At 66.0% G+C, this 922,746-nt stretch carries 743 protein-coding genes, 8 tRNA genes, 3 other RNA genes, 7 pseudogenes and 2 riboswitches (2 of these 763 cut by a window edge); of the genes and pseudogenes, 318 read left to right on the forward strand and 443 right to left on the reverse strand.

All coding sequences use genetic code 11. The features are described 5' to 3' along the window. The 5 genes from DGN21_RS11660 to DGN21_RS11680 form a co-directional block, all read right to left on the reverse strand. A protein-coding gene (locus DGN21_RS11660; RefSeq protein ID WP_126966051.1) for an HlyD family secretion protein crosses the window boundary here: on the reverse strand, positions 1 to 43 show its beginning. 1,160 nt of this gene lie to the left of the window's left edge; only the first 43 of its 1,203 coding nucleotides appear in the window; its start codon is at positions 41 to 43; its stop codon lies off the left edge, out of view. 196 nt (positions 44 to 239) lie between these two features. Next, positions 240 to 1,355, reverse strand: coding sequence for a polyamine ABC transporter substrate-binding protein (locus DGN21_RS11665; protein WP_024940509.1), 1,116 nt, complete (start codon positions 1,353 to 1,355; stop codon positions 240 to 242). 207 nt (positions 1,356 to 1,562) lie between these two features. Continuing rightward, on the reverse strand, positions 1,563 to 2,939 hold the full coding sequence (locus tag DGN21_RS11670; RefSeq protein ID WP_126966050.1) for an aspartate aminotransferase family protein: 1,377 nt from the start codon (positions 2,937 to 2,939) through the stop codon (positions 1,563 to 1,565). Between the two features lie 200 nt (positions 2,940 to 3,139). Continuing rightward, positions 3,140 to 4,525, reverse strand: a complete 1,386-nt coding sequence (locus tag DGN21_RS11675) for a glutamine synthetase family protein (protein WP_104645879.1) — start codon at positions 4,523 to 4,525, stop codon at positions 3,140 to 3,142. Between the two features lie 6 nt (positions 4,526 to 4,531). After that, on the reverse strand, positions 4,532 to 5,287 hold the full coding sequence (locus DGN21_RS11680) for a gamma-glutamyl-gamma-aminobutyrate hydrolase family protein (protein WP_126966049.1): 756 nt from the start codon (positions 5,285 to 5,287) through the stop codon (positions 4,532 to 4,534). 288 nt (positions 5,288 to 5,575) lie between these two features. On the opposite strand from DGN21_RS11680, the gene DGN21_RS11685 reads away from it, so the two are divergent. The 4 genes from DGN21_RS11685 to DGN21_RS11700 all read left to right on the forward strand — a co-directional run bounded on the left by DGN21_RS11685 (position 5,576) and on the right by DGN21_RS11700 (position 10,310). Beyond that, positions 5,576 to 6,955, forward strand: a complete 1,380-nt coding sequence (locus DGN21_RS11685) for a glutamine synthetase family protein (protein WP_126966048.1) — start codon at positions 5,576 to 5,578, stop codon at positions 6,953 to 6,955. After that, positions 6,955 to 8,271, forward strand: coding sequence for an FAD-binding oxidoreductase (locus tag DGN21_RS11690; protein WP_126966047.1), 1,317 nt, complete (start codon positions 6,955 to 6,957; stop codon positions 8,269 to 8,271). Before DGN21_RS11685 ends, DGN21_RS11690 begins: the two co-directional genes overlap by 1 nt. Positions 8,272 to 8,368: 97 nt before the next feature. After that, positions 8,369 to 9,667, forward strand: a complete 1,299-nt coding sequence (locus DGN21_RS11695; protein WP_039512053.1) for a diguanylate cyclase — start codon at positions 8,369 to 8,371, stop codon at positions 9,665 to 9,667. A 181-nt stretch (positions 9,668 to 9,848) separates the two neighbouring features. Beyond that, entirely contained in the window at positions 9,849 to 10,310 is a 462-nt protein-coding gene (locus DGN21_RS11700) for a bacteriohemerythrin (protein ID WP_054592757.1), read from the forward strand. Positions 10,311 to 10,547: 237 nt separating this feature from the next. Here DGN21_RS11700 and DGN21_RS11705 read toward each other — a convergent pair whose 3' ends face one another. From DGN21_RS11705 to DGN21_RS11725, 5 genes are all read right to left on the reverse strand, one after another. After that, positions 10,548 to 11,840, reverse strand: a complete 1,293-nt coding sequence (locus DGN21_RS11705; RefSeq protein WP_126966046.1) for an MFS transporter — start codon at positions 11,838 to 11,840, stop codon at positions 10,548 to 10,550. A gap of 1,007 nt (positions 11,841 to 12,847) precedes the next feature. Next, the gene (locus DGN21_RS11710; protein WP_065031620.1) at positions 12,848 to 13,126 is read right to left on the reverse strand and encodes a hypothetical protein; all 279 of its coding nucleotides are present in this window, start codon (positions 13,124 to 13,126) and stop codon (positions 12,848 to 12,850) included. Then, positions 13,116 to 15,464, reverse strand: a complete 2,349-nt coding sequence (locus DGN21_RS11715; protein WP_046343116.1) for an FdhF/YdeP family oxidoreductase — start codon at positions 15,462 to 15,464, stop codon at positions 13,116 to 13,118. Before DGN21_RS11715 ends, DGN21_RS11710 begins: the two co-directional genes overlap by 11 nt. Then, a complete protein-coding gene (gene fdhD, locus DGN21_RS11720) occupies positions 15,461 to 16,306 on the reverse strand; it encodes a formate dehydrogenase accessory sulfurtransferase FdhD (protein ID WP_126966044.1) in 846 nt (281 codons plus the stop codon). The genes DGN21_RS11715 and fdhD overlap by 4 nt, the downstream gene beginning before the upstream one ends. A 6-nt stretch (positions 16,307 to 16,312) precedes the next feature. Beyond that, positions 16,313 to 17,992, reverse strand: coding sequence for an OFA family MFS transporter (locus DGN21_RS11725; RefSeq protein ID WP_047125188.1), 1,680 nt, complete (start codon positions 17,990 to 17,992; stop codon positions 16,313 to 16,315). Between the two features lie 410 nt (positions 17,993 to 18,402). On the opposite strand from DGN21_RS11725, the gene DGN21_RS11730 reads away from it, so the two are divergent. The 6 genes from DGN21_RS11730 (at position 18,403) to DGN21_RS11755 (ending at position 29,618) form a co-directional block, all read left to right on the forward strand. After that, positions 18,403 to 19,755, forward strand: a complete 1,353-nt coding sequence (locus DGN21_RS11730) for an aspartate aminotransferase family protein (RefSeq protein ID WP_126966043.1) — start codon at positions 18,403 to 18,405, stop codon at positions 19,753 to 19,755. Positions 19,756 to 19,867: 112 nt separating this feature from the next. Then, positions 19,868 to 20,725 (forward strand): plasmid replication/partition related protein, encoded by an 858-nt coding sequence (locus DGN21_RS11735; RefSeq protein WP_102256710.1) that lies wholly within the window; start codon positions 19,868 to 19,870, stop codon positions 20,723 to 20,725. A 562-nt stretch (positions 20,726 to 21,287) separates the two neighbouring features. Next, positions 21,288 to 22,592 carry a DUF445 family protein gene (locus DGN21_RS11740; protein WP_024940197.1) on the forward strand — a complete coding sequence of 435 codons (1,305 nt, stop codon included), beginning with the start codon at positions 21,288 to 21,290 and terminating at the stop codon, positions 22,590 to 22,592. A gap of 152 nt (positions 22,593 to 22,744) precedes the next feature. Beyond that, entirely contained in the window at positions 22,745 to 26,839 is a 4,095-nt protein-coding gene (locus tag DGN21_RS11745) for a CHASE domain-containing protein (RefSeq protein ID WP_126966042.1), read from the forward strand. Between the two features lie 31 nt (positions 26,840 to 26,870). Beyond that, the gene (locus DGN21_RS11750) at positions 26,871 to 27,863 is read left to right on the forward strand and encodes an HD domain-containing phosphohydrolase (protein ID WP_215824927.1); all 993 of its coding nucleotides are present in this window, start codon (positions 26,871 to 26,873) and stop codon (positions 27,861 to 27,863) included. Between the two features lie 318 nt (positions 27,864 to 28,181). Continuing rightward, positions 28,182 to 29,618, forward strand: coding sequence for a DHA2 family efflux MFS transporter permease subunit (locus tag DGN21_RS11755; RefSeq protein WP_054593009.1), 1,437 nt, complete (start codon positions 28,182 to 28,184; stop codon positions 29,616 to 29,618). A gap of 194 nt (positions 29,619 to 29,812) precedes the next feature. Here the strand turns inward: DGN21_RS11755 and DGN21_RS11760 are convergent, their stop codons facing one another. The 4 genes from DGN21_RS11760 to DGN21_RS11775 form a co-directional block, all read right to left on the reverse strand. Next, positions 29,813 to 30,235, reverse strand: coding sequence for a hypothetical protein (locus tag DGN21_RS11760; protein WP_160954585.1), 423 nt, complete (start codon positions 30,233 to 30,235; stop codon positions 29,813 to 29,815). Further along, positions 30,232 to 30,588, reverse strand: coding sequence for a hypothetical protein (locus DGN21_RS11765; RefSeq protein ID WP_104576090.1), 357 nt, complete (start codon positions 30,586 to 30,588; stop codon positions 30,232 to 30,234). The genes DGN21_RS11760 and DGN21_RS11765 overlap by 4 nt, the downstream gene beginning before the upstream one ends. 180 nt (positions 30,589 to 30,768) lie before the next feature. Beyond that, on the reverse strand, positions 30,769 to 31,623 hold the full coding sequence (locus DGN21_RS11770) for an oxidoreductase (protein ID WP_065031628.1): 855 nt from the start codon (positions 31,621 to 31,623) through the stop codon (positions 30,769 to 30,771). Positions 31,624 to 31,763: 140 nt separating this feature from the next. Continuing rightward, a complete protein-coding gene (locus DGN21_RS11775) occupies positions 31,764 to 32,339 on the reverse strand; it encodes a TetR family transcriptional regulator (RefSeq protein WP_024940190.1) in 576 nt (191 codons plus the stop codon). A gap of 131 nt (positions 32,340 to 32,470) precedes the next feature. Here DGN21_RS11775 and DGN21_RS11780 point away from each other — a divergent pair, with 131 nt between their 5' ends. From DGN21_RS11780 to DGN21_RS11790, 3 genes are all read left to right on the forward strand, one after another. Next, positions 32,471 to 33,553: an alkene reductase gene (locus tag DGN21_RS11780; RefSeq protein WP_104576086.1), complete on the forward strand. Its 1,083-nt coding sequence runs from the start codon at positions 32,471 to 32,473 to the stop codon at positions 33,551 to 33,553. 48 nt (positions 33,554 to 33,601) lie between these two features. Continuing rightward, positions 33,602 to 34,390: an SDR family oxidoreductase gene (locus DGN21_RS11785; RefSeq protein WP_126966038.1), complete on the forward strand. Its 789-nt coding sequence runs from the start codon at positions 33,602 to 33,604 to the stop codon at positions 34,388 to 34,390. A gap of 86 nt (positions 34,391 to 34,476) precedes the next feature. Continuing rightward, a complete protein-coding gene (locus DGN21_RS11790) occupies positions 34,477 to 35,619 on the forward strand; it encodes an NADP-dependent oxidoreductase (protein WP_345776753.1) in 1,143 nt (380 codons plus the stop codon). Positions 35,620 to 36,673: 1,054 nt separating this feature from the next. On the opposite strand, the gene DGN21_RS11795 is transcribed toward DGN21_RS11790, so the two are convergent. After that, the gene (locus tag DGN21_RS11795; protein ID WP_126966036.1) at positions 36,674 to 41,683 is read right to left on the reverse strand and encodes an NAD-glutamate dehydrogenase domain-containing protein; all 5,010 of its coding nucleotides are present in this window, start codon (positions 41,681 to 41,683) and stop codon (positions 36,674 to 36,676) included. Positions 41,684 to 41,972: 289 nt separating this feature from the next. Between DGN21_RS11795 and DGN21_RS11800 the strand changes: the two genes are divergently transcribed. From DGN21_RS11800 to DGN21_RS11810, 3 genes are read left to right on the forward strand one after another with little or no spacing between them, the layout of a single operon-like run. After that, positions 41,973 to 42,632, forward strand: a complete 660-nt coding sequence (locus tag DGN21_RS11800) for a TetR/AcrR family transcriptional regulator (RefSeq protein WP_215824928.1) — start codon at positions 41,973 to 41,975, stop codon at positions 42,630 to 42,632. Between the two features lie 14 nt (positions 42,633 to 42,646). Then, positions 42,647 to 43,954 carry an efflux RND transporter periplasmic adaptor subunit gene (locus tag DGN21_RS11805; RefSeq protein WP_039522021.1) on the forward strand — a complete coding sequence of 436 codons (1,308 nt, stop codon included), beginning with the start codon at positions 42,647 to 42,649 and terminating at the stop codon, positions 43,952 to 43,954. A 12-nt stretch (positions 43,955 to 43,966) separates the two neighbouring features. Then, positions 43,967 to 47,137, forward strand: coding sequence for a multidrug efflux RND transporter permease subunit (locus DGN21_RS11810; protein ID WP_065031636.1), 3,171 nt, complete (start codon positions 43,967 to 43,969; stop codon positions 47,135 to 47,137). A gap of 576 nt (positions 47,138 to 47,713) precedes the next feature. Here the strand turns inward: DGN21_RS11810 and DGN21_RS11815 are convergent. After that, positions 47,714 to 48,703 carry a LacI family DNA-binding transcriptional regulator gene (locus DGN21_RS11815; protein WP_126966035.1) on the reverse strand — a complete coding sequence of 330 codons (990 nt, stop codon included), beginning with the start codon at positions 48,701 to 48,703 and terminating at the stop codon, positions 47,714 to 47,716. Between the two features lie 162 nt (positions 48,704 to 48,865). Here DGN21_RS11815 and ptsP (DGN21_RS11820) point away from each other — a divergent pair, with 162 nt between their 5' ends. The 4 genes from ptsP (DGN21_RS11820) to DGN21_RS11835 all read left to right on the forward strand — a co-directional run bounded on the left by ptsP (DGN21_RS11820) (position 48,866) and on the right by DGN21_RS11835 (position 55,645). Further along, entirely contained in the window at positions 48,866 to 51,385 is a 2,520-nt protein-coding gene (ptsP, locus tag DGN21_RS11820; protein WP_126966034.1) for a phosphoenolpyruvate--protein phosphotransferase, read from the forward strand. After that, positions 51,382 to 52,338, forward strand: a complete 957-nt coding sequence (pfkB, locus tag DGN21_RS11825; protein ID WP_126966033.1) for a 1-phosphofructokinase — start codon at positions 51,382 to 51,384, stop codon at positions 52,336 to 52,338. The genes ptsP (DGN21_RS11820) and pfkB overlap by 4 nt, the downstream gene beginning before the upstream one ends. Before the next feature lie 113 nt (positions 52,339 to 52,451). After that, complete coding sequence (locus tag DGN21_RS11830; protein WP_126966032.1) at positions 52,452 to 54,182, forward strand: fructose-specific PTS transporter subunit EIIC; 1,731 nt, start codon at positions 52,452 to 52,454, stop codon at positions 54,180 to 54,182. Positions 54,183 to 54,367: 185 nt separating this feature from the next. Further along, a complete protein-coding gene (locus tag DGN21_RS11835) occupies positions 54,368 to 55,645 on the forward strand; it encodes a carbohydrate porin (protein ID WP_164738898.1) in 1,278 nt (425 codons plus the stop codon). A 476-nt stretch (positions 55,646 to 56,121) separates the two neighbouring features. Here DGN21_RS11835 and secF read toward each other — a convergent pair whose 3' ends face one another. The 6 genes from secF to DGN21_RS11865 form a co-directional block, all read right to left on the reverse strand. Continuing rightward, entirely contained in the window at positions 56,122 to 57,090 is a 969-nt protein-coding gene (gene secF / locus DGN21_RS11840) for a protein translocase subunit SecF (RefSeq protein ID WP_016903296.1), read from the reverse strand. A gap of 112 nt (positions 57,091 to 57,202) precedes the next feature. Beyond that, positions 57,203 to 59,047, reverse strand: a complete 1,845-nt coding sequence (gene secD, locus DGN21_RS11845) for a protein translocase subunit SecD (RefSeq protein WP_039516458.1) — start codon at positions 59,045 to 59,047, stop codon at positions 57,203 to 57,205. Between the two features lie 186 nt (positions 59,048 to 59,233). Then, positions 59,234 to 59,587 (reverse strand): preprotein translocase subunit YajC, encoded by a 354-nt coding sequence (gene yajC / locus DGN21_RS11850; protein ID WP_016903294.1) that lies wholly within the window; start codon positions 59,585 to 59,587, stop codon positions 59,234 to 59,236. Positions 59,588 to 59,718: 131 nt separating this feature from the next. Further along, positions 59,719 to 60,864, reverse strand: coding sequence for a tRNA guanosine(34) transglycosylase Tgt (gene tgt, locus DGN21_RS11855; RefSeq protein WP_102254349.1), 1,146 nt, complete (start codon positions 60,862 to 60,864; stop codon positions 59,719 to 59,721). Positions 60,865 to 60,945: 81 nt separating this feature from the next. Further along, positions 60,946 to 62,016 (reverse strand): tRNA preQ1(34) S-adenosylmethionine ribosyltransferase-isomerase QueA, encoded by a 1,071-nt coding sequence (queA, locus tag DGN21_RS11860; protein ID WP_104576070.1) that lies wholly within the window; start codon positions 62,014 to 62,016, stop codon positions 60,946 to 60,948. 203 nt (positions 62,017 to 62,219) lie between these two features. Then, positions 62,220 to 62,651, reverse strand: coding sequence for an Lrp/AsnC family transcriptional regulator (locus tag DGN21_RS11865; RefSeq protein WP_016903291.1), 432 nt, complete (start codon positions 62,649 to 62,651; stop codon positions 62,220 to 62,222). 121 nt (positions 62,652 to 62,772) lie between these two features. On the opposite strand from DGN21_RS11865, the gene DGN21_RS11870 reads away from it, so the two are divergent. Then, a complete protein-coding gene (locus tag DGN21_RS11870; protein WP_104552596.1) occupies positions 62,773 to 64,269 on the forward strand; it encodes an aminotransferase class III-fold pyridoxal phosphate-dependent enzyme in 1,497 nt (498 codons plus the stop codon). A gap of 253 nt (positions 64,270 to 64,522) precedes the next feature. Here DGN21_RS11870 and DGN21_RS11875 read toward each other — a convergent pair whose 3' ends face one another. The 4 genes from DGN21_RS11875 to DGN21_RS11890 form a co-directional block, all read right to left on the reverse strand. Next, positions 64,523 to 65,230, reverse strand: coding sequence for a glycosyltransferase (locus tag DGN21_RS11875; RefSeq protein WP_104607926.1), 708 nt, complete (start codon positions 65,228 to 65,230; stop codon positions 64,523 to 64,525). Positions 65,231 to 65,463: 233 nt separating this feature from the next. Beyond that, positions 65,464 to 66,843, reverse strand: a complete 1,380-nt coding sequence (locus DGN21_RS11880) for a metallophosphoesterase family protein (protein ID WP_126966030.1) — start codon at positions 66,841 to 66,843, stop codon at positions 65,464 to 65,466. After that, the gene (locus DGN21_RS11885) at positions 66,840 to 67,976 is read right to left on the reverse strand and encodes a phytase (protein WP_126966029.1); all 1,137 of its coding nucleotides are present in this window, start codon (positions 67,974 to 67,976) and stop codon (positions 66,840 to 66,842) included. The genes DGN21_RS11880 and DGN21_RS11885 overlap by 4 nt, the downstream gene beginning before the upstream one ends. After that, positions 67,973 to 70,534 carry a TonB-dependent receptor gene (locus tag DGN21_RS11890; RefSeq protein ID WP_164738897.1) on the reverse strand — a complete coding sequence of 854 codons (2,562 nt, stop codon included), beginning with the start codon at positions 70,532 to 70,534 and terminating at the stop codon, positions 67,973 to 67,975. Before DGN21_RS11890 ends, DGN21_RS11885 begins: the two co-directional genes overlap by 4 nt. Before the next feature lie 151 nt (positions 70,535 to 70,685). Between DGN21_RS11890 and upp the strand changes: the two genes are divergently transcribed. Continuing rightward, positions 70,686 to 71,318 (forward strand): uracil phosphoribosyltransferase, encoded by a 633-nt coding sequence (gene upp, locus DGN21_RS11895; protein WP_024940024.1) that lies wholly within the window; start codon positions 70,686 to 70,688, stop codon positions 71,316 to 71,318. 305 nt (positions 71,319 to 71,623) lie between these two features. Here upp and DGN21_RS11900 read toward each other — a convergent pair whose 3' ends face one another. The 7 genes from DGN21_RS11900 to rsmD all read right to left on the reverse strand — a co-directional run bounded on the left by DGN21_RS11900 (position 71,624) and on the right by rsmD (position 77,651). Then, positions 71,624 to 73,381: a glycoside hydrolase family 9 protein gene (locus DGN21_RS11900; RefSeq protein ID WP_126966028.1), complete on the reverse strand. Its 1,758-nt coding sequence runs from the start codon at positions 73,379 to 73,381 to the stop codon at positions 71,624 to 71,626. A 241-nt stretch (positions 73,382 to 73,622) separates the two neighbouring features. Continuing rightward, positions 73,623 to 75,401, reverse strand: a complete 1,779-nt coding sequence (gene ggt, locus DGN21_RS11905; protein ID WP_126966027.1) for a gamma-glutamyltransferase — start codon at positions 75,399 to 75,401, stop codon at positions 73,623 to 73,625. Further along, positions 75,398 to 75,682 (reverse strand): YfhL family 4Fe-4S dicluster ferredoxin, encoded by a 285-nt coding sequence (locus tag DGN21_RS11910; RefSeq protein WP_003489796.1) that lies wholly within the window; start codon positions 75,680 to 75,682, stop codon positions 75,398 to 75,400. The genes ggt and DGN21_RS11910 overlap by 4 nt, the downstream gene beginning before the upstream one ends. Further along, positions 75,673 to 75,855 carry a hypothetical protein gene (locus DGN21_RS11915; protein ID WP_126966026.1) on the reverse strand — a complete coding sequence of 61 codons (183 nt, stop codon included), beginning with the start codon at positions 75,853 to 75,855 and terminating at the stop codon, positions 75,673 to 75,675. Before DGN21_RS11915 ends, DGN21_RS11910 begins: the two co-directional genes overlap by 10 nt. A 58-nt stretch (positions 75,856 to 75,913) precedes the next feature. Beyond that, positions 75,914 to 76,411, reverse strand: coding sequence for a hypothetical protein (locus DGN21_RS11920; protein WP_039516474.1), 498 nt, complete (start codon positions 76,409 to 76,411; stop codon positions 75,914 to 75,916). A 47-nt stretch (positions 76,412 to 76,458) separates the two neighbouring features. Beyond that, entirely contained in the window at positions 76,459 to 76,965 is a 507-nt protein-coding gene (gene coaD / locus DGN21_RS11925; protein WP_016903280.1) for a pantetheine-phosphate adenylyltransferase, read from the reverse strand. Then, a complete protein-coding gene (rsmD, locus tag DGN21_RS11930) occupies positions 76,962 to 77,651 on the reverse strand; it encodes a 16S rRNA (guanine(966)-N(2))-methyltransferase RsmD (RefSeq protein WP_184429052.1) in 690 nt (229 codons plus the stop codon). The genes coaD and rsmD overlap by 4 nt, the downstream gene beginning before the upstream one ends. A 171-nt stretch (positions 77,652 to 77,822) precedes the next feature. Here rsmD and htpG point away from each other — a divergent pair, with 171 nt between their 5' ends. Beyond that, the gene (htpG, locus tag DGN21_RS11935) at positions 77,823 to 79,727 is read left to right on the forward strand and encodes a molecular chaperone HtpG (RefSeq protein WP_104552592.1); all 1,905 of its coding nucleotides are present in this window, start codon (positions 77,823 to 77,825) and stop codon (positions 79,725 to 79,727) included. A 154-nt stretch (positions 79,728 to 79,881) separates the two neighbouring features. Here htpG and DGN21_RS11940 read toward each other — a convergent pair whose 3' ends face one another. The 4 genes from DGN21_RS11940 to DGN21_RS11955 all read right to left on the reverse strand — a co-directional run bounded on the left by DGN21_RS11940 (position 79,882) and on the right by DGN21_RS11955 (position 90,673). Beyond that, positions 79,882 to 82,257, reverse strand: coding sequence for a glycoside hydrolase family 127 protein (locus DGN21_RS11940; RefSeq protein WP_126966024.1), 2,376 nt, complete (start codon positions 82,255 to 82,257; stop codon positions 79,882 to 79,884). A gap of 148 nt (positions 82,258 to 82,405) precedes the next feature. Further along, positions 82,406 to 85,303, reverse strand: a complete 2,898-nt coding sequence (locus DGN21_RS11945; protein ID WP_126966023.1) for a TonB-dependent receptor — start codon at positions 85,301 to 85,303, stop codon at positions 82,406 to 82,408. Positions 85,304 to 85,888: 585 nt separating this feature from the next. Next, positions 85,889 to 88,258, reverse strand: coding sequence for a S9 family peptidase (locus DGN21_RS11950; protein ID WP_126966022.1), 2,370 nt, complete (start codon positions 88,256 to 88,258; stop codon positions 85,889 to 85,891). Positions 88,259 to 88,315: 57 nt separating this feature from the next. Then, positions 88,316 to 90,673 carry a Tat pathway signal protein gene (locus tag DGN21_RS11955; protein ID WP_126966021.1) on the reverse strand — a complete coding sequence of 786 codons (2,358 nt, stop codon included), beginning with the start codon at positions 90,671 to 90,673 and terminating at the stop codon, positions 88,316 to 88,318. A gap of 280 nt (positions 90,674 to 90,953) precedes the next feature. On the opposite strand from DGN21_RS11955, the gene DGN21_RS11960 reads away from it, so the two are divergent. Next, entirely contained in the window at positions 90,954 to 92,120 is a 1,167-nt protein-coding gene (locus DGN21_RS11960; protein WP_237474867.1) for a DUF5694 domain-containing protein, read from the forward strand. A gap of 621 nt (positions 92,121 to 92,741) precedes the next feature. Here DGN21_RS11960 and DGN21_RS11965 read toward each other — a convergent pair. The 13 genes from DGN21_RS11965 to DGN21_RS12025 form a co-directional block, all read right to left on the reverse strand. Then, positions 92,742 to 93,038, reverse strand: coding sequence for a hypothetical protein (locus DGN21_RS11965; protein WP_126966020.1), 297 nt, complete (start codon positions 93,036 to 93,038; stop codon positions 92,742 to 92,744). A gap of 229 nt (positions 93,039 to 93,267) precedes the next feature. After that, positions 93,268 to 94,908 (reverse strand): DUF5597 domain-containing protein, encoded by a 1,641-nt coding sequence (locus DGN21_RS11970; RefSeq protein WP_164738896.1) that lies wholly within the window; start codon positions 94,906 to 94,908, stop codon positions 93,268 to 93,270. Further along, positions 94,905 to 97,253: a S9 family peptidase gene (locus DGN21_RS11975; RefSeq protein ID WP_126966019.1), complete on the reverse strand. Its 2,349-nt coding sequence runs from the start codon at positions 97,251 to 97,253 to the stop codon at positions 94,905 to 94,907. Before DGN21_RS11975 ends, DGN21_RS11970 begins: the two co-directional genes overlap by 4 nt. After that, positions 97,243 to 98,829: an APC family permease gene (locus DGN21_RS11980; protein ID WP_126966018.1), complete on the reverse strand. Its 1,587-nt coding sequence runs from the start codon at positions 98,827 to 98,829 to the stop codon at positions 97,243 to 97,245. The genes DGN21_RS11975 and DGN21_RS11980 overlap by 11 nt, the downstream gene beginning before the upstream one ends. 66 nt (positions 98,830 to 98,895) lie before the next feature. Then, entirely contained in the window at positions 98,896 to 100,767 is a 1,872-nt protein-coding gene (locus DGN21_RS11985) for a DUF885 family protein (RefSeq protein WP_160954480.1), read from the reverse strand. Then, positions 100,764 to 102,581 carry a DUF885 family protein gene (locus DGN21_RS11990; RefSeq protein ID WP_160954479.1) on the reverse strand — a complete coding sequence of 606 codons (1,818 nt, stop codon included), beginning with the start codon at positions 102,579 to 102,581 and terminating at the stop codon, positions 100,764 to 100,766. The genes DGN21_RS11985 and DGN21_RS11990 overlap by 4 nt, the downstream gene beginning before the upstream one ends. A gap of 115 nt (positions 102,582 to 102,696) precedes the next feature. Then, positions 102,697 to 103,896, reverse strand: coding sequence for a Xaa-Pro peptidase family protein (locus DGN21_RS11995; RefSeq protein ID WP_126966016.1), 1,200 nt, complete (start codon positions 103,894 to 103,896; stop codon positions 102,697 to 102,699). Continuing rightward, positions 103,893 to 105,509, reverse strand: a complete 1,617-nt coding sequence (locus DGN21_RS12000; RefSeq protein ID WP_126966015.1) for an aldehyde dehydrogenase family protein — start codon at positions 105,507 to 105,509, stop codon at positions 103,893 to 103,895. The genes DGN21_RS11995 and DGN21_RS12000 overlap by 4 nt, the downstream gene beginning before the upstream one ends. Before the next feature lie 186 nt (positions 105,510 to 105,695). Beyond that, positions 105,696 to 106,604: a dihydrodipicolinate synthase family protein gene (locus tag DGN21_RS12005; RefSeq protein ID WP_054592585.1), complete on the reverse strand. Its 909-nt coding sequence runs from the start codon at positions 106,602 to 106,604 to the stop codon at positions 105,696 to 105,698. Further along, complete coding sequence (locus DGN21_RS12010) at positions 106,601 to 107,914, reverse strand: FAD/NAD(P)-binding oxidoreductase (RefSeq protein WP_215824929.1); 1,314 nt, start codon at positions 107,912 to 107,914, stop codon at positions 106,601 to 106,603. The genes DGN21_RS12005 and DGN21_RS12010 overlap by 4 nt, the downstream gene beginning before the upstream one ends. Beyond that, the gene (locus DGN21_RS12015; RefSeq protein ID WP_024937895.1) at positions 107,907 to 108,152 is read right to left on the reverse strand and encodes a 2Fe-2S iron-sulfur cluster-binding protein; all 246 of its coding nucleotides are present in this window, start codon (positions 108,150 to 108,152) and stop codon (positions 107,907 to 107,909) included. The genes DGN21_RS12010 and DGN21_RS12015 overlap by 8 nt, the downstream gene beginning before the upstream one ends. Beyond that, positions 108,149 to 109,339, reverse strand: coding sequence for an FAD-dependent oxidoreductase (locus tag DGN21_RS12020; protein ID WP_126966013.1), 1,191 nt, complete (start codon positions 109,337 to 109,339; stop codon positions 108,149 to 108,151). The genes DGN21_RS12015 and DGN21_RS12020 overlap by 4 nt, the downstream gene beginning before the upstream one ends. Then, positions 109,339 to 110,277, reverse strand: a complete 939-nt coding sequence (locus DGN21_RS12025; protein ID WP_126966012.1) for a proline racemase family protein — start codon at positions 110,275 to 110,277, stop codon at positions 109,339 to 109,341. Before DGN21_RS12025 ends, DGN21_RS12020 begins: the two co-directional genes overlap by 1 nt. A gap of 160 nt (positions 110,278 to 110,437) precedes the next feature. Here DGN21_RS12025 and DGN21_RS12030 point away from each other — a divergent pair, with 160 nt between their 5' ends. From DGN21_RS12030 to DGN21_RS12045, 4 genes are all read left to right on the forward strand, one after another. Next, on the forward strand, positions 110,438 to 111,154 hold the full coding sequence (locus tag DGN21_RS12030) for an AraC family transcriptional regulator (RefSeq protein WP_024937898.1): 717 nt from the start codon (positions 110,438 to 110,440) through the stop codon (positions 111,152 to 111,154). 204 nt (positions 111,155 to 111,358) lie between these two features. Further along, the gene (gene ftsY / locus DGN21_RS12035) at positions 111,359 to 113,011 is read left to right on the forward strand and encodes a signal recognition particle-docking protein FtsY (protein WP_160954477.1); all 1,653 of its coding nucleotides are present in this window, start codon (positions 111,359 to 111,361) and stop codon (positions 113,009 to 113,011) included. 338 nt (positions 113,012 to 113,349) lie between these two features. Then, complete coding sequence (gene mutY / locus DGN21_RS12040; protein ID WP_126966009.1) at positions 113,350 to 114,423, forward strand: A/G-specific adenine glycosylase; 1,074 nt, start codon at positions 113,350 to 113,352, stop codon at positions 114,421 to 114,423. 22 nt (positions 114,424 to 114,445) lie between these two features. Further along, positions 114,446 to 114,724 (forward strand): oxidative damage protection protein, encoded by a 279-nt coding sequence (locus tag DGN21_RS12045; protein WP_016902008.1) that lies wholly within the window; start codon positions 114,446 to 114,448, stop codon positions 114,722 to 114,724. A gap of 277 nt (positions 114,725 to 115,001) precedes the next feature. Here the strand turns inward: DGN21_RS12045 and DGN21_RS12050 are convergent, their stop codons facing one another. Beyond that, positions 115,002 to 116,627 carry a hybrid sensor histidine kinase/response regulator gene (locus DGN21_RS12050; RefSeq protein WP_126966008.1) on the reverse strand — a complete coding sequence of 542 codons (1,626 nt, stop codon included), beginning with the start codon at positions 116,625 to 116,627 and terminating at the stop codon, positions 115,002 to 115,004. Between the two features lie 134 nt (positions 116,628 to 116,761). Beyond that, positions 116,762 to 117,094 carry an SMR family transporter gene (locus DGN21_RS12055; protein WP_039523025.1) on the reverse strand — a complete coding sequence of 111 codons (333 nt, stop codon included), beginning with the start codon at positions 117,092 to 117,094 and terminating at the stop codon, positions 116,762 to 116,764. Positions 117,095 to 117,364: 270 nt separating this feature from the next. Here DGN21_RS12055 and DGN21_RS12060 point away from each other — a divergent pair, with 270 nt between their 5' ends. Next, positions 117,365 to 118,039, forward strand: coding sequence for a methyltransferase domain-containing protein (locus tag DGN21_RS12060; RefSeq protein ID WP_047128899.1), 675 nt, complete (start codon positions 117,365 to 117,367; stop codon positions 118,037 to 118,039). A gap of 134 nt (positions 118,040 to 118,173) precedes the next feature. Here DGN21_RS12060 and DGN21_RS12065 read toward each other — a convergent pair whose 3' ends face one another. After that, positions 118,174 to 118,365, reverse strand: a complete 192-nt coding sequence (locus tag DGN21_RS12065; RefSeq protein ID WP_080931335.1) for a hypothetical protein — start codon at positions 118,363 to 118,365, stop codon at positions 118,174 to 118,176. Between the two features lie 251 nt (positions 118,366 to 118,616). Beyond that, positions 118,617 to 118,692: transfer RNA gene (locus DGN21_RS12070), tRNA-Phe, on the reverse strand. Positions 118,693 to 118,871: 179 nt separating this feature from the next. Between DGN21_RS12070 and DGN21_RS12075 the strand changes: the two genes are divergently transcribed. The 5 genes from DGN21_RS12075 to dxs all read left to right on the forward strand — a co-directional run bounded on the left by DGN21_RS12075 (position 118,872) and on the right by dxs (position 125,545). After that, positions 118,872 to 119,408: a lipocalin family protein gene (locus DGN21_RS12075; RefSeq protein WP_126966007.1), complete on the forward strand. Its 537-nt coding sequence runs from the start codon at positions 118,872 to 118,874 to the stop codon at positions 119,406 to 119,408. A 138-nt stretch (positions 119,409 to 119,546) separates the two neighbouring features. Beyond that, positions 119,547 to 120,023, forward strand: coding sequence for an LEA type 2 family protein (locus tag DGN21_RS12080; protein ID WP_039522095.1), 477 nt, complete (start codon positions 119,547 to 119,549; stop codon positions 120,021 to 120,023). A 37-nt stretch (positions 120,024 to 120,060) separates the two neighbouring features. Then, positions 120,061 to 121,854 carry an acyl-CoA dehydrogenase C-terminal domain-containing protein gene (locus DGN21_RS12085; RefSeq protein ID WP_215824930.1) on the forward strand — a complete coding sequence of 598 codons (1,794 nt, stop codon included), beginning with the start codon at positions 120,061 to 120,063 and terminating at the stop codon, positions 121,852 to 121,854. A gap of 749 nt (positions 121,855 to 122,603) precedes the next feature. After that, positions 122,604 to 123,260: an HNH endonuclease gene (locus DGN21_RS12090; protein WP_039815122.1), complete on the forward strand. Its 657-nt coding sequence runs from the start codon at positions 122,604 to 122,606 to the stop codon at positions 123,258 to 123,260. A 368-nt stretch (positions 123,261 to 123,628) separates the two neighbouring features. Further along, entirely contained in the window at positions 123,629 to 125,545 is a 1,917-nt protein-coding gene (gene dxs, locus DGN21_RS12095; RefSeq protein ID WP_160954491.1) for a 1-deoxy-D-xylulose-5-phosphate synthase, read from the forward strand. Positions 125,546 to 125,681: 136 nt separating this feature from the next. On the opposite strand, the gene DGN21_RS12100 is transcribed toward dxs, so the two are convergent. The 29 genes from DGN21_RS12100 to thrS form a co-directional block, all read right to left on the reverse strand. Further along, positions 125,682 to 126,938, reverse strand: coding sequence for a glycosyltransferase (locus tag DGN21_RS12100; RefSeq protein ID WP_215824931.1), 1,257 nt, complete (start codon positions 126,936 to 126,938; stop codon positions 125,682 to 125,684). Next, complete coding sequence (locus DGN21_RS12105; protein WP_160954474.1) at positions 126,928 to 127,539, reverse strand: hypothetical protein; 612 nt, start codon at positions 127,537 to 127,539, stop codon at positions 126,928 to 126,930. Before DGN21_RS12105 ends, DGN21_RS12100 begins: the two co-directional genes overlap by 11 nt. After that, positions 127,517 to 128,671: a glycosyltransferase gene (locus tag DGN21_RS12110; protein ID WP_160954473.1), complete on the reverse strand. Its 1,155-nt coding sequence runs from the start codon at positions 128,669 to 128,671 to the stop codon at positions 127,517 to 127,519. Before DGN21_RS12110 ends, DGN21_RS12105 begins: the two co-directional genes overlap by 23 nt. Next, positions 128,662 to 129,621, reverse strand: coding sequence for an NAD(P)-dependent oxidoreductase (locus DGN21_RS12115; RefSeq protein ID WP_126966001.1), 960 nt, complete (start codon positions 129,619 to 129,621; stop codon positions 128,662 to 128,664). Before DGN21_RS12115 ends, DGN21_RS12110 begins: the two co-directional genes overlap by 10 nt. After that, the gene (locus DGN21_RS12120; RefSeq protein ID WP_065031736.1) at positions 129,618 to 130,466 is read right to left on the reverse strand and encodes an MBL fold metallo-hydrolase; all 849 of its coding nucleotides are present in this window, start codon (positions 130,464 to 130,466) and stop codon (positions 129,618 to 129,620) included. Before DGN21_RS12120 ends, DGN21_RS12115 begins: the two co-directional genes overlap by 4 nt. Before the next feature lie 35 nt (positions 130,467 to 130,501). Continuing rightward, the gene (locus DGN21_RS12125; protein WP_160954472.1) at positions 130,502 to 131,533 is read right to left on the reverse strand and encodes a 3-oxoacyl-[acyl-carrier-protein] synthase III C-terminal domain-containing protein; all 1,032 of its coding nucleotides are present in this window, start codon (positions 131,531 to 131,533) and stop codon (positions 130,502 to 130,504) included. A gap of 135 nt (positions 131,534 to 131,668) precedes the next feature. Then, on the reverse strand, positions 131,669 to 132,688 hold the full coding sequence (locus tag DGN21_RS12130; RefSeq protein WP_160954471.1) for a TraB/GumN family protein: 1,020 nt from the start codon (positions 132,686 to 132,688) through the stop codon (positions 131,669 to 131,671). A 92-nt stretch (positions 132,689 to 132,780) separates the two neighbouring features. After that, positions 132,781 to 133,242 (reverse strand): cupin domain-containing protein, encoded by a 462-nt coding sequence (locus tag DGN21_RS12135; RefSeq protein ID WP_126965999.1) that lies wholly within the window; start codon positions 133,240 to 133,242, stop codon positions 132,781 to 132,783. Between the two features lie 35 nt (positions 133,243 to 133,277). Further along, complete coding sequence (locus tag DGN21_RS12140) at positions 133,278 to 134,072, reverse strand: WecB/TagA/CpsF family glycosyltransferase (protein WP_104576018.1); 795 nt, start codon at positions 134,070 to 134,072, stop codon at positions 133,278 to 133,280. Positions 134,073 to 134,076: 4 nt separating this feature from the next. Beyond that, a complete protein-coding gene (locus DGN21_RS12145; RefSeq protein WP_039522111.1) occupies positions 134,077 to 134,871 on the reverse strand; it encodes a polysaccharide pyruvyl transferase family protein in 795 nt (264 codons plus the stop codon). Positions 134,872 to 134,907: 36 nt separating this feature from the next. Next, positions 134,908 to 136,107 (reverse strand): glycosyltransferase, encoded by a 1,200-nt coding sequence (locus DGN21_RS12150; protein WP_126965998.1) that lies wholly within the window; start codon positions 136,105 to 136,107, stop codon positions 134,908 to 134,910. Positions 136,108 to 136,171: 64 nt separating this feature from the next. Continuing rightward, complete coding sequence (locus tag DGN21_RS12155; protein WP_160954470.1) at positions 136,172 to 137,656, reverse strand: lipopolysaccharide biosynthesis protein; 1,485 nt, start codon at positions 137,654 to 137,656, stop codon at positions 136,172 to 136,174. A 17-nt stretch (positions 137,657 to 137,673) separates the two neighbouring features. Further along, positions 137,674 to 138,723, reverse strand: coding sequence for a glycosyltransferase (locus DGN21_RS12160; protein WP_126965996.1), 1,050 nt, complete (start codon positions 138,721 to 138,723; stop codon positions 137,674 to 137,676). Further along, positions 138,720 to 139,862, reverse strand: coding sequence for a glycosyltransferase family 4 protein (locus DGN21_RS12165; RefSeq protein WP_126965995.1), 1,143 nt, complete (start codon positions 139,860 to 139,862; stop codon positions 138,720 to 138,722). Before DGN21_RS12165 ends, DGN21_RS12160 begins: the two co-directional genes overlap by 4 nt. Before the next feature lie 67 nt (positions 139,863 to 139,929). Next, positions 139,930 to 141,018, reverse strand: coding sequence for an acyltransferase family protein (locus DGN21_RS12170; protein ID WP_126965994.1), 1,089 nt, complete (start codon positions 141,016 to 141,018; stop codon positions 139,930 to 139,932). A 13-nt stretch (positions 141,019 to 141,031) separates the two neighbouring features. Beyond that, positions 141,032 to 142,123 (reverse strand): acyltransferase family protein, encoded by a 1,092-nt coding sequence (locus tag DGN21_RS12175; protein WP_104568279.1) that lies wholly within the window; start codon positions 142,121 to 142,123, stop codon positions 141,032 to 141,034. Further along, on the reverse strand, positions 142,120 to 143,406 hold the full coding sequence (locus DGN21_RS12180) for a polysaccharide biosynthesis protein GumE (RefSeq protein WP_160954469.1): 1,287 nt from the start codon (positions 143,404 to 143,406) through the stop codon (positions 142,120 to 142,122). Before DGN21_RS12180 ends, DGN21_RS12175 begins: the two co-directional genes overlap by 4 nt. A gap of 94 nt (positions 143,407 to 143,500) precedes the next feature. Further along, entirely contained in the window at positions 143,501 to 144,955 is a 1,455-nt protein-coding gene (locus DGN21_RS12185; protein ID WP_046343239.1) for an undecaprenyl-phosphate glucose phosphotransferase, read from the reverse strand. Between the two features lie 243 nt (positions 144,956 to 145,198). Beyond that, positions 145,199 to 146,638, reverse strand: coding sequence for a GumC family protein (locus DGN21_RS12190; protein WP_179465573.1), 1,440 nt, complete (start codon positions 146,636 to 146,638; stop codon positions 145,199 to 145,201). Next, positions 146,620 to 147,318: a polysaccharide biosynthesis/export family protein gene (locus DGN21_RS12195; RefSeq protein WP_016903310.1), complete on the reverse strand. Its 699-nt coding sequence runs from the start codon at positions 147,316 to 147,318 to the stop codon at positions 146,620 to 146,622. Before DGN21_RS12195 ends, DGN21_RS12190 begins: the two co-directional genes overlap by 19 nt. A gap of 473 nt (positions 147,319 to 147,791) precedes the next feature. Beyond that, a tRNA-Pro gene (locus DGN21_RS12200) sits at positions 147,792 to 147,868 on the reverse strand. A gap of 60 nt (positions 147,869 to 147,928) precedes the next feature. After that, complete coding sequence (locus DGN21_RS12205) at positions 147,929 to 148,285, reverse strand: MerR family transcriptional regulator (RefSeq protein WP_005995911.1); 357 nt, start codon at positions 148,283 to 148,285, stop codon at positions 147,929 to 147,931. Further along, positions 148,266 to 148,565: an integration host factor subunit alpha gene (locus tag DGN21_RS12210; protein ID WP_002811076.1), complete on the reverse strand. Its 300-nt coding sequence runs from the start codon at positions 148,563 to 148,565 to the stop codon at positions 148,266 to 148,268. The genes DGN21_RS12205 and DGN21_RS12210 overlap by 20 nt, the downstream gene beginning before the upstream one ends. 21 nt (positions 148,566 to 148,586) lie before the next feature. Next, a complete protein-coding gene (pheT, locus tag DGN21_RS12215; protein ID WP_126965993.1) occupies positions 148,587 to 150,965 on the reverse strand; it encodes a phenylalanine--tRNA ligase subunit beta in 2,379 nt (792 codons plus the stop codon). Between the two features lie 115 nt (positions 150,966 to 151,080). Next, on the reverse strand, positions 151,081 to 152,076 hold the full coding sequence (gene pheS / locus DGN21_RS12220) for a phenylalanine--tRNA ligase subunit alpha (protein WP_016903312.1): 996 nt from the start codon (positions 152,074 to 152,076) through the stop codon (positions 151,081 to 151,083). A gap of 263 nt (positions 152,077 to 152,339) precedes the next feature. Further along, positions 152,340 to 152,699 carry a 50S ribosomal protein L20 gene (rplT, locus tag DGN21_RS12225; RefSeq protein ID WP_003484828.1) on the reverse strand — a complete coding sequence of 120 codons (360 nt, stop codon included), beginning with the start codon at positions 152,697 to 152,699 and terminating at the stop codon, positions 152,340 to 152,342. Positions 152,700 to 152,709: 10 nt separating this feature from the next. Continuing rightward, on the reverse strand, positions 152,710 to 152,907 hold the full coding sequence (gene rpmI / locus DGN21_RS12230) for a 50S ribosomal protein L35 (RefSeq protein WP_002811096.1): 198 nt from the start codon (positions 152,905 to 152,907) through the stop codon (positions 152,710 to 152,712). A gap of 239 nt (positions 152,908 to 153,146) precedes the next feature. Further along, positions 153,147 to 153,674, reverse strand: a complete 528-nt coding sequence (gene infC / locus DGN21_RS12235; RefSeq protein ID WP_304941635.1) for a translation initiation factor IF-3 — start codon at positions 153,672 to 153,674, stop codon at positions 153,147 to 153,149. Between the two features lie 63 nt (positions 153,675 to 153,737). Then, positions 153,738 to 155,642 carry a threonine--tRNA ligase gene (thrS, locus tag DGN21_RS12240; RefSeq protein WP_126965992.1) on the reverse strand — a complete coding sequence of 635 codons (1,905 nt, stop codon included), beginning with the start codon at positions 155,640 to 155,642 and terminating at the stop codon, positions 153,738 to 153,740. 325 nt (positions 155,643 to 155,967) lie between these two features. Between thrS and DGN21_RS12245 the strand changes: the two genes are divergently transcribed. Then, complete coding sequence (locus tag DGN21_RS12245) at positions 155,968 to 157,089, forward strand: LacI family DNA-binding transcriptional regulator (protein ID WP_024937933.1); 1,122 nt, start codon at positions 155,968 to 155,970, stop codon at positions 157,087 to 157,089. A gap of 470 nt (positions 157,090 to 157,559) precedes the next feature. On the opposite strand, the gene DGN21_RS12250 is transcribed toward DGN21_RS12245, so the two are convergent. From DGN21_RS12250 to DGN21_RS12260, 3 genes are read right to left on the reverse strand one after another with little or no spacing between them, the layout of a single operon-like run. Further along, positions 157,560 to 159,221 (reverse strand): alpha-amylase family glycosyl hydrolase, encoded by a 1,662-nt coding sequence (locus DGN21_RS12250; protein WP_160954490.1) that lies wholly within the window; start codon positions 159,219 to 159,221, stop codon positions 157,560 to 157,562. An 11-nt stretch (positions 159,222 to 159,232) separates the two neighbouring features. After that, the gene (locus tag DGN21_RS12255) at positions 159,233 to 160,711 is read right to left on the reverse strand and encodes an MFS transporter (protein WP_126965990.1); all 1,479 of its coding nucleotides are present in this window, start codon (positions 160,709 to 160,711) and stop codon (positions 159,233 to 159,235) included. After that, entirely contained in the window at positions 160,708 to 162,894 is a 2,187-nt protein-coding gene (locus DGN21_RS12260) for a Six-hairpin glycosidase-like protein (protein ID WP_126965989.1), read from the reverse strand. Before DGN21_RS12260 ends, DGN21_RS12255 begins: the two co-directional genes overlap by 4 nt. A gap of 242 nt (positions 162,895 to 163,136) precedes the next feature. On the opposite strand from DGN21_RS12260, the gene DGN21_RS12265 reads away from it, so the two are divergent. Together DGN21_RS12265 and DGN21_RS12270 are read left to right on the forward strand one after the other, a co-directional pair. Further along, entirely contained in the window at positions 163,137 to 165,215 is a 2,079-nt protein-coding gene (locus tag DGN21_RS12265; RefSeq protein ID WP_126965988.1) for a glycoside hydrolase family 97 protein, read from the forward strand. 312 nt (positions 165,216 to 165,527) lie between these two features. Then, positions 165,528 to 168,287 (forward strand): TonB-dependent receptor, encoded by a 2,760-nt coding sequence (locus DGN21_RS12270; protein ID WP_160954468.1) that lies wholly within the window; start codon positions 165,528 to 165,530, stop codon positions 168,285 to 168,287. 803 nt (positions 168,288 to 169,090) lie between these two features. On the opposite strand, the gene DGN21_RS12275 is transcribed toward DGN21_RS12270, so the two are convergent. The 14 genes from DGN21_RS12275 to uvrB form a co-directional block, all read right to left on the reverse strand. Continuing rightward, complete coding sequence (locus tag DGN21_RS12275; RefSeq protein ID WP_126965985.1) at positions 169,091 to 170,707, reverse strand: alpha-glucosidase; 1,617 nt, start codon at positions 170,705 to 170,707, stop codon at positions 169,091 to 169,093. A 364-nt stretch (positions 170,708 to 171,071) separates the two neighbouring features. Then, the gene (locus DGN21_RS12280; protein ID WP_104542501.1) at positions 171,072 to 173,528 is read right to left on the reverse strand and encodes a VirB4 family type IV secretion/conjugal transfer ATPase; all 2,457 of its coding nucleotides are present in this window, start codon (positions 173,526 to 173,528) and stop codon (positions 171,072 to 171,074) included. Between the two features lie 105 nt (positions 173,529 to 173,633). Further along, positions 173,634 to 173,945 (reverse strand): VirB3 family type IV secretion system protein, encoded by a 312-nt coding sequence (locus DGN21_RS12285; RefSeq protein ID WP_049818018.1) that lies wholly within the window; start codon positions 173,943 to 173,945, stop codon positions 173,634 to 173,636. Next, positions 173,938 to 174,342 (reverse strand): TrbC/VirB2 family protein, encoded by a 405-nt coding sequence (locus tag DGN21_RS12290; RefSeq protein ID WP_024937942.1) that lies wholly within the window; start codon positions 174,340 to 174,342, stop codon positions 173,938 to 173,940. The genes DGN21_RS12285 and DGN21_RS12290 overlap by 8 nt, the downstream gene beginning before the upstream one ends. Before the next feature lie 58 nt (positions 174,343 to 174,400). Further along, positions 174,401 to 175,231 (reverse strand): lytic transglycosylase domain-containing protein, encoded by an 831-nt coding sequence (locus tag DGN21_RS12295; RefSeq protein WP_164738908.1) that lies wholly within the window; start codon positions 175,229 to 175,231, stop codon positions 174,401 to 174,403. A 56-nt stretch (positions 175,232 to 175,287) separates the two neighbouring features. After that, a complete protein-coding gene (gene virB11, locus DGN21_RS12300) occupies positions 175,288 to 176,328 on the reverse strand; it encodes a P-type DNA transfer ATPase VirB11 (RefSeq protein WP_024937943.1) in 1,041 nt (346 codons plus the stop codon). A 14-nt stretch (positions 176,329 to 176,342) separates the two neighbouring features. Further along, the gene (locus DGN21_RS12305) at positions 176,343 to 177,515 is read right to left on the reverse strand and encodes a TrbI/VirB10 family protein (RefSeq protein ID WP_024937944.1); all 1,173 of its coding nucleotides are present in this window, start codon (positions 177,513 to 177,515) and stop codon (positions 176,343 to 176,345) included. Further along, positions 177,512 to 178,279, reverse strand: a complete 768-nt coding sequence (locus DGN21_RS12310; RefSeq protein ID WP_104542505.1) for a TrbG/VirB9 family P-type conjugative transfer protein — start codon at positions 178,277 to 178,279, stop codon at positions 177,512 to 177,514. Before DGN21_RS12310 ends, DGN21_RS12305 begins: the two co-directional genes overlap by 4 nt. After that, positions 178,276 to 179,286, reverse strand: a complete 1,011-nt coding sequence (locus DGN21_RS12315; RefSeq protein ID WP_024937946.1) for a type IV secretion system protein — start codon at positions 179,284 to 179,286, stop codon at positions 178,276 to 178,278. Before DGN21_RS12315 ends, DGN21_RS12310 begins: the two co-directional genes overlap by 4 nt. 126 nt (positions 179,287 to 179,412) lie before the next feature. Then, on the reverse strand, positions 179,413 to 179,823 hold the full coding sequence (locus DGN21_RS12320) for a TcpQ domain-containing protein (protein ID WP_024937947.1): 411 nt from the start codon (positions 179,821 to 179,823) through the stop codon (positions 179,413 to 179,415). A 346-nt stretch (positions 179,824 to 180,169) separates the two neighbouring features. Beyond that, positions 180,170 to 181,843, reverse strand: a complete 1,674-nt coding sequence (locus DGN21_RS12325) for a type IV secretory system conjugative DNA transfer family protein (protein WP_215824932.1) — start codon at positions 181,841 to 181,843, stop codon at positions 180,170 to 180,172. A gap of 35 nt (positions 181,844 to 181,878) precedes the next feature. Further along, complete coding sequence (locus tag DGN21_RS12330) at positions 181,879 to 182,121, reverse strand: hypothetical protein (protein WP_024937949.1); 243 nt, start codon at positions 182,119 to 182,121, stop codon at positions 181,879 to 181,881. A gap of 527 nt (positions 182,122 to 182,648) precedes the next feature. Then, positions 182,649 to 182,723, reverse strand: a tRNA-Val gene (locus DGN21_RS12335). Between the two features lie 104 nt (positions 182,724 to 182,827). Then, positions 182,828 to 184,849, reverse strand: coding sequence for an excinuclease ABC subunit UvrB (gene uvrB / locus DGN21_RS12340; protein WP_024937950.1), 2,022 nt, complete (start codon positions 184,847 to 184,849; stop codon positions 182,828 to 182,830). A 140-nt stretch (positions 184,850 to 184,989) separates the two neighbouring features. Between uvrB and DGN21_RS12345 the strand changes: the two genes are divergently transcribed. Beyond that, positions 184,990 to 185,532 (forward strand): Tfp pilus assembly protein FimT/FimU, encoded by a 543-nt coding sequence (locus DGN21_RS12345; RefSeq protein WP_024937951.1) that lies wholly within the window; start codon positions 184,990 to 184,992, stop codon positions 185,530 to 185,532. A gap of 51 nt (positions 185,533 to 185,583) precedes the next feature. Here DGN21_RS12345 and DGN21_RS12350 read toward each other — a convergent pair. The 15 genes from DGN21_RS12350 to grxD form a co-directional block, all read right to left on the reverse strand. Then, positions 185,584 to 185,660 (reverse strand) — tRNA-Asn (locus DGN21_RS12350). Positions 185,661 to 185,726: 66 nt separating this feature from the next. Continuing rightward, positions 185,727 to 186,086, reverse strand: a complete 360-nt coding sequence (locus tag DGN21_RS12355; RefSeq protein ID WP_252374712.1) for a type IV pilin protein — start codon at positions 186,084 to 186,086, stop codon at positions 185,727 to 185,729. A gap of 83 nt (positions 186,087 to 186,169) precedes the next feature. After that, complete coding sequence (locus tag DGN21_RS12360; protein ID WP_184551049.1) at positions 186,170 to 189,913, reverse strand: PilC/PilY family type IV pilus protein; 3,744 nt, start codon at positions 189,911 to 189,913, stop codon at positions 186,170 to 186,172. Positions 189,914 to 189,923: 10 nt separating this feature from the next. Then, complete coding sequence (locus tag DGN21_RS12365) at positions 189,924 to 190,448, reverse strand: PilX N-terminal domain-containing pilus assembly protein (protein ID WP_024937953.1); 525 nt, start codon at positions 190,446 to 190,448, stop codon at positions 189,924 to 189,926. Between the two features lie 2 nt (positions 190,449 to 190,450). Beyond that, positions 190,451 to 191,611, reverse strand: coding sequence for a PilW family protein (locus DGN21_RS12370; protein ID WP_126965981.1), 1,161 nt, complete (start codon positions 191,609 to 191,611; stop codon positions 190,451 to 190,453). 4 nt (positions 191,612 to 191,615) lie between these two features. Beyond that, positions 191,616 to 192,092 (reverse strand): type IV pilus modification protein PilV, encoded by a 477-nt coding sequence (pilV, locus tag DGN21_RS12375; protein ID WP_024937955.1) that lies wholly within the window; start codon positions 192,090 to 192,092, stop codon positions 191,616 to 191,618. Next, positions 192,089 to 192,604, reverse strand: a complete 516-nt coding sequence (locus DGN21_RS12380; RefSeq protein ID WP_049818021.1) for a Tfp pilus assembly protein FimT/FimU — start codon at positions 192,602 to 192,604, stop codon at positions 192,089 to 192,091. The genes pilV and DGN21_RS12380 overlap by 4 nt, the downstream gene beginning before the upstream one ends. A gap of 128 nt (positions 192,605 to 192,732) precedes the next feature. Then, entirely contained in the window at positions 192,733 to 194,118 is a 1,386-nt protein-coding gene (gene ppnN / locus DGN21_RS12385; RefSeq protein WP_016901083.1) for a nucleotide 5'-monophosphate nucleosidase PpnN, read from the reverse strand. 348 nt (positions 194,119 to 194,466) lie between these two features. Beyond that, complete coding sequence (locus DGN21_RS12390) at positions 194,467 to 194,949, reverse strand: hypothetical protein (RefSeq protein ID WP_126965980.1); 483 nt, start codon at positions 194,947 to 194,949, stop codon at positions 194,467 to 194,469. 36 nt (positions 194,950 to 194,985) lie between these two features. Beyond that, positions 194,986 to 195,825 (reverse strand): hypothetical protein, encoded by an 840-nt coding sequence (locus tag DGN21_RS12395; RefSeq protein WP_126965979.1) that lies wholly within the window; start codon positions 195,823 to 195,825, stop codon positions 194,986 to 194,988. Positions 195,826 to 195,861: 36 nt separating this feature from the next. Next, positions 195,862 to 196,560 carry a Fic family protein gene (locus DGN21_RS12400; RefSeq protein ID WP_215824933.1) on the reverse strand — a complete coding sequence of 233 codons (699 nt, stop codon included), beginning with the start codon at positions 196,558 to 196,560 and terminating at the stop codon, positions 195,862 to 195,864. A 744-nt stretch (positions 196,561 to 197,304) separates the two neighbouring features. Beyond that, on the reverse strand, positions 197,305 to 200,499 hold the full coding sequence (locus DGN21_RS12405) for a TonB-dependent receptor (protein WP_126965977.1): 3,195 nt from the start codon (positions 200,497 to 200,499) through the stop codon (positions 197,305 to 197,307). Between the two features lie 458 nt (positions 200,500 to 200,957). After that, a complete protein-coding gene (locus DGN21_RS12410) occupies positions 200,958 to 201,557 on the reverse strand; it encodes a YhgN family NAAT transporter (RefSeq protein WP_006450537.1) in 600 nt (199 codons plus the stop codon). Then, positions 201,554 to 202,297 (reverse strand): SDR family NAD(P)-dependent oxidoreductase, encoded by a 744-nt coding sequence (locus DGN21_RS12415; RefSeq protein WP_184578424.1) that lies wholly within the window; start codon positions 202,295 to 202,297, stop codon positions 201,554 to 201,556. Before DGN21_RS12415 ends, DGN21_RS12410 begins: the two co-directional genes overlap by 4 nt. Further along, positions 202,294 to 202,614 (reverse strand): Grx4 family monothiol glutaredoxin, encoded by a 321-nt coding sequence (grxD, locus tag DGN21_RS12420; protein WP_006450539.1) that lies wholly within the window; start codon positions 202,612 to 202,614, stop codon positions 202,294 to 202,296. Before grxD ends, DGN21_RS12415 begins: the two co-directional genes overlap by 4 nt. Before the next feature lie 121 nt (positions 202,615 to 202,735). Here grxD and DGN21_RS12425 point away from each other — a divergent pair, with 121 nt between their 5' ends. Further along, positions 202,736 to 203,314, forward strand: a complete 579-nt coding sequence (locus tag DGN21_RS12425) for a Fe-Mn family superoxide dismutase (RefSeq protein ID WP_024937960.1) — start codon at positions 202,736 to 202,738, stop codon at positions 203,312 to 203,314. A gap of 136 nt (positions 203,315 to 203,450) precedes the next feature. Here the strand turns inward: DGN21_RS12425 and DGN21_RS12430 are convergent, their stop codons facing one another. Then, positions 203,451 to 204,596, reverse strand: coding sequence for a 5-(carboxyamino)imidazole ribonucleotide synthase (locus DGN21_RS12430; RefSeq protein ID WP_215824934.1), 1,146 nt, complete (start codon positions 204,594 to 204,596; stop codon positions 203,451 to 203,453). Beyond that, entirely contained in the window at positions 204,593 to 205,096 is a 504-nt protein-coding gene (purE, locus tag DGN21_RS12435) for a 5-(carboxyamino)imidazole ribonucleotide mutase (RefSeq protein ID WP_039510673.1), read from the reverse strand. Before purE ends, DGN21_RS12430 begins: the two co-directional genes overlap by 4 nt. 58 nt (positions 205,097 to 205,154) lie before the next feature. On the opposite strand from purE, the gene DGN21_RS12440 reads away from it, so the two are divergent. The 3 genes from DGN21_RS12440 (at position 205,155) to DGN21_RS12450 (ending at position 207,414) form a co-directional block, all read left to right on the forward strand. After that, positions 205,155 to 205,424 carry a Trm112 family protein gene (locus DGN21_RS12440; RefSeq protein ID WP_024937963.1) on the forward strand — a complete coding sequence of 90 codons (270 nt, stop codon included), beginning with the start codon at positions 205,155 to 205,157 and terminating at the stop codon, positions 205,422 to 205,424. Continuing rightward, entirely contained in the window at positions 205,421 to 206,305 is an 885-nt protein-coding gene (nadC, locus tag DGN21_RS12445) for a carboxylating nicotinate-nucleotide diphosphorylase (protein WP_126965973.1), read from the forward strand. The genes DGN21_RS12440 and nadC overlap by 4 nt, the downstream gene beginning before the upstream one ends. Positions 206,306 to 206,367: 62 nt before the next feature. Beyond that, the gene (locus tag DGN21_RS12450; RefSeq protein ID WP_160954464.1) at positions 206,368 to 207,414 is read left to right on the forward strand and encodes a DUF2272 domain-containing protein; all 1,047 of its coding nucleotides are present in this window, start codon (positions 206,368 to 206,370) and stop codon (positions 207,412 to 207,414) included. Positions 207,415 to 207,638: 224 nt separating this feature from the next. Here DGN21_RS12450 and pnp read toward each other — a convergent pair whose 3' ends face one another. The 25 genes from pnp to tpiA all read right to left on the reverse strand — a co-directional run bounded on the left by pnp (position 207,639) and on the right by tpiA (position 233,620). Then, positions 207,639 to 209,753: a polyribonucleotide nucleotidyltransferase gene (pnp, locus tag DGN21_RS12455; protein ID WP_054592535.1), complete on the reverse strand. Its 2,115-nt coding sequence runs from the start codon at positions 209,751 to 209,753 to the stop codon at positions 207,639 to 207,641. A gap of 169 nt (positions 209,754 to 209,922) precedes the next feature. Then, complete coding sequence (gene rpsO / locus DGN21_RS12460; protein ID WP_003485583.1) at positions 209,923 to 210,183, reverse strand: 30S ribosomal protein S15; 261 nt, start codon at positions 210,181 to 210,183, stop codon at positions 209,923 to 209,925. A gap of 157 nt (positions 210,184 to 210,340) precedes the next feature. Then, a complete protein-coding gene (gene truB, locus DGN21_RS12465) occupies positions 210,341 to 211,267 on the reverse strand; it encodes a tRNA pseudouridine(55) synthase TruB (RefSeq protein ID WP_184578430.1) in 927 nt (308 codons plus the stop codon). A gap of 80 nt (positions 211,268 to 211,347) precedes the next feature. Beyond that, positions 211,348 to 211,740: a 30S ribosome-binding factor RbfA gene (gene rbfA, locus DGN21_RS12470; RefSeq protein ID WP_024937968.1), complete on the reverse strand. Its 393-nt coding sequence runs from the start codon at positions 211,738 to 211,740 to the stop codon at positions 211,348 to 211,350. 141 nt (positions 211,741 to 211,881) lie between these two features. After that, a complete protein-coding gene (infB, locus tag DGN21_RS12475; protein WP_160954463.1) occupies positions 211,882 to 214,590 on the reverse strand; it encodes a translation initiation factor IF-2 in 2,709 nt (902 codons plus the stop codon). A 95-nt stretch (positions 214,591 to 214,685) separates the two neighbouring features. Then, a complete protein-coding gene (gene nusA / locus DGN21_RS12480) occupies positions 214,686 to 216,197 on the reverse strand; it encodes a transcription termination factor NusA (RefSeq protein WP_024937970.1) in 1,512 nt (503 codons plus the stop codon). Between the two features lie 4 nt (positions 216,198 to 216,201). Then, positions 216,202 to 216,792, reverse strand: coding sequence for a ribosome maturation factor RimP (gene rimP, locus DGN21_RS12485; protein ID WP_024937971.1), 591 nt, complete (start codon positions 216,790 to 216,792; stop codon positions 216,202 to 216,204). A gap of 210 nt (positions 216,793 to 217,002) precedes the next feature. Next, a tRNA-Met gene (locus DGN21_RS12490) sits at positions 217,003 to 217,079 on the reverse strand. A 203-nt stretch (positions 217,080 to 217,282) separates the two neighbouring features. Beyond that, positions 217,283 to 218,743 carry an NADH-quinone oxidoreductase subunit NuoN gene (gene nuoN, locus DGN21_RS12495; protein ID WP_024937972.1) on the reverse strand — a complete coding sequence of 487 codons (1,461 nt, stop codon included), beginning with the start codon at positions 218,741 to 218,743 and terminating at the stop codon, positions 217,283 to 217,285. 36 nt (positions 218,744 to 218,779) lie between these two features. Beyond that, on the reverse strand, positions 218,780 to 220,282 hold the full coding sequence (locus DGN21_RS12500) for an NADH-quinone oxidoreductase subunit M (protein ID WP_039522180.1): 1,503 nt from the start codon (positions 220,280 to 220,282) through the stop codon (positions 218,780 to 218,782). Positions 220,283 to 220,302: 20 nt separating this feature from the next. Next, positions 220,303 to 222,477 (reverse strand): NADH-quinone oxidoreductase subunit L, encoded by a 2,175-nt coding sequence (gene nuoL, locus DGN21_RS12505; protein WP_126965971.1) that lies wholly within the window; start codon positions 222,475 to 222,477, stop codon positions 220,303 to 220,305. 7 nt (positions 222,478 to 222,484) lie between these two features. Next, positions 222,485 to 222,790, reverse strand: coding sequence for an NADH-quinone oxidoreductase subunit NuoK (gene nuoK, locus DGN21_RS12510; protein ID WP_006450557.1), 306 nt, complete (start codon positions 222,788 to 222,790; stop codon positions 222,485 to 222,487). After that, positions 222,787 to 223,449: an NADH-quinone oxidoreductase subunit J gene (locus DGN21_RS12515; RefSeq protein WP_172837831.1), complete on the reverse strand. Its 663-nt coding sequence runs from the start codon at positions 223,447 to 223,449 to the stop codon at positions 222,787 to 222,789. The genes nuoK and DGN21_RS12515 overlap by 4 nt, the downstream gene beginning before the upstream one ends. Before the next feature lie 4 nt (positions 223,450 to 223,453). Beyond that, entirely contained in the window at positions 223,454 to 223,942 is a 489-nt protein-coding gene (nuoI, locus tag DGN21_RS12520; protein WP_002810206.1) for an NADH-quinone oxidoreductase subunit NuoI, read from the reverse strand. A gap of 3 nt (positions 223,943 to 223,945) precedes the next feature. Further along, entirely contained in the window at positions 223,946 to 225,037 is a 1,092-nt protein-coding gene (gene nuoH, locus DGN21_RS12525; protein WP_039522183.1) for an NADH-quinone oxidoreductase subunit NuoH, read from the reverse strand. Beyond that, a complete protein-coding gene (gene nuoG / locus DGN21_RS12530) occupies positions 225,034 to 227,268 on the reverse strand; it encodes an NADH-quinone oxidoreductase subunit NuoG (RefSeq protein ID WP_126965970.1) in 2,235 nt (744 codons plus the stop codon). The genes nuoH and nuoG overlap by 4 nt, the downstream gene beginning before the upstream one ends. Then, positions 227,265 to 228,599 (reverse strand): NADH-quinone oxidoreductase subunit NuoF, encoded by a 1,335-nt coding sequence (nuoF, locus tag DGN21_RS12535; RefSeq protein ID WP_024937978.1) that lies wholly within the window; start codon positions 228,597 to 228,599, stop codon positions 227,265 to 227,267. Before nuoF ends, nuoG begins: the two co-directional genes overlap by 4 nt. A gap of 3 nt (positions 228,600 to 228,602) precedes the next feature. After that, on the reverse strand, positions 228,603 to 229,130 hold the full coding sequence (gene nuoE, locus DGN21_RS12540) for an NADH-quinone oxidoreductase subunit NuoE (protein ID WP_016902996.1): 528 nt from the start codon (positions 229,128 to 229,130) through the stop codon (positions 228,603 to 228,605). After that, on the reverse strand, positions 229,127 to 230,434 hold the full coding sequence (locus DGN21_RS12545) for an NADH-quinone oxidoreductase subunit D (protein ID WP_016902995.1): 1,308 nt from the start codon (positions 230,432 to 230,434) through the stop codon (positions 229,127 to 229,129). Before DGN21_RS12545 ends, nuoE begins: the two co-directional genes overlap by 4 nt. Continuing rightward, entirely contained in the window at positions 230,431 to 231,183 is a 753-nt protein-coding gene (locus DGN21_RS12550; protein WP_126965969.1) for an NADH-quinone oxidoreductase subunit C, read from the reverse strand. The genes DGN21_RS12545 and DGN21_RS12550 overlap by 4 nt, the downstream gene beginning before the upstream one ends. 36 nt (positions 231,184 to 231,219) lie before the next feature. Further along, complete coding sequence (locus DGN21_RS12555) at positions 231,220 to 231,774, reverse strand: NADH-quinone oxidoreductase subunit B (protein ID WP_016944318.1); 555 nt, start codon at positions 231,772 to 231,774, stop codon at positions 231,220 to 231,222. Then, a complete protein-coding gene (locus DGN21_RS12560) occupies positions 231,765 to 232,121 on the reverse strand; it encodes an NADH-quinone oxidoreductase subunit A (RefSeq protein ID WP_003485539.1) in 357 nt (118 codons plus the stop codon). Before DGN21_RS12560 ends, DGN21_RS12555 begins: the two co-directional genes overlap by 10 nt. A 102-nt stretch (positions 232,122 to 232,223) precedes the next feature. After that, positions 232,224 to 232,308, reverse strand: a tRNA-Leu gene (locus DGN21_RS12565). 49 nt (positions 232,309 to 232,357) lie between these two features. Further along, positions 232,358 to 232,831, reverse strand: a complete 474-nt coding sequence (secG, locus tag DGN21_RS12570; RefSeq protein WP_024937981.1) for a preprotein translocase subunit SecG — start codon at positions 232,829 to 232,831, stop codon at positions 232,358 to 232,360. Between the two features lie 33 nt (positions 232,832 to 232,864). Continuing rightward, positions 232,865 to 233,620, reverse strand: coding sequence for a triose-phosphate isomerase (gene tpiA, locus DGN21_RS12575; RefSeq protein WP_024937982.1), 756 nt, complete (start codon positions 233,618 to 233,620; stop codon positions 232,865 to 232,867). Between the two features lie 112 nt (positions 233,621 to 233,732). Between tpiA and DGN21_RS12580 the strand changes: the two genes are divergently transcribed. Further along, positions 233,733 to 234,533, forward strand: coding sequence for an SDR family oxidoreductase (locus tag DGN21_RS12580; RefSeq protein ID WP_126965968.1), 801 nt, complete (start codon positions 233,733 to 233,735; stop codon positions 234,531 to 234,533). Positions 234,534 to 234,817: 284 nt separating this feature from the next. On the opposite strand, the gene DGN21_RS12585 is transcribed toward DGN21_RS12580, so the two are convergent. From DGN21_RS12585 to trpB, 10 genes are all read right to left on the reverse strand, one after another. Beyond that, entirely contained in the window at positions 234,818 to 235,246 is a 429-nt protein-coding gene (locus DGN21_RS12585; RefSeq protein WP_126965967.1) for a group 1 truncated hemoglobin, read from the reverse strand. After that, positions 235,246 to 236,118, reverse strand: a complete 873-nt coding sequence (locus DGN21_RS12590; protein ID WP_160954462.1) for a DUF3034 family protein — start codon at positions 236,116 to 236,118, stop codon at positions 235,246 to 235,248. The genes DGN21_RS12585 and DGN21_RS12590 overlap by 1 nt, the downstream gene beginning before the upstream one ends. Continuing rightward, a complete protein-coding gene (locus DGN21_RS12595) occupies positions 236,115 to 238,481 on the reverse strand; it encodes an EAL domain-containing protein (protein ID WP_024937986.1) in 2,367 nt (788 codons plus the stop codon). The genes DGN21_RS12590 and DGN21_RS12595 overlap by 4 nt, the downstream gene beginning before the upstream one ends. Next, on the reverse strand, positions 238,478 to 239,170 hold the full coding sequence (locus DGN21_RS12600) for a methylamine utilization protein (RefSeq protein ID WP_126965965.1): 693 nt from the start codon (positions 239,168 to 239,170) through the stop codon (positions 238,478 to 238,480). Before DGN21_RS12600 ends, DGN21_RS12595 begins: the two co-directional genes overlap by 4 nt. A gap of 200 nt (positions 239,171 to 239,370) precedes the next feature. Then, positions 239,371 to 240,309, reverse strand: a complete 939-nt coding sequence (locus DGN21_RS12605; protein WP_046343346.1) for a 2-oxoglutarate and iron-dependent oxygenase domain-containing protein — start codon at positions 240,307 to 240,309, stop codon at positions 239,371 to 239,373. A gap of 124 nt (positions 240,310 to 240,433) precedes the next feature. After that, positions 240,434 to 241,783 (reverse strand): phosphoglucosamine mutase, encoded by a 1,350-nt coding sequence (gene glmM / locus DGN21_RS12610; RefSeq protein WP_024937989.1) that lies wholly within the window; start codon positions 241,781 to 241,783, stop codon positions 240,434 to 240,436. 82 nt (positions 241,784 to 241,865) lie between these two features. Next, a complete protein-coding gene (gene accD, locus DGN21_RS12615) occupies positions 241,866 to 242,750 on the reverse strand; it encodes an acetyl-CoA carboxylase, carboxyltransferase subunit beta (RefSeq protein WP_046343350.1) in 885 nt (294 codons plus the stop codon). Positions 242,751 to 242,957: 207 nt separating this feature from the next. Then, positions 242,958 to 243,764: a tryptophan synthase subunit alpha gene (trpA, locus tag DGN21_RS12620; RefSeq protein ID WP_046343351.1), complete on the reverse strand. Its 807-nt coding sequence runs from the start codon at positions 243,762 to 243,764 to the stop codon at positions 242,958 to 242,960. 38 nt (positions 243,765 to 243,802) lie between these two features. Next, positions 243,803 to 244,012: a hypothetical protein gene (locus DGN21_RS12625; RefSeq protein WP_039816394.1), complete on the reverse strand. Its 210-nt coding sequence runs from the start codon at positions 244,010 to 244,012 to the stop codon at positions 243,803 to 243,805. After that, positions 244,012 to 245,229, reverse strand: coding sequence for a tryptophan synthase subunit beta (gene trpB, locus DGN21_RS12630; RefSeq protein WP_039522203.1), 1,218 nt, complete (start codon positions 245,227 to 245,229; stop codon positions 244,012 to 244,014). The genes DGN21_RS12625 and trpB overlap by 1 nt, the downstream gene beginning before the upstream one ends. A 106-nt stretch (positions 245,230 to 245,335) precedes the next feature. Here trpB and DGN21_RS12635 point away from each other — a divergent pair, with 106 nt between their 5' ends. Beyond that, complete coding sequence (locus tag DGN21_RS12635) at positions 245,336 to 246,256, forward strand: LysR family transcriptional regulator (protein WP_126965964.1); 921 nt, start codon at positions 245,336 to 245,338, stop codon at positions 246,254 to 246,256. Between the two features lie 147 nt (positions 246,257 to 246,403). Here the strand turns inward: DGN21_RS12635 and DGN21_RS12640 are convergent, their stop codons facing one another. From DGN21_RS12640 to prmB, 9 genes are all read right to left on the reverse strand, one after another. After that, on the reverse strand, positions 246,404 to 247,072 hold the full coding sequence (locus DGN21_RS12640; protein WP_016903693.1) for a phosphoribosylanthranilate isomerase: 669 nt from the start codon (positions 247,070 to 247,072) through the stop codon (positions 246,404 to 246,406). Then, a complete protein-coding gene (truA, locus tag DGN21_RS12645; protein ID WP_016903694.1) occupies positions 247,069 to 247,842 on the reverse strand; it encodes a tRNA pseudouridine(38-40) synthase TruA in 774 nt (257 codons plus the stop codon). Before truA ends, DGN21_RS12640 begins: the two co-directional genes overlap by 4 nt. Positions 247,843 to 247,880: 38 nt before the next feature. Further along, positions 247,881 to 248,267 (reverse strand): VOC family protein, encoded by a 387-nt coding sequence (locus DGN21_RS12650; protein WP_065031771.1) that lies wholly within the window; start codon positions 248,265 to 248,267, stop codon positions 247,881 to 247,883. Further along, on the reverse strand, positions 248,264 to 250,258 hold the full coding sequence (locus tag DGN21_RS12655) for a FimV/HubP family polar landmark protein (RefSeq protein ID WP_184429056.1): 1,995 nt from the start codon (positions 250,256 to 250,258) through the stop codon (positions 248,264 to 248,266). Before DGN21_RS12655 ends, DGN21_RS12650 begins: the two co-directional genes overlap by 4 nt. Positions 250,259 to 250,454: 196 nt before the next feature. Beyond that, entirely contained in the window at positions 250,455 to 251,480 is a 1,026-nt protein-coding gene (locus tag DGN21_RS12660; protein ID WP_039510062.1) for an aspartate-semialdehyde dehydrogenase, read from the reverse strand. A gap of 86 nt (positions 251,481 to 251,566) precedes the next feature. Next, positions 251,567 to 252,643, reverse strand: coding sequence for a D-glycerate dehydrogenase (locus DGN21_RS12665; protein WP_126965962.1), 1,077 nt, complete (start codon positions 252,641 to 252,643; stop codon positions 251,567 to 251,569). Then, entirely contained in the window at positions 252,636 to 253,739 is a 1,104-nt protein-coding gene (aroC, locus tag DGN21_RS12670) for a chorismate synthase (RefSeq protein ID WP_126965961.1), read from the reverse strand. The genes DGN21_RS12665 and aroC overlap by 8 nt, the downstream gene beginning before the upstream one ends. After that, entirely contained in the window at positions 253,729 to 254,217 is a 489-nt protein-coding gene (locus DGN21_RS12675; protein WP_126965960.1) for a hypothetical protein, read from the reverse strand. The genes aroC and DGN21_RS12675 overlap by 11 nt, the downstream gene beginning before the upstream one ends. After that, complete coding sequence (gene prmB, locus DGN21_RS12680; RefSeq protein ID WP_016903701.1) at positions 254,207 to 255,133, reverse strand: 50S ribosomal protein L3 N(5)-glutamine methyltransferase; 927 nt, start codon at positions 255,131 to 255,133, stop codon at positions 254,207 to 254,209. The genes DGN21_RS12675 and prmB overlap by 11 nt, the downstream gene beginning before the upstream one ends. Positions 255,134 to 255,213: 80 nt before the next feature. Between prmB and DGN21_RS12685 the strand changes: the two genes are divergently transcribed. Further along, entirely contained in the window at positions 255,214 to 255,864 is a 651-nt protein-coding gene (locus DGN21_RS12685) for an SCO family protein (protein ID WP_054592520.1), read from the forward strand. Further along, complete coding sequence (gene asd / locus DGN21_RS12690; RefSeq protein WP_047130712.1) at positions 255,861 to 256,709, forward strand: archaetidylserine decarboxylase; 849 nt, start codon at positions 255,861 to 255,863, stop codon at positions 256,707 to 256,709. Before DGN21_RS12685 ends, asd begins: the two co-directional genes overlap by 4 nt. A 634-nt stretch (positions 256,710 to 257,343) precedes the next feature. On the opposite strand, the gene DGN21_RS12695 is transcribed toward asd, so the two are convergent. Then, positions 257,344 to 258,927, reverse strand: a complete 1,584-nt coding sequence (locus DGN21_RS12695) for a transglycosylase SLT domain-containing protein (RefSeq protein WP_024939546.1) — start codon at positions 258,925 to 258,927, stop codon at positions 257,344 to 257,346. Positions 258,928 to 259,212: 285 nt separating this feature from the next. Here DGN21_RS12695 and DGN21_RS12700 point away from each other — a divergent pair, with 285 nt between their 5' ends. Further along, a complete protein-coding gene (locus DGN21_RS12700; protein ID WP_126965959.1) occupies positions 259,213 to 260,718 on the forward strand; it encodes a helicase HerA-like domain-containing protein in 1,506 nt (501 codons plus the stop codon). Between the two features lie 51 nt (positions 260,719 to 260,769). Here DGN21_RS12700 and nudK read toward each other — a convergent pair whose 3' ends face one another. Continuing rightward, positions 260,770 to 261,390 carry a GDP-mannose pyrophosphatase NudK gene (gene nudK, locus DGN21_RS12705; RefSeq protein WP_126965958.1) on the reverse strand — a complete coding sequence of 207 codons (621 nt, stop codon included), beginning with the start codon at positions 261,388 to 261,390 and terminating at the stop codon, positions 260,770 to 260,772. Between the two features lie 356 nt (positions 261,391 to 261,746). Between nudK and DGN21_RS12710 the strand changes: the two genes are divergently transcribed. After that, positions 261,747 to 263,021 (forward strand): DUF4013 domain-containing protein, encoded by a 1,275-nt coding sequence (locus DGN21_RS12710; protein ID WP_160954460.1) that lies wholly within the window; start codon positions 261,747 to 261,749, stop codon positions 263,019 to 263,021. Between the two features lie 414 nt (positions 263,022 to 263,435). Here DGN21_RS12710 and DGN21_RS12715 read toward each other — a convergent pair whose 3' ends face one another. Continuing rightward, positions 263,436 to 264,902 (reverse strand): rhomboid family intramembrane serine protease, encoded by a 1,467-nt coding sequence (locus tag DGN21_RS12715; RefSeq protein ID WP_160954459.1) that lies wholly within the window; start codon positions 264,900 to 264,902, stop codon positions 263,436 to 263,438. 106 nt (positions 264,903 to 265,008) lie between these two features. Here DGN21_RS12715 and greB point away from each other — a divergent pair, with 106 nt between their 5' ends. Continuing rightward, positions 265,009 to 265,515, forward strand: coding sequence for a transcription elongation factor GreB (gene greB, locus DGN21_RS12720; protein WP_024939541.1), 507 nt, complete (start codon positions 265,009 to 265,011; stop codon positions 265,513 to 265,515). A 125-nt stretch (positions 265,516 to 265,640) separates the two neighbouring features. Here greB and rimO read toward each other — a convergent pair whose 3' ends face one another. Further along, positions 265,641 to 267,014: a 30S ribosomal protein S12 methylthiotransferase RimO gene (rimO, locus tag DGN21_RS12725; RefSeq protein WP_126965957.1), complete on the reverse strand. Its 1,374-nt coding sequence runs from the start codon at positions 267,012 to 267,014 to the stop codon at positions 265,641 to 265,643. Between the two features lie 180 nt (positions 267,015 to 267,194). Here rimO and DGN21_RS12730 point away from each other — a divergent pair, with 180 nt between their 5' ends. The 4 genes from DGN21_RS12730 to DGN21_RS12745 all read left to right on the forward strand — a co-directional run bounded on the left by DGN21_RS12730 (position 267,195) and on the right by DGN21_RS12745 (position 269,144). Continuing rightward, complete coding sequence (locus DGN21_RS12730; RefSeq protein WP_016905084.1) at positions 267,195 to 267,857, forward strand: dienelactone hydrolase family protein; 663 nt, start codon at positions 267,195 to 267,197, stop codon at positions 267,855 to 267,857. Continuing rightward, positions 267,854 to 268,291, forward strand: coding sequence for an HIT family protein (locus DGN21_RS12735; RefSeq protein ID WP_054592514.1), 438 nt, complete (start codon positions 267,854 to 267,856; stop codon positions 268,289 to 268,291). The genes DGN21_RS12730 and DGN21_RS12735 overlap by 4 nt, the downstream gene beginning before the upstream one ends. 27 nt (positions 268,292 to 268,318) lie before the next feature. Continuing rightward, positions 268,319 to 268,486: a DUF5668 domain-containing protein gene (locus tag DGN21_RS12740; protein ID WP_006452352.1), complete on the forward strand. Its 168-nt coding sequence runs from the start codon at positions 268,319 to 268,321 to the stop codon at positions 268,484 to 268,486. Between the two features lie 472 nt (positions 268,487 to 268,958). After that, positions 268,959 to 269,144, forward strand: coding sequence for a DUF5668 domain-containing protein (locus DGN21_RS12745; RefSeq protein ID WP_055827658.1), 186 nt, complete (start codon positions 268,959 to 268,961; stop codon positions 269,142 to 269,144). A 22-nt stretch (positions 269,145 to 269,166) separates the two neighbouring features. On the opposite strand, the gene dcd is transcribed toward DGN21_RS12745, so the two are convergent. Together dcd and apbC are read right to left on the reverse strand one after the other, a co-directional pair. After that, positions 269,167 to 269,736 (reverse strand): dCTP deaminase, encoded by a 570-nt coding sequence (gene dcd / locus DGN21_RS12750; protein WP_010366727.1) that lies wholly within the window; start codon positions 269,734 to 269,736, stop codon positions 269,167 to 269,169. 96 nt (positions 269,737 to 269,832) lie between these two features. Then, the gene (gene apbC / locus DGN21_RS12755) at positions 269,833 to 270,684 is read right to left on the reverse strand and encodes an iron-sulfur cluster carrier protein ApbC (protein WP_024939536.1); all 852 of its coding nucleotides are present in this window, start codon (positions 270,682 to 270,684) and stop codon (positions 269,833 to 269,835) included. Positions 270,685 to 271,023: 339 nt separating this feature from the next. Here apbC and DGN21_RS12760 point away from each other — a divergent pair, with 339 nt between their 5' ends. Both DGN21_RS12760 and DGN21_RS12765 read left to right on the forward strand, forming a co-directional pair. Further along, a complete protein-coding gene (locus tag DGN21_RS12760) occupies positions 271,024 to 274,014 on the forward strand; it encodes a TonB-dependent receptor (protein ID WP_126965956.1) in 2,991 nt (996 codons plus the stop codon). Positions 274,015 to 274,395: 381 nt separating this feature from the next. After that, the gene (locus tag DGN21_RS12765; RefSeq protein WP_065032472.1) at positions 274,396 to 277,452 is read left to right on the forward strand and encodes a TonB-dependent receptor; all 3,057 of its coding nucleotides are present in this window, start codon (positions 274,396 to 274,398) and stop codon (positions 277,450 to 277,452) included. A 298-nt stretch (positions 277,453 to 277,750) separates the two neighbouring features. On the opposite strand, the gene DGN21_RS12770 is transcribed toward DGN21_RS12765, so the two are convergent. Together DGN21_RS12770 and DGN21_RS12775 are read right to left on the reverse strand one after the other, a co-directional pair. Beyond that, positions 277,751 to 278,146 (reverse strand): hypothetical protein, encoded by a 396-nt coding sequence (locus DGN21_RS12770; RefSeq protein WP_228607703.1) that lies wholly within the window; start codon positions 278,144 to 278,146, stop codon positions 277,751 to 277,753. A gap of 199 nt (positions 278,147 to 278,345) precedes the next feature. Then, positions 278,346 to 279,941: an NAD(P)/FAD-dependent oxidoreductase gene (locus DGN21_RS12775; RefSeq protein ID WP_126965955.1), complete on the reverse strand. Its 1,596-nt coding sequence runs from the start codon at positions 279,939 to 279,941 to the stop codon at positions 278,346 to 278,348. Positions 279,942 to 280,280: 339 nt separating this feature from the next. On the opposite strand from DGN21_RS12775, the gene DGN21_RS12780 reads away from it, so the two are divergent. The 3 genes and pseudogenes from DGN21_RS12780 to DGN21_RS12790 all read left to right on the forward strand — a co-directional run bounded on the left by DGN21_RS12780 (position 280,281) and on the right by DGN21_RS12790 (position 284,957). Then, a complete protein-coding gene (locus tag DGN21_RS12780; protein WP_160954488.1) occupies positions 280,281 to 282,383 on the forward strand; it encodes a M13-type metalloendopeptidase in 2,103 nt (700 codons plus the stop codon). 138 nt (positions 282,384 to 282,521) lie between these two features. Next, positions 282,522 to 282,773 (forward strand): annotated as a pseudogene (locus DGN21_RS12785) (M13-type metalloendopeptidase); the annotation flags it as partial. Positions 282,774 to 282,944: 171 nt separating this feature from the next. Next, entirely contained in the window at positions 282,945 to 284,957 is a 2,013-nt protein-coding gene (locus DGN21_RS12790; protein WP_024939531.1) for a M13 family metallopeptidase, read from the forward strand. A gap of 352 nt (positions 284,958 to 285,309) precedes the next feature. On the opposite strand, the gene DGN21_RS12795 is transcribed toward DGN21_RS12790, so the two are convergent. The 6 genes from DGN21_RS12795 to DGN21_RS12820 form a co-directional block, all read right to left on the reverse strand. Then, positions 285,310 to 286,008: a rhomboid family intramembrane serine protease gene (locus tag DGN21_RS12795; RefSeq protein ID WP_126965953.1), complete on the reverse strand. Its 699-nt coding sequence runs from the start codon at positions 286,006 to 286,008 to the stop codon at positions 285,310 to 285,312. A gap of 40 nt (positions 286,009 to 286,048) precedes the next feature. After that, positions 286,049 to 286,456, reverse strand: a complete 408-nt coding sequence (locus tag DGN21_RS12800) for an MGMT family protein (protein ID WP_126965952.1) — start codon at positions 286,454 to 286,456, stop codon at positions 286,049 to 286,051. Between the two features lie 188 nt (positions 286,457 to 286,644). Then, a complete protein-coding gene (gene gorA / locus DGN21_RS12805; protein ID WP_126965951.1) occupies positions 286,645 to 288,015 on the reverse strand; it encodes a glutathione-disulfide reductase in 1,371 nt (456 codons plus the stop codon). Continuing rightward, positions 288,012 to 289,262, reverse strand: a complete 1,251-nt coding sequence (locus DGN21_RS12810; protein WP_126965950.1) for an FAD-dependent oxidoreductase — start codon at positions 289,260 to 289,262, stop codon at positions 288,012 to 288,014. The genes gorA and DGN21_RS12810 overlap by 4 nt, the downstream gene beginning before the upstream one ends. A gap of 7 nt (positions 289,263 to 289,269) precedes the next feature. Next, positions 289,270 to 290,514 (reverse strand): DUF418 domain-containing protein, encoded by a 1,245-nt coding sequence (locus DGN21_RS12815; protein WP_126965949.1) that lies wholly within the window; start codon positions 290,512 to 290,514, stop codon positions 289,270 to 289,272. A 207-nt stretch (positions 290,515 to 290,721) separates the two neighbouring features. Further along, a complete protein-coding gene (locus DGN21_RS12820) occupies positions 290,722 to 291,201 on the reverse strand; it encodes a peptidylprolyl isomerase (protein WP_024939526.1) in 480 nt (159 codons plus the stop codon). Positions 291,202 to 291,247: 46 nt separating this feature from the next. On the opposite strand from DGN21_RS12820, the gene DGN21_RS12825 reads away from it, so the two are divergent. Then, a complete protein-coding gene (locus DGN21_RS12825) occupies positions 291,248 to 291,856 on the forward strand; it encodes a C40 family peptidase (RefSeq protein WP_175430018.1) in 609 nt (202 codons plus the stop codon). Positions 291,857 to 291,965: 109 nt separating this feature from the next. After that, entirely contained in the window at positions 291,966 to 292,715 is a 750-nt protein-coding gene (locus DGN21_RS12830) for a C40 family peptidase (RefSeq protein WP_016903983.1), read from the forward strand. 149 nt (positions 292,716 to 292,864) lie between these two features. Here DGN21_RS12830 and DGN21_RS12835 read toward each other — a convergent pair whose 3' ends face one another. From DGN21_RS12835 to DGN21_RS12845, 3 genes are all read right to left on the reverse strand, one after another. Then, complete coding sequence (locus tag DGN21_RS12835) at positions 292,865 to 293,356, reverse strand: acyl-CoA thioesterase (protein ID WP_024939524.1); 492 nt, start codon at positions 293,354 to 293,356, stop codon at positions 292,865 to 292,867. Between the two features lie 106 nt (positions 293,357 to 293,462). Beyond that, positions 293,463 to 294,299 (reverse strand): methyltransferase domain-containing protein, encoded by an 837-nt coding sequence (locus DGN21_RS12840; RefSeq protein ID WP_104650879.1) that lies wholly within the window; start codon positions 294,297 to 294,299, stop codon positions 293,463 to 293,465. A gap of 9 nt (positions 294,300 to 294,308) precedes the next feature. Continuing rightward, complete coding sequence (locus DGN21_RS12845) at positions 294,309 to 295,649, reverse strand: dicarboxylate/amino acid:cation symporter (RefSeq protein ID WP_126965948.1); 1,341 nt, start codon at positions 295,647 to 295,649, stop codon at positions 294,309 to 294,311. Positions 295,650 to 295,791: 142 nt separating this feature from the next. On the opposite strand from DGN21_RS12845, the gene DGN21_RS12850 reads away from it, so the two are divergent. From DGN21_RS12850 to DGN21_RS12870, 5 genes are all read left to right on the forward strand, one after another. Further along, the gene (locus tag DGN21_RS12850) at positions 295,792 to 297,498 is read left to right on the forward strand and encodes an alkaline phosphatase (RefSeq protein WP_126966140.1); all 1,707 of its coding nucleotides are present in this window, start codon (positions 295,792 to 295,794) and stop codon (positions 297,496 to 297,498) included. 91 nt (positions 297,499 to 297,589) lie between these two features. Beyond that, positions 297,590 to 298,885, forward strand: coding sequence for a tRNA lysidine(34) synthetase TilS (gene tilS / locus DGN21_RS12855; protein ID WP_126965947.1), 1,296 nt, complete (start codon positions 297,590 to 297,592; stop codon positions 298,883 to 298,885). Between the two features lie 31 nt (positions 298,886 to 298,916). Then, positions 298,917 to 299,180, forward strand: a complete 264-nt coding sequence (locus DGN21_RS12860) for an exodeoxyribonuclease VII small subunit (RefSeq protein ID WP_016903977.1) — start codon at positions 298,917 to 298,919, stop codon at positions 299,178 to 299,180. 1 nt (position 299,181) lies between these two features. Beyond that, a complete protein-coding gene (locus tag DGN21_RS12865) occupies positions 299,182 to 300,057 on the forward strand; it encodes a polyprenyl synthetase family protein (protein ID WP_126965946.1) in 876 nt (291 codons plus the stop codon). Between the two features lie 504 nt (positions 300,058 to 300,561). Next, positions 300,562 to 301,659 carry a M35 family metallo-endopeptidase gene (locus DGN21_RS12870; protein WP_039522258.1) on the forward strand — a complete coding sequence of 366 codons (1,098 nt, stop codon included), beginning with the start codon at positions 300,562 to 300,564 and terminating at the stop codon, positions 301,657 to 301,659. A gap of 70 nt (positions 301,660 to 301,729) precedes the next feature. On the opposite strand, the gene DGN21_RS12875 is transcribed toward DGN21_RS12870, so the two are convergent. Together DGN21_RS12875 and pmbA are read right to left on the reverse strand one after the other, a co-directional pair. After that, positions 301,730 to 302,197, reverse strand: coding sequence for a DUF4870 domain-containing protein (locus DGN21_RS12875; protein ID WP_186810818.1), 468 nt, complete (start codon positions 302,195 to 302,197; stop codon positions 301,730 to 301,732). 106 nt (positions 302,198 to 302,303) lie between these two features. Then, entirely contained in the window at positions 302,304 to 303,671 is a 1,368-nt protein-coding gene (pmbA, locus tag DGN21_RS12880; protein WP_215824935.1) for a metalloprotease PmbA, read from the reverse strand. Between the two features lie 52 nt (positions 303,672 to 303,723). Between pmbA and yjgA the strand changes: the two genes are divergently transcribed. Next, positions 303,724 to 304,305, forward strand: a complete 582-nt coding sequence (gene yjgA, locus DGN21_RS12885) for a ribosome biogenesis factor YjgA (protein ID WP_102256558.1) — start codon at positions 303,724 to 303,726, stop codon at positions 304,303 to 304,305. Positions 304,306 to 304,456: 151 nt separating this feature from the next. Here yjgA and tldD read toward each other — a convergent pair whose 3' ends face one another. Then, positions 304,457 to 305,902 (reverse strand): metalloprotease TldD, encoded by a 1,446-nt coding sequence (gene tldD, locus DGN21_RS12890; RefSeq protein WP_215824936.1) that lies wholly within the window; start codon positions 305,900 to 305,902, stop codon positions 304,457 to 304,459. A 99-nt stretch (positions 305,903 to 306,001) separates the two neighbouring features. Here tldD and DGN21_RS12895 point away from each other — a divergent pair, with 99 nt between their 5' ends. Then, complete coding sequence (locus tag DGN21_RS12895) at positions 306,002 to 306,757, forward strand: DUF6065 family protein (RefSeq protein ID WP_215824937.1); 756 nt, start codon at positions 306,002 to 306,004, stop codon at positions 306,755 to 306,757. 130 nt (positions 306,758 to 306,887) lie between these two features. Here DGN21_RS12895 and DGN21_RS12900 read toward each other — a convergent pair whose 3' ends face one another. The 3 genes from DGN21_RS12900 to DGN21_RS12910 all read right to left on the reverse strand — a co-directional run bounded on the left by DGN21_RS12900 (position 306,888) and on the right by DGN21_RS12910 (position 313,029). Further along, complete coding sequence (locus DGN21_RS12900) at positions 306,888 to 310,814, reverse strand: YhdP family protein (protein WP_215824938.1); 3,927 nt, start codon at positions 310,812 to 310,814, stop codon at positions 306,888 to 306,890. A gap of 143 nt (positions 310,815 to 310,957) precedes the next feature. Next, positions 310,958 to 312,457, reverse strand: a complete 1,500-nt coding sequence (gene rng / locus DGN21_RS12905; RefSeq protein ID WP_016903751.1) for a ribonuclease G — start codon at positions 312,455 to 312,457, stop codon at positions 310,958 to 310,960. Further along, on the reverse strand, positions 312,457 to 313,029 hold the full coding sequence (locus DGN21_RS12910; protein ID WP_126965942.1) for a Maf-like protein: 573 nt from the start codon (positions 313,027 to 313,029) through the stop codon (positions 312,457 to 312,459). Before DGN21_RS12910 ends, rng begins: the two co-directional genes overlap by 1 nt. 122 nt (positions 313,030 to 313,151) lie before the next feature. On the opposite strand from DGN21_RS12910, the gene DGN21_RS12915 reads away from it, so the two are divergent. Both DGN21_RS12915 and DGN21_RS12920 read left to right on the forward strand, forming a co-directional pair. Further along, positions 313,152 to 313,886, forward strand: a complete 735-nt coding sequence (locus DGN21_RS12915; protein WP_126965941.1) for an SIMPL domain-containing protein — start codon at positions 313,152 to 313,154, stop codon at positions 313,884 to 313,886. Positions 313,887 to 314,252: 366 nt separating this feature from the next. Continuing rightward, the gene (locus DGN21_RS12920; RefSeq protein WP_184551185.1) at positions 314,253 to 314,855 is read left to right on the forward strand and encodes an energy transducer TonB; all 603 of its coding nucleotides are present in this window, start codon (positions 314,253 to 314,255) and stop codon (positions 314,853 to 314,855) included. Between the two features lie 237 nt (positions 314,856 to 315,092). Here the strand turns inward: DGN21_RS12920 and rlmH are convergent, their stop codons facing one another. Next, positions 315,093 to 315,563: a 23S rRNA (pseudouridine(1915)-N(3))-methyltransferase RlmH gene (gene rlmH, locus DGN21_RS12925; protein WP_016903756.1), complete on the reverse strand. Its 471-nt coding sequence runs from the start codon at positions 315,561 to 315,563 to the stop codon at positions 315,093 to 315,095. A gap of 121 nt (positions 315,564 to 315,684) precedes the next feature. On the opposite strand from rlmH, the gene DGN21_RS12930 reads away from it, so the two are divergent. After that, entirely contained in the window at positions 315,685 to 317,226 is a 1,542-nt protein-coding gene (locus DGN21_RS12930; protein ID WP_065032489.1) for an alkaline phosphatase PhoX, read from the forward strand. Positions 317,227 to 317,447: 221 nt separating this feature from the next. On the opposite strand, the gene DGN21_RS12935 is transcribed toward DGN21_RS12930, so the two are convergent. From DGN21_RS12935 to DGN21_RS12965, 7 genes are all read right to left on the reverse strand, one after another. Beyond that, positions 317,448 to 318,563, reverse strand: coding sequence for a J domain-containing protein (locus DGN21_RS12935; protein WP_184551013.1), 1,116 nt, complete (start codon positions 318,561 to 318,563; stop codon positions 317,448 to 317,450). Positions 318,564 to 318,574: 11 nt separating this feature from the next. After that, positions 318,575 to 318,985, reverse strand: coding sequence for a ribosome silencing factor (gene rsfS / locus DGN21_RS12940; RefSeq protein WP_016903759.1), 411 nt, complete (start codon positions 318,983 to 318,985; stop codon positions 318,575 to 318,577). Positions 318,986 to 319,042: 57 nt separating this feature from the next. Next, positions 319,043 to 319,819: a nicotinate-nucleotide adenylyltransferase gene (gene nadD, locus DGN21_RS12945; RefSeq protein ID WP_252374713.1), complete on the reverse strand. Its 777-nt coding sequence runs from the start codon at positions 319,817 to 319,819 to the stop codon at positions 319,043 to 319,045. A gap of 92 nt (positions 319,820 to 319,911) precedes the next feature. Then, positions 319,912 to 320,940 carry a DNA polymerase III subunit delta gene (gene holA, locus DGN21_RS12950; RefSeq protein WP_047126816.1) on the reverse strand — a complete coding sequence of 343 codons (1,029 nt, stop codon included), beginning with the start codon at positions 320,938 to 320,940 and terminating at the stop codon, positions 319,912 to 319,914. Between the two features lie 185 nt (positions 320,941 to 321,125). After that, positions 321,126 to 321,767, reverse strand: a complete 642-nt coding sequence (gene lptE, locus DGN21_RS12955; protein ID WP_024939734.1) for an LPS assembly lipoprotein LptE — start codon at positions 321,765 to 321,767, stop codon at positions 321,126 to 321,128. A gap of 222 nt (positions 321,768 to 321,989) precedes the next feature. Further along, entirely contained in the window at positions 321,990 to 324,632 is a 2,643-nt protein-coding gene (leuS, locus tag DGN21_RS12960) for a leucine--tRNA ligase (protein WP_215824939.1), read from the reverse strand. A gap of 71 nt (positions 324,633 to 324,703) precedes the next feature. Further along, positions 324,704 to 325,315: a DUF998 domain-containing protein gene (locus DGN21_RS12965; RefSeq protein ID WP_039522279.1), complete on the reverse strand. Its 612-nt coding sequence runs from the start codon at positions 325,313 to 325,315 to the stop codon at positions 324,704 to 324,706. A gap of 187 nt (positions 325,316 to 325,502) precedes the next feature. Here DGN21_RS12965 and trxA point away from each other — a divergent pair, with 187 nt between their 5' ends. The 4 genes from trxA to DGN21_RS12985 all read left to right on the forward strand — a co-directional run bounded on the left by trxA (position 325,503) and on the right by DGN21_RS12985 (position 328,401). Then, positions 325,503 to 326,360, forward strand: coding sequence for a thioredoxin (gene trxA / locus DGN21_RS12970; RefSeq protein WP_039522282.1), 858 nt, complete (start codon positions 325,503 to 325,505; stop codon positions 326,358 to 326,360). Positions 326,361 to 326,480: 120 nt separating this feature from the next. Next, a complete protein-coding gene (locus DGN21_RS12975) occupies positions 326,481 to 326,930 on the forward strand; it encodes a DUF4442 domain-containing protein (RefSeq protein ID WP_054591558.1) in 450 nt (149 codons plus the stop codon). Between the two features lie 171 nt (positions 326,931 to 327,101). Continuing rightward, a complete protein-coding gene (locus tag DGN21_RS12980) occupies positions 327,102 to 327,344 on the forward strand; it encodes a DUF378 domain-containing protein (protein ID WP_054591530.1) in 243 nt (80 codons plus the stop codon). A gap of 151 nt (positions 327,345 to 327,495) precedes the next feature. Beyond that, complete coding sequence (locus DGN21_RS12985; protein ID WP_039523066.1) at positions 327,496 to 328,401, forward strand: peptidylprolyl isomerase; 906 nt, start codon at positions 327,496 to 327,498, stop codon at positions 328,399 to 328,401. Positions 328,402 to 328,445: 44 nt separating this feature from the next. On the opposite strand, the gene DGN21_RS12990 is transcribed toward DGN21_RS12985, so the two are convergent. Further along, complete coding sequence (locus DGN21_RS12990) at positions 328,446 to 329,333, reverse strand: DMT family transporter (protein WP_039522286.1); 888 nt, start codon at positions 329,331 to 329,333, stop codon at positions 328,446 to 328,448. A gap of 170 nt (positions 329,334 to 329,503) precedes the next feature. Here DGN21_RS12990 and DGN21_RS12995 point away from each other — a divergent pair, with 170 nt between their 5' ends. The 4 genes from DGN21_RS12995 (at position 329,504) to DGN21_RS13010 (ending at position 332,924) form a co-directional block, all read left to right on the forward strand. After that, positions 329,504 to 330,439, forward strand: a complete 936-nt coding sequence (locus DGN21_RS12995; protein ID WP_039522288.1) for a LysR substrate-binding domain-containing protein — start codon at positions 329,504 to 329,506, stop codon at positions 330,437 to 330,439. A gap of 331 nt (positions 330,440 to 330,770) precedes the next feature. Continuing rightward, positions 330,771 to 331,085 (forward strand): metalloregulator ArsR/SmtB family transcription factor, encoded by a 315-nt coding sequence (locus DGN21_RS13000; protein ID WP_024939743.1) that lies wholly within the window; start codon positions 330,771 to 330,773, stop codon positions 331,083 to 331,085. 30 nt (positions 331,086 to 331,115) lie between these two features. Continuing rightward, positions 331,116 to 332,549: a DUF2867 domain-containing protein gene (locus DGN21_RS13005; RefSeq protein WP_215824940.1), complete on the forward strand. Its 1,434-nt coding sequence runs from the start codon at positions 331,116 to 331,118 to the stop codon at positions 332,547 to 332,549. 81 nt (positions 332,550 to 332,630) lie between these two features. Next, positions 332,631 to 332,924 carry a hypothetical protein gene (locus DGN21_RS13010; protein WP_046964921.1) on the forward strand — a complete coding sequence of 98 codons (294 nt, stop codon included), beginning with the start codon at positions 332,631 to 332,633 and terminating at the stop codon, positions 332,922 to 332,924. 212 nt (positions 332,925 to 333,136) lie between these two features. Here the strand turns inward: DGN21_RS13010 and DGN21_RS13015 are convergent, their stop codons facing one another. Both DGN21_RS13015 and DGN21_RS13020 read right to left on the reverse strand, forming a co-directional pair. Continuing rightward, a complete protein-coding gene (locus tag DGN21_RS13015; protein ID WP_126965933.1) occupies positions 333,137 to 333,946 on the reverse strand; it encodes a DUF4349 domain-containing protein in 810 nt (269 codons plus the stop codon). Continuing rightward, positions 333,943 to 334,299, reverse strand: a complete 357-nt coding sequence (locus DGN21_RS13020) for an aldehyde-activating protein (protein ID WP_126965932.1) — start codon at positions 334,297 to 334,299, stop codon at positions 333,943 to 333,945. Before DGN21_RS13020 ends, DGN21_RS13015 begins: the two co-directional genes overlap by 4 nt. 97 nt (positions 334,300 to 334,396) lie before the next feature. Here DGN21_RS13020 and DGN21_RS13025 point away from each other — a divergent pair, with 97 nt between their 5' ends. Continuing rightward, on the forward strand, positions 334,397 to 336,202 hold the full coding sequence (locus DGN21_RS13025; protein ID WP_126965931.1) for a DUF885 domain-containing protein: 1,806 nt from the start codon (positions 334,397 to 334,399) through the stop codon (positions 336,200 to 336,202). A gap of 217 nt (positions 336,203 to 336,419) precedes the next feature. Here the strand turns inward: DGN21_RS13025 and DGN21_RS13030 are convergent, their stop codons facing one another. From DGN21_RS13030 to DGN21_RS13055, 6 genes are all read right to left on the reverse strand, one after another. Beyond that, positions 336,420 to 338,252, reverse strand: a complete 1,833-nt coding sequence (locus tag DGN21_RS13030; RefSeq protein WP_126966139.1) for an ABC transporter ATP-binding protein — start codon at positions 338,250 to 338,252, stop codon at positions 336,420 to 336,422. A 197-nt stretch (positions 338,253 to 338,449) separates the two neighbouring features. After that, a complete protein-coding gene (locus DGN21_RS13035) occupies positions 338,450 to 339,046 on the reverse strand; it encodes a plasmid pRiA4b ORF-3 family protein (protein ID WP_126965930.1) in 597 nt (198 codons plus the stop codon). Between the two features lie 189 nt (positions 339,047 to 339,235). Further along, a complete protein-coding gene (locus DGN21_RS13040) occupies positions 339,236 to 342,307 on the reverse strand; it encodes an efflux RND transporter permease subunit (RefSeq protein WP_126965929.1) in 3,072 nt (1,023 codons plus the stop codon). Next, positions 342,304 to 343,404: an efflux RND transporter periplasmic adaptor subunit gene (locus DGN21_RS13045; protein WP_237474870.1), complete on the reverse strand. Its 1,101-nt coding sequence runs from the start codon at positions 343,402 to 343,404 to the stop codon at positions 342,304 to 342,306. Before DGN21_RS13045 ends, DGN21_RS13040 begins: the two co-directional genes overlap by 4 nt. Before the next feature lie 28 nt (positions 343,405 to 343,432). Beyond that, positions 343,433 to 344,251: a MipA/OmpV family protein gene (locus DGN21_RS13050; protein ID WP_311542206.1), complete on the reverse strand. Its 819-nt coding sequence runs from the start codon at positions 344,249 to 344,251 to the stop codon at positions 343,433 to 343,435. Positions 344,252 to 344,287: 36 nt separating this feature from the next. After that, entirely contained in the window at positions 344,288 to 345,730 is a 1,443-nt protein-coding gene (locus DGN21_RS13055; RefSeq protein WP_237474871.1) for an efflux transporter outer membrane subunit, read from the reverse strand. A 118-nt stretch (positions 345,731 to 345,848) separates the two neighbouring features. Here DGN21_RS13055 and DGN21_RS13060 point away from each other — a divergent pair, with 118 nt between their 5' ends. Together DGN21_RS13060 and DGN21_RS13065 are read left to right on the forward strand one after the other, a co-directional pair. Continuing rightward, on the forward strand, positions 345,849 to 346,538 hold the full coding sequence (locus DGN21_RS13060) for a response regulator (RefSeq protein ID WP_047126829.1): 690 nt from the start codon (positions 345,849 to 345,851) through the stop codon (positions 346,536 to 346,538). Beyond that, positions 346,535 to 347,728 carry an ATP-binding protein gene (locus DGN21_RS13065; RefSeq protein WP_215824941.1) on the forward strand — a complete coding sequence of 398 codons (1,194 nt, stop codon included), beginning with the start codon at positions 346,535 to 346,537 and terminating at the stop codon, positions 347,726 to 347,728. The genes DGN21_RS13060 and DGN21_RS13065 overlap by 4 nt, the downstream gene beginning before the upstream one ends. Positions 347,729 to 347,790: 62 nt before the next feature. On the opposite strand, the gene DGN21_RS13070 is transcribed toward DGN21_RS13065, so the two are convergent. The 3 genes from DGN21_RS13070 to rraA form a co-directional block, all read right to left on the reverse strand. Continuing rightward, on the reverse strand, positions 347,791 to 349,056 hold the full coding sequence (locus tag DGN21_RS13070; RefSeq protein ID WP_215824942.1) for a cation:proton antiporter: 1,266 nt from the start codon (positions 349,054 to 349,056) through the stop codon (positions 347,791 to 347,793). A gap of 330 nt (positions 349,057 to 349,386) precedes the next feature. Further along, positions 349,387 to 350,997, reverse strand: a complete 1,611-nt coding sequence (locus DGN21_RS13075; protein WP_252374662.1) for a serine hydrolase — start codon at positions 350,995 to 350,997, stop codon at positions 349,387 to 349,389. Between the two features lie 4 nt (positions 350,998 to 351,001). Then, positions 351,002 to 351,502: a ribonuclease E activity regulator RraA gene (gene rraA, locus DGN21_RS13080; RefSeq protein WP_024939752.1), complete on the reverse strand. Its 501-nt coding sequence runs from the start codon at positions 351,500 to 351,502 to the stop codon at positions 351,002 to 351,004. A 280-nt stretch (positions 351,503 to 351,782) separates the two neighbouring features. Between rraA and DGN21_RS13085 the strand changes: the two genes are divergently transcribed. Together DGN21_RS13085 and DGN21_RS13090 are read left to right on the forward strand one after the other, a co-directional pair. Next, positions 351,783 to 352,616: a DUF72 domain-containing protein gene (locus DGN21_RS13085; RefSeq protein WP_215824944.1), complete on the forward strand. Its 834-nt coding sequence runs from the start codon at positions 351,783 to 351,785 to the stop codon at positions 352,614 to 352,616. Positions 352,617 to 352,653: 37 nt separating this feature from the next. Next, complete coding sequence (locus DGN21_RS13090) at positions 352,654 to 353,601, forward strand: DMT family transporter (RefSeq protein WP_016903967.1); 948 nt, start codon at positions 352,654 to 352,656, stop codon at positions 353,599 to 353,601. A gap of 88 nt (positions 353,602 to 353,689) precedes the next feature. Here DGN21_RS13090 and DGN21_RS13095 read toward each other — a convergent pair whose 3' ends face one another. The 4 genes from DGN21_RS13095 to DGN21_RS13110 form a co-directional block, all read right to left on the reverse strand. Further along, the gene (locus DGN21_RS13095) at positions 353,690 to 354,760 is read right to left on the reverse strand and encodes a sensor domain-containing diguanylate cyclase (protein WP_046343494.1); all 1,071 of its coding nucleotides are present in this window, start codon (positions 354,758 to 354,760) and stop codon (positions 353,690 to 353,692) included. 128 nt (positions 354,761 to 354,888) lie between these two features. Next, complete coding sequence (locus DGN21_RS13100; protein WP_016903964.1) at positions 354,889 to 355,611, reverse strand: pseudouridine synthase; 723 nt, start codon at positions 355,609 to 355,611, stop codon at positions 354,889 to 354,891. 48 nt (positions 355,612 to 355,659) lie between these two features. Then, entirely contained in the window at positions 355,660 to 358,065 is a 2,406-nt protein-coding gene (locus DGN21_RS13105) for an EAL domain-containing protein (RefSeq protein WP_160954498.1), read from the reverse strand. A gap of 273 nt (positions 358,066 to 358,338) precedes the next feature. Then, entirely contained in the window at positions 358,339 to 360,273 is a 1,935-nt protein-coding gene (locus DGN21_RS13110) for a DEAD/DEAH box helicase (protein WP_126965920.1), read from the reverse strand. 172 nt (positions 360,274 to 360,445) lie between these two features. On the opposite strand from DGN21_RS13110, the gene DGN21_RS13115 reads away from it, so the two are divergent. The 4 genes from DGN21_RS13115 to DGN21_RS13130 all read left to right on the forward strand — a co-directional run bounded on the left by DGN21_RS13115 (position 360,446) and on the right by DGN21_RS13130 (position 362,333). Then, positions 360,446 to 360,946 carry a sigma-70 family RNA polymerase sigma factor gene (locus DGN21_RS13115; protein WP_160954499.1) on the forward strand — a complete coding sequence of 167 codons (501 nt, stop codon included), beginning with the start codon at positions 360,446 to 360,448 and terminating at the stop codon, positions 360,944 to 360,946. Positions 360,947 to 360,973: 27 nt separating this feature from the next. After that, complete coding sequence (locus tag DGN21_RS13120) at positions 360,974 to 361,621, forward strand: hypothetical protein (RefSeq protein ID WP_160954500.1); 648 nt, start codon at positions 360,974 to 360,976, stop codon at positions 361,619 to 361,621. Between the two features lie 152 nt (positions 361,622 to 361,773). Then, entirely contained in the window at positions 361,774 to 362,016 is a 243-nt protein-coding gene (locus tag DGN21_RS13125; RefSeq protein ID WP_024939760.1) for an RNA-binding S4 domain-containing protein, read from the forward strand. Next, positions 362,013 to 362,333 carry a hypothetical protein gene (locus tag DGN21_RS13130; protein WP_160954501.1) on the forward strand — a complete coding sequence of 107 codons (321 nt, stop codon included), beginning with the start codon at positions 362,013 to 362,015 and terminating at the stop codon, positions 362,331 to 362,333. The genes DGN21_RS13125 and DGN21_RS13130 overlap by 4 nt, the downstream gene beginning before the upstream one ends. 208 nt (positions 362,334 to 362,541) lie before the next feature. On the opposite strand, the gene ubiM is transcribed toward DGN21_RS13130, so the two are convergent. From ubiM to DGN21_RS13160, 6 genes are all read right to left on the reverse strand, one after another. Further along, entirely contained in the window at positions 362,542 to 363,720 is a 1,179-nt protein-coding gene (gene ubiM, locus DGN21_RS13135) for a 5-demethoxyubiquinol-8 5-hydroxylase UbiM (RefSeq protein ID WP_126965919.1), read from the reverse strand. Positions 363,721 to 363,751: 31 nt separating this feature from the next. Further along, a non-coding RNA gene (locus DGN21_RS13140) (sX9 sRNA) lies at positions 363,752 to 363,827 on the reverse strand. Positions 363,828 to 364,027: 200 nt separating this feature from the next. Next, positions 364,028 to 364,429: an MAPEG family protein gene (locus DGN21_RS13145; protein ID WP_065049842.1), complete on the reverse strand. Its 402-nt coding sequence runs from the start codon at positions 364,427 to 364,429 to the stop codon at positions 364,028 to 364,030. Positions 364,430 to 364,454: 25 nt separating this feature from the next. Further along, positions 364,455 to 364,964, reverse strand: a complete 510-nt coding sequence (locus DGN21_RS13150; RefSeq protein ID WP_047126840.1) for a DUF4019 domain-containing protein — start codon at positions 364,962 to 364,964, stop codon at positions 364,455 to 364,457. 150 nt (positions 364,965 to 365,114) lie between these two features. After that, the gene (locus DGN21_RS13155; protein ID WP_054591543.1) at positions 365,115 to 365,363 is read right to left on the reverse strand and encodes a hypothetical protein; all 249 of its coding nucleotides are present in this window, start codon (positions 365,361 to 365,363) and stop codon (positions 365,115 to 365,117) included. A 64-nt stretch (positions 365,364 to 365,427) separates the two neighbouring features. Then, positions 365,428 to 366,597 (reverse strand): hypothetical protein, encoded by a 1,170-nt coding sequence (locus DGN21_RS13160; RefSeq protein ID WP_126965918.1) that lies wholly within the window; start codon positions 366,595 to 366,597, stop codon positions 365,428 to 365,430. A gap of 148 nt (positions 366,598 to 366,745) precedes the next feature. Between DGN21_RS13160 and DGN21_RS13165 the strand changes: the two genes are divergently transcribed. Genes DGN21_RS13165 through DGN21_RS13180 form a run of 4 tightly spaced genes read left to right on the forward strand, consistent with a single transcriptional unit; the run spans position 366,746 to position 371,467 of the window. Beyond that, positions 366,746 to 368,209 carry an AlkA N-terminal domain-containing protein gene (locus tag DGN21_RS13165; protein ID WP_126965917.1) on the forward strand — a complete coding sequence of 488 codons (1,464 nt, stop codon included), beginning with the start codon at positions 366,746 to 366,748 and terminating at the stop codon, positions 368,207 to 368,209. Continuing rightward, positions 368,206 to 368,748: a methylated-DNA--[protein]-cysteine S-methyltransferase gene (locus DGN21_RS13170; RefSeq protein WP_126965916.1), complete on the forward strand. Its 543-nt coding sequence runs from the start codon at positions 368,206 to 368,208 to the stop codon at positions 368,746 to 368,748. Before DGN21_RS13165 ends, DGN21_RS13170 begins: the two co-directional genes overlap by 4 nt. Before the next feature lie 36 nt (positions 368,749 to 368,784). Continuing rightward, a complete protein-coding gene (locus DGN21_RS13175; protein ID WP_126965915.1) occupies positions 368,785 to 370,080 on the forward strand; it encodes an ectonucleotide pyrophosphatase/phosphodiesterase in 1,296 nt (431 codons plus the stop codon). Positions 370,081 to 370,123: 43 nt separating this feature from the next. Beyond that, positions 370,124 to 371,467 carry a chloride channel protein gene (locus DGN21_RS13180; protein ID WP_054591548.1) on the forward strand — a complete coding sequence of 448 codons (1,344 nt, stop codon included), beginning with the start codon at positions 370,124 to 370,126 and terminating at the stop codon, positions 371,465 to 371,467. A gap of 256 nt (positions 371,468 to 371,723) precedes the next feature. On the opposite strand, the gene DGN21_RS13185 is transcribed toward DGN21_RS13180, so the two are convergent. Next, positions 371,724 to 371,906: a 30S ribosomal protein THX gene (locus DGN21_RS13185; protein WP_016904806.1), complete on the reverse strand. Its 183-nt coding sequence runs from the start codon at positions 371,904 to 371,906 to the stop codon at positions 371,724 to 371,726. Positions 371,907 to 372,041: 135 nt separating this feature from the next. Continuing rightward, positions 372,042 to 372,458 carry a MerC domain-containing protein gene (locus DGN21_RS13190; RefSeq protein WP_024939915.1) on the reverse strand — a complete coding sequence of 139 codons (417 nt, stop codon included), beginning with the start codon at positions 372,456 to 372,458 and terminating at the stop codon, positions 372,042 to 372,044. A 163-nt stretch (positions 372,459 to 372,621) separates the two neighbouring features. Between DGN21_RS13190 and DGN21_RS13195 the strand changes: the two genes are divergently transcribed. From DGN21_RS13195 to DGN21_RS13210, 4 genes are all read left to right on the forward strand, one after another. Next, complete coding sequence (locus DGN21_RS13195) at positions 372,622 to 374,688, forward strand: TonB-dependent receptor (RefSeq protein ID WP_054591549.1); 2,067 nt, start codon at positions 372,622 to 372,624, stop codon at positions 374,686 to 374,688. A gap of 411 nt (positions 374,689 to 375,099) precedes the next feature. After that, positions 375,100 to 375,528 carry a MarR family winged helix-turn-helix transcriptional regulator gene (locus DGN21_RS13200; RefSeq protein WP_126965914.1) on the forward strand — a complete coding sequence of 143 codons (429 nt, stop codon included), beginning with the start codon at positions 375,100 to 375,102 and terminating at the stop codon, positions 375,526 to 375,528. Next, positions 375,525 to 376,748 carry an MFS transporter gene (locus DGN21_RS13205; protein WP_126965913.1) on the forward strand — a complete coding sequence of 408 codons (1,224 nt, stop codon included), beginning with the start codon at positions 375,525 to 375,527 and terminating at the stop codon, positions 376,746 to 376,748. Before DGN21_RS13200 ends, DGN21_RS13205 begins: the two co-directional genes overlap by 4 nt. A 398-nt stretch (positions 376,749 to 377,146) precedes the next feature. Then, positions 377,147 to 379,522, forward strand: a complete 2,376-nt coding sequence (locus DGN21_RS13210; RefSeq protein WP_215824945.1) for a TonB-dependent receptor — start codon at positions 377,147 to 377,149, stop codon at positions 379,520 to 379,522. 330 nt (positions 379,523 to 379,852) lie between these two features. Here DGN21_RS13210 and DGN21_RS13215 read toward each other — a convergent pair whose 3' ends face one another. Both DGN21_RS13215 and DGN21_RS13220 read right to left on the reverse strand, forming a co-directional pair. Beyond that, positions 379,853 to 380,884, reverse strand: a complete 1,032-nt coding sequence (locus tag DGN21_RS13215; RefSeq protein ID WP_126965911.1) for an aldo/keto reductase — start codon at positions 380,882 to 380,884, stop codon at positions 379,853 to 379,855. A 153-nt stretch (positions 380,885 to 381,037) separates the two neighbouring features. Continuing rightward, positions 381,038 to 382,249 carry an MFS transporter gene (locus tag DGN21_RS13220; RefSeq protein ID WP_126965910.1) on the reverse strand — a complete coding sequence of 404 codons (1,212 nt, stop codon included), beginning with the start codon at positions 382,247 to 382,249 and terminating at the stop codon, positions 381,038 to 381,040. Between the two features lie 100 nt (positions 382,250 to 382,349). On the opposite strand from DGN21_RS13220, the gene DGN21_RS13225 reads away from it, so the two are divergent. After that, positions 382,350 to 383,264, forward strand: a complete 915-nt coding sequence (locus tag DGN21_RS13225; protein WP_046343521.1) for a LysR family transcriptional regulator — start codon at positions 382,350 to 382,352, stop codon at positions 383,262 to 383,264. An 805-nt stretch (positions 383,265 to 384,069) separates the two neighbouring features. On the opposite strand, the gene DGN21_RS13230 is transcribed toward DGN21_RS13225, so the two are convergent. Then, the gene (locus DGN21_RS13230; RefSeq protein WP_126965909.1) at positions 384,070 to 384,273 is read right to left on the reverse strand and encodes a hypothetical protein; all 204 of its coding nucleotides are present in this window, start codon (positions 384,271 to 384,273) and stop codon (positions 384,070 to 384,072) included. Between the two features lie 233 nt (positions 384,274 to 384,506). Between DGN21_RS13230 and DGN21_RS13235 the strand changes: the two genes are divergently transcribed. Further along, the gene (locus DGN21_RS13235) at positions 384,507 to 385,415 is read left to right on the forward strand and encodes an AraC family transcriptional regulator (RefSeq protein WP_043088272.1); all 909 of its coding nucleotides are present in this window, start codon (positions 384,507 to 384,509) and stop codon (positions 385,413 to 385,415) included. A gap of 113 nt (positions 385,416 to 385,528) precedes the next feature. Here DGN21_RS13235 and DGN21_RS13240 read toward each other — a convergent pair whose 3' ends face one another. Beyond that, positions 385,529 to 386,002, reverse strand: coding sequence for a cupin domain-containing protein (locus DGN21_RS13240; RefSeq protein ID WP_024939905.1), 474 nt, complete (start codon positions 386,000 to 386,002; stop codon positions 385,529 to 385,531). A gap of 165 nt (positions 386,003 to 386,167) precedes the next feature. Between DGN21_RS13240 and DGN21_RS13245 the strand changes: the two are divergent. Next, positions 386,168 to 386,816 (forward strand): annotated as a pseudogene (locus DGN21_RS13245) (LysR substrate-binding domain-containing protein); the annotation flags it as partial. Between the two features lie 800 nt (positions 386,817 to 387,616). Here the strand turns inward: DGN21_RS13245 and DGN21_RS13250 are convergent. The 4 genes from DGN21_RS13250 to DGN21_RS13265 are packed head-to-tail and all read right to left on the reverse strand — an operon-like array spanning position 387,617 to position 394,177. Continuing rightward, positions 387,617 to 388,300: a TetR/AcrR family transcriptional regulator gene (locus DGN21_RS13250; RefSeq protein WP_126965908.1), complete on the reverse strand. Its 684-nt coding sequence runs from the start codon at positions 388,298 to 388,300 to the stop codon at positions 387,617 to 387,619. Further along, positions 388,293 to 389,789, reverse strand: a complete 1,497-nt coding sequence (locus tag DGN21_RS13255) for an efflux transporter outer membrane subunit (protein WP_126965907.1) — start codon at positions 389,787 to 389,789, stop codon at positions 388,293 to 388,295. The genes DGN21_RS13250 and DGN21_RS13255 overlap by 8 nt, the downstream gene beginning before the upstream one ends. Position 389,790: 1 nt before the next feature. Next, positions 389,791 to 392,934, reverse strand: a complete 3,144-nt coding sequence (locus DGN21_RS13260; RefSeq protein ID WP_126965906.1) for an efflux RND transporter permease subunit — start codon at positions 392,932 to 392,934, stop codon at positions 389,791 to 389,793. Positions 392,935 to 392,950: 16 nt separating this feature from the next. After that, on the reverse strand, positions 392,951 to 394,177 hold the full coding sequence (locus tag DGN21_RS13265) for an efflux RND transporter periplasmic adaptor subunit (RefSeq protein WP_126965905.1): 1,227 nt from the start codon (positions 394,175 to 394,177) through the stop codon (positions 392,951 to 392,953). A gap of 130 nt (positions 394,178 to 394,307) precedes the next feature. Here DGN21_RS13265 and DGN21_RS13270 point away from each other — a divergent pair, with 130 nt between their 5' ends. Then, entirely contained in the window at positions 394,308 to 394,925 is a 618-nt protein-coding gene (locus DGN21_RS13270) for a TetR/AcrR family transcriptional regulator (protein WP_039526278.1), read from the forward strand. A gap of 158 nt (positions 394,926 to 395,083) precedes the next feature. On the opposite strand, the gene rtcA is transcribed toward DGN21_RS13270, so the two are convergent. The 3 genes from rtcA to DGN21_RS13285 form a co-directional block, all read right to left on the reverse strand. Then, a complete protein-coding gene (gene rtcA, locus DGN21_RS13275) occupies positions 395,084 to 396,259 on the reverse strand; it encodes an RNA 3'-terminal phosphate cyclase (protein WP_252374663.1) in 1,176 nt (391 codons plus the stop codon). A 30-nt stretch (positions 396,260 to 396,289) separates the two neighbouring features. Then, entirely contained in the window at positions 396,290 to 397,510 is a 1,221-nt protein-coding gene (locus DGN21_RS13280) for an RtcB family protein (RefSeq protein WP_039526275.1), read from the reverse strand. A 561-nt stretch (positions 397,511 to 398,071) separates the two neighbouring features. After that, positions 398,072 to 399,622, reverse strand: coding sequence for a VWA domain-containing protein (locus tag DGN21_RS13285; protein WP_126965903.1), 1,551 nt, complete (start codon positions 399,620 to 399,622; stop codon positions 398,072 to 398,074). A gap of 187 nt (positions 399,623 to 399,809) precedes the next feature. Here DGN21_RS13285 and rtcR point away from each other — a divergent pair, with 187 nt between their 5' ends. Then, the gene (gene rtcR / locus DGN21_RS13290; RefSeq protein ID WP_102251800.1) at positions 399,810 to 401,420 is read left to right on the forward strand and encodes an RNA repair transcriptional activator RtcR; all 1,611 of its coding nucleotides are present in this window, start codon (positions 399,810 to 399,812) and stop codon (positions 401,418 to 401,420) included. 208 nt (positions 401,421 to 401,628) lie between these two features. Here the strand turns inward: rtcR and DGN21_RS13295 are convergent, their stop codons facing one another. From DGN21_RS13295 to creD, 7 genes are all read right to left on the reverse strand, one after another. Continuing rightward, a complete protein-coding gene (locus tag DGN21_RS13295) occupies positions 401,629 to 402,123 on the reverse strand; it encodes a transcriptional repressor (protein ID WP_039526270.1) in 495 nt (164 codons plus the stop codon). Between the two features lie 15 nt (positions 402,124 to 402,138). After that, positions 402,139 to 403,542, reverse strand: coding sequence for a glutamate--tRNA ligase (gene gltX / locus DGN21_RS13300; RefSeq protein WP_065032529.1), 1,404 nt, complete (start codon positions 403,540 to 403,542; stop codon positions 402,139 to 402,141). A 67-nt stretch (positions 403,543 to 403,609) separates the two neighbouring features. Beyond that, entirely contained in the window at positions 403,610 to 404,701 is a 1,092-nt protein-coding gene (locus DGN21_RS13305) for a DUF3616 domain-containing protein (RefSeq protein WP_054592982.1), read from the reverse strand. A gap of 172 nt (positions 404,702 to 404,873) precedes the next feature. Continuing rightward, positions 404,874 to 405,758: a carbon-nitrogen hydrolase family protein gene (locus DGN21_RS13310; protein WP_126965902.1), complete on the reverse strand. Its 885-nt coding sequence runs from the start codon at positions 405,756 to 405,758 to the stop codon at positions 404,874 to 404,876. Positions 405,759 to 405,804: 46 nt separating this feature from the next. Further along, a complete protein-coding gene (locus tag DGN21_RS13315) occupies positions 405,805 to 406,455 on the reverse strand; it encodes a GNAT family N-acetyltransferase (protein ID WP_215825241.1) in 651 nt (216 codons plus the stop codon). Beyond that, the gene (locus tag DGN21_RS13320; RefSeq protein WP_126965900.1) at positions 406,452 to 406,874 is read right to left on the reverse strand and encodes a hypothetical protein; all 423 of its coding nucleotides are present in this window, start codon (positions 406,872 to 406,874) and stop codon (positions 406,452 to 406,454) included. Before DGN21_RS13320 ends, DGN21_RS13315 begins: the two co-directional genes overlap by 4 nt. A 7-nt stretch (positions 406,875 to 406,881) precedes the next feature. Continuing rightward, positions 406,882 to 408,201: a cell envelope integrity protein CreD gene (gene creD / locus DGN21_RS13325; RefSeq protein ID WP_126965899.1), complete on the reverse strand. Its 1,320-nt coding sequence runs from the start codon at positions 408,199 to 408,201 to the stop codon at positions 406,882 to 406,884. A gap of 433 nt (positions 408,202 to 408,634) precedes the next feature. Here creD and DGN21_RS13330 point away from each other — a divergent pair, with 433 nt between their 5' ends. Then, on the forward strand, positions 408,635 to 409,447 hold the full coding sequence (locus DGN21_RS13330; protein WP_126965898.1) for a C1 family peptidase: 813 nt from the start codon (positions 408,635 to 408,637) through the stop codon (positions 409,445 to 409,447). A 268-nt stretch (positions 409,448 to 409,715) separates the two neighbouring features. Here DGN21_RS13330 and creC read toward each other — a convergent pair whose 3' ends face one another. Both creC and creB read right to left on the reverse strand, forming a co-directional pair. Continuing rightward, positions 409,716 to 411,164 carry a two-component system sensor histidine kinase CreC gene (gene creC, locus DGN21_RS13335; RefSeq protein WP_215824946.1) on the reverse strand — a complete coding sequence of 483 codons (1,449 nt, stop codon included), beginning with the start codon at positions 411,162 to 411,164 and terminating at the stop codon, positions 409,716 to 409,718. 48 nt (positions 411,165 to 411,212) lie between these two features. Then, complete coding sequence (gene creB / locus DGN21_RS13340) at positions 411,213 to 411,917, reverse strand: two-component system response regulator CreB (RefSeq protein WP_016902310.1); 705 nt, start codon at positions 411,915 to 411,917, stop codon at positions 411,213 to 411,215. Positions 411,918 to 411,951: 34 nt separating this feature from the next. Between creB and rlmJ the strand changes: the two genes are divergently transcribed. The 10 genes and pseudogenes from rlmJ to DGN21_RS13395 all read left to right on the forward strand — a co-directional run bounded on the left by rlmJ (position 411,952) and on the right by DGN21_RS13395 (position 426,513). Beyond that, positions 411,952 to 412,860 (forward strand): 23S rRNA (adenine(2030)-N(6))-methyltransferase RlmJ, encoded by a 909-nt coding sequence (gene rlmJ, locus DGN21_RS13345; protein ID WP_016902309.1) that lies wholly within the window; start codon positions 411,952 to 411,954, stop codon positions 412,858 to 412,860. A gap of 192 nt (positions 412,861 to 413,052) precedes the next feature. Next, positions 413,053 to 413,595 (forward strand): GNAT family N-acetyltransferase, encoded by a 543-nt coding sequence (locus DGN21_RS13350; protein ID WP_039526258.1) that lies wholly within the window; start codon positions 413,053 to 413,055, stop codon positions 413,593 to 413,595. Positions 413,596 to 414,178: 583 nt separating this feature from the next. Continuing rightward, the gene (gene mfd / locus DGN21_RS13355) at positions 414,179 to 417,649 is read left to right on the forward strand and encodes a transcription-repair coupling factor (protein WP_126965896.1); all 3,471 of its coding nucleotides are present in this window, start codon (positions 414,179 to 414,181) and stop codon (positions 417,647 to 417,649) included. A 505-nt stretch (positions 417,650 to 418,154) separates the two neighbouring features. Further along, positions 418,155 to 418,484 (forward strand): STAS domain-containing protein, encoded by a 330-nt coding sequence (locus DGN21_RS13360; RefSeq protein WP_016905011.1) that lies wholly within the window; start codon positions 418,155 to 418,157, stop codon positions 418,482 to 418,484. A gap of 16 nt (positions 418,485 to 418,500) precedes the next feature. After that, positions 418,501 to 420,506, forward strand: a pseudogene (locus tag DGN21_RS20200) (chemotaxis protein CheA). A gap of 68 nt (positions 420,507 to 420,574) precedes the next feature. Then, positions 420,575 to 422,731, forward strand: a complete 2,157-nt coding sequence (locus tag DGN21_RS13375; RefSeq protein WP_160954506.1) for a methyl-accepting chemotaxis protein — start codon at positions 420,575 to 420,577, stop codon at positions 422,729 to 422,731. A 10-nt stretch (positions 422,732 to 422,741) separates the two neighbouring features. After that, positions 422,742 to 423,269, forward strand: a complete 528-nt coding sequence (locus DGN21_RS13380; protein WP_126965893.1) for a chemotaxis protein CheW — start codon at positions 422,742 to 422,744, stop codon at positions 423,267 to 423,269. Positions 423,270 to 423,297: 28 nt separating this feature from the next. Beyond that, positions 423,298 to 424,581 (forward strand): EAL domain-containing response regulator, encoded by a 1,284-nt coding sequence (locus tag DGN21_RS13385; RefSeq protein ID WP_039519918.1) that lies wholly within the window; start codon positions 423,298 to 423,300, stop codon positions 424,579 to 424,581. A gap of 1 nt (position 424,582) precedes the next feature. Further along, the gene (locus DGN21_RS13390; protein ID WP_016904063.1) at positions 424,583 to 425,389 is read left to right on the forward strand and encodes a protein-glutamate O-methyltransferase CheR; all 807 of its coding nucleotides are present in this window, start codon (positions 424,583 to 424,585) and stop codon (positions 425,387 to 425,389) included. Then, the gene (locus DGN21_RS13395; RefSeq protein WP_026064711.1) at positions 425,386 to 426,513 is read left to right on the forward strand and encodes a chemotaxis response regulator protein-glutamate methylesterase; all 1,128 of its coding nucleotides are present in this window, start codon (positions 425,386 to 425,388) and stop codon (positions 426,511 to 426,513) included. The genes DGN21_RS13390 and DGN21_RS13395 overlap by 4 nt, the downstream gene beginning before the upstream one ends. Before the next feature lie 25 nt (positions 426,514 to 426,538). Here the strand turns inward: DGN21_RS13395 and DGN21_RS13400 are convergent, their stop codons facing one another. The 4 genes from DGN21_RS13400 to gpmA all read right to left on the reverse strand — a co-directional run bounded on the left by DGN21_RS13400 (position 426,539) and on the right by gpmA (position 431,833). Continuing rightward, positions 426,539 to 428,101, reverse strand: a complete 1,563-nt coding sequence (locus tag DGN21_RS13400) for a phospholipase D family protein (protein ID WP_126965892.1) — start codon at positions 428,099 to 428,101, stop codon at positions 426,539 to 426,541. A 151-nt stretch (positions 428,102 to 428,252) separates the two neighbouring features. Further along, positions 428,253 to 430,352, reverse strand: coding sequence for a M13-type metalloendopeptidase (locus DGN21_RS13405; RefSeq protein WP_104553973.1), 2,100 nt, complete (start codon positions 430,350 to 430,352; stop codon positions 428,253 to 428,255). 248 nt (positions 430,353 to 430,600) lie between these two features. After that, positions 430,601 to 430,918 carry a hypothetical protein gene (locus DGN21_RS13410; protein ID WP_054593000.1) on the reverse strand — a complete coding sequence of 106 codons (318 nt, stop codon included), beginning with the start codon at positions 430,916 to 430,918 and terminating at the stop codon, positions 430,601 to 430,603. Positions 430,919 to 431,083: 165 nt separating this feature from the next. Beyond that, positions 431,084 to 431,833, reverse strand: coding sequence for a 2,3-diphosphoglycerate-dependent phosphoglycerate mutase (gene gpmA, locus DGN21_RS13415; RefSeq protein ID WP_016904068.1), 750 nt, complete (start codon positions 431,831 to 431,833; stop codon positions 431,084 to 431,086). Between the two features lie 103 nt (positions 431,834 to 431,936). Here gpmA and nfi point away from each other — a divergent pair, with 103 nt between their 5' ends. The 3 genes from nfi (at position 431,937) to DGN21_RS13430 (ending at position 434,679) form a co-directional block, all read left to right on the forward strand. Next, positions 431,937 to 432,650: a deoxyribonuclease V gene (nfi, locus tag DGN21_RS13420; protein WP_126965891.1), complete on the forward strand. Its 714-nt coding sequence runs from the start codon at positions 431,937 to 431,939 to the stop codon at positions 432,648 to 432,650. Between the two features lie 424 nt (positions 432,651 to 433,074). Then, positions 433,075 to 433,965: a pirin family protein gene (locus tag DGN21_RS13425; RefSeq protein WP_039519908.1), complete on the forward strand. Its 891-nt coding sequence runs from the start codon at positions 433,075 to 433,077 to the stop codon at positions 433,963 to 433,965. 252 nt (positions 433,966 to 434,217) lie between these two features. After that, positions 434,218 to 434,679 carry a hypothetical protein gene (locus tag DGN21_RS13430; RefSeq protein ID WP_054592994.1) on the forward strand — a complete coding sequence of 154 codons (462 nt, stop codon included), beginning with the start codon at positions 434,218 to 434,220 and terminating at the stop codon, positions 434,677 to 434,679. A 90-nt stretch (positions 434,680 to 434,769) separates the two neighbouring features. Here the strand turns inward: DGN21_RS13430 and DGN21_RS13435 are convergent, their stop codons facing one another. Continuing rightward, entirely contained in the window at positions 434,770 to 435,207 is a 438-nt protein-coding gene (locus tag DGN21_RS13435; protein WP_104609055.1) for an OsmC family protein, read from the reverse strand. A gap of 34 nt (positions 435,208 to 435,241) precedes the next feature. Then, on the reverse strand, positions 435,242 to 436,099 hold the full coding sequence (locus DGN21_RS13440; RefSeq protein ID WP_126965890.1) for a pirin family protein: 858 nt from the start codon (positions 436,097 to 436,099) through the stop codon (positions 435,242 to 435,244). A gap of 229 nt (positions 436,100 to 436,328) precedes the next feature. Here DGN21_RS13440 and DGN21_RS13445 point away from each other — a divergent pair, with 229 nt between their 5' ends. Beyond that, positions 436,329 to 438,401, forward strand: coding sequence for a carbon starvation CstA family protein (locus DGN21_RS13445; protein ID WP_054592997.1), 2,073 nt, complete (start codon positions 436,329 to 436,331; stop codon positions 438,399 to 438,401). Further along, complete coding sequence (locus DGN21_RS13450) at positions 438,401 to 438,625, forward strand: CstA-like transporter-associated (seleno)protein (RefSeq protein WP_016904074.1); 225 nt, start codon at positions 438,401 to 438,403, stop codon at positions 438,623 to 438,625. The genes DGN21_RS13445 and DGN21_RS13450 overlap by 1 nt, the downstream gene beginning before the upstream one ends. Positions 438,626 to 439,126: 501 nt before the next feature. Here DGN21_RS13450 and DGN21_RS13455 read toward each other — a convergent pair. After that, positions 439,127 to 439,831 (reverse strand): HAD family hydrolase, encoded by a 705-nt coding sequence (locus tag DGN21_RS13455; RefSeq protein ID WP_164738907.1) that lies wholly within the window; start codon positions 439,829 to 439,831, stop codon positions 439,127 to 439,129. 240 nt (positions 439,832 to 440,071) lie between these two features. Here DGN21_RS13455 and DGN21_RS13460 point away from each other — a divergent pair, with 240 nt between their 5' ends. Next, positions 440,072 to 440,836: an ankyrin repeat domain-containing protein gene (locus DGN21_RS13460; protein WP_164738906.1), complete on the forward strand. Its 765-nt coding sequence runs from the start codon at positions 440,072 to 440,074 to the stop codon at positions 440,834 to 440,836. Positions 440,837 to 440,872: 36 nt separating this feature from the next. Continuing rightward, positions 440,873 to 442,039, forward strand: a complete 1,167-nt coding sequence (locus DGN21_RS13465) for an XVIPCD domain-containing protein (RefSeq protein ID WP_024939370.1) — start codon at positions 440,873 to 440,875, stop codon at positions 442,037 to 442,039. A 171-nt stretch (positions 442,040 to 442,210) separates the two neighbouring features. On the opposite strand, the gene DGN21_RS13470 is transcribed toward DGN21_RS13465, so the two are convergent. From DGN21_RS13470 to DGN21_RS13505, 8 genes are all read right to left on the reverse strand, one after another. Further along, a complete protein-coding gene (locus tag DGN21_RS13470; RefSeq protein ID WP_181141037.1) occupies positions 442,211 to 443,461 on the reverse strand; it encodes a DUF819 family protein in 1,251 nt (416 codons plus the stop codon). Between the two features lie 222 nt (positions 443,462 to 443,683). Beyond that, a complete protein-coding gene (locus tag DGN21_RS13475) occupies positions 443,684 to 443,899 on the reverse strand; it encodes a hypothetical protein (RefSeq protein ID WP_024939372.1) in 216 nt (71 codons plus the stop codon). A gap of 512 nt (positions 443,900 to 444,411) precedes the next feature. Beyond that, a complete protein-coding gene (locus DGN21_RS13480) occupies positions 444,412 to 445,020 on the reverse strand; it encodes a nucleotidyltransferase family protein (RefSeq protein WP_046343576.1) in 609 nt (202 codons plus the stop codon). 739 nt (positions 445,021 to 445,759) lie between these two features. Further along, positions 445,760 to 446,776 carry an XdhC family protein gene (locus DGN21_RS13485; protein WP_167763943.1) on the reverse strand — a complete coding sequence of 339 codons (1,017 nt, stop codon included), beginning with the start codon at positions 446,774 to 446,776 and terminating at the stop codon, positions 445,760 to 445,762. Continuing rightward, the gene (paoC, locus tag DGN21_RS13490) at positions 446,773 to 448,980 is read right to left on the reverse strand and encodes an aldehyde oxidoreductase molybdenum-binding subunit PaoC (RefSeq protein WP_215824948.1); all 2,208 of its coding nucleotides are present in this window, start codon (positions 448,978 to 448,980) and stop codon (positions 446,773 to 446,775) included. The genes DGN21_RS13485 and paoC overlap by 4 nt, the downstream gene beginning before the upstream one ends. 1 nt (position 448,981) lies before the next feature. After that, entirely contained in the window at positions 448,982 to 449,932 is a 951-nt protein-coding gene (locus DGN21_RS13495; RefSeq protein ID WP_104583108.1) for a xanthine dehydrogenase family protein subunit M, read from the reverse strand. Then, on the reverse strand, positions 449,929 to 450,579 hold the full coding sequence (paoA, locus tag DGN21_RS13500) for an aldehyde dehydrogenase iron-sulfur subunit PaoA (protein WP_024939376.1): 651 nt from the start codon (positions 450,577 to 450,579) through the stop codon (positions 449,929 to 449,931). Before paoA ends, DGN21_RS13495 begins: the two co-directional genes overlap by 4 nt. Before the next feature lie 550 nt (positions 450,580 to 451,129). Beyond that, positions 451,130 to 452,137: an NAD(P)-dependent alcohol dehydrogenase gene (locus DGN21_RS13505; RefSeq protein ID WP_126965885.1), complete on the reverse strand. Its 1,008-nt coding sequence runs from the start codon at positions 452,135 to 452,137 to the stop codon at positions 451,130 to 451,132. Positions 452,138 to 452,409: 272 nt separating this feature from the next. Here DGN21_RS13505 and DGN21_RS13510 point away from each other — a divergent pair, with 272 nt between their 5' ends. Further along, entirely contained in the window at positions 452,410 to 453,915 is a 1,506-nt protein-coding gene (locus tag DGN21_RS13510) for a sensor domain-containing diguanylate cyclase (RefSeq protein ID WP_184429062.1), read from the forward strand. 310 nt (positions 453,916 to 454,225) lie between these two features. On the opposite strand, the gene DGN21_RS13515 is transcribed toward DGN21_RS13510, so the two are convergent. Further along, positions 454,226 to 454,747, reverse strand: coding sequence for a single-stranded DNA-binding protein (locus DGN21_RS13515; protein ID WP_024939378.1), 522 nt, complete (start codon positions 454,745 to 454,747; stop codon positions 454,226 to 454,228). Between the two features lie 273 nt (positions 454,748 to 455,020). On the opposite strand from DGN21_RS13515, the gene DGN21_RS13520 reads away from it, so the two are divergent. Beyond that, positions 455,021 to 456,019: a polyprenyl synthetase family protein gene (locus DGN21_RS13520; protein WP_016902370.1), complete on the forward strand. Its 999-nt coding sequence runs from the start codon at positions 455,021 to 455,023 to the stop codon at positions 456,017 to 456,019. A gap of 270 nt (positions 456,020 to 456,289) precedes the next feature. Here DGN21_RS13520 and DGN21_RS13525 read toward each other — a convergent pair whose 3' ends face one another. The 5 genes from DGN21_RS13525 to DGN21_RS13545 form a co-directional block, all read right to left on the reverse strand. Continuing rightward, positions 456,290 to 457,090, reverse strand: a complete 801-nt coding sequence (locus DGN21_RS13525) for a dienelactone hydrolase family protein (protein ID WP_160954509.1) — start codon at positions 457,088 to 457,090, stop codon at positions 456,290 to 456,292. Positions 457,091 to 457,248: 158 nt separating this feature from the next. Then, complete coding sequence (gene murD, locus DGN21_RS13530) at positions 457,249 to 458,658, reverse strand: UDP-N-acetylmuramoyl-L-alanine--D-glutamate ligase (protein ID WP_126965883.1); 1,410 nt, start codon at positions 458,656 to 458,658, stop codon at positions 457,249 to 457,251. Beyond that, positions 458,639 to 459,994 carry a UDP-N-acetyl-alpha-D-muramoyl-L-alanyl-L-glutamate epimerase gene (murL, locus tag DGN21_RS13535; protein WP_126965882.1) on the reverse strand — a complete coding sequence of 452 codons (1,356 nt, stop codon included), beginning with the start codon at positions 459,992 to 459,994 and terminating at the stop codon, positions 458,639 to 458,641. The genes murD and murL overlap by 20 nt, the downstream gene beginning before the upstream one ends. Then, positions 459,991 to 460,449 (reverse strand): membrane protein, encoded by a 459-nt coding sequence (locus DGN21_RS13540; protein ID WP_039813229.1) that lies wholly within the window; start codon positions 460,447 to 460,449, stop codon positions 459,991 to 459,993. Before DGN21_RS13540 ends, murL begins: the two co-directional genes overlap by 4 nt. Continuing rightward, on the reverse strand, positions 460,433 to 463,042 hold the full coding sequence (locus DGN21_RS13545) for a bifunctional aspartate kinase/diaminopimelate decarboxylase (RefSeq protein WP_126965880.1): 2,610 nt from the start codon (positions 463,040 to 463,042) through the stop codon (positions 460,433 to 460,435). The genes DGN21_RS13540 and DGN21_RS13545 overlap by 17 nt, the downstream gene beginning before the upstream one ends. Positions 463,043 to 463,226: 184 nt before the next feature. Between DGN21_RS13545 and DGN21_RS13550 the strand changes: the two genes are divergently transcribed. Next, entirely contained in the window at positions 463,227 to 464,105 is an 879-nt protein-coding gene (locus DGN21_RS13550; RefSeq protein ID WP_016902364.1) for a PhzF family phenazine biosynthesis protein, read from the forward strand. Between the two features lie 31 nt (positions 464,106 to 464,136). Then, entirely contained in the window at positions 464,137 to 465,018 is an 882-nt protein-coding gene (locus tag DGN21_RS13555) for a PhzF family phenazine biosynthesis protein (RefSeq protein ID WP_126965879.1), read from the forward strand. 127 nt (positions 465,019 to 465,145) lie between these two features. Here the strand turns inward: DGN21_RS13555 and DGN21_RS13560 are convergent, their stop codons facing one another. The 5 genes from DGN21_RS13560 to DGN21_RS13580 form a co-directional block, all read right to left on the reverse strand. Next, positions 465,146 to 465,742 (reverse strand): glycine zipper 2TM domain-containing protein, encoded by a 597-nt coding sequence (locus DGN21_RS13560; RefSeq protein ID WP_024939386.1) that lies wholly within the window; start codon positions 465,740 to 465,742, stop codon positions 465,146 to 465,148. Positions 465,743 to 465,886: 144 nt separating this feature from the next. Beyond that, positions 465,887 to 466,327 (reverse strand): OsmC family protein, encoded by a 441-nt coding sequence (locus DGN21_RS13565; RefSeq protein ID WP_126965878.1) that lies wholly within the window; start codon positions 466,325 to 466,327, stop codon positions 465,887 to 465,889. Between the two features lie 272 nt (positions 466,328 to 466,599). Beyond that, the gene (locus DGN21_RS13570; RefSeq protein WP_126965877.1) at positions 466,600 to 467,547 is read right to left on the reverse strand and encodes an aspartate carbamoyltransferase catalytic subunit; all 948 of its coding nucleotides are present in this window, start codon (positions 467,545 to 467,547) and stop codon (positions 466,600 to 466,602) included. A 15-nt stretch (positions 467,548 to 467,562) separates the two neighbouring features. Continuing rightward, on the reverse strand, positions 467,563 to 468,030 hold the full coding sequence (ruvX, locus tag DGN21_RS13575) for a Holliday junction resolvase RuvX (protein ID WP_024939388.1): 468 nt from the start codon (positions 468,028 to 468,030) through the stop codon (positions 467,563 to 467,565). Further along, positions 468,023 to 468,589 (reverse strand): YqgE/AlgH family protein, encoded by a 567-nt coding sequence (locus DGN21_RS13580; RefSeq protein WP_011051924.1) that lies wholly within the window; start codon positions 468,587 to 468,589, stop codon positions 468,023 to 468,025. Before DGN21_RS13580 ends, ruvX begins: the two co-directional genes overlap by 8 nt. 79 nt (positions 468,590 to 468,668) lie before the next feature. Between DGN21_RS13580 and DGN21_RS13585 the strand changes: the two genes are divergently transcribed. Both DGN21_RS13585 and DGN21_RS13590 read left to right on the forward strand, forming a co-directional pair. After that, positions 468,669 to 470,513, forward strand: coding sequence for a DUF4153 domain-containing protein (locus DGN21_RS13585; RefSeq protein WP_126965876.1), 1,845 nt, complete (start codon positions 468,669 to 468,671; stop codon positions 470,511 to 470,513). Next, positions 470,510 to 471,055, forward strand: a complete 546-nt coding sequence (locus DGN21_RS13590) for a DNA-3-methyladenine glycosylase I (RefSeq protein ID WP_054591431.1) — start codon at positions 470,510 to 470,512, stop codon at positions 471,053 to 471,055. The genes DGN21_RS13585 and DGN21_RS13590 overlap by 4 nt, the downstream gene beginning before the upstream one ends. Before the next feature lie 136 nt (positions 471,056 to 471,191). Here DGN21_RS13590 and DGN21_RS13595 read toward each other — a convergent pair whose 3' ends face one another. From DGN21_RS13595 to DGN21_RS13605, 3 genes are all read right to left on the reverse strand, one after another. Beyond that, complete coding sequence (locus DGN21_RS13595; RefSeq protein ID WP_054591432.1) at positions 471,192 to 471,866, reverse strand: YitT family protein; 675 nt, start codon at positions 471,864 to 471,866, stop codon at positions 471,192 to 471,194. A 285-nt stretch (positions 471,867 to 472,151) separates the two neighbouring features. Further along, the gene (locus tag DGN21_RS13600; protein WP_016902355.1) at positions 472,152 to 473,282 is read right to left on the reverse strand and encodes a PilT/PilU family type 4a pilus ATPase; all 1,131 of its coding nucleotides are present in this window, start codon (positions 473,280 to 473,282) and stop codon (positions 472,152 to 472,154) included. A 112-nt stretch (positions 473,283 to 473,394) separates the two neighbouring features. Further along, positions 473,395 to 474,432, reverse strand: coding sequence for a type IV pilus twitching motility protein PilT (locus tag DGN21_RS13605; RefSeq protein WP_003489919.1), 1,038 nt, complete (start codon positions 474,430 to 474,432; stop codon positions 473,395 to 473,397). 322 nt (positions 474,433 to 474,754) lie between these two features. On the opposite strand from DGN21_RS13605, the gene DGN21_RS13610 reads away from it, so the two are divergent. The 7 genes from DGN21_RS13610 to DGN21_RS13640 all read left to right on the forward strand — a co-directional run bounded on the left by DGN21_RS13610 (position 474,755) and on the right by DGN21_RS13640 (position 479,755). After that, a complete protein-coding gene (locus DGN21_RS13610) occupies positions 474,755 to 475,447 on the forward strand; it encodes a YggS family pyridoxal phosphate-dependent enzyme (RefSeq protein ID WP_215824949.1) in 693 nt (230 codons plus the stop codon). Between the two features lie 61 nt (positions 475,448 to 475,508). Further along, on the forward strand, positions 475,509 to 476,354 hold the full coding sequence (proC, locus tag DGN21_RS13615) for a pyrroline-5-carboxylate reductase (RefSeq protein ID WP_215824950.1): 846 nt from the start codon (positions 475,509 to 475,511) through the stop codon (positions 476,352 to 476,354). A gap of 577 nt (positions 476,355 to 476,931) precedes the next feature. Continuing rightward, positions 476,932 to 477,357, forward strand: a complete 426-nt coding sequence (locus DGN21_RS13620; protein ID WP_026064288.1) for an HU family DNA-binding protein — start codon at positions 476,932 to 476,934, stop codon at positions 477,355 to 477,357. Between the two features lie 133 nt (positions 477,358 to 477,490). Further along, positions 477,491 to 478,111, forward strand: coding sequence for a M23 family metallopeptidase (locus tag DGN21_RS13625; protein ID WP_160954510.1), 621 nt, complete (start codon positions 477,491 to 477,493; stop codon positions 478,109 to 478,111). Between the two features lie 92 nt (positions 478,112 to 478,203). Continuing rightward, positions 478,204 to 478,512 carry a DUF3861 family protein gene (locus DGN21_RS13630; protein ID WP_024940752.1) on the forward strand — a complete coding sequence of 103 codons (309 nt, stop codon included), beginning with the start codon at positions 478,204 to 478,206 and terminating at the stop codon, positions 478,510 to 478,512. A 270-nt stretch (positions 478,513 to 478,782) separates the two neighbouring features. Beyond that, entirely contained in the window at positions 478,783 to 479,103 is a 321-nt protein-coding gene (locus DGN21_RS13635; protein ID WP_080639692.1) for a hypothetical protein, read from the forward strand. Positions 479,104 to 479,158: 55 nt separating this feature from the next. Next, a complete protein-coding gene (locus DGN21_RS13640; RefSeq protein ID WP_104568185.1) occupies positions 479,159 to 479,755 on the forward strand; it encodes a DUF1439 domain-containing protein in 597 nt (198 codons plus the stop codon). 144 nt (positions 479,756 to 479,899) lie between these two features. Here the strand turns inward: DGN21_RS13640 and DGN21_RS13645 are convergent, their stop codons facing one another. Further along, positions 479,900 to 480,442 (reverse strand): type 1 glutamine amidotransferase domain-containing protein, encoded by a 543-nt coding sequence (locus DGN21_RS13645; protein ID WP_184577493.1) that lies wholly within the window; start codon positions 480,440 to 480,442, stop codon positions 479,900 to 479,902. Between the two features lie 106 nt (positions 480,443 to 480,548). Continuing rightward, positions 480,549 to 481,016: an SET domain-containing protein-lysine N-methyltransferase gene (locus DGN21_RS13650; protein ID WP_016902346.1), complete on the reverse strand. Its 468-nt coding sequence runs from the start codon at positions 481,014 to 481,016 to the stop codon at positions 480,549 to 480,551. A gap of 174 nt (positions 481,017 to 481,190) precedes the next feature. Between DGN21_RS13650 and DGN21_RS13655 the strand changes: the two genes are divergently transcribed. The 15 genes from DGN21_RS13655 (at position 481,191) to DGN21_RS13725 (ending at position 496,908) form a co-directional block, all read left to right on the forward strand. Next, a complete protein-coding gene (locus DGN21_RS13655; protein ID WP_016902345.1) occupies positions 481,191 to 481,649 on the forward strand; it encodes an SUF system Fe-S cluster assembly regulator in 459 nt (152 codons plus the stop codon). 16 nt (positions 481,650 to 481,665) lie between these two features. Continuing rightward, positions 481,666 to 483,123: a Fe-S cluster assembly protein SufB gene (gene sufB, locus DGN21_RS13660; RefSeq protein ID WP_024938771.1), complete on the forward strand. Its 1,458-nt coding sequence runs from the start codon at positions 481,666 to 481,668 to the stop codon at positions 483,121 to 483,123. 109 nt (positions 483,124 to 483,232) lie between these two features. After that, a complete protein-coding gene (sufC, locus tag DGN21_RS13665) occupies positions 483,233 to 483,997 on the forward strand; it encodes a Fe-S cluster assembly ATPase SufC (protein ID WP_039519836.1) in 765 nt (254 codons plus the stop codon). Continuing rightward, positions 483,997 to 485,259: a Fe-S cluster assembly protein SufD gene (sufD, locus tag DGN21_RS13670; RefSeq protein ID WP_126965872.1), complete on the forward strand. Its 1,263-nt coding sequence runs from the start codon at positions 483,997 to 483,999 to the stop codon at positions 485,257 to 485,259. Before sufC ends, sufD begins: the two co-directional genes overlap by 1 nt. Beyond that, the gene (locus tag DGN21_RS13675) at positions 485,256 to 486,500 is read left to right on the forward strand and encodes a cysteine desulfurase (RefSeq protein WP_102253733.1); all 1,245 of its coding nucleotides are present in this window, start codon (positions 485,256 to 485,258) and stop codon (positions 486,498 to 486,500) included. Before sufD ends, DGN21_RS13675 begins: the two co-directional genes overlap by 4 nt. A 206-nt stretch (positions 486,501 to 486,706) precedes the next feature. Further along, positions 486,707 to 487,246, forward strand: coding sequence for a GNAT family N-acetyltransferase (locus DGN21_RS13680; protein WP_102581297.1), 540 nt, complete (start codon positions 486,707 to 486,709; stop codon positions 487,244 to 487,246). Beyond that, a complete protein-coding gene (locus tag DGN21_RS13685; protein WP_024938766.1) occupies positions 487,243 to 487,572 on the forward strand; it encodes a non-heme iron oxygenase ferredoxin subunit in 330 nt (109 codons plus the stop codon). The genes DGN21_RS13680 and DGN21_RS13685 overlap by 4 nt, the downstream gene beginning before the upstream one ends. Before the next feature lie 563 nt (positions 487,573 to 488,135). Next, positions 488,136 to 490,454, forward strand: a complete 2,319-nt coding sequence (locus tag DGN21_RS13690) for a TonB-dependent siderophore receptor (RefSeq protein WP_126965871.1) — start codon at positions 488,136 to 488,138, stop codon at positions 490,452 to 490,454. A gap of 48 nt (positions 490,455 to 490,502) precedes the next feature. Further along, complete coding sequence (locus DGN21_RS13695) at positions 490,503 to 491,189, forward strand: Fe2+-dependent dioxygenase (RefSeq protein ID WP_104561035.1); 687 nt, start codon at positions 490,503 to 490,505, stop codon at positions 491,187 to 491,189. Next, on the forward strand, positions 491,182 to 491,940 hold the full coding sequence (locus DGN21_RS13700; protein ID WP_126965870.1) for a tetratricopeptide repeat protein: 759 nt from the start codon (positions 491,182 to 491,184) through the stop codon (positions 491,938 to 491,940). The genes DGN21_RS13695 and DGN21_RS13700 overlap by 8 nt, the downstream gene beginning before the upstream one ends. A 5-nt stretch (positions 491,941 to 491,945) precedes the next feature. Then, positions 491,946 to 492,584: a PepSY-associated TM helix domain-containing protein gene (locus tag DGN21_RS13705; RefSeq protein WP_104646065.1), complete on the forward strand. Its 639-nt coding sequence runs from the start codon at positions 491,946 to 491,948 to the stop codon at positions 492,582 to 492,584. 22 nt (positions 492,585 to 492,606) lie between these two features. Continuing rightward, entirely contained in the window at positions 492,607 to 493,122 is a 516-nt protein-coding gene (locus DGN21_RS13710; RefSeq protein WP_039519819.1) for a DUF2271 domain-containing protein, read from the forward strand. 171 nt (positions 493,123 to 493,293) lie between these two features. Continuing rightward, positions 493,294 to 494,097, forward strand: a complete 804-nt coding sequence (locus DGN21_RS13715; protein WP_126965869.1) for a DUF4198 domain-containing protein — start codon at positions 493,294 to 493,296, stop codon at positions 494,095 to 494,097. 67 nt (positions 494,098 to 494,164) lie between these two features. After that, complete coding sequence (locus DGN21_RS13720; protein ID WP_160954511.1) at positions 494,165 to 495,139, forward strand: FAD:protein FMN transferase; 975 nt, start codon at positions 494,165 to 494,167, stop codon at positions 495,137 to 495,139. Next, positions 495,136 to 496,908 carry a flavodoxin domain-containing protein gene (locus DGN21_RS13725; protein ID WP_184429065.1) on the forward strand — a complete coding sequence of 591 codons (1,773 nt, stop codon included), beginning with the start codon at positions 495,136 to 495,138 and terminating at the stop codon, positions 496,906 to 496,908. The genes DGN21_RS13720 and DGN21_RS13725 overlap by 4 nt, the downstream gene beginning before the upstream one ends. 170 nt (positions 496,909 to 497,078) lie before the next feature. Here DGN21_RS13725 and DGN21_RS13730 read toward each other — a convergent pair whose 3' ends face one another. The 3 genes from DGN21_RS13730 to DGN21_RS13740 form a co-directional block, all read right to left on the reverse strand. Next, positions 497,079 to 497,744, reverse strand: coding sequence for an EF-hand domain-containing protein (locus DGN21_RS13730; protein WP_102251588.1), 666 nt, complete (start codon positions 497,742 to 497,744; stop codon positions 497,079 to 497,081). 152 nt (positions 497,745 to 497,896) lie between these two features. Then, positions 497,897 to 498,733, reverse strand: a complete 837-nt coding sequence (locus DGN21_RS13735; RefSeq protein ID WP_215824951.1) for a HutD family protein — start codon at positions 498,731 to 498,733, stop codon at positions 497,897 to 497,899. A 362-nt stretch (positions 498,734 to 499,095) separates the two neighbouring features. Next, positions 499,096 to 499,470 carry a helix-hairpin-helix domain-containing protein gene (locus tag DGN21_RS13740; protein ID WP_308409822.1) on the reverse strand — a complete coding sequence of 125 codons (375 nt, stop codon included), beginning with the start codon at positions 499,468 to 499,470 and terminating at the stop codon, positions 499,096 to 499,098. Positions 499,471 to 499,627: 157 nt separating this feature from the next. On the opposite strand from DGN21_RS13740, the gene DGN21_RS13745 reads away from it, so the two are divergent. From DGN21_RS13745 to murU, 4 genes are all read left to right on the forward strand, one after another. Continuing rightward, positions 499,628 to 501,121 carry a M20 family metallopeptidase gene (locus tag DGN21_RS13745; RefSeq protein WP_126965866.1) on the forward strand — a complete coding sequence of 498 codons (1,494 nt, stop codon included), beginning with the start codon at positions 499,628 to 499,630 and terminating at the stop codon, positions 501,119 to 501,121. A gap of 169 nt (positions 501,122 to 501,290) precedes the next feature. Further along, entirely contained in the window at positions 501,291 to 501,563 is a 273-nt protein-coding gene (locus DGN21_RS13750) for a GlsB/YeaQ/YmgE family stress response membrane protein (RefSeq protein WP_006452367.1), read from the forward strand. A gap of 55 nt (positions 501,564 to 501,618) precedes the next feature. Next, positions 501,619 to 502,641 carry a phosphotransferase gene (locus DGN21_RS13755; RefSeq protein ID WP_126965865.1) on the forward strand — a complete coding sequence of 341 codons (1,023 nt, stop codon included), beginning with the start codon at positions 501,619 to 501,621 and terminating at the stop codon, positions 502,639 to 502,641. Beyond that, positions 502,638 to 503,348 (forward strand): N-acetylmuramate alpha-1-phosphate uridylyltransferase MurU, encoded by a 711-nt coding sequence (gene murU, locus DGN21_RS13760; protein WP_126965864.1) that lies wholly within the window; start codon positions 502,638 to 502,640, stop codon positions 503,346 to 503,348. The genes DGN21_RS13755 and murU overlap by 4 nt, the downstream gene beginning before the upstream one ends. 381 nt (positions 503,349 to 503,729) lie before the next feature. Here murU and hda read toward each other — a convergent pair whose 3' ends face one another. The 3 genes from hda to DGN21_RS13775 are packed head-to-tail and all read right to left on the reverse strand — an operon-like array spanning position 503,730 to position 506,712. Then, on the reverse strand, positions 503,730 to 504,440 hold the full coding sequence (gene hda, locus DGN21_RS13765; protein ID WP_102581288.1) for a DnaA regulatory inactivator Hda: 711 nt from the start codon (positions 504,438 to 504,440) through the stop codon (positions 503,730 to 503,732). Further along, on the reverse strand, positions 504,437 to 505,603 hold the full coding sequence (locus DGN21_RS13770; protein ID WP_016904627.1) for an AI-2E family transporter: 1,167 nt from the start codon (positions 505,601 to 505,603) through the stop codon (positions 504,437 to 504,439). Before DGN21_RS13770 ends, hda begins: the two co-directional genes overlap by 4 nt. After that, entirely contained in the window at positions 505,600 to 506,712 is a 1,113-nt protein-coding gene (locus tag DGN21_RS13775; protein WP_046343651.1) for a DUF2066 domain-containing protein, read from the reverse strand. The genes DGN21_RS13770 and DGN21_RS13775 overlap by 4 nt, the downstream gene beginning before the upstream one ends. A 22-nt stretch (positions 506,713 to 506,734) precedes the next feature. Here DGN21_RS13775 and purM point away from each other — a divergent pair, with 22 nt between their 5' ends. From purM to DGN21_RS13800, 5 genes are all read left to right on the forward strand, one after another. Beyond that, positions 506,735 to 507,868 carry a phosphoribosylformylglycinamidine cyclo-ligase gene (purM, locus tag DGN21_RS13780; protein ID WP_179465435.1) on the forward strand — a complete coding sequence of 378 codons (1,134 nt, stop codon included), beginning with the start codon at positions 506,735 to 506,737 and terminating at the stop codon, positions 507,866 to 507,868. Between the two features lie 14 nt (positions 507,869 to 507,882). Next, positions 507,883 to 508,341: a hypothetical protein gene (locus tag DGN21_RS13785; RefSeq protein WP_065032605.1), complete on the forward strand. Its 459-nt coding sequence runs from the start codon at positions 507,883 to 507,885 to the stop codon at positions 508,339 to 508,341. 36 nt (positions 508,342 to 508,377) lie between these two features. After that, complete coding sequence (purN, locus tag DGN21_RS13790; RefSeq protein ID WP_126965863.1) at positions 508,378 to 509,031, forward strand: phosphoribosylglycinamide formyltransferase; 654 nt, start codon at positions 508,378 to 508,380, stop codon at positions 509,029 to 509,031. Positions 509,032 to 509,096: 65 nt separating this feature from the next. Further along, entirely contained in the window at positions 509,097 to 509,912 is an 816-nt protein-coding gene (locus tag DGN21_RS13795) for a DUF3108 domain-containing protein (RefSeq protein WP_126965862.1), read from the forward strand. A 3-nt stretch (positions 509,913 to 509,915) separates the two neighbouring features. After that, on the forward strand, positions 509,916 to 510,599 hold the full coding sequence (locus tag DGN21_RS13800) for a DUF3108 domain-containing protein (protein ID WP_016904621.1): 684 nt from the start codon (positions 509,916 to 509,918) through the stop codon (positions 510,597 to 510,599). A 210-nt stretch (positions 510,600 to 510,809) separates the two neighbouring features. On the opposite strand, the gene DGN21_RS13805 is transcribed toward DGN21_RS13800, so the two are convergent. The 3 genes from DGN21_RS13805 to DGN21_RS13815 form a co-directional block, all read right to left on the reverse strand. Then, positions 510,810 to 511,133, reverse strand: coding sequence for an EF-hand domain-containing protein (locus tag DGN21_RS13805; protein ID WP_126965861.1), 324 nt, complete (start codon positions 511,131 to 511,133; stop codon positions 510,810 to 510,812). Next, positions 511,130 to 512,404: a UDP-N-acetylglucosamine 1-carboxyvinyltransferase gene (gene murA / locus DGN21_RS13810; RefSeq protein ID WP_039526178.1), complete on the reverse strand. Its 1,275-nt coding sequence runs from the start codon at positions 512,402 to 512,404 to the stop codon at positions 511,130 to 511,132. Before murA ends, DGN21_RS13805 begins: the two co-directional genes overlap by 4 nt. A 119-nt stretch (positions 512,405 to 512,523) precedes the next feature. Next, a complete protein-coding gene (locus tag DGN21_RS13815) occupies positions 512,524 to 512,751 on the reverse strand; it encodes a BolA family protein (RefSeq protein WP_016905061.1) in 228 nt (75 codons plus the stop codon). Between the two features lie 53 nt (positions 512,752 to 512,804). Here DGN21_RS13815 and DGN21_RS13820 point away from each other — a divergent pair, with 53 nt between their 5' ends. From DGN21_RS13820 to DGN21_RS13890, 15 genes are all read left to right on the forward strand, one after another. After that, positions 512,805 to 513,806 carry a KpsF/GutQ family sugar-phosphate isomerase gene (locus DGN21_RS13820; RefSeq protein ID WP_024938742.1) on the forward strand — a complete coding sequence of 334 codons (1,002 nt, stop codon included), beginning with the start codon at positions 512,805 to 512,807 and terminating at the stop codon, positions 513,804 to 513,806. 49 nt (positions 513,807 to 513,855) lie between these two features. Then, positions 513,856 to 514,404, forward strand: coding sequence for an HAD hydrolase family protein (locus DGN21_RS13825; RefSeq protein ID WP_104569713.1), 549 nt, complete (start codon positions 513,856 to 513,858; stop codon positions 514,402 to 514,404). Beyond that, the gene (gene lptC, locus DGN21_RS13830; RefSeq protein ID WP_039526175.1) at positions 514,401 to 514,976 is read left to right on the forward strand and encodes an LPS export ABC transporter periplasmic protein LptC; all 576 of its coding nucleotides are present in this window, start codon (positions 514,401 to 514,403) and stop codon (positions 514,974 to 514,976) included. The genes DGN21_RS13825 and lptC overlap by 4 nt, the downstream gene beginning before the upstream one ends. Continuing rightward, entirely contained in the window at positions 514,954 to 515,514 is a 561-nt protein-coding gene (gene lptA, locus DGN21_RS13835; protein ID WP_102251576.1) for a lipopolysaccharide transport periplasmic protein LptA, read from the forward strand. Before lptC ends, lptA begins: the two co-directional genes overlap by 23 nt. Further along, positions 515,514 to 516,233: an LPS export ABC transporter ATP-binding protein gene (lptB, locus tag DGN21_RS13840; protein WP_126965860.1), complete on the forward strand. Its 720-nt coding sequence runs from the start codon at positions 515,514 to 515,516 to the stop codon at positions 516,231 to 516,233. The genes lptA and lptB overlap by 1 nt, the downstream gene beginning before the upstream one ends. 82 nt (positions 516,234 to 516,315) lie before the next feature. Next, positions 516,316 to 517,713 (forward strand): RNA polymerase factor sigma-54, encoded by a 1,398-nt coding sequence (locus DGN21_RS13845; RefSeq protein WP_024938738.1) that lies wholly within the window; start codon positions 516,316 to 516,318, stop codon positions 517,711 to 517,713. Between the two features lie 87 nt (positions 517,714 to 517,800). Then, complete coding sequence (gene raiA, locus DGN21_RS13850) at positions 517,801 to 518,118, forward strand: ribosome-associated translation inhibitor RaiA (RefSeq protein WP_016904608.1); 318 nt, start codon at positions 517,801 to 517,803, stop codon at positions 518,116 to 518,118. A gap of 21 nt (positions 518,119 to 518,139) precedes the next feature. Next, positions 518,140 to 518,598 (forward strand): PTS sugar transporter subunit IIA, encoded by a 459-nt coding sequence (locus tag DGN21_RS13855; protein WP_026064839.1) that lies wholly within the window; start codon positions 518,140 to 518,142, stop codon positions 518,596 to 518,598. Further along, the gene (gene hprK, locus DGN21_RS13860) at positions 518,595 to 519,545 is read left to right on the forward strand and encodes an HPr(Ser) kinase/phosphatase (RefSeq protein ID WP_016904610.1); all 951 of its coding nucleotides are present in this window, start codon (positions 518,595 to 518,597) and stop codon (positions 519,543 to 519,545) included. Before DGN21_RS13855 ends, hprK begins: the two co-directional genes overlap by 4 nt. Continuing rightward, complete coding sequence (gene rapZ / locus DGN21_RS13865; RefSeq protein WP_024938736.1) at positions 519,542 to 520,414, forward strand: RNase adapter RapZ; 873 nt, start codon at positions 519,542 to 519,544, stop codon at positions 520,412 to 520,414. Before hprK ends, rapZ begins: the two co-directional genes overlap by 4 nt. A gap of 522 nt (positions 520,415 to 520,936) precedes the next feature. Next, positions 520,937 to 521,329, forward strand: a complete 393-nt coding sequence (locus DGN21_RS13870) for a PTS sugar transporter subunit IIA (RefSeq protein WP_016904612.1) — start codon at positions 520,937 to 520,939, stop codon at positions 521,327 to 521,329. Continuing rightward, positions 521,322 to 521,591, forward strand: a complete 270-nt coding sequence (locus tag DGN21_RS13875) for an HPr family phosphocarrier protein (RefSeq protein WP_016904613.1) — start codon at positions 521,322 to 521,324, stop codon at positions 521,589 to 521,591. The genes DGN21_RS13870 and DGN21_RS13875 overlap by 8 nt, the downstream gene beginning before the upstream one ends. Positions 521,592 to 521,649: 58 nt before the next feature. Beyond that, entirely contained in the window at positions 521,650 to 523,380 is a 1,731-nt protein-coding gene (gene ptsP / locus DGN21_RS13880) for a phosphoenolpyruvate--protein phosphotransferase (protein ID WP_054591463.1), read from the forward strand. 143 nt (positions 523,381 to 523,523) lie between these two features. Next, positions 523,524 to 524,885, forward strand: coding sequence for a magnesium transporter (mgtE, locus tag DGN21_RS13885; RefSeq protein ID WP_024938734.1), 1,362 nt, complete (start codon positions 523,524 to 523,526; stop codon positions 524,883 to 524,885). 107 nt (positions 524,886 to 524,992) lie between these two features. Beyond that, entirely contained in the window at positions 524,993 to 525,832 is an 840-nt protein-coding gene (locus DGN21_RS13890; protein ID WP_160954518.1) for a prolyl oligopeptidase family serine peptidase, read from the forward strand. A gap of 37 nt (positions 525,833 to 525,869) precedes the next feature. Here the strand turns inward: DGN21_RS13890 and cydB are convergent, their stop codons facing one another. The 9 genes from cydB to DGN21_RS13930 form a co-directional block, all read right to left on the reverse strand. Beyond that, positions 525,870 to 526,886 carry a cytochrome d ubiquinol oxidase subunit II gene (gene cydB / locus DGN21_RS13895; RefSeq protein WP_039519768.1) on the reverse strand — a complete coding sequence of 339 codons (1,017 nt, stop codon included), beginning with the start codon at positions 526,884 to 526,886 and terminating at the stop codon, positions 525,870 to 525,872. Continuing rightward, the gene (locus DGN21_RS13900) at positions 526,886 to 528,283 is read right to left on the reverse strand and encodes a cytochrome ubiquinol oxidase subunit I (protein WP_024938732.1); all 1,398 of its coding nucleotides are present in this window, start codon (positions 528,281 to 528,283) and stop codon (positions 526,886 to 526,888) included. Before DGN21_RS13900 ends, cydB begins: the two co-directional genes overlap by 1 nt. Positions 528,284 to 528,468: 185 nt before the next feature. Next, positions 528,469 to 528,545: non-coding RNA, sX9 sRNA (locus tag DGN21_RS13905), on the reverse strand. A gap of 210 nt (positions 528,546 to 528,755) precedes the next feature. Further along, positions 528,756 to 529,925 (reverse strand): dipeptidase, encoded by a 1,170-nt coding sequence (locus DGN21_RS13910; protein ID WP_241235247.1) that lies wholly within the window; start codon positions 529,923 to 529,925, stop codon positions 528,756 to 528,758. Continuing rightward, on the reverse strand, positions 529,814 to 530,245 hold the full coding sequence (locus tag DGN21_RS20205; protein WP_241235250.1) for a hypothetical protein: 432 nt from the start codon (positions 530,243 to 530,245) through the stop codon (positions 529,814 to 529,816). Before DGN21_RS20205 ends, DGN21_RS13910 begins: the two co-directional genes overlap by 112 nt. A gap of 26 nt (positions 530,246 to 530,271) precedes the next feature. Next, entirely contained in the window at positions 530,272 to 531,660 is a 1,389-nt protein-coding gene (locus DGN21_RS13915; RefSeq protein ID WP_024938730.1) for an amino acid permease, read from the reverse strand. A 257-nt stretch (positions 531,661 to 531,917) separates the two neighbouring features. Next, on the reverse strand, positions 531,918 to 532,979 hold the full coding sequence (locus DGN21_RS13920; protein ID WP_046343682.1) for a polysaccharide lyase family 1 protein: 1,062 nt from the start codon (positions 532,977 to 532,979) through the stop codon (positions 531,918 to 531,920). Positions 532,980 to 533,802: 823 nt separating this feature from the next. Then, positions 533,803 to 534,744, reverse strand: a complete 942-nt coding sequence (locus DGN21_RS13925) for a proline iminopeptidase-family hydrolase (RefSeq protein ID WP_039813374.1) — start codon at positions 534,742 to 534,744, stop codon at positions 533,803 to 533,805. A gap of 246 nt (positions 534,745 to 534,990) precedes the next feature. Next, positions 534,991 to 535,755: a LuxR family transcriptional regulator gene (locus DGN21_RS13930; RefSeq protein WP_016904441.1), complete on the reverse strand. Its 765-nt coding sequence runs from the start codon at positions 535,753 to 535,755 to the stop codon at positions 534,991 to 534,993. A gap of 195 nt (positions 535,756 to 535,950) precedes the next feature. On the opposite strand from DGN21_RS13930, the gene DGN21_RS13935 reads away from it, so the two are divergent. From DGN21_RS13935 to DGN21_RS13950, 4 genes are all read left to right on the forward strand, one after another. Continuing rightward, entirely contained in the window at positions 535,951 to 537,336 is a 1,386-nt protein-coding gene (locus DGN21_RS13935) for an APC family permease (RefSeq protein WP_126965857.1), read from the forward strand. A 450-nt stretch (positions 537,337 to 537,786) separates the two neighbouring features. After that, positions 537,787 to 539,184, forward strand: a complete 1,398-nt coding sequence (locus DGN21_RS13940) for a trypsin-like peptidase domain-containing protein (RefSeq protein WP_024938725.1) — start codon at positions 537,787 to 537,789, stop codon at positions 539,182 to 539,184. Between the two features lie 227 nt (positions 539,185 to 539,411). Beyond that, positions 539,412 to 539,816: a hypothetical protein gene (locus DGN21_RS13945; RefSeq protein ID WP_054591468.1), complete on the forward strand. Its 405-nt coding sequence runs from the start codon at positions 539,412 to 539,414 to the stop codon at positions 539,814 to 539,816. 248 nt (positions 539,817 to 540,064) lie between these two features. Then, positions 540,065 to 541,072, forward strand: a complete 1,008-nt coding sequence (locus DGN21_RS13950; protein ID WP_126965856.1) for an MBL fold metallo-hydrolase — start codon at positions 540,065 to 540,067, stop codon at positions 541,070 to 541,072. 468 nt (positions 541,073 to 541,540) lie between these two features. On the opposite strand, the gene DGN21_RS13955 is transcribed toward DGN21_RS13950, so the two are convergent. From DGN21_RS13955 to soxR, 6 genes are all read right to left on the reverse strand, one after another. Further along, positions 541,541 to 543,058, reverse strand: a complete 1,518-nt coding sequence (locus tag DGN21_RS13955; protein WP_126965855.1) for a tryptophan halogenase family protein — start codon at positions 543,056 to 543,058, stop codon at positions 541,541 to 541,543. A gap of 175 nt (positions 543,059 to 543,233) precedes the next feature. Beyond that, positions 543,234 to 544,271, reverse strand: coding sequence for a cupin-like domain-containing protein (locus DGN21_RS13960; protein ID WP_126965854.1), 1,038 nt, complete (start codon positions 544,269 to 544,271; stop codon positions 543,234 to 543,236). 4 nt (positions 544,272 to 544,275) lie between these two features. Continuing rightward, entirely contained in the window at positions 544,276 to 545,037 is a 762-nt protein-coding gene (locus DGN21_RS13965; protein WP_126965853.1) for a SapC family protein, read from the reverse strand. A 445-nt stretch (positions 545,038 to 545,482) separates the two neighbouring features. Then, entirely contained in the window at positions 545,483 to 548,641 is a 3,159-nt protein-coding gene (locus tag DGN21_RS13970; RefSeq protein ID WP_024938719.1) for a TonB-dependent receptor, read from the reverse strand. Positions 548,642 to 549,434: 793 nt separating this feature from the next. Continuing rightward, entirely contained in the window at positions 549,435 to 551,426 is a 1,992-nt protein-coding gene (locus tag DGN21_RS13975) for a M1 family metallopeptidase (RefSeq protein ID WP_160954520.1), read from the reverse strand. Between the two features lie 201 nt (positions 551,427 to 551,627). Beyond that, positions 551,628 to 552,074 carry a redox-sensitive transcriptional activator SoxR gene (gene soxR, locus DGN21_RS13980; protein ID WP_065032607.1) on the reverse strand — a complete coding sequence of 149 codons (447 nt, stop codon included), beginning with the start codon at positions 552,072 to 552,074 and terminating at the stop codon, positions 551,628 to 551,630. Between the two features lie 100 nt (positions 552,075 to 552,174). Between soxR and DGN21_RS13985 the strand changes: the two genes are divergently transcribed. Beyond that, complete coding sequence (locus DGN21_RS13985; RefSeq protein ID WP_126965852.1) at positions 552,175 to 553,545, forward strand: MFS transporter; 1,371 nt, start codon at positions 552,175 to 552,177, stop codon at positions 553,543 to 553,545. 571 nt (positions 553,546 to 554,116) lie between these two features. Here the strand turns inward: DGN21_RS13985 and DGN21_RS13990 are convergent. From DGN21_RS13990 to pdxH, 9 genes are all read right to left on the reverse strand, one after another. Next, positions 554,117 to 555,283, reverse strand: a complete 1,167-nt coding sequence (locus tag DGN21_RS13990) for a glutathionylspermidine synthase family protein (protein ID WP_126965850.1) — start codon at positions 555,281 to 555,283, stop codon at positions 554,117 to 554,119. A 1-nt stretch (position 555,284) separates the two neighbouring features. Beyond that, complete coding sequence (locus DGN21_RS13995) at positions 555,285 to 555,860, reverse strand: DUF1190 domain-containing protein (protein ID WP_016904951.1); 576 nt, start codon at positions 555,858 to 555,860, stop codon at positions 555,285 to 555,287. 12 nt (positions 555,861 to 555,872) lie between these two features. Next, the gene (locus tag DGN21_RS14000; RefSeq protein ID WP_005995053.1) at positions 555,873 to 556,277 is read right to left on the reverse strand and encodes a DUF350 domain-containing protein; all 405 of its coding nucleotides are present in this window, start codon (positions 556,275 to 556,277) and stop codon (positions 555,873 to 555,875) included. A 37-nt stretch (positions 556,278 to 556,314) separates the two neighbouring features. Next, positions 556,315 to 556,992: a YjfK family protein gene (locus DGN21_RS14005; RefSeq protein ID WP_039813384.1), complete on the reverse strand. Its 678-nt coding sequence runs from the start codon at positions 556,990 to 556,992 to the stop codon at positions 556,315 to 556,317. Beyond that, positions 556,989 to 558,071 (reverse strand): ion channel, encoded by a 1,083-nt coding sequence (locus DGN21_RS14010; RefSeq protein WP_126965849.1) that lies wholly within the window; start codon positions 558,069 to 558,071, stop codon positions 556,989 to 556,991. The genes DGN21_RS14005 and DGN21_RS14010 overlap by 4 nt, the downstream gene beginning before the upstream one ends. A gap of 25 nt (positions 558,072 to 558,096) precedes the next feature. Next, the gene (locus DGN21_RS14015; protein WP_005995047.1) at positions 558,097 to 558,867 is read right to left on the reverse strand and encodes a PspA/IM30 family protein; all 771 of its coding nucleotides are present in this window, start codon (positions 558,865 to 558,867) and stop codon (positions 558,097 to 558,099) included. Between the two features lie 12 nt (positions 558,868 to 558,879). Next, positions 558,880 to 559,296 carry a YjfI family protein gene (locus tag DGN21_RS14020; protein ID WP_005995044.1) on the reverse strand — a complete coding sequence of 139 codons (417 nt, stop codon included), beginning with the start codon at positions 559,294 to 559,296 and terminating at the stop codon, positions 558,880 to 558,882. Between the two features lie 132 nt (positions 559,297 to 559,428). Then, a complete protein-coding gene (gene aac(6') / locus DGN21_RS14025) occupies positions 559,429 to 559,884 on the reverse strand; it encodes an aminoglycoside 6'-N-acetyltransferase (RefSeq protein WP_054591477.1) in 456 nt (151 codons plus the stop codon). Next, the gene (gene pdxH / locus DGN21_RS14030; protein ID WP_005995039.1) at positions 559,881 to 560,480 is read right to left on the reverse strand and encodes a pyridoxamine 5'-phosphate oxidase; all 600 of its coding nucleotides are present in this window, start codon (positions 560,478 to 560,480) and stop codon (positions 559,881 to 559,883) included. The genes aac(6') and pdxH overlap by 4 nt, the downstream gene beginning before the upstream one ends. A gap of 340 nt (positions 560,481 to 560,820) precedes the next feature. On the opposite strand from pdxH, the gene DGN21_RS14035 reads away from it, so the two are divergent. From DGN21_RS14035 to DGN21_RS14115, 17 genes are all read left to right on the forward strand, one after another. Further along, a complete protein-coding gene (locus tag DGN21_RS14035) occupies positions 560,821 to 561,363 on the forward strand; it encodes a shikimate kinase (protein ID WP_005995037.1) in 543 nt (180 codons plus the stop codon). Next, positions 561,360 to 562,472 carry a 3-dehydroquinate synthase gene (gene aroB / locus DGN21_RS14040; RefSeq protein WP_126965848.1) on the forward strand — a complete coding sequence of 371 codons (1,113 nt, stop codon included), beginning with the start codon at positions 561,360 to 561,362 and terminating at the stop codon, positions 562,470 to 562,472. The genes DGN21_RS14035 and aroB overlap by 4 nt, the downstream gene beginning before the upstream one ends. Positions 562,473 to 562,660: 188 nt before the next feature. After that, complete coding sequence (locus tag DGN21_RS14045) at positions 562,661 to 562,912, forward strand: WGR domain-containing protein (protein ID WP_006449079.1); 252 nt, start codon at positions 562,661 to 562,663, stop codon at positions 562,910 to 562,912. Between the two features lie 13 nt (positions 562,913 to 562,925). Continuing rightward, positions 562,926 to 563,990, forward strand: coding sequence for a uroporphyrinogen decarboxylase (hemE, locus tag DGN21_RS14050; protein ID WP_024938707.1), 1,065 nt, complete (start codon positions 562,926 to 562,928; stop codon positions 563,988 to 563,990). Between the two features lie 792 nt (positions 563,991 to 564,782). Next, positions 564,783 to 565,070, forward strand: coding sequence for a RebB family R body protein (locus tag DGN21_RS14055; RefSeq protein ID WP_024938706.1), 288 nt, complete (start codon positions 564,783 to 564,785; stop codon positions 565,068 to 565,070). A 35-nt stretch (positions 565,071 to 565,105) separates the two neighbouring features. Continuing rightward, positions 565,106 to 565,375 carry a RebB family R body protein gene (locus DGN21_RS14060; protein WP_024938705.1) on the forward strand — a complete coding sequence of 90 codons (270 nt, stop codon included), beginning with the start codon at positions 565,106 to 565,108 and terminating at the stop codon, positions 565,373 to 565,375. 30 nt (positions 565,376 to 565,405) lie between these two features. Next, entirely contained in the window at positions 565,406 to 565,672 is a 267-nt protein-coding gene (locus DGN21_RS14065) for a RebB family R body protein (protein ID WP_054591479.1), read from the forward strand. A gap of 52 nt (positions 565,673 to 565,724) precedes the next feature. After that, positions 565,725 to 566,003 (forward strand): RebB family R body protein, encoded by a 279-nt coding sequence (locus DGN21_RS14070; protein WP_022973268.1) that lies wholly within the window; start codon positions 565,725 to 565,727, stop codon positions 566,001 to 566,003. A 106-nt stretch (positions 566,004 to 566,109) separates the two neighbouring features. Continuing rightward, entirely contained in the window at positions 566,110 to 566,445 is a 336-nt protein-coding gene (locus DGN21_RS14075) for a hypothetical protein (protein WP_024939222.1), read from the forward strand. Between the two features lie 23 nt (positions 566,446 to 566,468). Continuing rightward, positions 566,469 to 566,714 carry a RebB family R body protein gene (locus tag DGN21_RS14080; protein WP_024939223.1) on the forward strand — a complete coding sequence of 82 codons (246 nt, stop codon included), beginning with the start codon at positions 566,469 to 566,471 and terminating at the stop codon, positions 566,712 to 566,714. After that, positions 566,711 to 567,373 carry a RebB family R body protein gene (locus DGN21_RS14085; protein ID WP_080689427.1) on the forward strand — a complete coding sequence of 221 codons (663 nt, stop codon included), beginning with the start codon at positions 566,711 to 566,713 and terminating at the stop codon, positions 567,371 to 567,373. The genes DGN21_RS14080 and DGN21_RS14085 overlap by 4 nt, the downstream gene beginning before the upstream one ends. Before the next feature lie 79 nt (positions 567,374 to 567,452). Further along, positions 567,453 to 567,800 carry a hypothetical protein gene (locus DGN21_RS14090; RefSeq protein ID WP_054591492.1) on the forward strand — a complete coding sequence of 116 codons (348 nt, stop codon included), beginning with the start codon at positions 567,453 to 567,455 and terminating at the stop codon, positions 567,798 to 567,800. A gap of 19 nt (positions 567,801 to 567,819) precedes the next feature. Next, a complete protein-coding gene (locus tag DGN21_RS14095) occupies positions 567,820 to 568,890 on the forward strand; it encodes a hypothetical protein (RefSeq protein ID WP_104553730.1) in 1,071 nt (356 codons plus the stop codon). A gap of 275 nt (positions 568,891 to 569,165) precedes the next feature. After that, positions 569,166 to 569,507, forward strand: coding sequence for a hypothetical protein (locus tag DGN21_RS20210; protein WP_226427262.1), 342 nt, complete (start codon positions 569,166 to 569,168; stop codon positions 569,505 to 569,507). A gap of 173 nt (positions 569,508 to 569,680) precedes the next feature. After that, positions 569,681 to 570,367, forward strand: coding sequence for a glycoside hydrolase domain-containing protein (locus tag DGN21_RS14105; RefSeq protein ID WP_054591483.1), 687 nt, complete (start codon positions 569,681 to 569,683; stop codon positions 570,365 to 570,367). A gap of 609 nt (positions 570,368 to 570,976) precedes the next feature. Beyond that, a complete protein-coding gene (locus DGN21_RS20215) occupies positions 570,977 to 571,600 on the forward strand; it encodes a hypothetical protein (RefSeq protein WP_252374664.1) in 624 nt (207 codons plus the stop codon). Between the two features lie 223 nt (positions 571,601 to 571,823). Further along, on the forward strand, positions 571,824 to 573,041 hold the full coding sequence (locus DGN21_RS14115) for a hypothetical protein (protein ID WP_065032612.1): 1,218 nt from the start codon (positions 571,824 to 571,826) through the stop codon (positions 573,039 to 573,041). 402 nt (positions 573,042 to 573,443) lie between these two features. On the opposite strand, the gene DGN21_RS14120 is transcribed toward DGN21_RS14115, so the two are convergent. Next, positions 573,444 to 574,967, reverse strand: coding sequence for an AraC family transcriptional regulator (locus tag DGN21_RS14120; RefSeq protein ID WP_126966162.1), 1,524 nt, complete (start codon positions 574,965 to 574,967; stop codon positions 573,444 to 573,446). Between the two features lie 445 nt (positions 574,968 to 575,412). Between DGN21_RS14120 and mdtD the strand changes: the two genes are divergently transcribed. Continuing rightward, complete coding sequence (mdtD, locus tag DGN21_RS14125) at positions 575,413 to 576,834, forward strand: multidrug transporter subunit MdtD (RefSeq protein WP_102580883.1); 1,422 nt, start codon at positions 575,413 to 575,415, stop codon at positions 576,832 to 576,834. Positions 576,835 to 576,909: 75 nt separating this feature from the next. Here the strand turns inward: mdtD and DGN21_RS14130 are convergent, their stop codons facing one another. Beyond that, on the reverse strand, positions 576,910 to 580,494 hold the full coding sequence (locus DGN21_RS14130; RefSeq protein ID WP_126966164.1) for an ATP-binding protein: 3,585 nt from the start codon (positions 580,492 to 580,494) through the stop codon (positions 576,910 to 576,912). A 195-nt stretch (positions 580,495 to 580,689) separates the two neighbouring features. After that, positions 580,690 to 584,256: a hybrid sensor histidine kinase/response regulator gene (locus DGN21_RS14135; RefSeq protein WP_215824952.1), complete on the reverse strand. Its 3,567-nt coding sequence runs from the start codon at positions 584,254 to 584,256 to the stop codon at positions 580,690 to 580,692. Positions 584,257 to 584,352: 96 nt separating this feature from the next. Here DGN21_RS14135 and DGN21_RS14140 point away from each other — a divergent pair, with 96 nt between their 5' ends. The 4 genes from DGN21_RS14140 (at position 584,353) to DGN21_RS14155 (ending at position 586,944) form a co-directional block, all read left to right on the forward strand. Continuing rightward, positions 584,353 to 585,009 (forward strand): YceI family protein, encoded by a 657-nt coding sequence (locus tag DGN21_RS14140; protein WP_126966166.1) that lies wholly within the window; start codon positions 584,353 to 584,355, stop codon positions 585,007 to 585,009. A gap of 2 nt (positions 585,010 to 585,011) precedes the next feature. Then, positions 585,012 to 585,575: a cytochrome b gene (locus DGN21_RS14145; protein ID WP_046343717.1), complete on the forward strand. Its 564-nt coding sequence runs from the start codon at positions 585,012 to 585,014 to the stop codon at positions 585,573 to 585,575. A 10-nt stretch (positions 585,576 to 585,585) separates the two neighbouring features. After that, complete coding sequence (locus DGN21_RS14150; RefSeq protein ID WP_126966167.1) at positions 585,586 to 586,155, forward strand: YceI family protein; 570 nt, start codon at positions 585,586 to 585,588, stop codon at positions 586,153 to 586,155. 150 nt (positions 586,156 to 586,305) lie between these two features. Then, positions 586,306 to 586,944 carry a cold shock domain-containing protein gene (locus DGN21_RS14155; protein ID WP_311542034.1) on the forward strand — a complete coding sequence of 213 codons (639 nt, stop codon included), beginning with the start codon at positions 586,306 to 586,308 and terminating at the stop codon, positions 586,942 to 586,944. A gap of 415 nt (positions 586,945 to 587,359) precedes the next feature. Here DGN21_RS14155 and DGN21_RS14160 read toward each other — a convergent pair whose 3' ends face one another. Next, positions 587,360 to 587,593 (reverse strand): glutaredoxin family protein, encoded by a 234-nt coding sequence (locus DGN21_RS14160; protein ID WP_102256090.1) that lies wholly within the window; start codon positions 587,591 to 587,593, stop codon positions 587,360 to 587,362. Between the two features lie 85 nt (positions 587,594 to 587,678). Between DGN21_RS14160 and DGN21_RS14165 the strand changes: the two genes are divergently transcribed. Continuing rightward, complete coding sequence (locus DGN21_RS14165) at positions 587,679 to 589,061, forward strand: L-serine ammonia-lyase (protein ID WP_047126978.1); 1,383 nt, start codon at positions 587,679 to 587,681, stop codon at positions 589,059 to 589,061. 171 nt (positions 589,062 to 589,232) lie between these two features. Next, a complete protein-coding gene (locus DGN21_RS14170) occupies positions 589,233 to 590,228 on the forward strand; it encodes an alpha/beta hydrolase (protein WP_104609311.1) in 996 nt (331 codons plus the stop codon). A 200-nt stretch (positions 590,229 to 590,428) separates the two neighbouring features. Here DGN21_RS14170 and DGN21_RS14175 read toward each other — a convergent pair whose 3' ends face one another. From DGN21_RS14175 to DGN21_RS14185, 3 genes are read right to left on the reverse strand one after another with little or no spacing between them, the layout of a single operon-like run. Continuing rightward, positions 590,429 to 591,517, reverse strand: a complete 1,089-nt coding sequence (locus DGN21_RS14175) for a homoserine dehydrogenase (protein ID WP_160954746.1) — start codon at positions 591,515 to 591,517, stop codon at positions 590,429 to 590,431. Continuing rightward, positions 591,514 to 592,731: an O-succinylhomoserine (thiol)-lyase gene (locus DGN21_RS14180; protein ID WP_039519681.1), complete on the reverse strand. Its 1,218-nt coding sequence runs from the start codon at positions 592,729 to 592,731 to the stop codon at positions 591,514 to 591,516. The genes DGN21_RS14175 and DGN21_RS14180 overlap by 4 nt, the downstream gene beginning before the upstream one ends. Then, on the reverse strand, positions 592,728 to 593,759 hold the full coding sequence (locus DGN21_RS14185) for a homoserine O-succinyltransferase (protein ID WP_126966169.1): 1,032 nt from the start codon (positions 593,757 to 593,759) through the stop codon (positions 592,728 to 592,730). The genes DGN21_RS14180 and DGN21_RS14185 overlap by 4 nt, the downstream gene beginning before the upstream one ends. Positions 593,760 to 593,830: 71 nt before the next feature. Next, positions 593,831 to 593,951: riboswitch (SAM riboswitch) on the reverse strand. A gap of 128 nt (positions 593,952 to 594,079) precedes the next feature. On the opposite strand from DGN21_RS14185, the gene DGN21_RS14190 reads away from it, so the two are divergent. From DGN21_RS14190 to DGN21_RS14205, 4 genes are all read left to right on the forward strand, one after another. Then, positions 594,080 to 595,000, forward strand: a complete 921-nt coding sequence (locus tag DGN21_RS14190) for a M23 family metallopeptidase (protein ID WP_126966170.1) — start codon at positions 594,080 to 594,082, stop codon at positions 594,998 to 595,000. A gap of 135 nt (positions 595,001 to 595,135) precedes the next feature. Then, complete coding sequence (locus tag DGN21_RS14195; protein WP_024939243.1) at positions 595,136 to 596,740, forward strand: peptide chain release factor 3; 1,605 nt, start codon at positions 595,136 to 595,138, stop codon at positions 596,738 to 596,740. A gap of 75 nt (positions 596,741 to 596,815) precedes the next feature. Continuing rightward, positions 596,816 to 597,460 carry a hemolysin III family protein gene (locus tag DGN21_RS14200; RefSeq protein WP_024939244.1) on the forward strand — a complete coding sequence of 215 codons (645 nt, stop codon included), beginning with the start codon at positions 596,816 to 596,818 and terminating at the stop codon, positions 597,458 to 597,460. A 49-nt stretch (positions 597,461 to 597,509) separates the two neighbouring features. Continuing rightward, entirely contained in the window at positions 597,510 to 599,474 is a 1,965-nt protein-coding gene (locus DGN21_RS14205; protein WP_126966171.1) for an AsmA family protein, read from the forward strand. 437 nt (positions 599,475 to 599,911) lie between these two features. Here the strand turns inward: DGN21_RS14205 and DGN21_RS14210 are convergent, their stop codons facing one another. From DGN21_RS14210 to mtgA, 3 genes are read right to left on the reverse strand one after another with little or no spacing between them, the layout of a single operon-like run. Continuing rightward, positions 599,912 to 600,340 (reverse strand): CBS domain-containing protein, encoded by a 429-nt coding sequence (locus DGN21_RS14210; protein WP_126966172.1) that lies wholly within the window; start codon positions 600,338 to 600,340, stop codon positions 599,912 to 599,914. Further along, positions 600,300 to 601,346, reverse strand: a complete 1,047-nt coding sequence (locus DGN21_RS14215; RefSeq protein ID WP_102251543.1) for a glycosyltransferase family 2 protein — start codon at positions 601,344 to 601,346, stop codon at positions 600,300 to 600,302. The genes DGN21_RS14210 and DGN21_RS14215 overlap by 41 nt, the downstream gene beginning before the upstream one ends. A 2-nt stretch (positions 601,347 to 601,348) precedes the next feature. Continuing rightward, positions 601,349 to 602,089 carry a monofunctional biosynthetic peptidoglycan transglycosylase gene (gene mtgA / locus DGN21_RS14220; protein ID WP_126966173.1) on the reverse strand — a complete coding sequence of 247 codons (741 nt, stop codon included), beginning with the start codon at positions 602,087 to 602,089 and terminating at the stop codon, positions 601,349 to 601,351. A 74-nt stretch (positions 602,090 to 602,163) separates the two neighbouring features. Between mtgA and DGN21_RS14225 the strand changes: the two genes are divergently transcribed. From DGN21_RS14225 to DGN21_RS14235, 3 genes are all read left to right on the forward strand, one after another. Next, on the forward strand, positions 602,164 to 603,054 hold the full coding sequence (locus DGN21_RS14225) for an Hsp33 family molecular chaperone HslO (protein ID WP_024939249.1): 891 nt from the start codon (positions 602,164 to 602,166) through the stop codon (positions 603,052 to 603,054). 153 nt (positions 603,055 to 603,207) lie between these two features. Further along, positions 603,208 to 604,041: a hypothetical protein gene (locus tag DGN21_RS14230; protein ID WP_024939250.1), complete on the forward strand. Its 834-nt coding sequence runs from the start codon at positions 603,208 to 603,210 to the stop codon at positions 604,039 to 604,041. Between the two features lie 240 nt (positions 604,042 to 604,281). Beyond that, positions 604,282 to 607,053, forward strand: a complete 2,772-nt coding sequence (locus DGN21_RS14235) for a TonB-dependent receptor (RefSeq protein ID WP_160954747.1) — start codon at positions 604,282 to 604,284, stop codon at positions 607,051 to 607,053. A 100-nt stretch (positions 607,054 to 607,153) separates the two neighbouring features. Here the strand turns inward: DGN21_RS14235 and DGN21_RS14240 are convergent, their stop codons facing one another. Next, the gene (locus DGN21_RS14240) at positions 607,154 to 607,762 is read right to left on the reverse strand and encodes a TetR/AcrR family transcriptional regulator (RefSeq protein WP_016902764.1); all 609 of its coding nucleotides are present in this window, start codon (positions 607,760 to 607,762) and stop codon (positions 607,154 to 607,156) included. Positions 607,763 to 607,899: 137 nt separating this feature from the next. Here DGN21_RS14240 and DGN21_RS14245 point away from each other — a divergent pair, with 137 nt between their 5' ends. Both DGN21_RS14245 and DGN21_RS14250 read left to right on the forward strand, forming a co-directional pair. After that, entirely contained in the window at positions 607,900 to 608,823 is a 924-nt protein-coding gene (locus tag DGN21_RS14245) for an alpha/beta hydrolase (protein ID WP_215824953.1), read from the forward strand. Beyond that, positions 608,820 to 611,294 (forward strand): acyl-CoA dehydrogenase, encoded by a 2,475-nt coding sequence (locus tag DGN21_RS14250; RefSeq protein WP_215824954.1) that lies wholly within the window; start codon positions 608,820 to 608,822, stop codon positions 611,292 to 611,294. The genes DGN21_RS14245 and DGN21_RS14250 overlap by 4 nt, the downstream gene beginning before the upstream one ends. A gap of 243 nt (positions 611,295 to 611,537) precedes the next feature. Here DGN21_RS14250 and DGN21_RS14255 read toward each other — a convergent pair whose 3' ends face one another. Both DGN21_RS14255 and DGN21_RS14260 read right to left on the reverse strand, forming a co-directional pair. After that, positions 611,538 to 611,891, reverse strand: a complete 354-nt coding sequence (locus tag DGN21_RS14255) for a DUF1304 domain-containing protein (protein ID WP_126966175.1) — start codon at positions 611,889 to 611,891, stop codon at positions 611,538 to 611,540. Between the two features lie 418 nt (positions 611,892 to 612,309). After that, complete coding sequence (locus DGN21_RS14260; protein WP_024939257.1) at positions 612,310 to 613,671, reverse strand: MFS transporter; 1,362 nt, start codon at positions 613,669 to 613,671, stop codon at positions 612,310 to 612,312. A 369-nt stretch (positions 613,672 to 614,040) separates the two neighbouring features. Between DGN21_RS14260 and DGN21_RS14265 the strand changes: the two genes are divergently transcribed. Next, positions 614,041 to 615,384 (forward strand): serine hydrolase domain-containing protein, encoded by a 1,344-nt coding sequence (locus tag DGN21_RS14265; protein WP_215824955.1) that lies wholly within the window; start codon positions 614,041 to 614,043, stop codon positions 615,382 to 615,384. 593 nt (positions 615,385 to 615,977) lie between these two features. Here the strand turns inward: DGN21_RS14265 and DGN21_RS14270 are convergent. The 10 genes from DGN21_RS14270 to nudE form a co-directional block, all read right to left on the reverse strand. Next, positions 615,978 to 616,457 carry a hypothetical protein gene (locus tag DGN21_RS14270; protein ID WP_039519650.1) on the reverse strand — a complete coding sequence of 160 codons (480 nt, stop codon included), beginning with the start codon at positions 616,455 to 616,457 and terminating at the stop codon, positions 615,978 to 615,980. 15 nt (positions 616,458 to 616,472) lie between these two features. After that, entirely contained in the window at positions 616,473 to 616,958 is a 486-nt protein-coding gene (locus DGN21_RS14275) for a hypothetical protein (protein WP_184577738.1), read from the reverse strand. A gap of 511 nt (positions 616,959 to 617,469) precedes the next feature. Then, on the reverse strand, positions 617,470 to 617,865 hold the full coding sequence (gene gcvH, locus DGN21_RS14280) for a glycine cleavage system protein GcvH (RefSeq protein WP_024939260.1): 396 nt from the start codon (positions 617,863 to 617,865) through the stop codon (positions 617,470 to 617,472). A 145-nt stretch (positions 617,866 to 618,010) separates the two neighbouring features. After that, the gene (gene gcvT, locus DGN21_RS14285) at positions 618,011 to 619,120 is read right to left on the reverse strand and encodes a glycine cleavage system aminomethyltransferase GcvT (RefSeq protein WP_039526065.1); all 1,110 of its coding nucleotides are present in this window, start codon (positions 619,118 to 619,120) and stop codon (positions 618,011 to 618,013) included. Positions 619,121 to 619,282: 162 nt separating this feature from the next. Continuing rightward, a complete protein-coding gene (locus tag DGN21_RS14290; RefSeq protein ID WP_039526063.1) occupies positions 619,283 to 619,717 on the reverse strand; it encodes an NfeD family protein in 435 nt (144 codons plus the stop codon). A 3-nt stretch (positions 619,718 to 619,720) separates the two neighbouring features. Further along, a complete protein-coding gene (locus DGN21_RS14295; protein ID WP_024939263.1) occupies positions 619,721 to 620,686 on the reverse strand; it encodes an SPFH domain-containing protein in 966 nt (321 codons plus the stop codon). Positions 620,687 to 620,900: 214 nt separating this feature from the next. Further along, the gene (locus DGN21_RS14300) at positions 620,901 to 621,236 is read right to left on the reverse strand and encodes a YnfA family protein (RefSeq protein ID WP_024939264.1); all 336 of its coding nucleotides are present in this window, start codon (positions 621,234 to 621,236) and stop codon (positions 620,901 to 620,903) included. Beyond that, positions 621,233 to 622,189 (reverse strand): nucleoside triphosphate pyrophosphohydrolase, encoded by a 957-nt coding sequence (gene mazG / locus DGN21_RS14305; RefSeq protein WP_126966177.1) that lies wholly within the window; start codon positions 622,187 to 622,189, stop codon positions 621,233 to 621,235. Before mazG ends, DGN21_RS14300 begins: the two co-directional genes overlap by 4 nt. A gap of 177 nt (positions 622,190 to 622,366) precedes the next feature. Next, positions 622,367 to 623,167 (reverse strand): 3'(2'),5'-bisphosphate nucleotidase CysQ, encoded by an 801-nt coding sequence (cysQ, locus tag DGN21_RS14310; protein WP_102251532.1) that lies wholly within the window; start codon positions 623,165 to 623,167, stop codon positions 622,367 to 622,369. Continuing rightward, positions 623,164 to 623,712 (reverse strand): ADP compounds hydrolase NudE, encoded by a 549-nt coding sequence (nudE, locus tag DGN21_RS14315; RefSeq protein ID WP_016905001.1) that lies wholly within the window; start codon positions 623,710 to 623,712, stop codon positions 623,164 to 623,166. Before nudE ends, cysQ begins: the two co-directional genes overlap by 4 nt. A gap of 41 nt (positions 623,713 to 623,753) precedes the next feature. On the opposite strand from nudE, the gene bioA reads away from it, so the two are divergent. Next, positions 623,754 to 625,172 carry an adenosylmethionine--8-amino-7-oxononanoate transaminase gene (gene bioA, locus DGN21_RS14320; RefSeq protein ID WP_126966178.1) on the forward strand — a complete coding sequence of 473 codons (1,419 nt, stop codon included), beginning with the start codon at positions 623,754 to 623,756 and terminating at the stop codon, positions 625,170 to 625,172. Beyond that, positions 625,163 to 625,897 (forward strand): 16S rRNA (uracil(1498)-N(3))-methyltransferase, encoded by a 735-nt coding sequence (locus DGN21_RS14325; protein WP_126966179.1) that lies wholly within the window; start codon positions 625,163 to 625,165, stop codon positions 625,895 to 625,897. Before bioA ends, DGN21_RS14325 begins: the two co-directional genes overlap by 10 nt. A 683-nt stretch (positions 625,898 to 626,580) precedes the next feature. On the opposite strand, the gene DGN21_RS14330 is transcribed toward DGN21_RS14325, so the two are convergent. Then, positions 626,581 to 627,579 carry a glucokinase family protein gene (locus tag DGN21_RS14330; protein ID WP_024940219.1) on the reverse strand — a complete coding sequence of 333 codons (999 nt, stop codon included), beginning with the start codon at positions 627,577 to 627,579 and terminating at the stop codon, positions 626,581 to 626,583. Positions 627,580 to 628,296: 717 nt separating this feature from the next. Between DGN21_RS14330 and DGN21_RS14335 the strand changes: the two genes are divergently transcribed. From DGN21_RS14335 to DGN21_RS14380, 10 genes are all read left to right on the forward strand, one after another. Beyond that, entirely contained in the window at positions 628,297 to 630,957 is a 2,661-nt protein-coding gene (locus DGN21_RS14335) for a TonB-dependent receptor (protein ID WP_054590992.1), read from the forward strand. A gap of 208 nt (positions 630,958 to 631,165) precedes the next feature. Then, positions 631,166 to 632,848 carry an alpha-L-fucosidase gene (locus DGN21_RS14340; protein ID WP_126966180.1) on the forward strand — a complete coding sequence of 561 codons (1,683 nt, stop codon included), beginning with the start codon at positions 631,166 to 631,168 and terminating at the stop codon, positions 632,846 to 632,848. A gap of 14 nt (positions 632,849 to 632,862) precedes the next feature. Beyond that, on the forward strand, positions 632,863 to 633,918 hold the full coding sequence (locus tag DGN21_RS14345; RefSeq protein ID WP_016903894.1) for a glycosyl hydrolase family 18 protein: 1,056 nt from the start codon (positions 632,863 to 632,865) through the stop codon (positions 633,916 to 633,918). A 247-nt stretch (positions 633,919 to 634,165) separates the two neighbouring features. After that, a complete protein-coding gene (locus DGN21_RS14350) occupies positions 634,166 to 636,652 on the forward strand; it encodes a family 20 glycosylhydrolase (protein WP_215824956.1) in 2,487 nt (828 codons plus the stop codon). Positions 636,653 to 636,673: 21 nt separating this feature from the next. After that, complete coding sequence (locus DGN21_RS14355; protein WP_215824957.1) at positions 636,674 to 639,355, forward strand: glycoside hydrolase family 2 protein; 2,682 nt, start codon at positions 636,674 to 636,676, stop codon at positions 639,353 to 639,355. 237 nt (positions 639,356 to 639,592) lie between these two features. Then, positions 639,593 to 642,262 carry a glycoside hydrolase family 3 C-terminal domain-containing protein gene (locus DGN21_RS14360; protein WP_215824958.1) on the forward strand — a complete coding sequence of 890 codons (2,670 nt, stop codon included), beginning with the start codon at positions 639,593 to 639,595 and terminating at the stop codon, positions 642,260 to 642,262. 447 nt (positions 642,263 to 642,709) lie between these two features. After that, positions 642,710 to 644,170, forward strand: a complete 1,461-nt coding sequence (locus DGN21_RS14365; protein ID WP_126966183.1) for a glycoside hydrolase family 125 protein — start codon at positions 642,710 to 642,712, stop codon at positions 644,168 to 644,170. Between the two features lie 139 nt (positions 644,171 to 644,309). Continuing rightward, entirely contained in the window at positions 644,310 to 646,652 is a 2,343-nt protein-coding gene (locus tag DGN21_RS14370) for a GH92 family glycosyl hydrolase (RefSeq protein WP_215824959.1), read from the forward strand. Between the two features lie 49 nt (positions 646,653 to 646,701). Next, positions 646,702 to 648,543: a beta-galactosidase family protein gene (locus tag DGN21_RS14375; protein WP_215824960.1), complete on the forward strand. Its 1,842-nt coding sequence runs from the start codon at positions 646,702 to 646,704 to the stop codon at positions 648,541 to 648,543. A gap of 318 nt (positions 648,544 to 648,861) precedes the next feature. Next, positions 648,862 to 649,077: a hypothetical protein gene (locus DGN21_RS14380; protein ID WP_016904393.1), complete on the forward strand. Its 216-nt coding sequence runs from the start codon at positions 648,862 to 648,864 to the stop codon at positions 649,075 to 649,077. 72 nt (positions 649,078 to 649,149) lie between these two features. Here the strand turns inward: DGN21_RS14380 and DGN21_RS14385 are convergent, their stop codons facing one another. Then, on the reverse strand, positions 649,150 to 649,479 hold the full coding sequence (locus tag DGN21_RS14385) for a RebB family R body protein (protein WP_104576419.1): 330 nt from the start codon (positions 649,477 to 649,479) through the stop codon (positions 649,150 to 649,152). Positions 649,480 to 649,886: 407 nt separating this feature from the next. On the opposite strand from DGN21_RS14385, the gene DGN21_RS14390 reads away from it, so the two are divergent. After that, positions 649,887 to 650,999 (forward strand): sialidase family protein, encoded by a 1,113-nt coding sequence (locus DGN21_RS14390; RefSeq protein ID WP_215824961.1) that lies wholly within the window; start codon positions 649,887 to 649,889, stop codon positions 650,997 to 650,999. A 622-nt stretch (positions 651,000 to 651,621) separates the two neighbouring features. On the opposite strand, the gene DGN21_RS14395 is transcribed toward DGN21_RS14390, so the two are convergent. From DGN21_RS14395 to DGN21_RS20220, 3 genes are all read right to left on the reverse strand, one after another. Beyond that, entirely contained in the window at positions 651,622 to 652,353 is a 732-nt protein-coding gene (locus DGN21_RS14395; protein ID WP_215824962.1) for a copper homeostasis protein CutC, read from the reverse strand. After that, complete coding sequence (locus tag DGN21_RS14400; RefSeq protein ID WP_046346022.1) at positions 652,350 to 653,414, reverse strand: N(4)-(beta-N-acetylglucosaminyl)-L-asparaginase; 1,065 nt, start codon at positions 653,412 to 653,414, stop codon at positions 652,350 to 652,352. The genes DGN21_RS14395 and DGN21_RS14400 overlap by 4 nt, the downstream gene beginning before the upstream one ends. A gap of 580 nt (positions 653,415 to 653,994) precedes the next feature. After that, positions 653,995 to 654,264 carry a hypothetical protein gene (locus DGN21_RS20220; RefSeq protein ID WP_252374665.1) on the reverse strand — a complete coding sequence of 90 codons (270 nt, stop codon included), beginning with the start codon at positions 654,262 to 654,264 and terminating at the stop codon, positions 653,995 to 653,997. Between the two features lie 76 nt (positions 654,265 to 654,340). On the opposite strand from DGN21_RS20220, the gene DGN21_RS14405 reads away from it, so the two are divergent. Genes DGN21_RS14405 through DGN21_RS20225 form a run of 3 tightly spaced genes read left to right on the forward strand, consistent with a single transcriptional unit; the run spans position 654,341 to position 658,073 of the window. After that, complete coding sequence (locus DGN21_RS14405) at positions 654,341 to 655,810, forward strand: VWA domain-containing protein (protein ID WP_252374714.1); 1,470 nt, start codon at positions 654,341 to 654,343, stop codon at positions 655,808 to 655,810. A 29-nt stretch (positions 655,811 to 655,839) separates the two neighbouring features. Further along, entirely contained in the window at positions 655,840 to 656,412 is a 573-nt protein-coding gene (locus tag DGN21_RS14410) for a sigma-70 family RNA polymerase sigma factor (protein WP_215824964.1), read from the forward strand. After that, positions 656,409 to 658,073: a hypothetical protein gene (locus DGN21_RS20225; RefSeq protein WP_252374722.1), complete on the forward strand. Its 1,665-nt coding sequence runs from the start codon at positions 656,409 to 656,411 to the stop codon at positions 658,071 to 658,073. The genes DGN21_RS14410 and DGN21_RS20225 overlap by 4 nt, the downstream gene beginning before the upstream one ends. A gap of 45 nt (positions 658,074 to 658,118) precedes the next feature. On the opposite strand, the gene DGN21_RS14420 is transcribed toward DGN21_RS20225, so the two are convergent. The 8 genes from DGN21_RS14420 to pilG form a co-directional block, all read right to left on the reverse strand. After that, a complete protein-coding gene (locus tag DGN21_RS14420; protein WP_102580834.1) occupies positions 658,119 to 658,691 on the reverse strand; it encodes a GNAT family N-acetyltransferase in 573 nt (190 codons plus the stop codon). Between the two features lie 235 nt (positions 658,692 to 658,926). Next, entirely contained in the window at positions 658,927 to 659,403 is a 477-nt protein-coding gene (locus DGN21_RS14425) for a chemotaxis protein CheW (protein WP_024940325.1), read from the reverse strand. A gap of 35 nt (positions 659,404 to 659,438) precedes the next feature. Beyond that, positions 659,439 to 660,620, reverse strand: coding sequence for a chemotaxis protein CheB (locus DGN21_RS14430; RefSeq protein ID WP_024940326.1), 1,182 nt, complete (start codon positions 660,618 to 660,620; stop codon positions 659,439 to 659,441). A gap of 7 nt (positions 660,621 to 660,627) precedes the next feature. Then, on the reverse strand, positions 660,628 to 667,941 hold the full coding sequence (locus DGN21_RS14435; RefSeq protein ID WP_215824965.1) for an Hpt domain-containing protein: 7,314 nt from the start codon (positions 667,939 to 667,941) through the stop codon (positions 660,628 to 660,630). Positions 667,942 to 668,054: 113 nt separating this feature from the next. Beyond that, on the reverse strand, positions 668,055 to 670,091 hold the full coding sequence (locus DGN21_RS14440) for a methyl-accepting chemotaxis protein (RefSeq protein WP_016904289.1): 2,037 nt from the start codon (positions 670,089 to 670,091) through the stop codon (positions 668,055 to 668,057). Between the two features lie 39 nt (positions 670,092 to 670,130). Next, complete coding sequence (locus DGN21_RS14445) at positions 670,131 to 670,661, reverse strand: chemotaxis protein CheW (protein WP_003482487.1); 531 nt, start codon at positions 670,659 to 670,661, stop codon at positions 670,131 to 670,133. Continuing rightward, entirely contained in the window at positions 670,661 to 671,023 is a 363-nt protein-coding gene (locus DGN21_RS14450) for a response regulator (RefSeq protein ID WP_024940328.1), read from the reverse strand. Before DGN21_RS14450 ends, DGN21_RS14445 begins: the two co-directional genes overlap by 1 nt. 17 nt (positions 671,024 to 671,040) lie before the next feature. After that, positions 671,041 to 671,442, reverse strand: coding sequence for a twitching motility response regulator PilG (pilG, locus tag DGN21_RS14455; protein ID WP_024711139.1), 402 nt, complete (start codon positions 671,440 to 671,442; stop codon positions 671,041 to 671,043). A 238-nt stretch (positions 671,443 to 671,680) separates the two neighbouring features. Between pilG and gshB the strand changes: the two genes are divergently transcribed. Both gshB and DGN21_RS14465 read left to right on the forward strand, forming a co-directional pair. Beyond that, positions 671,681 to 672,631 (forward strand): glutathione synthase, encoded by a 951-nt coding sequence (gshB, locus tag DGN21_RS14460; protein WP_024940329.1) that lies wholly within the window; start codon positions 671,681 to 671,683, stop codon positions 672,629 to 672,631. Further along, the gene (locus DGN21_RS14465; protein ID WP_039816263.1) at positions 672,628 to 673,503 is read left to right on the forward strand and encodes an energy transducer TonB; all 876 of its coding nucleotides are present in this window, start codon (positions 672,628 to 672,630) and stop codon (positions 673,501 to 673,503) included. The genes gshB and DGN21_RS14465 overlap by 4 nt, the downstream gene beginning before the upstream one ends. 85 nt (positions 673,504 to 673,588) lie before the next feature. Here the strand turns inward: DGN21_RS14465 and DGN21_RS14470 are convergent, their stop codons facing one another. From DGN21_RS14470 to mrcB, 5 genes are all read right to left on the reverse strand, one after another. Beyond that, positions 673,589 to 674,503 (reverse strand): ADP-ribosylglycohydrolase family protein, encoded by a 915-nt coding sequence (locus DGN21_RS14470; protein ID WP_104568125.1) that lies wholly within the window; start codon positions 674,501 to 674,503, stop codon positions 673,589 to 673,591. After that, positions 674,500 to 675,219, reverse strand: a complete 720-nt coding sequence (tsaB, locus tag DGN21_RS14475; RefSeq protein ID WP_054591008.1) for a tRNA (adenosine(37)-N6)-threonylcarbamoyltransferase complex dimerization subunit type 1 TsaB — start codon at positions 675,217 to 675,219, stop codon at positions 674,500 to 674,502. The genes DGN21_RS14470 and tsaB overlap by 4 nt, the downstream gene beginning before the upstream one ends. Before the next feature lie 29 nt (positions 675,220 to 675,248). Beyond that, positions 675,249 to 677,255 (reverse strand): ATP-dependent DNA helicase, encoded by a 2,007-nt coding sequence (locus DGN21_RS14480; RefSeq protein ID WP_215824966.1) that lies wholly within the window; start codon positions 677,253 to 677,255, stop codon positions 675,249 to 675,251. 256 nt (positions 677,256 to 677,511) lie between these two features. Next, positions 677,512 to 678,036, reverse strand: coding sequence for a hypothetical protein (locus DGN21_RS14485; RefSeq protein ID WP_104568123.1), 525 nt, complete (start codon positions 678,034 to 678,036; stop codon positions 677,512 to 677,514). 13 nt (positions 678,037 to 678,049) lie between these two features. After that, complete coding sequence (gene mrcB / locus DGN21_RS14490; RefSeq protein ID WP_215824967.1) at positions 678,050 to 680,494, reverse strand: penicillin-binding protein 1B; 2,445 nt, start codon at positions 680,492 to 680,494, stop codon at positions 678,050 to 678,052. Between the two features lie 242 nt (positions 680,495 to 680,736). On the opposite strand from mrcB, the gene DGN21_RS14495 reads away from it, so the two are divergent. Then, entirely contained in the window at positions 680,737 to 682,839 is a 2,103-nt protein-coding gene (locus tag DGN21_RS14495) for a glycosyltransferase (protein ID WP_215824968.1), read from the forward strand. A 59-nt stretch (positions 682,840 to 682,898) separates the two neighbouring features. On the opposite strand, the gene DGN21_RS14500 is transcribed toward DGN21_RS14495, so the two are convergent. Next, positions 682,899 to 684,413: a hypothetical protein gene (locus DGN21_RS14500; RefSeq protein ID WP_065049380.1), complete on the reverse strand. Its 1,515-nt coding sequence runs from the start codon at positions 684,411 to 684,413 to the stop codon at positions 682,899 to 682,901. Between the two features lie 184 nt (positions 684,414 to 684,597). Beyond that, positions 684,598 to 686,781 (reverse strand): bifunctional (p)ppGpp synthetase/guanosine-3',5'-bis(diphosphate) 3'-pyrophosphohydrolase, encoded by a 2,184-nt coding sequence (locus DGN21_RS14505; protein WP_215824969.1) that lies wholly within the window; start codon positions 686,779 to 686,781, stop codon positions 684,598 to 684,600. 290 nt (positions 686,782 to 687,071) lie between these two features. Here DGN21_RS14505 and pqqA point away from each other — a divergent pair, with 290 nt between their 5' ends. The 9 genes from pqqA to DGN21_RS14550 all read left to right on the forward strand — a co-directional run bounded on the left by pqqA (position 687,072) and on the right by DGN21_RS14550 (position 696,533). After that, positions 687,072 to 687,152: a pyrroloquinoline quinone precursor peptide PqqA gene (gene pqqA, locus DGN21_RS14510; RefSeq protein ID WP_002812057.1), complete on the forward strand. Its 81-nt coding sequence runs from the start codon at positions 687,072 to 687,074 to the stop codon at positions 687,150 to 687,152. Between the two features lie 66 nt (positions 687,153 to 687,218). Continuing rightward, on the forward strand, positions 687,219 to 688,118 hold the full coding sequence (gene pqqB / locus DGN21_RS14515; RefSeq protein WP_039519569.1) for a pyrroloquinoline quinone biosynthesis protein PqqB: 900 nt from the start codon (positions 687,219 to 687,221) through the stop codon (positions 688,116 to 688,118). After that, entirely contained in the window at positions 688,115 to 688,867 is a 753-nt protein-coding gene (gene pqqC, locus DGN21_RS14520; protein ID WP_039515257.1) for a pyrroloquinoline-quinone synthase PqqC, read from the forward strand. Before pqqB ends, pqqC begins: the two co-directional genes overlap by 4 nt. Beyond that, positions 688,864 to 689,142, forward strand: coding sequence for a pyrroloquinoline quinone biosynthesis peptide chaperone PqqD (gene pqqD / locus DGN21_RS14525; protein WP_046343824.1), 279 nt, complete (start codon positions 688,864 to 688,866; stop codon positions 689,140 to 689,142). The genes pqqC and pqqD overlap by 4 nt, the downstream gene beginning before the upstream one ends. Further along, positions 689,139 to 690,269: a pyrroloquinoline quinone biosynthesis protein PqqE gene (gene pqqE / locus DGN21_RS14530; protein ID WP_046343827.1), complete on the forward strand. Its 1,131-nt coding sequence runs from the start codon at positions 689,139 to 689,141 to the stop codon at positions 690,267 to 690,269. The genes pqqD and pqqE overlap by 4 nt, the downstream gene beginning before the upstream one ends. 62 nt (positions 690,270 to 690,331) lie before the next feature. Further along, complete coding sequence (locus tag DGN21_RS14535) at positions 690,332 to 690,844, forward strand: hypothetical protein (protein ID WP_046343829.1); 513 nt, start codon at positions 690,332 to 690,334, stop codon at positions 690,842 to 690,844. A 60-nt stretch (positions 690,845 to 690,904) separates the two neighbouring features. After that, positions 690,905 to 692,422 carry a PhoPQ-activated protein PqaA family protein gene (locus DGN21_RS14540; RefSeq protein WP_184577675.1) on the forward strand — a complete coding sequence of 506 codons (1,518 nt, stop codon included), beginning with the start codon at positions 690,905 to 690,907 and terminating at the stop codon, positions 692,420 to 692,422. Positions 692,423 to 692,762: 340 nt separating this feature from the next. Beyond that, positions 692,763 to 693,797 (forward strand): glucokinase family protein, encoded by a 1,035-nt coding sequence (locus DGN21_RS14545; RefSeq protein WP_184577672.1) that lies wholly within the window; start codon positions 692,763 to 692,765, stop codon positions 693,795 to 693,797. Between the two features lie 102 nt (positions 693,798 to 693,899). Then, a complete protein-coding gene (locus DGN21_RS14550; protein WP_215824970.1) occupies positions 693,900 to 696,533 on the forward strand; it encodes a TonB-dependent receptor in 2,634 nt (877 codons plus the stop codon). Positions 696,534 to 696,733: 200 nt separating this feature from the next. On the opposite strand, the gene hrpA is transcribed toward DGN21_RS14550, so the two are convergent. Continuing rightward, positions 696,734 to 700,864 carry an ATP-dependent RNA helicase HrpA gene (hrpA, locus tag DGN21_RS14555; RefSeq protein ID WP_160954767.1) on the reverse strand — a complete coding sequence of 1,377 codons (4,131 nt, stop codon included), beginning with the start codon at positions 700,862 to 700,864 and terminating at the stop codon, positions 696,734 to 696,736. Between the two features lie 90 nt (positions 700,865 to 700,954). Here hrpA and DGN21_RS14560 point away from each other — a divergent pair, with 90 nt between their 5' ends. The 5 genes from DGN21_RS14560 to DGN21_RS14580 all read left to right on the forward strand — a co-directional run bounded on the left by DGN21_RS14560 (position 700,955) and on the right by DGN21_RS14580 (position 705,733). Then, the gene (locus DGN21_RS14560) at positions 700,955 to 701,512 is read left to right on the forward strand and encodes a Dps family protein (RefSeq protein ID WP_024939933.1); all 558 of its coding nucleotides are present in this window, start codon (positions 700,955 to 700,957) and stop codon (positions 701,510 to 701,512) included. Between the two features lie 394 nt (positions 701,513 to 701,906). Continuing rightward, complete coding sequence (gene recQ / locus DGN21_RS14565) at positions 701,907 to 703,703, forward strand: DNA helicase RecQ (protein ID WP_039519542.1); 1,797 nt, start codon at positions 701,907 to 701,909, stop codon at positions 703,701 to 703,703. Between the two features lie 138 nt (positions 703,704 to 703,841). After that, on the forward strand, positions 703,842 to 704,324 hold the full coding sequence (locus DGN21_RS14570; RefSeq protein WP_046343838.1) for a hypothetical protein: 483 nt from the start codon (positions 703,842 to 703,844) through the stop codon (positions 704,322 to 704,324). 78 nt (positions 704,325 to 704,402) lie between these two features. Beyond that, positions 704,403 to 704,807, forward strand: coding sequence for a response regulator (locus tag DGN21_RS14575; RefSeq protein ID WP_039816233.1), 405 nt, complete (start codon positions 704,403 to 704,405; stop codon positions 704,805 to 704,807). A 215-nt stretch (positions 704,808 to 705,022) separates the two neighbouring features. Beyond that, positions 705,023 to 705,733, forward strand: a complete 711-nt coding sequence (locus DGN21_RS14580) for a hypothetical protein (RefSeq protein WP_237474915.1) — start codon at positions 705,023 to 705,025, stop codon at positions 705,731 to 705,733. A 1,143-nt stretch (positions 705,734 to 706,876) separates the two neighbouring features. On the opposite strand, the gene DGN21_RS14585 is transcribed toward DGN21_RS14580, so the two are convergent. Further along, the gene (locus DGN21_RS14585; RefSeq protein ID WP_016904347.1) at positions 706,877 to 707,587 is read right to left on the reverse strand and encodes an rRNA pseudouridine synthase; all 711 of its coding nucleotides are present in this window, start codon (positions 707,585 to 707,587) and stop codon (positions 706,877 to 706,879) included. Positions 707,588 to 707,704: 117 nt separating this feature from the next. Here DGN21_RS14585 and DGN21_RS14590 point away from each other — a divergent pair, with 117 nt between their 5' ends. From DGN21_RS14590 to DGN21_RS14600, 3 genes are all read left to right on the forward strand, one after another. Continuing rightward, on the forward strand, positions 707,705 to 707,911 hold the full coding sequence (locus DGN21_RS14590) for a hypothetical protein (protein WP_016904346.1): 207 nt from the start codon (positions 707,705 to 707,707) through the stop codon (positions 707,909 to 707,911). A gap of 520 nt (positions 707,912 to 708,431) precedes the next feature. Continuing rightward, positions 708,432 to 710,600: a methyl-accepting chemotaxis protein gene (locus DGN21_RS14595; RefSeq protein ID WP_065032677.1), complete on the forward strand. Its 2,169-nt coding sequence runs from the start codon at positions 708,432 to 708,434 to the stop codon at positions 710,598 to 710,600. 443 nt (positions 710,601 to 711,043) lie between these two features. Next, positions 711,044 to 711,409 (forward strand): hypothetical protein, encoded by a 366-nt coding sequence (locus DGN21_RS14600; RefSeq protein ID WP_126966247.1) that lies wholly within the window; start codon positions 711,044 to 711,046, stop codon positions 711,407 to 711,409. A gap of 90 nt (positions 711,410 to 711,499) precedes the next feature. Here DGN21_RS14600 and DGN21_RS14605 read toward each other — a convergent pair whose 3' ends face one another. After that, positions 711,500 to 711,925, reverse strand: a complete 426-nt coding sequence (locus DGN21_RS14605; RefSeq protein ID WP_016904343.1) for a GNAT family N-acetyltransferase — start codon at positions 711,923 to 711,925, stop codon at positions 711,500 to 711,502. Between the two features lie 26 nt (positions 711,926 to 711,951). Next, entirely contained in the window at positions 711,952 to 712,575 is a 624-nt protein-coding gene (locus DGN21_RS14610) for a LysE/ArgO family amino acid transporter (protein WP_160954768.1), read from the reverse strand. A 103-nt stretch (positions 712,576 to 712,678) separates the two neighbouring features. Here DGN21_RS14610 and DGN21_RS14615 point away from each other — a divergent pair, with 103 nt between their 5' ends. From DGN21_RS14615 to DGN21_RS14625, 3 genes are all read left to right on the forward strand, one after another. Next, positions 712,679 to 713,572 carry a LysR family transcriptional regulator ArgP gene (locus DGN21_RS14615; protein WP_126966248.1) on the forward strand — a complete coding sequence of 298 codons (894 nt, stop codon included), beginning with the start codon at positions 712,679 to 712,681 and terminating at the stop codon, positions 713,570 to 713,572. A 228-nt stretch (positions 713,573 to 713,800) separates the two neighbouring features. Further along, positions 713,801 to 714,475 (forward strand): 7-cyano-7-deazaguanine synthase QueC, encoded by a 675-nt coding sequence (gene queC, locus DGN21_RS14620; RefSeq protein ID WP_039519526.1) that lies wholly within the window; start codon positions 713,801 to 713,803, stop codon positions 714,473 to 714,475. 47 nt (positions 714,476 to 714,522) lie between these two features. Beyond that, a tRNA-Lys gene (locus DGN21_RS14625) sits at positions 714,523 to 714,598 on the forward strand. 226 nt (positions 714,599 to 714,824) lie between these two features. On the opposite strand, the gene DGN21_RS14630 is transcribed toward DGN21_RS14625, so the two are convergent. Then, on the reverse strand, positions 714,825 to 715,148 hold the full coding sequence (locus DGN21_RS14630) for a hypothetical protein (protein WP_160954769.1): 324 nt from the start codon (positions 715,146 to 715,148) through the stop codon (positions 714,825 to 714,827). Next, positions 715,145 to 715,360, reverse strand: a complete 216-nt coding sequence (locus DGN21_RS14635) for a hypothetical protein (protein ID WP_126966249.1) — start codon at positions 715,358 to 715,360, stop codon at positions 715,145 to 715,147. The genes DGN21_RS14630 and DGN21_RS14635 overlap by 4 nt, the downstream gene beginning before the upstream one ends. A 524-nt stretch (positions 715,361 to 715,884) precedes the next feature. On the opposite strand from DGN21_RS14635, the gene DGN21_RS14640 reads away from it, so the two are divergent. Continuing rightward, positions 715,885 to 716,751: an aldo/keto reductase family oxidoreductase gene (locus DGN21_RS14640; protein ID WP_126966250.1), complete on the forward strand. Its 867-nt coding sequence runs from the start codon at positions 715,885 to 715,887 to the stop codon at positions 716,749 to 716,751. A gap of 204 nt (positions 716,752 to 716,955) precedes the next feature. On the opposite strand, the gene queE is transcribed toward DGN21_RS14640, so the two are convergent. The 17 genes from queE to aspS form a co-directional block, all read right to left on the reverse strand. Then, on the reverse strand, positions 716,956 to 717,639 hold the full coding sequence (queE, locus tag DGN21_RS14645; protein WP_024939946.1) for a 7-carboxy-7-deazaguanine synthase QueE: 684 nt from the start codon (positions 717,637 to 717,639) through the stop codon (positions 716,956 to 716,958). 42 nt (positions 717,640 to 717,681) lie between these two features. Next, positions 717,682 to 718,500 (reverse strand): tol-pal system protein YbgF, encoded by an 819-nt coding sequence (gene ybgF / locus DGN21_RS14650; RefSeq protein ID WP_024939947.1) that lies wholly within the window; start codon positions 718,498 to 718,500, stop codon positions 717,682 to 717,684. Positions 718,501 to 718,506: 6 nt separating this feature from the next. Continuing rightward, positions 718,507 to 719,025 (reverse strand): peptidoglycan-associated lipoprotein Pal, encoded by a 519-nt coding sequence (gene pal, locus DGN21_RS14655; protein WP_016904129.1) that lies wholly within the window; start codon positions 719,023 to 719,025, stop codon positions 718,507 to 718,509. Between the two features lie 57 nt (positions 719,026 to 719,082). Then, entirely contained in the window at positions 719,083 to 720,402 is a 1,320-nt protein-coding gene (gene tolB, locus DGN21_RS14660; protein WP_024939948.1) for a Tol-Pal system beta propeller repeat protein TolB, read from the reverse strand. Positions 720,403 to 720,678: 276 nt separating this feature from the next. Then, complete coding sequence (tolA, locus tag DGN21_RS14665; RefSeq protein ID WP_024939949.1) at positions 720,679 to 721,716, reverse strand: cell envelope integrity protein TolA; 1,038 nt, start codon at positions 721,714 to 721,716, stop codon at positions 720,679 to 720,681. Beyond that, positions 721,706 to 722,155: a protein TolR gene (tolR, locus tag DGN21_RS14670; RefSeq protein WP_016904126.1), complete on the reverse strand. Its 450-nt coding sequence runs from the start codon at positions 722,153 to 722,155 to the stop codon at positions 721,706 to 721,708. Before tolR ends, tolA begins: the two co-directional genes overlap by 11 nt. A gap of 235 nt (positions 722,156 to 722,390) precedes the next feature. Further along, positions 722,391 to 723,170: a protein TolQ gene (gene tolQ, locus DGN21_RS14675; RefSeq protein ID WP_016904125.1), complete on the reverse strand. Its 780-nt coding sequence runs from the start codon at positions 723,168 to 723,170 to the stop codon at positions 722,391 to 722,393. Between the two features lie 11 nt (positions 723,171 to 723,181). Further along, positions 723,182 to 723,640 carry a tol-pal system-associated acyl-CoA thioesterase gene (gene ybgC / locus DGN21_RS14680; protein ID WP_024939950.1) on the reverse strand — a complete coding sequence of 153 codons (459 nt, stop codon included), beginning with the start codon at positions 723,638 to 723,640 and terminating at the stop codon, positions 723,182 to 723,184. A gap of 52 nt (positions 723,641 to 723,692) precedes the next feature. After that, positions 723,693 to 724,733: a Holliday junction branch migration DNA helicase RuvB gene (gene ruvB / locus DGN21_RS14685; RefSeq protein WP_126966251.1), complete on the reverse strand. Its 1,041-nt coding sequence runs from the start codon at positions 724,731 to 724,733 to the stop codon at positions 723,693 to 723,695. 39 nt (positions 724,734 to 724,772) lie between these two features. Further along, a complete protein-coding gene (locus tag DGN21_RS14690; protein ID WP_104542740.1) occupies positions 724,773 to 725,891 on the reverse strand; it encodes an SMI1/KNR4 family protein in 1,119 nt (372 codons plus the stop codon). A 2-nt stretch (positions 725,892 to 725,893) separates the two neighbouring features. After that, positions 725,894 to 727,801 carry a potassium transporter Kup gene (locus DGN21_RS14695; protein ID WP_039514603.1) on the reverse strand — a complete coding sequence of 636 codons (1,908 nt, stop codon included), beginning with the start codon at positions 727,799 to 727,801 and terminating at the stop codon, positions 725,894 to 725,896. Between the two features lie 52 nt (positions 727,802 to 727,853). After that, entirely contained in the window at positions 727,854 to 728,438 is a 585-nt protein-coding gene (ruvA, locus tag DGN21_RS14700; protein WP_016904121.1) for a Holliday junction branch migration protein RuvA, read from the reverse strand. Between the two features lie 157 nt (positions 728,439 to 728,595). Next, positions 728,596 to 729,120 carry a crossover junction endodeoxyribonuclease RuvC gene (gene ruvC / locus DGN21_RS14705; RefSeq protein ID WP_016904120.1) on the reverse strand — a complete coding sequence of 175 codons (525 nt, stop codon included), beginning with the start codon at positions 729,118 to 729,120 and terminating at the stop codon, positions 728,596 to 728,598. Positions 729,121 to 729,232: 112 nt separating this feature from the next. After that, on the reverse strand, positions 729,233 to 729,961 hold the full coding sequence (locus tag DGN21_RS14710) for a YebC/PmpR family DNA-binding transcriptional regulator (RefSeq protein ID WP_024940614.1): 729 nt from the start codon (positions 729,959 to 729,961) through the stop codon (positions 729,233 to 729,235). Positions 729,962 to 730,036: 75 nt separating this feature from the next. After that, positions 730,037 to 730,723 carry an alpha/beta hydrolase gene (locus DGN21_RS14715; protein WP_184429071.1) on the reverse strand — a complete coding sequence of 229 codons (687 nt, stop codon included), beginning with the start codon at positions 730,721 to 730,723 and terminating at the stop codon, positions 730,037 to 730,039. 226 nt (positions 730,724 to 730,949) lie between these two features. Next, complete coding sequence (locus DGN21_RS14720) at positions 730,950 to 731,477, reverse strand: N-acetyltransferase (RefSeq protein WP_126966252.1); 528 nt, start codon at positions 731,475 to 731,477, stop codon at positions 730,950 to 730,952. A gap of 404 nt (positions 731,478 to 731,881) precedes the next feature. Further along, entirely contained in the window at positions 731,882 to 733,648 is a 1,767-nt protein-coding gene (aspS, locus tag DGN21_RS14725; RefSeq protein WP_126966254.1) for an aspartate--tRNA ligase, read from the reverse strand. A gap of 157 nt (positions 733,649 to 733,805) precedes the next feature. Here aspS and DGN21_RS14730 point away from each other — a divergent pair, with 157 nt between their 5' ends. After that, on the forward strand, positions 733,806 to 734,573 hold the full coding sequence (locus tag DGN21_RS14730) for a DUF3011 domain-containing protein (RefSeq protein WP_104568106.1): 768 nt from the start codon (positions 733,806 to 733,808) through the stop codon (positions 734,571 to 734,573). An 84-nt stretch (positions 734,574 to 734,657) separates the two neighbouring features. Here DGN21_RS14730 and DGN21_RS14735 read toward each other — a convergent pair whose 3' ends face one another. Next, complete coding sequence (locus tag DGN21_RS14735) at positions 734,658 to 734,951, reverse strand: zinc ribbon domain-containing protein (protein ID WP_016904137.1); 294 nt, start codon at positions 734,949 to 734,951, stop codon at positions 734,658 to 734,660. Between the two features lie 452 nt (positions 734,952 to 735,403). On the opposite strand from DGN21_RS14735, the gene DGN21_RS14740 reads away from it, so the two are divergent. From DGN21_RS14740 to DGN21_RS14750, 3 genes are all read left to right on the forward strand, one after another. Next, positions 735,404 to 736,648, forward strand: a complete 1,245-nt coding sequence (locus DGN21_RS14740; RefSeq protein WP_126966255.1) for an MFS transporter — start codon at positions 735,404 to 735,406, stop codon at positions 736,646 to 736,648. 801 nt (positions 736,649 to 737,449) lie between these two features. Next, positions 737,450 to 739,861, forward strand: a complete 2,412-nt coding sequence (locus DGN21_RS14745; RefSeq protein WP_126966256.1) for a TonB-dependent receptor — start codon at positions 737,450 to 737,452, stop codon at positions 739,859 to 739,861. A gap of 226 nt (positions 739,862 to 740,087) precedes the next feature. Then, positions 740,088 to 742,238: a phospholipase C, phosphocholine-specific gene (locus DGN21_RS14750; protein WP_126966257.1), complete on the forward strand. Its 2,151-nt coding sequence runs from the start codon at positions 740,088 to 740,090 to the stop codon at positions 742,236 to 742,238. A 153-nt stretch (positions 742,239 to 742,391) separates the two neighbouring features. Here the strand turns inward: DGN21_RS14750 and bla are convergent, their stop codons facing one another. After that, a complete protein-coding gene (bla, locus tag DGN21_RS14755; protein WP_126966258.1) occupies positions 742,392 to 743,285 on the reverse strand; it encodes a class A beta-lactamase in 894 nt (297 codons plus the stop codon). Positions 743,286 to 743,385: 100 nt separating this feature from the next. On the opposite strand from bla, the gene ampR reads away from it, so the two are divergent. Then, positions 743,386 to 744,261: a LysR family transcriptional regulator AmpR gene (ampR, locus tag DGN21_RS14760; RefSeq protein WP_126966259.1), complete on the forward strand. Its 876-nt coding sequence runs from the start codon at positions 743,386 to 743,388 to the stop codon at positions 744,259 to 744,261. Between the two features lie 18 nt (positions 744,262 to 744,279). Here ampR and DGN21_RS14765 read toward each other — a convergent pair whose 3' ends face one another. Both DGN21_RS14765 and DGN21_RS14770 read right to left on the reverse strand, forming a co-directional pair. After that, positions 744,280 to 744,780, reverse strand: a complete 501-nt coding sequence (locus DGN21_RS14765; RefSeq protein ID WP_046343867.1) for a YcxB family protein — start codon at positions 744,778 to 744,780, stop codon at positions 744,280 to 744,282. 50 nt (positions 744,781 to 744,830) lie between these two features. After that, on the reverse strand, positions 744,831 to 746,747 hold the full coding sequence (locus DGN21_RS14770) for an ABC-F family ATP-binding cassette domain-containing protein (protein WP_126966260.1): 1,917 nt from the start codon (positions 746,745 to 746,747) through the stop codon (positions 744,831 to 744,833). A 177-nt stretch (positions 746,748 to 746,924) separates the two neighbouring features. On the opposite strand from DGN21_RS14770, the gene DGN21_RS14775 reads away from it, so the two are divergent. The 4 genes from DGN21_RS14775 to DGN21_RS14790 all read left to right on the forward strand — a co-directional run bounded on the left by DGN21_RS14775 (position 746,925) and on the right by DGN21_RS14790 (position 755,348). Next, positions 746,925 to 749,309 carry a TonB-dependent receptor gene (locus DGN21_RS14775; protein ID WP_215824971.1) on the forward strand — a complete coding sequence of 795 codons (2,385 nt, stop codon included), beginning with the start codon at positions 746,925 to 746,927 and terminating at the stop codon, positions 749,307 to 749,309. Positions 749,310 to 749,546: 237 nt separating this feature from the next. Continuing rightward, the gene (locus tag DGN21_RS14780; RefSeq protein ID WP_160954771.1) at positions 749,547 to 749,972 is read left to right on the forward strand and encodes a VOC family protein; all 426 of its coding nucleotides are present in this window, start codon (positions 749,547 to 749,549) and stop codon (positions 749,970 to 749,972) included. A 274-nt stretch (positions 749,973 to 750,246) separates the two neighbouring features. Next, the gene (locus tag DGN21_RS14785) at positions 750,247 to 752,634 is read left to right on the forward strand and encodes a TonB-dependent receptor (RefSeq protein ID WP_126966262.1); all 2,388 of its coding nucleotides are present in this window, start codon (positions 750,247 to 750,249) and stop codon (positions 752,632 to 752,634) included. A gap of 314 nt (positions 752,635 to 752,948) precedes the next feature. Then, positions 752,949 to 755,348 (forward strand): TonB-dependent receptor, encoded by a 2,400-nt coding sequence (locus DGN21_RS14790; protein WP_126966263.1) that lies wholly within the window; start codon positions 752,949 to 752,951, stop codon positions 755,346 to 755,348. 193 nt (positions 755,349 to 755,541) lie between these two features. Here the strand turns inward: DGN21_RS14790 and DGN21_RS14795 are convergent, their stop codons facing one another. Continuing rightward, positions 755,542 to 756,735, reverse strand: coding sequence for a cytochrome P450 (locus tag DGN21_RS14795; protein ID WP_126966264.1), 1,194 nt, complete (start codon positions 756,733 to 756,735; stop codon positions 755,542 to 755,544). Between the two features lie 446 nt (positions 756,736 to 757,181). Between DGN21_RS14795 and ybaL the strand changes: the two genes are divergently transcribed. The 8 genes from ybaL to DGN21_RS14835 all read left to right on the forward strand — a co-directional run bounded on the left by ybaL (position 757,182) and on the right by DGN21_RS14835 (position 769,474). Further along, positions 757,182 to 758,879, forward strand: coding sequence for a YbaL family putative K(+) efflux transporter (gene ybaL / locus DGN21_RS14800; RefSeq protein WP_126966265.1), 1,698 nt, complete (start codon positions 757,182 to 757,184; stop codon positions 758,877 to 758,879). Positions 758,880 to 759,094: 215 nt separating this feature from the next. Next, the gene (locus DGN21_RS14805) at positions 759,095 to 759,856 is read left to right on the forward strand and encodes an aldolase/citrate lyase family protein (RefSeq protein ID WP_126966266.1); all 762 of its coding nucleotides are present in this window, start codon (positions 759,095 to 759,097) and stop codon (positions 759,854 to 759,856) included. Continuing rightward, complete coding sequence (locus tag DGN21_RS14810) at positions 759,857 to 761,989, forward strand: TonB-dependent siderophore receptor (RefSeq protein WP_126966267.1); 2,133 nt, start codon at positions 759,857 to 759,859, stop codon at positions 761,987 to 761,989. A gap of 233 nt (positions 761,990 to 762,222) precedes the next feature. Further along, positions 762,223 to 763,449: a siderophore biosynthesis protein PvsA gene (locus DGN21_RS14815; protein WP_126966268.1), complete on the forward strand. Its 1,227-nt coding sequence runs from the start codon at positions 762,223 to 762,225 to the stop codon at positions 763,447 to 763,449. Then, positions 763,446 to 765,248: an IucA/IucC family protein gene (locus DGN21_RS14820; RefSeq protein ID WP_126966269.1), complete on the forward strand. Its 1,803-nt coding sequence runs from the start codon at positions 763,446 to 763,448 to the stop codon at positions 765,246 to 765,248. The genes DGN21_RS14815 and DGN21_RS14820 overlap by 4 nt, the downstream gene beginning before the upstream one ends. Further along, on the forward strand, positions 765,245 to 766,441 hold the full coding sequence (locus DGN21_RS14825; RefSeq protein ID WP_102256030.1) for an MFS transporter: 1,197 nt from the start codon (positions 765,245 to 765,247) through the stop codon (positions 766,439 to 766,441). Before DGN21_RS14820 ends, DGN21_RS14825 begins: the two co-directional genes overlap by 4 nt. Then, positions 766,419 to 768,188: an IucA/IucC family protein gene (locus tag DGN21_RS14830; RefSeq protein WP_126966270.1), complete on the forward strand. Its 1,770-nt coding sequence runs from the start codon at positions 766,419 to 766,421 to the stop codon at positions 768,186 to 768,188. The genes DGN21_RS14825 and DGN21_RS14830 overlap by 23 nt, the downstream gene beginning before the upstream one ends. Further along, entirely contained in the window at positions 768,185 to 769,474 is a 1,290-nt protein-coding gene (locus tag DGN21_RS14835; protein ID WP_160954772.1) for a type III PLP-dependent enzyme, read from the forward strand. The genes DGN21_RS14830 and DGN21_RS14835 overlap by 4 nt, the downstream gene beginning before the upstream one ends. Here the strand turns inward: DGN21_RS14835 and DGN21_RS14840 are convergent. The 13 genes and pseudogenes from DGN21_RS14840 to DGN21_RS14900 form a co-directional block, all read right to left on the reverse strand. Beyond that, the gene (locus tag DGN21_RS14840) at positions 769,378 to 770,289 is read right to left on the reverse strand and encodes a GyrI-like domain-containing protein (protein ID WP_237474916.1); all 912 of its coding nucleotides are present in this window, start codon (positions 770,287 to 770,289) and stop codon (positions 769,378 to 769,380) included. The two genes, DGN21_RS14835 and DGN21_RS14840, sit on opposite strands and share 97 nt — an antisense overlap. A gap of 126 nt (positions 770,290 to 770,415) precedes the next feature. Beyond that, positions 770,416 to 770,567: pseudogene (locus tag DGN21_RS14845) on the reverse strand (histidine phosphatase family protein); the annotation flags it as partial. After that, on the reverse strand, positions 770,564 to 771,610 hold the full coding sequence (gene cobT / locus DGN21_RS14850; protein WP_024940845.1) for a nicotinate-nucleotide--dimethylbenzimidazole phosphoribosyltransferase: 1,047 nt from the start codon (positions 771,608 to 771,610) through the stop codon (positions 770,564 to 770,566). The pseudogene DGN21_RS14845 and the gene cobT, both read right to left, overlap by 4 nt. Further along, positions 771,607 to 771,757, reverse strand: a pseudogene (locus DGN21_RS14855) (bifunctional adenosylcobinamide kinase/adenosylcobinamide-phosphate guanylyltransferase); the annotation flags it as partial. The gene cobT and the pseudogene DGN21_RS14855, both read right to left, overlap by 4 nt. 44 nt (positions 771,758 to 771,801) lie before the next feature. Then, complete coding sequence (gene btuB / locus DGN21_RS14860) at positions 771,802 to 773,679, reverse strand: TonB-dependent vitamin B12 receptor (RefSeq protein WP_126966272.1); 1,878 nt, start codon at positions 773,677 to 773,679, stop codon at positions 771,802 to 771,804. Positions 773,680 to 773,794: 115 nt separating this feature from the next. Continuing rightward, positions 773,795 to 774,018, reverse strand: a riboswitch (cobalamin riboswitch). 765 nt (positions 774,019 to 774,783) lie between these two features. Continuing rightward, complete coding sequence (locus DGN21_RS14865) at positions 774,784 to 776,061, reverse strand: aminotransferase class I/II-fold pyridoxal phosphate-dependent enzyme (protein WP_184577635.1); 1,278 nt, start codon at positions 776,059 to 776,061, stop codon at positions 774,784 to 774,786. 210 nt (positions 776,062 to 776,271) lie between these two features. Then, positions 776,272 to 778,857, reverse strand: a complete 2,586-nt coding sequence (gene clpB, locus DGN21_RS14870; RefSeq protein WP_102251458.1) for an ATP-dependent chaperone ClpB — start codon at positions 778,855 to 778,857, stop codon at positions 776,272 to 776,274. Between the two features lie 198 nt (positions 778,858 to 779,055). Beyond that, entirely contained in the window at positions 779,056 to 779,859 is an 804-nt protein-coding gene (locus DGN21_RS14875) for an ATP-binding cassette domain-containing protein (RefSeq protein ID WP_215824972.1), read from the reverse strand. Further along, positions 779,856 to 780,650 carry an aliphatic sulfonate ABC transporter permease SsuC gene (gene ssuC, locus DGN21_RS14880; RefSeq protein WP_215824973.1) on the reverse strand — a complete coding sequence of 265 codons (795 nt, stop codon included), beginning with the start codon at positions 780,648 to 780,650 and terminating at the stop codon, positions 779,856 to 779,858. The genes DGN21_RS14875 and ssuC overlap by 4 nt, the downstream gene beginning before the upstream one ends. 127 nt (positions 780,651 to 780,777) lie before the next feature. Beyond that, the gene (locus DGN21_RS14885) at positions 780,778 to 781,761 is read right to left on the reverse strand and encodes an aliphatic sulfonate ABC transporter substrate-binding protein (RefSeq protein WP_102255981.1); all 984 of its coding nucleotides are present in this window, start codon (positions 781,759 to 781,761) and stop codon (positions 780,778 to 780,780) included. Positions 781,762 to 781,772: 11 nt separating this feature from the next. Continuing rightward, positions 781,773 to 782,813 carry an L-glyceraldehyde 3-phosphate reductase gene (gene mgrA, locus DGN21_RS14890; RefSeq protein ID WP_104553565.1) on the reverse strand — a complete coding sequence of 347 codons (1,041 nt, stop codon included), beginning with the start codon at positions 782,811 to 782,813 and terminating at the stop codon, positions 781,773 to 781,775. 16 nt (positions 782,814 to 782,829) lie between these two features. Further along, positions 782,830 to 784,158, reverse strand: a complete 1,329-nt coding sequence (locus DGN21_RS14895; RefSeq protein ID WP_215824974.1) for an LLM class flavin-dependent oxidoreductase — start codon at positions 784,156 to 784,158, stop codon at positions 782,830 to 782,832. Positions 784,159 to 784,222: 64 nt separating this feature from the next. After that, complete coding sequence (locus DGN21_RS14900) at positions 784,223 to 786,478, reverse strand: TonB-dependent receptor (RefSeq protein WP_252374666.1); 2,256 nt, start codon at positions 786,476 to 786,478, stop codon at positions 784,223 to 784,225. Between the two features lie 275 nt (positions 786,479 to 786,753). Here DGN21_RS14900 and DGN21_RS14905 point away from each other — a divergent pair, with 275 nt between their 5' ends. Further along, positions 786,754 to 787,062: a GIY-YIG nuclease family protein gene (locus DGN21_RS14905; protein ID WP_024940647.1), complete on the forward strand. Its 309-nt coding sequence runs from the start codon at positions 786,754 to 786,756 to the stop codon at positions 787,060 to 787,062. Between the two features lie 45 nt (positions 787,063 to 787,107). After that, entirely contained in the window at positions 787,108 to 787,815 is a 708-nt protein-coding gene (locus tag DGN21_RS14910) for a glutathione S-transferase (RefSeq protein ID WP_215824975.1), read from the forward strand. 133 nt (positions 787,816 to 787,948) lie between these two features. Here the strand turns inward: DGN21_RS14910 and DGN21_RS14915 are convergent, their stop codons facing one another. The 5 genes from DGN21_RS14915 to DGN21_RS14935 all read right to left on the reverse strand — a co-directional run bounded on the left by DGN21_RS14915 (position 787,949) and on the right by DGN21_RS14935 (position 794,142). Continuing rightward, entirely contained in the window at positions 787,949 to 788,764 is an 816-nt protein-coding gene (locus tag DGN21_RS14915) for a DUF3014 domain-containing protein (RefSeq protein WP_215824976.1), read from the reverse strand. Between the two features lie 1,116 nt (positions 788,765 to 789,880). Then, on the reverse strand, positions 789,881 to 791,050 hold the full coding sequence (locus DGN21_RS14920; protein WP_215824977.1) for a lysozyme inhibitor LprI family protein: 1,170 nt from the start codon (positions 791,048 to 791,050) through the stop codon (positions 789,881 to 789,883). Continuing rightward, the gene (locus DGN21_RS14925) at positions 791,047 to 792,648 is read right to left on the reverse strand and encodes a hypothetical protein (protein ID WP_102580633.1); all 1,602 of its coding nucleotides are present in this window, start codon (positions 792,646 to 792,648) and stop codon (positions 791,047 to 791,049) included. The genes DGN21_RS14920 and DGN21_RS14925 overlap by 4 nt, the downstream gene beginning before the upstream one ends. A gap of 136 nt (positions 792,649 to 792,784) precedes the next feature. Continuing rightward, positions 792,785 to 793,657, reverse strand: a complete 873-nt coding sequence (locus DGN21_RS14930) for a hypothetical protein (RefSeq protein WP_184577621.1) — start codon at positions 793,655 to 793,657, stop codon at positions 792,785 to 792,787. An 11-nt stretch (positions 793,658 to 793,668) separates the two neighbouring features. After that, positions 793,669 to 794,142 carry a DUF3574 domain-containing protein gene (locus DGN21_RS14935; protein ID WP_024939416.1) on the reverse strand — a complete coding sequence of 158 codons (474 nt, stop codon included), beginning with the start codon at positions 794,140 to 794,142 and terminating at the stop codon, positions 793,669 to 793,671. Positions 794,143 to 794,371: 229 nt separating this feature from the next. On the opposite strand from DGN21_RS14935, the gene DGN21_RS14940 reads away from it, so the two are divergent. From DGN21_RS14940 to DGN21_RS14970, 7 genes are all read left to right on the forward strand, one after another. Continuing rightward, positions 794,372 to 796,807, forward strand: a complete 2,436-nt coding sequence (locus DGN21_RS14940; RefSeq protein WP_039525848.1) for a TonB-dependent receptor — start codon at positions 794,372 to 794,374, stop codon at positions 796,805 to 796,807. A 127-nt stretch (positions 796,808 to 796,934) separates the two neighbouring features. Then, a complete protein-coding gene (otsB, locus tag DGN21_RS14945; RefSeq protein ID WP_160954845.1) occupies positions 796,935 to 797,693 on the forward strand; it encodes a trehalose-phosphatase in 759 nt (252 codons plus the stop codon). A 48-nt stretch (positions 797,694 to 797,741) separates the two neighbouring features. Beyond that, a complete protein-coding gene (locus DGN21_RS14950; RefSeq protein WP_024939413.1) occupies positions 797,742 to 799,520 on the forward strand; it encodes a glycoside hydrolase family 15 protein in 1,779 nt (592 codons plus the stop codon). Beyond that, the gene (gene otsA / locus DGN21_RS14955; protein ID WP_047127075.1) at positions 799,517 to 800,884 is read left to right on the forward strand and encodes an alpha,alpha-trehalose-phosphate synthase (UDP-forming); all 1,368 of its coding nucleotides are present in this window, start codon (positions 799,517 to 799,519) and stop codon (positions 800,882 to 800,884) included. The genes DGN21_RS14950 and otsA overlap by 4 nt, the downstream gene beginning before the upstream one ends. A gap of 610 nt (positions 800,885 to 801,494) precedes the next feature. After that, a complete protein-coding gene (locus DGN21_RS14960; RefSeq protein WP_180970464.1) occupies positions 801,495 to 803,933 on the forward strand; it encodes a glucose/quinate/shikimate family membrane-bound PQQ-dependent dehydrogenase in 2,439 nt (812 codons plus the stop codon). Between the two features lie 44 nt (positions 803,934 to 803,977). Beyond that, positions 803,978 to 804,307, forward strand: coding sequence for a hypothetical protein (locus DGN21_RS14965; RefSeq protein WP_215824978.1), 330 nt, complete (start codon positions 803,978 to 803,980; stop codon positions 804,305 to 804,307). Between the two features lie 170 nt (positions 804,308 to 804,477). Then, the gene (locus tag DGN21_RS14970) at positions 804,478 to 806,346 is read left to right on the forward strand and encodes a methyl-accepting chemotaxis protein (protein WP_215824979.1); all 1,869 of its coding nucleotides are present in this window, start codon (positions 804,478 to 804,480) and stop codon (positions 806,344 to 806,346) included. A 429-nt stretch (positions 806,347 to 806,775) separates the two neighbouring features. Here DGN21_RS14970 and DGN21_RS14975 read toward each other — a convergent pair whose 3' ends face one another. The 4 genes from DGN21_RS14975 to rluD form a co-directional block, all read right to left on the reverse strand. Continuing rightward, on the reverse strand, positions 806,776 to 807,171 hold the full coding sequence (locus DGN21_RS14975; protein ID WP_311542488.1) for a thiol-disulfide oxidoreductase DCC family protein: 396 nt from the start codon (positions 807,169 to 807,171) through the stop codon (positions 806,776 to 806,778). 100 nt (positions 807,172 to 807,271) lie between these two features. Next, positions 807,272 to 807,796, reverse strand: a complete 525-nt coding sequence (locus DGN21_RS14980) for a DUF4166 domain-containing protein (RefSeq protein ID WP_179465334.1) — start codon at positions 807,794 to 807,796, stop codon at positions 807,272 to 807,274. Positions 807,797 to 807,798: 2 nt separating this feature from the next. Beyond that, positions 807,799 to 808,614, reverse strand: coding sequence for a peptidoglycan editing factor PgeF (pgeF, locus tag DGN21_RS14985; RefSeq protein WP_184433736.1), 816 nt, complete (start codon positions 808,612 to 808,614; stop codon positions 807,799 to 807,801). Between the two features lies 1 nt (position 808,615). Further along, positions 808,616 to 809,611, reverse strand: coding sequence for a 23S rRNA pseudouridine(1911/1915/1917) synthase RluD (gene rluD / locus DGN21_RS14990; RefSeq protein WP_054592204.1), 996 nt, complete (start codon positions 809,609 to 809,611; stop codon positions 808,616 to 808,618). Positions 809,612 to 809,731: 120 nt separating this feature from the next. Between rluD and DGN21_RS14995 the strand changes: the two genes are divergently transcribed. Both DGN21_RS14995 and DGN21_RS15000 read left to right on the forward strand, forming a co-directional pair. Then, positions 809,732 to 810,613, forward strand: coding sequence for an outer membrane protein assembly factor BamD (locus DGN21_RS14995; RefSeq protein WP_024939405.1), 882 nt, complete (start codon positions 809,732 to 809,734; stop codon positions 810,611 to 810,613). A gap of 324 nt (positions 810,614 to 810,937) precedes the next feature. After that, positions 810,938 to 811,924: a hypothetical protein gene (locus DGN21_RS15000; protein ID WP_184577616.1), complete on the forward strand. Its 987-nt coding sequence runs from the start codon at positions 810,938 to 810,940 to the stop codon at positions 811,922 to 811,924. 9 nt (positions 811,925 to 811,933) lie between these two features. On the opposite strand, the gene DGN21_RS15005 is transcribed toward DGN21_RS15000, so the two are convergent. From DGN21_RS15005 to DGN21_RS15015, 3 genes are all read right to left on the reverse strand, one after another. After that, positions 811,934 to 813,574 carry an NAD+ synthase gene (locus tag DGN21_RS15005; protein ID WP_039519390.1) on the reverse strand — a complete coding sequence of 547 codons (1,641 nt, stop codon included), beginning with the start codon at positions 813,572 to 813,574 and terminating at the stop codon, positions 811,934 to 811,936. Positions 813,575 to 813,776: 202 nt separating this feature from the next. After that, on the reverse strand, positions 813,777 to 814,598 hold the full coding sequence (locus tag DGN21_RS15010; protein WP_252374667.1) for an MBL fold metallo-hydrolase: 822 nt from the start codon (positions 814,596 to 814,598) through the stop codon (positions 813,777 to 813,779). Between the two features lie 213 nt (positions 814,599 to 814,811). Continuing rightward, complete coding sequence (locus DGN21_RS15015; protein ID WP_252374668.1) at positions 814,812 to 815,456, reverse strand: DsbA family protein; 645 nt, start codon at positions 815,454 to 815,456, stop codon at positions 814,812 to 814,814. An 80-nt stretch (positions 815,457 to 815,536) separates the two neighbouring features. Here DGN21_RS15015 and DGN21_RS15020 point away from each other — a divergent pair, with 80 nt between their 5' ends. Continuing rightward, positions 815,537 to 816,478, forward strand: coding sequence for a LysR family transcriptional regulator (locus tag DGN21_RS15020; RefSeq protein WP_215824981.1), 942 nt, complete (start codon positions 815,537 to 815,539; stop codon positions 816,476 to 816,478). 219 nt (positions 816,479 to 816,697) lie between these two features. Here DGN21_RS15020 and sucD read toward each other — a convergent pair whose 3' ends face one another. Beyond that, the gene (gene sucD, locus DGN21_RS15025; RefSeq protein WP_011038208.1) at positions 816,698 to 817,573 is read right to left on the reverse strand and encodes a succinate--CoA ligase subunit alpha; all 876 of its coding nucleotides are present in this window, start codon (positions 817,571 to 817,573) and stop codon (positions 816,698 to 816,700) included. Between the two features lie 24 nt (positions 817,574 to 817,597). Further along, the gene (sucC, locus tag DGN21_RS15030; protein ID WP_039519379.1) at positions 817,598 to 818,767 is read right to left on the reverse strand and encodes an ADP-forming succinate--CoA ligase subunit beta; all 1,170 of its coding nucleotides are present in this window, start codon (positions 818,765 to 818,767) and stop codon (positions 817,598 to 817,600) included. A gap of 231 nt (positions 818,768 to 818,998) precedes the next feature. On the opposite strand from sucC, the gene DGN21_RS15035 reads away from it, so the two are divergent. Continuing rightward, the gene (locus DGN21_RS15035; RefSeq protein ID WP_016901263.1) at positions 818,999 to 820,612 is read left to right on the forward strand and encodes a HAMP domain-containing sensor histidine kinase; all 1,614 of its coding nucleotides are present in this window, start codon (positions 818,999 to 819,001) and stop codon (positions 820,610 to 820,612) included. Between the two features lie 192 nt (positions 820,613 to 820,804). Beyond that, positions 820,805 to 822,199, forward strand: coding sequence for a sigma-54 dependent transcriptional regulator (locus tag DGN21_RS15040; protein WP_016901261.1), 1,395 nt, complete (start codon positions 820,805 to 820,807; stop codon positions 822,197 to 822,199). Positions 822,200 to 822,419: 220 nt separating this feature from the next. Here the strand turns inward: DGN21_RS15040 and pilB are convergent, their stop codons facing one another. Continuing rightward, positions 822,420 to 824,156 (reverse strand): type IV-A pilus assembly ATPase PilB, encoded by a 1,737-nt coding sequence (pilB, locus tag DGN21_RS15045; RefSeq protein WP_126966294.1) that lies wholly within the window; start codon positions 824,154 to 824,156, stop codon positions 822,420 to 822,422. 631 nt (positions 824,157 to 824,787) lie between these two features. Further along, a complete protein-coding gene (locus DGN21_RS20320; RefSeq protein ID WP_104600101.1) occupies positions 824,788 to 825,240 on the reverse strand; it encodes a prepilin-type N-terminal cleavage/methylation domain-containing protein in 453 nt (150 codons plus the stop codon). Positions 825,241 to 825,593: 353 nt separating this feature from the next. On the opposite strand from DGN21_RS20320, the gene DGN21_RS15060 reads away from it, so the two are divergent. The 4 genes and pseudogenes from DGN21_RS15060 to DGN21_RS15075 all read left to right on the forward strand — a co-directional run. Continuing rightward, positions 825,594 to 826,847, forward strand: a complete 1,254-nt coding sequence (locus DGN21_RS15060) for a type II secretion system F family protein (RefSeq protein WP_104608920.1) — start codon at positions 825,594 to 825,596, stop codon at positions 826,845 to 826,847. A gap of 7 nt (positions 826,848 to 826,854) precedes the next feature. Next, positions 826,855 to 827,718, forward strand: a complete 864-nt coding sequence (locus tag DGN21_RS15065) for an A24 family peptidase (protein ID WP_016849610.1) — start codon at positions 826,855 to 826,857, stop codon at positions 827,716 to 827,718. A 13-nt stretch (positions 827,719 to 827,731) separates the two neighbouring features. Then, on the forward strand, positions 827,732 to 828,355 hold the full coding sequence (gene coaE / locus DGN21_RS15070) for a dephospho-CoA kinase (protein WP_126966295.1): 624 nt from the start codon (positions 827,732 to 827,734) through the stop codon (positions 828,353 to 828,355). Between the two features lie 99 nt (positions 828,356 to 828,454). After that, a pseudogene (locus tag DGN21_RS15075) lies at positions 828,455 to 828,670 on the forward strand (SymE family type I addiction module toxin); the annotation flags it as partial. 44 nt (positions 828,671 to 828,714) lie between these two features. On the opposite strand, the gene DGN21_RS15080 reads toward DGN21_RS15075, so the two are convergent. The 4 genes from DGN21_RS15080 to rimK form a co-directional block, all read right to left on the reverse strand. Continuing rightward, the gene (locus DGN21_RS15080) at positions 828,715 to 830,049 is read right to left on the reverse strand and encodes a HAMP domain-containing sensor histidine kinase (protein WP_016904089.1); all 1,335 of its coding nucleotides are present in this window, start codon (positions 830,047 to 830,049) and stop codon (positions 828,715 to 828,717) included. Then, positions 830,042 to 830,719, reverse strand: a complete 678-nt coding sequence (locus tag DGN21_RS15085; protein WP_006448355.1) for a response regulator transcription factor — start codon at positions 830,717 to 830,719, stop codon at positions 830,042 to 830,044. The genes DGN21_RS15080 and DGN21_RS15085 overlap by 8 nt, the downstream gene beginning before the upstream one ends. A gap of 31 nt (positions 830,720 to 830,750) precedes the next feature. Further along, on the reverse strand, positions 830,751 to 831,221 hold the full coding sequence (locus DGN21_RS15090; RefSeq protein WP_064485041.1) for a hypothetical protein: 471 nt from the start codon (positions 831,219 to 831,221) through the stop codon (positions 830,751 to 830,753). A 226-nt stretch (positions 831,222 to 831,447) separates the two neighbouring features. Further along, complete coding sequence (gene rimK, locus DGN21_RS15095; RefSeq protein ID WP_166767257.1) at positions 831,448 to 832,353, reverse strand: 30S ribosomal protein S6--L-glutamate ligase; 906 nt, start codon at positions 832,351 to 832,353, stop codon at positions 831,448 to 831,450. Between the two features lie 488 nt (positions 832,354 to 832,841). Here rimK and glgX point away from each other — a divergent pair, with 488 nt between their 5' ends. Together glgX and DGN21_RS15105 are read left to right on the forward strand one after the other, a co-directional pair. Next, positions 832,842 to 834,974, forward strand: a complete 2,133-nt coding sequence (gene glgX, locus DGN21_RS15100; RefSeq protein WP_065032736.1) for a glycogen debranching protein GlgX — start codon at positions 832,842 to 832,844, stop codon at positions 834,972 to 834,974. Between the two features lie 225 nt (positions 834,975 to 835,199). Next, complete coding sequence (locus tag DGN21_RS15105; protein ID WP_184577595.1) at positions 835,200 to 835,466, forward strand: hypothetical protein; 267 nt, start codon at positions 835,200 to 835,202, stop codon at positions 835,464 to 835,466. 156 nt (positions 835,467 to 835,622) lie between these two features. Here the strand turns inward: DGN21_RS15105 and DGN21_RS15110 are convergent, their stop codons facing one another. The 4 genes from DGN21_RS15110 to DGN21_RS15125 form a co-directional block, all read right to left on the reverse strand. Then, positions 835,623 to 836,015 (reverse strand): H-NS family nucleoid-associated regulatory protein, encoded by a 393-nt coding sequence (locus tag DGN21_RS15110; protein ID WP_023904915.1) that lies wholly within the window; start codon positions 836,013 to 836,015, stop codon positions 835,623 to 835,625. Between the two features lie 88 nt (positions 836,016 to 836,103). Then, complete coding sequence (locus DGN21_RS15115; RefSeq protein ID WP_024939393.1) at positions 836,104 to 836,490, reverse strand: hypothetical protein; 387 nt, start codon at positions 836,488 to 836,490, stop codon at positions 836,104 to 836,106. Between the two features lie 410 nt (positions 836,491 to 836,900). Further along, a tRNA-Gly gene (locus tag DGN21_RS15120) sits at positions 836,901 to 836,974 on the reverse strand. 104 nt (positions 836,975 to 837,078) lie between these two features. Further along, complete coding sequence (locus tag DGN21_RS15125) at positions 837,079 to 838,863, reverse strand: autotransporter domain-containing protein (protein ID WP_215825245.1); 1,785 nt, start codon at positions 838,861 to 838,863, stop codon at positions 837,079 to 837,081. Positions 838,864 to 839,053: 190 nt separating this feature from the next. Between DGN21_RS15125 and thiS the strand changes: the two genes are divergently transcribed. The 4 genes from thiS to DGN21_RS15145 all read left to right on the forward strand — a co-directional run bounded on the left by thiS (position 839,054) and on the right by DGN21_RS15145 (position 842,967). Beyond that, positions 839,054 to 839,254 (forward strand): sulfur carrier protein ThiS, encoded by a 201-nt coding sequence (thiS, locus tag DGN21_RS15130; protein ID WP_024939391.1) that lies wholly within the window; start codon positions 839,054 to 839,056, stop codon positions 839,252 to 839,254. 49 nt (positions 839,255 to 839,303) lie between these two features. Then, positions 839,304 to 840,098: a thiazole synthase gene (locus DGN21_RS15135; protein WP_016903327.1), complete on the forward strand. Its 795-nt coding sequence runs from the start codon at positions 839,304 to 839,306 to the stop codon at positions 840,096 to 840,098. Positions 840,099 to 840,271: 173 nt separating this feature from the next. After that, entirely contained in the window at positions 840,272 to 841,030 is a 759-nt protein-coding gene (gene trmB, locus DGN21_RS15140) for a tRNA (guanosine(46)-N7)-methyltransferase TrmB (RefSeq protein WP_053045691.1), read from the forward strand. A gap of 74 nt (positions 841,031 to 841,104) precedes the next feature. After that, positions 841,105 to 842,967 carry an SLC13 family permease gene (locus DGN21_RS15145; RefSeq protein ID WP_024940321.1) on the forward strand — a complete coding sequence of 621 codons (1,863 nt, stop codon included), beginning with the start codon at positions 841,105 to 841,107 and terminating at the stop codon, positions 842,965 to 842,967. Between the two features lie 19 nt (positions 842,968 to 842,986). On the opposite strand, the gene DGN21_RS15150 is transcribed toward DGN21_RS15145, so the two are convergent. Further along, complete coding sequence (locus tag DGN21_RS15150; RefSeq protein ID WP_184577589.1) at positions 842,987 to 843,328, reverse strand: Rieske (2Fe-2S) protein; 342 nt, start codon at positions 843,326 to 843,328, stop codon at positions 842,987 to 842,989. 252 nt (positions 843,329 to 843,580) lie between these two features. Between DGN21_RS15150 and DGN21_RS15155 the strand changes: the two genes are divergently transcribed. The 5 genes from DGN21_RS15155 to DGN21_RS15175 all read left to right on the forward strand — a co-directional run bounded on the left by DGN21_RS15155 (position 843,581) and on the right by DGN21_RS15175 (position 848,048). Then, positions 843,581 to 843,856, forward strand: a complete 276-nt coding sequence (locus tag DGN21_RS15155) for a hypothetical protein (protein WP_039512349.1) — start codon at positions 843,581 to 843,583, stop codon at positions 843,854 to 843,856. A 216-nt stretch (positions 843,857 to 844,072) separates the two neighbouring features. After that, positions 844,073 to 844,786: a fumarylacetoacetate hydrolase family protein gene (locus DGN21_RS15160; protein WP_039525784.1), complete on the forward strand. Its 714-nt coding sequence runs from the start codon at positions 844,073 to 844,075 to the stop codon at positions 844,784 to 844,786. 60 nt (positions 844,787 to 844,846) lie between these two features. Continuing rightward, on the forward strand, positions 844,847 to 845,278 hold the full coding sequence (gene mscL, locus DGN21_RS15165) for a large-conductance mechanosensitive channel protein MscL (RefSeq protein WP_024940317.1): 432 nt from the start codon (positions 844,847 to 844,849) through the stop codon (positions 845,276 to 845,278). A gap of 109 nt (positions 845,279 to 845,387) precedes the next feature. Beyond that, on the forward strand, positions 845,388 to 846,806 hold the full coding sequence (locus DGN21_RS15170) for a M28 family peptidase (protein WP_184577586.1): 1,419 nt from the start codon (positions 845,388 to 845,390) through the stop codon (positions 846,804 to 846,806). Positions 846,807 to 846,995: 189 nt separating this feature from the next. Beyond that, the gene (locus DGN21_RS15175) at positions 846,996 to 848,048 is read left to right on the forward strand and encodes a LacI family DNA-binding transcriptional regulator (RefSeq protein WP_184433700.1); all 1,053 of its coding nucleotides are present in this window, start codon (positions 846,996 to 846,998) and stop codon (positions 848,046 to 848,048) included. Between the two features lie 236 nt (positions 848,049 to 848,284). Here DGN21_RS15175 and DGN21_RS15180 read toward each other — a convergent pair whose 3' ends face one another. Then, positions 848,285 to 851,221 (reverse strand): TonB-dependent receptor, encoded by a 2,937-nt coding sequence (locus tag DGN21_RS15180; protein WP_102585144.1) that lies wholly within the window; start codon positions 851,219 to 851,221, stop codon positions 848,285 to 848,287. A 141-nt stretch (positions 851,222 to 851,362) separates the two neighbouring features. Next, a complete protein-coding gene (locus tag DGN21_RS15185) occupies positions 851,363 to 854,833 on the reverse strand; it encodes a LamG-like jellyroll fold domain-containing protein (protein WP_184577584.1) in 3,471 nt (1,156 codons plus the stop codon). A 219-nt stretch (positions 854,834 to 855,052) separates the two neighbouring features. Between DGN21_RS15185 and DGN21_RS15190 the strand changes: the two genes are divergently transcribed. Beyond that, positions 855,053 to 857,017: a glycoside hydrolase family 97 protein gene (locus DGN21_RS15190; RefSeq protein WP_184577581.1), complete on the forward strand. Its 1,965-nt coding sequence runs from the start codon at positions 855,053 to 855,055 to the stop codon at positions 857,015 to 857,017. An 83-nt stretch (positions 857,018 to 857,100) separates the two neighbouring features. Here the strand turns inward: DGN21_RS15190 and DGN21_RS15195 are convergent, their stop codons facing one another. From DGN21_RS15195 to cysD, 8 genes and pseudogenes are all read right to left on the reverse strand, one after another. Further along, entirely contained in the window at positions 857,101 to 858,615 is a 1,515-nt protein-coding gene (locus DGN21_RS15195; protein ID WP_184577578.1) for a carboxylesterase family protein, read from the reverse strand. Then, positions 858,612 to 859,535: a TrmH family RNA methyltransferase gene (locus tag DGN21_RS15200; RefSeq protein WP_184577575.1), complete on the reverse strand. Its 924-nt coding sequence runs from the start codon at positions 859,533 to 859,535 to the stop codon at positions 858,612 to 858,614. The genes DGN21_RS15195 and DGN21_RS15200 overlap by 4 nt, the downstream gene beginning before the upstream one ends. Positions 859,536 to 859,858: 323 nt before the next feature. Then, positions 859,859 to 859,996 (reverse strand): annotated as a pseudogene (locus DGN21_RS15205) (GNAT family N-acetyltransferase); the annotation flags it as partial. A gap of 110 nt (positions 859,997 to 860,106) precedes the next feature. Then, entirely contained in the window at positions 860,107 to 862,782 is a 2,676-nt protein-coding gene (locus tag DGN21_RS15210) for a M1 family metallopeptidase (RefSeq protein WP_184577572.1), read from the reverse strand. A 299-nt stretch (positions 862,783 to 863,081) separates the two neighbouring features. After that, positions 863,082 to 866,207, reverse strand: coding sequence for an efflux RND transporter permease subunit (locus tag DGN21_RS15215; protein ID WP_024940307.1), 3,126 nt, complete (start codon positions 866,205 to 866,207; stop codon positions 863,082 to 863,084). Then, complete coding sequence (locus tag DGN21_RS15220; RefSeq protein ID WP_046344036.1) at positions 866,204 to 867,277, reverse strand: efflux RND transporter periplasmic adaptor subunit; 1,074 nt, start codon at positions 867,275 to 867,277, stop codon at positions 866,204 to 866,206. Before DGN21_RS15220 ends, DGN21_RS15215 begins: the two co-directional genes overlap by 4 nt. A 260-nt stretch (positions 867,278 to 867,537) precedes the next feature. Next, positions 867,538 to 869,514: a sulfate adenylyltransferase subunit CysN gene (gene cysN / locus DGN21_RS15225; RefSeq protein ID WP_126966306.1), complete on the reverse strand. Its 1,977-nt coding sequence runs from the start codon at positions 869,512 to 869,514 to the stop codon at positions 867,538 to 867,540. Beyond that, positions 869,514 to 870,422 carry a sulfate adenylyltransferase subunit CysD gene (gene cysD / locus DGN21_RS15230; RefSeq protein WP_126966307.1) on the reverse strand — a complete coding sequence of 303 codons (909 nt, stop codon included), beginning with the start codon at positions 870,420 to 870,422 and terminating at the stop codon, positions 869,514 to 869,516. The genes cysN and cysD overlap by 1 nt, the downstream gene beginning before the upstream one ends. Positions 870,423 to 870,601: 179 nt before the next feature. Between cysD and DGN21_RS15235 the strand changes: the two genes are divergently transcribed. The 3 genes from DGN21_RS15235 to DGN21_RS15245 all read left to right on the forward strand — a co-directional run bounded on the left by DGN21_RS15235 (position 870,602) and on the right by DGN21_RS15245 (position 874,998). Then, complete coding sequence (locus DGN21_RS15235; protein WP_126966308.1) at positions 870,602 to 872,449, forward strand: assimilatory sulfite reductase (NADPH) flavoprotein subunit; 1,848 nt, start codon at positions 870,602 to 870,604, stop codon at positions 872,447 to 872,449. A 120-nt stretch (positions 872,450 to 872,569) separates the two neighbouring features. Continuing rightward, positions 872,570 to 874,276, forward strand: coding sequence for an assimilatory sulfite reductase (NADPH) hemoprotein subunit (gene cysI, locus DGN21_RS15240; protein WP_241235254.1), 1,707 nt, complete (start codon positions 872,570 to 872,572; stop codon positions 874,274 to 874,276). Beyond that, on the forward strand, positions 874,273 to 874,998 hold the full coding sequence (locus DGN21_RS15245) for a phosphoadenylyl-sulfate reductase (protein ID WP_065050325.1): 726 nt from the start codon (positions 874,273 to 874,275) through the stop codon (positions 874,996 to 874,998). The genes cysI and DGN21_RS15245 overlap by 4 nt, the downstream gene beginning before the upstream one ends. Before the next feature lie 129 nt (positions 874,999 to 875,127). Here DGN21_RS15245 and DGN21_RS15250 read toward each other — a convergent pair whose 3' ends face one another. The 3 genes from DGN21_RS15250 to DGN21_RS15260 all read right to left on the reverse strand — a co-directional run bounded on the left by DGN21_RS15250 (position 875,128) and on the right by DGN21_RS15260 (position 879,359). Then, entirely contained in the window at positions 875,128 to 876,729 is a 1,602-nt protein-coding gene (locus DGN21_RS15250) for a PepSY domain-containing protein (RefSeq protein WP_215824982.1), read from the reverse strand. Further along, a complete protein-coding gene (locus DGN21_RS15255; RefSeq protein ID WP_164738947.1) occupies positions 876,729 to 878,732 on the reverse strand; it encodes a TonB-dependent receptor in 2,004 nt (667 codons plus the stop codon). The genes DGN21_RS15250 and DGN21_RS15255 overlap by 1 nt, the downstream gene beginning before the upstream one ends. Before the next feature lie 195 nt (positions 878,733 to 878,927). Beyond that, positions 878,928 to 879,359 carry a DUF2946 family protein gene (locus tag DGN21_RS15260; protein ID WP_102251413.1) on the reverse strand — a complete coding sequence of 144 codons (432 nt, stop codon included), beginning with the start codon at positions 879,357 to 879,359 and terminating at the stop codon, positions 878,928 to 878,930. Positions 879,360 to 879,652: 293 nt separating this feature from the next. Here DGN21_RS15260 and DGN21_RS15265 point away from each other — a divergent pair, with 293 nt between their 5' ends. Next, positions 879,653 to 880,849: a GAF domain-containing sensor histidine kinase gene (locus tag DGN21_RS15265; RefSeq protein WP_024938175.1), complete on the forward strand. Its 1,197-nt coding sequence runs from the start codon at positions 879,653 to 879,655 to the stop codon at positions 880,847 to 880,849. A 534-nt stretch (positions 880,850 to 881,383) separates the two neighbouring features. On the opposite strand, the gene DGN21_RS15270 is transcribed toward DGN21_RS15265, so the two are convergent. Continuing rightward, positions 881,384 to 881,665, reverse strand: a complete 282-nt coding sequence (locus DGN21_RS15270; RefSeq protein WP_126966793.1) for a hypothetical protein — start codon at positions 881,663 to 881,665, stop codon at positions 881,384 to 881,386. 279 nt (positions 881,666 to 881,944) lie between these two features. Continuing rightward, positions 881,945 to 882,928, reverse strand: a complete 984-nt coding sequence (locus tag DGN21_RS15275; RefSeq protein ID WP_024938173.1) for a LysR family transcriptional regulator — start codon at positions 882,926 to 882,928, stop codon at positions 881,945 to 881,947. Between the two features lie 163 nt (positions 882,929 to 883,091). Between DGN21_RS15275 and cobA the strand changes: the two genes are divergently transcribed. The 4 genes from cobA to DGN21_RS15295 all read left to right on the forward strand — a co-directional run bounded on the left by cobA (position 883,092) and on the right by DGN21_RS15295 (position 886,758). Beyond that, on the forward strand, positions 883,092 to 884,297 hold the full coding sequence (cobA, locus tag DGN21_RS15280) for a uroporphyrinogen-III C-methyltransferase (protein ID WP_126966792.1): 1,206 nt from the start codon (positions 883,092 to 883,094) through the stop codon (positions 884,295 to 884,297). A gap of 16 nt (positions 884,298 to 884,313) precedes the next feature. After that, positions 884,314 to 885,273 (forward strand): cysteine synthase A, encoded by a 960-nt coding sequence (cysK, locus tag DGN21_RS15285; RefSeq protein WP_054592164.1) that lies wholly within the window; start codon positions 884,314 to 884,316, stop codon positions 885,271 to 885,273. Positions 885,274 to 885,512: 239 nt separating this feature from the next. Further along, positions 885,513 to 886,019 (forward strand): isoprenylcysteine carboxylmethyltransferase family protein, encoded by a 507-nt coding sequence (locus tag DGN21_RS15290; protein ID WP_126966791.1) that lies wholly within the window; start codon positions 885,513 to 885,515, stop codon positions 886,017 to 886,019. Positions 886,020 to 886,218: 199 nt separating this feature from the next. Then, the gene (locus DGN21_RS15295) at positions 886,219 to 886,758 is read left to right on the forward strand and encodes an O-acetyl-ADP-ribose deacetylase (protein WP_024938170.1); all 540 of its coding nucleotides are present in this window, start codon (positions 886,219 to 886,221) and stop codon (positions 886,756 to 886,758) included. A gap of 162 nt (positions 886,759 to 886,920) precedes the next feature. Here the strand turns inward: DGN21_RS15295 and DGN21_RS15300 are convergent, their stop codons facing one another. The 7 genes from DGN21_RS15300 to gap form a co-directional block, all read right to left on the reverse strand. Then, positions 886,921 to 887,925, reverse strand: coding sequence for a class I fructose-bisphosphate aldolase (locus DGN21_RS15300; RefSeq protein ID WP_016902277.1), 1,005 nt, complete (start codon positions 887,923 to 887,925; stop codon positions 886,921 to 886,923). Positions 887,926 to 888,217: 292 nt separating this feature from the next. Beyond that, positions 888,218 to 889,684 carry a pyruvate kinase gene (pyk, locus tag DGN21_RS15305; RefSeq protein WP_024938169.1) on the reverse strand — a complete coding sequence of 489 codons (1,467 nt, stop codon included), beginning with the start codon at positions 889,682 to 889,684 and terminating at the stop codon, positions 888,218 to 888,220. 343 nt (positions 889,685 to 890,027) lie between these two features. Next, a complete protein-coding gene (locus tag DGN21_RS15310; RefSeq protein WP_104555345.1) occupies positions 890,028 to 890,675 on the reverse strand; it encodes an HAD family hydrolase in 648 nt (215 codons plus the stop codon). Continuing rightward, positions 890,672 to 891,847 carry a phosphoglycerate kinase gene (locus DGN21_RS15315; RefSeq protein ID WP_126966790.1) on the reverse strand — a complete coding sequence of 392 codons (1,176 nt, stop codon included), beginning with the start codon at positions 891,845 to 891,847 and terminating at the stop codon, positions 890,672 to 890,674. Before DGN21_RS15315 ends, DGN21_RS15310 begins: the two co-directional genes overlap by 4 nt. A 322-nt stretch (positions 891,848 to 892,169) precedes the next feature. Continuing rightward, a complete protein-coding gene (locus DGN21_RS15320) occupies positions 892,170 to 893,528 on the reverse strand; it encodes a DUF3999 domain-containing protein (RefSeq protein WP_126966789.1) in 1,359 nt (452 codons plus the stop codon). Beyond that, entirely contained in the window at positions 893,525 to 896,302 is a 2,778-nt protein-coding gene (locus DGN21_RS15325) for a DUF2339 domain-containing protein (RefSeq protein ID WP_126966788.1), read from the reverse strand. Before DGN21_RS15325 ends, DGN21_RS15320 begins: the two co-directional genes overlap by 4 nt. Before the next feature lie 410 nt (positions 896,303 to 896,712). Continuing rightward, positions 896,713 to 897,714, reverse strand: coding sequence for a type I glyceraldehyde-3-phosphate dehydrogenase (gap, locus tag DGN21_RS15330; protein ID WP_024938165.1), 1,002 nt, complete (start codon positions 897,712 to 897,714; stop codon positions 896,713 to 896,715). Positions 897,715 to 898,225: 511 nt separating this feature from the next. On the opposite strand from gap, the gene DGN21_RS15335 reads away from it, so the two are divergent. From DGN21_RS15335 to DGN21_RS15375, 9 genes are all read left to right on the forward strand, one after another. After that, on the forward strand, positions 898,226 to 898,738 hold the full coding sequence (locus DGN21_RS15335) for an SgcJ/EcaC family oxidoreductase (RefSeq protein ID WP_102251397.1): 513 nt from the start codon (positions 898,226 to 898,228) through the stop codon (positions 898,736 to 898,738). A gap of 287 nt (positions 898,739 to 899,025) precedes the next feature. Further along, the gene (locus DGN21_RS15340) at positions 899,026 to 899,649 is read left to right on the forward strand and encodes an OmpW family outer membrane protein (RefSeq protein WP_046344068.1); all 624 of its coding nucleotides are present in this window, start codon (positions 899,026 to 899,028) and stop codon (positions 899,647 to 899,649) included. 119 nt (positions 899,650 to 899,768) lie between these two features. Continuing rightward, a complete protein-coding gene (locus DGN21_RS15345) occupies positions 899,769 to 900,383 on the forward strand; it encodes an OmpW family outer membrane protein (RefSeq protein ID WP_126966787.1) in 615 nt (204 codons plus the stop codon). 89 nt (positions 900,384 to 900,472) lie between these two features. Next, positions 900,473 to 901,288, forward strand: a complete 816-nt coding sequence (locus DGN21_RS15350) for a S1/P1 nuclease (protein WP_126966786.1) — start codon at positions 900,473 to 900,475, stop codon at positions 901,286 to 901,288. A 13-nt stretch (positions 901,289 to 901,301) separates the two neighbouring features. After that, entirely contained in the window at positions 901,302 to 902,126 is an 825-nt protein-coding gene (locus tag DGN21_RS15355) for an MBL fold metallo-hydrolase (RefSeq protein ID WP_126966785.1), read from the forward strand. A gap of 75 nt (positions 902,127 to 902,201) precedes the next feature. Then, positions 902,202 to 902,978 carry a molybdate ABC transporter substrate-binding protein gene (modA, locus tag DGN21_RS15360; protein WP_126966784.1) on the forward strand — a complete coding sequence of 259 codons (777 nt, stop codon included), beginning with the start codon at positions 902,202 to 902,204 and terminating at the stop codon, positions 902,976 to 902,978. Positions 902,979 to 902,993: 15 nt separating this feature from the next. Beyond that, positions 902,994 to 903,680, forward strand: a complete 687-nt coding sequence (gene modB, locus DGN21_RS15365; RefSeq protein WP_184551181.1) for a molybdate ABC transporter permease subunit — start codon at positions 902,994 to 902,996, stop codon at positions 903,678 to 903,680. Then, entirely contained in the window at positions 903,680 to 904,294 is a 615-nt protein-coding gene (modC, locus tag DGN21_RS15370) for a molybdenum ABC transporter ATP-binding protein (RefSeq protein ID WP_016902262.1), read from the forward strand. The genes modB and modC overlap by 1 nt, the downstream gene beginning before the upstream one ends. Positions 904,295 to 904,340: 46 nt before the next feature. Further along, entirely contained in the window at positions 904,341 to 904,898 is a 558-nt protein-coding gene (locus DGN21_RS15375; protein ID WP_104563628.1) for a flavin reductase family protein, read from the forward strand. Positions 904,899 to 904,916: 18 nt separating this feature from the next. On the opposite strand, the gene DGN21_RS15380 is transcribed toward DGN21_RS15375, so the two are convergent. The 11 genes from DGN21_RS15380 to DGN21_RS15430 form a co-directional block, all read right to left on the reverse strand. Then, a complete protein-coding gene (locus DGN21_RS15380) occupies positions 904,917 to 905,507 on the reverse strand; it encodes a hypothetical protein (protein ID WP_164738946.1) in 591 nt (196 codons plus the stop codon). Continuing rightward, a non-coding RNA gene (locus DGN21_RS15385) (sX9 sRNA) lies at positions 905,499 to 905,574 on the reverse strand. Before DGN21_RS15385 ends, DGN21_RS15380 begins: the two co-directional genes overlap by 9 nt. Before the next feature lie 70 nt (positions 905,575 to 905,644). Further along, on the reverse strand, positions 905,645 to 906,937 hold the full coding sequence (locus DGN21_RS15390; RefSeq protein WP_126966781.1) for a TonB family protein: 1,293 nt from the start codon (positions 906,935 to 906,937) through the stop codon (positions 905,645 to 905,647). Further along, complete coding sequence (locus DGN21_RS15395) at positions 906,927 to 907,295, reverse strand: BlaI/MecI/CopY family transcriptional regulator (RefSeq protein WP_046344076.1); 369 nt, start codon at positions 907,293 to 907,295, stop codon at positions 906,927 to 906,929. The genes DGN21_RS15390 and DGN21_RS15395 overlap by 11 nt, the downstream gene beginning before the upstream one ends. A gap of 100 nt (positions 907,296 to 907,395) precedes the next feature. Further along, positions 907,396 to 908,757 (reverse strand): ATP-binding protein, encoded by a 1,362-nt coding sequence (locus DGN21_RS15400; protein WP_024938154.1) that lies wholly within the window; start codon positions 908,755 to 908,757, stop codon positions 907,396 to 907,398. Positions 908,758 to 908,774: 17 nt separating this feature from the next. Beyond that, complete coding sequence (locus tag DGN21_RS15405; RefSeq protein ID WP_126966780.1) at positions 908,775 to 909,476, reverse strand: response regulator transcription factor; 702 nt, start codon at positions 909,474 to 909,476, stop codon at positions 908,775 to 908,777. Between the two features lie 22 nt (positions 909,477 to 909,498). Beyond that, on the reverse strand, positions 909,499 to 910,161 hold the full coding sequence (locus DGN21_RS15410; protein ID WP_065032765.1) for a hypothetical protein: 663 nt from the start codon (positions 910,159 to 910,161) through the stop codon (positions 909,499 to 909,501). Next, the gene (locus DGN21_RS15415; protein WP_126966801.1) at positions 910,142 to 910,981 is read right to left on the reverse strand and encodes an SDR family oxidoreductase; all 840 of its coding nucleotides are present in this window, start codon (positions 910,979 to 910,981) and stop codon (positions 910,142 to 910,144) included. Before DGN21_RS15415 ends, DGN21_RS15410 begins: the two co-directional genes overlap by 20 nt. Continuing rightward, positions 910,981 to 911,655 carry an iron-containing redox enzyme family protein gene (locus DGN21_RS15420; RefSeq protein WP_024938151.1) on the reverse strand — a complete coding sequence of 225 codons (675 nt, stop codon included), beginning with the start codon at positions 911,653 to 911,655 and terminating at the stop codon, positions 910,981 to 910,983. Before DGN21_RS15420 ends, DGN21_RS15415 begins: the two co-directional genes overlap by 1 nt. Beyond that, the gene (locus DGN21_RS15425) at positions 911,652 to 913,151 is read right to left on the reverse strand and encodes an AMP-binding protein (protein WP_126966779.1); all 1,500 of its coding nucleotides are present in this window, start codon (positions 913,149 to 913,151) and stop codon (positions 911,652 to 911,654) included. Before DGN21_RS15425 ends, DGN21_RS15420 begins: the two co-directional genes overlap by 4 nt. Continuing rightward, on the reverse strand, positions 913,148 to 913,795 hold the full coding sequence (locus DGN21_RS15430) for a thermostable hemolysin (protein WP_126966800.1): 648 nt from the start codon (positions 913,793 to 913,795) through the stop codon (positions 913,148 to 913,150). The genes DGN21_RS15425 and DGN21_RS15430 overlap by 4 nt, the downstream gene beginning before the upstream one ends. Positions 913,796 to 913,970: 175 nt before the next feature. Between DGN21_RS15430 and DGN21_RS15435 the strand changes: the two genes are divergently transcribed. From DGN21_RS15435 to DGN21_RS15455, 5 genes are all read left to right on the forward strand, one after another. After that, positions 913,971 to 915,929 (forward strand): acetyl-CoA hydrolase/transferase C-terminal domain-containing protein, encoded by a 1,959-nt coding sequence (locus tag DGN21_RS15435; protein ID WP_164738943.1) that lies wholly within the window; start codon positions 913,971 to 913,973, stop codon positions 915,927 to 915,929. 242 nt (positions 915,930 to 916,171) lie between these two features. Further along, positions 916,172 to 917,236: a phosphatidylinositol-specific phospholipase C1-like protein gene (locus DGN21_RS15440; RefSeq protein ID WP_164738942.1), complete on the forward strand. Its 1,065-nt coding sequence runs from the start codon at positions 916,172 to 916,174 to the stop codon at positions 917,234 to 917,236. Between the two features lie 134 nt (positions 917,237 to 917,370). Continuing rightward, positions 917,371 to 920,085: a TonB-dependent receptor gene (locus DGN21_RS15445; protein WP_126966777.1), complete on the forward strand. Its 2,715-nt coding sequence runs from the start codon at positions 917,371 to 917,373 to the stop codon at positions 920,083 to 920,085. Positions 920,086 to 920,448: 363 nt separating this feature from the next. Next, a complete protein-coding gene (locus tag DGN21_RS15450; protein ID WP_184551179.1) occupies positions 920,449 to 921,378 on the forward strand; it encodes a L,D-transpeptidase in 930 nt (309 codons plus the stop codon). Positions 921,379 to 921,380: 2 nt separating this feature from the next. Next, positions 921,381 to 922,109, forward strand: coding sequence for a M23 family metallopeptidase (locus tag DGN21_RS15455; protein WP_104568049.1), 729 nt, complete (start codon positions 921,381 to 921,383; stop codon positions 922,107 to 922,109). A 55-nt stretch (positions 922,110 to 922,164) separates the two neighbouring features. Here the strand turns inward: DGN21_RS15455 and DGN21_RS15460 are convergent, their stop codons facing one another. Further along, positions 922,165 to 922,746: the 3' portion of an SDR family oxidoreductase gene (locus DGN21_RS15460; RefSeq protein ID WP_126966776.1), read on the reverse strand. Its footprint extends 180 nt past the window's final position; 582 of the gene's 762 nt are visible here — the last part of the coding sequence; its start codon lies beyond the right edge, outside the window — the gene reads right to left on this strand; its stop codon occupies positions 922,165 to 922,167.

Consider the following 922,746-nt stretch of genomic DNA (forward strand, 5'->3'; position numbering starts at 1 on the left):
CCGAAGGCTGGCCGTCGTTGGACTGCTGGTCGTGGTTGCTCAAGGTGAGGCGTCCTGTGTCGTGGGCGAGGCGCGCGCGACGACGTACCGCATCAGCGGTCCGGCGAAGGCGGCGCAACCATACAATTATTTGAACCGCCCGGTACAGATTGCGTGACGACCGCAGTCAGCGCGCGCTCGGACTTGCAGGCGCACGCCTGGCAAGCGCTCTTACAAAACTGGAGGAGCGACTGCGGCGGTCAGCGACCGGTCTTGATCTCGGTCCACAGCCGCGTATACAGCCGGTCCACCTCCGGCGGATTGATCGCATAGGTGAACATCTTGGCGGTCACCTCCGGCGGCGGGTAGATGGTGGGGTCGTTGCGGATCGCCGCGTCCACCAGCGGCGTGGCGGTGCGCACCGGGTTGGCGTAGTGGATGAAGTTGCTGTTGGCCGCGGCCACGTCCGGCTTCAACAGATAATTGATGAAGGCGTAGGCGTTGTCGGGGTGCTTGGCGTCCTTGGGAATGGCCAGCATGTCGAACCACTGCGGCGCGCCTTCCTTGGGGATCGCATAGGCCACCTTGATGCCGTTGCCGGCTTCCACCGCGCGGTCGCGCGCCTGGATGATGTCGCCCGACCAGCCCACCGCCAGGCAGGTGTTGCCGTTGGCCAGCGAGCTCACGTACTGGCTGGAATGAAAGTTCTGCACGTACGGGCGGATCGTCTTGATCAGCGCGGCAGCCTGCTCGATCTCGGCCGGCACGCTGCTGTGCGGATCCAGGCCCAGATAATTGAGCGCGATCGGAATCAGGTCCGAGGGCGTGTCCAGCAGGGTCACGCCACAGTCCTTCAACCTGGACAGGTTTTCCGGCTTGAACACCAGGTCCCAGCTGTTGGCGACCTCGGTGTTGCCGAAGATCGCCTTGAGCTTGTCCACGTTGTAGCCGATGCCGGTGGTGCCGATCATGTACGGCACGCCATAGGCATTGCCCGGGTCCTGCGCGGCAATGCGCCGCATGATGTCCGGGTCCAGATTGGCCAGATTGGGGATCTTGGCCTTGTCCAGCGGCAGGAACACGCCGGCCTGGATCTGCCGGCCGAAGAAGTTCAGCGTGGGCACCACCACGTCGTAATCGCTGCCACCGGCGAGCAGCTTGGTTTCCACCATCTCGTCGCTGTCGAACACGTCGTAGGTGACCTTGATGCCGGTGCTCTTCTCGAACGCGGGAATGGTGTCTTCGGCGATGTAGTCCGAGTAGTTGTAGACGTTGAGCACCTTGGCCCGCGCCTCGGCACCGCCGGGTGCGTTGCTGCCACCGCAGGCGGCCAGCAAGGTGGTGGACAGCGTCAGGGCGAGCAGTCGCAGCGTCATGCGGGTCTCCAGGGCAGCGCGATCAGGGCGGGCCGGGATGCGGCCGGTCGAAGGGCCAGCCTACCCATGGTGGTTGTGTTTGCACAGCGCGGCGTGGCGGATACCAACCGTACGCACCCGCTGGCCGGCGCGGCCGGCGCCGCAAGCGCCTCTGCCGGCCGCCCTGGCGGGTACGCGACCGGCAAAGCTTGACGTGCGCCGGCCGGCTTAGGCGGCAACGATGCCTAGCGCCTGCGCAGTATCGTCCAGCGCCGCCCAGGCCTTGTCGAACAGCTCATCAACCTGTTCGCAGGTGATGATCAACGGCGGCGACAGCAGCATCGCATCGTAGGTGGCACGCAGGATCAGCCCGCGCCGCAGCGCGAAATCGCGGCACAGCGCACCGACCCGACCGCGTTCGGGGAAATAGACCCCGCGCCGGCGTTTGTCCGGCACCAGTTCCAGGGCCCCGACCAGGCCGGCGATACGCGCCTCGCCGACCAGCCGGTGCTCGCCCAGCTCGGCCCAGCGTTGCGCCAGGTACGGCGCGATCCGGGTACGCGCGGTGTCCACGATGCCTTCGTCCTGCAGCAGGCGCAGGTTCTCCAGCGCCACCGCCGCGCAGACCGGATGTCCCGCATAGGTGCCGCCGTGCGCGAGCTCACCGCCCTGCGCCTTGAGCACGCCGGCCACGCGATCGTTGAACATCGCCGCCGCCAACGGGATATAGCCGGAGGTGATGCCCTTGGCCAGCGTCATCACGTCGGGCTGGAAGCCGAAATAATCCGCACCGAACCAGGCGCCGGTACGCCCGAACCCGCAGATCACCTCGTCGGCCACCAGCAGCACGTCGTAGCGCTTGCAGATGCGCTCGATTTCCGGCCAGTAGCTGCGCGGCGGGATGTACACCCCGATCGCGCCCATGATCGGTTCACCGATAAACGCCGCCACGTTTTGCGGCCCGAGCTGCAGGATCCTGTCTTCCAGCCGACGCGCCGCCAGCAGCCCGTACTCCTCTGGATCCATCTCCCCGCCATCGCCGAAGTGATACGGCGGCGCGATGTGGTGGATATCCGGAATCGGCAGGCCACCCTGCCTGTGCATGCCGCGCATGCCGCCCAGGCTGGCACCGGCCATGGTGGTGCCGTGATAGCCGTCATGACGGCCGATGAAGATGCGTTTTTCCGGCTGCCCCTGCACCGCCCAGAAATGCCGCACCAGCCGCAGGATGGTGTCGTTGGCCTCCGACCCGGAGTTGGCGAAGAACGCATGGTTCAGATCGCCCGGCGTCAGCTCCGCCAGCTTGGCAGCCAGATGGATAGTGGGCTCGGTGGTGCACTGGAAAAAGCTGTTGTAGTACGCCAGCTGTTCCATCTGCCGCGCCGCCGCCTGTGCCAGCTCCTTGCGCCCGTAGCCGACATTCACGCACCACAAGCCGCCGAACGCATCCAGCAACTTGTTGCCCTGCGCGTCCCAGACATACACGCCCTCGCCACGGGTCAGGATGCGCGTGCCCTTTTCGGCCAATGCCGCGTTGTCGTTGAACGGATGCAGATGATGGGCGGCATCGAGCTGCTGCAAGGTTTCCAACACAGTGGGGTGCACGGCTTGCTCCGGAAGTGGCTCACGCCAGTGGCGCGAATGCAGTGGCGTTACGAAAGGCAGCTGGCGCAAAACGCATCGGACGCCTGCAATAAACGTAGGCCTGGACCATGGCCAGACGACCTGCCCTCATCCGCCCTTCGGGCACCTTCTCCCGAGGGGAGACGGGAGCGGCGCGGCACGCTGCGCCGAGCGCAGACGCCTCACACATTCAACAACAGGAACTCCCGCTCCCACGAACTGATCACACGGAAGAACGTCTCGTACTCCTTGCGCTTGACCGAGATGTAGGCGCGCACGAAGCGCCGCCCCAGCATCTCCTGCAAGGCCTCGCAGCCCTCCAGTCCGTCCAGCGCCTCGCCCAGCGAGCGCGGCAGATCGTAGCCCTGCTGCTTGCCGTTGCTGCTGATCGGCGCGGTCGGTTCGAGCTTCTCGCGGATGCCGAGCAACCCGCAGGCCAGGGTCGCCGCCATCGCCAGGTACGGATTGGCATCGGAGCCGGCAAAGCGGCTTTCCACCCGCATGTTCTGCGGCACATCGATCGGCACCCGCAGCCCGCAGGTGCGATTGTCGAAACCCCACAGCACATTGCTCGGCGACACCTCGCCGAACATCAGCCGCCGGTAGGAATTGACGTTGGGCGCCAGCAGCCCCATCGCCATCGGAATGTATTTCTGCAGGCCACCGAGATAGTGCGCAAAGGTGTCGCTGAAGCCGCCTTCGCGTTTGCCGCTGAACACGTTCTTGCCGGTGCCGGCATGCAGCAGGCTCTGATGGATATGCATCGCACTGCCCGGCTCGGTCTCCATCGGCTTGGCCAGAAACGTCGCATACACGCCATGCCGCAACGCGGCCTCGCGCATGGTGCGCTTGAACAGGAACACCTGATCGGCGCGCGAGAGTGCATCGGCGTGGGTGAAGTTGACCTCCAGCTGCGCGGCGCCGGATTCGTGGATCAGCGTATCCACATCCAGTTCCATCGCATCGCAATAGTCGTACATCAGGTCCAGGATGGGGTCGAACTCGTTGACCGCATCGATCGAATACGACTGCCGCGCGGTCTCCGGCCGACCCGAGCGCCCGGCCGGCGGCAATAGCGGAAAGTCCGGGTCGGTGTTCTTCTGCACCAGGAAGAATTCCAGCTCCGGCGCCACCACCGGTTGCAGCTTGGCTTCGGCATAGGCGTCCAGCACGCGCCGCAGCACATTGCGCGGGGCAAGCTCATGCGGCTGGCCGTCCTTGGTGTAGCAATCGTGGATGACCTGCGCGGTGGGATCGGCCGCCCACGGCACCATGCGCACGGTGGATGCATCCGGGCGCAGATGCATGTCCGAATCCGATGGCGAGGTCAGCTCGTAGTAATCGTCAGGGAAATCGCCGGTGACGGTGGTGGCGAAGATGCCTTCCGGCAGCCGGGTGCCGTAGTCGTGCGAAAACTTGTCCGCCGGAATGATCTTGCCGCGTGCGTTGCCGGTGATGTCCGGCACCAGGCACTCGACCTCGGTGATGTGGCGGTCCTTGAGCCAGCGGCGCAGCGCGCTCTCGGGCTGCTTGGGTGTGGATGTGCGCGAACGGGTGCGGATCGACATGCAACCTCACTGACCGCGTCGAGCGGCGTATTGGCGACAGGCCTCGCCGAAGGCCTGGAAGATGGCACGGTAGAACGGATGCTGTGTGACACGCCACTCCGGATGCCACTGCACCGCGAGCAGAAAGCCCGGCCCGGGGCCGCGAAAGGCTTCGATCAGGCCATCCGGCGCTTGCGCCTCGATCAGCAGGCCGTCGGCCAGGCGTGCAATGCCCTGCCCGTGCAGCGAGTTCACCATGACCTGCGCGCTGTCGCTCATGTCAGCCAGCAGGCCGCCGGGATGCAGCTGCACCGGATGCGCCGGGCCGTACTGCGTGTCCAGCGGCATGGCGCGGTCTTCGCGGTGATCAAGCAGGCCAGGCACGTCATGCACGCGTTGATGCAGGCGCCCGCCCAGCGCCACATTGACCTCCTGCAGCCCGCGGCAGATCGCCAGCACCGGCAGGCCACGCGCAAGTGCCTGCGGAATCAGTCCCAGGCTGGTGGCATCGCGCGCCGGGTCGTGCGGATTGCCCTCCCAGCTCGGCTCGTCGCTGTAGTGATGCGGCTCGACATTGCTCACCGCACCGGTCAGCAACAGGCCATCCAGGCGATCCAGCCACGCGCGCGCATCCAGCGTGGGCTGCAGGCTCGGCAACAGCACCGGCATGGCTCCGGCTGCGTCCACCACCGCGCGGATGTACTTCTCGCCGGTGGCCAGAAACGGATGCGGCCCTTGCTGGATGCGATCGGTCGGCAACCCGACCAGTGGAACGACAGCCATGCGGATCTCCCGGTTGAACGCGGCTGCATCACGTCTGCGCTCGCCACCAGGCAGGCGCTGGCACTGTACAGGGCACAGGTGGCGCGCAGCTGGCGGCTTGCGCATCACCTGCATCGCTCCGACCGCGACGACTTGTCAGCGCGTGGTCGCCCCGGGTTGATCGGGTGCGTTGCCGATGCCTGCGAACTTACCGTGCGGCCACCTGCATTGCCAGGGTCCACACGCGCACAGTTGCGAACGATCACATGCGCTTTGCTAGTCTGAGCGGCGACCTTGCAGGTGGTGCCCATGGTTTCCGAGAACTCCGTCGCGTACTTGCCCGCCATCGATGCCGCCACACTGGCGCAGATCGATGGCTGCGAAGCGGCCGATCTGCTATTGCCCGATACCAATGGCGTGCTGCGTGGCAAGCGTGTGACAGCCGAGGTCCTGGGCAAGGTCTATCGCGATGGCGTGTGCCTGCCGATGTCGCTGATCGCCACCGACATCACCGGCAATACCGTCGAGGAAACCGGGCTGGGCTACGCCATCGGCGATGCCGATCGCATCTGCCGGCCGATCGCCGGCTCGCTGCGCCCGGTGCCGTGGGCACCGCGGCCGATGGCGCAGCTGCTGCTGGCAATGCATCAGCCGGACGGCAGCGTGTTCGAGGTCGCACCGCGCGCGGTCTTGCAACGCGTGTTGCACGGTTTTGCTGCGCTCGGCCTGACCCCGGTCATTGCGGTGGAACTGGAGTTCTATCTGTTCGATGCGGTGCCCGATGCGCAGGGACGCCCGCAGACGCCACGCGACCCGAAGACCGGTGCGCGCAGCGACAGCACCCAGGTGTATTCCTTGCAGGACCTGGACGACCAGCGCAGCTTCACCGACGCGGTGACTGCCGCCTGTCGCCAGCAAGGCATCCCGGCCGACACCGCCGTGGCCGAATACGCACCTGGCCAGTTCGAAATCAACCTGCAGCATCGCGCCGATGCGGTGGCCGCCTGCGACGAGGCGATCCTGCTCAAGCGCACCATCAAGGCGATTGCGCAACAGCAGGGCAAGCTCGCCAGCTTCATGGCCAAGCCGTTTCCCGGCCAGGCCGGCAGCGGCCTGCACCTGCACGTGAGCCTGCTCGACGTCGACGGGCACAACGTGTTTGCCGGCAACGTCGATGTACCCGCCGACCGCCTGCGCCATGCCATCGCCGGCCTGCAGCGGCACGCCGATGCCTCGCTGCTGATGTTCGCGCCGCACGCCAACAGTTACCGCAGGTTCGTCAGCAATGCCTTCGTGCCGCTGGATGCGAGCTGGGGCTTCAACAACCGCACCGTGGCGCTGCGCATCCCGCATAGCGATGCACGCAACACCCGCATCGAGCATCGCATCGCCGGCGCCGATGCCAACCCGTACCTGGCCGCCGCCGCCGTGCTCGCCGCCATGCTGGACGGCCTGCAACATCCCGGCGAGCCCAGCGCGCCAGTCACCGGCAATGCCTATGCGCAAGCGGTCTTTCGGCCGCGCACCTGGCAAGCCGCGGTGGATGCATTCGGCGCCAGCGACTTTGTCGGCGCGCAGTTCGGCAGCCAGTTCCAGCACGTATTCGGCCAGCAGAAACAGCGCGAGCTGCTCGACTACCAGGCGCAGGTGCCCGATCTGGATTACGCCCGGTACCTGCGGATCGTCTGATGGACGGCCCGGCCACATCGCTGCCGCCAACCGATCCGCCGGGTAACGGCTATCCCGACAGCTGGTACGCCCGCAGCACGCCGGCCTTGCCTGAGCAACCATGCCTGCAGGGCGTGCAACGTGCCGATGTCTGCATCCTCGGCGCCGGCTACACCGGCCTCACCGCCGCCCTCGCCCTGGCCGAGGCCGGCTACAAGGTCGTCGTGCTGGAAGCCAGGCGCATCGGCTGGGGCGCCTCCGGGCGCAACGGCGGCCAGGCCATCGTCGGCTACGGCTGCGAGCAGGAAACCCTGGAAGCGCTGGTCGGCGATGCCGACGCGCGGCTGCTGTTCGACTTCTCGCGCGACGGCATGCACCTGCTGCGCGCGCGCATCGACCGCCACGCCATCGCCTGCGACTGGCGCGACGGCCACGCCCATGTGCCGCTGAAGCCGCGCCAGGTGCAGGCCTTGCAGCACGGCATCGTGCGCATGGCCGAGCGCTACGACTACCCGCTGGAATGGTGGGACCGCGCGCGTACGCGGCAGGTGCTGGACAGCCCGCTCTACCTGGGCGCGATGTTCGACCCGGCCAGCGGCCATCTGCATCCGCTGGCCTATGCGCTGGGCCTGGCGCGCGCAGCGCTGGCGGCCGGCGTGCGCATCCACGAGGCCTCGCCGGTCTCCCGGCTGGAGCACGGCGCGCGCGTGACCATGCAGACCGACCAGGGCAGCGTCAGCGCCGAGTTCGGCGTGATCGCCGGCAATGCCCTGCTGCAGGGCATTTCCACGGCGCTGGAGCGCCGCATCATGCCGGTCGGCACCTATGTCGGTGCGACGCCGCCGCTGGGCCAGGCCCGTGCACGCGCGCTGATCGCCAACGACATGGCGGTCGCCGACACCAACTGGGCGCTGGACTACTACCGGCTCAGTGCCGACCACCGGCTGCTGTTCGGCGGACGCGCCAGCTACTCCTCGCGCCCGCCGCACGGCCTGGATCGGTTGATGACCCGACGCATGCACACGGTCTTCCCGCAACTGCGCGACGTGCCGCTGCAAACGCTGTGGGGCGGCTACGTGGACATCTCGCGCAACCGCGCCCCGCACTGGGGCCGGCTGGGGCCCAACGTGTATTTCGCCCAGGGATTCTCCGGGCATGGCGTCGCCGCCACCGGCCTGGCCGGCCAGGTCATCGCCGAGGCCATCGCCGGCCAGAGCCGACGGCTGGACGTGTTCGCACGCATTCCGCATCGGCCCTTCCCCGGGGGGCGCCTGCTGCGCACGCCGCTGCTGGTGGCAGCGATGAGTTGGTACCGGCTGCGCGATGCGTTGTGGTGATATAGGGCGCCGTCTTGGGCGCTTTGAGACGCGGCGCTCAAGTTTTGGCGAGCAGGGCCGTTAGCTGGTATGACGGTTCGATCCGCACGGCCAGCCGATGTCCCCAGGTACCCTACATCGCAATAGTGAAAGCGCAGTCCTGCCGCAACGCGTGTTGCTGGTGGAGAACTCGCGCACTTTCACCAGCATGCTGCGCGAGGCCATCGAGCAACGCGTGGAGCTGCCGGTCACGGTCGTGTCGACGCTGGCGGAAGCCGCCCGTGTACTGGACGAAGAAGACGGCTGGTTTCTGGTCCTGACCGGCCTGGTATTGGTGGACGGCGACCGCGACAAGGTCGTGGAATTCTTCCTCTCGCGCAAGCTGCCCACGGTGGTGGTCAGCGGCGTCTATGACGAGGATCTGCGCCAGCGCGTGCTGCAGCAGCAGATCATCGATTACGTGCTCAAGAACGCGCCCGGCAGCATCGAATATCTGGCTTGGCTGGTGCAACGCCTGGAGCGCAATCGCCGCATCGCCGCGCTGGTGGTGGACGATTCCCTGTCCGCAAGGACCTATGCGGCCGCGTTGCTGTCGATGTACGGCTACCGCGTGGTGCTGGCGGCCGACGGTGCGGCCGGCCTGCAGGCGATCGAGCGCGACCCCGGCATCCGCCTGACCATCGTCGACCAGGAAATGCCCGGCATGGAAGGGGTGGAATTCACCCGCCGTCTGCGTGCGATCCGTTCGCGCGACAAGGTCGCGGTGATCGGCATCTCCGGCAACAGCGACTCGTCGCTGATCCCACGTTTCCTCAAGAACGGTGCCAACGATTTCCTGCGCAAGCCGTTCTCGCGCGAAGAGTTCTTCTGCCGCGTGTCGCAGAACGTGGACCAGCTGGAACTGATCGGCACGCTGCAGGACCTGGCCACCCGTGACTTCCTCACCGGCCTGCCCAACCGGCGCTATTTCCTGGAACAAAGCCAGCGGGTAATCCCCACCCTGCTGTCGCAGGAGCAGACGGTCACCGCGGCGATGCTGGACATCGACCACTTCAAGCACATCAACGACACCTGGGGCCACGAAGCCGGCGACCAGGCGCTGCGCGCGGTGGCCGCGTCGGTCTCCAGTCATGCGCGGCCGCAGGATCTGGTGGCGCGTTTCGGCGGCGAAGAATTCTGCCTGCTGGTACCGGGGCTGGATGCCGCCAACGCCACCAGCTACTTCGAAACCCTGCGCGAACGCATCAGCGCACTGCGCGTGCGGATCGGCGACGAAACCCTCAGCATGACGGTGAGCATCGGTGTCTGCATCGCCACCGAAGACGGCCAGTCGCTGCACCATCTGCTGGGCGAAGCGGACAAGTACCTCTATCTGGCCAAGGCCGGCGGCCGCAACCAGGTGCGCCTGGCCAGCTGAGCGGCGCAGGTTCGTGCGCCGCACGGCCGGCGGCGCGCCCGATCCGGCGGTATCGCCGCAACATAGAATCGTCCCGCAGCACGCACGCCGCCCGCGCGCCGTAGCCGGATTTGATCCAGATCAACGCGTTGGCGATCACGCGCGCCTATCGTGCCCTCATCGTATGGAACAAGGGCGAACGATGGCTTTGCTGGTCTGGCAGGACGACCTCAACACCGGGATCGAGGTCATCGATCACCAACACCGGCGCATCGTGGAAATGATCAATCAGTTGCATGCCGCGCAAACCAGCCTGCAACGCCTGGCAGTGGCCGAGGTGATCGACGAATTGATCGACTACACGCTGTCGCATTTTGCCTTCGAGGAAGAACTGATGGAGGAAGCCGGCTACCCCTTCAGCCTGGCGCACAAGCGCGTGCACGAGGTCTTCGGCAAACGTGTCGGCGAGTACCGGCTGCGGTTCCAGGCCGGCGAAGACGTCTGCGACGAACTCCGCAGCATGCTCTCGCGCTGGTTGTTCAACCATATCCGCGGCGACGACCAGGCCTATGCGCCGCAGGTGATCGCACATCTGGACCAGTTCGCGCGCAGCCACCAACACGGCAACTGGCTGGGACGCACACTCAAGCGTCTGTTCCGCTAGCAATCGCTCCGGCGCAGGCGCGTGCTCGCGCGCAACAGGGCGGTGCCGGTCATGCCGCATCGAGCAAGCGCGTTCCCGAGGATCGGCAGGCCAGCATCGCCAGCACCACGGTGCAGCAATGTACGCAATACCTAGACCATTGGCCCGAAGACTTCATTTCGCGCAGAAGCAGCCAGCTTCGGAGAAGTGCACCTGGGCGGGACCTGCCTCAACGATGACGCCGACTCGCGTACGCCTTCAAACGCCAACCGGGCGACGCGATCTGCGGGCCACGACCAACGCCAGCAGGCTCAACACCGCCGCGGCGCCCAGATACTGCCCGACCGCCTGCACGCCATAGCGTGCGGCCAGTTGCGTGGCCACGTACGGCGCCGGTGCCGCCCCCAGGATGCTGGCCAGATTGAACGACAGCGAGGCTCCGGTGTAGCGCACCTCGGTGGGATACAGCTCGGCCAGCAGCGTGCCGCAGGGGCCGTAGGTCAGGCCCATGAAGAAGAAGCCCAGTGCAAGGAACGCGAGTACCTGCAACGGGTGATTGGCCTGGAACAGTGGCGCGAACGCCAACCCGAACGCGATGATCGCCACACTGGCCAGCATCATCGCCAGCGGCGCGCCATGCCGGTCGCCGAACCTGGCCGACAGCGGGATGCCGATCGCGAAAAACACGATACCGGCCATCTGCAACAGCAGGAATTGCTCCTTGTCGTAGCCCAGGGTCTTGGTCCCGAAGCCCAGCGCGAACACCGTCATCAGATAGAACAGCACGAAGGTGGCGAATGCGCCCAGCGTGCCGATGATCAGCGCCGGCCAGTGCTGCGAGATCACCGTACCCAAGGGCAGGCGCACGCGGGTCTTGCGATCCAGGGCCTTCTGGAAGTCCGGCGTCTCGGTGATGCTCAGGCGCACCCACAGGCCGGTCAGCACCAGCAATGCGCTGGCCAGAAACGGCACCCGCCAGCCCCATTGCATGAACTGCGCATCGTCGAGCAACGCGCCCATGCCGAGAAAGGTGCCGGTGGACAGCAGAAAGCCCAGCGGCGCACCCAGCTGCGGAAACATGCCGTACCACACGCGCTTGCCGGGCGGCGCATTTTCGGTGGCAAGCAGCACGGCCCCGCCCCACTCGCCGCCCAGACCCAGACCCTGGCCAAAGCGGCACAGCGCCAGCAACGCAGGTGCGAACACGCCGATCTGCGCGTAGCTGGGCAGCAAGCCGATCGCCACGGTGGACAGGCCCATCGTCAGCAGCGCCGCCACCAACGTGGCCTTGCGCCCGATCCGGTCGCCGAAATGGCCGAACACTGCCGAGCCCACCGGCCGTGCGATAAAGGCCACCGCAAACGTCGCCAGCGACTGCAGCATCGCCGCACTGCCATCGCCCGCCGGAAAGAACAGCGTCGGAAACACCAGCACCGCAGCGGTGGCGTAGATATAGAAATCGAAAAACTCGATGGTGGTGCCGATCAGACTGGCGAACAGCACGCGCGCAGGCGAATTGATGGGAGCGGCAAGCGGCGCAGCAGCAGTCATCGTTGATCGGCATCCAGACAAGACAAGTCAGCCGATTCTGGCAGATTGCAGCAACGGTTTGCGCAGACCAACCTGCTTGCAAAAAGTTACAGCCGTGACTGCCTGCCTTTCGGGCAGTGGCAGCCTGATGTCTTTCGGAATCTCGGTTGCGTTGGAGTCGCCGGGCAGCGTTGATAGATTATTTGTAGAGCAGATGATCTGCAGCTTGGTTGCAGGGCCCTTGCCCGCCCACCATCGCAGGACACGCCGCAAGTACATCCGTGTAGGCTCTTACGCGGCATCCATGCCGCGTAAGGTCCCGCGACGGTGAGCGGACAAGGACCTGTCGAGGTGGTCGGTGTGCGCGGTAAGAGCAGTGTTTGATGCGCGTTGTTCGGATCGCGTTGCACCCGATCAGCTCCCGATGCAGCCCGAGCAACAGGCTTTCAACACGCGACTTACAAACGTCTCATCTTCCCACCGCAAGCCGAGAAATAAGCTTTGAGGAAAGCAGCCGACCAACTCTCTGGTGCGGTGTCCTTGCCGGTTGCGGGACCCTCGGCGGCATGGATGCCGCCGAGGAGCCTCCACGGACGGATTCACGGCGTGTCCCGCAAGCGGTGAGGACACCGCGCGCTCGATCAACCAGGCTTTTGACCCAAGCCTTTGACTGCCTGCATAACGGCGCCACCATTGAAGAGCTCGGTGGGTCTTGGAGTGGTCGGATAGTGCTGATAGATCGCTTGCAGAGCGTCGGGTCTGCGACTTTGCTGCGGGGCCCTTGCCCGCCCCCACCATCGCAGGACACGCCGCAAGTACGTCCATGTAGGCTCTTACGCGGCATCCATGCCGCGTAAGGTCCCGCGACGGTGAGCGGACAAGGACCAGTCAAGATGGTCGGTGTGTTTGGTTGCAAGCAAAGCGTAGCCTGCGTTGTTCGGATCAGGTTGCGTCTGATCGAGCTTCCCGTACAAGTGAAGAGGCTTCAGTCTCCTGCTCTCCTCAGCCGGGAAGAACCAGCAAGTTACTCAGTCGCCCTGCTGCGTTTGCGTCATTGCACGTTGCGCATGCGCTGCAAGCCCGAGATCCGTCAGCACCGCGAACTGGCGCTCGCCGCGGTCTTCCAGCTGGATCCAGCCCGGACCGGGCTGACCATCCAGACTGGCGTTACCCAACCACGCCAGAGTGCGCAGCAGCACGCTCATGCGCACGCCCAGTTGCTTGCACAGGCGCGCCAGCGACACGCCCTCGGGCGTGTCGGCCAATGCGGCAAGCAGCAGCGCGGTGAGCTGTGGATCAGCGGACAAGCACCGCTCCGATATCGCGCGGCGCCGCATCGGCGGTTTCGGCGCGGTGCGGCAGCACGATCACCGGAATCGACTTGGAGGTGGGCGTGCGCGCTTCGTCGGCGAAGCTGGACAGCGGCACCAACGCGTTGGTTTCCGGGTAGTACGCCGCCAGGCAGCCGCGCGGAATGTTGTAGTCCACCAGCAGGAAGCGGCGCGCCTCGCGATGCACGCCGTCCTCGCACAGGCTCTCCAGGTCCACCCAGTCACCGGCCTTCATGTTCAACGCGGCGATATCCGCGCCATTGATGAAGAGCACGCGACGCTCGCCGAACACCCCGCGGTAGCGATCGTCCAGCCCGTAGATGGTGGTGTTGTATTGATCGTGCGAGCGCGTGGTGGCCAGCGTAAACACCATCTGCTCGGTGTGGCTGCGGCGTGCGCGATGGATCGGGTTGTCGGTCGGCACCGCGTGCGGCTTGAACACCGCGCGCTTCTCGGGCGTCACCCACTGGCGATCGCGCGCGGTGTTGGACAGGCGGAAGCCGCCCGGCACCCGCACGCGCTGATTGAAGTCGGCAAAATCGGGAAACACCTGGGCAATCAGGTCGCGAATGCGGTCGTAGTCGCCCACCAGCCACCGCCAGCGGATCGCGCTGCGCGCACCCAGCGTCGCCTCGGCCAGCCGCGCCACGATCGCCGGCTCGGACAACAGCTCCGGCGAGGCCGGCGGATTGATGCCGGCCGACAGGTGCACCATGCTCATCGAATCTTCCACCGTCACGCCTTGCGAGCCAGCGTCCTGGATGTCGATTTCGGTACGGCCCAGGCATGGCAGGATCAGCGCATCGCGCCCGTGCACCAGGTGGCTGCGATTGAGCTTGGTGGTGACATGCACGGTCAATTCGCAATTGCGCAGCGCGCGATGGGTGGCGTCGGTATCCGGCGTGGCGGCGGCAAAATTGCCGCCCATCGCGAAGAACACCTTGCCGCGCCCGTCCAGCATCGCCTCGATCGCACCGACGGTGTCGAAGCCGTCTTCGCGCGGCGGCGCGAACCCGAACAGCGTCTGCAACTTGTCCAGAAACGCGGCCGGCGGTTTTTCGTAGATCATCATCGTGCGGTCGCCCTGCACGTTGCTGTGTCCGCGCACCGGGCACACGCCCGCGCCCGGCCGGCCCAGATGGCCGCGCAGCAACAGCAGGTTGGTGATCATGTGGATGGTGGCCACCGAATGCTTGTGCTGGGTGATGCCCATGCCCCAGCAAGCGATCACGCGCTCGGCATTGAGATAGAGTTCGCCGGCCTTGCGCAGCGCCGCCTCGTCCAGCCCGGACTCCTCGACGATGGTGTCCCAGGATTCGCCATGCACCTCGGCAGCGAAGGCGTCGAAGTTGGCGGTGTGGGCGTCGATGAATTCCAGATCCAGCAGCCGTGGCGTGCCGTCGCGCTGGGCTTGTGCGTCGCGCTCGAGCACGTGCTTGATGATGCCCTTGACCGCGGCCAGATCGCCGCCGATCTTGAGCTGGAAATAATCCGAGGCGATGCGGGTGGAGCCGTTGTGCAGCATCTCCAGCTTGTCCTGCGGGTCGGCGAACTTCTCCAGCCCGCGCTCGCGCAGCGGATTGAATGCCGCAATCGCCGCGCCGCGCTTGGAGGCCTGACGCAACTCGCCCAGCATGCGCGGGTGATTGGTGCCCGGGTTCTGGCCGAAGATGAAGATCGCATCGGCCAGTTCGAAATCGTGCAGCGACACCGTGCCCTTGCCCACGCCGATCTGCGAACGCAGCGCGGTGCCGGAGGGCTCGTGGCACATGTTGGAGCAGTCGGGGAAGTTGTTGGTGCCGAACTCGCGCACGAACAACTGATACAGGAAGGCCGCTTCGTTGCTGGTGCGCCCGGAGGTGTAGAAGATCGCCTCGTCCGGCGATGCCAGCCCGTTGAGGTGCCCGGCGATCTGCGCGAAGGCCTCGTCCCAGCTCACCGGCACGTAGTGGTCGGTGGCCGCGTCGTAACGCATCGGCTGGGTCAGCCGGCCCTGCCCTTCCAGCCAGTAGTCGCTGTACTGCGACAGCAGGCTGACGCTGTGCGAGGCGAACAGCTCCGGCCCGGCGCGGCGCGCCGTGGACTCGGCCGCAACGGCCTTGGCGCCGTTCTCGCAGAACTCGAAGGTGGAGGTGTGATCGCGGTCGGGCCAGGCGCAGCCGGGGCAGTCGAAACCGTCCGGCTGGTTGGCGTGCAGCAGCGTCTTGGCGCCCTGCACCGCGATGTCCTGTTCCATCAGGTGCTTGGCAACCGAGCGCAATGCGCCCCAGCCGCCGGCGGGATTGTCGTATTGCTGGATGGTCTTCTTGCTCATGCGGGCTCTCCCACGCCAACGCCCAGATTCAGGCGCTGCGGATGGCTGTAAACGACACAATCGTGATCGCGGGCAAACCCGATCAGGGTCAGTCCCGCACTGTCGGCCAGGCTGATCGCCAGCGCGGTCGGTGCCGAAATCGCTGCGAGCAGCGGGATCCGGGCCTGCGCGGCTTTCATGGCCATTTCGTAACTGGCGCGGCTGGTGACCACCGCAAACCCTTGCGATGCATCGACGCGCTCCCGCGCCAGCGCACCGATCAACTTGTCGAGCGCGTTATGCCGGCCGACGTCTTCGCGCACGTAGCGCACCACACCGTGCACATCGGCCCAACCGGCGGCATGCACCGCGCCGGTCTGTGCGGCGATCGGCTGCTGCGCGTGCAGCGCTTCCAGCGCACGCGCCAAGGCCTGCGCATCGATCTGCAACGCCGACTGCAGGGCCGGCGGCACACGCAGCACCGCCTCGATCGATTCGTTGCCACACACCCCGCAACCGCTGCGGCCATCCAGATTGCGCCGTCGCCGGTCCAGCGCGGCGGCACGTTCGGGCGGGATCTCGATCTGCAGCGAGGCGCCTTCCAGAAACGTCTCCACCGCCACCACCCGCAGATCCTGCGGCTGGTCGACGATGCCCTCGCTCAGCGAGAACCCGAATGCGAAATCTTCCAGGTCTTCCGGCGTGGCCATCATCACCGCGAACGGCACGCCGTTGTAGTGGAAGGCGACCGGCATTTCGGCCGCCACCATGTCCTGCACCGTGGCGTTACGGCCGCCGCGGTGGCGGACAACCGTGCGCACCACACTGCCGGCGCGCACGGAACGGGAAGACGAAAGTGTCATCTCATCTCAATGAAACAGCACGAAGGCTTTCTGCAGCGTGACCCAGATGCCCCAAGACATCGGCACGCCCACCGCCAGCCAGGCCAGCGCGACCAGGGCGGGGTTGCCGCCATGCCCGATGCGCGCCATCTGCTCCGGCGGCAGCACCGCCTTGCCGCTGCGGTCCACCTTCTCGTGCGCCAGCTGCTTCTCGCGCGCCAGTTCTTCCGGCGTCATGAAATGACGCGCGGCCACCGGGCGCACCAACAGGTTGCAGATCAGACCGAGCACCAACATGCCGGCGAGGATGTACATGGTGGTGTTGTAGACCTGTGACGGCGGGCTGCCGTGGGCCAGCTGGTACTCGCGCATGTAGCCGACCACCACCGGACCGAGGATGCCGGCGGTGGCCCAGGCGGTCAGCAGGCGGCCGTGGATGGCACCGACCATCTGGGTGCCGAACAGGTCGGCCAGATATGCCGGGATGGTGGCAAAGCCGCCGCCGTACATCGACAGGATGATGCAGAAGATGCCCGCAAACAGCGCGATGCCGCCCACACCGCCGGCCGACGGCGCAGCCGCGTACAGGCAGATGCCCAGCACGAAGAACAGCGTGTAGGTGTTCTTGCGGCCGAGCTTGTCGGACATGCTGGCCCAGAAGAAGCGCCCGCCAATGTTGAACAGGCTGAGCAGGCCGGTGAAGCCGGCCGCGATGGCCGCGATGCTGGCCAGCTGCGCCGTGTCCAGGCTGCCGAAGCCGACGTCCACCCCGATCAACCGGCCGCCGAACACTTCCTGCAGCATCGGCGAGGACATGCCGATCACGCCGATGCCGGCCGACACGTTCAGGCACAGCACGCCCCACAGCAACCAGAACTGCGGGATGCCCCAGACCTTGCTCACGTGCACGTGGTTGGCAGTGATCATGGCGTTGTTGCTGGCCACCGGCGCGGTCCAGCCGGCGGGGGTCCAGCCGCTCGGCGGCACGCGGTACCCGAACGCGCCAGCCATCATGAAGACGAAGTACAGCGCCGCCATCACCAGGAAGGTTTCCAGTACGCCCACCGAGGTCGGCGTGGCGAAGTGGCGCATCAGCGCATCGGCCAGCGGGCTGCCGATCATCGCGCCGCCACCGAAGCCCATGATCGCCATGCCGGTCGCCATGCCGCGGCGGTCCGGGAACCACTTGATCAGCGTCGACACCGGCGAGATATAACCCAGGCCCAGACCAATGCCGCCGATCACGCCCGAGCCCAGCCACAGCATCCAGATCTGATGGAAGTGGATGCCGGCCGCCGAAATCACCAGGCCACCGCACCAGCACAGCGCCGAGACCACACCGGCCTTGCGCGGGCCGGCACGTTCCAGCCAGCCGCCCCAGATCGCCGCCGAGCAGCCCAGCAGCACGAAGAACAGCGTGTACATCCACTGCAGCTCGCTGATCTTCCAGTCGCAGGTGGTGGCGACCATGCGCGCGAACAGGCCCATGTCGGCCGGGCACGCGATCGCCTCGGTGATGCCCAGCGCCTTGGACAGCGGCAACCAGAACACGCTGAAGCCATAGGCCATGCCGATACACAGGTGGATCGCCAATGCCGCCGGTGGTACCAACCAACGATTGAAGCCCGGACGCGCAACAATGCGCTCCTTGGACAGCAGGCCGGCGTCTGCGCCGTTGGCGCTCGCCACGGTGGACCCTTGTGTCATTCCCGTTCCCCTAAAAAAGTGCGATGAAGTGTGTCCGGAGCGCCCGACAGGATGGCTGCATGCAGGCGGTGTCAGTGGTTCCGAAAACGATTGATGGCTGCGATCGATTGACGTGTTGCGATAAGGGCAGCGGCGACTACCAGGCCCAACTGGCACTCGTCTGGCGCATCATCGGCGATCGTTGAATCTTTGCAATGCTTCGGCACGCCCCGCAGCCAGTCAAAAACCCGTCATGGCCTGCGCCACAAGGCGTTCCCACAGCTTAGCGGCCGACGCTGCGACTAATTGACTAGTCCATGTGGATCGGCGCGTGCAGGTCCGCAAATCGTGCTCGCCGTCGCGCTCGGCCGGGGTGACGGCCAAGGCGCGGTGGCCGTACAGTCGGACGCTTTCCAGCGACGGAGTCCGCCATGCACGACCACCCTCCGCGCGATGGCGCACGCGCGCTGCAGGCACCGGCGCACCTGGACGCGTTCTGGATGCCGTTCACCGCCAACCGCCAGTTCAAGGCGCGCCCGCGCCTGCTGGCCTCCGCTGCCGGCATGTACTACCGCGATGTCGACGGCCGCCAGATCCTGGACGGCACCGCCGGGCTGTGGTGCTGCAATGCCGGCCACGCCCGCGAACGCATCGTGGCGGCGATCCGTGAGCAGGCCGGCACGCTGGATTTCGCCCCGACCTTCCAGATGGGTTCACCGCTGCCGTTCGTGCTGGCGCAGCGGCTGGCCGCGATCGCACCGCCCGGCCTGGGCCATGTGTTCTTCACCAACTCCGGCTCGGAGGCGGTCGATAGCGCGATGAAGATCGTGCTGGCCTACCACCGCCTGCGCGGCGAGGGCCAGCGCACCCGCTTCATCGGCCGCGAGAAGGCCTATCACGGGGTCGGCTTCGGCGGCATGTCGATCGGCGGGCTGCCCAACAACCGTAAATGGTTCGGTCCCCTGCTGGCCGGCACCGACCATCTGCGGCATACGCTGGATCTGCAACGCAATGCCTACGCGCGCGGGCTGCCGGCGCACGGCGCCGAGCTGGCCGACGATCTGGAACGCCTGATCACCCTGCACGACGCCTCGACCATTGCGGCGGTCTTCGTCGAGCCGGTATCCGGCTCGGCCGGAGTGATCCTGCCGCCGGAAGGCTATCTGCAGCGGCTGCGCGCCATCTGCGACCGCCACGGCATCGTGCTGGTGTTCGACGAGGTCATCACCGGCTTCGGACGGGTCGGCGAGGCGTTCGCGGCGCAACGCTTCGGCGTCACGCCGGACCTGATCACCGCCGCCAAGGGGCTGACCAGCGGCAGCGTGCCAATGGGCGCGGTCCTGGTGGCCGATGCGATCCACGCGGCCTTCATGCAGGGGCCGCAGAATGCGATCGAGCTCTTCCACGGCTACACCTATTCCGGCCATCCGCTGGCCTGCGCCGCGGCCATCGCCGCGCTGGACACCTACGCCGAAGAACACCTGTTCGACCGCGCGATCACGCTGGGCCCGCAATGGGAAGACGCGCTGCACAGCCTGCGCGGGCTGCCGCACGTCATCGACATCCGCAACATCGGCCTGATCGGCGCGATCGAGCTGGCGCCACGCGACGGCGCGCCCGGCGCACGCGGCTACGAGGTGTTCGAACGCTGCTTCCACGACGGCGGCCTGCTGGTGCGCGTCACCGGCGATGTCATCGCGCTGTCACCACCACTGATCGTCACCCCCGAGCAGATCGGGCAGATGATCGAAACGCTGGGGAATATCCTGCTCAGCACTGCCTGACGACCAAGGCACAGGCGCCCGCGCGTAACGCCGGCACGCGGCGCGGTCAAGCGCGCAAAGCCGGGGCAGGCTCACTACAATGCCGGCCCCGCACTTCCCCCGCAGTTGCCGCATGAACATCGTTGTCAAAGAAGAACTCAAGGCCTACATCGACCCGCTGACGCCCGACGAGCACGAGGCGCTGGAGCGCAGCCTGCTGGCCGAAGGCTGCCGCGATGCGCTGGTGCTGTGGGGCGATGTGCTGGTGGATGGCCACAACCGCTACGGCATCTGCCAGAAGCACGACCTGCCGTTCCAGACCGTACAGAACCCGCGCTTCCAGTCGATGCAGGACGTGCAGCTGTGGATGATCGAGCAGCACCTGGGCCGGCGCAGCGTATCGGACTTCCAGCGCGGCGTGCTGGCACTGCGCAAGCGCGAGATCCTGGCCGCGCGCCAGCGCAGCCAACGCGACGCCGACGCCGCTGCCGAAGCGCCGGCGGTTGCCGACATTGAGCAGTCGGCCACCGGCATCGACCACGACGCCACGCCGGCGGCCACGGACAACGACAGCCCGCCGTGGGAAGAGACCTCCACCCCGGTCAGCCGCGCCGAGCTGGCGCGCGAGGCCCGCCTGAGCAACAACCAGGTGGTGATGATCGAGCGCATCCACAAGCAGGCCGCCCCGGAAGTGGTGCAGGCGGTCAAGGCCGGCGAGATTTCGATCAGCGCCGCCGCTGCCGTGGCCACCTTGTCCGAGGACGAGCAACGCGCCGCCGCGCAGGCCGGCAAGGCCGAGCTCAAACAGGCTGCCAAGCGCGTACGCGACGCCAAGCGCAAACCCAAGCCCGACGAGGCCGAAGGCGGCGAAGCCGAACGCCGCGACATGAAAGCCCTGCAACGCCGCGTCACCGAACTGGAAAACGAAAACGCCGCGCTGCAGGCCAAGGTGACCGCGCTGCAATCGCAGCTGGAGCGCCTGCGCGGCTAAGTGCCGGACGGTGCATCACCGTAGGAGCGCACCCGGGCGCGACATGGCGTTCCCAGTAACGCCATCGCGCTCAGGCGCGCTCCTACAAACCGATCGGCTACTACCGCGATCGCTGCAACCACCCGTAGGAGCGCACCCGGGCGCGACCTGGCCTTCCCGGTAACCCCATCGCGCTCAGGCGCGCTCCTACAAACCGATCGGCTACTACCGCGATCGCTACAACCACCCGTAGGAGCGCACCCGGGCGCGACATGGCATTCCCGGTAACCCCATCGCGCTCAGGCGCGCTCCTACAAACCGATCGGCTACTACCGCGATCGCTGCAACCACCCGTAGGAGCGCACCCGGGCGCGACATGGCATTCCCGGTAACGCCGTCGCGCTCAGGCGCGCTCCTACAGGACCGATCGGCTACTACCGCGATCGCTGCAATTACCCGTAGGAGCGCACCCGGGCGCGACATGGCCTTCCCGGTAACCCCATCGCGCTCAGGCCCGCTCCTACCGCGCCGTCACGCCCGGCTGTGGACATGCCGTGCTCCGGCGACTGGGTACACTGCGCAGATGGAACCAAGCGTCAGCACTCCCCGCCCCGTCGATCCCCGTCGTGCCCAGCTGCAGCGCATGAAGCTGTTGGCGGTGGCCCTGCTGCTGGCCATGTTCGCCGGCTTCGTCGTCAGCCACCTGATGGGCGAACAAGGCGTCTGGGCCTGGGTCTCGGCCTTCTGCGAAGCGGCCACGGTCGGCGCACTGGCCGACTGGTTCGCGGTAGTGGCCTTGTTCCGCCGCCCGATGGGCCTGCCGATTCCGCACACCGCCATCCTGCCGCGCGGCAAGGACCGTCTGGCCGACGGCCTGGCGGTATTCGTGCGCGACCAGTTCCTCGCCCCCGAGGCGTTGATGGACAAACTGCGCGTGTTCGACCCGGCCAGCCGCCTCGGCGAATGGCTGGCCAAACCCGAACAGGCGCGCATGCTCGCGCAGATGGCGCGCAGCTGGATGCTGCAGGCGCTGGAACTGCTGGACGAGGCCGCGGTGCGCCGCGCGATCCAGCGCTTCGTGGTCGACCGTCTGCGCAAATGGAATGCAGCCGCCACCGTCGGCGATGTGATGGCACTGCTCACCACCGACGGCCGGCATCAGAAATTGCTGGACGAGGTGCTGCTGCGCCTGGGCGAGTGGCTGGATCAGGAGCAGGTCAAGACGCGCGCCTCGGCCTTGATCGTGCGCTACGCGCGGCGCGAGTGGCCCAAGCTGGTCGGCACGGTGAACTGGGTCAAGCCGATCGAGGAGATCGGCGACAGCCTGGCCGACCGCATGGCGCGGGCGGCGATCGAGGAGTTGCAGGACATCCTGAAGACCCCCGAGCACCCGATCAGGCTCGACTACGAAGCGTGGCTGCAACGCTACATCGCGCGCCTGCGCGACGAGCCGGCAATGGCCGAGCGCGTGGAGGAGCTCAAGCAACGCGTGATCGAACATCCGGCCTTGCAGGACTACGTGCAAGGCCTGTGGGGCGAGATCCGCGATGCACTGCGCAACGACCTGGCGCGTGAAGAATCGTCGATGGCCGCGCACATGGAGCGCTCCATGCAATCGCTCGGCCAGGCCCTGTCGCAGGATCCCTCGCTGCGCGAAGCGCTCAACCAGCACATGTTGCAGGCCGCCGACAAACTCACCACGCGTCTGCGCGCATCGGTGACCGACCATATCGCGTCGACGATGAAAAGTTGGGACGAACGTCACCTCGTCGAACAATTGGAATTGGGTGTCGGACGCGATCTGCAATACATTCGGTTCAATGGAACGTTGGTGGGCGGACTGATCGGGCTTGCCCTTCACGCATTATCGATCTGGCTGGCGTTCTGATGCATTGGCAATGACGTTGATCGCCCACCGGAAGCACGTGCGGACGCCGGGGAGTTTGCACGGGTTCTGATGATCGTCAGGCGCCACCACGAGACCGACCTCGCCGTCGGCCAGCACACCGGGCACGCAACAGGCAAGGCAAAGGAACAGAAATGCCGAATGGCCGCTGGGATCTGCGCAGAAAATACGGGCGCCGCGCATCGATCGGTGCCCTGCTGATTCTCGCCACAGGTCTGATTGCCGCCATTCTCGCCGGCCTGTCGCTACAGCGACATAACGAGCTCGAGCGCGAGCAGCGTTTCAACTATGTGGTGCGCACGCTGACACGCAACATCAGCGAGCGCATGTATACCTTCGAACACGGGTTGCGCGGCGCACGCGGTGCCTTGATCGGCGCCGGCAAGGATGTCATCAGTCGCGACCGCTTCACCTTGTACAGCCGCTCGCGCGATTACACGCGCGAGTTCCCCGGCGTACTGGGTTACGGCTACATCCATCGCGTTGCGCCCGCCGACGAAGAGGCCTTCCTGCAGGCCGCGCGCGCGGACGGTGCACCGGACATCAAGCGCCGGCCGCTGGCGCCCTGGGACGGCGAGCGTTACATCGTGCTATATTTCGAACCGGAGTCCTCGGGCAACCGTCCGATCGGTCTGGACATCGCCTCCGATCCGCGTCGCCGCGCGGCGGCACTGCAGGCCGCACGCAGCGGCGTGCCGATCATGACCTCGCCGATCTCGCTGTCCGGTTATCGCATTCCCAGCGAGAGCGGATTCCTGGTGCTGCTGGCGGTCTATCGCGAGGGCATGCCGCTGCAGACGCCGCAACAGCGCATGGCCGCGACCAGCGGCTGGGTGTACGCGCCCTTCAGCGTCGAACAGATGGTGGAAAGCACCCTGGGCGAGCGTGACGACGTGGCGCTGGATCTGTCCGACCGCAACGAGCCCACCCACAACTTCTTTCGCAGCGGCACGCCGTCCAGCGACAGCGCGCGTCGCCCGCCGGTGATCCAGCAGCTGCAGATCTACGGCCGCACCTGGATCATCACCGCCCACCCCACCGCCAGCTTCCTGGCCTCGCTCAACCAGACCTCGCCATGGCTGACCGGCGGCCTGGTGCTGGGCGTGTCGGTGCTGCTGGCGGCATTGCTGGTGCTGTATTTCAGCAACGGCCTGCGGCGCGAGGAAGTGCTGCGCAAACAGATGGAGCTGGCGGCACTGGTCAGCCATTCCAGCGAGGCCATCGTTGCCGAAACTCCGGACGGACACATCACCCACTGGAATCCCGCTGCCGAAGCGATGTTCGGCTACAGCGCGGACGAGGCGATCGGCCAGAACCTGACGATGCTGCTGTCGCCGCAGCCATATGCGATCCCCGACATCGAGCACGCCGACGAGCACCATTCGGTCGATACCTCGGCGGCGCTGAGCATGCGCCATCGCGATGGGCATCTGGTCCATGTGCTGGCCAGCAAGGCCCCGATCATCGAACGCGATGCCACCCTGAGCGGGCACTCGCATTTCTTCCGCGACATCTCCGAGCGGGTGCGTTCGCATCAGCGCATCGTCGACCTGAATGCATCGCTCGAACACCAGGTCGCCGAACGCACCAGCGAATTGATGAAGTTCTCCGCGCTGCACCGGGCGATCCTGGCACACGCCGGCTTTGCCATCATCGCCACCGACTCCAGCGGCTTTGTCACGCTGTTCAATCGCGCCGCGGAAAAACTGCTGGGCTACAACGCCGACGAGGTGATCGGCCGCCGCAAGGCCGGCCAGTTCATCGAGCAGGAGGAACTGCAGGAGCGCGCGCACCTGCTGTCCGAGCAGACCGGCGCCCCGGTGGCGCATACGCTGGAGGCAATCGCCGCGCTGACCAGCCTGGGCCGCAGCGACACCAGCGAATGGACCTACGTCAGCCACGAAGGCCGCCGCCTGCCGGTGCTGCTGACCCTGAGCACCCTGCGCGACGATAACGACCAGGTGATCGGTTACCTGGGCATGGCGGTGGACCTGACCGAGCAGAAACTGCACGAGAAACAACTGCGCCTGGCGATGGATGCGGCCAAGAGCGCCAACCAGTCCAAGTCCGATTTCCTGGCCAACATGAGCCACGAGATCCGCACCCCGATGAACGCGATCCTGGGCATGCTGTACCTGCTCCAGCGCAGCGAACTGCCCGGTGCGGCGCAGGACATGGTGACCAAGATCGACCGCTCCGCGCGCTCGCTGCTGGAGATCATCAACGACATCCTGGACTTCTCCAAGATCGAGGCCGGGCGCATCGATCTGGAACGCGCACCGTTCGACCTCAATCAACTGTTCGACAACATCGCCGACCTGATGCGTTCCTCGCTCAGCACCAAACCGGTGGAAATGATCGTCGAGCCACTGCCGCGCGACTGCCGCTGGTTGCTCGGCGATGCGCTGCGCATCAACCAGGTGCTGGTCAACCTGGTCGGCAACGCGATCAAGTTCACCGAGCAGGGCGAAGTGGTGCTGTCGGTGCGGCGCTTCCCCAGCGGCGATCCGAACAAGCTCAAGCTGCTGTTCTCGGTGCGCGACACCGGCATCGGCATTTCCAAGGAAAAGCAGAGCCTGATCTTCTCGCCGTTCCTGCAGGCCGACACCTCCACCAGCCGGCGCTACGGCGGCAGCGGCCTGGGCCTGACCATCAGCCGGCGCCTGATCGAATTGATGGGCGGCGAGCTGGAAGTGGAAAGCGTGCCCGGCCGCGGCAGCGAGTTCTACTTCGTGGTGACGCTGGAAAAATCCGCCCCGCCGCTGGCACAGCGCGACCTGCCGGCGCTGCCGCCGGAAGCGATGCCGCGGGTGTTGATCGCTGACGACCACGATGCGGCGCTCAACAACCTGGTGCGCATCGCCAGCGAACTCGGCTGGCGGGTGGATGCGGTCGCCAGCGGCCAGGCCGCCCTGCAGGCGATCGAGCAGGCCAGCGAGCCCTACGACATCTTCCTGCTCGACTGGCGCATGCCCGATATCGACGGCGTGGCGATCGCGCGGCAGATCCGCGCACGCGCCGTGCCCGGCCCGCATCCGGTGATCGTCATGGTCACCGCCTACGAGCGCCGGCTGCTGGAGCAGCATCCCGAGCAACAGGACCTGGATGCGGTGATGACCAAGCCGGTGACCAGCGCGGCGCTGCACCGGCTGGTGGAGCAACTGGTCCACGAACGCCCCGGCGCGCGGCCGGTGGCGCCCACCTTCGTGGCGCGTCGGCTGGAAGGCGCGCATCTGCTGCTGGTGGACGACAGCGAAATCAACTGCGAAGTGGCGCAGCGCATTCTCGAAGGCGAAGGCGCCATGGTCACGGTCGCCCACGACGGCGAACAGGCCATCAACACGCTGCGGCGCGCGCCGGAGCTGTTCCAGCTGGTGTTGATGGATGTGCAGATGCCGGTGGTCGATGGCTATGAAGCCACGCGGCGGCTGCGGCAGATCCCCGCGCTGGCCAGCCTGCCGGTGATCGCGCTGACTGCCGGCGCCTTTCGCCCACAACAGGAGAAAGCGCTGGAAGCGGGCATGAACGGTTTCATCGCCAAGCCGTTCAATGTGGAGGAACTGGTCACCGCCATCCGCCACTTCCTGCAGCCGGGTGTACGGCGCATCCCGTCGCTGCCGCACGAGGCCGCTGTGCAGGGCGGCCCCGAGTGGGAACACGCCGACCCGGAGGTGCTGGATGCGGCGCGTGCACGCAGCCTGTGGCGCGAGCGCGAACCGTACGAGCGCTATCTGCTCAAACTGCTGCGCGACAACCCCGACCCGGCCGAGGCCGCAGCCGAGCATCTGCGCCGCAACGAGCTGCCGGCGATCGGTGCGCTGGCGCACAAGCTGCGCGGCGCGGCCGGGTCGCTGGCATTGCCGGCCCTGGCCGGTGCCGCCAGCGACCTGGAAACCCGCATCGAGCAGGGCCACGACATCACCTCGGCACTGCTCGCACTCAAGGACACCATGCAGCGTACCGCCGCGGCGGTCCATGCCTTCCTGCAACACGGCGACAGCGACGCGGAAGCAGGCGATGACGATGCCGCGCTGGACGCGGACAGCGTGCAGATCCTGGAAGCGGCCCTGGGCAGCGACGATGCCGACAGGATCGACCACGCGCTGCTGATCTGCGCGCCGCATCTGCCGCGCAACCTGCAGGAAGCACTGCAGCGTGCGGTGGAAGATTTCGACTTCCGTCGCGCCGAGGCCACCTTGCGCGACTGGCAAGCCACTCACCTGCGCTGACCGCTCACCACGCCGGTGGCAAGGAGCCTCCATGCCGCATCGTCCCCTGCTGTGTGTCGACGATGAATCCAGCAACCTGGCCACCCTGCGCCAGCTGCTGCGCGACGATTTTCCGCTGGTGTTCGCCAAGTCCGGCGGCGAAGCGCTGGAGGCGGTGCTCCGCCACACGCCGGCGTTGATCCTGCTGGATGTCGAGCTGCCCGACATGGACGGCTATGCGGTGGCGCGCACGCTCAAGCAGCAGCCCGCCAGCACGGCCATCCCGATCCTGTTCGTGACCTCGCGCAGCAGCGAGCACGACGAACGTACCGGACTGGAAGCGGGCGCGGCCGATTACGTCAGCAAGCCCTACTCGCCCGCCCTGCTCAAGGCGCGCATCGCCACCCAGTTGAAGCTGGCCGAAAGCGCGCGCCTGGCGCAGCACTATCGGGATGCGATCCATCTGCTCGGGACCGCCGGGCAAGGTCAGGATGCCGACACCGGCGCGCATATCTGGCGCATGGCCGCCTATGCGCAGGTGCTGGCCGAGCAGGTCGGCTGGCCGGCGCAACGGGCGCAGCTGCTGCAGGATGCCGCGCCCCTGCACGACGCCGGCAAGATCGCGGTGCCCGGCAACATCCTGCACAAGCCCGGTGCATTGGACGAACACGAACGCACCGTGGTGCGCCAGCACCCGCAGGTCGGCCACGACCTGCTGCGGCACGGGCGCGGGCCGGTGTTTCAGCTTGCTGCGGCAATCGCGCTGCATCACCACGAATGCTGGGACGGCAGCGGCTATCCCAACGGCCTGGCCGGCGAGGCCATTCCCGAATCGGCGCGCATCGTGGCGGTGGCCGACGTGTTCGACGCGCTGTGCGGGCGGCGCGCCTACAAGGCGCCGTGGACGGTGGACGATGCGATGCGCAAGCTCGACAGCATGGCAGGCAAGCAACTGGAACCGCGCCTGGTGCAGCAATTTCGCGAGGCGTTGCCGCAGGTCCTGCAGATCATGGATGCCTGGGATAGCGCGGCGCCGGGGACCTGAAGAGCGGGGATTGGGGAATCGGGATTGGGGAATCGAGGAGCGGGGAGCGCGAGGGCTGGACGGGCTGAGCAGTTTGTGGGCCGATCGGGTGAGTTGGCACAAGGCATTCGCACCCGTCTTGCGAGCTGTACGGCTCTCTCAGGTGGGCTGGTGGTGTTATCGGCCCTGTGATGCGTACGCAGTGTTGCCTGGCGCGTGCTTGAACACCGCTTCGCACGGGCGGACAATAGCCATGTTGCGCCGCACAACACCGTGCGACGCGGGCCGGTCCGGTCGCCATCTGCGCGCCATCGATGCGGCCCCGCAACCGAGAGTCCGATGTCCTCCAGCGTGTCCGAGGCCGGCGTCACGCCGCCGCGTTATCCCGATTACCGCATCATCTCGCTGATCCTGGCCTGCGCCATCTTCATGGAGCAGATGGACGCCACCGTGCTGGCGACCGCGCTGCCGACCCTGGCGCGCGACTTCGGCGTTGCCGCGCCGGCGATGAGCATCGCCATGACCAGCTACCTGCTGGCGCTGGCGGTGCTGATTCCCGCCAGCGGCGCGATCGCCGACCGCTTCGGCCTGCGCCGGGTGTTCGGCGCATCGATCTGGGTGTTCGTCGGCGGCTCGATCCTGTGTTCGCTGGCCGACAGCCTGCCCACCATGGTCGCCGCGCGCGTACTGCAAGGCGCCGGCGGCGCGATGATGGCCCCGCTCGGCCGGCTGATCCTGCTGCGCACGGTGGAGCGCCGTCACCTGGTGTCGGCCATGGCCTGGACGCTGGTGCCGGCCTTCATCGGCCCGATGCTGGGCCCGCCGCTGGGTGGATTTTTCGTCTCGTATCTGGACTGGCGCTGGATCTTCTACATCAACGTGCCGATCGGCATTGCCGGCTTTTTGCTGGTGCGCCGTTTCATTCCGGAAATTCCCACCGAATCGGCGCCGGCACGTTTCGACCTGCGCGGTTTCGTGCTGTGCGGCACCGCGTTGGGCTGCCTGTTGTTCGGCCTGGAAATGGTCAGCCAGCAGGATGGCATCGGCACCGCGAGCTGGCTGCTGGCCATCGGCGGCAGCGCTGCGCTGGGATATCTGTGGCATGCACGCCACCACCCCGCTCCGCTGCTGGACCTGAGCCTGCTGCGGATCGATTCGTTCCGCTTGTCGGTGATCGGCGGTGCGCTGATGCGCATCACCCAGGGCGCGCATCCATTCCTGCTGCCGCTGCTGTTCCAGATCGGCTTCGGCATGAGTGCCGCACACAGCGGGCGCCTGATCCTGGCCACCGCGCTCGGTGCACTGCTGATGCGCAGCATCACCCCGCAGTTGCTGCGCCGCTTCGGCTATCGCAACAGCCTGATCGGCAACGGTGTGCTCGCCAGCCTGGGCTACATGGTGTGTGCGTTGTTCCGGCCCGACTGGCCGCCGGCGCTGATGTTCGGTCTGCTGCTGTGCTGCGGCGCGTTCATGTCGTTCCAGTTCGCCGCCTACAACACCATCGCCTACGAAAACGTGCCCGCATCGCGCATGAGCCGCGCCAGCAGCCTGTACACCACCTTGCAGCAACTGATGCTCTCGGTCGGCGTATGCGCCGGCGCAATGATCCTCAAGCTGGCGATGCTGGCCGGCGATCACACCCAGCCTGCGCAACGCGATTTTTCGCTGGCGTTCTGCGTGGTCAGCCTGATTTCGCTCAGCGCCACCTGGTGGCATGTGCGTTTCGACAAGGATGCCGGGCAGGAAATGAGCGGGCACCGGGCTTCGAGCGGCTGACCGCAAGGCTGCGTAGCCGGCGCAGCTACATAGCCGTGACTGGAATCTGCGTGCACCGCCCCGGCAACTGCGGGTTCCATGCGACATCCTCATCCAATTGCCAACTGCTCGCACTGATTGGTTGACCAGTCTTGCAACGTGTCATGTCCGCCAACTCGCATGACAGCACCCCACAGGTGCCGCCATGCCTGCCATCATCGCGCCTTGTCGTTTTGCCGCGACGCGGCCTCGGCACGCGCCACCAGCAGGAACGCCAGCGGAAAGCCGATCTCGATCGCGACTGCCGCGAAGATGCCGGCGTTGACATGCCCGGCCACCCACTCCGCCACGCCCAGCACTGCCAGCAACAAACACGCGGTGACAAAGCCCGCAACCACGGCACGGCGCCCTGGCGACGGTGGCGCCGTTCGCACCAGCAGCAGCATGACGCCGATGGCCGCATACAGCGGTGCGGCGCGTCGGCCGAGCACGCCCAGCGCGTCGCTGTCGAAGGCCACGCCCCAATTGGCCAGCATGGCCGCAGGTGCCAGCAGCCAGGCCGCGCCCAACGCGAAGAACGACAACGCCGACAGCGTGGCCAGGTAGCGAAATGCGCGCGATGCAGTCGGCGCGCTCATGCGTTCACCTCCACGACCGTGCGCCCCTGCACCTTCCGCGCCTCGCCGCCAGAGTGGGGCTGATGCAATCCCCGGCCATCGACCAGCAACCGGTCTGCAACCGCAATGCCGGCATCGCGGGACGCCTGGACCACACCGGCAAGATCGACGCCAGGAATCAGCGGAAGATGGCGAATGATCGGGCCAGCTCTGCTCACCGCCACCGCCACCGCCATCGCGTGGTGGCAGTTGCCGGTCGAATTCTCGACAGCAACCCTCACCTCGCCCGGCATCAACGCGTCTTCGTTGAACCGGACCAGCCTGGTAACCACCGGCTCGCTGGTCTGAGCGGCAAGCACTGCATCGAAGGTCATTGCCTTCTCCTGTTGGGGTCAAGGCCGCGCGCGACCGCGTCACCACCGACGCATCGATAACGGCATGCACACTGCAGTCGCTGCAGCTCGTTTGTGCAGCGGTGCAACCCGGCGCGGCGCAGCTGAAACCTGTTGCGCTCACCGCCAGGACCGGCACTTGCAGTGGTTTGTCGGCCGGGCTTATCCGGCGTGGGATGGCGTCGTGGTCTCGGACGGCGTCTTCGCATCGAGCTGCAGGTTCTTGCGAATCAGCGCCTGGAACACGCCCGCCGGCGCAAACCGCCGCAGGAACTGCAGCTGTCCGGCGATCTTGCCCGCGGTGTAGCGCACCTTGGGCTGCTGGGCGCGCGCCGCCTTCACCACCACGTCGGCGACGACAGAGGGCTCGTCCGCGCTTGCCATTGCCTGCGCCACCACCTGGCCGACCTGGGTGCGCACCTGACGGTAGTTTTCCAGTGGCGCATCCGGGGCGAGAGTGTTCGCCTCGAACTGGGTTTTGGTGTAGGCCGGCTCGATTACCGTGACCCGGATTCCGTAGCTGCGCAGCTCGTGGTCCACCGCTTCGGAGTAACCCTCCACCGCGTGCTTGCTGGCCGCGTACAGCGCCGCATACGGCGTGGGCACCAGCCCGATGATCGAGCCGATGTTGATGATGCGGCCACTGCCCTGGCGGCGCATCTGCGGCACCACTGCGCGCGTCATGCGCACGACACCGAGGAAGTTGGTGTCGAGGATGGCCTTGGCCTGCTCGATCGAGCTTTCCTCCGCAGCGGCAGGAGACACACCGAAACCGGCGTTATTGACCAGCAGGTCGATGCGCCCTTCCCGTCGCAGCAGCTCCTGGATCGCGGCGTCGACCGATTCGTCGCTGGTCACATCCAGCGCCAGCAGCGTAAAGGCGCGCTGCCCGGACTGCGCGCCGCGACGGCTGGTGCCGTACACCGTATAACCGGCGGCAGCCAGCGCGTTGGCAGTTGCTTCGCCGATGCCGGAGGAGGCGCCGGTCACCAGCGCAACAGGGGGTTTGCTTGTCATTGGATTTCCTTGAGTGCAGTGAGTGACAGGGCGGCAGTCGATTGACGATCACGCCGCGACTGGGAAGCGATGGCTTGGCTAAAAACGCAGTCCTACCGGTGAAAGCTCGACCACGTGTGTGGCGGATGCACGCCTGTCGGTTAGTTGGATGCCTGCAACGACGACAGGATCTGGTCGCGACACACCGCGATGATTTCGTCGGCCAGTGGCGAATCGTTCGGGCACGACCGCGACAGCACGATGGCGCCGATAGCGTGCGCCATCATGTCCAGGTTGCTGGCGCGCTCCGCTGCTGCCTCGGCGGTGCCGGGCGCAGCGCCGCTGCGGTCGAGCGAGGCCAACAGGTTTTCGACCCCGGTGGCAAACGCCTCGCGCACTTCCTCCGGCTGGCGCGCGGCATCGGCGCCCAGCGCCGCCATCGTGCAACCGGTGGCAAGGCTGTCGCGATGTCCGCGCGACAGATAGAAGTTCACGAAATCCGCCTTGTCCACGTGCTCGGTCTGCGCGGCGATGTTGGCCAGGCCGCAGGCCGCCGATTCGGCCATCAGATCCGCCTTGGAGCGGAACTGCTTGTAGAAGCCGCCGTGGGTGAACCCTGCAGCGGCCATCAGATCGGCGATGCCGATCCCTTCGTAACCGCGCTCGCGAAACAGCACCGAGGCCGTCTCGACGACGTGCGCCCGGTTTGCCTGCGCCTGTGCCTTGGTCACTTTCATCGTTGGGACACTCCGTGCTTGTGCGGGACTGGGAAGAGCGGCAGCTTACTTTGATGTCATTCGTCATCAAAGTGTTGACACTTTAGATTTTGATCGTAATCTTTGTCAACCACTGATTCCGAGCACCGCCAATGACCCACCCTTCGCTGTTCGAACCCTATGCACTGGGCGCGCTGACGCTGGCCAACCGCATCGTGATGGCCCCGCTGACCCGCAACCGTGCGGGCGCCGGCCTGGTGCCGAGCGCACTGGCGGCCACCTACTACGCCCAGCGCGCCTCGGCCGGCCTGCTGATCACCGAGGCCACCCAGGTCTCGCCGCAGGCCCAGGGCTATCAGGACACCCCCGGCCTGTACACGCCCGAGCAGATCGCCGGCTGGCGTGCGGTCACCGACGCCGTGCATGCCAAGGGTGGGCGCATCTTCGTGCAGCTGTGGCATGTGGGCCGGGTGTCGCATGTCGACCTGCAGCCGGGCGGCGCCGCACCGGTTGCGCCGTCGGCGATCCGCGCGGCGACCAAGGTGTTCGTCAACAACGGTTTTGCCGATGTCTCCGAACCACGCGCCCTTGCGCTGCACGAACTGCCGGGCATCGTCGACGACTTCCGCCAGGCAGCGGCCAATGCGATTGCCGCCGGCTTCGATGGCGTCGAAATCCATGGCGCCAACGGCTACCTGCTGGAGCAGTTCATCAAGGACGGCGCCAACCAGCGCACCGATGCCTACGGCGGCTCGATCGAAAACCGCGCGCGCCTGTTGCTGGAGGTGGTCGCTGCAGTGAGCAAGCAGATCGGCGCCGATCGCACCGGCGTGCGCATCTCGCCGGTGTCGCCGGCAAGCGGCATTTCCGGCAGCGATCCGCAGCCGCACTACGACTACATCGCCGAGCAGCTCGATGCGCTGGGCATCGTCTACCTGCACGTGGTCGAAGGTGCGACCGGCGGCCCGCGTGACGCGGCCCCGTTCGACTATGCCGCGCTGCGCAGCAAGTTCACCCGTACCTATCTGGCCAACAACGGCTACGACCTGGAACTGGCCAACGCCCAGTTGCGCGCAGGCAACGTCGACCTGGTCGCCTTCGGCCGCCCGTTCATCAGCAACCCCGATCTTGTCGAACGTCTGCACACCGGCGCAGCGCTGGCGCCGTTGAATCCGGCCACGCTCTACGGCGGTGGCGCCGAAGGCTATATCGACTACCCGTCCCTCGCCGGCTGAGGCTGTCTCGCCTAGCGTCTTTCATCCACTGTCATCAAGGAATTCTGCATGTCCACACTTCCCGCTGTCCTCATCACTGGCGCCTCCACCGGTATCGGCGCCGTCTACGCCGAGCGCTTTGCGCAACGTGGCCACAACCTGGTGCTGGTCGCACGCGACAAGGCCCGCCTGGATGCGCTGGCGGCGCGTCTGCACGCTGCACATGGCGTCAACGTCGACGTGCTGCAGGCCGACCTGACCCAGCCCGCCGACCTGACCGCAGTGGAAGCCCGCCTGCGCGACGACGCGCAAATCGGCGTCCTGATCAACAACGCCGGCATGGCGCAGTCCGGCGGCATCCTGCAGCAGAACGCCGAGGCAATCGACCGCCTGCTGGCGCTCAATGTCACCGCGTTGACCCGCCTGTCTGCCGCGGTTGCGCCGCGCTTTGCGCAGTCCGGCAGCGGCGCGATCATCAACCTCGGCTCGGTGGTGGGCTTCGCTCCCGAATTCGGCATGAGCGTCTATGGCGCCACCAAGGCCTTCGTACTGTTCCTGTCGCAGGGGCTGCACCTGGAGCTGGGCTCCAAGGGCGTGTATGTGCAGGCCGTGTTGCCGGCCGGTACGCGCACCGAGATCTGGGGGCGTGCCGGTATCGACGTCAACACGCTCAGCGATCTGATGGACGTGGGCGAACTGGTCGATGCCGCGCTGGTTGGTTTTGATCGCCGCGAACTGGTCACCATCCCGCCGCTGCACGTGGCCGAACGTTGGGACGCACTGGATGGCGCGCGCCAGGGGCTGCTGTCTGACATCCGCCAGGCCACCGCCGCCGAGCGCTATCAGCCGGCGGCCTGACCGGCCCGGCGGCGCAACCGCCCGCAGCGCTTGCCAGGGTGAGCGCTGCGGGCCTGCGCTGAGGCGTCGCGCATTCGCGCTGCTGCATGGATGCGTCGGTGCAAACCGCCCTCATGGCGATCAGGCTGCAGGCACGGAATTGCCAGCGCACAGGTGAAGGCGGCCGGGGATCGCATCGTGCCCGGCCACGCATCCAGACAACGACAGCAGTGGACCCGAACCAGATGAAAGCGCTCACCTTCAAACGCTATGGCAAATCTCCCGACATCGGCTTCAGCGAGCGCGCCCGCCCGACGCTGCAGCCCGACGAACTGCTGGTCGAGGTGCACGCCGCTGGCGTGAACCCGATCGACAACATGATTCCCACCGGCATCTTCAAACCTGTGGTGAAGTTCGAGCTGCCCGCCACGCTGGGCAGCGACGTGGCCGGGATCGTCATCGACGTCGGCAGCCGCGTCACCCGCTTCAAGCGGGGCGATGCGATTTTTGCCAGCGTGTTCGATCTTGGCCGCGGCACCATCGCCGAGTATGTCGCGGTACCGGAAAGCGCCGCAGCGCTGAAGCCGGCCAATCTGGATTTTGTGCAGGCGGCATCGCTGCCGATGGTCGCGCTCACGTCCTGGCAGGCCCTGAAGGAACGTGCCGACCTGCAGCCCGGCCAGAAAGTGTTCATTCCAGCCGGTTCCGGCGGTATCGGCACCATCGCGATCCAGCTGGCAAAACACCTCGGCGCCACCGTCGGCACCACCACCAGCACCGGCAATGTCGCGCTGGTGAACAGCCTTGGCGCAGACGAGGTGATCGACTACAGGCAACAGGACTTCGAGACCGTGCTGCGCGGCTACGACATCGCGCTTGGCACGATGCGGGGCGATACGATCGAAAAATCGCTCGCCATCCTCAAGCCCGGCGGCAGGATCGTGTCGCTGGTCGGGCCGCTGGATGCAGCCTTTGCCCGCGCACGCCGGTTGAATGTGGTGCTGCAATTCGTCTTCGCCATGATGAGCCGCAAGATCATCCGTCTAGCGAACAAGCACAACGTCGCCTACTCGTTCCTGTTCGTACGCCCCAATGGCACGCAACTGGCCAAAATCGGCGAACTGCTCGAAGCCGAACGCATTCGCCCGGTCATCGACAAGGTGTTTGCGTTCGAGCAAGCCAAGGAAGCGCTCGAGTATCTTGCGCAGGGCCGTGCCAAGGGCAAGGTAGTGGTGAAGATCAATAAATAATAAAGCGCATACCCGAGAAAAATGCGACATAAAATCGAAACGGCGACAGAAAATCTGAAAAACAGAAATCAACTTCTTTGCATCGCTTCAAGCCAAAAATAATCCACCCTCGGTGGATTATTTTTAAACGTCACCAGTCAACCGTCGACCTCAAGCTCCATCTACGCCACAACTTCTTGTTCGATTGTACGTGTAGGAGGTCAGTACCCAGCCGCCACCGCTGCCATTAGGACCCGACTGCCACGTATATGTCCACGTTCTAGCAATACCGCCCCCGCAGCTCGACACTCCGAATGTTTGACCATTAGAACCGCCTGCCGGAAGTGGGACAGGTGGAGCCTCTTGAAGTGGGCGAATTGCGCCGCTATCGGTGCTTGAAAGGCGTACTGTGATGTTTCCGGAAAACGTAACATTCGAATCAAACGACGTCCCCGCCCCCGGTGCTGCTGATAGCCACTGCGCAATCTGTTTTGCTTCACGCGAACCTGCTGCATAAGTAGTTTCGCTGGTTATCGATGTTCGGGCACGATTTTCCTGACCGAAACCTACTAGTGGGAAAGCAATAGACGTGACAAATAACAACTTGGCAGCGAATGCGGATATACATTGCATAAGTTCTCCATGAATGTCTTTTGCCGCAACTCAAGTATTGCCCGAATAAATTAACAGGACATGAACAATGCTTTTATACATTACCATATATTAAAATATTGTCTTTTAAATTTTAAATATATTTACGGGCGATATATAGCACTTATAAAACAATCTTCCGCCAACGCTTTTCGAATGGTGAATTGGTGAACGTTGAAACACGATAAAAAAGGCCGCCCACGGGCATAATTCTGTTCACTTAAGCGCTTGATCGAGCGTTTTGCGGCTGAATAACGTCGCCAAACCCAATGAAAACAGCGCTTCCCTGAGACACGAAAGCGCCGTTTTTTCTTAAAGTGAACAGCATTACGCCCACGGGCAGACTATTTGCTGGAAGCAATTGCAATTAGTAGAGAAGCACGATGACGGATTCTCAGCTCCGCCATCGCGCTTTGGCACGTCCTTACAAGCCGTGTGCCGCCAGTTGCCCGAGACGCTGCACTGCGACCGATACGGTCGGGTAGTCCAGGGTCTTCTGCTCGGCCACATCGGCGAGCATGGCCAGGGTGAAGCGCAGGCTGGAATCGTCGCGTGCCAGCCAATTGGCCACCTTGTCCTCGGCGCTGCTGCCGGGCAGGGTCAGCACCTGCGCCACCAGTGCGCGTTGATGCGCGGCCAGCTCGTCGCGCAGTACACCACGTGCCACCGCGTGCCAGCGGCCGTTGACCTCCAGCGCGTCGATCTGCTCAAACAACCACGGCAAACGCAGCGCTTCGCCCAGGCGGAAATGCACCTTGGACACGTCCACCGGCTTGAGCTTGCGGGTGCGCGCGGTTTCGATGATGTCGAAGGCCGATTCCAGATAGCGTAGCTCGGACAACTGCTGCGCCAACTGCGGCGGTAGGCCCTTGTCCTGCCATTCCTGCACGCTGGCTTCGTACTGCGGGCGCTGCGTATCGGAGAGCACACCGGAGGCGACACGGATGTCGTTGAACGGGCCGTGGTAACGCTCCACCGCCGCGGTGATGCCCGGCATCTGGCCCGGACGCAACAGCAGCCAACGCACGAACGAGCGCTGCAGGCGCCAGATCACTTCCAGCGCATCGATCTGCACCGACTCGGGTACCTTGCCGTCCAATGCGTCGATCTGCGTCCACAGCGCGCGTGCATCCAGCGTTTCGCGGCTGATGGTGTAGGCCTTGGCGACCTCGGCGATGCTGCGGCCGGTGTCTTCCTGCATGCGCATCAGGAAGGTGGCGCCCATGCGGTTGATGGTGGTGTTGGTCACCGCGGTGGCGATGATCTCGCGCTTGAGGCGGTGACGCTCCATCGCATCGGCGTACTTTTTCTGCAGCGGCTGCGGGAAGTAGCGCTGCAATTCCTTGGACAGATACGGATCTTCGGGAATATCCGATTCCAGCAGCTGCTGGAATGCCACCAGCTTGGAGTACGACAGCAGCACCGACAGCTCCGGGCGCGACAAGCCCTGCCCGCGCGCCTTGCGTGCGGACAGTTCGGCATCGGACGGCAGGAACTCGATCTGCCGATCGAGCAGGCCCTGCAATTCCAGCGTGCGGATGAAGTGCTGCTTGGAGCCGAGACGTTTGACGCTCATCCGCTCCATCAGGCTGATCGCCTGGTTCTGGCGGTAGTTGTCCCACAACACCAGGTCGGCCACTTCGTCGGTCATCGACGCGAGCAGCGTGTTGCGCGCGTCGTAGGTGAGCTTCTTGGCCTGCACCATGTCGTTGAGCAGGATCTTGATGTTCACCTCGTGATCGGAGGTGTCCACGCCGGCCGAGTTGTCGATGAAGTCGGTGTTGAGCAGCACCCCGGCCTGCGCGGCCTCGATGCGGCCGAGCTGGGTCAGGCCCAGGTTGCCACCCTCGCCCACCACCTTGCAGCGCAGCTCGCCGCCGTTGACGCGCAGGCCGTTGTTGGCGCGGTCGCCCACATCGGCGTGCGACTCGCTGGACGCCTTGACGTAGGTGCCGATGCCGCCATTCCAGAACAGGTCCACCGGGGCCTTGAGGATGGCGTTCATCAGCTCGTTGGGCGAGAGCTGCTTGACGTTGGATTCCAAGCCCAGGACCTCGCGCACGGGCGCGCTGATGTCGATGGACTTGAGCGTGCGCGGATAGATGCCGCCGCCGGCGCTGATCAGCTTGGCCTCGTAGTCGGCCCAGCTGGAACGCGGCAGCTTGAACAGGCGCTCGCGCTCGGCGAACGAGGCAGCGGCATCCGGATTGGGATCCAGGAAGATATGCCGGTGATCGAACGCGGCCAGCAGGCGGATATGCCGCGACAACAGCATGCCGTTGCCGAACACGTCGCCAGACATGTCGCCGATGCCGACCACGCTGAAGTCCTGGCTCTGGCAGTCGCGCCCCATCGCACGGAAGTGGCGCTTGACCGACTCCCACGCACCGCGCGCGGTGATGCCCATGCCCTTGTGGTCGTAACCGACCGAACCGCCGGAAGCGAACGCATCGCCCAGCCAGAAGCCGTGGTCCAGCGCCAGCCCGTTGGCGATGTCGGAGAACGTGGCGGTGCCCTTGTCGGCCGCGACCACCAGGTACGGATCATCCTGGTCGTGACGCACCACCTGCGGCGGCGGCACGATCTTGCCGCCGACGATGTTGTCGGTGATGTCGAGCAGGCTCTGGATGAACAGCTTGTAGCAGGCGATGCCTTCGGCCTGGATCGCATCGCGGTCGCCGCCGACCGGCGAGCGCTTGACGTAGAAACCGCCCTTGGCGCCGACCGGCACGATGACGGTGTTCTTGACCATCTGCGCCTTGACCAGGCCCAGCACCTCGGTGCGGAAATCCTCGCGCCGGTCCGACCAGCGCAGGCCGCCGCGCGCCACCGCGCCAAAGCGCAGGTGCACGCCTTCCACCCGCGGGCTGTAGACGAAGATCTCGCGGTACGGGCGCGGCTTGGGCAGGTCCGGCACGATCGAAGAATCCAGCTTGAAGCTGATGCAGTGGCCGTGCTTGCCGCTCTTGTCGGTCTGGTAATAGTTGGTGCGCAGCGTGGCGTCAATCACACCGATGAAGCTGCGCAGGATGCGATCCTCGTCCAGGCTGGAGACGCGATCCATCAGCTTCAGCAGCGTGGCGCGCGTGGCTTCCTGCTGCGCATCGCGGTCGCTTCCGCGCGCCTGCAACACCGGCTCCAGGGCCTTGAGCGTGGCCTCGTCGTCACCGGCCAGCACCGACAGTTCCTCGCGCAGGCGTTCCTGCCCGGCGAAGATCTGCGCCTTGGTCTCGCTGCCGGTGGCCGGATCGAAGCGCGCTTCGAACAGTTCCACCAGCAGGCGCGCCAGCAGCGGGTAACGGGTGAACGTCGCCTCGACATAGGCCTGCGAGAACGGCACCGCAGTCTGCAGCAGATACTTGCAGTAGCCACGCAGCAGCGCGACCTGGCGCCAGTGCAGGCCGGCGGCCAGAATCAGGCGGTTGAAGCCGTCGTTTTCGGCATCGCCGCTCCAGATCCGCTCGAAGGCTTCGCCGAAACCGGCGTCGGCATTGGCAGCGTTGATCTTGCCGGAGGTCGATTCGACCTCGAAATCCTGGATGTAGACCGGCGTCTCGCCGACCTGCAGCCGGTACGGCCGCTCGGAGATCACCCGCAGGCCCATGTTCTCCATCATCGGCATCGCGTCGGACAACGGGATGTCGTCGAGCTGGCGATACAGCTTCAGGCGCAGGCCTTCGCCGGCGTCCAGCCGCACGCCGTCGTCGCGACGGATCTCCTGCAGGCTCAGGTGCAGATCGTCCGGGCCGTCCAGTGCGGCCAGATGCTCGACGTCGGACACCGCCGATTCGATCGACGAGTCCTCGATATAGCCGGCCGGCAGCGCACGCCCGAAGTTGGCGGCCATGCGCAGGCCATTGACCTCGCCATGCCGCGCCACCAGCGCCTCGCGCAGGGCATCGCGCCAGTTGCGCAGCAGATGCGCAAGCCGCGCCTCGAGTTCGGTGGTGTTGAATTCCAGCGCCTCGCCACTCTTGGGCCGCACGATCAGGTGCAGCTGCGCCAGCGGCGACTCGCCCAGCACCACGCTGGAATCGATGTATTCGCCGTGCAGCGCGTCCTTGAGCAAGGCCTCGATGCGCAGCCGCACATCGGTGTTGAAGCGTTCGCGCGGGATGTACACCAGCGCGGAGATGAAGCGGCTGTACTTGTCGCGGCGCAGGAACATGCGGCTGCGCACGCGCTCCTGCAGGCCGAGGATGCCGATCGCGGTGCGATACAGCTCTTCCTCGTTGGACTGGAACAGCTCCTCGCGCGGCAGCGTCTCGAGGATGTGCCGCAGCGCCTTGCCGCTGTGGCTGCTCGGGGTCAGCCCCGACTTGCTCATCACGTATTCGTGGCGCTGGCGCACCAGCGGGATTTCCCACGGGCGGCGGTTGTAGGCGCTGGAGGTGAACAGGCCCAGGAAGCGCTGCTCGCCGACGATGCGGCCCTTGGCATCGAATTCCAGGATGCCGATGTAATCCATGTAGCCGACCCGATGCACGCGCGAGCGCGCATTGGTCTTGGTCAGGATCAGCGCATCCTTGAGCTTGGCCGAGGTGTTCAGGCCGTGCGCCGCCAGCGTGGTCACCGGGCGCGCCGGTGAGGTGTCGCGGCCGCGCATCAGGCCCAGGCCGGTTTCTTCCACCGGCGCCAGCACGTCCTGGCCGTCCTGCTTCTCCACGCGGTACTCGCGATAGCCGAAGAAGGTGAAATGATCGGCCGCCGCCCAGCGCAGGAACTCCTGCGCCTCGTGGCGGCTGATGTCGTCCATCGGCAGGCGGCGGGTGGCCAGGTCGTCGGCCAGCATCACCATCTTTTCGCGCATCGACGCCCAGTCGTGCACGATCGCGCGCACCTCGCCCAGCACCTTGCGCACCGCCGCTTCCACTTTGGGCATGTCCTCGGCAGGCTGGCGGTCGATCTCCAGCACCATCAGCGATTCGCTCTTGCCCTCGCCCACCGCGGTCAGCTTGCCGGCCTTGTCGCGCGCGATGCGCAGCACCGGGTGGCCGAGCACGTGCACGCCGATGCCCAGGTCCGACAGCGTCATGCTCACCGAGTCCACCAGGAACGGCATGTCGTCGTTGACGATCTGCAGCAGCGTGTGCGGCGATTCGTAACCGTGGCTCTTCAGGGTCGGGTTGAACACCCGCACGTTGACCGTGCCGGGCTTGCGCGTGCGCGCAAATTCCAGCATGTCCGCCGCCAGGGCCGCCCACTGTTCGGCCGGGTGGTTGGGGAACTCGTCCTCTTCCATGCGCCGGTAGAAGTCGGCGGCGAACAGCTGCACCTCGGACTGGCGGGCGGCCGGGTAGCGCTTGCGCAACGCGGCAAACACCGGCTCCAGGGTGACCGCCTGCGGCGCGGTGGCAAGCACGGGGACGGCATGGTCGGCGACCGGTTTGACCGACGTCGTGGACGATTTCGAAGCAGCTTTCTTGGCTGTCATGAGAGCGCTGGGATGCTCGGTGGAAAACCTGAATTGTACCGGCGCCGGATGAAGACGCCTTGCTGCATAGCGCAAAATCCTGGTCGGGCGCCCGCCCTCGGTGAGGCGCAAAAGCACTACCCGACTGTAATTCCTGCAGCGGCGCCGGATTGGCGCCTGCATGGCCAGCCGCCAGACCGCCACAACCGGCAAAGTCCGGCCGGGCGCTTGGGCCACAAGGCGTTGCGCAGACAGAACTGCGACCGTCAAGCCTGTTTAAAAACTAAACTGGACGGTATAGTCTACCGCCATGACCCCCCGTTCCCACCGTGCTGCCCGGCGCTCGGACTGCGATCGCCGCATCCATGCGGCTGTGCATACGCTGCTTGCCGAGCGCGGCATGCGGCTGAGCATGGACGCGGTGGCCGAGCGCGCCGGCTGCTCCAAGCAGACGCTCTATAGTTATTACGGTTGTAAAGAAAACCTGCTGCGCGATGTGCTCCAGGACCATGTGCACCTGGCCACGGTGCCGCTGGGCACCGCCTCGGGCGAGTTGCGCGAGGATCTGCTGGCCTTCGCGCTGGCCCACCTTGACCGCCTGAACCGCCCGGATGTGTTACAGACCTGCCGGTTGGTGGAAGCCGAATCGCACCGGTTCCCCGATCAGTCGCAGCAGATCTTCCAGGACGGGGTCGTCGGCATGCAGCAGCGCCTGGCGCAGCGCTTCGAGCAGGCGATGCAGGCCGGCCAGCTGCGCCATGACGATCCGCACTGTATGGCCGAACTGCTGTTGAGCATGATCGTCGGTCTGGATTCCGACCGGCAACGCTTTCAGGTTCCCCACCGCGCCGGCCTTCCCGCCAGGCAGCAGTGGGCGCAATTCGCTGTCGACACCTTCCTGCGCGCATTTGCCGCGGTCGCTGCCACGCCTTCGCTGTCCCCGCTTTCCTTTCTCACTTCAAGACCCTAACGGAGTTCCTCCTGATGATCGCCCCACTCCGCACATTCGGCCTGGCCTGTGCCATCACCCTGGCGCTGGCTGCCTGCAGCAAGCCCGAACAACAGCAGGCGCCGCCGCCGCCGGAAGTGTCGGTGCTGGAAATGAAGCCGCAGACCCTGCCGCTGGAACGCGACCTGGTCGGCCGGCTGTCGGCATTCCGCTCGGCCGACGTGCGCGCGCGCGTGGACGGCGTGCTGCTCAAGCGCCTGTACACCGAAGGCACCGACGTCAAGGAAGGCCAGCCGCTGTTCGAGATCGACCCGGCGCCGCTGAAGGCCACGCTGCTGCAGGCGCAAGGCCAGCTGGCCGCCGCCGAGGCGACCTACGCCAATGCCCAGGTCGCCGCCAAGCGCGCGCGCAGCCTGGCCCCGCAGCAGTATGTGTCGCGTGCTGACATCGACAATGCCGAAGCCACCGAGCGCTCCTCCAGCGCCAACGTGCAGCAGGCACGCGGCCAGGTCCAGTCCGCCCGCATCCAGCTCGGCTTTGCCAGCGTCACCTCGCCGATCACCGGCCGCGCCGGCATCCAGCGCGTGACCGAAGGTGCGCTGGTGGGCTCGGGTGAGGCGACCCTGCTGACCACGGTCGACCAGATCGACCCGCTGTATGTGAACTTTGCGATGAGCAGCGAAGAGCTCGCCGCCCTGCGCCAGGCCCAGAGCAGCGGCAACGTGCAGCTCAGCGGCGACGGCAAGTCCACCATCAACGTGGAACTGGGCAACGGCACGCAGTACCCGCACCCGGGTACGCTGGATGTGTCGGCGGTGACGGTGGACCCGAGCACCGGTGCGGTGTCGCTGCGCGCGACCCTGCCCAATCCAGAGCAGGCGCTGCTGCCGGGCGCGTTCGTGACCTTCAAGGCCAGCCTTGGCCAGCGCAACAATGCCTATCTGCTGCCGCAGCAGGCCGTGCAGCGCGATGCCACCGGCGCCTATGCGCTGGTGCTGGGCAAGGACGGCAAGGTGGCACGCAAGAATCTCACCGTCGATGGCCAGCAGAAGGGCCAGTGGATCGTCACCGCCGGCATGACCCCGGGCGACCAGGTGATCGTCGATGGCGTGCAGAAGGCGAAGGAAGGCCAGCCGGCCAAGGGCGTGCCGTGGGATCCGAACAAGCCGGCGCAGGGCGGCCAGCCCGGCGCACCGGGCGCGGCTCCCGCCGCTGCCCAGGGCGGCGGCGCGCAGGCCGCACCGGCGGCCGACAAGGCCGATGCAGCGGCACCGGCCGCGCAGGAACAGTCCAAGCCGGACGCTGCGGCGCAGCCGGCCGACTCCCAGTCCAAGCAGCAGTAACGGAACCCGGACATGCCTAAGTTTTTCATCGAACACCCTGTCTTTGCCTGGGTGGTGGCGATCCTGATCTCGCTTGCGGGCGTGATCTCGATCCTGAATCTGGGTATCGAGTCGTACCCCACGATCGCCCCGCCGCAGGTCACCGTTACCGCCAACTTCCCCGGCGCCAGCGCCGATACCGCCGAAAAAGCGGTGACCCAGGTCATCGAGCAGCAGCTCACCGGTATCGACCACCTGCTGTACTTCAACTCGTCCTCGGCCGCCAACGGCCGCGTGACCATCACGCTGACCTTCGAAACCGGCACCGACGCGGATATCGCGCAGGTGCAGGTGCAGAACAAGGTGTCGCTGGCCACGCCGCGCCTGCCCTCGGAAGTCACCCAGCAGGGTGTGGTGGTGGCCAAGGCCAACGCCGGCTTCCTGATGGTGGCCGCGTTGCGCTCGGACAATCCGTCGATCAACCGCGACGCGCTCAACGACATCGTCGGCTCGCGCGTGCTCGAGCAGATCTCGCGCGTGCCCGGCGTGGGCAGCACCAACCAGTTCGGCGCCGAGTACGCGATGAACATCTGGTTGAACCCGGAGAAGCTGCAGGGCTACAACCTGTCGGCCACCCAGGTGCTGACCGCGGTGCGCAACCAGAACGTGCAGTTCGCTGCCGGTTCGGTGGGCGCCGACCCGACCCCGGAAGGCATCAGCTTCACCGCCACGGTCTCGGCCGAGGGCCGCTTCAGCTCGCCGGACCAGTTCGAGAACATCATCCTGCGCACCGACAACAACGGTGCCACGGTGCGGTTGAAGGACGTCGCACGGGTTACCGTGGGGCCGAGCAACTACGGCTTCGACACCCAGTACAACGGCAAGCCCACCGGCGCCTTCGGTATCCAGCTGTTGCCGGGCGCCAACGCCCTGAACGTGTCCGAGGCGGTCGGTGCCAAGCTCGACGAGCTGCAGCCGACCTTCCCGCAGGGCGTGACCTGGTTTGCGCCGTACGAATCGACCACCTTCGTGCGCATCTCCATCGAGGAAGTGATCCATACGCTGGTGGAAGCCATCGTGCTGGTGTTCCTGGTGATGCTGCTGTTCCTGCAGAACTTCCGCGCCACCGTGATCCCCACGCTGGTGATTCCGGTCGCGCTGCTGGGCACGTTCTTCGGCATGTACATGATCGGCTTCACCATCAACCAGCTGACGCTGTTTGCGATGGTGCTGGCGATCGGCATCGTGGTCGATGACGCGATCGTGGTGATCGAGAACGTCGAACGCATCATGAGCGAGGAACACCTGGAGCCGAAGGCGGCCACGCAGAAGGCGATGACCCAGATCACCGGCGCGGTGGTGGCCATCACCGTGGTGCTGGCAGCGGTGTTCATCCCCTCCTCGCTGCAACCGGGCGCTTCGGGCGCGATCTACAAGCAGTTCGCCTTGACCATCGCCATGTCGATGGGGTTCTCCGCGTTCCTGGCGCTGAGCTTCACCCCGGCGCTGTGCGGCGCGTTCCTCAAGTCGACCCATTCGACCAAGAAGAACTGGATCTACCGCACCTTCGACAAGTACTACGACAAGCTGGCGCATCGCTATGTCGGCGTGGTCGGCCACACCCTCAAGCGCTCGCCGCCGTGGATGATCGTGTTCGTGGTGCTGGTGGTGCTGTGCGGCTTCCTGTTCACCCGCATGCCGGGCAGCTTCCTGCCGGAGGAAGACCAGGGCTTTGCGGTGGCCATCGTGCAGCTGCCGCCGGGCGCGACCAAGATCCGCACCAACGAGGCCTTCGCGCAGATGCGTGCGGTGCTGGAGAAGCAGCCGGCCGTGGAAGGCATGCTGCAGATCGCCGGCTTCAGCTTCCTGGGTTCGGGCGAAAACGTCGGCATGGGCTTCATCCGGCTCAAGCCGTGGGAAGAGCGTGACGTCACTGCCGAGCAGTTGATTCAGCAGCTCAACGGCGCCTTCTACGGCATCAAGGGCGCGCAGATCTTCGTGGTCAACCTGCCCACCGTGCAGGGCCTGGGCCAGTTCGGCGGCTTCGACATGTGGCTGCAGGACCGCTCCGGCGCAGGCCAGCAAGCTTTGACCCAGGCGCGCAACATCGTGCTGGGCAAGGCGGCGGAAAAGCAGGACACCATGGTGGGCGTGCGCCCGAACGGGCTGGAAGACGCGCCGCAGCTGCAGCTGCACGTGGACCGTGTGCAGGCGCAGTCGATGGGCCTGGACGTCAGCGACGTCTACAGCTCGATCCAGCTGATGCTGGCGCCTGTCTACATCAACGACTACTTTTCCGAAGGCCGCATCAAGCGCGTCAACATCCGTGCCGACGACCAGTTCCGTACCGGCCCGGAGTCGCTGCGCAGCTTCTTCAGCCCCAGCGCCACAGCCACCGGTGCCGATGGTCAGCCGGGGATGATTCCGCTGAGCAATGTGGTCAAGGCCGACTGGACCTACGCCTCGCCGGCACTGAACCGCTACAACGGCTATTCGGCGGTGAATATCGTCGGCAACCCGGCGCCGGGCGGCAGCTCCGGCCAGGCGATGACCGCAATGGAGGAGATCGTCAACAACGACCTGCCGCCGGGCTTCGGTTTCGACTGGAGCGGCATGTCGTACCAGGAAATCATTGCCGGTAATGCGGCCACGCTGTTGCTGGCGTTGTCGGTGGTGGTGGTGTTCCTGTGCCTGGCCGCGCTCTACGAGAGCTGGTCGATTCCGGTGGCGGTGCTGATGGTGGTGCCGATCGGCGTGCTGGGTGCGATCACCTTCTCGATGCTGCGCGGTCTGCCGAACGATCTGTACTTCAAGATCGGCATGATCACGGTGATCGGCCTGGCGGCCAAGAACGCGATCCTGATCGTGGAGTTCGCGGTGGAGCAGCGTGCGGCGGGCAAGACGCTGCGCGAGGCGACGCTGGAAGCGGCGCATCTGCGCTTCCGCCCAATCCTGATGACCTCGTTCGCGTTCATCCTGGGCGTGCTGCCGCTGGCCATCTCCACCGGTGCCGGCGCCAACTCGCGTCACTCCATCGGTACAGGCGTGATCGGCGGCATGGTGTTCGCCACCGTGCTCGGCGTGATCTTCATTCCGCTGTTCTTCGTGGTGGTGCGCCGCATGCTGGGCGACAAGCTGGACGAACAGTCCAAGGAGTACCTGCTCGCGCAGAACGACTCGGGCCCACATCGTCCGGATCGCTGATCCCGGACATGGCGCAGAACGAAAAGCCCCGGCAGTGCCGGGGCTTTTTTTTGCGCGCCTCTGATGTCCCGTAGGAGCGCACCTGGGCGCGATAGGCCTTACCGGGAACGCCCGTCGCGCCCGGGTGCGCTCCTACGGAGTGGCAGGGATTGGTGACATGGCGTGCTTCGACAGGACCCGCGCAGCGCGATCCGCGACAACCGCCATGCCGTCGTAGGAGCGCACCTGGGCGCGATAGGCCTCACCGGTAACGCCCGTCGCGCCCGGGTGCGCTCCTACGGAGTGGCGGGGATTGGTGACATGGCGTGCTTCGACAGGACCCGCACGGCGCGATCCGCGACAACCGCCATGCCGTCGTAGGAGCGCACCTGGGCGCGATAGGCCTCACCGGTAACGCCCGTCGCGCCCGGGTGCGCTCCTACGGAGTGGCGGGGATTGGTGACATGGCGTGCTTCGACAGGACCCGCACAGCGCGATCCGCGACAACCGCCATGCCGTCGTAGGAGCGCACCTGGGCGCGATAGGCCTCACCGGTAACGCCCGTCGCGCCCGGGTGCGCTCCTACGACGGCGGCGGCTAGGTGCGCGGGCGTGTGCCGGTGGAGCCGCGGACCACGCAGCGTCCGGTCATCACCATGCGGCGGATCGGCAGCTGCGGATTGCTCAAACGCTCGAGCAGCAGCGACATCGCCGCGCGGCCCATGTCTTCTACCGGTTGCTCGACCACGGTGATGCCCGGCTCGACCAGGTCGGTCCAGCGCTCGTTGTCGAAGCCGGCCAGCGCCAGGTCGTCGGGGATGCGCAGACCGGCGGTACGGGCAGCCTTGAGCGCGCCCATCAACAACAGGCTGTTACTGGTCACGATGGCGTCGGGGCGGTCAGCGCCGGCCAGCCATTGGCCGACTTCGGCGATCGCCGCTTCGGCGGTGGGCGCCACTTCGCGGTAAGCCGGCGTCAGCCCCGGCACCGCCATTGCGGCCAGATAGCCGTTGCGGCGTTCGGTCGCGGTAGTACTAGTACCGAACAGCCCGCCGATGCGCCGATACCCCTGCGCCTGCAGATGCGCGACCAGCTCGCCCATGGCCGCAGCGTTATCCAGCACCACGCTGTCGTAGCGGCTGCCGGGCCCGGCACGGTCCACCAGCACGGTCGGGTAGTCCAGCACCAGCTCGTGCATGCGCCCGACCGTGCTGCGGGTCGGCGCGAAGATCAGCCCGGTGATGCGTTCTTCCTGCATCAATTGCAGGTACAGCGCCTCGCGCTCGGGGTCTTCGTCGGTATTGCACAGGGTCACGCGCATGCCGGCGCGGTAGGCCACCTCCTCCACCGCACGGATCAGCGCGGTGAAGTACGGGTTGCGGATGTCGGCGACGATCACCCCCAGGATGCCGGACTGCTGGGACCGCAGGCGACGCGCCATCAGGTTGGGCCGGTAGCCGGTCTGGCGCACCGCCGCCTCGACCTTGGCCCGCACCTCCTCGCTGACCGGGCCGGTGCCCAGCGCGCGCGAGACCGTCGATTTGGAAACCCCGGCCACCCGGGCCACGTCATTGATGCTGATACTCACTGGGACCGTTCCCGCTCCATTTGCGCACCTGGGGCCAGGCGCCGTCTCTGATTCGATGCTAACCCGAAAGCACTACGACGTTTTTGTGCAGCGCACATTGACCTGGAACATGGGAACGTTCCCACTATACTGCCCAGCCCGTCCCCACCCCCGGAGTCCGTCTTGTCCTCTCCGTCGCCAGCCGCCCCCGTCACCCCCGAACTTGTGCGCCTGCGGGCGCATGCCCGCGACAAGGACGACGCCATCGCGCAGGCCGCCCAGTTGCTGGTCGCCGCCGGCTGCGTGGCGCCGGGCTACGACGCCAGCATGCGGCGCCGCGAAGGGCTGGCGAACACCTTCCTCGGCCACGGCCTGGCGATCCCGCACGGCGTCGGCGAAGACCGCCACCTGGTCCGCCGCGACGGCATCGCGGTGCTGCAGTTGCCCGAGGGCGTGGAATGGAACCCGGGCCAGACCACCCGGCTGGTGGTCGGCATCGCCGCCCAGTCCGACACCCACATCACCTTGCTGCGCCGGCTGACCCGCCTGATCCAGGACCCGGCCCAGCTGGAAGCGCTGTTCACCACCGACGACCCCGGCGTGATCGTGGCGGCCTTGACCGGCGACCGCGCACCCGACAGCAGCGCCGCGCCGGCCACCGATCTGGCCGAATCCTTCGAGTGGACCATCGCCTACCCCAGCGGCCTGCACGCCCGCCCGGCCACGCGCTGGGCCGAGACCGCGCGCGGTTTCTCGGCGCGCGCCCAGGTGCGCGCCGGCGACCAGGCCGCCGATGCCAAGAGCCTGGTCGGCCTGCTGCAGCTGGGCCTGCGTGCCGGCGACAGCATCACCGTCTCGGCCGAAGGCACTGATGCGGGTGCGCTGCTCAAGCGCCTGCGCGCAGTGATGGACAGCCTGACCGCGCAGGAAAAGGCCGATGCCGAGCGTGCCGCGCAACGCCGCGCCGCCCCGGTGGCCGGCTGGACGCCGCCACAGGCGCAACCGGCCATCGTCGGCATCGGCGCCAGCCCGGGCGTGGCGATCGGCATCGTGCACCGGCTGCGCGCGGCGCAGACCGAGGTGGCCGATCAACCGGTCGGCCTGGGCGATGGCGGCGCGCTGCTGCACGACGCGCTGACCCGCACCCGCCAGCAGCTGGCGGCGATCCAGGACGACACCCAGCGCCGGCTCGGCGCCTCGGACGCGGCGATCTTCAAGGCCCAGGCCGAGCTGCTCAACGACACCGACCTGATCACCCGCACCTGCCAGCTGATGGTCGAAGGCCACGGCGTGGCGTGGTCGTGGCATCAGGCGGTGGAACAGATCGCCTCGGGACTGGCCGCACTCGGCAACCCGGTGCTGGCCGGCCGCGCGGCCGACCTGCGCGACGTCGGCCGCCGCGTGCTGGCCCAGCTCGACCCGGCTGCCGCCGGCGCCGGCCTGACCGACCTGCCGGAGCAGCCTTGCATCCTGCTGGCCGGTGATCTGTCACCGTCGGACACCGCCAACCTGGACACCGCACGCGTGCTCGGCCTGGCCACCGCGCAAGGCGGGCCGACCTCACATACCGCGATCCTGTCGCGCACGCTCGGCCTGCCGGCGCTGGTCGCGGCCGGCGGCCAACTCATGGATATCGAAGACGGCATCACCGCCATCATCGACGGCAGCAGTGGGCGGCTGTACATCAACCCGTCCGAGCTGGACCTGGATGCGGCGCGCACGCATATCGCCGAGCAGCAGGCGATCCGCGAGCGCGAAGCCGCGCAGCGCGCCTTGCCAGCCGAAACCAGCGACGGCCACCACATCGACATCGGCGCCAACGTCAACCTGCCCGACCAGGTTGCAATGGCGCTGACCCAGGGCGCCGAAGGCGTCGGCCTGATGCGGACCGAATTCCTGTTCCTGGAAAGCGGCAGCACGCCCAGCGAGGACGAGCAGCACGCGACCTACCTAGCGATGGCGCAGGCGCTGGATGGCCGCCCGCTGATCGTGCGCGCGCTGGACATCGGCGGCGACAAGCAGGTCGCGCATCTGGAGCTGCCGCACGAGGAAAACCCGTTCCTGGGCGTCCGCGGCGCACGCCTGCTGCTGCGTCGCCCGGACCTACTCGAACCGCAGCTGCGTGCGCTGTACCGCGCCGCCAAGGACGGGGCGCGGCTGTCGATCATGTTCCCGATGATCACCTCGGTGCCGGAGCTGATCACCCTGCGCGCCATCTGCGCGCGCATCCGCGCCGAACTCGACGCGCCCGAGGTGCCGATCGGCATCATGATCGAGGTGCCCGCCGCCGCCGCGCAGGCCGACGTGCTGGCGCGCCATGCGGACTTCTTCTCGATCGGCACCAACGACCTGACCCAGTACGTGCTGGCGATCGACCGCCAGAACCCGGAGCTGGCCGCCGAAGCCGACAGCCTGCACCCGGCGGTGCTGCGCATGATCCGCAGCACGATCGAAGGTGCGCGCAAACACGACCGCTGGGTCGGCGTGTGCGGTGGCCTGGCCGGCGATCCGTTCGGCGCCAGCCTGCTGGCCGGACTGGGCGTGCAGGAACTGTCGATGACGCCCAACGACATTCCGGCGGTCAAGGCACGCCTGCGCGGCACCGCGCTGAGCACGCTGCAGCAGCTCGCCGAGCAAGCGCTGAACTGCGAAACCGCTGAACAGGTGCGCGCACTGGAAGCGCAGCGCGAGGGCCAGGCATGAACCTGCACGCCATCACGGTGACGCTGAACCCGGCGATCGACCAGACCATCCAGCTCGACAGCCTGCAGCCGGGCGCGGTGCATCGCGCCAGCAGCGTGCGCAACGATGCCGGCGGCAAGGGCATCAACGTGGCCGCCTGTCTGGCCGACTGGGGCAGCCAGGTCGCCGCGCTCGGCGTGCTCGGGGTCGGCAATGCCGGCGTGTTCGAGGCGCTGTTCCGCGAGCGCGGCATTGCCGATCACTGCCAGCGCGTGGCCGGCGAGACCCGCACCAACCTCAAGCTGGTCGAAGCGCGCAGCAACGACACCACCGACATCAACCTGCCCGGGCTGCGCCTGGGCCAGCCGCACCTGCAGGGCGTGGCCGATCACCTCGCCCCGCTGCTGCGCCCCGGCCTGCCGGTGGTGCTGTCGGGCAGCCTGCCGGCCGGCCTGCCGGACGACAGCTGGGCGCAGTTGCAGGCCCAGGCCAGCGCCGCCGGTGCGCGCGTGCTGCTGGACACCAGCGGCGCGCCGCTGGTGGCCGCGCTTGGTGCCGAACGCCAGGCGCTGCCGTACGCGGTCAAGCCGAACCGCCACGAGCTGGAAGCCTGGACCGGTCGCCCGCTGAGCGACCGTGCCGCCCTCAGCGCCGCCGCGCACGAACTGATCGCGCGCGGCATCCAGCTGGTGGTCATTTCGATGGGGACCGAAGGCGCGCTGTTCGTGCAGCGCGACCAGCGCCTGATCGCGCGTCCGCCGCGCCTGGCGCAGGGCAGCAGCGTGGGCGCCGGTGACGCGATGGTGGCCGGCCTGGCCGCCGCGCTGCTCGGCGAGTCCACCGATCTGGAAAGTTGCGCACGGCTGGCGACCGCGTTCTCGGTCAGCCGGCTGGAAAGCGGCGATGCGCGCCGGCTGAACCCGCAGCAGGTACGCAAGCTCGCTGGCGAGATCGTCATCGACCCGCTCTCGTAGCACCACCGCCGGCGCGAACGCTGGCAGCGCCAGCGCAGCGCGCCGGTGTTATGCGCAAGACACCACGTATCCCGCCGGCGCTTGCCGGCGACCGAACAACGCAGGAGATTTGCATGTCCTCTTCCATCGTGGTCATCGCCGCTGGCGACCGCAGCACCGAAGCCGTCCTGGCGGCCGAAGCGCTGCGCCGCGCGGCCACCGCCGCCGGGCGCAGCGTGACGATCGAAATCCGCAGCGACCAGGGCGTGCTCGGCGCATTGCCGGGCGAACTGGCCAGCGCCGCCAGCCAGGTGCTGGTAATCGGCGACGCCGATGCCGACACCGCCCGCTTCGGCGACGCGCAACTGCTGCGCCTGAGCCTGGGCGCGGTACTGGACGACCCGGCCGCCGCAGTGAACCAGCTCGCCGCACCGGCTGCCGCCAATGCATCGGCTGCCGCAGGCAGCGCGGGCAGCAAGCGCATCGTTGCGATCACCTCCTGCCCCACCGGCATCGCGCACACCTTCATGGCCGCCGAAGGCCTGCAGCAGGCCGCCAAGAAACTCGGCTACCAGATCCGCGTGGAAACCCAGGGCTCGGTCGGCGCGCAGGACGCCCTGACCGACGCGGAAATCCGCGACGCCGACCTGGTGCTGATCGCCGCCGATCGCGAAGTCGACCTGGCCCGTTTCGGCGGCAAGCGCCTGTTCAAGAGCGGTACCAAGCCGGCGATCAACGATGGCCCGGCCTTGATCCAGAAAGCGCTGGCCGAAGCCGGCGTGCACGGCGGCTCGGCGCCGGTCGCAGGCGGCGCCAAGGCCGAAAACACCGGCAACGGCCGCACCGGCGCCTACAAGCACCTGATGACCGGCGTGTCGTTCATGCTGCCCTTCGTCACCGCTGGCGGCCTGTTGATCGCGCTGGCATTCGCGCTCGGCGGCATCTATGCCGGCGACGATGCGCACCAGGGCACGCTGGCCTGGTCGCTGTTCCAGATCGGCGCCAAGGCCGGCTTCACCCTGATGGTGCCCGCGCTGGCCGGCTATATCGCCTACTCCATCGCCGACCGCCCCGGCATCGCGCCCGGCATGATCGGCGGCCTGGTCGCGGCCAACCTCAATGCTGGTTTCCTCGGCGGCATCATTGCCGGCTTCATCGCCGGCTACGGCGTGGCCGCGCTCAACCGCTACATCCGCCTGCCGCGCAACCTGGAAGGGCTCAAGCCGGTGCTGATCCTGCCGGTGCTGGGCACCCTGCTGGTCGGCCTGGCGATGATGTACGTGTTCGGTCAGCCGGTGGCCGACCTGCTGGCCTGGCTCACCGCCTGGCTGCGCGGCATGCAGGGCAGCAGCGCGTTGCTGCTGGGCCTGTTGCTCGGCGGCATGATGGCCTTCGACATGGGCGGGCCGGTCAACAAGGCCGCCTATGCGTTCTCCACCGGCCTGATCGCCAGCCAGGTCTACACCCCGATGGCCGCCGCCATGGTCGCCGGCATGACCCCGCCGCTGGGCATCGCGCTGGCCACCTGGGTGTTCCGCAACCGCTTCACCGTGGAAGAGCGCGGCTCGGCCACGGCCGCCGGCGTGCTCGGGCTGGCCTTCGTCACCGAAGGCGCCATCCCGTATGCCGCGCGCGACCCGCTGCGCACCATCCCGGCGCTGGTGATCGGCTCGGCCGTGGCCGGCGCGATCTCGATGACCGCTGGTGCCGAGTTGAAGGCACCGCACGGCGGCATCTTCGTGCTGCTGATCCCCAACGCAGTGACCCACCTGCTCAATTACGTGCTGGCCCTGGTGGTCGGCGTGGTGGTCACTGCGGTGGCGCTGCGCCTGCTCAAGAAGCCGGTGGCCGACGTGGTCGCCTGACCTTCGGCCACCCCGCCACTGGCGCTTGCCGCCCGCGCATGCGCCACGCCTGATTGCCGCCCCGCTCCACCCCTGACTGGTTTCACCGCTGCGCTGCGCACCCTCGTGCGCGGCCAGCGGCTTGCCCATCCCCTAGCTGTCGCGTTCGCCACCCGGCCACGCCTTCCTTCGTTCGGAGTCCTGCCATGACCGTCCTCGCCCCCCGCCATGCCCGTCCCCGCCTGCTGTGCCTGTCGCTGGCACTGGCGCTGACCCCGCTCGCCCACGCGCAGGATGCCGCCGATGCCTTCAAGCTCAAGCTGGGTTACACCGGCGAAGCCGCCTCGATGATCGATGGCGGCCGCAAGAACGGCGACGCCTATGCCGGCCAGCTGATGGTCGGTACCGACGTCGACATGGACCGCCTGTTCGGCTGGGGCGGCGCCACCGTCAAGCTGTACGTCACCAACCGCCACGGCACCAACCTGGCCAACAGCAGCATCGGCAACAGCACCTCGGTGCAGGAGATCTACGGCGGCCAGGGCACGCGGCTGGCCAACTTCACCCTGCTGCAGAAACTGTTCGACGACCGCCTGGAACTGGAGGCCGGCCGCAGCGTGGCCAACATCCACTTCCTGGGCTCGGACCTGTGCCAGTACTTCCAGGGCAATTCGGCCTGCGGCAATCCCACCTTCGTGTTCCGCACCAGCAACTTCACCTACTGGCCGGTGTCCAGCTGGGCCGCGCATGCCACCGCCTGGGTCACACCCAAGGTCTATGTGCACGTGGGCGCCTACGAGGTGAACCCGGTGCAGGCCCAGGATGGCCAGCACGGCCTGAAGTGGAGCACCGACGACACCACCGGCGTGGTGGTGCCTTACGCGGTCGGCTACAAGAACAAGGGCGGCGACGGCAGCATGGCCGCGATGTACGAACTGGGCGGCTGGCAGGACAACTCCGACTACACCGACCCGCTGCGCGACCGCAACGGCAACCCGGCCGTGCTCAGCGGCCTGGGCTACGAGAACAAGCAGGGCCGCTCGGGCATGTTCGCCCGCTTCGAACAACAGGTCACCAACCCGGATCCGTCCGGCAGCCGCGGCCTGACCGTGTTCGGCGCCATCCTCAAGAGCACCGGCGGCCAGGCGATCGAGGACCACTTCGTGCAGCTCGGCCTGGTGCAGAAAGGCACCTTCGCCAGCCGCCCGCAGGACAACATTGCGTTTGTGATCACCCAGCAGAAGTACAGCGACGAGGCGATCGAAAACCTGCGCCTGGCGCGCGCCTCGGCCGGCGGCACCGGCACCCCGGCCGACAACCAGATCATGATGGAGCTGAGCTACGGCATCCAGGTCACCAAGCGCCTGCGCATCGCGCCGAACCTGCATTACGTGATCAACCCCGACCAGTTCAACGAACCGACCCGCACCAACGATCTGAAGAACGCGCTGATTGCAGGCATGCGGATCGACTGGAATCTATAAGTCCGCGAGGATCGGTGCGTGCGTTGCAGGACGTTGCAGCGCACTCACCTAGCTCGGTAGGAGCGCGCCTGAGCGCGATGAGGCATTCCCGATAAAGCCCGGTCGCGCTCTGGCGCGCTCCTACGACGCATTGCGTTGCACGGCTGAGCTGGGTCCGGCGGATTTTAGCCAGCCCGCTCGCTTGGCCCGGTAGGAGCGCACCCGGGCGCGATGAGGCATTCCCGATAAAGCCCGGTCGCGCTCAGGCGCGCTCCTACGACGCATTGCACTGCATGGCTGACCTGGTTTCGGCGGGTTTAGCCAGCGCACTTCGCCTTGCTCCGTAGGAGCGCACCTGGGCGCGATGAGGCGTTACCGATAAAGCCTCGTCGCGCTCAGGCGCGCTGCTACGACGCGTTGCGCTGACCTGCTCGATGCGCCAAAACGAAAAAACCGCGCAGCGCGCGGTTTTCTCGTAATCGAAGATCGATGACCAATCAGGGACGGCGCGCCAGCGCCTCGACGTCCTTGGCCTTGGGCAGCAGATCCTGCTTGGTGACGGCAAACGGCCCGATGCTCAGCATTGGTACTGCGACGATCACCGAGGAGATCACCACGATTACCGCGCCGATCATGTGTGTCTCGGCCAGGCCTTCCATCGACTCGCCGCCGTAGATGTACAACGCCAGCGCCGACAGGAAGAACATCACCGCGGTGATCACCGTGCGCGACAGCGTCTGGTTGATCGAGCGGTTCAGCACTTCCAGCGGCTCCACCCGCAACGCGCGGAAGTTTTCGCGCACGCGGTCGAACACCACGATGATGTCGTTGATCGCAAAGCCCATCACCGACAACAGGCCGGCCAGCACGGTCAGGTCGAACTCGCGGCCGGTCAGCGACACGAAGGCCACGGTGACCAGCAGGTCGAACAGAGCGGTCAGGCTGGCGACCACGGCGAACTTCCACTCGAAGCGGAAGGCGATGTAGATCAGAAAGCCCACCAGCATGAACACCGTGGCATACACACCGTTCAAGGCCAGGTCCTTGCCGACCTGCGGGCCGACGAACTCGCCCGGCTGCACGGTGGCGGGATTCTGCGCGGTGCTGACCGCCTTGCGCACTTCTTCGGCGACGGTGGTTGCGGCATCGTCGCGGTTGTTGTGCTGCTCGCGCGCCTGCAGGCGGATCATCACTTCGTTGCCGCCGCGCGCGTTCTGCACCTGGGCGTTCTCGAAGCCGGCCTTGGCCAGTTGCTCACGCACCTGGTCCACGTCCACGGTCTTCTGGAACGAGGTCTGCACCAGCGTGCCGCCGGTGAATTCCAGTGCGTAGTTGAAGCCCTTGCCGACGATAACGCCGACCGAGGCCACCGCGATCACCAGCATCAGGATCAGCACCGGCTTGCGCAGGCGCATGAAGTCGATCTTGGTGTCGTTGGGAATGAGATGGAGCGGGAACAATTTCATGGAAAAGATCTTCCGTTTAGACGTTACGCACCGTCAGGATGCGCAACGCTTGCGAAGGGATTCATCCCCCGCCCCCAGCAGCGCACTGCAGGGACAAGGCCGGACTCGCATCTCAGATGGCGACGGTCTTCAGCTTCTTGCGGCGGCCGTAGATCAGCACCGCCAGCGCACGCGACACGGTGATCGCAGTGAACATCGAGGCGAAGATACCGATCATCATGGTCAGCGCGAAGCCCTTCAGCGGGCCGGTGCCGAACGCGTATAAGGCCACCGCCACGATCAGACCGGTGAGGTTGGCGTCCAGGATGGTGCCGCCGGCCTTTTCATAACCGGCGGCAATCGCCGATTTGGCCGGCACGCCCAGTCGCAGCTCCTCGCGGATACGCTCGTTGATCAGCACGTTGGCGTCCACCGACAGGCCCACCGACAACGCCAGGCCGGCAAACCCGGGCAGCGTCATGGTGGCACCGAACAGCGACATCACCGCTACCACGATCAGCAGGTTGAACAGCAGCGCCACCGAGGTGATCGCGCCGAACACGCGGTAGTAGACGGTGAAGAACACCAGCGTGAACAGGAACGAGTAGATCACCGCAGTGACGCCGCGCTCCACGTTCTCCGCGCCCAGGCTCGGGCCGATCACGTATTCCTCGACGAAATCCATCGGTGCCGCCAGCGAACCGGATTTGAGCAGCTTGGCCAGGTTCTCGGCCTCCACCTTCTCCAGGCCGGTGGTCTGGAAGTTCTTGCCGAACACGCCGGCGATGCGGGTCGGCGACAGCGCCTCTTCCTTGACCCGCACGCTGCGCACTTCCTTGCCGTCGACCATGCTGACGGTGGGAATGCGCTCGATGTAGACCACCGACATCAGCTTGCCGACGTTGGCGCTGGTGTAGTCGAGCATGCGCTGGCCGGCGACGTTGTTGAGCGTCACCGCCACCGCCGGCATGCCGTTCTGGTCGGTGCTGACGCTGGCACTGACCATCTGGTCGCCGGTCACCAGCGCGCGCTTGTTGAGCAGCACCGGCGCGCCGGTATCGCGCACGCGGTAGACCTTGGCTTCGGGCGGGATGCTGCCGCTGCGCACGGCGTCTTCGGCATTGCCTTCGACCACCGCACGGAATTCCAGCGAGGCGGTGGCGCCGATCAGGCGCTTGGCCTCGGCGGTGTCCTGCAGGCCGGGCAGTTCGACCACGATGCGGTCCTCGCCCTGGCGCTGGATGGTCGGTTCGGACACGCCTAGCGCGTTGACGCGGTTACGCAAGGTGGTGAGGTTCTGCTCGATCGCGCCGCTGGCGATCTGCTTGAGTTCGGCCTCCGGCACCTTGACCGAGATGTTCTGGCCGCTGACGTCGTAGGTCAGGGTCGGCTGCGACTTGGCCAGCGCGGTGCGCGCGGCGTCGACGCTGGCGCCCTCGCTCAGGCTGACCTGGATGCTGTTGTCGCCGCGGCGCTCGACCGAGCGATAGGCGATACGGCCGTCACGCAGCGTGGTGCGGATGTCTTCGGCAAAGCCGTCCAGGCGCTTTTCCAGCGCGGCCTTCTGGTCCACCTGCATGGCGAAGTGCACGCCGCCGACCAGGTCCAGGCCCAGCACCATCGGCCGGCCGCCCAGCTTGGCCAGCCAGTCCGGCACGGTCGAGGCCAGATTCAGCGCCACCGTGTAGTTCTCGCCCAGTTGCTGGCGCAGCACGTCGTTGGCGCGGGTCTGTGCCTGCAGGTTGGGCAGGCGCACCATCAGGCTGTCGCCTTCCCGGGTGACGGCCTTCGGCGTGATGCCGGCGGCCTTGAGGTCGGCGTCGATGCGGCTGCGCAAGGCGTCGTCGAGCTGGGCACCGCGGCTGGCGGTGATCTGCACGGACGGGTCCTTCTGGTAGATGTTGGGCAACGCGTACAACGCGCTGACCGCCAGCACCAGCAGGATCAGAAAATACTTCCAGCGAGGAAATTCAAGCATTGCGACAGTCCCGCGCGACACCATCCCGGCGACGCGCCTAGCAGTGAGAACGACTTCAGGCGGCCAACACAACGTCGCCAGCGGTCGTCAGGTGGATGCGGCGGTGCCGCGGAGCAGCGCGCTCAGCGCCGGTTCGCGGCACCGACTGCGCCCACCTGACAGTGGACGCAGCGGGTTGGTTGCCGCTTAGTTGGCAGACTTCAGCGTGCCCTTGGGCAGCACGTGGCCCACGGCACTCTTCTGCACGCGGATGCGCACGTTGTCGGCCACTTCCACGGTGATGAAGTTGTCGCCGATATCGGTGATCACGCCCGCCACGCCGCCGGAGGTGATGACCTCGTCGCCGCGCGCCAGCTTGTCCAGCAGCGACTTGTGCTCCTTCTGGCGCTTCATCTGCGGGCGAATCATCAGGAAGTACATGACCGCGATCAGGATGATCGGCAGCGCGAAGGTGGACAGGCCGCCCATCGGGCCGGGCGCCGGCGCGCCGCCAGTGGCCTGCGCCTGGGCGACGGGGATCAGGAAATCGAGCAGATTCATTCAGTGCATCCTAGTTTGGGTGCCAGCGCGCCAACCGGCCGCTCGCTATTCAGGTACCGCCGGAGCGGAACAGCCGGGAATTATGCCATGCGGGTTCCAAACCGTCCGCGCAAGGGCGCGGACGGCCGGTCTCAGCTGGTTTCCCCCGGCAACGGCGGCGTGATGGCGCCGCGTGCCGCATAGAAGGACCGCCGGAACTCGGCAAAGGTTCCCGAGGCGATCGCCGCACGCAGGTCGGCCATCAACTTCTCGTAGTACCAGAGGTTGTGCAGGGTGCCCAGCATCGGCGCCAGCATCTCGTTGCAGCGGTCCAGATGGCGCAGGTAGGAGCGCGTGTAGCCGCTGCTGCAGGCATGGCAGCCGCAGCCCGGCTCGATGGTGTCCAGGTCGCGCTCGTACTTGGCGTTGCGGATGCGCACGGTGCCGAAGGAGGTGAAGTAATGCCCATTACGCGCATTGCGGGTGGGCATCACGCAGTCGAACATGTCCACGCCCCGTGCCACGCCTTCGACCAGGTCCTCCGGCCGGCCCACGCCCATCAGATAGCGCGGGCGCTCGGCCGGCAGGCGCGGATGCAGGTGTTCCAGCATCGCGTTGCGCTCATGCTCCGGCTCGCCCACCGCCAGCCCGCCGATGGCGTAGCCGTCGAACCCGATGCCCTGCAGCCCGTCCAGCGAGCGGCTGCGCAGGTCCGGATGCACCCCACCCTGCACGATGCCGAACAGCGCCGCGTCGTTGCCCAGCCCGTCATGCGCCTGCCGCGAGCGCTGCGCCCAGCGCAGGCTCAGCTCCATCGAGCGCCGCGCTACCTCTTCGGTGGCCGGGTACGGCGTGCATTCGTCGAAGATCATCACGATGTCTGAATCGAGCACCTTCTGGATCTGCATGCTCTCTTCCGGGCCCAGGAACACCCGCGCGCCATCGGTGGGCGAGGCGAAGGTCACGCCCTGCTCGGTGATCTTGCGGCGATGCGCCAGCGAAAACACCTGGAACCCGCCCGAATCGGTGAGGATCGGCCCGTCCCAGCGCGCAAACCCGTGCAAGCCGCCGTGATCGCCGATCACATCCAGGCCCGGGCGCAGATACAGGTGGAAGGTATTGCCCAGGATGATCTCCGCACCCAGCGCGCGGATCTGCTCGGGCAGGATGCCCTTGACCGAGCCATAGGTACCCACCGGCATGAACGCCGGCGTCTCGACGGTGCCACGCGGAAAGGTCAGACGCCCACGCCGGGCATGGCCGTCGGTGGCTTGGAGCTGGAACTGGAGTCGGGACATTGAAAGGCCGGGAATGGGGAATCGGGATTTGGGAATCGGAAGAGCGGTTGGCAGGTGGCTGATCGTTCGGCGGATGCCGCTCTACGATTCCCCATTCCCGATTCCCGATTCCCTGCTCCACAGCAACATCGCATCGCCGTAGGAAAAGAAGCGATAGCGCTGTTCGATGGCGTGTTGATAGGCGGCGAAGATGCGCTCGCGGCCGGCGAAGGCCGAGACCATCATCAGCAGCGTGCTTTCGGGCAGATGGAAGTTGGTGACCATCGCATCGACGCTGCGGATGCGGTAGCCGGGCAGGATGAAGATCTGGGTTTCGCCGGCGAACGGCAGCAGTTCGCCCTCGGGCGCGGCATCGCTGGTGCGCCAGGCACTTTCCAGCGAGCGCACCACCGTGGTTCCCACCGCGATGACGCGGCCGCCGCGGGCCCGGGTGCGGCGCACCTGCTCGACCAGCGCGGCGCCGACGTTGAGCCACTCGGTGTGCATCACGTGCTGGTCGAGCGCATCCACGCGTACCGGCTGGAAGGTGCCGGCGCCCACATGCAAGGTGACATGGCCGAACTCCACCCCACGCTCGCGCAACCGCGCCAGCAACGCCTCGTCGAAATGCAGGCCGGCGGTGGGGGCGGCGACCGCGCCGACTTCGCGCGCGAACACGGTCTGGTAGCGCTCGCGGTCTTCCACTCCCGGCTCGCGGCGGATGTACGGCGGCAGCGGCAGGCACCCGGCTTCCAGCAGCCAGTGCTCCAGCGGTGTGGGGATCTCGAAGCGCAGCAGATAGAACTCGCCGTCGCGGCCCAGCACCTCGGCCTGGCCGCCGGCGTCCAGCGCGATCCAGCTGCCGGCCTTGGGCGACTTGCTGGCGCCGATCTGCACCCGCGCCTCGCGCTCGCCGAGCAGGCGCTCGATCAGGATTTCCACCCGCCCGCCACTGGCCTTTTGCCCGAACAACCGCGCCGGGATCACCCGGGTATCGTTGAAGATCAGCAGATCGCCCGGCTGCAGCAGCTCGGGCAGATCCCGCACCTGCCGGTCGACCAGCGCCTGCGGCGACGGCGGCACCACCAGCAAGCGGCTGGCCGCCCGCTCGGCCAACGGCGCCTGGGCAATCAGCTCGTCGGGCAGCGAATAGTTGAAATCGGACTTCTTCAAGGCCGCAGGATCGGATGGCTGAGGAGCCGCATATTGTAACTGCGGCCGGGATTGGAGATTCGGGATTGGGGATTCGCAGTGAGGCGGGGATTGGGGATTCGGGATTCGTAAGAGCAGGATCCGCGGACCGGAACGTTTAGGACGCAAGCGGCCCGCTCTTACGAATCCCCAATCCCCAATCCCCAATTCCCAATCCCGGCCCCTCACCGCTCAAACTTCGTTGACAAAATGATCGACGTCGTCGTGCGCTCCACGCCGTCGATCGCGCCGATGGCGTCGGTGAGCACGTCCATCTCGTTGACGCCGCCGACCACGCCCAGGGCGATCAGGTCGTAGGCGCCGCTGACCGAGTGCAGCAGGCGTACCTGCGGGATGTCGCGCAGCGCCTTGACCACGGCCGGCATCTTCTTGGGCAGCACGGTGATCAGGATATGCGCGCGGATGCGGCCCTGTTCGTAGGCGTCGTGGGTGCGCACGGTGTAGCCGCTGATCACGCCGTCGCGTTCGAGTTTTTCGATCCGGCTCTGCACGGTGGTGCGCGACAGCCCGAGCCGGCGCGCAATCTGCGCGGTGGAGGCGCGCGCGTCCTCGCGCAGCAGCGACAGCAGGCGTTCGTCGGAGGGAGTGATTTTCACTTTTGCCCAATTGGTTCGTCGATTCGACGAAAATACCCGACTTCCTGCCCGGATTCACGCTGCCAAACGCCGATCTTCTGCCGATAATAGGAAGGGAACGCCACCTTGCAGGAGATGCGCCATGTCCGTCCTCGCCCCGCTCGCCCCGCTGCGTGCCCACGCCGGCCGCCGCCTGACCGATGGCCTGGACGATGCCAGCATCGCGCGTCTGGCCGCCAACCACCCGGATCTTGCACGCGCCATCGACGCCGCGGCCGCCGAGTACGCGCAGGTGCGCGCGGAGGCCGCCGACCTGCTGGACCTGGACGAAGACGCCCAGATCGGTGCGGTGCAGGACGGCTTCATCAATTTCTATGCCGACGATGCGGTGACCCCGTACGTGGCGCTGGCCGCGCGCGGTCCCTGGGTGATCACGCTCAAGGGCGCGGTGCTGTACGACGCCGGCGGCTACGGCATGCTCGGCTTCGGCCACACCCCCGCGCCGGTGCTCGAAGCGATGGCGCGTCCGCAGGTGATGGCCAACGTAATGACCCCCAGCCTGGCGCAGCGCCGGCTCGACCGCGCCCTGCGCGCCGAGATCGGCCATACCCGTGGCGGCTGTCCGTTCGCGCGCTTCATGTGTCTCAACTCCGGCTCCGAAGCGGTCGGTCTGGCCGCGCGCATCGTCGATACCAACGCCAAGCTGCACACCGACCCGGGCGCGCGTCACGCCGGTGCCAGCATCAAGCGCGTGGTGGTCAAGGGCAGCTTCCATGGCCGTACCGACCGCCCCGGCCTGTATTCCGATTCCAGCCGCAAGACCTACACCAAGTACCTGGCCAGCTACCGCGACGAAGACTCGGTGATCGCGATCGCGCCGTACGACGTGGCGGCGCTGCAGCGCGCCTTCGACGAGGCCGCGCGCAATCACTGGTTCATCGAGGCGGTATTCCTGGAGCCGGTGATGGGCGAAGGCGACCCGGGCCGCGCATTGCCGGCCGCGTTCTATGCCGCGGCGCGCGAACTGACCCGCCTGCATGGCAGCCTGCTGCTGGTGGATTCGATCCAGGCCGGTCTGCGCGCGCACGGCGTGCTGTCGGTGGTGGATTACCCCGGCTTCGAGCAGCTCGACCCGCCGGACCTGGAGACCTATTCCAAGGCGCTCAACGCTGCGCAATACCCGCTGTCGGTACTGGCAGTGACCGAACACGCCGCGCAGGTGTACCGCAAGGGCACCTACGGCAACACCATGACCACCAATCCGCGTGCGCTGGATGTCGCCTGCGCCACGCTGGCGTTGTTCACCCCGCAGGTCCGCGAGAACATCCGCACCCGCGGCGCGCAGGCGATCGCCAAGCTGGAAGCATTGCAGTCCGAGCTCGGCGGTTTGATCACCAAGGTGCAGGGCACCGGCTTGCTGTTCTCCTGCGAGCTGGCGCCGCAATTCAAGTGCTATGGCGCCGGTTCCACCGAAGAGTGGTTGCGCCATCATGGCGTCAACGTCATCCATGGCGGCGAGAATTCGCTGCGCTTCACCCCGCACTTTGCGATGGGCGAAGACGAACTCGATCTGCTGGTCGGGTTGATCGCGCGTGCACTGAAGGAAGGTCCGCGCCAGGCCCAGGCCGAGGCGGCCTGAGAGCCACCAACCGAACGTGGCGAGCCGTCCTCATGTGGTAGCGGACGGTGCGCAGTAACTTCGGTATCCGAGCGGTAAACGCTGAATCCCAGCACCGGCCGCGCCCACCTGTAGGTGAGCGCCATGGTTTTGCGAGTCGCTTGAAGCCAAGGCGACGCAGGCGGTACTTGCGCGCCTCGGACAGGTGCGCGGCCGCCCCGAAGCTCACCGCGCGCCCTTGCCGTCGCGCGCGGCGATGTGCTGCCCGGCCCGGTCAGATCGGCACGGCGCTCAGCTTGCGGCGCAGGTAATTGGTCACGGCCCGGCGTGGCGACTTGCCGCGCCAGGACGCCCAGCACAGGTGCGAGCCCACCGCGACGGTGCCGCCACGGTGGCCGAGCCCGAACCAGGTGCGATCCGGATGGAACGCATCGCGCGCCGGGAACACGATGCCGGCAAACTCGCCGGCGTGCGCGTTGTAGAAACGCGTCAGCCCGCGCGGGCCGGAGATCATCGGAATCTGCCGGTGGTCTTCCAGCATCTCGGGCGCATGCGTGGTGAAGATGTGCTCGATGAAGGCGCGCCAGAACGGATGCCCTGCCTCCGAGCCGAACACGGCGTTGCCGATCTTGAACTGCTCGTTGCCGGGCGCGCCCTCTTCGATCGGCAGCACGCATTGCTGTGCCAGTACGTCCGCGCCAAGCGTGCGCAGCAGCTTGTAGTCGGTGTCGAAATAGAAGCCACCGTAGCTGTGCATATAGGCGCAGCGCGCGATGTCGGCCTTCATCACGCCGAAGCGTATCGCCTCGTAGCGGTCGGCGAATTCCGGGAACGCGCGCCGCATCAGTGCGGAGTTGTCGGCGTCGTCCCAGACATGGCAGGTCCAGCCCGGCAACAGCCGCTGCAGGCGGGCCTGGATCTTGCGCTCTTCCCAAAGCAGGTGCTTGGTCGGCGCAGTGAGATGGAACACGTGGGGGATCATGGGGGCTTCTCGGGGCTGGGGGAACCAGACCTCCACCGAAGCACCGCACCGAAGTCGGCTACCCGGATGGAGCTCCGGTCAGCCGCAACAGTAGTCCCATTATTAGTGTGACGTAATTCACAATTTTAAATGGTTACGCCTGCCGCCGATTCGCATCATCAATCCAGAACCGAAGTTCGCTCACTGCCTCGTCATCCGGCACGGCGGAGCTCGCAACGCTGTTGTCCTGTGCCTCACTCCCAGCACCGGTCTGCGCGTCCCTTCAGGGTTGCGCTGCGCGGGCAATCGCGCGGTGCGATGCGCCCGGCTTCCTGCTCCACCAGCCGCTTGCCGCCATCGCTGCCGCGCTCCAGCTCGAACGCATCGTAGAGACGCCCGGTGGCGGTGCGCGACTCGTAACGCAACTTCTGGTTGTCGATGCGAAGCACCTGATAGAGCTGGGTGTCTTCGCCGACCGGACGCATGGTCTTGCGCGCCATGTCCGAGAGCCGGTACTGCTTGGGCCCGGCCACCGAGACCACGAACACCGGCGTCGCCTGCCCTGCTTCATCGCCGCGCCGACCGTAGGTGTGGTCGTGGCCCTGCAGCACCAGATCGACCTTGTGGCGGCGGATCACCGGCAGCACCTGCTCGACCAGCTTCTGGTTCTCGCGATCGGCGCGCGGGGAAAAGAACGGCTGGTGGATCAACACGATCGACCACGGGTGCGGGCTGTCGGCCAGTACCGTGTCCAGCCACTGCGCCTGTGCCGGGCCGGTGCCCAGATCCAGCACCGAGGTGCCGTCCAGCACGGCGATGCGCACGCCCTGATAGTCGAACCAGTAGCTGGTGCGCGCCGTGGCCGACGGCCCGTTGCGCGGCAGGGCGAAGGTCACCGGCCAGTGGTTGCCGAGCGTGCGCGTGGCCTGCGGGGTGTCCTCGCCCTCTTCGTGATATTCGTGATTGCCCGGCGCCGGTGCCACTGCGGTGCCTTCCAGCAACCAGCGCCCGGCTTCGAACCACTCGGCCCACTCGTTGTCGTCCTGGCCGTCCTTGCCGCTGACCAGGTCGCCGGCGAACAGGGCCAGCCGCGCGTCCGGTGCCGAGCGCCAGGCCTGGCGGATCACCCGCGAGACCAGGCTGAGGTTCTTGTTCTGGGTGTCGCCGAAGTACAGCAGCGTCAGCGGTGTGTCGGCGCTGGCGGCGGTGCGGAAATGATTCCACGCGCCCCAGGTGCGGTTGCCCTGCACGCGGTAGGCGTACAGCGTGTCCGGCTTCAGCCCGTCGATGTCGGCGCGGTGGTGGTGCGAGCTGCCGTTTTCGCTGGCCAGCGTGGCGGTGCTGGCACGGATGCGGCGCGGCGTACCCACGTCGGGCGAGTCGCCGGCAACCACCAGTTCCAGCCACGGCTGGTCGACGCTGGCATCGGTACGCCAGGCCACCGCGAAACCGGTCGCCGCCGCCTGCGCGGGCGTGGCGACGATGCGGTCCGGGAAGCCATCGGCAACATAGTGGGTGGAACCCGCCGGCACCTGGGTATTCGGTTCGGCGGCGCGCTCGGCGGCAAACGCCCGCGTGCCTGCCATCGCCCCCAGCAACAGCGCTGCAGACAGCGCCGCACGTGCCGCGCTCATGGCGCGCACTCTTTCAGGCGCAGCACGCGCGCGATATCGCGCCAGTCGAATGCCGCCACCGCCTGGTCGTCGTGCAAGGCATAGAACACCCCGCCCGGAAAGCGCGCATCGCCGCGTTGATCCAGCCACACGCCGTCGGTATTGGCAGTCACCCGGCCAGCGAAGGCACCGACATGCGCCAGGCTCTGGCGATCGAATACCTGGAACACGCTGCGGTCCTTGAACTGATCGGTGGCGATCCAGTAGCCGCTACCGTCCTTGCACGCAAACAGCGTCATGCCTTCGGCCTGCGCCTTGAACAGGCCGCTGCCGACATTGCGGCCGCGATAGCGTCCGTCCATGCCGTATTCGCGCAACTGCGTGCCCACGGCGACATCTTCTTCGGCAATCATCAGGCGCGCATGCGCTTCATCGCCGAACACCGACTCGGCAATGCGCACTGCGCCCGCCTCGCTGGTATCGCCGAAGCTCTGCGTCAGCCGCGCCTGCCAGCCCTGCCCTGCGTTGTTCAACTGATAGCGACGGAAACGCTGACCGAGTTCGGCCAGCGGCGGCGGCACATCCTTGTTGGCCGGCGACATGTAGTTGTCGCTGACCACCACCTCGTAGCCGCCATCGTGCTTGCGCACCCACAGGCCGTAGGGCTCGCGCAATTCGTCCTGGCCGAAGCTGGCCAGCGGCTTGAAGTCGGGCAGCGCAAACACCTGCACGCGGTGGTTGTCGCGCTCGACCACGAACACCAGATCGTCGACCACCGAAATCCCGTTCGGGCGATCCAGCTTGCCCAGGGCCTTACCCTTGCCGCCGACCACGCGCAGGCGCTTGCCGCTATCGCCATCGAACACCACCAGCGCATGCGTGGCCTTGGCGGTGGCGATCAACCAGCGGCTGCCATCGGGCGCACTCCAGCTGGCCGGCGAATCCAGATTGTCGGCCGGGGTCAGCGCGGTGATGAAGGCTTCCGGCACCACCTGGTGCGCCACCTTGGCCTCGCTGAGCAAGGGGTCCTTCAGCAATGCCTCGTCGGCTTCGCGGTCGGCCGGTGCGCTGGCGCAGGCGGTCAGCGCCAGCGCGCTGGCGAGCAGCGTGGTGTGGAGTAACGTTGTGTGGAGCCGCGTGCGCGTTGCGATCACAGTGCCACCTTCAGGCCGAGCGCATAGGTGCGGCCGTATTCTTCGTTCTGCAGCGTGCGCGAGGGCACGCCCTGGTACAGCTCCAGCGGTTCGTCCAGCAGGTTCTGCGCTTCCAGATACAGGCTGACGTGGCTGTTGAATTGGTAGTTCATGCTGAAATCCAGCTGGGTATGCGGGGCGACATAGATATCGTACGCGCGGCTTTCGCCGATGGTGTCCAGATACTCGCTGCGGTACACCGCCGCAACCCGCGCACTGAAGCCGTATTTTTCGTAGCCCAGGTGGCCGCTGTAGATGCGCTTGGACGAGCGCGGCAAGGTGAAGTCCTCGCCGGCGCGATCGCTCAGGCCGGGATCGAAGTCGCTGTCCAGCACGGTGGCGCTGGCGCCGACCAGCAGGCCGTTCCAGCCTTCGGGCAGGAAGTCCAGCGCCTGCTGCCAGTTGAATTCGGCGCCACGCACCTTGGCGGTGTCGCCGTTGATCGAGCGCGTGACCTGCAGGTCGGGGAACTCGGCATCGTTGGTGCTGATGGTCTGCACGATGTAGTCGTCGATCGACTTGTTGAACACGCCCAGCGAGATCAGGCCGGTGCTGCCGATGTATTTTTCGAACGACAGGTCCAGGTTGGTGGAGCGATACGGATCGAGATCGGGGTTGCCGACGTTCACCTCGTTGTCGCCGCGATTGATGCTCACGCGCGGGGAGACATCGCCGAACGCAGGCCGCGACAAGGTCTTGTTGGCGGCAAACCGCAGCACCCAGTCGTTGCCGGTGTCGTAGCGCAGATGCAGGCCAGGCAGCACGTTGGTGTAGCTGCTGGACGCTTCGCGCGGCGTCACCGTGGCGGTGCGGCCGTTCTCGGCCACGTCGACCTGATTGCCGGTGGCGTCGAACTGGGTGTTTTCCACGCGCACACCGGCAATCGCGCGCAGTGCGCCGATATCCCAGGTGCCCATCACATAGGTGGCGAACACGTCTTCGGTGGCCTTGTAATCGTCCTGCAGCGAGGTCTGCAGATTGCCGCCGACATCCTGCGGGCGCGCACTGTACAGATTGCCGGAGGTGTTCCAGTAACGGCGCATGCCGTCCGAGCCGATGCTTTCGCCCAGGGTACCGCCGCGGTGTTCCGGCGCGGCGGTGGTCCAGTCGCTCAGATCGATCGCCGGCCCGCGACGCAGCTCGCTTTCGTCCACATTGACATCGCGCTCGCGCCAGCGGCCGAGCACACCCATCTTCAGGCTGGAATGCTCGCCGTCGAAGCGCACGTTAATCTGCGCGCTGCGCTCGCTGTCGTCCACCCGCTTGGGCGCAAGCACGAAGCGGTCGAACACGAAAGCGTCGTTGCTCTGCCAGCCGTTGTCGGAAAAGCCCAGGCGCGGAATGCCGCTGTTCTGGTCGACCGTGGCCGACAGATCGTCGCCGTCATAGTTGAAGCGCGCCTCCATCTCGTCGTTCACGCGCTCGGTAGTCTTGGTGTAGCCCAGCTTGTAATCCACCGTGGCCGCGCTCAGACGGTTTTCACCGCCCACGCTCAAAGCCATGGTGTCTTCCTTCTTGGTGCGATAGCGCACGCGCTTGGAGATGGAATCGGCCGGCAGGTCGGCCACCTCGTAGGTGCCATCGCCATTGGCGCTGACCTGGCCATCGGCCAGGCCGAAGATGGTGCGCTGGCGGGTTTCGGCATCGTCGAAGCGGCTGTACAGCGTGCGCAGGTAATAGCGGTTGTCCGCGTCGGGGCGCCAGTCCAGATTGAGGTTGGCGCCCATGCGGGTGCGCTCGATGAAGTACTTGCGGCGCTGCACCTCGCCGGCGAACAGATCGTCGGCCGCACCGCCGTCGAAGCTGTCGTAGGCCACCTCGGTATTGTCAGATTCGAATTCGCGGTCCTGGTAGTTCACGCCCACTGCGACGCCGAAGGTGCCGTCGAAGATATCGCTGTAGTTGAACGCGCCCTTCGGGCTGGTCTTGCCCGATAGCGACTGGTGGCTGCCTTCGACCGAGCCGCGCAGCGTGCGGCCATCGCGATCGAACGCGGAAGTGGACTCGACCTGGATCGCACCGCCGATGGAATCGCCCGGCATGTCCGGGGTCGGCGACTTGACCACCTTCAGGCGTTCGGTGGAGTCGGACGGAATCACGTCCAGCGGCGCCGAGCGGGTGCCGTCTTCCGGCGTGCCCATGGTCATGCCGTCGATGGTGACGCTGTTGAGCGCCGAATCCAGGCCGCGGATCACCACGAAGCGGCCTTCGCCCTGATCGCGGGTGACGCTGACGCCGGGCAGGCGCTGCAAGGATTCTGCAACATTCTTGTCAGGGTAACGGCCCATCGCATCGGAGGCCACCGCATCCTGGATCGCATCGGAGCCACGCTTGAGATCGACTGCGCGCACCTGCGATTCCACCTGCGGGCGCACTTCCAGGCGCTCCAGATCGATGGCCGCCGCGCCGGATGCACCGGTGGCAGCTGCCGCACCCTCGGCCGCCTGCGCAAGCGGGCTCCACGCGGCCGCCGCCAACGTCAGCGTGATCGCCAGGCACAGCGGAGTCTTGTTCAACACGGGTGCTTCCCCAATCGGTTAAGAATGGGTGGGCACACTATGTCTACGACGTTTCACTGACATGACATATGCAAGCGCGATCACGTGCAATGTGTGGCGACGCTGCCGCCGGCTGCGGCACACTGTGGGTCTCTCCCGCCTGTCGCTGCCCATGAAAATCGTCGAAGTGCGTCACCCCCTCGTCCAGCACAAGATCGGTCTGCTGCGCGATGCTGCCTTGAGCACCAAGGGCTTCCGCGAACTGGTCACCGAGCTGGGCACCCTGCTGGCCTACGAGGCCACCGCCAATCTGGACACCGAATCGCACGTGCAACCCGGCTGGGCCGGCCCGGTGACCGTGCAGCGGATTGCCGGCGCAAAAATCACCCTGGTGCCGATCCTGCGCGCAGGGTTGGGCATGCTGCCCGGCGTGCTGGCGCTGATCCCGGCCGCGCGCGTGAGCGTGGTCGGCCTGCAGCGCGACGAAGAAACCCTGCAGCCGGTGCCCTACTTCGAACGCCTCACCGGCCGCCTGGAAGAGCGCGATGCACTGATCCTGGACCCGATGCTGGCCACCGGCGGCACGCTGATCGCCACCATCGACATGCTCAAGCGCGCCGGCGCACGGCGGATCAAGGGCATCTTCCTGGTCGCCGCACCGGAAGGCCTCAAGGCACTGGAAGCCGTGCATCCGGATGTAGAGGTCTACACCGCCGCGATTGACGACCACCTCAACGACAAGGGCTACATCCTGCCCGGCCTGGGCGACGCAGGCGACCGCATCTTCGGGACGCGGGTGGAGTGAGCTGCGGAGGCTTGACGCCCCTCTGCCTGCGGGGCGAGAAGACACCGCTTGCACGCCATTGGCGCGCTTGCCTTGAAGCGCCCGCGCCGCAAGCGCGGGCCGGGGTGCGCAGTGGGGGTTGGGGTGAAGGTCCGTCGAGCGAAGCAGTCGGGGAGTCACTTCTGACGGCGCGTGGCGACGCGTTTGTCATTGCCGGCATTGGTAGCTCCCCGGAGGCGCACCCTCATCCGGCGCTACGCGCCATCTTCTCCCGGTGGGAGAACGAACAGCCGCGGCGTCGTTCGTTGCGTTGAAAAATGCCCACCTCAGCGCGTCGACGCCTCGATCGCCGCACTCACATACACCAGCGGCGCATTCCAGTTGATTGCCACCTCGTTGCTGGCATAGCTGCAGGTGTTGTCCAGGTACGACAGTGCCGGCAGCCTGGAGGGATACGCCACCTTGCAGTCCTTGGCGTCCTGCTGGCCCGGTTGCGGACCACCGGCCAGCCAGCCCGGCACCGGGGCGTCGATGCCGTCGGCCTCGGAGGGGCGGTGGTGGATATGCATCGGGCTGCGCAGCCCGACGCCGGTGACGAACGACAGGCCCAACGGATTGCGCCCCAGGATGTAATCCAGCTGCGACTGCGCGGCATCCAGATACGGCCGCTGCCGGGTCAGCCGATAGCCCTGCATCAGCATCATCGCGCGGTTGAGCACCACCGCATTGCTGCCCCACACGAAGTCGGTGTCGCTCATCGCCAGACGCCAGGGCGAGGCCTGCCACTCATCGGCAAGACGCTGTGCCAGGCCGGTGATCTCACGGGTGATGCGTGCGCGATCGGCATGCGGGGTGAGCCGGTCGCGATGTTCGGCCAGCGACATCCAGGCCAGGCCGCTGACGTTGCTCCAGCCCGGCACGCTCGCCGGTACGTTGCGCGCAATCATTGCGTCGTAGAAGCCGTCCTCGCGCGTGCTCACGTACAGCTCGGCCGCAGCCCAGGCGAATTCGTCGTCCACCTGCGCATCGTCATAGCCGCCGGTGCGTACGTCGTCGGGCTGGCGATAGATCACATCCGGGTGTTGCTGCGCCCACGCCCAGGCACTGCGCGCGGCGTTCAACATGCGCGCCGATGCGCCCGGATACTGCTTGTCGAACGGCGCATAGACGCGGCTGGCTGCCGCCATCACTGCGGCGAAATCCAGCGTGGCGGCGGTGGCCTTCATCACCACATAGCGTTGTTGCGTGGCCTGCGCGGGCATCACCAGTCCGTCGAACTGCTTGTCGGTGAGCTTGTGGTACACGCCGCCATCGGCCGGGTCCTGCATGGCCAGCATCCATTCCAGATTCCACCAGGTCTCCTGCAGGATGCCGGGCACGCCGGGCGCATCGTCAGGGATGGTCAAGGCCTGCGCCTTGAACAGCGCCGGGTATTGCTCATAGGCGGCCAGCAAGGTGTAGGTGCTGATGCCGGAATTGACGATGTACTTGTTGTAGTCGCCGGCGTCGTACCAGCCCTTGGGCGCACTGATCACGCTGTCGGCCGGGCGCGTGGCCGATGCCGCCGAAGGGTGGATGCGCACCTGCGTATCCGGATGCCCGGCCGCGCGCGCATAGCGCCCGGCGAACTGCGCCGGCAGCGCAGTACTGGCGCGATTGAAATAGAACGCCTTCAGCGATGCGTCGAGCACGGGCCGATACGCGCTGGCCGCGATCGGGAACGGATCGGACGCCGGCTGCCCGTCGATCTTCAACCGGTAGGTACCCGGCGCGCGCAGGCTGGAGAAATCCGCCACCCGCGCCTGCTGGCCGGCCGGCGTCCACAGCGCGGCGGCCTGCAGCTTGCCCTCCAGCACCTGGCGGCCCTGCGCATCCTCGACCGTGAAACGGTCCGCGGTGGGCGCCGCGCCTTGCGGCAATCCGAGCACCGCAAGCTTGGCCGAACCCGGCAGATAGCCGAGCTGATTAACGTGGATGGCAGCGTCCGTTGCCGCGGCGGTCTGGTCGCCGGTGGTGTCGGCCGCGCAAGCGGCGATGGGCGATGCGATCACCATGCCGGTGAGCAGAGTCTGGAAAATGTTCATGTCGCGATGGTCGCTGCATTGGCGCAGGGCGACAAGTCCAATCCAGGCATAGGCAACCGCGTGGAAATGCATCGCTGCAGTCGCGTGCCTGCATCGATGGAGGCGACCACCTGCGGCCAACCGCAGCATCGCGCAGGCCATGCCATGGCACGGCGCGGCAGATGCAACGGGCAACACCCGCTGCCTTGCGGTCATGCCTGCCCTCGCCTACGAGGACAGGCATATCTCGATCAATCAGCCGTCAGCGCGCCGCAGCCTCCAGCTGCACCTGCGCCTTGCCCACCGGGTTGCGCGGGTCGCTCCCGCCGGTGAGCACGTTGCTGCGCTTATCCCATTCCACCGTCTGCAGGTTGCCCCAGACGTGGCTGGAACCGCGGCCGCCCTCGGCGGTATCGCCCGGCAGCTTGAGCGCGTGACCCATCGCCTGCAGCGCCTTGGCGGTCTGCGGCGAGAACGCGTTGCTCTCGGCCTCGATCACGTCTGGCAGCCACTGGTGGTGATAGCGCGGCAAGGCGCTGACCTGCTGCGCGTCCAGGCCGGCGTCGTAGCCCAGAATACCGAGCAGCACCATGGTGATGATGCGGCTGCCACCCGGCGTGCCGATCACCGCGACCTTGTCGGCCGATTCCATGAAGGTCGGCGTCATCGAGCTGAGCATGCGCTTGCCCGGCTTGGGGGCGTTGGCCGCGTAGCCCATCACGCCGAAGGCATTGGGCGTGCCCGGCTTGAGCGCGAAGTCGTCCATCTCGTCGTTGAGCAGCACGCCGGTGCCCTTGGGGATCAGGCCCGAGCCGTACAGCAGGTTGACGGTCTGGGTGGCGCCGACGCGGTTGCCTTCGCCGTCGATGATGGAAAAGTGCGTGGTCTCGTCGTCTTCCAGCGGGGTCGGGTTGCCCGACAGCAGGTCGCTGGGGGTGGCCTTGTCCGGGTTGATCGTGGCGCGCAGGCCTTGTGCGTAATCCTTGCTGGTCAGCACACGCTGCGGCACGGCGACAAAGTCCGGGTCGCCCAGGAAGAAGGTGCGGTCGCGGTAGGCGCGGCGCATCGCTTCCACCACCAGATGGGTACGGTGCGCATCGTCGAGCGTGTCCAGTTCCCAGCCTTCGAGGATCTGCAGCATGGCGGCGAGTGCGATCCCGCCGGAGGACGGCGGCGGCGCGGTGGTGATCTTCCAGCCGCGGTAATCGAACTGGATCGGCGTACGCTGCTTGACCCGGTACCCGGACAGCTCGGCGGCCTTCCACTGCCCGCCGGCCTGCTTGACGCCGGCCAGCAGCTTCTTGGCGGTTTCGCCCTTGTAGAAGCCATCGAAGCCCTTGTCGCCGAGCAGCTGCAGGGTATGCGCCAGCTCGGGCTGCTTGAAGATGTCGCCTTCGGCAATCGGCTTGCCGCCGCGCAGATACACCTCACGCGTGCCGGGATAACGCTCCATCACCTCGCGCCGCGAGGCATAGCCCTTGGCCATGCGCGCATACACCGGGAAGCCTTCGCTGGCGATGCGGATCGACGGCGCCAGCGACTGCTTCAACGGCAGCCGGCCGTGCTTGGTGGCCAGTTCCACCAGCGCTGCCGGCAGCCCGGGAATACCGGCCGACCAGGGACCGTTGACCGAGCGGTCGCGGTCCAGCGCGCCCTGCTTGTCGAGGAACTGCGCCTCGCTGGCCGACTCGGGCGCGGTCTCGCGCGCGTCCAGCATCACGTCCTTGCCGGTCTTGGCATCGTGCAGCAGGAAGAAGCCGCCGCCGCCCAGCCCCGAGCTGATCGGCTCGACCACCGCCAGTGTGGACGACACCGCGATCGCCGCATCGAACGCATTGCCGCCCTCGCGCAGGATCTGCAGGCCGGCGTCGGTGGCCAGTGCATGACCGCTGGCAATCGCCGCACCGGGCGGGTGCCCCGCCACCGGCGAGGTCGTGGCTGCTGCAGGCCTGGCGCCATCGGCAGCCCAGGCCGGTGGTGCCAGCACCAGGGCCAGCAGCAACAGGCCGCGCGAAGAGAAACGTCGGGAAAAGATGCTCACGGGGCGGGAGGCTCCTGTTCGTACAGTTCGGGGTGGTCGCGCTGCAGCTGCATGAGCTTGGCGAGCAGTTGATCGTGGGTTTCCGGTATTGCCGGATCCGGGTCGATGCATTCGACCGGGCACACCACCACGCATTGCGCTTCGTCAAAATGGCCCACGCACTCGGTGCAACGTGCCGGGTCGATCACGTAGATGGTTTCGCCCATCGAGATGGCCTGGTTCGGGCACGCCGGCTCGCAGACATCGCAGTTGACGCAGAGCTCGTTGATCTTCAGCGACATATCGGCACCACCATGCGATGCGGCGCGGCGCGATGCAACGCCAGGCGCTGGAACGCAACGTACTGCCGGAAGCAGACGCACGGGGCGTGGCGCGATGCACGGACAACGCCATGCGTGTGGCCGGCAACCGGTCCGAGCGGACCGGCGCCGAGGGCGTGCGGGATCAGCAGCATGCTGCGATCCCGCACGGCGGCCGGACGCGCCCTCCCGCGCCTCCGGCCTGGTACGGCATTACTTGGCTTCAACGAAGGTGTATTCCACGCCCTTGGGCTGGACGATGCCCTGCACCCGCGCATTCTCGGCCGCATTGCCGATGAACAGCACGCGCACGCCCTTCATCGAATCGGCCGGCACGTCCTTGAACGCGGCGTCGATCAGGTCGGCCATCTTGGTCGAGGCGGACGAACCGAAGGCCAGCATGTTGCCCGGCTGCACGCCACGCGCGAGTGCGGTCTTGACGCTTTCCAGCTGACGCTCGTAGCTGCCGGCGAACTCGGCATCGGACTCCGGCGGCAAGTAATACAGGAACGGGCTGTTGGTGGTGGTGCCCAGGTTCTGGCCGACCACTTCCTGCAGGTACTTCTTCCAGCCGGCGTTGTCGTCCTTGGCCGGCGCGGTCAGCGCAGCCGGAGCGGCGGCGGCGGTAGGTGCCGGCTCTTCCTTCTTGCAGGCGGTGACGGCCAGAGCGGCGACCGAAGCGAGCACCAGCGCGCGCATTGTGTGTTTCATGAAACTCCTCCCTTTGAAAAGCATGTGGTGATGTGACTGCTAGAGAATCAGGCCTGCGCGCGGGACTCGCGCACCTGCCGCAAGGCTTCGACGACCGAAGCCGGAACGAAACCGGACACGTCCCCGCCCAGCCGCGCGATTTCGCGCACAAGCGAGGACGAGATGAAGCTGTATTGCTCGGCCGGGGTGAGGAACAGCGTCTCCACCTCCGGGATCAGATGGCGGTTCATACTGGCCATCTGGAATTCGTATTCGAAGTCGGACACCGCGCGCAGGCCGCGCAACAGCACCCCGGCGCCCATGTCGCGCACGAAGTGGGCCAGCAGCGTGTCGAAGCCGCGCACTTCCACATTGGCGTGCGCGGCCAGTGCTTCCTGAGCCAGCTCCACGCGGCGCTCGAGCGGCAGGGCCGGGCCCTTGGAGGGGCTGTAGGCCACGCCGACCACCACGCGCTCGAACAACGGCGCGGCACGGTTCACCAGATCGATATGCCCGTTGGTGATCGGGTCGAAGGTACCGGGATAGACGGCGGTGCGGCTATTGGCCACGCTCATACGGAAACTACCGGGGTCGGATCGCCGTTCAGTGTAGCAGCGGCCCGGCGGTACAGCGCATAGCGCACCTGCTGGGTGGCGCCTTCGCGGTGCAGATGCCAGCCGGCCGGCACCTGCGGCGGGACCTCGGCCGGGCCTTCCAGGTACAGCCAGGCGTCGGCGCTCAGATGCGCGGGCAGGCGTTCCAGCACGCTGGGCCACAGCCCGGCGGCAAACGGCGGGTCGACGAAGGCGATGCTGGCCTGCGCCACCGGCGCGCGCTCCAGCCAGCGCAAGGCATCCTCCTGCAGCACCTGCACCTGATCGGCCGCACCCAGCCTGGTCACGTGCTGGCGCAAGCGCTGCACCAGGCCAGGGTCGCGTTCGATCAGGGTGGCGTGCGCGGCGCCGCGCGACACCGCCTCCAGGCCCAGCGCACCCGACCCGGCAAACAGGTCCAGCACACGCGCGCCGGGCAGGCGCGGCATCAGCCAGTTGAATACCGTCTCGCGGACGCGGTCGCTGCTCGGGCGCAGGCCTGGCAGGTCCGGCACCGCCAGCTTGGTATTGCGCCAGCGCCCGCCGACGATGCGCACCTGCCCTTCCGCGCCGCGTGGCGCCGGCCGTGCGGGGCGGCTCATCGCCACGCGCCGGGTGCGGGCGAACGGATGCAGGACGGCGGCAGCGCAAATGGCGACATGGCTCAAGGCAGGACGGTTGGCCGGCCATGATACCGCCGCGATCGCCGCAACCACCCTCCCCGATCGCCATGGACGCAGGCCATCTGGCGCACGCCCGCCTTGAAAAATCCCCACACGGCCTCATCCCCCAGGCCATCGGCCGCGTTGCGGCCTGGGCCACCATGGAGCACGACCCCAATGACCGTTGATACCGACAAGCAGACGCTTGGCTTCCAGACCGAGGTCAAGCAGTTGCTGCAGCTGATGATCCACTCGTTGTACTCGAACAAGGAAATCTTCCTGCGCGAGCTGGTCTCCAATGCCGCCGACGCCGCCGACAAGCTGCGTTTCGAGGCACTGGTGAAGCCGGAGCTGCTGGAAGGCGGCGGCGAGCTGCGCATCCGCGTGGACTACGACAAGGACGCGCGCACCGTCACCATCGACGACAACGGCATCGGCATGAGCCGCGAGGATGCGGTCTCGCATCTGGGCACCATCGCCAAGTCCGGCACCGCCGACTTCCTCAAGCACCTCAGCGGCGATCAGAAGAAGGACGCCAACCTGATCGGCCAGTTCGGCGTGGGTTTCTACAGCGCCTTCATTGTTGCGGACCAGGTCGACGTGTACTCGCGTCGCGCCGGCCTGCCCGCCAACGAGGGCGTGCACTGGTCCTCGCGTGGCGAAGGCGAGTTCGAGGTCGCCAGCGTCGACAAGCCCGAGCGCGGCACCCGCATCGTGCTGCACCTGAAGGACGGCGAAGACAGCTTTGCCGACGGCTGGACGCTGCGCGGCATCCTCAAGAAATACTCCGACCATATCGGCCTGCCGATCGAGATGCGCAAGGAGCACCACGGCGAACAGGCCGACGCGCCCGCCGAGCCGGAGTGGGAAGCGGTCAACCGCGCCAGCGCGCTGTGGACGCGGCCCAAGTCCGAGATCAAGGACGAGGAATACCAGGAGTTCTACAAGCACGTCGCGCATGATGCCGGCAACCCGCTGGCGTGGAGCCACAACAAGGTCGAAGGCAAGCTGGAGTACACCTCGCTGCTGTTCGTGCCCGGCCGCGCCCCGTTCGACCTGTATCACCGCGATTCGGCCAAGGGCCTGAAGCTGTACGTGCAGCGCGTTTTCATCATGGACCAGGCCGAGCAGTTCCTGCCGCTGTACCTGCGTTTCATCAAGGGCGTGGTGGATTCGTCCGACCTGTCGCTCAATGTGTCGCGCGAGATCCTGCAGTCCGGCCCGGTGGTCGACTCGATGAAGTCGGCGCTGACCAAGCGCTCGCTGGACATGCTGGAGAAGCTGGCCAAGGACAAGCCGGACGACTATGCAACGTTCTGGCGCAACTTCGGCCAGGCGCTGAAGGAAGGCCCGGCCGAGGATTACGCCAACCGCGAAAAGATCGCCGGCCTGCTGCGCTTCTCCTCCACGCATGACACCACCGGCGCGCAGAGCGTGGGCCTGGCCGATTACGTGGGTCGTCTGGCCGAGGGCCAGGACAAGCTGTACTACCTCACCGGCGAAAGCTACGCGCAGATCAAGGACAGCCCGCACCTGGAAGTCTTCCGCAAGAAAGGCATCGAAGTGCTGCTGCTCACCGACCGCATCGACGAGTGGCTGATGAGCTATCTCACCGAGTTCGACGGCAAGTCGTTCGTGGACGTGGCACGCGGCGACCTGGACCTGGGCAAGCTGGATTCGGAAGAAGACAAGAAGGCGCAGGAAGAAGTCGCCAAATCCAAGGAAGGCCTGGCCTCGCGCATCAAGGCCGCCCTGGGCGACGACGTGGCCGAAGTGCGCGTCTCGCACCGCCTGACCGATTCCCCGGCCATCCTGGCCATCGGCCAGGGCGACCTGGGCCTGCAGATGCGTCAGCTGCTGGAAGCCAGCGGCCAGGCCGTGCCGGAGTCCAAGCCGGTATTCGAATTCAACCCGGCCCACCCGCTGATCGAAAAGCTGGATGCAGAACAGGATATGGACCGCTTCGGTGATCTGAGCCGGGTGCTGTTCGACCAGGCCGCGCTGGCGGCGGGCGACAGCCTCAAGGACCCGGCCGGCTATGTGAAGCGGTTGAACAAGTTGTTGTTGGAGTTGTCGGCGTAAGCCGTGCGAAAACTTTGGTGAGACACCAAGACCGGCGCATGCGCCGGTCTTTTTTTGCGTCTTTCTCCTGTCGGGCACGCCCGGTGCCTGCGCGCATCGTGCGCGCTGCGATCAGGGCGCGGGCAACGTCATCGACGATCTACTGCGACAGCACTCACGCCGACTCCAGCACCCAGCACCCGAACGCCGGCCCTGCCGAATAGCCAGTCTCCGGCTCGATGCGGATTTGCAAGGTGGTACGGCCGGCCACTGCTGCAGGCAAGGCGTAATCCACATCGACGAAGTCCAGGCCGCGGTTGCCGTCCAGGCGTTCGTTGGCGATGAGTTCGCCGTCGGCGAGGATGCGGAAGCGGCGGCGGGTTTCGTCGCCCCAGTAGCGCAGGCGCAGGATGCGGGCCTTCGCGGTGTTGCGCAGGGTGAAGGCGATGAAGCCGCCGGTGCGGGCGTCACGACCGGCGCGGCGGCGGTAGCTCAGTGCGTAGGAGCTTTCGCTGTGCAGGCCGTGGGCTTTTTCAGAGGCTTCATCGCCCAGGGCAATGCGGTCCAGTGCGCGCGTGTCCAGCGCCTGTTGTTTCGCGTCTGCTGCGGCCTGCTCGGCTTGATGCTGCTGCCATGCAGCGGCGTCGCGATGCTCCAGGTAGGGCGCGCTGCGGCGATCGAACTGCGCGTAGAACGGCGAGAAGCGCCACAGCTGGTCGCCGTGGCGGTAGTCGAATGCGGTCTGGCCCGCCACCGGCTGCAGGCGCTGCAAGACCTCATCGCCGCCGATCAACGCCAGGGTCTTGCCCGACCAGGGCTTTGCCGCATCGCCTAGGTCAGCAGCCAAGACCAGCGGCCCGCGCAGCACCGAGACCCAGGCCGGGTCGTCCGGCGTGGCTTCCAGGCGCAGCGGCATCTCGAACGACAGCGTGAGCGTGTCGCCGGCGCGCCAGACGCGGGCGACGCGCAGGTAGCCCTCGTTGACGGTGGCATCGACCGGTTGGCCATTGAGCTGCAGCCTCGGCGACCGCGCCCAACCGGGCACGCGCAGTGCGAGCGTGCGTTGCTCGGCCGGCGCGGCGTCGATGCGTAGCGAGGCGCTGCCCTGCTCCGGCATCGTGCTGCGCAGGGTCATGTCCAGCCCGGCAGCATCGCGCACGCTGGAGGGCACATACAGATTGACGTAGACGCCCTGCCCGTCCTGCCAGTAAATGGAATCGCCGAACTGGGCATGCGCTTCCATGCCGCTGCCGACGCAGCACCAGAAATCGTCGAACGGGGACGACCAGGCGCGCGCTTCGCCGGCCAGCATCGGTGTCATGTAGGTGAACATACCGGTGCGCGGATGCTGCTGCGCCATCACGTGGTTGAGCAGCGTGCGCTCGTAGTAATCGAAGAACTCGGCCTGCGGGCCCCACTGGTACAGATGCCGGGTGAGCTTGAGCATGTTGTAGCTGGCGCAGTGCTCGCAGGTCTGCTCGGTGACAAACTTCGAAATGCTGTCCGGCTGCTGGAAGTACTCGCGGTCGCCATTGCCGCCGATCACGTAGGTGTGGTGGTCGGTGACGGTGTGCCAGAAGAAGCGCGCGGCCGCGCCCGACGCGGCATCGCCGGTGACTTCGTACTCGCGTGCCAGGCCGATCAGCTTGGGGATGTTGGTGTTGGAATGCTGATGGACCAGCTCGTCGCGTTGGGCGATAAGCGGATCCAGCACGGCGTGATGGTGCAGGCGCTGCGCCAGTGCCAGCCATTGCGCATCGCCGGTCCGCACATGCAGCTCGACGAAGGACTCGTTGAGGCCACCGAATTCGCAGGACAGCACCTTCTGCAGCTGCGCATCGTCCAGCGCCGCGAAGATGCCCTGCAGATAACCGGCCAGGCCCACCGCCACCTGCAGCGCCTGCGCATTGTCGCAATGCGCGTGCACGTCGAGCAGGCCGGCAAACAACTTGTGCCAGGTGTAAAGCGGTGCCCAGCTGCCGTTGAGGTAGAACGGCGCCGGGTCGATCTTGCCGCGCCTGAGTTCATCGAACACCACGCGGCCGCTTTCGATCTTCCCTGCGGCGGTCTTGCGGGTGAACCCGGCGACGTAGCCATCGCCTGCATGCGCCTGGCAGCGTGCCAGCTCTGCGACCAGGTACCCGGCGCGCGTGCGGCATTGCGCATCGCCGGTCTGCGCATGCATCAGTGCCAATGCGCTGAGATAGTGACCGAGCGTATGCCCGGCGATGGTGTCCGCCTCCCAGCCGCCGTATGCAGGCGCCTTGGGATCGAGGCCGGCGTACAGCACGAAGTTGTGCAACAGCCGGTCCGGCTCCAGCCGCATCAGGTAACGACGGTTGGTGTGCAGCGCGTCCAGGAACAACGACGGCGTGAGCCGCACCTGCGCCAGCGGCACTGCACGGACGCTGCCGGGTTGTGCGGCGCTGGCCTGCGCCGGAAAGCGCAGCAAACCCGCCGCAACCGCCAGGCTGCTCCAGGCCAGAAAGCGCCGCCGCGACAGGCTCGGCGCGTGGTCGTTGGGCAACTCGCTCGGATACGTCTCGGTCATGGGCTCAGCTTAGCTCCTGTCGGCGCGCACAGACCGCGCGCGCCGTTGCAACAACCGCCTATGCAATCGCGACAACACGCGCGTGCATACGCATGACGCCCACGACCGATGGCATCTGGCCGCACGCCACCGCGACACACCGGCCCGATCAGAACTTCACCGTGGCACGCGCCCAATAGAACCGACCGAGCAGATCGTAGGTGGCCACATCGGTATTGGCGTTGCCGACGTTGTTGGAGTAATACAACTGCGGCTGTTTGTTGGCGATATTGTCCACGCCCACTTCGAAGCGCGTGTGCCACGGTTCGACGTTGTAGCCCAGCTGCAGGTTGTTGTAGACGTAGGCGCCGATCTTGCGCACCACCATCGGCTCGCTGGAATCGGCCGACAGGCTCTGGTCCGGATCCGAATTGCCGATGGCGGTGTGCCCCACGTAGCGGATGCGCCAGGTGGCGCTCCAGTCGTCCAACGCCCAGTTCACCGTGCCCAGCGCACGCCAGCGCGGGAAGTTGCCGTAGGCCTGGGTGTAGCGGCCGACGTTGTGGATGGTGACCGAGTTGGGGTCGGTGGTATCGGGCAGCACGTCGTAACGGGTGAGATAGGTGCCGTTGAGCCCGGCGCTGAGATTGCCCCACGCGGTGGGCGGCGCGCGGTAGGTCAGGTTGAAGTCCATGCCCTTGGCCCACAGCTTGCCCAGGTTGACGGTGGGTTCGGCGATGTAATTGATGGTGCCGTTGCCGTTGCGATGGATCAACGCGCAGAAGGAGCTGGCCGGGTTGGCGAAGCATTGATTGAGCACGGTCTGCGCCGACACCGTGGTGATGGTGTCTTCCAGATCGATGCGCCACCAGTCCGCGCTCAGCGACAGCCCATCGATCCACTGCGGGTCGTACACCAGCCCCACGTCGTAGGACTTGCCGGTTTCCGGCTTGAGCTGGTACCCGGCCACCGCTGCGCCGGACACCTTGCCCGACACCTGGCCATCGGATTGCTGGTAGCTGCCATCGGTGGGCACATTGGCGCAGGCCACGCTATTGCCACCGGTGTAGCCATTGCATGGGTCGTTGACGGTGGCCGCATCACCGGCCACGCCGGCGTACAGTTCGTTGATGTTGGGCGCGCGGAACACCTCCGACACCGTGCCGCGGATCAGCAGGTTCTCGATCGGGCGATATTCCAGCGAGATCTTGCTGTTGGTCTTGCTGCCGACCGAGCTGAAGTCGGAAAAGCGCGTGCCCAGCGTGATGTTCAAGGCGTTGATGCCGGGCAGGTCCTTCAGCAGCGGAAACAACGCTTCGGCATAGGCCTCCTTGACGTCGAAACTGCCGGCCAGGGTGGACGAACAGAATTCGATCACCCCGCACAGGCCGTCTTCATCGCCGGTCCATAGCGGGTCGGAGGCGGTGGTGGAGCGCTCCTTGCGATAGGAGACGCCGGTCGCCAGGCTGACCGTGCCGGCCGGCAGTTCGAACAACGAGCCGTTGGCATTGGCCTCGAATTGCTTGACCGTGTAGACGCTGGTCACGATGGGGTTGACCACCATGCCCTGCAGGGTGGACAGGTTGGCGCTGTCGTTGAGGTTGAAGAAGTTCAGCGGTGTGCAGCCGGCGATCGCCGCGCCCGCGCTGCCGCACTTGACCACGCCATCGCTGTCCAGGAACGAGGGGCCGATGGCCTGATTGAATGCGGCATAGTCGAGAAAGCCGTTGTTGATCGACTTCTGTTTGACCTTGCCGTAGTTGAAGGTGGCATCCCACTGCCAGGAACTGTCGCCGAAGCGGCCGCGCAAGCCGGGGCTGATCTGGAAGTTGTAGGTGTTGTATTGATAGCTGCGATTGCCCAGCACGGTGGCGCGCGTGTTGAGGTCGTTGTAGGAGATGCCGGTGCTGCGATCGGTGCCGAAGTTCACCCCGAACGGGTTGTAGTAACTCTGCGACGACACCAGGATGTTGTCGCCGTTGGCGAAGATCGGAATCGGCGCAATGATCGAGGCGGATTCGGTTTTACTGAACCAGGTGTTGACGTAGCCCTCGACGTTGTCGGTGAAGCGATAGGTGCCCAGCAAAAACGCATTGGTGCGCTTTTGCGGGGTCTGCAACAGGTTGAACGGCTGGTAGTTGTATGAGTCGGCGCTGGCGTTGTAACAGTGGAAATCGCCCGGGCCGGCGCGGCCGCTGACGCCGCTGTTGAGGGTGACACGCCCGCAGCCGTTGGCTTGCGCAAGCTGCGTGGACTGATCCGAGCCATCGTTGAAATTCACGGTACCGGTGGGCGTTGCGGACGAACCCTGCTTCACCGGTTGCCCGTTGGTCAACGCAAGCGCGTCCTTGGAATAGTCGCGCGCCGCTGCCGAGACCGGATCGATGTTGTGGTACGACAGGCCGCCGATCAGGCTGCCACGCTCCCAGGTCTTGCCGGTGGTCAGGGTGAAGTTGCGCCGGTTGCCGTCGCCTTCGCTGCTGGTACCGAAGTCGCTGCTGAACTGCACCCCGTCGAACTGGCTGCGCAGGATGAAATTGACCACGCCGCCGATGGCATCGGAGCCATACACCGCGGAGGCTCCGTCGCTGAGCACTTCGATGCGCTCGATCATGCTGGACGGAATGGCGTTGACGTCGTTGTAGGCCAGACGAATACCGTTGACCAGCACCAAGGTGCGCTTGTCGCCCAGACCACGCAGCGAAATGGCCGACGCACCGGTGCCGCCGCCGTTGTTGGTATACGGATTGGTGGCGTTGCCGGCGATCGACGGCAGCTCCTGCAGCAGATCGCCGACCGTGGCCTTGCCGGTCGCGGCGATCTGTTCCTGGCTGACCGTGACCACCGGGTTGGCGGTTTCGGTATCCACGCGGCGCAGACGCGAGCCGGTGACGACCACGCTGTCCAGCGTTTGCGGCGCATCACTACTGCCGCCGGCCTGCTGCGCAGACACCGGTGCGCTGACGCCTGCAGACAGCGCCAGCAGCAATGCGGCGCTGAGCATGCTCGGCGCCGGGCGCGTGGACGTGCCGGAGGTCCGGGAGAAAGGCAACAGCGGCATCGGCATGCAAGGCTCCTGATTCGTATGGCAGACAAACGATGGGCAACACACACCCGTGCCGGCAGACGCCAGCGCAGGGCAAGATGGATGGCAGACGCGCACGCAGCGAAACTTCTCGCCAGCGCTGTGCTGCAGACATGCAGACAACCTGCGACGCGCACGACCACACAGGGTCACGCAGCAGCGCGTGTTGTCAAAAAGGGTGTTGGTTCCGCACCGGAGGCGCCCATGCGCTCCAGTTTCATCAGCTGGTCACAATGTGCCTGTGCGCACGCGCCACGTCTTGTCGCATTTGGCGACAGCGCGTGCGGAAAACTGCATGGTTCGCAAATGAACCAGCCTGCCTTGACGTTGCACTCTGCAGCAACGTCTGCAGCTGGACACCACGCCTAAGGCGATGGACGGGACATCCGAGGCGATGTATCGCTTGCAACCATGTGCGATGACAGTCGATCTAGAAATCGAGCACTGCGCATGCATGCATGCAGCGCGGTGGCGGCAATCAGCATGCACTGCCCTGCCCGCCCTGTTTCAGCGGCCGTGGTCTAGCCACTGCAGTCAAACGGTCGGCCGGCAGACCGGCCTCACGGATCACGGCGCCTGCGTCGTCGCAGGCTGGTCGTGGTTCCAGTCCGGCGTTGGCGCCTGCTGCATCCAGCGCAGGAAGAAATCCAGCAGGCGGCGCTTGCCGTAATCACCACCGGCGCCATGATCGCCGCCGGGCACCACCAGCAGATCGAAATCCTTGCCTGCCTTGATCAGCCGATCGGCCACCTGGAAGGTGCTGGCCGGATCGACATTCATGTCCATGTCGCCGGTGACCAGCAGCAGGTGTCCTTGCAGACGCGCAGCGTTTTCCACGTTCGACGATTCGGCGTACCACGGCCCGACCGGCCAGCCCATCCATTGCTCGTTCCACCAGATCTTGTCCATGCGGTTGTCGTGGCAACCGGAATTGGCCACGCCTGCCACATAGAATTCCGGATGGAACAGCAGCGCACCCAAGGCGTTCTGGCCACCGGCCGAGGTGCCGTACACACCGACGCCGCCGTTGATGGCGTACCACGGGTACCGTGCGGCAGCGGCCTTGTGCCAGGCGATGCGATCCGGCAGGCCCGCATCCTTGAGGTTGCGCCAGGCCACATCGTGGAACGCGCGCGAGCGATTGTTGGTGCCCATGCCATCGATCTGCGCGACCGCAAATCCCAGTGCGGTCAGCGCTGACATGCGGGTGGTGAACGTCTTGGGCACGAAGGACCCCTGCGGCCCTGCGTAGATGTATTCGATCACGCGATAACGCTGCTGTGGCTGCATCTGCGTGGGGCGCTGGATCACGCCCCATATCTCGGTCTTGCCGTCGCGGCCGGTGGTGTGGAACGGCAACGGTGGCTGCCAGCCGGCAGCCTGCAGACGGCTCAGGTCGGTGCGCTCCACCGTGCGTGCCAGGCTGCCGTAGGCGCTGCGCCGCAGCTCCAGCACCGGGCCCAGGTCCACGCGCGAGTACAGGTCCAGATACCATTTGCCGTCCGGCGAATAAATCACCTGGTGATCGGCGGCTGCCGGCGTCAATGCAGTGAGCCCGGTGCCGTCCAGACCGATGCGATAGGCATGGCGGTAATACGGGTCCTCGCCGGGCTGCATGCCGGAGGCGGTGAAATACAGCTGGCCTGCGGCCTCGTCGAGGTAGTCGAGTTTGCGCACCACCCAGTCGCCCTGCGTGACCTGGCGGATCACCGCACCGCTGTGGCCGTCGTACAGATAGACGTGCTCCCAGCCATCGCGCTCGGAGGCCCACAGGATCTGCGCGCCGTCGGCCAGATCACGCCGCGCATGCTTGCCGCCGTCCTCGTGCGTTCCGCTGAGTTCGGAGTATTCGATGAAGGTGGGCGAGGTCTCTTCGATCAGGGTGCGCGCGACAGCCGTGCGTGCGTCCACTTCGATGACCCGATACAGCTGGTGCCCGCGCGCGTTGTATTCGAAGGTGAGCCCGCGGCTGTCCTTCCACCAGACCATCTCGCTCAGGCTGAAGGCATTGGGCAGCAGCGTCATCGCCACCGGATGCGCGGCGCGCGTGGCGATGTCGAACAACACCGGCTGCATCACCGGCAAGGCATCGCCGGGCTTGGGATAGACCTGCTGGTGCAACTTCGGCTGCAGCTGATCGGCCGGCGCCGACTCGATGTAATAGACCATGCGCGGCGGCGGCGCCTTGACCCGATACGCAGCCAGATGCTGCGAGTCCGGCGACCACACCACGCTGTCGAGTGCGTAGTAATCATCGGCACTGCCATCGCGGCTGAGCACGCTGCGCTCGCCACCATCGACCGGCGCGATCACCAGATTGGCCTGCCCCACCCAGGCGCGCCAGCGGCCATCCGGCGATAGCTTGGCCTGCCGCTCGCCCTGCTTGAGCGGCAGGCGCATGTCCATCGACTCGGCCTGCACGTCGCGTTCGGGCACATGCGCGCAGCGATAGCGGGCCAGATCGCACTGCCAGCCCAGCTTCGCCAGCTGAAAGCCCAGGCGCTGCCGGTCCAGGGTGGGTTCCTCCAGCTGCAGTTGCGTGGCGTCGATGGCTTGCGCACCGGCCTGGGTCAGGGCCGCCGCCAGCCGCGCATGATCGAAGGCCAGCGTGTTGCGGCCGCTGGCCGCATCCACCAGGCGGTACTCGATGGCCGGCGCCTGATCGGCACGTGCCACGCCACGCCGATACACGAAATGCCCTGCATCGATCCATACCGGCGCCGTCGGTTGCGTGTCGACCAGCGACGCATAGTGATCGGCCAGACCGATCGCCTGCGCATACTCCGCAGGTGTGGGCGTGGGTTCAGGCGTGGTTGTTACGGGTGCAACGGATGCAGCCGCTGCGCTTGCCGAGAGCGTCCAGAGTGCGATGCTCAGGCACCATGCTGCGACGCTACGCCGCCTGGAGGTCTGGGTGTGATGCAGCAGTGGCTTCATGCGTTTATCCGCGGAGATGGTGGTCGTGGTCGGCACGGTCATCGCGCCAATGGGCCATCACCCGTACCAGGCCTGCACCTTCACCGCTGCTGTGCTGCCGGGCAATGCCACGCGATCGGCATGCGGGCCCTGTGGACGCGCCGGCTTGCCGTCGACGAGCACGCGGGTGAGCTTCTTACCCTTGGGCACGCGCAGGCTCAGCCAGGTGTGCCTGGGTGACCGTTCCGGCAGTTGCACCTCGGCATCGATGCGGCGTGCCGCCACGTCGGCGCGCAAGGTCAGCGTGAGCTTGCCCCAGCGTGTGGGCGCTGCGGTGATGCCGATCGCGGCGCCACTGCCCAGCCATGCGCGCGGCAGCGCACGCGCAAGGAACAACTGCTCGCCTGCGCTGTCGTCGCTGACCAGCATCCAGCGCAGCAGCAACGGGATGGTCATCTGGGCGGGGATGCAGAACAGCGGCATGCCACCGGTGATGCCGCTGACCTCGCCGGCGGTCCAGCTGCCGCGCGTATGCACCTGGTAGCGGTGCGCATAGACGAACAACAGATACTCTTCGATGCGATCCAGCCGCAGCAGCTGTTGCGCATAGCCGTAGGAAATGAAGCCGAGCAGATCGCGGCTGCCCGGCTCCGGCGGCGCGATGTTGGCCACCACGCCGATGCTGGTGCCGCCATGGCCGCGCAGGCAATCGATCACCAGGTTGGCCAGGTCGTCGGGCAGCACATCGGCCTGCAGCAATTCCGCATACGCGCGGTGCGGCCATTGCTGCTCGCTGGGCTTTTCCTGCAGCAGCGACTGGCGAAACGTGAGTTTGGTGCCCGGCAGCGGGCCGATATACGGCGGCGACAGATCGCGGCGCACGTTGGCACGCAGGCTGGCCTCCAGCCTCGCGCGCAACTGCCTGGCGCGATGCTGCCATTGCGTGGCCAGACCGGCATCGCCACCGAGCGTGCTCCAGACCTGGGCGATGTCTTCCCAGCCGCGTATCGTCAGCGCGCTGTTGGCGTAATACGGTTTCCACCACAGCGACGGGTCGGGGAACAGGCAGGCATCTGATTCGTTCCAGCCGTGCAGCAGGCCATGGCCATGCGCGTTGCGCGGTAATGCCAGCGCCTGGTCGTGCAGCTCGCACAGCAGCTGCGCGGTGGCGGCGATCTTGGGCAGCAGGCGGCGCAGCCGGGCCGCATCGCCGGTATAGCGCAGATAGCGCGCCAGCAGCGACAGGGTCAGCCCGAACTGCCCGACTTCCGGCCCGCGCATGTTCGGCAGGCCATCGTCCTGCACGAAGTCGTCGAAGTAGTTGTCCAGTACCGCAGCGGCCTGCGCAAAGCGGCCCCATTCCAGGTTGGCGTAGAACGAGCTGGTAAAGGTGTCCTGGAAACCGTCGTACTCGTTGCCATAGTAGTCGCGCTCCACCGCGCCGTACTTCGGATAATCGCCACCGGGGCGCACCACCAGCTCGCGTGCGAACGCGAACTGCGCCATGTCGCTCCAGCTGGCATCGGGCAGCTGCGCCTGCACCGTGCCGTCCAGGGCCTGCTGCCAGTACGCGGCGAAATCGATCAACCCCGCGTAGAACTGCTCAGCGGTGGCCGGCTTGCGCGACGGTGCAAACGCGGGATAGCTGTGGGTGTAATGCACGCCGACGATCTCGCCGCCGCGTACGTGCATCGTGCGATGCCAGGTCTGCACCACGAAGCGATCACTGGCACGCACATCGGCGAACACCAGCACGTCGTACCAGCTATCGGCCTCGCCCTCGCGCCGCATCACCTTGCGTACCGCCGGCATCCAGCCACCCAGCAGGCCTTCCTCGCGCCGTTTGATCAACGCCTCTTCGCCCAACTCGGCGAAGGCGTGTTCCGGCCGCGAGGTGCGGCTGCGGCCGTTGGGCAGGATCGGCATGGTATCCAGGCTTTCGCGCGTGCCGACGAAGGTGGTCCACGGCCAGCGGCCACCATTGTCCTTGGGGTCGAGCAGCGAGGCCGGCGGCGGCGCGACATCGCGCACCTGCGCCTCGTCCGGGTCGCCATCGCGCAGCAGGCGGTCGGCGAGCAGATCCGCCTCGGCCATCGCCACCTCGGCCAGCGACATCCCGAAGTACGGCTTGCCCTCGGCCGGGTAGGCCGGCTCGGTACGTTTGTCCAGGCGCAGCATGCCGCTGTCGGTCCACAGCGTCAGCTGGCCCTGCGGGTTGTCGAGATGCTCGTAGACGGTCCACTGCTGCTGCAGGTGTTCAAAACTGCACAGCTTGCTGCCCACATGCGCGGCCGATGGCAGCGCCTCAAGACGCGGCAGCGCCGGTGGTGCCAACGTCGCCGGGGTGTGCGGCATGCCCGGCAGCGCGAGCGCGGCACCCGCGCCCACCGCCGCGGTTGCCGCCATGCCCTGACGCAAAAAGCTTCTGCGGTCCATCGTCGCGCCCTCGGTTGATCTCATCCACATCCTGCGCGACAGCGCGGCTTGCGTCTTGTGGCAGCTGTCTGGCACGTATGCGGAAATCCGCACACAAGCAGCTGTTGCTGCGCTGCCATCGCAGCAACGGCGCAGCGCCCAGTCACCGCCCCCCTGCCATTTAGCCACGTGACTTTCTGGCCACGCCGGCATCTGCGGTGACAGCCACACTGGCTGCACAGACGCAGGCAGCACTGTCGCCAGACCGCCACGCAACCCAAGCCCACCCACAAGGACCGTCATGCAGCCATCCCCATCGCGCATTGCGCACAGTGCCCGCGCCGCAGCGTGGTTTTTCGATGCCGGCAGCGCGTCTGCCAGGCGGCTGAAACGTCCGGCGCATCGCTGGCTGTTGCTGGCCTTGATCGTGCCCTGCATCGCGCAGGCGCAGGTGGATCTATCGCAGGTGGATGCCGAGATGGCCGCCCCACGCACCCAGGTGCTGGTGCTTGGCAGCGTGCATCTGTCGCAGTTGCCCAAGGGCAGCGATATCGGTGCAGCACGCCTGCAACCATTGATGGACCGGCTGGCCGCGTACGCGCCCACCATCATCACCACAGAGGACCTGGCGGGCGAAACCTGCGACCTGATGCGGCGCCATCCGGCGGTGTATCTGCCCGAGGACACCACGACCTATTGCCCCGACACCAGCGAGGCGGCGCGTGCCACCGGGCTGGACGTTCCCACCGCTCTCGGCCAGGTCCGTGCAGCGCTCCGCAGCTTGCCCAGTGCGCCCACACCGGCACAGCGTCGGCACCTGGCTGCGCTGTTTCTGGCCTCGGGCGAGCCACCATCCGCGCTGGTGCAATGGCTGCAGCTTGCGCCAGCCGAACAGCGCAGCGGCGATGGCCTGGATGCGGCGCTGGTGGCGCGACTGCGCAGCATGGAACAGCGCCCCAACGAGAGTTACCAGATCGCCGCACGGTTGGCGGCACGCCTTGGCCTGCAGCGCGTCCATCCGGCCGACGATCACACCGGCGACAACGTGGACCTGGCCGACCCGGCGGCGTACGGCAAGGCGATCCAGGCCGCCTGGGACAAGGCCGCGCCGCGGGCGCGCGCCATGCGTGAGCGCGAGGACCAGCTGGCAAGTCAAGGCAAGTTGCTGGAGCTCTATCGCGCGATCAACCTGCCGGCCAGCCAGCAGCTGGCCATCGCGGTGGATTTTCGCGCCGCACTGAGCGAGGGTTCGCCGCAGCGCTACGGCTATCGCTACGTGTCCGGCTGGGAGATCCGCAACCTGCGCATGGTGTCCAATGTACGCGCCAGCTTTGCCGAACAACCCGGTGCGAAGGTGCTGGCAGTGGTCGGTGCCATGCACAAGCCCTGGTTCGACAACTGGTTGGGACAGCTGCAGGGCGTGGATATCGTGGATGCGGCGCAGGTGTTGGGCAGTGACGGGCCGTGAGTACAACGCCGTCAGCATGACGCTCCAGGCCAAACGCGAGTCAGTCGAAGGCGCGGTGCCCTCGCCGCTCGCCGGACACGCCCGTGGACCCGCCCGTGGGGGCTCGGTGGCGGCCTTGATGCCGCCGCACGGTCCCGCAATCGGCGAGAACACCGCATCAGAGAGTTAGTCGGTGATTCGGCAAAAAATCTGCTTGTTGCTCGGGCTGCATTGGAAGGCTGATCGGAGGCGACGCTATCCAAGCAACACACGTCATGGTTTGCTCGCGACCTTGCACACCGACCATCTCGACTGGTCCTTGCCCGCCTACCGTCGCGGGACCTTACGCGGCATGGATGCCGCGTAAGAGCCTACACGGACGTACTTGCGGCGTGTCCCGCGACGGTGGGCGGGCAAGGACCCCGCAGCCAGGTAACAGATCAGCCGCTCTACGCTGCGGGCTGCCCGCACCCGCAGAAAAGACAACCATAGTTATCGATACCAACATAAGCAGCAGCCATCAATCCCCGACTCAGACACGCAGAACGTGCATTTGCCCGTCGTGTCACCAGGTGGGACTAGCGCGCCGGCCATGTACCCCAAGCACCAGATCGACAACCGGCCTCCGTCCAATCCAGGCTCTCAGCTCAGCACATCCAGCAAGCTACCCAGCATTTCGTCGGAGCGCCGCAGCGCAGTGGCGTTGGCCTGGAAGTCGTTGCGTGCCGAGAGGCCTTCGACCAGATCGGTGGCCGGTGCCGATGGATCGGCGTTGGCGTCGACCACGCTGGCTGCCACTCCACCATTGAGCTGCGTGCTGGCTGCAACGGCCTGACGCCGACTGCCGTCCACCGGCTGACGCGCCACATTGCTGGCGGCCACCTGCTGGCGCAGTGCGGCGACCTGCATTCCGGAACTGGCGATGCTACTGATGCTCATGATGGCTCCGGTGCAGAACAGAGAAATAACCAATGACGTTTGTTTACCAACCAATCAACACAATCGTTGCCGGCAGTCGCGCCGCACTGCTGTCGTTCCTACGCCCACCGAGGCGCGTGGCGAGCGTGTCTCACGAGGTGGAATCAGCTGACAGGAACCGTAATGACGTGTCCCACCCATCGATTCCGATCACGCCCACCTCACGGCTGCCCAGCCGCCTCACGCAGGCTCAATAGGTGCCTACCCGCACACGCAACACCACAGGCACCTCTCCCGCCGCATCCACACGACCGAAGTTGAGCCCGTAGTCGGTCTGGTCGCCGTTGAGCTGTCTTTCGACCTGCCAGCGCCCGTCCACGTACCGCCCCTGCTCCACCCGCAACAGTTGTCCATGACGGGTATCGGCCGCCTCGCGGAAAAATCCAATCCGCGCGGCCATTCCGGTGACCAGGAACTCCTCCGGCCCCAGCTGCGCCACCAGCAGCCGGCCGGCGTGGTCGTCGTTGCCGGGCAGGATCGCCGGCGCATCGCCCCACATCGGCGCACCGAACGACACCTTGGCCTGCCAGTCGCCAAAGCGCAGCGTGCGTTGCGGCGCGCCGGGCTGTTCGGCCACCGCCTGCAGCCGGCCGTCGAAGGCGGCCTGGGCGATCACGCGCTGCAGCGGGGCCAGCAGCTTGAAGTTGGCGGCGTGTGCAGCGATCGCGTCACGGTTGGCCTGGCTGTCCTGGTTGCCATCCATGCCGAACACCGAAAAGCCGATCCCGCCCTGCCCCAGCACATGGAACAGATACGGCGCGGTGGCCGCCTCGAAGCCGGTCTCCGAGACCCAGGCCGGGTTGTCCGGCCGTGCGTACTGGCCGATGACCTTGGTGTACTCGTTGTAGTCGCTGGTGTAGATATCGGTGCCGATGAAGTCGATCGACGGCGTGGCCGCGCGCCACAGCGCGAACACATTCACCGTCGCACCGCCGGACGGATAATCCATGCCCGGGTAACGCTTGCCCTTGTAGCGCAGCCAGGTGTTGACGTAGAGCGGCAGCGGATAGGCGTGCTTGCCGGCCGCGGCCACCTGTTCGATATACGCCGCCGTCGCATGCGCATTGAAGGCTTCGGCCGCTTCGGCACCGAACAGCTGCTGCCAGCTGCCTTGCGGCTTGCCCAGTTTTTGCGCGATCGCGGCGGGCACCGGTTGCGCGAACGCCGCCTCGCCGGCCGGGCCATGGTCGCGCACCGTGCCGATCGCGCCGGGCTCGTTTTCCACCTGTACCAGGATCACCGTGTGGCGGTCGCCATCGACCTTGCGCAGGTGCTGCATCAATGCGGTGAACGCACGCACATCTGCCTGCACGTTGGTGGCCACATGCGGCGACAGCACATCCACAGGCTCGCCATTGGCATCGCGCATGCGCGGGTAGGTGGCGTCGTCGCGCTTGATCCACTCCGGCACGTAATGCATCTGGCCGTTCTTCCAGCTGCCGAACCACAGCAGGGCCACGCGCAGGCCACGCTTGCGCACGCCGGCAATCAGGGCATCCACGTTGGTGGTATCAAAGCGCCCGGGCGCCGGCTCGAACTGCTCCCAGTACACCGGCGCTTCCACCGTGTTGGCGTGCAGCGCGACCACCTCATCCAGCGCCTTGGGCAGCACCGCCGGCCAGGCGCTGGAATTGTGCAGCTGCGCGGCCAGCACGGTGTACGGCGCGCCATCGACGAACAGCGCATGGCGGCCATTCTGGGTAACGAAGCGCGGCAGTTCTTCCGCGCTGGCCAGCAATGGCACGCAACCGGCCAACATCGCCAGCGACCACAGCAGGGCTGCGATGCAGCCGCGCGGTCGCGGCATCTTCAGGGCAAGCAAACGCGTCATCGCGCCTCCGACGGTAGTGAATTCCAATGCGGCGTGGGTTCGTCGCGCAGGTGGCGCACGAAGAAGTCGTACTGGCGACGCTGCACATAGTCGATCGGCCCACTGGAACGGCCTACCGAATGCTCGCCACCAGGCACGTTGAGCAGCTCGAAGTCCTTGCCGGCCTTGATCAGCGCATCGACCACCTGCGCGGTGGAGGCCGGGTCCACATTGCTGTCCTGCTCGCCGACGATCAGCAGCAGGTCGCCCTGCAACTTGGCCGCATTGACCACGCCCGAGGCCTGCGCATAACCGGCATCCACCGGCCAGCCCATCCACTGCTCGTTCCAGCTGATCTTGTCCATGCGGTTGTCGTAGCAACCGGCGAACGCCACGCCCACCTTGTAGAAGTCCGGATGGCGCTCGAGCGCGCCCAGCGTGCTCTGCCCACCGGCCGAGGCGCCATAGATGCCGACCCGGCCGATGTCGTAGGAAGGGTCCCTGGCCGCCAACGCACGGTGCCAGGCAATGCGATCGGCAAAGCCGGAATCGCCCAGGTTCTTCCACGCCACATCATGAAAGGCCTTGGAGCGGTTGGCGGTACCCATGCCGTCGATCATCACCACGATAAAGCCCAGGTCCGCCTGCGCCTGCATGCCGATCTGCTTGTCGCCACCGGAGTGATAGCCAAACGGCCAGAACGTCTTCGGCACGAAGGAATCGTGCGGGCCGGCGTAGATGTTTTCGATTACCGGATACTTCTTGTGCGGGTCGTAATCGCGCGGGCGCACCACCATGCCCCAGATGTCGGTGCGGCCATCGCGGCCCTTGGCCACGAAGGTCTCCGGCGCGCGCCAGCCGGCGGCCAGCAATTTGTCGATCTTGCCCTGTTCCACCTTCTGCAGCAGCCGGCCATCGATGGCGTGCAGCTCCATCACCGGCGGCAGATCCGGGCGCGAATAGACATCGACGTAATGCCGGCCGTCGTCGGCGATCGCCACATCATGATCGGCATCGCTGTGGGTCAGCCGGGTCAACTGGCGGCCGTCGAAATCCACGCTGTACAGCTGCCGGTAGTACGGGTCCTTGCCCGCATCCATGCCGCTGGCGGTGAACCAGATGCGCCGCTGCGCGTCGTCCACGCGCAGCACATCGCGCACGATCCACGGCCCGCGCGTGAGCTGCCGCTTGAACCTGCCGCTGCGGCCATCGACCAGGTAAAGGTGCCGCCAGCCGTCGCGTTCGGAGATCCACAGCAACGCGTCGCCGCGCCCATCCACGTCATGCCGGAAGCTGCGGTCGGCGTAGACGAAGGTGCGCGCATCTTCGCCGACCGCCACGTGCGCGCGACCGCTCTGCGCATCCACCGCGATCACCCGCATGCGCTGAAAGCCGCGCTGCACGTAGTCGAAGCTCACGCTGTGGCCATCGCTGCGCCACTGCAGCGGCGACAGCGCATACGGATTGGCGAACAAGGCGGTGTCCACCTCGCGGCGTGTGCCGTCCACGGCAAACAACACCGGCCGCTCCACATCCACCGCATCGCCGGGCTTGGGATATAACTGGGCATGCACGCGCGGCTGGCCGCCGCCTGCAGGCGCCGCTTCCACGCGGGTGACGCGGCGGGCCAACCCCGGACGCACGCGATACACCGCCAGCCGCTGCGAATCCGGCGACCAGGCGATGCTCTCCGGGTCGAAATAATCGTCTGCGCGGCCATCGTCGCTGAGCCGGGTCAGCTGGCCATCGGCAACACGACGCAGCAGCAGGTTCCAGCCATCGGCGAGCGCTTCCCAACGGCCATCGGGCGAACGGCGCGGCGTGGTGTCGGCTGGCACCGCAGGGTCGCGCACCACACCGAAGCCGCGTGGACGCTGCTGCGTGGCGGCGTCATCGCGGGCGCAGCGGTCGTCCGTCAGGCTGCAACGCCAGGGCGCTTCGCCAAGCGCGAAGCGAATCGCCCCGTCGCTGCGCTCGCCGTCCGGCGCATAGGCAAAGCGCTCGAACGGCAACTGCAACGCGGTGTAGGGTGTGCCGGTCGCTGCACTCAATGCCTGCGCCACGCGCAGCTGGTCGAACGCCGGCGTTTTCTGCAGCGTGGCGACATCCATACGGACGAAGGCGAATCCGCCCGGCACCGTCTTGCGGTAATAGAACGTGCCGTTGTCCTGCCATTGCGCCGGCCAGGCCACGTTCTCGGTCAGCGTGCTCCAGTGCGCGCGCAAGCCCAGCGCGCGTTGGTAGTCGGCCACACTGGGCGCGGCCTGTGCCGCCGTCGACAGCAACACGATGCACGCAGCCACCCCGTTCAAGCAGCCACGCAAGCAGCGCGATGCACCCGCGCCGTGGCGCAGCTCACTCGCCATCGTCCTCCTCCAGCGCCAGCTCATCGCCGCGCAAGCCGCTACGCGCGCCCCAGTGATAGATGAAGAATGCAATCACCGCCACGCTCAAGGTGTCGAACGGATGCGCGATCCAGCCGTGACCGCCGAACGTGCCGGCCCAGGACACTGCCATCACCAGCACGAAGAACACGATCAACCACAGCGATGCGCGCACCTGGCGCAGCAGGCGTGCCCTGCCCTGGCGCGATGGCAGGCGATACAGCACATACAGCACGAACGCGACCACCTGCAGGCCCAGCAACCACGACAAGGTGGGCCAGGTCGACCAGTAGACGATCAAGGCGGCGACGATGAACGACAGCGGCCCCAGCACGGCAAGGCCACGGACGCGGAACGGCCGCGGCAAGTCCGGCGCACTGCGGCGCAACGCCGCCACCGTCACCGGCGCCACCGCGTAGCTCAGCACCAGGGCGGCCGACACCACGCCGATCAGGGTCTCCCACGAGGGGAACGGCAGCGTCCAGAAGATCGACAAGCCCAGGCTCAACCACAATGCCGGACGCGGAATGCCCGATTGCGGATCCACCCGCGTCAGCACCGGCAAGAACCCGCCGCTACGCGCCCAGCCGTACACCACGCGCGGGGTGGCATTCATGTAGATGTTGCCGGTACCGCTGGGCGAGACCATCGCATCGCAGATCACCAGCGCAGCCAGCCACGCCATCCCCAACGCCAGCGCGATGTCGTGATACGGCAGCGCAAACACCTTGTCGATTCCGCTCCAGCCCGGTGCCAGTTGCGTGGCGGGAATGCTGCCCAGAAACGCCAGCTGCAGCAGCACGTAGATCACCGTGGACAAGGCCACCGACAGGATCAGGGCGATCGGGATATTGCGCTGCGGGTCGCGCACCTCGCTGGCCACCGACACGATCGGGGTCAGGCCCAGATAGGCAAAGATGATGCCGCCGGCAGAAATCGCCGCTTCCACCCCGGCCATGCCCGAGGGCGCAAACCCGTGCACGCTCAGGTTGCCCGGATTGAAGTGCTTCATCAGCAGCACGATCACCAGGATCGGCACCAGGAACTTGAAGATGCTGACGATGTTGTTGGCCAACGCAAAGGTCTTGACGCTGAAATAGTTGAGCAGGAAGAACAGCACCAGCAAGGCCAGTTGCACCAACCAGCCCCACACGCTGGGATGGCTGCCGCCGGGTTGGTTGAGCAGCGGAAACCACGCCGCCGCGTACTGCCGCGCTGCCTCCACCTCGATCGCGATCAGGCTGGAAAACGCGATCAGGGTGATGAAGCCGGTCAACGAGCCGAGCAAGGCGCCATGCGAATACTCCGGGTAGCGCACCACGCCACCGGCGCGCGGCAGCGCGGCACCGAGTTCGCAATACACCAAGCCGAGCAGCAACACCGCGATGCCGCCAAGGATCCACGACAGGATGCCGGCCGGCCCGGCAATGGAAGAGACATGGCTGGCCGAGAACAACCAGCCCGAGCCGAAGATCGAACCCAGCCCGATAAAGGTCAGGTCGGTCAGGCTGAGTCGCTTGTGGAACTTGCCTTGCGTGGTCGCACCGTGTGTGGTCATTGGTCGCCCCGAAGCGTGAATAGCGCGGTTGGTGTTGCGAAGAACGTCGGCTGGTGATGTTCCGGATCAGTCGCTGGCAGCGGCCTTGGCCGCTGCTGCCGCCGACCCGGCAGCATCTTCGGCGGCATACGGCGAGACACCACCGTCGGCGATGAAGCGGTCGATGCGCGCCTCCAGCACCGGCAATGGCACCGAGCCGGTCTGCAGCACCGCATCATGGAAATGGCGCAGATCGAATTTTTCGCCCAGGGCGGCTTCGGCCTTGCGCCGCAGCTCCAGGATCTTCAGCTCGCCCAGGTAATACGACAACGCCTGCCCCGGCCAGGCGATGTAGCGGTCCACCTCGGTGGTGACTTCGTGCTCGCTCAAGGCGGTGTTGTCGCGCAGGTAGGCCTGCGCCTGCGCGCGCGTCCAGCCCTTGTGGTGGATGCCGGTATCGATCACCAGGCGGCAGGCGCGCCACATCTGGTAGGTGAGATAGCCGAAGCGGTCATAGGGCGTGTCGTACATGCCCATTTCCTGGCCCAGGTACTCCGAATACAGGGCCCAGCCTTCGCCATAGGCAGAGATGTAGGCGTAGCGGCGAAACTCCGGCAGCCCCTGTGCCTCTGCCGCCAGCGGCATTTGCAGCGCGTGGCCAGGCGAGGACTCGTGCAACGTCAGTGCGGTCAGGTTGTACAGCGGCCGCGACGGCAGATTGTAGGTGTTGACCAGATAGATGCCGGGCCCGCCACGCCCGCCGGTGTAGAACGGCGCCAGCTCCGGCGGTACCGGCTCGATCGCGAAGCGTCGGCGCGGCAGCCGGCCGATGTAATCGCCCACCTTGGCGTCCACGCGCTTGGCGATCCAGGCGGCCTGCTTGAGCAACTGTTCCGGCGTCTTGGCATAGAACTGCGGGTCGCTGCGCAGGAACTGCAGGAAGGCCGGAAACACCGCCTGCCCGGCCGGTGCCTTGAAGCCGCTGGCGGCGATGGTCTGATCCATCTGCGTGCGCAGCTTGGCCACTTCCTGCAGACCGATCTGGTGGATCTGCTCCGGGCTCAACTCCAGCGTGGTGAATTCGCGGATCTGCGCGCGGTAATACGCCTGCCCGTCCGGCAAGGCTTCGCCGGCCAGCGTGGTGCGCGCGCGCGGCTGGTACTCGTTGCGGATGAAGTCCAGCAGCTTCGCGTAGGCCGGCAGCACCTGCGTATCGATCGTCTGCACTGCCTGCTGGCGCAATTGCGCCTGCACATCGGCAGGCAGCGTGGCCGGCATCTGCTTGAACGGTGCGTAGAACGGATTGGCCTCGCCCTTGGCCTGCACCACGTCGGCGATGGACTGGTCGCGCCCGGTCAGGGTCACCCGGGGCTGGCTGAAACCGCGCACCAGGCCGGCACGCATATTGTCGGTGTGCTCGGCGAAATAGCGCGGGATATCGGCCAGCATCTTCAGATAGCGCTGGTAGTCCTCGCGCGTGCGCAGCTTGGCTTCGGCGCTGAAGCCCAGGTCGCTCCAGAACGCCGAGTCGCTGTTGAACGGCATTTCCCAGGCGCGAAAATGCTGCTGATCCAGCAGCACCAGCAGCTGCTGCCGGTACACTTGGTAGCTCACCTGATCTTCGGCCGGCAACTGCGCTGCCGGAATCGCATCCAGCTCCTTCAACGTCTGCTGCCAGTACGCGGTGCGCAGATTTTGCGTGGCCACATCGACCTTGGGCAGATGGTCGGACTGCCTGTCCTGCGTGGCCTGGTTGTCTTCATCCACCGCGCCGGACAGCTGCGCCTGCCGCCAGCGCCATTCGCGCGTGTACAGCGCCTTGAAGCGTGCCGCTGCACTGTCTTGCGTGCTTGCTGCGGGTGCAGGTGCTGCGGCCTGTGCTTGCGACACGGTACCGCCCAGGCTGGCAGCAATCAGCACGCTCAATGCGCTCGCGCGCCAGACGCTGTAGGTGCTCATCCACGTGCCTCCGGCGCCGCCTTGGCCTGCGCGATCCACTGGCGCACGCGCTGCTGCAGCATCGCCAGCGGCATTGCGCCGCCGCCGAGCACCGCATCGTGGAAGGCGCGCACATCGAAGCGATCGCCGAGTTCTTTTTCCGCCTCCGCACGCAGCGCAAGAATCTGCAGCTGCCCCAACTTGTAGCCCAACGCCTGGCCCGGCCAGACGATGTAGCGATCGGTTTCGGACTGGATGCTGGGCTCGTCATCGGACGGATGCGCGTGGAAGAAATCCACCATCTGCTGGCGGTTCCAGCGCTTGTAATGCACGCCGGTGTCGAGCACCAGGCGATTGGCGCGCAACAGCTCGCCGGACAGCCGGCCGTAGTCGTTGTACGGGTCCTTGAAGAAACCGATCTCCTTGCCCAGGCGCTCGGCGTACAGCGCCCAGCCTTCGATATAGGCGTTGTAGCCGGCCTGCTGGCGGAACGGCGGCAATGGCAGCGTCTGCGCAAGCGAGATCTGCAGGTGATGGCCCGGCACGCCCTCGTGATAGGCGGTGGTTTCGATATTGACCAGCGTGCGGCTGGCGAAGTCACTGGTGTTGACCTTGACGATGGCCGGCTTGGTGCCTTCCGGATTGCTCTGCCAGTATTCGGCGCCGGGCGCGCTGCGTCGGAATGCGGGCATCGCCTGCACTTCCAACGGCGTCTTCGGCAAATGGCCGAACAGCTTGGGCAACTCAGGTTCCATCGCGGCGATGTAATCGCGGTACTGCTGCAAGATCTGCTCGCCGGAGCTGGCGAAGTGGCGCTTGTCGGTATCCACCGCCTTGCGGAAGCTGGCCAGGTCGGCAAAGCCCTGCGCCTTGGCGATCACCGTCATCTCGCCTTCGATGCGCGCCACTTCCTTCAGGCCGATCTGATGGATCTCCTCCGGCGCCATGTCGGTGGTGGTCTGGGTGTGGATGGCGTAGCGATAGCGGCGTTCGCCATCGGGCAGCGACCATACCCCTTCCTGCGCACGCCCTCGCGCGGCGTACTCGTCGCGCACGAACGCGGCCAGCTTGGCGTAGGCCGGGCGCACCTGTTGCTCGATCGCGGCCAGCAACTGCGTGCGCAGCGCAGCGCGCTGCTCGGCCGGCACCGCGGCGTCGAGTTTTTTCAGCGGCGAGGCGAACGGGCTCTGCTCGCCGGTCAGCGCGGCGATCTTGTCGATCTGATCGGGCAGGCGCTCCAGCAGATAACGCGGCTGCACCAGCCCCTCCTTGGCGCCCTGCCGCGACACCGCGATCACCTGGTCGATCACCGTCGGAATCGTCTGCAGGCGCTTGATGTAGTCCTGATAATCCTTGGCGTTCTCGAACGGAAACGCATCGCCGTAACCGGCCAGCCCCAGCTGGATGCCACCGATCGGCTCCAGCGGCATCGCATAGGTCTTCAGGTCGATGCCTTCCAGCTTGTCGCGCAACTGGCCAAGCATCATCTGCAGGCTGAGCTGGCGCTGTTCGTCCAGCGTCTTGCTGTCGATCGCTTCGAATTGCGTGAGCAGCTCGGCAGTGGCGGTGCGTTCGGCCTGCACGGCCTGAAGCGAATAGTCGCTCCAACGATCGTTGTACCGCTTGTCGCCGATGATGCTGGCGAACTCCGGGTTGTGCTGCAACTGGTACTGCCATTGCTTGTCCAGCAGCGCATCGAAGGCCTTGGCGGCTTGCTCGCCGGTTGGCGCAGCGGTGGCTGCAGCCGCCGTTTCCGCTGCCGGCGGCGCCGGCTTGCAGGCTGTGAACAAGGCGGCGGCCAGCAGGCCGATGGCGACGGGACGCAGGTGGTTCATGCAGTTACTCCAAGATGCAATGGCGGCTGTAGGAGCGCGCCTGAGCGCGACGGCTTTATCGGGACTGCCCGTCGCGCCCGGGCGCGCTCCTACGCGTGCGTGAGCCTGTAACGGCTCATGCGAACGGTTGGTCGATCGCCGGCGACGGCGGGGTAAACCACTGCGCGCCGGTATCGGTGACGTAAAAGTGGTCTTCCAGGCGCACCCCGAATGCACCGGGCACCACGATCATCGGCTCGTTGCTGGCGCACATGCCCGGCTGCAGCGGCTGCGCATTGCCGCGCACCAGATACGGCGCTTCGTGGATCGCCAGGCCGCAGCCATGGCCGGTGCGGTGCGGCAATCCCGGCAAGCGGTAGTCCGGCCCCAGCCCTGCCGCCTCCAGCACGCTGCGCGCGGCCTGGTCCACCGCTTCGCAGGCGAGCCCGGGGCGGATCGCCGCAAACGCGGCTGCCTGCGCCGCCTGTTCCAGGTCCCAGATGCGCCGTTGCGCGTCGTCAGGCGTGCCGTAGATCCAGGTGCGGGTGATATCGGAGTGATAACCCTGCACGGTGCAGCCGGTGTCGATCAGCACCAGTTCGCCTGCACGCAGGTGCTGCACGCCGGGAATGCCGTGCGGGAACGCGGTGGCATGGCCGAACTGCACGATGCAGAAGGTCGAACCGTTGTCCGCGCCCAGCGCGCGGTGCGCCTCGTCGATGAAGCGCACCAGCTGGTCGGTGCCGATGCCCTCCTGCGCGATGCCGGCGGCCAGCCGCTGCACCAGCAAGGTCATGTCGCAGGCCTGCTGCATCAGCGCCAGCTCGGCCGGCGACTTGCACATGCGGCAGCCGTCGATGATGGCCGCGGCATCGCGGATCGCCGTGCCCAGGTGCGCGCGCAGACCGGTGTGCACGGCAAAGGCGATGCCCGGATCCAGCGCCAGCGCATGCGCGTGACGGTCGTCCATCACCTGCACCACCAGCGCGTACGGGTCCTCGTGTTCTTCCCACAGATGTTTGGCGACCGCGATCTTCAGCACCGCATCCAGCGAGCCTTCTTCGAACGCGGGGCAGATCAGCACCGGGTCGCCGTCCAGCGTGAGCAGCAGCGCGACCAGCCGCTCGCTCGCGCCCCAGGGCACGCCGGTGAAATAACGCAGCGACGTGCCAGCGCCGATCAACAGCGCATCCACGCCGTGCGCGCGCATCAGGCGGCGTGCGCGTTCGATACGCTGTGTGTATTCCTGCGCGGCGATCGGCGCGGCGCGCTGCGTCCACGGCGTCAATTGCGCGCGCGCCTGTTCCAGCGACAGCCCGCCGATCTGGCTGCTCATGCGCCGGCTCCAAGGTCGGCGGTGCTCCATTGCCCATCGACCAGGCGCGCCACGCCACCCGGATTGCGCTGGCGCAAGTCGGCCGGCAGCAAGGCGTCCGGCACCGCGTCGTAGCTGTGCAGGGCGGCGAAGCGGCGGATCGAACCGGGCATGCCCACTGCGGTGAAGCCCGGGTGCCCGGTGCTGGGAAACGGCCCGCCATGGTTCTGCGCCGCGCTCACCGCCACGCCGGTCGGCATCTTGCTGTTGATCAAGCGCCCCACCCGCGCCCGCAGCACCGGGGCGATGGCCTGCCAGGCCGCATCGTCGCTGCCATCGGTTGCGCGGTACAAGGTGCCGGTGAGGTTGCCTTCGAATGCAGCGGCGATCTGCGTCATCTGCGCCACGTCGCGTGCACGCACCAGCAGGCTCACCGGGCCGAAGGCCTCGGTCTGCAACGCATGCGGGCTGGTGAGGAACGCCTGCGCATCCACGCTCAACAAGGTCGGCGCATGGCGATAGCCGTCTTCGCCGGTATGCCCGCCGGCAAGCAGCGCGGCGCCGGCAGCGCGCAGGGCTGCCACACCGTGTTGCACGCCTTCCACGCCTGCGCTGGAAAACAGCACCATCGGCATGGCGGCTTCGAAGTGCGCCGTGGTCGCGGCCACGAACGCATCGCCGGCCTCGCCCTGTGGCACCACCACCACCCCGGGATTGGTGCAGAACTGGCCGCTGCCCAGCGTGCACGAGGAGAAGAATTCCTGCGCCAGCGCCGCGCCGCGTTCGGCCAATGCGCCCGGCAGCAGGAACACCGGGTTGACGCTGGACAGCTCGGCATAGAACGGCACGCCGGCCGCATCGGCTGCGGCCTTCAGCGCCAGCCCGCCCGCACGGCTGCCGGTGAAGCCGATCGCCCCCAGCCGCGCATCGCCGGCCAGCCGCAGGCCGGTGGCGTTGTCGAAGTGATACAGCAACTGCACCGCCGCAGCCGGCAGGCCCGCCGCAAGCAAGGCTGTGTGCGCAAGCTGCGCCATGCGCTGGCTGGTGGCCGGATGCAGCGGATGCGCCTTGGCGATCACCGGGTTGCGCGCGGCAATGGCCGAGGCGAAATCGCTGCCGGCAATCGCATTGAAGGCGAACGGGAAATTGTTCGGGCCAAACACCACCACCGGCTTGCCGAGTGGCGCCAGATGCGAACGCAGATCGGCAGCGGTATCGATGATGGGTTGGGTCCAGCTATAGCTGCGCACCGCCTGGGCGGCCTGACGCAACTGCCCGCTGGTGCGCGGCAGCTCGTTGCCACGCAAGCGTGTAGGCGCCGGCAATGCGGTTTCGGCATGGGCCAGCGCGACCAGGGTGTCGGCATCGGCGTCCAGTGCGTCGGCGTAGGCGTCCAGGAATGCGGCGATCCGTTCGACCGGTGCCGCGGCAAGTTCCGCTGCAACCGCTTGCGCTGCCGCAACCGCGGTTTCGACATCCTCTGCCCCGCTGACCGGAAACTTCGGCCCGATCGCCTCGCCCGTGCTCGGGTCGGCGGCACGGAAGCTGGCGCTCGCCGCGCGGCTGGGTTGCCACCGGCCGGCCAGCAATACCTCGGCCTGCTGTGCGGGAGGGGATTGGAGCGTCTCGTTCATTGCGGCACCTTCGGTTGCATGAGGACAGATTCTGCGCACTGTGCGGCAGCGGCCGACCAAAAAACGACGAGGATGCCGCGCTGATGCGACATCCTCATCGACCCACCTCGCGCTACGCCGGCCACCGCGTCCGCGCGTGCATCCGTGCGCGGCGCTCATCCGGTGGCGTGCAGCGCGAGCTCATCGTCAGGACAGTGTGGGCGCAGTGGCGATGGCGTGGTCGATGACCTTGAGCGCGGCCTCGCGCTCGGCACCATCGACCACCAGGCGCGGCGCACGCACGCGCTCGCTGCCCAGGCCGACCTTTTCCTGCACCAGTTTGATCAACTGCACGAACTTGGGCACGGTATCCAGGCGCAGCAGCGGCAGGAACCAGTCGTAGAGTTCCTTGGCCGCCGGGTAGCCACCGTCGCGCGCGAGTTCGAACAGGCGCACCGATTCCTTCGGGTAGGCGTTGACCAGGCCGGCGATCCAGCCCTTGGCGCCCATGCTCAGGCCTTCGACGATGGCATCGTCCATGCCCACCAGCAGCGCCAGACGATCCCCCAGCAGCTCCTGCAGCGCGGCGAAGCGGCGCACGTCGCCCGAGGACTCCTTCACTGCCTGCAGGTTGGGGAATTCGGCGGCCAGCTCGGCGATCTGCGCGGGGCCGAAATCGGTCTTGTAGGCCACCGGGTTGTTGTACAGGATCACCGGCAGGTCGGTGGCGGCGATCACCGCACGCACATGCGCGCCCATCTCGCGCCAGTCGGTGGAGTAGACGTAGGGCGGCAACACCATCAGCCCGCCGCAACCGAGGTCCTTGGCCGCCTTGGCCAGCGCCACCGCCTCACCGGTCGCCAGGCTGGCGATGCCCGGCACCACCGGCACGCGGCCGTTCAATGCGCCGACCAGCGTCTTGAGCACGGCGATCTTGTCGTCCACGCTCAAGGTGGCCGCTTCGCCCAGCGAGCCCAGCGGCACGATCGCGGTGCAGCCGGCATCCACCAGTTGATTGGCGTGCTTGGCGAGGAAGTCGTGATCGATCTCGCCGGAGGCGGTGAACGGGGTGGTGATGGCCGGCAGCACGCCATGCCAGAACGCAGCAATACTCATGGATGATTCCCTTGCGAGTCGGAAGTGAACGGGTCGGCCAGCGCCGCGAGGCGGACCGGGAACAACGGCGGCCGGCGGCCGGCGTCGGTGGAAAACGCGGGCGGGCAGCGCCCAAGCTCGGCGAGCGCGGTGCCGCAGATGCGGCCCTGGCAGGCGCCCATGCCGCAGCGCGAAGCGAGCTTGGCATCGCGTGCATCGTTGAAGTTGTCCAGCGCGCCCAGCGGCACGTCTTCGCAGCGGCATACCAGCGTGTCGGGCTGCGCCAGCGCGCGGATGCGTGGATCAAGCGCGAACTGCTGTTGCAGCACCCCGGCGAACGCACGCGCGGCACGCCGCCGCGGCTGCAGGCGCAGCGCCGCGTCCGGCGCGTCGGCAGCCATATGCCCGGCCATCGCGCCTTCGATCAGCGCGCAGTCGCGCCCGCCGATGCCGCAGGCCTCGCCCGCTGCAAAGACCTGCCGCACGCTGGTGCGCAGCAGCGCGTCCACATGCACCTGTTGATGCGCGCCGTACGCGTCCAGCCGGCAACCGAGCAGCTGTGCGAGCTCGGTGTTCGGCACCAGGCCATAGCCCACCGCCAACTGGTCGCAGGCAACACGCGTGCGGCCGGTGGGCCCTTCGATCTCGATTTCACGCAGTTGCGTGTCGCCGTGTGCGGCAACGACAAAGCTGCCGGCGCGATAGGCCACCGCGCGCAATTGCAGGCGCAGCGCCACCGCCTGCGCGGCCTTGCCCGGCCAGCGCCACAGCTGCAATGCGAACTGCCGCAACGCAGCTGCAGAGGTCTGTTCGTGGATGCCAAGCACCTGCGCGCCATGCCGTTGCAAGCTGGCCGCACTGGCCACCAGCAGCGGGCCGCTGCCGGCGACCACCACGCGCTTGCCGGCCAGCGGCCAGCCCTGTTTGGCCAGCGCCTGCGCCGCGCCGGCGCCGGTGACGCCGGGCAAGGTCCAGCCCGGAAACGGCAGCAGCAATTCGCGCGCGCCGGTGGCCAGCACCAGGGCGGCGTAATGCAGTTGCAGGGAACCGTGCGGGCCATCGGCCAGCAGCCAGCCCGGCTGCGCCAGCAGAATCTGCGTTTGCGTCAGCAGCGTGATCGACGCCGCGCCCTGCACCTGCCGCAACAGCGCGCGCGCATCGGCCGGCGCGCCGTGCCGCACATCGTTGCGCCACACCTGCCCGCCGGCACGCGGCTGCAGGTCGACCACGCCCACCCGCACGCCATGACTGGCCGCTGCCTGCGCCGCCGCCAGGCCGGCCGGGCCGGCGCCGATCACCAGCACATCGAAATGCTGCACGCGCTCAACCATCGGTGCGTACCTGCATGCCGTCGCGCGCATCCACCAGGCAGGCGCGTTGCTGACCGATGCCGTCGATGCGCACCCTGCATTCGAAACACACGCCCATGCCGCACAACGGCGCGCGCGGCTGGCCGCTGCACGACTGCCGGAACTGCAGCGTCGCCTGCGCCACCGCAGCGGCCACGCTGGCGCCGGCCGGCACCTCGACCGCTTGCGCATCCACGTGCAGGCGCACCGTCGCGCTCATGCGGCTGCACCATGCACGGCGCGCGCCGGAGCGTATGGGCTGGGGTCGATGGCCGGCGTGCGCCCAAGCAGGCTGTCCACGATCACCCGGGCGCTCCCCAGCGCCGTGGTGACGCCCAGCCCCTCATGACCGGCGGCTACCCACACATCGCGCCGGCCGGGCACCGCCCCGAGGTACGGGCGCCCGTCCGGCGTGGCCGGGCGCAGCCCGGTCCACACCCGGATCGCCTGCAACTCGCGCAGCACCGGCAGATAGGCGAATGCGCGCTGCAGCATCTGCTGCAACACCGGCAGCGACAGCGCGCGGTCGTGCTCGCCGAACTGGCGCGAGGAGCCGATCAGGATCTGCCCGGTCGGCCGCGGCTGCACATTGAAGGCCACGCTGGTGGCGTCGGCGCCATGCGCCGAATCGGCATAGCCCAGTTCCAGTAGCTGATGCCGGATCAAACCAGGATGGCGGTCGGTGATGACCAGATGGCCCTTGCGCGGGCGCAGCGCCAACTCCGGCAGCAACTGCGGCAAGGCCACCCCGCTGGCCACCAGCACCGGGCCGGCCAACAGCTGGCCATCGTCCAGACGCACCCCATGCGCCTGCAACTGCTCCACCTTGCGGCCGGCAAACAGCTGCGCGCCCGCCTTGCAGGCCAGGCTCACCAGATGCCGCGCCACCCGCGGCGGGTACACCACGGCCTCACCCGGCACCAGCATGCCGCCGGCCAGGCCCGCCACCAGTTGCGGCTCCAGTGCATACAACTGGCTGGCATCGATCGCGTCGGCATGCAGGCCGGCCGCCGCCAACCGCGCGATCTTGGCCGGCATTGCCGCCAGTTCGCGCGCATCGCGGGCTACCCACAGCGTGCCGCAGCGGCTGAATTCGGCCTCGCTCAGTTGTGCGAAGCGCTCCCACAGCCGCAGCGAATACGCCGACAACGCCAGCTCGGCCGGGTCGTCGTCCATCGCCACCAGGTGCCCCATCGCCGCCGCGGTGGAACCGCCGCCGATCGGCCCCGGCTCGACGATCGCCACCCGCAGCCCTTCGCACGCGGCCGCCTCGGCGCAGGCCGCGCCGACGATGCCCGCGCCCACCACGATCAGGTCGTAGCTGCGTCGCGTGGACGCTGCCGACGGCCCCGCATCGGCGGCCGGCGCGCTGCCAACTCCCTCCGATGCGGGCCGCACGTCGTCCATCAGGCCACGATGCCCCAGGCAAACGGGTCGGCCGGGTCGATCAGCAGCTGCGCGCGTGCGGTGATGTAGGCATGCCCGCGGATGCGTGGCGCAATGCCGCGCCCGCTCAGGCGATAGCTGCCTTCGAAGGCGCTGCCCAGAATGCCCTGCTGTACCCAGCGCTCGCCTTCGGCCAGCTTGCCGTCGGCGGCCAGGCAGGCCAGCTTGGCGCTGGTGCCGGTGCCGCACGGCGAACGGTCGTAGGCCAGCCCCGGGCACAGCACGAAGTTGCGCGCCACGCCGCTGCCGTCCGGTGCGCTGCCGTTGATTTCGATATGGTCGATCTCGCCGCCGGCCTCGCCGGTGATGCCGGCCGCTTCCAGCGCCAGCCGGATCGCTTCGGTATAGGCGGTCAGCTCGCGCTGATGTGCCAGGTCCAGCGCACACGGCGCCTGCCCGGTGATGAAGAACCAGTTGCCACCCCAGGCCACATCGCCACGCACCGGCCCGTAACCGGGCACGTCCACGTCGACGTCGGTTGCAACGCGATAGCTGTCGACATTGTCGACCGACACCGTGCCGTCTTCGGCCAGTTCCACGCCGACCGTGCCGACCGGCGTCTCGATGCGGTGCTGGCCCGGCGCGATACGCCCCAGCTCGGCCAGCGTACGCACCACGCCGATGGTGCCGTGCCCGCACATGCCCAGGTAGCCAACGTTGTTGAAGAAGATCACCCCGGTGCAGGCGCTGGGGTCGCGGGCCGGCAGCAGCAAGGCGCCGACCATGGTGTCCGAGCCGCGCGGTTCGCAGGCGATCGCGCTGCGCCACTGGTCGAAATCGCGGCCAAACCGTTCGCGGCATTGCGCCAGATCGCCATCGCCCAGATCGGGGAAGCCGGAGAGGACCACGCGGGTAGGTTCGCCGGCCGTATGGGAGTCGATGACGTCGATGGTGTGCATGGCTCATGCTCCCACTGCCGGCTGGCGGACGACTAGCGTCCAATGCGAGTTGCAAATGCGGAAATCCGCACAATCGACAACCCGGTTCACAGCCCCGCGTTTGCGCTAGGATCAATACAGGGCCGCGCCTTTCGTGCAGCCGTCAATCGTGACCGCCACCATGACGCCGATGGACCTCAACCTTCCCGCGCTGGAAATGCAGACGCTATTCGATGCGCTGCCGGACGTGGTGTTCTTCATCAAGGACAGCGAGGGCCGCTACACCCATTGCAACCTGACGCTGGTGCGCCGGCTCGGACGCAAATTGCGCAGCGAAATCATCGGCCGCTCGCCACTGGAAGTGTTCCCGCTGCCGCTGGGCGGCAGCTACATGATGCAGGACCGCCGCGTGCTGTGTGGCGAGCTCATCGACAACCAGCTGGAGGTGCATCTGTATCCCAACCGCCTGCCCGGCTGGTGCCTGACCTTCAAGCGCCCGCTGTGCGAGGCCAATGAAGTGATTGGCGTGGTCGGCATTTCGCGCGATCTGGGCCAGCCCGACAGCCGGCACTCGGCGTACGAGCGCCTGAGCCAGGTGATGGATCACATGCAGGCCAACTTCGGCGACAACCTGCGGGTGCAGAGCCTGGCCGACCTGGCCGGCCTGTCGGTGGCGCAGCTGGAACGGCACTTCCGCCGCGTGTTCCAGGTGACCCCGCAGCAACTGCTGACCAAGCTGCGGATCGAATCGGCGATGCGGTTGCTGTACGGCGACGACAGCATCGCCAGCATCGGGCAACGCTGCGGCTTTGCCGACCAGAGCGCATTCGCGCGTCAGTTCAAGGCAACCGTCGGCATGACCCCGCGCGATTACCGTGCGCTCAAGGGGCAGTTGTAGGCGCGCAAACACACGCTGACACACCGCTGGCACAAATGCCGAATTCGGCAGCATTGGCGATACTGCGGCGATGCGGTTTGCGCAGGTCGTTGCACCGCTGTCGCGACGCGCAGGAGGTGGCACAGGCAGGGCGCGCTGAAGGTCGCGTCAAGGCGACCCTGGGCCCGGATGGTAGAATTTCGGGTTTCCCCTACCGCGTTGCCAATGGCCAGCTTTTTCCGCCGTAACAAGCCCACCACGCCCGACAGCGCGCGTACCTCGCGCTATAGCCTGGAAGAACTGGCAGCCGCATTCCCCACCGCGCCGTCTGCCGCCACCCCGGCATCGCCGGTCGAGGCAATGCCGACTGCCGAACCTGGCACATCGGCCACACCATCATCACCCGCGCCTGCCGCACCCGCGCGCAGCGATGCGGTAACGCCGACGCCCGCCGCAACGCCGCCTGCCGCGGCACCGGCCGACCAACTTGCCCAGGACATCGCCACGCGCACTGGCCAGGCGCAGAGCGTTGCCGCAGTCCCCAATGCACCCACGCCGCCGGCCACGCCGGCGCCTGCGGCCTTGCAGGCGCTGCCCGATCCGCTTCCGTCTGCCGCGCCGCACGCTCCCACGGTAGTGGTGCCGCCGCCGGTGGTCGTGCAGCCGCACAGCGTACCCGCGCAGCCGGCAGGCACGCCTGCGCCGACGCCTGCACAAGGCGCCGCGCCCGCCGTCGTACCGTCGACTGCCACGCCTGCTGCCACGCCTGCTGTCGTTACACCCGCTGTCGTGACACCTGCCGCCGCAACAGCTGCGCCCGCAGTGCAACCGGCCGTCGCCCCGTTGCCCACCGCCGCGCCCGGCGGCGTCGCCCCGGCCGTGATCAGCGCCCCAGTGCCGGCCAGTTCCGACAACGACAGCATCGTCGGCCAGCGCGATGCGCTACCGGCCGCCCCGGCCGGCAAGCCGGGCTGGCGCGACCGCCTGCGCAACAGCAGCTTTGCGCGCAGCTTCGGCGGTCTGTTCTCGCGTAACCCCAAGCTCGACGACGACCTGCTCGACGAGATCGAAACCGCGCTGATCACCGCCGACGTCGGCATCGGCGCGACCACCGCCCTGGTCGAAGGGCTGCGCAAGCGCATGAAGTCGCGCGAGTTCGCCGATGCGCAGGCGATGTTCAAGGCATTGCGCGCCGATCTGATCGCGCTGCTGCAGCCGGTTTCCAAACCGTTGGTCATCGACCGCTCGGCCAAGCCCTTCGTGGTGCTCACCGTCGGCGTCAACGGCGTCGGCAAGACCACCACCATCGGCAAGCTGGCCAAGCGCTTCAAGGACGACGGCAACAGCCTGATGCTGGCCGCCGGCGACACCTTCCGCGCCGCGGCGGTGGCGCAGCTGCAGGCCTGGGGCGATCGCAACGGCGTGGCCGTGATCGCGCAGGGGCAGAATGCCGACGCCGCCTCGGTGGCGTTCGACGCGCTGCAGGCCGCCAAGGCGCGTGGCACCGAGGTGTTGATCGCCGACACCGCCGGCCGCCTGCACACCCAGACCGGGCTGATGAACGAGCTGGGCAAGATCCGTCGCGTGCTCGGCAAGATCGATGCCGCCGCACCGCACGAGGTGCTGATGGTCATCGACGGCACTACCGGCCAGAACGCCATCTCGCAGCTGCGCCAGTTCCATGCCGCGGTCGGCGTCACCGGCCTGGTCGTCACCAAGCTCGATGGCACCGCCAAGGGCGGCGTGGTGTTCGCACTGGCGCGCGAGTTCAATATCCCGATCCGCTTCGCCGGCATCGGCGAACGCCCGGAAGACCTGCGCGTGTTCGACCCGGTCGCCTTCGTCGACGCCCTGCTGCCGGAAGCACTGGGCAGCTGAGTGACAGAGGCCTGCCCGCATCTGCAAGCGTTGTGCGCGCAGGCGCTGCAGGCAGGCTGCACGCTACGGGGAGTGTCCGGCGACTGGTCGCGCGCCAGACGTGTGCTGGAGTTCGCCCAGCCGTTGCCGGCGGCGTTGCGCAAGCAGGCGCGGCGCCATGCAGAGCTGGTTCATTACCATGCACCGGCCGCACCGCACTGGCCTGGCGATGAAGGCTTCTTCTGCGACCAATGCCGGGTTGGACTTGCGTTTCCGCTGCACTGATCGGCCTACCGCCATACGCGCACAGCCGGGCGTCATCCGCCCGCCGTCATCGCCCTCCTTCGCCAGCAGACCCCATGCCAGCCGATCACGCCACTGCCACCGCTGACGCCTTCGTCAACCGCCTGCTGCACTGGTTCGACGGCCACGGCCGCCACGACCTGCCCTGGCAACATCCGCGCGCGCCCTACCGGGTGTGGTTGTCGGAAATCATGCTGCAGCAGACCCAGGTTGCGGTGGTCATACCGTATTTCCACAAGTTCGTCGCCCGCTTTCCGGCCCTGGCCGACCTGGCCGCAGCCGACAACGACACCGTGATGGCGCACTGGGCCGGGTTGGGCTACTACGCACGCGCACGCAACCTGCATGCCGCAGCCCGGCAATGCGTCGCCCTGCACGATGGCGAGCTGCCACGCGATTTCGATGCCTTGCTGGCGTTGCCCGGCATCGGCCGCAGCACCGCCGGCGCGATCCTCAGCCAGGCCTGGAACGACCGCTTCGCGATCATGGACGGCAACGTCAAACGCGTGCTGACGCGCTTCCACGGCATTGCCGGCTATCCCGGCCTGCCGGCGATCGAAAAGCAGTTATGGCAACTGGCGACGACGCATGTGGCGCAGGTGCCGGCCGGCCGCCTGGCCGACTACACCCAGGCGCAGATGGATTTCGGCGCCACGCTATGCACACGCGCCAAACCGGCCTGCGTGCTGTGCCCGCTGCAGGACGATTGCGTGGCGCGCCGCGATGGCCTGGTGGACGCACTGCCCACGCCCAAGCCCGGCAAGGCGTTGCCCGAGCGCGAAGCCACCGCCTTGCTGCTGGAAAACGCAGACAGGCAGATCCTGCTGCAGCGCCGCCCGCCGACCGGCATCTGGGCCTCGCTATGGACGCTGCCGCAGGCCGAGACCGACAGCGGCATGCGCGCATGGTTCGACAAACACATCGATGGCAACTACGACCGCGCCGACGAACTGCCGCTGATCGTGCACACCTTCAGTCATTACCGCCTGCATCTGCAGCCCTTGCGCATCGGCAAGGTCGCACTACGCCCGGCGGTACGCGACAATGACGACCTGCGCTGGGTCGCCCGCGCCGATCTCGCATCGCTGGGCTTGCCGGCGCCGATCCGCAAACTGCTCGACGCCCTCTAGGCGCGCACTCAAAGGAATCCGCATGTCCCGCACCGTGTTCTGCCAGTACCAGCAATGCGACACCGAAGGCCTGGATTTTGTGCCGTATCCCGGCGAGCTCGGCCAGCGCGTGTTCGCGCAGATCGGCAAGAGCGCATGGCAGGCCTGGCTGGCGCATCAGACCATGCTGATCAACGAAAACCGGCTGTCGCCGCGCGACCCCAAGCACCGCGCATTTCTCGAAGCCGAATTGCAGAAGTTCCTGTTCGAGCGCAACGCCGACAAGCCGGATGGCTATGTCGCGCCGATGAGCGAAGAGTAAGCACGTCAGGATTCAGTGCGTCCAACAGACCACTGCACTCACTGCCGGACAGGCGCGGCCGGTAACCGGGATCGGCATGCATCACGCATGCCCTCCAGATCCTGCGCAACACTTCCTTCGGGCCGGGCATTGCTGGCCGCGGCTTCAGCCGTTCTCAGACAGAACAGAACGAAACGGGCGTAGCGCAGGATAAGCCTGCAGCGCAGCCGCCGCTGCACGATCGCAGCGACCATCTGCAGGCGACATCCGGGCATCGCATCGCCCGGATGCGTGCGCCTCAACCGACGCCGGTCGGCCCGTCCAGCAGCATGCGGATCCGCTTGAGCAGCTCCTTCTGCGTATACGGTTTGTTGACCACGTCGAACTCCGCGCCGCCCACGTCGGTGCGCTGAATGCTGGCATCGGCATAGCCGGTGGTCAGCAGGACTTTGATCCTGGGCAGCATGCGCCGCGCCTCGCGGGCCAGCACCACACCATTCATGCCGCCGGGCATGATCAGATCGGTGAACAGCGCATCCACTTCCGCATGCTGCTCGAGTAACTCGATCGCCTCGCGCCCGCTGGCTGCAGAGAGAATGCGGTAACCGGCGTTTTCCAGGAACATCCTGGCCACCACCGCCACGTCCTGCTTGTCTTCCACCACCAGGATGGTTTCGCTGCCGCCCTTGTCGATGGCACGGCTCTTGACGGCCTGCAGGTCGTTCTCGAATTCGTTGGATGCGGGGAAATACAACCGCACCGTGGTGCCTTCGCCCACTTCGCTGTAGATGCGCACGGTGCCGCCGGACTGCTTGACGAAGCCGTACACCATCGACAGACCCAGGCCTGTGCCCTGCCCCTCGTCCTTGGTGGTAAAGAACGGCTCCATGACGCGGCTGGCCACCTCCGGCGGCATGCCCAAGCCCGTGTCGCTGACGGCAATGCTCACATAGCGACCCGGCGCCAACTGGTGGTGCATGGCCAGATCGTGGCTGGTGATTTCCACGTTCTGGGTCTGCACGGTCACTTCCTTGCGCTCGGACTGCGTCATCGCATCGCGCGCATTGATCAGCACGTTCAACAACGCCACTTCGGCCTGGGTGGTGTCGATCTGGCAGTTCCACAACCCCTCTTCCAGCGACTGCCGCAGGCTGATGCCGCCCCCCAGCGTGCGCTCGGCCATGTTGTTCATGCCCGACACCAGGCCATTGAGATTGACCACCCGCCCCCGCAATTTCTGCTTGCGCGAAAACGCCAGCAATTGCTGGGTCAGGGTGGCCGCCTTGGCCGCGGCGGTTGCGGCATGTTCGGCGCTGAAGGCGATGCGTTCGGCATTCCTGGCGGCATCGCCGGAGACCATCATCTGGATCACTTCCAGATGCCCGGACATCACCTGCAGCAGATTGTTGAAATCGTGCGCGATGCCGCCGGTCAACTGCCCCAGCGCTTCCATCTTCTGCGCCTGGCGCAAGGCGTCCTCGGCATCGCGGCGACGACTCACGTCCAGCTGCGAACCGAAGAAGTAGACCAGGTTGCCTTGCTCGTCGAACACCGGCGAGACGAACAGCGCGTTCCAGAACGAGGAGCCATCCTTGCGGTAATTCAGCACCTCGGTGGCGAATTCGCGGCGTTGCTCGATGGACTCGCGCACGTCCTGCACGCTGGCCGGATCGGTTTCCGGGCCCTGCAGGAAACGGCAGTTGTTGCCGATGATCTCCTCGGACGAATACCCGGTCATTTCCAGGAACGCCCGGTTGGCGAACACGATCGGATTGTCGGGCAGGTGCGGGTCGGTGACCGTCATCGGCATGCGCGTGGTTTCCACCGCGGCAAAAAAGATATCCGAGCGATGCTTCTCCACAGGCAGGCTGCGAGATTCGCTGATATGAGGCGCCCGCAGCTCTCCGTTACCAGGATCGTTCAAGTGCATGTTCTCCGCGGGGCCATTCCCGTGGCGATAGTCTAGTTGGGGCCGGTGAGTTGATTCCTCACATCCATGAGCCTTTCCCGTACGGCCGCGCCCGCCGATGCAACCCGGCGTGCGGCAGGCAGCACGCGCTAATGCGGCGCCACCTTGGAAAACACGTTGATGACCACCGCACCGGCCACGATCAGGCCCATGCCCAGCAGCGCGGGCGCATCCAGCCGTTGTCCGTGCACGGCCCAGGCCACCAGCGAAATCAACACGATGCCCGCGCCCGACCACATGGCGTAGGCGATGCCGACCGGGATCACGCGCAGCGTCAGCGCCAGGAAATAGAACGAAATGCCGTAGCCCAGCACGGTGAGCAGCGATGGCCACATGCGCGTGAAGCCTTCACTCGATTTGAGCGCCGCCGTGGCGGTGACTTCTGCGCAGATCGCGATTGCCAGGAATATCCAGTTCTTCATCGCCGCACCTTGCCCGTGGAATGCGGCGACCATAGCCGCAGGCACCGGCTTGCTTGCAAGCGCGTCGCTGTGCGCCATTGCCTGCGCCGTCGCTTGCTGAAAGCAGGCTAATGAAGGCACGGCGGGCGAGCATTGGCAGGCAGGTGCATCGGTCGTTTTGCCGTAGCATGCGCAGGCAGCAAGCAGCTCTTGCGCTTCATTCGGCCGTTCTGGCGCCGTTGCGCGCGTCTTTCCAGCCAGCGCAGGCTCTGGCAATCATGCGATGCCACCATGCCGGGCTACCAGACCCAGATTCACGAGTTGACCTTCGGGCAACTGACCTACGTCATCCGCGCACTTGCCGACAAACAGCAATACGCCGATCCGGACGAGAGTGCGGCCGATGCCGGCATCTCCTCGGCGCAGTGGAGCCTGTTCGGGCAGGTCTGGCCTGCCGGCCAGCTACTGGCCGAAGCAATGGCCACGCGCCCGATCGAAGGCCGGCGCATTCTCGAACTCGGCTGCGGCCTGGGGCTGGCCAGCCTGGTGTTGCGCCGGCGCGGCGCCGACGTGGTCGCCAGCGATCATCACCCGCTGGCAGAGGTGTTCCTGGCGTACAACGCCGCACTCAACTCCCTGGACTCGGTGCCGTATCGCCGGCTCGACTGGGACGCCGGCGCGCTGAACATGGGCCAGTTCGACATGATCATCGCCAGCGACGTGCTGTACGAAACCCGCCACGCCACCATGTTGGCCAGCCTCATTCCCGCGCTGGCCAGGCCTTCGTGCGAGATCGTCATCAGCGATCCGGGCCGCGGCAACGCCAACGCGCTCTCGCGCATGCTGGCGGACATCGGGTTTTCGTTGGTCGCCGGCGAACGCCAGGCCGCAGCGCAGGTGGCCAAGGCGCCGCGCCTGTTCGTCTACCGGCGCAACATGGACAACTGGTGGCCGGCAGGCGGTTGATCACCCTGCCGCGTCACTCGGGTGCAGGCGTATAGGCAGACAGCGCGATCGGCCTGCACGGATCGGCCTTGCGCTTCTGGCGCCCGCTCATGCGCATCGGCGGAGCCTGGCGCCGCAGAGCGGGCGCCAAGTCGTCAGAGCCGGTATTCCTTCGGGTCCAGAAACTCGGCAAGACAGGAACCCACGCGCAGTGCCTGCTCGCGCGCATCGCCGCGATATTCGCCCTGCCCTGCGCCTTCGATCGTGGCGATCGGCGAAGGATGGTCGCGGTGATACACGAACGCCGTCGACGACCACTGCGTCTGTCCAGGGGCCTGACTTTCCATCGTTTCCACGCGGAACTCACCGCAGTAGCCGTGAATCAACGTGCGTCGAAGTGTTCTGTGCGTCATGCCCGGAAGTATCGCCACGCGCAGTTGAAGACCACGTGGAAAACCACCGCCGCAGGCGCCAGGTCTGCCGGCAAACGCAACAAGTCCATCCGCAGCAGTCGCCGCAACGTGGCATCGACAAAACAAGGAAGAGAGTTTGCACATCCGGCGATTGCCGGGACGCCTTGCGAACGAAGGCGTGGAAATGGTGGCCGAGGACGGAATCGAACCGCCGACACGGGGATTTTCAATCCCCTGCTCTACCAACTGAGCTACTCGGCCACTATCGCAACATGCTGCCTGCGTTGCGAGGACGCGCATCATAGCGAGCAGGCGCAGTTTGAGCAAGCGTTGCGATGAACTTTGTTGCGGGCCGGCGCGGCGACGGCGCTTTCCTGCATCGGTTCACACCGCGCGGAAGGCAGCATGGCCTAGCCTGCGCAGGTCCCGAGGAGAATGTCATGCGCCTGCCCTGCCTGCTGTTGTCGTTCGCCTTGCTGCTGCCGTTGATGGCCGCGGCCCAACAGCCGGTACGCGCAGTGCCGCAACTGGACATCTCCCGCTACGCCGGGCAGTGGCACGAGATCGCGCATCTTCCGGTGTCGTTCCAGAAGAAGTGCCGCAGCGACATCACCGCCAGCTACACCTTGCGCGACGATGGCTTGATCGGCGTGCGCAACGGCTGCCGCAGCGCCGATGGCGAGCTGACCCAGGCCGAGGGAGTGGCACGGCCGGTCGAGGGCCGGCCCGGGCAGCTGCAGGTGCGCTTTGCGCCGGAGTGGCTGAGCTGGTTGCCGCTGGTGTGGGCCGACTATTGGGTGATCGCGCTCGACCCGGACTACCAATGGGCGGTGGTCGGCGAGCCGGATCGCAAATACCTGTGGATCCTGTCGCGCTCGCCACAGATGCCGCGCGCGCAGTTCGAGCAACTCAAGCGTCAGGCCACGCAGATGGGCTACGACCTGTCGCCGCTGATCGTGGCTGCGCCCTTGCGTTGACGCCAGCAGCCTGAACGCAGGCCGTGCCGCGTGATGTGCCGCAACGCCTGCATACGGACACGCCGCAAGGCAGCAAGGCAGCGTCCGTACTGCGTAGTATTCTTGGCGCCGCCTTACACCCGCCAAGGACCTCAGTACATGCGTCGTGCCTACCGTCTCCTGATCGTGTCGCTGGCCTGCGGCCTGCTGCTGAGCGCCTGCGGCGGTGCGGTCCGCCGCGTGTCCGAGCCAGCCGCCAGCATCCAGCAACTGACCGTGCGTGCCGACGGCTCCTGGTCGGTCGATCTGCGGCTGCAGAACTACAGCAGCATCCCGATGCAGTTCGAGCGCGTGGCGCTGGAGATTTCCGCCGGCGATCAGCTGGCCGGCAAGCTCGACCAGAGCGTCGGTATCTCGATCGGCCCGGAAACTGCCGACGTGGTGACCGTCAGCGTGCAGCCGACCTCGCTGGGCCGCCTCACCGTGGCCGATGTGCTCGCCGGCGGCCGCTCGCTGCCTTACTCGCTCAAGGGCACGGTGTGGGCGACGCCGCAGGATAAGAAGCAGCGCGATTTCAGCGTCGAATCACGTAACACGCTCAGCCCGGCCCCCGGCCTCAACGGCGTGCTGCGCTGACGCGCACGCCTTCCCGCACTCGTTTGAAGGATTCCGCATGAGCAGCTACACCGCCCCGCTGACCGATTTCCGCTTCGCCCTGCACGACGTGCTCGGCTCGCAGGCCCTGTTCGCCCGGCTCGGCTATGCCGACGCCAGCACCGACATCATCGACGCCGTGCTCGAGGAAGCCGGCCGCTTCACCGCGCAGGTGCTGGCGCCGCTCAACAGCATCGGCGACGAAATCGGCTGTGCCTTCGACAAGAGCACCCACGCGGTGACCACCCCGCCAGGCTTCCGTGCGGCCTACGACCAGTTCGTGGAAGGCGGCTGGAACGGGCTCACCGCCGAGACGCAGTTCGGTGGCCAGGGCATGCCGCACACGCTGGGCGTACCGTTGAGCGAAATGATCAACGCCGCCAACCTGGCCTGGGGCAACTTCCCGCTGCTGTCGCACGGCGCGATGGAAGCGCTGCGCCAGCACGGCGAAACCTGGCAGCAGGATGTCTTCCTCAAGCCACTGATCGACGGCCGCTGGACCGGCACCATGTGCCTGACCGAGCCACATTGCGGCACCGACCTGGGCCTGCTCAAGACCCGCGCCGAGCCCAACGCCGACGGCAGCTATGCCATCACCGGCACCAAGATCTTCATCACCGCCGGCGAGCACGACCTCACCGACAACATCGTGCATCTGGTGCTGGCCAAGTTGCCGGACGCACCGGCCGGCGCCAAGGGCATCTCGCTGTTCGTCACCCCCAAGTTCAAGGTGGACCGCGACGGCAACGTGGGCGAACGTAATGCGCTGCACTGCGGCTCGATCGAGCACAAGATGGGCATCAAGGGCTCGGTGACCTGCGTGATGAACTTCGAAGGCGCGCAAGGCTATCTGGTCGGCCAGCCGCACAAGGGCCTGCAGGCCATGTTTACGATGATGAATACCGCGCGCCTGAGTGTGGGTCTGCAGGGCATCGGCCTGTCCGAGCGTGCGTATCAGAACGCGCTGCGCTACACCCGCGAGCGCCTGCAGTCGCGCGCGCTCAGCGGTGCCAAATTCCCCGACAAGCCGGCCGACCCGATCATCGTGCACCCGGACGTGCGCCGCATGCTGCTGACCATCAAGTCGCTGACCGAAGGCAGCCGCCTGCTGGCGCTGCACGCGGCCAGCCTGGTCGATGTGGCCCACCGCGGCACCTCCGAGCAGGAACGCGCCGATGCCGAGACCCTGGTGAGCTTCCTCACCCCAATCTCCAAGGCCTGCCAGACCGAGTGGTCGATCGAGAACACCTACCACGCGCTGCAGTGCTTCGGCGGCCACGGCTATATCCGCGAATACGGTATGGAGCAGCTGGCCCGCGACGCGCGCATCACCACCATCTACGAAGGCACCACCGGCATCCAGGCGCTGGATCTGATCGGCCGCAAGACCGCTGCCAGCCAGGCGGCGGGACTCAAGCTGTTCCTGGCCGATGTGGAAACCTTCGCCAATGCGCAGGAAGGCAATGCCGCGCTGGCCGAGTTCATCAAGCCGCTGCGCGACAAGTGCAGCGAGTGGGCGATGCTGACCCGCGACGTGCTCGATCGCGCCGCCCGCAACCCGGACGAACTCGGCGCCGCCAGCTACGACTACCTGTTCTATTCCGGCTACGTGGTGCTGGCGTACTGGTGGGCGCGCAGCGTGGCCGCTGCCGATGCGTCCGCGCACAGCGAGGAGTTCAAGCGCGCCAAGCGCGAAACCGCCCGCTTCTACTTCGCACGCGTGTTGCCGCGCACGCTCACCCATGCCGCCACCATCCGCAGCGGCGCAGCGCCGTTGATGACGCTGGAAGCGGAATTGTTCGGCGAAGCCTGAGCAAGCGTCATCGTCGCGGTGGGCTGCCGCGGTCGTAGCAGCGGACCTGGCCGCGACGAGGTGGTGCCGCTCGGCAAGACGTCGCGCCCGGGTGCGCGCCTACGGCAACACCGCAGAATTCCGCCGCCGTCGTAGGAGCGGACCTGGCCGCGACGAGGCAGTACCGATCGGCAAGACCTCGCGCCCGGGTGCGCGCCTACGGCAACATCCCAGGATTCCGCCGCCGTCGTAGGAGCGGACCTGGCCGCGACGAGGCACTACCGATCGGCGAGACGTCGCGCCCAGGTGCGCGCCTACGGCAACACCGCAGGATTCCGCCGCCGTCGTAGGAGCGGACCTGGCCGCGACGAGGCAGTACCGATCGGCAAGACCTCGCGCCCGGGTGCGCTCCTACGGCAACACCGCAGGATTTCCGCCGCCTTCGTAGCAGCGGACCTGGCCGCGACGAGGCAGTACCGATCGGCAAGACGTCGCGCCCGGGTGCGCGCCTACGGCAACACCGCAGGATTCCGCCGCGGTCGTAGGAGCGGACCTGGCCGCGACGAGGCAGTACCGACCGGCAGGACGTCGCGCCCGGGTGCGCTCCTACACGGCTAAGCAAGGCCTGCAAGGCGTCAGAACATGGTTGCGCAGCGTGGCGGCCGGGGCGTCTGCGCGGAGACGTGCCGTCCGATGATTGCAAGACGCGCATCAAAGCCGTTCGCTGCGATACACAAACTGTCAACGATCGGGTATAAGCTGTTTTCCCGATGGAGACAGACACGCACGCAGGTGATGTGATCTTCCCCGGAGGCTCTTCTGCTCCGGTCGCGGGCAGCGCTGTCGCTGCAATCCAGCAACTTCCCACCTTGCGCCTGCTGTCGCTCGATGCGCATGGCCGCGTGCTGGACTGGATCAATTGGCAGGACGCCGCCTGTCTTTACGCACGCGATGCGGTGTCCTGGACGCTGGGCGAGCCCTGCATGCAGATCCATGGCGGCATCTCGCGCCTGACCGGCGAGCGCAGCGTGCTGGAACTGCATCCCATCATCGCCGCACGCGGGCACGCGCGTTCGCGTGCGCTGGACCCGACGCCGACCCTCAGCAACACCGCCCTGTTCGCGCGCGACGCGCAGCTGTGCATGTATTGCGGCCAGCACTTCAGTCGCCCGCAGCTGACCCGCGATCACGTCATGCCGGTCTCCAAGGGCGGCCGCGACAGCTGGGAAAACGTGGTCACCGCCTGCTTCCAGTGCAACTCGCGCAAGGCCAACCGGACGCCACAGCAGGCGCATATGCCGTTGCTGGCCGTGCCGTACCGGCCGAGCTGGATCGAACATCTGATCCTGTCCAACCGCAACATCCTCTCCGACCAGATGGCGTTCCTGCGCGCGCAATTGCCCAAGCGCTCGAAACTGTCGCTGTAGTCCGCCATACCGGCGCGGCGTGATGTTGCAAGCGCCAAATACGACCGTTGGCAATGGCCGATCGAGAGAAAGGCATCGTCGACAGTATCGAGCGATCGGCCCACGACGGCGCATTGCCTCGCATGGCCTCGTACCCGTTATCCCCTGTGCACCGGCTTCATCCGCGAGCCATACGACGGCCAGGCAACCCTGACCTATCCCCAGGCCGCTGACCCAGGTGCGGCAGATTGCCGCAGCCCTGGAAACCCGGCGCGCCCGCCTGCGCTGCCAGCGCGCTCGGCCATCACTTCCCGCTGACAGCTGAACCGGTTTGCTTGCCGGGCCTTCGCATGGGGAGGACAATACGGCTTCAGAACATTGACACGATGATGATCGACTCCACCCGCTATCCGCGCCTGTCCCGCATCCAGACCCCCGACGATCTGCGCACTTTCGACGAGGCCGATCTGACCGCGATCGCCGAAGAGCTGCGCGCCTACCTCATCGAATCGGTGGGCAAGAGCGGCGGGCATTTCGCGGCCGGACTGGGCGTGATCGAGCTCACCGTCGCCCTGCACTACCTGTATCAGACCCCGGTCGATCAGCTGGTGTGGGATGTGGGCCATCAGACCTATCCGCACAAGATCCTCACCGGCCGTCGCGACCAGATCCACACGGTCAAGCAAAAGGACGGCGTGGCGCCGTTCCCCAAGCGCGAAGAGAGCGTCTACGACACCTTCGGCGTCGGGCATTCCTCGACTTCGATCTCGGCCGCGCTGGGCATGGCGATCGCCGCGCAGCGCAGCGGCGACGAGCGCAAGGTGGTGGCGGTGATCGGCGACGGCGCGATGACCGCCGGCATGGTCTACGAGGCGCTCAACCACGCCGGCGGTATGGACCCGGAGCCGAACCTGCTGGTGATCCTCAACGACAACCGCATGTCGATCTCCGAAGCGGTCGGCGGGTTGACCAAGATGCTGGGGCGTGCCAGCGGCAGCCGCACCCTCAACGCCATCCGCGAGGGCGGCAAGAAGATCCTCGGCGACAAGAAGAACAACCCCACCGCGCGCTTCGTGCGGCGCTGGGAAGAACACTGGAAGGGCATGTTCGTGCCGTCCACGCTGTTCGAGGAAATGGGCTTCCACTACACCGGCCCGATCGACGGCCACGACCTGCCCGGCCTGGTCGGCGCGCTGAAGACCCTGAAGACGCTCAAGGGCCCGCAGCTGCTGCACGTGATCACCACCAAGGGCAAGGGCTACGAACTGGCCGAAGGCGACCAGATCGGTTACCACGCCGTGGGCCCGTTCGATCCGAGCAAGGGCCTGGTCGCCAAGGCCGGCGCCAAGAAGCCGACCTATACCGATGTCTTCAGCGACTGGGTCTGCGACATGGCCGCGGCCGAACCCAGGCTGCTGGTGATCACCCCGGCGATGCGCGAGGGCTCGGGCCTGGTGCGTTTCAGCAAGGAATATCCGCAGCGCTATTTCGACGTGGCGATCGCCGAGCAACACGCGGTGACGCTGGCCGCCGGCATGGCCACCCAGGGCGCCAAACCGGTGGTGGCGATCTACTCCACCTTCCTGCAGCGCGGCTACGACCAGCTGGTGCACGACGTGGCGGTGCAGAAGCTCGACGTGCTGTTCGCGATCGACCGCGGCGGCGTGGTCGGCCCGGATGGCGCCACCCATGCCGGCAACCTGGACCTGAGCTTCCTGCGCTGCGTCCCGCACATGGTGGTGATGGCGCCGGCCGACGAGGCCGAATGCCGTCAGATGCTCACCACCGGCGTGCATTACGAAGGCCCGGCGGCAGTGCGTTACCCGCGCGGCACCGGCCCGGGCAGCGCACTCGATGCATCGCTCACCAGCCTGCCGATCGGCAAGGCGCAGCTGCGTCACAGCGGCACACGCATCGCCCTGCTGGGTTTCGGCGCCAGCGTCGATGCCGCAGAAGCGGTCGGCCGCGAACTCGGTCTGACCGTGGTCAACATGCGCTTTGTCAAACCGCTCGATAAAGCCATGCTGCTGGAGCTGGCCAAGAGCCACGAAGGCTTCGTCACCATCGAAGACAACGTCGTTGCCGGCGGCGCCGGCTCGGGCGTGGCCGAGTTGCTCAACGCAGAAGCGGTCACCATGCCGATGCTGCACCTGGGCCTGCCGGACAGCTTCCAGCATCACGCCAGCCGCGAAGACCTGCTGGCCGAGGCCGGCATCGACCAGGCCGGCATCCGCGCTGCGGTGCTCAAGCGCTGGCCGCAGCTGATGGCAGGCAAGCCGCCCGCGTTGAATGCCGCTGCAGGCTGAGGCCTGCGCGGGTCACACACGGCGGCAGTTGCGGCAGGCGGGTGCAAAACCGCCTGCCTGTGTCGGCAATGACGGATGCCGCGTGCTGACGCCGATGTAATGACCCGCAACACGAGCGATCCCGCGCGATGACGCACTAGACCTGCGGCACCGCCCCGGTACGCGCAAACGCCTCCACCAGCCGCAGGATGCGCGCCTGCGCATCGATGCCGTACAGCTCCGTCTGCAATCTGCGCACGCCTACTGGCAGCTCGGTGGCAGCGAGTGCCTCGCGCAACAGCGCAGGCAGGCCGTCCAGCTCGCGCAGCCACCACGACGCACCTGCGCTGTGCAGACGCGCGGCATGGTCGAACTGATCGTAATCCAGCGGGTAGACGATCGACGGCAAGCCCGCGGCCAGGCAGGCATACAGGATGCCGGCACCGCCATGGTGGACCACCAGCTCGTAGCGATGCAGCTGCTGCGCGTAGTCCACGTACGGCAGGCGCTGGTAGTTGCCGTGCGTCTGCGCTGGCGGCGCGGCGGTATCGCCATCGCTGAAGTGGAAGATCACCTGTGGAAACTGCAGCGCCACCGCACGCAGCACCTGGTCCATCCGCTGCTTGACCCATTGCAGATGCGTGCCTAGCGTCACCAGCACATGCCGACGACCGGGGACGAACTGCGGCGGCGCAACCGCCGCGGGCGGCGTGCACAGCTGCGGCCCGACGAAGCGCACCGCCGCCGGCCAGCGCCGCGCCAACTCGAACGACGGCAGCCCCAGGGCCAGGATGCAGTGCGGCGAATACACCGCCTCGCTGCGATCGCTGCGATAGATCGCCGGCAATCCGGATGCGCGCATCTGACGGCGGTAGCACAGGTGCAGGCTCCGTTTGAAGCCGCGCGTCAGCCGCCGCGCCATCGCCTGCCAGATCCGCTGCGCTGCCGTGGATGGCGGAAGCAGGCCGCCGAAATACGCCGGAGGCCCGTCGCCGGTTTCGATCACGCATGGCGACGGCATGCTGGTCCACCAGGCGATGCCCATCGCCTGCGCCGCCAACCCCGCGCTGGGCAGGGTGAAATCGGCGATCACCAGGTCCGGCCTCCGCTCGCGCCAGCGCTGCCGTACCGCATCGCCCACCCGCGCCATCAGGCCAAGCGCGCTGTGCAACTGTCGGCGCAGCCGCAAGGGATTGTGGCCTACCGCATGCGGTGGATTGGCGATATCGAGCAACTGCCGGTCGGCTTGTGCATCCAGCACGCTGACCGCGCTCAGTCCGCATGCACGGATGCGCGCCAGTGCCGCCGGCGTGCTGATGACCTGGACATCGTGATGTGGCGCCAGCTGCCGGGCGATCGCCAGGATCGGATGCAGATGCCCGCTATACGGCGGCGCAATCAGATCAATGCGCATGTTCCCTCCCCTGCACTGCCTGCTCGACCTGCGCGATGAAGGCCTGGCACTCGGCCAGCACTGCCGCATCGCGCAGATAGTGCAGATGCCCGCAGGCAGGCGTCAGATCGGGCGCACCGGCGAACAGCGCACGCGAGATCCAGTCGCCGCTGCCCTGGACCACGCGCAACTGCCCGAACGCGGCAGGCGCATTGCACACCGGGCCATAGGCGAACACCGCAAGACGCGTGCGCAGCGCCTGCGGCAGCCGTAAGGCTGTCAGCAGCTGCAGGCCACAACTGCCGGCCAGCAGTACCGTCGTCGGCGCCTGCTCCAGCAGCGCCACCACGCGCATGCGATCTGCATCGGCAACGCGTGCGGCGCGCGCGGCCAGATACTGGCGCGCGTTGGACACGCTGGCACGCCACAGCGGCATGTGCCGGTAAGTTGGACTAGCGGAGCGATACGGATAATTACAGTCGATCAGCCGCCGGCCCGGGCCTTGCAGCTGCTGCAGAAAATGCTGCTGTTGCATGCTCAATGCGCAACTCTCCGGATCGCTTTGCCCGGTGAGGAAAGCGATCTGCAGGCTGGCGCCGTCAGTCCGCACGGAAACGCCCATCCGGCAACACGCGATAACGCCGGGTGCGCCAGCGGATCGTGCGCACCAGCGCCGCATGCAGCAGATGCAGCAGCTGCAGGCACTCCGCAACGACCGACAGCAGCGGACGGTGGCGAACCGCACCGCTCACCCGCCATTGCACCAGGCACAGCAGCAGCGCACGCAGCAGCACGGTGCCCAGCACCCAGGCCAGCGCCGGCCAGCTCGCCTGCACGCAGGCACAGGCCAGCAAGGCCAGCAGCAGCAACGGCGGCAGCCCCTGCAGCACGCCGATCGCCGAACGCACGCCCACGCTCTGCCGACGCAGCAGGATCAACGCGAACAGCATCCATCGATGCATCTGGCGTGCGTAGCTGGCCAGATCCGGCATCGCGGTGCGCATCGCCACCGGTGCGACAGATTGGCGGAGTCGCCCGCCGCGCTCACGCACCAAGGTGGCAACGGCCAGATCGTCGGTGAGCTGCTGCAGTAGCGCAGCAAACCCGCCCCAGGCACGCAGCTGCTCGGTACGCGCGGCATAGCACATGCCGTTGATGGTCAGCGGCGCGGCGAACGGCAGCCAGCCCAGATAGGTCAGCGCCGCGTTGTTGTTGACGAACTGCGACAACAGCCGGCCTGGCAGCGTGGTGCTGTCCTGGTAGTACGGCAGCGCGGTGACCATATCGGCGTCGGTCAGATCCTGCAGCAGGCGCACGAGCGCGCTGGCGCTCAGCTGTGCATCGTCGTCGAGGATCAGGCTGATCGGCGCGCGCACATGCGCCAGCGCGTGCTCGAGCTTCCAGGCCTTGGGGTTGATGCCGGCTGGCGCGGCCGGCACCCGCATGCGCTGGATGCGTGCATGCGGATGCAGCGCGACCAAGGCATCGGCAACGCTGTTTCCCGGGATGTCGTCTGCATCCAGCAACCAGACAAACTGCGCGTCCGGCAGTGCTTGCAGGTTGGCCGCAAGCACCTGCTGCAAATGCGCATCGCCCCCCAGCACCGGCTGCAGGATCGCCACCTCGGCCGGGGTTGCGCTGGCGCCCCCCGCTGACAGTGCGCGTGCACCACGCAGCACCCACAGCACTGCAGCCGTCTTGACCATCAGCACCGCCAGGTAGGCAATTGCCACTATCGGAACGACTACGCCCACTGCGCCGCCTGCCAACGCACGAATGCCTCGATGCCTTGCTCCAGACTGACGCTGGGCGGCCCGAGATCGGCGAGCGTGCGTCGTGGGTCGAAGGTCTTGGAATAGGCAAACGCGCCCACGCCGAAGCGCGTGATCGGCGGCTCGCCGCGCAGGCGCAGCACGCGATACGCCGCTTCCACCACGCTGGCCATGCGCAGTGCGGTGGCGATGCGCACCTCGCGTTGCGGCAGCGGCAGCTGCAGGCGCGTGAGCAGGTCCAGCAGCAACTGCTGCAGATCCACCGGCTGCGCATTGGTGAGGTTGTAGGCCGGCTGCAACTGCGGCGCGGTCGCAGCGCGATAGAGGTAATCGCACAGCGTATCGATGTAGATCAGGTCGCCGATCACCGGCTGCGTCTGGCCGACGAAGCGTGGCAGCGCCCCCTTGCGCGCAGCGGCGATCACGCGCGGGAACAGCACCGTGTCTCCCGGCCCGAACACCGCACGCGGGCGCAGCACGGATTTGTCGCCCGGATACTGCTGCAGCAGCGTTTCGCCAAGGTATTTGGTCTGCGCGTAGGTGTTGACGAACGCCGGCCCGATCGGGCTGTCCTCGCTGAGGTCGTATTGATGCTCCTCGCGATAGAACACCGAACTGGACGACACATACAGCAGACGCGGGCAGCCATGGCGCTTGCAGAAGTCGATGACGTTGGCGGTGGCCTGGACGTTGTGCAACTGGAACTGCGCACGCGTGCCCCACGGCGAGGCCAATGCCGCAGCGTGGATCACCACATCCGGCTGCCACTGCAACGAGAACGGCTGGCTCAGATCGATGCGATGGTAGTTGGGCAGATCGCTGGCGCGGCGCCCGATGCCGTGGATCTCCACACCCGGCTGCCCCTGGAAACGTCGCAGGAAGGACCCACCGACAAAGCCGGATGCACCGGTCACGAGAATACGCAGGCTCATCGCCACTCCGGTTGATAACGGTCAAGGCTGGGTTGGCAATGCGACGGCAGGATGGTCAACTCCGGGTGTGCATGCGACAGCGCGTGCAGCTGCTGCACGGTGCGCCGGAACGCGCGCCAATCGTGCATCAACAAACGTGTGGGCCAGGCAGGCCACTGCAGCGCAGACCAGGTCGCCGACGACCACACCGCGTCGGCGCACAGCAATACCTCGCGGTCGTGTTGATCGCGCAACCACAGGCCCATCTGCCCGGGCACGTGCCCGGGCAACGGCACGGCCAGCACGCTGCCGTCCTCGAACAGATCGTAGGCCGCGCCCAGCCCTTGCCAGGCGCCGGTCAACGCACGCAACGGCGCCTGCTCGGCAAACTGCAGGCGCCGATCGAAATCCTCGGGGAGCAGCTGCGGCAACAAGGCACGCCGCAGTCCGCCGAGGCGCGAACAACTGCGCAGCTGTTGATAGTCGGCACGCAGGCACAGGAAGCGCGCGTTGGGCAGATCGCGCAGACCGCCGACATGATCGGCATGGAAGTGCGAAATCAGGCACCAGGCGATCTCCTCCAGCTGCACGCCACGGCGTGCCAGCTGTGCGCCCAGCGTTTCGTGCGCGGGCAGGTGCACCGGCGTGGTCCAGCGATACAGGCGCTCGGGCCAGGGATCGGTCGCGCGGAAAAAATGCTCCGCATACCCGGTGTCGTACAACAGCGCGCCGCGCTGCGGATGCCGGATCAGCACGCTCAACGCGGGAAATTCCACCGCATGCCAGTGGCCGTCCGCACGCACCATGCGCTCGCAGTGGCGGCAGTGGCCGATGCGCAGCAACTCGAGCGACACGCGCGGCGGCATCAGGGCGCGACCTGGTCGGAACATGCGCACACGCCCTAGTACCGCAACACCATGCCGCCGATTGCCAGCCCGGCACCGGTGCCGAGCAGCGCAACCAGATCGCCACGCTGCATGCGTTGTTCGATCCGGGCGTGATGCAAGGCATGCGGCAGCGAGGCGGCGACCTGGTTGCCGGTGGCCTGCAGGATGCGAATCACCTGATCGGGGCGCAGCCCCAGCGCCTGCACCACATGATCCAGGCCGCCCCCGGAGGCCTGGTGCGGGACCAGGCAGCGCAACGCTGCCGTGGTGGTGCCGGCCTCGCCCAGCAACCATTCCCAGAATGCAGGCAGATGGCGCGCGGCGAACCGGTAGGCGCCGCGCCCATCCATGCTGAAGCTGCGCAAGGCTTCGGGCGACTGTTCTTCGCCGCGCGGATAGCGGGTGCCGCCGCCGCGAATGCGGCACAGCTCCGCGCCATCGCCGTAACTGGACAGGCGGCTGGACAGCAGTGCCGAGCCGTCATCGGCGGCGCTGCGCCCCACGACCACCGCGGCCGCGCCATCGCCAAACAAGCCGGCGGTGGCCGGCGTCGATGCATCCAGCCCGCCCGATGCCACCTCGCTGGAAACGATCAACACGCATCGGTAGCGCCCGAGCGCCAACGCATTCGCGGCCATGTCCAGCGCCACCAGAAAGCTCAGGCAGGTCGCATTGACGTCGAAGGCCGGAATGCCCGAATCGCCCAGCCCGAGCGCGCGCTGGATCAGCACCGCCTGGCAGGGAATTGGCTGCTCCATGACGCTGCAGGCCGAGATCAGGCAATCGACCTGACCGGGGTCGATGCCCGCGCTTGCCAGCGCCTGGGTCGCCGCCGCCGCACCCATCGACGAAGCCGTCTCGCCCTCGCCCACGTAATGGCGCGTGGCCACTCCCGAGCGCGCGAAGGTGGTACCTGCCGGCAGCTGCCAGCGTTGATCCAGCTGTTGCGAGGTCACCTCCGTGGCGGGGACATGGCGCCCGGTGCCCAGAATGCGCAGCGGCAATGCGTTCAACACGGAGGTCTCGTTGGACAAGGCGCGCAGCATACCGTGGCTGGCGTGGGCCGAGCCGATCGATCGCCGGAGTGCGCCATGCGTATCGCCTGCCTGCGAGGACGGCGATCGGTCAGTCGATCGCCACCTCGTTCCAGACCACAACCGCCGGGCAGTCGTGCCGACGTGTCAAGGCGCTTCCACCGCATATCCCAGTGCCTGCAACCGCGCCAGATAGCCATCGGCTGCGGTCAGCCGGCTGATCGGCAGCACCGCGAAGGTGCTGCGATTGCGTTGCAGCGCGGTGGTGGCGATGCTCAGCCAGTGCTCGCGCATGCGCCGTTCCAGATCGTCGATGCCGCGCTTCCTGGCGGCGCCGGAACTGGCCATGGCGCTCATGCAGGCGGCCTGGGGATCCTCGCGTGGCAACTGGCGCAGTGCCTCGATGTCGCCCACCGACCAGGCGTTGGCGCGCTCGACCATCGTGGGCAGGTCGCGCTCGACGGTGACCAGGATGCTGCGGAAGCACGCGGTATCGTCCATGCCGCCGGCACGGAACTCCTTGATGGCCTGCCGCGGGTCGGCGATCTTGTAATCCAGCGCGGTGGGGGTCGGCTTGATCCCGGCGCGCTTGGCGGCACGCTCCACCACCGACCAGATCACCGGCGAGCGCGCCAGGCCGGAGCGTTTGATCGCCGCCTGATACAACTCGCCGGCGGCAAGCATCGGGCGCTTGCGCTCCACCCCACGGTCGCTGCCGAGATAGCGTGCCTTGGCAACCGACCAGCGCGCATACAGATCGGCCGGCAGCAGCTCGCGCAGTTCGCGGCCGTCCTCGTTCTTCATCGCCTTCATCGCCGAGGGCAACAGGGTCAGTTTGCCGAAAAACCCCATGTCCGCATCGATCTGGACGGTTGGGGCCATCAGCACCTGCTGCGACTGACCGATGATCGTCTCCACCTCGGCCGACTGCCACTGCAGCCGCTTCGGCAGCGGCGACACGGTGCCCAGGATCCACAGCACATGATCGCCCTTGCTGACCTTCCACAGGCCTGGGCCGGGCTGCACGCCGCGCACCACCATCGCTTCCAGATCGACCACGGCCGGCGGCGATGGCGCGGCTGGCTGCGGCGGCGTGCCATCGCTGGCCGACGCCAGCAACGCCACCAGCATCATTCCCATGCCCCACCCCGCCCGCTGGCCTTGCATCACGTCTCGCCCCCTGTGTGAGAACGCGGACACTACGCCAAGCCGGCCATGGCCGCGTTAGGGAAATGTTCGCCGCCGCAGCCGCGGATGGCTCAGCGTGGATCCAGGCTGGCCAGGTGCGCAGCCAGTGGCGAGCCGCCGTCGAGCAGCGCGAATCCTTCCCAGATGAATCCCGGCGAGACCGTGCAGCCCACCAGGGTGAAATCGCCAAGCGACCGCGCCGCCTGCCAGCACCCTGCCGGCACCACGTGCATCGGCTCGCCGCGCTCGGCGGCATCCAGGATCAGGCGTTGCAGCTGTCCGCTGGCCTCGTCGTAGATCGACAACTCCAGCGCATCGCCCTGCTGCCAATGCCAGCTTTCTTCCGCATCGACGCGATGCCAGGCGCTGCATTCGCCGGCAGCGAGCAGGAAGCGGATGGCGGTCAACGCCGGGCGCGGTTGACCGCCCTCGCTCACCTGGCGCACGGACGCATACACGCGACGGAAATGCCCGCCCTCGGGATGCGGGGCGAGTTCGAGCGAATGGATCAAGCTGGCGGCGGTCGGATGCATGCCTACATGCTAAGCCAGCCAACGCCGCGCATGCATCACGGCAGGTGCTTGCCCGCACGCAGACAGGTGCGGAAGAACACCAGCAGATCCCAGCTATAGCGCTTGAGCAGACGACGCGGCTCGTTGAGCAGCCGGTACATCCATTCCATATGCAGGCGCCGTACCCAATCCGGCGCACGCTTGGCGGTGCCGGACAGGAAATCCAGCAACGCGCCGACCCCGAACACCAGCGGCACGTTCAAGGCGTGGCTGTGATCCAGGATCCAACGCTCCTGCAGCGGGTTGCCGAAGGCCACCAGCAGCACATCGGCGCCCGAGCGATTGATGCGCTCGGCCAGGCCCTCGCCGGCGGCGGCAAATTCGCCGTAGCCGTCGCACATGCCGACCACCTGCTGGCCCAGGGTTCCAGTCAAGGTCGCGGCAGCGGTCTTGCCCACGCCCGGACGACCGCCGAGCAGGAAGAACTTGAGCGGCTGCGCGGCCTCGCGACACAGATACGGAATCAGGTCGGTGCCATTGAGGTTGCCGGCAAAGCGGCGGCCATGGATCAGGCGTGCTGCCAGATCCATGCCGATGCCGTCATTGACGATGCGCACGCTGGGCTCGCGCATCCGCAGACGCAGTGCCTGGCATTGCACGATGAAGTTGGTGTTGGCGAAAAACACCCGGCGTGGTTGCCGGGCGGCCAATGCGTGAAACAACTCCAGTGCAAACGCTTCCTGCGTGGTGGAGAGCACCGGAAATCCGCCAAGCGGAATCACCACGCCCTGCGGCATTCCCGTGTTGGCGGTTGCTGTCGTCTCCGTATCCACCTGCCGGCCCTGCATCATCGAATCACCAAAGGTCGTAAGGAAACGCGGCCAGCAGCCCGGCCTGCAGTTTTTCAAGATCGAAATCGCCGTTACCGCCAAGCTTCAGGCACTCTTCCACACTGTTGCCCGAGTGCCACTGCATGCGTCCGGTGCCGTTGTAGTAGTCGTCGTACTTGAAGCGATCCTCGCCGTTGCCCCAATCCAGGTACACCGCCGGAATCCCGTACGCCTCGGCAAGAATCAGCCCGTGCAGCGAACTGCTGATCACCAACTCGGCGCCCAGCAACGCACTCATGAAGGTCGCAGGCTTGACGTTGGGAAACACCAGATGGTCCGCGTACGCGCTGTACTTCTCGACCGGCTCGTTGAAATGCGGAACGATGGCAAAGGGGCGCTTGTTTGCCGTTCCCAGCGCATCGGCGGGGAAAAACATCGGTGTCAGCAGACCGGGGTCGCCATAGACTTCCGGCACCGCGATTCCGCGGTCGAGCAGGAATTGACGCGTCTTCGGACCACGTACTGCACGCACATCGAGCGTGCTGAAGGTATTGCGCTCGGCGGGAATCTTGCCGTTGATGCCGCTGCCCCAGACGGTGTCGCCGTCCTTGGCAAAATGCAGCACCGACCCGATGGCGATCAGTTTCTTGCTGAGATCACGCTTCTCGATCAGCGTCTTGTCCTGCAAGGAGAGCACACAGGACACAATCACCTTGGACAGATGATCTCCCATGTTGACGCCAGCGTTCTTCGGCTGCCACCAGAACAAGGCACGGCGTTCCGCATGTTCGATCCATTTCTGCAGCAAAGCATTGGCCATAACGAGCAGTCTCCTTCTAAAGTTGGGTGCGCTACATCAGTGCGAGAGCGCGGCCTCCGAAGAAGCACGCACCGCTGCGCCATCTTGCTGTGGGTACAAACGGGTTCCCGGATACGCACCTGGATTCAGTACGCGGTCGGTGGTGTCGGACCAATTCAGGCATTGGCGGTAACGCACGCGCGGTGCTTCCAGCGCGCGACTGATGGCCGCAATGACCGACTCACCGTTGCCGGGAGTGTAGCCGAAACGCGATTGATACGGCCCCACGACGGCATTCGGACACACCGCAGGCAGGCCGAAGAAATCGTATTGCAGCAACTTCATCGAACTATCGGCCAGATACACCGGCACCTGCTCGGATGCGTAAGGCGCGATCCCGAAACGGGCGTGCTTAATGTAGCCGATGGTCTCGGCGTGCTTCATCTCGCCATAGACGACCACGTTGTCGCCATAGCCGGGATGCCGGCCCATGCCCGAGCCGATCACATGGAACGTGACCTGTGGGAACGCCTTGCTGGCAACCACGAAGAAGTCCGGATCGAACAACATCGAGCCCACCGCGACCGCATGGATGCCCTCGCCATACGGCGACGGGTCGCCCAGCTGATCCAGGTTGTGATCCACACCGTGGCCGACGTGATACACGTTGTCGCGGCTTGCCACTTCCTCCGCCATTGCCGGCGACACCAATGCGATCACATCCAGCGTCGGTGCAACCCGATCGAACTCACGCTCGATATAGGACGCGACATTGATCGTGCTCAGACCATCGGAAGCGCGATAAACCAGCTTCGCTGCCGGATTGACGCGCTTGGCCAGCTCGATGAAGGCCACCGCGATACCGCTTTCGAACACGATCACGTCCGCCTCGCGCATCCAGTCCAGCAACTGGCGTGGCGGATGCGCGGCATACCAGCGGAACATCGCATCTTCGACAGAACGCAGCCAGGCGCGGCGCGTGTTGAACGGATGCACCGTCGTGCGCCACAGATAGCACTCCACGCCCTTGTGCGACACCACGGTGTTTGCGGTGTCGTCCAGCGGCAGCCGCATGTCGCCCTTCATGCGCGATAGCCGGCTATAGCGCAGCGAGAAAAACCGCGTGGTGCCGCGCAGCGCGAGTTGATCGGTGATGAAGTGGATATTGGCGCGCCGTGGCGTGCGGTAATCGTGGGCGGACAAGACCAGATAGCAAGGCCGGCGAATGCCGGAAGCGGCGGCGGGTGTATCGCTCATGGGCCGTGTCCTATGAATGAGTGGGAGAAAGCATGCAAGAACGCAGGCGAAGACGATGTCGATCTCATTGGCGTGCCTTGGCCTGCTTCAGCAACTTGCGGATGTTGAGGATGGCAACGACATCGCGGCGGAACGCCGGCCAGATCGCCAACGCCAGCAGACAGACCGCCGCCATCGTGGCCGCACCAACGGCCAGCTGCTGCCACAGCGGGCCACCGACGGTGATGGATGCGTAATACGCGCACACGCCCGCCACGCCGTACGCGGTCATCGCGCGCACCGCATTGGTGAACAGTGCAACCACCGGTGCGTCGGAGATCTTGCCGACCCAGACCAGCGACAACGGCCAGGTCACCAGCAGGCCGAATGAATAACCGATCGCCACGCCCATCGCGCCCCAGCGCGAGCCGACGAAGATGCAGCCGATCAGCACGATGCGGCTAACCAGCGAGAACAGCAACTGCGCGCGCATCAGGCCCCTGGCAAGAAACACCCAGTAGGTTGCATAGGACGCGGTCTGGAAAATACCGCCCAGCGTCAGCACCTGGAACAGGGGCACCGCCTCGCGCCACTGCTCGCCCAGCACCAGCACGATCAGCGGCATGGCCAGCGCGCAGGCGAAGGCGAACAGCGCAACGATCAGATGCACCATCACCGTCTGCCCGCGCAGCAGGAAGGCGCTGAAGCGTTCGCGGTCGTCCTGCAGCTGCGACAACACCGGCAACGCCACGCTGGTGGCCGGCGCGTTGATCTGATTCAACGGCATCATCAACAGCTGAAACGCACGGTTGTACAGGCCCAGTGCGTCCGGGCCGGTGCGCCAACCGATGATGACCTGGCCAACGTTGCGGCTGGCATAGCCCAGCAACTGCGCAGCCATCAGGTTCCAGCCGAAGCTCATGAAGTCGCGCATCGGCGCCGAACGTTGGTACCCGCCCGGCAACCAGCGTGCACAGCTCGCCGCGATGATGAAATTGACCACCGCCTGCACCACCTGCTGTACCACCAGCGCCCAATAGCCCCAGCCCAGCAAGGCGGCAGCGACGGCCGCGCCCAGGCCCAGCACCTGCGATCCCACATCGCTGAGCGCGACTTGGCCAAACCGTAGCCCACGGCTCAGATGCGCGCGGTACTGCGTGGTCATGCCGTTGATCAGGAAGGTCACCGCCAGCGCCTGGGAGATCGTCACCAGCGCCGGCTCCTTGTAGAAGTTGGCGATCACATGGGCAGAGGCGTAGACCATCACCGACAGCGACAAGCCGATGCCGCTGTTGATCCAGAACAGGTTGTCGCGCTGCTCGCGGCTGACATGCTTGGCCTGCACGGCAGCGGCAGACAGGCCGAAATCGCGCAGGATCTCGGCCGCACCGACAATCGCGGTGACCATCGCCATCAGGCCGTAGTCGTAAGGCGTCAGCAGGCGCGCCAGCAGGATGATGCCGCCGAACTGCACGACCATCTTGGCCGACTGGCCGATCATGGTCACCGCTGCGCCGCCGGCGGCGCGCGAACCGAGGCTGCGCTGTGGCGGCGGCGTGGGGGAATTCATCGTCGGGATCTCTGCGGTCACAGCGCGGCGTCTCCATCCTTGCCGAGCGCTTCCAGGTAGGTGCGGTAGTGCAGCTGTCCGATCCGTGGCCAGTCGCGTTGCGAGAGATCCGGTGCAGGGCCGCGCGGCGCGGCACGCACCTGGTCCAGCATGCCGGTCAGCAGCGCCGCATCGAATTCGCCGTCATAGAGAAACACCCAGCCCGGCCCCACTTCTTCGGCAATCGCCGCATTGGATTCGCTCCACGGTGCCAGCACCGGGCGCGCCAGCGACAACGCCAGCAACAAGGTGCCGGAGTTGTGCATCTGCCGGTACGGCAGCACCACCAGCTCGGCCTCGCTGACTTCGCGTGCCAGCACCGGCTCTTCGACATAAGCCAGCAAGGCACTCACACGCGGATCCTGCGCGCAGGCCTCCTCCACCAGGCTGCGCATCTGCGGCGTGGCCGGGTTGCCGACAATACGCAGCTTCAGGCGCGGATCGTCGACCTGACGCATCACCTCCAGCAGCGTTTCCACGCCCTTGTACGGGCGGATCAGACCGAAATGCAGCAGCCGCCCCGGAACCGGCGTGCCTTGCGGCATCTTTGCAAACCACTCGCGATAATGGCCGTGCAGGATGGTGTCAGTGAATGGCGGTCGCGGCGGCGTGGTCGCGTTGATGCGGATCCAGCGACGCGTCAGCCGATCGATCCAGCGCAACAGGCCGCGCTCGCGCCAGCCGCGATCCTCGTGCGGTGCCAGGTTGTGCAAGGTGCGCACCACCGGCGTGCCGGTCAGCTGCAGCTTGAGCAGCAACAGCGCCGCACACATCTGCTTGGCCAGGGTGCCGATCGCGCTGGGATGGCGCAGCAGATATTCCGGCCAATGCAGATGCAGCACGTCGTAGCGCGACAACAGCGCATCGCGCATCGAAAAGAAGCGCGGCTGCACTGCAGCGGGCAGCGATGCGTAAAGCTGGGTCAGGTACGGATTGGTGCTGGCATTGGGCTTCTCGGTGGAGAACAGCACGGTGACCTGCGGCTGCGCGGACGCACGCGCACTCGCTGCCGATGCAGGCGCGCTCATCGCACTGCCTCCTGGGTACGGCGGGTGCCCAACGCGGTGTGGTATTCGTCGACGTAGCGCCCGACCACATGCTTCCAGTCGTAGCGGCTCACATACGCCATGGACGCTGCACGACGCGTATCGAAATCGGCATCCGCCTGCAGCGCTAGCGCCTGTACCTGGTCTGCGGCCGCGTCGATCCGGTCGCGGTTGACGATCACGCCCTGCCCCGATTCGCTGGCAAGACGCACGAACGGCGGGATGTCGCTGAGGATCGGAATCAGGCCGGCACTCATCGCCTCGACCGCAGCGATGCCGAAGCCTTCATGGCGCGACAGGCAGACGAAGAACTGCGCCTGCTGCATCAGGCTGCGCAGCTGCTCCTGCGACGGCGACATGCTGAGCTGGACCTTGTCCTGCAAGCCCCGCTCGGCGATCGCCTTGCGCAGGTCGGCCTCGTTCAAATCGTATTCGCGCCCGGCAATGATCAGGCGCCACTGCGGATCGCGCTGCAGTACCGCCTGCAGCAGCTCCAAGGTTTCGATCAGGCCCTTGTTCACCGACCAGCGGCCGAAATACATCATGGTCCGCCCAGGCGTCGCTGCGCCCTGCGCTGCGTATTTCTCCACGTCCACGCCGTTTTCGATCACCCGCAAGCGCGCCGGCGACACCACCTTGGCGAACAGCTCGCCGTCGTTCTCGCTGGTGGCGATCACCCGCGCATACGCCAATGCCGAAGTGCGGGTGAGCGTTTGAAACCATAGCTGCTTCATCCGCGAGGCATACGCGGTGTGGAAGAAGCCGCCGTGCGTGGACACCACCATCGGCTTGCCATGCAGCGGCCTGGTCAGCGCCAGATAGTCGTAGAAAAAATCGATGCCGTGCAGGTGCACCAGATCGGCCGAGCGGATCGCGCTCAGCACGGACGGCGCCAACGGATAACGCGACGAGCCACGATAACCGATGCGTCGGATCGGCAAGCCCTGATACATCTCCTGCTGCGCAAGCTGCGCGCCCGGATCGGTAAACACCCGATCCAGCGTCACGACCTCCACCGTATCGGCACTGGTGGCCTGGTGTTGACGGGCCACATTGAGAACGACTTCCTCCATGCCTCCGATCGAAGGATGGAATTGGCGGACGACATGCACCACTTTCATTACGCCAATCTCCTGTGCCAGCGACGCAGACACATCTGCATGCTCGGCTGATCATTCTGGAAGCTCGTCATTTGCGTTTCAATCCCAACATCCACGGTGCAACGCGCACCAGCACCGCGCGCATCGGCACACTGACCGCGACAGCGAACGCGCTCAGGCCCATCGCCCAGGCCGGTGTGCCGATCAGGCTGCGAGCGATCACACCCGTTCGTGCCACCACACTGGTGAGCACCAGAAACACCAATGTGTGCGTGCACAGGATCAGCAAGGTATTGCCACCGATCCACTGCAGCCAACGCCACTGTCGGACGAAATACGCCACGCACAAAGTCATTGCGGTACCCAGCAGGCTGACCAGCAGGAACACCGCGGCGGAATGCCCGAACTGCAGATTGTTCACATCCACTTGCCCGTTCCATCCGGCCAGCCACCACCACGCTGCTGCCAGCACCGGCAGTGCCAATGCCCATGCCGAGGCGCGAAGCGCGCGCAGTGCATCGGCGTAGCGCGACAGCCATCCGCCCACGGCGATGAAGAACAGCGCGACAGGCAATACATCCAGCGCCAACGGAAGCCGCAGGTGCAACGACGGAAACCAGCCTGCCCATGCCAAGGCGAGCAACAAACTGACTGCCGCCAGGGCCGCCGTCGTCAGGCGCGTGCGCAAGGCGATATAGGCCAGCGTAGAGACGAACAAGGCCGGCAGGAACCACAACGCCGGAAGCACGTACAGACGCGTCCCGTTGGCCCAGAACAGGCCGATAAACGGATCCCACCACGGCAGCACATGCGATGGATGCGCCGCGCGGCTGGTCACTCCCATCAGCAGCCAGCAGGCGTAGGCCACCAGGAAAAACGCGACATAGGGAACCAGCAACGTGCGCGCCAACTTCGCAATCGTCGCCACCGTCATTGCGCGGTGGCCGAAGCGCTCGCCGACCCAGCCGGACAACACGAAAAACAGCGGCACATGAAAACTGTAGGCGAACAACTTGTAGGCGGCCGGCATGCCGTTGGCATGCCCCAGCACCACCAGGACGATCGCCAGCGCCTTTGCTGCATCGATCTGCCAATCGCGGGTCAATGCAGGCGCCGGCGCAGCCTTGGCACCCAGACCGTCGTGCCGGGCCGCGTTGGAATACGGTGCGGTGGTCATGGCGCAGCGCCGCTCATGCCGCCACCGGGCGGGCACCCAGGGTCCACGGCGCAAAACGCATCAGCAACCAGCGCAGCGGCACGCACGCGAGCAGCGCAAACACCGTCACGAACACTGCCCAGCCCAGGCCCGGGCGCGAGGCAGCGAATCCGCCAGCCAGCGCCGCCACACCGGAGAGCACGAAGAACACCAGCATATGGGTGCACAGGATCAGCAAGGTATTGCGGCCGATCCACTGTATCCAGGCCCAGCCCTGCACCAACCGTGCGGCACAGATCACCATCAGTGAGCCGAGTACTGCGCTGACCACAAACCCGGCGTGGTTGCGGCCGAACTCCAGCATGTTGACGTCGATGCGGCCGTTACGATCGGCCAGCCAGGCCACCGGCAACGCCAGCAGCACCGTCGCCAGCGCGCTGACTGGCAAGGAGCTCGGCAGACGTGCGGAAACGTGGATCAGCAAGGCGCCCAGCGCGTAGAAACACAGCGACACCGGTAGAACGTCCAGGCCGAAAAAAAGCCGTACCTGCTGGCCCGGAAACCAGCGCATCCAGCACCAGGCCAGGATCAACGACGCCACCGCGATCACCACCGGTGACAGCCAGCGCCGCAGTACTACATAGCTCAGCACCGTCACCAGCATCACCGGCAGGAACCACAGCGGAGGCTGCACATACAGATCCGGGCCGATGCCGGTGAACATCGCCACGATCGGCTCCCACCACGGATGGCTGCCCCAGCGCGCCGCCTTCTCGCCGATATTGCGCGTCAGCAACCAGTACGCGTAACCGAGCAGATAAAACGTCACATACGGCAGCAACAGGCTGCGTGCCTGCTTGCTGATGGTCTGCGGCAAGCCGGTGGTCCGCGACGCATAGCCCGCCGCCAGCCAGCCGGACACCATGAAAAACAGCGGCACATGAAAGCTGTAGGCAAACAACGTCATCGCATGCGGCACGCCCTTGGCGTGGCAGAACACCACCAACAGAATCGCCAGGGCCTTGGTGGCATCGATACGCGGGTCGCGGCTGCGCCCGCCGGTGGCAACGGACGCACCGACGACCGGTGCCACCGGTTGTGGTGCTTGCGTTGCCGCCACACTCATCGCGTACCTCCCGCGGGCAGTGGCAATCGCGCATCCTCGTCGGCCGGATCCTGTCTGGGCAGCTGCGTAGCACTGGTAGCAGACCAGGTCGGCCGCATGTGCCACAGGCAGCCGCACACAAACCACCACAATGCCGACGTCTTGATCGAGAAGTAGCCGTTGGACACCAGCAGGCTCAGCGCGAACGCAAAGATCGCCAGGTTCTTGAACAACTGCCCTTCCTTGCTCGGCATCAACAACAGGAACGAATACGACAGCAGGAAGGCGAGCACGCCGACGATCGACTGCGATGCGATGAAGTAGGCAATGCCGCTGTCGAAGTAACGGTACGCCTGCGCAAAATCCAGGCCCATCCACGAGTTGAAGGACAGGTTGTTCATCGAATTGACGGTGAAGAAGATCCGGCCCATCGTGTTGTCCTGATAGGCCGTGATCCCGGTGATCCACACCAGCAACCACGCCGTCATGATCACGAGCAGGAAGACCAGGAACGCCAGCCGTTGATCCAGGCGTTTCAACAGCGGCGACAGCAGCACCATCAGCACGCAGGTGCCCGCCGCAAGTCGGCCGTCGGAGGCCACGACCATGAAACCGATCAAACCGACCGACAGGATCAGCATCGCCGGCCGCATCCAGCGCCAGAACACCAGCACGATCGCGGTAAAGAAGCAGATGTAGTTACCCATCGTCACCGGCTCGATGAACATCGAGGAGGCGCGGGGAAGATTGGAGCCCGGCAGGAAGTTGCGCTCGCCCGGTCGCGTGGCGCTGACGAACAGGTTGCTGTCTTCGTTCCAGAACCCTTCCGCGCTCATGCCGCGCGCGTTGACGAAGAAGCTCTTCGGGTTGACCAGATCGCCATAGGCGCTGGGCATCGCCAGTTCGAACGCCGCAACCAACGACACGATGATGGTCATGCGCACGAACAGCTTGGGCACCGACCCGGTATAAGCCGAACCAAGCACCACGAACGCAAACACCACCAGCGCGTCGCGGAAGAACTTCGGATCGATCTGCCAGTTCACCAGGAAGCGCACGAACATCAAGGTGACGATCAGCCCCAGGCCGCTGATGATCAATGCAATGCGCTTGCGGCTCATCGAACCCAGGCCGAGCAGGAAACACGCGGCGTAGACCATGAACTCGACTGCGTAAGTGATCACCGGACGTACGGTGAACACGTTCGCGTTGATCAGCGCCAGCAGCAGGTTGTAACCGACGCCGACCAGCAGCGTCAGCTCGATCAGCAGGTTGTGCCAGCGAACGCGGGCCTCGTCGCTCATTCGGATCAGCATGCAGACGCCTGCTTGAAAGGGGCGGCTGCGATGCAGCCGCCCGCGGCGCTCGGCGCGCCAGGTCGCACACTCCCCGCCATCATCAGTACGCGGTCTTCTGTCCGAGCACACGCACTGCGGTCAGCACGATGATGCGGATATCCAGCCACAGCGACCAGCGACGGATGTAGTCCAGGTCGTACTGGATGCGCTTCTTCATCGTGCGCAGCTCCGGGGTTTCACCACGGAATCCATTGACCTGCGCCCAACCGGTGATGCCCGGCTTGACGTAATGGCGCTGCATGTAGTGATTGATCAGCTTTTCGTAATGGGTGTTGTGCTGCGCGGCATGCGGGCGCGGCCCCACGATCGACATGCTGCCACCGAGCACGTTGAAGATCTGCGGCAACTCGTCCAGGCTGCTGCGGCGCAGGAACGCGCCGAAACGGGTGATACGGGTGTCGTTCCTGGTCGCCTGCTGGATGGTGGTGCCATGGTCGTCATGCACACGCATCGAGCGGAACTTGAACATGTAGAACTCGCGCCCACCCAGGCCATGACGACGCTGGCGGAAGAACACCGGGCCCGGCGAACTCATCTTCACACCGACCGCAATCGCAGCCATCAACGGCCACAGGCCCATCAGCGCAACCACGGCCAGGATCTTGTCCTGCAGCGCCTTGGCGACCACGAAGTAGTTGTCGCGGTCCACACCGCCCTGGCGCAGGTTGATCACCGGCACGTTGCCGATCTGCTCGCCGGACTGGTTCAACAGACCGAAGTCGAACAGGTCCGGCACCAGCTTCACGTTGATCGGATAGCGATCCAGGCGCTGCAGCAACTGCTTGATATGGTCACGTTCGCCCAGCGGCAGCGAAATCCACACCTGCTCGACCTGGTTGTCCTTCAGGTACTCGATCAGCGCGTCCGGATCGCCCAGGCACGGCAGCGACTGGCGTTGCTCGGTCACGGCGATGTCGTACGGCGTGCGGAAATAGCCGACCAGGTTCATGCCGACCCAGGGGTTGCGGCTGAGGTAGTGATTGATCTTCATCACCGGGTGGCGCAGACCGACCACCACCACCCGCTGCACATCCACGCCCTGGGTGCGCAGGTGATTCAGAAAGCCGCGCAGCACCGTGCGGGCCGCCACCAGCGAGGCCAGCCCACCGACGAACCACAGGCCGATCCAGCCACGCGAGACCTGCTCGCCGACCTGCACGATCAGCGCATGCACCGCGAACAGCGCAAACACGCCGCCGAATGCACCGCCCAGCACCATCAGCTCGCTCAACAGCCCGCGACCGCGCCAGCTGCGATACAACGGAAACAGCGCAAAGCAGATCACCGAGTACAACAGCGTGGTGGCGATGGCGACCCGGTACGGTGCCGCAGGCACCCAGGAGCCGAAGACGATGCGATAGGCGATCAATCCGGAGACCACGACCATGGTGAGGTCGAAGACGCGCAGGACCAGATCGGCCGCAGCCGAATACTTGGACAACAATCGCGGCGAGGATGTGGTGTAAGTCGCGCTACTCAAGTCTGCCAAAAGCATGGGGATGTCCTCCAAACTCGATACGGCGCATGCGGGGGAACATACGAAACGCACGCGAGCTTTCAATCATCTCCGTCGAACGATCACCGCGGTAATACCTACCGACCCCAGATCGCACGACAGCCCTTTGTTTCAACAGAGACAAACTTTCAAACGAAGGAGCCCGAAACATACGGGATCCAACCTTTTCCACGCTGAATCAGTTGTCACTTCAATTAACCATCGTTGTGCAACACGACGATGTCAGTCCAACCGCGTCTGCGCTGCCGTGCCACGCAGGAAGTAGCGCACCAGTGCCACAGCCACACCCAGGAATACGCCAAAGATGAAGCCCAAAGCGAGGTTCAATTTGAGTTTCGGCGAAGTCTTAGACGTAGGCACGTCTGCGGTATCGATGATGGTCACGTTGTTGGCGCCGACGTTGCTCGCCACACCGATCTCCTTGTAGCGCTGCAGGAGCGCATCGTAGAGCTGGCGGTTGGTATCGACGTCGCGCTTGAGCATGTTGTAGCGGATGCTGCGGCTCTGCAGATCGAGCTCATCGTTACGCAATCCGGCGATGCGCTGGTTGAGCAACTGCTCCTGATGCACCGACGCGTCGTAGGTCGCCTTCAGCGACTGGCGGATATTGAGGACCTCGCCATTGATCTGGCGACGCGACTCTTCGATCTGCGCCTTCAGACGCTGCATTTCCGGATAGTCCGGCTTGAAGGTCGACAGCTTCTGCTGATATTCGGTGTTCAAGCGGATCTGCTCGCCGCGCAGGCTCTGGATCAGCGGATTGCTCAGCACTTGCGGCAGCGACATCGCGTCACCGCTGCTGACCTGACGCCAGGCTGCCTCGGCCTTGATGCGGGCGTCCTGCGCCGATGCCAGCATCGCATTGAGGTCGCTGAGGTTCTGCGCCGGAAGCGATGGCTTGTCGTCGCCCACCGACACGATCTGCTCGTCGGTGGAATAGGAGACCAGATTCTTCTCCGAGTCCTCCACCTTGTCGCGCAACTGCTCCAGGCGCTCGGCCAGGAACTTGGTCGCGAACGAGGATGCCTTGATGCGGCGTTCCTGCGTGCTGACGATGAAGACCTTGGTATAGGTGTTGGCGATCTTGGCAGCCAGCACCGGGTCCGGCGAATCGTAGTTGACGTAGACCAGGCGCGAATTGAGGATCGGCTCGACCACCAGCCCGGCCAGCAGCGTATCGGTCAGGCTGCGCTCGATGATGGCCTGGCGCGAGTCGACCGACTTGCCGGCTTCCGGATTCTTGGCAGCAGCCTTTTCCAGTGCTTCGTCGACCTGCTGCTTGAACGCCGGCTCCTGATCGAGCTTGGCTTCGCGGATCACCGCACGGGCCAGCGAGCGGCTCTGCAGCAGCTGGTACTGGGTCTGGTAGAAATCGCGATCTTGCGGCGATTCCACCGGCATCAGGTTGTCGACATTCACCACGTTGAGCGAGTCGCGCTCGATCTGCAGCGTGCTGGTGGCGCGGTACTTTTCCGGCATCAGCAGGGTGACGCCAAACGCCAGTGCCACTGCCCCGACGGTGATCAGAATGATCAACCAGCGCTGTGAGACCAGCGCGCGCCAGTAGTCGAGCAAGCCAACGTCGGCCAGCTCGAGATGCCCATGACGATGAGACGGGGAAGAACGATTGTCTGAATTCATACTCATCGGTAAGCGCGCCACACCATCACAAGGGGGGTCAGTTCCAGCATGGTGCGCAGCCAGACGCGTGCGTCGGAGCGGTACACCACAACGATGTCGCCGCCGTAGATCTCAGGGTCCGGGTTGGCCCCCTTCTCGATCTGGGTCAGATCGAATCTGGCGATCATCTTTTGACCGTTGACGGTGCGAAACACGATGACGTTGCCGCGGCTGGCCACGGTGCTGACGCCCTTGGCCTGCGCGATGGCCTGCTGCAGGGTCAGGTTGGCGCCGATCACCGGATAGATGCCCGGCTCGTCGACCGCACCGGTCACCGTGACCCGGCGACCATTGGATTCCTGCACGAACACCGACACCTGCGGCTGCTGCAGATAACCGGCGGCGTAGCGTTCTGCCACCAGCTTTTCCAGCTCGCCGACACCCAGGCCGGCTGCCTTGACGTCGCCGATCAACGGCAGCGAGATGTGGCCGTTCTGATCGATGCGGACCTGCCGCTCCAGATCGTCGACCTGGAACACCTTGAACAACAGCAAGTCGCCTGGGGCAAGTCGATACTCCGGTTGCACGGCGGACATCGCGAGCGGATCCGGAAGCGGCAGCGAATCGGCCATCTTCGGACCGGTGCTGCATGCGCCCAGTGCCATCGAGCAGATCAACGCCAGGCTGAGGCCTTGGCAAAATCGTCCGATCAGTTTTTTCATGCGTGTGGCTGGCTGCCTCGGTTGGGTGGGACAGGACCTCGCGCAGCATTCAACCGGCCAACACGCCAGCAAGAACGTACGACAGAGAAATTCATCCCAAGACGCTTGGGATCACGACAGGTGTGACGTGTTGCAGTGCACTATGGCATAGAACCAACGCATCGCAAGACGCTGCTCGCCATTTTTTTGACGGCGTTGGCCTATTGATTCAAGTTCGTCGTTGCAGCGTTAACAAAACGTGATCCAAGTACGAATCCGCCGCCAATGATTTGGAGCATTTTCGGGGACTTAGCGACATTGCGTGACCCAGGTCCATAGCGAACAGAACCGCAACCAAACGGGCTCGGCCAGGCAATTCATGCTGCTGTGCAGTATGCCGATGGACATATCGTGTCAGGCGTATGACAGACCGCCGATCGCATTGTGCGACGCAACAAAAAAGCCCATGTCCGTGAAGACATGGGCTCCGTGTTTGGTCGGGGTAGCCGGATTCGAACCGACGACCACTAGTCCCCCAGACTAGTGCGCTACCAGGCTGCGCTATACCCCGAAGATGTTGCGTCCGCCGCGAGGGCGGCCTGCGATTATAGCGGCTTTGTGAAACGTTTTCCTAGCGGCGCAGCAGTTGCAGAACCTCTTCCAGCTCCATGCGCACCTGTTTGATGATCTGGTTGCTCAGCGCCGACTCGCTCTTGGCGCCATCGCCTTCAAGACGCAGGCGTGCGCCGCCGATGGTGTAACCCTGCTCGTACAGCAGGCCACGGATCTGGCGCACCATCAGCACGTCGTGGCGCTGGTAGTAGCGCCGGTTGCCGCGCCGCTTGACCGGTTCCAGGCTCGGAAACTCGGTTTCCCAATAGCGCAGCACATGCGGCTTGACGTCGCACAGCTCGCTGACTTCGCCGATGGTGAAGTAGCGCTTGGCCGGGATTGGCGGTAGTTCGCGATTACTGCCCGGATCCAGCATAAGCCTCCACCCGCTCCTTGAGCTTCTGGCCCGGACGGAAGGTCACCACCGTGCGGGCCGAGATCGGAATTTCCTCGCCGGTCTTGGGATTGCGACCGGGCCGTTGATTCTTGCGCCGCAGATCGAAGTTGCCGAAACCGGACAGCTTCACCTGACGGCCCTGCTCCAGCGCATCGCGCAGCACATCGAAGAACGCGTCGACAAATTCCTTTGCCTCGCGCTTGTTCAGACCGACCTCGTCGAACAGACGTTCGGCCATCTCCGCTTTCGTCAATGCCATGCCAATCCCCTGGTTACCGCCTCAACTCCGGATCCGGGCGCGGTGTTCGCGCTCGATCACGGTCACCACATCGGCAACGACTGCGTCGACGTCCCGGTCGGTGAGAGTGCGCGAGTTATCCTGCAAAATCAAGCCCATAGCCAGACTCTTGAAACCTGGCTCGACCCCCTGCCCGACGTAGCGGTCGAACAGCTGCACCTCGCGCAACAACGGTCCGACGGTGGTGCGCACGCTGCTCGACAGCGCCGCCCAGCTCACCTCTTCCGGGACCAGGAAGGCCAGATCGCGACGCACCGAGGGGAACCGCGACAGCTCGCCGGCACGCGGCAGCGCACGCTTGACCAACGCCGTCAGCTGCAGTTCGAACGCGATCACATCCACGTCGATGTCCAATGCCTTGGCCAGGCGCGGATGCACCTGCCCGATCCAGCCGATGCACACGCCATCGCGATGGATGTCGGCCGACCGCCCCGGATGCCCGAAGGGCTGGGCAGAGGGCTGGAACTCCAGCACCGCGCCACTGGCCGCGGCCAGCGCCATCAGGTCGCCCTTCAGATCGTGGAAGTCCACCTTGCGCGCGGGCTCGCCCCACTGCAGCGCCAGGGCATCGCCGCACACGGCCGCGGCGACATGCTGCGACTCCTGCGGGGCGGCGCCGGCATCAGACGCGGCCGCGAACACCTTGCCCAGCTCGAACAGGCGCACCCGCCCGGCCTGGCGGGCGGCATTGCGGCCCAGCGTCGCCACCAGGCCCGGCAACAGGCGCGGACGCATGATCGCCAGCTCGGCGCTGAGCGGATTGGCCAACGGCACCAGGCCGTCGGTCAGCTGCCAGCGCTCCAGCAAGGTGGCGTCGACGAAGGCGTAATTGATGGTTTCCTGCAGCTCGCGCGCCACCAGCTGGCGCCGCACGCTGAGCTCATCGAGCTGGGTTTCGCTCGGCATCGCAATCCGGCTTGCGCCGCCCGGCAGCGTGGTCGGCACGCGGTCGTACCCGTGGATACGCGCCAGTTCCTCGATCAGATCCTCTTCGATGGCGATATCGAAGCGACGGCTCGGCGCCATCACCTGCCAGCCTTCGGCAACCGCCTCCAGCTGCATGCCAAGCGCACCCAGAATGCGCACGACCTCGGCATCGTCGATCTGGATACCGAGCACGCGCACAATCCGCGCACGCCGCAGCAGGATGCGCGCCGGCTGTGGCAGATGCTCCGGCAATTGCGCATGCACCACCGGGCCCGGCGTACCACCGGCCAGTTCCAGCACCAGCCGCGTCGCCACTTCGATCGCCTGTGGCGGCAATGCCGGATCCACACCGCGCTCGAAGCGATGACCGGCATCGGTATGCAGACCGAACTTGCGGCCACGCCCCATGATTGCAGCCGGATCGAAGTACGCCGACTCCAGGAACACGTTGCGCGTGGTGTCGGTGACGCGGGTATCCAGGCCGCCCATCAGGCCGGCCAATGCGACCGGGCGGTCGGCATCGGTGATGGTCAGGAAGCTGTCGTCCAGCGTGACCTGACGCCCGTCCAGCAATGCCAGCTGCTCGCCGCTGCGCGAATGGCGCACGCCGATCGGGCCTTGCAGGGTGTCCAGATCGAACGCATGCATCGGCTGGCCAAGTTCCAGCATCACGTACTGGGTGATATCCACCAGCAGCGAGACCGGACGCACGCCGCTGCGACGCAGCCGCTCGGCCAGCCACACCGGCGTTTTTGCGGCCGGGTCGATGCCTTCGATCACCCGCCCGCAATAGCGCGGCGCAGCGTTGCCGGCATGCAATTCCACCGCCAGCGTGCGTGTGGACACCGGCGCCACCGCACCGGCTTCAAAGGCCACCACTGTGCTGGCGCAGGCGGCCGCCACATCGAAGGCGATGCCGCGCACGCTGAAGCAGTCGGCGCGATTGGGCGTCAGCTTGATCTCGATGCTGGCATCGGGCAGCCCCAGATACTCGGCCAGCGCCTGACCCACCGGCGCATCGTCGGGCAGCTCGAACAGGCCGGACGCATCGCTGTCCAGCCCCAGCTCCTTGGCCGAGCACAGCATGCCGTTGGACGCCACCCCGCGCAGCTTGGCCGCAGTGATGGTGAGCGCGCCGACCTGCGCACCGACCAGCGCCAGCGGTGCAACCAGACCGGCACGCGCATTGGGCGCGCCACACACGATCTGCAGCAACTCGCCCTGCCCTGCGTCGACACTGCAGACCTGCAGACGATCGGCTTCCGGATGACGCACCGCCTCGACGATACGCGCCACCACCACCTGCCCCAGCGCCTCGCCCAGTGGCGTGACCTCTTCAACCTCCAGACCGATCGCCGTCAGCGTCGCGGCAAGCTCGTCGCGGCTCGCCTGGATGGGAACGTGGCTGCGCAGCCAATTTTCAGAGAATTTCATGAGGAGCCGGGATTGGGGATTCGGGATTGGGGATTAGCTAAAACGCCTCGACGGAGTCTGGGGCGGACCGGGGCGCCGTTGCGAATCCCCAATCCCGAATCCCCAATCCCCGCCGTCAGGCGAACTGCCTAAGAAAACGCACGTCGTTTTCGAAGAATGCGCGCAGGTCGTTGACGCCGTAGCGCAGCATCGCAAAGCGCTCCACGCCCAGGCCGAACGCGAAGCCGGTGTAGCGCTCCGGGTCGATGCCGACGCTGCGCAGCACGTTGGGGTGCACCATGCCGCAGCCGAGCACTTCCAGCCAGCGGGTGCTGCCGTCCGGCTGCTGCCAGGCGATGTCCACTTCCGCACCCGGTTCCACGAACGGGAAATAGCTGGGGCGGAAGCGCATCTCGAAATCGCGCTCGAAGAACGCCCGCACGAACTCGGACAAGGTGCCCTTGAGATCGGCGAAGTTGGAGTGCTCGTCGACCAGCAGGCCTTCGACCTGATGGAACATCGGCGAATGGGTCTGGTCCGAATCGGAGCGGTACACCTTGCCGGCCGCGATCATGCGCAGCGGCGGTTTGTGCGCATCCATGTAGCGCACCTGCACGCCGGAGGTATGGGTGCGCAACAGGCGGCCATCGCCGAAATAGAACGTGTCGTGCATTGCGCGCGCCGGATGGTGCGGCGGAAAGTTCAGGGCTTCGAAGTTGTGCCAGTCATCCTCGATCTCCGGACCATCGGACAACTCATAGCCCAGGCGCGCAAAGATCTCGACGATGCGCTCGAGCGTGCGCGTAACCGGGTGCAATCCACCGCGTTCGCTGCGACGCCCCGGCAAGGTGACATCGATCCGCTCCCCGGCCAGACGTGCGTCCAGCGCGGCGTTTTCCAGCGTGTGCTTGCGCTCGGACAACGCCGCGGTCAGCGCATCACGCGACAGGTTGATCGCTTCGCCAGCGGCCTTTCGCTGATCGGCCGGCAGCGTGCCGAGCTGCTTGAGCTGGGCGGTGATGCTGCCGCTCTTGCCGAGCAATGCGACGCGCAAGGCTTCCAGTTGGTCCGGCGTCTGCGCGGCGGCGACATCGGCCAGCGCACGCTCGGTCAGGGATTGAATCTCACTCATTGCACTCGCGCCTCAACTGCGTCTACCGAACGGTGTTTCCGGATGCACCGGAACGCATTGCCACTCAAATCTGGTCTAGCCCGGCATCCAGTCAGCGATGCCGGCCATCTAAAAACGCAAAAGGGGAAGGACTCGCGCCCTTCCCCCTGCATATCTGCTTGCCCTCGCCGGAAGCCTGTACACGAATGCGCAGACCCCGACAAGAAGCTACCCTTTCAAAAGTCCGCACATGGATGTGCGGGCTCTTGCAGAGGGACCTGCATTTACGCCGCCAGCGCGCCCTTGGCCTTCTCCGCCAGCGCGGCAAAGCCGGCGGCGTCGTGCACGGCGATATCAGCCAGCACCTTGCGGTCCAGGGTGATGCCAGCCTTGAGCAGGCCATTCATGAAACGGCTGTAGCTCAAGCCGTTGATGCGTGCAGCCGCATTGATGCGGGTGATCCACAACGAACGGAAGTTACGCTTCTTCTGCTTGCGGCCAATGTAGGCGTACTGCTGCGCCTTGATGACTGCCTGCTTGGCAACGCGGAAGACCTTGCGGCGAGCGTTGTAGTAACCCTTCGCCAGGGTCAGAATTTTCTTGTGGCGGCGACGCGCCTGTACGCCACGCTTTACTCGTGCCATGGGTCAGTCCTCAGAGGTAGGGAAGCATACGATCGAGACGGCCAGCGTCCTCGGCACGGACGTGGTTCGTCTGCCGCAGGTTGCGCTTCCGCTTGGTCGCTTTCTTCGTGAGGATATGGCTACGGTTTGCGTGGCCGCACTTGTACTTGCCGGAGGCGGTCTTGCGGAAACGCTTGGCCGCCGCCCGGTTGGTCTTGATCTTGGGCATTGCAATGTCCTTGATGGTGTTTTGTCACTGACCCGGGCGGCAGTCTTGCGACCACGCTTTCCATCCTTGCCCTTGCCTGCTTGTAAGTCCTTGATCGAACACGATCCGGACAGGTCCTGTACCGCTTGCGCGGCGCCCCGGCAAAACCGGGCCGCGCAGTATGCCCGTTGCCGGGAATTCTTGCAAATGGATGCTGTCGCCGGCCAGGGCGGGCCCGTCGGGCCTGCCCTGGCGCGGGATCAGATCTTCTTCTTCGGCGCGATCATCATGACCATCTGGCGCCCTTCCAGGCGCGGACGCGACTCGATGACGATGTCGTCGCCCAGGTCGGCCTCGATCCGGGACGCCATTTCGCGCCCCAGCTCCTGGTGGCTCATTTCACGGCCACGGAAGCGGATATTGACCTTGACCTTGTCGCCCTCTTCCAGGAAGCGGCGCATGTTGCGCAGCTTGATCTGGTAGTCGCCCTCGTCGGTGACCGGACGGAACTTGAGTTCCTTGATCTCGACCTGCTTGGTCTTCTTCTTGGCCTCGTTGGCCTTTTTCTGCTGCTCGAACTTGAACTTGCCGAAATCCATGATCTTGCAGACCGGCGGATCGGCCTGCGGCTGGATTTCGACCAGATCCAGGCCTTCTTCCTCGGCCTTGGCGAGCGCTTCGTCGCGCGACAACACGCCGACCATCTCACCGTCACTGCCGATCACGCGGACGCGCGGCACACGGATTTCTTGGTTCTTGCGGTTCTGTTTGTTGTCAGGGGTACTGATATTGCAATCTCCCAGGGGAATCGAACCGGCGCATCCGGATCATCCAGACCGGCCGGGGTTGGCTCACGCTGCCTGCTCTGCCTGCAGACGTTCGATGAAGGCCGAGACCGTCATGGTCCCGAGGTCCTCTCCCGAGCGTGTCCGCACGGCGACGGCGCCGTTTTCCTTCTCGCGGTCACCGACCACGAGCAGATAAGGCACGCGTTGCAGCGTATGCTCGCGAATCTTATATCCGATCTTCTCGTTACGCAAATCGGCGCTCACACGGAAGCCTTGATTTGCAAGGGTTTTCCGAACCGAGTCGACATAGTGTGCCTGGGCGTCGGTGATATTTGCGACAACGACCTGGACCGGGGCGAGCCAGGCGGGGAAGGCGCCGGCGTGGTGTTCGATCAAGATGCCGATGAAACGCTCCATCGAGCCGACGATCGCCCGGTGCAGCATGACCGGATGCTTCTTCTGGCTGTGCTCGTCCACGTACTCGGCGCCGAGGCGGCCCGGCATCATGAAGTCGACCTGCATGGTGCCCAGCTGCCAGGTACGGCCAATCGCGTCCTTGAGGTGGTACTCGATCTTGGGGCCGTAGAAGGCGCCCTCGCCCGGCAGCTCCTGCCACTCCACCCCGCAGACGCCCAGCGCGCTGCGCAGCGCGGCTTCGGCCTTGTCCCAGGTGACGTCGTCGCCCAGGCGCTTTTCCGGACGCAGCGCGATCTTGATCTCGATGTCCTCAAAGCCGAACGCGGTGTAGACCGCCAGTGCCTGCTGATGGAACGCGGTGACTTCGGCTTCGATCTGCGATTCCAGGCAGAACACATGCCCGTCGTCCTGGGTGAAGCCGCGCACGCGCAGGATGCCGTGCAGCGCGCCGGAGGGCTCGTTGCGGTGGCAGGCGCCGAACTCGCCGTAGCGGATCGGCAGGTCGCGGTAGCTGTGCAGGCCCTGGTTGAACACCTGCACGTGACCCGGGCAATTCATCGGCTTGACCGCATAGGTGCGCTTCTCCGACTCGGTGAAGAACATCGCGTCCTGGTAGTTGTCCCAGTGGCCGGATTTCTGCCATAGCGACACGTCCAGGATCTGCGGGCAGCGCACTTCGCCGTAGCCGCTGTCGCGATAGACCTTGCGCATGTACTGCTCGACCACCTGCCACAGCGACCAGCCCTTGGGATGCCAGAACACCAGGCCCGGCGCCTCTTCCTGCAGATGGAACAGGTCCTGCTGCTTGCCGATGCGGCGATGGTCGCGCTTGTCGGCTTCTTCCATGCGCAGGATGTAGGCGTCCAGCTGCTTCTTGTCGGCCCAGGCGGTGCCGTAGATGCGCTGCAGCTGCTCGTTCTTGGCATCGCCGCGCCAGTAGGCGCCGGAAATGCGGGTCAGCTTGAAGGCCTTGAGGAAGCGCGTGTTGGGCACGTGCGGGCCGCGGCACATGTCCACGTATTCCTGGTGGTAGTACAGGCCCATCGCGGTGATGTCGTCGGACATGTCCTCGATCAGGCGCAGCTTGTACTCCTCGCCGCGCTGGGCGAACACCTCGATCACCTCGGCGCGCGGGGTGACCTTCTTGATCACGTCGTAGTCCTGCGCGATCAATTCCTGCATGCGCTGCTCGATCGCGGCCATGTCGTCCGGCGTGAACGGGCGTTCGCTGTAGATGTCGTAGTAGAAGCCTTCGGCGATGACCGGGCCGATCACCATCTTGACCTCCGGGTACAGCTGCTTGACCGCATGCCCGACCAGATGCGCGCAGGAGTGGCGGATGATCTCCACGCCTTCGGCGTCCTTGGCGGTGATGATGCGCAGGCTGGCATCGTGATCGATGACGTCGCTGGCATCGACCAGCTGGCCGTCGACCTGGCCGGCGATGGTGGCCTTGGCCAGGCCGGCGCCGATCGACTGGGCGACCTGCATCACCGAGACGGGGGATTCGAATTCGCGGCGGCTGCCGTCGGGGAGCGTGATGTTGATCATGGGCAAGGATGAGGTCTGTGCTGGCTGCAGCGCGGCGGCTGCAAGGGAGATCTGCCCGCTACGGGACAGGCTCGGATAAGGGTATGGCGAGAGGTGGGGCGGAAAGAACGCGGCGCGGGCGCCCTGCGGACTGGCGCGGCCGGAATCAGCGGTGGGCGGTGGTAGTGCTCATGTCGCACGCTGGGCCGGCGCGGGGCGCGGGCCACCTTCTCGCAAGGGGTCTTGGAAGCGAATGGTAAACCAATCAGCCCGCTGTTGCGCATGCCGGCACGGGGCCGGCGGGCGCGTGGCATGATGCCGGCCACCTGTGCTGCCAGTACCGACCATGACCATCAAGGGTAAAGCCACCTCGCTGGATATCGCCTACCTGGCCGGCGTGTCGCAGCCGACCGTGTCGCGCGCACTGCGCGGCAGCCCGATGGTCAACGAAGAAACCCGCAAGCGCATCCTGCGCATCGCCAAGGAATTGAACTACAAGGTGGACAAGAACGCCTCGTCGCTGCGGCTGCGCAATGCCGGCACGCTGGCACTGCTGTTCTTCGAAGACCCTACCGCCGACGATTCGCTGATCAACCCGTTCTTCCATTCGATGCTGGGCTCGATCACCCGCGCCTGCGCGCTGCAGGGTTACGACCTGCTGGTGTCGTTCCAGCAGCTGTCCAAGGACTGGCAGGCAGATTACGAAGACAGCAACAAGGCCGACGGCATCATCCTGCTCGGCTACGGCGATTATCAGCAGTCGCGCCAGCGGCTGCAGTTGCTGGTCGAACAAGGTACTCACTTCGTGCGCTGGGGCGCGGCGCTGCCGGGGCAGCCGGGCATCTCGATCGGCAGCGACAATTACCAGGGCGGGCTGGATATCACCGAGCATCTGCTGGCGCAGGGCTGCCGCCGCATCGCCTTTCTCGGCCACGCATCCAACCACTATCCCGAGTTCGAAGAGCGCTACCGCGGCTACGTGGCTGCGCTGAAGCAGCAGGGTTTGGTGGCCGATCGCGCGCTGCAGTTCGACGCGATCACCACCGAGTCGTCCGGCCATGCCGCGTGCCTGGCGCTGCTCGACAGCGGCAAGGCATTCGATGCGGTGTGCGCGGCCAGCGACCTGATTGCGATCGGCGCAATGCGCGCATTGCGCGAGCGCGGCCTGCGGGTGCCGCAGGATGTGGCGGTGAGCGGGTTCGACGATATCGCATTGGCGGCGTCGGTGGCGCCGGCGCTGTCGACGGTGCAGCAGGACACCAAGCAGGCCGGCACGCTACTGGTGGAAAGCCTGGTGGCGCTGATCCGCGGCGAAGCGGCGCAGAGCCGCACGATTCCGGTGAAGCTGGCGCTGCGTGATTCCTCGCGCAGCAGTGGGCTGCAGCCACCGCTGGGCTGGAGACCGTCCGGCGCGGAGACCGGCGAGGCGGTGCTTGGCCGGGCCGCTGATGGGGCTGTCAGGCGTTGAATCGGGATTTGGGATTTGGGATTTGGGATTTGGGATTTGGGATTTGGGATTTGGGATTTGGGAATTGGGATTTGGGAATTGGGATTTGGGAATTGGGATTTGGGAATTGGGATTTGGGAATTGGGATTTGGGAATTGGGAATTGGGAATTGGGAATTGGGAATCGTTGGAGCGTGCGCGACAGGCTGCGCGGGGTCGGCTGCAGCCATTGAGGCCTCGTAGGAGCGCACCCGGGCGCGACGGGGCGTTCCCGGCAACGCCCATCGCGCCCGGGTGCGCTCCTACCTGTTGCGGGCGGCCCCGTGCTGTCGCGGCCCGCAGCGTGACCAGGATCGAAATCAGCGTCGGCCGGATTCGGGATTCGGGATTCGTTGGAGCGTGCGCGACAGCCCGCGATGTGATGCCTCGTAGGAGCGCCCCCGGGCGCGACGGGGCGTTCCCGGCAATGCCCCATCGCGCCCGGGGGCGCTCCTACCGGTTGCGGGCATCGCGCGCGGCTTGCTCGGCCATCTGCGCGTCGAGCTGCCTGCGCAAATCCGGGTCGGTGATCGGCGCGTCCGACAGCAGCACCCGCACCCCATGCGCGGGCACCGGCGCCAGCAGCCGACGCTGCACCGGCACCTGCTCGCCACTCATCGCGTCGCGCCAGGTGCCGGGCTGCAGAAAACGCGTCACCTCGATGTTCGCCGCCGCATCGCCCTTGTTGAGCAGCACCAACGCCGTCTGGCTGGCGCCCGCATGCTGATAGACCCGCAAAAATGCCGCGTGATCCCCGCGTAGCAGCACATCCACCTGCACGCCGCGCTGCAATGCCGGGATATCGCGACGCAGCCGCGCGATCTGCTGCAACGGGCCGAAAATCGGGCTATCCGGTGCAGTGCGGATGCGCTCGGCACCGAAGTAATTGCGGTTGCCTGCATGTTCGGCGCGCCCGCGCATGAAGCCGGTCTCCGAGCCGTAATAGATCACCGGGATGCCGCGCGCGGTAAACAGCCAGTTGTGCGCGTCGATGAAGCCGGTGTCGCTGGCATCCAGGCGCGCCATGTCGTGATTATCGTAAAAACTCATCAGCTCGTACGGATTGGCATACGGCCCCCGACGCAGAAACAGCGGCGCGGCGAGCTTCTCGAACCCGGCCTGCTCATGGCCGAAGACAGCGGACAGCTGCTGCTTCAACGGGAAATCCAGCACGCTGACGCCGGCATTGCGCGCCCAGGTATGCCCGGCAATCTTGCTGGCGTCGTAATCGAAGGCTTCGCCGAACATGAAGAACCCCGGACGTTTTTCGCGGATGCGCGCCACGAAGGCATGCCAGAAACGGTCGGGCATCCAGCCGATGGTGTCGATACGGAACGCGTCGGCGCCCTGCTCCATCCACTGCAGATACGCGCCGGCCAGATAATCGAGCACGGCGGGATTGTTTTCGTTGAGATCGGACAGCTCGGCCAGGCCGCCGCCGGTGTTGTAGAACGCGTGCAGCGGAACGTGCTGCGGATCCAGCTGCGCCGGCGGCAAATTCTGGTGATCGGCGACCAGGCGGCCATCGGCGTCGTACAGCTTGCCGAAGCCCGGCTGCGCCACCGGCATGCTGTAGGCCGGCGAGCCGTGATTGCCCACGATATCCAGCACTACCTTCAAGCGGTTGGCATGCATGGCGCGGGCGAAGCCGGCAAAGTCCAGGCCCGGACTGGGCAGATGCTCGTCGAGCTTGTAGAAATTCACGCCCCAGTAGCCGTGATAGCCGGTCTTGCCGTGGTCGCTGAGCGTACTGCCGCAGCTGATCGGCTTGCCGCCGGTGAAGGCCTCATCCGGATTGTCGACAATCGGCGTGATCCACACCGCGCCAAAGCCCATGTCGCGGATGTAGTCGGCATGTTCGACGATGCCCTTGAAGTCGCCCCCCAGGTAACCGATGTTGTCGCCGACTCCATCTGCGCAAGGCGTCGGCACATCGAACGTGCGATGCGCACCGCCCTGGTCGCGCTGGTCGTTGCCGGGGTCGCCATTGACGAAACGGTCGGTCACCACGAAATACACCGCGTCGGCAGCGAACGGTTCCAGCGTGCCGTAGTAATCGCCGGGTGCAGCCGCCGCGCTCGCTGCTCCTGCAGATACGATCAATCCAGCCATCATCACCTGCCGCATCACTGCCCTCCCGAGGCCATTGGAACCCGCGCCACGCACACACCGGCAATGAGCAAACTGGCGCCACCGATGGCCAGCGCATGGATTGGCTGACCGCCCAGCCAGACGCGCAGCACGAAGCCCAGTGCGCTGGCCGCGACCAGCTGCGGAATCACGATGAAAAAATTGAAGATGCCCATGTACACGCCCATCTTGGCGGCGGGCACGCTGTCGGACAGCAAGGCATAGGGCAGCGACAGGATCGAGGCCCAGGCAAAGCCGACACCCAGCATCGACAGCAGCAGCCACTGCGGGTCGCGGATCACCAGCATCGACAACAGCCCGGCCGCACCCAGCCACAGGTTGCACAGATGACTCCAGCGCAGGCCGATCGCACGCACCAGCAGTGGAATGACCAATGCCGCCAACGCCGCAAATCCGTTGTAGGCGCCAAACAACACGCCCACCCAGTTCGCGCCTTCGTTGTAGGCTGCCGATGCGGTGTCCTTGGCACCGAAGTGCACCTGGGTGACTGCGGCGGTGGTGTAGATCCACATCGCAAACAGCGCGAACCAGGAGAAGAACTGCACCCAGGCCAGGCGTCGCATCGTCAGCGGCATGCTGCGCACGTCCTGCACGATCGCCACCAGCATGCCGGTCGATGGCAGCACGCGCGCCAACGCAAGCAGCGCACCGTAGGCGATGCACAGGCCGGCCAGCACGTAGAGCATGCGGTCGCCGTGCTGCCAGGCGATCGCAGCGGCGAGCAACACACCGATGCCGCACCAGAGCACGCTCGCACGCTGCGGTGGCAAGGTGCCGGCGATCGCTGCAGCCGCTACCGACGGATGCGCATCGTCGAAACCGGCCAGCTGCTGCGGGCTGTATTCGCGCGTGCGCAGCACCGTCCAGCTGATCGACAGGAACAGCACCGCGGCACCGAGGTAGAAGGCGTAGCGCACGCTGTCGGGCAACTGCCCCGGCGGCGCGGTATTGGCCACGCCCCAATGCGTGAGCAACCACGGCAGGAAACTCGCCACAATCGCGCCAACCCCGATGAAGAAACTCTGCATCGCATAGCCGGTGGGCCGCTGCGCCGGTGGCAGTTGATCGCCGACCAGGGCGCGGAATGGCTCCATCGAGATGTTGATCGATGCATCCAGCACCCACAACGTGCCGGCGGCAATCCACAGCATCGGTGCGTTGGGCATCACCAGCAAGGCCAGTGTGGTGAAGACTGCGCCGACCATGAAATACGGACGCCGGCGCCCCCATGGCGTCCAGGTGCGGTCGGACAGGTAGCCGATGATGGGCTGCACGATCAGACCGGTGAGCGGTGCGGCGATCCACAGACCGGGCACATCGTCGACCTGCGCCCCCAGGGTCTGGAAGATGCGGCTGGCGTTGGCGTTCTGCAGCGCGAAACCGAACTGGATGCCGAGAAAGCCGAAACACATGTTCCAGATCTGCCAGAAACTCAGGCGTGGCTTGGCGGTCATTGCGCAGCCTCCGTGCTCGCTGCGGGGCCGACCAGCAGCGCGCTCACCTGCGCGGTGTTGACCACGCCATCGCGACCACCGCGGCCGCCGTTGTACTGCGCAAAATGCGCGAGTGCGCTCATGTTGAAGCCATCTTCCAGCCGGAACCTGCACTGCTGCCCGGCCACCACAGTGAAGCTGACCTGCGTGGACAGCTGCTCGCCCACGCTATGCGGCATCACCACGACCTGCGACTGCGTGGCCTGCCCCGGGCATTCCAGCAGCAGCCGCTTGACCGCCGCAGTGACGCCGGTATTGATCGGCCCGTTGGGGTTGCGATAACGCAGCGATACGCGATGCTGGCCCGCGCGCGTGGCAGTCCAAACCCAGGCCTCGCTGCCCGGGACTTCCTGCAACGCACCGAGCGTCAACGCGGGACTGTGCAGCGACTCCAGGCCATCGGCGCGGCGGGTCAGGCTGAGCACGTGCAGCCGGCCGTCCTCGCGCAGGTCTAAGTGCCGCGTGGCGTCCAACGCATGCCCATCCATGTACAGCGTCGTCCCAGCCGGAATCACGATGCGATGGCCGTCGCCCTGCCGTTGCGCGACGGGCGCCTCCGGCGTGCTGGGTGCGAACACCTGGCCTGGCTGCGGCGGGGCGGTGGTATCGGCCTTGCGACCGATCAGATGCACCAACGTGGTCTGGCCTTGTTGCTCGACCTTCCCCGCCACCAGCAACTCACCCGCACTCGCCGTCGGCCGCTGCAGCACATAGCGTCGGGCGCCCTGTTCAAGCACGATCTGCTGGCGATCGCCAAACAACAACGGCACCAACGTACGCGGCAGTTTCGGCGTCACACTGCCATCGGCGCCAATGCCGAACACGCCTTCCAGCACCGCGGAGAGATAGCCGGCAACCGACCACAACTGGCGCGGCGAATTCACCACCGGGCCACTGCGGGGCCCCTCTTCCACATGCACCGCCAGGCTCTGCATCTCGTAGTTTTCCATGTTGGAGCCAGCCAGCGCGCTGCCGCGCATCAACGACTGCAGCTCCAGCGCAATGCGCGGCGCGTCGTCCAGCTGGCGTGCGGCGCGTAGCGCGTACGCACTGACGAAGGGCCAGACGGCGCGATTGTGATAAATCGGCTGTTCGGCGTCCTCCGGCCACACCACCGGGCTGCCGCCGGCAACCAGCGGATACCCGCGCAGCGCGGCACGCGCACGCTCCTTCGGAAACACCTCGGCCAGCACGCCAAGCGACACGCCGAGCAGATCGACCTTGGCATAGCGCACCGGATGCGCCGCATTGCCCAGATAGCTCACATACTGATTGCTGGGCGCATCCCAGAAGCGCGTGGCGATGGCCTGACGCAGCGCATCGGCCCACTGGGCGTACCTGGACGCACGCGCATCGCCATGCTGGCGCGCCAGCTGCTCGGCCAGGCGCAGGGCCTGGTAGTGCAACACGTTGGTGGACAGGGCGAAGGACTCGGCAATGAAGCGCACATCCTGGCGCGTCCACTCCGGGTAGGTCTGCTCGCGCCAATCCAGAAACGAGGTTTCGCCGCGGTAGAGGCCGATCTGCGCATCGAAGACCGCGTCACGATCCTGCGCGAGGGTGGCCTGCAACGCCTCCCAGACGTCTTCAGCGAACGCCTTGTCATCCAGCAGGCCGCGCGCGGCAAGAAACCACACCACGCGGTCGCTGCTGATCGGCCAGCTGCCACCGGAGCCGGTGTCCTGCGCAACAAACACCCCTGGCGTCTGCCCATCGCGCGCCGCCGACAGCTTGAAGCGCAGCGCATTGCGCGTGCGCTCCGGCTCCAGCCGCGCCAACGCCAGATCGGCGGCGAAGCTGACATCGCGCGTCCATACGTAAGGCCAGCGCTCACCGGTTTCGAAACACGCGCACGGCACCGGCTTGCCGTCGTTGAAGGCCGGATCGCGAATCGCCTCGACACGGTCGTCGGCCATTTCCTGCTGCGCCATGGCGAACAGGGCGTCGAACAACGGACTGGCGGTATGGGTGCGCATTGGCTGCGGCCCGATGCGGCGCTCGCCCTGCGGCCAGCGCAACACGAAACCGCCGTCTTCGAGCGCCTGCGCTTGCGCACGGCGGCCCTGGAATTCCAGCTCATCGGCCAACACCGGCGAGTTTGCCGCAACGCCGAGCGTTGCAGCCATGCAGATCATCTTCAGCATCGAAGCGGCCAGACGGCTTGCACCGTCGGCCTCCCTCCCTCGTTGCACGCGTTGTAGTGCGCGGCACTGGCGTGCCACGGGCGCGGACCCTCCCAGGTGCCGTGACGCCATGGTAGACGCGCGCTCAGCGGTTCCGCATCAATGCATACGTATTCATGGCAATGGCCGCAGTGCAGCATGGCCCATCCACGCCGCAGCGCTGCATAGTCGCCGCTGACGCAACGGCCGCCTTGGGAGGGGATATGCCGCTGGTTTCACATCGCGTGCGTTCGATAGCGCGCGCCGCATGCAGTGCGCGACTGCTTGTCCTGTTGCTTGGCAGTCTTGCGGGCATCGCGCAGGCCGAGCGAATCGCCATCAGTGCCGATTCGCCCGGCAACGTCCTGCAGGTCACGCTGGAAGTGGACGGCGGCACGCCCTATTACCGCGTGCAACGCATGGGCCAGCCGGTGCTGGAACGCTCGCGTCTGGGTTTCCAGTTGCGCGACGGCCGGCTGGACCGCGGCCTGGTCGTCCTCTCGCAAGCACGCCAAGCCCATGACGATACCTGGGAACAACCCTGGGGCGAGACGCGCCTGGTGCGCAACCACTACAACGAACTAAGCGTCAGCCTGGGTGAACGCAGCGGCGCGCAACGCCGCTTCGACGTGATCTTGCGCGTGTACGACGATGGCATCGGCCTGCGCTATCACTTTCCCGAGCAGGCGGGATTGCGCGAAGCAATCATCGACGAGGAAGTCACCGAATTCGCCATCGCGCAACCGTCCGAGGCATGGTGGATTCCGGCAGGCGAGCCGATCCACTACGAATACCTGTATCAGCGCACGCCGTTGAACCAGGTCGCGCTGGCACATACGCCGCTCACCTTGCGCACCGACAGCGGGCTGCATGTCGCGCTGCATGAAGCGGCGCTGGTCGATTACGCCGGCATGTGGCTGCGCCGCACCGAAGGCCGGCGCCTGCGCGCGCAGCTGTCGCCCGCCGCCGAAGGCTGGAAGGTGCGGCGCAAGCTGCCGTTCGATACGCCGTGGCGCACGCTGCAGATCGCCGACCAGGCCACCGGGCTGGTGGAGTCCAACCTGATCCTCAACCTCAACGCGCCCAACGCCCTGGGCGATGTGACCTGGGTCAAGCCGTCCAAATACGTCGGGGTGTGGTGGTCCATGCATCTCAACCAGCAAACCTGGGCGACCGGGCCGACACACGGCGCCACCACTGCCAACACCAAGCGCTATATCGACTTCGCTGCGGCACACGGCTTTCGTGGCGTGTTGGTGGAAGGCTGGAATCCGGGCTGGGACGGCGAATGGTTCGGCAACGGCGGCAGTTTCGATTTCACCCGGCCGACACCGGATTTCGACCTGCCCGCGCTGAGCAAATACGCCGCCGGCAAGGGCGTGCATCTGATCGGCCATCATGAAACGGGGTGCGCAGTGGATCATTACGAAGACCAGATTGCCGAAGCGATGGACCTGTACGCCCGGTTCGGCGTGGACTCGGTCAAGACCGGCTATGTCTGCGACGACGGCCAGGTGGAACGTCGTAACCCGGCAGGCGGCACACCGCTGCGCGAATGGCACGACGGCCAATGGATGGCACGCCATCATCTGCGCGTGGTGCAGGAAGCTGCCGCGCGCCACCTCGCAGTCAATGCGCACGAACCGATCAAGGACACTGGCCTGCGCCGCACCTATCCCAACTGGATCTCGCGCGAGGGCGCGCGGGGCATGGAATACAACGCCTGGGGCCAGCCACCGAATCCGCCCGAGCACGAGGTCAACCTGGTGTTCACCCGCCTGCTCGCCGGGCCGATGGATTACACGCCCGGCATCCTCAGCCTGAAAGGCCGCAACGGCCAGGCGATTCCCAGCACGCTTGCGCGCCAGCTGGCGCTGTACGTGACGCTTTACAGCCCGATCCAGATGGCCGCCGATCTTCCCGAGCATTATCTGCAGCACCGCGATGCCTTCCGCTTCATCGAGGACGTGGCGGTGGATTGGGATCAGACCCGCGCCTTGAATGGCGAAGTCGGCGACTACGTCACCATCGCGCGCAAGGATCGGCATAGCCGCGACTGGTTCCTGGGCAGCATCACCGACGAGCATGGCCGGCTGCTACAGGTGCCGCTCGGATTCCTTGAGCCGGGCGTGCGCTACACCGCGCAGATCTATCGCGACGGCGACGGTGCGGACTATGTCAGCAACCCATTCGCCTTTGTCAGCGAACAACGCCAGGTCAGCAGTGCCGATACGCTGGAGCTGCGTCTTGCGCCAGGTGGTGGGCAGGCGATTCGCTTCGTGCCGGTGGATGGCAGGCGCTGATTTGGTCGCAACGGGCTGAGGAGCCCTTCAACGCGACCGAGTGCATCACGCAACGGCACCGCAACCGCTGCAGATTGCGCATTGGCGTTTCCTCACGACAGGCCAGGAGCGTACCGCGCCGCAGCAAAGCTGGCGTGGAATCGATTCCAGCGCAATCAGCCGGAGTGAATACGTATGCAGTGCCCGTTTGCACCCAGGTGCCGTGTCTACCATACGTCGCAGTCGTAACGTCCGTCGTGGCGCGCGATGCAATGCATCCAGGCGTCTGCCGGATCGAAAAATCAAAGAACAACATGTACCTGGGAGGGGAAAATGTTGAAGCACAAGCGCTCTGCGCTGAGTATCGCCCTGGCCGTTGCCATGGCACCGACGTTGGCTGCCGCGCAGTCGGCAACGCCGGCGCAAACAACCGACACCGAACAAACCGCCGGCGCGGTGACCGACTTGGACAAGGTCCAGGTCACCGGCCTGCGCCGCGCGATCGAAGGTGCCATCTCGGTCAAGCGGGATTCGACCTCGATCGTGGAAGCCATTTCGGCCGAAGATATCGGCCGGCTGCCCGACGTCAGCATCGCTGAGTCGCTCGCGCGCCTGCCTGGCCTGGCGGCGCAACGTGTGGCCGGTCGCGCACAGGTCATCAGCGTGCGCGGGCTGTCGCCGGACTTCTCCACCACCCTGCTCAACGGCCGCGAAGTGGTCAGCACCGGCGATAACCGCAGCGTGGAATTCGACCAGTACCCGTCCGAACTGGTCAGCGGTGTCACCGTCTACAAGACGCCCGACGCCGGCCTGGTCGGCCAGGGCCTGTCCGGCACCGTCGACATGCAGACTGCGCGCCCGCTCAGCTACAACGAGCGCGTGATCGCCATCGGTGGCCGTTACCAACGCAATTCGCTGGGCAAGGCCGCCAATGTCGATCCTTACGGCAACCGCTTCAATGTCAGCTACATCGACCAGTTCGCCGACCGCACCATCGGCCTGACCATCGGCTACGCACACACCGACATGCCGATCCAGGAAAATCAGGTCGGCCTGTACGAACCATGGCAGCCGGTCAACGCACAACGCCCGCGCCCCGGCGTGGCCGACGGCGTGTATTTTTCCGACGGCATCAAGGCATTGCGCCGCACCGGCAACCAGAAGCGCGACGGCGTCATGGCCACCTTGCAATACCGGCCGTCCAACGCCTGGACCAGCACGCTCGACGCCTTCCATACCAAGGCCGAGCAGATCGACACCGCCAACCAGTTCGAGCTCAACCTGAGCAACTACAACGGTGGCTACACGCCGGGCCTGAACATCAGCAACGTGCGCGTCAACGACAGCAACAGCTTCACCGGCGGCGATGCCAGTGGCGTCTATCCGCTAGTCCGCGGCATGTACAACAAGCGCGAAGACACCATCGATGCGTTCGGCTGGAACAACGAGATCACTGCCGGTGCGGTCAAGATCACTGCCGATCTCAATTACTCCAAGGCCACGCGCGACGAACTGAACCTGGAAAACAATCTCCAGCGTGCGCCCATGCCGCAGCTGGATACCGTCGGCGTAACGGTTGTCGGCAACGGCTTCTCCCAGCTTGCGCCGGGAATGGATTACTCCAATCCCGATCAGCTGTTTCTGACCAACACCATCTACGGCTCCGGCTACGGCAAGGTGCCGAGCGTGGAAGATGTGCTCAAGGGCGCACGCCTGCAGGCCAGCTTCCCGATGCCCGAAGCGCTGAGCTGGTTCTCGGATCTGGATGTCGGCGTCAACTACGCCAATCGTGAAAAACAGAAAACCCAGCCGGAAGGCAACATCACTCTTGGCGCGCAGGGCGAATCCACCATCGCATCGGACCTGCAATATGCGCCGGTCAACCTGGGCTTTGCCGGCATCGGTGCCCTGCCCGCCTGGAACGTCCCTGCGGTGGTCTCGCGTTATATGCTGTTCAATCCCAGCGACGATGCCTCGTTCCTGGTGTCCAAGGCCTGGACCGTCGAAGAGAAGATCACCACCGCCTGGCTGCGCGCCAATCTCGATACCGAATGGGGCGATGTGGGCGTGCGCGGCAATATCGGCGTGCAGCTGCAGAGCGCCGACCAATCCTCGCGCGCAAATTATTGGGACGCATCGCAGCCGGCAGGCAGCGAAGTGCGCCCGATCGACGACGGCAAGACCTATCGCGACTGGCTGCCCAGCCTGAATCTGGCCTTCCAGTTCCCGTACGAACAGACACTGCGCTTCGCGATGGCAAAGCAGGTCGCACGCCCACGCGTGGATCAGCTGCGCGCCTCGCTGGAATTCGGCGTCGACACCTCCACCGGCCGCCCCGGCGCCAGCGGCGGTAACCCGATGCTGGACCCCTGGCGCGCGAACGCCATCGACCTTTCCTACGAAAAGTATTTCGCCGAGCGCGCCTACGTGGCCGCCGCGTTCTTCTACAAGGACCTGAAGAGCTACATCTACACCCAGAGCCGCGACAACTACGACTTCTCCGCGCTGGTGGCCGGCTATGTGCCGCCGCCGGGCTCGGCGCCAGTACTGACCACCGGCACCTTCAGCGCCCCGTTCAACGGCAAGGGCGGCACCCTGCGCGGCGTCGAACTCACCGCTTCGCTGCCGCTGGATCTGGTCTTCGCTCCGTTGGAAGGTTTCGGCATCCAGGCCAGCGCCACCTTCAACGACAGCGACGTCAAGATCCGCGACCCGGAAAGCGCCTCCAGTGTCGGTGACGGCGAAATCAGCCTGCCCGGCCTGTCCGAACGCGTCTACAACCTCACCGCCTACTACGAGCACAAGGGCTTCGAAGCACGCGTCAGCCAGCGCCGCCGCTCGGACTTCATCGGCGAGATCGGCAACTTCAACGGCAACCGCACGCTGCGCTACGTGGTCGGCGAAAACATCACCGATGCGCAGATCAGCTACAGCTTCAACGACAGCAGCGATCTTGCCGGCCTGACCGTGCTGCTGCAGGCCAGCAACCTCAGCAACTCACCCTACCGCACCTATGCCGAAACCAAGGACCGTCCGCTGGAATACATCGAATGGGGCCGCACCTTCGTGCTGGGCGTCAACTACAAGTTCTGATGAGCTGTGAACTGCAAACGATGCGCTGATTGGCGACATCTTTGTCTGTGGCCACATTGCTAACTGTGGCTACGCTACCTACGTGACAACCGGCGCATCATCTGGCTGGCCGGCCCCGGTGCCAGCCCTCTCCAACGGGACACCAAAGCCCCTCTCCCACCGGGAGAGGGGTTGGGGTGAGGGTTCGGCACAAGCGCAACGCGCGCCAATCAAGCAGGGCCAGTTCTGCTCTGCCGGGCTCCATGGGCCGTCATTCAAGATGCGGCCTCTAATTAGAAGAACCGAATGCTCTCCTGATCAAAACGACGACATCGACCAAAGAAAACCCGCCGATGTGACACCGGCGGGTTTTCTTTTGATCCAAGATTTTCAAAATTCAAGCTCGCATTGCCCTTCGCAAAGCGCGCAGGATCGTCCGCCAGTCATGCCCCCCATGCCCGTAGCATTCGCCTGTCGCACCGGAACGGGGCCAATCTCCCGACACCATCAGCGCCTGCCTGCACAAACACGAATCCAAGCCGTTGCAAGGCCGCCGGCAACGCTGACGTCCTCGCACTCCATCGCCATCCACGCGCAGCCTTTTAGTCAAACCACCCCGACTGGCATGGAGAACAGCACCCCCTGTCTCATCCAGAGAGCAAGGACCTGATCGACTGGGCATAGCGGCACAGCTGGCGTAACGCTATAAATGCTTGGCAAACCAAGCAATCGTCACTTCAAAAAAAAGCGAGGCATTGCCCTAAGGAATGCCTCGCCGCGTTCCAGACAATCACGCACAGACAGCTAGCTGGCGCGACACACCGTCAGCGAACTTCGATCGCACAAACCACTGCATGCCCGGCCAAGCGCAGGCGGTCATGTTCGATGGCTCCGCGCTCCACGCCGGGCACATCGACCTGCTTCCACGCGCCAGCCGGCAGCCCAAGCTCGGCTGCACCGGCCGACAGATTGAATGCCAGCAACATCACCTGGCCGGCGTGCTCGCGCCGGAACATCAGCACAGGTTCGGCCGTGTCGTAGAACGTGATCGCGCCCTCGCGCAACGCAGGCTCGCCCCTGCGCCAAGCCAGGAACTGTCGCACCGCACTGAGCACGGACAACGGATCGTCCTGCTGCACGCTCACCGCAGCCGCACGATGCTCCTCAGCCAGCGGCAACCACGGCTTGCCGCTGCTGAACCCTGCCGACGGCGCATCCGTCCATGGCATCGGCGTGCGGCAGCCATCGCGACCCTTGAAGGTTGGCCAGAAGGTGATGCCATACGGATCGCGCAGATCCTCGAACGCCACATCTGCCTCGCCCAGGCCCAGCTCCTCGCCCTGGTACAGGCAGATCGAGCCACGCAGCGAACACAGCATTGCAACCACCATCCGCGCAAACGTCGGCGATGCATCGGCCCCGCCCCAGCGTGTTACCGCGCGCACCACGTCGTGGTTGGAAATGGCCCAGCATGGCCAACCTTCCAACATCGTGGCTTCGAGCCGGCTCACCGTCTCGCGGATATAAGCAGCACTGTAGTCCTGCACCAGCAGCTCGAAGCTGTAGCCCATATGCAGGCGGCCATGAGCGGTGTACTCGGCAGTGGTCGCCAGCGAGTCCTCCGACGAGATCTCGCCAAGGCTCACTGCATTCGGATAAAGATCCAGCAGTCCGCGCAAGCGCTCGAGGAACGCTAGATTTTCCGGCTGCGTGTTGTTGAAGTAGTGGTACTGATACGCGTAAGGGTTGTCGGCACTGAACCCGCGCCCCACCCGCTTGTCGGCCGGCTTGGCCGGATTGTCACGCAGCTGCGCATCGTGGAAGCAGAAGTTGATCGCATCCAGGCGGAACCCATCCACCCCGCGATCCAGCCAGAAGCGTACGTTATCCAGCGTCGCCTGCTGCACCTCGGCGTTGTGAAAGTTGAGGTCCGGCTGATCCACCAGGAAGTTGTGCAGGTAATACTGTTCACGCCGCGGCTCCCATTGCCACGCCACCCCACCAAACAGCGACAACCAATTGTTCGGCGGCGTCCCGTCCTCACGCGGATCGGCCCACACGTACCAATCCGCCTTTGCGTTGGTCCGGTCCTGCCGGCTCTCCTGGAACCACGCATGTGCGATCGAGGTGTGGCTCAGCACCTGGTCGATCATCACCTTCAAACCGAGGCTATGCGCCTTGTCGAGCAGCCGATCGAAGTCATCCAGCGTCCCGAACAGCGGATCCACTGCACGGTAGTCCGCGATGTCGTAGCCGAAATCGGCCATCGGCGACTTGAAGAACGGCGAAATCCAGATCGCATCCACGCCCAACCCGGCGATGTAGTCGAGCTTGGCAATGATCCCGGGCAGATCGCCCACCCCATCGCCATTGGAATCCAGAAAACTACGCGGATAAATCTGATAGATGACGGCCCCGCGCCACCATGGTGTCTGCGACATGTACGCCCCTCCCGGGCCATTGCGGGCGCCAAATAGACGCTCAGCCAAGTCCGTTAGCGTAGCTGTGCCCACCGCATGCGGGGCATTTTTGCATACGTATTCATAGCGCTACGAAGCGACGCGCAAATACCTCAGAAACTTACATTATGGCGCGCACCATCTCACTCGTCGTCAAGGGAGATGGCAGGGAAGAAGCTTCACTCAAAAAATCGAACCGTCGCATATGGAATGTTGTTCTGCGACTGAAACAACCTTAGAGCAAACGACACTAAATACGATTTACTAAAAATCTTAATCAATCAGTATATAGCCCGTACACCAATACGTGACGGGCTTTAAAAACGTTGCGTCTACAGGGGAGAGGTTATGCGCGACTCTCAAGGTCGTCGTCTTTGGCGCGCTTGCGTTTTCCCGAGCCCTTTCGGTTCGCATAAAAGTCTTCCAGCCACTGCTCCGGCGTCAGCTGGTCTACGCTTACACCCAGCTTGTCGGCTTTCCGCGACAAAATTTGATGCATGATTTCAATGTTGTCGGTTGAAGATGAAATCACCGAAAGGGCATCATCCATCCCACGCAGGTTGAGCTGGCACACCGCCGAGGCATGGCCCTGCTTGACCAGGAAGCAACGCGAGCGCTCGTCCAGCGACACCACCACCTGATACTCGGCATCGGTGAGCTTGAGCCCTTCCATGTAGTCATCGCGGCTGGCGCTGGGATTGGGCAGCAGGATCATGGTCGCGGTCTGTTCGATCAATGCAGCCGCGATGTCGCTGGCAAGTGCATCCTCCGGACTTTGGGTGGCAAAAATACCCAGGCCATTCTGCTTACGGATGGTCTTCTGCTTGTTCTTGGCGAATTCCTTCAGCCCACCCTTGCCGTCCAAAATCTTCCAGAACTCATCCATCACGTAGATCAGCGGACGGCCATCAATCAGAGCCTCCAGCCGATGCAGCAGATAGTTGATCACCGGCACACGAACTTCTGCATTATCGATCACATCGGTGTAGTCGAAGCCGATGATCGATGCGCGCGTCAGGTCGATGGTGTCCACCGGATTATCGAACACCCAGCCGAGCGAATTGCCGGCAGTCCAGCGGCGCAGGCGCGCATATAGCCCATCGTCGCCCATGTTCGGCAGGCTCTTACGGAAGTTGCTCATGCTGCGCAGATGCATCGGCGTGTCCAGCATGCCCTCCACCGCACGATAAATGTCTTCTTCCTCGCGCGAACTGTACTCCGACTTGCCGCCCAGCACCTTCATCAGCTCAGCCAGAAATTGCGTGTTGGCCTCGTTGCGTTCGCACTGGAACGGGTTAAAGCCCGTTGGCGCACCATTCTCTAGCGCAAGATAATTGCCCCCGCAGGCACGCACAAAGATTTCAGCACCGCGGTCTTTGTCAAAGAAGAAGATGGTCGGAACCGGATCGAGCTTCTGCACCTGGCTCAACAGAAAATTGATCAGCGCGGTCTTACCCGTACCCGACTTGCCGATCACCATCGTGTTCGCGATAGCTTTCTCGCCCAGCGAGTTTTCGGCCGGATGGGTGGCGTGGAAGTTGAAATAATACGGTTGACCATTGGTGGTCTGCAGCGTGGTCACGCAGTCCCCCCAAGGATTGTTATGTTGCTTACCCTGCGCAAAGTTATGCAGCGGGGAAAGACCGAGAAAGTTAAGAGAACTGAGATTGGCAATTCGAGTACGGAAACGCCAATTGCCTGGTAGTTGCGCATAAAATGAAGACGCTACTGCGAGATCTTCCTTGGATGAGACAAAACCGGCATTGGATAGTTCAGCACGGGTCGTTGCGATCTGCTTGGCCAGCTTCTCTTGGCTGTCGGCATAAACAGCAATCGTAAAATGGTATTCACCAAGCACAAAATTGCCCGAAGCCACGTCATCCATCGCAACATCCAGATCCCGAATCTGACTGGACGACTTGTCTCCCGACGAGATCATCATACCCTTCGTACGCTCTAGCACTTTAAGCGCGTCGTGGCGGCCGACAGGACTAAACGAGTGCGTCACCACGTACTCAAAATCTAGGTACTTCAGACCGTTGAGAATGCCCGGATACGTTCCATCAGCATATTCTTTAACGTTAAGAATTGCACCGAAGTGATTAATACCATCGGGCGTGCGAATGACGAAGTCACCTGTCTTATTAGCAAACATGTGCTTACTAACTGGAAGGTATGCCTGCACCGGCGCTTGCAACACAGGAACAGGCTCATCAATCCGGTTAAGCAAATAGCCAAGAAACTCCAACGTCTCTGAAAAAACAATACCGTTCTTGGCTTCATACATGCCCAACCGGTAAGGCGAATAGTCCTTCAGCACCGCCTCCACGTTGGTGGCGAGCTCTATCATCTTCGCTACCGCCTGCTCTTCTTCCAGGCGGATGCGCTCCGGGTCGCCAGACTTTTCGACAAGACGACGACCAGTGACCACCGGCCTGTAGATCATGCTGAAGTAAAGCTCATTCTGCATGATCTTTTGCGACGATAGAGCAGCATAATACTCGTCGGACAACCCCTGATTGAAAGACTGCTTGAAGCGACTGGTATTGCCAATCCTGCGACGACGGCGGACGTCGTGCACCCAGAATGCCACGTTCGCGAAATCTGGCGCACGTAAGGTCTGAAGCAGGCGATTGAACGTGTTGTGACGCTGTTCCAACTCGAACTCGTCGCGTCCGACGAAAGGAAGGCCACCTAGATGCCAGATCAACAGATAGTCGCCACCAGTCGTCTTTAGAACCGACGGTGCCACATGCGTCGAAATGGAGACGAATTCGCTGATCGGACTATCTGGACTTAACATGGAATTACCAGTTTAAAGAAGGAAACGTCAAAAAAAAAGCAATCGACATAAGCACCAGCCCCATGCAGCTTGCGCGCATGGGGCTGATAGAGCAGATCCAGGTGTTTACTGACGTTTTCCAGCAAGCACCTTGCGATATTCGTTAGGGCTAAATACCCACATCCCGGAATAGCGCTGCAGGTTACGGACGCGCATCCGAAACAACCATCGCAACCCTAACAACCTGAAAATCATTTCATCCCTTTTGGCCATTTGCTGCATGATGAAGATGAAAACAGGAATAGTAAGGAGGAACCATAAATCAAAGTACATACCCATCATCAGGCCACCACCAGCACCGACGAAGAATGGGATATAGGGGACCCCCAAGAACATCGCCGGGCGGGTGCACCCACGAAAAAGTACATCTTTACGCATAGTGATGGATGGCTTGCAATAGCGCCATGGCCGCTTCACCGGTGCACTGGTTGTCACGCTTGCCAATCACCATATTGGCAATCTGGCCGGCAGCACCAATCAACACGCCGCCAATCAGAATCGGCGACACTTCCGAGATGCGTTTGTGAGCGAAAGCAATCTGATAACCAGCGACAATTACCGCAATCGTCACAACAGCTACAGAACCCATCGTAAGCAGCGTATTAACGTTATCCAGAAAACCGCAAACTTTTTCGTCGGTCTTTGCCAGGTCACCGACCTGTGCGCCAGCACCACCGGCTACCAGCAAGGCTGAGGTGAAGAGCAAGGCCTTCAGGGCCTGAATACCGACCATCTTGGCATCGGCAACCAACTGTTTGTTATTCACTGACTTCATAATCTATCTCCTTGGAGCAGGGGGACTCGAACCATCCGATGGCAATTTTTCATCCTTGCTAAAACACAAAAGCACTGTCTACTTGAGACTGTCGAGGTGGCGGGGGATCAGGAGCTGGCGCGACTTGACGAGCCGCAGCAGAAGCAGCGGCCTGCGCCCCTGCAGCAGGCACAGCGATACCGCGCCCCTGTCCGGTTGCCCGAATGACGTAAAGGTCGCTTTCTGCTGGAATCGGCGAGGAGGTCACGGCAGGCTGCGCAGGAGCGGCAGTGGCAGCGGGTGTATTTTCGGGCAGCGCTTGGCGTTGCACCTGATTTTGCGCAGGTGCAGCCATGTCTTGAATCCGACGAGAAACGATGGCATCTGCAAGTCCTGCGGCAATTTGACGCGCCGGATTCTCGTTACGTATCTTGATCGGCCGATTAGGAATGACCCCAATCGGCTCAGCACCGCTCGCGGAAGCCACCGACTGCCGGATGGATGCGTAAATCTTTTGTACATAGCCGTGCTTGAAACCAGTTTCAAAATTACCGGAGTAGTAGCAGCTGAACGATTTACCCCAATCTGCACCTGAACGGGAGTGGCATTCCGCGAGAATCTTCGATGCTGCCACCAAATTAGGGCACTTGGCAAATGCCATCTCGTAACTAGTCAGTCCGTACTTCAGCAGGTTATAGCGATTGACCTGACCCAGGCCAAGAGAAAAGTTGTAGCCCTTCTGCTCCAACATCCGCGCAGTAGCGACCGCTTCTTCAAGCCCCCGCGGCTCACGCACCAACCTGCCTCCAACCACACCGATTGCGTAAGGGTTACGTGAGGATTCGACACGTACTACATGCTGCATCACCTCGCCGGGAACGGCTAGTCCAGTGCATCCCATGAGCTCCATGCCAGGCAACATAGCGGCCTCCTCAAATTCGATCGATGTAAATTGTTCGCGGCTGATCAGCCGCCCCGCAATGTTCTTACAGGATCGAAATCGATCCCGGTGATGAAGCGACGGCCCGCATGCGCCTTGATATGCACCACAATATCGATGGTCATGCGCAGCAATCGTTTGATCACCTCGAATTCTAAACCAGAACCCTCGCTAGAAGCCTTCACCATAAGCGCGAGTTGATCCCATGTCTGCTCCACGCTTCCTGCGTGACAACTCGTGATAGAGCCAGGATGGCCGGAAGCGCAGTTTCGGATGAAATAGAACGATTCATCGCCACGTAATTCTGCAAGAATAATCCTGTCGGGCTTCATCCGCAGACAGGCCTCCATGCAGCTTTTCGCGGTCACGTTGCTGGCGCTTTGCCCTCCTTTTGAATAAAGAAGATGCACTGAGTTCGGCTGACTGATGAAAAGTTCTCGGGCATCCTCGATCGTGACCAGGCGCTCCTCGTTGGGGATATGGTTGACCAATGCCTTCATGAACGTGGTTTTACCGCTACCGGTTGCACCCGCCACAACCACGTTCTTCTTGTAAAGCACAGATTTCTTAAAAAACTCCGAATAATCCTTATTACGGCGCAATTCAAGCAGTTCACGATCGTGATCGCTGACATCCGCTGCCTGCTCCAATACCTGATCAAAAAACCCGTCATGCTTGTATTGCTCAAGGGTCTTGGTATGTTTGGAAGGCAAACGAATTGTGATAGAAACCTTACCGGCATCGCATGCAGGAGGAATCACAAATTGCGCGCGCTGACCGGTTGGAAACGTCAAAGACACAACTGGATCGGCATCAGTAATACGCTGACCTGTATTACTTTCATTAACAACTGCAGTACAAAACTGCCTTGCCCGATCGAAAGTTAGAGATGGCACGTCCATGCGCTGCCAGCCGTTGATGGTTTCGAGATAGATTTCGCCAGGACGATTGATGCAGATTTCAGTAACTTCGGGGGAATTCAGGTAGTCCAGAATTCCCAACACCGAGTACTGATAATCCAAAAAATCATTGGAAATCCGCGCAAGCGGAGAATCGTCAATCGTCATGACGGCACCTTCGTTCACCTTGGCAGCACCGCTGTGAAATCAACGTCTTTGGCCACATAAACGTTCAGCACCGTTCCCTGATTGATCGTCACGGTTGCAGGGCGGCGACCGGATTTTGCGACCGCCTGCTCGGCAATATCCTGAATACTACGGGCAGTATTGCTTTCAAACGGCTGCTGAGTGATGACACCACTGCCGACACCAACCGTGGTTGTCTCCGGGCCATATTCTGCTGCAGCGTACTTGAATGCGTCGCTGAGCATGCTGATGAATAGTGCGGACGCAATCTTATTTCCCCAGTGAGCGTTATACTGACCTGGATGACCCGCACTACCGAGATTGTCAATACCTGGCCCCTCCAGCATTACGTCGATGCCAGTCGGGGTCGTGATACGGTCCCAGACCACCTGCATGCGAGGAGAAGTCGGCTCTTTTGCTGCGTATTGCCCAAGCATCTTTGAACCCTTCGGCAACAGCAAATTATGCCCGTTAATCGAATATACGGGCTCAGTTACGATACATGATGTAAAGCCATCGAAATCACTGATGATTCGGGTCTCCAAAATGCAGCGGATATATGTTCCGCGAACCAGCAATCCGTCCGGATTACTAATCGGCTTGGCCAAAGTGACTTGCTTGTCTTCCTGATCTGCTGGCGGCTGTGCGCCAAGCAGACCACTGCTAGCTTGCGGGCCCTGTCCGGCTGCCTGTTCAGCGAGAATACGGCGCTCCAGCAACGTGGGACCACGCTCGCGCTCAGGAGCGATGACGCGCTCCTCGTTATACTCAGGCGGCGCAGTTGGCAAAGGCAGTGGGTTTTGCTGCTGCACAAGCGGTACCGGGTCGGGGTCAACAGACGATGTGATGTTTTGCGGCAACGCTGGCGCAACGACCGTCTCAACGCGCGGCTTCACCGTCTCCGGTTTGCCTGAGCTACGTGAAACTAGCCAAAAAATGGCGAGAATCAGCAATGCTGCGATACCGGCCAAAAACACCAGGGCCTTGCGGTTGAGCCGCTTGATATCGTTGGAGTGCAGCACTGGCTCGTTGGCATCAAGATCCGGAGCTTCGGCTGCTCTCTGACGCGCAAAGTATGGGTTGCTTTCGCGTTCGTCGTATTCTGCACGAGACTGCTCATCGCGTCCGGGGATGCGCTCGTCGGAGTTGTTTGGCGTATTTGAGTTCACTTTTGCTTATTCCTTCGCAGACCTACGACATTGCTGCCATGGCGAACCACCAGAAATGGATAGGTGCCATGCACGATCAATGTATTTCCTTCGACCGTGGTATTGACCAGAAAGTCTTCAGAGTGCTCTTTTTCACGCCCGAAGACAGCAGGAAAATTACCTGTCGGAAAGCGGGTCAAATCCATATTTATGTAGGTGAACTTGCCGTCGTCGTATACGCGACTCGGAATCAGCCAGGATTTTTTGGTTCGCGTCGAATAGTCATAATCATAATAGTAACGGCGATCCTTCAATATCTTGGCATTCAGTTGCGGGCCATCCTTAACCGCCACTGCCTCCTCAGGACCATTAAAACTGGCATCCTTGGGATACGTGAATACTATCTTGTACTGGACGCCGGCCTGTTTGGCCTGCTCCAAACGCTGCCAATCAGTTGCCACCACCTTAAGTTCAAGAATGTATGAATGCGTCGCAGTACGAATCATCATATTCGTATCGACATCGACATTCTTTGGCTTGAGGTAGAAAACATTTTCGCGGCGAGTCAACTCCCAGCCACCGGTAAAACCGGTACTGTAGTCCAGGATTTTTTCGTTAGGACTAAGCTCTACCTGTGTTGTAATTCCCAGTCCCGTACGCACCTGATAAATGCGATCTGGCGCATACTCATATTCCTGCACCACCTGTGCAGTCGCGGAAGGCACGCACAACGCAAGCGGTAGCAGCGCAAGTAGCGACATCCTGTATCGACTAAAGAGATTCATCTACCGCTCGCTCCATTGACATTATTCGGTGTCCCCTGGGGTTGAATCACAGGCTGGGCCTGATTTGGATATGTCGCTGGCGCCATCTGTTGCTGAGTCGGCACACCAGCAGGCGCCTGGGCAGCCTGCTGGACAGGCATCGTACCCTGCGGCACTGCACTAGGCGCAACCGAAGCAGCAGCTCCGGGCATTCCGGGCTGCACTACCGGAACTCCCTGAGAGGTTGCAGCCGTTGATGGAAGCATCTGAGCGCCTGAAGCGGGAGTCGCGGGCAGGGCCGAATAGTCATTATCTACGCGATAATCAGTGACTCTAAAGCCTAGCGGATTCTCCACCCTCAGCTCGTCGGTCATCTGGAGATTATCTTGGTAAACAAACTCCATTGTCGCGATCTTGTTATCTAACAGCGTGCTGACCGTAGAGCTTTTATCGTAGATATTACGCTGAAAACGTACCGTCGCCCCTGAAAAAGGCTTACCTTTCCCGCCAATAAGAGTGATGCTGAGGATCGTGATACGAATTGCTCGATTCCTTCCATAGACGATGAAAGGCCTAGCCGGGTTATTGGCGGCGTGCAGCGCACGATACTCAGCAAGTACGCTTGTGGCGGCCATTGATCCGACCGTATTCCAGTCACGATCGCTGATCGTCGATGCGTCATACGACTCGCGGGCTATGATAAAGCGTGCAATATTGCTACGCGCTAGCGCCTCGCTCGTACTAACTGCACGCCCTCCAAAATTCGCTTCGAGCTTGGCGATGGTACTGGTGCCAGAATACGCATCAGCCATTACCAGGTACGGCACCTTCTCTTTCAGCGGCAGCATGTAGTAGTAGCCGCCGGCCGTCATGACGGTAATGAGCATGGAAACGGTCGCTACCATCCATGCACGCTTTTCGCTGCGGCGCGCGAGATCGGCGATGCTCACCTCGTAGTTCACCGCTTTCTGGACGGCTGCACCCACTTGGGCAGATCCGTCCTTTTCACTGACCTTCTTACGCAACATGTCTAGATCCGTCACCGTAAGGCCTTGTCAGGCCTGAAACTATCGCCGCGACGAGCGCGGGCACATGGGAGGCTTGAGCTCAGTCACCGACCGAATGCCGTTAGCATCGGATCAGCGGTTCAGCTCTTAGAGCTTGGCTCCAGACGATACCGGCACCGGCTGTACCAGCAGCTTGTTGGCAGAGACCGAGACCGAGACACCTTGCGCTGCGTAGACCGCGCTCAGCTCGGTGGCGGCTTGCTGCACGCTGGTGGTGCTGATATTGGAAACCGGGGCGATCAGGGTGTAGTCCGAAGGCAGGTTGTAGGACAGCTGCATGTTGGAATCCGCGGCCCACCGCTCCAGCATCGTCTTCAACGTGCCGTCCATCGGCGTAGCCTGATACGTGTAGGAGGTGTAGAGCGGAATTTCGGTAGGGGCTTCGTCAAAGTGATTGACGTGCTTCCAACGTCCACCAAAATCGGGAGCAGGCTTGGTCGCGCAGGCACCGACCAACGCAGCGACCACCAAGACCAGCGACAGCTTGGACACATACATCGGATTCACTCTGACTTCTCCAACTCATGAGATTTCGGGCTTAAGACGGACAGCACAACAGCTCCGCTCACCCTGGGGCGGCGGAGTGAATCTGTCTTTGATGACTCGCTTGAGCGGACATGCCTGGCCGACCCAGCACACATAGGCAGGTCAGCACCACGCCACGCAATCGATAAAAATGAATACGCCGAAGAACCATCCATAGCCTTACTCCTGTACGACCCCGTCCGGCGCCGCCCCTCTTAACAAAAAATCAACACCGCGCAAATTCTGGGTAACTTTGCCCTTAACGAACACATGAGTCAAGAATTACCGGCGCCCCTTCGCAGCCGTTGTGCGACGACCATCACAACCTGATGGAAAGCGTTTTCACGTCTGTCTTGGGCAGCAGGCGTGCAGTGAAATAGCGGTCTTCGTAGTAGCGGATCTTGTCGCATTTCACCGGATGCGGGATGCCTTCGTACAGGAAGACCTCCTTCTCGTTGCCCATCGCCTTCAGCTCCTGCGGCAACATGAGCGCACGCCGCTCCTCGGAAATACTCCGGGTGGTTTCCCTGCCGCGGGTGACGTTCTTCTTCTTGATGGTGGTGTAGCCCAACATCTCGGAGTAGTCGTTCGCATCCTGCTGCTCGCGCGGCGCGTAGAGGATCTGCAGCGCATGGTTGGTGATGATGGTGCGCGACAGCTCCTTGCCATAGGTGGCGTCCAGCTGCGCCATGCTCTGAATGATCGGCAGCAGGCGAAGGTTGTAACCCGCCATGTAGGCTACCGCGGTGGCAATGATGTCCACTTTGCCGATCGAGGTGAATTCGTCCATCAACAGCAAGCATTGATACTTGAGTTCCGGGTTGGATTTCGGGAGCTCGCGGGTATTGAGGTTGATGATCTGACTGAAGAGCAAGTTGATGATGAGCCGGCTTTCGGCCAGCTTGTTGGGCTGGATGCCGATGTAGATCGTCATCTTCTTCTTGCGCAGGTCGGTGAGCAGGAAGTCGTCCGCGCTTGTTGCCGCATCCAGGACCGGGTTGATCCACGCGTTGAGCGGCTCCTTCAGGGTTCCCATGATGGACGCAAAGGTCTCATCGGCCTGTGACAGCATGTTGGCAAACGCCGAGCGCGCATTGCTGCTGAGGAATCTGCGCTCGGACAGCGACTTGAGGTATTTCTTGAGGTCTGTGCCATCCCCGGACGAGAGTCGATAGATGCCGCCAAGCGTGGGAGCCCCTGCCCCGCCCGGGAAGCCGAGCGACAACTCTTCGTCCTGGTTTTCGAACAGATACAAGGCGAACGCCATGAACGCGTTACGTGCCTGACTGACCCAGAACTTCTGGTCATCCGAGCCGTCCGGATACAGCATCGCGGCGATGCTCATCAGATCCGACACACGGAAGGCGGGGTCGCTGGACACGTAAGTCAGCGGATTCCAGCGATGGGTGCGCCGGTCTTCGGCGAAGGGATTGAAGAGGAACACCTCATGCCCCTGACTGGCGCGCCAGCCGCTGGTGAGGTCGAAGTTCTCCTGCTTGATGTCCAGGACCACTACCGATTCCTGGTACTCCAGCAGGTTGGGAATGACCACGCCGACGCCCTTGCCGGAGCGCGTTGGCGCGGCCAGGATCACGAACTGTTGCCCGCTCAGCCGTACAAGCTTGCCGTTGAACTTGCCCACCACAATGCCGTTGCCGCTCGGCTTGAACAAACCGTGCTTGGAAAGGTCTGCCGCTCCGGCAAAGCGCGCGTCGCCATGCAGCGCCCGCGCCTTCGGCTTGAGCAGGAGCACAACCGTGATGGCCCAGATGATCCCGGGCAGACCAAAGCCGAGAATGCCGGACATCTTGATCTTGGTCGCGTAAGGCGCCACTTCCGGCAAGCCCAACGCCTTGACGTAGCGGTAGTAGGTATCCCACGCGTACAGCGCGGTATCGAGCCGCAACAATAGAAGCGTCAGATATCCGGACAGGAAATATCCAACAAGCAATGTCACCACGGTGGCGATTGCAATTAGTTTGGCTTTGGACACGCGGCCCTACTCCTTGGCTTACTTCTCGACGGCACTCAGCGACGAACGACGGGTCTGTGATCGAGCAGATCCGACTTGCGTCCGCCACTCTCGCTCTCGACGAGCGAGTCAATCCAGACTCTGGCTTGATCTAGGGAAAGATCCGGCGTGATCCGGGTTCCGGCATCCGTCACCACGGCATAGGCCACCACAGCGTCGGGCGCATAGGTGTCTTCCCGGGTGATTGCCACGACACGGTACCCGCCCCTGGTCAGCACGGTGTGCTGATACTCGTCCATCGCCAGCCTTCCTTTTCGTCAGCGCGGAAGCGATGCTAAAGCAAGACGTGTGATGGAGAAAGCGGTTTCGGTGAAGCCGACACAACCGCGCGCGCATTCGACGCCAGGCGCGGATCGGGATGGGTCAGCGCCGGCGGAATTCCGTCAGCACTTGATGTGCTTTCTTGGCAACACACGCGCCTGGCACTAAAAAACCTGCTCGCCGCTTCGGGGAAAGGGTGACCAGCGCTGCGACGAAATGGCACGCTGAGCGAAAGCTTGGCCTGACACCAGGGCCTCGTCCGCAGGGGCGAAAGAGTGCCCAGCTTGCTAGCCAACCGCTCCGCCGCCAGCAATGCCCGACTGCTGCACGAAATTCATCCAACACGCCTGGTCAATGCACAGAAGGAAGTGAAAGCGATTGTCGAAGACCAAATACAGGACACGCGGAAGCTGCAGGAGCTGCTGCGTAAATCACTTCGGGATCCGCGGCAGCAGTCGCTGCCGATGTTGAAGCCACTCAAGTCGCCATGCTGCTGGACTTGGAGTGGTGGGCGGTACAGGGTTCGAACCTGTGACCCCTACCATGTCAAGGTAGTGCTCTACCGCTGAGCTAACCGCCCGTTTCCTGCGTCAGCATTGCGCTGTGCAGGGCGCGCATTCTAGCGCAGGGTTTGGATCACCACAAGCCCTCCCTGCGCTCGAACTTTCGCGCTGTCGCCCTGCCCTACGCCAGGCTGGCAGCTTTCAGTTTTTGGATCTGGTCGCGAATCTGCGCGGCCGCCTCGAACTCCAGGTCCTTGGCGTGCTGGTACATCTGCTGCTCCAAGCTCTTGAGCTTGCCGGCGATCTGGGCAGGCCCCATCGCGCGGTAATCGGGCATTTCCTCCGCCACCTGACGCGACTTCGAGCGCCCCTTGCCTGCCTTCTTCTCGGCGGCATCCTCGCGCGCACCTTCCATGATGTCGGAGATCGGACGCGCCACCGATTTGGGCGTGATGCCATGCTCTAGGTTGTACTCGACCTGCTTCTCGCGGCGGCGGTCAGTCTCGTCGATCGCGGCCTGCATCGAACGCGTGATCTTGTCGGCATACAGAATGGCCTTGCCGCGCAGATTACGCGCTGCGCGGCCGATGGTCTGAATCAGCGAGCCGGTCGAACGCAGGAAGCCCTCCTTGTCCGCATCCAGGATCGCCACCAGCGACACTTCCGGCATATCCAGACCTTCGCGTAACAGATTGATGCCGACCAGCACGTCGAACTTGCCCAAGCGCAGGTCGCGGATGATCTCCACGCGCTCCACCGTGTCGATATCCGAATGCAGATAGCGCACCCGGATACCGTGCTCGCCGAGGTACTCGGTGAGGTTCTCGGACATGCGCTTGGTCAGCGTCGTCACCAACACGCGGTCGCCAAGCTTGATGCGCTCCTGGATTTCGGACATCAGGTCGTCCACCTGCGTTCCGACAGGACGAATCTCGACCACCGGATCGATCAGGCCAGTTGGCCGCACCACCAACTCGGTGATTTCCCCCGCAGACTCGCGCAACTCGTAGGGACCCGGCGTGGCCGACACATAGATGCTACGCGGCGAACGTGCCTCCCATTCCTCGAAACGCAGCGGCCGGTTGTCCAGTGCCGATGGCAGCCGAAAACCGAACTCCACCAGCGTTTCCTTGCGCGAGCGGTCGCCCTTGTACATCGCGCCGATCTGCGGAATGGTCACATGCGACTCGTCGATGACCAGCAGCGCGTCCGGTGGCAAGTAGTCGAACAGCGTCGGCGGCGGCTCGCCGGGCGCCTTGCCGGTGAGATGCCGCGAGTAGTTTTCGATACCGTTGCAGAAGCCGACCTCGGCCATCATTTCCAAATCGAACTGGGTGCGCTGCGCCAGGCGCTGCGCTTCTACCAGCTTATTCTGCGAATACAGTTGCTCCAACCTTTCCTTCAATTCTTCCTTGATCGTGTCCACCGCGCTCAACGTGCGCTCGCGCGTGGTCGCGTAATGCGTCTTGGGGTACACGGTATAGCGCTGCAGCTTGCGCAGCGTTTCGCCGGTCAACGGATCGAACAGGGTCAGCCGCTCGATGTCGCCATCGAACAACTCGATCCGCAACGCCTCAGTGTCGGATTCGGCCGGGAACACGTCCAGCACTTCGCCGCGCACGCGGAACGCGCCGCGGGTCAGCTCGAATTCGTTGCGGGTGTACTGCAGATCGGTGAGATGGCGGATCAACTGACGCTGATCGATGTGCTCGCCCACCGACAGGATCAAGCGCAGCGACAGATAGTCTTCCGGCGCGCCCAGGCCGTAGATCGCCGACACCGTGGCCACCACAAGTGAGTCGCGACGCGACAGCAGGGTCTTGGTCGCCGACAGACGCATCTGCTCGATGTGTTCGTTGATCGAACTGTCCTTCTCGATGAAGGTGTCCGACGAGGGCACGTAGGCCTCGGGCTGGTAGTAGTCGTAGTAGCTGACGAAGTACTCCACCGCGTTGTGCGGAAAGAACGACTTGAACTCACCGTATAGCTGCGCCGCCAGCGTCTTGTTCGGCGCCATCACCAGGGTCGGTTTCTGCACCTGCTGGATCACGTTGGCAATGGTGTAGGTCTTGCCGGAGCCGGTCACGCCCAGCAAGGTCTGCTTGGCCAGACCGGCCTCGAAGCTGGCCACCAGCTTCTCGATGGCGGCAGGCTGATCGCCGGCTGGGGAGTACGGGGATACGAGCTGAAAACGGTCGGTCATGAAGCGGATCTCGGGGGAGGACTGCACAAATGGCGGAGGCCACTTTCGGTGAAAGTCTGACACCTCATCACGTGGGAGCCGACCTTACCTGAGCCTTGGACGCCGTAGAGACTGCTTGCTTCGAGCCGAGGAGCAGGACGGTGAAAGCAGTGACTCGTTCGTATGCAAAAGGGTACACGGCGCTACAGCTAGTGATCGTGATGGCGATCGTCGGGATCATGGCGGCCATCGGCCTGCCCAGCTTCAAAGGTCTGGTCGAGTGGCAGCGCGCACAGGCACGGGTTCACTTGCTCACCGCACACTTGGCGATGGCGAGGAGCCTGGCCATCACCCATCGCCTGCCAGTTAGCGTCTGTCCATCCGTCGACGGTGCCAGTTGCCGACCTGACAGTGACTGGGGCCAGGGGTGGATTCTTTTTAAGGATCCAGCGCGCAGTGGGCAGCCTGCGGACGCGGGCTCGATCCTGCGGGTCGAGCAGTATGCTGCGAGCGAGGGCATCAGCATCACTGGAACGATTGGCCGATCGCTTGTCCGATTTCTTCCGAACGGCCGCAACAGCGGCACCAACATCACGATCAGCCTCTGCACGCGTGCGCAGCGCCTGGCAGACGTCATCGTCAACAACTCAGGGCGGACGCGCTCTGTCCGCTACAGGCAACCAACCACCTGCCCTGCACGGTGAGCTACAGCAAAAACAAAGAGGCCGCGACTAGTCGCGGCCTCTTCAACATCTTGGCGCCCGAAGTTGGACTCGAACCAACGACCCCCTGATTAACAGTCAAGTGCTCTAACCGGCTGAGCTATTCGGGCGGGGTCGGCATTGTAGCAAGATTTTGGGGCATTGCAACAGTCATCAACGTCCCCGAACTCACGCTCTCACCAGCAGTCCGACAAGGCACCCTTCGAGTTGGTCTTGCGACTAGCCTGATCAATACTCAGGGTTCCGCACTTGTCGGCTGACTGGACATTGGTCGGGGTCGCAGTAATCACAAAGGTGGACTGAGTCACCTGTGGCGACGGCAGGTTGTAGGCGGCTGTTCCACCCTCCCGAGGCGAGACAGGATTGGGCAAAGTAAAGCCGACGTACGTATTCTGCACAGTGTGATAGCGCTCGGCCAGCTGCGCATACTCGACAAGATCTGCCTTGACCTGCGCACGGCGAGACTTACGCACGTACTCCGAGTAGTTCGGGTAGGCAATGGCAGCCAGAATCGCCACAACCGCGACGACAATCATCAGCTCGATCAGGGTGAAACCGTGGGAAATCAGCAGTGACGCACCCCTACCACGGGCACCGGTTTGTCTGGCCCAAGAAGATCTCATTGCACCTGCCTCCAGGACTGACGCCCGCATGGATAGGGAACATACATCGGGTCGGCACCCGCAACGCTTATCACCATCCAGCAGGAGCTCCCCCCAGGCGGGGGCGCTCCGCCAGACTCTGCTGGAGTCAACCGCGGAATCGCTGATATGCCGACGTCCTTCACTGGCGTAGTTCCTTGCGTTGTCAACGAAGTCGCGGCAGTTCCCGAAGCAAACGAAGCACCTGTAGGCGAATTACGGCGCGCCACATCCAGTGCGGCCGCACCGGTCCTAGTATTCAACCCAAATAGCCAATTGCTACCCTGGGCAGCACATCCCACGCTGTTTGGGTTGGGGACATAGGTCGGAATAAAAACAATACCCGATGCGACGCTTGGATTTCCCACCATACGCTCGCCGGCTGGCAGATCGACATACCAGCCACGCCCACCTGCCGGGCTTGCTCCCAACACCAGACTCCGCGCACCACCAGAACTGGAGATCGTATTGGCTTGCAGGTTGGTGCGCGTCAACGCACTCGTAATTGCTCCAGCGGACACGTCATTGATCCCATACAACGACTGGATAGCAGTATCGAATGGATCATTTACAAATGAGAAGCTTCCAGTTCCGAAGAAAAGCATGACACCGCCGTTATCGCCAGCAGTAGCAGCGAGTCCGCCGGTAATCGGCTGACGATAGGTAGCGCCGTTCTCGGTTGACGTACGACTTGTAAAGAGCGGGACGGAAACAGATGTCACCGTGCTACGAAGATCAAACTTCCAAATGGCTCCTTTTTGATCGGCTGCATAAACAGTGTCCGCATATCCATCACGGACCCGATCAGCTTGGCTGGCACCGCCCCAGCGATCAACAACAACGATGTTGCCAAGACCGTTGCTTCCGGCGACACCTCCTCCACTCTCTGCGGCTTCGATCATTGTAATCGTGGGTGCGCCTGCCTTGATATCAACGACAAAGAGAACGGCTTTTCCACTGGCGCTGTTATAGCCATTGCCAAAAATCGCTTTCCATGTCACAGCGCCGGATGCGTTAGCAACTGGAACGATAACCGGCTTACCAAGCACATAGCCTATGTTGTTACGGACTGACGCAGGCAACGTGCTATCAAGGTCGCTGATTTCCCAAAGACGATTGCCCGCCGAAATACTTGTCGGCGTCGTGACGTCCATTGCAAAAATGCTACGTCCACCTGCACCTGCGGTCCCTACAAGAGCTGTCTTCCAGGATCCACCATAGTAAGTATCCGATACGGTCAGCGGCCCATCTACATAGTAGCGATGGTCAAAGTCTTGGTCACTTTGATCTGTTGGATCGTAAGGAAGCAGCAAATTACCCATGTGACCGAGCGCAGTTGACGGAATATAAGCGAATCGCTCTACACCGCCATTTGAATTCATTACTCCATTTGCATTCATGCCGCCATCGAAGCCATGCAACATGCCATCGTTGGCACCAACATAGACCATATAATTTCTGTTGGCCTTCTTGGAATCCAAGTAAGCGCCATAAGTACTTCCAGGTGTTCCCGCCAAACCACGATAGCCATAGTCATCCAATGGAGAACTGATGACAGGCGTCGAATTGACGATATCGCCAAGCACAGTGGTTCGATCACGTAAGCGACCACCGCTGCGGACTTCCCCAGACGCATCCCCACGCAGGTACGCGGTAGCGGTAGCTGCGGTTGCACCCAGTGCGGAAAGGTCCGACTCAGTGCATAGCGACATCCCGGGGTACAGCGACGTCGATTTGTTACAAAGATCCGCAAGAGAAACATTAGTCGCATTGAAGGCGCTAACTGATCCTGCCTTGCTGACCAAAACATTGCGTGCCGCGGCAGACGGCATTCTTGAACTTGCCTCCCACGCTGCCGTGGTCACTGCGACCCGAGTCGCTGGATTGATAGAAACGGTATAGCCGGTAAGACGGCCAAACCAATCGGTGCCCTCATTGGCAATTTCGTAGTTGGGCACTACTGAGAACGAGCCAGCACCGATACGCGCACCGCTCTGCGCAAGCGTCCCCGAGGGAGACGAACCGGATGTCACTGAAGAAAGAACTCTCCGCATCGCAGCTGTAATTTCCGCCGGAGTCTTCGCGTTTATGTATTGACCGCGAGTATTGGTTGCCGCGTGCCAGATGTCATCAACGGTGCTTCTTTCATCATTTTCACGCGGCGGCCAATTTTGGTAAATCGCCGGAGTGGTGTAAGCATCCTGCACCACATCGGGATTGAACAAATTCCCTCGCGCACCCAGCGTAATACCGTAAAAATTTACGTGCAGATTCTTCTGGCAATCCAACCTTACATTAGCGTTTGCAGTGCTGCAGGAGCTTGGCACAGGCACAAGCCCGGAAGCCAGGTCCGGCCGAATGGGCGATCCGCCGTTAACGTTATTATAGTACTTTGCAGCAATATCCCCCATCGTATTGTCGTAACCGTCAGCGAATGGAACTCCCATTCCGCCGTCGCCTTGTGCATTACTGACCTGCGGCCCATCCTGGTTACTATAGCCATCCGTAAAGAGCATTACGGCATTTTTCTGGCAAGCCAATTGGACGGGAGCAGCACTGTCTGTGCGCTGGAATTGAACCCCTGCGGCATTTACCGCTTGGCGATTTGGTGTGCCTCCGCTCGCAGGCAATGCGAGGATCGAATTGTAAAGCGCCGCCTTTTCACTTGCCGTTGCCATATTTCGCATTGGCAGCCTGTCCGTAATGGCATCATAGCTAGTGTGCTGATTAATGCGAAAGAATCCCACCCGCATATTGTTGACGTCAGCCAGCGACCTCGTCATGCCCGCAATAATCGCCCTGTTGCGATTACCATAGAAAGAAAACCAATTTGCAAAGTTTTGCAGGGCAACGGTATTGGTTGTGCCAATCGTGTATTTCCACATGTCGCAGCCCGTTCCGCACACATCTCGTACACGCTCGCGCGGCACTGCGTCATATGCTGACGCAGTGCCAGGAAGGACTGGCCGAGCATCGTTATTACTCGTATAAGGAACGAAAAAGGTTGCAGGCCAAAACCTTATGAGCAGTGTCTGCGAGCCGCCATTCCAAGTGACATCAGTTGTCGTCGTTGTCTCAGCCCCGAAATAGAGATTATTGTTATTATCTCTAAAGCGCTGCCTGTAACTTGTACCTCGGGGCAACACCATCCTGTTCTGAATTCGAAAGCTACTACTGAAATCCTCACCCATGTAATTCGATGCCAACGCGACGGTCGCGGATTGCAGCGGATTAATACGGGTATTCAGCGGGTCAGCCTGAGGAAAGGGGGTGCCATCGTTATTAATCCACGGCTCGTATTTGACTGTCGGATCATAATACGTTGGATTGTAGGCAGCCGAACGCGCGAAACCAAGACTATCCAAGGGAGGAACACCCAGTCGGTTTTCATCGATACGGACGCCAGGAAGCACGTGGTTGTAACCACATCCAACGCTTCTCGTATCTTCCGTATTAAGTACTCCGGGGCTTGAGAAAAACGTATATTGCGCTGTACTCCAGCAGCCCTGGCCATCCTGCCCCGGAAACTGGGTTTGAAAGGTCATGGACCCGGAATCGTCGACAGCCATGATGAACGCAGGCGGTGTCTGCACCTGATTATTCATTGGCGCCTGAGCAAGGACGCCTTGACCTTGCGCAGCGATTAGCGCGTAGACGACGCACGCCAGGCCAACCGCGGCTGCGGCAGAAGCAAAAATTACTTTCTTTTTATGCAAGGTCATGTGCTTCTCTTCAAAGCTTGAAGATAGTGTCTACCGCCGCCTCGGAACTCGCGTTATTCTGATCGTCAGCGGCAACGCCGGTAATCTGAAAAACAGGAGATGCAGGATCGACAGGCTGCCCCATTCCGATGTTTGCTTCCCCCTGAATGCATTGATCTATCTGGCGAACATTGACCGCGCGAGCCGAGGTCTGCGCCTGCGCCCACTGCATAGGGTCAAAACCATCGTCACAGACTCGATTGATGTCTCCAGAAGCAACTGAACTCGTGGTACCAGTCGGCGCTGTCGTTCGATTGGAAATATTTTCGACGGAGTTTTCAGCGTTTCTGACCACACCTTCAGCCTCCTCGAAAGCACGATTCACCGCCCTATAATTGGCCGCCATTTTTTCTTGCATTCCAGAAACCTGAATGCCTGCAATGCCAATCAACGCAAGCAACACCAGCATGATCAACGCCACATACAAGACCGCACCGCGCTGAGTTGCCGCGGTGTAATTACGCGCTCGATCTCGAGTGAGATGTCTGGTCTGCATTTTCAGTTACCGAAAAGGCGATTGCGGAGGGCGATGGATAACTCATAACTAGCGCGATAGCGTCTATCGTTGGTCGTCGGCGGAATGACCGTGACACCCAGCACGCCCAACCGACTGGCCTCGACTTGAGTACTTGCAGCCGCTGCCGTCGGACTACGGGCGAGGATACCGACCTGCACTTGCCCAACGCGACGCCACTGGTTGGCGGCCGCCGCATCGGCTCCCGTGGCCACTCCACTCGCCACACGTTGCTCGGTGATATTACCAACAGGCGGCGTCTGGGTTGCAATCGACGGCGTCGTATCCAATCCATATAGAAATTGCAAACTTTCTATTCCTTCAACCAATTCCTCGCTGACATAGATGCCATTGCTACCCGCGCGAGCACGCCTCAGCGCGGGTTCGCCGGTATCGGGACTATTGGCAACGTAATACACCAGGGACTCGGCGCGGTACACCATTGTCTGACCAGTGGGCTGCACCACATATCGCCCTGAAAGATTGACGCCACTGGCCGTTACGGATCCTGCAGTCGTGGTGCCAGCAAATACATCCGCATGTGCACAGTCCGCTATTCCAAACAGTGTGGGAGCCGCTACGCCATCGTCGGTCAGGCGTGCCCAACGTGTCGCATCCATAGTCAAGGTGCTATTGGAACCAGCTGCTGCGATACCTGTCGCAGGCACGCCTTCGGCAGAAAGATAACGCAATACGATGATGTCGCTGCCTGGTCTCGGCGCGGGGCTCAAATTCTGAATGGATGCCGGCAAACCTACTATCGAATTCGCACTGCCACCGATGGTTATTTGGTCACTCGGAGCTGTCCCTGGTGCTTCATAGCCTTGAATCGATACAGAGAAATCCAGAGGACTTCCACTTCCGGTTGCCGCGGAAAGATTGACCCTGGGATCTCCCTCCCCCTTAACGAATTGCGCTTGATCGTTGACGCACCCGAAGTGGCCCGCCATTCGAATGTCCCGAGCCAGATAATCAAGCGCAAAACGTCCGTTCTCTTGTGCTCGCGAAGCACCTTCAGATAGTTGGGCGGCCGTGCGCGACGCTGAAAATATTTGGATTACGCCTAATAAAAGAACCAACCCGATCACTAACGCGATCATCAGTTCGATCAATGAAAGGCCGGACATTCGCGAACGCAAGTTCATTCCCTTAGATCTCCGTTCGCAACGCAAAACTCGTCACTGTCTCGGGGTTTTCCTTGTCCCAGCGCTGATCGCCCCAGCTTATTGCCACAGTGGCGACGCCGTTGACATAGGTAACTGTAGCAGCAGCCTTATCTCCAAGCGCCTTGGCAACCTGACATTGCCATCTTGTTATATTCTGGCTTACCGATACGGTCTGGCCTGTTGGATATACGCAGGCACCAGTCGCCGTCACGGCCCCGGCAGCAAATGTGGCGGCAGTATATTGACCAACCTGATAACGATTGGATCGCATCTGATCAATTAGGTCGTAGGCCAGGTTGGTCGCTTGCGTCCGGTAATTGGCGCTTTGGACAAACCGCACATTCATGGTCTGCAGCAGTGCAAACCCTAGCAACCCAAATGCGAGTATGAGAATGGCAATCAGCACTTCGATCAGGGTGAAGCCCGCCGCAGAACGCCTAGAGAGATGATTCTGGCTCATGTGCAGGTCTCTTTTTTGCTTCGAATTTGCCCGGACGCATTGATTGTTAATGAGCGTTTCAACGGTTGCCCGCCGCATTGATCAGGTTGCAATGTAACCTGTTGATCGGCAGCAGCACGGCGGCGCCCCCGCGCATCAAACGCAATGACCGTCCCCGTCGTTGGCCCCTGGACGACCAGCCTTGGATTTCCCAACGAATAACGGAGCACGGTTTCACCTGAGTCATAACTCCCGTTTCCATTTGCGTCGCTCCAGGCCATCACCCCTGCACTCCAGCTCCCATTGCAGGCTGTCCCGTTCGCACTGCCACAGATGCCACTGCCTTGGCCGTTCCGGATGGCTTCGCTTCTGGACAGCGTGAGCAATGCCATCATTTCGTTATTTGACGCAGCCACCCGATTTGAGCGCACGACGCCTTGGAAACTCGGGTATGCGATCGCTGCGGTGATAGCTAGCACCGCGACGGTCACCATGAGTTCGATCAACGTGAATCCGCGCGTACGGACGGACATCAGGACGCTCCCCAGCGTTATTGCTGGAGAGCATGAGCCCTGATACGCCATGGCACAAGCTCTGGACCGACAGGCGGACCGACTGGACCGACAAGCGTTATCGAGCCCGTGTCGCACCGTCTAGGCGACTAAGTCACCACCCGATAGCAAGGCCGGTAGTCCCCCGAAATCTTCATCCGGCGCTGCTCGACGAAGCCGCGCAACAGTTCATCCAGGGCCTGCATGATGTCCGGGTCGCCGTGGATTTCGAAGGGGCCGAATTCCTCGATGCGGCGCATGCCGTCTTCCTTGACGTTGCCGGCGACGATGCCGGAGAAGGCACGCCGCAGGTCGGCGGCCAGGGCAGGCGCTGGGCGGCCGTGATGCAGGTCGAGGGCGGCCATGGCCTCGTGGCTGGGTTCGAACGGCTGCTGGTACTCGAGCGGGATGTGTACCGACCAGTTGAAGTAGTACGAATCCTTCTGTTCCTTGCGGTGCGCACGCACGTCGTGGATGCCTTCGGCCATGCGACGCGCCACGGCAACCGGGTCGCCAACGATGATCTCGTAGCGGGAAGCGACAGCTTCGCCCAGGGTGAGCCGGATGAAGCGGTCGATCTGTTCGAAGTACGGCGCGGCGATGGTCGGCCCGGTCAGGATCAGCGGGAACGGCAGGTCGGCGTTCTCTTCGCGCAGCAGAATGCCGAGCAGGTAGAGGATTTCCTCTGCCGTGCCGACGCCGCCCGGAAACACCAGGATGCCGTGGCCGATGCGGACGAAGGCTTCCAGGCGCTTCTCGATGTCCGGCATGATCACCAGGTGGTTGACGATCGGGTTCGGCGACTCGGCGGCAATGATGCCCGGCTCGGTCACGCCGATGTAGCGCGTGTGATGCTTGCGCTGCTTGGCGTGCGCGATGGTGGCGCCCTTCATCGGGCCCTTCATCGCGCCCGGGCCGCAGCCGGTGCAGATGTCCAGGCCACGCAGGCCAAGCTCGTAGCCCACCTGTTTGGTGTAGAGATATTCGTCGCGCGAAATGGAATGCCCACCCCAGCACACGACCAGGTTCGGGTCCGACGGCTGCAGGATGCGCGCATTGCGCAGCTGCCCGAATACCGCGTTGGTGATGCCTTCGCTGGTGTCCAGATCCCCGCGCTGGGCTTCCAGCTCGATCGCCATGTAGGCCAGGTCGCGCACCACGGCGAACAGCAGCTCGGCCACGCCCCGGATGATCTCGCCATCGACAAAGGCCATCGCCGGTGCGTTGCTCAGATCGATGCGGATGCCGCGATCCTGCTGGTTCACCTGGATATCGAAATCCGGATACAGGTCACGCGCGGCGCGCGGGTCGTCCGACGCGCTGCCGCTGGTGAGCACGGCCAGCGCGCAGCGGCGCAACAGCTCATGCATGCCGCCGCTGGAGGCATCACGCAGACGCGCAACTTCCGCCTTGGACAACACGTCCAGGCCACCGCGCGGGTAGATCCGCGCATCCACCACCGGCAGCGCCCGTGCTGCCGTACTGCTGAGTTCCATAGCTTGCTCCCTTAAATTAACAGGACTTTAGCCTACTTGACCCGACAAAAGAACGATGGCAAGGAGATTTGCCAAAATCCACGCAACATAAATCACTGTCCCAAATTGTAGATAAGCAAATAACAGTGCGACTACAGCTTTAGCAACGCCAAAGAAATTCTTCTAAAGTCGCGCATGTATAACAATCAACAAAATCCAAAGAATATCTATAAGACATCCAGAATCCATCTGCACAAGTTTAAATGTGCCCATGGATAATTCTTATAAAATCATATTTTTTAAACACATTTATACTAACATGGGAAAGGAGTGCGCACACTCCTTTCCCAACCTCAGGGGTTTTAGAAATTATGTACCAACATCACAAAGATTACGATTATAGCCAGAGTTAACACTCCACCCCCCACCCTTGAGCTCAAGCGCCACGGCATGATCGTAATGATCAGGGACCACAGCTACGTAAACCTGAGTTAAACCATCATCGTATCTCACTGACACTGATTCATTTGTTCCAAGCTGCCACCCAGGATACCAATTTTGTACATCCCACCAGGCATGACGCATACGCTCATCTTCTGACGAAGCACAGACCGCTGGATAAGGATTTCCAGGAATATTAGGGAGTACATAATGATTCGCTACGGGCGGACTTCCGCCGTCACAATTACAAGGATATTCAGGGTATTCAGGAAGATACGGAGGATCTTCACATGACCAGGTTTGCCACTCGGGGCACTCTCTTGATTGAGCATCCGCAGGCAATGGTGCTGAAGAAAAATACATTCCTCCTGCGACCATAATAGCACCAATAGCGACCCTTAGTTTCAGCATAGCAATCTCCAGATAATAAGTAGTAGCTCAATTAAATTAAAAGCTTTCGACACACCCCTCGTAATTATCACTTGCATCTATAGGACCACGACGAACAAAAGGCTGCGAATTACCAAAAAAAGAGGCTGCGCCATTAAAGCTAGATGCATCCACTGACGAGCGTAGGACTTTCAATCTAGCTTCTACAAGTGGATCGCTAGTACTTTCAGAATGAAGGAATGCCCCTAATTTCTCGTATAAAATGAGCGCTTTTGCTGCATCCTTTTCAACAGCCTGACTCAATAAGCTCGGTCTATAATTTGCTTCGGGAAACGGATAATATGCATCCGCAAGCGCTACTCCAACATTGAAATCACCCTTGGCGACTAGCTGAAGCGCGAATTTTTCGGATTTTTCTTTAAAAATACTTAGTTCATCAAGACTTTCAATTGTATTTCCAATTCTGAAAGGACGCCCAAGAATATAAAACTTAGCCGCGTAGTAACTTCCTGCCTCAGCAGCTGACCTCCAAGCTCTAATCAATCCAGGAACTGTAGCCTCAGCCATATCTTGGCAAGAAGCTGCTAGTTCTTCCCGATTTTTACCCCCTTTCTTTATGCCATCCCAATATTCGCTGCATTGCTGAGCTTTCACTGCCCTTGCACAAAGTAAACTCGATTCAACTCGACCAGTATGCAGCGTGCTGATTTGTTGAGGCTCACCAAAGGCAACGCTGGCATCCTGCTTCTCAGCTTTGACGTTATTTTCAGAAACAGAAGAACTCAAGCCACCACTAGAACGCCAACCTCTCTCAGACGGTGGAGATTCGCTCCAGACCAACCAAGTAACTAAAACTAAAAATACAAGAGCCACTAAAATAAAAAATAATTTATTCATTATTATCCCATGAGGTCACTTTTTCAGTCATGCAATTCAACGACCAAAAATTCCATCGGGCTTAATAGACATTACATACTCACGAACCCCCACCCTAGAATCGCAAGATTTTCCAAAATACTCCCCGTATTCAAATAAAACTTTTGAGAAAAATTTAATGAAGTTTTCGACAGAATTTACTCTAGCCTCCCACAACCAGCGGGCCAATATATCTTTGCGCAAATATGTAAATATAGCCACAAATCTTCCCAAGCCATCTTGAGCCCCCCTTCTTTCAGAAAGAAAATGAATGATCAAAATTCTTGACATTCTCCCATTACCATCAACGAAAGGATGCAGGTGCAGAAAATAGAAGAGAAAAAATGCAATAAATATCGAGTCGTGCTTTATCGAAAGCGCTCGTGAAATTAACCAAGAAAACTCGTTCTTGACATCAAAAATTGGGGAAGTAAAACCGAAGGAATCGGCCTGTTTGACGCCCACATTCAAGGACACCTTCCGCCAACTAGTTTTTTTTACATTCAATACAGCCCGATGAACTTCAAGTACGTTTTTTATAGAAATCGGATCCAACTTGATTAACAAAACATGCAGTAAATCAGCAGTTGAAACTTGCCCAAGTATGCACTGCGCTGCAGCTAGATCCAATTCGCAATTAACGATAGGCGCCGCGGGAAGACCGATCTTATGAGGGTCAAATGATTCAAAAAAACCTATTATTTCTCTAGAAGGCATGTATACCAAAGGCACGCTCTTCACTTAACGCCCTATCAAGTTAGAAAATATTTCTGAAGAGTATTCCTAGGATCGCACGTCGTCAAGTGTCAGTTGCCCAGATATTTTAGATGCTGCCGCCACGCTTGGAATTCAATCCAAAGTGGACTATGAATATCAAGCCATCCCGATTGCCCGATGCCAGAACCAATCCGATTGCCAATAAAATTGGTCAGCTACATGGAAAAAATTAATAGCACTCATACACAAATGAGCACTACTTCAAAAACGAGCATACCTAGCGCCTATCCCAATCAATATTTGTAGATGGGATTTGATCCTCTAAGAATAACACGGCCTCCCTAAGATAAATTTCGCAAGAGCTTCGAGAAGACACTCCCATCTATTAGCCGAGCAGTTCTGCAAGCAGCAGCGACGGCTTACCTGAAGAAAAAGAATTAACAAAATTCTCGTGCCAAGCAGAAAAAAATAGGTCATAAAAACCTTCGAACGTGTTTGCCGACGTTACTACGTAGATGTAACAGCAAAGACCGTCGGCATTTTTTGTTAATGGCCAGCAAAACGTTACCAGCCGCTCTACGCTTGCATCTTACAGCCACCGCCTTCAATTTCGACAATTCTGCTCTTAAAAGTTAAGACCATTTATGAGTCCAGAAGCAACTAGGCAGTTCAAAATTCTCTAACGGAATAAAAAACGGCCGGGAGAACCCGGCCGTTTTTGCAACACGCAACACGTTGGTCAGATCAGAACTGGTAGCGGAAGCCCAGCTGCAGCGCCCAGCGGGAGATGCCCTTGTCGTCGTAGACAGTGGACAAGTCCGGCTCATTGAAGCGGTACACGTACTTGCCGGTTGCAGCATCGATACCGCCGTACTCCACAACACCCTTGAAGCCCGGGAACCCGTACTCATCCACGCGGCCCCACTTCTTATTAAGCAGGTTACCGACATTCATGATGTCGACCCATACCTGCGCCTTGTTGCCGTCGAAGAAGCCCGGCAGTTCCTGCTCGATATGCAGATCGAACTGATTTACCCAGGAATTGCGAACGGCGTTGCGGCCAGCCAACTGCCCTTGGTGCGAAGACAGATACTGATTGTTGCTTACGTAGTTCCAGAAAGCATTCTCTTCAGCTGCACTTCCGAACAACACATCGCCACGGCCATTCGGAATGTAAAGCAGGTCATTGGCACGACCGTCACCATTGGCATCGTTATCGAACGTATAGCTATACGGACGACCGCTGCGGCCCTGATAAATCAGGCCAAGTTTGGTTGCGTAGTCGCCGAAGAAGTTGTGCTTCCACTGCAGAGTGCCGAGGATGCTGTCCTTGATCTCATAAGCGGACGTGGCGTTGACTTCTTCATTAGCCTGGAAGGTCGCTACATTCAACAGCTGAGAGCCCGAGGTAGAGCTGGTCAGACCGCTGACCTCCTTCGCGTTTGAGTAGGTGTAAGCGAGGCTCCACGACCAGTCGCTGTCGTTGAAAGGTTTATTCAAACCGACGGTGAAGCTCTGCGTACCGCCCTGGTCGGTTGGACGCGCAATAATTGCGTCGTTGAAGCCCTGATTACTGTTGGCGCGTGTCAGTGCGTTGCCGGTGAAGCGACCAAGGTTATCCCAGCTCGCCCGGTTACGACCAACCGCGTTCCAGTAGATCTGACGACCATCCTGTCCAACCGCAGTTGGCGTGCCAAGATTGAGTTGCTGGTAGTAGATTGCCTCGTTGACCTTGGTGACCACACCTTCCAACGATCCGATGATGCCGTACCACGGCAACTCGGTGTCGAATGCCAAGTTAGCTTTCCAGACCGATGGCTGCCCGAGATCCTTGTCGACAAAGTCGACCGATTGAGTCGCTCCGCCGGTACCAGTTGGCTGGTTGTTGATATCGGGAGTGAAACGAATACCGCCAGCGGCGATCTCGTTCGCGTTGCGGAAATTGTAATCCGTGTAAGCCAGGCCGGTATTGGAGAACGGATTGGACAGCCACACCGACGCCGCCGCACCCTGGAACAGGCCCACGCCACCGCGCAACTGGGTCGGCCGCTCGGCATCAAACGTGTAATTAAAGCCAAAGCGCGGCTGCCAGAGGTCGTTACCGTCGAGCGTCGCGTCGTTACGCACGCCGAAGGCATTGAATGCAGCCTGATTGAACTGCGGGCTGTCCGGAACCATCTGCTTGTCGTAGCGCAAGCCAAAGGTCAACGTCAGGTTGTTGTTGACAGCCCAGCTGTCCTGAACGAACAGGCCAAGGTTGCGCAGGCCCCACTTCGCTGCGATGTCATCGATACTGCCGGTGTTCGAGGACGAATAGCGATAAGACACTGGCCGATTGGCGCGGTAAGCAGCAATAGAATCAAAGTTGTAAGAACCGAAAACGCGTGGACCAAACAAGTTGAAAATATCGTTGTCTTCGTAGTCGAAGCCGAATTTGACTGTGTGGTCGTTAAGGAACAGGTTGCCAGCAAAGAATGCGTTCCATGTTTCGGTACGCAACTCGTTCGCCTGCGTATTTGCCTCGGTTCCCAGATTGACTGAGTTTGCGCCCACACGGACATTGATCGCCGGCAGCTGAGACGCTGCGGTACGTACTGCCGCGTAATCGCGATAAGACACCTTGGCCTCAGTGGAGAAGGTATCGGTCCAGTCGCTGAAAAGCTGTGCCGTGTAGGTTTCCAGCTCGAAGTCACGCACGTAGTGGTACGAATTCAGAGCCAACGAACTCGTGCTGAAACCATTGAGATTGGCAGTGCTTTGCTCGGACTTACCGTAACGGAATGAACCGCGATGCTTATCGCTGATATTCCAATCCAGCTTGAAGCCCTTTTCTTCAGAGTCGGAATCCAATGCCGGCAACGTCAACGTGCCCGGATCAAAACCGTACACATTGCGCGAGATGTCGGCGATCTCGTCGACCTGCGCCTGCGTGATGTTGACCGTGTTGCTCGCACCAGAGCCTGTCGGACCAAAACCGCTGTTACCGGTGAAAACGCCTTTGCCTTTGTACTTTTCGTAATTCGCAAAAAAGAACAACTTGTCTTTGACCACTGGACCACCCAGCGTCAGGCCGTAAGTCGATTCGCGATCGAACAACTGGGGCCGAATATCGTTCTCGTTCTTGCCCGACCAGTCGTTCTCGCGATAGGTTCCATAGACCGAGCCATGGAACTCGTTGGTGCCCGACTTGGTTACAGCGTTGATCACGCCACCGGTGCCGCCACTGATCGTGACGTCGTAATTGGCCACGTCCACCGAGATTTCGTCGATGACGTCCATCGAGAACGGCTGGCGCGGAGTCGGCAGGCTGTTGGATTCCAGTCCGAAAGCATCGTTGGTGCTGATGCCGTCGACGCGGATCGCGTTGTAGCGCGGGTTCTGGCCGGCGATGGAGATTTCGTTGCGCGCCTTGTCGGTCTGCGCGACGCGCGGATCCAGACGCACGTAGTCCTGCAGGTTGCGGTTGATCGACGGCAGCGACTCGATTTCTTCGCGGGTCACGTTGGTGCCGGTGCCCATCTTGTTGGCGCTGAAGATCGCTGAGCCGTAGTTGCCTGCGATCGCCTGCACGGTACCGAGCGTGGCCAGATCGCCACCCAGGGCTGCATCAACCTGATTGACCTTGTCCAAATTCAAGTACACGCCTTCACGCGTGGTGTTGCCCGCGCCGGAAGCGGTAATGGTGATCGTGTAAGGCCCACCCACGCGCAGGCCGCGCGCGTTGTAGCGTCCGCTGGCATCGGTGGTGGCGCGGCTGACCGTACCCGATTCAACGTGGGTGATCGTCACTTCAGCATTCGGCACCGGTTGACCGGCGCTGCTGGTCACCAGGCCAGCGACGCCGGCAGAGGTGCTCTGGGCGAACACGGGGGCGGCGGCGAGTGCGGCAACAAGGCCAAGCGTCAGCTTGGACATGCGGAGACAGCGGGGGTGGGTCATTTCGGTAGCCTCGATACAGGTTGGGCAGTGACAAAAAGGCGCAGTCAGCCCAACCGTTCCCGGGGGTGGGCTGCCGATGATCTGGGGTCCCTTGCCGCGCGGCTGGTTGCTGCCGCAACGGTTAACAACAGATTAACACGCTAAGGCCTGATTGTGACGGCGGCGTGACAAAGTTCGCGCGGTGCAACATGAACTTCGCATGTGAAGGCCTAAACGCCAGCTTGCGCAAAGTCGCGCGGCATTTGCGACTGGCGTCGCGCTATCGAACTGGCTTGTCGCAAACCGGCAACGTTTGGCCTGAAAACGCAGCGCTGGCTATCGGCCGCCATCCCGCGCTGTGGTCGCCAGACACCGCCAGCCGCTCATGCCACGGGTCGGCGACGCGGCTTCAAAGCCCGCCAGGCATCCAACAAGCCGTCCCCATGCCACGCACCCTGCCCGCCCATCGCCGAGTGGACTCAGATCGATACCGGCAGCTTGAAATAAGTGCCAAGGCCGTCCAGAAACATCTGCACCGAAATGGCCACCAGCAACATGCCCATCAGCCGCTCGATCGCGGTCAGTGCGCGATGACCGAGCAGTTTGTACAACAGCGGTGCCGAGGCCAGGATGGTGGATGCACCGATCCAGGCGATCATCAGCGCCAGGCTCCAATCCCATAACCGGGTGGGTTCGTTGCTGCCCATCAGCATCACTGCGGCCATGCCGGACGGGCCGGCCACCAGCGGGATCGCCAGCGGCACGATGAAGGGCTCGCCGTCGGGGATCTCGCCCATCAGGCCTTCCGGGCGCGGGAAGATCATGCGGATGCCGATCAGGAACAGCACGATGCCGCCGGCGATCGCCACCGATTCCTGGCGCAGATGCATCAGCTCCAGCGCGTACTTGCCGCCCCACAGGAACGCCATCAGCACGAACAGGGCGATCAGCAACTCGCGCGCGAGCACGAAGCGCTGGCGCTTGGGCGGTAGCGGCTTGAGCACGCTGAGAAACACCGGGATGTTGCCCAGAGGGTCGAGGATCAGAAACAGCAGCAGTGCCGCCGAAAGAATGGTCATGCGGAAGGACTCCAGATCGCGCCGCGGTGCGCGCCACCGGCCGTGGACAACAAGGTGACGCAGGCGGCGGCATAGCGCGTGGGGTCCAGCGCTTCGCTGTCTTCCTGATGGGTGAAGGCGCGCGCGCGCAAGGCGGTGCGCATCGGGCCGGGCTGCAATCCGCTGATGCGGACCGGGCCGGCGACGGTTTCGTGATGCAGGCTGGCGAGCAGGCCACGCTGTGCATACTGGGCAGCGCCATAGGCACCCCAGTACGCGTGGCCAACACGTGCCGGGTCATCGACGACGAAGACCACCGCCGCATCGCCTTGCTGCCGCAACAGCGGCAGGCAGGCCTGGGTCAACCAGGCGCGCGCGGTGAGGTTGATATGGAGGTTGCGTGCGAAGTCGGCAGGCGCCGCGAGTTCGGCCGGGGTCAAGCCGGCAAAATCGGCGGCGCAGTGCAGCAGGCCGTGCAGGCCACCGAGCTCGGACTGCAGCCGCTGCGCGAGCGTGGCGTAGTCGTCCGGCGTGGCGCCGGCCAGATCCAGCGGATACAGCAACGGCTCCGGACCCAGCTTGGCGACCGCGTCGTAGATGCGCTCCAGCGGGCGCAGCTTGCGGCCGAGCAACACCACGGTCGCACCGGCGGATGCACACGCCTGCGCCGCCGCGCTCCCCAGCCCGCCGGCTGCACCGGTGATCAGCACCACGCGGCCGGCAAGTGCCGCCGCGTCGGGCCGGGCCTGCGCCAGACTCACGGCTGGTAGGCCTCGCTGACGATGCGCTTGAGCTCGCCGGCCTCGAACAGTTCCAGCGTGATGTCGCAACCGCCGATCAGCTCGCCGTGGATGAACAGCTGCGGGAAGGTCGGCCAGTTGGAATAGCGCGGCAGATTGGCGCGCACTTCGGGCTCTTCCAGCACATTGACCGTGCGCAACTGATCGGCGCCGGCAGCCACCAGGGCCTGCACGGCGCGGCTGGAAAAACCGCACATCGGAAATTGCGGGGTGCCTTTCATGAACAGCACGATCGGGTGTTGTTCGACTTCGGCCTGGATCCGTTCCATCACCGGCATTGGACTCTCCTGACTGGGAGCGGCAGGCCCGACCGCCGGGTCGGATAGACTTCCGCAAAGGCGCGCATTGTAAGCCTTCAGCGCGACCTGTCGCCGCACTCCCTTCGCTGCCCTTGCCATCATGCCGATCGAACACCTTGCACTGCCCTACTCCCGCGTCGCCCTGGAGCCGCATCTGTCTGCCGCCACATTGGAGGCGCACCACGGCGTCTGTCACCGCAGCGAGGTCGATCGGCTCAATGCGCGCATCGAAGGCAGCGAGTTCGCCGAGCTGACCCTGGAAGACATCATCGCGCAGGCGCAGGGCACGCTATTCCATCTGGCTGCGCAGGTGTGGAACCACAATTTCTACTGGCAGTGCCTGCGCCCACGCGGCGGCGGTGAGCCGCTGGGCCGGCTGGCCGACCGCATCGCCAAATCGTTCGGCGACTTCGTGCATTTCAAGCAGGAATTCAACCGCGTCGCCCTGGGCAGCTTCGGCTCGGGCTGGGTGTGGCTGGTGCAGCGCCCGGATGGCGCACTGGCGATCGTCGCCACGCCGAATGCGTCCACGCCGCTCACCGGGCCGGACACCCCGCTGCTCGCTTGCGACCTCTGGGAGCACGCCTATTACCTGGATTACCGGCAGGACCGCGCGCAGTACCTGGACGCGTTCTGGAAGCTGATCAACTGGGAGTTCGTGGCCAGCCGGTTGGGTTAGCCGCTTGCGCCGTCGCAACAGGTCAACGATCAGGTGACCTGTTGCAACAGCGTCCGGCGGCGTCGCGCACTGCGTGCATCTTCGCCACGGACCTGCGCATCGGCGAGGCCAGCAGTGCCACCGATGGCTCTGCGAATCACCCTTCGCTCAAGCGCGCGAGCACCGGTCCGACCTGCGCATCACGCTGCAGCGCGGCGCCTGCGTCGCTCAAGGCCTGAGCAAGCAGCTGTGGCGTCTCGGCGCGCAGTGTGGCATGGCCGACCTTGCGGCCCTCGCGCGATTGCTTGCCGTAGTCGTGCCAATGCCCACCGGGCACCGCCAAAAATGCAGTCGCGTCCGGCATCGCGCCCAGCCAGTTGAGCATGCAGGCATGCCCGCGCATCGCGGTACTGCCAAGCGGCAGACCGAGCACGGCGCGCACATGATTTTCGAACTGTGAGGTCTCGGCACCCTCGATGGTCCAATGCCCGGAGTTGTGCACGCGCGGCGCCATCTCGTTGGCGAGCAACTGGCCATCGCGTACGAACAGTTCCAGCGCGAACACGCCGACGTAGTCCAGCCGCTCGGCGATCGCACGCGCATGCGTCTCTGCCGCAGCCTGCAAGCCGGCCTCCACACGCGCCGGCGCAAGACTGGCCGAGAGCACGCCGTCCACATGCCAGTTCTCGGTCAGCGGCCAGGCGCGGAATTCGCCATCGCGCCCACGCACTGCCACCACGCTGACCTCGCGCTCGAACGGCACGAACGCCTCCACGATCAGCCCGACCTTCGCCGCCTGCGCGCCGAGCGCGTCCCACGCGGCATCGGCATCGGCCAGCGTCTTGATGCGGAACTGGCCCTTGCCGTCGTAGCCGAAGCGACGTGTCTTGAGCACGCACGGCGTGCCGATACGGGCCAATGCAGCGTCGAGCCCTGCACGGTCGTCGATGGCGGCGAACTCGGGCACCGGAATGCCGAGCTCGCGGAACAGGGTTTTTTCGCTGAGCCGGTCCTGCGCCACCGCCAACGCGGCAGCGCTGGGAAACACCGGCACCTGCGCAGCCAACTGCTGCGCGCCGGCGGCCGGCACGTTTTCGAAATCGAAGGTGATCACATCCACCTGTGCGGCGAATGCGGCAAGCGCGGCGGTGTCGTCGAAGGCGCCTGCCTGCAGCGGCGCCACCTGCCCTGCGCAGGCATCGATGGCCGGGTCGAACACCGCAAACCGCAAGCCCAGCGGAGCACCGGCCAACACCAGCATGCGGGCCAACTGGCCGCCACCCAGAATGCCGACCGTGGTCATTGGCGCGGGTCGTCGCTGGCCATGACATCGTCGGTCTGCCTGGCGCGGAACTGCGCCAGTGCCTGACCGATCTGCGCCTGCTCCGGCGCCAGCATCGCAGCGGCGAACAAGGCCGCATTGGCCGCACCGGCATTGCCGATCGCAAACGTGGCCACCGGAATCCCGGCCGGCATCTGCACGATCGACAGCAACGAATCCATGCCGTTGAGCGCCTTGGACTGTACCGGCACACCGAGCACCGGCACCGCCGTCTTGGCTGCCAGCATGCCCGGCAGATGCGCCGCACCGCCGGCACCGGCAATGATCGCGCGCAGACCGCGCGCGCCAGCCTGCTCGGCATAGCTGAACAACACGTCCGGTGTGCGGTGCGCCGAGACCACCTTGACTTCGTAAGGCACGCCCAGCGCATCGAGCTTCTGAGCTGCGTGTTGCATGGTTTCCCAATCGGAACGGGAACCCATCACGATGCCGACCAGCGGCGCGGAGTGGTTGGAGGTCATGGCCCTGCCCTGCGGTAAAGACGTATTCTAGCCATCTTCCACGCAAGACAAGACTTCGATGGATCGCAAACTGCTCGACCTGCTGTGCTCGCCCGATACCCGCCAGCCGCTCTCGCTGCTCGACGGCAAGGGCCTGGAGGCACTCAACACCGCCATCGCCGGCGGAACCCTACAGCGTGCCGACGGTACCGCGCAGACACAGCCACTGCGCGAGGCGCTGATCACGCGCGACCGCAAGCAGATCTTCCGCGTCGACGACGGCATTCCGGTGCTGCTGGCCGAAGAAGCCATCGGCACTGCGCAGATCGCCGACTTCCCCGAAAAGTGAATCCTTCTGTTCGCACCATCGTGCCGGAGGCGCCACCGGCCGCGCTGGTGGAGGCCGATGTGGCGCGCGCGCTGGCCGAGGACATCGGCAGCGGCGATGTGACCGCGGCGCTTTTGCCCGATCAGCCAGACAGCGCATACCTGCTGTGCAAGCAGGACGCCGTGATCGCCGGGCGGCCGTGGTTCGACGCCACGCACCGCGCGCTCGATCCGCAGGTGCGGATCGACTGGCAGGTGCACGAAGGCCAGCACGTCGCCGCCGGCACGGTGCTGGCGCTGCTACATGGCCGCAGCCGCAGCCTGGTCAGCGCCGAGCGCACCTCGCTCAACTTCATGCAGACGCTATCGGCCACCGCGACCGCCACCGCTGCATACGTGGCTGCCGTGGCCGGCACCGGCACGCGCATCCTGGACACGCGCAAGACGCTGCCGGGCCTGCGCGTCGCGCAGAAATACGCGGTGCGCTGCGGCGGTGGCGACAACCACCGCATCGGCCTGTTCGACACGGTGATGCTCAAGGAAAACCATATTCGCGCCGCCGGCTCGCTGAGCGCCGCCGTGCATGCCGCACGTGCGCAGCAACCGCAGTTGCCGCTGGTGGTGGAGGTGGAAACGCTGGAGCAGCTGCACGAGGCCTTGCAGGTCGGTTGCACGCGCATCCTGATCGACGATTTCGACCCGGCGATGCGTCGCGACGCGGTGCGCATCGTTGCCGCCCTGCCGCGCGAACAACGCATCCCTCTGGAAGTCTCCGGCAGCGTGGATCTGGCCGGCATTGCCGCCATTGCAGCCGATGGGGTGGATTGCATCTCCATCGGCGGGCTCACCAAGCACGTGCACGCGGTCGATCTGTCGCTCAAACTCGGCCCACCGCCGCGCTGATTTCACGCGTGCCCGCAGCCGGCTCTGTCAGCCTGCTGCGATTGTTCTGTGCAGGATCTGCGATGACTGTAAAACCTTGGCCGTGGCTCTGTCTGGTGTTGGCCGTATGGGGCGGCACCGCGGCCGCCGCGGAAGTCTGCGATGTACCGCCGCGCTTCGGCACCAGCCCTGCAGCAATCGCCATCGTGCGCAGTGCCTGCAACGAGCATCGCCTGTGGCAGCACCCGTTTATCGATGCCAAGGGCCGTCTGGCCAGCCTGGGCGTGACCGAGGCCGAATCGGGCTATCTGGCCGACCACGGCGTGGTCGCCTGGCAACGCGTGGCCGGCTACTGGCGCGACAGCGGCACGCTGGCATCGATGGGCGGCCGCCCCGGCGCATCGAGTTGCGCGGCACTGGATGGCACGCGCTACACCGCCAGCGATTGCCGCGCGTTCCTGGTCGACAACCCATGGTCGGCCGCCTTCATCTCCTGGGTGATGACGCAGGCCGGCCTGAGCGGTTTCCACCGCTCTGCACGCCATCTGGATTACATCCGCAGCGCCTACAACGATGGCGCAAGCGGCCCGTACCAGTTCACCGACCCGGCGGTGGAAAAACCCGCCCCCGGCGATCTGCTGTGCCTGCTGCGCGGGCGCAGCGCTGCGCTCGGCTACGCCGGCCTCAAGGCCGGGCTTGGCGGCAGCGCGCCGATGCCGTGGCAATCGCATTGCGACGTGGTGATCGCCGCCAACGTCGGTGGCGATCGCACCCTGTACCTGATCGGCGGCAATGTGTTCAACACGGTGATGATGCGCAAGATGCCGCTGGACCGCGCCGGCCGCGTGGTGTTGCCGACGCCCCAATCCGACGGCAGCCAGGACCAGAGCGAAGACGGCCTGGGCATCGCCAGCGAGTGCACGCCGGCACACGAAGAACTCTGCGATTTCAATCGACGCGACTGGGCGGCCCTGTTGAAGCTGCGCCCGGATGCGGTGATGACGGCGCCACCACCGGTCGAACCGCTGCCTTCGCCAACCACCTTACCCACCACGATGCCGCCGGGTTTCCCGCGCGTGGTGCCGCCGCGTCCGGAGACACAGCCCGCGCCGACACAGCAGCCCGGGTAAGCAAGGCTCAAAGCCCCGCTCCCATCCGGAGAGGGGTTGGAGTGAGGGTACGGCGGCGAAGCCTTGGCCAAGGCTCAACCGCGCGAGGCTTCGTCCGTACCCTCATCCGCCCCTGCGGGGCACCTTCTCCCGCAGGAGAAGGATCAAGTCAGGCGCCCTTGCCGAACAGCCAACAAAAAAGCGGGCCGAAGCCCGCTTTTTCGTGACGCATCAACCAGCGGCGATTACTCGGCCGACGGCGGAACGCCCTCGCCTTCTTCCACTGCCTTGATCGACAGACGGATACGGCCCTGCTTGTCCACTTCCAGCACCTTGACGCGGACCAGATCGCCTTCCTTCAGCTTGTCGCCGACCTTTTCCACGCGCTCGCTGGAGATCTGCGAGACGTGCACCAGGCCGTCCTTGCCCGGCAGGATGGTGACGAACGCACCGAAGTCCATGATCTTGGCGACCTTGCCTTCGTAGATGCGGCCCGGCTCCACGTCGGAGGTGATCTGCTCGATGCGCGACTTCGCAGCTTGCGCGGCAATCGCATTGACCGAGGCGATGATGATCGTGCCGTCGTCCTGGATGTCGATCTGGGTACCGGTTTCCTTGGTGATGGCCTGGATGGTCGAGCCGCCCTTGCCGATCACTTCGCGGATCTTGTCCGGGTGGATCTTGATGGTCAGCAGACGCGGCGCGTAGTCGCTCAGTTCCTGACGCGGAGTGGTCAGCGCATGCGCCATCTCGCCGAGGATGTGCAGACGGCCGGCCTTGGCCTGCTGCAATGCCTGCTTCATGATTTCTTCGGTGATGCCTTCGATCTTGATGTCCATCTGCAACGCGGACACGCCTTCGGAAGTGCCGGCCACCTTGAAGTCCATGTCGCCGAGGTGATCTTCGTCACCCAGGATGTCCGACAGCACCACGAAGTCGTTGCCTTCCTTGACCAGGCCCATCGCGATACCGGCGACCGGCGCCTTGATCGGCACACCGGCGTCCATCAGCGCCAGCGAGCTGCCGCAGACCGATGCCATCGAGGACGAACCGTTGGACTCGGTGATTTCCGAGACCACGCGGATGGTGTACGGGAATTCTTCCAGGCTCGGCATCACTGCCAGCACGCCGCGTTTGGCCAGACGGCCGTGGCCGATCTCGCGACGCTTCGGCGCGCCGAAACGACCGCACTCGCCCACCGAGTAAGGAGGGAAGTTGTAATGGAACAGGAAGTTCTCTTTGTACTCGCCCGAGACGGCGTCGATGACCTGACCGTCGCGTGCGGTGCCGAGCGTGGTGATCACGATCGCCTGGGTCTCGCCGCGGGTGAACAGCGCCGAACCGTGGGTACGCGGCAGCACGCCGGCCTTGGCGCTGATCGGACGCACGGTATCTAGTGCACGGCCGTCGATGCGCACCTTGGTGCTCAGCACCGAGCCGCGCATGGTCTGGTATTCCAGCTCGCCGAATTCCTTGGACAGGTCACCGGCAGCCCAGCCTTCGACCGTGGCGCGCGGTGCCAGCGCACCCAGCACGTCCTTCTTGATCGCCGAAATCGCGTCGCGGCGCTGCAGCTTGTCGCGCACCTGGAACGCCGACGCGAGCTGGTCGCCCACCGCTTCCTTCAGCGCAGCGATCATGCTGTCGTTCTTGGCCGGAGCCACCCAGTCGGACGGCTTGGTGCCGGCTTCGACGGTCAGCTCGTTGATGATGTTGATGACCTTCTGCATCTCGCGATGGCCGAACGTCACCGCGCCCAGCATCACTTCTTCCGACAACAGCTCGGCTTCGGACTCGACCATCAGCACCGCATTGGCGGTACCGGCCACGACCAGCTCCAGCTGCGAATCCTTCAGCTCGGTCACGGTCGGGTTGAGGATGTATTCGCCATTCTTGTAACCGACCTTCGCCGCAGCGATCGGGCCGTTGAACGGGGTGCCGGCCAGCGACAGCGCAGCCGATGCGCCGATCAGCGCGGCGATATCGCCGTCGATGTCCGGGTTCATCGACATCACGGTGGCGATGATCTGCACTTCGTTCTTGTAGTCCTCCGGGAACAGCGGACGGATCGGGCGATCGATCAGGCGCGAGATCAACGTTTCCTTCTCGGTCGCACGTCCTTCGCGCTTGAAGAAGCCGCCCGGGATGCGGCCGCCGGCGTAGAACTTCTCCTGATAATCAACCGTCAGAGGAAAGAAGTCCTGCCCTTCGCGCGCGCTCTTGGCGGCGACGGCGGTGACCAGCAGTACGGTGTCGTCGAACTTGACGATGACGGCGCCGCCTGCCTGGCGAGCGATTTCGCCCGTCTCCAGGGTGACGGTGTGCTTGCCGTACTGGAAGGTTTTGGTGATTTTTGCCACGGAGGTTTTTTCCCTTAGGTGTTGCTGTCTTCGTTGGACCGTCGTCGACCCATGCCGAGAACGGGCGGCCGGGAGGCTCCGGCCCATGAACTGCATGCTGCAGATAACGTGATGCGAATGACCAAAACAAAGCCGCGGCGCATCGCTGCGCCGCGGCGGTGTGACTCGATTAGCGGCGCAGGCCGAGCTTCTCGATCAAGGACTTGTAACGCTCGTTGTCCTTCTTCTTCAGGTAGTCGAGCAGGCTGCGGCGACGGTTGACCATCTGCAGCAGGCCACGACGGCTGTGGTGATCCTTCTTGTGGGTCTTGAAGTGACCAGTCAGCAGCTCGATGCGCGCGGTCAGCAGGGCGACCTGCACTTCCGGCGAACCGGTGTCCTGGGCGCTGCGCTTGTTGTCTTCAATAACTTTCTGGGTGTCGACGGACATGATGTTTACTCGATAGATGCGTGGTCGGCAGGAACGTGCATGACGCACCGCCGGACTCGCCGTTTGCTAGGGATGAGCGCGCTTGGCGCTGGAGGTGCCCCGATCGGGGCCGCAAAATTGTAACGTCGTGCGGGCCCGGGAACAAGTTGACTAAACCTTAACAAGCCCCTGCTTCGTTCAGTCCATTGAACAATCGCTGCGGCGACAAACGCCCCTCCGCGTCCACCAGGCCTAGCCCTGAGGGGATCCCGTCGGGTCCGAACACGGCCACCTGGCCGGTCGGGAATGCAGGATCGCGCAGACGCTGACCCATGCGAAAACGCGCCGCATGCGACGCATCGAGCACGATCCGCGCAAAATCGGCCAGTCCGGCCTCGATCGGCAGCAATAGCTCCTGCGCGTTGGTGCCCGCTTCCAGGGCTGCCGACAGCGCTTCCAGCGTGATCATCTGCGGCGCGCGAAACGGCTCCACCCAGAGCCGGCGCAGCGAGGCGATATGCGCACCGCAGCCAAGCACCTCGCCCAGATCGCGCGCCAGGCTGCGGATATAGGTGCCCGAGCCGCAGGTCACACGCAACTGCAGCCGCGGCGCGGCGTAACCGAGCACATCGATTGCATGCACATCGACCTCGCGCACCGGCGCCTCGATCACCTCGCCACGGCGAGCCTTGGCGTACAGCGGCTCGCCACCCTGCTTGAGCGCAGAATAGATCGGCGCCTGTTGGCGGATGCGCCCGATGAAGGGAGTCAGCGCTGCACGCAGCGCGTCTTCGCCCAGTGCCGGCAACGCACGCTCGCGCAACACCTGACCATCGGCATCGTCGGTATCGGTGGTGACACCCAGCACGATCTCGGCGTCGTAGGCCTTGGCCGAACCGAGCAGCAGGCCGGCAATCTTGGTGGCCTCGCCCAGACACAGCGGCAGCAAGCCGGTGGCCAGCGGATCCAGGCTGCCGGTGTGGCCGCCCTTTTCGGCACGCAACAAACGGCGCGCGGACTGCAAGGCCGTGTTGGAGCTGACTCCAGCCGGCTTGTCGAGCAACAGGATGCCGTGCAACGGGCGATAGACGATACGGGGTTTCAACAGATCGGTGCTCGAATCGGGCACTGTGCGTGCCCGTTGAAATCGGGGCCGCTGATCGACAGGCGGCGGGCCGGCAGCGCTCAGCGCTGCTCGGCGTCCTCGTCGCTGGATGCGGCCTCGGGGCCGACATCGTCCAAGTCACGCAGCAGGTTGTCGATACGCTCGCCGCGGTCGACCGAATCGTCGTAATGGAAATGCAGCTCGGGCACGTGGCGCAGCTTCATCGCGCGCGCCAGCTGCGTACGCAACTGACCGGCGATTTCCTTAAGCCCCTTGACCGCTTCGGCCGAGCGTTCCTGCTGCAGCGCGGTGACGAACACCTTGGCATGCGCCAGGTCGCGGCTGATTTCGACGTCGGAAACGCTGACCGACGGCAGGCCGTGGTCGCGCACGGCCGCGTGCACGATCGTGCCGAGGTCGCGACGCACCTGCGCCGAAACGCGGTCGGTGCGATGAAATGATTTGGTTGGCATGGTCATGGACCTGGTTGATTCGGAGGGCCAATTGGCACCGAAGCCAAAAACGGACGCGGGCGGCCATGCCGCCCCCGCCTTGCAGAACTCGCGTTGCAACTCCGCCTGGCGGAGTCCGGGGCCCGCAGGCCCCGGCAGCCCTTACAGCGTGCGGGCGACTTCGATACGCTCGAAGCACTCGATCTGGTCGCCGGCCTTGACGTCGTTGTAGGCCTTCACGCCGATACCGCACTCGGTACCGTTGCGCACTTCCTCGACGTTTTCCTTGAAGCGACGCAGCGATTCCAGCTCGCCCTCGAACACCACGACGCTGTCGCGGAGTACGCGGATCGGCTTGCTGCGCTTCACCACGCCTTCGATGACCATGCAGCCTGCAACCGCGCCGAACTTCGAGCTGCGGAACACATCGCGGACCTGTGCGATGCCGATGATCTCTTCGCGGATTTCCACGCCGAGCAGACCGGAGGCCACCTGCTTCACCTGGTCGATCACGTCATAGATGATCGAGAAGTAACGCAGATCGATGCCGTTGGACTCGACGATCTTGCGGGCCGAGGCATCGGCACGCACGTTGAAGCCGATCACCGTGGCCTTGGAGGCCGCTGCCGAATTCGCATCGGATTCGGTGATGCCGCCCACGCCGGAGTGGATCACGTTGATGCGGATGTCGTCGTTGGACAACGCCACCAGCGATTGCTTGAGCGCTTCCACCGAGCCCTGCACGTCGGCCTTGATCACCAGGTTCAGCACCTGCTGGCCTTCACCCTTGCCCATCTGGGCCAGGATGTCTTCCATGCGGTTGCTGGCCGAGGCCACCAGACGCGACTCGCGACGCTTGGTTTCGCGCTGCTGCGCCACGTCCTTGGCCAGACGCTCGTCGTCGACGACCACGAAGTCGTCGCCGGCTTCCGGCACGCCGGACAGGCCGAGCACCTGCACCGGGATCGACGGGCCGGCCGAGGCCGGCTGGTGGCCAGTCTCGTCGAACAGCGCACGCACGCGGCCGTACTGGATGCCGCACACCAGGTAATCGCCACGCTTCAGCGCGCCCTGCTGCACCAGCACCGTGGCCACCGGGCCGCGGCCCTTGTCCAGCGAGGATTCGATCACGGTGCCGCTGGCGCGGCCTTCGGCCACTGCCTTGAGTTCCAGCACTTCGGCCTGCAGCGAGATCGCGTCCAGCAGCGTGTCCACACCGGTACCGACCTTGGCCGACACTTCGATGAACTGGGTATCGCCACCGAACTCTTCGGCCACCACGTTTTCGGCCAGCAATTCGTTCTTGACCCGCAGCGGATCGGCACCGGCCTTGTCGATCTTGTTCACCGCCACGATCAACGGAACGCCTGCCGCCTTGGCATGCGCCACCGCTTCCTTGGTCTGCGGCATCACGCCGTCATCGGCTGCAACCACCAGCACCACGATGTCGGTGATCTTGGCTCCACGGGCACGCATCGAGGTAAACGCGGCATGGCCGGGCGTATCCAGGAAGCTGATGACGCCACGGGCGGTTTCGACGTGGTACGCACCGATGTGCTGGGTGATGCCGCCGGCTTCGCCGGAGGCGATCTTGGTGCGACGGATGTAATCCAGCAGCGAGGTCTTGCCGTGATCGACGTGACCCATGATGGTCACCACCGGCGGACGCGGCGTGGCATCGCCCTGCGCATCCTCGGCATGTGCCAGCAGCGCATCCTCGAAGTCGGCATTGTCGGCACGCACGGCCTTGTGGCCGAGTTCTTCAGTCACCAGCGCGGCGGTGTCATGGTCGATGCTCTGGGTGATGGTCGCCATGACGCCCATCTTGAACAGCGCCTTGACCACGTCGCCGCCCTTGAGCGCGAGCTTCTGCGCCAGATCGGCAACGGTGATGGTCTCGCCGATCGCCACTTCGCGCACCACCGGTGCGGTCGGACGTTCGAATCCGTGCGGACCGCTGTTGCCCTGGTTGCCACCACGGCCATTGTCGTTGCCACGACGCGAGGACGACGAGCCCGGACGACCGGTCGGCTTGCCGCGCACGTTGGAACGGCGCGCACGATCTGCCGCGGACAGGTGCAACTGCCCGGCAAAACGCTTGGTCGCATCGTCGTCCTCGACACCGGCCACCATGACGTGCGAACCGCGCGTCTTGTGCTTGGCGGCATTGGAACGGTCGTCAGGACGCGCCGGCGTGGCCGGGCGCGATGCCGGCGATGCGCCAGCCGGACGGGCCGGACGCGGCGCAGACGACGGCGACGGTGCGCGTGCGGCAGGCGCTGCAGACGGTGCGGGTGCGGCAGCCACCGGCGCCGGCGCACTGGCAGCCGCAGCGGCTTCCTCGGCAGCCTTGCGCTCGGCTTCGGCGCGGTCGCGCGCAGCCTGTTCCTCTTCGCGCTTGCGCTGGATCGCCTCGTCGCGCAGGCGGTCGCTTTCGGCCAGTGCCTGCTGCTCGTCGAGATTGCGCTGACGCGAAGCGGCGAGCTTGGCCAGGATGTCGGCGCGCTCTTCGTCCGGCGTCATCGGCGCAGGACGGCCGCCGCCTTCGTTTTCGGACTTCACATAGGTGCGCTTCTGCCGCACTTCCACGTTGACCGTGGTCTTGGTGCGGCCGGCGCTGACCGTGACTTCCTGCAGCTTGCGCCGGTTGAGCGTGATCTTCTTGGCTGCTTCGCTCGCCGCTTCGGCGGGCGTCTCGGCCTTGCCATGCGTGCGACGCAGGAAGCCAAGCAGTTTCATCTTCTCGGTGCTGGTCACGACCTGGTCGGGACCGCTGAACTTCATTCCGGCCTCGGCCAGTTGAACCAGCAGTTTATCGACCGGCGTATTGACCAGTTCGGCAAGCTTGCGGATGGTGGTTTGCTGCGACATTCGGATCCTATGATCTGGTTGGCGCCCCCTCGCCCAGAGCAAGGGAAACGCTGATTCTAAGCCCTGATGGGGTCAGGGCGCGGTTCATTGCCGGCTCATTCGCCGCGCTCCAAACGGGCGATCTCCTCGGCGCGGGCCGCCAGGATCAGCGCCGCGGCGCGCTCCTGGGTCAGACCCTCGATGCCGAAGTCGACGATCTCGTCCGCTGCCAGGTCGGACAGGTCCTCGCTGGTGCGCACGCCGTGCTCGGCCAGAGCAAAGGCCGTTTCCTCGTCCATCCCCTCCAGCGCCAGCAGGTCCTCGGTGGGCTGAGTTCCTTCCAGGCCTTCTTCTTCTGCCAGCGCGGCGTTGAGCAACGCATCGCGGGCACGGGCGCGCAACTCTTCGACGATGTCTTCGTCGAAGCCTTCCACCGCCAGCAACTCGCCGACCGGCACGTAGGCGATTTCTTCGACCGTATTGAAGCCTTCGGTCACCAGGATCGCTGCGATTTCTTCGTCCACTTCCAGGCGATCCATGAACAACTGGCGCGCGGAGGTCTGCTCGGCTTCGGACTTGGCGGCCACCTGGTCGGCGGTCATCACGTTGAGCTGCCAACCGGTCAGGCGGCTGGCCAGACGCACGTTCTGGCCGCCCTTGCCGATCGCCTGGGCCAGGCGGTCTTCCGCCACGGCCAGATCCATCGAGTGCTTGTCTTCATCGACGATGATCGACTGCACTTCGGCCGGCGCCATCGCATTGATGACGAAGTTGGCCGGGTTCTCGTTCCACAGCACGATGTCCACGCGCTCGCCATTGAGCTCGTTGGATACCGCCTGCACGCGCGAACCACGCATGCCGATGCACGCGCCGATCGGATCGGTGCGGGTGTCGTGCGCGATCACCGCGATCTTGGCGCGGTCGCCCGGATCGCGTGCGCAGGCCTTGATCTCGACCAGGCCCTGACCCACTTCCGGCACTTCGAGCTTGAACAGCTCGATCATGAATTCCGGCGCGGCGCGACTGATGAACAGCTGCGGGCCACGTGGCTCGGAACGCACTTCGGCCAGATAGCCGCGCACGCGGTCGCCCGGGCGCAGCACGTCACGCGGAATGCCCTTGTCCTTGGGAATGAAGGCTTCGGCATTGCCGCCCAGATCGACAAAGATGTTGCCGCGCTCGGCGCGCTTGACCACACCGGTGATCAACTCGCCGACGCGATCCTTCCAGGCATCGACCACCTGCTGACGCTCGGCCTCGCGCACACGCTGCACGATCACCTGCTTGGCAGCCTGCGCCGCGATACGGCCGAAGTCCGGGTTTTCGATCTGTTCTTCGATGTAGTCTCCCACCTCGACGCCGTCGGCTTCGTCAACGGCATCCATCAGACGCACCTGGCGATCCGGGGATTCCATCACGACATCGTCGGCAACCACTTCCCAACGACGATAGGTTTCGTAGTTACCGTCCTTGTGGTCGATGGTCACGCGCGTCAGCACGTCCTGGTCGGGATAGCGCTTCTTCGCTGCGGAAGCCAGCGCGGCCTCGATCGCATCGAAGATCACTTCGCGCGGCACGCCCTTTTCGTTGGCCACCGCATCCACTACCAGCAAAAGTTCCTTGCTCATTTCGTCACTCCGCGCGCGGCTTGCCAGCCGCCGACTCGTTGGATGGTTTCTTCTTGTCGTGCCCGGGTTTTTTCGGGCCGGGCTTGTTCGGTTTTTGCGGGGCCAGGCCCAGGGCGACCCAATCCGGCAGGATGCGCGCCTTGTCGATGTTGTCGAAGCCGATCTGCACATCCTTGCCGTCGACGGCGAACACCACCGCATCCGCCTCGGAGTCGATCCGCACGATCTGGCCCTGGAAGCGGCGCCGGCCATCCTGCGCCAGCTTCAGCACGATCTTGGCGGACTCGCCAACGTGACGGCCGAACTGCTCCAGCGTGAACAACGGACGATCCACACCCGGCGAGGACACCTCGAGCGTGTAGTTGCCGGTGATGGGGTCTTCGACGTCGAGCTGGGCCGAGACTTCGCGGCTCACACGCTCGCAGTCGTCGACGTTGATGACACGCTCGGGCTGTTCGGCCAGCGGCACATCGATGTACAGGCGCAATGTGGCGCCACCTGGAGCGGGAAGATATTCCACACCCAGCAGTTCCAAGCCCAAGGACTCAACCGTTGGACTCAGCAGATTCGCGATTTCGGTCGCTTTTTCGCTCACAGACTGCCCTGATCAGATGATTGCCAGTAGAACCCCGGCAACCGGCAGCAAACTTTCCGGTTCCGGAAAAAACAAGGGGCCCGATGGGCCCCTTGCGTGAAAAAAGCCCGACCTCTCAGGGTCGGCGCAAAGACGGGAACATGCGTCTTTGCGATCCAAGAAGCTGAAGGACTGCCCTAAGGCATTGCATTAAAGCAGTACTTCAAAACTTGGTAGCGGGGGCAGGATTTGAACCTGCGACCTTCGGGTTATGAGCCCGACGAGCTGCCAGACTGCTCCACCCCGCAGCAGAAGCGGAATTATGAAGAACTTGAGCGGCAATTGCAAGCCCTAGTTTTTCATCGATTGAAAACCCCGGGGGGGTCTTCAACGTCGCGGCAAATGATAACCGCATTGCAACAAAAACGAAACAGCAATCACGACTTTATTTCAGTCGGCCCATCAACAGTGCGTGTGCACATGTGCCGCGAGGTCATGCCACGACTGTGACTCAGGCAAGGCCTGCAAATGCACGCTGGCACCACACCATGATCGGGCTCCAGGCCAGGCCCAGCGCAAGCAACGCAAGCGCGTTGACACCGAGCACGGTACCCAGCACACGGTCGTTGTTGGCCGGCAGCGGCTCGCCCACCGGCTCATCGAAGTACATGACCTTGATGACGCGCAGATAGTAGAAGGCGCCGATCACCGCGCAGAGCACACCGACCAGGGCCAGCCACAGCATGTCGCCATTTACTGCGGCGCTGAGCACCGCCAGCTTGGTCCAGAAGCCCAGGAACGGCGGGATACCCGCAAGCGAGGCCATGATGCACAGCACCAGGCCGGCCATCCACGGATTGCGTGCGTTGAGTCCCTTGAAATCATCGATGTTCTCGGCTTCGAAGCCGTTGCGCGACAACGCGATGATCGCGCCGAACGCGGCGGTCGACATGATGGTATAGCTCACCGCGTAGAACATCGCCGCGGCATAGCCTTCCTCGCCACCACCGGCCACGCCCATCAACAGAAAGCCGATGTGCGAGACGGTCGAGTACGCCAGCATGCGCTTGAGGTTGCTCTGCGCAATCGCCATCAGGTTGCCGATCACCAGCGACACCGCAGACAGGCCGCCGATCAACAGATGCCACTGCGGCGACAGCGGCCCCATGCCGACCTCGAGCAGGCGATACGCCATACCGAAGGCAGCGAGCTTGGGCGCAGAGCTGATGAACAAGGCAATCGGCGCCGGCGCCCCCTGATACACGTCAGGCAACCACATGTGGAACGGGGCAGCACCCAGCTTGAAGGCCACGCCGGCGATCATGAAGATGGTGCCGGTCAGCAGCAGCGTGCGCTCGTTGGAGCCTTCGATCGCGTCGTGGATGCCGCTCAGGCTCAGCGTACCGGTGGCGCCATAGACCAGCGACATGCCGTACAGCAGCAGGCCCGAGGCCAACGAACCGAGCACGAAGTACTTCATCGCCGCTTCGGTAGCCAGGCCGTTATCGCGATTGGAGGCGACCAATGCGTACGAGCACAGCGCGAGCAGTTCCAGGCCCAGGTACACCATCAGCAGGCTGCCGGCCGAGGTCAGCAGCATCATGCCGGCGGTGGCGAACAACACCAGCACCGGGATCTCGCCCTGGTAGAGATTGCGTTCGCGCAGGTAGGTCCAGCCATAGACCAGGCTCAGGCCACTGACCAGCACGATCACCGTCTTCATCACGTCGGCTGCGGTGTCGCGCACGAACATGCCGTGAAAGATCTCGCCCTGCCCGCCCGTACCGGTCGCCAACAGCGCGAACACCACCGCGAGCACGGCGACGGAGAACAGGTGGGTCCAGACCTTGTTCCGCTGGCTCACGAACAGGTCGAGCATCAGCAGTGCAAAGGCGCCGCCGATCAGCACCAGCTCCGGAACAAGCGGAGCCAGGTCAGCGGTGGTCAACGGCGCGAGCGTTGGCGTGGTCATCATCAAATCCTGGAAATCAAAACGTACGGCAAGCTGTTACAGCTTGGACGCGGCAATCTGGGTAGCCAGCTTGGCGATCGATGGTTCCATCAGATCGGTCAGCGGCTTCGGATACAGGCCCAGGGCCAGCACGCCAACGGCGAACACCCCCAGCACGAACGCCTCACGGCCATTGATGTCCTTCAGCTCGGCCACATGGGCATTGGCCACTTCGCCGAAGAACACGCGCTTGTAGAGCCACAGCGTATACGCGGCGGTGATCACCAGCGTGGTGGCGGCAGCGAAGGCAACCAGCGGATGCTTCTGGAAGCTAGCCAGGATCACCATGAACTCGCCGACGAAGCCACTGGTACCCGGCAGGCCAGCATTGGCCATGAAGAACAGCATGGAGAACGTCGCAAACCACGGCATCACGTTGACCACGCCACCGTAATCGGCGATGCGGCGGGTATGCATGCGGTCGTACAACACGCCGATGCAGGAGAACATCGCACCGGACACGAAGCCGTGCGAAATCATCTGCACCATCGCACCCTGCAGGCCCAGGCGGGCGGCATCGGTGCTGCCGTACTCACGCACCAGGGTGAAGGCGATGAAGGTGCCAAGGGTGACAAAGCCCATGTGCGCGATGGACGAATACGCCACCAGCTTCTTCATGTCGTCCTGCACCAGGGCTACCAGACCGACGTAGATCACCGCGATCAGCGACAGCGTGATCACCAGCCAGGCGAACTCGTGGCTTGCATCCGGCACGATCGGCAGGTTGAAGCGCAGGAAGCCGTAGCCACCGATCTTCAACGCGATCGCGGCCAGAATCACCGAACCGGCGGTCGGCGCTTCGACGTGCGCATCCGGCAGCCAGGTGTGCACCGGGAACATCGGCACCTTGACCGCGAACGCGATCAGGAAGGCGAAGAAGATCCAGGTCTGCTCCTTGGCGGTCAGCTGCAGCGCGTAGAGATCGGCCAGCTGGAAGCTGCCGCCCTTCAGGTACAGGTAGACCAGGCCCACCAGCATCAGCACCGAGCCGAGGAAGGTGTACAGGAAGAACTTCATCGCCGCGTAGATGCGCCGCGGACCGCCCCAGACGCCGATGATCAGGAACATCGGGATCAGCATGGCTTCGAAGAAGACATAGAACAGCATCGCGTCGGTCGCGGCAAAGATGCCGACCGTGACGCCTTCCAGGATCAGGAAGGCGGCCACGTACTGATTGACGCGTTTGTCGATCGAGCGCCAGGCACCGATCAGCGCCAGCACCGTCACCAGCGTGGTCAGCACGATCAACGCGACCGCGATGCCGTCCACGCCCAGGTTGTAGCCGATGTTGTAGGCCGGGATCCAGGCATGCAGTTCGATGAACTGCATGGCGTCATTGGCGGTGTCGTAGCCCAGCAGCGGCAGACTCAGCACAAAGGTCGCCACCGCCACCGCCAACGATGCCCAGCGGGCAGTCTCGGCGTTGCGCAACGCAAGGATCAAGGCGCCACCGATAATCGGCAGCCAGATCAAGATAGACAGTAAAGGCCAGTTCGACACGTTTTCTTATTCCGTACAGGTCAACGCCAGAAATGCATCAGTACCGCCAACAAGGCGATCAAACCGATGATCATTGCGAAGGCGTAGTGATAGAGGAAACCGGATTGCGTGCGACGCAGCAGATTTGCAGCCAGGTCGATCAGTCGGGCAGAACCATTGACGACGACACCGTCGACCACATGGGTATCGATGGCACGTGACGCCTTGCCAAGGACCACGCCGCCACCGGCGAAGCCATTGATCCAGAGCTTGTCGAAGCCGTACTTGTTTTCCAGCAGCCACACCACCGGCGCGAACGCCTTGCGCGACTTGGTGGCCAGTTCCGGCTTCCACAGATAGAACAGCGCAGCCAGCAGCAGACCGGCGACCGTCAGGAAGAACGGTGCCGCCATCATGCCATGCACCGCGAAGGCGACCGGGCCATGGAACTCTTCGGCCAGTGCGCCGACGGTGTCACGCGCCGGATCGTAGAAATCGACGATGCCGGTGAAGAACGACACTGCCTGCCCCTTGAGCGCATGCGCGGCGTGGTGGCCCTGCCAGTCGGTGCCGAACAGCATCGGACCGATGGTGAAGAAACCGATCGCCACCGACGGGATCGCCAGCAGGATCAACGGCAGCGTCACCACCCACTTGGATTCGTGCGGCTCGTGGGCACCATGGTGGCCATGACCGTGGTCGTCGTGGCCGTGCGTATTGTGTGCATGCACGTCGTGCGCATGACTATCGTGCGCGTGGACCTGCGCCTCGGCATCGGTGTGCGCACTGTCGTGGTGTGCATGCGCAGCGTGCGCATGGGCATCGCGGAAGCGTTCCTTGCCGTGGAAGGTCAGGAACAGCAGGCGGAAGCTGTAGAAGCTGGTCACCAGCACGCCGCCGAGCACTGCCCAATAACCATAGGTCGCGATCCAGCTATGCGACTCATGGGCATGGTGTGCGGCTGCCTCGATAATGGTGTCCTTGGAGTAGAAGCCGGAGAAGAACGGCGTGCCGACCAGTGCCAAGGTACCGATCACGCTGGTCCAGTAGGTCACCTTCATGTACTTGCGCAGGCCGCCCATCTTGCGCATGTCCTGCTCGTGGTGCATGCCGATGATGACCGAACCGGCCGCCAGGAACAGCAGCGCCTTGAAGAAGGCATGCGTCATCAGGTGGAACACGGCGGCCGAATACGCCGACACGCCCAGCGCCACGGTCATGTAGCCCAGCTGCGACAGCGTGGAGTACGCAACCACGCGCTTGATGTCGTTCTGCACGATGCCGATCAGGCCGGTGAAGAAGGCCGTGGTCGCACCGATGAACAGGATGAAGTTCAACGCGGTTTCCGACAGCTCGAACAGCGGCGACATGCGCGCGACCATGAAGATGCCGGCGGTCACCATCGTCGCGGCATGGATCAGTGCCGAAATCGGGGTCGGGCCTTCCATCGAGTCCGGCAGCCACACGTGCAACGGCACCTGCGCCGACTTGCCCATCGCGCCGATGAACAGGCAGATGCAGATCAGCGTCATCACGCTCCACTCATGCCCCGCGAACAGCTGCACCTTGGCACCGGCCATGGTGGTCGCGTTGGCGAACACGGTGGAGTAATCCAGCGAGCCGAACCACAGCAGCACACCGGCGATGCCGAGAATGAAGCCGAAGTCGCCGACGCGATTGACCAGGAACGCCTTCATGTTGGCGAACACGGCGGTCGGGCGCTTGAACCAGAAACCGATCAACAGGTAGGACACCAGACCCACCGCTTCCCAGCCGAAGAACAGCTGCAGGAAGTTGTTGCTCATCACCAGCGTGAGCATGGAGAAGGTGAACAACGAGATGTAGCTGAAGAAACGCTGGTAGCCCGGGTCTTCTTCCATGTAGCCGATGGTGTAGATGTGCACCAGCAGCGACACGAAGGTCACCACCACCATCATCATCGCGGTCAGGCGATCGACCATGAAGCCGACATGCGCCGAGTAGTTACCGACATCGAAGAAGGTGTACAGGTTCTGGTTGAACGGGCTGGCGCCCTGCTCCACCAGTTGATACAGCGTCAGGCACGACAGCACGCAGCTGACCGCCACACCCAGGATGGTGACGTATTGCGCGCCCTTGCGCCCTACCTGGCGACCGAACAGGCCGGCGATGATGCTGCCGACCAGCGGTGCAAGCACCACCGCGATCAACAGACTCTTGGAGAGAGTGATTTCCATCTACAGGTCAGCCCTTCAACGTATCGACTTCGGCCACATTGATCGTGCGGCGCGTGCGGAACAGAGTCACCAGGATCGCTAGGCCGATCGCAGCCTCCGCGGCGGCAACGGTCAGGATGAAGAACACGAACAGCTGACCGGCGGGGTCGCCAAGCTCGCGCGAGAACGCAATGAAGTTGACGTTGACCGACAGCAGCATCAGCTCGATCGACATCAGCAGCACGATGACGTTCTTGCGGTTGAGGAAGATGCCGGCCAGGGAGATGCAGAACAGCACCGCGCCCAGTCCCAGCAGGTGGCCCAAGGTAATCAAGACTTCGCCTCCTGTCCGTCGGCCGCATCCAGCTTCGGCGCGACCTGTACCGGCTTTTCAACCGCCATTTTGACCATGCGCAGACGATCGCCCGCCTTCACCCGCGACTGCTCGCCCGCATTCTGGTGCTTGATGCCAGTGCGCTTGCGCAGGGTCAGCATCACCGCGGCCACCACGGCCACGGTCAGGATCACCGCGGCGAACTCGAACGGCAGCAGGAACTGGGTATAGAGGGTCTTGGCCAGCCAGGTCAGGTTCGACACGTCGGCGGCCTGCGCAGCGGCGTTATCGGCCGGGAACGGTGCGGCACTGCGCGCCTTGACCCCGATCAGGGTGACCATCTGCGCCAGCATGGCAACCGCCACGATGACACCGACCGGCATGTACTTGACCCACCCTTCGCGCAGGCGGCTGGTGTCGATGTCCAGCATCATCACCACGAACAGGAACAGCACCATCACCGCGCCGACGTAGACCAGCACCAGCGTCACGCCGAGGAACTCGGCGCCGACCAGCAACCAGATGCATGCCATCGAGAAGAAGGTGAGGATCAGGCACAACACGGCGTACACCGGGTTGCGCACGCTGATCACCGCACCGGCGGACACGACCGCGACGGCGGAGAAGGCGTAAAAAGCAATAGTGACCCAGTCCATCATGACCTCAACGGAAGGCGGCATCGGCAGCGCGACGCTCGGCGATCTCGGTTTCAAACCGGTCTCCGATCGCCAGCAGCTGCGGCTTGTTGACAATGTTCTCGCCACGCTTCTCGAAGTGGTACTCGAGGATGTGCGTCTCGACGATCGAGTCCACCGGGCAGCTTTCTTCGCAGAAGCCGCAGAAGATGCACTTGAACAGATCGATGTCGTAGCGCGTGGTGCGGCGCGAGCCGTCCTCGCGCTTGGCCGAGTCGATGGTGATCGCCAGCGCCGGGCACACCGCTTCGCACAGCTTGCAGGCGATGCAGCGCTCTTCGCCGTTGGGATAGCGACGCAATGCGTGCAGGCCACGGAAACGCGGCGACTGCGGGAACTTCTCCATCGGGTACAGCACGGTGTACTTGGGCTTGAACGTGTATTTCAACGTCAGCCACAGGCCACCTAGCAGTTCGAGCAGAAGCAGGCTCTTGAAGTAATGGGTGATCTTGTTCATCAGTTACACGCCCTTCTGGATCACGCCGTAAAACACCATCAACGCCGTCACTGCGATCCACACGATCGTGAGCGGAATGAACACCTTCCAGCCCAGACGCATGATCTGGTCGTAGCGGTAGCGCGGGAAGCTGGCACGGAACCAGATGTAGGCGCTGGCGAAGAAGAACACCTTCATCAGCAGCCACGGCCAACCGCCCTTCCACAACCAGTCGATCCACGGCGAGATATCCGCATTGACCCAACCCTGGATCGGGCTCAACCAGCCGCCCAGGAAGAAGATCGAGATCAGGAAGCTGACCAGGATCATGTTGGCGTATTCGGCCAGGAAGAACAGCGCGAACGCACCGCCCGAGTACTCCACCATGTGGCCGGCGACGATTTCCGATTCGCCTTCCACCACGTCGAACGGCGCGCGGTTGGTTTCGGCGACGCCGGACACCCAGTACACGATGAACAACGGGAACAGCGGAATCAGGAACCAGTCGAAGAAGCCCGAGCTGCCCGCCTGCGCGAACACGATCTGGCTAAGGTTGACGCTGCCGGAGGCGATCATCACGCCGACCAGCGCAAAGCCCATCGCGATTTCGTAGCTGACCACCTGCGCGGCCGAGCGCATCGCACCCAGGAACGCGTACTTGGAGTTGGACGCCCAGCCGGCCAGGATGATGCCGTACACGCCCAGCGAGGTCATCGCCAGCAGATACAGCAAACCGACGTTGGCGTTGGACAGCACCAGCTGCGCGTCGAACGGCACCACCGACCAGGCCGCGAAGGCCGGCGCCAGGGTCAGCAGCGGCGCGATGATGAACATCGCCTTGTGCGAGCTGCTCGGTTGCACGATCTCCTTGAACAGGAGTTTGAACACGTCAGCGAAGGCCTGGAAGATACCCATGCCCACGTACATCGGCCCGTGACGCACGTGCATCCAGCCGATCAGCTTGCGCTCCCAGACCACGTAGAAGGCCACCGACACGATCACCGGCACGGTGATCAGCAGGATCTTCAGCACGGTCCACAGCACCACGCCGCCATCGCCCAGACCGACAAACCACTGGTGCAGGGGATCGACCAGGTTCAACAGCAATTCGTTCATGCAGCCACCACCGTTACACGACCGGCACCGAGCGGCGCGGTTGCGCCATGGCCGGATTCGATCCACACCGTGCCCGGTGCGACGCGCTTGTCCAGCACTACCGGCAACGTCGCCTTACCGGCGTCGGTACCGACCTTGACCATCTGACCAGCGCCGACCTGCAACTGCGCAGCCTGCTCCGGATGCATCGCCACACACGGCGCGATGTTGAGCGGATGCGATTGCAGCGCGGCGGCGCGACGCACCACCGCATCGGTGCGATAGATCGCAGCGGTGGCGGCAACTTCCAGCCCGTCGCTGCTCGCAGCCGGCTGCGCCGAGGCGACAGGGCTGACGGAACGGTTCTGCATGCCGGCACGCAGGCCGACCAGATCGATGAATTCGAAACCGGCCAGACCCAGCTCGCCACCGAGTGCACGCAGTACGCGCCAGCCTTCGCGCGCTTCGACCGGCAGGCGACCGGCGGCACGTGCGGTCTGCACGCGGCCATCCAGATTGGTCAGCGATGCGTCGATTTCCGGCAGCGCACCGATCGGCAGGATCACATCGGCCACGTCGCGCGTCGAGACGCAGGCAAACTGGCTGAACGCGACCACCTTGGCACCCGCCAGGGCGCTGCGTGCAGCGGCGGCATCGGCGAAATCCAGACCCGGCTCGATGCCATACAGCACGTAGGCCTGGCGCGGCTGCGCCAGCATGCCGGCGACATCGCGTGCGGTCGGCAGCACACCCTGCGACACCAGACCGACCGCGTTCGCACCCTGCGGGATGCGGCACAGCGAGGCGCCGGTTGCAGCGGCGAAGTCGCGTGCAGCGGCACGCAATGCGGCAGCCTGCGGGTGGTTTTCAGCCAGTGCGCCGACCACGATCACGGCGCGTGTGGCGCCCTTGACCGCATCGCGCAACGCCGCATCGTCCAGGGCACCGGCCAGCTGCGACGGCGCAACGACCGTGCGGCTTGCCTGGGTGAAGGCAAAATCGAAATCGACCGGGTTGACCGAATGGATCTGCGTTCCGTTCTGGATGCTGGCCTTGCGCAGGCGGGCATGCAGCAACGGCAGCTCGTGGCGTACGTTGGTGCCGAACAGCACCACTACATCGGCGCGCTCGATCTCGGCCAGCGGCGTGGCGAACGCTTCGGCCACCGCAGCATCGGAGAAATCACGGTTGAGCAGGCGGTGATCCAGATTGCCGCTGTTCAGGCCTTCGGCCAGACGTGCGAGCAAGGCGCCCTCTTCGTTGGAGGTGGACGGATGCACCAGCACACCGAGCTGATCGCCGGCGTTGTCACGCAGGATCTGCGTCGCGGCGGCCAGACCTTCGGCCCAGCTCACCTCGGTCCACTGCCCGTTGACCTTCTTCATTGGCTTGACCGCACGGTCTTCCGCATACAGGCCCTGATGCGAATAACGATCGCGATCGGACAGCCAGCACTCGTTGACCGCCTCGTTCTCGCGCGGCACGGTGCGCAGCACTTCGCCGCGACGCACGTGCAGGAACAGATTCGAGCCCATCGCATCGTGGTAGCCGAGCGACTCGCGCGCCATCAGCTCCCACGGACGCGCACGGAACTGGAACACCTTGTTGGTCAGCGCGCCCACCGGGCAGACGTCGATGACGTTGCCGGAGATTTCGGTGGTCAGCGGCTTGCCGTCGTAGGTGCCGATCTGCAGGTTCTCGCCGCGATACATGCCACCCAGCTCGTAGGTGCCGGCAATGTCTGCGGTGAAACGCACGCAACGGGTGCACTGGATGCAGCGGGTCATTTCGGTGGCAACCAGCGGACCGATGTCCTCGTCCGGCACCACGCGCTTGCGCTCGTTGAAGCGGCTGACCGAACGGCCGTAACCAAGCGACACGTCCTGCAGTTCGCACTCGCCGCCCTGATCGCAGATCGGGCAGTCCAGCGGATGGTTGATCAGCAGGAACTCCATAACGCTGCGCTGGTATTTCAGCGCCTTTTCGCTACGCGTGGTGACCTTCATGCCGTCCATCACCGGCGTGGCGCAGGCGGGCGACGGCTTCGGGGATTTCTCGACGTCCACCAGGCACATGCGGCAGTTGGCCGCGATCGGCAGCTTCTCGTGGTAGCAGAAGCGCGGGATCGGGATGCCGGCCTTGTCGGCCGCCTGGATGATCATCGAACCCTTCGGCACCACCAGGGACTGCCCGTCGATCTCGACGGTGACATGGTCCGGTGGCACGTTGGGGTTCACTGGTTGGGCGCTCATGCGGCCACTCCGACGTGCGTGTCGACGATCGAACGACCGTTGACGATGTAGTACTCGAACTCGTCCCAGAACTGGCGCAGGAAGCCTTGGATCGGCCACGCCGCCGCCTCGCCGAAGGCGCAGATGGTGTGTCCTTCGATCTGGCCGGCAACGGTGCGCAGCTGATGCAGGTCTTCCATCGTCGCCTTGCCGGCGACGATGCGCTCCAGCACGCGGTGCATCCAGCCGGTGCCCTCGCGGCACGGGGTGCACTGGCCGCAGGATTCCTTGTGGAAGAACTGCGAGATGCGGCAGGCGAAGCGCACGCAGCACACGCTGTCATCCAGCACCACGATCGCACCCGACCCCAGGCCGGTGCCGAGCGCACGCAAGGTGTCGTAGTCCATCTGCAGCCCGGCGACCTGGTCGGCCTTCAGCACCGGCATCGACACGCCGCCAGGCACCACGCCCTTGAGCTTGCGGCCCGGACGCAGGCCACCGGCCATTTCCAGCAGTTCGTCGAAGGTGGTGCCGAGCGGCACTTCGAAATTACCGCCCTTCTGCACGCAGCCGGACACCGAGAAGATCTTCGGGCCGCCGTTCTTGGTCTTGCTCAGCCCCAGGAACCACTCTGGGCCGTTGCGAATGATCGCCGGCACCGACGCATAGGTCTCGGTGTTGTTGATGGTGGTCGGCTTGCCGTACAGGCCGAAGTTGGCCGGGAACGGCGGCTTGTAGCGCGGCTGGCCCTTCTTGCCTTCCAGCGATTCCATCAGCGCGGTTTCTTCGCCGCAGATGTAGGCACCGGCACCCAGCGCACCGTAGATATCGATATCCACGCCGCTGCCGAGGATGTTCTTGCCCAGCCAGCCGTTGGCATAGGCATCGGCCAGCGCCAGCTCGAAGTTCTCGAACGGCTCGTGGTGGAACTCGCCACGCAGATAGTTGTAGCCCACGGTCGAGCCGGTGGCGTAGCAGGCGATCGCCATGCCCTCCACCACCGAGTGCGGGTTGTAACGCAGGATGTCGCGGTCCTTGCAGGTGCCCGGCTCGGATTCGTCCGAATTGCACAGGATGTACTTCTGCATCGTGCCCTTGGGCATGAACGACCACTTCAGGCCAGTCGGGAAGCCTGCGCCGCCACGGCCGCGCAGGTTGGACGCCTTGACCATCTCGATGACGTCGGCCGGCGCGATCTTCTCTTCGAGGATCTTGCGCAGCGCGGCGTAGCCACCGGTTTTCAGATAGCTCTCGTACGACCACGGGGTGTCGTAGTGCAGCGTCGTGTAGACGACCTGATGTGGCAACGGCGCCGGACCGACCGGGCCTGAGGGTGCGTGATGATGTGCCATGTCTTACTCCAGCCCGTCCAGCAGCGCGTCGACCTTCTCTTTCGTCAGGTGCTCGTGGTAATGGCCGTTGATGACCATCATCGGCGCTGCAGAGCAGGCCGCCAGGCACTCTTCTTCGCGCTTGAGGTAGACGCGGCCATCGGCTGTCGACTGCCCCAGCTTGCAACCCAGTTTCTTTTCCGCGTGCGCCAGCAGATCTTCGGCGCCGTTGAGCCAGCAGCTGATGTTGGTGCAGAACGCCACGTTGTGGCGGCCGACCTTCTCGGTCTCGAACATCGAGTAGAAGCTGGCGACCTCGTAGGCCCACACCGGCGGCAGGTCAAGATACTTGGCCACGCCGACAATCAGCTCGTCGGTCAGCCAGCCCTGGTTCTGCTCCTGCGCAGCGTGCAGGCCCTGCAGCACGGCCGAACGCTTGCGATCGGGCGGAAACTTGCTCAACCAGTGATCGATGTGCGCGCGCGTCTTGTCGCTCAGCACCACCTGCGGATCGACGTCGCGCGCCGCTTCGAAATTACCCGTCGCCTTCATCGGTCAACCTCACCGAAAACCAAATCGTAAGTACCGATCATCGCCACGACGTCGGCCAGCAGATAGCCACGCACCACTGCGTCCATCGACGACAGATGCGCAAAGCCCGGCGCGCGCAGATGCACGCGGAACGGCTTGTTGGCGCCATCGGACATCAGATAGCAGCCGAATTCGCCCTTGGGCGCTTCGACCGCGCAATAGGTTTCGCCAGCCGGCACGCAGTAGCCTTCACTGAACAGCTTGAAGTGATGGATCAGCGCTTCCATGTCGTCCTTCATGCCTTCGCGGCTTGGCGGAGCGACCTTGAAATTGGTGACCATGACCGGGCCGGGGTTGGCCTTCAGCCACTTCACGCATTGCTTGATGATGCGGTTGGACTCGCGCATCTCGGCCACGCGCACCAGATAGCGGTCGTAGCAATCGCCATTGGTGCCGACCGGCACGTCGAACTCCACCGCGTCGTACTTGGCGTACGGCTGCTTCTTGCGCAGGTCCCATTCGATGCCCGAGCCACGCAGCATCGGGCCGGTCATGCCCCAGGCACGCGCCAGATCCGGGCTGATGATGCCGACGTCGACGGTACGCTGCTTCCAGATACGGTTATCGGTCAGCAGCGTCTCGTACTCGTCCACACGCGACGGGAACGTATTGGTGAAATCCTCGAGGAAGTCCAGCATCGAGCCTTCGCGCGCTGCATTGAGCTTCTTCAGTGCCCCGCCCTTGTGCCAGCGGGATTCCTTGTACTTGGGCATGCGATCGGGCAGATCGCGATACACGCCGCCGGGACGGTAGTAGGCAGCGTGCATGCGCGCGCCACTGACCGCCTCGTAGACGTCCATCAATTCTTCGCGCTCGCGGAACGCGTACAGCATCACCGCCATCGCGCCCAGGTCGAGCGCGTTGGAACCGACCCACATCAGGTGGTTCTTGATGCGGGTGATCTCGTCGAACATGGTGCGGATGTAGTGCGCACGCTCGGGCACTTCGATGCCCATCAGGGACTCGATCGCGCGCACGTAGGCGTGCTCGTTGCACATCATCGACACGTAATCCAGGCGGTCCATGTACGGAACCGACTGGTTGAACGGCTTGGATTCGGCCAGCTTCTCGGTGCCACGGTGCAGCAGGCCGATATGCGGATCGGCGCGCACCACGGTCTCGCCGTCCATTTCCAGGATCAGGCGCAGCACGCCGTGCGCCGCAGGATGCTGCGGGCCGAAGTTCATCGTGTAATTGCGGATTTCCTGCTTGCTTTCGACAGGATTGCTCGCGAAGGCATCGGTTGCCTGGCGGAACTCACTCACTTGGCGGTCTCCGACTTGCCCACTTCACCAGCGGCAGTCTCATAACGGGCGTCGTCGCGGATCACGCGCGGCACACCGACGCGCGGCTCGACCGAGGTCACCGGCTCGTACACGACACGCTTGCGCTCATCGTCGTAACGCACTTCGACGTTGCCGATCAGCGGGAAATCCTTGCGGAACGGATGGCCGACAAATCCGTAGTCGGTCAGGATGCGGCGCAGGTCCGGATGACCATCGAAGACGATGCCGAACAGGTCGAAGGCTTCGCGTTCGAACCAGTTCACGCCGGGCCAGATATCGGTCAACGAGGCCACCATCGGTACCTGCTCGTCCGGTGCGTAGCAACGCACGCGCAGACGCTGGTTGTGCTGGTAGGAGATCAGCTGCGCGACCACCGCAAAACGCTGCTTGGGCATGTGCTGCGGATGGGCGCCGCCGGAGCTTTCCTGGCTGGGAAATTCGCCCCAGGCGAAACGACCGACGGCCTTGCCCTCGACGCCGCGGCTGAAGCCCTGCGACGACACGTCGGCGGTATCCCACTCGTCGCTGCCGTAGCCCAGGTAATCGACGCCGCACAGGTCGCTGAGCTGTTCGAAACCGAGCTCGTCGCGCAGGGCCAGACAGGTGGCGTGCCAATCGGCCGCAGCGACTTCCAGCGTCACTTCGCCGCGCGGCAATGCCACGGCGATCTGCGCACCGGCGAAACGTGCCGCAAGTCGGTCAGTGAAGGAAGATGCTTGCTCTGCCATGGGGGCTTGGCTGCTCTCAGTAGAAGAAGACGGGTGTCAGCGCGCGATGGTCTGGGTACGCCAGATCTTCTTCTGCAGCTGCAGGATGCCGTATACCAGCGCCTCGGCGGTCGGCGGGCAACCGGGGACGTAGATGTCCACCGGCACGATGCGATCGCAACCGCGCACCACCGAATACGAATAGTGATAGTAGCCGCCGCCATTGGCGCAGCTGCCCATCGAGATGACCCACTTCGGGTCCGGCATCTGGTCGTAGACCTTGCGCAGCGCCGGGGCCATCTTGTTGACCAGCGTGCCGGCCACGATCATCACGTCGGACTGGCGCGGCGACGGGCGGAACACCACGCCGTAGCGGTCCAGATCCAGACGCGCGGCACCGGCATGCATCATCTCGACCGCGCAGCAGGCCAGGCCGAAGGTCATCGGCCACATCGAGCCGGTGCGCGCCCAGTTCAGCAGCGCATCGACGCTGGTGGTCACATAGCCCTTCTCGAGCAGCGGGTTTTCGCCTTCCGGGCGCAGGATGTCTTCCACCCGGCCTTCCGGCATCGGGTTGGTCATCAGACGATCCAGGGTCTGAATCACTCCCATTCCAGCGCTCCCTTCTTCCACACGTAGATAAAGCCAAGGAACAACATGCCGACGAACAGGCCCATGGTGACCAGCGAACGTGCGCCGATCTCCATGAACACCTGTGTCCACGGCACGATGAAGATGATTTCCAGATCGAACACGATGAACTGGATCGCGATCAGGTAGTAGCGCACGTCGAACTTCATGCGCGCGTCTTCGAAGGCTTCGAAGCCACACTCGTAAGGCGAGAGCTTGCGCGGGTCCGGACTACGCGGACCGAGGAATCGACCGACCAGCATCAGCACGATGCCGATACCGGTGGCGACGATCAGAAACAGCAGACTCGGCAAATATTCGGCCAGCACAGCGATTCTCTCTTGCCTCTGCCCGCACGCGCCGCGTGCCGGCATGGGGTATAGGCAGACCCCGCGCGCGACCAGCGATGCGCAGGAACTGCAGCCAAACAATGGTGCCCAAGAGGGGACTCGAACCCCTACGACCTAAGTCGCTACCACCTCAAGGTAGTGCGTCTACCAATTCCGCCACCTGGGCATACGTTGCGCCGCTGGGCATCCCAGTGCGCAGCGTATTGTAACCGGCTTCAGCGTTTTTGTGCTGGTTCTGAAGCGTTTTCTTCGCGTGCCGCGGGCACCTGCTGTGCCGGTGCGGACTGCGCCGGCGTTGCAGCCGGAGTTGCGGCAGGCACTGGCTGCGAAGGAGCGGTCGGGACTGCGCCGGCGGCCGGCGCCTGCGGCAACGGCTGAGTCAGCTCGCCCGCAGCGGCGGGCGCCGGGGTGGCCGACTGCGACATCACGCCCAGGTTCTGGTCGGTCGGACGTGCGCCGTGGGTGGCGTACCACGCCATGAACAGGCTGATGCTGAAGAACACCACCGCCAGCCACTTGGTCGACTTGGACAGGAAGTTCGACGCGCCCTGCGAGCCGAACACGGTGCCCGACGCGCCGGCGCCGAAGCCGGAACCGGCTGCCGCACCCGCACCACGCTGCATCAGGATCAGCGCAATCATCGCCAGCGCGACCAGCACGTAGACCACATTGAGGATCAACATCAGCATTTCGAAATCCGTCCCCGGACAAAACTTAATGGGTTAACAAGCGGCCGCCGCACGCGCGATGGCCAGGAAATCCTCGGCGACCAGCGAGGCGCCTCCGACCAGCCCGCCATCGACGTCGGGCTGGGCAAACAGCTCGCTGGCGTTATCGGGCTTGACACTGCCCCCGTACAGGATGGGCAGAGAGTCGGCGATTCTAGCATCCGCCTTCGCGACTTCGCCACGCAGGAACGCGTGCACCGCCTGCGCCTGCTCCGGGCTGGCGGTGCGGCCGGTGCCAATGGCCCAGATCGGCTCGTAGGCGAGCACGGCGCGGGCAAAGCCCGCGCTGCCCACCAGCGCCAGCACCGGCGCGAGCTGGGCGCGCAGCACAGCCTCGGTCTGGTCGGCCTCGCGCTGTTCCAGCGACTCGCCCACGCACAGCACCGGAATCAGCCCGGCATGCATGGCGGCGGCGAATTTATGCGCCACCAGCTCACTGCTCTCACGATGGTACTGGCGCCGTTCGGAGTGGCCGACCAGCCCGTACTCGGCGCCGACATCGACCAGCATCGTGGCCGAGACTTCCCCGGTGTAGGCGCCCTTCTCGTTACTGCTGACGTCCTGGGCACCGAAACACAGATGGTGTTCCTCGAAATCCTCGATCAGGTCGCCCAGGTAAGGCAGTGGCGGCAGGATGACGACATCGACACCCTCCAGGGGCATGTGCGCAGCGATCTGGGCCACCAGTTCGGTGGCGAAGGCGCGGCTGCCATGCAGCTTCCAATTTCCGGCAACGATCTTTCGACGCATCAGGCGCAGGTTCCTGAGTGGAAGACAGGCGACAGAATAGCCCATGCCCTGTCGGCAGCCGGCACACTTCTGTCCATTGCCTGTCCTCCCCCTCCTCCACCAGGAACCTGCCATGTCCGTTTCGCCTGTCTTCGCGCTGGTCACCGGCGCCTCCAGCGGCATCGGCCGCGAGATTGCGCGTGCCTACGCAAGGCGTGGCGTGCCGCTGATCCTGACCGCGCGCCGGGTCGACCGGCTGCAGGCGCTGGCCGAGGAGTTGCGGCCCTTGGTGCAGGTGGAAGTGGTGCCGGCCGATCTGGGCGATCCCGCCGCGGTCGAAGCATTGGTTGCGCAGATCCAGCGCAATGGCTGGACGGTGGGCACCCTGGTCAACAACGCCGGCTACGGCGTGCCGGGCCGCTATCTGCACAACGACTGGGCCACGCACGCACGCTTTCTGCAGGTGATGGTGGGCGCGGTGTGCGAACTGACCTGGCGGCTCTTGCCGATGATCCGCGCCAGCGGCCAGGGCCGGATCCTCAATGTGGCCTCGTTCGCCGCACTGACGCCGAGTGCCGACGGGCAGACGCTGTACGCAGCCAGCAAGAGCTTCCTGCTGCGCTTCAGCGAATCGCTGGCACTGGAGAACGCCGACTGCACGGTCAAGGTCTGCGCGCTGTGTCCCGGCTTTGCCTGGTCGGAGTTTCACGATGTCACCGGCACCCGCGCGGCGATGTCCACCCTGCCCCGCTGGGCGTGGCTGCAGGCCGACGACGTGGCCGAGTACGGCATTGCCGCGCTGGAACGCGGCCAGGTGCTGGCCGTGCCGGGCTGGCGCTATCGCCTGGTCAATGCGGCCTTGCGCGTGATGCCGCATGCGCTCGCACTGCGCCTGATGGCGCGCGGATCGCAGCGGGTGCGTCCGTTGCAGTGAGAGGCGGCGGCGCATCGGCTGCCTGCAGCGTCTTGCCTGCGCAGCCACACACCCGTGACCGCGCGCCGCTTGCAACTGCCAGCTTGTCCGTTGCCATGGCCACCACCGATACCGGCCGCAGCCTCGCTCCTGTCTGCAGCGCAGGGCGACTGGCAATACGTCGCGAGCGGACGTCGGATGCTTTGAACGGCCCCGCCCAGCGCCGCAGTCCGTGGCTGGAAACATGGTGTTACGAGCAGCGACCACGCGCGTCCATCACTGCGCGCGGCAGCGATGCGACACCCTCAGTGATTGACGATTTCGCCATGCATGGCCGCCAGCCGCGCCAGCAGACGGTTCTGCGTGCGGCGCGGAATCTTGCGCTGATCCATCGCCCAGTTCAGATCCTCCACCAGCGCATTGAAGTCGCCTTCGCGAATGGCCAGGTGCGCGTGCGCCTGCTGCATCGACTTGGCGGTATCCGGGCACGGGCCGTCGGCGACATGGCAGAACTTCTGCACCAGGCGCTCGTTGAGCATCACGATGTTGACGCGCGCGAACTTGTCGACGATGCGTTGGTCGTCGGCGATGCGCGACAGCATGGTTTCCACCAGCGCTTCGATTCCGGCCTGCCCGCCGAGTTCGTCGTAGAGCGTGGGGCGCGGTTGCGTGGTGGCGCAGGCATTCATCAGCGCCAGCATGCACAGCAAGGGCCAGCGCAGCCGTCGATTCATCAGAACGCCACCTGCAGGGAAAGATAGGTACCGCGCTGGTCGGTGAGCGTGGCGATGTCGCCAAGCTCGGCCCAGGCCGCGGTCAGGGACACATGCTTGCTGGGAAACCAGGCCACGAATGCATCCGCCCAGGCCTGCTCGCGGGCGAAGCCGAGATTGTCGGGCTTGTCGCGATATTCCACGCCGACCACCCACGCCGGCGACAGCACGACGGCGGCGCTGGCTTCGCCGACCAGCCGATAGGCGTTGCGGCGATCGCCGCCGAAACCGAGCAAGCCGGTCTGATTGGCGCGGGTCGCGCGCAAGGTGCCGTTGAGCAGCAGTTGATAGCCGCCCGCGGCCTGCAGGAACAAGCGGCTGGCACTGACATACACGTCGGTGCCGTGATCGTCGCGCGCGCCGATCGCCAGCGGCAGCGTGCCATTGCGCAGGCGTTTGTACTGCACGCCCACGCTGACCTGCGGCGCATGTCCGTAGACCAGATCGCCGTAGACCCGCAGCTTGGCGCCGAACACGTCCTGGCCAAGCGCATTCCACGGCAGGCCCAGCCGGTCCTGCAGGGTGCCCAGATCCAGCCGTTGCCGCGCCAGCGAAAGTTCCAGCCGGTTGCCGACCGTCAGCGCGGCACCTTGCACGTCGAGCCGGTAATCGCCGCTGTCCACATGCGTGGCGAACAGCACGCTGCCCAGTTCGTCGCGGGTGCCGTAGCCCGACAGCGTGGCCCACGGCACGATGCCGCCACCGCTGCTGCCTTCGATCATCGACACGCCACCGGTGGCGAGCAGGCGCCCGTCGCCGGCGATCGCCGACGCGGGTGCGCTGGCCAGCCCGGCCAGTGCCACAGACAGCAGCGCGCCCCGCCATTTGCTCATCGATGCACTCCTGCCTGCGCCGCCGGCGCCAGATCGAGTTGCCGCATGCACCAGGCGACCAGCGGCACTTCTTCCAGTGGCGGCGAATACAGATAGCCCTGCACCATGTCGCAGCCATAACCGCGCAGCAGCCCCAGCGCGGTGGCGTTCTCCACGCCTTCGGCGATCACGCTCAAGCCCAGGTTGTGCCCCAGATCGATGGTGCTGCGCACGATGAACGCATCGTCGGTGCCCTCGGCCAGTTGCATGACGAAGCTCTTGTCGATCTTCAATTCGTTCACCGGCATGCGCTTGAGTTGCGCCAACGAGGAATAGCCGGTGCCGAAGTCGTCGATGGACAGACGCACGCCGACGCTGCGCAGCTGGTGCAGCATGTGCAGCGCCGATTCGACATCGCGCATCAGCGCGCTTTCGGTCAGTTCCAGCGTCACCGACTGCGCCGGCACCGCGTGATGCTCCAGACGGCCACGCACGTAATCGGGCAGGCCGGGGTCGGACAGATCCAGTGCGGAGAGATTGATCGCCATGCCCAGTTCCAGCCCCTGCCTGCGCCATTGCGCCTGGCAGCGCAGCGCCTCGTCCAGCACGAAGCGGGTCAAGGGATGGATCACGCCGGAGTGCTCGGCCAGCGGAATGAATTCGTCCGGGCCGATCGCTCCGAGCACCGGATGCTGCCAGCGCACCAGCACCTCGACCTGTTCGACGCGATCGTTGCGCAGGCAGATCTTGGGCTGGAAGCGCAAGGTCAGTTCGTTGCCGCCGATGGCCTGGCGCAGATCGCCGGTCAGGCGCAGCCGGCGCAGATGCTGCTCGTCCTGGCCCAGGCGATACACGCTGGCGCCGACGGTGGTGACGTTGCCGCCCTGGCGCCGTGCGATGTCCGCGCGCCGCAACAAGGTGTCCGGATCGGCGCCGTGTTCGGGAATCAGGGCGATGCCGATGCTGGCCTCCAGCTGGATGCGCGCCTGCGGCAGCGCCAGCGGGCGGCGCAACTGCAGCAGCAAGCGCTGTGCATCCTGCTGCACGGTGGTGACATCTGTCTGCGCCACCACCACCATGAATTCGTCGCTGCCCAGCCGCCCGACGAGATTGGGTTCCTGCACCACGTCGGCAAGGCGGCGGCCTGCTTCGACCAGGACCTGGTCGGCAAAATCGTGGCCCAGGCTGTCGTTGAGTTCCTTGAAGCGTTCCAGATCCAGGATCAGCACTGCGGCCGTGCCGCCGGAGGCCACGGTCTGCTCCACCACGTCCTTCAGCCGCTCCAGCAACCAGATGCGATTGGGCAGACCGGTCAGGGCATCGTGGCGCGCCTGATGCAGGATGTGCTGCTCGCGACTGGCGATCTGCTGCTGCATGCGCCCGAAGCTGTCGGCCAACTCGGCCAGTTCGCGCCCGGAGGGCACCTCGACCGCGGTGTGGTAGTCGCCGCGCTGGATGCGCCGCGCTGCCTGCACCAGCTGCGCGACCGGCCTGCTGACGCTGCGCGCCAGGAAGATCGCCACACCCAGCGCCGCAGCCGTGGCCAGGCCCGCCAGCAGCAGGATGCGCAACTTGAGCACGCGGTACGGCGCCACCGCGCGATCCAGCGAGGCCTGCAGCGCGACCCGCACATGGCTGTCGCCCTGGATCGACTGCAGTTTGACCAGGTAACGCGACTCGGCCAGCGTCAACGCGACCGCCGCGCCCTGTGCGCGTTCGGCGGTCGGCAACTGCTGCGCGAACTCGGCGCGCGCAGCCGGCTCCAGCGTGGACGCCAGCACCCGCACCGGCGGACCATCGGTGAAGAAGGTCGCATCCAGCCCGGTGGTGGAACGGAAATCCTGTGCGAGACCGTCGCCGGATTCGTTGCCGATCGCGATCCAGCCCACCCGGCTCGGTGCCAGTACCTGCACCACCGCCAGCCGCACGATGCGTCGGTCCAGTGCGACCACGCCCACCGCACGCCCATCGCGCTGCGCCTGCTGCAGCAGGGTCTGCACTGCGCGCAGCTGTTCGGTTTGCGGCAGATCGGCAAGTCCGGTCAAAAATTCGCCATCCGGGGCCAGCAGCAGCGCGGTCTGCGCCGACATGCGCGCGGCGTGGTTGCGCAATGCCGATTGCATGGTCGGCACATCGCCACTGGCCACGGCCGCGCGGAAACCGAAGTCGTCGGCCAGCACCGAGGCCGACTGCAGCAGTTGTTCGTCGCGGCGCAGATTGATGCGTTGCCAGACGCGCTCGCCGATCTGCAGCTCTTCGCCGAGCTGCGCCTTGACGCTGCGCTCGGTGGCGACCTGCACCGCGATGAAGGTCAACGCCTGCGTGGCAAGCACGACCAGCACCAGAAACGCCGCGATGCGGGTATGCAGGCGCATGGCCTTCATGGCTTGGGCTTCTGCGGGTCGGCGCGGCGGAACTTGTCCTGCAGCGCGCGCACGCGCGCATCCGGAGGTGCCACCGCCGGTGCGGCGCCGGTGGTCTGCAAGGTCACGCGCCGTTGCACGGCCTCGCGCGCAAGCGCCACCGGCTCGGCGAGTGCAGCGCCCTTGATGCGCGGATGCCAGACCCGCAAGGTGTAGTTGCCTGCCGGCGCGTCCAGCTGCACGCGACCGTCGCTGCCGGTCTTGCCGAAATACGGCGTGTCCAGCACCACGATATAGCCCAGCATCCAGTCGTGGATATTGCAGCCCACCGTCACCAGACCAGCCTGGTCAAAGCGCACCGGCGCGGCAGTGCTGCCCTGGAACAGCGGCAACTCAAAACGCTTTGCGGCAGAGAACGAATAGACCTGATGGCGAATCTGGTCGTTGTTGGGAAACCGCACCAAGGTACCGGTGCGCACCGCCAGCACCGCAGGCACGAACTGCGAGTTGACCTGGTCCATCTCGACGGTCCTGGGCGCCCCACCGGCGGCCACCGGACGTGCCGGCTCCAGACTCACTACCGCATCGACCAACATGCCGTTGGCATCGACGACGGTCACGCTGAGCGGCGTCGCCCACGCACAGCTTGCGGCGCAGTACGCCAGCAACCCCAAAACCGGGCCGATCCGTTTGAACCACTGCGTCCGCATGCGCCCCCCAAGCCTAGTGCAATCGGCAGCGGGCGCCAGGCGAATCCGACGTCGCGCTAGCGATCAGACTGGGTTATCGGCTGAGGTGAATGCAAGCTTTAACCGGCCGCCAGCAGAATTTTATGAACCAAACTGTGGCGGAGGTCATCGCCGATGCTGCGAGCGCAGCCGCTGGCGGCGCTGCTGCGCCTGCGAACGGATTACTTCAGCTTGATCTCGCGCAGACGTTCTTCCAGAAAACCGTGCGCGGTAATCGGCTCGGGGTAGCGGCTCGGATTGTCGGCGGAGATGCACGAAGGCAGCACGTCGATGAGGAAATCCGGATTGGGGTGCAGGAAGAACGGCACCGAATAGCGCGGCTTGCGCGCCTGTTCGCCCGGCGGATTGACCACACGATGGATGGTGGACGGATACACGTGGTTGGTCAGGCGCTGCAGCATGTCGCCGATGTTGACCACGATGGTGTCGGCGTCGGCAGTGAACGGCACCCACTCGCCATCGTTGGAGCGCACTTCCAGCCCGGCCGCGCTGGCGCCGACCAGCAGGGTGATGAAATTGATGTCGCCATGCGCACCGGCGCGCACGTTGGGGATGTCGTCGCTGGTGATCGGCGGGTAGTGGATCGGCCGCAGGATCGAGTTGCCGTTGTTGGTCTTGTCGACAAAGTAGTCCTGCGGCAGGCCGATATGCAGCGCCAATGCCGACAGCACACGCGAGCCCAGCTGGTCCAGCTGCTGGTACAGCCGGTAGCCGCGCTCACGGAAACCAGGCACCTCTTCGGGCCACAGGTTCGGCGCCATCACCGCGCGGTACGGCGAATCGTCCGCGATCTCGCGACCGATATGCCAGAACTCCTTCAGATCGAAATGCTTGGAATCCTTGGCGGTCTCCACGCCGAACGCGGTGTAACCGCGCGCACCGCCGCTGCCTTCCACGTGATAGCGACGCTTGACCTCTTCGGGCAGGGCGAAGAACGCCTTGAACACGTCATACGCCGCGTCGATGTCGGCCTGCGCGATGCCGTGGTTGCGGATGCCGGCAAAGCCCCACTGCCGATAGGCCGCGCCGAGCTCGGCGACGAAGGCGTCGCGGTCGCTGTCGAAACGGGTGATGTCCAGGGTCGGGATGCGGGCGCTCATACGGATATCTGTAGTTGAAGTCGGGAAGTCGAAAGGAAGGCCTGCCGCTCAGGACAGCAGGCGATACAACAGGTAGAACGTCGCGGCCTTGGCAAAGACCACGCACACACCAATGATCAGCGACTCACGCCGCGTCACGCACGGCTCCGGAAAGACGGTCGAGCGTGTCCTGCATCAGGCCGGCGTCGTCGGCTTCCACGGTCACGCGCACCACCGGCTCGGTACCGGACGGACGCAGGAACGCGCGCCCACGGCCCTGCACGGCGGCCTGCGCCTGCTGCAGCGCCTGCTGCACGCCGGCGGCCTCCACGATCGCCTTGGCCGCCCCGCCTCCCAGCCGCACATTGACGGTCTTCTGCGGCACCTTGCTCAGGCTGCCCAGGGCCTCGCGCAGACTCTGCCCGTCGCGCCCCAGTGCCTCGAGCACCTGTAGCGCACTGACGATGCCATCGCCGGTGGTGGCGCGATCCAGGCACAGCAGGTGGCCGGAGGTTTCGCCGCCCAGCGTGCCGCCGCCCTCGACCAGGGCCTGGTGCACGTAGCGGTCGCCGACCTTGGCGCGCTGGAACGGGATGTGCAATGCGGCCAGCGCCTGTTCCAGACCGTAGTTGGTCATCAAGGTGCCGACCACGGTGCCGGTGAGCCGGCCGCTGGCCTGCCAGGAGCGCGCGAGCACGTAGAGCAGATCGTCGCCATCGACCGGGTTGCCCTGGTCGTCGGCCATCAGCACGCGGTCGCCATCGCCATCGAAGGCGATGCCGAGCTGCGCACCGCTCTCGCGCACCTTGGCGGCGAGGTTGTCGATATGGGTGGAGCCGACACCGGCATTGATATTGAGCCCGTCCGGTGCGGCACCGATGACGACCACGTCCGCACCCAGCTCGCGGAACAGCATCGGCGCGATGTGATAGGTCGCGCCATGCGCGCAGTCCAGCACCATCTTCAGGCCGTGCAGGGTGAACCCGCGCGCCACGCTGGCCTTGCAGAATTCGATGTAACGGCCGATCGCATCGCGGGTGCGGATCGCCTTGCCCAGGCGCTCCGATTCCACGGTGTGGAACGGCTCGTCCAGCGCGGCCTCGATCGCCGCTTCGGTGGCGTCGTCGAGCTTCTCGCCTTCGGCAGAAAAGAACTTGATGCCGTTGTCGTAATGCGGGTTGTGCGAGGCGCTGATCACCACGCCGGCGTCGGCGCGCAGAGTGTTGGTCAGGAAGGCGATGGCCGGGGTCGGCATCGGGCCGATCAGCTGCACGTCGGCGCCGGCGGCGACCAGGCCGGCTTCCAACGCGGCTTCGAACATGTAGCCGGAAATCCGGGTGTCCTTGCCGATCAGCACCAGCGGGCGCTTGCTGCGGCCCTGGGTGAGCACCCGACCGAGCGCATTGCCCAGCCGCAGCACGAAATCGGCCGAGATCACGCCCTGCCCGACCCGACCGCGGATGCCGTCGGTTCCAAAATACTTGCGACTGCTCATGCGTTACGGTGTTCCTGCCTACGGGTGGACGCACGCGCAGCGGCGCGTGCGACGGTGTCGCGCATGCGCGCAACCACTGGCCTCATGCGGCCGCGTCCTGCGGATGCGGCTGGCGCATCATCATCGCGGTCAGATCGGCGATGCGGTCGCGCATGTCGCGGCGGTCGCAGATCTGGTCGATGGCACCGTGGTCGAGCAGGAACTCCGAACGCTGGAAGCCTTCCGGCAGGGTCTCGCGCACGGTCTGCTCGATCACGCGCGGGCCGGCGAAGCCGATCAGGGCATGCGGCTCGGCGATATTGATATCGCCCAGCATCGCGAACGAGGCCGACACGCCACCGGTGGTGGGATGGGTCAGCACCGAGATGTACGGCAGGCCGGCTTCGCGCAGGCGACCGAGCGCGGCGGAGGTCTTGGCCATCTGCATCAGCGAGAACAGGCCCTCCTGCATGCGCGCCCCGCCGCTGGCGGAAAAGCACACGAACGGGCAGCCGACTTCCAGCGCCACTTCGGCCGCGCGTGCGAAGCGCTCGCCGACCACCGAGCCCATCGAGCCGCCCATGAAGGCGAAGTCGAAGGCGGCGGCGACCAGCGGATTGCCCTTGAGCGTGCCGCGCATGGCGATCAGTGCGTCGTACTCGCCGCTGCTCTTCTGGCTGGCCTTGATGCGCTCGCCGTACCGCTTCTGGTCCTTGAACTTGAGTACGTCGACCGGGCCCAGCTGGGCGGCGATCTCGGTGGTCGCGGTGTCGGGATCGAACAGCGAGTTCAGGCGCGCGCGCGCGCGGATCGCCATATGGTGGTCGCACTTGGGACAGACCTCGAGGTTCTCCTCGAGTTCGGGGCCGTACAGCGCGCTGCCGCAGTTGCTGCACTTCTCCCACAGGCCCTCGGGGACGCTGCGCTTCTTGGCCGGGGTGTTCTCGGTGCGGATGCCCGAGGGCATCAATTTGCTGAGCCAGCTCATGCGTGTATGACAATCCATGCAGGGCGGCCATGTGGGCCGCAGAGGGGCGACAGTCTAACGCGCCGCGGGAAAGCCGAGGTAGCGCGGAGGCTAAATGCGGGGCCGGCATGGCCCGGCCAGCGCCTGCCGCGCCGGCGCTTGAAGGCAGGCGTGCCAGATGGCGCGCAGGCCGCGCCGTCTCCCCCGGAGCAGAGGGCGGCGTTGGCTTCAGGCCTGGTCGAGCGCCTGGCGCAGTGGGGCCAGGAAGGCTTCGGCGCGTTCGCGGGCGCTGCGGACGTCAGTGGCTTCGGCCAGCGCAGCGACCAGGGCGCTACCGACCACCACACCTTCGGCGTCGACGGCCATCGCGGCGGCGCTGGCGGCGTCCTTGATGCCGAAGCCGGCCACCACCGGAGCGCCGGCACGCCGACGCAGCTGGCGCAGGCGGTCGCTGGCGGCATGGGTGTCGAGCAGATTCGAGGCGCCGGTGACGCCGGCGAAGCTGACGTAGTAGAGATAGCCCTGGGCGCTGCTGCACAACATGTCCAGACGCTGCTCGCTGGTGGTCGGCGAGGCCAGCGCGATCAGGGCCAGGCCGACCTCGGTGAAGATGGTGCGGGTCTCGGCCGCTTCTTCGGGCGGCAGATCGACCAGGAGCAGGCCATCCACACCCGCAGCGACGGCGGCTTCGGCGAAGCGACGGGTGCCGTGGATCTCGATCGGGTTGAGGTAGCCCATCAACACCACCGGCGTGGCGGCGTCTTCGCGACGGAATTCGTGCACCGCCTCCAGCACGTAGGCAAGGCCGGCACCACGGCCCAGCGCGCGCTCGGAGCTGCGCTGGATGGTGGGGCCGTCGGCCATCGGGTCGGAGAACGGCACGCCCAGCTCGATGACGTCGGCACCGGCACGTACCAGCGCGTGCATGACCGGTACGGTGGCTTCCAGCGACGGGTCGCCGGCGGTGATGAAGGGGATGAGCGCCTTGCGGCCATCGGCGCGCAGGCGCTGGAAGGTTTCGTCGATACGACGCATTGAAAGACCTTGCAAAAGTTAGAGGCGGTACAACCGCTTCAATGGATGTCCTGGTACATGGCAGGCGGCAGTTCGGCCAATGCCTGGGCCTCGACCTCGAGGTCGAAACTGTCCAGGCAGCAGCCGCAGCCGCTGTTTTCCGAGCAGCTGCGGATCTGCGGCGCCCAGCGGTCGAGCCAGGCGAACAGCAGCTCCTGCTCGCCCGGTTGGTCGGCCAGCGCGGTCACGGTGACGCGCCGCAGTGGCATCAGACCTGCACGCCTTCGCGCGCAGCGATGGTGTGCACGTCCTTGTCGCCGCGGCCGGACAGGTTGCACAGGATCAACGCGTCCTTGGGCATCTCGCGCGCGAGCTTGATCGACTGCGCCACCGCGTGGCTGGATTCGAGCGCGGCCAGGATGCCTTCGGTATGCGCCAGCAGATGGAAGGCGGCCATCGCTTCGTCGTCGGTGATGCCCTGATAGACCGCGCGGCCGCTGTCGGACAGGAACGAATGCTCCGGGCCCACGCCCGGGTAATCCAGCCCAGCGGAGATCGAATGGGTTTCGGTGATCTGGCCGTCGTCGTCGCAGATCACATAGGTGCGGTTGCCATGCAGCACACCGGGGCGCCCGGCCGCGATCGACGCCGCATGACGGCCGCTGGCGATGCCGTCGCCGGCCGCTTCGGCGCCATAGATCTTGACGCCCGGGTCGTTGAGGAAGGCATGGAACAGGCCGATCGCATTGCTGCCGCCGCCGACGCAGGCGCTGATCGCATCCGGCAGGCGGCCGAAGTCTTCCAGCATCTGCACGCGCGCTTCGCGGCCGACAATCGCATTGAAGTCACGCACCATGCGCGGATACGGATCCGGGCCGGCCACGGTGCCGATGATGTAGAAGGTGTCCTGCACGTTGGTGACCCAGTCGCGCATCGCCTCGTTGAGCGCGTCCTTGAGCGTGGCCGAGCCGGAGGTCACCGGGATCACCGTGGCGCCGAGCAACTTCATGCGGTAGACGTTGATCTTCTGCCGCTCGATGTCGGTGGCACCCATGTAGACCACGCACTCCAGGCCTAGCCGCGCGGCGACCGTGGCACTGGCCACGCCATGCTGGCCGGCGCCGGTCTCGGCGATGATGCGGGTCTTGCCCATGCGGCTGGCCAGCAGGGCCTGGCCGATGGTGTTGTTGATCTTGTGCGCGCCGGTATGGTTCAGGTCCTCGCGCTTGAGCAGGATCTGCGCGCCGCCCACTTCGCGACTCAGGCGCTCGGCGTGGTAGATCGGGCTGGGCCGGCCGACGTAATGCTTGAGATCCTTGTCGTACTCGGCGATGAAGGCCGGATCCTGGCGCGCCTGGTCGTAGGCGGCAGCCAGTTCCTGTAACGGGCCGATCAAGGTCTCGGCAACGAACCGGCCACCGAACTTGCCGAAATGGCCGGCAGCGTCCGGATAGGCGTGAAAGTCACTGATGGGCTGGGCCGACATGGGAATCCTCTGCAGCGATGCGGTCATACAAGAAGCATTACTGTAGCGCAGCCACGGCGCGCGATAAATCGATAAGATTGCCGCAACCTGTGACCTGGACTCACATATGAGCACCCTGCTTCCCCCGCTTGCAGCGCTGCGCGCGTTCGAATCCGCCGCGCGTCTGCAGAGCGTCAGCCGGGCCGCGCAGGAGTTGCACGTGACCCATGGCGCCATCAGCCGGCACGTGCGCTCGCTGGAACAGGCCCTGGGCGCGGCGCTGTTCACCCGCCAGGGTCGTGGCCTTGTGCTGACTCCTGCCGGCGTCCGGCTGCGTGATGCGACCGGCGAGGGCTTTGCGCTGATCGGCGACACCTGGGCGGCGTTGCGGCGCCCGAGCAGCGAGGCGCCGCTGGTGCTGGGCTGCTCGGGCAGTCTGCTCGCGCGCTGGGTCATCCCGCGGCTGGGCCGGCTGCAGCGGGATCTGCCGCAGGTGCGCCTGCACCTGTCGGCCAACGAGCAGGCGCCCGGCCCGGACCTGGACGGCCTGGATGCGGCACTGCTGCTGGACATCCCGCCCTGGCCGGGCGACTGGCAGGTGCACGAGCTAGGGGTGGAGTGGATCGGTCCGGTGCTGAGTCCGCAGCTGGCATCGGCGACGCAGCTGGCTGGCAAAGTGCCCGCCGCCCTGCTCGATCACGCCTTGCTGCATACCCGCTCGCGCCCGCAGGCCTGGCCGGAATGGGCGCAAAGCCACGGCGTGGCAGCCGAAGCGCTGCGCTTCGGCACCGAATTCGAACATCTGGTCTACCTGCTGGAAGCCGCCGCCGCCGGCCTGGGCGTGGCGATCGCACCGCAACCGCTGGTTGCCGCGGACCTGGCCGCCGGACGCCTGCTGGCGCCCTGGGGCTTCACGCCAACCCGCGGCCGCTGGGTACTGTGCGCCGCAAGGCGCAACCCGGATCCACGCATCGACCAGCTTGCCGGCTGGTTACGTAGCGCGCTTTCAGAAGATCAGCAGCGCACCACGGATGCCGCAGGCGTCTGATTGGAACGCTCAGTGATCGGAGAGACTACGACCAAGCAATCAATCATCGGAGGACACGAAAAATCTAGGGCAATTAAAACAACGAAGCAGACTGCCTACTCCGATTCCCCAATCCCCAATCCCGATTCTCGAATCCCGATTCCCAACTCACCCCATCTCGTGACAATCGGCCCGGCGCACTTCTTCGACGAACTTGCGCATCATGTGGCCGTCCTTGATGCCGGGCGCCAGCTCCACGCCGCTGGACACGTCCACACCCCATGGCAGCGTTGCCACGATCGCATCGAACACATTGTCGGCGGTGATGCCGCCGGCCAGCAGAAACGGGCGATGCAGGCCGGTCGGCAGGCGCGACCAATCGAAGGTCTTGCCGGTACCGCCGCCTGCGCCGGGCGCATGGCTGTCGAACAGGAAACCGGCGGTATTGGGGAAGGCGAGCTGCAAGGTTCGCGCGTTGGCGTCCTCGCCATTCATCCCGCCGCTGCCCATCGGCACCGCCTTCAGATACGGCAGGTTGAAGCTGCGGCAGAACGCGTCGTCTTCCTCGCCATGGAACTGCAGCAAGGTCGGACGTACGGTGCGCACCACTTCGCGTACTTCTTCCTTGGAATTATTGCGGAACAGCGCCACCACATCGACCATCGGCGCAGTGGCCTGGCGCATTGCGCGCGCCTCGGCCGGCGCCACGCGGCGCGGGCTGCCATGCGCAAAGATGAAACCTACCGCGTCCACACCCAGCTCGCCGGCCAGTCGAATATCACCGGCGCGAGTCATGCCACAGAACTTGATACGGGTGCGGTACAGCGATCGATTCATTGGGTTACCTCAGCGGGCAGATGCCACTCTGCGGGATACAGCGGCCCGACGAAGACCAGGCCTTGTGGCGGCGCTGTCGGCCCGGCCACCGTACGGTCGCGGCCGGCCAGCAACGTCGCGATCCAGTCGCCCGGTTGTTCCCCGGTTCCGATCAGGATCAGCGAGCCAACAATATTCCGCACCATGTGATGAAGGAATGCATTGGCCTGGACCTGCACCTCCACCACCTCGCCGATGCGTTGCACGCTGATGGCCTGCAGGTTGCGGCGTGCATGCAGGGCCTGGCACTGCACACTGCGAAATGCGCTGAAGTCGTTCTCACCCAACAAGGCCTGCGCGGCTGCGTGCATGGCATCGGCATCCAGCGGGCGCCGTTCCCAGCTCAAGGTCTGGCGATACAGCGCCGGGCGTATCTGCCGATTCAGCAGGCGATACCGGTAGCGGCGTGCGCGTGCGGAAAACCGCGCATGGAAGTCGGCGGCGGCCGGCACGCACCAGCGCACCGCGATCGAGGGCGGCAGGCGCGCGGTGGTGCCCAGCATCCAGCCACGCGGCTCGCGGCGCGCATCGCTGTCGAAATGCACCACCTGGCATTCGCCGTGCACGCCGGCATCGGTGCGGCCCGCGCACACCACCTGCACCGGGGCATCGGCCACCGAGGACAGCGCCGCCTGCAGGCTGGCCTGTACGCTCGGCCCGCCATGTTCCCCCAACTGCTGCCAGCCCTGAAACTCGCTGCCGTCGTACTCCACGCCCAGCGCGTAACGCATCGGAACCTGCCTGTTATCGAATCGATGGAGCGCGCGGACTAGCCGACCGTGCGCTCGGACCACACTGCCAGCGTGTTACCGCCCGGCTCGCGAAAATGAAAGCGGCTGCCGCCGGGAAAGCCGAACACCGGCTTGACGATCTCGCCACCGGCCGCGCGAACGCGCTCGGCCATGGGCTCCAGCGCGTCGGCATACAGCACGACCAATGGGCCAGCGTCTGCCGGCGCTACCGCGGTGGCGCGATAGAAACCGCCGTCCAGACGACCGTCGTTGAAGGCCAGATAATCCGGGCCATAGGCCTGAAACTGCCAGCCGAACACGGCTTCGAAAAAGGCGCGGCTGGCCTCCAGATCGAGCGAGGCGAATTCCACGTAATCGATGCGGCGCTCGCGCGCGGCGGCCATGCTGTCCAGCGCCGGGCTCATGCCAGGCGTTCCAGCAGTTCGGCGGCCTCGGCGCGGCTGGCCTCGTCGCCGGTTGCCGCGACTTCCAGCAACAGGCCGCGTGCGGTGTCCGTGTCACCAAGGTCCATGTAGGCCACGGCCAGCTCCAGACGATCGCGCCCTGCCGAGACGAACTCCCTGCTGTTCACCGCGCTGGGCGCAGCGGCCGGCGCGATGGGGGCCGGATCGACATCCAGGCGGTCCTGCGTGGCGACCGACGCGGACGGCATGCCCGGCGCCAGATCATTGCTGGCATGCGCAACGTCACCGTACGGCAGCGGGCCGTCTTCCGGCTGCGCGTGCGCGGACCTCGGCGGCTCCGGCACCGCGTCCTCGGGCGCGACGAACGCCGGCTGCTCTACCGGAGGGGCTGGCGGCGTTGCGCGCAGCGAGCGCCAGTCATCGCTGGTGACCACCGGCGGCGCGGCGGCAGGCTCGGACAACAGCGGCTCACGGCGCAGCACATCGGACAGCGGTTGCTGCGTCTGCTGGGCGCGTTCTTCTTCGCGCAGATCGGCTTGTTCGAATTCGGGGTCGTGCAGCACATCGTGCTCGCTGGGCACGGTGGCCTGCGTATCGTCCTGCGGTTCGGCGGCGTCTGCCGCGGCACCGACCGGCACGAAATCGAACTGACGCCGCGGCAACGGCGGCAGCGGCGAGGGTTTGCGCCGGCGCGCCGCCAGCCAGGCGACGACCGCCGCGACGATCAACACCAGGCCACCGATCAGCCACAGCGGGAACCCGCTGCCCTGCTGTGCCGCAGCCGGCGTTTCCGACAGGCGCTTCTGCGCGGCCGCCAGGTCGGTGTCCTTCATGGCGATCAAGGCTTGCTGTTGCTGCTTGAGCTTTTCCAGATCGGCCACGCGGGTGCGCAGATCCTGCAATTCCGCATCGCGGGTGGCGATGTCTTCCCTGGCCTGTTGTAACTGTTGGTTGGCCGCCATGTCGCCCTCGCCTTCGGCACTGGTGCCGGACGTGGCGCCGGCGGTGTTGGTCTGACTCGCCACTGCAGGGGCGATCTCGAGCCGCGCGCCGGCACCTGCCGAGGCCGCCGCTGCGGCAGGCGCGGGTGTTGCGGCCGCAGCGCCGGCCTCGGCCGGCTGCGGAACCGCCGAGCGCGCCTGACGCCACTGCGCGGCCTGCTCGCGCACCATCACCGCCGCTTCGGCGGCGCCGACCTGCGCCAGCGCATCCTCCTGCGGGGTGCGCAGCACTGCGCCCTGCTTCAATCGATTGATGTTGCCGCCGATGAAGGCGTCCGGGTTGGTACGCAGCAGCGCCAGCATGGTCTGGTCGAGCGAATGCCCGCTGGAACGGGCCACTGCGGCAGCGATCTCCGACAAGGTCTGGCCCGAGCGCACCGCCGGCAACGCATCGCCGGCCGGCACCGGCGCGGCAGCACGCGTGCTGGAACGTGCGCCAGGCGCCGCCGCGTCGGCGGCCTGTCCGGCGCGCTCGGCAGCGGCTGCGGACGCGGCGGCCGGTGCGCGTGCGATGGCATTGCTGGCCCCGGCGCGCGGCGCCTCGATGCCTGGCTCGGCGATCGCCGCGGCGGTGTTGGGCGCATCGACTAATGCGGAATACTCGCGCACCAGCCGGCCCTGGCCCCACTCCACCTCGATCAGGAAGTTGATCGCCGGCTGCTCCACTGCCTGGCTGCTGGTCACGCGGATCACCGCACGCCCGCGCGCGTCCTGCGCGAACTGGAACTGCAGGTTGCTGACCAGACCCTGCGGGCGTTCCAGACCGACCCGTGCAAACGTGGTGGCCGATGCCAGCGCCACGCGTGCGTTGTCGAGTTCGCCCGGCTCATTGGAGATGACCGGAATCTCGGCCACCAACGGCTGCCCGGGCCTGGACAGCACCCGGATATCGCCCAAGCCCAACGCCATGGCAGCGCCGCTGCAGGCCATCAGCAGCAGCGCACCTATCCCTTGTATCGGACGCATCGCGCCCCCGCCCCTATGTTTCATGGGCATCAATATAGCCGCTGCATGAGCGAAAAAGTCGGCGACCCGACGCAGAGCGCAGATGCCGCCGCGATGCCGCGATGCGACATGCATGCTGCAGCTCATCGGCAGCGCATTGGTAGGAGCGCGCCTGAGCGCGATGAGGCTTCACTGGGAGAGCTTCATCGCGCGCCAGCGCGCTCCTACGGGACTACGGCGATCAGCCTTCCTGTGCGACCAGCTCGGCCAGCTGCACGGCATTGAGCGCGGCGCCCTTGCGGATGTTGTCCGAGACGATCCACAGATTCAGGCCGCGCGGATGCGACAGGTCCTCACGGATACGGCCGACGAACACCGCGTCCTTGCCGGAGGCATGCGTGACCGGCGTCGGGTAGCCGCCAGGCTTGCGCTCGTCCACCACTTCCACGCCGGGCGATGCGGCCAGCAGCGCGCGCGCGTCTTCGACGCTGATCTTGTCGCGGGTTTCGATCGCCACCGCTTCGGAGTGACCGTAGAACACCGGCACGCGCACCGCGGTGGGATTCACCTGGATGGAGTCGTCGCCCAGGATCTTGCGCGTCTCCCAGACCAGCTTCATCTCTTCCTTGGTGTAGCCGTTGTCCTGGAAGTCGTCGATGTGCGGAATCAGGTTGAAGGCGATCTGCACCGGGAAACGCTGCGGGTCGATCTGCTGGAAGCTCAGCAGCTCGCTGGTCTGCTTGCCCAGCTCTTCCATCGCCGAACGCCCGCCGCCGGAGACCGACTGGTAGGTCGCCACATTGATGCGCTCGATGCCGTACTTGCGGTGGATCGGGCCGAGCGCGACCAGCATCTGCATGGTCGAGCAATTGGGGTTGGCGACGATGCCGCGCGGGCGCTGCTTCAGCGCTTCGGGGTTGACCTCCGACACCACCAGCGGCACGTCGTCGTCGTAGCGGAACGCGGAGGAATTATCGATCACCACCGCGCCGGCGGCGGCGAACTTGGGGCCGTACTCCTTGGACACGCTGCCGCCTGCGGAGAACAGCGCGATGTCCACGCCGGTGGGATCGAAGTCGGCCAGGTCCAGCACATCGACCTTGCCGCCATTGAACTCCACCTGCCCGCCGGCCGAGCGCGCCGAGGCCAGCGCGTACAGGGTGGCGACCGGGAAGTTGCGCTCGGCCAGGATGCTCAGCATGGTCTCGCCGACAGCGCCGGTGGCGCCCACGACCGCGACGTTGAAACGACGGTTTTCGTTGCTCATGAGATTGTCTTTATCGAATAAGGAAAGTGGGGAATACGCTTGCGCAGTGGGTTCGGGGAACCTCCAAAGCTGGCCGCGGAGGTTCCCTATCGTTTGGTCGTGACGGTTTTGCCGGTGCCGGTGCTGGTCGCTTCGCCAGCGCGCGCGCCGCCCTGTTTGGCAGCAGCCACCGCATCAGCATTCAGCGCGCTCGGCGGGTGGCCGGCATTGGCGCCTTTGCCCAGCGCGGCAATCAGGTTGTCCACCGCCAGCTGCACCATCGCGCGGCGCGTGGCCAGGCTGGCGCTGCCGATATGCGGGGTGAGTACGACGTTGCGCAGAGCCAGCAGCTCGGGACGGACGGCCGGCTCGCCTTCGTAGACATCCAGGCCGGCACCGGCCAGGCGCCCATTGGCGAGCGCATCGGCCAGCGCGCTTTCATCGACCAGGCCGCCGCGCGCGATATTCACCAGCGTGGCGGTGGGGCGCATCTTGCCCAGCGCCGCGGCATCGATGATGTGGTGCGAGTCCTTGGTGTAGGGCAGCACCAGCACCAGGTGATCGGACTGCGCCAGTAACGTATCGAGGTCCACGTACTGCGCGCCGAGCGCCTGTTCGGTGGTGGCCGGCAGCTGGCTACGGTTGTGGTACAGCACGCGCATGCCGAAGCCATGCGCGCCGCGGCGGGCGATGCCCTGCCCGATCCGGCCCATGCCCAGGATGCCCAGCGTGCTGCCGTGGAGATCAGCACCGAGCATGGTCTTGAACGACCACTGCCCCCACTGCCCGTCGCGCAGCCAGCGCTCGGCTTCGGTGATGCGGCGCGCGGTGGCCATCAACAAGGCAAAGCCGAGATCGGCGGTGGTCTCGGTCAGTACATCCGGGGTGTTGCTGGCCAGGATGCCGGCTGCGCTGAGCGCATCCAGATCCAGGTTGTTGTAGCCCACGCCGACGTTGGCGATCGCGCGCAGTTGCGGTGCAGAGGCGATTTCCGCCGCGCCGATACGCTCGTTGAGGGTGATCAGCGCACCGTCCAGCGATGCCAGCCGCGCAGCCAGCTCGGCCGGCGAATACGCGGTGACGCGCGCGGTGGTGGTCAGCTCGAAATGCTCGCCCAACTGCGCGACGACATCGTCGAACAGCGGCTGGCTGACCCACACCTTGGCGCGGGGCGACTCAGACATCGGCCTGACCGGGAATGCGTGGCGTCACCTCGCCGACATCGCCGCACTGGGCGCGATGACGCAAGGCCTGGTCCATCAACACCAGCGCCATCATCGCCTCGGCGATCGGGGTGGCGCGGATACCGACGCAGGGGTCGTGGCGGCCGGTGGTGATCACATCGACCACCGCGCCGTCCGCGTCCACGGTCGCGCCGGGCAGGCGCAGGCTGGAGGTCGGCTTGAGCACCATCGAGGCGGTGATCGCCTGGCCGGTGGAAATCCCGCCCAGGATGCCGCCGGCATGATTGCTGAGAAAGCCTTCCGGGGTGATCAGGTCGCGGTGTTCGGTGCCCTTCTGCGCGGCGCTGGCGAAACCGTCGCCGATCTCCACGCCCTTGACCGCATTGATGCTCATCAAGGCCGCGGCAAGTTCGGCATCGAGCTTGCCGTAGATCGGCTCGCCCCAGCCCGCCGGCACGCCACCGGCCACCACGTCCACGCGCGCGCCGACCGAGTCGCCGGACTTGCGCAGCGCGTCCATGTAGGTTTCCAGCTCCGGCACCTGCTCGGCATGCGGCCAGAAAAACGGGTTGTCCTCGACCGCATTCCAGTCGAAACCGGTCGGGCGGATCTCGCCCAGCTGCGATAGAAATCCGCGCACCAGCACGCCGTAGCGCTGCTTGAGCCACTTCTTGGCGATCACCCCGGCGGCCACACGCATGGTGGTCTCGCGCGCGGACGAACGCCCGCCGCCGCGCGGATCGCGGATGCCGTACTTGTGCCAATAGGTGTAGTCGGCGTGCCCGGGACGGAACTGCTGGGCGATGTTGCTGTAGTCCTTGCTCCGCTGATCGGTGTTGCGGATCAGCAGGCCGATCGGCGTGCCGGTGGTCCGGCCTTCGTAGACGCCGGACAGGATCTCGATCTCGTCGGCTTCGCGGCGCGCCGAGGTATGCCGGCTCTTACCGGATGCACGCCGCTGCAGATCGTGGGTGAATTCTTCCGGCGCGATCTCCAGGCCCGGCGGGCAACCGTCGACCACGCAGCCGATCGCCGGCCCGTGCGACTCGCCGAAGGTGGTGACCGTCAACAGGCGGCCGAAACTGTTACTGCCCATGACGGCATCCTCTCAACATTGCAGCAGGTGGCGTGGCGCGCAGGATGCGCGGCAGGTGACGTGCCGCCACCAGCATCGGTGCCACCGCCAACAGGCCGCTGAACACCAGCGCAAAGACATCCAGCTTAATGCGCCCACTCAGCAGCCAATCGGCGAGCAGGTGCAGCGCAACGCCAGTTCCGACCAGCAGGCCGAGTGCCACAATGAGCGTGCGGCGCCGATGCGCACGCAAGGCCGCATCCGAACTGACCACCACGATCCACGCCGACACCAGGCCGAAAAACGCCATCAGGCCGAAGCCGATCTCCGCCCCCGCCCTAAACAAGCGCTGTGGCAAGGGACCGCCGTACATCGGGTCGAACAGGCGGTACACCACGTCGATCAAACCGAGCGGAATGCCGACGCCGAAGATGGACACCGGCACCAGCAACAGCAGATCGCTCAGCTGCGGCCGCGCGATGGACGATTCAGCGCGCACTGGCCAGCTCGGCGATGCGCGCGCCGTGCGCGATCAACTCGCGGCATTCGACCGCGAAGATGCCCATCTGCCCCACCTTGAACTCGACCCAGGCCAGATCCACTTCCGGCAACAGCTTGATCAAGTGCTGCTCGGACTCGCCCACTTCGCAGATCAGCAGACCGTCTTCGCTGAGGTGCTGCGGCGCATCGCGCAGGATCTTCAGCACCAGATCCAGGCCGTCGTCGCCCGCACGCAGACCCAGCTCCGGCTCGTAGGAATACTCCTGCGGCAGCGCGTCGGTTTCGTCGTTGGTGACATACGGCGGATTGGTGACGATCAGGTCGTACTGGCGGCCACCCAGCCCGGCGAACAGGTCCGACTTGAGCAGGGTGACATTGTCGGCATGCAGGCGCGCCTTGTTTTCGGCGGCCAGTGCCAGCGCGTCGTCGCTGATGTCCACGCCGTCCACGTCCCACTGCGGGTTGTAGTGGCCCATGGCGATCGCGATGCAGCCCGAACCGGTGCACAGGTCCAGCGCGCGGGTGACTTCGCGTCCGCCCAGCCAGGGTTCGAAGCCGGCCTCGATCAGCTCGGCGATCGGCGACCGCGGCACCAGCGCACGCGCATCGCTCTTGAAGCTCAGCCCGGCGAACCAGGCCTCGCCGGTCAGGTACGCCGCCGGCACGCGCTCGTTGATGCGGCGCTCGAACAGGCCCAGCACCTGCTCCTTTTCCGAGCGCAGCAGGCGCGCCTGGCCATAGGCCGGGCCCAGATCGTGCGGCAGATGCAGGCTGTGCAGGACCAGCTGGGTGGCCTCGTCCAGCGCATTGTCGTAGCTATGGCCGAAGGTCAGACCGGCTGCATTGAAACGGCTGGTGCCGTAGCGGATCAGGTCGATGATGGTGTGCAGTTCGTCGGCCGCGGCGGCAGTCATGGCAACAACTAAAGAGGAATCGGCCCACGATTATAGAGGTCGGATCGGTATCATGAGCGTCCGTTGCACTGGAAACCGCCATGTTCAATCGCAATACCGGCATCGTGCTGCTGGTGGCGCTGGCCGCCGGCCTGGGGCTGTTGCTGGGCCAGAAGTTTCTTGGCGCCGCGCCCAGCTCGCCCTGGCCGCCCACCCGCACCATCACCTTTTATCCGCAGCCACGCACGCTGCCGCAGTTCAGCCTGCGCCAGTCCGATGGCACCCAGCTGGTACCCGGTGAGCTGCAGGGACATTGGACGCTGGTGTTCCTGGGCTTCACCTTCTGCCCGGACGTCTGCCCGACCACGCTGACCGATCTGGCGGTGGCGCAGCAGCAGTGGGAAAGCATCCCCGATGGCCTGCGCCCGCGCGTGCTGTTCGTGTCGGTAGACCCGCAGCGCGACCCGCCGGCGCGCCTGGGCGAATATGCGCATGCCTTCCACAAGGACACCCTGGCCGCCACCGCCGAGGTGCCGGCGCTGCAGCGCTTCGCCACCGCGCTGGGCTTCGTGTTCCAGAAAGTGCCGGGCAAGGGCTTTGCGGACAATCCCAACGACTACAGCATGGATCACTCGGCCGGCATCGCCGTACTCGACCCGCAGGGCCGCCTGGCCGGGCTGATCCGTCCCCCGCTCGACCCCAAGGCGATCGCCGCCGACCTCCAGCAACTGACCAAGGTAACCGCTCCGTGAGTCTCGTCACTTCCCTGACCTACGTGCTGCCGCACCGGTTGCTGTCCTCGCTGGCGCGTGCGCTGGCCTATTCCGATACGCCGTCCACCAAGCAGTGGTTGATCGACACGGTCACGCGCAAGTTCGGCGTGGACCTGGGCGAGGCACTGGAACCGGACCCGCGCGCCTATCCCACCTTCAATGCATTCTTCACCCGCGCCTTGAAGCCGGGCGCACGCGTGCCCGACGCCGATCCTGCGGCGCTGCTGATGCCCGCCGACGGGCGCATCAGCCAGCTCGGCCCGATCGAGAACGGCCGCATTTTCCAGGCCAAGGGGCAGTCGTTCACTGCCGCCGAATTGCTCGGCGACGCCGAAGCGGCGTTGCCGTTCAACGACGGCCTGTTCGCCACCGTCTACCTCTCGCCCAAGGACTACCACCGCGTGCATATGCCGTGGACCGGCACCCTGCGCGAGACTGTGCACGTACCCGGCCGCTTGTTCAGCGTCGGCCCGGATGCGGTGCGCAATGTGCCGCGGCTGTTCGCACGCAACGAGCGCCTGGTCTGCCACTTCGACACCGACTTCGGCCCGATGGTCTCGGTGATGGTGGGTGCGCTGCTGGTGTCGGGCGTGGAAACGGTGTGGAGCGGCGTGGAGATCCCGCGCTACGGCGACCGCATCACGCGCAAGGACTATCGCGGCAAGGGCATCGTGCTGGAGAAGTTTGCGGAGATGGCGCGCTTCAATTACGGCTCGACCGTGATCGTGCTGCTGCCGCCCGGTGTCGCAAAGCTCGATGGCGGACTTGCCGCGGAGACATCGGTGCGCCTGGGACAGGCGCTCGCCCGTCGCCAGGTGGGCTGATCACCGCCGCGCGCCTGCGCTGTTCGCTTCGGTAATGCAACAGCGACGCCCTCGTAGCAGCGGGCCTGACCGCGACAGGCCTTCTCGACGACGTTCAATGCGCAGGCGCATGTCGCACCCCCAGTCTTCGATGTAGAGCGTTCTCGCCTGCGTTGGAACTACCCGGACTGGTTCGTCGCGGCCAGGTCCGCTCCTACCACGGCGCAGCCCGGCGCAGTGCCCCGATGCGGTACGCCTGCCTGCGCTGGCCGACGATCTCCGCTGATCAATTCGATGGCCTACTCCGATGCAGGAGCATGGGTCTGCGACGAAAACGCCGCCGCGACGGTGTCATCGCCGCCAGACCAGCTCGCTACAAGACCGATGCCCAGTCAGGCTTCCAACAAGACGATGCGGGTGTAGGAGCGGGCCCGACCGCGACGTGGCATGCGCAGTGAGGCTGGGGGCGCTTGGGCCTTTCTGACTCCAGCCCCGATTCGGAACTGCCTTGCCTGTGCCGGAACTACCCGGACTGCTTCGTCGCGGCCAGGTCCGCTCCTACGGGGCGGCCTACCGCTTCTAACGGAGCGCGGCCCGGCGCAGCTCTCTTAGCAGCTGGCCGATGCTCTAACCCACGCGGTACTGCAAGCGCTGCTCAGCGATCGCAGCCGGCCAGCTTGATGCTCTGCCCTGGCTTGAGCGCATACGACGGCGCCTTCAGGCCATTGGCCTTGGCCAGCTCCTTGATCTCGCACTGGTACTTCTGCGCGACGCGGCCGAGCGTGTCGCCCCTGGCGATGGTGTAGCTGCGCGCCTGCTTGGCCTTGGGCTTGGCGATCGCCGGCTGGCCGGTAGCCACGGTGGTCGGCACACCGGCCATCGGGCTGACATCGCCCACCGCCACGCTGGGCACGTACTCGGGGGCGCTGCTGCTGCGCACGATCGCGCTGTTGAGATCGGCGGTGATCAGCGTGCGTGCCAGGTCCGCGCGCGGGCCATTCACGCAGTAGCGCGTGTACAGGCTGACGATGCGGTTGGTGGCGTTGATGACGGTGCCGGCCGGGATCCAGCCATCGGATTCATAGCGCGGGTTGAGGTTGCGCAACGCACGCATGTAACCGTCGCGCGTGCCCATGCTGCCCAGGCAGATGGTGAGTTCGTAGATGGTGGTCGACTTGGCCAGCTTCAGCGTGGCCGGCTGCGCGTCGAGTTTGGCGAAGTCCACACCGTACTGGCGCGGGTGCAGGAAGATCCACGCCGCGGCGATCACCATCGGCACGTAGTCCTTGGTTTCGGCCGGAAACTGGTTGTAGACATCCTGCTCCCAGAACCCGCGCCCGCCGCTCTGCGAGAACACGCGCGCAGCACGGCCTTCGCCGCCGTTGTAGGCGGCCAGCGCCAGTTCGATGTTGCGGTTGAGCCCGGCCATGCGCTCGTTGAGGTAGGCGGCGCTGGCTTCGGCGGCGCTGCGTGCATCGAAGCGCGTGTCGAAGCCGGTGCCGTCCGGGCCCAGCCCGAAACGGCGCCCGGTGGCCGGCATGAACTGCATCAACCCGGCCGCGCCGGCACGCGAGCTGGCGTGCACCTTGCCGTTGGATTCCTTGGCCATGATGCCGAACAGCAGTGCCTCGGGCAGGCCGCGCTTCTGCCATTCCGGCCACATCACCCCGCGCAGGTTGCTGTAGTTCTCGTAGCTGGTCAGCAGCGCCGGGCGCATGTCGGTCAGCCAGCGGCGGATGCCGGCCTGCACCGCCGGGTTGTACTGCACCATCTTGTCGAAATCGTGGCGCTGGTCGTTGAGCAGCGTGGCGGCACGCGCCGCCTCGGGCACGCCGTTCGCCGCCGGGCCGAGGTGGTCCGGGTCGGCCTGCAGCAGGGTGTCGTCGTCCTGCGGATCTTCGGCGGCCGGCGCTTCGGCATCGGCGCGCGCCTTCAGCAGGCGTTTGTAGGTGGCCAGCTGATTGGCGACCAGGCAGCCGCGCTGCTTGATGCAGGCGTCGATGACATCTTCCATGTCCTCCAGCGCGGCATCGCCTTCGGCGGTGCCCTTGGGGTCGGAGTTGTTCACCAGCACCAGCGCATCGCGATAACGCTTTTCGGCGGCGGCCATGCGGGCATCGAGCACGGCGGCCTTCTCCGTATCGCGTTTGGAAATGGCGTGGGCAGCGGGGACGACAGACATCAGCGCCACCACGACCAGAACCGGCCATGGGCGCAAACCAAAATGAGCGAGCGGCATCGTAGGCAGTACAGCGGAAAGGCAGGCAGGGTAGCCGCCGGGGCGACACCGGGGCAAGGCGGCGGGGCCGGCAGGGTCAGTGGGCCGTTAGCTTGGCAGTGGCGCAGCGGGCCTGGAATGCCTGGGCAAACGGCGGCAAGCGGCTGGCACACCGGCTGCGTCATTGCACCGCCTGTCGGCCGCCGGCAGCCGGACAGCACGGTCGAAATCCGGGGTCAAGCGCCCGCCAGGTTTGTCCGGCCGGATTGCCCGCTAGAATCCGGCGTTTCCCACCGGATCTGCGCTATGGCCTCGTTCCTGCTCGGCAAAGGCGTCACCGACGACATCCCGGTCGTGCTGGAAGGGCGCTTCGGCAATCGCCACGGACTGGTGGCCGGCGCCACCGGCACCGGCAAGACCGTGACCTTGATGACCCTGGCCGAAGGCTTCTCGCGCATGGGTGTCCCGGTGTTCCTGGCCGACGTGAAAGGCGATGTCGCCGGACTGGCAGTGGCAGGCGACGGCGCCGCCGGCGTGCTGCAGCGCGCCACGGAGATCGGCATCACCGACTACGCGCCGGCCGCCAGCCCGGTGGTGTTCTGGGATCTGTACGGCCAGCTCGGCCACCCGGTGCGCACCACCGTCAGCGAGATGGGCCCTGCCCTGCTGGCGCGCATTCTGGAACTCAACGACACCCAGTCCGGCGTGCTCGACATCGTGTTCAAGCTGGCCGACGACCGTGGCCTGCTGTTGCTGGACCTGGACGACCTGCGCGCGCTGCTTGGATTGGTGGTGGAAGAACGCAAGGAGCTGTCCACCAGTTACGGGCTGGTCTCCAGCCAGTCGGTGGCCGCGATCCAGCGCGCCCTGCTGCGGCTGGCGCAGGACGGTGGCGAGCACTTCTTCGGCGAGCCGGCGCTGGAGCTGGCCGACCTGATGCGCGTGTCTGCGGACGGCCGTGGCGTGATCGGCATCCTGGCGGCCAATCAACTGGTGCTCAAGCCGAAGCTGTATTCCACCTTCCTGCTGTGGCTGCTTTCGGAACTGTTCGAGCGTCTGCCCGAGGTGGGCGACCTGGAACACCCCAAGCTGGTGTTCGTCTTCGACGAAGCGCATTTGCTGTTCGACGATGCGCCGGCTGCGCTGGTGCAGCGGATCGAGCAGGTGGTCCGGCTGATCCGCTCCAAGGGCGTGGGCGTGTATTTCTGCTCGCAGTTTCCCGACGACATTCCGGACAACATCCTCGGCCAGCTCGGCAACCGCGTGCAGCATGCCCTGCGCGCGTTCACCCCGCGCGACCAGAAGGCGGTCAAGACCGCGGCGCAGACCTTCGTGGCCAATCCCAAGCTCGATGTGGCCACGGCGATCTCCAGCCTGGGCACCGGCGAGGCGCTGGTGTCGCCGCTGCAAGGCAAGGGCGTGCCGGCACCGGTGCAGCAAACGCTCATCGCCCCGCCGCGCTGCCGCATGGGCGCCATCAGCGAGACCGAACGCGCGCAGGTGCGCGCGGCCAGCCCGGTCGGCACCCGCTACGACACCGCGATCAACCGCGAATCGGCTGCCGAGCTGCTGGCGTGCCGCGTCGAACAGGTCGCCGAACACAACGCCGCACCGCCGGCACGCACCCGCGAGGACGAGGAAACGCAGGACAGCGGTTTCGGAAAAGCCGTCAAGGATGCCGTGTTCGGCACCGGCCGCCGTCAGGGCATGCTGGAAACGATGGCAAAGCAGACCTCGCGCACCATCGGCAGCAAGATCGGCCAGCAGATCGTGCGCGGCATCTTCGGCAGCATTTTTGGTGGGAAGCGTTGATCAGCTTGACCGCCGCTGACACGTCTCGATGACACCGTCGCCCCTGAAGGGCTACCGCGTGTTGGCGTGGACGGACCCCAACACACCATGCAACTTGGCGTACTGCAACAGCATGATGGTCTTGGCATCGGCGATTTCGCCCGAGCCGATCATCGCCAGCGCTGCATCCAATGACAGTTCCAGCACCTCGATCTCTTCGCCGTCTTCTTCAAGCCCACCGCCCTCGCTGACCTTGTCGCCGTCGAAGTATTCGCCAACGAAGAAATACAGACGCTCGGTCACCGAACCCGGGCTCATGAAGGCCTCGAACACCTTGCGCACGTTGTCGATGCGGTAGCCGGTTTCTTCTTCGGTTTCCTTGCGAATGCAGGTCAGCGCATCGTCCCGGTCGAGCAGGCCGGCGCAGGCTTCGATCAGCATGCCGTCGGGATTGCCGTTGAGCAGCGTGGGCAGGCGGAACTGGCGGGTGAGCATCACGGTCTGCTTGGCGCGGCTATACAGCAGGATGGTGGCGCCATTGCCACGATCGTAGGCCTCGCGTGACAGGGTCTGCCAGCGGCCGTCCTTGCGCTGAAAATCGAACGTGACCTTGCGCAGCACATACCAATTGTCCGAGAGCACATCGATGCTGCGAATGCGGACCTGCGGGTTGCCGGTGACAGAAGGATTCAAGCGACACTCCTTGTGATGCGAGCGACGGCAATGCCAGGGGCGCGGCGCGCCCGGTCGCTGGTACGGGCCGCGAGATTGCGGCGGGCCATTATTTTACCTATCGCCTCCCCCAGTGCGTCGGACAGATCACGCACGCAACGCATCGGCGGCCTGTCGCTGCGCGTCCGATGCTATCGGACACAGCGAGCTTCGATGCAATGCCGGCACTGATGCACGGCCTGGCCAGCAGTATCCGGACCATGCCCGCGACATGTCCCCGGTCGCTGGCGATCCAGGTTAGTCGGCGTCCCTCCCCCAATTGCGTGACGGCACGCACCACCGCACAATCCGGTCACATCACACGCCTGGGGAGCGTCATGGAAGACCGTTTTCGCGCACGCAAGGTTGCCGCGCAGGCCGCGCCGGCACCGTTCTGGACCCGCATTCCCGCCATTGCCACCTATCCGCTGCGCGGCTCGGCGCTGTACGCATTGATCGCGCTGACGCTGTGCAGCGCGCTGCTGGTGCTGCCCGGCATTCTGAAACTGGTGGTCGCCGGCGTGCTGGGCATGGCGACCTACACCTATGCCTTCGACATCCTGCGCCATACCGCCGACGGGCAAGCCGACGCGCCCCGGCTGGGCTACAACAGCTTCGACAGCGCGGTGCTGCGGCTGGTCCTGCTGGCGTTTGCGCTGGGCATCGTCATTGGTGCGGCGGGCGTGCTGGCGGGCAAGCCTGGCCTGACCATCGCCTATCTGGCAGTCCAGCTGCTGCTGCCGGGCATGATGATTGCGCTGGCCATCGATGGCAGCCTGCGCCGCGCCCTCAATCCGGCCGTGTCGATCGACATGGCAATGCGCATCGGCTGGCCGTACCTGGCTGCATACGGTTTGCTGTATGTGATCCAGGGCAGCGCCACTGCGGCGATCTTCATTGCGGTGAAGTATCTGCCGCCGATCGTGCGCGAGGCGACGATGGTGATCGCCTCGATCTGGAGCCTGTTCGCCAGCTTCCACCTGATGGGGTATCTGGTCTACCAGTACCACGAAGACCTCGGCTACGTGCCCAGCGGCGATGCTGCGTTCGAGCGCGAAGACCCGGATCAACGCCTGCTCGACGAAGCCGAACAATATCTGCGCGACGGACATTCCGACGAGGCATTCCAGGCGCTGCGCGGGGCGGTACGTTCGCGTGCGGTAAGCCTGGCGGTGCACGAGCTGTATCAGCGCCTGCTGCGTCAACACCATCGCAACGACGAACTGCGCGAGCACACCCGCCAGTACATCAACCGCCTGCTGCAGGAAAAACAGGAGCGTCGCGCGCTCGCATTGCAGCGCGAAGCGCTGGACGGCGACTCCACGTTTACCCCGCTGACGCCAGAGCACGCCACCTTGCTGGCCGAGCGCGCAAAGATGGCCGGGCAATTCCAGCTGGCGACCGACGGCCTGCTTGCGGCAGTCGCCGCATGGCCGCGCGACCGGATGATGCCGGCCTGGTCGCTGGATGCCGGCCTACTGTTGGGCGAACGGTTCGGCCGCGATGAGCAGGCGCGCGCAGTGCTGCAAAACGCACTGGCTCAATGCGACGACGATGCACTACGCGCGAAGCTGGAAGCCGCGCTGAAAGCGGTGGCGATTCAACCAGCTTGAGCAGCCAACAAAACTTTCTAAGGCGCAGATCAGATGCTCCACCATCGGTCCGTCGCGCGACGTGTACTGCTCGCAACCCTACATACCGACCATCTCGACTGGTCCTTGCCCGCTCACCGTCGCGGGACCTTACGCGGCATGGATGCCGCGTAAGAGCCTACAAGGACGTACTCGCGGCGTGTCCTGCGATGGTGGGCGGGCAAGGGCCCTGCAGCCACACCGCAGATCAACCGCTCTGCAATTGATCCATCCGCGCTAGACAATTCTGCTCGAGGCAGAAGAAACAACAGCAACCCGGACCTCGCGTAGCAGTGTCTTTCAAGTCCAGTCGAACGCCAGATCAAAAGCTCCGGTGAGTCGAGTGTACGGTGCCCTCACCGCTTGCGTTGGCAACACGGATCAAGCAGAAACCACTCATCCGTTCTCGAGCAAAAAGCGCGCCTTGCTGGCCTGTGCCTGCTCGGGGAACTGCTCCAGCAGCTGACGCAGCAAGCGCGCACGCTGCGCGCCGTCCTGCAGCTCGCCGTGTCGCAGGGCCAGTACGAACCAGTGGTGCGCCAGCTCGGCGCGCGGCATCCCCGACTCGCCTTCCTTCAACAGACGTTCGGCATCGGCCAACAATCCCGTGCGCAGGCATGCGCCGATCAGTGCCATGCGTGCCGATGGCGCGTACCCAATCCCGGCCTTGCCCAGTTCGGCAGCGACTGTCAGCTGGATGCGCGTCTGCTCGGCGTGGTGCGTGTGCAGCTGCAACAGCGTTTGCGCGTGTTGCAGGCTGTCCTGGTTGCGGCCGGCATTGCGCGCGGTGCGGTAGCGCGCCAGCGCCACGTCCAGGTTATGCGGCTGCTCGCTGGCCAGCTCCGCCAACAGGCGCTCGGCTTCCACGTTCTCCATGCGTCCCAGGTGCCGCTGCGCGCGCTCCCAACGATCGTCCACCAGCACTGCCTCGCTCTCCTGCATGAAGGCCGGGCGCGTGCGCCGCAACAGCACCAGTACGACACCGAGCAGGGCGCCACTGACCAGCCCACCGGCGTGTGCCTCGAAGGCGACACTGCCGTTGTCGCTCCATAGCAGGCTGTACAGCTCCCAGCCCAGCCACAGCGGCAGCAGCAGGATCGCCGGCCCGCGTACGTAATCGAATACCACAAAGAACCAGTAGAAGAAGCGCACCTTGCGCCTGCCCCAGACCACGCAGAACGCGCCCATCAAGGCAGCGATCGCACCGGAGGCGCCCAGGCCGCCGCCCGGCGCGCCCCAGCGCCACCACAGGCTGGCCGCGCTGGCACCGAACCCGCCGAGCAGATACAGCAGCAGGAACCAGCCGCTGCCGATCGCACCTTCCAGCAAGGTGCCCAGCGCCAGCAGAAACAGCATGTTGCCCAGCAAATGATCGAAGCTGCCATGCAGGAAGGTGGCCGTCAGCATCCTCGCAGGTGACCACTCGGAGCTACGCTGCAGATGCCGCAACGTGAACACCTTGGACAGGCGCGCATCGTAGGGCACGCGCAATGTGCGCCATTCGCGCAGACGCTGCTCATCCTTGAACAACGCGCCGCTGCGCAATGCCTCTGTAAAGGCCAGGTCGTGCATCGTCAGCTGCGCCAGATAGGCAAGGCGTTGCCGCGCCGGCACGCTGTCCAGCCTGGCCCGGCGCGCAGCGCGCAACCTGGTGTCGTCGGTCTGCTGCAGATAGCGCTCGTGGGCTTGCGCCTCCACTGCACCGAGGCCCGACTCGACGTAGTAGCGCACCGCGTTTTCGACCAGCGCATCGTCCTTGCGCTGATAGCCCAGGTAGACCACCACATTGACCAACACCAGCAGCAGCGTCACCCAGGGAATGTTCTGGCGCGACCAGGGTTTGTGCAGCGGCATCAGCAACATGACAACGTCCGTGTCCGAGAGAGCGCAAAGCTTCGCCGTGCGACGGCAGATGCGCAAGCCGGCCATGCGCGCTAGCATCGCGGCCCCGCTGTCCGATACACCGCCCATGAGCCGCTGGCGCCCGCCCGCCGAAAAAAGCACCGCACTGATCACGCCCGACGGCCACGCCCGGCTCAAGGCCGAGCTGGAAGAGCTGTGGCGCGTGCGTCGGCCGGAGGTGGTGCGTGCGCTGGCCGCCGCAGCGGCAGAGGGCGACCGCTCGGAGAACGCGGAGTACACCTATCGCAAGAAGCAGCTGGGCGAGATCGACCGCCGCGTGCGTTATCTGAGCAAACGGCTGGAAGCGCTGCGTGTGGTGGATACCGCACCGACCGATCCGCGCGCGGTATTCTTCGGCGCACAGGTCGAATTGGAGGACGCCGACAGCGGCGAGCTGCTGCACTACCGCATTGTCGGCCCGGACGAAACCGACGCCGGACGCGGCTGGATCAGCATCGACTCGCCCTTGGCGCGCGCGCTGCTGAAAAAACGCGTGGACGACGAGTTCGAAGCGCAGTTGCCGTCGGGCAAGCACACCTTCGTGGTGGTGTCGGTGGATTACGCTACCCAGTAGGCGAGTGACCACACTCTGCTGACCTGCGTGTAGGAGCGCACTTGTGCGCGATGGGGCGTTATCGATCAGGCCTCATCGCGCGCAAGCGCGCTCCTACGGACAGATGTGCAAGGACCAGCGTCCAGTTACACCATCTGCAGATTCAACGGACGTCCCTGCTGGATTGCGACATTGGCCGGCAATGCATCGCCGAACAGATCGTGCTCGTCACTGTCGGTGATTTCCACATCGACCAGGTCGCCGACCTTCAAGCCGCGCTCGCCGCCATTCTGGATATGCACCAGGCCGTCGATTTCCGGTGCGTCCGCGCGTGAGCGCGCCACCGCGATATCGTCTTCGATCAGGTCGACCAGGCATTGCTGCACGCTGCCAATCTTGGCCTCCAGCCGCGCGGCGGAAATCTCCGCTTGCCTGGCCATGAAGCGCGCCAGACGCTCCTGCTTGAGCTCTTCCGGCACCGGATCCGGCAACGCGTTGGCGCTGGCACCCTCCACCGGCGAATACGCAAACGCGCCGACGCGATCGAGCTGGGCCTGGTCCAGGAAGTCGAGCATGGATTCGAATTCGGCATCGGTTTCGCCGGGGAAGCCGACGATGAAGGTGGAGCGCACCGTGATCTCCGGGCACATCGCCTTCCAGCACTGCACGCGCTCGAGGGTTTTTTCCACCGCACCGGGCCGCTTCATCAGCTTGAGAATGCGCGGGCTGGCGTGCTGGAACGGAATGTCCAGGTACGGCAGCAGCTTGCCTTCGGCCATCAGCGGAATCACATCGTCCACGTGTGGGTACGGATACACGTAGTGCAGCCGCGTCCACACGCCCAGCTCCGACAGGCCTTCGCACAGCGCCTTCATGCGGGTCTGGTACATGCGATCGCGCCACGGGCGCTCGGCATATTTCAGGTCCACGCCGTAGGCCGAGGTGTCCTGCGAGACCACCAGCAATTCCTTGACCCCGCCACGGACCAGGCGTTCGGCTTCGCGCAGCACTTCATCGACCGGACGCGAGGCCAGATCGCCGCGCATCGACGGAATGATGCAGAAGCTGCAACGGTGGTTGCAGCCTTCGGAGATCTTCAGGTACGCGTAATGGCGCGGGGTCAGCTTGATGCCGTAGTCGGGCACCAGATCCACGAACGGGTCGTGGCGCGGCGGCAATGCGGCGTGCACCGCCTCCATCACGCTCTGGTAGTCCTGCGGGCCGGACACCGCCAGCACCTGCGGATAGGCCTCGCGGATCTGTTCCGGGCGCTTGCCCAGGCAGCCGGTGACGATCACCTTGCCGTTGGCGTTCATCGCCTCGCCGATCGCATCCAGCGACTCGGTCACCGCCGAGTCGATGAAGCCGCAGGTGTTGACCACCACCACGTCGGCGGCGTCGTAACTGGGCACGATGTCGTAGCCCTCCACGCGCAGCTGGGTGAGGATGCGTTCGGAGTCGACGAGCGCCTTCGGGCAGCCAAGGCTGACGAAGCCGACTTTGGGGTTCAGCTGGGACATGGAAGCAGGAGCCTGGGAACGGAGCGGCCTGGGGCCTGAGTGGAGCAATTATAGCGGCGCGCGGGCAGCGCTCTGAACCGCGCTGCGGGCGGGCAAGGTCATCTTAGCGAGACCCTCACCTGCAGCGCCGCCGATCCGGTCGATAATGCGCGCCTTCCCCCTACCGCAGCAGGAGTTCCCATGGGTCACTGGACCACGCTCGACACCCCCGACGGCCAGGTCGCCGCCTGGCACGCCACCCCGACCTCCAGCCCGCGCGGCGGCCTGGTGGTGATCCAGGAGATCTTCGGCGTCAACGAACATATCCGCGCGGTGGCCGACGATTACGCCGCACGCGGCTACGAAGTGCTGGCGCCGGCCTTCTTCGACCTGGAAGAGAAGGACGTGCAGCTGCCCTACGACCAGGAAAGCCTGCAGCGCGGCCTGGCACTGGCCAATGCGGTCGGCCTGGAGCGCGCGGTGGAGGTGGTCAAATCCGCCGCCACCCTGCTCGGCCGCGCCGGCAAGGTCGGCACCGTGGGCTATTGCTGGGGCGGCTCGGTGGCGCTGCTGTCGGCGATCCGCCTGGGCCTGCCCTCGGTGAGCTACTACGGCGGCCGCAACACCCAGCTACTGGACGAAACTCCGAAGGCGCCGGTGATGTTCCACTTCGGCGAGCAGGACACCAGCATTCCGCCCGAGGCGATCCAGGCCCACCGCGAGAAGCTGCCGCAGATGGAAACCTTCGTGTATCCGACCGGCCACGCTTTCAACCGCAGCATCGACCCGACCCACTACGACGCAGACAGCGCCGAGCGTGCACTGGAGCGCACCCTGGGCTTTTTTGAAGCGCATCTGGGATGAGCGGGACTGCAGCCGGCATGTCCGAGGCGAGCGGCTTCCAGCTCGATGCGCGGCTGGCCGCAGACAGCGTGTTCGTCGCCGACGGACCGCTGTCGCAGGTGCGGCTGATGGACGACAGCCGCTTCCCGTGGCTGGTGCTGGTGCCGCGGGTCGCCGATGTCAGCGAGTGGATCGATCTGGATGGCGGCCAGCAGCGTCTGTTGCTGGCCGAGATCAATCAGCTCTCGCAGTTGATGCGGGTCGAGCCCGGGGTCGCCAAGCTCAATATCGGCGCGCTGGGCAACATCGTGCGGCAGCTGCACGTGCATCTGGTCGGCCGGCATCCGGGCGATGCGGCCTGGCCTGGCCCGGTCTGGGGCAGCGGCAGCGCGCAGCGCTTCGAGGCCGACGCGCTGCACCAGCATGTCGCTGCGTGGGCGCAGCGGCTACGATAGGCGCCCGTCTAACAACCACCTGTCCGCATGAAATCCAATGTCGTCGCCGCGCTGATCCTGATCCTCGTCGGCCTGCTGTTCCTGGCCAACAACCTGGGCTGGACCAATGTCAGTCTTGGCCGGCTGATCGCCACGTGGTGGCCGGCGGCGTTGGTCGCCTGCGGTGTGGGGATGTTGTTTGGGCGGGGCAAATAGCCGGGAATCGGGATTGGGGAATCGTAAGAGCGCGCTTCTGGCGCTGTTGATTCCCGAACTGTCCGGCCGTAGCTGCTGATCTGTCACTGATTGGATGCGGCAATGCGCCTTGAGGCGCGGCTCTCGCCCGTGTGCATGATGGGCGTTAGCTCCCAAAAATATGGAATGGAGCGATTCCAGCAGTCGATCAGCCCCAGCGCCGGGTCAGAGCGCCGACATCCCTTCTCCCATCGGGAGAAGGTGCCCCGAAGGGCGGACCAGGGGACGCGCGAAGCCTCATGCGCTAGCCGACTGCACCCGTAGAGAGGCAGGACTCCCGTATCCCCGGGACTGCCAGCGAACACGACACGGCCCCCAATACAGCCATGACCTGGCCGACATGACGTTTGTCATCTGCAAGTGTTGACTTCCGGCACCTGATCGGTGGGTGTATTGCGCGCAGCATGGGCGCACACCTACCGAGGACATCGCCATGCACTATCGCCTGATTCCCGCCCTGTTCCTGATCACGCTGGGCACGCTGTTTCTGCTGGACAACCTCGGGCTGGCCCGTATCGACCTGGGCAACCTGGTGTCGACCTGGTGGCCGGCGTTGCTGATCGCCGCCGGCGTGCGCCAACTGCTGCGCTACCGCGAGCGGACCACCGCGACCTGCTGAAGGCCGCGGCTGCTCCACTGCATCAGGTGCGCGGTAGGGTCACGCCGGTCTGGCCTTGGTACTTGCCGCCGCGGTCCTTGTACGAGGTCTCGCAGACTTCGTCGGACTGGAAGAACAGCATCTGCGCCACGCCTTCGTTGGCGTAGATGCGCGCCGGCAGCGGCGTGGTGTTGCTGAATTCAAGCGTGACGTGGCCTTCCCACTCCGGCTCCAGCGGGGTCACGTTGACGATGATGCCGCAGCGCGCATAGGTGCTCTTGCCCAGGCACACCACCAGGGTGTCGCGCGGGATGCGGAAGTATTCCACCGTGCGTGCCAGCGCGAAGCTGTTGGGCGGGATGATGCACACATCCGATTCGATATCGACAAAGCTGCCCGGATCGAAGTGCTTCGGGTCGACGATGGTCGAGTTGATGTTGGTGAAGATCTTGAACTCGCGCGAGCAGCGCACGTCGTACCCGTAGCTGGAAGTGCCGAAGCTGACGATGCGCTGGCCGGCGGCATCGTGCTTGATCTGGCCGGGTTCGAACGGCTCGATCATCGCGTGCTGTTCGGCCATGCGCTTGATCCAGCGGTCGCTCTTGATGCTCATGCGGTGTTCCTTGAAGACGGAAGGCGGCAGGCCGAGCGGCCCGCGCGAAAGGCAGCGAATTCTAGCAAGCGGCCGGCACCAGCGCCGGCCCGCGCGCTACAGCAGCGAAGCCGAAATCGGGATGCTGGCGCGCGGCCGCTTGCCCAGCTCCTCGGACAGGCGCGCGGCAGCGGCCAGATAGGCCTGCGCTGCCGCCGACTCCGGCGCGGCCACCACGATCGGCTGGCCCGCATCGCCCTGCTCGCGGATCGCAATCGCCAGCGGCAACGACCCCAGCAAGGGCACGCCGTACTGGGCGGCCATGCGCTCGCCGCCGCCCTCGCCGAACAGGTGCTCGCGGTGGCCGCACTGGCTGCAGGTGTGCACCGCCATGTTCTCGACGATGCCGAGCACCGGCACCTCGACCTTTTCGAACATCTTCAAGGCCTTGCGCGCATCCAGCGTGGCGATGTCCTGCGGCGTGGTGACGATGACCGCGCCGGCCACCGGGATCTTCTGCGACAAGGTCAGCTGGATGTCGCCGGTGCCTGGCGGCAGGTCGATCAACAGGTAATCCAGGTCGTCCCACAGAGTGTCGTTGAACAGCTGGGTCAGTGCCGAGGTTGCCATCGGCCCGCGCCAGATCATCGGCGTGTCCTGATCGACCAGCAAGCCGATCGACATCGCCTCGATTCCGAACGCGCGCAAGGGCTCGATCGACTTGTTGTCCGGGCTGTCCGGCCGCCCGCTCAGGCCCAGCATCGCCGGCACGCTCGGCCCGTAGATGTCCGCGTCCAGTACGCCGACGCGCGCGCCCTGCTGACGCAAGGCCAACGCCAGATTCACCGCGGTGGTGGACTTGCCCACCCCACCCTTGCCCGAGCCCACCGCGATCACATTGCGGATGCGTGGATGCGGCGCCAGCGCCCCCTGCACCGCGTGCGCGGGGATTCTGCGCTCGCCGCTCATGCGCGTGCGCTCCGGGAGGGGTCGATCACCTTGCTTGAAGCGCGTTGCACCATCGTCGTCATTGCCTGCCTGATTCGTCGTGCGCTGCGAATGCAGCGATGGCTGCGTCGCCAGCCGCAGCGCTGGGAAGACCGTCAGTTTACCGGCTCGGCCACAGGCAGATGCGTTTCAAGCCACCACCGGACACCGGCGCCGCACGCTCACACATGTGTCAAACCGCGGCAAATTTCACAAACGTGGACACATGATTAAGGAATTGTTACGTTTGCAATTCAGTTCAGCCAGCGCTCAGCGAGCACGGCTGTGCCGCAAACTCCCCCGCAAGGAATCTGCAAGCGCATGTCGAGTCGCCTTCTGCAACCCACCCAGCGTCATCGTCTGAGCACCGCGCTGTTTGCCGTGCTGGCCACTTCTGCCGGCCACGCTGCCGCGCAGTCAGAAAACGGGGTCGCACCCGGCACCACCGATCTGGACAAGGTCACTGTCACCGGCTCGCGCATTGCGCGTACCGGCTTCGTCACGCCCTCGCCGGTCACCGCGATCAGTGCCGAGGAAATCCGCGCCACCGGCGCGACCACCATCAGCGACCTGATGGCGCGCATGCCGGCGCTGGCACCGAGCTACACGCTGGGCAATTCCACCCGCTTCATCGGTACCGCCGGGCTGGGCCTGCTCGACCTGCGCGGCATGGGCACCGACCGCACCCTGGTACTGGTCAACGGCCGTCGCCACGTGGGTTCCAGCCCGGGCTCGACTGCGGTGGACGTCAACACGATTCCGGTGGAATGGGTGGAACGCGTCGAAGTCATCACCGGTGGTGCCTCGGCCGTCTACGGTGCCGACGCAGTCGCCGGCGTGGTCAACTTCATCCTCAAGAAGACCTTCACCGGATTCGAGACGCGCGCGCAGACCGGCCTGGCCGATGAGGGCAACTACAACCGCTCCTTCGCCAGCTTCTCGGCAGGCACCGACTTTGCGGACGGCCGCGGCAACATCGCGGTGTCGGGCGAATACAGCAAGCAGGACCGCTTCGGTCGCGGCAACCGCGCCATCGGCCGCGAGTACCTGGTGTCGGTTCAGAACCCCGCGTTCGATCCAAGCCAACCGCCGAGCGAGCGCAATCCGCAGAACGTGCTCAGCGGCCCGGGCGGCAATCATTCCACGTCCTACGGCGGCACCTTCAACCTGGGCACCTTCGATTTCCGCAACCCGGCCAGCTATGGCAACCGCTACCTGTTCAACCAGGACGGCAGCTTCCGCCGCAACCGCTACAACGGCACGGTGGTCAGCAACACCTCGTGCGTGGATTGCGATTTCGTCGATCTGAATGCGGTGGCCGACCTGCAGCCCGGCTTCGATCGCAAGAGCGTCAATACCATGATCAACTTCGAGCTCAGCGAGAACCATCGCCTGTTCTTCGAAGGCAAGTACAGCGAGACCGATTCGGAATTCTTCGGCCAGCCGGCCTTCGACAGTTCGCTGCGCGTGCGTCGCCAGAATCCGTATGTCAGCCCCGAACTCGGCGCGCTGATGGATTCGCGCGGTGCCACGCAGATCCTGATGAACCGCTTCAACGTCGATGCCGGCCGTCGCGGCGAGAACATCGAACGCAAGACCTATCGCGCAGTGCTCGGTGCCGAGGGCAACTTCACCGATAACTGGAGCTACGACGTGTCCGCCAACTACGGCAAGACCACGGTCGACCGCTTGAATCTCAACAACCGCATCAACGAGCGCTGGCAAGCCGGTATCGATGCCGCACGCGATGCCAGCGGCAACATCGTCTGCCGCACTGCGCTGGATCCGAACGCGATCAATCCGCACACCAACCGCGTCTATTCGGCGCTGGCGCGCGAAGGCTGCGTCCCGTTCAGTGTGTTCGGCAATGGCGCGGTGACCCCGGAAGCAGCGGCATGGTTCAACACCACCGCGCGCTCGCAGGCCAAGATCCAGCAGACCGTGTTCAGCGCATCGGTGGCCAACAGCAACCTGCTGTCGCTGCCGGCCGGCGACATCGGATTTGCCGGTGGCGTGGAATACCGCAAGGAGCAGAGCGAGGAAATCACCGATCCGCTGGCGGCCTCGGGCGCGACCTTCCTCAACGCCATCCCCAACAGCGGTGGCGAATATACCGTCAAGGAAGTCTTCGTCGAGAGCACCATTCCGTTGCTTGCCGGCCTGCCGGGCGTGGACCGGTTGGCACTGGATGTGGCAGGACGCTATTCGGACTACGACAGCATCGGCTCGACCAAGACCTGGAACGTGGGCCTGGACTGGACCATCATCCCGTCGCTGCGTCTGCGCGGCACCGTGGCACAGGCAGTGCGTGCGCCCAGCATCGGTGAGCTGTACGACTCGCAGAGCGAAAACTTCGCGACCATCAACGACCCCTGCAACTACCTGCCGACCAACACCAACCGCCCCGGCACCGCAGGCGATGTGGCATTGCGCCAGGCCAACTGCAGTGCGCTGGGCGTGCCGGTGGGCTGGATCGATACCTTCACCTCCACCCGCCCCGGCGTGAGCGGCGGCAACCCGGAACTGAAACCGGAGCGCGCGCGCAGCCTGTCCTATGGCCTGGTGTGGCAGCCGGAGTTCTTCGAGGGCTTCGGCATGTCGATCGACTACTGGCGCATCGACCTGCAGGACGCGATCGGCACCGTGACCGCAGAGACCAATGCCACGCGCTGCGTGGACAACCCGGGCGGCATCAACAACAGCTTCTGCGGCTTCGTGCAGCGCGCCCCGCTGGGTGGATTCACCGACCCGCAGGGCCGCATCTATCCCGAGCACAGCATCATCGGCTGGCAGGCGCTCAACGAAAACCTGTCACGCTCGCGGCGTGTGGGCGTGGATCTGGAAATGGACTACCGCTTCCAGCTCGGCGAAGGCAACACCGTGCTGCGCCTTGTCGGTACGCGCCTGATCCAGTCGCGCGAATGGGTGTTCCAGGACTTCCCGGCAGAGTACGACGAGTACGTGACCTACGTGACCGATCCGCGCTGGCGCGCCCAGTTCCAGACCAAGTACAACTGGAACGAGTGGCGCGCCTCGTGGGACATGAACTATGTGGACGGCAACCTGCGCGTGACGCCGGAAAGCTACAACAGCAATCCGGGCTCGGCCAGTCCGATCAAGAACGGCTCGTACACCTACCACAACGTCCAGTTCGGCTATCAGTTCCCCGGCTCGAAGATCGACGTCTACCTCGGCATCGACAACGCCTTCGACAAGGATCCGCCGCGCAACTACTTCGGCTCGGACTTCACCTCCGCGCTGTACGACAACATCGGCCGGTTCTTCTACCTGGGTACGACTGTCCGGTTCTGAGCGCTGTTGACGATGCATCAAAAAGACCCCCGTTCGACGGGGTCTTTTTTTGACTTCATGTTTCACATGAAACCAGTAACTCCGGACGCGACACTCTCAAGATGAACGTGGCGCCATGTAGCGTTCGGTTAGTCGGCGCAATGTCATGCCGCATCGCGCGCACTGACAAAAATGAATACTCGTGCCGCACACGTCCGCGATTGTTCGCATGCCCTGCAATTTGTGCGCAGATCCGCATATTTGATGCGGATCTCGCCGTTTTCATTAACGAATCATTCAAAGCGCTTGCGACTCAGACCACACATTCATTACGTTCGGGTTAAGGCCATCTGACTCTCCGGTGACCGCCACTTCTCCCGATGCCCAGCTGAAAGGTTAGGAATGAGCAATCAAATTCGTCGCCATGCCCTCAAGCGCACCGCTCTGGCTGTTGTGCTCGGCGCCTGTCTCGCCAATGGCGCGGTCTACGCACAAAGCACCACCGGCAGCATCTACGGTAGCGCTCCCTCGGAAGCCGGCAGCACCATCGTCGTTCAAAGCGACACCGGCCTCAGCCGGACGATCACCATCGACGCCAACGGCCGTTACAACCTCGGCTCGTTGCCGGTCGGCGCTTACACCGTCACCTTGAAGCGTGGCGATCAGGTCGTCGACACCCGCAAGAACGTGCAGCTGCGCGTGGGATCCGGCACCGAGGTGTCGTTTGCTGGCGCAGCTGCCAGCGGCAGCACCGATGCAACCACGCTCGGCGCGATCACGGTCACTGCCGCCAATGCACCGAAGATCGACGTCAGCTCCACCAGCTCGCGATCGGTGATCACGTCCGAACAGCTGGCAACCCTGCCGCTGGGACGCAGTGCGGAGGCGATTGCGTTGCTCGCGCCTGGTGCAGTGGCCGGCAGTGGCGCTTTCAATAACGGCTCGCGCTCGGTGGTCTCTTTCGGCGGTTCCGGCGTTACCGAAAATGCTTATTACATCAATGGTTTCAACGTCAGTAATCCGCTGAGCAACCTGGGCGGCGTCAGCCTGCCCTATGGCGCAATCGACCAGCAGGAAACCTATACCGGCGGCTATAGCGCCAAGTACGGCCGTTCCACAGGCGGCGTGATCAACCAGCTCGGCAAGCGCGGCACCAATGAATGGCATTTTGGTGCACAGGCAGTGTGGGAACCAGATTCCCTGGCAAGTTCGACTGGCGATGTCTGGTTCCCGAGCAACACCCTGCCTGCGGGTTATGGCTACACCAACCGTACCCAGCCTGGCACGCTCTACCGCAGTGGCAAGGACAACAATCAAACCCGTACTGTCTACAGCGCGTATGCGGGCGGCCCGCTAATCGAAGACAAACTCTTTATTTTTGTCGCTGGAGAAACCGATAAGACCGACGGCGTCACCACCAACGCACGCACAAGCTCTATCCAGGGACAGAACAACTACGGGTACAGCTCGCCCAAGTTTTATGGAAAGCTGGACTGGAACATCAACGATTCCAATATTTTGGAATATACCCGCATCCAGAACACTGACCGACGCGGCGGCTACTACACCGCATTCAATTACGACGATCTGAGCACTGGGGGCGCGACCGGGACTTTCCCGGATACGTTCAAGATCACTGACAAATACGACATTTTCAAATACACCGGTTATCTCACCGATGATCTGACCTTGAATGCCACCTGGGGCCGCAGCACCCAGCACAACCGCCAGTTCAACCCCAATATTTCGGACCTTCCATTCCTCGACGGCGTCACCGAGCAAGATCCGGCAATTGTGGGTAACACGCCGATTCGCAACGATCAGGCGACCAATCGAGCCAAGGCTGATGACCCGATCAGCAAGTCGCGGAGCCTCCGTCTAGAGTTGGAATACCGCCTCGGCGATCACGATTTGACCGCTGGCGTGGACAATATGTATTTCAATGCCTACAACGAGGGCGTTCGCACCACGGGTCCTGGCTATCAGTGGATCTATGGCCGCCAGGACAATCCTACTGAAGGCATTAACCCCGAACTTGGCGTCGGTGCGCCCGGCGGACAGGGCTACTACGCGCAACGTCGGATCTTTACGACAACCACGAGCATGGCGGTCGAGCAGAAAGCCTATTATTTGGAGGACCGTTGGCAGGTCAGCGACAAGTGGCTGCTGACCCTGGGCATTCGCAACGATAAGTTCACAAACTACAATAGCGACCACGTTGCCTATGTCGACAGCGGTGATCAGTGGGCGCCGCGGCTGGGTGCAAGCTGGGATGTGTTCGGCGATTCGTCACTAAAGATATTCGCCAACCTTGGGCGCTACTACCTGGCGTTACCCAATAGCGTCGCCATTCGTGGAGCATCGGCCTCAACCTATACTGACGAATACTTCACATACACTGGTATCGACGCCAACGGCGAGCCAACCGGTCTTGGAGCGATTGGTCCTGGCCCGGTCTCGAGCAATGGCGAATACGGCCAGGCGCCGGATCCCAATGCGTTCGCGCCCAGTGATCTGAAGTCGCAGTATCAGGACGAGATCATTCTTGGCTTCGAGAAAACTCTCGGCGAGAGCTGGAACTCGGGCGCCAAGGTGACCTATCGCAAGCTGCAGAGTGCGATTGATGATGTCTGCGATCCTGGCAAGATGTCCGCGAAATTGGCTGCAACTGGTGGAGATGTCAGCAGCGTGAGCATCCCGGGGTGCGTCATGTTCAACCCTGGCCAGACCAATACCTACAATCTTGCCAACGTCGACGGCTCAGGCTATACGCAAGTGCGCATGAGCCAGTCCGATTGGGGTTTCACCGACAAGGCGCGTCGCAATTACGTTGCCGTGGACCTGTTTCTGGAACATCCGTTCGACGAAAAGTGGTACGGCCGTGTCGACTACACCTGGTCGCATAGTTACGGGAATACCGAAGGTCAGGTTAAGTCTGACATCGGTCAGTCCGATGTCTCCAAGACGCAGGACTGGGATGCGGCTGAGTTGATGTATTACGCAGGCGGTAGTCTGGCAAATGATCGCAGGCATCAGCTCAAGGCATTCGGTGCGTATCAGATCACGCCGGAGTGGATGGCATCGGCGACTGTACGCGTGATGTCGGGCACACCGATCTCCTGCCTGGGCTACTTCGGGTCGAATGAAGGCAATCCGATCGGATATGGCTCTGCGTACCACTACTGTGGTGGCCAGGCTTCACCTCCGGGCGACGCTGGACGTACCCCGTGGATCAAGAATCTGGATCTTGGCATTACCTACCGGCCTTCCTTCGCCGACCATAAGTTGGCGCTGGGACTTCAGGTCTTCAACGTCTTGAACGACCGCTCGGTAAATCGTGTTGAAAGCCGCTACAACACCGCGCCCTTCACCGTTCGCAACACCTATGGTGTCGGTACCGAACCCTACAACTACAACACACCGCGATTCGTCCGTCTGACTGCAGCCTACGATTTCTGATCGCAGGAACCGGATCGCCGTAATGGCGCTTCCGGAGCAGAAATCACTTGAAAAGGCCCTGGTTTCCAGGGCCTTTTTTTATCCATTACCGAAGAGTCATGGCAATCACCCTGGTATTGGTCAATCACCAAAATAACCCGTGCAACATTATGTCCAGGCGCACGCTGACCAAGCCTCCTCCTGAGTGTGCTCCAGACCCGCACAGATACAAGCCGGAATCGCACCGCGATAGATGACGCCCCATCCCGGCAGCGGGCTGGGGCAGAAGAACTCTACCGCTGGCCCTGAAGTGACTTATCTAACGCCTAACAGGTGTCCATCCAAAGTCCCATAGAAGCTCAGGCTCAGTTGTCTCGCACGGAAAGCGCCGGATCAAATCACACGCCTCCTCTTCTGTGAAAGGCGCACTACTTGTCAGCGAATAAGTTACCGATGTATCGTTTTGAATATTGCAAGACCCTCCACCCGGCGGACAAATGACTTCACTACTGCAGCCGCCCTTAATCGTCAAACGATATGGCGCAGAAGTATCCCCTCCTTCCCATTGCGCGTTATTGCAAAAATACGCCTGCTGACCGACGGGAACGCCCTCGGCACTAAAATAGACGTAATTGATCGAGTTCTTACGGGCAGCCTGGACGTCTGCTCCAGCACATGCGAGGGCAATCAACAAAGCAACAGAAGCAATCTTCACCTGACATCTCCTTGTGAGTGAAATTCGCGCAATTACCGTAAGCGCACGCCATTATTATCACTTCCCAAGATAGATTTCAGATAAAGATCACATTTTTACAAGACAAGTTAGTAAAATTATTTAATTTCTCAGATGAGTGCCTACTTCAAACCAGATCCTCCCTGGCGGCGAATTCGATTCAATACATTGCAGCAAAAACTCAATCACCCAAAATCACCCGCGCCGCATTATGTCCAGGCGCGCCAGTGACCCCGCCGCCAGGGTGGGTTCCCGAGCCGCATAGATACAGCCCGGCAATCGCGCCGCGATAGGCGCCCTGCCCCAGCATCGGGCGTGCGCTGAAAAGTTGATTGAGGCTGAGGGCGCCGTGGAAGATGTCGCCGCCGATCAGCCCGAAGATGCGTTCCAGATCGAGCGGGCTGAGGATCTGCCGGCCCAGTACCGAGGCCGCGAATCCGGGTGCATAGCGCTCGACCGTCGCGATCATCAACTCGGCGACTTGCTCACGATGATCGTCCCAATGCCGGCCATCCGGCAGCTGCGGTGCCACGTGCTGGCAGAACAGGCTGGCCACGTGTTGACCGGGCGGTGCCAGCGTGTCGTCCAGCGTGCTGGGAATCAGCAACTCGACCACCGGTTCGCGTGACCATCCCGAAGCGCGCGCATCCTGCCAGGCACGGTCCATGTAATCCAGGCTGGGCGCCAGGATGATGCCGGCAGTCAGATGATCGCCCGTGCCCGGCAAGGCGGTGAAATCCGGCAGCCGCGAGAGCGCGACATTCATGCGGAAGGTGCCCGATCCGCAACGGTAATGCGCCATGCGTTCGCGTGTCGCCGCGGGGACATCGTCCGGCTGCATCAAGCGCTGATACAGCAGCTTCGGATTGACATTGGCCACCACTGCACGCGCACGCAGCGTCTCTCCTTGAGCGGTGATGACACCGACCGCACGCCCCTGCTCCACCAGCACGCGCGCCACTGCGCAGCCGGTGCGAATCGTCACGCCAGAGTCGCGCGCACTGGCGGCCATCGCCTGGGTGATCGCGCCCATGCCGCCGATGGCGTGCCCCCAGGCGCCTTTGACACCATTGCTTTGCCCGAACACGTGATGCAGCAACACGTAGGCGGTGCCCGGCGTGTAGGGGCTGGCGTAATTGCCGACGATGCCGTCGAAACCGAATAGCGCCTTGATCGGTGCGCTTTCGAACCAGCGATCCAGATACTCGGCGGCCGAAATCGTGAACAGGTCGAGCAGCTCCTGCCGCAACGCGAGCGGTAGCTCCTGCAGCTGCAGCCCCAGCTTGCCCGCGCGCCATAGCTGCGGCAACGCGCGCAGCCATCCACCATCGCTGACATCCGGCGGTGGCTGCAATGCCAGCGCACGCAAGACATCGGCCAGTTGCTCCAGGCGCGCTTCATAGGCAGGCAATGCAGCGGCATCGCGCGCGGAGAACTTGCCGACTTCCAAGGCAGTGCGCCCCGCGCCGGCCAGCAGGTACTCGCCAGTCGGCAATGGCAGAAAGTTGTTGATGCGGCGCGCCACCACGCGCAGGCCATGTCGCTCCAGGGCAAGATCGGCGATGACCTTGGGTTGCAGCAACGACACCGTGTACGCCGCCACCGAGTTGCGAAACCCCGGGTGAAATTCTTCGGTGACCGCTGCGCCGCCAACGACGTCGCGCGCTTCCAGCACCACTACCCGCTTGCCGGCTTTGGCCAGGTAGGCGGCGCAGACCAGCCCATTGTGGCCAGCGCCGATGATCAGGGCATCCAACGGTTCGGAGGCGGTAGGCATGCGCTTGTATATAGCACTGCTTGCACAGCAGGAGCATTCAGGTACTCGCCCCTCTCGACCGCCGCCCGCGCAACGACACAGACTGCCAGACCAGGTAGGCACAGCCTCAAGCCACAGCGCACAGGACGCGAAAACACCGGGCCGCCACTGCGCTGGTGCCCTGCGCAGGACTGCCGCCCATCCGGACACCGTCGGGCCGGTTCACCTACACATGCCGCACCCATGACCTTCGACACCATGCCATCCGGCTGGCGAGGCGTAGAGTGCCGGCCACAGCCCCGGCGACGGGGCTTCCCACATCTGCTCCTGGAGCCCTTTGTGATTCGTACACCTCATTTGTTGACCCTGTCCCTGGCCGTGGCCGCCGCGCTGAGCGGTTGCAAGAAATCCGAAGACGCCGCGCCGGCCGCGCCCGCGGCCGATACCGCCGCAACCACCCCGGCGGCTCCCAAGGCGCTGACCCTGGACCAGAGCAAGCTGCCGGCCGTGAACCAGTTCACCGCCGCCGACCTGGATACCAACGGCAATGCCTGCACGGATTTGAATGCGTATGCCAACGCCAAGTTCCTGGCCGCCAACCCGGTGCCGAGCGATCGCACCAGCTGGGGCGCGTTCGAGATGCTCGACGAGCGCTCCAATGCGATCCAGCAGCAGCTGGTCGAACAGGCCGCGGCCGACACCAGCGCCACCGGCGTGGAAAAGATCGTCGGCGACCTGTGGTCCACCGGCATGGACGAGGCCAAGATCAACGCCCAGGGCATCGAGCCGCTGAAGCCGGAACTGGCCGCGATCGACGCCATCAACGACCAGGCCAAGCTGGTCGACTATCTGCGCAGCAGCGCCGCCAAGGGCAACAACGAGCTCTTCAGCTTCGGCGCCGAGGCCGACTTCAAGAAATCCAGCCAGAACATCGCCTATGCCATGCAGGGCGGCCTGGGTCTGCCGGATCCGGAGTACTACACCAGCGCCGCCAACAAGGCCAAGCTGGAGGCCTACCAGGCGCACGTGGCCAAGGTGCTGGAACTGTCCGGCGTGGCCGCGGCCGATGCCGCCGCGCAGGCGAAGCAGGTGGTCGCGTTCGAGACACGTCTGGCCAAGGTCTCCAAGACCAGCACCCAGATGTCGCGCGATGCGTCGCTGGCCTACAACCCGATCTCGCCGGCCGATGCCGACAAGCTGACCCCCAACTGGTCGTGGACCGAGTTCTTCAAGTCGCAGGGCGTGGCCACGCCGGAGATGTTCTCGCTGGCGATCCCGGCCTTCCACCAGGAAGTGAGCAAGATGATCGCCGACACCGATCCGGCAGTCTGGCGCGCCTACCTGCGCTTCCACACCGTCGATGGTGCCTCGCCGTTCCTCAGCCAGCCGTTCGTCGATGAGAACTTCGCGTTCTATAACCAGACCCTGCGCGGGCAGAAGCAGATCAAGCCACGCTGGAAGCGTGTGCTGGCGACCATCAATGGCCAGACCGGCGAAGCGCTGGGCCAGATGTACGTCAAGGTTGCCTTCCCCGCCGACTCCAAGGCCAAGATGGAAACCCTGGTGACCAACCTGCGCACCGCGCTGAAGGCCCGCATCGAAAAGCTGGACTGGATGAGCCCGGAGACCAAGACCAAGGCGATCGCCAAATGGGAAAGCTTCACGCCCAAGATCGGCTACCCGGAAAAGTGGCGCGAGTGGAACGGCTTGAACACCAGCCGCGACAGCTACCTGGGCAACGTGATGGCCGCGTCCGAGTACAACTACAAGTGGAACCTGTCCAAGATCGGCAAGCCGGTGGACAAGACCGAATGGGGCATGAGCCCGCAGACGGTCAACGCCTACTACAACCCGTTGCAGAACGAGATCGTGTTCCCGGCCGCGATCTTGCAGCCGCCGTTCTTCGACCCGAATGCGCCGGAGGAAATGAACTACGGCGGCATCGGTGCGGTGATCGGGCATGAGATGACCCACGGCTACGACGACCAGGGCAGCCGCTTCGGTGCCGATGGCAACTTCATCGCCGATCCGGGTTGGTGGACGCAGAAGGATCTGGACGCCTTCAAGGCACGCACCGGCAAGCTGGTCGCGCAGTTCGACGGCTATCGCACACCGGCCGGCGACAAGGTCAAGGGCGACCTGACCCTGGGCGAAAACATCGCCGACCTGGGCGGCCTCAACACCGCCTACGACGCGATGAAGACCGCCACCGCCGGCAAGGACGACCCCAAGACCGACGGCATCACCCGTGACCAGCGCTTCTTCCTCAACTGGGCCACGGTGTGGCGCCGCAACTTCACTCCGGAAGAACTGGTGGTGCGCCTGAAGACCGATCCGCACGCGCCGGCCAACTTCCGCGCCATCGGCGCGCCGTCGAACATGCCGGCGTTTGCCGCCGCGTTCTCGTGCAAGGCCGGCGATGCGATGGTGCGTCAGGGCGATCAGCAGGTCGTGATCTGGTAATTGCGCAAGTGCGGTAGTTCGGGCGGGCGGCGATCGAAAGATCGTCGCCCGTTTTTTTTCCTTCGGTTTTACTGTTGCGTCCGCGGGGAAATCACGGCCGGCCACATGCATCGCCACCGCCGTCACTGCATCCAGCCCCACCCCGAACACGCGCTGACGATCGATGGGGATCGCCCGGAACGACGCTTCTTCCCGGGTTTTGCGCGCAACTGGCGCGAACAGATCCGCGAGCAGCAGCAACTGGTCTATCTGGCCCCGGGCCCGCATGCGCCCGGCAGCCTGCGTGCCACTGCCGTCCCCTCGAGCATGCCGTCCTTCGCACAGGCCTCCGCATGCAAGGCAGGTGCTCCGATAGTGCGTGCCGAAAAAGACCGCGTGGTGATCTGGTAGGCGGCTGCAAGCGCTTTCAGCTCGATCGCAACATGCACAGGCCCGCGCTTGCGGGCCTGTCGCATTCATGCAAGCGGCCGGCACCGAAGACCGGCAGCAGCTCGCGCCCGCCTGTACGGGGCGCAGCCTTGCTAAACTCCGCCGACTTCAATCTGGCCACCCTTCTTCTCGATGCCCACCATTCGTCCGCTTGCCCTCGCTCTTGGCTTCAGCCTGATCACGCTGCTGTCCGCCCCCGACGCCGACGCCGCTCGCAAGAAGAAGGCCGCTCCCAAGGCCCCGGCCGTGTCGGCGGCCTGCACCGATTTCTACGATTACGCCAATGCCGGCTGGCTCAAGGCCAACCCGGTGCCGCAGGCCGGTGCCGTCACCGCGCTGGGCCAGCTGTCCGAGCGCGCACTGCAGCAGCAACGCGAGTTGCTGGATGCGTCGATGAAGGCGCCGCAGGGCAACGTGCAGAAATTGCTCGGCGACTTCTGGGCCAGCGGCCTGGACGAGGCCTCCGTCGAGAAGGACGGCTCCAACCCCATCGCCCCCTTGCTGTCGCGCATCGACGCGATCAAGAAGGCCAAGGATGTGCCCGCTTCCATCGCAGCACTGCATCAGGTCGGCATCCCTGTCGGCTTCAATTTCGGCCCGGACGTGGACCTGAAGGCGCTGGATCGCCACATCGGGTATTTCATGCAGGGCGGCATGGGCCTGCCGGACCCGGCGTTCTACACCCGCACCGACGCCGACACCCAGGCGCTGATGGGCCGCTACCGCGCCTACGTCAAGCAGATCCTGGCGCTGACCGGCACCCCGGCCGACAGGCTCGACGCCGATGCCGCCTCGGTGCTGCAGATCGAGACCGCGCTGGCGCGCAGTGCGCAGTCGGTGCAGGGCATCAACAACCCGTTCAACAACTACGCCCCGATCGCTACCAAGGAGCTGACCAAGCAGTACAAGAATCTGCGTCTGGCCGACTTCCTGGAGGCACAGGGCGTCAAGGACGACCTGGTGTCGATGGCCGACCCGGCCATGTTCAAGCAGCTCGACAGCATGATCGTCAGCATCAAGCCGGACCAGTGGAAGGCCTATTTGCGCTGGCGCGTGGGCGACGCGATGGCGCCGTACCTGTCCAAGAGCTTCCACGATGCCGAGTACCAGTTCCGCGGCCGTCTGCTGCGTGGCGATGCGCTGCCGCCGCAGCGCTGGCAGCAGGTGCTGGACGCGATCAATATCGCCGCCGGCCCGATGCTCGGCCGCGAATACGTGGCGCGTTACCTGAGCAGCGACACGCGCCGCCAGGCCGAAGCGATCGCCGACCAGGTACGCGACGCGCAGCTGGCCGCGCTGGAGCGCACCGGCTGGGGCAACGGTGAAGTGATCGCCGAAGCCAAGGCCAAGCTGGCGGCGATGAAGATCGAAGTGGGCGCACCGCGTCGCGATCTGGATTACACCGTGCAGCCGATGGGCCGCGGCAGCTTCGGCGGCAACATGCTGATCGCCTCGACCTGGCGTCACCGCGAGGAGATGAAGCGCATCGGCAAGGGCAACGCCGACCGTCGCTGGGACGTGTTGCCGCAGCAGCCGGCAGTGGCCTACGACATTGCGCAGAACCGCCTGATCATCACCGCCGCCGTGCTGCAGGCACCGGTGCTCACCGCCGGCAGCACCCCGGCCGCGCAGTACGGCGCTTACGGCGCGCTGGTCGCCCACGAAATGACACGTGCCATCGACGCCAAGGGCTCGCTGGTGGATGCCAAGGGCGAGTTGCGCAGCTGGTGGACGCCGGCCGAGAAGAGCAGCTGGACCATGCTGACCGGCAAGGTGGCCAGCCAGTTTGGTGCCTACCCCTACCCGGGCGTGCCCAACGTCAAGGTCAACGGTGCGCAGACCGCCGAAGAAAACCTGGCCGACCTGGCCGGCGTCGAACTGGCCTGGCAGGCCTTCAGCAAGGCACAGCCAGCGGCCACCGAGGCTGACAAGCAGGCATTCTTCACCGCCTGGGCCGGTTTGTGGGCCCAACAGCTGTCGCCGAACGAAGCGGTGCAGCGTGCCAGCGCCGACATCCGGGCGCCGGGCCAGTGGCGCACCAACGGCCCGCTGTCCAACCTGCCGGAGTTCGGTGCGGCATTCAGCTGCAAGGCCGGCCAGCCGATGCAGCGCGTGGATGCCGAGCAATTGAAGATCTGGCGCTGAGTCAAGCGCCAGGAAGTCACTGGCAATCAACACGCAGTGGCAGGCAATAAAATAAAGAGCGCGGACTCCGCGCTCTTTTTTTGTGTCTGGCAGTCCATCCATCCCAACATTTGGTAGGAGCGGCCCCGGCCGCGATGAAGCCTTGCCGGTAACGCCCCATCGCGGCCAGGGCCGCTCCTACGGATCAGTGTGGATCTGCCACGCCCGGCTGCCAGTCATCCATCCGTTGCTTGCCTGACAACGCACGCTTGGTAGGAGCGGCCCCGGCCGCGATGAAGCCTTACCGGTAACGCCCCATCGCGGCCATGGCCGCTCCTACGGATCAGCGTGGATCTGCCACGCCGCGACTACCTCAACGCACCACACGCAGCGGCGGCTTGCGCCCCTTGCCACCACTCTTCCTGCCGCCGCTGCCGCCAAACGGCGACTGCCCGCGCCAGTAACGGATCATCAGCCAGCCGAACAGCATGCCGCCCAGATGCGCAAAGTGGGCCACGCCCGGCTGCCAGCCGGTCGCACCCAGGAATAGTTCAATTGCACCGAACACGATCACGAAGGTGCGCGCCTTCATCGGGATCGGCGGAAACAGCAGCATCACCCGCTGATTGGGGAACAGCATGCCGTAGGCCAGCAACAGACCGAACACCCCGCCCGACGCCCCCACCACCGGCGCCCCGCTCTGGGTGAACCAGGCCATCAGCAACTGGCACACGCCGGCACCGGCTACGCACACCAGGTAATAGGTCAGAAAGCGCTTCTGCCCCCAGGTCTGCTCCAGCGCCGCGCCGAACATGAAAAGCGCCAGCATGTTGAAGAACAGATGGTTGAAACCGCCATGCAGGAACGCATAGGTCAACAACTGCCATGGCATGAAGCTGGCGCCGGGCGAGAACGCATCGAAGCCATTGGAAATCGGCCATAGCATCAACGAGGACAGCGCCGCATCGGAGGGCAGCACGCCGGCGCCCAGGTCGCCCAGTGCCCATTGCAGCAGGAACAAGCCAATATTGGCGATCAACAACGCTTTGGTGACGGGCGGCAGTTGGGGCATGACGGCATCCTTCGGAATGCCAACCATCATAACGGCAGGCTTATGAAGGTCCCCACACGGCGGCATCCAACCGCTGCGCGGCGCTGGCACGGCGCACCCGGCCCTGCTCGACCACCACGCCTTCGGCACGCAGCCGCCGGCATTGCTCACGGTAGCCGGACGAGCCTTCCGGCAACGCGATCCGGCCATCGCTGCGCAGCACCCGGTGCCACGGCAGCTGCGGATCATCATTGCCGCTGAGCACGCGCGCCACCAGCCGCGCCCGCCCGGGCAGGCCGGCGCGTAGTGCGACCTCGCCATAGCCGGCAACCTGGCCGGAAGGTAATGCCCGAATCGCCGCAAGAATGCGCAGCCGCGCCTGTTCGCCGGAGAGCGGCTCGGCGTTGGAGGCGGCACGCGCAGATGGATTGGCGGATCGACGCGTCGTTGGTTTGCGGGGCTTGGACATCGCGCAAGGATGCCAGCTATGGGATTGAAATCCCTCTTCCGTCCGAGCGAGGAGGCAGTGTTTGCGCGCGGGGCTGCCGCAAGTTGTGGCACGCAGGGGCCGACGCGAGTCCCTGCATCCGGCAGGGCGCTGATGCCCTCGTCGGCCCGGTCACAACTGCCGCACCAATGCATCAGTGCATCAGTGCATCAGTGCATCAACACGATCTCTTCCGACGAGGTGGGATGGATCGCCACGGTCTCGTCGAAGTCGCGCTTGGTCGCACCCATCTTCACTGCCACCGCAAAGCCCTGCAGCATTTCGTCGGCGCTCTCGCCCAGCAGATGCACGCCGACCACGCGCTCCTGTTCGCCCACACAGACCAGCTTGAACAGGCTGCGCTGCGGCGCGTCGGCCAGCGCGTGCAATATTGGGCGGAAGTTGCTGCGGTAGACACGCACCGCGCTGCCGTGCCGCGCGCGCGCCTGCTCCTCGGTCAGTCCGACCTGCCCGAGCGGCGGATGCGAGAACACCACGCTCGGCACGCCTTCGTAGTCCATGCGCGCATCCGGCTGCTTGCCGAACAGGCGATCCATCAACTTGCGTCCCGCCGCGATTGCCACTGGCGTCAGTCCGACCTTGCCGCCGACATCGCCGATGGCATGGATGTTCGGCACGCTGGTGGTCTGGCCTTCGTCCACCACCACCTCGCCCTTGTCGCCCAGGCGCACCCCGACCTCCTCCAGACCCAGCCCCGCCGTGTTGGCGCGCCGGCCGGTGGCGAAAAACACCTTGTCGAAGACGTCGTTGCCCTGCTCGCTGGGGTGCGCGGGATGACCATGCACGCGCAGCCTGCCTTCTGCATCGCGCTCCAGGCCGGTGGTGGAAAACCCGAAATGCAGGCGCACGCCAAGATGCCGCAGGTTGTCGGCCAGTTGCAGGGTCAGCTCGGCATCGAAGCGCTCCAGCAACCGCTCGCCCTGCACGAACAGATGCACCCGGCTGCCCAGCGCCTGCAGCAGGCCGGCGATCTCCACCGCGATATAGCCGCCGCCGATGATCGCTACCTGCGCGGGCGCATGACAGAGATTGAAGAAATCGTCGGACACCTCACCGTGCTCGGCACCTTCGATGTCCGGGCGCAGCGGGTGCGCACCGGTGGCGATCACGATGTGCTCGGCGGTCACCGGCACGCCGTCGCTGCCCATGATGGTATGGCGATCCTGCAACACGCCGCGCTGCGGAATCATGACCACGCCATCTTCGTCGAGGCGGCGCCGATAACTGGCGTGGATGTTGCCGATGTAGCCCTGCCGGTGGGTGACCAGTTCCTGCCACGCCAGGGTCGGTCGCGGCACATCGAAACCCAGCGCCCCGGCCAGCTCGATCTTGCCGGCCAGATCGGCCGCCAGCCACATCGCCTTCTTCGGCACGCAGCCGAGATTGACGCAGGTGCCGCCCAATTCGTTCGGCTCCATCATCGCCACGCGCGCGCCATACTTGGCCGCGCGAAACGCAGCGGCCAATCCACCGGAGCCGCCTCCCAGGATCACCACGTCGTAGTCGTACCGGGCACTCATGCGAAGCGCTCCGCCCGGTAGGGATGCGGGTCCAGCGCAGGTGCGCGGCCCGTGATCAGGTCGGCCATCAGTTGTCCGCTTGCAGTGCTCATGCTGATGCCGAGCATGCCATGTCCCGCTGCGAGCCAGACGTGAGGACGGCCCGGCACCGCGCCCAGCACCGGCACGTCGTCCCAGGTCATCGGCCGCCATCCATACCAGCGCTCGATCACGGCCGGGCCAGCCGGCGCATGCAGATAATCGGCCGCTGCGCGCTCCAGTGCCGCAAGGCGCGTGGGGTTGAGGTGGGTGTCGTGCCCGGAGAATTCCATCGTGCTACCGATACGCAGACGATCGCGCCATGGCACCACGAACACCCAACGGTCCTTCAGCACCACCGGGCGACGCGGCATCAGCGCCGGGGCGGTATAGGTGATCGAATAACCCTTGCCGGCCTGCACCGGCAGACGCAATCCCAGTTGCGCCGCCAGCAGCGGCGACCACGGGCCGGTTGCGATGACCACCTCGCGCGCCTGCAGTCGCCCACGCGCGGTGTGCACGCACGCGCCGCGTGCGTCCGGCACCACCGCATCGACGCGGCACTGCGCCTGGATCACCGCACCGCGCGCGCGCAGCACTCTTGCCAGTTCTGCGGTGTAACGCTCCGGGCGCAGATGCGCATCGCCGGGGAAATGGATCGCACCGGCAATGCCCGCGCGGAATGCCGGATCCTGGCGCACGTAGTCGGCACCGTCGATCATTTCGGCCTGGATACCCCACTGCGCAAGCACGTTGCACTCGTGGCGATAGTGCGCAAAGCGGCGCGCATCGGCAAACACGTAGTCCAGCCCATCGCTGCGAAATTCGCAGTCCAGCGCATAGCGCTCGACCCAGTCGTCGAAGCGTTGCCGCGCATCGCCCAGCAACGCCGCGCGCGCCTGCGCGCTGGCCTGCCAGTGACGCGTATTGCAGCGCTGGGCGAACTGCAGCAACCAGCGCCACAGCGCCGGGTCCAGACGTGGCCGGATATACAGCGGCGCGTCCGGCGTCAGCATCCATTTCAGCGCCTGCGCGATCATGCCCGGCGCTGCCAGCGGCGGCGCATGGCTCGGCGTGATGGTGCCGCAGTTGCCGTACGACGTCGCCGCACCCACCGCACCGGCGTCGAGCACGTGCACCTGCCGGCCCGCTTCGACCAGTGCCAGTGCAGTCGCCAGCCCAATGGCGCCGGCACCGACCACCACCACATCGACAGGCGCGCCGCTCATGTGCGCACTACCCCACGCGCGCGTCGCTGCGGCGCATCGGCGGCACACGCAGATAGGTCACGCTGCGCCATAGCCATTCCATCGGCCCGAAGCGGAACCAGCGCAACCACCATTGGCTCAGCACCACCTGCAACGCAAACAGCGCCAGCGCGAACGGCAGCTGCCATACGCGCGGCAGCTGCTCGAAATAGCCCAGCCCGTAACCGTAGAAGATCCACGTGCACACCAGCGACTGCAGCAGGTAGTTGCTCAGCGCCATGCGTCCGGCGGGCGCAAGCCAGGCCAGGCGCGGCGCCAGGCGCACCACCCAGGCCGCATAGCCCAGGCTCATCAGCGGGCCGGCAATCAGCGACAACGCGAACGCACCCGACAGGCGCAGATCCAGCCGCGCCGGATCAATCCACGGCTCCAGCGCGTAACTCACCCCCATCACGCCCAGCCCGAGCGGCAGCACCACGTAGCGCAGGGCCCGAAACAGGCGCGGGAAGCGCTCGGGCGCGGCGATCGCGCCACTGCGCACAAACCAGCTACCCAGCAGGAACATGCCGAGCATCGCCGGGCCATTGATGCTGAGCCCGGTCATCGCGTGCTGCAGGTCGTGCCAGCGCTGCAGCGTGGCCTGCGCATAGCTGCCGCTCCCGAAGGCGGCGCGCTGCGCCTGCACGTTCGCTGCCGCCTGTTGCGCCGCATCGGCCATCGCGGCCTTCCATTCCACGGCAGCCGCCGGATCGAGCTGCATCAAGGTGCCTGCGACGCCGTACAGCAGCGTCAACCCGGGCGCGCAACAGTAGACCAGCGCGGCAAACCACGGCAGCGTCACCGTCGGCACCGAGCGCGTGGCCAGCAGCAACAAGGCCAGCAAGGCGTAGGTGACCAGCACATCGCCGGACCACAGCAGCAGCGCATGCAGCAGGCCGATCACCAGCAGCCCGACGGTACGGCGCAGATAGGTGCCGAACAACCCGCGCCCGGCCTGCGCGGCGCGTTGCGCCATCACCGCAAAGCCCATGCCGAACAGCAGCGAGAACAGCGTGTAGAACTTTCCCTGCACCAGCAGGTACACCAGCGCATCGGCAACCCGGTCGGCGCCGCGCCAATGCGGCTCCACGCCGGTGACCGCCAGATCGAGCGGGCCGACGAAGGCTTCGATATTCATCAGCAGGATGCCCAGCAGCGCAAAACCGCGCAGCACGTCGAGCACCGCGATTCGCTCGCTGATTGCGATGGGCAGCAAAGGATCGCGCGGGGTCATCTCGGCTCGGGCAGCGCGGCGCGGCGATCGCGGCGCGCAACATGCAAACAGCCCGCCGAGATGGCGGGCCGCGGAAACACATTCAGCCAACGCTGGTCACACACACACGATCGGCGCGTGCAAGCCGGCATCACCGTGCGGTGCATGCCGATCCTGCAGATAGACCGCATCAGTCCGTCTGCCACACAGGCAACGTGACGACTGCGCTCAGTGGTGATGGCCGCCTTCGCCATGCACATGCCCGTGGTCGCGCTCTTCCTGGGTGGCTTCACGCACCTCGATGATCTCCACGTCGAAGTGCAGGTCCTTGCCGGCCATCGGGTGATTGAGATCGACGTCGACCACGCTCATGCCGACCTTCTGCACCGTCACTGCGCGCGGGCCGAAGTTGGTCTGCAGCACCACCTGGGTGCCCGGGACCAGCTTGGTGGCGCCGAAGTGCTTCTTGGGCACGCGCTGGCTCAGGCCTTCGCGGTATTCGCCGTACGCTTCGGTGGCCTTGACGTCCACGCCGAAGCTGTCGCCGGCTTCCTTGTCCATCATGGCCGCTTCCAGGCCCGGAATGATGTTGCCGTGGCCGATCATGATCGCCAACGGGTCACGCTCCTTGGAGCTCTCGATCGGCTCCTGGCCGAGCTCGGAAACGGTGTAGTGGAAGCGGACGACGCTGTCTTTTTCGATCTTCATGCCTGGCTCTGGATAGGCTGCCCGGTGGCAGACGGTGGAGGACGGCTTGTCGGCCGCCGGGTGCGCCGCCATCATGGCGACCTTTCGAACCGCCCATTATCCCGGCTCCATGCATATCACGCCAGTTTTCGCCGCCCGCGCCCGCCGCGCCGCGGCCAGTTCGTTGCTGGGCCTGCTCGTGCTGCTGGGCGGTTGCGCACAGGCGCCGGTCCGTCGACCGGCCGCCACCCCGCCACCGGCACCGCGTGTCTGGCCACAGGTGCCGCCGTCCAACCCGGCTGCCGCCAACAACATCCTGATGCGTGCGCTGGGCCTGGTCGGCACGCCGTACCGCTTCGGCGGCAATACGCCGGAAACCGGCTTCGACTGCAGCGGGCTGGTCACCTATGTCTACAAGGATGTGCTGGCGCTGTCGCTGCCACGCACCTCGCGGGAGCTGGCCGCGGTGCAGGGCCCGCGCATCCCGCCGGAGCAGTTGACCACCGGCGATCTGGTGTTCTTCGGCTCCAGCGGCAACGTGACCCATGTCGGCATTTATGTCGGTGAAGGCCGCTTCGTACATGCTCCGAACACCGGCGGTACCGTCCGCTTGGATTTCCTGGATGGCGCCTACTGGCGTGACCATTATTCAGGTTCAAAACGGGTTTTGCCCTGATATGTGATATGCATCACATTTCATAAAACGGAAATTTAACCTTTTTTGAACGTAACGATTCTTTCACCAAGGCATCATCCCGCATCGACAGCAGAATTGTGATTCCCGCGTGACGAACGACGAACAGATCAACACTGGCGCCGCACCGCTTCCGCCCCGGAAACCGCTCCGCCTGCTATGCGCCACCGCTCTTTGGCTCGCAGCCCTACCCGCCCTGGCCCAGACCGCCAACGGCACCGCATCCGCTCCGCAGACGACCACGCCAGACAGCGCCGTCGCCGCCGAGAAAGCCGCAACCCGCAGCCGCGCCGACGCCGCTGCCACCGCAACACTGGCCGCCCTGCTTCCGCACCTGGCCGCCAACGACGCCATTCCGCTGATGGACCGCTCGGCGATGTTCGCCGGTGACCTCAGCCGCCTGCTGGCCAATTACGACGTCTCCCAGAGCGCAGCCAATGCTGCCCAGAACGCCGTGGCCGACAGCCGTGTGCAGGTGATCCTGCAACGCGCCATGGCCCTGCTCGGCACCCCGTACGTCTGGGGCGGCGAGTCCACCGAAGGTTTCGACTGCAGCGGCCTGGTCGGCTATGTGTTCAAGACCGCCCTGGGTATCGACCTGCCGCGCGTCTCGCGCGACATCGCGCGCGACGAGTCTGCTGAACTGATCAAGGACCCCAACGCGCTCAAGGCAGGCGATCTGGTGTTCTTCGGCAGGCGTGGTCGCATCGACCACGTGGGCCTGGTGGTCGGCGATGGCAAGTTCCTGCACGCGCCCAGCCGCGGCAAGGACGTGCGCGTGGATTCGCTGGCCAGCGGTTACTGGAGCGAGAAGTTCATCCAGGCACGTCGGGTGCTGTGATCCCGAGCAGCTGATCCACTGCACGACAGAAAGGCCGCGGAGATTCCGCGGCCTTTTGCGTTGTGGACAATCTTTGCGCGGAAGCTCCCTACCGTCGCCGCGCACGCATCTGGATCCCGTACGCAGCACCACACACCTCGCCACCCCGATCAGCGCGCGGCATCGGCCTGGTAATGCGCCATGGTGTCCTCGATGCCCTTGCTCAGTTCCATCACCTTGAGCGCGTATTCGGCCAGGCGCTGATCCTCGGGCGTGCCCGGCCGCCAGGAAGGCACTTCCACCGGCGTGACACCATCCGGGTCCATCGCCACGAACACGATGATGCAATGCGTGCAGAGCCGCGAGTCGCCGCCCATCGGGCTGCGCGCTCGCACATCGATGGCGAAGTGCATGCTGGTGCGCCCGGTGTAGACCAGCTTGGCCGACACCGCGACCAGATCGCCGATCCGCACCGGCGCCACGAAGCGGATGCCGCCCACCGCCACGGTGACGCAGTAATGCCCGCTCCAGCCACTGGCTGCGGCAAAGCCGACCTGGTCGATCCACTTCATCACCACGCCGCCATGCACCTTGCCGCCGAAGTTGACGTCGCTGGGCTCGGCCAGAAAACGAAATGTCAGATCACGCTGTTGGCCAATCACCGCCCGCCCCCGTCAATGGATGAGCTGGCAGTGTGCCATGCGGGTGGGACGTCAGCGCGCCCGAGGCAAACGCCTGACACCGGGTCCGGCAATGCCGATGCTTCACTCAGGAACGCAGCGCATCCAGGTTGTCCTGCCTGCGCAGGCACAGCCACGGAAAGTGGGGTTGTTTCATCCTGAGCATTCTTCGTAGGCGCGCCCCCGGGCGTCGCGGGTCGAACAGTCGCTGCACCACAAAGCGGTCGAAGCTGGCGTAAGTATGCTGGTGGTAGTGCGCGGCCAGCGCCGGAGCGCCCAGTTCGGTGAAGTAACGCAGGCTGCGCGCGGCGCTTGCGTTGGCGGCTTGCGCATCCGCATACAGCGGGCTGTCGAGGATGTGCAGCTCGCCGCCGTCGCGTAGTTGGGCGAGCAGGCGCACGACCAATGCCGCAGGGTCGGCGAAATACTGGATGCAGGCCGGGACCACGATGACGTCGAACAGATCGCGTGGCAGCGCCAGGGTCTGGATATCGGCGGCGATGAAACTCAGGCGCTGGTCATGGCCGAACACGCGCGCGGCCTGGGTCAGCTCGGTGCGGTTGACGTCGATGCCGCAGACGTCGCGCTGCAGCGACTGCGCCAGCAGCTGCGACAGCCAGCCGTTGCCGCAGCCCAGTTCGGCTATGGCGCCCTCGCCTGCCTGCGCGCGCAGGTGCTGGACCAGCAAGGCGCTGGACAGCGCACGCACTTGCCATTCCAGACTGGCGCCGAGCTTGCCGCCGGGACGCGGCAGGCTGCGCACCTGTGCATCGGTGTAGAGCCGGCCTTCCTTGCGCCGAACCTGCAGATACTGCTGCTCGAACGGGTCGTCGGCCAACGACCGCTGCACCAACACGCCGTCGACGCTGTGCAACTCGGGCAACTGCTGCAGGCGATCGCGCAGCGTGGGAAATCCAGCGCGCATCGGCGGCAGTCAGCGCTGCGGCGGCGCGCGATCGGTCAGCGGATCTTCCAGGCCCACGTTGGTCGAGGCCGACTCGTAAACGGCCTTGTCGAGCAGGCCGGTTTCCTTGGCCACCAGCACCGGCACCAGCATCTGCCCGGTCACGTTGGTCATGGTGCGCATCATGTCGAGAATGCGGTCGATCGCGTACAGGTAGCCGATCACTTCCAGCGGCAGGTTGGCCGCGCTCAACACCACCGTGGCCATGATCACCGCGGTGCCGGGTACGCCGGCGGTGCCGAAGCTGCCCAGCACCGAGGCGATCAACACCACGAAATACTGGTTGGCGGTCAGCGGCACGCCGGTGTATTGGGCGATGAATACCGCGCACAGGGCCGGGAAGATCGCACCGCAGCCATCCATCTTGATGCTGGCACCCAGCGGCACCGCAAACGCGGCGTAGTCCTTGCTGACGCCCAGGTTATGCGTGATCGAGCGCATCGCCACCGGCATCGCGGCAAAGCTCGATGAACTGACGAAGGCCACCTGCATGCCCGGCGCCGCGCCGCGGAAGAACTTCCAAGGGTTCAATCCATGCAGCAACAACAGGCTGCTGTAGACCACTACGATATGGATCGCGCAGGCCACATACAGCGCCAGCACGAAGTTGCCGAACGGCAGCAGTTTCTCGAAGCCATAGCTGCCGACCAGGCTGGCGATCAGCCCGAAGGTGCCGAGCGGGGTCATCTCCAGCACGAAGCGGGTGACCTGGATCATGATGTCGCTCAACTGCGCGGTGAGCTTGCGTGCCTCGGCCACGCGCTCGCCGAGCTTGACCATCGCAAAGCCCAGCAGCGCGGCGAAGAAGATCACCGGCAGGATCGATCCGCGCCCGGCCGCCAGCACCGTTTCGCCGGCCGCATTGGTCTTGGTGCCGATGCCGGTCAGTGCGTAGAACGGGTTGGAGGGCACCACGTCCAGCAGCACCTTGATCGGGCTGGGCACATCGCGCGGTTTCCAGGCCGAATCCACGCTCAGGCTGAAATGGCCGGCGCCGGGCTGCATCAGCGTGCCCACTGCCAGGCCCACGCCCACCGCCAGCGCGGCGGTGATGACGAACCACAGGAAGGTGCGCCCACCGAGCGCGGCGACGGATTTTTGCCCGTGCAGCGAGGAGATCGCATTGATCACCGCAAAGAACACCAGCGGGATCGCGATCATCTTGATCAGGGTGACGTACAGATCGCCGAGCGGGCCGAACCACACATCGGCCGCCGGCCCCATGGCCCAGCCGGCCAGCGCGCCGAGCACGAAGCCGGCCACCACGCGTTGCCAGAACGGAATGCGCAACCAGGCCGAGACCAATGTCATGCGTCGAATCATCCGGGGGGAGAGTGCATGCACCATAGCCCAGGCCCGCGTCGCCCGCGAGGCCACGACTGGAACAGCGGCGTGTCATCTGTGTGACACCAGGCATCCCGGCATAATGCGCGCTGATTCAGTCACGAGTTCGATGCCGATGCGTTACCGCCTGCCTGCCCTCGCCGCCCTGACCACCGTGTGTGTCGCCGCCTGCGCGTCCAGCGCCGGCACCAGCGCATCCGCGCCCACCGCCGTGCGTGTGGAGGTACCGCAGGTGGTGCATCCCGCCGGCGAGACGCCGCAATGGTGGTACCGCTCGGGTGCCGCGCGCGCAGCCGGCAACGGCGCGATGGCCGGGCGCGCGCGCAACGTGATCCTGTTCCTGGGCGATGGCATGAGCCTGACCACGGTGGCGGCAGCACGCATCCTGGATGGCCAGCGCAAGGGCGAGCCGGGCGAGGAGAACCTGCTGTCCTGGGAACAATTTCCGGCCACCGCCTTCAGCAAGACCTACAACACCGATTCGCAGACGCCGGATTCGGCCGGCACCATGACCGCGATCACCACCGGGGTGAAAACGCATATGGGCGCGATCGGCGTCAGCAGCGGCAACCGCAGCGACTGCGCCGACAGCCTGGGCAAGGGTCTGCTGAGCTGGCTGCAGTTGGCCGACAGCGCCGGCATGGCCACCGGCATCGTCACCACCACCCGCCTCACCCATGCCACCCCGGCGGCGACCTATGCGCATTCGCCGGACCGCAACTGGGAAAACGACACCGACCTGCCCGAGTCCGCCCGCACTGCCGGCTGCCAGGACATCGCCCAGCAACTGCTGTCCAGCGCGCGCTTCGGGCGTGGCCCGCAGGTGGTGCTGGGCGGCGGACGCAGCCAGTTCCAGACCGTGCAGGAGCGCGATCCGGAATACGACGACAAGGTCGGCCTGCGCCTGGACGGCCGCGATCTGGTCGCCGAGTGGAAGCAGGCGCACCCGCAGGGCGCCTACGTGTGGAACGAACAACAGTTGCAGGCGGCCGCCGGCGCGCCCGCATTGCTTGGCCTGTTCGAGCCGGATCACATGCAGTTCGACCACGACCGCAATCGCACCGCGCAGGGCGAGCCCAGCCTGACCGAGATGACCCGTACCGCGATCCAGTCGCTGTCGCGCGACCCGAACGGCTTCGTGCTGATGGTCGAAGGCGGCCGCATCGATCACGCCAACCACGCCGGCAATGCCTACCGCGCGCTCGACGAAACCGTCTCGCTGTCCGATGCAGTACGCGCCGCCGTGCAGACCGCGCCGCCGGACACGCTGATCATCGTCACCGCCGACCATTCGCATACGCTCAACTTCGTCGGCTACCCGGTGCGCGGCAACCCGATTCTGGGCAAGGTGCGCGGCACCGGCGGCGAAGAAGGCGACCGCAGCCAGCTGGCCACCGACCTGGCCGGCCAGCCCTACACCACGCTGAGCTACGCCAACGGCCCCGGCTACACCGGCGCCAGCAACGCGCAGCCGGCCGGCCCCAAGAAGTACCCGCACGAACCCAGCAACAGCGAGCCGGCCGCCGGCCGCCCGGACCTGACCCATGTCGATACCGAGGCGCCCAGCTACATGCAGGAATCGCTGGTACCGACCAAGTCCGAAAGCCATGGCGGCGAAGACGTCGGCATCTGGGCCACCGGCCCGGGCAGCGCAGCCTTCCGCGGCACGCTGGAAGAGAACGTGATCTACCACGTCATCGTGCAGGCCACCCCGCGCCTACGCGAGCGCCTGTGCAAGGCCGGTACCTGCGACAGCGCCGGCGTGCCGGTGGAGTTGCCGCAGTCGGCCACGTTCGAGACTGCGGCCAAACGCTGATGGGCAGGCTGCGCGCAGCGCGGACGGTGGCGGCGCGGCGTGCCCCGCCGCCCGCGTGCGGATGCAGCGTCGCAGCACGCCATCTGCATCGATGACCGGATTGCTGCCACCCGCGGCGCCGCCCGGCCCGGTGCTGGTCGCCTACAGCGGCGGCGTGGATTCGAGCGTCTTGCTGCACCTGCTGGCAGCGACGCCGCGTTATCGCGACACGGGGCTGCGTGCAGTGCATGTGCATCACGGCCTGCATGCCGATGCCGACGCCTGGGCCGCGCATTGCCAGCGCCACTGCGACACCCTGCACGTCCCCTTGCAGATCGCGCACGTGCAGGTCGCGCGCGACAGCGGCCTGGGGCTGGAAGCGGCGGCACGCCATGCACGCCACGCCGCGTTTGCCGCGGCACTGGCGCCCGGCGAATGGCTGGCGCTGGCGCACCATCGCGACGATCAGGCCGAAACCTTCCTGCTGCGCGCACTGCGCGCTTCCGGCCCGGACGGCTTGGCCGCGATGCGCGCGCAGCGTCCCTTCGCCGCCGGCATGCTGTGGCGTCCCCTGCTGGCGCATGCGCGCGCAGAGGTGCTGGCGTATGCACAGGCACATCGCCTGCAATGGATCGAAGACCCCAGCAACGCCGACGCGCGCCACGACCGCAACTTCCTGCGTACCCAGCTGATGCCCGTACTGCAGCAGCGCTGGCCACAGGCCGCCGAGGCACTGGCGCGCAGCGCGCAGCTGAGCGCCGATGCCAGCGACCTGCTACTGCAGGAGGACACCGCGCTGCTGCCCGGCCTACTGACCGCCGCCGGCGCACTGGATCTGCAGGCCTTGCGTGCGCAGCCGGCAACACGTCGGCCGCGGCTGCTGCGCGCCTGGGTGGCGGCAGCGCAGGCGCCACCGCTGCCTGCGCACGGCGTTGCCGCCCTGGAGCAGGAAATCGACGACGACGCGCCGGATCGGCAGGCCTGCTTTGCCTGGCAACAGGTGCAGGTGCGGCGCTGGCGCCAGTGCCTGTACCTGCTGCGTCCGCACAGCACGTGGCCGGCGTCATGGCAGGCCTGCTGGGATGGCACGTCCCCGCTGCCACTGCCGGATGGCGCGCAACTGCAGTTGCACGGCGCACCCGGCCTGCGCTTCGGGCAACCGCTGCTGGTGCGCGCACGCCAGGGTGGCGAACGCATCGTGCTGCCACAGCGCGCGCATTCGCACCGGCTCAAGCACCTGCTGCAGGCGCTGGATCTACCGCCCTGGCAACGCGCGCGCCTGCCGGTCCTGTGGGCCGACGGCCGGGTGCTGGCAGCCGGCGACCGCATCGTCTCGGCAGCATTGAGCGACTGGCTGCGCGCGCATGGCGCATCCTTGCGATGGCGCGACCACGCCACTGCGAATTGACCCGCCTGCCTGCGCGCCGCACACTTTGACGATGGTCAAAAAATCCTTGAACGAAACATCCCCGGTCGCCCGCTTCGAACAGTCGCTGGAAGAACTCGAGCAACTGGTGCAGAAGATGGAAGTCGGCGACCAGAGCCTGGAGCAGTCGCTCACCGCCTACGAGCGCGGCATTGGCCTGTACCGCGACTGCCAGCAGGCACTGGAACAGGCCGAACTGCGCGTGCGCATGCTGACCGACCCCGCGCGCCCCGATCTGGCCGAAGACTTCCAGGCGCCGTCGCAGGACGGCGGCTGAGGTGAGTTCGGCGTTGTTCGAGCACTGGATCGGCCGCACAGAACGCAGCCTGGAGGCCAGTCTGCCAAGTCCCACCCTGGCGCCGCAGCGACTGCACGCCGCGATGCGGCACGCGGTGCTGGGCGGCGGCAAGCGCATGCGCCCGCTGCTGGTGTATGCGACCGGCGCACTGTTCGGCGCCGACGAGGACCGCCTGGACACGCCCGCGGTGGCGGTGGAGCTGATCCACGCCTATTCGCTGGTGCACGACGACTTGCCGGCAATGGACGACGACGCCTTGCGCCGTGGCCAGCCCACCGTGCACATCGCCTTCGACGAAGCCACGGCGATCCTGGCCGGCGACGCGCTGCAGACGCGCGCCTTCGAGCTGCTGGCTGCGGCCCCGGTCAGCGCGGAGCTGCGGGTCGGCTGGCTGCAGAGTCTGGCCACCGCCGCAGGCGCTGCCGGCATGTGCGGCGGCCAGGCGCTGGATATCGATGCCACCGGCCAGTTGCAATCGCTGCGCGATCTCGAGCGCATGCACGCCCTCAAGACCGGTGCACTGATCCGCGCCGCGGTGCGCATGGGCGCGCTGACCGGCGCTGCCGCAGCCGACGACCAGCAACGCCTGGATGCATTTGCCGATGCGCTGGGCCTGGCGTTCCAGGTCCGCGACGACATCCTGGATGTGGAATCGAGCTCGGCGCAGCTGGGCAAGACCGCCGGCAAGGACGCCGCGCAGGCCAAGTCCACCTATCCGGCCCTGCTCGGAATGGACGGCGCCAAGGCCAAGCTGGCCGAACTGGCCGCCCGCATGCACGACATCCTGCAGCCCTACGGTGCGCCCGGCGACACGCTGGCGACGCTGGGCCGGTTTGCGGTGGACCGCGCGCACTAGCGCTCCGCGTTCGTTTGAGCTGCCGCACAGGCGCGCCGGGCGCCTCGTGCGCCGATGCCTGGCGACATGCGCAGGCTCCGCCGATGCGCAAGGGCGAGCGGCCGCGCAGCCGGCTTCAACGCCACCACGCACGGCGACTACGGCAGCGCGTTCGACTTCAGCAGCCCGCAGCGATCAGGCGCTCGCACCGGCCTTTGCGCATACCGTGCGCCAGCGCACGGTGCGGCTGCAGCACACCGCCCTGCAAGCGCTGCGCTGCGTCACAGAACGTAACTTCTCCTTCCATACATTTTTCACATGAAAACTTCGGCAGGGCGGCAATAAAGTGCGGAATAATTCACACTTCCAGGCTGAATTGTCGCCATCGGTGTCCGCATTTGTCATTGCCTGACTGCCGGCAGGCCAAAAACCACATCAATCGGTTCTCTTGTTGCGTCTGCTCGCTCTGCCTAGGTTGACCTGCCCGCGTTCGCGGACATCCCCCGACCACATGGAGAGTCACTGGTGAAGAACGTTTTTCTCGCATCGTTTGCAGCAGGCACGCTGGCCGTTGTTGGCGTGCTCGGTTCGGCGCAGGCGCAGTCCGTGCGCGGCCCGGTCCCGTTGACCATCGAACTGGCGCCGGTCGCCGATCAGGCCGGGCGACACCAGGGCAAGATCGCGGTGACCGTCACCAACAACGGCAGCCAGATCGCACGCGTGCCGACCTATCAGCTGCCGCTGCAGACGCTGGACAACGGCATCCTGGAAGTGAGCCGCGATGGCGCGCCGGTGGCCTACACCGGACGCCTGGTCAAGCGTGGCCTGCCCAAGGCGGCGGACTTCACCATCCTCAAGCCGGGCCAGAGCGTCAAGGGCGAGGTCGATCTGGCCGGCGCCTACGATCTGTCGACCAGTGGCAACTACACCATCCAGGTCCGTTCGTCGCTGCAATATGCCTCGCTGTCCGATGGCAGTCTGATGAAGGCGGCCAACGGCCAGCCGGCCGTGGCCACCAGCACGCCGCTCACGGTCTGGCTGGACGGCGCGCGTCGCGGCGTGCAGCGCCAGCTCGCAATCGGTCCGACCGCCGTGGTTAATGGCATCAACTACCTCAACTGCAGCACCACCCGCACCAATCAGGCCGCCAGTGCCGTCACTGCCGCGCGTACTTACTCGCAGAACGCGCGCAACTACCTCAATGCCGGCAGCACCGGTGCGCGCTACACCACCTGGTTCGGCGCCTACAATGCCTCGCGCTACAGCCGGGTCAGCTCGAACTTCGTCAACATCGACAACGCGCTGGACCAGAACAACGGCCAGCTGACGATCAACTGCAGCTGCGAAGCGGATCTGGCGGACGCCTTCGCCTACGTCTATCCGAACCAGCCGTACGAGATCCATGTCTGCAATGCGTTCTGGAGTGCGTCGACAACCGGCACCGACTCCAAGGCTGGCACGCTGGTGCACGAGACCAGCCACTTCACGGTCGTCGCCGGCACCCAGGACCGTGTCTACGGCCAGTCCGGCGCGCGCAGCCTGGCGATCAGCAACCCAGCCCAGGCGATCACCAATGCCGACAGCCACGAGTACTTCGCCGAGAACACCCCGGCGCAGAACTGATCGCGTCATCGTCTGAAACGACAAAGGCCCGGCATCGCTGCCGGGCCTTTGTCATTTGCACCGCGCCGGATTACTTGATCAGGCGCAGCGTGAACGGATAACGGTAGTGTTCACCGTTGTTGGCCTTGACTGCGGCCAGGATGCACAGCACCAGGTTGGCGATCCACACCAGCGTCGGCACGAAGAACAGGATGCCGAACGACACGATGGTCAGGATCACCGCAGCCACATAGGCAATGATCACGGTGATCTGGAAGTTCAACGCTTCCTTGGCCTGATCGGTGGCGAACGGCTTGGACGGGTTGGCGTCCTTGCTGATCAGCCAGATCACCAGCGCGCCGATGAAGGACGTCAGGATGCCGAGCAGGTGCGCGGCCAGCGCCAGGGTGCGCTCCTCCGACGGTGTGCTGGTCCCGATCGGCGGCGGCGGCGGCGGTACGGCGTGTGACTCGAATTCGCTCATCATGTCTCCCCATGCATGGTTGTGGTGCGGCGGACTATAACAACGATTCAGCCAGCTACCAGTGCGGGAAGACATGGTCTCGGCTCTGCACGGCGGTTGCCGCCAGGCAGAGCGGCAAGACGCGCGCGCGCCGGACGCTGTGTAGTTGGGCAGTTGGCGCAGCAGCCCTGCTCAATCACGGTCAGCTATCGCCTGCCACCGTCATGCGGTTGACCAGCACCGAGCCGATCTTGACGTGCGAGCGCGGATCGACATCGCTGCCGACCGCCTCGATGCCGGCGAACATCTCGCGCAGATTGCCGGCGATGGTCAGCCCGTCGACCGGATAGGCGATCACGCCGTTCTCGATCCAGAAGCCACCGGCGCCGCGCGAATAATCGCCGGTCACCGGATTGACGCCGTTACCCATCAGCTCGGTGACCAGCAGGCCGCGCGACATGCCGGCAACCAGCGAAGCCAGGTCGCCGGCGTTGGCGGTGACCTGCAGGTTGTGCACGCCGCCGGCGTTGGCGGTGGTCTGCAGGCCCAGCTTGCGTGCGGAGTAGCTGCCCAGCACATAGCGCTGCAGCACGCCGTCGCTGATCAATGCCGAACGCCGCGTCGCCACGCCTTCGCCATCGAAGGCGGCCGAGCGCAGGCCGCGGCGCAGGTGCGGCAGTTCTTCGATGTTGAACCAGTCCGGGAACAGTTTGCTGCCGACACTGTCGAGCAGGAAGCTGGCGCGGCGATACAGCGCGCCGCCGGAGACCGCTCCGAGCAGATGCCCGACCAGCGAGCGCGCCACTTCCGGCGCGAACAGCACCGGCAACTGGCCGGTCGGCAACGAGCGTGGCTGCAGCCGCGCCAGGGTGCGTTCGGCGGCGTGGCGGCCGATCGCTTCCGGCGCCTCCAGGTTTTCGCGCGCCAGCGCGCTGCTGTACCAGCCATCGCGCTGCATGCCGTCGCCCTGGCCGGCAATCAGCGCACAGCTGATCGAATGATGGGTGCCGCGCTCGCGGCCGATGAAACCATGCGAGTTGGCGTAGACCGACAGGCTGAGCCCGGTGCTGGCCGAGGCGCCGTCGGAGTTGCTGATCCGCGCATCGGCATCGCGCCCGGCGCTCTCGCAGGCCAGCGCCAGGTCCACCGCGGTGTCGGCGTCCAGTGCCCACGGATGCCAGCTGTCCAGCTCGGGGAAGTCGCGCGCCATCAGCTCCGGGTCGGCCAGGCCGGCAGCGACATCGTCCTCGGTGTAACGGGCGATCGCGCAGGCCTGGGCAACGGTCGATTCCAGGCTGGAATCCTGCAGATCGGCGGTGCTGGCGCTGCCCTTGCGCTTGCCGAAGTACACGGTGACCGCAATGCCGCGGTCGCGGGTGGATTCCACCGTCTCCACATCGCCCAGGCGCACGTTGACGTCCAGCCCGCGCTCTTCGCTGCAGCTCACTTCGGCCTGGGTGGCGCCGGCGGCACGGGCGCGTTCGAGCAGGCGCTGCGCGATGTCGGTGAGCGCATCCAGGCGCTGCAGGCTGTCGTCCTGGACACGTGTTTCGGAGGAGAGTGCGTTCAATGCTTTATCCTAGTCTCAATGATGAATAACTTCTTGTTTCGGATGGATGGCAATGCGCGGACGCGACGAAGACACCGGTGAATTCCGCGGCGCCAGCCGCAGCCAGCAGCGGCGCGAGGCGCTGGAAATCTTCGACCTGGGCGAAAAGCTGGTGGCGCTCACTCCGGCGCAGCTGGCCAAGTTGCCAGTGCCCGAATCGCTGATCCCGCATATCGAGGAGAGCAAGCGCATCACCTCGCATATCGCGCACAAGCGCCAGCTGGCGTTTCTGGCCAAGCACATGCGCCGCGAGGACGACGAAACGCTGGCCGCAATCCGCGATGCGCTGGATGCCAACAGCGACACCGCGCGCCGCGAAGTGGCCGCGATCCACCGCGTCGAGCGCTGGCGCGAGCGCCTGCTCGCCGAAGGCGACGTGGCGCTGGCCGAACTGCTGGAAACCTACCCGGCCGCCGACCGTCAACAACTGCGCCAGCTGGTGCGCAATGCCATCCACGAGCGGGCCAAGAACAAACCGCCGCGCGCCTACCGCGAGCTGTTCCAGGTGCTGCGCGAGTTGTCTCAGGAGCAGGGATTGGAGAGTGGGGAATCGGGATTGGAAGACGACGAATCGGCGTCGGAAGGCGACGAATAAGGCTCCGCCCGATCCATCCAGCCCCGCAACGGCCATCCCGGCCGTTGCCAATCCCAGATCCCGGCTCCCGGATCCGCCCAAGCGCAACCCACCACACCCCGCAGTCCCCGCTGTTGCGAATCCCGAATCCCGATTCCCAAATCCCCGCATCTCAGGCCTGCGTTCCACCAACGGTGATGCCGTCGATCAGCAGCGACGGCTGGCCGACGCCGACCGGCACGCTCTGCCCGTCCTTGCCGCACACGCCCACGCCTTCGTCCAGCGCCAGGTCATTGCCGATCATGCGCACCTTCTGCATGGTTTCCGGGCCGTTGCCGATCAGCGTGGCGCCCTTGACCGGCGCAGTGACCTTGCCGTCTTCGATCAGGTAGGCCTCGGTGGCCGAGAACACGTACTTGCCACTGGTGATGTCGACCTGGCCGCCGCCGAAGTTGACCGCGTAAATGCCCTTTTTCACCGAGCGGATCATTTCCTGCGGATCGTGCTGGCCGGCGCGCATGTAGGTGTTGGTCATGCGCGGCATGGTCAGGTGCGCGAACGATTCGCGCCGGCCGTTGCCGGTCGGCGCCACGCCCATCAGGCGCGCGTTGTGGGTGTCCTGCATGTAGCCGATCAGCACGCCATCTTCGATCAGCGTGGTGCACTGGGTCGACGTGCCCTCGTCGTCGATATTGAGCGAGCCGCGGCGGCCATCCAGGGTGCCGTCATCGACGATGGTCACGCCCGGCGAGGCCACGCGCTCGCCGATGCGGCCGGCGTAGACGCTGGTGCCCTTGCGGTTGAAATCGCCTTCCAGGCCATGCCCCACCGCCTCGTGCAGCAGCACGCCGGGCCAGCCCGGGCCGAGCACCACGGGCATCACGCCGGCCGGAGCCGGAATCGCATCCAGATTGACCAGCGCTTGACGCAGCGCTTCGCGGGCGAAGCCTTCCGGGCGGCCATCTGCGAATAGTTCGGCATAGCCGTAACGGCCACCGCCGCCGGAGTAACCGGACTCGCGCCGCCCGCCCTGCTCGACGATCACCTGCACGTTCAGGCGCACCAGCGGGCGCACGTCGGCGGCGAGTACGCCGTCGCTGCGCGCGATCAGCACCGTGTCCACACCGCCGGACAGGCTCACCATCACCTGCTTGACGCGCGGGTCGGCGGCGCGCACGTATTGGTCGATACGGCGCAGCAGATCGACCTTGGTCGCGCTGTCCATGTCGTCGATCGGGTCGGTAGCCGGGTACAGCGCACGGCCGTTGCCGCGCACCAGCGAGCGGGTGGATTGCGCACCACCCTCGCGCGAAATTGCGCGTGCGGACTGCGCCGCCTCCAGCAAGGCATCGCGCTGGATATCGTCGGAATAGGCGAAGCCGGTCTTCTCGCCGGCAATCGCGCGCACACCCACGCCTTGTTCGATGGAATGCGCACCGTCCTTGACGATGCCGTCTTCCACGCTCCAGCTCTCGCGTCGCGAATGCTGGAAGTACAGGTCGCCGAAGTCGATGCCCGGGCCCAGCAGGGCGCCGAAGGTGCGGTCGAGATGGCCGGTGTCCAGGCCGGAAGGAAGCAACAGCCGGGTTTCGGCCAGAGTGAGAGCGTTATCGGTCATGCAGTCAGGATGGGGCCCGCGCGCCGGGGAGACAAGTCGTTCGGCTGAACATGCGGCACGGCTATCATCGCGGGCCCATCGCCACGCCGACGCCCGCGCATGAAGCTCACTGCCCACGTCCTGGATGGCCATACGCTGGACATCCGCCCCGCCCCGCACGAGCGCGACTGGATGGACGCCACCGACCAGCGCTATGCCTACCGCTGCCTGCCGCTGGCGATCGCCAATGCGCATGGCTGGGAGCTGCTGTGCCAGGCCGGTTTCGAGGCGAGTTGGGACGGGCGCGACAGCCTGGATGCGATCCGGATCAGCGCCGATGCCGGCGCCGCCTCACCGGCCATCAGTCACTTCGGCTACGGCGTGCTGACCTTCCACGTGCCCTGCCTGTTTCGCACCGATGCCGGCATGGATCTGTTTGTCACCGGGCCATTGAACCGGCCCAAGGACGGCATCGGCGCGCTGAGCGGCATGGTCGAAACCGACTGGAGCCCGTACACCTTCACCATGAACTGGAAGTTCACCCGGCCCGGGCAAGTGCGCTTCGAGGCCGGCGAGCCGTTCTGCCATCTGTTCCCGCTGCCGCGCCAACTGATCGAACAGGTGCAGCCGCAGTGGAAGCCCTTGTCCGAGGCGCCGCAACTGGCGCAACAGCATGCCGACTGGACCCGCAGCCGCACGCAGTTTCTGCAGGAACTGCCGGATGCGCAGTCGGCCGCCGCGCGCGAGAAATGGCAACGCGGGTACTTCCGTGGCGTCGCCGGTGCCGATCAGGCGCCGGTGCAGGGCCACCGTTCGCGCCTGCGTCTGCCGATGTTCGTGCGCGCCGACAGTGACGGCGACAGTCCGCTGGACTGAGTGCATCGCTGCATCGGCGCACCAGACGTGCCGCTGGCGCGCATGCCGCGTTCGATCCACTTGCGGCAAGGCCTGAGCGCCCGAGACGACTCAACAGCAACACTCGCCAGCGCGCCCGCAGTCGGGCGCGTCAGCGTGGCGACCGACCGGGCGCGCCTGGCGTTGCCGTGGGCGCGCCTTCTGCCGGCGGCTTGCCGGGCGCCCGCTCGCGCACTTCGCGCTCCACCACGTCCACCTGCGGATCCTTCCACGGCCCGGTGACGTGATAGGTCTTGGCGCCGATCGCCCCGAGCGGTTTGCCGAGCACCGCATTGGCGGCCGCGCCCACCGCCGCCCCGACCGGGCCGCCGGCCACCGCGCCAACCACGGTGAGCAGATTGCCGGCCTTGGGGTTCACGTCCACGGTCTGGTCGAAGGTCTGCGCGCGCAGGTCGGTCTGCCCCCGGATGGCGATGTCGGCGGCCGGGCCTTCGATGCGGATCGCATCGGTGCGCGCGAAGCCCTCGCCGAAGCGCACCTGGCCGTCCAGCTTGTTGAAGGCCAGCCCCTTGGAGAAGAAATCGCGGAAGTCGAACATCAGCCGGCGTGGCAACTGCGCCACGCTGAGCAGGCCGAGCACGCGGCCGGCGCCCGGATCCACTTCCAGCAGCTGGCCGTTGCGCACGTCGATCTTGAGGTCGCCATCCAGCGAACCGAGCGCAAACCCGGTCGGCGAGCCCTGCCAGCCGGCATTGAGTTCCAGTTGGCCTTCGCCGCCGCGCAGCTGGCCGCCCAGGGTGAGGTTCTGCAGCAGGTTGCCGAGATTGCGGCTGTCCACCCGTGCCGACAGCCGGGTGCTGGCGGAGTCGCCCTTGCCGCGCCAGGCACCGGTCAGGCCGATGTTCTGGTCGTTGGAGCGCAGTTGCAGTTGGTCCACCTGCATGCCGTCGGTCAGCCGGCTGCTGCGCAGGGTGGCCGTGCCCAGGGTCATCTTGCCGACCTGCAGGTCGTCGATGTCCAGCGACAGCGGCGGGATCGAGACCGGGTCGAACTCGGCCACCGCGCGGCGCGCCGGTTCCGGCAAGGCACCGGCCAACGGATCGCCCGGCTCGGGCGCGGCCGGCTCGGCCGGTGCGGCCACCGGCTGCCAGTGCACCGTGCTCAGCTTGCCCTGCACGGCGGCGCCATCGGCATTGGGCACGCTGAGCTGGCCGGCCAGCGACGGGCCGTCCAGGGTCACCGCCACCGCGTCACGGGTCGGCCGCAGGCGCAGGCGCGTCTGCGGGAACACGCCGCCGATCATCAGCAAGCGGTCGGCCTGCACATCGACCTGCTGCAATGGCACGGCGTCCTGCTTCGGTGCTGCCGGCTGGCCCGGCAGTGGCGGCATGTCCGGCTCGCTGCTGCCGCGCGCCAGGCTGATCCAGTCGATCGCATCCAGCGAGGCAGTGCGGCCGGTGACCACCAGGCCGTTGGCAGGCGGCCGCTCGGTGACCGTGTCGGTGCCCATGACCACGCGCACGCCGGTCTGGTTGCCCTGGCTGCTGGCCTTGAGCGCAACCAGCTTGCCGAAGGCCACGTCGATGTCGCCATCGCCCACCGGCAAGGCCACCCTGACCTGCGTGTCCAGCGGCTGCGTGGCCGCCTTGTCCAAGGGTGCGGGCAGATCCAGGGTGGTACCGACCAGCTGCGAGCGCAGTGTCAGCAACGCCTGCGCGTCGGCCTGCCCCGGTGAGGTCAGCGGCACGTCCACGCCCACCTGCCACGGTGCGCTGCCATGCACGTAGGGGCGCAACCATTCCATCTGCGGCGCGCGGTCGAACAGCTCTTTCGCATCCAGGGTAGCGCCGAAGCGCGCCTCGAAGGCCTGCTTGGGGTCCTGCACGAAGCCACCGGCACGCAACGACAACTCGCCGCTGCGGCCCTGGTGCTGCACGCTCAGGCGCTCGGCGGCAAAGCCGCTGTCGCGGTACTCGGCCTGTCCACTGACCTGGTCGAAGGCCAGGTTCCAGCGCGCATCGCCCAGCCTGGCGCCCTGCAGCGCGACCGTGCCCTGCAGATGGCCGCCCACACCGCCGGTGCGCAGGGGACGCAGCAGGTCGAAGCTCACCGCTGCCGGGCCGGACACTGTGAGGTTGCGCAAGGTGTCACCGTAGCGCTGCTCCAGCGGGCTCTTGCGCAACATGCCCAGCAGCTGCGCGGCATCGGCCCGGGTGGAGGCGCGCACGTACAACTCGGAGGTGGCGAAGCTGGGAATGCCCGCCTCCAGCGACGCGATCGGCGCGCCGGCCAGCTCGCCCTTGCCCTGCAGGGAAAATCCGTTGCCGATGAAGCGCAGATCGGCCTGCACTTGCTCCATCGCCGGCCAGTCCGGATTGAACGGGATCACGCCGTCGCGGATCTGGCCGAACGCCTCGAACCGGCCGTCGTTGTTGTCGAACGGCCAGTCGTCCAGATCGCCGCTGACCAGGCCGGTGCCGCCGGTGATCACGCCACCGGCAACTGCCGTGTCCAGCCAGTCGATGGCTGCCTTGCTCATCTTGGAGCGGATCCAGAACTTGCGCGCCACCGGCAAGGCGACATCGTCCAGTTGCGTGGCCAGCTGGATGCGCGGGCGGCTGCCATCGTTCTGGAACCACAGCCCGCCGCGCACGCTGGCGCCATAGTCCTTGGCCTGCACGCGCAACGCCGGCGTGGCGACCTGCCAGCCGGCGCCGTCGCGCCAGCCCACGATGCTGCCGGCCAGCTGCAACTCGTGCACCACCCCGAAACCGGTCGGCCAGTCGAAGCGCAGCGTGGCATCCGCTGCGGGGTCGAGCTGGATCGCCTGCGCATCGCCATTGATCCGGCCGCGCAGGCCGCTGATGCCCGGCGCGTTGCCCACCGGGAGAAAGCCCAGTTCCTCGATCCGGCCCTGCGCGCGCACCGCTCCGCCCTGCTCGCCGGCGATCTGCAGATCGGCCAGGCGCAACTGCGGCCGGGACAGGCTCAGCCAGCGCCGCAGGCCAGGCGACAGTTGCTCGCTCAAGGCGGCCGCCGCGATCAGGCCCGAGACATCGAGGTGGTTGCCCACCACCGCATAACGGCGCCCGCCGGCAACGCTCAGCCCGTCCAGCCGCTGCAGCCTGGCCGCCTGGCCCAAGCGCAGCAGCGGCGCATCCATGCGCCAGCCGCCGTCGATGGTCTGCCAGAGCGCGCGCGCCTGCAGCCGCTCCCACACCAACGTGCGGCGTGCGGTCTGCTCGGGCAAGGCCGCGCCGGACAATCGCAGCTGTTGCAGATCGGCATCCACGGTGACTGCGGTGATCCGGCGCGCGCGCAACTGCGCCCAGGCCTGCAGGCGTCCGCCGCCGCCGTCCACGCGCATGCCGCCGAACTGCAGCAACGCCGCCCAGGCGGCCAGATCGGCCGGGTCGGCTTGCGCATACGCGCTGCCGTCGCCGCTGTCGCGATCGAACGCGATCACCGTGGTCAGCGGTGCGCGCTGCAGGTCGATCCAGGCGCGGCTGCCGACCTTCACCGTCGAGCCGTTGACGCGCAGGCGCAGGTCGATGCGCGGCAGCGTGGTATCCACGCCGATCGACGGCGCGGCCACGCGCAGGCGCGCCTCGGCCACCTGGATCTCGCCGAGCCGGCGCAACGCTTCCAGCGGGTCCGAACGCCGCCCGGCCGGCAGACCCTGCACCGACCAGACGCCATCGTCGCTACGTTGCAGCGTCAGCGCTAGGCCACGCAGACGCACCTCGGTCAGCGAGTGGCCGGGCAACAGGCCGGCGTACATCGCCAGCAGGATTTCGGCTTGGCCCACACGCACCTCGCCATGCGGGCCGATCCGCAAGCCATCCAGTCGCAGCAACGGGCCGCGCCGGGTCCATTCGGTCTGCAGGCGATCGAACGCAATCGGCTGGCCGGCGCGCTCGCTCAGCCACGCAGCGATCTGCTGCGGCCGCTGCTCGGCCAACGGCAACGCCTGGCTGGCCGCGCCCACCAGCAACGCGATCGCCACCAGCGCAAGCGCGGTGGCAGTGATCGCATAGCGGCGAAACAGACGGAGACGGCGGCGCAGCGGGGTGGGCATCAGGGGCGGGGATTGGGCATTGGAGATTGGGGATTGGTCAAAGCAAAGCCGCGCACGGTGCCGTCAAGCGCCATTATCGGACCAAGCCACGCTACCAGAGCCGGCGTTGACCAATCCCGAATCCCGACTCTCCAATCCCGGACTCACAGCAGCACCACATCGAACTGCTCCTGCAGATACTGGTCGTCGGACTGGAAGCGGATGCTCTTGCCGAGGAATTCCTCGAGCTCGGCCACCGCGGCCGACTCTTCGTCGGTGATGCGGGCGACCACCTTCGACGAGGCGATCACCAGCAGCCGCGCCGCATCGAACTGGCGCACCGCGCGGGTGATCTCGCGGAAGATCTCGTAGGTCACCGTTTCGGCGGTCTTGATGGTGCCGCGCCCGCTGCACTGGCCGCAGGTTTCCGACAGCTGCCGCTCCAGGCTTTCGACGGTGCGCTTGCGGGTCATCTCGACCAGGCCCAGCGGCGAGAATTCGTACACGGTGGTCTTGGCGTGATCGCGCGCCAGCGCTTTCTCCAGCGTGCGCAGCACCTGGCGGCGGTGCTCGGCATCGTCCATGTCGATGAAGTCGATGATGATGATGCCGCCCAGATTGCGCAGCCGCAGCTGCCGCGCCACTGCCTGCGCGGCCTCCAGGTTGGTGCGGAACACGGTCTCCTCGAGATTGCGCTGGCCGACGAACGAACCGGTGTTGACGTCGATGGTGGTCATCGCCTCGGTCTGGTCGATCACCAGGTAGCCGCCGGACTTGAGCGGCACCTGCTTGTTCAGCGCGCGCCCGATCTCGTCCTCGACCCCGTACAGGTCGAAGATCGGTCGGTCGCCGGTATACAGCTCCAGCCGCTCGGCCAGCACCGGCATGTACTTGGCCACGAAGGCCTGCAACTGCACGAAGGTCTCGTTGGAATCGACCTTGACCTTTTCCACGTCACGGCGGATCAGATCGCGCACCGCACGCAACGGCAGGCTCAGGTCTTCGTAGATGATGCTGCACGGCGGCGCCTCGCGGCCGCGCCGCTCGACCACGTTCCAGACCCGCGACAGATAGGCGATGTCCTCGGCCAGCGCCTCGGCCGGCTGGCCTTCGGCGTTGGTGCGGATGATGTAGCCGAAACCGCCGTGCTGGGCCGAGACCTCGCTGACGATGGTCTTCAGGCGCAGCCGCTCGGCCTCGTCCTCGATCCGCGCCGACACCCCGACGATCTTGGATTGCGGCAGCAGCACCAGGTAGCGCGAAGGAATGCTGATCTGCGTGGTCAGCCGCGCGCCCTTGGTGCCGATCGGGTCCTTGACCACCTGCACCACGATCTCCTGCCCGTCGCGCAGCAGTTCCACGATCGGCACCGCGGCCGCCGGCGGCGGCGGGATCGGGGTCTCTTCGGTATCGACCACACTGGCCGGTGCCGGCGCCGGGCGCACCACGTCGTTGGCGTGCAGGAACGCGGCGCGCTCCAGGCCCAGCTCGACAAATGCCGCCTGCATGCCCGGCATCACCCGTTGCACCTTGCCCTTGTAGATATTGCCGACCACGCCCCGGCGCCAGCCGCGCTCGATATGCAGCTCCTGCAGCATGCCGTTCTCGATCACCGCGACGCGGGTTTCGCGCGGGGTGACGTTGACCAAGATCTCTTCCGACATCAATGCGCTCCGAGGGCTGTGAGCAACTGCGAGGTGTGAAACAGCGGCAATCCCATCACGCCGGAATAGCTGCCGGACAGATGGCTGATAAAACGTTCGGCGCGGCCTTGGATTGCATAGGCGCCGGCCTTGCCCATCGGCTCGCCGCACGCAACGTACGCGGCGATCTGCGCAGCATCGAGTGGCGCGAAGGTCACCTCCGACACCACCAGCGCCTGCACCGGGGCGCGTTGCGCGCAGACTAGAACCACGGCCGTGAGCACCTGGTGGGTACGCCCGGACAGCAGGCTCAGCATGGCGATCGCATCGTCCGCATCAGCCGGCTTGCCGAATACCCGTTCGCCCAGCACCACCTCGGTATCGGAGCCGAGCACGATCGCATCGGGGTCGCTGGCCTGCACCTGCGCCAGGCCGGCACGCGCCTTGTCCAGCGCCACGCGCTGCACGTATTGCGCAGGCGATTCGTCAGGCGCGCGCAGTTCGGGCACGTCCAGTTGCAGGGTCTGGAAAGGCACATCCAAGCGTTGCAGCAGTTCTTGCCGGCGCGGCGACCGGGAGGCGAGATAGAGCATCCGTCCAGCATACCTGTTGCCCCTCCCCGCCCGCTTGCCGATCCGGGCGGCAGTGGTCGCGTTCGACTCACAACATGTTCATCGAACCGGCAACACGCTTCCCCTACAGACAAGGAGATCTCATGCGTACCACCCTCAAACCGTTGTTGCTGGCCCTGTCCATCGCTGCCGGAACCGCCATGACCGCCCACGCCCAGACCGCTCCGAGCTACACCATTCCCAACGACGGCACCCTGCTCAACGTGTCGGCCGAGGCGGAGGCCAAGCGCATACCGGACATCGCCACGCTGTCGGCCGGCGTGGTCACCCAGGCCGCCGACGGCAACGCCGCCATGCGCCAGAACGCCGAACAGATGAGCAAGGTCATAGCCGCGATCAAGGCCGCCGGCATCGCCGACAAGGACGTGCAGACCACCGGCATCAACCTCAGCCCGCAGTACACCTACAAGGAAAACGAGGCGCCCAAGATCAACGGCTACCAGGCCAGCAACACGGTCAGCCTCAAGGTCCGCGACATCTCGCGCCTGGGCAAGGTGCTGGATGCGCTGGTCGCCCAGGGCGCCAACGACATCAACGGCCCCAGCTTCTCGGTCGACCAGCCCGAACCGGCCTACGACGAGGCCCGTGTGGCCGCGCTGAAGAAGGCCCAGGCCCGCGCCGACACCTATGCCAAGTCGCTGGGCCTGAAGGTACGCCGCATCGTCAGCATCTCCGAAGGCCGCAGCGGCGGCGGCGTGCGTCCGATGATGATGGCCGCCTCGATGCGCTCGGCCAAGGCCGAGATGGACACCCAGGTCGCCCCGGGCGAGAGCACCTTGTCGATCAACCTGGACGTGACGTTCGAGTTGGGTCGTTGACCTGACCGCAACCGCGTTCGGTTTGCTTTCCAGACTGCCCTCCCCGAGGGCAGTTTTTTATTGGGCACGCCAAAAGTTGTGTTGCCTCGCCTTGCGATGACACCTGCCCCGCTTCCGGCACGAGTCAGACGTGCCAAATGTGTGCGGATCGATGGGACCGGGGCGAATCGACCAGCCGACCTCCAGCGCGTCGAAATCGCTTGTGCCCGCGCAAGGCTCGCGGTAAACCTACGCTACCGGATGGTGTAGTGCGTCCGGGTCGCGCTGGTCCTTTCCGCAGTTCCGTTGAGGAGGTGGATGATGGTTCGCACGCAATCGCAGGTTTCTTCCCGATCCACCGGCATCGACACCTCGCGCGTTCTGGCGATGAGCACGGCGGTGGCCTTGCATCTGCTGGCCGGCGGGTTGTTGTTGATACCGCTCTCGTACCGGGCAATTCCGCAGCAGCCCGCACCGAAAGAACGCTGGGTCATGCCCATCACCATCGAGACACCGCCGCCACCGGTGTTTCCGATCGAGGTGAAGTTCAAGCCCAAGGCAACGCATGCATCGCCGACCCCGGTGCCGGTGCAGGTGCAGACCCCGGTGATCAGTGAGCCCGCGGTGGTCGACAACGCAACGTTCGCCTTACCTGCGGTCTCGGAGGCGGTGTCTGACAGCGCGCCGGCGATTGCCGCGCCCAGCGGCCCGGTCGAGGCAGGCCAGTTGCAGTATCTGAGTTCGCCGGCGCCGAGTTACCCGGTGGCGGCACTGCGTGCCGGGCAGCAGGGCACGGTGCTGCTGCGCGTGCTGGTCGGCGTCGATGGGCGCCCGGCCGAGGTGAGCGTGCAGACCAGCAGCGGTCATCGCGCGCTCGATCTGGCGGCACGTAGCCAGGTGCTGCGCAACTGGCGCTTCCAGCCGGCGATGCAGAACGGCCAGGCCGTGCAGGCCTACGGCCTGGTGCCGGTGAGTTTTTCGTTGAACTGATGCGTCATCACCTGCGGCGACCCGGATGCCCGGTCGCCGCATGGTCTGGCGTTGCGCAGCCGGCTGCTGCAAGACCACGGTTTCAGCTGTTGCATGCGCATCGTTGCAGTGCGCCTTGCGTGCACGCGACGACGTGCGGTCTCGCGGATCGGGTTGAGGATGCGCGCGTCTACTCGCCCGCACATCCATCTCGAAAGCGCAGCGGCGACGCGCGGCATACTGCCGTCGCGATGCCGCTTAGGCGCGGTGGTACGGGTGATTGGCCAGCATCGCCGCAGCACGGTACAGCTGCTCGGCGACGATCAGGCGCACCAGCATGTGCGGCAGGGTCAGCGGGCCGATCGACCAGCTTTCGCTGGCGGTTTTCAGCACCTCGGCGGCGTGGCCTTCGGGGCCGCCGATTAGGAACGCCAGATCGCGGCCCTGCCCGCGCCAGTGCTCCATGCGCTGGGCCAGCTGTTCCGAACTGAGCGGGCGGCCCGGGATATCCAGCGCAACCACGTAGGCGTTCTTGGGCAGCGCGGCGAGCACACGGCGGCCTTCGTCGTCGATGGCGCGTTGTGCATCGCGGCCCTTGCCACGCAGGCCGGGTTCGATCTCGACCAGCTCCAGCGGCATCCAGTGCGAGAGACGTTTCTGATATTCGGCAAAGCCCTGCGCCACCCAGGCCGGTGCGCGCTCGCCGGTAGCGATAAGTCGGCATTTCATGACCACATGATATCCGCGTCACAGCTTGGGCATCGGAACCGGGGCGATCACAGCGGTGTCATGGTGCGGTTACAGCGAGCTTCTAGGGTCGGCGCACTACCCAGCCCGCAGGAGTCGTTCGATGCCGATTTTCGATCCCGCCCGCCGCCAGGTGCTCAAGGGCAGCGCTGCCGTGATGGCCGCCGGTGCGCTAGGCAGTTTGAGTGCGCTGCAGTCTCGCCAGGCCCAGGCCGCCAACAGTTCCTCGCCGCCGCTGCAACTTGCCCCGGTGCCCAGCCGGTACGGCCCGCTCGCACCGGTCGCCGACCAGAGCACCGGACTGCCGCTGCTGCAGCTGCCGCGCGGTTTCAGCTACCGCTCGTTCGGCTGGAGCGGCGACCGCATGGACGATGGCCAGCCCTGCCCCGACCGCCATGACGGCATGGCCGTGGTCGGCCTGCGTCGGCCCGACTGGCGTCCGGGCGGCGACCCGTTGCGCGGCCTGGAATATGTGCTGATCCGCAACCACGAACGCGGTGCGACCACGCCGTTCCGCGCGCCGGCGATGTACGACACCGGCATCGTCAGCGGCACCCAATCCGCCGGCGGCGGCACCACAACGCTGAGTTACGGCCGCCGCGGCTGGGGCAGCCTGGAGCCCAGCCTGGGTGGCACGCTGGTCAACTGCGCCGGCGGCCCGACCCCGTGGGGCACATGGCTGAGCTGCGAGGAGATCAAGACCAATGCGGTGTCCAGCACCGGCCGCAAGCACGGCTACGTGTTCGAAGTGGACCCGGACAGCCAGCGCACCACTGGTCGCCCGCTAGTCGGGCTGGGCCGCTTCAGCCACGAGGCAGTGGCGATCGATCCGCGCACCGGCATCGTCTATCTCACCGAGGACGACCGCAACAAGGCCGGGCTGTACCGCTTCATTCCCAACGACCGCCGTGGGCGCAATGGCTCGCTGGAAAACGGCGGCCGGCTGCAGGCCGCACGCGTGCGCGGGCGGCGCAATGCCGATCTCACCGTGGCCAGCATCGGCCAGCAGTTCCAGCTGGAATGGGTGGACATCGAAGAGCCGGATCTGGACAGCATCGCCGCACCGGCCGGCTTTGCCGACATCGGCGCCAACGACACCCTGAGCGGGCCGTTTGCGCAGGCCTGGGCAGATGGCGCGCTGCGCATGAGCCGTGGCGAAGGCATCTGGTACAGCTACGGCAAGCTCTTCATCGTCGACACCAGCACCGGCGTGGATGCACAGGGCCGGCGCGGCTACGGCAACGGCGCGGTGTGGGTGCTGGACCTGTTCACCCAGCGCCTGAGCGCCCTGTTCGTCAGCGGCAATCAGCTGGCCGCGCACAACCCGGACAATGTCACCGTCAGCGCGCGCGGCGGCGTGGTGCTGTGCGAAGACGGCGGCGAAAGCCCGGACGAATACGGCCCCGGCGCGCGGCTGCTCGGGCTGACCCGCGGCGGCGAGTCGTTCTATCTGGCCAAGAACAATGTGCAGCTCACCTCGCAGCAGATCGCCGATGCCGGCAAGACCATTGCCGAGGGCGACTACCGCGATACCGAGTTCTGCGGGGCCTGTTGGGATCCGCTGGCGCGCACCCTGTTCGTCAACATCCAGACCCCGGGCATCACGCTAGCGATCACCGGCCCGTGGGAGCGCGGGCCGTTGTGAGCCTGCGGCCCTGAGCTGGCTGTCTTAGGCATAGGGCAACGGCCAGCGCTGCCGAACGGACCGGCCTCCGTTCGGCAGCGTCGCTCCGGCCGCCGGCACAACGCCAGGCATGCACGCGTTCCGATTACACGGCTGGCAGCGAGTCAAGCCGAGCCTGCGCGCAGCATGCGCGCGCCCCCGATGGCGGATGTGCAAGCCGACAACCACCATAAAGGCCGGGATCAGAACCAGGGCGCGTCGGGCGCGCCCGCCATGGCGCGCTGCCGCTTCAACCAGCGCTTGAACGATTGCGGGTCTTCCAGCTCGCGCAGGCCACGGCGCGCGTCCAGCAGGTCGTCTTCGACCTCGCGCTTGAGTTGGGCCATCAAACGGCCCAGTCGCTCCGGCTTGGGGCGCGACGGCAACTCCAGCCCGTATTCGGCGCAAAACTCGTCCGACTGCTGCTGCACCTGCTGTTGCAGCTGCCTGCACTGCCGATCCAGTTCGCGGTTGTAGTCCTGCAGGCGCGCGGCGCTCATCGCATCCACGCCTTGCGCGTCCATCAGACCGATCTCGGCCTGCAGTTCGAGCAGACCCAGCAGATCACCGGCCTTGTAGGCCGCGTTGAGCCGCTGCATCAGGATGGTGCGCGCGGCATGGTCGTCGGCGCCCTTGGCGCGGTCCGGATGCAGATTGCCGGCCAGCTTGCGATACAGCTCGCGCAATGGCGGCGGCTCGGCATTCTCCACCACTGCCTTGTGCTCGGCACGCTTGCGCCGTTGCGTGTGGCGTTGCTGTTGCTGCGCACGCTCCTGCTGCAGGCGCTCGCTGACGCGCTCGTAGAGCTGTTCGGGCGAATCGATGCCATCCAGCTCGTCGGCATCCAGCCCGTAGGCCTGGCCGAGGATCTGCTTCATCAGCGCATCGGATTCGGCGACTTCCTGGTCGTAACCGGCTGCGCTGTGGCGATCGTAGATCGGGCGCAGTGACGCGTGGCCGGCCTCGATCAGCGGGGCGGCGATATCGCACAGCAACTCGGACAGGAAGGCGCGGTCGGCCTTACCCAGTTTGACCGTGGCATACGCACGGTCGAGCTCTTCGACCAGGGCGATGTCGGCCGCGCGGCGGTGGTCGAGCAAGGGCTGCAATTCGGCGTGGTAACGCTCGCGCCACTGCGACAGTGCAAGCTGCCAGGCCTGCAGGTCGGCACGATGCCGTTCCAGGTCGCGCAGCAATCGGTCGAAGCGTTTGCGTGCCGGCGACAGCGGCGCGCCGGAGGCGTGTGCGCCCTGGCTGCGCAACTGTTGCAGCGCCTGCGAGGCAGGCGCATCGGTCGGGGGTCGGGCATTGCGTGGCATGCCCGGCTCACTCACTCTTCGGGATCGGCTTCCGCATCGTCCGGACGCTGGTCGCCCACCGTCCACAGACGTTCCAGCGCGTAGAACTCGCGCACGCGCGGCAGCATCACATGCACCACCACGTCGCCCAGGTCCACCAGCACCCACTCGGCCTCGCGCTCGCCTTCCACGCCCAGCGGCATCACGTCCAGCCGCTTGGCGAACTTGACCACTTCTTCGGCAATCGACTTCACATGGCGGGTCGAGGTACCCGAGGCGACCACCATGTAATCGCAGACGCTGGACTTGCCGCGCACATCGATCTCGACCACGTCCTTGGCTTTCAGCTCTTCCACGGCCTCGCGCACGGTGGCCAGCAGGGCCGGCACGGACGGCGGCGGATTCGGGATGGAGGTCTTGATGACTTGGGCTTGGGTGGTCAAAGCGGGCAACTCGATGGAATTGGCGCGAATTATAGGCCGGTCCGGCCGGCTGCGTGTTCAGCTAGTCGGCTGGGCGCAGCCGTAGAGGCCTTCGTGCGCGATAAATGCCGCCACCGACGCCGGCAGCAGCGCCTGCCAGTCGCCGCCGCCGGCGATGCGCGAGCGCACCGCGCTGGCCGATTCGCCGCGCAACGGCTGCTGCAGCGACCACAGGCGGCCTGCGGGCGAGATGCCCAGCTCGCCCGCCCTGGCGGCCCAGCGGCCCTGCACTGCCGCGGCGAGCTGCGGCGCATCGGCCAGGTCCAGCGGCGTGCCCGGACGCGCGGCAATGACGAAATGCGCCAGCTCGAACAAATCTTCCCACTGATGCCAGCTGCTCAGCCCGACGAAGGCATCGGCACCGAGCAGCCAGGCGATCGGTGTCGTGGGGCCGAGCTCGGCGCGCAGCGCGCGCAAGGTGTCGACGGTGTAGGACGGCGCATGGTCGCGGCAGGCGCGGTGCAGCTCGCGGGTGTCCAGCGCCAGCCCGGGGGTATCGGCCAGCGCCAGCTCCAGCATGCGCGCGCGCTGCGCTGCGGTGGCGCCGGGTGCGGGGCGGTGCGGCGGATCGGCGGCCGGTACCAGGTGCACCAACGCGCCCAGTTCGTCGCGCGCGGCGCAGGCGATGGCGAGGTGGCCCAGGTGGACCGGATCGAAGGTGCCGCCGTAGTACAGGTTGAGCTGGGATTGGGGAATCGGGATTGGGGAATCGGGGTGGAGCCGGGATTCGGGAATCCGGATTCGGGAATCGGAAGAGCGCGGAGCCAGTGCTGCCGGGCGGGAGTTGGTGGGCAGAGAGGTAGGGGCTGCAGCTGCGGCCTGGTCGGGGGTTGCGCTGCTTGGGGGGGAGGCGGGTCGCGCGTCGCCGTTGGCGGCATCGCCGGCTTTCACGCCAGCAATCTCACCGCGCGGGATTCGGCCACGGCCACCAGCAGGCGTTCCAGGCCGACCCAGGGGTCGCCGTCGGCGCGGCCCTTGGCCATGCGGTCGACCCGCGAGGCTTCGGCGACGAAGCGCTCCCAGCGGCGTGGTTCGGGGTGCCGTTGCAGCGCGCGCTTGAACGGCGCCTGGCGTGATTCCCACAGGCCCTGCGCCTTCATTTCGGCAGCGAGGTTGCCGCCGTTGGCCTGCACCTTGGCCAAGGACGCGGTGCGCAGCAGTTCCTTGATCAGGATCGGCATCAGCGCGGCCACCGCCTCGCCTTCGGCGCGCAGGCCGGCGAGCATGCGGATCGCTGCGGCCGGCTGCCCGGAGAACGTGGTTTCGGCCAGGCGGAACACGTCGTAGCGCGCGGCATCGGCGACCAGCGACTCCATCGCCTCCAGGTCCAGCACCTTGCCATCGGCCAGCAGCACCAGCTTGTCGATTTCCTGCGCGGCGGCCAGCAGGTTGCCTTCCACCCGCTCGCTCAGGCGCTGCACCGCCGCAGCGTCGGCACGCAGGCCGTGGCTGCGCAGGCGGCGCTCGATCCAGTCCGACAGCTCGTGCGGCTTGATCGCCCAGGCCACCGAAATGGTGCCGATGCGGCCGATCGCGTCGGCCCATTTGCCCTGGTGCGCCTTGCTCCAGTCGTTGGCGGTGATCAACAGCACCACATCCGGCGGCGGGTTGGCGCAGAAGCGGGTGATGACCTCGGCGCCGTCCTTGCCCGGCTTGCCGCTGGGCAGGCGCACTTCCACCAGCCGGCGCGGACTGAACAGGCTGGGCGCGTTGAAGGTCGCATCCAGCTGGTTCCAGTCGAACTCCCGGCCATCGGCATCGAAGACCTCGCGCTCGCTGATGCCTTCGGCGCGCGCGCGTGCGCGCACCGCATCGGCCGCCTCCAGCACGCGCAAGGTCTCCGGACCGGCGATCAGGTAGACCGGCTGCAGCGGCTGATTGGACTGGCCGGCGAGCTGTTCTGGGCGAAGTTCCATGACTAGGTAAGTTCCATCACTACGAAGGCACGCGCCACTGCACTGTCACGCACAAGACGGCGTCGGCGACGATCGTCGGGGCATGCTCACCGCGCAGCAAGCGCGACATGCGCCTGGCGCACGCCAACTCCGCACAGCGTGCGCGGTTGTCCGGCAGATGCGCGGACGGGACGATCACCAGCTGCTCAGTTATTCGACGAAGACGCGGGCGGCAGCGAGGCCGGCACGCTCGATTCCGGCGTGGACGGCTGCACCGGCGGTGTGGTGGCCGGCTGCAGCGGCGCGCTGGGCGTGCTTTCCAGCGTCTCGCCGCGCTCCACACGCGCGCGCACGACGCTGTCGATGCGACGCAGGATCGAGGCCGACATGTCCTTGCGCAGTTCGTTGGCGAGGATCTCGCGCTCGGTCGCGGTGCCGGTGGCATCCACCGGTGGCGACACGTAGTCGCGCGACAGCTCGATCACCTGCTGCGGCACCAGCACCGAGCCGTTGGCGGTGGTGACGGTGAAGATGGCCGCATAGCGCAGGCTGTATTCCTGCGCGCGGCCCTGGCTGTCGATGGCGATCGGCAGATCGCCCCAGCGCTCGGACAACACCTGCACCTGCGCAAAGCCGGTCTTGGCATCTTCGTCGGCCAGGGTGGCGCCGGCGGCCTTGAGGCCACGCCGCAGCAACTTGGCCAGCTCGCTGTACTGCACCGCGGACTGCACCTTCACCGCAGGCGTGTCCGGCGGCAGCGCCAGCGAGTTGCGCAGATGGAAGCCGCAGGCGGTGAGGCTCGAGACCAGCACGAGGGACGCAGCGAAGGCAGTAGGAAATCGAATCATGGGCACAGTCTGGATGAGCGCCCCGGCGGCGGCAACAGGCGGCTAGCCTGCCCGAAACCGCGTGAACGGGGCTTGAGAGGGCGCCGCGAAAAACGCGGCGCCCGGGAATGACAAACGCGTCGCCACGCGCCGGTGAAATGAATGACCACACGCCACTGCGGCAATCTTACCTGCGCGTCGCCACGCCGGTCCGCGACACTGCCCGGACCGGCGTGGCAACGATCAGCCCGCCACGATATTCACGATCTTGCCGGGCACGATGATGATCTTGCGCACGCTCAGCCCTTCCAGGAACTTGGCCGCGTTCGGCTCGGCCTGGGCCAGCGCTTCGATCTGCTCGCGTCCGACGTCGGCGGCCACCTCGATGGTGCCGCGCAACTTGCCGTTGACCTGCACCGCCAGGGTCAGCGCGTCGCGCACCAGCGCGGCGGCATCGACCTGCGGAAACGCGACATCTTCCAGCAGCGTCTCGCCGTGGCCCAGCACCTGCCACAGGGTGTGGCTGGCGTGCGGGGTGATCGGGTTGAGCAGCAGCACCATCGCCTCCAGGGCTTCCTGGCGCACCGCCCGGCCCTGCGCACTGGCATCGTCGAACTTGGCCAGCGCGTTGGACAGTTCCATCACCGCGGCGATCGCGGTGTTGAAGCTGTGGCGGCGGCCATAGTCGTCGCTGACCTTGCCGATGGTTTCGTGGGTCTTGCGGCGGATCGCCTTCTGCTCGGCGCTCAGCGCGGCGGCGTCCAGTGCAACGGCAACGCCCTCGCCCACATGCTTGTGCACCTGCACCCACAGCCGGCGCATGAAGCGCGCCATGCCATCGACGCCGGCCTCGTTCCACTCCAGCGACTGCTCCGGCGGGGCGGCGAACATCGAGAACAGCCGCACCGTGTCGGCGCCGTACTTGGCCACCATCGACTGCGGGTCCACGCCGTTGTTCTTGGACTTGGACATCTTCTCGGTGCCGCCGATGTGCACCGGCTGGCCGTCGGCGATCAGCACCGCGCCGGTGACGCGGCCGCGCTCGTCGCGCTGGATCTCCACGTCGGCCGGATTGATCCAGTCCTTGCCGCCGTTATCGGCATCGCGATAGAAGGTGTCGGCGATGACCATGCCCTGGGTGAGCAGGTTGGTCACCGGCTCGTCGCTGTCCACCAGCCGCGCGTCGCGCATGAGCTTGTGATAGAAGCGGAAGTACATCAGGTGCAGGATCGCGTGCTCGATGCCGCCCACGTACAGGTCGGCCGGCATCCAGTAGTTGGCGCGGCGATCGACCATGTCGCGTGCGTTGGGGCTGGTGTAGCGCGCCACGTACCAGCTCGACTCCATGAAGGTGTCGAAGGTGTCGGTCTCGCGCTCGGCCGGGCCGCCGCAGTCCGGGCAGGTGGTCTGGCGCCAGGTCGGGTCGGTCTTGATCGGCGAACCCGTGCCGGCAAATTCCACGTTCTCCGGCAGCACCACCGGTAACTGGTCTTCCGGCACCGGCACCGCGCCGCACTTGGCGCAATAGATCACCGGGATCGGGCAGCCCCAATAGCGCTGGCGGCTGACGCCCCAGTCGCGCAGGCGGTAATTGACCCGGCGCTGGCCCTGGCCCTTGCGTTCGAAGCGCTCGGCCAGTGCCTCGAAGGCGCCGCCGAAATCCAGCCCGTCGAACTCGGCCGAATTGATCAGCTCCAGCGGGCGGCTCTTGTCGGTGTACCAGTCGCGCCACTGGCTGGCGTCCCAGCGCTGCTCGTCGTCGTTGCGCGGCTCGCGCAGCTTGACCACCTGCACAATCGGCAGCTTGTACTTGTTGGCGAACTCGAAATCGCGCTGGTCGTGGCCGGGCACCGCCATCACCGCGCCGGTGCCGTAGCCCATCAGCACGAAGTTGGCCACCCACACCGGCACCTGCTCGCCGCTGATCGGATGCACCGCGGTCAGGCCGGTGGCCATGCCGCGTTTTTCCTGGGTTTCCAGCTCGGCTTCGGAGACGCCGCCGTGCTTGAGCGTTTCCAGCAGCGCGGCCAGCTCCGGATTGGATTTGGCCGCATGCAGCGCCAGCGGATGCTCGGCGGCGATCGACACGAAGGTCACGCCCATCAGCGTGTCCGGGCGGGTGGTGAACACGCGCAGCGGGTCCAGCGGTGCACCGTCGGTGTCGCGCACGTCGAACTGGATCTCCAGCCCTTCCGAGCGGCCGATCCAGTTGCGCTGCATGGTCTTGACCGAATCCGGCCAGCCGTCCAGCTGGTCCAGGCCGTCGAGCAGTTCCTGCGCGTAGTCGGTGATGCGCAGGAACCACTGCGGGATCTCGCGTTTTTCCACCAGCGCGCCGGAGCGCCAGCCGCGGCCGTCGATGACCTGCTCGTTAGCAAGCACGGTCTGATCGATCGGGTCCCAGTTCACCACCGCGTTGCGGCGATAGGCCAGGCCCTTGCGCATCAGCCGGGTGAACATGCGCTGCTCGTGCACGTAGTACTCGGGCGTACAGGTGGCGAACTCGCGCGACCAGTCGATCGCATAGCCCAGCGATTTGAGCTGGCCGCGCATGTGGTCGATGTTGGCGTAGGTCCACTTGGCCGGCGCGGTCTTGTTCTTGATCGCCGCGTTTTCCGCCGGCAATCCGAACGCGTCCCAGCCCATCGGCTGCATCACGTTGTGGCCGGTCATGCGCTTGTAGCGGCTGACCACATCGGAGATGGTGTAGTTGCGCACATGGCCCATGTGCAGCGCACCGGACGGGTACGGCAGCATCGACAGGCAATAGAACTTCGGTTTGTCCGAAGTTTCGTCGACCTGGAAGGCGTGGGTGGCATCCCAGAACTGCTGGGCGGAGGTTTCGACCTGCTGCGGGTCGTAGGCGTTCGGTTCGACGGTGGACATTGGGAGCGGATGCTCGGGCGGTGCAAAGCGGCACAGGGTACCGCAGTGCAGCAGGTGCTCCAAACGCTGTCTCAGGTGGCGGGTCTGGCCGGCCAGCGCCAGGCCGCCACGGCGAGCCAGCCGACCCAGGCCAGGAACGCCAAGCGCTGGGCGATCGCCTGCCGCAGCAGGCCCGGCGGGCCGAACGCCAGCACCGCCACCAGCAGCCCCGCGCCCAGGCTCAGCCATGCCAGTGCGCGGGTGCCGGGCTGGTTGAGCAGCGCGGCGGCGAGCAGCAACATGCCCGGTACGAACGCCACCGCCCACAGCAGCCAGGCGGTGGCATGGGCCTGGCTGGCGCGCCCGTCCAGATCGGTGGGATCCAGGGGCAAGGCGCCCATGCCGAGAAAGGCCAGCCCGGCCAGTACGATCAACTGCCCGCCTACGCGCAGGCTCCAGCTGGATCTGGCCGGCATGCGCGCCAGCAGGCTGACTCCGGTGGCCATGCCGAGCGCACCGACCAGCACGAACGCCAGCAGGTTGAAGCCCAGCGCATGCGGCACCCCGTTGGCACCGAGCAGCGCAACCGGATGGCTGGCCTGCAGGTAACCGGGCAGTGCCACGCCGAAGCCGGCCACCGCCAGCACGAAGACGGTTGCGGCGACCAGGCCCAGGTAGCGCTGGGTGCCATCGATGCGTGTCATTGCCTTGCTCCAACGCGGGGCGCAGGCTGCGCCACCAGGACGCAGCATTGTCGTGCCGGGCGCGCGTGGCGTGAACCCCTGCCGGCGTGACGGCCGGCCACGCCATGCGCGCGGGCCGGCCAGCCTTGTGTCGGCCCGGTTTGCCACCATTACCTCCCACTGTTGCCGCAATCACTTCTGGAAGCCCATGTCCGACAAGCCGCACGTATTCGATGCCACCACCGACACCTTCGAGACCGAGGTCCTGCAGAAATCGTTGACGACACCGGTGCTGGTGGACTTCTGGGCCACCTGGTGCGGCCCCTGCAAGTCGTTGACGCCGATCCTTGAAAAGCTCGCCGCCGACTACAACGGCGCCTTCGAGCTGGCCAAGGTCGATGTGGACAAGGAGCAACAGATCGCCGCCGCGTTCCAGATCCGCTCGGTGCCGACGGTGTTCTTGGTCAAGGGCGGCGAGCTGGTCGATGGCTTCCCGGGCGCGATGCCGGAAGGCCAGGTGCGCGAATTCCTGACCCAGCACGGCGTGCTGCCGGCCGAGCCGCAGGTCGCCGAAGCACTGCCGCCGGCCCCGCTCGAGCCGCAGGACCAGGTCGCCGCGCTGCGTGAGGCGATCGCCGCCGAGCCGGACAAGGACGAGCTCAAGCTGGACCTGGCGTTGGCGCTGCTCAAGACCGGCGACACCGCCGAGGCCGAGCAATTGATCGACGCCCTGCCCGCCAACCTGGCCACCGACGACCGTGCGGTGCGCGCCAAGGCCCGGCTGAGCTTTGCCAATGTGCTCAAGGACGCGCCGGATGCCGACGCGCTGCAGGCCGCCGTTGCCGCCAACGGCGCCGACCTGCGCGCGCGCCATCTGCTTGGCGTGCGCCACCTGCTCGACGGCCACGACGAGGCCGCGCTGGAGCAGTTCCTGGAAATGCTGCGGCAGGACCGCGCCTTCGACGACAACCTGCCGCGGCGTAGCCTGATCGATGCGTTCCGGGTGATCGAGGACGAAGACCTGGTCGGCCGCTACCGCCGCAAGATGTCGTCGCTGGTGTTCTAAGCACCGCCGGCACCACGGCGCCCGGTCTGCAGGCCGGCCGGGCGCTGCCGTCACCGCCACAGCTTCCATACGCATGCGAATGGTATGCTGCAGACCCGCCACGCCATGGACCCTGGCCGCATGCGTGCTTCACTGTTCAAGCTCGGTATCAACCTGTGGCCGCCGTACCTGTTCGCCGGCATCCACGTCACCGCGTTGTCTCCCGACTACCGCTACGCACGCGTGGAACTGCGCCAGCGGCCGTGGAATCGCAATTACGTCGGCACCCATTTCGGCGGCAGCCTGTTTGCGATGACCGACCCGTTCTGGATGCTGCTGACCATGCAGAACCTGGGGCGCGACTACTACGTGTGGGACAAGGCCGGCAGCATCGAGTTCGTCAAACCCGGGCGCGGTACGGTGAGCGCGGAGTTCGTCATCGACGACAGCGTGCTGGCCGAGTTGCGCGCCGCCACCGCCAGTGGCGAAAAACATCTGCGCTGGTTCGAAAACGTGGTGCACAATCGCCAGGGCGAGGTGGTGGCACGGGTGCGCAAGCAGTTGTACGTCAAGCGCAAACCGGCACGCTGACACTGCGCCGTCGGCGCGCGGCCGGATGGCCAACACACTGCATCGGTTTCACGCGCGTCGGCTGGATGTGATCGTGGCGTGCGCAAGCCCGTCATGCCCTCGCGCACGCTCACGAGGTGTTGCGCGCGGCATGCGGACTCTGGGGTCTCCCAACCCACACGGACTGTCTTCATGAAAACGCTCAACGTCATCACCCTGGTGCTTCTTATCGTCGGCGGCTTGAACTGGGGCCTGGTCGGTCTGTTCCAGTTCGATCTGGTCGCCACGCTGTTCGGCGGCCAGGATGCCCTGCTGTCGCGTGTGGTCTACACGCTGGTCGGCATCTCTGCGTTGTGGCAGCTGGTCCCGCTGTTCCGTAACGACCATGACGCCAACGTTCACCACACCAGCCCGCACGTGCGCAACACCCCGTAAGCGCACAGCTGAAGCAGGCATGCGCGTGACAGCACGACGCCGGCGCATTCCGCCGGCGTCCTGCTATGCGTTTATGCACGTTGCGTCCAGGCGCTTTGCGTCCGGGCGCGTGGTCGGCAAGAATCGGGCATCCCTCCCGCTGGCTGCCTTCATGCTTCTGCGCACTGTTGCTTCCGCCTGCCTGCTTGCCCTGGTGTTACCCGCTGCCGCCAACGCGGCCTATCGCAGCCCGCAGCAGATCCTGGATGCCTCGCCGGCCAGCGCCTGGCGCGTGCTCGACCCCGAGCGCACGCTGTACCTGGAACTGGATGGCGGACGGGTGATCATCGAGCTGGCGCCGCAGTTTGCGCCCGCGCACGTGGGCAACATCCGCACCCTGGCGCACGAGCGCTTCTGGGACGGGCTCAGCATCTACCGTTCGCAGGACAACTTCGTGGTGCAGTTCGGCGACCCGGATGGCGAGACGCCGGCCAAGGCCAAGTCGCTGGGCTCGGCGAAGACGCACCTGCCGGCCGAATTCGAACGCCCGTCGCAGGGCCTGGATTTCCAGCGCCTGCCCGACAGCGATGGCTGGGCGGCGCAGGTTGGCTTTGTCGACGGCTTCCCGGTCGGGCGCGACAGCGCCAGCGGCAAGACCTGGCTGGCGCATTGCTACGGCACCCTGGGCGCCGGCCGCAACAACGACGAAGACAGCAGCATCGGCGCCGAGCTGTATGTGGTCACCGGGCAATCGCCGCGCCAGCTGGACCGCAACATCACCGTGGTCGGCCGCGTGGTCAAGGGCATGGAGTTGCTCAGCGTGATCCCGCGCGGACCGGACCCGATGGGTTTCTACGAAGACCCCGCGCAGCGCTCGCCGATCCGCGCCATTCGCCTGGCCAGCGAGGTGCCCATGCCCGAACGCACGCCACTGCAGTTGCTGCGCACCGACAGCCAGACCTTCCGCGATGTGGCCGAAGCGCGCCGCAATCGCAAGGACGATTTCTACAAGCGCCCGGCCGGGCATATCGATCTGTGCAATGTGCCGTTGCCGGTGCGGACGCCGCCGGCTGGCTAGTTGGGGATTGGGGATTGGGGATTCGTAAAAGCGGGCGCGCTGGCCTAGCGGGCGCGCTGGCTGAAGGCGACGCTGCCCAGGATCAGCACCGCGGCCACCAGCATGGTCCAGGTCAGCGGCTCGCCCAGCAGCGACCATGCCAGCAGTGCGCCGAATACCGGCACCAGATAGGTCACCGTGGAGGCGCGCGCCGGGCCGATGCGCTGGATCAGGCGGTAATACATCAGGAACGCCAACCCGGTGCACACCACGCCCAGCGCGGTGGCGCAGGCCCAGGCCACTGCCGGCACCGGCGTGGTTGGCCACTGCAACCAGGCCAGCGGTGCCAGCAGCAGCGCGCTGCAACCCAACGTGGACGCTGCCGATGCGGCCGGCGGCAAATCGCCCATGTGGCGCTTCACCAGGTTGTAGCCGATGCCGTACAGCAGCGACGCGGTGGCGCCCGCCAGTGCCGCCGGCCCCACGCTCAACCCGGCCGACTTGCCGGTGGCCAGCACCAGCACGCCGATGAAACCGATCAACAAGGCCAGCGCGCGACGCGTGCCGATCTTCTCGCCGAAGAACAGGAAGGCGATCAATGCGGTGAACAGCACCGTCATCGCATTGCAGATCGCACCGATCGCGGCCGGTGCGTGTTGCGCGCCCCAGGCGAACAGCAGGAACGGCAACGCGGAGTTGAGCACGCCGATCGCCGCCAGCATCGGCCAGCGACGCAGCGGGAAGCGTTCGCGCGCCAGCCACAGGAACGGCAACAGCACCAATGCACCGAGCGCCAGGCGGATTTCCACCAGCGCCACGGTGCCGAACCTGGGTGCGGCCACGCGCATGAACAGGAACGAGCAACCCCAGACGATGCCGAGAAACCCCAACTCCAGCGGGGTGCGCCATTCGCGTGCCGCAACCGCTGGCTGCGTCGCCGGCTGCGCGCTCATGGCCGCACCTGCGCACGCTGCCGTGATGTGCTGAAACCGCAAGAGACAACATCAGGCAAGCAGACGGGCATGGCACGATCATCGCGATGGGGTAATGCAGCATCGGTTGCAACCGCAGGCGCGACAAGCGCGTAGTATCGAGGCGGGCCACAAATCTCACTCATGCCTCGATGAACCTGCGCCCCACCCTGCTGCCCGCGCTGGGCGTGTTCGCCGCCGCCGCGCGCCACCAGAACTTCGCGCATGCCGCCGAAGAACTGCATCTGACCGCCAGCGCGGTCAGCCACCATGTGCGCAAGCTCGAAGCGCTGCTCGGCGTGACCCTGTTCCAGCGCTTGCCGCGCGGGGTCAAGCTCACCGCCGAGGGTCGCCAGCTGGCCGACGCCGCCACCGCTGCATTGGCCGAGATCGCCTCGGTGGCCGGCAACCTGCATCCGCGCGAAGATGCCATCCCGCTGCGCGTGACCACCTTGCGCTCGCTGTCGTACTGCTGGCTGTTGCCGCGGCTGCCGCGCTTCTGTCGCGCGCATCCGCATATCCGCATGGATCTGCAATCGGACGCGGCGTTTTCGCGCTTCGAAGAAGGCGGCCCGGATCTCGGCATCCGCTATGGCCAGGGCGCCTGGCCCGGATTGACCTCGCATCATCTGATGGACGACGAACTGTTTCCGGTGGCCTCGCCGTCACTGCCGGAGGTCGCTGCGCTACGCACGCCGGCGCAGATCGCGCAATTGCCGCTGCTCACCGACATGTCGCCGCAGGGCTGGCGCGACTGGTTCCGTGCCGCCCAGGTGCGCGGCACCACGCTGCCGCCGATGCATACCTTCAACGACAGCACCGACGCGATGCGCGCGGCGGTCTATGGCCTGGGCGCGGTGCTGGCGCGCAAGCACATCGCCCAACCGTACCTGCAGCGTTACGAGCTGGTGCGCCTGCCCGGCCCCACCCTCAAGGCACGCTACGCCTACTACATCGTGCACCCCAGTCACCGCGTCCCCGGCCCTGCGGCAATGGCGTTTATCGATTGGCTCAAGCGCGAGGCGCTGGACGAGCGCACCCCGATGCCTGCCTTGCCGGCAGAGCTGCTGGCACTGCCTGCAGCCTGAGGTGGCTGCTTGCATCGCTGCAACCTTGCATGCCGGGCCCTGCCTGCCTTGAGAACTTGAGCGCGGTGCCTGAGCCGATGCTGCCGGACTGATCTGGCATGCCTGGGCTGCAGGCCGCCAACCGCAAAAACCTTCAGCACCTATCGGCTGCGACCTGCCCCGCGGGCAGATCCCACGCGCCAGAGGCCTGGGCATCCCCCATCACGGCAACGTTGGCGACAGCCGCCAGCCGCGCCGGACCACCGCCGGGCAGTGCCGCGCCGAAAAGACGCTTGACATCGGCCGCAATAAAATCAATTAATTAGCTAATTCGTTAATTGCCTAATTCCTTATGTCCATCGACCGCATCTTCGAAGCCCTTGCCTCCCAGCCCCGCCGCAAGATGCTGGCGTGCCTGGCAGACCAGGAACTCACCGCCGGCCAGATCGGGCAGTTGTTCGAAATGAGCGCGCCAGCCATCTCGCGGCATCTGTCGGTGCTGGAAAGCGCCGGGCTGGTGTCCAGCGAACGGCGCGGCCAGTTCGTGGTCTACCGGCTCACCCCGGACAACATGGTCAACACGCTCAGCAGCTTTGCCTTCGAAGTCTGCCCGGCCTCGGCGCCGCTCAAGCGCAAGGCGCGCGCCTTAACCAAGAAGACCTCCTGACCTTCCTCCGGCCGCAAAGGACTCATGCCGATGATCAGCACGCCCCAGCAACGCCCTGCCGATGCACAGGCAGGTTTTCCGTCAGTCCGTCTGGAGTCCTACAGCGGCGGTCTGCCGGTGGAGGTCACGCTGATCGCACAGCTGGGCGTGGGCGCAGGCAACCCGTTGATCGAACAGGCCTGCCGCCGCCAGCGCGCGCATCCCAGTTTTCACGATGCGCTGGACGAGCCATCGGCACGCCTGGCCGGCACCGACTTTGCGCACGGCGAATCGACTGCCCTGTTCTCGTTTGCGGTGGGCGCCAACGGCCACCCGTTCCATCGCCACGCCGGCCATCGCATGTTCACCGCCATCACCGGCAGCAGCGGCGCGCAACTGCGCTTCTGCACCGCCTCGATGGAGCAGATCGAACAGGATCCACAGCACTTTCTGGCGGCGTTGCGGCATATCGATCTACCGGCCGACTGCCTATTCACCGTGCGCTTTGGCGGCGGCACCTGGCATCACTTCGCACCGCTCAAAGCGCAAGCCGCACACCCGGCATTTTTCGCACTGTCCTGCCACAGCGACGAGGCCGGCGGCGCGTTGAGCGATGCGGTGCGCGCACGCGTGCTGTCCGGCACCGCCGATATCGCCACGCTCACCGAAACGCTGCCGGAGGCGGTGATCGGGCTACTGGCCTCGGCGCAGGCACGCGCGCTGCAGATCCCCACCGTACGCCTGTCGTTGGCCGCATCGCCAGGCAGCAGCAGGTCTGCATGGTGCGGCCGGCTGCGCGCGCTCAGCGGCAGGCTGCGCCAGGCAGTGAGCCGGCTGCGTCGACCGGTGGGGTTCGTTGCAATGGCACCGCAGCTGGCGCAGGTCAGCGTGCATGCCGAGCCCAAGCCCGGCTCGCTACTGACCCGGCACCTGCAGGGCTTCGATCATCAGGACAGCGTACGTCTGCGCCTGCAGCCGCATGAGTTGCGTCAACGCGGTGCGCACACTTTGATGGCGTTGCTGCTGGAGGGGTTCACCGAGCGCGCGCCGCGCGGCGTGACCTGGTTGATGCGGCTGCGCAATGCGCTGGTGGCGCCGCTGCAGTTGCGAACTTCTCCGCTGGGCTGCCCGGTGTCTTCGTTGCTGTCGGCACAGCGCGACTGCCTGTTCGCAGGGCGATTCCCGGTACTTGCGCAAGACAACGCGCCACTGGATCGACGCGTGCAGGTATTGCTGGGCGCCGACGACCGCCACCTGGTCTTCCGCAGCAGCGTGGGCGTGGAAGTGCTGGAGGATGGCAGCGTGGAGCTCAGCCTGGAGACGCGCGTGGCCTGCCGCAACAGGTTTGGCCGCGTTTACATGGCCTTGGTGGACGGCGTGCACCATCGCTACATCGCACCGGCGCTACTGCGCACTGCCGCCCAGGCCCTGCTGGTGCCGGTACTGGAGACCACCGCATCACAGGCAACCGCGCGGCGCCCGTGAGCGGCCAGCGCACGCGGCCATCACCCGATCTTGCCTGACGGCTGCCTAGTCTTTGGGTCCCCAATCCAAGGAAGCTTTCCCATGCCGACTCTTCGCATGCGTATCACCGGCACCGACGACGACGCGCGTGCCATCGCCAACCTGCTGCAGAGCATCGAAGGCATCGAACACGTGGAAGAAGTCGACGACCTGATGCCGCACCTGGATGACGACGATTCCAGCTCGGCCGGCCTGTCCGACGATGAAGGTCCGGGCAGCCACGAGTTCGAAGTGGAAGCCGGCAATGAAGCCACTGCGCAGAAGGTGCGCGACGCCGTGCAGGAACTGGCCCTGCAGCTGGACGTGTTTGTCGAGTACGAATTCGACGAAGGCTGAGCCGGCTGCGTACCGACTGCGCTGCACTTGCGCGCAGTCGGTGTCTGGAGATGTTGCACACCATGCGCTGTACCGCGATCGTGGATCGCGTGCAAACAGCGCAACCAGGATCAACGTGCTACTGCGCGACGCGTCGAATAACTGCCTGACGTAAGCGCCCTTTCCAAAACATGCGCAGCTAATGCGGCATCGCCGACCAGCTACGCAGTGGATCAGGACATCCGGCGGCGTCGCGCACGCCAGCGCCATGCCTGCAGCAGCAGCCAGCCGACGATCCCCCCCAGCACCAGCACCGGCAGCAACGCCGCCACCGCGCGGATCACGAAGGCCACGCTGGATGCGAAGACCTGGCCGAACTCGGCTGCCGCCTCGGCAATCTCGCCCCTGCCCTGCTCGCCACCGGTGCTGCGAAAATTGAGCGTCAGCAACTGCGTGCGCACGCGCCGTTGCTGCTGCGCGGCGTCCTGCTGGGTCTGCTGCGCTTCGGCCTCGATCTCGGCAAGCCGCTTGGACAGGGCCAGCAGATCGGTCACGGCCAGGTCGCGGCGTTGCTGCAGTTCGAGCAGGCGCGCATGTTCCTTTTGCAGGCGCGCCTGTGCCAGCCCGGTATCGGCGATCTGCTGCGCCAGATCCTCGGCACGCGTGCTGCGCGCGGCGACATCGCCATGCTGGCCGGCCAGTTGCACCATCGGCTCGATGCCGTCCGGAGCTAACCGCACGCTGACGCTGCCGCTGGGGTCGCGCCCACCGGTTTGTTCCACCGCCAGCAGCGCGCAGTCGCCGAACTGCGCCGACTGGCAGGCGGTGCGTACTGCGGCGATGCGTTGATCGATCTGATCGGCCGGCAGTTCGATGCGTACATCGTGCTCATACGCCAGCGCATTGCCTTGCGCGGCGGGCGGTGCCGGTGCCGGCGCCGGCGCGCCGCCGTCTGCCGCCATCTCGCCCGACGGCCTGGCACATCCGCTCAGCGCCCAGCCCAGCAACAAGCCGACCGCGTACCACTGCATCCGGCGCCTCATCGGCTGGCTCCATCGGCCGCGTGCATGCTCTGCACGGCCAGACCCGGCGCGGACATACCCCGCAGCTTGACCGCCACACTGGCCTCGCCGGCCCTGCAACGCACACCCGTGCTGGAGCGTGCACTGCCGCGCTGCGGGAAGTGGTGGTGATTGGCATGCTGCCGGTTGAAGCGATGGATTCCCGGCATCTCGGGCGCCGCCTGCAGGCGCAATGGCGCGCGCATGCCCGGCCGCAGCAGGCCGCCACGGCGACGGCATGACGCACACGTGCGCTCGCACGCCTCGGGGTTCGGCGCATCGGTGTCCGGGTCGAACGCGATGCGTCCGCAATGACAGCTGTGGGCGTCGTGCATGGTGATCCTCCTTGAAAGCGGCCACTCTAAACCAATGGCGGATGCGGACAAGCGCGCACATGCCTATGCTGGCGGATTGCTTCCATCGGAATCCACCATGCGTCAACGTCTGCTTGTCCTCGCCCTGCTCGCCGGCCTCAGCGCCTGCCAGCAGCAGTCCGAATCGCCGCGCGCCGGCAACCCCGATGCCGCGACGCAGGCTGCGCAGACGCCGGATGCGCGCTTTGCGGCGCTGTCCAAGCGCGCGCTCGACACCTGGATGCAGCTGTCGCCGGTCACCGCCACTCAGACCGGCGATCACCGTCTCGATACGCAGATCGACGATCTGAGCAGCGCCGGGCGCCAGCGCAGCCTGGAGGCCGGCAAGAAGCTATTGAGTGAGCTGGATGCCATCGAGGTGGCCAAGCTGTCGCGCGAGAACCAGGTCGATGCGGCCATTTTGCGCAACCAGCTGCAATCGGAGATCTGGAACACCGAGGTGCTGCAGAGCTGGGCCTGGGACCCGCAGGTCTACAACGGCCTGGCCGGCAGCGCGCTGTATGGCCTGATGGCGCGCGACTTCGCGCCGCTGTCCGAGCGCCTGAGCTCCGCCACGCAGCGCATGGAGAAGATTCCCGGCATCTTTGCGCAGGCGCGCGCCAACCTGGACCCGGCCCGCGTGCCGAAGATCCATGCCGAAACGGTGGCCAAGCAGAACAAGGGCATCCTCAGCATCGTCGATACCTTCATCGCGCCCAATATCGGCCAGCTCGGCCCGATCGAAGCGGCCCGCGCGCAGGCCGCCATCGACGATCTGCGCAAGGCCGTGGCCGAGCAGCAGACCTGGCTGGATACCGTGCTGGTGCCCAATGCCAAGGGCGATTTCCGCGTCGGTGCGCAGATCTACGACCAGAAGCTGAAATTCGCGCTGCTGTCTTCGCTGTCGCGTGCCGAGATCAAGCAGCGCGCCGAGTCCGAGCTCAAGCGCGTCCGCAGCGAGATGTACGGCATTGCCCGCACGGTACTCAAGGACAAGCCCGGCGCACCCAAACTGCCCGAGACGCCCAATGACGACCAGCAGCAGGCCGCGATCGAGGCGGCGCTGGAACTGGCCTATGCCGACAAGCCGGCACGCGACAAGGTGGTCGACGACGCCAAGGCCGCACTGGCGCAGTCCACCGAGTTCGTGCGCCAGAAGGATCTGATGACGCTGCCCGATTCGCCGGTGGACATCATCCTGATGCCGGAATTTCAGCGCGGCGTGGCGGTGGCGTACTGCGATTCGCCGGGCCCGCTCGACAAGAATCTCAAGACCTTCTATGCGGTCTCGCCGATTCCCGACGACTGGAACGACAAGCAGGTCGATTCGTTCCTGCGCGAGTACAACAGCCGCATGATCCACCTGCTCAGCATCCACGAAGGCACCCCGGGCCATTACCTGGAAGGCTGGCATTCGGCCAAGTTCCCCTCCACGCTGCGCGCGGTGCTGCGCTCGGGCATGTTCGCCGAAGGCTGGGCGGTCTACACCGAACGCATGATGCAGGAACAGGGCTATCTGGATAACGACCCGCTGTTCCACCTGGTGCAGCTCAAGTTCTACCTGCGCACCATCGCCAACGCCATCCTCGATCAGGGCGTACATGTGGATGGCTGGGAACGCGACAAGGCGATGCACCTGATGACCCACGACACCTTCCAGCAGGAAAGCGAAGCGGCGGGCAAGTGGGTGCGTGCGCAGCTGTCGTCCGCGCAGCTGCCGACCTACTTCGTCGGCGTGCAGGAACATCTGGACACGCGCAAGGCGGTGCAGGACAAGCTGGGCAAGGACTTCAACCTGAAGGCGTACCACGACCAGATGCTGTCCTACGGTGCCCCGCCGGTGCGCTTTGCACGCGAGTTGATGCTGGACCAGCCGATCGAGTGATTGATCCTTCTCCCGAGGGGAGAGCGAGTGCCCCTTCTCCCCTCGGGAGAAGGAGCCCCAAAGGGGCGGATGAGGGTACGGGCGAAGCCTGGCGTGGCCGGAACTAGCGAGTGGTTTCACCCCGTACCCTCACCCCAACCCCCGCTCCGCGCCCCAGCAGGAGAGGGGCGTGTTGCTACCGTGGTTGCACGTTTGTGCAGCCCACTAAACAGCGACCTCACCCATCCGCCGCAACAAACCCGCCAGTCTGCCGCGCCCACAGGCGTGCATACAGCCCGCCCTGCGCGATCAGTTGCGCATGCGTCCCGGTCTCGACGATGCGTCCGGCATCCATCACCACCAGCCGGTCCATGCGCGCGATGGTGGAGAGGCGGTGCGCAATCGCGATGACCGTCTTGTTGCCCATCAACGCGTCCAGGCTGTCCTGGATCGCCGCTTCCACTTCCGAGTCCAACGCCGAGGTGGCCTCGTCCAGGATCAGGATCGGCGCATCCTTCAGCAGCACGCGCGCAATGGCGATGCGCTGCCGCTGACCGCCCGACAGCTTGACTCCGCGTTCGCCCACATAGGCAGCGAATCCGCGCCGGCCTTCACCATCGATCAGCGTGTCGATGAAGCCTTCCGCGCGCGCCTTGCGTACCGCTTCCAGCATCTGCGCGTCGCTGGCCTGCGGCCTGCCATACAGCAGGTTGTCGCGGATCGAACGATGCAGGAGCGAGGTGTCCTGGGTGACCAGGCCGATCTGCCCGCGCAGACTTTCCTGGGTAACCTGGGCGATGTCCTGTCCGTCGATGAGGATGCGCCCCTGCTCCAGGTCGTACAGCCGCAGCAGCACGTTGACCAGGGTCGACTTGCCCGCGCCCGACGGCCCGACCAGGCCGATCTTCTCGCCGGCACGCACCTGCAGGTCCAGCCCGGCGATCACGCCGCCGCGCTTGCCGTAATGGAAATGGATGTGCTCGAACTGCACCTGGCCGTGTGTCACCTGCAGCGGCACGGCGTCGGGCGCGTCCTGCACCAGCACCGGCTGCGAGATGGTCTGCATGCCGTCCTGCACGCTGCCGATGTCTTCGAAGATGCCGTTGACCGTCCACATGATCCAGCCGGACATGTTGTGGATGCGGATCACCAGGCCGGTGGCCAGCGTGATCGCGCCGACGCTGATCTGGCCGCGGCTCCACAGCCACAACGCCAGCCCGCAGGTGCCCACGATCAGGAAGCCGTTGGCCACCGCAATGGCAGTATCCATCGTGGTGGTCACGCGCGTCTGCCCGCGATGCTTCACCGCCAGCTCGTCGATCGCATCGCGCACATAGGCCTGTTCGCGGCCGGCATGGGCGAACAGCTTGAGCGTGGAGATATTGGTGTAGCCGTCGACGATGCGCCCGGTGGCCTTGGAGCGTGCATCCGACGCGATCCACGCGCGCGCCTTCATGCGCGGCACGAAGAACGCCATCAGCGCGACATATACCACCAGCCAGATCAGCAGCGGCAGCATCAGCCAGGGGTCGGCCTGCGCAAACAGCCACAGCGCGCTGCCGGTATAGACCACGATGTACCAGAGCGCATCGACCATCTGCACCGCCGATTCGCGCAGCGAGGTCCCGGTCTGCATCACCCGGTTGGCGATCCGGCCGGCGAAATCGTTGTTGAAGAAGCCCAGGCTCTGCCGTACCACGTAGTTGTGCATCAGCCAGCGCGAGCGGTTGCTCAGGCCCGGCACGATCGCCTGGTTGACCAGCAGGTTGTGCAGCCCGGTGAACAGCGGCCGCGCCACCAGCGTGATCGCCGCCATCCAGAGCAATTCGCCGGCATGCCGGCGGAAGAAGTCCGCTCCCGGTCGCTCGGCCAGCATGTCGACGATGCGCCCGAGGAAGTCGAACATCGCCACTTCCACCAGGGCCAGCAGCAGTCCGGCGATCAGCGTGGCCAGCAGGATCGGCCACAAAGGCCGCAGATAATGCAGATAGAACCGCCACACGCTGCGCGGCGGCATTTCCCGCTCGATCGGCGGGAAGACATCGATCAGGGATTCGAACCAGCGGAACATCGCAGACACTTTCGGGAAAAACCGGGAGATCAGGCTAGCTGATCGCGCGTCAAGCTGCAGTGGCGCTGGCGTCGGGTTGCTGCAGCATCACCTGCACGGCAGGCTGCGATGCGCGTAACAGGCAACCGGATCGATTTCGCTTGCCCAAGCCATGCATGGCCTGGGCGTCACTGCAGGTCATGCGGCGTCAGTCGCGCTCACTCGCGGACACGTGCGAGCAGGCGGTTGACCTCGGCCAGATCGAAATGGCCCGGATCGAAGCGCCCGCCCAGGGTGGCCAGCTCCTGCACATGTTGCGCATGCTCTGGGTCGGCGATGATCCGCAGCAAGGCCTGGTAGCTGTCGATTCCTTCGCTGCTCTCCGGCGGGCAGGCATTGGCGCCGTCCACGCAACGGGCCGCGCGCAGGCTCGCGTCCGGCGGCAGGATCGCCTCGACCTGGACGCGGTGCTGCCAACCCGCGCCGGCACCGTAGAAATAGTCGAAACGCTCCAGCTCGCCCACCGCGCTTTCGATGCTGACCCGGGCAGCATGCTTGAGCCGTGGCCGCTCCGGCACATCCAGCCCGGATTCGCCGTAGCGGCCGCCGCCCAGGTCGAATTCGTACGGATGCGCACCGCTCCAGCCCATCAGCGGTTGCAATACACGATGCAGCGTGGCCAGGCGCAGCGCTCCGGCCACCAGCACGCGGCGCCAGATCAACGGCGCGCTGTCCACCAATGAAACATGCAGCTGATATACCGGCGCAGGCGTGGGTACCGCCTGCTGTGCAACTTTCTTCTTGGCTTTGCTCATCGGGTCTTGGTCGTGTCTCTCAGTCGCCAGTATGGCGGCAGCGGCCCGCGCCTGCATGGCCCCGCTCCGTCAGCGCTGCGCCATGCGGTGTGCGATATGCGATATGCGGCATGTCGCGCGATCATGCATCGACGATGCCGCCCACCGTCACGCCAGCATCATTGCGCCGCCGCCCTCGCCCGCCCGGATTTACGCCACACCCGCTGCACGCGCCGGCAGTCGCAGGCCGAACAACAGGTCATACAGGATCGGGATCAAGCCCAGCGTCACCAGCGTGCCCAGCGCCAGGCCACCGATCATGGTGATGGCCATTCCGGTCCACAGCGGCCCGGCAAACAGCATCAGCGGAATCAAGCCGACGATGCAGGTGAGCTTGGTCATCACGATCGGGCGCAGCCGCTTGACCGCTGCGGCGATCACCGCCTCGCGGCGTGGCAGGCCATCGGCAAGCTCGGCTTCGATGCGTTCCAGCAGCAGCACCGCGTTGTTGACGATGATGCCGGCCAGCGCCAGCAAGCCGAAGGTCGCCATGAAACCGAACGGATAGCCGGTGATCACCAGGGCCAGTGCCGCACCGATCAGCACGAACGGGACTGCCGACAGCACGATCAGTAGCTTGCGGAACGAGTTGAACTGCCACACGAACAGCAGCAGGATCGCGCCCAGTGCGTGCGGCATGTATTGGAGCAGGGCCTGGTTGGCCTCGGCAGAATCCTCCAGCTCGCCACCGATCTCCAGCCGATAACCGGGTGGCAGCTTGAGCGCGGCCATCGGCACCGACAGGCGCTCGACGATCTCGGTCGCGGTCAACTGCGGGTTGCGTGCGGTCACGGTGATCGCACGGCTCAGGTTGCGCCGCTGGATCGCCGACGGCTCGCTGTCGTGCAGCACCGTGGCGACCGCCGCCAGCGGCACCGGCGCACCGCCGGCTTGCGGGTACACCAGGGTGTCGCCAGGTGTGCCGTCGGCGGCGCGTTCCTGCGCACTGCCACGCCAGACCACGGCCACCGAGCTGCCATCGTCGCGCAACAACGAGGCATCCACGCCGCTGTAGCGCGCCTGTAGCGCCTGCGCAATGTCCTCGCTGCTCACCCCGGCACGCCGCGCCCTGAGCTGGTCCACCTGCACCACGTAGCGCGGAATGCGCGCCTGCCAGTCGTCCTGCACATCCACGGTGCCCGGCAACGCGCGCAGCGCCTTTGCAATCGCAGCGGCGCTGCTGCGCAGTACTGTCTCGTCGGGGCCGACCACGCGATACACCGCCATCCCGGCTTCGGTCGCGCCCAGCGAAAACCGCTTCGGCTCGGCGCGCACGGTGGGGAAGTGGCTGCGGACATGCGCACGTGCCCGCGCTATCACTGCATCGAGATCGGTGCCTGGGCGCACGCTCACGGTAAAGTACGCCATGTTGGCCGCCGGTAGGGGAGGATTGAGGCCCAGCACGATGCGCGGGCCGCCATCGGCGACATAGCCGATGCTGTCCACCACCTCCGGGTTGGCGCGCCGATCGGCCAACCAGCGGCTCAGCGCGCGCACCGTGCGCAGGGTTTCACGCGTATCGCTGCCTGCCTGCAAGGTCACCGGCATCTGGAACTGCAGACGATCGGACTTGGGCAGAAAATCGTAGGGGATCGACACCAGCACCGCGACCGCCGCCGCCAACATCGCCACCATGCCGGCGATAAACAGCGCCTTGTGCATCAGCACGCGCTCGATGAGGCGGCGGTAGCCACGATAAAAGCGCGACGGCTCCTGTTCGCTGCCGTGTGCGACATGTGCCTTGGCGAAATACATGCACAGCAGCGGCGTCACCGTGATGCTGAGCAGCCACGAGCCCAGCAAGGTCACGCCAAGCACGGTAGCCAGCGAGCGCAGATATTCGTTGGTGCTGGTCTGGCCGAAGAAGAACGGCGAGAACGCCAGCACGATCACCAACGATGAGGTCAGCAACGGGGTGGCCAGGGAGCGGCCGGCGTCGATGCAGGCCTGACGGCGCTGTTCTCCGGCAACCAGGCGGCGTTCGATGTCTTCGGCAATGACAATACCGTTGTCCACCAGCAGGCCGAGCGCCAGGATGATCGCCGCGATCGACACCGTCTGCAGCTCCACGCTCAGCACGCGCATGACGATCAGCGAGGCGAAGATGGTCAACGGCACGATCGCGCCGACGATCAGGCCGGTGCGCCAGCCCAGGAACAGCATCACTACCGCCATGACGATGACGATGGTCTCGCCCATGACGTGGTGCATCTTGCCCATCTCGCGCTCGACCACGTCGGCCTGGAAGGTGACCACGTGCTGCGCAAAACCTGCGGGCAATTCCTGCGCGGTCTGGCCCAGCTTGGCGCGCAGCGTTTTGCCGAAGTCGGCGATATTGCTGCCGGGCTTCATCGAGACCGACACCACCACCGCCGGCTGGCCCTGGTAGACGGCAGCGCTTTCCGGCGGATCGGCAGGCATCACCTGTACCTGCGCCAGCTCGCCCAACGCCACTTCGCGCACGCCATTGGCATTGGGTGTCGGCAAGGTCAGCAACAGGTCCCGCAACTGGGCAGGTGAGCGTATCTCCCCGGAAGTCGCAACCGTCATCGCCAGCCCGGACACCGTCGCCAGCCCGCCGGAGGCCACCACATTCTGCGAGCGCAACTGCGCCATCACGCTGGCAGGGCTCAGTCCGGTCGCCAGCAGCCGCGCGCGATCGAACGCCACATACACGCGCTCGTCCTGCAGCCCGTACAACGCCACCTGCTCCACCCCAGGCAGGGTATAAAGCTGCTCGCGCAGGCGCCGCAGCGGCCCACGCATCTCGCTCATCGAATAGCCCGGTGCGGTGACTGCGATCGAGGCCACCGACACCCGTCCGAAGTCATCGTCGACCAACGGTCCCTGCGTGCCCGCAGGCAGTTGCGCACCCGCCTCGGCGGCCTTGGCGCGCACGCGCTGCCACAACGCCGGCAGATCCTGCACATCGTCGTAAGCGGTCAGCTGCACGATCGCGCTGCCTGGCCGCACCGTGCTCACGATGCGCTTGATGCCGGCCAGTTCGCGCAGGCGCTCTTCGAGGGGGCGCGCCAACAGGGTTTCCACCTGCTCGCTGGGCATGCCCGGAAACGCCACCGACACAATGGTGTCGCGCACGGTGACCGAGGGTTCTTCCTGCGAGGGAAAACCGACGAACGCCACGATGCCGCCGAGCAGGATCATCACTGCCGCGAACAAGGTCAGCCGGCTCGACCTCATCGCCATCCGGGTCAGCATCATGGCGCCTGCCCTCCGCTCAGCTGCGTCTGCATCTGCAACGGCGCCACCGGCTGGCCATCGATCAAGAAGCCCACGCCTGCGCTGACCACCTGATCGCCGGCCTGCAGCCCGCGCCGGACCTGGATGCGGCCGCCGACGATCGACCCGAGCTCGACTGCGCGCTCGCGCACGATCCGCTGTGCCGGCTGATACACGAACACGCTGGCCCGTTGGCGATTGAGCCTGGGCAGTACCGCAGACAGCGGCACGCTGGGCGTGCTCGCAGCCTGCGCGGGCAACTGCAGCAACACACTGTCGCCACTGCGCATCGCGTGCGGCGCGCGCACCACCTCCAGAATCGCCAGCGCAGTGGCACCGTTATCCAGCCGGCTGGACAGGCTGCGCAGGCGCAATGTCAGCGGCACCGCAGGCTCGTCGGCCAGCGTGGCCTGCACGGTCTGCCCAGGCGTCAGCCCGGCGGCAGCAACAGGCGGCAGATTGGCGAGCAATTGCAGATGCGCCTGCCCTTCCAGCTGCAACACTGCCTGCCCCGCCCCCACATCGGCCTGCGGTTGCTGCAGGCGTGCGACCACGGCGCCATCGAAGGGTGCGCGCAGCTCACCAAGACGCGATGCACGCCGCGCCAGCGCCAGGTCGGCCTTTGCCACCTGCAGTTGCGCGGTTGCCGCATCCGCCGCCGCGCGGGCGGCGGTCAGCGTCGCCGCCGAACTGGCACCATCGTCGAACATGGCGTGCTGCTGGCGCAGTTGCAGCTGCCGCTCGCCGGACTGCGCCATCGCCGCGCGCAGGTTCGCGTCGGCCTGCTGCTGGCGCAATTGCAGCGGCTCGGCATCCAGGCGTGCCAGCACCTGCCCTTTCTGTACGCGGTCGCCCACATCCACCAGCACGGCGGCGATGCGTCCGCCGCTCTCGAACGCCAACTCGGCCCGTTGTTGCTGACGCGCCACTGCCGGCACCTGCAGCCACCCATCGCGGCCGGAGCCGAAGCGCTCCAGCTTGACCGCCCGCGGGGTCTCGGCCGCCGGCGCATCCGGCCGGCTGCAGCCGGCCAGCACCAGCAACAGACCGCAACACACCATGGTGCGAAGAACATCCATCATCACGCTATCCCCTGCCATGTGCCGCTCAGCGGCTGTAGGTCACTGCAACCGTGCCGCCGACAAAACTGCGGCGTGCAACCAGCGGGCTGTCCGTGGCGTTGTCCGCATAGCGGGTGCCGGTCACGCTCACGGTGGTGGCCCAGTGATCGCCCAGCGCATGCGTCCAGCTGCTGCCCACCGCGGCGGCATACACGCCGGAACCGGTATGGAAGGCCTGCCAGCGCGTCCGCGCCGCCTGCGCGTCGGTGACCCCGAAGTAGGCCTGGTTGAAGCGACGATCGCCGGCATGCACATCCAGATCCAGCGTCACCGTGTCGCTGGCGCCATGCAGCAGGGTGAACTCCACGCCGGCGCGATAGCGGTTGCGCCGTGCGTCCTGCTTGAGCGCGAATTCGGCTTCCGCGTTGACGTTCATGTACGGCGTGATCCGCTGCATCACCAGTGTGCGTGCGGTGAGAGACCCCGGTACATCGCCCATGCCGGCCAGCACGCGCGAACCCGGACGCCAGTCGCTGTCGCGTTGCAGGCGGCCCAGGTCGTAATACAGCGACTGCGACAAATAGAAGCCGGAATCGCTCTGGAACTGCAGACCCGCGCCACGCGCGGTGTCGAAGAACAGCATGCCGCGCTGGACCACCAGCACCGGGTTGGCCTGCACGCGCGCGCGCTCGGCGCCGGCATACCGCGGTGCCGCAACCGCTGCCGCGCCCGCGGTGAGATCGGTGTGGTCGCCCAACAACCGCGAGCTGCCGGTCAGATCGGTCTGCGCGTGCGCAAGGCATGGCAGCAGCAGGCTGGCAACGAACGGCCAGGCACGCAGTGTGGTGTCACGAGGCAGCTGCATGGAAAACAGGATGGCCATGAAAATCTCCGTCAGCGATCAGGAAAGGGATGGCAGGCAAACGCCGTAGAACGCCTGAAACAGGGCAATCCGGCTCAACAGGCGTTGGCGTGCGGTGGTCAGGTAATCCAGCTGCACCTGCGTGGCGCGCAGGCGCTCGGTCAGCAGCGTGGTGCGATCTTCCAGGCCTGCGTCCACGCGCCTGCTGAGCCGTGTCATGCGCGATTGCTCACGCTCGGCCTGCGCACGTGCACGCGGTTCGGAGTCGGCCAGGGTGGCGTGCGCGTCGAGCGCATCGGCGACCTCGCGGAAGGCGGACTGGATCGCCTGTTCGTAGGCCGCGACATCGGCGCGCTGGCGCAGCTGCGCCAGCGCGAGATTGGCGCGGTTGCGGCCGCCGTCGAACAACGGCAGGTTCAATTGCGGGCTGAAGCTCCACATGCCGTGGCCGGCGGAAAACAGCCCGTTCAAGCCATCGCTGGCGGTGCCCACGCTGCTGCTCAGGGTGATCGATGGAAAGAACGCGGCGCGTGCGGCGCCGATGTCGGCGTTTGCCGCGCGCAGTTCCAGCTCCGCCTGCTGGATGTCCGGGCGTTGCAGCAACAACGAGGAATCTAGCGCACGCCACGCCGTGCTGGGTGTATCTGCGGCAATCATGCGCTGCAGGTCGCCCGGCACCGGCAAGCTGTCGTAGCCAACCAGCAGTTGCAGCGCGCGCAATGCCGCAGCGTGGTCGTCGGCGCCCCGCAAGGCCGCGGCATGGGCCTGATCGGCCTGATGCTGCTGGCCATCGCGCTGGTCGCGCGCGATCAGCCCGATCCGGTACTGCCGCTGTGCGATGGCCAGCAGCGCAGCACTGTCGGCATCGGCTGCTTGCAGCTGCTGCAGCGCCTGGCTGCTTGCGCGTTCAGTGGTGTAGGCGCGCAGCACCTCGGCAACCAGCGCGCCCCGGGCCGCATCGCGCCCATGGGTGCTGACCAGATAGCGCTGCCGCGCCGCCTCGGACATGGCCTGCAGCTTGCCGAAGAAGTCCAGCTCGAGATTGCCGATGCCGGCGTTGGCAACGACCAGATCCTGCCCGTAGCGGGCGTTCAGGGCCGGATCGTCGAAGCGCTGCCGCACCTGTTGTGCACCCACGCCGATGCTTGGCACGCGCGCGGCGCGCTCGATGCGGTACTGCGCCCGTGCCTGCTCCACCTGCAAGGCGGCGCGACGGAAGTCGCTGTTGCGCGCAAGCGCGCGTTGCAGCAACGGCCGCAGATCGCGATCCGGTGCGAACGCCTGCACAAACGCGCGTTCCTGCAGATTCAGCTCGATCCCCACCGGCTCGCTCGGTTCCCCAGCGGCCACCGCCTGCTGGCTGCCGAAGGTGCCCGGCACGGTCACCGCCGGTCGCTGGTAAGTCGGCGTCAATGAACAGCCGCCCAGCAGCATGGCGATTGCCGCATTACGCAGGGCGCGGAAACAACGAGGCGCGGTCATTTGTGGAATCATGATGTCGGAGCACACGAGCCAATCTCGACCGACATCCTCGACCTGCAGCGTCCAGGTTGTTTTCGGGAATTATCCAGATTTGATCGAGACGACAGGGCACCACGCCATGACAGGCAAAAAGGTTCTGCTGGTGGAAGACGATGCAGACAGCGCCAGCATCCTGGACGCCTATCTGCGTCGCGACGGCTTCGACGTTGCCATCGCCGGAGACGGCGAGCGGGCGATTCACCTGCATCGTCAGTGGGCGCCGGATTTGGTGCTGCTGGACGTGATGTTGCCCAGGCTCAGCGGTATCGAAGTGCTGTCGGCGATCCGCCGCGCCAGCGATACGCCGGTCATCATGGTCACCGCCATTGGCGACGAGCCGGAGAAGCTGGGCGCACTGCGCTATGGTGCCGACGACTACGTGGTCAAGCCGTACAGCCCCAAGGAAGTGGTGGCGCGCGTCCATGCAGTGCTGCGCCGAAGCGTGGCGGTGCGTGCGCCGGGCGAGCCGCTGCGGCATGGCCGCCTGAGTGTGGACCTGGCCGCAGTGGTGGCCACCGTGCAGGACCCGGCCGGGACTCAGCTGGCACTGGACCTGACCCCGACCGAATTCAACCTGCTCGCCATCCTGCTCAAGACGCCGTTCAAGGCATTCACCCGCAGCGAACTGCTCGATGCCTGCCTGCCCGACAGCGATGCACTGGAACGGGTGGTGGATTCGCACATCCACAACCTGCGCCGCAAGCTGGAGGTACACGGCATCACCGGCGTGCTGGTCACCGTGCGCGCGGTGGGATACCGCTTCCAATGAATGCCCTGCGGCGCTTCAACGCCTGGCGCCGGCAAGCGCCGCTGTGGATGTGGGTGGGCGTGCGGATGAGCGCACTGGCAGTGGTGACCGTGGTGGTGATCGCCTTCGGCATGTGGTGCTACTTCAACCTGCGCGACAGCCTGATCCTGGGCAAGCTGCCGGCGGCGGCCCGCACCGAAATCGAACAACTGCGCGAACAGCCGGTCGCCAACGAGGCACGTCTGTGGCAACTGCTGCAGCAGTACTACGATGTGGAAAATTTTCTGCCCGGGCTGGCCAACCCTGACTGGTGGATGCTGTGGGCCATGGTCGCCCTCTCCATCCCGGTGATCCTGGTCTGCGGGCTGCTTGCATCGCGTCCGTTGTCGCGGCAATTTTCCCAGGTGGCCAGGGCCGCGCATCGGGTCAGCGATGGCGACTTCGGCGCACGCGCGCAGGTGGTGGCAGGCGCACCGGACGAGCTCACGGCGCTGGCCGACGACTTCAACGCCATGGGCGGCAAACTGCAGCAGTACGAACGCGAACTGCGCGAGTCCAGCGCAATGCTGGCGCACGAACTGCGCACCCCGCTCAACGCAGCGATGGGCCGCGTACAGGGCATGCTGGACGAGGTCTTCCCGCGCGATCCCGAGCAGCTGCGCCTGGTCCATCGCCAGCTGGAACAGATCAACCGGCTGATCGGCGACCTGCATCTGGTGTCGCTGGCGCGTGCCGGCCAGCTGGTGCTGGAGCCGGACAGTTTCGATCTGCATGAGCTGATTGCCGAGCGGGTGGAATGGGCAGGCCCGACAATCCGCGCGTTGCAGACGACGGTCACCGCGCCGGCACCTTCCGGGCTACGCGTCTGCGCCGACCGCCATCGCCTGGGACAGGTGTTTTCCATCCTGATCGACAACGCACTGCGCTACGCCGCCGCAGGCAAGGTGCTGGATATCGAGCTGCGCCGCGATGGTGCGCATGTGCTGGTCACGCTCGGCGACCGCGGCCCCGGCGTGGAGCCTGCGCAGCTGCCGCACCTGCTGGACCGCTTCTGGCGCGCGGACAGTTCACGCGCGCGCCATTCCGGTGGCAGCGGCCTGGGCCTGGCGATCGCCTCGGCCATCTGCCAGGCGCACGATGGCCGCTTGATCCTGGGCAATCGCGCCGGCGGCGGGTTGCTGGCCAGCGTGCAACTGCCGTTGTCGCGCTGAGGCGTTGGCGCGGTTGCGCCGCCGCGCTTGCGGCTGCCTGGCATGCCAGGCCGCTGCGAGCATCAACGTTGCTGCAGGCTCGGCATCGCAGCGGTCACGTCGGCATGGCGACGCATGATCCAGTTGAACAGCGGCGTGGCCATCAGCGTGGAGAGGATCGCCATCAGCACCAGCACCGAGAACAGGCCTTGTTCGATCACGCCGGCCTGCAACCCGATGTTGATGATGATCAGTTCCATCAAACCGCGTGCATTCATCAGCGAGCCGATCGCCATCGCATCGCGGTTGTTCTCGCCGGTGATGCGTGCGGCGGCCCAGCAGGCCAATCCCTTGCCGATGAACGATGCGGCCAGAATCGCCACGCCGGCCAGCATGATCTGCGGCTGCAGCAATACGCTCAGCTGCGTCTTCAAGCCGGAATAGGTGAAGAACATCGGCAGCAGGAACACCACCACGAACGGCTGCATCATCTCGCGCAACTTCTCGGTCAACGCGCCCCTGGGCAGGCAGACGCCGAGCAGGAAGCCGCCGAAGACTGCATGGATGCCGATCGCATCCATCGCCCAGGCGCTGAGGCAGAACAGCATCAGGACGACTGCCAACACGCCATTGCTCAGCGGTTGGTCCTGCACCACGTAACGCTCGAGACGACGCAGCAGATGCCGGCCGACAAAGATCATGAACGCCGCATACGCAACGCCGCCGCCGATGGCCAGATAGGCGCTGCCCCAGCTGCCGCCGAAGCTGGCCAGCACCACGGCGAGAATGCACCAGGCCGCCGCATCGTCGAACGCACCTGCAGTGAGTGCGAGCGTGCCCAACGGGCTATTGGTCAGCCCGCGCTCGTGGATGATGCGCGCCAGCATCGGGAAGGCGGTGATCGCAATGGCCGCGCCCAGGAACAGCGAGGCCTCCATCAACTTGGCCTTTTCCGAGAACAAGCCCTCCACGTTGATCAGCCACGGACACATCGCGAAGGCCAATGCGAACGGCACCGCGATCCCGGCCAGCGACACGCTCATCGCACTGCGATAGCGTGCGCGGAAATGATCGCTGCGGAAGTCGGTGCCGACCAGGAACATGTACAGGCCCACGCCGAACTGGGCCAGCACATACAGCACGTCCAGCGTCTGCTTGGGAAACAGCGCCGCCTGCACATCCGGCAGCAATATGCCGAACAGCGACGGACCCAACGCCACGCCGGCAATCATCTCGCCCACCACCTGCGGCTGCCCCACCCGCTTGGCCAGCAATCCCACCAGACGACAGATCAGCAGGATCACCGCAGCCTGCAAGAAGAAATACACCGACATCTGCGGAGTGGTCATGCGTTGGGCAACATCCCTGAGAAGTGCGCGGATCATAACGAGCCGTGCCGGCCGGCGATAGCATCATGCAGCTGGCGCCAACGCGCCGGCGGGCGTCGGCACGCCCGCCTGCACCGGCAGGCCCGACCACGTGACGCATGCCCGCCGAGCCCGGTTGCCGGCACGCGCCGTGATCAATGCATGCTGCAGCGCGCATTGCAGCGCAGATGACACCCGAAAGCCCTGCAACCGGTTGGGGATGGTGTGGACGCCACACCGATACTGCACTGGCCGCCGGCCACTACACGCTCCGTGCAGTGACCGTGCCCCGCTTGCAGGACGAGTGATGTGTCACTTGTGTCCCGTTTGCTCCGCTGCCACCGGCGTCAACACCAGGTCCTGGAAATCGAAGCTGAAATCGGTCAGCGGCGAGATCGCCTCCATCCGCATCTCGCGCACCGCGCCATCCGGGGTCAGCGCGAAATTGACGAAGGCATCGGCATTCAGGCTGCGATCGTCCCAGCGCACGATGAAGCTGTCGTGCTGCCAATGCTCCAGCGTGCCGATCAATTGCGCGGTCTTGGAAAACTGCAGGCGCAGGCGCTTGCCGTCCTGACGGATCACCACGTCGCCGTACCACGGGTCGCGATAGGTCGCCGCATAGCTGCGCAGCGGCAGCGACGGCGTGGAGCGCGCTGCGCGTGCGTCCTGATGTTTCTTCCAGCTGGTGTCCGCATCGCCGTCGGCCTTGGCCACCGCCTTGGCATAGGCGGCGGTCCAATCGGTGGCCGGCACCTGCAAGAATGCATCCAGCACCTGCAGGGTCACCGCATTGAAGGCCGCACCGATCTCCTGATTGGTCAGCACCACCACGCCCAGTTGCTGGTCGGGCACCAGCGTCAGCCGCGACACCATGCCCGGCCAGCCGCCGGTGTGCCATACCAGCCGATGGCCGCGGTAATCGCTCAGGCTCCAGCCCTCACCGTAGCCGGAAAAATTGGGGCGTGCTGCTGCCAGCTCCGGCACGGCCGGGTCGGCAATCGCAATCGGCGTGATCATCGACCACATCTCCTGCTGCCGTTTGGCACTAAACAGCGGCGTGCCATCGGGCAGGACGCCGCCGGCCAGTTGCACCTTCATCCACAACGCCATGTCGTGCGCGCTGGAATAGATGCCGCCGGCACCGGAGTTGTTGGACCAAGTCAGCGGCGCGACCGTGCGCAGCTCGGTGAAGTCGTACTTGGCATGGCCCACGGCCGCGTTGTCGCCCGGCTGCAGATGGTCGGCATTGAAGCGCGTACCGCGCATGCCCACCGGGGCGAAGATGCGTTGCTGCAGAAACGCCGCATAGGTCTGCCCGGAGACCTGCTCGATCACCTTCTGCGCCACCGCATACAGGATATTGTCGTAGGCGTAGCGATCGCGGAAACCGCCCTTCAGCGGCACCTTGGACAGGCGCTGCACCACTTCGTCGGTGCTGTAGCTGGTGGTCGGCCAGAACAACAGATCGCCCGCGCCCAGGCTCAGGCCGCTGCGGTGCGCGAGCAGATCGCGCACACGCATCTCGCCGCTGACGTACGGGTCGGACATGCGGAACCATGGCAGGTGGTCGATGACCTTGTCGTCGAGCGAGAGCTTGCCCTCGTCGGCCAGGATCGACAGCGATGCGGCAGTGAAGGCCTTGGTGTTGGAGGCGATCGCAAACAGCGTGTCGGCCTGCACCGGCGCAGGCTTGCCGATCTCGCGCACGCCGTAGCCACGCTCCAGCACCACCTGCCCATCCTTGACGATGGCCACCGCAATGCCGGGCACATCGAACTGCTTGCGCACGCGTTCCATCTGCGCGTCGAACTGCTGCATGCCGGCGGGAAGCTCGGCCGCCTGCGTCGTCACCAAGCTTGCCAGCATCAGCATGCCTCCACTCAGCCATCGGTTCACGGTCACTGTCGCACGTCCTCTCATTCGCTCAGGTCGATCCGCCGGCACTGTCCAGCGACAGCGGCAGCGGTGCCACCAACACGCCGTTGCCATCGGCATACAGCCAATGGCCGGGCACGAAGGCCACGCCGGCAAAATTCACCGGCACATCCACATCACCCAGATCGCGGCGCTCGGTGCGGCGGGGGCAGGCGCCCAGCGCCAGCACGCCTAGCGGCAGCGTGGCCAGGATCTCCACATCGCGCACGCAGCCGTGGATCAACACGCCGGCCCAGCCGTTGGCGACCGCCTGCATCGCGATCTGGTCGCCCAGCAGCGCGTGCTTCAACGAGCCCTGCCCGTCCACCACCAGCACGCGGCCGTCGCCAGGCGTGGAGGCCAGCTCGCGCACCCGCGAGTTGTCCTCGAAACAGCGCACGGTAACGATCGGCCCGGAAAATGCCGCACGTCCGCCATAGGAGCGGAACAACGGTTCGGCGATGCTCACCTCGGGAAAGCGGTCACACAGATCGGGCGTGGTCCAGGTCATCGCTGCGGTCCGAAAGTGGCGATCTGCGATGGTAGCGGCATGGCCGCGTCCGCGTAAGCCGCCGATCGCCCCGCCGGCTGGCCGGGCGGTGCCTGCATCGAGTGCACAACGCCTGCATGCCGCCGCGCGCCAACGGCCGCGCCTGCCTGGCAGTGCGCGCAAGCGTTTGGGGCCGCGCTGCTTCGCCGCGGAGCCGGCGGGGCTATCATCTGGGCGGCTTGCCACATCTGTGCGTCTGCGAACATGCCAGGCGCGCGCTCACGCCAACGTGGAATCTGTCATGACCGATCTGTTCGCCGCCACCCCGCCCGCGCTCGATGGCATCCACGTCGGTATCGGCGGCTGGGTGTATGCGCCATGGCGGGCGGGGATGTTCTATCCGCAAGGGCTGGTGCAGCGCCGCGAGCTGGAATACGCAAGCCGCCACGTCACCGCCATCGAGATCAACGGCACGTATTACGGGACGCAGCAACCGGCCACCTACGCGAAGTGGCGCGACCAGGTGCCGCCCGGGTTCGTCTTCTCGGCCAAGGCACCGCGCCGCATCACCCAGTCGCGCAGACTGGCCGGCACCCAGGCGCAGGTGGACGACTTCATCGGCGGCATTGTCGAGCTCGGCGATACGCTGGGGCCGCTGGTGTGGCAGTTCGAACAAGGGCATCGGCTGCAGGCCGACGACCTGGACGCCTTCCTGTCGTTGCTGCCCAAACGTGCCGGCAAGCGCGTGCTGCGCCATGTGCTGGAAATCCGCGACCACGACGCAGTGGATGCCGCGCTGCTGGAATTGGTGCGCCGGCATGGGGTGGCCACGGTGTTCACCGATTCGGACGAGCATCCGTCCTTTGCCGATCTGTCCACCGACTTTGTCTATGCGCGGCTGATGCGCAGCCAGGCGCGCCTGCATGCCGGCTACCCGGCGCCGGCACTGGCGCGCTGGGCCGAGCGCATCCAGGCCTGGCGGCGCGGCGACGATGTGGCGGACCTGCCGCATATCGACGCATCGATGCACGCCGCAGCCACCCCGCGCGAGGTGTTCGTGTTTTTCATCAGCGCCGCCAAGGAGCGCAATCCGGCGGCGGCAATGGCGTTGCTGCAGGCGTTGGGGGCGCGCTAGCAGGGGCGTTGCGTCGCGTCTTCGGCGACAATGGCGCATGCCCACGACCGACCTGCGCAAGGCGCAACTGCAAATCCATTTCTGCGTCCTGCTCTGGGGCATCACCGCGATCCTGGGCAAGCTGATCACGCTGCCCGCGTTGCCGTTGGTGTGGTGGCGCATGTTGATCGTGGTGGTGGCGCTGGCGCTATTGCCGCGGGTGTGGCGCGGATTGCGCGGGTTGTCCGGACGCGTGGTGTTGGGCTATTGCGGCATCGGCGCCTTGGTGGCCCTGCACTGGCTGACCTTCTACGGCGCGATCAAGCTGGCCAATGCCTCGGTGGCGGCGACCTGCATTGCACTGGCGCCGGTGTTCACCGCCGTGATCGAGCCGTGGGTGACGCAGCGCCCCTTCCGCCCGCGCGAATTGCTGTTCGGCCTGGCGGTGTTGCCCGGCGTGGCGCTGGTGGTCGGCGGGGTGCCGGATGGCATGCGTGCCGGCGTGGTGGTCGGCGCGATTTCGGCGGTGTTCGTCGGCCTGTTCGGTTCACTCAACAAGCGCATGGTGGCGCATGCCGACCCGCTCACCGTCACCGCACTGGAGCTTGGCGCCGGCACGTTGACCCTGACCGTGCTGGCGCCGGCCATGCCGTTGTTGCTGCCGTCGCTGCATGGCGACCTGATGATCATCCCCAGCCTGCACGACGGCGTCCTGCTGCTGGTGCTGTCGCTGGCCTGCACGCTACTGCCGTTTGCGCTGGCACTGGTGGCGCTGCGCCATCTCAGCGCTTATTCGGTGCAGCTGGTGACCAATCTCGAACCGGTCTACGCCATCGTGCTGGCGATCGCCCTGCTCGGCGAGCAACGCGAGCTGACTGTGCAGTTCTATCTCGGCGTGGCGATCATTCTCGGCGCGGTGTTCCTGCATCCGGTGCTGGAACGCCGGCGCAAGATCGTGCACCCGGAGCTGCTCGGCACTGCCGAGGCGAAGAACATCGTCGACTGACCGCACGGCGCAACCAACAAACGCCACCGTCGCAGCGGCCTAGGCCGCGACCGACCTTATCGATGACGCACCCGCGTGCGCACGCCCCCTACCCCAACGCCACCACCTGGTCGCGCCCGCCACGCTTGGCCGCATACAGGGCCTGGTCGGCGCGCTTGATCACCGCGTCCACGCTTTCCTGCGGATGCAGCGTGGCCACGCCGATACTCACCGTCACCGGCAGCGCGATCGTCATCACCGCCACGCTCTGGCGCAGGTATTCGCACTGCACGCGCGCCTGCAGCAGATCCACGTTGGGCAGCAGCAGAACGAACTCCTCGCCGCCATAACGCGCAATGGTGCCGGCACCGGCCACATGCGCACGCAGCAACGCCGACAGTTCGCGCAGCACCACATCGCCCTGGTCGTGCCCATGCACGTCGTTGACGGTCTTGAAGTGGTCCACGTCCAGCAACGCCACCGACAACGGCTGGCCTGCCGCACGCGTCTGTTCCATGGCCGCGGCCAAGGCCACTGAAAACGCGCGTCGATTGGGCAAGCCGGTCAGCGGATCGGTGCGGGTCTGCTCGACCAGATCGGCATTCAGCGCGTCCATCTGCGCGTAATAGCCGGCCAGCTGCTGCTCGTACCATTCGCGCTCGTGCAGTTGCTGGCGCAGGCGCTTGCCGGCCAGGCGCAGTTCCAGCAGATGCGCGGCCTGCCGCGACAATGCCTGCAGGGCAGCACGCTGCTCTTCGCGCAGATGCGCCGGGGTCTGGTCGAAGACGCAGAGCGAGCCCAGCGCCATGCCCTCGCTGGTCACCAACGGCGCGCCGGCATAGAAGCGTACCGCCGCGCTGCCGGTCACCATCGGATTGTCGTGGAAGCGCGGGTCGAGCAAGGTGTCGTCGACCATCATCACTTCATCCGGGCGCAGGATCGCATGCGCGCAGAACGAGATGTCGCGCGATGCCTCGCTGCGCGGCGCGCCATGTGCGGACTTGAACCATTGCCGCTGTTCGTCCACCAGCACCACCGCCGCCATCTGCGTCTCGCACAGCGTGGACGCAATCATGGTGAGGTCGTCGAAGGCACGCTCGGGCGGCGAATCCAGCACTTCGTACTGACGCAGCGCTGCAAGCCGCTCGGCTTCGTTGTCCGGCAATGTCGGTTTGATCACTCTGCCCGCTCCCCAGCTGGCTGTCGGCGGCGGAAGTATGACCGAGCCGGTCATGCACGGCCATCGGGTTGCGCCTGCGCAGCCGATGCACCGTGCTGTTGCGGTTCAGTCCAACGCGCGAGAAACGCTCACCAGTCGGTGCGTTGCGGCAGCAGGCCGCGCAACTCCGCATCGCTGAGGTTGCGCCACTGTCCGGGCTTGAGCGCGGCCAGCTTGATGTTGTCGATGCGCACCCTGCGCAGCTGGGTCACGCGGTAGCCGAATTCGGCGGACATCAGGCGGATCTGCCGGTTCAAGCCCTGCTCCAGCACGATGCGGAAGCCGAACTTGGCGATGCGCGCGGTGCGGCACGGCAACGTGGTCTCGTTGTGGATGCGCACGCCACGCGCCATGCCGCGCAGGAATTCGTCGGTGACCGGCTTGTTGACCGCCACCAGATATTCCTTCTGGTGGCGATTTTCCGCGCGCAGGATCTCGTTGACGATGTTGCCGTTGCTGGTCATCAGGATCAGACCTTCTGACTCCTTGTCGAGCCGGCCGACCGGGAAGATGCGCTGCTCGTGGCCGACGAATTCGACGATGTTGCCCTTGACCGAACTTTCGGTGGTGCAGGTGATGCCCACCGGCTTGTTGAGTGCGATGTAGACATGCTTGCGGCCACCGGGCTTGCTGGCGGCGCGCGTGCGCAGCGGCTGGCCGTCCACCAGCACGGTGTCGTCCTCGCCCACCACCGCACCGGTGCCGGCAGCCACGCCATTGACGGTGACCCGGCGTTCGCCGATCAGGCGATCGGCCTCGCGGCGGGAGCAGAAGCCGGTTTCGGCGATGTATTTGTTGAGTCGGGTCGTCATCGGCCGATTATCGGCGATTTGGAGCGGCGCGCGTGCACCAATCTGCGATCAGGACAGCGCCAGCAGCGGCTGCCCGGCGTGCAGCAGCTCGTCCAGCGGGCATGGACGATGCAGGCTGAAACCCTGTACCTGGCCGACACCGGCCTCGCGCAGGCCGGGAATGTCCGCCTCCGACTCCACGCCCTCGGCCACCACTTCGATCCCCAGCGCCAGGCCCACCTGCGCGATCGAGTGCACTGCCGCGCGGTCCACCGCGTCGTGCGCGTAGTTGCGCACGAAGCCGCAATCGATCTTGAGGACATCCACGGTGAACTGCTTGAGATAGCCGAACGAGGCCAGGCCGTTGCCGAAATCGTCCAGCGCCACATGGCAGCCGCGCGCACGCACGCTCTGCACGAAGCGCTGCGCGTGCTCCAGATCGCCGATGACCGCGGTCTCGGTGATCTCCATGCACAGCTTGGGCACCAGGCTCGGGTAGCGCTCGAACAAAGACCACACGAAATCGAGAAAATCCGGCTGCGCGATCGACTGTGCGGACAGATTGACGTGGCACAGGTCCAGCGTGGCCACATGCATCGGACTGGCCGCCAGCTGCGCGCACAGCGTTTCCAGCACATGCACGTCGACCATGCGCCCCAGGCCGTAGCGCTCCACGGCGGGCAGGAATTCGCCTGGGCTCAGCACCCGCCCGTCGCGCGCGCGCATGCGCACCAGCACTTCGTACTGCAGGCGTTCCGGATCGCTCAACACCTGGATCTTCTGCGCATACAGCAGCAGCCGGTCCTCGGCGATCGCCTGCTGCACCGCGCTGATCCAGCCACCGTCGTGGCGCCGCCGCGCCAGCGCCAGATCGTTTTCGCCGAAGCAGCGAATGCGGTTGCGCCCTTCTTCCTTGGCCGCATGGCAGGCCAGATCGGCGGCGGTCATCAAGGCATTGACGTCGCTGGCGCCCTGGCGGATTTCCACCACGCCGAAGCTGCAGCTCGGCGTCAGCGGCCGTCCGCCCTGGTGGCTCCACGGCTGACCCAGCACCGCATGCATGCGCTCCAGCAAGGACTGCGCCTGTGCCAGATCGGTATTGGCCAGCAGGATCGCAAACTCGTCGCCACCCAGCCGCCCCAGCCAGTCGCCGGGGCGCAACTGCATGGTGATCACATCGGCGAAGTGGCACAGGAACTTGTCGCCTACCGCATGCCCGAAGGTGTCGTTGACCAGCTTGAAGTGATCCAGGTCGACGAAGCACAGCGCATGGCAGAGCTGCGGCGATTGCGGCGGCTCGATCAGGCGCAGCAGCCGGCGTTCGATCTCGCGGCGGTTGATCAGGCCGGTCAGGGCATCGTGGCGCGCATGGAAGGCGACTTCGTCGGCCAGCTCGTGCGCATGCGAGACGTCTTCGATCACCGCCAGCACCAGGGTCGGCTCCTCCGGGCCGGGCTCCACCAGCGACGCGCTCCAGCGCCCCCACATCACCCCGCCGTCGGCGCGCAGCAAGCGCCGCTCGCCGGACTGCAGCAGCGTCGGCCAGTCGATCAGGCCGCGGCTGTCCAGCGCGATATGGTCCGGATGCAGCACCTCGGCCAGCGTGCAGGCCTGCAGTTCCTCCGGCCGGTAGCGCAGGATGTTGGCCATCGCGGCATTGGCATCGAGCACGCGGCCGCGCAGGTCGAACTTGACCATGCCCAGCGCCGCCTGCTGAAACGCGGTGCGGAAGCGGCCTTCGTGCGAGAGCAGATAATTGCGGATGCGGCGCATCGCCAGCACGCAGGTGATCAGCACCAGCAACAGGGTCGCCAGGCTGCAGACCACCATCACATCGTGCAGCAACCGCGCGCAGCGGACCAGCAGCGACTGGAACTGCGCGGTATCGCCGCGCATGCGGCCGTCGAGCAGGTGCAGCTCGTCGCGCAGGGCCTGCAGCGCGCGCGGATCCGGGCGGCTGGCGGCCTGCACGGAGGCGGCCCGGTCGGCCAGTGTGCTCAGCTGCAGCAGGTCGGCGTCGGTGTGTTTCCACATCGCGATGGCGTCGCCCAGATACGGAAAGACATGGCCGTAGCGATACAGCCGCACCATTTGCGGCATGTCCTCACGGGCATTGCGGCCGGCGGCCAGCCCGGCATGGACCGCAGCCCAGTCGATCACCGGCTGCTCGACCGCCTCGCGTGCCGCGCGGTCGCCGAGCGGCACTTCCAGCGCCCGACAGGCGGCCTGCAGGTCGGCCGGATCGCCGCTGCCCAGGTAGCGCTCCAGCCAGTACACCGACTCCTGCTGGGCATTGGACCAGTGGCTCTGGCCGACGATCCAGGCCATTGCCCCGGACTGAATCTCGATCACCAGCGCCGAGAGCACCGCCATGCCGACGGCCATGCCGATCAACAAGGCCAAGGGAAGCGTCAGCCAGCCGCGCATCAGGTGCATGGTCCGCCTACCGCTCGTGCCGCCCGCCATCTGCGCCATTGTCATCCTCGCCCCCCCCTGCTGCTGCCCATGCGATTCAGGCGCCCAGTGGGCGCCTGAAGGCAGTAGCGGCCGCAACGGCGCAGTCTGTATGGCTGCGCCCGCCCGGCCACGGTCGGCGCGGAACTTAGCATGGCTAACAGGATGCCGCCGACAATCGCTGCGGTGCCGACGCGTGACGCGCGTACACCGCCATGCATCGATCAGCATAGCGACTGCGGCGACCGGCCGGATCGGCCGAGCAGCCGCAGCCCGCCGGGTTGTCAGCGGTGCTTACTCGCCGCGGGGCTTGGGCGGGCCCTTGCGATGTGTCGCGCCGGCGCGGTCCATCGGACGGTTCGGGCCATTCGGGCGACCGGACGGCTTGCCGCCGCGCGGGAAGCGCGGCTTGGACGGCGACGCGGCCGCTTCGCCTTCTTCCAGCTTGCGCATGTTGAGCTGCTGGCCGGACACCCAGACCTTCTTCAGGTGCGTCAGCAGTTCGCGCGGCATGTCGGCCGGCAGGTCCAGGATCGAATAATCGTCCTGGATGTCGATACGGCCGATATAGCGGCTTTCCAGGCCGGCTTCGTTGGCGATCGCGCCGACGATGTTGGCCGGCTTCACGCCGTGGGTGTGGCCCACTTCGATGCGGTAGCTCTCCATGCCGAACTCCGGCTCGCCACGCGGGGCGACCGGATCGCGACGCGGACGCTCGGCGCCCGCGCCATCGCTGGCGAACGCCGGACGTTCCGCACGCGGCGGGCGTGCCGCACGCTCGCCATCGGCACGCGGGCCACGCTCGAACTTCGGCTCGAAGCGCGGACGCTCGCCGCGATCGTTGCGGTCGCCGCGATCGTTGCGCTCGCGCGGTGCAAATTCCTCGCGTGCACCGCGCACCGGCGGGGTCAGCAGGAACGGCGCATCGCCCTGCAGCAACTTGGCCAATGCCGCAGCGATATCGATCGCCGGTACGTTGTTCTCGCTCTCGTAGCGCTGCAGCAGATCGCGATACATCTCGATCTGGCCGCCGGCCAGGGTCTCGGTGATGCGGGTCATAAAACGTGCCACGCGGGTGTCGTTGACCGCATCCACGCTCGGCAGCTGCATTTCTTCGATCGGCTGGCGGGTGGCGCGTTCGATCGCGCGCAGCATGCCCTTCTCGCGCGGGGTGACGAACAGGATCGCATCGCCATTGCGGCCGGCACGGCCGGTACGGCCGATGCGGTGCACGTAGCTTTCGGTGTCGTACGGGATGTCGTAGTTCAGCACATGGCTGACGCGCTCCACGTCCAGGCCGCGCGCGGCCACGTCGGTAGCGACCAGGATGTCGAGCTTGCCGTCCTTGAGCTGGGCAATGGTCTTCTCGCGGGCGGCCTGCTGCATGTCGCCGTTGATGGCCGCCGCGGCCATGCCGCGTGCCTGCAGCTTCTGCGCCAGCTCTTCGGTGGCAGCCTTGGTGCGCGCGAAGATGATCATGCCGTCGAACGGCTCGACCTCCAGGATGCGGGTCAGCGCGTCCAGCTTGTGCAGGCCGCTCACCCACCAGTAGCGCTGGCGGATGTTGGCCGAGGTGGTGGTCTTGGCCGCGATGGTGACTTCGGCCGGGTCCTTCAGATAGGTCTGCGCGATGCGGCGGATGGCCGGCGGCATGGTCGCCGAGAACAGCGCCACCTGGCGCTTCTCCGGCAACTTCTTCAGCACCGCTTCGACGTCGTCGATGAAGCCCATGCGCAGCATTTCGTCGGCTTCGTCCAGCACCAGCGTCTTGAGCTGGGACAGGTCCAGCGTGCCGCGGTCCAGGTGATCGATCACGCGGCCGGGAGTGCCGACCACCACATGCACGCCGCGCTTGAGCGCGCTCAGCTGCTGGGCATAGGGCTGGCCGCCGTAGACCGGCAGCACGCGGAAGCCGGGAATGGCTTCGGCATATTTCTGGAACGCCTCGGCGACCTGGATGGCCAGCTCGCGGGTCGGCGCCAGCACCAGCGCCTGCGGCTTGAGCTGGTTGAGGTCGGCATTGGACAGCACCGGCAGCGCGAACGCGGCGGTCTTGCCGGTGCCGGTCTGCGCCTGGCCGAGCACGTCGCGGCCGGCCAGCAGCGCGGGGATGGTGGCAGCCTGGATCGGCGACGGCGACTCATAGCCGACGGCGGCAACCGCCTTCATCACAGCGTCTGAGAGGCCGAGGTCTGCAAACAGCAGCGGCGCGGGAGATTCTTGGGTCATTGGGTAACTCCGGAGGCGCCGCACGGAGCCGGCAGGCGCAAAGCAGCATAGTGTGCGCCCTCAGGCCCCCTGCTGTCGAAATTTCCGTGACAGTCCGTTCAGCTTGTGAGGATTTGCCCGCTGCGGCGAATCATCTCCTCGACCCTTGTCATCCACCCACCCGGCCGGAGCCATGTCCCTGGAAACAGACCTGCACACCCGCTTCAACGCTCTGCTGCAGCAGCACCGCGGCATCGTCCTGAAGGTCGCGGCCAGCTATTGCTGGAACCCGGACGACCGCGCCGAGCTGGCGCAAGACATCACCGTGCAGTTATGGCGCGCATTCCCCGGCTACGACGCCGGCCGGCGCTTTTCCACCTGGATGTACCGCATTGCCTTGAACGTGGCGGTCAGCGATCTGCGCGGCCGCAGCCGCGCGCCGCAGGACCCGCTCCCGCTGGAGGCGGTGGCCGACAGCATCGCCGACCCGCTGACGCGCGACCCGGCACACGCGCAGCAGGTCGCCGCGCTCCACGGCTTCATCGCCCACCTGCCGCCGCTGGAACGCGCCTTGATGCTGCTGTACCTGGACGCGCACAGCTACCGCGAGATCGGCGAGGTGCTCGGCATCAGCGAGACCAATGTCGCCACGAAACTCAGCCGCCTCAAGGCGCGCATCCGCGCCGAACTCTGACCAACTACTTCGCCCAAGGAACATTCGATGGAACTCGACGACATGCAACGCGCCTGGCACGCGATGGAACACCGCCTGGATCAGCACGGCACGCAGATCGGCCACATCATCGGTCAGGTGCGTGGCCACGCGGCGCGCACCAGCCTGCGCCCGCTGTGGCTGAGCCAATCCGCGCAATTGCTGTGCGCCGTGGCGCTGCACATCGTGATCGCGCGCAGCTGGCTTGCCCACACCGATCAGGCTGCAGCCATCATCGGCGGCGTGCTGCTGCAGCTGTGGAGCATTGCACTGGCGATCTCCGCACTACGACAGCTGCAGCTGCTGGCGCAACTGGACTTTGCCGGACCGCTGCTGCCGACGCAGCGCGCGCTCGCGCAGCTGCGGCGCTGGCGCACGCGGGTGGCCCCGTGGCTGGGCGTGGCGTTCTGGGTGCTGTGGGTGGCCGTGGCCGACGCCGGCTGGCGCGGGCTGACCGGCCTGACCCTGCCGCACGACTGGCTGATGCTCAATCTGTTGGTGGGCGTGCTCGGCGGCATCGGCACCTGGCTCGGCTATCGACGGCTGCAGCGCAAACGCCATCCGTGGCTGGAGCGCATCGACAACGCGCATGCCGGGCCCGGCGTCGTGCGCGCCGAAAGCATGCTGGACGAGATTGCACGCTTTCGACGCGAATAAGCGTGCCGCCCCGCACCGCGCCTCCGGCGTCGTGTCCGCCGCTGGCGCGCCTGCGTCGCGCACGACTCCACCTGCCGGGGCTGCGTTCGGCACGGTGGTGTTGCCGGCTGCGACGGGCGGATAATCGCCGTCTTCCTGTCACCGAGCGCACCATGCAATTTCTGGAATTCGACCTGGACGGCGAGTACATCGAACTCAACCAGTTGCTCAAGCTGGCGGGTATTGCCGACAGCGGTGGGCAGGGCAAGGCGATCGTCGCCAGCGGCGCGGTCAGCGTCGATGGCGTGCAGGAACTGCGCAAGACCGCCAAGATCCGCCCCGGCCAGTGCGTGCAACTGGACGATGTGGAGATCCGCGTGCTGGCGCTGGACCCCGATGCGGAGCCGGCAGAATGAGCGTGGTGCAGGTCAGCTGGCGCAACAACGCGCCCTCGGCTGAAGACCCGGACCACGATGTCTATATTTTCTCGATCGACGTCGATTCACCCACGCCGTTCTGGTTCGAGCAGTCGATCCGTGGCGGTCACGCCGAGCGTGGCGGTTGCAGCATGCTGGCCTTGCACGAGCTGGAAGCCTGGCCCGGCGGCTGGCGCGCAGACGTGACCAAGGCCGGCTGCGCCTGGGTCATTCCACTGTTGGAAGACGCCTTGCGCAGCGGCGATGCGCGCACCGCGATCGATGCGATTCTTGCGCGGATCAACACGCCGGCCTGATGGCTGCGTGCCCGACTGCGGCGCGCCTGACGAAAGCCGACCTCATGCAAATCCGGTCTGATCGAGCCCGATTGCCGCAAGAGCACCTGCGAGCGAGCCGCTGACCGCATTGCCCGCCCGCATGTCGAACACCGTTACAAGCCACTGCGCGTGAGGACCACAGCGCAGCGCTGCACGCACTGCGCCTCCCTGCTCCCACTTCGATACGTCAGACGCTGCGCTGGGTCAGATGCGCCGCAATCGCCTGCTTGAACGGCGCCACCGCATGCGCCGCACGCAAGGCACCACGTCGCAGCAGGCGGGCCGGCGCACGGTCGTCGGTATACAGCGCGGCCAATGCGTTGGTCGCTTCATACAGCGGCCGCGTCGCCAGCCGGTGCGCCCGCTCGTAGCCCTGCAGCAGGGCCGCAGCCCCGATGTCGCGCCCAGCGGCGGCAGCGGCGCGCACACGCTCGGCCAGGCGCGCCTGGCTCTGCAATCCGAAATTGAAGCCGTGCGCGGTGACCGGGTGCATGCCCACCGCCGCATCGCCGATCAGCGCGGCACGCTCGGCGATCAAGCGTTGCGCATAGGCCGCCACCAGCGGATACGCATGCCGGCTGCCGTCCTGCTGCATCGGCCCGAGCCGATGCTCGAACGCCTCGGTCACCGCCGCACTGAAGTCCGCCGCCTCCATCGCCAGCAAGGCCTCCACCTGTCGCGGCGGCAGGGTCAGCACCGCACCGGCGCGATTGCCCTGCAGCGGCAACAACGCCAGCGTCTTGCCGTAGCCAAACCACTCCCAGGCAGCATGCCCGTGCGGCAGCGCATGCCGCATCCGGCACACCAGCATGGTCTTGCCGAAATCACGCAGCTGCGCACCGATGCCGAGCAGGCGCCGGGCGCTGGAAAAGCGACTGTCGGCCGCCACCAGCAGGCGCGCCGATACCGTTTCCCCATCGGATAACTGCAGCACCACGCGGTCGCGCTGCTGCTGCACGGCCTGCAGCGTGCACGCACAGCGCATCTCCAACGCAGCTTGCGCCTGCACCGCCTGCCAGGCCGCGCGACGGACCAGATGATTGGGCACCAGCCAGCCCAGATCGCCGGCACCACGCGCGGAGGCGGCGAAGGTCAGCGCGAAGTGCGAATGTCCGTCCATGACGCGGGCGTCGCGCAGCGGCGAGATCGCATCGGCGGGAAATTGCGGCCAGATGCCCAGTTGCTCCAGCAACGCACGCGAGGCATGGGTCAGCGCGATTTCGCGTCCGTCGAAGGCCGGCTCGGCCAGTTGCGCGCGCGGCTGCTGGTCGACCACCAGCACCGACAGGCCACTGCCGGCCAACGACCGCGCAAAACTCAGGCCGACCGGCCCGGCACCAATGACTGCGACATCCACCGATTGCATGCCACGCTCCTTCACCACCAAGACCCAGAGGAGCTAACAAGACCTCGCATGCAATGGTCAGCTGGATGCGGTCGGCGCAAAGCAACCGGCATGTCCGCGTGGCACCTGCCGCATCGGGCACGCACACCTGGCGGTGAGCGCAGCCGTCTTGGTAGCGGCTCTCAGTTTAATGGCAGTGGTGCTGGCCGGACTTGATCAGGATCAAGCAGTGACCGAACCAGGCAGCCCAACGCAGTCGCAGGCGCGATCTGTCGCTGCGTTTTCTCAGCCACTCACCACAGGCTGCGCGCACGCAGCCCGGCCTGCGTCACCAGCCCAGCAACGCCCGCACCAGCTTGACGATGCCCCAGAACGACACCACCCAGATTGCGCTGCGCAGGTAAGGAATGCCTGCCGCATACGCCGGCACGTAAGCCACGCGCGCCCACAGGTACAGCTGCACGCCCAGTGCGGTGTCTGCATTGGTACGCCCGGCAACGCTCACCGCCAGTACCGCAGCAGCGAAGATCGGGAACGTCTCCTGATAATTGCGGAAGGCGCGATCCAGCCGCGCCGCGACGCCGGTCAGGGGCTTGGGGTCGCCATCGCGGGCGCTGGCATTCCATTTGGTCCCGCGCTGGGCGGTCATGCTGGCCGAGGCGGCCAGCAGTTGCACCAGACCGAGCACCATGGCCCAGCCCAGCATCTGTAGTTCGATGGTCAGTTCCACGCGGGTCTCCCGATGAGCTGCAAGATCACTTGATCGACGCGCGCAGGCTGTAGCCGGCAAGCCGCCAGGTCTTGTCCTCGTCCAGGCGGAAAGACACCAGCTCGCGCACCGGCTGCTGGGCCTTGGCAAACCGGGTCGGGAAGCTGACGTTGACGTACAGGCCTTCGGGCACCTGCGCGCCGGCAGCGTATTTGACCCGTGTCACCGAGCCCTGCCCGCGTCCGACCACCGCCCCCAGCCGCGCACGTTCGGCGCCGATCTGGCTCACGAAGACATCGCGCTTGACCGCGGTCTTGGCGACGCTGGAGGCGCCATCCCACAGTGAGGCCACCTGGTTGGCATCGACCATCTGCGCCACCCGCAGTGCCGCCTGGGTCATCTCGGTGTTCTGTTTGGTCAGCTGCGCCTGCTGCGCCGGGCTGGCCGTGGGCGCCGCCTGGGGAGCGGCGGCCGGACGTGCAGCCGTCTGCGGCTGTTGTGCCAGGACCAGCGAGGGAGCCAACAGCAGTGCGGCAAGCAGACGAGGACGGAACATGGGGCAGATGACCTTGTGCTTAGCAAACGGATGGGAACCGCCGCAGGGTTTGCGGCGAGTGCGGCAGTTTAAGACCTGCGCTGCATGGTGAGGTGAGTGTGCAAGCGACGCGCGAGCCGGGTGCCGGGAACGCACGCCTTGACTCAAAAATCAGATGTCGCCGCCGGGCGGAACCGCCGCGACGCCGCGTGGCCGCCACAGTCGCCAACTGACCCACAGTGCGCGCGCGATGGCCGCGATCAGGGCCGCCAGGCTCAGCCACACCGCCAGCGTCGCCGGCCACTGCACATGGCTGGCCGCAGCGATCACCTGCAGCAGTTCGGCCACGCCAAACCCGGCCAGCACCAGCAGCGCCGATGGCAGGTATGCCAGCGCAACGCCCTTCGTCTTTCCAAGCATGTCGCCCCCCGGCTCCGTGGTATGCCGCGACCATAGGCAGCCGGCAGTGCGGTGGGTGTGAAGCTCAGCCCTCGCCCTGGGCGGGGTCCGTTGCGGGCTCGGCAGCCGACTCTGCGGCCGGTGCCGCAGTTGGCGCTCCTGCCTCCGCGTCGGCCGCCGGCGCGGCCTGCGCTGCGGCGGTGGCCGGCAGCGCGGCGGCATCGGTTTCGGCCAGCGGGCTTTCTTCCGGGCAGGCCGCATCCGGGAAGCCGAAGCGCTGCTTCAAGGCCAGGCCGCAGGCATTGACCGCCTCCAGATCGGCGCCCTCGCCCTTGCACTTCTGGTCGAAGGCAACCAGAAACGCGTCCTTGCGGCGCACGAAGGCGTCGCCGCACTTGCGCATCTGGCGGATGCGCTCCAGGTCGTCCTGCACCGCGTTGGTGCCATCCAGCCCGTACTCGCGCAGCTCGTCCATCGTCAGCAGGCGCAGGCTGCGGTTGGGCACGGTCATCATCAGGTCGGCCACCGCCACCGCCACGCCGTTGCGCTCCAGATAATCCTTGACGTTGCCGTAGACCTCGCGCAATTCGCGATTGAGTTCCGCGCGCGAGGTGGCCTTGGAACTGATCCGCATCATGCGATGGATGCCGACCTTGCCGGCCACCAGCCGGTTGTCGCCGGCGGCCAGCACGAACACGCAGGCGCTGTGGCAGATCGAGCCTTCGCGCACCCAGATGGTCCAGTTGGATTCGCCGATGACATCGCCGGCGCGAATCGCTGCTTCCACCTGCCCGCCGCTGGAATCCAGGTCCAGGATGCGATGCGGCAGCCGCAGTTGCTCGGCCACCGCGGCCAGCCGCCACACCAACGCAGCAAAGCCGGCGTTGATCTTGCCGGCGTAGCGCACCCGCAGCAGGCCGGTGTCGCGACACGGCGCCAGCGCCGCCTCCATGCTGGCGCGGTCCAGCGCCGGCAGCAGCGTGCCGTCGCCGGCTTCGCTGCTGTAATCGGTGGCGCAACTGATCCAGGCCTTGCCCGCGTCCAGCTCCGCCTGCGGCCAGCTGGCTTCGCCGGCCTGTGCACGCGGCCGCGGCGGCGCCACCGGCTCGGGCGTATCCACCGACACCATATGGTCGCCATCGCCCTGCCCCGCGCCACTCTGTTGCGTCGCGGCGGCATCGGCCGAGGTGCTGGTGCGGTCGCAGGCCGCCAGCGCCAGCACGCATGAAAGGGACAGGCAGAGCAGTTTCAGCATAATGTCAGGCAACGGACCGCGACGGAGATCACCCTCAGTCTATGGCTGAATGGGCGAAGCGTTTGACCCTGCCATGAACGCGGCGGCCCGGTGCAACCCTGTCCGAAAACGGCCAGCCGGGGTCGGGGCGAGCGCATAGACTGGCGCCATGCAGACCGTCACGCCCGACCGACTCCAATGCGACCGCGCCCGCCTGGCGCGCGATGCACGCTTCGACGGGCTGTTCTTCACCGCGGTGCGCAGCACCGGCATCTACTGCCGCCCGGTCTGTCCGGCGCCGCCGCCCAAGCCGGGCAACATCAGCTATTACCCCAGCGCGGCGGCAGCCAGTGCCGCCGGCTACCGGCCCTGCCTGCGCTGCCGCCCCGAGCTGTCGCCGCAGGCGCAGCAGCATCTGGGCGAAGAGAGCGTGCAACGCGCACTGGCGATGATTGCCGACGGTGCCCTGCAGGAGCAGCCGGTGCAGACCCTGGCCGACGCAGTGGGCCTGAGCGCACGCCAGCTGCAGCGGCAGTTCGTGCAGCAGCTCGGTGCCACCCCGATCCAGGTGCACGGCACGCGCCGGCTGCTGCTGGCCAAGCAACTGCTGACCGAGACCGCATTGCCAGTCACCGAGGTCGCGCTGGCGGCCGGCTTCAACAGCCTGCGTCGCTTCAATGCCGCATTCCTGGAAGGCTGCGGGATGCCGCCATCGGCGCTGCGCAAGCAGCGTGCCGAGGTCCCGGGTGGCGAGTTGACCCTGCGCCTGGGCTACCGCCCGCCGCTGGATCTGCCGGCGATGCTGGCATTCCTGCAACGCCGCGCGATTCCCGGCATCGAGCAGGTCGACGCCAGCGGCTACCGGCGCGTGATCGGCACGCCGGGCAACGCAACGCTGATCGAGGTCAGCGCGGCGCCGCAGCGTGCGGAGTTGCTACTGCGCATCGGCGCCACCGACCCGCGCCAGATTCCGCAGATCGTGCGGCGGGTACGCCGCCTGTTCGATCTGGATGCAGACCTGCAGGCGGTGCACGCCACGCTGGCGACCGAGCCGCTGCTGGCCGAGGCGATCGCGCGCCGCCCCGGGCTGCGCGTGCCGGGTGGCTGGGACGGTTTTGAAGTGGCCGTGCGCGCCGTGCTGGGCCAGCAGATCAGCGTGGCCGGCGCGGCAACGCTGGCGGCGCGGCTGGTCGACCGGCATGGCGGCCATCATCTGGAGATGCCGCCCGGCCTGGACCGCATCTTTCCGACCCCGGCACAGCTGGCCGAGGCGCCGCTGGAACAACTCGGTCTGCCGCGGGCGCGCGCGGCCACGCTGCGGGCGCTGGCCTCGGCCTGCGCGCAAGGGCAGCTGCATTTCGGCGCCGGCCAGCGCCTGTCCGAGTTCGTCGCCGCCTGCACCGCGTTGCCCGGTATCGGGCCGTGGACCGCGCATTACGTCGCCATGCGTGCGCTGTCGCATCCGGACGCGTTTCCGGCCGGCGACCTGATCCTGCAGCAGGTGCTCGGCACGCCCGAGCGCCTGAGCGAGCGTGCCACCGAAGCGCGCTCGCAGGCCTGGCGGCCGTGGCGCGCCTACGCCGTATTGCACCTGTGGCATCTCGCTGTCGATCGCAAGGACACCCGCTCATGAGCACGTTGTATTACGACACCTTTCCCTCGCCGATCGGCGCGCTCAGCGTGGCCGCCGATGCTGCCGGCGTGCACCACATCCTGTTCGCGCAGAACCGCTACGACGCGGTCGGCCGCGCGCGTTGGCAGCACGACCCCGATGCGCCGTTGGTGCGCGAGGCGCGCGAGCAATTGCTCGACTATCTGTATGGCGGGCGGCGCAGCTTCGACCTGCCACTGGCCCCGACCGGCACGCCGTTTCAGCTGCAGGTCTGGCATACGCTGGCGCAGATTCCGTTCGGGCAGACCTGGAGCTATGCGCAACTCGCGCACGCGGTGGGACGCCCGGCCGCCAGCCGCGCGGTCGGCGCTGCCAATGGGCGCAATCCATTGCCGATCGTGCTGCCCTGCCACCGCGTGATCGGCGCCAATGGTGCGCTGACCGGCTTCGGCGGCGGTCTGCCGACCAAGCAGGCCTTGTTGCAGATGGAAGGCTGGTCACCGCGCCAGGGCGCAGCGGCCGACGATCTGTTCGCCGCATCCGCCGCCGGCACGCGCTGACTTCGCGACGTCATTGCCAGGCCGTAAACTGGCGCGATGATCGATCGACGTTTTGTGTTTGCCGCGCTCGCACTGCTCGCGGCCTGTAGTTCTCACGCCCCTTCGCGCAGTACGCCAGCGCCCGCCCCGGCGGCGCCCGCGTCGGCCGGCGCACCGCACAGCGATGTACCGCACAGCGTGCTGCTGATCTCCATCGACGGGCTGCGCGCGGACATGCTCGATCGCGGCATCACACCGAATCTGTCTCAACTGGAACACGACGGCGTACGTGCGCGCTGGATGACGCCGTCGTACCCGTCGCTGACCTTTCCCAATCACTACACGCTGGTCACCGGCCTGCGCCCGGACCACCACGGCATCGTGCACAACAGCATGCGCGATGCGACGCTGGGCGGCTTCTGGCTGAGCAAGCAGGATGCCGTCGGCGATGCGCGCTGGTGGGGTGGCGAGCCGCTGTGGGTAGGTGCGGAAACCCATGGCCTGCATGCCGCAACCTGGTCGTGGCCGGGCAGCGAGGCGGCGATCGGCGGCGTGCGCCCCACGCGTTGGCGCCATTACGAAGAAGGCACCAGCCTGGACACGCGCGTGGACGAAGTGCGGGGCTGGCTGGCCGCCTCCGGTGCCGACCGCAACCGCCTGGTCACGCTGTATTTCGAACACGTGGACGAAGCCGGCCACGACCACGGCCCGGAGTCGCGCGAATACGCCGACAACGTGCGTGCGGTGGATGGCGCGATCGGCCGGCTGCTGGCCGGCATGCAGCGCGACGGCACGCGCGAGCGCACCAATATCGTCGTGGTCTCCGACCACGGCATGGCCGAGGTGGCGCCCGGGCATGCGATCAGCGTGGAAGACATGGCGCGCCCGGACATCGCCACTGCCGTGACCGACGGGCAGGTGATCGGCTTTGCGCCATTGCCGGGACAGCAGGCCCGCGCCGAAGCCGGCCTGCTCGGTGCGCATGCGCAGTACGACTGCTGGCGCAAGACGGAGCTGCCGGCACGCTGGCACTACGGCACGCATCCGCGCATTCCGCCGATCGTGTGCCAGATGCACGAAGGCTGGGATGCACTGTTCCCGGACAAGCTGGCCAAGCGCCCGCGCGATCAGATGCGCGGCTCGCACGGTTTCGATCCGGCGCTGCCGTCGATGCGCGCGGTGTTCCTGGCGCAGGGCCCGGATCTGGCGCAGGGCAAGAGCTTGCCGGGTTTCGACAACGTCGATGTGTATGCGCTGATGACCCGGCTGCTGGGCATTCCCGCCGCGCCCAATGATGGAAATCCCGCCACGCTGCTGCCGGCCCTGCGCGTGCCGCCGGCCGCCGGTCGCTGAGTGACGCGTCGCGGCCGCGCTGCGCGGATGCGACAATGGTGCCATGTCTGCTCCTGATCCCTCGCCGCGCCGGCTTCGGCTGCGGCCGTTGTTGTCCAGCCAAGGCTGGCGTCGTCGCGCCGCACTCTGGGGCGGCGCAATCGCAGTAGCACTGGTGGCGATCGTGTTCGCCAAGGCCAGCGACGCCGCCTTCCAGTTGTTCCAGCGCATCACCGCGCATTCGATCTGGTGGGCACTGCTGCTGACGCCGGGCATCTTCGCCCTGCTGGCCTGGCTCACCTCCGGCGCGATGCGGCCGACGCGCGGCAGCGGCATCCCGCAGGTCATCGCGGCGCTGGAACATGACGACGCCGCATTTCGCCAGACCAATCTGTCGCTGCGCGTGTCGATCGGCAAGCTCGCCCTGACCACCCTGTCGCTGCTCGGTGGCGCCTCGGTCGGACGCGAAGGCCCCACCGTGCATGTCGGCGCCAGCCTGATGCATGTGTTCGGGCGCTGGTTCGGGTTTCGCGATCCGCGCGAGCTCTCGCATTTTCTGCTCGCCGGCGGCGCGGCCGGTATCGCCGCGGCGTTCAACACGCCGCTGGCCGGGGTGGTGTTTGCGATCGAGGAATTGAGCGGGCGCTTCGAGCACCGCTTCTCCGGCACCTTGCTGACTGCGGTGATCGTCGGTGGCGTGGTATCGCTGGGCCTGCTGGGCAACTACACCTACTTCGGCAAGGTGGCGGTGGCCCTGCCGCTGGGCCAGGCCTGGCTGGCGATCGCGCTATGCGGCAGCGTGGCCGGCCTGCTCGGCGGCATCTTCGCGCGCCTGGTGCTGGCCAGCGTCAGCGGCAAACCGCGCTGGCTGGCAACGCTGCGCCAGCGCCATCCGGTATTGCTGGCCGCGCTGTGCGGGGTGGCCTTGGTCGGGCTGGCACTGGTGTTCGGGCAAGGCGCGTTCGGCACCGGCTACGAGCAGGCGCGCAGCCTGGTGCAGGGCCATGCAGTGGTCGGCCACGAATTCGGGCTGATGAAGCTGGTGGCCAACCTGGTCTCCTACCTGGCCGGCATTCCGGGCGGGCTGTTCTCGCCGGCGCTGGCGGTGGGTGCCGGCATCGGTCACAACCTGTCTGTGCTGATGCCGGGCGTGGACCCGCGCACCTTCGTGCTGCTGGGCATGTGCGCATACCTGACCGGCGTGACCCAGGCGCCGTTGACCTCGGCGGTGATCTCGCTGGAACTGACCGACACCAGCCAGATGCTGTTGCCGATCCTGGCCACCGTGCTGATCGCGCGCGCAATGTCCGGGCTGGTGTGCAAGACGCCGATCTATCGCGGCCTGGCCGAACAGTTGCTGGCGCCGACGCCGTCCCGCACCTCGCCGGCTACGGCGACGACGCACTGAACATCCCAGGCGGGAGAGCGGCGCAGGGCCGACCGACCGCAGTGTGCAGCTGCCGGCCGTGACCGCCGCGCATTGCGGCCGGCGCTGCCGTGCCATGCGCGAACCGACGCCAGCGGCGCGCAGGTCGCCGCTTCGACGCAGGCCGGTAGCGGAATGGCTGCTCGGGCGAGCGCTGCAGCGCGCGTCTACGCCGATGCCGGACATAAAAAAACGCGGCGCAAGCGCCGCGTTCTGGTGTCGCGAAGCGGGCTAGGGATCAGCCGGCCTTGGCAACGGTCTTCTTGGCAACAGCCTTCTTGGCCGGCGCCTTGACCACGCCCTTCTTGGCAACCGGGGCAGCTGCACCCACGACAACCTTGCTCACCGCGTGCGAACGCGAATTGCCGTAGCTGGAATTGTAGCGCTTGCCCTTGGCGGTCTTGCGGTCACCCTTACCCATGTTCGTCGACTCCTGAATGTGAATACTGAATACAAAATCCCCGCGCTGAACACGGGTCTGGCGAGGTTTACGCCGGCGGCGCCCTCGCGCAAGGCCGGCAAGCCTACCACGTAGGCCCTGCCCGCGCAGCCCGGGCTAGTGCGCGCAGCTGGCGTCGTGGACGTGGGCGTGCCCGTGGTTCAGACGCAGGTTGACCAAGTGGGCGATGCCGACCAGCGCGCCGCCGAGCGTCATCACCACTGCATGCGGCACCACCGCGTGGTGCAAGGGGTCGTAGAGCAGGCCGGCCCACAGCAGCAACAAGCCCGGCAGCAACAGTGCCAGCGCGTGCAGCGCCTTGTGGCGGCGATAGCCCAGCACCAGGCTGAACAGCCCCAGCAGCGTCACGAACACCACGATGGCCAGTTCGACCCCATCGCCCAGCCAGAACGACAGGCCCAACGACGGGGCCAGGGCCAGCACCAGCGGCAGCACCGCGCAATGCACGGCGCATAGCAGCGAACCGGTCGCACCGAAGCGGTCGAGCACATGGCGAAGGGACGGTAGAGGCATGACTTCCAGCAGGGGCTCGCGGCGACGTGGAATAATATAACATCTTCCTTGTTCCAGACCCGCACCGCTGCATCGCGCAGGTGAGCGGGTCCTGCCGTCGGCACAGCAGCCAAGCTGCGCCTTATCATTGATATACAGTAACAATCACAGAGTCCGGCCCGCCATGCACCCTCGCCTCGCTTTCTCGTTCCGCCGCTCCACGCTCTCGCTGGCGCTGACCAGCCTGCTGACGCCCGCCCTGGCCATGGCCGAGGACGCACCGGCAGCCGCCGACCCGCAGACCCCGCCCAGCTCGGACACGCGCCACGACGCCACCGCTTCCAGTGGCCGCCATGTCAAGGACCTGGACAAGGTCGTGGTCACCGCCAGCCCGTTGCGCGATGCGGCCGGCGAGTTGAGCCGCCCGGTCGAGGTACTGGCCGGCGAGCGTCTGGACGAGGTACGCAGCTCCAGCCTGGGCGAGACCGTGGCCAGCCTGCCCGGCGTGCAGAGTTCCAACTTCGGCCCCGGCGTCGGCCGGCCGATCATCCGTGGCCTGGACGGCCCGCGCGTGGCGGTGCTGCGCGATGGCCTGTCGACCCAGGACGTGTCCACGGTCAGCCAGGACCATTCCCCGGCGATCGAGCCGTTCCTGGCCAACCAGATCGAGGTGCTCAAGGGCCCGTCCACGCTGCTGTACGGCTCCGGCGCGATCGGCGGCGTGGTCAACGTGGTCGACGGGCGCATTGCCGAAACCCCGGTGGACGGCTTCAGCGGCCGCGCCGAAGTGCGCTTCGACGGCGGCGACAAGGACGGCAACACCGACATGTTCCGCGTCGATGCCGGCAATGGCAGCGGCCTGTCGATCCATGCCGACGGCGTGTACCGCAACCAGAACGATTACGACACCCCGCAGGGGCGCCAGCTCAACAGCTGGATCGACTCCAAGGTCGGCTCGGTCGGCGCCTCGCTGTCCGGCGACTGGGGTTTCGTCGGCCTGTCGGCCTCGCGCTTCCGTGACAACTACGGCAACCCCGGCGAGCCGGGCGACCCGACGATCGGCGAGCGCGGGGTGTCGTTGAAGCTGCAGCAGGACCGCTACGACCTCAAGGGCGGGCTGACCGATCCCTGGGGCGAAGGCAGCGCGCTGCGCTACAGCTTCGGCCACACCGATTACGCGCACACCGAATTCGAAGGCGCCGAAGTCGGCACCGTGTTCACCAAGCGCGCCAACGAAGGCCGCGTGGAAGCGTCCTTCACCTTCGGCGGCGGCTGGCAGACCGCATTCGGCCTGCAGGGCAGCGACACCACCTTCCAGGCGATCGGCGAGGAATCCTTCGTGCCCAAGACCGACACCCGCTCGCTCGGCGTGTTCGGCGTCGCGCGCAACAGCTGGGAGCGCGTCACCGCCGAAGTCGGCGCGCGCGTGGACAAGGTCAAGTACCGCACCGACATCGGCGTGGACCGCGACTTCACCCCGACCAGCTTCTCGGCCAGCGGCGGCTTCCGTTTCAACGAACAATGGCGCCTGACCGCCAACCTCGACCACGCCGAACGCGCACCGGCCGAGGAAGAGCTGTTCGCCAACGGCCCGCACATCGCCACCCTCGCCTACGAGATCGGCGATGCGGATCTGAAGACCGAAAAGGCCAACCAGGCCGAGCTGGGCCTGAACTTCCAGAACGCATGGGTGGATGCCAAGATCGCCGCGTACTACAACCGCTACAACGACTTTGTCTACATCGTCGATACCGGCGGCCAATGGTTCAACGAAGAAGACAACGACTTCCTTCCGATCCGCCAGTGGACGCAGAACGATGCGGTCTTCCACGGTTTCGAGGGCGAGGCCACCTTCCATCTGGCCGACAACGACACCGGCGCGTGGGATCTGCGCGTGTTCGGCGACACCGTGCGTGCGCGCCTGAAGGATGGCGGCAACCTGCCGCGCATCGCACCGGGCCGCGTCGGCGCGCAGATGCGCTGGAACGCCGATGCATGGCGCGCCTCGCTCGGCGCCACCCGCACCATGAAGCAGGACAAGGTGGCGGTGAACGAAACCCCGACCGACGGCTATACCTTCGTCGATGCGCATCTGGCCTACCACGTGGACCGTGGCAGCAACGCGTGGGAAGTGTTCCTGGACGGCAACAACCTGACCAACCAGGACGCCCGCGTGCACACCTCCTTCCTCAAGGACGACGTGATGCTTCCCGGCCGCAGCGCCTCGTTCGGCGTGCGCCTGTTCTTCTGACGGTACCTCTCTCCCGCCGTCATAAGCGAGGCCGCCTTCGGGCGGCCTCGTCATGTCCGGCGGCGGGGCTGCCGGCCTCGGCGTTCTGCAGTGCTGCGCGCAGCGGCGGGGCGATGGCAGCCCTGCCCTGCAATGCTGCTCGCAGCGAATAGCCGATGCGCTGCATTGCACGAGCTGGCTAGACGCCCCGCTCACCAATCAAGCTCGATGCCGCTTGCCGGCGTCGGCCGATAGCAAGGCTGCCGGTGCACACCAACGCATGTGCTAGCGCCGTCATTGCCGCGGGTCGGGCGGTCTTCCCACGCAGACTCGATCGGTCCTGCTTCGACGGACAAGCGCCCCACATTCGCCACGCGCTTGCCAATAGGTGCATATGCACGCAAAGTGCGAGCATCCTCGTGGAGCATCGCCATGTCCGGGACCGGCCCCTGCACCTGCTTCCAGCTGCGCCGCACCGCACGGCGTACCTCGCAGCTGTACGACCATGCCCTGGCGCAGGTAGGCCTGAGCCTCAACGAGTACTCGATCCTGCGCCGGCTGGTCAGCGCACAGCCGTTGGGCGCGTTGGCGCACTCGCTGGGCATGGATCGCACCACGCTGACCCGCAATCTCAAGCCGCTGCTGGCGGCGGGCTGGGTGCAGGCACGTCGCGGCGAGGATGCGCGCCAGAAACTGGTGGTATTGAGCCGCAGTGGGCGCGGGCTGCTGGTGCGCGCCCTGCCGCATTGGCAACGCGCACAGAAGCAGCTGGAAACGCTGTTCGGCAGCGCTTCCACCGCGCAGCTGCACGCCACCTTGATGCAACTGGATGCGGCCCTGGACGCGGAGGCAGCGGCATGAGCACGTCTGTGAGCGCCCGCACCGGCGCGCAGTGGGGATTGCTGCTCACCGCCTCGGCCATGCTGATGCTGACGATGGGCGCACGCCAGACCACCGGCCTATTCGTGGAGCCGATCCATCGCCAGACCGGGATCGGCATCGCGTCGATCAGCTTCGCGCTGGCGGTGGGGCAACTGGTCTGGGGCGCGGTGCAGCCGGTATTCGGCGCGATCGCCGATGCGCGCGGGCCACTGCCGGTGCTGCTGTTCGGCGGCGTGCTGTTGTCGCTGGGCCTGGGACTGAGCCCGTGGCTGGCCAGCGAGTGGGGCCTGATCGTCTCGCTGGGCATCCTGGCTGCCGCCGGTGCGGGCGCCGGCAGTTTTTCGGTGCTGATCGGTGCCACTGCCAGCCGGCTCGCACCGGAGCGGCGTTCGTTCGCAGCCGGGCTGATCAATGCCGGCGGCTCGCTCGGCCAGTTCGTCTTTGCGCCACTGGTGCAGCTGATGATCGGCGCCGCCGGCTGGGCCAGGGCGATGACCGGCCTGGCAATGATCTCCTTGCTGACCTTGCCGCTGGCCTGGCCGCTGCGACGCAGATCGCCGCCGCCGGGCACGCACATGCCGATCGCAAACGACGACATCGGCCTGCGTGCGCAACTGCAGGTTGCCCTGCGCGATCGCAGTTACTGGTGCCTGCATCTGGGCTTTTTCACTTGCGGGGTGCATATCGCGTTTCTGGTCACGCACCTGCCCGGCGAGATCGCGCTCTGCGGCCTGCCCGCCAGCGTGTCGGCGGTGTCGATCGCGTTGATCGGCCTGTTCAACGTGGCCGGCAGCCTGGTCGCCGGCAAGCTCGGCGAACGCATCCGCATGAAGTGGCTGCTGTGCGCCTTGTATGCCAGCCGTGCGGTGCTGATCGGCTTATACCTGATCGCGCCGCCGACGCCGCTGACCTTCTACCTGTTCGCCGCGGCACTGGGCTTTACCTGGCTGGGCACGGTGCCGCCGACGGCGGGCTTGATCGGCAAACTGTTCGGCCCGCGCTACCTGGGCACCTTGTTCGGCCTGACCTTGTTGTCGCACCAGATCGGCGGCTTCTTCGGGGCGTGGCTGGGCGGGCTGGCGCTGGAGCGCTTCGGCGACTACAGCTGGATGTGGTACGCCGACATGCTGCTGGCAGTCATCGCCGCACTGATCAACCCGCCGATCCGCGAAGCCACGCCGGTACGCGCAGCAGCGTAAAGCAGGCGCAAGCGCGCGCCTGCCCGCAGCGACATCGCTGCGCCATTGCACGGTGCCTGGCAGTGCATGCGCAAAAGTCATCATGCCGCCGCGATGGTTCGCATCGGCTGCCGCTGTGGCGCGCGTTGAAAGGCCTCACACGCGGTCCGATAGCGTCACGCGTGCACTGCGCACGCGCTGTCTGGCGCCTTGCCGCATTGTCGATGGCGAGCATATCGCCTGCACCGAGTGCCGCAGCGCACAACAGCTTTTGCCGGCAACTCCGTTAGAACAACAGCGCGACGTGTGTCGCTGCGTTGCGCGACCGGCCACTGTGACGTGCTGCCGGTCACCCTTTGGCGGCGCGTGTACGACGCGCGCATTGCCGCCAGCTGCGACGTCATCCCAGGAGAGCTTTCATGACAGCATCGATGCCCCGCTATGCCCTGTCCCTTGCCATCGGCGCCCTACTTGCGCCTGCCGCGCACGCGCAGACGTCCACCGCCGAGCCGCGCAGCGAGGCCACCACGCTGGATGCAGTGATCGTCAGCGGCACCGCGCGCTTCAAGGGCCTGGCCAAGCGCGATGCCAGCTTCTCGATCACCACCGCCAGCCCGGAGCAGATCCAGCAGGCGGTGCCGCAGAGCACTGCGGACCTGCTGAAGATCGTACCCGGCGTATGGGCCGAGCCCAGCGGCGGCGGCACCGGCGCCAATATCTTCGTGCGCGGCATGCCATCCGAAGGCGATGCGCCGTTCGTGACCATGCAACTGGATGGCTCGCCGCTGTTCCCGCCGCCGACCCTGTCGTTCCTGGAAAATTCCACGCTGTTTCGCGTCGACGACACGGTCGAGCGCATGGAGGTGTTGCGTGGCGGCTCCAGCCCGATCTTCTCCAACGGTCAACCGGGCCTGACGGTCAACTTCATCCAGAAAAAAGGCCAGGACGAGCCTGAAGGCAGCGTGCGCCTGACCGGCGGCAACAACGCGCTGCACCGCATCGATGTCTTCAACAGCGGGCCGATGGGCAATGGCTGGTACTACAGCGTGGGCGGTTTCTTTCGCGAAACCGACGGCGTGCGCGACCCGCAGTTTTCCGCCGACAAGGGTGGCCAGTTCAGCGCCACCTTGAGCAAGCGCTGGGACAGCGGCGAGCTGTCGTTCTACGCGCGGCATACCGACGACAACAATGCCTTCTATACCGCCATTCCGCTGCTGTCGCGCAACAACGGCAACGACCTGTCCAGTTTCCCCGGTTTGAATGCGCAGACCGGCACCCTGCTCGGCCGCGACTTCCGCAATGTCGACCTGCTAGTCGGGCCGGATGGACAGACCATCCGTCGCGATCTGGCTGACGGCCGCGGCGTCAACATCGATGTGTTCGGTGGCGAACTTAACTGGGAGACTGGCGACTGGACCATTGCCGACCGCTTCAACGTGATGAGCGGCAGCGCACCGACCTATGCGTTGTTCACCGGCGATGCGCCGGTGCGATTGAGCGATTTCATCGCCAGTTACGGCACTACCGGCAGCGGTAGCTTCACCAATGGCGGCGGCGTCGTCGATCCGAATCAGCAAGTGCTGGAAGCCGGCTGGTGGTCGGTGGACAAGCGCCTGAATTCGGTCACCAACGATTTGCGCCTGAGCCGCGAATTGTTTACGGGCAACACGCTCACCGTGGGTGCGTACTATGCCAAGTACTCCTCGGCCGACACCTGGTACCTGGGCAACACCATGCTGCTTACCGCGCAGAACAACGCGCGCCGGATCGATCTGGCGCTGGACAACGGCCAGCAGGCCACGCGCCAGGGTTTCACCAGCACCGCGTTCTTCAACCTGCGCGCCAACTACGATGGCGAGAACATCGCCGCCTTCGTCGCCGACGAATGGGAGCTCAACGCGCGGCTGCGCCTGGACCTGGGCGCCCGCTACGAACGCCAGAGCGTCACCGGCGATGTGCACGACACCGCCACCGTCGATCTGGACGGCAACCCGGACACGCTGTACGACAACGCCACCTCGCTCGCCCTGGCCAGCACGCGCCGCATCGACCAGGACGATGAGGCGTTCTCCTGGACGGCGGGGCTGAACTTCACGCTCGATACCCACAACAGCCTGTTCGCACGCGTCAATTCAGGGGTGAAGTTCCCCGGCTTCGACAATCTGCGCGATGGCCAGAATCGCGTGCAGGAAGTGGATCAGTACGAACTCGGGCTCAAGTCCGGTGCCAGCAGCTACGACCTGTACCTGACCGCGTTCTACAACACCTTCAAGAACTCGCCGTTCCAGGCGTTCCTGGCCAATGGTGAAAACTTCACCACCGTTGGCGACTCGCGTGCGCGCGGGCTGGAGGTGGAAGGTGCCATCCGCCCGTTCGGCGGCTTCGAGCTGGCCGGCACCGGGGTGTGGCTGGATGCCAAGTACCGCAACTACCGCGAGTTCACCGGCAACCAGGTGATGCGCCAGCCCAAGCGCCAGTTCCGCATCACGCCCAGCTATTACTGGATGCTGCCGTTCGGCGACCTCAAGGTGTTTGCCACCTATTCCTACATCGGCGACCGCTTTGCGGACCTGGCCAACAGCCAGCGGCTGCCGTCCTACGAAATGCTCGACATCGGCGCCAACCTGCATGTGGGCGAGCACTGGGAAGTGACCGCCAGCGGCAGCAACGTCACCGACACGCTGGGCCTGACCGAAGGCAATGTGCGTGTCCCGGGTGCAGCGACCGGCGGCGTGTTCATGGGCCGGCCGATCGCCGGACGGCAGTACCAGATGTCGGTGGCGTATCGCTGGTAGGCAAGCCAAGACGTCATCCCGCGCGGCAGCCCACGGCTGTCGCGCGGTCCACGTCCGAGCGCGCGGCCACGTCCTTGGACGCGCAACGCGGAAACGCAGGCGCGGCGCATGCCTGCCTGTGCCAGTGGTCCAGCTGCTACGCCTTCGCGGCCATGCGACCACTGCGCTTTCTCACCGCCGGCATCGGCTGCGCAACCGCGCACCGGGAGCCGATCGACGCCCTGTCGCATCCGCCATTCAACCCGGATGCGCTCTTCCGGCTCTTTCGAGACATCAAGGTGCCCTGTCCCGAGGTAGTTCCGCGCACGGCACGGCCATTGTGATGCGGCATCACACCGGCAGCGGGCTGCGTTCGGCAAAGTGCCCGCGCCAGTACGGGTAGTACGGATACGGTGGCTCCACCGCGCTCACCGCATCCAGGCGCGCGCGTTGCGCGTCCGTCAGCGACCAGCCCACCGCGCCCAGGTTCTGGCGCAGCTGCGCTTCGTCACGTGCGCCGATCAGCACCGTGCTCACGGTGGGCCGTTGCAGCAGCCAGTTGATGGCGATCTGCGGCACGCTGCGGCCGCTCTCGTCGGCAATCGCGTCGAGCACATCGACGATGTCGAACAGGCGCTCGTCGCTGATCGCCGGGCCGGCGGCCGCGGTGGCATGCAGGCGACTGTGTTCGGGCAATGCCTGGCCGCGGCGCAGCTTGCCGGTCAGGCGCCCCCAGCCCAGCGGACTCCACACCACCGCGCCCACGCCCTGGTCGATGCCCAGCGGCATCAGCTCCCATTCGTAGTCGCGCCCGGCCAGCGAGTAATAGGTCTGGTTGGCGACAAAGCGGCTCCAGCCCTGCGCATCGGCCACCGCCAACGACTTCATCAGCTGCCAGCCGGCGTAATTGGACGCGCCCAGGTAGCGCACCTTGCCGGCGCGGACCAGCCCATCCAGCGTGGACAGGGTTTCTTCCACCGGCGTCATCGCGTCGAAGGCATGCAGCTGCAGCAGATCGATATAGTCGGTGCGCAGGCGTCGCAACGAGGCATCCACCGCACGCAACAGGCGGAAGCGCGAGGCGCCGGCGTCGTTGGCCCCATCGCCCAGGCGCAGGCCGGTCTTGGTCGAGAGGATCACCTGATCGCGGCGGCCCTGCAGCGCCTGGCCGAGGATCTCTTCAGAGGCGCCGTCCGAATACACATCGGCGGTGTCGAACAGGTTCAGGCCCGCCTCCAGGCACAGGTCGATCATGCGCTGCGCCTGCGCCACATCGGTATCGCCCCATGCAGAAAACAGCGGCCCCTTGCCGCCAAAGGTACCGGCCCCCAGACCGAGCACCGGCACCTTGAAACCGGAACGGCCGAGAAAACGTGTCTCCATCGCAATGCTCCTTGAAACCGAAGGAAAATCCGCGCGCTGGCGGTCGATCCGGCCACGCGCGATGCCAGGCGCCAGGCTCCGCTCGCCGATCACCCGCGCGAGCGCGCAGGGCTGCCGGTTGCGCGGTCACTGCGCTCGTGCCTAAAAAACGAATCAACCCGCCTGCGCGCACACGCCCGGCGCGGCGGCACGCCGGCGTTGCAGTTGCACGCTCCACAACGCGATGCCCAGGCCGAGCGCGCTCAACAGCGCGGCGACCCACGGGGTGGCGACCAGGCCGGCATGGGTGGCGATCACCACGCCGCCCAGCCAGGCGCCCAGCGCATTGCCCAGATTGAACGCGGCGATATTGAGACTGGAAGCCAGGTTCTGGCCGGCACCGCGCGCATGCTCGAGCACGCGCAACTGCAGCGGCGCCACGGTGGCGAAGGCGGCCACGCCCAGCAACCCGACGAACACCACCATCGCGGTTTTGTTGTGCAGGACCAGGCCCATCGCGGCGAGCACCACCACCAATGCCGCCAGGCTGCCCAGCAACGCAGCGGTGGGACGCCGGTCGGCCAGACGCCCGCCCAGCAGATTGCCCACGATCATGCCGACGCCGAAGACCAGCAACACCGGCGACACCGCCGTCTGCGCGAAACCGCTCACGTCCACCAGCAACGGCTGGATATAGGTGAATACCGCGAATACGCCGGCATAGCCCACCACCGTGATCGCCAGGGCCAGCAGCACCTGTCCGCGCCCCAGCACCGCCACTTCCTGGCGCCACGACACCGGCGCGGCCGCGCCTGCGTTCGCCGGTACCCACAGTGCTACCGCGGCCGTGGCCAGCACGCCGACGACCGCAACCGCCCAGAACGTTGCCCGCCAGCCCAGCTGCAGACCCAGCCAGGCGCCGGCCGGCACGCCCAGCAGGGTGGCCACGGTCAGCCCGGCAAACATCAGCGAGATCGCCGAGGCACGGCGTTCGGCCGGGACCAGCGAGGTGGCCACCACCGCGCCCACGCCGAAGAAGGTGCCGTGCGCCAGCGAGGTCAGCACGCGTGCGATCATCAGGCTGGTGTAGTCCGGCGCCAGCGCGCAGGCCACGTTGCCCAGGGTGAAGATCGCCATCAAGCCGACCAGCACCGCCTTGCGCGGCAGCCGCGCACTGGCCAGCGTCAGCACCGGCGCCCCGACGAACACGCCCAGCGCATAGCCGCTGATCAGCAGGCCGGCGGCGCTGAGCGACACGCCCAGGTCGGTGGCCACCTGCTGCAGCAGGCCCATGATCACGAACTCGGTGGTACCGATGCCGAAGGCACCGATGGTCAGCGCCAGCAGCGCTGGCGGAAAACGGGAAGAACGCGCGGAAGCGGACATGGGCATGGACCAGGGAAGACAACCCACAGCCTGCGCTCCAGCGTCCTAAGCAAAAACCCCTGTTATCCTGATTCACTATCAAGCAATCATTGAGAATCGCATGGACCGCCTCGGCGATATCGCGCTGTTCCTGCGCGTGCTCGACTCCGGCTCGATCACTGCCGGCGCGCGCAGCCTGGATTTGTCGGTGGCGGTCGCCAGCCAGCGCCTGAAGCGGCTGGAGCGCGACCTGGGCGTGCGCCTGCTGCACCGGACCACGCGCCGGCTGCACCCGACCCCCGAAGGCCAGCGCCTGGCCGAGCGCGGCCGCGTGCTGGTGCAGGATCTGGACGCGCTGGCCGACGATCTGCGCGAGAGCGCACACGCGGTCGGCGGCATCCTACGCATGACCATGTCGGCCTCGTTCGGGCGGCAGTACGTCTCGCCCTTGCTGCCGGAATTCCAGGCCCGTCATCCACGCGTGCACATCAGTGCGCACCTGAGCGACGACCTGGTGGACCTGGTCAAGCAAGGCTTCGACCTGGCGATCCGCATCGGCCCGCTGGACGACTCCGGGCTGGTGGCGCGGCGCATCGCCGACAACCGCCGCACCCTCGCCGCCTCGCCCGATTACCTGCAGCGCCATGGCACCCCGCGCACGCCGGACGACCTGGCCGGGCATGCCGGCGTGCTGCTGATGGGCCGCGACGGCCGCCAGGATGTCTGGCAGTTGCAAACCCCGGAGGGCGGCCTGGTGCGCGTGCGCATGCAGAGCCGCTTCGAAAGCAATTTCGGTGAGTTGATCCGCGATGCGGCCGTCGCCGGCCAAGGCATCGCGTTGCATTCGTACTGGCATATCGCCGAGGAGCTGCGCAACGGCCGGTTGGTCGAGGTACTCCCCGATTACCCGCCGCCAACCTCGCAGATCAACGCGGTGATGCCGGCGCGCCAGCTGCAGCCACCGCGTGTGCGTGCATTCGTGGATTTTCTGCAGGAACGCCTGGGCGACGTGCCGCCGTGGGAGCTGGGCGGTTGAACGCGTGCGCGTTGCTTGTGTTTGCCGGTCCTTGCTGGACGTGGATTGATGCGTGGCTGCGAGGCGACGTCTTGGTTGGTTAGTGGCTGGATGCGGCCGAGTCGCGCTGTTGGATCAGTGGTGGGCGGCGATCTGCGAGTTTGCTGCAGGGCCCTTGCACGCCCACCATCGCAGCACATGCCGCAAGGCAGAGTGGACGATCTACGGCGTTGCAGATAGGTCAGCTGTAAAGCAGGCGATCTGCCGCTTGGCTGCGGGGCCCTTGCCCGCCCACCATCGCGGGACACGCCGCAAGTACGTCCCTGTAGGCTCTTACGCGGCATCCATGCCGCGTAAGGTCCCGCGACGGTAGGCGGGCAAGGACCTGTCTGGATGGTCGATGTGCACGATTAAAAGCAGTGCCAGATGCGCGTTGTTTGATGCCGATGTGCCAGCTCACCGCCCGATGCATCTCTAACGACAACCAGTCGGGATGGTCGGTGCGCATGGGCAAGCGCAGCGCGTCATGTGCATTTGGATAGCGATGCACCTGCGCGACCCCACAGTCAACGACCAATGCACTTCGCGCAACAAGCAGCTCTTATGCGAGCGCCGACCACCTTTTTGGTGAGGTGTCCCTGCCGGTTGCGGGACCCTTGGCGGCATGGAGGCCGCCAAGGAATCTACACGGACGGATTCACGGCGTGTCCCGCAAGTGGTGAGGGCACCGCGCACTCGACTCACCAATCAATAAAGCGCGTGCGGCCGGCACGTTGACACCGTCGCTCTAGCGTCAAGGATGTGGTTGGCGTCCTAGCGGCTCCGTTTAGCGTCCCGCACGCAGCAAGCGCCGGTGCAATCCACGCCGCTGCGCTTCGCTGAGCAGATGCCCATGCGTGTTCAACAATCCCAGGATCTGCCGATGCGCTTGCGCCGTGCGGCGCGCAAGTTCGGCCGTGGCGGCGGCCTCGAGCGCCTTCCAGTCGGCCGGGCTCGCCGGTGCGGGGATGGTCGAACGTTTTGCGGGCATGGGACGGGGTGGTCACGGGAACAGACACCCATGATACGGCGCGTGTGTGAGCGCAGGATCGTGTCTGGCCTGCGATTGTCGGGCGTCGGGCGCGCAGGCCTGCCCGCCGGTGCCGGCGCCACCCGGCGCTGCCTTTGCCGCTACTGCGGTCGGCATGTGGGCTCCATGACAGTCGGTCTTGTACGATCGACGGCATCGCGGCCGAGCCGCCTGGTGCCACCGCCGAGTCCTGCATGTCCGCCTTGACCGAGATGACCGACATCCTGCTGCGCCATGCTCCTGGCGACGGCATGCACGCCACCCGGATTGCCGGGCTGCAGATCATGCGCAGCGCCTCGCCCACCGTGTCGGTGCCCACGGTCTACACGCCGATGTTGTGCCTGGTGGCGCAAGGCCGCAAGCAGGCGATGCTGGGCGCGGCGGCGTATCTCTATCACCCGCAGATGTATCTGGTGGCCTCGGTGGATCTGCCGATCGTCGGTTCGGTGATCGAGGCCAGCGCCGCGCAGCCGTATCTGTGTTTCTGCCTGGATCTGGACACCGCCGTGCTGAGCGACCTGGCCGTCAGCCACCCGGAGCTGGTGGAGCCGCAACGCGATGCGGCGCAGGCCGGCTTGTTGCTCAACCACAGCACCCCGCCATTGCAGGACGCTGCAGTGCGGCTGGCGCGTCTGCTCGACCAACCGCAGGAGATCGCCGCGCTGGCACCGCTGGTCCTGCGCGAAGTGCTCTATCGCCTGATGGCCGATCCGGCCAATGCGGTGGTCCGCCAGATGGCCATCGCCGACAGCCGGCTCAACCAGATTTCCAAAGCCATTGTCTGGCTGCGCGAGCACTACGCACAGCGCTTCCGCATCGAGCAGATCGCCGATCTGTCGGCAATGAGCCGCTCCACCTTTCATGCGCATTTCAAGGCGGTCACCTCGATGACGCCGCTGGAATATCGCTCGCATCTGCGCGTGCACGAAGCGCGCCGGCTGATGCTGGCCGAAGCGCTGAATGCCGCCGATGCCGGCTTTCGCGTCGGCTACGAGAGCGCCTCGCAATTCAGTCGCGACTACGCACGCATTCTCGGCGCGCCGCCCGCACGTGACGCGCAACGGTTGCGTGCCGGGGCACAGGCTGCGACACAAGCGGCGTAAGCTCATTCGTGCGCAGTGACGCAGCGGAGCCTAGTCACGCGCTCCTGCACTAAGCGACATGCATCACCTACGATGACGCGGCAGACCGCACCACGTCATCGTTGAGCGCCGTGTCACTCGGCCGCGTACTGCGCCTCGCTGACCTGCTCCAGCCAGGTCACCGGCGAGCCGTCCTGCGCTTCGGCGATGGCGATATGCGACATCGCCACCGTGGCGTTGGCACCGTGCCAGTGCTTGACGCCCGGCGGAATCCACACGATGTCGCCCGGGCGGATCTGCTGCGCCGGCTTGCCCCATTCCTGCACGCGCCCGGCACCGGCGGTGACGATCAGCGTCTGCCCCAGTGGGTGGGTGTGCCAGGCGGTGCGCGCGCCAGGTTCGAAAGTCACCGTGGCGCCGCCCACCCGCGCCGGCGCGTCGGCCTGGAAGGGCGCATCGATGCGCACCTTGCCGGTGAAATAGTCGGCCGGGCCGGCCGCAGATGCGGCGCCACCGGCCTTGCTCACCCTGATCGCCTGTTGCTCTTCACCACCGGGCGTGACGGCGGCCATCATCGACAGCGACATCGCAGTTGCGAACAGATTCATGGCAGTGCTCCTCGATCCAAGTGCCTGCACTGTAGCGCGTGCGCCGGCATTACCCGGGCAACCGCGCATGCACCTAGAAACACAGCGCATCAATGCGGCAATGACATCTCAGATTTGAAGCCATCACGCACCATCGCGCATGATGCAGCGGCATGAATGGCATGCGCGCTCACCGACTTCCGCGACAAGCCGGCCGGCACCATCCGTATCACCACCGCCGGCCACGCCGCCGATGCCTATCTCTGGCCGGGGTTGTCGAACGTACTGCCCGACTATCCCGACCTCAAGATCGAGGTCACCGTCGATTACGGGCTGGCCGACATCGTTGCCGAGCGCTACGACATCGGCATCCGGCTGGGCGACCAGGTCGCCAAGGACATGATCGCGGTGCCGATCAGCCCGGTGCAGCGCATGGCGGTGGTGGCGGTGCCGGACTACTTCGTGCACCACACCATCCCCGCCGCGCCGGCCGAGCTGGCCCGGCACAACTGCATCGGCTTGCGCCTGCCCACCCATGGCGGCCTGCTGCCTTGGGATTTCGAAAAGGACGGCCGCGAGGTCAAGGTGCGCGTGGACGGCCAATGGACCTTCAACGGCAGCAGCGCCATCCTGCCTGCCGCGTTGGCCGGCGGCGGACCCGCGTTCTTGCCGGAAACCATGGCGCTAGGGCACATCGCCGCCGGCCGGCTACGCCGCGTGCTGGAGGACTGGTGCGAGCCGTTCGATGGCTCACGCCTATTACCCCAGCCGCCGCCAATCCTCGCGCGCAATCAAGGTAGTGATCGATGCGTTGCGGCACGACCTGGCGCGCTGACACGCCCGTATAGGAGCGTGCCTGCGCGCGACCAGGCCTTCTCGGTAGCGCCCCATCGCGCGCGGGCACGCTCCTACGACAGCGTCGGCTTGCGGACGGGTTGAAGGGGTGATCGATGCGTTGCGGTACGACCTGGCGCGCTGACACGCCCGAGTAGTAGCGTGCCTGCGCGCGACCAGGCCTTCTCGGTAACGCCCCATCGCGCGCGGGCACGCTCCTACGACAGCGTCGGCTTGCGGCCGGGCTGAAGGGGTGATCGACGCATTGCGGCACGATCTGACGCGCTGACACACCCGTGTAGGAGCGTGCCTGCGCGCGACCAGGCCTTTGTCGGTAACGCCCCATCGCGCGCGGGCGCGCTCCTACGACAGCGTCGGCTTGCGGACGGGTTGAAGGGGGTGATCGACGCGTTGCGGCGCGCTCCGGCGCGGTGACACGCTTGTGTAGGAGCGTGCCTGCGCGCGACCAGGCCTTCTCGGTAACGCCCCGTCGCGCGCGGGCACGCTCCTACGACAGCGTCGGCTTGCGGACGGGTTGAAGGGGGTGATCGACGCGTTGCGGCGCGCTCCGGCGCGGTGACACGCTTGTGTAGGAGCGTGCCTGCGCGCGACCAGGCCTTCTCGGTAACGCCCCGTCGCGCGCGGGCACGCTCCTACGACAGCGTCGGTTTGCGGCCGGGTTGAAGGGGGTGATCAATGCGTTGCGGCACAACCTGGCGCGCTGACACACCCGTGTAGGAGCGTGCCTGCGCGCGACCAGGCCTTCTCGGTAACGCCCATTGCGCTGTCCTGCCGCCGCAGCTAGAACCCGCTCGGCACCTCGCGCTTGCCTTCCGCTGTCACCACCGGCGGTTGCGGCCGATACGCGCGCAGGAACAGCGCCACCGCACTGGCGACATACCCGTGCTGCGTGGCGGCCGGTGCCTGCCACGTGTCGCCACGCAGCGCCGCATTGGCCGGCATGCCGGTCATCAATCCGAAGAAATGCACCGAGGCATCCGGCAGATTGTCGATGACCAGGCTGCCCTGCTCCACTTCGCGCGCCAACACCACGCGCATCGTGGTGTCGTAGCGTTCGAAGCCCAGCGTCCACATCTCCTCGCGTATCTGGCTGGGCAGTGCCGGCGGCCGCACCAGGCCGTAAGCGGCATCGCCCAGTGCATTGCTGGCTGCCATGCGCACGACCGCGTCGGCGATGGCGAGCAGACGCACGGGCAGCGGCCCGCGCATGTTCAATAGCGCCTCCCAGGGATTGGGCGACTGGTGCGCCAGCGCCTCCAGGGTGGTACGGAACAGCACCTCCTTGGACGCGAAGTGCGCATACACCGTGGCCTTGGACACCACTGCGCGCTCGGCGATGCTGTCCATGCTGGTTTTGTCGAAGCCCTGGCGTGGAAATAGCTCGGCTGCCGCGCGCAGGATCGCGCCACGCTTGTCGTGCGGCGCGCGCCTGGGCGCCGGGACCTCGGCAGCGGCGTCATCCACGTGGCTGCCCCGTCGCCGTCGTGGCCACCGCCGGGTCGGCCGATTGCAGCCAACCGCCGCCCATCGCCTTGTAGAACGTCGCCAGATTGGTGAAGCGTGACAGCTGCGTGGTGATCAAGTTCTGCTGCGCGCTGTACAGCGCGCGCTGCGCATCCAGCGCCTGCAGGTAGCTGTCCACGCCGCGTTCGAAGCGCGCCTGCGACAGCCGGTAACTGTCGGCAGTGGCATCGACCAGGGCCTGTTGCGCCTGCAATTGCCGGCCCAGGGTCTCGCGTTGCGCGAGCGCATCGGAAACCTCGCGGAACGCGCTCTGGATCGCCTTTTCGTACTGCGCCACTTCGATATCGCGGTTGGCCTTGGCCATGTCCAGGTTGGCGCGGTTACGCCCGGCGTTGAAGATCGGCAGCGTCAGCGTGGGCACGAAGCTCCAGGCGCGGGTGCCGGAATCGAACAGGTTGGACAGGCTGCTGCTGGACGAGCCGGTCGATGCAGTCAGGCTGATGCTCGGGAAGAACGCCGCGCGCGCCGCACCGATGTTGGCGTTGGCCGCACGCAGGTTGCGCTCGGCCTCCAGGATGTCCGGGCGGCGCTGCAGCAACTGCGACGGCAGCCCGGCAGGCACGCTGGCCAGCACGTTGCCGTCCACGCTGGCGCCGTCGGGCAAGGCCTGCGGCAACAGCTCCGCCGGCACCTGCGTGCCGACCAGCAGCACCAATGCATTGCGGTCCTGCGCCACTTGCGCGGTGTAACGCTCCACATCCACGCGCGCGGATTCCACCGTGGTCTGCGCCTGGCGCAAGCTGAGCTGCGAGGCCACACCCAGCTCGAAACTGCGTTGTTGCAGGCGATAACTGTCGCCCTGGCTGCTCAAGGTGGACTGCGCCAGTTGCAGCAACTGCTGATCGGCCGCCAGCGTCAGATAGGCAGTGGCCACTTCGGCCACCAGGCTGATATGGGTGCTGCGGCGTGCCTCGGCGGTGGACAGGAACTGCTGCAGCGCCTGTTCCTTGAGGCTGCGCACACGCCCGAACAGATCCAGTTCGTACGCACTGACGCCGATGTTGGCGCTGTAGGTCCGGAAGACCTGCGGCTGGCCCGGAATGGCCAGCTCCGACGGCGTGCGCGCGTTATTGGCGGTGCCGGTGCCCTGCACGGCGGGCAGCAGCGCAGCGCGCTCCACCCGGTACTGCGCACGTGCCACCTCGATGTTGAGCGCGGCCACGCGCAGGTCGCGATTGTTCTCCAGTGCCAGCGCGATCACCTGCTGTAGCGCCGGGTCGGTGAACACCTGCCGCCAGCCGATGTTGGCGATATCGATCGCCTGCCCGGGGATGGCCGTATCGGTGGTAGTTGATGCCGTCGAGAGCTCGGTGCCGGCAAAGCGCTCGGGCACCGGTGCGTCGGGCCGTGCATAGCGCGGCATCAGCGTGCATCCGGACAGCACGCCGGCCACCGCGATCGCGGTCAATGTCATGCGGATCGGTGTCATCTCAATGTCCTGCCGGTTGCGGTGCGGGCGAAATGGGCTGCGCGCGGCGGGTGAACAAGCCGCTGATCAGCACGAAGAACAACGGCACGAAGAAGATCGCCAGGATCGTGCCGGACAACATGCCGCCGATCACCGCAGTGCCCAATGCATGCTGCGCGCCTGCACCGGCACCACTGCCGAGCACCAGCGGCACCACGCCTAGGATGAAGGCCAGCGATGTCATCAGGATCGGCCGCAAGCGCATGCGTGCTGCCTCCAATGCGGACTCGATCAGGCTCTTGCCGCTTTCATGCAGTTCCTTGGCAAATTCCACGATCAGGATCGCGTTTTTCGATGCAAGACCAATGGTGGTGAGCAGGCCCACCTGGAAGTACACATCGTTCATTTTCCAGGTCAGCATTGCGCCCAGCAGCGTGCCGAACACGCCCAGCGGCACCACCAGGATCACCGAGAACGGAATCGCCCAGCTTTCGTACAACGCGGCCAGACACAGGAACACGATCAGGATCGACAACCCGTACAACAGGCCGGTCTGGCCGGTCGAGGATTTCTCCTGCCGCGACAACCCGGTCCACTCGTAGCCGATGCCCGGGGGCAACTTGGCCGCCGCCGCTTCGACGATCTGCATCGCCTCGCCACTGGACGCAGCACCCGGCATCGCCATGCCCAGGATCTCCACCGACGGCACGCTGTTGTAGCGCTCCAGACGCGGCGAGCCCGAACTCCAGCTGGCAGTGGCGAAAGCGTTGAACGGCACCATCGTGCCGGCGCTGTTGCGCACGAACCAGCGGTCGATGTCCTGCGGATTCATGCGGTACACCGCATCGGCCTGCAGCATCACCTTCTTGACGCGGCCCTTGTCGATGAAGTCGTTGACGTAGGTACTGCCCCAGGCGCTGGAGAAGGTGTTGTTGATATCGGCGATCGACACGCCCATGGCCTGCGCCTTGTGCGAATCGATTTCCAGCTTGAACTCGGGCGTGTCTTCCTGCCCGTTCGGGCGCACCGCCACCAGCCGCTTGTCCTGCGACAGCTCAGCCAGCAGCTGGTTGCGCGCCTGCATCAAGGCCTCGTGGCCGAGGTTGGCGCGGTCCTGCAGCATCAGGTCGAAGCCGGTCGCATTGCCCAGCTCCGACACCGCCGGCGGTGCGAACGCAAACACCTTGGCATCGCGAATGGTGCTGAAGAACGCACCGGCCTTGCCCGCCACGTCGGTGACGCTCTGGCCCTTGCCGGTGCGCTCGTCCCACGGGCGCAACTTGACGAAGGCAAAGCCCACGTTCTGGCCGGTACCGGCAAAGCTGAAACCGGAGACCGCGAAAATGCCGGCAACCGAGTCCTTCTGATCGACCAGGAAGTGATGCTCCACCTGCTTGAGCACCTCGCCGGTGCGCGCATCGGTGGCACCGGGCGGCAACTGCACCAGCACGAACAGCGTGCCCTGGTCCTCGTCCGGCAGGAAGCCCACCGGCAGCTTCATGAAGCCGAACACCACCAACGCCAGCAACACCGCGTAGGCCAGCATGTAGCGCCAGCCCTTGCCCAGCATGTGCCGCACCACGCCCTGATAGCCGCTGTTGCCACGATCGAACAGGCGGTTGAACCAGCCGAAGAACCCGGTGGTCGCCAGACCATGGCCCTTCTCCACCGGCTTGAGCAAGGTGGCGCACAGGGCCGGAGTCAGGATCATCGCCACCAGCACCGACAAGGTCATGGCCGAGACGATCGTGATCGAGAACTGCCGGTAGATCACACCGGTGGAACCGCCGAAGAACGCCATCGGCACGAACACCGCGGCCAGCACCAGGGCCACGCCGACCAGCGCGCCGGAGATCTGGTCCATCGACTTGCGCGTGGCGTCCTTGGGCGACAACTGCTCCTCGCCCATCACGCGTTCGACGTTTTCCACCACCACGATGGCATCGTCCACCAGCAGGCCGATCGCCAGCACCATCGCGAACATGGTCAGCGTGTTGATGGTGAAACCGAACGCCGCCAGCACGCCGAAGGTGCCGAGCAACACCACCGGCACCGCGATGGTCGGGATCAAGGTCGCGCGGAAATTCTGCAGGAACAGGTACATCACCAGAAACACCAGCACCACCGCTTCGATCAGCGTATGCACCACCTGCTCGATGGAGATGCGCACGAACGGCGTGGTGTCGTACGGCTTCTGCACCTTCATGCCGGGGGGGAAGAATTTCTCCTGCTCCTCCAGGCTCTTGTCGATCGCGCGCACCGTATCCAGCGCATTGGCGCCGGTGGCCAGCTTGATCGCCAGACCGGCGGCCGGCTTGCCGTTGTAGCGGCCCACCGTGTTGTAGCTCTCGCTGCCCAGCTCGATGCGTGCCACATCGCGCAGGCGCACCTGCGAGCCATCGGACTGCGTGCGCAGCAAAATGTTCTCGAACTCCTCGGCGGTCTTCAGCCGGGTCTGCGCGGTGATGGTGGCATTGAGTTGCTGGTTGGGCACCGCCGGCAACGCGCCCAGCTGGCCGGCGGAAACCTGCGCGTTCTGCGCCTGGATCGCGGTGCGCACATCCACCGGAGTCAGGCTGAAGTTGTTCAACTTGTTCGGGTCCATCCATACCCGCATCGCGTACTGCGAGCCGAACAAGGTGGTGTCGCCCACGCCTTCGACGCGGCTGATGGTTTCCTGCACGTTGGCCGCCACGTAATCGGACAGGTCCGAATCGCTCATGCTGCCGTCTTCGGAAGTGAAGGCCAGCACGTTGAGGAAGTTGGTGGCCGACTTGGTCACCGTCACGCCCTGCTGCTGCACTTCCTGCGGCAGCAACGGCGTGGCCAGCGACAACTTGTTCTGCACCTGCACCTGCGCAGTGTCCGGATCGGTGCCGTTGTCGAAGGTCAGCGTGATGGTCACCGCACCGCTGGATTCGCTGGTGGAGGCCATGTAGCTGAGGTGGTCCAGCCCCTTCATCTTCTGCTCGATGACCTGGGTGACGGTGTCTTCCAGGGTCTTCGCCGAGGCGCCCGGATAGTTGGCGGTGATGGCGACGGCGGGCGGCGCGATGCTGGGGTATTGCGCAATCGGCAAGGTGGCGATGGACAGGATGCCGGCCAGCATCACGATGATGGCCAACACCCAGGCGAAGATCGGACGATCGATAAAGAAGCGTGCCATGACGTGTGATCCCGCCTCAGTTGGCCGCACGCGGTGCGGTCGGGGCGGAAGGAGTGCCGGCGGCTGCACTGCCGGCACCGGCAGCCGGCCTGCCCTTGGGCTGCCACGGCACGGTCTTGACCTTGATGCCGTCGCGGGCGTGCGAGACGCCTTCGACCACCAGTTGCTCGCCGGCCTTCAGGCCGCTGCGCACCAGCCACTGGTCGCCGACTTCGCGGTCGGTTTCCAGCACGCGCAGGTGCAGCTTGTGATCGGCACCGACCACGAAGGCGGTGGGCTTGCCGGCGCCATTGCGCGAGACCGCCTGCTGCGGCACCAGCACGCCCTGCTCCTTGATGCCTTCCTGCAGCACCGCGCGCACATACATGCCCGGCAACAACTCCGCATTCGGGTTCGGGAACACCGCGCGCAAGGTGATCGAGCCGGTGTTCTGGTCGACGGTGACATCGGAGAACGCCAGGTGGCCCTGCAGCGGATAGGTGCTGCCGTCTTCCAACAGCAGCGACACCTTGGCCGCGTCGTCGCCGGCCTTCTCCAGCTCGCCGCGCGCCATCGCCTGCTTCAGGCGGAGCAAGGCCGCGCTGGGCTGGGTGACGTCGATGTAGATCGGGTCCAGTTGCTGGATGGTGGTCAGCGCGGTGGCCTGGTTGGCGGTCACCAAGGCGCCCGGGGTGACGCTGGAGCGGCCGATGCGGCCGGAGATCGGCGCGTCCAGGCGCGCGAAGGCCAGGTTGATGCGCGCGGTTTCCACGCTGGCCTTGCCGGCGGCCACATCGGCCTCGGCCTGGCCCAGCGCTGCGGCGGTGTCATCGCCATCCTGCTGGCTGATCGCCTTGATCTGCACCAGTTCGGTGTAGCGCTCGGCCTTGAGCCTGGCAGTGCGCAGGTTGGCCTGCGCCTTGGCCAGGGTGGCCTGGGCGCTGGCATAGCTGGCGCGGTAGGTCGCCGGATCGATCTGGTACAGCGTCTGCCCGGCCTTGACGTCGCCGCCCTCGGTGAACTGGCGCGACTGCACGATGCCGCCTACCTGCGGGCGAACTTCGGCGATCAGGTAGGGAACCGTGCGTCCAGGCAGCTCGGTGGTCAGGGTCACCGGCTGCGGCTTGACGCTCAGCACGCCCATTTCGGGCATGCCCTCCTCCGGCGGCGGGCCGCCCGGCGGGCTGCCGCAGGCACTGAGCAGGACGGTGGCAGCAACGGCAGCAGCGAGCAGGGGCAGGCGAAACGAAGCATGAGGACGCACGAGGAGGTCTCCGACGGGACGCAGGATGGTTAAATCTAAACGGTACGGTTCGGTATCCTAATAAGCGCATCCGTGGGCGTCAAGCATTCCTGCCCAGTCGGTATACTTAAGCGCCCAAGGGAGTCAGTGGATGCGGGTCAGAACCGAAGAAAAACGCGACGCCATCGTGCAGGCGGCCAGCGAGGTGTTCCTCGAACTGGGCTTCGAAGGCGCCTCGATGTCGCAGATCGCCGCCCGCGTCGGCGGCTCCAAGCGCACGCTCTACGGCTATTTCCCGTCCAAGGAGGAGTTGTTCGTGGCGTTTGCCAAGGACATGTCCGACCGCTACATCGACCCGCTGCTGGACGCGCTTTCGCAGAGCAACGGCCCGGTCGCCGAGACCTTGCAGCGCTTCGGCGAGGACATCCTCGGTTTCCTGTGCGCGCCCAGCTCGATCACCATCTGGCAGACCATCATCGGCGTGTCGGGGCGGTCGGACGTGGGCGCGCTGTTCTTCAATTCCGGTCCGGAAGAAGGCGTGCAACGCATGGCCGATTACCTGCAGACGCAGATGGATCGCGGCGCGATCCGCTGCGCCGACGTCCTGATCGCGTCAAGGCAGTTCGGCGGGCTGCTGGAGGCGGAAACCCTGATGCCTTGCCTGTTCGGCGCACTCAAGGACCCCTCGCCCGAGTATCTGCGCGGCGCCGCGCAGCGCGCGGTGGAGATGTTCCTGGCGGCGTATGCGCTCGAGTCGGCACCGGGTTGATGCATGGGGCAGGCATCGCGCGAAAGCGCACTCCTGCACTGCGCACGCTCGTCAGAGGGCATCGCCCAGTGCGGCAATGCCGTTGTGCATGACACTGGCCTTCAGGTGTCCCACGCCGGGCGCGCAGGCGCTGCCGCCAACGCCACGCCTGCCCCACTTCAGCGATACACAGACACGCGCCACTGACCATCTGCCATCGGCAGCCAGGTGATCTCCACCGGCAGGAACTTCTCGATCAGCCGGGCATTGCTGGCCAGATGCTTACTGATGGCATCGGTCGTGAACCCGCCACTGCCGGCCAGCGCCATCGGCAGCAGCAACTGGTCCGACAGATACTCGCCAACGCAGGCGCCACCATCGAGATACCGCTGCACCTGATCGGCAAGGCGCTCGCCCACCCGCTCGGCGGGCACACCGCGCTCGCCGTAGCCGGCAAAGGTCTCGACATGCGCTGCATGGCGCACACGCACAAGCGCAACATTGCCCGGTCCCAGCGCAGGACGCACGCTTTCCACATTGCGCGGGCTAGGGTCCACGCCCAGACGTGCAGACAACACGCGTAGCTCGCGATGCCCAATCTTGGTCGACAACCCGGAAATCAGGATCTTCGCCTCGATCGACTCCAACGCCCCACGTGCATCGAACACCGCGTGCTGGAGCTGCGCACACGGCTCCACCGCCACCCGCAGCACTCCACCGCCGGCCGGATAGAAGCCATGGCGCTCCAGCACCGCCGACACGCGCACGCCCATTCGCTGCAAGGCAGGCAGATAGCAGTCGGCGATGAAGTCCACATTCGGCGCCAACGGGTTGTGCGTCCCGCCTTCGAAGGTCAGGCTGGAAGGGGTTGCTGCCTGCCAAAGCGCAGGTAGCACCGTCTGCAACACCAGGGTGGCAGAGCCCGCACTTCCGGTCGCAAAGCGATACGTCCCCGGCAACACCTGGCCCGGCTCGAACCGCAATGCCGTCGCGCCGATCTGCGCGCCATGCGTACGCGCCTGACCAATCGCCGCCGCCGCATTGACGGCCGTCAGGTGCTGACGCATCAAGCCCGGGCGTGAACGTGCTCCGCGGATGTTGTGCATGACAAAGCCGGTTCCGGTGCACAGGCTCAACGTCAATGCGGTGCGCAACAACTGTCCACCGCCTGCCGCTCCATCGATTTCAATCATGTCCATGACGCACGTCCATTCAAATAAACGCCCCGATGTCGAGATCGGGGCTGTCAATACCTTGCCGGCGCAGTGTAGGTGGATCCAATACCCAGGCGGCGCCCGCTGGCTGCACCTGCACTGCAGCGGAGTGTCCGATGCCGCAGCGTCGATGCAACGCATCGCCAGGGCTGCGGCAACCGATGCGCAGGCCTATCCCTTGACGCAGACCACCTGCCGAAGCGTATGCACGATTTCCACCAGGTCGCGCTGTGCATGCATCACCGCCTCGATCGGCTTGTACGCCGCGGGCGACTCGTCCACCACGTCCTGATCCTTGCGGCATTCCACATGCGCCGTGGCCTTGATGTGGTCGTCGAGGCTGATGCGCCGCTTGGCCTCGGTGCGGCTCATGACCCGGCCGGCACCATGGCTGCAGCTATGGAAGCTGTCGGCATTGCCGAGCCCGCGCACGATGAAACTCTTGGCGCCCATGCTGCCGGGAATGATGCCCAGCTCGCCCTTGCGGGCACTCACCGCCCCCTTGCGCGTCACGAACACGTCCTTGCCGAAGTGGTGCTCGCGGCTGACGTAGTTGTGGTGACAGTTGACCGCCTCCGCCTGCGCCTCGAACGGCTTGGCGATGACCGTGCGCACGGCCGCCACCACGTGCCGCATCATGATTTCACGATTGATTCGCGCATAGCGTTGCGCCCAATCCACTGCAAACACGTAGTCGGCATAGTGCTCGCTGCCTTCCGGCAGGTAGGCCAGGTCCTGGTCCGGCAGGTTGATCATCCAGCGCCGCATTTCGTTCTTGGCCAGCTGGATGAAATGGTTGCCGATGGCATTGCCGACGCCGCGCGATCCGGAGTGCAGCATGAACCATACGCGCTGCGCCTCATCCAGGCAGACCTCGACGAAATGGTTGCCGGTTCCCAGCGTTCCCAGGTGCTGCAGGTTATTGGTCTTCTGCAACCGTGGATGGCGCTCGCAGATCAACGCAAAATCGCTCGCCAGCTGCGACCAGCCATCGATCGCATGCCCCGGCGGGGTCTGCCATGCCCCCTTGTCGCGCGCACCCGGCGTGCGCCCGTGCGGCACCGCGCGCTCGATCGCGCTGCGGATCGCGGCCAGGTTGTCCGGCAGGTCGCTGGCCACCAGCGTGGTACGCGCTGCGATCATGCCGCACCCGATATCCACGCCGACTGCGGCAGGCACGATCGCGCCGATAGTCGGCACCACCGACCCCACCGTAGCCCCCTTGCCCAAATGCACGTCGGGCATGACCGCGATCCAGCGGTGGATGAAAGGCAGCTTGGCGATGTTCTGCAACTGCTGGCGTGCTTCGTCCTCGAGCGGAACGCCGCGCGTCCACAGCTTGATCGGGGCCGCACCCGGCTGGGCAATCACATCGTAGTGTTCGATGCTCATGGAGATACTCCTTGTAAATGACTGAATAAAAGCGCGGTGACAAAAGTGATGGAACGCTCTGCGGAACGCCGGCGTTAACCGGCGTGACACAGCGGGAATCGAACCCAACCCAATCAGGGGAACCAAAGTAGTTCCATCGGCATTCACCGCAAAACCAAACCACGTTGCCTGCGACAAGATCAATGAAACGCACGCTCTACCACTGAGCTACCGTCGTGACGGGCGGGATTCGAACCCGCGACAATGGAGTTTCACTTGCATTCGCACGACAACGCAGACAACAAGACCGACGGCGACCACGACAACGGAGATGAAACATCCTGCTCTAACCAGCTGAGCTACCACCCCACACAGGGTGGGCGGGACTCGAACCCGCGACCTGGAGCGTAAGAGGCTGTAGTTTCATCGGCATTCGTGACCACCGACGGCGAAACCTGTAGGTGGCAACCAGACCATGACACTGCTGCCAGGTCAGTTGCTACCGCTTGTTCAACACATAGCATTCCTGCCACCACCCGGCGGGCCCCATTGCCCGCCGGGTCTGCACACGTCCGTGTGTGCTCACAGCTCGATCGAGCCGATCCGCTCGACCCAGCGCGTCGCACCCGCACCCTGCGCTGCGAACGTCGCGATCAGGTCGAACACCGCATCGCTGAAACCGCCGACATGCAGGATGTCGTCGCGCTCCAGCGTCTGGCTGGTCGCGACCGGCTGCAAGTCGATGCACACCATGCGGGCCTGAGGACAACGCGCCTTCAACCGCGTCCATTCCTGCATGGTTGCCGTTGCCGCACCGCTGCGGGTATCGCGCCAGCTTTCGTTGTCCGACACCAACACCAGCAGATCCACCTGAGCCCGCATTGCGTTCAAGTGCGCCAGCGGCGCACTGACGCTGGTGCCGCCACCGCATTGCGCCGCCAACTGCTGCGCCTGGGTGAGCACGCTGTCGCGTGGATTCAACCGCAGCGGACGCACCTGCGTGTCGAACGGCAGCACTGTGGCTTGCGGGTTCGTACGCTGCACGCACGCGGCGATCAAGGCCGCCACATCCACGCAACGCACGCTGGTGGTCGCCCCCTTGCGGTAGCCGGTGACCGGCGATGCCATCGATCCCGAGACATCGACCGCCACCACCACCTTGCCCTCCAGCACCGGCACCTGCCGGGTCGCGATTTCCATCGCATCCTGCAAGGCAGCACCGATCTGCGGCGGCAACTGGCTGGCCGCGGTGTAGGCCACCTGCAATTGATACGGAAACACACGGGAACGCTGGATCTGCTCCGGATCGCGCAGGCGTGCGGCCACCTTGGCCACCATCGTCGCATCGGCAAACACGCCATGACGCGCAAACGTATTGAGGTTCATCCTTAACGTCTGCCACGACACCCGCTCTGCCAGCAGTGCCCAGTGCGCCCGCGTCAACGGCACTGCCGTGTAGTACTGGAACGGCAGATCCGGCAACGCCTCGCCCGGCGAACGCTTGAACGCCTCGTACGCCTGCAGTACCGCCGGCAATGCGGTCTCCTGGTAGGGCTTGCCGATCACCCATGCATACAGGGCCTCGCGCTCGGCATCAGCCGGCTTCGGGTGCACCATGCGGATCACGTCGGCTAGCGACGGCTGCTGCCCGATCGCCGCCTGCACGATGGTGGCCACCGACGCCTGCTGCAACCACTGCCGCACCATGCGCTTGGGCAGCGAACCCAGCGACTTGCGCCCGACCTGACCGCTGCGCATGATCTGCACGAAGTTGCGCAACAACCGGCCGTTGTCGACCACGCGGGGAAACGCACGGGCAAAGACCTCCGCGTCGCGGGTGGTCAACGTCGCCAGCAACAATGCCGGCATGTCCTTCATGTGCGCTACCTGACGTGCATAGATCGCGGTCTGCGCAACGAATGCCGGCGGGACCCGCTCGCACAAGGTCAGCATCTGCTGCAACTGCGCGTCGGCGCTCGCATAGTAGGTGCCGTTCAAGCAGCCGGTAGCCGCATACAACGCCAGCGCACCACGCGGCGTGCGCTCATAGGCGCAACCGCCGGCCTCGTTCTGGGCGGCCGCCTTGGGCAGCAATGTGCCACGCGGCGAGGAGAAGAGTTGAAGATTGGCCATGTCCGGCTCCTGGCGGGAACTGCCCACGGTGGGACGATGAGCCATACTCAGCAATGCGCGTGCCAACTTTGGCAGCCAATGCATAAGGCACTGTTTTGCAAGGGTTTAATTTTATTTCCATGACACGCCGGCACGGCGAGTTTGATATTTTTCGTATACTCCAGGCGCGCTATTTATCTGGATGGATATGGACAGGACCAAGGTCATTTTCGGCATGCTCGGCGTGCAGCTGGATGCCGGCACCGGGCCGGGACGCTGGGAAAAGTGGAGACCCACCGTGTCACTGGGCATGCACGACGACTTTTTGGTTGGCCGCGTCGAATTGCTCGCCGATGCGCGCCGCCATGCAAAATTGGCGAGTGTGGTCTGCAATGATCTTGCCCAGGTGTCGCCAGACACCCAGGTGCAACAGCACGACACCTACCTGGCCGACCCTTGGGACTTCGAGGGCGTGTACGCCACCCTGCACGACTTCTTTGCCAGCTATACGTTTGCGCCGGAAGATGAGGACTATTACCTGCACATCACCACCGGCAGCCACGTCAGCCAGATTTGCTGCTTCCTGCTGACCGAGAGCCGGCACTTCCCCGGCCGGCTGCTGCAGACCTCACCGCCCCGCAAGCAAGGCAGCGGGGAGGCGGGCAGCTATGCGGTGATCGATCTCGACCTCTCCCGCTACGACCGCATTGCGCAGCGTTTCGCGCAACAGCAGATGCAGGACCGCGCCCTGCTCAAGAGCGGCATCGCCACGCGCAACCCCGCGTTCAACCGGATGATTGAGCAGATCGAGACGGTAGCCACGCGCTCCAAGGCGCCGATGTTGCTGATGGGACCCACTGGCGCCGGCAAGAGCCAGCTGGCCAAGCGCGTGTTCGAGCTGAAGAAACTCAAACACCAGCTGGGCGGACGCTTCGTTGAGGTGAACTGCGCCACGCTGCGCGGCGATGGCGCCATGAGCACGCTGTTCGGCCACACCAAGGGCGCCTACACCGGCGCGATCAGCGATCGCCCCGGACTATTGCGCTCCGCCCACCAGGGGCTGCTGTTCCTGGACGAAATCGGCGAACTTGGGCTGGACGAACAGGCCATGCTGTTGCGCGCCCTGGAGGAGAAGCGCTTTTTGCCGGTCGGCAGCGACAAGGAGGTGGAAAGCGAGTTTCAACTGATCGCCGGGACCAACCGCGACCTGCAGCAGCAGGTGCTGCAAGGGCGCTTCCGCGACGACCTGCTGGCACGCCTGAATCTGTGGACCTACCACTTACCGGGACTGGCCGAGCGCATGGAGGACATCGAGCCGAACATCGATTTCGAACTGGAGCGTTGGTCGCGCGAACAGCATCAGCGGGTCGCCTTCAACCGCGAGGCGCGTGCGCGCTACCTGGCCTTCGCGACCAGCGCAGAAGCGCGCTGGAACGGCAACTTTCGCGACCTCAGCGCCTCGGTCATGCGCCTGGCGACCCTGGCCAATGCCGGCCGTATCCAAACCGAACTGGTGGACGAGGAAATCATTCGCCTGCGCCAGCAATGGAATGGTGCACAAGCGGCGTCGCCGCTGGAGGCCTTGCTGGGCGATGGCGTGGAGCAGCTGGATCGCTTCGATCGCGTACAGCTGGAAGACGTGGTGCGCCTGTGTGCGCGCAGCAGGTCGCTGTCGCAGGCTGGCCGCGAGCTGTTCGCGGTTTCGCGCGGACAGCGCGCCAGCACCAACGACGCCGATCGCCTGCGCAAGTACCTGGCGCGCTTCGGCCTGGACTGGGAACAGGTGAGGATGAGTCCAGATACCACAGCGCAACGCTGAGGCCACAAGGCCTCAGCGTTGCGAGGCAAGCTGCTGCGCGAGCATCACTCGCCGTGTAATGCCCCCGTTATTTCCGGGACGCGAGCGCGCGCTACCTACACGCTGAGCCCGGAATCGCACTCTGCTCGGCATCGCCGCAGCATAACCAGGCACCGTCTGCCCACGACAACGACAACTTTGTCGGTCAGCGACTGCCGCGCGCCGGCGGTCAGTCGGCCACCGCGCACTTGGCGCACAGGCCGTGCACTTCCAGCGTCTGCGCCTGCGGCTGGAAGCCCAGCGCCTTGGCGCGCGCTTCCAGTTGCGCCACCACCTCGCGGTCTTCCAGTTCCACCGCGCTATGGCAGCGGTCGCAGATCAAGAACGGCACCGAGTGCTGGGCGCTGTTGGGGTGGTGGCAGGCGACGAAGGCGTTGACCGACTCGAGCTTGTGCACGAAGCCGTTGGCCATCAGGAAATCCAGCGCGCGGTACACCGTGGGCGGAGCGTCGGCGCCAACGCCCTTGCCTTCGCGCACCCAGTCCAGCAGTTCGTAGGCCTTGACCGGCTTGCCGGCGTCGGCGATCAGCCGCAGCACATTGGCGCGGATCGGCGTCAGCCGCAGGCCGCGCTCGCTGCAGGCGCGCTCCACCGCGCGCACGAAGCCGTTGGCGTCGTCGACATGGTGATGCGGTGCAGTGCAGGCGTGTTCGTTGGTTTTCATCACAGGCTCCGGCGGTCAGCCCGCCCCTATCTTGATGAGTGCCGCATCGATGCGTTTCAAGGCGCCCTCGCGTCCGGCCAGGTACACCGTCTGCGAAATGTCCGGGCTGACCTGGGTGCCGGTGATGGCCACGCGCAGCGGCTGGGCCACCTTGCCCATGCCCAGCTCCAGCGCGGCGGCCGCGTCGTGCAACGCGGCCGAGACGGTCTCCACGCTCCATTCGCTCTGTGCCGCCAGCAGTTCGCGCGCCTTGCCCAGCGGCACTTCTGCGCCCAGCTTGAGGTGCTTCATCACCGCCGCCTCGTCGTAGGTTTCCAGCGGCTGGTACCAGACCACGGCTTTTTCGGCCATTTCCTTCAAGGTCTGCACGCGCTCGCGCAGCGCCACCACCACATCGGCGGCGGCCGGGCCGGCGGCGACATCGATGCCCAGCCTGGCGAGCTGGTATTCCAGCTGCGGGGCGATGCTGGCCGGGTCGTCGGTCTTGAGGTAGTGCTGGTTGACCCAGCCCAGCTTGGCCATGTCCAGCCGCGCCGCCTTGGAATTGACGTTCTTCACGTCGAACAGGTCGAGCAGTTCCTGCCGACTGAACAACTCCTGGTCGCCGTGCGACCAGCCCAGACGGGCCAGGTAGTTGATCAGCGCATGCGGCAGATAGCCGGCGTCCTTGTACTGCATCACGTCGGCCGCGCCGGTGCGCTTGGACAGCTTGGCGCCCTGCTCGTCCAGGATCATCGGCATGTGCGCGAACTTCGGCACCGGGGCGCCCAGCGCCTCATAGATGTTGATCTGGCGCGGCGTGTTGTTGATGTGGTCGTCGCCGCGGATCACCTCGGTGATGCCCATGTCCCAGTCGTCCACCACCACCGCGAAGTTGTAGGTGGGGAAGCCGTCCGGGCGGAAGATCACCATGTCGTCGAGCTCGCTGTTGGCGATCTCGATGACGCCCTTGATCAGGTCGTCGAACACCACCGTGCCGCCGACCGGATTCTTGAAGCGGATGACCCGGTTGGGGTCGTCGCGGTACGGCAGGTTCTGCTCGCGGGCGGCGCCGTTGTAGCGCGGCTTTTCCTGCCTGGCCATCGCGGCCTCGCGCATGGCGTCGAGTTCCTCGCGGGTTTCGTAGGCGTAATAGGCCTTGCCCTGGGCCAGCAGCTGCTCGGCGACCTCCTGGTAGCGGGCGACGCGCTGGGTCTGGTAGATCGGGCCTTCGTCGTAACCCAGGCCCAGCCATTCCATCGCCTCCAGGATGGCGTCGATCGCGGCCTGGGTGCTGCGCTCACGATCGGTGTCTTCGATGCGCAGCACGAACTGCCCGCCGCGGCGGCGTGCCTCCAGCCAGCAATACAGGGCGGTGCGGGCGCCGCCGATGTGCAGGTAACCGGTGGGGCTGGGGGCAAAACGGGTGCGGCAGGTCATGGAGCGCTCGGCAAAACGGGAGTCGGCCGATTTTACCTTGACCAGCGCAGACCTGCCCGCGCGCGGCTCAGCGGTTGCGTAACAGGTCGCCGTAGACCACGTCATCGCCGCCGCTGCGCGCCGGGCCGGGCGCGTCGTACAGCACCAGCCAGCTGGGCGTGTCGCCGGCCAGGTGGCTGGGAAGATTGCAGATCGCCTCGGCGCGGTCGCTGTCGGTGCCGTGCGGCAACACCGCCGATTCCAGCAGCGCGTGCTGAAAGCGCACCGGCGCCTGGTTGGCGGCCAGCACTGCACGCGCGCCCGGCCATTTGAACAGGCGGATTTCGCCGTTCAGCACCATAGTCGGGCCCGCCAGCAGGTACAGGTCGTCGCCGGAATAATGCAGGTCGCGGATGCCCAGCCCGCCCAATTGCAGGAAGTGCTTGCGCAGCAGCGTGCCGTCCTCGTCCAGCGGCGCCAGGCGCAGGTGGTCGCCATGCGCCTGCACCCGGATCTCCAGCAGCGCCGACCAGCCGCGCAGCACCGGCCCGCGCAGGCCCAGCAGCAGGCGCTCGCCGTCCACCACGATGCCTTCGATATCGAAGCCGTTGTCCTTGCCCGGGATCTTCAGGAACGGGCCGAAGTGCGGGTCGTCGGCCAGCAGCTCGGTGAGCTGGTTGTGTTTGGCATCGCCCTTGAGCCGCAGCGCGCGACGGCCGTCAGCGGCTTCGCGCACCAGGCGCGGGGTGCCGTCGGCATCGCGCTCGATCGGCAGGCAGGCCAGCAGGCGGCGGTTGGCGTCGAGCTTGAGCTTGGTCAGGCGTTTGGCGTTTTCGGCATCGTCGCGACTGCGCTTGGCATTCTTGCGCTTGAGCCCATGCGAGCCGATCACCCAGAGGAATCCCTCCGACAGCGCCATGCCTTCCAGATCCGCCTCCTCGGCCGCCTCGCCGGGCAGGTCCAGCAACTCGGCCAGCGCAAAGCTCTGCCCCTGGCCGAAGCGCAGCGTCTCGCGCTGCACGGGGTCGAGCCTGCGCAGGCGATCCACCGCGCAGGCCTCGTCGCCGGCCACCCACAGCCAGTCGTCGGTGAAGGCCGCACCGGACAGATTGCTGTGCACCAGCGCGCCAGGCGCGAACTCGAGACGGACGCTGTGCGGAATCAGGGTTTTCTTGGCCATGGGAACCTGGTGGGAGGTATTGCAAGGGATGAAAGTGGCTGAGGTACCGTAGCGCGCGGTCACCACTTGAGGCACGGCGCGTGAACGTTGCAGCGTACGTATGGCAGTGCCGTCGCGAACACCGGCTGCGCTCGCCCGACGATGAACATCGTCCTTTGAGGACCACGCTCTATCAGTCGAACGTGGCCAGCCTGGCACGTGCAACGTGAGCGCCCAATTGACCGACCCAATCGCGATCGTTGGCGACCTGGGCCTGCGCGCGGCTGGCCTCGAAGGCGGCAAAATCCAGCTCCGCATACGCCCACACGGCAGTGCCCTGGGTCTGCGCCAGCACGCCATCGGCGGGGAAGCCGACATCCATCGGTGCGAACACCGCCGCTTCGCCGGTATTGACGTCCAGCGCCGGGCTCCACGGTGCTTGCCCGGCCGTGACCGATTGCGCGACGAACACGCGGTTTTCCAGCGCGCGCGCCAGGCAGCCGACCCGTACCCGCATCGCCCCGGCGGCGGTGTCGGTGCAACTTGGCACGATCAACAGCCGCGCGCCGGCCTCGTACTGCGCGCGCACCGGCAGCGGGAACTCGCTGTCGTAGCAGATCGCGATCGCCGCACGCACGCCATCCAGGTCGAACACCTTCAGCGCATCGCCCGGCTCGATCAGCCCGGTGGCCTTTTCGAAGCCGGTCAGCTGCAGCTTGTCCTGCCAGCCATGCCGGCCATCGGGGGTGAACCAGTCGCTGCGATTACGGTAACGGCCCTGGCCCAGGTCCAGCAGAAAGCTGCCGGCCACCAGATGCAGCTGATGCTGGTGCGCCAGGCCGGCAAACAGCTCCAGCCACGGCGCACGCAGCGCCTGGATCGCCGCCAGCGACTCCGGCAACCCGGCAGAAATCTGCGTACCGAAGGTCGCGCCCAGCTCCAGCGACAGATACTCCGGCAGCACCAGCAGGCGTGCGCCGGCGGCAGCAGCCTCGCCCACCAGCGCCGACTGGCGTGCGGCGAATGCGGCAAAGTCGGCAGGTTTGCCGATCGGGTATTTGGCGACGGCAATTTTCATCTACGGGCCTGGTTGCGGGTGATCGATGGGGTAAGAAGTGACTCGGTCACGGCGGCAGTGGCCGCGTCCACACCCGCAGACTGTGGTCGATCTCGCCGTGTTGCAACTCCGCCCACGCCAGCTGCACGCGCATGTCCGCTTGCGGTGCATAGCCACGTTTGCGCCAGAACACGTCGTTGGGTCGATGGTCGGCCGGCTTGCGCGGATCGTTTTCTGCGCGTTCCACCGCGCAGAACGCAGTGAGCGCGAAGCGGCCCAGTGCACGCGCATGCGCCTCGCGCTGGTCGAGAAATGCGTGGCCGATTCCCTGCCCGCGATAGTCCGGCAGCAGCACCGATTCGCCGAAATAGAACACGCTGGCCGGGTCGATGCCGGCTGCACGGAACGGCGCATGGAAGGCTTCGCTGTCGTCGAGCAGCGGCAGCCCGGTGGAGGCGCCGATCACCGCATCGCCATCGCGTGCCAGCACGAACACGCTGTCCGGCGAGGCCGCGTAGGCTGCCAGATAGCCGCGCTCGTAATCGGCGTCGCCGTCGTACAGATACGGCCAGGCGCGGAACACCGCGATGCGCAGTTGCGCCACCGCAGCCAGATGCGGCAGCACCTGCGTGCCGCGCACCGTTTCAACGATCAGGGAGGAGCCGCTCATGCCGGCCATGGTAAGCCAGCCTGGCGCAGCTGCGCCGCCGCACGTCAGCGCAGCCAGCCGCCATTGCCCGGAGCCGCCGCAGCCGGCTGCTGCCACAGCAACCACACCGCCGCCTCCTCGCTGGCCAGCAGCACACCGAGCAGTGCATCGGTGCTGCGCGCCCAGTAGCTGCCGTTGCTCAACCGCTGCCACGGCCCGTAGCGACGCGGACGCGCGTTGCCTGCCGCCGCGTCCTGCCGCTGCGCCGCCTGCAGGAAGCCGCTGCCGCCCAGGCGCAATGCCTGCGCGGTGCCTGCATGCAGGCGCAGGCCGATCACGCCGCGGCGTCCGTCGCGGCGCAGGGGCAAGGCCGACAACGGCGAAGCGTCCCAATACTGCGGTAGCGCTGCGGGAAGCAGCGCCACCGTGTCGATCCCGGCGGGCAGCAAACGCTGCGCCCGCCGGTGCAACTGTGCGTGAGCGCGCATGCCGGCCTCAGCGCAGGCTGTTGCCAAGCTCGTACCAGTCGAGCTTGCGGGTCACCCACATGATGCTGGCCAGGATGCCGAACAGCAGCAACGATCCCATCAGCAGCGAGTTGTCTTCGGAGATCAACAGGCTGTAGAGCACCCCGTACAACGCCGTGAGCATCGCCGAGAACCCGGCTGCACGCGCCCAGCTGCGCAACACCCCGGACAGATAGAAGAACTGCAGGCCGATACATGCCGCGGCAGAGACCAGATACGCCTGCCAGAACGCGATGTGCTCGGACAGGCTCAGCAGCAGCAGGAAAAAGATCGCCAGCGCCAGACCCACCAGCAGGTATTGTAGCGGATGGATCGGCAGACGCTTGATCAACTCGAACAACACGAACGCCACAAAGGTCAGCACCACGAACAGGATGCCGTACTTGCTGGCCCGATCGGCCTGGGTATACACGTCCACCGGATCGACCAGCCGCACCTCCAGCGTGTCCAGCGACGACTGGCTGGACTGCAGCTGGCTCTGTGCACCGGTGGCCAGCGACGACAACGACCAGCTCGCATCGAAACCGCGCGCACCGATCGTCGGCGCATTCGGCAGGAAGCGCCCGCCGAACAGCGGATGCGGCCAGGCCGAGCGCAGCGCGATGTCGTTGTTGTCGGCAATCGGTGCGATCGCCAGGCTGCGGGTGCCGTCCAGCACGAACGACATCTCCACCAGCTTGCCATCACCCAGCGTGCCGGCCAGCGCATCGCCCAGCGGCTGCAGATCGGCATGGATACCGGCCGAGCGCCCCACCAGGCCGCCGGCCCCGCTCTCCAGCGGCAAGCTGCGGCCGTCCACCCGCAGGCTCGGCGTGCCGACCAGGCCGCGCACATCGGAAATGCCTACCGCCAGATGCGGCCGGCCATAGCGACGACCGGCCATGGCCGGATACTCGAACGGGTCGAACTCGGCCTTGAGCCTGGCCTTCCACGAATACACCTGCACACGGAACAGGCCGATCTTGCGCTCGGACGGGGTCAGCTCGCCGCTCAGGGCGAGCGTGCGCGGGGTCTGCAGCAACTGGCCGTCGCGCTTGCGCCAGACCTTGCGCGGGTTGCCTTGCTCGTCCGGCTCGGTGACCTGTACGTCCTCGGTAAACGGCAGCACCCGCACCGGCGCGATGAACTGCTGCTCGCCGGCCTTGCTCTGCGCCACCCGCTCCACCGCCTCGTCGCGGTAACGCGCACGGTCCTGCACCGTGCCGCGGATCAGCAGCAATGGAATCAGCAGCAACAGGATCAATCCGCCAATGGTGGCGAAGCGCAACAACAGTTTCAGGGATTTCATCGACCTTCCTCAGTCTGGGAGGTCGCCAGGGTGCGTTGCGACGGTGTCGCAGGTTTGAGGCGAATTTGAAGCGAATGTGAAGTGGGCGATCGGCAGGCTCGGCGACCGGCACTGTGATCCCGTTAGGAAATGCAGGTTTTGCCCTGCAAAAATGCAACAGAGGCCCAGGACATGCTTCCGTTGCATCGCCAGGGTTTCGCATCACCGCCGCGCGCTTCGCCGCCAGGCGCAACGATGCCAGTGCAGTTGCGCATCACGGGGCCATTGCTTCTCGAGTCTGCGTTGATCACGGCGTTCCAGTTCCGTGGTTCCGCGGCATCCGCATTCAACGTTACGCGCCGCAGCGGCGGTGTCGCACACGCTTGCCCGCTTGCCAGCCGTGGCTCAACAAACGCGCACGACTGCATTCCTCTCTCGCCTGGAGTTTGCCTTCATGACCAAGCAACGTTCGCTCACGCTCTGCCTGCTCGCTGCCCTGAGCCTGTCCGCCGCCGCCGCACAGGCGGCAATGCACGGGATGGGCCTGAAACCCTCGTCGTTGATGCAGCCGGTCACTCCGTTGTTCGGCATTGCCAGCGCCGCCAAACCCCTGCCCGCCACGGTCGACCTGACTGCCTGGGCAATCACCCCGGGCGACCAGGGCCAGGTGGGGTCGTGTGCGTCATGGGCAACCGCCCACACCCTGACCGGTTGGTATGCCAACGCCAACAAGCAGGCGCAAACCCGCTTCGCCCCGATGTATCTCTATAGCCAGGTCAACGGCGGCGTCGATGAGGGCTCCACGCTGGAAGCGCCGCTGGACGTCGCGCTGGCCCAAGGCATCGACACCGAGCAGCATTATTCGTGGGGCAACTACAACTGGAAGAACCCACCCACCGCGGCCGACCGCGCCAACGCCGCCAAGAACCGCACGCCGTACCGCAAGTACACCGTGCTGTATTCGGGCGACGGCAATGGCGGGCGGGCCCTGATCGAACAGATCAAACTTGCGCTGGCCTCGTCCACGCCGGTGGCGATCGGCTTCTATGTCAGGCAGGGGTTCGAAGACCTCACGCCAAAAAACCAGGTCGACTACGACACCAAGACGCCGATCCTGGGCGGGCACGCGGTGATCGCGCTGGGCTACGACAGCGAAGGGCTGCTCGTCGAAAACAGCTGGGGCACCGAGTGGGGCAACAAGGGCTTTGGCAAGCTGTCGTGGTCGGTGGTCGCCAAGGACGTCATCGGGGCCGACGTGGTGCACTGACACACAGCGGCTGCGCACGGTGAGGCGCGGCGGACACGGACACGCAAGCGGCATGTGCCTGGCGCATGCCGCTTGCGTGCCACCGCGATGCCGCCGCCGTCGGCCGCCGGCCTGTGCACTGACGGCACGCAATGCGGTTCAGAGCCGCCGACACACCTGCTGCACAGCCGCCGGACGGGCGCGGCCGGTGCGCGGAATCGGCGCGTACCACTCGGTTGCTGGACCCACCTGACGACTGCTCGCTACGTTCTGCGGTTTGTAAGCGCGCTTAGCCGATGGGCAGGCGCAGGGTCGCGATCGCGCCGCCACCCTCGCGGTTGCCCAGCGTGGCCTCGCCACCATGCAGGCGCGCCACTTCGCGCACGAACGGCAGGCCAAGGCCGGAGCTGCGTTGTCCGGTCTGCGGGCGGGCCAGCGAATAGAAACGTTCGAACACCCGTTCCAGTGCGTAGTCCGGCACGCCGCTGCCGCGGTCCTCGACCACCAGCTGCAGCTGTTCCTCCAGCACCTGCGTACGCAGCTGGATGGTGCAGCCCTGCGGTGAAAACGCGATGGCATTTTCCAGCAGGTTGATCAGCGCCTGGCGCAGCAGGAATCCATCGCCCAGCACGTACTGCCCGCGCGCGGTGTCGGATGCGGCATCGCGTTCCAGCAGCACGCCGGCCGCTGCCGCGCGCGGCAGCACGGCATCCACGGCCGCCTGCAGCAGGCCAGCCACCGCGATGCGCTCGCGCGTCTGCAGCCAGCCGTGCTGCTCCACCTCGGCCAGCGCCAGCAGCTTGTCGATGGTTTCGGTCAGGCGCAGCTCCTGCGCGCGGATGCTGGCGACAAAGTGCTGGCGATCGGCTTCCGGCAGTGGCTCGCTCAACAGTTCGGACGCGCCACGGATTGCCGCCAGCGGGCTCTTCATCTCGTGCGTCAGCGACTGCACGTACTGCTCCACGTAGGCCTTGCCTTCCAGCTTGCGCCGCATGCTTTCCAGCGCCTGGCCGAGGTCGCCGATTTCATCGCCGCGCGGCTCCGGCGGCGGCACCGGCACGCCGGCGCTCACCGCGTGTGCGTAGCGATTGAGCCGGCCGATGCCGCGCATCAGCCACCAGGTCATCCAGATGCCGATCAGCGCGGAAATGCCGATCAGCCAGGCACCGCGCTGCAGGATGTTGCGCTGGCTGGCCTCGATGAACGGGTCGATGCTGCGATTGGGCTGCGCCAGCGTCAGCACGCCGATCAACTTGGCCGGGTCATTCGGCGCGTAGATCGGTGCGGCCACATGCATCACCGTGGCGGTCGGGTCGCCATCGACCTCGGGGCTGGAACGCGCGCCGTATTCGCCGCGCAAGGTGCGATAGACATCGTTCCAGCGCGAGTTGTCGCGGCCCACATCGCGGCCCAGCGAGTCGAACACCACCACGCCGCGCGCGTCGGTGACGGTGACGCGGTAGGCCACATCGTTCTTGCGGAACCGCCACACCCAGGCCTTGGGGTCGCGCCGCTGCGCCTGCGCCACGTTGCGCGCAAAGCTGCCGCTGGCGATGGTGCCGGCAGCCAGCTCGCTGCTGGCCATTTCCGCCAGCACATTGGCCGCGTCCACCAGCGTGGATTCCATCGCCTGGCGCACACCCGGCTTGACCTCGTTGACGAACACCCGCATCACGAAGAACGCGGCCAGCCCCACGATCAGGAAGAAGCCCAGGAACAGCTTGAGACCGAGCCGCATCTCAGGCCCCGACCCGAAGAACAACGCGATGCCTGCGCGTGGCCATGGCTACAGCTCCAGCGCGTAGCCGAGGCCACGGTGGGTGCGGATCGGGTCGGCCGGCACGCCGGCCTGGCGCAGCTTGCCGCGCAGCGTCTTGATATGGGTGTCCACGGTGCGGTCTGCGCTGTCGGCGCTGGCGTCCCAGCCGCGGTCCATCAGCTGTGCGCGGCTCAGGATCGCGCCGGGGCGCTGCAACAGCGCCGACAGCAGCGCGTACTCGTAGCGGGTCAGCGGCAGCAGCGCATCGCCGTAGCGGATGCGGCTGCCCTCGCGGTCGATCGCAAACGCGCCATGCGGCTGCCAGCCCGGCTCCGCCACGGCGGCCGCATGGCGACGACGCAGCCGCGCGCGCACCCGCGCCACCAGCTCGCGCGGGGAGAACGGCTTGGCCATGTAGTCGTCGGCGCCCAGTTCGAAGCCGAGCACGCGGTCGATCTCGTCGTTGCGCGCGGTCAGGAAGATCACCGGCACGTCGCTGAACCCGCGCAGCGTGCGGCACACCTCGAAGCCGTTGATATCCGGCAGGCCCACGTCCAGCACCACCACATCGGCCGGGTCGGCACGCAGGCGCGCCAATGCGTCACGGCCCAGCAGGCAGTGTTCGGGCGCGTAGCCTTCGCTGCGCAGCGCGTACAGCACGGTATCGGCAATGGCGGCTTCGTCTTCGACGACGAGCACGCGGGCGGGGGACTCGGACATGGCGCGCAGCATAGCCGCATGCTGGCGCGGCCCGTACACTGCCGCGATGAACTATCGCCACGCCTTCCATGCCGGCAACCATGCCGACGTGCTCAAGCACATCGCCTTGCTGGCGCTGATCGACACCCTCAAGCGCAAGGACACGCCGTTCTTCGTGCTCGACACCCACGCCGGCCGCGGGCGCTACCAGCTCGGCGGCGAGGAAAGCCGCAAGACCAACGAGGCCGATGCCGGGGTGATGCGGCTGATGGCCGAGTCGACCCTGCCCGAGGTGGTCGAACGCTATCTGCGCGCGGTACAGGCCGACAACCACACCGTCGCCCGCCCGGCCACGCCCGGCCAGAAGCCGGCGCGCCCCACCGCCGGCATCCAGATCAACCATTACCCCGGCTCGCCGTTGCTGGCGGCGCAGGCGCTGCGCGAACAGGACCGCATGGCGTTCTGCGAGTTGCAGCCGGAAGAGGCCGAGGCGCTCAAGCGTCTGTTCGCCAGGGACAGCCGCGTGCGCGTGCATGCCGGCGATGGCTACGAGGCGATTCGCGCCTTCGTGCCGCCGCGCGCGGGCGAGACCAAGATCGGCCGCGGGCTGGTGCTGATCGACCCGCCATACGAGGCGCAGGAAGCCGAGTACCCGCAGGTCATCCACAGCGTGCGTGAGACCCTGGCGCGCTGGCCACAGGCGATCTGCATGGTGTGGTACCCGATCAAGCTGCGGCGCAGCCTGCAGCCGTTCATGCGCAAGGCGGCCACGCTGCCGGCCAAGTCGGTGCTGGTGGCCGAGCTGCAGGTGCGCCCGGACGACTCGCCGCTGCGCCTGACCGGCAGCGGGCTGCTGATCGTCAATGCGCCATGGCAGTTCGACCAGGTGCTGGCACCCGCGCTGCCGGTGCTGAAGCAGCACCTGGGCGAGGCAGGTGCCTCGACCCGGCTGGAGTGGCTGCGCCAGGACGCCTGAGTTGCCTGTACCGGGCGCCTGCTCGCGCTGGCGAACGCGGCTGCATACTCACGACTGGATCACGGTATCGCTCGGTACAGTGATGAGGGAAGCACTGCCACCCCCTGACGACCCCCAGCGGCGCACCGGATTCATTCACGGTTGTGCGCTGGGCGGGTGCCAGAATCTTCCGATCTTTAAGGAACACCGGTCATGGCCATTCGCAATCGCATGCCTCCCTGGCATGAAAACTTCAGTCTGCCCAATGGCCGCACACTCCTGCTCCGTCCGATCCGTCCCGAGGACGGTCCGCCGCTGCAGGGTGCTTTCAGCCTGTTGGGGCCGGAGGAAATCCGCGCGCGCTTCGTGCGTTCCTCCGCCGAAATCACCCCGGAGATGGTGCAGCGCCTGACCCATCCCAACCCCAAGAGCGAAATCGTGCTGGTGGCCGCCGAACAGCTGCCCCCGGGCGAAGCCCTGGTAGGTGCGGTGGCGCGCGCGGCGCTGGTGCCGGGCACCCGCCAGGCCGAGTACACCATCCTGGTCAGCAGCTTCGTCGCCGGCCAGGGCCTGGGACGGCAGCTGATGCGCAAGCTGGTCAAGTGGGCACGGCGCAAATACCTGGATTGCCTGTTCGGCGACGTGCTGCAAAGCAATGTGCCGATGCTGCAGCTGGCCGAGTCGCTGGGCTTCAAGCCACAGCCGCATCCGGAGTCGCCGGAGTTGGTGCGGATGGTTCTCGAGCTGGATGCCTGAGGGGCTGGGATTCGGGATTCGGGATTGGGAGGGCCGCCGCGCCCTTGACTCACCTGGCTTTGGTTGTTGATCTGTCGCTTGGCTGCAGGGCCCTTGCCCGCCCACCATCGCAGGACACGCCGCAAGTACGTCCTTGTAGGCTCTGGCGCGGCATCCATGCCGCTCAAGGTCCCGCGACGGTGAGCGGGCAAGGACCTGTCGCGATGGTCGGTCCGCATAGTGCAAGCAGCACGGTCTCAGGCAAGAACGCGTCCGCTCGTTTTCGCAAGAAAGCCAGTGCAGCGGACCAGCTTTTCAAACAACCGACCAACTGTCTGGGGCGGTGTCCTCGCCGATTGCGGGACCGTGTGGCGGCATGGATGCTGCCACCGAGCCTCCACGGACGGATTCACGGCGTGTCCCGCGAGCGGTGAGGGCGCCGCACCCCCGACTCACCTGGCTTTGGTTGTTGATCTGTCGGGATGGTCGGTATGTAGATGCCGAGAGCGCCGCACGTCCGACCAAGGCGGCGCAGGTGGCCCGACGCCGGCTTTCACGCCGGATGGACCGGCCGTGGTGGGTGCTCTGATAAAATTGCCGGCTGATGCCGTCGCCAACCACCTTCCCCTCTCCGCCGCTGCCCAAGTCCGGCCAGCTCCGCGCATATTGGCGCGCTCCGTCTTCGCCGACTGCGCTGGCCTGGTCGATCGCCCGCGCCGCCGAGGCGCATGCCGGCCCGCTGCTGGTGATCGCCCGCGACAACCAGAGTGCGCATCAGATCGAGGCGGATCTGCATGCCTTGCTCGGCGAGCATGCGACGCTGCCGGTGGTGCCGTTTCCCGATTGGGAAACCCTGCCCTACGACCAGTTCAGCCCGCACCCGGAGATCATCAGCCAACGCCTGGCCGCACTGCATCGGCTGCCCGCACTGACCCGTGGCGTGGTGATCGTGCCGGTGCAGACGCTGATGCAGCAGCTGGCACCGCTGAGCTACATCGTCGGCGGTAGTTTCGATCTCAAGGTCGGCCAGCGGCTGGATCTAGATGCGGAAAAACGCCGTCTGGAAAGCGCCGGCTACCGCAACGTGCCGCAGGTGATGGACCCGGGCGATTTTGCAGTGCGCGGCGGCCTGCTCGACGTGTTCCCGATGGGCGAAGCCACGCCGTTGCGGATCGAGTTGCTGGACGAGGATATCGACTCGATCCGCGCCTTCGACCCGGAATCGCAGCGCTCGCTGGACAAGGTCGAGGCCGTCAAGCTGCTGCCCGGCCGCGAAGTGCCGATGGACGATGCTAGCGTCGAACGTGTGCTGGCCTGCCTGCGCGAGCGTTTCGACGTGGATACCCGGCGCAGCGCGCTGTACCAGGATCTGAAGTCGGGGCTGGCGCCGTCGGGGGTGGAGTATTACCTACCGATGTTCTTCAGCAAGACCGCCACCTTGTTCGATTATCTGGACAAGCGCGTGCTGCCGCTGGTCGCCACCGGCGTTTCCAATGCGGCGGACACGTTCTGGGCGCAGGCGCAGGACCGCTACGAGCAACGCCGCCACGATGTGGAGCGCCCGCTGCTGACACCGGACGAGTTGTATCAGTCGCCGGATGCACTGCGCGAGCGGCTCAACAAGCTGGCGCGCATCGAAGTCTGGGCCAGCGACCATCCGCGCATCGACGAGGCCGCCGCCCTGGGCGACCAGCCGTTGCCGCCGCTGCCGGTGGCGGCAAAAGACGCCCCGGCCGGTCAGGCGCTGGCCTCGTTCCTGAGCCATTACCCCGGCCGCGTGCTGGTGGCCGCCGATACCGCGGGCCGGCGCGAAGCCTTGATGGAAGTGCTGGCCGCCGCGCAGCTGAAGCCGGAGGTGGTCGCCGACCTGCCCGCCTTCCTGGCCGCGCCCAAGCTGCGCTTCGGTATCACCGTGGCGCCGCTGGAAGACGGCTTTGCGCTGGACGCCCCGCAGATTGCGGTGCTGACCGAGCGCCAGCTGTTTCCCGAGCGCGCCAACCAGCCGCGCCGCAGCCGCCGGGTCGGGCGTGAGCCGGAAGCGATCATCCGCGATCTGGGCGAGCTGTCCGAAGGCGCGCCGATCGTGCACGAGGACCACGGTGTGGGCCGCTACCGCGGTCTGATCGTGCTCGACGCCGGCGGCATGCCCGGCGAGTTCCTGGAAATCGAATATGCCAAGGGCGACCGGCTGTATGTGCCGGTGGCGCAGTTGCATCTGATCAGCCGCTATTCCGGCGCCTCGGCCGAGACCGCGCCGCTGCATTCGCTGGGCGGCGAGCAATGGACCAAGGCCAAGCGCAAGGCGGCCGAAAAGGTCCGCGACGTGGCGGCCGAACTGCTGGAAATCCAGGCCCGCCGACGTGCGCGTGCCGGCCTGGCGCTGCAGGTGGACCGGGCGATGTACGAACCGTTCGCGGCCGGCTTTCCGTTCGAGGAAACCGGCGACCAGCTGGCGGCCATCGATGCGACGCTGCGCGATCTGGGCAGCAGCCAGCCGATGGATCGCGTGGTCTGCGGCGACGTCGGCTTCGGCAAGACCGAGGTGGCCGTGCGCGCCGCATTTGCCGCCGCCAGCGCCGGCAAGCAGGTCGCCGTGCTGGTGCCGACCACGCTGCTGGCCGAGCAGCATTACCGCAACTTCCGCGACCGCTTCGCCGATTACCCGATGAAGGTGGAAGTGCTGTCGCGCTTCAAGAGCACCAAGGAGATCAAGGCCGAGCTGGAGAAGGTCGCCAGCGGCGAGATCGACGTCATCATCGGCACGCACCGGCTGCTGCAGCCGGACGTCAAGTTCAAGGACCTGGGCCTGGTCGTGGTCGACGAAGAGCAGCGCTTCGGCGTGCGGCAGAAGGAAGCGCTCAAGGCGATGCGCGCCAACGTGCATCTGCTCACGCTCACCGCGACCCCCATCCCGCGCACGCTCAACATGGCCATGGCCGGGCTGCGCGACCTGTCGATCATCGCCACCCCGCCGCCGAACCGGCTGGCGGTGCAGACCTTCATCACCGCCTGGGACAACGCGCTGCTGCGCGAGGCCTTCCAGCGCGAGCTCAGTCGCGGCGGGCAGCTGTACTTCCTGCACAACGATGTGGAAAGCATCGTGCGCATGCAGCGCGAGCTGTCCGAACTGGTGCCGGAGGCGCGCATCGGTATCGCGCATGGGCAGATGCCCGAGCGCGAGCTGGAGCGGGTGATGCTCGACTTCCAGAAGCAGCGCTTCAATGTGCTGCTGTCGACCACGATCATCGAATCGGGCATCGACATCCCCAATGCCAACACCATCATCATCAACCGCGCCGACCGCTTCGGCCTGGCGCAGTTGCACCAGCTGCGCGGCCGCGTCGGCCGCTCGCATCACCGCGCCTATGCGTACCTGGTGGTGCCGGATCGTCGCTCGATGACCGCCGATGCGGAAAAGCGCCTGGAGGCGATCGCCTCCATGGACGAGCTCGGCGCCGGCTTCACCCTGGCCACCCACGATCTGGAAATCCGCGGTGCCGGCGAGCTGCTGGGCGAAGACCAGAGCGGGCAGATGGCCGAGGTCGGTTTCAGCCTGTATACCGAGCTGCTGGAACGCGCGGTGCGCAGCATCCGCCAGGGCAAGCTGCCGGACCTGGATGCCGGCGAGGAGGTCCGCGGCGCCGAGGTCGAGCTGCATGTGGCCGCGCTGATTCCCGAGGATTACCTGCCCGACGTGCACACGCGCCTGACGCTGTACAAGCGCATCTCCAGCGCACGCGATGCCGATGCGCTGCGCGAATTGCAGGTGGAGATGATCGACCGCTTCGGCCTGCTGCCGGACCCGGTCAAGCACCTGTTCGCGATTGCCGAGCTCAAGCTGCAGGCCAACGCGCTGGGTGTGCGCAAGCTGGACCTGGGCGAGAACGGCGGCCGGCTGGTCTTCGAGGCAAAACCGGCGATCGACCCGGTCGCGGTGATCCAGATGATCCAGAAGCAGCCCAAGATCTACACCATGGACGGCCCGGACAAACTGCGCATCAAGCTGCCGCTGCCGGAAGGCGCGGACCGTTTCAACGCCGCACGCGGCCTGCTGACGATGCTCGCACCCAGGTAGAAACGCGCGCCGGGCGGTTGCGCCTGCTTTACGCAGCGTGCTGGACCGTGCAGGACGCAAGGATGCGTCGAGCGCGTCGCAGGCAGGGGCCGCTGCGAATCCAAGCCGATGCGGCATTTTCACTAACGCCCAACGCCGCAGACGATGCCGGCGCGGTCCCATGTTGCCTGTTTCATGCGTGTTCCCCGCTGCGGTCACGCACATGCGCCCGACGCAGCGAGTGAAGAAGTCGGCTGAAAGGTAGCGCGGTGTCCTGCACGATTGTCCGGGACACCGGCTTCCTGAGTCTGCTTGCGACAAAGCTGAGCAGTTAATACGCGGGAAGTGATGGATTTCGCAAATCCGTCACCGCGGTGAATTTGGCCTAAATATTCCTGCCGCGCGCCGATACCTGCATGGACCGACGTGATCGCCGTGTGCAGAGCTGCCCATGCGACCCCGCGCCGGAGCGACCTTTTCCGCGTCAGGCACGCATCCGTGCGCCACCGCATCGCTTGAGGCATCCATGAACACGCCACTGTCCGATCTACCCGCGCCGCTGACGCTCGCCCTGGAAGGCGAGATGACCATCCGTCGCGCTGCCGAACTCAAGCCGCTGCTGCAGCCGGCCTTGCTGCATCCGGGCGGGTTGCACCTGGACCTGGGCGCGGTCAGCGAGATCGACACCACCGGCCTGCAGTTGCTGCTGGCGACCAAGCAGGCGATCCAGGCCGACGGCCGGCCGTTTTCGCTGACCGATTCCAGCCGCGCGGTGGTCGATGTGATCGAACTGCTCGGCCTGCTCGAAGCCTTGTACCCACATGCGGTTGCGGGTATCGGCGAACGCATTCACTAAGGGACCGGCAACGCGTATGGATATGAACCAGCTGATGCAGACCTTCCTGGCCGAGAGCCGGGACCTGCTCGAAGACATGGAACGTCACCTGCTCGAAGCCGAGCGTGGCGAGTCCTCGCCGGATGCGGTCAACGCGATCTTCCGTGCGGCGCACACCATCAAGGGCTCGGGCGGCCTGTTCGATCTGCCGCAGCTGGTCGGCTTCACCCATGTCGTGGAAAGCGTGCTGGACCTGGTGCGCGACGACGCGCTGACGCTGAGTTCGGAACTGATCGCGCTGCTGCTGGTGTGCTGCGACCATATCCATGCCCTGGTGGAAACCGCCGCCGACCCCGCTCACGCCGATGCCGACGCACTGGCGGCAGAGGCCGCCCCCTGCTGGCACAACTGCAGACCTACCTGCAGGCCAGCGCATGCGGTGTCACCGCCTCCGCCATCCAGCACAGCACCCCGGAAAAACAGAGCGGTTACTGGCGCATCACGCTGAAACTGTTCGCCGACGCGCTGCGCTACGGCAACTCGCCGCTCAAGCTGATCCGCAACCTGCGCGGGCTGGGCTCGGTCGAGTCGATCAGCACCGACGTCAGCCAGCTGCCGAGCTTCGAAGCGCTCGATCCGGAAGCCAATTACCTGGGCTTCCAGATCCTGCTGCGCAGCGATGCCGACCGTGCCGCGATCGAGGACGTGTTCGAGTTCGTGCGCGAAGACTGCGACCTGGAGATCCTTTCGGTGCCGGCACCGATGGACGCCAGCGCCGTGCCTGCCAGCGAGCCGGTCGTGGCTGCCGCGCCGGTCGTCGGCGCGCTGGCTGCCGTGCCGGCCGCAACGCCGGCACGCGCGCCGCAGGACACCGGCGCACGCAACCCCGACGCGCGCTCGATCCGCGTCGACGCCGACAAGCTCGATCGCATGATCGATCTGGTCGGCGAACTCATCATCGCGGTGGCCGGCACCAATGCCAACGCACAGCGCACCGGCGACGCGCAGTTGCTGGAATCGGCCTCGATCCTGGCCGGCCTGGTGGAAGAGGTGCGTGAAAGCGCTCTGCAACTGCGTATGGTCAAGATCGGCGGCACCTTCAGCCGCTTCCAGCGCGTGGTGCACGATGTGGCGCGCGAACTCGGTAAGGACATCGCGCTGGTGGTGGCCGGCGAGGACACCGAGCTGGACAAGTCGGTGGTGGAAAAGATCGGCGACCCGCTCACCCATCTGGTGCGCAACGCCATGGACCACGGCATCGAGCCGGCGGACGTGCGCGTGGCGCGCGGCAAGCCCGCACGCGGCACCGTTGGCCTCAATGCGTATCACGACTCCGGCAGCATCGTCATCCAGATCACCGACGACGGCGGCGGCCTGAACCGCGACCGCATCCTGGCCAAGGCGCTGGAACGCGGTCTGATCGAGCCGGGCCGCCAGCTCAGCGACCGCGAGGTGTTCGCGATGATCTTCGAGCCGGGGTTCTCCACCGCCGAAAAGGTCACCAACCTGTCCGGGCGCGGCGTCGGCATGGATGTGGTCAAGCGCAACATCACCGCGCTGCGCGGCACCGTGGAAATCGACAGCAGCGCCGGCGTGGGTACCACCATCTCGGTGCGGCTGCCGCTGACGCTGGCCATCATCAACGGCTTCCAGGTCGGCGTCGGCAAGTCGGTGTTCGTGGTGCCGCTGGACGTGGTGGAGGAATGCGTGGAATTCACCCCTGACTACGCCAGCGACTACATCGACCTACGTGGCAGCGTGCTGCCGTATGTGCGCCTGCGCGAACTGTTCGCGCTTGGCGGCAGGACGCCGGCGCGCGAAAGCATCGTGGTGATCCGCCAGGGCGCCCAGCGCTTCGGCCTGGTCGTGGACACCTTGCTGGGCGAATGGCAGACCGTGATCAAGCCGTTGTCCAAGGTCTTCGCGCAGGTCAAGGGCATCAGTGGCTCGAGCATCCTGGGCAGCGGCGATGTCGCGCTGATTCTCGATGTGCCCAGCCTGCTGCAGCAATTGCATCCAAATCAGGACGCCCTGGCGGCCTGAGTCACCACACCAGCACTCCCCACATCACCGCGTCATTCGTTGTTCCCTGAGCCCAGGAAGCTGCCGCCATGTCACACCGTCTCCCGATCGCCACGCAGTTGTGGTTCACCGCCGCCCTCGCCCTCGCCTTGCCCGTCGCGGTGGTGGTCGCCGGCTTTGCGCTGACGCTGTCGCACGGCGCCCTGCTCGCCGCCAGCGTCCTGGCCGCGCTCGTCAGCGGCGCGTTGCTGTTCCATGCGATCCGCAGCGCGACCGGCTCGCTGCAGCTTGCCACCACTACGCTGGATGCCTTCGCGCGCGGCAACTTCGCCGTCGCCTTGCCGCAGCTGCGCGATGAGCAGGCCTGCGAGGTGCTGCGTGCGCTGCGCAAGGTGCAAGGCAACATCGCCCACGTCAATGAGGAGATCAATCGCGTCTCGCAGGAACACGATGCCGGCGAGATCGATGCACGCATCGACGTGGCGCGTTTCGACGGCGACTTCCGCACCATGGGCGAAGGCATCAACCGCATGGTCGCCAGCCACATCGCGGTCAAGAAGCAGGCAATGGCGTGCGTGGCCGAGTTCGGCCGCGGCAACTTCTCCGCCGAGCTGGAACGCCTGCCGGGCAAGAAGGCCTTCATCAACGAGATCGTCGAGCAGATCCGCGGCAACCTCACCGGCATGGTCGCCGAGGTCAACCGCATGGCGGCCGAGCACGACGCCGGCGATATCGACGTGGTCATCGACACCCAGCGTTTCAGCGGCGATTTCCGCCGCATGGCCGAAGGCATCAATGCGATGGTGGCCAGCCACATCGCGGTCAAGAAGCAGGCCATCGCCTGCGTGGCCGAATTCGGCCGCGGCAACTTCACCGCGCAGCTGCCGTTGCTGCCGGGCAAGAAGCGCTTCATCAACGAAACCCTGGAACAGGTGCGCGGCAACCTCACCGGCCTGATCGCCGAGATCAACCACATGTCGGCCGAGCACGAGGCCGGCGACATCGACGTGGTGATCGACAGCAGTCGCTTCGACGGCGATTTCCGCAGCATGGCCACCGGCATCAACCAGATGGTGGGCGCGCATATCGCAGTCAAGAAACTGGCGATGGGCGTGGTGGCCGAGTTCGGCCGCGGCAACTTCGAGGCACCGCTGGCGCAGCTGCCGGGCAAGAAGGCCTTCATCAACGACACCGTGGAGCGTGCGCGCGGCAACCTGCGCAGCATTTCCGAAGTGATCCAGGTGATGGGCGCAATGGCCGACGGCGACCTCACCCACACCGTGGAAGGCCGCTACGAAGGCGCGTTCGCCGACATGCAGCGCTACGTCAACACCACCATGAGCCGGCTGACCGAGATCGTCGATGAGGTCAACCGCAACGCCGAGAACCTGGCCAGCGCCTCCGAACAGGTCAGCGCTACCGCGCAGGCGCTGGCCCAGGCCGCCAGCGAACAGGCTGCCGGCGTGGAAGAGACCAGCGCCTCGCTGGAACAGATGACCGCCTCCATCGCGCAGAACACCGAGAACGCGCGCGTCACCGACAGCATGGCCGCCAAGGCCGCCAGCGAAGCCGCCGACGGCGGCGACACCGTGCGCGCCACCGTGGTGGCGATGAAGGACATCGCCAAGAAGATCGGCATCATCGACGACATCGCCTACCAGACCAATCTGCTGGCGCTCAATGCCGCCATCGAGGCCGCGCGTGCCGGCGAACACGGCAAGGGCTTTGCGGTGGTGGCGGCGGAAGTGCGCAAGCTGGCCGAGCGCAGCCAGATCGCCGCGCAGGAGATCGGCGAGGTGGCCGGCTCCAGCGTGGACCTGGCCGAAAGCGCCGGCCGCGTGCTCGGCGAGATGGTGCCCTCGATCCGCCGCACCTCCGACCTGGTGCAGGAAATCGCCGCCGCCTCCGAGGAACAGACCGCCGGCGTCAGCCAGATCAACACCGCCGTCGGCCAGTTGAACCAGACCACGCAGTCGGCCGCGGCCAATGCCGAAGAGCTGGCCGCCACCTCGGAGGAAATGAGCGCACAGGCCGAACAGCTGCAGCAGTTGATGGGCTTCTTCCGGCTCGGCAACGGCTCGCGTGCGGCGGCGTCGACCAGCAGCAAGCCTGGCCCGCGCCGGATCGCAACGCATGGCAGCAGCACCGCGGTCAGCGCACCGCCGCGTCGCAGCAACGTGCGCCAGATCAGCGCGGTGGCGACCACCGCCGATGCGATCGACGAATCGCAGTTCGCCAGCTTCTGAGGAAACGACGATGCAACCGCACAGCGCAGCCATCACCACCACACGCACCGTTGCGCCGTCATCGACGGCTCCGCAGCAATACCTGACCTTTCTGCTGGGCACGGAGATGTTCGGCCTGGGCATCCTCGGCATCAAGGAAATCATCGAATACCGCGCGCCCACCGATGTGCCGATGATGCCGCCGGCCCTGCGCGGCGTGATCAACCTGCGCGGCGCGGTGGTGCCGGTGGTGGATCTGCAGCAACGCTTCGGCCGCAATGCCAGCGCGATCACCAAGCGCAGTTGCATCGTGATCGTGGAGATTGCCCATGGCCAGACGCATCAGGTGCTCGGCCTGCTGGTGGACGCGGTGAGCGAAGTGCTGGAGATCGCGCCCGACGCCATCGCCGGCGCCCCCAGTTTTGGCGCCGGCATCGCACGCGACTGCATCCATGCGATGGCCAGGATCGGCGAGCGCTTCGTGATCCTGCTCGACGCCGACGCGGTGCTGGCCGACGACGCACTCGCCCAGCTGCCTGTCGCCGAGCTGGCAGCCTGACATGTCCAGCATGCACGCAAGGACTCCCATGCGCCCCACCCTTCTCTCCTGCAGCTGCGCGCTGGACGGCCCCGTGTTGGTCGTCGACGACAGCGTGGTCCAGCGCGAACACGCGATGGCGCTGTGCCGCCAGCTCGGCGCCGTCGCGGTCGACGGCGCGGTCGACGGCCACGCCGCGCTGGCCTGGCTGGGCAGTGCGATTTCACCATCGCTGCTGCTGATCGATCTGGAAATGCCGGGCATGGACGGCGTGCAGCTGCTCGATGCACTGGCACGCGGCAAGTACAGCGTGCCGGTGGTGGTGGTCTCGCAGCGCGGCGGCGCCCTGATCGATGCGGTGATGCAGCTCAGCCGCAGCGCCGGGGTGCGCGTGCTCGGCGGCATCGAAAAGCCGATGCATCTGCAGGACCTGGCCAATGTGCTGGAGTGCGAACCGGGGCTGGCCACGAACGCGCCTGCGTTTGCACAGCCGGCGATATCGCCGCTGATGTCCAGCGGTGGCGCGGCGGCATCGCGGCTGGACCGGGCCATGCGCCGCGGCGAAATCCGCGTGGCCTACCAACCCAAACTCGATCTCAGGGATGGCCGCCTGCGCGGTGTGGAAGCACTCGCGCGCTGGCGCCGCCCGCAAGGCGACATGATCGGGCCGGAGCGCTTCATTCCGCTGGCCGAACGCGAAGGCCTGATCCATGCCTTGACCCAGCAGGTGATCGACCTGGCGGTTGCGCAACTGGTGGACTGGCGCGCAGAAGGCTTCGAGCTGAGCCTGGCCTTGAACCTGTCGCCCAACCTGCTCAGCGAGCAGGGCTTTCTCGAACAGCTATGCGGCAAGCTGAGCGACAACGGCCTGAGCCCTGCCGATCTGGTGCTGGAACTCACCGAAAGCGCCATCGTCGAGCCAGCCAATGCCCTGAGCATGCTGGCGCGCCTGCGCCTGCATGGTTTCGGCCTGTCGATCGACGACTACGGCACGGGGTTTTCCTCGCTGCAGCGCCTGGCCAGCATTCCCTTCACCGAACTCAAGCTCGATCGCAGCTTCGTGCATGCCGCCCATCGCAGCCGCAGCCAGCGCACCGTGCTCGAATCCACGCTGGAACTGGCGCACCGGCTCGACCTCACCGCCGTGGCCGAAGGGGTGGAGACCCCGGACGACTGGCGCCTGCTGCGCGAGCTGGGCTGCGACCTGGCGCAAGGCTATCTGATGGGCTCGCCGATGCCCGGGCCGATGCTGTCGGAATGGTGGCGCGAACACGCCGTGCGCATCGCCCGCCTGTGCGGCAACGCACTGCCCAGCGATGCGGATGTCGCCTGACATGAGCACGGCCACCGCCATCACCGAACAGGAATTCGGCCGCTTCCAGCGCTTCATCTTCGAAGCGGCCGGCATCAGCATTTCCTCCGGCAAGAAGGCCATGTTGTGCGGCCGCCTGGGCAAGCGCCTGCGCGAACACCAGTTCAGCAATTACACGCAGTACCTGCAGTTGCTGGAAAGCCGCCAGGACCGCGCCGAGATCCAGACCGCGATCGATCTGCTGACCACCAACGAGACCTACTTCTTCCGCGAGCCCAAGCACTTCGAGCTGCTGCGCAAGCTGGCCGGCGAACATCGCGGCGGCCTGCCGTTCCGCTGCTGGAGCGCGGCCAGCTCCAGCGGCGAAGAGGCCTACAGCATGGCAATGGTGCTGGACGACGCCTTGCAGGGGCGGCCGTTCGAAGTGGTCGGCAGCGACATCAGTACCCGCGTGCTGGCCAAGGCGCGCACCGGGCACTACGCGCTGCAACGTATCGACGGCATTCCGCAGGCGTATCTGAAGCGCTATTGCCTGCGTGGTCAGGGCGAGTACGACGGTACCTTGCTGGTGGAGCGCCGCCTGCGCGACCGGGTCAAGTTCGTGCATGCCAACCTCAACACGGCCCTGCCGATGCTGGGCAGCTTCGATGCGATCTTCCTGCGCAATGTGATGATCTATTTCAACGGTCAGACCAAGCGCGAGGTCATCCTGCGCGTGCTGTCCAACCTCAAGTCGGGCGGATATTTCTGCATCGGTCATTCGGAAAGCCTGAGCGAACTCGACATCGATCTGGTCCAGGTGGCACCCTCGATCTTCCGCAAGGCCTGAGCCAAGGATCCGCCGTGTCGATAGCCCTCAACCGCCCTGCCGCCAGCCCCAGTCCCATCAAGGCCATGGTCGTCGACGACTCGGCGGTGGTGCGCCAGGTGCTGGTGGGCGTGCTCAACGACGCGGCCGACATCGAGGTCATCGCCACCGCGGCCGACCCGTTGCTGGCGATCGAGAAGATGCGCAAGCAATGGCCGGACGTGATCGTGCTGGATGTGGAAATGCCGCGCATGGACGGCATCACCTTCCTGCGCAAGATCATGAGCGAGCGCCCCACCCCGGTGGTGATCTGTTCGACGCTCACCGAAAAAGGCGCACGCGTCACCATGGATGCCCTGGCCGCCGGCGCGGTGGCCGTGGTGACCAAGCCGCGGCTGGGGCTCAAGCAGTTCCTCACCGACTCGGCCGAGGAACTGGTCAATACGGTGCGCAGCGCCGCACGCGCCAACGTCAAACGGCTGGCCGCGCGGGTTGCCGCAGCGCCGCTGGAAGCGGAGGTCAAGCACACCGCCGATGTGATCCTGCCGGCGCAAAGCGGGCGCGCGCTGGCGCAGACCACCGAGCGCATTGTCGCCATCGGCACCTCCACCGGCGGTACCCAGGCGCTGGAAGAAGTGCTGACCGCCTTGCCGCGCGTCTGCCCCGGCATCGTGATCGTGCAGCACATGCCGGAGAAATTCACCGCCGCCTTCGCCGCGCGCCTCAACGGCCTGTGCCAGATCGCAGTGAAGGAAGCGGCCAACAACGACCGGGTGATGCCGGGCCGCGCACTGATCGCGCCCGGCGGCAAGCATCTGCTGCTGCGCCGCAGTGGCGCGCAGTACTTTGTCGAAGTGATGGAAGGCCCGCCGGTCAACCGGCATCGTCCGTCGGTGGATGTGCTGTTCCGCTCGGCCGCACGTGCGGCCGGCAGCAATGCGCTGGGCATCATCATGACCGGCATGGGCGACGACGGTGCCGCCGGGCTGCTGGAAATGCGTCAGGCCGGCGCGCGCACGGTGGCGCAGGACGAGCACACCAGCATCGTATTCGGCATGCCCAAGGAAGCGATCAAACGCGGCGGCGCCGACCGCATCCTGCCGCTGGGCGCGATGGCGCGCGAGATCGTGACACAGCTGCAGTAGCGCGCTGCACGCGCGCGCAGCGGAACTACAACTGCGACTCCAGCGGCAACCAGCCCATCACCGTCGCCGCGCCACGCCGCCACACGCTGGCTGCCGGCTCCTGCGACCACACCTCGGGCGGTTGCGCCGCATCGTCGTGCCAGCGCAACTCGCCCTGCTCCAGGGTCACGCGGTAACTCACCGGCGCACCGATCTTGCGGTTGTAGACCTGTTCCAGTTGCGCGGCCACTGCGCGATCGTTGAACAGCAGGCCCATCTCGGTATTGAGGTTCATCGAGCGCGGATCCAGATTGAACGAGCCGATGAAGCCGCTGCTGTCGTCCACCACGAAGGCCTTGGTGTGCAGGCTGGCCCCGCTGGACCCGAACAGGCTGCCGTCCGGCTTGCCCATCGGCTTGAGCTCGTACAGGCGCACGCCCTGGGTGAGCAAGGGCACGCGGTAACCGGCGTAGCCGCTGTGGACGGCAACCACGTCGTTTGCCGCCAGCGAATTGGTCAACACGCTGACGCGCACATTGCGCCGGCGCAACTGGCCGATCCAGCGCATGCCTTCCTCGCCCGGCACGAAGTACGGCGAGATCACCTTCAGCTCGCGCTGCGCACGCGCCATCTCGCCGATCAGGATTGGCGTCATCCAGTCCGCCTGCGGTGGTGCGCCTTCGGCCTTTTCCGGCGGGTCGGAGACGATGCGCGCCTGCTCCAGCCAGTGCACCTGGCGCTGGCCCTGCGTCAGGGCCTGCACGCTCGGCGACTGGCGCAGCCGCTCCACGTAGGGATGCGCGCGTGCCGATGCCAGGCCGGCGTCCAGACTGCCGCGCAACGCATCCAGTGCCTGCGGCCGTGCGGTCACCAGCGCGTCCAGCGGCAAGGCGTTGGGGCTGTTCCAGTACGCATCGAAGACCTGCTCGGCCTGGCCCACGGCCGGCCCCATCAATGCCGCATCCATGTCCATGAAGTTGGTGTCGCGCGCCGCATCGAAATACTCGTCGCCGACATTGCGGCCACCCACCACCGCCATCCGGCCATCGGCAATCCAGGCCTTGTTGTGCATGCGCCGATTGATGCTGAACATGCGCAGCACCATCTCCACGCCGCGCATCAGCGTGCCTTCGCGCGCACGGGTGGGATTGAACAGCCGGATCTCGATCAGCGGGTGGCTGTCCAGCGCCGCCAGCACCGAATCGCTGCCGTGGATGTTCATGTCGTCCAGCAGCAGGCGCACGCGTACGCCGCGATCGGCCGCATGCAGCAGCTCGTTGTGCAGCAGGTTGCCGGTGAAGTCCGCATGCCAGATGTAGTACTGCAGATCCAGGCTACGCCCGGCCGCACGCGCGGTCAGCGCGCGCACCGCAAACGCGTCGACGTTGTCGGGCAGGATCACCATGCCGGTCTGGCCGGCATGTGCCTGCTGCAGCGGCGCGACGACCCGATCGATCGGCGTGGCGATCGCCGTGGCAGGCAGCGCATGGCTCACCGCACCGCGCTGACGATCGGCAAAGCGCCCGTAGCCGTACAACGACAGCACGCTGCCCAGCACCAGGATCAGCACACCGATCCCGATCGCCTTGAAGATCTTTCGCCTTGTCACTGCCGCTCCCCGCCGGTCGAAGCGCGGCAGTCTAGACGTTACGCAGGCAGCCCGATGTGCAGACGCAGCCGCAAGCAGGCTCTACAAAGCCGCCAAAACAAGGCATTTGCAGCACGCGCGGTCGCAACCGCACGTGCTGCAGTTGCGCCGATCACCAGATCGCAACGCGTTGCTTGTCCCCACGCACCATCGCATCGCCGGGCTTGCACTGGAATGCCTGCGCGAATGCCGGCATGTTCGACGGCGCGCCATTGGCGCGGAAATTGGCCGGCGCATGCGGATCGGTGTTCAGGCGCACGCGCAGTTCGCCGTCGGTGAAGTTGCGGCGCCACACCGTGGCCCAGTTCATGAAGAAGCGCTGGTCCTGGGTATAACCGTCGATATCCTTGCCGGCGTCGGGTTGTTCCTGCAACGCCATCTGCAGCGCGTCGTAGGCCACGGTGAGACCGCCCAGGTCGCCGATGTTCTCGCCCAGGGTCAGCTTGCCTTTGACATGTACGCCGGGAATCGCCTCATAGCCGTCGAACTGCGCCACCAGCTGATCGGTGCGCTGGGTGAACAGCTTGCGGTCCGCATCGGTCCACCAGGTATCGAAGTTGCCCTTGGCATCGAACTGGCTGCCCGAGTCATCGTAGCCATGCATCATCTCGTGCCCGATCACCGCGCCGATACCGCCGTAGTTCAACGCCGGGTCGGCCTTGGGATCGAAGAATGGCGGCTGCAGGATCGCCGCCGGAAACACGATCTCGTTGCGCGTGGCGTTGTAGTACGCATTGACCGTCTGCGGGGTCATATGCCACTCGCGCTTGTCGACCGGCTTGCCGATCTTGTCCAGCATGTAGCGGTAGTTGAACGCCTGCGCGGCCTGCATGTTGGCCAGGAAGCCATCGCCACGGGTTTCCAGGCCCGACCAGTCGCGCCATTGATCCGGGTAGCCGATCTTGGGCGTGAAGCTGGCCCACTTCTCCAGCGCGCGCTGCCTGGTTTCCGCGCTCATCCAGTCGAGTTTTTCCAGCCGCGCCTTGAGCGCCGCCGAGAGGTTCTGCACCAGTTGCTGCATCTGCTGCTTGGACTCGGCCGGGAACGCGGACTGCACGTACAACTGGCCCAGGGCCTCGCCCATCGCCTCGTTGACCGCGTTCAAGGTGCGCTTCCAGCGCGGCAGCATGTCCTGCTGGCCACGCAGCGTCTTGGCATAGAAATCGAAATTGGCCTGCTCGAACGGTTTGGCCAGATACGGCGCTGCCTCATCCACGCTGTGGAAACGCAGGTAGGCCTTCCAGGTGTCCACCGGCGTGTCGGCCAGCATCGCATCGAGCTCGGCGAAGTAACCCGGCTGGCTCAGCGAGAAGGTCCCGGCCGGCACCTTGAGCGCGCTGAAGAACGCCTGCCAGTCGAAATGCGGCGTGACCGCATTGGCGCCGGCCACATCGACCGGGTTGTAGCGCTTGGCCGGGTCGCGCAGTTCGATGCGCGACAGCGAGGCATTGGCCAGGCGCGTTTCGAACGCCATCACCGCCTTGGCCTGGGTTGCCGCCTGCGCTGGCGCGACGCCGGACAATTCCAGCACGCGCGCGATGTAGGCCACGTACTGCTCACGGATCTTGGCCTGCGCCGGATCGGTGTAATAGCCCTTTTCCGGCAGTCCCAGACCGCCCTGGCCCGCGTAGGCGATCATCTGTTCGGAATTCTTGTAGTCGGCATTGGCGCCGAACGAGAACACGAAGCCCTGGCCCTTGGCATAGCTGTCGCGCAACCACGCGGCGATGGACGGCGCATCGGTCAGCGCATCGATCGCCTTCAGCTGCGGCTGCAGCGGCGTGATGCCGGCCTTGTCGATCGCCGCTTCGTCCGAGCCGGTGCGCCACAGGTCGGCGATCTTGGCATCCACCGAGCCGGCCGACAGGTTGCCGCGCGCCAGTTGCTCCACCAGCGCGTGCTGGATGGTCAGCGAACGCTCGGCCAGCACTTCGAAACTGCCCCAGCTGGTGCGGTCCGATGGCACCGGATTGGCCTTGAGCCACTTGGCGTTGACGAAGCCGTTGAGGTCCTGGCACGCGTTGATGGCCGGATCCAGATCGTTGATGCCGAAGGCCACGATCGGTGCATCGAGCTTGGACACATCCACCCTGGTCGGTGCGGCCGGCGTTGCGGCCGGTGCCGGCTTGGCGCTGTCGTCGGAACTGCCACACGCCGAGAGCGTCACCGCGATGGCCACCGCAAGCGACAGTGGCGCGAATTTGCTCAACATCTTTCCATTCTCCAAGGCAGACGACCGCGTCGGACGCAGTCAAAAAGTAGGCAATCAGCGCAGACACACCAACCACACCATCATCGCAACGGCACCGCAACGCCCTGACGTCCGGTGCCGCGCCTTATCGAAGAACGCACAACGACCGACAAGACACTGCGCGTCAGCTGGGCACGCGCGTGCCAGCGCCATCTACCGCCGCGGAAACCACCCAGCAGTCCGGCGCAGCAGCGCGCCATCGACTGCCATCATTTGCGTGCGTACACCGGCGCCATCAACAGATACACCGGATACGCCAGCGCCATCAGCACCAGCGCGACCTCATGCCCGGACGCTGCCTCCGCCCAGGATTCCATCTGCCGCGACGGCCCCAGGAAACCGAACATCAGCAGCGCCACACCCATGACGCAGATCAGCAGCGCCACGCCGATCGCCGAAGCGGACACGCTGCCCCAGGCCAGCACCGCGAACGCAGCGCTGCCACCGGCCAACAGCAAACCCAACGTGACCAAATATGCGCGGCAGTAGGTGGCACTCATCTGTTGCCTATTACGCTTGCTGGACATCATGTCTCCCCTGCAAGAACACACGCATGCTGCCCTGCGGTACCCGTTCGATCCGCGAACAGGCGCCGCCTGCGTGTCAAACCCGCACGCCTCGTTCAAACGCGCGTTGCGAAACCCACGCCACGCTGCGCGCCATGCACGCAGCGCAGCCGGCGGATGCGGCGATTACTTCGCCTTGCCCTGGTTGGCCACCGCTTCGGCGGCACGTTTGGCCGCTTCCGGGTCGCCCAGATAGCGGAAGCTTTGCACCTGCAGGTTGTCGTCCAGCTCGAACAGCAACGGGATGCCGGTCGGGATGTTGAGCTCCAGGATCTGCTCGTTGGAGACATCGTTGAGGTATTTGTACAGCGCACGCAGCGAGTTGCCGTGCGCAGTCACCAGCACGGTCTGCCCGGCCTTCAACTGCGGTGCGATCGCGTCGTGCCAGTACGGCAGCACGCGCACCAGCGTGGTCGCCAGCGACTCGGTACCCGGCAACGCATTGCGGTCCAGCGTGGCGTAGCGACGGTCGTGACACGGATGCCCCGGATCGTTGACGTCCATCGCCGGCGGCGGGATGTCGTAGGAACGGCGCCAGATCTTGACCTGTTCTTCGCCGTGCTTGGCTGCCGTCTCGGCCTTGTCCAGCCCCTGCAGGCCGCCGTAGTGGCGCTCGTTGAGGCGCCAGCTCTTGGACACCGGCAACCAGTCCTGGTCGAGTTCCTTCAACGCGCCCTGTAGCGTGTGGATGGCGCGCTTGAGCACCGAGGTGTGCGCCACATCGAACTGCAGGCCTTCGTCCTTCATCAGCTTGCCGGCCGCAGCGGCTTCCTGGCGGCCTTGCTCGGTGAGTTCCACATCCACCCAGCCGGTGAAACGGTTGTCCAGGTTCCATTGGCTCTGGCCATGGCGCAGCAGTACGAGTTTGCGGGTCACTACGGTTCTCCGATTGGGGGCCGATCAGCCTGCGATTGTAACGGCAGCCAGCGCATCGCAGGCGTGCACGACACCGCCACGCCCGGCGCGCGATGCTGCAGCCATGCAAACGATCGATCCCGTCTTTGCCGGTTGGGATGGCAGCGTCATCCAGGCGCGACAGTTGCAACAGCAACTGGCACACCGCGTGGTGCTGCAGGACCAGGCCGGCGCAACACCGCAGCTGCTCGCCGGCTTCGACGTCGGCTTCGAAGACGACGGCCAGACCACGCGTGCGGCCGCGGTGCTGCTGGATGCAGACACGCTGCTGCCGCTGGAAACGCATGTCGCGCGCGTGCCCACCTCGATGCCGTACGTACCGGGGCTGCTCAGCTTTCGCGAGCTGCCGGCCTTGCTGCAGGCGCTGGCACTGCTCTCGCGCCCGCCCGATCTGGTCTTCATCGACGGCCAGGGCATCGCGCATCCGCGCAAGCTCGGCATCGCTGCGCACTTTGGCGTGGTGACCGGCTTGCCCAGCATCGGCGTGGCCAAGCAACGCCTGGCAGGCAGCTTCGTCGAGCCGGGACCCGAGCGCGGCGACCACAGCCCGATCCTGCTGGGCGGCACGCAGATCGGCTGGGCGCTGCGCAGCAAGCTGCGCTGCAATCCGCTGATCGTCTCGCCGGGCCATCGCGTCTCGATGCAGGGCGCGCTTGACTGGACGCTGCGTACCCTGCGCGCCTATCGCCTGCCCGAGCCCACGCGCCTGGCCGATCGGCTGGCCTCGCGGCGCGGCGAGATCGCCCTGGACACCACGGCGCCCGCACAACTGTTCTAGCGCGCGACGGTCAATCGCGATCGACCTGCTGCGTGCCTGCAGCCGTCGTCCGCGACGAACGAGCTCGGCGCGCCCGCGCTGGCCGCCAGCGCGCCATGCAACGACGTTCCAACGCGCGGCATTCAGGCACGGCGCGCATCGGCGCTAGCGATACCGGCGCGAACTCTTTCGCAATCGAGCGATGATGCTTGCTGCGACAAGGCACGTCATCGTCGCGAAAGATTTCATTCCTCCCATCAATGCAGCACATCGCTGCACGCGGCTCGACTGCCATCGCGCGGCATGCGCCGCTCGCCCTTGAAAACACGTCGCCCGCCTCGTACGTGACACTGCCTCCGGGACGATCTGTCTTGGTGGAGCGCTCGCCCGGCCACGTGCGCGCATGCAAAGCTGGCGACCACTCCAGCCACCGCGAGCCGCCGCCATGACCACCTTGATCGCTCCCCGCGTGCACGACATCGGCGGGCTGGAAGTCCGCCGCGCCGTGCCCACGCTGCAGGCGCGCAGCGTCGGCCCGTTCGTGTTCGTCGACCATATGGGCCCGGCGGTGCTGGAGCCGGATCACGGCATCGACGTGCGTCCGCATCCGCATATCGGCCTGGCCACGGTCACCTTCCTGTGGTCCGGCGAGATCGGCCACCGCGACACCTTGGGCTCGGACCAGGTGATCCGCCCCGGCGACGTCAACTGGATGACTGCCGGCCGCGGTATCGCCCACTCCGAACGCACGCCCGGCCCCGAGCGCGCCCGCACGCATGCGCTGCACGGCATGCAGACCTGGATCGCACTGCCGCGCTCGGCCGAAGAAACTGCGCCCGCCTTCCATCACCACGCCGCCGCCAGCCTGCCGCAGCAACGCCGCGATGGCGTCTGGCTACGCGTGATCGCCGGCCGTGCGTACGGCGAGGAATCGCCGGTGCAGGTGTTCAGCGGCACGCTCAATGTCGCGCTGGATCTGCAGCCGGATGCGGAGATCGACCTGGACACCGGCCATGCCGAACGTGCGCTCTACATCCTGGAAGGCGAGGCGCAGCTGGATGGCGCCGACGTGCCCGCGCGCCACCTGATCGTGCCCTCGCCCGGCAGCCGCGGACGCCTGCGCGCCAGGACGCCGCTCAAGGCGATGCTGCTCGGCGGCGAGCCGCTGGATGGCCCGCGCCACCTGTGGTGGAACTTCGTCTCCAGCTCCAAGGAGCGCATCGAGCAGGCCAAGGACGACTGGCAGGCCGGTCGCTTCGGCAGCATTCCCGGCGACGACAAGGAATTCATTCCGCTGCCGGAAACCCCGGCCCCCAAACCGGTCAACTACCCCTGACCGCAGGCTGTCGCGCGAGCGCCGCGCAACCCACCCAGGTCTCGAAACGGAAGTGCCGGTGTGCACGACCGATTGCAGCCCAGCCTGCGAATTGCGCTTGAGCTTGCAGCCACACCTGTGGTAGTGATGCCCCCATAGGTTGGGGACAGGTTGCGTGCGGGCACAGCCGGGCGGGGAGCGCACGGGGCTGATGCGGCGACACGCGCGACGACGCTGTCCCTGCGCAGACATCCAACGCCGGGGAACACTTGAATGAAGTCCGCATCCTGCCTTGTCGGCCTGAGCCTGTTGCTGGCCGCCGCCACCGTTCACGCCCAAACCTCACCGGTCTGCCCGCCGCTACCGCCAGCCTCCGGGCTGCAGTGGAGCGAGCTTGCAGGCGCGGACTATCTGGTCTGCAAGGCCATGACTGCCGACGGTCGCCAGGTGGTCGGGGTGATGCTGACCACCCGCGACCCGGCGATGACGCTGGCGCGCGACCGACGCGCGGAGAAAGGCCAGATCCAGCAGGAGGAGTTCTACTGGTACAAGCTCGACCTGGGCGGCCGCGAGCTGCCGGGCATGGAGTCGCGCCGCGTCACCGTGGTCGAGCTGGGCAAGAAGCGCTACGCGCAGCTATGGATCGACGGCGCCAACAGCGAGGAACTGGCCTCGATGCAGTCGCTGGTGCAGAACATGGACCTGCAGCCGGCCAGCCTGGCACTGCAGCGCTGAGGCAAGCGGTCGTGACGCGCCAGGGCCGGCTCGCCTGACGCGGTCTTTCAGGCGAGCCGGCGGAGCACCCGCATGCGGCTCGCCTGCGCTTCAGACGCCTGCCGCCGCAGCTGACGCGTCGCCGTCGCCGTCGCCCTGCAATGCTGTCTCGATCCGCACCTCGCCGGTGAGCAGGCGATGGATCGGGCACTTGTCGGCCACCTCCAGCAGGCGCGCACGCTGCGCATCGTCCAGCGTGCCTTCCAGCTCGACCTGCCGCGTGATCCGCGTGCCCGCAGCGCCGCGCTGGGTGTAATGCAGATGCACATGCACCGCCGTCAACGGCCACTGCTTGCGCGCGGCCACCATCGACACCGTGATCGCGGTGCAGGCACCCAGGGCGCCCAGCACCTGCGACTCCGGATCCGGCCCGGCGTCGGCGCCGCCATTGGCCGGCTGGGTGTCGCCGCTCCAGCTATGCCGACCATCATGGATGCTCACGGTGTACGGCACCGCGCCGGTGCTGACACTGACGGGCCGGTCACTCATGCCGCTAACCCCGCGGTGGCTGTAGCGCGCCGGCTCAAAACCGGCCTTCCTGGAAATCGACGAAGGCCTGCATCAGTTCCTGCTTGGTGTTCATCACGAACGGGCCGTGCCGCATCACCGGCTCGTTGAGCGGGCGGCCCGCCACCAGGATCAGCTGCGCACCGTCTGCACCGGCCCGCAGCGTCAGGCGCTCGCCGCCACCGAGCACCGCCAGTTGCTGCGCCGGCAGCACACGCGCGGCATTGCCCTCGCCCACCGTCACCGCGCCTTCGAATGCGTAGGCAAACGCGTTGTGGCCGCTGGGCATTACATAGTCCCAGGCCGCATCTGGTGCCAGTGCGATATCCAGGTACACCGGTTCGGTGGCCGGTTGCACGATCGGGCCACGCACCTCGCCCACCGCGCCGGCGATCACCTTGACCGTGACGCCAGGCGCCGGCTGGGCGACCGGAATGCGTTCCGGGGCGTACTCCTGGTATTTGGGCTCGGTCATCTTGTCGCGCGCCGGCAGGTTCACCCACAGCTGGAAGCCGCGCATGCGCCCGGATTCCTGCTCGGGCATTTCCGAATGGATCAGCCCGCGCCCGGCGGTCATCCACTGCACGCTGCCCGGGGTCAGCAGCCCCTCGTTGCCGTGGTTGTCCTTGTGGCGCATGCGCCCGTCCAGCATGTAGGTCACCGTCTCGAAGCCGCGGTGCGGATGGCTGGGAAACCCGGCCAGATAGTCTTCGGCCTTGTCGGTGCCGAACTCGTCCAGCATCAGGAACGGGTCCAGGTCCGGCAGCTGCTGGGTGCCGATCACGCGGGTCAGCTTGACTCCGGCACCGTCGGAGGCGGGCATGCCACGGATGGTGCGCAGCACGTGCGCCGCTGCGGTGGTGGTGGTGCTCATCGACCTCTCCCTGCGTGAATGACTGGCTCGAATAATGGATGCAGCCGGCACGCGGCCCAACCGCGACCGGCGCAACCGATCGTTCCAAAACCCGCCGGCACCGCCGCGCGATCCGGCAGGCGGCGCCACGACGCTCTACAACTAAAGTTTTACCCCGGCCCGGAACGGCGCCATTGACCCCGGGCGGGCAGAGGGTGACCCTTGGGTGAATCGTTCCTGAGGGGCATGCATGAAAGGGTTCTCGAAGCTGGCCTGGGGCGCGCTGGCGCTGCTGGCCGCGTTCTGTCTGGGCACCGTGGCGCTACGCCGCGGCGAACACATCAACGCGTTGTGGATCGTGGTGGCGGCGGTGTCGATCTATCTGATCGCCTACCGGTTCTACAGCCTGTTCATCGCCGACAAGGTGATGCAGCTGGACGTCACCCGCGCCACGCCCGCGGTGGCCAACAACGACGGCCTGGACTACGTGCCCACCAACAAGCACGTGCTGTTCGGCCATCATTTCGCCGCGATCGCCGGTGCCGGGCCCCTGGTCGGCCCGGTGCTTGCCGCACAGATGGGCTACCTGCCCGGCCTGCTGTGGCTGGTGGTCGGCGTGGTGTTCGCCGGCGCGGTGCAGGACTTCGTGGTGCTGTTCCTGTCCAGCCGCCGCAACGGCCGTTCGCTGGGCGATCTGGTGCGCGAGGAAATGGGCCAGGTGCCCGGCACCATCGCCTTGTTCGGCGCCTTCCTGATCATGATCATCATCCTGGCGGTGCTGGCGATGGTGGTGGTCAAGGCGCTGGCGGAAAGCCCGTGGGGCATGTTCACCGTCATCGCCACGATGCCGATCGCGCTGATGATGGGCGTGTACATGCGCTACATCCGGGTCGGCAAGATTGGCGAGATCTCGGTGGTCGGCCTGATCCTGCTGCTGGGCGCGATCTGGCTGGGCGGCAAGGTCGCGGCGGATCCGAGCTGGGGCCCGGCATTCACCTTCACCGCCAAGCAGATCACCTGGATGCTGATCGGCTACGGTTTCGTGGCGTCGGTGTTGCCGGTATGGCTGCTGCTGGCGCCGCGCGATTACCTGTCCACCTTCCTCAAGATCGGCACGATCCTGGCGCTGGCGATCGGCATCCTGGTGGTCATGCCGGATCTGAAGATGCCGGCACTGACCCAGTTCGCTTCCACCGGCGACGGTCCGGTCTGGAAGGGCGGCATCTTCCCGTTCCTGTTCATCACCATCGCCTGCGGCGCGGTTTCCGGTTTCCATGCGCTGATTGCTTCGGGCACCACCCCCAAGCTGCTCGCCAATGAAGGCCACATGCGCTACATCGGCTACGGCGGCATGTTGATGGAATCGTTCGTGGCGGTGATGGCGCTGGTAGCCGCATCGATCATCGAGCCGGGCATCTACTTCGCCATGAACAGCCCCGCTTCGCTGGTCGGCAGCGACACGGTGGCGGTGGCGGCCAAGGTGTCCGAATGGGGCTTTGCGATCACGCCGGAGGTGCTGGAAGCCACGGCGCGCGACATCGGCGAGCACAGCATCCTGGCACGCGCCGGTGGTGCGCCCACCCTGGCGGTGGGCATCGCGCAGATCCTGCACCAGCTGCTGCCGGGCGAAGACACCATGGCATTCTGGTACCACTTCGCGATCCTGTTCGAAGCGCTGTTCATCCTGACCGCCGTGGACGCCGGGACGCGTGCGGGCCGCTTCATGCTGCAGGACCTGCTGGGCAACTTCATCCCGGCGCTGAAGAAGACCGAATCGTGGGCCGCCAACATCATCGCCACCGCCGGTTGCGTGGCGTTGTGGGGCTACCTGCTGTACACCGGCGTGATCGATCCGTTCGGTGGCATCCAGACCCTGTGGCCGTTGTTCGGCATCTCCAACCAGATGCTGGCCGGGATCGCACTGATGCTGGGCACGGTGGTGCTGTTCAAGATGAAGCGCGACCGCTACGCCTGGGTCACCCTGGTGCCGGCGGTGTGGCTGCTGATCTGCACCACCTATGCGGGGCTGATCAAGATCTTCGACAGCAACCCGGCGCAGGGCTTCCTGGCGCAGGCGCACAAGTACCAGGACGCCATCGCCAGCAACACCATCACCGCGCCGGCCAAGACGGTGGCGCAGATGCAGCAGATCGTCACCAATGCCTACGTCAATACCGGGCTGACCGTGCTGTTCCTGTTCGTGGTGGGTTCGATCCTGATCTACGCGATCAAGACCATCGTGATTGCGCGCCGCAATCCGCAGCGTAGCGACCGCGAAACCCCGTACGTGGCCTTGCAGCCACACCAGATGGCGGATCTGTAATGGGCACCCAACTCGTTCTCGCCAGCCAATACCAGGTGCATCGCCGCATCTGGCGGCGCCTGATCCAGACCGCACGTCTGTGCTGCGGCATTCCCGATTACGACAACTACGTGCGCCACATGCTGGAAAAACACCCCGACAAACCGGTGATGGACTACCCCACCTTCTTCCGCGAGCGCCAGGACGCGCGTTACGGCGGCAAGAGCGGGTTTCGCTGCTGCTGACCGGATGATCGGATAGGTGGCGAGTCGGAACGCAACAGGGCGCGATGCGAATCGCGCCCTGTTGCGTTGATGGCTTGGGGTTGGTGGCAGGATTCTTGCCCGCTCACCATCGCGGGACATGTCGCAAGGTAGAGCGGCTGATATACGGCTTTGCGCATGGATCAGTTGTAGAGCGTGTGTCTGTGGCTTGGCTGCAGGGCCCTTGCCCGCCCACCCTCGCGGGACACGCCGCAAGTACGTCCTTGTAGGCTCTTACGCGGCATCCATGCCGCGTAAGGTCCCGCGACGGTGGGCGGGCAAGGCCCCGTCGAGAGAGTCGGTGTGCGTGGTTGCAAGCAGTGCATGAGGTGCGTTGGTCGGATCGGTGTGCGTCGACCAGCGTCTCACCACCCCTCTGTCATTGCAGGTCGACTGCACGGTCTGGCCCGGTCGGTTGCAGAATGAGAGGGCTGCGATTTCGCCACCATCGACACTGCATCCAAGACGTACTGCCGGCAGCTCTCAGCCAGCGCGTTTTTGCGCCAGCCGCTCGAACAACGCAGGCAGCTCGCGCATATCGTCGAACACCGCCAGCACACCGATGCGACGCAAGGTATCGGCGTGCCCCTGCGGAATATGGCTGGCGCCGGTAAACCCCAGCACCTGCATGCCGGCCGCCAATGCGGCAGTGGCACCGGTGGGGCTGTCTTCGATCACCAGGCAGCGCTCCGGCGCAACGCCCAGGGTGCGTGCGGCCAACAGATAGACATCCGGCGCCGGCTTGGGCCGCTCCACCATGTCGGCACTGAAGATGTGCCCCGCCGCGCGTGCGGTGAGCCCTACCCGCTCGACCGAGGCAATCACATTGTGGCGGCGGCTGTTGGAAGCCACCGCCAGCGGCAACGGAATCTGCTCCAACGCGTCGCGCACGCCGGCAATCGGCTGCACCTCGGCCTTGATCAAGGCTTCGCTGCGCGCCTGGATCTGTGCCAGCAAGGTCTCCGGCAGCCTTACTGCGAAGTGTTCCTGCACGCGTAGCAATACCTCGCGCGTGGTCTGCCCGAACGTTGTGCCGAGCAACTGCTCCAACGCTTCGACCGGCACGAAGGCCGCCAGCGCCTCGCGCATCACCCGGTCGGCCAGTATCTCGCTGTCGACAAGCACGCCGTCGCAATCGCTGATCAGTAATTCGTAGACCATTGCACCCATCTGCTCGCAAAGCACCATTATGCCGGCCGCGTTGTGACCGTTGGCTGTGGCGGAGTGCATGCGCGCGTGAGGCCCATCGTGATGCATCGGCACCATGCCTACGCCACGACGACAAACGGCCTCGACCAGCGAAACCTGCGGCGCCGGCATGTCACAAAATCTTACCGCGCGTCGTCCAGGCAGCTGGTAGGATCGGCCCGGCTGCGGAAGGACACACCGCAGTGCCACCAGGAATGCGATCAGGAGAAGGAGATTTCGATGCAGACGCGATTCCCCACCCTGCTCGTTCTTGCGACCTCGTTTTTCGCGGTCTCATGCACCGCCTCGCCCGGTGCCAAGGAGCAAACCACCATGTCAGCTACGCTGCAGGACCACACCGTCGCCTTCCGCGACCCCGGCCTGACCGACATCGCCAACGCCATCGCGCACGGTGATGTCGCCCGAATCCGCGCACTCGCACCGACAGTCGATCTCGCCGCACACGGCGATCAGAACGTCACCTTGCTCGAGTGGGCGATCTGGAACGAACAACCTCGTGCCCTTGCGGCATTGCTCGATGCCGGCGCAGATCCGTCGTTGCCGGGCATGGACCAGGAAACGGTCGTGCATATGGCGGCCATGGCGAAGGATGCGGAATATCTGAACATCCTGTTGCAGCACAGGGCGCCGGTCGATGTGGTCAGCGCGCGCGCCGGGTGGACGCCGTTGTTCCGCGCCGTGCAGAGCAAGCGCGATGCGCAGACCGCGTTGTTGATCCAAGCAGGCGCCGATGTACAGCGCGTCGACAATACCGGCAACAGCGTGCTGCACCTGGCCGCACAAAGCGGCGCGGCAAGCCCGGCAGTGCTGCAATTGCTCGAGGCCGGGGTGGATCCCACGCTGCGCAACGCGCAACAGAAGACCTTCCAGGCGTATTTCTTCACCACCCCGGACCGCCTGCTCAATGCCGCCGGCCAGCAGGCCAGGTCGGACGTGCGCGCGTGGTTGAGCGCCCACAACATTCCCGTGGAAAGCAGCCGCTAAGCGGGCTTTTCGCACGACGAACGCAAGGAGCCGCGCATGAGCCCGTCAAATTCCTCGTCCACCCCATTCGCAGAGTCGATGCGTGGACAGCAACCGCAGCCGGAAGACCGCCAGTTCCCGGCGCTGCTGCAAGACCTCTATGCCACTGCCTCGCAGCGACGCGAAGGCGGCGCCGAAACCTTTGCGCCGCTGCCCAACGGCTGGACGCGCATGGACGACAGCACACTGCAACGGGCGGGCATCGACCCCGGCCTGCTGCACGATGCCAAGAGCGGCTTCGATGCCGCGTTCTACCGCAACGAACAGGGCCAGGTGGTACTCGGCTTCTGCGGCACCGACGAAGGCAAGGACTGGAAGCACAATCTTGGCCAGGGCCTGGGCTTCGACGACGCGCAATACGCGTCTGCCATCCAGCTCGGCAGCCAGGCCAAGCAGGCGTTCGGCGACCAGGTGGTGATCTCGGGGCATTCGCTCGGCGGCGGCCTGGCGGCCGCGTCGGCGATGGTCAACGACATCCCCGCCGTGACCTACAACGCCGCCGGCGTCAACGACCGCACGCTGGAACGCCAGGGCCTGGATGCCTCGGCAGCCAAGGACTACGCCAGCAGCGAGTTGATCCGCGGCTACCACGTCAAGAACGAGATCCTCACCCATCTGCAGGAAGACAGCATCCCGCTGAAATGGGCGATGCCCAATGCGGCCGGGCATCAGATCGAGCTGCCGGAGCCGGACCCATTGTCGTTCGGGAGACGCCTGGTGCCGGGCATGATGTTGAAGCATCGCCTGGACCTGCACGGCATGGACTCGGTGATGAAGGCACAGGAGATGCAATCGCCCGGGCAGGCGCAAGGTGCAGGCAGCCAGTTGTTCAACGACGCGGTGGTGCGCCTGGACGGCCAGCGCGAACGCCTGGGCCTGCGTGACGGCACCGCGTTTCTCAACACCGCCGCCAGCGTGGCCGCGCGTGCGAGCAGCGACGGCCTGCAGCGGATCGACCACCTGGTGCCCAACCGCGACGGCGACAGCCTGATTGCGGTGCAAGGCCGGATGGACGACCCGGCGCATCTGCGTAGCCATGTGCAGACTGCCTCGGCGGCCAACGAGCCGGCGCACGGCAATGTCGATCAGCTGCAGCAGCACAACCAGCAGCAGTCGCAGCAAAGCACGCAGCAGGAAGCGCAGCGGCGCGGCCTTCAGCAGTAATCATGACCGGGCACTGGCGCTGGCCAGTGCCCGCCTCGAGGTGGCTGACGACAGCTCCAAGTGCTCGTCGAAGGGATACAGCCGGCACTGCGGCAATGCGTGATACCGCGCCCCCGGCACGTCCTGCCACACCTTCCCGACGACGACGCCCCCCGACCGTGCGACGGTCGGTCAGCCCGCTCCCGCCATCGCGCGCAAGGTGATGCCGACCAGATAGGCCAGATAGGTGCCGGTGGCGTAGCCCATCGTGCCCAGCAGCACGCCAACCGGCGCCAGGGCCGGGTGGAACGCGGCGGCCACCACCGGTGCCGAGGCCGGTCCACCGATATTGGATTGCGAGCCGATCGCGAAATAGAAGAACGGCACCCGCAACAGGCGGCCCAGGCCCCACAGCAACCCGATATGCACCGCGATCCAGATCAGCCCGAGCAGGAACAGCCAGGGCCGATCCAGCAACGCCAGCAGATCCATCTGCATGCCGATGCAGGCGATCAGGAAATACAGCAGCAGTGAACCGACCTTGGAGGCCCCGGCCCCTTCCAGCGTGCGCGCACGGGTGAAGCTCAGCAGCAGGCCGATACTGGTCGCCAGCACCACCACCCACACGAACGGCGTGTCCAGGCTGAACTGGCTGGACCAGCGCAGATTGGCCTTGCACCATGCGGCCAGCGGATTGGCCAGCGCGTGCGCCAGCCCGACCCCGCCGAACGCCACCGCCACGATCACCATCAGATCGGCCAGGCTGGGAATGCGCGCGTGTTCGGCCTGGAACCGCGCCATGCGCTCCTGCAGGGCATCCAGCGCGCGGGTATCGGCGCCGCTGCGCGCATCGATGCTGCGCGCGCGCCCGGCCAGGAAGATTAGCGCCGCCATCCACACATAACCGACGCCCACATCCACCACTGCAAACTGCCCGAAGGTGGTGGCATCCACATCAAACACCTCGCGCATCGCCAGCATGTTGGCCCCACCGCCGATCCAGCTTCCCGCCAGCGCGGCCATGCCGGCCCAGGTATCGCCGGCCACCGTGGCCGGATGCACCCAGCCCATCACCCAGAACGCCACCACCGCGCCCAGCATGATGCTCAGTGACGCACCCAGGTACATGGCGACCAGCTTGGGCCCCAGCCCCAGGATGGCGCGCAGGTCGATGCTCAGCGTGAGCAGGATCAGCGCGGCCGGCAACAGCACGTCGCGCGCGATCGGGTTGTACAGGCGGGTATTGGCACCGTCGATCAGGCCGACGGTGTTGTAGATGCCCGGCAGCAGGTAACACAGCAGCAGCGCCGGCACCACGGCGTAGAAGCGTCGCCACACACCCCGCTCGCGCGAGGAGGTCCAGAACACCGCTCCCAGCGTGGCGGCGATCAGGCCGAAGACCACGATATCGTTTTGGATCAAGGCAGAACCGGCGGCATTCACTAGGGGCGACATTCTCGACTAGGGGCCGCCAAGGTGCGGATCGCAGCAAGAATGGCCGATCGTTCGTGTCCAGTCGACTGGATCCGCAGGCGACTCCCGGCATGACTGCAAGGCCGCCGGCTGGCGCACTGCGCTAGGGTTGCCGGGTGCATGTGGTCGGCCACCCTGCCCGGGCAGGATCGTCAGCGTCTTCCTTGCGCTTCCTGCAAGCGGCCGGCTCGGTCAGCCGTAGCGACGCACGACGCGCTCGCCTTCGGCGGTCTTCAACACCACGCCGCTGGGCTGACCGGTGGTCATGCAATGCAGCTTGGCCATCAATTCGGCATTTTCCAGCGCGCCCTGCTCGCGCAGATAACGCAGCGGCGACCACTGCGGCCGGGTCACCCACCAACCGCCCTGTTCGGGATGAATACGCACAACATAACGGGACTCGTCCATCAGGGCCTCCGGCCGGCAGATGCAGCGGTACAACGACGGAAGTGGGCAGCGCGCAATGGCGCAGCCCACCAGCGATGGGAGTGCCGGGGTCCCGTTGGGGATGCCGGCGCGCCCTTACTCAAGGGGCCGCGGGAGAGTGGCCTAGGGCCCCGCGTCCGGCATAGCCAGCATGTCTTTTTGCTAATGCCAACGCCGTCGGGCGGACACTGGCATGAAGGTAGGAAAATTCTTACGTGACACCGATCGACGCTGGCGCTAAATTCGCGCTCGAGCGGCGACCAGACGTCGCGGCTGGCCGTCAACGGGCGCAGACGGCGCGGGGGAATTCGTCGCTCTTGAAGATGCCTCGGGGGAGGGGTCGCATGCATCTGCTCAGGAAGTTCCAGTTTCCGGTCAAGACCGCGATGGTGGTGGGCTATGTCCTGGTGATCAGGGAAGCGCTCGTGCTGTGGTCGTGAGACAACCTAGCCCCCAGGCTGCCGGATAGCGCGTCAAGCACCCGTCACGGTGTCTCAATCCGCATCCACCCAGCCTCGCTGTTGCGCTGCGACCAGGTCGGCGGGCGTGTCCACGTCCAGCGCTAGCGCCGGAGCGCTGACGCAGCCCAAGCTCTGCACGTCCAGGCCGGCGAACAAGCCGCGCAGGCCGCTGTCACCGTGGAGCGGCACGTCGGCCCAGGCCGCATGGGTGACCACCGCCGGGATACCACGCACACCGGCGTACCCGCTGGTGGCGCATCCGGATGCGGCCCGGTCCGCTTCTTCCAGCAAGGCGCGCAGATGCGGCGTATCCAGCGCGGGCTGGTCGCAGCCCAGGATCAGGCTGCGCCTCAGCGACGTATCGTCCTGCACATGCTGGCGCAGCGCCGCCAGGCTGGAGCCCATGCCGGCGGCCCAGTCGGCATGACGTAGCACTTCCACCTCCAGGCCTTGCAGGACCTCGCTCAATGCGTCGGCATCGGCGCCCAGCACCACCACGCAGCGGCGCGGCGCCGTCTGTAGCGCGATGCGTGCGAAACGCCGCAACAACGGTTCGCCGTCGCGCAACAGCAATTGTTTGGAACGCCCTAACCGACGTCCTGCACCCGCGGCGAGCAGCAGCGCAACGTGATCGCTGCTCATGCGTCCGATGCCAGGGCGCGCGGCGAACGATGGCGCGACGTACGCAAGGTCGGGCACACATCGACGAGCGCACTGCTCCGGACCTGGCCGAGATGACCGGCAACAAAAGGCGACGGCAATCGAGCTGCGTCGCCAGAGACGTCGTCGTAGTGATCAAATAATTCGGTCATGGCGACGTGGTGTGCATATTGGGGATGCGCCAGCCTAAAGAGGTAACTGTGCGCGCGGAGTGACTAAATGCAACGCATTCTCCGATCCAGGGAATGACGCTTTCCGACGTCTACCACCCGACCGTTGCGCATTGCACTGCTGCGCCAGCATGACGAAGAAATGTGCGCAGCTGCGGTAGCGCTGCGATCACGACGACAGCGACTGATTGCCAGCCTTGGATGGCGCAATTACCGGCAGAAGCGCGGATCACAAGAGCATGCCTTAAAAGGCATATCAAAAATTACTTACCCTCCAGACGGATACTTTTCAGCACCAGAAACTTCATCGACAACCACGCATCCACCCTGCTAGCGACTGCACATTGAAATTCGTATCGAAGTTAATGCAAACGCGCGATTGCAGTGCCCTGCCCGTTCTCACAGCGACACGGCTCGGAGTGGCTAACGGAACGTAGCGAGCGGTCGTCAAGCCGATGCGGATGGCGCCAAGCAATCGCAGTATGAGTGGTACCTACGATTACTGTCCGCGCTCTGCATGGCGGTGAGCGCCGCCGTCTTGGTGGCCGTTCCTAGCCAGCCAACGCAGCAGCAGCCTGCCCATCGGCGACCGCCTGGGTGGCTTCGGCAATGATGCCCAGTGCAATCGTATGCGGGGAGGAGCGCCCCATACGCCAGCCCGCCGGCAACCGCAATCTGGCCAGCGCGGCATCGTCATAGCCGAGCGCACGCAGTGCCTGCAGGCGTGCTTCCCGCTTCTGGCGGCTGCCCAGGATGCCGATGCAGGCAGCCCTGGAGGCGAGCCCGCGGCAGGCGACCTGCAGGTCGCTGTCGCCGTCATGTGCGAGGCTGTAGAGCGCCGTGTCCGCATCCAGATGCAGGTCCTGCAGCGCGTCGCCCAATGCACGGCGATCGTAATGGTCGGCGGCCAAGCCGGGCGGTGGTTCGCTGGGACCATGCGGCCGCAGCACGCGTACCTCGATACCCATCTGGCTGGCCAGCGACACCAGCACCAGCAGCGCAGGATCGGCACCGACCAGCACCAGCCGCAGCGGCGGCCGGTGCGTACGCAGGAATTCATCGGGACGCAGGTCCTGCGGGCTGACCGGGTAACGGACGGCGCCGGTGCTCCGATCCAGCGCGACATGGAACGGGCGACGGTGCTGGCGCGCATTGCGCCAGCGTGCCAGATGCTCGCCCAGGTCCTGGACCGGCCAGACCAGCACGCCGATACGGCCGCCGCAGCTGAGCTGGATGTCCAGCACCTGGCTGCCCTCGCCGTAGTCCAGCCAGCGCGGCATGCCGTCGCGCAAGGCGGCGCTGGCCTCGTGCGCCACTGCCGCTTCCACGCAGCCGCCGGAGACGTAGCCAGCCACCCGGCCATCGGCGCTGATGGCCATCTCGCTTCCCAATGGGCGCGGCGACGAGCCTTGCACGTCGATCAGCGTGGCGATGGCCACGCGCTGCCCCGCCCGATGCCAGGCGGTCAGCGTGGGCAGCAGGTCATCGTGCAGGGCATAGCTCGGCCATGCCGGCCACGCCGGCTCGGCCGGCGCTGCATGCGTGACCGGGGCCACCACCGCACTCACGCGCGCAGCAACTCGGGCAGATGCGGCAGCAGCTTGTCCAGCGTCACCGGGTAATCGCGGACGCGCACGCCGGTGGCGTTGTAGACCGCATTGGCGATCGCCGCTGCCACGCCGCAGATGCCTAGCTCGCCGACCCCCTTGGCCTTCATCGGCGACGATATCGGGTCGCTTTCTTCCAGGAAAACCACTTCCTGATGCGGGATGTCCGCATGCACCGGCACTTCGTAACCGGCCAGGTCGTGATTGACGAAGAAGCCCAGCCGCTTGTCCACCGCCAGCTCTTCCATCAGCGCTGCACCCGCGCCCATGGTCATGCCGCCGATGACCTGGCTGCGCGCAGACTTGGGGTTGAGGATGCGTCCGGCCGCGCACACCGCCAGCATGCGGCGGATGCGCACCTCGGCGGTGGCGACATCCACGCCGACTTCGACAAAGTGCGCGCCGAAGGTCGACAGCTGATGCGTCTTGGAAAGCTCGCCGAACTCGATCTTGTCCTCCACCACCAGGGCGCCATTGGCCGCGGCATCACCGAGCGCGATGCGCTTGCCGCCGGCACGCACATGGCTATCGGCGAATTCGGCCTTGGCCGGGTCCAGCCCCAGCTGCTTGGCGACGGCTTCGCGCAGTTTCACTGCCGCGGCATACACACCGGCTGTTGAACTGTTCGCACCCCACTGTCCACCGGAACCGGCCGAGGCGGGAAAGCTGGAATCGCCCAGGCGCACGTCCACCCAATCCAGCGGCACGCCCATCATCTCCGCAGCGGTCTGCGCAATGATGGTGTAGGAGCCGGTACCGATATCGGTCATGTCGGTTTCCACTACCACCCGGCCGCCCTGCTCTAGCCGCATGCGTGCACCGGAGGTCATCACCGGCGCGTTGCGGAACGCGGCCGCCACGCCCATGCCGACCAACCAACGCCCATCGCGGTTGCTGGCCGGCTTGGCCTTGCGCTTGGACCAGTCGAAACGCTTTGCGCCGTCTTCCAGGCACTTGACCAACTGACGCTGCGAGAACGGACGCTGCGGGTTTTCCGGATCCACCTGGGTGTCGTTGACGATGCGGAACTTGACTGGATCCATGTCCAGCTTCTCGGCCATCTCGTCCATGGCCACTTCCAGCGCCATCAGACCCGGCGCTTCGCCCGGCGCACGCATCGCGTTGCCTTCGGGCAGATCGAGCACCGCCAGGCGCGTGGAAATCAACCGATTGGCGCCGGCATACAGCAACTGGGTCTGCGCGGCCGCGATTTCCGGGCCGCCCTCGGGCAGGTCGCCGGACCAGCTCTCGTGCGCGATCGCGGTGATCTTGCCATCGCGCTGTGCACCGATACGGATGCGCTGCACGGTGGCCGGGCGATGCGTGGTGTTGTTGAAGATCAGCGGCCGCGGCAGCATCACCTTGACCGGGCGTCCGACCTGGCGCGCGGCCAGTGAGGCGAGCACCGCATCGGCACGCAGGAACAATTTGCCGCCGAAGCCGCCACCGATGTACGGCGACATCAGACGCACGTTTTCGCGCGGGATCCCCAGCGTCTTGGCCAGATCGCCCGCGCTCCAGTCGATCATCTGGTTGGAGGTCCACACGCTCAGCTTGTCGCCTTCCCACATGGCGATCGATGCGTGCGGCTCCATCATCGCGTGCGAATGATCGGGCGTGGTGTACTCGGCATCCAGCTGCACCGGCGCTGCCACGAAGGCGCTATCGAAATTGCCGACCACACTATTCGGCGCCCCGCCCTCCTTGGTGACCTTGGCGCCATCGCGGGCCTTTTCCAGATCGTAGGCGCCGACGTGGCGACCGTAGTCGACCTTGATCAGCTGGCCTGCGGCACGTGCCTGCTCGAAGGTCTCGGCCACCACCACCGCAATGGCCTGGTGGTAATGCTGGATCTCCGGGCCGCCGAGCAGTTTGGCCGTGTTGTACTTGCCTTTCTGCAACTTGCCTGCATTCTGCGCAGTCACGATGCCGAGCACGCCCGGTGCATTGCGCGCGGCGCTCAGATCGATGCTGCGAATGCTGCCCTTGGAGATGCCGGCGCCAACGATATGGCCATAGGCGGCATGGCCAGGCAGATCGTGATGCTCGTACGCATACGGCGCCTGCCCGGTGGTCTTGAGCGGACCGTCGATACGATCGACCGGCTTGCCGACCACCTTGAGCTGGTCGATGGGATTGGTACTGGCGGGAGTGTCGAATTTCATATCAGGCCCTCGTGTCGGCCAGGATCGCGGTCAAGGTGCGCTCAACCAGCGGCAGCTTGAAGGCGTTGTGTTCGGTGGGTTGTGCGCCGTCGAGCAGCACGGAGGCAATCGCACGCGCGCCCTGGCGCGACTGTGCTTCGGCCGCCTCGCTGCGCCACGGCTTGTGGGCGACACCGCCGACGCCGACACGCACGCTGCCATCGCGTTGCACGACCGCCGCAACCGACACCAGGGCGAATGCGTAGGAGGCGCGATCGCGCACCTTGCGGTAGACATGCGTGCCGCCGAGCGGCTTGGGCAGGCTCACCGCGGTGATCAGCTCGCCGCGTTCCAGCACGGTTTCCAGATGCGGCGTCTTGCCAGGCGCACGGTAGAACTCGGACAACGGCACCGCACGCGTCTGTCCATCCGGACGCACCGTTTCGACCACCGCATCCAGCACGCGCATGGCGATGGCCATATCGCTGGGATGGGTGGCGATGCACTCTTCGCTCACGCCGATCACCGCCAGCTGCCGGTTGAAGCCACCGATCGCCGCGCAACCGCTGCCCGGCAGGCGCTTGTTGCATGGCTGGTTGGTGTCGTAGAAATACGGGCAACGCGTACGTTGCAGCAGATTGCCTGCGGTGGTGGCGCGGTTGCGCAGTTGCCCCGACGCACCTGCCAGCAATGCACGCGACAGCACGGCGTAATCGCGACGCACACGGGCATCCGCTGCCAGCTCGGTATTGCGCACCAGGGCGCCAATGCGCAGGCCGCCATCGGGTGTTTCCTCGATGGTATCCAGGCTCAACCCGTTGACATCGATCAGGTGCGAGGGCGTCTCGATCTGCAGTTTCATCAGATCGAGCAGGTTTGTGCCGCCGGCGATGAACTTGGCACCCGGCTGGCGCGCCGCCTTGGCCGCAGCGTCGGCGGGCGAAGTCGCACGCTCGTAGCTAAACGCCTTCATGCGCGCTCTCCCGCGACATCATTGATCGCATCGACGATGTTGGAATACGCACCGCAGCGGCAGATGTTGCCACTCATGCGCTCCTGCAATTCCGGCGTGGTGAGCCTGGTCTTGGCAGTCAGATCGTCGGTGACATGGCTGGGAATGCCGCGCTTGACTTCGTCCAGCACCGCCACCGCCGAACAGATCTGCCCGGGCGTGCAATAGCCGCACTGATATCCATCGTGCTTGACGAAGGCCGCCTGCATCGGATGCAGCTTGTCCGGCGTGCCCAGGCCTTCGATGGTGGTGATCTTGCCGCCCTGATGCATCACCGCCAGCGACAGGCAGGAATTCATCCGCTGCCCATCGACGATCACGGTGCAGGCACCGCATTGGCCATGATCGCAGCCTTTCTTGGTACCGGTCAGATGCAGGTGTTCGCGCAGTGCATCCAGCAAGGTGGTGCGATTGTCCAGGGTCAGCGTCACCGGCTTGCCGTTGACTTCGAATGCGACCTGGCTCGATGCGTTGGCAGGCTCGACTGCCTGCCGCTGCGACATCGCATTGGCTGCAGTGGCGGCCATCGACTGGGTTGCGGCAACGCTGGCTGCCGACGCCGTGCCAGCGATCAGTACCTCGCGACGGGTCATCTTGATATCTCTCATGGCTGGCATCTCCAACAATGCTGGCTTATACAGTTCTTAAATAATGTGCAGCGCGGCCGGTCACAATCGCGTGAGCATGCGGCGAGTGCGTGCGGGCGCGAATCGGCGGTATGGCCCGATTCTAGAGGCGCTGCAGGCGGGCATTGACGGCATGGACTGCATGCGCCTATGAAACGCGCTCATCATTGTTGGAGTGGGTTGCGTACTCGCTGCACGACACTCGTGTGTGCTGCTGGCAGCTCGCGTTTTGCAGCGCGCCCCAGGTTCTTGAAATGGTTCGGGACCTTTCCATGTGCTGACAACGACGATGTCATCTGCGTCTGCGCGCGTGCTTCCATCTACACGCCGCGGTGCTCCATTGCATCCGGATACGCTGCATTGAGAACATCCGGACACGAACGACCGCTCTTGAGCGGCGGCCAGCGCGTGGCGATCGGCCGTCAGGCGAGTGTGGATAGCGTGGAATTGCAGTGTGTGTGGGTGATCCATTCCGATCCCACACAGCGGCCGCGCCCGCCTGACGGCAAGCGCGGCACGTCTTCAACCGCTCCTAGAATTCCAGCACGATCTTGCCCAGATGGCCGCCTGCCTGCTGCAGCGCGAAGGCGTCGGCGATATCGTCGAGCGCGAAGGCGCGATCGATCACCGGCCGCAGCGGCAAGGCATCCAGTGCACGCACCAGCTGCTGTTGATGCGTGCGACTGCCGACCACCAGCCCCTGGAGGCGCTGCTGCCGGCCCATCATTTCCGCGGTCGGCACCGGGCCTGCGGCACCGGTCAACACGCCGATCAAGGCGATATGCCCGCCGACCCGTGCAGCGCGGATCGATTGCGCCAACGTGCCCGGCCCACCGACCTCGACCACGTGATCCACGCCACGGCCGTTGGTGATCTCCAGCACCTGCGCCGACCACTCGGCATGCTGCCGATAATTGATGACATGGTCTGCGCCCAACGCGCGCGCCTTGGCCAGTTTCTCGTCGGACGACGATGTCGCGATGACGGTGGCACCCATCGCCTTGGCGAACTGCAATGCAAAGATCGACACACCGCCGGTGCCGAGCACCAGCACGCTGTCGCCGGCCTTGAGTCCGCCGTTGACCACCAGAGCGCGCCATGCGGTAACGCCGGCCGTGGTCAGGGTCGCCGCTTCGGCATGGCTGTAGCCGGCCGGGGCGTGTGTGAACGCATGGGCGGCGGCCACCACCGCAGAGCGTGCATAGCCATCGACGCCATCGCCGGGCGTGGTGGCAAAGCCGGCATGCAGCGGCTCGCCATCCAGCCACTCGGGGAAGAAGGTGGACACCACCTGATCGCCAACGGCGAACTCATCCACTTCCGGCCCGATGGCCTCGACCACGCCGGCACCGTCGGACATGGGGATACGGCCGTCAGCGGTCGGCATCTGCCCTGACACCACGCCAAGGTCATGGAAATTCAACGAGCTTGCATGCAGCCGCACCCTGATCTGACCGCGTGCCGGCTGCCCGGGGTCGGGCAAGGCAACACCATGTAATGCATTCAGGCCTGCAGGCTGAGCTAAACGAATCGCGCGCATGGGGCGCTCCTTGCTGTGATCGATCTTCGGGATAACACGCCGGGCGTTATCCGCATGCAGTCGAGCTGGCTTTGGAATCTGTTCTGGGCTCGCGATTTCGTAGCAGCATCGAGCGCGTAACGACAGCAGGCTGGACAGCAACGCAGTCGCATACCGGGCGAGCTGCCGTGCAACGCATGAGGCATCAATCACAGATCGGCATTGCGCCTCACGATGCAAACGATTCCACCCAGCGCCCACGGCTAAGCTGGCACGGCGGTTGCAACGTTCTGATGTCCAGACAGGTAACTCCCGTGACATCACCCGGCAAGCGGCGACGGCAACGAGCACAACGCATCGCTCTGCACTTCGTGCTGGGCATTTCGTGCCTGTTGCTGCTTGGTTCGGAATACTGGTCCATCCACGACGAGCGCGCGAGTGCGCTGCATACCGCCGAAGCGCAATCGTTGAACCTCGCCAATTCGCTGGCGCAGCATGCCAGCGATACCCTGACGATCGCCGATGCCGTGCTGTCGGGACTGGTGTCGCGGGTGGAGCACGACCAGGGCTCGGCCAGTGCGGGACCGGTTATGCATGACTTCCTGGTGCATGAAGCGCGTCGCTCGGACCGGCTGCATGGCATTTTCATCTATGCGGCCGACGGCAGCTGGGTAAGTTCGTCACTGGACAGCACGCCCAGGAAGCACAACAACGCCGATCGCGCCTATTTCAAATATCACCGCGACCATCGCGACGCCTTGTCGCTGGTCGGGCCGCCGGTGCAGAGTCGCTCCGATGGCAGTTGGGTGCTCACCTTGAGCCGGCGCCTCAATACCCCCCGCGGCGAATTTGCCGGCGTGGTCCTGGTCACGCTGCAACTGAAGTATTTCCAGAACTACTACAGCACCTTCGAGGTCGGTCCGAACGGCACCATCGGCATGACCAATGACGACGGCATCGTGCTGGTGCGCCGGCCCGACAAACCGGGCGTGATCGGCACCTCGATCGCAGGCACTTCGATCTACGTCACCATGCGTGCGCGCAGGCATGGCACGGCCACCTATCGTTCGCCGATCGACGGCGTGGAGCGCATTTCCAGCTTTGCGCCAGCGCAGGCCTATCCATTGACCGTATTGACCGGGGTCGCCGTCGATGACGCGTTGGCCAACTGGCGGCAATCCGCACGCCAGCGAATCCTGATCGCCGCCCTGGGATGCGTATTGTTGTTGGGCGTCGGTATCTGGCTGGATCTGCAACTGCGCCGCATGCATCGCAACGAGGACAAACTCAGCTCCGAAGCCTGGATGGATGCACTCACCGGCATTGCCAACCGCCGTGCGTTCGACCACCGGCTCTCGCGTGCCTTGCAGCAGGCTGTGCATCGACAGGCGCCGCTGTCGGTGCTGATGATCGATGTCGATCATTTCAAGCTCTATAACGACACCTATGGCCACGTCAACGGTGACGCCTGCCTGCGCCTGGTCGCGCGCGCGATTGCCGGTTGCTCACGGCGCAGCGAAGACATTGCCGCGCGCTACGGCGGCGAAGAGTTCGGCATGATCCTGCCGCAGACAGATGCCGCCGGCGCACTGCGGCTGGCCGACGCAATTCGCAGCGCCGTCGCCGGGCTCGGGCTGATGCACCTGTCCAGCCCGACCAGCGCACACGTCACCGTCAGCGTCGGCGTAGCGACGTTCGAACCGGGCGAAACGCCACGCACCCCGGATGCCTTCGTGCACGACGCCGACTCGGCGTTATATCGCGCCAAGCAGAACGGCCGCGACCGGACGTCGGCGTAGCGCACCTGGCAGTAAAAACTGCGCGCAACGCCAGGTGGGCGCGGCCCATGTCCGGAATCGGCATGTGTCAGGCAGACATTCCATGGGTGTTGGGTGTGCGGCGTTCTCAGCCACCTGGCGATTGCGCGCGAGGTGCTGTTAGCCACGCTTGGTGGACAGGTCAGTGGCGCCGTCGTACTGGTCGGGCAACCTGCGCGTCCAGGGCGCTTCGGATCGGAACAGCACGGCCCGCGTCGATGCAACAGCGGCCAGCAAGCAAAAGGCCCGCACGATGCGGGCCTTTTGAATGACAACCAAGGCTGGCTACCGATCAGAACGGGATATCGTCGTCGGCAAAATCGTCCATCGGCGGTGCCGACTGCTGCTGGGCCGGCTGCTGACGACGCGGGGCATAATCCTGACCGCCGCCCTGACCACCACCGCCACCACCTTGCTGCTGGCGCGGCGCCTGGCTGCGCTGCGGGCGATCGCCGCCCATGCCACCACCACCGCCTTCGCCACGGCCGCCGAGCATCTGCATCTCATTGGCGACGATGTCGGTGCTGTACTTCTCCACGCCGTCCTGGCCGGTGTACTTGTCGTAACGCAGCTCGCCTTCGACATACACCTGCGAGCCCTTGCGCAGGTACTCGCCGGCGATCTCGCCCAGCTTGCCGAAGAACACCACGCGGTGCCACTCGGTGCGCTCCTGGTTGTTGCCATCGCGGTCCTTGCGCATGCTGGTGGTGGCCAGACTCACGCGCGTGATCGCCATGCCGGCCTGGGTGTACTTGGTGTCGGGATCGTTGCCGAGGTTGCCGACGAGGATGACTTTGTTGATGCCGCGGGCCATAGATGCTTCCGAGATGATGCGCCGGCGCCAGTGGGCGCGGCGGTGAATGTCTTGGTGCTAATGTTACCGCACCTGCCGGCCACGGTCCCGGCGGATCGCCGCAGCGCCGGGCCGGGAAATGCCGCGCCGGCAGGTCGGAATCCGGACGCTCCCGGACAGGCCCGACGCTGGCGCCGCAAGGGTTTGCGGCCACGCTGGAGGCCGTCGGACACGGCCAGCGGGACGGATCTGGCCCAGACACCTATAATCGGCGCACATCACGAACGCCTGCGCATGACCATCGCCGAAGACCTCCCCACCGTCCTGGGCCTGCCCCAGATCCAGTCCCTCGCCGCGCCCGACATGGCCGCGGTCGATGCGCTGATCCGCCGCCGTCTGGCCTCGGATGTCGTGCTGATCAACCAGATCGCCGATCACATCATCTCCGCCGGCGGCAAACGCCTGCGTCCGATGCTGGTGATGCTGGCCGGCCACGCCGCTGGCGGCTCCGGCCCGGAGCACCATCAACTGGCGGCGATCATCGAGTTCATCCACACCTCCACATTGCTGCACGACGACGTGGTGGACGAATCGGACCTGCGCCGCGGGCGCAGCACCGCCAATGCGCTGTGGGGCAACGCGCCCAGCGTGCTGGTCGGCGATTTCCTGTATTCGCGCAGCTTCCAGTTGATGGTGGAGCTGGATCGCATGGAAGTCATGCAGATCCTGGCCGACACCACCAACCGCATCGCCGAAGGCGAGGTGCTGCAGCTGCTGCACGTGCACAACCCCGACACCGACGAAGCCGCCTACCTGCGCGTGATCGAGCGCAAGACCGCGGTGCTGTTTGCCGCCGGCACCCGCCTGGGCGCGCTGGCCTCGGGCGCGGATGCGCAGGTGCAGCAGCGCCTGTACGACTACGGCATGCAGTTGGGCTTTGCCTTCCAGATTGCCGATGACGTGCTCGACTACGCTGCCGACGCCGCGGACCTGGGTAAGAACCTGGGCGACGACCTGGCCGAAGGCAAGGCGACCCTGCCGCTGATCCACGCCATGGCGCACTCGGATGCGGGCACCCGGGAGCGCCTGCGCCAGATCGTCGAACAAGGCGATGCGAGCGCAATGCCCGAAGTGCTGGCGGCGATTCATGCCACCGGCGGCCTGGATTACAGCCGCCAGCGTGCCGCCGAATATGCCGCCGCTGCCGAACAGGCGCTGGACACGTTGCCGCCCAGCCCCGCAGTTGCGGCATTGCGCGGCCTGGCGCGGTATGCGGTGCAACGCACGCATTGAGCCGGGCGGCGGCAGGTTCGCCTGCCGCGCTCACTGAACGGGCTGACAGCCGACGGTCACCCTCGCCTTTCCGGCGGAAACGCTGCCGCAACCCATGCCAGGGTTGCGGCGCCTTGTCACACGGCCTCTGAACGCGTCACACACCGATGCTGCGTGCGCCATCCGATCCATGTCCGGGATCGGCACCCCACTCCGGCACCGCATGTCTGCGCGCCATCTGCCACACCCGACGACCGCCAGTGCGGCGGTCAGCCGCCTCTGGCCACCTTGTCAATCGCCAAAGCGTTCGGCGAAGAAATCGCCGAGCATGCGGTAGGCACGTTTCGCCGCACGCGGGTTGTACAGGCAGCCTGGCGGGCTGTTGGCATCGGCTTCGGCAAAGCAATGCACCGCGCCGCTGAAATTGACGAACTGCCAGTCCGCGCCGGCCGCATTCATCTCGGTTTCGAAGGCGGCGATGTCCGCCTTGCTCACGCTCTTGTCGTCGGCGCCATTGAGCACCAGCAGCGGCGTCCTGGCCGAGCCGGCCGCCGCCGGGCTGGGGGTGGCGATGCCACCGTGCAGGCTGACCACACCGGCCAGTTGCGCACCGGCGCGCACCAGCTCCAGCACCGTGGTGCCGCCGAAGCAGAACCCCACCGCACCGATGCGCGATGCATCCAGCGGCGCCTTGCCGGCCTGCGCCTTGAGCACATCCACTGCTTTCAGCGCGCGGGCGCGCAGCGTCGGCGGGTCCTTCTTCAGCGCACCGGCAAACTGCCCGGCCTCACTGTCGTTGGCCGGACGCTTGCCCTTGCCGTAGACGTCGGCAACCAGCACCACATAGTCGTCGCCGGCCAGTTGCTTGGCCTTGGTGACCGCCGAATCGTTGACCCCGCGCCAGTTCGGCACCATCACCAGCCCTGGGCGCTTGGCGGCACCGGCGTCGTCGTAGACCAGCACGCCGCTGAAGGTGTCCTTGCCGACCGTCCATTCCAGCGGTTTGGCCTGCATCGCTGCGGCGGCGGGCAACGCCAGCGACGCCAAGACACCGAACAACCCAACGCCACGCCATCTCCATTGCTTGTGCATGTGCCTGCTCCCGGGAAGGTCCGGCGAGTGTAGGCGCTGCCGCCGTGCACACCGGGTCAGCGTGGACGCCGACGGACCGATCGCGTCGGCGTTCTGCCACGGCCGTCGAAAAACCCGGGGCGGATGGCGCCGTCGCTCCGCGTGCGAGCAACGCAGCGCTACTGCACGCCCAAGCCGGGAATCGCGCTGATCGCCGCCGGATCGAACCCGGCCAGCTGGGCGAAATGGCGGCCGCGCGCGACGTAGTCGCTATAGGCGCCGAAGCTGGGCGCACCCGGCGACAGCAGCACCACGCCGCCCTGCTCGCCCAGCGCCTGGCGCGCCAGCCGCACCGCGTGCTCCAGGTCGTCGGCAGCATGCAGGCCGAAGCGGCCGCTTACGGCCAGCGGCGCCAGCAACGCATGGATCCGCGGCCCGTTCGCGCCCATGGTGACGATTTCCAGCGGCGCCTGCTGCGCCATCTGCGCGGCAAAATCCTGCCAGTCCAACCCGCGATCGTGGCCACCGACCAGCAAGGCCACACGACGTTGCGCAAAGCAGGCCAGCGCCGCCAGTGAGGCATGCGGGGTGGTGCTGATGGAGTCGTTGACGTAGCTGATGCCGCCCACGCTGCCGAGCAACTGCAGGCGGTTCGGCAGCGGGCGGAAGCTCGCTGCGGCCGGTGCCAGCGCCGCCGCATCCAGCCCCAGGGCTTCCAGCGCTGCCAGCACCGCGCACAGGTTGCGCCGATTGTGTTCGCCGGGCAGCGGCACGTTGGCGGTGTCGAACACCGGCTGCTCGCCGCGATACACCACATCGCCGCGCAGGTGCCAGCCATCGGGATGGTTGAACCAGCGCACCTCGCTGTCGGGCAACTGCAGTTGGGTCAGATGCGGATCGGCAGCATTGAGCAAGGCAATGCGCGGGCGGCCTTCGGTGACCAGCGCCAGCTTGTCGCGCACGTAGCGCGCCTCGTCGCCATGCCAGTCCAGATGCTCGGGAAACAGGTTCAGCACCAGCGCCAATTCCGGACGCGCGCCGCTGCGCCCCACTTCGCCGGTCTGATAGCTGGACAGCTCGATCGCCCAATAGCCCGGCGCCGGTTGCGGCGCCTGCACTTCCAGCAAGGGTTGGCCGATATTGCCGACCAGGGCGGTGCGATGGCCGGCCGCGCGCAGCAGATGCGCCAGCAGCGCGGTGGTGGTGCTCTTGCCCTTGGTGCCGGTGACGCAGATGGCGCCAGGCACATAGCCGTCAGGCTGCGCATGCTCGGCAAACCACAACGCAGTGCCGCCGATGAATTGCGTGCCGTTCTCGGTTGCGGCGGTGTGCGCCTCGGGACGATACGGGCTGATGCCGGGCGATTTCACCACCACATCGAACCGGCCCAGCGCCTGCGCGCTGGCGTCGGTTTCCACATGCAACGCAGCATCGGCCAGCGTCTCGAGCTCGCGCGCTTCGTCGGCGTTGCAGAACACCGTCAGCGATTGGCCGGGCAACGCGGCGCGCAGTGCGCGGTACGCGGCGCGTCCTTCGCGCCCCCAGCCCCATAACGCAACCGCCTTGCCCTCAAGCTGCGAAATTCGCACGCACGCGCTCCCACAGCGCCGACGGAATCCGGTGTTCGCCGTCGATCGCCAGCAACGGCTCCAGCTGCAGCGCCTGCTGGTCCAGCTGCGGCTGGATCTCGCGGATGAAACGCAGCACCAGCGCGTCTTCCTTCCATTCGGCACGGCTGGCCAGCACCGCCATCGCCGCGCGCGATTCGCGGCCTTCACCGACGCATTCGAACGGCTTGTGGTCCTGGAATTCCAGCAGCGCATCGTAGCCGCCGGCCTGGGTTGCGTCGTCGAGCAGATTGCGTCCGAAGATCTTGACCAGCCGCGTCTTGGGCATGAACGGTGCCAATGCCAGGAACACGAAATGGCACTTCGGGCAGACCCCGCACCAGCGATGCACCGGGCGCTCGCCCATGATGTGGAAGTTGCGGTTGCAGCTGGAAAAATGCGCGTCGTAGTGATCGGTCTTGGCGAACTGGCGCGCCACCGCCAGCTCCGACAACGGCCGCAGCAACGAGTAGTACCGTAGGTCGGCCGCCACGTGCCGCTGCACGTAATCGCCGAACGCCTGCTCGAACGCCCAGCCCTTGGACCATTGGTGATTGACCTCGCCGGTGCCGGGAATCTGGCTGCCGTAACTGGCCGAACGCTCGTTGGAAAACACCACCTGGTCCACGCCATTGAGCAAGGCCGACAACACCAGGATGGCCGAGTTCACCGCAGTGACCGGGATATGCCCGTTCCAGGCGCCCTGGCGATTGAGCTCGAACAATTCCGTCGCCAGCACGCGGCCGATATTGAGCACCGGCAGACCGGTGCGCTCGGCGCAGGCCCGGATCAGCTGCGAGCCGCCGATCCAGCTGACGGTCTGGTCGACACCGGCATGCCGCAGCGCTTCGATGCTGACCAGCGAATCCTTGCCGCCACCGATCGCAACCAGGGCGTGCTCGCGCAGGCCCAGCGCCGGCGCATCGCCGGCAGCCGGTGCCGTTACCGGCAAGTGGATCTTGCCGTGCAGGTTCAAGCCATTGCGATAGGCGAACTCGCCCAGGCCGTGCAGGTAGACGCTCTCCACCAGCGCAGCGGTATCGGCATCGATGCTGTAGCTGTCAATGGCAATGGTCGGCGGCACTGCGGCCTTGTAGTAACTCACGCCCGCAATGAGGTGCAGCAACTGCAAGGCCTGTTGCACGGCGGCGGCACGCGCGCCGTCCAGCACGAATGGCGCGCCGGGCACGGCAACGGTTTCCACAAGTTCCGGCCCCTGATCGAAGGCATACACCAGCGTCGCCACGCCGGTCTGCGCGTCGAGTGCGCAACGCACGAAACGGAAGGTGGAAATCTGGTGTTTGTCGAAAGCGCTCATGGACTACCTGCAGGAACACGTACGCGACGCAGATAACGCCGGCACAGGACATATTCAATCATGGAAAACGGCACCGCAGCCCACAGCAGCGGCAGGCAACCGAACAGCACCGCCAGCAACAGCACATCTGGACGTGCAGCCGTGGCATCGCCGGACACCGCGAAGGCGATGGCGAGATACAGCGCCACCACCGGCACATAACTCAGCGCGCTCAACAGCACCGTGCGCACCGCCATCCCGCCACTGCGACGCGTGGGACCCCGCGCATCGCGCCGACGTTGCCAACGCCCGGCCAACCAAGCGCCGATACCGGCGGCGACCAGCGCGGGCAGCGCCCATTTGAAGGTGTCGCTCCATGGCATGCCCAGGCTCAGTTGCTGCAGCGCGGTGGCGAACACGATCGCAGCACCACCGGCCAGCGTACTGAGTGCAATGAACTCAGCCTGCGGGCGCATCGATCACCTCTTCGCGCGGCAATTCACGCTGGTTGTAAGTGCTGGCCATCGAGTAGCCGTAGGCACCGGCATCGGCCAGCAGCATCACATCGCCCGGCGCGGTGGCGGCAGGCAGACGACGGCGCTTGCCGAACACATCGGAGGATTCGCAGATCGGCCCGACGATATCGAAGCTGCCATCGGCCGGCGCATCGAGCTGGCTGAGGTTTTCGATGTCGTGCCAGGCGTCGTACAGCGCGGGGCGGATCAGCGTGTTCATGCCTGCATCCAGGCCCACGCGCTGCACGCCGTCCTTCTCGATCACCTGGGTCACCTGCGCCAGCAGCACGCCGGCTTCGGCCACCAAGTAGCGGCCCGGCTCGATCGCCAGCCGGTAGCCCGGATGCACCGCCTTGACCTCGGCCAGGCCCTTGGCCCACAGCTCCAGATCGAACGGTTCGTCTTCGGCGCTGTACGGAATCGGCAGGCCGCCACCGATATCGATGGTCTCCACCGTGCCGATGCGGCGCGCGAAGCCGGCCAGTTCGTCGTACATCATGCGCCAGTGTTCGCCGGTCTCCACGCCACTGCCCAGGTGCGCATGCACGCCGGTGATGGTGACCTCCAGCGTGCGCGCCACTTCCACGAACTCATCCACGCGCGTGGACGACAAGCCGAACTTGGACGCCTTGCCGCCGGTGTTGACCTTCTCGTGATGGCCATCGCCATGCCCCAGGTCGATGCGCAGCCACACGTTGCGGCCACGGAACACCTCCGGCCAGCGCCGCAATGCTTCGACGTTGTCCACGGTGACGGTCACGCCCAGCGCAAATCCCGCTTCGTATTCGGCCTTGGGCGCGAAACTCGGGGTGAACAGCACGCGCCGCGGCGACAGCTCGGGCAAGGTATCGAACACGCGGCGCAGCTCGCCGTGCGAAACGCATTCCAACCCGAACCCGGCCTGTTCCAGCGCCATCAGGATCGCCGGATGCGCATTGGCCTTGATCGCGTAATAGCGCTGATCCACCGCCGCGATCTGCGCCAGCGCCTGCGCCCGCGCACGCACCGTGGGCAGGTGATAGACGTAACGCGGCGTGCCGGCCTTGGACAGTGTCAGCAGGTGCGCGCGCTCGGCATGCCACCACGGCGTGGGCCGCGGGCGCACCGAGCCGATGATCTCGCGCCAGCGCGGCCCGAACACCTCGCCTTCGCTCACCGGCATCGCACCGCTGTCGATCAATTCCGCATGCAGGATCGGCAGCAGGCCATCGGCATCGGCTTCGTCGATGACGAAGGTCAGATTCAAGTCGTTGGACGACTGCGAGATCATGTGCACGCGCTCCTGCCCGAACGTGGCCCACACGTCGGAGAGCTTGTGCAGCAGCGAGCGCATGCCGCGCCCGACCAGGGTGATCGCCGCACACGGCACGATGATCTTGACCTTGCAGATCTGCGACAGATCGGCCGACAACGCCGCCAGCACATCGGTGTTGACCAGGTTCTCGGACGGGTCCAGCGACACGGTGACATTGGTCTCGGCCGAACCGATCAGGTCCACCGACAGGCCATGTTTCTTGAACAGGGTAAATACATCGGCCAGGAAGCCCACCTGCTGCCACATGCCGATGCCTTCCATCGACACCAGCACGATGCCGTTGCGCCGGCTGATCGCCTTGACGCCCGGCACCGGCTCGGCATTGCCGTCGATGCTGGTGCCGGGCAGATCGGGGCGCTCGGTATCCAGGATCGCCATCGGCACGCCGGAATCACGGCATGGCTTGATCGACCGCGGATGCAGCACCTTGGCACCGGTGGTGGCGATTTCCTGCGCCTCGTAATAGTCCAGGCGGGTCAGCAGCCGCGCGTCCGGCACGTCCTTGGGATTGGCGCTGAACATGCCGGGCACATCGGTCCAGATTTCCACCCGGCTGGCGCCGAGCAGCGCACCGAAATACGCCGCCGAGGTATCCGAACCGCCCCGCCCCAGGATCGCGGTGCCGCCATCGGCGTGCCGCGAAATGAAGCCCTGGGTGATCAACAGGCGCGTGGGCTGCGCATCGAAACGCACGCGCCAGTCGGCGTCGGACTGCCACTGGCAGGACACCGACAGACGCTTGGACCATTCGCTCTGATTGGGCTGCGGCGGCAGCGCCGACAGCCACTGGCGCGCATCCAGCCAGCCCATGTCCAGGCCGCTGGCATGCAGATACGCCGCACCGATGGTGGAAGACAGCAACTCGCCCTGCCCCAGCACCTCGGCCTGCCAGTCCAGCGTGCGGGTTGCCGCGCGCGCGTCGCCGATCAATGCATGCAGCGCGGCAAGGCGCTCGCCCAGCACTGCATCGGCATCCAGTTCCAGCTCGGCCAGGAACTCGCGATGACGCTGCTCCAGCGCCGCCACGCGCTGCGCGCTGTCGGCGGCGCCATCGGCAATCGCGGTGAGTTCGTTGGTCACGCCCGACAGTGCGGACACCACCACCAGCACGCGGCCGCCGGTCTCGTTGGCCCGTTTGCTCGCCAGTTTTCCAATCGTGTCCCAGCGATGACGACGCGACACCGAGGTGCCGCCGAACTTGAGGACGATCCAACGATCGGTAGAGTGGGGAGCTGACATGGAGATAGGCGTTTAGGATGAGGGGGAAGACGCCCGGTACGCCGGGCGGAACCTCCGATTCTACTGCCAATGCCGCCCGCATGACCCCGTGTACGGTCACAGCCTGCCGGCAGCCACGGCCATCACCGCAACGGTTTGCGCTGCAACCATCGACGCGCCTTCCATCAACCGAGATCCATGCCCCATGAGCAAGCACCGCTACCTGCAACTGGATGTGTTCGGCGGCCAGGACGGCCACGGCAATCCGTTGGGCGTGGTCCTCAACGCGCAGACGTTGTCGTCGGAGCAGATGCAGCAGATGGCCGCCTGGCTGAACCTGTCGGAGACGATCTTTTTCCTGCCGGTCAGCGCGCCCGATGCGGACTACCACATCCGTATCTTCACGCCACGCGCCGAGCTGCCGTTCGCCGGCCATCCCAGCGTCGGCGCTGCGTGGGCGGCGGCAACGCACGGGCTGGTGGCGTTCAAGCCCGACGGCCGGATGCGCCAGCAATGCGCAGCGGGCGTGCTGCCCGTAGAGGTAATCGACCGGCATGGCGCCCTGCTGGTGCGGCTGCGGGCACCGCGTGCGCAAGCAGTCGAAACCGGCGATGCGCATGTTGCGGCATTGCACGAGGCCTGCGCCGGCCTGCGCATGGCCGAACGCCCGGCCGCATTGTGGAACAACGGCCCCGGCTGGTGGCTGCTGGAACTGGCCGACGCGCAGGCGGTACGCCAGGCGCTGCCCGATCTGGCGGCGATCAGCCGCCTGACCCAGGCCAGCGCAGCCACCGGCCTGGCCATCTACGCCCCGCAGGCCAATGGCGATGCGGACCTGGTGGTACGCGCCTTCTGCCCCGCCGACGGCATCCCGGAAGATCCGGTCACCGGCAGCGCCAACGCCTGCATCGCCGCGCGCCTGCACGGCGAAGGCCGCGTGCCCGGTCAGGCGTCGCGCTATGTCGCCAGCCAGGGGCGCGAAGTCGGCCGCGACGGCCGTGTGCACGTGGAAGTGGATCACGAAGGCGAAGTCTGGATCGGCGGAACGACCAGGCAAGTGATCGAAGGCCGCATCGATTGGTAAGCTGCCGCGCCCTGTTCGCCGAGCTGCCACCATGACCACTCGCCGTTTTCTACAACTGGATGTGTTCTCCGCCCGCCCCGGCAGCGGCAACCCGCTGGCGGTGGTGCTGGATGCCCAAGGCCTGGACGATGCCGCGATGCAGGCCATCGCACGCTGGACCAAGCTGCCGGAAACCACCTTCGTGTTTGCGGCGCCGGATGCGCACAGCAGCTATCGGCTGCGGATGTTTTCCCCGCAAAAGGAAGTGCCGTTTGCCGGCCACCCTAGCGTCGGCACCGCCCACGCGGTGCTGGAAGCCGGCCTGGCCGCACCGGACGACGGCGTGCTGATCCAGGACGGCATCGCCGGCCAGCTGCCGCTGCGCGTGGAGCAGATCGCAGGCCACCGCAGCATCGCCATCCGCACCCCGCGCGCGCGCGCGGCCGAGCAGGTGGAGGCCGACGACCCGCGCCTGCGCGATGCGGTGCGCGGCTGGCCACTCGGCAGCCTGCCGCCCGCCTTGATGGACGGCGGCCGCACCTGGTGGGTGGTGGAACTGGTCAGCGAAGCGGCGCTGCGCGGCCTGCAGCCGGACTGGGACGCGATCGCCGCGCTGGCCGAATCCACCGGCAGCATGGGCGTGTTCGCCTATGCCCGCGCCGCAGCGCCCGGTGCCTACGATCTGGCGGTACGCGCCTTCGTCGGCAATGGCCGGCGCTTCGAAGATGCCGCCTCCGGCGCGGCCAATGCAGTGCTCGCCGCCTGGCTGGACAGCCGCCAGGCATTGCCGGGCAAGGAACGTCGCTACGTGGTCAGCCAGGGCCGCGAGATCGGCTTCGACGCCTTGCTGGAATTGCGCATCGATGCCAATGGCGATGTATGGTCTGGCGGCCAGGTGCAGACGGTGATCCGCGGCACGCTGGATTGGGCGTGATCGCGCCTGATCCCGCAGGCTGAAGAGTGCCTGCGCGGAAACAAGAAACGCTGCGGTCGCCCGCAGCGTTTTTTCATTCAACCGGCCGATGTCGATCGCCTGACCGCAGCGTGCGGCAGCGCGGCGGTCAGTCTGGGCGCACGTCCACGCGCACGCGGATGCGGTCGCCCGGGTTGTAGTCGCTACGCGTGTGATAGGTGCGGCCGGCGTATTCGTAGGTCACGTCGTAGCCATCGACACGATCGCGTTCGCGCCGGTAGGACACCGGCTCGCAGACGCTGACGTTGCCCTGATAGTTGCGATTATTGGCTTCGTAGATCGAGCGGCCCGCCGCGACGCCGGCCATGGTGCCGACCGCGGTGCCGACCAGGCGGCCATTGCCGCCACCGACCTGGCTACCAAGCACCGCACCGGCGATACCACCGATCACGCTGGCCACGCCACGGTTGGACACACCAGCCTGGCCATAGCTGCCGCCATCGCGGTAGTAGCCGTCGTTGCGGGTGTAGTAGCCATCGGCCGGGCGGTTGTAGCAGCGCTCGCTGCTGCGCTCGTTATACGAATCGGTCACGATGATCGGGTCCACGCGCACTACCCGCGCATATTCGTAGCGACCATCCTCATCGCTGCCACGTCCGTAGTAGCCGCTGTCATAGCGCTGCGCCGTTGCATTGCCTGCAACTGCCAGACCCATCACCAGAGCACCAAGCACAAGAGTTTTCATTGCGGCAGCTTCACAGGGAGGACACGCTGCCGATGCTCGGCCTGCGCCAGTGAAACCGCCCTGAACCAAACCGCCCTTGCAACGCCCTATTCAGGTCGCCGCCAGCTGCGTGCGCCGGCAGCCATCGCCGGCGCACGCAGGGAATCACGCCTGGTTGGAAAACTCGCTTTCCAGACTGATCGGCACAGCGCTCAGCGCCTTGGACACCGGGCAGTTCTTCTTCGCGGTGTCGGCCAGTTCGCGGAACTTGGCTTCGTCGATCCCCGGCACCACGGCCTTGAGCTTGAGACGGATCTGCGACAGCTGCGGGCCGCCTTCCATCGACAGATCCACGTCTGCGCGCGTCTCCAGCGAGGTCGGCGGAAAACCGGCTTCGCTCAGCTGTGCCGACAGTGCCATGGTGAAGCAGCCGGCGTGCGCGGCGGCAATCAGCTCTTCCGGGTTGGTGCCCTTCTCGTCGCCGAAGCGGCTGCTGAAGGCGTAGCGGGTCTTGTCCATCAGCCCGCTTTGCGGCGTGCTGAGCTGGCCCTTGCCGGTCTTGAGGTCGCCTTCCCAGTGAGCGGTGGCGTGACGCGAAATACCCATTGCGATCTCCTGCGATGAAAGGAGCGGCCACGATAGGCGAGTGGATGTTATGGCGTGGTGCCTGGATTCGGGATTCGGGATTCGGGATTCGGGATTCGGGATTCGGGATTCGGGGATTCGGGAATCGGGAATCGGGAATCGGGAATCGGGAATCGTAAGAGCAGGACGCGCGCGTCCTGATGGCAAGGGCTTTGCGAGCGTCTGCGCGAAGACGCTCGGCCGGCGGCGGCCGCGACCGCAGTGTGGGTGCGCGGTCGCGTCGCTGGGCTGGCTCAACCCAGCAGGGTTTCCAGTACGGCCATGCGCACCGCCACGCCGTTGGCGACCTGGCGCAGCACGCACGATTGCGCGCCGTCGGCGACTTCGTCGGTGATTTCCACGCCGCGGTTGATCGGGCCCGGATGCAGCACGGCAGCGTTGCGGCCGGCGCGTGCCAGGCGCTCGCGGGTCAGCCCATAGACGGCGTGGTATTGCTCCAGCGACGGCACCAGGCCTTCTTCCATGCGCTCGCGCTGCAGGCGCAGCATCATCAAGGCGTCGGCACCTTCCAGCATGGCGTCGAAGTCCTGGCCGACCACGCAACCATCCAGCATGTCGTCGTCGGGCAGCAGGCTGGCCGGACCGCAGACGCGGATCTCGCCGGCGCCCAGCGTGCGCAGTGCATGCAGGTCCGAGCGCGCAACGCGTGAGTGCTTCACGTCGCCGACAATCACCACCTTGAGCTTGGAGAAATCGGTGCCCTTGGCCTGGCGCAGGGTGAGCATGTCGAGCAGGCCCTGGGTGGGATGCGAACTGCGTCCGTCACCGGCGTTGATCAAGGCGGTGCCCTCGCCTGCGGCCGCGGCCAGCGCTTCCACCGCACCGTCGTCGGGATGGCGCACCACGAAGCCGCGTACGCCCATCGCCTCGAGATTCTTCAGCGTGTCGCGCGCGGTCTCGCCCTTGCGCGTGGACGAGGTGGAGGCATCGAAGTTGAGCACGTCCGCGCCCAGCCGCTGCGCAGCCAGATGAAACGAGCTGCGCGTGCGCGTGGACGGTTCAAAGAACAGCGTGCACACCGCGGTGCCGGCGAGCACGCTGCGCTTGCCCACGCGCCCCACCGCCGCATCGCGGATCTGGCCGGCACGATCGAGCAGCTGCAGCAGCGTGGTGCGCGGCAGTCCTTCCAGGGTGAGCAGGTGGCGCAGGCGTCCGTCCGAATCGAGTTGCATGGTGGTCATCGCAGGTCGGGAGTGTCAGGGAAGAAGAGTGGCTTGGTCGGGCGCGGCCAACCAGCGTTCGACGATCACCGCCGCCGCCATCGCGTCCAGTGCCTCGGCATCGCGGCGGCGCTTGCGCCCGTCGGCGCGCTCGCGCGCGAAGCGCTGCGCGGCTTCGACCGAACTGGAGCGCTCGTCGATCAGCACCACCGGCAGCGCATAGCGCTCGCGCAGTTGGCGGGCGAAGGCATGCGCGCGCTTGCGTGCGGGCTGGTCCTTGTCGTCCAGGGTCAGCGGGTCACCGACCACCAGGCCGTCGGGGCGCCATTGCTTGTGCACGCGATCCAGCGCGACCCAGTCCGGGCCATTGGCATGCACATTGATGACGGCCACCGCACGCGCACCGGCGCCGAGCGCAGTGCCGATGGCCACGCCGATGCGGCGCGATCCCACGTCGAAGCCCAGCACCGTGCCATCCGGGCGGATCGCGCCCGCCTCAGGCATGCCCGGAATAATCCGTCAGCCGGAACAGATCCACGCCGATACGCCCGGCAGCGGTCTGCCAGCGATCTTCCAGCGCGGTGGCGAACAGCACATTGGCATCCGACGGCGCGGTCAGCCAGCTGTTCTCGCCCAGTTCGAACTCCAGTTGCCCCGCGCCCCAGCCGGCACAGCCCAGCGCCACCAGCGCATTGCGCGGCCCTTCGCCGGCCGCCATCGCTTCGAGAATGTCGCGCGAGGTGGTCAGGTAGACACCCTGCCCCACTTCCAGGCTGGAATCCCAGTCGCGCGCATCGTCGTGGATGACGAAACCGCGCTCCGGGTGCACCGGCCCGCCGCTGAGCACGATCTGCTCGCGCAGGTGCTCGTCGACGGTGTCGATGCCCATCTGCGACAGGACCTCGCCCAGCGTGTATTCGGAGGGCCGGTTGACCAGCACGCCCATGGCGCCGTTCTCGTCGTGCTGGCAGATCAGCGCGACGCTGCGCGAAAAGGTGGGATCGGACAGCGCCGGAAGCGCGATCAGCAGTTGGTTGGCCAGAGGCGTGGGCAAAACAGACATGGCCGCATTCTAGCCGTTCGTTCTGCCGCGCGCAGAGCCGATGCGATACTTGGGGGCAGACTAACGCCAAGGACCGACGATGCAGACCACACCAGAATCCGTCACCGCGGTCGCCGATGCGCCATTGCCCCGCCGGATCCGCACATTCATCGTGCTGATCGCACTGCTGCAGGGCGGCCTGCTGTATCTGGCCGCACTGGGCCAGCAACACGGCGTGTGGCCCTTCACCGACTTGGGCGCGCGGATCTGCTGGTACACCGTGGTGCTGACGGTGCCTGGCCTGGTGCTGCTGAGCGTGCAGGATCTTCGCGATTGGCGGTTGTGGCAGCACGTGGCGGCAAGCACGCTGGTATTGGCCGCCCTGGGCAGCTGGGCGGCGTGGAGCGCCACCGGCGCGCCGACCCTGCAGATCGCCACGGTGCTGTGGTCGTTCGGCTTCACCGTCACGGTCGGCTGGTTCGTCGCCCTGCCCTGGCTGCAGCACCGGCAACTGCACGGTCATTGGCGGGCGGGCTACCACGCCCTGTTCGAATACGCCTGGCAGAACGCGCTGACGCTGGCGCTGGCACTGCTGTTCGTGGGGGTGTGCTGGATGGTGCTGGGGCTGTGGGCCAGCCTGTTCGCGCTGGTCAAGATCAGCTTCTTTGCCGAACTGTTCCGCGAACAGGCGTTTGTCTACCTGGCGACCGGCGTCATCACCGGGCTGGGCATCCTGATCGGGCGCACCCAACACCGCGCGGTGCAGGTGTTGCGGCAGATCCTGTTCGCCCTGTGCACCGGTCTGCTGCCGCTGCTGGCCGGCATTGCGCTGCTGTTCCTGCTGGTGCTGCCGTTCACCGGGCTGCAGGCGCTCTGGCAGACCCGTTCGGCCGCCACGATCCTTATCAGCCTGGTGTTCGGGCTGGTGCTGTTCACCAACGCGGTGTACCAGGATGGCAGCGGGCTGCCGCCGTATCCGCGCTGGTTGCGTCGGATGATCGAGGCCGGCCTGCTCAGCCTGCCACTACACGCAGCGCTGGCCGCATACGCGGTGGGCCTGCGCATTGCGCAGCACGGCTGGACCAGCGACCGCGTCTGCGCCGCATTGCTGGCCGCACTGGCGCTGGCCTATGCGGTGGCCTACGCGTTGGCGGTGTTGCGACCACGCGCCGATCGTTGGCTGCCGCAGCTGGCCGGCGGCAACAAGGTGCTGTCGTGGGTGGTGATCGGCCTGGCCGTGCTGGTCAACACTCCCGTGCTCGACCCCTACCGCATCACCGTGCAGAGCCAGATGCAGCGCCTGGCCAGCGGCACGCAAGAGAGCGTGGACAAGAACCTGGAATTCCTGCGCTTCGAAAATGGCCGCCGCGGCTATCTGGCGGTGCAGTCGCTGCGCCAAACCACCGCCTTTGCCGGCAACCCCGCACGCAAGCAGAAGCTGGAACAGCTGCTGGCGCGCACCAGCCGCTGGGGCGGCAATGACAGCGTGGAAGATCAGAAGGACAAGCAGCTGACCGACCTGGCCAAGATCCGCCAGCATGTGACCGTGGCAGCCGGCCAGGCAGACCCGCCGGCGGACTGGTGGCAGTACCTGATGAGCTCCAAGCCGCTCTCGGGCGCTTGCACCCAGGGCAACAGCAACTGCGTGGTCAGCAGCAGCGACATCGATGGCGACGGCCAGCTCGATCTGCTGCTGTGCAATCTCAACAGCGACTATGCGGTCGCCTGCGAGCTGCAGACCCGCAACCGGCATGGCTGGTATCAGGCCGGTACGGCACAGCTCTATTCGCTCGACGACGAGGCCATGAGTGAAGTGAGCCAGGCGCTGCGCAAAGCTCAGATCCAGACACGGCCCACCCGCTGGCCGGACCTGGCGCTGCCGGGAGACCGACGCATCCACATCCGACCCAGCGAAGAAGGCATCCGTCCGGAGTCCCGGCCATGAGCGGCTATTGCGCCATCGCACCGGGCCACCCGATTCATGGCCATTACCACGACCACGAATACGGCTTCCCGCAGCGCGACGAGCGCGAGCTGTTCGAGCGCCTGGTGCTGGAGATCAATCAGGCCGGGCTGAGTTGGGAAACCATCCTGCGCAAGCGCAGCAACTTCCAGCGCGCCTACGACGGCTTCGACGTGGACACGGTGGCCGCCTATGGCGAGAGCGACATTGCGCGGCTGCTCGGCGATGCCGGCATCATCCGCAACCGGTTGAAGGTGCTGGCGGCCATCCACAATGCGCAGGTCATCCAGCAGTTACGCGCTTCGCACGGCAGTTTCGCGCAATGGCTGGATGCACAGCATCCGCTCGACAAAACCGCCTGGGTCAAGCTGTTCAAGAAGACCTTCCGCTTCACCGGCGGCGAGATCACCGGCGAATTCCTGATGAGCCTGGGCTACCTGCCAGGCGCGCACCATGCCGATTGCCCGGTGTTTAAGCGCATCCAGGCGCTGTCGCCGCCGTGGATGCGCAACGGCACCGTCTAGCGGCAACGTCGGCGCGCACACGCCGGCAAGCAGCCGCACGGCGCATGGCGGCAGCGGCAATGCGCAACATGCCGCCTCGACGTGCCGCGTAGCGGCCGAGCGCAGCTAGATCAACGGCGCCCGATAACGCGCTGGATCACACGCCCATATAACGATGCGGGCGGTGATTGAACATCAGCACCAGGCTCAGCATCAACGCACCCAGCGCCGAATACAGCACCTTGTCCGGGGTGAGGACACTGAAGGCGACCAGCATCAGCATCGCATCGAAACTCATCTGCACCTTGCCGGCGCTCCAGCCGCGCTCGCGCTGCAGGTACACCGCCAGAATGCCGATGCCGCCCAGGCTGCCGCGATGGCGAATGAAGAACAGGATGCCCAGGCCCGCCAGCGCGCCGCCGACGATCGCCGAAAACAGCGTGCTGATGTGCGCGTAATCGGCCCAGCGCGGCAGCAGGTCGGTGAGCGCACCGCAGGCGCCTACCGCGGCAAAGGTCTTCAGGGTGAATTCCCAGCCCATGCGGCGCACGCTCAGCCAATAGAACGGCAGGTTGACCAGCACGAACACCAGGCCGAAGTTCCAGTGCAGCGCGTAATGCAGCAAAAACGCCACGCCGGCCATGCCGCCGATCATCAGGCCGCCCTTGGCGAAGATCGCCAGGCCCAGCGAAGCCACCAGCGTCGCCAGCACCATGCCCTGCACATCCTCGGCCACCGAGTGATGAAACGCGTGGTCGTCGGCCGAAGTGCCGGCCGAATCCGGTGGCGGCGTCAACGGACCGGAAGTCATCACTGTGCCGTCGTCGGGCAACGGCTGTTGCTCCGGACGGAGATCGGAATCGGGAAGGCTCACGGGCTGGGCACTGCGGTGGGGTGCGGATATTAGACACTATCGGCCCGCCTGGTTACATCTGAAACATCACCCCACGCGCGCGTTGCGCCGCTGCACGTTCATCGGCCATGGCGGCGCCCGCCGCCGGCATCGCGCGCGAAACAGCTGCAAGCAGCACGCTGGATCGGATTCAGCGCAGACCATCCCGCTTCCTTCCATGCACGCCTGGCCATCCGCCACGGCGTGCAGCGCTCCTGCAGGCGCTCAGCGAACCTCGGCGATCTCCACGCCATCCAGGCCCTGCGCCAGGGTCTTGGCGTCGCCACCCTGCGACAGCTTGATGCGCAGGCGCACCTCGTTCTGCGAGTCGGCGTAGCGCAGCGCGTCTTCGTAGCTGATCTCGCCGGCCTGGTACAGCTCGAACAGGCTCTGGTCGAAGGTGCGCATGCCCAGGTTGGTGGACTCCTTCATGATCTCCTTGAGCTTGTGGATCTCGCCGTCGCGGATGTAGTCCTGCACCAGCGGCGTGCCCAGCATGATCTCCATGGCCACGCGGCGGCCGCGCCCATCCGGGGTCGGAATCAACTGCTGCGCGACCACGCCCTTGAGATTGAGCGACAGGTCCATCAACAGCTGGTTGCGCCGGTCTTCCGGGAAGAAGTTGATGATGCGGTCCATCGCCTGGTTTGCGTTGTTGGCGTGCAGGGTGCACAACACCAGATGGCCGGTTTCGGCGAAGGCCACGGCATGATCCATGCCTTCGCGGGTGCGCACCTCGCCGATCATGATCACGTCCGGCGCCTGGCGCAGGGTGTTTTTCAGCGCGTTTTCCCAGCTGTCGGTATCGATGCCGACTTCGCGCTGGGTGATGATGCAGCCCTCGTGCTTGTGCACGAATTCGATCGGGTCTTCGATGGTGATGATGTGCCCGGTGGAATTCTGGTTGCGGTAACCGATCATCGCCGCCAGCGAGGTGGACTTGCCGGTGCCGGTGGCGCCGACGAAGATGATGATGCCGCGCTTGGTCATCGCCAGCGTCTTGATCACCGGCGGCAGGCTCAACTCTTCCACCGTGGGGATGCGCGTTTCGATCCGGCGCAGCACCATGCCGACCTGGTTGCGCTGGTAGAAGCAGCTCACGCGAAAGCGCCCGACCCCGGACACGCCAATGGCGAAATTGCACTCGTGGGTCTTTTCGAATTCTTCGCGCTGCGACGGCGTCATCACGTTCAACACCAGATCGCGGCTCTGTTGCGCGGTCAGCGGGGTCTGGGTGATCGGACTGATCTTGCCGTGCACCTTGATCGCCGGCGGCATCCCCGAGGTGATGAACAGATCCGACGCCTTCTGGTGCGCCATCAGCTTGAGGAAGGAGGTGAAGTCGATGGTGCTCATGGCGTGCTCCTCGGGAGCAGGGATTCGGGATGGGAGATTCGGGATTCGCAAGAGCGGGGTCCGGTCCGGGAGCCGCCGTTGCGAATCCCCGATCCCGAATCCCGAATCCCGGCTACTCGAATATCCGCTTGTCCTTGGCGTACTCGCGTGCCTGGTTGCGCGTGATCAGGCTGCGCTTGACCAGGTCCTGCAGATGCTGGTCCAGCGTCTGCATGCCGTACTGCTGGCCGGTCTGGATCGAGGAATACATCTGCGCCACCTTGTCCTCGCGGATCAGGTTGCGGATGGCCGGGGTGCCGACCATGATTTCCCAGGCTGCGGTGCGTCCGCCGCCGACCTTCTTCAGCAGCGCCTGCGAAATCACCGCACGCAGCGACTCGGACAGCATCGAGCGCACCATCGGCTTTTCGCCGGCCGGGAACACGTCGATGATGCGGTCGATGGTCTTGGCCGCCGAGCTGGTGTGCAGGGTGCCGAACACCAGGTGGCCGGTTTCGGCGGCGGTCAGCGCCAGGCGGATGGTCTCCAGATCGCGTAATTCGCCGACCAGGATGATGTCCGGATCTTCGCGCAGCGCCGAGCGCAGCGCCTCGTTGAAGCCGTGCGTATCGCGGTGCACTTCGCGCTGGTTGATCAGGCACTTTTGCGAGGTATGCACGAATTCGATCGGATCCTCGACCGTGAGGATGTGGCCGTATTCGTTCTTGTTGATGTAGTCGATCATGCCGGCGAGCGTGGTCGACTTGCCCGAACCGGTCGGGCCGGTGACCAGGATCAAACCCTGCGGCTGGTCGATCAACTGGCGGAAGATCGGCGGGCAGCCCAGGTCTTCCAGCGTCAGCACTTCGGAAGGAATGGTACGGAACACCGCACCGGCGCCGCGGTTCTGGTTGAACGCATTGACGCGGAAGCGCGCCAGCGACGGAATCTCGAACGAGAAGTCGACCTCGAGGAATTCCTCGTAATCGCGACGCTGCTTGTCCGACATGATGTCGTAGACCAGCGCGTGCACCTGCTTGTGGTCCAGGGCCGGAATATTGATGCGACGGACATCGCCATCGACACGGATCATCGGCGGCAAGCCGGCCGACAGGTGCAGGTCCGATGCCTTGTTTTTGACGGAAAACGCCAATAGTTCAGCGATATCCATGCGCTGCTTTTCCCCTAGGCTGCGATTGGAAGGTACTCCCCGAGCGGCAGTATAGCGTTCTGGCTGCTGGCGGGAAGCGGCGCGCGGCCGGTTCAGGCCGGCGCCGTCGGGCGCGCCTGAAGGCGTTGGTTTGGGCACGCGGTGCGGGCACGGTCCTTGCCTGGGCCAGCGCCGCGCCGATCGCCAGCTCGCCCCGCCTGTGGGCAGGCTCGCCGCGGGCTGGCGCCACTGCAGCGTCATCGCCGGCCCGATCCGGCGCGCCGGCTGGAAGGACGCAGCCGGGGGCGGCACTATAGCGTTCCTTTCCCGCCTGGATTGCCACGTGCCGGCTTCGTCGCTGCAGCAGATTCTCGATGCCATCCACGCCGCCGCGGCTCGGCACGCGCGCGCCGATGTGCGCCTGCTGGCGGTGTCCAAGACCCGGCCGGCAGATGCGGTTGCCGCGCTGGCGGCGCAGGGCCAGCGCGCATTCGGCGAAAACTACGTGCAGGAAGCGCAAAGCAAGATTGCCCAACTGCAGACGCTGGGACTGGAGTGGCACCTGATCGGCCACCTGCAATCCAACAAGGCCGAACTGGCCAGCCAGTGGTTCGACTGGGTGCAGACCGTGGACCGCGCCAAGCTGATCGCGCCGCTGGCCAACCACCGCCCGGCCGGTCGCGCACCCTTGAATGTGCTGATCCAGGTCAACATCGACGACGAGGACAGCAAGCACGGTTGCGCGCCGGAGGCGGTCGACGGTCTGGCCGCGGCCATCGCGCTGCAGCCGCGGCTGCAACTGCGCGGCCTGATGGCGATCCCCGCGCCGTTTCCCGAGGAGGCGCGCCGCATGGCAGCGTTTACCCGCATGCAGGCACTGTTCGAAGAGCTCAAGCGCGGCTACCCGCAGGTGGATACCTTGTCGATGGGCATGAGCTCGGATTTTGCCGAAGCGATCGCGGCCGGCGCGACCATGGTGCGGGTCGGGACCGCGTTGTTCGGCGAACGCGGCTCGTCGGCTGCCGCGGCGTCCTGACCCCCGGTCCCGATCGGCCTCGCGTAGCACATCGCCGTTTCCTCTTACTTAAGGTGTCGCAATGACTCTGCCCTCTTCGCCCGCGCCTTCCACTGCAATCACCGCATTCGTCGGTGGCGGCAACATGGCGCGCAGCCTGATTGCCGGGCTGATCCGGCAAGGTGTGCCCGCGGCCAGCATCCGCGTCGCCGAGCCGGTGGCCGAACTGCGCGATGCGCTGTCGCGCGACTTCGGCGTGCATGCGGTGGAGCAGGCGCGCAGCGCCGTGGACGGCGCAGCCATCTGGGTGCTGGCGGTCAAGCCGCAGGTGCTGCCAGCGGTTTGCGCGCAGCTGGCCGATCTTGCGCAGGCGCAGCAGCCGCTGCTGCTGTCCATCGCCGCCGGCATCACCGCTCCGCAGCTGGAACGCTGGTCCGGCGGCGAGCTTGCGGTGGTGCGTGCAATGCCCAACACACCCGCCCTGCTCGGTGCCGGCGTCACCGGCTTGTATGCCAATCCACACGTCTCCGACGCGCAACGCGCGCAGGCAACCGGCCTGCTGGAGAGCGCCGGCGTCACCGTCTGGATCGACGACGAGTCGCAGATGGATGCGGTGACCGCGGTCTCCGGCAGCGGGCCGGCCTATGTGTTTCTGCTCGCCGAAGCGATGGAAGCCGCCGCGCAGGCGCAAGGCCTGCCAGCCGACACCGCACGCACGCTGGTGCTGCAGACCCTGCTCGGTGCCTCGCGCATGCTGACCGAATCGGGCGAAGCACCGGAGCTGCTGCGCCGCCGGGTGACCTCGCCCAACGGCACCACGCAGGCGGCAATCGAGACATTTCAGGCCGGCCAGTTCGAAGCGCTCACCGCCAAGGCGATTGCCGCAGCGACCGAGCGCGGCCGTAGCCTGTCGGCGGCCAATGATTAGTCGACCGGTGACGGGACATCGTCCAAAGCAGGAATGTCTCGCAGCGGCCAGCCGTGCCCCGCGCGCGGGAGTGCCACGGCGACCGTGCAGTGGAACCGTCACGACACGTCGCGCATCGGCGCCTGCCAGGTGCAGGAAAAAAACCCGGCGCACGTGACTGCGCACATGGCAGCAACAGCGCGAACGCAGCGGGTCGACGGATCGAAGCCGGCAACGCCAGACGTCTCCTGCAAGGCGTAGCCACGCAGCAACGCTGATCGCGGCAGCGAACGCCACCGCCAGCTGCACGCCGTAGCCACTCCTCAGCGGCGAGCTCGATGCAAAACGCACACACGGCTTCGCGCAAACGATCTGCTGCTATGCGTCAGACACCGCATCGCCCTGCGCCTCGCAGCCGTGTCGACAGCGCTTTCGCGGAGGTTTTCTGCCGCCGGTGAACGAATCCCCGTCAAAAGACGCTTTTTTTCGGTTGTTTCATCGTTTCCCTATTGGCGGCGCGCAGCAGTTGCCCTACATTTCGCGTTGCCGACTGGGTCGGCAGACCCAACACCACCAACGATCACGGAACACATAACTCATGGCAAAAACCGCCGCTAAGAAGGCTGCCCCCAAGAAGGCAGTGAAAAAGGTCGCCGCGACCAAGACCGCAAAGCCGGCCAAGGCCGCTGCTGCCAAGTCCGCTGCGCCGAAGCCGATCAAGGAAGCGCTGAGCAAGACCGGCCTGGTCGCGCACATTGCCGAATCCACCCAGCTGGCTCCGAAGGACGTCCGCGCTGTTCTGGCCACGCTGGAATCGGCCGCTCATTCGTCGCTGAGCAAGAAGGGCGCCGGCTCGTTCACCCTGCCGGGCATGCTGAAGCTGACCAGCGTCCATGTGCCGGCCAAGCCGAAGCGCAAGGGCATCAACCCGTTCACCAAGGAAGAGCAGACCTTTGCAGCGAAGCCGGCCAGCTTCAAGGTCAAGGCTCGCCTGCTGAAGAAGTTGAAGGACGCCGCGCTCTAATCGAGCACGCCTGCGTTGTCACGAAGGCGGCCTGCGGGCCGTCTTTTTTGTGCGCGCGTGACCGCCCGCATCACTCCCCACATGCCGCTCATCGCCGCTTGCCTACCCTGTACGCTGATTTGCAACGCAGCAGGTGCATGTGACCGATCCGTCGTCTCCTCGCCCACCCACACCGCCGTCATCGGCAACCCGCAGCCCCGCGCGCCGCCTGCGCCGGCTGCTGGTGTCGATTGCGCTGCTGTGCGCCCTGGGTGTGGCCGCGCGCTGGGCATGGCAGTTGCCGGTCGCCGAACAACTGCGTACCAGTTGGGAGCTGTCGCGCATGCCGCCACCCGTGCAATTGTCGGTTCCGGTCGAAGGCGTGCAGGCGCGCCGCATCGCCGACACCTTCGGCGCACCGCGCGGTCGCGACCGACGCCATGCCGGCGTGGATATCTTCGCGCCGCGCGGCACGCCGGTGCTGTCCGCAACACGCGGGGTGGTCAGCGCCATCCGCGATCAAGGCCTGGGCGGCAAGCAGGTCTGGGTGCTCGGGCCGGCGATGGAGCGCCATTACTACGCGCACATGGACGATTGGGCCGCCGGGCTGGCCGTTGGCGATGTCGTCGAGCCCGGCACACCGCTCGGCATGGTCGGCACCACCGGCAACGCGCGCGGCACGCCGCCACATCTGCACTATGGTGTCTATGGGCGCAACGGTGCGTACGATCCACTGCCGCTGCTGCGCAAACCCGTGCCACAGCCGGCACAGTGAGCATGCTGGAACACTGCGTCATGGCCTGAGCTATCGAGGCCGTTGCTGGCTACGCCTATGGTGGAGTCAGCCCAAGGAACGACGCCCCCTCCATGTCCCGAAAACGCTATCGCATTACGGTCACGCCCATCGAGAGCGATGGCCGCCCCTGCAGCGATCGCTGCACCATCGAATTCGAACAGCGCTCGCGGGCCGACTGGATGCGGCTGCTCGAGGAGCTGCACCTGCGACGCGATCTGAGCAGCGACGAATGTGCGGCGCTCACGGTCGGCTCGCAGCTGCTGGAAGACCTGGCCGCCCGCCCGCGCGCGCAGCCAAGCGATGCACTGGAGGCCTTGCGGCCAAAACTGCAGTTGCTGCTGGAACGCCTGCAACGCGTGCAGCCGGCCGCCGGCACCTGAGACCGGCGTCGCGGCGACCGCTACACTGCGCGCATCGGGGAAGGGAGATGCGCCATGCGTGGGTTGGGGATCGTCATGCTGGCAACGGCAATTGCCGGTTGCAGTTGCCATCGCAGCGCTGACAAAGAAACGGGCAACGCGGCAGCGTCCTCGCACGTTGCAGCGGCGACGCAAACGCCGACTACCGCCACCACAGACAACACGCCCGCACGCGATGCCACTCCTGACGATGCGGTTGCGCGCGCCAACTTCGCCAAAGCAAGCGCGACCGTGCAGCGATACCTGGGCGCGTTGCCAGGTGCGGCACGTGGTGATGCCGATGCACTGTGGAGCGGCGGTCGTCCTGCCCCGGTGCCGGACGATGCGGCGCTGCGCGGTATCGGCAATATCCAGTCGATGCGTATCAATAACGACGCGCCCATCGCACTGGATCAGGAACAGCCCCCGCGCCGGATCGAAGTGCCGGTGCAACTGATCGTGCGCACCGACACCGGCACCCAACGCCTGGTCGGCGCCTACCGGCTGCAGCCGCGCAGCGGCAGCGACGACTGGGAGATCTACTCGGCCACCCTGCACCCGGTATTGCGCTAACCCACGGTTCACCGGCAACGACTAAGGTGATCGCACCTGTTGCCGGAGTCACCCGATGAAACTGCGTTCGCTTGTCGGATCCATGCTTGCCCTCGCTCTGGCGCTACCCACGACCAGCGCGTGGGCAACGCCGCAGATCCAGGGACACCAGATCAGCGTACAGGGCAGCGACCTGCAGCAATTCCTGGGTGGCCGCTTCCCGCAGACGCACGATGCGCTGGGCGGCCTGGTCGAGATGACGGTCAGCAATCCGGCACTGTCGCTGCCGCCGGGCGACCGGCTCAAGATGGCCTTCGACCTGGCGCTTGCCACTGCCGGCGGCGCGCCAGCACCGGTCGGCAATGTGACCTTGACCAGCGCACTGCGCTACGACACGGCCAAGCAGGGCTTTTATCTCGACCAACCCACCATCGATGATTTCCGCCCGGCCAACGCCGGTGCAAAACTCGACCACAGCACCCGCCAGCTGCTCAATGCCTGGCTGGCCGATTACGCGCGCAAGGAGCCGATCTATCGCATCGATCCGGCCATCGCAGCGGTGATGGGCAATGTGCAGGTGGAGTCGGTCGGCATCCAGAACGGCCGCGTCGCGGTGAATTTCAACCAGAACATCGAGCAACTGGTGCCGGCCGCTGCACTGTCCGGGAAATAGGCTGACGCGCCAGTTGCGACGCATGGCTTGAAACACGCCGTCATGCCGTCGCGCCGATCTGCGCAAGCGGCCATCGGATCAAGATAAAGGCCCGGCGTCACCACGCCGGGCCTTTGTTTTCATCTCAACGTTGCAGGGGACCGATCAGGCCACCAGAGCCTTGGCCACTGCAGCGGTAAAGGCCGGGATATCGTCGGGCTTGCGGCTGGTGATCAGCGACCCGTCGACAACCACCTCCGCATCCTGCCAGCGTGCGCCGGCATTGCGCAGGTCGGTCTTGACCGACGACCACGAGGTGACGTCACGGTCGCGAACCAGATCGCTTTCCACCAGCAGCCACGGGCCGTGGCAGATCGCGGCGACCGGCTTGTCGGAACTGGCAAAGGCCTGGATGAATGCGATCGCCTTGGCGTCACCGCGCAAGGTGTCGGGGTTGAGCACCCCGCCAGGCAGCACCAGCGCGTCGTAGCTGTCGACCTTGGCCTGATCCAGCCGCTGGTCCACCGGCACCGAATCGCCCCAATCGGTTTTGTTCCAGGCGCGAATCTGCGCAGCGTCGCCGGGCGCAATCACATCGACCTTGGCGCCCCAGGATTCCAGCAGGCGCTTGGGCTCAATGAGTTCGGATTGTTCGAAGCCATCGGTGGCCAGCACTGCGATGGTCTTGCCGGAGAGCGAATACGACATGCGGGAGCTCCTTACTGAAAAGAAGCACGCACGCTAGGCGCGTACCTGTTGCGCACGAGTGAATCGATGTGTGCGCCGCGTCAGTGCGGCGCCAGGACACTGCTGCTCAGCGCTTGGGCTGCAGCATCGTACCTGTGCAGTTCTTCGACCCGCAGCGGCATGCCCAGATCTTCTTCAGACGCGGCGTGTGCCGCTCGGCTAGGGTGATGCCGTAGTTGTAGGTGAGCTCTTCGCCGGCCTTGATCGCGCGCTTGGCCTCGATGAAGATCTTGTCCTTGCTGCGGTCGTCGCCCTCGGCCTCTTCGATCACCGCTTCGCAATTGGGATTGCAACTGTGGTTGATCCAGCGCGCGACATTGCCTTCGTAATTGGCATCCAGCACGTAGTCGTCGCTGAGCGTGAACAGGAAGGTGTGGCCGCTCTCCACATCGCCGGTGTCATCGGCATCCACTTCCGCGTGCGTGCGCAGGCGCCCCTTGTACTGGATGATGCGCTCGCCCTTGCGGAGCGCGGCGAGGGCGAACATGCCATTGCCGTGGATACGTGACTTGCGGGCGGCAACTTTGCGCGACATGAAGGGGTCCAGTGATGGGGCCGCTCATTGTGACTGCAGTGCGACGATGCGCCAAGCACAAGCGCAGCGGTACCCGCAACGGCTGCTGCTTGCCGGCGGCTGAACCAGGCAGGTGGCCCTGCCCCGGCTAAAAGCGTACAATTTCGGTCCGCTTTCGGATTTATCGCCTTCCTCATGTTGCGCGTCACCAAACTCACCGATTACGCCACCGTCGTGCTGACCGTGCTGGCAGCGCGCTGCGGCCAGGTGCTCAGCGCCAGCGAACTTGCCGAGCAGGCCGGCCTGGAAGCGCCGACCGTGAGCAAGATCCTCAAGCCGCTGTCGCAGGCGGGCCTGGTCGAAGGGCTGCGCGGCGTGCACGGCGGCTATCGGCTGGCACGCGCGGCCAGCGAGATCACGCTGGTGGAAATCGTCGAGGCGATGGAAGGCCCGCTGGCGATCACCGAATGCAGCCAGGACCACAGCCAGTGCGGCATCGCGCAGACATGCGGGGTACGTTCCAACTGGCGCCTGATCAACGACGTGGTCGGCGATGCATTGCGTCGCGTCACGCTCGCACAGATGTTGCAGCCCCTCTCTCTCCCTGGCGACAGCCGTCGGCGTTCCATCGCCGCACGCGTCGCGACCACCTGACCCTGTAGGCAGCCCGATGGCCACCGAACTTGCACCCCCGCAGAATGCCGAAATTATCGAACGGCTGGGCCGACGCTACGACGCCGGCTTCATCACCGAGATCGAATCGGACTCGCTCCCGCCCGGCCTGGACGAGGACGTCATCCGTGCCTTGTCGGCCAAGAAGGACGAGCCGCAATGGATGACCGACTGGCGTCTTGAGGCGTATCGCCACTGGCTGAAGATGCCGATGCCGGAATGGGCGAAGCTGAAGGTCTCGCCGATCGACTTCCAGGCGCTGAGCTATTACTCCGCGCCCAAGGGCCCGAAGTACGCCTCGCTGGACGACGTACCCAAGGAACTGCTCGACACCTACGACAAGCTCGGCGTGCCGTTGCACGAGCGCGCCCGGCTGGCCGGCGTGGCGGTGGATGCGGTGTTCGACTCGGTCTCGGTCGGCACCACCTTCCGCAAGGAACTGGCCGAAAAGGGCGTGATCTTCTGCTCGATGTCCGAGGCGATCAAGGAACATCCGGAGATCGTCAAACAGTATCTGGGCAGCGTGGTGCCGGTCGGCGACAACTATTTCGCCGCGCTCAACTCGGCGGTGTTCTCCGACGGCAGCTTCGTGTTCATTCCTGCGGGCGTGCGTTGCCCGATGGAACTGAGCACCTACTTCCGCATCAATGCCGGCCATACCGGGCAGTTCGAGCGCACCCTGATCGTGTGCGAGGACAAGGCCTATGTGTCGTATCTGGAAGGCTGCACCGCACCGATGCGCGATGAAAACCAGCTGCATGCGGCGGTGGTCGAGCTGGTGGCGCTGGAAGATGCCGAGATCAAGTATTCGACCGTGCAGAACTGGTATCCGGGTGACGAGGAAGGCCGCGGCGGCATCTACAACTTCGTCACCAAGCGTGCCGAATGCCGGGGCGCGCGCAGCAAGGTCACCTGGACCCAGGTCGAAACCGGCTCGGCGATCACCTGGAAGTATCCGTCCTGCGTGCTGATCGGCGACGACTCGGTCGGCGAGTTCCACTCGGTGGCGCTGACCCACCACCGTCAGCAGGCCGACACCGGCACCAAGATGATCCACATCGGCAAGCGCACCAAGAGCAAGATCGTCAGCAAGGGCATCAGTGCAGGCCGCGGGCAGAACACCTATCGCGGTCTGGTCAAGGTGGACCGCAATGCCGACGGCGCGCGCAACTACACCCAGTGCGACTCGTTGTTGATCGGCAAGCAGTGCGGCGCGCACACCTTCCCCTATATCGAGGTGAAGAATCCCGGCGCCACCGTCGAGCACGAGGCCACCACCTCCAAGATCAGCGACGACCAGCTGTTCTATTGCCGCGCGCGCGGGATCAGCCAGGAAGACGCGGTGTCGCTGATCGTCGACGGCTTCTGCAAGCAGGTGTTCCGCGAGCTGCCGATGGAGTTCGCGGTGGAAGCCAAGAAGCTGCTGGAAGTCTCGCTGGAAGGCAGCGTCGGCTGACGCTGCCTGCAGGGATTCGGCATTGGAGATTGGAGATTCGCAACGTCCCGCTCCCTGCCATCCCGGCTCTTCTGCTGTTACCAATCCCAAATTTCGAATAACCAATCCCATGCTTACGATCAACAACCTCCACGCCAGCATTGCCGGCAAAGACATCCTCAAGGGCCTGTCGCTGGACATCCAGCCGGGCCAGGTGCACGCCATCATGGGGCCCAATGGCGCGGGCAAATCCACGCTAGGCAACGTGCTGGCCGGGCGCGACGGCTATGAGGTCAGCGCCGGCACCGTGCAGTTCGAAGGCAAGGACCTGCTCGAGCTGCCGCCGGAAGAACGCGCGGCCGCCGGCCTGTTCCTGGCCTTCCAGTACCCGGTGGAAATCCCCGGCGTCAACAACACCTACTTCCTGCGTGCCGCACTCAATGCACAGCGCAAGGCGCGTGGCGAGGACGAGCTGGATTCGATGCAGTTCCTCAAGCTGGTGCGGCAGAAGCTGGCCGTGCTGCATCTGAAGGACGAGCTGCTACATCGCGGCGTCAACGAAGGCTTCTCCGGTGGCGAAAAGAAGCGCAACGAGATCTTCCAGCTGGCCGTGCTTGAGCCCAAGCTCGCCATCCTGGACGAGACCGATTCGGGCCTGGACATCGATGCGCTCAAGAGCGTGGCCGACGGCGTCAACGCGCTGCGCTCGCCGGAGCGTTCGTTCCTGGTGATCACCCATTATCAGCGCCTGCTCGACTACATCACCCCGGACGTGGTGCATGTGCTGGCCGAAGGCCGCATCGTGCAGAGCGGCGGCCCGGAACTGGCGCTGGAGCTGGAAAAGCACGGCTATCACTTCCTGAAGGACCGCGTGGTGCCCGAGGCGGCTGCCTGATGAGCGCCCTGCTGGAATCCCTCGCCCGCGGCTTCTGCGGTAACGATGCGCGCCGGGTCGAACTCGATGCCGCGCTGCAGGCCGGCCTGCCCGGCCCGCGCGCCGAAGCCTGGAAATACACCTCGCTGCGGCAGCTGGAGCGGCGCAGCTTCCAGCCCGCGCCGCTGGTGCCGACGCTGATCGACGCCGCGCTGCTGGACGAGATCCCGTCCCCGCGGCTGGTGTTCGTCAACGGCCGCCCGTCCGACGCATTGAGCGACCTGTCGACACTGCCGGACGGCGTGCAGCTGGACACCTTGTCAGCGTCGCTGGCCGCAGGCGACGAGGCGCAGCAGTTGCTCGGCCGCCGTTTCGAAGGCAGCGATGAAATCTTTGCGCGCCTCAACGCTGCGCTTGCCGACGAAGGCGTACTGGTGCGCGTACAGGAAGGCGCGCAGATCGAGGCGCCGCTGCATCTGGTCTTCATCGGCGTGGCCGGCGAGCACGACCTGTCCTGGCACCACCGTCACCTGATCGAACTGCGTGCCGGCGCGGCACTGAACGTGGTCGAGCACCACCTGCATGTCGGCGATGCCGCGCATCTGCACAACAGTCTGATGCATGTGCATCTGGCCCAGGATGCGGTGCTGTCGCATGCGCGCGTGCAGGCCGACAGCGCGCACGCAACGTCGCTGCTACGCACCGATGCGGTGCTGGCGCGCAATGCGCGCTACCAGCGCGTGGACCTGGAACTGGGTGCCAACCTGTCGCGCCACGAGCTCAACGTGCGCCTGGAAGGCAACAACGCCCAGCTCACCGCCAATGGCGTGCTGCTCGGCAACGGCCGCCGCCATGTCGATACACGTCTGGGCATCGCGCACATCGCACGCGACACCACCTGCGAGCTGGTCTGGCGCGGCGTGGGTGCCGATCGCAGCCGGGTGGTCTTCCACGGCGGCATCAACATCCGCCCGGGCGCCGATGGCACCGACGCGCGGCTGTCGAACAAGAATCTGCTGCTGTCGGCCAATGCCGAGATCGACACCCAGCCGGTGTTGGTGATCGATGCCGAAGAAGTGCAGGCCGCGCATGGCGCCACCGTCGGCCAGCTCGACGACAATGCCTTGTTCTATCTGCGCTCGCGTGGTCTGCCGCAGGCCGAGGCGCAGCGTTTGTTGAGCGCGGCGTTCTGCCACGAGCCGCTGCGCGTGCTCCCCGCCGCGCTGACTGCGGTGCTGGCGCTGCAGTTGGACCGCGCACTGGCCTCGGCAGGCGTGGCATGAACGCGCCCGCCGCCACGCAACTGGCCGCGCCGGACTGGGAGCGCGTGCGCTCGGATTTCCCGCTGCTGATGCGGCAGGTGCATGGCAAGCCGCTGATCTATTTCGACAACGCCAACACCGGGCAGAAGCCGCTGCAGGTCATCGCCGCAACCGACGAGTTCTATCGCCGTCAGAACGCCAATGTGAGCCGCGCGGTGCATGCGCTGGGCACCGAGGCCACCGACGCCTTCGAAGGCGCGCGCAGCAAGCTCGCCCGCTTTCTCAACGTGCGTGCCGACGAACTGGTGCTGTGCAGCGGCACGACCTTTGCGATCAATCTGGTCGCCTATTCCTGGGCGCTGCCACGCCTGGGCGCCGGCGATGTGATCCTGATCTCGCGCATGGAGCACCACGCCAACATCGTGCCGTGGCAGTTGGTAGCACAACGCACCGGCGCGAGCATCCGCGTGGCCGAGATCACCCCGGACGGCGCGCTGGATCTGGACGCCTTGCGCAAGGCGATGACGCCGGAGGTCAAGCTGCTGGCGATCACGCATGTGTCCAATGTGCTGGGCACGGTCAATCCGGTGCGCGAGATCTGCCGCGAGGCGCGCAAGCGTGGCATCGTCACCGTGGTGGATGGCTCGCAGGCGGCGCCGCATCGGCGTATCGACGTGGCCGGCATCGGCTGCGATTTCTACGCCATCACCGGCCACAAGATGTGCGGGCCCACCGGCACCGGCGCGCTGTGGGCACGGCGCGAACACCTGCAGGCGATGCCGCCGTTCCTGGGCGGCGGCGAGATGATCAAGGAGGTCAGTTTCGAGGGCACGGTGTTCAACGATGCCCCGCACAAGTTCGAAGCCGGCACCCCCAACATCGCCGGGTTCATCGGCCTGGGCGCGGCAGTCGATTACCTGGAGTCGGTCGGGCTGGCGCACGTGGAAGCGCGCGAAGCCGAGCTGTTGGCACATTTCACCGAAGAACTGCAGCGCATCGACGGCCTGCGCATCTTCGGCACCACGCCGGACAAGGCCGCGGTGGTGTCGTTCCTGATCGAAGGCGCGCATGCCCACGACCTGGCCACCCTGCTCGACCTGGAAGGCGTCGCGGTCCGCTCGGGCCAGCACTGCGCGCACCCGCTGCTGCAGTACTACGGCGTCGCCGCCACCTGCCGTGCCTCGCTGGCGTTCTACAACACGCATGACGAGATCGAGCGCTTCGTTGCTGCGTTGGTGAAGGTGCGTCGCCTGCTGGGTTGACGGCGGTGATTGGGGATTCGGCATTGGGGATTCGGAAGACCCCTTCGCCGCCTTGCAGCGCGTGCGCCAGACCTCTGTGCGTTGGCGCACGTGCCCATGGCAAGACACAGAGCAACGCCCCAATCCGGACATCCGACACGGTGCAAGAAACAGCGTTCTCGCGCTTTTACGAATCCCCAATCACGACTCCCGCTAAACTGCTCCCCATGCAGACCACCACCTTCCGTACCGCTACCGTCGACGACATCGACGCCCTTGTGTCGCTGGTGACCTCGGCCTATCGCGGCGATGTCAGCCGCGTTGGCTGGACCACCGAGGCCGATTTTCTCGACGGCGCGCGGATCGATCCTGCGGTGCTGCGCGAGGACCTGTTGCGCGACCGCAGCCTGGTGCTGCTGGTCGAACAGGACGGGCGCCTGCGGGCCTGCGCGCATATCGCCGACGACCACGGTGCCGGCTACTTCGGCATGTTTGCGGTGGATCCCTCGCTGCAGGGCGGCGGGCTGGGCAAGACGCTGCTGGCCGAGGCCGAGCGTATCGCCTACACCGAGTGGCAGCTGCCGGTGATGCGCATGACGGTGATCGACATCCGCGATGAGCTGATCGCGTTCTACGAGCGACGCGGGTATCGCCGCACCGGCGTCTTCAAACCGTTCCCGTATGGCGACGCGCGTTTCGGCGTGCCGCTGCGCCAGGACCTGCGCTTCGAGGTGCTGGAAAAACCGCTTGGCGGCGCAGCGCCGTGAGCGACACCTGGACCTTCGTCTGCGCCAGCGAGGCGCTGCTGCCCGGCGAACTGCAGACCGTCTGGGATGAGGTGACCGACACCCCGATCGTCATCTTCAACCTCGACGGCGAGCTGTACGCGCTGGAAGACCGCTGCAGCCACGAAGACTACGAATTGTCGCCGGGTACGTTCGACCCGGCAGAAGGCAGCATCGAGTGCCTGCTGCACAGCGCCCGCTTCGACATCCGCGACGGCCGCCCGCTGTGCGCACCAGCCTACACCGCGGTGCCCAAGTTCCCGGTCAAGCGCGAACACGGCGGCATCTGGACCCGCGACGACCGCTGACACCGGCCGGACCCGTGGGTGACACGGTCGCCATGAGCGCAGACCGCTCAGGACGCTGATCCGCAGTCTCTGCCCCGTCCGGCGCGTGCCCGGCGTGCGTAGATCCGCGCCCCGCAGGACGAAGACGTGCTGCCACGCCAGCGAGCGACCAGTCGTGCAAGCGACACCTCGGCCCACCACCAGGCGCAAACCGCGCGGTGCCCCATGCAACCCGCATCGATCGCCGCAACGGCCTGACACCTCAGCCAGCGTGATTGCCCGGTGCATGGCGCCAGCCGACAAAGATTGCAAAGAAGAATGATTTGCATTTAAGATCGCAACCCTTCAGGCCTTCTTAACAACTGGCCTGCCCTGCGATCCCATGCGCCCAGCTCTGCTCGACACCTTTTTCCCGTTCCTGCCCCGCATGCGCCTTGCTGCGCAGCGCCTGTGCGTGTCCGGAGACTGGTCGGGCCAACTGGCCGCCTCGGGCTAGCGGGCGCGCATTCCCCGATCCACTTCCCATCCCGCATCCGCCGAGCCATCGCCAGGCCGGAGCCTCTCTTTCTTCTTCGAGACGCCTCATGACTCCCAGGATTTCCCCGCTCACCTCGGCCGTGTTGCTGACGCTGTCCGCTCCTGCCCTCGCCCAGCCTGGCGATGCGCCGGCGCCTCCGGGCGCGGTCGATCTGGACGCCATCCGGGTGCAGCAGGAACGCGCGCAGAAACCGTCCTCGCCCAAGTACACCGAGGTGCTGCGCGACACGCCGCAGACGATCACCGTAGTGACCAAGCAGACCATGGACCAGCAGAACCTGCTGTCGCTGCGCGATGTGCTGAGCACCCTGCCCGGTATCACCTTCGGCGCCGGCGAAGGCGGCGGTGGCTATGGCGACAGCATCAACCTGCGCGGCTTCACCGCCAGCAGCGACATCACCACCGATGGCGTGCGCGACAGCGCGCAGTACAGCCGCAGCGACACCTTCAACCTGGAAGCGGTGGAGCTGATCAACGGCGCCAACTCGGCCATGTCCGGCGCCGGCTCGGTCGGCGGCAACATCAATCTGGTCACCAAGACCGCCGGCCAGGGCGACTTCACCCACGTCGTGGTCGGTGGCGGCAGCGACCGCTATGGCCGGCTGACCGCCGACAGCAATTACGACTTCGAAAACGGCACCGCCGTGCGCCTGAACGCGATGGGCCACACCCAGGACGTGCCGGGGCGCGACGAGGAGTTCCGTCATCGCTGGGGCTTTGCGCCGTCGGTGGCGTTTGGCCTGGGCTCGGATACCCGCTTCACCCTGAGCTACCTGCACCAGCACGACAACAACCTGCCGCAGTACGGCGTGCCGTTCGCACTCAGCCCGTTCAACGACGGCCCGCTGCCGGGCGTGGACCCGGAAACCTTCTTCGGTTACCGCAATACCTCGCGTCAGGAAATCGACGTGGACATGCTGACCGGCGTGCTGGAAATGGATTTCGACGACAACGTCAAACTGCGCAGCCTGGCGCGCGTGCAGCGCGTCGACCAGACCACCAATGCCACCGCACTGCAGGGCACCTGGTGCCTGCCCAACGGCACCGACCCGTACACCGGCCGCGCCTGCGTCGGCCAGCCGGCGGCCAGCTGGAACCCCAACAGCGGCCCCCGCGGCCTGGTCCGCGAGACGGAAAACTTCATCGCGCACAGCCAGACCGACCTGACCGCCACCTTGCATACCGGCGCCATCGAGCACCGTGTGGTCGCAGGCGTGGCCTTCAGCAAGGAAGACTTTGAACTCAATAGCGGCACCACCTTCCGCAATGCCGATGGCTCCACCACCGGCATCACCTACCCGGTGCAGTCCTTCGACAATCCCTACAACATCTGGACCGGCCCGCAGAATTATTTCCGCACCGGGCGCAGCAAGGGCAGCCTGACCAATCAGGCGGTGTACCTGTTCGACACGCTGCAGTTCAACGAACAATGGATGCTCAACCTGGGCGGCCGCTACGAGCACAACGAAGGCGACAGCACCACCTACACCGTCAACGCCGCCGGCAACGTCACTGGTGTGAGCGCGGGCTTCCCGGCCGGCAGCGAAGAGGACCTGTTCTCGTATCGCGCCGGTCTGGTGTTCAAGCCGGCCGAGAACGCCAGCCTGTATCTGTCCTACGCCAACAGCAAGACGCCGTCCAAGGCCTCGGTCAACGGCTCGTGCACGCCGATCGCCACGGCCACCGCCGGCGCCAACTGCAATGTCGAGCCGGAGACGGCGGTCAACATCGAACTGGGCGGCAAGTGGGACGTGCTGGACCAGCGTCTGGCACTGACCGCTGCGCTGTTCCGCAACGAGCGCGAAAACTACAAGGTCAACAGCGGCGATCCGCTGATCCCCGAGCAGGTGCTGGACGGCAAGGCACGGGTGGACGGCATCGCGCTCGGCGCCGCCGGTTACCTGACCGACCGCTGGTCGATCTTCGCCAACTACACCTTCCTGGACAGCGAAGTGCTGCAGAGCGTGTCCAACCGCACCGAGAGCCTCACCGGCGACCCGGTGGCCGGACGCGACCTGGTGCAGACCCCGCGCAATGCCGGCAACATCTGGACCACCTATACGCTCAACCAGTGGACCTTCGGCTACGGCGTCACCTACCAGGGCGGTTTCTATCCCAACAACGCCTCGGCCGCGGCCTACATCAAGACCGACGACTATTGGGTGCACCGCGCGATGGTCGGCCTGCGCGTCAACGACTGGCTCAGCCTGCAATTGAACGTCAACAACCTGTTCGACGAGGAGTACTACACCAGCGTGCGCAACAACCTCACCGTCAATGCGGCCGGCACCGTCACCGCCGGCAGTGGCTGGGCGCTTCCGGGCGAAGGCCGCTCGGCGGTGTTGAGCGCCACCTTCAGTTTCTGACCCACTGACACGCCGCCCGCACAACGCGGGCGGCGTGGAGACCACCGCATGTTGCTGCCCATTCCCGATGTTCTCAGCACCGCCCAGCTCGCCGAGCTGCGCGCGCGGCTGGACGCGGCCGACTGGGCAGACGGCCGCATCACCGCCGGCCATCAGTCGGCGCAGGCCAAGGACAATGCACAACTGCCCGAAGACAGCGCCGTCGCACGCGAGGCCAGCGCGCTGGTGCTGGACGCACTCTCGCGCAGCAGCACGTTCTTTTCGGCGGTCTTGCCGCGGCGCATCTATCCGCCGCTGTTCAATCGCTACAGCGGCGGGCAATCGTTCGGCTACCACGTCGACAACGCGATCCGCTACGACCGCAGTCGCGGCGGCGCAGATCCCGTGCGCACCGATGTTTCGGCCACCTTGTTTCTCAGCGACCCGGACAGCTACGACGGCGGCGAGCTGGTGATCGAAGACACCTACGGCACGCAGTCGGTAAAGCTGCCGGCCGGGCACCTGGTGATCTATCCCGGCACCAGCCTGCATCGGGTGATGCCGGTGACCCGCGGCGCCCGTGTCGCCTGTTTCTTCTGGACGCAAAGCATGCTGCGCGACGATGCGCAGCGTCGCCTGCTGTTCGAACTGGATGTGTCGATCCGGCGGCTCACCCAGGACACCCCCGGCCATCCGTCGCTGATCCAGCTCACCGGCGTGTATCACAACCTGCTGCGGCAGTGGGCCGATGTCTGAGCCCGCACTGGACCCGGCGCAGTTGATCGAGCTGCTGCACACGCAACCCGATCGCGCGGTCGCGCTGCTGCGCAAGGCCGCCGAGCGCCAGGATCTGGCGGCGCAACTGCTGCTCGCCCAGCTCTACGCCGAAGGCCGCGGCATCCCCGCCGATCCGGCCATGGCGATGCTGTGGTACGAGGTCGCCGCCAATGCCGGGCATGCGGAAGCGATGAACCAGTTGGGGCGCTGCCACGAACTGGGCTTCGGCACCGCGTGCAATGAGGTGCTGGCGGCGCTGTGGTACCGCCGCGCCGCCGAGCATGGGCTGGATTGGGGCATGTACAACCTCGCCCATCTGTACGGCTCCGGCCGCGGCGTGGCGCAGGACCACGCGCAGGCGTTGGCGCTGTATCGCACCGCCGCCGATCGCGGGCATGCCAAATCGATGAACTTCGTGGCGCGCTATCTCGACCAAGGCCTGGCCTGCGCTGCCGATCCGGTCGCCGCGCGCCACTGGTACCGCCGCTCCGCCGAAGCAGGCGATTTCCGTGGCCAGGCCGGTTACGCCACCTTGCTCGCAGACGCCGGCGACATCGATCAGGCCGAGCGATGGATGCGCCGTGCGATCGCCGGCGGGCATGCCGGCTTCCTGCAACAACTCACGCCATTGCTGGCGGGTGCAACGCAGCCACGTCTGCGCGCGTTGCTGGGCGAAGTGGCCACGCGGCAATTGCACCTGCAGCCGTCACTTGCGGCGGATGTGGCCTGAGCGCCATGACGACCTCCAACGACACTCTTGCCACCACCCAGCAACGCCGCGGTTTCTGGCTGCGCATGCTGCATCAATGGCATTGGATCAGTTCGGCGCTGTGCCTGATCGGCATGCTGCTGTTCGCCATCACCGGGCTGACCTTGAACCATGCCGCGCGCATCGAAGCCAGCCCTTCGACCGAACACCGCACGCTCACGCTGCCGCCGGCCCTGCTCAAGTCCCTGGGCAGCCGCCAAGAAGGCGATGCCCCGCTGCCGCCACGCGTGGCGCAATGGCTGGGGCGTGAGCTGGATATCAGCATCGGCACGCGTGCCGGCGAATGGTCGGCCGACGAGGTGTATCTGGCGCTGCCGCGTCCTGGCGGCGATGCCTGGCTGAGCCTGGACCGCAGCACCGGCGCGATCGAATACGAGCGTACCGGGCGCGGCGCCATCGCCTATCTCAACGATCTGCACAAGGGACGCAATGCCGGGCCGGCCTGGGGCTGGTTCATCGACGTGTTCGCCATCGCCTGCCTGGTGTTCTGCATCACCGGGCTGTTCCTGCTGCATCTGCATGCCCGCCAGCGCCGCATGACCTGGCCATTGGTCGGCCTGGGTCTGCTGATTCCGTTGCTGCTCGCCCTGCTGTTGATCCACTGACTTTTTCCTACCGGAGACGATCATGCGCGCCACCCTGACCATCGCCCTGAGCGGCCTGCTCGCCATGCCGGCATACGCCGCCACGCTCGACATCAACGTCGAGATCCCCAAGCTCAACGTCGCCGAATATCACCGCCCGTACGTGGCGATCTGGCTGGAAGGTGCGGACCAGAAGGTCGCTGCCAATCTGGCGGTCTGGTATCAATCCAAGGACACCGCCGAAGGCCACGGCACCAAGTGGCTGCCGGACCTGCGCCAGTGGTGGCGCAAGAGCGGGCGCACCCTCGAGGTGCCGGTCGACGGCGTCACCGGCCCCACCCGTCCGGCCGGCGCGCATGCGTTGTCGTTCTCCGACACCAAGGGCGCGTTGAAGTCGCTGCCGCCCGGCCAGTACACGCTGGTGGTGGAAGCCGCGCGCGAGGTCGGCGGCCGCGAGCTGGTCAAGGTGCCCTTCACCTGGCCGGCAAAGTCTGCGCAGACCGCCAAGGCCAGCGGCAGCAGCGAGCTCGGCGCCATCAGCCTGGTCGCCAAACCCTGAGCATTGCCTGCTGATGGCGGCCGCGCGCAGCACACGCGGCCGGCCACGGCGCAGCTGCGCAATGCATCGCGTTGCCAGACACATTCGCTTCCCACGCATCCACGCAGCGCCATACCTGCGCGCTGATCAGACACGTGACCCACTGTCCTCATCGTCCTTCAAGGAGTTGTCATGAAACGTTCGCTCGTCCTGATCGCCATGCTCGCCGCACTGCCGCTCAGCGCACTCGCCCACAAGGCCTGGTTGCTGCCGTCGCAGACCGTCATCGCCGGTGAGGCGCCGTGGATCACCGTGGATGCAGCGGTGTCCAACGACCTGTTCTACTTCAACCACGTGCCGCTGCGCCTGGACAACCTGAGCATCACCGCGCCCGATGGCAGCGCGCTCAAGCCGGAAAATCCGGCCACCGGCAAGTACCGCAGCGTGTTCGACCTGCAGCTCACCCAGCCCGGCACCTACAAGCTGAGCATCGTCAATGCCGGCCTGTTCGCCAGCTGGAAGGAAGACGGCAAGCCCAAGCGCTGGCGTGGCGACGAAGCACGCTTCGCCACCGAGGTGCCGAAGAACGCGCAGGATCTACAGGTCTCGCAGTCCTTCAACCGGGTGGAGACCTTCGTCACCCGCGGTGCGCCGACCACCACGGTCTTCAAGCCCGCCGGCAAGGGCATCGAGTTGATTCCGGTGACTCATCCCAACGATCTGGTCGCCGGCGAAGCGGCGCAATTCACGCTGCAGCTGGATGGCAAACCGGCCGCCGGGCTGGAGGTAGAGATCGTGCGCGGCGGCACCCGCTATCGCGATGCGCAGAACGAGATCAAGCTCAAAACCGATGCCAAGGGCGGCTTCAGCGTGACCTGGCCGGAACCGGGCATGTACTGGCTGGAAACCACCACCGAAGACACCAAGACCTCGCTGCCGCAGGCCAAGCAGCGCCGCCTGGGCTATGTCGCCACTCTGGAAGTGTTGCCGCAGTAATCTGCCGGCACGCGGCAGGAGTGCACGCAGCGTGCACCCTGCCGCCCCATCTTCATAAGGTCCGTCCATGTCCGCATCGTCTTCCGCCGACCACGCCATTGCCACGCTCGGCGGCCGCAGCATGGGCACCACCTGGAGCGTGAAGCTGGTGGCGCCGCGCGGACGCGATCTGCACCCCTTGCATGCGTGCATCCAGGCTGCGCTGGATCGCGTGGTCGCGCAGATGAGTACCTGGGAGGCCGATTCGGATATCAGCCATTACAACCGCGCACCGGCGGGCAGCTGGCATCACCTGCCCGACGAATTCCACGCAGTGCTGAGCGCAGCATTGGAGACCGCACAGGCCAGCGAGGGTGCCTTCGATCCCACGGTTGGCCCGATGGTCGAGCTATGGGGCTTCGGCGCCGCCGGCACGCGCCGGCGTGTGCCGGAAGCGCAGGCGATCGCATTGGCGAGCCTGCGTTGCGGCTGGCAACGCCTGCAGCTGGATGGCAAGCGGGTGCTGCAGCCGGGCGCAGCGGCGCTGGATCTGTCCGGCATCGCCAAGGGCTTCGGTGTGGACTGCGTGCATCGCGCATTGCTGCAGTCGGGTATCGACAGTGCATTGATCGAGGTCGGCGGCGAATTGTTCGGCTACGGACGCAAGCCCGATGCCAGCGCGTGGCGCGTGCTGGTCGAATCCGCCCCCGACGAAGATGCCGGCAGCGCGCTGCCGGCACGCGTGCTGGTGCTGGACGGTCTGGCGGTCGCCACCTCCGGCGATCGCTGGCACCGCTTCGATGCCGACGGCACACGCTATACGCACACCTTCGACCCACGCACCGGCGCGCCCGTTCCGCATGCCCCTGCGGCGGTCACCGTACTCGCGCCCGATGCGATGCAGGCCGATGCCTGGGCCACCGCGATGACCGTGCTTGGCGTCGATGCCGGTCTTGCCCATGCACGCAAGGCGGACCTGGCCGTGCGATTCCTTGCACGCAAGGACGGCATCCTGCTCGAATCCATGAGCCCGGCATTCGAACGCCACCTGTCCGCGTCATGAGCAACACCACCTCACGCGTGTGGCTGGGCAACGGGCTGGCTCTGCTGGCGCTTGCGGTCATCGTTGGCTGGCTGGCCGGCCTGCATGAGGGCGCATGGTGGAGCCCACCCACGCCGCATCGCTGGCAACTGGCAGCGCTCGGCCTGGCAATGTATCTGGGCCTGTGCGCGGTCGTGCTGCTGCGTGCCCGCAAGCGCGTCGGCGCACAACGCGCAGACGCCAGCGGCGTGTTGATCGTCTGGGCAAGCCAGACCGGATTTGCGCGTGAGCTGGCGCAACGCAGCGTTGCCGCGCTGCAATCGGCCGGCGTCGGTGCGCATGCGCTGCCGATCGAAGCCGTCGATAGCGATCAACTCGCACGCGTGCCGCGGCTGCTGTGCATCGTCAGCACCACCGGCGAAGGCGATGCGCCCGACCATGCGCAGGCCGCCGAGCGCGCCTGGCGTGCCGACCACGCGCAGGATCTGACGGCGGTGCAGTACGCAGTGCTGGCGCTTGGCGACCGTGGTTACGCGCACTACTGCGCGTTCGGCCGGCGCCTCGACGATCGCCTGCAGGCGCGCGGCGCCACTCGCCTGTTCGAACGCATCGAGGTCGATAACGCTGACCCCAACGCCCTGCAGCACTGGCAACGCCGTCTGGCGGAACTGGCACCCGCACTGGCGACGCAACCCGACTGGAGCCTGCCCACCTACACCACCTGGCAGCTACGCGAACGTGTCCACGTCAATCCCGGCAGTGCGGGTACGCCGATTTACCGGCTGCGCCTGACGCCATGCGATGGCGCATTGCTGCAGTGGAGCGCAGGCGATATCGCGGAGATCGCACCGCGTCACGCCCCGGATGCGGTCGAGTCCTGGCTGCGGCGTAACCACTACGATGGCGCGCAGCAGATCGACGGCCGCCCCCTGCGCGACTGGCTCGGCGGCGCGCAACTTCCCGTCGATACCGATGCCGCTCTCGGTATCGATGTGGATGCTGGTGCCAGTCTCAGCGATGGTGCTGGTGCTGGTGCTGGTACTGGCGCCGATGCCGATGCCGATGCCGAAGTCAAAATCGACCTAATTACGGACATAGGTAAAGGCACTGATACAGCTACGGGAACAGCCACAGGTACAACTTCACCACTGGACGCAGATGTGTTGGTGCGCAGTTTGGCCGCCCTGCCCCATCGCGACTATTCGCTTGCCTCCATCCCCGAGGAAGGCCATGCAGAACTGCTGGTGCGCGAGCATCGGCACGCCGACGGCAGCCTGGGGCTGGGTAGCGGCTGGCTCTGCGTCCATGCACCGATCGGCGCAGCCATCGCGCTGCGCTTGCGCAGCAACCCCGGCTTCCACCCACCCGCACCCGACCAGCCGATGCTGCTGATCGGCAACGGCACCGGCATCGCCGGTCTGCGCGCGCATCTACGTGCACGCATCGCAGCCGGCGCGCGGCGCAACTGGCTGCTGTTCGGCGAACGCAATGCCGCGCACGACGCGCTGTATGCCGACGAGTTGCAGCAGTGGCATCAGGACGGCTGGATCGAACGCCTGGAGCTTATCTACTCGCGCGATCAACCACAGCCACCGCATTACGTCCAACACGCACTGGCCGCAGCCGCCGATCGCCTGCGTCATTGGATCGATCAAGGTGCCTGCATCTACGTCTGCGGCAGCCTGCGCGGCATGGCACCCGAACTCGACCGCACGCTGGATTGCATCCTCGGAGCCGATGTCAGACAGGAACTGCTGGGCAGCGGGCGCTATCGCCGCGACGTGTACTGAACCATCGCACGCGGCACCGCCAAAAGCGCTCAACAAAGCGATTACGCAGATACTCACAGCGCGTCTGCTGCTGAAATCCGCAACATCCCTGCTTGCGGTGGCTGCGCGCTAGACGCACCGGCTGATCCAGGACCGCGCTCCGGCTTCCCCATTCTCTCTCGATCACCGCATTACGCTGCCAGATCGACCAGATTGCTCGTTGTCGCGCTGCCGCCAATGCTGCGGTACTGCCCCACGGCCATCTGCATCAACGCTGCATAGGCCTGCTGTGTGCCGTCGCTGCTGGATGCATCGGCCGATGACGGCGGTCGCGGCGGCGGATCGCGTGGCTGCATCGCCTCCTGCAGTTCCTGCAGACTCAGCGCCCCGCTCTTGTCGCTGTCGAGCAGGTCCAGCAGCTGCGTGCTCGACGCACTGTCGCCATTGACCAGCGTGCTCAATTCACCGCTGCTGACACTGTCGTCGCCATCGCTGTCCAGGCCGGCAAACAACGACTGCACATCCTGTCCTTGCTCACCCGGCGGTGGCGGAGGCGGCGGCAAGGCCTGCGCCAGTTCGCTCTCGCTGACGGTGCCGCCACCATCCTGATCGAGCATGCTCAGCAGCCCGTCGATGTCGATCTTGCTGTCGTCATCGCTATTGGACGACAGCGCGGTCGATAGCTCGGACGCGGTCAGGCTGCCATCGCTGTCGCTATCGATGGATTTGAACAACTGCGTCAGCGGATTGGTTTTTTCCGCCTGTGCGGCGGATGCGGCGTTGCCGGTGGTCGCACTGCGGCTTGCATAGGACGTGTAGGCGGCATAGCCGGCTCCGACCGAGCTGATGGTACTCATTGGTTTCCCCCTGGAATTGCCGGAACCACTCCCGGCGCCTGCACTGTTCCCTAGCCAGGTGGCACAGCGATGCCGTCGCTTGTCTGCGTTGACACGAATGCATCCGGGCGCGTGCCAGGAGGCGCGCCCTGCTCGCAGATACGTGAAAGGCCCTAGACCGGGCTCACCCGGATCGCCAGCAGCTCGCCGCCGCCGTCGAGCACATGGCGCGTGCGTGTGGAGGCGCTCAGCCACGCAGTATCGCCGGCAGCCAGCGGTGGCAGGCCACTCTCGCGCCCGAAGCTGGCCTGGCCTGCCAGCAGGTGGATCGCCCAGGCGCTGCGCGGGTCGGCGAAAAACAGCATGGTGCCGACCAGCGGCCGGTGCAGCAGTTCGGTCTGCAGCCGATCGCGCCGCCACATCAGGTTGAAATCCTGGGTCGGCCCGTCGAGCAGCGTGGCATGTACCGTTTCCTCGCCTGCAAATCGGACGCGCTGGTGCGGCGGCAGCAACTCGCAGCTGCGATGACTGCTGCCAGGGGCGTCGGTACGGCCATTGGTGCCGACGTCATGGCCGCCGTGATCAGAGCCACTGCCCTCATTGCCACTGCCGCTATCGCTTTTGCTGACACCGCCGCTAGTAGCCGTGCCGATGCCAATGCCTGCACCGGTGCCTGTGCCTGTGCCTGTGCCTGTGCGGGTGTCGGTGCCGGTGCGGTTGTCGTTGTCGTTGTCGGTGCTGGTGCTGGCGTCGCTGCCCATACCGCTGGCAGCATCGCCAAACTGCAGCCGCATGCCATTGCCTTGCAACAGCACCAGCTCGCGATCAATGCCCGGGAATGCGGAAAACGCCGCGTCCTGCTCGATCTCTGCGATCGACAGGCGTAGCGACCACGCATCGGCGTCGCCGAGGCGCAGGATCTCGCGCGTCCAGCCCAGTTGATTGCGCCACCGCTCACGGCGGTACTCGGTGGCCGGAATCACCCGGCTGCTCAGGTCTGTCAGCTGCATGGGCGCATTGTGCCGCAAGCGCGGCGCCCGGGCAGTCATGCTGTGACTTAAGCCTGCTGCCGACCCTCAGGCTTGCTACCTAGCCTCAAACTCGAGGATGGGGCCGACAGCTACAAAACGATTGACGCCTCACGATGTAACCGGCGCTTCATGCTGTGACTGCCTCTTTCCTGCAGTCGCAGACGCTTGCGTGCGCTCGCAACCCACGCGGACCCAAAACGAAAAACGCCCGGCTGCACATCCAAGTGCAACACCGGGCGATTCCACGTCCTTGTCGGCTTCCAGCCATCCCCCAGACATCCTGTCCAGTTAGGTTGCGGCCACGCATCCTCGCGTCGAACCGTATCTCGGATCCTTTCCCGTTAACGCCGTCCCACCGGTTTCACCGCCGCCCCCTTGGCAGCCTTCTTGGCGGGAGCCATCGTGGCTCCCACTTCGATCAGGTCTCGATTCCGTTCGACCGTCTTGAGTCCGATGCCCTTGACCAGTGCCAGTTCCTCGGCACTCTTGAAGGGACCGTTTGCCTGTCGGTGCTCGACGATTGCCTCGGCTTTTGATCGCCCGACGTTCGTCAGCACCTTGTCCAATTCCTCAGCAGACGCGGTGTTGATATCGACCTTGTCGAGTGCATACGCATTCGAGGACAACAGCAACACCAGTAGCAGGGACTTCAGGGCTACGGTAAATGACTTCATTGCAACGCTCCTTGTGGCTTGGGTGATGGTCCTAGCCAGCATTCCTGCCGGCCGAGCCAGTGTCCCGCGCCACATGCAGCAATCCTATCGCCAACGAACTTTTCACACAGCCGGTGAACTGCGCGCCGCCTTGTAGGGAAATACCTACCCCCAGGCACGGGCGTAGAATGTGCCATTACGTCACGTATTCGGAGCCTCCATGGACAGCGCCAAGATCGACCAATTCATCAGCGACACCTGGGACCGCGAGATCGTCCCGCAATTGGTCGATTACATTCGCATCCCCAATAAATCGCCGATGTTCGACGCCGATTGGGTCGCGCACGGCTACATGGAGCAGGCGGTCACCCTGATGGAAACCTGGGCGCGCGCGCAGGCCATCGAGGGCATGCAGGTCGAGGTGGTGCGCCTGGAAGGCCGCACGCCGTTGATCTTCATCGAGATTCCGGCAACCGGTGCCGAATCGGGCGACGATACCGTGCTGCTGTACGGCCACCTGGACAAGCAGCCGGAAATGACCGGCTGGGATGCGGACCTCGGCCCATGGGAGCCGGTGCTGCGCGACGACAAGCTGTACGGCCGCGGTGGCGCCGACGATGGTTACGCGATCTTCGGTTCGCTGGCGGCGGTACTGGCGCTGCGCACCCAGGGCCTGCCGCATGCGCGCTGCGTGGTGCTGATCGAGGCCTGCGAGGAATCCGGCAGCTACGACCTGCCGGCCTACGTCGACCATCTGGCCGCACGCATCGGCAAGCCATCGCTGGTAGTGTGCCTGGATTCGGGCTGCGGCAACTATGAGCAGCTGTGGTGCACCACCTCGCTGCGCGGGCTGACCGGCGGCAACCTGAGCGTGAAGGTGCTGGAGGAAGGCGTGCATTCGGGCGATGCCTCCGGCGTGGTGCCGTCCAGCTTCCGCCTGCTGCGCCAGTTGCTGTCGCGGATCGAGGACGAAGCCAGCGGCCGCATCCTGCTGGAGGGATTGCATGTGCAGGTGCCGGCCGAACGGCTGGCGCAGGCCAAGGCCGCGGCGGCGACGCTGGATAGCGCCATCTTCGACAAATTCCCGATGGTCGAGGGCCTGGTGCCGATGCACGACGACCTCACCGAGCTGGTGTTGAACCGCACCTGGCGCCCGGCGCTGTCGATCACCGGTGTGGATGGCATGCCGCCGCTGGCGTCGGCCGGCAACGTGCTGCGTCCGCAGACCGCGGTGAAGCTGTCGCTGCGCCTGCCGCCGACCGCCGACGGCAAGGCCTGTGGCGAACTGCTGAAAGAGGCCTTGCTGCGCGACCCACCCAACGGCGCACAGGTGACCCTGGAACTGGAAAAGGCCTCATCGGGCTGGAATGCGCCCGAGATGGCGCCATGGCTGGCAAAAGCCATCGACGACGCCAGCCTGGCGTTCTTCGACAAGCCGGCGATGTACATGGGCGAAGGCGGCTCGATCCCGTTCATGGGCATGCTGGGCGAGAAGTTCCCCGGCGCGCAGTTCATGATCACCGGCGTGCTCGGCCCGCATTCCAATGCGCATGGCCCCAACGAGTTCCTGCATATCCCGATGGGCAAGCGGGTCACGGCCTGCGTGTCCAAGGTGATCGCCGAGCACCACGCCGCCTGCCTGCGCGGCGAGACCAGCGGCTCGCCGGTGGCGGCCGACAGCGGCACCCGTCATGGTGGGCATGGCTGCTGCTGATTGACCCCTGGACCGCCCCGCCCATGCCGGGGCGGCCCAGTGGCATTGCCGTGCGCTGCGGCATGCGCATGGACGCAGCCCCAACACCGTCGCGGCAATCGGCGCTGCACATGTGGTTGCCGCGGCGGCGAATGCTAGTCTGCCGCTCCCACTTCCCTCGGTGCCTGCGATGAACAATCTCTTCGGTAGCGACAGCTGGCTTTACATCATTCTGGTCGGCTTCGTGGTCGGGCTGCTGGCGCGTTTCATCACGCCCGGCACGCAGCGACTGGGTTGCCTGCTGACCATCGTGCTGGGCATCGCCGGTGCAGTGGTGGCCAGTTGGTTCGGCCGCTACATGGGCTGGTACCACGCTGGCGAACCGGCCGGTTTCCTCGGTGCGTTGCTGGGTGCGATCGCGATCCTGGCGCTGCTGCGGCTGTTCAGTGGCAGCAAGCGTTGATCGACCCGGCGTGGCTGCCGACCTGGCGCCTCACTTCACGACACAGCATTCACACATGACGTCATCGTTGACTCCCGATACCGCGCGCGCTGCGCTTCGTCTGCAATGGGCGCGGCAGGCGTTGAACGACCCTGAGGTCACGCTGCAGCGTGCCTCGGTCGATGCGGGATTCCGCAGTTACTGGCGTACCCAAGGACGCGGCGTGGACCGCATCCTGATGGATGCGCCACCTGCATTGGAAAACGTGGCGCCCTGGTTGCGCATGCACGCCCTGCTCGGCACCCACGGCGTGCGGGTGCCGCAGGTGCTTGCGCAGGATCTTGAAACAGGCTTCCTGCTGCTGGAAGACCTGGGCGTGCCGACCCTGGCGCAGGTGCTGACCGACGCCAATGCCGACGCGTTGCTGGATGCTGCGATCAGCCAGTTGCTGCTGCTGCAGCGCATTGCGCCGCCTGCTGACAGCGGCGTGTTCGGCGAGGCGCTGCTGCAACGCGATGCAGGCCTGTTCGAAGAATGGTTTCTTGGTCGCCACCTGGGCCTGCAGCTGGATTGCGGCCAAGCCGAACAACTGCAGTTGGTGCAGCGCCGCTTGATGGACAACGCACTGGCGCAGCCGCGCGCCTTTACCCACCGCGATTTCATGCCGCGCAATCTGATGCCGGTCGGCGACGGGCCGGCGGTGCTCGACTTCCAGGATTGCGTGATCGGGCCGATCGCCTACGACCCGATCAGTCTGTTCAAGGACACCTCGGTGAGTTGGCCGCTGGCGCGCGTGGATGGCTGGCTGGAGCGCTACCACGCGCGTGCCGCAGCGGCTGGATTACCGGTGCCGCCGCTGGCGCAATTCCTGCGCGATGCGGACTGGATGGGCGTGCAGCGGCACCTGAAGAATCTCGGCATCTTCTCGCGCCTGAGCCATCGCGACGGCAAGCACTGGTATCTGGATAACGTGCCGCGTTTCATTGTCTATCTGGACGAAGTGTTGCCGCGTCATCCCGAGCTTGCGCCGCTGATCGGCCTGCTGGAAGACCTGGTCAAACCTGCCCTGGCGGCACGCTCCGCGCAGGCCGGCGCATGAAGGCACTGATCTTCGCCGCCGGTTTCGGCGAGCGCATGCGTCCGTTGACCGAGCGCACGCCCAAGCCCCTGCTGTCGGTCGGCGGCACACCGCTGATCGTCTGGCATCTGCGCAAGCTGGCCGCGCTGGGCGTGGACGAGGTGGTGATCAATACCTCGTGGCTGGCCGAGCAGCTTCCACAGGGACTGGGCGATGGCAGCGCGTTCGGGCTGCGGCTGACGTACTCCTTCGAGGGCGCCACCCCGCTGGAAACCGGCGGCGGCATGCTGCATGCGTTGCCGTTGCTGGGCGAGGCCCCGTTTCTGCTGGTCAACGGCGATATCTGGACCGATTTCGATTTTGCGCGGCTGTCGGCCGCACCGGCGGGCCTGGCGCAGTTGGTGCTGGTCGATCAACCCGCCTATGCCGCGCACGCAGACTTTGCGCTGGATGCCGATGGCAAGGTGCGCGCAGATCTGCCCGCGACGCTGACCTACGCCGGCATCGGCATGTATCGACCGGCGTTGCTGCGCGATTGGCAGTCGGTCATCGGCCAGCTCCCGGAGCACCCCGGCACCGCGCCGCGCTTCGCGCTGGCGCCGATCCTGCGCGCGCAAATGGCAGCAGGCCTGATCGATGGCATCCACCACGCCGGGCGCTGGACCGATGTCGGCACGCCGCAGCGATTGGCGGAGCTGGATGCCCGGTTGCTGCGCGACGGCGGCTGATCGCAACCACGCCGCTGCAAATGCCTGGCCGCGCGTCGCGCATTGCTCGAACCCCAAACACCGACCATCTCGACGGACTTGCAGCCAAACCGCCGGCGCCGCTCCTGCTCTTGTCCATGCGCACCGACCATCCCGACAGGTCCTTGCCCGCCTACCGTCGCGGGACCTTGAGCGGCATGGATGCCGCGCCAGAGCCCACAAGGACGTACTTGCGGCGTGTCCTGCGATGGTGGGCGGACAAGGGCCCTGCAGCCAACCCGCAGATCGGCCGCTCTGCAAGCTTCAGGCGATGTGCCTCGAATGCCTGGACACTGCGATAGATGTGCAGATGAGAAGCGCGAAGCAACCTGCGCCTACCTAGCGCTGAGCGCACTACTTACGTCAGCCGCTCGAAGAGCCGCGATCCTCCAGCACCCGCCGCAGGAACGGCACGGTGATGCGGCGCTTGGCAGCCAGCGATTCGCGATCCAGCCGGTCCAGCAATGCCACCAGTCCTGCCAGTTCGCGTTCGCTATGGGTCAGCAGCCAGTCGATTGCCGCCTCGTCCAGTGCCAGTCCGCGCCGTTGCGCACGATCGCGCAACACCGCCGCGCGCCCTGCGTCGTCGAGCACGGGCAGGCTGATGCGGATGCATTGCGACAGCCGCGAGCGCAGATCCGGCAACACCAAGGCCAGGCCGTCGGGCATGTGCCGCGCGGTGTACAGCAAGGTGGTGCCGGCAGCGCGCGCGCGGTTGTGGAAATCGAACAGCGCCACTTCGTCGTCGCGCTGCCCGGCAATGCTTTCCACGCCGTCCAGTGCGACCAGGCTGCGCCCTTCCAGCGCTTCCAACGCGTCGCGCAGCCGGCCAGTGGCGGCGTGCAGAGGCAGGTACGCCGGGGCGCGTCCGGCCTGCTCGGCGGCCGCGCACACCGACAACGCCAGATGCGTCTTGCCGGTGCCGGCGGGGCCGGCCAGATACAGCCAGTCGCTCACCTGCCCGACCGCCAACGCCTGCAGTTGCGACAGCAGGCCGTCGGGCGCAGCGATGTAACTATCGAATCGCTGATCGGGCGGCGCGCGTAGCGCCAGTGGCAACTGCGGAACGCTCACAGCCGATCGGTGTCCTTGCCTGGGTCGATGATCACGCTGCGCTCGTTGGTGGACTGCAGCACGATGCCGGCACGTTCGCCCGCATACAGATCGCTGCGCGTGTACTGCTCATGCGCATAGCGCAGCAGCACATTGGCCACCGCCGCCACCGGCAGCGCCAGCAGCATGCCGAGGAAGCCGAACAACTGGCCGCCCGCCATCACCGCGAAGATCACCGCCACCGGATGCAGGCCGATCTTGTCGCCGACGATGCGCGGCGTCAGCACATAGCTTTCCAGCAGCTGGCCGACGGTGAACACCACGCCGACGCCGATCAGCAGCTTCAGGTCGAAACCCTGCGCCTGCACCACCGCCGCCAGCAGGGCGAGCACGATGCCGGTGGTGGCGCCCAGATACGGAATGAAGCTGATCAGGCCGGCAATGATGCCGATCAACAGGCCCAGATTGAGCCCGATGATGGACAGGCCGGCGGCATAGATCGCCCCCAGCGCCAGCATCACCAGGAACTGGCCACGGATGAAGCCACCCAGCACGTCGTTGGATTCCTGCGCCAGCCGGCTCACGGTGCCGATGTAGGCGCGCGGAATGACCGCGGCCACACGCTCGACCAGGCGGTCCCAGTCGCGCAGGAAATAGAACGCCAGGATCGGCAGCAACGCCAGGTTGATCACCCAGGTCACCATCGCAAAGCCCGACCGCTGCACGTAGCCGAAGAAGGTCTTGGCGGCGCCACCGGCCTGCTCCCAGTGGCTGCGGATCCAGTCGATCAGACGTTCCGGGTCCAGCCAGCCCATCAGCTCCACGCCGGTCTTGGCTTCCAGCCACGGGATCGCGGTACTGATCGCCCAGGCACGCATCTGCGGCAGCGCGTCGATCAGAGTCATGATCTGGCGCTCGATCATCGGCACCAGGATCATCAGCGCCAGCACGAACAGCAGCAGTGCCAGCACGAATACAAGCACCACCGCGATGTTGCGGGAGCGGCCGGCGCGCTCGATACGGTCCACCAGCGGGTCGCCCAGCCAGGCCAGCAGCAGCGCCAGCACGAACGGCGTCAGGATCGGCGACAGCAGCGATACCACCCACAGCACGCCGACAGTCACCGCCACCCATTTCAGGCGACGCAGAAACAGGGCGATCTCGGCTTCGGGAGTCAAAGTCATTTCAGGCGGTACTCGGCGTGCTCGTTTTCGAGAATGATCGGGCCCTCGGTCGGCACCGACACGGGCACCAACGGGCTGTTGTCGCCGAGCATACGGTTGAGGCCGGAAATGCCCGTGAGCAATTCCAGGTCCACTTCCATGCGGTCGCCATTGGCGCTGACCGGGCGGATGCTGCGCACCACCGAAACACCTTGCAGTGCGGCAGAGACGCGCAGGTAATCGTCGGCGCTGCCGATCCCGGTGATCACCGCGCGGTAAACCCCGGGCACCCCCGAATCCACCCGCTTGGCGTAGCGCTTGACCAGCGCATCGGCCGCGCCGTCGGCACCGGCAGCCATCGCGCGACGCGCGTCGGCGTCGCTGCTGGTCCAGCTGGACAGCACGTTGCCGTTGTCGACGAAGACCCAGTCGGCGGTCCAGCCGGCGTCGTTGCGGTAGAGCTTGCCGATCAACTGCATCGGCGGGCTGTACTTGGCCGATGCGCGTGCCACCGTGGCGGTGTCCTTGCGCCAGATCGCGCCGGCCAGCACCTGCTCGGCGGCCGCACCGCCGGGCAGGCCGAGCCGGTAGCCGCGCTCGATCGCCCGGTCCAGCACGCTGCGCGCGGCATTGGCCTGGCCCACGCCGACCAGGCGCGGGCCGCTGCCGTCGTCGATGGCCAGCCACAGCACCGGCTTGGGCCGCGGCAGCGGCCACACCGGCAGGCCCAGTGCGGCGATCAGGCCATCCACGTCCGATTGCCGGAAGCGCGCCACCAGCACGGTGCGAAAGGTCGGCGCGCCGGTGCGCGAGGTGCCCTGGTCCTGACGGTAGTCGTAGTTTTCGACATAGCCCGGCGCGCCGCGCAATGCCTGCGAGACGCCGGGGCGGCTCATCACGCCGCGGTCGCCGGACACCTTGCCCAGCACCGCACCGAGCGCGCGCGCCAGCGCACCGGGGCGATCGGACTCGCTCTGGCTGTTGACCGGCACTTCGGCCTCGTAGGCACTTTGCGCCTTGGCGACGTCGCCTTCGGTGCGTAGATCGGCCTGCGCAAAGGCTGGCGCGAGGGGCATGGCGACCACGAGGGCGAGAAAGAAAGCGAGACTGCGGCGCATCGACGGTTCCATGACGTAAGCGTATCCGGGTGAATTGTTGCCCGAATGGGACGCCAGCGCCAACGTGGCTGCTAAAATCGCCGCCTTTACAGCCGAGCCCTCCCCGCCCGTGACCAGCCCAACGCCTTCCAATCCCTCGCCCATGACCTACCGTGAGGCAGGTGTCGACATCGATGCCGGCAATGCATTGGTCGAACGCATCAAGCCGCTGGTCAAGCGCAGCTTCCGGCCGGAGGTGATGGGCGGCCTGGGTGGTTTTGGCGCCTTGTTCGACCTGTCCGGCAAGTACCGGGAGCCGGTGCTGGTGTCCGGCACCGACGGCGTCGGCACCAAGCTCAAGCTGGCGCAGCAGCTGGGCCGGCACGACACCATCGGCATCGACCTGGTCGGCATGTGCGTCAACGACGTGCTGGTGCAGGGCGCCGAGCCGTTGTTCTTCCTGGATTATTTCGCCACCGGCAAGCTGGACGTGGACACCGCCGCGGCGGTGGTCGGCGGCATCGCGCGTGGCTGCGAGCTGTCCGGCTGCGCCCTGATCGGCGGCGAAACCGCCGAGATGCCCGACATGTATCCGCCGGGCGAGTACGACCTGGCCGGCTTCACCGTCGGCGCGGTGGAAAAATCACAGCTGCTGGACGGCGCGCAGGTGCGCGCGGGCGATGTGTTGATCGGCATCGCCTCGTCCGGCCCGCATTCCAATGGCTACTCACTGATCCGCAAGATCTACGAACGTGCCGGCTCACCGGCCGAGCTGGTGCTGGACGACGGCGTCAAGCTGATCGATGCGCTGATGGCGCCGACCGCGCTGTACGTCAAGCCGATCCTGGCGCTGCTCAAGTCGCAGGGCGACAGCATCCACGCCATGGCGCACATCACCGGCGGCGGGCTGACCGAAAACATCATTCGGGTAATCCCCGACGGCCTGGGCCTGGACATCGACGCCAAGGCCTGGACGCTGCCGCCGGTGTTCGCCTGGCTGCAGCGCGAAGGCGCGGTGGCCGATGCCGAAATGTGGCGCACCTTCAACTGCGGCATCGGCTTCGTGCTGATCGCCGCCCCCGAGCAGGCTGCCGCGCTGGAACAGGCGCTGGATGCGCAGTCGCTGGCGCATTGGCGCATCGGCCAGGTGGTCCCGGCACAGGGCGACGAGCGCGTGCGGATCGGTTGATCGAGGAGAGCTGCATGGACGCTTCCCCGCGCGCACTGCCGGCATCGGCCAGCGCTGACGATCTCCAGCACCTGAAACTGCTGTCGGTCTTTCACTATGTGCTGGCCGCGATCACTGCGCTGTTTTCGCTTTTCCCGTTGATCCATCTGTTCATGGGCATTGCAATCATCACCGGGCACCTGCCCATGACACATGCCAATGCGGACGCACCATCGATGGATCCGCGATTGTTCGGCTGGTTCTTCGTGGTGTTCGCGGCTGTGTTCATTGGCTGCGGCCTGACGCTGGCGGCGTTCATGGCCTACGCGGGCCGCTGCATCGCCCAGCGCAGACGGCATCTGCTGTGCCTGATCGTGGCCGGCATTTCCTGCTCCTTCATGCCGTTCGGTACCGTCGTCGGCGTGTTTACGCTGGTGGTGCTGCTGCGCCCACAGGTCAAGGCCTTGTTCGCGCCGACCGCCACCGCCGCGTGACGCGCCCTGCCCCATGACTTCAGCGAATCCAGCCCCATGAGCCTGCGTCTGGCCGTCCTGGCCTCCGGCCGTGGCAGCAACCTGCAGGCCATCCTCGATGCCATCGGCAGCGGCCGGCTGCCGGCCGAGGTCGTCGGCGTGTTTTCCGATCGCCCGCAGGCGCCGGCACTGCACAAGGTCGATGAGGCATTGCGCTGGAGCGCCAGCCCGCGCGACTTCGCCGACCGTGCGGCCTTCGACGCTGCGCTGGGCGATGCAATCGCCGCCGCGCAGCCGGACTGGGTGATCTGCGCCGGCTACATGCGCATCCTCGGCGAACCGCTGGTGCGTCGCTTCGCCGGGCGCATGCTCAACATCCACCCCTCGCTGCTACCTAAATATCGCGGCCTGCATACCCATGCCCGCGCACTGGAAGCCGGCGATACCGAACATGGCGCCAGCGTGCACCTGGTGGTGCCGGAGCTGGATGCCGGCACGGTGATCGCGCAGGCGCACGTGCCGGTGCTGCCCGACGACAGCGCCGAGCAGCTGGCCGCTCGCGTGCTGGCGCGCGAACACCCGCTGCTGCTGGCCACGCTGGACCTGCTCGCCAGCGGGCGTGTGGAGGTGCGTGGCGATGGCGTCCATATCGACGGTCAGTGCCTGTTTACGCCACTGCGACTAGAGTCCGCTGACACCGCACTCGTCTGAATGCGGATACGCCCTCCTCATCCTGTCTTGGACATCCTGGCGGCCCCGTGCCTCCCTCCCAGCGCATGAAACTCCTCCCGATCGCGACCGCGCTGTTGACCACTGCCCTGCTCGCCCCGGCCGGTGCCGGCCGTGCGCAACAGGCGCCTGCCGTGCCTGCGCCAGCGGCCCCTGCTCCAGCTGCGGCGCCGGCCTCTGCAGCGGCCCTGCCTGCCAGCACCTGGACGCCGCCGCCACTGCAACCCTTCGTGGCCACCTACCAGGCGTTCTACCGCGGCAAGGAAGCCGGCGATGCCACCATGCAGGTCAGCAACGGCGAAGGCAGCCAGTGGCGTATCGACATGTCGGTGCGCGGCCGCAAGGGCTTTGCCAGCATCCTGGGACTCAATCTGGAACAGAGCACGGTCTTCCGTGTCGATGGCGACACCTATGTGCCGTTGAGCCAGAGCACGGTGCGCAAGGCAATGTTCTTCGGCAAGAAGGTCACCGGCGTCTACAACTGGCAGACCGCCAGCGCCCAGTGGGACGGCGATTTGAAGAAGGAGCGCCAGCAGGCGATTCCCCTGCAGCGCGGCGACCAGAGCGCGCTGTCGCTGAACCTGTCGCTGATGCGCGACGCGCAACCCGGACGCAGCCTGAGCTATCGCTACGTCGATGTCGGCCGGGTGCGCAAGTACGACTACAAGGTCGCCGATGCCACCGAAGTGGTACAGGTCGGCGACCTGAGCTACGACGCGTTGCGCGTGTACCGCGTCAACAGCGGCGACAACGAAACCATCCTCTGGATCGCCAACGGCGTTCCCACGCCGGTGCGCATCCTGCAACGTGACAAAGGTGAGGATCAGGTCGATCTACGCCTGGTCGAATACCAAGGAGCCTGACCCATGCACACTGTTTCCCGCACCTGTTCGCTGATCGCCGCCGCCGCACTGGCCGTGGCCAGCCTGCCCGCGTTCGCCATGCAGCCGTTCCAGGCCGATTATTCGGCCAACTACATGGGCATGCAGGCCAACGGCACCATGACCCTGGCCGCCGCCGGCGCCAATCAGTGGCGCTATACGCTCACCATCCAGAACCAGCTGGCCAACCTGACCCAGAGCACGGTGTTCGAAGAGAGCAACGGACAACTGCGTCCGGTCAGCAGCAACGACACCTCGTCGATGATGGTCAAGCGCCGCAACGTCACCGCCAACTACGACTGGAAAACCAGCCAGGCGACCTGGGGCGGCGACATCAAGCCGGACCGTCGTGGCCCGGTGAAGTTGCAGCCCGGCGACATGGATGCGCTGCTGATCAACCTGGCCATTACCCGCGACCTGGCCGCCGGCAAGCCGCTGAACTACCGCATGGTCGACGAAGGCCGCATCAAGCCGATGAGCTACAAGGTGGTCGGCAAGGAAACCATCACCGTCAACGGTAAGCAGGAACAGGCGACCAAGGTGTCGCGCGTCGACGGCGACAAGGAATTGATCGCCTGGGTGGTCAAGGACCTGCCGGTGCCGGCGCGCCTGCTGCAGAAGGAAAAAGGCCAGGACGCGCTGGATCTGACCATCAAGGGCCTGCGCTAAGCGCCAGGCACGCCTGGTAGGAGCGTGCCTGCGCGCGACGGGGCTTTATCGGTAACGCCCCGTCGCGCGCGGGCACGCTCCTACCAGGGCATGGGACTTGCTCTCCCGGCATCCTGCCTCCCACAGCGATGAAGAGCCCGGCTGCGAGCCGGGCTTCTTCCTTCCGATCGGCGTGCGGCGGACGCTGCGCAGCACGCAGAAACGCTCGACTCAGGACTTGGCCGCCGCCTTGTCGTTGCCGCTGGAGAACACCGTGCGGCAGTCCACGCGGATCTGCTCGCCGGTGCTGCGCCAGTAGAACAGGTCGCAATGGCGCTTGCCTTCGACGGTCTTCTTGACCGCCACTGCATAGAACGACTGCGCGATCTCGTCGCGGCTGGCAGTTCCGTCGTTGTTCCAGTCCATGTCCTTGAACTCGACGCCCTGGGTGATCGCCATGCCCACCGACCAGGCATAGGCCAGCCACGCCAGGATCAGCACGATCACGCCGAGCAGGATCTTGCGCCGGGTGGTGAAGCGCCCGCGCAGGATCATGCGATGCGCCGGATGGTCGCGCCCAGCGCCCCCAGCTTCTCCTCGATGTTTTCGTAGCCACGGTCCAGGTGGTAGATGCGATCGATGGTGGTGTCGCCGTCGGCGACCAGGCCGGCCAGGATCAACGATGCCGACGCGCGCAGGTCGGTCGCCATCACCGGCGCGCCGCTGAGGCGCTCGGTGCCGCGCACGATCGCGGTATGGCCTTCGACCTGGATATCCGCGCCCAGGCGCAGCAGTTCGTTGACGTGCATGAAGCGGTTTTCGAAGATGGTTTCGTTGATCACGCCCACCCCGTCGGCCACGCAGTTGAGCGCCATGAATTGCGCCTGCATGTCGGTGGGGAACGCCGGATACGGCGCAGTGGTCAGGTTGACCGCACGCGGGCGCTTGCCGTGCATGTCCAGCGTGATGCTGTCGGCAGTGGTGGTGATGCTGGCACCGGCTTCGGTGAGCTTGTCCAGCACCGCGTCCAGGGTGTCCGGACGGGCGCGGCGCACGGTGACGCTGCCGCCGGTCATCGCCGCGGCGACCAGGAAGGTGCCGGTCTCGATGCGATCCGGCAGCACCGCATGGTGTCCGCCGCCCAGGCGCTCCACGCCCTGCACCACGATGCGCGGCGTACCGGCGCCTTCGATCTGCGCACCGAGTGCGATCAGGCAGTCGGCCAGGTCGGTGACTTCCGGCTCCATCGCCGCATTTTCCAGCACGGTGGTGCCTTCGGCCAGCACGGCGGCCATCAGCACGTTCTCGGTGCCGGTGACGCTGACCATATCGAACACGTAGCGGCCGCCCTTCAGGCGCCCGTTGCTGGTGGCCTTGATGTAGCCGTTCTCCACGCTGATCTCCGCACCCAGCGCCTGCAGGCCCTTGATGTGCTGATCGACCGGGCGTGAGCCGATCGCGCAGCCGCCGGGCAGCGACACCTCGGCGGTGCCGTAGCGCGCCAGCAGCGGGCCGAGCACCAGGATCGAAGCGCGCATGGTCTTGACCAGCTCATACGGCGCGACCTGGTGGGTGACCGAGCGCGGGTCGACCAGGATCGAGCGGCCCTTGGCCAGCGTGCCTTCGTCGATGGTGACCTCGGCGCCCAGTTCGCTGAGCAGTTTCACCGTGGTGATCACATCGTGCAGATGCGGCACGTTGCTGATCTCCACCGGCGCATCGGCCAGCAGGGTCGCACACAGGATCGGCAGCACCGCGTTCTTGGCGCCGGAAATATTGACCTCACCGTGCAGCGCTTGGCCGCCGGTCACTACGATTTTTGCCATGGGAGCTTGGGGAATCCGAAAAGGGATGTCGGGGGAATGGGAAGCGTCGCCAGGAGCCGGCCGGGCCGCTGGCAGTCGGGGCGCAGGCGCAGCCCGACCGGCCAGGACCCGGCTGACGCTCAGCCTTCGTCGGGCGTCAGCGTCTTGAGCTGCAGCGCGTGGATCGCGCCGCCCATCAGTTCGCCCAGGGTCGCGTAGACCATGCGGTGGCGCGCCAATGGGGCCTTGCCGGCGAATGCGGGGCTGATCACGGTCGCCTCGAAGTGCACGCCGTCGTCGCCGTGCACGTCGACGCGGGCTTCGGGCAAGCCGGATTCGATGAGTTTACGGATGGTTTCGGCGTCCAAAGGGCGTTTCCTCATAAAATGAGCGCACATTCTACTCTTCACCCGAGTCCCGCATGGCCGTCTCGCACCTGCCCTCCGCCACCGTCAGCGACGCCAGCCTAGTCGCCAGCGGCCAGCGCGTGCTCGAGATCGAGCGCGAGGCGCTGGCCAGCGTGGGCGCGCGGATCGGCAGCGACTTCGCCGCGGCCTGCCGGCTGGTGCTGGCCTCGCGCGGGCGCGTGGTGGCCACCGGCATGGGCAAGTCCGGGCATATCGCGCGCAAGATCGCCGCCACCCTGGCCTCCACCGGCACGCCGGCGTTCTTCGTGCATCCGGGCGAGGCCGGGCACGGCGACCTGGGCATGATCACCGAGGCCGACATCGTGCTGGCGCTGTCCTATTCCGGCGAATCGGACGAGGTGCGCATGCTGCTGCCGGTGCTCAAGCGCCAGGGCAACCCGATCATCGCCATGACCGGGCGCCCGAACTCCTCGCTGGCGCAGGCCGCCGACGTGCACCTGGACGTGAGCGTGTCGGCCGAAGCCTGCCCGCTGCATCTGGCGCCCACCTCCAGCACCACCGCCTCGCTGGCGATGGGCGACGCGCTGGCCGTGGCGCTGCTGGACGCGCGCGGCTTCACCGCCGACGATTTTGCGCGCTCGCACCCGGCCGGCAGCCTGGGCCGGCGCCTGCTGCTGCACATCACCGACGTGATGCACAGCGGCGATGACCTGCCGCGCGTGCGCGAGGACGCCAGCCTGAGCGAGGCGCTGATGGAAATGAGCCGCAAGCGGCTGGGCATGACTGCCGTGGTGGACGCGGACGGGCGCCTGATCGGCCTGTTCACCGACGGCGACCTGCGCCGTGCGCTGGACAGCGACATCGACGTGCGCAGCGCCGGCATTGCCCAGGTGATGACGCGCAACCCGCGCACCATCGGCGCAGACCAGCTGGCCGCCGAAGCCGCACGGCTGATGGAGGATTACAAGATCAACGGTTTGATCGTGGTCGACGCGCAGCAGCGCGCGGTGGGCGCATTGAACATTCACGACCTGTTGCGCGCCAAAGTGGTTTAACAGGTTCAGTTTTCTACCGTTGGAACCCCGTCCTCACCGATTCGTGCCGATGCCCTATTCCCCTCTGCAACACCTGCCCGCCGACATCACCGACCGCGCTGCGCGTATCCGCCTGGCCTGTTTCGACGTCGACGGCACCCTGACCGACGGCCGTCTTTATTACGACCATGCCGGTAACGAGAGCAAGTCGTTCAATGTGCTCGACGGTCAGGGGCTCAAGCAGCTCGACCATGCCGGCATCCATGTCGCGCTGATCACTGCGCGCGCCAGCCTGTCGGCGGAAAAGCGCGGCCAGGATCTGGGCCTGCACGTGCAGATCGGGGTCAAGAACAAGCGCCTGGCAGTGCTGGCCCTGTGCCAGGAGCATGGCCTGTCGCTGGACCAGGTGTTGTTCATGGGCGACGACCTGCCGGACCTGCCGGCCCTGCTGGCGGTCGGCCTGCCGGTGGCACCGGCCAATGCGCACCCGTGGATCGCCGAGCGCGTGCAGTGGCATACCCAGGCACGCGGCGGCGAAGGCGCCGCGCGCGAGGTCTGCGATGTGGTGCTGGCCGCGCAGGGTCAGGTCGAGGGCATCATCGAAAGGTTCTCCGCATGAGCTGGAACTGGCGCACCACCCTGGGCGTGGCGCTGTTTGCCGCTGCGGTGATCTCCGGCTGGTCGGCGTGGCAGCAGCGCGCGCGCCCCGTCGCCGCAGCGACGGACGATGCGCGCGCCGACTACGTGCTGCGCGATTTCGAACTGATTGCGCTGGACAAGGAAACCGGCAAGGAATCGATGACGCTGCGCGCGCCGGAGATGCATCGCAACCGCGCCGATCGCACTTCCGAGGTCACCACCCCGGTGTTCCTGCTGCCTGACAACACCAATCAACCGTGGACGCTGCGCTCCAAGACCGGCTGGATCAGCCCCACGGGCGACGAGCTGCGCCTGCGCGGCGATGTCGAGGGCGACAGCCCCACCGGCGGCGCGACCCCGCCGACCACCTTCCGCACCCAGAGCCTGGACGTGTTCCCGAAGCAGAACCTCGCCAAGACCGCGGCCCCGGTGAGCATGAGCCGGCCGGGTATCATGCAGAGCGGGGTCGGCTTCGAGGCCGATCTCAAATCACGCCAGTACAAGCTCCTTTCCCAGGTCAAGACCCGCTATGAACCGAATGCTGCCCGCTAAACTGGCGTTTGCCGCGCTGCTGCTGCCCGCCCTTGCGATGGCCAAGACCAGCGACCGCAATCAGCCGATGGCGATCGACTCCAATGCCAACGATTGCAACATGCTCGACGACAGCGGCAAGTGCCGCTTCAGCGGCAATGTGGTGATCACCCAGGGCACGCTGGAAATCCACGCCGACACCGCCGACATCTTCCAGAAGAACGGCCAGACCGACCGCGTCGTGCTGACCGGCAAGCAGGCCACGCTGAAGCAGCAGATGGACGATGGCGCGATGATGAATGGCCAGGCCGACAACATCGAGTACCAGGTCGCCAACGAAGTCATCGTGCTGACCGGCAACTACAAGGTCGACTCGCCCAAGGGCACCAACGCCGGCCAGCGCATGGTCTACAACACCAAGACCGGCAATATGCAGAGCGGCGGCGACGGCAGCCGCGTGCGCACGATCATCCAGCCCAAGACCGCAGCGCCGGCCGCAGCAGCGCCTGCGGCGACGCCGGCCGCCAAGCCCGCGGCCAAGCCGCAGGGGAAGAAGTAATGCTGGTCGCCACCGGTCTGCGCAAGAAGTACAAGCAACGCGAAGTGGTCAAGGAATTCGGCCTCACGCTCGAGGCCGGCGAGGTGGTCGGCCTGCTCGGCCCCAACGGTGCCGGCAAGACCACCTGCTTCTACATGATCGTCGGCCTGGTCGAGGCCGATGCCGGGCGTATCGAGCTGGACGGCCGCGACCTCACCGCCGAACCGATGTACGCCCGCGCCAAGCTCGGTGTCGGCTATCTGCCGCAGGAGCCGTCGATCTTCCGCAAGCTCACCGTGGCCGACAACATCCGCCTGGTGCTGGAGCTGCGCGAAGAGCTGGATGGCGCCGGCCGCGAGAAGGAACTGATCTCGCTGCTGGAAGAACTGCAGATCACCCATGTGGCCGACCAGCTCGGCGCCAGCCTGTCCGGCGGCGAGCGGCGGCGCTGCGAGATCGCGCGGGCGCTGGCGGCCAAGCCGCGCATGATGCTGCTCGACGAACCCTTTGCCGGTGTCGATCCGATTTCGGTCGGCGAGATCCAGCGCATCATCATCCACCTCAAGGAACGCGGCATCGGCGTGCTGATCACCGATCACAACGTGCGCGAAACCTTGGGAATCTGCGACCGCGCGTATATTCTCGCCGAGGGGGGCGTGCTGGCGCAGGGGGCACCAGATGCGCTGCTAGCCAATCCCGACGTCCGTCGCGTGTATCTGGGGGAAACTTTCCGCCTTTGAGCGCGTCGCCGCGCCATCGATTCTTCCAGTCAGTGCCCGCATGAAAGCCCGGCTCCAGACATCGCTAGGACAGCAGTTGGTCATGACGCCGCAGTTGCGTCAGGCGATCAAGCTATTGCAGATGTCCACCACCGAGCTGGAACTGGAAATCGCCGAAGCGGTGGAGACCAATCCGCTGCTGGAATGGGCCGACGAGGCCGCGCATGCGGCCAACGAGCTGCCGGTGGACGCGTCGTCGGCCGCCTCCACCGACGACACCCCGCGTGAGGAACCGGCACCGGCCGAGCGCGATGACGACTGGTCACAGGACGAACTGCAGTGGACCGGGTCGGGCAGCGGCGGCAGCTTCGACGACGACGAGTCCGGCGATGCGGCCGAGCGCGTAGCCGAATCAGAAACCCTGGCCGACCACCTGCTGTGGCAGCTGCACCTGTCCCCGCTGTCGCCGCGCGACCGCCAGATCGGCGCGCTGCTGATCGATGCGCTGGATGAGGACGGCTACCTGCGCGAGCCGCTGTCGGCGATTCTGGAAACGCTGGCGCTCGGTGCGGCGGTGGACGAGGCCGAAGTGCTGACCGTGCTGCACCAGATCCAGCGCTTCGACCCGGTCGGCGTGGGTGCGCGCACGCTGGGCGAATGCCTGGCACTGCAGCTGGCGGTGCTCGACCCGGCCACTCCGGGGCGCGAGCTGGCGCTGCAGATCGTCGCCGGCCCGCTGGAGCGCCTGCCGCGCAGCGGCGTGGCCGGCCTGGCGCACGAACTCAAGCGCTCCACCGCCGATGTCGAGCAGGCGGTCCAGCTGGTGCGCTCGCTGGACCCGCGCCCGGGTAAGCAGATCGGCGACCTGTCGCAGGACACCTACGTGGTACCGGACTGCGTGATCTGGCGCCAGCGTGGCGTGTGGCGGGCCTCGCTGGCCGGCCGCGCGCAGCCCAAGGTCACCATCCACCGCGGCTACGAGAACCTGATCCGCAGTTGCGGCGAGTCCGACGCCGGCTACCTGCGCGGCCAGCTGCAGGAGGCGCGCTGGTTGCTCAAGAGCCTGGAGGCGCGCGGCGAGACCCTGCTGCGGGTGGTGCGCTGCCTGCTGCAGCACCAGGCCGGGTTCCTGGAATTCGGCGCGCAGGCCCTGCGCCCGCTGACCCTGCGCGAGATCGCCGGCGAGCTCGGCCTGCACGAATCCACCATTTCCCGCGCGATCGCGCGCAAATACGTGCGCACCCCGCGCGGCACCATCGCGCTGCGCTCGTTCTTCGCCTCCGGCATCGACACCGACAGCGGCGGCGAGGCTTCCAGCACCGCCATCCAGGCCATGATCCGGCGCCTGATCGAGGCGGAAAACCCGCGCAAACCGCTGTCCGACGCCAAGTTGGCCGATCTGCTGAAAACTTCCGGCGTACCAGTGGCACGGCGCACCGTTGCGAAGTATCGTGAGGCCATGAACATTTCCGCCTCCCACGAACGCGTCCGTATCGCCTGACGTTGCACCCACCGCAACGCCGGCCTGCGCCGGGTAAGTCGGAGCACCGGAAAGGTTCATTGGCCCACCGACCAATGGAGGTATCCGATGCGTATCGAGACGTATGGCCACCAGCTTGAAGTGACCCCCGCGCTGCGGGAGTACGTGGCAAGCAAGCTGCAGCGACTGCAGCGCCATTTCGACCAGCACTGTGAAGTCCGAACCCAGCTGGCCGTTCGCAAGCCAGACCATCACGTGGTCGCCACCGTCAACCTCCCCGGTCGCACCCTGCACGCAGATGCCAGCGGCTCCAGCATGTATGCGGCCATCGACCTGCTGGTCGACAAGCTCGACCGCCTGGTGCTCAAGCACAAGGAAAAGAAATGTAACCACCATGCACGCGAGGTGCGCGACAATCCCGCATGACGCTTCCCGCTTGATGCCCTCATGCCTTTAACCGATCTGATGGCGGCCGTGCGCACCGTGGTGTCGCCGGCCGCCGATCGCGACACCGTCCTGCATGCCGCCGCCGACCTGCTGTCCTGCCGCCAGGCCGGTGCCGACGAGCTCTACGCCAACCTGTGCGAACGCGAGGCCCTGGGCAGCACCGCCATCGGCCACGGCATCGCCATCCCGCACGGGCGCTGCCCCAACCTCACCGAACCGCGTGGCGCATTGCTGCGCTTGGACACCCCGGTGGCCTTCGGTGGCGACGAGCCGGTGGACCTGATCTTTGCGATGGCGGTGCCTGCGCACTACACCCACCAGCATCTGATGCTGCTGTCGGAACTGGCCGAGCGGTTTTCCGACGCGGACTTCCGTCAGCAGTTGCGCGCCGCCCCCAATGCCGACGCCTTGATGGCGCTGCTCACCGACGCACCGCCAGCACAGGCCAGCGCCGCATGAATACCAGCATCACCGCACGCGAACTGTTCGACCAGCAACGCGACAAGCTGGCGCTGCGCTGGGTGGCGGGCCAGAAAGGCGAGCACCGCGAGATCGAGGCCGGCAGCAACAACGCACGCCGCCCGTCGCTGGCCGGCTATCTCAACGTGATCTATCCCAACAAGGTGCAGATCCTGGGCACCGAAGAGCTGGCCTGGCTGGACTCGCTGGATGCGCGGCAACGCTGGGAAACCATCGAGAAGATCATCCAGGTGCAGCCGCTGGCACTGGCGATCAGCAAGAACCAGTCCTGCCCGGAAGACCTGCGCGCGGCCGCCGACGAATCCAACACGCCGCTGTGGATCTCGCCCAAGCGCGGCCACGAGTTGCTCAATCACCTCTCCTACCACCTGGCGCGCACGCTGGCGCCGCGGGTCACGCTGCATGGCGTGTTCATGGAGATCTATTCGATCGGCGTGCTGATCACCGGCGAGGCCGGTTCGGGCAAGAGCGAGCTGGCGCTGGAACTGCTCAGCCGCGGTCACCGGCTGGTGGCCGACGACGCGCCCGAGTTCACCCAGATCGCCCCCGACGTACTCGACGGCACCTGCCCGGAACTGCTGCAGGACCTGCTGGAAGTGCGCGGCCTGGGCGTATTGAACGTGCGCGACATGTTCGGCGACACCGCGGTGAAGAAGAACAAGTACCTGCGCCTGATCGTGCACCTGACCCGCCCGATGACCGAGCCCACCCCGTCCGGCTACGAACGCCTGACCGGCGATTCCGGCAGCCGGCACGTGCTGGATCTGGACGTGCCGCTGATCACCCTGCCGGTGATGCCCGGGCGCAATCTGGCGGTGCTGACCGAAGCGGCCACGCGCCTGCATATCCTGCGCACCAAGGGCATCGACCCGGCGGCGATGTTCATCGCCCGCCACAGCAACCTGCTGGAGCGACGCACGCCATGAGTACCGCGCCCTCCACGTTGATGATCGTGAGCGGGCTGTCCGGCTCGGGCAAATCGGTCGCGTTGAAGACCTTCGAGGATCTGGACTACTACTGTTCGGACAACCTGCCGGTGGAGCTGCTGCCGGATTTCGTGCGCAGCCGCCTGCGCGGCAATCCGCTCGGCGACCAGCGCCTGGCGGTGGGCATCGATGTACGCAGCCGCAGCGACCTGACCCAGCTGGCGCAATGGCGCCAGGCCGCGCAGGAATACGGCATCGAGGCGCGGCTGCTGTTTTTCGAGGCCGGCGACGAGGCGCTGATCAAGCGCTACGCCGATACCCGCCGCCGCCACCCGCTCAGCCATCTGGGCCTGGCCTTGCCGGAAGCGATCACCCGCGAGCGGCAGTTGACCGAACCGCTGCGCACGCAGGCCGATGCCATCATCGACACCAGCGCGCTCAATGTGCACCAGCTGCGTCGCCGCGTGGTCACCGAGTTCGCGCTCGGCAGCAGCGACCGGCTGTCGCTGCTGTTCGAATCGTTCGCCTACAAACGCGGCGTGCCGGCCGAGGCCGACTTCGTGTTCGATGCGCGCGTCCTGCCCAATCCGCACTGGGACCCGGAACTGCGCCCGCTGACCGGCCGCGATGCCGGCGTGCGCGAGTATCTGGACAAGGAACCGGACGTGGTGCGCTACAGCGCGCAGATCGTGGACCTGCTCGATACCTGGCTGCCACGGCTGCGCAACGACACCCGCAGCTACGTGACCATCGCCTTCGGCTGCACCGGCGGCAAGCACCGCTCGGTGTATCTGGCCGAACGCATGGCGCGGCATGCGCGCGAGCAGGGCTGGCCGGAGGTGGCGACGTTTCACCGTGAGCAGGATTGAAGGGCTGGGATTGGGGAATCGGGATTGGGGAATCGTCAAAGCGGTGTCATGCGGCTTGGAATGTGCGAACGGTCGGTGACAGCTGTGCTTTGAAGCTTGGCCTTGCGGGTTGGCCTCGGCATCGGGTCCCTGCCCCGCGCTTGCTGTCGAGGCTTTGATCTTGGTGGCTCATTTGGAGCTGCAGGCCGTCCTTGTCACTGCTGCTTCCCTGTCTTGCTGCGGGCGCAGATTGTTCGGCCTGGCGCAGGCAGTGGGTCTGCGGGAAAAACTTTGATCGGTGCATTTTGTCGGCGCGTTCTGATCGGGGACTGCCTGGCAAGCGCGCGCTGCAGCGTTCGCTTGTGATGCGGTTCGCATTGGCAGACTGCGGGCGTCGCGATCATTGCCATGCGGGCAGCGGCGCGCTTGCTGCGTGCGCTGCACGCGACACGCTGCAGCGGTCCTAAACGGCTATTCATTTCGCAACACATCGGTGCCGGCAAACGCTATCGCGCGGTCATGCCGACCTGTTAACGTTTCGGCATGGCCTGTGGCATTCTCCTCATTACTCATCCCGGCATCGGCGCGGCGTTGTTGAACGTGGCGACGGGGCTGTTGCGGCAGTTGCCGCTGAAGACCGAAGCGTTCGATGTGCCGCTCGATGCAGACCTGGACGCCTTGCTGCCCCAGGCCTCGTCGGCGATGCGACGGGTCGACAGCGGCGACGGCGTGCTGGTCATGACCGACCTGTACGGCGCCAGCCCCAGCAATCTCGCCAGCCGGTTGGCAAAGCTCGGCACGCCGGTTCGCCGGGTGTCCGCGCTCAGCCTGCCGATGCTGCTGCGGGTGATGAACTACCCCGAACAAGGATTGCAGGAGCTGCCCGCCACCGCGGCGGCAGGCACCCGCAACGGAGCGATCATCGACGATGCTTGAACGCGAACTCATAGTTTCCAACCGACTCGGACTGCATGCGCGGGCAACCGCCAAGCTGGTGCAGACGCTGTCGTCCTATCGCAGCAACGCCACCCTGGCGGCCAAGGGCCGCGAGGTGAATGCCAAGAGCATCATGGGCGTGATGCTGCTGGCCGCCGGCCAGGGCACCAGCGTGGTGGTGCGGCTGGATGGCGAGGACGAAGCGCAAGCGCTGCAGGCGCTGGTGGACCTGTTCGAGCGTCGTTTCGACGAGGACAGCTGAGCATGCGCCGCGTCGGTGCGGGGCTGACCGACAGGGCGCGTCCGCGCCAGGGCCGCACATGAGCCTGCGTTTGCGTGGACATGCCGCCTCGCGCGGCAACGCACTCGGACGCGCGCGCGTGCGCCAGAGCCACACGCTGGAAGTGGCCGAGCAACGCGTGCCCGCCAGCCAGGTGGAAACCCAGCTGCAGCGTCTGCACGTGGCGATCGAGGCAGCACGCACCGAGATGCAGCAGCTGCGCGACCGCCTGCATGGCGCGCTTGCGCGCGAGGTTGGCGAGTTCCTCGAACTGCATGCGCTGCTGCTCGACGACCCGGAGCTGTTGCAAGGCCTGGACGAGTTGATCCGCACCCACCGCTACAGCGCCGACTACGCCTTGCGCGTGCAGCGCGACCGGTTGGCGGCGGTGTTCGACGGCATGGAGGACGCCTACCTCAAGAGCCGCATGGACGACCTGGATCACGTCATCGGCCGCATCCATGCGTTCTTGCACAAGCGCGCGCCCGACCTCAAGGGCGTGGCCGGCGAGATCCTGGTCTGCGACAACGTGGCGCCGTCGGAGCTGGCGCAGCTGCAGGCGCAAGGGGTGGTCGGCATCGTCACCACCGCCGGCAGCGCGCTGTCGCACAGCGCGATCCTGGCGCGCAGCCTGCACCTGCCGCTGGTGGTGGGGGTGAGCGATGCGGTCCAGCGGATCGACGATGGCGACGTATTGATCGTCGATGCCGGCTCCGGCCAGGTGATCGTCGACCCCAAGCCCGAGCATCTGCGCGACTACCGCGAGCGCCTGCGCGCGCTGGCCAAGGAACAGCGCGAACTGGGACGACTGCGCTCCAAACCCACGCGCACACGCGACAACGTCGATATCACGCTGCTGGCCAATGCCGAATCGCTGGAGGACGTGGCCAGGGCGCACGCGCTCGGCGCCAGCGGCCTTGGCCTGTATCGCACCGAGTTCCTGTTCCTGCAGCGCAGCGAGTTGCCGGACGAAGAAGAACAGTTCCACACCTATCGCGACACCGTGCTGGGCATGAGCGGGCGACCGGTCACCATCCGCACCCTGGATCTGGGCGCCGACAAGGCCGACCGCACCGGCCTGACCTTGAGCGATGAGGACAACCCGGCGCTGGGCTTGCGCGGGGTGCGGTTGTCGCTGGCCCGCCCTGCGGTGGCGCAGGCGCAGTTGCGCGCGATCCTGCGCGCCTCCGGCTACGGACCGGTGCGCATCCTGGTGCCGATGGTCAGCGGCCGCGAGGAGGTCCAGTTGCTGCGCCGGCAGATCAAGAAGCTGGCCGCGCAATTGCGCGAACAAGGCCACGAGATCGCCGAGCACATTCCGCTGGGCGCGATGATCGAAGTGCCGGCTGCGGCCCTGGCGCTGGACTGCTTTATCGACGACATCGATTTCCTGTCGATCGGTACCAACGATCTGGTGCAGTACCTGCTGGCGGTGGATCGCAACAACGAGGCATTGGGCGAGCTGTATTCGCCGTTGCATCCGGCGGTGCTGCGCCTGATCGCGCAGGTGATCGCCACCGGGCGCGCCTACGCCAAGCCGGTGGCGGTGTGCGGCGAGATCGCGGGCGACCCGCGCTTCGTGCCGATGCTGCTGGCGCTGGGGCTCACCGAGTTCAGCCTGCATCCGGCCACGCTGCTGGAAGTGCGCCGTGCGGTGCGCGACATCCACCTGGGCGAGTTGCGCGTGCAGGGCGACAAGCTGCTGCGCGCGCGCGACCGCAAAGGCATCGAGAAGTGGCTGGCTACTGTCGCGCAGGGCCTGGCGCGCTGAGCGATCGCGTCATCGCGCAGGCGATGTTCTAACGCGTTGCGAGCGGCACTGTATGTTTCGTCACCGTGCGCAAGCGATAATGCCGTGCTGACTCAGCAGCGCGTCTTCCATCGGGACGTGTCCACTCTTCCAGGGAGCCGCGCATGGCCGAAGCCGTCCGCCACGACAAGACCGCGCGCCAGCTGCGATTGCTGTCCGATGCGCTCGATAGCGGACGCCTGGGCCCGGTACGCCGGCTGGTCAATACGCTGGCGCCGGCGGAGATCGGCAACCTACTGGAGTCGCTGCCGCCCGGCAAGCGCGAAGTGGTGTGGGGGCTGGTCGACCCGGAAGACGACGGCGAAGTGCTGCTGCATGTCGGCGATGAAGTGCGCGAAAGCCTGCTGGCCGACATGGACACCGACGAGATCGTCGCCGCGGTCGAAGACCTCGACATCGACGATCTGGCCAATCTGGTCGAAGACCTGCCCGACACCGTCATCGACGAAGTGCTCAAGTCGATGGACCGCGAGAACCGCGAGCGGCTCGAACAGGTGCTGTCGTACCCGGAGGACACTGCCGGCCGCCTGATGAATCCGGACGTGGTGACGGTGCGCGCCGACGTCAATGTCGATGTGGTGCTGCGCTATCTGCGCCTGCGCGGCGAGCTGCCCGACCACACCGATCACCTGTATGTGGTGAGCCGGCGCCATCAGTACCTGGGCCGGGTGTCGCTGGCCGCGCTGGTCACCCATGAGGACAGCACGCCGGTCAATCGCCTGATCGACGACGAACAACCGGCGATCGATGTCGGCGATGGCTCCGACGAGGTCGCACGGCGCTTCTCGGACCACGACTGGATCTCCGCGCCGGTGGTGGACGACAACAACATCCTGCTCGGCCGCATCACCATCGACGACGTGGTCGACATCATCCGCGAACAGGCCGAACACCAGGCCATGAGCGCGGCCGGTCTGGACGAGGACGAGGACATGTTCAGCCCGGCGCGGCGCGCCTTCCGCCGCCGCCTGATCTGGCTGGGCATCAACCTGTGTACCGCGTTCATTGCATCCAGTGTGGTCAGCCGCTTCGAAGGCACGATCGAGAAGCTGGTGGCGCTGGCGGCGTTGATGCCGATCGTCGCCGGCATGGGCGGCAACGCCGGCACCCAGGTGCTGGCCCTGATGGTGCGCGGCCTGGCGCTGGGCCAGATCGGCTCTTCCAACGTGATGACCCTGCTCAAGAAGGAGCTCACCGTCGCGCTGATCAACGGCCTGGTGCTGGGCGTGGGCCTGGGCCTGATCGTGCTGGCCTGGTTCCAGCAGCCGATGCTGTCGCTGGTGATCGGCACCGCGCTGACCTTGAACATGCTCACCGCCGCATTCGGCGGGGTGCTGGTCCCGGTGACGCTGAAACGCCTTGGCTTCGATCCGGCATTGGCCGGCGGGGTGATCCTGACCACGCTGACCGACGTGATGGGGTTCCTGAGCTTCCTCGGCCTGGCGACGCTGATCCTGCTGCCGTAGTCGCCGTGTCGGGCCATGACGATCAACGTTGCACCGAGCACACCGCAGCGACAATCAGATGAATATTCGACAGAAATCGCCGCAGCGCGACATGCCAGCACAGCTGCATGCGGCGATACTGCGGGTATGTCATCGGTCTGGGGGTGTGCGTGATCCGTCGTTGTCTTGTTCTTGCGATTCTTGCGCTGCTGCTGGCCGGCTGTTCCAGCATGGCTGAGCGCCACCACGACGGGCGCCGCGGCCATTTCGTCACCCGCACGCTGCAGCTGGAAGGACGGCTCTACCGCTATCAGGTGTTCGTGCCGACCTCCAAGGCGCCGCAACCACGCCCCATCGTGCTGTTCCTGCATGGCTCGGGCGAACGCGGCGACAACGGGCGCGATCAGGCCGAAGTGGGCGTCGGGCCTTACCTGAGCGAACACACCGCCGAGTTCCCGGCGCTGGTGGTGCTGCCGCAGGTGCCCGATGACGAGGAGTGGCTGGGCATCAATGCACGCATGGCGATCGCCGCGCTGGATGCGGCCAGCGCCGAATTCGGTGCCGACCCGCAGCGCACCTATCTCACCGGCATCTCGATGGGCGGCTATGGCGCCTGGGAAATCGGCCTGATGCAGCCGCAGCGCTTTGCCGCGATCGTGCCGATCTGCGGTGCGCTCAAGGCGCCACGCGATGAGCGTCGCACGCTCTACGTCAGCCTGGTGGCCAAGGAGGCCGACCCGTATACCGCTGCGGTCACCCAGCTCAAACACGTGCCGATCTGGATGTTCCATGGCGCCAAGGACGACTCGGTGCCACCGCATGACGACCGTGCGCTGTACCGCGCCGCCAAGGGCATCGGCGCCAACGTGCGCTACAGCGAATATCCAGACGGCAACCATAACGCCTGGGACGCGACCTACGCAGACCCGGCGATGTGGGAGTGGATGTTCAGGCAACGCCTGCGCTAAGCGGGCGGCGCACCGCGCCGATGCGGTCTGCGCCCGCTCAGTGGTGATAGCCGGTATCGGCGGTGATCTTGCCGCGGAACACGCGGTACGACCACACCGTGTAGCCCAGGATCAGCGGCAGCAGCACCACCAAACCGATCAGTGCGAACAGCTGCGACGACGGCGGCGCGGCGGCCTGCCAGATGGTGTAGACCGGCGGCACCAGATACGGCCACATGCCCAGCACCAGGCCGAGGAAACCGAGCACGAACAGGCCCATCGCCAGCAGGAACGGCGGCGTATCCGGCCGCCCCGCTTCGGTGCAACGCCAGAGCGCGAAGCCGACGATGGCGACCAGCACCGGCACCGGCATCAGCCACAGGTAGTGCGCGCCGCTGAACCAGCGGTCCATCACATGCGATTGCAGCGACGGCAACCACGCGCTGACCAGGCCGATGAAGATCAGCACGCTGATGGTCAGCGGCCGGCTCAACTGCCGCGCGAGCTGCTGCACATGACCTTCGGTCTTGAGGATCAGCCAGGTGCTGCCGAGCAGCGCGTAGCCGAACACCAGCGCCGCGCCGGTCAGCATCGCGAACGGACTGAACCAACCCCAGATGCCGCCGACATAGCGGTCGTCTTCGATCGGCAGGCCCTGCACCAGCGCGCCCAGGATCACGCCCTGCGCAAACGTGGCCAGGATCGAGCCGGCAGCGAAGGCATTGCTCCACAGCCGCCGCGAGCGATGCGCCTTGAAGCGGAACTCGAACGCCACGCCGCGGAACACCAGCGCCATCACCATCAACAGCACCGGCAGATACAGCGCCGACAGGATCACCGCATACGCCTTGGGAAACGCCGCCAGCAGCCCTGCCCCGCCCAGCACCAGCCAGGTCTCGTTGCCGTCCCAGATCGGCGCGGCGGTATTCATCATCAGATCCAGCTGCGCTTCGTCCTTGCGGAACGGCGCCAGGATGCCGATGCCGAGCACGAAGCCGTCCAGCACCACGTACATCAGCACCCCGAAGCCGATCACCGCGAACCACGCCACCGGCAATACGCTGCTCATGTCCATCATGCGGCTCCGTCGATCGGTTCGTCGGCCGCCGACAGCGGCCGCGCCGGGGTGTGTTCGCCGTGGTCCAGCTGCGGCGCGTCATGTGGGGTCGGGCCGATCTTGCCGATCTTGACCAGGTACCAGATGCCCCAGCCGAACACGAACGCATAGCCGACCACGTACACCGCCAGCGAGATTGCGGTCATCAGCGTCGATTGCGGGCCCACGGCATCGGCAGTGCGCAACAGGCCATAGACCACATACGGCTGCCGCCCCATCTCGGTGACGAACCAGCCCGACACCAGCGCGATGAAGCCGCTTGGCAACATCCAGCGCCAGGTCGCCAGCAACCAGCGCCACTGCAGCAACTTGCCGCGCCACCAGGCGAACGCCGAGACCCAGGCCACCAGCAGCATCAACGAGCCCAGCCCGACCATGATGCGGAAGGCGAAGAACACCGGCAGCACCGGCGGGCGATCGGCCGCCGGCACCGAGGTCAACGGCGCAATGCTGCCTTCCGCACTGTGGGTCAGGATCAGGCTGCCCAGGCGCGGGATCGCCACCTCGTAATCGTTGCGCTCGGCCTGCGCATTGGGCAGGGCGAACAGCACCAGCGGAAACCCCTTGCCCTGGCCTTCGTCATGCCAGTGCGCTTCCATCGCCGCGATCTTCATCGGCTGGTGCTTGAGCGTGTTCAAGCCATGCATGTCGCCGACGAAGATCTGCAGCGGCACGGTGATCGCCGCGAAAGCCACCGCCAGCTTGAGCATGCGCAGCCCGGCCTCGCGGTGCACGCCGCGATGCAGATACCACGCCCCCACCGCACCGACCACAAAGCAGGTGGTGATGAACGAGCCCAGCGCCATATGCGCAAGCCGGTACGGGAACGAGGGGTTGAAGATGATCTTCAGCCACGCCACCGGATGCACGATGCCGTTGACCACCTCATAGCCGGCCGGGGTCTGCAGCCAGCTGTTGGACGACAGGATCCAGAACGTGGAAAACAGCGTGCCCAGCGCCACCATGCAGGTCGCCAGGAAATGCAGGCGCTCGGAAATACGCCCCCAGCCGAACATCATCACGCCCAGGAAGCTGGCTTCGAGGAAGAACGCGGTCAGCACCTCGTAGCTCAACAAGGGGCCGATCACGCTGCCGGCGATCCGGCTCAGCTCCGGCCAGTTGGCCCCGAACTGGAAGGCCATCACGATGCCGCTGACCACGCCCATGCCGAACGACACCGCGAAGATCTTCTGCCAGAAGAAATACAGCTCGCGCCACACCGGCAGCCGGGTGCGCAGCCAGCGCCACTCGAGAAATGCCAGCAGGCTGGACAGCCCGATGGTGAATGCGGGAAACAGCACGTGGAATGCGATGACGAATCCGAACTGGATCCGCGATAACAGCAAGGCATCCATGGAGAATCCTCCAGGAAAAAGATGGGGCAGCATCAGCGCACAGGTTGCAGGTCGATTGCCGAACACCAGTGCCGGTCGATCGCGACCTCTGCGCTACGGGATCATGATAAGGACGGTCGTGCTCGTTCCCGATGCGACACGGCGTCGCATCTGCGGCAAATTGCCGCGCTTGTGCAGCCAGCAGCGACCCACAACCCGCCGCGGGTGGTCGTCAGGTGGGTGCGGACGGCGCGCCCGGAACCGCAGCGCAGGCGTGGCTCATGCCGATTCGTAGCACCGGCCGCGCCTGCCTGACGTTGTAGCCTTGTGGGCCCTCCCGGCGATGCTACACCCGGTGTGCAATGCAGCGCGCATTCCTTGCACGCAGACGCGTTACGCACAGCGATGCACCCGGCTATCCCAGGTACACCGGCACGCGATGGAGGGTCGCCGCGCTCCCCCACCGCACCCGCACGCAGGTCGCCGGAAAACGCTACGGCCGCACCCGCCCCCAGACCCGCAGGAAATTGCCGCTATACACATCGACGATGCGTTGCGTGGGCCAGCCGGCATCCAGCATCGCCTGCGTGAGCCTGGGCAGATCCGCGCCGCTGCGCATACCGGTCGGCAGGCTGGAAATGCCCCCATCGAAATCGCTGCCGAAACTCAGGTGCTTCCACGGATCCTCGACGATCCCCATGGCGGCGATCTGTCGGGCGAAGGCTTCGTAGTAGCCAATGACAAAGGCGAGATCGGCATCCATGTTCGGCTTGCCGTCGGCCAGATAGGCGTGTTGCAGAAAGTACGGCGCCAGGATGACGCTGATGCAGCCACCGGTCTGGACGATGGCGCGGATCGCCGCGTCGTCGAGCCCGCGGTCGAGATGACGCGACGGCCGCGTCTCGGCGCCACGGGTAACACTGCGCGAGGCGGCATGCGAGGCGAAGGCCGGCACGTTGCGACGGACGCAGATGGCGCAGGCATCGAGGACGCCCTGGCTGGAGGTGTGCGAAAGATCCACCAGCAGTCCGGCATCGATGCAGCGCTCCACGACTTTGCGGCCGAATTCCGACAGCCCCGCCCCTTCGATCCCGCGCCACGGATTGAGCGGCGCATAGCCGGCCTGGGAGATGTCGGTATGGCTGAAATGGTTGAGCGTCACATAGGCGGCGCCGGCCCTGGCAGCGATGTCCAGGCGCTCCAGCCGCAGCGCCTGGCTGCGGACTCCGCGTGGGCCGAGCATATGCGCGCCCTCCAGCGACAGGATGGCGCAGCAAAGACCTTCGGCCCGAACCGCGCGCAGCTCGGCGGCGCTGCGTGCCAGCCGCATCCGACCCTTGCTCGCGGCCACCATCTCCTCGACATAGCGCTGATGCTCCACCCAGTTGTTCCAGGGGTCGAGAAACGGCGCGCCGAAGAGGTTCTCCCACAACGCGTGGGCGCTGAAGCAGGCAGCGCCGTAGCCGCCGGCCAGAAAGTCCGGTCCGCTGACGTGGTACATCAGCGGTTGGTTGCGACCTCTTGGCGAGGTCTTGGACATCAGCCAGAGGATCAGCGAGCGTCGATGCGCTTTCCAGTCGCCCTTCCAGAAATCGAAGCCACCCAGGCGCGACAGATACAGCGAGTCCAGATGCGTATCGACCGGATAGGCCAGCGCATGCACTGCCTCCAGTGTGCGGGCGGCAGGCAAGGCAGCAGAATTCTCGGACGAAACGGCACGCATGCACGAACCCCGGCAATGACTGCTGAAACACTCACGGAATGAAGCGATGCATTTTCATCGTCGCGCGCTGGCGCGCCGATGTTTTCCAGCCAACCGATGCAACGAACAGAATCGGCCGAATGACAGTAGCCGAGCTGGATCGGCAGATCCAGCCACTCGCCTGTCTGATGGAGAAGGAAACCGCAAGACTGCTTGCGTGTTCTCGCTTCGACGGTGTGCAACAGCGCATTGCAGCCGCATTTGCGCAGCTGGACGATCACGCACTCAGCCGCGTTGACCTATACGCTCATGTCCGCGCACGCACGCGTCGCGCCACTTCGCTGACCACGGCGATGAAGACAGTCAGACCGACCATCGACAGGAACTGCGCGCGGGTGTCCGCCGAAGACGCCAGCAGCACGAAGATCACCGCCAGGATCGCCAGGGCCAGCAGGGTCAGAAACGGATAACCCCGCATGCGGAACGGCAACGCGATGCCGGCGCGGTCGGCGCGTGCGCGCAAGATCAGCTGCGACAGCAGCGAGATCGTCCACACCAGCAGGCAGGTGGCGCCGACGATGTTGAGCAGCATCGGCAACACCTTGTTGGGGTACAGCAGTTCCAGCGCGGCTGCGGCAAATCCGAACAGCACGCTGGCGATCACCGCCACCAGCGGCACCTGCTCGCCGCTGGTCCTGCCAAGCAGCCGTGGCGCTTCGCCGCGCTGGGCTAACGAGAAGATCATCCGCGAGGCGCCGTACAGATTGGCATTGAGCGCCGACAGCAAGGCCACCACGGCGACCAGGGTGATGGCGGTGGCCGCGCCGGGAATGCGCGCCACCTCCAGCACGGCGGCAAACGGCGAGCTGAGCGCCGCGCTGGTCCACGGCACCACCGCCACGATCACGCTGATCGAGCCGATGTAGAACACCAGGATGCGCCAGGCCACGGTGCGAATCGTGCGTGCCAGGCTGCGGCCCGGGTCGGCGGTTTCCGCCGCGGCCACTGCGACGATTTCGGTGCCGCCGAAGGCGAAGACCACCACCAGCAATGCCGAGCCGATGCCGGCCAGCCCCTTGGGCGCGAATCCGCCGTTCTGGATGAAGTTGGACAGCCCCGGCGACACCACGCCGGGCAACCAGCCGGCCAGCAAGGCCACACCGATCAGCAGGAACACCACGATCGCAACGACCTTGAGGATGGCGAACCAGAATTCGAACTCGCCGAAATTGCGCACGCCGAGCAGATTGATCGCCGTAAAGGTGGCCATGAACACCACCGCCAGCAACGGCACCGACAATGCCGGCCATACCGAGGCGAGCAGGCCTGCCGCGCCGACCGCTTCGGCGGCGATCACCACCACGATCTGCAGCCACCACAACCAGCCCACCGTCGCACCGGCGGTCGGCCCCATCGCGTCGGCTGCGTATACCGAAAACGCACCGCTGGCCGGCTTGGACGCGGCCATTTCGCCCAGCGCGTTCATCACGATGATCACCAGCGCTCCGGCGATCAGGTACGACACCAGCACTGCCGGCCCCGCCGCGTGGATCCCCACGCCCGAGCCCAGGAACAGCCCGGCGCCGATCGCCGTGCCCAGGCCCATCATCATCAATTGCCGCGGTTTCAGCGCGTGGCGCAAGGTAGGCGCGGCGGACGGAGCGTGCTCAGCAACGGGATCGGTTGGAAGCGGCATGGACGGGCTTGCATGGATGGGATCGCGACACGATACCGCGTCGCGGCGCCCGCCGCGCCTCTTGACGCCGGCGCCGGAGCGAGGTCGATCAACCTTGGGGGCGCTTGGCTGCATTCACCGCCAGGGATTCACTGCCACGTGCAACCACCGGTGGCCGCCGTGCCTGGCCGCGAACCGGCCAGGCGCGAACCAGCTGCACCCAAAGACAAGAATCCCCGGCCAGGCCGGGGATCCATGTGACCGCACCCTGTTGCCGCCTACTCGGCCAGGTTGGTGCCCGCACCGGCGGTGGCGATCACCTTGGCCTTGACCTGTGCGGCCGGGGTGATGCTGTAGGTGTAGCCCAGCGGTTCGGGGAACACCTTGGTGGTGATCCAGTTGGTGGCGTTGGCGTACGGCTTGCTGCCATCCGGGGTGCCCCAGGTGATGCCGCTGCCGACGTAGTTGTTGATCAGGTCCCAGTAGCCGATCTCGCTGCTGTCGCGCGAGGTCACCGGGTTCTTGATGTTCTCGAAGTAGTTGGACTCGATCTTGGCCACCCCGCCCATGCGCACGTTGATGCCCGAGGTGGTGACGTTGTTGAAGTAGTTGTTGTAGATGTGGCTCAGCCCACGCCGTTGCAACGGCACGCGCGATTCGACGTTCTCGAAGCGGTTGTGGTGATAGGTGGTGCGCGCAGCCGAATTCTTGGTGTCGCTGTCGCTGTATCCGTTGAGCGCGACCTTCTGGTAGTTGTAGACGTGGTTGTAGGACACGGTGACGTGATGGACGCCCTTCTTCATGTCGATGCCGCCATCGAAAGACGCATCGCCGGCGCCCGAGCACTTGGTCAAGGAGGCGAACACGGTGTTGTGGTCGACCCAGATCTTGGACGGCGAGCCGCTGGAATTGCCTTCCAGCGAGATCGAGTCGGCATCTTCACCGCCCTGCAGCAGGCCGATGGTCATGTTCTGGATGATGACGTTGCTGGAGTTGCCCACCACCCAAAGCCCGAAGTTGGCCGACGAGCCGTTGGCCCCCTTGATGGTGATGTTGCTCTTGTTCTTGATCTGCACGGTCTTGGCCGGCAACTTCCACTGCGCGCAGACGTCCTTGATGCTGCTGAAGTCGAACTTGCCGGTGTAGTTGAGCACCAACCCGCCGCTGCCGGAATAACTGTCGATCGCAGCCTGCATCGCCTCGAAGGTGGTCACGGTGACCGGTGTTTTGTTGCCGCCGCCGGTGGTGCCGGCACCGTACCCGACCGGGCCGGCGATGGCGCCCGCAGCGCAGGCGGACAGGGCAAGCGCAACTGCGCCCTGGAATGTCTTGATGATCATGCAGCCTCTCCCAAAGTGTGGAAAAGCGATGCGTGCTGCCTGCGCCGGAGCGACGACAACAGCAAAGCGGTGCGTGGGGGCCGCATTCTTCGCGCGATTTAACACATAAAACAATTATCCATCACTGAAACTTTGACGCACCACGGTGTTCTCCGTGCAGGACATGCAAAAGAGACAGCACGAGACACCCGGGACAGGACACCATTGTGGCGTGCACGGTGTTTTGCTCTGTATGCAGATGTGTTTTTCATGCATGCAAACGCAGGCCGATGCCGGTTTACTCACGCGCGCGTTCGACCGCAGTTGCTGGTGGCAAATGCGTTTTCTAGGCATCGAAGTGCGACACGCAATGCTGCGCGGCGGTCACTGCACACGAACGTGTGTTGTGAGCATCATTGGTGCGTAGCAGCAGCGCCATCGCAGACACATGCGGTCTGCGAGGTTTGTGTGGTTTACACCGCATTTGATGCCGCGTTGCAGAAGACGATGCGTGCTTGCGCTTTTGGCGCAATCGCGACAGTGGGCGAGCACTGGCGCGACGACCAGCCTCTCTCGACATGGTCAGGCCGCGTAGGTCCGACCACGTGGTGCGTCAGGTGGTGTTCGACCGTAGCTGGCAATCCGCATTGGATGTGTCGGCTCAACGACACGCGGTTGAGGCACAGCTGCGTGTATCGACAGGGGGACTCTTCAATCATTGCTCGCGCTGACGCATGTAATGCGCAAGCAAGGCAGCGCACGCTCAATCGCGACGCGTCGCAGCTGCGCACCGCAGCCGGGCACGCTCTGCTTCACGTGCACTCATACACCCCACCCCATCCGCTCAAACAGCGCGGCTGGCCTGCAGGGAGGCATGCACCAGCTGCTCGCCGGGCCACGGCGTCTGGTCGTCGAGGAAGTTGCCGACCAGGCGCATGCACGCCGGGCGTTCTTCCACATGTGGCATATGGCTGGAATTGGCGAACACATGCCACCGCGCGTCCGGGATCAGGCGTGCGTACGGCTCCACCGTTTCCGGTGTGGCCTCGTCGTACTTGCCCGACAGCACCAGCGTGGGGGCGTTGATGCGGTGCAGGCGCTCGATGATGCTCCAGTTGCGCAGGCTGCCGACCACGTGGAATTCGGTCGGGCCGTTCATGGCGTGATACACGGTCGGGTCGGCATCGATGGCGGCGAAGGTGCGCGCCACTTCGGCAGGCCACGGCAGCACGCGGCAGACGTGCTGGGCGTAGAACACCTGGCTTGCGGCGCGATAGGCCGGGTCGTCCAGGGTGCCGGCCGCTTCGTGCGCGTCCAGCGCCGCCTGGATGTCCTCGGGCAGGCGCGCACGCAGCCGCAGCGCCGCAGCGCGCCACAAGCCCATCGATGCCGGGGAGTTGGCGATCACCAGCGCACGCAAGCCAGCCGGCCGCCGCACCGCATGCTCGGCCGCCAGCATCCCGCCCCAGGACTGCCCGAGCAGCGCGTACTGCGACAGCCCCAACTGCGTGATCAAGGCCTGCAACTCGTCCAGAAACAGCCCCACCGTCCAGAAACCGGGGTCTGCATCGGGAAGATGGGTGGACTTGCCGTTACCGAGCTGGTCGTAATGGATCACCGCGCGGCCATTGGCCGCCAGGTCCTTGAAGCTGTCCACATAGTCGTGGGTGCAGCCGGGGCCGCCGTGCAGCACGATCAGCGGGCAGGCGTCGCTGCGCAGATCGCCGGTGATGCGGTACCAGGTCCGGTACCCACGGAATTCGACGTAACCCTCGGTGGACTGCATGACCTGCGCCTGCTAACGGCAAGAATGAGCGCCGAGCCTAGCGAGGCAACCGCCGCGCGTTAACTGGCAAAACTCCCAGGTTCGTGGCGCGTTCGAAGCTTGGGGCCGGCTGCGCGCGCGGCCGGGCGCATCATCGGTCGCCAGGACGGGCACCAACCCGTGCAGCGATTGCACCTGCCGATCGCAAACTTTCGCTGCAGGGAAATCGCCTATCGCGGCGTGCCGCCGCAGCCGAGTACGCCGGGCTTACGGCTCCAGCAATCGATAATGCATGCCGCGCACGACGGCCTCGACGCGATTGCGCGCACCCAGCTTGCGCGCTGCCGAGTTCAGATGCAGGTTCACCGTGGCGGTGGAACGGTTGAGCGCAGCGGCGATGCTCTTGGCTGTCAGCCCCTTGGCCGAATACTGCAGGCATTCGCGCTCGCGGCGGGTCAGCGCGATGTGGTGGCAGCGGCGTTCCTGCGGATCGAGCAGTTCCTGCGCGCGTGCCTGGAAGGTATGCGCCAGCAGCAGGAATGGCGACAGCTGCGCTTCGGCCAGCCGTGGCGCCTCGGCCGCGACCGCATCGACCGCAGCGCTGAATGTCGCGAACGCGCCACCCGGCAGGTGCAGGGGCACGGTGACACCGGTTCCCATACCGCTATCGCACAGATAACGCGTGACCTGCCGATGCTGGCTGCCGACGTATTCCACGCCCTCCATCTCGCCGTCGCTGCGGTAGGACCACACAAATGGCGTGGTGCGGCGCGTCGCACGCTGCTGCACCGGGTCGTGCTGGTAATAGCCGTGCTCGCACCAGATGTGCTGCATGTCGCCCGGCGCATTGCGCTGCATGAACACCGACGGGGTGATCAATGCCCCTTCCAGACTCAGCGGGACCGGCGCGTAGTCGTAGACCAGTGACTGGAAGCCCAGCCCGCAGACGTCGGAAAACACCCGGTCCAGGCAGGCATTGAGCGTGTGCAGCGCCTGCAGGTCGCGGCCCAGGCTGGCCAGAGTGTCGAACATGTGGGGTCCTTCGGTGTCGACGTACGCCGCTGGATGACATCCGGCATGGAAAACCTAGCATTTTTACCAATGGATGGGCTTGGCGGCCACATTATCGTCACAATGCCAGTCAGCTGGCTGCACTGCAGCATCGACGTGCAGACGCTCCCACGGCGCCTGCGTCGCGACTCGGCATCCCTTTCAGCGGACACCTGCATGACCGACACCCTCCGCCGCAACGATGCGGCCGCGCTGGAACGCTTTGGCTACACCCAGGAGCTCAAGCGGCAGCTGACGCTCAAGGACCTGCTGATCTACGGGCTGGTATTCATGGTGCCGACCGCGCCGTTCTCCATTTTCGGCGGCGTGTTCGACATCAGCGCCGGGATGGTGCCGCTGACCTACCTGCTCGGCTTCGTGGCGATGCTGTTCACCGCGTTGAGCTACCAGCAGATGTCGCAGGCGTTTCCGGTCGCCGGCTCGGTGTATGCGTATGTGGGACGCGGCCTGAGCAGCGGCATGGGCTTTCTGGCCGGCTGGGCGATCCTGCTGGATTATCTGCTGGTGCCCACCCTGCTCTACGTGGTCGGCGCCAACGCCATGCACAACGTATTGCCGGCGCTGCCGCAGCCGGCGTGGATCGCCTTCTTCGTGGTGCTCAACACGCTGGTCAACCTGCGCGGCATTGAAACCACCGCGCGTGCCAATCGCTTCTTCCTCTACGCGCAGCTGGTGGTGCTGGCGGTGTTCGTGGTGCTGGCCAGCCTGGCCATCCAGCGTGGCGTCAATGGTGCGCACTGGAACCTGCGTCCGTTCTACAACCCGCAGGCCTTTTCGCCGCAGCTGATCTTCAGCGCCTTGTCGGTGGCGGTGGTGTCGTTCCTGGGCTTCGATGCGATCTCCACGCTGTCCGAAGAAGCCCGTGGCGGCAATCGCGTGGTCGGGCGCGCGACCCTGCTGGCGCTGTTGCTGGTGGCGGGCTTGTTCGTGCTGCAGACCTGGCTGGCCGCGCTGCTGCAGCCCACCCTGCAACGCTATCCCGACGCGCAGGCCTCCAACGATGCGTTCTTCGAGATCGGGCGCCTGATCGCCGGGCCGTGGTTGCAGATCGTCATTGCACTCACGGTCGCGATCAGTGCGGCGATCGCCAACGCGTTGGTGGCGCAGGCCGCCACCTCGCGCCTGTTGTTCGCCATGGCGCGCGACCGCCAGCTGCCGGCCTTTCTGCGCTACATCCATCCACGCACCGGCGTGCCGCAGCGCGCCATCCTGCTGGTGGCAGGCCTGAGCATGGTGCTGGGCGAAGTCTTCGTCGGACAGATCGCGCTGCTGTCCTCGTTGTGCAATGTCGGCGCACTGACCGCCTTCATCCTGTTGCACGTGGCGGTGCTGTGGCATTTCCGCGGGCAGGTCCGCCGCGTGCTGTTGCATGTCGCCACGCCGTTGATCGGCATCGTGATCCTGGCCTATGTGCTGATCAATGCCGACCGGCATGCGCAACTCGGCGGCACAGCCTGGATGGTGGTCGGGCTTGCAGTGTTGGCGTTTTTGAAAGCCAGCGGTCGCTCGACCGACTTCCGCGCCAGCGACGCGTTGGAGTAATCCGTCGCGAGCCGATATGCAGCCTTGCTGCTGGCTGCCGGCGTGCGGCGACATGCCTGCTTGCAGGAACGTTGAGCGCACCTTGTTAAAGCCCGCCAAGGTTATGCGCGCTCGCCATCCCGCATGCAGCGTATCTACCTGCATCGCCTGACAGCTTGATCAAGGCAGCGCTGCCGGTGCGCTGCGCGACCGCAGTCGCCGCAGGTAGAGCGTCATACGTGTTGCAGATATGCGGCGTCATGCGCATGCGCCAGGCCACTGGCAGGGCGTGCACACGTCGACTCTGTGTGCAAAACACGATTATCTTTTTATCGACCGCCAATCTCTGAACGAGATTTTCAGCACATATTCAGCTTGAAACATTCGCTAGTCTCGTTCGGCGCCAACGATGGCGCCCGCTCGCTGTGGCCCCCGCTGCAGCCTGTCGTTCCCTGATGAGAAGGACTACCCATGAATCGCAAGAATGCCTTGTACCTGGCGCTGTTTTCCGCCGTTTCCGGCGCTGCACTGGCAACGCCGCCGACCGAAATGGATGCGGCGCCGGTGAGTACCGCGCCGCAGGCGGCCAAGCTCGGCGCGGCGACGTTGCAGTCGGCAAGTCTGCGTGGCGGCATCCTGCCCACGCGTGTGGTGCAACTCACTGCGCCCACCAGCACCGAGATCGGTCGCGTGCGTGAGCGTCGCATCGCACAGGTCAAACATGGGCAGCCCCTGCAGATCGGGTTTTCGCGCGCGGTGGCCAAGCCCCTGGTGAATCTGGCCACGCTCGATTGGCAGATGGCCAAAGATGGCTCACGCGTGGCGACCCTGAAGGTCGGCTCCGCGCAGGCGGCCTCGCTGCGTGCATCGCTGATCCTGCGTGGTGCCGGCGCCACGCCGGGCGATCCGTCCAAGGTGACGCTGCGCTTTGCCGGCGACGATGGCCGGGTATTCGAGCAATCCGGTGCCAGCTTCGCCGCCAGCGGCGACGCCATCGGCTGGTCGCCCACCGTCAGCGGCGAGAATCTGTTGGTGGAGCTGTCGCTGCCGGCCGGCCAGTATCCGGAGAACTTCAGCCTGAGCATCCCGCAGCTGTCGCACCTGGACATCAGCCCCACCGCCAGCGCGCGCGACATGATGACCATTGCCATCGGCGAGAGCGATTCCTGCCAGAACGATATCGTCTGCCGCGCCAATCCCACCGCCGGCTTCACCAATGCCGCAAAGGCGGTGGCGCGCATGGTGTTCACCACCAGCCAGGGCTCGTTCCTGTGCACCGGCACGCTGCTCAACAACACCAACTCGCCCAAGCGCAACCTGTTCTGGACTGCAGCGCATTGCATCAGTACGCAGACGGTCGCCAACACACTGCAGACCTACTGGTTCTACGACGCGGCCAGCTGCAATGGCAATACCGCCAGCTCGCAGGCCACCACCTTGACCGGCGGTGCATTCCTGCGCCACGCCAACACCACGCGCGATACCGCGTTGCTGGAGCTGAAGACCGCACCGCCAAGCGGCGCATTCTATGCGGCATGGAACAGCGCGGCGATCGGCGCGACCGGCACATCGATCGTCGGCATCCACCACCCGTCCGGCGACGTCAAGAAGTATTCGCTGGGCACCGTCAACGGGCTGAGCACCAGCATCGACGGCAAGAGCCCGCTGTACCGTGTGGTCTGGAACGATGGCGTCACCGAGGGCGGCTCGTCCGGCTCGGGCCTGTTCACCGTCGCCAGCGGTGGCGCCTACCAGCTGCGCGGCGGCCTGTATGGCGGCTACTCGTTCTGCACCGCGCAGACCGATCCGGATTACTACTCGCGCTTCTCGGACGTGTATTCCAGCATTTCCACCTACTTCGGCCCGTAAGCGGGTGATGCGCGTGGCAGGCGGTTAGCGCCTGCCACGTGCGACTGCGCCTGGCCTGTGCATAGTGTGGTGGATTGTTTGATGTGCTGTGTGGATCGATCTGTGCGGGTTGATGTTTTCTGCACTGACCCTTGGACCTTATCGGCCACGCGCGTCAGTCGTCATGCACTTCATCTGCAGTGCCCGGATGATGCAGACTTGGCAGCTCGTCCTTCACCTGGATCGGCATGCCCGTTCAACGCACTCCTTGTGTCATCGCCGTAGCTGCCCTCCTGGCCTTGTCGCTACAGGTCACCGCCCATGCAGCCGGCAAACCCGCCAATCGCGACGACGTCAAGGCCTACGCGCTGCAGCTGTGCCTGGACAACAACTATGAGCGTAGCGGCAAATACACCGCCGACCAGCTGCGCGATCGCTCGTATCTGCTGACGACCTATGCGCTCGACAATGCCAAGACCGGTGCCACCGACCGCCTGCATCGCTTCGTGGCCGAGCAGACGGCAGACTTCCATCGCGCCGAAGTGCCGATGAAGGACGAAGCCCGCCGCGGTCCGTTCAACAGGATCTTCGCGCAATGCATGGCGTTTTATCGTTCGCCTGCGTTGAACGCGTTCATTGCACAGGAACTCTGAAGGCAATCGATGCAAGCCCACCGTTGGAAGGCAACGGATGGATCGGCGTGGCCGATTCGGTGCGGGCCATCGGATCGAGCAGTACACGCACCGCGTGCGTCGCAGTTGCTGCTCTCCTGCATCGGGCGCGAGCATGCCAGTGCCGAGGTTTGCGTGAGCCATTCGCAAACCCGGCAGCCCCACGCTAGTCTGAGGCACTTCCACGCCCCGCCTGGCACATCCTCTTCCCCGCTTCGACAGGAGCCGTCATGTCCGCCACTTCGCCACGCCCTTCCCGTCGCCAGGTGCTGCGCATCGCGCTGGCAGCGGCCACGCTGAGCGTGACGAGCCAGCTCGGTGCCGCACTACGGCGCGCACCGAAGGAAGACCCTGCGCCGTCGGACCCGGCGTCACCGGCGCCCTTCCCGGCCAACGGCAGCGTGCTGGTGCTGCTCGGCACCAAGGGCGGCCCCACGCCATCACCGCTGCGCGCCGCGGCCGCCAATGCGCTGGTCATCGACGGGCAGCCCTACCTGATCGACTGCGGCAATGGCGTTGCACAGCAACTGGCCAAAGCCGGCATCCGCCTGCCTGCGCTGCGCGACATCTTCCTGACCCATCACCACTCCGACCACAACGCCGACCTGCTCAACGTGGTCTGGCTGGCGTGGGCCAGCGGACTGCAGACGCCGGTGCATTTGTACGGCCCGCCCGGTATCGCCAGGATGGTGGATGCCTTTGTCGAGATGAATGCCATCGACATCGATGCGCGCATCCGCGAAGAAGGCCGCCCGCCGTTCAAGCAGCTGATCCATGTGCACGAGTTCGACCAGCCCGGCACGGTGCTGCAGAACGACCAGGTCACCGTCACCGCGACGCTGGTGGATCACTACACGCTCAAGCCGGCGTTCGCCTATCGTTTTGCCGCGCGCGACCGCACGGTGGTGTTCTCCGGCGATACGCGTTACCTGCCTGCACTGGCCGAATTCGCGAGGGACACCGACATCCTGGTGCACGAGGTGATGTATCTGCCCGCGCTGGAAAAGATGCTCAAGACCAACGACAACGCACCGACCTTGCTCGACCATCTGCTCAAGAGCCATTCCACCAGCGAGGAAGTCGGCAGGATCGCTTCAGCGGCCAACGCAAGGATGCTGGTGCTCAATCACTTTGTGCCTGGCGGCGACCCCACGATCACCGATGCGATGTGGAGCGAGGGCGCGCGCAAGCACTATGCCGGGCCGATTGTGGTCGGCAAGGATCTGATGCATTTGTAGCGAAGCAGTTGGGCACTGTAGCGATGGATCCGGCTGCGCACTGTCATCAGCGCATTCGACCTGTAGCCGGCGGTGATGTCGCCAACCGCTATCAAAGCGGCACGCAATCTCCAAACACCGCGTAGAGCGGGCATGGCACAGCAGGCGACACTGCATCTGTGGTCTCGTGTGTCCAAGAGCGGCTAACACGTAGCAAGCAGTCGCCAGGTGGACGTGGACGGCGCGCTCGGAACCGGGGTGGAAGGGCGCGACGAGCGTTTCCGGTGACGCTCAATTGCGCGCGGGCGCGCTCCTACATTGGTCTGGCCCGTGCCGACTGCCCGTACCGGCCTGCCTTACCGACTGCACGGAGCAAGCCGCCCGTGCCGCGTCGCGTTGCCGAGCCGGGCCAGGACCTGCTGGCGCCGTGCCGGTTGTGGGCAGCGGCTGCGCCTGCCTGCCGGCGGCGCCCCAGCGTTGCCAGCCGCTCTACGTCACCACCGGACTGCGCAGGCCCCACACGCCCGCACCTGCCTTGCAATACGCGTCGATAAACGCCTGCTGCGACGGCATCTGCTCCACCGCGTGCCGGATCGGCTGGGCGATGCCGTCGAGCAGGCGACGCAGATCGCGATCGGACAGCGCGCGCGCCAGCGGATGATGCTGCTCGGGCACGATGCCCTGCCCCATCAGCACATGGGTCCAGGAGTCGACGCGGAACAGTTCATCGGCCGCTTGCCAGGCGTGTGCGCGTTCGCGCCAGGCGCGCAGGCGCAGCGCCAGCGATTCGGGCAACTCCATCGCGCGGCATTGCCGCCATAGCGGTTCCTCGCGCTGGGTGGCGTGGTAATGCAGGATGATGAAGTCGCGCACATGTTCCATTTCGGCGCGGCTGATGTCGTTGAACAGCTCCACCTGCGAGGGCGCAATGCCATCCGCCGGGAACAAGCTGATCAGGCGCACCACGGCGGCGATGGTGAGATGGATGCTGGTGGATTCCAGCGGCTCGATAAAGCCGCTGGCCAGGCCCAGCGACACCACGTTCTTGTTCCAGGCCTTGAGGCGGCGGCCGGTGCGGAACGGCACCAGCCAGGGGTCTTTCAGCGCAGGCGCGGCCACATCGCGTAGCAACTTGGCATGTGCCTCGTCGTCGGACAGGTGTTTGCTGGAAAAGACCAGGCCATTCCCAACGCGATGCTGCAGCGGGATATGCCAGCGCCATCCGGCTTCGTGCGCGATGGCGCGGGTGTACGGCACCGGCGGGCCAAGCGCTTCGGTCTGCACCGCAACGGCGCGATCGCACGGCAACCAATGGCTCCAGTCTTCGTAACCGGTGTGCAATGCCTGCTCGATCACCAGGCCGCGAAAACCGCTGCAATCGATGAACAGGTCGCCCTCGAGCACCTGCCCGTCTTCCAGCAGCAGGCTGGCGACATCGCCACTGTCCGGCTGCAAGGTCACCTGCTGGATCCTGCCTTCGATACGCCTGACGCCACAGGCTTCGCTGCGCGTGCGCAGGAACCTGGCATACAGCGCGGCATCCAGGTGATAGGCATAGTTGACCGCAGGCTCGCGCAGCAAGGCGAAACGGTCGACGCGCGAAGCCACGGTTTCCAGGCAGTAATCGCCAAAGCTGCCTGGCATGCTGCGGCGCTGGCTCTCCAGCCACAGATGGTGGAAGGCGCACACCAGCGTGCTTTGCCCGGTGATGCCGAACGGATGAATATAGCGCTCGCCCTGGTGGCGCCAATGCTCGAAGGAGATCGACAACTTGAAGGTGCCGGCCACCGCGCGCAGGAACTCCTGCTCGTCGATCTGCAGGAAGCGATGGAAGCGGCGGATCGGCGGCACCGTGGATTCGCCCACACCCACGGTACCGATCTGCTCGGACTCGACCAGCGTGATCTCCAGCAGCTCGCGGAATTGATGCGACAGTGCGCAGGCGGCGATCCAGCCAGCGGTGCCGCCGCCGGCGATGACGACCTTGCGAATCGGGGCCTGGCTCACTGCGCGCTCCTGGGTGATGGATCCGGGGTGAGGTCTTGATTGATCGTCTGGACAACGCGGGTGGACCGCAGGGAGCGGAACGCGCGCGTGGCACCTGCCAATGCCGCACATCGGCCCTTCCCTCCCGGCAGCTGCGCAGTTGTCCGGCCAGTGGCCTTGGAGCCGATCGCGCGCATCACCGGTTGAGCCTGCCGAGCAACAGCGCGCGCAGCTGTCGCGCCAGCGTGGGGTCGATCGGGCCCAGCGCATGCCGTGCCTGCTCGGGCAGGTGCTCGCCCGCGCGCTCGGCAGGGCCGAACACGTAGTAGTCGAACAGGGCGCGCCAGGCTTCCTTCTCCGCTGCCGGGCGGTCGCGGATGGCCCACAGCGCGTGATACAGCGCGGGCATCGGCGCCGGCAGATGCGCGGGCACGCTGCTCCACCAGTAGTTGACCAGCACGTTGAATGGCTGCAGCGATTGCACGTGATGCCACCACATGCCGGGAATGAATACTGCATCGCCCGGCTCCAGCACAACGGTGCGCGCCTGCGCCAGCGCCTGGGCGAAGCGTGGATACCGCAGCAGATCCGGATTGGCGATATCCACCATGCTCACGACCTGCCCACCCGGCGTGGGATCCAGCGGGCCGGGATACAGGTTGGCCACCTGCTCGGGCGGAAACAGCGTGAAGCGACGTTGCCCCACCGTGCAGCAGGCCAGGTTGTTGGGCGCATCGTAGTGGCAGGAAGCAGTGACGCGATTGCCGATCCAGATACTCGGCTGCACCGCGATGCCGCTGGCGGCGAAATCCAGATCATTGCCTGCGCGCAAGCCCGGGAGATTGTCGTCAATAGGCAACGACGCCAGATAATACGTGGGCGGCTGCGGGTCGTCGCGATGCGTCACGATCGCTTCCAGCAAGCTGCTCAAGCTGCCGCGCTGCACCTCGAAATTCAGCGCACTGCAATCGTCGGTATAGAACGGCCGGCCGGCGATCTCCGGGCCGCCGCGGGAATACTGCAGGGGGCGTCCACTATCGTGCGCGCGCAGCAGCGCCATCGCCTCCTCGGGGCTGCGCAACCCGGCCTGCACCAGCGACCAGTCGCGTGCGACGCCACGCAGCACCACCGGCTCGGCGGCATCGCACAGCGCGGCAAGCGGCAGCGCGTCGGGGTGGCAATCGCTGCGCTCGGCGACGGCCGCGAGGGAGGAGAAGGCTGCGCCGGTCGTCATGCGCTCAGGCGAACGCAGCAGTCGCAGACGCAGTGTGCGCCTGCTGCAGGCGGCGCTGCTTCTCGGCCATCAGCCGACGCACGTTGTGCAGCGAGGCCAGCATCAGGAACGCAGCCTCCAGATAGCCGGCCCGATGCAGTTGCTGCAACGAGGACGCATCGAGTGCGGCAAGCCGCTCGCGGTCGATGGCGAACAGGCCTTCCAGCTTGGTGGCGTGCGTGGCATCCAGCGTGACATCCAGCTGCACCGGCTGGATCAGCCCCAACGCATCCAGCGCGGCCGCCATCGCCTGGCCGGCATCCACACCGTCGCGGATGCCGCGCAATACACCGATGATGTGCTCCAGGTACGGGCTATGGCCGCCCTGCGGAAGAAATACCGCCTCGCCTTCGTGACGGCTGATGCGCGGGTGCTCCAGATCGACGTGGATCACCGGCTCCTGCACCAAGGCGCCCTCGATGCGCTGCTCCTGGAAGCCGATCAGAAACGGTCCCTTGGCGACGATGCCGGGCAGATAGCTGGCAGTCCAATGGCCGTCCTGCAGGAACAGATTCTCGTCCTGTGCAAAGCCCAGCAGCGCCACCGACTGGTAGCCGCCGGTGGCTGGATCCTTGCGAAAGAACAGCGGGTACTCGCGCTGCAGCTCGGCGTATTCGGTGACGAACGCCGGCACCAGGCCCAGCGCATCACCGAACTCGGCACCGAAGCGCAGCACGACGCGCAGATCGTGATGCGCCACATTATTGAGCACTGCGTATCGCGTCATCTGAAACTCCAACGGTGCTCCGCCACGGAGCACCGCATTGCGTGGAATGCGTCGATCGCGCGGCCAGGTACCGCACTTGCTGGTGGCGAGCATTGCCAAAAAGCGGCAGACCGGCAAGCGGCACAGCAGCATCGGGACCTGGCCTGCAGCAACCTATATCGCCGGTGTGACCCGGCGGCGGCCGTGTGTGGGTGCAAGCAAGCGCCGCGTGTGCCGGCGACACCAAGGGATGCGCGGCGGCATCCAGCTCGCGCCTGCGGTTGCGGCCGCCGGACCGGTGCCACGCAGGCTGACGACTCGATGCGGCCACGTGGCGCAGCCAGCGAACGCTCGCCGGCCGCCTTCGAAAAAGCGCGCGACTGGCCCGCACCAGCCCGCACGTCGGCATCGGCCACACCAGGCACCGGCTGCGCTCACCGGGAGGGAAGTGAGCGCAGCCGGTGGGTCAGAACGCGTAACGCACACCCAGCGTGTAGCGTGGCTGCTGGTCGATCAGGCGGATGATCTGCTTGTCCGAGCGCCCATGCCAACGCACGTCTTCGCCGGTGAGGTTGATCGCCTCAAAGCCCACGGAAAGTTGCTTGCTGAAGCTGTAGCTGACGCTGAGGTCCCACTGCTGATACGCCTCGACGTAGTACGGATTGCGGTTGGCATTGTCCTGGTTGGCGGCGATCAGATACTCGTCGCGCCAGTTCCAGGCCAGGCGCGCGCTCCAGCCGTATTTTTCGTACATCAGCATCACGTTGGCGGTGTCGCTGAGGCCAAGCAGCGCAAACTGGTCGCGATCGATCACGGTGTTGTCGAAGCCCACATCGCCTTCGACGATGGTGTAGTTGGCGTAGATGCCGAAGCCGGTGCTGTCGAAGAAGTACTGCCCGCCCAATTCCCAGCCGTGGATGTTGGCCTTGTTCTGGTTGACCGGGCGCGACACGTCGAACTGATACAGCGGATCGGAGGCATTGCCGACGATATCGTAGGCGTTCTCCAGTGCCAGGCTCTGCGCGGAGCTGCCGTTGTAGGCGGCCAGCCCGCCGGTGGCCGCGGCATTACGCAGCAGCGCCATCGCCGCAAAAAGCGAGGTGTCGTTGGCCGAGCACGCCGCCGCGACGTCGTTGCCGGAGGCGCCCACCTGCGCCGCACAGGCGCCGCTCTGCAGGAACGCCAGCGCGGCCTGCGCGTCAGGACCGGAGGTGGGATCGCTCAGCCCGTACAGGGATTCGCGCGAGACCGTGTTGCCGATGAAGTTGCTGACGCGTTTGTTCCAGAACGTGGCCGACACGTAGCTGGCATCGGCGAAGTACCACTCCAGCGCCAGATCGAGGTTGTCCGATTCCAGCGGGTCCAGTTGCGGGTTCTGCGAGCTGCCGCCGGCACGGTTGGACGGATTGATCAGGATCGAGCCATTGGGCGTATTCGGCGTCGGGCCGGCAATCAGGTTGTTGTAGGGCGCGCGTGCGATGGTCTGGCCGAACGAGGCGCGCCCCTTCAGCTGATCGGAGATGTCGATGCTGAAGTCCAGATTGGGCAGGATGTAGTTGTAGCTGGTCTTCTCGCTGAAGGGCTGCTGCTCGGTGGAGCGCAACAGCTGGAAGTCATTGTTGGCCTGCCACAACAACGCCGTGGGCGTGGCCACCTGCGAGGTGGATTCCACATCGGTGCGCTCGTAGCGCAAGCCCAGCCGCGTATTGGTGGTCATGCCGGAGATGTCGCCCTTCAGTTCCAGCTGCACGTAGGCAGCGCGGGTCTTCTCTTCCACCTGGTTGTCGGCGCTGTATTGCGGGTTGTAGCGGGTGGTGGCGCCGTACTGGCTGCCACCCCACAGCGCCAGCTGATCGGCATCGCCGCGCCATGCATTGGGCGCGGCGCCATTGGCGTTGAAGTCCTTGAACATGCCGGTGATGCTCACCGGCCGCAGCAGCGCCTGCATGCCGGGCTCGTTGCCGGCGTTGGCCACGCCCCAGTCACCCAGCGTGGAATTGGTGTCGCTGGTGAGCCGGTTCATGGTGGTATTGGCGGTACTCACGCCGAACTGGAAGCGCCCGTCCTCGAAATCGAAGGTACCGTCCATGCGGCCTTCCTTGATCTCGGTGACCTGCGATTGATAGAAGATGCGCAGGACCTGCGAGCCAAGCTCGGCGGGGGTGAAGTCCGGGTTGAGCACGCCGTTGGTGCCGGCCAGGGAATCGGCAGCGGTGGGATACCAGGTGCGTGCGCCAATCGGCAGGCCATTGTTGAAGCGCAGCTCCTGCCCCCATTGACCGCCGCAGGACGGGCCGTTGCTGCAGTTGTTGGTGCCGGCGAAGCTGAAGTACGTGGCGCTGCCGCCGGTGACCGGGTCGTTGGGCAGGCTCTTGGTCTTGGAGTTGTGCGCATCGAAGGACAGCTGGAAGCGGTCGCTCACCTGCCAGTCGGCATTGAAGCCGAGCGAGCCGAGCGTGTACTTCTGCTCGTTGCGCTGCTGCTCCATACCGAAGTCCTTGGCGCCGTTGGGCACGTCGCGCAGATACACCGGGGTGGCCACCGCCTGGCCGGTGTCGAAGGTCAGATCGGTGAAGCTGTTGGCGCGCTGCAGCCAGATGCCCTGCTCGCCGCGCTCTTCGCGGATTTCGTTGGACGAATAGGTGTAGTCCAGGGTCAGGGTCAGGCTGTCGCTGGGCGCGAACTGCATCACCGCCTGGCCATTGGTGCGCTCGCGCTGGAAGTCGGCGAAGGCATAGCGCAGATCGTTGGGCATGCCGTAGAGCTGACCGATCGCCGGTGCATTGGTCACCACCGCATCCGGGCGCAGGGCCGGGTCGGTACCGGTCCAGCGCTGGATGTTCCAGGTGTTTTCGGTGGCCTGCACCGAGCCGCCATGGCGCTTCTGGTAACTGCCGCTCAGGCCGATGCCGAAGGTCTTGTCGGGATTGGTATAGCTGAAGATGCCGGAGACTTCAGGAGTGAGCGAATCGCCGAACGGCTGCGAACGATCCGACACCATCTTGGCGCCGGCATTGGCCACCACGCCTTCGTGATTGAACGGCTTGTCGGTCTGGATGTTGATGGTGGCGCCGATGCCGCCGCTGGGCGCGGTGGCACGGCTGGTCTTGAACACCTCGATGCCGGTGATGGCTTCGGAGGCGAGCTGGGCGAAGTTGAACGCGCGCGTGCCCACATCCACACCACCGATCGGGGTCTGGCCCGGCGCGCCGAACGCATCGGCACCGGGAATCAGGCGGCCGTTGAGGGTGACGGTATTGAACTGCGGGCCGAAGCCGCGCGCGGTGACCTGCGCGCCTTCGCCATCGCGGCGCTCGATCGAGATACCGGTGATGCGTTGCAGCGACTCGGCCAGATTGGTATCGGGAAATTTGCCGATGTCTTCGGCGCTGATCGCATCCACCACGCCGGCAGCATCGCGCTTGATGCCCATCGACTGATCCAGGCTGCTGCGGATGCCGGTGACATTGACCGCATCCAGGGTGGTGGCGGTTTGGGCGCCGGACTGCGGTGGCGGCACCTGCTGCGCGGCAACGTCCTGCGCAAAGGCGGGGTTGATCACCAGGATGCCACCGACGAAGGTAAACATGGCCTTCGACTTGAACTTGCTCAACGTACGACGCATCGATCTATCCTCGGGTCTGGAGTCCAACACCCACGGCCGTGGTCGCGGAATGCGACGCGGCGCTTGCCTGGCCACGGGCCTGGACGGCACGTGACATACATCCCTGCACAGCACTTGCTCTGATCCGCCGCCTCGACTGCCGGCGCATCCCCCCTGATGCAAGCCATGTGCGTGCCACGTCCTCACGGACGCGCCGTGCACCTGGCGCTCTACCGCACCTGCGACTGCCTTCCCAACCAGTACGCCTGCACCACGTGTCTCGCCCTGCGCCTCTGCATGCAACCGCGTACCAGCGGTCAATGCAGGACTGATAGCGCTAACACGGGGCGCAGCCTAGTCACGCGTGGCGGGGCTTGTCACCGTGCGTTGCAGCAAACACACCAAGCCACATGCAGGCACAAAACACCGCGTGCGCTTGAGTCCGCAGTGCGAAAGCAGGCGCAGCGTGGCTGTAAGCGTTACCAGCCAGTGGTGGCGATAACTACGCCGCAACGGCGCAGTTGCATGTCGTCGCTTGGCCGCAGCAACACCATACGAAGCAGTTGCGCAAAACAGCGCGAGAATCGCAGCGCGGCCGCCTTCAACGGCGATGTGCTGAGGCGCACACGCGTGGCAGTGGACGCCGATGCGAGCACGTCATTGCGCGCTTGTGCGCGACATCGGACTGCAGGGCGCAACGAAAAAACGGCGCAATCGCTGCAATCGATTGCGCCGCTGGTGACGGTGAACCGCGTGGGCGGAACGCTCGCAGCATCTGCGCCATTGCAGCGCAGACGCCAGCGATCGGCAGCCGCTAGCCGATCGTATCGACCTGGTTGTCGCCACGCTGGGCATCGGGCAATGCATGGTCCGGATCCAGCGTCACGTGCAGCACTTTCTGCGTGGTCGGCAGCGTCAGCGTGGGCGCGGTGTTCTGCAGCCAGGTTTCCACCGGCACGCGGCGGTCCAGATGGCTGCCGTCGGCCAGGTCCACCCGCACGGTGACCGGCATCACCAGTTTCTGGCGGCTGCGCAGCGTGAGTTGCAGGCCCTTGGCAGGATCGTGATCGACGTAATGGGCCTCGCTGATGCCCATGTCCAGCTGCCAGTTGTTGAGATACCAGCCGCGCCACCACCAGGCCAGATTCTCGCCACTCTCGCTTTCCATCAGCCGGAAGAAATCCGACGGCGTCGGATGCTTGTAGGCCCAGGTCGCGATATATTTGCGGAAGGCCGGATCGAAGCGCTCCGGCCCCAGGATCTGCTCGCGCAACAACACCAGCCCCAACGCGCCCTTGAAATAGGTCAGCGAATGCCGGTAGGTCTCGCTGGTGGAATCGGCGTTGTCCATCAATGTCGGCGCACCGGCATCGGCCAGCAGCGGCAGGATTTCGTCGACCGGGTTGCCGCCCTTGGGCGCATATTCCGAATCGCGCTTGGGCGCGTACTCGCCCTTGTTGAAGGCATCGGATGCATAGACGTCGATGAAGGTGTTGAAGCCTTCGTCCATGAACGCGTGGCGGCGCTCGTTGGAGCCGACGATCATCGGGAACCAGGTGTGTCCGATCTCGTGCGCGGTGATCCAGAACAACTCCTTGCCGCTGTCCTCGAAACCATCGAAGACGATGCCCGGATATTCCATGCCCGCACCGTACCCGCCCAGGTTGATCGCGGCCGGCCACGGATACGGGTACCACTGCGAGAAATGTTCGATCGCGCCCTTGACGTATTCGGTGGAGCGGTTCCACTTGTCCGCGCCCACGCCCTCCAGCGGATACACCGACATCGCCAGCGACTGCTTGCCGCCCGGCAGCTTGATGCGCGCGGCATCCCACACGAACGCAGGCGAGGCGGCAAACGCAACATCGCGGGTGTTGTCCATATGGAAGCGCCAGGTGCGCGTGGTGTTTCCCGCAGGTTTGGCAGCGCGCGCGCTCACTTCCTCGGGCGTGCGGATCAGCACCGTACGATCGCTGCTGCGTGCCTGCTGCAGGCGTTGCTGCTCGCTGCGGCTGAGCACCTCGGCCGGATTGGTCAGCGCGCCCGAACCGGCGACCAGGAAGCCCTCCGGCACGGTCACCGCGTAGTCGAAGTCGCCGTACTCCAGATAGAACTCCGAGCCCAGATACGGCTGCGTGTCCCAGCCGCGCAGATCGTCGTAGACGGCCATGCGCGGATACCACTGTGCAATCTCGTAGATCTCGCCCTGCTTGCTGGCACTGACCGCAGTGCGCCCGCCCCAGGTGCCCGGAATCGTGTAGCGGTAGCGGACATGCACGGTCAGCGCCTTGCCCTGCCCGGCCAACGGCTGCGGCAGGTCCACCCGCATGCGGGTGTCGTCGACGACGAAATGCGCAGGCTGGCGACGCCCTCCATCGTCGATCTCGACACTGGCGATCTGCATGCCGTCGGTGAACTGGGTGCGGCGCGACGGCCGGCTGGCGGCAGCGCGCGCATCGGCGCGGTAGATGTTCTGGTCCAGCTGCAGCCACAGCACGTCCAGCGTGTCCGGGCTGCGGTTGGTGTAGTGGATCGCCGCCTCGCCCGTGAGCGTGTGGGTCGCCGGGTCGATGCTGGCGTTGAGGCTGTAGTCGGCACGGTTCTGCCAGAACAGCGGGCCGGGGACGCCGCTGCCGCTGCGGTAGGCGTTGGGTGCATCGGGCAGTTGCAGCGGTGCGAACAAGGCCAGCGGATCGAAGACGCTTGCCGGCGCGGCGGCACTGGCGGCGGGCGCGGCATGCGCGGACGAGGTGATGCATGCCAGCGACAGCGCAACGGCGAGCGATCGGCGCAAGGTGGGGAACATGCGTGAAATCCTGCGGCGGAGGGGATCCCCATCCTACGGTCGCCTTCGCCAGGCACGGCACTGCCATTGGTCCCGGTTGCGGCATCAAACTTCTCGACGGTGACAGGCTGTCCGGGGCGCAGCAGCCGCGGCCCGCGCGCGATCTGCAGATGCCGATCGCACCAGCCCTGCCCTGGCGGCGGCTAGCCCGCGCTTGCCACCTCAATCGGCAGCAAGCCGCGACAAGCGCAACGCGCCATCCCCACCCTCGGCCAGCGCATCGCCCGGATTGCTCAGCCGGCAGCGGCGCAGCGACAGACAGCCGCAGCCGATGCAGTCGGTGAGCTGGTCGCGCAGGGCCTGCAGCTCGGCGATGCGCGCATCCAGTTGCGCGCGCCAACGTGCCGACATGCGTGCCCATTCCGCACGCGTGGGCGTGCGCTGGTCCGGCAGCACCGAGAACGCATCCAGCACCTGCTGCAACGGCACGCCGAGCCGTTGCGCCACGCGAATCACGGCGATGCGCCGCAACACGTCGCGCGCATAGCGGCGTTGATTTCCGGCAGTGCGCAGGCTGCGGATCAGCCCCTTGCGCTCGTAAAAATGCAAAGCCGACACCGCCACGCCACTGCGCTTGGCCACTTCGCCCACGGACAACTCACGCTGCATTGCCTTGACCTCAACCTTGGTTGAGGCAGGATGCTGCGCGGCCATGACCGGTGCAAGCCCCGTGGTCATGGCTCTACACACTTCAGTTTCTGGATGCTCGATGCCCGCCGATACCGCCCTGCCCGCCACGCCACTCAATGCGGCCCAACCCACTTCCATCCTGGCCGCGCCGTATCGCGCCGCAACGCTGGGCATGGTGGCACTGGTATCGCTCAATGCCTTCGAATCGCTGGCGGTGGCCGCCGCCATGCCGACCGTCGCGCGCGAATTGAATGGCTTGCCGCTGTATGCGCTGGCGTTCGGCGGCACCCTGGCGACCAGCGTGGTCGGCATGACCGCCGCCGGGCGCTGGAGCGACCGGCGTGGCCCCGGCGGGGCGCTGGCCTACGGCCTGCTGTGCTTCGTGATCGGCCTGCTGGTGGCAGGGCTGGCGCCGAGCATGCCGGTGCTGATTGCCGGCCGCCTGCTGCAAGGCCTGGGGGCTGGCGCGTATTCGGTGGCGCTGTATGTGATCGTCGGGCGCCTGTATCCGGAAGCCTTGCGGCCCCGCGTGTTTGCTGCGTTTTCGGCCGGCTGGGTGGTGCCGTCGTTGGTCGGGCCGGGCATCAGCGGATTGATCGTGCAGCACGTGGGCTGGCGCTGGGTGTTCCTGTCGGTGCCGCTGCTGGCGATACCGGCCGGGCTGATGCTGTGGCCGGCGATCCGCGGGCGCACTTGGTCCAGCGACACAGCCGGCGCGTCGCGTTCCGCGTTGCGCTGGGCGGTGGGTGCGGCCTTGGGCGTGCTCGGCGTGTATCTGGGCGGACAGCTGCACGGCACGAGCGCGTTGCTGGCGATGCTGCCGGCACTGGCGATCACCGTGTGCTGCGCCTGGCAGCTGTTGCCGGCCGGCACGCTGCGGCTTGCGCGCGGGCTGCCTAGCGTGATCGCGCTGCGCGGCATCGCGGCGGCGGCCTTCTTCGGCTTCGAGGCGTTCCTGCCGTTGCTGCTGTCGCGCGAGCGCGGCCTGTCGCCGCTGCTGGCCGGCGTGGCGCTGAGCGTCGGCGCGCTGGGCTGGTTCAGTGGCTCCTGGTACCAGGGCCATAGCCGCGCCGGCTGGTCGCGCTCACGCCTGCTCAAGACCGGTGCGTGCTTCATGTCGCTGGGCATCGTGATCAGCGCGGGAGCGGTGTGGCCGGTCATCCCGGTGCCGGTGGCGATTGCCGGCTGGGCGCTGACCGGCCTGGGCATGGGCCTGCTGTATCCGAGCCTGTCGGTGTTGACGTTGTCGCTGTCGCCGCCGGCGCAGCAAGGCGCCAACAGTTCGGCGCTGCAGTTAAGCGAGGCGATTGCGGTGGCCGGCATGCTGGCGCTGGCCGGCGCCTTGTTCGCCGCGCTGCTGGCCTCGGCGACTGCGGCCGCCTACCTGAGCGTGTTCGCCCTGGCATGGCTGCTGGCGGTGGCGGGCCTGTTGGTGGCGCGGCGGGTGTAATGGGTGTGCGGTGTGCGCGGTGTATCGAAGCAAGAGAACACTGATCGCGAGGCTGACGTGTCGCGCTCAGTCGATGTGTATCGCCCGCATCGCATGCAGCGCGCGTACGGTCTGCACGACTTGCTGGATCCGCCTGCTCGGCACGTCACGTTGGCATGACGCAACCCAGGCCGGCACATCCCATCGCCGATAGCGCAACCGACTTTGCCGATCCTGTCGAGATCGCTGCGATCGGGACCGGAAAAACGTATCCGCGAGCGGCTGGTCATTTTTTCGCCACCCATCTTGACAGCGTTGCAGGCCGGGGCCTGCACCCACTTGTCCACAGCCTTGTGCAAGTTCCATCCACAGGGGGTGTGGAAAACCTGCGCTGCGCGGCAGGCAGCGCAGGGCTTGCGCGTCACTGCAGCATGTGTCACGCGATACGGGGCAACAGCTGCCTCATACAGCGCGAGCCGTTACGTACAACCCGGCCATGCGGAAGCAGCGCTTTACTCACGACCACATGCAAGGGCGATCGCGCCACACGGCAGCGCCGCGTCGCAGCGGCGCTGCCTCACCCACTGCTGCATCAGTTCACGATCACGTGAGGCACGAAGCGCGAGGTGTCGCGGGTGATCGGACCATCGTCGTCGCGCATGCCCAGCCCGGCCGGACGATCGGCCACCACCCAGCTGCCGACCAGCGCATGCCGGCCATCGAACACCGGTAATGGATGATGCGCCTGCAGGATCGCCGGCCCGTCCACATACGGGCCATCGGTCTGCGCAGCGTCGCCCTGTGCGCTGACCAGGGAAATATTGGCACCCTCGCGCGACAGCAGCGGCTTGCGTACCCAGCCTGCCGTGGGCGCTTCGCCGGTTTGCGCAAAGCGCGCCGGCAGCAGGTTGGGATGGCCCTGATGCCGCTCCCACAACAGCGGCAGGATGCCCTTGTTGCTCAGCACCGATTTCCACGCCGGCTCGATCAGGCGCACGCGGTTGGCGCACAATGCCGGGCCGAAGCGTTCTTCCATCATGAATTCCAGCGGATACAGCTTGAACAGCGTGTGGATCACCCGGTCCTGCTCATCGGTGAACCAGCCGTCGGCACTGAGGCCGATGTCTTCGATGGCCACTTCCTCGGTGCTGATGCCCACCTGATGCGCGCAGTCGCGCAGGTAGCGCACCGTGGCGCGGTCTTCCAGCGAATCGCGCACCGCGGAGAAATGCATCTGCGCACCGATCGCGTCATCCACCGCCAGCGCGCCCAGGGTTTCGCACAGCAGGTCCTGGATCAGGTTGTACTGATCGGTGCCCTTGGGCAGCGCACCGGCGGCGATCTGCTGTTCCAGCCACAGCCACTGGAAATATGCCGATTCGTACAGCGAGGTCGGCGTGTCGTAGTTGAGCTCATACAGCTTGGCCGGGCCGTTGCCGGCATAGGCTAGGTCCATGCGGCCGTACAGATGCGGGTCGCGGTTCTTCCACGAGGTGGCGATCCAGTCCCAGTAGAACGGCGGGATCGCCAGCTGCGTCATCAGCTGCTCCGAGCCCACCACCTCGTCCACCAACTGCATCGCCATGTCATGCAGTTCCTGCGTGGGCGCTTCGATGTCGTCTTCGATCTGTTGCAGCGTAAACGCGTAATACGCGCTTTCGTCCCAGTACCGCTCGCCGTCGATGGTGTGGAAATGGAAGCCGAGCGACTCGGCCTGCTCGCGCCAGTCCGGGCGCTCGGCAATTGCGATCCGTTGCATGTCAGCCGCCGTAACCGGAGCTGCGCCCGCCGCTGCCGAACGAACTGCGCGCCGCCGCACTGGAGCCGAAACCCGAGCGCGACACGGTGATCGCCCGCGACGGCATGTCGATGGCGCCGCTGCGCCCGCGGACGGTGCCGACGCGGTTGCTGGCCAGATCACCGTTGGGCTTGTAATACCCACCGCTGCGGTAATCGCGGTACAGCGGAATCGAGCCGCCATAGCGGTAGCCGCCGCCACCGGTCATGTTGCCCAACGCATAGCCCAGCAGGAACCCGCCCATCGGCGGGATCCAGCTCTGCTGGCCCTGCGCCGTCTGCACCGCCGTGCAACTGCCGAACTGCTCGTCGCACTCGTAGCGCGTACTGAAGCGCGGCGCGGCCTGCTGGTGCTTGGTCACCGCCTCGTCATAGGCCTTGAGGCATTGCTGGATGTCGGTCTGTTCCTGCTTGATCTGGTAGCAGTCGGAGGCCGACTGCAGTACCACGCCGGTTTCCGGTTCGGAGCCGCAGCCGGTGACGAGGGCGGCCGGCAATGCGGCCATCAGGGTGAGCTTGAGATTGCGTGATCGCTTCATGCCTGCGCTCCGTTACGGCGTGATCGCCGCGGCATTGATCAGCCCGACCGCGATCGACACGCCGGCCGAGAAGATGCCGGCGGCGGTGACGTTGTCGGTGATCTGCCGCGAGATGCGCCCGGCCACCAGGTTGGCCAGCAGATACGCCACGACCTGGATGCCGCAGGCGACCGCGCCCCAGATCAGCGCATCGACCAGGCTCACCGAATGGGTGATGGCCGAATGCAGCGGCAATGCCACACCGATCAGGTTGCCGGCCAAGGCGGTGGCCGCAGCCACGTTGCCCTGCCGCAGCAGGGTGAAATCCTTGTGCGGGGTGACCAGGGTCACCAGCACCACCGCCACGATCAACACGCCCAGGCCGGTGCCGAAGTAGGAAAGAAACGCGAGAAAACTCTGCAGGTTGATCGGGTTCATGACAGGACCAGGGTAAGTGGAAGACGAGCGCGCACGCTCAGGTGATATCCAGATCGGCGACGGTGACATCGATGCCGACCGCATAGGTGACGCAGAACTCGTTGGGGCCGGAATCTTCGCCGGTGACCAGCAGGAATTCCTCGCGCTGCAGCTCCGGCACATCGCGGCTGTAGAGCATGGCGTAGTGGGTCAGATCGCCATCGCGGCGCGGCGGCTGATAGCGATATAGCACCTCGTCGTAGGCGATCGGCGGGATGCGCGCGGCGCCGTCGGTGGACTGCGTGGCGCGTTGCCAGCGCTTGCCGGCGTACTCGATCTGCGCCGCACCCAGATGCGGATGCTGCATCACGAACTCCTGAAACGCCTGCTTGCTGGGCGGATTGACCGTCTCGCAATACACGAAGGCCTTCATCGCCTCCAGATCGCCGCCAACCGTGGTGACCTGCAGGAACGCGTCGTCGTCCAGATAGAAACGATGCAGGGCATAGCCATCGCCCAGATTGACGTGGCCGTAGCACGGAATGCCTTGATGCCCGCCCGGCAACTCGGCGGTCATGGCCTCCGGTGCCATGCGGTACAGCGTGGTATCGATCTCCAGCTGCCCACCCACGCGCAAGCCCAGCGGCAGCGCGTGACCGATGGCGCCAGTGCCGGAGCTGGGCAACGGCGGTGGTTGTGGTTGACCGAACAACTTGCTGAAAAAACTCATCGTCATGCACCTTGTGGCGATGGGGAACGGGACACCGGCTCAGCGCGCAGGGCCTGCCAGGCGATGGCAGGCACGGGAACGCGCTGTTGGGCCAGGTAATACAGCATGGCACCGGCCGGCACCGCGGTGTGTGCGGGCGGGTTCAAGCGCAGCGCGCCATCGGGCGCGCGCAGGCCCAGCAACAGGGCGCCGCGCTGGCCGAAATCGGCGGCCAGCAGGCGGTAATCCAGCGGGTCGACATCGGCAGGAACCGCCAGGCTGAACTGGGTCGGGCCATCGTCCACCGACAGCAGTTCGGCCGTGATCGCCGCGCTGCCCGGATCCTGCGCCGCGCGGGCCAGGATCTCGGCGGTCATCGGCCGCGTGCATTCGATCGCCGGATAGTGGCAATTGACCAGCCGCGCGGCGCTGCCCGAATCGAAGTGCGCCACGATGTGCGCACGCGGCGCATGCGCCATCAGCGCGAACACCGCCGCCAGGGTCTGGTCGTCCGAGCGCGGGTTGACGATCACCCGCGCCGCACCGGCGATGCCGGCACGCAGGTAGACCTCGGTATGCGTGTAGGACTCGGCGGCGATGAAGCGCATATGGTCGGGCATCGGGTTCTCGGCCACGCCCTCGGCGATCAGCACCACGCCTTCGTCGTCGGTAGCGGTATCGGACAGCAGCAGTTCCAGCAAGCGTGTGGACGCGGCGCCCTGCCAGCCGATCAGGATGGTGTGCCCGCGCAGATCGGCGTAAGCCATCTTGCCCATGTGGTGGCGCCTCCAGAAGGTGATGAGCACGCCGCTGGTCTTGGCCAGCACCGTGGCGAACAGCGCCACCGCGCCCGGCATCAGCACGAACGCGGCGATATAGCGCCCGGCCACCGAACCCGGCGACAGGTCGCCGTAGCCGATGGTGGTGGCGGTGGTCATGTAGTAGTACGGAAACGCGTCCAGGCCAACGAGCTTTTGCTCGCCGGCCAGCAGCAGCAACACCCAGCTCAGCCCCATGTGCGCCAGCAATGCCAGCGCCACCATGCCCCAGCTGACGCGGCGCACGTGGCGCCGCACTATCCGCAACAGCTTTCCGACGATGATCATGGCGCGTCCTGTGCCGTGCGGCGGATCAGCTGTCGCTGCGCGGAACCTGCTGCACGTCGCGCACCTGGCCGATCAGCGGCGCGCTGCCGTCGGCGGTGTCGTGGCCGAGCTGGGCCGGCTTCTTGAAGCGTGCCAGCACTGCGGCGGCGTTGGACTCGCCTTCCATCAGGCCGGCCGCAGCCAGACGCCGATTCAGATCGCCGTCGCCACTGGCTGCCTCCAGCTCTTCGGCCGATTCGATGCGTGCGGAGGTCTCGGCCTGACGCGCCTTGATTCGCTCCAGCGATTCCAGTGCCGAGCCCATCTTGCTGCTGGCACCGGAATGGCGCGCGGCAATCGCCGCCTGTGCCTTCTGCACCGCATCGGTGGCCTTGACGGTGTCGATCTGCTGGCGCATGCCGCGCAGCTGGTTCTCGGTCTTCTGGATGGTGGCCTTGAGCGTCACCACCGACTGGTCCAGCGAGCTCTTGGAGGCCTTGTCGCCGGCGTCCTCGCTTTCCAGCGCCGCCAGCTTGACCGCCACGTCGTGCGCCAGTGCCTCGTCGTTCTTGGCCAGCGCACCTTCGATATAACGCGTGTATTCGGCCATCTTGCCGGCGCGCGCGTCGATCTTCTGCTGGGCGAGCTTGCTCTGCGCCATCAGCTTGGTCAGCTCCTCGCGCGAGCGCGTGAGCTGGGCGCCGGCATCGCGCATTTCCTGGTCCAGGATGCGCAGTGCGTTGGCGTCGACCGCCTTCTGGCCGGTTTCGTGTGCAGTGCCACGCAGCAGCGTGATCAGCTTTGAAAAGATACTCATGACAACACGCCTTTAGGAAAAGAACGGCTTGAGAGATTCGGCGGCATCCAGCGTATTGGCCGCCAGGGTCTGGATTTCCTCGTCGATCTGGTCGAGCGTGGACGACGCCGACAGTTCGCCGAAGACCACATAGCTATCCTTGCCGTCGACCTGCACCAGGCCCAGGTTGGACAGGGGATTGAGCGGGTTGAGCCGCAGGCAGGCGTCGTTGAACGCCGCGCGGTCGCTGACCTGGTCGGCATTGGCCAGCAGCGTGGAAACGAACACCTGCGAGCCGGAGGCGGCGACCTGGATCTGCATGTCGCCGTGGTCGGCCAGGGTGAGGTTGATGGCCGGCTCCAGCCCGTCGATCAGCTCGACCTCGATCGGCTGGTCGCGGTAGCGCTCGGCCAGCAGGCCGTGCAATTCGACAGTGGTGTACTGCGTCATACGATGTCCTGTCCTTTGGTCATGCAGCGGTGGTGATGCAGTTGCCGCTGCGGTGATGCAGCAGCGGCCGTGCAATGGGCGGACATACTACAGACTGTCCGCGACCGGCAGAAAGGGCCAGAAGTCAGCCGGTCAGGCCAGCTGCAGGCGGTAGTAGACCACCCGTTCAGTTGGCTCGAAGCCGCATGCCGCATGCGCCGCCTGGGCGCCGCTGTCGTCCAGCCGCGCATCGGAGGCCAGCTCCGCGCAGCCCTGCTCCCGCGTCCACTCCACTGCCGCGGCCACCAGCGCGCGACCGAGCCCGCGGCCGCGCCAGGCCGGACTCACATACCAGCCTTCCAGAAAGCCCACCGGCGTGCTCTCGGTGCCATTGACGTAGTCGTGGCGCACCGACACCTCGGCAAACCCCAGCGCCGCATCCGCGTCGTCCACCGCCAGCAGGTGGCTGGCGTCTGCCTGCGCCAGCGCGGCCCGCAGCTCGGCGAGGCCAGCGTCGGCATCGGGCCACAAGGCCAGGCGCAGGGCCAGCAAGGCCTGCGCATCGGCGCCCACCGCCGCGCGCACCCGCCAGCCGGCCTGCGCGCTCACGGATACAGCATCCGCTTGCTCCAGTGGCTGGCCGCATCGGCCTCGTAACGCCAGCGCTCGTGCAGGCGGAACTTGGCGCCGTACCAGAACTCGAATGCCTGCGGCACCACCCGGAACCCGCCCCAGCCCTCCGGGCGCGGCACCGCGCGGCCTTCGAAGGTGGCTTCGACCTTGGCGATGGCCGCGTCGAACTCCTCACGCGAGCCCAGCGTCTGCGACTGCAGCGAGGCCCAGGCGCCGATCTGGCTCATGCGCGGGCGCGAGGCGAAGTAGGCATCCGATTCCTCCGCGCCGACCAGTTGCACGCCGCCCTCGATGCGCACCTGGATGCCGGCCTCGCGCAGGCTGCGCCACAGAAACAGCAGGGCGGCCTGCGGATGGGTCTGCAGGTCGCGGCCCTTCGCGCTGTCCAGGTGGGTATAGAACACGAACCCGCGCGCATCGAAGGCCTTGAGCAGCACGGTGCGCGCGCTCGGCCGGCCGTCCACGTTGGCGGTGGCCACGGTCATTGCGCTGGCTTCGAGTTCGGCGCCGGCCTGCGCCTCGGCGTACAGCGCGGTAAAGGTGGCAAGGGCTTCTGCGTACAGATCGGTCATGACGGTGCGAGGGCAGCAAGATTGACGCCTATTGTGGGCGCATCGGGCCTGCTTCGCCTATGCGCAGCGGTCGACAGACCTGCGCCCGCTGTAAGAACCTGCCGCTGATGCCTGAAAGCAGGTCGTGCGCATTGGGGCGTCTTCGCGCCACTGACGCTGGCTGCCAAGCATTCGCCACGGGTTGCGTGCAGCCACTCCATCTTCAGCGGTCGTCCCAGCCGTTGTCCGCGCAGCGTGGGTGTCGATGCTGCTGCGCGCAGCCGGCGGTCGCCGCGCCGGAATGGTTTCAGTCCATGCCGATCGGCCCGATGCGCGGGCCCGAATGCTACGATCCCTGCGCATGAACCCCGCTTCCAATCTCGTGATGGTCGGCCCGATGGGCGCCGGAAAAAGCTGCATCGGCCGCCGTCTGGCCGAGCGCTTCGGGCTGGAGTTCGTCGACGTGGACCAGGCCATCGTCGAGCAGGTCGGCAGCAGCATCCCGGCCATTTTCGAACAGCACGGCGAAGCGCGGTTCCGGCAGCACGAGGTCCAGACCCTGCAGACGCTGCTGGAGCAGGACAACAAGCTGATTTCCACCGGCGGTGGCGCGGTGCTGGATCCGCTCAACCGCCAGCGCATCCGCGCGCGCGGCTTCGTGGTGTACCTGCACGTCAGCGTGCCGGCCCAGCTCACCCGGCTGGCGCGCGACCGCAACCGGCCGCTGTTGCAACGCGCCGACCGCGAGCAGGTGCTGCATGCGATGGCCGCGCAACGCACCCCGCTGTACCAGGAGGTCGCCGACCTCAGCCTGGAAACCGATCACTTCTCCCCCGCCGAGGCCACCGCGCAGCTGGTGCTGCGCCTGGCCGCGCAATGGCGCATGTCGAGTCCCCCCGCATGACACTTCCCCGTTCCTCGCGCAGCGTCGATGTCGACGGTGCGCAGCCGTACACCATCACCATTGCGCCCGGCCTGCTGGCCGATGGCACGCGCCTGGCCAGCCATGTGCGCGGCCGCCACGTATTGCTGCTCAGCGACTCGCAGGTGGCCCCGCAGTACGCCGCCGGCGTGCGCAAGGCGCTGCTGCAGGCGCGCCCGGACCTGCAACTGGGCGAGCTGGTGATTGCCGCCGGCGAAGCCTCCAAGACGCTGGACAATTTCGGCGCCGCGATCACGGCATTGGCCGAGCTGGGCGCCACCCGCGACGCCTGCGTGTTCGCACTCGGCGGCGGCGTGGTCGGCGACCTGGCCGGATTCGCGGCGGCGTGCTGGATGCGCGGGGTGGACTGCGTGCAACTGCCCACCAGCCTGCTGGCGATGGTGGATTCCTCGGTCGGCGGCAAGACCGCGGTGGACATCCCGCAGGGCAAGAACCTGGTCGGCGCGTTCCATCCGCCACGCGCAGTGATCGCCGATACCGACACCTTGCATACCCTGCCCGCGCGCGAGCTGCGCGCCGGGCTGGCCGAGGTGATCAAGTACGGCGCCATCCGCGACCCGCTGTTCTTCCAGTGGCTGCATGCCGAACGCCGCGCGCTGCTGGAGCGCGATGCCGACGCCCTGGCGCAGGCGATCGCGCGCAGCTGCGAGCACAAGGCCGACATCGTCGCGCGCGACCCGCTGGAAAAGGGCGAGCGTGCCCTGCTCAACCTGGGCCACACCTTCGGCCATGCGATCGAGACCGAACAGGGCTATGGCGCGCCAGGCAACGACAACCTCAACCATGGCGAAGCGGTCGCGGTGGGCATGGTGCTGGCCGCGCGGCTGTCGGCCGCGCTGGGCATGAGCGATGCGCAGGACACCGAGGCGCTGCGCGCGCTGCTGCATGACTTCGACCTGCCCACCGACATTCCGCCCGGCCTGTCCCCGCAGGCCCTGCTGGGGCGCATGCGGCTGGACAAGAAGAACATCGCCGGCCGCCTGCGGCTGGTGTTATGGCGCGGCATCGGCAAGGCCGAGGTGGTACCCGATGTCGACGAGGCGGCAGTGCTGGAGATCCTGGCGGGCTGAGCAACGCCGCTTGTCTCCGGCACATTCGTAGGAGCGCCCCCGGGCGCGACAGGGCTTGCCGGTAAATCCCGTCGCGCCCAGGTGCGCTCCTACGCAATGCCTGCTTGCCGACGCTCCCTTCGCAAGCGGAGCAACCCGGCGCGCCCATTGCCCCCAGCCTTCAGCACCGCCCGGCTACAATCGGCGCCATGCGCATCCACTTGCAACACGATCCTGGCGGCAACGCGCCGCTCCGCTACGTCCAGCTGACCCTGCAACCGGATCTGTTCGGCGGCTGGGAGCTGCTGCGCGAAAGCGGCGAGATCGGTGGACGCTCGCAGTTGCGACGCGACCAATACCTGCTGCAGGACGAAGCGGACCGGGCCTTCGACAAGGCGCGCGACACCCACCTCAAACGCGGCTTCCAACTCATCACCGGCGGCGCCGACGCGCCGCGCTGAGGACACACCTCCCATGCTCAAGAACGATCGCCTGCTGCGCGCACTGAACCGTCAGCCTGTGGACCGCACCCCCGTGTGGCTGATGCGCCAGGCCGGCCGCTACCTGCCGGAATACCGCGCCACCCGCGCGCGCGCCGGCAGCTTCCTCGGCATGGCCAAGAATCCCGAAATCGCCTGCGAAGTGACGCTGCAGCCGCTGCAACGCTTTCCGCTGGACGCGGCGATCCTGTTCTCCGACATCCTGACCATTCCCGATGCGATGGGCCTGGAGCTGTATTTCGTCGAAGGCGAAGGCCCCAAGTTCCGCCACCCGGTGCGCGATGCCGCCGCGATCCATCGGCTGGGCGTGCCGGACATGGAGACCGAGCTGCGTTACGTGATGGATGCGGTGCGCCTGATCCGCCGTGAGCTGGATGGCGCGGTGCCGCTGATCGGCTTCTCCGGCAGCCCGTGGACACTGGCCTGCTACATGATCGAAGGCGGCGGCAGCAAGGAATACGCGCGCATCAAGGCCATGGCCTTCAACGCGCCGGAGGTGCTGCATCACCTGCTCGGCACCGTCACCGATGCGGTGATCGCCTACCTGTCCGCGCAACGCGCGGCCGGTGCACAGGCGTTGCAGGTGTTCGACACCTGGGGCGGCGTGTTGTCGCCGGCGATGTACCGCGAATTCTCGCTACCCTACCTCACCCGTATCGCGCGCGAGCTGGAACGCGGCGACGGCGCCGAGCGTACCCCGCTGGTGTTGTTCGGCAAGGGCAACGGTGCCTACGTGAGCGAGCTGGCCGCCAGCGGCGCCGAGGCGGTAGGCGTGGACTGGACCATCGCGCTGGCCGACGCCGCCCAGCGCGCCGGCGGCCGCGTCGCGCTGCAAGGCAACCTGGACCCGGCCACCCTGTACGGCTCGCCCGAAGCGATCCGCGCCGAGGTCGGCAAGACCCTGGACAGCTACGCCCAGGGCAACGGCGGCTCGCGCGAAGGCCATGTCTTCAACCTCGGCCACGGCATGTCGCCCGACATGAATCCCGACCACGTGGGCGTGCTGGTGGAAGCGGTGCAGACGCTGAGCAAGCGGTAATCCAAGGCACGGGTCGATAGCGCACCGGTGTGCTGTCGACCGCCGCTCAGCGCGCGCGCCCGGGGAGTGCACGCTGAGCGTGATGACGGGCGGTGGCTGCATCAGCAATAGATCGGCAGCACCGCCGATACGTATGGGATGCTGCCAGGCCGCGCCAGGCACGCGGCACAGTGACGAAGGCAGTCTTCAGCGATAGCAAGACCAGCCTCCATGCCGTCACCCGGATCACGTCTGCATCCGCTCCAAACACGGCCCTCGCGCCTCGTTCCGTTGAACGTGATCTCGCCACTCCAGTGATGTGCGCAGTGAGCGCCCTGCCGACGTCACTGCGACGTGATGCGCGCCGAGCTCAGCCGCAACGCGGTCAATCATCGATGCGCGTGGGCTCCGGTTTCGCGGGGTACCGACAGCGTACCGGCCGGCCATTGACTTGCCGCAGAGAGTCGCCAAGCGGACGCGAGCTTTGCTGCCTTGCGTCAGCAGCAGCCTGTGCTCGCCTGTTCTGCATGGTCCTTCTGTTACTCCCTTTGCGATTCACCACGACATTCCCCGCACGCGGTTCCAAAACGCGTCATTACATCGCATGCCGCCCTAAAGCGGATCGGCTTCACGTCGATAAGCCCGGCATTGCCGTCGTTTAAACCAATTTTCCCGGAGCAAGGAGATTTACTGTTTCTCCACGGTGATGCGGTGCCACTGCAACACATCTCCGGACAGGCAGGCCGCCTGCCGAACCTCGACATCGTCACGTTTGTTCAAACGCTCCACTCATTCGAGAACAGGGAGAAACGCATGGCATTTCCAACCGCCGTCAACGACCAGATCACCGACTCCGTCACACAAGCCAATACCAAGGTGCTGGGCGATGCCCCCGCCATCGCCATGGGCAATCTGTACCAGGCCACCGCGCAGGCACTGGCCAATGCCGCCCATAACGCGACCAATGCGCAGCAGCAGAGTTATGTCACTGCGCAGTCGGCCACCACCATGGGCGTGGCCACCCTCTATTCCATCGACACCGCCACCACCGGGGTTGCGACCAAGCAGGTTCTGAGCACCGGCATAAAGGGCCTGGGCTAAGCCGACCGTGATTTCTGGCACATAAGGAGCAAGCAATGGCATTTCCGACCGCAGTCAATAATCAGATCACCGATTCCGTCACCCAGGTAAATACCAAGGTCCTGGGCGACGCACCGGCGATCGCGATGGGCAATCTGTATCAGGCAACCGCGCAAGCGCTGGCCAATGCCGCCCACAACGCCACCAACGCGCAGCAGCAGAGCTACGTCACTGCGCAGTCGGCTACCACGATGGGCGTGGCGACGCTGTACTCCATCGACACCGCCACCACCGGCGTCGTCAGCAAGCAGATCCTGGGCGTCTGACGGCCCGGCTAACGCCAAGGACATTCGCCAATGGCATTTCCCACCGCCGTCAACGACCAGATCACCGACTCGGTTACCCAGGCCAATCTGCAGGTATTGGGAAGCGCTCCAGCCGCAGCCATGGGCAATCTGTACCAGGCCACCGCGCAGGCGCTGGCCAACGCGGCCCACAACGCAACCCTCGCGCAACAGCAGATGTATGTCACCGCACAGGCAGCAACCACGATGGGCGTTTCGCTGCTGTATTCGCTCGATACCGGCACCACGGGTGCCGCCACCAGGAAGATCCTCGGCTAACCGCTAACGCCGCAGCGTCTTCGTTGTTTCCCTACCTCAAGGAGCTATCACCATGGCCTTTCCGACCGCCGTCAACAGCCAGATCACCGATTCCGTTTCCCAGGTCAACACCAAGGTCCTCGGCGATGCGCCGGCGATTGCAATGGGCAACCTGTTTGTTGCCACCAGCCAGGCGCTGTCCAATGCCGCCCACAACGCCACCAACAACCAGCAGCAGTCCTACGTGACGATGCAGGCGTCGACGACCCAGGGCGTGTCCACGCTGTATTCGATCGATACCGCGTCCGATGGCGTCGCCACCCGGGAAATCCTGAGCGCCGGTCTCCGGTAATCGGCAGCCAGGCGCCGCTGTCACAGCGAGAGCGGCGCCTGGTTCGATACGCGAAGCCTTTGCAACCACCACGCAGTTCGCTGGCCGAATCGAGAAAGGACGCCTCATGCTGCAACTACGTCATATCCCTACGTCCAACACCCTGGATGTCGTCGTCAGACTGATCCGGGGCCGCACCATCGTGGCGACATTCGCGCCGCATCAAAAGGCAGTGATCAACGTCGAGTTCGACGGCATCCTGCCTGTGATTCCCGGAGCGCAGCCGTTGGTCTATCGCCGGAAGCTGGACAACATGATCGACGTGCCGCAGGGCAATTTTGCATTCCTGGAACGCGTGCCCGATGGCGTAGCCTTGCAGTACGCGTGCAGACACGAACCACAGAACACCGTGCTGTTCTCGGCGTCGGCTGGCGTTGAACAGCGCAGGCCGTCGTTGGCCTAGGACACTGATGCCAGTGCCCCGTCATGGAGCCAAGCGCGCAGGCTGCAAGCGTCGCCAACCTGATCGGTACCGCCGCTACAGGTGCGGCGATGGCGATCGGCCAAGCGCCGGCCTTCGCGATGGGGGCGACCTATCTGGCGCTGTCGGATTCCATCGCCCTCGCAATGGAAAACGCAGTCGCCAACCAGCAGCGCGGACAGGTGCTTGCCGATGCAGCCCTTACTCAAATCCTTGCCTTAATCATCCAGAAGGGAGCGACTTCGTCATGATCGACGACAGTAGCGTGAACAGCCAGGTCGTCGATGCGGTGAGCAGCATCGTGACGCTGACCACCGGTCAGGCGCCCGCACAGGCGCTCGGCATGCTCGATGCCGTGATGCTGGAGACGCTGGGCATGGCGATGCACAACGCCGTCAACCGGCAGCAAGGCGCCGGCATGATCAATGCAGCAGCGATCACCGCCGCCTGCGCCAAGATGATCTCGGCACCGTTCCCGGTGGCGCCGCCACCACCGCCTGCACCACCCGGACCACCACCGACGGTCGCGCCGTTGCCCGGCCCGCCCCCCGTACCGCCCCCGCCTGCAGCGCTCATCGCCGCCGCAGCGGCGGAGGCCAAGGTGGCCGTCGACGTGCTGAAAACGCAAGCGCAAGGCGCCTCGGCAGATGCCGCGACCGCAACCGCCGACCTCTTGGAAGTGCATGCGCTGAGCGTACCGCCGCCCCTGCCCGCTACTCCCCCCGCCTCCGGTGCCGGCCCCGATGATGCTGCCACTTCTGATGCTCCTGCTGCTGCAGCCGCAACTTCACCCGCAGCTGCAGCTACAGGCACACCCCCTGTCGTTGCTGCATCTGCATCTGCTGCTCCTGTTGCACCTGCATCTGCATCTATCCCTGCACCTGCACCTGCGCCGCCTGCTCAGTCATAGGGCGTCCGCAGAGATGAGGTCAGCCCCCCCTACCACCAGGCCTCATTGAAAGGCGGCCGATCATTCCATGGGAATCAAGATGGAACCGACAAAGGTCAATGCGCAGGTCATCGATGTCATCAACCAGGTGCAGCTGGCGACCATGAGCCCGCAGGTCGTGCTGACCAGCGGAGCCGGCAAAGCCTACCAATCGGTGGCGCAGTCCACTGCCATTGCGGTGCAGGACGCCACCGACGCGTTGCGCAATGTCTCCACGATCGCCACCACGGCCGTTGGCGTCGCGATGGCGCAGTACCTGGCCACCGGCGATGACAAGTACGTCACTGCACTTAGCAAGGCGCAGGAGCTGATGCAAGGCGCCACCGACGACTTCGCCAGGATCGGTTCGGCGGCCGGGCTGGTGCTGAAGAATTTCCCCGCTGGTTGAACTCACAAGGAGTCATGCAATGTCCGTTTCAATCGCAGGCCGCCTGATCTCAATGCCGACGATGCTCTCGACGCTGGGAAGGCAGTGCCTGGCCTTCATCGATGGAGGCACCCAGTGGCTGGCCTGGGCGATCCAGTCGCCCGGTGTGCGCTACGATTTTCCCGACGAGAGCAGCCTGCTCGACGAAGTGCAGCAAGGCCTGCACGGCTCGCGCCTGGCCTTGTTGCCGCAGCTGGAGCTGAGGGTCAGCCCGGTCAAGCTGATGACCTTGAGTCCGACCGACCTGGGCACGCTGGCGCAGGCCGAAGCAGGCGACACCGGCTCGGTGGTCAAGGCGCAGCTGCAGCGCATCTTTCGCGACAACGCCCTGTACACCGCAAGCGACCTGGCCGCAGGCCGCAGCCTGCTGACCCAGTTGAAGGTCGATGGCGCCGGCGTGTTCCAGTCGCTGGACCTTGAAGAAAGCCTGGCGCTACGCCAACTGGCCGCCGAAGCGCCGCCAGCCGACGTCACGCCAGCACTGCAGCAGGAGGCAGCAGCATTCGCTGTCGAGCAGGCGCGCACACCGCTGGAATTCTGTGACTACTACCGCTTCTACCTGGCCTGCACCGCCACCATCGCCGCTGAGGACGAACGTGCGCATGCGGCGGCCTCGGCACTGCAGACGCTGTTGCCGCAGCTGTTCACCACCCTGGATTGCCCACAGGTGCAGGGGCTGCCTTCGCCCAACGAGGTCGAACGCAGCGTTGCCGAATGGCTGGCACGCGGTCGCCAGATCGGCTTCGCGCGGCTATCGCTGGCGGCCCAGCAGATCGTCCAGCACACCCGCTACCGAGGCGACGGCGACGACCAGGCGGCGAGCGATGCGATCCGCCTCTACCTGCAGTCGGCGCAGGCCTTCCTGGCGGCCAACCGGCCCAGCCGTGGGGTGCTGGGCCAGGATGGCAGCAGCTGCGTGTTCACTATGCAGAACGACGCCCTGGCTGCACTGCTGCAGGTCAACGGCGGCATCATCTCGCTCCGCGACTTCGGTGCCGCACCTGCATCACCCACCACCTCGCAAGACACGGATGCGGAGGCCACGCAGTGAGCGCACCGCCCCCGCCTGCTGCGGCCGGCGACCAGGCCCCGCTTGCGACCAGCGTCGCCGACGCGGCGCGCGAAGCGGTGCATGCAGGTCGCGCCGCTGCCCTAGCGGCCGCACGCCAGGGTATGGCGCAGGCCGAAAACGCACTCGGTGAGAGGCTGCGCGCGCTTGCAGCGCAGCACCCAACCGAAACCGCACCACTCGCCGCGCCGATGCGACCATCGCGTGCCGATGCCGTCACCCCGCTCCATTCCGCGTCCACTTCAGGAGATACCAGCATGTCCGACGATACTCAGCCCACGCCCCCGTACCAGACACCAGCCTCCATTGCGCAATCGTCAGGATCCTCGCAGATCGAAGCGGCGCTGAAAGCGGCGCAAGCCCAGATCGATCAGGCGATGGCGGCCAGCGATAGGGCAGTACGGGCGGCCATGCAGGCCGCAACCGCCGCGACCGCCGCAGCTGGCAATGACCAGGCGATCGATAGCGCCAACCAGGCACTGCAGCAGGCCGAACAAGCCGCCGCTGCGGCGGTGACCGCCGCGCAGCAGCAGACCGAGCAGGCAATGGCGGCGACGTCGCCGGCCACTCCGAACGCCGACGACGGAACAGCCAGCTGACGGAGCGATGCGTTTCGGCGTTGCGATGAAGCCGGTCTCGCGATGAACCCGTCCGGTCTCATTGGCGCCGGTCTGCCGGCTCCCCGCCGCCACGTTGATCCAGCAGCGCAGCCCCACTTGCCGCGGCCATCTAGCCCCGGCCCAGCCAACGCCCGATCCGAAGGAATTCCGACATGACCTTCTACACAGGCTTCGACACCGATCAATTCCCCGGATTGCCCGCCCTTGACTGGCTCAAGACCCAGGCCGAGCTGGCGTGGTGCGGCTACTACCTGGCACCGGCGCCAAGCCATGCCGACACCGGCTGGATGGGCCAACGCGCTGCGTTGATCGCACAAGGCTGGGGCCTGGCGCCCGTCTACCTTGGTCAGCAGACGATCGGCCCCGGTTCGCACGACGTCACCGCCCGGCAGGGCAGCCTCGATGGTGCACAGGCCGCAGCGCTGGCACGCGCCGAAGGCTTTCCCGATGGCGCGGTGGTCTATCTCGACTGGGAAGATGGCGGCAGCCCGCCACAGGCAGCCATCGACTACATCCGTATGTGGATCGCCGCGCTGTTGGGCAATGGTTTTTCGCCCGGCCTGTACTGCTCGCACGCGCGCGCAGTGGAACTGCTGTCGCGGATAGGCCCCTGCCCCTCCCCGCGCGTCTGGGCCTGGCGGGTCTCCACGGCAGGGCGTCACCTCTACGCCGGCGACATCCGGCACGTCCAGCCCTCCGATCCGGCCGGCTGCGGCTATTCCCAGGCCATGCTCTGGCAATACGAACAGGATGCGGTGCTGTCGCTTCCTGGTACGCCGTGCGATGGACTGGAAGTTGACCTCAGTTATTCGAGTTTAGCCGATCCGAGCTCGGCGTGATTGCGCGTATTTCCTGCATCGGGAAAAAGCAGGAACCCATAAACTCCAGCAATGCATGAAGATCCCTTGCAACCAACCCGACACTCCCTGCATCGATAGACGACACCACGCGTCACCCCACTTTCCCCCGCACTGATTCAATGCATTAAACGACCGGATAAGCGCATCACCTGCGTCAATCAATCCGCCAACGCACTCGTCGAAACCAGGCCAAAGCCGAATCCGGATTAACGCCTGGTGCGGACCTAGCTCCATGGAATCACATCATTATTCCATAGCAACCCTCGCCCAAAGGGCCCTTCAACGATTGGCTAGCGCCCTCGGAAAGAATAATAACTGTGGATTTTCCCCAATAAAGCATAGCGAAATCGGCGGTATTACCAAACGCTCCGACACCCCTGTCCAAGAGCCCACGTCTGTATCGAGCGTGCATACGCGTATCCCCGCAGACCGGGATCATGCCGATCTCACCGCATAAAACCTAGCGCCTGCAGCAGCCAGCCCACGAGTACGCATTACCGCAGCGGCAAGAGAACTCCGCCATCAGGTCGCTCGATCTCGGTACGGCATATGCCGGCCTGCACCTTCCGCCTCGAAAGGAGATGTGAAATGACAGTAATAGTTGATTTGATGTCAGAACAAACCAATTCCGTCGGCATCGCAGGCATCTCACGACATCAAGGACGTTGGAGGCACCGGCCAGACATGCGCTATGAAGTCGACCCCGACCCGACCTTGATCGCTTGGACCGAGCAAAACATGGGAATCGGATCCTCAAGATTATCGCGCTCTCCCCTGTTACAGCAATTTACAGGTCATACGGCCGTTCTGTCTCGTCTTCGCGGGCGGGTCCAGTTCGTCAGGGGACTGGTACCGAATGTGTCGGGTTATCCATGGGCGTTCTTTGGCCAAGGCGGTGGAGGCCACTGGCAAGATGATAGCGCCATGCTTGACGACCCGACCTGCGTCAGTTTCGAGATACCTGTAACAGAGGAGGATGCCGGAAATTTCCCGCGATGGTTCCGTGCTGTGGCTCCGGAAATCAATGTCTTCGCACTGAAGAATGGTGACGGATTCAATAGCTTCAATTGCGTCCTAGCTTCTCTCACGCTGCTCATCAACTACCTTCTCGAGTCGGAGAACGACTATTCCTCCTATGTCATCCAACTGACAAAAGTACGCGACTCGCCTCAAGGCCATTTGATGCAAAACATCATGGGTGGATTTATATAAATCCACCACATGACACGTCCGCCGCAATCACAACCCCGGCCAACAGCAGTGCATTGAATAATCACGCAACTCGACTACAGCGAAAGTTTAGCAGAAAAAGCCACATTTCACTCCATGAATGCATCAAAAGTTCACCCTCATACCACCGTAGTGCACGAGCCCCGTAATCCACACATAGATTAATACAGCGACCCAACCAGCCGAGATTCTGGAGACATCAAGAATGTCAACATTCACAGTATTTTTTTGCGGGACAGGATCGAACAGCCTGGATTACGACAGTGCAAACTACAGCGAAGGACAGCTTATCTCCACATTGGCACGCAACCATCTCGGGGTGGAGTTCGATGATTGGCTCATAGCAGATGGACCGGGCAGCGGGAATCAACAAGAAAACGATAAATGGACACTCCCGGGGAACTACACTGATGCTCGGGGTACTACTTTTGGCTCGGGCTGGGAGGAGAACGTCAAGCACGCGATTGCGGTGATCAAGAAGGACCCCAGCCATATGAGGACCTTGATGACAGATGCGGAAATACGCATCCTACAAAGGGAAAAGGCAGCTGCCGAAGCAGCTGGACTTGAGCCGCAGAACACTTTTGGTGGCTGGACCCCTGCCAATAAGCACCGAAAAATCGTTCCCCAAGCCTTACAAAAGGCGCGAGCAAAAGTCCTGCGAACACCACTGCCTGACCGCGTCAACCTCATTGGCTGGAGCCGTGGCGCAGTTACCTGCCACATGATGGCCAATGCAATGTATGCCGACCCGCAGCTCCGCCACATCTGCGTCAACATTTTTGCGATAGACCCGGTACCCGGTCCTTTGAATTTCCAGTTAAACAGGACAACACTGAATACCAACGTGCTGGAATACCGCGCCGTATACGCACGCGATGAGAGGGCGCGCGGCTTTACTCCGATCATCCCGGACGTAAAAGTAAAGAAGGAACTAATCCTCATGCCTGGTGCCCATGCGACCCTTGTCGGAAACGCATCCAAGAATGGCAAGGGCGGCGGCAACCAGATCTTTCCGGAACCAGGACAAATGGTGCGGCATCTTGCGGAGACATTCCTGCGGGATAATGGGACGCAGCTCGGCTCATGCCTGAATCTGAAGGATACCGGCTTATTGGAACTCTACGAACAAATTCTCAAGGACGATAGAAGCTACATCGCAATGCGGCAACTGGGCTACGGCATGGGATGTGTGGAAACGGAAAGCGGAGACCGATGGGCAGCCGTGGGTTCCGGTGCGGTTGTTGCGGGCCTGACATCGCTACCGATGCTGCACCCCGATCCGATCTTTGTAAATTGGCACCATCGCAGTGTTTACATCAAGCACTATGCCGATCTGACAGGAAGGCCGGAGGCCATTGAAAGGGACTTGCTGGCTCAGTGGTTCCCGGTAACCACAGGGCGGTTTATTAGTCGTCCCTGAAAGACGTCACTCGCCCGACCGCCCCAATGCGTTACAGGCAGCCCAACCGTGCCACAACTGCGCTTTTTCGCTACGCTGGACCTGATCGCTAGCAATCCGGGACCATCCTTGCACTGCCGTACCCGTGGCCGAATGATGCCAGCTCGTTGTCGGCAGCGCAGGAGTGAAGCGGGATTGGACGGGTTGCTGACGCACGCGATCGATGCCGCGCATGTAGTAGAGGTAGAGACAGCCGATGGGCACGACCCGGCGCGGGCGATCTTTTCGGGCGCCGCAAGTCGGCCACCCCAACCAATCGGTGCTTGAATAGAATTTTTTCTGAGAGGCGGCGCATTTGTAAGCAACCGCATGCTGGGCCCAGCCGATGAACCCAGCACGAAGTTGGGGCCTCATATCTGACGGTCAATCCTGGCCATAGACCCTACGGAACTCACGCGGGCTCACCCCAACCAGCCGTCGGAAGCTCTTTTCGAAATGGCTCAGGTCGCCGAAACCGACCTTTAGCGCGACTTCGGTGATGCGCAGCTTGCGCTGCTGATGCAAAAGCTCCTTGGCCTTTTCGATCCGTAGCTGCTGCAACATCGGTTTGAACGGGGTGCCGAGTTCGTCGCGGAACAGAAAGCCCAGATGCGACTGGCTGACATGCGCCTGCCGGGCCAGATCGCCCAGGGTCAGCGGCTCGGCATAGTGCTCGCCCAGATGCACCAGGGCGCGCCGCAGTGCGTCGTGCAGGGTGGCGAGACGTTGCCCGGGGCGATGCGGAAGGCCGTCGATCCAGTCGACAGGCGTTTCCGGCGGCGTGGGCTCAGCCGGAAGATCGGCCGGTTGCGACACCGTGGCGCATGCATCGCGCTGCGCTTCTTGCGTCCGGCCTTCCAACAGACGCGGTGCGTGGCGCTGGATGTCGGCGCTGCCGATCGGCCTGCCGGCTGTCATGACCGCCAGGCGCAGCACCACCCGCTCCAGCTCCTGGAGGTTTTCCGGCCATGGGTAGTGAGTCAGGGCGTCCATCAACACCTCGGTGACCACCTGATCGTGATCCAGGCCATGCCGGTCCAGCACATGCTCGACGTGAAAGCCGATATCTGTCCGTCGCTTGCGCAACGGGGTAAGTTCGATCGACAGGACATCCAGTTGCGACAGCAGCGTTCGCGAGAAGCGTCCGGCACGTACGCGGCGCGACAGATCAGCGGTCGTGGAGGCGACCACGCGTGGCGAGTCCTCGCCGTCCACGGCGGACCATGGCCCGCCGAGGCCACAAAGCTGCCCGGCCAACTGGCGCTGTAGCGCGTCGTCGAGCTCGTCCACGCTCTGCAGGAACAGCGTTCCCCCGGCCCCGCGCTTGAACCATGCCGCCGGTGCGTCGCCGGGAGCGGCGCAGTCGATCGCAACGAACGGCCCCTCCCGCCAGGGTGCAGCTGCATGCAGCAAAACGGCCACCGTTTCCTTCTCGGTTCCGAACTCGCCGCGCACGATGACCGGCAAGCGACTGTATGCGCCGTGCTCGACAAATTCGTCGATCGTCAAGACCTCTTCGCTCACGCCCACGATCGACAGCGCGCGACCAAACCGGTCTTGCGCGATTGCCCGCGCGGCATCGCGCTTGATCAGGTACGCACAATACTTTGCGATCTGCTGGCACAGCGTCATCGCCTCCGGGGTCATTCGTTCTTGAGCCGGCATGACATTCAGTGTGCCGAGCACTTGCCGGCCGTGCTGGACGGGAAAACACTGCGTGGGCGGGGGCTGGGTTTCTGCCAGAACCGGACCCGGTGGACCGTGATGCTCCACCGCGACAAACTTACATGCCGCGCCGTTCGTGATCGCGCTCTGCGACAGTTGTGCAGCGATCTTTCCCAGCATTTTCTCCAAGGGATCGCCTGGGAAATAGGCGCGCTGCACTACATCAAAGACTTGCTTTTCCATGGATGCTTTCGACCTGATCTACTGGCGCGCTCGGAAGGCGGCCAGACCCAAGTCGCGCCATCCCTGACCAGACCGTCGGCAAAGCTCCAAGCGTGCATTCCGCTTTTTCTACGAACGCTCCCCTCGCCCGCCCTCGGTCGATCCACCCTGATGTGAGACAACGCTCGCTTGCGGTGACTGGACGGTGGCAGGCGCAAAACGATTCGCCAGCAAAGCAACCGCTTGGTGCAAGCCAGATCTGGCATTAGCACGCCGCCACAGCCCGTTCCCGACGATTCGTAGCATCGGGCTTGTCCGCAATTGGATTGGGTGCGGCGCGTCTCACTCGTTGCCGCTGCGGCGATGCGACGCTGCGACGGGCTCAAGCAATGGCGTCGTATATAGTGTTGCGACGTTCTGCACGCGCGCGCAGGGATAATGCGCTGTCTTCCCGATGGCGATGCTCATGTCCCAACCCGTGCCCACCTTGCGCGCCTACGACACCATCAAGCCGCTGCTGTGGCTGGTGTCGCTGGCGATCTTCATGCAGATGCTGGATGCGACCATCGTCAATACGGCGCTGCCGTCGATGGCGCGCAGCCTGCACGAAAGCCCGCTGCAGATGCAGTCGGTGGTCTTCAGTTACGCGTTGGCGGTGGCGATGTTCATTCCCGCATCGGGCTGGATTGCGGACCGCTTCGGCACCCGGCGCACCTTCCTGGCGGCGATCATCGTGTTCACGCTGGGCTCGCTGCTGTGCGCCGCCGCGCAGCAGCTGCCGCAGCTGGTGGCGGCGCGCGTGGTGCAAGGCATTGGCGGGGCGATGCTGCTGCCGGTGGGCCGGCTGGCAGTGCTCAAGACCGTGGCGCGCGCCGACTTCCTGCGCGCGATGAGTTTCATCGCGATTCCCGCATTGATCGGCCCACTCGTCGGCCCCACGCTGGGCGGCTGGCTGGTGGAAGTCGCCTCGTGGCACTGGGTGTTCCTGATCAACCTGCCGATCGGCGTGATCGGGTTCATCGCCGCGCTGAAGATCATGCCCGACCACTACGGCGATGCACGCCAGCGCTTCGATTTGATCGGCTATCTGATGCTGGCGTTCGGCATGGTGGCACTGTCGCTGGCGCTGGACGGCATCTCCGAGCTCGGCCTGCGCCATGCCTTTGTCATGCTGCTGGCCATCGGCGGGCTGGCCGCGTTGGCCGGTTACTGGCTGCATGCGGCCAGCACGCCGGCGGCGTTGTTTCCACTGGCCTTATTCAAGGTGGCCAGTTATCGCATCGGCATCCTGGGCAACCTGTTTGCGCGGGTGGGCAGCGGCTCGATGCCGTTCCTGATTCCCCTGTTGTTGCAGGTTGGCCTGGGCATGAGCCCGATGAATGCCGGGCTGATGATGGTGCCGGTGGCGCTGGCCGGCATGGCGGCCAAACGTGCAGCGGTGAAGCTGGTCGGTCGCTTCGGCTATCGCCGCGTATTGATGCTCAATACCGTGCTGGTGGGCCTGGCGATGGCGAGCTTCGCGCTGGTCGATGTCGGCCAGCCGCTATGGCTGCGGCTGGTGCAGCTGGCCTGCTTCGGCGCGGTGAACTCGCTGCAGTTCACCGTCATGAACACCGTGACCTTGCGCGACCTGGATCGTGAGCAGGCCAGCCCCGGCAACAGCCTGCTATCGATGGTGATGATGTTGGCCACCGGGTTCGGCGCGGCGGCAGCGGGCAGTCTGCTGGCCGCCTTCAACACACATCTGGGCGACAGCCACGGCGCCACTGCCGCATTGCATGCGACCTTCCTGTGCGTCGGTGGCATCACCTTGTCGTCGACGCTGATCTTCTGGCAGTTGGCCGAGACGCGGCCACATCCCAAGCAGGTGGAAGAAGTCGCCGAATGACGCAGCCGCTGCGCCATTGACCAGCGCCGCGCGCCAGCGCAGCGCCGTGTGCGATTTCAACTGCGGTGCACGGCTCTAGATCTGCTCGCGCGGGCGTTCGCGCCGCAATGCCTCGGCGATGGTGTCGGCCAGCATGTCGCCGGTGAGCGGCTTGCGCAGGAAACTGTCGAACCCGGCTTCCTGCGCGGTGGGCTCGGCCTCTTCGTCCGAGCGTGCGGTCACCGCCACCAGCGGCATGTCGTAACCGAACACGCGCAGCTGCCGCGCCAGGGCGAAGCCGTCCAGCCCGGGTAGGTCCAGATCGAGCAAGGCCAGGTCGAAAGGGTTGTCGGCCGCTTCGGTCAGCGCGGCCAGCCCGTGCGGTGCATGCACCACCGAGTGCCCTTGCGAACGCAGCAGGCCAACGATGACCTCGGCGATGGTGGGGTCGTCTTCCACCAGCAGGATACGCTGCGGGGCGACCGTGCCGCCGGTGCGCGCCACCTCGCCACCGAGCGTGGCGTTGGAAGCGACCCAGCGCAGCGGCAGATCCACCACGAAGCGCGTGCCCGCGCCGAGCCGGCTGATCACTTCGATATGCCCACCCATCGCCATCGCCAGTTCCTGGCAGATGGCCAGGCCCAGGCCGCTGCCGCCATAGCGCGAAGTGGTCTTGGCGCCGTCGCCCTGTTCGAAGCGCTGGAACAGGCGCGCTTTCTGATCGGCGTTGATGCCCGGGCCGGTATCGGCCACTTCGAAACGCAGCCCCTGATACGACCCGAGCGTGGTCAGCTTGAGCCCGACCACACCGCGCTCGGTGAACTTGATCGCATTGCTGAGCAGGTTGAGCAGAATCTGGCGAATGCGGGTGACATCGCCACTGGCGGTGATGTCGCCAAGCAGCCCTACCTCCAGGCTGAAACGCAGGCCGCGCTCCTGCGCCAGGGGCGCCATCAGGCCTTCCACCTCGGCCACCAGCTGGCGTACCGAGAACGGCTCCAGATCCAGTTCCAGACGACCGGATTCGATCCGCGCCAGGTCCAGCGCATCGTTGACCAGGCGCAGCAGATGCGCGCCGGCACGACGGATCGATTCGGTATAGCTGCGCTGCTTGTTGTCCAGCGAGGTCTTGAGCAACAGCTCGCTCATGCCCAGCACGCCGGTCATCGGGGTACGTACCTCGTGGCCGAGCGTGGCCAGAAAGCGCGTCTTGGCCAGCGACGCCTGCTCGGCCAGCTCCTGCTTGTGCACGGCCAGCTGCCAGGCGTTCAAACGCCGCAGGCGGCGGCGATACAACAACACCGCTGCGGCGATGGCACAGAGCGCGAGCACGCCCAGAAACACCAGTCCCCATGGCGACAACCACCAGGGCGGCAGCACCTGAAAACGTAGCGTCTGGCTGGCCGACCAGATGCCGTCGGCGGTGCGCCCCTGCACTTCCAGCGTGTAATGCCCCGCGGGCAGCCGCGAGAACTGCCGCTCGCCGCTGGGACCGACATCGATCCAGTCCGGATCGTAGCCACTCAACCGAAATCGGTAGCTGTTGGATTCGGAATCGGCCAGGCTGAGCAGGCGCGCGACGATATGCAGATCGCGGTCGCCATCCTGCATCGTCAGCGGCTCTTGCCCGGTGATATCCAGACCACGCTCCCCGCGCCGCAGGCCCACGCGTTCGATGATCAACGGCGGCCTGCGGGTGCTGGGGCGCATCGTGGCCGGGTCGAACACCACCACGCCGTCGGGCGATGCGGCGACGATGCGCCCGCTGCCGGCCTGCACCAGCGTGTTGATCTGCAACTGCTGGTTGGGCAGCCCATCGTGCACCCCGTACACCCGCACCAACCTGCTGCCGGGATCGATCCGGATCAGCCCGCGTTGACTGGACACCCACGCCACGCCCCTGGCGTCGACCACCAGGCCGTTGGGTGCCACCAACGGAAACTCCTGCTCCTTTCCGACCGTGTCCAGGTGCTTGAGCCGCTTTCCGTCCCACAGATACCGCCGGATCTCGCCGGCCAACCCGGTCCAGACCACGCCCCCCTCTCCCAGCCGGAACAGATAGGTCGGCAGGGACGGTGTACCGTCGACGGGGACAAATCGGTCGGCGGCGGGGTCCCAACGCCGCAGGCCGGCGTTATTGCTCAGCCATATCTGACCATCCGGGCCGAGGCGTAGGTCCAGGATGGTCAACACCTCCAGTCCATGACTGCCATTGACGATGGTCCGCAGCAGTTGCCCGTCCTGGTTGCGGATTTGCAGGCCATATTCCAGCACTGTCACCCACAGGCGGCCCTGCGCGTCCTCAGCCATCCAGCCCGGACGGTCCGCCGCACCGTCCGGATCAGGCTCGACGTCCTCACGGAGCTGCAAGCGTTTGACCTGCCCGCTCTGCGGGTCATACCGGACCAGTTTTCCTTCGACGCCGATCCAGACCAACCCGCGCCGGCTTTCGAGCATGGAGTCGGGCGGACGGGCATCGATTTGCGTCAGATGCGTCTGCAATTGGCCGGTCGCCGCATCGAGATACTCCAGCGCATGCCGCGAGCCAGCCAGCCAGACACCGCCCGCAGCCGAAGACGCCGTCGCCAGCACCGACGGATTGGTCAGCGACTGTGGATCAGCACCGTGGTGGGCCAGTACCGCAAAGGTGTCCCAATGCGGAGGCAGGTGCCACAGGCCACCTTCAAGCGCCGCAAACCACAGCCCGCCCTCGCGATCCTCGTAAGCGGTAATCCAGTTGCGCCTGACCAGGCCATGCGCCGACAGGCTGTAGACCGGCACGCTGCTGATGTCGGTTCCTGCGGTGGACAGGCCCAGGCCGCTCTCGGTGTCCAGCCAATAGCGCCCGCTGCGGTCGTGCAGCAACACTCCCATCACCCGCCGCTTGCTCACGGCCTTCTGCCACGGCTGGGGCCGCGCCTGGCCGTCGGCGTCCACGCGAAACGCATCGCCGACCACATCCGAGACCCATAAGGTGTTGCCGCTGCGCTCCATGTGCAGCCGGTTGACCGCCTGCGTGGTTCCGGGCAACGACACCCGCTGAAAATGCGCGCCGTCCCAGCGTGCGAGCCCGCCATGGGTCCCGATCCACAATGTTCCGTCGGGCGCGACCTCGAACCCGATCACGCTGTCGGACGGCAGGCTGGTCGGGTCGCTGGGCACGTTGGAAAAGCGCTGCATGCTGCCGTCGGGACGTCGCCGATACAGCCCGTGGGCCGCAGTACCAAGCCAGATATCGCCGTTCGGGGTGTAGGCCAGCGCCCACACCGTGATTTCGCGCAGCTCCGGAAACTGCGGGTTCTCCAGCCGCCTGAACGCGCGCGTCTTGGGCTCCAGAAAACCGGCTCCGCCGTTCTCGAATCCCATCCACACGCGATTGTCGCGATCGACGCAGATGGTCCAGATCGCGTTGCTGGTCAAGCCGTCTTCCATCCGCCAGATGCGGTAGTTGCGCCCGTCGAATCTGGCCAGGCCGTCATCGCTGGCGATCCAGAGATAGCCCTGCTGATCTTCGGCCAGCTCACTGACGGTGTCCGAGGGCAGCCCGTCGGCGACCGTGACCTGGCTGGGCACCGGCGTGAGCAGCGCGCCCGTGGCCGCCCGTGCAGGTGGCACCGTGACGTACACACACAGCGACACCGCTGCGATCAACCAGTAGGAAAAACACGAAAAAAGGCGCACGGGACAGGTTTCACGACAAGTCGCCGCATAGTGCGGGCCGCACGCGGTGCGAGCAAGCCCGAGCGGGCTTGTCGCGTCGCTCGTCCGTTTTCAGTCCCCGGCCCGAACCAGCGCATGCAGGGGGGCCTCGATCCGGTTCAACGCTGTTGCATCGGCGCCAGGCGGCAACCGTACGACCGGGCAAGCGATGACAGCTCAGCCGACGGCCGGGACGTCATGCGCAGCGGCGGCATCGGCCAGCACGCGTGCCAATGCCTGTGCAAGGAGCTCGCCGGTGACCGGCTTGCGCAGGAAGCCATTGCAGCCGGCGGCCATCGCCTGCGGTTCTGCGTCGGCATCGGCACGTGCGGTGACCGCGACGATCGGAAAGCGCACGCCGCGCGCGCGCAACTGCGCCACCAGCGCCGCACCGTCGATGCCCGGCAGGTCCAGATCGCACAGCCCCCCGTCGAAGCGGCGCGTACTCACCTCGGCCAACGCCGCCAGACCATGCAGGACATGGGTGACCTGATGGCCACGCGTCTGCAACAGGCCAACGATCACCTGCGCCACGGTCGGGTCGTCTTCGACCAGCAGCAACTGCAATGGCGCCTGTGCCTGCGGCGAGCTTGCCCGTGCAGGCGCAGGCACTGCGGGGAGCGCACTCACCCAGCGCAGCGGCAGCTCCACCACAAAACACGCCCCTTGCCCCAGTTCGCTGCTGACCGTCACCGCACCGCCCATCGCCGCTGCCAGTTCGCGGCAGATCGCCAGGCCCAGGCCGCTGCCGCCATGCCGGGCCAGCGTCACGGCGCCTTCGGCCTGCTCGAAGCGCTGGAACAGGCGCCCGCGCTGTTCTGCACTCATGCCCGGGCCGGTGTCGCACACTTCGATCCGGATGCCTTGCCCGTGGCTTTGCGGCACCACCCCCACACGCAGGCTGACGCTGCCACGCTCGGTGAACTTGACCGCGTTGAACAACAGGTTGAGCAGGATCTGTTGCACCCGGCTGGCATCGCCATGCAATGCAGGCGGCAGCGCGTCATCCAGCTCGCAGGCGAAGGCCAGCCGCTTCTGCTCGGCGCTCGGGCGCACCAGCTCCGCCACCTGCCCGATCAGCTGACGCAGATCGAAGTCGCGGTAATCCAGCGGCAGCTTGCCGGCCTCGATCCGCGCCAGGTCCAATGCATCGTTGACCAGCCGCAGCAGATGCTTGCCGGCCAGCTGGATCGCGCTGGCATAACCCTTCTGGCGTCCGTCCAAGGGCGTCTGCAGCAGCAACTCGCTCATGCCCAGCACACCGGTCATCGGCGTTCGCACTTCGTGCCCCAGGGTCGCAAGAAAGCGTGTCTTGGCCAACGATGCCTGCTCGGCCAGCTCGCGTTTGTGCTGGGCCAGCTGCCACTGCGCGCGCATGCGCACACGGCGGCGGTAGGCTGCCGCAAGCAATGCGCCCAGCAGCAGCACAAGCAGGCAAATGAGCGCGATGCCTGCGTCACTGCGCCACCACGGTGGATTGACCGAGAACCGCAGCGAGCGCATCTGTGAGCGATTGCCCAGCGGATCCACCCCTTGCAGCGTGAGTTCGTAGCTACCGGCAGGCAAGCTGGCGAATTCCCGGATTCCCGCGTTGCCTGAGGTCTGCCATTCGGTGTCGAAGCCTTTCAAGAAACTGCGATAACGATTGGACAGCGGGTCGCTGTACGACAGCAGACGGCTGACGATCTGCAGCTGCCGATCTCCAGGGCCAAGCTGAAACGGGCGATCCATTGGCAGCGCGACGCGTGCACCATTGCGTAGCACACTGACATGTTCCAGCTGCAGTGCCGGAACAAACGGTGCGATATCAGGCATTGCGGTATCCAGCAGCACGGTGGAGCCATCGCTGGTCGCCCCGATCAGGCTATCGCCCGCCATCAGCAGACAATGCTGAATGAATTCCTGGCTGGTCAATCCATCGCGTGTACCGATATTGCGTAGGCGTGCCGGCGTCACCGAAGGGTCGATCCGCCATAGCCCGCGCAAGCTGGAAATCCAGACCCTGCCACGCAGATCGATCCGCATTGCGGACGCATCGAACCCGGTCAGGCCATCCGCCTGGCCCACCTGACGCACGCGCACCCAACGTGTTGCGGTTTTTTTCCATTGTTCTGCACCGACGGCCCGATACACCCACACCATCTCCGGCGATTGGCTGGCAAACGCCTGGATCTGCGTCCCTTCCAACCCTGGGACCGGCACGAACTGGTGTGACGCTTCGTCCCAGGCAAACATGCCGCCTTCGCCTGCAACCCAGACACGCCCGTCCGGGCCCTGTTCCAGCTGCTGTACGGCGATATCGCGCAAACCGTGCAAGTCCTGCTGCGTGATGCGCTGCAAGACACGACCGCTACGCAGATCGCGCTGCTGCAGCATGTCGATGAAGGCCATCCACACCGTATCGCCATGCTCGATGATCCAGTCAGGCGCCGATAGCGCCGACGCCGGTTCGGGGCCATCGGACGGCCAGTGGATGAATTCACCGGTCCGCAGGTCCATGCGGGAAAGGCCAAAGCTCAAATTGCCTAGCCAGACACGTTGCAGGCGATCCTCCAGCGCCGACACCAACTCCATGTCCTTGAGTTGCGACGACTGCAACCCTGTCTGAAACGTGTCGCCAGTGCTTGGATCGACCCGCAACAAGCGACCTTCCGCATCGACTTGCCACAGACCACCGGAACGTGTGGCAGGGGCCAGGTTGCAATAGATGGCATCACCCGTCGGCACCGCGGGTTTGAGCACGGCAGTGCGCTTCCAGTCTGCCGGCAAGTACCCAAGGCCGGTGCCATGCATCGGAACCCATAGCCCGCCATCAGCGGCTCCAAGCAGGCCAATGACATTCCGGCGTGACAAAGCCCCCTCTCCGCTGAAGGCTGGGACCGGTGGACGCTCGCCGCGGGTCCGCCACAGACCGCGTCCGCTTCCCAACCAGAATTCGCCGTCCGGGGCAGCCACTGCACCCCAGAATTCGTTGCCGGTGCCGAACATCGTCCCCCAGGGAAGCGGCTGCCATCGATCGTCGGATCCCATGACGTGCAGCCCCGACTCGCTGCCCAGCCACAGACGGTCCCCCGCCCATTGCAGACCGAAGATGGCAGACTGCCGGTTAGGCTCGTCCGGGACATAGACGCGATGCAGACGTTTTCCGTCGTAATACGCCAGTCCACTGGTGGTTCCGATCCACAGCCGCTGCCGGTTGTCTGCCGCAAGATTCATGACCATGGCCTGGTCAAGGTCGCCATCGAGCGTACCCAGATCCACCGACGACATCACGCCGGAAGTATCGATGCGAATCAGCGCGCCGGTCGTGGTTCCGGCCCAGATATCGCCGTCGAACGCAGTGATGCTGTAGATCTCGCCGTCCTTCATCGACGGATAGTCAACCGCGCGGTAGTGCCGAAAATAGCCTCGTCCGGCATCCATGACGCTCAGCGTCTTGCCGCAGCCGATCCATATCCTGTCAAGCGCGTCGATGTGCAGCGCCTGGATCGCGTTGCAGGGCAACGATGTCGGGTCGGAAGGATCATGTCGCCAGGTCCTGAATCCTGCGCCGTCGTACCGCACCAAACCATCCAGGGTGCCAAGCCACAGATAGCCGGCGCGGTCCTGGTGGATCGCAACCACCATGGTCGATGGGAGTCCGTCGCTGGGACCCACGATCCGGAAACGCGGAATCTCCGGAATCTTCGCCACACAGGGCATTGCGCCCAGCAGCAAGACCAACAAAACAGCAAGCGCACGCATGTGGGCATCCTTTCCACGTCCAGCCCGCATGCTCGCAACGGATCGTTGCGAGCGCAAGCCAAGCGCGGTGCAGCGGGATATGTCTAGAATCCGCCCATGACAACCCTCGCCCGCCTGTTGCTGCTTCCCGCCCTGGTCGTGACCAGCCTTGCCGCGACCGCCGCGCCGGTGCGTTACGCGCTGGATCCGGTGCACACGCGGGTGCTGTTCGCGGTCGAACATGCCGGCTTTTCCAAGGCGTTGGGCACCGTTTCCGGGACCAGCGGCACGCTGGTGTTCGACCCGGACGACTGGGCCTCGGCACGGCTAGACGTGACCGTGCCGCTGCACCGCGCCGACCTGGGCGACGCCAAGTGGAACGAGGCCACCCTGGCACGCAACCTACTCGACGCCAAGCGCTTTCCCGACGCGCATTTCGTCTCCACGCAGGTGGAAGCCAGCGGCGAGAACCACGCCAAGGTCACCGGCAACCTGACCCTGCACGGGGTCACCCGCCCGGTCACCCTGGACGTCACCCTCAATGCGCTCAAGCGCCATCCATTGCCGCCGTTCCGCCGCACCGCCGGGTTCTCCGCCACTGCCACGCTGAGCCGTGCGGAGTTCGGCATCGACGCGTGGAAATCGATGATCGGCGATACGGTGGAACTGCGCATCGAAGCCGAAGCCGTGCGCGACGGCCGCGCCGACGACGACACGCCGCAACCCCAAAACGCACCCGCCGCCCCTGACGCTGCGCCCAGCCCGGAATCCTGAGCATGACCCTGAAGAACATCGAACGCTGGGGCGGTGTCAGCCAGACCCTGCACTGGCTGATCGCACTACTGATCCTGGTGCTGGGCATCGTCGGCCTGACCATGGGCGAATTGCCCAAGACGCCGAAATACTTCTGGGTCTACACCGCGCACAAGTCGGTGGGCCTGACCGTGTTGGCACTGGTGATCGTCCGGCTGGCCTGGCGCCTCTATGCGGGCGCGCCGCCGCCGGTGGCCGGCACCCCACGCTGGCAGGAACGCATCGCCGGGCTGACCCACTGGCTGCTGTACGCAATGATCTTTGCGATGCCGCTGTCGGGCTGGTTGTACGACTCCACCAGCGGCCTGCGCCCGTTCCGCTGGTTTGGCCTGTTCGCCGTGCCCAAGCTCAGCCCGCCGGACGAACAATTGCGTGCGGTTGCGCACTTCATCCACGAGTGGGGCTTCTGGCTGTTGATTGCCGTGGTGCTGGCGCATGCCGGCGCTGCGCTCTACCACCACCTGTTCCAGCGTGACGCCACCTTGGTGCGGATGTTGCCGCGCGGCTGGCTCTCTTCCAAACCCTAAAGGATTCCCCATGTCGTCCAGGTTGTTCGCCTCTCCCCTGCTGGTCGCCGCCTCGCTGGTGGCCACGTTCGCCACCGCCCCGGTCCTCGCTGCCGACTACGTGCAGGCGCCCGGCTCGTCGCTGGTGTTTGCCAGCAAGTACGACGGCGAAGTGTTTACCGGCAAGTTCCCCGGTTTCGACACCACGCTGAGTTTCGACCCGGCCAATCTTGCCGGCGCCAAGCTCGATGTGCGCATCCCGCTGGCCAGTGCCATCAGCGGCAACAACGACCGTGACTCGACCCTGCAGGGGCCGGACTTCTTCAATGTCGCCAAGTTCGCCACCGCGCGCTACCGCGCCGACAAGTTCCGCGCACTCGGCGGCAACCAGTACGCGGCCGACGGCACGCTGGAACTGCGCGGCGTCAGCAAGCCGGTCACGCTGACCTTCACCTGGACACCCGGCACGCAGCCGGTGCTGGCCGGCAAGGCGGTGGTCAAGCGACTGGACTTCGGCGTCGGCGGCGGCGACTGGGCCGACACCAAGACTATTCCCAACGAAACCGCGATCAGCACCAAGGTCGTGTTCAAGGCGAAGTAACGCCACCGGCCGCAACCGGACGCGGCCATTGAACGGCGGACTACCTCGTCGGGTCCGCCGTTTTTTTGTGCCTGACGGCCGGATGACACCGCGCGACAGCTAGACTCGGCATCCATCCCAGGGACGCCGCCGATGCGCACACATGGAATCTTGACCCGCTGGAATACCAATCGCGGCTTCGGCTTCATCACGCCGGCGCAGCCGGGGGATGATTTGTTCGTGCACATTTCAGCGTTTCCCCGCGGCTTTGAAACGCCACGCATCGGCGAGCTGATTTCCTTTGAGATCGAACCGGGCAAGGATGGGCGACGGCAGGCAGTGCGCGTGATGCGCGCTGGCGCGCAGTCAGCCGGACGTGGCGCACGCCGGCAGCATGCGGCAGCGCGATCACCATCGCCCCATCGCTCGCTCGGGCTGGGCAAGGTCATGTTGCTGCTGCTTGTGGCAGGTGCTGGCGGCTATGCGTATCTCAGTCGGGACGCGCTGCTGCCAGCCCCCGCCCCCACTGAAACTGCGTCAGCAGCACCGGCACCGGCAACGGCAACGGCAACCAGGACGCTGCCAGACCGCGCAGCGCTCCAGAGCTCGCCAGCGATAACGCCAGCTGCAGCAGCAGGCACAACGTCGGCCACAACCGCACCCACACCGCACTACAGCTGCGGCGGCCGCAAACACTGCTCGCAGATGACCTCCTGCGACGATGCCACCTGGGTGTTGCGCAACTGCCCCGACACAACGATGGACGGCGACCACGATGGCGTGCCCTGCGAGCAGCAGTGGTGCCATTGAATCAATACGGCTGACACCTTGAACGGGCGGCCGACACGATTCGTTCGTCAGCCCCATCGTGTTGGATGCAGTCAAAAGCCGAGGTCAAACGCTGAGTCGGTCGAGGGCGCGGTGCCCTCACCAGACAGATGCCGGTTGTGTTGTTGAAAACCCTACACAACGACCAGCTCGACGGGTCCTTGTCCGCCCACCGTCGCGGGACCTTACGCGGCCTCGATGCCGCGTAAGCGCCTACACGGACATACGTGCGGCGTGTCCCGCGAAGGTGAGCGGGCAAGCGCCCGGCAGCCAAGCAGCAGATCGGCCGCCTTGCAGCGAAGGCCCAGATCATCCGCTCCGCACCAGACGGGCACGAAGCCGTTTTCAGCCACTCCAGATCCAAAATCTGGCGCGCACCGGAGGCGAACACGCCGCTTCATCGCGTACCGGCATTCAACCACTCGCGCAACCGCCGGCTGTCGAATGGCCAATCCAGCTCGCGCCCGTGCGTATCGCCCACCACCGGCACACGCTCCCCGTAAGCGGCCTCAAGCGCCGCATCGCCGTCGATGAAGACACTGCCGAACTCGCCTGCGCGTGCCTGCGCCAGCACTTCCACGGCCTGGTCGCACAGGTGGCAGTCGTCGCGCTGGTACAGGATCAAGGCCATCGGGAACTCCCATGCTGCGCTGCAGCCGTGCCGCAAGCGCCGAGCGACTAGAATAGCCGCCTTTACGCTCACCTCTCCGGCAAGCATGGCTGTCAGCACGTTCGACCTGTTCAAGATCGGCATCGGTCCGAGTTCCTCCCACACCGTGGGGCCGATGCGCGCGGCCGAGCGCTTCGTGCATCGTTGGCTGCTGGATGCCGGCCGCCTGCAGGATGTGGTGCGCATCCGCGCCGAGGTCTTTGGCTCGCTGGCCCTGACCGGCCGCGGCCACGGCACCGACAAGGCCGTGCTGCTCGGCCTGGAAGGCCACCGCCCCAACCTGATCGACCCGGACATCATCCCGGCCACGCTGGAGCGCATCCGCACCAGCAAGCGCATCAGCCTGATGGGCCAGCACGTCGTCGCTTTCGACGAAAAGCGCGACCTGCCGATGAACAAGCGGCAGAAGCTGCCCTACCACACCAACGGCATGCGCTTTACCGCCTACGATGCCGATGAAGCGGTGATCGCCACGCGCGACTACTACTCGGTCGGTGGCGGCTTCGTGGTCAACCAGGACGATGCCGCCGACGACCGCATCGTGGCCGACGAAACGCCGCTGCCCTACCCCTTCCTCAGCGGCGACGAACTGCTCGCGCAATGCGCACGCAGCGGCCTGAGCATCGCCGCGCTGATGTTCGAAAACGAAAAGAGCTGGCGCAGCGAGGACGAGATTCGCGCTGGTCTGCGCGAGCTGTGGGCGGCAATGCAGTCCTGCGTGGAGCGCGGCATCCGCCAGGAAGGTACGCTGCCGGGCGGCCTGAACGTCTCGCGGCGCGCGCCGGCGTTGTATCGCGAGCTGTCGTCCAAACCGGAAGCGGCAATGCGCGATCCGCTGACCACACTGGACTGGGTCAATCTCTACGCACTGGCCGTCAACGAGGAAAACGCGGCCGGTGGTCGCGTGGTCACTGCACCCACCAATGGCGCAGCCGGCATCATTCCGGCGGTGCTGCATTACTTCGACCGCTTCTGCCCCGGCGCATCCGAGCAGCGCATCTTCGACTTCCTGCTCACCGCTGCGGCCATCGGGATCCTCTACAAGGAAAATGCCTCCATTTCCGGCGCCGAGGTCGGCTGCCAGGGTGAAGTGGGCGTGGCCTGTTCGATGGCCGCCGGCGGTCTGGTCGCCGCGCTGGGCGGCAATCCGGGGCAGATCGAAAACGCCGCCGAAATCGGCATGGAGCACAACCTGGGCCTGACCTGCGACCCGATCGGCGGCCTGGTGCAGATCCCCTGCATCGAACGCAATGCAATGGGCGCGGTCAAGGCGATCAACGCCAGCCGCATGGCCATGCGCGGCGACGGCAAGCACAAGGTGTCGCTGGACAAGGTCATCAAGACCATGCGCGACACCGGCCGCGACATGCAGGACAAGTACAAGGAAACCAGCCGCGGCGGCCTGGCGGTCAACGTTATCGAATGCTGAGCCGGGCGCGGCCCCGGGCCGCGCCATGTATTGCAGTCACTCTCCAGGCATCGCGAAACTGGGCAATGCATCCAACGGCAGCGCCCGCCGATGCAGTCGCATGCCAGCGCTGTACGTCCCCACCACATGCCGCCATGTACCGTCTGACGCTGGATTCCGACGGAGATCGCGATGCGACAGCTTGCCTGCACTCTCGCCCTGGCCCTGGCCTGCGGCCCTCTGATGGCACAGGAAGCCAGCTACGGCCCGCGCCTGGAAGGCTTCGATTACCCGTATCCGGTCAAGACCTTTGCGTTCACCTCGCAACGGCAGCCGCTGGAAATGGCGTACCTGGATGTCGCGCCCACCGGCAAACCCAACGGACACACCGCCGTGCTGCTGCATGGCAAGAACTTCTGCGCCGCCACCTGGGAACAGACCATTGCCGCGTTGAGCACCGCCGGCTACCGCGTCATTGCGCCTGACCAAGTGGGCTTCTGCAAATCCAGCAAGCCGGCCGCCTATCAGTTTTCCTTCGCGCAACTGGCCGACAACACCCAGGCGCTGCTGAAGAAGCTGGGTATCGAACGTGCGGTGGTGGTCGGCCATTCGATGGGCGGCATGCTCGCCATCCGTTACGCGCTGATGTATCCGCAGGCCACCGAGCACCTGGCCTTGGTCGACCCGATCGGCCTGGAAGACTGGAAGGCCGAAGGCATTCCGTGGCGCAGCGTCGATGCCTGGTACGACAACGAACTGAAGATCAGCTTCGAGCGCATCAAGAAGTATCAGATGGAGGTCTATTACGCCGGCCAGTGGAAGCCCGAGTTCGAGCGCTGGGCGCGCATGCAGGCCGGCATGTCGCTGGGCAACGGCAGGCAGGCAGTTGCCTGGAACCAGGCGCTGACCTACGACATGGTGTTCAACCAACCGGTGGTCTACGAACTACCCAAACTCAGCGTGCCGACCACGCTGTTCATTGGTCTCAAGGACCGCACCGCGATCGGCAAGGACACCGCACCGCCCGAGGTCAAGGCGCGTGTCGGCGATTACACCAAGCTGGGCAAGCGTGCGGCCGCGGCGATTCCGAACGCGAAGCTCGTCGAGTTCGCCGATCTCGGACATTCGCCGCAGGTGCAGGACCCGACACGGTTCAATGCCGCGTTACTGAAGGCGATTGCGCCGTAAGCAATGCCAGCGGCGGTGCGATTGGCATGACCAACGCATCCTCCGAAGCTGCAGCTTGCGCAAGGGCGAGCTGCAGCTGAGCCGTTTGCAAGGTGCAGAGCAGTCGGCAGGCCATCAACACGCGTGGCGATCCAATCGACAGCGCGCGCCCCCACAGCCGCGCTCAAAGAGCGCCGGCGCCTTTCCATGTCCTTAGCCGGCTACCCAGCCACAATCCGCAACACATCATCCAGCAACGCCGCCGCCGTGACCTCGGCACCCGCGCCCGGCCCCTGGATCAGCAATGGCTGCTGGCGATAGCGATCGCTGCTGATGGCGACACGGTTATCGGTGCCGGCGCCGCCGGCCAGCGGGTGATCCAGCGCCAACTCGCGCAAGCCGACGCTGGCACCATGTGCGTCCACACGGCCGACGAAGCGCAGGCAACGCCCCGCGGCACGTGCCTGCTGCCAGCGCGCGCCGACCACCGCATCCAGTGCGCCCAGCTGCGCATTCAAGGCATCAAGCGGCAGCCGCGCAATGCTTGCCGGCACCAGCGATTCCACATGCACCTGTTCGGCTTCCAGCTGCCAGCCCGCCGCGCGCGCCAGGATCAGCAACTTGCGCCGCACGTCCTCGCCCGACAGATCGATGCGCGGATCCGGCTCGGTATAGCCGGCCGCCATCGCCTCACGCACGCAATCGGAAAATGCGCCGGTACCGTCGTAGCGATGAAACAGCCACGCCAGCGATCCGGACAACACCCCTTCGATCGAATGGATATGGTCGCCACCCGCCACCAGTGCGCGCACGCTGCTCAGCACCGGCAGCCCCGCCCCCACGGTGGCGCTGTCGCCGTAGTGCGCACCGCTGGCGTGACGCGCCGCGTGCACGGCCTGCGCGCGCGACAACGCGGTGCCCTGGCCTAGCTTGTTGGCAGTGACCACGTGTACGCCACGCAGCAGCCATTCCGCATGCCAGTCGGCAACGACCTCGCTGGCGGTCGCATCCACCAGCACATCGCCGGCACGTAACGCCGTGGTTTCCGCCCACGGCTGCAGCACGGCCTGGCCCCGCGGCGCGGCATTGGCCTGGTGCAGGGCCTGTGCGGCGCTGGTGCCGCAATCTTGGGCAATACGCGAGTTGGCCAACCAGTCAAAGCGCGGCAACTGCAGCTGGCGCTCCTGCAGCGCGGTGTAGCGCGCCACGAACGCGCGCCCCACCGTCCCGGTGCCCAGCAAGGCCAGCCGTGGTGTCGGCGTCACCGCTGCCGCCGAAGCGCGGCGCGAAACAGGCAGCACGGTACTCACGCGTCGACCTGTTTGCGGCTTGCGCTGGTCAGCGTCGCTTCGGCACGCGCCAGGCCGGCGCGCAGATCGATCAACAGGTCTTCTGCCGATTCGATACCGATCGACAGCCGCAGCAGGCCATCGGAAATCCCGGCGGCAGCGCGGGCTTCGGCGGTCATCGCCGCATGCGTCATCGAGGCCGGATGCGCGATCAGGCTTTCCACACCGCCCAGCGACTCGGCCAGGGTGAAATAACGCAGACCATCGACAAACGCGCGCACCGCAGCCTCGCCACCGTCGAGCTCGAAACTCATCATCGCGCCAAAGCCCTTCTGCTGGCGCGCAGCCAGTGCATGACCCGGGTGCGACGCCAGGCCGGGGAAATACACCTGGTTGACCACCGCATGCCCGTCCAGCAGCTCGGCGATGGCGTCGGCGTTTTCCTGATGCACGCGCAGGCGCGCATCCAGCGTGCGCAGACCGCGCAAGGTGAGGAAGGCATCGAACGGCGAACCGGTCAGCCCCAGCGCATTGGCCCACCACACCAGCTGCTGATGCAGTTCGGCATCGCGCGCGACCACCGCACCGCCCACCACATCGCTGTGGCCGTTGATGTACTTGGTGGTGGAGTGCAGCACCAGGTCCGCCCCGAACTCCAGCGGCTTCTGCAGCGCCGGCGACAGGAAGGTGTTGTCCACCACGGTCAACGCGCCAGCCTTCTTTGCCGCCTCGATGACGAAGCGCAGATCGGTGATGCGCAACAGCGGGTTGGACGGGGTTTCGATCAGCACCAGCTTGGGCGACTGCGCCAAAGCATCTGCCAGCGAACGCGGGTCGGTGAGGTCGGCGGTGATCAGCGCGAAGTGGCCCTTCTTGGCCAGCGCGTTGAACAGGCGCCAGCTGCCGCCATAGGCATCGTGCGGCACCACCAGGGTATCGCCCGGCTGCAGCAACGCATTGAGCACCAGATTGATCGCGCCCATGCCGGTGGAGGTGATCACCCCGCCCGCACCGCCTTCCAGCTCGGCCAGTGCTTCGCCGAGCAGATCGCGGGTCGGGTTGCCGCTGCGCGTGTAGTCGTACTGGCGCTTGTTGCCGAAACCATCGAAGGAGAAGTTCGACGACAGCACGATCGGCGGCGTCACCGCACCATAGGCAGTGTCGCGATCGATACCGGCGCGGACGGCGGCGGTGGCGGCAGTACAGGGGGCGTCGGCGGGGTCACGAAAGCTCATGCGGTTTCTCCGGTGATGCGAAGGGCAGTGGCGAGGATCGCGTCGATGCGATCGATTTCTTTCAGGAAGGCGTCGTGGCCATACGGCGAGCGCAGCACGCGCAGACTGCCGCGCGGCCCCAACCCTTCGACCAGGCTGACCAGGTCGGCCAGCGGCACCAGGCGGTCGCCCTCCACCGCAACGACGACGGTGGGCACGCGCACCTGCGCCGGGTCGATGCGATGCAGGTCGATGGATTCGGACAGCCGCAAGTAGGCGGTCACCGGCGTGCGCGCGACGTACTGCGCGCCGGCGGCATCCAGATAGTCTTCGGCGGCCACGCGCACGCGGCCATTGATCACTTCCGGCGGCGCGTCGAAGCGCTCGCTGAATTCTTCCGGGGTGCGGTAGCTGAGCATGGCGAACTGCCGTGCCAGCGCCAGCCCATGGTTTTCGGCACATTGCAGCTGGCCCAGCGCCACCGCGCGGCGCTGCAATGCACGCCAGGCGGCGGCATAGGGATGGGCGCGATGCGCGCCACTGACCGCAACCAGGGTACCGACACGGGCGGCATGGCGGGTCGCGAACTGCAAGCCGACCAGCGCACCGTACGAATAGCCGACAAAGCCGTGCAAACGCGCGATACCCAGCGCATCCAGCAAGGCGGCGATCGCATCGGCCTGGTCGGCGGTATCGATCGGCGCATCCAGCGTGCCGTCGGCACCGAGAAAGTCGAACGCCAGCAGGCGGCGCGATGCCGGATCCAGCGCGCGGCCGGCACCCACCAGGCCATCCACCCAACCCTTCTCGGGGAACAGGTCGCTGGCGGCCAGATGGCGATGCGCGGAAATCCCGCCGGCCACGAACACCACCGGCGCATTGGCGGCGCCGATCAGTTCATAGCGCAGCCGCAGCTCGCGCATGCCGGCATGGCGCATCGGCAAGGCAATGACAAGCTCGCCGCGTACGGCAATCAAGCCGTCATCGGTGGTGGCGGGTGTCTCGGCGTAATCGGTCGGTGATGGCGATGCTGTATTCACGAGGCTCATGGCGATATCCGGGGTGGATCGGCCATCGAGCTTCGCGGGAGCTCGCGTTCGACGTGCGCAAGGCACGATTCGAACCATCTTTCGGCGGACGCGGAGGTCCCCGCAGGATTTGGCACCAAACGCGGGCGCTTGCGCGCTCCGCTGGCTGCCCCGGCATCAAAGGGCCTGTCCCTCCGCCGGTCTCGATGGTGAAGCCAAGATGCCACCACTTTTTTGCGGTGTCAATCTCTTCATGCGGATGGAAAGATATATTTTCATCCGATACCACTGCGGCCTGTGATGGACCGCATACTTGAGGTCCCTCCGTTCGAGCCGATCGCGTGCCCCACCACGTGCCTCGCAGCACCCTGCCCGCCCTCGCCTGGCCTTTCTTGCTCGCGGTTCTGGCGTGTGCCGCACCCGCCAACGCGCAGCAACGCTGGCATTGGCCCGGTGCCGCAAACACGGCTGCGAGCTCGCCATCAGTCGCAGCGGCACAGACGGCGCCCGCATCGCCCGGCACCGGCCCCTCATTGCAACTGGAATGGCAGGCGCCGGCCTACCTGGCCTGGGTCAGCAACCCGCTGGCCGGGCCCGCACAGGTTCAACTGAGCGCACCGCCCAGCGAGGATTACCGCGCCGTGCCGCAGTTGCCGTTGACGGTGCAACTGGCTGCGCACGAGCGACGCCTGCTCGCCCGGCTGTATCCGGTCAGTAACCAGCGCAGCCTGGGTGGGCTTGGACTCAAGCTCGACCTGGTGCCCGGCGATCCGCAGGCCCGCCCGCAGCAGCAAGTGCGCTACCAGCTCCCGTTCCGCGATGCGCCGGTCCAAGTGGACCAGGGCTTTGGCGGGGCCTTCAGCCATACCGATGCGCCCAACTGGTACGCGGTGGACTTCGCGCTGCCGCAGGGCACGCCGGTGCTGGCGGCGCGCGCGGGCACGGTCATGGAGGTGCGGCGCGATGTGAGCGAAGGCGGCCCGCATGACCAGGCCGCCGGCGCCGGCAACCTGGTGCGGGTGCTGCACGCCGACGGCAGCATGGCCATCTATGCCCACCTGGCGCCCGATGGCGTGGCGGTACGCCCGGGCCAGGTGGTGCGCACCGGCGAGCGCCTGGGCACCTCGGGCAGTACCGGCTTCAGCACGGCCCCGCACCTGCATTTTTCGCTCCAGCGCAACGCGGGCATGCGCCTGATCTCGTTGCCATTCCGGATGCTGGGCCCGCAGGGCGAGTTGCAGTTCCCCTCGCCGGCACCGTAAGTGGCGGCACCCAGGAGCGCCAACCTGCGGCCCGGAGAGCCCCTGACCGGCGCTACAGAGGCCGGCTGCGGCGAAGCCGCTATAATCTCCGGCTTCCTCAGTTTCCGCAGGCGTCCGACCGGGCGCGCTCAGCCCATGTCCGACGTCTCCAACGAAGCCGCGCGCCGCCGCACCTTCGCCATCATTTCCCACCCCGATGCGGGCAAGACCACGCTGACCGAAAAGCTGCTGCTGTTCGGCGGTGCGATCCAGATGGCCGGCTCGGTGAAGGGCCGCAAGGCCGCCCGTCACGCCACCTCGGACTGGATGGCGCTGGAAAAGGAACGCGGCATCTCGGTCACCTCCTCGGTGATGCAGTTCCCGTACGAGGGCAAGATCGTCAACCTGCTCGACACCCCCGGCCACGCCGACTTCGGCGAGGACACCTATCGGGTGCTGACTGCGGTGGACTCGGCGCTGATGGTCATCGACGTCGCCAAGGGCGTGGAAGAACGCACCATCAAGCTGATGGAGGTCTGCCGCCTGCGCGACACCCCCATCATGACCTTCATCAACAAGCTCGATCGCGAGGGCAAGAACCCGATCGATCTGCTGGATGAAGTCGAGACCGTGCTCGGCATCCAGTGCGCGCCGGTGACCTGGCCGATCGGCATGGGCCAGCGCCTGAAGGGCGTGGTGCACCTGATCACCGGCGAGGTGCACCTGTACGAACAGGGCCGCAACTTCACCCGCCAGGATTCGACCATCTTCCCGTCGCTGGATGCGCCCGGCCTTGCCGAAAAGATCGGCACGCAGATGCTGGCCGAGCTGCGCGACGAGCTGGAACTGGTGCAGGGTGCCAGCAATCCATTCGATCTGGACGCCTATCGCGCCGGCCAGCAGACCCCGGTGTTCTTCGGCTCGGGCGTCAACAACTTCGGCGTGCAACCGCTGCTGGACTTCTTCGTCGAACATGCACCGCCGCCGCAGGCGCGCGACACCACCGGCCGCCGGGTCGAGGCGACCGAAGCCAAGCTCAGCGGCTTCGTCTTCAAGATCCAGGCCAACATGGACCCGCAGCATCGCGACCGCGTGGCCTTCATGCGCGTGTGCTCGGGCAAGTTCACCGCCGGCATGAAGGCCCTGCATGTGCGCAGCGGCAAGGACGTCAAGCTGGCCAACGCGCTGACCTTCATGGCCTCCGACCGCGAAATCGCCGCCGAAGCCTGGCCGGGCGACGTGATCGGTATCCACAACCACGGCACCATCTCCATCGGCGACACCTTCACCGAAGGCGAATCGCTGTCGTTCACCGGCATTCCCAACTTTGCACCGGAGCTTTTCCGTCGGGCACGCCTGCGCGACCCGCTCAAGCTCAAGCAGCTGCAAAAGGGCCTGGCGCAGCTGTCCGAGGAAGGCGCCACGCAGTTCTTCCGGCCGTTGATGAGCAACGATCTGATCCTCGGCGCGGTAGGCGTGCTGCAGTTCGACGTGGTGGCCTACCGACTCAAGGACGAATACGGCGTGGATGCGATCTTCGAGCCGGTCAGCGTCACCACCGCACGCTGGGTACATTGCGACAACGCCAGGAAGCTGGAGGAGTTCCGCGAGAAAAACGCTGGCAACCTGGGCATCGACGCGGCCGGCCAGCTGGTGTATCTCGCACCGACGCGTGTGAATCTGCAGCTGGCGCAGGAACGTGCGCCGGACGTGCGCTTCTCTGCCACGCGCGAACACGCGCATGCCAAGGCGATCGATTGACCGCGGCTTGAACCGGCGCCTGCGACCGCACTTGCCGGCGATGCGAATTGCTCGCAATTGCGGTACCTTTTTGGCATGAACGCAGACGCCTCCCCCTCGACCGACCTGCGCGACGAGATAGCCAGCGCCGTGACCCACGGCCTGGGTGCCATTGCCGCACTGGCCGGTGGCTCGGTGCTGATCACGCTGGCCGCCGTCTATGGCGACGGCTGGCAACTGGCCACCTCGATCGTGTTCAGCGCCACCCTGGTGTTGCTATACGTCGCCTCCACGCTGTTTCATGCCATCCCGCACCCGGGCGCCAAGGCGCGCCTGCAGGTGCTCGATCACTGCGCGATCTATCTGTTGATCGCCGGTACCTACACCCCGTTTACGCTGATCAATCTGCGCGACTCCTGGGGCTGGGGATTGTTCGCCGCGATCTGGACGATCGCCGCCGCCGGAGTGGTCTTCAAGCTGTTTTTCACCGGTCGTTTCCGCCTGCTGTCGACGGTGCTGTATCTGGCGATGGGCTGGCTGATCGTGGTGGCGATCCAGCCCTTGCTGCGCTCGGTCGATACCTGGTCTCTGTGCTGGCTACTGGCCGGCGGACTCTTCTATACCCTTGGCACGTATTTCTACCAACGCGACACCCAGCGCTATTTCCACGCGATCTGGCATCTGTTCGTACTGGCCGGCAGTGCCTGTCACTTCGTTGCGGTGATTGCGCAGGTGATGTGAGACGCGATCTGCGGCACGTTCGCGCGCCGTGCACGAGGCATCGCCAACCATGGCCCGCGTGAACAACGTGACCGACACCTCAGCTGCACCATCGCCCCCCAGCCCACGTCGTCGACGCTGGCTGGTCGGGCTTGCCATCGTCTCCGCCGCCGTGGTGATCTTCGTGCTGCTGTTCCAGTGGAACTGGCTGCGCGGTCCGGTCGAGCGCGTGGTCAGCGCCAAGACCGGTCGCCAGTTCCATCTCGGCTATCTGGACGTGAAGCTGGGCCGCACGACCACCGTGCGCGGCAATCGGCTGAGCCTGGCGAACGCAGCATGGTCCAAGCGCGGGCCGATGGCCGAGCTCAACTCGGCCGAGATCGATGTCGAGTTGTGGCCACTGCTGCGCGGCAAAGTGCGTCTACCGGAAATCCGCCTGGATCACCCAACCCTCTTGCTGGAAGCCGGCGACGACACCCATCCCGGCAACTGGGTATTCGATCAGGACAGTGGCGATGGCACCATGCCGCGCCTTGGCCGCCTGCTGGTGAACAACGGGCGCCTGCAATACATCGATGCAGCCAATCGCTCTAACGTGGATGTGGCAATCAACAGCCTCGCACCACCGAGCAGCGACCAACGTGCAGCGCCGATCGGCATCGACGGCAAGGGCCGCTGGAAGGGCTATCCCTTTACGCTCAAGGGCAATACTGCCTCGCCGCTGGAACTGAGCCAGAGCGAGCACCCATTCCGCATCGATCTGCGCGGCAGCGCCGGCGCCACCCGCACCCACGTGCGCGGCACCTTGACCAACCCGTTCCAGTTCCAGGTCTTCGATCTGCAAATGGCGCTCAGCGGCCAGGACATGCAGGACCTGTATCCGCTGACCGGCGTGGCCATGCCGTCGACGCCGCCATACAAGCTAGACGGTCATTTGCGCCGCAACGGCCAGCTCTGGCGCTACGAAAAGTTCACCGGTACCGCCGGCGACAGCGATCTGTCGGGCACTGCAGAAGTGGACCTGCGCAACAAGCGTCCGTTCCTGCGTGCCGATCTAGCGTCCAAACGCCTGGACTTCGACGACCTGGCGGGCTTCGTCGGCGCGCCACCGAAGACCGGCGCGAACGAGTCGGCAAATGCAGAACAGAAAAAACAGGCGGCACAGCTCGCAGCCAGTGCACGCGTGCTCCCCAGCACCCCGTACGACTTGTCGAAGCTACGCGCGATGGATGCGCAGGTACGCTGGCGCGCGCAGCGCATCAATGCGCCATCGTGGCCGCTGGACGACATGGATGCCTCGCTGACATTGAAGGACGGCTTGCTGCAGCTGGACCCGCTGAACTTCGGCGTTGCCGGTGGCGATATCCGCTCCATCATCCGCATGGATGCGCGCAGCGAGGTGATCACCACGCACCTCAAGGCAGGTCTTCGCGGCATCCGGCTGGATCAACTCTTCCCCGATACCGCCCTCGCCAAGCAGGCCTCGGGTGCCATCGGTGGCGAATTCGATTTGCGTGGACGCGGCAACTCGATCGGCGCGATGCTCGGTACCGCCGACGGCACGATCGGCGTGGGCATGGGCCGCGGCCATGTCGGCAATCTGATCATGGAGCTGGCCGGGCTGGATATCGCCGAGTCGCTCAAGTATCTGGTCACCAAGGACCGACAGATTCCGGTGCGCTGCATCTTCGGCGACTTCGGCGTGCAGGACGGCCTGATGCAATCGCGTGCGCTGGCCTTCGACAGCACCGACACCATCATCATTGGCGAAGGCAGCATCAGCTTGAAGGACGAGACGCTGGACCTGCTGCTGCGCCCACGCCCGAAAGATCGCAGCATCCTGAGCCTGCGCTCGCCATTGCGGATTGGCGGCAGTTTCAAGGACCCGACCTTCCGTCCGGACTTCAAGGCATTGGGTCTGCGCGGCGCGCTTGCGGTCGGCCTGGGCATGATCGCTCCACCCGCCGCCTTGCTCGCAACCTTCGAACCGGGCCCCGGCAAGGACAGCGACTGCGGCGGCAAGTTCGCAAAGTAAGTGCACTACAGCACTTTGGGCCGCCAGCAGACCTGTCCAGCGCTGTAGCGATGTTGGCAAGGTGTCGATCACACGCAAGTGCATTGACGGATGCAGTGACCCCAAAACTGCAGTAATGGCCAGGATCGAAAGGAACTGATCAAACCGCAGTCCTCGAACGACTGCGCGGCCTGCACTGCTTGCACCATGCAGACCGCCCCTCTCGACAGGTCCTTGCCCGCTCACCGTCGCGGGACCTTACGCGGCATGGATGCCGCGTAAGAGCCTACAAGGACGTACTTGCGGCGTGTCCTGCGATGGTGGGCGGGCAAGGACCTTGCGACCAGGCCACAGATCAAACGCTCCAAAGCTGATCTATCGGCTCGCCACACTCCTCAAGCTATTGCGAGCAGCAGCGTCGTTCAAGACAAGACGCAGGGAACGTCGCCGGCACGGCCTTAGCTGGCGATGTAACGCTGCAACTGATCGATATCGCGCTGCTGGTTCTCAATCACCGCCTTGACCAGATCGCCGATGGAAATCACGCCCTGCACGCGGCCGTTGTCGACCACCGGCAGATGCCGGAAGCGTCCGTCGGTCATCAACTGCATGCAGCGCTCCACCGTGTCCGACGGCGACACTGTCACCACCTCGGTACTCATGATGTCGGCAACGCTGGTGGTCGATGAGGCGCGATCGCGCAGCACCACCTTGCGCGCGTAATCGCGCTCGGACACGATGCCGACCAGGCGTGGCCCGTCCATCACCAACACCGCGCCGATGCCCTTCTCGGCCATCAGGCGGATCGCCTCGATCACTGCAGCGTCTGCCGCTACCGCGAATACCTCAACCTGTTTGGTCCCCAACAGCTGTCGTACGGTCTGCATGGCCCGCTCCGCGCTTGGTCTGGTGGTCGCAGCCTACTCCCACCGCGCCGCAGTGGGTATCGACCAGGTAGAGCGGACGCTGCTTGGCCTCGTCGTACAAGCGGCCCAGGTATTCGCCGATCAGGCCCAGGGCGATCAGCTGGATGCCGCCCAGGAACAGGATCACCGACATCATGGTCGGCCAGCCGGCCACCGGGTCGCCCATCAGCGCCGCCTTGATCACCACCCAGCCACCGAACAGGAATGCCACCAGCGCGGTGAGCAAACCCAGATAGGTCGCCACGCGCAGCGGCACGGTGGAAAAACTGGTGATGCCATCCAGCGCGAAGTTCCACAGCCGCCACACGGTGAATTTGCTGCGCCCCGACAGCCGTGGCGCACGCCGGTACGGCAATGCCACCTGGCGAAACCCAACCCAACCGAACAGCCCCTTCATGAAACGGTGGCGCTCGCGCAGCTGCTGCAAGGCCTCCACCACCCGCGGCGACAACAGCCTGAAATCTCCGGTATCGGCCGGAATCGGTGTGCGCGACAACTGCCGGATCACCCGGTAGAACGCATGCGCCGCACTGCGCTTCAGCCAGCTCTCGCCCTCGCGGAAAATCCGCGTGCCGAAGATGTTGTCGTAACCGGCACGCCATAGTGCGACGAACTCGGGGATCAACTCCGGCGGGTCCTGTCCATCGGCATCGAGCAGCACCACCGCACCGGGCAGCACATGGTCCAGGCCTGCAGAAATCGCGACCTCCTTGCCGAAGTTACGCGACAGCCGCACCGCACTCACCTGCGCATCGGCATCAGCAAGTGCCTGCAACACGCTCCAGGTGCCATCGCTGCTGCCATCGTCGACATACAGCACATGCGTCTGCACCCCACTCAGGCCCGCCAGCACTGCGCACAGGCGCGGGTGCAGCTGTGGAATGCTGGTCTCCTCGTTGTAGGCTGCAATCACCACCGTCAGGCGGTCTCCTGCCACCGGCAGCTGCACGGGTCCGGACGTGCGCATGCTCACGGCGCCTGCAGATACGCAGGGCCACCCAGCTGGCGTGCCTGCCGCTGGATCCATGCCGTCCGCCGTTGCACATAGGCGCCGGGCCGACGCGCGTCATAACGGCGTGGCGAGGGCAGCACCGCCGCCAGGCGCGCCGACTCGGTCGGTGACAACCCAGCCGCATCCTTGCTCCAGAATTGCCGGGCAGCGGCCTGCGCGCCATACACCCCGTCACCGAACTCGGCCACGTTGAGATACATCTCCAGAATGCGCTGCTTCGGCCACAGCAACTCGATCAGCACCGTGTACCAGGCCTCCAGGCCCTTGCGTACCCAACTGCGGCCCTGCCACAGGAACACGTTCTTGGCGACCTGCTGACTGATCGTGCTGGCCCCGCGCACGCGCCCACCGCGCGCATTGTGATCGCGCGCCTTTTCGATCGCCTGCAGGTCGAAGCCGTGATGCACCGGAAACTGCTGATCCTCCGCAGCCACCACCGAAATCGGCAGGCTGGCGGCGATCCCGTCGTAGTCGCGCCATTGCTGGTGCAGCGAAAAATCCCAATCGCCCTCGCCCCAGGCTTCCAGATAACGCCCCACCATCATGCTGCTGATCGGCGGATCGACCACCCGCAGCACCAGCACCTGCAGCACGCTCGCGGCGGCAAACAGCAGCGGCGCTGCCAACAGCCAACGCAGCCAGCGACCCGCGCGCCGCGGTGGCGCCACCTGCTTGCCATCCAATGCATCCGTCCCCATTGTTCGCTACGACCTTTCATCCCGATGCTCGTTGCATTATCCGGCAACCGGCGTCCCTTACGTCCGATGTTCCCATGACCGATCACGATCAGCTTTCCCGTTTCCTGCTGCCTGCTGCCGGCGTGCGCGGCGTCCATGTCCGCCTGACCCAGGCCTGGCACGACATCCAGGGGGCCGCCGACTACCCGCCCGCCGCACGCCAGTTGCTCGGCGAGGCGGCGGTGGCCGCCGCCCTGTTCACCGGCCACACCAAGGTCGACGGGCGTCTGTCGGTGCAGCTGCGCGGCAACCAGACGCTACGCACCCTGTTCGCCGAATGCACCGCGGCCGGCACCTTGCGCGGCATCGTGCAGCTGGCCGACGGCGCCGATGCGCCCGCCGACCTGCGCGAACTGGGTGAGGCCGCGCTGCTGGCCATCACCATCGAGAACCCCGGCCTGGACCCGCGCGAACCGCAGCGCTACCAGAGCCTGGTCGGCATGCAGGCGCCGGATCTGGCCGAAGCGTTCGAAACTTATTTCCAGCAGTCCGAGCAACTGCCGACCCGCCTGCTGCTGGCCGCCGGCCCGGATCAGGCCGCTGGCCTGTTGCTGCAAAAGCTGCCAGGCGACGAGGGCGACACCGATGGCTGGACCCGCATCGGCGCGCTGTTCGACACTCTGGGCGCACCGGAATTGCTCTCGGTCGCCAGCGAGGACCTGCTGCACCGGTTGTTCCACGAGGAAGACACCCAATTACTGGGCAGCAAGCCGCTCAGCTTCGGCTGCTCGTGCTCGCGCGAGCGGGTCGCCTCGATGCTGCAGTCCCTGGGCGAAGACGAGGCCCGTGCCGCTGCCGAGGCGACCGGCGAGGTCGAGGTCCGCTGCGAGTTCTGTGGGCGTGAGTATCACTTTCCGTTGACCGCACTGGACGTACTTTTCAGCGAGGCGCGCCCCCTGCAGGAGGCGCCGGAACGGTTGCAGTAGAAAGGTTTGACAGGTGCGATCCGGGGATCGTGAGTACTTGTTAAATAATCATAAACACCCTAGCATTCCGACTGCCCGCTTCCGGGAACTTAACAACTGCCGCTGGGTCTGAACTCTGGTATGCGACACCTACTGCGCCTTCCGCTTGCTCTGATGGTTGCCCTTGCGGCGGCTACGGGTGTGCATGCGCAGTCGACCCAGCAGGTACGTGAAAGCACCATCCTGCCGGTGTGGAACAAAGGCAGCGGCAAGGTCGAAGCCTTTCTGTACCTGGAGCCCACCGGCGAGCAGAGGGCCGGTGCACGCTGGCACTTCGGCCGCAACTCGCTGGACGCGGCATTCGGCCTGACCTCCGGCGACTCGCTGGGCCTGATTTGCAACAGCAGCCGCGGCACCAACATCAACGGACTCGCCAGCCACTGCCTGCTCGCAGGCATCGGCGATGACGAAGAAGACAGCGCCGCCGCATCGCGCCGCGTGTCGGCAACCCTGGGCTTCAACCGTGGCGGCGCACGCGCCGGCGTCACTGCCGGTACCGGCCGCGATACCCTGCCGGCCTGGTTGATCGGCGCCGGCAAGGCACCGCTGACCCGCGTCGAACAGAACGACCTGACCGTGTTCGGGCAGAAGAACATCGGCCGCGAAGGCTTCGTTTCGATCGGCGGCACCTATGCGCGCGCGCGCCTGGTACCGCTGGCCGACGTTTCGCCGGCGATCGCCGATCAGTGGGACAGCAAGACCCTGAGCGTCGGAGGCGGCTACGGTGCCTTCAGCGCCAACGTCATCGGCCGCGTCGTCGACGTCCCCGGCCAGCCGGAAAAGTGGGAAGGTCTGGGCCTGGGTCTGACTTGGCGCACCCCCTGGAGCGGCCAGCTGACCGTCGGCGCAGAGAACGTCATCTCCCGCGGCAAGAACCCGTTTGCGCCGAGCAACGAGAGCAACAGCGACGGTACGATCCCGTACGTTCGGTATGAGCAAGACCTCTAAGTAATTGATTTTAAATTATTTTACCTAACGCCACCGGCTTGCAGCCGGTGGCGTTTTGCGTTCCAGCACCCGGCCTGCGGCAGCCTTTCACGTCTTTCTTCTTTTTCGTTAACGGGACTTTAATTTCTCGCATAACGCATATACCATCGGTTCACCCTGACGTTTTGGATCCGCTTCTTTCGGACCCCCGACAGGCAAACAACCCTTGGCAGTACCCAAGATCACTTGGAGAGAGAGCTAATGAATTGCAAGTCCAACAAGCTGCGCGATGCAGTCGTCCTCGCGCTTGTCGTGGGCGTCGGCGGTACCGGTACCGCCATCGCTCAGGAAGCCGGCACCACCAACCTCGACAAGATCGAAGTGACCGGTTCGCGCATCAAGAGCGCAGACGTTGAAACGTCGCAGCCCGTTCTGACGCTGACCCGTCAGGACATCGACAAGCAGGGCGTCACCTCTGTTGCCGATGTGTTGCAGCGCGTGGCAGCCAACGGCGCGGCGCTGAACCGCACCTTCAATAACGGCGGCGACGGTAGCTCAGGCATCGCGCTGCGCAACCTCGGCAGCGCACGTACCCTGGTGCTGGTCAACGGCCGCCGCTGGACCACGGGTCTGGACGGCAGCGTCGACCTCAACACCATTCCGACTGCGATGGTTGAGCGCATCGACATCCTGAAGGATGGCGCGTCGACGATTTACGGCTCCGATGCCATTGCCGGCGTGGTGAATATCATCACCCGCAAGAACTTCGACGGTGCCGAGGCAGGCGTCAACATTGGCCAGTACAGCGATGGCGATGGCCAGCGCCAGGCCTACGACTTCACGATCGGCACCACCACCGATCGCGCAAGCCTGCTGCTGGGCGCTTCGTACGTGCAGGAAGAGTCCGTCATGGCGGGCGATCGGCAGATCTCCGCTGGCGGTCCTCCGTTCTTCAGCGGCCAGAGCGGCACCGGATTCCCGGGTTCGTATGTGCGCAATGGTGCGCGCCGCATCCTGATCAATGGCGTCGAAACGCCTTACGTGGCCAATGTCCACGGTTACAACACCGCGCCGGACAACTATCTGCTGACCCCGCAGGAACGCACCTCGCTGTTCGCTCAAGGTACTTTCAACTTCACCGACAACGTGACGTTCCGCACCGAGGCGATGTACAACGAGCGCAAGTCGGAGCAGTTGCTGGCGGCAATGCCGGTCACCGGCCTGACCTTGAGCGCCGACAGCCTCTACAACCCCTTCGACCAGAACCTGACCAGCGTCAACCGCCGCTTTATCGAAACCGGTGGCCGCTCGTTCAATCAGAACGTCAAGAACTGGCACTTCTACGGTGGCCTGGAAGGTTTCTTCGAATTTGCCGACCACAGCTTCGACTGGGATGTGGGCTATCGCTACGACAAGTCCGATCAGAACGATCTGACCTACGGCCTGTTCAACCTTGCCAACCTCAACAACGCCTACGGCCCCTCCGAGCTGCGTGGCGGCGTGCCGGTCTGCGTCACCGCACCCGGTGGCGATGTGATTCCCGGATGCGTCCCGGTCAATCCGCTGGGCCCGCGCGGCTCGATCAGCCAGGCGGCGCTGGATTACACCGGTTTCACCGCGCACGACTCGTCCTCGGTTGAATCCAAGGGCTACACCGCAAATCTCAGCGGCGACATCGTCGACCTGCCGGCTGGCCCGCTGGCCTTCGCGGCTGGCTACGAATACCGCAAGGAAAGCGGCCAGTTCGATCCGGACGCCTTCATTGCGGCGGGCCTCAGCACCGGCAACGGCGCACGCCCGACTGCAGGCTCCTACAGCCTGGACGAGTTCTATCTGGAACTGTCGGTCCCGGTGCTGGCCGATCTGCCGGGCGCCCAGCTGCTGGACTTCAGCCTCGCGACGCGTTACTCGGACTACAGCAACTTCGGCGACACCGTGAACAACAAGTTCGGCTTCCGCTGGAAGCCCATTCAGGACTTGATGATCCGCGGCAACTACAGCGAAGGCTTCCGCGCGCCCAGCATCAACAACCTGTTTGCCGGTAACGCCGACTCGTTCGAAACCTACGCCGATCCCTGCTCGATCCAGGCTGGTCAGCTCAGCAACCCGGTCGTGGCACAGAACTGCACCGCAGCCGGCGTGCCTGCCAATTTTGTGCAGCCCGGTGCAGGCACCGGCGCCAAGCAGACGCTGGAGCCGTTCACCTACACCTCCAACGAGCAGTTGCAGCCGGAAACCTCGACCAGCCGCACCCTGGGCCTGGTGTTCAGCCCCAGCTTCGCGCAGGGCTTGAATGTCACCTTGGACTGGTGGCAGATCGAGATCGAAAACGCGATCACGCGTCCGGCAGCACAGTTCATCCTCGACAAGTGCTACGGCGGCAGTGCCGGCGAACAGGCTCAGTACTGCGCGCTTGTCACGCGTGATCCGACCTACGCCGATGGCGCCTACACCATCACCAACATCAACATGCCGCTGTTGAATCTGGCGTCGTACAAGGTGGAAGGCTGGGATCTGGGTATCAACTACCGCTTGCCGGAGACGGCGTTCGGCCAGTTCACCATCAGCTGGGATTCGACCTACCTGTCGAGCTGGGAAACCAAGGCGACTGCCGATTCCGAACTGGAGCAGTTCCAGGGCCGTTACCTGAATCAGGATCCGTACTGGCGCATTCGTTCCAATCTTTATGTCGATTGGTCCCTCGGCGATTTCGGCATCAACTGGGGCATTCGCTACAAGTCCGGCATGGAAGAAGTCTGCCCGCTGTCTGCAGCGCTGGCCCAGGCGTATTGCTCGGAGCCTGATCGCGTCACCGCCGACGGCGCATCGCCGCGTAACCACATCGGCGCGACGACGTATCACGACATCCAGGTGCGTTACAACACGCCTTGGAATGCAACCGTGTCGGTCGGCCTGAACAACGCGTTCGACAAGGATCCGCCGGTCGCGTACAGCACGTCCTACAACATGTTCGATCCGCAATACGATCTGCCGGGCCGCTACATGTACATGCAGTACCGCCAGCGCTTCTGATAGAGCCTGCGGCGTAAAACAACTACGGCCCCGAATGGGGCCGTAGTTGCGTCTGGAGTTTTAAAACCGGGAACCGGACGCGGCATCCATCGCGTGCTGGTCACCCCGGAATCAAGGTCTGGATCACATGCTCGACATAGGCCTCGAAGTCCTCGCGGGCTTGCTTGGGCTGCTGCAGTTGCAGCGAGAGCTGCAGGAAACCGACGTAGGCGGCGTAGGCCAGGCGGGCGCGGTGTTGGGCATCGGTGCGGCTCAGGCCGGCCTGGCGGAACGAGGCGATCAGGTAGTCGAGACGGCGCTGCGAGACGCGGTCGATGACCGGGCGCACGGCCGGGTGATCGAGTGCCTTGAGCAGTTCGCTGTAGATGACGTGCGGCTTGACTTCGTGCGCGACCAGTTGAAACAGCGCGCGCAGGCGTGCGCTGGGGTCCGGGACGTCTTCCAGGCTGCCGAATACTTCCTTCTGTTCGAAGATTTCCCAGCGTTCCAGGGCTGCCTGCAGCAAGGCATCGCGCGAGGGAAAATGCCAGTAGAAGCTGCCCTTGGTCACCCCGAGACGGCGTGCCAGTGGCTCCACCGCGACGGCGCCCACCCCTTGTTCGGCGATCAGGTCCAGTGCGGCCTGCGCCCAATCGTCCGCGCTGAGGCGGTTGCCGCGACCGGAGGTGGCGCGGGGCGTGGTGAGGCTTGGGTCGGTGATGTCATTCATTGCCGCGATTTAACCATACGCTTGAGTCAGTTGCAGTATGCATCACAAAAAGGACATACAACTGCCACGATTCAATGGCTTAACCGTCCATACGAAGGAGTATTGACAGCCGCATAGGCAGATCCATACCATGAGGTATGGTCACCTCTTCTCCTAGCCTCGCCCATAGTGCGTCTACCTCGCGCATCGACGCTGGCGAGACGTCGCTTGCGGTGTCGGTGCGGGGCGCGGACCACACGCCGACGGTGCTGCTGGCACATGGCTTTGGACAAACCCGGCACGCGTGGGAAAGCACTGCGGTCCAACTGGCCGAAGCTGGCTACCGGGCGCTGGCCTACGATGCGCGCGGCCATGGCGATTCCGGTTTCAACGACGCAGACCTGCCCTACTCGGCCACGCAGTTCACCGATGACCTGATCGTGCTGGCAGGCGAGCAGGCCGAGCCACCGGTGCTGGTTGCCGCATCGATGGGCGGCTTGTTCGGCCTGCTTGCCGAGGCGCGCTGGCCAGGTCTGTTTCGCGCGATCGTGCTGGTCGACATCACGCCGCGCTGGGACACCGCGGGCGTGGAGCGCATCCTGCGTTTCATGACCGCACATCCAGATGGCTTTGCATCGCTGGATGCCGCCGCAGATGTGATTGCCGCCTATTTGCCACAGCGCCCACGCAAGACGGCCGAGCAATTGCAGGCCTTGCTGAGGCAGCGCGCAGACGGGCGCTGGCACTGGCACTGGGATCCGCGGCTGGTCGATGAACTGGCGGGACAGGATCCGCACGCACAACAACAGACCTTGCTGGACGCCGCCGCGCGGGCGCGTTGCCCGATGTTGCTGATCAGCGGCGGTCGCAGCGACCTGGTCACGCCGGACACCATCAAGGAATTCCTGTCGATCGCGCCGCATGCGCAGCACGTGCATCTGCCCGATGCCACGCACATGCTGGCCGGCGACGACAACACCACGTTTACCGCAACCGTGTTGCATTATCTGGACGCACTGCCCCCGGTTGGCACCATCGCAGCGTCCAACATTACCGAGCATGTCACTGGAGCAAGACCATGAGCATCGTTGCACCGTTCCTCCTCGTCATCCTGGCGGCGGGCATCGCTGCCTATCACCGCATGCGCCTTGCCACCTGGGTCGCGCTGAGCGCCTGTGTGCTGGTGGCCTGCTGGTTGCTGGGTGCCAATCTCACCGCAACCATCGTCGCTGCCGTGCTGGTGGTGCTGGTTTCCGCGCCAGTGCTGTTGCCGTTCCTGCGCAAGCCGCTGCTGACCACGCCGCTGATGGGCTTCTTCCGCAAGGTGCTGCCGCCGCTGTCGCAGACCGAGCGCATCGCGCTGGAAACGGGCTCGGTGGGCTTTGAAGGCGAACTGTTCACCGGCGACCCGGATTGGCAGAAGCTGCTCAACTATCCCAAGCCGCAACTGAGCGCCGAAGAGCAGGCCTTCCTGGATGGCCCGGTCGAAGAGCTGTGCAGGATGGTCAACGACTGGGAGATCACCCACGTCCACGCCGACCTGCCGCCGGAGCTGTGGGAATACATCAAGAAGAACAAGTTCTTCGGCATGATCATTCCCAAGCAGTACGGCGGGCTTGGCTTCAGTGCGCTTGCGCATCACAAGGTGATCCAGAAGCTGTCCTCGATCTCCAGCGTGGTCAGCTCCACTGTCGGCGTGCCCAACTCGCTCGGGCCGGGCGAGCTGCTGCTGCATTACGGCACGCCGGAACAGAAGGATTACTATCTGCCGCGCCTGGCGGTCGGCGCAGAAGTGCCGTGTTTCGGCCTGACCGGTCCGTTCGCCGGTTCCGATGCGACCTCGATCCCCGACTACGGCATCGTCTGCAAGGGCGAGTGGAATGGCGCCAACGTGCTCGGCGTCAAGCTGACCTTCGACAAGCGCTACATCACCCTGGCGCCGGTGGCCTCGCTGATCGGCCTGGCATTCCGCGCCTACGATCCGGATGGCCTGATCGGCGACAAGAAGGACATCGGCATCACCCTGGCCCTGTTGCCGCGCGAGACCCCCGGCGTGGAAATCGGCCGTCGCCATTTCCCGCTCAATTCGCCGTTCCAGAATGGCCCGATCCACGGCGAGGAAGTGTTCATCCCGCTGAGCCAGCTGATCGGCGGCGTGGAGATGGTCGGTAAGGGCTGGAACATGCTCAACGAGTGCCTGGCGGTGGGCCGTTCCATCACCCTGCCCTCCACGGCCAGCGGTGGCAGCAAGTATGCCGCCGTGGTCACCGGCGCGTATGCGCGTATTCGCAAGCAGTTCGGCCTGTCGGTCGGACGCTTCGAGGGCGTCGAAGAAGCGCTCGCGCGGATCGGCGGCAAGGCCTATGCCATCAGCGCGCTGTCGCAGGCCACCGCTGCGGCGGTGGACCGTGGCGATGTGCCATCGGTGCCGTCGGCGATCGCCAAGTATCACTGCACCACCATGGGCCGCGAAGTGGTCAGCGACATGATGGATGTGATCGGTGGCAAGGGCATCATCCTGGGGCCGCGCAACTTTGCCGGCCGTGCCTGGCAGGCGGCGCCGATCGGCGTGACCGTGGAAGGCGCCAACATCATGACCCGCAGCCTGCTGATCTTCGGGCAGGGCGCAATCCTGTGCCATCCGTGGGTGATGAAGGAAATGCAGGCGGCGCAGGATCCGGACACGCGTCGTGGCCTGGAAGAGTTCGACCAGAGTCTGTTCGGGCATATCCGCTTCGGCATCTCCAATGCGGTGCGTTCGTTCTGGTTCGGGCTGACCGGTGCGCGCATCGGGGCAGCGCCGGGCGATGCGTACACGCGGCGCTTCTTCCGCAAGCTGGATCGTTATTCCGCCAACCTGGCGCTGATGGCCGACGTGTCGATGCTGATGCTCGGCGGCAAGCTCAAGTTCAAGGAATCGCTGTCCGGACGTCTGGGCGACGTGCTGAGCCACATCTACCTGACCAGCGCGATGCTCAAGCGCTATCACGACGAAGGCGCGCCGGCGACCGATCAGCCGCTGCTGGCCTGGGCGTTCCATGACAGCGTGCACAAGATCGAAACCGCGCTGTCTGCGGCGCTGCGCAACTTCCCGATCCGTCCGGTGGGCTGGCTGATGTGGGTGCTGATCTTCCCGCTGGGCCGTCGTGCCGAAGCACCGGGCGACCGGCTGGGACACCGCGTGGCATCGATCCTGATGACACCGAACGAAGCGCGTGACCGTCTGGGCCAGGGCGTGTTTCTGACCCCCTGCGCCAACAATCCGGGCGGACGTATCGCCAGCTATCTGGCCAAGGCCGTGCTGGCCGAGCCGGTGGAGCGCAAGTTCCTCAAGGCGCTCAAGACCAAGCGCATCGAGGCGCTGGATTTCACCGCGCAGCTGGACGAAGCCGTGGCCGAAGGCGTGATCACCGGCGACGAGCGCAGGCAGCTGGAAGAGTTGCGCGAGATGATGATGGACACCATCACCGTGGACGATTTCGACCCGCACGAACTGCGTGCGGCCAGCTACTACGACAAGCCGCAAGCCCAGCAGCCGCGCGAAGCGGCATAAGGCGCAGGCCAAGTGACGGCAGACGACGGCGGGCTTCGGCCCGCCGTCGTCGTTTGTGGAGACTGGCTGTGGTGGAGGCCGAGCATTCGCAACTGCGCTGCCTGCCGCCAGCGTCTTCGATCAGTTCCCAGCAACTGCAATCCCTGTAGACACCTGGTAGGAGCGGGCTTGCCCGCGATGAAGCTCTACCGGTAACGCCCCATCGCGGGCAGGCCCGCTCCTACAGGAAGCGAGCACACGGCCTCAGCGCGGCAACAACAGCAACGCCAGGGCAATCAGCGCGGGCAAGGCCTGCACGAAAAAAATGCGGCGGTTGACGCTGTAGGCACCATAGCAGCCTGCCACGACGACACAGCCCAGAAAGAAGCTCAGCACATCCGCGCGTGCCTGCAACGCGCCCCAGAACAGGCCCGCTGCCAGGAAGCCGTTGTACAAGCCCTGATTGGCCGCGAGCACGCGCGTGGCTTGCGCCTTCTCGGGAGTATTGCGGAAGGTCTTCAGGCCCAGCGGCCGCGTCCACAACGCCATCTCCAAGACCAGGATGTAAACGTGCAGCAGAGCGACGCACAGGCCGGCAATGATGGCAAACAGGGACATGGCGGATCGGCGTGATGGATGTGGCGACCAGCATAGCTGCGATTGCGGCCCTGCTGCTCGGAACAGGCGACGGAACCCGGCGCGCCGGCAAGAGACGGGGGATGTGCAGGACCTGCATACATGATCGGAGCGTCGCGATTGCGGACATCGGCGGCGTGTCCTGCAATGGCCTGATCTATCTGCTCGCCACGCTCTCCCAAAGGCAAAAGCGGCTAGTCCAAACAGCGGCATCGCTAATACATGTCATGCCCTGCTTGCCGGTGCACACCGACCATCTCGACCGGTGCTTGCCCGCTCACCCTCGCGGGACCTCACGCGGCATGGATGTCGCGTAAGAGCCTACAAGGACGTACTTGCGGCGTGTCCCGCGAGGGTGGGCGGGCAAGGGCCCTGCAACCAGGCCATTTGTTGACCGCTCCTAGTCGGAGACCTGATTGCCAGTCTCCGCATCGCGCTCTGCGGGCAGTTTGCGCGCCTCGCGCAGCAGGCCGAACGCGCCAAGGGTCATGCCCGATGCCACCAGCAGACCGACGCCGAACACCGCGCTGGAGCCGAATGCCGACACCAGCTTGTGCACCCAGACGAAGGTGAGATCGCCACCGCGGTAGATCACGGTGTCGATCGCAGCGCCGGCCTTGTAACGCCATTCCCGATCCACCCGCGTGTACAAGGTCTCGCGCGCCGGCTTGGCCAGTGCGAACTCGCTGGAGCGGGTGATCACCTGCACGATCGCAAGCATCATCGGCAGCGGCGAGGCCGTCAGCACGGCATAGCCCAGCGTGATCGCCACGCCCGGAATCAGCAGCGCCGGTGCGATGCCGAAACGCGACAGCAGCGCGCGCGTCACCAGCAGCTGCAACACCAGGGTAAGCGCGTTGATCGCCAGGTCGATGCTGGCGTAATAGGCGGTGGCCGCCGCTGCGTCCGTGTAGAGCCGGCGTACCAGCGCTGCCTGCTCGTTGTAGAGCAAGGTGCCGACGCCCACGCCGAACAGCACCATGAAAGCCAGCCAGCGTAGCAACGGCTCGCGCACGATCAGCTTGAGCCCGCCCAGCACATCGCCGCCCATCGGCACCTCGCCGGAGCCCAGCTGTCGCTCCTGCTCGCGCGCAACCGCCCACAGGCGCAGACGCAGCACGCAGACCACGCACACGGTCAGAAACCCGGCCGAGACCAACATCAGATGCGCGATGCCGATGCGCTCGACCAGCGTGCGGGTGAGGATCGGCCCGAGAAACGCGCCCAGCGTGCCGGCCGCACCGATGTAACCGTAGTAGCTGCGCGCTTCGGCATTGCTGAAGACGTCGGCCATGAAGCTCCAGAACACCGCCACCGCAAACAGGTTGAAGACGGTCACCCACAGGAAGAACGCCAGGCCGCGCCCGGGTACGCCGCTGTCGAACAATACGTAGAACAGCAACAGGGTTGCGATGAAGAAGCCATACACCGCCGGCAGGAACACCCGGCGCGGGTAGCGACTGACCAGCGCGCCGTAGACAGGCTGCAGCAACACCATGATCAGGAAGGTGCAGGTAAACAGCACCTGCAGGGTGAAGTCCTTGAGCGGTATGCCATGCGTGGCAAAGAAGGCGATCATGCCGGTGGGGAAAATCGCTTCCACATCCGCCGACGCGCTCATCGCCTCGCGCACCGGGCGCAGCACGTAGTAGCCGCTGAGCAGGCAGAAGAAATACAGGAACGACCACGCCAGCGGCGGCGAGCTGCGCAATGCCACGCTCAGACGGCCAGCCGCAGAGCGCGGCGAAGACAGGCTGGTCATCGGGTAAGGCTCGCTCGCATCGACGAGCGCGACAGCAAGGACATGGCAGCGGCAACACCCGCGAAACAAGCGCGCAAGTTAGCCGATGCCGCGCTGCATCACCAGCAGCAGCGGGCGGCACCGACTAAATCGATTGCCTGCGGAGACGGCACGCCGCTTGCAGCTGTCTCCGCACAGGCTCCCGATTGAGTTGCAGAGGGTCCTGGCAGTTCGATTTATGAACCTAAAATCATCAATAGGATCAACACGATGCCCATTCATCTTCCGGCAGTTTGTGCTATTGCAAAGCGCGGCGCTAGAATCGTCGGAGGCAGTGGAACAGGCGGGACAACCATGACTCAAATGCGCAGGCGCCGACGGTTCCGACCGTTGGCCATCGGGCTGCTCGGGGCGTTACTGCCTCTGGCCCTCTCTTCTACCGCGCAGACACCCGCGCCGGCTGCTTCTGCGCTGCAGCCGGCCACCGTCGTGCAGTCACCCACCGCCCCGCTGCAATACCGTGCATCGCTTCCGGCCAGCCAGGTGCTGGCCCCGGCGGCCGGGTTCGATGTGGCCGCGTTCGAATCGATGGCCAACCAGTTGACCTACGGCAATCGCCTGCCCGGCATGGCGATGGCGATCGTGCAGGGCGGCAAGGTGCTGAGCGTGCGCGGCTATGGTGTCACCGACGTCAATCACCCGCAGCCGGTCGACGCGCATACCGTGTTCCGTCTGGCATCGCTGTCCAAGGCCTTCGCCGGCACCATGGCCGGGTTGCTGGTCAACGACGGCGTGCTGCGTTGGGACAGCAAGGTAGTGGACTACGTGCCCGGGTTCCAGCTCAGCAATGACGTCGCCACCCGGCAGCTCACCGTCGCCGAGGTGCTGAGCCACCGCGTCGGGCTGACCCGCAATGCCTACGACAACGATATCGAATCCAACGTCGACTATTACTCGCTCAGCCACAAGCTTGCCGCCGCACCGTTGCGCTGCGCGCCCGGCGATTGCTATGCGTACCAGAACGTGGCCTTCAGCCTGGTCGGCGATGTGGTGTTCGCTGCGTCCGGCAGCTTCTACGAGCAGTCGGTGGAGCGCCGCATCTTCAAGCCGCTGGGCATGAACGATGCGAGCATGGGTCTGGCCGGTATCCAGGCCAGCCCGCGCTGGGCGCGCCCGCATGTGCGCAGCCGCAATGGCTGGGTGTCGTTGACGCCCAAGCCGACCTACTACCGTCTGGCCCCCGCTGCCGGCGTCAATGCCAGCGCCAGCGACATGGCGCAGTGGCTGCTCGCGCACACCGGCCACCGCACCGACGTGCTGCCTGCGCCGCTGCTGGCGACGCTGCACGCGCCGCTGATCTCCACGCCAGGGGAGATGCGCTCGGGTTGGCGCCACGAGCGTGTTGACGCTGCCAGCTACGCGCTGGGCTGGCGCGTGTTCGACTACGCCGGCCATCAGGTCGTCTTCCATGCCGGCGCAGTGCAAGGCTATCGCGGCCTGGTCGCGCTGCTGCCCGAACGTGATCTCGGCATCGCGATCATGTGGAACGGCGAGAGCGGCCTGCCCTCCGGCATGCTGCCCACCATTCTGGATCGGGCGCTGGGTCTGCCCGCCAAGCGTTGGCTGGATATCGATGTGGATGGCGACTTCGGCAGCGAGAACATGCTGGCCGAGCGCCCCGATCCTGCCGGCAAGGGCGCCTCGTCGGGCAAGTCGGTGGCATCGCCGCGCTGAGTTGGCGTTGCGGCGACCTCGCACACAGGCGGCTTCGGCCGCCTGTGTCGTTTCCGGCCTGCAGGATCGAGTCGGGCGTGTCGACATCGGTGGCCGGGAGCCAGGCATCGCTCCATGCCATGCCATGCGATGACGGTCATGGCAGGCGCAGGTCTGAGTCACCTTGTCGAGTAAGCGCGCCAGACCTGACTGAAAAGCGAGAGCGTGGCTGCCCACGATGCGGCCCAATGCATCTACTCCCGCTTGGCACGACCAACACACCGCACCGCTACGCCAATCGATGGCGGCACGACCGATCGGGACAGACGATGGTCAGTTGGGCGGGCGGCGCAGCGGCCCAGCCCACTGCTAGCGTTGGACCGGAGAAAGCGGGTGGCGGGTGGCAAGCGGCGATAGTGCGGCGATAGCTACAACGTCCCGGCCTGACATCCCGTCACGCACAGCGCAACGCATCCGGCGGCGATAGCTTCGGCTGCCTGCGTGCGACCGGGACTCCCCCATCACGGATGCGCTGGATCCGCCAATAAAAAAGCTCCCTCCCCGCTGGGCGTCGGGGAGAGAGCTCGATGTTTACGGCGATCGGGTAGTGCGGATCAGATCAGCGGCGCCGGGGTTGCGGGCAGCGCGACCGGAGCGGCCTTCTTCTTGCGAACGGCCGGCTTCTTTTTGGCGACCTTCTTCACAGCAGGCTTCTTGGCGGCAGTCTTCTTGGTGGCGGACTTCTTGGTCGCCTTCTTGGCAACTGCCTTCTTGGCGGTCTTCTTTACCGCTTTCTTGGCGGTCTTCTTGACGGCCTTCTTGGCGGCGGTCTTCTTGGTCGCCTTCTTTGCAGTCTTCTTCACTGCCTTCTTGGCGGCAGTCTTCTTGGTTGCCTTCTTTGCAGTCTTCTTCACTGCCTTCTTGGCGGTTGCCTTCTTTGCAGTCTTCTTGACGGCCTTCTTCGCAGCAGTCTTCTTCACTGCCTTCTTGGCGGTTGCCTTTTTGGCGACCTTCTTGACTGCCTTCTTGGCGGCAGTCTTCTTCACTGCCTTCTTGGCAGTGGGTTTCTTTTTCGCAGCTTTTGCAGTGGCCATGTAATTGGCTCCTCGTCAGTGAACTATGGAGGTGAAACGCCCAGTTGAAGCAAACCCCGCAACGGCATGCCGTCGTCGGGAACCGTCCGCAGGTGATGCGCGACGGGACGGATACAGAAACACCCGCATCGAACAGCGACGCGGGTGCGTGATCGGAGCGACTGCTGCTTTCTGGAGAGAAGCGGACCCAACTCCACCGTGGATAGCGCTTCGGTGGACATCGGGAACAAGCGTGTCGGCTTGATGTCGATTCTGCTCACTCTCTTTCGCAGCAACGTCTGCTGGGCGAAACCTAATCACGCTTTTTTTTACTGTCAACACTCTTTTGCATTTTTTTTTCAACGCCTCGTCGCGATGCGTCCCGTCGAGCGGGTCCAAAGACGCCGTGCGATGGCGCGCGTCGCTGCCCTTGGCATGCAGCGGCGCAACGACGTTTTCAAAAAAGCACTTCTTTTGTGCTGTTTTTTTTTTAGCGATGCAGACGCGCACGCTGTTGTCCACTGCAGCGACACAACAGCGCACGCCCGCTTGCCGCGGTACGCGCCGCCTGTCCGCCAGCTGAAAATTTTTTATCGACCAAGCTTGCCCAAGGCCTCGCACAAGCAAAAATGCGCAAACTTATTGCGCGTTTTTCGACCCATGCGTGTATCCGCGTGCACTGCCAACGGCATCCGTTGCGCACCGTGTCCAAGGTTGGATGCAGGCGACGCTGCAAATATTTTTCACCGGCTGCACGCCATCTCCTCACGACCGGCTCACGTCGGAAATCCGACACCACGACGGTCGCAACGCAGTCGACGATGTCGCGCGCGCATGCCGCTGGCGAGTGCACGGTCGTCGAACATCGGCGCAGGCTTCGACTGCGAGCGACAGCCGGCACCAGCCGGACGCGCGCAGCGCGGCAGGACGTACGCCATCGGCAGGCGGGATCGGCGCGCGGCCATCGCCACGCAGACAAAAAAATGGCCGCTCCAACGAGCGGCCATCCGGGTGTGCGACGGGCGAGGCGCGGTCAGTGCGCGTCGTCTTCCAGCAGCTCGGCGTAGTCGTCCGGCGACAGCAGGTCGTTGAGCTCTTCCTTGTCGTCGAGTTCGACCACGAAGATCCAGCCTTCGCCGTAGGCGTCTTCATTGATGGTTTCCGGCTTGTCGCTGAGTGCGCTGTTGACCTCGACGACGGTGCCGCTGACCGGGCTGTAGACGTCGGAGGCGGCCTTGACCGACTCCACCACCGCCGCGCCGGTACCGACCTGCACGGTGTCGCCGACGCCGGGCAGTTCGACGTAGACCAAGTCGCCCAGCAAGCCCTGCGCGTGGTCGGAGATGCCGACGGTCACGCGGCCGCTGCTTTCGACGCGGGCCCACTCGTGGGATTTGAGGAACTTGAGGTCGCCAGGGATCTCGCTCATGGGTGTGCTCCGGGGAAACTGATGGGTTGGGGACAGGTGGCTAGTTTAGACCGCACGACAACACAGGTGCACGCGCGTGTCGGCCGGTGGGTGGCGATGGATGTCGCACGCTGCCGGACGTTTGCACGCCCGGCAGAGGTCTGACTCATTCGCCAAGGACGCCGGGCTGCGCCTGGCCGTCGCGCACGAACGGAAACTTCACCGCGCGCAACGGCACCTGCTTGCCACGGATGTCCACGCGCAGCGCGTCGATGCTGCCGGCCGGCACGCGCGCGAACGCGATCGCCTTGCCGAGCGTGGGCGAGAAGGTGCCGGACAGGATCTCGCCTTCGCCGCTGGCGCTAAGCACGGTCTGGCCATGCCGCAGCACGCCCTTCTCGTCCATCACCACACCGATCAGCTGACGCGGTGCGCCCTGCGCCTTTTGCGACTCGAGCACGGCGCGACCGATGAAGTCGCGGCCGTCGTCCAGGGCGATCGTCCAGGCCAGCGCGGCCTCGTACGGACTGACCGTGTCGTCCATGTCCTGACCGTAGAGATTCATGCCGGCTTCCAGACGCAAGGTGTCGCGTGCGCCCAGACCGGCCGGCTTGACGCCCTGCGCGAGCAGCGCGTTCCAGAACGCCACTGCTGCCTCCTGCGGCAACACGATTTCGAAACCGTCTTCGCCGGTGTAGCCGGTGCGCGCAAGGAACAGTTCCACGCCATCGCGCGAACGCGTCTGCAGCGCAGCGAAACGGCCGAGCTTGCTCGCCGCTACGGTATCGGCCGGATCCACCAGTTCGATCACCTTGGCGCGCGCGTTGGGCCCTTGCACGGCGATCATCGCAAAGTCGCCGCGCTCTTCCACGCGCACCTGGAAGGCTGCGGCCTGTTCGCCGATCCACTGCAGGTCCTTTTCGCGGGTGGCGGCGTTGACCACCAGGCGGAAGAAGTCCTCGCGCAGGAAGTAGACGATCAGATCATCGATCACCCCGCCCTGCGGGTTGAGCATGCAGGTGTACAGCGCCTTGCCGGAGACCTTGAGCTTGTCCACCGAGTTGGCCAGCAGATAGCGCAAGAACTCGCGCACGCGCGGACCGTGCAGGTCGACCACGGTCATGTGGCTGACATCGAACATGCCGGCGTCGCGACGCACCTGGTGGTGCTCGTCCAGCTGCGAGCCGTAATGGATCGGCATGTCCCAACCGCCGAAGTCGACCATCTTGGCGCCGAGCGCACGATGGGTGTCGTTGAGGATGGTCTTCTGGGTCATGCGCACCGGTCCAAGGGAAAGAGCACCATTATCGCCGCCTGGCCGTGCCTGGGGAAACGGCGCAGGCGATGCGGCAACGCGCCGCCGACACCTGGACCTGGCCGCGCCCTATCGCGCCGCGCTGCAGCCTCGCTGCATGGGCACGACGCGTGCCCTGCCCGATCAACCGGCCGCCTGCACCTGCAAGGTCATGCCATCGACACCGACGATACGCACCGGCGTGCCGGCCGGAAGGTCCGGGCCGCTGACCACCCAGAACGCATCGTCGACCTTGGCACGGCCGCGTCCCTCGTGGATCGCCTGGTCGAGCACCACGCAGCGACCGATCAACTGCTCGGCACGTCGGTTGAGCAGAGGCCGATCACTCTGCCGGCCCTTGCCGCGAAACCAGCTGCGATACACCTGCACCGAGACGAAACTCAGCAGCACGAAGGCGACGATCTGCAGCAGCAGCGACATGCCCGGCAACGCGAGCACCAGCACGCACACCGCTGCGGCGGCAATGCCCATCCACAGCAGGAACGCGCCGGGCACCAGCGTCTCGGCAGCAATCAACAGCAACGCCAGCACCGCCCAGGCCACCACGTCCCAACGCATGGCTCAGCCTCCCACGCGCGGCGGCATCGGCGGCACGCGCACATGGCTCGCGTCGGGTTTGTTCAGCGCTTCCTTGGCCAGCTCGGCAATGCCGGCGATCGAGCCGATGACGCCGCTGGATTCCATCGGCATCAGCACGAACTTCTGGTTGGGCGCGGTGGCCAGCGCCTTGAACGCCTCCACATACTTCTGTGCGACGAAGTAATTGATCGCCTGCACGCTGCCGTTGGCGATCGCATCGGAGACCATCTGGGTGGCCTTGGCTTCGGCCTCGGCCAGACGCTCGCGCGCCTCGGCATCGCGGAACGCGGCTTCCTTGCGGCCTTCGGCTTCGAGCACGGCGGCCTGCTTCTCGCCTTCGGCGCGCAGGATTTCCGACTGGCGCGAGCCCTCGGCTTCGAGGATCTGCGCGCGCTTCTCGCGCTCGGCCTTCATCTGCCGCGCCATCGAGTCGATCAGGTCGCGCGGCGGCTGGATGTCGCGGATCTCGATGCGGGTGACCTTGATGCCCCAGGGATTGGTGGCCTGGTCGACCACGCTGAGCAGCTGCGCATTGATGGTCTCGCGCTGGCTCAGCGATTCGTCCAGATCCATCGAGCCGATCACGGTACGGATGTTGGTCTGCACCAGCGCGATCGAAGCGATCTCCAGGTTGGAGACCTCATAGGCGGCCTTGGCGGCATCGAGCACCTGGAAGAACACCACGCCATCCACCCGCACCACCGCGTTGTCCTTGGTGATGACGTCCTGGCTGGGGACGTCGAGCACCTGCTCCATCATGTTGATCTTGCGCCCCACGCCGTAGACCACCGGCACCAGAAAGTGCAGACCCGGACTCATGGTGTGGGTGTAGCGGCCGAAGCGCTCCACCGTCCACTGAAAGCCCTGCGGCACCATGCGCACGGTCTTGAACAGCACGATGACGCCAGCGACCAGAACGGCGATGGCCAAGAAAGAAGTCGGAAACATGAGCAGCCCCTTGCGATGACGAGTCGATCCTTGGCTTGAGTATGCCCTAGCGCCACCTGTCCCCATTGCGCGCCCTACCTCGGCAACGGCGGCCGCGACCCTGCATGCGGCGCTGTGGCTGACCACCTCGGGCAGCGTGTCGGCGTTGCGCAGCACGCCGCAACGCGCAGGCGACCGCGCTTTGTAAAGTGCAGACGGTGCTGCGAAGGCGCGCTCAGGCGCCGCGCGGCGAGAACATGATGATCGCCATGCCGAGCAGGCAGCAGGCCGCGCCCAGCAGATCCCAACGCGTCGGCGTCACCCCGTCCACCCACCACAGCCACAGCAGCGCACTGGCGATATAGACCCCGCCATAGGCGGCATACACGCGGCCGCTGGCATCGGGATGCAGGCTCAACAACCAGACGAAGACGGCCAGGCTCAGCGCCGTCGGCAGCAACAACCAGATGCTGCCGCCCTTGCGCAGCCACAGATACGGCAGGTAGCAACCGACCAGTTCGGCAACGGCGGTGGCCGCGAACAGCAACAGCGTGGTCGGTGCAGCAGTCATGCGCGGCCGGGCTTGTCGACGCCTTGCTTGCCAACGTCGGCCTGCTGCAGCTCCGCAGTGTCGCGCACCTGATCACCGGCCGCGGGCGCGTCAGTGACAGGCGTCGCGGCAGCCTGACCGAGAGCGGACGGATCACCGCCGCGTTCGCCGCGCTTGACCTGTTGCCACAGCGCCTCCTGCTGCTGCAGCGACAGCGCGGCCAGAGAGGTGCCGTCCGCCTGCGCCTGCGCTTCCATCGCGCGAAAGCGGCGCTCGAACTTGAGATTGGCATGGCGCAGCGCCGCACCCACGTCGACCCTGGCATGACGCGCCAGGTTGGCGCAAACGAACAACACATCACCGAGCTCGTCTTCCAGCCGCGCCTGGTTGTCGGCGACCGGGCCACGCGCGAACTCCACGCGCAGTTCCTCGATTTCTTCCTGCAGCTTTTCCAGCACCGGGGCCGGGCCGGGCCAATCGAAGCCGACCCGCGCCGCACGCGCCTGCAGCTTGGTGGAGCGCTGCCATTCCGGCAGGCCGCGTGCGATGCCGGCAAGTGCGGAGTCGTCCTGATGGCCGGCCGCGCGACGTTCGTCGCGCTTGATCTGCTCCCAGTTGGCGCTTACCGCCTGCGCATCGTCGGCACGTTGCTCGGCAAACACGTGCGGGTGGCGACGCACCAGCTTGTCGCTGAGCGTGGCGACCACGTCGGCGAATCCGAACGCGCCCTGCTCGGCGGCCATCTGCGCATGGAAGACCACTTGCAGGAGAAGGTCGCCCAGCTCGTCGCGCAGAGCCGGCAGGTCGTTGCGATCGATGGCGTCGGCAACTTCGTAGGCTTCTTCGATGGTGTACGGCGCGATGCTGGCGAAGGTCTGCTCCACATCCCACGGACAGCCGTGCTCACGATCGCGCAGGCGCGCCATCAGCTGCAGCAGGCGCTGGAGGTCGCCGGTCGGCGGGGACTGAGACATGGTGTGTTCCTGGCAGGTGTGGTGCAGTGGAGTGGCGTGCCCGGGCGATGCCGCAGGCACGTGCCGCGTCACCTGGCGGCAGGCGATGGGCAGGGACCGCATTGGACATGACTGCATCGGGAGTGCGCGCAACTGCCGGATCCAATCGGCGAGTGCGCAAGCGGCGGTCGGCCGTGCTCACACCAGCCAGCTGCGCCACGGCAGATTGGGATCGCCCAGCGCGATGAAATCGCCATTGAGCAAGGTGTCGCGGCGGTTGTAACGGAACGGTTTGCCGGTGCCGCCGGCCAGCAGCACGCCGCCTGCGGCGTGCAGCACGCACTGGCCGGCTGCGGTGTCCCACTCGGAGGTGGGGCCGAAGCGCGGATACACGTCCAGGTCGCCTTCGGCGATGCGGCAGAACTTCAACGACGAGCCTTGCGCGACCACATCGATCTCGCCCATGCGCTCCAGCGCGGCAGCAGTGCGCGCATCGCGATGCGAGCGACTGGCGGCGACCCGCAGCGGCGTGGCCGCCGGCGTGCGCGTGTGCAGCATCTCGTCGCGGTCGCCATCGCGGCGGTAAGCGTTCTCGCCCCGTGCGGCGTACCAGACCCTGCCATCAACCGGCGCCTGCACCACGCCGAGCACCGGTGCGCCCATATGGATCAGTGCGATGTTGACGCTGAACTCGCCGTTGCGCTTGACGAACTCGCGGGTACCGTCGAGCGGGTCAACCAGCCAGTAGCTGGTCCAGAACTGGCGGTCTTCCCAGGCCACGTGCGCGGATTCTTCCGACAGCACCGGCACGTCCGGGGTGACCCGGCGCAAGCCTTCGACGATGACACGGTTGGCGGCAAGGTCGGCCTGGGTCAGCGGGCTGGCGTCGTCCTTAAGCTCCACCGCGAAATCCTGCGCATAGACATCCATGATCGCCGCTCCCGCCTCGCGAGCGATGGCGATCACGGTTTCGCGCAGTTCCATCGGAATGCGGATCATGGGTTGCGCTCCAGCCACTCGCGCGCAATGAACAAGGCGGCCAGCGAGCGGCCTTCGGAAAAATCTTCGCGCAGCATCAATTCGTCCAGACGGGCGATCGGCCAGGGCACCACCTCCATCTCTTCCGGCTCGTCGCCCACCAGGCGCTCGGGATAGAGGTCGCGTGCCAGCACCAACCAGGATTGGTGACTCATATAAGTAGGAGCGAGCGTCATCGCACGCAGCACCTGCACCTGGCGCGCGCCGTAACCGGCTTCTTCCTTGAGCTCGCGGTCGGCGGCCTGCTCCGGCGTCTCGCCGGCATCGATGCGGCCCTTGACCAGGCCCAGCTCGTAACGATGCACGCCGGCGGCGTACTCGCGCACCAGCAGCACGGTCTGCGCGTCGAGCATCGGCACCACCACCACCGCGCCGTGGCCCTGGCTGAGCTGGCGCTCGTAAAGGCGACGCTCGCCGTTGGAAAATTCCAGATCCAGCTGCTGGCGACGGAACGGCCCGTCACCCAGATCGGTGATCTTGTGGATGGTCGGCAGGCGCGGGCTCATGCGTCGCACGCAGCGGCGGGGCCGACCGATAGAATAGGCGTATGCATCGACATGTTCATGAGCCCGAAATCCTAGCAGACCCGGCAGCCTCCCAAGCTGACGAACATTGGCGGCAACGCGATCTTGCCGTGCTGTGGCACCCCTGCACGCAGATGCGCGAGCACCCGCACACACTTCCGCTGGTACCGATCGCGCGTGGCGACGGTGCGTGGCTGATCGGCCACGACGGTCGCCACTACCTGGACGCGGTCAGCAGTTGGTGGACCAACCTGTTCGGCCATAGCGAACCGCGCATCGGCGCGGCCATCGCGCGCCAGGCTGGCGAACTGGAGCAGGTGATGCTGGCCGGCTTCACCCATGCGCCCGCCGTGCAGCTGGCCGAGCGCCTGTTGGCGATCGCGCCGCGCCAGTCCGGCCGCGCGCCGTTGTCCAAGGTGTTCTATGCCGACAATGGCTCGGCCGGCGTGGAAGTGGCCTTGAAGATGGCCTTCCACTATTTCCATAACCGCGGCGAGCACCGCCGCACGCGTTTCGTCGCGCTGGAAAACGGCTACCACGGCGAGACCATCGGCGCGTTGTCGGTCGGCGACATCCCGCTGTATCGGCGCGTGTATGCGCCGTTGCTGCTGGAGTCGATCTTTGCGCCCTCGCCCGATGCCTACCTGGCCGAGCCCGGACAGAGCGCGGAAGACTACGCATTGCAGGCGGCCGATGCGCTGCAGGCGGTGTTCGAACACTCGCCCGACGAAATCTGCGCGCTGATCCTGGAGCCGCGCGTGCAGTGCGCAGGCGGCATGCGCATGTATCACCCGGCCTATCTGCGCCGCGCACGCGAACTGTGCGACGCGTATGGCGCGTTCCTGATCGCCGACGAGATCGCCACCGGCTTCGGTCGCACCGGCAGCCTGTTCGCCTGCGAACAGGCCGGGATCATGCCCGACCTGTTGTGCCTGTCCAAGGGGCTGACCGGCGGATTTCTGCCGCTGTCGGCAGTGCTGGCCACGCAGCAGTTGTACGCGGCGTTCCTGGACGACTCGCGCGAACGTGCGTTCCTGCATTCGCATAGCTACACCGGCAATCCGCTGGCATGCGCCGCCGCGCTGGCAACCCTGCAGATCTTTGCAGACGACGATGTGATTGCGCGCAACCAGCGCACCGCCGCGCACATGACCACGCTGGCTGCGCAGATCGGCGAACACCCCGCGGTGGCCGACGTGCGCCAGGCCGGCATGATTGTGGCGTTCGAACTCACGCAGGGCGGCGACAAGCGCACGCCGTTTCCGTCTGCGGCGCGGGTGGGCCTGAAGGCCTATCGCGCCGCACTCGACAAGGGCGTGGTGCTGCGCCCGCTCGGCGACGTGCTGTACTGGATGCCGCCGTATTGCGTGGACGACGCGCAACTTGCGCTGCTGGCTGCGACCACCCGCCACGCCATCGAGGAGGCCGTTGCATGCGCCTGACCCGCTCCCATGTCGCACTGCCGCTGCACTGCGACCAGGAGGTGACGCTGCCGGAAGAGTCGGCCAATCACCTGCTGCGTGTGCTGCGACTGCGCGAGGGCGATGCCTGCGTGCTGTTCAACGGCGACGGCAGCGACTACCACGCGCGCATCACCCTGGCCGGCAAACGCGAGGCGCGCGCACTGGTGGAACGTGCCGAGCCGCTGCACAACGAGTCGCCGTTGTCGATCACCCTGATCCAGGGCATCGCGCGCGGCGAGAAGATGGATCTGATCCTGCAGAAGGCCACCGAGCTGGGGGTAACGGCGGTCGTGCCGGTCAACGCCGAGCGCACCGAGGTCAAGCTGGATGCGGCGCGCATGGAAAAACGCCTGGCGCATTGGCGCAGCGTGGTGGTGTCGGCCTGCGAGCAGTCCGGGCGTGCGCGCATTCCCACGGTCGCTGCGCCGCACGGCCTGCAGGATGCGGCGCGGGCCAGCGACCCGCAGGCGTTACGGCTGACGCTGGACCCGCACGGCGCGCATCGCCTGGGTAGCCTGGTGCTGGACGCGCAACCGCATGTGATCGTGGCGATCGGCCCGGAAGGCGGCTGGTCGCCGCGTGATCGCGCCACCCTCGCCGAGGCCGGTTTCAGCGGCCTGCAACTGGGGCCACGCATTCTGCGTACCGAAACCGCGGGCCTGGCGGCAATCGCGGCGCTGCAGTCGCGGTTCGGTGACCTATAGCGCCACGACATCGTAGGAGCGCACCTGGGCGCTGCATGTCGATGGCTCCGTCCACTGCGTCCCGGCCCTAAACCCGCGCCGACTCGTAGGAGCGCACCTGGGCGCGACCTGGCGTTATCGAGAATGCCTTGTCGCGCCCGGGTGCGCTCCTACGGGGGATGTGGAGTTGATCGGCGTTGCGTCGTCCGCTGCATGTCGATGGCTCCGTCCACTGCATCCCGGCCCTAAACCCGCGCCGACTCGTAGGAGCGCACCTGGGCGCGACCGGGCGTTATCGGGAATGCCTCGTCGCGCCCGGGTGCGCTCCTACGGGGGATGTGGAGTTGCCCGGCGTTGCGTCGTCCGCTGCATGTCGATGGCTCCGTCCACTGCGTCCCGGCCCTAAACCCGCGCCGACTCGTAGGAGCGCACCTGGGCGCGACCTGGCGTTATCGGGAATGCCTTGTCGCGCCCGGGTGCGCTCCTACGGGATGTGGAGTTGCCCGGCGTTGCGTTGTCCGCTGCATGTCGATGGCTCCATCCACTGCGTCCCGGCCCAACAGCCGGGCTGGCTCGTAGGAGCGCACCTGGGCGCGACCTGGCGTTATCGAGAATGCCTTGTCGCGCCCGGGTGCGCTCCTACGGGATGTGGAGTTGATCGGTTTGGTGCAGCCAGACTGCTGCACCTGGCGATGCGCGGGCGCTCAGCGGCCGTGCTGCAGGAACCAGCTGGCCGCGCCGATCACACCGAGCTGGCCGTGCTCGACGATGCTGACCGGCACCTGCTCCAGCGCCGGACGCAATGCGCCCTTGTCGAGCAGACGTGCGACGAAATCGCTTGCGGCCACGAATGCGGCGATCTGCGGCAGGAATCCACCCGCCAGATAGACACCGCTGCGCACGCCATAGAGCAGCATCATGTCGCCGACCACGCTGCCCATGAAGCCGCAGAACGCCTGTAGCGCATCGCGCGCCAGCGTGTCCTCGCCAGCCAGTGCGGCGGCAGTGACATCGGCCGGGCTGGCATGCAGCGCCGGCACGCCACGCAGCGCGGCCAGTGCGGTGTACAGATTCAACAGGCCCGGGCCGGAGAGCAGGTGCTCGGTGGCCACATGCGTGCGGGTGCGGCGTAGCTCCTGCAGCAAGGCCACTTCCAGATCGCTGGCGGCAGCAAGCGCGGCGTGGCCGGCCTCGGTCGGCAACACCACCGGGGTGGCGCCGTTTGGAATCCACAACGCCGCGCCCAGGCCGGTGCCAGGGCCCAGGATCAGCGCCGGACCCGGCGCACCCTGCGGCGGGCCGGACAACTGCAGGACCTGATTGCCGACCATGTAATTGGCCGCATGCGCCACCGCTTCGAAATCGTTGACCAGATGCAATGCCTGCATGCCGAGCTGGCGGCGGATCTGCTCGGGCGCCAGCACCCACGGCAAGTTGGCGGTGATCACGCTGCCGTCTTCCAGCGCATACCCGGCACTGGCGATGACACCACGCTGCACCGGCGCGCAGCCCAGCTCCGCAAAGAACGCGGCCATGATCTCGGCCAGGCCCGGGTAGTCGGCACACCGGTACTTGCGGTAGTCCAGCACCGTGACCGGTTGGCGTGGATCGGGGCTTTCGCACACCAGCGCCAGACGCACATGCGTCCCCCCCACGTCTGCGGCAACGAAGGTGTCGGGGCGCGGAAAGGCCACCGCTTCCATTGGACTGCTTGCGCTCACGCATTCTCCTGATAAGTGGCCGCGGGCTGGCGTCATGCCCATTGTCCGACGAACGGTAACGGGGTAGACAACGTTGTCAGTAATCGCCCTGTAACGCAACCGTGGCGATCACGATTTAAACAGGATGCCGCCAATTTCATCATTCACTCAAATTCCACGTTTGCGACAGCGATTTCAGCACAAAACGGCACCCGCCATTTGCACAAGCGCCATTCCCCATAGAAACAGCTGATCAAAACCGTGAGCCGCCGACGGCGCATTGCGCAACGGTATCGGCGCAGTGCATGGCATCGCGGAGAAATGCTGCATTGCAGCGCAATCGCAGCCGCTTCAGAGATCTGTGACGATGTGTTGACAACGCTGTCAACGCTACGCGAGACTCGATCCAAATCGGGGTTCTGGCAGGAGGGGCCATGGACTGTTCGGTACTCAGGAACGGGCTACTCCCTCGCCGGTGCATTCCAGATTCGTGAGCGGGACATCACCCGATGTTCGACTCGCTGAAGTCGCATTCGCTCTACCGCTTCACCACACGGGGGACACCTCCTCTACCACGCGAATCACCCGGGCCCGCCTCTTGCGACGCGTGCCAGTGGGATCACCGCGATCGGTCAGGGCGTGTTGTTTTGCCGGCCACGCCGAGCGCGTGACGCCTTCCAGAGGCGGCGCGCTCACAGCACTAACCAACGAGGTTTAGCCATGCACAGCCGCACCACGACGTTAGCACTCTGTATTACCGCCGCTCTGTACTGCTCCGGCTCTGCAATGGCTGCCGGACAAGAACAACAGGCTCCTGCCGCCACGCCGTCGGCGACCACCGAGCTGGATACCATCACCGTCACCGGTTATCGCGCATCGCTGGAGAAGAGCCAGTCAGTCAAGCGCTCGGCCAACTCGATCGTCGATGCGATCAGCGCCGAAGACATCGGCAAGTTCCCGGACATCAATGCCGCCGAATCGCTGTCGCACCTGCCGGGCATCAGCGTCGACCGCCAGTTCGGCGAAGGCGAAAAGGTCAGCATCAACGGCACCGACCCGGCCTTGAACCGCGTGCTGCTCAATGGCCAGACCATCGCCTCGGGCGATTGGGGCGGCAACCCGACCGACACCAGCGGCCGTACCTTCAACTACACCCTGCTGTCGCCGGAAATCATCGGCCTGATGGAGGTCTACAAGACCCCGGAAGCGCGCATCGACGAAGGCTCGATCGGCGGCACCGTGATCGTGCACACCCGCAAGCCGCTGGACCTGCCCAAGAACACCATCCGCGGCTCGGTCGGCTACAACTACAACGACCGTTCGGAAGAAGGCAATCCGCGCGGCTCGGCGCTGTGGAGCTGGAAGAACGACGACGAGACCTTCGGCGCGTTGATCTCCGCCACGCATGACAAGCAGGACCTGGCACGCGCCGGTATCGAATACTTCGGCTACACCACCGGCGCCAACATTCCCGCCAGCGCCACCATCACCGGCGACGGCAGCGATGTCGCCACCGCCCGTGTACCGGCCGGCATCAACAGCGCATTCTTCCAGCAGACCCGCGAACGCAGCGGCGTGCAGGGCGCGTTGCAGTGGAAGCCGAACGAGCAGAACGAATTCAACCTGACCGGCCTGTACATCAAGGGCAAGTACAACAACTTCAGCGAATCGCGTTACGTCTGCCCGGCGTGCAACAACGACCTGCAGAAGGTCACCAGCGCCAATGTGCAGAACGGCGTGGTCACCTCGGCGACCTTCGGCGATGGCGCCGCGGGGCAGCCGTACGCTCAGCTGGACGCGAACTACCGCGAGAGCACCGTCACCACCAAGAGCCTGAACCTGCGTCACGACTGGTCGGGCGAGAAGTGGGTGTTCACCACCCAGGTCGGCGACACCAAGGCCACCGGCGGCAAGAACCCCGAGTACCTGATGAAGTTCCTGATGACCGACGGCGGCTATAACTACGCCTTCGATGGTCAGAACACCGCGGTGAACTACGACAACGGCGGCGCCTCGAACTGGACGCTGCCCGGTTCGCCGGCCGGCCTGCCCGCCGGTTCGCAGGACTCCAGCGCGATGCAGGCCGGCGGCATCTTCTATCAGAAGAGCACCGACGAAGAGAAATACTTCCAGTGGGATGCGGCCCGCGATCTGGAGCTGGGCCCGTTCACCAAACTGCTGTTCGGCTACAAGTACATCAACCACAACAACGGCGTGGACGCACGCGGCAATCGCATCAATACCACCGATGCGATCTCGCTGACCCAGTTCAACCCGGGCACCACCCCGAGCGGCCTGTACGACGGCCTGGGCGCAAGTGGCGACCTGACCACCTGGCCGACCGCCAGCCTGAACTCGATCCGCAACTATCTGCTGTCGCAGCCGCAGGGTCCGTACCGTCCCGATTACGGCTCCTCGTTCGAAGTGAAGGAGATCACGCAGAACTTCTACACCCAGTTGAATTACGAGACCGGCAAGTGGCGCGGTAACGTCGGCGTGCGCCTGGTCGACACCACCGACAAGTCGCTGTACTGGCAGACCGCCGATGGCGGCACCAACTACTCGCGCGTGGCCGAGACCAACGACTACCGCAAGGCGCTGCCGAGCTTCAACATCGCCTACGACATCACCGACGACGCCGTGCTGCGTTTCTCGGCTGCCAAGGTGATCGCACGTCCACGCTATGGCGATCTGGCCGGCACGTTCAGCATCAACAGTGCGAACGGCAACCTGACCGCCGGTGGCGGTAACCCGGACCTGAAGCCGTACGAGTCCACCAACTACGACCTTGCTGCGGAGTGGTATTTCGCGCCGTCCAGCATGCTGTCCGGTGAAGTGTTCTATCGCGACATCAGCTCCTACATCGTCAACACCACCAGCCAGCAGCAGCTGACCGATCCGATCAGCGGCAATTCCGGTCTCTACACGGTGACCTCGCCGATCAACGTCTCCGATGCCAAGGTCAAGGGCGTGTCGGTGAACTACCAGCAGTCGCTGGGTCTGGGCTTCGGTGTGCAGGCCAACTACACCTTTGCCGAATCCGATTCGAGCTCGGGTCTGAACCTGCCGTACCTGTCGCGCGATACCTACAACATCATCCCGTACTGGGAGCATGGCGACTGGATGGTGCGTGTGAACTACAGCTTCCGTTCCAAGTACTTCACCCAGATCGGCCGCCTCGCCTCGCAGGACTTCGCAGACAGCTACAAGCAGCTGGATCTGACCGCCTCGTATCAGATCACCGATTACATGGGCATCACCTTCGGCGCGACCAACCTGCTGGATTCCACCTACCGGCTGTTCAGCAACACCCGCTCGACCCCCACGGCGTTCTACAAGAACGGCCGCGGTTATCAGGCCCAGTTGAACTTCAAGTTCTGATGTAGCACCGGCGCGCCACCGACCCTCCACGGTGGCGCGCTTTTTTTTGAGCGGTGTGTTGCATGCAGTGCACCGCTCGATGTTGTACCAAGGAGTGGTACTGGCCACGCCCCTTCTCGGTTGAGGGAGCATGGCCAGGCCCGCTTTTGCCATCCACGTGCCGGCTGCGCTGCAACCGACACGTCTCGCTTGAAGGAGTGCAGTTCCCATGACGACCGATAGCCGCCCTGCGGCTCCATCCCGCCGCCACGCCGGAGCTGCACCCAGAACGCGAATGCTCGCGCTCGGTCTGCTGCTCGCGTTGCCTGCTGCCACGCTCAGCGCGCAATCGCCCACCGCGCCCACCGCCACCACGCTCAGCCCGGACCAGATCGACCAGCAGTGGCTCAGCGCCACCGCCAAGTACGCACCCGAGCGCGAGCGCCTGGTGCGCGAAGCCGAGGCCGGCGCACGCAAGGGTCCGTTCCGCCCCGACTGGGCTGCACTCAAGGCCTATCAATCGCCGGCGTGGTACGACAATGCCAAGTTCGGCATCTTCATCCATTGGGGCGTGTTCTCGGTGCCGGCGTTCGGCAGCGAGTGGTATTCGCGCAACATGTACCTGGAGGGATCCAAGGAATTCGCCCATCACGTGGCGACCTATGGCCCGCAGGCGCGCTCCGGCTACAAGGATCTGATTCCCAAGTTCACCGCGCCCAAGTTCGATCCGAATGGCTGGGCCAAGCTGTTCCGGCAATCCGGCGCGCGCTATGTGGTGCCGGTGGCCGAGCACCATGACGGCTTTGCGCTGTACGACTCCCGGTTGTCGGACTGGACTGCGGTCAAGATGGGCCCCAAACGCGATCTGCTGGGCGAGTTGTCCAAGTCGATCCGCGCGCAGGGATTGCACTTTGGGCTGTCCTCGCACCGCGCCGAGCACAACTGGTTCTTCGATGGCGGGCGCAAGTTCGATTCGGACGTCAACGACCCGCGCTATGCCGCGCTGTACGGCCCGGCGCAGGTGCGCCTGCCTGGCAAGGACGATGCCGATGTGGCCAACGACTGGACGCCGGTGTCGCAGGCATGGCTGGACGACTGGCTGGCGCGTACCACCGAGCTGATCGACACCTATCAGCCCGACCTGATCTATTTCGACTGGTGGATTGCCCACCCCACCTTCCGCAGCACCCTGCCGACCATGCTGGCCTACTACTACAACCAGGGCGCGGCGCGCACCGAAGCCGATCGCGGTGTGGTGGTGAACTACAAGCTGGGCGCGTTTCCGGAAGGGGCCGGCACGCTGGACATCGAGCGCGGCCAGCTCACCGGCATCCATCCCACCCATTGGCAGACCGACACTTCGGTGAGCAATGCATCGTGGGGCTACATCGAAAACGACACCTACAAGTCGCCGACCTTCATCATCCACATGCTGGCCGACGTGGTGGCCAAGAACGGCAACCTGATGCTCAACATCGGCCCGCGTGCCGATGGCTCGATCCCGGATACCGAGCGCGGCATCCTGCTGGCGATCGGCAAGTGGCTCAAGACCAACGGCGGCGCGATCTACGACAGCAAGCCGTGGCGCGTGTATGGCGAAGGCCCGACCGAGGTGGTCGGCGGCACCTTCCAGGACGTCAAGACCAAGCCCTACACCGCCGAGGATTTCCGCTTCACCACGCGCGATGGCGCGCTGTATGCGATCGAACTCGGCTGGCCGGCCGGCGGCAAGGCGGTGATCCGCTCGCTCACAGCGGCCGACGGCGTGCGCGACGTGACGCTGCTGGCCAACGGCAAGAAGGTGCCGTTCGAGCAGCAGGCCGACGGCCTGCATCTACGCCTGCCGGCCAAGCCGGTCGGCGAGCACGCCTACGTGCTGCGCATCGATCTTTCTTCTTCCTCCACTCCCTGACGGATGCTGTTTTCATGAGCAAGCGATTGACCTGGATCCTGCTGGCGCTGGCGCTGGTGTGCGCGCCGGCCCTGGCCAAAACCCCCACGGCGTTGTTCTATCTGATGAACACGCAGAAATCGACCAACTCGTTCCTGGCCAATGTCGACAAGATCGACGTGGTGGTGCCGACCTGGTACGGCGTCGACCAGAACGGCCTGGTCAACGGCACACCCAACATGTACCTGTACGACATCGCCAAGCAGAAGAACCTGCGGGTGATGCCGATCCTGTCGATGACCACCGGGCGCGACGGCTTCCACAAGCTGATGCACGACGAAGCCGCCAAGAAGCGCATGATCGAATCGCTGCTGATCCACGGCAAGCAGCACAAGTACTACGGCTTCCAGTTCGATTTCGAGAACATCGCCTGGACCGATCGCGACGCCTACACGCTGATGGTCAAGCAGACCGCCGATGCGCTGCACAAGGCCGGCTTCAAGATGTCGGTGGCGGTGGTGCCCAATGCCCCGGGCCATGCCGAAGGCGGCCAGTTCTCCAAGTGGATGTGGGAATACTGGCGCGGCGCGTACGACCTCAAGGCGCTGGGCCAGGCCGTGGATCTGGTCAGCATCATGACCTACGACCAGCACACCCGCTGGACCACGCCGGGCCCGGTCGACGGCATGGTGTGGATGAAGAAGCACCTGGATTACGCGATCACCCAGGTGCCGAAGGACAAGCTCTCGCTCGGCATCGCCACCTACGGCTACCGCTGGTACACCGGTAATCCGGTCAAGGAAGACGGCACCGAGGCGTCGAACATCTCCGCCACCTATATCGATGCCGACGAATCGTTCCCGCTGGCGATCGAGCAGAACGCCACCGTGCAATGGGATCCGGTCGAGCAGGAATCGTGGTTCTACTTCTACCGCGACGACATGCGCGAGTGGGTGTTCCGCCCGGATGCGCGCAGCTTCAAGGCACGCTACGACCTGGTGAAGCAGTACGGCCTGGAAGGCTTCAGCTGCTGGGTGCTGGGCGCCGAGGACCCGAAGGTGTGGGACGAGTTGCCGACCGCGCAGCGCTGACCGCGTCATCGTACTGCTGCACGACAGGACGGGCGCGGTCGGTGTTCGCATCGGAATGCATCCACTGCAAGCCGATGCGTGCACTGTCCGCGCCCGTTCTGCACCACGCCATGCGGAGCGCGGGCGCTGCGCGACACCACACACCGCGCACCCCGACGAAGCGTGCGCCAGTCCCTGCGCCATCCGGCACGGCTTTGCTACTGTGCGTGGCTGCCGTATCTCCCCCGCCATACCGGGATGTGATTGCATGATGTCGAACTCCGCACCGAGCCTGCGCTCACCGTTATCCTGGCCGCCGTCGCCGCGCAGCCTGTCGTCGCGCCTGCTGTCATCGCACCGACGTTCCTCGCGCCTGCTTGCAATGGCGCTGACGGCAATGGTGCTGGCGGGCTGCGGCCAACGCGATGCAGCGACCGCACCTGCAGCCAACCCCGGCAACACCGCAACACTGCCTGCGACCAACGCACCGCTGCCCCTGATTCCCGCCCCGGCCGAAGCCAGGCGCGGCACCGGCAGTTTCCGCGTCGGCACCGGCACGGTGATCTCCATCCCCACCGGCAACGCCGAAGTGCGACGCAGCGCCGAGTCGCTGGCCAGCCTGTTGCAACGCACCCGCGGCCTGACCCTGGAAGTGCGCACCGAAACCAGCGCCTCGCCGCACAGCATCCGCCTGGAGCGCACAGCGCAGGCGCCGGTGGCACACAAGGAAGGCTATAGCCTGGATGTGGACGGCAACGGCATCCGCATCACCGCGCGCGATGGTGCCGGCCTGTTCTATGGCGCGATCAGCGCCTGGCAATTGATGACGCCGGATGCGCGCAAGGGCGATGTCGCCGTACCGGCGATGGCGATCCGCGACTGGCCGCGCTTTGGCTGGCGCGGCCAGCATCTGGATGTGGCCCGCCACTTCCACGACGTGGACACGGTCAAGCATGTGCTGGACGCGATGGCCGCGCACAAGCTCAATGTGCTGCATTGGCATCTCACCGACGACCAGGGCTGGCGCATCGAAATCAAGCGTTACCCCAAACTCACCGAGGTCGGTGCCTGGCGCACCCCGCCCGGCGCCGGCCAGCACGGCACGCCCGAGCGCTATGGCGGTTTCTATACGCAGCAGCAGATCAGCGAGATCGTCGCCTATGCGGCGCGCCTGCACATCACCGTGCTGCCCGAGCTGGACATGCCCGGGCATGCGCAGGCCGCGGTGGCCGCGTATCCGGAAGAAGTCGGCGTGCCCGGCCAGCGCACGCAGGTGGGTGTGAACTGGGGCGTCAATCCGTACCTGTTCAACACCAGCGAACGCAGCCTGAGCTTCATCACCAACGTGCTGGACGAGGTGCTGACCTTGTTCCCGTCGGCGTATATCCATATCGGTGGCGACGAGGCGGTCAAGGATCAGTGGGAAGCCTCGCCCGCGGTGCGCGCGCAGATGCGCAAGCTCGGGGTCAAGGACGCGCACGCGATGCAGGGCTGGTTCAACGAACAGCTTGCGGCCTACCTCACCCAGCACGGCCGGCGCATGATCGGCTGGGACGAAATTCTCGAAGGCGGCGTGCCGGCCAGTGCCTCGGTGATGTCGTGGCGCGGCACCGACGGTGCGGTGACCGCCGCTAGGCAGGGCCACGATGTGGTGCTGGCGCCAGGCGACTGGCTGTACCTGGACAACCTGCAGACCACCCGCAGCGACGAACCCAACGGCCGCCTGACCGTACTGCCGTTGTCCAAGGTCTACGCCTTCGACCCGGTGCCCGACACACTGACCGCCGAGCAGGCCACGCATGTACTCGGTGCGCAAGGCGCGTTGTGGTCCGAATACATTCCCTCGCGCTGGCATGTGGATCACGCGCTGTTCCCGCGTCTGTCCGCCATCGCCGAAGTGACCTGGTCGCCGGTGGCTGCACGCAACTGGAAGGATTTCCTGGCGCGCCTGCCGGCGCAGCTACAGCGCTACAAGGCGCTGGGCATCGACTACAGCGACGGCGCCTTCGCCGCCGATATCGCCATGGAAGGCGGCCCCAACCCGGTGCTGGCCGGTGGCCCGGCCAAGGTGGCACTCGGCACCCAGGCCGGTGCGGGCACGCTGCACTACACCGTCGACGGCAGCGATCCCACGCCGGCATCGCCACGCTATGCGGCGCCGTTTACGATCCAGCTGCCGACCACGGTCAAGGCCACCGCCTTCGATGCCGGCGGCACCGCGCTGGCGGCCACGCGCAGCCGTACTTTCGATCGTGCCGGGCTGTTGCGCGTGGACACCCAGGGCCTGCGCGATTGCGTGGACACCGGTGCGCTCGGCCTGCGCCTGCCGTTGTTGCCGGAGCTGACCGGCGCCGACACGCCGGTCTACAACGTCGACCTGTTCCATGCCTGCCGGCAGTATCCGCAGGCGCGCCTGGATGGCGTCGGCGCGATCCGGATCGAGGCCGCACGCCTGCCGAACAATTTCGGCCTGGCCCACGAACAATCCAAGGTGGTGCAGTACCCCGCCAAGACGCGCCGGGGCGAGCTGGAAGTGCGCCTGGGCTGCGAGGGCGAGCTGATCGCCAGCGTGCAATTGCCCAACAGCGCCACGCTGGGCGAACAATTCACGCTGGAAACCGCACTGCCTGCACGCACCGGCATCCACGATCTATGCCTGCGCTTCACCGCGCCGATTCGCGGCCCGCTGTATGCCATCGGCGCCGTCCAGTTGATTGAAACCACCGCGCAGGCGCCCCCCGCCGCCACGCGCTGATCCATCCAAGGAGAGTCATCCATGCCCCTGTCCCGTCATCGTTGCGTTCCCGCCCCCGCCCGCCTCGGGCTTGCCCTGGCCGTTGCCATCTCGCAGGCCTGGGCCGCGCCGCCCACCGCGACGCCGCTGGACAGCGGCTGGCAGGTGCGACTGGTGCCGGGCCAGGAGCAGGCCAGGACCTATCCGAAAGCGGCAGCGTGGTTGCCGGCGCAGGTGCCGGGCGCGGTGCAGACCGATCTGATCGCCGCCAAGATCGTGCCGGACCCGTTCTATCGCGACAACGAAGGCAAGATCCAGTGGGCGGGCCTGAGCGACTGGCAATACCAGACCCGCTTCAACGTGGATGTGGCTACGCTCAAGCGCGAGCATGTCGAGCTGGTGTTCGACGGCCTGGATACGTTTGCCGAGGTCACCCTCAACGGCAAGCCGCTGCTCAGCGCCGACAACATGTTCCGGCAGTGGCGCGTGGATGCCAAACCCCTGCTCAAGCGCGGCGACAACGTGCTCGAGGTCAAGCTGTTCTCGCCGATCAAGAAGATCCAGCCGTGGCTGGCCAAGCAGCCGTACGCGCTGCCGGGCGCCTACGATTCCGCCTTCGGCGACGAGCCCGAGTCGCGCCACAGCTCCACCTATGTGCGCAAGGCGCCGTACAACTTCGGTTGGGATTGGGGCCCGCGCATGGTCAATGCCGGCATCTGGAAAGACGTGCGCATGGAAGCCTGGGATGCGGTGCGCGTGGACGGGCTGCATATCGCCCAGCAACGCGTGGATGCCGATAGCGCGCAATTGCAGGCGCAGCTGGAACTGCAGGCCGGCCGCAGCGGCCCGGTGCAGGTGACGCTGGACGTGCTCGGCCCGGATGGGCAGAAAGTCGGGCAATTCACCCAGCAGGCAGTGGTCGACCCCGGCCAGAACCGCATCGATCTGCCGGTGCGCATCGCCAAGCCCAAGCGCTGGTTCCCGGCCGGCTACGGCGCGCAGGACCGCTACACCTTCGTGGCCAGCGTGCGTGATGCCGATGGCGACAGCCAGCAGATCAAGCGGGTCACCGGCCTGCGCTCGGTGGAGCTGCGGCGCGAGAAAGATAAGTACGGCAAGAGCATGGAGATCGTGATCAACGGCATCCCGATCTTCGCCAAGGGGGCCAACCTGATCCCGCTGGATGCGTTCCCCGCGCGCGTGAGCCCCGAGCGCATGCGCAGCACCTTGCAGGATGCGCGCGATGCCAACATGAACATGCTGCGCATGTGGGGCGGCGGGCATTATCAGGACGACCGCTTCTACGAGGTGGCCGACGAGCTGGGCATCATGATCTGGCAGGACTTCATGTTCGGCGGCGCAGTGCCGCCGTACGACGTGGAGTTCCGCGAGAACACCCGGCAGGAGGCGATCGAACAGGTCAAGCGCCTGCGCGACCATCCCAGCATCGTGCTGTGGTGCGGCAACAACGAAGTGCAGACCGGCTGGGAAAACTGGGGCGACCGGGTCAAGTTCAAGCAGTCGGTGGACCCGGAGGAACGCAGCCGCATCGAGCGCGGCATGACCACCTTGTTCGGCACCGTGTTCCGCGAAGTGGTGGCCACCTACGACAGCGACGTGCCGTATTGGTCCACCTCGCCTGGCACCAACTTCGACGGCGCCGCCGACCAGGCCAACGATGGCGACATGCATTACTGGAAGGTCTGGGGCGGCCCCGCGCTGCCGGTGACCGAATACCTCAACGTCACCCCGCGCTTCATGTCCGAATACGGCCTGCAGTCGTTCCCGGACATGCGCACCGTGCGTGCCTTCGCCGAACCCGGCGACATGGATCCGGAATCGCCGGTGATGCGCGTGCATCAGAAGTTCGACAAGGGCAACGGCAACAAGCGGCTGATGCTGTACATCCGCCGCGAATTCGGCGAGCCCAAGGATTTCGAGAGCTTCGTCTACCTGAGCCAGCTGATGCAGGCCGAAGGCATCAACCTGGCCGCCTCGCATCTGCGCGCCTCGCGCCCGCAATCGATGGGCTCGTTGTACTGGCAGCTCAACGATGTGTGGCCGGGTGCGTCGTGGTCCAGCGTGGACTACTACGGCCGCTGGAAGGCGCTGCACTACCACGCCCGCCGCTTCTACGCGCCGGAGCTGATCGCCGCATTGCGTAACGACAAGGGCCAGACCGAGGTGTCGCTGGTCTCCGACCGCACCACCCCGCTGGCCGCGCGTTGGCGCATGCGGGTGATGAACATGGACGGCAAGCTGCTGAGCAAGCGCGAGGAAAAGGCCACCGTCAAACCGCTCAGCAGCCTGCAGGTGGGCAACTTCAGCGACAAGCAGTTGCTGGGCAGCGCCAACCCCAAGCGCAGCTACGCGGTGTTCGAGTTGTTCGACGGCGACAAGCTGCTGTCGCGCGAGGTGGTGTTCTTCGCGCCGGCCAAGCAGCTGGCGTTGCCGGCCGCCAAGATCGACAGCCAGTGGCGCGCCGATGGCGATGGCTATGCGCTGACGCTGTCCAGCAACACGCTGGCACGCGAGGTCTGGCTATCGTTCGGCGATGTGGATGCCACGCTGTCGGACAACGCGTTCGACCTGCTGCCGGGCGAGCCGTTGACCGTGCATGTGAGCAGCAAGGCGGCGCTGGCGCAGTTGCAGTCCACGCTGCAGGTGCGCGATCTGGCGAGCACGCTGGCCGGTGCACCACCGGAGCCGGCCGAGACGAAGTAAGCCGCGCCGGGAGCAGGCGTCAGGCGATGGCGCAGCGCTCGTCTCAGGGCGCTGCGCCATACGCAAAGCCGGCGCGTGGCGCAGTGACTGCAGTCCCGGGCGCAGGTCGCATCCGATTCGGCGTCCGATCAGTAACTACCACTGCGCCAAGTGTCACCAACCGCTGCCCGCGGTGTCGCTGCGGGCAATCCAAGAACAACGCGTGACGGCCACCCGCCGCCCCGCAGGAGTGAGCAGATGTCGTTGTCCGTGTTTCCATGCCGCCTGGCGGTCGCGCTGAGTCTGGGTCTGGGCCTGCCGCTGGTCGGCGCGCCGGCGTTGGCCGCAACACAACCCGATGCGACGCCGGAGCAACGCGCCGCCGCGCTGGTCGCGCAGATGAGCCGCGAGGAAAAAGTCGCGCAGGCGATGAACGATGCACCGGCGATTCCGCGCCTGCGCATCCCCGCCTACGAATGGTGGAGCGAAGGCCTGCACGGCATCGCACGCAATGGCTACGCCACGGTGTTTCCGCAGTCGATCGGTCTTGCCGCCAGCTGGAATACTGCGTTGATGCAGCAGGTGGGCACGGTGGTGTCGACCGAAGCGCGCGCCAAGTTCAATCAGGCCGGCGCCCCGGGTAAGGACCACAAGCGCTATGCGGGCCTGACCATCTGGTCGCCCAACATCAATATCTTCCGCGACCCGCGCTGGGGCCGTGGCATGGAAACCTACGGCGAGGATCCCTTCCTCACCGGGCAGCTCGCAGTCGGCTTCATTCGCGGGCTGCAGGGCGACGATCTGGATCACCCGCGCACCATCGCCACGCCCAAGCACATCGCCGTGCACAGCGGCCCGGAGCCGGGCCGGCACAGCTTCGATGTGGACGTGTCGCCGCGCGATGTGGAGGCGACCTATACGCCCGCCTTCCGCGCCGCCCTGATCGACGGCCAGGCCGGCTCGGTGATGTGCGCGTACAACTCGCTGCACGGCACGCCGGCCTGCGCGGCCGACTGGTTGCTCAACGGCCGCGTGCGTGGCGACTGGGGCTTCAAGGGCTTTGTGGTGTCCGACTGCGATGCGGTGGACGACATGACCCAGTTCCATTACTTCCGCCCGGACAATGCCGGCTCGTCGGCTGCAGCGCTCAAGGCCGGGCACGATCTCAATTGCGGGCATGCCTATCGCGAACTCGGCACGGCGATCGAACGTGGCGAAGTGGATGAAGCCCTGCTCGACCAATCGCTGGTGCGCCTGTTCGCCGCGCGCTATCGCCTGGGCGAACTGGAAGCGCCGCGCAAGGATCCGTACGCAAAGCTCGGTGCCAGGGATATCGATAACGCCGCCAACCGTGCGCTGGCGCTGAAGGCCGCTGCCGAATCGATCGTATTGCTCAAGAACGAGGCCGGCACCCTACCGTTGAAGGCCGGCACGCGGCTGGCGGTGATCGGGCCGAATGCCGATGCGCTGGCAGCGTTGGAAGCCAACTACCAGGGCACCTCGTCCACGCCGGTCACCCCGCTGCTTGGTTTGCGCGAGCGCTTCGGCGCGCAACAGGTCAGCTATGCGCAAGGTGCGCCGCTGGCTGCGGGTGTGCCGGGCATGATTCCGGAAACCGCGCTGCGCAGCGACGGCAAGCCGGGATTGCGTGGCGAATATTTCGATACTGTCGCGCTGGACGGTGCGCCGCGCGTGGTGCGGCAGGACCGCACGGTGAGTTTCAATTGGGACCAGGTCGCGCCCGCAAAGGGCGTGCCGGCCGATCGCTACGCGGTGCGCTGGAGTGGCGAACTGCTGCCGCCGAGCGCGGGCGACTACACGCTGGCGGTGCGGGTGGCGCGCTGCTTCGACTGCGCCGGCCACGACCCGGTGCGGCTGTACATCGACGACAAGCTGGTGGTCGCCGGCAATGCCGAAGACAAGCACGTGCCGGCCGGCATGCACAACGCCGACGGCCGCAGCGTGGAAACCGTGCTGCACTTCGACGACACCCGCCCGCGCAAAATCCGCCTGGAGATGGAACACCGCGGCCAGGACCAGGGGGTGCGCCTGGAGTGGCTGGCACCGGCGGCCGCGCAACTGGCCGAGGCCGAGCAGGCGGTGGCGCAGGCCGATGCGGTGGTGGCCTTCGTCGGCCTGTCGCCGGATGTGGAAGGCGAGGAACTGCGCATCGATGTGCCCGGCTTCGACGGCGGCGACCGCAACGACATCGCCCTGCCCGCCCCGCAGCAGGCGCTGCTGGAACGGGCCAAGGCCTCCGGCAAGCCGCTGGTGGTAGTGCTGATGAGCGGCAGCGCAGTGGCCTTGAACTGGGCCAAGACGCATGCCGATGCGATCGTGGCGGCGTGGTATCCGGGCCAGTCAGGCGGCACCGCGATCGCGCGCATGCTGGCCGGCGACGACAACCCCGGCGGGCGCCTGCCGGTCACGTTCTATCGCTCCACCAAGGACCTGCCGCCCTACGTCAGCTACGACATGAAGGGCCGCACCTACCGCTACTTCAAGGGCGAGCCGCTGTTTCCGTTCGGCTACGGCTTGAGCTACACCAGCTTTGCCTACGCCGCGCCGCAGCTGTCCACTGCAACCCTGCAAGCCGGCAGTCCGTTGCAGGTGACCACCACCGTGCGCAATACCGGCACGCGTGCCGGCGACGAAGTGGCGCAGGTGTATCTGCAATATCCGGATCGCCCGCAGTCTCCGTTGCGCAGCCTGGTCGGCTTTCAGCGTGTGCATCTGAAGCCCGGCGAGCAGCGCACGTTGCGCTTCACCCTGGATGCGCGCGCGTTGAGCGATGTGGATCGCACCGGGCAGCGTGCGGTGGAAGCCGGCGATTACACGCTGTTTGTCGGCGGTGGCCAGCCCGGCACCGGCGCGGCTGGCGAGGCCGCAGCGTTCTCGATCTCGGGGCGTTCGCCGTTGCCGAAATAAGTGCGGCATCTGCGCAACATGCAACAGGCGTCGGCTGTCATGGCCGGCGCTCGGCGGCAGCCACCTGGACGCCTGCAAGGCGTTGCTGATCCGCCCGGCGATCGGCACGTAGCCCGTCGCGGCGCATGCTGGCCGAGGTGGTCCGGGCGGCATGCGCAGGACGATGGCCACTGCGCGGGACCGGCGCACTGGCGCGGGCATGCGGCCGGTTGAAAGCCGGTGCCGCGCGACCGCCGAGGACGCGGACCAGCCACTGCCGCCATGGCCGCAGGCCACGCGTACGGCGCCGAATTGTGCGGGCGCACTATGCACATTCGGCGCACACGTTGTATGGTCATCGGGAATTGGTCATGCAGAGGTCTCATCACCGGCCCGGCACCAGATGCCGCCGCTGCAAGGATGTCCGCTGCGTCGACCGCTTGCTGAAATCCCAGGGAGCTCCAGGTCATGCACACCCGCCGCGACATCCTCCAGTTGCTGGGCGCCAGCGCGGGCGCCGGCCTGCTCGCCGGCGCATTGCCCGCCTTCGCCGCCCCCGTTGCCGGCACCTCCACGGCTGCCAGCAACTTCGTCAGCAAGCGCCCGCCCAAGGCGCAGCGCCGCTTCGTCAGCAAGGCGGTCGAGCAGCAGATCGTGCAGATCAAGGCGCGCATCGCCGATCCCGAATTGGCCTGGCTGTTCGAAAACTGCTACCCCAACACGCTGGACACCACGGTGGAAACCGGCACCCGCAACGGCAAGCCGGACACCTTCGTCATCACCGGCGACATCCACGCGATGTGGCTGCGCGACTCCTCCGCCCAGGTGCACCCGTATGTGCCGCTGGCCAGGCGCGACCCTGCCTTGCGGCGCATGTTCCATGGCCTGATCCAGCGCCAGGCCGCCTGCATCCGGCTGGACCCGTACGCCAACGCCTTCCTGCCCGATGGCCAGACCCAGCGCCTGAAGTGGTCGCTCAACGACATCACCGAGATGAAGCCCGGCGTGGGCGAGCGCAAGTGGGAAATCGATTCGCTGTGCTACCCGATCCGCATCGCGCACGAATACTGGCGCGCCACCGGCGATGCCGCCCCGTTCGACGACGACTGGCGCGCGGCGATGCAGGTGGTGGTCAGAACCTTCCGCGAGCAGCAGCGCAAGGACAACCGCGGCCCCTACGTGTTCCAGCGCCCCTCGCCGTTGGCGACCGAGACCCTGGTGCTGGAAGGCTACGGCCAGCCGACCCGGCCCAACGGCATGATCCACTCGATGTTCCGCCCCTCCGACGATGCCTGCGTGTATCCGTTGTTCGTGCCGGCCAACCTGTTCGCGGTGGCCTCGCTGCGCCAGCTGGCGACGATGAGCACGGCCCTGCATCGCGATGCCGTGTTCGCCGCCGACTGCACCGCGCTGGCCGACGAAGTGGAAGCGGCGACACGCAAGTTCGGCCAGCAGCGCGATACCGATGGGCAGGCCTACTGGGCATTCGAAGTAGACGGTTACGGCAACCAGTTGTTCATCGACGACGCCAACGCCCCCGGCCTGCTCAGCCTGGCCTACCTGGGCTGCTGCGACCGCGCCGACCCGGTGTTCCTGCGCACGCGCCAGCTGGCCTGGAGCGAACGCAACCCGTATTTCTCGCGCGGCAGCGCGGCCGAAGGCGTCGGCAGCCCGCACAGCGGCATGGGCACGATCTGGCCGATGTCGATCATCCAGTACGCGCTGGTCAGCGACGACGACGCGCAGCTGCGCCAATGCCTGCAGTGGCTCAAGACCACCCATGCCGGCACCGGCTTCATGCACGAGGCCTTCGACAAGGACAACCCGAGCACTTTCACGCGCGACTGGTTCGCCTGGGCCAACACCTTGTTCGGCGAACTGATCATCGACCTGCACCAACGCAAACCCCAGCTGCTGCGCAGCGCCTGATTTTGCGAAGGGCCCGCCCGCCCTTCCAACGCGGACCTGCAGAGCGCTTGATCTTCCCTTCTCCCGCCGGGAGAAGGTGCCCGAAGGGCGGATGAGGGTACGGCCCGCCCCACTTCGTGACATCCAAGAGCACATCACCATGGCAACACGACGCGGTTTTCTCCAAGGCGCCATCGCGGCGGCACTGTTCGGCAGCGCAGGCATTTCAGGGCTTGCGCGCGCACGCGCCGGCAACTACGCACTGCCGGCCGATGCGCGCACCCGCGCCGAGCTCACCCGCCATGTCGATGTGTTCATCGGCACCGGCGGCCATGGCCACACCTTCCCCGGTGCGACCCTGCCGTTCGGCATGGTGCAGCTGAGCCCGGACACCTACAACGCGGTGTGGGATTCGTGCTCCGGCTATCACGAGTCCGACGGCTCGATCATGGGCTTTTCGCACACGCACCTGTCCGGCACCGGCATCGGCGACATGCTGGATTTTCTGCTGGTGCCCGCCACCGGCGAAGTGAAGCTGGTGCCCGGTGCACTCGACGCACCGGACAGCGGTTACCGCTCGCGCTACGACCATGCCGACGAAGCCGCCTCGCCCGGCTATTACCGCGTGCGGCTCAAGGACAGCGGCGTACATGCCGAACTCACTGCCACCGCGCGCGCCGGCCTGCACCGCTACCACTTCCCCAAGGGCAAGCCGGCGCACGTGCTGCTGGACCTGTGCCACGGCATGCAGGACAAACCCGGCATCCCCACCCGCATCACCGACGCGCAACTGCGCGTGGTCGACGACCGCACCCTCACCGGTGGCCGGCGCGTCTATCAATGGGCGCAGGGGCGCTACATCTATTTCGCCATGCGGCTGTCGCGTCCGTTCAAGCAGGTGCAGCTGTACAACGAAGACCAACCGCTGGCCGCAGGCACGCGCAGTGTGGACGGCGTGCACCTCAAGGCCGCATTGCACTACCCCGACGCAGCCGACGCACCGCTGCTGATCAAGGTCGGCATCTCCGCCGTCAGCGCCGACAATGCACTGGCCAACCTGGATGCCGAACTGCCGGACTTCGACTTCGCCCGCGTGCATGCGCAAGCCGTGGCCGCCTGGGAAAAGGAACTGGCACGCGTACGCATCGACAGCGATGACGACGCGCAGCGCCGCATCTTCTACACCGGCCTGTATCACAGCCTGCTCGCGCCCACCCTCTTCAGCGACGTGGATGGCCGCTACCGCGGCATGGATCTGCAGATCCACACCGTCCCCAAGGGCTATCACAACTACAGCACCTATTCGCTGTGGGACACCTACCGTGCCGCGCATCCGCTGATCACCCTGGTGCAGCCCGAGCGCGTACCGGACCTGCTGCAATGCCTGGTGCGCGGCGCCAACGAATGCCCGGACGGCGTGGGCATCTGGCCGCTGCAAGGCGTGGAAACCGGCTGCATGATCGGCTACCACTCGGCGGTGGTGCTGGCCGAGGCGCATGCCAAGGGTTTCACCGGCATCGACTACACCGCCGCCTGGCCGGCCTACCGCAAGCGCGCCATGGACGACACCACCCATGGCCTGGCGTACTACCGCAAGCTCGGCTACATCCCTGCCGACAAGGTGGACGAAGCGGTCAGCCGCACGCTGGAATACGCCTACGACGACTGGGCCTGCGCGCATCTGGCGCAGGCCGCCGGTGCCACCGACGATGCACGCGCACTGCGCGAGCGCTCGCGCAATTACCGCAACGTGTTCAATCGCGACAGCGGCTTCGTGCAGGCGCGTCTGGAAGACGGTAGCTGGGCCACGCCGTTCGACCCGCGCGGCATGGGCCATATCAGCAAATGGCGCGATTTCACCGAATCCAACGCCTGGCAGGCCAGCTTCCTCAACCAGCACGACCTGTACGGTTACATGGACCTGTACGGCGGCCGCGACGGCTTCGTCGCCAAGCTCGACGAGCTGTTTTCCACCAGCTCCGAACTGCCCGCCGATGCGCCGCCGGATATCGACGGCCTGGTCGGCCAGTACGCGCACGGCAACGAGCCAAGCCACCACGTCGCGTATCTGTTTGCCTACGCCGGCCAGCCGTACAAGACCCAGGCGATGGTGCGCCGGCTGCTGCGCGAGCAATACCACGACGCGCGCAATGGCCTGTCCGGCAACGAGGATTGCGGGCAGATGAGCGCCTGGTTCGTGCTCAGCGCGCTCGGGCTGTATGCGGTGGACCCGGTCAGCGGCAACTACGTCCTCGGCAGCCCGCTGTTCAAGCGCGCAGAACTCGATGTCGGCAACGGCCGCACGCTGCGCATCGTCGCCAACCACAGCAGCGCGCAGAACGTGTATGTGCAGGCGCTGAGCTGGAACGGCAAACCGACCAACCGCAGCTGGATGCGGCATGCCGACCTGGCCGCTGGCGGCACGCTGGAATTCACCATGGGCGCCAAACCGAATCCGGCCTTCGGCGCGAACAAGGAGGATCTGCCGCCTTCGTTTGCTTGATGTTTGTCCTTGCTCGTCACTCGTCACTCGTTACCGCCGAGAATCGCCCATGTTGCGCAGCACCCTCAGCCCCCTCGTCCTGGCCCTCGCGCTGGCGCTTCCCGTCGCCGCCAGTGCCGCCGACACCCACACCTGGCCCAGCTTCGGCACCCAGGGCACGCAGTTCGTGCGCGACGGCAAGCCGTATCAACTGCTCTCCGGCGCCATCCATTTCCAGCGCATCCCGCGTGACTACTGGAAAGACCGCCTGCAGAAGGCGCGCGCACTGGGCTTGAACACGGTGGAGACCTACGTGTTCTGGAACCTGGTCGAGCCGCAGCAAGGCCGGTTCGACTTCACCGGCAACAACGATGTGGCCGCCTTCGTACGCGAGGCCGCCGCGCAAGGCCTCAACGTGATCCTGCGGCCCGGCCCCTACACCTGCGCCGAGTGGGAAGCCGGCGGCTACCCCGCCTGGTTGTTCGGCAAGGACAACATCCGCGTGCGCAGCCGCGACCCGCGCTTCCTCGCCGCCAGCCAGGCCTATCTGGATGCCGTGTCCCAACAGGTGCGTCCGCTGCTCAATCACAACGGCGGGCCGATCATCGCCGTGCAGGTCGAGAACGAATACGGCTCCTACGGCGACGACCACGCCTACATGGCCGACAACCGCGCCATGTACGTCAAGGCCGGCTTCGACGACGCCTTGCTGTTCACCTCCGACGGCGCCGACATGCTCGCCAACGGCACCTTGCCGGACACCCTGGCGGTGGTGAACTTCGCCCCCGGCGAGGCCAAAAGCGCGTTCGACAAACTGATCAAGTTCCGTCCCGACCAACCGCGCATGGTCGGCGAATACTGGGCCGGCTGGTTCGACCACTGGGGCAAGCCGCACGCCAGCACCGACGCCAAACAACAGACCGAAGAGCTGGAGTGGATCCTGCGCCAGGGGCATTCGGCCAACCTCTACATGTTCATCGGCGGCACCAGTTTCGGCTTCATGAATGGTGCCAATTTCCAGGGTAATCCCAGCGACCATTACGCCCCGCAGACCACCAGCTACGACTACGACGCCATCCTGGACGAAGCCGGCCGCCCCACCCCCAAGTTCGCGCTGATGCGCGACGCCATCGCCCGCGTCACCGGCGTACAGCCGCCCGCGCTGCCCAAGCCGATCGCGATCGCGGCGCTGCCGGAGACGCCGCTGCGCGAATCCGCCTCGCTGTGGGACAACCTGCCCGCCCCGATCGCCATCGACACCCCGCAGCCGATGGAGCACTTCGGCCAGGACTACGGCTACATCCTCTATCGCACCACCGTCACCGGCCCGCGCAAGGGGCCGCTGTACCTGGGCGAGGTGCGCGATGTGGCGCGGGTATACGTCGACCAGAAGCCGGTCGGCAGTGTCGAGCGCCGGCTGCAGCAGGTCTCCACCGATGTGGATATTCCGGCCGGCCAGCACACGCTGGATGTGCTGGTCGAAAACAGCGGCCGCATCAACTACGGCCCGCGCATGGCCGACGGCCGCGCCGGGCTGGTCGACCCGGTGCTGCTGGACAACCGGCAGCTCACCGGCTGGCAGGCCTTCCCGCTGCCGATGCGCTCGCCCGACAGCATCCGCGGCTGGACCCGCACCCCCGTCGCAGGCCCGGCCTTCCACCGCGGCACGCTGCGCATCGGCACACCGACCGACACCTATCTGGACATGCGCGCCTTCGGCAAGGGCGTGGCCTGGGCCAACGGCGTCAACCTGGGCCGCCACTGGGCCATCGGCCCGCAGCGGGCGTTGTATTTCCCGGCCCCGTTCCAGCGCAAGGGCGACAACAGCGTGGTGGTGTTCGACCTGGACAGCACCGCCAAGCCCGGCGTGCGCGGCCTGCAGCAGCAGGTGTGGATCACGCCGAAGGAGTAACCGGCACGCGGGTGGCGGGCCGCTGGCGATTGCGCACCTGTCCGGGACGGCGATCGCAGGCCGCACGCCCATCCCCCGTCGACGCCCAACCCAACCGCCAGGCAACCCGCCGGGCGCCCCCGGAGCGCCCCCCTTCAGACCGCCGCGCGCCCGCCGCTATCTGGAGGTCCGCCGCCCGCGCAGCGTCTGCTACCAATTGTGGTATCGGACCGATCGCATTCCAGGCAAGATCACCGGCTCACGCCGTTGTGGAAGGCAGTGGCGCATTCCCGTCGTCCTATCGGGCGACGGTCAGATCGTGAGTTCCAGGAGCGTTTCATGTCGTCGTCCACCGTTACGCAAGACCCTGTCTCCGCGGTTCCGGAGCAGACCCAGCACGCCTTCGCCGAACACGTCCACAGCAAGCCCGCGCCCAGCCAGCCGATCGGCAGCACCGAAGCGGCGCACCTGATGACCTTCCTGTGCCAGACCCACTCGGCCAAGCAGCCGCAGATCCTGTTGCCGCCGCAGGCGCGCGACGACGACGCGGCCTGAGTGCGACGACGCTCGCGTCAGCAATGGCAATAGCAACATTGGCGACAGCACTGCCGCTGTCGCCAGCCGCCATTATTTGCTGGTGTTGAACGCATTGAGCACGGTGAGCAGACTGGTCAGATTGTCGGCGACGCCCGCCTGCGCGATCTTCTCGACATCCGCCGCCGAGGCGGTCGTATCAAGGCTGTAGATCTGCATCACGCCCTGGTTGCTGGCGGCCTGCGACAGGGTGTTTTGCTGCTGTTGCACCGATACCGCGTTCTGAAACAGGATGCCGCTCGAATGCGCCATGCTCTGGTAGATCGTGCTCGTCGCCATTGCAGGCGCCTCGCCAATGACCTTGACGTTGGACTGCGTGACAGCATCGGTGATCTGGTCGTTGACTGATGTTGGAAAAGCCATACGTGTGCTCCTGAGTGGACGGATACACGGCGCTGCGCGTTGTTGCACGCCAATCGGCCCTGAAAGCCGGTCGCACCGGTTTACCGCGTTGCGGTGCGCCGACCAAGCGCCAGGCACACCGCACACCGTGTCATCTCGATAACGGCCTGCTCGCGTACGACTGAATCCTCGCAACGCCGCTTCGCGATGGACGTCGCAGGCGCAGCAAAGTTCTGCGTCATGGCGGTGTGCAGGGTCAAGGCGGTCAGGCCGAGTGCGGCCAGCCAGCGCAATGTGGAGAGCGGGTGTCATGACATCGCCGCGCCTCGCCGTGGTCGGTGACCACGGCCGCCTGGGATGACCGGGGAGCATGGTATTTAATAGATAATAAATAGGTATCTTTAAAATCCGCACAGGACTTCACCACGATGCTCCCGTCACGCCTGCTGACCTGCCTTGTTGCGAGCCTTGCCGCCTGCGCAGTTCAAGCCGAATCGCCCATGCCGACGCCCTCACCCATCGTGCTCAGCGAGTTCATCGCCGACCCGGCACCGACACCGCAGGCGCACGCCTCCACGCTGCTGGAAACCCGCGACGGCACGCTGCTGGCGGCCTGGTTCGGCGGCGCGCACGAGGGAGCGGCCGATGTCGGTATCTGGCTCGCACAACGCGGCGCGCAGCACTGGCAGTCGCCACGACGCATCGCCGATGGCGCGCACGCAGGCACCAATGGCGCCGCGCTGCCGGCCTGGAATCCGGTGCTGTTCCAGTCCGTCACCGGCCCGGTGCAGCTGTACTACAAGCTCGGCCCAAATCCGCGCGATTGGTGGGGACTGCGCACCACTTCCGATGACGACGGTGCGCACTGGTCGCCGCCGCAGCGCCTGCCCGACGGCATTCTCGGCCCGATCAAGAACAAGCCGGTGCAATTGCCGAACGGACGCATCCTTGCGCCCAGCAGCAGCGAAGACCGCGGCTGGCGCGCGCATCTGGAATGGAGCGAAGACGACGGCGCGCACTGGCAGCGCGGCATGCCGCTCAACGACCCGGCGGTGATCGGTGCGATCCAGCCCAGCGTATTGCTGCACGCAGACGGGCGCGTGCAGGTGCTCGGGCGCAGCCAGCAGAACAAGTTGTTCAGTACCTTCTCGCAGGATGGCGGCCTGCATTGGCAACCGATGCAGTTGCTGGATGTGGAGAACCCCAACTCCGGCACCGACGCGGTGATGCTGCGCGACGGCCGCGCCCTGCTGGTCTACAACCCCGGTATCGCCGGCAAGGACTGGTGGGATGGTCGCGGCACGCTTGCGGTGGCGCTATCGACCGACGGCGTGCATTGGCAACGCGCCCTCACGCTGGAAAACAGTGCAAAAGACGAGTTCTCCTACCCAGCCGTGATCCAGACCCGCGATGGTCTGGTCCATATCAGCTACACCTGGAAGCGCCAACGCATCAAGCATGTCGTCCTGGATCCGACACGACTTGGCAGCGAGGCAGATGACATGAGATCGCCGCAGTCATTGCCCGGAAGTGTGCAATAGATCGAACGGTCGAGGGCGCGATTCCCTCGCCGCTTGCGGGACACGGCATAAACCTGTCCGCGGATGCTCCTTGGCGGCATCCATCATGCTCTGCTTGCAAACACGCACACCGACCATCTCGACAGGTCCTTGTCCGCCCGCCGTCGCGGGACCTTACGCGGCATGGATGCCGCGTAAGAGCCTACATGGACGTACTTGCGGCGTGTCCCGCGAGGGTGGGCGGGCAAGGGCCCTGCAACGAAGCACCAGATCAGATGCTTTTCCCCGCTTCTTCCACAGTGCCCGTCTGAGCTCAACACAAGAGCTTTGCCGCCGTTTCAACGCAGCAAAGCTTGATGGTCGTGCACACAAGCAACTCGCCGACCGCCGCTCCTGCTCTTGTCCACGCATACCGACCATCTCGATAGGTCTTTGTCCTCCTACCGGCGCGGGACCTTACGCGGCATGGATGCCGCGTAAGAGCCTACAAGGAGGTACTTGCGGCGTGTCCCGCGAGGGTGGGCGGGCAAGGACCGGCAGCCAAGCTACAGCTCACATGCCACGCCGTCGCTTCACCTAAATTGCCCAGCCACAGCGTGCAAAAAGGTCCAGCTCACGTGCTCCACAATCGGCACACAGCGCCTCACAGCTCTTGCAACACCCCCACGATCCGCCGCACACGCGCCACATCGGTACGCTGGTAGTCGCCGCCCAGATCGGAGATGTACGCGTGCGGCGCATGCACCTGCGCCGCGACCGGCCCACGTGAGGAGGCATGGAACTCGCGCGCGCCGGTGTTGGCACGCAGCGCACGCACATTGCTTTCGGACACGCCCGCGCCCGGCATGATGCTGATGCGGTCGCCCGCCTGCCGCACCAATGCGGCAATGGTGTCGACACCTTCAAGCGCGCTCGCACGCGCACCGGAGGTCAGCACGCGCTCGCAACCCAGCGTGATTGCATCTTCCAGCGCGCGCGACGGATCGGCACTGACATCGATCGCACGATGAAAGGTCACGCCCAGCGAACCGGCTGCGGCGATCAACACCCGCATCGTGCCCATGTCGACCTGCCCGTGCGGATCCAGCGCGCCTAGCACCACGCCATCGCAGCCCAGCCGCACGCATTGCTCCACATCGCGCCGCATCACCTCGACCTCCGCCGCGTCGAAGACGAAGTCGCCCACGCGCGGACGGATCAATACGTATAGCGGAATCTGCAATCGCTCACGCACCACCGCCAGCGTGCCGAACGATGGCGTCAGCCCGCCGCCATCCAGGCCCCCGCAGAGTTCGACCCGCATCGCACCGCCTTCCTGCGCCGCCAATGCCGACCCCACCGAATCGGCGGCCACTTCCAGCCCCAACCCACTCATGCTGCAGGCTCGGTGGTGTAGTGGCTTTCACCGGGCACCAGCAGATCCTGCCGCTGCGCATCGCAGACCGCGTAACTGAAACCCTTCTGGATCGCGAACGCCCCCACCTCGCCACGCTTGTTCATCGCCAGAAATCCTACCTGCAAGGTGCGGGTGAGTTCGGGCTTGCGCCGGATCAGCCGCATCACCACCTCGCGGCAGGCATCGGCCGGCGACTTGCCCTGGCGCATCATTTCCACCACCGCAAAACTGCCGACATTGCGGATCACCTCTTCGCCGACGCCGGTCGAGGTCGCACCGCCCACCTCGTTGTCTACATACAGCCCCGCGCCGATGATCGGGCTGTCGCCAACCCGGCCATGCATCTTCCACGCCATGCCGCTGGTGGTGCACGCGCCGGACAGATTGCCGTGCGCATCCAGCGCCAGCATGCCGATGGTGTCGTGATTGTCCTTGCCGCCCGGCAGCTTCGCATCGCGCCAGGCGCGGTTTTCGATATTGGCTTCCGGTGAATACTTCGAGGTCTTCAACCACTCTTTCCACGCCGCTTCCGAGCTGGGCGTGAGCAGCTTGGTCTGCGGAAATCCCTGCTCCAGCGCGAACTGCCGCGCGCCATCGCCGACCAGCATCACATGCGGGGTTTTTTCCATCACCGCGCGCGCCACCGAAATCGCATGCACCACATCTTCCAGCGCCGCCACCGAGCCGCAATTGCCCAGGTGATCCATGATGCAGGCGTCCAGCGTCACCCGGCCGTCGCGGTCCGGATAGCCGCCCAAGCCAACAGTCGGATTACTCGGGTCTGCTTCCGGCACGCGCACGCCGGCTTCCACCGCATCCAGTGCGATACCGCCGCTGCCAAGGATTTTCCAGGCCGCCTGATTGGCGGCAATGCCGAAATCCCAGGTGGAAATCACCCGCGCCGCGCCGCGCGGCAGCGCGGTAACGCGTCCGGCCGTGCCGGCACCGGCGGCCGCCTGCGCACGTGCGCCCCACCCGGCCAAGCCGGAAGCGATCGCACCAAGCGTGGCGCTCTTGAGAAAGTGACGACGTTGGATCATCCGGGCGAACTCCATGCAGGAAGAAGACAGGCAACCGCAGTGCGCGGCCATAGCCTTCCATCATGCGGCAGCACCGCGCGCGGATAAACCGCCTTGCGGCGCCCAGCAGTGCGGATTCGCGCATAACGCGCAGCAATGACTGTAAAGCCCCTCTCCCACAGCGGCGAGAAGGCACGGCTTGCGCGCGGGCCTTGGAGCGCCCGCGCTGCTGGCGCGGGCCGGGACGCGGAGCGGAGGTCGGGGTGAGGGTACGGGGCGACCGGCACCGCCCTGCAGCGCCGTGCCCTCATCCGGCGCTAGGCGCCACCTTCTTCCAATGGGAGAAGGGAAGCATCAAGCCCCTCTCCAACGGGAGAGGGGTTGGGGTGAGGGTACGCAGACAAGTGATGCCCATCGCCCAGCCCTCCCCGCAGCGGGCACTGCACACAGCACTCAGCAGCGATCGAAAAAAATCTTCACCCCAGTTAACCCCGTTTGCCGCACTGGTCCGTTTACTCAACAGAGGCGCAGTGCACGGCGACCTCGGACGGTCCGTTGTTCACCCATCCCTTTTCGCCACGCAAAGGATTCCCATGCCCCGTCACAGCCTTCTTGCGCTCGCCTTGCTGCTGAGCGCCTGCTCGCACGAGCCGACCCAGCCGAACAGCGACAGTTCGCGCACCACCGTGCTGCCTGCAACCGCGCAGCCATCGCCACCCACCGCTTCGACACCCGCGCAGATCGAGGGCAGTCTCGCAGCGCCTGCCCTCGCCCACCCCATGCAGCCGCCGTCTGTGCCGAGTCCAGCACCGGCACCATCGCCATCCGCAATGCCGATGCCGATGCCGATGCCGATGCCAGCAGCGCCCATCGCACTTGAGGCCTCGGTTGCACAGCGGGCGCCAAGCGCCAAGTGGGTCGCACAACGCCCAATGCTCGACAACCGCATGCCGATGCCGCCGCTCCTGCCGGCACCGGCCGAAGACCGCGAAACCTATCAAACGCTGCGCGACAACCCGATCGTGCAGACTGCGGCGAATCCGGTGTCCACCTTCAGCATCGACGTGGACACCGGCAGCTATAGCAATGTGCGGCGCTTCCTGAGCGCAGGCACGCTACCGCCGGTGGACGCCGTGCGTGTGGAAGAGCTGATCAACTACTTCCGCTACGACGACCCCGCACCCACCAACGGCCAACCGTTCGCCGTGCGCACCGAACTGGCGCCCACGCCCTGGAACAACGACAGCCTGCTGTTGCGCGTCGGCATTGCCGGCCGCGACATCGCCAGCGCCGATCTGCCGCCGGCCAACCTGGTGTTTCTGGTCGATGTCTCCGGCTCGATGGACTCGCCCGACAAACTGCCGCTGCTGCAATCCTCGCTCAAGCTGCTGGTGCGTCAGTTGCGGGCGAAAGATCGCATCACCCTGGTGACCTATGCCGGCAACACCGCAGTCGTGCTGCCGCCCACGCCCGGCGACCAGCAGGGCCGCATCATCGAAGCCATCGACAGCCTGCAATCGGGCGGATCCACCGCCGGCGCCAGCGGCATCGAACTGGCCTACAGGGCTGCCCAGCAAGCCTATCTGCGCGGCGGCATCAACCGCATCCTGCTCGCCACCGATGGCGACTTCAATGTCGGCGTCACCGACTTCGATCAGCTCAAGGGCATGGTCGCCGAAAAGCGGCGCTCCGGCGTGGCGCTGTCCACGCTCGGCTTTGGCACCGGCAACTACAACGACACGCTGATGGAACAGCTGGCCGATGCCGGCGACGGTGCCTACGCCTATATCGACTCGGCGCTGGAAGCACGCAAGGTACTGACCCATGAGCTCGGCGCCACGCTGGCCACGATCGCGCGCGACGTCAAGATCCAGGTCGAATTCAATCCGGACACCGTCAAGGAATACCGCCTGATCGGCTATGAAAACCGCGCACTGCAACGCGAGGACTTCAACAACGACCAGGTCGATGCAGGCGAGATCGGCGCCGGCCACACCGTCACCGCGCTGTATGAAATCACCCCGACCGACGGCCACGCATCGGTGGATCCGTTGCGCTATGCCAACACCGCCACACCTCGAAAAGTGCGTGCAATCGACAGCGAACTGGCGCACGTCAAACTGCGCTACAAGCTGCCCGATGCACAACGCAGCCAGTTGCTCGACACGGTGGTCCGCAGCAATCAGCGCCGGGCCTTGAACGCCACCAGCGATGCCTTCCGCTTTTCTGCCGCAGTGGCCGGGTTCGGCCAGCGCCTGCGTGGCGGCACTCAGCTGCACGGCTGGGATTATCCGCAGGTGCGTGCCCTGGCCGCGGCCAGCCTGGGCAGCGACCGCTTCGGCTACCGCGCCGATTTCCTGCAGCTGGTGCAGCAGGCCGACGCACTGAGTAGCCGGCCAATCGCAACCACCGACTGATGCGCGCGGCACCTGCCTATACTGCGCGCATGCAACCTGCCGACCTTGCGCATCTTCCCGACGAGGAGCTCATGCTCCTCGTCGCCAATGGTTTTGTCGAACAGCCGGCCACCGAGTTGTTCACGCGTCACAACCGCGCCCTGTTCAACTTCCTGGCCTGGTTGTGCGAAGGCAACCTGAGCGAAGCCGAAGACCTCGCGCAGAAGACCTGGATCAAGCTGATGACCCGCTGCAGCGACTACCGCCCCGGGCAGGCCGCCTTCACCAGTTTTCTGTTCCAGATCGCGCGCAACGGCTGGATCGACACCCGTCGCAGCGCCTCTCACAGCACCTCGGTGGCGCTGGACGACGCCCATCTGCAACTGCCCGATGACGACCTGTCCACCGAGCAGCTGGCCATGCTCGGCCAGCAACACCATCGCGTGCGCGCCGCGGTGATGGCATTGCCCGACGCACAACGCGAAGTGGTGGTGCTGCGCTTCTTTGCCGAGCTCGGCGTCGACGAAATCGCCCAGGTGATCGGCGAAGGTTTCGAGACCGTCAAGAGCCGGCTGCGCTATGCATTCGCAAAGTTGCGCCTGAGCCTGGACGCGACCCGATGAGCCAGTCCTTCGATCGGTTTGTCGCCGGCAGCGATGGCCTTGCCGCACTGCTGCGTGCACTGCCGGCGCATACCCCGCCGGCGTCGATGCAGGCGTGGTTTGCACAGGCAGCACGCAACGCCGATGCCGAACGTGCGGCAGTGCATCCACCGCAGGACACCTTGCAGTTCGAAGCACCCGCCACGATGGCGGCGATGTTTGCGGCGGCCGCCGCGCAGGCGGAGCAGGCGCAGGCCGTACGGCGTGCTGCCGTGCAGGCGCGTCTGGCACAGGGCCAACCTATCGATCAGGCCGGGACGACGAACCTGGGCGAATCAGCGCGTGCGTGGATCGCCGCGCAACCGCTACACGCCGATACGGCAGAGCTGCGTCCGACCGCAGACGTGGCCGCAGCAGCAGCCGCGTCACTGGCTACCGCGGTACCGGCATCTGCGGAGGAAGCCGCCGTTGCATCTGGAATCGCATCGCGCGCGCTTCCCGGGCCTGATAGCGCGTCCACATCCACCTCCCATGCATCGGCGCAGGCGCAGGCAGCAGCAGCTGCCGCCACAGCAAGCTTAAATCCCGCCCCTGCCGGCAACCCAGCCGCCCGCCGACGCAGCAGCCGTCGCCCGCGCTGGATGCCGACGCTGGCCTTCGCTGCATCGATCACCCTGGTGGTCGGCATCGGATTGCAGTGGCAGGCCAGTCAGCCCACTGCGGAGGCGCCGCCAGCGGCTGCAGTCGGGACGTCAGTCGTCGAACCGTCGACAGTTCACCAAGCCAGGCGCGCGCCTGAGCAGCTCGATCCCGGCGCGGAGCATGCGTTGGTTTTGCCTGCGATGCCGGCACCGGCGGATGCCGACGTCTCCGAAACCGCAGCGCGCCCGAGCGCGGCAGCGCCCTCCCCGCCGCCAGCGCCGTCCCCCCTGCCATCGCCCGCCTTGCCCCCGGAACCAGTCAGTGCAGCGGCGCCTGTAGCGCCTGCGCCTTCATTCGACTCCGCACTCGCCGCCGACCCCACGCCAGGCACTGACCTGCAATCAGCCGACGCCCAGCCACCCGCGGCGCCTGCACCAGCTCCAGCCCCGATCGTCGCACTCCCTGAGGATGCGTCGGTGACTGGCTCGCTCGTAGCCAGTGCCCGGCCCAGCGCGCCTGCGGCACTTGCTCCCATCCCGCCCTCGCCAGCACCGGCATCACTGCCGGCCCCACCGCCGTTGACCGAGCAGGCGCAGATCGTCATCAGCGCAACAGACGGCACGCTGCAATCACGCGCGCCTGGCGCAGGCCAGCCTGCACCGCTGCGTGTGCTCCATGCGCCGTTGGCGCAGACGGACGCCGCCCGCGCAACACCGCCAACCAGCCAACCAGCCTTCAGCACCACGGCGGTCGACGCCGGGATGTCTCGAGCAAAATCTGCCCCGGTGCGCGTCGCGCCGATAAAGCGCGCCATGCCACCGGCCGACTGGCTTGCGCGCCACGCCGCCGCCGACGATCCCGCGCCGGCTCGGATCCGCATCCTGGCCGCCACACCCGATGCACCCGAGGTGCAGGACTGGGCCAGCCGACTGCGCGAGCGCCTCCGGCAACGCGGCTGGTCGACACAGGTGGAGGTCTTGCAGGATGCAGGGCTCGAAGCCGACCAGCTGCGTGTCGAGCCGCTGACCGCCACCCCCTAGGTCACCGCACATCGGGCATCGCTGTACCCGCCTGTGCAACCGGGCTCACGCACCCGCCGCCGGATCGTCGCCGCGCAACCTGCTGGTCAATACATGGTCGCGCCAGACGCCGTTCAATTGCAGGTAACGGCGCGCATAGCCTTCGATCTGGAAGCCCAGCCGCTGCAGCACGCGCGCACTGCGCAGGTTGTCGGGGACGTATTGCGCCATCACCCGATGCAGGCCAAGCGGGCCGAACGCAAACCCGATGCCCTGCGTGGCCGCCCACTGAATCAGGCCGCGCCCCTGCTGCTGCGCATCCAGGCCATACCCGAGATGACAGCCCTGGAAGGCACCGCGCTGGATCTGGGTGAAGCCGACCGTGCCGATCACCTGCGCATCGCGCAGCAACACCAGTTGCAACTCGCGCTCGCCCGGCACCGCGGTGCGGTAGGCGATGCTCAGCCGGCGCCAGCCCTCGGTGGTGTAGAACGCCGGTGGCCGCAGCGGCATCGCCGCGGCCAGATGCGCGCGATTACGGCTGTGGTAATCGGCCATCGCGGCCGGATCGACGATGGCCAGATCGCACAGCAGCACACCGTCGGCGTGCTCGACCGGCGCGAAGACGGGAAGACTCATGACAGCCGCGGGCGCGCCTTGCGCGCGGCGTGCGAGTTGTGTAGAGCAGGCTGACACATACAGATCACGCCCCCGCAAACGGTTGCCCTACGGCAGCAAGACATCCCAGCCATCTGCCGTGTCAGCATGCACTGCACGCAGCGCGGTGGCACTCGTCAGAGCAGCGCGGCCCCTACCCGATCCTCGTCCCGGCACTGCCCGCAACCGGGCAGCGTCGTCGCCCGGCAATGGCACATTAGGCGGCAACCGCCGCAAGCGCCTGCGCAACCTGCGCCTCGATCGCATCCAGGTTCGGCAGCAACGCGCTCTGCTCGCCCAGCAGCACGCGCATATGCACGCCGTCGGGCAGCGCATCTTCAGAAGCGTCGGCCAGCAGGCCGTCGCGCGGCACCGAGATCAGCTGCGGGAACGATGCGGTGAGCAAGGCGAAATACGGCAGCACAGGATTGCCGCCCAGCGCCTTGAGCACGATCACCTTGTTGTTGACCGCCGTAGGCTCCTCGCCCATGCCGCTCAAGCGCGCAAACGACAGCAGCGGCACCTTCCAGCCGTACCAGTCGATGCGCCCGACCACCCAGCGCGGCATCTCGGCCATCGGCTCGACCGCCACCCGCGACATCACCTCGGCCACCGTGGCGTTGGGCAGCAGCACGCGCTCCTGGCCGGCCTGGATCAGGACGCCGCGGATTTCGTCATTGTTGGCGTAGCTCATCGCACCTGTTCCGTTCTTGAGAGGAAGCGCCCGGCTTATGCCGGCCAGCGCTGCGCCAACGCCTGCGCCAGCTGCGCAGGGTCGCCGGTCAGAATGCCCTGGCGCGCCAGACGCGCCGCCGCGGCCGGGTCGTAACAGCCGTCGGCGGATTGACCGGCCAGCCAGCCGCCCTGCTCGGCCAGCGCCAGCGCGGCCTCGACCAGCGCCTCGTTGGCGCCGCTGAGCATCAGCACCGCGCTGTCGGTCGGCGGCAACGCGGCCACCAGCCCGGCCGGATCGGCCTGCGCGACAAACGCCAGCGCGCCGGCATGTTGCTGCACGCCGATGTCGTCGGACAGCACGTAGACCTTGCCCGCCGCAATCACCTGGCCGGCTTCGCCCAGTTCGACCGGCAATGCCGACACGCGTCCCATCTGCCGCACCAGGTTGCCGTACTGGCCGCCATCCAGGGTCATGCGCACCAGCACGGCGCGCGGAAACTCCGGCGGCAGCGCGGACAGCAGGCGACGGATCGCATCCGGGCCGCCGATACCGGCCAGTACCAGCACCGCACCGGTGGTGTCACCGGCCTGATCCAGCTCCACCAGCGACAGTCCGCCGGTCGACAACGCGTCCATGTTCAATTCGGCACGCGGGCGCACCACCACCGCGACCTCGTCGACCAGGCCCCAGGTACTGGAATCGCCCAGCGTCAGGCCCGGCGTGTCGGCCGCGGCCTCGGACGTGTCCACGCCCCGTGCGAACAAGGCATCGCCGGGCACGCTGTCGAACGCATGCGCGGCTGCCTGCAGATGCTGGTCCAGCTGCAGGTCCGAATGCTGCCGCGGCGCCAGTTCCAGGCCCGGTTCGGGCTGCAGCGACGGCTCGCTCTCGGTGCCTGGCGGCAGTACGTCGGCATGGCCATGCAGCTTGGCGGCCAGATGGCGCACCCAGCGCTGCGCTTCCCAGCCCTCGCGACGCACGGTCAGCTCGGCCTCGTCGAAGATCACCGTGACGCCGGGCATGTTGAAGGCCGGCTCCAGCGCTTCGAGCGCGTCTTCGATCGACGGCTCCAGCGCGACCAGCACCGCCACCGGCTCGGCATCGCGCAGCATCTGCACATCTACCGCGGAGGGCTCGTCTTCCAGCACCACGTGGGCGCCAGCCAGGCCGAGCGCTTCACGCAGCCGCTCGCGCGCCTGCCCGGGGCGGCCCAGCAGGGCGACCGGAGTTCCCATTGCGCCATTATTCTCGGACACGGGCGATCCCCAGCAGGTCATACACGTTTCGCATCAGATCCAACTCTTGGTAAGGCTTGCCCAGGTAACGTTGCACGCCGATCTCGAAGGCGCGCTGGCGATGCTTCTCGCCGCTGCGCGAGGTGATCATCACGATCGGCACCGCCTTGAAGCGCGGGTCGGCACGCATCGCGGTCGCCAGCTCGTAGCCGTCCATGCGCGGCATTTCGATGTCCAGCAGCATCAGGTCGGGCACGCGCTCCTGCAGCAGTTCCAATGCCTCGACACCATCGCGTGCGGTGGTGACATCCAGATTGTGGCGTTCCAGCACGCGGCTGGTGACCTTGCGCATGGTCAGCGAATCGTCCACCACCATCACCAACGGCACCTGGCGCTGCGATTCGGCCGGGGTTTCCGGCGCCGGACGCGCCGGCTGGCTGAGATAGCGGCGCACCAGCGGGGCCACGTCCAGGATCACCACCACGCGGCCATCGCCGGTGATGGTGGCGCCGTAGATGCCCGGCACCGAAGCGATCTGCAGGCCCACCGGCTTGACCACGATTTCGCGGTTGCCCAGCACCTGATCGATCGCCACCGCCGCGCGCAGGTCGCCCGCACGCACCAGCAGCAACGGCACCTGTGCCTGACCATCGGCACGCGCGGCGGCCTGGCCGACCAGCGAGCCGAGATCGTGCAGCACGTACTCCTCGCCGGCGTAGTGGTAGCCGCCCTCGCCCGACTCGTAGCGGCTGCGCGAGATGCGGCCGATACCGCTGACCGATGCCACCGGCACCGCGAAGGTGGTGTCGCCGATGCGCACGAACACCGCCTGGGTGACCGCCAGCGTCTGTGGCAGGCGCAGGGTGAAGGTGACGCCCTGGCCGCGCACCGAGTGGATGTCCACCGAGCCGCCGAGCTGACGCACTTCGTTGCGGACCACGTCCATGCCCACGCCACGGCCGGCCAGCTGGCTGACCTGCTCGGAGGTGCTGAAACCGGAGGCGAAGATCAGCCCATCCAGTTCGGCCTCGCTGAGTTCCTGGCCGGGTTCGATCAGGCCGCGCTGCTCGCCGCGGCGACGGATCGCCTCGCGGTCCAGCCCGGCGCCGTCGTCGGCCACTTCCAGCACGATTTCCGAGCCTTCGCGGCGCAGACGGATCGCGATGCTGCCCTCTTCCGGCTTGCCCGCGTCGCGCCGTTGCTCCGGCGCCTCCAGGCCATGCGCCACCGAGTTGCGCAGCATGTGTTCCAGCGGCGCGACCATGCGGTCGAGCACGTTGCGATCGAGCTCGCCTTGGGTACCTTCCAGCAGCAGATGCACCTGCTTGCCGGTATCGGTGGCGGCCTGGCGGACCACACGGCGCAGACGCGGCACCAAGCCGTCGAACGGCACCATGCGCGCACGCATCAGGCCGTCCTGCAGCTCGGAGCTGACGCGCGACTGCTGTTGCAGCAAGCCGTCGTATTGACGCGAGAGATCTTCCAGCACGCCCTGCAAGCCGCCCAAGTCGGCGGCCGATTCGTTCAGCGCGCGGCTGAGCTGCTGCAGGGTGGAGAAGCGGTCCAGTTCCAGCGGATCGAAGGTGCGATCGCCCTGATCCTGCTCGCGCTGATAACGCGCCACGATCTGCGCTTCGGTTTCCAGATCCAGACGACGCAACTGGTCGCGCAGACGGGCGTTGGTGCGATCCAGTTCGCCCATGGCGCCGCGGAAGGCGCCCATCTGCTGTTCCAGGCGCGAGCGGTAGATCGCCACTTCGCCGGCGTGATTGACCAGGCGGTCGAGCAGGTCGGCACGCACGCGCACCTGTTCCTGCTGCGCGCGCGGCAGCAGTTCTTCCTCGACCTGGCCGTCGACCGGGATGGGCGCCGACAGCGGTGCCGGTTCCACCGACGCCTTGGCGATCGCACGCACATCGGCGTCGCTGGGCTCTGCGGCATTGCGGCCACGGGTACGGGTTTCGAAGGCTTCCACCAGGTCGGTCGGCATCGCCACGGCGCGGTGCATGCCGGTGCGGGTCAACAGCTGATGCAGGCGGTCGAAGCCGCGCTCGAACAGGCGCACGTCGTCGCGGTCGATGTCGGTCCGGTTGGCCGCCACCGCTTCGAGCAGCGATTCGATCGCATGGCCGAGGTCGCCGATGGCGTTGATGCCGGCCATGCGCGCGCCGCCCTTGAGCGTGTGCAGGTCGCGCTGCAGTCCGTTGAGGACCTCGCGGTCTTCCGGCACCTCGCGCATGCGGGCGATCAGACCATCGCAATGGTCGAGCAGGTCGCGGCCTTCCTCGACGAAGATGTCGACCAGTTCGCCATCGAGCTGGTCGAAGTTGAGCGGGCCGGTATCGAAGGCTGCGCCCACGTCGTTGGCGGCGCTATCGCCCGCCGCAGCGTCTTCCACCGGCGCGCTGAAGGCCACGGCTGTGACGTCTTCGTGTTCGCTTGCGGAGTCGGTAGATACGACTTGCTCTGTGTGTCCGACCTGTTCGGCGTGCTCGGGATACTCGACTTGTTCGGCGTGTTCGACTTGCTCGGGATGCTCGACAGCATCCGTGTTGGCAGCCTCGAGCGTCGCGTCTGCGTCTGCGTCTGCGTCTGCGTCTGCGTCTGGATGCTGCGCGTGGACCTCGGCATCGGCATGGGTATCCGCCTCGGCGTCAGCAGCGACGTCCGAATGCAGCTCCGGCGCAATGTCCGACTGCGGATCACCGGTCTCTTCGACCTGATCAGCCACCTGCGCCATCTCGAAGGCTTGCACCGACTCGATGGTGTGTTCGGGTAGCGCTTCGGCAGCCTGCTGTGCGTCTGCAGCGTGGTCTGCGTCTGCGGGCTGTTCAACCTCTGCAGTTTGTTCCGCCGCTGCAGACTGTTCTGTTTCTGTAGCCTGCTCTGCTTCAGCCTGCCCTGCTTCTGGAGTCTGCTCGGCTTCCGCAACGTGCTCGACTCCGTCGGCATGCGTGTGCGCGTCTAGGTGTTCCTGCTCGTCCGAATCGACATGCGCTTCCGATTGCGCAGCCTCGTCCGTATGCGCAGGTTCCTGCAGGTGCACCTGCTCGCCCGACAGCGCATGTTCTTCGGAAGACGGATGCTCGCCCAACTGCGCCGTGTCTTGCACCTGCAACTGGTCGCCAAGCTGCGCGTCGGCATCCTGCGGCAACGCGGCATCGCCGTGCTGCGCTGCCTCGTCGGCGGGCGGCTGCGCCTGCGCACCGATAGCCTCGTCGTGCGGGGTGGACACGTGGTCGCCCTGCCCGGTCGACTCGCCATCCAGCGCCGCGCTGTCCTGCGTCCAGTCTTCGCTGGTCGCCGCATGCGTGTGGTCGGCCAGCGGGGCCTGCGCATGCACTGCTTCCAATGCCTCGATGGTCTCGACAGGCGCTTCGTCCGTGGACGCCGCGTCATCGCTCAATGCCGCTTCGGCATCCTGCACGCTTGCGTCAGCCTCGCGCTGGTCGTGCTGCTCGTACTCGGCAGCATGCTCGCCCGGCGACTGCTGCTCGGCGTCTGCACGCTCGGCAGCAAGCTCCCCGGCTTCGGGTGCGGCGAGCGTCTGCGCATCGCCCAACGCGGCTTCCACGTCGGACAACTCGTCCACTGCCACGTGCTCGCCAGCTTCCGGCACGTCGCCTGCGTGCGCATGCGATGCCGCATCGACATGGCTAGCCTGCTGCAATCCGGTCGCATCCCAGGCATTGGCGTCGACCACCGGCTCATCGGCCGGGGTGTCGTGCCCATCGACGCCAGGCGACTCAGCCTCGGCTTCGTGCTGGTGCTGGTGCTGGTGCTGGTGCTGGTGCTGGGCAGCATCGCCATGCGACGCCTCGGCGACCTGCTCCGCTCCCGCATCGGAGGCGACTGCATCCCCGGCCGGGGCCTGCGCAGTCTCGACCGAATCAGCAATCTGCTCCTGCTCCAGCGCAGCAAGGTCAGCCGTCTGCGTCTGTTCATGCGGTGCCGGTGCGTCCAGCGCAAGCGACGAGGTGTCTTCAGCCTCGGCCTCGGCCAGCTCGTCCACCGCGATCGGTGCGTCGGCATCGGCGTGCGCATCGGCATCCGCTGCGTCATCGGCGGCATGCACGGGCGCGCTGTGATTGCTCGTATCCGACGGCAGCGCGCTGGCGTCCAGATACTGCGACAGATCCTGCGCCCCGGTCAGCTCGACCGCCGACTCGCTGCTGACCGCCATCTCGCCCGGCGCATCCAGATCTTCCAGCTCGTCCAGGAACGCCTGCGGTGGCCACTGCGCTTCCGGCAGCGTCTCCACCAGCGCGCGCAGGCGTTCGCTCAACGGCGCAAACGACGGAATCAACGGCGCATCGGCGCGCAAGGCGGTCACGGTGGTGGCGATTGCCGACGCCGTTGCGGCAATGGCGTCGATGCCCTCCTGCGAGGGGAGCAGCGACGCGGCAAGCAGACGCTTGACGTAGCTCTCGGCCGGCGTGGTCACCAGCGTGATTTCCGGCACGTCGGTCATCGCAAACGCGCCACTCATGGTGTGCACCGCGCGCAGCAATTCTTCGCTTGCCAGCTGCGGCTCGGCCTGGTTGGCCTGCAGCCATGCGTTGACGGTTTCCAGATGGGTGGCGACTTCGGCTTCCAGGATCTCGCGCAGCACGCTATCCACCGAGGCCGGTGTGCCACCGGTCGCCGCGAACACGCCTGCCGCTGCCGGAATGAAGGCGACATCCGCAGCCACCGGCGTTGCCAGCGCGGCCACGTAATAGACTTCTTCGCCCGCGGCCACACGCTCGGCAACTGCCTGGATGTCCGGCAGATCGGCGCTGATGCGGCCCTGGTCGCGCAATGCGGCGTTGAACTGCGGCAGCACCTCGTAGGCCAGTTCGACCATCGCCACCACCGCCGGGCTGGCCGGCCGCGAGTTGTCGAGCACGCGGTTGAGCATGCTCTCGATCTTCCAGCTGAACTCGCCGAGCACCTGCGCGCCGACCAGGCGACCGCTGCCCTTCAAGGTGTGGAAGACGCGGCGGATCGGGCGCAGGTTGTCCTGGCTGTGTGGCGCGGCACGCCAGACCGGCAGCAGCTGGCCCAGATTGACCAGCTCTTCGTCGAATTCCTCCAGGAATACGTCGCGGATGTCGTCGTCGATATCGCTGTCGCCAAAGCCGCCGAAGATGCCGGCATCGGCACTGGCCTGGGCCGCTTCGCTCGCTGCCGGCTCGGGCGCTGCCTTCGCAGTCTGACTGTCGGCATCGGTCGTGTGCTGTACCTGCTGACGCTGCACATCGAACTGCGCGGCGGCCGCGTCGAGCTGGGCCAAAAACACCGTCGATGCGGCGTCCAGTTCGAACTCGCTGACCACCGCCTGCTGCACGCGCGGTGCGCTCTGCTCGGCGGCGTCGTCGGCCGGGGCTGGCTGCGGTTCGGGCGCGGAGTCGACGAACGGGTCGTCCAGCTCTTGCGGCGCCACGGGCGGTAGCGGCGGCGGCGAAAACGCATCCTCGATGCTGGTCTGCGCGCGGCCGGTCTGGGCCTGTGCGATGAAGTCCAGCGGTGCCTCGCTCTGGTCGGCATCGCCAGGCAACTCGATCTGCTCGATCTGCAGCGGCGTCGGTTCGGCAACCGCCGGCGTGGCGCTGTCGTCCTGCTCCAGCGCACTCAGATCCACGGTGTAGCTGACCTGCGCGGCATCGGCCGACACGCTGCCGTCCTGCTCGGCCAACACCGGGTCGAAAATGGAGGTGGCGATCGGTGCGGCGTGCTCGGTGGTTTCCAGCTGCCAGTCGCCGGGCGCCTGCGCGCCATCGTCGGACAGGTCCAGCGGCGCAACCGTAAACGGCACGTGCGCCTGGCCGGAGACGGTTTCCTCGGCGGCGACCGGGTCGAACGAAAACACCGTATCGGTAGCGGCAGCGCCGGTGTCGTGCACCACGCTGGCGGCGAACGGCGCCTCGACCACGGTTTCGTTGGCCCATTCCAGCGACGGCGTCGGCGCAGCGTCGTTGGCCGCCAGCGCCGGGGCAGCGGCCTGCTGCGCGAGCGATGCGGCGAGCTGCTCGGCCACGCTGCCCGGCTGGTCGGCACCGACCGGCAGGTCGGACGGCTGGCCCGAGGGCAGCGGCCAATAGCGCAGCGTTTCCAGGCTGTTGCGGGTGATGTCCAGGATTTCTTCGCGGCCGGGACGGCGCTCGCGCAGGGCTTCCAGGTAGTACTCCAGGCTGGCCATCGCATCGGCCAGGGTGTCCAGCTGGCGCCCGCTGGGCACGCGCTGCTTGCCGATCAGTTCCAGATCGACATAGCGGCGCACGCCTTCCAGGTAATCGGCCGCCTGCGGCAGCTCGAGGATGCGCAGCGCACCGCCGACTTCGCCGAGCAGATGCGGCACGTCGGCCAGGCGGGCGTGGTCCCAGTTGGTCTCGATGAAGGCGACGAAATGCTCGCGCGCCGCACCGAAATTGGCGATCGCCTCCTGCGCCAGCACGTCCACCGTGCGCCGCACTTCCGAGGAGGTGGCGCTGTTGCTGGCTTCATTGCCGTCGCCGACATCGGCGCCCAGGCTGGCGACCTGGTCATCCAGCGAGGCATCGACATACAGCAGCGCGCCGGCGATATCCAGCAGCACGCCTTCGTCCATCTGCACCTGGCCGTCGACCACGCGCGCCAGCGCATCGCGCTGCTGCACGACCACATTGCGCGCCACGCCCAGGCCCATCATGCCCAGGGTGTCGGCAACGCTGCCGAGATCCTTGACCTGGGTCTGCAGCTCGGCGATCTCGCCGCCGGTACGCAGGTGCAGGTCCAGCGCGTCCTTGACGCGCAGCAATTCTTCCTTGACCGCGTTGCCGACGGTGTCGAGCAACTCGCGATTGCGCCCGCTCAGGCTGCCGCGCGCGTGATCCAGCTCGGCCTCGGTGGCGACGCCGGCCTGCGGATCGAACGCGAACAGCACGCTTTCGCTCAGGCCGGGCTGACCACGCGTGGCACGGATTTCATTGAGCAGCGGCAGCAGCACGATCGGAATGTCGCGGTGACCGTTCTGCAGGCGCTCCAGGTAGTCGGGCAGCAGCACGGTGCCGCGCATCAGCATGGCGCAGGCTTCGTCGCGGTCGGCCACCTCGCCGACCTGCACCGCCTGGGCCAGCAGCTCGAGTTCTTCGGCCACCATCGCCGGGGCGTACAGCTCCACCATGCGCAAGGTGCCCTGCACCTGGTGCAGATAGCCGGCGCAGAAGCGCATCCGACTGGTGTCGGACGGTTCTTCGGCAAAGTACTCGATCTCGTTGCGCGCCTGGCGCAACGTCTCGTCCAGCTCCGGCTTGACCCAGCCCAGCGCGGCGTGACTCATCGCATCGCGAAGCGCACTCATTGCAGCCCCCTGCCTACGGCCGGGGTACCGCCGAGGCGGCCACCGGTCTGTTCCTGCATCGACGTAACGCTACTACGCGCCATCTGCTGATCCTTTCCCGTTCCGCGTCGTGCTCACGCCGGCAGCTTGAAGTCGGCGACCGAACGGCGCAGATCGGCAGCGAGCTGAGCCAGGTTGCCGATCGACTCGGCCGTCTGCTCCGCACCCTGCGATGTCTGGCTGGTGATCTGACGGATCACGCCCATGGTCTGTGTGATATCCGTCGCTGCGGCCGACTGCTGGTGCGCGGCGATGGAGATGTTCTTGATCAGGTTGTTCAAGGCGTTGGACACGCGCTCGATTTCGGTCAGCGCGGTGCCGGCGTCTTCGGCCAGGCGCGCACCGGACACCACTTCGGAGGTGGTCTGCTCCATCGAGCTGACCGCCTCGTTGGTATCGGCCTGAATGGTCTGCACCAGGCCTTCGATCCGCCGAGTCGCGCCGGAGGTGCGTTCGGCCAGGCGCTGCACTTCGTCGGCCACCACCGCGAAACCGCGACCGGCCTCGCCCGCCGAGGCGGCCTGCACCGCGGCGTTGAGCGCCAGGATGTTGGTCTGCTCGGAAATGTCGTTGATCAGTTCCACGATCGAGCCGATCTCCTGCGAGGATTCACCCAGGCGCTTGATGCGCTTGGAGGTTTCCTGGATCTGGTCGCGGATCTGGTCCATGCCCTGGATGGTCTCGCGCACCACGCCGGCACCTTCGGCGGCGATCACCACCGAGCGCTGCGCCACTTCGGCCGACTCGGTGGAGTTGCGCGACACCTGTTCGATGCTGGCGGCGATTTCGCTGATGCGCTCGGAGGCGGTGGTGATCTGGTTGGCCTGCTGGCCGGCGGCGTCGGCCAGCTGCATCGCGGTGGCCTGGGTCTCCTGGGTCGACACGGCGACCTTGGCCGAGGTGTCGTTGATCGTGGTCACCAGGTGGCGCAGCTCATCCACGGCGTAGTTGATGGCGTCTGCAATCGCGCCGGTCATGTCCTCGGTCACCGAGGCCTTGACGGTCAGGTCGCCCTCACCGAGCGAGCTGATTTCGTCCAGCAGCCGCATGATCGCCTGCTGGTTGCGGCTGTTGAATTCCACCTGCGCCTGGTAACGCACGTCCTGCTCGCGCGAGCGTACCCGCACCGAGCTCCAGACAAAGCCAATGATCGCCAGCAGCGCCAGCAGGCCGGACACCACGCCCAGCCAGAAGTTCGGAAACAGGCGCGTGTCGCGCACCGAGCCGAACGCCGAGAACGCATCGAACAACTTCTTGCTGTCGTCCAGCATCTTGTTCGAGCCGGCGGTCAGCGCGGCGGCCGAGGACTGCGCGGCGAACAGGTTGCGCGAGCTGGCCAGGATGGCGTCGACGTCCTTCTTCATCGTCGCCCACTGCGCCTGCGACTGCTCCAGCGCCGACAACGCGGCCGGGTTGCGCACCGCGGCGATGCCCAGTTCGTCGTTGCCCGCGCGCAGGCCTTCGAGCATCTGCGTGAACACCACCGAGTCGCGTGCCAGCGCATCGCCGGAGGCGGCGGCATTGGCGCCACCGGCGCGCATTTCGGTCACCCGGCGCGCCATGGTGCCGGCGACCACGACCTGCTGCAGCGTGTTGTAGATCTGCGAGGCGGGCGCGCCGCTGACCGTCATCGCGCGCACCACTTCATTCAACTGCGCCTGCAGCTGCGGCACGCTGCCGGAGAAGCGTTCGGCGTTGCCGGACAGACCCAGCACCGCCGGTTCGCTAGCGATGACCTGATCGGCGTTCTTGCTCAGCGGCACCCAGGTCGCCTTGAGCTGGGCCATCGAGCTGGCGACCGAGCCTTCCTGGCCGTAGCGGCCATCCAGTTCGCTGACCGTGCTGTCGATGCGGGCCTTGGTCTCCTTGAACGCGGCAAACGCCTTGGGGTCACCGGAGACCGCTTCGCGGCCCTGGTTGGCCAGCTGCTGCGACAGCACCTGCAGATCGGCCGCGCCGGTGCCGGCACCGGCCAGGCGACTGCCCTGCCAGGTGGCGACGCCGGTATTGGCGCCGAACACGATCATCGACAACACCAGCAAACCAAGCCAGAAGCTGGTGCTGACGCTGCCGAGCTTGTTGGTCTTGCGGGCGTCCGGGGCGGTACTCATGGTTCGACCTCGATCTGTATGACGTGGCGGGGTCGCGGCTTAGGCCGCGGCCTGCCGGAATTCAGGAGTGCGCGACAGCAACGCCAGGGAGAACACACCCCAGTCCTGCGTCTCGTTGCGGAAGGCACGGTCGATGAAGTGGGCATAGCGGCCTTGCGCCAACTCGCCGGGTTCGACCGCCTGGACCTGCTCGAAGCTACGCTGGCCGTACAGCTCGTCGATAGTCAGCGCGACGTCGCCGCCGCTCTGGCGCATGATCAGCACGCGCTGGCCTTCCTGCAGCACCGTCCGCCGGCCCTCCAGGAACTGCTTCAGATCGATCACCGGGAACAGGTTGCCGCGCAGGTTGCCCACGCCCAGCAGCCAGGGCTGTGCGCCCGGCACCGGAGTGACCGGCGGCATCGGCACGATTTCCGCGACTTCGCGGAAATCCGAGACCAGCCGCCGGGTGCCGACGCGATAGCCGACGCCGCGCCAGATGTCGGCCGAGAACTGGCGTTCCGGCAGCGGCGTGGCGTGCGCAAGACTACGACGCTCGTAGTCTTCGAGAATGTCGAATGGAGAACGCATCAACGCACCAGTTGTTTGATGCGGGCGATCAGATCGTCTTCGCGCGGCGGCTTGACGATGTAGTCGCTGGCACCTTGCCGCAAACCCCAGGCCTTGTCGGTTTCCATGCCCTTGGTGCTGACCAGCAGCACGGGGATGTCCTTGGTGGCCTGGTCGCGCGCCAATGCACGCGTTGCCTGGAAACCGCTCATGCCGGGCAGCACCACGTCCATCAGCACCAGATCGGGCGCCTGGCTGCGAATCAGCGCAAGTCCCTCTTCGGCATTGTCGGTGGCGACGACCGTATGGCCTGCTTTTTCCAGCCATTGACTGAAGACTGCCCTGTCGGTGGGCGAGTCCTCGATCAATATAATTCGAGCCATGTTGCCTTTCCCCCTGGTCAGGCGTGGACGTACGTGCGAATCGCGCTCAGTAGTTCTTCACGGGTGAACGGCTTGGTCAGATATTGCTCGGAGCCGACGATGCGGCCGCGTGCCTTGTCGAACAGGCCGTCCTTGGACGACAACATGATCACCGGCGTCGACTTGAAGAGCTGGTTGCCCTTGATCAACGCGCATGTCTGGTACCCATCCAGACGCGGCATCATGATGTCGACAAAAATGATCTGAGGTTGCTGGTCGGCAATCTTGGCCAGTGCCTCGAAACCATCGGTCGCTGTCACTACTTCACAGCCTTCCCGCTTCAGCAGCGTTTCGGCGGTGCGGCGAATGGTCTTCGAATCATCGATCACCATCACCTTCAGTCCTGCGAGTTCCCCACCCGCAGCAATGTTTTCTGTCATGCAAATATCCCCGGACGCGCGACGCTTCTTCCCTGCCGGCGTCGCTACGAAACTGCATGTATATCCCAAGACCCGCATTGACTGTCAAGGGTACGTTGCCGGGGGCCCGCCAGGCGGACGTTCCGACCGTGTGCAGCTGCGGGCCGAGCGGCAAGTCGCGCATTCACGACCGGCCGGGCGCGCCATCGCCACCGCTTGAAGTTACCATCGGCAGCCTGTTCTAAAGGTTTAGCTCCCCATGTCGCTCGACGTCGTCGTGGTGATGGATCCCATCGCCTCCATCAAGATCGCCAAAGACACCACCTTCGCCATGTTGCTGGAAGCGCAGCGGCGTGGTCACCGCCTGCAGTATGTGCGTCCGGGCGGACTCAGCCTGCGCGAGGGACGCGCGGTGGCACAGGTCGCACCCCTGAGCGTGCGCGAGGACAAGGCCGGCTGGTTCACCCTGGGCGAGTTCGCCGAACTGGAATTCGGCCCCGGCCAGGTGGTGCTGATGCGCAAGGACCCGCCGGTGGATGCGGAGTTCGTCTACGACACCCAGGTCCTGAGCGTGGCCCAGCGCGCCGGCGCGCAGGTGGTCAACGACCCGCAGGGCCTGCGCGACTACAACGAGAAACTGGCCGCGTTGCTGTTTCCGCAGTGCTGCCCGCCAACCCTGGTCAGCCGCGACTCCGCCGCGCTTAAGGCGTTCGTGCTCGAACATGGCCAAGCCGTGCTCAAGCCGCTGGACGGCATGGGCGGGCGTTCGATCTTCCGCAGCGGCACCGGCGACCCCAACCTCAACGTGATCCTGGAGACGCTGACCGACGGCAATCGCAAGCTGACCCTGGCGCAGCGCTTCATCCCCGACATCAGCGCCGGCGACAAGCGCATCCTGCTGGTCGATGGCGAGCCGGTGGACTACTGCCTGGCACGGATTCCGCAGGGCGACGAATTCCGCGGCAACCTGGCCGCCGGCGGACGTGGCGAAGGCCGGCCGCTGTCCGAGCGCGACCGCTGGATCGCCGCGCAGGTGGGCCCGGAAATGCGCCGCCGCGGCATGCGTTTTGTCGGCCTGGACGTGATCGGCGATTACCTGACCGAGGTCAACGTCACCAGCCCCACCTGCGTGCGCGAGCTGGATGCGCAGTTCGGCCTGAACATCGCCGGGCTGCTGTTCGACGCGATCGAGGCCGGCGCGGCGCAATGAGCGCGGCCGCGGCACTGCCGGCTCCCATGCACGAGCGCCGCCGGCTGACCGCGACGCTGGTGATCTCGCTGCTGCTGCACGGCGTGCTGATCCTGGGCGTGGGGTTTGCGGTCAGCGAGGACGCACCGCTGGTGCCGACGCTGGATGTGATCTTCAGCCAGACCAGCACCCCGCTGACGCCCAGGCAGGCCGATTTCCTGGCCCAGGCCAACCAGCAGGGCGGCGGCAATCACGCCACCGCGCAACGCCCGCGCGACAGCCAGCCCGGGGTGGTGCCGCAGGACCGCAGCGGGCTGGCACCGCAGGCGCAGCGTGCGACCACGCTGCAGGCGCCGGAGCCGACCCAGACCCGCGTGGTGGCCAGCCGCCGCGGCGAGCAGGCCGTGCCCACCCCGCAGCCGAATCCGCAGACCGACCTGCCCTCGCCCACCGATGCGCAACGCGTGCAGCGCGACGCGGAAATGGCCCGGCTCGCCGCCGAGGTGCATCTGCGCTCGGAGCAATATGCCAAGCGCCCCAATCGCAAGTTCGTCTCGGCCAGTACCCGCGAATACGCCTATGCCAACTACCTGCGTGCGTGGGTGGACCGTGCCGAGCGCGTCGGCAATCTCAATTACCCGGACGAGGCGCGCCGGCGCCGACTCGGCGGCAAGGTGGTGATCAGCGTGGGCGTGCGCCGCGACGGCAGCGTGGAAAGCAGCCGCGTGCTGGTCTCCAGCGGCACCCCGGCGCTGGATGCGGCAGCGCTGCGGGTGGTGCAGCTGGCGCAGCCGTTCCCGCCACTGCCCAGGACCAAGGACGACGTGGATATCCTGCAGGTCACACGCACCTGGCTGTTCCTGCCCGGCGGCGAGCTGCACGACGATCGTTGAGCCGTCGCGCGTCCCGACAGGGACGCGTCTTTCTGCGGCATGCCTTCCCGGCGGCCCGCGTTGCCCAGTGCGTTGCGGGCGGCCTTTATGCGGCCTGCGCGGCTGCGTACAGCCGGTCGGCCAGCTCGACGATCGCGTCCGCGTCCTGCACGCGCGCGCGCCAGGCGGCGGGAATCCCGTCGATACCATGGAATGCACCGGCCAGCTGACCGCAGATGGCCGCGGTGGTGTCGGCATCGTCGCCCAGGTTGGCCGCACGCAGCACCGCATCGGCGAACGTGTCGGTGGTGGCGAAGCACCAGAGTGCCGCCGATAGCGCATCGACCACATAGCCGGTGCCGCGGATCCGGGCGGCGGAAACTGCCGCATGGTCGCGCACCGACAACGCACGCAGCGCCGGTGTCGACAGCCCTTCGCAGCGGGTCTGCAACACCTGCTGGCGCTCGCCACCGAGCAATGCGGCACGCAACTGGAAGGCGAACAGCCGGCAGGCATCCAGCGCTTCGTCGGCAGCATGCGTGGTACGCGAACTGTCGGCGGCGCGCTCGCCCAGCTCGGCGGGGCGATGCGCGTAGTACATCGCCACCGGCGCCAGCCGCATCAGCGAGCCATTGCCGGCCGAGCGTGGATCGGTGCTGCCGCTGAAGGCCGGGCCGCCATCCAGATAGCGCTCTAGTGCCTGCCGCACGGTCGCGCCGATATCGAAGCAGCTGCCGGTGCTGCTGAGGTAGCCGTGCTGGTACCAGTTGCAATAGCGGTTCATCTGGTCGGCGGCGTCGAAGCCCTGCCGATACAGCAGGCTGTGCGCCAGGCACAAGGCCATCGAGGTGTCGTCGGTCCACTGGCCGGCGCGCAGCGCGAACGGGCCGCCGCCGCGCATGTCGTCGATCGGCGTGAAGCTGCCCGGGGCACAGAATTCCAGCGTGGTGCCGAGCGCATCGCCCACCGCCAGGCCCAGCAGGCAGCCGCGGAAACGCGCGCGTTGCAGGTCGTCGGTCATGGCGCGGCGCCGGCGGCCTTGGCTGCGCGTGCAGCCTGCTGCTCGAGCAGGGTCAGCGCCACGTTGTCGCGCAGATACGCCGGCTCCACCCGCTCCGGCGCCACGCCTTCGCCGCGCAGCAACGCCGGCACAGCCAGCGTCAGCAGGTCGGCGGCATGCGGCAATGCGGCGGCATCGATGCTGCTCAGCCGGGTCGCAAATCGTTGTTGCAGCACTGCCTCGGCAGCGGCGAACCCGCTGCCGACACCGGCAAAGCGCTGCAGCGTGTCCGGCACGACGCATTCTTGCGGTGCGCACACCACTTCCGGCACCAGCTCGCGCAGCGTATCGCCAGCGCGCGCGAAGACGCCGGCGTACACCTCGCCCATGCGCGCATCAATGCAGGCCAGCACCTGCGTCGCCTCGGCGGGCGCGCGCAGGGCCAGCACCTGCAGCGTGGACACCGCCAGCACCGGCACGTCCAGGCCCAGCGCGATGCCCTGCGCAATGCCGATCGCCAGCCGCACACCGGTGAAGGCGCCCGGGCCACGACCGACCGCAATCGCGTCGAGCTGGCGGCGCGCGATGCCGGCGTCGGCCAGCAGTTGCTCGGCCCATGGCAGCGCCAGTTCGGCATGGCGACGCGGCGCCAGTTCGAAGCGCTCCAGCACGCGGCCATCCACATGCAGCGCGACGGAACAGGCTTCGGTGGAGGTCTCGAACGCAAGGACTTTCATGGCAGGACCGCAGGCAGGAAGGAGAAAGCTCAGTCGCCGCCAAACGGCAACGCGAGCACGCCATTGTCGCCCACCGGCTCGGCGACGCCAAAGAACGCGCGCACGTCGCCAATCTCGCGGGTGCGCGCAAACGGCGGCAGCGACTGCATGAAGGTGCGGCCGTAGCCCTTGTTCACCAGGCGCGGGTCGCACAGCACCAGCACACCACGATCGGTCTCGCTGCGGATCAGCCGGCCCACGCCCTGCTTGAGCGCGATCACCGCCTGCGGCAACTGCTCGTCGCGGAACGGGTTGCCGCCGTCGCGGCGGATCGCATCCAGGCGCGCTTCGAACACCGGGTCGTCGGGTGCGGCGAACGGCAGCTTGTCGATCACCACCACGCTCAAGGCATCGCCGACCACGTCCACGCCCTCGCGGAAGCTGGCCGAGCCCAGCAGCACGCCGTTGCCGGAAGTACGGAAACGCTGCAGCAAGGTGGCACGCGGCGCCTCGCCCTGCACGAACAGCGGCCACGGCGCGCCGCGCAATGCGTCGGCCGCCTCGCGCAGCGCGCGGTGCGAGGCGAACAACAGGAACGCGCGGCCATTGGAGGCGTCCAGCACCGGCATCAGCGCCGCGATCAGCGCCGTGCCGAATCCGCGTGCGGCAGGATCGGGCAGGTGCGGCGGCAGATAGCACAGCGCCTGGCGCGCCCAATCGAAGGGGCTGGGCTGCAGCAAGGTCACCGGATCGCTCAGGCCCAGGCGCTGCGCGATGTGGTCGAACTCGCCGCCCACCGCCAATGTAGCCGAAGTGAACACCCAGGCCGCATGCGATTTTTCGCGGTGCTCGCGCAGCGGGCCGGACACATCCAGCGGCGTGCGCTGGCAGCGGAATCCGCGCGGGCTGAGCTCGTACCACAGCACATCGTTGTCGACAGTCTCCGGCAGCTCCTGCTCGAAATCCGGCACCGGCGCGTCCTCGCCCAGCCACCGCGACAGCCGCGACAGCGCTTCCTGCGCACGTGCACAGCAGCCATCGAACCCGGGCGAGGCCTCGCGCAACGGCAGCAGGGCCTCGCCCAGCCGCGCCAGCGACGACAGCACCGCATCGAAACCCTCGCGCACTTGCGGCTTGGCCAGCGCACGCCATTGGGTGCCGCGTGACGGCAGGCCCTCCATGCCCGCACGCAGGCCGCGCAGAGCCTCGTCCAGGGCGAGGATCGGCTCCTGCAGGCTGGCCTGCGCACCGGCGACCAGGCGCGCTTCGACCATGCAGTCGCGCGCCAGCTCCTGCCACGGCCGCATGCCGAAACTCTCGCCGAAGAAGTTCGCCGCCAGCTCCGGCAGCTGATGCGCTTCGTCGATGACGAAGGCCTGCGCGCCGGGCAGGATCTCGCCGAAGCCTTCCTGCTTGAGCGCCAGATCGGCCAGCAGCAGATGGTGGTTGACCACCACCAGATCGGCCGCCTGCGCGCGCTGGCGCGCCTGCACCACGAAACACTCGCTGTAGAACGGGCATTCGGTGCCCAGGCAGTTGTCGACGGTGGAGGTCACCAGCGGCAGCAGCGGTGAGTCGTCCGGCAGGGCTTCCAGCTCGGCCATGTCGCCGAACTGGGTACGCCCGCTCCAGGCCACGATGCGCTGGAACTGCGAGACCTGCTCGGGCGTGGCAAAGCGCGGCTCGCCACGCGCCTGCTGGGTGCGGTACTTGCACAGATAGTTCGCGCGGCCCTTCAGCAGCGCGCTGCGCAGGCCGATGCCGAGCGCGGCGCGCACGCGCGGCAGGTCGCGATGGAACAACTGGTCCTGCAGCGCGCGCGTGCCGGTGGAGACGATGGTCTTCAGCCCCGACAGCAATGCCGGCACCAGGTAGGCGTAGGTCTTGCCGGTGCCGGTGCCGGCTTCGGCCAGCAGCACATCGCGGGCCTCGAACGCCTCGGCAATGGCGCCGGTCAGGCGCAACTGCGCGGCACGCGGCGCGAACGCATCGAGCTGACGCGCAAGCGCCCCGCCCTCGCTGAGCGCCTCGATGCTGGCAGTGGCAAGTTGGGACATGGGACCGGAAGCTGGGGCAGGAAGCGCGACAGCCTAGCGCGTGCGCGCTGCCGCTGCCTGGATTGCGCCGGTGGGCCGGTGGCGGCACTGACCGCGCAGCCGGCGGTTACGCACCAAGATGCGCGGCGTGGCGCCGCTGGCGGTCGTGCGCGGGAACGAACGGCTCGCGTCGAGGCAGATGGGCGCAAGCAACGCAGGCCGCATCACGCTCGCCGCGCCTGTCGTGCAGCAGGCGCAGCCAGCGGCGTGGCCGTGCTCAGTAGCGTTTCACGCCGGGCACCGTGCACCCGGCAATCTGCGACTTGGCCGAAGCGGCGTTTTCCTTCTCGCCACGCGCCAGCCGCGACTGCTCGATGGTGGCCCAATGCCGGCGGCACAGCGGCCCGGTCTTGGAGCCCAGCTCGATGGCCTGCTTGGCGAAACGCTCGGCGGCGGGCCAGTCGGCCTGCAGCACCGCCACTTCGGCACGCTCCTGCAGGATGGCGGGATCGCCGGAAACCAGGCCCACGGCCTGATCCAACGACGCCGCCGCGCCGGCCAGGTCGCCGGCCTGGCGCTTGCTCTTGGCGGTCTCGCGCAGGTCGTCCACCTGCGGGTCGCGCAATGGTTGTACCGACAGCTCGGTATCGTCGACGCCGGCCTCGCGTTCGATCAGCAGCAGCCGCTGTGTCGGCGTGGTCGGGTCCACCGGGACCGGCGGTGGCGCAGGCGGCGCGCTGACGCAGGCGGTGAGTGCGGCAGACACGCCAGCGAGGGCAAGCAAACGGTGCAGTCGGTTCATCGGGTCACTCCAGTCAACGTGCAGGTGCAGCCGCGGCGGGTGCCGGCGCGGGGTCTTCCGGCTTCTTTTCCAGACCGAAGAAGCGACGCCAGCCACCACCGCTGGATTGCTCGGCCGGCGCGGATGCATCGCCGGGCACGCCTTCGATCGACGGTGCATTGCCGGCACAGGGGGCGTAGGCCGGCGTGAAGCCGACCACGAACGGGAACTGGCGCGCGCCCGGGCAGCCGGCATCGGTCACGCCGGTACCGGCCGCGTCCACCCACTGCCAGTCCAGGCCCTTGCCGCTGACCTTCAACGGCGCACTCGGCAGCCGCGCGAAGATGCTCGACCATACCCGCATCGCGCCGGTGGCACCGTACAGGCCGGTCTGCTCGTTCTGGTCGTTGCCCATCCAGATCACCGCTAGGTGGTCGCCGGTATAGCCGGCATACCAGCTGTCGCGGCCGTCGTTGGAGGTGCCGGTCTTGCCGGCCGGCGACAACCGGCCCAGGCCATCGCCCAGCAACTGCCGCGCAGTGCCGCCGCTGACCACCTGCTGCAGGGCGATGCTGATCAGGTTGGCCGCCACCGAATCGCCCTCCTGTGCCGGCGCCGGAGTCTTGTCGTAGCGCTTGAGCAGCTTGCCCTGCGGATCGAGCACGCCGCGCACCGCATGCAGCGGCTGGATCTCGCCACCGGCGGCCAGGAACTGGTAGAGCTGCGCCATGCCGTACGGGCTCTGGTCGGTGGCACCGAGGATCAGCGAGGGATTGGTGTCGGCCTTGATGCCGGCCAGTACCTGGATCAGCTGCGCGATGCGCTCCGGGCCGACCTGCATGCCCACGCGCACCGTGGCCTGGTTGTAGGAATGCGCCAGCGCATCGATCAGCCGCACCGTGCCGTGACTGCGGTTGTCGGAATTGCCCGGCGACCAGGTCTTGCCGCGGCTGAGCTGCACCGTCACCGGTGCATCGTCGACCCAGCTGGACAGCGCCCAGCGGTCCGGCGAGGCCAGCGCCAGCAGGTAGACAAACGGCTTGAGCAGCGAGCCGACCTGACGCTGCGCTTCGACCGCGCGGTTGAAGCCCGGCTTGGCCACGTCGCGGCTGCCGACCACCGCCAGCACGTCGCCGTTATGCACGTCGGTCAGCACCAGGCCGGCCTGCAGCGGTGGGCGCTTCTTGTTGTCCAGCCGCTTGATGGTGCCGGTCACCGCGCCTTCGGCATAGGCCTGCGCGGACGGCGACATGCCGGTGAGCACGCTCATGCCGGCGCCCTGCAGCACGCCTTCCGGGTAGTCGTGCGCCAGCTGGCGCCGCACCAGGTCCACATAGGCCGGGAAGCGGTTGGCCGCGACCAGGCCCGGCTCGGTGGGCACGCCCAGCGGTGCGGCCAGCGCGCGCTTGTATTCAGCCGCATCGATCAGGTTGTTTTCGTGCAGCTTGCCCAGCACGAAATTACGCCGATCCAGCGCGCGCTCCGGGTTGCGCCGCGGGTCGTAGTAGGACGGCCCCTTGACCAGCCCGATCAGCAAGGCGATCTGCTCGGTGGTCATCGAATTGAGCTCGCGGCCGAACCACAGCTCCGCGCCCGAGGACACGCCATGGATCGCCTGCCCGCCGCGCTGGCCCAGATAGACCTGGTTGAGATAGGCCTCCAGGATGGTGCGCTTGTCGTAACGCGCCTCCATGATCACTGCGTAGAGAATTTCGTTGAACTTGCGGGTGACGGTCTGTTCCTTGCCGATGCCGAGCAGGCCGCTGCGCGCCAGCTGCTGGGTCAGGGTGCTGGCGCCCTGGCGAACCTGGCCGCCGGAGCGCGCCATGATCCAGGCCGCACGCACCATGCCGCTGAGATCGATGCCGTGGTGGCTGTTGAAGTCGCGATCCTCGACCGCCTGCAGGCCGGTGACCAGCAGCTCGGGCACTTCTTCCATGCGCACCAGGCGGCGCTCTTCCTGCTTCTGTCCGTACAGCGTGGCGATGCGCGCCGGGTCCAGCCGCGCACTCTTGAGCGCCTTGCGGTCGCTGGCGTCGCGCAGGCTGGCCACGCGCCCGCCGGAGAGGCTGACTTCCACCCGCCGCGCAGGCAGGCGCCCATCCACATCGATATAGCCGCGGCTGGCGATGGTGAAGCGGCTGCCGTCCTGCTGGTAGGTGCCGGCCAGCTTGGCTTGCCCGTCGTCACGATACGAGGCGGCGTCCAGCTCGGTCTTCAACGTGGCCGCATCCAGCGCATTGCCCGGTGCCAGCACCAACGGCCGCCCGTACACGCGGGTCGGGATCTGCCAACGCAGCTCGCCAAACCGCTGGGTGACCTGCTTGTTCAGATACACCGTGTAGGGAATCAGAAAACCGAGCGCCAGCGCGAATGCCGCAAAGGCCCAGACAATCAGCCTGCGTTGCCAGCGGGAACCTTGCTCGGTGGAGTCGTCCTCGAAATCGTCGGGAGCGTCGTTGTCGTGGCGTCGGGGCACAGGAATGCGAGAATGTAGAGTCCGGCGAGTCTAGCGCAGCGCTGTCGTGGTTGTGGCCGGCCGGTCCCTCTGACTTAAGAGCGGCTAACAAAACGGCCACGCTCACCGTCAGCGGGCACGGACCGTCTCCGGCATCTGCGGGTACCCTGCGTCCCCTGCGCTTGCCTTGCGCCGTCCTCGCCGCCTGACGACTGCTCGCCGGGTTTTTTTCTTCGTCACGCCACGTCTGGAGTTCCAACGGAATGTCGATGTCACTGGCCGATGCACGCTATCTGTTCAATCGCGTGCTTGGGCTGATTCACCGCAGCGTGGCGAGCATGCGCACACGCGGCTGGCGCGCCACCTGGCAGCGCATTCGCGTGCATACGCAGGCACCGCCGGTGGCGCTCGGCACGCCGCTGTGGTTGCCGGAGGCCGCACCGTTTGCCGCGTTTGCGGTCCCGCACAGCGACACCCCGCGCGTGACGCTGGTGATTCCGGTCTACAACCACATCGCGCACACGCTGGCGTGCCTGCGCGCACTGGCGGCGCATCCGCCGCTGCTGGAAATGGAGATCATCGTCGTGGACGACGGCAGCAGCGATGCCACGCAGGCGCAGCTGCCGCAGGTGCAAGGGCTGCACTACCACCGGCGCGCCAGCAATGGCGGTTTCATCGCCGCCTGCAACGACGGCATCGCCCTGGCGCGCGGCGACTACGTGGTGCTGCTCAACAACGACACCATCCCGCAGCCCGGCTGGCTGGATCGGCTGATCGACACATTTGCCCAGCACCCCGGCGCCGGGCTGGTCGGCGCGCAACTGGTGTACCCGGACGGACGCCTGCAGGAATCCGGCGGCGTGGTGTTCGCCGACGGCAGCGCCTGGAGCTACGGCCGTTTCGAATCGGCCGACGACCCGCGCCATGCCTATGTGCGTGCGATGGATTACTGCTCCGGCGCGGCGATCGCGCTGCCACGCGCGCTGTTGCAGACGCTGGGCGGGCTGGATCGCCGCTACATGCCTGCCTACTACGAAGACACCGACCTGGCGTTTGCGGTGCGTGCCGCCGGCTACCGGGTGCTGGTGCAGCCGGCCAGCGTGGTGGTGCACGACGAGGGCACCAGCAATGGCACCGACACCCGCACCGGGGTGAAGGCGTACCAGGTGCGCAACCAAGGCGTGTTCGCCGACAAGTGGCAGCAGGCGCTGGCAACGCAGCTGCCGCCCGGCACGGTCCCCGGACCTGCGCTGCTGCACCGTGGCCAACGCCAGGTGCTGATCCTGGACGAATGCGTGCCGCAACCCGATCGCGACTCGGGCTCGTTGCGGCAGTTCAATCTGATCCGCCTGCTATGCGAAGAGGGCGCGCACGTGGTGTTCGTGCCGACCCGCCGCGAACACGCCGGACGGCACACGCACGCACTGCAGCAGCTGGGCGTGGAAGTCTGGTACGCGCCGTTCCTGGACGGCACCGGCAGCTGGCTGCGCACACACGGCCCGCGGTTTGCGGTGGTGCTGCTGGTGCGTCACCACGTTGCGCATGCCTGCCTGCCGCTGCTCAGACAGTACGCGCCGCAGGCGCGCACCCTGTTCGACACCGTCGACCTGCATTACCTGCGCGAGCGCCGCGGCGCCGAGCTGGCCGGCGATACCAACCTGTTGCGCGCGGCCGAACGCACCCGCCTGCGCGAGCTGGAGATCATGGCCGCCACCGATGTCACCTTGCTAGTCTCGGCGGCCGAACAGGCGCAGCTGCAGGCGGACGCACCGCAGATCCGCACCGCCCTGCTCTCCAACCTGCATGAGGTGGCCGGCAGCGGCCACCGCTTCGAGCAACGCCACGACCTGGTATTCGTCGGCGGCTTCCGGCATCCACCCAATGTGGATGCGGTGCAGTGGTTCATCAGCGCGATCTTTCCGCAGGTGCGCGCGCAATTGCCGCAGGTGGTCTTCCACTGCATCGGCGCGGACATGCCGGAGGCGCTGACACTGCTGGCCGACGAATGCCCCGGCGTGCAATTGCACGGGCATGTGCCGGATCTGCTGCCGTTCATGGAGAACGCACGCATCGCGGTGGCACCGCTGCGCTTCGGCGCCGGCGTCAAAGGCAAGATCAACCTGAGCATGGCGCACGGGCAGCCGGTGGTCGGCACCACCTGTGCGGTGGAAGGCATGCATCTGCGCGACGGCGAGGATGTCTGCGTGGCCGATGACGCCGATGCCTTCGCCGCAGCGATCGTGCGCCTGTATCGCGATGCGACGCTGTGGCAACGCCTGGCCGACAACGGATTGCACAACGTGGCCCGGCATTTTTCGCTGGATGCGGCGCGTGGCACGGTGCGCGCGCTGTTTATCGCGGAGTGAGTGCGCGCCGGCGCTCGGGGATGGCGCTGTGAGTGGCGCCGCCGAAGACAGCCGCTGCGTCAACGCTGCTCGGTCACGGCCTTGACCCGGCGCGTGAACTCGGCCAATTCCGGCAGCCCAGGGTCCAGCTGGTGCGCCTCGTCCTGCGCGCGTCGTGCAAAGGCGGCGTCTTCCTGTCCCAGGCGTTCGCTGCCCACCGCAACCCAGCGTTGCGCAAGCCGTCGACGCGCGCCGGCCAGTGCATCGCCGTTGGGCGTCAGCGCCTGCCAGGCATCCAGACAGCCGCGCGCGGCACGCAGGCGGTTGTTGCGTAGCTCGTCCTCGAAGCAGCGCTGACTGGCCGGCACCACACGTGCGGCGGCCTGCAGCACGCGTGGATCGCGCGGCGCCAGCGCCTGCGCGGCACGCACCGCGTCGTAGGCACTGGCGCCGGGCGGCGTCATCCACTGCTGCTGCGCTTCGGCAGCTGCCACCCGTTGCAGCAGCGCGCGCAGGCGGCGCTCGCGGGTACCGCGCGACAGCCCGGTCTCGGGGCTGCGCTGGGCATCGCGTGCACGCGCAATCGCCTGCTCGGCCTGCGCAATCGCGGCGGCGCCGGGCAGCAAGGTCTTGGCTTCCTGCAGCGACTGCAGCGCGGCGTCGAACTGGAAGTCTGCCGCCTGTCGGCCGGCTTGCGCGGCATATTCGCCTGCCACCTGCTCCAGCCCACGCTGGGCGGCCGCATCCGCCGGCTCGGCTGCCAGCACTGCGGTGAAATCGCGTGCGGCCGGTGCCAGCCGGCCACGCCGCAACAGGCCCTGCGCGCGCTGACGGCGCTGCTCCAGCGCACGGTGGTAGTGGCCCTCGGTCAGCGGCACATCGGCATGCCCGGCGTCGTAGCGCTTGGCGGCGGCCAGCAGCATCGCCGCATCGGCCAGCGCATCGCGCGCCAGGGCCTGGCGCGCCTGCGCCAGCAGATCGGTCAGGGCGTCCTCGCGCCCTTCCAGCGCATCGGTGCGGTCCGGTGCCAGGGTCAGGATGCGCTGGTACAACGGCAGCGCGCTGTCCGCGCTGCCATCCAGGCGCCCTTGCTGTTGCGCGGACACTGCCTGTGCGAACAAGGCGTCCAACCCGGCCCGACGCGCCTGCAACTGGCGCAGGCGCAGTGCCACCGGTGCGATCTGCGCCTGCGGCACCTCCAGCGCGCCCGCCAGCGTCAGCGCGCGCTGCGCAGCAGCGGCGTCCCCGGCCGCAATCGCCGCGCGCGCCTGCACCACGGCGGCGGCACCGGTGCGCGCCAGCCCGGCACGGGCTTCGCCGCGATCGCTGTCCAGCGCAAGCGCAGCAGCGAACAGTTCGCGCGCGCCGTTGCCATCGGCCGCACTGAGATGGCCGCGCGACAGCGCCGCATCGCCCCGTTGCAGCAGTTGCTGGATACGCGTGTCCGGCCACAGCCAATCGGCCAGCGGCTTGCGCAGCACGACCGTGGCCAGCAAGAGACAGGCGCACAACGCCAGCACCACGCGCCATAGCGCGCGGCTGCGCAGTGGTGCCCAGAGGCGAGGCGATCTTGCCCAGCGCGGAAGCGGGAGCATGCGGTGGCGTCCGTCCTTGGCGCGACCTGACGGGGACGCGTTCACCCCGTCATGGTAGCTGTCTGCTGCGAAGACGATGTGGGCTTGGGGGAATCGGGATTCGGGATTCGGGAAGCGAGCACACCTTGCTTGCTGTGGGTGCGGTCTGTTTCCAGGCGATGGGCGCCGGCGGGCTGCGGCGCACTCAACCGAGTCGCCGCACCTCGCTCACCCCAGGCAAGGCATCCAGTTTGCCGAGCAGACTGGACAGCTGGTCGTAGTCGCTGACCTTCAGGCGCAGGCGCAGTTGCGCCCTGCCGGTGTCGCGCACGTTGTCGCTGTTGATTTCCAGCACGTGCGCGTCCTCTTGCGCGATCAGGTTGGTGATGTCCTTGAGCAGCCAGCGGCGGTCGACCGCGCGCACCTGTACATCCACCTCGTAGCCGCTGCCGGCCTGGCCCCACTCCACCGGCAACACCCGCTGCGGATGCGCTGCGGCCAGGCGCGACAGTGCCGCGCAATCGGTGCGGTGCACGGTGATGCCGCGGCCGCGGGTCAGATAGCCGGCGATCGGCTCGCCCGCCACCGGCTGGCAGCAGCGCGCCAGCTGCACCAGCAGATTGCCCACGCCCTGCACGGTGAACTTGGATTTACCCAAGCCCTCGCGGCGCGCGGTGGGCCGTGGCGGCGCCGGCACCGCCGGCTGCGAAGCGGCCCGCTCGGCTTCCAACAGGGCACGGCTGACCTGGTTGGGCCCGGTATCGCCCAGCGCCACCTGGATGTACAGATCGTCGACATTCTCGGCGTGGAACTTGCGCGTGGCCACGCCCAGGTCGGCATGCTGCAGGCCCAGCCGCTTGAGCTCGCGATCGAGCAGGTCCTTGCCGGCCTGTACGTTGCGCGCGCGGTCGAGCTTGTGGAACCACGCGCGCACCTTGTCGCGCGAGCGCCCGCTGGCCAGAAAGCCATTGGACGCCAGCAGCCAGTCGCGGCGTGGGTCGGCCTCCTTGGCGGTCATGATCTCCACCCGGTCGCCGCTGCGCAGCCGGTAGGTCAGCGGCACGATGCGGTCGTTGACGCGCGCGCCGCGGCAGCGATGCCCGACCATGGTGTGCACGTGATAGGCGAAATCCAGCGGCGTGGCGCCTTGCGGCAGGTCGATGACCTCGCCCTTGGGGGTCAGTGCATACACGCGATCTTCGATCAGCTCGGCGTCCAGCGCACCGGCCAGTTCGCCGTGGTCGCCTTCCTGCACCTGCTCCAGCAGCTGGCGCATCCACAGGATCTTGCGGTCGAAGGCTTTTTCGCCGCCCTTGCCGCCTTCTTTGTATTTCCAGTGCGCGGCCACGCCGAGCTCGGCCTGCGCGTGCATCTCGTGGGTGCGGATCTGGATTTCGATCGTGCGCCCTTCCGGGCCGACCACCGCGGTATGCAGCGAGCGGTAGTCATTGGCCTTGGGCCGGGCGATGTAATCGTCGAACTCGCTCGGCACCGGCGCCCACAGCGAGTGCACCGCCCCCAGGACGGCATAGCAGGCGGCCACGTCGTCGACCATCACCCGCACCGCGCGGATGTCGTACAGCTGGTCGAAGGACAGGCGCTTCTTCTGCATCTTCCGCCAGATGCTGTAGATGTGCTTCGGCCGCCCGCTCACCTCCGCGCGCAGGCCCTGCTGGGCCAGCGTCGTCGACAGGGTGCGCTTGACCGCGTCCAGATAGCGCTCGCGCGCCACGCGGGTTTCGTCCACTTCGCGGGCGATGCGGCGGTAGGTCTCGGGCTCCAGATGCCGGAACGCCAGGTCTTCCAGCTCCCACTTCACCTGCCAGATGCCCAGCCGGTTGGCTAGCGGCGCATGGATGTCGCGGGTGAGCTGGGCCAGTGCGCGGCGCTGCTCTTCGCTCAGGCGGTCGGCCACGCGCATGCGCGCCAACTGCCGCGCCAGCAGGATCGGCACCACCCGCAGGTCGTGGATGATGGACAGCAGCAGCCGCCGCAGACCTTCGCTGTTGCGCCCGGCCTCGCGACCGGCGTGCAGGGCCCAGACCTGGTCGGCCGCATCCAGCCCGTCCAGCAGGCCTTCGACCGCCACCCTGCGCTCGGCCGGCTGCCATGGCAGGCCGGCGATCGCGCCGCGCAATGCCGGCAGGTCGAACAGCAATGCCGCAATCAGGGTGGCCTCATCGGCGGCCAGCAACGCCAGCGCGTCCAGCGTATCGGCCAGCAGCGTCCAGGCCACGTCCTCGCTCGGCGACGGCAACTGCTGCCAGGCCTGCGCCAGGGCGTCGCGCAGATCTGGCGCGATCGACGCGATGGCGGGACGCTGCAGCAAGGCATGCAGGCGCTCGAGTGAGGAACTGGTCACAGCGGTGGACACGGCGATGGGCAACAACGGGGGGCTGACAGCTACGGTAACGTGCGCGTCACCTTCTCCACAACGCGCAATCGCTGCATCGTCGGCGCAATCCCGCACGCTTGCGCTTATGGTCGGTTCACCCGCCAACGTCTTGATTCGCAACCGCTGTGCGCCGCTTGTGCCGCAACGCAGCAGGCCAATCGGCACGCTCAATCGGGTTTTTACGTGCTTTTTACAACTCGCCCAAACCGCCTGCCTATCCTCCAGTGGCGTTGTCGCTGCGTTCTGCCGCGGCCACGTCATTCCAACCAACTGCGAGGTAGCCGATGAAGACCTGGAAGAAGCCTGTCGTTCGTGAAGTCAATTGTGGCGCCGAGATCAACTGCTACGTCTCCGGCGAATTCTGAGCTCACCTGCCGCCCCTCCTCCCGATGCATGACCGGCAATCGCCGGCAGATAGGTAAAAGTTCTCCATGCGCATCATCGTTCTGGGATCGGCGGCCGGCGGTGGGCACCCGCAGTGGAATTGCCACACACCCGCCAGCAGGCGGGCGTGGCAACAAGCCGACGGTGCCCAACGTCGTACCCAGGCCAGCATCGCCGTCAGTGCCGATGGCCAGCGCTGGGTCCTGATCAACGCCTCCCCCGACTTCCGTCAACAAATCCTTGCAACGCCCGCACTCTGGCCGCAGCGCGATTTGCGGCATTCGCCGATCGAAGCGGTGCTGCTGACCAGCGGCGAGATCGACCATATCGCCGGATTGCTGTCGATGCGCGAGAGCCAGGCGTTCTCGCTGCATGCCAGCAGCCGCGTGCTGGATCTGCTGTCGCAAAACCCCATCTTCGATGCGGTCAATCCCGCCTACGTGCAGCGTCAGCCGTTTGCGCTGGACACGCCGGTGTCGCTACTGGGCCTGCAACTCACGCCATTCTCGGTGCCCGGCAAGGTACCGCTGTTCATGGAATCGCGCAGTGGCGGCGACCTGGCCGGCTCCAACGAAGAAACCCTCGGGCTGACCATCGACGATGGCCAACACCGCGTGCATTACATTCCCGGCTGCGCGGCGATGACCGATGCCTTGCGCGCGCGCCTGCAAGGCGCCGAACTGGTGTTCTTCGACGGCACGCTGTGGCGCGACGACGAGATGGTGCAACTGGGCATCAGCCAGAAGACCGGCCAGCGCATGGGCCACATGAGCATCGACGGCCCCGACGGCACGATTGCCGCGTTCGCCCCGCTGGAGGTGGCGCGCAAGATCTTCATCCATCTCAACACCACCAATCCCGTGCTCGACACCCACTCGCCGGAGTACGCCAGCGCGCGTGCCAGCGGCTGGGAAGTCGCGCACGACGGCCTGGAGATCACCCTGTGACCACCCTGCTCACCCCGGACCAGCTGGAAGCGGACCTGCGTGCCATCGGCGCCCGCCTGTACCACGACCAGCATCCCTTCCATGCGCTCCTGCACGAGGGCAAGCTCGATCGCGGCCAGGTCCAGGCCTGGGCGCTGAACCGCTTCGAATACCAGCGCTGCATTCCATTGAAGGACGCCGCGATCCTGGCGCGCATGGAAGACCCGGCGTTGCGGCGGATCTGGCGGCAACGCATTCTCGATCACGACGGCAACAGCCCCAGCGATGGCGGCATCGCGCGTTGGCTGCACCTGACCGACGCGCTCGGCCTGGAGCGCACGCTGGTGGAATCCGGCCGTGCGCTGCTGCCCGGCACCCGTTTCGCGGTGCAGGCCTACCTGCAGTTCGTGCGCGAAAAAAGCCTGCTCGAGGCGATCGCCTCCTCGCTGACCGAGCTATTCGCCCCCAACATCATCGGCCGGCGCGTGGCCGGCATGCTCAAGCATTACGACTTCGTCTCGCCCGAAGCGCTGGCCTATTTCGAGCATCGCCTGACCGAGGCGCCACGCGATTCGGATTTTGCGCTGGACTACGTCAAGCAGCATGCCGATACCGTCGAAAAACAGGCCCTGGTCAAGGCCGCGCTGCACTTCAAGTGCTCGGTGCTGTGGGCGCAGCTGGATGCATTGCACGTGGCCTACGTCGCCCCGGGCATCGTGTGGCCGGATGCGTTCGTGCCCGACCGCGACGCCGGCCGGGCCGCAGCGTGAGCAGCATCACCCGCGACAGCCAGCCGGCCCTGCGCGCAGGCGTACGCCTGCAGCACGACCGCGCGCGTGACCAATGGGTGCTGCTGGCGCCGGAACGCGTGGTCGAGCTGGACGAGATCGCACTGGTGGTGGCGCAGCGCTACGACGGCACGCGCTCGCTGGCGCAGATCGCGCAGGAACTGGCAGACGAATTCGATGCCGACGCGGCCGATATCGAGGTCGATGTGATCGAACTCACCAACACGCTGCATCAGAAGCGCCTGCTGCGGCTATGACCATCGCCCCGCCGCCACTGTCGGTACTGCTGGAGCTGACCCATCGCTGCCCGTTGGCCTGCCCGTATTGCTCCAACCCGATCGCGTTGGCGGCGCTGCGCGAGGAAATGGACACCGCCGGCTGGCGCTCGCTGCTGCAGCAGGCTGCCGACATGGGCGTGCTGCAGGCACACTTTTCCGGCGGCGAGCCGATGCTGCGCAAGGACCTGCCCGAGTTGGTGGCGCATGCGCGCGCGCTCGGGCTGTACAGCAACCTGATCACCTCCGGCGTGGCCGGCGGCGAGCCGATGCTGGACCAGTTGCAGGCCGCCGGACTGGAGCATGTGCAGCTGAGCGTGCAGGACGTCGACCCGGCCGGTGCCGACCGTATCGCCGGCTATCGCAACAGCCTGGCGAAGAAGCGCGAGTTCGCCGCCGCCGTGCGCGCGCGCGGCCTGCCGCTGACGCTCAATACGGTGCTGCATCGCCATAACGCCGGGCGCGTGCCCGGCATGATCGCGCTGGCGCTGGAATGGCAGGCCGAACGCATCGAAGTGGCGCACACCCAGTACTACGGCTGGGGCCTGCGCAATCGCGCCGCGCTGATGCCCAGCCGCGAACAGCTGATGGCCACGATTGACGCGGTGGAAACCGCCCGCCGCGAGCTCGGCGACCGCCTGGCGATCGACTTCGTCACCCCCGATTACTACGCCCGCCAGCCCAAGCCGTGCATGGGTGGCTGGGGCCAGCGCTTCGTCAATATCTCCCCGCGTGGCGATGTACTGCCCTGCCATGCGGCCGAGACCATCGACGGCATGCGCTTTGACAACCTGCGCGAGCGGTCGCTGGCCGACATCTGGGACAACGGCGAGGCCTTCGTGCGCTTCCGCGGCACCGCCTGGATGCCGGAGGTCTGCCAGGGCTGCCCCAAACGCGAGATCGACTGGGGCGGCTGCCGCTGCCAGGCGCTGGCGCTCAGTGGCGATGCCGCCACGCTGGACCCGGTCTGCGAACGCTCGCCGCGGCACACCGAGGTACGCGCCACCGCCGAACGCGAGGCCGCCGCCCCGCCGCCGGAGTTCGTCTACCGCCGCCCCGGACGCGCGGCATCGGCCAGCACAGAGGCACGAGCCGCCGACGCGCCATAGCCGGCTGCGTCATGCGCGGGCTAGCGTCTACACTAGCCGCCTTTCCTGATCGGATGGCATCCATGTCGCTCGCACGCCGCATTCCCTTGCTGGTCTGCCTGACCCTCGCCCTGAACGCCGCTCCGGCCCTCGCGCAGCGCGCGGTGCAGGGCGACCTGCAGTCGCAGATGAGCGCCGAACAGTTCAAGGCCGCCGGCCTGGACAAGCTCGATGCCGGCGAACTGGCCGCGCTCAACGACTGGCTGCAGGGCAAGGTCGCCAAGGAAGCCGCGGTCGTGGTCGAACAGGCCAAGGAAGCCGGCCGCCAGGAAGTGATCGTCAAGAACCGCGGCTTCTTCGACTTCGGCAGCAACGAGCCGATCGAGAGCAACATCGTCGGCGAGTTCAAGGGCTTTTCGAAGGGGCGCGTGTACACGCTGGCCAATGGCCAGGACTGGGAGCAGACCGACGCTGCGACATTGTCGGGCGTGCGCAAGACGTCACCCAAGGTCAAGATCAAGCCGGGTCTGGTCGGCGTGTGGTATCTGCAGATCGAGGGCTACAACACGCAGGCCAAGGTGCGCCGGGTCAAGTAAGCGCGTCCAGGCATTGCCGGCCCGCCACCGCAGCCTGAGCAGGCCACCCGGAGAACACGCATGCGTTGGATGCCATGTTGCAGCCTGGCATTGCTGGCGTCGCTGGCCTGGTTCGCAGGCGTTGCGCCTGCCGATGCGGCCACTGCGCCCACCCTGTCAGCGCAGCAGTGCGCCGATGCGCCCGAGGTCGGTATCGACCAGGCGCTGGTGTGCTATCACGATGCCATCGAGCGCCAACCGCTGGTCTACCGGCGCGTGGCCACCCGCACGGTGGACGGTGTCGAAAGGCGCGATTACCTGCTGACCTCGCAGCAGTGGTCGCCGGAGGACCTGGTGCAGCCGGCCAGCTGGCAGCACGATGTGGCGATCTACGTCCCGGCAGATGCGTTGCCGACGCGTGCGCTGCTGATCTCCACCAATGGCACCCGTCATCCCGTCGATGGCGGCGCGCCACAACCGCCCAGCGAATTGCCGCCCGAGGCCCTGGCCGCATTGGCGCGGCGCAGCCGCACCGTGGTGATCGCGCTCGGCGATCTGCCCAGCCAGGCACTGACCTATCGCAACGATGGCATGCCGCGCCGCGAGGACGACAGCGTCGCCTACAGCTGGTCGCTGTTCCTGGCATCGCCGCAACGACGCAAGACCATGCCGCTGCACGTACCGATGGCCGCGGCGATCGCGCGCACCATGAGCCTGGCCGAACGCGAATTGGCGCCGTTGCAGATTCATCGCTTCATCCTCGCCGGCGCCTCCAAACGTGGCTGGGCCGGCTGGCACGCCACCATCGCCGATGCGCGCGTGGAGGCCGTGGTGCCGTTCGTGATCGACATCCTCAATATGCCGGCCGTGCTCGAGCACATGTCCCGGGCCTATGGCGGCAACTGGCCGATCGCATTCGGCGCCTACGCCAGGCAGGGAATCACCGCGCAGCTGCACACGCCGGCATTTGCGCAGCTGGTGCAACTGCAGGACCCGCTGAGTTATCTGCACACGCCGCAGCGCAAACGCCTGGCCGTGCCCAAGTACATCGTCAATGCCAGCGGCGACGATTTCTTCCTGCCGGACAACACGCAGTTCTTCTACGACGCGCTGCCCGGCAGCAAGGCGCTGCGCATGGTGCCCAACAGCGCGCATAACGGCATCCGCGCTTCCATCGTCGACAGCCTGGTGCCCTTCGTGACCCGGCTGCAGCAGCAGCGTGCATTGCCAAAGGTGCGCGATTCCCTGCACACAGGCGAACACCCGCAGATCCGCTTCCAGTCGTCCGAGCGCCCTGCGCAGTTGCGTCTGTGGCAGGCGCGCAACCCGGCGGCGCGCGATTTCCGCTATGCCTGCGGCATTCGTTACAGCGCCACGCCGATCGCGCCTGCACGCGGCAACACGGCATCGGTACCGGTGCAGATTCCCGATGCCGGCTGGAGCGCGTACTTCGTCGAAGCCACCTACGCGGACGGCTTCGTCGCCACCAGCCAGACCTACGTGCTCGGCAAGCAGCACTACCCGACGCAGGCGCCACCCAGCGACGGCGCGGCCTGCAGCACCTTGCCGGGCGCTGCCTCTGCGGCGGCTGCGCGCTGAGCCAGCGACTACGCGGAGCGCTGACGCAAACAAGCTGGCGGTAGCGACCGCCGAAGCCAATGTCGATGCCACGGAGCGATGTCGGAGCCGCTCAGCGTCCAGATGGCGACAACAGACCCGACCGTTGTGACGGCGCAGTGGCGCGGTGGCGCGTGCGCGCGCTCCCGCACTGCGCAATCACACCCATGCAGACAGCCCTGAAACGGGCGATTTTGCACTTGAGTCCGCCAGCAAGATCGATCCAACCCGACTGAACCATTGACATCGTTGTCACCAACTTCTACACAGGCCGCTACTCGCCGATCGCATTGGCCGCTCGGACGACTCCAAAGGACTGCACGTGGCTGCGACTTCGCGTTCTGCTCTCGCTTCTGGCTTGCCCACCGCACCGGTTGCCACCGGCTTCATCGCGGCCGACGTGGGTGGCACGCATGTGCGGGTCGGCCACATCGCGCGGGCGGGTACTGCTGCGACCGAGTTGTCGCATTACCGCACCTACCGCTGCGCAGAACACGCCAGTCTGGACGCCATCCTTGCCGACTTCCTGCAGCCACGGCACGACGTCGAGGCGGTGGTGATCGCCAGTGCCGGGGTGGCGCTGGACGATGGCAGCTTCATCAGCAACAACCTGCCGTGGACGATTTCGCCTGGCCGCATTCGCGCTGCGCTTGCCGTGCCCAGCGTGCACCTGGTCAACGATTTCGAAGCGGTGGCTTACGCCGCACCGCTGATGGAACAACGTGCCGCGCTGCAACTGAGTGGGCCGACGCCGCGGCATGCACGCGCCAGCGGCCCCATCCTGGTGGTCGGCCCCGGCACCGGGCTGGGTGCGGCGGTCTGGATCGATGCCAGGCCACGCGCGATCGTGCTCGCCACCGAGGCCGGCCAGGTCGCCCTGGCCAGCAACGACGAGATGGAACTGCAGGTGCTGCGGATCCTGCTGCGTGGCGAGCGCTATCTGCCGCTGGAACATGTGCTGTCCGGGCCAGGCCTGCTGCATCTGTACAACGCCCTGTGCGAACTGCAGGGCGCCACGCCCCGCCATCGGCTGCCGGCCGCGATCACGCATGCCGCGCTGCACGAAGACGATGCATTGGCACGCGATTGCCTGCAGGTCTTTTGCGCCATCTTGGGCAGCGCGGTCGGCGACATGGCGCTGGCCTACGGCGCCGCCGGCGGCATCTATCTGGCCGGCGGCTTTTTGCCGACGATCGGGCCGTTCCTGCAGAACAGCCGTTTTCGCGAGCGTTTTCTGGCCAAAGGACGCATGCGCGCGGTACTCGAACGCATTCCGGTCAAGCTGGTCGAGCACGGGCAACTGGGCGTGCTCGGCGCGGCCAACTGGTATCTGCAACACCACGCTGACCTGACGTAAGCGATCCACCACGCGCCCGGTCCCGAGCGCGCGTCTGCAAGACCCCGCATCCGGCGAGCAGCAGCCCGCCGTCCATCCCCGTGCGTGATGAGGAGAGACATCATGAAATACAGCACCACCCTGCTGTCCAGCGCGATCGCGTTGTCGCTGGCATTCGCCGCCCAAGCCCAGGACGCAGCCGACCAGGCCACCGATCTGGATGCCGTGCAGGTGGTCGGCATCCGTGCCAGCCTGGAAAAATCGCTCGACACCAAACGCAACAACGCCGGCATTTCCGAAGCCATCACCGCCGAAGACATCGGCAAGTTTCCAAGCACCAACGTGGCCGAGGCGCTGTCGCAGATTCCCGGCGTCACCCTGGACCGGCGCTTTGGCCAGGGCGAGCGCGTCAGCATCGACGGCACCGACCCCAGCCTCAATCTGTCCTTCCTGGACGGCCACCCGGTGGCGCAGGCGATCTGGCTCTACGGCGAACAACCCAGCCGCGGATTCGACTACACCTTGCTGGCGCCGCAGATCCTGGGCCGCGCGGAAATCCTCAAATCCTCCGAAGCGCGCCTGACCGAAGGCAGCCTGGGTGGCACCGTGTTGATGCACACCCGGCAACCGCTGGACCTGGACGTCAACGAGGTGGCCGCCTCCATCGGCTACAGCTACAGCGCGCAGGCCAGCGAGGGCAAGCCGAACGCGGCGCTGCTGTATAGCTGGAAGAACGCGGCCGACACCTTCGGCGTCGCGGTGTCGGCGCAGCATTACGAAGAACGCGTCGATCGTCGCGGTATGGAAGTGTTCGGCTATGTGCCGGCCAGCACCTTCGCCAATGCCGCAGGCGGCGTGCCCGCCGATGCGGACGTGCCCAACTCGATCAACGCGGCCTGGTTCCAGCAGGATCGCGAGCGCGACAGCGCCGTGGTCAACCTGCAGCTCAAGCCCAGCCAGGCGCTGGAATTCAACCTCAGCGGCCTGTACATCAACGAGAACTTCGACAACTACAACCAGTCGATGTACAGCTTTTTGACCTGGAATGCCGGCACGGTGGCGGCGGTGGACCAACTCGGCGGCCTGCGCAATGGCGTGGTGACCAGCGGGCATTCCGGCGCCAATGCCGACCCGCTCGGCGGCACCGTGATCTACGACAACAACGTGCGCGAATCGGAAGTCACCACCAAGGGCCTGGACCTGCGCGGCGCATTCCGCGGCGATGGCTGGGGATTGAATGGGCAGGTGGGCCAAAGCAGATCCGAGAACAAGGACCTGTCGCAGTATTTCATCGAGCCGTTCTACAACGGCGGCTTCAGCTGGGACACGCGGCGCGGCATCCGTTTCGACGATCCGGCGCGTGCGCGCGATCCGGCCAACTGGGGCTCGGCTGGCGGCTGGTTCGGCAATAACGGCATCTTTTCCACCGAGAGCAAAGACACCTACGGCCAACTCGATCTGAATCTGCAGTTCGACAGCGTGTTCAACCAACTGCTGCTGGGCGTGCGCCATGGCAAGCATGAGGAGCGCTTCGAGCTCAACGTCTATGGCGGCGTGACGCCGGGCACGCTGGCCGACGTGGGCACGATCGGGCTGACCGATCTGCAGGATTTCTATCCGGACCACGGCCGGCATGTGCAGGCAGGCCGCAACAACGTGCTGAACTGGATCCGCAACAGCCCGGTCGACTACGGCGCGCCGGATCCGGCCAGCTACCTCAACAACACCTGGGCGCTGCAGCAGACCAATAACGCCGCCTATGCGCAATTGAACTTCTCCGGCGGCGGCCTGCGCGGCAATCTCGGGCTGCGTTATGTCGATTCGAAAACCGAGGGCAGCGGCTTCGTCTATAGCGGCACGCCCACACTGCAGAACGCCGACAGCCTGTGGCAGACCCGCACGCGCAAGGAGGATTTCCTGCTGCCTTCGCTCACGCTCTCCTACGAGGCCGCCGACGATTGGGTGTTCCGCTTTGCCGCGGCCAAGGTGATCGCCTGGGCAGCGTACAACCAGATGGTCAACAACACCTTCCTCAACGACACCACGCTGACCGGCAGCGGCGGCAATGCCGAGCTGTCGCCGTACGAATCCTGGAACTTCAACCTGTCGGCCGAGTATTACTTCGCGCAGCAGTCGGTGGTGGCGTGGTCGCTGTTCTACAAGAAGATCGACAACTACATCGACACCAGCGCCAGCGTGGAGCGCCAGTACAACGCGCTGCGCGATACCGCACCGCAGAGCTGGGCGCAGTTGCTCGGCAGCAACGGCTGCAGCGCCGATGGTTATTGCGATTACAGCATCCAGCGGCCACGCAATGCCGGCGATGGCAAGGTCAAGGGCTTCAACATCGCGTTCCAGCAGCCGTTCGGCGACAGCGGCTTCGGCTTGACCGCCAACTACACCTACGCCAATGGCGAAAACAACACCGGCGACGCCCTGCCCTACCAGTCGCGCAACAGCGTTGCAGTCAGCCCGTACTACGAAAAAGGCCCGCTCAACGCACGGCTGACCTACAACTGGCGCGACAGCTATCTGGCCGGCGGTTACGTGGCCGGCGCCGCGCCGGCAAGCGTGGATGACTACGCCGAACTCGGCGCGAGCATCGGCTATGCGTTCAGCCCGAACTGGTCGCTGCAGATCGACGCGCAGAACCTGCTGGACGAGCAATACCTGCAGTATCTCGGCGACACCGACCATCTGGCCGGCCGCTACAGGAGCGGGCGCCGCTACATGGCGAGCCTGCACATGAAGTTCTGACAGCGGCTTGCAACCGGACGGCGCGCACCGCCAGGCGGTGCGGCCGATATCCGGAACCGGCATGTACCGGGTGTACACGCCGGTTCCGCGCATCGCCCACGCCCAGCTGACCACTGCGCGCTGGGTCGCGTTCACCGCTCAAGGCGCAGTGCTTGGCCTGAGTGACCAGTCGGTGGCAGGACCAGCGCCTCCGGCACCAGTCAGTTGCGCAACGCGGCCACCCGCTGTGACAGCTTCTTCGCCGACACGCCCGACTTGGCACCCAGCTCCTGCGCGAATACCGATACGCGCAATTCCTCCAGGTCCCAGCGCAGCGACTGCCATTCATCACGTTGCTGCAGACCACGCGCAGCCGCCTGGTCCAATGCATCCACGAACGGCTTGAGTTCGAGCATGCGCGCCTGGTCGCGGGCCGGGTCGCGTTTGGCGCGCTCGGTCCGCAGGATCATCGCCTTGAGATAGCGCGGGTAATTGGCCAGCGCCTCAGCCGGTGTTTCGCGCAGGAAGCCGGCGTGCACCAGCGCACGCAGCTGCTGCTCCATATCGTCCAGGTTGCCGCGCGCCCAGCCCATCAACGGCGCTTCCAGCAGGGGCTTGAGCTCGGCCACCGCAGCGAGAATGCTTTCGGCCAGCTTCAGCCGTTCCATCGCCTCGCCGAACAGGCGCTTGATCGCCTCATCGCGGCGCTGGGCAAAGGCACCGGGGTCGCGGATCGCGCCCAGACCATCGGCCAGCACCGCGTTGAGCGCGGCATCGACCAGATCGCCGCGCAGGCGCTCCTGCGACTCGATCGCCGCGTACAGCAGCCCGGTCTTGGGCGACACCGGCAACTGCTTGCGCGCCTGCTTGATCTTGTCGGCCAGCGCGATTTCCAGCAGCCGGCGCACGCCGCGCGGATGCGCCTGCGCCGCCTCATTGCGGTCGGCAAAGATGCGCAACGCCGCGTCGTCGCCCTGATCCACCAGCGCCGGATAGGCCGGCACGCCGGCTTCGCCGGCAACCTGTTCGGGAATCGGCGTGGACGGAAAATCGCGCAAGCCCTCGGCAGCCAGCGCGCGCCCTGCACGCGCGGCGAAGGCCTGGCCGGCACGCTCGCCAAAGCGGGCGCGCAATCCGTCCAGATCGCGCGACTCGGCCAGCACTTTGCCGTCGTCATCGCGCAGCCGCAGGTTCATCAGCAGATGCGTGTCCAGCGACTCTTCGTCGAAATCCAGCGCCGCCACCTGCGTACCGGTGGTCTTGGTCAGAAAGCGCGCCAGCTCGCCGCGGATGTCGTCGGCCGAGGCGATGCTGTAGGCCTCGTAGAACGCGCGCCCGAAATCCGGGGCCGGCACATAGTTGCGCCGCTGCGCCTTGGGCAGGCTGCGAATCAAGGCCGATGCCTTGTCGGCAACGAAGCCCGGCGCCAGCCACGACAGCCGTGCCGGATCCAGCGCGTTGAGCAGGTGTAGTGGCACGTCCAGCGTCACGCCGTCATCGATGGCGCCCGGCTCGAAGCGGTAATGCAGCGGCAACCGCGCATCGCCCAGCGGGAAATACTTCGGGAAACGATCGGCCTCGCTGCCTTCGCCCGGCAACAGGTCGTTCAATGTCCAGTGCAGGCTGCGGCGCTTGTCCGGCGGCAGAGTTTTCCACCACGCATCCAGCCCGCTGGCCGAATGCAGTTCGGCCGGGATGCGGTCCAGGTACCAGCGCGCCTGCCAGTCCTCGTCGGCCACGATGCCTGCGCGGCGCAGCTTGGCTTCTTCTTCGCGCGCCTGTTCCAGCACCTTGAGGTTGTCGGCGATGAACGCCGCACGCGTATTGATCTCGCCCGTGACCAGGCCCTGGCGTACGAACAGGTCATGCGCGCCGGCCGGATCGATCTTGCCGAAATGGACCGGCTTCTTCGGTGCCAGCACCAGGCCGAACAGGCTGATCTGTTCGGACGCCACCACCTGCCCCTGCGCACGCGACCAATGCGGGTCGAAGTGCTTGCGTGCCAGCAGATGTCCCAGCTCGGCGATCGCCCAGTCCGGCTCGATCGCGGCATTGGTCATGCCCCAGACTTTTTGCGTATCCAGCAGCGTGGCCGCCAGAATCCACGGCGGCGGCTTGCGTGCCAGTGCCGAGCCGGGGAACGGCACGAACCGGCGTTGCCGCGCGGCGAGAAAGTCGCCTTTTTCGGTGCGATGGCCGATCTGCGTGGGCAGGCCGGCCAGCAGCGCGCGATGCAAGGCCTGATACGCCGCTGCACGCTCGCGCTCGCTGGTGCGTGCCGCCGCTTCGGCCGCTTCGGCCTGCCTGGCGGCAGCAGCAGAGGCGTGTTGTGCAGGTGGCGCGTTCGGATCCGGCTTGCCTTCGCGTGCCAGCCGCGCAGCGCGATGCAGCTGCCCGCGCGTGGGCCGGTTGGCGTTGTGCCCATCCTCGCGCGCAGGCGCGCTGGCACCGGCCAGCAATGGTGCCAGCATCGCGGTGGCCGGCTCTTCGCTCCAACCCAGCTCTTCGCACAACAGGCGCAGCTGCCGATGCAGCTCGCGCCATTCGCGCATGCGCAGGAAGCCGAGAAAATGCCGGTTGCACCAGTCGCGCAGCTTGGACTGGGTGAGATCTTCGTGCACCTGTCGGTAGGCCTCCCACAAGCGCAGGATGCCGACGAATTCCGAGCGTGCATCGGCAAACAACGCATGCGCGTTGTCGGCCGCTTCGCGTGCCTCGGGCGGGCGCTCGCGCGGATCCTGGATGCCCAGGAAGGCGGCGATGATGATCATCTCGCGCAGGCAACCATGCTGTTGCGCAGCCACCAGCATGCGCGCCAGCTTGACGTCCACCGGCAGGCGCGCCATCTGGCGGCCGGTCGCGGTCAGGCGGCGGTTGCCGTCGATCGCGCCCAGTTCGAGCAACTGCTGCCAGCCATCGGCGACCGCACGCTCGTCAGGCGCTTCCAGGAACGGGAAATCCTCGATCCGCCCCAGCCCCAGTTGCAGCATGCGCAGGATCACGCCCGACAGCGACGAGCGGCGGATTTCCGGATCGGTGAATGCCGGCCGCGCGGCAAAGTCCGCTTCGGCATACAGGCGGTAACAGATGCCCTCAGCAATGCGCCCGCAGCGGCCCATGCGCTGGTTGGCGCTGGCCTGCGAGATCGGCTCGATATGCAGGCGGTCCAGCTTCTGGCGCGGGCTGTAGCGCTTGATCCGCGCAAAACCTGGGTCCACCACGTAACGGATGCGCGGCACCGTCAGCGAGGTCTCGGCCACATTGGTGGCCAGCACCAGGCGCCGACGCGGCCCTGGGTTGAACACGCGGTCCTGGTCGGCCGCCGACAGCCGCGCGTACAGCGGCACCACTTCGGTTTCGCGGTACTTGCGCCGTTCCAGCGACTGGTGCGCATCGCGGATCTCGCGCTCGCCGGGCAGGAACATCAGCACATCGCCACGCGGATCGACGCGGGTGATCTCGTCGATCGCCGCCACGATCGCATCGTTGACGGTGCGTTCGCCATCGCGGCCATTGCCACGCTCGCCGTCGCCAGTGTCGTCGGCCCCGCCGGCCTCGCCTTCGAGTGGCCGGTAGCGCACTTCGACCGGGAAGGTGCGGCCTTCCACATTGATCACCGGCGCATTGTCGAAATGCTGGGCGAAGCGCTCGGTATCGATGGTGGCCGAGGTGACGATCAACTTGAGATCGGAGCGTTTTTGCAGCAACTGCTTGAGATAGCCGAGCAAAAAATCGATGTTGAGGCTGCGCTCGTGCGCTTCGTCCACGATGATGGTGTCGTAGGCCGACAACCAGCGGTCGCTGGCGATCTCGGCCAGCAGGATGCCGTCGGTCATGAACTTGATCCGCGACTGCTCGCCGACCCGGTCGGTGAAGCGCACCTGGAAGCCCACCGTGGTGCCCAACGGCGTCTTCAGCTCCTCGGCCACCCGCGCCGCCACCGCGCGCGCGGCGATCCGGCGTGGCTGGGTGCAGCCGATCATGCCGGCCGCACCACGCCCGGCCGCCAGGCACAGCTTGGGCAGCTGGGTGGTCTTGCCCGAGCCGGTTTCGCCGGCGATGACAACCACTTGATGGTCACGGATCAGCGCGATGATGCGCTCGGCCTCGCGCGCGATCGGCAGTTGCTGATCCAGCGTGATGGCCGGCTGCTGCTCGGCGCGCGCCTGGCGTTGCGCCTGCGACGCCGCCAGCGCCTGCTCGAACGCCGCGCGCACCTGCGGGTTGCCGGGCTTGCCTTGCCAGCGCGACCATAGACCGAGCAGCCGGCCCCGGTCGCGGCTCATCGCGCCATCGACGGCGCGGCGGCGCTCACGCAAGGTGTTGGCAAGGTCGGTGTCGATAGCGCTCATTGATGGAAAAATGTGAAAGATTGAATGACAACAGATCCTTTAGCCTGTCTATTGTGACCCGATATCAGGTTCCTCAGGAGGACCATTCCCATGTCCAAGAAAAAGAACGCCAACAAGCCCGTCGTCATCAATGAAGCAGCGGGTGCACTGCCGGTCGCCGCAGCATCGGCGCCACACATCGATATCGGGATCAAGGACGGCGATCGCAAGCAGATCTCCGACGGTCTGGCCCGCTACATGGCTGACGCCTTCACCTTGTATCTGAAGACCCACAACTTCCACTGGAATGTCACCGGGTCGATGTTCAACTCGCTGCACACCATGTTCGAGACCCAGTACACCGAGCAGTGGGCCGCGCTGGACGAAGTGGCCGAGCGCATCCGCGCGCTGGGCTACAACGCACCGGGCTCCTACAGCGAGTTCGTCGCCCTGACCTCGATCCCGGAAGAACAGGGGCTGAGCGACAGCGCCGACTGGCGTGAAATGGTGCGCCAGCTCGTCAGCGGCAACGAGGCGGTCTGCCGCACCGCACGCAAGGTGCTGGGTACCGCCGACGACGCCGGCGACGATCCGACCGTGGACCTGCTGACCCAGCGCCTGCAGACCCACGAGAAGTACGCCTGGATGCTGCGTTCGCTGCTGCAGTAATCCCCTGGGCTTCACCCCTGCGGGTTTGCCCAAGGCTTCGCTGCGCCGAAACCTTGGGCTCCTGCTCCATAAGCTAGACACAGAGCCCCTCTCCCCTCGGGAGGAGGAGGCACTGCTGGCGCGCCATGGGCGCGCGTGCCTTGGAGCGCCCGCGCCGCAAGCGCGGGCCGGGGCGCGAGGCGGGGCTTGGGGTGAGCGTACGGAGCGAAGCTCCAGTCGCCTTAAGCAACGCTCGGCCACCGGCCATTTTCCACGCCGCACGCCCCTACCCGACAACGCCCGCATCAGCACTCGTGGGCGCACCCGCCACATCGCGGCAATCCCCGACGCACCATTGCGCAACACCGCCGGCCTGACACCGACCAGGGCTTGACCCGCGCGGTATCCTAAGCGGATGTCTTCCCCCGCCCACGAACTGCTCAGCCGCGTCTTCGGTTACGACGACTTCCGCGGCCCACAGCAAGCCATTGTCGAACACGTCGCTGCGGGTAACGATGCCCTGGTGCTGATGCCCACCGGTGGTGGCAAGTCGCTGTGCTATCAAGTGCCGGCGCTGTTGCGCGACGGCATCGGCATTGTGGTCTCGCCGCTGATCGCGCTGATGCAGGACCAGGTCGAGGCCTTGCGCCAGCTCGGCGTGCGCGCCGAATTCCTCAACTCCACGCTGGACGCGGAGAACGCCCAGCGGGTCGAACGTGCTCTGCTGTCGGGCGACCTGGACCTGCTCTACGTCGCCCCGGAGCGCCTGCTGAATCCGCGCTTCCTGTCCTTGCTGGAACGCAGCCGCATCGCGCTGTTCGCCATCGACGAGGCGCATTGCGTCTCGCAATGGGGCCACGATTTCCGCCCCGAATACCGCCAGCTCACGGTGCTGCACGAACGCTGGCCGCATATCCCGCGCATGGCGCTGACCGCTACCGCCGATCCGCCGACCCAACGCGAGATCGCCGAACGCCTGGACCTGGTCGACGCGCGCCACTTCGTCAGCTCCTTCGACCGCCCCAACATCCGTTACACCGTGGTGCAGAAGGACAACGCGCGCAAGCAGCTGCAGGAGTTCCTGGGCCGCCACCGCGGCTCTGCCGGCATCGTCTATGCGATGTCGCGGCGCAAGGTCGAGGAGACCGCGCAGTATCTGTGCTCGCAGGGATTCAACGCCCTGCCCTACCACGCCGGCCTGCCCGCCGAGGTGCGCGCGGAAAACCAGCGCCGCTTCCTGCGCGAGGACGGCATCATCATGGCCGCCACGATCGCCTTCGGCATGGGTATCGACAAGCCGGACGTGCGCTTCGTGGCGCATGTGGACCTGCCCAAATCGCTGGAAGGCTACTACCAGGAAACCGGCCGCGCCGGCCGCGATGGCGACCCCGCCGAGGCCTGGCTCTGCTATGGCCTGGGCGATGTGGTGCTGCTCAAGCAGATGATCGAACAGGGCGAAGCGGCCGAGGAGCGCAAGCGGCTGGAGCGCGCCAAGCTCGATCACCTGCTCGGCTACTGCGAATCGATGCAATGCCGCCGCCAGGTGCTGCTGGCCGGCTTCGGCGAGACCTATCCCAAGCCCTGCGGCAACTGCGACAACTGCCTGACGCCGGCTGCCGCCTGGGACGCCACGGTGGCCTCGCAGAAGGCGCTCAGTTGCGTGTACCGCAGCGGGCAGCGCTTCGGTGTGGGCCACCTGATCGACATCCTGCGCGGCAGCGAGAACGAGCGCATCAAGCAGCTCGGCCACGACCAGCTGAGTACCTACGGCATCGGCCGCGACCTGGACGAGCGCACCTGGCGCGGGGTGTTCCGCCAGCTGGTGGCAGCCAGCCTGCTGGAGGTCGACAGCGAGGGCCACGGCGGGCTGCGCCTGACCGATGCCAGCCGCCAGGTGCTCAAGGGCGAGCGCCAGGTGATGATGCGGCGCGAGAACCCGGCTGCCGGGCGCGAGCGCAGCGCGCAGCGGACCGGCCTGCCGGTGCAGCCGCAGGATCTGGTGCTGTTCAATGCCTTGCGCGGCCTGCGCGCGGAGCTGGCCAAGGAGCAGAACGTGCCGGCCTTCGTGATCTTCCACGACAGCACGCTGCGCAATATCGCCGAACAGCGGCCGACCAGCATCGATGCACTGTCGCGTGTCGGTGGTATCGGTGGCGGCAAACTGGCCCGCTATGGCGCGCAACTGATCGAGATCGTGCGCGAGCAGGGCTGATGCAACGGCATGTGTCATCGCGGTGGCGGCGCTGGCACAAAAATCCGCAGAATCGACAGCGCGCATTCAATCAGCCATTGCTAGTTTCACAAGGCGATCTGGCACGCGCTGTCAGTCCCTCTTGAGTAGAGTCCACCCATGAAACGCAGCCTGCTTGTCCTGGCCACTCTGTTTGCCGCCGGCAGCGCACTTGCCCAGGCCGGCGAGAGCAGTGCCGAGCCGGGGTCGGCGCGGTCGCTGGACCTGAGCGTTCCGCAAGCCCCGGTGCAGTACCGCTCCGACCCGGAATACAGCACCGACCCGCCGGGCACCTTCTACGGCGACAAGAGCGGCCCCAAGCCTGCGCTGAGCCGCCCCAGCGCGGCCTCGCTTGCCGCCGAACGCGCCGAGCAGTGCCAGGGCAAGCTACATGGCGCGGTCGAAACCGGCATGGGCTATTCAAACCGCGGCGGCAACAGCAACTGGCAGGCCGTCAACCTGAATTCCTGCAAGACCTATTACGACGACGACGGCAAGGCACACCAGATCGGCGTCAGCATCAGCGTCGGACGCGGCGAAGGCGCTTTGTTCGGGCCGCGCTACGGCCCCGGCGGCTATGGCCCCGGCCCGTTCGGCTGGTAACCGTACGGCTCCGTCTGCGTTGACAGAGGGTTCACTGCCGCATCGCTGAGAATGTGGCCTGCCTTACGAGACGTGCTCATGTCACAGAACAAGGAACGGCCAGTTGTATTTGTCGTCGAAGATGGCGATGGCACCCGACAACTCAGCTGCCTTGTACTGGAAAGCTATGGTTTTACCTGCCGTAGTGCAGGCTCGGTCGAAGAGGCGCTGACCCTGATCGAAAGCGACCCACGCGTGGATGTGCTGTTTTCCGACATCCATTTCCCGGGCGGGCTGACCGGCGTGGACCTGGCGCTCAAGACGGCGCACGCGCCCTACAACCTGCCGGTGCTGCTGACCTCCGGCCTGGCGGTCGAATATGTGGAAGAGATCCTGCCGGACGGCGTGGCCTTCCTCGAAAAGCCCTATACCCCTGAGCAGTTGTTGAGCGCGATCCGCAGCGTGATGGCCAAGCACCGGGTGCTCTCCACCCCGGTTGCATGACGCAGACGGTCGCGACTGGACGGCGACCCATAATCCCGGTATGAAGTGGCGGCCGGCGCGATGCGTCGGCATTGGGGATTGATCACGACACGGTTGTGCCAGGGACGCGGCGCCATGCCCACCTGGCCCGACCATGTCTTACGCCAGGGGACAACATGAAACACCTAGTGACCGCAGCCATTGCCATGGCTGCGTTGAGCGGTTGCGCGACGGTCATGAACGACGCGACCCAGCCCATCCGTGTGGATACCAAGACCGCCGACGGGCACGTCATCGCTGGCGCCGACTGCGCGCTCAGCAACGACAAGGGCCGGTTCACCCTGAAGTCCGGGCAGACCGTGCAGGTACATCGGTCCTCGCGCGATCTGGAGGTCAGCTGCGTGCTGCCCGGTCAGCGCGATGCCGCCGGCCGCTCCATCTCGCGCGCCAACATCGGGATCTGGGGCAACATCCTGATCGGCGGCGCGATTGGCGCCATCGTCGACCACAGCAAAGGGACCGGCTACACCTACCCGAGCTGGATCCAGCTGGTATTCGGACAGACGCTGAGCTTCGACCGCCACCGCGAGGACCGCGGCCAACCGTTGCAGGGCGACAACGCACAAGGGCGCGCTGTCGCAGCAACCGATTCCAGCGGCGGCAATTCGCCCGGCGGAGCGATCACGCTGCCGCTGGCAGGCGATGTCGCCCCGCCTGCACCGGCCAGCGCAGCAGCACCAGCCGGCAACGCCGCAGCCACCGTTGCACCTGCAGGCCCGGCGATGTCCACCGAATCGGCCATGACGCGCGCGCAGGGCATCAGCACTGGCCTGAGTTGCGGCGCGGTGCAGGCGCGCAGCGCCACGCGCTTCACCGCCAGTTGCACTGGCGGCAGTACGGTACAGATCGATTGCGCCGGCTTCCGCTGCAGCGCGAGCTTCCCGTGACCTGACAAGGCTGCGCCCGGGTGCGGGTGCAGCCGGACCGCACGACACTTGTCGGGGATGACCCGACAAGCTGTCGGCGCGGCCCCGATTTACGTGATGCACACCTCATTTAGACTGCAGCCACCGGACGCGAGGCCTGTTGGGCCGCTCAACTCGCGGGGCGCTGAGCACGCCCCTGCCGGGACATTGCCGGCACCGGGCAAGCGGCTCCCACATCGTGGTGAGTTGTTCGTCCATCAGCCTGGCTGCGCGCGCTTTACTCGGACAAAGAGTCATTCGCGCAGGCGCAGACGGCTCACTTGGGTTTGCAGTCGAACTGCTCGGTGACACGCCAGCCCTGTGTCCGAGCTCCAACGTCACGAGCTCCAACCTGCAGCTCGATCTGTCCTGCAGCTCGATTTGTGCTGATGCTCATCGTGGCTGAGCTCAAGCGCCGGCGTTGCATGCGCATCAAATTGATCACCTGCACAGCGATCTCCAAACGCTGCTGCCTATGCGCTTGTGACTTGAGACTTATCGGTTTGCCGTTGCCGCCAGCACAGCATCATTGCGCCGGTATCTCCACGGCAGCACCGGCAGGCAGATGCCGAGCAAGCGCGCTCGCAGCTATAGCGTGCTCTTGCGCGGATGGCGATGCACCGCTGCTGCCAGGGACGAATGCAGTGTATTTCACGCCATCAAGCAGGCCGCTCGCTAGGCTGATGTCAGTGCAGCACTTGGCTGCGAAGACTTTCAGGAAATTCCCATGGGCGACAATTCGTTTCTGTCACCGGCCTTCGTCATTCTGGTTATCGGCGTGATTGCCGTGGTGTTCTGGCTGGTGACCCGCGCCAAGAAGAAGCGCAACAAGAAGTAAGCAACACAGGAAGCGCGCCAGACATCGGGATGCGACATATCCCGCGCTCGATGCGCACTTACCCTGAGTTGCTGATATCGGGCGCCGGTCCAGGCCGGCCTCTGCCTGGCACGGCTAACACACACTACTTCCCGCGTAACAGCGCAGCAGTGCTAACGCTGTCTGGAAAACGAGGCCCCGCAGCGACATCGCTGCGTTCAGGCTGCGCGGCATTTGATGCACATGTCGTGTCACCAGCATCGGCAGACGACCGCGTTGCGGCTAGGCGCGCAGAAAACCGACGCCGATCAAAACCGCTCGCCTGTCGGCAGATAGCGCCACTCACCGATGGCCAGCTTGCCCAGCGATACACGGCCCACGCGCAGGCGTCGGATGCTGACCACCTCCAGCCCCACCTCAGCGCACATGTAACGCAGCTGGCCGGGTTGCACATGCTTGATCGCGAACCGCAGGCGCTCCTCGTTCTGCCAGCTCACCTTGCAAGGCGACAGGCTGCGCTGCTGATACACCAGACCATGAGCAAGCCGCGCCATGCCATACGGGCGCAGCTCACCACGCACCTCCACCAGAAATTCCTGTTCGATCGAGGTCGCATCGGCACTGAGCCTGCGCAGCACGCGGCCGTCCTGGCTCAGCACCAGCAAGCCGCTCGCCTCGTCCTCCAGCGGCAGCGGCGCGTTCAAGCGCAGGAAGTGCCGCTTCAGCACCCGCATTTCGAGCTGGTCCAGTGCGCTGCGCGTTGCCGGCGTGGCCAGTGCCAGCGCCGCTTCGGCGCTCATGCCTGCCGGTTTATGCAGCAGCAGCGTGGCAGGCTCGGCAGCTGCGAGCACGGCGTCTTCCGCCAGCGTCACCTGCGCTGCAGTGGCCAAGGCTTGCGGCTCTTCGACCACGGCCCCGTCCACACTGACCCAGCCGCCTTCGATGTATTGCTGCGCCTCGCCACGCGAGCAGCCGAACAGCGCGGCCACGCATTTGTCGAGACGGATCGGATCGGACATCGGGCGAGCTCGGTTTCAGGGCACGGCAGTGTACGTGCTGGGTCGATGGATGCGTGAGGCCGGCTTCTGCACCGCCCGACAACATGGGAAACTGGGCGCTCACACAGGAGATTGCAGATGTTCATCAAGTTCGGCACCACCCGGGTCCGCCTCAACCATATCTCCGTCATCAGCGACCCCTTCAATGCAGGCGAAAACTTCGGCTCGTATTGCCACTCGGTCCGGGTCGGCCTGCTCTCCGGCGAGGAAATCTTTGCACGCTTCAATACCGAAAGCGGCGCCGAGCAGCTGCATGCAGAGGTGCTCGCTGCACTGGAAGGTTGAGCGCAAGACCCACAGTGCCGTCACGCGCGTGATGCCTCACGCGCGATGGGCGTTTGCCGGCAGAGCAGCCAGCACGTGCGGGCCCGCAAATCGCTCGCGGCAACGTGGGCTTGTCGCACCGCATCACGGCCGATCCAAGCAGCTGAGCACTCGGCAGCAATGGCGCCGCCGCTGCTTGAAGACAAGCGCATTGCCGGTATCGCGACACGGGATGAATTGCACCCTGTCCCAGCAACGTCCTTGCTCTGGGTGCATCGCCACCTGTCATCAGAACGTCGGAAAATCGTTCCGCCGTTGGCACGCTTCGATCCAGCCATAACGCAATAAACAAGCAATTTCTGCGCGCATGTCAGGCCGCTGCGGACGGCTGTCGGGAAATTTCTTCCATACGATGAATTCAATATAAGTAATTTCAAATATGAGTCTTTAGCTCGTCGCGATCCGGCCGCTAGCTGGGGCAAGACGCTCTGGTGGATGACCCATTCATCGAGCCCCTCAGTTGCACTACCTGGATGCGGTCATGAATACATATCTGCAACGCCTCAATGTCGGCCGCCGCTTGGGCATGGCCTTTGGCATCTTGATTCTATTGTCGGGCCTGCTTGTGGCCACCGGCCTGGTCACCATGTCCAACGCGCGTTTCGAACTGGACACCATCGTCAACAGCAACATGGAGAGGATCCAGCTGTCCTCGGAAATGCTCGACGCCAACACCAACGTGGCAATCGGCCTGCGCGACATCGTCATGGTCGCTGGCGACGCGGCCAATCGCCGTGCGATGGACATGATCGAGAAGAACCGCGCACGCTACAAGCAGGCACACGACGCCCTGGCCGCACTGCCCAGCAGCGTGCCTGAAAAACAGGCGCTCGACCTGGTGCAGGAAAAGCGCGACATCTCGGTCAAGCTCAATAACCAGATTCTCGAATACGGCCTCCGCGACCAGAACCAGGAAGCGCAGGCCTTGCTGCAAGGCGACGCCGCAGCGGCCATGGATGCGCAGCAGACGGCGATCCGCGAGAACGCTGCATTGGAGCGCCGCCTCAGCAAGGATGCCTATGCGGCCGCGGTTGCATCGATGCATCGAGGGAAGATCACCCTGGCCACCGGCGGCATTGCCGCACTGGTCATCAGCGGCCTGCTCGCATGGCTGATCACTCGCAGCCTGACCCAGCCGCTCAGCCAGGCCACACGCACCGCAGAAGCCATCGCGGCCGGCAACCTGCACAACGATGTGCACACCAACGCCAACGATGAAACCGGCCGTCTGCTCAAGGCCATGGACAAGATGCAGCTGCAGCTGCGCAACCTGATCACCGCGCAAACCGACATGGCCAGGCATCATGACAACGGCCAGATCAGCTTCCGCATCGATGCGGCAGCATTCCCGGGCGACTATGGGCGCATGGCCAACGACACCAACCTGCTGGTTGCCTCGCACGTGGCAGTGCAGACCGATCTGGCACGCATCATGGGCCGGTATGCGGTTGGCGAACTCTCCGAAGACATGCAGCCGCTGCCCGGCGAAAAGGCCGTTTTCAGCGACACCATGTCGCAGGTCAAGCTCAACCTGTCGGCGATGAACCACGAGATCAAGCATCTCGCCCAGGCCGCCGCCAATGGCGACTTCAGCGCGCGCGGCGATGCCGAGCGCTTCCAGTTCGACTTCCGCATCATGGTCGAAAGCCTCAACCACCTGATGTCCACGGCCGACGGCAATCTGCAGTCGCTGTCGTCGTTGCTGCAGTCCATCGCCGCTGGCGACTTGACCGCACGCATGAGCGGCGAATTCCGCGGCGTGTTCGCACAGATGCGCGATGACGCCAACACCACGGCCAGCCAGCTGGCGCAGATCGTCGGCAACATCCAGGAGTCGGCCGTGTCGATCAACTCCGCGGCCAGCGAAATCGCCGCCGGCAACCAGGACCTGTCGCAGCGCACCGAACAGCAGGCAGCCAACCTCGAAGAAACCGCAGCATCGATGGAAGAGCTGACCTCCACCGTCAAGCAGAATGCCGAAAGCGCACGCGAGGCCAACCAGCTGGCGATCGGCGCCGCACGCGTTGCCTCGCAAGGTGGCGACGTGGTCGGCAAGGTGGTGGACACCATGACCGGTATCGAAGCCTCGTCCAGGAAGATTGCCGACATCATCAGCGTCATCGACGGCATCGCCTTCCAGACCAATATCCTGGCCTTGAACGCAGCGGTGGAAGCCGCGCGCGCCGGCGAGCAAGGCCGCGGCTTTGCCGTGGTGGCCTCGGAGGTGCGCACGCTCGCGCAGCGGTCCTCCGGCGCCGCCAGGGAGATCAAGGACCTCATCGACGACTCGGTGCAACGCGTGGCCGAGGGTTCGGCACTGGTGCACAGCGCCGGCAAGACCATGGGCGATGTGGTGGCCAGCGTGCAACGCGTCACCGACATCATGGGCGAGATTTCTGCAGCCTCGCAGGAGCAGTCGGCCGGCATCGAGCAGGTCAACCAGACCATCACGCATATGGACGAAACCACCCAGCAGAACGCTGCGCTGGTGGAAGAAGCCACGGCCGCCGCGCGCGCGATGGAAGAGCAGGCGGTGCAGCTCACCGATGCGGTGGCGATCTTCAAGATCGACGCACGCCAGACACGGCAGGCCGCCTCGCGCGTAGCGGCACCGGTCGCACAGCTGCTGAGCAAGGTCCGCAACGCCTGAGCCAGCAGCCGGCACTGCGCCGTCGACCGGTTGTCGGTGCAGGCACGCTGATGCAACACCGCGGATGTGCCCGCAGCCATTGATGCCATCGCACACGCAGAAAGCGCCCGCCAGGGCGCTTTCTGCGTTTATCCCGCACGCTCACCGGCATTCGGCGCAGACAGCTCAGGCACCCGCAACGCGCGCGCAGTGCCCACAAAACAACCTGGAAAACAAGCACGCAAACCACTCAAAAGCGCTTGTTTCCAGCGCGATGCCTGGTTACGCTGCGCCGGTCGAAAGAGAGCAGGCCGGATGGTAGCCCGGCCACCGTCTGCAGCGCAGGCGGCATCTTAGCCATCGGTACCCACGACATCCGCAGCCGGCGATGCCGGCACTGCAGGTGTGTCCGTGCGTGCTCTCGTCACCGCTCGGCACGCCTTCTCAATCAGGAAGGATCACCCGTGAACACCAGCATCGACAGTCATGATCTGCACCGCTCAATCAACGACGAGCATGCCAACGTGCATGCTTGCGCATACGCAGGGGACGCAGACGCAAAGCCATACGACGATGCCTTATCGCACTGGCACCAAGCCCCTCTCGACGCACGCGTGATCTGGCGGCGGCAGCTCATGCTCCAGGATGGCATGTCGGTGCTGTTGGCAGCCTGGCAGATGCCGCATTCGCTGCGCTGGGAGTGGGAAGCCATCGACCTGCTGCAGGATCGGCACCTGTGCGGCGGCAACTGCGATTCATCGCTGGCGGCAATGCGCGCTGCCGATGCCTGGCCGGCACTGTGCGGTGACGAGGTCGCAGTGCTCGCCTAACATCATGCAGCGCGGCAGCGCGTTGAACCATCCTTCTGCCACGACGCAGTGCCATGCCGGTACGGCCGCGCAATAGCTGACCCACCGCGGCTAGCGCGTGTAGAGACCGGGACGATAGCGTTCCATCAGCGACTGCGGAGCCAGCGGCGGCGTGAAGCCGTAGCGCGCATAGAGACCATGCGCATCGCTGGTGGCCAGGCTGAAACGGCGCAGCCCCTGCAGATCGGGGTGCGCCATGACCGCATCCATCATTGCCTTGCCATAGCCCTTGCCCTGGTGCTCGGGCAACACGAACACATCGCCCAGATAGGCGACGGTTGCGTAGTCGGAAACCACCCGCGCAAAGGCCACCTGCCCGCCCTGCAGAAACCCGCCGAAGCACAGCGAGTTGGCGATGGAGCGCTGTACTACCGCAAGCGGAATGTCCCTGGCCCAGCTGCTGTGCTGGGCCAGGTAGCGATGGACCAGCGCAACATCGAGTTCGGAGTGATCGGTGGAAACGCGCAGCGGCGACATGACAACAGCTCCGGCAACAGTGGGCCTCAGGGTAGCGCCTGCGCAGGCAGCAGCAACAGTGCGCACAGCACCAGCATGAATCCTGCGATCACCGCATCCAGCACACGCCATGCGCGCGGATCGCGGAAGGCCGGCTGCAACAAGCGCGCGCCATGGCCCAAAGCGGAAAACCACGCGATGCTGGCCAGGCACGCACCCGACGCGAATGCCCAGCGCAGCTGGCCCGGGTAGCGCGCGGACAGGCTGCCCAGCAGCAGCATCGTATCCAGATAGACATGCGGGTTGAGAAAGGTAAATGCCAGGCACGCCAGCATGGCGCGCTGCCAGCGTTGCGCACCCGCCTGCGACGGCGCCAACCCGCTGGTGCCACGCCAGGCCCTGCGTGCAGCCAGCGCGCCATATGCCACGAGAAATGCAGCTCCCGCATAGCGAAGTCCCTGCAGCAGCTCCGGCCATTGCGTCACCAGCACGCCGATCCCGGCTACGCCCAGCACGATCAGCGCGATATCGCCGAACGCGCAGATCGCCACCACCAGACCGACATGCTGGCGCTGCAGTCCCTGCCGCAGCACGAATGCATTCTGCGCACCGATGGCGATGATGAGACCTGCGCTGGCGATAAAGCCAGAGATTGCGGCTTGAAGGAACACGAGCACCTCCCGGATCACAGGCGCCAATGCTGGGCGTTCCGCTGCAATTAGGAAAACTAAATCTTCTGTATCCTGCTTAGAACTTCTAATCCCGCCGAACGCCATGGATCTTCTGCATCCGCAACTGGCCGCATTCGCTGCCGTTCTCGAGGAAGGCAGCTTCGACGCCGCTGCGCGGCGGCTGTCGGTGACGCCGTCGGCAATTTCGCAGCGGGTCAAGGCACTGGAAGACCGGCTCGGCCAGGTGCTGGTGATCCGCAAGGCCCCCTGCCGCCCTACCCCGGCCGGCGAGCGCCTGCTGCGCCGGGTGAAGCCGATGCAGGTCCTGGAATCCGAAGCGATCGCCGACTTCCTTCCCGGCGACAGCAGCGCCGGGCATCCGCGCACGCTGGCCATCGCCGTCAACGACGACTCGCTGCAGACCTGGTTCCTGGCGGCCCTGTCGGCGCTGCACCGGGAGCACGGCGTTCTTTTCGATGTGCAGATGGACGACCAGGACCACACCCTGGAGCTGTTGCGCTCCGGGGCGGTGCTCGGTGCCGTCACCGCCGAGCGCAAGCCGCTGCAGGGCTGCAATGTGCAGGCGCTGGGAGTGATGCGTTACCACGCCATCGCATCGGCCGCATTCGTTGCGACGCATTTCAAGCAGGGCTTCAGCGCAGCGGCCCTGGCCCACGCACCGATGCTGGTGTTCAACCGAAAGGACACGCTGCAGACCCGCTTTGTCCGCCGCATCACCCGCACGCAGGTGGCGCCACCGATCCACTACCTGCCGACCTCGACCGGTTTTGTCGAAGCGGCCGCACGCGGCCTCGGCTGGTGTCTGGCACCGGAATCGATGGTCGTGCCTGCCGTGCGCAACAGGCAGGTGGTCATCATCGACCCAACACGCTGGCTCGATGTGCCGCTGTACTGGCAATGCGCGGCAGTGCGCTCGCGCGCCTTGCAGCAGCTGGGCCAGGCCCTGCGCAAGGCCGCGGCTGCGAGCCTGCGCTGAGACCGGCCGTGCCGCACCGTCGCTGGCAAAACACGATACCCAGGCGCGCAGCTGCCGGCAGGCTGTCGCACCGGATTGACGTGCAGATGCGGTCGCTACCCTGCCCGCGCGCACCTGGCACAGCCGCGTTTCCCGGCATCCCGCTGCCGCCGCAGCGACAGCCGGGTCGCCGTGCCACGCCGAGCCTGCTAGCCTTTCCGCCTATTCCGTTGTGATTGCCGATCCGTCATGAAAAAAGCCGTTGTTCTGTTGTCCGGGGGCATGGATTCCGCTGCCGTCATCGCGCTTGCGCAGGAGCAGGGCTTTGCCGTGCATGCCTTGAGCGTGCGCTACGGCCAGCGCCATACCTCCGAGCTGGACGCCGCCGCGCGCGTGGCCGCGGCGCAGGGCGTCATCGCGCACAAGGTGGTGGACGTGGACCTGCGCAGCATCGGCGGCTCGGCGCTCACCGACGACATCGACGTGCCCGATGCCGGTGGCGACGGCATCCCGGTCACCTACGTGCCGGCGCGCAACACCATCATGCTGTCGCTGGCACTGGGCTGGGCCGAGGTGATCGGCGCCAACGACCTGTTCTGCGGCGTCAACGCGGTCGATTATTCGGGTTACCCCGACTGCCGACCCGAATTCGTGCGCGCCTTCGAAGTGCTGGCCAACCTGGCCACCAAGGCAGGCGTGGAAGGCGCCGGCCTGCGCGTGCACGCACCGCTGCAGTTCCTCAGCAAGGCTGACATCGTGCGTGAAGGCGTGCGCCTGGGCGTGGACTTCGGCCTGACCGTGTCCTGCTACCGCGCCGACGCCGACGGACGCGCCTGCGGCCACTGCGACGCCTGCCGCCTGCGTGCCGCCGGTTTCGCCGACGCCGGCGTCGCGGACCCCACCCACTACGCCATTTCGCCTTGACGCCGCTGTAGGGTAGAATGCGCACCCCGGCGCACTGCCGGGACAGTGGGCCGTTAGCTCAGTCGGTAGAGCAGAAGACTTTTAATCTTTTGGTCGATGGTTCGAATCCATCACGGCCCACCAATCAAATCAGCAACTTGAAGAGCGCCGAAGGCGCTTTTTTTGTGCCCGCCGGAAGTTGCCGGGACCTGCGTCGCCAGGGACCCGTGCGTCACGGCTGCGGAGTCGGATGGCATGCACCATCTGCCGCAACTGGCCCGCCGCCGTCAAAGCCGGCTTCTCCCCTGCAGATCGCGCGTCATCTTGCAGGTCGTGGGCCCGGCGCAGGCGGCGGTGGCGTTCTCGCTGATCACGTGGCTCCCGCCTTCTGGATACGCGATTGCACGCGCCGCGTTCGTCGCGCAGTTCCAGCGGCGCGTGCCTGCTTGCGCAGCCAGCTGAGGACGTCCACTGCAGCGTCCACACGCATGCAGACATGCAGGCGGCCCAGCACAACGCTCTGCGCATCGCCGCCCGGCAGGATCTCGTCAAAGCCGGTGGCTTCGCAGGCGATCAGGACCGGCGAGGCATCGGGCTGCGCGTCGGAATGCAGCATGGCCAGCACATAGCCCTGCATCATCTCGAAGCTAAGGACGACGCCCGTGCAGACGCGGAACTGTTTGCCCAGGCTCATTGCTGCAGCTCCGTCACCGCGCTATCGACGCTAGCGATTGCATCGGCGCCGGCAAGCGTGAGCGCAAGCACAGCTTTGTTTACGACGTCGGGACGCGCATTCGGGCTTCGCCCGGCGACACGCGTCGCTTCGAGGGCATTGGAGATCGGCCCCACATCATGGACGACCTGGTACGCCACAGACGTGGGTGCTTCATGGGTGTCGTGAGACATGCTGGATTCCTTTTGTGTTTTGGAATCCGCCACCCAGACGCCAATCGGGGTGGCGGACGGTACGCGGTTGGCGTGCCGGCCAAAAGGACCCGGTGGGCCTTGCGGCCCCCGCGCACCGCCCGCCATAAAACTGGCCGGCATGCGCCCGCGACGATGCGGGCGATAAAAAAGCGCCGTGCATCGATCGATGGGCGCTGGTGCGCCTTTTGGTTCGGGACGCCAATCCCGGTCGCCGATTGTGCGGCGACGTTGGCATACTCGCGCCGCCGCTTGGCGCCTGTCAACGCAAAACGCGCAACGCGGCGGCTTCGGCTGCGAAGAAACGCGGCGAAAGCACTGCCCGCGTAGCCAGCAAAACCTGAAACTCCAGCACATCCCGCCGGACGATCGGCCCGGGGCGCTGCGGCTGCACCCATATGCCACAAGCCCTGGCGGCAGTGAACTGGCGCCGCGGCAAATGCGAATTCACATGCCGCGCCACGTTTCCTATCGTTGTTGGCTCAACGACACGCGAGCGCCATGCCATGACCAACATCGAAAAAGCCGGAACGTTTCTGCTTGGAGACCGCAAGCTCACCCGCATCGGCTACGGCGCAATGCAGCTCGCGGGGCCTGGCGTGTTCGGCCCGCCCAAGGACCGCGAAGGTGCGTTGGCGGTGCTGCGCGAAGCCATCGCGCTGGGCGTCAACCATATCGACACCAGCGATTTCTACGGGCCGCACATCACCAATCAGCTGATCCGCGAGGCACTGCATCCCTACCCGCAGGAATTGACCATCGTCACCAAGATCGGCGCCGCGCGCGGCACGGATGGTTCCTGGCTACCTGCCTTCTCGCCGCAGCAGCTGGTCGAGGCGGTGCACGGCAATCTGCGCAACCTGGGGCTTGAAACGCTGGAGGTGGTCAACCTGCGCGTGATGTTCAAGACGCAGGAGCCGGCTGAAGGCTCGATCGCCGAGCAACTGGAAGCCTTGATCAAGCTGCAGCGCGATGGCCTGGTGCGGCACATCGGCATCAGCAACGTCACCGCGACGCAGGTAGCCGAGGCACGCGCCATGACCGACATCGTCTGCGTGCAGAACATGTACAACATCGCGCATCGACACGACGACGAAATCATCGACACACTCGCGCGCGACGGCATCGCCTACGTGCCGTTCTTCCCGCTCGGCGGCTTCTCGCCATTGCAATCGTCCACGCTTGCGGCTGTTGCCCAGCGCCTGGCCGCAACCCCGATGCAGGTGGCACTGGCGTGGCTGCTGCAACGCTCGCCCAACATCTTGCTGATTCCGGGGACCTCGTCGGTGGCACATCTGCGCGCCAATCTGTTCGCGGCGGAACTCAAACTGCCGGCCGATGCCGTCGAAGAATTGAACAGGATCGCCGCGTAAGCGCAGACGGCGGTGTCCTGGCTCGCCTTGCACGGGGGACCGTAAGCAGCCAACGAAGCGTTGCGGGTGGTCGTCAGGTGGGTGCGGACGGCATGCCGGCAATCGCAACGGATGCGTGACACACGCCGATTGCGGGCAACCGGCCGCGCCCTGCCTTTCTTGGGTGAGCGCGGTCGCTCTATCGCCCGGGCTTAGCGCTCGGGCCTAGCGCCCAGGCTCATCGTTCCACAGCAGCTTGTGCAGCTGCATCTGGAAGCGCACCGGCAGACGATCGGCCACGATCCAGTCGGCCAGCTCCCGCGGCGTGACTTCGCTCTTGCTGGGCGAAAACCACACCGTGCAGCGGCGGTCCAGCGCATGCGCGGCGACAATCTCGCGCGACCATTCATAATCGGCGCGGCTGCAGATCACGAACTTGATCTGGTCGCGTGCGGTCAGCAGCGGCAGATTCTCCCAGCGATTGCGCTGTTCCTCGCCGGAGGCGGGCGTCTTGATGTCGACCACGCGCGAGACGCGCGGATCCACGGCCGACACGTCCAATGCACCGGACGTCTCCAGCGAGACATCGAAGCCGGCATCGCACAGTTTCTGCAGCAGCACCAGGCAGCGCTTCTGCGCCAACGGCTCGCCGCCGGTCACGCAGACATGGCGCACGCCGTGGCTGGCCACCTCGGCGACGATCGCATCGATGTCATGCCATTCCCCGCCGTGGAAGGCGTAGGCGGTATCGCAGTAATGGCAGCGCAGCGGGCAACCGGTCAGACGCACGAACACGGTAGGCCAGCCGGCGGCCTCGGCTTCGCCCTGCAGGGACAGAAAGATTTCGGTGATCTTCAATCGCGGCAACGGCGACTGGACGATCTCGCTGGGGACGGCGGCGGCGTTCATTGGCAAAGTATGCGTCACGCCCGAAGGCGCGCACGCGCGGGCTCAGCGCAGTTGCTGGCCGAGACGGATGGACTGCAGACGTTCCTGAGCCACGCGCGCTGCGTCGGAGCCGGGATACTGCGATGCGACCTGCTGCAAGGTCTGCTGGGCCTGGTCGTTCTTGCCTTCGCCATACTGCGACAGGCCAAGCTTCAACAGGCCGCCAGAGGCCTTGTCATGCGTGGGATAGCGGCTGACGAGATCGCGGAACTGCGCCTCGGCCAGCTGGAAATTTCGGGTGGCGTAGTAACTCTCGCCCAGCCAGTACAAGGCATTGGGGGTGTAGACGCCGTTTGGATACAGCTCCAGAAAACTCAGGAACAACTGCGAGGCATCGTCGTACTTGCCGTTCTTCAAGGCATCGAAGGCGACGTTGTAGGCAGTGCGCTCCTCGTTGCTGACGGCCAGGGTGCCTGGGTCGCCGTGCACGCTGGGCGGCTTCTCGGAAGTTGCCGCCGCTGCAGGCCGCGCGGCCGGAGCCGGGGCGGGTGTGACGCTGCCGGTGGGAGATGGCAATGGCGGGGTTGCGCCACCTGCACCTTCCAGCCGATTCAGGCGTCCGTCCAGGTCCAGATACTGATCCTTGGACTGCTGCTTGAGTTGTTCGTTGTCGTGCTGCAGCTGCTCCACGGTCGCTCGCAAGCCCTGCAGGTCCGAACGCGCCTGCTGCAGCTGGTTGAGGAGATCGTTGTTGGCCTGGCTGTTGGCCTGCTGCTGCTCAAGAACGGCAACACGATCAGCGAGACTGGCTCGCTGCGCGTGTGCCGGCGCGGCGACCACAAGGGCCGCCGCGACGAACAGGGATGTCACTCGAAAGCGCATCGCTTCTTACTGAGCCGTGTACACGATTTCGACGCGACGGTTCTGCGACCAGCAGCTTTCGCTGGTTTCGGTGCAGACCGGACGCTCTTCGCCGTAGCTGACGACGGTCAGCTGGCTGGCGGAACCGCCGGCAGCCTGCAGCGACGACGACACGGCATTGCCGCGACGCTCGCCCAGACCCATGTTGTACTCACGCGAACCGCGCTCGTCGGCATTGCCCTGCAGGGTGATGCGCGAGGAAGGACGGTCACGCAGGTACTTGGCGTGGCACGCCATGATGGCCTGGAATTCCGGCTTCAGGGAGTCCTGATCCAGATCGAAGTAGACGACGCGCTGGCGCAGGCAGGCATCGGTATCCAGGTCGCCCGGGCCGTACAGGCCAGAGGTGGACGGGCCGGTGGGAACGGAGGAACCAGCGGTGGTGTCAGTCGCAGGAGGCGGAGTTTCCTTCACCTTCTTCGAACAACCGGCCAGCACGGCAACGGACAACAGGGAGACAAGCAAGACGCGGGTGGACTTGTTCATGGGATACCTATGGAGGCTCTGGGCCAATGAGTGGTTTAACGCAGCGAAATATTAACATTAATGCGCGGTTCGGTAAGGCCCCCACGAAGGTTCTCTCACATCTCCATCCGCCAGGACCAAGCGCTGGCGGACACGAGCGTCGGCGGACACGGCGTAGAGCACGCCACGACCACCTTCACGTGCGGCGTACAGCACCATGCTGGCGTTCGGCGCAAAGCTCGGCGACTCGTCCAGCGACCCCGGCGAGAGCGTGCTCCAGCTCGGCGAACCCAGGCTGCGGTCCATCATGGCGATGCGGTAGCTGTTGCCGCTGCCCTGTGCCACGGCGATCTTCTTGCCGTCGAACGAGACGCTGGCGGTGGCGTTGTAGTTGCCCTGGAAGGTCACGCGGTTGGCGCTGCCGCCGCTTGCGGCCACCTGGTAGATCTGCGGACGACCGCCGCGGTCGGAGGTGAAGTAGATGCTGCCGCCGTCCGGCGCCCAGGTCGGCTCGGTGTCGATGCCGAAGTGATTGGTCAGCTGAGTCAACTGCTTGCTGCCCAGATCCATGACGTAGATTTCCGGGTTGCCGCTGCGCGACAGTGCCAGCGCCAGGCGGCGGCCGTCCGGCGAGAACGACGGCGCACCGTTGATGCCGCGGAAGCTGGACACCAGCTCGCGCGCGCCGGTGGCGATGTCCTGCAGGTAGATCGAGGAATTGCCGCGCTCGAAGCTCACATAGGCCAGCTTCTTGCCGTCCGGGCTCCAGTTCGGCGACAGCAGTGGTTCGGCCGAGCGCACGATGGTCTGCGGGTTGTAGCCGTCCGAGTCGGCCACCATCAGCGCATAGCGCATCGCGCCGCCCTTGCCGCTGGCGGTCACATAGGCGATCCGGGTCCAGAACGCGCCACGCACGCCGGTGATCTTTTCGTAGATCGCGTCGGCCATCTGGTGCGAGACATCGCGCATCGCATTGGCACGTGCGGTCATGGCCAGGCCGAGCAGACGCTCGCCCTTGGCCACGTCGAACAGTTCGTACTCGACGCGGTAGGCGCCTTCGCCGGCATCCATCACGCGGCCGACCACGATGTAGTTCTGCTTGAGCGTACGCCAAGTCTGGAACTGCACTTCGGTGCCGCGGGTCGGCTTCTCGACGATCTGCGCAACCGGCAGCGTGCGGAACTGACCGGAACGGTCCAGGTCGGCGCCGACGACGGCAGACACATCGGTCTGCGGCGCAGTGCCGGAGCCCTGGTACGGCATGGGCACGACGGTGATCGGCGTCGCCGAAGCGCTACCGCCGACGATATCGATGGTGAGCCCTTGCTGTTGCGCGAGCGCGCTCAGCGGCAACAACAGGGCGGTCAAGGCAGCTAGCCAACGCAGCGGTTTTTTCATGGACGGCTCGGATCGGGCAGGAAAAGTGTGCAAGGGATACCAATCAGCGAGTGAACATACTCGCAATCGTGAACGAGACAGCGTGAAAATGAAGCGAGTGGTCGCCCACTGGGCATTCCGGCGGCCAGCGAGCGAGCTTGCGTGCGGTGGCGCAGCAATACTCACCCGCCGGAACTGCGCCAGGCAGTCGGCCACATCCCGCAAATCTACCTTCCTACGAGGGGCGCAGCGCAGGTCATGCTGCCGCGCCCCGACCATCCAGGATCAGGGGGATGACTAATCCTGGGGGGTGAACACAAACGTCAGGTTGCGCTGGAACACCGACTCGAACCCACGGTACGGCAATGGCTGCGCGCTCAGCACCGCTGCCTCGATCGAGCGCTGGCCGGCCTCGTCGTAAGGGCAACCCGGCGCCACCTTGGCCTCCATCACGGTGCCACCCGGCAACTGGCGGATGTTGATGCTGCATTTCTGGCCCGGCGGCACCGACGGCGGGCGCACCCACTGCGCCAGCACCTTCTGCTGGATCGCCGCGGCGTACTTGGCCGACAGATCGGTGTTGGTACCGCCCTGCCCTGCGGTCGGCTGCGCGGTGGCGGCGGCAGCCGACGAGGCCTGCTGCGCACGCGCGGCGGCGACCTGGCGCAGCTTCTGCTCGGCCAGCGCGGCTTCCTTGGTGGCCTGTTCGCGCTGGCGGCGGATGTCTGCGATCTTCTTTTCGCGTTCGGCATCGGCGGCAGCCTGCTGCGCTGCGGCCTGCTTCTTCTTGGCGTCGGCTTCTTCCTGCTGCTTGGCCAGGCGCAGTTTCTGCTCGGCCTCTTCCTGGCGTTTGCGCTCGGTCAGGTCGATCTGCTCCTGACGGCGCTTGGCCTCCTGTTCCTGCTTGGCCTTTTCCGCCGACAGCGCCAGCGCGTCGACGCGGTCCTGGTCGACCTTGTCCGGCTGCGCGACACGTTCCTGCGCCTGCGCCTGTTGCGGCGTGGGCGCATCCTGCGGACGCGGTTCGGGAATCGGCTGCGGCGGCGGCACGGTGTCTTCCGGTGCCGGTTCGGGCAGCGGTGCCGGCGGTGGCGGTGCCTCCACCGGCGTGGCCTTCAGCGCCTGGCGCGCAACGCGCGCTTCGGCGGCGGACACGTCCAGCGAGGCTTCCATGCTGGGGTCGCCCGCGGCCGGCTCGACCGAGCGTTCGGGCGACCACAGCCAGCCGGCGATGAACACCAGCGCGACCAGCACGTGCACGACCAGGGCCAGCACGACCGGCCGCAGCCAGCCATCCTCGCGCGCCGTCTGAGTGGGGAGTGCGTCAGCGTGCATCGCTGCCTGCAGTGCCGCCGGAGTCGGAGATCAGGCCGACCTTCTCGACCTTGGCCTGCTTGAGCACGTCGATGGCGTCCATGATCTTTTGATATGGCGCGGCACGATCGCCGGCCACGACCACGCGCGCGTCCTTGTCCTGCGCCACGATGGCGGCCAGTTGCGCCTGCAGCGCCGCCACGTCCATCGCCTGCGGCTTGCCCTTGGGCAGCTGCAGTGCGAGCTGGCCGTCGGCGGCAACCACCACCACGACCGGATCCTGCTTGCTCTCCAGCGCCTTGGCGCGCGAGCTGGGCAGGTTGACGTCGGTGCTCAGGGTCAGCAGGGGCGCAGTCACCATGAAGATGATCAGCAGCACCAGCATCACGTCGATATACGGCACGACGTTGATGTCGGATTTGAGCTTGCGCTTCTTACGGCGGGAAATACCGGAAATCATCGCGGAACGTTCCTATTGATCCCCCGCACATGGATGTGCGGGCTCTTGCGAGGGACTCGCCCATCCAATCCATCGCACATGCGTGTGCGCGCTGTCGCGAGGGGCTTGCCTGTCCAATCCCTGCGCCGCACCAGACGCGCATGTGCGAACGCCGCACCTGCCACGTCCACGCAGCGGGATGTGCGTGCCGTGACGGGGCATTCGCCTGGCTGCCGGCTGTCGCAGGGCACGCGCATTACTCGTCCGCGCCGGCCTGGCGCTGCAGGATCGAGCTGAACTCGTCGGCGAAGGTCTCGTAGCGCACCGACAGCCGTTCCACGCGGGTGGTGAAGCGGTTGTAGGCCCACACCGCCGGAATCGCCACGAACAGGCCGATGGCGGTGGCAAACAGCGCTTCGGAAATACCCGGTGCGACCGCAGCGATACCGGCCTGCTCGCCGCTGCTGACCATGTCGTGCATGGTCACCATGATGCCGAACACGGTGCCGACCAGGCCGACGTACGGCGCGGTGGAACCGATGTTGGCCAGCAATTCGAGATTGCGCTCGAGCTGGTCGACTTCACGGGTGAAGGCGGTGCGCATGGCGCGCTGTGCGCCTTCCAGTTGCACCCGCCCGTCCAGCCGGCGGCGGTCGCGCAGCCGCGAGAACTCGCGGAAGCCGCTCTCGAACATCGACTCCAGGCCGCCGACGGTGCGGTTACGGTCGGTGGCCGACGCGTAGAGCTTGGCCAGATCGGCGCCGGACCAGAAGCGGTTTTCGAACTCGTCCGCCTCGCGGTTGGCCTGCTTGAAGGCGCGCGCCTTGCGGAAAATGATCACCCAGCTGATGAACGAGCCGATCAGCAGCAGCAACACGATGATCTTGACCGGGATACTCGCCCGCAGAATCAGATCGACATAGTTGATGCTGCTGTTGTGCGCCACGCTGGCGGTCTGTGCCGCAGCGGCGGCAACGTCCTGCGGTAGTGCTTCCACTACCGTGTCCTGCAGGGCCAGGAGCAATGCAATCGACATCCGTTTGTTCCTCAGTAATCGGATTCTGGGGTTTCTAGAGCTTTCAACACGTCATACAGCGCATCGTCCATCCCGCGCGGGCGGAAGTCGCTGGTGCCGAGTGCGGCAATGCGCACCTCGGCGGTCAGCAGCACTTCGCCCTCGCGACGTACCGACTGCGCAAACAGCAGGCTGGCCCGTTTGCATCGCAGCAGTACCGCCGACACTGACAGCGCGTCGTCGAGCCGGGCCGGCTTGAGGAAATCCAGTTGCATCGAGCGGACCGCGAACACCAGATCGTGCTGCTGGCGCATGCGCTCCTGCCCGTAGCCGAGTGCGCGCATCCACTCCGTGCGCGCCCGTTCCATGAAAGCGACGTAGCGCGCATGGTAGACCACGCCCCCGGCGTCGGTATCTTCCCAGTACACGCGTGTCGGCCAACTGAATACAGGCGGGGATTGGGGAATCGGGAGTCGGGAATCGGCGGTCATGGGCACGGATTGTTGGTCGAGACGGCCTGGGCGCGCGATGAACGGAGCGTCATCAGAACAGGTCTCCCGGCTCGCCGATGCCCGGTGAGCGGTCGCGCGGCGGCTTCAGGCCCAGGTGCAGATAGGCCTTGGTGGTGACCATGCGGCCGCGCGCGGTGCGGATCAAAAAGCCCTGCTGGATCAGGTAGGGCTCGATCACGTCTTCCAGCGTGCCGCGCTCTTCCGACAGCGACGCGGCCAGCGACTCCACCCCGACCGGGCCGCCGTCGAAATGATCGACGATGGTGCGCAGCATGCGGCGGTCGAGCTCGTCGAAGCCTTCCGGGTCGACCTTGAGCATCTGCATCGCCGCCTGCGCCACCGGCAGGTCGATATGCCCTGCCGCCTTGACCTGGGCGAAGTCGCGCACCCGCCGCAGCAGCCGGTTGGCGATACGCGGGGTGCCGCGCGCGCGGCGGGCGATCTCGGCCGCGCCCTCGGGCGTGCAGTCGATGCCCAGGATCGCCGCCGAACGGATCACGATGCGGGTCAGTTCCTGCGGCGAATAGAACTCCAGCCGCTGCACGATGCCGAAGCGGTCGCGCAGCGGCGCGGTCAGCAGGCCGGCACGGGTGGTGGCACCGATCAGGGTGAACGGCGGCAGGTCGATCTTGATCGAGCGCGCGGCCGGGCCGTCGCCGATCATGATGTCGATCTGGAAATCTTCCATCGCCGGATACAGCACTTCCTCCACCACCGGCGAGAGGCGATGGATCTCGTCGATGAACAGCACATCGTGCGGCTGCAGGTTGGTCAGCAGCGCAGCCAGATCGCCGGCCTTCTCGATCACCGGGCCGGAGGTCGAGCGCAGGTTCACGCCCAGCTCGTTGGCGATGACATGACTGAGCGTGGTCTTGCCCAGACCGGGCGGGCCGAAGATCAGCACATGGTCCATCGCCTCGCCGCGCGCCTTGGCCGCTTCGATGTAGATCTCCATCTGCTCGCGCACCGGCTGCTGGCCCAGATAATCGGCCAGGCGCTTGGGGCGGATGCTCGCATCGGCGGCATCGTCTTCGCGGGTGGCACTGCTGGCGATGATGCGCTGTTCGGTCATCCCGCCATCTTCGCATGCCGCGTGCGGGCGGCGCAGCATCTAGCAATCAAGATCGGCCTGCCGCAGCACACTGAAGAACGCGTCGAAGCTGGGCGCGCGCCAGGTTGGGACCAGCCCCTCCCAGCGATCGAAATACACCACGTCCGGCTCGCACTGCGGGCCGCGCGCGCGATAGTCCAGGCACAACAGACAGTCAATGTTATGGCTTGACAGCACCAGCACCCGATCCAGGCCGGCGTGCAGGCAGGCCGCCGCGCTGAAGTCGTCGGGGTCTTCGAAGGCAGCGGCCAGATCCAGCAGGCTGCCGATCTTCGCCAGCGGCGACAGATACCGATCCACCAGCACGCATTCCCAATCCACGTAAAGATCGGAGGGAAAGCGGGTCCGCGGCACCCAGCACCAGCCGGTGTCGCCGCCGTCCTGGACACTGTAGAGCTGCTTGAACAACGCCGGCAGGCGCACGCCCAGGCGCGCTTCGGTGGCAGCCAACACAGAGGCGTCCGCAGCGGCCCCGCCGTCGTTCCAGTACCCGGCACCGCTCCAGAACGTGGTCAACGCGGGCGGCTGCGGCTGCCAACGCACCACATCCCCATCGTGCTTGGCCTGCAAGGCGGGCGACCAGTAGTGGACATCGACCAACTGCGACAGCAGAGCGTCCACGTTGGCGAACTCCGCAAGCCTGCGATTATTGCCTGCGTCGACATAGACCACGGTGGGCTCAACATCGGATGCGGAGTAGTCCAGGCACAGCGCGCGGCTGGGCGTGCGGTCATCGGCGGCAATGACGATCAGGCGGCCGTCATCGCTACCGGCAGCCAGACCGGCAAATGCGTCATCGCGGTAGTCCTCGCGAGCGCGCACCTGTGCGAAGGAAAACAATTCTGCACTGCCAAGCAGGCGTGCACGCGGGATCAGCCATTCGGCCTTGAGCCAGTTGTCCGGTTCCTCAAGCGACTGGCCACGCGCCATCTGCACAGCGCCGCCGTCATAGCGTGCATACAGGCTGCGCAGCCACGCCGGCAGACGTACACCGAGCCGCGCCTGCGCCGCTGCGATGGCGGCCTCGCTCGCCGGCACGCGCCCGAGGTTGAGCGCTTCGTCCCAGAAGGTGGCCAGGCTCGGCGAACGACCGTAGATCATCCACTTGAGCGCTGCCATGCTCAGATCTCCACTTGCGCGCCCAGCTCGACCAGGCGATTGCCGGGGATGCGGAAGAAGCCGGTGGCCGGGGCGGCGTTGCGATGCATCAGCGCGAACAGCTTGTCGCGCCAGATCGGCATGCCGCGGTTGGCGCTGGCCACGATGGTCTCGCGGCTGGCGAAGAAGGTGGTGTCCATCGGGTCGAAATGGATGCCGCCCTGGTCACAGGAACGCATCAGCGCCAGCGGCACGTCCGGCGTTTCCATGAAGCCGAAGCGCACATAGACGCGGTAGAACTCGTCGCCGATCGACTCGATTTGCAGGCGCTTGTCCGCCGGCGCGTACGGGATCGGCAAGGTGTCGACGTTGAGGAAGATGTTGCGCTCGTGCAGCACCTTGTTGTGCTTGAGGTTGTGCATCAGCGCATGCGGCACCACCATCGGGTCGGCGGTGAGGAACACCGCCATGCCCGGCACGCGCGCCGGCGGGGCCAGCATCAGGCCCGGCAGGAAGCTGTCGATGCGGATGCCGTCCTTGCGGATTTCCTCGCGCAGCAGCGCGCGGCCGCGGCGCCAGGTGCGCATCAGAGTGAACACCACGATGCCCAGCGCCAGCGGGAACCAGGCACCCTGCAACAGCTTGGCGCCGTTGGCGATGACGAAGGCCAGCTCGATGAAGAAGAACACCACGCACAGCGGCAGCACCCAGTTGCGCCAGCGCGGCCACAACGAGCGCGCCACCAGCGCCAGCAGCAGGGTATCGATCAGCATGGTCATCGACACCGAGATGCCGTAGGCCACCGCCAGATTAGTGGAACTGCGGAAGATCAGCACCAGCGCGATCACCATCACCATCAGCAGCCAGTTGATGCCGGGCACGTAGATCTGGCCGATGGTGGTGCGCGAGGTGTGCTTGATCAGCATGCGCGGGATGTAGCCCAGCTGCATCGCCTGGCGGGCCACCGAATAGGCGCCGGTGATGACCGCCTGCGACGCGATCACGGCCGCCAGCGTGGCCAGGATGATCATCGGATACAGCGCCCAGCCCGGCACCGCTTCGAAGAACGGGTTCTTCAGTGCGGAGGGGTGATTGAGCACCAGCGCGCCCTGCCCCAGGTAGTTGAGCAGCAGCATCGGCAACACGAAGAAATACCAGCCATGGCGGATCGGCTTGGCGCCGAAGTGGCCCATGTCCGCATACAGCGCTTCACCGCCGGTCACCGCCAGCACCACTGCGCCCAGGATGAACACCCCGTGCCAGCCGTGCTCCATGAAGAAGCGGATCGCCCACCAGGGATTGAAGGCCTTCATCACTTCCGGTGCGTCGACGATGTTCCAGGCGCCGATCGCCCCCAGCGACAGGAACCACAGGCAGGTGATCGGGCCGAACACCTTGCCGACCTTTTCGGTGCCGAAGCGCTGCACCATGAATACCACCAGCAGCACGATCACGGTGATCGGCACGATGAAGGGATGCAGGCTGGGCGCGGCGATTTCCAGGCCTTCGACCGCGCCCATCACCGAGATCGCCGGGGTGATCACGCCATCGCCGAAGAACAGCGAGGCGCCGAAGATGCCGAGAATGCCGACCACGTACGCCGAGCGCGACCCGCTGCGCAGGGTGCGCTGGGTCAGCGCCATCAAGGCCATGATGCCGCCCTCGCCCTCGTTGTCGGCGCGCATGATGATGGTGACGTACTTGAGCGTCACCGTGACCATCAGCGCCCAGAACGCCAGCGACAGCACGCCCAGCACGGTGTCGTGGTCGCTGGTCAGCCCGTAGTGCGGCGAGAACGCCTCCTTGAGGGTGTACAGCGGACTGGTACCGATATCGCCGAAGACGACGCCAATGGCGCCGATGACCAAGGCCATATGGCTATTGGCAGGCGCATGGCCGTGGCCAGCTACGGAAGTGGGGGTCTGGGACATGAAGTGGGCAGGGTATCGCCAAGTGGCGTGAAGGAGAGGAGGACGGCGCGGCCTAACGCAGCGCGGCCTGGAGGGCCTTGCGAATGACCGTGGCGACTTCGTCGCCTTCTGCCCCGGCCTCGCGTGCCATGCGTGCGGCCTCGGCCGGCTTGTAACCCAGTTGCTGCAAGGCCACCGTGGCTTCGGACACCGCATCCGGGCCGAGCTGGCCGGTGATCGGCGCGCCACTGCTGAAGTCGGCGGCGCGGTCGCGCAGCTCCACCACCATACGCTCGGCGGTCTTCTTGCCGATGCCGGGGATGCGGGTCAGCGCGGTGATGTCGCCACTGGTGATCAGCCGGGCGAACTCGTCCACGCTGACCCCGGAGAGCACCGCCAGCGCGATCTTGGCGCCGATGCCGGTGACCTTCTGCACGTCGCGGAACAGCCTGCGCTCGCCTTCGCGCAGGAAACCGTACAGCGACACGCTGTCTTCCTTCTGCGCGTAGTGGGTGAACAGGATCACGTCGCGGCCGACATCGGGCAGGTCGTAGAAGGTGCTCATCGGCGCCTCCAGCTCATACCCCACCCCACCGACATCGATCACCAGCCACGGCGGCTGCTTGTAGGCCAGCAGCCCGCGCAGGCGGCCGATCATTGGGCACCTCCAAGGAGATGCCGGGATTGGGCATTGGGGATTGGGGATTGGTTAGTTCCCTCGCGGCCGTTGACAACGGCCGCGTACAGCCCGATCAGCTCAGCGCGAACGAACCTGCCGTTGCCAATCCCCAATCCCGACTCCCGAATCCCGATTCTCATTTCTTGCGGCTCCAGGCCTGTTGGGTATTGACGCCCAGGCGCTGCGCGGTGGCGCGCACGTGGGCGTGAGTGATGGCGACCGCCAGTGCGTCGGCGGCGTCGGCCTGCAGCTTGCCTTTCAGGTTGAGCATGATGCCGACCATGTGCTGCACCTGCACCTTGTCCGCCCCGCCCTTGCCGACCAGCGCCAGCTTGATCTCGGTGGCAGCGTACTCGTGCACCGGCAGATCGCGCAGCACCACTGCGCAGATCGCCGCGCCGCGCGCGTGGCCGAGCTTGAGCGCGGAATCGGCGCTCTTGCCCATGAACACCTTCTCGATCGCCACTTCCTGCGGCCGGTAGGTCTCGATCACCTCGCCCAGCCCGTGCAGCAGGCGCTTGAGCCGCTGCGCGAAGTCGCCCTCGCCCAGCAGCACCAGCGGCGCATGATAGACATGCCGGCTGCGACCGCTCTCGTCGACGTCGATGATGCCGAGCCCGGTGCGCTGGGAGCCGGGATCGATGCCCAGGATGCGGGTCATCGAAACGCCGGGATTGGGGATTCGGGATTCGAGATTAGTGACGCACCTGCAGTGCGGCGATCGCATTGCTGTTGCGAATCCCGAATAACGAATCCCGCCATCCCGGCCATCATCAGGCGCCAAGCGCCGCTTGATCGACGTTCGAATAGACGTCCTGGACATCGTCCAGGTCTTCGAGCATGTCGAGCAGCTTGCGGACCTGCACGGCGGTGTCGCCGTCGACGGCGATGTCGTTTTCGGCGCGGAAGGTGATTTCGGCGTGTGCCGGCTCCAGGCCGGCGGCGGTCAGCGCCTGCTTGACCTGGGCGAAGGCGTCCGGGGCGGTCAGCACGTCGATGGCGCCGTCTTCCGGGTAGACCACCACATCGTCGGCGCCGGCTTCGATCGCCGCGTCGGTGAGGGTGTCTTCGTCGGTGCCGGCGGCAAAGCTCAGCACGCCCAGGCGCTTGAACATGAAGGCCACCGAGCCGTCGGTGCCCATGTTGCCGCCGCACTTGCTGAAGGCATGGCGCACGTCGGCCACCGCGCGCACGCGGTTGTCGGTCAGGCAGTCCACGATCACCGCCACGCCGCCGGGGGCGTAGCCCTCGTAGCGCACTTCCTCGTACTCCACGCCTTCCAGCTCGCCGGTGGCTTTCTTGATGGCGCGCTCGATCACGTCCTTGGACATGTTCGCCGACAGACCCTTGTCCACCGCCACGCGCAGGCGCGGGTTGTTGGACGGATCGCCACCGCCGCCGCGCGCGGCGACGCTGATCTCGCGAATGATCTTGGTGAACATCTTGCCGCGCTTGGCGTCGGAGGCGTTCTTGCGGCCTTCGATGGAGGGGCCTCTACCCATGGGTGGTTCCAGACTGGCTTGGATGACAGGGCGCGGATTTTACCTGATTGCTCGCCCGCACCGGGGCGGCGACGTTCAGCGGCGGAACCGGCCCTGGCGCAGGAAGCGCAGTACCTGCTGCGCGGCCTCGGGCGAGCGCAACAGGCCGCTGTGGCTGGCCTGCACCACGCAATGGTCGCGCAGCCCGGGCAGGCGGGTTTCGGCCAGTGCCACGGTGCCGTCCGAGCCGCCGTCCAGCGGCGCCAGCCATCGCCCCACCCCGCGCGCGACAGTGCCGGCGATCTGGCCGATCTCCGCCTCGCCCTCCCATTGCACGACACCGTGCTGCAGCAAGGCCGCGCTGCGCCCCAGCGCCCAACGCCCGCCGCGGCGGGCCAGGCCGCGCGCGGCGGCGCTGCCGCACAACGGCGAGCCCAGACAGACCACGCGGCGCACCGGCAATTCGGGCGCGGCGCGCAGGGCCTGCAGCGCGACCAGGCCGCCCAGGCTGTGGCAGACCAGCAATTGCGCGCCGGTCGCCTGCAGGCGTTCGATCAGCCGTGGCACGGCGCGTTCGGGTCCGCCGAGCACACTGGCGTAGCCGAACAGCGCCGGCGCCAGGCCCTCGGCACGCAGCCGGCGCGCGAGCGGCAACAGCCAGTGCGCGGTGTTCCAGATGCCGTGCACCAGCAGCACGTCGGCGGTCGCGGCGCTCGCCCGCTCACGCAGGATGCGTTGGGAGTGACCCGGGATGAACGAGGATGCGCCGGACACGGAGGTCATGACCGCGACTTGGCGCCGGCTTCAGGTGAGCGCGACGGCGTGCCGGATCTGCAGTGAGTCAGGTGCGCGCGAATCAACGCCACCCGCGCCGGGCCGGCAGACCGGCAACCGATGCGCGTGCTGGCCTGCAGGCGACCGAGGTGGGGATGGTGCCGGTGGCACTCAGCGTGGCCGGGCGCGGGCAACCGTGGTCGCACGCCGCGCCAGCCGGACATCGGCGCGCCGTTCAATCGGCCGCAATGCGCGGGGTGCGGCGCAGGATGAATTCGCGGTCGAGGATCTTGCCGACCGGGAAATCGTATTCGCCGACCTTTTCGAACCCGTAGCGGGCGTAGAAGCGCTGCGCGCCGAAATTCTCCGACCACACGCCGATCCACAGCGTGCACGGGCCGTCGCGCTCCAGCCAGTCCAGCGTGGTCTCGAACAGGCGGCTGCCCCAACCGCTGTTCTGGTAGTCCTTCAACAGATACAGCCGCTTGAGCTCACCGTCGCCGGGACGCACGTCCTGGTGCGGCAGCCCGCAGGGGCCGGCGGCAGCGTGGCCGACCAGCAGGTTGTCCATCTCCAGCAGCCAGATCGCATAGTCCGGATGCGCCAGCACGATGCGCGCGCGCTCGACCGCATAGGTCTCCTGCAGGAAGCCGTGCAGATCCTCCTGCGGGTAGAGATGCCCGAAGGTTTCGGTAAAGGTCTGCGCAGCCAGCAGCGACAAGGCTTCGGCATCGTCCGGTGTGGCGCGGCGGATGCGGGTCATGCGGGCGTCTCTTGCCGGGTGGACGTGGCAGCTTCGCGCATGCGGTGGTGGGGTCGCAAGCGGGGATTCGGGATTCGGGATTCGGGATTCGGGATTCGGGATTCGGGAATCGGGAATCGGGAATCGGGAATCGGGAATCGGGAATCGGGAATCGGGAATCGGAAGAGCATCTGCGATCCGATCCGCGTTTGCGGGCCGGCGCGGGTGTGGACTGCGCGCAGTGCGTTGTTGAGGGCGAGCGCGGAGCAAGGCCCTGCGTCGCGGCTGCGGCAGTCGCGGCCGCAGATGCGGGCATCGATCGTTGGGCGGGGGCGCGATGCGCCCGCGGCATCCCTGCACGCGACACGCTGCGCGGCGCAGCGTATCGGCTGCACGGCCACGCTGGGGTGGCCGTGGGTGGCAGGTCAGACCTGCTTGGGGCGTACCTGCACGTGCACTTCGGCCAGCTGATCGGCGGCGATCGGCGACGGGGCGTCGGTCATCAGGTCCTGTGCGCCGGTGGTCTTGGGGAACGGGATGACGTCGCGGATGGAATCGGTGCCTGCCATCAGCGCCGCGATGCGGTCGATGCCGAAGGCGATGCCGCCGTGCGGCGGTGCGCCGTAGTTGAGCGCATCCAGCAGGAAGCCGAACTTGGCGCGCGCTTCCTCGGCGCCGATGCCGAGCAGCTCGAACACCGCGCTCTGCATGTCCGGGCGGTGGATACGGATCGAGCCGCCGCCGATTTCGTTGCCGTTGAGCACCATGTCGTAACCGCGCGACACCGCCGTGCGGGCATTGGCGCGCAGGTCGGCGATGTCGTCCACCGCCGGCGCGGTGAAGGGGTGATGCAGGGCCACGTAGCGCTGCGCCTCCTCGTCCCACTCGAACATCGGGAAATCGGTGACCCACAGCGGCGCCCAGCCATCGGCGATCAGGTTGAAATCCTTGCCGGCCTTCAAACGCAGCGCGCCCATGAAGTCGGACACCTTGTTGTAGCCGCCGGCACCGAAGAACACGATGTCGCCGTTGCCGGCCCCGACGTGCTTGAGCAGCGCAGCGAAGGCCTGCTCGTCGAAGAACTTGGCGATCGGCGAGCTGACTTCGCCGCTCTCCGACAGCTTGACGTAGGCCAGGCCCTTGGCGCCGTACTTGGCGGCATGGGCGGCGTATTCGTCGATCTGCTTGCGCGACAGCGTGGCGCCACCGGGGATGCGCAGCGCGGCCACGCGGCCGTCGGCATCGTTGGCGGCGGCGGTGAACACCGGGAACTCGCTGCTCTTGACCAGTTCGGCCACGTCGACCAGTTCCAGCGCGATGCGCAGGTCCGGCTTGTCCGAGCCATAGCGACGCATCGCCTCGGCCCAGGTCATGCGCGGGAACTGCGCGGCCAGTTCGACGTCCACCACTTCGGCGAAGATGGCACGGATCATGTCTTCGACGAAATCCTGCACGTCGCGCTCGCGCACGAAGGCGAATTCCATGTCGAGCTGGGTGAATTCCAGCTGGCGGTCGGCGCGCAGCGCTTCGTCGCGGAAGCAACGCGCGATCTGGTAGTAGCGGTCGAAGCCGGCCACCATCAGGATCTGCTTGAACAGCTGCGGGCTCTGCGGCAAGGCGTAGAACTCGCCCGGATGCATGCGCGCCGGCACCAGGAAGTCGCGCGCGCCTTCCGGGGTGGCCTTGGTCAGGATCGGGGTTTCGATGTCCTGGAAATCGCGTGCGTCCAGGTGCCGGCGCAGCGCCTGCACCAGCTTGATGCGGGTGCGCTGCATGCGCTGCATTTCCGGACGGCGCAGGTCCAGATAGCGGTACTTCAGGCGCGTCTCCTCGCCCGGGTTCTCGTGCGCGTGGAACGGCAGCGGCGCGGCCTTGTTGAGGATGCTGATGCGGGTGGCGATCACTTCCACCTTGCCGGTGCGCAGCTTGTCGTTGACCGCGTGCCGCGCACGCACCACACCTTCGACCTGCAGCACGTCCTCGTAGCCAAGGCTAGCGGCCACCTTGAACAGCTCGGCGCTGGCGTCGTCGCCTGCGACCGGTTCGACCGTCACCTGCACGATGCCTTCGTGGTCGCGCAGGTCGATGAAGCACACCCCGCCCAGGTTGCGGGCCACGTCGGTCCAGCCGGCGAGAGTGACGGTTTGGCCGATCAAGGTCTCGTCGACCAGGCCGCAGAAGTGGGTACGCATCGAAAGCTCCGCTGAAAAACCCGACACAGGACAGCGCCGGAGAGCCGGATATTCTGGGGCCGGCGGGCGGCAGGAGCAAATCTGCTGGCGCTCATGGCCGCTTAAGTCAGTGCCCGGCTGAATAGGCGCCAGACCCTTCCGCACCAAGGACGCCACGATGCTGCGCACCGCCCTGCTGCTCTCCGGCTTCGGCCTGATCACCCTGACCGGCCTGCTGACCAGCGCGCCTGCCGCTGCGCAGGACCGCGGCTGGAACGGCCCCAGCATCACCTGCTCCAGCAACGACAACCGTCGCCGCGAGTGCGATACGCCGTTCCGCGGCCGCGCGGTACTGGTCGAAAACATCTCAGGCACGCGCTGCATCGAAGGCCGCAACTGGGGCAGCGAGCGCGGCCGCGTCTGGGTCGACAACGGCTGCCGCGCGCGCTTTGTCGATGGCCGCAACGGCGGCGGCTGGGGCGGCAACGGTGGACCCGGCGGCGGGGTGGCCGGCACGGTCCGCTGCGAGAGCAACGACCAGCGCCAGAAGATCTGCGACACCGGCTGGCGCCGCGCCATGCTGGTGCGCCAGCTGTCCAATACGCCCTGCGTGGAAGGCCGCAACTGGCGCCAGGACGGGGGCCGGATCTGGGTGGACGACGGCTGCCGGGGCGAGTTTGCACAGGCACGCGGCGGCGGCTGGGACCGGGGTGACGGCGGCTACGGTGGCCGCGACGACCGCCCGCGCAACGATTACGCCATCACCTGCGCCAGCGACGACCGCCGCCTGCGTACCTGCGGCTGGGATGGCCGCTATGGCCGCCCGGTGCTGACCCGCCAGCTGTCCGACACCCGTTGCGAAGAAGGCCGCAGCTGGGGGTACGACGAGCGCCGTGCGACGGTGTGGGTCAACGATGGTTGCCGGGCACGCTTCGAGGCGCGTTGAAGCAGCGAACAGGCGCGCCGCGCGCGGCTGGGTCCAGGGGTTGGGACGTCCGCCCTGCCAGCGGCTGCGGCGCGCTGGTCCGGCTCAGGCGGGGTCGGCCGCGGGCTTGGCAGCAGGCTTGCTCTCGGCGGCGGCCGCCGGCTTGGCATCGCCGCCGGCGCTGCTGCTTTCGGTGAGGTTTTTCTTCTTCTCGCCCGCCGACTTGAAGTCGGTCTCGTACCAACCGCTGCCGGACAGACGGAACGAGGGCGCGGTGATCTGGCGCTTGATCGTAGCCGCCGCGCAGGCCGGACAGGTCTGCGGATCGGGGTCGGCCATCTTCTGCAGGCGGTCGAAGGCGTGACCGCAGGTGGTGCACTGGAAACCGTAGATGGGCATGGCAGGATCAGCTGAAGACGATGCGGGGCGCAGATTCTAGACGGATGCGGGCAGGCAGGTGCAGTGGGCCGTCTGCGACCCTGCACGCGCGCGAACATCTTGCGGGTGAGAGACATCGATCGATGGTGGCTGGGTGGCGCTTGCGCGCCAGGTGCGCTCGCTCGACATCGCCGTTCCAATCGGCAGAAACACGAGGTCGGAGGGTCGCGCGCGTATCGAAGGTAGCAGCCTACGCATCGAGCAGTCATCAAATCGGCGTGATCTCGCGAACCGCGCAGAGAGATGAGGCGACCATCCCGCACGCCACAAACTCACGCTTTGCATCGGCCTGACCTCACACCGGCCGCTATCGAGAGCCACTGAGCCAGGTCGTTTCGATCAAGCCGCACAATCCGGGCTGCTACACTCGAACACGTGATCGACGCGCCTCTCCCCCCACGAGGACCGCATCCATGTTGCGGCTGACTGCCTTATTGCTGGGCGTTGCCCTGTTGCTAACCGGCAGCGGGCTGCTCGGCACCTTGCTTGCCGTGCGCGGTGGCCAGGCCGGTTTCGATGCGCGTGCGCTGGGCCTGATCATGTCCGGGTATTTCGCCGGCTTCTTTCTCGGCACCTTTTTCGCACCGCCGCTGATTCGGCGTATCGGGCATATCCGCGCATTCGCCTTTTACGCGGCGCTGGCGGCGATTGCCGTGTTGCTGCATCCGATCTGGTTGAACGCCTGGGGCTGGGGCCTGCTGCGCCTGGTCACCGGCGCGGCACTGGTCGGCCTGTACACGGTGATCGAGAGCTGGCTCAACGCCGAGCCGGACGCGCGTCGGCGCAGCCGGGTGTTCTCGGTGTACATGGCGATCAACCTGTCGGCGTTGGCGCTGGGCCAGATCCTGCTCACCGCAGGCGATGCGAGCGCACCGGCGATGTTCACGCTGACGGCGATCCTGATCTGTGCGGCGGTGATGCCGGTGATGGCCACGCGCCTGATTCCGCCCGAAGTGCCGCACGTCTCGCGGCTGCGCCTGAAAACGCTGTATGCGTTGGCGCCGGTGGCGACCATCGGCGCGGGACTGTCGGGCCTGGCGATGGGGGCGTTCTGGGGCTTGTTGCCGGTGTACGCCAACCGCATCGGGCTGGATGCCGATGGCGTGGCGATGTTCATGCTCACCGCCATCGTCGGCGGCGCGGTGTTGCAGTGGCCGATCGGGCGCATCAGCGATGGCCATGACCGGCGCATCGGCCTGGTCACGATCAGCGTGCTGGCAGCCGGCATTGCGATCGCCGCCGCGGTGCCGATGGTGCAGGCACAGGCAAACCTGCTGTTCGTGCTGTTCTTCGTGTACGGCGGGCTGGCGTTCTCGCTGTATCCGTTTGCGGTGGCGCACATGCTCGATTACCTGCCGCGCGAAGATCTGCTCTCCGGCTGCAGCAGCCTGCTGCTGGTGCATGGCGTGGGCGCAGCGATCGGTCCGGCCCTGGCCGGTGGCGCAATGCAGAAATTCGGACCTGCGGCACTGCCGGTGTATTTCGCGGCGATGCTGTTGGCGCTGTCCGGATTTACCCTGACCCGCTTGCTGCGCTTCACGCGCCGCCGCACCCATCCAATCTCCTTCCGCCCGATGTTGCGCACCACGCCATCGGCGCTGGAGTTGATGCCGGAAACACAACAGGCCGAAGCGGCGCCGCACACCAAGGGCGGCTGATACACCTGTTTCGCTGTCGTCGGTCGCTGCGCTGCTGATCAGGCGATATGCGGCGTTGCTGCAGAGGCCCCTTTGCCCGCCCACCATTGCGAGGGGCGCCGCAAGGCGAAGCAGCTGGTGGACGACTTTTTGGATGGATCAGTTGTCAAGCGGTTGATCTGCGGCCTGGCTGCAAGGCCCTTGCCCGCCCCCCGTCGCGGGACACGCCGCAAGTACGTCCTTGTAGGCTCTTACGCGGCATCCATGCCGCGTAAGGTCCCGCGATGGTGAGCGGACAAGGACCAGTCAAGGTGGTCGGCGTGCATGGTTAAGAGCAGTGCGTGATGCGCGTTGCTCGATAGTGGTGTGCCGCTCGAAACCCGACACACGTTTCGACAAGCGGCTTTTCACGCGGCCACCGACCAAATGTCTGGTGCGGTGTCCTTACCGGTTGCGGGACCCTTGGCGGCATGGATGCCGCCAAGGAGCCTCCATGGACGGATTCACGGCGTGTCCTGCAAGTGGTGAGGGCACCGCGCACTCGACTTACCAGGCTCTTGACCTGAGCACTTGAGTGCATCTACAACAACGCGACGATTCGAAATCGCTTGTCTTGAAGTGGAGACAACGCTGCAACACGAAACTCCGGGTGTCTTGCAACAGCGCGGCCCGGAAACATCCAGACAGCGCTGAATCGCCATCGTCCCGACGTTAGGACTTCCCAAGTCCATCTGGTGATCTCGGCCACACCTTTAGCGCGGTCATCATCACGCAATGCAAGCGCGGCAGTCTTTGCAGACCCTCCCCGCTTGTTGGATTGCAATGGATTCGACGTCCTCCTCGCGCGTGCGCCGTCCGGCCACGCTCGCCTTGTTGCTGGTTCCGCTCACCCTGCCCGCTTATGCGCAACAAGTCCCTGATGGCGCAGCGTCTGGCCCGGCTGCGGCCGAACCGGGCAGCGCTGGCGAACAGGTGTCCACGCTGGATCAGGTGCAGGTGGTCGGCCAGGCGATGACGTATTCCAAGACCAACGTCAGCAAGGAAATGCTGGACCGCCAGTTCGTGCTCGGCAGCGTCAACGATGCGCTCAACGAACTGCCCGGCGTGGTGGTCACCGAGGCCGATGCCTTCGGCTCGTCGGATTGGGGCACCCAGATCAGCATGCGCGGCTTTGTCAGCAATCGCGATACCCAGCAGATCGGCACCACCATCGATGGCGTGCCCAATGGCGGTTCGGCGTATGGCGGCGGCTCCAAGGCCAACCGTTTCATCGACATGCCGGACCTGGAAACGGTGGAAGTCAGCCAGGGCACCGCCGACATCGCCTCGCGCTCCAACGAAGCGCTGGGCGGCACCTTGAACTATCTCACCGGCGAGCCGCTGGAAGAGCAGCGCGTGCGCGTGATCGGCGGCATCGGCGACAACCAGGCGCGCAAGTATTACGCGCGCTACGACACCGGCCTGCTCGGGGGCAGCACACGCGCCTGGGTGAGCGGCTCGTCGGCACGCAACGACGACTGGATCGACGGCAGCGGCCACACCAGCCGCGATCATCTGGCCGGCAAGTTCGTCAGCATCCTGGACAAGTGGACCCTCAGCGGCTACGCCTCCTACGACGATGCCGACGAATCCGAATACACCAGCGTGACGCCCGAGCAGTTCGCGCGCGACCCCGAGCACGATCTGTTGACCGGCACGCTCACCGGCATTCCGTACCTGGACCAGAACTACCGCTCCGGCTCGCGTGCGCTGCGCAAGAATACCTTTGGTTATCTGCGCGGCGCCTTCGATGGCGGCAACGGCTTCAAGACCACGCTGACCGGCTATGCGCATCGCATGCAGGGCCGCGGCGACTGGATTCCGCCGTATCTGGTGGATGTCACCAACGATGGCGCCGGCGCGCCGGAATCCGAAGCGCGTGGCGGCAACACCGTGTACGCCGGCAGCGACCTGGGCAAGCTGTACTACCTCACGCCCGGCGGCGCGGCCGCGACCATGCTGGCCGGTTGCGCCGGCAGCGATGCGGTGCCGGCCGAATCCAACCCGGCCTGCTATCCGGCCGGCTCGGTGCCGGTGCAGTCGTATCGGCACAGCCACTACGACAACCACCGCGCCGGCGCGATGGCCGATGTGGAATGGCGCGCCGATCTCGGCGCCATCGACAACACCGTGCGCGCCGGCGCCTGGCTGGAGCGCTACGACCGCAGTGTCACCCGCGACTGGCATCGCCTGCTCAACGTCGGCACCAACATCAGCTTCGATCATCAGCCGTACTGGGTGCAGTTCAAGGACAACTACCAGACCGACGAGCAGATGTATTACGTCGAGGACGTGATGCGCTACGGCGCCTTCGCCTGGCGCGTGGGCGTCAAGCAGTTCTTCGTCGACCAGACCCGCGACCGCCGCATCGGCGATGCGCAGCATGTGGAATCGGATTCGCATTCGGACCCGCTGCTGTCGGCCGGCCTGACCTGGACCACACCGGTGCAGGGCCTGGAAGCCTTTGCCGGTTACTCGCAGAACTTCGCCGCGATTCCCTCCGGCGTGCTCGGCGAGACCGACCCGGTCGCACTGAGCCGCGTGCAACCGGAAACCGCCGACAACGTCGAACTCGGCCTGCGCCTCAGCCGCTGGCCGCTGACCGGCAGCGTGACCCTGTACGACATCCGCTTCGACAACCGCATCGTCTATGTGCCGGCCAACTTCGTCACCGGCATCGATTACCTGGGCGAAACCGACGGCGTGTACGAGAACTTCGGCGGCGTGCATGCGCGCGGCGTGGAAGCGGCACTGGGCTATGGCTGGGACAACGGCTGGCGCATCAACGGTGCCTACACCTACAACAAGGCCGATTACCTGGGCAGCGGCGACGCCGCACGCGATACCGCGCTGGAGATCACCCCGGGCGCGCAGGTGATCGGCCAACCGCGCAACACCCTGGTGATGTCGGCGGACTGGCGCGGCCAGGCGTGGCGCTTCGGTGTGTCCGGGCGCTATCTGGGCAAGCGCTACCTGGATGCCTCCAACCGCGCCGCACTCGATGGCGTGACCACCTTCGATGCCAACCTCGGGGTGGAACTGTCGCAGCTGTCGTCGCAGCTCAAGGGCCTGCAGCTGGCGCTCAACGTCAGCAACCTCACCGACAAACGCTACCTGGAAGGCGTGGACGGCAGCGACAGCGCCTTTATCGCCGCGCCACGCACGGTCGGGCTGACGTTGACGCTGGATCTCTAACGTCGGCGGCGTATGGCCGAGCTGCGCGGGATAGGCTTTGCGATGTGCTGGAGCGGATCGGGCTGAAGACACGCCACCCGATCCGCCCCCTGCATCGCCTGCCACGCAGGTGTAAACGGAGAGGATCGGCGGTGTTGCAAGCGCAAGACAATAAACCCGCTGACGCGTCGGTTACGCTCAGCCCGCTCCAACGCAGACAGGATGGGAACGCCAACCAGGTGACACGATGATCGACCTTCCCCGCCGCCGCGTTCTGCAGACCGGGCTTGCCAGTGCCGCCGCCGCGCTGCTGCCGCCCAGCATCGCGCGGGCCGCCGCCATCGCGCCGGACCGCCGCACCGGCACGCTGGAGGATCTGCAGCATGTGGTGATCCTGATGCAGGAAAACCGCGCCTTCGATCATTACTTCGGTAGCCTGCCCGGCGTGCGCGGGTTCGGCGATCGTTTTCCGATTCCCGCACCGCCGCTACCGGGCGCGCCCGCGCGCACGGTGTGGCTGCAGCCCAGCGAGGACGGCCGCCAATGGCTGACGCCGTTCGCGCTGGATACGGCAGCGCAATTCGGCTTCATGCGCGTGCAAGGCACGCCGCATAGCTGGGTGGATGCGCAACGCGCCTGGGATCACGGCCGGCTCGGCCACTGGGCCGCCGCCAAGCACAACCATGCGCTGGGCTATTACCGGCGCGCGGATATTCCGTTCCAGTACGCGCTCGCCGACGCCTTCACCATCTGCGATGCGTACCACGCCTCGATCCAGACCGGCACCAATTCCAATCGCGTGTTCCTGTGGAGCGGCGGCAACGACCCGCAGGCGCGTGCCGGTGGCCCGGTGATCGGCAACTCGCACGACAACTTTGCGGAGCTGGGCGGTTTCCCCGACTCCTACCGCTGGACGACCTACGTCGAGCAGCTACAGAACGCCGGCGTGTCCTGGCAGATCTATCAGGACATGCGCGACAACTTCACCGACAACCCGCTGGCGGGCTTCGCGCCATTCCGGCAGGCCTTCAATGCCGCGCCCGGGCACGATGCGCAACTGCGCGCGCGTGGCGTCAGCACGCGCGGTGTCGAGCAGCTGCGCGCCGATGTGCTGGGCGGGCAACTGCCATCGGTGAGTTTCATCATTGCCGATGCGGCCGGCAGCGAACATCCGGATCCGTCCAGTCCAGCGCAAGGCGCGGCCTACACTGCACGCGTGCTGGATGCGCTCACCGCCGACCCGCAGGTGTGGAGCCGCACCGCATTGCTGTTGATGTTCGACGAGAACGACGGCTTTTTCGATCACATGCCGCCGCCGGCGCCGCCGTCGCCGGACCCACGCGCGGCCGGCGGCCTTGCCGGCGCATCCAGCATCGCCACCGACGACGATTACCACCGCCACCCGGCACCGGGCGAACAGAAAGTGGATCTGCCCGAGCTGCGCGGCAGCCCCTATGGCCTGGGTCCGCGCGTGCCGCTGTACGTGATCTCGCCGTGGAGCCGCGGCGGCTGGGTGGACTCGCAGGTGTACGACCACACATCGGTATTGCGGCTGCTGGAACGCCGCTTCGGCGTGCCCGCACCGGAGATCACACCGTGGCGGCGCGCAGTCTGTGGCGACCTGGTCAATGCGTTCGATTTCCGCACGGCCGATGCGCGCCCGTTCGCCGCGGCGCTGCCCGATGTCAGCGCAACCGCAGCGCGCGCGGCAGCCCTGCGCGAACACGCACTGCCGCCCTTGCCTGCCGCGTTGCAACCGCCGCAGCAGCCCTTCGGTACACGCCGTTCGCGGGCGCTGCCGTATCGCCAAAGCGTGGAACTGGCAGCGTTGCCCGAGCGTGGCCAGGTGAGGCTGCGCATGTCCAACGCGGGTGCTGCGGTGGTCCTGCATGTCTACGACCGCTTTGATCTTGCGGCGATTCCGCGCCGTTACACCGTAGGGAGCGGCGCAGCAGTGGATGCCACGTGGACCACCGACGACGGCCGTTACGATCTGTGGTTGCTCGGCCCCAACGGATTCCATCGTCACTACCGTGGCGATCTGAGTGCACCGTTGCTGGTGACCGAGATCACCCAGGATGCAAACGATCCCGCGGCCGTGTTGTTATCGCTGCGCAATGCCGGCAGCACTGTCGTGCAGGTGGAGCTGCAACCGGCCGCATATTCAGCCGCGCAGCCGCACGAGCGCCTGAGCGTTGCACCCGGCACCACCGAGCGGCGCCGTTGGAAAGCGGCGGCAACTGGCGGCTGGTACGACCTGTGGGTGCACCACGACGGCGCAGCTCAGCGTCTGGCCGGACGTATCGAAACCGGTGCAGACAGCGTCAGTGATCCAGCCATGGGCGGGCCGGCGCGGCTGCAGCAAGACCTGCCTTTGCCGATCGGGGCACCCGGCTGAACCTTGCAGCCGGGCATGCGGTGAGCGCGCAGGCTGCTGCGTGCTCAGCATGCTTGCGCACGGTGCCGCTCAGTGCGCGTCGGCCGCATCCAGCATGCCAATCGTTCCCACTCACACGCGACATGGATCGCGGGAGGCAGCGGGTCGTTGCGCTCACCCCACGATGCTGTCGCGCACCGCGGCCGCCACTGCCTTCAACGCCGCGTCGCGCGCATCGCTGTCGACGCTGGCGCCATTCAAGTACGCGGTGAGCAGCAATGGCGCCTTGCCTGCCGGTGGCCAGATGATGGCGATGTCGTTGCGGGTGTCGCTGCCGTTGCTGCCGGTCTTGTCGCCGATCTTCCAGCCGCGCGGCAGGCCGGCGCGCAGGCAGGTATCGCCGGTGCGGTTGTCGATCATCCAGTCGGTCAGCTGCTTGCGCGAGGCCGGTTGCAGCGCGTTGCCGAGCAGCAGGGTGCGCAAGGTGGCGGCCATTGCCGCCGGCGTGGTGGTATCGCGCGGGTCGCCAGGGGCAAACCGGTTCATCTCCGGCTCGCGGCGGTCGCTGCGGGTGTGCGCATCGCCGATGCCGCGCAGGAAGGCGGTCAGGCCGGCCGGGTTGCCGACCAGCGGAAACAGCAGGTTGGCGGCCGGATTGTCGCTGTAGATCATCGTGGCCCGGCAGAGCTCGGCCACGCTCAGCGCCCCGCCGACATGGCGCTCGGTGACCGGGGCATGCTCGAGCATGTCGGAGGCGCGGATCGTTACCCGTTGCGCCAATGTCAGCTCGCCCCTGTCCACCCGCTGCAGTACCGCCGCAGCCAATACAAATTTGAAGGTGCTGCACATCGGAAAGCGCTCGTCTTCGCGCTGGCCGAGGCGCCTGCCGGTGGCGCTGTCGAGCAGGCTGATGCCCAGGCGGCCGCCGCTGCGGCGTTCGATCTCCGCCCACTGCGCCCGCAGCACATCGTCCACCGTCATCGCCGGCGTGAGTGCCCATGCAGGTCTGGAGGCCGCAAGCAGCACGCCCGCGCCGGTTGCGTACAGGAATTGTCGACGGTTCAACATGCAGCAGCCTCCAGGGAAGAGCCCGCAGTATCGGCGCATGCCGGCCACCGGACTATTGCGATGTTTCGATCCCTGGCATGAATTGAACTAATCTCTGTGCATGCCACGCCCCCGCCTCCCGCTCAACGCCTTGCGCGCCTTCGAGGCCGCCGCGCGCCACCAGAACCTGACCCGCGCCGCGAGCGAGCTGTGCGTCAGCCAGGCCGCACTCAGCCACCAGATCAAGGCGCTGGAGCAGCAACTGGGCAGCAGCCTGTTCCACCGCCTGCCACGCGGCGTGGCGCTCACCGACGAGGGCGCGGCGCTGGCACCGGTGCTCAGCGAGGCCTTCGACCGCATCGCGGCGACCCTGGAGCGCTTTGCCGATGGGCGCTATCGCGAGGTGCTCAGCGTCGGCGTGGTCGGCACCTTCGCCACCGGCTGGCTGCTGCCGCGATTGCCAGCGTTTCATGCCGCGCATCCGGAGATCGAATTGCGCCTCTCCACCCACAACAACCGGGTCGATCTGGCTGGCGAAGGGCTGGATCTGGCGATCCGTTTCGGCGACGGCGACTGGCAGGGCCAGATCGCCCATGCGCTGATGGAGGCGCCGTTTGCGCCGGTGTGCGCGCCCAGCATGGCGCGGGGCCTGCGCACACCGGCCGATCTGGCCCAGCTGCCGTTATTGCGCTCGTACCGTCTGGACGAATGGCCGCAGTGGTTTCGCGCGGCGGGCGTGGCCGAAGTCGCCGCACGCGGGGCGATGTTCGATTCGTCGTTGACGCTGGCCAGCGCGGCGGCCGCCGGTGCCGGCGTGGCGTTGTTGCCGTTGCCGATGTTTCGCCAGGATCTGGATGCCGGGCGCCTGGTCTGCCCGTTCCCGATCCAGATCGACGCCGGACGCTATTGGCTCACCCGGCTGCGCTCGCGCCCGGAAGGCGATGCCGATGCGCGATTGCGCGACTGGCTGACAACAGAGCAACAGCGCTCAGGTTGAGCGAGCCCGCCGCTGCGCTCAGCGGCGCGCGGATGCCGCGATCCCCTGCACCGCCACGCGGCGAAACGCCTCGTAGTGCGCCCTGTCGGCGAACCAGTGCGGGGCGAACAGCTCGAACAAGCGGTCGTTGTGATACAGCAGCAGCACCCGCTCGTTCTCGCGGTAGCGGATGTAATCGGACCAGGGCCGGCGCAGTCGCCCGTCTGCCCAGGTGATCTCCAGCCCGGTCTCGTCCCACGCAAAGGTGTAGGTATGCCGCAGCGCGGCCTGCTGCGCGTGCAGGCGTTTGATCTTCCGCGGCAAGCCCCAGACGTGCAACACCACCAGGCCGATCAAGCCGCCGCCTCCGGCACCGATCAGCATCGGGCCGATGATTTCGCCGGCCCCGATCAGTTGCAGCAACCCCGCCCCGATCAACAGCAGGACCACCAGGATCACGATCAATAGCTTGGCCGTCTGTCGCGCATGCAGGCGCTGCGCGGCCAGATGGTCTTCCAGACTGATGGTGGCGCTGATCATGTTGCCTACCTCCCTGTGCTTGGCCCCACGCGCATCGTAACGCCTGCGCGTTACGCGCCTTCGATCAACTCCATCCACGCCGCCTCGGCGGCGGCCAGCTGCTGCGCCGTGGCCTCACGGTCGCGGCCCAGCACCGCCATCTTGTCGGTGTCGGCATAGTTCGCCGGGTTGGCCAGCTGGCGGTCGAGCTCTGCCAACGCGGCTTCCAGCTCGCCGACGCGCTTTTCCGCGCTGGCCAGCTTGTGCGGGTTGACGGCTTTCTTCGGCGGCAGCGGCTTGGTCGGCGGCGGCGGGGTCGGCGCCACTTCGGCCATCTTCTGCTTGGTGCCCTGGGCGGCCGGGCGGCTGCGCAGCCAGGCGGCGTATTCGTCCAGATCGCCAGCGAACGGCTCGACCACGCCATCGGCCACGCGCCAGAAACTGTCGCAGACCAGGCCGATCAGATGGCGGTCATGCGAGACCATCACGATGGCGCCTTCGAAGTCGCTCAGCGCTTCGGCCAGGGCCTCGCGCATTTCCAGGTCCAGATGGTTGGTCGGTTCGTCCAGCAGCAGCACGTTCGGCTGCTGCCAGGCGATCAGCGCCAGCGCCAGACGCGCGCGCTCGCCGCCGGAAAACCCATCCACCACTTCGAAGGCGCGGTCGCCAGCGAAGTTCCATTTGCCCAGGAAATCACGGAACGCCTGATTGGCGCCATCCGGCGACAGCTCGCGGAAGTGATCCATCGGCGACTGGCCCTCGTGCAGCGATTCCACCGTGTGCTGGGCGAAGTAGCCGATCCGCAGATCCGGATGCGCACTGCGCTCGCCCGACAGCGGCTGCAGCTCGCCCACCAGCGTCTTGACCAGTGTTGACTTACCCGCACCATTCGGCCCCAGCAACCCGATCCGGTCACCCGCCTCCAATCCGAATCCGACATCGTGCAACACGGTAATCGCATCGCTGGACCCCAGCTTTTGCGATTCCCCATTCCCGATTCCCGATTCCCGCGGCGCAGCCGCATACCCGCACGCAGCGTGATTCAGCCGGATCAACGAAAACGGCAACCGATTGGGCTGGGCGAACTGGATGCGGAATTCGCGCTCGGCGCGTACCGCCTCGGTGCCGGCCATCTTGGCCAGGCGCTTCATGCGGCTCTGTGCCTGGGTGGCCTTGCTGGCCTGCGCCTTGAAGCGGTCGATGAAGCTCTGCAGATGCGCACGCTCGGCCTGTTCCTTGTCGTGGGCGATCTGCTGCTGACGCAGGTGCTCGATGCGCTGGCGCTCGAAATCGGTATAGCCGCCGACGTACAGCTTGGCGGTGCCGCCGTGCAGATGCAGCGTATGCGTGGCCACGTTGTCGAGGAACTCGCGGTCATGCGAAATCAGCAGCAAGGTGCCCGGGTACTTGAGCAGCCATTGCTCCAGCCACAGCACCGCATCCATGTCCAGGTGGTTGGTCGGTTCGTCCAGCAGCAGCAGGTCGCTGGGCATCATCAGCGCGCGCGCCAGGTTCAGGCGCACCCGCCAGCCGCCGGAGAACGAGGACACCGCGCGGTGATGGGTGTCGGCCGGGAAGCCCAGGCCGTGCAGCAACTTGCCGGCACGCGCCTCGGCGTCGTAGGCGCCGAGCTCGGCCATCTTCTGGTGCGCATTGGCGACCGCTTCCCAGTCCTCACGCGCAGTGGCTGCGGCCTCTTCCTGCAGGATCGCCGAGACCTCGATGTCGCCGCCGAGCACGAACGACAGCGCCGGATCGGGCAGCGACGGGGTTTCCTGCGAGACGCTGGCGGTGCGCACCTTGCCGGGCAGGTCGACATCGCCCTTGTCCGCTTCCAGTTCGCCCTTGACCGCGGCGAACAGGCTCGACTTGCCGGTGCCATTGCGGCCCACCACACCAACGCGGTAGCCGGCATGCATGGTCAGGTCGACGTTGGACAACAGCAGACGCTCGCCGCGTCGCATGGAGAAGTTGCGCAGGGAAATCATTGATGGACAGTCCGATAGAACGAAAAGGAATGAGCAGATGAGCAGCACTCCTGCGACGCCATTCTAGCGTTAACGAATAATTAGCGCCTTCGGGCTGGCCGTCGTTCCCTTCGCATCGCCGCGACCAGACCCCGCCCAGCCTTGCTGGTCCTGCCTGGACCCCCGTTCGGAGTTGTCATGAATTACCCGTTGTCCACGCTCGCAACCGCCGTCGTTGCGGCGCTGCTCGCCTCCCCCGCCTTCGCCCAGACCGCCACCCCGGCCAGCGCGCCCGCCAATACGCTCGATACCGTCATCGTCACCGGCACCCGCGTCTCCGACCGTACCGTGGCCGAGTCGCAGTCGCCGATCGACATCATCAGCGCCGAGTCGCTGCAGGCCACCGGCACCTCGGAGCTGGCCACCGCGTTGGCCCGCGCGCTGCCGTCGCTGAACTTCCCGCGCCCGGCCCTGAGCGACGGCACCAGCGCGATCCGTCCCGCGCAGCTGCGCGGCCTGTCGCCGGACCAGGTGCTGGTGCTGGTCAACGGCAAGCGCCGCCACACCTCCTCGCTGCTCAACCTCAACGGCACCATCGGCCGTGGCGCCGCGGCAGTGGACCTGAACACCATTCCGGTGGCGGCGATCGCGCGCGTGGAAGTGCTGCGCGACGGCGCCTCGGCGCAGTACGGCTCCGATGCCATCGCCGGTGTGGTCAACATCGTGCTCAAGGGCGCGGAGAAGGGCGGCAGCCTGCAGGCCGGCTTCGGCCAGTATTCGGCCGGCGACGGCAGCAACTACGAGCTGTCCGGCGACACCGGCGTGGCCTACGGCAACGAGCGCGGCTGGCTGCACGTGGCCGCCCAGCTCAACCAGCAGGACCCCACCGACCGCGCGCGCGGCTATGCCGGCGCACCCAGCGCCTCGCAGCCGGCCGTGGGCCAGAAGGCGTTCAAGATCGGCGACCCGGACGTGAATGCGCAGGCGGTGTCGGCCAATACCGAGTTCGCCTTCAGCGACAGCATCACCGGCTACGCCTTCGCCTCCGCCAGCAACCGCGACATCACCTCGTTCGCGTTCTTCCGCGCGCCGGGCAGCAGCCAGAACATCCTGTCGGTGTATCCGCAGGGCTTCCTGCCGGAAATCCAGACCTACGCCAAGGACCGCTCGCTGGTGGCCGGCGTGCGCGGTTCCACCGCTAGTGGCTGGGACTGGGATGCCAGCTACAACTACGGCTACAACAAGATCGATTTCCACACCCGCAACACCCTCAACGTCAGCCTGGGGCCGAGCTCGCCGACCTCCTTCTACGATGGCGCGCTGGAGACCACGCAGAACATCGTCAACCTGGACGTCAAGCGCGGCTTCGACTGGGGCCTGGCGTATCCGGTGACGGTGGCCTTCGGTGCCGAATACCGCAACGAGAAGTGGAACCAGTCGCCGGGCGAAGTGGGCTCGTATTTCCAGGCCGGCGCACTGGCCGGTGGCGCGCAGGGCTTTGGCGGATTCGCGCCCAGCGTGTCCGGGCGATACTCGCGTGACAGCTACGCGCTGTACGCAGATCTGGAAGCCGATTTCACCGACAAGTTCTCCGCCGGCCTGGCCGGGCGCTACGAAGACTTCAACGACTTCGGCAGCCAGGCATCGGGCAAGTTGTCCGGGCGCTATGCGTTCACCGACAAGATCGCGCTGCGCGGCACGGTGGCGTCGGGCTTCCGCGCGCCATCGCTGGCGCAGCAGTATTTCCAGTCCACCAGCACCACCTTCCTGGCCGGCAATCCGAACCCGTTCGAGATCCGCACCTTCCCGGCCGACAGCAACGTGGCGCGCGCGCTGGGCGCAGAGCCGCTGGATGCCGAGACCTCGCTGTCCTACAGCCTGGGCCTGGTGCTGCAGCCGACCGATGCGCTCTACCTCACCGTGGATGCGTACCAGATCGACGTGGACGACCGCATCGTGCTGTCGTCCAACCTCACCGGCACCGGCGTGCGTAACCTGCTCGAAGCGCAGGGCATCTTCGGCATCAACGGCGGGCGCTACTTCACCAATGCGGTGGATACGCGCACGCGCGGCGTGGACGTGGTCGGCAGCTACCGCTGGCAGCTCGCCGCCAGCAGCGTGGACCTGACCGCCGGCTACAACTATTCGGAAACCGAAGTGCGCAGCGTCGCCGCCAATCCGGCTGCGTTGTCGGCCAACGGGCTGAGCCTGGAGCGCATCGACCGCACCGAACGCGGTCGCATCGAGGAAGGCTTCCCGCGCGACAAGTTCCTGGTCAACGGTAGCTGGAACCTGGAGCACTGGACGCTGGCATTGGGTGCCACGCGCTATGGCAAGTACAGCACGCGTCCGGCCGCGGCGATCAACGACCAGACCTTCGGCGCCAAGTGGGTGGTGGATGCCTCGGCCAGCTACAAGATCGATCGCTGGACGCTGACCCTGGGTGCGGACAATCTGCTGGACGAGTACCCGGACGAGAACAACTTCGCCAACTCCACCAGCGGGCAGTTCCCGTACAGCAATCTGTCGCCGTTCGGCTTCAACGGTGCCTACGTGTACGGCCGCATCAACTATCGCTGGTAATCAAGACAGCGCTCCACACTGCTGCGGTGTTGCCACGCGTTGGTTGCTGACGCGCGCGGCACGACCGCATCCTGACGCCTGACCACACGCCCCGGCTTGCCCGGGGCGTGTGCGTTTTATCCGTTGTCCGTGCGGCGTTTGATGCAGCCATCCAGGCGCGGGCATCGATGCGCCGTGAAGAGCTGCCGGCGGCTACGGTGGTATCAACACCGCTTCCACCCTGCCGGAGCACCCACCATGGACGCAGCGCAGCTCTCACGTGGCCGCCTGATCGATCACCTGCATCTGGTCGTCCACGATCTGGCGGCGAGCCGACGTTTCTACCAGGCGGTGCTCGATGTGCTGGGCATTCCGATCGGTGGCGAAGGCGAGGGATTCTTCTGGGCCGACGAGCTATTCGTGTCCGATCGCGACACGATGGCGCAAGGCCAACTCACCGGCCGCCACCATCTGGCCTTCCAGGCGCACGACGTGGCCATGGTGCATGCATTCCATCAGACCGCCCTCGCCCACGGCGGTCGCGACAACGGCGCGCCGGGCGTGCGCCCCTATCACCCCAGCTACTACGCTGCGTTCGTGCTCGACCCGGATGGCAACAACATCGAAGCGGTGTTCCATGGTCCTGCGCAACGCAGTGCCGATGCGGTGCAGATCACGTTCTGATGCAGAAGTTTCATATCTCGTATCGATGTCCATGATGGTGCAGGCAAGCGGCTGATACCGCAGGTCTGGTGCAAACTACGCATCACTTTGGTGCACGATGACAACGATGGCAGTAGCACGTCATACATGACAGTTACTTGCGCAACGTAACCAAAATTTGACATGCGGTTACACGTGGTTAATGGTTGGGAACGCACCGCAGCTGCCGCAACGGACGCGGCCCGGGAGGGGGCCCCCTGCGATGCATCCGTTCCCCACTCGGAGTTGTCACCGCATGAATTGCAAGACCAGTCCACTCGCAGTTGCCGTTGTTCTTGCACTGTCGTTTTCCGCTTCAAACGCGTCCGCGCAGTCACAGGCTCCCACCCAGAAAACGCTCGATACCTTGATCGTGACCGGCACGCGCGTGGCCGATCGCACCGTGGCCGAATCGGCATCGCCGATCGACATCATCTCGCCACAGGCACTGGAATCGACCGGCACCACCGAGCTGGCTACCGCGCTGTCACGCGCGATCCCCTCGTTGAATTTCCCCCGCCCGGCCATCTCCGACGGCTCGGACGCAGTGCGCCCGGCGCAGCTGCGCGGCCTGTCGCCCGACCAGGTGCTGGTGCTGGTCAACGGCAAGCGCTATCACAGCACCGCGTTGATCAATCTCAACGACACCCAGGGCCGTGGTTCGTCGCCGGCCGATCTCAACACCATTCCGATCGCCGCAGTGGAGCGCATCGAAGTGCTGCGTGACGGCGCATCGGCGCAATACGGTTCGGATGCGATTGCCGGCGTGATCAACATCGTGCTCAAGGGCAGCGGCGAAGGCGGCAGCGTCAATGGCCGCTACGGCAAGTACAGCGCCGGCGATGGCGAGCAGTATCAGCTGTCCGGCGATGCCGGTTTCAGCTTTGCCGGCACCGGCAAGGTGCATCTGGCCGCACAGGCGGGACATTCGGACCAGACCAACCGCGCACTGCCATTCCAGGGCCGCGTGGAGCAGCGTTACGGCGATCCGGACATCGACCAGGGCGCGATCTCCTTCAATGGCGAATACAGCCCCACCGATTACCTGACCTTCTACTCGTTCGGCATGGTCAGCCGCCGCGAAGTGCTCTCCAACGGCTACTTCCGCTTTGCCGGCGACAACCGCAACCGCCCGGAAATCTATCCGGACGGCTTCCTGCCGCAGATCTACAACGTCAGCAAGGACGTGTCGTGGGTGGGCGGCTTGAAGACCTCCACCGAAGGCGGCTTGAACATCGACCTGAGCTACAACTACGGCCAGAACAATCTCACCTTCGATGTGCGCAACAGCTTGAACAACAGCCTGGGCCTGGCCAGCCCGACCGACTTCCATGCCGGTACGCTGGAAGTGACCCAGAACGTGCTCAATGCCGACTTCACCAGGACGCTCGACTGGGGCCTGGCGTATCCGGTCACGCTGGCCTTCGGTGCGGAATGGCGCGGCGAGAAGTTCAACCAGTCGCCCGGCGACGCGGCGTCCTCGGCCAATGGCGGCATTCCCTCTGCGGCAGGCACACTGATCCCGGGCGCACAGGTGTTTCCCGGCTTCAAACTCTCCGACGCCGGCTACTACAACCGCAACAGCCATTCGGCGTACGTCGATCTGGAAGCGGATCTGACCGAAAAGCTTTCGGCCGGTCTGGCCGGGCGCTACGAGAAGTACAGCGACTTCGGCGATACCGCCACCGGCAAGCTGTCGTTGCGTTACGCGTTCACCGACAAGGTGGCCGTCCGCGCCACCGCCTCCACCGGGTTCCGTGCGCCGTCGTTGCAGCAGCAGAACTTCCAGTCGATCGCCACGCAGTTCCTCAACGTGGCCCAGCCCAACGGCACGGTCACCGCGATCCCGTTCGAGATCGGCACCTTCCGTACCGACAACCCGGCCGCGATCGCACTCGGCGCCGAGCCGTTGAAGGCCGAGGAATCCAAGAACTACGGTCTTGGCGTGGTGCTGCAGCCGATCGAAAACCTGTACATCACGGTCGATGCGTACCGCATCGATATCGATGACCGCATCGTGCTGTCGGAAAACCTCACCTCCAATGCGGCGCGCAATTATCTGCAGGCCAATGGCTTCCCGGGCATCGGTGGCGGGCGCTACTTCACCAACGCGGTGGACACCAAGACCCAAGGCGTGGATGCGGTCGGCACCTATCGCTGGAACCTGGACGGCGGCAGCGCGGAGCTGACCTCCGGCTACAACTACAACAAGACCGAAGTGGAACGGGTCGCCGACAACCCGGCAGCGCTGGAAGCGATCGATCCGGGTGCGGTGCGCATCGGCCGCGCCGAACTCGGTCGCATCACCGAAGGCACGCCGCGCGACAAGTTCTTCCTGGGCGGCACCTGGTCGCCAGGCAACTGGTCGTTCACCGGCACCGCCACGCGCTGGGGCGAGTTCAGCACCTTCGGCACCAACGCCGGCAGCGACCAGACCTATGCGGCCAAGTGGACGCTGGACCTGGCCGCGTCCTACAAGTTGAACGACTGGAACTTCACCATCGGCGGCGACAACGTGCTCAACGAGTATCCCGACCGCCAGGAAGCCGGCCTGGGCACGCGCACCTACCTGCCCTACAGCAGCGCCTCGCCGTTCGGTTTCAACGGTGCGCTGGTGTACGCCAACGTGAGCTACAAGTGGTAAATCGCCGCGTGCCGGTCGGCAGCGACCGGCATGTCGATCGCCTCGTCCCGCCTCGCTGAGACGGGGCAGCACGCCCGCAGCATCGCTCGCCCTTTCCGATTGTCGCGAAAGGGCGAGCTCCCCCCCTTCTTTCGCAAGGATGCGCCACGCAGCACACGCTGCGTCGCAGTCTGCTGTCTTGCTGTGCACGTCGCCTTGCCAGCGCACACGCGCTGCGCGCAGGCAACCCGGGTCACGCAGTCCGCCGTCGTCTTCCCCCGGCAATGCGCGCAGCGCATCGCTGCGTCCACCATCCCATTTGAGTCTTCATTCCCATGCACACCTCCAACGCACTCTCGCTTGCGATCTCGGTCGCACTCACCGTCTGTACGTTCGCTGCCAGTGCGCAATCGCAGCCTGCCCAGCCGCAGAAAACCCTGGATACCCTGATCGTCACCGGTACGCGCGTCAGCGACCGCACGGTGGCCGAATCCGAATCGCCGATCGACATCATCACCGAGCAGTCGCTGCAGGCCACCGGCGCCACCGACATCGCCACCGCGCTGGGCAAGCTGCTGCCATCGCTGAACTTCCCGCGCCCGGCGATCTCCGACGGCAACGATGCCGCGCGTCCGGCCACGCTGCGCGGCCTGTCGCCGGATGCGGTGCTGGTGCTGGTGGACGGCAAGCGCTATCACACCTCCTCGCTGATCAACTACAACCCGTACGTCGGCCGCGGCTCGGCGCCGGCGGACCTGAACTCGCTGCCGATGTCGGCGATCGCGCGCATCGAAGTGCTGCGTGACGGCGCCTCGGCCCAGTACGGCTCCGATGCGATCGCCGGCGTGGTCAATATCGTGCTCAAGCATGGCGCCGATGCCGGCAGCAACAGCGTGTCGGTCAATGGCGGCATCATGGACAAGGGCGATGGCGAGCAGAACGGCATCGACGGCTCGGTCGGCCTGCCGTTCGGCGGCAGCGGCGGCGACACCGCGCCGGGCTGGGTACGGTTGTCGTGGAACTACCAGAACACCATGAGCACCAACCGTGGCGAGAACACCAACCGCGCCACCACCGTGCCGGGCACGCCCAATCCGGGCGGTGTGCCCTACCAGCGCCACGGCGACCCGGCCTCCACGTTCTATCAGGGGCTGGCAGCATTCGGCTACGCGTTCTCGCCCAACCTGGAACTGTACGGCCACCTCAGCATGAGCCGTCGCGAGGTCACCTCCAACGGCTATTACCGCGCCGCCGACAACACCGCGCGCAATGTGCAGGCGATCTACCCGAACGGCTTCCTGCCGCAGATCTACAACCCCACCAACGACCGCTCGGCCGTGCTGGGTTTGAAAGGCAGCACCGAGAGCGAATGGAACTGGGACGTGTCGGCCACCTACGGCAAGAACGACATGACCTTCAACATCCTCAACAGCATCAACACCAACCTGTACTACACCACCGGCAGCTCGCCGACCAATTTCAATTCCGGTGGCTTCGAAACCGAACAGGGCACGGTCAACCTGGACATCAACAAGTCCTTCGACTGGGGCCTGGCGTATCCGGTCAATGTGGCCTTCGGTGCCGAGCATCGCCAGGACCGCTACCAGATCACCGCCGGCTCGCCGGAGTCGTACTTCTTCGACCCCAATACCATCAATCCCGACGACGGCGCGCCGTATCCGGGCGGCGCACAGGTGTTCTCCGGCCTGGAGCCGACGGTGGCCGGCAAGTTCGGACGCCACAGCAATGCGGTCTACGCCAACCTGGAAGCGGACATCACCGACAAGCTGTCCGGCGGCATCGCCGGGCGTTATGAAAACTACAGCGATGCCGGCTCCACGCGTTCGGGCAAGCTGTCGGCGCGCTACGCCTTCAGCGACACCTTCTCGCTGCGCGGCACCATCTCCAACGGCTTCCGCGCACCGTCGCTGGCCCAGCAGAACTACGCCTCGGTGGTGACGCTGATCCAGAACGGCGAGCTGGTGCAGGTCGGTACCTACCGCACCTCCGACCCGGTCGCGGTGGCGCTTGGCGCCGGCCCGCTGAGCCCGGAGAAATCCACCAACTACGGCCTGGGCGCAGTGTGGCAGCCGACCGCCAGCTTCACTTCCAGCCTGGACGTCTACCAGATCCGCATCTGGGACCAGATCCTGTATTCGGACCAGCTGCAGCTGGCGCAGCCGATCGGCCAGGTGGCCGCGGTGCAGTTCTTCGTCAACGGCGCCACCAGCCGCACCCGTGGCGTGGACTGGATCAACAGCTATCTCGCCGACCTGGGCAGCTACGGCAAGCTCAATCTCAGTGCCAGCGCCAACTACAACAAGACCACGATCCTGGAACTGTCCAACCCCAACTTCGGGCGCGCCAGCCAGGGCCTGCTCACCGACGCCACCCCGCGCACCAAGTACATGGCGGCGGCGGACTGGACGCTGGGCGGCTTTGCGCTGAACTTCAACGCCACCCGCTACGGATCGATCAAGCGCATCAGCGACCCGGCCGATGGCAGCCAGGACCAGACCTACGACGCGCGCTGGTTGTTGAACCTGGCCGCCAGCCAGACCTGGAGCGCGTTCACCTTCACCGTGGGCGCGGACAACCTCACCAATCAGTATCCGACCAAGGCGCAGCTGACCACCGCCTACGACGACCGCGCCGGCGGCCTGCAGTATTCGTCGCTGTCGCCGTTCGGCTTCAACGGCCGCTACTGGTACGGGCGGGTCACCTACCGGTTCTGACCGGCGGGTTCGAGCGGATCTGACGATCGGTACATGCGTCCACGCAAACACCGCCGAGTGATCGGCGGTGTTTGTCGTTGTGGGCATCTCGATTCGCGTGCAGCGGCCCTGCGTCATCTGCCGCGGTGATTGCCAGCGCTATGACTGCCGCAACACTGCGTGCCGACCAGGCGCTGCGCCGCCTGGCCGCAGCTCACCAGGAGGCGAGCAGCGCGTCCACACCACGCAGGTTGGCGCGATCGTTCCAGCTCAGCGTGTCCAGCTGCTCCAGCCGAAGCGCCGGCAGACGCGCGAGCAGGCAGGCCAGCGCGGCTTCCATTTCGATCAGCGCCAGCCGGTTGCCCAGGCAGTGGTGGATGCCGCCACCGAACGACAGCGCGCGACCCTGCTGGCGGCGGATATCCAGCAGCTGCGGGTCGGTGAACTGCAGCGTGTCGTGATTGGCCGCGCCCAGCATCAGATACAGCATGGCGCCCTGGGGAACCGCCACTCCCTCGATCTCAAAATCCTGCAACGCCGTGCGCGTGGCGATCTGCACCGAGCTGTCGTAGCGCATGCATTCGAGCACTGCATTGGGCAGCAGGCTCGGGGTTTCCCGCAGCAGGCGCAATTGCTGCGGATGCCGATGCAGCGCGACCAGCGCATTGCAGATCATGTTGGAAGTGGTTTCGTGGCCGGCAAAGAACAGCAGGATCACGTTGGAGACGATCTCCTCGTCGCTCAGGCGGCGGCCGTTGTCCTCGGCCTGGATGAAACGCGCGATCAGATCATCGCCGCCAGCGCTGCGCCGTTGCGCGATCACGCCGTGGAAATATGTTGCCAGCTGGTCGTACGCAACGCTGGTCGCCTGCAGTTCTTCCGCCGTCATCATCGGATCGAAGACTTTTGCCAGCGCGCTGGTCGCGTGGCTCAACGCGGTGACATCGGCGGCATCGATATCCAGCATCCGGCAGATGATGGCGATCGGCAGCGGGAACGCGAACTCGGTCAGCAGATCGCAGTGGCCGTTTGCCTGAAAGGCATCGATCAACCCGGCAGCGGTATCGCTGGCCACTTCACGCATGGACTCCATCTGCCGCGCACCAAAGGCCTGTGTCATCAGTCCGCGCAGCTGGGTGTGCAGCGGCGGGTTGAGCAGCAGGAACATGCGGCTCATGCCCTGGAACAGCGGCAGGTGCACCGCCGCCTCGCCGTAACGTAGACGAATGCTTTGCAGATAGTCGCGGCCGACCCGGCGGTCGCTGAGCAGGCGATCGACCACGGCGTAACGGCCGGACATCAGCCGCCCGTCTGCCACCTGCACCAACGCGCCTTCGGCGCGCAGGCGCGCGTAGGTCGGATAGGGATCGTGCCGGAACTGGGGTGTTGCCAAATCGCTGAGATGCATGGCCTGGCTCGTGTGGCGTCACCCGCAACAGGGGCGATGCATGCGTGGGCCTGCCGAAGGACGCAGGCGCTCCACTGGTAGCCCGGATTGTCGGCCGGCGCCGCGCTGCGACCTTGCGCAGGGGCGAAGCGGTGTCGTCAATGTTGAATCGGCGTGCCGGACTTGCGCCCTGCGTCGCAACTCGCACGCGCACGTGCGAGCCACAGCGGTTTACGCGCGGCGTCTGACCCATGGATCGGCCTGCGCGCATGCGCGGCGTGTCGCATCGCGTTAATCAAGCGCTGTGTACTATGGGCGTCCGGCCAACCGGACCAGCAACGCGGTCCCGGTTCCCCCGCGCCGGACTCCAGCCATGACCACGCAATGCCCGCAGGCGACGCCCGGCGCAGTGCCGTTGGCTGGTCGCGCCCGCGACGCTCTCTCGGACACTCTCACAACGGATTGGAATGCATCACGACACCAGCCTCATCGACATCATCGCCGTCGGCCTCGCGGTCGCTTTCGTGCTGGGCACGCTCGCACAGAAAGTGAAACTCTCGCCGCTGGTCGGCTATCTGCTGGCCGGCGTCTGCGTCGGGCCGTTTACGCCGGGCTTCGTGGCCGACCAGACCATGGCCAACCAGCTGTCCGAGCTGGGCGTGATGCTGCTGATGTTCGGCGTGGGCCTGCACTTCTCGCTCGACGATCTGATGGAAGTGAAATGGATCGCCATTCCGGGCGCGTTGGCGCAGATCGTGGTCGCCACGCTGCTTGGCTGGGCGCTGGCCTGGAGCATGGGCTGGCCGTTGATGCATGGGCTGGTGTTCGGCCTGGCACTGTCGGTGGCCAGTACCGTGGTGCTGCTGCGTGCACTGGAAGAACGCCGCCTGCTGGAAACCCAGCGCGGCCGCATCGCGGTGGGCTGGCTGATCGTCGAAGACCTGGTGATGGTGATCGCGCTGGTGATGTTGCCGGCCCTGGCCGAGGTGCTGGGCACCGCCGCGCCGGCCGCGGCGCATGCCGGCGAATCCACCTCGCTGCTGGCCGCGCTGGGCCTGACACTGTTCAAGATGGTGGCGTTCGTGGCGGTGATGCTGGTGGTCGGGCGGCGGGTGATTCCGTGGTCGCTGGAAAAGGTCGCCGCCACCGGCTCGCGCGAGCTGTTCACCCTGGCCGTGCTCGGCATCGCGCTGGGCGTGGCGTTCCTGTCGGCCACGCTGTTCGGGGTGTCGTTCGCGCTGGGCGCGTTCTTCGCCGGCATGTTGCTGAAGGAATCCGAGCTCAGCCACAAGGCCGCCAGCGATTCGCTGCCGTTGCGCGATGCGTTCGCGGTGCTGTTCTTCGTCTCGGTGGGCATGCTGTTCGACCCGATGATCCTGGTCGAGCATCCGTGGCAGGTGCTGGCCACGTTCCTGACCGTGACCCTGGGCAAGTCGCTGGCCGCATTCGTGATCGTGCGTGCATTCGGCCACCCCACCGGCACCGCGCTGACCATTTCCACCAGCCTGGCGCAGATCGGCGAGTTCTCCTTCATCCTGGCCGGGCTGGGCGTGCAGCTGGCGATCCTGCCGGAAACCGGGCGCGACCTGATCCTGGCCGGCGCGCTGCTGTCGATCATCGCCAACCCGTTCCTGTTCTCGTGGCTGGACCGCTGGCAGGCCAGGCAGGCGCAGGACGCCCCGGCCGCGGCGGAGCCGGAACTACCGCCCGGCCCGCCGCTGCCGCTGGATGGCCATGCCATCGTGATCGGCTACGGCCGCGTCGGCAGCGCGCTGGCGCAGCTGCTGCGTAGCCGCGGCGTACCGGTGCTGGTGATCGACGACAACAGCGATCATGTGGCCAAGGCGCATGCGGCCGGCATTCCCGGTATCCGCGGCAGTGCGGCGGCCGACCGCGTGCTGGCCGAGGCCCGCCCGGAGCACGCCAAGATCGCGATCCTGGCGATCCCGCAGCCGCTGGAAGCCGGCGAGGCGCTGGCCAAGCTGCGCGCGATCAACCCCTCGCTGACGCTGCTGGCGCGCGCGCACAGCGACACCGAGGTCAAGCACCTGCTCGAACACGGCGCCGACGGTGCGGTGCTGGCCGAACGCGAGCTGGCCTATTCGCTGGCCGAGATGGTGATGTCCACCCCGCCGTATCGGGCATTGCGCGTACCGGCGTCGTAACCGCAAGGCGGGGTAGCGCAGCGCTGCAAGACACGAAAACCCGCCGGCAGCGCCTGCGGGTTTTTTGTTGCCCGCCGGTGCTTCAGTGCAGAACGGCTCGCAACCGCGCATTGATCGAACTGCGACCAGGGCACCGAAAACTGCCCACCAAATCCACTTGATAATCATTCCCATCCGGAGCAGGATGAGCGCCCGTTTCCTTGGCGGCCTCATCCATGACGTTTGCGGTTGGCGTTCTCAACGCAGTGCCAAGCGTGCAGTTGTGCGAGCTGCTGGGCCGCATCGGCTACGGCTTTGTGGTGCTCGACCTGGAACATGCGCTGCGCGCGCCGGACGAACTGGAACACGCCATCCGCGCCTGCGAGCTGTCGGGCTGCGAGGCCTGGGTGCGCGTGCCGGAGGTGGACGAAAAACTGATCGGCCGCGTGCTGGATGCCGGCGCGCGCGGGATCGTGATTCCACGCGCCGAATCGGCCGCGCAACTGGCCGATGCCATCGCCGCGGCACGGTTCCCGCCACTGGGCCGGCGCGGCATCACCGGCGGGCGCGTCACCGGCTTCGGCAATGTCGACCTGCCCACCTACATCGCGCAGGCCAATCGCGATATCCGCATCGTGCCGATGATCGAAAGTGCGGCCGGCATTGCGGCAGTACCCGAGCTGCTGGCGCTGCCCGGCGTGGCACTGGTGATGGAAGGCGCGCTGGATCTTGCGCTGGACCTGGGCCTGGGCCCGCAACCAACCCATCCACAGGTGTGGGAGCTGCTGCTGCAACTGCATGCGCACTGCGTTGCGGCCAACGTGCCGTTCTGCCCCAATCCGCGCACCGACGCGCAACGCGCGCACTGGCTGCAACAGCCGGACCTGCGCTGGCTGCTGGCGGGCGAAGACCGCGCGCTGATTCAACGCGCACTGCGCGGCCACCTGGCCAGCTTCTCCGCACCCACTCCACCACCCGCCTGCAGGAGCACGCCGTAGATGTCGACGTTCCGTTTCCACGCCCTGACCATCGCCATCGCTGCGGCCACGTGGGCCCTGCCGCCGTTGGCGTTCGCCACCGAGTCGCCGGATGCGGCAGCCACCGATGCGCAGACGCCGATCCGTGCGCTGGACACGATCCAGGTGCAAGGCAGCCTGCTCGGGCGTTCCAGGCCCGACGACGTGCAGCGCTATGCCGGCAGCCGCCAGGTGATCGACCGCGAGCAACTGCGCAATGGCGGCAACCGCTCGCTGGACGATGCCCTGCAGCGCGTGCCGGGCATCAAGATCTTCGACGAGACCGGCACCGGGGCGTTGCCGCAGCTGATGCTGCGCGGCCTGTACGAAAGCCGCAGCGGCCGCGTGCAGGTGCTGGAAGACGGCATTCCGCTGGCACTGGCGCCGTACGGGCAGACCAGCCTGTCGTTGTTTCCGGTGGGACTGAACCAGATCGACCGCATCGATATCGTGCGCGGTGGCGCGGCCGTGCAGTACGGGCCGAACAATGTCGGCGGGGTGATCAATCTGGTCAGCAAGGAGATCCCCAGCGAGTGGAGTACCACGCTGGCGCACAAGGTCACCGCCGGCGGCCAGGGCCAGTTCCTGCAGGACAGCGCGCTCAGCAGCGGCGGCTACCTCACCGACAACCTCGGCCTGCAGGTCGATGCCAATCGCACTTACGGCGAGTACTGGCGCGCGCACAGCGATACCGATATCAGCAATCTGCGCGTGCGTGCGGAGTGGTGGCTGGACGACACCAAGTTGCTCAAGGCCAGCGTGCAGCGCTATCTGGTCGACATGGATCTGGCCGGCGCGCTCAGCCCCGACGATTACCGGCGCGACCCGCGCCAGTCCACGCGCCCGCTGGACAGCTTCAATGGGCGTACCACGCGTGCGTCGTTGAGCTATGAGCAGTTGTTCGGAGACTGGGGCCCGTTGAAAGATGTTCGGTTGTCCTGGACCAATTTCAGCGCGCGCAGCAGCCGCAACTTCATCGTCGGCATGCGCCAGGCCGCCACCGAAACCTGGCGTTCGGACCTGCCGCCGCAACTGCGCCAGACCGCACCGCGCGACTTCCGCGTGGTCGGCAGCGAGCCGCGGCTGAGCTGGAGCATGGGCGATGCCGGTGGCGTGCGTCAGCAGTGGACCACCGGCGTGCGTGCGGTGCACGAGGACATCGATTTTTTGGTCGGCAATCTGCGCCTGCGCGATGGCCTGTTCACCAGCGTGCGTGACTGGCAGTTCGAAGACCGTGCCCTGGCCGCCTACGTCAGCAATGCCATCACCCTGCCCGACGAACGCCTGACCATCACCCCGGGCCTGCGCTACGAGCGGCTGGATTCGCGCTATTTCAATCGCGCCACCGGCCTGCGCACGCGCAACCAGACCCGCGATGTATTGCCGGGGTTGACGGTGGGTTTCCAGGCCAACGCAGAATGGTTCTTCTACGCGGACGGGCAGCGCTCGCTGCGAGCGCCGCAGGTCACCCAGATCATCTTCGGCAACAACCTGGATGCCGAACTGGCATGGAATTACGAAGCCGGCACGCGTTACCAGCCCAACGACCGCACCCGCATCCAGCTAGGTGCGTATCTGATCGATTTCGATCAGCAGATCCAGCTGGACAACACCACGCGCGTGTTCCGCAACCTCGGCAAGACCCGCCATCAAGGCGGCGAGCTGGAACTGCAATGGAGCCCGGAAAACCTGCGCGCGCTCACCCTCAACGCCGGTTATGCGTATCTGGATGCCAGCCAGGAATCGGGCGCATTCCGCGGGCTGCGCGTGCCCTACACCTCGCGCAACCAGATCATCCTGGGCGGCAACTACACGCTCGGTCACACCACTGTCGCACTGTCGAGCTACTACTTCAGCAAGGCCTACAGCGACGCGGCGAACACCGTGCAGGAGAACGCGATCGCCTCGGTCGGCGAGTTGCCGTCGTACTGGGTATGGAACACGCAGGTGAGCCATACGCTGTTCGAACGCGATGGACAAAAATTCAGCGCGTCGCTGGCGATCAACAACCTGTTCGATCGGCAGTACTGGTTCCGCGGTGTGGATACCAGCCCGTGGGGCCGCCAGGCCGCGCCGTCGCGCACCGTCACCGCCGGGCTGGAGTACACGTTTTAGGCCTTCGACCCGGCACATGCCGTAGCGACCGACGTACAGGGGCGTCGGTCGGCTGACGGCAACGGCGCTCGCGCTGGCGGGCGCCGCAGACAACACGGCGTGCATGACGCACGTCTCCCTGCCGCAGCATGCGGCATGCGATCACCGTATCGCAGGCCACCCAACGCCCCTGCGGCGCCAGGCAGCCCGTTTCAGTACCGGTTTTTCCACCGTCCTGTTGAACGAGAGCTGCCATGACTGCCACATCCGCTGCACCGTTGGTGATCCTCACCCATGTCTGCCATCCGGCCATCACCGAAGGCTTTCTTCCGGCCGCGCATGCGCTCGGCCTGCCGGTGTGGCTGCTGACCGACCACCGACTCGATCACCTCAGCCATTTCCGCGAGCATCCGGCGCATGCACCGCAACGGGTGATCGAATGCGATGTGTTCAATCCGCTCGGCGTGCTGGATGTACTGCACGATGCCGATGTATCGCCGCGCGCGGTGTTCAGCAACAGCGATCATCTGCAGACCAGCACCGCGCTGGTCGCAGCGGGTCTCGGCCTGCCCGGCAAGGACTGGCAGGTCTGCTATGCGGCCAAAAACAAGGCGGCGATGCGTCAGCGCCTGCGTGCGCGTGGGCTGCCGTCGCCGTGGTTCTGCACGCTGGCACCGGGCGCTGCATTGCCGGGCGATATTCCGTGGCCGGTGGTGGCCAAACCGCGCGAGGGCGTTGCCAGTCTGGACGTGCGCCACTGTGCAGATGCCGCGCAGTTGCAGGCCTATCTGGACGATGTGTGGCAGCGCCATCCGCAGCGCACCGTGCTGCTGGAAGGCATGCTGGAAGGGGCGCTGTTCACGCTGGAAACGCTGGGCAACGGCCACACGCTGCAGGCGCTGGGCGGCTTCAAGGTGCGCCTGTCGCCGCCGCCGCACTTCGTGGAATGCGAGGCGCAGTGGGATGCCCGCGTGGACACGCCGGTGATTGCGCAGGCGCTGCAACAGTTGCGCAGCTTCGGGGTCGGCTTCGGGCTGTGCCATAGCGAATTCATCCTCACCAGCGACGGCCCGGTGCTGGTGGAGATCAACTACCGCAGCATCGGCGACCGCCGCGAGTTCCTGCTCGACGACATGTTCGGCAGGCAATGGTTCACCGCCGCGCTGGCGCCGCATCTGGGCCTGCCGCTGCCGCAGCTGCGCTGCGATCGTGCCCATGCCTTGCTGCGTTACTACGTCGCCGAGCAGGACGGCGAGCTAGTGACCGCCAGCGAAGATCGCCGCCACCACGATGCGCACAGCGATGTGCAGTACCGGCGGATGCGCGCGCCCGGTGAACGCATCCGCCTGAGCCATTCCAACAAGGATTACCTGGGCGTGCTGAGCGCGGTGGCCAGCGATGCACAGGCCCTGCAACAGGCGGTGGTGCATGCCGAAGCGGGGCTGCAGTGGCGGATCGATGGCGCGGAGCTGCGCGCATGAGCAGTGCCGCCGACCAACGCTATATCGCCACCCGCATCATCGATGCCTGCCTGCGCGAGGATCTGCGCGGTATTGCCAGCCGCGGCAGCGCCGCAATACCCGAGGCAGGCGTGCTGGCGGCATGGACCGACCCCAGCCCGGTGGAGGGCTGGTGGCGCATCGCGCATCTGCCCGACGGCACGCTGTGGTTGCCGATCCATCGGCAGGGCTATCTTCAGGACATCAGCGCCTGCGGCGACAGCTGGATCGTGCAGGGCGCCGATGGCGCGCATGTCGAACGCGGTGCGCAGGCCTGGCTGCAACGCATGAGCGCGCAGCTGGACAGCGAGACGCAACAGCTGCATCGCGCCTACGCCGAAGAAGCCGAGTGCGCTGCCGCCCACCTGGGCCTGGCGCGCCAGGCCTACGACGCGCAGGCACCTGCGCTGCTCAACGCATTGCAGCATGCAGATGCGGCCGAGCGTGCATACCGCTGCGATCAACTGGCCAGCTATCGCGATCATCCGTTCTATCCCACCGCACGTGCCAAGGCCGGGCTGGATGCCTCGGAACTGCGCGATTACGCACCGGAATTCGCGCCCACCTTCGCGCTGCGCTGGCTGGCGGTTCCACGTGCGCAGGTCAGCTGCACCAGCGCGCCGCCAACCGAACTGTGGCCGGACTTCGCCACGCTGGGCCTGCCGCCCGCACTGGCCGACACGCATGTCGCCTGGCCGGTGCATCCGCTGGTGTGGGCGCGGCTGGAGCAGGACGGGTTTGCACTACCGCCAGGCACACTGCGCGCGCCGCAGGCCTGGCTGGAGGTGCGCCCCACCCTGTCGGTCCGCACGCTGGTGCCGCTGCAGCATCCGCAGCTGCATCTCAAGCTGCCGATTCCGATGCGCACGCTGGGCGCGCTCAATCTGCGCCTGATCAAGCCCTCCACGCTGTACGACGGCCACTGGCTGGAGCGCGCACTGCGGCGCATCGATGCGCTGGATCCGGCCCTGCGCGGCCGCTGCGTGTTCGTGGACGAATCGCATGGCGGGCATGTGGGACAGACCCGTCATCTGGCCTATCTGCTGCGGCGTTACCCACCGCTGGACGCCACCACGCTGGTGCCGGTGGCCGCGCTGTGCGCGCGGTTGCCCGATGGCCGGCCGATGGCGATCCATCTGGCCGAGCGCTTTGCACAGGGCGATCTGCTCGGCTGGTGGCGCGAGTACACCGAGCTGATGCTGGCGGTGCATTTGCGCCTGTGGCTGCGCTACGGCGTTGCGCTGGAAGCCAATCAGCAGAACAGCGTGCTGGTCTACGCCGATGGCCAGGCGACGCGGCTGCTGATGAAGGACAACGACGCCGCGCGTATCGCGATGCCGCAGTTGCGCGCGCAGCTGCCGGATCTGGACGCGTTGGGCCCGCTGCACGACGCGCGCATCGCGGTGGACCAGCCGCAGGCCCTGGCACAGATGTTCTGCACCATCGTGCTGCAACTGGATCTGCAGGCAGTGCTGGAAGGCCTGGCCGAATGGCAGCCGGCGCTGCGCGCGCCGCTGTACACGCAGTTGCAGACGCAGTTCGCCTTGACGCTGGCGCAGCTGGATGTCGATGGCATCGATACTGCTCCCGCACGTCGCCTGCTGGCCGCACCGCGGCTGCCGGTGAAGTACCTGCTCAGCGCCGGCAGCCTGCTCAGCAAGCAACTCACCGGTGCGAGCGACATCAACAAGTTCTACGGCGATAGCGCGCCCAATCCCTTCGGCGATGCCTTCGCTGGCGCGCAGCACAGGCCGCGTCGGCAGGCGGGTGCCCAGCGATGAAGCGCATCCTGGGCCCGGTGCTGGCCGCGCATTACCTGGCCGCCTTCACCGCACTGGGCATGCCGCTGTTTCTGCCGCAGGTGCTCGCCGAACTGGCACCGTCTGCGGCGGTTGGCTGGAGCGGCGTGCTGTACGTGTTGCCGACGCTGTGCACCGCGTTGACGGCCGGCACCTGGGGGCGCCTGGCCGACCGCTATGGACGCAAGCGTTCGTTGCTGCGTGCACAGCTGGGGCTGGCGCTGGGCTTTGCGATCGCCGGCTTCGCGCCGTCGCTGAGCTGGCTGGTGATCGGCCTGATCGTGCAAGGCACCTGCGGCGGCTCGCTGGCGGCGGCCAATGCGTACCTGGCCAGCCAGCCGCAGGCCGGCCCGCTGGCGCGCGCGCTCGACTGGACGCAGTATTCGGCGCGCCTGGCGATGGTCAGCGCGCCCGCGTTGCTGGGCCTGGCCGTGGCGCTTGGCCCGGCGCAGTCGCTGTATCGCGCGCTTGCGCTGCTGCCGCTGCTGGCGTTCGCGCTGACCTGGCGTCTGCCCGCCGACCGGCCTGCGCCGCGGCCGACCGCGTCCCCTGCGCAGTCCACACCCTCCGGGCGCGCGGCTACGTCGGCGCCATCGGCGTCAGCACCGGCCAGCGCACTGTGGCCTGCGTTGCTGATCGCGCAGTTCCTGTTCTGCTTCGCGATGGTGGTGACCTTCCCCTACTTCATCCCGTATGCGCTGGCGCGCGGCGCCGGCCACGACGCGCTGGCTGGCCTGCTCTACAGCCTGCCGCACCTGGTCTATCTGGTGGTGTTGCCGTGGTGGCGGCGCGGCGATGGCGAGGCCTGGCTGGTGCCCGGCCTGGCGCTGTTCGCGCTGGCCTGCCTGTGGCAGGCGCTGCTGCACGACGCCATCGCATTGGCAGCGGCACGCCTGCTGTTCGGGTTCGGCATGTTGTTCGGCCTGCGTGGGCTCAACCGCAGCCTGGCGCTGCTCGCCAGCGGGCATGGCGCCGGGCGCCTGTTCGGCCGCTTCGATGCCTGCGGCAAATGGGCCGGCGTGTTCGCCGGTGCCGCTGCCGGTGCGCTGGCCCAGGCGGCCGGCCCTGCCACCCCCTTCCTGGCTGCCGCGCTGGCTGCGGCGGCCGCTGCGCTCACCGTTCTGGTGCGCTTCCCTTCGAGGAGATCCGCCGATGTCGCCGCACACGATGCATGACCCCTGGTACGACAGCATGGCCGACGCGCAGGCCTGCAGTTGCTGGTTGAACTGCTACCTGCGCGAGTTCGCGATTCCGCAGCGCGCAGCGGACTTCGATTACCGCGGGCTGGATCGCCCCGGCCCGCGCGTGGCCGAGCAGCGCTGGCTGCGGATCGATCTAGGCGACACCGGCGCGCTGTGCGTGCGCATCGCCTATGCCGATCGCCTGGGCCGCTGCCGCTTTGCCTCCACGCCGTTTCTCAAGAGCGCCGGCCAACCGTGGCAGAGCCTGGACGCGCATGCCTTGGCGCGTTGCCTGCTGCAGGCGCTGGGCAGCACGCAGGCGGTCAACCCGGAACTGCTCGCGCAAAGCGCCAACAGCGTGGCGATCACTGCCGCACTGCTGCGCCAGGCACAGGGCACCGCCGCGACCGGCGAGGCGATGATCGACGCCGAACAATCGATGCTGTGGGGGCATGCCTTGCATCCCACGCCCAAGAGCCGCGAAGGCGTCGATCTGGCGCAGGTGCTGGCCTGCGCGCCGGAAGCGCGCGCCGCGTTCCAGCTGTTCTGGTTCCGCATCGACCCACGGCTGCTGCGCATGCAGGGCCGCGATGTACGTGCCAGCCTGCGGCAGCTCTCCGGCGGCGAGGCGCTGTATCCCTGTCATCCGTGGGAAGCGCAGCGATTGCTCGACGACCCGCTGCTGCGCACACTGCAGGCGCGCGGGCTGATCGAGCCTGTTGGCATGCTCGGCGAGGCACTGCGGCCCACCTCGTCGGTGCGCACGCTGTACCACCCGGAACTGGAGTATTTCCTCAAGTGCTCGGTGCATGTGCGGTTGACCAACTGCGTGCGCAAGAACGCCTGGTACGAGCTGGAAAGTGCGGTCGCGCTCACCGAGCTGCTGGCACCGAGCTGGCGTGCGCTGGCCGTGCAGGTGCCGGGCTTCGATGTGATGCTGGAGCCGGCGGCCACCTCGCTGGAGGTCGCCCAGGTCGATCCCGCCTTGCACGACGCCGACCCGCTGGCGGCGCGTGGCCTGTCGGAGAGCTTCGGCATCCTGTACCGGCAGACCCTGCCCGCCGCGCAACGCGCGCGTTGGCAACCGCAGGTGGCCGCCGCGTTGTTCACCTGCGATGCGCAGGGCAATAGCGTGTGTGCGTCCAGGCTGCAGGCACTGGGCGGCGCGCAGATGGATCGCCACACCGCCACGCTGCTGTGGTTCCGCGCCTATGCCGGCTTGCTGCTGGACGGGGTGTGGAGTGCCTTGTTCCAGCACGGCATTGCGCTGGAACCGCACCTGCAGAACACCGTGATCGGGTTTGCCGATGGCTGGCCGACGCGAGTATGGATCCGCGACCTGGAAGGCACCAAGCTGCTCGCACATCACTGGCCCGCCACGCGCTTGCAGGGCGTGGGCGAACGCGCGCGGCAATCGCTGTACTACACGCCGGAACAGGGCTGGAATCGGGTGGCGTATTGCGCACTGGTCAACAACCTGGCCGAGGCGATCTTCCATCTGACCGAAGGCGATGCCGCGCTGGAAGCGCGCCTGTGGCAATGCGTGGGCGAGCTAGCCGCACGCTGGCAACAGCGCCATGGCCTGCAAGCCGCGCTGCAGGGCCTGCTCGACGGCGCGCCGCTGCCCGGCAAGAACAACCTGGGCACGCGGCTGTGGCAACGCGCCGATCGCCAATCCGATTACACCGCGCTGCCCAATCCGATTTCACGCATCGCAGCGGCACAGCGGGTGGCGGCATGAGCCTGCGCATCGATATGGACGCCGTGATGCAGGCATTGCCGGGCATCCGCGGCCAAAGCGATGGCCCGCTGTGCGCCTACGTCTACGACCTGCCCGCACTGGATGCGCACGCGGCCTGGATGCGCGCGCAACTGCCGGCCGACTGCGAGCTGTTCTACGCGGCAAAAGCCAATGCGGAGCCGCCGATCCTGCACACGCTCGCCCCGCACGTGGATGGTTTCGAGGCGGCCTCCGGCGGCGAACTGTCCTGGCTGCACACGCAACAACCCCGGGCTGCGTTGTTGTTCGGCGGCCCTGGCAAGCTCGATAGCGAACTGGCCCAGGCCGCCGCGCTGCCCGACTGCACCGTGCATGTGGAAAGCCTGGGCGAACTGGAACGCCTGGCCGCGATCGCGGCGCAGGCCGGCCGCTGCGTGCCGGTGTTCCTGCGCATGAACATCGCCGTGCCCGGCGCGCAGAGCACGCGCCTGATGATGGGCGGCCAGCCCTCGCCGTTCGGCCTGGACCCGGACGATCTGGACGCGGCGATCCAGCGGCTGCGTGCCAGCCCCTCGCTGCGATTGGAAGGCTTCCATTTCCATCTGATGTCGCACCAGCGCGATGCCGGCGCGCAGCTGCATCTGATCGCCGCCTACCTGCGCACCGTGCAGCAGTGGCGGCAGAGCTACGGACTCGGCCCGTTGCGGGTGAATGCAGGCGGCGGCTTCGGTGTGGATTATCTGGCGCCGGAATCGTCGTTCGACTGGGCCGGCTTCTGCGCCGGCTTGCCTGCCTTGCTACGCGAACACGGCCAGGCGCTGCGCCTGCGGCTGGAACCCGGGCGCTATGTCAGCGCCAGCTGCGGCTGGTATCTGATGGACGTGCTGGACCTCAAGCGCAGCCACGGCGCGTGGTTTGCGATCGCCCGCGGCGGCACCCACCACTTCCGCACCCCGGCCGCGCAAGGCCACGATCATCCGTTCCGTGTGTTGCGTGGCAGGCATGCGCCGGTGCTGCGCGACACCCCGGTCACCCTGGTCGGGCAGCTGTGCACGCCCAAGGACGTGCTGGCGCGCAACCAACCTGTCGCAGCGCTGGCGCCAGGCGACTGCCTGGCCTTCCCGCTGGCCGGCGCGTATGCGTGGAATATCTCGCACCAGCAGTTCCTGATGCATCCGCCGCCGCAGATGGTGTTCCTGCCGGTTGCGGCTCAGGCGGCGGCATCGGCGTGCGTCGCGGGCCGGACCGGCACACGGATGTCTGCACGCAACTCGGTTTCGTCCACTGTTTCGGGATCGTCCAGGTAGAGGTAATGCAGCGGCGCATCGCGCAGCACGTAGCCGCTGTCGGGCAGCCATTGCGCGAGCACGCGATCGAGCGCGTCTTCGATACCTGCATAAGAGCCCACATGGCGCAGCACCGCGTGCGCGCCGCCGTCGAGCTGGCGCAATTGCAACGGTGCGGGCGGCGACAGTGCAGGGTCGAAGACCATGCCGCATTCGAACAGATGCCGATGTGCCGGCACATCGCGGTGGTCGCTGAGCGGCAGGCCGATCAAGGCCTGCAGTTGTTCGATCGCACCGGCGCGCTCGGCCCAGGCCGCGATGCGGCCGAAGCCACGGTCCAGATCGTCGAAGGCGCCGCGCTGGCGCAGCACCACCACTTCCAGCGGATCGAGCATTTGCACCAGCACCTGCAAGGGTGCGCCTGACATCTGCGGCGGCAGCGAGGGCATGGCCAGCTGCTGCAATTTCTGTGCGCGCACCGCGGGCGCGTTGCGCAAGCTGCTCGGGCTGGCCTGCAACAGGCTGCGGAACGCGCGTGCCAGCGCCTGCGGGGTTTGATAACCCACCGCCAGCGCCACCTCGGTCACCGTGCTCGCCGACTCGCCCAGCAGATGCAGCGCATAACTCAGCCGCAGCCGCGCGATGGTCTGTCCCAGGGTTTCGCCGGCCAACGCGCGATAGACCCGATGGAAATGATGCGGCGACTGCTGCGCGACTGCCGCCAATGCGGCCAGGTCCGGCAGTGCTTCGCCGGCGCGGATGCTGGCCTGCAGATGTGCGACGACGCGCTCGACGCTGCGCTGGCGATTGAAGACGACCGAAGCGGCTGCTGGCATGGGGCGACTCCTGTTGGACAGCCCCAGCATCGCGCAGATCGGCTGGGCCTGCGGTCCCGATCTTGCGCAATGTCGCTGGCGCGTCCGGCTGCATACAACCCGGTGGCGAACCAGGTGCAGGTGTTACAGCGTCGAGGCCACCACCGCGTCCCATGCGCCGTCGGCGGTGGCCGCGCGCAGTTGCTGCCAACCAGTTAAGCGAGCGGGTCGTCGAGCTGACCGCGGTCGCTGCGCTGGCCGGTGTCGCCGTGCCACAGCAGGCTGATCTGCACACTCATGCGTCGGACACGCCGGCTTCGGCAAAGGTGGCCATGCCGTTGTGCAAGGCGCAGGCGTGACGCAGCAGCGGAATCGCCACCGCTGCGCCGCTGGCCTCGCCCAGCCGCAGGTCCAGTTGTAGCAACGGCTCGGCATCCAGTGCGCGCAGCAAGGCGGCGTGGCCGCGCTCCTGCGAGCGATGGCCGAACAACAGCCATTCGCGCACGCCGCCATTGAGATGGGTGGCGACCAGCGCCGCGGCGGTGCTGATGAAGCCATCCACCAGCACCGGAATCCCCGCCTGCGCAGCGGCGATATAGGCACCGACCAGGGCGGCGATCTCGAAACCGCCCAGCCGGCGCAACCGCTCCAGCGGCGTCGCAGCATCGGCATGCAGGGCCAGCGCACGGGTGATTACGGTGGCCTTGTGGGCGATGCCCTCGGCATCCAGCCCGGTGCCGGCGCCGGCCATCGCCTGCGGAAACTGCGACAGCAGCGCGCAGCCCAACGCCGCGGCCGAGGTGGTGTTGCCGATGCCCATTTCGCCGCCGACAAACAGCTGCGTGTCGCAACTCTTTGCCTGCGCGACGCTTTCGGCGCCCGCGGCAAGCGCGTCGCGCAGCTGGGTGGAGCTCATCGCCGGCTGCTCGCAGATATTGGCACTGGCCGGCGCGATCCAGGCACGCCGCACCCGCGGCAACTCGCCCGGGTCGTTGACCACGCCCAGATTGACCACTTCCAGGCGCGCACCGAGCTCGCGCGCCAGCACCGCAATGGCGGCGCCACCGCGGGCGAAATTACGCACCATCTCGCCAGTGACCGCCTGCGGAAACGCAGACACGCCCTCGGCGGCGACGCCGTGGTCGGCGGCATACACCGCGATCCAGACCCGCTGCACGGTGGGGTGCTCATTGCGCTGCCAGGCCGCCAGCTGCACTGCCAGCTGTTCCAGCCGGCCCAGCGCGCCGTGCGGCTTGGTCAGTTGCTCCTGCCGCGCCAGCGCAGCCGCGCGCACGCGCGCGTCCGGCACCGCACAGGCACCATGGATCCAATCGCTTGTCACACCGCCTCTCCCGTCAGAACCATCGGCAAACCTGCCATCACCAGCACCACACGCTCGCACTGTAGCGCCAATGCCTGGTGCAGCCGGCCTGTCGACAAATCGAGGCGTGAGTTCGCCCAGCGGCACGACGCCCTGCCCCGCTTCGTTGCGCGCTCACCCCACAGTGCGCATGCCCGGCGCAACAGCCGCGCTTACTGCGCGGCCTGATAACGCAACGTCAGCAGATAATTGCGCCCGGGCTGCGCGTACCAGCGTGCGGTTTCGTACTGGCGATCGAACACGTTGTTGGCGGTGAGCGAGACCTTCCAGTCCGCAGTCACGGCATAGCTCACGCGCAGATCCAGCAACCCGTAACCGGCCAGCTGCTCGGTGTTGGCCAGATCGTCGAAGCGCTTGCCGGACCCGAACAGGCTCGCGCCGACGCCGAATGCACCGAAGCTGCGGTCCGCATCGATGCGCCCGCTCTGCCGCGCGCGCCGCGGCAACCAGTTGCCGTTGTTGACCTCGCCATCGGCCTGCGGCTGCAGCCAGGTCAAGGCGCTGCGTACGGTCCAGCCGGCCAGCTCGGTGTCGTAGCCGGCTTCCACGCCGCGGATGCGCGCCTGATCGATATTGTTCGGCTGCCCGAACGGATGCGCCGCATCCACCAACGACGCGTCGTAGGCGATCAGATCGTCGATGCGGGTCTGGAACGCGCTCACCGTCCAGGTGCCCCAGTCGTAGCTGCCGCGCAGGCCGAGCTCGGCGCTCTTGGAAGTTTCCGGCCCCAGCAACGGATTGCCGAAATCGGGGTAATACAACTCGTTGAAGGTGGGTGCCTTGAATGCGGTGCCGTAGCTGGCGGTCAGGCGCAGATGCTCGGCAACATCCCAGCCCCACAGCAGGCTGCCGGTGGTCTTGCCGCCGAACTGGCTGTTGTCGTTGCGACGCAGGCTGGCCTGCAAGGACTGCGCACCGAAGCTCTGTTGCCACTGCGCGAATGCGGCGCGGTCGATGCGGCTGTCGGCATCGTAATTGTCGCTGCTGGCGATGGCGTCGCGCTGCCAGTCGAAGCCGACCGTGAGCAGGCCCGCGCCGGCAGCGATATCGGCCTGCAACGCGCCCTGCTTGCGGCGGGTGTCATAGGTGGACAGATACGCGCCGTCGTAATACGCATCGCTGAAGTCGGAACTGCTGCCGACGCTGGCGGTGAGCTTGACCGCATCGGTGGGCGCGTAACGCACACGGCCACCGACCGCCTGCTGCACGCCCTTGGACAGGTTGCCGCCGAAGGCCGAGCCGTCGTATTCGTTGCGGCTTTGCGCGCGCAAGGCATGCACGTCGGCATCCCACTGGCGATTGAAGCGCCAGCCACCCTGCACGCTCAGCGAATCGTTGCGGTAGCCATCGCGATCCGGGTCGTAGTCGCTGGAGCTGGTGTCCAGATACGCGTTGATGCCATCGGTTTCGTCATGCACCGCGTTGGCCGAATACCAGCCGCCGCTTTCGCTCAGATCGCCTTCACTGCGCCCGGCCAGGCCCGCGCTATAGCGGCGCGCATTGTCGCTGCCGGCCGCCGCGCTGAAGGTGGGTACGAAGCGGCCTTGCGGGCGCCGGGTAAAGATCTGGATCACCCCGCCCAGCGCCTCGGAACCGTACAGGCTGGAGAACGGACCACGCACGATTTCGATGCGCTCGATCTGCTCGATCGGCAGATCCTGCAACGCCGCCCCGCCCGAGGTAGCCGAGCCGATGCGCACGCCATCGATCAGCACCACCACCTGATCGGACTCGGTGCCGCGCAGGAACAGCGAGGTCGGCTTGCCCGGGCCGCCGTTGTTGGCCAGCGCCACCCCGGCTTCGCCACGCAGCAGGTCCTGCAGCGAATTCACCTGGCGACGCTCGATCTGCGCGCGGTCGATCACGGTGACCGGCGCCAGCGTCTGGTCCTGGGTCTGCGCAGTACGCGAGGCGGTGACCACGACCTGGTCGAGATCGAGGGCGGCCTCGGCATGGGCCAGGGTGGCCACGCACACCGACAGCCCCACGGCCAGCACCGCACGACGCGGCAAAACGGAAGAAACGGACATCGACTGCTGCTCCTGGAACCGCGCCTACCCGCGCGGGGGCAATGGGGGCGGCAGGCAGCAACGGGCCAGGCGTCCAACGCGGCAGCGCCAGACGATCAAGGCCACGCCCACCGCGTGCCGGTTCAATCCCTCAGGCCGGTCTCCGGGCTCGCGAGTGGAAGCCTGCGCCTCCGATGCCGCGCCTTCCCATGCGACTGCACAGTGGCGTGTTGCGGCATCTGACCTCGCCCACCGTTGCGGGGGCAGCTCCGGCATTGCAGTTCGCCAAGGCGATCCGCGCACCGGATTCCCGTTTAAACCACCGGCAAACCGGCAGTCACCTCAGGGGCGCGCATGGTAGCAGGATTGGTCAGAGGCGCTTCCGAGGTCTGTGGCAGGCGGCCAAGCGCAACGCGTCGCCACGCACCGGGGGGACCAACCCCTTCTCCCACCGGGAGAAGGTGGCGCGCAGCGCCGGATGAGGGTACGGAGCGAAGCCTCATGCCATGGATGGAAGCAGCATGCCGGGACTACCGGCATGGCCGCATGCCTGCCACCGAGCGTCATCTCGCACATGCGAGTGGGCTTCGCCCCCGTACCCTCACCCCAAGCCCCGCTCCACGCCCCGGCCCGCGCTTGCGGCGCGGGCGCTCCAAGGCACGCGCGCCCATGGCGCGCCAGCTGTGCCTCCTCGCCCCGACGGGAGAGGGGCTTCGGGCAACTTCGTCATGACCGCGTTCAGCATTTTTCGAAGTCGCGGCAACTCGAAGTCGCGGCAACAACGTGCCGAGGCGGCAGCGGGGCCGGGGATTGGCGGAGAGCGGCACAGGGATGTGCCGCGACGGCGAGTCAGACAGGATGTCTGCCGAGCCGAAGAGCCGATCCCCGGCCGCGCTGACGCCCTGACCGAAGCCAGAGACAGACGGCGTACTTGGCGGTGCCTGGAGAACCCGTACCCTCACCCCAACCCCCGCTCCGCGCCCCGGCCCGCGCTTGCGGCGCGGGCGCTCCAAGGCACGCGCGACCATGGCGCGCCAGCTGTGCCTCCTCGCCCCGACGAGAGAGAGGCTAGCTCGTCTCTTCCCGCACTCCTGCTCAGTTCACGGCTATCAAACCTCACGCCCCCTACAGCGCCTGCTCCAGGTCCGCCAGCAGATCGTCGATGTGCTCGATGCCGATCGACAGCCGCACCGTGTCTTCGCTGACCCCGGCATGTTCCAGTTCGGCCGGGCCCAGCTGACGGTGCGTGGTCGATGCCGGATGCGTTGCCAGCGACTTCGCATCGCCGATGTTCACCAGCCGCGTGAACAACTGCAGCGCATCCAGAAAACGCGCGCCGGCCGCGCGCCCGCCGGGCAGGCCGAAGGTCAGCACGCCCGAGCCATGCCCGCCCAGATACTTCTGCGCCAACGCATGCTCCGGATGATCCGGCAGCGCGGCGTAATTGACCCAGGCAACCCGCGGGTGCTGCTGCAGATACGTCGCAATCGCCAGCGTGTTGGCATTGATGCGCTCCATCCGCAACGGCAGCGTTTCGATGCCTTGCAGGATCAGGAATGCGTTGAACGGCGACAGCGCCGCGCCGGTATTGCGCAGCGGCACCACGCGCGCACGGCCGATGTACGCCGCCTCGCCCAGCGCTTCGGTGTAGACCACGCCGTGATAGCTCACGTCCGGCTCGTTGAGGCGTGGAAACCGCTGCTTGTGCGCCGCCCACGGGAAGCGCCCGCTGTCCACGATCGCCCCGCCGATGCTGTTGCCGTGGCCGCCCAGATACTTGGTCAGCGAGTGCACCACGATGTCGGCGCCGAAGTCGATCGGCCGCAGCAGCGACGGCGTGGCCACGGTGTTGTCCACGATCAGCGGCACGCCATGCGCATGCGCCACCGCGGCCACGGCCTCGATATCGGTGATGTTGCCGCGCGGATTGCCGATCGACTCCACGAACACCGCCTTGGTACGTTCATCGATCAAGCCGGCAAACGCCTGCGGATCGCGATAATCGGCAAAACGCGTGCTGATGCCGAACTGCGGCAAGGTATGCGCGAACAGATTGTAGGTGCCGCCATACAACGCACTGGAGGAGACGATGTTGTCGCCGGCCTCGGCGATGGTCTGGATCGCATAGGTCACCGCGGCCTGCCCGGAGGCCAGCGCCAATGCACCGATGCCGCCTTCCAGCGCAGCCACGCGCTGCTCCAGCACGGCGTTGGTTGGGTTCATGATGCGGCTGTAGATATTGCCCTGCACCTTGAGGTCGAACAGGTCCGCGCCATGCTGGGTATCGTCGAAGGCGTAGGCGACGGTCTGGTAGATCGGCACCGCCACCGCCCGCGTGGTGGGATCGGGCTGATAGCCGCCGTGCACGGCGATGGTTTCGGGCTTCCACTGCGGATCGGTCATGGCGCGGCTCGCTCGGACAGAAGTGCCGACCATAGCCGGCCCTGCACGCGTGTCTGCAAACCAGCGGTGATGACCTTATGCCGCCGCGTTGTGAGCACGGACGATACGCCGCATGCGCCATCCCCCTCATGCAAACGGGCACTGCCTGCGCAGTGCCCGTTGCTTGCTTCAACCGCTGCCAGCGATACGGCGCACAACCGGCGCCGCGTCTCAGCCCTTGTCAAACACCAGCCGCCCACCCTCGGCACGCACGCGCACGGTGTCGCCGCCGAGGTACTGACCAGACAGGATCTGCTGGGCCAGCGGGTTTTCCACCTGCGACTGGATCGCACGCTTGAGCGGGCGCGCGCCATACACCGGATCAAAACCGACATTGCCGAGCAATTCCAGCGCGGCATCGTCCAGGTCCAGCTTGAGGCCGCGCTCGGACAGGCGTTTTTCCAGCCCATGCAACTGGATGCGCGCGATCGACTTGATCTGCGCCTTGTCCAGCGGATGGAACACCACGATGTCGTCGAGCCGGTTGATGAACTCCGGGCGGAAATGCGCCTGCACCACGCCCATCACCGCTGCCTTCATCTGCGTATAGGCCTCGGCACTGCCGTCGCCGGACAGCTCCTGGATCTGGTGCGAGCCCAGGTTGGAGGTCATCACGATGACGGTGTTGCGGAAGTCCACCGTGCGGCCCTGGCCATCGGTCAGGCGGCCGTCGTCGAGCACCTGCAGCAGGATGTTGAAGACATCGGCATGCGCCTTTTCCACCTCGTCCAGCAGGATCAGCGAATACGGGCGCCGCCGCACCGCCTCGGTCAGATAGCCGCCTTCCTCATAGCCCACATAGCCTGGAGGCGCGCCGATCAACCGCGAGACCGAGTGCTTCTCCATGAACTCGCTCATGTCGATGCGGATCATCGCCTCGGTGCTGTCGAACAGGAAATCCGCCAGCGCCTTGCACAACTCGGTCTTGCCCACGCCGGTCGGGCCCAGGAACAGGAACGAGCCGCTCGGACGATTGGGATCGGACAGGCCGGCGCGCGAACGCCGCACCGCGTCGGAGACGACCTTGATGGCCTCGTTCTGGCCGACCACGCGCTGGTGCAGCTCGTCTTCCATGCGCAGCAGCTTGTCGCGTTCGCCCTCGAGCATCTTGTTGACCGGGATACCGGTCCAGCGCGACACCACCTCGGCAATTTCCTCGGCGGTCACGCGGTCCTGCACCAGCTTGAAGTCGTGATGTTCGACCTCGTTGGCCAGCGCCATCTGCTTTTCCAGCTGCGGCAGCACGCCGTACTGGATCTCGCTCATCTTGGCGTAGTCCTGGCGCCGTTGCGCGGCTTCCAGCTCCAGCTTGGCGTGCTCGATCTGCTCCTTGACCTTGGTGGTGCCCTGCAGCGCGGCCTTTTCCGATTTCCACAACTCGTTGAGGTCGTAGAACTCGCGCTCGAGCTTGTCGATGTCGGTTTCCAGATCGGCCAGGCGCTGACGCGAGGCGTCGTCCTTTTCCTTCTTCAGCATCTCGCGCTGGATCTTGAGCTGGATCAGGCGACGCTCCAGGCGATCGAGTTCCTCCGGCTTGGAGTCGATCTCCATGCGGATGCGCGATGCCGCTTCGTCCATCAGATCGATCGCCTTGTCCGGCAGCTGGCGGTCGGTGATGTAGCGGTTGGACAAGGTGGCGGCGGCAACGATCGCCGGGTCGGTGATTTCCACGCCGTGATGCACCGCGTAGCGCTCCTTCAGCCCACGCAGGATCGCGATGGTGTCTTCCACCGTCGGTTCGCCCACGAACACCTTCTGGAAGCGCCGCTCCAGCGCCGCGTCTTTTTCGATGTACTTGCGGTATTCGTCCAGCGTGGTGGCGCCGATGCAATGCAGCTCGCCGCGCGCCAGCGCCGGCTTGAGCATGTTGCCGGCATCCATCGCGCCATCGGCCTTGCCGGCGCCGACCATGGTGTGCAGCTCGTCGATGAACAGGATGATCTGGCCTTCGTTCTTGGACAGGTCGCTGAGCACCGCCTTCAGCCGCTCTTCGAACTCGCCGCGGAACTTGGCGCCAGCGATCAGCGCGCCCATGTCCAGCGACAGCACGCGCTTGCCGCGCAGGCCTTCGGGCACTTCGCCGTTGATGATGCGTTGCGCCAGGCCTTCGACAATGGCGGTCTTGCCCACGCCGGGTTCGCCGATCAGCACCGGGTTGTTCTTGGTGCGCCGCTGCAACACCTGAATGGTGCGGCGGATTTCTTCGTCGCGGCCGATCACCGGATCGAGCTTGCCGCTCTCCGCACGTGCGGTCAGGTCGATGGTGTATTTTTCCAGCGCCTGGCGTTGTTCCTCGGCATTTTCCGATTGCACGGTCTCGCCGCCGCGCAGCTTGTCGATGGCGGCTTCGATCTTCTTCTTGTCGCCGCCGGCCGCGCGCAAGGCCACGCCCAGCGGGCTGGCATCGTCGGCGGCGGCCAGCACGAACCACTCGCTGGCGATGAAGGCATCGCCATGTTGCTGGGCCAATTTGTCGGTCTGGTTGAGCAGACGGTTGAGATCGTTGCCGATCGACAGGTTGCCTTCCTGCCCGGAGACCTTGGGCAGCGTGTCCAGCGCCTCGCCCAGCCGCTCGCGCAGCAGCGGTACATTGACGCCGGCCTGCGACAGCAGCGGGCGTGTGCTGCCGCCACTCTGGTCGAGCAAGGCGGCGAGCACGTGCACCGGCTCGATGATGTTGTGGTCGCGGCCCACGGCCAGCGACTGCGCGTCGGCCAGCGCCTGCTGGAACCGCGAGGTGAGCTTGTCCATCCGCATGGGGATAATCCTCTGAACTGGTGGCCGGCGACGCCGACGATACCGTGCAGATGCGGCTGCCGTGCGGGGTTTCAAGGTTTGGCGGCTGCGCAGGTGCCGATGCGGGGCTGCAGGACCGGCTCACACGCGGTGGCGCCTGGGCTGGGCGGTGTGGGTTCGCCCACTGACCTGGACCACCCCAGGCAGACGGACACGTCGTTAGACGATCCGCCGCAGCGGTAGCGACGCAGGTGCCACGGCAGGATTCTCCGCAGCCGCTGACGCCGGAAGGTGCGATGCCCCCAGCAGACGCGACAGCACCTGCGCCTGGATTGCCGCCAGGGCCGGCGCGCCGGGGGCACGCGGATGCGGCACCGGCACCGGCAGATCCAGGGCGACCTGGCCGTGTTCGATCAGCACGATGCGATCGGCCAGCGCACTCGCCTCGGCCACATCGTGGGTCACCAGCACCAGGGTGAAGCCGTATTGCCGCCACAACTGCACGATCAGCTGCTGCATCTCGATGCGCGTCAACGCATCCAGTGCGCCCAGCGGTTCGTCTAGCAACAGCAGCCGCGGCCGATGTACCAGTGCGCGCGCCAGGGCCACGCGCTGGCGTTGACCGCCGGACAGCGCCGCCGGCCAGTCGCCGCCGCGTGTGCCCAGCCCCACCGCATCCAGCGCCGCCTGTGCCTGCACACGCCCGGCACGCTCCAGGCCCAGCGCCACGTTGTCGATCACGCGCTTCCACGGCAACAAGCGCGCGTCCTGGAACATCAGCCGCACTGCATCGCGCTGCGCTGCCAGCGCTGCATGACCGCTGTCGACGGTGCCGGTATCGGCTGCTTCCAGCCCGGCGATCACGCGCAGCAAGGTGCTCTTGCCGCAGCCGCTGCGCCCGACCACCGCCACGCAGGCGCCAGGCGCGATCTCAAGGTCGACGCCACGCAAGACCTCGCTGTCGCCGTAGCGCTTGCCGATGCCGCGCAGGCTCAGCGGCAGGCCGGTGTCGGCCGCGCTCACCGGCGCAACTCCGCACGCTGTTGCTGCGCCGGATGCCAGCCCAGCCACCAGGCCTCCAGCCCGCGTGCGGCCAGATCGGCCAGCTTGCCGAGCAGCGCGTACAGCACGATGGCCACCACCACGATGTCGGTCTGCAGAAACTCGCGTGCGTTGGTGGCCAGATAGCCGATGCCGGAACTGGCGGAAATGGTTTCGGCCACGATCAGGGTCAGCCACATCAGGCCCAACGCAAAGCGCAAGCCGACCAGAATCGACGGCAATGCGCCGGGCAACAACACATCGACAAACAGCTGCGGGCCGCGCAAGCCGTAATTGCGCGCCATCTCGATCAAGGCCGGGTCCACGCTGCGGATGCCGTGATAGGTATTGAGATAGATCGGGAAGAATGTGCCCAGCGCCACCAGGAACAGCTTGGCGCCCTCGTCGATCCCGAACCACAAGATCACCAGCGGGATCAGCGCCAGATGCGGCACGTTGCGCAGCATCTGCAAGGTGCTGTCGAGCAGGCGTTCGGCCATACGCGACACGCCGGTGAGCAGGCCCAGCGCAAACCCGATGCTACCGCCGATGGCCAGGCCCACCGCCGCACGCCAACTGCTGATGGCCAGGTGTTGCCACAACTCGCCGGTTTGCACCAACGTCACTGCGGCACACAATACCGCATCCGGTGCGGGCAGGATGCGCTGCGGCAACCAGCCGCCGGAGGCCGCGACCTGCCAGGCCACCAGCAAGGCCAGCGGCACTAGCCAGGGCACCAGCACGTTGCCTAATCGCTGCGAGCAGCGACTCATCGCACGGCCTTGTTGGTTGGGCGATGCAGCGAAACAACGGCGCGCGCCTGCCCGCTCACGGGTGCTGAGCATGCGTTCTGGCCTGCGCATGCGCTACTGCTTGCGGGTGTAGTACTGCTGGCGTGCATCACTTGCCCACCGCCTGCTTGCCTGCCGCTGGCACCGCGGCAACTGCGGGCGCACGCCACACCGCCGGCGCCACCAGCACGCGTTTGGGCAGCAGGCGCTGCGCGTAGAACAGATCGGCAGTGGCCTGCTGCGCCTTGATGACCTCAGCGCTGAGCGGTTGCACGCTGGCCGGCGGGCGATGCGCCAGCGTGCGCTCGACCACTGCAGGCGATAGCCCGCTGACCTGCGCCAGCACCTTGATGCTGCCGGCGCGGTCGCGCTCCAGCAAGCCATCGGCCTGGTTGAGCTGCAGCATCACCTGCTGCACGAACGGACCCCACGCGGTGGCGTAACGCCGCGAAGACAGAAAGAACCCGCCGGTCAATCCCAGCCCTTCGCCATTGGCGAGCAGGCGTGCGCTGCCATCCAGCGTCAATGCCGAATACCACGGGTCCCAGATCGCCCAGGCATCCACCTGCCCGGCCGCGAACGCCGCACGTGCGTTGGCCGGCGACAGATACAACGGCGTGATGTCGCGCATGCTCAGGCCGGACTTGGCCAACAACCGCAGCAGCAGGTTGTGCGCGCTGGAGCCCTTCTGGAAGGCCACCCGCTTGCCCTTGAGGTCGGCCACGCGCCGCAACGTGCTGCTGGCCGGCACCAGGATGGTCTCGGCCTTGGGCGTGGGCGGCACCCAGCCCACGTACAGCAGATCGGCACCGGCGGCCTGCGCGAACAGCGGCGGAATATCGCCCGCACCGCCCAGGTCGATGCTGCCCACGTTCAAGGCTTCCAGCAGCTGCGGGCCGGCCGGAAACTCGACCCAGCTGATTCTGGTGCGCGGGAAGCGCTGCTCCAGCAACCGATGCTGCTTGGCCAGCACCAGGCTGGACACCGCTTTCTGATAGCCGATACGCAGCTGCGCCGGCTCGGCCGCCGCTGCGGGTTGCAGCCATGCGAGGCCGGACAACAGCAACGCAGCAATCAAAAAGCGGTAGCGCATCGGAGCGTTCCTCATTGCCAATCGGTGGACGGTTTTTCCCAGAGGTTGACGCCACCCTCGACCGCAAAGCGGTCGATCTCGGCCAACTCGTCCGCACTGAACCCGGGCGTCTGCAAGGCCGCGACGTTTTCGATTAACTGCTCCGGGCGGCTGGCGCCCAGCAATGCCGAGCTCACCCGCGGGTCGCGCAACACCCAGGTCAGGGCCAGCTGCGCCAGGCTCTGCCCACGCCGCTGCGCGATCGCATCCAGCCCGCGTGCGCGCTGCAGGTTGGCCTCGGCCAGATGTTCCGGCCGCAGCGAGTCGCCACCGGGACGATTCACGCGCGCATCGCCGGGTACGCCATTGAGGTACTTGCCGGTCAACAGGCCCTGCGCCAGCGGCGTGAATGCAATCACTCCGGCGCCGACCTCGTCGGTCGCATCGAACAGCTCGTGCTCGGCCCAGCGATTGAACAGGTTGTAGGCCGGCTGGTGGATCAGCAGCGGCACCTTCCACTCGCGCAGCAACGCGGCGATCTCGCGCGTACGCGCCGCCGAATACGACGACACGCCCACATACAGCGCCTTGCCCTGCTGCACCGCGCTGGCCAATGCGCCGGCGGTCTCTTCCAGCGGCGTGTCCGCATCGAAGCGGTGCGAATAGAAGATGTCCACGTAGTCCACGCCCAGCCGCTGCAAACTCTGATCCAGGCTGGACAGCAGGTATTTGCGCGAACTGCCGCCCTGCCCGTACGGACCCGGCCACATGTCCCAGCCGGCCTTGGTAGAGAGGATCAATTCATCGCGATACGGCTTGAAGTCTTCACGCAGCAGGCGGCCGAAGTTGATTTCCGCGCTGCCATACGGCGGGCCGTAATTGTTGGCCAGATCGAAATGGGTGATGCCAAGGTCGAAGGCGGTCCGCAGCAATGCACGCTGCGTGTCGATCGGCGTGCTGTCACCGAAGTTGTGCCATAGGCCCAGCGACAGCGCAGGCAGGACAAGGCCGCTGCGGCCGACACGGCGGTAGGCGATACGGTCGTAACGATCGGGATGTGCGAGATAGGTCATCAGGGTATCCGGTGAGTCAGCGTGCGCTGAAGCGATTGACGGGGCGTGCCAGCCCCAGATGATCGCGCAGGGTGCGCCCTGCATATTCACGCCGGAACAGTCCACGCCGCTGCAACTCGGGCACCACGTGCGTGGCCACATCGGCCAGGCCGCCGGGCAGATGCGGCACCAGCACGTTGAAACCGTCCGCGGCCTCGCCTTCGAACCAGGCCTGCAGCTCGTCGGCAATCTGTGTCGGCGTGCCGATCAGGCTGTAGTGCCCGCGTCCGCCTGCGATACGCCGACCGAGCTGGGCAATGCTCAGTTGCTCCTGTCCGGCCAGCTCGGTGAACAACTGCTGGCGGCTGCGCTGGCCGGTTTCGGTGAGCGGCAATTCCGGCAACGGGCCATCGGGCGGATAGCCGGACAGGTCGAAGTTGCCCAGCATGCGCGACAGCAGCGCGATGCCGACCTCCGGCTCCACCAACTCCTGGAACTGCGCGAACTTGTCCTGCGCCTCGGCCTGGCTCTGCCCGACCACGATAAACACACCCGGCATCACCTTCAATGCATCGCGCGCGCGCGCGAACTGTTCCAGCCGCCCCTTGATGTCGGCGTAGAACGCCTGCGCCTTGGCCAGCGACGATTGCGCGGTGAACACCACCTCGGCGGTTTCCGCAGCCAGCGCGCGCCCGGGCTCGGACGAGCCGGCCTGCACCAGCACCGGATGCCCCTGCGGCGCACGCGCAATGTTGAGCGGGCCGCGGACCTGGAAGTGCGCGCCGCGATGATCCAGCACATGCAGCCGCGCCGGATCGTAGTGCACGCCCGCGGCGGTGTCGGCGATGAAGGCATCGTCGTCCCAGCTGTCCCACAGGCCCGCGACCACCTGCTGGAATTCGCGCGCCCGCGCATAGCGCTCGGCATGCACGTAGTGCGCATCGCGGTTGAAGTTCAATGCTTCGTCGGCGGCATCGGAGGTGACCAGATTCCAGCCGGCACGCCCACCGGACAGATGATCCAGCGAGGCGAACTTGCGCGCCACGTGATACGGCTCGTTGTAGCTGGTGGTCATGGTGGCGATCAGGCCGATGCGCTCGCTCACCACCGCCAACGCACTCAGCAGCGTGAGCGGTTCGAACAGGCTGGAGCGCGCCATCCGCGACGCCGCCGGCCCACCGGCCGCAGCCAGGCTGTCGGCGACGAACACCGCATCGAACTTGGCGGCTTCGGCGATGCGCACCATCTCGCGATAATGGTCGAACACCAGCGGGTCGGCACTGGCGTGCGGGTGCCGCCATGCGGCCACGTGATGGCCGGTGGCCATCAGGAACGCACCGAGCGAGAGCTGTCGTGCAGCGCTCATGGCAGCCCACCGTGCGGTGCGCCTGCATTGCTCGAATCAGCATCGAAGAACATCACGGACATCGTCAAAAATCCTTGTGCAGTTGCAGCCCGACATAGCGCTGGTCGTCGCGCGGCACCAGCCGGAACACGTTGCCGGTGGCATTGGCCAGCAGCGGGGCGTATGAGCGGTCGCCGAGATTGCGGCCGAGCACCGCCACCCGCCAGCCATGCACATCGTCGGCCAGTGCGATGCTGGCATTCCAGATCGCGTACGGGCCCTGGATGGTCTGCGGGGTCTGGCTGAGGTCGTACTGCACGCTGTCCTGCCAGCTCACGTCGCCGTTGAATTCCAGCGCCAGGCTGCCGCGCAGCGGCACCCGGTAACCGGCGCGCAGATTGCCCTTCCAGTCCGGCGAAAACGGCAACGGCCGGCCATCGACATTGCAGTTGGCCGCCGCTGCGGTGGGGCAGGCAAACCGCTGGATGCGCGCCTGCGTGTAGGCCAGCGAGGCGGCCAGGCTGAGCCGCTCGGTGGGCCGGTAGTCCAGATCCAGTTCCAGGCCCTGCGTGCGCACCTGCCCGGCGTTGATCAGGCGCGTCACCACCTGCCCGGCCACGGTGTCGAAGAAGTTGGCCTGGTAGTTGGCGTATTCGGTATGGAATAACGCCACGTTCGCACTGAGGCGATCGTCTAGGGCGCGCGCCTTCAGGCCCAGCTCCCAAGCATTAGAGGTCTCCGGTTTCAGCGCCGGCGTATCGCGCGGCTGCATGTTGAAGAACACGTTGTAGGCCGGGCCCTTGTAGCCGCGCGAATAGGTGATGTAACCGGTGGTCCGCGCATCAAAGTCGTATTGCAGGCCGGTGCGGCCGGACACGCCGTTTTCTGCGGTGCTGCCGCTGCTTGCGGTGGACGGCTGGATGCCGGTGACTGCGGTTGCCGAGCTGGACAGGCGCTGATGCCGGTAGTCGAGCGTGTCGCGGGTGAAGCGTGCGCCCAATAGCGCACGCAGATCCGGGCGCCAATGCCAGGTGGCCTCGCCGAAGGCGGCATAGGTTTCCGCGCGGGTGGCGTAATCGGCCACGCCCACGTTGCTGGCGGTCGGCGTCGTCACCGTGCGGCGGTAGGTTTCGTCGTTGCGCGCATGCAGGTAATACAGCCCGGCGACCGCCTCCACCGCACGATCGCGCGGGGTCTGGATGCGCACTTCCTGCGAATACTGCGTGTAGCCCAGGTCGCCACGGTCGTGCGAGGCAGGAAACGCCGCGCTGCGTTGCGCGGTGCGATCGCCATCCTGGAACTGGGTGTTGTCCCATTGCCGCCACGCGCTGATCGAGGTCAGCAGCGCATCGCCGAGCTGCTGGTCCAGCTGCAGCGAGGCGCCCTTGTTGATGTCGTCCAGGTACGTGCGGTAATCGCTGTTGATCTGGCGGTTGTCGTCCCTGGCGACGACCGGTGCCAGCGCCGCGGCGAAGTCGGTACGCGTGCTGTCCACCACCACACCGTTGGGCGCGTCGCTGTGCGATTGCAGGTAGTCGGCGAGCAGCGTCGCGTTCAAGTCCGGGTTCGGGCTCAGGTCCAGCCGCAAGCGCGCGCCGGCGCGCCGGTAGCCGTTGACGGTCTGGCCATCGGCCACATTGCGCACGTTGCCACCGTACTCGGCCCACAATGCCGACACGCTGGCCTTGAGCAGCTCCGGCACCAGCGTGCCGCCGACACTGGCACGCACGCGGTCTTCGTCGCCGCCACCGAAGTGCGAGTAATCCACATAGCCGCCGAGCAGCTCCGGCGCCGGCCTGCTGACGATATTGAGCACGCCGGCGGAGGCGTTCTTGCCGAACAAGGTGCCCTGCGGCCCGCGCAGGACCTCGATGCGCTCGACATCGAGCAGGTCCAGCGTGGCCTGGCCCGGACGCCCCAGCACCACGCCGTCGATCACCGTCGCCACGCTGGGCTCGACCCCTGGCGAGGTGGAGATGGTGCCCACGCCACGCAGGAACAACGAGGTGTCCTTGTTGGAGGCACCGTTGCGAAAGCTCAGGCTGGGCACCAGCGCCGGCAGGTCGGCCACGCTGTTGCGGTTTTCGCGCTCCAGCGTCGCGCCCTGCACGACGGACACCGCCACCGGCACCTGCTGCAAGGTGGTTTCGCGACGCGTGGCGGTCACGGTGACCGCGCCCAGGGTCTGCGCGCCGTGCTCCGGTGTCGCAGCAGCCTCGCCCACTTCATCGGCCAGCACCGGCGCACATGCCCACACCAGACTCCACGCCAGCACCTGCGGCCTGGCCAACCATCTCGAAGCAGCGAGGATCCTTGCAGGGGTCCGGTGTCGCGCAGGCATGTACGTCCTTTCGTGGCGTCGGCTGTCGTGCAGCAGCGTGGGGAGATTTCTTGCGAATTGGCGAGCGCCATGCATGCACGGCGACCCGTCCGCAGCGCAGGCCGACACGGCGCTGCAATGCAGTAGCGCATGCTGTTTGCAGCGGCCGCGAGCGTCAAATAACCAATGTTTAGGTGGTTATTCACTCACGCGCCGTCGCGTGTCGACCACCCCTGCCCAGCGCTCGCCAAGACCATCGCTGCACACAACACCAGGCCAATGGCGATAATGGGCCCATGGATGCACCCAAGCCCTGGCACCTCTATCTGCTGCTGTGTCGCAACGGCAGCTATTACGCCGGCATCACCAACGATCTGGAGCGGCGCTTCCAGGCGCATCAGCGCGGGACCGGCGCGCGCTATACCCGTGCAAACCCGCCTCTGGAGCTGCTTGCCAGCCATCCGTATGCGGACCGCGCCGCCGCCTCGCGCGCAGAGTGGCAGCTCAAGCAGCAACCGCGCGCGCGCAAGCTGGCCTGGCTGCTGGCGCAACCGCACGACGGCACCGGGTCACAGCCCGCTGACGCTTCGCTCACGTCCGCCTAGCCGCGCGGTTTCTACGCTGTAGCGCCATCGATCGCGGAGCAGCGCATGCACTATCAGCTCTATTACTGGACCGGCCTGCAGGGCCGTGGCGAATTCGTCCGGCTCGCACTGGAAGACGCCGGCGCCGACTACACCGATGTGGCGCGCGTCGAAGGCGATGAGGTGATGAATGCCTTTCTGGAAGGCCACCAGGCCGGCGCGCAGCCATTCGCACCACCCTTCCTCAAGGCCGGCGACACGGTGGTTGCGCAGGTGGCGGCCATCCTGCATGTCATCGGACCGCAACTGCAGCTGGTGCCGGACTCGGACGCACAGCGCATCCAGGCATTGCAGTTGCAGCTGACCATCGCCGACCTGGTGGCCGAGGTGCACGACAGCCATCATCCGATCGCCACCGGCCTGTATTACGAAGACCAGAAAGCCGAGGCAGCCAAGCGCGCCAAGGATCTGCGCGACAACCGCCTGCCCAAGTTCCTGGGCCACTTCGAGCAGGTGCTGCAACAGGCCGGCGGCACGCATGTGCTTGGCACGCATTCCTATGTGGATCTGTCGTTGTTCCAGCTGATCAGCGGGCTGGAATACATGTTCCCCAAGCGCATGAAGACACTGTCAGCCGATCTTCCCGGCCTGAAGGCCTTGCAGGAGCGCGTGGCCGCCCGCCCGCGCATCGCGGCCTATCTCGCCTCCGAACGACGCGTGGCGTTCAATACCAGCGGCATCTTCCGCCACTATCCGGAGCTGGATGCGGCGTAAGCGATGGCGGCGCGTGATGCACCGCGTGCCGCCGAAGTTGCGTTGTTTCCCTGCTGGGCTGGCGCACGACGCTGCATCCATGCATGCAAGGCCGCATTCGGGCGGCCTTCTCCTCACGTCATCACACGCTGCGTCAACGTCCCTGCAGCAACGCCGCCCGGATCCGCTGCAACTGCGCCTTCACTGCAGCCGCTTGCGCAGGCCCCAACCGCAGCAGCGCCTTTTGACCGACCGACAGCGACTCCAACGCGGGATCGACAAAACGATAACGGCCACGCTCGTCGCGCTGCACCTTGATCGGCTGTACCGGATCGGGCGTGCGCAGCAGATGATCGATCACGTCGATCACGCGGTCGTTGAAGTAGCGGTCTGGCGCACCAAGATCGGCATAGGCCTGCTGGAACAGCGGATAGAAACGCACATAACTGCGCACCAGCGCCTGCGCATCCACCTGGGTGAACGCCGCCACATAAGGCGCATACCGGGCCGCATTGGCCTGATCGATCACCACACTGCCGCTGGCATCGGACACTGCCAACTCGCCCGCCACCGGCTGCAGCACCGAGGCGCGACGGCTGATGCTGGGCTGGGTGAGATTGTCGATCATCACCACCACGCGTTCGATCAGGTGCTTGCGCAGCACGATCGACAAGGCGCCATCGTCCTGCACCAACTCCACCAAGGCCTGCCACGCAGCGGCATCGCTCTGTGCCAGCGCAGGAATCGCGGCGTCGGCGGCATCGGCCGAGGGCTGCCGCACCGGATGGCGCGGCCCGGCCGGTGCCGGCGGCGCGGGGGTCACCGCCGCTGCCACGGCGCTGGCGGTCTGGCTGATCGGCGCAGGCAACGTGCCCGGCGCCGTGGGTGACCCGCTGAATAGCCACCAGGCGGCGCCAGCCACCACCGGCACCGCCAGCAGCCACGGCCAACGCGAAGACTTGGATTGCATCGTGAAACTCCTTACATCGACGACATCCATGGTGTGACAACCAGATATCGCGGTGGTTCCATCGATGTGCGGCGATGACGCGATCAAGCAGACCATGTGCATCGCACAAGGGCGATTGGCCGCGAAGAGGACTGTTTCTGGCAGAGAACGCTGGCTGCAGCGCTAGAACTGGCAAAGACATACGCCTGACCACCGTCCTCATTGCGAACCGATCACGCGCGCAGCGAAATCCGATGCAGTCACAACTCAGTGATCGAGGGGCGCGATGCCCTCACCGCTTGCGGGACACGCCGTGAATCCGTCCGTGGAGGCTCCTTGGCTGCACCCATGCCGCCAAGGGTCCCGCAACCGGCAAGGACACCGCGCCAGGAGGTTGGTTGGTGGTCGAATGAAAAGCTGCCTGTTGCGATTGCAAGTCTTGCGTCGGGACGCTGAAAAGTTTGCAGGTTGCTTTGTTGAGCCGCTGCCGTTACTCGGTCTGCGCTGGAAAGCTGATCGAACGCACGGTGATCCGAACAACGCACACCATGCTTTGCTTGCAACCAAACCACCGACCATCTCGACAGGTCCTTGCCCGCCCACCGTCGCGGGACCTTACGCGGCATGGATGCCGCGTAAGAGCCTACATGGACGTACTTGCGGCGTGTCCTGCGATGGTGGGCCGGCAAGGGCCCTGCAGCCAAGCGGCAGATCAGCCGCTCTGCAGCTGATACATCGGCGTCGTCCAGTCCTTTGGAGCACAGCACCAATCTCGTGAAAAGCCGCTTGTCGCGCGCGTGTCGGACGTCGAGTATCGAACAACGCGCATCACGCACTGCTCTTACCGTGCACACAGACCATCTCCACTGGTCCTTGCCCGCCCACCGTCGCGGGACCTCACGCGGCATGGATGCCGCGTAAGCGCCTACACGGACGTACTTGCGGCGTGTCCTGCGATGATGGGCGGGCAAGGGCCCTGCAGCCAGGCCGCAGATCGCATACTCCAGCTCTAGCGCTGGTTTTGCTTTGACTCTCGCTCACCCACATCGCCAACGCTCGAACCAGAACGACCAGCGTTGCCGCATCAAGCAACAACGCCGCCCGCCCGATGGCCGCGAGTGGCTGTCTCCGCCGCTCTCAGCTTGCGAAATCCAGCCGCGCGTTCACCCAGGCCGCCACGATGGCGGCGGCCGCCTGCTCGGCCTGCTTCGCAGGCAGGCGCTTCTCGCGCACCAGCCATGCGGCCGTGTCGGCGCGCACCTTCGGCAGTAACGCGCGCACGGCCTTGCGCTGTGCCGCCGGCCAGTCGCTGTCTTCCCCGGTCCAGGCGGCAATCGCCTTGTCCGGATCGTCGCCGTAGCGCTTGCGCAATGCCGGGGTCAGGTACAGCAATGGCGATACCGACGCGCGTAACGCGATGATTTTCCACTCGGCGTAACTGGCGTAGCGAATGGTGCCGGCGTCCTTGCTCAGGGCCTCGATCAACCCGTCGAAGCCGGCATCCAGCTGCTTCCAGCTGGCCAATGCAAACAGACCGCCCGGCGGCTCGCAGATCGGCGCGAACCCGTCGCGTGTCGAGCCATACAGCGACCCGAACGCCTCATACGCCGGCTCGCCCACTGCAGCAAAGATGAAGCAATGCACGTAAGGACGATGATCGCTGTTGTCGCGTTCGATCCACACCCGCAGCAATGTCAGCACGCGTTCCTGCGCCTGCATGGCGGGCATGCCATCCACATCGTCGAGCAAGGATGCGGCGAAGTCGTCGACCTTGCGCAGCGCCTTGCGCGCACTTTCAAACCGCGCACTCGCCAGCTTCGCATCCACGCCCGCGGCGGGGACAAACTGATGCAGATACGCCAGCCACGCCGAAGCCAGCGGCGTGTCGTAGCCCTGCAACTGGCGCGCGGCGTCGGCAGGCGCAGTGGGAATCAAGGCGATGATGCGATCCAGCGCCTGTTGCTGCACAGTCAGCGCCTTGGCCAGCACATCGGCCCTGGCCTTCACTGTGCGTTGCAGGCAGTCGTCCAGCTTGGCGTCCTGCGCGCAGGCATTGCGCTGCCGCAGCCAGGCGCGTTGCTGATCACGCACGCCCGCGACCGCGCTACGCGGCGTGGTGTCCAGCAGCGCCCGATAGGACTCGTCCAGCTGATCGTCCAGATGGCCCAGCGCCGGCACCTCGCACAGCCGTTTTTCGACCGCCGTGGCTGCCTGCTTGCAGTCGAACGACGCCGCCCAGGCACCGCCGGCGCCAAGCAATAGTGCGCCACCGATGATCACCCGCAACATGCTGGAGCAGGCTGTCATTGCACTGCCTCCTTGCGTGCGGGCAACAGCGAGAGCAGCAGCAGGGTCACCGCCAGCGCGACATAGGCACCCACGAACTGCCAGCTGATCACGCGCGCCAGGCCGTGCAGCGACCATGGCAGATAGATGCCGCCGCGCGGGTCCACCGAATGGATCAGGCCGAACAGCGTCAGCCCCGCGGCCACCAGCAGGAAGACCGCACCACGGCGCAGGCGGCCATCGATCATCGCCGCCACGGCGGCGATCCACAGCATCGCGGTGATGATGAAGCCATTGCCCAACGCGAAGATCACCGCCAGCTCCGGCAGGCCATGCCCATCGAGTTTGGTGGTGAGTGCGACCAGTTGATCCGGCGCAATCCAGCCCGGTGCCTTGATGGTCAGCAGGTACGCCACCGATGGCAGAAAGCCCAGCACCATCGCACCGGCGTGCTGCCTGGGCGTGGCCTGGAACGCCTGCGTGGTGATGTCGATCGACACGTACACGATGATCGGCGCCAGCACCGCCAGCGGCAGCCATTGCACCAAGCCGGAGATCACGCCGAGCATGCCACCGATGCCGACGAACAGGCCGGTCAGCAGCGTGTAACCGGAGCGCGCGCCCATGTGCTTGTAGGCCGGCTGGCCGATGTAGGGCGTGGTCTGCGCCACCCCGCCGCAGACGCCTGCGACCAGCGTCGCCAGGGCTTCCACCAGCAGGATGTCGCGGGTGCGGTAGTCATCGCCCGCGGCACGTGCGCTCTCGCTGACATTGATGCCGCCCACCACCATCAACAGGCCGAACGGCAGCAGCAGCGGCAGGTACGCCAGCGTGGCGGGCAGGCCGTCGATGAAGCCCAGGTTCGGCAGCGGCAACACGATCTGCGGCGGCGTCCATTCCGGCACCGCAAAGCCCGGTGCGCCCAGGCCGGCCAGTCCCAGCCCGTAATACAACGCCGTGCCAATCACGAACGCCACCAGCACGCCAGGCAACTTGGTCGGCAACCGGCCCTTGGCCAGCAGCACGTACAGCAGCAAACCCAGGGTGACGAAGCCGGCCACCGGCGAACGCAGGGTTTCCAGCAGCGGCAGCAAGCCCATCAACACCAGCGCGATGCCGGCGATGGAACCCAGCAAGGCCGCGCGCGGCAGCGCGCGCGTGACCGCCTCGCCGACGAACGACAGCACCAGCTTGAGCAGGCCCATCACCACCAGCGCGGCCATGCCGAGTTTCCAGGTGGCGATGGCAGCCGCCTGCGGGTCCAGTCCCTGTGCCTTGAAGCCGACGAATGCCGGGCCCAGCACCAACAGCGCCATGCCGATGCTGGTCGGCGCATCCAGGCCCAGCGGCATCGCGGTGACGTCGTCGCGCCCGGTGCGTGCAGCCAGCCGCCGCGCCATCAAGGTGTAGAGCAGGTTGCCCACCAGCACGCCGAACGCGGTGCCGGGAAACATGCGCCCGAACACCACCTCGGCCGGGAACTGGAACATTCCGACCAATGCCATCGCGATGAAGCCGAGGATGGAGAGATTGTCGACGACCAGGCCGAAGAAGCCATTGAGGTCGCCGGCGACGAACCAGCGCGGCGATGCCGCAGTACGCGAGGAAGGGGCCGACATGGGAGCCAGGAAGCGTGGGGATCGACCGATGGTAGCCGCTGCTCCGCACGCGCGACAGCGGCGCGGTGGATCAGAGCGTGTCGCCGCGATTGCGCCGGTCTGTTCCATGCCAGGCGGCTGCGTGGCGGCAACAGCCCTACTTCACCGCCGCAGCAACCTCGATCCAGCCGACGATGTCGCCACGGCCGGCACTGCGATAGCGTACCTGCACGCGCGTGGCATCGGCGCTGACATCCAGCGCGTCGGCCCGATCGCCTTGCACCAGATAGCGCTTGGTGCCGGTCGCCGTAGGGGTGGCGTAGAGCGGCAGACGCGCCACCTGCACGCGCAGCTGGACCGGCATCGGCGCGTCCAGGGTGGTGCCGATCTCGCTTGAAAGCTTCGCCCCGCGCGCGTCGTAACTGGGCCACACCGAGAGCGGCATGCCATCGCCGGTGCCTGGATCCAGCAAGGTCTGGATGTCGGGCGAGGCGATCGGCTGCTGCGTCCTGGCCACATACAACCGCCCATCGGCCGCGTAGCGATACACATCGGCGTACCACATCGGCCCGCTGCGGCAGGAGCTGGTCAGGCTGCGCTGCTGCTTGTCGGGCGTCAGATTGAAGAAGCCCTCGCACTGCACTGCCGGGCGCGTGGGCGCGGTCAGCGCACGAAAGCGCCGTTGCGCTGGATCGAACACAAATACCAGCACCGCTTCGTTGACCTGGCCGAGCATCGCCGACACCGCCAGATCCGCATGTCCGTCGAAGTTGTAGTCGTCGCTGTCCACACCGGCGCCGCCTTCGCCCTCGTCCAGGTTCGCGTCGAACCATTGCTCCTTGCCGCCCGGGCCCAACACCACATGCAGGCGCGCGCCGACCAGTGTGGCGGTCGCCTGTGTGTTTGCGTCCAGCGTCACCTGCACGCTGGTGTCGCGTGCAAAGCACGCAAACGACAGCCCACCCAGTGCGGCGAACAGCAGCTTGCGTGCAGCGCTCACGCGCAGCCGGTGCGGATGTTCAAGCCGCATGGTCGCCAGACTCAGAACGACACCTCCACCGCCTGCCGCGACCACAGCACCGACTGGTGGCCGGTGGCCTGCTTCCAGGCCAGGCGAATCGCCTCGATGTCATTGCGCCGCTGCGGGGTGTCCTCGTGCAGGATCACCAGCACCTTGGTGCCCAGCCGGTTCGGCTCCTTGGCACCGCGGAACAGCCACTGGCCGTAGGCGTCGAACACGGTCAGGCCGTCGGGAAAGCGCGGGGTCACTTCCTTGTCCAGAAATGCGCGCCATTGGGTTTCGTCGATGGTACGGGTCTGCGGGCGATCGGCCGGGCCGGTTTCCTCGCCCACGCCGAAGTACAGCTCGCTGCGCACCCAGCCGCGCGCCGCCGCCGGCCGCGCCGCATCGCCCTGCAGGCTGGCAGTGGTCGGGCCCGGCGCGCCGCCGGGGGTAGTGGCGCAGGCGGACAGCGCCAGCATGGCGGCAAGCAGGCAGGACGGCAGCAACTTCATCGACTTCTCCACAACGGGTACGTTTACGACGGATCGGGGGCGGGCTCATGCAGGGCCGGCATCAGCTGATGCCGGCGTGCGCGCACTGTGCCATCTCGCACGCGCCTGAACAACGCGATAATATCTCTCCATCCGGATGAATGTGGACGATCCGAACCCCCTTTGCGCCCCTGCCCGGCCGGATGCCGTCCGCGCGGCGCGTTCGCAGTTGCTGTCGCAGGAGAGAGAGATGACCCGCCCCACCCTTTCGGCTATCGGCCTGGCCGTGGCCGCCGTGTTGAGCGCCAACGCCCAGGCCCAGCAGGCCGCCCCCGGCGCCACCACGCTGGACACCGTGATCGTCACCGGCACCCGCGCCAGCGACCGCACCGTGCTGGAATCGACCGTGCCGGTGGACGTGCTCACCGCCGAGGACATCCGCAAGGCCGGCGTGGTCAACGGCGAGCTGGGCAGCGCGCTGCAGGCGCTGCTGCCCTCATTCAACTTCCCGCGCCAGTCCAACTCCGGTGGTGCCGACCATATCCGCGCCGCGCAGCTGCGTGGGCTCTCGCCCGACCAGGTGCTGGTGCTGGTCAACGGCAAGCGCCGCCACACCTCGGCGCTGGTCAATACCGACAGCAAGATCGGCAAGGGCACCACGCCGGTGGATTTCAACTCCATCCCGATCAATGCGATCAAGCGCATCGAAGTGCTGCGCGACGGTGCCGGCGCGCAGTACGGCTCGGACGCGATCGCCGGCGTCATCAACGTGATCCTGGACGACAACCCGGAGCGTGGGGAGCTGGAAGCCAGCTTCGGCGCCTACAACACCGACGTGGAGCCGATCAATCGCCGCGTCACCGACGGCCAGACCAGCTACGCCAGCGCCAAGGTCGGCAGCCTGCTCGGCGATGACGGCGGCTTCTTCAAGGTCGGCCTGGAGCTGAAGAATCGCGAGGCGACCAACCGCGCCGGCTTCGACCAGATTCCGTCGTTCGAGGAGCAGACCCCGGCCAACCTGGCGCTGGCCGGCAAGCGCAATTACGTGCTCGGGGATGGCGCCACCAAGGGCCTGAATGCCTGGCTCAACACCAAGGTGCCCTTCAGTGCCACCGGCGAGTTCTACGCCTTCGGCACTTACAACCAGCGCGACACCGAAGGCGCCAATTACTTCCGTTACCCGGATGGCAGCGCCAACTGGCGTGAGATCTATCCCAACGGCTACCGCCCGATTTCCGAAGGCGAGAACCGCGACCTGCAGGTCGTCGCCGGCGCACGTGGGCAGCTCGGCAGCTGGGACTACGACGCCAGCGTCAACTACGGCCGCAACGACTTCACCTACCGGCTGCGCAACTCGCTCAACGCCTCGCTCGGCCCGGGCAGCACCACCCGCTTCAAGACCGGCGATTTCGCCTTTGCGCAGACCGTAGGCAATCTGGATCTGACCCGCGTGTTCGATGCGGCCGGCGCCACCCACACCTTCGGCACCGGTGCCGAATTCCGCCGCGAGCAATACCGCACCCATGCCGGCGACCCGGCCAGCTATGCGGCCGGCCCGTTCACCGATCGTCCCACCGGCTCGCAGGCCGGCGGTGGGCTGACCCCGCAGGACGAGGCCGACCTGTCGCGTAACGTGGCCAGCGCCTATGCCAACGTGTCCAGCCAGTTCGGCGACAAGTTCTCCACCGACCTGGCCGGCCGTTACGAGCATTACCAGGATTTCGGCAGCCAGTGGACCGGCAAGCTGGCCGCGCGCTATGCCTTCGCCCCGGCGTTCGCGCTGCGCGGTGCGGTCTCCAACAACGTGCGTGCACCCTCGCTCAGCCAGATCGGCTACGAAGCCACGTCCACCGGCTACGACGCCGCCGGCCGCCTGACCCAGGGCCGCCTGCTGTCGGTCAACAACCCGATCGCACGCGCGCTCGGTGCCACCGACCTGAAGCCGGAAAAGTCGCTCAATTACAGCCTGGGCTTCACCAGCCAGCTGGGCGATCACTTCGACCTGTCGCTGGACTTCTTCCAGATCGATATTGACGACCGAATCGCGCTGTCCGAAGACATCACCGGCACCACGCTGACCGACTTCGTGCAGCAGAACTTCGCCGTTGCCGGCGTGCAGAGCGCCAGCTATTTCCTCAACGCCGCCGACACCCGCACCCGCGGCGCCGAGCTGGTCGGCAACTGGCGCCAGTATGCCTTCGGCGGCGACCTGCTGCTGACCGGCACCTACAGCTACGCCAAGACCGAGTTGAAGAACGTCATCGGCACCCCGGCGCAGCTGCTCGCGCTGGACCCGGACTACGTGCTGTTCGGTGTCGAGGAGAGCAACACGCTCACCGATGCCGCACCACGCACGCGCGCCGCGCTGGCCGCCAACTGGAACAACGAACACTGGAACCTGCAGACACGCGTCAATCGCTACGGCAGCGCCACGCGCGTGTTCGACTTCGGCGGCGGTTTCGTGCCACGCCAGACCTATGGCGCGGAATGGCAGCTGGACCTGGAAGCCGAGTACCACCTGGGCACGCAGTGGACGCTGGCGATCGGCGGCCAGAACATTCTCGACAACTACTCGGACCGCTCCATCGACGACATCGCCTACTTCGGCAACCTGCCGTACGACGTGCTCTCGCCGATCGGCAGCAACGGCGCGTATTGGTATGGGCGGGTGCGCTACTCGTTCTGACGCCGGGATGGATGGATCGGGGATTCGGGATTGGCAAGGGCGGCGCATCGCCAATCCCCACTCCCGAATCCCCACTCCCCGCTGTTGCATAACCTGAATATCACATCGCCTTGCGCACACTAGCGCGATGGCAGACGTGCACTCCCCCCTTCCGTCGCCGCCATTGCTGGACGATGCCTGCGCATTGTTTCTGGACGTGGACGGTACCCTCATCGACTTTGCCGACAGCCCCGAGGCTGTACGGCTCCTGCCCGAGGTCCGCGCGGCCATCGGCCAGCTAAGCGACCGCCTGCAGGGCGCCGTTGCACTGGTCAGCGGCCGACCGCTGTCGCAACTGGACGCCTTGTTCGCGCCGTTGCTGCTTCCGGCCGCCGGCCTGCACGGACACGAACTGCGTAGCGACATCGCCGCACGCGCGGCGATGCCGCAGGACACCTCCGAGTGGCTGCATGGCCTGCATCAGCGTGCCGCCGCACTCACGCACCGGCACCCCGGCGTGCTGGTCGAAGACAAGGGCGTCAGCGTCGCGCTGCATTGGCGCGCACAGCCGCTGGCCGGCCCCGACGTGCTCGCCTTTGCGCAGCAGGAAATCGCCCAGCTTTCCGGGTACCGCCTGCAACCGGGCGACCACGTGATCGAATTCGTGCCCGAAGGCAGCAACAAGGGCCTGGCGGTCGAACAGCTGATGCAGCAGGGCGCATTCGCCGGCCGCACGCCGGTGTTCGTCGGCGACGACCTCACCGACGAATTCGGTTTCGAAGCGGCCAATCGCCTCGGCGGCTGGAGCGTGCTGGTCGGCGATCGCGCCCAAACCAGCGCGCGCTTCCGCGTCGACGGCACCGCCGACGTGCATGCGTGGCTGCAACGCAACGCGCGCCAGGCCTGAGCGCGGCGCGCCTTCCCCTCTTTTCTTCAAAAGGATCGTTCGCACTCCATGACCGAGCCAAACCTGGATCTGGGCGTCATCGGCAACTGCAGCTTTGGGGCATTGGTCGATCGGCAGGCACGCGTGGTGTGGAGTTGCCTGCCGGCCTTCGACGGCGACCCGGCGTTCTGTTCGCTGCTCTCGCCCAAGCGCGAAGGCGGCGACTTTGCGGTGGAGCTGGAGGACTTCGCCAGCAGCGAGCAACACTATCTGCCCAATACCGCAGTGCTGCGCACCGTGTTGCGCGACCACCACGGTGGCGAAGTGGAAGTCATCGACTTTGCACCGCGCTGGCGCAACAACGGGCGTTTCTACCGGCCCGTCAGCATCATCCGGCAGATCCGCCCGCTCGCAGGCAACCCGCGCATCATCGTGCGCGCCCGCCCGCTGGCCGACTGGGGCGGACGCAGCCCGGAAACCACCTGGGGCAGCAATCACATCCGCTGGGTGCTGCCCGAATTCACCCTGCGCCTGACCACGGATGTGCCGGTGCGCTTCGTCCGCGACGGCCTGCCGTTCGTGCTCAGCCACCCGGTCAACCTGGTGCTGGGCGTGGACGAATCGCTGACCCGCTCGCTCACCGGCTACGTGCAGGAAGCGCAGGAACGCACTGAAGAATACTGGCGCGAATGGGTGCGCTACCTGTCGATTCCGCTCGACTGGCAGGAAGCGGTGATCCGCAGCGCAATCACGCTCAAGCTGTGCCAGTACGAGGACAGTGGCGCCATCATCGCGGCGATGACCACCTCGATCCCGGAAGCGCCCAACACCCCGCGCAACTGGGATTACCGCTATTGCTGGCTGCGCGACGCCGCATTCGTGGTGCGTGCGCTGAATCGCCTGGGCGCCACCCGCACGATGGAGCAGTTCATCGGCTACATCTTCAACATCGCCACCGCCGACGGCACCATGCAGCCGCTGTATGGCATCGGTTTCGAATCGCAGCTGGAAGAGCACGAAGTCGAAACGATGGACGGCTACCGCGGCATGGGCCCGGTACGCCGCGGCAACCTGGCCTGGATCCAGCAGCAGCACGATGTCTACGGCAGCGTGGTGCTGGCCTCCACCCAGCTGTTCTTCGATCTTCGCCTGAAGGATCAGGGCGATGCGGATACCTTCCGCCGCCTCGAGCCACTGGGCGAGCGCGCGTTCGCGCTGCACAACGTGCCCGATGCCGGTCTGTGGGAATTCCGCGGCCGCGCCGAAGTGCATACCTACACCGCTGCGATGTGCTGGGCCGCCTGCGATCGCCTGTCCAAGATCGCCGACCGGCTGGTGCTGCCCGAGCGCAGCGTGTACTGGCGCGAGCGCGCCGACACCATCCGCGAACGCGTGCTGGACGAGGCGTGGAGCGAAGAGCGCGGCCATTTCACCGATACGCTGGGCGGTCATCGCCTGGACGCATCGCTGTTGCTGCTGGCCGATATCGGCATCGTCGCCAACGACGACAGCCGCTTCGTGCGCACGGTTGAAGCGGTTGGACGCGTGCTCAAGCATGGCGATGCGCTGTATCGCTACATCGCACCGGATGACTTCGGTGAGCCGGAAACCAGCTTCACCATCTGCACGTTCTGGTACATCGACGCGCTGGCCGCGATCGGTCGCAAGGAGGAGGCGCGTGAATTGTTCGAACGCATCCTCTCGCGCCGCAATCACCTCGGCTTGCTGTCGGAGGATTTATCGTTTGAAGACGGCGAAGCCTGGGGGAATTTCCCCCAGACCTATTCGCATGTGGGCTTGATCATCGCAGCGATGCGCTTGTCGCGGAGCTGGCAGGAGGCGTCATGAGTCGTTTGGTTGTGGTATCCAACCGCGTTGCAGTGCCCGGCGAAAACCGCGCCGGCGGGCTGGCGGTTGGTCTGTTGGCTGCACTCAAGGAGCGCGGCGGTGTGTGGTTCGGCTGGAGCGGCAAGACCGTCCGCGGCGACAGCGGCGGCATGCACGAACAGACCGAGGGCGACATCAAGTTCGTCACCATGGACCTCAACAAGCGCGACATCGATTCCTACTACAACGGGTTCGCCAATCGCACGCTGTGGCCGCTGCTGCACTTCCGCCTGGACCTGGTCGATTACGACCGCGCCACCCGCGAAGGCTATATGCGCGTCAACCGGCTGTTCGCAGAAAAGCTGGCGCCGTTGTTGAAGGATAGCGACACGCTGTGGATCCACGATTACCACATGATCCCGCTGGGCGCGATGCTGCGCGAGCTGGGTGTGGGCTGCAAGATGGGCTTCTTCCTGCACGTGCCGATGCCCTCGGCCGACCTGATGCAGGCGATGCCGGATCACGCGCGCTTGTTCAGTACGTTCTACGCGTACGACCTGGTCGGCTTCCAGACCCAGCGCGATGCCGAGCGCTTCAAGGCCTATGTGCGCCTGTTCGGCGGTGGCCGCATTCTCGAAGGCGACATCGTCGAAGGCCCCGGCGGGCGTCGCTTCAGTGCCGCGGCGTTCCCGATCGGGATCGATACCGACTTGATTGCCAACCAGGCCAAGGCCTCGGTCGGCAAGCAGGCAGTGCGCGACCTGCGCGAAAGCCTGCGTGGCCGGCAACTGGCGATCGGCGTGGACCGGCTGGATTATTCCAAGGGCCTGCCGGAACGCTTCCAGGGTTTCGAGCGCTATCTGGAGCGTTATCCGGACCAATCCGGCAGCCTGACCTATCTGCAGATCGCGCCGGTATCGCGCGGCGACGTCAACGAGTACCGCCAGTTGCGCGGGCAGCTGGAACAGATCGCCGGCCACATCAACGGTGGACATGCCGAGCCGGATTGGACGCCGCTGCGTTACGTCAATCAGAACTTCAGCCATGCGACGTTGACCGGCTTCTATCGCGCGGCCTCGGTTGGCCTGGTCACGCCATTGCGCGATGGCATGAACCTGGTCGCCAAGGAATTCGTGGCGGCGCAGGATCCGCAGAATCCAGGCGTCCTGGTGCTGTCGCTGCTGGCCGGTGCAGCGGATGAAATGAAGGAGGCACTGCTGGTCAATCCGCATGATCTGGACGGCGTGGCCGACGCGATCGCAACCGCAGCAAGCATGCCGCTGGCAACACGCATCGAACGCTGGAGCGCGATGATGGATCACTTGCGCAAGAACAACATCAACCACTGGCGCCAGCGCTACCTGCAGGCACTTGCAGATATCTGACTCCGGTGTCCGCAACGCAGGCTGCCAGCACCACGCTATCAGCACAGAAGCGCTGCGCACCGGCAGCGCCCCCCTTCTCCCCTCGGGAGAAGGTGCCCGAAGGGCGGATGAGGGTACGCGTGCACGTACAAGTGGAAATGTCCGAAGCGCAAACTCCCAGCTTCTACAAATCCCGACTCCCGAATGCCGAATCCCCGCCTCACCGTTTGAGTCAATAACTCAATAGAACTACTGCAGGATCCTGCATTTGTCGCCACATGCGAATGCACCCAACACCGCCTGACACCCACAGCAATCTTCAGCCGCATCGAATTTGAGTAATTCCAGCGCCTCAACCGCATGGCCTGGAACGTTGGTTCTCATTCCGTCACGGACACACGCGTCATTGCGGTCTAAAATATCTGCATGAGTAGCGCTGAGGACCCTGGGAGGGGCTGCGCGTTCATATCCGGACGTTCTGCTTTAGGACGTTTTTGTTGGATCCAAGGCCGCCCTTTGCCAGCCTGTGATCTTGCTCCCTCCACGACTCGCCACCGCCTGCCGGTGCCTGGGTCCTTCCTGACATCTCAAAATGACTGATCAATCCTCAAAACGTGGACTAGGCACCTGGTTGCTGGTGGTCTATGCCGTGGTGATCGCCGTGCTCGGTGCGGTGCTTGCCTACGAGGGCGGCCGCCTGGTCGCCGTCGGTGGCTCCTGGTATTACCTGCTGGCGGGCATCGGCCTGTTCCTGGCCGGCGTGTTGCTGGCGCTGGGCAAGCGTGCCGGCCTGTGGCTGTTTGGCGCCACGCTGGCGGCCACCATCGCCTGGGCGCTATGGGAAGTGGGCCTGGATGGCTGGGGCCTGGTCCCGCGTCTGGCCTGGATGTCGGTGCTGGGGCTGGTGTTGCTGCCGTTCTGGGGCGTGGCCCGCCGCCGTATGCAGCCGCTGTCGGGACTGGGCTATGTGCTGGTGACCGGCGTGCTGCCGATCCTGGGCGCGACGCTGATCCTGTGGCCGCTGCTGGTGCCGCGTAATGTCGAACTGGCCGATGCCTCCAAGCTGCCGGCCGAGAATGCGACGCCGTTCAGCCGCGCCAACGTGCCCAGCCCGGACGGTAACGTCGCGGCCAATCACGATGCCAGCAACTGGACCTCGTACGCCGGCTCCAACCTGTCCAACCACTACACCCCCGGCGCGCAGATCACCCCGGAGAACGCCAAGAACCTGAAGGTGGCCTGGGAGTTCCATACCGGCGATCTGAAGCCGGCCGGCTCCAAGCTGGGCTACGCCTTCCAGAACACCCCGCTCAAGGTCGGCGAGCTGCTCTACATCTGCACCCCGACCCAGAAGGTGATCGCGGTGGAAGCGGCCAACGGCAAGGAGCGCTGGCGCTTCGACCCGCAGACCAATCCGAAGGCGATGGCCGGCGTTGCCGCCACCACCTGCCGCGGCGTGTCGTACTACCAGGCGCCGCAAGGCACCGCCGAGTGCCCGACGCGGATCTTCTGGCCGATGGTCGATGGCCGCCTCGGCGCGCTGGACGCGCAGACCGGCAAGCTGTGCACCAGCTTCGGCAACAACGGCTTTGTCGATCTCAACGCCGGCACCGGCAACACCAAGCCGGGCTTCGTCGGCCCCACCTCGCCGCCGGTGGTGATGCGCGGCGTGGTGATCCAGCCCACCGGCCAGGTGCGCGACGGCCAGGAAGGCGATGCGCCGTCGGGCGTGGTGCGCGGCTTCGATGCGCTCACCGGCCAGCTGCGTTGGGCCTGGGACCTGGGCAACCCGGCGATCACCGCCGAGCCGCCGGCCGGGCAGACCTATACCCGTTCCACCCCGAACGTGTGGTCGCTGATGGCCGCCGACGACGAACTGGGCCTGGTGTATCTGCCGACCGGCAATGCCTCGGGCGATTTCTTCGGCAAGGGCCGCACCCCGCAGGATGAGGAATACACCGCCTCGCTGGTTGCCGTGGATGCGGCCACCGGCAAGGAGCGTTGGCACTTCCGCACCGTCAACCACGACCTGTGGGATTACGACATCGGCCCGCAGCCGAACCTGGTCGACTGGCCGGTCGCCGGCGGTGGCACCCGTCCTGCGGTGATCCAGGCCACCAAGTCCGGCCAGGTGTTCGTGCTGGACCGCGCCACCGGTGCGCCGCTCATGCCGGTCAAGCAGATCGCCGTGCCGCAGGGCACCGATCACGGCGACTGGACCGCGGCCACCCAGCCGATCTCGCCGGGCATGCCCAATACCGTGGGCGCACCGAGCCGCGAGTACGAAACCATCGTCGAATCCGACGCCTGGGGCATGACACCGTTCGACCAGCTGGCCTGCCGCATCCAGTTCAAGCAGCTGCGCTACGAAGGCATGTTCACCCCGCCGACCCTGCAGGGCTCGCTGGCCTTTACCGGCAACCACGGCGGCATCAACTGGGGCGGCGTCTCGGTCGATCTGCAGCGCGGCATCATGGTGATGAACAGCAATCGCCTGCCCTACACCCTGCAGGTCTACACCCGCGAAAAGATGAATGAGCTGGGCGTGGTGTCGGTGTTCGACGGCAAGAGCAAGACGCCGGGCTACATGGCGCAGAAGGGCCTGGCCTACGGCGCCCGCAAGGAGCCGTGGATGTCGCCGCTCAACACGCCGTGCGTGGCACCGCCGTGGGGCTACATCTCCGGCGTGGACCTGCGCACCCAGCAGGTGCTCTGGCGGCGTCCGCTGGGCACCGGTTACGACCAGGGTCCGATGGGCATCCCGTCCAAGACCAAGTTCGAGATCGGCACGCCCAACAACAGCGGCTCGTTGGCCACCGCCGGCGGCGTGACCTTCATCGGCGCGACCCTGGACGACTTCATGCGCGGCTTCGACACCCGCACCGGCAAGCAGGTCTGGGAGACCCGCGTGCCGGCCGGCCCGCAGGCCGCTCCGCTGAGCTACACCATCGACGGCAAGCAGTACATCGTGGCCGCCGTGGGTGGGCACGACCGCATGGAAACCAAGTCGGGCGACAGCGTGATCGCCTGGGCGCTGCCCGACGACGCGGGCGCCAAGCCGGCGAAATAAGCCGGTGTAGCGTCAGCTAGTTGGGTATCGATAGACCGGTCATCGTGAGATGGCCGGTTTTTTTTTGGGAATCGGGAATCGAGATTCGGGAATGGGAGAAGCGCTTTTCTGTCGTCTTTCAGGGCTGGGCTGGATTGATGGCGCGCCCGATTCCCCAATCCCCACTCCCGATTCCCCGCGCTTCGATGCGTGTTCGTCGCGTTGCACCGATGGCGCCACTGGTCAGTCCTGATTGCGTGCATGCGATCGGACTGCATGGCGTCGAGGTCTACGAAGTGTTTACGGAGCCCGCCGATATTTCACGTGAAATTTACAATTGCAAGACCGATATCCGGCTGCAAATCACGGTTTCGCAGCACATCGGGCAGCGCTGAAACCGCTTCCAAATCAACTACATCGGTGTTTTCAGGGGTCTGGTCGGCAGATTCCGACGAACGGTGATTTCACGCCGTCATGATTCGGGCTCGGCCGCCGATACCCCATAGCAGCCCATGCAGCGCAGGACGCCGCTCCCCACTCCGAATCACTCAGTTGGACTCAGCCTATGTCGCCCTCACCCGATGCCACCGCCGTCTCCCGCCCGCCTTCCGGCCGGAACCTTGCGCGTGCCAGCAGGGCCGCATGGCTGCCTGCCGCTGCACAGATCGGGCTGCTGGGCTTGCTGACGCTCTACGCCGCCACGCTGCTGCCCGGCGGTGTCTGGACCGGCTTGGGCCGCTTGCTGCCGGCGCTGCTGGTACTGGGCGCGGCAAGTGCCGGGCTGTGGTGGTGGGCACGCCGTCGCGGTCTGGCGCAACTGCAACAGGCGATCGGCACGGTGACCGCCATCGGTGAAGGGCGCTTTCAGCGCCTGGATCTGCGCACCGCCTCCGGCGAACTCGCGCCGTTGCTGCACGCCCTGCAGGCGACCCAGGACAAGCTGGCCATCCGCCTCGATGTGATGGAACAGGGGCTGCGCCACGGCCAGTTCGTGATCAAGGCGCTGGACGATCTGGACACCATGATCCGCATCGCCGACGACGACGGCCAGGTGCTGTTCGCCAACCGCAAACTGCTGGCGATGCTCAAGCTGATCGAGCCGGATGTGCAGAGCTTCCGCCCCAGCTTCCATGCCGAAGGCTTCGTCGGCGGCAGCATCGGCGACATCTATCCCGACAGCCAGGCCGCGATCGACCGCATGCGTGCGCTGACCGCCTCCAAGGCGGTGCGCGCACCGTTCTTCGGCCACCAGATCGACTTCGTCTACAGCCCGATCATCGCCGCCGACGGCACCAAACTGGGCACCATCGCGCAGTGGATGGACGTCACCGCGCAGGTCAACGCCGAGCAGGCGCTGATCCAGATCATCGATGCCGCCGCGGCCGGCGATTTCAGCCGGCGCATGCAGATCGACGGCATGGATGGCGTGCTGCTGTCGCTGGCGCAGGGCATCAACCGCATCTACGACTCGGTGGAAACCCACCTGGCCGCCTTGGCGCGGGTGATCGGTGCACTGGCCGAAGGCGACCTCACCCAACGCGTGGAGGGCGATGCGCACGGCATCTTCGCGCGCCTGCGCGACGACACCAACCAGACCGTGACCCGGCTGACCGAGATCATCGGCGACATCCAGATCGCATCGGACACGATCCGCCGCGCGGCGGTGGAAATCGCCGCCGGCAACGCCGACCTGTCCGAGCGCACCGAGCAGCAGGCCGCCAATCTGGAAGAAACCGCCAGCTCCATGGAAGAACTCACCTCCACCGTGAAGCAGAACGCCGACAGCGCGCTGCAGGCCAACCGGCTGGTAGTGGGCACCGGCGAAGTCGCGCACAACGGCGGCCAGGTGATGGACGATGTGGTGTCCACCATGGGGCAGATCAGCACCGCCTCGCGCAAGATCGGCGAGATCATCGGCGTCATCGACGGCATCGCCTTCCAGACCAATATCCTGGCGCTCAACGCCGCGGTGGAAGCGGCACGCGCCGGCGAACAGGGCCGCGGCTTTGCGGTGGTCGCCTCGGAAGTGCGCGCGCTGGCGCGACGCTCGGCCGATGCGGCCAAGGAGATCAAGACGCTGATCGCCGACTCCACCGACAAGGTCGAACTGGGCTCGGGCCTGGTGCACCGCGCCGGCGCGACCATGCGCGAGATCGTCGGCTCGGTCAAACACGTCACCGACATCATGAGCGAGATCACCGCCGCCAGCGCCGAGCAATCCAGCGGCATCGAACAGGTCAACCGCACCGTCGCGCAACTGGACGAAGTCACCCAACGCAACGCCGCGCTGGTGGAAGAAGCCACCGCCGCCGCGCGCAGCCTGGAAGAACAGGCCGTGGAACTGGCCGATGCAGTGTCGATCTTCCGCCTGCAGCCTGCGCACAGCGGCAGCCCGAAAGCAGCGCCCGCAAGCTTCAAAAACGCAGCCGCGTAAGCCGCCGTCACGGAATCACCGTAGGAGCGCACCAGGGCGCGACGAAGCCTTCCCGGTAACGCCGCATCGCGCCCAGGTGCGCTCCTACACAAAGCAGGCGTGCCTGTCCGCCACCTCAGATCCAGCACACGCGGCCGAACAGCACTCCGTATCGACAAGCCATCAGAGAAATCAACGCGCAGTCGTAGGAGCGCACCCGGGCGCGACGAAGCTTTATCGGTAACGCCGCATCGCGCCCAGGTGCGCTCCTACACAAAGCAGGCGTGCCTGTCCGCCACCACAGATCCAACGCACGCGGCCGAACAGCACTCCGTATCGACAAGCCATCAGAGAAATCAGCGCGCAGTCGTAGGAGCGCACCCGGGCGCGACGAAGCTTTCCCGGTAACGCCCATCGCGCCCAGGTGCGCTCCTACGTCTAGCTGGGGCGCTAGTCGAGAAACCGCTCGCGCTGCTCCGGTGTCGGCAGCATGCAATGCTCGCTGCGACCGAACCAGCGGTAGCGATGGCGTGCGATCAGGCGATAGCCGATGTCGCGCGCGCGACGCGGCACCACGCGCAACACCGTAGCCAGCCGCCAGAAGCCGCCCAACCCGGCCAGCACCCGCACGATCGCGTCGCTGTCGGTCCACGCACCGCGGTCATCCACCAGCAGAAACGACAACGGGTCGTCCGGATCCAGGCCATGTTGCTGCAACAGCGCGCGTCCGGCCTGGCCCTGCATTGCGGCAAAGCGATAATGCCCGCGTCTATCGTGACGCAGCAGGAACCTGACCCAGCCATTGCACAGCAGGCACACGCCATCGAAAACGATGGTCGCGGGCACAGCACCTGGCTGACGGCCGGGCGGCTCCACGCGCGACGGCTTCGAGTGAGCAGGCTCCAACCGAGACGACTCCAGCTGAGACACGTCAGCGAGCGGTGGATCAACGCGGTTCAAGCCAGCCCTCGTAGCGAATGAACGGGCCGACCAGCGGCAAGTGCACGTCGACCAGGAATCCGTAACGCCCGGCGTCGGCATGCTCGCGGCAACGCACCTGCTCGAACCAGCGCGCAGGCAACCGGATCCAGCCCAATGCCCACACCCGCGTGGCCTGCCAGTACAGCGATTGCGCGTCGGCGCGCAGCGCGAATTCAAACCGCACCGCGCCCAGATGTTCGCGCAGGCGCGTGCCCTCGCGCCACAGGCGCGAATGCATCGGCAGGCCGCCGAACCGCCGATGCCAGCGCTCGCCCGCCGCGTCTGCAAGAAACTCCACTTCGACCTCCACCTCGCCACTGCGCGGCAAGCGGCTCAACAGCGCCAGTAACGGGACCAGCGCATGCGTGCCGCGTTGAATCCTTGCCCGGCCGGCGAAGGTCTGCCGCTGCTGCACCGAATGCAGCGCGCGCACCGGCGCAGGCAGCTGCGCGAACGCGTCCTGCCCCAGCACCTGCGCAAACAACGGCACGCTCAGGGCGCGATCCATGCCAGCGTGGCCATGCGTCCGCTGCGGCGGTCGCGACGATGCGAGAAGAAACGTTGCGGCTCGGAAATGGTGCACAGCCCGCCGCCATGGATCGCGCTGGCCGGCACACCGGCATGCTGCAGGCGCTGACGCGCCAACGCATACAAGTCCACCCGCCAATGCCCCGGGCGGGTCGAGACAAACGCGCGTTGCGCCTGCGCATCGTGCGCGACGAAGGCGTTGAACACGTCTTCACCGATTTCATAGGCCTGCGGCCCCGCTGCCGGCCCCAACCATGCCATCACCTGCTGCGGCGGCGTGCGCATCGCTGCCACGCTGCGCTCCAGCATGCCGTCGGCCAGGCCGCGCCAGCCTGCATGCGCGGCGGCCACTTCGCTGCCATCGGCAGCGGCGAGCACGACCGGCAGGCAGTCGGCGGTGAGGATCGCCAGCACCACGCCGGGCACAGCGGTCACCGCTGCATCGGCGACAGGTTCCTGCGCGCCTGGCGCGACAGTGCCCGCTGCAGGCGGCTGTTCGCCGGGCGCGAGCACGGGCGCTTCGACACGCAACACCTCCACCCCATGCACCTGACGCAGCCACTGCGGGGTACCGGGCAGTGCCAGCGCCTCGACCAGCAGCGCCCGGTTGCGTTCCACCTGCTCCGGCACGTCGCCATCGGCACTGTGGCGGTTGCCGAGGTTGAGCGTGTCGAACGGCGCCAGCGAGCCGCCCAGGCCGTGGCGCAGCGTAGTCAGCGCATGGATGCGTGGTGGCGCCGGCCAGTCGGCCGGCAGCACGAAGGGTGCGGCGGCGGCCACGTCAGCGGCGTGCCAGCTCGGCGGCGCGTGCGCTGTCTTCGCGCAGGGCCGTCATCAGCCGCTGCAGGTCGGCCGGCACCGGCGCGCTGGCGCGCACCGGCTCGCCGCTGACGGGGTGCAGGAATTCCAGGGTTTCGGCATGCAGCGCCTGACGCTTGAAGGTGCGCAGCTCGTGCACCAGTTCGTCGGTGGCCCCCTTGGGCAGCTTGAGCGCGCCGCCGTACAGCGGGTCGCCGACGATCGGCGACTTCAGATGCGCCATGTGCACGCGGATCTGGTGGGTACGCCCGGTTTCCAGCCGGCATTCCAGCGCGGTGTGTGCGCGGAAGCGCTCGCGCAGGCGGTAATGGGTGACCGCATCGCGGCCGTCGTCGCGCACCGCCATCTTCAGCCGATCGCGCGGATGGCGGTCGATCGGCGCGTTGGCGGTGCCGCCGGAGACCAGCGCGCCCACCACCACCGCCAGATACTGGCGATGCACATCGCGTGCGGACAGCTGTTCCACCAGCGCGGTCTGCGCCTGCACGGTACGCGCCACCACCATCACCCCACTGGTGTCCTTGTCCAGCCGGTGCACCACGCCGGCGCGCGGCACCGCCGCCAGCGCCGGGTCGCGGAACAGCAAGGCGTTGACCAGGGTACCGTCCGGATTGCCCGCGCCCGGGTGCACCACCAGCCCGGCCGGCTTGTCGATCACCAGTACCTGGTCGTCTTCGTACAGCACGCTCAGCGGGATGTCCTGCGGCGCGGCGTGGGTCTGGGTTTCCAGCACCACCTGCACCTGCACGCTCTCGCCGCCGCGCAAGGTGTCGCGCGGGCGCGCCATTTCCCCGTTCAGCAGCGCATCGCCGGACTTGATCCACTCAGACAGGCGCGAGCGCGAGAATTCGGGGAACAGCTCGGCCAGCACCGCGTCGAAACGGCGTCCAGCGGCGTTGTCGGGCACGATGGCCTGGCGGATGGACGGGTCGAGGGGGTCGGCAGATGGGTCGGACATGGACACGGGCACTCAGGCAAAAGCGGGAATTTGGCGGTCCGGGCGGCGGGAGTCAGTCGCCGGACAGGCCACTAGGCTATCATCGCGCTCTCGTTTTCCTGATGCGTCCTGCCCAGACCCATGATCCGACGGTCCACGTTTTCCGCGCCTGCGCGCCTGATTGCCCTCATGCTGGTCATGGCGTTCGTCGTCACCGGCTGCCACCGCGGCGCCAAGGACAAGAATCCCGATGAGGGCATGCCGGTCGAGCAGCTCTACGGCAAGGGCCACGGCCTGATGGAGAAAGGCAACTGGGCCGGCGCCGAAGCCAGCTACAAGCGCCTGATCGCCCAGTACCCGTACGGCCCGTACACCGAGCAGGCGATGATCGAAACCGCTTATGCCCAGTACAAGGCCGGCAAGCACGACGACACCGTCTCCAGCGTCGACCGCTTCATCCGGACCTATCCGACCCATCGCAACATCTCGTATCTGTACTACCTGCGCGGGCTGGCCAACAGCAACCGCGATACGGTGTTCCTGCGCCGCGTGTGGTCGCTGGATCCGAGCCGTCGCGACCTGTCCTCGCCGCAGCAGGCCTACAACGACTTCAACACCGTCACCGACCGCTACCCGAACAGCCGCTACGCGCCGGATGCGCGCAAGCGCATGATCGAGCTGCGCGACGTGTTCGCCCAGCATGAACTGGACAACGCGCTGTACTACCTGCGGCGCAATGCCTGGGTCTCGGCGGCCGGTCGTGCCAACTACCTGCTGGAAACCTATCCGCAGAGCGCCTACCAATACGACGCGGTCGCGGTGCTGGCCGAGGCCTACACCCACCTGGGCAACAAGACCCTGGCCGCCGACGCACGCCGCGTGCTGGAGCTCAACAGCCCGCAGCACCCGTGGCTGACCGGCGACTGGCCGAAGTATCCCTGGGCCATCCGCAAGCTCAACCCGTTCGCCGGCGAGAAGTCTGCCGCCACCGGTCAGCGCAACGCACAGATGAGCCGCGACTGAGACAGTAGTCGCCGGTGTAATGAGAAAAAGGGGCCGCAAGGCCCCTTTTTATTGCGGTAACGCGCCTGCGGCGGTGACGGCGCGCCGGCTGCCGCAGCACTCGCGATGCCTGGCGACAGTGACGCCTGATCGACCGGAAGATCGGCCGTCCCGCATTCCGCGCCCGCGCCCCACCCTCTCCCGCAACGCGGGGCGCGCCTGCCTGCGACAGCTGCAGGCACCTCGCCAGACCCGGCACCAGGTCACCGAACCGCGCCGGTGCGCTGCCTATACTCGGCCCTGAAGAAGACCCGACTCCCCGCTGGCGCCCACCCAGGAGGCCGCATGTCCCGCTGCATCGTCCCGTTCCTGCTCGCCCTGTTGCTGGCGGCGATGACCACCACCGCCACCGCGGCGCCGATCGTCTACGGCGTCAACGCCCACGACAATCGCCCCGGCTATTCCATGGCCCAGGCCGAGGCCCGCTTCCAACTGCTGGCCGCACGCAATCTGCGCAGCTACCGCTTCGATGTGGACCCGCGCGATTACGCAACGCTGGATGCGCTGGTCCCGCTGGCGCGCAAGTACGGCATCACGCTGCGCCCGATGGTCTACCCGATGTCGCGCGAGATCGGCTACCAGCTGGCGCGCCGCTATGCGGCCGACATCAAGGTCTGGGAAATCGGCAACGAACAGGATCTGGTGCGCGCCGAGGCCGATGCCCGCATCGCGGCAATGACCACGATGTACCTGGGCATGCGCCAGGCCTCCAACGAACTGGGTGCCGGCCTGCGTTTCACCATCAACATCACCGCCTGCAACAGCGACGACCGCAGCGCCAACGCACGCTGCCCCGGCGATCGCAATGGCTCGCTGTGGTTCCTGGCCAAGGCCAAGGCGGCCGGCTTCGATTTCGACCACATCAGCTTCCACTACTACGCCTTCCACCAGGATGCCGGCTACTGGAGCGCGTTGTACCTGGGCCAGCTACGCACGGCGGCGCAGACCTACAAGACCCCGGTGTTCTTCAACGAACTCAACTGTGCGGAGATCTACACCGGCAACACCACCGGCGGTGCGGAAGGCGACCGCGGCTGCTACGACAGCCTGGCGCAGCTGCTGCGCAACGTGCGCGACAACTATGCCGACGTGGTGTCCGAGGTGAACGTCTACGAATTGCTGGACCAGACCAGCATCCAGGGCGCCGAAGGCCATTTCGGCCTGATGTACGACCTGACCCGGCCCAAGCCGACCCTGGACCTGCTCACCCGCTTCGCCCAAGCACCGGCCACCGCAACGACAGCCGATGCGCCGGGCGACCGACCGCAATAGCCGTTCGGGCTACTGGCCGGAATAGCCATTGGTGATCGGGTAACGCCGCTCGCGGCCGAACGCGCGCCGCGACACCTTGGGCCCGGGCGCGGCCTGGTGGCGCTTCCATTCGTTGAGCCGCACCAGCCGCAGCACGTGCTCGACCGTGTCGGCGGCATAGCCGGCCGCGACGATGTCATCGCGCGACTGCTCCTGGTCGACGTAGCGGTACAGGATGCCGTCCAGCACATCGTACGGCGGCAGCGAATCCTGGTCGGTCTGGTTGTCGCGCAACTCGGCCGAGGGCGGGCGCGAAATCACGGCCGGCGGTATCACCGGCGCCCCGCCCACGGTATTGCGCCACTTGGCCAGGCCGAACACTTCGGTCTTGTATAGATCCTTGAGCGGGGCGTAGCCGCCGCACATGTCGCCGTAGATGGTGGCGTACCCCACCGCGTATTCGCTCTTGTTGCCGGTTGTCAGCAGCAGCCCGCCGAACTTGTTGGACAGCGCCATCAGGATCACCCCGCGGCTGCGCGACTGCAGGTTCTCTTCGGTGATGTCCGGCTGGGTGCCTTCGAACATCGGCCCCAGCGCGGCGAGCAGGCCTTCGAACGCCGGCTCGATCGCGATGGTTTCCAGCTTGACGCCCAGTGCGCGGCATTGCTCGTCGGCCAGATCGTTGGACAGGTTGGCGGTGTAGCGCGACGGTAGCCGCACCGCGGTGACGTTGTCGCCGCCCAGCGCATCGACCGCCATCGCCAGCACCAGCGCCGAATCGATGCCGCCGGACAGGCCCAGCCAGACCTTGGTAAAGCCGTTCTTGCGGCAATAGTCCTGCAGCCCGCGCACCACGGCGCGCCAGGCCAGCGCATCCATGCTCTCGTCGCCATCGTCCACCCACACTACCGGGGTGAAACTGCGCTCGCCGGCGGCATAGTCCACCACCAGCCACTGATCGACGAAGGCGGCGGCGGCCGGATGCACGGTGCCGTCGCCATCGGCCACCACCGATGCGCCGTCGAACACCAGCGCATCCTGGCCGCCGACCACGTTGAGGTAGGCAATCGCCGCCCCGCTCTCACGGGTGCGCTCGGCCAGCAGGGCATCGCGCTGCGCATGCTTGCCGCGCTCGTAGGGCGAGGCATTGGGCACCAGCACCAGCTCGGCGCCGGCCTGCACGGTCCTGGCCAGCGGCTCGGCAAACCACAGGTCCTCGCAGATCACCACGCCCACCTGCACGCCCTTGACCGTGACCACGCAGTTGTCGCCATCCGGGTCCACGTCGAAGTAGCGGCGCTCGTCGAACACTGCGTAATTGGGCAATTCGCGCTTGCGATACGTCGCCTCGATACGCCCGTCGCGCAACACGCTGGCGGCGTTGTAGACCACACTGCCGGCACTCTGCGGCCAGCCGACCACCGCCACGATGCCGCGCGTGCTGGCGGCGATGCGCGCCAGCGCTTCCTGGCAATGGGCGAGAAAACCGGGCCGCAGCAGCAGATCTTCCGGCGGGTAGCCGCTGATCGCCAACTCGGGAAACAGCACGATGTCCGCATCGAACTCGTCGCGCGCTGCCGCGATGAAGTCGATGATGCGATCGGTATTGCGCGCCACGGCGCCGACCGGGAAGTCGAACTGCGCCATGGCGATGCGGAGCGTCTGGGACATTGGAAGGCCTATGCGAAATGCAGCGGGGAAGGCGTGGCTGCGCCGCATCCCGCAACAGACCGGGATGCAGACCGGCGTCGCCGCCAAGCCTGCATTATTCCAGAAGCGCAGCGGCGTGCAGGGATCTGCCGCGCCTCGGTGTTACGCGTCCGCTGCGTGCACGGCGCCTGCGCGGATGATGTCCGGCTGCGCCGTCATCGCATCAGCCCCACTGCATCTCGCCGGTGGCGACCTTGGCGCCGATCTGCAATGCCACCGTCATGCCGGCATCGGGGTAGCGCGCGGTCATGGCCTTGATCAGGTCGGCACTGTTGCTGTGCCTGGCCAGCTCTTGCTCGAAAGCCAGCAGATAATCGCGCGTGTAGGCGATGGCCGAGGCATCGGTGGGCGCGCCCGGCAGCAGATGGCCGGCCACGACCACCGATGGCGAACGCGCCGCCATGCGGTCCAGCGTCTTGCGCCAGGCGGCACGGCCTTCGGCGCCGCGCGTATCGGCGGTCCACACATGCGTGCCGGAGAACACCAGCACGCCACCGAAGATTGCCTTGAGTGCAGGCACCCAGACATAACGTCGGTTGGCCAGGCCATCGGCTTCGACGATCTCCAGCGCGTGGCCTTCCAGTGTGAGCGCAGGGCCATCGAAGGGTTCCGGCATCACGATGTCGGCCAGGCGCTGCGGGCCGTTTTCCTTTAGCTGCGGGCCCCAGATGGCCAGTTTCTTTTCGACATTGCCCTTGATCGCCGCAATGGTGGCCGAGGCGGCGATGACGCGCGCCTCGGGGAAGGCAGCCTTGATCGGCGCCAGGCTGAAGTAGTAGTCCGGGTCGCTCTGGCTGATGTAGATGGTGGTCAGCGTCTTGCCGCTGGCGCGGATCGCCTCGGCCAGCGCCTTGCCGTCGGGCAGGGTGAAGCCGCCATCGATCAGCACCGCATCGCGCGCGCCGGAAATCAGCACCGGCGCGCGGAAGAAACCGTGCTCGCCGGCGGGGAAATGTTGATACGTCAGTGTGGTCGGTGCAGCCATGGCGGTATTCGCTCCAGGGAAGGCGGTTGCGACACTCGCAACCGCCAGGGTTTTGATGACATCTCGTCGGGTTGGCATTGGTTTGGCCTTTGGGGATAGCGATGGTTGGGGTGAGGGTGCGGCGGAAGACAGCCAAGTCACCGGAGACGTGTCTGGGGAAAGGTCAGCTGCAAGAAAGCCAACCCCATAGCGAGAAACCAGTCACCCAGACGCCTAAAAATGCCCAGCATCTAATTGCCGCAGGACGACATCGGGGTTTCCATAACCCGCCCCGACATCCAGCAACCACCGCTTGCCAGACGACTGCGCAACCAGCGTGGGCACGCCGCGCACATCGAATTCCTGCAATAGCTCCAGCGCGGTGTCGATGCGCGCCTGTGTCAGCGCCAGCAGCTGCGCATCCGGCGCGGCGATCTGCTTTGCGGCCTGCTCCAGCCCAAGCGATTCCAGCAGGCCCACCAGCGTGTCCAGCGCGGTCACATCGTTACCCTCGACATAGCGCGCCCGCTGGATGGCCCCCAGCACCTGCACTTCGCGCGACGGAGCGACACGCGCCACCGCCGTCAGTGCCAACGTCGCCGGACCGCTATCGAAGCGCTGCTGACGATCGCCGAGCACGCGTTGTTGATACTGGGCGCTGAAACCCTGGCCGGTCAGCTGCGCAATGCGTTGGTCGTTGGACCAGGCGTAGCCGGCGAAGGTGTCGTCCATCGCCCTGGCGCCCGCGCCCAGAAACAGCCCGGCTGGCAGTAGTTGCAGCGCGACATCGGCCCGTGCCTGCAACGCCGACACCACGGCGGTGGCGCCATAGCACCAGCCGCACAGCGGGTCGTAAATGTAGTGAACGGTGGTGGACATGGCAGCGGCATCCGGTGGCGAGGAAGGCATCCTAGGCCTGCGCCGTTGACTCTTAAATCCATCCGCCATAAACATACCGTATGCCAAAGACACACAATCGAAGCGAGACCGGACCAGGCGGCCTTGGCAATCTGCGCCGCCTGGCCTACTTCGTCGCAGTGGTGGACACCGGCTCGTTCACGGCGGCCGCCGAGCGCCTGGGCATCACCAAGGCGGTGGTGAGCCAGCAGGTCGCCCGCCTGGAGCGCGAATGCCGCACCTCGCTATTGGTGCGCACGACCCGCAGGGTGCGCACCACCGAACTCGGGCAGGCGTTCTACCAGCGCTGCGCGGCCATCCTGCGCGATACCGACGACGCCTTCGACGCACTTACCGACACCGCCGCCGAACCGTCCGGGCTGCTCCGGCTCACCGCCCCGCTGGACTACGGCGTGCGCGTGGTGGTGCCGGCGATCGCGGCCTTCACCCGGCGCCATCCGGCCTGCAAGGTCGACGCAATCCTCAGCGACCAGACCCTGGACCTGATGACGGCCAACATCGAACTTGCGATCCGCGTCGGCTGGCTGGCCGAAAGCAGCCTGCAGGCACGCAAGATCGGCGCATTTCGGCAGTTGCTGGTCGCCCCTTCCGCGATGGCCGCGCAGCTGGCCCGAATCGCATCGCCGCAGGACGTCGCCACCCTGCCCTTCGTGGCCAACACCGCCCTGCGCGATCACCAGCGCTGGCAATTCGCGCACGCCACGCATGCGCCGCAGAGTGTGGAGGTGCAGCCGGGCATCTTTCTCGACGCCACCCTCGCCGTGCGCGAGGCGGTGTGCCAGGGCGCAGGCATCTCGGTGCTGCCCGACTATGTGGTCGCTGACGATCTGGCCGCCGGTCGCTTGCTGCACGTGCTGCCGCAGTGGCAGTTGCCGTCCGGCGGCATCCACGCCGTGTTCCCGGCAACGCGCTTTCGACCGGCAAAGGTGCGCGCGTTCGTGGAGCTGTTGCTTGAGCTCAATGCGCAACAGCAAGAGCTTTGAATCGAACGCTGCAAGCCGATCGAATCCACCGCCAAGTCGCGACAGGCAACGGCGGCCGGCGAAGACGCTGGCACCAGCCAGCCATTGGCCAGCGGAAATGGCCACGTCGGCCATTGCAACAAATGACTCGCCACAGACCGCTGGCTAAAGTGGCTAGCCACAAAAAAGGCCGCCCGAAGGCGGCCTCTCCGACGCTACGCGCTTGCGCGCGCGGCGTGCTTACTTCACCAGCGCAGCAATCGCCGCACCCAGATCGCCCGGCGAACGGACGGTCTTGACGCCGGCGGCTTCCATCGCCGCGAACTTGCCTTCGGCAGTGCCCTTGCCGCCCGATGCGATCGCACCGGCGTGGCCCATGCGCTTGCCGGCCGGCGCCGACGCACCGGCGATGAAGCCGACCACCGGCTTCTTCACGAACTGCTTGATGTACTCGGCACCGGCTTCTTCGGCGTCGCCACCGATCTCGCCGACCATGATGATGCCTTCGGTCTGCGGATCTTCGTTGAACAGCTTGAGGCAGTCGACGAAGTTCAGGCCGTTGATCGGGTCGCCACCGATACCGATACAGGTGCTCTGGCCCAGGCCCACTTCGGTGGTCTGCTTGACCGCTTCATAGGTCAGGGTGCCCGAACGCGACACGATGCCGATCTTGCCCGGCTTGTGGATGTGGCCCGGCATGATGCCGATCTTGCACTCGCCCGGGGTGATCACGCCGGGGCAGTTCGGCCCGATCAGCACGGTGTCCGGATGCGAGCGGGTCAGCACGTTCTTGACGCGCAGCATGTCCAGCACCGGGATGCCCTCGGTGATGCAGACGATGACCTTGATGCCGGCCGCGGCCGCTTCCAGGATCGCATCGGCCGCGTACGGCGGCGGCACGTAGATTACCGACGCATCGGCGCCGGTGCTCTGCACGGCATCGGCCACGGTGTTGAACACCGGCAGGTCGATATGCGTGGTGCCGCCTTTGCCCGGCGTCACGCCGCCGACGACCTGGGTGCCGTACTCGATCATCTGAGTGGCGTGGAAGGTGCCCTGCTGGCCGGTGAAGCCCTGCACGATCACCTTGGTGTTCTTGTTAATCAAAACGGACATGGATAGTTCCTTCGGTGTCGTGGATCAGGCGGCGTTCTTGACAGCTTCGACGACCTTCTTGGCACCGTCGTTGATGTTGTCGGCCGGGATGATGGCCATGCCGCTGTCGCGCAGCAGCTGCTTGCCTTCTTCCACATTGGTGCCTTCCAGGCGCACCACGACCGGGACCTTGACGCCCACTTCCTTGACCGCAGCGATGATGCCCTCGGCAATCATGTCGCAACGGACGATGCCGCCGAAGATGTTGACGAAGATGCCTTCGACCTTGTCCGAGGACAGGATCAGCTTGAACGCCTCGATAACGCGCTGCTTGTTGGCGCCGCCGCCCACGTCCAGGAAGTTCGCCGGCTCGCCGCCGTTGAGCTTGATCACGTCCATGGTGGCCATGGCCAGGCCTGCGCCGTTGACCATGCAACCGATGTTGCCGTCCATGGTGACGTAGTTGATGTCCAGCTCCGACGCGGTCACTTCGGTCTCGTCTTCCTGCGTCTTGTCGCGCATGGCGATCAGCTGCTTCTGACGGAACGCGGCGTTGTCGTCGCTGTCGAATTTGCCGTCCAGCGCGTACAGGTTGCCGTCGTCCAGGATCGCCAGCGGGTTGATTTCAACCAGCGCCAGATCCTTTTCGTTGAACAGGCGATACAGGTTCACCATGATGCTGGCGAACTGGCCGGCCTGCTTGGCGGTCAGGCCGAGCTTGAAGCCGAAATCGCGGCCGTGGTAGCCCTGCACGCCTTCGACGAAATCGACGTTGAGCGAATGGATCAGCTCCGGCGTCTCGGCGGCGACCTGCTCGATCTCCACGCCACCCTCGCTGGAGGCGATGTAGGTGATGGTCTTGGTGCCGCGGTCGACCAGGATCGACAGGTACAGCTCCTTGACGATCTCGCCGGCGGTGGTCACCAGCACCAGGTTGATCGGCAGCTCGACGCCGGCGGTCTGGTAGGTGGACATCTTGGTGCCGAGCATCTTGGCCGCTGCGGCCTTCACGTCGTCGGTGGTCTTGCAGAACTTGACGCCGCCAGCCTTACCGCGACCGCCCGCGTGGATCTGCGCCTTCACCATCCAGGGGCCCTTGCCCAGGGAATTGGCGACTTCAACCGCTTCGTCCGGGGTCGCCGCGACCTTGCCGGCCGGAACGGGGATGCCGTACTCGGCAAGCAGCTGTTTTGACTGGTATTCGTGGAAATTCATGCGTCACCGTGGGAAAAGGAAACGACCGCTGCGTGCAACGCAGACCGCCTGGGCGGCACGTCAAGAGACGCGAACGGGCCGCCTATTGTGGCCGACCACGCCGTGCGGCGCAAAAGTCGGCGCGCGCGGCCCGTCGTTTGCACCGCTTGCACGCCGCCCGGCACTGTGCGCAAGCGCTGCGCGGGCCGCGCACCTGCCTATACTCGCGGCTTGCTCCAGCGGGGAATCGGCTTGCCATCCAGCCCATCGCTTATCGACCGGATCCAGTCCGCGCCGCAGCGCGAGCTGTACTTCTTTTCGCTGTACCGGGTGCTGGTGGCCGGGCTGATCGCCGCGCTGGTGTTCAGCCCCCTGTCCGACGCGATCCCGGAGCCGCGTTACCCGCGCCTGGCGGCCGGCGTGGCGATCGGCTATCTGTCGGTGGCGATCCCGCTGCTGTTCTGGGGCCGCAGCGAGCGCCGGCTGACCACCACCGTGTTCTGTTCGGTGCTGGCCGACATCGCCGCGGCGACCCTGGCCACGCATGCGCTGCCCGGCGCCAGCGCCGGCATCGCGATGATGCTGCTCTTCAATGTCGCCGCTGCCTCGATCCTGCTGCGCCTGCGCTACGGCATGAGCATCGCGGTGCTCGCCAGCGGCGCCATCGTGCTGGAATACCTGTGGACCCTGCTCGAAGGTGGCGGCGCCGCCCGCCCGGTCGCGGAACTGGCGATGTTCGCCACCAGCTACGTCGCGGTGGCCTTCATCTGCGAACAGATCGGCTCGCGTGCGCGCCGCAACCAGGTACTGGCCGAAGAACGCGGCGCGCAGGTCGCCAACCTCTACGAGATCAACGAACTGATCATCCGCCGCATGCGCACCGGCGTGCTGGTGGTCGATACGCACAACCGCATCACCCTGGCCAACGAGGCGGCGCTGGCGCTGCTCGGCGACGGCGACCAGCGCAACGCCCCGGTCGACCTGTCGCTGGCGGCGCTCACGCCCGAACTGTCGCGCCGCCTGCAGCGCTGGCGCAGCGGCTGGCGCGAGGAAGAGGCACCGCTGCAACTGGGCGCCGACCGCCCGGAAGTGCAGCCGCGCTTCGTGCGGTTGCTCGCCGACAGCGACCTGGTGCTGGTGTTTCTGGACGATGCCAGCGTGGTGTCGCGGCGCGCCGAATCGCTCACCCTGTCGGCGATGGGGCGCTTTTCGGCCAGCCTGGCGCACGAGATCCGCAACCCGCTGGCGGCGATCAGCTACGCCTCGCAGCTGCTGGAAGAATCCCCGGACATCGGCGATGCCGACCGCCGCCTGTTGCAGATCATCCACCAGCAATGCCAGCGCACCAACGGCATTGTCGAGAGCGTGCTCGCGCTGGCCCGCCGCGAGCGCGCAAGCCCGGACAACCTGGATCTGGCCGCCTTCGTGCGCCGCTTCGTGGTCGAGTACCGGCAGACCCTGTCGATGGAGACCGACATCCTGGAGGCCAGCATCCAGGGCAATGCCGTGCATGCCTTGATCGACCCAAAGCACCTGCACCAGATCCTGACCGCGCTGGTGCACAACGCGCTCAAGTACGGCCGGGTCATGGACGAACCGGCACGGGTGAAACTGCGCGTGGAGCGCATGGAGCGCATGGCGGTGATCGACGTGGTCGACCGCGGCCCCGGCATCCCGGAGACGGTGGCCGCGCAATTGTTCCGCCCGTTCTATACCACCTCCGAGCACGGCACCGGGCTGGGCCTGTATATCGCCCAGGAACTGTGCCGCGCCAACCAGGCGCAACTGGACTACGTGTCGGTGCCGGGCGGTGGCGCCTGTTTCCGGATCCTGTTGCAGGGGCCCAATAGCCTGCTCGGGAAATAAGCGGGATCGTCGCGTCATGCCAGCAGCAAGCCAATGGCGCTGCGGCCTGCGCTGGCACTGCGATCGTGTCCGTGCGGCCAGCCGCTGCGCATCGTGCAGCGCCCGCGCACCATCGTGTGATCGCGTGAATCGTTACGCCCGGACCCGACCGGCAATTGTCGACGGTCATCGCCGTGGGCTATCGTGCGCCACATGAACGAACCGAAAAGTGCCCTGGTTGTCGATGACGAGCGTGACATTCGCGAACTGCTTGTTCTCACCCTGGGCCGGATGGGCCTGCGCATCAGCACCGCCGCCAACCTGGCCGAAGCACGCGAGCTGCTGGCCAACAATCCCTACGACCTGTGCCTGACCGACATGCGGTTGCCCGACGGCAACGGCATCGAGCTGGTCACCGAAATCGCCAAGCACTATCCGCAGACCCCGGTGGCGATGATCACCGCGTTCGGCAGCATGGACCTGGCGGTGGAAGCTTTGAAGGCCGGTGCCTTCGACTTCGTCAGCAAGCCGGTGGACATCAGCGTGCTGCGTGGCCTGGTCAAGCACGCGCTGGAATTGAACAACCGCGACCGCCCCGCCCCGCCACCGCCGCCACCGGAACAGGCCAGCCGCCTGCTGGGCGATTCCAGTGCGATGGAAAGCCTGCGCGCCACCATCGGCAAGGTCGCGCGCAGCCAGGCGCCGGTCTACATCGTCGGCGAATCGGGCGTAGGCAAGGAGCTGGTCGCGCGCACCATCCACGAACAGGGCGCACGCGCGGCCGGCCCGTTCGTGCCGGTCAACTGCGGCGCCATCCCCGCCGAACTGATGGAAAGCGAGTTCTTCGGCCACAAGAAGGGCAGCTTCACCGGCGCACATGCCGACAAGCCAGGCCTGTTCCAGGCCGCGCACGGCGGCACGCTGTTTCTGGACGAGGTGGCCGAATTGCCGCTGCAGATGCAGGTCAAGCTGCTGCGCGCGATCCAGGAAAAATCGGTGCGCCCGGTGGGCGCGTCCAGCGAGTCGCTGGTGGACGTGCGCATTCTCTCGGCCACCCACAAAAACCTGGGCGACCTGGTCTCCGACGGCCGTTTTCGCCACGACCTGTACTACCGCATCAACGTCATCGAACTGCGCGTGCCGCCGCTGCGCGAACGCGGGGGCGACCTTCCGCAACTGGCCGCGGCCATCATCGCGCGCCTGGCACATAGCCACGGCCGGCCGATTCCGCTGCTGACCCAGTCCGCGCTCGACGCGCTGGACCAGTATGGCTTCCCGGGCAATGTGCGCGAGCTGGAAAACATCCTCGAACGCGCCCTGGCCCTGGCCGAAGACGACCAGATCAGCGCCACCGACCTGCGCCTGCCCGCCCACGGCGGCCATCGCCTGGCCGCCACACCGGGCAGCGCCGCCGTCGAACCCCGCGAAGCGGTGGTGGACATCGACCCCGCCTCGGCCGCCCTGCCTTCCTACATCGAGCAACTGGAGCGCGCCGCGATCCAGAAGGCGCTGGAAGAAAACCGCTGGAACAAGACCAAGACCGCCGCGCAGCTGGGCATCACGTTTCGGGCGTTGCGTTATAAATTGAAGAAGTTGGGGATGGAGTAAAAGGCCGGGAGTCAGGAATCGGGATTGGGGAATCGGGAATCGTAAAAGCACAGGCGCCGCTTCGATGGTTCTTGCGGGAAACAGCGCGATGGATTGGCTCATGCATCACCTCGCGGTGGCCCGCTGCAATCCTTGACGATGTTGTCCAAACAAAAAAGCCTGGGAAGTACAGGCCCCAGGCTTTTCCGATTCCCCAATCCCGATTCCCGATTCCCAGCACTCAGTCCTTCGTCACTCGGTTGATCTCGGCCAGGCTGGTTACCCCGTGCGCGGCCTTGACCAACGCCGATTGGCGCAGGTCGCGGATGCCGATACTCTGTGCCGCCTCGGCGATCTGCATCGCGTTACCGCCTTCCAGCACGATCGCGCCGATCTCGTCGGTCATCGGCATCACCTGGTAGATACCGGTACGGCCCTTGTAGCCTTCGGTGCATTCGTCGCAGCCGACCGCCTCATACAACTCGATACCGGCAGCGATCTGCGCCGGCGTGAAGCCTTCGGCCAGCAACGCGTGCTCGGGCAAGGTCGATTTGCGCTTGCAGTTGTTGCACAGGCGCCGCGCCAGACGCTGCGCGATCACCAGGGTCACCGACGAGGTGATGTTGTACGGCGCGATGCCCATGTTCATCAGGCGCGCGATGGTCTGCGGCGCATCGTTGGTGTGCAGCGTGGACAGCACCATGTGACCGGTCTGCGCGGCCTTGATCGCAATCTCGGCCGTCTCCAGGTCGCGGATTTCGCCGACCATGATGATGTCCGGATCCTGGCGCAAGAACGAACGCAGCGCCGCGGCAAAGGTCATGCCGCGCTTGTTGTTCTGCTGCACCTGATTGACGCCAGGCAAGCGAATTTCAACGGGGTCCTCGGCGGTGGAGATGTTGCGCGTCTCGTCGTTGAGGATGCCGAGTGCCGTATACAGCGACACCGTCTTGCCCGAACCGGTCGGCCCGGTCACCAGCACCATCCCGTAGGGTTTGTGGATCGCCTCCAGGAACAGCTTCTGCTGGTCCGCCTCGTAGCCCAGCTTCTCGATGCCCAGCTTGGCCGCGCTGCCGTCCAGGATACGCAGCACCACCTTCTCGCCGAACAACGTCGGCAAGGTGCTCACGCGGAAGTCGATCTGCTTAGTCTTGGACAGGTTGAGCTTGATGCGCCCGTCCTGAGGCACCCGCTTCTCGGCGATATCCAGCTGCGACATCACCTTCAGACGCGCCGCGATGCGCTGGTTCAGCTTTACCGGTGCCTTGGCAACATTCTTCAGCAGCCCATCGATGCGCAAGCGCACCCGATAGTCGTCTTCGTACGGCTCGAAGTGGATGTCGGAGGCTCCCCGCCGGATCGCATCCACCAGCACCTTGTTGACGAACTTCACCACCGGCGTGTCGTCGCCCTTGGCATCGACCCCGGAATCCCCGCCGGCGCCCATGTCCTCGTCCCCGGCCGACACGTCCAGGTCGCCCATCCCCTCATCATCGTCCCCGAGCGACGAGCCAAGCGCCGCATTGCTGGCTTGCCATTGCTCCAAGGTGCGACGGATCTGGTCCTCGTCGACCAGGATCGGCTCGACCACCAGGTTGGTATGGAACTTGATGTCGTCCAGCGCCCGGGTCTGGGTCGGGTTGCTCACCCCCACGAATAACCGGTTGCCGCGCTTGAACAGCGGCAGCACCTGGTACTTCTGGAGCAACTCTTCACTAACTAGCTTAATGGCGTTTTGGCTGGCGTCGAAGACGGAAACGTCCATTAGAGGCATGCCGAACTCGACTGCATTAGCCGCCGCAAGTTGTGCCGCGGACACCAGCTTCCTGTCCGCGAACCATTGCGGGAGGGGCACCTTCGCTTGCGCAGCCTGATCCATTGCAGCACGGGCCGCCATTTCATCAAGAGCACCATCTTGCACAAGACGACGCGCCAGCCCAGTGATACCGACCAAGTTGGTGCTGATTGCGATGCTCATAGAATTTCAAGATCCTGTGGCGACGTACATACCGTACAGTCCAACCCATGCTTGCACAAAAAAATTTGTATCTACAACCTCCACCTTATTTGCAATGCCCTTGTCCGTCACGGAAAGCCCGCCTAGCATCACAAGTGGTCCCTGTATTCGTCCAGTCAAGTTGAACTCCTACAGACAATGAGGGAGTATCTATGATCGTGAGTTGCGCAGAGCCATCTACAGATGTGGCACCAGTAGTTGCTCGAATCACTCCATCTTGTATGGTGAAAGGCGCAGGCAAGTTTCGCGTATGTGTTGAAGGCGCTATAGGTACACCGTTAAATCCAGAACTACACCCAACTAGTGACTGTTGTTCGGTTGCACAAAGACCTATTGCAGTCCGATAAGCACCTAGTTCCGACATCGCAGCCGCCGCTCTAGTCCTAGATACATAGTCGCTATACAGCGGAATTGCTAGTGAAGCCAGTATTGCTATCACCGCAACGACGATCATCAATTCTATCAGGGTGAAACCTGCGACTGATCCTTTGCGGTCCATACGCTCCCCCTCAGACTTTCCACAAGAGATTTACAGCGCAAAAATAAAGAGCCCTGCAAAGCAGGGCTCTAAGTTACATCAGCATGCACCGAATTACGGGCAACCACCTTGACCAGGCTTGAAGCCACGCGTCGGATTGCAAGAGGTGCCGCTATTCTCCCAAGAGATGACACCTGCGTTAGAAGTCGGAGTCAGCACATAAGTCAGGTTGGCACCGCCGCTCGAAGCGGTGGCGCCAGTCGTGGCCGTGATGACACCGTCCGCAACGCTAGTGATGTTAGTCACGTTCTTAGTACGAGGAAACGCAGCAGCAGTAATCGCCGGAATACCGTTGGTACCAGCGCTACAACCCGTTGCAGTCTGCGTTTCAGCGATGCAAGACGAAACTGCAGTCTTGTACCCAGCGAGCTCTGCAGCAGCACCAGAGGCACGGGTACGCGAGACATAGTCTTGGTACTGCGGAATAGCGATTGCCGCCAGAATCGCAATGATTGCCACAACGATCATCAACTCGATGAGCGTAAAACCTTTCTGCATTTTGTTCATCTGAAATCCCCTAGAGGTAATTAAATCTCGAGACAGGCGTCCCGAACCGGACAGCAGTTGCTTCGTGTACAAATTTAAGCAAGCAGGATGCGTGCCAAGTCAGACCACCCCCTCGAAACGCCCTGATCGAATGATGCACCATCTTCAGCGAGCTTGGCACAGCGCGAGTTTCGTTCTGAGACACCATCTACATCGGGCCCCGCCTGGTCAGAAGGTGACAAATAAGGTCACATTCGCCCGCTCGCTACAAAAATCGCCCTGCTCCGCAACTCAATCGAACGCCGTGCTTGATACGAAAGAAAGAGGTACCATCAGACATCTTTCGCCTGGGGACGGCGGATTGGGGATAGAACATGGCAGCAACAAGCGGCACTCTCAAAAGCAAACCGGGCGGCAAGGCAAGCCAGCTACAAGTCTATGTGTGGGAAGGCTCCGATCGTCGTGGCGTCAAGATGAAGGGCGAACAGAGCGCGCGTAACGTCAACCTGCTGCGAGCCGAGTTGCGCCGCCAGGGGATCACCCCAAGTATAGTCAAACCTAAACCGAAACCCTTGTTTGGCGAGACTGGCAAAAAAATCACGCCGAAAGACATTGCCTTCTTTAGTAGACAGATGGCGACAATGATGAAGTCAGGCGTACCTATAGTCGGCGCGCTGGAAATCATAGGAAGCGGACACAAGAATCCGCGCATGCGCAATTTGGTGGGTCAAGTTAGAACCGACATCGAAGGCGGCTCATCGCTCTATGAGGCCATGAGCAAACACCCGGTTCAATTTGACGAGCTATATAGAAACCTAGTCAAAGCCGGCGAAGGCGCGGGCGTACTTGAAACGGTCCTCGATACCGTTGCGACTTACAAAGAAAATATTGAAGCACTCAAAGGAAAAATAAAAAAAGCGCTTTTTTACCCTGCCATGGTTATTGCAGTAGCTATCATAGTGAGCGCGATTCTATTAGTATTTGTAGTACCCCAATTTGAGGACGTCTTTAAAGGGTTTGGCGCTGAACTACCTGCATTTACTCAGCTAATAGTATCCGCATCGCGCTTTATGGTCGCTTATTGGTGGCTAATACTTTTCACGAGCATAGGATGCGTCGTAGCATTTTTGTACGCTTACAAGCGCTCACTTCGCCTACAACACCTGATAGATAGGCTCACTCTCAAAGTGCCCGTCATAGGGCAAATAATGCACAACAGCTCAATTGCGCGCTTCTCAAGAACGACGGCGGTGACCTTTAAGGCCGGCGTTCCGCTAGTGGAGGCTCTCGGCATTGTAGCCGGAGCTACTGGCAATGCCGTTTATGAGGACGCCGTTCTGCGTATGCGGGACGATGTTTCAGTGGGTTATCCGGTCAATATGGCCATGAAACAGGTAAATTTATTTCCACACATGGTCATCCAAATGACAGCGATCGGCGAAGAAGCGGGTGCGCTAGACGCCATGCTCTTCAAAGTGGCCGAGTATTACGAGCAAGAAGTCAATAATGCCGTGGATGCCTTGAGCAGTTTACTTGAGCCTCTGATTATGGTCTTTATTGGAACAATCGTTGGCGGAATGGTTATCGGCATGTATCTACCAATCTTCAAACTCGCCTCTGTGGTTTAAATCAAGTATGGCATTTCTCGACCAGCATCCCGGTCTCGGCTTTCCTGCCGCGGCCGGACTGGGACTGCTGATCGGCAGCTTCCTGAACGTGGTGATCCTGCGCTTGCCCAAGCGCATGGAGTGGCAATGGCGGCGCGATGCGCGCGAGATCCTGGAGCTGCCGGATATCTACGAGCCGCCGCCGCCAGGCATCGTGGTGGAGCCGTCGCACGACCCGGTCACCGGCGACAAGCTCAAGTGGTGGGAGAACATCCCGCTCTTCAGCTGGCTGATGCTGCGCGGCAAGTCGCGCTACAGCGGCAAGCCGATCTCCATCCAGTACCCGCTGGTGGAGCTGTTGACCTCGATCCTGTGCGTGGCCAGCGTCTGGCGGTTCGGCTTTGGCTGGCAGGGCTTCGGCGCCATCGTGCTGAGCTGCTTCCTGGTGGCGATGTCGGGCATCGACCTGCGCCACAAGCTGCTGCCGGACCAACTGACCTTGCCGCTGATGTGGCTGGGCCTGGTCGGCTCGATGGACAACCTCTATATGCCGGCCAAGCCCGCCCTGCTGGGTGCCGCGGTTGGCTATGTCTCGCTGTGGACAGTGTGGTGGCTGTTCAAACAGCTCACCGGCAAGGAAGGCATGGGCCACGGCGACTTCAAGCTGCTGGCCGCGCTCGGTGCGTGGTGCGGGCTGAAAGGCATCCTGCCGATCATCCTGATCTCCTCGCTGGTCGGCGCCATCCTCGGCTCGATCTGGCTGGTGGCCAAGGGCCGCGACCGCGCCACCCCGATCCCGTTCGGCCCCTACCTGGCCATCGCCGGCTGGGTGGTGTTCTTCTGGGGCAACGACCTGGTGGACGGCTACCTGCACTTCGCAGGCCTGCGTTGACCGGGGCACGGCGATGAGCGACTTCATCGTCGGCCTCACAGGTGGCATCGCCTCCGGCAAGAGCGCCCTCGCCGCCGAGTTCGAGAAGCTTGGTGTGCCGGTCATTGACGCGGATGTTGTTGCGCGGCAGGTCGTGGCGCCTGGCTCCATTCTCGACGCCATTACCGAGCAGTTCGGCCGCGAGATTCTGTTACCGGATGGAACGCTGGACCGCCAAGCGCTGCGCAAGATCGTCTTCGCCGATCCAGTCCAACGGAAAGCGCTGGAAGCGATCACCCACCCGGCCATTCGCGCAGAACTGCAGCGCGCCGCGCTGGCAGCCGTGGGCCCTTATACGATCGTCGCGATTCCCCTGCTGACCGAAGCGGGCGGACGAGCGACCTATGCCTGGCTAAACCGCATTCTCGTCGTCGATGTGCCGGTGTCGCTCCAACATGCTCGCCTGATGCAACGCGACGGGAGCACATCGGTGCTTGCCGATCAGATGATTGCCGCGCAAGCGTCTCGCGAACAACGATTGGCCATTGCCGATGACGTAGTCAGCAACGAAGGCGACACGGACCGATTGGCGCAACAAGCGCGAAGCCTGGATGCGAGCTACAGGGCAGTTTTACAAACGCATCCAATCGGGCGCTGACATCTACGGGTGCGCACTCAAAATACTGCCATGGACAGTCGGCTGCCGTTACCGCCGGCGAGATCGTTAGCACACGAAGCGTGGCATCCATTACTCCCTTACTACGATGCAGAATCTGGCCGGCCGCACAGCCAGCGGATTCCCAGCGTGCGCTTGCGCGGGATTTGGCTGGAGCAGTTGGGATTTGCGGTTGGGTGCAAGCTGCAGATCACTGCGCGTGCGGGCGAGTTGGTGGTGACGGTGGTGAGCGCTGAGCTGGGTTTTGGGTGCGGATGTTGTTTGGATGCCCTGCAGTGGGAAGGACGATACGTGTAAAGCCCTCGCGCCCGGGTGCGCTCCTACGGGAGTGCGGGTGGTGGTTAGCGATGGAAGGCTAGTGTCGCGATGACGCCGCGCTGCTGGCCTGGGCGCACGCTGACGCGCCAGCCGTAGAGGTCGCACAGCCGGCTGACGATCGACAGGCCGATGCCGCCGCCTTGCGAGTGGCCGGCGTGGGTGCCGCGGTAGCCGCGCTGGAACAGTTTGGCGGCGTCTTCCTCGCTCAGGCCGGGGCCGGAGTCGATCACTTCCACCGCATCGCCAAGCACGCGCACGCGCACCTGGCCGTCCTGGGTGTACTTGACCGCGTTGCCGATCAGGTTGCCCAGCGCCACCGACAAGGCAGATTCGGGCGCGTCGATGACCAGGTCGCGCTCGCCTTCCAGCAGCAGCTCCAGCTGTTTGCCGCCCAGCTGTGCGCGGTGCGCGTCGATCAGTTGCTCGGCCACCTTGGCGACATTGCTGCTACCCTGCCCGCGTTCATTGCGCGAGAGCAGCAGCAGCGAACCGATCAGGTCGCTGCACTGCAGTTCGGCGCGCTGGATGCGCTGCAGGCGTTGCAGCATCTTTTCGTCGAGGTTGGGCTTGGTGAGCAGCAGTTCGGTGGCGCCGCGGATCACCGCCAGCGGGGTGCGCAGTTCGTGGCTGACGTCGGCATTGAATTCGCGGTCGCGCTGTACCACTTCGGTGAGGCGGGCCGAGTAATCGTCCAGCGCTTCGGCCAGCTGGCCAACTTCGTCGTCCGGGAAGTGCGCGGCCAGCGGCTTGGGCTCGCTGGTGCCGCCGCGGTAGGCGCGCAGGCGTGCGGCCAGGTCCGACACCGGGCGCATGACCTTGGACGCCGACCACCAGCCAATCAGCAGCGAGAAGCCGCTGAACACCAGCACCGAAAGCATCAAGGTGCGCTTGAGCTGGATCTCACCCTTGATGGTCTGGGTCATGTCGTAGGCGAGGAAGAACCACTCGCTCGGCGTCTTGCGCACCGCCAGCTTGTACGAATACGCGTTGCCGTTCTCGTCCACGCCGGAGATGGTGTGGATGCCGTCCGGGAACTGATACCACTCCGGCTGTTCCAGCCGCAGCGCTTCGAACTTGTCGCTTTTGACCACCCGCCCACGCATCTGCTGCACCGGCAGGTCGGGGTTGCGCAGCGGGTCGGAATAGAAGCGCTGCGCAAAGGCGTCGATGTTGCGGTTCATCACGTCTTCCACCAACTGGTTTTCCACGCGAGAGCGCGCCCAGTTGGTGGCGAAGGCGAACAGCGTGGTCAGGCAGAAGCCCAACAACACGAACGACAGGATGATGCGGCTGCGCAGACGCCGCCGGTAGCGGCCGCGCCTGCGGGCGGGCCGCGCGCCGTTATTGCTTTCAGGCATCGGGCGAGGCGATGCGATAGCCGATGCCGTGACGGGTCTGGATCATCGGCACATCGAAAGGTTTGTCGACCACCGCACGCAGGCCGTGGATATGCACGCGCAGCGAGTCCGAATCGGGCAGCTCCTCGCCCCAGACGCGGGTTTCCAGCTCCTGTCGGGTGACCACGGCCGGCGAGGCCTCCATCAGCGACTGCAGGATCTTCAAGGCAGTGGGGTTGAGCTGCAGCAGCTTGCCGCGGCGACGCACTTCCAGCGTGTCCAGGTTGTATTCCAGATCGCCGGTCTCCAGCACGCGGGTGTGCACGCCCTTGCCACGACGCGACAGCGCGTTGAGCCGCACTTCCACTTCCTGCAGCGCGAACGGCTTGATCAGGTAGTCGTCCGCGCCGGAGTCGAAACCGGCCAGCTTGTTGTCCAGCGAATCGCGTGCGGTGAGCATCAGCACCGGTGTCTGCTTGCGCGCTTCGTTGCGCAGCTTGCGACACACCTCGATGCCATCCATGCCGGGCAGGTTGAGGTCGAGCACGATGGCGTCGAACTCGTGCACCACGGCCAGGTGCAGGCCGGTCACGCCGTCGGCGGCAAAGTCCACCGTGTGTCCGCGGTCTTCGAGATAGTCGCCCAGATTGGCGGCGATATCGCTGTTGTCTTCGATTACTAGAATTCGCACTGAAACCTCAATAACTATGGTCGGGGTGGACTTAGGAGCCCGGGTCGGTGGCCTTGTGTCTCCGCTGCATGGAGCTCATGTCACGCTCGCCGCTGTCACGCAAGCGTCTGCGTTCGGCAACGGTTTTGCAGATCGAAGTGGTGTGATGAGAACCCGTCGCCTTTTCACGCGTACAAACCAGGCGACTTTCCTCACCCGCCCTCGTCAAAATTGTATTGATGAGCTCTTGGTCGTTGTAGACCGCTGCCTTTCGGTCCGGCGTCAACGCCTGTGCATCACCATTTTCTGCCACTGCAATTTCTATTCTCGTGAGCGCAGAAAGCACCTTAGCGCGGTCTTCCTGACTGATCTCGGAGTACTTGGTGCCGCCATCCAGCTCGTTGCGCACTTGAGCGGCCTGCTGGGCGAAAGGCTTCTTGACGTCTACTGTTGCCGAGGCATCCGCAACATTTGCTAGCAAAAGCACAGACAAAGATGCCGCATAACAGAAAGCCTTGAGCATGATCGTTCCTTGTTCCATCGTCCGTTTAACATTTCCTCACTTTAGACTCGACGTCGCTGGTGGAGCAAGCGTGCCTAAGTAAAAAGGCCCAAGTGCGACAACGCACTTGGGCCAAAAGTTCATCCCGATCACCGTCACTGCCGAGAGCGGAGCTACGGTCGGGTGAGGCTAGCGAGGAAAGGATTAGATTTTCGTTAAATTTTTGCTAACAACACTCCCGGCCCGATCAACGGATCGACTGCTCCAGGTGCTGGATGATCGCCGCCGCCACGTCCACCTCGCAGACCCCTTCCACGCCCTCCAGTCCGGGAGTCGAGTTGACCTCGAGCACCAACGGCCCGCGCCTGGAACGGATCAGGTCCACACCGGCCACCGCCAGGCCCAGCGCGCGCGCCGAGCGTACCGCGACCTCCTGCTCCTGCTCGGTGGCCTGGGCCACCGCAGCGCTGCCGCCCAGATGCAGGTTGGAACGGAAGTCGCCCTCGGCCGCCTGCCGGCGCATCGCGGCAACCACCCGGTCGCCGACCACGAAGCAGCGCAGGTCCGCGCCCTCGGCCTCGCCGATGAATTCCTGCACGATGAAGTTGGCATAGAGCCCGCGCAGCGCCTCGACTACGCCGCGCGAGGCGCTGGCTTTCTCGGTGAGGATCACCCCGGCGCCCTGCGCGCCCTCGTTCAACTTCACCACATGCGGCGGCGGGCCCAGCATCGACAGCAGATCCTGGGTGTCGTCCGGGTTGTCGCCGAACACGGTCACCGGCATGTCGATGCCTTGCGCGGCCAGCAACTGATGCGCGCGCAACTTGTCGCGCGAGCGCAGGATGGCGTCGGACGGGTTGGGCGTGTAGGTGCCCATGAATTCGAGCTGGCGCAACACGGCGGTGGCATAGCGCGTGACCGAGGCGCCGATGCGCGGAATCACCGCATCAAAGCCGGTGATCGGCTTGCCCTTGTAGTGCAGGCTGAAACCGTCGGCGGCGATGCGCATGTAGCAGCGCAGCGGGTCGAGGATGCGCACGGTATGACCACGCTTGCGCCCGGCCTCGATGAGCCGCCGGGTCGAATACAGCTTGCTGTTGCGGGAAAGAATGGCGATTTTCATCGCGGCAGGTGTACGGCGCGGCCTGGACATGGTCGGAGTCTGATGACGGAGTGACCCAAGTCCGTAGGTCTGCCAGCCGATTGCACGCGCGGGCAGCGTCCCTGCCCTGCACGTTGCGTTCGACGGGTGTGCGACGGCCCCGAGAATGGGAGGTGGAAGTGACGCAGCAAGGCAGCTGTAAGACTGCACGCGCGGCGTGGCTGCGACGGCCCGGATGCTAGCAGGGCGGCTGCGCAGCGCTCAAGCGCGCTGACGTACCGCGGCACAGGTGATGCACGGCGCAGGTTTGCCCGGCGACAGTCGCGCAGACAACGCAGCAGACATGCGCGACTCAACGCCTCAGCTCCATCCGCGTCAGCGCGCGCGCTTCCGTCACCTCGGTCGGAATGACCGGCCGCCGCGCGCCGCATCGACCGCCCTCACGCCGCCCCCCTGTCGTCGTGACGCAGTTTGCACAGCGCAACCCGCAATGCTTGAGTTCCCTCAATGCCGGCATGCCGGCGCACCCGAGACTCTCAATGCGACGTCCAGCAAGCGCGGCTTACGCCAACCCCTCCCGCATCCGTCAAGGACGCCCGTTTCCGCGCGGTGCCGTCTTCGATGGCCAGGGCACCAATTTTGCGTTGTTTTCCGCGCATGCCACGCGCGTGGAGCTGTGCCTGTTCGACGAACAGGGCACCGAAGTGCGGGTGGATCTTCCGGAATACACCAACGAGATCTGGCACGGCTACCTACCCGACGTCAAACCCGGCCAGCGCTACGGCTACCGCGTGCATGGCCCGTATGAGCCGACCGAAGGCCACCGCTTCAACCACAACAAGCTGTTGATGGACCCGTATGCACGCGAGATGGATGGCGACCTGATCTGGGCAGACGAACTGTACGGCTATACCGTGGGTCACCCGGACGGCGATCTGAGTTTCGACGAGCGCGACAGCGCGCCGTTCATGCCCAAGTGTGTGGTGGTTGAAGACACCTACGACTGGGAAGACGACGCGCGCCTGCTCAAGCCCTGGAACGAGACGGTGATCTACGAGACCCATGTGCGTGGCTATACCATGCGCAACCCGCAGGTACCGGAGGCCGTACGCGGCACCTTCGCCGGCCTGGCGCAGCCGCAGGTGCTGCAATACATCAAGGACCTGGGCATCACCGCAGTGGAGCTGTTGCCGGTACATGCGTATCTGGACGACCAGCATCTGCTGGACAAGGACCTGCGCAATTACTGGGGCTACAACACCATTGGCTTCTTCGCGCTGAAGTCGCGCTACCTGTCCAGCGGACATCGCGATGAGTTCCGCGACATGGTCAAGGCCATGCACAAGCAGGGCCTGGAAGTGATCCTGGACGTGGTCTACAACCACACCGCCGAAGGCAGCGAGCTGGGCCCGACGCTGTCGTTCAAGGGCATCGACAACGCCAGCTATTACCGCCTTGCCGAAGACAAGCGTTACTACATCAACGATACCGGCACCGGCAATACGCTCAATCTAAGCAACTCGCGGGTGATCCAGTTCGTCAACGACTCGCTGCGCTATTGGGCCGGCGAGATGCATGTGGACGGCTTCCGCTTCGACCTGGCCACGATCCTGGGACGCGAGCCGAGTGGCTTCGACCAGCGTGGCGGTTTCCTGGATGCGTGCAACCAGGATCCGTTGCTGTCGGAGGTCAAGTTGATTGCCGAACCCTGGGACTGCGGCCCCGGCGGCTACCAGGTCGGTCACTTCCCGCCGGGCTGGTCGGAATGGAACGACAAGTTCCGCGACAACGCCCGCGAGTTCTGGAAGGGTGAGGATGGCAAGCTCGCCGAGTTCGCCACGCGCTTCACCGGTTCGGCCGATCTGTTCGATCGTCGCGGTCGCCGCCCGTGGGCGTCGGTCAACTTCATCACCGCGCACGATGGATTCACCCTGCGCGACCTGGTGAGCTACAACGAAAAGCACAACATCGCCAATGGCGAGGACAATCGCGACGGTTCGTCCAACGATGGTTCCTGCAACTATGGCGAGGAAGGCGATACCGACAACGCGGACGTGCTGCAGATCCGCGAGCGGCAGATGAAGAACCTGCTCGCCACGCTGCTGCTCTCGCAAGGGACGCCGATGATGCTTGCCGGTGACGAGCGTGCGCAGTCGCAGGGCGGCAACAATAATACCTATTGCCAGGACAACGAGATCACCTGGCTGGACTGGGAAAATGACCCGACCGATGGCCGCCTGACCGACTTCGTCAAGGCACTGACGCAGTTGCGCAAGCGCTATCCGATCCTGTCGCGCGGCCGCTTCCTCAACGGTCAGTACAACGAGGAGGCAGGCCTGCGCGATCTCACCTGGCTCAATCCGGGCGGCACCGAAATGGACGACGCGCACTGGACCGATGCCGGCGCGCGCTCGGTGGGACTGCTGCTGGAAGGCAAGGCCCAGACCTCCGGCGTCAAGGAGCTGGCCAACGACGCCACCTTGTTGATCGTCATCAATGCCTATCACGAAGGCGTGACCTTCACCCTGCCCTCGGCCGACGAACCGGTGCACTGGAAGCTGGCGCTCTCGACCGACGAAGCACTGGAAGTGGACATGATGCCGGCCGGCGCCAGCGAATTCCTGGCCCCGCCGCGCAGCGTGTCGGTGTTCGAGTGCAAGAACGACCAGTAACACTGATGCGGTAACACGAACTCGCGGCCTGCCGGAAACCCGGTAGACCGCGAGTTTTTTATTGCTTCGACATCGGCGACGGAGGCTACGGCTTTGACAGGATCTGCGCTATCGATTCATGGATGCCGATGCAGCAGTCAACCCTGAAGGTGACAGCCAGACTCTGCGTCGAGCGCGGGGAAGCAGAATCGCTGCCGGCGCGCCGCAATCGCAGATAGAGCTGCAATGGCTTTGCTTGCCAAAGCGCTTGGAGCAGTGGCTTGGTCTCTAGTGACGCGCGTGGCGATGCGGCCTGGTGCGGTATTTATCAAGTTACCGCTCGCCTTTATCGATAGCCGATCAACCAACTTAAAAAACGAAACAGCCGCACCCGGCAATCACGCATTTCGAGTACATCTATCGAAAAACCCGCCGCTTAATCGCGACGCACTGTGCTTAAACAATTACATCGCCATAGCAAGCTGGACACGCAATTCTCTGGCTCCGGCCTAAAACACGGCGACATCGGCAAGCATCACCACACCCAGATGTGATTGCACGATCCGGCAGCGTCTCGAATGCGGCAATGACGGCGATAACACCAAAGTGCACGACGGCCGTGAATCGCTAAGCGTTACGCACCCTAGCCAGACCTTGAAGACGCAAAACTCAGCCCGGATACAGCGGAAATCGCTTGTCCGGATGATTGGCCTTCCATTCCTTGTAGGAGCTGGTGCCTTCCCAGGCCTTGAACGCACGCGGCGTGCGGCCACGCCCGGACCAGGTCTCGCCGGAATGCGGAATCCAGTACTTGGCCACCACTTCGCCTGTGGACGACAACGGCCCCTTGGATTTGCCAGTCATTGCCAGCGAGGCAATCTGGGACTTCTGCTTGGCATTGAAGCGGCTGCCGAATTGGGTCAGCACCTCGACCACCTGGTCGAAGGCTTCCAGCGTCTGGGCGTACTTCAGCTGGGCTTCTTCCTGCTCGAGCTTGCGCAGCTCTTCCAGCAATTGGGCTTTGGCGGCGGCAGAGGGTGAAGCGGGCGGAACCTGGCGCATTGGCAAAACTGAGGTTGGACGGGTCAGCGAGTATTGCCGTTGCGCCGGCTAGCGTAAAGCGGCAGGACGCGCCCGAGTCTGGCTGCGCTCAGCGATGGCGCAGCAAGGCATGCTCGCGGGCCATGGTCAGCACCGGCCCGATGCGCCCGGCCCGGATCAGCTCACCGCAGTGCTTGCCGACAAACTCGACCCTGGGCACAGAAAACCACTGCACCACCCGATCCAGCTCGCCGGCGTTGATGGACCAGGCATGGCAGACCGCTTCGCCCAGCTCTTCCACCCCCACCAGACCCAGCTCGCGAATCTGCTCGGAATCCAGCGCGAACATCTCCAACACCTTGCCAGCATCGTCCGGCGTGCCGTAACCAAAACGCATCTGCTCGGCGCGGTGAGCAACCGAGGCTGCCCGCGCGGATTCGGCGCGTCGTATGCCCTTCAGAAGTGCGCCGATGAGTTGAGGATGCGTGGCGGTCATGGTGCTCGCTCGATGATGGCTGCCACTATGCCCATCGCCGCGAGCCCGCTCAATCAGGAGGTTCCTGACCAAGGGGAAGGAAATAGCGAAGCGCGCAACTGGCGTTATTCGCTCCAAGCGCGCTGCAATCGGTGCCGGTCCAAACACTAAATGTTATATCCGGCTGCATTGTCGCAATCGGTTGTAGCCGACGAAAACACCCCATCCATGGTTAAAAAGCCGATAGCTGAAAACCAATCGTTGCCATCGACTGCGGAGGCCTGAGCTGCGCCCTGAAATGGCATGTCAGGGGGTAAGCGCAGTCGCGCAGCGACCGGCCCAGAAGATAAGCGATTCAGTTAGGACGGATCGGATATCGAGCAATCCGCGCTGGCCTAGTGGACAAGATCGTCAGAGGCCACTGCCGGACATGGAGCGGGCGATGGGAATCGAACCCACGTCAGTAGCTTGGGAAGCTACAGCTCTACCATTGAGCTACGCCCGCGCGGCGTTGCGAGAGTTTAGGCGGGTGCGGGGGCCGGGCGCAATGCGTAGATGTGACGAGGGCCGGTTGCCCGGCCCTCGCTTGCAACGCGTGTGGTGCTTGGATCAGAAGTTGCCGCTGAAATTCACGAACAGCGTCGCGTCGCGGGCGCTGCGCTGGGCGGTGGTGGTGCTCAGGCCGATGTTGCTCTGCAGGCCCCACAGGCCGGTGCGGGCGCCCAGCACGACGGTCGCGTAGTTGCGATCGAAGTTCTGGCCCGGGACGGTGTACATGCCCATGTCCGGCATCGACTGCAGCCAGGCGCTGGCTTCGGTGCCGTCCTTGAACTCGTGGTCGTAGGTCGCCTGCAGGTACGGCTTGACCATTGCACCGTCCAGGCGCACCTGGAAGCCAATGCGGCCGACCATCGAGTCGATGTCCTGATCGGCGTAGCCCAGTGCGGTGGAGCTTTCGTTGCTCTCGGTGTAGCCGTCGAGCTTGAGCTTCTGCCAGGTCAGGCCGACCACCGGGCCATACTTGACGTTGCCTTCGCCCAGCGAATAGCCGGCGTTGACTGCGGCGGTGAGGTTGCTGCCATCCGGCGAGCCGCTGTGCACGCGGGTGGCCGGCCCGAGCTGCACTTCGCGGTCGACGTCGTAGCTCAGCCAGCTGTAGCTGACCTGCGCGTTGACCCAGACCGGGCCGGTGTACCAGCCGAAGAAGCCGCCCAACGTGGTGTCGTCCTGCTTGAAGCTGCCGTTACGGTTGCCGAAGTCGGCGTCCATGCTGCCGAAGCCGGCAAAGCCGCCGAACACCAGGTCGCCCGCAGTCCAGTCCACACCGAACAAGCCGGCCGGGGCCATGCCGTCGTACAGATCGGCATGGTCGTAACGCTGCATGTCGCCACGCACGCTGCCCCACCAACGCAGGCCATCGGCGTCCGGCTTGCCGTCCAGATGCCAGGCCACCTGGTCGGCGCGCGCGCGGCCGATCGCCTGCGCCGAATGCGTGAGCACCTGCTGCAGACGCGGGGCTTCCAGCAGCGAGATGGCGTACTCGCCCAGGATCTGGTGGGTGGCGGTGGTCGGGTGGATGCCATCGGCGAACACATAGGTGTTGGGCGCGTTGGCGGCGACCAGGCTGGTCGGGTTGCAGGCCGGCAGCGGCACGGCCGGGTTGCAGGCGGTGCTGGTGACGTTGCTGAAGCCGTAGGTGCCAGGATTGGCGACCACTTCCTGCAGGATGTGGAAGGTGTCGACCGGGATCACGCGCAGGCCGGCCGACCGCAGGCCATTGAACAATGCGGTGTTGTAGGCGGTTGCCGCAGCAGTGCCCTGCGCCATCGCGGCGGCACCGCCGGCACGGAAGCGCGGGGTGATGCCCACGTCCGGAATGGTCGGCACCATCACGTAGCGCGCGCCGGCGGCCTGCAAGGCGCCGACCGCACCGACCTGCGCGGTGACCGCGTTGCCGATGATGGCCTGCGCCTGGGCCGGCACGGCTGCAGCCGCGAGCAGATCGTTGGCGCCGCCCCATACGGTGTAGAGCGCATTCGGGTTGGCCTGGCCGCCGTTGGCGCTCAGGTAGGTGTTGATCTGGCTGGTCACCGAAGGCGCGGCACCGAGCACGCTGGTCGAACCGGCCTGGATGCGGGCGCCGCCGGCGGCGTAGTTGTCGCCGGTCTGGCCATTGCCATTGGGCGCGGCATTGGTGCCGTAGTGGTCGGCGACGTACTCGGCCCAGACCCAGCCCGGGTTGGTGGTGAACTTGCCGGTGACCGCGCGCGAGGCGGCCGGCAGCAACGGGTTGTAGTAGCCGCTGTCGGTGAGGCTGTCACCGAAGAACACGGTCTGGTCGAACGCAGACGCGGCCATGGCCGGGGTGGCCGCAATGGCGATGGCCACGGCCATCAGGGAACGGATCGGGCGAAGGGTTGAAGCCATGGGAGTGCCTGCTCAAGGTAGTGTGGAACTGGACCGGACCTGCTGACGTACGCCGGCGAATGGCACATGGTTTCACCCTCGCCGCCCGCGCTCACGCTGCATTGCCGCATAACGCAAAAACGCGCGCCCTGACGGCACGCGATGCCACAATGATGACATGAACATTCAACTCAACGGCACCCCGCGCGACGTTCCCGACGATCTGCTGCTGGCCACCCTGCTGGAGCAGGAAGGTCTTGCACAACGGCGCGTGGCAGTGGAGATCAATGGCGAAATCGTGTCGCGCGGGCGGCATGCCACGCACCGGTTGCGTGCCGGCGATGTGGTGGAGATCGTGCACGCGCTGGGCGGCGGTTGATGCGGCACGCAGGCCGGCGCAGCTGCGCGCGATCGGTGATAATTGCCCGATGACCAATACCGCCCCCTCTGATGCGCTGATCATCGCCGGCAAGCCGTACCGTTCGCGCCTGCTGACCGGCACCGGCAAGTTTAAGGACCTGGACGAAACCCGCCTGGCCACCGAAGCGGCCGCCGCGCAGATCGTCACCGTGGCGATCCGCCGGGTGAACATCGGCCAGGACCCCAACGCGCCCAGCCTGCTCGATGTGCTGCCGCCGGATCGCTACACGCTGCTGCCCAACACCGCCGGCTGCTACACCGCCGAAGACGCGGTGCGCACCTGCCGGCTGGCGCGCGAGCTGCTGGACGGCCACAACCTGACCAAGCTGGAAGTGCTCGGCGACGAGCGCACGCTGTATCCGGATGTGGTGCAAACGCTCAAGGCTGCCGAGCAGTTGGTGGCCGACGGCTTCGACGTCATGGTCTATACCTCCGACGATCCGATCCTGGCCAAGCGCCTGGAAGAGATCGGCTGCGTGGCGGTGATGCCGCTGGCCGCGCCGATCGGCTCCGGGCTGGGCATCCAGAACAAGTACAACCTGCTGGAAATCATCGAAAACGCCAAGGTGCCGATCATTGTCGATGCCGGCGTGGGCACGGCATCGGATGCGGCGATCGCGATGGAGCTGGGCTGCGACGGCGTGCTGATGAACACCGCCATCGCCGGTGCGCGCGATCCGATCCTGATGGCGAGCGCGATGCGCAAGGCGATCGAGGCCGGACGCGAAGCCTTCCTGGCCGGGCGGATTCCGCGCAAGCGGTATGCCTCGGCGTCGAGTCCGGTGGATGGCGTGATTGGATGAGTGGGTGGACTGCGTTGACATTGCCGTCGATGCGCACCGCTCGGCCGTGTGACGTGCCGGATGTGGCCGTTGCTGGATCGCGCGTCGCTGCACGTGATCCCTTACGCCGTACCCTCACCCCAACCCCTCTCCCCAAGGCAGAGGGGCTTTTGTTTTTTGATGTGACTTAACTCATGACTGATCCTTTCACCAGCGACGGCGCCAAGATGCCGCCCAAGCCCTTCACCATCGAAGAGGGCCGCCGGCAGGTGCGCAGCTTCGTGCTGCGCCAGGGCCGCTTCACCCCGGCGCAGCAGCGCGCGTTCGACGAGCTGTGGCCGCGCTTCGGCCTGGACTACAGCGGTGCGCCGCGCGATCTCGATGCGGCCTTCGGCCGTCCCGCACCCAAGGTGCTGGAAATCGGGTTTGGCAATGGCGCGGCATTGCGCTTTGCCGCGCAGCAAGACCCCAGCCGCGATTACATCGGCATCGAGGTGCATGCGCCCGGCGTCGGTCGCCTGCTCAATGCGCTGGACGAGGATGGCAGTACGCATGTGCGCCTGTATCACCACGACGCAGTGGAAGTGCTCGAACACGAGATCGCCGATGGCGCGCTTGACGAGGTGCGCATCTACTTCCCCGATCCGTGGCACAAGAAGCGCCACAACAAGCGCCGCCTGATCCAGCCGGCGTTCGCGCAGCTGGTGGTGCGCAAGCTGCGCGATGGCGGCCGCCTGCATGCGGCCACCGACTGGGCCGATTATGCCGAACAGATGTGGGACGTGCTCGACGCCACCCCGGGCCTGGTCAATCGCGCCGGCCCGCGCGGCCACGTCGAACGCCCCGCCTGGCGCCCGCAGACCCACTTCGAAACCCGCGGCCAGAAGCTCGGCCACGGCGTGTGGGATCTGGTTTATGACCGGGATTCGGGAGCGGGGATTGGGGATTCGTAACAGCGCTACCCCGCATACTCGACGCCGCAGTCGCCTGACCAATCCCCACTCCCGAATCCCGAATCCCTGCCCCAATGGACACCGCGCTGACACTGACCAACGATATGAAGCTCGTCCTCGGGCTGGTCGGTTTCACGATGGCGATGTTTTTGTTCGAGCGCATCCGCGCCGACGTGGTGGCCTTGATCGTGCTGGTGGTGCTGGGCGTCACCGGGCTGGTGGCGCCGGAAGAATTGTTCGGTGGTTTTTCCGGTAACGCGGTGATGAGCATCATCGCCACCACCATTCTCGGTGCGGGGCTGGAGCGCACCGGCGCGTTGAATCGCCTGGCGACCTGGTTGCTGCGGCGCTCGCACGGCAGCGAACAACGCCTGATGATGATGACGCTGGCCATCTCCGGTTTGAATTCGTCCTTCATGCAGAACCCGTCGGTGATGGCCTTGTACCTGCCGGTCGCCTCGCGGCTGGCCACGCGCACCGGGCTGACCCTGCAACGCATGCTGCTGCCGATCGCCGCAGCCATCGTGATGGGCGGCGCGCTGACCATGGTGGGCAATTCACCGCTGATCCTGCTCAACGATCTATTGGTCTCCGCCAACAACAACCTGCCCTCGGGCATGGCCAGCATCGAGCCGTTGACGATGTTCGCGCCGCTGCCGATCGGCGTGGCCTTGCTGATCGCCGCACTGCTGTACTTCCGCTTCTACGGCGACCGCAAGCTGATCGAAGAAGAACGCCTGATCAACGAAGGCGTCACGCCCTCGCGCACCGAAAGCTATTTCGCCAAGACCTACGGCATCGACGGCGACGTGTTCGAGCTCACCGTCAGCGCCGAAAGCCCATTGGTCGGCATGACCCTGGGCGAGGCCGAAGCGCTGCACGACGCGCCGTTGCTGCTGGCCCTGAAGACCGGCAACGACACCCGCCTGGCGCCGCCGGCCGACATGCGCATCTGGGTCGGCAGCGTGCTCGGGGCGATGGGGCCGCGCCAGGAAGTGACCGACTTTGCGCAGAACCAGTTCCTGCGCATGTCCTCGCGCCTGCGCAACCTGGGCGATCTGTTCAACCCCAGCCTGGCCGGTATTTCCGAAGCATTGATTCCGCCCAACTCGCGTCTGATCGGCAAGACCGCCGCCGAGCTGCGCCTGCGCAAGCAGAGCGGCATCAGCCTGCTGGCGATCAACCGCGACAAGCAGGTGATCCGCGAGGACGTGCGCAACGTGCCGCTGCGCGGCGGCGACATGCTGGTGTTCCACAGCATCTGGCAGGACCTGGCGCAGGCAGCAGAAAGCCGCGATTTCGTGCCGGTGACCGACTTCCCCAAAGGCGAGCAGCGCCCGCACAAGTTCAAGATCGCCATGGCGATCTTCGCCTTCACCATCCTGATCGCACTGACCTCGCGCCTGCCGGTGGCACTGACCTTGATGACCGGTGTGGCCTGCATGCTGGTCAGCGGCGTGCTGCGCATGGACGAGGCCTACGCCTCGATCAACTGGAAGACCATCTTCATGATGGCCGGCCTGATTCCACTCGGCTGGGCGATGGACAGCAGCGGCACTGCGGCCTGGGTGGCGGGCCATACCATCGACCGCCTGCCCGAAGGCATTCCGGTATGGGCGCTGGAAATCAGCCTGGCGCTGCTGACCACCGCGTTTTCGCTGGTGATCAGCCATGTCGGCGCCACCATCGTGATGGTGCCGATTGCGGTCAACCTGGCGCTGGCCGCCAATGGCAACCCCACCGCATTCGCGCTGATCGTGGCGCTGTCGGCGTCCAACAATCTGATGACGGCCTCCAACCCGGTGATCTCGATGGTGGCCGGCCCGGCCAACTATCAGCCGCGCGAGCTGTGGCGCGTGGGCGCGCCGCTGTCGCTGATCTACATCGTGGTGATGGTGTCGATGATCAACCTGATGTTCTGGTGGGCAGCGCGCTGAGCCGCACCACTTTCAGCAGTCACCCAAGCACCACCTGCTCACCCTCGATGCGCACCGGCACCGCCAGCAGCGACTGACCGCGGCACGGGCCGCTGATGCATTCGCCGCCGGTGAGCTCGAACGCTGCGCCATGCGCTGCGCACACCAGATGGCCGTCCTTGGTCTTGAGGAACTGGCCCGGCGCCCAGTCCAGCCGGCGGCCGGCGTGCGGGCAGACGTTCAACCAGGCACGCACCTGGGCGCCTTCGCGATACAGCACCAGGGACTCCGGGCCGCCGTCCCAGACCGCTTCGACTTCCAGAAATCCGGCGTCGGGAATCTGCGCCAGTTCGACAAGCGTGGTGGACGATGACGAAGACATGCAGTCTGCTGTTCGAGAACGGACTGCGATTGTGGCATGCGCCTGCATCGCCCCGACGCCACGCGGCGGGCTGCAATTCGCCCGCTTGCCGGCCTGTACGGGCGGTGCTCCGGGCTGCCAGAGCGACAATCGCCCAGCACACCCGATGTGATGGATTTAACAAAACGAGCGAACGTTTAACGAAGTTTTCACTCAATGACATGAAACCGCAACGATACTGCCTGCCTGTTTCCTGCCCGGCAGCCCACCGCCATGCCTGCACGCATCTTCCAACTCGGTAACCTCCACCACCTGTTTGCCCCGCGCAAGCCGCGTCACCCGCTGGTGCGCGTGGCCGCCGGCCTGGCTGGTCTGGTCATCCTTGCGGTACTGATCTTCTTCAGCGTGTTCGTGGGCGCGGCGATGATCCTGGGCGGCATTGCCTGGAAGCTGCTGAGCAAATCGAACCGTCGCACGCCGCAGCAAACCCGCGTGGTCGAGGCCGAATACCGCGTGGTGCGCAAGCCTGCGCTGCCGTTGTCGCACTGAGGCACCAGTCCACCGCCTCCAGCGCGGTGAGCATCCAATCCCGAATCAGTCGCGCAGGTATTGACCGGTCTGCGCGAGTTTGCGTGCGCCGATGCAAGCCGTGATCGCAGACCTGCCAGCCAGACGTTGCGCCGCACTGCACGCTGCAGCGCGACGGTTCCGTCATGCACAGCCAAACGGCTAGACTCACGTGCCTCGTTCCCCAAGGATGCGTGCATGACCCACGATGTGATTCCCGCCGCCGATGTTCCGCGCATTCCGGTGGTTGGTGGCGGCAACTTTCCGGTGCACCGCATCTACTGCGTCGGCCGCAACTTTGCCGATCACGCGCGCGAGATGGGCGCCACTGCGCCTGCCTCCAAGGCCGAGCGTGGCCAGCCGACCTTTTTCATGAAGCCTGCCGATGCGATCGTGGTGGGCCACGGCGACCACATTCCGTATCCGCCCGGCACCAAGGAACTGCACCACGAAGTGGAACTGGTGGTGGCACTGGGCAGCGATGCGCCGGCCGGCGAGTTGCCGGTGGAGCAGGCAGAGGCGCTGATCTACGGCTACGGCGTGGGCCTGGACCTGACCCGACGCGATCTGCAGGCAGCGGCCAAGGCCAAGGGCCTGCCGTGGGACATCGCCAAGGGCTTCGACCACTCCGCGCCGATCAGCGAGCTGGTGCATGCCGGCGAAGTGGGTGCGCTGGAGGCCTTGAACCTGTCGCTGGAGGTCAACGGCCAGGTGCGCCAGCAGTCGTTGCTGGATCAGATGATCTGGAACGTGCCGGAGATTTTGCATGAGCTCTCCAAACTCTATGCATTGCGCGCGGGCGACCTGATCTTCATGGGCACGCCGGCCGGTGTCGGCCCGCTGCTGCCCGGCGATCAGTTCAGTGCGCGCCTGGAAAACGTTGCCGAGCGCCACGGCATCATCGCGGGCTGACACGCGGCCCGCTACGATCACCCTGCGGCAGTTGGTCCGCGACCGCATCTGGAGTGCGCTATGGGAATGGTCAGCGAATTCAAGCAATTCGCGATGCGTGGCAATGTCATCGACCTGGCGGTCGGTGTGGTCATCGGTGCAGCGTTCGGCAAGATCGTCACTGCACTGGTGGAAAAGATCATCATGCCGCCGATCGGCTGGGCCATCGGCAATGTGGATTTCTCGCGCCTGGCCTGGGTGCTCAAGCCGGCCGGCGTCGATGCCACCGGCAAGGAAATTCCGGCAGTGGCGATCGGCTACGGCGATTTCATCAACACCGTCGTGCAGTTCGTGATCATCGCCTTTGCGATCTTCATGGTGGTCAAGCTGATCAACCGCCTGACCCACCGCAAGCCGGATGCTCCCAAGGGCCCGAGCGAAGAAGTGCTATTGCTGCGCGAGATCCGCGATTCGTTGAAGAACGACACACTGAAGACACCGGGCGTGCCGTAAGCGGACACATCCGCTGCGCAACTTCGCGCAGGAGGATGACCTTTCGCACGCAGACGGGGGACCTCGCGCTGATAAGCTCGGGGTCCCCTTGTCGTTGGAGCCGCCCTGCATGCGTCGCCTCGCTGTTGCCATCTCTGCCCTACTCGCCTGCACACCCGCGCTTGCCGCACAGACCACCATCGCCGATGGCGCGGTGCGCACCGCCGCGCAGCTGCGCGAGCAGGCCCTGGCCGACACCACCGGCTTTGCGGTGGTGGAATCGTTGACCACCGAAGTGGGCCCACGCATTGCCGGTGGCGAGGCTGATCCGCGCGCGGTGGCCTGGGCCAAGGCCAAGTTCCAGTCGCTGGGCTTCGACAAGGTGTGGACCGAGCCGGTGAGCTTTCCCAAGTGGCAGCGGCGCAGCGAACAGGCGGCGGTGATCGGTGCACATGCGCAGCCCCTGCATATCACCGCACTGGGCGGCAGCCCGGGCGGCACCGTCGAAGGCGAGGTGGTGCGCTTCGACAACCTGGCGGCACTGCAGGCCGCACCGGCCGGCTCGCTGGCCGGCAAGATCGCGTTCGTCGATTACCAGATGACCAAGGCGCGCGACGGCAAGGATTACGGCAATGGCGGCGCGGTGCGCAGCAAGGGTCCGTCGGAAGCGATCCGCAAGGGCGCGATCGGCTTCGTGATGCGCTCGGCCGGCACCGACTCGCACCGCGTGCCGCATACCGGCATCACCCGTTTCGATGAAGGCGTGACGCCGGTGCCGGCAGCGGCGTTGTCGGTGCCCGATGCCAACCAGCTCGCGCGCCTGACCGCGCTGGGCAGCACGCGTGTGCGGCTGGCGCTGGATTGCGGCTGGGACGGCACCGCGACCTCCTACAACGTGATCGGCGAAATCACCGGACGCAGCAAGCCGAAGGAAGTGGTGGTGATCGGCGGGCATCTGGATTCGTGGGATCTGGGCACCGGCGCGATCGACGATGGCGCCGGCGTGGCGATCACCATGGCCGCGGGCCACCTGATCGGCCAACTCAAGCAGGCGCCCAAGCGCAGCATCCGCGTGGTGGCCTTCGCCAACGAGGAGCAAGGCCTGTACGGCGGCAAGGCGTATGCGGCCGCGCACGGCAAGGATGCCAAGGACATGGCGCTGCATCAGATCGGCGCGGAGAGCGACTTCGGTGCCGGGCGCATCTATGCGTTCAACACCGGCTCGGCGGCACCGGACCAGTCGCGCGCAGCGACCAGACAGATTGCCGAGGTACTCGCGCCGTTGGGCATCGCGTATGAGCCGAGCAAGGGCGGCCCCGGCCCGGATGTCGGGCCGATTTCCGCCAAGGGTGGCGCCTGGGCATGGCTGGCGCAGGATGGCACCGACTACTTCGATCTGCACCACACCGCCGACGACACGCTGGACAAGATCGACCCCAAGGCGCTTGCGCAAAATGTCGCGGCCTACACGGTGTTTGCGTACCTGGCGGCCGAAGCCGATGGCGATTTCGGCAGCCGCGCAAAAAGCGTGCAGCCGCCGAGCGAATAACTGCATTTGCAGACGTCGCGGGCGCACCTCGGTTGAGTGCGCGCGGCACAGGGCACGCGCACGCTGCGCGTGATCTGTGCCGATACCGACATCGCAGCGACGATTGCCAGCGGCCAGGCACGTCCTGGTCGCTGCAGGTCTCGAGCACGCCACCCGCCTTTCGCTTCCACTCCAGGACGAGCACACACAATGGCGGCCAAGCGCCAACGCAGTGCGAACAACGCGGCAACCCTGCTGGATGTCGCCAAGCACGCCGGGGTCTCGCCGATGACCGCTTCGCGCGTTATCAACCGCCACCCGCATGTCGGCGAGGAGATGCGCGTGCGTGTGGAAGCCTCGGTCCAGGCATTGGGGTATCGCCCTAACCTGGCCGGCCGTTCGTTGCGCACCAGCGGCCTGTTGCGCATCGGCGTGCTGTACAGCAATCCCAGCGCGGCCTACCTCAACCAATTCATGCTCGGGCTGCTCGAACAGAGCAGCCTCAATGGCAGCCAGGTGCTGGTGGAAAAATGCGGCGCCATCCGCAGCCAGCGTGCCGCCACCGAGCGTTTGCTGGCGGCCGGTGTGGACGGCGTGATCCTGCCGCCCCCCCTATGCGATTCGCGCCAGACCATCGCCGAACTCGATGCACGCGGCATCCCGGTCGTGGCGGTGGCGAGCGGCGCACCGATGGCGCAGATCAGCTCGGTGCGCATCGACGATTACCAGGCTGCGCGCGCCATCGTCGATCACCTGATCGAACTGGGCCATCGCCGCATCGCCTTGATCAAGGGCGACCCCAAGCACACGCCCAGTGCGTTACGTGCCAATGGCTATCTCGACAGCCTGCAGGCTGCCGGCCTGCCTGTGGCCGAAGAGTTGATGGCAGACGGTCTGTTCACCTATCACTCCGGCCTGCTCGCCGCGCGCAGCCTGCTCGCGCAGGCGCAACCGCCTACCGCCCTGTTCTGCAGCAACGACGATATGGCGGCAGCCGCCGTTGCGGTCGCACACGGCCTGGGCCTGCGCGTGCCCGAAGATGTATCGGTCGCCGGCTTCGACGACACCCCGGTTGCCACCACCATCTGGCCCGAACTCACCACCGTGCATCAACCGGTCACCGCGATGGGCCGCGCGGCGGTGTCGCTGCTGGCCGATGCGATCCGCCAGCGACGCAAGGGCGCTCCCGCGCAGGGCGTGCATCAGGTGATGAAGTACACCGTGGTCAAGCGCGGCTCGACGGCCGGGCCACCGGCGCGGTAAGCGCCGCATCGATCGGCATCGGGTAACGCCTGCGGCATCACGCTAAAAAAACGGCCACATCGCTTCCCGACGATGCGGCCGAATGGGAGGGTGCCTGACGTTGCCGTCAGGCGTACTGCAGCGCCGCACTCAGCGGCGACGGGAAGAAAGCGCAATGACCGCTTGGAGAGCGACAACAGCGAAACATGCGCGACCCAGCGCGGGGGTGCGCTGGGTCGCACAACGGTGCAGCCGGATCAGAAGCGCAGACGCAAGCCCGCGTAGTAACGACGCTCGAAGATGTTCTGGTCGTAGTAGTGGTTGGTCCACTGCGCGTAGCGCCGCTCGCTTTCGCCGGTCAGATTGGTCGCCTGGGCGTACAGGGTCAGGTGATCGTTGACGTCGTAGCTGAAGGACGCATCGAGATAGCCAACGTCGTCGTTCCAGATCGCCAGCTCGTCGCCCCAGGCACCGCTGTTGACCTGACTGAAGCGCTTGCTGCGCCAGTTGTACGCCACACGCGCCTGCAGCTTGTCCTTCTGGTACCACAGCACCGCGTTGGCCTGATGCTTGGAGTTGTCGCCGATCGGCAAGGTGTTGCCGTCGATATCGGTGTTGTCGGTGTCGGCGTCGGAGAAGGTGTAGTTGATGTTGGTACCGAAGCCGCTCAACCAGCCGGGCAGGAAGTCGAAGGCCTGCTGATACCCCACTTCAAAGCCCTTGATCTTGCCGCCACCGCCGTTGACGATGCGCTCCACCGGGCCACCCAGTCGCGCCACGCCATCGGCATCGGGCAACAGTTCGATATTGGTCACCGTGGTGGGGAACGACTTCACATCGATCAGGAACGCACCCACGCTGACCAACGACGCATCGGAGAAATACCATTCCCACGAGGCGTTGTAGTTGGTGGCGCGATACGGATCGAGATCCGGATTGCCGGAGCGACCATTGAGGAACAGCACCGCATCCGAAGGCAACGCGGGGTTGCGCGGTGGCGTGCCGTTGACCGCATAGAAGCTCACCAACCCGCGCCCGAGATCGGGCAGGTCCTGGCGCGCCACCGCCTTGTTGTAGGCAAAGCGCAGCTTCTGCGCATCGGTGATGTCCAGCGACAGGTTGGCGGTGGGCAGCACGTCGGTGTATTGGCGGTTCAATCGATTGGTACCGATCGCCGGGCTGACGCCGTTCCATTCGACATTGCCGATGAACACATTGCCGCTGCTCAGGTACTGGTCGATCGCCAGCTTGGTCTGCACGATGCGCGCGCCGATGTTGGCCGTCCACGGGACCGCGCTGCCGGTACCGCCTTCCAGATTGGCCAGAAAATACGCTGCGGTGCTCTTTTCGGTGACCTTGTACGAATCGGCGGCCTGCTGGTAGGCCACGTTGCCGGGGTACAGGCTGTTGAGATAGCCCACCGGGTCCTTCATGACCTGCGGGTTGATCGCCGGCAGGCCCTGGCTGCCCAGGCCGGTGACCTTGAGCGGATCGAAATCGTTGAAATACGCCCAGTAACCGGGAATCGAATTGAACGGCAGCAGGCGCGCTTCGGAGACGCCGCTGCAGGTGTCAACGATCAGCGGATCCTTGAAGTAATACAGCGAGCGGTTCGGGTCGGCGCAGCTGGTCGATACCGGCGACAGATAGCGATAGGTATCCAGCTTGACCTCGCGCTCGCCGTAGCGGATGCCGAACTGGAAGCCGCGCACCACGCCCTCGTCGAACTCGAAGGTGCCATCGGCGCGGAACGCGTCCATCGTCGCTTCGATCTTGTTGCCCTGCGCCCAGGTCGACATCAGCTGCCAGTTGTCCGGGTTGGACACGTCGGTGCCGAGGTTGACCGCCGGATAGGTGCCACGGAAATCCACCGAGGCATCCACTGTCGGCAAGCCGTTGGCGTTCGCCCACTGCGTGACGCCGCCGGCGCGCGTGATCTGGTCGCCACGCGTCACCACCGCATCGGCACGCGCTTCGTCGTAGGTGCGCTGCGCATCGCCATGCACCCAGCGGAACGAGGCACGCAAAGGGCCACCATCGTCGAAGCGCAACTCCAGATTGGTGTTGAGCGCGTCCGAGTCGGCAACGCCGGCCATCGAGTGGGCCTGGAAGCGGTTGTAGCGGAACTGGCCGTATTCCAGCACGCCGTTGGAATCGACCACCGACCCGGGCTGCAACTGGTTGGTGGCCCAGCCGGTGTGCAGCTGCGCGGCCACCGAGGTGTCCTGGTCTTCAAGCTTGGTGTAGGCCGCATCGGCCAACACCGTCCACGAATCGTTGATGTTGAACTGGAACGAGCCGTTGATGCCGGTGCGCTGGCGATCGGTGCTGCGGTTGTCCAGTTCGGTGGCGACCCAGTTGTAGAAGTAATCGCGCGGCAGATTGCTGGGGTCGGTGTTGCTGCCGATGCGCCCGTCGCCGTTGAAATCGAAGCCCACATTCTGCTCGGTGGATTTCTGCGCGCCATTGGAATACACGCTGGGGTGCTTGTTCTCCAGCGTGGCGTCGGAGTACGACACAGCCAGCAACGCGCCCCAGCGCTCGGTGCGGAAGCTGGCCAGCCCCGAGTACAGCTCGTTGAGTTCCTGCACGCGGTCGCCGTAGGAGCCTTCGGCCTGGCCGCTGAAGGTCCAGCCTTCCGGCAGGTCGAACGGGCGCCGCGTCTTCAGCGAGACGGTACCGCTGATGCCGCCATCCAGATCGGCGGCGGTCGGCGACTTGATCACGTCCACGCCACTGAACAGCGTCGGCGGGATATCGACGAAATCCGGCTGCGCGCGGCCGATGTTCGGCTGGCCGTATTGGTCGCCGCCACCGGCGCTCAGGTACAACTCGCCGTTCATGGTGGTCTGCACCTGCGGCATGCCGCGGATATTGAGCTGCGAGCCCTCGCCGGCCGAACGCCGGATCTGCACGCCGGGCACGCGTTGCAGCGAATCGGTGATGGTGACGTCGGGCAACTTGCCGATGTCTTCGGCAGAGATCGAGTCGATGATCTGCGCAGCGGTGCGCTTGTTCTCGATGGCCTCTGCCTGCGCGCCGCGCACGCCCTTGACCATGACCTTGTCCAGGTCGGTGACCCCGGCGGCATTGCCGGCGTCCTGTGCGCCTGCGCTGCCGGCAAGCAGGGTAAGTGCAGCCGCGAGTGCGGCGGCCAGCGGGGTGTGGCGGGTGTTCGAATGCAGCTTGTTCATGGTCCCCTCCCAGGGATGACGACAATCCACGACCGTTTCGAATGGCATTGCAGCAACGGCAATGCGGTATTGGCTGACGCGCAATCGGCGCGTCAGTGCGAACGCCGTGCGCGGGCACGGCGCGGCAACGCGCTGACGCCGCTACGGAGGCCCGTTGGCAACGCCTGTTGATGGTTCGACATTCCAGCCGCGCACCTGCAGCGTGGCATTGCGCAGGCTCGCCGCGGACGGGCCGCGGATCTCGATCTCGCGCTGCTCGCCCGGCACCAGGCTGAGGTAGTTGTCGCTGTAGTACGCCGGCAGGATGCGTTGGCCTTGCGCATCCACCAGGGTCAGCTTGGTGTTGAGCGCAACCTGCTGCGAGGCATTGCGTACGCTGGCGCGCAGCACCGGTTCGGCGCCCTCCTGCAGCTGCGCGCTGAGCTGCACCGGCACTGCCGCCAGCGCATCCAGACCACGCATGGCCGCCGCATCGCGCGCCACCCAGTAGAAATTGCGCGAACGCACGACCGCGTCGCGATCGAGCAATTGCAGCCGCACAAAGCCAAGGCCATTGGTGTCCTTGAGCAACGGCGCCAGTTGCAGCACCGGTGCCGACACCGCAACCGCCGCGGCCTCCAACGCTTGCTCGCGCTGCTGCAGCAACTTTCCGTCGGCGGCATAGACTTCTGCGCGCACGCGCAGGCCGCTCACCGGCTCGGCCGCATTGTTGACCACCACCACCTCGTGGCCGGGCAGGTTCATCTGCACATGCAGCATCTCTGCCGCATTGCGCACACCGTAGTAGGCCGCGTGGGTGTCGTAGTCGTGGCTGTAGATCTGCCACATGTTGCTGGGCCAGGCCGGATGGCTCATCCATAGCAGCCGCCCGCTGTTCTTGCTCCACAGCTGGGCGTTGAAGCCCTCGAAGATGGCGCGATGCGTTTCGTAGTTGAGCAGCTGCGCCTTGCGTTCGAAGTCGGCCAGGCTGGTCGGCGCGCCGAGCTTGTCGGTCAGCGAGCGCATGAAGCTGGCGGTGTCGCCGTTACCGGACTGGTGCCAGTCGTGATACGCCCAGACATCGCCGATCGGCCACTGGTCCTGCACCGCAGGTACCGATGCCTGGAACGCCTCCAGGGTGGAGAACGAGGGCGTGCCCACCTCCACCGAAAAACCCTGCGCCAGCTTGTTGAAGTACGCCACCGGCTCGCGGTAGTTGTACGGGCCGCTGCCCTGCAGATTGATCTCGTTGGAGCTGCCGGTATACCAGCGCGTGCCATCGAGTTCGGCCACCAGCTGGTCCAGGCCTTCGTTGAGAATCGGCGCCGGCACGCCTTCGTTGCGCCCGAACCACAGCACGATGGAAGGATGATTGCGGAAGCGCTTGATCACCTCGGCAGCGTTGTCCAGAAACAGCGCCGCGTCGGCCGGCTCCATGTTGTAGTTCTGGGTGGACTGCCAGAAGTCGTTGAACACCAGCATGCCGTATTCGTCGGCCAGTTCGAAGAAGCTGGCTTCGGTGTTCTGCCCCACCCAGTTGCGCACCACATTGAAATGCGCATCGCGCTGCAGGCGGAAGTACGGCTCCAGACGCTCGCGCGAGACCCGCTTGCGCCAGTCGTCCATGCCCCAGTTGCCTCCCTTCACCGCAATACGCACACCATTGATGCGCAGTGCCAGATGCGGGGCCAGGCTGCTGTCGTCGAGCTGCTGCACCGCCGGCGAGGACAAGGCGCCGGGATACAGGGATTGCGCATTGCCGCCGGGTACCGAACGGATCGCTGCATGCCGCACGTCGACGATGCGCTCGCCGCGTTGCCGGGCCTGATTGAGATCGACCAGGACGCGGCGCAGCGCGCCATCGTCGTCGAACAACGACAGTTCGTAGGTCACCTGACGAATGCCGAAGCGCAGCTGCTGCGCGTCCGACGGCGTACCGGCCACTTCGACGCTGACCTGCAAGGTATACAGCGCAGGCTCGCCATAACCGTTTGGCCACCACAGACGCGGATTGGCGACGACCAACTGCGGCGTATCCGCAGCAGTGAGCTTGAGCGTGCTGCCACCGGCCGGCACCGTGACGTCGCGCTGGATGCGTACATCGCCGAAGGCCAACTGCAACGTGCCCTGCACTGCTGCGGCAGTGTCGTTGCGCAATGGCACGTTGATTTCGAGTTCCGCGCGGTGATGATCCGGTGCCAGCTTCGCGGTGATCACTTGCGTATCACCGAGCGCCACTGGACCGGTGGCATGCAGCTGCACGTCCTGCCACAGACCGGCATTGCGATCGCGCACCGCCGGAATCCAGTCCCAGCCTTCGCTGGCGATGAAGGTCGGCCCGTCCAACGCCTGCATGCCGCCATTTTCGCCGACACCGGCCGTCATCGACTGTTCGTGCGCGATGCCGGGATGCGGTGGTGGCGACACCCGTACCGCGACGACGTTCCTGCCCGGCTTGAGCTGCTTGCTGACATCGAAGCGACCGCGTGCGAATGCGCCGCGGGTGCGGCCGACCTGGGTGCCATTGACCCAGATCTCGCCGGCATAGTTGATGCCGTTGAACAGCAGCTCCAATCGCTTGCCTTGCAGTGCTGCAGGCAGATCGAAACTGCTGCGGTACCACCAGTCCTGCCGGCTCAGCGATTCGGGAATCGCCATGTTGTTGAGGCCGATATCCGGATCCGGATACACGCCACGATCGACCAGCGTGGTGAGTACCGTGCCCGGCACGGTCGCGGCGCGCCAGCGGGTCTTGCCGGCAGCGTAATCGCTACGCGACAGCGTCGCACCGCTGGCCTGACCGAGCTCTGGTGCCGCAGCGAGTTGCCATGCACCGAGCCGCCATGCGGCGGCATCCAGCGGCTGCAGCGCAGGCGCTTCCGACACCGGCCTGGCGACCGGCGCCGGGAAGGGCGCAGCACTGCGCGGCAGGGTCGCCGCCGCTTGCGGTGCGAGTTGCCCTGCCATCTGCTTGACCTGCACACGCCAGCCGGGCGATGCGTCTTCGAAGCGCTGCAGCGCAGGATCCGGTGTCTGTCCGGCAAGCCGTGCGATGGTTGCAGCATCCAAGGCACCGGCCTGCGCGGTGAAGCCTGCAATCTCGCCGCCGAAGTGCTGCGTATACGCCGCCGGCTGCTGGCGCGGACCGAACACCAGCGTGGGCGCGACTGCGGTTTGCTGCACGTTGCCGCTGGCCACCTGGCGGCCATTGGCATACAGGCTCAGGCGCGTGCCCTGCGCAATTGCGGCAACCTGCGTCCAGACGCCGGCGCGCAGCGGCTGCTTGCTGCGCAGCACATGCTCGGCGCCTTGGGCGAAGCCCAGCAGGCCGTTGTCGATGACGAAGAAACGGCCAGCCGCCTGCGGATCACCGAGCCCGGCAATCAAGGCCGGGCCGGTGGTTCCGCTGGAGGGCCGCACCCAGGCGGACAGGCTCCAATCCGCATCGGCGGCCAGCAGTGGGGTTCCGGCAGCGAGCTTCTTGCTCAGCCCGAGACCGCCCGCGAGCACGCGCACGTCGTAGGGACCGGGCGGATCGGCATCGGCAGGTGCAGCCTCCACTGCAGTCCAGGCGATGCAAGCACACAACAACCACAGCGCTCCACGGCGGAACGCCTTGCGAACCATCAGCATTAGAGGCCTCTCCCAAGCTCTACTGCCAAGCAACGGTGCACACCACCTGGACGCAACCGCCAAGGCGACGCGTCGTCGCCTTGTCATTGCATCTGTCGTGATGCCGCCCGTGGCTGCCGCCCCTGTTTCAGCGGCCATGGTGCGAGGTAACGTTACCCCAGGTGGATATCGACGACAACCGTTCTGCGTTAGGGTTGGCGCTCCCAGGAGGAGGGGCTCATGCGAAACCTGATCCAGTCCGCATTACCGGCGGCGTGCGCGCTGCTGTGTTCGATCGCGTTGCCTGCAGCTGCGCAGCGTTTGCAGGTGCAGTCGCCCGACGCACGTACGCAGGTGGAATTCACGCTGCGCGAGGGCGGCGTGCCGAGCTATCGCGTGCTGTATCGCAACAAAGTCGTGCTCGACGACGCTCCGCTCGGACTGGATCTGGGCCTTGCCGACACGCTCGGCAAGGCGATGACGTTGCAGGGCAGCACCACCGAAACACATGACAGCCGCTTCGCCCTGGCCGTGGGCAAGACGCGTCAGGCACGCGATCACTACCGCCAATTGCGCGTGCAGTTGTCAGACCCCAAACAGCGACGCCTGACAGTGGAATTGCGCGCCTACGACGATGGCGTTGCGCTGCGTTATGTGCTGCCCGACGCCGGTGAGGTGCGGATTCGCAATGAGCTCACCAGCTTTGCATTCCCCAGCGATTACGCATGCTGGAGCTTGAACCTGGGCCGCTTCGGCACCAGCCATGAGGGCGAATACGATGCGATCGCCGCATCCAGGTTGCGCCCGCACAATCTGCTCGAGTTGCCGCTGGTGTGCCAGACCGATGCCAGCGGCACCACGCTGGCAATTGCCGAGGCGAACCTGCGCGATTATGCCGGCCTGTATCTCAGCGGCCGCGAGGATGGCAGCCTGGGCGTGTCGGCGAAATTATCGCCACGCCTGGACGACCCCACGCTGGCCGTCAGCCTTGATGCCAAGGGCCGCGATTTCGCCACGCCGTGGCGGGTGATCATGCTGGGCGACAGCCCGGTCAGCCTGATTGAATCCAATCTGATTTCCGCACTCAACCCACCGCCGGCCTTCGATGCGAGCTGGGTGCGCGCGGGCAAATCGGCATGGGATTGGTGGTCCGGCTCACTGGCCAGCGGCGTGGCACAGCCGGGCATGAATACCGCCACGATTCAGCGCTACATCGATCACGCGCAGCAATTGAAACTGCAATACATGCTGATCGACGATGGCTGGTATTTCGGCAGCACCGGCGATGGCCAGTACAACGTCGATGCCGATATCCGCCGGCCGGTGGAGCAGCTCGACCTGCCGGGACTGGTGGCCTACGCACGGCAGCGCGATGTCGGGCTGTGGCTATGGGCGCATTGGCGCGCGCTGGATGCGCACATGGACGAAGCACTCGCCTGGTATCAGCAACTCGGCATCAAGGGCATCAAGGTCGACTTCATGGACCGCGACGACCAGCAGATGGTGGATTTCTACCACCGCCTGCTAGCCAAGGCCGCCGAGCACAAACTGCTGGTGGATCTACATGGCGCCTATCACCCGACCGGCCTGACCCGCACCTATCCCAACTACCTCACGCAGGAAGGCGTGCTCGGCGCCGAGTACAACAAGTGGACCACGCGCATCACCGCCACCCACAATCTCACGCTGCCGTTTACGCGCATGTTGCTCGGGCCGATGGATTACACACCGGGTGGCTTCCGCAATGTGCGCCCGGCCGAGTTCAAGATGCAGCACATCGCGCCGCAGGTGATGACCACGCGTGCGCAGCAACTGGCGATGTATGTGGTCTACGAAAGCCCGTTCGCGGTGGTCGCCGACAGCCCGGAACAATACGAAAACGTGCCGGCAGCGCAGTTCCTGCGCGATGTGCCGGCGAGCTGGGATGAGACACGCGCACTCGATGGCGCGATCGGCGAGCACATCGCACTGGCGCGGCGTAGCGGCAAGGACTGGTACGTGGGCGCGATGACCAACGAGCAGGCACGCACGCTGACCTTGCCGCTGGCATTCCTGGGCAAGGGCAGCTGGACCGCCACCATCTACGCCGACGGCGCGGCCCCGACGGAGGTGCGTATCGATACGCGCAAACTCACCTCCAACGACAGCCTGCAGCTGCCATTGGCTGCAAACGGCGGCGCCGCCGTGCGACTGCAAAAAAAATAAGCTCGGCGGACAGGCTGCGTCCGCTGAGTTGAGCCAAGTCGAGTTGAGTCAAGCGCGCGTACCGTGGCGGTACGCCCGATCGATTACGGCAGGTCCACGCCTGCGCACACCGCCGGGCGTGCATCCTTGAGCGGGCGCACGCCACTGGCGTCGAACTGCAATGCCGCATGCTTGGGCGCAAATGCCGGCCAGGCCGGCAAGCCCTTGGTGTTGGGATTGCCACGCTGCACGAATGCGGCCCAATAGCGCTGCAGACTCACCGGCGGCTGGCCGATCGGCAGACCCTTGAACAGGAACGGCAGCTCGGCGCTATGCGTGACCCGCCCGCCCGGTGCGGCGGTATCGAACACGTAATGCCACACCGGCACGCCGAGCGCGGCCTGATGCTGGGCCACGGTCACTGCCGGGCAACGGAAGGTCAGATCGGTGGACAGCTGCATCGCTGCGTCGCCCTGCCGTGCGGCACGCTGCGCCGCATGCGTGCGTTGCGCCTGCAGCACGGCATCAGCCTGCGCCGGATAGTCGCGACGCAGCCGCGCCTGTGCACCCTGTTTGCCGCCGTATTCCAGCTCCTGCACCACATAGCCGATCAACAGCGGCACCTTGGCCTGTGCACCGTCGGCCAGCAACGCGGCCGGCGCACGCGGCAGCACGCGCCCATCGACGATCGCCTGCAGCCAGATGTAGCCATCGTCATCCAGTGCCGGCACGTCGACACCCTGCCCGGCCTTGATCAGCTGCTCCACCGGCAGCGCGCGCAACTGCGCCAGACGCGTGGCGGGGTCATCGATACCTGCACGCTTGGCGATCTCCACACCCAGCGCGCGATTGTCTTCCAGCGAACGTGCCGGCAATCCGAACCCGGCGGTGCCGCTCTGCTCGATCGCTGCCGAAAACAGACCACGTGCCAGCGGGCTGAGCATCAGCAAGCCCACATCCTGGCCTCCGGCCGACTGCCCGGCGATGGTGACCCGCGCAGGGTCGCCACCGAACTGCGCGATGTTGTCGCGCACCCATTGCAGCGCGGCGATCTGGTCGAGCAAGGCGTAGTTGCCGGCGGCTTGATGGTCGCCATCGCGCAGTTCCGGCAGCGACAGGAAGCCGAGCGCACCGAGCCGGTACTGCAGCGTCACCACCAGCATATCCTGTGCGACCAGGTTGGTCGGCAGATGGCCATCGGCGCCGCCGGCCACATTGGCGCCGCCGTGGATCCAGACGAACACCGGCAGCGGTTTGGCCGGCTGCAGCGTCGGCGTCTGCACCTCGACGTAAAGACAATCTTCCGTACCGCGCCTGGCCATGGCGTTGTTCCAGCCCAGCGCCGGTTGCACGCACGGGGTGGCGGCCTGGGTGGCATCGCGCACGCCCGACCAGGCAGCGGCCGGTTGCGGCGGCTGCCAACGCAGCGCGCCCAGCGGCGGCGCGGCAAACGGAATCGCGCGAAACACCGCACTGCCGTCGTCCTGCCACTGCCCGCGCACCAGGCCGTGATCAGTGCGCACCTGCGGCGGTGCGGCAGGCGTGGAGGCCGCTGCAGCATGCGCGCTGACACTCAACGCACAAGCGGCGGCAAGCAGACCGGCACACAGGCGCATCACGACTCTCCACCCAACGCACGGGCACGCCAGGCGGCCTGGAACACGGCGGTGGCCGAGGCCACGTTGAGGCTTTCGACCTTGCCGCTGCCGCGGATCGACAACTGCAGGTCGCAATCGCGCGCGAACTGGCGGTCCATGCCCTCGCTCTCCGCGCCCATCACATACACCAGCCGTTGCGGCAGCGCGGCGGCGAACACGTCCTGGCCGCCCTCCACCAGCGTGGCCGCCACTGCGAAACCGGCCTGACGCAGCTGCGCCATCGCCGTTGCGGTGTCGGGCAGTTGCACCAGCGGCACCGCTTCGGCGCCACCTTCGGCCACGCGCGCGGCTGCGCCGGACAGACCCAGCGTGGAGCCGGCAGGCAGCAGCAGGCCGGCTACCCCGAAGTGCGCGGACGAGCGCAGGATCGCGCCGAAGTTGTGCGGGTTGCCCACGCCATCCAGCCACAGCGCCAGCACCGGCCCCTGCGGCAACGCAGCCAGCCAGTCCTGCAACGGCTGCGGGGCAACGCGCAGCACATCGGCCACCACACCCTCGTGGTGCGCGCTGGCGGCGAGCTTGCTGAGATCGGCTTCCTCGACCACGCGGTAACCGATGCGCTGGGCCACGCACCAGGCCAGCAAGGCCTTGAACTGCGGGATGCGCGCCTCGCTTAGATACAGCTTGCGCATGGCCTCCGGGCGCGCCTTGAACACGGCCTGCACTGCGTTGATGCCGTACAGCCGCAGCTCGCGCGCATTGCCGCCGGACGACGAAGCCGCGGACTGCGGGGCAGCAGGCGTGTAAGCCGTTGGCGCCTGCCGTGCCGGCGTGCGCGCTGCCGATGCGCGCGGCGCGGCGCGGCCCCAGGGATTGTGCGAGGCGCCGGAGCTGCCGCCATCGCGCGGCGGTCGTCCGCCCCGTCCATCATGCTGTGTCATCGTCGTATCCAGGGTTCGTGTTACTTGCCGGCGCTGCGGGGACCGAATCGCCCCTTCCGCCACCAGCGGTGTTCGTCATCCTGCAGGCCGGCACAGCCGGCGGTGCAGACGCATTGGCGACGATGGTAAGCCACTGGCGCAACGAGCCGTATACGAGGTAGCCGACGCGCGGCCTTCGAGGCCCTGCAGCTCGGGTGAATCGTGTTGACGTTGACGCTATGCAGGACACGCGGGACCGGTGCCGATGCCGGTGACGGATCTGCGCCAACCCGCCGCGTGCAAATGCACTTGGCCAACGCGTTCGCCAGCGCACGTGGCCGGGATCAGTCCAGATCGGCCGGCAACTCCACCGGCGCGAACACGCGCAAATCATGCAGCCCATCCGGCCGCATGATCGCGCCGCGGCTGCAGCCTTCTTCGACGACGCCGTTGCGCAGCACCACCCTGGCCGATGCCGGATGGTCCCGCCGCGCCCGACTGGCGGAACGTGCAGTTGCCTGTAGCCGTTCCTGATGCGATATGCGCGGTATCGCCACTGCCGATACCGCGCACCCGGGCCGCAGGCCGCGGCTCAGCGCTTGGTGGTTTGCGCCTGCTTGAGCGCGGCGCACAGGCGGATGGTCTCGCCGGTCTGCGCCATGCCGCGGTCGGCGCCGCTGAGCGTGGCCAGGCGCGGCTTGAAGAACGCATCCAGGCGGTCGGCTTCTTCCACGCTGCAACCGCCGGACGCACCCAGCGCCGGCAATCCGCCGCCGTCGAACGAACCACTGCGCTGCACGATACGGTCGAAGTTGGCGGTGAACCACGGCCACATCGACGCGTGCGAGGCCTCATAACTGTGACCGCGCATCAGCAGGCTCTTCATCTCGCCCACCTTGATCGCATCGGTCAGCGCGAAATCACGCACCTGCTTGAGCAGCGCCGGGTCCTGCAGCGTGCCCAGGGCGGCGATCATGGCGTTGCGCTGCGCCGGGTCGGCATGCGTGCGCAATGCATCGATCAGGCTCTGCACCGCCGGTGCGCCGCGCTCCTGCGCGGTCACCGCCAGTGCGGTGCCGAGCAGATCCGGATTGGCTTTGGAGAAGTCCAGTGCACCGTTGCCGCCGGCCAGGACCGCATCGCCCTGCGCCAGCAGTGCCTTGCGCACCTCCGCGTTCTGCAGGCGCAGCGCGAACAGCCCGGCCAGCGCCGAGCGCAGGCTGGTGTCGTCGATCGACTCGCCGCTACGCCGCGTGTAACCCAGCTGACGCAGACGCGGCAGATACGCCTGTTCGGCCGCCTTGCGCAGTGCATCGCGCTGGGCCTGGCTGGTGGCCTGGTAGCGCCAGATCCACACGAAGCGGTTCAGCAGCGCCGTGGACACATCGGCCGATTCGGACGGCGCCAACTGCTTGAGCGCTGCCAGCACGGCGTCGCCGTCGGTATCGCCGTGGCGGTAGGCCGCATCGATCGCATCGGCATAGGCCAGCTGTTCGTTGTCGTCGAGCTGTCCGACCTGCTTGCTCAGTTCAGCCAGCTGCTTCTTGGGCAGGCTGAAACGGTAGTAGCCGGCGCCACGCGCGTTCGGGAACACCCAGGTGTTCTTGCCTGCACCGTCCAGCACGATGCTGCCGCTGCCGTCTGCCAGCATCTGGCAGGCAGTGCCGACCTGGTTCTTGCCCTTGCCGTACTTGACGCACACCGGCACGCCCCATTGCTGCGCAGTGGAGCCGGTGGAACCCAGCGGCAGATAGCGCTGCTGCTGCAGCTTGACCACGGTCTTGCCGCCTTCGCGGGCGAGCTGGGTCTGCAGATACGGCACGCCCGGCTGATTGAGGAAGCTGCGGAAGGCGGCCTTGAACTCCTCGCCCTTGCCGGCGGCATCGGCGATCGCATCGACCAGATCGTCGGCGGTGGCGCTGCCGAACTTGTGTTTGGCGATGTAAGCGCGCATGCCCTGGCGGAACACGTCTTCGCCGACGAAAGCCTCGAACATCGCCAGCACCGCCGCACCCTTCTGGTAGGTGATGCCGTCGAAGGCGGTCTCGATATCGCCGTTGCCGGTGATCGGCTGACGGATCTTGCGCGCGCTGACCAGGCTGTCGTTGTCCATCGCGTACTGCGCGCCGCCGATGCGGTCCAGATTGGCGCGGTATTCCGGGTGCAGCTGCATGGTGATCTTCTGCTGCATCCAGGTGGCGAACGCCTCGTTCAACCACAGGTCGTCCCACCATTCCATGGTGACGGCGTCGCCGGTCCACTGGTGGGCCAGCTCATGCGCGTTGGTGTTGAAGGAGCGCTGCACGTTCTCGGCCGGCGAGTCCTTGTCCAGCAACAGCAGCCAGTCGCGGAAGGTGACAAACCCGGGGTTTTCCATCGCACCGGCGCTGAAGTCCGGCGCGGCGACCAGATCGAGCTTGTCGAACGGATAGCCGAAGGCGTAATAGTCCTCCAGTGCGGCGATGATTGCCGGGGTCTGGTCCAGCGCCGGAGTGATGCGCGGGCCCTGGCCCTTGGCGGCGATGCCGCGCAACGGGGTCGGGTTGGGGCGCTGCGGGGTGGCCGGCATGGCCGGCACGTCCACCACATCCCATGGGCCGGCGGCATAGGCGACCAGATAGGTCGGCAGCGGCACGGTCGGAGCGAAGGTCACCGTCTTCCAGCCCTTGCCGGCCGGCTTGGTCGAGGTGGCGATGGTGTTGGCCAGCGCCTGGTCGTCGGTGGGTACGGTCAGGCTGAGGTCGAACGGAGTCTTGAACGCGGGTTCGTCGAAACCGGGGAACGCGTAGCGCGCGCTGATCGGCTCCATCTGCGTCATCGCATAGGCCTGGCCCTGGTACTTCACCTGATACAGGCCCTGCAGCTGCTGATTGAGCGGCGCGCTGTAGACGATGTCCACGGTGAGCGTCTGCGGCTGCAGCGTGCGGCCGAAATCCAGGCGCACCACACCGGCCTGCGCATCGGCTTGCACGTAGCGTGCGGTCAGCGCCTTGCCCTTGACCGGCTTGACCGTGACCTTGCTGACCTTCAGTTCCTTGCCGTGCAGCCAGAGGTGATCGGAGGGCTGCTTGAGCTGCACGCGGATGCTGGTGCGGCCGCTGAACTCGCTCTGGTCCGGATCGATCTTGAACGACAGGCTGTAGCGCTCGGGCACTGCCCAGGTCGGCAGGCGGCCATTGGGCACCGGCTCGCCGGAGGACTGCGCCAGCGCGGTGCCGCAGCACAGCGCAAGGAGAGAGGGAGCAAGCAGGCAGGCAAGACGACGCATTGGCGATTCCGGTCAGGGCAACTGCGGGAGTCGACCACAGCCGGGCATGACTGTCATGTGACCTTAGTCATTGCACGACCGATGCGGTGAGCGCGCCGCCCCCAGAGGCAACCGGCCGCGCTGCGGCGTCGCATCGATCGCGCTGGCCTGGTGCTGCCGCGCTCAATGGACACAGCATGCGCCCCGATGTTTGGGTTTTGTTTGCGATGCAGCCAGATGCAAACACCGTGATCAACGCCGATGCCGCAGCATTCCCGCGTCGTCGACCACCGGCAGCAGCGCACCGCTGCCGGTGTCACTCAGGCATGACCGCCTACCGACGGCGTCTGCGCCTCCAGGGTTTCCAGCTCACGCGCCACCGCTTCGGGCGACTTGGTGAATGGCGCAATCAGGCTGTAGAACGCCGGCACCACGTACAGCGACAGCAAGGTGGACAGCGACACGCCGAAGATCACCACCACGCCGATCGTGGCGCGGCTGGCCGAGCCGGGCCCGCCGGCCACCACCAGCGGAATCGCGCCGACCACGGTGGCGATCGAGGTCATCAGGATCGGACGCAGGCGCACCGATGCCGATTCCACGATCGCCTCATGCACGCTGCGGCCTTCGTCGCGCAACTGATTGGCGAACTCCACGATCAGGATGCCGTTCTTGGCCGCCAGCCCCACCAGCATCACGATGCCGATCTGACTGAACAGGTTGAGCGTGCCGCCGGTGACCCACAACCCGACCAGCGCGCCCAGCACCGCCAACGGTACCGTGAGCATGATCACCAGCGGATGGGCGAAGCTTTCGAACTGCGCGGCCAGCACCAGATACACCACCAGCAAGGCCATGCCGAAGGTCAGCAGCACCGCACTGCCGGACTGCTGGTATTCGCGCGACTCGCCCTTCCAGTCCACCTGCGCATACTCGGGCAATTCCTCGCGTGCAGTCTGCTGCGCCCAGGCGATCGCCTCGCCGAGCGGGTAGCCAGGCGCCAGGCCGGCACTGATGGTGATCGCACGCAGGCGGTTGAAGCGATTCAGGGTGCCGGCTTCGGCCACTTCGCTGAGCGTGACCAGGTTGGACAGCGGAATCAGCTCGCCACGTGTGGAACGCACGCGGATGGCGGTGAGGTCTTCCGGCGCCATGCGGCCTTCGCGGCCGGCCTGCAGCATCACGTCGTATTCCTCGCCGTTGTCCACGAACGTGGTCACGCGGCGCGAGCCCATCATCGCCTCCAGCGCGCCACCGATCGCGGTGACCGGCACGCCCAGATCGGCCGCACGCAGGCGGTCGATGTTGACGCGCATCTGCGGGCGGGTTTCCTTGTAGTCCGAGTCCGGGCCGACCAAGCCGGGATTGGCTTCCATGCGCTGCAGGATGCGATCGCGCCACTGCGCGATCTCCGCATAATCCGGCCCGCCCAGCACCAGCTGGAACGGCTGGCCGCGGCTGCGCACCAGGCCGCCGCTCACCTGCGTGCGTGCGCGCACGCCGCTGAGCACGTTGAGCTTCTGCTGCAGTTCGTCGGCCACTTCGGTGGTCGGGCGCGTGCGTTTTTCCCAGTCCTGCAGGAACACGCTGACCCGGCCGGTGTGCATCTCCTCGCTGCTGCCGAAGCCGCCGGGCACGCGCGGGTTGGCACGCACGATGGGCTTGTCCGGGCCCACGTAGGGGCCAAGGATCGCCTCGACCTGATGCATCTGCCCCACGGTGTAATCGAAGCCGGCGCCTTCGGGCCCGTCGATCATGATCTGGAAATTGCCGCGGTCTTCGGCCGGCGCCAGCTCGGAGGGGATCCGGCCCATCAACCACGCGCTGGCGCCCAATGCCAACAGCATCAGCAGCGCGAAGATCCAGGTGCGATGCACATGCCGCTCCAGCGAGCGCCCGTACGCCCCGGACACGGCCTGCATGCGGCCATCGAACCAGCGATGGAAGCGGTTGGGCCTGGCCTGCCCGTGCGAGCGCAACAGCTTGGACGACATCATCGGCGTCAGCGTCAGCGCCACGAAGGCCGAGATCGCCACCGCCGCGGCCAATGCCACCGCCAGCTCGCGGAACAGGCGCCCGGTATTGCCTTCCAGAAAGCCCACCGGCAGGAACACCGCCACCAGCACCGCGGTGGTGGCGATCACCGCGAAGGCGACCTGGCCGGTGCCGCGCTTGGCCGCCACCAAGGGCGGCTCGCCCAGGTCGATGCGGCGCTGGATGTTCTCCACCACCACGATGGCATCGTCCACCACCAGGCCGATACACAGCACCAGCGCAAGCAAGGTCAGCAGGTTGATCGAAAAATCGAACGCGTACAGCGCGATGAATGCGGCGATCAGGCACACCGGCACCGTCACCGCAGGAATCAGCGCCGCGCGTGCGCTGCCCAGAAACACCCAGATCACCACCAGCACCAGCACCACCGCTTCGATCAGCGTGTGATACACGCGCTCCACCGCCGCATCGATGAAGGTCGTGGTGTCGAAGGCGACGAAGATGTTGGTGCCCTGCGGCAGCGATTTCTGCACTTCCTCGGCCTGCGCGCGCGCCTCGCGTGCAACGTCCAGCGCGTTGGCGGTGGAGTTGCGCACGATGCCCAGGCCCACATTGGGCACGCCGTTGCTCTGGAAGTAGGCGCGGCGCTCGGCCGAGGTCAGCTCGACCCTGGCCACGTCGCCCAGACGCACCACATAGCCGCCCTCGCCCTTGCTGAGCGGCAGCTTGGCGAAGTCCTCGGGCTTGAGATAACTGCGCTCCACGCGCAAGGTGAAATCGCGCTGCGCCGATTCGATGCTGCCGGCCGGCAGTTCCACGTTCTCGTTCTGCAGCGCCGCTTCCACGTCGGCCACGGTCAGTTCGCGCGCGGCCAGTTGATCGCGGTCCAGCCAGATCCGCATCGCATAGCGCTGGCGCCCGCCGATACGCACCTGTGCCACGCCGTCCAGGCTGGAGAAGCGGTCCACCACATAGCGCTCGGCGTAGTCGGACAGCTGCAGCGTGTCCATCGTGCTGGAGCTCATGTTGAGCCACAGGATGGGGTCGGCGTCGGCCTCGACCTTGGAGATCTCCGGCGGGCGCGCCTGGTCGGGCATGCGGTCGGAGACGCGGCTGACCGCATCGCGCACGTCGTTGGCGGCGGCTTCCACATCGCGCGACTGCACGAATTCGATACTGATATCGGAAGAGCCGTTGCGGCTGCGCGCCTCGATGGTCTCGATGCCTTCGATGCCGGCCAGCGCGTCTTCCAGCACCTGGGTGATGCGGCTTTCCACCACCGCCGCCGAGGCGCCGGTGTATTCCACGTCCACCGACACGATTGGCGGGTCGATCGCCGGCAACTCGCGCAAGGTCAGCCGGGTGAACGACATCACCCCCAGCACGATCAGCAGCAGGCTCATCACCACCGCCATCACCGGGCGGGTAATGGACAGGTCGGAGAGTTTCATCGTGCTGCCTGCGGGCGCGCCGCTGCAGATGCAGGCGCGGCCTGATCGACCACCTTCAGGCCCGGACGCAGCTTGCCGGTGCCGTCGACCACGATGCGCTCACCGGCCTTGACCCCGTCGAGAATTTCCACCTTGCCGTCGCGGCGCTCGCCCAGCCGCACGTCGGCGCGCTCCACGCTGCTGTCGGGCTTGACCCGGAACACGTAGGACTCGCGCCCCACCTGCACCACCGCAATCTCCGGGATCACCACCGCCTGCCGCGCTGGCTGGAACAGGCGCACATCCAGCAACATGCCCGGGCGCAGCCGGCGGTCGCCGTTGGGGAAGTCCGCCCGCACCGTCACCGAGCGGGTGGTCTCGTCGATACGCGAATCGATCGCCGCCACCACGCCTTCGAACTGCTCGCCCGGATACGCCGCCGCGGTGCCATTGACGGTATTGCCGAGCTGCACCAGGCCGAACTGCGACTCCGGCACCTGGAAGTCCACGTACATGCGCGCCACATCGTCCAGCGTGGCGATCACCGTGCTGGAGGTGATCAACGAGCCCGGGCTGATCTGGCGGATGCCGAGCACACCGGAGAACGGCGCGCGCACCTCGCGGTCGGTGATCTCCGCGCGCATCTGCTGCACGCGTGCCTGCGCTGCATCGCGCAGCGCGCGTTGCGTATCGACAGTGGATTTGGCCACCAGCTGCTGGCCAACCAGACTCAACTGGCGCCGGTACAGCTGATCGGTTTCCTCGAAGGTGGCCTGCGCGGCCGTCAGTGCCGCCTGCTGCGAATTGCCGCGCAGCCGCAGCAGCAGCTGCCCGGCCTTGACCTCGTCGCCGCTGTCGAAATTGACCTGCTCCACCACATCGCTCACTGCCGCGGTCAGCGCCACCGATTCGCGCGCACGCACGGTGGCGATCGACTGCACGGTCGAGTTCCAGGGCTGGGTGGTCACCGCCTGCACAGAGACCGGGATGGGTTTGGCGGCGGCCGGCGCGGCGGCCTCACGGCTACAACCGGCCAGCGCGACGGCCAACAAGAGCGCTGCGCCGAAACGCGCGCTGGGTCGAACAAGCATCAGAACATCCTGGCGGGGTACGTCGAAAGTTTAACGACCTAGCCGCCATGGAGTTGACAGAAAGGGCGTGCTTTGCACCATGACCAAAGACCCTTGCTGTCGTCGGCGCGATGCGCTGGCCAGCGCAGCCACCGACACGGCGGCGTGGCTGCCGGACGGGTGCGGCCACCGCTCGGCCGCTGCATGTACACATTCATGCATTGCGGCTTCGCGTTGCCCACACCCGCCTGACGCCTGCCGCTATGTCCTGTCAGCCCCGCTCAGCGTTCCAGCCCGAGAAACTCGAGCACATGACGCGCCAGCGCCTCTACGTTCTCACCATCGGCGTGAAGATGGACCTCCGGCGCCTCCGGTGCCTCGTAGGGCGAATCGATGCCGGTGAAATTGGGAATCTGCCCGGCCCGCGCCTTGCGGTACAGCCCCTTCACATCGCGCGCCTCGGCGACCGCCAGCGGCACGTCCACGAACACCTCGACGAACTCCCCGGCATCGAAGCGCTCGCGCGCCAGCTGCCGCTCGGCGCGGAACGGCGAGATGAAGCTCACCAGCACGATCAGGCCGGCATCGGCCATCAGCCGCGCCACCTCGGCCACGCGGCGAATGTTCTCCACGCGGTCTTCGTCGGTGAAGCCCAGGTCGCGGTTGAGCCCGTGGCGCACGTTGTCGCCGTCCAGGATGAAGGTGTGATAGCCCAGCGCATGCAGGCGCTTGTCGACCAGGTTGGCGACCGTGGACTTGCCCGCGCCCGACAGGCCGGTGAACCACAGCACGCGCGGAGTCTGGCCCTTGATGCGCGCGCGCGCGGCGCGGTCCACATCCAGATGCTGCCAGTGCACGTTGCCGGCGCGGCGTAGCGCGAACTCCAGCGTGCCGGCGGCCACGGTCGCATTGCTCTGCCGGTCGATCAGGATGAAGCCGCCCAGCACGCGGTTGCGCGCGTACGGCGAGAACGCGATCGGCTCGTCCAGCGCCAGATTGCAGTAGCCCACCTCATTGAGCTCCAGCCGCTTGGCGGCCAGCCGCTCCTGCGTGTTCACATCGACCTTGTGCTTGATCTCGCTGATGCTCGCGGTAACCGTGCGCGTGCCGATCTTGAGCCAGTACGGGCGCCCCGGCAGCAAGGCGGCATCGTCCATCCACAGCAGATGCGCGGCGAACTGGTCGGCCACTTCCGGCGGGTCGTCGACGGCGGCAATGATGTCGCCGCGGCTGATATCGATCTCCTCGCGCAAGGTCAGCGTGACCGCCTGGCCGGCGCGTGCGCTGTCCACCTCGCCATTGGCATCCAGCACCGATGCCACCTGCGTGCGGCGCCCGGACGGCACCACCACCACGGCATCGCCCACCCGCACCTGCCCGGCGGCGATGGTGCCGGCGTAGCCACGGAAGTGCTGATGGGGGCGATTGACCCACTGCACCGGCAGCCGGAAGCCGCTGCCGGCTTCCGGCGTCTCCACGTGCACGGTGTCGAGATGCTGCAGCAGATGCGGGCCGCGGTACCACGGCATCCGCGTCGATGGGCTGGACAGATTTTCGCCAGCCAGAGCCGACAGCGGAATGCATTGCACATCGGCGATGCCCAGCTGCGCGGCCAGCGCGCGGTAGCCCTCGGCGATGTCGGCGAAGACCTGCGCGTCGTAGTCCACCAGGTCCATCTTGTTAACCGCCAGCACCACGTGGCCGATGCCCAGCAGCGACACGATGTAACTGTGCCGGCGCGTCTGCGCCAGCAAGCCCTTGCGCGCGTCCACCAGCACCACCGCGACATCGGCAGTGGATGCGCCGGTGGCCATGTTGCGCGTGTACTGCTCATGCCCGGGGCAGTCGGCGACGATGAACTTGCGCTGGTCGGTATCGAAGTAGCGGTACGCCACATCGATGGTGATGCCCTGCTCGCGCTCGGCGGCCAGCCCGTCCATCAACAACGCATAGTCGATGCCCTCGCCCTGCGTGCCATGCCGCCGGCTATCGCTCTCCAGCGCGGCAAGCTGATCGTCGAACAGGCGTTTGCTGTCGTACAGCAGGCGCCCAATCAAGGTGCTCTTGCCATCGTCCACACTGCCGCAGGTGATGAAGCGCAGCAGCGGCTTGGCTTCGTGTTGATGCAGGTAGGCGCTGATCGCGCCGGGATTGGGGAGTGGGGATTGGGGATTGGCAAAGGCAGCTGCTTCCTCCGTTCCGTCCACGGCGAACCGCTGTTGCGAATCCCCAATCCCGAATCCCGATTCCCTGCCCATCAAAAATACCCCTCAAGCTTCTTCTGCTCCATCGACGCGCCTGGCGCATGATCGATCATGCGGCCCTGGCGTTCGGAGCTGGTGCTGACCAGCATTTCGGCGATCACCGCTTCCAGCGTGTCTGCGGTCGATTCGATCGCGCCGGTGAGCGGATAGCAGCCCAGCGTGCGGAAGCGCACCGAGCGCAGTTGCGGCGTTTCGCCGTCTTGCAGCGGCAGGCGGTCGTCGTCGACCATGATCCAGGCGCCGTCGCGCTCCACCACCGGGCGCGGCGCGGCGAAATACAGCGGCACCACCGGTATCCGTTCGCGGTAGATGTACAGCCAGATATCCAGCTCGGTCCAGTTGGACAGCGGAAACACGCGCACGCTTTCGCCGGGTTTGGTGCGCGCGTTGTACAGATTCCACAATTCCGGGCGCTGGTTCTTGGGGTCCCAGCGATGGCGCGCGTTGCGGAACGAGAACACGCGCTCCTTGGCACGCGATTTCTCCTCGTCGCGGCGCGCCCCGCCGATTGCCGCGTCGAAGCCGCCCTGCTCCAGCGCCTGCTTCAGGCCCTGGGTCTTCATAATGTCGGTATGCACCGCCGCGCCATGGCTGATCGGACCGACGTCCTGGGCGATGCCGTCGGGGTTGATGTGCACGCGCAGGTCCACGCCGGTCTCGGCCGCGCGGCGGTCGCGGAAGGCGATCATCTCGCCGAACTTCCAGCGCGTGTCCACATGCAGCAGCGGGATCGGTGGCGGCGACGGCGCGAACGCCTTGAGCAGCAGATGCAGCAGCACCGAGCTGTCCTTGCCCACCGAATACAGCATCACCGGGGCCCGGAACTCGGCGGCGACCTCGCGCAGGATGTGGATGCTTTCGGCCTCGAGCCGATCCAGGTGTGACAGGGGCAGCAGAGTCATCAGGGTGTCGTGGGCGTCGGCGGGCAGACCAGCCGATGGTAGGGCAAGGCGCCGCAGTGTGTGGCGCGGGCCGCCCGCACCCAAATAAGCGGCCGGCATAACGCGATAACGGCTCATCCTTTCTGGCCGCGGCAACGCCTCCCTACCATCACGGGTCTCATCAACCGCCCTGGATCCGAATGACCGCCGCCAGTTCCGCGCTACCGCCCAGCCCCTTGCCCGACGAGCGCAAGGCGCTGCTGGAACGGTTGGTCGACGGCCTGGATGCCGCATCGCTGTGGTGGCTGTCCGGCTACACCGCCGGACTGGCACAAGGCCAGCCGCCGCGCTCACTGGCGGTGTTGCCGGGCGGCCAGCCGCACGCGCCGGCACAGGAAAGCCAGCGCCTGACCGTGCTGTACGGCAGCCAGACCGGCAATGCACGCCGGGAGGCCGAGCAGCTGGCAGCCGAGGCCGAGGCCGCCGGCCTGAGCGTGCGTCTGCTGCGTGCCGACCAGTATCCCACCCGCGAACTGGCCAGCGAGCGACTGCTCTACGTGGTCATCAGCACCCAGGGCGAAGGCGACCCGCCGGACGATGCGATCGGGCTGGTGGAATTCCTGGCCAGCCGCCGCGCGCCCAAGCTGCCCGAGCTCAAGTACGCGGTGCTCGGCCTGGGCGACTCCAGTTACGCCGATTTCTGCGGCATCGCACGCCGCATCGACGATCGCCTGGCCGAACTTGGCGGCAGCCGCGTGCAGCCACGCGGCGAAGCCGATCTGGATATCGATAGTGTCGCTGCGCCCTGGCGCACGCAGGCGCTCAAGCATGCACGCGAGCAGCTCAGGAGCGGCCCGCCATCGGCCACCATCACGCCGTTGCGCAGCAGTGCAGCCGCACCGGTGTGGTCGCATCAGCAGCCCTTCCCTTCAGAATTGCTGGCCAACCAGATCGTCAGCGGGCGCGACTTCAAGGGCCCGCAGTTCCGCGTCTACGCCTTGCCGAGCAAGCGCGTGCGCCATCTGGAATTTTCGCTGGAAGGCAGCGGGCTGAGCTACGAGCCCGGCGATGCGCTGGGCATCCGCCATCGCAATCCGCCTGCGCTGGTGGATGCGGTGCTCGAAACGCTGCGCCTGGACGGTCATGCCGCGGTCACCGTCGGCGAAGAGACTCTGGCCCTGCACGAGTGGCTGGCCACCCGGCGCGAACTGACCAAGCTGTCGCGGCCGCTGCTGGCCGCACATGCCGAGCGTGCGCGCGCCGACGAGCTGCAAGCGCTGCTCGCCCCGACCCAGACCGCCGGCCTGGCGTCATTGCTTGCCGATCACCAGTTGATCGACGTGCTGCGACGCTGGCCGGCGGATTGGGACCATGCCGGCCTGCTGGCCGCGCTGCGTCCGCTCACCCCGCGCCTGTACTCGATCGCCTCCAGCCGCAAGCGCGTGGGCGAGGAAGTGCACCTGGTGGTGGACGAACTCACCTACCAGGCGCACGGGCATGCGCACCTTGGCTCGGCCAGCGGCTTTCTGGCCGCTTTGCGAGAAGGCGACACCGCACCGGTCTACATCGAGCCGAATGCGCGCTTCCGGCTGCCGGCCGATACCGATCGCGACATCCTGATGATCGGCCCGGGCACCGGCGTGGCGCCGTTCCGCGGCTTCGTGCAGGAGCGCGCCGAAACCGGCGCCAGGGGCCGCAACTGGCTGTTCTTCGGCGCGCAGCATTTCAATACCGATTTCCTGTATCAGGCCGAATGGCAACAGGCCTTGCAGCGCGGCGAACTGCACGCACTGGAAGTCGCGTTCTCGCGCGACCAGGCCGAAAAGATCTACGTGCAGCACCGCCTGCGCGCACGCGGCGCCGAGGTCTACGCCTGGCTGCAGGGCGGTGCGCATCTGTACGTATGCGGCGCCATCGGCATGGGCAAGGACGTGCACGCCGCCCTGCTTGAGATCGTCACCACCCACGGCGCCGTGGATGCAGAAGCCGCCGCGGCGTATCTCACCCAGCTGCAGGTGGAGGGGCGGTATGCGCGTGATGTCTATTAATGCCGGGAATCGGGATTGGGGATTGGGGATTCGTAATTGCGGGTTCCGCGGGTCTGGTTGTTGTCGTGCTGCTGCTTGTTTGTTTTTGCCAATCCCCAATCACCAATGCCGAATCCCGTCATGAGCCACTCCGTCGAAGACATCAAATCCGAAAGTCGCCGTCTGCGCGGGTCGCTGGAACAGAGCCTGGCCGATGCGGTGACCGGTGCGTTGCGCGAGGATGATCAGACCCTGATCAAGTACCACGGCAGCTACCAGCAGGACGATCGCGACATCCGCGATGAACGGCGTCGGCAGAAGCTCGAACCGGCGTACCAGTTCATGATCCGCACCCGTACGCCGGGTGGGGTGATTTCGCCCACGCAGTGGCTGGCACTGGATGGCATCGCCACGCGGTACGCCAATCATTCGCTGCGCATCACCACGCGCCAGGCGTTCCAGTTCCATGGCGTGATCAAGCGCGAGCTCAAGGCGACCATGCAGGCGATCAATGCCACCTTGATCGATACGCTGGCCGCCTGCGGCGATGTCAATCGCAATGTGCAGGTCGCCGCCAATCCGCTGCTGTCGCAGGCGCATGCCACGTTGTATGCCGATGCCGCGCGGGTGTCCGAGCATCTGTTGCCCAATACCCGTGCGTATTACGAGATCTGGCTGGACGAAGAGCGCGTGTCAGGCTCCGGCAACGAAGAAGAGCCGATCTACGGCGACCGTTATCTGCCGCGCAAGTTCAAGATCGGTTTCGCCGCGCCGCCGCTCAACGATGTGGACGTGTTCGCCAACGACCTGGGCTTTATCGCGATCCTGCGTGACGGCGAGTTGCTTGGCTACAACGTCAGCATCGGCGGCGGCATGGGCGCCAGCCATGGCGATGCGGAAACCTGGCCGCGTGTGGCCAATGTCGTCGGGTTCGTCACCCGCGATCAGTTGCTGGAGGTGGCCACCGCCGTGGTCACAACCCAGCGCGACTTGGGCAACCGTGCGGTGCGCAAGCGCGCGCGCTTCAAGTACACCATCGACGATCACGGCCTGGACACCATCGTGGCCGAGATCGAACGTCGCGCCGGCTTTGCGCTGCAACCCGCCCGGCAGTTCGCGTTCGAGCACAACGGCGACCGCTACGGCTGGGTCGAGGGCGACGATGGTCTGTCGCATCTGACCCTGGCCCTGCCTGCCGGGCGCATTGCCGATACCGACACCGCTGCGCACCTGAGCGGCCTGCGCGCGATTGCGCAATTGAACGTCGGCCAGTTCCGCATGACGCCCAACCAGAACCTGGTCATCGCCGGCGTGCTGGCCAGCGAGCGCGCGCGCGTCGATGCCCTGGTCGCGCAGTACGGCCTGGATGCCGGCAATCGCGCGCCCACCGCGCTGGCACGCGGCGCAATGGCCTGCGTGTCGCTGCCGACCTGCGGGCTGGCGATGGCCGAGGCCGAACGCTACCTGCCCGACTTCAGCGCGGCCCTGCAGCCGGTGCTGGAGCAACACGGGCTGGCCGACACCCCGATCGTGCTGCGCCTGTCCGGCTGCCCGAATGGCTGCTCGCGCCCGTATCTGGCCGAAATCGCGCTGGTCGGCAAGGCACCCGGCCGCTACAACCTGATGCTGGGCGGCGACCGCCGCGGCCAGCGCCTGAACACGCTGTACCGCGAAAACATCACCGAAGCGGACATTCTCGCCGCACTGGAACCGTTGCTGGCGCGCTATGCGGCCGAACGCGATCAGGCCGGCGACGAAGGCTTCGGCGATTTCCTGCATCGCAGCGGCCTGATCGCGCTGCCGCCCTACCCCACACACCGTCACCTCGACCTGGAATTGCTCGCATGACCGCGCTGCCCGCTGCATCGATCACTGCGTCCGCGCTGGACGACCTGGACGCGCTCAACGCGCAACTGGAAGGCCTGCGCGCCGACGAGCGCGTGGCCTGGGCACTGCAATACGGCCCGCAGGAGGCGGCACTGTCGTCCAGCTTCGGCGCGCAGTCGGCGGTCACGCTGCACCTGCTCACCCAACAGCGCCCGGACATTCCGGTGATCCTGATCGATACCGGTTACCTGTTCCCGGAAACCTATCGGTTTGCCGACGCACTGGCCGACCGGCTCAAGCTCAACCTCAAGGTGTACCGCCCGCTGGTCAGCCGCGCCTGGATGGAAGCGCGCCACGGCCGCCTGTGGGAACAGGGCATGGTCGGCATCGACCAGTACAACAACCTGCGCAAGGTCGAGCCGATGCGCCGCGCATTGGACGAGCTCAATGTAGGCACCTGGTTCACCGGCCTGCGCCGCAGCCAGTCCGGCGGCCGTGCACAGACGCCGATCGTGCAGAAGCGCGGCGAACGCTACAAGGTCAGCCCGATCGCCGACTGGACCGACCGCGACGTGTGGCAATACCTGCAGGCGCACGACCTGCCGTATCACCCGCTATGGGAACAAGGCTACGTGTCCATCGGCGACTTCCACACCACACGCCGCTGGGAACCGGGCATGCGCGAGGAGGACACGCGTTTCTTCGGGTTGAAGCGCGAATGCGGCATCCACGAGGACATCTGAGCGCGGCGCAGCGCGCGCTCGTTACGAAGCTTGCCTGCACCACTACGCGTCGAGTTTGCCGGTGGGCACACCGCCAAGCGCATCCCTGCCTCGGCGCGTCCACAGCGCATTGAGGTGACGCGCACGTACTCATGGCGCGGGAACACGTGCCTGATTGCGCTGCATCCAGTAGCGATCGAACAGCCACATCAGCAATAACGACACCCCGACCAGCGGGAAGATCAGCCCGCAGATCACCAGCAGCGCCAGCAGACCGCGCAGCGTGCGCGGATCGGCCGGCAACGGCGGCACGCCCAGGCCACCGACCGGGCGACGTTTCCACCACATCACCGCCGCGCTCACGCACAGCAGCACGATCGCCGCGCAGGCCAGCAACAGGATCACCTGATTGGCAGTGCCGTATTGCTGGCCCAGATGTACATTGATGCCCCACTCCAGCGCGCGTCCCACTGGCCCGTAATCGCGATAGCGCATGTCCAGCATCACCGCGCCGCTGTACTGATCCAGATGGATCACGCGCTGGCGCTGCAGGTCGGCCGGATAGACCGAGGCGGTATACACCCCGGTGGCGCCACGCGGTGGCGAGACGCTGTAGCCCGGCACGATGCCGAGCGCATCGAACCGCGCCATCGCCGCATCCAGCCCGATGGCACCGTGACCGGGCGCAGCGACGTTGCCGGTGCCGCCGTGTGCGGCATGTTCCGACTGCACCGCATGTTCCGACCGGCTTGGCTGTTCCGCGTGTTCCGCGTGTTCCGCGTGTTCCGCGTGTTCCGAATGTTCCGAATGTTCCGAATGTTCCGAATGTTCTGAATGTTCTGCATGTTCCGCACCCGCCCGCGTCACACCCACCCGCCCGTCATGCAGACCCTCATCCCCCCCCGCGACTCCACGCCCAGGCACCGCTGACTCCGGCACACGCGCCTGCCGCAACGACCATGCCGGATCGGTCGTCTCGGACAAACGCTGTTGCGACATCGGCAGCTGCACCCGCACACCGGCCGGATACCCGAAGTCCTGCCCGTTGACCCAGCGATTGACCTGCGCGCCCCACAGCCACGACCACGGCATCCCGGTCAGCGCCAGGAACAGCAACACTGCACCGACGCCGGCACCGGTGACCGCATGCAGATCGCGCCAGAACAGCCGCTGCCGCGGCGTGCCGCGCACGCTGACCACCCCGCCGCGGCGCCCGCGCGGCCACCACAGATACACACCGGTCAGCACCAGCACGATCGCCCAGCCCGCCGCCATTTCGATCAAGCCGCGCGCAAACGGGCCGATCAACTCGAGACTGTGCAGCCGGCGAATCGTCCAGGCCAGGGTGCCGTGCTCGGGCAGCGCGCCGAGCACGCGTGCGCGATACGGGTCGACATACACCACCTGCCGCACACCGTGCGTGTCGACCAGCCCGATCTCGGCACTGGCATCGGCGCGTGCGGGTGTGGCGTAACGAAACAAGCTGCCGCCGTATCTGCGCTGCGCCGCATCGACCAGGCGTTGCGCCGACACCCGCCGCTCGCCCACCGGCACGACCTTCAAGCCATGGTGCACGCTGCGGTCGATCGTATCCTGGTACAGGAACGCCGCACCGGTCAGCGCCAGCCAGACGATGAAGGGCAGCACCAGCAAACCGGCATAGAAGTGCCAGCGCCACACCGCGCGATAAAAGCGCCAGCGGCCATCCCGGCGCGGATCGGTGACGCGGCCATCGCCCATGATTGCGCGCATCAGAAGCTCCAGTCCCAGGACAGCGACAACGCACGTCCATCGCCCGGCGAATAGCCGGAACTACCGGTGTCGTACCACGCATACACGTACGCGCGATCGGTGACATTGCGCAGCTGCAGGCTGAGCGCGTTGCGTGCGTCCAGATTCCAGCGCGCGCCCAGATTGAGCAGGGCGTAACCACCGGTGCGCCCCAGCGTATTGCTGCGCTCCAGATAATAATCGCCTTGCGCATTGCCCCAGGCGCTCAGCTGCACCGCCGCGGTGAGCTGCCATTCCAGCCCGGCGGTGGCCAGCCAGTGCGGCACGTTTTCGATCTCCTTGCCGCGCGTGGCCGGCGCACTCGGGTCTGGCGTGGCAATGCTGGCCTTCTGCCGCGAATACGACATCCAGGCCCGCCAGTGCTCGGCCGGCTGCAGGTTCAGTTGCGCATCCCAGCCGCGCCGCAGCGTGCGCCCGACATTGGCCACATCGCCGACACCGGGCACGCCATTGACGCCCAGGATGGTGGCGACTTCGCCGGAAGCGCGTTGCTCCCAATACGCCAGGCGGCCGTCCATCAGCGCCGATGGCGCGAACTTGAAGCCGGCCTCCCAGCCGTCGTTGATCGACGGGCCGAGATTTGCCGGCTGGCGCCGATACGCGCCATCGCCGCTGCCGATCTGGAAGCTGCGCCCCCAGTTCGCGTACACGCTGCTTTGCCCGGCCAGCCGGTAGCTGGCACTGAACTTGGGCTGCTTGATGGTGCCGTAGTCGTACGTCGGTGCGTAAATGCCGGCACGCACATCGTGCAGCTGCCCATCGACACGGTCGATGCGATAGCCCGGCACCAGCTGCAGCCGCTCGACCGGGGTCAGCACCGCCTGTACGTAGGCCCCGCGCGTGCGCAGGTCGTAATCCCAATCGCGCAATTGCGCGCCGCGCACCCGTGCCACGGTGCGGTAGCGCTGCGACTGGTTGTCCTGCCACTGCGCATCCACGCCGGCTTCCAGATTGGCCGCCAGCGCGCCGCAATCCGGCTGCCAGTTGCCGCGCAACAGCAGGCCGCGATGGGTTTCATCGGTATCGCGTTCCTGCTGCAGGCCGGCTGCGGAAAAGCGTACCCAGCGCCGATTGCGGTAATCGTTCTGGTAGGCCTTGGCGCTCCACTGCGCAGCGGCGCCCAGCGTGCCGTCCGCGTGCAACGCGGTCTGCCGCAGCTGGCGTTCGCTGCGATCGTCCTGCGCATACGCCGGCGAACTGCCTGGCGCCGCGCGTGCGCTGGCCGCATCCAGATAACCGGCTTCCAGCGCGTGATTGTCGTAGTAACGCGTGGTGAGCCCGGCACGGAAGCCGCCATCGGGGTCGGTATAGAACCACTTGCCGGCCACACTGCGTTTGCGCGCGTCGGCGTGCTCGCGATAACCATCGGAATCGCGCCAGGCCAACACATAGTTCTGGCTCCATGCGCCATGTTCGAAGCCCTTGCCCAACTGCACCTCGCGCGCACCGAAACTGCCCGCCGTCACGCTCAGGCGGCCATCGTTGCCGCCGGTACGGGTCAGCACATCCACGCTGCCGGCGATCGCATGCAGACCGTAGCGTGCATCGTTGGTGCCGCGCACGATCTCGATCGCGCTGATGTCCTGCGCAAACACCGCATCCAGATATGGCATGCCGCCGGCATTGTCGTTGCTGGGGATGCCGTCGATCAGCAGCTTCACCGCATTGATGCGCCCCTCGCCATTGAAACCACGGAACGAGAACCGCCCCGCATCGGTGCCCATGCGGAACTGGGTGACCTGCACGCCCGGCGCACGCATCAACAGCTCCCAGCTGTAGTCCACGTGTTGATCGTGCAGCAGCTCGCCACCGATCACATCCACCGAACTCAGCACGCGTGCCGTGCTCGGGCTGCGCTGGGTCTGCGCGCTCACCTGCACCTTGCCCAGGGTCAATGCCGCATCCTGCGCCTGCACAGTGCAGGCAGGCCCCCACACCAGCGCCAACGATGGCGCGTACCACAGCGTTTTCAATAATCGCAACCGCATGACCAACCCTTCGCCGTGCCGGCACGGCAACACCGCCGTGCGCCGCGGCAACACGGCGGGCACAGGCATCACTTCAGGAGAGCAGGTCGTCCATGCAACTGCGTGCGGGCGCGCCGGAAGGTCGGGCACGCAATCGCTACAACGCAGCGGACGCCCGCGATGGGGCCAGACTCACGCGTGCAGCGGCGGCCCACGTGCCCCGAGTGCGGCCCAGCGCACCGTCGATGTTGCGCGCGCCTGCCTGTGCACCGGCGCCGGCGCCGGCCGCGCTTGCAGCAGGCACAGCACCAGCAACGCCAGCCACGGCAGCAGGCGCGCGGCCAGCACGCAGTAATCGCAGGCTTCACCATGCGCGCCTGCGTGTTGGCCGGTGTCCGGCTTGGCGGGCGATGCAGCGGCGGCGTGATGGTGCGCGGCCGTCTGCGCCGGCAGGGCCTGGTCCGCATGCAGCGACCCGCCCGCGTCCAGCGCCGGCCCGCTCATGCACATCGGCTCGGGCGACTGCGCCTGGCTCCAACGGCTGACCAGCGGCGCCACCAGCATCAGCAGCACCGCCAGACAGGCAAGCAAGTGCAGGCAAGGGTGGCGGCGGAGCGAAGGCATTGCGCGAGTGTAAGCCGCCGCATGCCGCAGGGGCGATGGTGGCGGCCGGTGCGCGACCGCATGTCGCACCCGTCGGCAACGGCCGCCTTGCCCGCCAGGCTGAGCAGTGGCGGAATCTGACGATCAGGCACCCTGCAGGCGCGCAGACGCTAGTACAGACGAAGTCCTGAAGGGTCGATGCACGGCCGTTGTCGAGGTCGGTAGTCACAGTTCCAGCAGTGGACGTGACAGCGCGCACATGGCAGGCCCTGGCATGCCCTATGCTTATACGTCATCCATCCACCTGCGCGCGCATGAGCACCGTCCTGTCCGACCCAGCGGCCGAGCCCCTTCCCTGTGCTGCCAAGCCGCCGAGCGAGGCATTGCGCCTTCAGGCGCTGCGCAGTTACGGCATCCTCGACACGCCGCGCGAGGCCGCCTTCGAAGACATCACCAGGCTGGCCTCGATCATCTGCCAGACGCCGATCGCGCTGATCAGCCTGGTGGATGCCGAGCGGCAGTGGTTCAAGAGCGAACGCGGCATGGGCGAGCGCGAGACGCCGCTATTCAAGTCGATGTGCGCGCATGCGCTGCTCGACAGCGACGTGCTGGTGGTGCCGGACACCCGCGAGGACGTCCGCTTCGCGCGCAATCCGTTGGTGACCGGCGAGGCGCCGTTGCATTTCTATGCCGGCGCCGTGCTCAAGACCAGCGAAGGTCTGCCGCTGGGCACGGTTTGCGTGCTCGACCGCCAGCCGCGCCAGCTCAGTGCCGAACAGGTCGATGCGCTGCGCGCACTCGCACGCCAGACCATGGCACAGCTGGAACTGCGCCGCGCGCTGCAGGTGGCCGAAGAATCCGACCGCTACCGCAGTCGCCTGATGGCCATCGCCGGGCACGACCTGAAGACCCCGCTGCGCACCGCCGCCTACGCCATCGACAAGATGCGCCGGCATGCCAATGTCGATTCGGTGCCGACCCTGGTCACCGCGCGCGATGCGATCAATCTGGTGGCGCGCAACCTCGACGAGCTGGCCACCCTGGCGGCCGCCAGCGAGACCGCCACGCCGGATCTGCAGCCGCTGGCGCTGGAAGATGTGCTGCATTCGGTGCTGGGTGTGTGGCGGCAACCGGCGATCGACAAGTGCCTGGCCTTGCGCCACGTGCCCACCTCGCTACGCGTGCGCAGCCATCCCACGCTGCTGACCACCTTGCTCGGCAATCTGATCGGCAACGCGGTCAAGTACACCGAACGCGGACGCGTGCTGGTCGGCGTCCGGCGTCGCCCCGGCCACGCGGTGGTGGAAATCATCGACAGCGGCATCGGCCTGAACCTGGACCACCCCGAACAGGTGTTCCAGGCCTTCCGCCAGGCCGACCCGCGCAGCGACGGGCTGGGCATCGGCCTGTGGATCGTGCACCGCACCGCCGAGACCCTGGGCTGCGAAGTGGATGTGCGCCCACGCCCGGGCGGCGGCACCTGCTTTTCGGTACGCATCCCGCTGGCCTGACCACCACTCGGTAGCGCCGGGCCAGACCGAGTCAGCGCAGCAGGTGGGCGCTGCTTGCCGGCATTGCGCAGACCGGCAACGCCATGCAGCCGATGCCACGCAAAAAAAGGCGGACCCGGGCTCCCGACCCGGATCCGCCGCCAAGCACGCCAGGTCTCTCCCCAAGGACCCGGGTGCGCCAGTCGCTCCATTGCGCAGCCTCGCGCAATGGTGATGCGACAGCGCTAGCAACCGCTTGACGACACCGACAAACAAACCAGCGATGCGATGTGCCGCATCGCCGGTCCTGCGCCGTCCACCCCTAGACGTCCGAGAGTGTCGCGTGATGGTTGCTATAAGGATTTACGACAGCGCAGGGCGCAACTTGATGCGGCCACACCACCCCGCCGCCACGGCCCTGACAGCTGTAGGGAGAATCACCGACAGCGCGCATTTTGGCGAGCGCCCACCGCTTCCCAAGTGATTGATAGAAGGAAGGTTTTCAAAAAAGCGGACGCTGCAGCGCAGCATTCCGATGCGCGTTCGCGGGCTGTCTCAGAACCCGGAATCGGCCGCATCCTGGCGCGCGAACCAGTCCGCCGAATGCACCTCTTCCGCCGCAACCTCCAGCAGCTGGCGCAGCACCGCCAGCGGAATCTGCACCTGGGTGCCATCGGCCTGCAGTTCCACCCACAACGATTCGTCCCGGGGATCGGCCAGCACCGTCAGTACCGCATGCTCGCGGCCCTCGACGCGTGCCGACAGCTGCAAGGCCATGCCGCCGTCCTGGTCGGGCGACCACAGCCGGCTGAGGGGCGGACGCAGTGGCTCGGTCATCGGTGGCAGTGCCTCACAGTGGCGAACAGGGACCGCGCGCGCAGCCAAGCGGAATCGGTACGCCCGGCGCGCAGGTCGCAGTGTACGGACAGTCGTCATCGATTCCGCACACTGACCGCCAGCATGACGCAGCTGCACGGTTGCTACGTGGGCGTACTTGCGGCGTGTCCCATGCCGGTACGCGTGCAGGCGCCCATCAGCGACCGAAGCCCTCTCGTAAACACAGCAAACCTCGTGAGCAAGCGTGCTCGATGCGCGCTGCAGTCTTCGACAGCCAGCTCAGCTGGTAATGGTCTGGGTCAGCGATTCCCAGGTCGGCGGCAGCGGCCAGGCCGGGGCCTGGTTGCCGTCCAGCACGCGGCGCAGGTCGCGCTTGTCGATCTGCGGCGCCAGCACGTGCACCAGGTCCAGGGCGTAGTCACGCAGCACGCGGTCGCGCGGCAGCACTGCCCAGGCAATGCACTCGGCGATCGGCGCCGGTGCCGGCCAGGCGCGCAGGTCCTCGTCGCTGGCGCTGACCGCCATCTCCGCCACCAGCCCGACGCCCAGCCCGGCACGCACATAGGTCTTGATCAGGTCTGCGTCCAGCGCGGTCAGCGCGATGCTCGGCTCCAACCCGACCTGGGCGAATGCGCGCTGCAGCGACGAGCCCGGCCGCGTGGAGGATTCGTAGCTGATCAACGGGTGCTGCGACAAGGCCTGCATGTCCGGCGCGGTGCGTGCCTGATCCAGCGCATGGCCGCGCGGCACGATCACCAGCCGGCGCCAGCGATACAGCGGCACCGCGATGCCGGCGCTCGGTTCGCCGCCGGCGGTGCTGACCACTGCGATATCCGCATCGCCCTGGCTGAGCAGATCCAGCGCCGCACTTTCGGCGGCCTGCTGCAGGTGCACGCTGACCTGCGGGTAGGCGTGCTTGATCTGCGCCACCGCCGGCGGCAGCACGAAACGCGCCTGGGTGTGGGTGGTGGTCAAGGTCAGCTGGCCCTGGCTCTCGCGGCGCTGGTTGGCCGCGTAGGTGCGGATGTTGTTGGCTTCCGACAGCACCGAGCGCGCGCGCTCGATCACTTCCACGCCGGCCGGCGTCACCGCGTCCAGGCTGCGCCCCTTGCGCACGAACAGCAGAAAGCCCAGTTCGTCCTCCAGCTGCTTGAGCTGCTTGGACAGACCGGGCTGGGTCGCATGCACACGCGCGGCGGCGAGCGTGATGTTGAGCTCGGCATCGGCGATGGCGACCAGATAGCGAAGTTGGGTCAGCGTCATGGGCTTATATCCAAAAAAGCGCGAGGCGCCACGAAGGACTCGACTGTAGAGGAGTTCTGCGGGCCAGCTTATAACCGAACGCTATTTTCAGGGCGTATGAAGTCATTTCCGACCGCTATATGCCGGCGTTACGGTCTGGCCCTCCCCTCTCGATGCGCTGGCCGTGCCCTCTGTGTTCCCGCTTCTTGCCGACCTGCGTGGCCGTGCCGTCCTGGTGATCGGCGGCGGCGCCGAGGCCGAGCACGCCACCTCCGCGCTGCTGCAGGCCGGTGCCGTGCCCTTAATCGGCGCGCCGGAACTCAGCCCGCAACTGCGCGACTGGGCGCAGGCCGGGCGGCTGCGTTGGCTGGTGGGACGGTTCGAGCCGGCATGGCTGGAGCTGCCCGACCAACCGGTCTGGCTCACCATCGCCGCCAGCACCGCGCCGGACCTCAACGATGCCTTGCGTACCGCGGCCAGCGCACGCCGCCTGCTTACCCACGACGCCACGCCCGCCTCGTCGGCAGCGCCACCTGCACGGTCCCCGGCGCCACGCACCGCGGTCGGCCGGCTCTCGCCCGGCAGCGTGACCCTGGTCGGTGCCGGCCCCGGCGACCCCGGCCTGCTCACCCGGCATGCCTTGCGCGCGCTACGGCAGGCCGATGTGCTGCTCTACGATCGCCTGGTCAGCCCGCAGATCCTGCAACTGGCCCGACGCGACGCGCTGCGCGTGGAAGTCGGCAAGGCCGCCCAGGGCCACAGCACGCGCCAGGAGCAGATCCACGCCCTGATGCGCGAGCACGCGCGCGCCGGTCGCCGCGTGGTGCGGCTCAAGGGCGGCGACCCGTTCGTGTTCGGCCGCGGCGGTGAAGAGCTGGAATTCCTGCGCGCGCACGGCATCGGCTTCCAGGTCATTCCCGGCATCACCGCCGCGATCGCCTGCGCCGCCTATGCCGGCATTCCGCTCACCCACCGCGACCATGCGCAATCGCTGCGGCTGATCACCGCGCACTGCAAGGATTCGCTGGACACGCTGGACTGGCAGGCGCTTGGCCAGGAACGCCAGACCCTGGCGTTCTACATGGGCGTGGCCGGCCTGGACGGCATCCAGCAACGCCTGCTGCAGGCCGGCCGCGCACCCACCACCCCGTTCGCGCTGGTGGAAAACGGCTCGCGCCCGCAGCAACGCGTGATCACCGGCACCCTCGCCAGCCTGGCCGCCACCGCGCAGCAGCACGCCGTGCGCGCCCCGGCGTTGCTGATCCTGGGCGAGGTCGCCGGGCTGGCCGCCAGCCTGCACTGGTTCGGCGCAGCGCCACTGACCGCGCAGCCGCCCCCGCACTCACCCATCGCAACGCGCGACGCGCCCACACTCGCCCACGCAGCCTGATTCCGACGGAGACCCCATGGCCCTGTACGACAACATCCTCGACACCATCGGCCGCACCCCGGTGGTCAAACTCAACCGGCTCGCGCCCGAGCACGTGACCCTGTACGTCAAGGTCGAGTCGTTCAATCCGGGCGGCTCGGTCAAGGACCGCCTGGCGCTGGCGATCATCCTCGATGCCGAACAGCGCGGCCTGCTCAAGCCCGGCGACACCATTGTCGAAGCCACCTCCGGCAATACCGGTGTGGCGCTGGCGATGGTGGCCGCCGCGCGCGGCTACAAGTTCGTCGCCACCATGGTGGAAACCTTCTCGATCGAGCGCCGCAAGCTGATGCGGGCCTATGGCGCCAAGGTGATCCTGACCCCGGCGGCCGAGCGCGGCAGCGGCATGGTGCGCAAGGCCAAGGAGCTGGCCGAGCAGCATGGCTGGTTCCTGGCCAGCCAGTTCGCCAACCCGGCCAATCCGGCCTACCACCGCAACACCACCGCGGCCGAAATCCTGCGCGACTTCGCCGGCCACCGGCTGGACCATTTCGTCACCGGCTGGGGCACCGGCGGCACGCTCACCGGCGTGGGCGAAGTGCTGCGCGTGGCCCGCCCGGAAGTGCGCATCACCGCCACCGAACCGGCCGGCGCTGCGCTATTGCAGGGCCAGGACTGGAAGCCGCACAAGATCCAGGGCTGGACCCCGGACTTCGTGCCGGAGGTGCTCAACCGCGAGGTCGCCCACGAAGTGCTCAGCGTGGAAGACACCGACGCGATCAGCGTGGCGCGCCGCCTGGCCGCCGAAGAAGGCATCTTCACCGGCATCTCCGGCGGTGCCACCGTCGCCACCGCCTTGCGCGTGGCCGAAAGCGCGGTGCCCGGTGCGGTCGTGCTGGCGATGCTGCCGGATACCGGCGAGCGCTATTTCTCCACGCCGCTGTTTGCCGACATCAATGAAGGCTCCGACGACGACTGGCTGGCCGGTCTGCCCTGACGATCGCACAGCGTTGGTTTGCACACACAGGCCGCGCCCACAGCGCGGCCTGTGTGTTTGTGGTCGTCCAGTCATTGCGCAGCTGCCCGGTGTGCTGCCGCGTGCCGGCGCGCACATGCCAACGTCGCGGCACTACGCCTGCGTGGATCTTCGTTCGCGTGCGGCGGACTCCGGCGTGCGCATACTCCCCTCCGCGTCAAGGAAACGTTAGGATGGCGGCCGACACAGGGAGAACCGTCGTGAGCAACCGGCCGTATGGATACAGCGACACCCGCGTGTGGCGGGCGCCATGGCTGGTCAAGATCACCTCGCCTGCGCACTTCGCGCTTGCCCTGGGCGTGGGCGCCTGGCTGCAGAGCGCACTGCAGCTGCCATTGCCTGCACCAACGCCACTGGCCTGGATCGAGCTGACCGGCGGTGTGATCGCCTGTCTGGGGCTGGCGCTGGCGGTGAGCTGCTTCATCCTGTTCGCGCGCCGGCGCACCACCATCATGCCCAGCGGCCATCCCTCACGGCTGGTGCTCGATGGCCCGTATCGCTTCACCCGCAACCCGATGTACCTGGCGCTGGTGCTCAGCTATGTGGGCCTGTGCCTGCAGCTAGGCCTGCTGTGGGCGGTCGCCTTGCTGCCGCTGCCCTGGCTGGCCCTGCAGCGGTATGTGATTCCGTTCGAAGAGGCGCGTCTGCGCAACGAATTCGGCCGCCAATACAGCGCCTATTGCGCACGCGTGCGGCGCTGGCTGTAAGTCGCCAATCGTGGCGACATCGCTGCTCGGCGATTGAGCGGATCGATCGCAGCTTGCGGGTTCGCATGCTTCCCGCCGCACGACCGCCACAGCCGTTCCCGGCAATCGCAGCAGATGAGATGAATGGGCGCTAGCGTGCCTGTTCCGCAACGCGCGCCCCATCACGCGTTCCTCATGCAAATCCCATAATTATCTCGCCATGAAGATCGAAGTCTGGCAAGGCGACATCACCGAACTCGACGTTGACGTCATCGTCAACGCCGCCAACGAATCACTGCTGGGCGGTGGCGGCGTGGATGGCGCCATCCACCGCGCTGCCGGCCCGCGCCTGCTGCAGGCCTGCGAGGCATTGCCGCAGGTGCGTCCAGGCGTGCGTTGCCCCACCGGCGAAATCCGCATCACCGACGGGTTCGATCTCAAGGCGCGGCACGTGTTTCATACCGTCGGCCCGGTGTGGCGCGACGGCAAGCACAACGAGCCGGAGCAACTGGCCAACTGCTACTGGCAGTCGTTGAAGCTGGCCGAGCAGATGATGCTGCATTCGATCGCATTCCCGGCCATCAGCTGCGGCATCTATGGCTATCCGCTGTACCAGGCCGCGCGCATCGCCGTGACCGAAACGCGCGACTGGCAGCGCTCGCATAAAGTGCCCAAGCACATCGTGCTGGTGGCCTACAACGAGGCCACGTTCAAGGCCTACCAGCAGGCGCTGGCTGCGCAGGAAACCGCTGCCGCCTGACGCCTGTGCAAGGCAGAGGTTGGAGATGACGAGCGCCGCAAGGCGCTCGTTGCGTTTAGAAAGTCGTGCGGGCGCGTGGCAACCCACACAAACAAAAACGCCGGCATCGCTGCCGGCGTTTTCGCTAGGTGTGCTCCGGCCATGAAGCGGCCGGCATGCCGATCAACCCTTCCACTTGCCCAGCGCGGCCAGGCCGTTTTCCTTGGCGCGCTCATAGATGACCTGCTGCGCCTTGGCGAAGTTGCCGGTCATGTCCTTGGCCCACAGCTTCAGTGCGGCCTGCTGCATCGCGCGGCCGTACGAGAAGCTCAGCGGCCACGGCAGGTTGCCGAGCTGGTGCATCTCGTTGAGGTGCGCGGTGGACTGCTCGTCGGTCTGGCCGCCGGACAGGAACACGATGCCCGGCAGGATCGCCGGCACGGTCGACTTCAGGCACATCACGGTGGACTCGGCCACTTCCTCGACGCTGGCCTGCTCTTCGCAGCCCTTGCCGGAGATGACCATCGAGGCCTTCAGGATGGTGCCTTCGAGCACGACATTCTGCTCATACAGTGCGCCGAACAGCGAACGCAGCGTGGCTTCGGTGACCTCGTAGCAGGTCTCGATGTCGTGGTTGCCGTCCATGATCACTTCCGGCTCGACCATCGGCACCAGGCCCTGCTCCTGGCACAGCGCGGCATAACGCGCCAGCGCATGCGAGTTGGCCTCGATGCAGGTGCCGGACGGGATGTCCTCGCCGATGTTGATGACCGCACGCCACTTGGCGAAGCGTGCGCCCAGCGTGTAGTACTCCTCCAGACGCGCGCGCAGCCCGTCCAGGCCTTCGGTGACCAGCTCACCCGGCATGCCGGCCAGCGGCTGCGCACCCTTGTCGACCTTGATGCCCGGGATGATGCCGTGGGCGGTCATGTACTCGGCGAACGGCACGCCGTCCTTGGTCTTCTGACGGATGGTCTCGTCGAACAGGATCGCGCCGGAGATGTAGTCGCTCAGCTTGGGCGTGGTCAGCAGCAGTTCGCGGTAGGCGCGACGGTTTTCTTCGATGTTCTCGATGCCGACGCTGGCAAAACGCTTGGCGATCGTGCTGGTCGATTCGTCGATGGCGATGATGCCCTTGCCCGGGGCGACCATGGCCTGGGCGGTTTCGGCAAGCTGTTCGATGCTCATGTAGTTCCTGTGGCAGCTGCGGGGGAGAACGAAAGTATAGCGACGAAAGTTGCAGACATTCCTTCACGGAATGCCTGCAACCGATTACACGTGTCCGGGATGGCGGATGTGTGGCGCGGCTCCCAGCGTGATGCGCACGCTGCGGGCTGCGTGCCCCGCGGGCGCACTCGCACCGCAGACCCTGTCCCGCACAGCACAACGGCGACCCGCAGGCCGCCGCTGTGTCTGTACGTAACGATGTGGATGCAGCGCGTGTGTCGACCGACGACGCACGCGCTGCGCAGGGCGTGCGTTACAGCTCGCCCAGACCGCTGGCGCGGCCGTCTTCGCCCACTTCCAGCAGACGCAGCGTGTTGGTGGCGCCGTGGGTTTCCATATGCTCGCCGCTGGTGAACACCACGCGGTCGCCAGGCCCCATGCGCTCGTTCTCCACCAGCAGGCGGATCGCCGCACGTGCGGCTTCACGCGGGGTCAGGCCGCGGCTGTCGAAGCTGATCGGGAACACGCCACGCATCATCGCCATGTGGCGGCGCGCGCCATCGTGACGGGTGAAGGCGTAGATCGGCATGTTGGAACGGAAGCGCGACAGATACCGCGGCGTGCCGCCGGACTCGGTCAACGCGACCACGCCGGCCAGACCGATGTGCTCGGACAGGAACATGGTCGCCATCGCGATCGCCTGGTCGGCGCGCTGCAGATTGCGTTGCGCCGCTTCGAAGTCGGTGTCGAACTCGAACTGACGCTCGGCGCCCAGACAGATGCGCGCCATCGCTTCCACCGCACGCACCGGGTAAGCACCGGCCGCGGTTTCGGCCGAGAGCATCACCGCGTCGGTACCGTCGATGACCGCATTGGCCACGTCCAGCACTTCGGCACGGGTCGGGATCGGGCTTTCCACCATCGACTGCAGCATCTGCGTGGCGGTGATCACCACTTTGTTCTGCGCCAGCGACTCGCGGATGATCTTCTTCTGCAGGCCCGGCAATTCGGCATCGCCGATTTCCACGCCCAGATCACCACGCGCCACCATCACCACGTCGGAGGCTTCGACGATCTCGACCAGGTTCTCGATCGCTTCGGTGCGCTCGATCTTGGACACCAGCGCGGCATCGCAGCCGTGCTGACGCGCGATACGGCGCGCGTCATTCATGTCTTCGGCGTTGCGGCAGAACGACACCGCAATGAAGTCCACGCCGATCTTGGCGACGATGCCGATCAGCTCCTTGTCGCGCTCGGTCAGCGCGCCCAGCGACAGGCCGCCGCCCTGCTTGTTCAGGCCCTTGCGATCGGACAGCACGCCGTCGTTGAGCACGGTGGTGACGATGCGTTGCCCCTGCACTTCGGCCACCTGCAGCTGCACCAGGCCATCGTCCAGCAGCAGCACGTCGCCGGCGGCGACGTCCTGCGGCAGGCCGAGGTAGCTGACGCCGACCTGGTGCTGGTCGCCCGCGGGCGCATTGGGGTCGGCCACCAGGTCGAAACGCTCGCCGGTGGTCAGCTTGACCTTGCCTTCGGCAAAGCGTTCGACGCGGATCTTCGGGCCCGGCAGGTCGGCCAGGATGCCGACTTCGGCACCGACGCGCACGGCCGCCGCGCGCACTTCGGCCGCGCGCTTGGCCTGGCCGGACGGGTCGCCATGGCTGAAGTTGAGGCGCACCACGTTGACGCCCGCCTTGAACAAGGCTTCCAGCACACCGGGCGGATCCGTCGCCGGTCCGAGCGTGGCGAGGATCTTGGTGCGGCGTTGACGTTCTTTCATGATGGCCTCCCTGTAAAAGCCGCGAAACTTAACACACGCGTCACCTACCGAGGATGGCATTGCGGCATAGCCACCCTCGTATTCCGGCATGTCCTAAAGACAGTGCGGGACAGTACGTACGCTTTCCGCAGCGCGCTGACGCACCGCGGGATGTTGCTGTGGGCTGCCACCCTAACGCGGCAGCGGTGAAGGTCCTACGGGTTGCAGCGGCGGTCGGATGACGGCGAGCGGTCGTCGCAGCGCGGATGCTGCAAGACCCTCGCCGCATCCGCGTGCTGCCACCCAACGACGAGCGCCGGCTGCGCTCGCCTGGCGACGCGCGCAGCTGCTCTGTTTGTCACTCCTACGACTGGATCAAGGCGCGCAATTCGGCAGGCGTGTGGGCGATCGCACCGGCACCGGCGGCACGCAGCTCGGCTTCGTCGCCGAAGCCCCACAACACGCCGATGCTGTGGATGCCGTGGTGGTTGGCGCCATCGATGTCCATCCGACGGTCGCCGATCATCACGCAACCGGTCTTGGCGATGTCCAGCCGCCGCAGTGCTTCGGCGATCAGGTCCGGCTTGAAGCGGCGTTCGCCGTCTTCGCTGGCCCCGATCACGTTCTCGAAGCAGGCCCCGAACGGCAGATGCTCAACGATGCGGCGTGCGTAACGCTCGTTCTTGGAGGTCACCACCGCCAGGCGATGGCCGGCGCGGTGCAGGTCGACGACGACCTCACCGATACCGTCGAACACGCTCAGTTCGGTCCAGCCGACCGCGTCGTAACGCCCGCGATACGCCGCCAGTGCGCGCTGCACCAGCTCCGGATCGTCGGGAAAGCAGTCGGTGAAGCTGTCGCGCAGCGGCGGGCCGATCCACGCGCGCAGGGTCTGCGGCGACGGACGCGGCTGGCCCACCGCGTCGAAGGCGTGCACGATGCTGGCGACGATGCCCGGCTCCGAATCGACCAGGGTGCCGTCCAGATCGAAGAACAGCGTGGCTGCACTCACTTGCCGCGTGCCTCGAGCGCCGCCACCGCCGGCAAGGTCTTGCCTTCCAGGAATTCCAGGAAGGCGCCGCCGCCGGTGGAGATGTAGGTGACGTCCTTGGCGATGTCGTACTTGTCCACGGCCGCCAGGGTGTCGCCGCCACCGGCGATCGAGAACGCCTTGGAGCTGGCGATCGCGCGCGCCAGCGTCTCGGTGCCGTGACTGAAGGGCTCGAACTCGAATACGCCGACCGGCCCGTTCCACACCACGGTGCCGGCGCTGGCGATCAGCTCGGCGTAGCGCGCGGCGGTCTGCGGGCCGATGTCCAGGATCAGGTCGTCGGCCTCCACGGCGTCAAGCGCCTTCACCGTCGCTTCGGCATCGGGCAGGAACTGCTTGGCAACGACCACATCGGTGGGCAACGGAATCTCCGCACCGCGCAGCTTCGCATCGGCGACGATCTGGTTGGCGGTGGGAATCAGATCCGGCTCGCTCAGCGACTTGCCGACGCCATGCCCGGCTGCGGCGATGAAGGTGTTGGCGATGCCGCCGCCGACGATCAGCTGGTCGACCTTGTTGACCAGGTTGGACAACAGCTCCAGCTTGGTGGACACCTTGCTGCCGGCCACGATCGCCAGCAGCGGCTTGGCCGGATTATCCAGCGCCTTGGCCAGCGCGTCGAGTTCGGCCATCAACAGCGGACCACCGGCAGCCACTGGCGCAAAGCGAATCACCCCATGCGTGGAGGCCTGCGCGCGATGCGCGGTGCCGAAGGCGTCCATGACGAACACATCGCACAGCGCCGCGTACTTGCGTGCCAGCGCCTCGTCGTCCTTGCCCTCGCCGACATTCATGCGGCAGTTCTCCAGCAGCACCACCTGGCCCGGCGCGACGTCCACGCCGTCGACCCAGTCGCGCACCAGCGGCACGTCCACGCCCAGCAGCGCAGTCAGGCGCTCGGCCACCGGCGCCAGCGAATCTTCTTCGGTCCAGCTGCCTTCCTTGGGCCGGCCCAGGTGCGAGGTGACCATCACCGCAGCGCCTTTTTCCAGCGCCAGCTTGATGGTGGGCACCGAGGCGGTGATGCGCTGCTCGGAAGTGATCTGGCCGTTGTCGATCGGCACGTTGAGATCCTGGCGGATCAGCACGCGCTTGCCGGAGAGATCAAGGTCGGTCATGCGGACGATGGACATGGGGTCAGCTCGCTAGGTCTGGGGATTGGGGAATCGAGAATCGGGATTGGGGAATCGAAGAAGCAGCTGCTACACGTGGCGCCGATGTCTGGGCGCTGCGCGGATGGATGGCTTGGGGCAGCCGTTGCACGCTGGCGTTGCGCCCGCGTGCAGGTCGCGGAGATTGCAGCCTGCCTGCCGCGCATGTCGCTGCCCATACGGCTGGCGTTGCGGGGGATGCTCGGTCGAAGACGACGGGCAATGCGGCTGCCTTGGCGACGGGGGATGCCCATTGTCGGACCTTCGCGCCGCAGCGGCAAACCGCGGTGCGATGCGCGGGTCGTCAGGGGCTGCGATCGGTCGCCGAATTGCGCAGCAGACTCACTGCAAAACCACCGACCAGCAAGGCGCCGCCGACCAGCAGCGCCCATAGCAACCAGCGCTTCCAGTCGCGCGGTGTGGCGGCCGGCTGCAGCGCGGCATCACCGGCCAGCGGCTGTGCCTGCGCGGCGATGTTGGCCTGCGCCGGTTGCCATTGCGCTCCGCGTTCGCGGCGCAGTGCCTGCAGCATCGAGGCCAGCGGCGCATCGCCACGTTGCTGCCGCGCGCTGCCGGCGACCACCGCATACGGCGGCTGCCCCTGGGCGAGGAACATCATCCGCTCCGGCTGGTAGCCCACGCGCAGCGTCGGCAGCGCGGTGCTACGTCCTTGTGCGGCGAGCAATCGCCACTGACGGTCGCGCACAGGCGCTGACAGCTGTTGCGGTGGCGACGCGGCGGCGGTGCCAGTACCCAGGCGATACGCCAACCACGGCCCGGCACGTTGCAGCCATGGCGCGTCATCGGCATCGCGGCTTGCCACGGTCCATTCGACCGCCTCGGCCTGACCGCCGCTGACATCGACCTGGGTGATCGGAAAGCGCCCAGGCAAGGCATACACCACTGCCTTGTCCTGCGCAGTGCCCGGCAATTCCAGCCACAGCGATTGCGGCGGCGCCGAGACGCCGTCCAGTTCCACATCGACCACGCGCAAGGCCGGCAACTCGCCGGACACCGGCACGATGCGCAGATAGCGCGCGCCCGCGTCCAACGCGATGCGGCGCTGCTGCAGACGCTGCGCCTGGTTGTCCAGCGCCATCACGGTGGCATCTGCAGCGAGCAGGTGCCAGTCGCGCAGATCGTCGCTGCCTTCCACGCGCAGCCGGGCCTGCACCGGCGTATTGCCGTCCCAGTCCAGCCACAGCGCGCGCGGACGATCGCGCAATGCGCTGGCATCGATCAGCCAGCTGTCACCGGCGCCTGCAACGGCAGCGGTGCCAGTGGCGAAACGGCCTTCCAGCCGACGCACCGCGCCACTGGCATCGCGTTCGGCGATCAGCTGCAGATCGCCGTTGGCAGGCGCCGCACCGGCCGGCAGCGCGAACAAGGGCAGGCGTTGCCGACGCGGCGCGGCAGCCGGCGCGGCATCCACCGGCAAGAGCGCGGCCGGCATCTCCTCGCCACGCGCATCGATCACCGTGACATCGCGCAGCCCCGGGTCATGGGCGCTGCGATAGATCGCCGCATTCAAACGCAGCTGATACATGCCGGCGTCCGCGCCGGTTACCTGCAGCGGCCACTGTTGACGATAGTCCTGGCGCACATCGGCTGCCTGCGCCAGCAGCGGCACCAACAGCAGCCATCCCCATTGCCTCGATTTCATGCCTGATCCTTGTCCACGCCATCGTCTCCGCCAGTCTGCTCTTCGGCCACCGGCTGGCGCGGCGGCGCCGGTGCCAGATAGCCCACCACGGTGCACAACAGGCCATAGGCCATGAACGAGCCGATGCCGAGCAGATTGCCCAGATGCTGGCGGTCGACCAGCACCAGCTTGGCCAGCACCAGGCCCATCAACAGCGCACCACCCAGCCACAGTCCACGCTGACCGCGCCGCGAGCCGATCACCCAGCCCAGCACGCCCAGCACGCTCCACACGATGGTCAGGCTGGTCTGCGACAGGGTCGCGCCGATCAACCCGGCATCCCACGCCACGCCACCCCAGTGGTGCACGCTGTGCAAGGTGCTGCCGGTGATCAAGGCCCAGCCCGACACGCCCAGCGCAGTCACCCGCCACCGTTGCACGGCCAACGGCGCCTGCGCAGACCAGGCCCAACGCGCCAGCAAGGCCAGCACCGCCAGTTGCGCCAGCTCGGCCGGATTGAGCACGGGCAGCCATGGCAATGGCGCCGCGCTCACCGGGTCCAGCAGCACGATCAACCAACCGATGCCCAGCACCGCGAACACACAGCCCAGCAAGGCATTGCGTGCCCGATCGAAACCCGCACCCTGCGGCCACGCCAGCCACGGCCAGCGCAACAGCCCCACTGCCGCCACGATCAGCCAGGGCGCGGCCAGCAAGGCGCAACGCCAGCCATTTGCCAGCATGAACGTATCGGCCAGCCAGGCTACGCCCAACGACACCACCAACGGCCACAGCAGCCACCAGATGAACTGTGCGGCCACCGCGCCTGCGCCGTGCTGCCTGCGCAGGCACCACAGCGCGCGCGTGCCGGCCACGGCGAACGCCAACCAGGCCAGCGCCCCCCAATGCGCGAACGGTTGCGTATGCGCATGGCTCTGCCACAGCGCCAACGGCGCGGCCAGCGCCAGCCCGAACATCGCCGTCCACACCAGCGCCGTTGCCGGGCGACGCCGATGCACCTCGGCTGCCAGCCACACGCTGAGCGCGACAAAGCCCAGCAGCAGATCCGGCTCGCTGCGCAGATCGCCGGCAAAGCGCAAGATCTCGTGCACACCGCACAGCGCCCACCAGCCCAGCCCCCACAGATACGCCACCAGCGCGCGGCGCGGCTGCCCTGCATCGCGTAGGAACCAGGCACTGGCCCAGCCGGCCAATGCAAGCAGCAAGGTACTCATGCAGGTAGCGTTGGCAACGGCCACTGTGTCGTGGCGCCACGCATCCACACCGAAGGCGACCCCGACCGCCGCCAGCAACTGCAACGCCACCCCGCTGAACTGCGGGATGCGACGCTGCTGCCGCAGCCCCAGCCACAACAAGCCGGCGCCTTCGAGCGCGAAGACGCTGGCGGTGGCACGCGCCGACAAGGCCAGCGGTACCGCCAGGGTCGCAAAACCGACCGCCAGCATCGCGTGCGCCTGGCCCAGCAGGCGCGTGGAGGCACGTCGCAGCAACCAGCTGGCCAGGCCCGCGTACAGCGCCGCCACCGCCAGCGCACACAGCGCCAACGGCAGGCGCTCGCCATCCAGCAGGCGCGCCTGCAATGCGAAGGCCACCAGCGGGGTGCCGAACAACAGGCTGCCGTCGATGAGCTTGCCCGCACTGCCATCGCCACGCCGCGCGTGCAGTACCGGAATCGCCACATACATGGCGAAGAACAACAGCAGGAACGGCTCGGTCGTGGCGAATTTCGCCGGGGCGTATTGCAGCGCACCCCACAGCGTGCCGATGCCGAAGGTGAAGGCGAATCCGAGCAGGTTCAGCACCCGCCACGGACGCGTCCAGGCGATCGCCACGATGCCGGCGTTGAGCACCGCGTAGTACGAAAACAGCGCGACATGATTGCCGCTGCCGGTGGACAGCCAAATCGGCGCGAGAAAGCCGGCCAGCACGCCCAGTACGGCCAGCGTGCGCGAATCCTGCACCACCGCCAGCACGCACATGCCGGCAATCAGCACCACGCTGATGCCCATCGCAAGACCCGCGCCGAGCAGCCCGTACAGCTTGAACGCGGCGAATACCGTCAGCAGCAAGCCGCCGATGGCGCCGCCCTGCAACGCCAACGCAAAGCCCGGCCGCTGCAGCCGTTGCTTCCAGCCGAAGACCAGGCCAACCAGCGCCAGCACGCTGATACCTGCCAGCCGCAGCTCGATCGGCATGCGCATCCAGCCCTGGTCGCTGGCGTACTTCAACAGCGACGCCACACCGGCCAGCAACACCAGCATGCCGACCTTGACCGGCACATTGCCCTCGGTGAACCAGCGCTTCGCTGCGCTGGCCACGCGCGCCAGCGGGCCCGGCCCGGAGGGCACGTGCGCTGGCTGCTCGGACTCGGCAGGCGAAGCGATCAGGGGCGGCGCTTGCACTGCGCTGCGCGCCGCCGACGATGCGGGAGCTTCTGCCGGCAATGCTGGCGGCACTGGCAGTGGTGCGACCGGCGTCGGCGCCGGCGCGGCTTGTAGATCTGCTGCGAGAGGCAGCTCAGGCTCGCCATACGCAGGCATGCCGACGTTGGACGCCGCTTGCGGCTCCCACGCGCCGGCAGGCGATGGCGTTGGCGCTGACCTGTGCACCGCCGCCGCGTCCGCACCTGCTGCGCCGCTGGCCTGCCATTGCGCAAACCGCTGTTCCAGCGCATCCACGCGCCGCCGCAGCCCGGCGATCCACACCAGGGCGATCACCAGCCCTACCGGCACCGCAAGCAGCAACAGCACCACCGTCACAATCATCGTTTCCAACGCACAGCCCCTGAGTCGGCATCCGGCCGACGCTAGCGCCATCATGCTACTCGGCGCGCCGACGAAAGTCGCAGGCATAACAAACGTAGCGAGTGGTCGTCGGGTGGGTGAAGGCGCCGGGCGGACACGCAGCCGTTTTTGTTGGCCACTCCTGGAGTGGTTGGGCCGAGGACACCGCCTACCGGCGCGCCTGACCAAGTCGTCAGCCGGCACTCCCGCCAGCAGCAACGCCCCCGGATCGTCTGGTCATCGACCGATCGCGCGCACTACATACGCCACGCCGCGTGATCGCGCAGAGGATGCACGGCCCCACTCTATCCATTCCTGCCCGGCGGCACGCTTCAAGGCGCTACAGCACGCATAAAAAACCCCGGACCAGCCGGGGTTCTTCGACCGAGCGGCGCGAAGGTTTACTTCGCGACAACCCGCACCATTTCCAGGCACTTGTTGGAATAGCCCCACTCGTTGTCGTACCAGGACACCAGCTTGACGAAGGTCGAGTCCAGCGCGATGCCGGCGTCGGCGTCGAACACCGAGGTGCAAGTTTCGCCGCGGAAGTCGGTGGCCACGACCTTGTCTTCGGTGTAACCCAGCACGCCCTTCAAGGCGCCTTCGCTCTGCGCCTTCACTTCAGCACAGATCTCGGCGTAGGTGGCCGGCTTTTCCAGTTCGACGGTGAGGTCGACCACCGACACGTCCGAGGTCGGCACGCGGAAGCTCATGCCGGTCAGCTTCTTGTTGAGCTCGGGGATCACCACACCCACGGCCTTGGCGGCACCGGTGGAGGACGGGATGATGTTCTCCAGGATGCCGCGCCCACCGCGCCAATCCTTGTTCGACGGGCCGTCCACGGTCTTCTGCGTCGCCGTGGCCGCGTGCACGGTGGTCATCAGGCCGCGCTTGATGCCCCACTTGTCGTTGATCACCTTGGCCAACGGCGCCAGGCAGTTGGTGGTGCACGAGGCGTTGGAAACGATCGCTTCGCCCTTGTAGGTGTTGTCGTTGACGCCGAACACGAACATCGGCGTGTCGTCCTTGGACGGTGCCGACAGGATCACCTTCTTGGCGCCCGCGTCGAGATGCTTCTGCGCCGTTTCCTTGGTCAGGAACAGGCCGGTGGACTCGATCACCACGTCGGCGCCGACTGCATCCCACTTGAGGTTGGCCGGGTCGCGTTCCTGGGTCAGGCGGATCTTGTTGCCGTTGACGATCAGCGTGTTGCCGTCGACCGACACATCGGCCTTGAAGCGGCCATGCACCGAGTCGTACTGCAGCATGTAGGCGAGGTAATCGGGCTCGAGCAGGTCATTGATGGCCACGATCTCGATGTCATTGGCGAAGTTCTGCACCGCAGAGCGCAGCACGTTGCGGCCGATGCGACCGAATCCGTTGATGCCAACCTTGATTGCCATGTTCACTAGCTCCTGCGGCCGCGATGGCGCGGCGGATGGAAAGGGACCACCATTCTAGCAGCGTCGCACTCGTGCAGCCGTGCTGCGGCCAGCGCTGCGGCATGGGGCGCTAGGACGTTGTGCCGTGGTGCATGCGTGGTGGGGATTGGGGAATCGGGAATCGGGAATCGGGAATCGGGAATCGGGAATCGGGAATCGAAAGGTGGGCACGCTGTGTGGGTGCCGTCAATCGACAAGGTGATGAGCATCGGTGCTGCCGGAGCGATGCGGTGGGGCTGACGCCTGCCTGACTTGAGGGCCCGTGACGATCTGGGGTGCGGCACGGGACGCGGCAATCGAAACCCCGCCTATTTTTTCAAAATATCCAAATTATTCCAATCACTTAAGTTATAAATCGATACGCTGAAAGGCGTATCGAGGCATATGCCGAACAGCGGAATTTCGGCGCTCCGTGGATTTCGATACTGGCCCTGCCTGCTGAGGCACCCATCCATCACAACGGAGATTCCCCATGCGTCGCACCCTTCTCTCTCTGGTTCTGGCCCTGGCCGCCACCCCGGCGCTGGCTGGCGGCGTGATGCACTACACCGACAAGGCCGCGCTGCCCGCCGATGGCGAAGCGCGCGAAGTCGCTGCGCTGTTCGACACCTGGAACGCGGCGCTGGCCACCGGCAACCCGCACAAGGTGGCCGACCTGTACGCGCCGGACGGCGTATTGCTGCCGACCGTCTCCAACGAAGTGCGCGCCTCGCGTGCGCAGATCGAAAAGTACTTCGAGATGTTCCTGACCAAGAAGCCGCAGGGCGTCGTCAACTACCGCACCGTGCGCGTGCTCGATGACGACAGCGCGGTGGATGCCGGTGTCTATACCTTCACGCTGACCGACAAGGACGGCAAGAAGAGCAAGGTGCAGGCGCGCTACACCTTCGTGTACGAAAAGCGCGACGACAAGTGGCTGATCATCAACCACCACAGCTCGGCGATGCCGGAAGTGGATGCGCCCACGCTCGCCAAGGTCAAGTAAGTGCGCCAGCGCTGCAGCCATCCGCTCGCTGCCTGCTCCACCGCGCACGCAGGCGGCGGCGTTCCTCCCCCACCGCCGCCTGCGCCAGGCGCATCGCGTTGCAGACCGGACGCGACGCGCCGGTGCGATCACCGATATGGCGCAGATCGCTGCTGTCGCTGCCGGTGCCTGCTCGCATCTGCGCATGACCCACAGCGTCCCTGCGCGGATGGATTGATCAGGATCAAGGCATCCAGCGGGCAAACCATCAAGACTTCTTCCATCCCCTGCACACAACGAGAGTTTCCATGCGCATGCGCTCTACCCTTCTGCTCGCCGGCCTGGCCGCCGGCTTCGCCAGCGTCCCCGCACTGGCTCAATCCAAAGGCGACTGGACCGTTGCCGTCGGTGCCCACCAGGTCGCTCCCAAGTCCGATAACGGCCGCCTGGTCGGCGGCACGCTGGAGGCGGACGTCGGCAAGGACATCAAGCCGACCTTCACCGCCGAATACTTCATCGCCGACAACCTGGGCATCGAAGTACTGGCTGCGCTGCCGTTCGAGCACGACATCGCGCTCCGTGGCCTGGGGCGTGTCGGCAGCACCAAGCATCTGCCGCCGGTGATCTCGCTGCAGTACCACTTCAACAGCCAGGGCAGGCTCTCGCCGTTCGTTGGCGCGGGCATCAACTACACCCGTTTCTTCAGCACCGACACGCGCGGCGCGCTGGCCGGCAGCGAGCTGGAACTGGACGATTCCTGGGGCCTGGCCCTGCACGCGGGCGTGGACTACAAGCTCAGCGACCGCGGCGCGCTGCGGGTAAACCTGCGCTGGATCGACATCGACACCGAAGCGCGCCTCGACGGCAACCGCATCGGCACAGTCAACATCGACCCGCTGGTCTACGGGGTGGCCTACGTGCACCGCTTCTGAGCCCGGCAGCGTGCGCGATGCATCTCTGGCACACTTGGCGTCCAGGGACGTGAATCCACCGCCGGAGTTGCGGACAGGTTGGTCACGTCGACCGCCTGTCCGACCTATCCGGGGATTCCATGAGCATGCTGATCCGTACCGCCCTCGCCATCGCACTGGCCGCCTCGGCCGCGCCCGCCCTTGCACAATCGGCCGGTCACTGGACCACGGGCTACAGCGCCGGCTATGTCTCGCCCAAGTCCGACAGCGGCAGCTTCGGTGGCACGCGTGCCGAGATCAAGGGCGCACCGGCGCTGTCGTTCACCTACGAATACTTCCTGCGCAACAACCTCGGCATCGAGGTGCATGCCGCGGTGTCGGGCAAGCACGATCTGGAGCTTGAGGGCGTCGGCAAGGTGGGCAGCTACTGGTCGGTGCCGCCGAGCGTGCTGTTGCAGTACCACATCAATGGCTACGGCACGGTGTCGCCGTTCGTGGGTGTCGGCATCAACTACACCACGTTTGTCGGTGAAGACGTCGATGACGCCTTCGGCAATGGCGACCTGAGCTTCGACGACTCGGTGGGCGCCACCGCGCATGTCGGTGTGGACTTCATCTTCAACGATCGCAGCGGCCTGCGGGTGGACGCGCGCTGGACGAATTCGCGCAGCAATGTCGACTTCAATGGCAGCCGGCTGGGCAAGGCGCGGATCGACCCGCTGACCTATGGCGTGTCGTACCTGGTGTACTTCTGAGCATGCCGCTAACGCCACGCTGAGCCGTGGCTGTGCTTCGCCCGGGGACGGCCATCAAACCGTCCCGGACCGATGCGTACAATTGCCGGATGAAGACCTTCTCTCCTCGCATCCTCCTTCTTGCCGCAACCGCGGTCGCGGCCCTCCAGCCCATCAGCGCGTTCGCCTGGGGGCCGCAAGGCCACCGCCTGGTGGCGCGCATTGCCGAGACCGAACTGAGCCCGCAGGCGCAAGCGCAGGTGGCGCAATTGCTCAAGGGCGAAGCCAACCCGACATTGGCCGGTGTCGCCAGCTGGGCCGACGAGTTGCGCGAGCACGACCCGGAGCTGGGCAAGCGCTCCGGGCCCTGGCATTACGTCAATCTTGGCGAGCACGACTGCACGTATGCGCCGCCGCGCGACTGCCCGGACGGCAACTGCGTGATCGCCGCGCTCGACCGGCAGACCGCGCTGCTTGCCGACCGCAGCCAGCCGCTGGACGTGCGCCGGCAGGCCCTGAAGTTCGTGGTGCATTTTGTCGGCGACATCCATCAGCCGATGCATGCCGGCTACGCACACGACAAGGGCGGCAATGAATTCCAGCTGCAGGTCGCCGGCAAGGGCAGCAACCTGCATGCGCTGTGGGACAGCGGCATGCTCAACGACCGCCATCTTGATGACGATGCGTATCTGCAACGCCTGCTGGCGTTGCCGGCGACCGCTGCGACATCGCCGGTGCTGCCACCGCCGGCTGCGGCATGGGCGCAGGCCTCCTGCAAGATCGCGGTCACGCCCGGCGTCTATCCGAGCAAGCACGTATTGCCGGACGACTACATCGCGACCTATCGTCCGCTTGCCGAGACCCAATTGCGCGAGGCTGGCGACCGACTGGCCGCCGTGCTCAATGCGGCGCTGGCCGCGCCCTGAGATGGAGACGCCGATGCAGCCCGAGGTGCTTGCGTTCTTTCACGCCGACAGCAACACCTTCACCTATGTGGTCGCCGACGCGGCGACCGGGGCAGCAGCGGTGATCGATCCGGCGCTGGACTATGCGGCCGACACCGGCCAGGTCGGCACGCGCGCCGCGCAAGCCATCGTCGATGCCATCGCCCACCACCGCTGGCAGGTGCAGTGGTTGCTGGAAACCCATGCGCATGCCGATCACCTGTCTGCCGCGCAGTGGCTGAAGCAGCACTGGCCGCAGGCACGCATCGGCATCGGTGACGGTATCCGCGATGTGCAGCAGACGCTTGCGCCACGTTGTGCGTTACCGGACGACTTCCGTGCCGACGGCTCGCAGTTCGATCACCTGTTCGCCGATGACGAGCGCTTCGAGCTTGGCACGCTGCAGGTACGTGTCGTCGCGGTGCCCGGGCATACCAGCGACAGCATCGCGTACCTGATCGGCGATGCGCTGTTCCCCGGCGATTCGTTGTTCATGCCGGACGCCGGCACCGCGCGCTGCGATTTCCCCGGAGGCGATGCACGGCAACTGTTCGCCTCGATCCAGCGCATGTACGCGCTGCCGGCGGACACGCGCGTGTTCGTCTGCCACGACTACGGCCCGGGCGGCCGTGAGGTGGCGTACCAGACCAGCATCGGCGAGCAGCGGCGCAGCAATATCCACGTGCGCGACGGCGTGGAGATCGATGCATTCGTGGCGCAGCGCCAGGCCCGCGATGCCACGCTGCCCGAGCCCAGGCTGATCCGGCCGGCATTGCAGACCAATCTGCAGGCCGGCCGCTGCGACGGCGTGGTTGACTGATAGGTCAACGCAGCCACCACGCGACGCATGACGCGCAGCCGCTATGATCGCTGCCTGACCTTGCTGGAGCTTCCCATGCGCACGATCGGTTTTTGGCAGCGCGTGTTCTGCGTGCTGATGCTTGCCCTACCCGTCCTGGCCACTGCGCAAACGGCGCCGGTGACGGTGTTTGCTGCAGCAAGCCTGAAGGAATCCATGGACGAGGCCGCGGCCGCTTACGAAAAGGCGACCGGCACGCCGGTGCGCGTTTCCTACGCCGCCAGCTCTGCACTGGCGCGCCAGATCGAGCAAGGCGCACCGGCGGACGTGTTCTTTTCGGCCGACCTGGAATGGATGGACTATCTGCAGCAACGCGGCCTGGTCGTGCCGGCGCAGCGCCGCAACCTGCTCGGCAATACCCTGGTGTTGATCGCCCCGGCCACCAGCAAGCTGCGCGTGGATCCGCGCCAGCCCGGCGCGATTGCCAAGGCGCTCGGCGACAACGGTCGGTTGGCGGTTGGCCAGACCAACAGCGTGCCGGCCGGCAAGTATGCCGCCGCAGCGCTGCGCAAACTCGGCCAGTGGGATGGAGTAAGCAATCGCCTGGCCGAGTCGGAAAGCGTGCGCGCCGCATTGATGCTGGTCTCGCGCGGCGAAGCGCCGCTGGGCATCGTGTACGGCTCGGATGCGCGCGCCGAACCCAAGGTCCGCGTGGTCGCCACCTTCCCCGCCGATAGCCACGATGCCATCGTGTATCCGGTCGCTGCGTTGAAGAACAGCAGCAATGCCGGCACGGCCGCGTTCGTGCAATGGCTGGGCAGCAAGCCGGCCAGGGCGATCTTCGTTCGCCGTGGTTTTTCGTTGCAGGATTGAGGCGCGCCGTTGTCGATGTTCACCCCGCAGGAGCTGACCGCGATCGGCCTGAGTCTCAAGGTCGCCATCGTTGCGGCCATCGCCAGCCTGCCGCCGGGCATCGCCTGCGGCTGGCTGCTGGCGCGGCGGCGCTTTCCGGGCAAGGCGCTGCTGGACGCCCTGCTGCATCTGCCGCTGGTGATGCCGCCGGTGGTGACCGGCTACGCGCTGCTGGTGGTGCTGGGCACGCAGGGGCCGGTTGGCAGCTGGTTGCTGGAACACCTCGGCATCCAGTTCGCGTTCCGCTGGACCGGCGCGGCTCTGGCATGCGCGGTGATGGGATTCCCGCTGATGGTGCGCGCGATCCGCCTGTCCATCGAAGCGACCGACCGCCGTCTTGAAGCAGCCGCCGCCACGCTCGGTGCGGGTCCGTGGCGGGTGTTCTTCAGCATTACCTTGCCGCTGGCCTGGCCGGGGCTGGTCGCCGGCATGGTGCTGGCGTTCGCCAAGGCCTTGGGCGAATTCGGCGCCACCATCACCTTCGTGTCCAATATTCCTGGCGAAACCCAGACCTTGTCGTCGGCCATCTACGGGCTGATGCAGGTGCCGGGCATGGAATCGGGCGTGTGGCGGCTGGCCTGCGTTGCGCTGGCGATCTCGCTGGCGGCGCTGCTGCTGTCCGAGTGGCTGGTGCGCAGGCCGCATCCGCGCGAGGACGGCTGATGCTCGATATCGACCTGCAGCTGCAGCGCGGCAACTTCCAGCGGCATCTCCACATCCAGGACCAGGCGCGGGTGGTGGCCCTGGTCGGTCCTTCCGGTGCGGGCAAGACCACGGTGCTCAATGCCATCGCCGGGCTGGTGCAGCCGCAGGCCGGGCATATCCGCATCGACGGGCGCTGCCTGTACGACGCCCGGCAAGGCATCAACCTGCCCACGCACAAGCGCAGGATCGGCTACGTGTTCCAGGATGCGCGGCTGTTCCCGCATCTGGATGTGCGCCGCAATCTGCGTTACGGCCGGCATGCGCGCGGCACGGCGCCATTCGGTTTCGACGACGTGGTAGCGCTGTTGGGGATTGGGCCGTTACTGCAACGCCGGCCGCGCAATCTGTCTGGGGGCGAAGCGCAGCGCGTGGCGATCGGCCGCGCCTTGTTGTCGCAGCCGGCGATCCTGTTGTTCGACGAGCCCTTGTCGGCACTGGATCAGGCGCGCCGCGAAGAACTGATTCCCTACCTGCAACGCGTGCGCGACGAGATCCGTCTGCCGATGCTGTATGTCAGCCACAATCCCGACGAAGTGCAGCGCATCGCCGATAGCGTGCATGTGCTGGAATGAGCGCATCGGCACCGGTGATCACCGCATTCAACCAGCTGGCGTGTCCATGAAACAGTATCGAAAACATGCATTCCCGGTGGAGCAGGCGCGCCGCTTCCTGGAACCGGGGCCGGTGGTGCTGGTCAGCTCGGCCCACAAGGGCCAGCGCGACATCATGACCATGGGCTGGCATATGGTGTTGGAGTTTTCGCCCTCGCTGATCGCGTGCTGCATCGCCCCCGGTAACCACAGTTTCGAACTGGTCCGGCGCAGCAAGCAATGCGTGATCAACCTGCCGACGGCCGAACTGCTCGACACCGTGATCGGCATCGGCAACAGCAGCGGTGCACAGATCGACAAGTTCGACCACTTCGGGCTGACTGCCGTGCCCGGCCAACGGGTCGCAGCGCCGGCCATTGCCGAGTGCTACGCCAGTTTCGAATGCCACCTGCACGACGGCCGGCAGATCAACCGCCACGCGCTCTTTGTCTGGGAAGTGGTGAGCGCGCAGGTGGCCAAGCGGCCTGCGCTTCCCAGGACGGTGCACTACCGCGGCGATGGCCGCTTCATGCTGTCCGGCGACGAAGTCTCGCGGCGGCGCCTGTTTGCCTCCGACATGCTCTGATCGCCGCGATGCGCGCGCTCAACGCGCCACCTTGCCGGTGCGCACGCTGACCTTGCCTTGCCGCACTTCGAAGGTGAACGCGAACGACAGCGTCACCGGTACCGGCTGCTGGCTGATGGCGCCGCTGCAATCGTCCAGCGCGGCCGGCTGCGCCACGCCTGCGGCAAACGTGCACAGCGTGGCCGGAACGAACTGCCATTGCTGCACCGTGGTACGCACCGACTGCACCAGATCGGCATTGTCCGGCAACAGACCGGCCGCACATTCGTCGCGATCGGACATGGGGTCGACGCGCTGTACCGCGCCGTCGGCGGTCAGGATCACATGCGCGCACACGGTGGTCGGCGGCAAGCTCTGCCGCGGCGAATCGGCCGGCAGCACCGGCGCATCGCTGCGCAGCGCGCGCGGCATGCGAAAGCGCTGTGCTGGCGCCAACGTGTAAGACTGGATGGAGCCGCCACCATTGCCACCCGGTTGCGCGCTCAGCATGCGCTGGTCCACCGAATCTTCGCGCTGGCTGCGCTGCTGTTCCTGCACCCCTTGCGTTGCACATGCGCCAAGCGACAGCGCCAGGATTGCGGCGCAGGTCGGCGCAAGGACGGCCGACAACACGTGGCGAGCAGTTGTCGGGTAGGCGTGGCCAGCGCGCAGGAACCGGCGAGTATGCGCGGCACATGCCAATCCCGGACACCCGGCGCGCCCGCCAGACAGTTGTGCAGTCGTTTTGCTGGTTGCGCTGGATTGCATCACGGCCTCTCCCGCCTTGCGCAGCCCGCTGAAGCACAACCGGCAAGGCGGTTGGACGCTGGCGCCTCCGAGCGCGCGGCGGCGGCATCGGTAGACGTTTGCTCCGGCCCATCCAGTTCGAACTTCACCGGCACGCGCACCGTGGAAGCAATCGGCTTGCCATGTACATAAACAGGTTTCAGCCGCCACTGGCGCGCTGCCTCCAGGACCGCTTGATCGAACACGCCGGCCGGCCTGCTCTGCAAAATATCGATGTGCTGCGGCCTGCCCGCAGAGTCGATGTCGATCTGCAGTTCGACAAAGCCCTCGATACCGCCGTCAAACGCGGCTGCCGGATATCTCGGCGGTTGCATCGTGGCGAAATCCACCGCGTTGCCGGCCGCCAGCGCCGGTTGTGCCGCTAACGCAATGCGTGCCGGCTGCAGGGCCCAGGCGACGGTGCTGACCCCCGCCGCCAGCAGCAGGACCATCGCCACGCGCCAGCGCGCACGTCCGGCAGCGATGGGGGAACCGCGCAGCGCCGCGATCCGCTGCGCCAACGGATGCGATGCAGCCCAATGACAGGCGAGCGGCGTAAAGTCGCGTCCAAGCTGGGTCTTCAGCATGGCGGTGGCGTAACTGCGGCGCTTGCCCGGATGTTGCGTCAGCACGGCCGCATCGCAGGCCAGCTCCTGATCCAGCCGGAACGCACGCCAGGCCAGATGCATCAGCGGGTTGAACCAGCCGATGCAGAGCATCAGCGCCGCCAGCAGGTTGGCATGCAGGTCGCCGCGGCGCAGATGCATGCGCTCATGCGCCAGGATCAGGGCGCGCTCATCGGCGTTGTAGCGCTCACTGAAATCCGCCGGCAGCACGATGCGCGGACGCCAGAGTCCCAACGATGCAGGAAGACCGGCATCGCGCACGGCCGACCAGAGCCGGTCGTCGAGCCGGTGCAACGGCCCCAGGCTGCGCATGAAACGCCGTTGCCGCGTCCACAATCCGATCGCCATCACTACTGCGCCGCCCAGCCACGCTGCTGCCAGCCATGTTGCCCACGCACGACCTTCGCCATGCACGCTGGACAGCGCCGGCATGGCGGTCAGCGCCGGCAATCCTGGCACTGTGATGCCCAGAGACGGGCCGGGCAACAAGGCCGCCACCAGCGCCAGCGGGACGCAGGACCAGATCGCATACGCCGCGGCGGCACCAGCCCGCTTGCGCAGCGGGCGACGCAGGAGCAGGCAGACCAGCAGCGCAGCGGTGGTGTACAGCGTTGCGCGCGACAACAGGACCCAGGCCTCAGGGTTCATCGTCCAGCTCCTTGAGCAGTTGTTTCAGTTCCGCGATATCGGATGCGCTGAGTTTTCCGCGCTCGCTGAAGTGCGCCACCAGTGGCGCCACCCGTCCGCCGAACAGGCGCTGCAGCAATCCCTCGCTCTGTTGCTGCACCCACTGCTCGCGCGCCAGCACCGGCGAATAGAGATAGCGTCGCCCTTGCTTCTCGGCACGGATGGCGCCTTTGCCAAGCAGGCGGTTGAGCAAGGTCTTGACGGTGGGCTCGGCCCAGTCGCTGCGGCCTGCCAGCGCGGCGACCACCTCGTCGGCGCTGCGTGGCGCCGCATCCCAGAGCACCTGCATCACCACCGCTTCGGCGTCACTGATCGACATGCGATTACATCCGTAATTTTTATCGATTACACGCGTAATTAGAATCGATGTCAAACAGTATGCGCGGGTGCGTCGGCAGCCTCGCCCCAAGGATCGCCCTTCAGCCCGTCGCGTTGCCGGCAAAGTGCACGCTGACGCGCAAGCCGCCCAGCGTAGGTGCGTCATCCAGCTGTACGCGCGCCGCATGGGCCACGGCAATGTCGTGCACGATCGACAGGCCCAGCCCGCTGCCTTCCACACCGGTGCCCAGCTCCCGATGGAAGCGGTGGAAGACGCGCACGCGCGCGCCCTCGGGGATGCCAGGGCCGGAATCTTCCACGACCAGGGTCGGTAGCGGTGCGCATTGCGTGCTGACCCGGATGCGGCCGCCTACCGGTGTGTAGCGCACGGCGTTTTCCAGCAGGTTGCGCAGCAGCAGCGAGAGTGCGGTTTCCTCGGCAACCACCAGGACCGGTTGCAGGGCCAGTTCCACAGTCTGCTGTCGCTGCATTGCAACTGCCAGCACGTCTTCGGACTCGCTTCGCACCAGGGTGTCCAGGCTCACGCTGCGCCGCGGCAGCGCGGCCACCGCTTCCACCCTGCTCAAGGCCAGCAGCTGCGCGACCATGCGTTCGATGCGGAGCACGTTGGCGTCGAGTTGCTGTTGCGATTCATCGCGTTCCTGCGCGTCGGCCGCCAGGCGCAGATTGGCCGCATGCACTTTCAGCGCGGCAATCGGCGTACGCAGTTCATGCGCGGCATCGGCGATGAAGCGACGCTCGCGCTCCAGCCCGGCCTGCACACGGTCCATCAACCCGTTGACTGCGCGCACCAGCCCGTGCACCTCGCGTGGCATATGCTGCGGTTGCAGTGGCTGCAGGCGCCTGGGATCACGCTCGCCGATCTCGTCGGAGACACGCACCAGCGAGCGTGTGGCCCAGTTCACCACCGCCCAGATCAACAGCCCCATCAACGGCAGGGCCATCACCAGCGGCACCAAGGTTCCCAGCGCGATGTCTTCGGCAAGCTCCTGACGGATGTCGGCGCGTTCGGCCGACTGAAACCAGCGCCCACCCGGCGAGCGCAGCGTAAAGGTGCGCCATTGGCCATCGGCCAGTTGCACGTCCGCATAGCCGGCACGCAACGGCGCCATCGGTTGCGCCGGCGCGCTGTCCGAGCGCAGGACCAGCGCGCCGGCCGCGTTGCGCACCTGAAATGCCAGTTTGGTTTCGTAGGCATGGCCGTCCTTGAAGGCCAGCGCCTCGCCCACGCCTTGCGCCTGCCCGTGCCATCCACGGATCACGATCGGCTCGCCTTGCGGCAGATCGCCCAGAGGTTGGTCCACCAGCGACAGCAGCACGCGCGCCGATTGCACCAGACGCGCATCGAACATCTCGCCAGCTTCCTGCAGGCCGGCACGATAGCTGAAACCGGCTGCGGCCAGCATCAGCAACGACAGCACGCCCAGCAAGGCCAGCAACAGCGCGCGGCGGATCGAGTTCATTGCGGCGCTTGCGGCGGCAGCGCCGCGGCAGCCTGTGCGGCCTGCTCGTCCAGTGCATAGCCAATGCCGCGAACGGTGCGGATCACCGCCGACGACAACTTGCGACGTAGCTGATGCACATGCACGTCCACCGCATTGCTGGCGACGTCTTCGTCCCATCCATAGAGATGTTGCTGGATGCGTTCGCGACCGATCGGCCGGCCACGTTGCTCCATCAGCAGCCACAACAGTGCGAACTCGCGGCGGGTCAGGTCCAGATCGCGGCCATGCCAGCGCACCGACATCCCGGCCGGATCCAGCTGCAGCGCACCAGCCTGCAGTACCGGCTGCGCACGCCCGGCCGAGCGGCGCAACAATGCCCGTGTGCGCGCCAGCAGCTCATTGGTGTCGAACGGTTTGCCCAGATAGTCGTCGGCGCCGACATCCAGGCCGAGCGCGCGGTCGGCTGCACGCTCGCGTGCACTGAGCACCAGAATCGGGGTATCCAGCGCACGTGCGCGCGCCTTGCGAATGACCTCGATGCCATCCATGCGCGGCAAACCCAGATCCATGATGACCAGATCCACGGTGGCTTCCTGCAAGGCCATCAACGCACTGACACCGTCATGCACCCAATCCACTGCATAGGCGGCACGCCGCAATGCAGTGCGGATGCCCTCGCCCAGTGAAAGATCGTCTTCGACCAGCAGGATGCGCATATAGGCCAGTCTGGAAGTCGGCTCACGGCTTGGCAAGCTGCGCCCGCACATCTGCCAGCTTGGTGGCCACTTCCTTGCGGCGACCGGCGTCGGCCAGTTGACGTCCCGGGCGTGGCGGCGCAGCGGCAGCCTTCTCGAACGCCGCTGCCGCGCCCGCCCAATCCTTCTGGTCGCGCAGGAAATCGCCGACGAAGTAGTTGCTGTCCAGTCCGTCAGGGTCGATCGCCAGCCCCTGATACAGCAATGCGCGCGCCTTGGCGTCGTCGCCGAAGCCGATCGGCCAACCGGGCACCTGGTAATACAACGCGCCCAGGCTGGTGTACGCCGCGCCGTCGAGCGCGCGCGGCGCGCGCTTGATCGCTTCTTCGAAATCGCTGCGTGCGCGTTTGACCTCCGCCAGGGCGCCCAGGCCGCCTTTTTCTGCGGCCAGACTGGAGCGCACGATGCCGTCCCAGATCAAGGCATCGGCATCGTCGGGCAGGGCGTGGCGCACCTGATCGGCCTGCTGTGCGAGTGCTTCCAGTGCGGCGAGCCGCTGCGGTTTCGGCATCTGGTAGCTGATCGCCGCCCAGCGGTCCTGCACTTGCGCTACCTGCGGCTGCATGCCGGCTGCGCATGCGGCGCCGGCGACCAGGCACAGCCCGAGCATGGTGAAAAGACGCGAATTACGGTAATTGCGGTTCATGGGAAAGCTCCTGCGAGGCGACGCCGCCGCCGTGCCGCGCATGGCGGCGGATGGTGGATAGCTGTTTGCGTAACGCGCGGTCGACCAGTTCCGGCAGTAGCCCGTTGAGCCGGGCAAAGGCCTTTTCCGGCCACCCCAGCTGACATCGCCTATCGCCGCGCACGATCGACTGCAGCAGCGCTGCTGCCACGTCTGCGGCACGATCCACCGCCGTGCCCAACTCCGCATTGAGCGCGTCCACCGCGGCAGGATTGAACGCAGTGGCCGTGGCACGCGGCGACAGATACTGGAAACGCACCCGCGTATCGGCATGCTCGCGCGCCAGGGCTTCGAACAGACCACGCAGACCGAACTTGCTGGCGCTATACCCGGCAAATCCGGCGAACCCCAGGCTGCCGAAGGTGGAGCCGAGCGCCACCATCGCTGCCTCCGGCTGCCGCGCAAACGCCGGCAACAGCGCCTGCACCAGCAGCATCGGCACGGTCAGATTCAGATGCACCATGGCGCTCAGGCTGGCCGGATCCTGATCCTGCAACAGCCCGAACTGGCTCTGCGCATGCGCAAGCACCAGCACCGACGGTGCCGGACGCATCGCATGCACCTGCGCCAGCAGCAACGCACGGCCCGCCTCGCTGGCCAGGTCCGCCGCCACCGGCACCACGCGGCCGGGTGGATGCGCGGCAACCAGCCCCTGCAAGCGCCCGTCCGTACGTCCCACGGCCATGACCGTTGCGCCCGCCTCGACCAGGCCGGCGCACAGCGCGCTGCCGATGCCGCCGCTGGCGCCGGTCAGGATGACGCACTTGCCGCGCAGATCCATCACGCCGCCTCCGCCAGACGCGAGCCGTCGCTGCGCAGGGTGCGAAACAGGTCGCCGTACAACACGTAGAAACGCTTGGCCGCATGCACCACCGCGTGCTGGTCTAGCGGGTCGTCGAGCCGGTTCATCAGCGTCTCGAAAAAGCCGGCATGCTCCACGTCCAGATCGCCATGCGACAACAGATAACTGAAGGCATTGGGCGGCAGCGCCAGCGTTTGCGCGATGCTGTTGGCCGCGCGCGTGGCCAGTGCCACGCTGGTGCCCTCCAGTACCAGCACCATGCCGAAGAAGCCAACCGGGTTGCCGCGCTGGATGGTGTCGTAGGCGTAGCTGATCATCAGCTCGGTCGCCAGCGACGGGCCGGCGAGCACCGCCGCTTCGCGCACCTGCCCGCACGCCACCAGATCGTCCAGGATCCACTCCTGGTGGCCCATTTCTTCTTCGATGTATTCGCCGATGGCTTCGCGCAGCCATTCCAGCCGCGCCGGCAGACGCGCGCCGCAAGCCATCAGCAGCGGCACCGTGTGCCGCACGTGGTGATAGGCCTGGCCGAGGAACGCCACGTAATCGTCGCGGGCGATGTTGCCGGCCAGTGCCGCCTGGATGATCGGTACCTGGGTCATGCGCTCGCGTTCGGCCTGGGTCTGCGCCAGCAGGGATGTGTAAAACGTCATGGAGAAATGCCTTGAGAGAGGACAGTGGCCGGCAATCGATAACTGCGATCGATGGCGGAGTGATAGCGCGCGAGGATCGCGTCGCGGCGGGGGCGCCCGTTGGCCGTGAGCAGGCCCTCGTGTGCGCTGAACGGTGCATCGGCACGGACAAAGCGCGCCACGCGTGCGTAATCGGGCAAACCGGCATTGACCTCGGCCAGCGCCTTGGCGATTGCCGCATCGTCGCTGCCAGGCCGACGCGGCCACAGCACCGCCACGTTGTCGGCCTGCGCCTCGCCCCACACCACCGCCTGCGCGAGCAATGGATGCTGCAGCAATTCGCTTTCCACCCATTCGGGCGAGACGTTGCGGCCGAAGGCGGTGATGAAGACATGCTTGCGGCGCCCGGTGATGTGGACGAACCCCTCGCCATCCACATGGCCCAGATCGCCAGTGCGCACCGGCCCTGGCGGCATGGCCTGCTCGCCCAGATATCCGAGTGCGCGTACGCCGTCGACCTGGATCTCGCCATCGACGATCGCAACCTGCGCATGCGCCAGCGGCTGGCCGACGCTGCCGGCACGCACGGCACCCGGCCGGTTGAGACAGACCACCGAGCCGCATTCGGTCAGGCCGTAGCCTTCGAATACCGGCAGCCCCGCCGCAGTTGCGCGCGCCAGCAGACTGGGGCCGACATGCCCGCCGCCAACGGCGATGTAACGCAGCGATGCCGGCAAGGCCACGCCCTGCTCGGCAGCGCTGACCAGGGCGAGCAACAGCTGCGGCACCAGGATGACGCTCTCGGGCTGATAGTGCTGCAGGCAGCGCAACAGCGTGGGCACATCCAGCCCGCTGGCGCCGGTGTAACCGATCTGCGCCAACGACGGCAGGGCCACCTGCGCACCGGACAACAAGGTCGCATAGAGCCCGGCCACGTTTTCCAGCAAGGTGGACAACGGCATCAGGCACAGATGCCGACGCGGCGCGATGGCAGCCGAGGCCTCTATCAGCGAGGTGGCCACCGTGAGCAAACCGTCCGCCGACAGACACACCCCCTTGGGGCGGCCGGTCGTGCCGGAGGTGTAGGTGATGCAGGCAGTGGCGTCCGGCAATGCGGGCCGCGCTGCGACCGCTTCGATCCGCCAGAACCGCAGCGCCTCGTGGTGCAGCGCCGGCAGCGGACCGCTGCTGCCGGCCGGCGCAGCGGCGGCGGCGTCGGTCACCACGCATTGCGCGCCGCTGGAGGTCAACGCGTGCAGTACCTGGGGGCCGGAAAAGAAAGTCGGCAACGGCACGTGCACGGCATCGATCAGACGTAGCGCCAGATCCAGGATCAACCAGTCCGGGCCGTTGTCCAGCCGGCTGGCAACCCTTGTCAGCCCTGCGGTCTGCAACTGCGTTGCCAGTCGCGCGACAGCATCGGCCAGCGTCTGCGCGTCCAGGCTTCCCGCGGCGGTCAGCACCCGCGGCGCATGCGCGTGCGGCTCACCGAGCAATTGGGCGAAACGTGTGCTCATGCGCCCACTCCCATCTGGTACGCCATTGGCTCGCCGCCCTGACGCGCGGCCTGCGGATACAGCGCCTGCCGCTCCAGCAAAAATGCATGACCGGCGGCGACATCGCCGCACACCACCTGCGGTTGCGTGGCGTAGTAGCTGCCCCAGTCGGTGTCGTCATCGCGCAGGCGTGACTGCAAGGCAGGCGCCAGCACCACCGGCTGCAGCTGTAGCCGGTCGAAGGTATTGCGCAGGCCGCGGGTCGCGGTGAACAACACCCAGCGCACGCCTGCGTTGTGCAGCGCATGGGTCATCTGCGGGATCAGCGCGCGTGCGCTGCCGGAGCTGATCGCCGCGAAGTTGCCCACCTCGGCCAGGCCCGAGCGTGCGACCGGTGCGGCCATGCGCCCGGCCAGCGCCGACTCGGCGGGCTCGTCCAGGTACTGCTCCACGAACAACCCGCCAGCGCTGCCAAGCCGTATCCCGACTGCCGCCATCAGCGTGCCGTGGGCATCGCGGTAGACCAGCAACTGCGGCAGGAAGCTGCGCAGCTGCGCACCGTAGCGGCGCAGGTAGACCGCAGCGATGAAGCGTTCCGCCTCCTGGCGCTGCGGGTGACCAGCCTCGACCAGGCTGGCACTGGCAAATCCAGGACGGGCATACAAACGGGAAGGCGTGGAGGTGATCATGCAGCGCATGCTGGGCCGGCTCGATTAAGTGACCATGAGCCGTGTGTTACCGAGTTGTAAGTTCTGCCGTAGCAATTCGTTGCGTGGCGTCAGGCATCGCCTGACAGCTGTCGGTGCCTGCACCACAGCGCTTTCGGCTACGCTTTCGCGCATGAGTACACATGTCACTGAATTGAGCGCTGCGGTTGCGCACATCCTGCAACGCCTCGATGGCCCGCTGCGCGTCGGCGCGCCGTTGGGCATCGGCAAGCCGCACCGGTTGTTGAACGCATTGTACGCGCAGCTCAAGCACACGCCGACCCGGCCACTGGCGCTGTACACGGCGCTGTCGCTCAATCCGCCCAAGCCCGGCGCGGGACTGGAGGCACGCTTTGCGGCGCCGTTCATCGCGCGCCATTTTGGCGAGGATTTCCCGCGTCTTGCCTATGTCGATGACATGCTGCGCGATGCGCTGCCGGCGCATGTGCAGGTGGAAGAGTTCTACATGCAGTCCGGCGGGCTGCTGCACTCCACCCAGGCGCAGGCCGACTACACGAGTCTCAACTACACCCACGCTGCCGCAGCGGTGGCGCAGCGCGCGCCGAACCTGATCGTGCAGAAGGTGGCGCGCGAACCGGGCGGCACGCGGCTGTCGTTGTCGTGCAACAACGACATCACCCAGGACACGCTGGATGCGGTGCAGGCGCTCGGCCTGCCGCGCCCCATGCTGGTGGCGGAAGTGGACACGCAACTGCCGTGGATCGGTGGAACCGCGGCAGTGGAGGAGGCGTTCTTCGATCTGGTGATCGACCTGCCCGGTCCGTCGCCGCGCCTGTTCGGGTTGCCCAGGCAGCCGGTCAACAGCGTCGACTACGCCATCGGCCTGTATGCCAGCGCGCTGGTCCGCGATGGCGGCACCTTGCAGATCGGCATCGGCACCCTGGCCGATGCGCTGAGCCATGCGCTGGTACTGCGACATACCGACAACGCCACCTACCGGCGCGTGCTGCAGGCGCTGGACCCGCAACTGGAACAGCATCCTGCGGTGCGCGCCAGCGGTGGCCTGGCGCCGTTCGAGATCGGCCTGTACGGCTGCAGCGAAATGCTCAACGAAGGGTTCAAGCAGTTGGTGGACAGCGGCGTGATCCGCCGCAAGGTGCACGACGATCTGGCGCTGATGCAGCGCATCGCCGACGGCAGTGCCGATGCGGCCGATCACGCGCGCCTGGCCCGCGAAGGCGAGTTCCTGCATGGGGCGTTCTATCTCGGCTCGCCGGATTTCTACCAGTGGCTACGCGAGCTGGATGCGGACACGCGCGATGCCATCGGCATGCGTCGCATCAGCGAGATCAATCAGCTGTATGGCGGCAACGAAGCGCTGGAGCGCCTGCAACGCCGCGATGCGCGCTTCTTCAACTCCTGCATGATGGCCACCGCGCTCGGCGCGGCGGTGTCCGACGGGCTGGAAGATGGCCGTGTGGTTTCCGGCGTCGGCGGCCAGTACAACTTCGTGGCGATGGCACATGCCTTGCCGCAGGCGCGCAGCGCGTTGATGCTGCGGGCCACGCGCGATGCCGGTGCACATGCGGCGAGCAACGTGCGCTGGAACTACGGGCACACCACCATCCCGCGCCATCTGCGCGATCTCTACATCACCGAGTACGGCATCGCCGACCTGCGCCACCAGACCGATCAGGATTGCGTGCTGGCGATGGCCGGCATCTGCGATGCACGCTTCCAGGACGCATTGCTGGCAACCGCCAAGGCATCGCGCAAGCTACGTGGCGACCCTGCCCTGCCTGCGCGTGCGCAACGCAACACGCCGCAGGCACTGGAACAGGCGCTGGCGCCGTTCCGCCGCGATGGCAGCCTGCCCGACTACCCGCTCGGCAGCGACTTCACCGGAGTCGAGCAACACCTGCTGCGCGCCCTGAGCTGGCTCAAACGCGCCACCGCCGGCAATAGCGCAAAGCTGATGACGGTCTGGCGGGCACTGCTGTCACGCGAGAGCGGCGATGCACACGATGCCGCCGCTTTGCAACGGATGGCACTGGATGCGCCACGCAGCATCGGCGAACGCGTGCAGGCGCGGCTGCTGGCGTATGCCTTGCAAAAGACCAGAGTGCACTGACGCGCCCCTGTCGCGAAAAGCGATGCCATGGCGCGTTTTTCGCACTGTGACGCACGACGGCAATATGGCGGAAAGCCTTGCGTCAAATTTGGCCGAGATGATGGCGACCACCTTCTTCCCGGCCTGGCTGCATGCGCTGCTTATTCGTTGTTTCGGCTGTGAATCCAGGCGATGACCGCACAGCGAAGCCAGCGCGCGCAAGGCGAAGCAATACACGCAGCGCTGCATTCCTTGGCCTGCTGATGCTGGCCGGCGTGACCGCGCATGCCGCGCCTCGCCTCACCGATCTGCAATACATCGGCAGCCACAACAGCTACCACGCCGGCTTCGCTCCCAGCGAAGCGACACTGCTGCAACGACTGAGTCCGGAGCTGTTCGCGGCACTGGATTACCGCCATCCGCAGCTGAGGCAACAACTGGATGATGGCGTCAGACAACTCGAACTGGATGTCTTTGCCGATGCCAACGGTGGTCGCTACGCACACCCGGCCAGCGTCGCGCAGATCGCCAAGGCCGGCTTGCCGCCCGCACCGCCCAGCGCACCGGCCGGAGTGATGGACAAACCCGGCTTCAAGGTCATGCACGTGCAGGACGTGGACCAGCGCAGCACCTGCCAGCCCTTGATCGCGTGCCTGCAGGAAGTGCGCGCGTGGTCGAAGCAGCACCCCGGGCATGTGCCGATCTTCATCCTGCTGGAAACCAAGCAGGCGCCGGTGCAACTGGCGTTTCCGACCGTGCAGCCGGAGCCGTTCGATCCGGCGGCGATGGATGCATTGGATGCCGAACTGCGCTCGGTGTTTCGACCCGGCGAGTATCTCAGCCCCGATCAGGTCCGTGGCAACGCAGCCACGCTCAACGCCGCGGTGCTTGCGCATGGCTGGCCGTCGTTGAGCGAGGCACGCGGCAAGGTGGTGTTCCTGCTCGACCAACGCGCGGCCGGTGCCAGCTACCTGCGCGGGCATCCGTCGCTGCGCGGACGCGTGTGCTTCACCAATGCCGTGCCTGGCCAAGACGATGCCGCGTTCACCGAACTCAACGATGGCCCCGCCGAGACGATCACCCAATTGGTGAAAGCCGGCTACCTGGTGCGCACGCGTACCGACGCCGACCTGAAGGAAGCACTGCAACACGACACCACCCGCCGCGACCGCATGCTGGCCAGCGGCGCGCAGTTGCTCAGCACCGACTTCCCCGCACATGAGCCGGCCGGCAACGGTTACGTGGTGCGCTTCGAAGGCGATGCGGTCGCACGCTGCAATCCGCAGCTGGCGCAGGCGCACTGCAAGGGCGTCGACCTCAGGCACTGAGTCCGGGTCACTGCCGTCGTCGCAATCTCCGCACCACACACAGACCTGTCGCAACGGAAGGCGTCGGCGATGCACACCCGCACCCGCAGTAAGGGGCCGGGCACTCCATCTTCTCCAACCACGCGAGCCATTGCATGCAGTCCCCACGCACCACCCATCGCCTGACCTGCGCCATCGCGCTGGCACTGTCCGCGCCGGCGTTTGCCGAGACGCCGGAGCTCGGCACCACCACGCTGGATTCGGTCAACGTGCAGGCCAAGCACGCCGCCGCACCGGGATCGCTCAACGAACAGCGCCTGTCCAGCAGCGTCAACAGCGTGATGAGCAAGCAGCAGATCGATGCGATCCCTTCGGGCGGCATCGCCGATGTCGTGTCGCACATGCCGGGCCTGTCCGCGTACAGCGATATGCACCTGGGCCAGGCCACCACCGGCGAAAACGCCTACGTCAGCATTCGCGGTATGGACGCCAGCTACAACGCCTACACGCTCAACGGCTTCGGCATGCCGGAAACCGATTCATCGACGCGCGCAATCTCGTTGAACATGCTGGCGCCGTTCGGCATCCAGTCGGTGCAGGTGTCCAAATCCCCAACGCCTGACATGCCCGGCGATGCGATCGGCGGCGCGATCGACATGCGCACGCCAAATGCCTTCGACTTCGGCCAGGATGTCTACGCCAAGAGCACCGCGCAGGGCCAGTTCAATGCGCTGGCCTCGAAGCTGGGCGGCAAGGACAGCGGCGGCACCTTCCAGCAGGAGCTGGCCTGGAAGTTTGGCGATGGCCATGCCTTCGGCCTCTACGCATCGGCGTATTACGGCAGGAACAACAACATGGCGCAGGCGCCGGCGCCCAACAGCAAATACGTGCCGGCCGATCCCGCCCTCGCCACTGCAACCGACCTGCGCGATGTCGGGCCGTTGATCAGCACCCGCTACAAGTACAGCCTCTACACCAGCCAGATCGAACGCTACGGCGGCAACCTCTCGCTGGATTGGCAAGGCGACAACAGCGCGCTGTACGCGCGTGCGATCTACGGCAGCTACGGTGTCACCGGGCAGCAGGACCAGTCCAGCGCGCGCCTGGAAACCTATCGCAACCAGCCCACCGCCGTGCGTGGCGGCTACTTCAACACGCACGATATCGACGAAAAACTGGCGACGCTGCAATTGGGAGGCCAGACCACGCTGGGCCGCTTGCGCTTCGACTACGGCAGCTCGGTCGGTCGCGGCACCCGCAGCCGCCCGGACTACGTGTCGGCAAGCCTGTATGGCTTTACACCCGGCAGCTTCGCCTTCGACCTCAGCAACCCCCGCTACCCCAGCATCGCGCCAAGCACGCCTGCCTTGCAGGACTTTTTCTATAACCTGGATTCGTCGTTGCTGTGGAAGGTGCAGGGGCACGACGCCGGCAGTCACGACAACCGCATCAACGCACACACCGATATCACCTACCAGGTCGACGGCGACGTACTGGACAGCGTCAAGCTCGGGCTGTCTGCCGATCACTCCGACCGTGGCGCCTACGATCACCCGTTCTTCCACAAGGACGGCAACTTCGTCACCAACGGGCCGTATTTTGGCGGACCCAATTACGCCTTCCCCACCGCAGGCGGACCGCCACTGAGCGCGATCCCGGGCCGCGTCACCTATAACGCCTTCGACGGCCGCTACGCCGGCCCGTTCAAACTGCTGGACCGCAACTGGATGCTTGCGCAGGCGCTGCCCTACAAGTACGTCGACGATCCCAACGGCGCAGGCGTCTATACCGCCAACGACTACAACGCCAACACCACCTCCAGCACCGAGGCGATCTATTCCGGTTATGCAATGGCCGCGCTGCATGTCGGCTCGGTGAGCGTACTGCCCGGCGTGCGCTACGAGTTGACACGCTATGCGGCCGAATCCTGGCAATCCAGCGGCGATGGCAGCACCGGCAGCTTCGTCGGCACCGGCAGCACCTATGGGCAAGTGCTGCCGGGCATCAGCATCAACTATCGGCCGGATGATCTCACCGTTTATCGCGCTTCGTTGCGGCGCAGTTTCAGCCGCCCGGCGTTCGGCCTGATCTCCGGCGAGACGGTGTACACCATCGACGATACCCAGAAGGTGGTCGGCATCTCCAGGCCCAATCCCGATCTGCAGCCGAGCAAGGCCGACAACGCCGACCTCTCCGCCGAGTTCTACGATCACAGCGGCGGCGTGCTCAGCGCATCGACCTATTACAAGCGCATCACCGGCTTCATCTACACCTCGCAATCGGCGACCAGCAACGACAACACCCTGGGCGGGCTGGTACCGACCGGCACCACCTTCGAAAACGGCGTGCCAGTGACCATGCCGCAGAACGGCGGCACCGCCAAGCTCTATGGACTGGAGCTGGCAGCGAGCAAACGCCTGCAGGAGTTGCCGGGCCTGTGGAGCAATGTCGGCGTCACCGCCAACCTCACCCTGCAGCACAGCGAAGCAGACAGCAGACGCAGCGACCAACCGGAAAAAACCTGGCTGCCGCGCGCACCCGAGCGCATCTACAACTTGGATCTGTTCTACGACGACACGCACCTGCGCGCCGACCTGAGCTACAACTACACGGGCCTGCAATTGCTGGGGCTGACCAGCGACCGGCTCAACTATTACCTGCAACCGGTCAAATCATTGGACTTCACTGCGACCTATCATCTGCCGCACCACGTCGATGTCGGTGTGTCGGCCAAGAACCTGCTCAATGCCGCCACGTTCTACGAAACCCAGGGCAAGTCCAGGCGCTACATGGCCTACGACCCTGGCGCCGACGGCGCCTATGTACAAACCGGGCGGGTGTACATGCTGACCTTGGGCTACACCTACTGACGGCAGACCTGCAGACAGCTGCGGCGCAATGTCTGAAGCTGCAGGGACCGGGTCTGCACCAATCCGTATCGATCGCCTGACTGACATGCAGGCGATCGATTGCGGCGTGTTGCATCATTCTCTCTGCCGCTCGGGTAGAAGCGGCAGGCAGCGGCATCTATGGCAGCTGTGCGGAGGCGAGATGGCAGGTATCCACTCCTGACCCGCATCGCGACTGCGTCCCCAGTCAGTCCCGGTGCAGCCATTTCACGCAGACCACGCAGGCGGCTCGGGCAAGGTGCGCGCATGCTTCTTCCGGACCTGCTCATGCCACCACGCATCTACGCTCGCGCCTGCTTGCTCGCCCTTGCTCTGGGCACCTCCCTGTCCGCACTGGCGCAAGCGCCGCAGCCTGCCGTTGCACCTGCGCCGGCACCTGCAGCAGCTCCCGCTGCGACGGTCGTGGCGACCGGCCCGCGTTCGGACTTGCATGCGCAGGTGCTGCTGGATCGCGCGCATTTCTCGCCGGGACAGATCGACGGCGAGCGCGGCTCTAACCAGAAGCGTGCGCTGTCCGGATTTCAGGCAGCGCACCAGATCAAGGTCACCGGTGAGCTGGATGACGCCACCTGGCAGGCCTTGCAGGCCGACACCACGCCGGCGCTGGTGCAGTACACGCTCACCGATGCCGATGTGGCCGGGCCGTTCCAGCCGATTCCGAAAGGACCGGCCGAACAGGCCAAGCTGACGTCGCTGGGCTACACCTCGGTGGACGAGGCGCTGGGCGAGCGTTTCCACGCCGCTCCGGAACTGCTGCGCCAGCTCAACCCCGGCGTGGATTTGAACAAGGCCGGTGGCGTGATCCAGGTGCCCAACATCGACGGTGTCCCGCCATTGGCCAAGCCGGCCAAGCTGGTGGTCGACAAGTCCGAGTCGACGCTGCGCCTGTTCGATGCCGACGGCAAGGTGTATGCGCAGTTCCCGGTGTCCTCCGGCAGCAAGCACGACCCGCTGCCGATCGGCCGCTGGAAGGTGTTGGGCGTGGCGCGCGACCCGGTGTTCAAGTACAACCCCAAGCTGTTCTGGGACGCGAAGAAGGGCGATCAGAAGGCCACCCTGCCCTCCGGCCCGAACAATCCGGTCGGACGCGTGTGGATCGATCTGTCCAAGCCGCATTACGGCCTGCATGGCACGCCGGAACCCGGCCATGTCGGCAAGACCGAATCGCATGGCTGCGTGCGCCTGACCAACTGGGACGTGGTCAATCTGGCCAGCGTGGTTGGCCCGTCCATGCCGGTGGTGATGCAGGAGTAAGCATGAAACTGCTGATGATGCTGGTGGTCGGTGTCTTGCTCGGTGCAGCCGGCTATTGGTGGCTGGAACGCGAGGCGCCACAGGCGGCGCTGGCACCGGCGTCCGCAGCTGCACCCGCGGTGACAGCGCGGTCTGATGCGGCAGAGGCGGCAATGGCAGCGCCTTCTGCCGCTCCAGCGGTTGCCGATCCAGCCGTTGCCGCATCGTCGCCATCCACCGAGATGATGCCCGCCGCAAACACGCCAGCCGCGCCTGCGTCTGCAGCCGCTCCTGAAGCTGCGAGTTCAGGCAGCGGCCTGCTGATTCCGGTGCAAGGCATCGGCAGCGGCCAGCTGCAGGACACCTTTACCGACGCACGCAGCGAAGGCCGCGTGCACGATGCCATCGACATTCTTGCGCCGACCGGCACACCGGTCATTGCAGTTGCAGACGGCACGGTCGAGAAACTGTTCAACAGCGAGCGCGGTGGCCTGACCGTCTACCAGTTCGATCCGAACGGCACGTACTGCTACTACTACGCACACTTGGAACGGTATGCAGATGGCCTGGCAGAAAAGCAGGCAATCAAGCGCGGCCAGGTCATCGGCTACGTCGGCAGTACCGGCAATGCCGATCCTGCCGCACCGCATCTGCACTTCGAGATCCACCGCCTGGGGCCGGAAAAACAATGGTGGAAGGGAGAGGTCTTGAATCCCTACCCCGTATTGCATGGCGACCAGACCCTGCAGTGATGCACCAGGCGGTAATGCAGACACAGGCCTGCACGTGATGCGCAGGCCTGTGCATTCAGATCAACATGCCGCCCGATACCTCGATGCGTTGCGCGTTGATCCACCCGGTTCCCGGCGCGAGTAACAAAGCGACCACCGGCCCGATATCGTCCGGCAGCCCTGGGCGCCCCAGCGCCGTGACCGACGACACCATCGCATTGACCTGCGCGTTATCGCGCACGCTGCCGCCGTTGAAGTCTGTCTCGATCGCACCTGGCGCCAGCGTATTGGCACGAATGCCGCGCGCGCCCAGTTCCTTGGCCAGATAACGCGTGAACACCTCCACCCCGCCTTTCATCATCGCGTAAGCCGAGGCACCGGGCAGTGCGAAACGTGCCAGGCCGCTGGATACGTTGAGGATGCGTCCGCCGTCGGCGATCAACGGCAGCAACGCCTGGGTCAGGAAATACGGCCCCTTGAGATGGACATTGACCAGGGCGTCGAACTGCGCCGGCGTGGTGTCGGCGATGGCCGCGTGCAGCCCGGTACCCGCATTGTTGATCAGCGCATCGAACTGCGTGCGGTCCCAACCGGCCAGCACCTGCTTCAGCTGCTCGGCGAATGCCGCGAACGACTCCGCGTCGGCAACATCCAGCGG

The organism is Xanthomonas sp. MLO165, from assembly GCF_018831305.1.
In the GTDB taxonomy this organism is placed as follows: domain Bacteria; phylum Pseudomonadota; class Gammaproteobacteria; order Xanthomonadales; family Xanthomonadaceae; genus Xanthomonas; species Xanthomonas arboricola.

What these genes read in the sequence shown, in the direction of transcription:
- DGN21_RS11665 (WP_024940509.1), bottom strand. Translation starts at nt 1,355, where the DNA reads ATGACGCTGCGACTGCTCGCCCTGACGCTGTCCACCACCTTGCTGGCC.
- DGN21_RS11675 (WP_104645879.1), bottom strand. Translation starts at nt 4,525, where the DNA reads ATGTCGATCCGCACCCGTTCGCGCACATCCACACCCAAGCAGCCCGAG.
- DGN21_RS11680 (WP_126966049.1), bottom strand. Translation starts at nt 5,287, where the DNA reads ATGGCTGTCGTTCCACTGGTCGGGTTGCCGACCGATCGCATCCAGCAA.
- DGN21_RS11685 (WP_126966048.1), top strand. Translation starts at nt 5,576, where the DNA reads ATGGTTTCCGAGAACTCCGTCGCGTACTTGCCCGCCATCGATGCCGCC.
- DGN21_RS11690 (WP_126966047.1), top strand. Translation starts at nt 6,955, where the DNA reads ATGGACGGCCCGGCCACATCGCTGCCGCCAACCGATCCGCCGGGTAAC.
- DGN21_RS11695 (WP_039512053.1), top strand. Translation starts at nt 8,369, where the DNA reads ATGTCCCCAGGTACCCTACATCGCAATAGTGAAAGCGCAGTCCTGCCG.
- DGN21_RS11700 (WP_054592757.1), top strand. Translation starts at nt 9,849, where the DNA reads ATGGCTTTGCTGGTCTGGCAGGACGACCTCAACACCGGGATCGAGGTC.
- DGN21_RS11705 (WP_126966046.1), bottom strand. Translation starts at nt 11,840, where the DNA reads ATGACTGCTGCTGCGCCGCTTGCCGCTCCCATCAATTCGCCTGCGCGC.
- DGN21_RS11715 (WP_046343116.1), bottom strand. Translation starts at nt 15,464, where the DNA reads ATGAGCAAGAAGACCATCCAGCAATACGACAATCCCGCCGGCGGCTGG.
- fdhD (WP_126966044.1), bottom strand. Translation starts at nt 16,306, where the DNA reads ATGACACTTTCGTCTTCCCGTTCCGTGCGCGCCGGCAGTGTGGTGCGC.
- DGN21_RS11725 (WP_047125188.1), bottom strand. Translation starts at nt 17,992, where the DNA reads ATGACACAAGGGTCCACCGTGGCGAGCGCCAACGGCGCAGACGCCGGC.
- DGN21_RS11730 (WP_126966043.1), top strand. Translation starts at nt 18,403, where the DNA reads ATGCACGACCACCCTCCGCGCGATGGCGCACGCGCGCTGCAGGCACCG.
- DGN21_RS11735 (WP_102256710.1), top strand. Translation starts at nt 19,868, where the DNA reads ATGAACATCGTTGTCAAAGAAGAACTCAAGGCCTACATCGACCCGCTG.
- DGN21_RS11740 (WP_024940197.1), top strand. Translation starts at nt 21,288, where the DNA reads ATGGAACCAAGCGTCAGCACTCCCCGCCCCGTCGATCCCCGTCGTGCC.
- DGN21_RS11745 (WP_126966042.1), top strand. Translation starts at nt 22,745, where the DNA reads ATGCCGAATGGCCGCTGGGATCTGCGCAGAAAATACGGGCGCCGCGCA.
- DGN21_RS11750 (WP_215824927.1), top strand. Translation starts at nt 26,871, where the DNA reads ATGCCGCATCGTCCCCTGCTGTGTGTCGACGATGAATCCAGCAACCTG.
- DGN21_RS11755 (WP_054593009.1), top strand. Translation starts at nt 28,182, where the DNA reads ATGTCCTCCAGCGTGTCCGAGGCCGGCGTCACGCCGCCGCGTTATCCC.
- DGN21_RS11760 (WP_160954585.1), bottom strand. Translation starts at nt 30,235, where the DNA reads ATGAGCGCGCCGACTGCATCGCGCGCATTTCGCTACCTGGCCACGCTG.
- DGN21_RS11765 (WP_104576090.1), bottom strand. Translation starts at nt 30,588, where the DNA reads ATGACCTTCGATGCAGTGCTTGCCGCTCAGACCAGCGAGCCGGTGGTT.
- DGN21_RS11770 (WP_065031628.1), bottom strand. Translation starts at nt 31,623, where the DNA reads ATGACAAGCAAACCCCCTGTTGCGCTGGTGACCGGCGCCTCCTCCGGC.
- DGN21_RS11775 (WP_024940190.1), bottom strand. Translation starts at nt 32,339, where the DNA reads ATGAAAGTGACCAAGGCACAGGCGCAGGCAAACCGGGCGCACGTCGTC.
- DGN21_RS11780 (WP_104576086.1), top strand. Translation starts at nt 32,471, where the DNA reads ATGACCCACCCTTCGCTGTTCGAACCCTATGCACTGGGCGCGCTGACG.
- DGN21_RS11785 (WP_126966038.1), top strand. Translation starts at nt 33,602, where the DNA reads ATGTCCACACTTCCCGCTGTCCTCATCACTGGCGCCTCCACCGGTATC.
- DGN21_RS11790 (WP_345776753.1), top strand. Translation starts at nt 34,477, where the DNA reads ATGGATGCGTCGGTGCAAACCGCCCTCATGGCGATCAGGCTGCAGGCA.
- DGN21_RS11795 (WP_126966036.1), bottom strand. Translation starts at nt 41,683, where the DNA reads ATGACAGCCAAGAAAGCTGCTTCGAAATCGTCCACGACGTCGGTCAAA.
- DGN21_RS11800 (WP_215824928.1), top strand. Translation starts at nt 41,973, where the DNA reads ATGACCCCCCGTTCCCACCGTGCTGCCCGGCGCTCGGACTGCGATCGC.
- DGN21_RS11805 (WP_039522021.1), top strand. Translation starts at nt 42,647, where the DNA reads ATGATCGCCCCACTCCGCACATTCGGCCTGGCCTGTGCCATCACCCTG.
- DGN21_RS11810 (WP_065031636.1), top strand. Translation starts at nt 43,967, where the DNA reads ATGCCTAAGTTTTTCATCGAACACCCTGTCTTTGCCTGGGTGGTGGCG.
- pfkB (WP_126966033.1), top strand. Translation starts at nt 51,382, where the DNA reads ATGAACCTGCACGCCATCACGGTGACGCTGAACCCGGCGATCGACCAG.
- DGN21_RS11830 (WP_126966032.1), top strand. Translation starts at nt 52,452, where the DNA reads ATGTCCTCTTCCATCGTGGTCATCGCCGCTGGCGACCGCAGCACCGAA.
- DGN21_RS11835 (WP_164738898.1), top strand. Translation starts at nt 54,368, where the DNA reads ATGACCGTCCTCGCCCCCCGCCATGCCCGTCCCCGCCTGCTGTGCCTG.
- secF (WP_016903296.1), bottom strand. Translation starts at nt 57,090, where the DNA reads ATGAAATTGTTCCCGCTCCATCTCATTCCCAACGACACCAAGATCGAC.
- secD (WP_039516458.1), bottom strand. Translation starts at nt 59,047, where the DNA reads ATGCTTGAATTTCCTCGCTGGAAGTATTTTCTGATCCTGCTGGTGCTG.
- yajC (WP_016903294.1), bottom strand. Translation starts at nt 59,587, where the DNA reads ATGAATCTGCTCGATTTCCTGATCCCCGTCGCCCAGGCGCAGGCCACT.
- tgt (WP_102254349.1), bottom strand. Translation starts at nt 60,864, where the DNA reads ATGTCCCGACTCCAGTTCCAGCTCCAAGCCACCGACGGCCATGCCCGG.
- DGN21_RS11870 (WP_104552596.1), top strand. Translation starts at nt 62,773, where the DNA reads ATGTCCGTCCTCGCCCCGCTCGCCCCGCTGCGTGCCCACGCCGGCCGC.
- DGN21_RS11875 (WP_104607926.1), bottom strand. Translation starts at nt 65,230, where the DNA reads ATGATCCCCCACGTGTTCCATCTCACTGCGCCGACCAAGCACCTGCTT.
- DGN21_RS11880 (WP_126966030.1), bottom strand. Translation starts at nt 66,843, where the DNA reads ATGAGCGCGGCACGTGCGGCGCTGTCTGCAGCGCTGTTGCTGGGGGCG.
- upp (WP_024940024.1), top strand. Translation starts at nt 70,686, where the DNA reads ATGAAAATCGTCGAAGTGCGTCACCCCCTCGTCCAGCACAAGATCGGT.
- DGN21_RS11900 (WP_126966028.1), bottom strand. Translation starts at nt 73,381, where the DNA reads ATGAACATTTTCCAGACTCTGCTCACCGGCATGGTGATCGCATCGCCC.
- DGN21_RS11910 (WP_003489796.1), bottom strand. Translation starts at nt 75,682, where the DNA reads ATGTCGCTGAAGATCAACGAGCTCTGCGTCAACTGCGATGTCTGCGAG.
- DGN21_RS11915 (WP_126966026.1), bottom strand. Translation starts at nt 75,855, where the DNA reads ATGCTGCTGATCCCGCACGCCCTCGGCGCCGGTCCGCTCGGACCGGTT.
- DGN21_RS11920 (WP_039516474.1), bottom strand. Translation starts at nt 76,411, where the DNA reads ATGAAACACACAATGCGCGCGCTGGTGCTCGCTTCGGTCGCCGCTCTG.
- coaD (WP_016903280.1), bottom strand. Translation starts at nt 76,965, where the DNA reads ATGAGCGTGGCCAATAGCCGCACCGCCGTCTATCCCGGTACCTTCGAC.
- htpG (WP_104552592.1), top strand. Translation starts at nt 77,823, where the DNA reads ATGACCGTTGATACCGACAAGCAGACGCTTGGCTTCCAGACCGAGGTC.
- DGN21_RS11940 (WP_126966024.1), bottom strand. Translation starts at nt 82,257, where the DNA reads ATGACCGAGACGTATCCGAGCGAGTTGCCCAACGACCACGCGCCGAGC.
- DGN21_RS11945 (WP_126966023.1), bottom strand. Translation starts at nt 85,303, where the DNA reads ATGCCGATGCCGCTGTTGCCTTTCTCCCGGACCTCCGGCACGTCCACG.
- DGN21_RS11950 (WP_126966022.1), bottom strand. Translation starts at nt 88,258, where the DNA reads ATGAAGCCACTGCTGCATCACACCCAGACCTCCAGGCGGCGTAGCGTC.
- DGN21_RS11955 (WP_126966021.1), bottom strand. Translation starts at nt 90,673, where the DNA reads ATGGACCGCAGAAGCTTTTTGCGTCAGGGCATGGCGGCAACCGCGGCG.
- DGN21_RS11960 (WP_237474867.1), top strand. Translation starts at nt 90,954, where the DNA reads ATGCAGCCATCCCCATCGCGCATTGCGCACAGTGCCCGCGCCGCAGCG.
- DGN21_RS11965 (WP_126966020.1), bottom strand. Translation starts at nt 93,038, where the DNA reads ATGAGCATCAGTAGCATCGCCAGTTCCGGAATGCAGGTCGCCGCACTG.
- DGN21_RS11970 (WP_164738896.1), bottom strand. Translation starts at nt 94,908, where the DNA reads ATGACGCGTTTGCTTGCCCTGAAGATGCCGCGACCGCGCGGCTGCATC.
- DGN21_RS11975 (WP_126966019.1), bottom strand. Translation starts at nt 97,253, where the DNA reads ATGGCGAGTGAGCTGCGCCACGGCGCGGGTGCATCGCGCTGCTTGCGT.
- DGN21_RS11980 (WP_126966018.1), bottom strand. Translation starts at nt 98,829, where the DNA reads ATGACCACACACGGTGCGACCACGCAAGGCAAGTTCCACAAGCGACTC.
- DGN21_RS11985 (WP_160954480.1), bottom strand. Translation starts at nt 100,767, where the DNA reads ATGAGCACCTACAGCGTCTGGCGCGCGAGCGCATTGAGCGTGCTGATT.
- DGN21_RS11990 (WP_160954479.1), bottom strand. Translation starts at nt 102,581, where the DNA reads ATGAACCACCTGCGTCCCGTCGCCATCGGCCTGCTGGCCGCCGCCTTG.
- DGN21_RS11995 (WP_126966016.1), bottom strand. Translation starts at nt 103,896, where the DNA reads ATGAGCAGCCAGATCGGCGGGCTGTCGCTGGAACAGGCGCGCGCGCAA.
- DGN21_RS12000 (WP_126966015.1), bottom strand. Translation starts at nt 105,509, where the DNA reads ATGAACGAGACGCTCCAATCCCCTCCCGCACAGCAGGCCGAGGTATTG.
- DGN21_RS12005 (WP_054592585.1), bottom strand. Translation starts at nt 106,604, where the DNA reads ATGAGTATTGCTGCGTTCTGGCATGGCGTGCTGCCGGCCATCACCACC.
- DGN21_RS12010 (WP_215824929.1), bottom strand. Translation starts at nt 107,914, where the DNA reads ATGGTTGAGCGCGTGCAGCATTTCGATGTGCTGGTGATCGGCGCCGGC.
- DGN21_RS12015 (WP_024937895.1), bottom strand. Translation starts at nt 108,152, where the DNA reads ATGAGCGCGACGGTGCGCCTGCACGTGGATGCGCAAGCGGTCGAGGTG.
- DGN21_RS12020 (WP_126966013.1), bottom strand. Translation starts at nt 109,339, where the DNA reads ATGGACGACGTGCGGCCCGCATCGGAGGGAGTTGGCAGCGCGCCGGCC.
- DGN21_RS12025 (WP_126966012.1), bottom strand. Translation starts at nt 110,277, where the DNA reads ATGCACACCATCGACGTCATCGACTCCCATACGGCCGGCGAACCTACC.
- DGN21_RS12030 (WP_024937898.1), top strand. Translation starts at nt 110,438, where the DNA reads ATGACGCCGATGGACCTCAACCTTCCCGCGCTGGAAATGCAGACGCTA.
- ftsY (WP_160954477.1), top strand. Translation starts at nt 111,359, where the DNA reads ATGGCCAGCTTTTTCCGCCGTAACAAGCCCACCACGCCCGACAGCGCG.
- mutY (WP_126966009.1), top strand. Translation starts at nt 113,350, where the DNA reads ATGCCAGCCGATCACGCCACTGCCACCGCTGACGCCTTCGTCAACCGC.
- DGN21_RS12045 (WP_016902008.1), top strand. Translation starts at nt 114,446, where the DNA reads ATGTCCCGCACCGTGTTCTGCCAGTACCAGCAATGCGACACCGAAGGC.
- DGN21_RS12055 (WP_039523025.1), bottom strand. Translation starts at nt 117,094, where the DNA reads ATGAAGAACTGGATATTCCTGGCAATCGCGATCTGCGCAGAAGTCACC.
- DGN21_RS12060 (WP_047128899.1), top strand. Translation starts at nt 117,365, where the DNA reads ATGCCGGGCTACCAGACCCAGATTCACGAGTTGACCTTCGGGCAACTG.
- DGN21_RS12065 (WP_080931335.1), bottom strand. Translation starts at nt 118,365, where the DNA reads ATGGAAAGTCAGGCCCCTGGACAGACGCAGTGGTCGTCGACGGCGTTC.
- DGN21_RS12075 (WP_126966007.1), top strand. Translation starts at nt 118,872, where the DNA reads ATGCGCCTGCCCTGCCTGCTGTTGTCGTTCGCCTTGCTGCTGCCGTTG.
- DGN21_RS12080 (WP_039522095.1), top strand. Translation starts at nt 119,547, where the DNA reads ATGCGTCGTGCCTACCGTCTCCTGATCGTGTCGCTGGCCTGCGGCCTG.
- DGN21_RS12085 (WP_215824930.1), top strand. Translation starts at nt 120,061, where the DNA reads ATGAGCAGCTACACCGCCCCGCTGACCGATTTCCGCTTCGCCCTGCAC.
- DGN21_RS12090 (WP_039815122.1), top strand. Translation starts at nt 122,604, where the DNA reads ATGGAGACAGACACGCACGCAGGTGATGTGATCTTCCCCGGAGGCTCT.
- dxs (WP_160954491.1), top strand. Translation starts at nt 123,629, where the DNA reads ATGATCGACTCCACCCGCTATCCGCGCCTGTCCCGCATCCAGACCCCC.
- DGN21_RS12100 (WP_215824931.1), bottom strand. Translation starts at nt 126,938, where the DNA reads ATGCGCATTGATCTGATTGCGCCGCCGTATAGCGGGCATCTGCATCCG.
- DGN21_RS12105 (WP_160954474.1), bottom strand. Translation starts at nt 127,539, where the DNA reads ATGGGCGTTTCCGTGCGGACTGACGGCGCCAGCCTGCAGATCGCTTTC.
- DGN21_RS12115 (WP_126966001.1), bottom strand. Translation starts at nt 129,621, where the DNA reads ATGAGCCTGCGTATTCTCGTGACCGGTGCATCCGGCTTTGTCGGTGGG.
- DGN21_RS12120 (WP_065031736.1), bottom strand. Translation starts at nt 130,466, where the DNA reads ATGCCGCCGCGCGTGTCGCTCGAGTTGCTGCGCATCGGCCACTGCCGC.
- DGN21_RS12125 (WP_160954472.1), bottom strand. Translation starts at nt 131,533, where the DNA reads ATGCTGCGCGCCTTGTCCAACGAGACCTCCGTGTTGAACGCATTGCCG.
- DGN21_RS12130 (WP_160954471.1), bottom strand. Translation starts at nt 132,688, where the DNA reads ATGCAAGGCCAGCGGGCGGGGTGGGGCATGGGAATGATGCTGGTGGCG.
- DGN21_RS12135 (WP_126965999.1), bottom strand. Translation starts at nt 133,242, where the DNA reads ATGCATCCGACCGCCGCCAGCTTGATCCATTCGCTCGAACTCGCCCCG.
- DGN21_RS12140 (WP_104576018.1), bottom strand. Translation starts at nt 134,072, where the DNA reads ATGATGCAGGGCCGGCAGGTGGATACGGAGACGACAGCAACCGCCAAC.
- DGN21_RS12145 (WP_039522111.1), bottom strand. Translation starts at nt 134,871, where the DNA reads ATGGCCAATGCTTTGCTGCAGAAATGGATCGAACATGCGGAACGCCGT.
- DGN21_RS12150 (WP_126965998.1), bottom strand. Translation starts at nt 136,107, where the DNA reads ATGAGCGATACACCCGCCGCCGCTTCCGGCATTCGCCGGCCTTGCTAT.
- DGN21_RS12155 (WP_160954470.1), bottom strand. Translation starts at nt 137,656, where the DNA reads ATGAATTCCCCCACGCCGCCGCCACAGCGCAGCCTCGGTTCGCGCGCC.
- DGN21_RS12160 (WP_126965996.1), bottom strand. Translation starts at nt 138,723, where the DNA reads ATGAGCGCGCCTGCATCGGCAGCGAGTGCGCGTGCGTCCGCGCAGCCG.
- DGN21_RS12165 (WP_126965995.1), bottom strand. Translation starts at nt 139,862, where the DNA reads ATGAAAGTGGTGCATGTCGTCCGCCAATTCCATCCTTCGATCGGAGGC.
- DGN21_RS12170 (WP_126965994.1), bottom strand. Translation starts at nt 141,018, where the DNA reads ATGACCACCGCACCGTATTCCAACGCGGCCCGGCACGACGGTCTGGGT.
- DGN21_RS12175 (WP_104568279.1), bottom strand. Translation starts at nt 142,123, where the DNA reads ATGAGTGTGGCGGCAACGCAAGCACCACAACCGGTGGCACCGGTCGTC.
- DGN21_RS12180 (WP_160954469.1), bottom strand. Translation starts at nt 143,406, where the DNA reads ATGAGCGACGAGGCCCGCGTTCGCTGGCACAACCTGCTGATCGAGCTG.
- DGN21_RS12185 (WP_046343239.1), bottom strand. Translation starts at nt 144,955, where the DNA reads ATGCTTTTGGCAGACTTGAGTAGCGCGACTTACACCACATCCTCGCCG.
- DGN21_RS12195 (WP_016903310.1), bottom strand. Translation starts at nt 147,318, where the DNA reads ATGAAAAAACTGATCGGACGATTTTGCCAAGGCCTCAGCCTGGCGTTG.
- DGN21_RS12205 (WP_005995911.1), bottom strand. Translation starts at nt 148,285, where the DNA reads ATGCTGGATCCGGGCAGTAATCGCGAACTACCGCCAATCCCGGCCAAG.
- DGN21_RS12210 (WP_002811076.1), bottom strand. Translation starts at nt 148,565, where the DNA reads ATGGCATTGACGAAAGCGGAGATGGCCGAACGTCTGTTCGACGAGGTC.
- pheT (WP_126965993.1), bottom strand. Translation starts at nt 150,965, where the DNA reads ATGAAATTCTCTGAAAATTGGCTGCGCAGCCACGTTCCCATCCAGGCG.
- pheS (WP_016903312.1), bottom strand. Translation starts at nt 152,076, where the DNA reads ATGAGTGAGATTCAATCCCTGACCGAGCGTGCGCTGGCCGATGTCGCC.
- rplT (WP_003484828.1), bottom strand. Translation starts at nt 152,699, where the DNA reads ATGGCACGAGTAAAGCGTGGCGTACAGGCGCGTCGCCGCCACAAGAAA.
- rpmI (WP_002811096.1), bottom strand. Translation starts at nt 152,907, where the DNA reads ATGCCCAAGATCAAGACCAACCGGGCGGCGGCCAAGCGTTTCCGCAAG.
- thrS (WP_126965992.1), bottom strand. Translation starts at nt 155,642, where the DNA reads ATGATCAACATCACGCTCCCCGACGGCAGCCGCCGCGAATTCGAATCC.
- DGN21_RS12245 (WP_024937933.1), top strand. Translation starts at nt 155,968, where the DNA reads ATGACCATCAAGGGTAAAGCCACCTCGCTGGATATCGCCTACCTGGCC.
- DGN21_RS12250 (WP_160954490.1), bottom strand. Translation starts at nt 159,221, where the DNA reads ATGATGGCTGGATTGATCGTATCTGCAGGAGCAGCGAGCGCGGCGGCT.
- DGN21_RS12255 (WP_126965990.1), bottom strand. Translation starts at nt 160,711, where the DNA reads ATGACCGCCAAGCCACGCCTGAGTTTCTGGCAGATCTGGAACATGTGT.
- DGN21_RS12260 (WP_126965989.1), bottom strand. Translation starts at nt 162,894, where the DNA reads ATGCTGAAGATGATCTGCATGGCTGCAACGCTCGGCGTTGCGGCAAAC.
- DGN21_RS12265 (WP_126965988.1), top strand. Translation starts at nt 163,137, where the DNA reads ATGCCGCTGGTTTCACATCGCGTGCGTTCGATAGCGCGCGCCGCATGC.
- DGN21_RS12270 (WP_160954468.1), top strand. Translation starts at nt 165,528, where the DNA reads ATGTTGAAGCACAAGCGCTCTGCGCTGAGTATCGCCCTGGCCGTTGCC.
- DGN21_RS12275 (WP_126965985.1), bottom strand. Translation starts at nt 170,707, where the DNA reads ATGTCGCAGACACCATGGTGGCGCGGGGCCGTCATCTATCAGATTTAT.
- DGN21_RS12280 (WP_104542501.1), bottom strand. Translation starts at nt 173,528, where the DNA reads ATGTTAAGTCCAGATAGTCCGATCAGCGAATTCGTCTCCATTTCGACG.
- DGN21_RS12285 (WP_049818018.1), bottom strand. Translation starts at nt 173,945, where the DNA reads ATGCGTAAAGATGTACTTTTTCGTGGGTGCACCCGCCCGGCGATGTTC.
- DGN21_RS12290 (WP_024937942.1), bottom strand. Translation starts at nt 174,342, where the DNA reads ATGAAGTCAGTGAATAACAAACAGTTGGTTGCCGATGCCAAGATGGTC.
- DGN21_RS12295 (WP_164738908.1), bottom strand. Translation starts at nt 175,231, where the DNA reads ATGGAGCTCATGGGATGCACTGGACTAGCCGTTCCCGGCGAGGTGATG.
- virB11 (WP_024937943.1), bottom strand. Translation starts at nt 176,328, where the DNA reads ATGACGATTGACGATTCTCCGCTTGCGCGGATTTCCAATGATTTTTTG.
- DGN21_RS12310 (WP_104542505.1), bottom strand. Translation starts at nt 178,279, where the DNA reads ATGAATCTCTTTAGTCGATACAGGATGTCGCTACTTGCGCTGCTACCG.
- DGN21_RS12315 (WP_024937946.1), bottom strand. Translation starts at nt 179,286, where the DNA reads ATGTTGCGTAAGAAGGTCAGTGAAAAGGACGGATCTGCCCAAGTGGGT.
- DGN21_RS12320 (WP_024937947.1), bottom strand. Translation starts at nt 179,823, where the DNA reads ATGTATGTGTCCAAGCTGTCGCTGGTCTTGGTGGTCGCTGCGTTGGTC.
- DGN21_RS12330 (WP_024937949.1), bottom strand. Translation starts at nt 182,121, where the DNA reads ATGGACGAGTATCAGCACACCGTGCTGACCAGGGGCGGGTACCGTGTC.
- uvrB (WP_024937950.1), bottom strand. Translation starts at nt 184,849, where the DNA reads ATGACCGACCGTTTTCAGCTCGTATCCCCGTACTCCCCAGCCGGCGAT.
- DGN21_RS12355 (WP_252374712.1), bottom strand. Translation starts at nt 186,086, where the DNA reads ATGATTGTCGTCGCGGTTGTGGCGATTCTGGCTGCCATTGCCTACCCG.
- DGN21_RS12360 (WP_184551049.1), bottom strand. Translation starts at nt 189,913, where the DNA reads ATGACCTTGCATAAAAAGAAAGTAATTTTTGCTTCTGCCGCAGCCGCG.
- DGN21_RS12365 (WP_024937953.1), bottom strand. Translation starts at nt 190,448, where the DNA reads ATGCAGACCAGACATCTCACTCGAGATCGAGCGCGTAATTACACCGCG.
- DGN21_RS12370 (WP_126965981.1), bottom strand. Translation starts at nt 191,611, where the DNA reads ATGAACTTGCGTTCGCGAATGTCCGGCCTTTCATTGATCGAACTGATG.
- pilV (WP_024937955.1), bottom strand. Translation starts at nt 192,092, where the DNA reads ATGAGCCAGAATCATCTCTCTAGGCGTTCTGCGGCGGGCTTCACCCTG.
- DGN21_RS12380 (WP_049818021.1), bottom strand. Translation starts at nt 192,604, where the DNA reads ATGTCCGTCCGTACGCGCGGATTCACGTTGATCGAACTCATGGTGACC.
- ppnN (WP_016901083.1), bottom strand. Translation starts at nt 194,118, where the DNA reads ATGGAACTCAGCAGTACGGCAGCACGGGCGCTGCCGGTGGTGGATGCG.
- DGN21_RS12390 (WP_126965980.1), bottom strand. Translation starts at nt 194,949, where the DNA reads ATGCTGAAACTAAGGGTCGCTATTGGTGCTATTATGGTCGCAGGAGGA.
- DGN21_RS12395 (WP_126965979.1), bottom strand. Translation starts at nt 195,825, where the DNA reads ATGAATAAATTATTTTTTATTTTAGTGGCTCTTGTATTTTTAGTTTTA.
- DGN21_RS12400 (WP_215824933.1), bottom strand. Translation starts at nt 196,560, where the DNA reads ATGCCTTCTAGAGAAATAATAGGTTTTTTTGAATCATTTGACCCTCAT.
- DGN21_RS12405 (WP_126965977.1), bottom strand. Translation starts at nt 200,499, where the DNA reads ATGACCCACCCCCGCTGTCTCCGCATGTCCAAGCTGACGCTTGGCCTT.
- DGN21_RS12410 (WP_006450537.1), bottom strand. Translation starts at nt 201,557, where the DNA reads ATGACCATTCTTTCGGCGGCACTGCTGCTGTTTCTGATCCTCGACCCT.
- grxD (WP_006450539.1), bottom strand. Translation starts at nt 202,614, where the DNA reads ATGCCGGTGATGGAACGGATCCAGGCCGAAGTCGAACAACACCCGATC.
- DGN21_RS12425 (WP_024937960.1), top strand. Translation starts at nt 202,736, where the DNA reads ATGCCGATCGAACACCTTGCACTGCCCTACTCCCGCGTCGCCCTGGAG.
- DGN21_RS12430 (WP_215824934.1), bottom strand. Translation starts at nt 204,596, where the DNA reads ATGACCACGGTCGGCATTCTGGGTGGCGGCCAGTTGGCCCGCATGCTG.
- purE (WP_039510673.1), bottom strand. Translation starts at nt 205,096, where the DNA reads ATGACCTCCAACCACTCCGCGCCGCTGGTCGGCATCGTGATGGGTTCC.
- DGN21_RS12440 (WP_024937963.1), top strand. Translation starts at nt 205,155, where the DNA reads ATGGATCGCAAACTGCTCGACCTGCTGTGCTCGCCCGATACCCGCCAG.
- DGN21_RS12450 (WP_160954464.1), top strand. Translation starts at nt 206,368, where the DNA reads ATGACTGTAAAACCTTGGCCGTGGCTCTGTCTGGTGTTGGCCGTATGG.
- rpsO (WP_003485583.1), bottom strand. Translation starts at nt 210,183, where the DNA reads ATGTCCGTCGACACCCAGAAAGTTATTGAAGACAACAAGCGCAGCGCC.
- rbfA (WP_024937968.1), bottom strand. Translation starts at nt 211,740, where the DNA reads ATGCCAACCAAATCATTTCATCGCACCGACCGCGTTTCGGCGCAGGTG.
- infB (WP_160954463.1), bottom strand. Translation starts at nt 214,590, where the DNA reads ATGTCGCAGCAAACCACCATCCGCAAGCTTGCCGAACTGGTCAATACG.
- nusA (WP_024937970.1), bottom strand. Translation starts at nt 216,197, where the DNA reads ATGAGCAAGGAACTTTTGCTGGTAGTGGATGCGGTGGCCAACGAAAAG.
- nuoN (WP_024937972.1), bottom strand. Translation starts at nt 218,743, where the DNA reads ATGACCACGCCAACGCTCGCGCCGTTGACCACCGCTGACCTGGCTCCG.
- nuoL (WP_126965971.1), bottom strand. Translation starts at nt 222,477, where the DNA reads ATGGAAATCACTCTCTCCAAGAGTCTGTTGATCGCGGTGGTGCTTGCA.
- DGN21_RS12515 (WP_172837831.1), bottom strand. Translation starts at nt 223,449, where the DNA reads ATGATGGACTGGGTCACTATTGCTTTTTACGCCTTCTCCGCCGTCGCG.
- nuoI (WP_002810206.1), bottom strand. Translation starts at nt 223,942, where the DNA reads ATGAACAAGATCACCCATTACTTCAAGAGCCTGCTTCTGCTCGAACTG.
- nuoH (WP_039522183.1), bottom strand. Translation starts at nt 225,037, where the DNA reads ATGAACGAATTGCTGTTGAACCTGGTCGATCCCCTGCACCAGTGGTTT.
- nuoG (WP_126965970.1), bottom strand. Translation starts at nt 227,268, where the DNA reads ATGAGCGCCCAACCAGTGAACCCCAACGTGCCACCGGACCATGTCACC.
- nuoF (WP_024937978.1), bottom strand. Translation starts at nt 228,599, where the DNA reads ATGGCACATCATCACGCACCCTCAGGCCCGGTCGGTCCGGCGCCGTTG.
- nuoE (WP_016902996.1), bottom strand. Translation starts at nt 229,130, where the DNA reads ATGAAGGCGACGGGTAATTTCGAAGCGGCGCGCGACGTCGATCCGCAG.
- DGN21_RS12550 (WP_126965969.1), bottom strand. Translation starts at nt 231,183, where the DNA reads ATGGCAGAGCAAGCATCTTCCTTCACTGACCGACTTGCGGCACGTTTC.
- DGN21_RS12555 (WP_016944318.1), bottom strand. Translation starts at nt 231,774, where the DNA reads ATGGGAGTGATTCAGACCCTGGATCGTCTGATGACCAACCCGATGCCG.
- secG (WP_024937981.1), bottom strand. Translation starts at nt 232,831, where the DNA reads ATGCTGATGTTGATCCTCAATGTGGTCTACGTGCTGGTCGCGCTGGCG.
- tpiA (WP_024937982.1), bottom strand. Translation starts at nt 233,620, where the DNA reads ATGCGTCGAAAGATCGTTGCCGGAAATTGGAAGCTGCATGGCAGCCGC.
- DGN21_RS12580 (WP_126965968.1), top strand. Translation starts at nt 233,733, where the DNA reads ATGTCCGTTTCGCCTGTCTTCGCGCTGGTCACCGGCGCCTCCAGCGGC.
- DGN21_RS12585 (WP_126965967.1), bottom strand. Translation starts at nt 235,246, where the DNA reads ATGAATCGACGGCTGCGCTGGCCCTTGCTGTGCATGCTGGCGCTGATG.
- DGN21_RS12590 (WP_160954462.1), bottom strand. Translation starts at nt 236,118, where the DNA reads ATGAGCAAATGGCGGGGCGCGCTGCTGTCTGTGGCACTGGCCGGGCTG.
- DGN21_RS12595 (WP_024937986.1), bottom strand. Translation starts at nt 238,481, where the DNA reads ATGAAGGCCATGCGCCTGCATACCCGCATCGCGGCGTTTCTGGTGCTG.
- DGN21_RS12600 (WP_126965965.1), bottom strand. Translation starts at nt 239,170, where the DNA reads ATGCGGACGCAGTGGTTCAAACGGATCGGCCCGGTTTTGGGGTTGCTG.
- DGN21_RS12605 (WP_046343346.1), bottom strand. Translation starts at nt 240,309, where the DNA reads ATGAGCGCCCGCATCCCGACCCTGGACATCACCCGTTTCGACAGCGAC.
- glmM (WP_024937989.1), bottom strand. Translation starts at nt 241,783, where the DNA reads ATGAGCAGTCGCAAGTATTTTGGAACCGACGGCATCCGCGGTCGGGTC.
- accD (WP_046343350.1), bottom strand. Translation starts at nt 242,750, where the DNA reads ATGAGCTGGCTCAGCAAATTGATGCCCTCGGGCATCCGCACCGAGAAC.
- trpA (WP_046343351.1), bottom strand. Translation starts at nt 243,764, where the DNA reads ATGCGTCGTATCGACGAAACCTTCCAGCGCCTGCGCGCCGATGGCCGC.
- DGN21_RS12625 (WP_039816394.1), bottom strand. Translation starts at nt 244,012, where the DNA reads ATGCCACTGCGGCGCGTCACCGTGACCGCGCTGGCCGACCAACCGGGC.
- trpB (WP_039522203.1), bottom strand. Translation starts at nt 245,229, where the DNA reads ATGTCGGCCCAGCCCATCAGTGACTTTCACGCCTATCCGGACGCTGCC.
- DGN21_RS12635 (WP_126965964.1), top strand. Translation starts at nt 245,336, where the DNA reads ATGAGCACCCTGCTTCCCCCGCTTGCAGCGCTGCGCGCGTTCGAATCC.
- DGN21_RS12640 (WP_016903693.1), bottom strand. Translation starts at nt 247,072, where the DNA reads ATGAATCGATCGCTGTACCGCACCCGTATCAAGTTCTGTGGCATGACT.
- truA (WP_016903694.1), bottom strand. Translation starts at nt 247,842, where the DNA reads ATGCGTTACGCGCTGGGCGTGGAGTACGACGGCAGCGAGTTTCAGGGC.
- DGN21_RS12650 (WP_065031771.1), bottom strand. Translation starts at nt 248,267, where the DNA reads ATGAGCCCGGCGCTGGACAGCATGGCCGCCGCGCGCGAGCGCCGCATC.
- DGN21_RS12655 (WP_184429056.1), bottom strand. Translation starts at nt 250,258, where the DNA reads ATGAAACATAGGGGCGGGGGCGCGATGCGTCCGATACAAGGGATAGGT.
- DGN21_RS12660 (WP_039510062.1), bottom strand. Translation starts at nt 251,480, where the DNA reads ATGAGCAACGAAAACCGTCGTTTCAACGTCGCGGTCGTGGGCGCCACC.
- DGN21_RS12665 (WP_126965962.1), bottom strand. Translation starts at nt 252,643, where the DNA reads ATGTCTGAGTCGCCCCGCGCCAAGGTGTGGGTCAGCCAGCCGCTGTTC.
- aroC (WP_126965961.1), bottom strand. Translation starts at nt 253,739, where the DNA reads ATGGGCAGTAACAGTTTCGGCCGCCTGTTGACGGTCACCACCTTCGGC.
- prmB (WP_016903701.1), bottom strand. Translation starts at nt 255,133, where the DNA reads ATGACTGCCGCCGCGGCCGACGAACTGCACACCATCATCGACCTGATC.
- DGN21_RS12685 (WP_054592520.1), top strand. Translation starts at nt 255,214, where the DNA reads ATGTTCAATCGCAATACCGGCATCGTGCTGCTGGTGGCGCTGGCCGCC.
- DGN21_RS12695 (WP_024939546.1), bottom strand. Translation starts at nt 258,927, where the DNA reads ATGCCGCTCGCTCATTTTGGTTTGCGCCCATGGCCGGTTCTGGTCGTG.
- DGN21_RS12700 (WP_126965959.1), top strand. Translation starts at nt 259,213, where the DNA reads ATGGCCTCGTTCCTGCTCGGCAAAGGCGTCACCGACGACATCCCGGTC.
- DGN21_RS12710 (WP_160954460.1), top strand. Translation starts at nt 261,747, where the DNA reads ATGGAAGACCGTTTTCGCGCACGCAAGGTTGCCGCGCAGGCCGCGCCG.
- DGN21_RS12715 (WP_160954459.1), bottom strand. Translation starts at nt 264,902, where the DNA reads ATGTTGCTGATGCCGCTGCACAAACCCTGGTCGCGCCAGAACATTCCC.
- greB (WP_024939541.1), top strand. Translation starts at nt 265,009, where the DNA reads ATGAGCCGCTGGCGCCCGCCCGCCGAAAAAAGCACCGCACTGATCACG.
- rimO (WP_126965957.1), bottom strand. Translation starts at nt 267,014, where the DNA reads ATGTCCCAGCTGAACCCCAAAGTCGGCTTCGTCAGCCTTGGCTGCCCG.
- DGN21_RS12730 (WP_016905084.1), top strand. Translation starts at nt 267,195, where the DNA reads ATGGGTCACTGGACCACGCTCGACACCCCCGACGGCCAGGTCGCCGCC.
- DGN21_RS12735 (WP_054592514.1), top strand. Translation starts at nt 267,854, where the DNA reads ATGAGCGGGACTGCAGCCGGCATGTCCGAGGCGAGCGGCTTCCAGCTC.
- DGN21_RS12740 (WP_006452352.1), top strand. Translation starts at nt 268,319, where the DNA reads ATGAAATCCAATGTCGTCGCCGCGCTGATCCTGATCCTCGTCGGCCTG.
- DGN21_RS12745 (WP_055827658.1), top strand. Translation starts at nt 268,959, where the DNA reads ATGCACTATCGCCTGATTCCCGCCCTGTTCCTGATCACGCTGGGCACG.
- dcd (WP_010366727.1), bottom strand. Translation starts at nt 269,736, where the DNA reads ATGAGCATCAAGAGCGACCGCTGGATCAAGCGCATGGCCGAACAGCAC.
- apbC (WP_024939536.1), bottom strand. Translation starts at nt 270,684, where the DNA reads ATGAGCGGCGAGCGCAGAATCCCCGCGCACGCGGTGCAGGGGGCGCTG.
- DGN21_RS12760 (WP_126965956.1), top strand. Translation starts at nt 271,024, where the DNA reads ATGTCGAGTCGCCTTCTGCAACCCACCCAGCGTCATCGTCTGAGCACC.
- DGN21_RS12765 (WP_065032472.1), top strand. Translation starts at nt 274,396, where the DNA reads ATGAGCAATCAAATTCGTCGCCATGCCCTCAAGCGCACCGCTCTGGCT.
- DGN21_RS12775 (WP_126965955.1), bottom strand. Translation starts at nt 279,941, where the DNA reads ATGCCTACCGCCTCCGAACCGTTGGATGCCCTGATCATCGGCGCTGGC.
- DGN21_RS12790 (WP_024939531.1), top strand. Translation starts at nt 282,945, where the DNA reads ATGCCCACCATTCGTCCGCTTGCCCTCGCTCTTGGCTTCAGCCTGATC.
- DGN21_RS12795 (WP_126965953.1), bottom strand. Translation starts at nt 286,008, where the DNA reads ATGCCCCAACTGCCGCCCGTCACCAAAGCGTTGTTGATCGCCAATATT.
- DGN21_RS12800 (WP_126965952.1), bottom strand. Translation starts at nt 286,456, where the DNA reads ATGTCCAAGCCCCGCAAACCAACGACGCGTCGATCCGCCAATCCATCT.
- gorA (WP_126965951.1), bottom strand. Translation starts at nt 288,015, where the DNA reads ATGAGTGCCCGGTACGACTACGACGTGGTGATCCTGGGAGGCGGCTCC.
- DGN21_RS12810 (WP_126965950.1), bottom strand. Translation starts at nt 289,262, where the DNA reads ATGAGCGGCGCGCCTGTCGATGTGGTGGTGGTCGGTGCCGGCGCCATT.
- DGN21_RS12815 (WP_126965949.1), bottom strand. Translation starts at nt 290,514, where the DNA reads ATGACCCCGCGCGATCCTTTGCTGCCCATCGCAATCAGCGAGCGAATC.
- DGN21_RS12820 (WP_024939526.1), bottom strand. Translation starts at nt 291,201, where the DNA reads ATGAAGATCGAAAAAGACAGCGTCGTCCGCTTCCACTACACCGTTTCC.
- DGN21_RS12840 (WP_104650879.1), bottom strand. Translation starts at nt 294,299, where the DNA reads ATGCGCGCTGGATTTCCCACGCTGCGCGATCGCCTGCAGCAGTTGCCC.
- DGN21_RS12845 (WP_126965948.1), bottom strand. Translation starts at nt 295,649, where the DNA reads ATGACATTGGTCTCGGCCTGGTTGCGCATTCCGTTCTGGCAACGCGTG.
- DGN21_RS12850 (WP_126966140.1), top strand. Translation starts at nt 295,792, where the DNA reads ATGCCGATGCGTTACCGCCTGCCTGCCCTCGCCGCCCTGACCACCGTG.
- tilS (WP_126965947.1), top strand. Translation starts at nt 297,590, where the DNA reads ATGACCGGATTGCTGCCACCCGCGGCGCCGCCCGGCCCGGTGCTGGTC.
- DGN21_RS12860 (WP_016903977.1), top strand. Translation starts at nt 298,917, where the DNA reads ATGGTCAAAAAATCCTTGAACGAAACATCCCCGGTCGCCCGCTTCGAA.
- DGN21_RS12875 (WP_186810818.1), bottom strand. Translation starts at nt 302,197, where the DNA reads ATGTCTTCCCGCACTGGTAGCTGGCTGAATCGTTGTTATAGTCCGCCG.
- yjgA (WP_102256558.1), top strand. Translation starts at nt 303,724, where the DNA reads ATGCGCGGACGCGACGAAGACACCGGTGAATTCCGCGGCGCCAGCCGC.
- tldD (WP_215824936.1), bottom strand. Translation starts at nt 305,902, where the DNA reads ATGACCGATAACGCTCTCACTCTGGCCGAAACCCGGCTGTTGCTTCCT.
- DGN21_RS12895 (WP_215824937.1), top strand. Translation starts at nt 306,002, where the DNA reads ATGAAGCTCACTGCCCACGTCCTGGATGGCCATACGCTGGACATCCGC.
- DGN21_RS12900 (WP_215824938.1), bottom strand. Translation starts at nt 310,814, where the DNA reads ATGCCCACCCCGCTGCGCCGCCGTCTCCGTCTGTTTCGCCGCTATGCG.
- rng (WP_016903751.1), bottom strand. Translation starts at nt 312,457, where the DNA reads ATGTCGGAAGAGATCTTGGTCAACGTCACCCCGCGCGAAACCCGCGTC.
- DGN21_RS12910 (WP_126965942.1), bottom strand. Translation starts at nt 313,029, where the DNA reads ATGCTCTATCTCGCCTCCCGGTCGCCGCGCCGGCAAGAACTGCTGCAA.
- DGN21_RS12915 (WP_126965941.1), top strand. Translation starts at nt 313,152, where the DNA reads ATGCGTACCACCCTCAAACCGTTGTTGCTGGCCCTGTCCATCGCTGCC.
- DGN21_RS12920 (WP_184551185.1), top strand. Translation starts at nt 314,253, where the DNA reads ATGAGCACGGCGGTGGCCTTGCATCTGCTGGCCGGCGGGTTGTTGTTG.
- rlmH (WP_016903756.1), bottom strand. Translation starts at nt 315,563, where the DNA reads ATGAAATGCCGACTTATCGCTACCGGCGAGCGCGCACCGGCCTGGGTG.
- DGN21_RS12930 (WP_065032489.1), top strand. Translation starts at nt 315,685, where the DNA reads ATGCCGATTTTCGATCCCGCCCGCCGCCAGGTGCTCAAGGGCAGCGCT.
- DGN21_RS12935 (WP_184551013.1), bottom strand. Translation starts at nt 318,563, where the DNA reads ATGCCACGCAATGCCCGACCCCCGACCGATGCGCCTGCCTCGCAGGCG.
- holA (WP_047126816.1), bottom strand. Translation starts at nt 320,940, where the DNA reads ATGGAACTTCGCCCAGAACAGCTCGCCGGCCAGTCCAATCAGCCGCTG.
- lptE (WP_024939734.1), bottom strand. Translation starts at nt 321,767, where the DNA reads ATGATTCGATTTCCTACTGCCTTCGCTGCGTCCCTCGTGCTGGTCTCG.
- leuS (WP_215824939.1), bottom strand. Translation starts at nt 324,632, where the DNA reads ATGTCCACCGTCGAACCGAACGCCTACGACCCGCAGCAGGTCGAAACC.
- DGN21_RS12965 (WP_039522279.1), bottom strand. Translation starts at nt 325,315, where the DNA reads ATGACACGCATCGATGGCACCCAGCGCTACCTGGGCCTGGTCGCCGCA.
- trxA (WP_039522282.1), top strand. Translation starts at nt 325,503, where the DNA reads ATGTCCGACAAGCCGCACGTATTCGATGCCACCACCGACACCTTCGAG.
- DGN21_RS12975 (WP_054591558.1), top strand. Translation starts at nt 326,481, where the DNA reads ATGCGTGCTTCACTGTTCAAGCTCGGTATCAACCTGTGGCCGCCGTAC.
- DGN21_RS12980 (WP_054591530.1), top strand. Translation starts at nt 327,102, where the DNA reads ATGAAAACGCTCAACGTCATCACCCTGGTGCTTCTTATCGTCGGCGGC.
- DGN21_RS12985 (WP_039523066.1), top strand. Translation starts at nt 327,496, where the DNA reads ATGCTTCTGCGCACTGTTGCTTCCGCCTGCCTGCTTGCCCTGGTGTTA.
- DGN21_RS12990 (WP_039522286.1), bottom strand. Translation starts at nt 329,333, where the DNA reads ATGAGCGCGCAGCCGGCGACGCAGCCAGCGGTTGCGGCACGCGAATGG.
- DGN21_RS12995 (WP_039522288.1), top strand. Translation starts at nt 329,504, where the DNA reads ATGAACCTGCGCCCCACCCTGCTGCCCGCGCTGGGCGTGTTCGCCGCC.
- DGN21_RS13000 (WP_024939743.1), top strand. Translation starts at nt 330,771, where the DNA reads ATGTCCATCGACCGCATCTTCGAAGCCCTTGCCTCCCAGCCCCGCCGC.
- DGN21_RS13005 (WP_215824940.1), top strand. Translation starts at nt 331,116, where the DNA reads ATGATCAGCACGCCCCAGCAACGCCCTGCCGATGCACAGGCAGGTTTT.
- DGN21_RS13010 (WP_046964921.1), top strand. Translation starts at nt 332,631, where the DNA reads ATGCCGACTCTTCGCATGCGTATCACCGGCACCGACGACGACGCGCGT.
- DGN21_RS13015 (WP_126965933.1), bottom strand. Translation starts at nt 333,946, where the DNA reads ATGAGGCGCCGGATGCAGTGGTACGCGGTCGGCTTGTTGCTGGGCTGG.
- DGN21_RS13020 (WP_126965932.1), bottom strand. Translation starts at nt 334,299, where the DNA reads ATGCACGACGCCCACAGCTGTCATTGCGGACGCATCGCGTTCGACCCG.
- DGN21_RS13025 (WP_126965931.1), top strand. Translation starts at nt 334,397, where the DNA reads ATGCGTCAACGTCTGCTTGTCCTCGCCCTGCTCGCCGGCCTCAGCGCC.
- DGN21_RS13030 (WP_126966139.1), bottom strand. Translation starts at nt 338,252, where the DNA reads ATGTTCCGCTGGTTCGAATCCCTGATCGATGTCTTCCCGCCGATCGAG.
- DGN21_RS13035 (WP_126965930.1), bottom strand. Translation starts at nt 339,046, where the DNA reads ATGAGCAAAGCCAAGAAGAAAGTTGCACAGCAGGCGGTACCCACGCCT.
- DGN21_RS13040 (WP_126965929.1), bottom strand. Translation starts at nt 342,307, where the DNA reads ATGATGCTGACCCGGATGGCGATGAGGTCGAGCCGGCTGACCTTGTTC.
- DGN21_RS13045 (WP_237474870.1), bottom strand. Translation starts at nt 343,404, where the DNA reads ATGGATGTTCTTCGCACCATGGTGTGTTGCGGTCTGTTGCTGGTGCTG.
- DGN21_RS13050 (WP_311542206.1), bottom strand. Translation starts at nt 344,251, where the DNA reads ATGCAGCTGCCTCGTGACACCACACTGCGTGCCTGGCCGTTCGTTGCC.
- DGN21_RS13055 (WP_237474871.1), bottom strand. Translation starts at nt 345,730, where the DNA reads ATGACCGCGCCTCGTTGTTTCCGCGCCCTGCGTAATGCGGCAATCGCC.
- DGN21_RS13060 (WP_047126829.1), top strand. Translation starts at nt 345,849, where the DNA reads ATGACAGGCAAAAAGGTTCTGCTGGTGGAAGACGATGCAGACAGCGCC.
- DGN21_RS13065 (WP_215824941.1), top strand. Translation starts at nt 346,535, where the DNA reads ATGAATGCCCTGCGGCGCTTCAACGCCTGGCGCCGGCAAGCGCCGCTG.
- DGN21_RS13070 (WP_215824942.1), bottom strand. Translation starts at nt 349,056, where the DNA reads ATGACCACTCCGCAGATGTCGGTGTATTTCTTCTTGCAGGCTGCGGTG.
- DGN21_RS13075 (WP_252374662.1), bottom strand. Translation starts at nt 350,997, where the DNA reads ATGAGAGGACGTGCGACAGTGACCGTGAACCGATGGCTGAGTGGAGGC.
- rraA (WP_024939752.1), bottom strand. Translation starts at nt 351,502, where the DNA reads ATGACCTGGACCACGCCCGATCTGTGTGACCGCTTTCCCGAGGTGAGC.
- DGN21_RS13085 (WP_215824944.1), top strand. Translation starts at nt 351,783, where the DNA reads ATGACCGATCTGTTCGCCGCCACCCCGCCCGCGCTCGATGGCATCCAC.
- DGN21_RS13090 (WP_016903967.1), top strand. Translation starts at nt 352,654, where the DNA reads ATGCCCACGACCGACCTGCGCAAGGCGCAACTGCAAATCCATTTCTGC.
- DGN21_RS13100 (WP_016903964.1), bottom strand. Translation starts at nt 355,611, where the DNA reads ATGACGACCCGACTCAACAAATACATCGCCGAAACCGGCTTCTGCTCC.
- DGN21_RS13105 (WP_160954498.1), bottom strand. Translation starts at nt 358,065, where the DNA reads ATGGCGCAGATGGCGGGCGGCACGAGCGGTAGGCGGACCATGCACCTG.
- DGN21_RS13110 (WP_126965920.1), bottom strand. Translation starts at nt 360,273, where the DNA reads ATGACCCAAGAATCTCCCGCGCCGCTGCTGTTTGCAGACCTCGGCCTC.
- DGN21_RS13115 (WP_160954499.1), top strand. Translation starts at nt 360,446, where the DNA reads ATGTCCCTGGAAACAGACCTGCACACCCGCTTCAACGCTCTGCTGCAG.
- DGN21_RS13120 (WP_160954500.1), top strand. Translation starts at nt 360,974, where the DNA reads ATGGAACTCGACGACATGCAACGCGCCTGGCACGCGATGGAACACCGC.
- DGN21_RS13125 (WP_024939760.1), top strand. Translation starts at nt 361,774, where the DNA reads ATGCAATTTCTGGAATTCGACCTGGACGGCGAGTACATCGAACTCAAC.
- DGN21_RS13130 (WP_160954501.1), top strand. Translation starts at nt 362,013, where the DNA reads ATGAGCGTGGTGCAGGTCAGCTGGCGCAACAACGCGCCCTCGGCTGAA.
- ubiM (WP_126965919.1), bottom strand. Translation starts at nt 363,720, where the DNA reads ATGCAATCGGTGGATGTCGCAGTCATTGGTGCCGGGCCGGTCGGCCTG.
- DGN21_RS13150 (WP_047126840.1), bottom strand. Translation starts at nt 364,964, where the DNA reads ATGTTCCGTCCTCGTCTGCTTGCCGCACTGCTGTTGGCTCCCTCGCTG.
- DGN21_RS13155 (WP_054591543.1), bottom strand. Translation starts at nt 365,363, where the DNA reads ATGCTTGGAAAGACGAAGGGCGTTGCGCTGGCATACCTGCCATCGGCG.
- DGN21_RS13160 (WP_126965918.1), bottom strand. Translation starts at nt 366,597, where the DNA reads ATGCTGAAACTGCTCTGCCTGTCCCTTTCATGCGTGCTGGCGCTGGCG.
- DGN21_RS13165 (WP_126965917.1), top strand. Translation starts at nt 366,746, where the DNA reads ATGCAGACCGTCACGCCCGACCGACTCCAATGCGACCGCGCCCGCCTG.
- DGN21_RS13170 (WP_126965916.1), top strand. Translation starts at nt 368,206, where the DNA reads ATGAGCACGTTGTATTACGACACCTTTCCCTCGCCGATCGGCGCGCTC.
- DGN21_RS13175 (WP_126965915.1), top strand. Translation starts at nt 368,785, where the DNA reads ATGATCGATCGACGTTTTGTGTTTGCCGCGCTCGCACTGCTCGCGGCC.
- DGN21_RS13180 (WP_054591548.1), top strand. Translation starts at nt 370,124, where the DNA reads ATGTCTGCTCCTGATCCCTCGCCGCGCCGGCTTCGGCTGCGGCCGTTG.
- DGN21_RS13185 (WP_016904806.1), bottom strand. Translation starts at nt 371,906, where the DNA reads ATGGGTAAGGGTGACCGCAAGACCGCCAAGGGCAAGCGCTACAATTCC.
- DGN21_RS13190 (WP_024939915.1), bottom strand. Translation starts at nt 372,458, where the DNA reads ATGCCTCTACCGTCCCTTCGCCATGTGCTCGACCGCTTCGGTGCGACC.
- DGN21_RS13195 (WP_054591549.1), top strand. Translation starts at nt 372,622, where the DNA reads ATGCACCCTCGCCTCGCTTTCTCGTTCCGCCGCTCCACGCTCTCGCTG.
- DGN21_RS13200 (WP_126965914.1), top strand. Translation starts at nt 375,100, where the DNA reads ATGTCCGGGACCGGCCCCTGCACCTGCTTCCAGCTGCGCCGCACCGCA.
- DGN21_RS13205 (WP_126965913.1), top strand. Translation starts at nt 375,525, where the DNA reads ATGAGCACGTCTGTGAGCGCCCGCACCGGCGCGCAGTGGGGATTGCTG.
- DGN21_RS13210 (WP_215824945.1), top strand. Translation starts at nt 377,147, where the DNA reads ATGACAGCATCGATGCCCCGCTATGCCCTGTCCCTTGCCATCGGCGCC.
- DGN21_RS13215 (WP_126965911.1), bottom strand. Translation starts at nt 380,884, where the DNA reads ATGGAGACACGTTTTCTCGGCCGTTCCGGTTTCAAGGTGCCGGTGCTC.
- DGN21_RS13220 (WP_126965910.1), bottom strand. Translation starts at nt 382,249, where the DNA reads ATGTCCGCTTCCGCGCGTTCTTCCCGTTTTCCGCCAGCGCTGCTGGCG.
- DGN21_RS13225 (WP_046343521.1), top strand. Translation starts at nt 382,350, where the DNA reads ATGGACCGCCTCGGCGATATCGCGCTGTTCCTGCGCGTGCTCGACTCC.
- DGN21_RS13230 (WP_126965909.1), bottom strand. Translation starts at nt 384,273, where the DNA reads ATGCCCGCAAAACGTTCGACCATCCCCGCACCGGCGAGCCCGGCCGAC.
- DGN21_RS13235 (WP_043088272.1), top strand. Translation starts at nt 384,507, where the DNA reads ATGTCCGCCTTGACCGAGATGACCGACATCCTGCTGCGCCATGCTCCT.
- DGN21_RS13240 (WP_024939905.1), bottom strand. Translation starts at nt 386,002, where the DNA reads ATGAATCTGTTCGCAACTGCGATGTCGCTGTCGATGATGGCCGCCGTC.
- DGN21_RS13255 (WP_126965907.1), bottom strand. Translation starts at nt 389,789, where the DNA reads ATGACACCGATCCGCATGACATTGACCGCGATCGCGGTGGCCGGCGTG.
- DGN21_RS13260 (WP_126965906.1), bottom strand. Translation starts at nt 392,934, where the DNA reads ATGGCACGCTTCTTTATCGATCGTCCGATCTTCGCCTGGGTGTTGGCC.
- DGN21_RS13270 (WP_039526278.1), top strand. Translation starts at nt 394,308, where the DNA reads ATGCGGGTCAGAACCGAAGAAAAACGCGACGCCATCGTGCAGGCGGCC.
- rtcA (WP_252374663.1), bottom strand. Translation starts at nt 396,259, where the DNA reads ATGCGTTGCATCGACGCTGCGGCATCGGACACTCCGCTGCAGTGCAGG.
- DGN21_RS13280 (WP_039526275.1), bottom strand. Translation starts at nt 397,510, where the DNA reads ATGAGCATCGAACACTACGATGTGATTGCCCAGCCGGGTGCGGCCCCG.
- DGN21_RS13285 (WP_126965903.1), bottom strand. Translation starts at nt 399,622, where the DNA reads ATGGCCAATCTTCAACTCTTCTCCTCGCCGCGTGGCACATTGCTGCCC.
- rtcR (WP_102251800.1), top strand. Translation starts at nt 399,810, where the DNA reads ATGGACAGGACCAAGGTCATTTTCGGCATGCTCGGCGTGCAGCTGGAT.
- DGN21_RS13295 (WP_039526270.1), bottom strand. Translation starts at nt 402,123, where the DNA reads ATGAAAACCAACGAACACGCCTGCACTGCACCGCATCACCATGTCGAC.
- gltX (WP_065032529.1), bottom strand. Translation starts at nt 403,542, where the DNA reads ATGACCTGCCGCACCCGTTTTGCCCCCAGCCCCACCGGTTACCTGCAC.
- DGN21_RS13305 (WP_054592982.1), bottom strand. Translation starts at nt 404,701, where the DNA reads ATGGCCAAGAAAACCCTGATTCCGCACAGCGTCCGTCTCGAGTTCGCG.
- DGN21_RS13310 (WP_126965902.1), bottom strand. Translation starts at nt 405,758, where the DNA reads ATGAAAATTGCCGTCGCCAAATACCCGATCGGCAAACCTGCCGACTTT.
- DGN21_RS13320 (WP_126965900.1), bottom strand. Translation starts at nt 406,874, where the DNA reads ATGCGCGCTCACGCACAGTTGCACCGGCGGGCGCAGCGTTTGCTGCCC.
- creD (WP_126965899.1), bottom strand. Translation starts at nt 408,201, where the DNA reads ATGAAATCCCTGAAACTGTTGTTGCGCTTCGCCACCATTGGCGGATTG.
- DGN21_RS13330 (WP_126965898.1), top strand. Translation starts at nt 408,635, where the DNA reads ATGACCAAGCAACGTTCGCTCACGCTCTGCCTGCTCGCTGCCCTGAGC.
- creC (WP_215824946.1), bottom strand. Translation starts at nt 411,164, where the DNA reads ATGCGGCTCGGTCTCAAGCTGTTCCTGGGCTTCTTCCTGATCGTGGGG.
- creB (WP_016902310.1), bottom strand. Translation starts at nt 411,917, where the DNA reads ATGCTGCGCGCCATGTCCGAGTCCCCCGCCCGCGTGCTCGTCGTCGAA.
- rlmJ (WP_016902309.1), top strand. Translation starts at nt 411,952, where the DNA reads ATGAACTATCGCCACGCCTTCCATGCCGGCAACCATGCCGACGTGCTC.
- DGN21_RS13350 (WP_039526258.1), top strand. Translation starts at nt 413,053, where the DNA reads ATGGCCATTCGCAATCGCATGCCTCCCTGGCATGAAAACTTCAGTCTG.
- mfd (WP_126965896.1), top strand. Translation starts at nt 414,179, where the DNA reads ATGCCGTCGCCAACCACCTTCCCCTCTCCGCCGCTGCCCAAGTCCGGC.
- DGN21_RS13360 (WP_016905011.1), top strand. Translation starts at nt 418,155, where the DNA reads ATGAACACGCCACTGTCCGATCTACCCGCGCCGCTGACGCTCGCCCTG.
- DGN21_RS13375 (WP_160954506.1), top strand. Translation starts at nt 420,575, where the DNA reads ATGTCACACCGTCTCCCGATCGCCACGCAGTTGTGGTTCACCGCCGCC.
- DGN21_RS13380 (WP_126965893.1), top strand. Translation starts at nt 422,742, where the DNA reads ATGCAACCGCACAGCGCAGCCATCACCACCACACGCACCGTTGCGCCG.
- DGN21_RS13385 (WP_039519918.1), top strand. Translation starts at nt 423,298, where the DNA reads ATGCGCCCCACCCTTCTCTCCTGCAGCTGCGCGCTGGACGGCCCCGTG.
- DGN21_RS13390 (WP_016904063.1), top strand. Translation starts at nt 424,583, where the DNA reads ATGAGCACGGCCACCGCCATCACCGAACAGGAATTCGGCCGCTTCCAG.
- DGN21_RS13405 (WP_104553973.1), bottom strand. Translation starts at nt 430,352, where the DNA reads ATGTTGAGCAAATTCGCGCCACTGTCGCTTGCGGTGGCCATCGCGGTG.
- DGN21_RS13410 (WP_054593000.1), bottom strand. Translation starts at nt 430,918, where the DNA reads ATGTCCAGCAAGCGTAATAGGCAACAGATGAGTGCCACCTACTGCCGC.
- nfi (WP_126965891.1), top strand. Translation starts at nt 431,937, where the DNA reads ATGCAAACGATCGATCCCGTCTTTGCCGGTTGGGATGGCAGCGTCATC.
- DGN21_RS13425 (WP_039519908.1), top strand. Translation starts at nt 433,075, where the DNA reads ATGACCACCTTGATCGCTCCCCGCGTGCACGACATCGGCGGGCTGGAA.
- DGN21_RS13430 (WP_054592994.1), top strand. Translation starts at nt 434,218, where the DNA reads ATGAAGTCCGCATCCTGCCTTGTCGGCCTGAGCCTGTTGCTGGCCGCC.
- DGN21_RS13435 (WP_104609055.1), bottom strand. Translation starts at nt 435,207, where the DNA reads ATGAGTGACCGGCCCGTCAGTGTCAGCACCGGCGCGGTGCCGTACACC.
- DGN21_RS13440 (WP_126965890.1), bottom strand. Translation starts at nt 436,099, where the DNA reads ATGAGCACCACCACCACCGCAGCGGCGCACGTGCTGCGCACCATCCGT.
- DGN21_RS13445 (WP_054592997.1), top strand. Translation starts at nt 436,329, where the DNA reads ATGAAAGGGTTCTCGAAGCTGGCCTGGGGCGCGCTGGCGCTGCTGGCC.
- DGN21_RS13450 (WP_016904074.1), top strand. Translation starts at nt 438,401, where the DNA reads ATGGGCACCCAACTCGTTCTCGCCAGCCAATACCAGGTGCATCGCCGC.
- DGN21_RS13455 (WP_164738907.1), bottom strand. Translation starts at nt 439,831, where the DNA reads ATGGTGCTTTGCGAGCAGATGGGTGCAATGGTCTACGAATTACTGATC.
- DGN21_RS13460 (WP_164738906.1), top strand. Translation starts at nt 440,072, where the DNA reads ATGCAGACGCGATTCCCCACCCTGCTCGTTCTTGCGACCTCGTTTTTC.
- DGN21_RS13465 (WP_024939370.1), top strand. Translation starts at nt 440,873, where the DNA reads ATGAGCCCGTCAAATTCCTCGTCCACCCCATTCGCAGAGTCGATGCGT.
- DGN21_RS13475 (WP_024939372.1), bottom strand. Translation starts at nt 443,899, where the DNA reads ATGGACGAGTCCCGTTATGTTGTGCGTATTCATCCCGAACAGGGCGGT.
- DGN21_RS13480 (WP_046343576.1), bottom strand. Translation starts at nt 445,020, where the DNA reads ATGAGCAGCGATCACGTTGCGCTGCTGCTCGCCGCGGGTGCAGGACGT.
- paoC (WP_215824948.1), bottom strand. Translation starts at nt 448,980, where the DNA reads ATGAAATTCGACACTCCCGCCAGTACCAATCCCATCGACCAGCTCAAG.
- DGN21_RS13495 (WP_104583108.1), bottom strand. Translation starts at nt 449,932, where the DNA reads ATGAAGGCGTTTAGCTACGAGCGTGCGACTTCGCCCGCCGACGCTGCG.
- paoA (WP_024939376.1), bottom strand. Translation starts at nt 450,579, where the DNA reads ATGAGAGATATCAAGATGACCCGTCGCGAGGTACTGATCGCTGGCACG.
- DGN21_RS13505 (WP_126965885.1), bottom strand. Translation starts at nt 452,137, where the DNA reads ATGCGCGCGATTCGTTTAGCTCAGCCTGCAGGCCTGAATGCATTACAT.
- DGN21_RS13510 (WP_184429062.1), top strand. Translation starts at nt 452,410, where the DNA reads ATGTCCAGACAGGTAACTCCCGTGACATCACCCGGCAAGCGGCGACGG.
- DGN21_RS13515 (WP_024939378.1), bottom strand. Translation starts at nt 454,747, where the DNA reads ATGGCCCGCGGCATCAACAAAGTCATCCTCGTCGGCAACCTCGGCAAC.
- DGN21_RS13520 (WP_016902370.1), top strand. Translation starts at nt 455,021, where the DNA reads ATGACCATCGCCGAAGACCTCCCCACCGTCCTGGGCCTGCCCCAGATC.
- DGN21_RS13525 (WP_160954509.1), bottom strand. Translation starts at nt 457,090, where the DNA reads ATGCACAAGCAATGGAGATGGCGTGGCGTTGGGTTGTTCGGTGTCTTG.
- murL (WP_126965882.1), bottom strand. Translation starts at nt 459,994, where the DNA reads ATGAGCGCTTTCGACAAACACCAGATTTCCACCTTCCGTTTCGTGCGT.
- DGN21_RS13540 (WP_039813229.1), bottom strand. Translation starts at nt 460,449, where the DNA reads ATGCGCCCGCAGGCTGAGTTCATTGCACTCAGTACGCTGGCCGGTGGT.
- DGN21_RS13545 (WP_126965880.1), bottom strand. Translation starts at nt 463,042, where the DNA reads ATGTCAGCTCCCCACTCTACCGATCGTTGGATCGTCCTCAAGTTCGGC.
- DGN21_RS13550 (WP_016902364.1), top strand. Translation starts at nt 463,227, where the DNA reads ATGAGCAAGCACCGCTACCTGCAACTGGATGTGTTCGGCGGCCAGGAC.
- DGN21_RS13555 (WP_126965879.1), top strand. Translation starts at nt 464,137, where the DNA reads ATGACCACTCGCCGTTTTCTACAACTGGATGTGTTCTCCGCCCGCCCC.
- DGN21_RS13560 (WP_024939386.1), bottom strand. Translation starts at nt 465,742, where the DNA reads ATGAAAACTCTTGTGCTTGGTGCTCTGGTGATGGGTCTGGCAGTTGCA.
- DGN21_RS13565 (WP_126965878.1), bottom strand. Translation starts at nt 466,327, where the DNA reads ATGGGTATTTCGCGTCACGCCACCGCTCACTGGGAAGGCGACCTCAAG.
- DGN21_RS13570 (WP_126965877.1), bottom strand. Translation starts at nt 467,547, where the DNA reads ATGACCACCATGCAACTCGATTCGGACGGACGCCTGCGCCACCTGCTC.
- ruvX (WP_024939388.1), bottom strand. Translation starts at nt 468,030, where the DNA reads ATGCCTGAGGCGGGCGCGATCCGCCCGGATGGCACGGTGCTGGGCTTC.
- DGN21_RS13580 (WP_011051924.1), bottom strand. Translation starts at nt 468,589, where the DNA reads ATGTCTGTTTTGCCCACGCCTCTGGCCAACCAACTGCTGATCGCGCTT.
- DGN21_RS13585 (WP_126965876.1), top strand. Translation starts at nt 468,669, where the DNA reads ATGCAGACCACACCAGAATCCGTCACCGCGGTCGCCGATGCGCCATTG.
- DGN21_RS13590 (WP_054591431.1), top strand. Translation starts at nt 470,510, where the DNA reads ATGAGCGGCTATTGCGCCATCGCACCGGGCCACCCGATTCATGGCCAT.
- DGN21_RS13600 (WP_016902355.1), bottom strand. Translation starts at nt 473,282, where the DNA reads ATGAGCACCATCGACTTCACCTCCTTCCTCAAGCTGATGGCGCACCAG.
- DGN21_RS13605 (WP_003489919.1), bottom strand. Translation starts at nt 474,432, where the DNA reads ATGGATATCGCTGAACTATTGGCGTTTTCCGTCAAAAACAAGGCATCG.
- proC (WP_215824950.1), top strand. Translation starts at nt 475,509, where the DNA reads ATGACTCTGCCCTCTTCGCCCGCGCCTTCCACTGCAATCACCGCATTC.
- DGN21_RS13620 (WP_026064288.1), top strand. Translation starts at nt 476,932, where the DNA reads ATGGCAAAAACCGCCGCTAAGAAGGCTGCCCCCAAGAAGGCAGTGAAA.
- DGN21_RS13630 (WP_024940752.1), top strand. Translation starts at nt 478,204, where the DNA reads ATGTCCCGAAAACGCTATCGCATTACGGTCACGCCCATCGAGAGCGAT.
- DGN21_RS13640 (WP_104568185.1), top strand. Translation starts at nt 479,159, where the DNA reads ATGAAACTGCGTTCGCTTGTCGGATCCATGCTTGCCCTCGCTCTGGCG.
- DGN21_RS13645 (WP_184577493.1), bottom strand. Translation starts at nt 480,442, where the DNA reads ATGTCGTATTCGCTCTCCGGCAAGACCATCGCAGTGCTGGCCACCGAT.
- DGN21_RS13650 (WP_016902346.1), bottom strand. Translation starts at nt 481,016, where the DNA reads ATGTCGCGCAAAGTTGCCGCCCGCAAGTCACGTATCCACGGCAATGGC.
- DGN21_RS13655 (WP_016902345.1), top strand. Translation starts at nt 481,191, where the DNA reads ATGTTGCGCGTCACCAAACTCACCGATTACGCCACCGTCGTGCTGACC.
- sufB (WP_024938771.1), top strand. Translation starts at nt 481,666, where the DNA reads ATGGCCACCGAACTTGCACCCCCGCAGAATGCCGAAATTATCGAACGG.
- sufC (WP_039519836.1), top strand. Translation starts at nt 483,233, where the DNA reads ATGCTTACGATCAACAACCTCCACGCCAGCATTGCCGGCAAAGACATC.
- sufD (WP_126965872.1), top strand. Translation starts at nt 483,997, where the DNA reads ATGAGCGCCCTGCTGGAATCCCTCGCCCGCGGCTTCTGCGGTAACGAT.
- DGN21_RS13675 (WP_102253733.1), top strand. Translation starts at nt 485,256, where the DNA reads ATGAACGCGCCCGCCGCCACGCAACTGGCCGCGCCGGACTGGGAGCGC.
- DGN21_RS13680 (WP_102581297.1), top strand. Translation starts at nt 486,707, where the DNA reads ATGCAGACCACCACCTTCCGTACCGCTACCGTCGACGACATCGACGCC.
- DGN21_RS13690 (WP_126965871.1), top strand. Translation starts at nt 488,136, where the DNA reads ATGACTCCCAGGATTTCCCCGCTCACCTCGGCCGTGTTGCTGACGCTG.
- DGN21_RS13695 (WP_104561035.1), top strand. Translation starts at nt 490,503, where the DNA reads ATGTTGCTGCCCATTCCCGATGTTCTCAGCACCGCCCAGCTCGCCGAG.
- DGN21_RS13700 (WP_126965870.1), top strand. Translation starts at nt 491,182, where the DNA reads ATGTCTGAGCCCGCACTGGACCCGGCGCAGTTGATCGAGCTGCTGCAC.
- DGN21_RS13705 (WP_104646065.1), top strand. Translation starts at nt 491,946, where the DNA reads ATGACGACCTCCAACGACACTCTTGCCACCACCCAGCAACGCCGCGGT.
- DGN21_RS13710 (WP_039519819.1), top strand. Translation starts at nt 492,607, where the DNA reads ATGCGCGCCACCCTGACCATCGCCCTGAGCGGCCTGCTCGCCATGCCG.
- DGN21_RS13715 (WP_126965869.1), top strand. Translation starts at nt 493,294, where the DNA reads ATGAAACGTTCGCTCGTCCTGATCGCCATGCTCGCCGCACTGCCGCTC.
- DGN21_RS13720 (WP_160954511.1), top strand. Translation starts at nt 494,165, where the DNA reads ATGTCCGCATCGTCTTCCGCCGACCACGCCATTGCCACGCTCGGCGGC.
- DGN21_RS13725 (WP_184429065.1), top strand. Translation starts at nt 495,136, where the DNA reads ATGAGCAACACCACCTCACGCGTGTGGCTGGGCAACGGGCTGGCTCTG.
- DGN21_RS13730 (WP_102251588.1), bottom strand. Translation starts at nt 497,744, where the DNA reads ATGAGTACCATCAGCTCGGTCGGAGCCGGCTATGCCGCCTACACGTCC.
- DGN21_RS13735 (WP_215824951.1), bottom strand. Translation starts at nt 498,733, where the DNA reads ATGCAGCTGACAGACCTGAGCAGCCGGGTGATTCCGGCCACCGAGTAC.
- DGN21_RS13740 (WP_308409822.1), bottom strand. Translation starts at nt 499,470, where the DNA reads ATGCTGGCTAGGACCATCACCCAAGCCACAAGGAGCGTTGCAATGAAG.
- DGN21_RS13745 (WP_126965866.1), top strand. Translation starts at nt 499,628, where the DNA reads ATGGACAGCGCCAAGATCGACCAATTCATCAGCGACACCTGGGACCGC.
- DGN21_RS13750 (WP_006452367.1), top strand. Translation starts at nt 501,291, where the DNA reads ATGAACAATCTCTTCGGTAGCGACAGCTGGCTTTACATCATTCTGGTC.
- DGN21_RS13755 (WP_126965865.1), top strand. Translation starts at nt 501,619, where the DNA reads ATGACGTCATCGTTGACTCCCGATACCGCGCGCGCTGCGCTTCGTCTG.
- murU (WP_126965864.1), top strand. Translation starts at nt 502,638, where the DNA reads ATGAAGGCACTGATCTTCGCCGCCGGTTTCGGCGAGCGCATGCGTCCG.
- DGN21_RS13770 (WP_016904627.1), bottom strand. Translation starts at nt 505,603, where the DNA reads ATGACTTTGACTCCCGAAGCCGAGATCGCCCTGTTTCTGCGTCGCCTG.
- DGN21_RS13775 (WP_046343651.1), bottom strand. Translation starts at nt 506,712, where the DNA reads ATGGAACCGTCGATGCGCCGCAGTCTCGCTTTCTTTCTCGCCCTCGTG.
- DGN21_RS13785 (WP_065032605.1), top strand. Translation starts at nt 507,883, where the DNA reads ATGGACGCTTCCCCGCGCGCACTGCCGGCATCGGCCAGCGCTGACGAT.
- purN (WP_126965863.1), top strand. Translation starts at nt 508,378, where the DNA reads ATGAGCCTGCGTCTGGCCGTCCTGGCCTCCGGCCGTGGCAGCAACCTG.
- DGN21_RS13795 (WP_126965862.1), top strand. Translation starts at nt 509,097, where the DNA reads ATGAAACTCCTCCCGATCGCGACCGCGCTGTTGACCACTGCCCTGCTC.
- DGN21_RS13800 (WP_016904621.1), top strand. Translation starts at nt 509,916, where the DNA reads ATGCACACTGTTTCCCGCACCTGTTCGCTGATCGCCGCCGCCGCACTG.
- DGN21_RS13805 (WP_126965861.1), bottom strand. Translation starts at nt 511,133, where the DNA reads ATGATCCTGCGCGGGCGCTTCACCACCCGGCGCAAGATCCTGCTCGGC.
- murA (WP_039526178.1), bottom strand. Translation starts at nt 512,404, where the DNA reads ATGGCAAAAATCGTAGTGACCGGCGGCCAAGCGCTGCACGGTGAGGTC.
- DGN21_RS13820 (WP_024938742.1), top strand. Translation starts at nt 512,805, where the DNA reads ATGGCCGTCTCGCACCTGCCCTCCGCCACCGTCAGCGACGCCAGCCTA.
- DGN21_RS13825 (WP_104569713.1), top strand. Translation starts at nt 513,856, where the DNA reads ATGCCCTATTCCCCTCTGCAACACCTGCCCGCCGACATCACCGACCGC.
- lptC (WP_039526175.1), top strand. Translation starts at nt 514,401, where the DNA reads ATGAGCTGGAACTGGCGCACCACCCTGGGCGTGGCGCTGTTTGCCGCT.
- lptA (WP_102251576.1), top strand. Translation starts at nt 514,954, where the DNA reads ATGAACCGAATGCTGCCCGCTAAACTGGCGTTTGCCGCGCTGCTGCTG.
- lptB (WP_126965860.1), top strand. Translation starts at nt 515,514, where the DNA reads ATGCTGGTCGCCACCGGTCTGCGCAAGAAGTACAAGCAACGCGAAGTG.
- DGN21_RS13845 (WP_024938738.1), top strand. Translation starts at nt 516,316, where the DNA reads ATGACGCCGCAGTTGCGTCAGGCGATCAAGCTATTGCAGATGTCCACC.
- raiA (WP_016904608.1), top strand. Translation starts at nt 517,801, where the DNA reads ATGCGTATCGAGACGTATGGCCACCAGCTTGAAGTGACCCCCGCGCTG.
- DGN21_RS13855 (WP_026064839.1), top strand. Translation starts at nt 518,140, where the DNA reads ATGCCTTTAACCGATCTGATGGCGGCCGTGCGCACCGTGGTGTCGCCG.
- hprK (WP_016904610.1), top strand. Translation starts at nt 518,595, where the DNA reads ATGAATACCAGCATCACCGCACGCGAACTGTTCGACCAGCAACGCGAC.
- rapZ (WP_024938736.1), top strand. Translation starts at nt 519,542, where the DNA reads ATGAGTACCGCGCCCTCCACGTTGATGATCGTGAGCGGGCTGTCCGGC.
- DGN21_RS13870 (WP_016904612.1), top strand. Translation starts at nt 520,937, where the DNA reads ATGGCCTGTGGCATTCTCCTCATTACTCATCCCGGCATCGGCGCGGCG.
- DGN21_RS13875 (WP_016904613.1), top strand. Translation starts at nt 521,322, where the DNA reads ATGCTTGAACGCGAACTCATAGTTTCCAACCGACTCGGACTGCATGCG.
- ptsP (WP_054591463.1), top strand. Translation starts at nt 521,650, where the DNA reads ATGAGCCTGCGTTTGCGTGGACATGCCGCCTCGCGCGGCAACGCACTC.
- mgtE (WP_024938734.1), top strand. Translation starts at nt 523,524, where the DNA reads ATGGCCGAAGCCGTCCGCCACGACAAGACCGCGCGCCAGCTGCGATTG.
- DGN21_RS13890 (WP_160954518.1), top strand. Translation starts at nt 524,993, where the DNA reads ATGCGGCGATACTGCGGGTATGTCATCGGTCTGGGGGTGTGCGTGATC.
- cydB (WP_039519768.1), bottom strand. Translation starts at nt 526,886, where the DNA reads ATGGACATGAGCAGCGTATTGCCGGTGGCGTGGTTCGCGGTGATCGGC.
- DGN21_RS13900 (WP_024938732.1), bottom strand. Translation starts at nt 528,283, where the DNA reads ATGGATGCCTTGCTGTTATCGCGGATCCAGTTCGGATTCGTCATCGCA.
- DGN21_RS13915 (WP_024938730.1), bottom strand. Translation starts at nt 531,660, where the DNA reads ATGCCGCTTCCAACCGATCCCGTTGCTGAGCACGCTCCGTCCGCCGCG.
- DGN21_RS13920 (WP_046343682.1), bottom strand. Translation starts at nt 532,979, where the DNA reads ATGATCATCAAGACATTCCAGGGCGCAGTTGCGCTTGCCCTGTCCGCC.
- DGN21_RS13925 (WP_039813374.1), bottom strand. Translation starts at nt 534,744, where the DNA reads ATGCAGTCCACCGAGGGTTACGTCGAATTCCGTGGGTACCGGACCTGG.
- DGN21_RS13930 (WP_016904441.1), bottom strand. Translation starts at nt 535,755, where the DNA reads ATGTTCGACACTCTGGCCAGCCTGGGCCGCGACCTGCAGGCGCTGCAC.
- DGN21_RS13935 (WP_126965857.1), top strand. Translation starts at nt 535,951, where the DNA reads ATGACCGACACCCTCCGCCGCAACGATGCGGCCGCGCTGGAACGCTTT.
- DGN21_RS13940 (WP_024938725.1), top strand. Translation starts at nt 537,787, where the DNA reads ATGAATCGCAAGAATGCCTTGTACCTGGCGCTGTTTTCCGCCGTTTCC.
- DGN21_RS13945 (WP_054591468.1), top strand. Translation starts at nt 539,412, where the DNA reads ATGCCCGTTCAACGCACTCCTTGTGTCATCGCCGTAGCTGCCCTCCTG.
- DGN21_RS13950 (WP_126965856.1), top strand. Translation starts at nt 540,065, where the DNA reads ATGTCCGCCACTTCGCCACGCCCTTCCCGTCGCCAGGTGCTGCGCATC.
- DGN21_RS13960 (WP_126965854.1), bottom strand. Translation starts at nt 544,271, where the DNA reads ATGACGACCGGCGCAGCCTTCTCCTCCCTCGCGGCCGTCGCCGAGCGC.
- DGN21_RS13965 (WP_126965853.1), bottom strand. Translation starts at nt 545,037, where the DNA reads ATGACGCGATACGCAGTGCTCAATAATGTGGCGCATCACGATCTGCGC.
- DGN21_RS13970 (WP_024938719.1), bottom strand. Translation starts at nt 548,641, where the DNA reads ATGCGTCGTACGTTGAGCAAGTTCAAGTCGAAGGCCATGTTTACCTTC.
- DGN21_RS13975 (WP_160954520.1), bottom strand. Translation starts at nt 551,426, where the DNA reads ATGTTCCCCACCTTGCGCCGATCGCTCGCCGTTGCGCTGTCGCTGGCA.
- soxR (WP_065032607.1), bottom strand. Translation starts at nt 552,074, where the DNA reads ATGCAGCGTGAGTTGTCCGTGGGCGAAGTGGCCAAGCGCAGTGGCGTG.
- DGN21_RS13985 (WP_126965852.1), top strand. Translation starts at nt 552,175, where the DNA reads ATGCCCGCCGATACCGCCCTGCCCGCCACGCCACTCAATGCGGCCCAA.
- DGN21_RS13990 (WP_126965850.1), bottom strand. Translation starts at nt 555,283, where the DNA reads ATGCAACGGATCGCAATTGCCGAGCGCCCGGACTGGCGCGAGCAGGCC.
- DGN21_RS13995 (WP_016904951.1), bottom strand. Translation starts at nt 555,860, where the DNA reads ATGAAGCGATCACGCAATCTCAAGCTCACCCTGATGGCCGCATTGCCG.
- DGN21_RS14000 (WP_005995053.1), bottom strand. Translation starts at nt 556,277, where the DNA reads ATGAACCCGATCAACCTGCAGAGTTTTCTCGCGTTTCTTTCCTACTTC.
- DGN21_RS14005 (WP_039813384.1), bottom strand. Translation starts at nt 556,992, where the DNA reads ATGACGATGAGTTTTTTCAGCAAGTTGTTCGGTCAACCACAACCACCG.
- DGN21_RS14010 (WP_126965849.1), bottom strand. Translation starts at nt 558,071, where the DNA reads ATGATCATCGTCGGAAAGCTGTTGCGGATAGTGCGGCGCCACGTGCGC.
- DGN21_RS14015 (WP_005995047.1), bottom strand. Translation starts at nt 558,867, where the DNA reads ATGAGTATCTTTTCAAAGCTGATCACGCTGCTGCGTGGCACTGCACAC.
- DGN21_RS14020 (WP_005995044.1), bottom strand. Translation starts at nt 559,296, where the DNA reads ATGACGCAGTACACCACTGTCGAATTGCACGGCCTGCTGGCCGAGCGC.
- pdxH (WP_005995039.1), bottom strand. Translation starts at nt 560,480, where the DNA reads ATGACCGATCTGTACGCAGAAGCCCTTGCCACCTTTACCGCGCTGTAC.
- DGN21_RS14035 (WP_005995037.1), top strand. Translation starts at nt 560,821, where the DNA reads ATGAACCCCGCTTCCAATCTCGTGATGGTCGGCCCGATGGGCGCCGGA.
- aroB (WP_126965848.1), top strand. Translation starts at nt 561,360, where the DNA reads ATGACACTTCCCCGTTCCTCGCGCAGCGTCGATGTCGACGGTGCGCAG.
- DGN21_RS14045 (WP_006449079.1), top strand. Translation starts at nt 562,661, where the DNA reads ATGCGCATCCACTTGCAACACGATCCTGGCGGCAACGCGCCGCTCCGC.
- hemE (WP_024938707.1), top strand. Translation starts at nt 562,926, where the DNA reads ATGCTCAAGAACGATCGCCTGCTGCGCGCACTGAACCGTCAGCCTGTG.
- DGN21_RS14055 (WP_024938706.1), top strand. Translation starts at nt 564,783, where the DNA reads ATGGCATTTCCAACCGCCGTCAACGACCAGATCACCGACTCCGTCACA.
- DGN21_RS14060 (WP_024938705.1), top strand. Translation starts at nt 565,106, where the DNA reads ATGGCATTTCCGACCGCAGTCAATAATCAGATCACCGATTCCGTCACC.
- DGN21_RS14065 (WP_054591479.1), top strand. Translation starts at nt 565,406, where the DNA reads ATGGCATTTCCCACCGCCGTCAACGACCAGATCACCGACTCGGTTACC.
- DGN21_RS14070 (WP_022973268.1), top strand. Translation starts at nt 565,725, where the DNA reads ATGGCCTTTCCGACCGCCGTCAACAGCCAGATCACCGATTCCGTTTCC.
- DGN21_RS14075 (WP_024939222.1), top strand. Translation starts at nt 566,110, where the DNA reads ATGCTGCAACTACGTCATATCCCTACGTCCAACACCCTGGATGTCGTC.
- DGN21_RS14080 (WP_024939223.1), top strand. Translation starts at nt 566,469, where the DNA reads ATGGAGCCAAGCGCGCAGGCTGCAAGCGTCGCCAACCTGATCGGTACC.
- DGN21_RS14085 (WP_080689427.1), top strand. Translation starts at nt 566,711, where the DNA reads ATGATCGACGACAGTAGCGTGAACAGCCAGGTCGTCGATGCGGTGAGC.
- DGN21_RS14090 (WP_054591492.1), top strand. Translation starts at nt 567,453, where the DNA reads ATGGAACCGACAAAGGTCAATGCGCAGGTCATCGATGTCATCAACCAG.
- DGN21_RS14095 (WP_104553730.1), top strand. Translation starts at nt 567,820, where the DNA reads ATGTCCGTTTCAATCGCAGGCCGCCTGATCTCAATGCCGACGATGCTC.
- DGN21_RS20210 (WP_226427262.1), top strand. Translation starts at nt 569,166, where the DNA reads ATGTCCGACGATACTCAGCCCACGCCCCCGTACCAGACACCAGCCTCC.
- DGN21_RS14105 (WP_054591483.1), top strand. Translation starts at nt 569,681, where the DNA reads ATGACCTTCTACACAGGCTTCGACACCGATCAATTCCCCGGATTGCCC.
- DGN21_RS20215 (WP_252374664.1), top strand. Translation starts at nt 570,977, where the DNA reads ATGACAGTAATAGTTGATTTGATGTCAGAACAAACCAATTCCGTCGGC.
- DGN21_RS14115 (WP_065032612.1), top strand. Translation starts at nt 571,824, where the DNA reads ATGTCAACATTCACAGTATTTTTTTGCGGGACAGGATCGAACAGCCTG.
- DGN21_RS14120 (WP_126966162.1), bottom strand. Translation starts at nt 574,967, where the DNA reads ATGGAAAAGCAAGTCTTTGATGTAGTGCAGCGCGCCTATTTCCCAGGC.
- mdtD (WP_102580883.1), top strand. Translation starts at nt 575,413, where the DNA reads ATGTCCCAACCCGTGCCCACCTTGCGCGCCTACGACACCATCAAGCCG.
- DGN21_RS14135 (WP_215824952.1), bottom strand. Translation starts at nt 584,256, where the DNA reads ATGCGTGCGCTTGCTGTTTTGTTGGTCTTGCTGCTGGGCGCAATGCCC.
- DGN21_RS14140 (WP_126966166.1), top strand. Translation starts at nt 584,353, where the DNA reads ATGACAACCCTCGCCCGCCTGTTGCTGCTTCCCGCCCTGGTCGTGACC.
- DGN21_RS14145 (WP_046343717.1), top strand. Translation starts at nt 585,012, where the DNA reads ATGACCCTGAAGAACATCGAACGCTGGGGCGGTGTCAGCCAGACCCTG.
- DGN21_RS14150 (WP_126966167.1), top strand. Translation starts at nt 585,586, where the DNA reads ATGTCGTCCAGGTTGTTCGCCTCTCCCCTGCTGGTCGCCGCCTCGCTG.
- DGN21_RS14160 (WP_102256090.1), bottom strand. Translation starts at nt 587,593, where the DNA reads ATGGCCTTGATCCTGTACCAGCGCGACGACTGCCACCTGTGCGACCAG.
- DGN21_RS14165 (WP_047126978.1), top strand. Translation starts at nt 587,679, where the DNA reads ATGGCTGTCAGCACGTTCGACCTGTTCAAGATCGGCATCGGTCCGAGT.
- DGN21_RS14170 (WP_104609311.1), top strand. Translation starts at nt 589,233, where the DNA reads ATGCGACAGCTTGCCTGCACTCTCGCCCTGGCCCTGGCCTGCGGCCCT.
- DGN21_RS14180 (WP_039519681.1), bottom strand. Translation starts at nt 592,731, where the DNA reads ATGAGCTTTCGTGACCCCGCCGACGCCCCCTGTACTGCCGCCACCGCC.
- DGN21_RS14185 (WP_126966169.1), bottom strand. Translation starts at nt 593,759, where the DNA reads ATGAGCCTCGTGAATACAGCATCGCCATCACCGACCGATTACGCCGAG.
- DGN21_RS14195 (WP_024939243.1), top strand. Translation starts at nt 595,136, where the DNA reads ATGTCCGACGTCTCCAACGAAGCCGCGCGCCGCCGCACCTTCGCCATC.
- DGN21_RS14200 (WP_024939244.1), top strand. Translation starts at nt 596,816, where the DNA reads ATGAACGCAGACGCCTCCCCCTCGACCGACCTGCGCGACGAGATAGCC.
- DGN21_RS14205 (WP_126966171.1), top strand. Translation starts at nt 597,510, where the DNA reads ATGGCCCGCGTGAACAACGTGACCGACACCTCAGCTGCACCATCGCCC.
- DGN21_RS14210 (WP_126966172.1), bottom strand. Translation starts at nt 600,340, where the DNA reads ATGCAGACCGTACGACAGCTGTTGGGGACCAAACAGGTTGAGGTATTC.
- DGN21_RS14215 (WP_102251543.1), bottom strand. Translation starts at nt 601,346, where the DNA reads ATGCGCACGTCCGGACCCGTGCAGCTGCCGGTGGCAGGAGACCGCCTG.
- mtgA (WP_126966173.1), bottom strand. Translation starts at nt 602,089, where the DNA reads ATGGGGACGGATGCATTGGATGGCAAGCAGGTGGCGCCACCGCGGCGC.
- DGN21_RS14225 (WP_024939249.1), top strand. Translation starts at nt 602,164, where the DNA reads ATGACCGATCACGATCAGCTTTCCCGTTTCCTGCTGCCTGCTGCCGGC.
- DGN21_RS14230 (WP_024939250.1), top strand. Translation starts at nt 603,208, where the DNA reads ATGGTTGCCCTTGCGGCGGCTACGGGTGTGCATGCGCAGTCGACCCAG.
- DGN21_RS14235 (WP_160954747.1), top strand. Translation starts at nt 604,282, where the DNA reads ATGAATTGCAAGTCCAACAAGCTGCGCGATGCAGTCGTCCTCGCGCTT.
- DGN21_RS14240 (WP_016902764.1), bottom strand. Translation starts at nt 607,762, where the DNA reads ATGAATGACATCACCGACCCAAGCCTCACCACGCCCCGCGCCACCTCC.
- DGN21_RS14245 (WP_215824953.1), top strand. Translation starts at nt 607,900, where the DNA reads ATGGTCACCTCTTCTCCTAGCCTCGCCCATAGTGCGTCTACCTCGCGC.
- DGN21_RS14250 (WP_215824954.1), top strand. Translation starts at nt 608,820, where the DNA reads ATGAGCATCGTTGCACCGTTCCTCCTCGTCATCCTGGCGGCGGGCATC.
- DGN21_RS14255 (WP_126966175.1), bottom strand. Translation starts at nt 611,891, where the DNA reads ATGTCCCTGTTTGCCATCATTGCCGGCCTGTGCGTCGCTCTGCTGCAC.
- DGN21_RS14260 (WP_024939257.1), bottom strand. Translation starts at nt 613,671, where the DNA reads ATGACCAGCCTGTCTTCGCCGCGCTCTGCGGCTGGCCGTCTGAGCGTG.
- DGN21_RS14270 (WP_039519650.1), bottom strand. Translation starts at nt 616,457, where the DNA reads ATGGCCACTGCAAAAGCTGCGAAAAAGAAACCCACTGCCAAGAAGGCA.
- gcvH (WP_024939260.1), bottom strand. Translation starts at nt 617,865, where the DNA reads ATGAGCGAGATCCCTGGCGACCTCAAGTTCCTCAAATCCCACGAGTGG.
- gcvT (WP_039526065.1), bottom strand. Translation starts at nt 619,120, where the DNA reads ATGACCCAGAAGACCATCCTCAACGACACCCATCGTGCGCTCGGCGCC.
- DGN21_RS14290 (WP_039526063.1), bottom strand. Translation starts at nt 619,717, where the DNA reads ATGCGTTGGGACGTGGTGGCCTGGGCGGTGCTGGCGTTGCTGTTGATT.
- DGN21_RS14295 (WP_024939263.1), bottom strand. Translation starts at nt 620,686, where the DNA reads ATGTTTCCGACTTCTTTCTTGGCCATCGCCGTTCTGGTCGCTGGCGTC.
- DGN21_RS14300 (WP_024939264.1), bottom strand. Translation starts at nt 621,236, where the DNA reads ATGACTGCTGCACCGACCACGCTGTTGCTGTTCGCGGCCACCGCCGTT.
- mazG (WP_126966177.1), bottom strand. Translation starts at nt 622,189, where the DNA reads ATGTCTCAGTCCCCGCCGACCGGCGACCTCCAGCGCCTGCTGCAGCTG.
- cysQ (WP_102251532.1), bottom strand. Translation starts at nt 623,167, where the DNA reads ATGATCCGCATTCCGATGGAACTGCGCGAAACCGTGATCGCCATCGCT.
- nudE (WP_016905001.1), bottom strand. Translation starts at nt 623,712, where the DNA reads ATGAGCCCGCGCCTGCCGACCATCCACAAGATCACCGATCTGGGTGAC.
- bioA (WP_126966178.1), top strand. Translation starts at nt 623,754, where the DNA reads ATGCATCGACATGTTCATGAGCCCGAAATCCTAGCAGACCCGGCAGCC.
- DGN21_RS14325 (WP_126966179.1), top strand. Translation starts at nt 625,163, where the DNA reads ATGCGCCTGACCCGCTCCCATGTCGCACTGCCGCTGCACTGCGACCAG.
- DGN21_RS14330 (WP_024940219.1), bottom strand. Translation starts at nt 627,579, where the DNA reads ATGGAAGCGGTGGCCTTTCCGCGCCCCGACACCTTCGTTGCCGCAGAC.
- DGN21_RS14335 (WP_054590992.1), top strand. Translation starts at nt 628,297, where the DNA reads ATGCACAGCCGCACCACGACGTTAGCACTCTGTATTACCGCCGCTCTG.
- DGN21_RS14340 (WP_126966180.1), top strand. Translation starts at nt 631,166, where the DNA reads ATGACGACCGATAGCCGCCCTGCGGCTCCATCCCGCCGCCACGCCGGA.
- DGN21_RS14345 (WP_016903894.1), top strand. Translation starts at nt 632,863, where the DNA reads ATGAGCAAGCGATTGACCTGGATCCTGCTGGCGCTGGCGCTGGTGTGC.
- DGN21_RS14350 (WP_215824956.1), top strand. Translation starts at nt 634,166, where the DNA reads ATGATGTCGAACTCCGCACCGAGCCTGCGCTCACCGTTATCCTGGCCG.
- DGN21_RS14355 (WP_215824957.1), top strand. Translation starts at nt 636,674, where the DNA reads ATGCCCCTGTCCCGTCATCGTTGCGTTCCCGCCCCCGCCCGCCTCGGG.
- DGN21_RS14360 (WP_215824958.1), top strand. Translation starts at nt 639,593, where the DNA reads ATGTCGTTGTCCGTGTTTCCATGCCGCCTGGCGGTCGCGCTGAGTCTG.
- DGN21_RS14365 (WP_126966183.1), top strand. Translation starts at nt 642,710, where the DNA reads ATGCACACCCGCCGCGACATCCTCCAGTTGCTGGGCGCCAGCGCGGGC.
- DGN21_RS14370 (WP_215824959.1), top strand. Translation starts at nt 644,310, where the DNA reads ATGGCAACACGACGCGGTTTTCTCCAAGGCGCCATCGCGGCGGCACTG.
- DGN21_RS14375 (WP_215824960.1), top strand. Translation starts at nt 646,702, where the DNA reads ATGTTGCGCAGCACCCTCAGCCCCCTCGTCCTGGCCCTCGCGCTGGCG.
- DGN21_RS14380 (WP_016904393.1), top strand. Translation starts at nt 648,862, where the DNA reads ATGTCGTCGTCCACCGTTACGCAAGACCCTGTCTCCGCGGTTCCGGAG.
- DGN21_RS14385 (WP_104576419.1), bottom strand. Translation starts at nt 649,479, where the DNA reads ATGGCTTTTCCAACATCAGTCAACGACCAGATCACCGATGCTGTCACG.
- DGN21_RS14390 (WP_215824961.1), top strand. Translation starts at nt 649,887, where the DNA reads ATGCTCCCGTCACGCCTGCTGACCTGCCTTGTTGCGAGCCTTGCCGCC.
- DGN21_RS14395 (WP_215824962.1), bottom strand. Translation starts at nt 652,353, where the DNA reads ATGAGTGGGTTGGGGCTGGAAGTGGCCGCCGATTCGGTGGGGTCGGCA.
- DGN21_RS14400 (WP_046346022.1), bottom strand. Translation starts at nt 653,414, where the DNA reads ATGATCCAACGTCGTCACTTTCTCAAGAGCGCCACGCTTGGTGCGATC.
- DGN21_RS20220 (WP_252374665.1), bottom strand. Translation starts at nt 654,264, where the DNA reads ATGGGCGCTGCTGGCATCGGCATCGGCATCGGCATCGGCATTGCGGAT.
- DGN21_RS14405 (WP_252374714.1), top strand. Translation starts at nt 654,341, where the DNA reads ATGCCGATGCCGCCGCTCCTGCCGGCACCGGCCGAAGACCGCGAAACC.
- DGN21_RS14410 (WP_215824964.1), top strand. Translation starts at nt 655,840, where the DNA reads ATGCAACCTGCCGACCTTGCGCATCTTCCCGACGAGGAGCTCATGCTC.
- DGN21_RS20225 (WP_252374722.1), top strand. Translation starts at nt 656,409, where the DNA reads ATGAGCCAGTCCTTCGATCGGTTTGTCGCCGGCAGCGATGGCCTTGCC.
- DGN21_RS14420 (WP_102580834.1), bottom strand. Translation starts at nt 658,691, where the DNA reads ATGAGTCTTCCCGTCTTCGCGCCGGTCGAGCACGCCGACGGTGTGCTG.
- DGN21_RS14425 (WP_024940325.1), bottom strand. Translation starts at nt 659,403, where the DNA reads ATGAGCTACGCCAACAATGACGAAATCCGCGGCGTCCTGATCCAGGCC.
- DGN21_RS14430 (WP_024940326.1), bottom strand. Translation starts at nt 660,620, where the DNA reads ATGGGAACTCCGGTCGCCCTGCTGGGCCGCCCCGGGCAGGCGCGCGAG.
- DGN21_RS14435 (WP_215824965.1), bottom strand. Translation starts at nt 667,941, where the DNA reads ATGAGTGCGCTTCGCGATGCGATGAGTCACGCCGCGCTGGGCTGGGTC.
- DGN21_RS14440 (WP_016904289.1), bottom strand. Translation starts at nt 670,091, where the DNA reads ATGAGTACCGCCCCGGACGCCCGCAAGACCAACAAGCTCGGCAGCGTC.
- DGN21_RS14445 (WP_003482487.1), bottom strand. Translation starts at nt 670,661, where the DNA reads ATGCGTTCTCCATTCGACATTCTCGAAGACTACGAGCGTCGTAGTCTT.
- DGN21_RS14450 (WP_024940328.1), bottom strand. Translation starts at nt 671,023, where the DNA reads ATGGCTCGAATTATATTGATCGAGGACTCGCCCACCGACAGGGCAGTC.
- pilG (WP_024711139.1), bottom strand. Translation starts at nt 671,442, where the DNA reads ATGACAGAAAACATTGCTGCGGGTGGGGAACTCGCAGGACTGAAGGTG.
- gshB (WP_024940329.1), top strand. Translation starts at nt 671,681, where the DNA reads ATGTCGCTCGACGTCGTCGTGGTGATGGATCCCATCGCCTCCATCAAG.
- DGN21_RS14465 (WP_039816263.1), top strand. Translation starts at nt 672,628, where the DNA reads ATGAGCGCGGCCGCGGCACTGCCGGCTCCCATGCACGAGCGCCGCCGG.
- DGN21_RS14470 (WP_104568125.1), bottom strand. Translation starts at nt 674,503, where the DNA reads ATGACCGACGACCTGCAACGCGCGCGTTTCCGCGGCTGCCTGCTGGGC.
- tsaB (WP_054591008.1), bottom strand. Translation starts at nt 675,219, where the DNA reads ATGAAAGTCCTTGCGTTCGAGACCTCCACCGAAGCCTGTTCCGTCGCG.
- DGN21_RS14480 (WP_215824966.1), bottom strand. Translation starts at nt 677,255, where the DNA reads ATGTCCCAACTTGCCACTGCCAGCATCGAGGCGCTCAGCGAGGGCGGG.
- DGN21_RS14485 (WP_104568123.1), bottom strand. Translation starts at nt 678,036, where the DNA reads ATGAACCGACTGCACCGTTTGCTTGCCCTCGCTGGCGTGTCTGCCGCA.
- DGN21_RS14495 (WP_215824968.1), top strand. Translation starts at nt 680,737, where the DNA reads ATGTCGATGTCACTGGCCGATGCACGCTATCTGTTCAATCGCGTGCTT.
- DGN21_RS14500 (WP_065049380.1), bottom strand. Translation starts at nt 684,413, where the DNA reads ATGCTCCCGCTTCCGCGCTGGGCAAGATCGCCTCGCCTCTGGGCACCA.
- pqqA (WP_002812057.1), top strand. Translation starts at nt 687,072, where the DNA reads ATGAAGACCTGGAAGAAGCCTGTCGTTCGTGAAGTCAATTGTGGCGCC.
- pqqB (WP_039519569.1), top strand. Translation starts at nt 687,219, where the DNA reads ATGCGCATCATCGTTCTGGGATCGGCGGCCGGCGGTGGGCACCCGCAG.
- pqqE (WP_046343827.1), top strand. Translation starts at nt 689,139, where the DNA reads ATGACCATCGCCCCGCCGCCACTGTCGGTACTGCTGGAGCTGACCCAT.
- DGN21_RS14535 (WP_046343829.1), top strand. Translation starts at nt 690,332, where the DNA reads ATGTCGCTCGCACGCCGCATTCCCTTGCTGGTCTGCCTGACCCTCGCC.
- DGN21_RS14540 (WP_184577675.1), top strand. Translation starts at nt 690,905, where the DNA reads ATGCGTTGGATGCCATGTTGCAGCCTGGCATTGCTGGCGTCGCTGGCC.
- DGN21_RS14550 (WP_215824970.1), top strand. Translation starts at nt 693,900, where the DNA reads ATGAAATACAGCACCACCCTGCTGTCCAGCGCGATCGCGTTGTCGCTG.
- hrpA (WP_160954767.1), bottom strand. Translation starts at nt 700,864, where the DNA reads ATGAGCGCTATCGACACCGACCTTGCCAACACCTTGCGTGAGCGCCGC.
- DGN21_RS14560 (WP_024939933.1), top strand. Translation starts at nt 700,955, where the DNA reads ATGTCCAAGAAAAAGAACGCCAACAAGCCCGTCGTCATCAATGAAGCA.
- recQ (WP_039519542.1), top strand. Translation starts at nt 701,907, where the DNA reads ATGTCTTCCCCCGCCCACGAACTGCTCAGCCGCGTCTTCGGTTACGAC.
- DGN21_RS14570 (WP_046343838.1), top strand. Translation starts at nt 703,842, where the DNA reads ATGAAACGCAGCCTGCTTGTCCTGGCCACTCTGTTTGCCGCCGGCAGC.
- DGN21_RS14575 (WP_039816233.1), top strand. Translation starts at nt 704,403, where the DNA reads ATGTCACAGAACAAGGAACGGCCAGTTGTATTTGTCGTCGAAGATGGC.
- DGN21_RS14580 (WP_237474915.1), top strand. Translation starts at nt 705,023, where the DNA reads ATGAACGACGCGACCCAGCCCATCCGTGTGGATACCAAGACCGCCGAC.
- DGN21_RS14585 (WP_016904347.1), bottom strand. Translation starts at nt 707,587, where the DNA reads ATGTCCGATCCGATCCGTCTCGACAAATGCGTGGCCGCGCTGTTCGGC.
- DGN21_RS14590 (WP_016904346.1), top strand. Translation starts at nt 707,705, where the DNA reads ATGTTCATCAAGTTCGGCACCACCCGGGTCCGCCTCAACCATATCTCC.
- DGN21_RS14595 (WP_065032677.1), top strand. Translation starts at nt 708,432, where the DNA reads ATGAATACATATCTGCAACGCCTCAATGTCGGCCGCCGCTTGGGCATG.
- DGN21_RS14605 (WP_016904343.1), bottom strand. Translation starts at nt 711,925, where the DNA reads ATGTCGCCGCTGCGCGTTTCCACCGATCACTCCGAACTCGATGTTGCG.
- DGN21_RS14615 (WP_126966248.1), top strand. Translation starts at nt 712,679, where the DNA reads ATGGATCTTCTGCATCCGCAACTGGCCGCATTCGCTGCCGTTCTCGAG.
- queC (WP_039519526.1), top strand. Translation starts at nt 713,801, where the DNA reads ATGAAAAAAGCCGTTGTTCTGTTGTCCGGGGGCATGGATTCCGCTGCC.
- DGN21_RS14630 (WP_160954769.1), bottom strand. Translation starts at nt 715,148, where the DNA reads ATGAGCCTGGGCAAACAGTTCCGCGTCTGCACGGGCGTCGTCCTTAGC.
- DGN21_RS14635 (WP_126966249.1), bottom strand. Translation starts at nt 715,360, where the DNA reads ATGTCTCACGACACCCATGAAGCACCCACGTCTGTGGCGTACCAGGTC.
- DGN21_RS14640 (WP_126966250.1), top strand. Translation starts at nt 715,885, where the DNA reads ATGACCAACATCGAAAAAGCCGGAACGTTTCTGCTTGGAGACCGCAAG.
- queE (WP_024939946.1), bottom strand. Translation starts at nt 717,639, where the DNA reads ATGAACGCCGCCGCCGTCCCCAGCGAGATCGTCCAGTCGCCGTTGCCG.
- ybgF (WP_024939947.1), bottom strand. Translation starts at nt 718,500, where the DNA reads ATGCGCTTTCGAGTGACATCCCTGTTCGTCGCGGCGGCCCTTGTGGTC.
- pal (WP_016904129.1), bottom strand. Translation starts at nt 719,025, where the DNA reads ATGAACAAGTCCACCCGCGTCTTGCTTGTCTCCCTGTTGTCCGTTGCC.
- tolB (WP_024939948.1), bottom strand. Translation starts at nt 720,402, where the DNA reads ATGAAAAAACCGCTGCGTTGGCTAGCTGCCTTGACCGCCCTGTTGTTG.
- tolA (WP_024939949.1), bottom strand. Translation starts at nt 721,716, where the DNA reads ATGCACGCTGACGCACTCCCCACTCAGACGGCGCGCGAGGATGGCTGG.
- tolR (WP_016904126.1), bottom strand. Translation starts at nt 722,155, where the DNA reads ATGATTTCCGGTATTTCCCGCCGTAAGAAGCGCAAGCTCAAATCCGAC.
- tolQ (WP_016904125.1), bottom strand. Translation starts at nt 723,170, where the DNA reads ATGTCGATTGCATTGCTCCTGGCCCTGCAGGACACGGTAGTGGAAGCA.
- ybgC (WP_024939950.1), bottom strand. Translation starts at nt 723,640, where the DNA reads ATGACCGCCGATTCCCGACTCCCGATTCCCCAATCCCCGCCTGTATTC.
- ruvB (WP_126966251.1), bottom strand. Translation starts at nt 724,733, where the DNA reads ATGACCGAACAGCGCATCATCGCCAGCAGTGCCACCCGCGAAGACGAT.
- DGN21_RS14690 (WP_104542740.1), bottom strand. Translation starts at nt 725,891, where the DNA reads ATGGCAGCGCTCAAGTGGATGATCTACGGTCGTTCGCCGAGCCTGGCC.
- DGN21_RS14695 (WP_039514603.1), bottom strand. Translation starts at nt 727,801, where the DNA reads ATGTCCCAGACCCCCACTTCCGTAGCTGGCCACGGCCATGCGCCTGCC.
- ruvA (WP_016904121.1), bottom strand. Translation starts at nt 728,438, where the DNA reads ATGATCGGCCGCCTGCGCGGGCTGCTGGCCTACAAGCAGCCGCCGTGG.
- ruvC (WP_016904120.1), bottom strand. Translation starts at nt 729,120, where the DNA reads ATGACCCGCATCCTGGGCATCGATCCCGGCTCCCAGCGCACCGGGCTC.
- DGN21_RS14710 (WP_024940614.1), bottom strand. Translation starts at nt 729,961, where the DNA reads ATGGGTAGAGGCCCCTCCATCGAAGGCCGCAAGAACGCCTCCGACGCC.
- DGN21_RS14715 (WP_184429071.1), bottom strand. Translation starts at nt 730,723, where the DNA reads ATGACCTCCGTGTCCGGCGCATCCTCGTTCATCCCGGGTCACTCCCAA.
- DGN21_RS14720 (WP_126966252.1), bottom strand. Translation starts at nt 731,477, where the DNA reads ATGACCCGCATCCGCCGCGCCACACCGGACGATGCCGAAGCCTTGTCG.
- aspS (WP_126966254.1), bottom strand. Translation starts at nt 733,648, where the DNA reads ATGCGTACCCACTTCTGCGGCCTGGTCGACGAGACCTTGATCGGCCAA.
- DGN21_RS14730 (WP_104568106.1), top strand. Translation starts at nt 733,806, where the DNA reads ATGCTGCGCACCGCCCTGCTGCTCTCCGGCTTCGGCCTGATCACCCTG.
- DGN21_RS14735 (WP_016904137.1), bottom strand. Translation starts at nt 734,951, where the DNA reads ATGCCCATCTACGGTTTCCAGTGCACCACCTGCGGTCACGCCTTCGAC.
- DGN21_RS14740 (WP_126966255.1), top strand. Translation starts at nt 735,404, where the DNA reads ATGTTGCGGCTGACTGCCTTATTGCTGGGCGTTGCCCTGTTGCTAACC.
- DGN21_RS14745 (WP_126966256.1), top strand. Translation starts at nt 737,450, where the DNA reads ATGGATTCGACGTCCTCCTCGCGCGTGCGCCGTCCGGCCACGCTCGCC.
- DGN21_RS14750 (WP_126966257.1), top strand. Translation starts at nt 740,088, where the DNA reads ATGATCGACCTTCCCCGCCGCCGCGTTCTGCAGACCGGGCTTGCCAGT.
- bla (WP_126966258.1), bottom strand. Translation starts at nt 743,285, where the DNA reads ATGTTGAACCGTCGACAATTCCTGTACGCAACCGGCGCGGGCGTGCTG.
- ampR (WP_126966259.1), top strand. Translation starts at nt 743,386, where the DNA reads ATGCCACGCCCCCGCCTCCCGCTCAACGCCTTGCGCGCCTTCGAGGCC.
- DGN21_RS14765 (WP_046343867.1), bottom strand. Translation starts at nt 744,780, where the DNA reads ATGATCAGCGCCACCATCAGTCTGGAAGACCATCTGGCCGCGCAGCGC.
- DGN21_RS14770 (WP_126966260.1), bottom strand. Translation starts at nt 746,747, where the DNA reads ATGATTTCCCTGCGCAACTTCTCCATGCGACGCGGCGAGCGTCTGCTG.
- DGN21_RS14775 (WP_215824971.1), top strand. Translation starts at nt 746,925, where the DNA reads ATGAATTACCCGTTGTCCACGCTCGCAACCGCCGTCGTTGCGGCGCTG.
- DGN21_RS14780 (WP_160954771.1), top strand. Translation starts at nt 749,547, where the DNA reads ATGGACGCAGCGCAGCTCTCACGTGGCCGCCTGATCGATCACCTGCAT.
- DGN21_RS14785 (WP_126966262.1), top strand. Translation starts at nt 750,247, where the DNA reads ATGAATTGCAAGACCAGTCCACTCGCAGTTGCCGTTGTTCTTGCACTG.
- DGN21_RS14790 (WP_126966263.1), top strand. Translation starts at nt 752,949, where the DNA reads ATGCACACCTCCAACGCACTCTCGCTTGCGATCTCGGTCGCACTCACC.
- DGN21_RS14795 (WP_126966264.1), bottom strand. Translation starts at nt 756,735, where the DNA reads ATGCATCTCAGCGATTTGGCAACACCCCAGTTCCGGCACGATCCCTAT.
- ybaL (WP_126966265.1), top strand. Translation starts at nt 757,182, where the DNA reads ATGCATCACGACACCAGCCTCATCGACATCATCGCCGTCGGCCTCGCG.
- DGN21_RS14805 (WP_126966266.1), top strand. Translation starts at nt 759,095, where the DNA reads ATGACGTTTGCGGTTGGCGTTCTCAACGCAGTGCCAAGCGTGCAGTTG.
- DGN21_RS14810 (WP_126966267.1), top strand. Translation starts at nt 759,857, where the DNA reads ATGTCGACGTTCCGTTTCCACGCCCTGACCATCGCCATCGCTGCGGCC.
- DGN21_RS14815 (WP_126966268.1), top strand. Translation starts at nt 762,223, where the DNA reads ATGACTGCCACATCCGCTGCACCGTTGGTGATCCTCACCCATGTCTGC.
- DGN21_RS14820 (WP_126966269.1), top strand. Translation starts at nt 763,446, where the DNA reads ATGAGCAGTGCCGCCGACCAACGCTATATCGCCACCCGCATCATCGAT.
- DGN21_RS14825 (WP_102256030.1), top strand. Translation starts at nt 765,245, where the DNA reads ATGAAGCGCATCCTGGGCCCGGTGCTGGCCGCGCATTACCTGGCCGCC.
- DGN21_RS14830 (WP_126966270.1), top strand. Translation starts at nt 766,419, where the DNA reads ATGTCGCCGCACACGATGCATGACCCCTGGTACGACAGCATGGCCGAC.
- DGN21_RS14835 (WP_160954772.1), top strand. Translation starts at nt 768,185, where the DNA reads ATGAGCCTGCGCATCGATATGGACGCCGTGATGCAGGCATTGCCGGGC.
- DGN21_RS14840 (WP_237474916.1), bottom strand. Translation starts at nt 770,289, where the DNA reads ATGCCAGCAGCCGCTTCGGTCGTCTTCAATCGCCAGCGCAGCGTCGAG.
- btuB (WP_126966272.1), bottom strand. Translation starts at nt 773,679, where the DNA reads ATGTCCGTTTCTTCCGTTTTGCCGCGTCGTGCGGTGCTGGCCGTGGGG.
- DGN21_RS14865 (WP_184577635.1), bottom strand. Translation starts at nt 776,061, where the DNA reads ATGACCGATCCGCAGTGGAAGCCCGAAACCATCGCCGTGCACGGCGGC.
- clpB (WP_102251458.1), bottom strand. Translation starts at nt 778,857, where the DNA reads ATGCGGATGGACAAGCTCACCTCGCGGTTCCAGCAGGCGCTGGCCGAC.
- ssuC (WP_215824973.1), bottom strand. Translation starts at nt 780,650, where the DNA reads ATGAGTCGCTGCTCGCAGCGATTAGGCAACGTGCTGGTGCCCTGGCTA.
- DGN21_RS14885 (WP_102255981.1), bottom strand. Translation starts at nt 781,761, where the DNA reads ATGCGCTACCGCTTTTTGATTGCTGCGTTGCTGTTGTCCGGCCTCGCA.
- mgrA (WP_104553565.1), bottom strand. Translation starts at nt 782,813, where the DNA reads ATGACCTATCTCGCACATCCCGATCGTTACGACCGTATCGCCTACCGC.
- DGN21_RS14895 (WP_215824974.1), bottom strand. Translation starts at nt 784,158, where the DNA reads ATGAGCGCTGCACGACAGCTCTCGCTCGGTGCGTTCCTGATGGCCACC.
- DGN21_RS14900 (WP_252374666.1), bottom strand. Translation starts at nt 786,478, where the DNA reads ATGCCTGCGCGACACCGGACCCCTGCAAGGATCCTCGCTGCTTCGAGA.
- DGN21_RS14905 (WP_024940647.1), top strand. Translation starts at nt 786,754, where the DNA reads ATGGATGCACCCAAGCCCTGGCACCTCTATCTGCTGCTGTGTCGCAAC.
- DGN21_RS14910 (WP_215824975.1), top strand. Translation starts at nt 787,108, where the DNA reads ATGCACTATCAGCTCTATTACTGGACCGGCCTGCAGGGCCGTGGCGAA.
- DGN21_RS14915 (WP_215824976.1), bottom strand. Translation starts at nt 788,764, where the DNA reads ATGCAATCCAAGTCTTCGCGTTGGCCGTGGCTGCTGGCGGTGCCGGTG.
- DGN21_RS14920 (WP_215824977.1), bottom strand. Translation starts at nt 791,050, where the DNA reads ATGACAGCCTGCTCCAGCATGTTGCGGGTGATCATCGGTGGCGCACTA.
- DGN21_RS14925 (WP_102580633.1), bottom strand. Translation starts at nt 792,648, where the DNA reads ATGTCGGCCCCTTCCTCGCGTACTGCGGCATCGCCGCGCTGGTTCGTC.
- DGN21_RS14930 (WP_184577621.1), bottom strand. Translation starts at nt 793,657, where the DNA reads ATGCGGCTTGAACATCCGCACCGGCTGCGCGTGAGCGCTGCACGCAAG.
- DGN21_RS14935 (WP_024939416.1), bottom strand. Translation starts at nt 794,142, where the DNA reads ATGAAGTTGCTGCCGTCCTGCCTGCTTGCCGCCATGCTGGCGCTGTCC.
- DGN21_RS14940 (WP_039525848.1), top strand. Translation starts at nt 794,372, where the DNA reads ATGACCCGCCCCACCCTTTCGGCTATCGGCCTGGCCGTGGCCGCCGTG.
- otsB (WP_160954845.1), top strand. Translation starts at nt 796,935, where the DNA reads ATGGCAGACGTGCACTCCCCCCTTCCGTCGCCGCCATTGCTGGACGAT.
- DGN21_RS14950 (WP_024939413.1), top strand. Translation starts at nt 797,742, where the DNA reads ATGACCGAGCCAAACCTGGATCTGGGCGTCATCGGCAACTGCAGCTTT.
- otsA (WP_047127075.1), top strand. Translation starts at nt 799,517, where the DNA reads ATGAGTCGTTTGGTTGTGGTATCCAACCGCGTTGCAGTGCCCGGCGAA.
- DGN21_RS14970 (WP_215824979.1), top strand. Translation starts at nt 804,478, where the DNA reads ATGTCGCCCTCACCCGATGCCACCGCCGTCTCCCGCCCGCCTTCCGGC.
- rluD (WP_054592204.1), bottom strand. Translation starts at nt 809,611, where the DNA reads ATGTCCGACCCATCTGCCGACCCCCTCGACCCGTCCATCCGCCAGGCC.
- DGN21_RS14995 (WP_024939405.1), top strand. Translation starts at nt 809,732, where the DNA reads ATGATCCGACGGTCCACGTTTTCCGCGCCTGCGCGCCTGATTGCCCTC.
- DGN21_RS15000 (WP_184577616.1), top strand. Translation starts at nt 810,938, where the DNA reads ATGTCCCGCTGCATCGTCCCGTTCCTGCTCGCCCTGTTGCTGGCGGCG.
- DGN21_RS15005 (WP_039519390.1), bottom strand. Translation starts at nt 813,574, where the DNA reads ATGTCCCAGACGCTCCGCATCGCCATGGCGCAGTTCGACTTCCCGGTC.
- DGN21_RS15010 (WP_252374667.1), bottom strand. Translation starts at nt 814,598, where the DNA reads ATGGCTGCACCGACCACACTGACGTATCAACATTTCCCCGCCGGCGAG.
- DGN21_RS15015 (WP_252374668.1), bottom strand. Translation starts at nt 815,456, where the DNA reads ATGTCCACCACCGTTCACTACATTTACGACCCGCTGTGCGGCTGGTGC.
- DGN21_RS15020 (WP_215824981.1), top strand. Translation starts at nt 815,537, where the DNA reads ATGCCAAAGACACACAATCGAAGCGAGACCGGACCAGGCGGCCTTGGC.
- sucD (WP_011038208.1), bottom strand. Translation starts at nt 817,573, where the DNA reads ATGTCCGTTTTGATTAACAAGAACACCAAGGTGATCGTGCAGGGCTTC.
- sucC (WP_039519379.1), bottom strand. Translation starts at nt 818,767, where the DNA reads ATGAATTTCCACGAATACCAGTCAAAACAGCTGCTTGCCGAGTACGGC.
- DGN21_RS15040 (WP_016901261.1), top strand. Translation starts at nt 820,805, where the DNA reads ATGAACGAACCGAAAAGTGCCCTGGTTGTCGATGACGAGCGTGACATT.
- pilB (WP_126966294.1), bottom strand. Translation starts at nt 824,156, where the DNA reads ATGAGCATCGCAATCAGCACCAACTTGGTCGGTATCACTGGGCTGGCG.
- DGN21_RS20320 (WP_104600101.1), bottom strand. Translation starts at nt 825,240, where the DNA reads ATGAACAAAATGCAGAAAGGTTTTACGCTCATCGAGTTGATGATCGTT.
- DGN21_RS15060 (WP_104608920.1), top strand. Translation starts at nt 825,594, where the DNA reads ATGGCAGCAACAAGCGGCACTCTCAAAAGCAAACCGGGCGGCAAGGCA.
- DGN21_RS15065 (WP_016849610.1), top strand. Translation starts at nt 826,855, where the DNA reads ATGGCATTTCTCGACCAGCATCCCGGTCTCGGCTTTCCTGCCGCGGCC.
- coaE (WP_126966295.1), top strand. Translation starts at nt 827,732, where the DNA reads ATGAGCGACTTCATCGTCGGCCTCACAGGTGGCATCGCCTCCGGCAAG.
- DGN21_RS15080 (WP_016904089.1), bottom strand. Translation starts at nt 830,049, where the DNA reads ATGCCTGAAAGCAATAACGGCGCGCGGCCCGCCCGCAGGCGCGGCCGC.
- DGN21_RS15090 (WP_064485041.1), bottom strand. Translation starts at nt 831,221, where the DNA reads ATGCTCAAGGCTTTCTGTTATGCGGCATCTTTGTCTGTGCTTTTGCTA.
- rimK (WP_166767257.1), bottom strand. Translation starts at nt 832,353, where the DNA reads ATGTCCAGGCCGCGCCGTACACCTGCCGCGATGAAAATCGCCATTCTT.
- glgX (WP_065032736.1), top strand. Translation starts at nt 832,842, where the DNA reads ATGCGACGTCCAGCAAGCGCGGCTTACGCCAACCCCTCCCGCATCCGT.
- DGN21_RS15105 (WP_184577595.1), top strand. Translation starts at nt 835,200, where the DNA reads ATGGCTTTGCTTGCCAAAGCGCTTGGAGCAGTGGCTTGGTCTCTAGTG.
- DGN21_RS15110 (WP_023904915.1), bottom strand. Translation starts at nt 836,015, where the DNA reads ATGCGCCAGGTTCCGCCCGCTTCACCCTCTGCCGCCGCCAAAGCCCAA.
- DGN21_RS15115 (WP_024939393.1), bottom strand. Translation starts at nt 836,490, where the DNA reads ATGACCGCCACGCATCCTCAACTCATCGGCGCACTTCTGAAGGGCATA.
- DGN21_RS15125 (WP_215825245.1), bottom strand. Translation starts at nt 838,863, where the DNA reads ATGGCCGTGGCCATCGCCATTGCGGCCACCCCGGCCATGGCCGCGTCT.
- thiS (WP_024939391.1), top strand. Translation starts at nt 839,054, where the DNA reads ATGAACATTCAACTCAACGGCACCCCGCGCGACGTTCCCGACGATCTG.
- DGN21_RS15135 (WP_016903327.1), top strand. Translation starts at nt 839,304, where the DNA reads ATGACCAATACCGCCCCCTCTGATGCGCTGATCATCGCCGGCAAGCCG.
- trmB (WP_053045691.1), top strand. Translation starts at nt 840,272, where the DNA reads ATGACTGATCCTTTCACCAGCGACGGCGCCAAGATGCCGCCCAAGCCC.
- DGN21_RS15145 (WP_024940321.1), top strand. Translation starts at nt 841,105, where the DNA reads ATGGACACCGCGCTGACACTGACCAACGATATGAAGCTCGTCCTCGGG.
- DGN21_RS15150 (WP_184577589.1), bottom strand. Translation starts at nt 843,328, where the DNA reads ATGTCTTCGTCATCGTCCACCACGCTTGTCGAACTGGCGCAGATTCCC.
- DGN21_RS15155 (WP_039512349.1), top strand. Translation starts at nt 843,581, where the DNA reads ATGCCTGCACGCATCTTCCAACTCGGTAACCTCCACCACCTGTTTGCC.
- DGN21_RS15160 (WP_039525784.1), top strand. Translation starts at nt 844,073, where the DNA reads ATGACCCACGATGTGATTCCCGCCGCCGATGTTCCGCGCATTCCGGTG.
- mscL (WP_024940317.1), top strand. Translation starts at nt 844,847, where the DNA reads ATGGGAATGGTCAGCGAATTCAAGCAATTCGCGATGCGTGGCAATGTC.
- DGN21_RS15170 (WP_184577586.1), top strand. Translation starts at nt 845,388, where the DNA reads ATGCGTCGCCTCGCTGTTGCCATCTCTGCCCTACTCGCCTGCACACCC.
- DGN21_RS15175 (WP_184433700.1), top strand. Translation starts at nt 846,996, where the DNA reads ATGGCGGCCAAGCGCCAACGCAGTGCGAACAACGCGGCAACCCTGCTG.
- DGN21_RS15180 (WP_102585144.1), bottom strand. Translation starts at nt 851,221, where the DNA reads ATGAACAAGCTGCATTCGAACACCCGCCACACCCCGCTGGCCGCCGCA.
- DGN21_RS15185 (WP_184577584.1), bottom strand. Translation starts at nt 854,833, where the DNA reads ATGCTGATGGTTCGCAAGGCGTTCCGCCGTGGAGCGCTGTGGTTGTTG.
- DGN21_RS15190 (WP_184577581.1), top strand. Translation starts at nt 855,053, where the DNA reads ATGCGAAACCTGATCCAGTCCGCATTACCGGCGGCGTGCGCGCTGCTG.
- DGN21_RS15200 (WP_184577575.1), bottom strand. Translation starts at nt 859,535, where the DNA reads ATGACACAGCATGATGGACGGGGCGGACGACCGCCGCGCGATGGCGGC.
- DGN21_RS15210 (WP_184577572.1), bottom strand. Translation starts at nt 862,782, where the DNA reads ATGCGTCGTCTTGCCTGCCTGCTTGCTCCCTCTCTCCTTGCGCTGTGC.
- DGN21_RS15215 (WP_024940307.1), bottom strand. Translation starts at nt 866,207, where the DNA reads ATGAAACTCTCCGACCTGTCCATTACCCGCCCGGTGATGGCGGTGGTG.
- DGN21_RS15220 (WP_046344036.1), bottom strand. Translation starts at nt 867,277, where the DNA reads ATGCTTGTTCGACCCAGCGCGCGTTTCGGCGCAGCGCTCTTGTTGGCC.
- cysN (WP_126966306.1), bottom strand. Translation starts at nt 869,514, where the DNA reads ATGGGCAGGGAATCGGGATTCGGGATTGGGGATTCGCAACAGCGGTTC.
- cysD (WP_126966307.1), bottom strand. Translation starts at nt 870,422, where the DNA reads ATGACTCTGCTGCCCCTGTCACACCTGGATCGGCTCGAGGCCGAAAGC.
- DGN21_RS15235 (WP_126966308.1), top strand. Translation starts at nt 870,602, where the DNA reads ATGACCGCCGCCAGTTCCGCGCTACCGCCCAGCCCCTTGCCCGACGAG.
- cysI (WP_241235254.1), top strand. Translation starts at nt 872,570, where the DNA reads ATGAGCCACTCCGTCGAAGACATCAAATCCGAAAGTCGCCGTCTGCGC.
- DGN21_RS15245 (WP_065050325.1), top strand. Translation starts at nt 874,273, where the DNA reads ATGACCGCGCTGCCCGCTGCATCGATCACTGCGTCCGCGCTGGACGAC.
- DGN21_RS15250 (WP_215824982.1), bottom strand. Translation starts at nt 876,729, where the DNA reads ATGCGCGCAATCATGGGCGATGGCCGCGTCACCGATCCGCGCCGGGAT.
- DGN21_RS15260 (WP_102251413.1), bottom strand. Translation starts at nt 879,359, where the DNA reads ATGCCTTCGCTCCGCCGCCACCCTTGCCTGCACTTGCTTGCCTGTCTG.
- DGN21_RS15265 (WP_024938175.1), top strand. Translation starts at nt 879,653, where the DNA reads ATGAGCACCGTCCTGTCCGACCCAGCGGCCGAGCCCCTTCCCTGTGCT.
- DGN21_RS15270 (WP_126966793.1), bottom strand. Translation starts at nt 881,665, where the DNA reads ATGACCGAGCCACTGCGTCCGCCCCTCAGCCGGCTGTGGTCGCCCGAC.
- DGN21_RS15275 (WP_024938173.1), bottom strand. Translation starts at nt 882,928, where the DNA reads ATGACGCTGACCCAACTTCGCTATCTGGTCGCCATCGCCGATGCCGAG.
- cysK (WP_054592164.1), top strand. Translation starts at nt 884,314, where the DNA reads ATGGCCCTGTACGACAACATCCTCGACACCATCGGCCGCACCCCGGTG.
- DGN21_RS15295 (WP_024938170.1), top strand. Translation starts at nt 886,219, where the DNA reads ATGAAGATCGAAGTCTGGCAAGGCGACATCACCGAACTCGACGTTGAC.
- DGN21_RS15300 (WP_016902277.1), bottom strand. Translation starts at nt 887,925, where the DNA reads ATGAGCATCGAACAGCTTGCCGAAACCGCCCAGGCCATGGTCGCCCCG.
- pyk (WP_024938169.1), bottom strand. Translation starts at nt 889,684, where the DNA reads ATGAAAGAACGTCAACGCCGCACCAAGATCCTCGCCACGCTCGGACCG.
- DGN21_RS15315 (WP_126966790.1), bottom strand. Translation starts at nt 891,847, where the DNA reads ATGTCCATCGTCCGCATGACCGACCTTGATCTCTCCGGCAAGCGCGTG.
- DGN21_RS15320 (WP_126966789.1), bottom strand. Translation starts at nt 893,528, where the DNA reads ATGAAATCGAGGCAATGGGGATGGCTGCTGTTGGTGCCGCTGCTGGCG.
- gap (WP_024938165.1), bottom strand. Translation starts at nt 897,714, where the DNA reads ATGGCAATCAAGGTTGGCATCAACGGATTCGGTCGCATCGGCCGCAAC.
- DGN21_RS15335 (WP_102251397.1), top strand. Translation starts at nt 898,226, where the DNA reads ATGCGTCGCACCCTTCTCTCTCTGGTTCTGGCCCTGGCCGCCACCCCG.
- DGN21_RS15340 (WP_046344068.1), top strand. Translation starts at nt 899,026, where the DNA reads ATGCGCATGCGCTCTACCCTTCTGCTCGCCGGCCTGGCCGCCGGCTTC.
- DGN21_RS15345 (WP_126966787.1), top strand. Translation starts at nt 899,769, where the DNA reads ATGAGCATGCTGATCCGTACCGCCCTCGCCATCGCACTGGCCGCCTCG.
- DGN21_RS15350 (WP_126966786.1), top strand. Translation starts at nt 900,473, where the DNA reads ATGAAGACCTTCTCTCCTCGCATCCTCCTTCTTGCCGCAACCGCGGTC.
- DGN21_RS15355 (WP_126966785.1), top strand. Translation starts at nt 901,302, where the DNA reads ATGCAGCCCGAGGTGCTTGCGTTCTTTCACGCCGACAGCAACACCTTC.
- modA (WP_126966784.1), top strand. Translation starts at nt 902,202, where the DNA reads ATGCGCACGATCGGTTTTTGGCAGCGCGTGTTCTGCGTGCTGATGCTT.
- modB (WP_184551181.1), top strand. Translation starts at nt 902,994, where the DNA reads ATGTTCACCCCGCAGGAGCTGACCGCGATCGGCCTGAGTCTCAAGGTC.
- modC (WP_016902262.1), top strand. Translation starts at nt 903,680, where the DNA reads ATGCTCGATATCGACCTGCAGCTGCAGCGCGGCAACTTCCAGCGGCAT.
- DGN21_RS15375 (WP_104563628.1), top strand. Translation starts at nt 904,341, where the DNA reads ATGAAACAGTATCGAAAACATGCATTCCCGGTGGAGCAGGCGCGCCGC.
- DGN21_RS15390 (WP_126966781.1), bottom strand. Translation starts at nt 906,937, where the DNA reads ATGAACCCTGAGGCCTGGGTCCTGTTGTCGCGCGCAACGCTGTACACC.
- DGN21_RS15395 (WP_046344076.1), bottom strand. Translation starts at nt 907,295, where the DNA reads ATGTCGATCAGTGACGCCGAAGCGGTGGTGATGCAGGTGCTCTGGGAT.
- DGN21_RS15405 (WP_126966780.1), bottom strand. Translation starts at nt 909,476, where the DNA reads ATGCGCATCCTGCTGGTCGAAGACGATCTTTCACTGGGCGAGGGCATC.
- DGN21_RS15410 (WP_065032765.1), bottom strand. Translation starts at nt 910,161, where the DNA reads ATGAACCGCAATTACCGTAATTCGCGTCTTTTCACCATGCTCGGGCTG.
- DGN21_RS15415 (WP_126966801.1), bottom strand. Translation starts at nt 910,981, where the DNA reads ATGGATCTGCGCGGCAAGTGCGTCATCCTGACCGGCGCCAGCGGCGGC.
- DGN21_RS15420 (WP_024938151.1), bottom strand. Translation starts at nt 911,655, where the DNA reads ATGACGTTTTACACATCCCTGCTGGCGCAGACCCAGGCCGAACGCGAG.
- DGN21_RS15425 (WP_126966779.1), bottom strand. Translation starts at nt 913,151, where the DNA reads ATGAGCACACGTTTCGCCCAATTGCTCGGTGAGCCGCACGCGCATGCG.
- DGN21_RS15435 (WP_164738943.1), top strand. Translation starts at nt 913,971, where the DNA reads ATGAGTACACATGTCACTGAATTGAGCGCTGCGGTTGCGCACATCCTG.
- DGN21_RS15440 (WP_164738942.1), top strand. Translation starts at nt 916,172, where the DNA reads ATGCTGGCCGGCGTGACCGCGCATGCCGCGCCTCGCCTCACCGATCTG.
- DGN21_RS15445 (WP_126966777.1), top strand. Translation starts at nt 917,371, where the DNA reads ATGCAGTCCCCACGCACCACCCATCGCCTGACCTGCGCCATCGCGCTG.
- DGN21_RS15455 (WP_104568049.1), top strand. Translation starts at nt 921,381, where the DNA reads ATGAAACTGCTGATGATGCTGGTGGTCGGTGTCTTGCTCGGTGCAGCC.